Below are 792,803 nucleotides of genomic sequence, written 5' to 3'. Positions count from 1 at the left end.
CCCCGCTCCCCTCTTGTCCCGCGGCCTCGGAGACGTCTATAAGAGCCGGGCGCCGGGCTCGGCGGCGGGCTGCACCGCCGGCGAAGCAGCCGGGGCCTCTGCCGCAGCAGGCGTGGGCACCGCAGCTACGGTAGGCGCAGAAGAAGCCGCAGCCGAGGGCGCGGCCGTGCGCTGGCGGGCCGCTAGGGGCGCTTTCGAGGCAGAACCGGGCCACTGCCACAGCCCCACAAACACCAGCAACAACGCCACAGCTGCGGCCGCGGCCAGCCACCAGGCGCCGCCGCGGGTAGCGGCAGCCGGCTCGGCAGCCACGCGGGCGTGCAGGCGCTGCTGCAGCTCGCGCAGGGCCTCGGGCGTTACGGCGGCGGGCTCGGCCTGCAAATAGCCGTCGAGGGCGTCGGCGCAGAGGGCGCAGGCCAGGGTGTGGCGCTCCACTAGCCGGCGCTCGGCGGCTTCGAGGGTACCGGCCGCGTACTGCCGCAGCTGAGCTGCGGAGAGGTGCGCGGCGGGCGCAGAAGCCTGAAAGTGCGGATTAGCGGGCGACATGGCTGGCAAGGGAGATTTTGAGGTTGCGCTTCCCGTTTTGCAGGTAGCTTTTCACCTGTTTGAGGTCGAAGCCGGTGGCGGCGGCAATTTCCTGGTACGACTGCTGCTGGCGGTAGAAGAGGTCGAGGCAGCGTTGTTGCTCTGGGGGCAGGCGGGCCAGGGCGGCTTCGAGCTGCTGCAGGTGCTCCTCGGTGGGAAAGTCATCGTCATCATCGCCTACCAGATGCAGGGCCGCTTCGGATTCCACACCGGGGGCGCCGGGCAGGCCAAATTCCACGGTATCGGGGGCCGACTTGCGGCGGCGCAGCTCCATCAGGCAGTAGTTGCGGGCGGTGGTGTGCAGCCAGCTGCTCAGGTTCTGCACCTCGTGGCGGCGCAAATCGACGACGAGCTTCTCGAAAATCTGCATCACGGCGTCCTTGGCGTCGTCCTCGGTGCGCAGGTAGCGCAGGCACACGCCGTAGACGAGGTGGAAGTACGGCTCGTAGAGCCGGCCCAGGTCTTGCACGTCGCCGTCGGCCCGGTAGCGCGCCAGTAGCTCCGCCTCGGTGGGCGGCGCGGCAGCGGCGGGCTTCTGAGAACGGCGAAACAGCGAGAACATCGGGCGGGGCAACTTAGCCAGCGAAGATACGAAGCGGCCCGCGGCGGGCCCTACTGCGCGCCGACGAGCCGGACGGCGGCTCCCCGGCGGATTGCGGCACCAGCGTTGCGGCCGGGGTGGTAAGGTTCTAGGCGCTCATCCAGCCCGAATACCTGACGAGCTAGCCTTGTAGCCACGAGCCATACGCAAGATGACTTGGCGGGCAGAATTTACCAGCAGCGCGGCAAGAAAACCGCCGCACGGCCCAAACCTCTCGGTAGCGTGGCAGGGAAGTCAGTGCAGGCGCCCCGACTTTTTTCGCGCCGCGGTGTGCAATTCTGCCGACGCCCGCATCCATCAGGCATCTACCACCACTTAACTGCTCTGGTCTGATGCGCACCGTTCTTTATTGCTCGTTACTGGCTGCCGCGCTAGGCAGCACCTATACCCGCCCCGTCGCGGCGCAGAATCCCAAGACCACCCGAACGGCTGCCCCGATTCCAACCCCGGCCCGGGCGGTTCAGGGCGTCGTAACCGACAGTGTGAGCGGCCAGCCGCTGCCGGGGGCAACGGTGGTGTTGAAGGGCACGAGCATTGGCACCAGCACGGCGGCCGATGGGACGTTCCGCTTACCCTGGCCCGGGCGGGCAACCCGCGCGACCTTGCTGATTAATGCGCTGGGGTATAGCCCAACCGAGCTGACCGTGCGGCCGGGGCAGCGTATCGGCGTGGCCCTGGCGCCCGCCCAAAATGAGCTGAAAGAAGTAGTGGTAACCGGCGTGGCTCCCGCCATAGTGCGCAAAGACATTAGCTATGCGGCGGCCACTGTCACGCAACAGTCCCTAGCGGGCCGCTTAGCCGGGGTTCAGATCCGCGGCAGCCGCGCCCCGGGCAAGGCCAAGCGGAGCGCGGCCCCGGCAGCCTCGGGCTACTTCAGCAAAGACGAAAAAGCCCGGCGCCGCACCGAGGGCGAAGGATACGCGCACCAGACCGAAAACGCCTTCCAACCGGTGAGCAAGGCGCCGCTGAGCACGTTCAGCATCGACGTGGACGCGGCCAGCTACTCGAACGTGCGGCGCTTCCTGACCGAGCAGGCCCAACTGCCGCCCGCCGACGCGGTGCGCACCGAGGAACTGGTGAACTACTTCCGCTACGACTACCCGCAGCCGGCCGCCGACGCCCCGGCCGCCCTGCACCTGGAGCAGGCTCGCTGCCCCTGGGCACCCGCGCACCAATTGGTGCTCATCGGGCTGCAGGCGCGCACGGTGCCGGTGGAAAATCTGCCGCCGGCCAATCTAGTATTCCTCATCGACGTGTCGGGCTCTATGCAGAGCGAGGACAAGCTGCCGCTGGTGAAGGCCGGGCTGAAGCAACTGGTGCAGCAGCTGCGCCCGCAGGACCAGGTGGCGCTGGTGGTGTACGCCGGGGCCGCGGGCGTGGTGCTGCCGCCCACGCCCGGCACCCGCAAGGGCGACATCGTGGCGGCGCTGGACAAGCTGGAGGCCGGCGGCTCGACGGCCGGCGGGGAAGGGCTGCGCCTGGCCTACGCCACGGCCCGGCAGCACTTCAATAAGGAGGGCAACAACCGCGTGGTGCTCTGCACCGACGGCGACTTCAACGTGGGCGAATCCTCGGACGACGCCATGGAGCACCTCATCACGCAGGAGCGCGAATCGGGCGTGTTTTTGTCGGTGCTGGGCTTCGGTACCGGCAACCTGCAGGACAGCAAGATGGAGCGCTTGGCCGACAAGGGCAACGGCAACTACGCCTACATCGACCAGCTGGGCGAGGCCCGGCGGGTGCTGGTGCAGCAGTTCGGCGGCACGCTGTTTACGCTGGCCAAGGACGTGAAGCTGCAGGTCGAGTTTAACCCCGCCAAGGTGCAGGCCTACCGCCTCATCGGCTACGAAAACCGCCTGCTGGCCGACGAGGACTTCAACAACGACCAGAAAGACGCCGGGGAGCTGGGCGCGGGCCAGCAGGTCACGGCCCTTTACGAAGTGGTGCCCGTGGGCGCTCCGCCGGTAATCGACGGGCTGAAGTACCAGCCGGCTCCGCAGGCAACCGCCGGGGCCGCGGCCACCGAGTTGCTTACGGTGAAAATGCGCTACAAGCAGCCCCAGGGCCGGACGAGCAGCCTGCTCAGCCAAGCCCTGCCCGCTGCCGCCCCCGCCGCGCTGGCCGGGGCCTCGACCAACCTGCGCTGGGCCGCCGCCGTGGCCCAGATGAGCCTTTTGCTGCGCCAATCGGAGCGGCGCGGCGAAGCCACCTGGCAGAATACCGTGGAGCTGGCCCGCGCCGCCCGCGGCAAGGACGACGAAGGCTACCGTGCCGAGTGCATCCGCCTGATGGAAACCGCCGCCAGCCTCACGCCCGGCGCCTACGGCAGCCGCTAGTCTTCATCAATACCCAAACACCATCACTGGCCCGCGCCACAACGAACCGCAGCCCGACTACCGTCAGCCCCAGCGGAGCTGACGTGAGAAGGCCTTCGCCCCCGTCGCGCTGCGGTTCGCCCGGTGCCGGCCTACCACCCAAGTCTCGTCCTTTTTACCCCCGATCAGTACGTTTTTATGACCCGTGCTACCATCCATGTGCAGATACCAAGCCCTTGCCACCAAGCGTGGGAGGCTATGACGCCGACGGCGCAGGGGCGCTACTGTGCCGCCTGCCAGCATACCGTAACCGACTTTAGCCAGCGCACCGATGCGGAGGTGCTGGCCCTGCTGCGCCAAGCCGCGGGCCAGCGGGTGTGCGGTCGGTTCCGGGCGGAGCAGCTCAACCGGGCGTTGGTGCATGCGCCCGTGGCTGCTCCGCGCTGGCGGGCTTGGGTGCTGGCCGCGGCCACGCTCGGGGGCCTGCTGCCCACGGCCGCCCGCAGCCAGGAGCTGCGCAGCACCCATTCGGGCGGGCCGGTGCCGACGGGCGGCAGCCGCGCGGCCACGCAGCAGCTGCCCCAAGGTGAAAAAGCTACCGAATCGAAAGCTGCGCCCATGTCCGACGCGGCCGCTCAGACGCTCATCGAGCCCCCTTCCACGCAGCACATTACCGGGCGCGTGATTGATGTGGCCACGCAGGAAGCGTTGCCCGGAGCGACTGTAATGGTGAAAGGCACCTCCATCGGGTGCAGCACCAATGCGGATGGCCGCTTTACCATAGATGCCTATCTGCCGGGCAACGCGGTGCTGCTCATTTCTTCGGTCGGCTACGAACAAGAAACCCGCACCCTGGCTGCCACCGGACAGCCATTGACGGTAGCTATGCACGCTGATGCATCCACGTCCAATGATCAGGTGATTGTTGGCGGAGCGGTTTCCGTCATCCATTTCTACCCGTGGTACACCCCGCGTGGCTTGTGGTACACCGTCCGCTCCGTGCCCCGCCGACTCACCGGGCGCTGGTAAACGCGCCGCCCGCTTCCTTCTCACTCACCATTCACTCACCTCCGCAACGGCCCGCTTCTGGCGGGTCGCTGCGTGTCTGGGCGGTTTTGCGCGGGTCCGCCAGCCGTTTTTCAGCGGCGAAACTGCCCAGGTTCGGGAGTCAAATCTGGCACCTTGCCGCGAAAAAAACCTTGGATTCCTCGGCAGGCTTCGCCATCTTTGGCTTATTCCACCGCGAATACCTCCATGCTGACTTCCCAGGCCCAGTACTTTTTTAGCTACTACTTCTACTACGCTCACGCGTAGCAGCGAGGCCTCTTTGTAGCAGCATCACCCCCTGATCTTACAAGCGCCTCCTGCCCCGGAGGCGCTTTTTTTAGCCCAATTTCCACCCGCTTTCTTCGCATCATGCTCCGCACGGCCCGCTTTTTTTACGGCTTTTATTACTTCTTCTACCGGAAGAAGCGGGGCCCCGTTTGCGCAGTCTGAGCCAACCTCACCGACCAGCACACCCCAGGGCCCCGCAGCGCGGAGGCCCTTTTTTATTGCCCTTCGCATGACGCATTCCGTTGCCATTCAAGGCTTTGCCGGCAGCTTCCACCAGATAGCTGCCCGCCACTACTTCGGGCCGCAGCTCGGGGCCGTGCGCCCCTGCGCCACGTTCGGCGAAGTGGTGCGGCAGGTAACGGCGGGCGAAGCCGCCACCGGGCTGATGGCCATTGAAAACTCCATTGCCGGGAGCATTTTGCCCAACTACCGCCTGCTGCAGCAAGCCGACCTGCGCATCACCGGGGAGGTGTACCTGCAGATTCGCCAGCACCTGATGGCCTTGCCGGGCCAGACGCTGGCCGACCTACGCGAGGTGCACTCCCACCCCATGGCCCTGCAGCAATGTCACGGCTTTCTGGGCCTGCACCCGCGCTGGCGCCTCGTCGAGACCGAGGACACGGCCCTGAGCGCCCAGCGCATCCGCGAGCAAGAGCTGACGGGCGTGGCCGCGGTGGCCGGCGAGCTGGCCGCCCAGCTGTTCGGGCTCGACATCGTGGCGCCCGACATCCACGCGGCCGCCGACAACTACACCCGCTTTCTGGTGGTGCAGCGCGCCGCCGAGGCCGCCCCGGTGGCGGGCGCCAACAAGGCCTCGCTGTACTTCCACACCGCACACCGCCGCGGAGCCCTGGCCGAGGTGCTGACGCGCGTGGCCGCCCGCGGCATCAACCTCAGCAAGCTGCAGTCGTTTCCGCGGCCCGGCACTACCTGGGAGTACTTCTTCCACGCCGACCTGGAATTCGACGCGGTTCAGGACTTCGAGCAGGCCTTGGCCGAGCTACACGCGGCGGCCGCCAGCGTGCGGGTGCTCGGCGTGTACCGCAAGGGCGAGACCTACTGAACCGTTGATTATTAAGCGAATAAAGCAACCTCACCCTACCATGAATATTCCCGTAGCCGAGCGCCTGGCGCCCATTCAGGAGTACTACTTCTCGCAGAAGCTGCGCGAAATCGAGGCGCTGAACCGGGCCGGCGCCCGTGTTATCAACCTGGGCATCGGCAGCCCCGATTTGCCGCCCCACCCCAGCGTGGTGGAGGCGCTGACGGCCGCCGCCCAGCGCCCCGACGCCCACGCCTACCAGAGCTACAAGGGAGTGCCGGCCCTGCGCCAGGCCGCGGCCGAGTGGTACCAGCGCAGCTACGGCGTGGCGCTGGACCCCGAAACCGAAGTACTGCCGCTGCTCGGCTGCAAGGAGGGCATCGTGCACGTGTGCATGACCTTCCTGCAGCCCGGCGACGAAGCGCTGATTCCCAACCCCGGCTACCCCACCTACCGCGCCGCCGTGCAGCTCAGCGGCGCCACGCCCGTCGACTACGACCTGACCGCCGACAATGGCTGGCTGCCCGACCTGCCGGCCCTGGCCCGCCGCGACCTGAGCCGCGTGAAGCTCATGTGGCTGAACTACCCGCACATGCCCACCGGCGCCCGGGCCTCGGCGGCGGCGCTGGCCGAACTGGTGGCCTTTGCCCGAGAGCACAGCATCCTGCTGGTGCACGACAACCCTTACAGCTTCATTCTCAACGACGAGCCGCTGAGTTTGCTGGCCGTGCCCGGTGCCCGCGCAGTAAGCCTGGAGCTAAACTCGCTGAGCAAGTCGCACAACCTGGCGGGCTGGCGGGTGGGCCTGCTGGCCGGCCGCGCCGACCTCTTGCAGCAGGTGCTGCGCTTCAAGAGCAACATGGATTCGGGCATGTTCCTGCCGGTGCAGCTGGCCGCCGCGGCCGCCCTGCAACTGGGCCCGGAGTGGTCGGCCGCGCTAAACGCCACCTACCGCGCCCGCCGCACGCAGGTGTTCGGCCTGCTCGACGCGCTGGGCTGCACCTACGACCCCGCGCAGGTGGGCTTGTTCGTGTGGGCCCGGGTCCCCGCCGCGTACGCCGACGGCTACGCCCTCAGCGACGCCGTGCTGGCCCGGGCGCGGGTGTTCATCACCCCCGGCGGCATTTTCGGCTCGAACGGCAGCGGCTTCGTGCGCCTCAGCCTGTGCCAGCCCGCGGCGGTGCTCACGGAAGCGCAGGCGCGCCTGGCCGAAGCCGGCTGGCCGCTGGCGCTGACAGCCGCCCAAGAAACCGTGGCCGCTGCTTCCATTTCCTGATTTCGTCCTGTAACAACGCGGGCTCCGGCCCGCGCTACTGCCATGATAGTAACCGTAATCGGCGTGGGGCTTATCGGCGGCTCCTTGGCCCTGAGCCTGAAGCAGCAGGGCCTGGCCAGCCACGTCATCGGCGTCGACCAGAACCCGGCGCACCTGCAAAAAGCCCTGGCTCTGGGCCTCATCGACGAAGCCCAGTCCGACCTGGCGGCCGCCGTGGCCCCGGCCGACCTCGTCGTGGCGGCCGTGCCCGTCGACGGGCTGCTCACGCTGCTGCCCCGGGTGCTCGACCTGGTGACGGCGCGCCAAATCGTCATCGACGCAGGCTCGACCAAGGCCGCCCTGCTGGCCGCCGTGGCCGGGCACCCGCGCCGGGGCCGCTTCGTGGCGGTGCACCCCATGGCCGGCACCGAGTACTCCGGCCCCGAAGCCGCCACGGCCGAGCTGTTTGCGGGCCGCACCCTGGTCATCTGCGACGCCGCGGGCAGCGACCCGAACGCACTGCAGCGAGTGGAAACGCTGTTTCACCAGCTGCCCATGCGCCTGGTCTACCTCGACGCGGCCGACCACGACGTGCACACGGCCTACGTCTCGCACATTTCGCACATCACCTCCTTTGCCCTGGCCCTCACGGTGCTGGAAAAGGAGCAGGAGGAGCAGCGCATTTTCGATCTGGCCAGCGGGGGCTTTGCCTCCACCGTGCGGCTGGCGAAAAGCTCGCCCGCCATGTGGGTACCCATCTTCCGCCAAAACCGCCTGAACGTGCTCGACGTGCTCGACGAGCACTTGCACCAGCTCCACCGCATGCGCGAGCTGCTGCAGCAGGAAGACTACGCCGCCTTCGCCCAGCTCATCGAGCAGGCCAACCACATCCGCCGAATCATCAAGTGAGCCGGTGCAGCTGGAATCCACACGCTCAAACCCGTCATCCTGAGCATAGCGAACCGAAGGTCGGCGTAGTCAAGCACCTCTCGCCAGCCCTGCACCAACCGCCACGCGTAGCCGCCACCGCCCTTTGTCAGAACCTGAGTAGCCGGACTTCAGCGCCGGCGCAGGGTGCGAAGAAGGCCTTTCGGCTACGCCGTACGACAGGCTCAGGATGACAGGCTCAGGATGACAGGCCGACAACCGCCCAGCAACCGACACCAGCCAAGTCAATTAGGCGCCACAGCCCCCGCGGCTCTCTTCACTTCCCTCGTCATCAATTCTGCCTCAATAGCCATGAACCCCACGCCCGCTTCCGCCCCCACGAAAACCAACCCGCTCCTTGCCGACAAGCCCCTGGTCATTGCCGGGCCGTGCTCGGCCGAAACCGAGGCCCAGGTGCTAGATACCTGCCAGCGCCTGGCCCAGACCGGGCGCGTGAACATGCTGCGCGCCGGCATCTGGAAGCCGCGCACCAAGCCGGGCCTGTTCGAGGGCATCGGCACGAAGGGGCTGCCCTGGCTGGTGCGCGCCCGGGAGCTGACCGGCCTGCCCGTGGCCGTGGAAGTGGCCACGGCCAAGCACGTGGAGGACTGCTTGGCCTTCGGCGTGGACGTGCTTTGGCTGGGCGCGCGCACGACGGTCAACCCCTTTTCGGTGCAGGAAGTGGCCGCCGCCCTGCGCGGGGTGGAAGTGCCGGTGCTCATCAAAAACCCGCTCAACCCCGATGTGGAGTTGTGGTCGGGCGCCGTGGAGCGCCTGCGCAAGGTGGGCGTGGAGCACCTGGGCCTGATTCACCGCGGCTTCAGCAGCTACGGGCAGACGGAATTCCGCAACGCGCCCATGTGGCACCTGCCCATCGAGATGAAGCGCCGCTTCCCCGAGCTGCCCATCCTCAGCGACCCTAGCCACATTGCCGGCCGCCGCGAGCTGCTGCCCGGCCTGGCCCAGCAGGCTGCCGACCTCGATTTCGACGGCCTGATGATCGAAGCCCACCAAGAGCCCGACGCGGCCTGGAGCGACGCGGCCCAGCAGGTCACGCCCGAGGCCCTGGCCGCGCTGCTCGACGCGCTCATCTGGCGCCGCGAAACCACCGACCGGCAGGAGTTCCTCACCGCTCTGGCCCAGCTGCGCGAGCGAATCAACCACCTCGACGACGAGATTCTGCAGCTGCTGAGCAAGCGCATGCAGGTCGCCGAGCAGATCGGGCGCTACAAGAAGGACAACAACATCACCATTCTGCAGCCCGGCCGCTGGCAGGAAATCGTGGACCGCGGCGTGCAAAAAGGGGCCAAATTGGGCCTGAGCGCCGGCTTCATCCACCGCCTGCTCGACGCCATTCACCTCGAATCCATCACCCATCAGGACCGGGTGATGAACGAGTAGCAAGCCGCTCATCGTAGAGACGCCTACCTGCGTTTCCTTGTCCGTGCCGTCCAGTCGTCACCGTTGTTTATGATCAAAGCTTGCGGTCGAAGCGCCCCTGGGTGACCTTAATGGTGTCGCAGCCCGGCTTGGCAAGCACGAACCCGAACGTGCCCGAAACCACGCCCGCTGCTACGTCCAGGCGCGTGATAAGCAGCTGCCCCCGGCAATACACCGTTGACCAAGGATCATCCGACTGGACGTCTTGGCATCCTTGGGCTTTGAATTCATCACTTATGTATGCTTGCAGGCCATTGTCGCCGATTAAGTAAGTCCCGGCTTGCGCAACACCACCGCCACCAAAGGCAATATATTGACTGCGGCTGTCGCCGGACTTAGGGTATCGGTAGGTGCGTATGTCAATAGCCCCGCCGGCGTAGGAAGGGTCATACCAGACGTAGAAGTTGGGCACGCTGCCTCGGTGCCCCTTGGGTGTCCAGGGCTGGCCGTTGATGAGGCAGCCTAACGTGTTTTTACCCTCCTGCGTGGCCGGCGGCAGCGCGTCTTCTGGGTTCTTGGGTTGCGGACCGTCCTTGCACTTAGAACACTGAGTCAGCAGTAGCAGGGGGGCGTAGAGGAATAGGCGTTTCATCGGAATGCGGAGTTAGGATAAATACAAAGCCAGCGGCCGGCGCACCCCGATTTCGGGAGTACAACGTGGGCAGCTGGCAATAGGGGGGTAGCAGGAACAGGGGAGGCGGTGCGGCAAGGTAATCATGAGCCGCACCGCCGCAAGCTGGCTAGGCTCCTACTGCCGCTCGAAGTCTAGGGCGTTGAGCAGGGCCAGCATCATGTCCGCGGCGGCGGGGCTGCGCTTGTAGCGGGCCTCGAACTGTGGGTCGTACTGCAAGGGGCCGAAGTACTGCACGAAGGCGCTGGCTTTGAGATGCTGCACGGCCGTTTGCAGCTCCGGCCGCGAGAGGCCGCGCAGCCACTGCGCGTAGGCCGGCGTGACGCGCCGCCCGCGCAGGCACAGGGCGTTGCACTCGCGCAACAGCGGGGCCTCGGCGGCAGCGGTGGCGGGCTGGGCCATCAGGCGCTTCATCAGCCCGGCGGCGGCGTTGGCCACGGCCAGAAAGTCGGTTTCGACGGCGGTGGGCACCGCGGCCGTAGCGGCGGGGCCGGCCGGCGTCTGGGCGCGGGCCGCGCCGGCGGTGAGCAACAAGGAAAGCGCGACGAGTACAGCGTGTTTCATGCGAGCGGTCGGAGTGGGGCAGCGTTTACCGGGCAAGATAAGCACTGCGTGCGCCATCCCGGCACGGAATTGCGCCCCGGGCCGGCAATGCAGCCCGGCCGGCCGGGCGCAGTCTTTCGCATCCTTGCCTACCTTCCGCTTTCCCTGATTCCCCTCAGCCCATGAACACCTTTACCCTGCTTCCGCGCCTGGCCACGGCCGCCGGCCTGCTGGCCCTCGGCGGTTGCGCGGCCTCTGCGCCCCCGGCCGCTACCACCACCCCGGCGCCGACCACCGCGGCGGCCCCGACCGCCGAACCCGCCGTCCGCGGCCTCAGCATCGACCTGGCCGACATCGACCGCTCCGCGTCGCCCTGCGAGGACTTTTTCCAGTTTGCCGGCGGGGCCTGGCTCAAGGCCAACCCCATCCCCGGCTACGCCTCCAGCTGGGGCCCGCGCAACCTGCTGCAAGACCGCAACCAGGCCCTGATGCGCCGCATTCTCGACGAAGCGGCCGCCAATAAGAACGCCGCCAAGGGCTCCAACGCCCAGAAAGTCGGCGACTTCTACGCCTCGGCTATGGATACCGCGGCCATCGAAGCGGCCGGGCTGAAATACCTGCAGCCCGAGCTGGCCCGCGTGGCCGCCGTGAAGGACCGTCGCGGCCTCGTCGAGGCGCTGGCCCACCAGAAAATGCTGCAAACCGGCGCCTACTTCAACATCGGCGTGGAAGTGGACGAGAAAAACTCCGCGCAGTACATCGTGGGCATGTCGCAGGGCGGCCTCACGCTGCCCGACCGCGACTACTACCTCAAGGACGACGAGCGGAGCAAGAAAATCCGCGAGGCCTACCGCACCTACCTGCGCAACACCTTCCAGCTGCTCGGCGACAACGAGGCCACGGCCAAGAAAAACGCCGAGGTGGTCGAGCGCCTCGAAACCCGCCTGGCCAAGGCGTCACGTACCCGCGTAGAGCTGCGCGACCCGCAGAGCAACTACAACAAGATGACAGCCGCCGCGGCTGCCAAGCGCTACCCGCACCTTGAGCTGCCGCGCCTGCTTAGTGCATTGAAGCTTGTGGCTCCAATCATAATCGAGCCGTTTGATCGTCCAGTGCTCGATTCCGAAATCAAAAACTGGTCTAAGAACCAGCCGTTAGTAATCGGCCAGCCCGCCTTCTTGGATGAGGTCAACAAGCTGGTGCAGGCCGAGCCCGTGGCCGACCAGAAAACCTACCTGCGCTGGCACCTGGTACGCACGGCCACCAGCGGCCTGCCCAAGGCTTACGTCGACGAGGCATTCCGCTTTCAGCAGGTGCTGGGCGGGGCCAAAACGCAGACCGTGCGCTGGAAGCGCATGCTGGCCGCCACCGACAACTACCTCGGCGAAGCCTTTGGGCAGCTGTACGTGGACGAGGCCTTCCCGCCCCGCGCCAAGGCCAAGGCCCTGGAAATGGTGGCCAACGTGAAAGCCTCCATGGCCGACCACATCCAGACCAACACCTGGATGAGCCCGGCCACCAAAGAAGAAGCGCTGAAAAAGCTCAACGCCCTGCGCGTCAAAATCGGCTACCCCGACGTGTGGAAGGATTACTCGGCCCTTACCATCTCGCGCGAGTCGTATCTGCAGAACCTGCTGGCTGCCCGCCAGTGGGACTTCCGCGACAATGTCCGCCACCTCGGCCAGCCCATCGACCGCAACGAGTGGGGCATGACGCCGCCCACGGTGAATGCCTACTACAACCCGCCGATGAACGAAATCGTGTTTCCGGCCGGCTACCTGCAGCCTCCGTTCTTCAACCCCGACGCCGACGACGCGGTGAACTACGGGGCCATCGGCGGGGTGATGGGCCACGAAATGACCCACGGCTTCGACGACCAGGGCCGGCAGTACGACGCGGCCGGCAACCTACGCGACTGGTGGACCCAGGCCGACAACGACGAGTTTAACCGCCGCGCCGCCGTGGTGGGCCGCCAGTACGACGCCTTCTCCCCGCTCGATTCGGTACACGTGAACGGCAAGCTCACCATGGGCGAAAACCTGGCCGACTTTGCCGGGCTGACCATCGTGTACGGCGCCCTGCAGAAGCAGCTGCAAACAACTTACGGCAACGGCCCGCGCCCCAAAATCGACGGCTTCACGCCCGAGCAGCGCTTTTTCCTGGCCTGGGCCCAGCTGCGCCGCACCAACATCCGCCCCGAAGCCCTGCGCCAGCAGATCCTCACCGACCCGCACTCCCCCGGCCAGTACCGCACCATCGGCCCGCTGATGAACATGCCGGAGTTCTACCAAGCCTTCGGTTGCCAGCCCGGCCAGAAAATGGTGCGCGCCGAAGCCGACCGCGCCAAGATCTGGTAAGGCACTTCCACCGGCATTCTTCGGCTACGCCTCAGGATGACGAATGAAAAAAGGAGCGTTCTGCACCGTGCAGAACGCTCCTTTTTGCTTTCCGGCAAAAAATATATTGACCCAGCACAGGCACTATTACGAAACATTCGTAGTATTACGAAACAATCGTAATAGCCAGTTATGGAAAAACTCACGCAACCTGAAGAGGACGCCATGCGGGCGTTCTGGCGCTTGGGCGCCGGCTTTATCAAGGACGTGCTGGAAGAGCTGCCCGAGCCGCGCCCGCCTTATACCACCCTGGCCTCCACCGTGCGCAACCTGGAACGTAAGGGCTACCTGCGCGGCGAAAAGCTAGGCAACGTATTCCGCTTCAGCCCGCTGGTGGCCGAGCAGGACTACCGCCGCCGCTTCGTGAGCACCCTGGTGGGCGACTATTTCAAGAACTCCTACAAGGAGCTGGTGTCGTTCTTCGCCAAAGAGCACAAAATCAGCGCCGAGGAGCTCAAGGAAATCGTGCGCATGATCGAGGACGGGGCCGACCCGCAACCGCCGCAGTCATGATGCCTGCTGCGCTGCTTTACCTGGGGCAGATGCAACTGGCCCTGCTGCTGCTGCTGGGCATGTACTACTTGGCGCTGCGCCGGCTCACTTTTCACCGGCTCAACCGCGGCTACCTGCTCGGCAGCCTGGCCTTGGCTGCCCTCTACCCCGCCCTCGACCTGAGCGCCCTGAGTCTGCGCCCGGCCCCAGCCGCCGCGGCCCGGTCCCTGGTGTTGCTGCCCCAGTTGCTGCAAGGCGCCCCGCCGGCCGCGGCGGCTACGGGTGCCGCGCCGGTAGCGGCCGAAACGTGGTGGTGGCTGGGGTACGGCGCGGGCGCGGGCCTGATGCTGGCGCTGCTGCTGGTGCAGGCCGCCGCGCTGTGGCGCCTGCACCGGAGCTCCTGCCCGGCCCAAACGGCGGGTAGCGCCTTTCGGGCCGTGGCGGCGCCCATCAGCCCGTTTTCGTTTGGGCAGCACATCTACCTGAACCCGGCGCGGCACCCGGCCGAGGAGCTGCCGGCCGTGCTGCTGCACGAGCAGGTGCACGTGCGCCAGCTGCACAGCCTCGATACGCTGCTGGGCCACCTGCACCGGGCCCTGGCCTGGGCCAGTCCGGCCGCCTGGTTGTGGCTGCGGGCCGCGCAGGAAAACCTGGAATTTATTGCCGATGCGGCCGTGCTGCGCGAAAGCGCCCTGCCGGCCAAAACCTATCAGTACAGCCTGCTGCGCCTAAGTGCCCTGGGCGCGGCCCCGGCTTTTGCCACGCCGTTTTCTTTTATCACGCTTAAAAACCGCATCCAAATGATGAATACCCCCGAATCGTCGCCGCGGCAGCTGAGCCGCTACGCTGCCGGCCTGAGCGTGCTGCTGCTGCTGGCCGCGGCCTGCGCCACGCCCAAAGCCTCGGAAACCCCGCAGCCCCGCCCCGGCGCCAGCGCCGTCCGCCCCCTCGACAAGCTGACCTACGTGCTCGACGGCCGTCCTGCCACCGAAGCCGAAGTGTTTGCGCAGGAAGAAAATCTGCTGACCCTGCACGCATTCAAAGGCAACAAGCCCAACCAGGGAGCCGACCTGGCCGCCCTGCGGCGCGACTACGGCAGCCGCCTCGACGACGGGCTGATGTTTGCCTTCACCAAAGCCGGCGTGAATACCCCGGCCGTGCAGGCGCTTAACGCTAAATACGGCATCCAGTTGGGCGACCTAGCCGCCATGGCCAAGCACAACGACGCCGTGAAGGCCATGTACCAGAAGGTGCTCGACGGCCAGGGCCTGACGGACGCCGAAATCGGCGGGCGCTTGGTGCTCATCGACCAGCAACCGGCCACGGCCGCGCAGCTACGCGCCCTTGCGCCCAACACCGTCAGCGGATTTGCCGTTACCGACGGGCCAGCCGAGAAATTCGGCGAGGCCGCCCGCAAGGGGCTGGTAGTGGTTACGACCACCGCCCCAGCGCCGCGCGCTGAGGCGGCCACGCCCAGCCCTCTGGTGGGCGACTTGGACCAGCAGCTGAACACCCCGCTGTACTTCCTCGACGGCCAGCCTGCCGACAAGGCTACCGTGGAGCGGCTGGAGCCCGCAGCCATCAGCAGCATGTGGGTGATGAAAAACGACAAAGCCCGGCAGCAGTACGACTTCCGGGACATCGGCACCCACGACGTCATTATGGTCGTCACGAAGGCCAACGAGCAGTCGGCCGCGGTGCAGGAGTTCATCCGCCTGCACGGCATGGAACAGCCCAAGCCCCGCCCCAAAGCCGGGAAACCGACCTCCTCCAGCCAGCTTTACCCTGGGTTTATGACGAAGGACCAATGTTAGTGGAGACGCCAAGGCGCTTCCGTCTTCATTATGCCGCTGGCTTTGTGCGGGCAATCCGGCTCTGGTCGGCCCGTAGATAACGCAAACAGGTGTTGATCCGTAGGGTGTGGCACAGTGCTTTTGAATCTGCCCCTCTTTTCCTGCGCATGACGGCACCCGTTTCCGTTACCGATTACCTGCTGCTGCAGCACCGCCCCGACCTGGGTCTGGTGACGGCGCGCTGGACACGCCCCGTCGGCTCGCAGGAGCTCCGGGCGGGCTACCAGGAAATCCTGCGTTACGCCGGCGGCTGCGACGCCTGCCGGCGCTGGCTGATCGACGCACGCCGCCGGGTCGAAGTCGATGCCCGCGACGTGCACTGGCTCACGTCGGTGTTTTACCCCACACTGCGCCAGCACCTGCACGGGCACGTGTACCTGGCCTTCCTCATCGGGCCGCACCAAGCCGACGACGTGCAGGACGACTCGCTGCCGCCCCTGCCCCACACCCACGGCGACAATTGCTCGGTGAACCAGTTTACCGACGAGGGCGAAGCCGTGCGCTGGCTGGTGGCCCAACGCTAACGCCCGGAACCACCGTCGCCGCCGCAGGCAGTCATTACTGCTGCCCGCGGCGGCGCGTGCGTGTTCAGCGGCTGCTCAGGCCTCCGGCGCCGGGCTGACCGATATGGTCGAGCTGGCGAAGCACCGTTTGCAGCTGCGCGGGCGTGACGGGCTGGTAATGGAGGCCGCTGAGCGGGGTGCCGCCCACGGCCGTTTGCGTCATGGCCATTTCCAGCTCGGTGCCGCGGCGGCGCAGGGCCAGCACCGTGACGGGCTCCCCGCGCGGCACTTTTTTGAATTCGTGGCGCCGGCCCGCGGCCGTGCCGCCCAGCACGGCCCGTAGGTTGTGGAACACCAGGCACACCAGATCCTCGGGCTCGGTGTCGCGCACGGTGAAAAGGACCTTGGGTTCGTTGGAGTTGTAAAACCGGTCGCAGTTCAGCCAGCCCAGGGAGGAGGCCGTGAACAGGTAGCCGCCCAGCTGGCGCGTTTCCAGCGCCGCCAGCTCCTGCTCACTTAGCTTGCCTAGGCGCTGCCGGGCGGCTTCCGCGTTGGGCGCCTCCGGGTCTTGGATGCCGGCCGGGTACACCGGGCGGCCCTTGTCGGTTTTGACGAGTATGCGGCCCCGTTTGGTTACCGTCAGCCACACGGGCACCACCCCGCGGGCGCGCAGGCGCGGCGGCTTCACGCCCAGCGTACGGCGGCGCTGGCGCGGCTGCTTTTCGGCGGGTGCCTGTAGGTACGCGGGCAAAAAGGCGGGCAGCTGGGCCACGGCGCGCTCCACGTTGGCCCGCAGCTCGGGCGTGGGCGGGGCCGTTTGGCGCACGCCGCGGGCCCGGCCGGCCGAGTCGAGCAGGATAACGGCTTTCCAGGCGGCCAGCACCCGCACCCGCCGGCCTTCGTGCCACATTTTCCGCCGCAGCCGTTGCGGGCTGCGGCGCAGCTCGCGCAGCGTGGCTTCGGAGCAGACTAGGCGCCTCTGCAAAAACAGGCGCAGGGGCATCCCAGCCCGAAACACCGGGGCGCCGGCCCGCAGCTGCCGGGGCCGCAACGCCCGGCGCGGGCTTTGCCAGTCGACGCGGCCGGTGGCGGCGGTCGGCACGCCCCGGAACAGCTGCATGCCGGCCACGGGCCGGGGCGCGGGCAGCCGCACGAGCACGGCGGCGCCGGGGCGCAGCTGGCAGGAGCGGCCGTCGGACGTGCGGGCCGTAAGCTGCACCATGCCGCCGGTTTCGAGCAGGTTGTCGCCCGAGGCGGTGTGCAGGCCGTTCAGCACCATATCGGCCACGCTCACAAACTCGCGCAGCCTTACTTCCACGGTACCCGCCACCGCTTTCTGCTCGGGGTCGTCGGCGTAGGCAAACGCGTTGGCGGGCAAGGCCAGCGTGGTGCCGCGTACGCCGGACACCGTGGTATCGAGCGCGGCCTGCAGGCGGAACACCTGCGTGGGGACGCCGGGCAAGCCCGCCCAGGCCGTGGCGGGCTCCAGCTCGGCCGTAGCGGGCCACGGCGCGGCTTCCGCCGGCGTTGCGGCTTCGGGCAACGCAGCAACCGGCCCGGCGTAGGCCGCTGCGGGCCCGGTGGGCTTCTCAGCCACTTCTGCAAGCGGGGCCACCGCAGCCGTCGTGCCCTGACTGCGTTTGCCTCGCGAAACCGCTTGCCGGGCCCGTACCGCGGCGCCGGTGTGGCGCTTGGCCGAAGCGGTGCTAGCAGCGCCCAGCGCCGGGGGAGCGGCGGCCAGGCTGGTGGAGCGCTGCGCAGGTCCAACGCCGCGCCGATTCGCAGGCCGTGCTTCATCGGCAGCAGGCACACCAGTTTCGCTAGTAGATTCCTCCGCTACGCCAGCAGCTACCGGGGCATCGACGGCCCGCGCCGGGTGTGGCGCGGCGCTGATCCGGCTAGGGCTGATACCGGCAGGGCCGGCCGCGTCAGGGACAGACCGCGCCAGCGAATCGGGGGCGGGGGCCTCGACGGAAGCGCGAGGCTGGCCGGTGCGGCTGAGGGCCGAATCGTCGGGGCGGGCGCAGGCGAGCAGGCAGAGAGCCAGCAGCGGGGAGTAACGGTGAAGCATACGAAACGGTGATAAGCGAATAAGCACTTCTGCAACGTCTGCATTATTCCTTTTAGTACCAAGACTTTCCCGGGAAAGCTACCCGACTCCCGACGGCCCCAGGCCACCGCTGCAGGGCGGGCACTGAACTTGTTGGGGCCCGTTGGGTGTTGCAGCGCCGACCCGGCCGCCACGGCCGCGGTTTCTATCCCCGCAATGGCATTAGCCTTCGACATCACCAGCCTGGATTTTCAGCAGGCGCGCATCAAACAGGTCCTTTTCAAATCCCGGCTGCGCTCGGTGCTCTACGGCGTGCGCGAAGCCGACCCGGCCCTGCTCGCGCGTTCCGAAAACCCGTTGGGCCAGTGGCTCGACGCGGTGGTGAAGCCCAAGTACGGCGCCCGCTCCGAGGTAGCCCAGCTCGAAACGGCCCTGCAGCAGCAGCTGGACACCGGCCGCGACCTGCTGCGCCTGTACCAGCGCGGGCAGATCGAAGCCGCCCGCGCCGGCCTGGAGCAGCTCGACGCCCACGCTGCTCGCATCGACGCGCTGCTGCACGAGCTGGAGCGCGCGGTGGTCTGAGCCGCCGCGGGGCAGCCCTTTCGGCGCGCGGTGCGTAGTGGCAGAACGCACCTTACGCCCCAGCCGATGGCTACCGACTTCGACCTGACCCAGCTGCCCACCCGCGCCCCGGCGGGCTTTCACAAAGGCGAAACCCAGCGCGAGCTGAAGCGCATCCGGCAGGAGCTGGTGAGCTGGCAGGAGCGCCTCTACGCTGAAAACCGGCGCAGCATCCTCATCATCCTGCAGGGCATGGACGCCAGCGGCAAGGACGGGCTGATCCGGGCCGTGTTTAGCGGGCTGAACCCGCAGGGCGTGGAGGTGCACGCCTTCAAGGAGCCGACCCACGACGAGCTGGCCCACGACTTCCTCTGGCGCATTCACCAGCGCACCCCGCCCAAGGGCATGATTCACGTCTTCAACCGCTCGCACTACGAAGATGTGCTCATCACCCGCGTGACCGGCTTGGTGGACGCGGCCGAAGCCCGCCGCCGCTTTGCCCGCATCAACGACTTTGAGAAGCTGCTGCAGCAGGCCGGCACCACCATCCTCAAATTCTACCTGCACGTGTCGGAACAGGAGCAGCGCGAGCGGCTGCTGGAACGCGTGCACGACCCGGCCAAGCAGTGGAAATACGAGGCCGGCGACGAAGACAAGGCCCGGCAGTGGCCGCAGTACCGCGCCGTGTACGAGGACGTGTTTCGCCACTGCAACCCCGCCAGCTGCCCCTGGCACCTGGTGCCGGCCGACCAGAACTGGTACAAGGCCTACGTGGTAGCGGCCACCCTGCGCGACACACTGGCCGCCCTGCACCCGGACTTTCCGGCCTCCAAGGCAGCGCGGCCGGCGTAGACTTCACCCCGCTTTTAGTTCTGTTGACGGCTTAAAATCCGCAGTTCACCCGTTAGGCGCGGCGGGGCGGCGGGCCCTTGCGCTATCTTCCCAGCCTCATCCATTCCCCCAATCTGCGAGTCGCTATGATGACGTTTTACTTTCGCCGCGCCGTTTGCCTGAGCAGCTTGTGCGCGCTGCTGAGCGGGCTGCCCAGCCCCGCGCCGCTGCTGGCCCAGGCGGTCCAATCCGCGGCCAAGCCCAGCAGCACCAGCACGCCCACCATCACCACCTCCGACGGCGTGCAGCTCTACGTGCAAGTGTCGGGCCGGGGGCTGCCCTGCGTGTTTGTGCACGGCGGCCCGGGCGCGGGCAGCTACGGCTTCGAAGCCCTGGGCGGGCGTGCCGTGGAGTCGCAGCTGCAGATGATTTACCTGGATCAGCGCGGCAGCGGCCGCTCGGCCAGCTCCTCCGCCAAAGACTATTCCCTGGACCGCCTGGTGCAGGATCTGGAAGACGTGCGCCAGCAGCTCAAGCTGGAGAAATGGGTGGTGATGGCGCATTCCTTCGGCGGCACCATTGCCACGGCCTACGCCGCCAAGCACCCCGAACGCGTGCAGGCGCTGATTCTGGTCAATAGCATTCTGAACCTGCCGGCCACCATGGAAGCCACCACCACCTACGGCTACGCCCTGCTGCCCGCCGCCGGCCGCCCGCCGCTCGATGCGGCCGCCCCGCTGCCCCAGCGCTGGGGCATGGTGATGGGCATGCTGGGCCAGCAGAAGCTCATGGGCAAGCTCATGTACGCCTCCGACACGGCCGCCGCCCGCGCCAGCCAGGTGGTGCGCAGCCAGCCGCAGCGCAATCAGGAATTCGCCGCGGCCGTGTTTCAGCGCCCCGAGTACCTGCAGGATTTCACCGCTGCTTCGGCCCAGCTGAAAATGCCCGTGCTTGTCGTCAGCGGCCGCGAAGACTACGTTACCGGCCCCGACCACTACAAGTCTTTCCGCTTCCCCAACCAGCAGGCCGTAGTGCTGCCCGGCAAGCATTACCCCTTCCAGGAAAGCCCCAAAGAGTTTCAGCAGGCGGTAAGCAGCTTCGTGCGCAAACTGCCGCGCAAGGCCTAAGCTGCTAGAGGACTCGACTAGTAAAAACGACCCCGCTGCGCGTCAGCGGGGTCGTTTTTGTTATTGCGGATGGCCGAGGCTAGTTGCGTCGCCCCCGCGCCGGCGGGCGCGTGGAGAGCAGGCGCACCGTCAGCGTGCGGGTGGTGTCGGTCAGCGGCACGTCGGTGGTGAGGTAGCCGCCGAGCTCGAAGCGGAGCACGAGCGGCCCGCGGGGCAGCTCCGGCAGCAGAAAGAAGCCGGCGGCGTTGGTGCTGGTGCCCAGCGTGGTGCCGCGGGCCAGCACGCTCACGCCCGCCAGCGGCTGCTGGGCGCTGCCCACCACGCGCCCGCTCGGCAGCGGCCGGCGCTCGGCCACCTGGGCCCAAGCCCGGCCGCTGCCGAGGCCCGTCAGCAACAACAGCAAGGGCGCAGTGATTCGCATAGGAAGCAGGGACAATTCGGGACAAAAGTACCAGCCAATCGTGCTGAGGGCCAGTTATCAATTTATTACCCGAGCGGCCGGCTCGGCCGCGGGCCCACCCTGCCGCGGCCCATTCTCGTACGAAGCCTTTGCCCGCGGCCCGCGCGGGCCGCTTCCGCCTATGTCCGCTGCTGCTCCCGCTGCCCCCGCTTCCCCTACCCCGGTCGCCCCGGTCACCCTTTGGTCGCCGCTGACGCACGCCATGTTCCGGGCCATTTGGCTGGCCTCGGTGGTGTCGAACGTGGGCACCTGGATGCAGAACGTGGCCGGCGTGTGGCTGGTGACGACGCTGACTACCTCGGCCTTGCTGGTGGCCCTGATGCAAGCGGCCACCTCGCTGCCAGCCTTTCTGCTGAGCATGCCCGCCGGCGCCCTCGGCGACCTAATCGATAGGCGCCGCCTGCTGCTGGTCACGCAGGGCTTTATGGGCGTGGTGGCCTTCGTACTCGGCATGCTCACCCTCGGGGGCGAGGTATCGGCCTACGGCGTGCTGGGCTTCACCTTCCTGCTCGGCATCGGCTCGGCCCTGAACGCGCCGGTGTGGCAAACGCTGCCCGCCGAGCTAGTGCCGCGGCCGGTGCTGCCCTTTGCCATTACCCTGAACGGGGTGAGCAACAACATTGCCCGTGCCATCGGGCCGGCGCTGGGCGGGCTCATCATTGCCTACTACTCGCCGGGCTACGTGTTTTTGCTCAACGGCGTGTCGTTCGTGGGCACTTGGGTGGTGGTGTACCGCTGGCGGCGCGTGCAGCCCGAGGCCAGTGGCCCGGCCGAAAACTTTGCCGGCGCCCTGCGCGCGGGCTTGCGCTACGTGCAGTATTCGCCGGCCATTTACGCGGTGCTGGTACGGGCCTTCGCGTTTTCGTTCGGGGCGGCGGCCATGTGGGCGCTGCTCTCGGTGGTCACGGCCCAGCGCCTGCACCTGCAGTCGGGCTCCTACGGCGTGTTGCTCTCCTGGCTGGGCGCGGGCGCCATCACCGGGGCCTTCTTGGTGGGGCGCATCGGGCAGCGGCTGAATTTCAACCAGCGGGCCCTGCTCGGCTCCTTCGTGTTTGTGGGCACCAACGTGAGCCTAGCGCTGATGCCGACCGAATACGGGCTGTTTCCGGTGATGTTTGTCTCGGGCGTGGCCTGGCTGATAACCATGACCGCCTTCAGCACCACCGTGCAGCTGCACGTGCCCAAGTGGGTGCAAGCCCGGGTGGTGAGCATGTACATGCTCGTGTTTCAGGCCGGCCTCTCGCTGGGCAGCATCGTGTGGGGCGAGCTGGCCGACCGCGTGGGGCTGAGCTATTCCCTGCTGGGTGCCGCCGCCTGGATGGCCCTGAGCCTGCTGCTGGCCCTGCCCTTCCCCATGCGCGCCGCCGACAACCTCGACCTGGACCCCGCCGAGCACTGGCCCGAGCCCGTGGTGCACGGCGCCGTCGACCCCGACGACGGGCCGGTGGTGGTGATGGTGCAGTACCGGGTGCCGGTGGCCGCGCAGCCCGCCTTCCGGCAGGCCGTGGGCCCACTCACCCGCCTGCGCCTGCGCGACGGGGCCCTGCGCGCCGGCGTGTTTACCGACCTGGCCCAGCCCGAGCTGATTACCGAGTTTTTCTACGTGGCCACCTGGGGCGAGCATCAGCGCCAACACCACCGTTTCACCCGCGAAGACCAAGCCGTGGAAGCCCAGGTGCGGCAGTTTCACCAGGGCCCCGAGCCGCCGCGCGTCACGCACTTTCTGGCCTTCCCGAAGGCGCCCAACGTGGAAGTGCCCACCCCGCCCGAAACCCTGCAGGGCCAACAATGAGCGCCGGCTTTGCCCCGCGGCTGGCCCCGGGCGCCGGGGCTGCTACCTTTGCCCCAATGCCGCCCGCTTCCACACCCGCTGTTTACTTTGCCAATGCCGCCGGCCGCCTGTCGCTCGATCCGGCGGGTTTTCTGCGCGCCCATTGGAGCCGCGGCCCCCGCAGCCTAGCCGATACCCAGGCCCTCTTTGTGCACATGGCCCAGGCGCTGCAGGAGCACGGCTGGGGTCGCATCCTGATCAACCAAGTCGATATGCCGCCTTTCACGGTGACCGAGCAGCAATGGGTAACGTCGCACTGGCTGCCCCAGGCCGTGGGGGCGGCCGGCTACCGGTTCGGGGCCGTGCTGGTGTCGCCGCAGGTGCTCACGCGCCTGGCCACGGCCTACATTACCACCCACGTGCAGGGCCTGCCGCTGGTCTACCGTTCCTTCGAGCGCGACGAGGACGCGGTGGCGTGGTTGCTAAGCCAACCGGTATAATGCTGTTCCGACCGCCGCCTAAGCGACTGGTTTACGACCTTGGGCGCTTTGGTATTTATCCGCGAAGCACCCGGTTTCATACCTTGATGTTTGAAAAACCGCGGGCTCCCGACAAACAAAAAAAGCCCCATTCTAGCTGCGTTGGCAACCCTAGCGGCAGTTTCGGCCGTAGGTAAGGTTCAATCCGCCGAATCAGTTAACTTGCGGTGGGCAATTATGCAGTAGGACTATTTCTGCACCCAGGTACTTTTTCCGTTTCGACGACGCACGCTCACGCCCTCTCGTATGTACAGAATCTTTGCTCTTTGGCTGGGCATTTTCCTGGCCCTGCTCGACCCCAGTGGGGCGGCGGCCGGCACGCCCGCTGCGCCCGAAACAACCCTGGAAACGCAAGGCGTGCCGCGCCCGCGCTACAAGTATTACCGCCACAAAGCCAAGTCGCGCAAAGCCAAGCGCAAGGCGCGCAAGCAGAAGAAAACCAACCGCGGCCTCTTCCGCAAGAAGCCGAAGGGCGTTATCACCGTCGATCCGCCGGTGCGTAATCAATAAGCGCTAGCTCCGGCTACCGCAGGCGCAACCGCGCCTGCCGCTTCCAAGGCGGCAGGCGCGGTTTGTTGCTTTTGGGCGGCTGGCCCCGAACTGCCGGGCTGCGTATACCTTTGCCCGGCGACTCGTCAACTGGCGGGCCGTTGCGCCACTTCCTTTCCATTTCCCACCCCATCGACTTCATGAACGCATCCCGGATCGAGCACGATTTTCTGGGCGAGCGGGCCATTCCGGCCGACGCCTACTACGGCATCCAGACCCTGCGCGCCCTCGAAAACTTCCACATCACCGGCATTCCGCTCAAGGCCGAGCCGCTGTTTGTGCAGGCCCTGGCCTACGTAAAAAAGGGCGCGGCCCTCGCCAACCGCGACCTGGGCGTGCTCGACGCCACCCTGGCCGGCCACATCGCCCAGGCCTGCGACCGGGTGGCCACCGGCGAGCTGGACAACCAGTTTCTGACCGACATGATTCAGGGCGGGGCCGGCACTTCGGTGAACATGAACGCCAACGAGGTCATTGCCAACGTGGCCCTGGAGCTGATGGGCAAGCCGAAGGGCCAGTACGAGTTTTGTCACCCCAACAACCACGTCAACTGCTCGCAGAGCACCAACGACGCCTACCCCACGGCCTTCCGCATCGCGCTGAACAACAAGCTGCAGAGCTACCGCGACGCCCTGGCCGAGCTGGCCGACGCCTTCGCGGCTAAGGGCGAGGAATTCCGCAACGTGCTGAAAATGGGCCGCACCCAGCTGCAGGACGCGGTGCCCATGAGCATGGGCGACGAGTTCAAGGCCTTTGCCACCAACCTGCGCGAGGAGCTGCTGCGCATCGACGACTCGCGCCGGCTCATCAGCGAAATCAACATGGGTGCCACCGCCATCGGCACCCGCGTGAATGCCCCGGAGGGCTACGCCGAGCTGGTCACCCAGCACCTGCGCGACATTACCGGGCTGGACCTGGTGCTGGCCGGCGACCTGATCGAAGCCACCTACGACACCGGGGCCTACGTACAGCTCTCGGGCGTGCTCAAGCGCACCGCCGTCAAGCTCTCCAAGATCTGCAACGACCTGCGCCTGCTCTCCTCCGGCCCGCGCACCGGCATCAACGAAATCAACCTGCCGCCGCTGCAGCCCGGCTCCAGCATCATGCCCGGCAAGGTGAACCCGGTGGTGCCCGAGGTGGTGAACCAGACGGCTTTCTACGTTATCGGCGCCGACCTGACGGTGACCATGGCCGCCGAGGCCGGGCAGCTGCAGCTGAACGTGATGGAGCCGGTTATCAGCTTCGCCTTGTTTACCAGCATCAGCTACATGACCAACGCCGCCCACACCCTGCGCGAAAAGTGCGTGGTAGGCATCACCGCCAACGCCAAGCACGCCGAGGACCTGGTGCGCAACAGCGTGGGCATCGTCACGCAGCTCAACCCCGTGCTCGGCTACGAAGCGGCGGCCGAAATTGCCAAGGAAGCCCTGCGCACCGGCAAGTCGGTGTACCAGATTGCCGTGACCGAGCGGCAGCTGTTGAGCCAAGCCAAGTGGGACGAAATCTTCACCTTCGAAAACCTGATCCGCCCGCACTTCATTCAGTAACTCAACCTGGTCTCCCGAGCAGCGCCGTTGGCGGGCCATAGCCCACCTACCTGCTTGGTTCGGCCCGGCAGCTACTGCCTTTGACCAAATACCACAACGGCCCCGCTGCAGGTGACTGCGGCGGGGCCGTTGGTTGTTACGGGCTTGCGTTGGGTAGTTATTCGACCACCTGTGCGGTGGGGTCCCAGCCGTGCATGGCGGCGGCGGGCGTGTAGAGCGCAGCCTGCTGGGCATTTAGCTGCTTCGACCACAGGGCGCGGTGCTTGGCCTTGGCGGCCCCGTCACCCTTCGACTTGAACTCGGCGAAGAAGGCATCCTGCTTGTTGTCTTCCTTGCCCCAATGGTCCCAACCTTTGGGTTTAATCACGGCGCTCAGCTCGCAGTTGAGCAGCACGGTCTTGCCAAACGGCTTCCAGGGACGGGCCAGGAAGTAGGAGTCTTCGGGGGCGTCGCCGGTGATTTTGCAGCGCTGCAGCACAAAGCCGAACGTGACCGTGTCGGGCGTGGACGGGGCCATGATGCAGGTGCCCTTAGGCTTGCAAAACAGGGTGCAATCCTCAAACCACGCCGTGCCCGAGCCCAGGATAAAGTCGGTGGTGCCTTCGATGTAGCAGTTCTTGTAATACTGGCGCGAGCCGTAGCCGTACACGTAGAGCGTGTCGCGGTAGCCGAGGAAGCGGCAGTTGCGGAACTGCGCCTTGTCGCCGTACACCCACATGGCCGGGCCCTGGCCCGCCGTGTGCCCGGCCGTGTTCTGGAAGGTGAGGTTTTCGGCCGAGAAGTTGTTGGCAAACACCCGGAACGAGGCGGCTTCCGACGTGCCCAGCGGCTCGGCGGCCCCCTCGACCACGCGGCCGTTGTAGTCGTCGTACACCAGGATGGTTTCCTCCGCGGCTTCGCCCACCAAGTGCACGTTGTCCTGCTTTTTGGCCAGGTTCAGCTTTTCCTTGTACACGCCCTTCTTGATGAAGATGGTAATGGGCGTGGTGTTGTTCTTGGGCACGGCGTTCAGGGCCTCCTGCACGGTGCGGTAGTTGCCGCTGCCGTCGCGGGCCACCACGACGCGCTGGCCCGTCTGCTGGGCCTGGGCCAAGCCGGCTGCAAAGCAGACCAGCAGCCAAAATAGTAGTACTTTTTTCATAGCAAACAGGATGGGTGGAAAGTCAAGGAGGAGCAGTACACTGGTAGCCAGCACCCGCAAGCGTCGGCGACAGTGGTAATACGGCTGAGCTGAGCAAAACAACACAGCAGGTTTTTTGCACCGTTTTTTCAGCAAACGACCAACTTCACCAGCTTCCCAAAGAGAAGTTCCGGAGATGTTAAATCAGCGGATTTGGGCGGCTCCCAAAATAGCGCCGGCTAATATACCGGAATAGGACGAAATTCAGGCAATCGATAATGTAAAAAGCCTTGTTACCGAATTGTTAAGCCCCGCCATACCACCGGTGCCCCGGACCACCTGCGCGTAGCAGCCAGTCCGGGGCACCGGTGGTATGGCGGGGCCGGGGAGCACCCAGCTACGGCGGTTAGCGCGTGGCCAGGTCGTTGTCCTGCAGCATGGACACGCGCTGCGTGGGCCGCGTGCTCAACTCCAGGGTGTAGCGGCGCGTCACGCGGTCGGTTTGCACGACGATGGCGTACTGCCCGTCCTCGAGGTTTTTCACGTTCAGCTTGCGGCCAAACGAGGGCGCTTTGTCGCTGCTTTGGTAGAGGCGGGCCCCGGTTTCGAGATTCTCCAGCCACACTTGGCTGGTTTTCTGTGAGGGGTTGCTAACGCTCAGCAGGTAGGTGAAATCCGAGAGCTTGTCGACGCGCACCGGCACGCCCTCGACCGCGGTGGCCGGGCGGTCGGCGCCGGGGGCCGCAGCCGCGGCGGGTTGGGCCACGCCCAGGGCGCAAGCGGTGGCGGCCAGGAGCAGGAAGCGAGTGTTGAGCAGGGCAGTTTTCATAGCGGGTAGGGTTGGAAGGGTTGGGCGGGGCACCAGCAGCGCGTCCGGCCATCCGGTAGCGGCGTTGCTGATTGACAGAAGCAAAGGTATTTGGCCCCGCTAGCTCGCGCACTCACATCATCCGGGGCACTCACCGCTACCGTGCCTGACAATCAGCACCTAACCCGCTTCCCAGTGCCTACAGTGCCGTTGGCCGCCCCCGGGATTCCCCCAAAGATGTGAGGCCGCGCGGCCCCCGCCCCGACGCCTTACCACGAGCCGCTGTTGTCGTTGGTGTCATCGAAGCCCCCGCCGCCCGTGTCGCCGGACGACGGGTCGTCGTAGGAGCCCGAGTCGCCAGAGGAGAAGTAGTCGGGTGAGCTGTCGGCGGCATCGTCGGCGAAGTAATCAGGCGCGTCGGTGCCGCCTTGGTCGTTGCCGGTGTTGTCGAGCAACGGAAAGCCGCCGGACGACGCCCCGCTGCCGGTGGGCAGCGGCGGCGCGGCGTGGGCATCGGTCCCGAGGTTGTCGTAACGGTCCGCGTCGTGCCCGGAAGCCATGCGGTTGCCGATGTAGGCTCCGGCCGCAGCGGCAGCTCCGGTTAGCAGCGCGCCGCCCAGTCCCGGGCCCGAACCGCCCCCGAAGCCACTGCCGCCGCGGTTGGGGTAGAAGTCCGGCGCCGGCTGGTTGACGGGTCCGCGGCCGTAGCCCCCGGCTTGGTTGTAGCCCCCCGGGCCGGCTGGCTGGCCGGGGCCGTAGCCAGTATTGGCCGCCGCCCGCCGCCGAAACAGCCTCAGCAGCAGCCATACCCCACCGCCGAGCACCAGCGCCCCCAGCGCCATGGCCCCGAGGCCGAAGCCGGGGCCGGGCGCCGGCGCCGCAGCGGCCGTCGGCTCGTTGGGCGAGAAGGGCGCCTCGGCCGGAGCCGCAGTCGGTTCATCCAGCGCCGGGGTAGTCGGGGCCGCCGCGGTGCTCAGGTCGCTGCCAGCCGCGGCGCTTCCGGCGGTGGCGCCCGCGGCAGCACTCGTTTTTTTGCGCGGGTCCGAGTCGGGGTTGGCGGCCAGCATCAGCGTATTCAGGCCGGTGCGCAAGCCCAGGAAGTAATTACCCTGCTTGAAGCTAGGCGTCATCTGCTCCCCGATGATGCGGTTGATGAGCTCGGGAGGAAGCTGCTGGCGCAGGCCGCTGCCGGCCTGAATCGACACTTTGTGCTCTTGCCCAGCCAGCAGCACCACCACGCCGTTGTCTTGGTCGCGCTGGCCCACGCCCCAGGCGGTGCCCAGGGCCCGGGCGTAGTCGGCCACCGGGCGGCCGTCGAGGGTGGGCACCGTCACCACCACGATTTGGGTGCCGGTGTTGTCGGCGTAGCGGCGCAGGCCCTGCTCCAGCTTCTGGGCATCGGCGGGCGGCAGCAGGTTGGCTTGGTCGGTAACGAACTGAAACGGCGCGGGGCGGGGCGGCAGTTCGCCAGCCGGGGCGGCGTAGGCGGGCTGCCCCCAAGCAGCCACCAGGCACAGAAAAACCAGGAGCAGGAAGCGGTACATAGGTGCGAAGTCGAAAGAGTGAAATGCTACTGCTGCCTTGTACGCCCGGCACCCGCCCGCGGCTGCCCCGGCCCCGCCCCCAGCCACGCAAAGCGCCCCCGCCGGAGTGGCGGGGGCGCGAACTGTAAACCCAGAAAAAACGCCAGCTGGCAATTATTCCGCCGTGGCCAGCGCCGTCGTCGACACCGTGCCGAGGCGGGCCACCCGCTCGCGGGAAGAGTGAATATCGAGGGTGTAGTTGTAGGTTTTCTTGCCCACCTTCACCAGGAAAGCGTACTGGCCATCGGGCAGCTCCTGCACGTTCAGGCGGTTGCCAAACACGGTTCCGCGGCTGTACTGCTGGTACAGCAGCTTGTTGTTGGCCATGCTCAGCAGCTGCAGTTCGCCCTGCTGCCGGCTGGGGTTGCTCACGCGCACCAGGTAGGAAAAGGGCCCGACCTGGTCGATGCACACGGGCTGGGGCCGCCCGACGGCTTGGGCGCGGGCCGGCAGGCTGGTGCCTACGAGGCCCAGGCAGGCGGCCAGCGCGAAGCGGGACGCCGTTTTGATGAAGGTTTTCATAGCGGTTAGGTGGTAAAAAGGGTTGGAAGATTGGAGCCCGCTGAAGGCCGCGGGCGGCCTCAACGAAAACATTCGTACAGGCACCAATTCCCCTCATCCGTTGCTTGAAAAGCCTATGATTTTTCGCCGAGGTTGGTATTTTTCAGAAAGTTGTACCGCCGGCCCCGCGCCGCCGGCCGCTCAGGGCAGCGGCCGCGCGGCCACGTAGGCGCGCAGCATTTCCGCCGGCCAGGCTTCCAGCGCGAGCAGGGCCGCGTACGGGTCGCCGGAGAGGCCAAGCAGCTGGGCAAAAGCCGGCTCGGTTTTCAGGCCCTGCTGCTTGAGCTGCTGCACCGCCCGGCGCCAGGCTTCCCCGCCGGCCTGCAGCACCGCGTGCTCCACGTGCAGATGCCGCAGGGCCTGTTGCTGCCGCGCCGGTAGCGGCTGCGCAAAGACTTCCCAGTCGAAGCCCGCGGCGTGAAAGCGGCAGACCACCGTGGGCTGTTCCTGCCAGCGCGTGTGGTGCAGCTCAAAGCCGGGCAAGGCCCCGTACTGGCTCCGCAGCAGCTCCCCGAAGCCGGGCAGCTGCGCCGCGCTTGCTTGGCAGATCAGGTCCAGGTCGCTGCCGGCCACGTCGACGGCCAGCGGCAGGGTGCCGGCCAGCACCGGACCGTAGGCGGCCAGCGTGCCCAGAATACCCAGCTGCTGCAGGGCCGCGTAGGCCGCTTGCTGCCGCGGCGTGCCGGTTTGCAGGTAGTCGATGGTATGCCAGTTGCGCATGGGCCCAAACTTACTGAGACCCGCGCCGCCCCGGCCACCCGCTCGCTGCCTCCCTAGCAGGGCGGCCCCGCGGGCACCCGGCGGGCGGAGCCGCCGAAGGTGTGACTTGGTAGAACTTGCGCTGCCCCAGCCCGTAAGCATACCGGGCCGCTTGCGCGAGCCGCGTTTCTTGCCCCACACCTCGGCATAACTTACCCGGCAGCCTGCTGGTTGAGAAGGCGCGGCTCCCCCCAAACGCTCCACCGTCCACCCGGCCGCTGGCCGACTCCACCTGTTCCGCCCGCCCTTGTGCTGGCTTTCGTTATGCTTTTATTGATACTCTGGACGTCGTTGGTCCGCCTGTGCGGCGAACCGACGGCCCCTGCGCGGCCCGAGCTGTTTCCGGGCGAGCAGCAGCTGAACAGCTGCGCACTGGACCTGCCGCTGACCTACCTGAAAAAGGACATGCCCGCCGCCGTCCGCGCCGCCCGGGCCCACCAAAACGAGCCGCTGGTGCTGGTGAGCTACAACCCGCAGACGCACCAGATCAGCGCCCAGCGGGTGTTCGTGCGGGTATTTACCCAGGCCAAAACCGGCAAAGAGGTCATCTACCAGGAAGCCGCCGCCGAACAGCACCTGCCCAGCGGGGCCCGCAAAGGCCTGTTTACCCGCCTGAACCCCCAAACCGACCGCTACTACCGCGCCGCCTGCTTCGACGAGACCGTGGCCGCTACGCCTGCCTTGCAGCAGCTGCTGCAGCCGACGGCCGCCACCAACGCCTTGGGCCGCTAATTCTCAGCGCCGCAGTCGGAGCGCCGGGCCGCTCGTGGCCCGCACGCGCCGGCGGGCCTAGCGCCCAGGCGTGGCCAGGCTGATCAGGCGGGCACTGCGCGTTTGGGTGGTGTGCAGATCCAGGGCAAAGCGGTGGGTGGCCGGGCCCAGCTTCACCACCACGGCGTAGCGGCCGTCGGCGAGGTGGCTCACGTTCAGCTTCTGGCCGAACGCGGCCGCGGTGCTGGCCTGCTCGTAGAGCACGGCGCCGTCGGTGGCACGCACCAGTTGCAGGCGGCCGGGCACTTGGGCGGGGTTGCTCACGCGGACCAGGTACACGCAATCGGCCACTTGGTCGAGCGACACGGGCTGGCCGGCGGGCTCTTGGGCGGTGGCGGCCCGCTCGGTTCCGATCAGGAGCAGGCTCATCAGGGCGGCGGTTTGCAGCAGCAGTTTCATAGCATCAGGAAGGATTAGCAGTCGGCCGAAAACCCGGCCGCGGCCCGCAGGCGTTGGCCGCGACAAAGGTGCGGCGGCAGTGTTGCGCCCGTGGTACCGCAGGGTTATGCTTGCGTCAAGTCCGCGCCGCCCGTCCCGGCCGAAGTGCGTATCTTGGCTTAATCTTTGACCCGCTCCGGAGCCGTCATTCTCCTCTTCAATTCCACCGTATGCGTCACTCTCTCCTCCTAGCCCCCCTGCTGGTGGGTGCAGCCCTGGCCTTCAGCGCCACCCCGGCCCGCGCGCAGGTCACCATCAACATCGGCACGCCGCCCCCGCCTCCCGTAGTTGTGGTGCGCGAGGTGCACCCGGTCAAGGTCAAATACAAGAAGCACCACCGCCATTACTACCAGCCGCGGCCCGTGATGCTGGTGCCGGCCCAGCCGGTGTACTACGTGCCCGCCGGCCACCCGGGCCGAGGGCACGGCCGCGGCCACGGACACGGCCGCCACTAAGCCGCCCCGCTCTTTCCAGCCCCGCCCGCTTTTGCCCTGCGCAGAAGCGGGCGGTCTGTTTTTGGCCCGGGCCGACCGGCGGGTTTGGTCCTGAAATGGGAAACAGTCAAATTTAATATTCATTAAACACAATATTTTATCTACATTCCGAGCTAAAGTCGCTGCCAATCAGGGGCTTTAGCTGCCAATTCACACGTTCCTGTTTTCCTTCAACCCCGCACCTATGTTACACGCCCGCTCCCTGCTTGCCGCCTCCCTCCTACTAGCCACGGCCTGCGCCAAGCAAACCGACCTAGACCAAATAGCGCCCAGCGCTACCACCGCTCAGGACGCCCAAACCACCCTGCTCACCGACCAGCTCGTGAAGCCCATCGGCTTGAGCGTCGACAACCGCAACCGCGTGTGGGTAAGCCAAAGCGGCACCGGCCAAAACGACGCCTCGGTGGCGGTGGTCACGCCCAACGGCGACGTGCAGACGGCCTTTGTGGGCTTCGGCTCGGCGGTGCTGCCCAACGGGGAGCTGGGCGCCCTCAACCACGTGCTCTACCGCGACGGGGTGCTCTACATCCTCGACGGGCTCAACGGCCGCCTGTACCTGGCCGACGTCTCCGGCTACAAAAACCACGACGCCCCGGTGGCGGCCAGCACTCTGCCCTACATCAGCATCAAGCCCTTCGTGCTGTCGCAGAACCTCTCGACCCCGCTCGACTCCAACCTGTACGACCTCACCTTCGGGCCCGACGGCCACCTCTACATTGCCGATGCCGGGGCCAACGCCATCATCAAAGTCAACCTGGCCACACAGGCGCTGAGCGTATTCGCCCGCATTGCCAACATTACGCCCCCGTCGGCGCCCAACCAGATTCAGCCCGTACCCACCGGCATCATCTACGACGGCAGCAAGTTCCTGGTGACCACGCTGACGGGCTTCCCCTTCCTGGCAGGCGCCGCCAAAATCCTGCAGATCAGCACCAGCGGCGTCGTGAGCGACTACCGCACGGGCTTCACGGCCCTCACCAACCTGGCCCCGGCCGGCAACGGCGGCCTGCTCGTGACCGAGTACGGCCGGTTCGTGTTCAACCCGCCCACCACCGTGGGCTGGCAGCCATCCACCGGCCGGGTCGCCACCGATGCGGGCGTTACCGTGGCCGGGGGCCAGGACCGCATCACCGACATTGAGCGCCTCAACCCTCAGTTTTACTACGTGCTCAGCAACGGCGCCGGCACCATTCAGAAGCTGAAGTACTAAGAGCCGCTAGGTCATTCCAGCTACGGCCGTGCAGGGCCGGGCGGAGCGTTTCTGGCGCTTCGCCCGGCTCTTCTTTGTAGGCTGCGCAGCCAAAGCGAGGAAAGCGCCGGGACCGAGGAGCCCGCCGGAGACGCAGCGAAGCGACCGGGCTGCTTGCCATGCGGCGCCCGGCGGTTCGACTGGGCGGATGCCAGCTAGACCAAGTCTGAGGTTCCGAATCGCGGCCGCAACCCATGTTTGACGTACGGATTCCAGCCCCTAGCGCGTGGCTTTAGCTGCTGCTGCCGCTCAGGTTGCTCAGACGGCCGAGGCTGTCGAAGGTGGCGGTGAGGCTACCGGCGGCGCTGCTAGCTGTTACCGCGTCGGCCTGCTCGGTCACGGTGTAGCCTTTGAGGGCGGCGTAGCTGATGAAGGCCGGCCGGTGGTCTAGCTCGTAGAGCGAAATAGCCTCCGGAAAGGCGTGCAGCAGCCGGGCTACGTCGTGTTTGCGGTGCTGGTCAATCAGCTCGCTCTTGAGGGTGATGAGCATGATGCCCTGCCCGTAATCGGCCAGGTAGTAGCCGCTGGCGTCGAACAGGCCCGAGGCAATGGAGCCGATCAGGTGCAGGTCGTCTTCCTCCGCGTCGACGGCGTCGTGCTTGAGCAGGTCGATTTCCTGCTCCTCTCCGTAGGTTTTGAGCTGCCGGGCCTGCGTCAGCAGCCGCTCCGGAATGCCCGATTGGGTGTTGGCCCAGGCCCACAGCCAGCTCTCGGAGGAATGCGAAAACGTGCCCAGAATCTGCACCGGAAACACCAGCGCCGGCCCGAACGAAATCGTGCCGGCCGCCATGTCGAAGCTCCAGCTGTTCTCGCCGATGACGTCGAACAGGTCGTTTTGCTTGTCGTAGGCAATGGCGCCGTAGCGCTCCAGCAGTTGCTGCACGGATTTGCACGGCGTGGTCTCGAGTTCGGCTGGGGTCATAGCGAAAATGGGCTAGGGTTCGGGAATGGTTGGGGCTTTGGTAGGGCTTACTGCTGCGGATAAGCAAAGTTGTCCCGTGGGGCTGCGGCCCGGCTGCCGGCATGAGCGGGCTCCGCGCTACGCCCCGCGCAGCAGCCGGCTTATTCCTGCACTTGTAGATTGATGAAGGTACCGCTCACCGCCGCCGTGCAGGCCCAGGTGCCCACTCTATGGGCGTGGGCACCTGGGCCTGCTGCGCCGTGTAGCTGCCCCGCAGCAGCCGCTGCCGCGTCATGGGAGCTGGTTGTCTACGTCTTTCTAGACCGTCATGCCTACTGTCCACACAGCCCCTAAGAACACCGCCGCCCGGATAGCCAGTAGCCGGGCGGCGGTGTCTTGGGGCCGCTGGGGCGCTTCTGCTTAGCTGCCGAACGACTCCTTTTGGAAGCTCAGGCCGCGCAGCTCGGCCGCGTAGGCGTCGGGGTAGTTGGCCTTCACGTGGTGAATGAGGCTGCGCAGGGCCTTGCGCACCTGGGCCTCGCCCTGGTCCTTCTGGCTGACCTTACCGCTGCGCGCCCCGGCGGGGCTTTCGTCATAGAGGGTGGCCGGGTGGGGCGAAAAAACCACTCAGCGTTAGGCTGCTCGGACGCGGCCTCAACGGCCTTATTGCCCAGTGCCGGGCTTGGCCTTTTAAGGCCGCACAACCATGTTGTCAAACTTGCCTTCCAGATCTAGACGCCACGTGACCAGCCCGCTCGACGTGGGGCCCTTGGGGTCAGGAATAAAGGCGAAGCTTAGGTCGTAGGTGCCGCTGAGGAGCTTGCGGCGCGCGTCGTACTTGGTGATGTGCAGCGTGCCGGAGGGCGAATAAGACACTGGCACTCGGTTGGTATACAGCCGCTCTTGGGTAAAGGGGGGCGCATCGAAGCGGTACACGTAGTACGTTTTGCACGTCGTGCGTGGGGCGCCGTCTTCGTCCGCGCTGTAGTCGCCCACCAGCCCCGGCTTGAGCTTGTCGCTGGGCACGTGCAACGTAAGCTCTTCCTGGTTGGCGGGCGGGTAGAAGCGGAGCTCCAGTCCCGCCTCGGTGAGCTCGGCCGCGGCCTGAATGGTATTGCTGGGATGCTCTGCGCGTTCGGACTGAGCGGGCACCACGCCGTCGAGTGTGTGAAAATGACGCGAGAAGGAGTAATCGGCGCGGGGCGCCGGGTCGTTGTGCCGGCAGCCAGTGGCCAGCGCCAGCAGCGCTGCCAGCGAGGCGAGTTGGTAGGGATTGAAGGGCATGGGAAAGCAGTTTGTTGAGAAGAGACTTTCCGCGGGTGCCAAGGTTGTGCCAGCAGCCCCATCCGGCGCCTCACATAAACATGTGTTGACCGGACAGCCCCCTGCGTACCTCCTTGGAATTCACTTGATATTCTTAACCAGGGTATGGACAGAGTAACTCAAGAGGGCACTCTACTGCTTTTTAGAACGTCATGCTGAGCTTGTCGAAGCATGACGTTCTTTTTGCTTACTGTCCACAGACCCCAAGACAGCACCGCCGCCCGGATAGCCAGTATCCGGGCGGCGGTGCTGTCTTGGGGCCGCTGTTATACTTGCTACAGTATTGCATAGTCACCTTCTGCATCTGGCTCATTCATGTAAATATCGTACGTCTCCATCGGCGTGATGGAAAGCAACACGTCATTTTCTACATGAATGTCAAACTCATCGGTGTATTTATCTCGTTTGACTCCGCAGTTAGGACAAGTATCATTGGCGAGAACAGCGTAGATCTTGACCCGAGCCAAATGCGGCTTGCCAATGTTGGCTTTGCTGTCGTCCCATTGCAGCTTATCTCCCAAATGGTAATCTAACAACCAAGTGAGGCCAAATTTAAACTGGTATTCTCCCGGATAAGTGAACTGACAGGCGGGACATTGTGCTGGAGCGTGTAGGGTATTGAACGTGCCCATAGCAATAGTAATTCAAAAGCAAAAAGCCCCAACCTTGCGGCTGGGGCTTTCAATTTATCAGAAGTCCAGATTACGAGGCCAGCTTTCCATTCTCACGCAGGTACGCCAGAAACTCCTGCTTCGAGAGCGGCCCGCTGATGCGCCTGGCTTCGTACTCTTCCGGCGTCTTACCGGTCATCGAACGATTCGCTGGTGTCGGCGAGGAATTGGCAGATGATGAAGGTTTGGTTGGGGGCTGCATGACAAGTTGAGTCTGCTGGGCTGTAAGAAGGTATAGAATACCAGCGAAAGAAAAAACACGATTTAGCAGCTTTTTGGAAGAGATACCAGCCTGAGCTTAGCTGCATTTGCGCGTTGCAAAGCTGGTTTACGAAATTTCGTTACAAGAACATTTGTAGAAAACACGTCTTCGGCGCTTCCTTTAACAAGACGGGCGATAGAACATCTGTTCTACCGCCCGCTGGCAGGTTTCAGTAACTATCTACTAGAACCAGCTGTTAAGAATGGCAAGAAACACTTTCAAGTGTGGCGCCAGCAATGGCACCCACACTTCGAAAGACTTCCCAGTAGCGGTTATCAACCCTAGGATCAAAGTCCACCTAGCTAAGAAATCGTTTGAAGGGAATTTCTTACCAAACTTTCGACTGTTACCACGCTTTACTAGGGCCATGGGATACAGAGGTTAGTTTGGAAATACGAGGGGCGTCTTGCTCCTCCCAAAGAAGAGGTTACCGTTGGCGCGGTGCCTCTTTTTTTGTTTGGTCGCATTCATAGCCACAGGACGCCCTTTCGGCTGTGGCTGTTGAAGGCTATGTTCTCATCCAAGCAGTTTTAGGTGAAGAAAAGAGGGCAGGAAGCCTTAGCTCCCTGCCCTTTTCACTTACGCGCTGCAAGCTTCGCAGGCGTCCGGATTATCCAGCGAGCAGGCCATGGCGGCGGCCTGGTCGTAGACGGGTTCTAGCGTTTCGGCGGCTTGCTTCTGCACGGTGAACTTGATGGCGTCGGCAGCGGCTTTGGTGCGCAGGTAGTACATGCCGGTCTTCAGGCCGCGCTTCCAGGCGTGGAAGTGCATCGAGGTCAGCTTGCCGAAGTTGGGGTTCTGCACGTGCAGGTTCAGGCTCTGGCTCTGGCAGATGTAAGCCCCGCGGTCGGCGGCCATGTCGATGATGGTGCGCTGCGAGATTTCCCAAACCGTCTTGTAGAGGTCCTTGATGGACTGCGGGATGCTGGGAATGTCCTGCACCGAGCCGTTGGCGGCAATGATGTCCTGCTTCATCTGGTCGTTCCAGAGGCCCAGCTTCACCAGGTCCTTGAGCAGGTGCTTGTTCACCACCATAAACTCCCCGCTGAGCACGCGGCGCACGTAGATGTTCGAGGTGTAGGGCTCAAACGATTCGTTGTTGCCCAGGATCTGGGCGGTCGAGGCGGTGGGCATGGGCGCCACCAGCAGCGAGTTGCGCACGCCGTGCTCCATCACCTCGGCGCGCAGCGCGTTCCAGTCCCAGCGGCCCGACTCGGGCGTGACGCCCCACATGTCGAACTGGAACTGGCCCTTGCTCATGGGCGAGCCGGGGAAGGTCTCGTAGTGCCCGTCGCGCTTGGCGAGGTCCTTGGAGGCCGTCACGGCGGCGAAGTAGATGGTTTCGAAGATGTCCTTGTTCAGGCCCTTGGCTTCCTCGCTCTCGAAGGGCATGCGCAGGGCAATGAAGGTATCAGCCAGGCCCTGCACGCCCAGGCCGATGGGGCGGTGGCGCTTGTTGCTGCGCTCCGCTTCCGGCACGGGGTAGTAGTTGATGTCGATAACCTTGTTGAGGTTCTTGGTGGCGTGGTAGGTCACCTCGAACAGGCGCTGGTGGTCGAAGAAGGCCTTGCCATCTTTCTCCGATACGTAGCGCGGCAGGGCCAGGGAAGCCAGGTTGCAGACGGCAATTTCGTCGGCATCCGTGTACTCCATAATCTCGGTGCACAGGTTCGACGACTTGATGGTGCCCAGGTTCTGCTGGTTGGACTTGCGGTTGGCTGCGTCCTTAAACAGCATGTAGGGCGTGCCCGTCTCGGTCTGGCTTTCCAGGATGGCAAACCACAGCTCCTGGGCCTTGATGGTCTTGCGGCCGCGGCCTTCGCGCTCGTACTTCTGGTAGAGCTTCTCGAAGTCCTCGCCCCAGCTCGTGTCGAGGCCCGGGCACTCGTGGGGGCACATCAGCGTCCATTCGCCGTTGCTCTCCACCCGCTTCATAAACAGGTCGTTGATCCAGAGGGCGTAGAACAGGTCGCGGGCGCGGTTTTCCTCCTTGCCGTGGTTCTTCTTGAGGTCCAGGAAGTCGATGATATCGGCGTGCCAGGGCTCGATGTAGATGGCGAAGGCGCCCTTGCGCTTGCCGCCGCCCTGGTCCACGTAGCGGGCCGTGTCGTTGAATACCTTCAGCATGGGCACCAGGCCGTTGGAGGTGCCATTCGTGCCCTTGATGTAGCTACCAGTGGCGCGCACGTTGTGCACGGCCAGCCCGATGCCGCCGGCCGACTGCGAAATCAGCGCGCAGTTCTTCAGCGTGTCGTAGATGCCCTCGATGGAGTCGTCCTTCATCGTCAGCAGGAAGCAGGAGCTCAGCTGCGGCTTGGGCGTGCCGGCGTTGAAGAGGGTAGGGGTAGCGTGGGTAAACCAGCGCTCCGACATCAGGTTGTAGGTTTCGATGGCCTGCTCGATGTCGTCCTTGTGGATGCCCACGGCCACGCGCATCAGCATGTGCTGGGGGCGTTCCACCACCTTGCCGTCGAGGCGCAGCAGGTAGGAGCGCTCCAGCGTCTTGAAGCCGAAGTAGTCGTAGTTGTAGTCCCGGTCGTAGATAATGGCCGAGTCGAGCTGGGCGGCGTGCTTGTGCACCACTTCCCACACGTCGCGGGCCACCAGGGAGGCGTTGTCGCCGTTTTTGGGGTCCTCGTAGGTGTAGAGCCGCTTCATCGTGGAGGAGAAGGACTTCGAGGTCACCTTGTGCAGGTTGCTCACCGCAATGCGGGCCGCGAGAATCGCGTAATCCGGGTGCTTGGTGGTGAGCGAGGCGGCGGTTTCGGCCGCCAGGTTATCGAGCTCCACGGTCGTTACGCCGTCGTAAATCCCGTCGATGACCTTCTTGGCCACCTCGATGGGGGAGACGAAGAGCATGTTCAGCCCGTAGCACAGTTTCTCGATGCGAGCCGTGACTTTGTCGAACTTGACGGACTCGCGCCGGCCGTCGCGTTTAATTACCAGCATAGGCGGGGTGAGGTTTGGCGTAAAAAGGGTTGGAGGTGTGTGGGTTGCGGCAGCGCGGACTGGGCAGAGAGGAATTAGCCTAAGCTCATCCGTTTCGTGCCCGGTCCGCGCCGTTACTGTCCGGAATATACTCGGCCGCATTGTTTGCCTGAATCAATCCGCGGCCGGAAAGTTTTCCACAATCGGTTCCCGCTACCGTGCGGGCCGATTTTTAGAAGTTATCCACATAAGCGTTTTGGGCGCCGAAGCCGGCAAAATCAGGTTGCTGATTTGGGCCGGTTTTGCTAAGCTGGTTGGGGCTGTTTCCGGCCAAAGGGAGTAGGAAAAGACCGACAAAGCTGAACGGTCATCCTGAGCTTAGCGAAGGACCTTGCTATTGCCCGGGAGAAAGAATTGAAGGGCTGGACCCGGGCCAAGAAGGATGCGCTCATTGCCACCATGAACCCGACGTGGCTGGCTTATAATTACAACGCCTGAGCTTCTGAGCTTGGACTTGGGCGGCGGCGCGGGGTGCGAGGAAGGTCCTTCGCTAAGCCCAGGATGACGGGCTGGTTTCCTCCGTCTTTATTGGCCCTCTGCCAACAAAAAAGCCCGCGACCTTGGCCGCGGGCTTTTGCATTCTTACTGACAAGCGGCCGCTACTCCAGCAGCAGCTTCTGCGTGACCACGGCGGTGGGCGTTTTCAGCGTCACCACGTACAGGCCGCGGCGCAGGGCGCGCACGTCCACTTGGCTTTGGGCGCTTTTCAGCGTCGTTTGCAGCACCACACGGCCGCTCAGGTCGCGGAGGCTCAGCTCGCCGCCGCGGGCTTCGCTCTCGATGCGCAGGTTGTCGGTGGCGGGGTTGGGGTAGAGCTGCAGCAGGGGGTTGACCGTGGCCGCGGTTTTGGCCGCCGTCACGCCGTTGCAGCTCTGGCCAAACACCCCATCGAGGTAGCTCAGGCGGCTGCGCACCCAGCCCTGGATGTAGCCCAGCTGGGTGGTGTCCTGCTGGGTGCCGCCCCACACCAGCTGCTCACGGGCGTAGGCATTGTTGCCGGCCAGGTAGTTGTATTCGGCGCGAAACTTGGCCATGATGTGCTGCTCGGTAATCACCGTGGTGCGCAGGGCCTGCCAGCGGGCGGTCAGTGTCTGGCGGAAGCCGCCGGCGGAGCAGTCCTGGTTGAGGCGCTGGTAGAAGCCGTTGGTGAGGATGTCGTCGACGGAGCCGGTGTTCACGCCCTGCCAGTCGGTGCCGAACACGCCGTCGAGGTCCCAGGGCACGTAGTAGTACGGCTCGCCCTGCTTGTACTTGGCGATGTAAATGTTTTTGCCGGTGTTGTCGGTGGCCCGGGTCAGGTTCAGAAACAGGTAGTAGTCGACCGCGTTGCCCAGGTGAAATTTCTGCCGATAGTTGGCGTAGAAGTTGGCGTCGGTGCTGTTTTTGACGAAGAGGCAGAAGTTGTAGAGGTTGGTCCAGTCGATCTGCTCTTCGGGGTGCTTGTACTCGAAGCCGGCCCAGGTGTCGAGGGTGTTGTCGAAGGGCGGCACCGAGCTGAACGTGGGCGCCCCGGCCCAGTCGACGCCCTTGTACAGCTCGCCGGTGATGCCGTTGTTGTACTTCTTGAGCTTGAGCTGCTTGCGGTCCACGCGCTCGGTCAGGGCGTAGAGGCCGCGGTACTCGCCGTTCAAGAACAGCTCGGCGTACTGCATGGCAATGCCGTTTTTGGCCTCGGGCTCCTGGGCTTTGTAGTAGATCTGGTGAATTTCCTGCCAGAGCGCGTTGGCTACCTTGCTGCGGAAGCGCAGCGGCTCGTTGTAGAGGGCCTGCAGGTTGTACTTGTTGTCGGTGCGCATGCCCAGCAGCGTCACGTCGGCCGAGCTGGCGCCGGTGGTATCGGCCCAGAAGCTCAGCTCGTAGGATTTCTTGGGCAGCGCCTGCGACGAGCCGCCGCGAATTTCAATGCCGAGCTTGGCCTGCACCTGCCGCCCGGACGTTTCCGTCAGCTGCAGCTGCGCGTACACGCTGGGCGCGTCCACAATCGGGTAGCGGGTGTCGATGTGCACCACCGGCAGCTTGGTAAAAAACAGCGTGTACGCCGCGCCCGCGGCCACCGCCCGGTACGACGAGTCGGTGCTGATGCGGCCCAGCGGCCGGGTCAGGCTGTAGACGCGGTCGAGGGCGAGGTAGTTGGGGTTGGTGGTAGCTCCGGCGCTGAGCACGTCGACATCTTGGTTGACGAGGATGAGGTGGTTGGCGGCGTCGACGTGGTAGTACGGGGCCGGCACGGTGAGCGTATCACCGCCGGCCGCGGCGGGCAGGGCCGGCAGCAGCAGGGCAAGCAGCGCCCACACGAGGCGGACAGGCGTAAGGATTTGTCGCATAAATGGGGAGTTGTCTGGACAGGTAGAGTCGGGAAAAGCAGCGGCGCCGGGCCGTGCGGCGGCGCGGCGCAGTACGCGCAGTTGCACCTTCAGCCCGGCGGCCGAAAATTCGGGATGCGTAACGGTTGCCGGCAACTCGCTTAGACGGGTTGGCGGGTTGGGTCGACCAACGGGCCGGGCACGCAGCGGGCCGCCGACCGGAACCGGCGTTCGGCCGCGGGTAATGTGGGTAGCATGTGGTTATCTTAGAAGCGGGGAAGCACCGCGGCTACCGAAGCAGCGGGCAACACCCCCAAAGCGCACGCGGAAATAGAAGCAACACTCAATGAGGCCGCGAATTACGGGCAAAATCGAACTATGTCGGTTGAAGCGCAGTAATGTTTTTTACCTCCCTGTCGTCTTCGCCGCCCGTATCTGCATGAGGAACTCTACCCCCTTACCCTGGCGCTACCTGCCCGTGCTGCTGCTCTGGCTGCTGGCGGGCCGCGCCAGCGCCCAGCGTTTTGCCGTCATCGGCGACTACGGCTACGCCGGCCCGGCCGAGCGCGACGTGGCGGCCTTGGTCGACAGCTGGGACCCGGAATTTATCCTGACCCTGGGCGACAACAACTACGACTCCGGCGACTCGCTCACCATCGACCAGAACATCGGGCAGTACTACCACCAGTACATCGGCAACTACCACGGCCGTTACGGTCCCAGCGCCAGCACGAACCGCTTTTTCCCCTCGCTCGGCAACCACGACTACTACACCGACAACGGCGAACCATACCGGCGCTACTTCACGCTGCCCGGCAACGGCCGCTACTACGAGTTCGTGCGCGGCACGGTGCACTTCTTCGCCCTCAACAGCGACCCGCAGGAGCCCGACGGCGTCGATTCCAGCTCGGTGCAGGCGCGCTGGCTGCGCGAGCGGCTGGCCGCGGCCCCGGAGCCGTGGAAGGTGGTGTACTTCCACCACGCGCCCTACTCCTCGGGCCCCCACGGCAACACGCGCTACATGCAGTGGCCCTTCCGGCGCTGGGGCGCCTCGGTGGTGCTCAGCGGCCACGACCACCACTACGAGCAGCTGGAAGTCGACGGGCTGCCCTACTTCATCAACGGCTTGGGCGGGCGCAGCCTCTACCCGGTGCGCAACCCACCCGTTGCCGGCAGCCAGCGCACATTCGTCGGCGAGTACGGCGCGCAGTTGCTCACCGCCAATGCCGACAGCCTCACGCTACAGTTTCTCACCCGGCGCCGGGCCCTGGTCGACAGCTACACCCTGCACCGCGCCCCCAGCGCCACGCCCAAGCTGTACCCGGTGAGTCCCAACCCCTTCGAGGGCGGCACGACGGTGGAGTTTTACCTGCCCGCAGCGGCCCAAGTGCAGCTGCGGGTGCTCAACGGCCTGGGGCAGGAAGTAGCGCTGCTGCGCCAGGGCGGGGTAGCCGCGGGGTGGCACCGGCAGCCCTGGGCGCGCGGCGGCCTGCGGGCCGGCGTGTATTACGTGCAGCTCACTGCCGGCGGTACTACGCAGGTCGTGCGGGCCGTGGCCTTGTAGCGGTTACTTTTTCGGCGTGTAGGTAAAGCCAAAGCCCTTGGCGTAGTCGGCCAGCGGGCCCAAGCCCATGCTGGCGCGCCGCTCGTCCACGTGGGCCTCGTCTTCGATGGCGTAAAACCCCGCCTTCCCGGTTTTGACGTCGTTGACGACCTGGCTGCCGTAGCGCTGGGGCTTGCCCTGCCACATCAGCAGGCGGTCCTGCATCAGGGCAAAGTCCGCTTTGGCCAAGTCGCCACGCTCCACGGCCTGCTGGGCCAGGGGAAAGTACTTCTCCATGGTCGGCCGGTCGGAGTGCTGAATCACCAGGAACACGGTCTGGGAGCCCCGGGTGCCCACTTTGGCTTTGCTGGGCCAGCCGCGCTGGTCGAGCAGAGCCGTAATTTTCTGGAGGTTGCGCGCGTCGGTTTCGCCCATCTGCTTCCACAACGCCTGCATTTCCGGTGAGTTTGCGCCGTATTTCTGCTGGATACCCCCTAGCTGCTGCCGGCTGCCCTGGTCGGTGGTGTAGATGGAATCAAGCTGCCGCTTCAGGGGCATGTCGTAGTTGGCTTCGATGCGGGCCACCGAGGCTTCTAGCTTGCCGAGCAGGGGCTGCCAGCGCTTGTCGGCGCGCAGGCCGTCGAGGTCCGTGTCCTGCTTGAGGTGGGCCACGTTTTCCCAGCCGGCGGCAGTGGCTTGGTCGAGGTAGCGGAAAGCCTGATCCTTGTTGCCGGCCAGGGCCCAGGCGCAAGCGGCGTTGTAGTAGTCGCTGGCGGTTGGCTGGGCCTTTTTATCCCGAAAAGCCTGGTCGAACAGCTTGCCGGCTTCGGCGTACTGTTTGTTTTGGTAGGCGCCCATGGCCTGCCCGCTGAGCGTCGCGAAGCCGGCGGTTTGGGCCTGGGTTAGCTGGGCGGCCAGTAAAAGGGCGGCTCCAAGGGCGTAGAATCGGCGCATAGTAGTCATCAAAAAGCGAGGGATACTGCGCTAACGCCCCGCCGCGGGGCTTGGTATGGCGCGCCCGGCGGCAAAGCGCAAAAAAAAGCCCGCGGCCGGGGCCGCGGGCTTCGCTCAAGGGCAACGAGGACCGCTTAAAAATCTTCGTCGAGCGAGAAGACGTTCTGTTCCCGGTCGCTCATCACGCCGGCTTTCTGGTACTCGGCCACGCGCTTCTCGAAGAAGTTGGTTTTGCCCTGCAGCGAAATCATTTCCATGAAATCGAAGGGGTTCGAGGCGTTGTAAATCTTGTTGTAGCCCAGCGAGACGAGCAGGCGGTCGGCCACAAACTCGATGTACTGCGACATGGCCTGCGCGTTCATCCCGATCAGGTTCACGGGCAGCGCGTCGGTCACGAATTCCTGCTCGATGCTCACCGCGTCGCGGATGATGTCGTGCACGCGGCTTTCGGGCAGCTTGTTTTGCAGGTACCGCTCGTAGAGCAAGCAGGCAAAGTCGCAGTGCAGGCCCTCGTCGCGGCTGATCAGCTCGTTGGAGAAGGTCAGGCCGGGCATCAGGCCGCGCTTTTTCAGCCAGAAGATGGAGCAGAACGAGCCGGAGAAGAAAATGCCCTCCACGGCGGCAAAGGCAATCAGGCGCTCGGTGAAGTTCTCGGAGTTGATCCACTTCAGGGCCCACTGGCCTTTCTTGGCCACGGCCGGCACGGTTTCCAGCGCGTTGAAGAGGTAATCCTTCTGCTTGGGGTCCTTGATGTAGGTGTCGATGAGCAGGGAGTAGGTTTCCGAGTGGATGTTTTCCATCATCACCTGGAAGCCGTAGAAGCAGCGTGCCTCGGGCATCTGCACCTCCTGCATAAAGTTGACGGCCAGGTTCTCGTTCACGATGCCGTCGGAGGCGGCGAAGAAGGCCAGCACGTGCGAAATGAAGTGCCGCTCCCCGTCGTTGAGCGAGTCCCAGTCTTTCTGGTCCTGCGAAAGGTCAATCTCTTCGGCCGTCCAGAAGGAGGCTTCGGCTTTTTTGTACATCTGCCACACGTCGTCGTGCTGAATGGGGAAGAGCACGAAGCGGTTGGGGTTTTCAACGAGGAGCGGTTCCATGGGCTGGGCAACAGGGATGAAACGGTCGAAAGTAAGGCGGGGAAAGCGCCGCGCCGCCGGTTGCAGCAACCACGGCCGGCGGCAATTGTTCGGCGCGGTGCGGGACCCGGTTGGCGGTGTCCGCCCGGCCGACCGGGAGTTCAAAGATAGCCCGGCCGGTCCAAGCCGCCCGGCTGATTGGCGCTTTTTTGTCTGTTAATTTTTTGCTAAGCGACTGAGGGCAAGCGCACCAGCCATTTCAGGGCAAAAGCCAATAATTCTGCGAATAAGCCAGCTTTTATAAATAGTTATCCACATTTCGCCTGTTAACAATTCAAGTTGTCCACAAAAATGCTATGCGCGTACCGGCGCAAGGAGCCCTGCCGGCGGGCTTGCGCAGCCGAAAATCCGGCGAGTACAAGAGGATTAACGCGTTAGGTTTGGTAATGTCAAACCCACCTCGTACTTTTGCCTTCCATTTTCAGAAAACCCGCGGAGAACCGATGTACGCAATCGTAGACATAGCCGGCAAGCAGACGAAAGTCGAAGCCAATAAATTTGTGTACGCCCACAAACTGGCCGGCAACGTCGGCGACGAAGTAGAGCTGGGCAATGTACTCTTGACCGACAACAACGGCACCCTGAGCGTGGGCGCCCCGTTCCTGTCGGACGTAAAAGTGAAAGGCACCATCCTCGGCCACGTCCGCGGCGACAAGGTGATTGTCTTCAAGAAGAAGCGTCGTAAGGGCTACAAGAAGCTCAACACGCACCGCCAGGACTACACCAAAGTAATGATCAACAGCATCGGCTAAGGCCGAGTTGACAGTTTAACGTGGTCAGTTGTCAGTACCTTGCAGGTGCTGGCTGCAGAACTGACAACCCGCAACTGACAACTGACAACTCTCTAAATACCATGGCACACAAGAAAGGCGTAGGTAGCTCCAACAACGGCCGCGAATCGCATAGCAAGCGTCTCGGCGTAAAACTTTACGGTGGCCAGCTGGCCATTGCCGGCAACGTAATCGTGCGTCAGCGCGGCACCAAGCACCACCCCGGCCAGAACGTGGGTATCGGTAAAGACCACACCCTGTTCGCGCTGGTTGACGGCACGGTACAGTTCCGCAAAGGCCGCAAGGACCGTTCGTTTGTGACGGTGGTTCCGGCTGCTGCCGAGGAAGCTGCTGCGTAAGTAGCCTCGCTCCTGATACTCCAAAAGCCCGCCTTCCCGGCGGGCTTTTTTTGTTGCCGTTGGTGGCCGCGTTGCCGAGGTAGTTGCCCTCCAATCGAGCGGGGCAATCAATACCTGGGCACCGCAGCTTGCTTTTCCGGGGCTGTGACCAGCCGCCGTTACGTTCTGCTTCCTCGTCTAGATAGAGTAGCTGTACGCTTGTCTTCCTACCAGCGCCTAGCCGCGCCCGGGTCGTCGGACTTGTCCAGGTATCAATCGGCTCGTCCGGTTCCCGCAGCGAGGCGCAAAACGCCCGTTGAGGCGGTTGCTACACTCCACCCGGAGCCCACCCAGCCCATCTTACGCCGACGGGCCCAAAAAAGCGGCGCCGACAGCAGGCAGCCATCCGAAAGGAATAGCTACCCGGTGTCGGCGCCGCCGTTACGCGAAGCCTAGGTTAGTCGTGCTTCACCAGACGCAGCGTGGTCAGGAACGCGCCGTTGCGCACGCGCACCACGTAGACGCCCGCGGGCAGCGTGTGCACGTCAAGGACTTTGGTAGTGCCCCCGGCTTGCTCGAAGCCCTGCAGCAGGCGGCTGCGCACGTCGTACAGGCTGACGTGGTAGGTACCGGCCGGCAAGGCACTCAGGTCGAGCGTAGTGGCTTCCGTGCTCGGGTTCGGTACCAAAGCCGCCTGCGCCACTCCAGCTTTAAAGGTCACGGCCCGCACGTCGCTGTAGGAATAAGTGCCGTCGAAGTCTACCTGCTTGAGGCGGTAGTACACCAGGTTGCCCAAACGGGCCGCGCCGGCGTCGGTGTGGCTGTATTGCCGCACCGAGGTACTGTTGCCGAAACCAGCCACCTCGGCTACTTTTTCGAAGCGGTGGCCATCGAGGGAGCGTTCCACCTCAAACCGGGCGTTGTTCTTCTCTTGGGCAGTGGTCCAGTTCAGCAGGGCGTCGCGCTCCTGCGGGCGGGCGGTGAAGGCCGTAAGCTCAACCGGCAGCGGCGCCCCGATAAACGAGCGGGAGCAGAGGGCCGAGGCCGGCACCAGCACGCTGCTGCCGTTGGTATCGGGCCCCGAGTACTCGAAGCGCAGTTCGGTACCGCCGTTGCCTTGGCCGTAGAGAATGACGATGGGGTAAGAGCCGGCATTCAGGTAGAGCGGGGCGCTGTTGATGGTCACAACGCCGTGCGCGCCGCCGTTGGACACCTGGGCGCGGCTCGTGTTCAGCGGGTTGTCCTGGGCGCGGTTGCCCACCCACAGGAACGAGGCGTCGTCGCTACCCAGCGTGAAGACGTAGTTGCCCGCCGTCTGAATGGTGATGTAGCCGCGGTAGCGGGCGCTGAGGTATTGCGGGCTCGTGGTGGAAGCATTGGCCCCGGTTTCGCCCCACACGTTGTAGCCGCTGCGCAGGTTATCCGAGAAGCTGACGGTGCTTTCGGTCCGGGCGAAGCGGGGCGTGTTGCTGGTGAAGAAGTTCGGGTCGTTGCTGCCGGAGAAGTCCGTGTTGTAGTACTCCGCATACAGGCCCTGCGTGGAGGCCGTGCCGTTGAACGTGGACCCGCCGCAGGAGCCCGCCGGCAGCGTTACGGCCACGTTGGCTACCCGGTTGGTGTTGTTGCTGCTCGTCGGGTCGGTGGTTTGCGAGGTAGCGTTGCCAGTGGCGGGCAGGGGCAGCACCGTAGGCGTGCCGCTGGCGTTGGTGGGAGCCGAAAACGCGTAGTTGCTGCTCGGCACCAGAAAGTTTACGGTGTAGGTGAAGGCAGCCGCGTTGGCGTACACCGTGTTCACCGTGGGCAGCGTCAGCACGCCGGTTTCAGCGTTATAAGCCGCGCCTTCCGGCAAGGAACCCGAGGTGCGCAGGCCGCGGGCCAGTTGCACCGAGGTGGCCACGTTGGTGGCGAAGGCCGGACCGTTGTTGGTCAGCGCAAACTGGTACGCAAACGTCGCCGGGCTGGTGGGGTTCAGCGAAGCCTGTACCGAAGTCGGCGCCGTGATGGTCAGTACCACATCGGCGGCGGCTTCCAGCGTCAGGGTCAGGCTGGCTTGGTTGGCGGCAACGTCGGTGCCCTGGCTGGTACTGGTGCCCACGGTGCTGGTCAACGTGGCGTTGGTGCTGGCGTAGTCCGGCGCCGTGAAGCTGAACTGCACTTGGCTTTGGTTGGCCGCGCCCGTTAGCAGCGAAGTCAGCGTACCAAAATCAACAGTGGTGACGGCGCTGCTGCCGCTGCCCGAGGTGGAGGTGGTGGCCCCGGCGGGCAATTGCGCGGCCGTGACGGTAGCCCCGGCGGGCAGCGTCACGCGGCGCGTAACGGAGCTGGCGGCCGAGGGGCCGTTGTTGGTAAACGTAACCGTGTACGGCCCAACGGCCTGCCCTTGCACCCCGGAAGCCGGGCCGCTGAGCGTGGTGGTTACGTCGGCAATTTCCGACACGCTGGTGCCGAGGGTGTAGGTGTCGTTGCTGGTCTGGCCGGCTTGGTTGGTGCTGGTCGCAATAGTGCCTTGGGCGGCCACCGTGCCGGTAGTCGGCGCCGTGTAGCTGATACCGAAGCCCGTCGAGGTGCCGCTGTTGACCGTAGCCGCACCGTACGTGATGGTGTAGCCGGCTGCCGTCGAGCCGCTGACCGTGCCGTTGGGCGCCGAGACGTTGCTTACCCCCGCCGGCAGCGTTACCGTCCGGGTAGTTACCGCCGCATTGGAGGGGCCGTTGTTGCCAAAGGTAGCCGTCAGGCTGACCGTGCCCCCGGCGGTAACGGTGGTCGGACCGCTGAGCGTCACGTATGCGTCGGCAACGGCGCCGATGGTGAGGTTCAGCGTAGCTTGATCCGTCTGGTTAGTGGTGGTAGACTGCCGGGTGCTCATGCTGGTGTTGCTCACCAAGGAACCCGTGCCCGCCGTGGTCGGCGCCGTGAAGCTGAACGTCAAATCGGTCGAGCTGCCGGCGTTGAGCGAGGCGAGCGTGCCGAAGTCGATAACGCCGTTGTTGAACGACGCCCCGCTGGGCAAGGCCGCTTCCTGGGCGGCCGACAGCGTGGCCCCGGTGGGCAGCGTCACGCGGCGCGTCACGTTCACGGCCGGGTCGGGGCCATTGTTCAGGTAGCGCACGGTGTAGTTGCCCGTGGCCTGGCCGGCGCTAATCGTGGTGCCGCCCGACGGGAAGCTGGTCGTTACGTCGGCCCGCTGGTTGTCGTTGACGATGTCAGTGGTCGTGTTGTTAGCGGTGGCACCGTTCTCGTCGGTGGTCGTGCCGATGGTGGCAATAATCGAAAACTCCACGGCGGGGTTGCCGGTGCGGAAGTTCACGGTTTCCGTCACGCTTTCCCCGCTGGCCAGCGTGGTGGGCGAGGTCCAGGTAATGGTGTACCGGTTGGTGCCCGTGCTGCGCACCACGGTGCCGCCGTTCGTAGCCGTGACGTTGCTCAGAGTAGCCGTTGTGAGCACCACCGAGCGGGTAATGCCACTGGCGGTGGAAGGCCCGTTGTTCGTAAATACGACCGTGGCGCTGGAGTTGGAGTTTTGGTTCAGCGCAACCGGGGCCGAGGTAATGGCCACCGCCACGTCGGCTAGCTCGGCGAAAGTCGTCGTGGCCGAGGCGGAGTTGTTGGCCGTGCTGCTGCCTTCGTTGGAAGACGTGTTGATTTGCGACAGCGCCTGAATCGAGCCCGACCCGGGAGCCGTGTAGGTCACGTTGTACTGGGCGCTGGTATTGGGCGGCAGCGTGCCGTTCGAGAGGTAAGTAATCGTGTACAGCCCGCCCGGGGTACCCGAAATCGTGCCGCCCGGGGCCACCACGTCGCTCACCCCGGCCTGCAGCAGCAGTTGCTGGGTAACGCCGGTGGCCTGTTGCGGGCCGTTGTTGCCGAACGTGGCCGTCACGCTGACGGTGCTCCCGGCCGTAGCATTGGCCGGGGCCGCAACGGTCGTAAATACATCGGCGGCCGTCGAGATGGTTACGTTCAGGGTCGCTTGGTTGGGTGCGCTGTCGCTGCCCTGGTTGGTGCTCGTCGACACCAAGCTGCTAATCGTACCGGTGCCGGGGGCAGTCGGGGCCGTGAAGGTGAACTGGTAGGTGTTGCTAGCGCCGCTGGCCAGGGTGATGAGCGTACCAAAGTCGATAACGCCGTTGGCGTAGGTGGCCCCGGCGGGCAGCGCAGCCTGCTGAGCCGCCGTCATTGTGGCGCCGGTGGGCAGCAACACGCGGCGCGTGACCTGCTGGGCTACGTTCGGGCCGTTGTTGCTGAAGGTTACCTCAAACGCCGTGACGGGCTGACCGGCCGCGAGGTTGGTAAAGCCGATGAGCGTAGTGGTGACGTCGGCCACGCAATTGGCGCCAGAGGGCGTGTTGGTGGTTTCGCTGGGCGTCACGTCGATTTTCGTGGCCGCGATGCTGATTCCCCCGGCCGTGGCGCCGTAGGCGATGTTGCCCGCGGTGGCGCCGTTGTTGCCGGGCAGTTCCGACGAGCCGCCGGCGGCCGACGACGACACGTAGATGATGCCGGCCGAACCGCCGCCGCCGGGGCCGTGCGGGGCGCCGCTCCCGGTATTGGAGCCGCCTGTGCCGCCGCGCACCGTGATGCGCACGTTGCTCAGCGAGTTGTTGGCCAGGATCAGCACGCTGCCCCCGGCGCCGCCGCCGCCCGAACCGTCGTTGGCCGGTACGTAGCCCATGCTCTCACCGTCGACGTTGATGGTGCCCGAGCTGCTGACGGTCGTCGCGCGCAGAATCACGATGCCGCCCCCGGCGCCGCCGGAGCTGGCAAAGCCCGAACCCGGCGTACCGGTGGAGTTGTTGGTCGTGCCAGCGCCGCCGCCGCCGCCCATTACGAGGCGGCTGGGCGAAGCTTGGGTGAAGGGGGCGCCGCCCACGCCGCCCGTAGGCAGGTTCGAGTCCCAGGCATTGCCGCCGAAGCCGCCAATGCCCGCGTTGGCGCCGCCGCCGCCGCCGGTGTTTTGGTCGTTGGCCGTGGGGTTGCCATCGGTGCCGCCGCCGCCAGCGTTGCCGGGTGCGCCGCGGCCGTAGCTGCCGCCGGGGTAACCTTCCACACCCGTATCGAAGAGCACGCCGTTGTTGTTGACGTAGCGCGGCGTACCCGCAATGCCCTCGCCCTTGGAGCCGTTGGTGTTCAGCGTAGCCGAGGTCAGGAAGTCACTGGCCGAAAGGCCGGCCGTGTTCGAGCCGGTGAGCCCGCGCCCGGCACCGCCGCGGAAGCCGCGGCGGCTCAAGTCAATAGTATTGCCGTTGAGGTTGAGGGTACCGGCCACGTCGAGGGCCAACACGCCGCCGGTGCGGCCGTTCCAGTACGGCGCCGTCAGGGTGGCGCCGAGGGTCAGGGCCTGGTACTGTGGCACCCGAATAACCTGGTAACGCCGCTGGCCGGCCGTGCCGGTGGCGTCGGCGTCCTGGTACGAGTAGGTCAGGGGCGTGGTGAGCGTGACGGTGCTGCCCGAAATGCTCTGCACAATCCGGTATTCATATTGCCCAGCCGAGAGGTTGGTGCCGAGCGTGCCGCGTCCGTAGCCACTGGTCGAACCGCTGCCGTAGGCGGTGGAGTTGGTGGTGCTGATGTCGGCGCCCTGCATCTGCATGATGAGCACCAGGTCACCGGCCCGCAGCAGCACGTTGCTGCCCGAGGGCGAGCCGACGGAGAGGGAGCTGGTGCCGGCAGCCGGGCTGCCCTGGCCGGGGTAGTAGGTATTCAGCAGCTGGTTGGCCGTGGTCGTAATGCTCCCGTCGCTGCCGGGGGCGGCACACAGCTCACTGGCCGTCTGAGTTACGAGCGTGGTCTGAATGTTGGAGCCCGGGGCGTTGCCGTTGTTGTTGTCGACGGCCGGGTCGCCGTTGGCCGTGGTCGAGGAGGCCGTAACCTTGCCCGTCACGTTGCCGGAGGCGGGCATGGTGAAGCGTACGGTGTAGGCAGCCGATGCACCGCTGGCCAGGGTACCGGGGGCCGTCAGGGTGACGATGTTGCCGCTAACCGAACCGCTGCTCACCGTAATGCCCGTGGCCCCGCCGGTGAGCGTGAGTTGGGCCGTCACCCCGGTAGCCGAGGAAGGGCCGTAGTTGGTCACCACCACCTGGTAAGTCACCGAGCGGCCGGCCGACGCTACGTTCGGCCCGCCGATGCTGGTAACCACGTCGGCTACCTGCGTAGCCGTCGTGGTCACGCCGGCCGACGCGGCCGTGCCGTTGTTGTTAGCCGCGTTGGCATCGGTGCTGGTACTGGTGCTCGACGCGGTGGCGCTGACCGAGCCGCTGGCCGGCATGGTAAAGCGCACCGTCGGCTGGAAGGTACCGCCCCCGCCGATGTCCCGGCCCGGGAACGTCACCACCCCGCTTCCATCAATGGTGCCTTGGTTGGAGATGCTCACGTTGGCGGGCACCGTGCCAGTGAAGCGCAACTGGGGTATCACCCCGGTGGCCGCGCTGCCGCTGGTATTGTTCGTCACCGATAAGGTGTAAGTAACCGTGCTGCCAGCCGGTGCGCTGGTGGCGCCGCTGACGTTGGTAGCAACGTCAGCTTGCGCCTGTGCACGAAGAGACAATCCGCCTAGCAACAAAAGGGCTAGGCTTGCAATGCGTACTGTTTTTCCCATAATAGTACCTTGGACCCGAAACGACCCGAAGACCCCCACTGGGTCTTCTGCAGCCGACTTTACATCCCGGCAAAGGTACAACTGGCTGGTAGCTACGCAGCTAGTCCTATATTTTTTCTTAGTTATATTATCCTTCGAGCGTCTCTATTTGCAATTAACTAAGGTCGAGCTCCCAAAATTGTAATTCTCGACTTCAGGCAGTATTTAGTGCCCAGCCCAGCCGCCGGCTTCGGTCAACGCGTAGAGCACGGGGCGGCTCGGGCTGGCGTCGAGGGCCAGCATGGTCACTTGCAGGTTGAGCAGGTACAGGCCGTCGGGCACCGCGTCGGGCACGAAGACGAGCTCGGTGATGGTGGCGCCGCGCCGGATGCGGTCGGGGTATTGCCAGAAGGCGTGGTGGGCAGCCAGCACGCCCGCGTCTAGCTCCCGGTCGACGCTGGGCAGATCCAGCAGCAGGTGCTCAATGCCCTGCTCGACGAGGTACTGCGCCAGTTCGGCGCTGATGTAAGGCGGATTCTGCCCCGAGTACTGGCGGCGACGCTTGGCCTCGTCGTTGGGCAGGGTGCGCAGCACCAGCGCCTCGGGCGGTACCGGCGCAGCCTGCAGCAGCGGGAGCACGTCGGCCAGCTCTACTACTAAGTCGCCGTCGATCCGGCGGCGGGGCTCCACGGACAGCAGCCAGGCTACGAACAGGAACCGCTCCAGGCAGTTGGGCAGCGTGGCGGCCGGGTCGGGGCTGATGTGGCCGTAGCACTCGGTGTGGGTGCCGTTGCCGTGGGGCGTCAGGTGCACGCGCTTGTAGTTGGTGCTGCCGCCCTCGGCCACCGAGCCCACAAAATCCCCGACGCGAATCACGTCGATGTCGACCGGCTCGGCCCAGAAGCAGTTGACTTGATCGGGCCCGGGCGCCAGCGGCAGGGCAATGTCGAGCGGCGCCGTGACATCGAACCGGAACGTGCGGCCGTGGTGCTGGAGAGTGAACATATAGTGAGATGGGGAGGTGGTGAATGGGGGAGTGGATGGTCAGGAGGCCGGGGCTGCGCCGCTTGCGCACATGAAACGCCACTCACCATTTCACTACCTCGCTTATTCACCGTCAGACAACCGGCGGCTCGGAGCGGAACTCGCCGGCGAGTTGGTTGAGGATGCGGGCTACTTCGTCGGCGCGGCTGTAGACCATGAAGTGCGTGCCCCCCTGGATGAGGTACTCGACCTTGGCCGGGCCGGGCGGGAACACCCGGTCGTGCGTCCCGCGGATTTGCACGGCGGGGCCGATGTCGCGACTGTCCCAGCGGAACAGGCTGCGAATGGCCCAGCGGGTGTAGCGCGGCTCCTGGTCCCAGAGAATCTGCCGAAACAGCTGATACTCCGGCCCGTTGCTGACGCCAAAATACCACTGGCCCAGGCGGGGCGTGAATTTAAGAATTTGCGGAGGCAGCCAGTGCTGCACGCCGGTAGCGCGAATGAGCTTGAGCAGGGGCGGCAGTTGGTCGGCGCCGGGAATGCTCGATATCAGCGCGACCAAGGCCAGGGGCCGCAGACGGGCTATTTCCAGGGCCACCGTGCCGCCAAACGACACGCCCACCAGCCAGCAGCGTCGGTCCAGCGGAATAGCGGTGGCCATGCGCTCGGCGTAGGCGGGCAGGGGCTCGTCGGGGTCGGCGGGGGCAAGCCAGGGCAGGTAGTGCACCGTGCCGCGCAGCTGCGGAATCAGGCGCTGAAACACCCGTTCGTCGGCGCCGAGGCCGGAAATCAGGTAAAAAACCGGCTGGTGGTCCGCGGAATCAGGCATCGAGGCGACGGTAAATGCCTTCGAGGTAAAACACGTTGTCGGCGGCGGAGCGCTCCTCGCTGGCTTCCTCGTCGTCCTCGTCGATGAACTCGTCCTCGTCGGCGGGGTAGGTAAACGAGAGCTTCAGGGCAATGCCGGGCAGCACGATGGGCTCGACTTCGGCGTTGGTGTACTCCAGCAAGCAGGGCCGCGGGGCGTGGGCCAGGGCGTCGGCCACCTCTTCCTGCAACTCGCCGGCGCGGGCCCCGGCGTGGCGCAGCAGGATATCGAGCTGCGCGAAGGGCAGGCCTAGGTGGAAAAAGTACGTCTGGTCGTCGTAGACGGTGGTGGCCCAGAGGGTCACGTCGTCGGAATTATCAAACACGATGGCGCGAATGTGGATTTCCTCCACGAAAAAGTCGGCTCCGTATTCGACGGCGTCAATGAGGCGTTGCATGCGGGGAAGGTACGCGGGGAAGGGAAACAGGGCAAGCTACGCAGATGCCGCGCGGAAGGGTAGCCCAGCCAACGGAACGCCCGGCCGTCATGGCGAGCGAAGCGCGGCAATCGTTCTTCTCGTGGTAGAAACGGCACACCAAACCCCGCAAACTGGGGGCCGCGGAGTTCGAGCGGGTCGGTTTTCGGGCAGCAGGTATTGCGTCGGCGGTGCTACTGGAGGAAGGGTTGCCGCGCTTCGCTCGCAATGACTACGGGGTGAACCGCCGCCATCTTACTCCGGCGCCTCCAGAAACAGCTCCAGCGTAATCTGGTCGGCCAGCAGCTTGCCGCGGTCGGTGAGGCGCAGCCGGTCGGCGCTGACGTCGGCCCAGCCGTCGTGCTGCAGCTGCTGCAGGTAGGCGGCGCGCGCGGTGGCCAGGTCCACGCCCAGCTGGCGCAGGTAGGCCAGGCTGCAGCCCTGGGAGGTGCGCAGGCTGGTCATCAGGTACTCGTTGGCGCGGTCGGTGGGCGAGAGGTCCTCGCGGGTGGCGGGCAGCTCGCCGCGCTCTAGCAGGCCCTGCACGTACTGCGCGTTGCTGGGCACGGTGTACTGCCGGCTCTGCCCGTCGAAGGAGTGGGCGCTGGGCCCGAGGCCGAGGTAGGGCGTGCCCTGCCAGTAGCTGCTGTTGTGGCGGGAGTGGCAGCCGGGCAGGGCGAAGTTGCTGATTTCGTACTGCTCGTAGCCGGCGGCGCGGCTGGCTTCGAGCAACAGCTCAAACTCGCGGGCCACAAACTCCTCGGGCGCCCCGCGGAACTGCCCCTTCTGCAGGCGGCGGCCAAACACCGTCTGCGGCTCGATGGTGAGGGCGTAGCAGGAGAGGTGCGGCACCTGCAGGGCCAGGGCCTCGCGCAAATCGTGCTGCCAGATGCCGTGCCCGGGCTCCGGCGCGGGCACGCCGTAAATCAGGTCGATGCTGAGGTTGGCGAAGCCCGCGTCCTGGGCGGCCAGCACCGAGCGACGCGACTCTTCGGCCGAGTGGGCGCGGTTCATCAGGCGCAGGTGGGGCTCGTGGAAGCTCTGCAGCCCGATGCTCAGGCGGTTGACGGGCGAGGCCGCCAGCTCGCGCAATTTCTCCCGCGACAGGTCGTCGGGGTTGGCTTCCAGGGTAATTTCCGCATCCGCGGCCACGTCGAAGCGCTTATAGATGGCCTCGAACAAGGTCAGCAGCTCGGCTTCCGACAGCAGGGAGGGCGTGCCGCCGCCAAAATAAATCGTGCTCAGCGGAGCGCCGCCGAGGTAGTCCTGGCGCAGCTCCATTTCGCGCAGCAGCGCCGCTACCACCTGCGGCTTGCGCCCCAGCGCGGTGCTGAAGTGAAAGTCGCAGTAGTGGCAGGCCTGCTTGCAGAAGGGAATGTGGAGGTAAAGTCCGGCCATGAGGCGCATAGTGGCGCGAAGCTCCGCTTCGCGTATCGGTGCCGACGGCGGCCCGCTCCTCGTCCGGCGAAACGCGCAGCGGCGCGTAGCTTCGCGGAACGGTCGGCGGGCACGACGCCAAATCAGCAGTAAGATTGTGAAACCGCCCGGCGCCGCGTCTGGTTCGTTTGGCGCGCCGCCCCGCTTATCCGGTCGAAAATTTTCGCCGCCCGCCGCCGGGCGAAATGAAAACGCCCGCCGCGGCGTTGAGCCCCACATGCAAAGGTATACCCGCGTCTGGCGTCTGCTGCTCCTCGTGCTTGGCCTGGTCGCGGGTCCGGCGGCCGCGCAGGTCACCACCTCGCCGGTTACCTCGCCCAACCTGCCCGGCACCCAGGCCCCGCCGCTGCCCCCGCGCCCCCGCACCCCGCGCGACTCGGCCCGCGCCGCCCACCGGCTGCCGGCGGCCCGGCCCAAGGTCATTCGCCTCGACGTGGAAGCGGCCGACCAAGCCCTTGTGGGCCGCTACCGCCCGCGCCTGCTGGCCCCCGACACGCTGGCGGCCCTGGAGCAGGTGCGCGAGCTGGTGCTGGCCCTGCAAACCGACTCCTACCTCACCGCCTCGGCCGACGAGCTGCGCTGGCACGGTGATACGCTGGCCGTGCGCCTCTACGTAGGCGAGCGGTTTCGCTGGGCGCGGCTGCAGCGCGGCAACGTGACCGAGGACGTGCTCAGCCGCTCGGGCTTTCGGGAGCGGCTCTACGCCGGCCAGCCGCTGCAACCCGCCGAACTGGCCCGCCTGCAGCAGCGCGTGCTCGACGGGGCCGAAAACGAGGGCTACCCCTTCGCCCAGGTGCGCCTCGACTCGGTGCAGCTGCACGGCGCCGACATTTCCGCCCGCCTGCTGCTCGACCGCGGCCCGGTGGTGGTGTTCGACTCGGTACGGGTGCTCGGCAAAACCAAAACCAAGGCGCGCTTCCTGATGAAGTACCTGCAGATCGTGCCCGGGCAGCCCTATAGCCAGCAGCGCATCGACGACGCGGCCCGGCTGCTGCGCCTGCTGCCCTACGTGCAGCTGCGCGAGGAGCCGCAGGTGCGTTTCGCCCGCGGCCGGGCCCGCCTGTACCTCTTGCTCGATGACCGCAACGCCAACCAGTTCGACGCCATTGTGGGCGTGCTGCCGAACGCCACTACCACCACCGGCCAGAAGCGCGTGCAGGTAACCGGCGACGTGACGCTGAACCTGCGCAACATCGGTGGCGGGGGCAAGCAGCTGGGCCTGCAGTGGCGCAAGGTGGACGCGGCTTCGCAGCTGCTCGACGCGGCTTACCAGCACCCCAACTTTTTCGGCACGCCCATCGACGTGGCCGGCACCTTCAACTTATTCAAGCAGGACAGCACCTTTCTGACCCTGCGCCCGCGCCTGCAGCTCAGCCACGTCAACGCCCGCGCCGGGCGCATCAGCGTGTTTGTGGAGCAGCGCAACTCCCGCCTGCTGGCCCAGCAGCGCCTGCGCACTCTGCAGGCGCTGCCCGACAACATCGACTCGCGCTACACCGCCTACGGCCTCGACGTGACCCGCTCCTCGCTCGACGACCCACTGTTTCCGCGCCGGGGCACGCTGCTCGTGGCCCAGGGCGCGGTGGGCACCAAGGTCATCAGCAAAAACGCCGACATCAAGCCCGAGCTCTACGACGGGCTGCCCCTGCGCAGCACCCAAGTGAGCTTCAGCGGGCGGGCCGAGCACTACTTCCGGGTGGGCCGGCAGGGCGTGCTGCTCGCCCGCCTGCGCGGCGAGGCGCTGGTCAACCAGCGGCTGTTTCAGAACGACCTGTTCCGCCTCGGCGGCCTGGCCACCCTGCGCGGCTTCAACGAGCTGCAGTTTTACGCCGCCCAATACGGCGTGGGCACCGTGGAGCTGCGGCAGTTCACCGGGCCGGAAGCCTACGTGTTTCTCTTCGCCGATCAGGCGTACTTGCGCCAGGGCCTATCCGGCGCCCCCGGCGAAGACGCCCCCACCGGCCTGGGCGCGGGCCTGAGCTTCCGCACCGGCGCGGGCCTGTTCCAGTTCGTGTACTCGTTGGGCCGCACCAACAGCCAGCCCTTTGCCTTCAATGCCTCCAAAATCCACTTCGGCATCACCAGCCGGTTCTGATAGGGCAAGGGGAACAGGCGGTTAGGAGCTAGAAGGCCAGGCTGCCAACTTCCAAACGCCCAGTCTCTTCCCTTATTCCTGCACCGTCGTGGAGCTGTCCACCGAATAGCCGCTGCTGTCGGGTTCGGGCGCGGTGCTGTGGCGCGTCGTGGGCGACTCGATGGACAGCTGGTCGGTGTCGTGGTTGGCATTGCAGGCGGTAAGCAGGCCGGCAGCTAGTAGTAATAGCGCGGCGCGGTGGAGCAAAAGACGCATAACGGGTGACAAAAGATGGTGCTGCTTGCTCGTACGGCCCGCGGCAGCCGGGATGCCGGCAAAATTATTTGCACTGATTATCAGCCTAAAGGCCCATCATTTCCGCTTTGTGCAACCCCAAGAGTGGCGAATCCGAAAAAGACTATTACTTTTGCATTACCAAACAGTGCGGGGTGGAGCAGTTGGTAGCTCGTTGGGCTCATAACCCAAAGGTCACTGGTTCGAGTCCAGTCCCCGCTACCTCGATAAAACGACCCGGTTGCCATTGCGGCGGCCGGGTCGTTTTGCATTTGGCCCGTCTGTACCTCAGTCGGGCCACCCGCTTCGCCGGACGTAGTGAGGCCGACCAACGGGTAAAAAGGCGCCGCAGAGGCCGCAGGGCCCTTTGCCAAAAGCTTTTCGCTTTAGACCTTCATTTCTAACGCGTTAGTACCGATATTTGTACTGGATTTAGACTCGTGGTAGGTTCCGGTGACGGCCTCGCCGCGTGCCCTTGCTGCTTACTCATCTGCTTACCCGCCCGCCGACCTCCCCAGTTTATGTGAGAGCCGGCAGGCAACCAACCGGCGGGTTCCCGCCTCCTAGCTGTACCTCCCCCTAATACGCCGCTGCCCCTCCCACCCGACTACCGGTTCGCCAGCAAGAAAGGTTGAAAATATATGATTGGCAGTCAGCACGTTATTAAGAACCGAAATGATTTGGGCGACTTATCGTCAAAGTATTTGTTGCCTAGCGTCGTCTCACCAGGAGGTGTCGACCGAGAGAAGCGTGTTATGAAGTACGCGTATGCGTGGCTGGGAGTACTGCTCCTGGCATTGGGCGTGCAGCCCGCCGTGGCCCAACGAATTGTATTTTCTGGACAAGTCACCGAAGCCGGCAACGGGCAACCCGTGCCGTTTGCCTCGGTGTACGTGAAGGGCACCAGCGCCGGCGCCACGGCCGACGAGAACGGCCGGTACGAACTCATTCTGACCCAGCCGGCCGATTCGCTGTCGGCTTCGGCGGTGGGCTACAAGCCGCGCACCCGCAAGGTGAGCCGCACCCAGACGCCCCAGGCGGTGAACTTCGCCCTGGCCTCGGCGGCCCAGCAGCTGGGCGAAGTGGTCATTCGCTCCACCGAAAACCCGGCCTACGCCATTCTGCGCAAGGTGCAGCAGCACAAAAAGCAGAACGACAAAAGTCGGCTCGACGCCTTTGAATTCGACAGCTACAACCGCATCGAGGTGTCGTTGTCGGACATTACCGACCGGCTGGCCAAGCGTAAAGTAATTCGCGACATGGCCTCGGTGGCCTCGTCGGTGGGGGAAATGGAGCGCAACGCCAACGGCAAGCCCACCGTGCCCCTGTTTGCCTCGGAGGTAATGTCGCGCTACTTCGTGCGTCACCGGCCCAACCGCGAGCGGGAGGAAATCAAACACAGCCAGCTGCACGGCGTGGCCCCGCGCGACGGCACGCTGCTCTCGCAGGTGCTCGGCTCCTCGTTTCAGGATTACGACTTCTACCCGAACTGGCAGGTGGTGATGGGCAAGGATTTCATCTCGCCCATTGCCGACGGCTGGCGCATCACCTACGACTACGACCTGGAGGACACGGTGCAGATTGGTGCGAACCGCTGCTACCAGCTCAAGGTGTTTCCGCGCCGGGCCCAGGATTTGGCCTTCACTGGCCGCATCTGGATTACCACCGACTCCTATGCCCTGCGCCGGGTGGACCTGAGCGTGGACCCGAAGGCCAACATCAACTTCGTGGATCAGATCCGGGTGTACCAGGACCTGACGCCCTCGGCGGCCGGGCCCTGGCTGCCGCAGCGCACCCGCGTGGTGGTGGGCATGAAGCCCACGCCCAAGCAAACCGGCCTGCTGGTGCGCTTCAACACCGTCAACTCCAACTTCCAGGCCGGGCAGCCGCACGACCTGCCGTTCTACGACCAGCCCTTCGCCGCCGACCCGAACGCGCTGAAGACGCCGGCCTCCTTCTTCGCCCAGAACCGCCCCGATACGCTGTCGGCGCAGGAAACGCGCACGCTCACGGTGCTCGACTCGGTGGGCAAGCTGCCCTCGGTGCGCACCTTCCTGGAAGTGGCCGACTTGGTGGTGAACGGCTACGAGGAGCTGGGCCCGCGCGGCCGCTTCGAGCTGGGCCCCATCCTGAGCACCTACACCTGGAACAACGTGGAGGGCCACCGCCTGCGCGTGGGCTTCCGCAGCACCCCGGAGCTGAGTCCGAACTGGCTGCTGAAAGGCTACACCGCCTACGGCACCCGCGACGGGGAATTTAAGTACGGCCTCTCGGTGGACCGCATTCTGAACCGCCCAAACTGGACGGTATTCAGCGCCAAGTACAGCCACGACATCGACCTGGTGGCCCTGCTCGACAACGAGCTGGCCCTGGAAAGCCCGCTGTTTGAAGCCGCCGCCCGCTTCGGCAACATCAAGCCCGGCCTGCCGCTGTGGCGCGACATGACCTCGATGACGGCGCAGTCGGACCTGTTCCACAACTTCACCCAGAAGCTTACGCTGCGCCACCAGCGCTTCGACCCGCTCTACAACTTCACCTACTACACCACCGACAACCACGAGCAGGGCGCCCCGACGGCGCAGAACTTCAACCTCTCGGAGCTGATTCTGGAGTCGCGCTACGCCCCGGGCGAGGTGCTGATTCAGAACCAGAACCGCCGCTACGCCGTGGGCTCGATGAAGTGGCCGGTGTTTACGCTGCGCTACACCCTAGGCCTGCCCGGCGTGCTCGGCAGCGACTTTGAGTACCAGAAGTTCAACGTGTCGGTGCAGCAGAGCGTGCAGCTCGGGCAGCTGGGCCGCACCGAGTACATCTTCGACGCGGGCTACATTCCGAGCACGGTGCCTTACCCGGTGCTCAAAAACCACCTCGGCAACGAGTCGCCCATCTACACTTCGAACGCCTACAACCTGATGCGCTACTCGGAGTTCGTGAGCGACCGGTACGCCTCCCTGCACGCCGAACACTACTTCGAAGGGCTGTTCATCAACTCGGTGCCGCTGCTCAAGAAGCTCGACTGGCGCCTGGTGGCCTCTGGCAACCTGCTCTACGGCACGGTGAGCAAGGCCAACCAGAACACCACGCCACCCGTCGACGCCACCGGCGTGCCGCAGCCCACGTTCCGGGCCCTGACGCCGGGCACGCCCTACGCCGAGCTGGGCTACGGCGTGGAGAACATCTTCAAGTTTGTGCGCGTCGATTTTCTGCACCGCCTGACCTACCGCGACCTGCCGGGCGTCAAGAATTTTGGGGTGAAAGTGTGCGCTCAGTTTAAGCTGTAAAGCAGCGTTTCGAACCCCGCCGCCCGCGGGCCGTTACATACCACGAGCTTTGCCGCGCCGCGCTGCCCTTCCGGGGGCGACGCGGCGCGCTTCTGTTTTGTGGCCCATGGCACTAGTAGCATCCCTGACCGCGGCGCTGCGCCGGCACTGGTCGTACTACCTCACCGAAGCCGCCGGCGTGGCGGCTTTCCTCGCGGTTACCAGCGTGAGCAGCGTGCTCCTGAACCACCCCGATCTGCCGCTGCGGGCTTGGCTGGGCGAAAACGAGCTGCTGCGCCGCAGCGTGCTGGCGGTGGTGGTGGGGTTGGTGGTGGTGGGCATCACCTATAGCCCCTGGGGCCAACGCTCCGGAGCCCACATCAACCCGGCCGTGACGCTAGCGTTCTGGCACCTGGGCAGCCTGCGCGGCGCCGATGCGTTTTGGTACATCGTGTTTCAGTGCGCCGGCGGCGCGGCGGCGGGCAAGCTGCTGAGCTACGCCCTGCAGCGCTGGTATGCCCATCCCGACGTCAACTTCAACCTGACCGAGCCGGGCCCGGCCGGCGTGTGGGTGGCCGTGCTGGCCGAGGTGGTCATATCCGGCGTGCTGATGTGGGTGCTGCTCTACGCCCTGCACGCCGAGCGGCTGCGCCGGTTTACGGGCTGGCTGGTGGGCGCGCTGCTAGCCGTGTACGTGGCGTTCGAGGCGCCGCTGTCGGGCATGAGCCTAAACCCAGCGCGCAGCCTGGGCGCGGCCGTAGGTGCCGGCCGCTACGAGCACCTCTGGATCTATTGGCTGGCCCCGATTCCGGCCATGTGGCTGGCGGCGGTGCTGTTTCAGCGCATATATCAAGGAGCGCCGCTGGCCTGCGCCGTGCTGGCGGGCTCCGCCACCAAGCCCGAGCACGGCCCGTACGCCACCGAGCCGCCGCAGTTCCCGGACCCGGACGGCGCCGACTAGCCCAGCGGCAACTACTATGCTACCAACCTTTTCTTGCCGGGCTAGGTATGATTTAATCCTGTCCGCCGCCGGCGCGTGCCCTGCCGCCGCGCCGGGCGCCCCGTCCTTACCACAACCAATCACGCTGATGTCCATCACCAACGAACTATTGAACACTGTGCTGCGCCACGCCGGCCAGGAGGTGTCGCGCAAGGAATTTCTGAGCCTGGCGGGCCGCGGCTTGGCCGTGGGCGTGGCCGCTACCACGCTGGCCAGCTGCAATTCCGGCGGGGGCAGCGGCTCGGCGGCCGAAGCCAAACCCGGCACGCCCACCACCGGCACGCCGGCCGCGGAGGTGGATGCGTCGACTACCTACACCGCGCCCGGGGGCCAGACGGTGCCTTCGTCCGAAGCGGTGTCGCCGCCGGCCAAGGTGCCCGCGGGCGTCGACCAGCCCATCGAGCTGGAGGCCTGGAAATCGGACGTGGACCCGCAGTCGGGGCCGGTGCCCACGCCGCTGCCGCCCGAGCAGCGCGTGGGCTACGCCATCGTCGGGCTGGGGCATTTGTCCTTGGAGGAAATCCTGCCGGCGTTCGGGGAGTGCAAGAAGTCCAAGCCGGTGGCCTTGGTCAGCGGCTCGCCCGAAAAGCTCAAAAAAGTGGCCGCGCAGTACGGCATCACGCCCGAGAGCTGCTACAGTTACCAAGACTACGAAAAGCTCAAGGACAACCCCGAGGTCAAGGCCATCTATATCGTGCTGCCCAACTCCCTGCACGCGGAGTACGTCATCCGCGGGGCCAGCACCGGCAAGCACATTCTCTGCGAAAAGCCCATGGCCACCTCGGCCCGGGAGTGCGAATTGATGATAGACGCCTGCAAGAAGGCGGGCGTGAAGCTGATGATAGCCTACCGCATTCAGTACGAGCCCTACAACCGGCAGGTGCGCGACATGGTGCGCAACAGCAAGTTTGGCAAGCCCAAGTACATCGAGGCGCAGAACAGCCAAAGCTCGGCCAACCCCGAGCACTGGCGCCACAAAAAAGCCCTGGCCGGCGGCGGCGCCCTGCCCGACATCGGCCTGTACTGCCTCAACACCTCCCGCTTCGTGCTCGGCACTGAGCCCACCGAGGTATTTGCCTACACCTACAGCTCGCCCGGCAACCCGCTGTTCAAGGAAATCGAGGAAATGATGTCGTTTCAGCTGCGCTTCCCGGAGGGCGTCGTCGTCAACTGCGTGACCGACTACAACACCCACGACTCGCGCTTCTACCGCGTGAGTGCCGAGCGGGGTTGGATCCACGTCGACAACGCCTACGCTTATACTGGCCAGAAGCTGCAAACCTCGCACGCCGAAGGGCCGGCTAAGATGCAGAACCAGATTACGCTCAGCGAGAAAAATCAGTTTGCGGCCGAAATGGACCACTTTTCGGAGTGCATCCTGAAAAACCAGCCCCCGCACACGCCCGGCGAAGAAGGCCTGCAGGACCACCGCATTATGGAAGCGCTGTACCAATCGGCACGCGAGGGCCGGCCGGTGAAGCTGCCGGCCGTGCAAGGCACGGATGTGTTCCGCGGACCGGAGCCGAAGCAGGCGTAGCCGTAGTCAGCAATGGGGGCAAGAGCATAATCCGCTCGTCATCCTGAGCCCTAGGCGAAGGATCTTCCTCGCACCCCGCACCAACTGAGAAGCGCAGCCACCAACGCCCAATTCGTACGGGCCGCGGTAGCTGCGCTTCTTTGCTATAAGAGTGAAAAGCGGCCGCACTCCGTCGGCAACGGCGGTGCGGAGTTGGAGGAAGGTCCTTCGCTCTGCTCAGGATGACGTTCTATTCCTCCTATTCCTCAGGATGACGGGCTGGTTTCCTTTGCTATTGATTGAGCAGCCTGCCCGGCGGCTTTGAGCAGGGCGGGGTCGCGGCGCACCTGCGAGGGCGCCACGCCGAACTTCTTGCGGAAGGCCGTGGCGAAGTGGGCCGGGTTGGCGAAGCCCACATCCTCGCCGATTTCCTGCACGGGCCGGGCGGTGGTTTCGAGCAGGGCGCGGGCTTCGCTTAGGCGCTTGTTGGCCACGTAGCCGAAGACGGTGGTGCCAAATTCCGCCTTGAAGCCGCGTTTGAGCTTGAAGTCGTTCAGGCCGAACAGCCGGGCCAGCTCGAGCAGGCTGGGCGGCGCGGCGTAGTGCGCGTCGAGGTGGTGGCGTATGGCGTGGAACAGGTCGCGGTCGGAGCGGCGGGGGCGCGGCTCGGCTACGTGGCGCAGGAAATAGCTCTGCTGCTCCACGAACATATCCATGAAACGCGCCTCCAAAAACACCCGCTTGAGCACGCCGGCGTAGGGGCACTGCAGAATCTGGCCGATGAGCTGCGTAACCGGCGGCGCCACGGCCGCGGCCTCGCGCAGCAGCAAAAAGGGCTCCTGCCGGGGCAGGCGCGCGCGGTACAGCGTAAGCCACTCGGCGTTGTTTTCCACCAGATCGGCAAACAAGCCCACGCCGAGCTTGAGGTGAAAAGCGCGGTACTGGCCCTGCGCGTCGGGGTACAGGGTGTGAGTCAGCCGCTGGGCGTCTTCCCAGAGCAGGTTGTGCTGGCCGGTGGGCACCAACGACTGCCGGGTGCCGTCCATCCACGAGTCGGCGTGGCCCCGAAACTGGTAGAGCAGGCCCACCCACGGCTCGGCCACGTCCTGCACGAAGGTCAGGGGCCGGTGCAGGTGCCCGGATATTTCGGAGAGCAGCAAGCCGCCGGGCAGCAGGTAGTCGTGGGTTTCCAGCTGCCCCACTTCCGGGCGCAGGGCGGCGTGCGTGTGCAGCGTCAGCAAGCCCGGGGTGGGCTCCGCCTGCACCCGCACCAGCTCGCCCAGGTCGTCGCCGTGCACTTGATAGGATTCCCAGCTGCTCATTGGGGTAAAAATACTCCGCTTTTGAAAAGCGCAAACTCCGTCGGGGAAAAGTCCCAATGCCGGCGGCGGCCGGACCTTTGAACCGTCAACCCCAACCCCACACAACCCCTATGAAACGGACTTTTGAAAACCCCATCATCGGCGACGTGGTGCACTTCGTGAAGTACGCCCAGGAGCCCGGCGGCCCCGACACCGTCCTCGACGTCGACCTGAAGCCCGGCGGCGGCAACGCCCTGCACTACCACCGCAGCTTCGACGAGCATTTTGAGTGCCTCGCGGGCGAGCTGCAGGTGCAGGTGGGCCGGCAGGTGCGCACGCTGCGCCCCGGCGACACGGCCACCGTACCGCGCGGGGTGCACCACCGCTTTTTCAGCACCAGCAGCGCGCCCACGCGCTTCCGCGTTACCATCAGCCCCGGCCACGCGGGCTTCGAGAACATGCTCAAAATTGCCTACGGCATGGCCGCCGACGGGCTCACCGACCAGCGCAGCACTCCGAAGAAGTTCTGGCAGATGGGCGTGGCCGTGCACCTCTCCGACACCAACGTGCCCGGGGTGCTCGGCCTGCTGATGCCCCTGCTGCGCCGCGCCGCCCGCCGCGCCATGGCCGACGGCCGCTACGAGCGGGAAATGGCCCCCTACACCCTCGCCTAGCCCCCACTCACTGCCCTTGTTTGCGCCATGCCTCACCCTTCGTCCGTGCCCCGTTCCGTGTCGCTTGAAGCCCAATGCCGCCTGCTCAACCGCCTGCTCTGGGCCTGGGCCGCAGCCGGCGGCGCGCTGGCCGTGGCTGCGCTAAGCTACTGACAACGAGCCGCCCGCCCCGCCCGCGCGTGCTGGGGCGGGCGGCCCAGCTGCCGGCATCCGGTGCTTAGGCCACCAGCATGCTGGCGGCTTTCAGCTCCACGTTTTCGGCGGCGGCCTTGATCAGGGCCGGGTCGCGGCGCACCTGCGAGGGCGCCACGCCGAACTTTTTGCGGAAGGCCGTGGCGAAATGGGCCGGGTTGGCGAAGCCCACCGACTCGGCAATTTCCTGCACGGGCTGGTCGGTGAGGCTGAGCAGCTGCTGGGCCACGGTGAGGCGGCGCTCGGCCACGTAGCCGAAGACGGTGGTGCCGAACAGCTGGCGGAAGCCCTTTTTCAGCTTAAAGTCGTTGGTGCCGAACAGCCGGGCCAGCTCCAGCAGGCTGGGCGGGTTGGCGTAGTGCTCGTCGAGGTAGTGGCGGATGCCGTAAAACAGGTCGCGCTCGGGCGAGGACAGGCGGGTGACGGCGCGGGTAAATTCCTCTTGCTGAGCAATGAACAGGTCGAGGAAGCGGGCCTCCAGAAACATCTTTTTCAGCGGCCCGGAATACGGGCAGTTCAGAATCTGCTGAATGGCAATCTGGGCCGCGGGCGTGGCCAGCAGGCCGTCGGGCAGCATCACGAAGGGGTCGGGGCGGCTGAGCCACCGCTCGTGCACGCCCAGCCACTCGGCGTTGCTGCCGATGAGCTTGTGGAAACACTCGTGGGTGAGGTGCACCGAAAACAGCTGGTACGCCTCCTGCTGCGGCTGGAAGGTGTAGTGGTTGCGTGTGGTTTCGTCGCCGACGACGTTCTGGCGGTTTGCCCCCAGACGCAGCGGCCGCCGGGCGCAGGACTTGGAGTGCAGGTCGCCCTCCAGCTGGTAGAGCATGCCCACCCAGGGCTGGTGCACGTTCAGCTCGGCCCGCAGCGGCTCGGTGAGGCGCCCGCTCATGTGGCCGAGCTGGAAGCCGTCGAGAAAGTAATCGGTGAAGGTAAGCTGCCCGCCGCGGGGGCCCTGCCAGTGCGTGCGGGCCTGCAGCAACCCGGTTTCCTGCTGCATTTCGGTGCGGCAGTGGTCGGCTATTTCGGCGGTGGAAATGTCGAAGAAGGTATCCATAACGGCGGTAGGCAAGGCACGCGTAAGCGAACAAGACCAAGGGCAGCAGCGGCTCCGGAAGGTTGCCCCCGCCAAAAACTCCGGCAGAGAAAAGCAAAACTCCGTTTGGCGAAGGTAACAGTAACGACCTGACCTTCACCTTTGCAACGTCGGTTTGGTAGCGCGCTCAGTCGGGGCGCCGCCAACCGGGCAAAACCCGGAAAACCTTGAGCCCCATCAAGGCGCCGGCGCCGCGCAGGCGGCATCTTTGCTCAAACGCCCTACTCCCATGCACGCACCGTTTCAGCTTTCCGTCAAACCCCTTATTGCAAACTCTTTAGCGGGCCGATTGCTGCTCGAACTCAAGCATAGCCTGGAGCCCCGGCCCAGCGACGAGCCGGCCTGTTCGCAGCGCTACGCGGCCCTGCACCGGCAGGCCCAGTGGGCCACCCGCCTGTTCTGGCTGGCCTCGGGTCTGGTCGTGGGCGGCGTCAGCGCCCTGGCCGTGGCCGACGCCCTACTGGGCTAGCCGGCGGGCTCCTAACCCGCGCCCGAGGTAACCCCAGGCGCGGGTTCGGGGTACATCATCGGCACGGCGCCCAACCATACGCGGGCGCCCCCGGCCCCTATGAGCACCCGCCACACCTACGACCTCGGCGTTATCGGCAACTGCGCCTACTTAGGCCTAATTCGGCAAGACACCCGCGTACAGTGGCTGTGCTGGCCCCGCTTCGACAGCGGCTTCGTGTTCGGCGGGCTGCTGGACGACGAGCAGGGCGGCGAGTTCAGCCTCTTGCCGCCCGCGGGCGAGTTTCGCACCCGGCAGTACTACCTCGACAACACCAACGTGCTCTGCACCGAGGTGGAAACCGCGCAGGGCCGCTACCGCGTGACGGACTTCGCCCCGCGCTTCCGGCAGTACGACCGGTACTACAAGCCCCTGATGCTCATCCGAAAACTGGAGCCGCTGGCGGGCACGCCCCGGGTGCGCGCCGTGTGCCGCCCCACCGGCGACTACGGCCGCCAGCCGCTCACGCCGCGGCGCTCCTCCAACCACATTGCTTTTCTGGGCCTGCCCGAAGAAATCCGGCTGACCACCAACGTGCCGCTGAGCTACATCCTCGACGGCGAGGACTTCGCCTTGTCGGAAACCAAGTACCTGGTGCTGACCTACGGCGCCCCGCTGGAAGCCGCGCTGGAAAGCACCTGCGAGCAGTTTTTGCGCAATACCGTGCAGTACTGGCGGCAGTGGGTGAAGAGCACCAGCATCGGCAACCTGTTCCAGACGGAGGTTATCCGCTCGGCGCTGGCCCTGAAAGTGCACCAGTACGAGGACACCGGCGCCATCATTGCGGCCAGCACCACCTCCCTGCCCGAGGCGCCCGGCAGCACGCGCAACTGGGACTACCGCTTCTGCTGGATGCGCGACACCTATTACATCCTCACGGCCTTCAACAACATCGGCCACTTCGAGGAGATGGAGCAGTACTTCCACTTCATCACCAACATTTCCACCAAGGTGCGCGACAAATACCAGCCGCTGTACTCCATCAGCGGGGCCTCGGAGCTGGTGGAACAGGAGCTCACGCACCTACGCGGCTACCTCGGCAACCAGCCCGTGCGCATCGGTAACGACGCCTACACCCACATCCAGAACGACGTGTACGGGCAGGTGCTGGTGGCTCTGCTGCCGCTCTACGTGGACAAGCGCTTCACGGCGCTGGAACGGGCCCACTCCGAGCAGCTGATGTACGAGGCGCTGAACTTCATCGACCGCACCATGGAGCAGCCCGACGCGGGCCTGTGGGAGTTCCGCAACCTGGCCCAGTACCACTGCTACACCTACCTGTTTCACTGGGCCGGGGCCAGCGCCGCCTGTAAGGTGGCCACCCGCCTGGGCAACGCCGACATGGGTGAGCTGGCCGGCCGCCTCACCCGCGAGGCCCGCGAAAAAATCGAGGCCTGCTACGACCCGCAGCGCGGCTGCTACACCAACGCCATCGGCTCGCCCCACCTCGACGCTAGCGGCCTGCAGCTCATCCTGATGGGCTACCTCGACCCCAACTCCGAGCGGGCCCGCACCCACCTCGCGGCCCTGGAAGCCGAGCTGATGACGCCCGAGGGCCTGTTTTACCGCTACCGCCACGCCGACGACTTCGGCACGCCCGAAACCACTTTCCTCATCTGCACCTTCTGGTACATCGAGGCGCTGGCCTGCGTGGGCCGCACCGACGACGCCGTGGCCGCCCTGCAGCGCATCATGCAGTACACCAACCACCTCGGCCTGCTCTCCGAGGACGTGGACGCGCGCACCGGCTCGCAGTGGGGCAACTTCCCGCAGGCCTACAGCCACGTGGGTTTGGTGAATGCCGCCTACCGCATCAGCAAGCGCCTGGACCGGCCGGTGTTTTTGTAGTAGCGGCTCACTCCAGGTGGTGGCCATGACAACCAACGGCCGCACCGGTAGTCATTGCGAGCGAAGCGCGGCAATCCTTCCTCTCGCGGCACAACGACCCAACAAGCACCCTCCAAAAACGGGCCCGCCCGAAACTAGAGTCACTGGGTTTCGGGCGGGGCCGTTTTCGGTCAGTAAGCAATGTAGCGGCGGTGCTACTGGAGGAAGGATTGCCGCGCTTCGCTCGCAATGACTACGGGGTTAGCGGGCGTACTTTTTCTGGCTTCCAGTGCAGCGGCAGCTACTCCTCCGTGGCCAGCAAGCCGCGCAGCAGGCGGCGCACGTCGGCGGTGTTGCGCACGGCGTATTTGGCGAAGGAGCGGATATCGGTGCCGACCTTCACGGAGTACGCATCCTCCGGCATGGCGCGGAAGGTGTCCTCGTCGGTGCGGTCGTCGCCGATGGCCAGGATGAAGTCGGGGTTCAGCTCCTGCACCCAGCGGGCGGCCGCCGTACCCTTGTCGACGCCGGCGTTTTTCACTTCCACCACCTTGTTGCCGTCGAGCGTAATCAGGCCGCTGCCCTGCCCGATAAAAATGAGGTGGGTAAGCATGTCTTGGGCCCGTTCGCGGCCCAGATCGGGGTCGGTGCGGCGGTAGTGCCACACCAGGGCGTAGTCCTTCTCCTCGATGAAAGAGCCGGCCGTGCGGGCCACGTATTGCTCCATGATGGCCCGAATGTCGGGCTTCCAGTCGTTGCGCAGGGGCTGAATCATCTGCCAGTCCTGCCCGCGCTTGCGCAGCCACACGCCGTGCTCGGCAATGAAGTCCACCGGCAACGCCCCCAGCCAGTCGGTCAGGGTGTGCCGGTCGCGGCCCGAAATTATGACCACGTGGTTGCGCGCGTCGGCGCACAGCTCGGCCAGCAGCTGGCGCAGGGATTCTTCGGGGCGCACCTGCTTGGGGTTGGCGTGGAAGGGCATCAGCGTGCCGTCGTAGTCGAGCAGCAGCAGGCGGCGGTTGGCCTGCTGAAACTGCGCCATCATCTGCTGCCGGGTGGCTTCGTCGAGCAAATCGGTGCTCAGCGCGCCCTGCTTGATCTTGCTGTAGGCCAGGCGGTCCATAAACAGCTCCACCCAGGCGTGGATGTTGTAGCGCTGCACAATGGCCTGCAGGCCCTGCATGCGCTGCTGCTGCTCGTCCTCGGGCATCATCAGGGCCTCAAACAAGGTGTCGGCTACCTGCGAGGTGTCGGTGGGGTTGATGATGAGCGCGTCGGACAGCTCGCGGGCGGCGCCGGCCCGCTCGCTGAGCACCAGCACGCCGTGCTGGTCGAGCTTGCTGGCCACAAACTCCTTGGCCACCAGGTTCATGCCGTCGCGCATGGGCGTCACCAGGGCCACGTCGGCCAGCCGGTACAGCGCCGACAGCTCCTCCACCGGGTAGGAGCGATAGAAGTACTGAATCGGCGACCAGCTTATGCTACGATACTGCCCGTTGATGCGCCCCACCAGCTCGTCGATTTCTTCTTTCAGGGCTTGGTACTGGGCCACTTGGTCGCGCGAGGGCACCACCAGCATGAGCAGCGTTACGTGGTTGTGCAGCTCGGGGTGGCGCTGCAGCAGCAGCTCGAAAGCCCGTAGGCGCTGGGCAATGCCCTTGGTGTAGTCGAGCCGGTCGATGCTGAGCACCACCTGCTGGTCCTGCAGGGCCTCGCGGTACTCGTGCTCCAGCCGCCGGGCTTCTTCGGAAGCGGCCACCTCGGCGTACTTGTCGTAGTCGATGCCCATGGGAAAGGCGTCGACGAGCACGGCGCGGGTGCCGGTTTCCACCAGCCCGTCGCGGCGCGAGAGGTTCAGCAGGCGCTCGGTGGCGCTCAGAAAGTGGCGCACGTAGCCGTAGGTGTGGAAGCCGATCAGGTCGGCCCCAAGCATGCCGCGCAGCAACTGCTCGCGCCAGGGAATGGCCCGAAACAGCTCGTAGGACGGAAATGGAATGTGCAGGAAGAAGCCGATGGTGGCCTCGGGCAGCCGCTCGCGCAGCATGCCGGGCAGCAGTAGCAGCTGGTAGTCGTGCACCCAGATGGTGTCTTCGGGCCCGGCCAGCTCGGCTACCGCGTCGCAGAACTTGCGGTTGACGGCCTCGTAGGCCTCCCAGGTGTGGGGCTCAAACTGCGCATACTGGGCGAAGTAGTGGAAGGTGGGCCAGAGCGTTTCGTTGCTGAATCCCTCGTAGAAATCCTTGATTTCCTGTTCGGTGAGAAACACCGGTTGCATGTGGTCGGCCGTCAACTGCTCGGTCACATGCTGTTCTTCCTCGGGCGAGTCGAGGTACTGGCCGGGCCAGCCCACCCACACGTTTTCGCCGCGCCGGTAAATCGAGCCCAAGCCGGTGGCCAAGCCGCCCTCACTGGGGCTGAACTGCAGCTCGCCGTCGGCGTTGCGGGATACTTTGGTCGGCAGGCGGTTGGAAACGATAAGGGTCCGGGACATAGGCATTCAGGGGATGGTTCTGCACCTATACTACGGGGTTGCGCCTACTTTGGCCGGTTTCGCCGCGCCCACCACCCACCGCGGCCAAGCATCCTCCGGGGCCGCTAGCGTTGAACCCCGAACCGGTATTCCGTGGCGGAGCTGAACAGCTCGCCCGGACGCAGCACCGTTGAGGGAAACGCGGGCTGGTTGGGCGAGTCGGGAAAGTGCTGGGTTTCGAGGCAAAAGCCCGCGTGCCGGCCGTAGGGCCGGCCGTTTTTGCCCGTCAGCGAGCCGTCGAGAAAGTTGCCGGAATAAAACTGCACGCCGGGCTGGTCGGTGCGTACTTCCAGGGTGCGGCCCGAGCCGGGCTCGTGCGCCGTGGCCACCAGCCGAAAATGTTCGCCACCGGCCAGCACCCAGTTGTGGTCGTACCCGCCGGGCACCTGCCCGATGCGCGCCCCGATGGCGTGGGACCGGGTGAAGTCGAAGGGCGTGCCCTGCACCAGGCGCAGCTCCCCGGTCGGAATCAGCGTGTCGTCGACCACGGTGTAGCGCTCTGCGTGCAGCTGCAGCTCGTGGCCGAGCACGTCGGGCTGAGCGCCGGCGCTGAGGTTGAAGTAGGCGTGGTTGGTCAGGTTCAGCACCGTGGCCCGGTCGGTGGTGGCCGCGTAGCTGATGCGCAGCGCGTTGTCGGGCGTGAGGGCGTACACCACCGATACGGTCAGCGTGCCGGGGTAGCCTTCCTCGCCGTCGGGGCTGATGTAGGTCAGGCGCAGGGCGGGCGTGGGCTCCACCAGCACCTCGGCTTGCCACAGCACCTTGTCGAAGCCCCGCAGGCCGCCGTGCAGGTGGTTGGGCCCGTTGTTGGTGGCCAGCGTGTAGTCGTGCCCGTCGAGGCGGAAGCGGCCCTGCTTGATGCGGTTGCCGTAGCGGCCAATCAGCGCGCCGAAGTAGGGCCCGGCCTGCCGGTAAGTCTCGCTCAGGTAGCCGCCGACGGCATCGAAGCCGAGCACCACGTCGCCGGGCTGCCCGTCCTTGTCGGGCGCGAGCAAGTGGGTGAGCGTGCCGCCGTAGTTGGTGATGCGCGCTTCGAGGCCGCGGCCGTTGCGCAGGGTAAACAGCTGGGCGGTTTGCCCGTCGGGCAGCGGGCCGAAGTCGGCGGTGGAGATGAGCGGCTCTTGCATAGCGGGTCGGGCTGGTTTCCGGCCGAAGTCTACGCACGAAACAGCAAACGGGCTGCCCCCAGACGCCACCGCCCCGGTCGTCAGCCGACGACCGGGGCGGTGGGCAGGGCGCGTGTCGCGCGGGCGTTAGCGCTGGTTACGCAGCGTAAACTGCTCGAAGATGACCGTTTCGGTTTCCTCGCCCTGGGCCAGCAGGCCCACGCGCACGCCCCGGTCCCAGGGCGGCAGGTAGGTGCCGTTGATGGCGAAGCCCTCGGTGCGCAGCGGCTCCCAGTGGGTGCCGCCGTCGGGGCTGTAGGCGAAGCGGTAGCGGCTGCCGCCCCAGCACTCCAGGCGCAGGCCCAGCGACTCGCAGGGCTCCAGCAGCAGGTCGGCCAGCAGGTTTTTCTTGCCCGACTTCACGTGCCAGAGCTGCAGGTGGTTGTCGCCGAAAGCCAGCACGAGGGCGTTGTACGGGTCGCCCACGGCGCCGAGGCCGGCGAAGGTGCCGTCGGTCAGCGCGGCGGCATCCACCACCACGCTGGCCGTGTAGGTAGCGGCGTAGGTGCGCTGCCCGAGCATGGCCCCGAGGCGCAGCGCGCTGGCACCGAGGTGCAGCCGGTTGTCGAGCACGGTGGTGCGCGGCAGCAGGGCCACGGGCCACTGCCAGGCCAGGCCCAGGGCGTCGCCCTCGAAGTGGTCGGTCACGTTCAGCACGCTCACGTCGGCCAGCGGGGCGGCCTGCGGGCTGTTGTTCACGAATTCGGGCCAATCCTGCTCGTTCCAGGTAAACTCGCTCAGCAGGCCCTGCCGGCCCACAAACTCGTGGCTGTTGGCGGCGTAGGCGTGGTGCATCAAAAACCAGCGGCCGTCCTTTTCAGCGACGGTGCCGTGGCCGGGGCACTTCCAAGTGCTGTTGTCGGTCAGGATGGGGTTTTGCGGACACTTTTCCCAGGGGCCGAGCAAGGTACGCGAGCGGGCCACGCCCTCGGCGTAGGTGCAGTACTTGCCGCAGCAGGCGTTGCCGGCGTAGAACATGTAGAAGTAGCCGTTGTGGCGCACCATGGCCGAGCCTTCCACCAGCGGCCCTTCCCAGGGCGCGTCGTTGCGGAACAGCTCGTGGCGCTTGCCCACCAGCTTCAGCTTTTTCTCGTCGATGCGCTGGGCCCAGATCGGGGTGGCGCGGTTGCGGCTGTTGCCGTCGTTTTTCCAGACCAGGTGCAGCACGCCGTGCTCGTCGCGGATGGGGAAGCCGTCGATGGAGCCAGCCGCCTCACCCACCAGCGGGCCGTGGTCGGTGTAGGGGCCTTCGGGGTGGTCGGCGCTGGCCACGGCCACGCTGAGCACTCCGCCCTTCTTGCGGGCGGTGTAATACATATACACCTTGCCGCCCTCATAGAAGAACTCGGGGGCCCAGAAGTTCGAGTCGCACCACTCGGGCAGGCGGCCGGGAAACACGTGGCTCACCAGCTGCCAATTGATCAGGTCGTCGGACTTGAAGATGGGAAACACGGCGCCCCACTCGGCCGTGGTGGCCGAGGCGTAGTAGGTGTCGCCGATTTTGCAGATGGTCGGGTCCGGAAAGTCACCGGGCAGCACCAGCCGGTCGTAGCTGATGCGGGCCGGCGCCGCCGGGGCCGCCGTCACCACGCCGGCTACTTCCGCGAAAAAGGATTCCGGACGTTCGGTCAGCCACTCGGGGCTCAGGGAAGGAGCGAGGGCGCCCGATTCGAAGTCGAAAGACACAGCAGGGAAAGGTTACGTGGGAAAAGGGGTCAACCCGGCAAGCCTGCCAACTCCGGCCGCCGCGCACCCCGAACGGTGAAAGTTCGGACAAATTGCGCGCCAGACTTAGGAATTTTTTAGGACTTACCGACGAAAGTTTGTACCTGCCGTACAACTTGTCTTCGACCCGAAAAAGCTTTCTGGGGCAATGAAAAACGCCGAACGCGGACGTATTTCCATTAGTTCGGCGTATTCTATTTTTCGAAGTTAGCGAAACTCGCTGCACTCCGTCTCAGTATTGCGCCATTTTTTTGCTCAACGCGGGTATTTTGCCGCCGAAAAGCCCCAACCGGCCGCTTAATCTTTTGCGCCCGCGGTGGGATGTCCGCCGTCGTCGCCGCATTTTCGCCCGGGCGTTGCGCTGGCCGCTACCGTGCCAGCGGCGCCGAACCATGACCGCGGGCGCCGAATCTGCGTACTTCACAGGCTAGTTGCCGCCCGTCCTTACTCCTCGTTGCTATGCCTGCTCAAACCGTTGCCACTGCTTTCCAACGCCATTTCGGGTACACGGCGCCGCTGCTGGTGCGCGCCCCCGGCCGCGTCAACCTCATCGGGGAGCACACCGACTACAACCTCGGCTACGTGCTGCCGGCCGCCATCGATAAGGAAATCTACTTCGCGGTGGGCCTGAACAGCGGCAGCGAAATCCGCCTGGTTTCGCACGATTTGAACGACTGCTGCACCATAGCCGTGGACCAGCTGCACCGTACCGACACCCAGTGGGCCAACTACCTGCTCGGGGTGGCGGCGCAGCTGCAGAAGCGCGGCGTCGTGCTGGCCGGCTTCGACTGCGTATTTGGCGGCAACGTGCCGGTGGGCGCGGGCATGTCTTCGTCGGCGGCGGTGGAGTGCGGGCTGGCCTTTGCGCTGGACCAGCTGCTGGGCACCCGCCTCGACAAGATGACCCTGGCCCACGTGGCGCAGAAGGCCGAGCACGAGTACGCCGGCGTGATGTGCGGGCTCATGGACCAGTTTGCCAGCCTGTTTGGCCGGCCCAGCCAGGTGGTGCGCCTCGACTGCCGCTCCCTCGACTACGAGTACTTCCCCTTCGATACCGACGCTTGCCGCATCGTGCTCTGCAACTCCGGCGTGAAGCACAGCTTGGCCAGCTCGGAGTACAACAAGCGCCGCGAGGAGTGCGAGCGGGGCGTGCACCTGCTGCAGCAGCACCACCCCGAAGTCAAAAGCCTGCGCGACGCCACCTTGGCGCAGCTGGAGCAGCACCGCGCCGAGTTCGACGAGGTGACCTACCGCCGCTGCCGCTACGTGGTGGAGGAAAACCAGCGCGTGCTCGACGCCTGCGCGGCCCTGCAGCGCCACGACTTGGCGGGCTTTGGCCAGCTCATGCACGCCTCGCACGCCGGCCTGCGCGACGATTACGAAGTAAGCTGCCTGGAGCTGGACGTGCTGGAGGAAGCCGCCCGCGGCCTGCCCGGCGTGTACGGCGCCCGCATGATGGGCGGTGGCTTCGGCGGCTGCACCATCAACCTGGTGGCCCCCGAGCAGGTCGAGCCCTTCATCCGCGAGGTCGGCCGCGCGTACCAGCAGCGCTTCGGGCGGGAGCTGGAAACGTATCAGACCAGCATCGTCAACGGCGTATCGGAAACGCGCGCGGAGGCGCTGCCGAGCGTCAACCACCCGGCCCCACTGCCCGACAACTGCTAACGAGGCACCACCAACAAGCGGCCGCCATGCTTCGTCGGAGCATGGCGGCCGCTTGTTTGCAGGCGTGGGCGAATCCGCGGCCTACAGGTCGTATTTCACCCCGAAGCCCAGGGTCAGGATTTCGTGTACGCCCAGGGCGCCGAGGTTAGTGAAGATGCTCGAAAGGTACAGGTCGTTGGTGCCCAGCTCGTAGTAGGCGCCCAGGGTGCGCGGGTGCCCGTAGCGGTTGTGGCCGATGACGCGGCTGACTTTGCCGCCCACGAAGCCCCCAACGCGGGTGCGCGACGACCACCAGTAATAGCCCGGCTCATACTTCCCGTCGCGGGAGTCGTTGAGGCCGCGGCTGGCCGTGTGGCTGACCAAGGCGCCCACCGTGAAGGGGCGCACCTGCCAGCGGCTCTGGCCCAAGTGCAGCGTCCAGGGCGAGTAGCCGGCCTTGGCGGTAAAAATGCCCATGGGCGTGATGCTGTACTTGCTCGGCACGTAGCCGGCCAGCACGTCGAGGTCGACGCGGCCGCGCAGGGTGGTATAGCCCACGCCGGCCGTAATCAGGCCCTGGCCGGCGGCGGTTTGCAGCAGCAGATGGTGCGGGCGGTACCAGGGTTGGGCCGTCAGGCCGGTGGGGGCCACGGCGGCGGGTTCGGCTGGGGCCGGCTCCGCGGCCGCCAGCGCCAGCGCGGCAGGTAGCGGAGCAGGGGCGGCCGTGGCAGAATCAGACTGCGCGGCGGCGGGCAGCAGGGGCACCAGCAGCAGGAGCGGAAGCAGGAAAGCGCGGCTCATTAGTACTGTACGGTATCGAGCTTGAACTCCTTTTCGCCCCAGAGCGTGAGCACCAGGTACTGGCGCTTTTCGAAGCTGTACGAGTTGATGAACGTCAGGCCGTTTTCGTAAGGCTGCCCGACGCTGAAGTCGTGCTTGTGGCCGTTCAGCTCAAAGGCCACGCGCGGGGCCGAGCTCAGGGCCTGCACGTAGGGCGCCACCAGCTGCGGGTCGAAGTCGGCGTCGTGGGGCGGCACGTGGCTCATCACCACCTGCCGGCGGATGCCCGGGCCGGGGTTGGCCAGGGCCTGCTGCACCCAGGGCACGTTGGGCACGCGGCCGTTGAAGCCGTATTCGCGCCCATTGGTGTCGACGAAGACGAAGCGCGTGCTGCCGTACTCGAAGCTGTAGTTGAGCGGGCCGTACACCTGCTGGTAGGCCTCGCGCCCGTTGGCCACTAGGTCGTGGTTGCCGATGACGGTCAGGTACGGCACGTTCAGGTGCTTAAGCCGGTCGTGCACCCAGCGCATTTCCCGGATCAGGCCGAAATCGGAAATGTCGCCGGCAATGGCCACGAAGGACACGCCCGGCAGCTGGTTTACGCTTTGGGTAAAGGCCTCGGCTTCTTCGTAAAAGCGCTGCGAATCGCCGATGAACACGAAGCGCACCGTGTCGCCGCCCAGGGGCTTGGGCTGCTGCTGCAGGCGCTCCAGGCTCTTACGCGTCAGGTCGTGGTACGCTTCGGGCGTGCGGGTTTCGTTGGGGCTGAACTCAATCAGGTCGCAGCCCGCGAGCAGGCTACTCAGGAGCAGCGCCACGCCGGGCAACAGCCCGCGGCGTCGGCGCAGAAAAGAGTGGAAGGCAGAGAAAAGTTGCGGCATAAAAACAGACGCCGGGCCAGGTTCAGGTGGGTGGTGGCCGTTGCGGCGTCGGGTGCATATACCGCCGGGCATTCGGTTTGGTTAATTAAAAATCTTTAATGTATTGCTACGAACCGAAAATAATTATTTAATTGCCTGATTTACGTTTTAGCATTCAAGCCAGCACAACCCGGCTAATCCATCCCTACGCACGACGGCCCGCCTTTCCGGATGGAAAAGCGGGCCGTCGGGTTTCATTGCGGGCCAGCTGGCGCCGGGGCGGTTACTTCAGCACTTGCAAGGCTTGACTCTGGCCGTCGGGCAGCAGCAGGCGCAGCGAGTACACGCCGGCCGCCAGCGCTTCGGTGTCCAGCTCCAGCTGCTGGGCCAGCCCGCTGAGCTGCACGGGCTGGCCCAGCAGCTCGCGGCCGAGGGCGTCGGTGAGCAGCAGCGTGCCGGCGCTGGCTTTGGCGGCCTGCACGTTCACCGTCAGGCGCCCGCCAAAGGGCACCGGGTAGGCCGAAAACTGCGCCAGCGCGGCCGAGCCCTTGGTCCCGGTGACGATGTACTCCATGCGCACGTCGGTCAGGTAGAGGTTGTTGCCGTTGTCGTTGAGGTTGGCGAAGCGCACCACGATGTTGCCGTTGAAGCCCGCGGGCAGCAGGGGCTGCAGCGCCACTGTTTCGCTGCGCCACTGGCTGGCGGCCGTGGGCGCCCAGGGCGTCGTCACGTAGCCCGCCACGGTGGCCAGCGTCGCGCCGCGCTTGAGGTAGCCGGTGGGCTGGAAGGTCTGGCCGCAGTCGGTGCTGATGTCGACCCGCAGGCCGTCGTTGTAGCCGGTGCTGTAGGGCGCGTACGCCACGGCAAACCGCACGGCTACGGGGTTGCCGCCGCCGGCCTGCGCGGGCCGGGCCAGCAGGTATTCCTCGGCGGTGCGGTTGGTGAATTCGTAGTCGTTCACGTAGGGCACGCGGCGGCTGGTGTTATCCGGGCCCGTCACGGTGCCGGGGCTCAGCTGCCAGGTGTAGCCCCCGTTCGGGTCGACCACGCGCCAGTTGGCGGGCGGGAATACGGCCGTGCGGAACTCCTCCACGTAGGGCCCGTTCGCCGCCGTGATTACCGTGAGCAGGTTGGTTTCGGTGCGGGTGTTGGGGCCGTACTGGTTGGTGGCGGTCAGCGTCACGCTGTAGGTGCCGGCTTGGCTGAAGAGCAACTGCGGGTTCTGCGAAGCGGCCGACGTGCCGCCCGCAAAGCTCACGCCCGCGCTGGGCGTCACGCTCCACTGCCAGCTGGTGGGCGCGAGCTGCGAGAGGTCCTGCAGCTGCACCGGGGTGCCCACGCAGGCCTGCCCGTTCAGCACCCCAATGGCGGCCGCCGGGGCTTCGTTGCAGTTGCTCAGCACGCCGGGGCGCAGCAGGGCGCGGGTGCGGCGGCCCACCATGCCGTTGGCCCCGCGGGCCCGGATGGCAAACCACTGCTCCCCGGTGCCCACCACCGGCAGGCTGATGGTGGTGCCCGTCACGGTGGTGACCGAGTCCATGTACATGGCGCCGAGGCGCATCACGTCGTAGCTGGTGGCACCAGCCACGGCGTCCCAGGCCAGGGTGGTGCTGGCGCGGCACACGGCGGTGGCGCGCAGGTTGGCCGGCACGCCGGCAATGGTGATGTTGGCGTCCGACTCATCCTGCTGGGTGCCGCGGCGCACGCGCAGACGGGCCTGGCCCGAGGGCGTGATGGAGGCCGGAATGGCCCAGTTGAAGTAGCGGTCCGCGGCGCTGATGTTCGAGGCAATGGTCGTCCAGGTGGTGCCGTTGTTCAGGGTGTACTCCAGCGTAAACGGGTCGGTGCCGGGCGCGGCGTTCCAGCGCACGGCCTCGGTTTCGCCGGGCACGAAGCCCTCCCCACCCAGCGGGTAGGTCATTTCCACCCGGTCGTCGAGCCAGGTGTAGAGCAGGTAGTAGCGCTGCGGGCCCTGGGGCACGGCGGTGCCGTTCACGGTGAGGGTGTAGGTGCCGGCGGCGGGCAGATCCAGCGTCACCTGCTCGGCGTTGTTGAGCGAGTCGCGGGCGCGCACGGCCACCGCGTTCAGGTTGGTCACCGTGGGGCGCGGGTCGAGCACCCAGGGCTGGTAGGCGGTGCCGCCCGGCGCGGTCAGGGTCAGGTCCAGGTCGTTGACGAGGTTTTTGCGCGAGCTGGCGGCGGCTTCGTAGTCGGGCCAGTACAGCATCACGCGCAGCTGGCGCTGGCCGGCGGGCACCGTGATGGTGTGCGTGCGCGTGACGCCCTGCGTGAGGCTGTCGAGCTTATAGCTGTGGTCTTCGAGCACGCGCACGGCGCGCAGCGCGTCGATGCGGCCGTAGCCGAAGCGGAAGTCGGGGCCGGCGTTGCCCAGGTCCTCGGCCGTGTTCATCAGCGCCGCCTTGACGAGGGCCGCCGGGGCTTCGGCGCCGTTGTTGATGGCCTTGTGGGCGTGCATCAGTTGGGCCACCACCCCGCTCACCGCCGGGCACGACATGGACGTGCCGGTCAGGGCCGCGTAGGTGTTGTTCGGCTGCGTCGACCACACGCTGGTGCCCACGGCGCACACCTCTGGCTTGATGCGCCCGTCGGTGGACGGCCCGCGGGAGGAAGACGAGTTCAGCGCGTCGATGTAGCTCAGGTTGCCCACGGTCATCACGTTCTTGGCCACCTTGTGCCCGCCGGTGATGTTGCCCCAGGTGGCGCCGGCGCCGTAGTTGCAGTTGGAGGCGCCCTCGTTGCCGGAGGAAAAGACGTGCAGCATCAGGGGCATTTGCCGGCTCATCTGGTCCATCTGCCGGGCAAAGGACGTGTAGCCCGCGTTGCAGCCGTTGCTGTAGGAGTTGCTGGTGATGCGGATGCTGCGCGAGGTGTAGTGCGTGGGCGCGCTGTTGATGTTGTTGGGGTAAGAGTAATAGTAGTTAAAGGCCCCCACGGCCTGCCCGCGGTAGCGCGGGTCCAGGTTGCCGGCGCCCATGATGATGCCCGCCACGTGGTCCCCGTGGGTGCCGCCGTCGGGGCCGGCGCTGGTCTGGTCGAGGCGGCCCTGGAAGTCGATGTGCGGACCGATGATGCCGTCGTCGCCGTGGGCCACGTTCACGCCGGTGCCGTCGTAGTGGCGGCCGGCGCCGTAGTCGGCAGCCAGGGCGTTGGCGCGGTGGTCGGTGCGGCCGCGGTTGTTGTCGTGCACGGGGTCGGGCGCCACGTACTCCACGCTGGCCACCCAGGGCCGGGCGGCCAAGGCCGCGAGGTCACTGCTGGGCACGGTCAGCGTAAGCTGGCGCGAGAAGTCCTGGCGCTCGGTCACCGCGTAGCCGGCAGCCGTGAGGGCGGCAGCGGCCTCGGCGGGCTGAATGGTGGGGTGAAAGCCCACGACCACGGCCACCCGGCCGGCGCCGCGCAGGGCGTAGGCGGGCGTGCCACCGCCTTGGGCGAGGAGGCCGGTGTACTTCCAGCTGGCCTGCACCGGCACCACGCCGCGGATGCCAAAGCCCTGCAGGCGGGCGCGGTCGAGCGTGGTGGGCAGGGCGGCCACGTAGGCGTTCTGGGGCAGGTAGTCGAGCAGCTGCACGCCCAGGGCTTTGAGGGCGCGGTGCTGTTCGGCCGTGGGCAGCTGGCTGAACTGAAGGACGCGGTAGTACTTCCCTTGCCAGACGTCGGCCGCCGCTACCGACTCGGCGCGGCCGGCCGCGGCCCAGGTGGCGAAGTTGGCCGGCACCGCCGGCGTGCCGCTGGCCAGCAGCAGCTTGGTGGGCGCGGGCGTCGGCTGGGCCTGCAGCGCGGAGCTACTCAGGGCCAGCGCCGCCAGCAGCAGCGCGTTAAGGTGTTTCATGCGGGGAACGGATAAACGGAAGAGATGAAGCGTTGATTGGCAGCAAAATACCAAAAAGCTTCACCGTTTCTTCATTTTTATCCGCCTCTTCGGCCGGTCGTCTCGAGCGCCACGACCCGAGGCAAAGCGTAGCCCAGGACTTTTTTCAAGCCCTGCACCTCCGCCACTGCCGAAGTGCCGACACCGACTGGTGCTGTCAGGCCTTGCTGCGTTCAACCTAACCAAGTAGAAAGCGCAGCCACCGCAGCCCGGATGATGGGGCGTTGGCGACTGCGCTTTCTACTTGGTACGGGGCGCGAGGCAGGCCCTGGGCTGCGCCTTCCTGCAGCTCGTGGCCCTCAGGATGACGGTCCGATTATCCACCCACACCTACTCGTCCAAATACTGGTGCACGAACTTGATGGCCATGGAACCCTCGCCCACGGCCGAGGCAACCCGGGCCATGGCGCCGGCGCGGGAGTCGCCGGCGGAGAAGATGCCGGGCACGCAGGTTTCCAGCGCGTACGGCTCGCGCTGCTTTTTCCATCGCGTGGCAAAACGTGGGTCGGCCACCAGGTCGCGGCCGGTGAGCACGAAGCCTTTGCCGTCGCAGAGCAGCACGTCGCACACCCACTCGGTGCTGGGCTTGGCGCCGATGAACACGAACACGGCGCGGGCCGGGCACTCCTGGGTCTGACCGGTCTGGTTCTGGCGCAGCACCACGGCTTCGAGGTGGTCCTGGCCCTTCACTTCCTGGATTTCGGTGAAGGGCAGCAGCTCGATATTGGCGGTCCGCCCGATCTGCTCGATCAGGTAGGCCGACATGGACGCGGCCAGGGAAGCGCCGCGGATGACGATGTAGACCTTGCTGGCGTAGCCGGCCAGGTACATGGCCGCTTGGCCGGCCGAGTTGCCGCCGCCCACCACGTACACCGGCTGGTCGTGGCAGGAACGGGCTTCGGTGCGGGCCGCGCCGTAGTACACACCCGCGCCGGTGAGGCGGTCCATGCCCGGCACGGCCAGCTGCCGGTAGCTCACGCCGGTGGTGAGCACCACGGCCCGGCTGCGCACCTCGCTGCCGTCGGCCAGGGTCAGCACCTTATACTCGTCCTGCACGCAGAGCTTGGTGACTTCCTGGGCGTTGAGGATTTCGGCGCCGAGGCGCACGGCCTGGGCCCAGGCGCGGTGGGCCAGCTCCGAGCCGCTCAGGCCCGTGGGGAAGCCCAGGTAGTTTTCGATGCGCGAGGAGGTGCCGGCTTGCCCGCCGGGGTTTTGCCGCTCGATGAGCAGGGTCTTAAGCCCTTCGGAAGCGCCGTACACCGCCGCCGCCAGCCCCGAGGGTCCGGCGCCCACCACGACCACGTCGTAGAGCTGCTGCGAGGCCTGCCGGGCCAAACCCAGCTGGGTGGCCAGCTCGGCGCGGGTGGGGTGGGGCAGCACGGTGCCGTCCTGGGTCAGCACCACGGGCAGGTCTTCGGATTTCAGGCCCAGCGAATCGAGCAGCAGCGCGGCTTCGGGGTTGGTTTCGAAGTCGAGCCACTGAAAAGCCACCATGTAGCCGGCCAGAAAATCCTTGAGCTCGTGCGAGAGCGGCGACCATTGAAACCCGATCAGGCGCACCCCGCGAAACTGCGGCTGGTACTGCACCTGCCAGGCCGCCAGCAGGTCGTGCAGGGTGGGGTAGAGCAGCTGCTGGGGCGGGTCCCAGGGCTTCATCAGGTAGTAATCGAGGCGGGCGTCGTTGATGGCGCGGATGGCGGCCTCGGTGTCGGCGTAGGCGGTGAGCAGCACGCGCTTGGCCTCCGGAAACAAGGTGCGGGCTTGCTCCAGCAGCTGCACGCCCTCCATGTCAGGCATGCGCTGGTCGGAAAGGACCAGGGCCAAGGGCTCGGCGCGGGCTTTGAGCTGGCGAATCACCTCCAGCCCTTCCTGCCCCGAGCCGGCCCGCACAATGCGGTACTCGGGCCGAAATTCCTGGCGCAGGTCGCGGTCGATGGCCGATAGCACCTGCGGGTCGTCGTCGACCACGAGCAGGACGGGTTTCTTATCCATGGGTGAACTTGTGAACTTGTGAAATTGCGAAGTGGCGAGTTGGGGTTTGGGAGGCGGGTACGGCACCTGTTGCGCCGTCAGAACAGCACTCACAAATTCACAACTTCACCCTTTCACCACCTAGTCCTCCATCGGCAGCCACACGCAGAACTCGGTGCGGCCGGGCTGGGAGGAAACGTTGACGCGCCCGCCGTGGCTGAGCACGATGCGGCGGGCAATGTCGAGCCCCATACCGGTGCCCTCGCCCATGGGCTTGGTGGTGAAAAACGGCTCGAAGATATGCGGCAGCACGTCGGCCGGGATACCGGGGCCGTCGTCCTCCACGCACACCTGGGCGTACTCGCCGCTGCGGCGGGTGCGCAGGGTGATGGTGCCGCCGGTGGCGGGCAGGGCGTCGATGGCGTTGTCGAGCAAGTTGGTCCACACCTGGTTCAAGGCGCCGGGCTGGCCCTGGATGCTGAGCAGGCCCTGGGCGTAGTCGCGCACCACGCGGATGCGGTGCTGGCGCAGCGGGTAGCTGAGCAGGGCCAGGGTGCTGTCGAGCCCCCCGTGCAGGTCGGTGGGCACAAAGCCGCCCGCGCGGTCCATGTGGGAGTAGTCCTTCACGTTGTGCACCAGCTCGGAAATGCGGCGCGAGGCCTCCTGCACGTCGCGCACGAGCTGGTGGCTGGTGAGCTGGCCTTCCAGCCAGCGCAGGGCGGGCGGCCGGGCGGCGGCGGGCAGGGCGCTGAGCACCGGCCCGAGCACGTCGGCATCAAGGCCGCCGCTGAGCAGGCCGGTGGCCAGGCCGTGCACGTCGCTGATGCCCTGCTGCAGCAGCCAGTCTTCCAGCTCCTCTTCGCAGTCGGCCTGCTCTAGGGCCGACAGCGAGGCGCCGGGCAGCATGGAGTGGCTGGCCAGCTGCAGCAGCGCCGGCAGCTGCTCGGCGGGCGTGCCGGCGGCCAGCACTTCTTGCAGCAGCATGGGCCCGGCCCCGGTGCGGCTGGAAAGCTCGGCGGCCGAGCGGCTGATGGCGGCGGCGGGGTTGTTGAGCTCGTGGGCCAGGCCGGCCGAGAGCTTGCCCAGGGCCCGCAGCTTGTCGTCGCGCTCCTGGGTGCGGGCTTCTTCGCGCACCCGGTCGCTCATCAGGCCCACGAGGCGCTGCACCAGCTCGGGGCTGATGCGCTCCAGCTCCGGAAACTGGTCGCGGTGCAGGCGCAGCAGCTGCGCATCGGCCACGATCATGCCCAGCGCGGTGGTTTGGCGCAGGCGGGAGTAGGGCAGCAGGCCGGTTATCTGCGGGGCCTCGACGCGCAAGAACGGTTCGCGGTGGCCATTTTGCTCGCGCCACATCTGCACGGCGCCGCGCAGCAGGATCAGCAGGTAGTCGACCGGGTCGCCGGGACGGAACAGCTCGGTGCCCACCGGGGCGTCGAGCGGTTCGCCGTGGGTGAGCAGCCAAGTGAGGACCTCGTCGGGCAGGCCCTGCAGGGCGGGCACCACGGTCAGGTCGTCGGCGGTAAGCGTGGCGGTAGTTGGCATAGCAACGGGGGCTAAAGGGTCCACAACAAAGCAACCGCCCCGCGGCGGCGGGGTTTGGGACTAAAGGTAAGCGAACCGGCAGGCTTTGGCTTCCTGTGCGTCATCACCGACCGCGCCCCGAGGCGCCGGCGCTTTGTTCGCGCCCTTATCTTGCCGCTCATGTACCGTCCGTTTCCCGCCTTGCGCCCCTTGCAGCCCGGCCTGCTGGCCGGCGCCCTGCTGCTGGCCGCCGGCTTCCGCCAGCCGTCGGCGGCCCAGACGCCGACGGCCCAGTCGGCCGTTATCGAGGTAAAAACCCACCAGGGCCGGCTGCAAGGCATCCGCGAGGCCAACCTATGCGTGTTTCGCGGCATTCCCTACGCCCAGGCCCCGGTGGGCGGCCGGCGCTTCCGGCCGCCGCAGCCGCTGCCCCGTTGGCAAGGCCCGCGGGCGGCCACCGGCTTCGGCCCGAAAGCGACCCAGGCGGGCGGCCCGGCCGGCGTGCAGGGCCAAGAAGATTGCCTATACCTGAACGTGTGGGCTCCGGCCTGGTCCGCCACTGCCAAGCGCCCGCCGGCCCGGCCGGTGGTGGTGTGGGTGCACGGCGGGGCCTTTACCGGCGGCTCGGGCGAGGAAAACGACACCTGGACCTTCGCCGCCCAAGACAGCATCGTGGCCGTGAGTTTGAATTACCGCCTGGGCAGCCTGGGCTTTCTGCAGGCGCCCGCCGCCTGGGGCCCGGCCTACGCCCAGGCCGGCAACTGCGGCCTGCTCGACGCGGTGGCGGCCCTGCGCTGGGTGCAGGCCAACATCCGCGCCTTTGGCGGCGACCCGCGCCGCGTGACGGTGATGGGCGAGTCGGCCGGGGCCAAGCTGGTGGGGGCGCTGCTGGCCGCGCCGGCAGCCGAGGGCCTGTTTCAGCGGGTGATACTGGAAAGCGGCGCCGTGCAGGCCATCCGCGACACGGCCACGGCCGGGGCGGTAAGCCGGCAGCTGCGGCGGGCCCTGCCCGCGGGTACCGATCTGCGCACCGCGCCCGCCGAAGCGCTGGTGCGGGCGCAGCTCACGTTTGCCAGCGGGGCGGGTGGCCTGCAGGTGTTCGGGCCGGTGCTCGACGGGCGCACCCTGCCGCAGCCGCCGCTGCGCTACCTGCGTCGGGCCCGCCCGCGGCCGGTGCTGCTGGGCACCAACCGGGAGGAAGCCGGCCTCTTCACCGGCCCGGGCTCCGCCATTGCCGAGCCCAACGAGGCGGCCCTGCAGCTGGTGTTCGGCCAGAACGGCGCCCGGGTGTGGCAGGCCTACCAACGGGCCCAGCAGCAGGCCGTGCCCGATGCCTGGAACCGCACCCTCACCGACTACCTCTACCGCTTGGCCACGTACCGCTTGGCCGATTCGCTGGCCGCCGCGGGCGCCCCGGTGTGGCTGTACCGCTTCGACGGGCCCGGCGGCGCGCAACGGCCCGTGCACGCCCAGGAGCTGGCCTACGTGTGGAATGCCCCGGCCGGCGCCTCGGCAGCGGCCCCCGCCGCAGCCGCGCCCGGCGCCCCGCGCAAAACCGCCGATGCCACGTTGGCCGCGGCCATGCACGCCCGCTGGGCGCGCTTCATCAAAACCGGCCAACCCGGCCCCGACTGGCCCGCTTACACCCCAGCCAATCAGCAGGCTATGATTTTTGGGCCTGCTATTGGCCCAGCCCCGGCCTCCGACGCTTATCAAGACCCCACGTTTCCAACCCAGGCGTACCGCCGCTGAGGCCTCGCGGCTGCCCGCGGCACCGGCGGCCGGCCGCTAGGAGCACACGCAAGTCGGCCCCGCCCGGCCGCGCCAGTTGCTGGCGGGCCGGGCGGGGCCGACTTGCGTCTCGGAATACCCAGTGGGCTACTGGCCCGAAGCAGGGGCCGCCTCGCCGCAGTTGTCGGGCTTCAGGTCGGCGTTTTTCTTTTTGTAGGTCGACTCGGTGACTTCCGTGAAGACCATTTTCACGGTCATCAGGCGGGTTTTCACGTCGCCCTGAATGTAGTACACCTTGCCGGCTTCCAGGTTCAGGTCGAACTTGTCTTGGTCGGGCAGGTTCAGGCCGCCGGCCACCGAGGTAAACGAGGTTTCGCCCGGCTTGAGCTTGGTCACGAAGTAGCGCTTGTTGCTGAGGCGGCACAGCTCGGCGCCGTTGGCGCGCACGGTGAAGTTGGTAGCGGCCTGGGCCAGCATGGGCGGGCGGTAAAACACCACGGTGGCCATGTCGGGAGTGGGGGTGGGCACGGGGCCCTGGGCGTGGCAAGTGCCAGCGGCCGCGGCCAGCAACAAGCCGGTGCAGAAGAGGTAACGCATATGCGGTTGAGAGAGGGAAGAGTTTTAAGCGGTTAAATATAGGGCCTTCCGGGGCTATGGGCGGTGCCCTCGGTGCCTTTTCCCGTCAATTTAATATGGGATTGATCCAGCAGCAATACCCCGACGGACCCCGCGGCCTTACTTGCCGGCACGTGCGCCCAGCAGGCTTTCCAATCGGGTGAGGCGGGCTTCCAGCGCGGCCGTGCCGGCCGCGGCCTGCGTTTGCTGCTGCCGCAGCTGCGCCTGCCCGGCCGCCACCTCGGCCCGCAACTGCTCAATCTGCCGCTGCTGCTCCTTCAGGGCTTCCACCAGCACGGGGGTGAGCTGGGCGTAGTTCACGGCCTTGAGCCCGTCGGCGCCGGTCGTGACCAGCTCGGGGTACACCTGCTCCAGCTCTTGTGCAATAAAGCCCAGCTGTTCGCCCTGCGGCCCTTTGCCCGCTTGGAAGCGGTAGCGGTGCCCCTGCAGGCCCTGCACGCCACGCAGGGCGCCGGCGAGCGGGCGCACGTCGGTTTTCAGGCGGGCGTCGGAGCTGCTGGCCACCACGCCGTTCAGGGTCAGGTTGCCGGTTATCGTCATGCCGCCCTCCGAGTAGATGGCCACTTTGCGGTCGGTGGTCGAGGTGCCGGCGCCGACGATGTTCAAGGCGTCGGCCGCGAGGTTGCCGTAGCCGATGGTGCCGGCTTCCGCCTGCTTGCCCGCTACGCCGGAGCCGAATTCCAAGGTGTTGGCGCCCGAAATCTTCACGTTGCCACGCACGTCCAACTTGGCCTGCGGGCTCGGGGTACCTACGCCCACGTTGCCATTGGCGCTGACGTCCAGGGAACTGGTGGGTGCGCCCGGTCGGATGCGGAAGGGCAGCAGGCTGCCGTTGGTCACGTCACGAACGAAGAAGTTGGCCTCGTTGCCTGCCAGGTCCCAGACCTGGGTGCCCCAACCTCCGGCCGCCAGCTGGTCCAGCCGAACGCCGGGCGTGTTGCCGTTGGCCACGCGTAGGGTGGTGCCGCCGGCGCCGGCGCCGCCCTGCACGGTAGTTCCGCCGCCAGTGTGCAGCTCGATTTTGCGGTTGTAGGCCGCAGTGCCGGCCCCCACGATATTCAGCGCGTCGGTCGTAATGTTGCCGTACCCGATGGTGCCGGCCAGGGCATCCTTGCGGCTCATGCCCGCCCCAAACTCCAGGGTGTAGACACTGTCGATTTTGGCGGTGCCAGCCACGTGTAGTAGGGCCTGCGGGCTAGTCGTGCCAATGCCCACGTTGCCGCTGGCGCTGATGTCGAGGGAGCTGGTAGGGGCGCCGGGCCGGATGCGGAAGGGCAGGCGGGAGCCGCCGGTCAGGTCGCGCACAAAGAAGTTGGCTTCATTGGCGCCGATGTCCCAGGTCTGGGCCGTGAAGCCACCAGCATTGGTTTGCTCCATGCGCATCGCCGGCGTATCACTGTTGGTTAGGTGCAGCTGCAGGGCAGGTGTATCCGTACCGAGGCCCACTCGGCCGCTGTTGCTGAGATAGAGCACGTTGCCGGGCGCCCCAGCTTGGATGCGAAAGGGCAGGCGGTTACCCCCGGTCACGTCGCGCACGAAAAAGTCGGTGCCAGAGCTGGCCAGGTCCCAGATCTGGGAGCCACCGCTCACCGGCCGCTCCAGGCGCAGACCGGGCGTACTGCTGTGGCGCAGGTGCAGCAGCAGGCCCGGCGTCGAGGTGCCGATGCCTACCTGGCCGGCGGCAGTCCACGTCAGCACCGTGCTGCGGGCGCCCTGCTGGCTGATGCCCAGCGCGCCGCTCGTGTAGCCGAAGAGCACCGGCCCGTCCACGTTCGTGCCGTTCCACAGCTTGCCGCCGCCGTACCAACCCAGGCCGTGGTTGGTATCGGTGGCGGAGCGCAGCAGGATGTCGTAATCGTTGAAACCGTAGTTCTGGGTGGCCTGGGCGGCGGCGTCGGCGGCGCCAAGCAGCAACAGCGCCAGCAGCGTACCGGCGGACAAGCAAGCGGAGGAAAGGTGCGTCATAGGGGAGCAGTCAGGGCTGAGCCCGAAGATACCACGCCACCGCCTGCATTGCCCGGTTTTGTATGCCAACAACGCCAGACGGGGCGCCGGACAGCCCGCCCGCGTCTTACTGCCGGGCAGTCCGTCACCAGCCTTCAGCCAGCTGATTGTCCTGCCCGGAAAGGCGCCGTTTATCCAGGCAAAAACCCCGTTCTTGCCAAACTTTTTAGCAGCCCGAAGCATTACCTTCTTTTAGCTCGACCTCGCCCTTATGGCCAAGATCAAGACCGTTTATTTCTGCCAAAACTGCGGCGCGCAGAGCGCCAAGTGGATCGGCCGCTGCCCCTCCTGCGGCGAGTGGAATACCTACGTGGAAGAAGTGGTGCAGAAGGAGGAACTCACGCCCGCCAACGCCTGGAAGGCTTCCACCTCGGTGGGCGGCACCAGCAAGGCAGCCAAGCCCAAGCCCCTGGGCGAAATCCTCTACGAAGAAGAGTCGCGCCTGAACACTCACGACGGGGAGCTGAACCGCGTGCTCGGCGGCGGTCTGGTGCCCGGTTCCCTGGTGCTCATCGGCGGCGAGCCGGGCATCGGCAAAAGCACCTTGATGCTGCAGATTGCCATGCAGCTCAAGAACCTGCGCATTCTATATGTGTCGGGGGAGGAAAGCGAGCAGCAAATCAAGATGCGCGCCGAGCGCATGGGCCAGCAGCACGCGGGCCTCTACATCCTCACCGAGACGAGTACCCAGAACATTTTCAAGCAAATCGACGCGCTGCAGCCCAACGTGGTGGTGGTCGACTCGATTCAGACCCTGCACAGCCAGCTGGTGGAGTCGGGCGCGGGCTCGGTGAGCCAGGTGCGCGAGTGCACCACCGAGCTGCTCAAGTACGCCAAGGACACGGGCGTGCCGGTGCTGCTCATCGGCCACATCACCAAGGACGGCTCCATTGCCGGCCCCAAAATCCTGGAGCACATGGTGGATACGGTGTTGCAGTTCGAGGGCGACCGGCACCTCACTTACCGCATCCTGCGCACCATCAAAAACCGCTTCGGCTCGACCTCCGAGCTGGGCATCTACGAAATGCAGGGCTCGGGCCTGCGGCAGGTGTCGAACCCCTCCGAGATTCTGCTCAGCCAGCGCGACGAGCAGCTCAGCGGCGTGGCCATCGGCGCCACGCTGGAGGGCAACCGCCCGCTGCTGGTGGAAGTGCAGGCGCTGGTGACGCCTTCCACCTACGGCACCCCGCAGCGCAGCAGCACCGGCTTCGATTCCAAGCGCCTGCAGATGCTGCTGGCCGTGCTGGAGAAACGCTCGGGCCTGCGCCTGGGCCAGCACGACGTGTTCCTCAACATTGCCGGCGGCCTGCGCCTCGAAGACCCGGCCCTCGACGCGGCCGTGTGCGCCGCCGTGGTCAGCTCCCTGAACGACATTCCGGTGCCCGGCAACGTGTGCCTGGCGGCCGAGGTCGGGCTGAGCGGGGAAATCCGGGCGGTGAGCCGGCTCGACCAGCGCCTGTCCGAAGCCGAGAAGCTGGGCTTCCAGGAAATGTACATCTCGCAGTTCAACGGCCGCGGTCTGGACCTGGGACGCTTTGGACTAAAAGTGCACCCGGTAGGACGTCTTGATGAAGTACTGAGCGGGCTCTTCGGCTAAGGCCAAAAAAATCAGGCATCCCCCGAAAATGTGAGGACGACGATTGGACTTTGTAAATCCAATCGTCTTATCTTCGGTCCAACGATTGTCTTTTCCCGCGAAACGCTTGGTTTGCCCCTTGGTCGACCAGCTTGCAACGGGGCGGCTTCGGTCGCGTATGAGAGTTGTTGTTTGCTTTGCCTCACCCTGATACCTAGCCGCCTGATGTCCTCACTTCTCCGCTTCTCGGCCCTGAGCCTGCTCGCCGCCGCGCTGTGTGCGCCGCTGGCGGGGCAAGCCCAAAGCACGGTGGTGCTCACCGGCAAAATCAACGGCAAGACGGAGGATTCCGTGGCCGTGTCGGTGCGGGAGCACCCGCTCGACGCTAAGGAGCAGCTGACCTACGCCGCCGTCAACGACAAGGGCGAGTTCCGGCTGGCGCTGAAAGTGGACGGCCCCACCAAGGCCGACTTGGTGTACGGCGACGACGTGGCCGGCCTCTGGCTGGAGCCCGGCACCCAGCTCGACGTGCGCTTCAAGGGCGAAAACCTGGCCCAGTCGGTGAAATTCAAGGGCAAGGGCGCCGAAGCCAACACCTACCTGGCCGACTTCGACGAGCATTTCGTGGAAAACGACGGCTTTCAGGTGCTGCCCGACAACATCAGCCTCTACGAAGCGCCCTTCCTGCACTTCCTCGACTACCGCCGCAAGGAGGAAGACAAATTCCTGAAGAACGTGCAGGAAGACCAGGCCGTGTCGGCCGCCTTCCGCAGCTACATGCAGGCGGAGGTCGACTACAGCTACGCCAACGACCGGCTCACCTTCCAGGACCTGCGCGAGCAGGTGGTTTCCACCGAGAACCGCCTGAAGATGACGCCGACCTACTACGACTTCCTGAACGACGCGAAGCTGATCAACAACGAATCGGCGCTGCTGAACGACAACTACCAGGAATTCCTCCTCAACTACGTGCACTACGCCGCCACCGCGGCCGGCCACAAGAAGGGCGACCCGGAGTTCTACCAGGTGTGCTACAACCTGGCCAAGGACAAGCTGCAGGGCCCGGCCCGCTCCATCGTACTGGGCCGCGTGCTGCAGGAGTCGTTCCGCTTCGGCCACGTGAAGCAGTCGGCGGCCATGCTCGACGACTTCCGCAACACGGTGGACAAGGGCAACAAGCTCTACCCGGTGCTCAAGGCCGATTTCGACGCTCACAAGGACTTCGCCATCGGCTCGCCGGCTCCCGATTTTAAGCTGGTGTCGGCCGCCGGCGACACGGTGACGCTGCAGTCGTTCCGCGGCAAGCTGGTGTACCTGAACTTCTGGCGCACCACCAGCGGCCTTTCGCTGCGCGACCTGCCCTACGCCCAGGAGTTGGCCAAAAAATTCAACGGCCAGAACATTGCCTTCGTCAACATCGCCCTGGATGAAAACGAGCCGGCCTGGAAGCAGCTGGTGGTGAGCAAGAAGCTGGGCGGCACCCACCTGCGCGCCCCCGGCGGGCAGCGCGGCCCGCTGGCCAAGGCTTACATGCTGCAGGAAGTGCCCGCCTACTTCCTCATCGCCGAAGACGGCACCTTCCTCAACACCAAGCCCAAGCGCCTGAGCAGCCGCGCCGCCGTCGACGAAATCAAGGAGTCGTTCGGCAAAGCCTCGACCTACAGCAGCACGCTGCCGATGGGCAAATAACCCCACCGCACCACAGCACCAGCGCGGGGCCCCGACCTTCCAAGGTCGGGGCCCCGCGGCATTTAGGGCCGGCCGGTTCTTCGCGGGCGGGCTGCTATTTTTACCTAGCCAAATAACCGGCGGCCCCGCGCCGGGGTTAAGCTGGCTGAATCCACCCCTTGCCCGTCCGCCGCTACCTATGCCAACGCTGAAAGCCTCCGCAGTCCGGGACGGGCTGAACTTCCTCTCCAAGCTCACGCCCCTGCGCGCCCTGAACGCGGCCCAGGTCACCAGCTCCTACGTGCTCAGCCGGCTCACCAACAAGTCGCGGGCCTGGGGCCTGCCGCTGGCCGTGAGCCTGGAGCCAACCACCAGTTGCAACCTGCGCTGCCCGGAGTGCCCCAGCGGGCTGCGCTCCTTCACCCGCCCCACCGGCATGCTCGACGACGCGGTGTTTCGCCGCACCATCGACGAGCTGGCGCCGCGGCTGTGGTACCTCACGTTTTACTTTCAGGGCGAGCCGTACCTGAACCCCGGCTTCCTCGACATGGTGCGCTACGCCACCCAAAAGCGCATCTACACCGCCACCAGCACCAACGGGCACTACCTCACGGAAGCCAACGCCAAGCGCACCGTGGAAAGCGGCCTGGACCGCCTCATCGTTTCGCTCGACGGCACCACCCAGGAGGTGTACCAGCAGTACCGCGTGGGCGGCCGGCTCGACAAGGTGCTGGAAGGCGTGCGGCGGGTGGTGAAGTACAAGCGGGAGCTGAAGTCACAGACCCCGCGCATCGTGTTCCAGTTTCTGGTGGTGCGCCCCAACGAGCACCAGATCGACGAGGCCAAGGAGCTGGCCCGGGAGCTGGGCGTCGACGACGTGTGGTTCAAGACTGCCCAGATCTACGACTACGAGCAGGGCAGCCCGCTCATCCCCACCATCGACTACTACTCGCGCTACCAGAACAACGAGGACGGCTCGTGGAGCATCAAGAACCGCCTGCTCAACCACTGCTGGAAGATGTGGCACTCCTGCGTCATCACCTGGGACGGGCTGGTGGTGCCTTGCTGCTTCGACAAGGACGCCGAGTACCGCCTCGGCGACGTGCAGCAGACCTCGTTCCGGCAGCTCTGGCACGGCCCCAAGTACCAGGGTTTCCGCCGCGCCCTGCTGAAAGGGCGCGACCAGGTGGAAATGTGCCGCAACTGCACGGCTGGCACCAAAGTGTGGGGCTAAACCGCGGCCAACCGGGGCGGCGAAATCCGCATAAGCGGCTGCATTAAGCCGCTACCGCGTTTATTGCAGCCGATGCGCCCTGTGTTTTCTTTGTTTCGTACCGGCCCGGCCCTGATGGGGGCCGTTGGGCTGACCGCTTTAGTAGCCTGCGAAGCGCGGCGGCAGCCGGAGCACACCACCCCGCCCGCGGCCGACAGCGCGGCGACAGTGGCCGCACCTGCGCCCGCGGCGCCCCCGCCCGACACCGTGGACGCCAGCCGTACGGAGCACGGCTACCAGCCCGGCCACGACACTACGTTCTACATCGGCCAGCAACGCTACCGCCTGCTGCTGCGCGCCGAAACCGACTCGACCAAGCCGCTGGTAGCGGTGACCGAGGGCATCGTCGGGCCGTATTACGCCGACGATACCACCACCTTCGCCCGCACCCACCGGGTGCGCGGCTACGCGGGCGGCCAGACCATCACCCTGCTCGACCCGGCCGGGCGGCAGGTGTTTCGGCGGCAGCTGCGCAAAGCCGACTTCTACCAGGTGGCGGGCCAAGACATTGCGACGGTCAGCAACCCGGAGCGGCCGCTCTTCGTCGGCTACCACGCGCCCAGCCAGACGCTGGCCTTTACCGTCGTGGTCGGCATTCCCGACAGCGACGTGTGGCGCACCTGCGTGCTCACCCTCGGCCTCGACGGGCGCGTGCGCAGCCTGTCGGCCGGGCGGTGGTCGGGCGGGGAAGGGCCCGACTGCCAGGCCAAGCTACTGGCCGACGGCACGCTGCTGGACTGCGAGGCGCTGCGCCGCCCCGACGGCCGCACGGTGCAGCTGCTCAAGCCCCAGGCCACGCTGGTGGCTGCGCTGCTGCTCTCCGACTCCACGCTTTGCACCATCTACCGCTACGGCCAGTACCGCGAAATCGTCAACGCCGACAGCACGCGGGACTACGAGTGGGTGGTCGACCGGCGCCGGCGCAACGCGCCCAACGCCTTCGTGCTGAACACCCGCGGGCAGGTCCGGCAGCAGTTTCGCTACGCGGGCTACTTCGACGTGCTCGGCTATCTGGTGCCGCGGCGCTACGTCTGGCAAACGCACTCATACTACCTGCTCGACGAAGAACGCGGCCTGCACGTGCTCGACAAGCACAACCCGGCCAGCGTCGCGGCGGTGCCCTTCCAGCAGATGCAACGCTTCCGCCAGCCCCAGCGGCCCGAAGAAGTCCGCTTTGTCATAACCACCGAAACGGCCACCCTGGCCTTCTACGTCGACCCGGCCCAGCCAACCCGGCTGCGCTATCAGCGTATCGAACCGCGCAACTAGGAGGGGCCCTGAACCGCCCGCGGCCCCGCCCGGTTGTAGCTACTGACTTTCCCGCCGCCCCACACCATGCCCGTTTTGCCCGCCGGCCGCAAGCTGCGCCAAGCCTCGTCCCTGAAGCAACCCGTAGCCGTCATCGGCGCCGGCATCGGTGGCATTGCCACGGCCGTGCGCCTGGCGGCCCAGGGCCACGCCGTCACCGTGTTCGAGGGGCGCGAGTCGTTCGGGGGCAAGATGCACCAGTTCGAGCTGCCCGGCGGCTACCGCTTCGACGCGGGCCCCTCGCTCTTCACCCTGCCCGGCCTCGTCGACGAACTGTTCCGGCTGGCCCAGCGCGAGCCGCAGGACTACTTCCGCTACGAGCGGCTCGACCCCATCACCCAGTACTTTTTCGCCGACGGCACCCGGCTGACGGCCTGGGCCGACGAGGATAAGTTTGCCGCCGAAGTCGAGCAGAAGCTGCAAGTGCCCGCCGCCGAAGTACGCGGCTTTTTGCACCGCTCGAAGCGCGCCTACGAGGCCACCGCGCCCACCTTCCTGCACAAGTCTTTGCACCGCCCGCAGAGCTACTGGAGCCGCGACACCCTACGGGCCGTGGCCGAAATGCCGCGCCTGGGCCTGCTCAGCACCATGCACGCGCGCCACGAGCAGGCCTTTCCGCAGGATGCGCGGCTGGTGCAGCTCTTCGACCGGTTTGCCACCTACAACGGCTCCGACCCCTACCAGGCCCCGGCCACCCTCTCGTTGATTCCGCACCTGGAGCACGGCCTCGGCGCCTACTACCCCGAGGGCGGCATCTACAGCATTGCCAGCTCCTTGGTGCGCTTGGCCGAGGAGCTGGGCGTGCAGTTCCGCTACCACGAGCCCGTGGAGGAAATCCTGACCGCCGGCGGCCGCGTGACGGGCGTGCGCACTCCGCGGGACGTGTACGACTTCGGCCTTGTGGTCAGCAACATGGACGTGGTGCCCACCTACCGCCGCCTGCTGCCCCAGGAGCCCGCCCCCGAGCGCACCCTGGCCCAGCCCCGCTCCTCGTCGGCCCTGATTTTCTATTGGGGCGTGGCCCGCGAGTTTCCCGAGCTGGGCGTGCACAACATCTTCTTCTCCGACGACTACCGCCGCGAGTTCGAGGCCATTTTCCAGCGGCAGACCGTGGCCGACGACGTGACGGTGTACGTGAACATCACCAGCAAAAAAACACCCGCCGACGCCCCGCCCGGCCACGAAAACTGGTTTGTGATGGTGAACGTGCCCCACGACCAGGGCCAGGACTGGCCCGCGCTGCTGGCCCAGGCCCGCGCCGCCGTGCTGCGCCGCCTGAACCAAGCCCTCGGCCTCGACGTTGCTCCCTTGATCCGGGCCGAGCGCGCCTGGACGCCGCCGGGCATTGCCGCCGATACCTCTTCCTTCGGCGGGGCGCTCTACGGTTCTTCCTCCAACACCATGCTGGCGGCCTTTTTGCGCCACCCGAATTTTTCGCGCCGGCTCGACGGACTGTACTTTTGCGGCGGCTCGGTGCACCCCGGCGGGGGCATCCCGCTCTGCCTGCTCTCCGCCCGTATTGTCGCTGACTTAATCAATTAAAAATGAGCCGTTAGAAATTGAAACTTGCCTGCGAAGGCCGCCCCGGCCACCGCCAGTGCGGAACCGGGGGCTCCGACCAGCCCGTTTTCGATTTTTAATTCTCCATTTTTAATTTCTCCCTATGCCCCAACCTGATCAACTGACTTCGCCGGTGGCGACTCCGGCGGCGCCCGGCCCGGCGCCGCGCCGCCTGCTGGGGGCACAACTGGTGCTGCTGCTCTTCTACGCCACGGGTTTTGTGGGCCTCGGCTTCTCGCAGGACCCGGGCTTCTACCTGCAGTTCATGCCTCTCACGCTGCTGCTCACGGCGGCCCTGCTGCTTGGCTTCGACCGCCACAGCCCCGCGCCGATGTTCGGCTGGTTTGCCCTCACGGTCATGTTGGTGGGCTTCGGGGTGGAGGTGGCCGGCGTGCAAACCAGCGTCATCTTCGGCAACTACAGCTACGGCACCACCATGGGGCCGCGCCTGTTGAACGTGCCCATTATCATCGGCCTGAACTGGCTGATTCTGACCTACCTGGCCGGCGGTTTGGCCCAGCGCCTGCCGCTGCCGGGCTTCGGACGGGCGCTGCTGGCGGCCTTGCTCATGGTGGGCATGGACGTGTGCATCGAGCCGGTGGCCGTGCACTTCGGCTGGTGGAAATGGTTTGCTGACGTGATTCCGCTGCAGAATTTTAAGGCGTGGTTTGCGCTGTCGGTAATCTTGCAGGTGTACCTGAACCGCAGCCACGTACAGCCTGGCCGCAATCCGCTGGTGCCCTTCCTGTACCTGTTGCAGCTGCTTTTCTTTTTTGGTTTGGGCTGGGTTATCGGCTAATTTTCGTGGCCGCTTCACTTCCCCGCCCTTTCCCCGCATGACCCGAACTTTACGCGACACGCTTCTGGACGAAGCCCGCGACCTATTTATGCGCGCGGGCATCGAGACTCAGTCGCCGGACCAACTGGTAGCCGCGCTGGACATTTCGCCGGCCACCTTCCGCGAGATGTTCCGCGACAAAGCGGACCTGGTCATGCAAGTAACGTTGCACGACATCGAGCGGCAGAAACAGGAGCACGCCGAGCTGTTTGCCCGCGTGCCCAATCCGGTGGGGCGTTTGCTGAGCCTGCTCGAAATGGGCATCCGCGACCTGCAGAAAGTAACGGCGCCGACCTATTTCTCGGACCTGATTCAGTTCTACCCGGAAGCCTGGGAAGTGGGCCAGCAGCACCTGATGAACTACTCGTACCCGCAGCTGCACGGCCTGCTCAACGACGGCGTGGTGCAAAAGCTGCTGCGCGGCGACATCAACATCGGCCTGGTCAGCAAAATCATCATTGAGCAGCTCAACATGATGCTCAACGAGCAGATTTTCCCCTCCAGCCGCTACAACATCGCCGAGGTGTTCCGCAGCGTGTACCTCTACTATTTCCGCGGCCTGTGCACCGACGAGGGCATTCAGGCTGCCTCGGGGTATTTTGCCCGCATGTAGCGCCGGGCTGCTGGCGTAGGGGCGTGGTGACGGGCACCACATTATCATGTTATTTTTAATTTATTGGATATAGCGGAGGTTTGCGGCGCAACTAAACCCGCCGCTATGACCAAACGCCTACTCTTGTCCCTGTTTGCGCTGATCTGCCTAAGTACCGCGCCCGCCGGCGCGCAGCACAAACCCCAATCGGCTAAGGCCCGCAAAGCCAAAATTGCCGCCGCCGCAGCGGCCCGCACCAAGGCCGAGGCCGCCCGCCGCGCCGAAGCGGTGCGCCTAGCTACCAACGCGGCCGTGTCGGAAGGGCCCGACGCGGAAGAGCTCCTGCGCATCGACGAGGCGCTGACCGCCGCCACCCTGCGCAGCGACGCCGAAACCATCACCCACTTGCTAGCCGACGAGTACCTGGCCGTCAACTCCAAAGGCCTGGTGACGAGCAAGAAAGACTGGCTGGCGGCCATTGCCAACGACGAAGGCCGCTGCGACATCAACAAAGGCTTCGACTACGTGGTGCGGGTGTACGGCACCACGGGGCTGGTGGTGCACAACACCTCCTTCCGCGGCGAGCTGGACGGCACCAGCACCACCGGCGAATACCGCATCATGCGCTACTTCATCCGGCGCAACGGCAAGTGGCTGGTAGCCGCCAGCTCGACCACCTACGTGGTGCCCGCGCGACTGACGGCCCTGGTTAATGCCGGTAAAAAGGCCAAAAAAGAACGAAAGAAGCTCAAAAACACCTACGCCTCCGAGCCGACCAAGCGCTGACCGGGCACGCTGGCGGGCCAGCAAGCGGCCTGCAGCCCCTCGCACGACGCCTGATAACAGCACGCGGGCCCGGCAACTGGTGTTGCCGGGCCCGCGTGTCGTAATTCGCTGCGCCTGAAGCGTAGGGGCTGTCAGGGCAGCACTCGCCGGTTCTCTGTTTAGCTGATGGATACGCGCACCTTCTTGGTGTACTCGCGCAGCGACGTGGTGAAGTCGGCGCCGTGGTCCTTCATGTGGTTCAGAATCCAGATGGCGGCGAAGACGTGGGTCAGCTGCTCGCCGTCGTCGGCACCTTCTACTTCGAAGGAGGGCTTACGCTCGTCGAGCAGGGCCTCCTCGGCTTCGAGCAGGTCTTGCAGGGTCTGGTTTTCCACCAGACGCTTGATGGCCGGGATTTTCATGGCACTAGCGGATTTTCTCGATGAGCGAAGCCACGGCTTCTTCCTTGCTGGCGGCCACGCTGTCGACGAACTCGCCGTTCTTGAACACGGCGAAAAAGGGCAGGTTGGTCACGTTGGCGGCTTTGCGGGCCTCCGGGCTTACTTCGGCATTCACGTCGAGGAAGGCCACGTCGGCGTTGCTTTCCGCGTCGGACATGCGCTTAAACTTGGGCGAGAACAGGCGGCAGTTGCCGCACCAATCGGCGTAGTATTTCACCACGACTTTGTCGTGCTGCTGGAGAAGTTGCTGGAAGTCAGCGTCGGTGGCTTTGGTAACGGCCATTATCGGTTAGGTTGATGAGAAGCAACGCAGCAGATAAGAACGATTCTTATCTAGCACGCAAGCCTAAAGCGTTTTGGGCAGAAAAAAGTTTGGCCGCCGGACTTCCGGCGGCCAGTACCATACGCAACGAGGCCGGGCGAGTTAAGACCGCGGCGGGAATACGCCTTGCAGCGCAATGTAGTAGGCCAAGGTCTGGTAGGGCTGCAGGTTGTTGTGGGGCTGGGCCCCGCCGATGGCCCCGCCGCCCATACTGCCAGTGCCGGTGGCCGCGTACTGCGGCAGGCCCGAGGCATTGCTGGCCAGAAAGGCATTGGCCGGCGAGTCGGTGGTGCCCAGGGCGGTGCTGTAGGTCAGCTCCACGGTGTGGGTGTGGGCCGGTATTTCCGATTCCAGCAGCGTCACGGTTGCCACCCCGCCGCTGTCGCCCAAGCCGCGGAGCGACAGCCCGGGGCCTTGCCCGGCCCCGATGGGCACGCAGCCGTTTAGGTTGGGCAAGGCAAAGTTGCTGCGCCCGTCGCCGCCGTAGGTGGTGCCCAGCAGCGCAAACAGAGCCGTGTTCTGCTGGATAGGCAGCAGCTGCCCGTCGCAGCGGGCGTAGCCGCGCGGGGCAAAGTTGAAGGCCGCCAGGATGATTTCGCCCACGTAGGGGTCGTTGCTGGTGAGCGTGCCGGCCGCCGCGGGCGTGGCGCGCCCGAACAGGCTCTGAAGCGGCCCGGCCAGAAAGCTGCCGGCCACCAGGCCCGAGAGGCGCTTGAGTAGGCTCCGCCGGGTGGGTTGGACCGCGGTAGGGGTGGAGGTTGGCGTCGGCACGGCTAGGTAGCGGAGGGAAACACCCCCTGGAGGGCAATAACGAAATTAATGCACTGGTAAGGCTGCATGTTGGTATGCGCCTGGCTGCCGCCCACGCTGCTGGTGGTATTCACTGTACTGCCAGCGGCCGTGGTGGCCAATTGGGCATCGGGCGCGTAGCCGTATTGCGGGGCGCCCCCGCCGCTGTTGGCCAAGTAGTGGTGCGCCACCGGGCTGCTCGTGCCCGATACCTGCAGGGTACCCATGTCGACGCTGCTCTTGATGCCGTGCAGGTGCGGCACCAGTTCGCTGAGCGTGAGGGTGTGGGCTTGCGCGCCGCCGCGCTGGCCCAGCGTAAAGCCATTGCCGTCGGATACCGGGATGCGGCCGCGCAGGTCGGGCAGGGCAAAGTTGGTTTGCCCGTTGCCGCCGTACATGTTGCCCAGTAGCGAAAACAGCGCTTGGTTCTGGTTGATGGCCAGCAACTGTCCGTTGCAAAGGGCCCAGCCGCGGGGGGCGTAATTGAAGGAAATCATCATGATTTCGCCCAGGTACACCAAGTTATTCTGGGGCGCCAGCGGCTCGGCCTGGGCGTCTCGGCTTCTGCCGAGCAGCAGCCCGCCGGCCAGCAGGCCGCCCAAGCTCTTCAGCCAGCCCCGCCGCGACGACGAAGGGCCCGACAAATCGGAAGGGGAAGTCATATGCGAGGAGGCTATGGTTGGGGGTAGACGCCGAACAGCGAAATGATGTAGTTGACCACCAGGTAGGGCTGCATGTTGGTGTGCGGCTGCGAGCCGCCCACGGGCGTCAGGGTTTGCACCGGCTGCTTGACGAGGCTGCCCGTGTCCTGGGTGTACTGGGCCGAGCCGTTGCCGCCGTCGGCCGGCACGGCGCCCGACGGCGAATCCGTGGTGCCCGGCTGGGTGCTGGCGGGCAAGCCGTGGTTGTGCGTGGGTATCTGCTGCACGGACAGCGTGACTTCCTCCACGCCCGCGGTTTCCCCGATGATAAAGCCGCTGCCGGCGTGCAGCGGGGCGCGGCCGCGTAGGTCGGGTAGGGCAAAGGTTGACTCCCCGTCGCCGCCGTAGGTGGTGCCGATGAGGTTGAACAGCGTGTCGTACTCGCTGATGGGCAGCAGGCTGCCGTCGCAGAAGGCCCAGCCGGCCGGAGCGAAGTTGCCCGCAAAAATGGCTATTTCACCAATGTAAGGCGTGCCGGTACCGCCGCTGCCGAACACCGCCATTCGGCGGGGCGCATAGGTGGCCGGGGCCGCAGCCGCCGGCCGCAGCCAGCCCTGCACGCGGCGCAGCCAGGTGCGGCGCGTCGTCCGGGAAGAAGAAGCGTGTGCCATCAGAGAGCAGAAGCCGAAAGAAGAGACAGAAGGCGCATCAGGACTCGCGGCGCCAGGCCCCGGCGGTGTAGATGAAGCGGACCGCGTACTTGGGCAGGATGTTGCCCGTGCCGCTGGCCGATACCACCGTGAGGTAGCCGTTGTCGTTGTTGACGATGACCAAGCGCTGGCCTTCTGTGCCCGTGCCCAGCGTCACGGTGCCGTTGCCGACGCCGTTGTCGGTGTACACGATGTTGGTCACCGAGGGGTTCACCGTGACGGCACTCGTCGGCGCGGCCCCGCTAGAGGAGCTTTCGGCGGTGTACACCCCGGCCCCGACGCTGGCCCAGCCCGTGGCCGTGTACTGGTACAAGCCGGGGGTGTTGTCGGTTTGCACGATGAGCATGCCCACGGTGGGGGTGCCCATGGCGTCCCGCTGGGTTTTGCTCATGCGCGGCGGCAGCAGGCCCTTGGTGGTGCTGCTGATATCCAGCACCGCCTTGGAATCGGGGGTAGCAGTGCCAACGCCCACGACGCCCAGCACGCTGGCGTTGCCCGTCACGCTGGCCGTTCCGCCGATGGTGCTGTTGCCCGTCACCGTGTTGTTGCCGGTGATGGTCACGTGCCCGGCGTCGACGATGCTGATGCCGCCGGTGCCGTTGTTGGAAAGGCTGTTGCCGTTGAGCTTCACGGCCGAGGTGGCCGTACCGTTGCCCAGGTTGTCGCCGGCGGAGGCTTTGTCCGGCAGCCACAGCCAAGCGGCGGTGCTGGTGGCGCTGGTGTTGTAGTAGAAGCCCGCGGTGCCGTCGGTCTGGTACACCAGCAGGCCCTGGGCTGGGCTGCTGATGGCCGTGCGCTGGGCCTGCGTCATGCGCGGCACCAGCATGCCCTTGGTGGTCGAGGCCACTTCCAGCATGGCCGAGGCCGCTGGCGCGGCGGCGCCGGTACCGATGCCCACGCTCTGCGCCGAAACGCCCGTAGCCGCCAGCAGCAAGCCGGCCAGAAAAGAGTAGTGTTTGTCCATAGCCTGCAGCGTAAAGTGGCGCAATATATGGCATAAGCTATGTCATTTGCATGAAGTTCAGAAGACTGCTGCGGCCCTCCTTACAGCCGAGCTTCCCTGGCCGCTGCGCATAACTAGCCCGCGCCCGGGCCGTACAGCCAGCGTGGCCGTTGCGGGCACTTCAACCCGGCAGCGGCCGCTCTTCCCATGCGCAACATTATTTTCTTCGGCGACTCCCTCACGGCTGGCTATGGCCTGCCCGCCCCGCAGGCATTTCCGGCCCTCATTCAGCAGAAAATCGACGCGCTGGGCCTGGCTTGGCAGTGCATCAACGCGGGCGTAAGCGGCGAAACCACCGCCGGCGGCCTGCAGCGCCTGCCCGCGGTGCTCAGCCGCCGCCGGCCCGATGTGTTCGTGCTGGAGCTGGGCGCCAACGACGGCTTGCGCGGCATTCCGGTGCGCGAAACCACCCAGAACCTGCAGCGCATCATCGACGAGGTGCAGCGCCAGTACCCCGCGTGCCGCGTGGTGCTCGTGGGCATGGAGTTTCCCTTCGACCTCGGTCCCTTCGGCGCGCACCAGTTCGTGCGCTACGCCCAGGAGTTCAAGGCCCAGTTCCGGCCCCTGGCCGAGAAAAACGGCCTCGACTTCGTGCCCTTCCTGCTGCAGGGCGTGCTCGGCCGGCCCGAGCTGAACCTGCCCGACCGCGCCCACCCCAACGCCGCCGGCTACCGCATCGTGGCCGACAACGTGTGGACGGTGCTGCAGCCGGTGTTGCAGAGGTGAAGTTTTGAATTTGTGAAGTTGTGAAGCGTCATTCCGACTTACAAAGCTTTTATCCGTTCAACGGAAACGGCCCCGGCTGCAAGCGCAACCGGGGCCGTTTCGGCTTGTGAACGATGCCGTTGAACGTCAACTTACAACTTCACAAATTCAAAATTTCACCTTTGTCTACGCGTTGTACATCAGCTCGTAGTATTCGGTAGCCATGCGGCCCGACTCGAACTGCGGCTCGATTTCGCGCATGGTGGTCTGCACCACTTTCCAGTAGTCGGCGGGCTTGTTGTAGTAGAGCGGCAGGATTTCCTGTTCGAGCACGTCGAGGGTGCCGGCGGCTTCGATGCGGTCCTTCTCGCCATCGGGCAGTTCCAGGTCGGCCAGGGGAATGAGGAAGCCGTTTTCGCCGTGGCGCACAAACTCCGGAATCCAGCCGTCGGGAATGCTCAGGCTCAGGCTGCCGTTCATGGCGGCCGTCATGCCCGAGGTGCCCGAGGCCTCGCGCGGGAAGCGCGGGGTGTTCAGCCAAACGTCGGAGCCCTTCTTGAGCAGGGCCGACAGGCCCAGTTCGTAACCGACGAGCACGGCGCAGTTTTTCAGGTGCTTGCTGCGGGTAATCAGCTCGTTGAACAGGCCGATGGCGCCGTAGTCCTTGGGGTAAGGCTTGCCGGCCCAGATGACCTGCACCGGGCGGTCGGCATTGTTCACCAACGCCTCGAAGCGGGCGAAGTCGTTCATAATTAGGTTGGCGCGCTTGTAGCCGGCAAAGCGGCGGGCCCACACCACGGTCAGCACGTCCGGGTCGAACAGCTTGCCGGTCTGGTCGGCCACGACCTTGAACAGCTGCTGCTTCAGCTCGCGCTTGCGGGCCTTCAGGTTCTTGGCGGCGCTGCTGGCGGCCGAGTTCAGGGCCTTGTGCAGCAGGGCGTCGCGCCAGTAGGTGCCGTTCTGCGAGTTGGTGATGTGGATGATGGGGCAGATGCCCTGGTAGTGGCCCCACATGTCGCGGGCCACGCGGCCGTGCACTTCCGATACGCCGTTGGCCATGCGCGCCATGCGCAGGGCCGTGAGCGTGTAGTTGAGGCGTTCATTCTCCACCAAGCCCAGCTCGCGCACTTCCTGGCCCGAGAGGCCCGAGAAGAAGGTCATGTCTTCGAGCAGCTTCATCGGGTGCTCCTCGTTGCCGGCCAGTTCGGGCGTGTGCGTGGTAAATACCAGGCGCTTCTGCACTTCTTCGCGCTTGCGGCCGTGCTTTTCGTGCAGGTAAAACGCCAGCGGCAGGCCGTGGCCCTCGTTGAGGTGGTATACCTCCGGGGTGCGGTTGAGCAAGTCCAGCAGCTTGCCGCCGCCCACGCCCAGCAGAATGCTCTGGGCCACGCGCGCCGCCGTGTCAGCGTCGTAGAGGTGGTGGGAGATGGTGCGCGAGAGGTAGTCGTTTTCCGGAATGTCGGTGGTCAGGAAAAACATCGGGCAGGTGCCGAACACCTCGGGGGCGAGGTAGAAGGCCTTCACCTTCACCGGGGCCGAGTGAATGGTGATGTCGAAGGTGAAGCCCGTATCCTGCAGGAAGCTGTAGTACTTCTCGGTGAAGTCGGCGCGCATGGTCTGGTCCTGCTGCCGGCCCTGGTCGTAGTAGCCGTAGCTCCACAGGATGCCGATGCCGATGAGGTTTTGCTTGAGCTCGTAGGCCGAGCGCATGTGCGAGCCGGCCAGGAAGCCCAGGCCGCCGGAGTACGTTTTGAGGGCTTGGTCGATGGCAAACTCCATGGAGAAGTAAGCCGCCGACTTGCTGAACTCGGGAGCGGGCGTGTAGGAAGAGTAGGTAAAAGCCATGAGAGGAAGGGGAGTGGAACGACGCGGGCCGGCCGGGGCCGGCGCACGAGTTGACAAACCTAAAAAAATGACGCAACAAAAACGTCCTTGCCCCCGCCCAAGCGGGTGGCGCAGAGGGCCGCTAAGCTACGCAGGGGCCTGCAAACGAGCTTTCGGAGGCTCAACGCTATATATTTTAAAGAATACGTCAGTATACTGTGATGTTTTTTAATAAAATTTTAATTTAAGACCCGATAGGACAGTATTTTCTGCCAATCCGCACAGTTCTCCCCCTTTTCCACCTTCCACACACCTTATGAGAATTTCTACTCGCCTGTGGGCTGCCCCCTGCTGGTGCTGGCCTTCGGCTGCGCCAAAACCGACGCCCCGCCGCCCCAGGGCACGCTGCTGCCCGTGGTAGCCAGCCACGACGTATCCAACACGGGTTTTCCCGAGGGCTTCGAGTCGGGCACCAAAACAGCCTACTCGGTGGGCACGGTCACGCTGGGCTCCGGCTCCTGGACGCTCGACGACGCGCTGCTCGGCACCACCACCTCCGACCCCAAAACCGGGGCGCAGTCGGCGCGGGTGCGCAACGCGGGCAAGCTGACCATGAATTTCAACGCGACGGGCGGCGCGGGCACCGTCACCATCAGCCACGCCACCTACGGCACCGACGGCGCCTCGACCTGGGAGCTGTGGAAATCGGTGGACAGCGGCGCGAGCTACACCAAGGTTGGCTCGACCGTGACGACCAGCAGCGCTACGCTCAGCACGGCCACGTTCACGGTCAACCAGAGCGGCTCGGTGCGCTTCGAGATTCGCAAGACCGACGGCTCGGCCAACCGCGTCAACTTCGACAACCTCGACATTCAGACCTACAGCGGCGGCGGAAGCACCGGCGGCACGGCTAAGAAATTCCTCATCGACGCGGGCCACGCCGAAACGGCCGGCAACGCCGACTGGGTGATGGACGTGGACGCGGGCGTGGTGGCGCGCTACCCCACGCCGGCCGCCTCGGGCATCACCAGCAGCACCAGCGAAACGTACTGGACCGGCGCGCTGTCGAGCTGGGGGGTGAGCCTGGTGAAGCTGGGTCACTCGGTGGAGCACCTGCCCGCGGGCGTGCCCATCACCTACGGCACCACCGGCGCCCAAGACCTGCAGAACTACAATGTGTTTATTATTGACGAGCCGAACACGCTGTTTACGGCCGCCGAGAAAACCGCCCTGGTGCGCTTCGTGCAGAACGGCGGTGGCCTGTTCATGATTTCCGACCACGACGTGTCGGACCGCAACAGCGACGGGTATGACTCGCCTGCCATCTGGAACGACTTGATGAGCAACAACTCGGTGCAAAGCAACCCCTTCGGCTTCAGCATTGATTTGAACAACATCGTCGAAACCTCTTCCAACGTACTGGCCAGCAGCACCAACCCGATTCTGAACGGCCCGCAGGGCGCCGTCACCCAGATCAAGTACAGCAACGGGGCCACCATCACCAAGACCTCCGGCTCGGCCGCCGTGCCGCTGGTGTGGCGCAGCACCTCGGCCCAGGGCAACACCAACATCATGTGCGCCAGCAGCACCTACGGCACCGGCCGCGTGGTGGTCATCGGCGACTCTTCGCCCGCCGATGACGGCACCGGCTCGCCCGGCAACACCGTGTACCCGGGCTGGACGGAGCTGGCCTCGCACGCCCGTTTCCATCTGAACGCCTCGCTCTGGCTGGCCAAGGTGACAAACTAAGGCCGCCGCAGAAGCGGTTTAGGAAGTAGATTTCGTTGAAGTGGTGTGTCATCCTGAGCTTGCGAAGGACCTTATCACGCCTACGCGGGTCGTTCAGGCGTGATAAGGTCCTTCGCAAGCTCAGGATGACACTTCCTACACAGCTTCGCAATTAAAAACGTCCTGTCGAGCTTGTCGAGACAAGGCGTTCCGGCGAAACAAAGCGCCGCCGCTCCATCGGGAGCGGCGGCGCTTTGTTTTGAGCTGTAGCTCAAGCCGAAACGAATCCTGATTTTGTTGCCCGCGGCGGATGTTTCTACTTTGCACAAGCGCCGCTTCGGCGCTGATTTCTTGCGCCGTTTATTTATGATCCAACTGCCCCGCATTCCCACCTGGCTGCCCTTGCTGCTGTTGCCGCTCGGCGCCGCTACCACCGTCCGCGCCGCCTCCGAGCCGCCGGCCGCCGCGGCACCGGCCGCCGCCAAAAGCGGTGTTACGCGCATCGACCCCACGTTCTGGTGGGTGGGCATGAAAAACCCCGAGCTGCAGCTGCTGGTGTACGGCCCCGGCATCGGGCAGCGCACGGCCAGCATCGAGGGCAGCTACCCGGGCGTGACGCTGACCGGGCAGCAGAAGCTCGACAACCCCAACTACCTGGTGGTGAACCTGCGGGTGGAGGCCACGGCCAAAGCTGGCAAAGTACCGTTGAGCTTCGCGGGCAGCGGCAAAAAGCTCAGCTACTCGTACGAGCTGCGGGCCCGCAATACCGACCCCAGCCGCGTGCAGGGCGTGAGCAGCGCCGACTTCATATACTTCCTGATGCCGGACCGTTTCTCCAACGGCAACCCCAAGAACGACGTGGTGAAGGGCCTGCGCGAGCATACCGTGGCCCGCGACTCCATGTATTCGCGCCACGGCGGCGACCTGAAGGGCATCGAAAACCACTTTGACTACCTCAAGAGCATGGGCGTCACGGCCATTTGGCCCACGCCGGTGACGCTGAACGACATGCCCAAGGCTAGCTACCACGGCTACGCCCTCACCGATTATTACGCCGTGGACCCGCGCTACGGCTCGAACGAGGAGTACGTGCAGTTTGTGCAGAAGGCCCACCAGAACGGCCTCAAGGTGATTCACGACGTGGTGCTCAACCACATCGGCAGCTACAGCCAGCTGCAGCTCGACCCGCCGGCCAAGGACTGGGTGCACCAGTGGCCGCAGTTCACGCGCAGCAACTACAACTCGCAGGCGCTCAACGACCCCTACCGCGCCCAGTACGACACCAAGCGCTACAACGACGGCTGGTTCGACACCACGATGCCCGACGTGAACCAGTCGAATCCGCTGGTGAGCAAGTACATCATCCAGAATTTCATCTGGTGGGTGGAGTACACCGGCCTCGACGCCTACCGCATCGACACCTACCCGTACTCCGAGACCAAGTTCCTGATGGACTGGGGCCAGGCCCTGCTCGATGAGTACCCCAAGCTGGGCATGTTCGGCGAGGCCTGGGTGGGCAGCACAGCCCAGCAGGCCTTCTTTGCCCGCAACATCTTCGCCCCGGTCGACGGCTTCAAGTCCAACCTGCCGGGCGTGCTCGATTTTCAGTCGCAGGGCGCCATTCAGGACGCGCTGAAGAAGGATAATCCCAACGCCACCCGGCTCTACGACGCGCTGCAGGGCGACTGGATGTACGAGGACGCGACGCGCAACGTGGTGTTCATGGACAACCACGACATGAGCCGCGTCTACTCCGTTATCGGCGAGGATTTGGGCCGCATGAAGATGGGCTACGCCTGGCTGCTGACGACGCGCGGCATTCCGCAGCTGTACTACGGCACGGAAATCCTGATGAAGAACTTCTCCAACCCCGACGGCAAGGTGCGCGAGGACTTCCCCGGCGGCTGGCCCGGCGACAAAACCAACAAATTCAGCGCCGCCGGCCGCACGGCGCAGGAAAACGAGGCCTTTGACTACGTGAGCAAGCTAGGCCTGTACCGCAAGGCCCACCCGGTGCTGCAAACCGGCAAGCTCATGCAGTTCATCCCCCAGGACGGCGTGTACACCTACTTCCGCTACGACCAGCAAGGCAATACGGTGATGGTGATGATGAACACCAATAAGGAAGCCAAGACGGTGGACGGCACGCGCTTCGCGGAGCGCACCCAGGGCTACAGCACGGGCACCGACGTGGTGACGGGCGCGGCCGTGACTGACCTGAAGACCTTCGCTATTCCGGCCCAGACGGCTTGGGTGCTGGAGCTGAAAAAGTAGGCTTGCAACCTTGAAAAAGCGCCGCCGGAAGAACCTCCGGCGGCGCTTTCGTATTATTCACCATCACAACCAACCTAGCCGCACCATGACCGACCTAACCAACCAAGTTGCCATCGTGACGGGCGCCAGCCGCGGTATCGGGCGCGCCATTGCCACCCTGCTGGCCGTGCAGGGCGCCAAAGTGGTCTGCGTTGCCCGCTCCGAGGACGAGCTGCTGGAAGTGGCCCAGAAAACCAACGGCCTGCCCGTGGTGGCCGACGTGTGCGACGAGCGCGACGCTCAGCTCGTGGTCAGCGAAACCCTCAGCCGCTACGGCCGCCTCGACATCGTGGTGTGCAACGCCGGCGTGGGCTCCTTCAACCTGCTCGAAAACTTCAGCGCCGAGGAGTGGGACCGGATGTTCGACGTGAACGTGAAGGGCACTTTCCTACTCTGCAAGGCCGCCCTGCCCCACCTCAAGGAGCAGCAGCGCGGCCACATCATCGGCATTGCCTCCGACGTGTCGAAGCGCACGTTCGTGCACGGCACGGCCTATGGGGCCAGCAAGTACGCCCAGCACGCCGTACTCGACGCGCTGCGCAAGGAAGCGCGCCCATACGGTATCAAAGTCAGCGTGATTTACCCGGGCTTAGTCGACACGCACTTCAACGAAGCCAAACCCGGCGGCGTCGACAAGGAAAAGACCCACCTGCAGCCGCTGGACGTGGCCCAGGCCGTGCGCTACGTGCTCGAAGCCCCGGCCCACGTGGTGGTGGACGAGCTGATGCTGCACCCCGTGACCCAGGAATGGTGATTTTTAGCGCGTTCGGGCGCGGCGCCGGCCGGGCGCCGCGGTTTGCCGGCGGCTAAGCCTAAACAAACAACGCAAGAAAAGCCGGGCGTTGCCGACCGCAAACGTTGCCAAATGCCTAAATTACCGTCCATATGCGACGCTCCATCCTGGTTTCGGCTGCCCTCCTCACCCTCGGCCTGACCGCCTTTTCTCCTATCCCCGCGGCGACTCCGCCCATGGCGCACTACCTCGACCCCGCCCCCGGCGACCCGAACACCACCGACGAGCCGGTGCAGGACCACAAAATCATCGTTTACCAGATGATGGTGCGCCTGTTCGGCAACCAGAAAACCGTCAACAAACCCTACGGCACGCTGCAGGAAAACGGCGTCGGCAAGTTCAACGACATCACCGACAAGGCCCTGCAGGAAATCAAGAAGCTGGGCGCCTCGCACGTGTGGTACACCGGCGTACTCGAGCACGCCACCATGACCGACTACTCCAAGTTCGGCATTGCCGTGGACGACGCCGACGTGGTGAAAGGCCGGGCCGGCTCGCCCTACGCCGTGAAGGACTACTACGACGTGTCGCCCGACCTGGCGGTGAGCGTGCCCAAGCGCATGCAGGAGTTTGAGGCCCTGGTGAAGCGCACCCACGCCAACGGGCTGAAGGTGTTCATTGACTTCATTCCCAACCACGTAGCGCGCAGCTATAAGTCGGACGCCAAGCCGGCGGGCGTAGTGGACCTGGGCGAGAAGGACGACAAAACCAAGGCCTTCGCGCCCGGCAACAACTTCTACTACCTGCCCGGCAAAACCTTCGTGGTGCCCACGGGCGCCGACCCGCTGGGCCCGGCGGCCAAGGGCCCCAAGGAAGACGGCAAGTACCAGGAAATGCCCGCCAAGGCCACCGGCAACGACGTGTTTTCGGAGGCGCCGAGCATCAACGACTGGTACGAAACCGTGAAGCTCAACTACGGTGTGGACTACCAGAACGGCCGCAAGCTGCACCTCGACCCCATTCCGGATACCTGGCTGAAGATGCGCGACATCCTCGTGTTCTGGGCCCAGAAGGACGTCGACGGCTTCCGCTGCGACATGGCCGAGATGGTGCCGGTGGAGTTCTGGGCCTGGGTGATTCCGGAGGTGAAGAAGGTGAAGCCCGGTATTCTGTTCATGGGCGAGGCCTACAACGCCAAGGAGTACCGCACCTACCTCGAAAAAGGCCACTTCGACTACCTCTACGACAAGGTGGGCCTCTACGACGGGCTGCGCCGCCTGATGACGGGCGGCGGCAAAATCGACGACATCACCGACGTGTGGAGCCGGGAAAGCCGGGGCTTCGGCTCCCACATGCTGCGCTTCCTCGAAAACCACGACGAGCAGCGCATTGCCAGCAAGGACTTCGCCGGCGACACCAAGCCCGCCATTCCGGCCATGACGGTGTCGGCCACGCTGGGCTCGGGCCCGGTGATGGTGTACTTCGGGCAGGAGGTAGGGGAGCCCGGCCGCGGCAGTGAGGGCTTCAGCTCCGAGGACGGGCGCACCAGCATTTTCGACTACTGGGGCGTGCCCGAGCACCAGAAATGGATGAACGGCGGCCTCTTCGACGGGGGCAAGCTCAGCCTGCAGCAAAAGCAGCTGCGCGACTTTTACGGCCGCCTGCTCAACCTCTGCGCCGGCAGCGAAGCCCTGCGCAAGGGCCGTTTCTACGAGCTGCAGGACGCCAACAACCTGGCCAAGGAGTACGACGACAAGAAGCTCTACAGCTTCCTGCGCTTCACCGACAAGCAACGCATGCTGGTGGTGGCCAATTTCAGCCCCACCCAGACCTACGTGCCCACGCTGCGCATCCCGGACGCGGCCTGGAAGCTCATGGGCCTCGACCCGCTGCGCCAGCAGTTTACCTACACCGACGTGCTCAACGGCCGCACCGGCAACGCTTCGCCCCGCGTCACGCTGCCGCCCTACTCCGCCGTCATCCTCGAAATCGAACCGAAAAAGTAGGGGCAAGGGAGCATAGAACAGCACGTCCTGTCGAGCTTGTCGAGACATCCCGCTGGCTAGTAAGCTGCTCGTTGAACGAGGACATTACTACCGGACCTCAGCCCGCGAGATGTCCCGGCTGCGCTCGACAGGACATTCTAAATTCTTCCCGCTGCCTTTTCCCGATCAGCCCCATCCCATTCCCACACCCCGTCCATTATGGCTTCCGCCGCCCCCACCGTTACTTCCGCCGCCGTGCACAAGCCGCGGCTCACGTTCTGGCAAATCTGGAACATGAGCTTTGGCTTTTTGGGCATCCAATTTGGCTTCGCCCTGCAGAACGCCAACGTCAGCCGCATCTTCGAAACGATGGGCGCCAACACCGACGATATTGCGTTTCTGTGGCTGGCCGCGCCCACCACGGGCCTGCTGGTGCAGCCCATCATCGGGTATATGTCGGACCGCACCTGGAGCCCGCGCTGGGGCCGGCGGCGGCCGTTTTTCCTGGTCGGGGCCATTTTGGCCTCGCTGGCCCTGCTGGTGATGCCCAACGTGACGGCGCTGTGGATGGCGGCGGGCATGCTCTGGGTGATGGACTCGAGCATCAACATCTCCATGGAGCCGTTCCGGGCCCTGGTGGGGGATTTGCTGCCCTCCGAGCAGCGCACCACCGGCTTTGCGGCCCAGACGTTCTTTATCGGCGTGGGCGCCATCGTGGCTTCCTCGCTGCCGTGGATGTTCACCAACTGGCTGGGCATTTCGAACACGGCCGCCGCGGGCACCATTCCGCTGTCGGTGAAGTACGCCTTCTACATCGGCGGGGTGGTGTTTCTGCTGGCCGTGCTCTGGACGGTGTTTAACACCAAGGAATACCCGCCCGCCGACATGGAGGCTTTTGAGGAGGAAAAGCGCCGCACGGCTGGCTTCCTCAACGGGCTGAAGGAGTCGTTTATGGGCATCTTCGACATGCCCAGAACCATGCAGCAGCTGGCCGTGGTGCAGTTCTTTTCCTGGCTGGCGCTGTTTGCCATGTGGATTTACAGCACCCCGGCCATTACCAGCCACATCTACCACACCACCGACACCACCTCCAAGGCCTACAACGAGGGCGCCGACTGGGTGGGCGTGTGCTTCTCGGTATACAACGGCGTGTCGGCCGTGTTTGCCCTGCTGCTGCCGGTGCTGGCCCGTTACACCAGCCGCCGCGTAACGCACCTGCTCTGCCTGACCGCCGGCGGCCTGGGCCTGATTTCGATTTACTTTATCCAGGACCCCAAGCTGCTGCTGCTCTCCATGGTGGGCGTGGGCATTGCCTGGGCCAGCATCCTCTCGATTCCCTACGCCATGCTCGCCGGCTCGCTGCCCTCGAACAAGATGGGCTACTACATGGGCGTGTTCAACTTCTTCATCGTGATTCCGCAGATGGTGGCCGGCGTCACGCTGGGCTTTTTCACCAAGCACGTGTTCAACGACCAGCCGGTCTTCACCCTGGTGCTCGGCGGCTGCTCCATGATTATTTCGGGCCTGCTCGCCTTGCGCGTCAACGACGCCGACGACGTGCGCCTGCCCGCCACCGAAGCCCTGACGGCCGAGGCGCCCGCCTACGATTCGCCGGTGCAGCCCGACCCGCGGGTGTGACGCTGCAAGGCGCCCAAACGCACCAACGGCCCCGGTTGCTTCAGCAGCCGGGGCCGTTTTCGTTGTCGACTCGGAGCCGGTGGTGGCTAGCTCAGGTGCCCAGCTGCAGCCAGTGCTGGGCCGGCAGCTCTTCGACGAATATGCGCACGTCGGCGCCGCGGCGCACTTCCTCGGGCAGCGTCCCCTCTTGGGCGGCCAGCCGGCTGTCGATGGTTTCGGCTTGGTAGGGCGTGACGAGGTAGGCCAGGCGGCGCGGGGCGGGCAGCACGCCCCGCAGCTGGGGCCGAAACGTGGTAAGCACCCACTGAAAGTCCTCGGGCGCGGCCAGGCCCCGGGTGCGCAGGTCCACCAGCCAGTGGCTGCACTGCTTTTCGCGGGCCAGGGCCAGCGCGGCTTCGTAGCCGGCGCGGTGCTCCGCCGACGACACGGGGCGGGCCCAGCGCAGAAACAGCAGGTGCAGGTCGGGGCGGTAGGAGAGGCGGAGGTAGTCCAGTTCGACGGCTTCCATGCGGGCAACTAAGGCGGCCAGGGGTGAGGACCACGTGAAAAATCGGCGCCCCGGGAGTTCGGCAATAACTCGGAGTGGTGAAGCACACGTACAGCTTGGTAGCCGCGCTTCCCCACTGTCCAGCTTCCTATGCTACTCGTTCACGGCTTTTTTGTTTGCTTTTTTGCGCTGTGCCTGTTCATGCTGGGGCGCTTGCTGCTCACGCCGCGCCGCCTGCATCCCGCCCAGGCGCGGCCCCGGGTCAGCATCCTGCTGCCGGCCCGCAACGAAGCGCACCACATCGAACGCTGCCTGCGCAGCCTCGCGGCCCTGCACTACCCGGCGGAGCTGCTGGAAATCCTCATCGGCGACGACCACTCCACCGACGACACGGCCGCGGTGGTGCGCCGCTTCATTGCCGATAAGCCGCAGTTTCGGTTGGTGAGCATTGGGGCACCGGTGGGCCTGGCCAAGGGCAAGAGCAACGCCATTGCCCAGCTCACCCGCCAAGCCACGGCCGACTACTTCCTGCTCACCGACGCCGACATGACTCTGGCCCCCGACTGGGTACAGCACATGCTCGGGGCGGCCGACATCGACGGGGCAGGCCGCGTAGGCGTGGTGACGGGCGCCACCACGGCCGAGGGCGGCCTGTTCGGGCGCCTGCAGGGCCTGGACTGGCTGTTCGGCCTGAGCGTTATCCGCCTGCTGTCCGACGCGGGCCTGCCCGTGACGGCCGTGGGCAACAACATGCTGGTGACCCGGCAGGCCTACGACTCCATCGGCGGCTATGAGGCGCTGGCGTTTCAGATTACGGAGGATTTGCAGTTGTTTCGCTGCATCGTGGAGGCCGGCTGGGACTACCGCAACCTTTGGCACCGGCAGGTGCTCGGCGTCTCGGCCCCGCAGCCCACGGTGCAGTGCCTGCTGGAGCAGCGCAAGCGGTGGATGCGCGGCACGGGCCGCCTGCCGTGGTACCTGTCGGGCCTGTTTGGGCTGTACGGGGTCTTTTACACGGTGCTGTTCCTGCCCCCGCTGATGTCCTGGCCGTTCACGCCGCTGGTGTTCCTGCTGAAAGTAGCCCTGCAAAGCCTGTTTTTGCACCTGAGCCTGCGCCAGGTAGGCCGGCGAGAGCCGCTATGGATGCTGCTGACCTACGAGTACTACCTGGCCATCATGTCGATGATGGTGCTGGCGTACACGTTGCTGCCCGGGCACATTCGCTGGAAAGAGCGGCGCTATGTGTGGGCGGAAGTGTAAGCCGGCAGCGCGCAGCGCACCCCGGCATCAGAGCTGGCAGCTGGTCAAGGCGGCGTTCAGGCCCAGCCAGCCGGCGCCACCCGGGCTGCCCGGGCGGCGCACCTGCTGGGGCGTCAGGCCGAAGCGGCGCTTGAACGCCGTGGCGAAGTGCGCGGCGTTGCTGAAGCCCACGCGGGCGGCCACGTCCTGCACGGCCGCGTCGGAGTGGGTGAGCAGGGCGCGGGCCTCGGTCAGGCGTTTTTCGGCCACGTAGCCGAAGACGGTGGTGTCGAACAGCTCGCGGAAGCCTTTCTTCAGCAGAAAGTCGTTGGTGCCGAACAGGCGGGCCAAATCGTGCAGGCCGGGCGGGTTGGCGTAGTGCTCGTCGAGGTAGTCGCGCACGGCCAGCAGCAGGTCCCGCTCGCGGCGGCGCGCCGGGGCCACGCGCAGGGTGAGGTAGTGCTGCTGCTGGGCCACAAACAAATCCAGAAACCGCGCTTCCAGGTACAAACGCTGCAAGGTGCCGGAGTAGGGGCAGTTGCGCAGCTGCCCAAGCAGCTCCAGCACCTGCGGGGAGCTGGGCCGGGCCACGTCGAACAGCGTGCCGGGCCGCTGCTGGGGCAGGATGTGCTCGTAGAGCGGCAGCCACTCGGCGTTGTCCTGCACCAGGCTAGTGAAATACGTGGGCTCGAAGCGCAGGTGTACGGCGTGGTAGCCGCCCGCGGCGGGCTGAAACACGTGGCGCACGTCGGGGCTGGGCTCGTAGAGCAGGTTGTCCTGCTGGGCCTCCACGCGGAAGCGCCGGCCCTTTTCCATCACCGATTCGCTGTGGCCGGCCAGCTGCACCACCATGCCGATGCAGGGCTGGTGGTCGACGAGCTGCAGTTCCACGGTTTGCTGCAAGGAGCCCTCCAACTCGGTGAGCAAGCCGCCGGGCAAGTCGTACTCGGTGAAGCGCAGGGCGCCGACGGCCGCCGGCCCCTGCCAGTGGTGACGGCGCACAGTGCCGCCGGGCTCGGCCGCGGTGGTGGCGTGGCCGAACAGTTCGAAGTCGTGCAGGCGGTAGGAGTCAGGCATCGACGACTAACGGATGAGGTAAGGCGCTGGAAAGGGCAGCACGGGCAGAAAGCTCGGCCGCAGCGGGGGCTGCAAGGTGAATTCGTTTCGTACGGGCAACCTAATAAGGTACCATTAAAACTCAAAAATAGCCAGCCTTTTTGCCGGCGCCATCACATAAGCATGTGAAGACACGTCGTTTGGAAACGGACGAGCATGTTTTTATGGGACAAAAGCACTGTATTTGCTTTCCCAACACTCCCATTCCCATTGTTCTATGATACACGCTTACCTGATGCGGCGCCTGCACACGGCGGCCGGATTACTATTAGCCGGCCTGCTGGGCGCGGCCGGGGCCCAGGCCCAAACCACGACCACTCCGCCCAAACAGGAAATGCGCGCCGTGTGGGTGGCCCACGTGTTCAACCTCGACTGGCCGCGCAACAAAACCCTCACGCCCGCCCAGCAGCGCGCCGACTTTATCAGCCTGCTCGACCGCCACAAGGCCAACGGCATCAACGCGGTGGTGGTGCAAATCCGCGCTTCGGCCGACGCTATTTACCCCAGCACCCTGGAGCCCTGGAGCGAGTGGCTGACCGGCACCCAGGGCGTGGGGCCGCAGCCGGCCTACGACCCGCTGCTGTTCATGATTCAGGAAGCGCACAAGCGCAGCATGGAGTTTCACGCCTGGATCAACCCCTACCGCGCCGTCACCAACGCCAACACCTCCAGCATTGCCGCCAGCCACGTAACCAACCAGCACCCCACCTGGGTGGTGCCCTTCGGTACGCTGCGGGTGCTCAACCCCGGCCTGCCCGCCGTGCGCCAGTACCTGACGCGGGTGGTCATGGACGTGGTGCGCCGCTACGACGTGGATGGTATTCACTTCGACGACTATTTCTACCCCGCCCCGCAGACGGGGGTGGTGTTTGACGACGACGCGGCCTTCGCGGCCGACCCGCGCGGCTTCGCGGCCAAGGCCGACTGGCGGCGCGACAACATCGACCTGTTCGTGCACACCGTGTCCGACAGCATTCAGGCGGCCAAGCCCTGGGTGAAGTTCGGCATTGCGCCGCCCGGCGTGTGGCGCAACGGTACCAGCGTGGGCGGCACCGCCACCACTGCCTTCCAGAGCTACGCCGACATCTTCGCCGACTCGCGCAAGTGGCTGCAGCAGGGCTGGGTGGATTACCTTGCGCCGCAGGTGTACTGGACCAGCACCACCACCGCGGCCCGCTACGACCTCATCGTGCCGTGGTGGAGCCAGCAGGTGCTGCCCACCGTGCCGCGCCACGTGTACGTGGGCCACGCCGCCTACAAGGTCAGCGCCACCGCCACCGACGCCTTTAACCAGCCCACCCAGATTCCCTCGCAGGTGCGCCTGGCCCGGCAGCAGCCCAACGTGAAGGGCAGCCTGTTCTACAAATCCACCGAGCTGCTGGCTAACCCCCTGGGCGTGGCCGACTCGCTGCGCACCAACTTCTACCGCCACAAAGCCCTGGTGCCGGCCATGCCCTGGAAGGACAACGTGCCGCCCACCACGCCCGTGCAGGCCAGCATTTGGGACGACTCGCAGTACTCGGGCTTCGTGTACCTGAACTGGCGCCCCGGTCTGCCGGCCTCCGATGGCCAGGTGGCCCGCTGGTACGTGGTGTACCGCTACCCGCGCCACGCCGGCCCGGCCACGGCCGCCGACTTGGCCAACCCGGCCAACATTGCCTCCATTCAGGACAGCACCCGCTTCCGCGACATCTGGCGGGGCAGCAGCCCGGCCTACGACTACACCATCACGGCCCTGGACCGCCTGCACAACGAAAGCGCGCCGGTGACCAGCTTCACCGTGCTGCTGCCCAACAAGGCCGCGGCCGAAACGGCCCTACTCCAGCCCGCTTACCCCAACCCCTTCTCGGAAAGCACCCAGTTGAGCTTCCGCCTGCCCACGGCTGGCGCGGCGTCGCTGCTGGTGTACGACGTGACAGGGCGGGTGGTGAGCCGCTTGGTGGAAGGCCCCTTGGCGGCCGGGCAGCACACCGTCACGCTCACGGCCGGCGCGCTGCCGGCGGGCATCTACGTGGTGCGGCTGCGCACCGAGGCTGGCACCTACCAGCAAAAAGTACTGCTGACGCGCTAGCCGCCGCGGCCAGCCTCGCTTCGGGCGAAAAGCCGGCCGCCTGGCACGCAACCGTCCGACCGCTCGCCGTATCTTAGCTTCAACGGCCCCCGGTGCCCTGCGCCGGGGGCCGTTTTAGATATAGCCCTGCGTCTTATGCGTCGTTTACTACTCCTGGCCACGCTGGCCGCCACTGCGTCGACGGCGGTGGCCCAAACCGCTACCCCCGCGGCGCCGGCGGCTCCGAGCCTGGCCACCGCCCGCTACTCCGCCGCCGACACCATTCGCGCCGTGCGTCACCTCTTTGAGCACCGCATCAAAGGTGCTCCGGGCTACGTCGATGCGGGCGGCACCATCCTGACCGCCGGGGCCGTGGCCCTGGCCCTGCGCACCGACAGCACCGCGGAAGGCCGGCGCGTCGAATCCAACCAGGACATGATGGTGGGCAGCGCGCTGATGGGCTACGGCATTTTCCGCGCCGTGCGCTTCGGCCGCACCCGCTACGAGCAAGTGGTGTCGGCTTACGCGCAAGGCGAGCCGCTGCCGCCCTACGTGCGCCGCCGCCTGAAGCCGATATACTTCCGCTACCGGGGTTTTTAGGACTTTGTGAATCGGGAAAGCACGTTATCCTGAGCACAGCGAACCGAAGGTCGACGTAGTCAAGGACCTTGCTCGAACCCTGCCCCAATTAAAAAGCGCAGCTACCAACGCCCTTTGCTCTGGGCACGGCGGCTGCGCTTTTTTCGTTTGGAGGCCTTTGTTTGCTCTGTAGTGGTAGCGGCGGTGTTAGGACGGAGGGAGGTCCTTCGCTCTGCTCAGGATGACGTGCTTTCCAACCGCCATAACCCTTTACAACAGGCTCTTCTCCCGGATGGCCTTGAACTCCGAGCCGGGCTTCCACTTGGGGAAGGTGGTTTCGTCGCCGAGGCGGCGGCCGATGCGGTAGAGCAGGCGGGCGTCCTCGGCCATGCCGCCCAGGTCCATGTCGGGGCGGTACTCGTCACTGGGTTGGTGGTAGTGCTTTTCCTCGTAAAGCTCGTTTTGCTCGCGGGCGTAGTCCTTGCCCTTGGCCCGGCTCTCGAAGCGGCCCGAGGCGTAGAGCGCGGGCACGCCCACGTGGGCCAGGCTGAAGTGGTCGGAGCGGAAGAAATGGCCCTGCTCGGGCGTCTGGTCGGGCACGATGTAGCGGCCCTGCGCCTGGGCGGCCGCGGTGGCGTAGTCGTCCAGCTCCGATTGGCCGTAGCCCACCACCGTCAGGTCCTTCATCGGGCCAAAATCGGTGAGGGCGTCCATGTTCAGGTCGGCCACGGTCTTATTCAGCGGAAACAGCGGGTGGGCGGCGTAGTAGGCCGAGCCCAGCAAGCCCTGCTCTTCGCCCGTCACGGCCAGAAACACCATGCTGCGCTTGGGCTTCTGCGGATTTTCGGCAAAGGCCTGGGCAATGCTGAGCAGCGCCGCGCAGCCCGAGGCGTTGTCGACGGCGCCGTTGTAAATCGAGTCGCCGGCCACGGCCGGGCCCACGCCGAGGTGGTCCCAGTGGGCGGTGTAGAGGATGTACTCGTCGGGGCGCTCGGTGCCGGGCAGCACGGCCACCACGTTCTTCGAGGCCATACGACGGGTGCGGGTCGTGAGGCTGGCGCTCAGGTTCAGCCCCAGCGGCACGGGCCGGAAGCCGGGCTTGTTGGCCGCGGCCTGCAGGGCGTCGAAGCTCTGACCGGCCGCCTGAAACATTCGCTTAGCCGCATCCAGCGTCACCCAGCCTTCCAGCCCGCACTTCGAGGCGCCTTGGTCGTCGGACTGCGGAAACAGCTGCGAGCCGCTCCAGCTGCTTTCCACCACCGACCACGGGTAGGAGGCCGGCCGGGTGTCGTGCACGATGAGCACCGCGGCGGCGCCTTGGCGGGCGGCTTCCTCGTATTTGTAGGTCCAGCGGCCGTAGTAGGTCATGGCCTTGCCCTTAAACAAGGTCGTGTCATTGACCACGAAGCCGGGGTCGTTGATGAGCACCACCACGGTCTTGCCCTTCACGTCGAGGCCCTGGTAATCGTTCCAGTGGTATTCGGGCGCCACCACGCCGTAGCCGGCAAACACCAGCGGGGAGTTCTTCAGCTCGATGCGCGGCTGCTCCCGCTCGGTCACGGCCACAAAATCAGTCTTGTAGCGCAGCGTCAGGGGCTGCCCCTTGCCGCCGACGAGCATGGTGGCGGCCGGCGTGCTGTTGATTTCAACCAGCGGCACCGGCTGGAAGTAGCTGCCGCCGGGGCCGGGCTGCAGGCCGAGCTTCTTGAACTCGTCGGCCAGGTAGTTTACCGTCTTGGTTTCGCCTGCGGTGAAGGGCTTGCGGCCCAGAAATTCGTCGGAGGCCAGGCGCTGCAGGTGCCGCCCGATGACGGCCGCCGAAATGCCGTCGGTGGCGGCGGTGTCGGCGGCCGGTGCCGCAGAATCCGTGGCGGCCGATTGGTTGGAAGAGTTGCCCTGGCAGCCGACCAGCAGCAGGCCCAGCAGCGCGGCGGCCGGGGCGAGGGAAAGACGCATAGGAACGCGGTGAAGTGGCGGAGGAAGCCGGCAGCCAAGCCGGGCGGCCGCAATATGCGCAGCCGAAACGGGTTGGCGGTAATTCGGTAACGGGCCCACGGGCGGACTGCAGGCGCAAAACCCGGGCGTGGAACCGCTTCGGGCGCGGGCGGCGTTGGGCCGCCAAAGGCCGCTTTTGCCGCCGCAGCCCGGCCGGTTGGTAGATTGGGGCGCCCTTACGCAGCCTCAGCGACTTAGGTTGCGTCCTTGAAGGGAATTTCCCGCCGTTTGCCGGCGGCTGCTTACCTTGCTTCACTCCTTTTTACCCCACTCTGTTCCCCGTATGACCCGCAATCAACTGTTGCTGCTCGGCCTCGGGGCGTTCCTGACGGCCGCCGCGCCGCAGGCCGCTTCGGCCCAGACCAAGGCAGCCGCCAAACCTGCTGCCAAAACCGCCTCGGCCACCAAAGCCACTGCCTCGGGCACCCGGTTGGTGGAGAAAGTTACCCGCAAGCCCGGCGAAGTCGTCATTCCCTACGAGAAGTACGTGCTGCCCAACGGCCTCACACTCATCGTGTCGGAAGACCACTCCGACCCGATTGCGCACGTCGACGTGACCTACCACGTGGGCTCGGCCCGCGAAACCATCGGCAAGTCGGGCTTCGCGCACTTCTTCGAGCACATGATGTTCCAGGGCTCCGACCACGTTGGCGACGAGCAGCACTTCAAGATCGTGTCCTCGGCCGGCGGCACCCTGAACGGCACCACCAACCGCGACCGGACGAACTACTTCGAAACCCTGCCCTCGAACCAGCTCGAAACCGCCCTGTGGCTGGAAGCCGACCGCATGGGCTTCCTGCTCGACGCGGTGACGGAAAAGAAATTCGAAGTGCAGCGCAGCACCGTGAAAAACGAGCGCGGCCAGAACTACGACAACCGCCCCTACGGCTTGGCCTCGGAAAACGTGTCGAAGGCGCTGTACCCCTACGGCCACCCCTACTCGTGGCTGACCATCGGCTACCTGGAAGACCTGAACCGCTCGGACGTCAACGACCTGAAGAACTTCTTCCTGCGCTGGTACGGCCCGAACAACGCCACCGTGACGGTGGGCGGCGACGTGAAGCCGGCCGAAGTGGTGAAGCTGGTGGAGAAGTACTTCGGCACCATCCCGGCCGGCCCGGCGGTGCAGAACATGAAGCCCATGGTGCCCACGCTGACGGCTGACCGCTACGTGAGCTACCAGGACAACGTGCGCTTCCCCATGCTGCAGATGGTCTTCCCGACGGTGCCCAACAACCACCCCGACGAGCCCGCCATCGACGCCCTGGCCTCCATCATCGGCGGCTCCAAGACCTCGCCGCTGTACCAGAACCTGGTGAAGGCCCAGAAGGCCGTGCAGGCGCAGTCGTACCACCCCACGTCCGAGCTGAGCGGGGAATTCACGATGGTGGCCCTGGGCATGCCCGGCAAGCCGCTGAGCGAGCTGGAAACCATCATGCGCGCCTCCATCGACGAAATTGCCAAGCGCGGCATCTCCGACGAGGACGTGGCCCGCTACAAGGCCTCGACCGAAGCCGACCTGGTGAACCGCCTGCAGAGCGTGAGCGGCAAGGTAAGCACCCTGGCCTCGTACCAGTACCAGACCGGCAACCCCAACCGCCTGCCCATCGACCTGAAGCGGATTCAGTCCTTGACCAAGGCCGACGTGGACCGCGTGTTCAAGCAGTACGTGCTCGGCCACAAGGCCGTCATCCTGAGCGTGGTGCCCAAGGCCAACCCCGAGCTGGTGGCCAAAGCCGACAACTTCACCGTCGACAAATCGAACTTCAAGCAGCCCAAGGACGAGTACGCCGGCCTGAAGTACGTGAAGGCCAAGGACAGCTTCGACCGCGGCCAGCAGCCCAAAGCGGGCCAGGCCCCGATGGTGGCCGTACCCACGGTGTGGAAGGCGGACATGCCCAACAAGCTGAAGGTCATTGGCACGCAGAACGCCGAAATGCCCACCACCACCATGCTGCTCACCATTCGCGGCGGCCACCGCATCGAGGGCACCATGCCCGGCAAGGCCGGCATTGCGGCCCTGACGGCCAGCATGATGGAGGAAAGCACCGAGAAATACTCGGCCGAGCAGTTTGACGCCGAGCTGGAGAAGCTGGGCAGCAACATCAGCATTTCCTCGGACGGCGACGCCACCACGGTGTACGTGCAGAGCCTGACCAAGAACCTGGACAAGACCCTGGCCCTGGTGGAGCAGCGCCTGCTGCACCCCAAGTTTGAGCAGGACGACTTCGACCGCCTCAAAAAGCAGACGCTGGAAGGCATTGCCAACCAGAACACCCAGCCGGTGGTCATTGCCAACAAAACCTACAACCGCCTGCTCTACGGCCAGAACGACATCATGGCCGTGCCCACCTCGGGCACCGCGGCCACGGTGGGCAGCATCACCCTCGACGACGTGAAGCAGTTCTACCAGAACTACTACGCGCCCAACATCAGCCACCTGGTGGTGGTGAGCGACCAGCCGCAGGCGGCCATCACGCCCAAGCTCGGCTTCCTCAACAGCTGGGCCACCAAGCCGGTGGAACTGCCCAAGCCGGTGGCCTCGAGCAAGACCGAGAAAACCAAGCTGTACTTCGTCAACAAGGACAACGCGCCGCAGTCGGAAATCCGCATCGGCTACGTGGGCCTGCCCTACGACGCGACGGGTGAGTACTACCGCGCGTACCTGATGAACTACATCCTGGGCGGCGCCTTCAACTCGCGCATCAACCTGAACCTGCGCGAGGACAAAGGCTATACCTACGGCGCCCGCTCGGGCTTCCAGGGCAACCGCTACGCCGGTCCGTTCACGGCCCAGGCCGGCGTGCGCGCCGACGCCTCGGCCGCTTCGGTGAAGGAATTCATGAAGGAAATCGAGACCTTCCGCAAGGACGGCATCACCGACGAGGACCTGGCCTTCCTGAAAGCCAGCATCGGCCAGAGCGACGCGCTGAAGTACGAGACGGGTCAGCAGAAGGCCATGTTCCTCTCGCGCCTGGTGGAGTACGACCTGCCCACCGACTACGTGAAGCAGCAGACCGAAATCCTGAACAACCTCACCAAGGAGGAAGTGAAGACCCTGGCCAACAAGTACCTGCCCGAGCAGATGTACATCGTGACCGTGGGCGACAAGAAGTACCTGCCGGAGCTCAAGCAACTGGGCTACGAGGTGATTGAGCTGGATGCCGACGGCAACCCCGTGGCCGCCGCTGTAGCCGCCGAACCGGTGGCCGCCCCGGCCGCCGCACCCGCCCCGGCTACCAGCGACAAGAAAATGAAGGTGAAAACCAAGGAAGACGGCAAGAAGGACAAGAAGAAAATGAAGTCCGACGAAGACGGCTCCAAGGAGAAAGGCAAAACCGAAACCGGCAAATAAGCCGGCCCCGGCCTAGCCGAACCAACCAACCGGGCGTTGCCACTGCGGCAGCGCCCGGTTTTTTTGTGGGCGCTGGCAAGGCGAATGAAGTGCTACTGCTTGGTAAAGCGCACGTCGAAGCGGCCCTCGGTGACTTGCACGGTCTGCCCGCTCGCCGCGTAGCGGGCTGAGAAGGAAAATGAGCCGGCGGCAATGCAGGCCACCGTGTCGAAGCGCGTTAGCGTGAGCGTGCCCGTGGATTGCGGGCCGGTCAAGTAGTATTGGTCGCCCGTTTCTGCGTAGAGGGTATAGGAGCCATAAGCCGGGTTGGCTCCGCCCAAGAACGGGTTGGCGGTTTGATCTAGGGACACCGTGCCTGTCTGCGACAGTGCTGGCACGTAAAAACTTAAGTCAGAATCTATTTCCTTCTTTTTTTTTCGTTGTTGAAAGGATAAGGTGAATTGGCCGCCCATACTGCCGTTGTGGTTGCGTCGCCACCGAGCAAAAATGGGCTCGACGGCGGCGCCTCCCACTAAGCCTCCGCTGCTTCCTTCCGGCGTCCAAGCTTTGCCGTCGACGAGGCAGCCCATTGTGTTTTTGCCCTCCTGCGTGGGCTTGGGCAGGGTCTTGATGGGGTCTTTCTTGCAACCAACGGCTAGCAGCAACCCGATTGACAGGGCATAGAATGATTTCATAGCTGATACTTATCTGCTGAATAATAGGGGCGGAGCCCTTCTGCATCATCCGCGTGGTGGCAGGAATATTGCGGCCACAAAGTATAGTACTTAACAAGCATAGGTTTGAAAAGCGACGCTCAGCGGATAAGTTTACCCTAGGCCAATCGACTAATTACCAATAGCATAATTCCATTCCGCGAAACATAACTCTTTCCATATGATTGCGGTGCTTTAGTCGTTCCGCCAGGCCCACCCACCCGTTGAGCTTCCACCTGCTTATGATTCGAACCCTTACCCGATTCCTATTACTTACTGGATTGCTGCCCCTCACCGCCCACGCCACTGACCCGGCCGAGCGGCTGACGTTCATTGAAAACCGCGGGCAGTGGGATGAGCGCGCCCGCTACGCCGCTCAGCTGGCCCCCGCCGCCCGGGTGTACGCCCAGGCCGACGGGCTGACCTACGTGCTGGCCTCGGGGCTGCCCCAGCACGCGCCCCGCAAGGGGCAGGAGCCGCCGGGGGCCGCCAACCAGCCGCTGACCGTGCACAGCCTGCGGGTGGAGTTTGAGGGCGCCGTGGCCGGTGCCGCCCTGCTGGCCGAGCAGGCCGCGCCCGATACCTACAACTACTTGCGCGGCACCGAAGGCCGCCGCTGGGCGGCCGAGGCCCGCGCCTGGCGCCAGCTGCGCTACCGCCAGCCCTGGCCCGGCACCGACGTGGTGCTGCACGAAAGCGCCGACCACCAACTGGAATACGACCTGCTGCTGGCCCCCGGCGCCGACGCCACCCGGCCCCGCCTGCGCTACCACGGCGCCCAGAGCCTGCGCCTCGACGCGGCCACCGGCAACCTCGTGGTGCAAACCGCGGCGGGCCTGCTCACCGAGCAGCGCCCCCGGGCCTGGCAGCTCGACGCGCGGGGCCGGCGCCAGGCCGTGAGCTGCGCCTTCCAGCTGCAGGGCAGCACCGTGAGCTTCCGCCTGGGCCGCTACGACCACGCCCGCCCGCTGGTCATCGACCCGGTGGTGCAGTTTGCCTCCTACACCGGCTCGGCCGTGGAAAACTGGGGCTTCGCCTCCACGTACGACGCGCAGGGCAACCTCTACACCGCCGGCGTGGCCTTCGACCCGGGCTTCCCGACCACCACCGGCGCCTACCAGACCACCTTCGCCGGCAACATCGACATTGCGGTGATGAAGTTTGTGGCCGGCAGCACCGGCCCGGCGGCCCGGGCCTGGTCGACTTACCTGGGCGGAAATAACGCCGATTTCCCACACAGCCTGCTGGTCAATGCCCGCGGGGAACTGCTGCTGCTCGGCTCCACTGCTTCGGGTAGCTACCCCACCACGGCCGGGGCACTGCGGCGGGGCTTCCGCGGCGGTTCTAGCATTTCGCCCTACGGCACCAGCCTCTCCATCACCCTCACCACCGGCACCGACTTGGTGCTCACGCGCCTGAGTGCCAGCGGCGGGCAGCTGCGGGCCAGCACCTACCTCGGCGGCACCGGCACCGACGGCCTGACCAACCCGCTGGCCGCCGCCCCGCGCCTGGCCCACAACCACGGCGACCCGTTTCGCGGCGACCTGGCCCTCGACCCGCAGGGCAACGTGTACGTGGCCACCACCACCAGCAGCACCGACTTTCCGAGCCTGACTTACCGCGGGGGCCCTTCCGACGGCGTGGTGCTGAGCCTTGACTCCAGCCTGACCCAGGTGCGCTGGGCCACGGCGCTGGGGGGGCAGGGCGCTGACGCGGCGTATTCCTTGTTTCGCGAAGAAGCCACCGGCGACCTGCTGGTGGCCGGCGGCACCACCAGCACCAACCTGGGCGGCGTGGCCAACGGCTACCTCAGCACCCTGGCCGGCGGCGTCGACGGCTTCGTGGCGCGCGTGACGAGCAGCGGCGCGCTGACGCAATCGACCTACCTGGGCACCGGCAGCTACGACCAGGCTTACTTCGTGCGGCGCGGCGGCCCCACCAACCAAGTCTATGTGCTGGGCCAGACGCTGAGCAACAACACCTGGCCGGTGGCTGCCACCGGCCGCTACGGGCAGAGCAACGGCCACCTGTTCATCCAGCAGCTGGCTCCTAACCTGCGCACGGCCGGCTTTGCCACCCTGCTCGGCGCCGGCCGCCCCACCACCGACATTTCGCCCACGGCCTTCGACGTGGACTGCGCCGGGCGCCTGCTGCTGGCCGGCTGGGGCGGGGGCATCGACCCGAACAACGGCTCGACCCTGGGCCTGCCGGTAAGTAGCAACGCCCTGCAATCCACCACCGACGGCAACGACTTCTACCTGATGCAGCTCTCCGACGAGGCGCGCACCCTGGACTACGCCTCGTTCTACGGCTCAGCGGCCGACGACCACGTAGACGGCGGCTCTTCGCGCTTCAACGCCCAGGGCACCCTGTTTCAGGCCCTGTGCGCCTGCAACCAAGGCGCGGGCACCGGCATTCCGATTCCGGCCGGAGCCAATTCCTACCAGCCCACCAACGGCTCGGTGCACTGCAACAACGCCGCCTTTAAGTTGGCCTTTCTGGCCGGCAACGGCACGGCCCCAACCGATACGCTAATTGTCTGCGCCCGCGGCGGCGACATCCGGCTGGGCGGTTCCCCGGCCGGCGGCACCTGGACGGGCCCCGGCGTGGGCGGCACGGTGGCGGCCGGTTTCTTCTTCCTGCCCGACACCACGCTGGTCGGCACGCAGCAGCTCACTTACACCAGCCCGCTGGGAGGCCTCTGCGCTGGCACCACCACGCGCTACGTGCGGGTGCTGCCCCAGGCCCTGGCCCGCCTCACCGCCCCCGCCGACACGATATGCCTGCAGCCACAGGGCCCCCCGCCGGCGCTGGTGCCGTTGCAGGGCACTCCGGCTGGCGGCACTTACCGCGGCTCGGGCGTGACCGTAACGGCCTCCGGCGCTACCTTCGACGCGGTGGCCGCGGGCCCGGGCACCCACCTGCTAAGCTATACCCTGGCCGGCGGACGCTGCCCCGCCGTGGGCGTCAAGCGCATCGTGGTGCTGGGGCGGCGCTTCGTCGATGCCGGGCCACCCCGCAAAGCCTGCCTGAACGACCCGGCCAGTCCGCTGCTGGGGACGCCGGCGGGCGGCATCTGGACGGGCCCGGGCGTGACCGGCAACAACGTGGCGGGCTACTACTTCACCCCACACCTGGCCGGCGTGGGCACCCACACGCTGCTGTACACCTTTCCCGGCAACCGCCGGTGCCCCAATCCCACCGATACCCTCCTCATAATTGTGCGGCCGCCCGGCGGCGTAGCCAGCGTGCCGCCCGACACGGCCGTGTGCACCAGCAGCGGGCCCATCAAGCTCTGGGGCGGCCGGCCCGCGGGCGGCACCTGGAGCGGCCCGGGCATCTCGGGCTCGGTAGCCACAGGCTTCACCTTCACGCCCACGGCCGGCATGACGGGCCTGCAACCACTGAAGTATACCGCCCCCGACACCAGCTTGCGCACCTGCCCGGCCCAAAAAGTGCGCATGGTGCAGATTGGGACCGGCACGGCCGTGACGTTGTCGGCCGCGCCCAACTTGGTGTGCGCCTACGCGGGCCGCGTGCCCTTGCAGGCCACCCCGGCAGGCGGCACTTGGAGCGGCCCGGGCGTGTCGGGCTCGGCCGCGGGGGGCTATTACTTCACGCCTAGCCCCGGCTTGGCGGGCAACCAAGTGCTGTCGTACACGGGTCCGGCCTCCACGGTGCCCGGGCAGTGCCCCGGCAGCGGGCAGCTCACTGTCGGCGTCATCGTGCCCCCGACGGTGGAGTTTGAGCCGGTGCCGCCGGTGAGCTTTTGCGTGGGCGTGCCCCCGCACGGGGTGGTGCTGTCGGCCTCGCCGGCCGGGGGCACGTTCAGCGGCCCGGGCGTGAGCGGCAACCGTTTCAACCCCGCTCTGGTCGGCCCGGGCCGCTATACCATCACCTACGCCGTCAACTTCGAAGCGCTGCTGGGCATCGATTGCCCAATTACGGTCACCCAGCAGGTCGACGTTATTCTGCTAGCGCCCATCAGCCTGCCCCCCGACACGGTGCTCTGCTTGGATCTGAAGCCCTTCCAGCTGCGCGCCCAGCCGGCGGGCGGCTCCTGGAGCGGCGCCGGCGTGACGGCGGCCGGCCTGTTTACCCCGCCCACCACGCCCGGCACCAGCGTGCTGACGTACACGCTGCCCGGCGGCTGCGGGGCGCTGCCCTACCGCGTGACGGTGCCCGCCAACCTAACGCCCTCCGCCCGCTGGACCGCCCCCGCCTGCCAACCCACCGAACTGGCCCCGCGCCTTATCCGCTTCGAAGCCACGGGCCCCACGGCCGCTCAAGTCAGTTGGGACTTCGGCGACGGCACGCCCCCGGTGACCGGCGCCGTGGTGGAGCACCGCTACCTCGCGGCCGGCGACTTTCAGCCCCGGGCCGCGCTGCCGGGCGCCGGCTCCGGCCCTTGCCAGACGCAGCTAACGCTGCCGCCGGTAGCCGTGAAGGCCCCGTTCCTGCCAAACATCATCACCCCCAACGGCGACGGCGACAACGACACCTTCCGGCCGCAGGTGGGCGGCTGCCCGGGGCAACTGCAAGTGTTTTCGCGCTGGGGCAACGCCGTGTATGAACGCGGCGACTACCAAGGCGACTGGGACGGCGGCAGGCTGCCCAACGGCATTTATTACTACCTGCTCCGCGCCCCCGACGGCGGCATCACGGCCAAGGGCTGGGTGGAAATCGTGCGCTGAGCCAGGGCCGACGCGCACAAGCAAACCGGGCGTTGCCACTGCGGCGGCGCCCGGTTTTTTGTCGGCTTACCGCTCGGGGGCCCGCCACTCGCGGGCGGCTGCGGCCGTGATATTCGGGCGCCAGCCGTAGCTTCGCTTCGCTCTATTCTTCGACTTATGATGAACTACCTACTGCTGGCGGCCAGCCTGCTGCTCACGTGGCCGGCCGCGGCGCAAACGCCTGCCAAGCCCACCAAGCCCGCCGCCCAAGCCCCGGCTTCCGCCCGTAAGCTGCTGCCGGGCACCTGGCAATCAACCGAGGACAAGAACTTCGTGCTCGTCATCACCGATAAGCAGTACATCGAGCGGTACGCCGGCCAGCCCGACGAGGCCCGCTCCCTGCGCGTGCTCGACCGCGCCTGCGACGCGGCGCCGGGCACCAAAACCGACGGCAGCCTGTACTTGCAGACCACCGCCGCCGATGCCGCCGACAACATGTGCTATTACCTGGTGGGCGTGACGGCCACGCGCCTGCAGCTGAGCCCGGTAGGCGGGCGCGGCAACACACTCTCGTTCAAGCGCCTGACTCAGTCGCCGAGCAAGCGGCAGGGCATGCCCTAGTCGACGGCCAGCACCAGACCCTTCAGGTACTCGCCCTCGGGGTGGAACAGGCTCACGGGGTGGTCGGCGGGCTGGGTGAGGCGGTGCAGGATGCGCGCCGGGCGGCCGGCTTCGATGGCGGCGGCCATGATGGCGCCCTCGAACAGCTCCATGCTCACCACCTGCGAGCAGCTGAAGGTGAACAGCAGTCCGCCGGGGGCAATCTGCTTGATGCCGGCCACGTTCAGGCGCTTGTAGCCCATCAGCGCGTTGTGGCGGGCCGAGAGGTGCTTGGCAAAGGCCGGCGGGTCGAGCACGATGAGGTCGTACTGGTTGTGGCGGTCCTTCAGGAACGTGAACACGTCCTGGGCGTAGGCCTCGTGCTTGTCCTGCAGCCCGGTCAGCTCGGCGTTGCGGTTGGTCAGCTCGATGGCCTTCTTGCTCGAATCGACGGAGTGCACCAGCTCGGCGCCGGCCTGCAGGGCATAGACGGAGAAGCCGCCGGTGTAGCAGAAGGTGTTCAACACGCGGCGACCGGGGGCGTAGCGGGCCAACAGGGCGCGGTTGTCGCGCTGGTCGATGAAGAAACCGGTTTTCTGGCCCGTTTCCCAGTCCACGGCAAAGCGGTGGCCGTTTTCCTCCACCACGTGCTCCTGGCCCGTGCTCTGGCCGAAGAGGTAGTCGTTCTGGGCACCGGGCGCGGCCTTGGCGGGCACGGTTTCGCTGCTCTTGTCATAGATGGCGCGCAGGCCGGGCACGGCTTGCTGCAGGGCGCTGGCAATGGCCTCGCGGGCCTGGTACATGCCCGCGCTGTGGGCCTGCACCACGGCCACGTCGCCGTACACGTCGATGATGAGGCCGGGCACCCCGTCGCCCTCGGCGTGCACGAGGCGGTAGACATTCGTTTTGCCCTGCCCCGTCAGGCCCAGGCTGTGGCGCAGCCGGTAGGCGTTGCCGAGCTTCTCCACCCAGAAAGCCTCGTCGATGGGGGCCGCGTCGCCGAAGGAGAGCATGCGCACGGCAATGGAGCCGGGGGCGTAGTGGCCCTGGCCCAGCAGCTCGCCGTTGTGGGCGCGCACCTCCACCACCTTGCCCTCCACCACTTCGCCCTGCATGCGGGCAATGGCGCCCGAAAACACCCAGGGGTGCAGGCGACGCAGGGATTGATCTTTACCGGGCTTGAGGGTGACGGAGGCAGCAGCTGACATGCGGGCAGAAAGGAAATGAACCACAAAGGTACGCACCCCGCCGTGGGCAGCCGCCGGCCGGAAGTTGCGTACACTAGGGGCATGGACAATCCCATCGACGCGTTGGTTCACTGCATCAAGGGCAAGCACAAGGCCGACATCCTCATTTTCCTGAATCCGCAGCCGCGCCGCTTCAGCGAGGTGCGCCGCCACCTGGGCGAGGGCGTCAGTGAGCGGATTCTGACCAAGCAGCTGCGCGAGCTGGAAGCCGCCGGCCTGGTGCAGCGCCGGGTGTTCCCGGAAGTGCCGCCGCGGGTGGAGTACAGCCTCACCGCGCACGGCTACACCCTCTGCCCGGTGCTCAAGCAGATGTGGTACTGGGGCCGCAGCCACCAGCGCGAAAAAATAGCGGCGGCCGTCAGCCGGAATTAGGTCCCAAACGGCACTGCTGGCCCAAAACTTACCCCGGTGTAAGTAGCCGGCCGCGGCGGTGCGTTCTTGCGCGGCGTCGGCGGGCGGGCGTCCTTCGCGGCCTCATTCCGTTTTCCCCGCCAATGACCACGTCCCCTGCCTCCGTCGATATTCTGCCCTACGAGCCCGCCCACCAGGCCGCCTTCCGAGCCCTGAACGAGGAGTGGATTACGCGCTACTTCGCCCTCGAAGACCTCGACCGCCGCATGCTCGACGACCCCGAAGGCTACATCCTGCGGCCCGGCGGCTACATCTTCATGGCCCGGCACGCGGGCGCCATCGTCGGCACCTGCGCCCTCATCAAGGAGCACGACGGCGTGTACGAGCTGGCCAAAATGGCCGTGACGCCCGCCGCCCAGGGCCTGGGCATCGGCTGGCGGCTGGGGCAAGCCGCTATTGCCCAAGCCCGCACAATCGGCGCCCACGAAATCGAGCTGCTCTCCAACCGCAAGCTGGCCCCGGCGCTGAGCCTGTACCGCAAGCTGGGCTTTGTGGAAGCGCCGCTGCCCGCCTCGGAGTACCAGCGCGCCGACATTCGCATGGTGCTGGCGCTGTAGCGGTTGGCTCGGCCACGCGTTTCGGCTGACGCTAGGGTTTGCCACCTCTAAGCGGCCCAGGAGGCAGGCTCATGGTATTGTCGAGCTATTTCGGTGGGCCGAAGTAGCGCCGGTAGATGGGGCGCCGCCAGGCAAACTGGGCCCACACCGCCGGCCGCAGCAGCCAGTCGAGCAGGGGCGAGGCGGTGCGGTACTCCAGGTCTTCCACGATGACGCAGCCGCCGTTCGGGCCTGCTTCGAGCAGGTGGCGGTGCCGCCAGAAGCGCAGCGGCCCGGGCAGCTGCCCCGGCTGGCCCTCGTCGACGAAGTAGCGCCCGCCGCCGGGCAGCTCGCCGTGGTCGGTGATGAGCGAGGTCCAGCGGCCGAGGCGCAGCGGGCCTAGGTGCAACTCGATTTCCACCAGGTCGCCGCGGTGGCAGCCGTCGAAGCGCAGCAGGCGCATCTGGGGCAGGGGCGGGGCCAGGTCGAGGAAGAGCTGGCGGGTGAAGCCGGCCCAGACCTCGGCGGGCGGCTGGGCGACGGTGGTGCGGAGCAGCAGGTGCATACGGCTGGCTAACCGGCCAGGCGGCCGTTGGGTTGCCCGGTGGGCGGTCTTATTGCACCAGCAGGTGCTGCACCGCGCCGCCCGCGCGCACTACGTAGGCGCCCGGCGCGAGGCGCAGGCGCAGCGGTTCCCCGGCCGCTACCACGCCAGTGGCGGCTTTGCGGCCCAGGGCGTCCAGTATTTCCACCGGTTGGCCCGCCGGCAAGCCCGCCAGCATGACGAAGCCCACGGCGGGGTTGGGGTAGAGGTCGAACCGCGTAGCGGAACGCTCCGCCCGTACCGGCAGGGCTGAGCCAGGTAGCAGCCGGGCCTGAAACGGCGTGCCCGCGGTGCCGCCCGCAGTTGTAAGAGTAATGGCGCCCACCGTGGTGGACGGCCCGTAGAAGAAGCCGTTGAGCAGCAGCCGGCCCTGGCCGTCAAACCCGACCGGGGAAAGGGCGTCGTTGTCGCCGCCGCCGGCCCGCAGCGCCCACTGCCAGGTACCGGCCGTATCGAGGCGGGCCACTACCCCGTCGTCGCCGCCCGCGCTGCTCAGCAGGGTAGAGCCAAAGTCGGCCTCGGTGAATATGATGCTTCCCAGAGGCCGTGCCGCAAATGCGCCGCCCACGTACACGTGCCCCTGCCCGTCGAGCACGGGTGTACTCAGGTAGTCGGAGCCCAGGCCGCCGGCCCGCACAGCCCAGCTCCAGCTGCCGGTGGCCAGATTAAGCTGGGCCACAAACACGTCGCTGTAGTACAGGTTCCGGCCGGGCTGCTGCCCGCCTGCATTGGTGAGCTGGGTAGCCCCAAACTGCGCCGTGCGGCTCACAAACCCGCCGGCGACGTAGCCCCGCCGCCCGGCGGCATCGACGGCAAGGTGCTGGGCGTACACCGAGTTGCTGGACGTATTGTCGCCGGCGGCGGTTGTCAGCCACTGCCAGGTACCGGCCCGATCCAACTTGCTCACCAGCAGGGCCGAGACATTCGGGGTATTCACCGTAAACGGCCCGTAGGTGGCCACGCCGAAAAACGAGCCCACGAGGTAGGCATTGCCTTGCCCGTCCACGTCGAGCGAATACACGTCGTCGGCCCCGGCCGTCGAGCCGCCGCTGCGCACCCAGCGCCACGCCCCGGTAGCGGTGCTCAGACTGGCCACAAACACGTCGTTGGAACCCGCCCGGTTGTTGGTCACCGCGTACGGGCCGAAGGTGGCTACCTGGCTGTTGTAGAAGCCGGTGACGTACGCACCGCCCTGCCCGTCGAGGGCCAGGTCCACGGCCAGGTCCGTGCCGCTGTTGCTGGTGTAGCCCCCGGCCCCGACGGCCCACTGCCACGCGCCGGTAGCCCCGCTGATTTTGGCTACGAACACGTCGCTCTGCAGTCCCCCGGGCCGCGAGTTGGTGAGCGTGGTACTGCCAAAGGTGATGGAGGCGTCCTCAAACGAGCCGGTGATGTATAAGTCGCCCGCGGCGTCAACATCGACGCCGCCGACCTGGGCATTGCGGCTGGGCACCATCACGGCCCACAGCCAGCTGCCGCTGGTCGCACGCTTGGCCACGAACAGGCTCCGGCTAGGGCTGGCGTTGAGCACCGTGGGGCCGAACGACAACGAGCCATCGAAGCCGCCGGCGTACAGGGTGTTGCCCTGTCCATCCACGGCGGTGTCCAAGGAACGAATAGCCAGACGCTTAACCGCTAGGTCGGCGTCGACGGTGGCCTGATCGAAAACGGGCGCCTGGGCGGCAGCGGGCCGCGCGGCCAGGGCCCACGCCGACGCCGTCAGTAACAGGCCGGCTCTCAGGCGGAGCCGTAGAGATGAGTAGAGTAGTGGCATACGCAAAGCAGAAATAGAAGCAAGGCGACTGAGTATCCGTGGACTTCGGCCAACGTGCCCGGCCGCGGCTTGCACCCGGCCGCGGCTTTGTTATTTTCAGGCCACTCGCAGAAAGCTACCATTTTCCCGGGCAGCGCCGACAAGCCGCGTTTCGCAGACGGGCGGCAGAGCCAATTTGCTGCTCCCACACGCCCGGCCCTGCTCTTCCCCGCGCCCCTATGTTGAAAGCTGATTCCTTGCCCGGCCGCACCCTGCTGGCTCCCGACGGCCGCCAGTACCTCTACTGCAGCGGCACCGGCTACCTCGGCACGGCCCGCAACCCCGCGTTTGCCGCCCTGCTGGCCGAAGGCCTGAGCCGCTACGGCACCAACTACGGCGCCTCGCGCCACGGCCCGCTGCAGCTGCGCGTCTACGACGAGGCCGAAGCCTATTTGGCCGAATACGTGGGGCTGCCGGCGGCCCTCACGGTGTCGTCGGGCTACCTGGCGGGGCAGATGGCGGTGAAGGCCCTGGCCCGCGCCGGCCGCTTCGAGTACGCCCCCGGCACTCATCCCGCTGCCTGGATCACTGATCATCCCGCCCCCGTAGGCTCGACCCGCTCCTTCGCCGACTGGGCCCGGCACCTGCTCCGCCGCCTGCAGCACGAAACGCCCCAGCCGGTGGTCATCGTGGCCAACTCCCTGGACCCGCTGCGGGTGCAGCGTTACGACTTCCAGTGGACGCGCGAACTGCCCACCGACCGCCCCGTCACCCTGCTCATCGACGACTCCCACGGCCTGGGCGTCATCGGCCCCGACGGCGCGGGCATCCGAAACGAAATCGAGGTGCCGGGCAGCGTGCGGCTGGTCGTCGTCAGCTCTCTGGCCAAGGCCTGCGGCGTGCCCGGCGGCGCGGTGCTGGCGGAGGCGCGCTTTATCGAGGAACTGCGGCGCAGCGCGTTTTTTGGCGCCTCCTCGCCGGTCGTGCCCGCGTATCTGTACGCCTTTCTGCAAGCCCAGGAGCTGTACCGCGAGGCGCGGGCGCAGCTGACCGCCAACACCCGCTTGTTTCAGGAGGCCACGGCCGGGCTGGGCCTGTTTCAGTCAGCGCCTGATTTTCCGGTGTTTTACGCCCTGCGGCCCGGGCTGGCGGCGTTTATGGAGGAGCAGGACGTGCTGATTTCCAGCCTAAACTATCCGACTCCGGATGATGCGCCGATAACCCGCGTGGTGCTGTCGGCCCTGCATACCAGCGACGATGTGGCCCGGGTAGCCGCGTTGGCCGCAGCGTTTGCGGCGACTACGCTGGCTTAAAAAGCCAGACTTGGGGTTGTCCGGAGCACCGCCGCGGTGGCGTTCAATCGACCAGAATCCGTCCTTTTCTCGACACGGTCACCAGCCGCACCTGCACCAGTTTTGCCACCACAAACTGCGCCTTATTGTGCCCCACGTGACCGTAGCCGCCGGGCTGGTTGTCTTCATACCGACCGACGGCGTCGACAATCAGGTAATGATTAGGATAAGACTGATGGGTGCTGTCGAACTTGGCTTGCATGTCGGTGGGTACTTGCAAGGTATCGGGCAGCGTCAATTCCACCTTGGTTGTACCCCAACAAGCCTTATCGGCGTGGTTGGATGGCCAATGCGGGGAAAACGACCAGTACTCGTCCACGCCGCTGTAGGTGCCGCGCACGTAGACCAGCCGTTTTTTCACTTCCGGCAGCTGACAGAAGCCTACCGGCACCATACCGTGGTAAGGTCGGAGGGGCGGAAGCTTGACGGCGAATCGTTTATCGGTGACAAAATGCCCCGTCTGGCAGGCGCCTAGCAGGCTCAACAACGCTCCGCCGAGTAGGCAACTGATCAATCTGGTCATCGAGAGCAGCAACATATGTTACTCCGTGATGCGCCCGCGCCCGGGTTTCCATAGGGGCCGGACCACAAATTACCGCGCCGGAGCCGTCGTTCGACACGCAAAAACGCCAGGAACCGGCCGGTTCCTGGCGCTCCAGGTTGTATGCTATCGGCGGGGTGGGTTAGCCCAGCAGCTCCTCGATATCCTCTTTGGTCAAGGTCTTGATGATGGCCTCGTCGGTGGTTATCAAATCCGACACTAGCTGAATCTTGCGGGTTTGCAGGGCCAGGATTTTCTCCTCCACGGTGCCCTTGGTGATAAACTTGTAGGTAAACACCGTGCGCTCCTGCCCGATGCGGTGGGCGCGGTCCACGGCCTGGGCTTCCACCGCCGGGTTCCACCACGGGTCGAGGATGAACACGTAGTCGGCCGCGGTCAGGTTCAGGCCCACGCCGCCGGCTTTCAGGCTGATCAGGAACACGCGCAGATCCTCCGTTTCCTGGAAGCGCGCCACTTCCTTGGCCCGGTCGCGGGTGTTGCCGTCGAGGTAGGCGTACTCGATTTGCTTTTCGTCCAGGGCCTGCCGCACAATCTCCAGGTGCTTCACGAACTGGCTAAACACCAGCACCTTGTGCCCCTCCGACACCACGTTGCGAATCATGCGCACCACCTCGCGCAGCTTGCCCGACTCGTGTTCGTAGGCTTCGTCGGCCATGCGGGGGTGGTTGGCAATCTGGCGCAGCTTGGTCAGGCCCTGCAGCAGCATAAATTGGGTGCTGGCCGTGCCGTGCTCCTCGATGTTCTGCAGGATCTTGTTGCGGTAGTAGCTCTTGGTTTCCTCGTAGCAGCTCTGCTGCTCCTCGGTCATGCGGCAGTAGCTTAGGTTCTCAATCTTTTCCGGCAGCTCGGTGGCCACCTGGGCCTTATGGCGGCGCAGGATAAAGGGCTTGATGAGCGCGTGCAGGCGGCGCGTCTTCACCTCGTCCTTGTCCTTTTCGATGGGCTTGAGGAATTCTTTGCGGAAAAACGCCTGGGAGCCGAGCAAGCCGGGGTTGATGAACGACATCTGCGACCAGAGGTCCATGGTGCTGTTTTCCACCGGCGTACCCGTCAGAATCAGGCGGTGGCGGCTGTGCAGGTGCCGCACCGCCTGCGAGGTCGTCGACGAGGGGTTCTTGATGGCCTGCGACTCGTCGAGGATGACGTAGTCAAACTTGTAGGTGCGCAGCAGCTCTGCGTCGAGGCGTACGATGCCGTACGAGGTCAGGATCAGGTCGTAGTCGGCAAACTGCTCCACGTTTTTGTCGCGGTAGGTGCCGGTGTACGTCAGAATCCGCAGGTTCGGGGTGAACTTCTGCGCCTCGCTCAGCCAGTTGTAGACCAGTGAGGTGGGCATGACCAAGAGCGACGCGGCACCGCCGGCCGCCCCGCTTTCCTTGCGCTGCATGAGCATGGCCAGGGTCTGAATGGTCTTGCCCAAGCCCATGTCGTCGGCCAGGCAGCCGCCGAAGTGGTAGTCCTGCACGAAATGCAGCCAGTTGTAGCCGGCCTGCTGGTAGGGGCGCAGGGTCCCCTTGAAGCCCTTGGGCAGCGGCTTGTCCTCCACCACCTCGAAGCCGCGCAGCTTTTCCAGCTTGCGCGACATAGTCACGGTGGCCAGGTTGCCGTTTTCCAGGTCCGAGACCAGGGCCACGTGGTGCTTCTTGAGCGTGAGCGAGTGGTGGTGCTCCTCCGAGAAGGCAAACAGCTCCAAATACTGCGTGAACCACTCCTCCGGAATGATGGCCACCTGCCCGTTCGGCAGCTTGAATTCGTGGCGCTTTTGCAGAATGTAGGGCCGCAGCTTCACAAAGGGAATTTCAAACTCCCCGAAGCGCACCGTGCCGTGGATGTCGAACCAGTCGTTGTTTTCGGTGATGCCGACGTTGACGGTAACCGTGCCGATAAAGTAGTCCTTGCCCGACGAGGAGCCCTGCTGCACCGTGAAGCCCAGCCGGGCCAGTTCCTCGGCGTGCGAGTGCAGCCACTTGAAGGCGGTGGCTTTTTCGAGCACGGCGCGGCCGTTGCGCACTTCCAGGGCGCGGTCCTGCAGCTCGCGGATGAATACCTGCTCGTTTTCCAGGTCCCGAATCAGGCGGTGGAACACGTAGGAATCCGAGGTTTTTTCCAGCTGCACGCTCACCCGCTTGTCGTGGTTGCGCACGATGTGGTTGCCGTACTGGAAAGCCACATCAAAATGAATCTGCTCCCCGCTGGCGTCGGTGATGGTGCTGCGGCGGCTGTCCTCCGGAGCCTCGTAGCCGATGCCGCCGGCGGCGGGCACGTCGGAGAAGATGAGGTGGGGCTTGGCCTGGTAGCGCTCCGAGCGGATGTCGAAGCCGCGGGCGTGCACGTCGAACGACTCCACCAACGGCGCCACGAAGCGCTGGTAGTAGCTGTCCTCCACCTGCCGCGGAATGATGATGAACTTCTTCGTCAGGAAGGGCTGCAGCTTCTTGCCGTCCACTTCGTTGCGGAAGTTGTGAAGCACACCGTCGAGCAGCATCCAGGCGGGCTGGCAGCACACCATCACCGCGTCGCGCTGCTGGAAGTCCAGCTTCTGCCCGCGGTACTGAATGGTGGGGAAGTAGTGGGTATTCTCGGGGTTGCGGCGGAAGTGGAAGAGCACCGACGCCGGCTCGGGCGCCACGCTGATTTCCTTCCAGGTCGGCTCGCCGTCCTTGCCCATGATGAACACCAGCTTGCCCTGCAGCCGCTCCAGGATCTGGCCCATGCGCTGCTGCACGTACTGGCTGATGCGTTCCTGCAGGGCTTTGTCGCCCTTTTCCGCGTCGTACTGCTTGAGGAAAAAGTCGGCCGGGGTGGTCTTTTTAGACCAGAACTCCTTGATGACCGCATCCTGCTGAATCTGGTCGGTCAGGGCAATTAATTCGAAGTCGCGCGCGTCGAGGCCGTCGGCAAACTCCGCCGCGTTCATGGCCGACACGTTCTGGTGCTGCAGCGTCAACTGGCCCTTGGGGCTGAGCTGAACAACGTAAGACTCAAACAGGTAGCCCAAGTACTCGTGCGCAAGCAGCGAGTAAACTATTTGAAAAGGCTGTGCGGTAGAAACCTTCATAGCAGCAGCGACAAAGCAACGTCGAATGTAGGAACAAATGCTAAAATCTTTACTTTTTCGGAAAAAGTAAAATAATTTCTAACAATAATTATATAATCTTTGTAAGTCGTTGGGATTCATAGAAGTAAAGCCAGGTGCAGTTCGGCAAATTACCTCCAAACGGCCGCTAAGGTTGCGTTTTGCTCACCCCAAATTGTGTTCTGCCCCCGGTCGGATCTTAGCCCGAGCAGCTTACAGATTCTCGCGCAGGTCAATCTGCGGGGCGTTCAGGGCCGGCCGGATGGATACGGCAATGGTGATGAACACGATGGCCACGCCCACCCACAGCACGTCGGACACCTGCATTTTCACCGGGTAAGAGTCGACCACGCTGGTGGCCATGCCCATGGATACGAGGCCGAAGCGCTGCTGCAGCCAGCAAATCAGGATGCCGAGCGAGAGGCCGACCACGGCGCCCACCTGGGCCACGATGGCGCCTTCCATCAGGAACACGCGCCGGATGATGTTGGGCGAGGCGCCCATGGCCATCAAAATGGCCACGTCCTTGCGCTTGTCGATGACCAGCATCGAGAGCGAGAAGAAAATGTTGAGCGAGGCAATGAGCAGGATGAAGGCGAAGGTGATGAACACGAACATCTTTTCCACCTTGATGGCCTTGAGCAGCGACACGTGCTGCTCGTCGGAGTCGAGCACTTGAAAACCCGGCCCGAGCACTTGCTTCAGCTCGGCTTTTACGTCTTCCAAGGGGCGTTTGCCTACTTTCACTTCCAGGGCGGTGCGGCGGTTGTCGTAGCGCAGCAGGCGCTGCGCAAAGCCCAGCGGCACGAAAATGTAGCTGTCGTCGACGTGCTGCTCGATGGCAAATACCCCACCGGCCAGGATGGGTTCCTGGTTAAAGGCCGTTTCGGGGTTCATCGACAGCGTTTTCTTGCCCGGCGTATTGCGCGGGTAGAGCAGCTGCAGCGGGGCAAAGCGGTTTTCCAGGGCAATGCTTAGCTCGTGCTGCACGCCGGCGCCGATGAGGGCGAAGTCCTCGCCGTTGCGGCGCAGCTGGTGCGTGCCGTCGACGATGGCCGAGTCGATTTCGCTTTGCTGGTAGTAATTCTCCGAAACACCCTTCACCTTCACCACCATCTGCCGCTCGTGGTAGCGCAGCAGGGCGTTGTCCTCGATGACCTCGGTGACGAGCTGCACCCCGGGCACGGCCCGCAGGCGCGTCACCAGGAAGGCGTCCACCGGGAAGCTCTTGCCTTGCAGGGCGGTGATTTTCAGGTCGGGGTCCGATTTGCCGTAGAGCGAGCGGACAAGGTCTTCGAGCCCATTGAACACCGACAGCACGATGATCAGCGCCATCGTGCCCACGGCCACCCCGATCATCGAGATGTTGGAGATGATGCTGATGATGTTGCGCTTTTTCTTCGAGCGAAAGTAGCGCCAGGCTATCAGGAAGGGGACGTTCATGCGGCGGAGGCAGGCCCGCGGAGCGGGCAACGGATTACAAGTATCCGGCCGGTAGCTTACGCGGAACTACCGGCCGGGTTCTTATTTCCATGCTTTCACAATCAGGCCGGTGCCCGAATCGTGGCGGGAGGTACTGTCGAGCCAGTTCAGCACCAAGCAAATGGGGAAGGTGACGAGGTAATAGAACGGCAGCAGCACGAAGAACAGCTTCGAGACGCCCAGCATCAGGATGGGCCACTTCATGCTCAGGCGCCAGGAAATCTGCCCGGGCAGGCCGTAGGAGTACATGGCCTCGATGCGGTCGAAGCCGGCGGTGCGCAGCTTCTGCTGAATCTCGTCGATGTTGTAGCCGTCGCGCACGTGCTCCTCGATAAAGGACGCGTCGTCGGCGCCGTGCACGTCGGAGCCGCCCTGGTCCGAAGGCGTGCTGATGATGAGCATGCCGCCGTCCTTGAGCGAAGCGTGCAGGTTGGTCATCACTTCCACGTCTTCCAGGATGTGCTCCATTACATCGATGCTCAGCGCGAGGTCAAAAGAATTGGGCTGCTGGTAGAGCACCAAGTCCTGCACCGCGAACTGCACGTTGGGCCGCCCGATCTGGCGGAAGAAGTTGTTGCTGTCGGCCACTTGCTCGTCCTTCACGTCGACGGCCAGAATCTGCCACTTCGGGCTCTGGCCCGACAGCCAGTAGGTGTACTGGCCGTAGCCGGCGCCGGCGTCGAGGATGTTCTGGGCCTGGTCGCGGCGGCCCTGGGCCCATTGGCGCAGCTCGCGGTGCACGTGCCAGGTGCGCAGCAGCAGTAGGTCGAGCAGGTTATAAAACAGCCGGCGCAGCCAAGGCGTGCGGTTAAACACGTTGCCCAGGGAGCGTTTGATCGGGTCGTAGTGCAAGGGGAGGAAAAGGTGAATTTGTGAACTTGTGAAATTGTGAAGTGAGCGGGTGCGATGGTCTTGTCAACCATCACCACTTCACCTTTCACAATTTCACCTTTGGCTTAGTCTTCGTCGGCGAAGAGGCGGGGGCGCTGGGGCTTGTCTTCGTCTTCGGGCGGGGCCGGCGGGATGTTCAGGTCGCTGATGACCTTGTCCATGTGCGTGGCGTAAGCCGCCGAGTTGTCGAGGAAGAAGCGCAGGTCGGGCACCACGCGCATGTGGTTGCGCACGCGCTTGGCCAGGGCAAAGCGGATGTCCTTGGTGTGGTCCTGCATCAGCTGCACCTGCTCCTGGGGGTTTTGGGCCAGCAGCACGCTCAGGTACACGCTGGCCACCCCGAGGTCGGGGCTCACGCGCAGGGCGGTGATGCTCGGCGGCAGGGTGCCGGCGAACAGGTGCGGCATGTCGCGCCGGAACACCTCGGCCAGCTCTTTAGTAAGCAGGCTGGCGAATTTCTGCTGTCGTTTGCTATCCATAGAATGTGCAAAGGTAAAAGGAGTTTAAGAGTTGAGGAGTTTGGGCGTTAGAGAGTTTGCCGGGGCGGCCACTCACTAGCGGCGGCGCGCGCCGCCGCAGCCCGCGCGCCGGCTACGCGCGCCGATGCGGCGGGCGCGCACCGGCTCCGTTACCTTTGGGTACGAATTGGTGAGCAGAGCGATAGAGCGGTCCAGCGGCCGTTCGTTCCTGCTCCCAAACGCCCGAACGCCTAAAGACCTTCCCTTGCTTGAGTTTTTTCGAAGTACGCTCCCGACGCGCTTGGTGCTGCTGCTGCTGCTCGCGCTGGGCCTGCGCCTGCCGCTGCTGTGGCTGGGCGAGGTGCCGCTGAGCCTGGCCGAGCTGCGCGGCTGGGTGGTGGGCGAAAAGCTGCACGCCGGCGCCCTGCTCTACCGCGACGTGTACGACCACACCGCACCGCTGGCGGCGGCCGTCTACGGCCTGCTCGATCTGGCCCTGCCGCGCTCCTGGTTTTTGTACCGGCTGCTGGCCCTGGTGCTGGTGCTGGCCCAGGGCATCCGGCTGAACCAGGTGCTCAACCGCTACAACGTGCACCCCGAGCGCGGCTACCTCGCGGCCCTGACTTACGTGCTGCTAGCCAGCGTCTCGGCCGAGCTGGACACCCTCTCGCCCTTGCTCATCGGGCAAACCTTCGCCGTGTTTGCCTTGAGCGCCCTGCTGCCCACCACCCGGGAGGGCTACGACAGCAGCCGCCTGTTCCGGGCGGGCTTTCTGCTGGGCGTGGCGGCGCTGTGCTTTCTGCCCCTGGCCTGGCTGCTGCTGCTGGGCTTATTTGCCGTTATCAGCTTCGCGGCCAATACCTTCCGCAGCTTCCTGCTGCTGCTCTGCGGCTTTGCGTTTCCCTACGCGGCCGTGGCCACATTCTTTCTTTACACCGACGCGCTGCCGCAGTTTCGGCAGCTCCACCTGGAGCCCATGCTCAATTGGGCCGCCGCGGCCGACGCCCTGCCCGCCCCGCTGCAACTGGGGCTGATGGCCCTGCCGGGACTGGTGGTGGCGCTGGCCTTGCTGCGCATGTTCACGTCTTCGCTGGGCCTGGTGTTTCAGGTGAAGTTTCAGCAGCTGATGCTGGTGTGGCTGGCCGTAGCCCTGGTGATGGGGGCGGCATTGCGCGGCTTGGCGCCGGGGCTGCTGGCCGTGCTGCTGGCGCCGGCCTCGTACTTCTGCCTGTTCTTGTGGCAGCGCACCAAGCGCCTCTGGATTGCCGAGGTACTGCTGCTGGCCGTTATCGGAGCGGTGGTGGCGGTGCGCTACCGCGCGGTGCTGCCGCTGCAAGCAGTGCTGCACCTGCCCAAGGAAGCCGACTACGCCGCTAAGTCCGACCCGCGCTACCAAGTGCTGCGCGGGCAGCAGGTGCTGGTGCTGGGCCTGAACCGGCGCATCTACGTCGACAACTACGCCGGCACGCCCTACGTGGACTGGGCCCTGGCCCGCCGCGACTTCCGCCACCTCAACGAGTATACCACCGTGGTGCGCCTGGCCGAAAACCTGCCCACCCCGCCCACCTACGTCATCGACGAAACCGGCCTGCTGCCCGAGCTGCGCTACAAGCTGCCCCACATCTTCGGTCGCTACGAGCGCACCGGCACCCCGCGCGTGTTCCGGCTGGGGCCGCCGACAAAGGTGAAATTGTGAAGCGGTGAAGTAGTGACTTGACGTTTTGACGACTCCAACTGCGCAAACGGCCCCGGCAACTGGTGTTGCCGGGGCCGTTTGGCTTTAGGTCGATGATAAAAGGTTCCGCTTGAACGTCACTTCACCACTTCACCTTTGCCTAGCAGGCGTCAATCTTGCCGACGCGGGTCTGGTGGCGCCCCCCCTCGAAGGCGGTGGTCAGAAAGTCGTGGGCAATCTGCTTCGCGGCGTCTTCGCTCACGTAGCGGGCGGGCAGGCAGAGGATGTTGGCGTTGTTGTGCTGCCGGGCCAGCTGAGCCAGCTCGGGCAGCCAGGCAATGGCGGCGCGCACGCCCTGGTGCTTGTTGGCGGTGATGCACACCCCGTTGGCCGAGCCGCAGATCAGAATGCCCTGCTCGAACTCGCCCCGGGACACGGCCGCGGCCAGCGGGTGGGCAAAGTCGGGGTAATCGGCCGACTCGGCGGAGTGCGTGCCGAAGTCCTTCACGTCGTAGCCTTGCTCGGCAAGCCAGGGCTTGAGCAGTTCCTTGTAAGCAAACCCGGCGTGGTCGGAGCCGATGGCAATGGTTTTCATTTCGTTGATGTGCTGATGTGTTGAGAGGTGCTAATGAGGCGAGGCCTGAATGCGAAAATGTGCTGATGTGCTAAGGAAGAACAACCATTAGCACATCAGCACATTCAATCACATGAGCCCACTAAAATCAGGCGACGCCGTGGTTGTCGGCCAGCTCTTGGTTGAGGCGAGTCACGTCCTTGCGGCGCACCACGCGGGCAATGTGGATGCTCAGCTCGTAGAGGGCCAGGATGGGCACCGTCACGATGAGCTGCGAGGACACGTCGGGCGGGGTGATGATGGCCGCGATGATGAGGATGACCACAATGGCGTGCTTGCGGTACATGCGCATGATTTCGTGGGTAATCAGCCCGGCCTTGGCCAGGAAGAACACAATCATGGGCAGCTCGAACACGAAGGCGCACGACAGCGTCATCGTGGTGAGCGTGGAGAGGTAGCTCTGCAGGTCAATCTGGTTTTCGATGGTCGGGTCGACCACGTAACCAGCCAAAAAGTTGATGCTCAGCGGCGAGGCCACATAGTAGCCGAACAGCAGCCCGAAGATGAACAGGATGGACACGAAGAACACCGCCCCGCGGGAATTGGCCCGCTCGTGCGGGTACAGCCCCGGGCTCACGAAGCGCCACAGCTCCCAGAACAGGTACGGAAAGCCCAGCACCAAGCCCACCGTGAACGAGGTGCTCAGGTGCATGGCCAGCTGCCCGCTCATCTCGCGGTTCTGAATCACGAAGCCCACGTCCGTCATGCACAGGTCGGGGGCGTTGAGGGCCTTGCCGATGCGGCAGAACATCTGGTAGGTCCAGAAATCCGGCCGCGACGGGCCCAGGATCAGGTCGTGAAACAGGAAGTCCTTGGCCAGAAACGCGGCGGTGGCAAACACGAGCACCGCAATGGCGGCGCGAATGATGTGCCAGCGCAGCGCCTCCAGGTGGTCGATAAAGGACATTTCAGCCCCTTCGGCCGCCGCACGGTTCTGCTGAAATTTTTGGGTAGGAGACTCCAAAGGTTAATCGGTGAATGAGTGAATGAGTGATGGAGCGAATAAGCCTGGGAAGCCAGATACGAGAATCAACCGCAAACCGGCCTCCCTCATGCGCTCATTCCCTCATTCACTCATTGATTTCAACGCTAGGCGTTGAACAGCGGCCGTTCGCTCATCAGGGCGTTGACCTGCCGGCGAACCTCCGCAATGCGCGAGTCGTTGTCGTGGTTCATCAGCGTCTGGTCGATCAGGTCCACCACCGTGTCCATGTCCGATTCCTTCAGCCCGCGGGTCGTGACGGCGGCCGAGCCGATGCGCATGCCCGAAGTGACGAACGGCGACTTGTCGTCGAAGGGCACCATGTTCTTGTTGATGGTGATGTCGGCCTTGATGAGGGTATTTTCGGCCAGCTTGCCGGTCAGGCCCTTGCCGCGCAGGTCAATGAGCATCAAGTGGTTGTCGGTACCGCCCGAAATGATCTGGTAGCCGCGGTCCACGAAGCCCTTGGCCAGTGCCTGAGCGTTCTTGATGATCTGGCGGGTGTACTCAGCGTAGTTGTCGGTCAGCGCTTCGCCGAAGGCCACGGCCTTAGCGCCGATGACGTGCTCCAGCGGACCGCCCTGGGTGCCGGGGAACACGGCGCCGTCGAGCACCGACGACATGGAGCGGATGTCGCCCTTCGGCGTTTTCAGGCCCATGGGGTTGTCGAAGTCGCGGCCCAGCATGATGAGGCCGCCCCGGGGCCCGCGCAGGGTTTTGTGGGTGGTGGTCGTTACGATGTGGCAGTGCTCAAACGGGTTGTTGAGCAAGCCCTTGGCAATGAGGCCGGCCGGGTGCGAAATATCGGCCAGGAGCAGGGCGCCCACTTCGTCGGCGGCTTCGCGCAGGGCTTGGTAGTCCCAGTCGCGGGAGTAGGCCGAGGCGCCGCAGATGATGAGCTTGGGCTGCTCGCGGCGGGCGGTTTCCTTCACCTTTTCCCAGTCGATCAGGCCGGTTTCGCGCTCCACGCCGTAGAACGAGGGCACGTACAGCTTGCCGGAGAAGTTCACTGGGGAGCCGTGCGTGAGGTGGCCGCCGTGGCTCAGGTCGAAGCCGAGGATTTTGTCGCCGGGCTTGATGATGCCCAGCATCACGGCCGCGTTGGCCTGGGCGCCGGAGTGCGGCTGCACGTTGGCCCACTCCACGCCGAACAGCTCCTTCACGCGGTCGATGGCCAGCTGCTCGATCTGGTCGACGATTTCGCAGCCGCCGTAGTAGCGCTTGCCGGGCAGGCCCTCGGCGTATTTATTGGTCAGAATGGAGCCCTGCGCCTGCATCACCTGCTCCGAGACAAAGTTTTCCGAAGCAATGAGTTCCAGGCCGTGCGTCTGACGTTCCTTCTCCTGGCGGATCAGGTCAAACACAACGGTATCGGGGGCGAGGGTACGGGTCGTGGTTTCCATGCACCAAAGGTAGGCAGCCGCCGATGAGGAATGAAGCGGCCCGGCCGAACGGTGGGCGGGGCGGCTGAGCCGTAACCAGCGGGCCGCTGCCCAGGCCGCGGTGAGCGAATCCTAGCGCCGGGTAAAGTACTGGCGCCGTTCGCGCGTCAGCCCCACTACTGCGCGCCCGGCGTGTCGCGGTACGCCCCCGATTGCCGGGCTTCAGCTCTCCGCTCGGCGGGCGCCCGCGGCCGGTAGCGCGCCGCGTCGTACCTTAATTGGCTAACCGAAACCCCAGCTCCGCCGTTATGACGCCGGCCCCCGCTGCCGGCCCTGGGCGGCGGCGGGGCCGTAATGGCATTCCGGTCATTGCTCCTTGCTACCTGTTCATTGATTCTTCGCCCCTCGTGAGTGACTTTCTCTCGGCCCAACTGGCCCGCCTGCGCACCGGCACCCTCACGCCCCTGACCGACTTTTACGGGCAGCAGCGCGACGTTTTTGCCCGGTGGGCGCGGCGGCAGTTCGGCACCCCGGCCGATCAGGCCCACGCCGTGCTGCGCGAGCGGCTGCTCTCGTTCTACGACGAAGTCAACGACGGGCGCCTCACCCGCTGGCCGGCCGACTTGCGGGCCCACCTCTACGGCGCCGCCCGGCAGGTGCTCACCGCCCGGGCCACCAACACCGCCCTGGCCGAGGAAACGCCCTTGCCCACCGCCGAGGCCGAGCGGCGGCAGCTGGTGCTGCGCACCCTGCTGCAGCTCCCGACCGACAGCCAACTGGTGCTCCACCAGTTCTACTTCCGCGGCTCCAACTTTGAAACGCTGGCCGGCAAGCTCGGGTACGCCAACGCCGGGGTGGCCCGCCGCCAGAAATCGGAAGCCCTGCGCAAGCTCTTCGAGGCCCTAAACCGAGCCGGCGCGGGCGGCACAACCGAACTGCTGGCCCACCTGCCCGCCGTGGAGCGCAGCTCCGACGGCGTGCTCGACGCGGCCGAGCAGGACGAGTTCGATGCCCAGCTGCTCGTCGACGGGGAGCTGCGGCAGGCCTGCTTGGCCTACGAGCAGTACGCGGCCGACCTGCGCTGGGCCGCCGGCCGCGAAAACCTGCGCCTGCGCCTGGAGTCGTTGGACCGCCGCGTGGCTCAGCGCACGGCCGCGCAGCAGCGTATCCGGCAGCGGCAGCAGCGGCAGCGCCTGCGCCTGGGCCTGATCGGGGCGGGCGTGCTGGCCCTGCTGATTGCGGCCGTGGTGCTCTTTTGGCCCCGCCACGAAAGCGCCGCCCGCGCCTGGCAAGACTACGACGCCCCCGACCCCGGCCTGACAACCGCCCAAACCGACGGCCGCCCCCTGCTGGCCCAAAGCATGCAGCTCTACCGCCAGGGCAGCTACCCCGCCGCTTTGCACATGCTGCGCCGCCTGCCCGCCACGGCTGTGGGCCAAGACACCTTCCTGTACTACAACGGCCTGATGCTGCTGCGCCAGGACCAGCCTGACCAGGCCGAAAGCTACTTCCAGCGCGTGAGTCGCCTTCCCAACACGGCGCTGGCCGGCCGGGCCCAGTACTACCTCGGCCTGAGCTACTGGCAGCAGCAGAAGTTGCCCCAGGCCCGCGCCGCTCTGGAGCGGGCCGCGCAAGACCCCGGCAATCCGCACCGCGACAAAGCTCGCCAAGCCCTGCTCGACGGCAGCCTGCGCTAACTCGTCCGCAGCAAACGCCCAACACCCGGCCGGCCAGTGGCCCGCAGCAAGCGGCATTGGCCGGCCGATTTTTGTCAACCGCGGGGCCTTCGCTCGGTCTACCAACTGGCGCCCGGCCACCGGGCTGCCCGGTGAATGCGACAGGAAGCAACCTAGCCAGCACACGCGCGGCCGATCAGCTGCGGCAGTTGGGCCAGCAGCACGCGGATATTAGCCACTACCACCGGCTCTAAAACAACAAACCCGTCCGGAGCGGCAGATGCCCCGGACGGGTTTCCCTTCAACCAACCAGATTTTAGTTGTCGGCTACGAGTTGTCAGTGGGTACCATTGCTGACAACTCGTAACCGACACCTCTATTTCCGCACCACGCGCTGCTGGTAGCGCTGCCCGTCCACCGAAGCGGTGAGCAGGTAGTTGCCGGCGGGGCACTGCGGGGCCACGCGCAGGCGGGCCGGGCCGGCCATTACTTCTTGCTGCTGCGTCCACACCACCCGGCCGAGGGCGTCGGTCAGGGTGAGCACGGCGTTGCCGGAGCCGGGCGCCAGCAGTTCCACGTCGAAGGTCTGGTCAAACGCGGTGGGGAAGGCGGCTAGCGTCGGGCGGTTGTCGAAGCTGACGGTGCGCGGGCCGTAGAGCGTTTCGTGCCCGTCGCGGTCTACCTGCTTGAGGCGGTAGTAGCGCAGCCCCTGCTTGCCGTTTTCGGTGTCCACGTAGCGGTAGTTGCGGGCCACGGTGGCGTTAGGCGTGGGGCTGGCCACGAAAGCCAGCTGCCGGAACCTGTGCCCGTCGGTGGATACTTCCACCGCGAAGCCGCGGCTGTTTTCTTCGGCGGCGGTGGTCCACGTCAGCGCGGCGGCCTGCTGCTGACGCTGGGCGCGGAAGGCCGTCAGGCCCACCGGCAGCACCACGTTCTGCTCGCCCAGGGTCCAGCGCGAGAAGCCGTCGACGCCGCTGAGCTGGGCGAAGCCCGGGCCGCTGCTGCTGATGCCTTTGTATTCCCAGGTGCTGCCGCTGTTGGTCGACTTGAAGAAGCGCAGGTCGGCGGCGGCGAGGCCGTTCAGCTCGTTGCTGAGGTAGTCGAAGCGCATGTCCACGTTCAGGCCGGTGGTTACGCCCGCCGTGATGTCGAAGTAGCGTTTGAGGGCGGGCGTGCCGTTGATGGTAGCGGCCGTGCCGGTGGTGCGCACCACGGTGGTCAGGCCCGGCAGCAAGGAGCCGGCGGCCGGCGTCAGGGCCAGGCCCACGTTGCCGAAGATTTCCGTTTGCCCGCTGCGGGGCGTGCGGCGGGCTTCCACCCGGCCGAGCACGTAGCTGGCGGCCGTTTCCGTGAGCAGGGCGTCGGCGTTCAGGCGGATTTTGTTGGGGCCCGTGTCGAGGATGCCGCCGTTCATCACTAGGTTGTTGGCCAGGGTCACGTCGTCGCTCAGGGTTTTGGTGCCCGCGCCGCGCACTTCCAGGTTGTAGTACAGGCCGCCGCCCACCAGCTGAGGGCCCGCGCCGGTGAGCAGCACGCCGCCGGTGGTGCAGCTAAACACGCCGGTGTTGTTCAGGTCGCCCTTCACTTCGAGGTTGCCCAGCGTTTGAGCGAAGGCCCCGGAGTTGGTGAAGTCGCCGTTGACGACGATGTCGCCGCCGGTGTGGTTGAGCGTGCCCTGAATGGTGAGGTTGCCCGTCACCACCGTTTGCCCGCTCTGAATGCTCATCACCTGCCCGGGCGCCACCGTGAAGCTGTTGAGCACCGTTTGCGCCTGCGACACCAGCGAGTTTACACCGTCGGTGCCGTTGTTGGTCACGGCCGCCACGGTGTTGGCCGTCAGCTCGCTGCGGCCGCCGGTGAGCAGCAGGGCCTGGAAGGCCTGGGTGCTGGGCTGCGACAGGCTAATGTTGCGCACCACGTTGTTTTCCACCACGTTGGCGGCCGACCCAGTGCCCGAGCCGCAGCTCACCACCACCCCTTTGAAGTCCTGCGCGCCGGCATTCACCCACACGGTGCCAGCCGCTTGCGGCGCGCTGCCGCCGATGTAGTTGCCGCTCACGGCGTTGTTATCGGAACCTGCGCCGGCCAGGAAGCTGATGGCCGTCTGGGCCGTGGTGGGCGCGGTGGCCAGCGAGTAGTAGAAGCTGTTGTCGCGGATAATCCACCCGTCGCCGTTGCCGCTGTTCACCTTCACGCCGCACTGGGCGTAGTTGGCCAGTTCGTTGCTGAGCAGGGCCACCCGGTCGTTGGTCACGCTGCCGCCGCCAGCGGCGGCGTACACCAGGTTGGCCGGCAGCAGGCCGCCACCAGCCTGGGCCAGGTAGTTGCCCACCAGCGTGTTGTCGTCGTTGCCGAGGCTGCTGCCCCCGTCGATTTCAACCACGCCGCCGGCGAGAGAGGCGTTGTTGCCGAGCAGGCGCGCGTCGCGGATGGTGATGTTGCGGGCGTCGGCGGTGAGGGCCACGGCCGGCTGCGCGGTGCTGATTTGCTGCACCGTCAGCTGCCGGGCGCTGCTGCCGTTGTGGCCGCTCAGCGTCACGTAGCGCGTGCCACCCCCGAAGGTGATGGTGCCGTTGATAACGATGTTGGTGGCGCCGGTTTCGGGCTTGATGGTGAGCGAATTGCTGGCGCTGCCGACGCGGGCAATCAACACGTTTTCGTCGAAAGAGCTGCCGCTGGTCAGCTGCAACTCGTAGGGCGCGGTGAGCGTGGCCGGCACCGCTGCCAGGGCCTGGGTGATGGAGGCGTAGGTGCCGCCTTGGCCTACGCGGTATACCACCGGCGTTTGGGCCTGGGCGCGCTGCACCAGCAGCAGCACCAGCGCCGAAAGCAGCAACAGCCACATGGCCAGGGAGGCCTGCTGGCGTGTTACGCCGGTGGCGCGGCCGGAGTTAATGGGGGAGGGTAAAGTTTGTTTCATGGCTCAGAAGGGCAGGAGGCTAGGTTCAATCAGGGCAAAAGGGTAGCTGCCAACAACCAAAAAGGCGCCGGAAGCGGCTGGGCACCGCTTTGCACAAGCATAGCCCAACTCGGAAAGTACCAGAAAAGCGAGGGGAAAGTAATTAAGCTACCATAGGCCTATACCGGAAAAGCAACATTATTCCACTGCCATAACCATATGACAGCTAATGTCACTAACCAAATATAGATGACGGTTTTGTGAATCCTAAATTGGGAATAATTTTTTTTAACATTATTGATCTGTTACGAAACAGGGGCCCTTCACACTTACATTAAAACCGCTGTAAAGCAGACGTTTTACCAAAACAAACAGAGTATGTACGAGGTCGAAAAAATTTACCAATACTTATAACGTACCTAAAGACAACCACAGAGGCTTTCTATAACTATTACAATAAAAAACTCAGCAACAATTGCACTCGTATCCCGGGCAAATCAAAAACAACCTTATTCAAAGCTCAGTTACGTCCACTTTGATGGCAAGGCTAGTGGCGCCGGGCAATGGGGTAATCCGGCTCAATATTGGTCTGCAATGTCAGCTCCCAGGTGTCTAAATTCAGGGCTGCCAAGTGGCTTAGCTCGGGGTTGTGACGATACACGCAGCCAGTATCAAGGTCAATGGCGCCGTTGCGTTGCTCTACCTGATGGCGGAGCTGTTTCACCGGTTTCGGATTGTGACCGTGCAAGAGACGCTTGCCCTGCAAACGCGAGGCATCGAACACAAAGTCCTTGATGTTGAGCATGGAGTGCTGGTCGCGGCGCATTTGCTCGGGCGGCAAGTGAAAATCGAACCCGGCGTGCACCAGCACGAAATCAGGTAGCTCCAGCGACAGGGGCAGCGCCTCGATCCAGCGCAGGTAGGGCTCGGGAATGTCGCGGGTATGCTCCACGCCGAAGCTGCCGAGCGTCATGCTGAAATCAGCGGGGGAGGCCCAGTTGGCCATGGGGCGGGCACCCCGCGCCGCCTGCAGCAGCTCTAGGTCGTGGTTGCCGAGCACCCCGTGCACCTGGTAGCCCTCGGCCTGTAACTGCATCAAGTAATCGAGCACGCCGCGCGAGTCCGGGCCTTTGTTGACAAAGTCGCCGAGCACGTACAGCGAATCGGTGCGGGTGAGGTGCAGGCGCTGCTCCACGAGGTGGCGAAACGTGTGCAGGCAGCCGTGCAGGTCGGTGGTGGCGTAGCGCATGACATTGGGCAAATGGGGGTGATAAGGTGCCTACGCCGCAAGCGCGGTGTGCAGTTGCTCGGCGGGCACAAAAAAGCCCCGGCCTCATCGGAGGCCGGGGCTTCTGGTTCTTGCGCGGGCTTAGTGGCCGCCGCCGTAGCTGGGCTTGTCGAGCTCCGGTTTTTCGAGGTTGCGGTTGGGGTGGCGCTGGGGCGCGTCCTGGGCTTCCTGTTCAAGCCGGTCTTCGGTCTGCTCGTCCCGGTTGTTGACGGGCAGCTGCCCGGCAGCTTTGGGTTGCTCAGCAGCGGCGGGGCCGCCCGGCTGTTGCTTGGAGGGCTCGTTGCCCTTGCTATTGCTGTGTGACATGGAAGTAGTGTTTTGTGTTGGGAAAGGCACGGCGCCCGGAGGCACCGCAGGTCCACGGGCCTAGAAGCCCTTGGCAATGCCCGATTCCTGGGCATCGGGGTCGGTCAGATCGGCGTTGGTGTCGGGGCGGGCGTCGGAAGCCTTGGAGTTGTAGTCGATGGCCCCGGCGCCGCTGCGGGGCGCCGCGGTATCGTCGTCCTCGTCATCTTCGTCCGCATCCCCGAAATCGTCGAGGCGGTCCACCGCGTCGAGGTCGTCTTCGTCGGTAAGGTCCTCGCCAGCGTTGCGGGCGCGGCGCGAGTCGCCATCCGATTCGCTCAACGCGTCGGGCAGGCGGCGCGGGTCGAGCACGTCGGGGGTGGGCATGTCTTCGTTAGGCACCACGGGGCGGCCTTCGTCGTCGCCGCGGATGTTGTCGGCGGGGTGGCCGGGCTTGTCGGCGTCTTCGTTGACGGATACCGACGAAATGCCGTCGGAAGAATCGGTGCCGAAGCCCTGCTTGCCGTCACGGTTGCCGAAGCCGCCGCGGGCCGCTTCGTTTTTGGGTGGATCGGCGCCGGGAATGATGTGGCCGGCCTGCAGCTCTTCGTCGGTGGTATCGTTGGGTATTTCCCGCACCGGGCGGTTTTTCGGGTCGATGGACATGGTCGTTGGTTGTGGTCTGGGAGGGAGTAGCGGATTCTTTTTCGGTGTACTGCGCCCGGCGCGTTTGGGTTGCCGAATGCGCCTCGTTGCGTATGTTGGCTGCGGAGCCGCCTCACCTTCGCACCCATGGACTACCAACACACCGCTGCCCCCATCCGCAACCTGGACGATTTGCAGCGCCACCTGGCGGCGGGCCAGGCCGTTGAGTATCTGTTTTTCTGGGGGCACACGCCCGCGCCCGGCGCTGGGCGCGTGGGCAAGGAATGCCTGAGCCAGTGGTACCCGGCCCCCTTCACCATCGCCGGCACGCTGTACCCCACGGCCGAGCACTGGATGATGGCCGAAAAAGCCCGGCTGTTCGGCGACGAGGCCAACCGGCAGGCCGTCATCGGCTCCACTCACCCCGATCAGGCCAAAAAGTACGGCCGGCGGGTGCAGTCCTTCGATGCCGCGCAGTGGGAAGCCGCTCGCTTCGACCTGGTGGTACGCGGCAACGAGGCTAAATTCGGCCAGCACCCGGCCCTGCGCGAGTTTCTACTGGCCTCCGGCGAGCGGGTGCTGGTGGAGGCCAGCCCCGTCGACGCCATTTGGGGCATCGGCCTGGCCCAGCACGACGCCCGGGCCCTGACCCCGGCCGCCTGGCGCGGGCTAAACCTCCTGGGCTTCGCCCTGATGGAAGTGCGGGCCCGGCTGCAACGTCAACTTTAATTTCACTTTTTGCCCCATGTGGACCGAAACCGACAACTCCCTGCGCCGCACTTTCCGCTTCAAGGACTTTCAGGCCGCCTTTAGCTTCATGACCGATGTGGCCGAGGAAGCCGAGTACCAGGACCATCATCCCTGGTGGGCCAACGAGTACAACACCGTGGAGTTTCGGCTGCGCACCCACGACGCGGGCAACACCGTGACGGCGCGCGACCATAAGCTGGCCGAGTCCATCGACAAGCTGGCAGCGGAGTACGGCGGGCAGGTGGTGGCCAATTAGATGGTTCGGTCGTCATTGCGAGCAGAGCGAAGCAATCCTTTCTCTGGCGGCACCACGGCACCAAAAGCCCAAACCGAAAAACAGCTTCGCCCAAAACCGCAGATGTTGGTTTTGGGCGAAGCTAGTTGTGGGGTCGTACCACGAGAGCAAGGATTGCTTCGTCCTTCGTCCTCGCAATGACAACTGGTGCCACCGCATGCTGCGCCGCCCTTCGTTCCTCTCCGCGGTCTACCTTTGTTATTATGTCAACTGCCACTCCCGAGCCCACCGCCCTATACCTCGTGCCCACGCCCATCGGCAACCTGGAGGACATTACCCTGCGGGCCATCCGCGTGCTGGGCGAGGTGGACGTGGTGCTGGCCGAGGACACGCGCACCAGCGGCCGCCTGCTGCAGCACCTGGGCATCAAAAAGCCCATGCTCAGCTACCACCTGCACAACGAGCACCAAACCGTGCAGCGCGTGCTCGACCGCCTGGAAAAAGGCGAGCGGATGGCGCTGGTGTCGGACGCGGGCACGCCCGGAATTTCGGACCCGGGTTTCCTGTTGGTGCGGGAAGCGCTGGCCAAAGGCTTGAAAGTGGAGTGCCTGCCCGGCGCCACCGCTTTCGTGCCGGCCCTGCTCAAGTCGGGCTTCGGCGCCGAGCGGTTTACCTTCGAGGGCTTTCTGCCGGTGAAGAAGGGCCGGCAAACGCGCCTGCGCGAGCTGGCCGCCGAGGAGCGGACGATGATTTTCTACGAGTCGCCGCACCGCATCGTGAAGACGCTGGAGCAGCTGGCGGAGGCGCTGGGCCCCGAGCGGCCGGCCTCGGTGAGCCGGGAGCTGACCAAGTTGTTTGAAGAAACGGTAACCGACTCCTTGGCCGCGCTGGCGCAAGAGTTTGGGCGCCGCGCCACCATTAAAGGAGAAATTGTCATTGTCGTTCAAGGACTTCGCGAATAAGCCCTGGCTGCTGACGCTGCTGGGGCCCGTGCTGCTGTGGGCGGGCTGGCCGGTGCACCCGGCCCCCGCGCCGCTGCTCTTGCTGCTAGGGCTCGTGCCGCTGCTGCGGCTGGCCCAGGTGCTGCGCGCCCAGGGCGCCAGCGGCGGCCGCTTCTGGCGCTGGGCCTACCTTTACCTGCTGCTCTGGAACGTGCTGACCACCTACTGGGTGGCCTACAGCACCGTGGGCGGCGGCATTGCGGCCAACATTCTCAACGCCGCCCTGCAAAGCCTGCCGCTGCTGGCCTTCTGGCACACGCGCCGCCTCGCGGGGCCGGCGCTGGGCTACCTCGCGTTTGTGGTGTACTGGCTGGCCTTCGAGCAGCTGCACCTGACCTGGGATTTGTCGTGGCCCTGGCTCACGCTCGGCAACGGCTTCGCGGCCGTGCCCGGCTGGGTGCAGTGGTACGAGTACACCGGGCAGCTCGGCGGCTCGGTGTGGGTGCTGCTGACCAACTTGGCCGTCTTTTGGGCGGCTTTTGGCGCCTCGGAGCGCGCCGAGCAGCCCGGTGTGGTGGCGCTGGCTGCCCGGCCTGTGGTCATGCGCTGGCTGCTGCCCGTCCTGGCCGCCGCGCTGCCGCTGCTGCTCTCGTTTGTCATCGGCAGCCGCTGGCAGGAAAAGGGCCCGGCAGCCGAAGTGGTGGTGGTGCAGCCCAACATCGACCCGTTCGAGGAAAAGTTTTCCGGCTCGGCCCGTTACATCACCCCCGAGGCCCAGCGTGAGCGGATGGTTACGATTACGGAGCGCTTCGTCACGCCCCAGACCAAGCTGGTGCTCTGGCCCGAAACCTCGCTGGAAACCGTGCACTGGGAAAGCCAGCTGGAAGTACACCCCGACGTGATTCGTATCCGGCAGCTGCTGGCGGCGCACCCCGGGCTGCGGCTGTTGTCGGGCATGACCTCGGTGGGCACCTACCCGAGCAAGGAGCAGGCCTCCAAAACCGCCCGCTACCGCGACGACATGGGCTACTACGACATCTACAACGCGGCCCTGCACGTCGACGGCGCCACCGGACCGCTGGAGGTCTACCACAAGTCGAAGCTGGTGCCGGGAGTGGAGAAAGTGCCCGTGTGGCTCGACGCCGCGCTGGGCACCATCAACCTCGGCGGCGTGGTGGGCTCCTACGGCAGCCAGGACGCGCGCACCGTATTCAGCAGCCGCTCGGCCGCCACCGACACCGCCCTGCGCGTGGCCCCGGTTATCTGCTACGAGTCCATTTACTCCGACTACGTGAGCGAGTACGTGCGCCGCGGGGCCACGCTCATCGGCATCATCACCAACGACGGCTGGTGGAGCGACTCGCCCGGCTACAAGCAGCACCTGCTCTACGGCCGCCTGCGCGCCATCGAAACGCGCCGCGACATTGCCCGCGCCGCCAACACCGGCGTGTCGGCCTTCGTCAACCAGCGCGGCGACATCGTGCAACAGACCGGCTGGTGGACGCAGGCCGGCAGCCGCTACGTGGTGCACCTCAACGACGAGCTGACCTTCTACACCCGCCACGGCGAATTGCTGGGCCTGGCCGCCCAGGTCCTGGCCGTGCTGCTGCTGGGCTGGGTGCTGCTGCGCCGCTTCGTGAAGTAAGTTCTGCAAGCCCTACTGCCATGCGTCAGATAGCCCGAGTGCCTCAGCCGACTTCCGATGCCGTGCGGCTCATGATTCACGACGGCGCGGACGGGGTTTACTTGTTCGGCTTCGATACGCTGGAGGATGCTGGTGGCCGCTGGGACCAGTGGTACGAAACCGTAGCCGCCGCCGAAGAGGTAGCGCACGCGGAATACGGCGTGGCGCCCGCCGATTGGCAAGCCATTGCCGATCCGCTGGAGCACTGCCAGCAGGACTGGATTGCGCCAGTCCGCATCAAGGGCTGTGCCGAGGGCCAGCCGCAGCAGGGTCACTTCGAAACGCTTGTCAACAACGAATGGGTGGACTTTCACCCCGAACAATTCTGATATGGACCTTACCCAACTCAGCCACCAGGTAGCCGAGGTAGCCCGCCGGGCCGGCCAGTTCATTCGCCAGGAGGCGGCCAACTTCGACCGCGGCCGCGTCGAGAACAAGGGCCTGCACGACATGGTCTCGTACGTCGACCAGGAGTCGGAGCGCATCGTGGTGGCCGGGCTGCGCGAGCTATTGCCCGAGGCCGGTTTCATCACCGAGGAAGGCACCGCCGGCGCCCCCAACCGCAGCGAGGAATTTACTTGGATCATCGACCCGCTCGACGGCACCACCAACTTCATCCACGGCCTGCCCGTGTACTCCGTCAGCATTGCGCTGATGCAGGGCCAGGAGCTGGTCATCGGTGTGGTGTACGAAATCAACCAGGACGAAACCTTCCGGGCCGTGCGCGGCGGCGGGGCCTTTGCCAACGAGAAGCCCATCCGCGTGTCGGACGCGCCCACGCTCAGCAAGTCGCTCGTGGCCACCGGCTTCCCGTACAGCAACTTCAACCGCATCGACCCCTACCTGGGCATGCTAAAGGAGTTTATGCGCGAAACCAACGGCGTGCGCCGCGTGGGCTCGGCCGCCATCGACCTGGCCTGGGTAGCCGCCGGCCGCTTCGAGGCGTTCTTCGAGTTCAACATCAACTCCTACGATGTGGCCGCGGGCGTGCTGCTGGTGCGCGAGGCCGGCGGCCGCGTCACGCAGTTCCTGGAAGACGGCGACCCGGTGTTCAACCGCGAAATCATTGCCAGCAACGGCCACGTGCACGACGAAATGCAGAACATCGTGCGGCAGTTCTGGTCGTAAGCCTGCCGCGACTCACTGGCCGTCATGGCGAGGAAGCTGCGCCGGTTCACCCCGTAGTCGTTGCGAGGCGTAGCCGAAGCAACCCTTCCTCCAGTAGCGCCGCTCCAATCCTTGCTACCCGAAAACAGCCCCGCCCGAAACCAGAGTTACCGGTTTCGGGCGGGGCTGTTTTTGGTTTCTGTCAGTTAAGCCGTCTTGCCGCGAGCGGAACGATTGGCTACGCCTTCCTGCGGGTGCCGCGCTTGACTACGTCGACCTTTGCTTCGCTCGCAATGATGGGGGCCGCTGCTGGCGACTGACCAGCACCTGCTTAGGGCTGCAGGTTCACGTTTTCGATGACCGTCGTTGCGTTGTTGGTTACCCCGACGCCGGTTCGGGTGGCGTCTTGGTAGCGGTTCTGCCCGCTCGGCGCCGAGGTAGTCGGGAAATACTTCACGGTGTAAGTACCAGCCGGCAGGCTCAGCAGTTGATAAGCCCCGCCCGCGTCGGCCATGGTGCTGAAGGTATCGGCCCGGGTGATGCTCGTGCGGATGGCCAGCACCTGGGGCAAGGCCGCGGCCGGCGACACGGTGCCGCGAATGGCTCCATTCAGGTCCTGGGCCACCACCCGGATGACGGGCTTGAGCAGGTACCGCTCGTTGGGGTTGTTGCCGTTCCCGTTGCCGCGCTCCACGATGGACTTGGCTACGTCGAAGTCGAGCAGCAGCTGGTACGTCTGACCGGCAGTCAGCGTCACGTTCTGCAACTGCAGCTTCACGCCTGAGGTCTGCCCGCTAGGCGTTTTCAGGGCGTACTGCTGCCCGTCGCGGCCCACCACGAAGTTGTTCGGGCCGAGCACTAGCCGAATTTCCTGCGGGGTGCCCGGGTCGAAGTCGGTATCCACCAGCAGGGCCGAGCGGCCGTTCACGTAGTCCAGCACGTTGATGGCCTGGGGCGTGAAGGGCAGCGTCTGCCAGCCGTTGGGGTCGTTTTCCGGGTTAATGTGCAGCTCAATGCGCTGCACGTCGAGGCTCACGGCGCGGAAGTCGCCGGGGGCGTCGGTCAGGCGGATCTGCAGCTTGGCGTCGCCGGACTTGTTGTCGTCCTTGCCGCAGCTGGCCAGGCCGAAGGCCGTCAGGGCAGCCAGGGAAAACAGAGCTAGTGGTTTCATAACGTGGGGGAGAGAAAGGCTCAGTGCAAAGCGCTGGTAACGCGCCCTGTACGCAACTTGGTGTGAAAAGGATTATAAAACCAAGAAAAACACCCTTTAACCTCCTATTTTATTTACCTATTCCAACAAGTCCTGAGTTTTAGTCAATATCCCGTTTTGTCGATATAATTCAATATTAGCCCAACCGTACCAAGCGCACCCAACTCGCCTTCGTGCGGCCGGTTAGCTGTTTAAGTTAGGAACGGCGCCTTTGCTGCTGGCACCTGTGCCACCTCCAAACCCAAACCGCCCGCCGACGCCGGGTAAGGGCATCAGCGGGCGGTTTGGGTTTGGAGGTCGGGGCGGGTTAGTTGCCGCTGGCCGCCTTGGCCGTATCAGCCGGCGCCGGGGTAGGCGTGGGGGCCGGCTGCGTCGTCTTCTTGGGCTTGCCGAACAGGTTGCCGAGGCCTTCCTTGGCCTTCTGCTTGAGCTTGGCTTCGGCTTCCAGGCGCTTCTTCTCCAGCTCTTGGGCGGCCTTGGCCTGCAGTTCCTGCTGCTTCTTTTCCAGCTCTTTGCGGGCGCTGTCCTGGGCCACCTGGGCCTTAGCGGCCAGCTTGAGCTTGGCGTCGTCCACTTTGCTCTGCACCACGCTGGTCACCAAGCTCTTGGCCAGGTCCTTGGCCTGGGCCTTGGTGCCGGCGGTGGTCAGGCGCACATCCGGGTTGCTGATGGAGCCGCCGATTTTCAGGCCCATGGTCACGCGCTCGGTGCCCTTGATGTCCTGCACCCCGGTCAGCTGGGTAAGCTTGGCGTTGAGCGCGTTGCCCACTTTGCCGGTGGGCACGTCCAGCGCCATCACGTAGTCCACGGTGCCACCCACATTCGAGGAGCCGCCCACCGTGGCCTTGATCTGGCCCACGGTGAAGTCGAAAGGCTTCACGATGAGGTTGCCGTTGAGCATTTCGGCCGCCACGTCCTTGTTGTTCACCGCGAAGTTCTTCAACTCCTGCAGCTGGGTGAGGTTGCTGATTTTGCTGATAACCGGTGAGGTGCCCACGGCGGCGCGCACCACTTCAAACAGGCCCTTGCCGGTCAGCGTGCTGTAGTTCGGCATCATGTCCTGGCCCATTTCCCCGCTCACAGTGAAGTTGGTGCCGAAGATGCCTTCCACCTGCTGGGCCAGCGGCAGCAGCTTTTTCACCGAAGGGAAGGCCGCAAACGCGTTCTGGAAGTTCAGGTTCTTGATGTTCAGCCCGAAGTTGAACTTGGGGTGCTGCAGGTCGCGGCTGTTGTAGCTGCCGTTGGTGGCAAACTGCCCGCCGAGGGTGTTAAAGGTCAGCCCGTTCATGCTCACCGCCTCGTCCTTCACCGTCAGCGCGCCCTTCAGGTTGTCGAGCTTCAGGTTGTCGTAGATGACCTGGTCGGCGTTGGCATTCAGCTTCAGGTCGAAGAACTTCGGAATCTGCAGCACGCCGTCGGCCGAGGCCGTAGCCGGGGCCTGGGTAGCTTTCTTGGCCCCGGCCGAAGCCTGCCCGTCGGGTTCCACCATCCACTCGTTCACGTTGAAGCGCTTGGAGTTGACGGTCAGCGTGCCGCGCAGGGGCTGGCCCGGGGTAAACAGGTAGCCCATGTAGTTGCTGATGACGCCCGAGGCCTGCACGTCCGAGGAACCCACAAAGCCCGTCATGTTCTGCAGGGTAATGCTGGCGTTGTTAAACGAGGCCGTGGCCTGCGTCACCTTCACGCCCTGCGGCAGGTCGGCGCTCTTGTAGGTCACGTTCTGGGCGTTGACGGTACCCGAGGCCACGATGTTCTGGTAGCGCTCCGCCTCGATGTCGGCCATGCTGCCCTTGGCGGCGATGTTGCCGTTCAGACGCCCGGTCACCGTCATGCCCTCCAGCGGGAAGATCTTGGTCATCTTGGTCAGGTCGATGACGCCCTTCACGTTGGCATCGAAGATGGGCTTGGCTATGTTCTGGGCCGCCAAGCGGCCTTCCAGCGGCTCCCCGTCGAGCAGCATCCGGAACTGCGGAATATCGATGCGGGTGTCATTCACCTGCCCCGTGGTGTTGACCACCGTGCCGTTCACCGTCAGGTTCTCGATGGGCGCCGGGAAAGCCTTGGCCTTCACGTAGCCGTTGGTCAGGCGCAGCGCGGCCCGTGTTACCGGCATCTGGGTTTTGGAGTAGGTGCCCTTGGCCGTGGCGTCGACGAACAGCAGCCCGCGCAGCACCATGTCCGGCACCGGGTACACCTTGGTAGCCTCGGCCAGGTCCACGTTGGCCTTCACGCGGCCGTCCACCTTCATCGGCTCCAGCCCGTCGATGCGCACGTTGCCGTCCACCGGGTTGGTGCCTAGGTCGAGGTGAAACTTCTTCACGTCCACCATCACGTTGTTGGTGAAGCCCGAGGGGTTGTCCACCTTCATGTCCACGTTGATGTTCTTGGCGGCTTGCGGCAGGTTGGGGTATTTAAACATGCCGTTCGTCACCACCAGGTTCACCCCGTAGCCCGGCATCTTCACCGCGTTCTGCACGCCCTTGAAGTAGCCGTCGAAGGCCACCTTGCCCGACGTCTTGATGTTTTGGAAGTCCTTGGTAAACACGCCCGGCACCAAGCTCAGGATGTTCTTGAAGTCGGTTTCCAGCGCCTTGAACGTCATGTCGTAGGTGATGTCCGTGGCATTCGGCAGCCCAATCTGACCCTGAAAGCTGAACGGGAAATCATTGAGCCGCACTTGGTTGTCCTTGAAGGTAAAGTTCATCTTGGCCAGATCCATACCCATGGTCACGTCGGCCGTCAGCTTCTTCTGGTCGATGTAGGTCGTGCCGTCGTACACCATACTCAGCGCCTCGGCGGTGGTGTTCGATTTCATGTCGAACACGTCCTCCGCGAAGTCGCCCGAGCCGGAGTGATTCACCCCGCGCAGCTCCATGCCGAAGGGAATCGTCAGGTCCTCATACCGGATGTGTCCGTTGTCGATTTTCCAGCCCTTGATGGCAATTTTGGGCGAGGCCGTCGTGTCCACGCCCTTGGTAGCCAGCGCCGAGTCGGAAATGACAATGTCCCAGTTGGCGCGGCCGCTCTTGAGCACCCGGGCATGAATGTCGGGCCGCTCCAGGTTCACCTGATTGATCTTGATTTCATTGCCGCTGATGACACTCATCAGGTCCAGGCCCACGTCGAGGCGGGGCAGATAGGCCAGCGTGTCCCGCGCAAACGAGTCCTTGCCAATCACCCGCAACTCCTCAATGCTCAGGTCGAGGTCGGGGAAAGTGCGCAGCAAACTCACGCTCACGTTGTCGGGCTGATACTCCACCCGCGCCGCCAGCTTTTGGGCCAGTTGCTTGTCGAGCGCCGTTTTGAGCTTGTCCTTGAAGAGCACCGGCGCCAGGGCCACGGCTGCGACGAGGACCACGAGGAAAATCAGCAGCCCCAGAAAAAATTTTCGCATGGGTTAAGTAGTTGGCAACTAGCGCACAACTCTAGCAAGAGCCGAAACGACCAGTCGAGGTGGCAACTTAAAGATGAGCGAATTTGCAATTTTAGTTCCGCCACCCGGCAGCCGCGTACCAAACGCGGCGCAGCGGCCGTTAGTCCACCCACCTATGCGCGCCACCGTCCTGCCCGTCTTTTCGCCCCGCCGGCGTACCCGGCTGGCCGCGCCATGCGCCACCCTGGCGGCGACCCTAACCGGCTTTCTGGCAGCACCTTCGGTCCAGGCCCAGGACGTGTTCTTCTCCCAGCCCTACGCCACCCGGCTGCACCTGAACCCGGCCTTCACCGGCCTGCTCGACGACTACAGCGTCACGCTCGCCTACCGCAACCAATACCCCACGCTCATCGGCACGCTGCAGTCCAGCCAGCTCGCCGCCGACTACCGCCTGCAGGACCAGCGCAGCGCCGTCGGCCTGCTCATCAACGCCGACCGCGGCGGTGGACTAGACATGACGCGCTTCGAGGGCGGCTTCACCTACGCCTACCACAGCAAGCTGTCCCGCGGCGCCTACGTCAGCGCCGGCGCCCACGCTGCCTATGGCTCCCAGAGCATCAGCTACAGCAACCTCGTTTTCGGCGACCAGTACGACGCCGACGGGCAGTACGTGGGCAACTCCGCCGAACGGGTGTACGACCCCAAGCGCTACTTCACGCTGGGCATCGGGGGGCTGCTTTACACCGAGCAGGCGTGGTTCGGCATTGCCGCCTCGCACCTCAACCAGCCCGTGGTCGGCCGCGCCGACGACGCGGTGCTCCCGTTTCGCCTCGGCCTGCACGGCGGCTACAAATACTATTTCCGCAAGACCACCGTTAAGCGAGTGTACCACGAGGTAAGCCTCTCGCCCACCGTGGCTTACACCTACCAAGGCGGTTCCGACCGCGCCGAAATCGGCCTATACGGAACCTGGACTCCCCTGACCGCCGGCCTGATCTGGCGGGGTGCCGCGCCCGGCCCGGGTAAAACCCAGCAGAGCCTCGTAGCCCTGCTCGGCTTGGGCTGGGGAGGTTTCCGCTTCGCTTACAGTTACGACGTGAGTCTCAGCCGGTTCAGCCGCGAAGTTGGCGGCGCCCACGAGCTAACATTGTGTTTACAGAAGATTGACTTGCTCGAAGCCGGGTATCGTCGCTTGCGGCGCAAAAATTACGCGGCGCCCCCTTGTCCGACCTTTTGAAACTTCGTAACATTGCGTTCAGTTTGCCATTCTCAAGCCTTTTCCGCTCAAGGAGTTCCACGTAAACAAGTATGAATTTTTCCAAGTACCTGCGTTTAGCTGTCGTTGGCGCCTGCGCCCTGTCGGCTTGCAAAAGCGGTCCGCCCTCGGCTCAGAAGCCCGGCAAGTACTCGTCCACTACGGGCATTGAGTACAACACCGAAGAAGGCATGAAGGTGGCTGACTACCAAGGCATTCCGGAAGGCCCGGGCCTCGTCTTCATCGAAGGCGGCCGCACTGTGCTCGGTTCGGGCGAAGAGGATGTGGCCATGACCCACGACAACCTCGAGCGTACCGTGACCGTGGCCTCGTTCTACATGGACGAAGCCGAAGTGGCCAACATCCACTGGCTGGAATACCTGCACTACGTGCGCAAAGACTCGTCGGAGGAGTTCTACCAGTCGGCGCTGCCCGACACCACGGTATGGGCCCGCGACCTGTCGTTCAACGACCCCTACGTCGATTACTACCTGCGTTACCCCGGCTTCCGCTTTTTCCCCGTGGTGGGTGTGAGCTGGCTGCAGGCCAACGACTTCTGCACCTGGCGTACGGCCAAGGTGAACGAAAACCTGGCCGGTAACGCGGAGGACACCTCGGCGCCCAAAAAGAAGAAAAAGAAGAAGGGTGGCGACGACGCTGCTGACGCCGGTGCCGAGGGCACGGCCGACGCTGGCGACGGCAAAGCCAAAATCTCCATCGAGAACGGCAACACCCTGCCGAACTACCGCCTGCCCACCGAAGCTGAATGGGAATACGCCGCTCAGGCTATGATCGGCACCCAGGAAGTGGGCAACGAAAACCAGGAAAACAAGCGCGTATACCCGTGGGACGGCCGCCAGGTGCGTAACTCCTACGGCCGGAAGATGGGCCAGTTCATGGCCAACTTCAAGCGCGGCCGTGGTGACTACGCCGGTATTGCCGGTTCGCTCAACGACGGTGCTATGATTACGGAGTACGTGTACGCCTACCCCCCGAACGACTACGGCCTCTACAACATGGCCGGCAACGTGAACGAGTGGGTGCAGGACGTATACCGCCCGCTGTCGTTCGAAGACATGGAAGACCTGAACCCCTTCCGTCGCAACGGCGTCCTCGACGAGGAAACCAAGTACGACAAGAAAGGCTACCAGTCGCTGATCGACGACAAGGTGCGCGTGTACAAAGGCGGTTCGTGGAAAGACGTGGCCTACTGGCTCTCGCCCGGCACGCGTCGCTTCATGGCCCAAGACTCGGCTACCGCTTCTATCGGTTTCCGCTGCGCCATGATCAACCCCGGCTCGAACAAGTAAGCCACCAGGGTTAGCCCAAGCATCGAAACGGCCCGGACTGCAGAGTCCGGGCCGTTTTGCGTTTAGCAAGCAGTGCTCAAAGTGTTTAGTTGTCGTGCTGAGCCCCGCGAAGCATCTCTACCGCTTCGCCTGCTCTTCTCGCTCGTCAATCCGAGCTTGCCGAGGAATCTCGCGTGCTGCCATCAGGTGGTAAACTCAACGAGGCGGTAGGCATGCTTCGCGGGGCTCAGTACGACGCTCTTTTTTGCATCGTGCGGATGTTGTGCAATGTCGGCACGCGAGATGTCTCGGCTTCGCTCGACATGACGTTCTTTTTAGGCCGTTCACATAAAGCGGTAGAGATGCTCCGGCAAGCTCACCAGGACGCCCTGCTACCTAATTGGCTTAGTGCTCGGCGCAGGCAATGGTGGCCACGCTCACGGCCGCCGCACCGGCGTCCAGCACCTTGATGGCGCAGGCTTCCAGGGTGGCGCCGGTGGTCAGCACGTCGTCGACGACCAGCACGTGTTTGCCCCGCACGGCTTCGGGCTGGGCTACTTCGAAGACTTCGGCCACGTTTTGCCACCGCTCGGCGCGGCTCTTGCGCGTTTGGGAAGCAGTGAAGCTGTTGCGACGCAGTACCTCGGCCGACCACGGCACCAGCAGGCTGGTGGCCAGGCCCTCGGCGAAGGTATCGGACTGGTTGTAGCCGCGCTTGGCCAGCTTGCGCCGGTGTAAGGGCACGGGCAGAATCAGGTCGAGGTCGGCGCCGAGGCCGTGGCTGGCCAGCTCCTGGCCGTACATCTGGCCCAGGGCCGTGCCCACTTCGCGCTGGCCCTGGTACTTGAGCTGGTGCAGCAGGTGCTGCACACGGCCGCGGCGCAGGAAGCGCAGGTAGCTCAGCACGTACTCCATGGGCACGCGGCCCCAGAAGCGGCGTGCCAGCGGATTATCGGTGGGGGCGAGGCGGTGGTAGTCGGTGTAAGGCAGCTGGGTGCGGCAGGCGGTGCAGAGGTGCGTTTCGCCGCGGGCCAAGGACTGCTGGCAGGCTAAGCAGGTGCGCGGGAATATCAGCGCGACAAAATCGGATAGTGCGGAGGGTAGCATTGTGCGTTTAGAATCGGGAAAACCAAACGCAACAGGTGTGAGGGAAGAAGCACCTTCGGGGCGCCACTGGGCGGAGCGGGTAATTGCTGGTTAATGTAAACCTTTGCGGCGGGAATTTCCTTTTGCAAGACCCGGTCGGACTGCCGACTACTTTCTACTTACTACCTAACATGAGCCTCGTCACCGAATTCAACGACTACCGCTCGCGCATGAACGAAAAGATCATGGCGGCGGATAACAAGGTCATCAAGCGCTTTTTCAACCTCGACACCAACACCTACCAGGCCGGCGCCCTGGACGTAAAAACCAAGGAAATCGTGGGCCTAGCCTGCTCCATGGTCCTGCGCTGCGACGACTGCATCAAGTACCACCTCGGCAAGTGCTACGAGGAAGGCCTGACCGACTCGGAGGTGTACGAAGTGTTTGCCATTGCCAACCTCATCGGCGGCAGCATTGTGATTCCGCACTTCCGCCGGGCGGTGGAGTACTGGGAAGCCCTGAAGGAAGAGGCCGCCACGCCGGCGCCGCCCCACGCCGAACACGCCGCCGAATAAGCCATGCTCGATCCGCTGGAAACCGAAGCGCAGTTTGAGCACCGCTGGTGGCTGCTGATGACTGAGCTGAAAGCGCGCTTCGGCAAGAAGCCCGACCTGAACGCGCTGCTGCTGCTCATCGGCGTGCAGGAGCTGGGGCAGGGCCTCGGGCCTTTCACCAAGGAGCAGAAGCAAGACCTGATGCACATTGCCACCTGCCGGCTGTTCAGCATCTCGGGCTATTACGAGTTGGAGCGCGTGGACGGAGACGGCTGGCCACATTACCGCTTGGTCAATCCCGTCCCCTTTGCCACGCTCAAGGAGCAGGAGCGCATGCTGAAGTGGCACATCCTGGAATACTTTGCGCAGCAGGAAGACCTGAACGAACAATAAACCAACTGTCATTCTGAGCAACGCGAAGAACCTTGCACGCTCGCACGGCTACCGCGCTGAGGCAATAAGGCCCTTCGCTCCGCTCAGGATGACAGACGTTTTTCATTACACGCTTTGAAAATCATCAGCTACAACGTCAACGGGCTGCGCTCAGCGGTGAGCAAGGGTCTGCTGGACTGGGTAAAGGAAGCGCAGCCGGACGTGCTGTGCCTGCAGGAAATCAAGGCGGGGCGCGAGGCGCTGGACGTGGCCGGCTTCGAGGCCCTGGGCTACCGCTACTACCAGTTTCCGGCCCAGAAGCCCGGCTACAGCGGCGTGGCCACCTTCAGCAAGCACGAGCCCAAGGCCGTGAGCTACGGCTGCGGGCACGAGCCCTACGACCACGAAGGCCGGGTGCTGCGCCTGGACTTCGAGGACGTGTCGGTGCTGAACGTGTACATGCCCTCGGGCACCAGCGGCGAGGAGCGGCAGGCCTTCAAGCTCGACTGGCTGTACTGGTTTACCCCCTACATCCAGACGCTGCGGGCCACGGTGCCGCCGCTCGTCATCTGCGGCGACTTCAACTGCTGCCCCACGCCCATCGACCTGCACAACCCCAAGGCCAACCAAAATTCGCCGGGCTACACCCCGGCCGAGCGCGCCTGGTTTGCCGACTTCCTGGCCACGGGCTTCACCGACTCCTTCCGCCACCACCACGGCGACGCCCCGCACCACTACTCCTGGTGGAGCTACCGGGCCGGCTCGCGCCAGCGCAACGTGGGCTGGCGCCTCGATTACCTGCTGGCCGACAACCGCCTGCAACCCCGGCTGGCCGCGGCCGGTCTTTTACCCGACGCGGTGCATTCCGACCACTGTCCGGCCTACGTGGAGCTGGCTTAGCTTATGTGAAGCGGCACGGGGACCTTCTCCGCGCCGCTTCGGCACTTATTGCGGGCTGGCAGTGGTTAGCAAAGCACGGCCGTACGGCGGCGTGGCTTCGGCCAGGGGTTTCGCCGTATCTTTCTCCGTTTCGATTTTGTGAGGTCCGATATGCCGGCAACCCAATCTATACCCGCTGCTTCTGCGGCTTCCACTGCCACGTGGCAGCAGGTGCGGCAGCATTTGGAGGCGTTTAAGCGCAAGTTCTACCTCAGCCTGCTGCTGCGCGGCGCGCTGGTGGCCGGCGGCTTGCTGCTGACGTTCTTCGTCGTCTTCAACCTGCTCGAATACTTCCTGTACCTGCCCACCTGGGTGCGCGGCGGCTTGCTGTTCGGCTTCCTGGGTTTGACGGTCTGGGCCTTCGTGCGCTGGATCTGGCAGCCCCTGGCGGCGCTGAGCAACCTGCGCCGCCTGCTCTCCGACGAGCAGGCCGCCGAGCGCGTGGGCCAGCTGTTTCCGGAGGTGCAGGACAAGCTGCTGAACGCCCTGCAGCTGCAGGGGCAGGCCCGCGACAACGCCCTGATTGCGGCTAGCCTGGAGCAACGCGCCGGGCAGCTGTCGGGCCTGGAGTTTGCCGAGCGCATCCGCATCAAGGAGGAAACCCGGCCGCTGTGGAAGTACGCGGCCATCCCGGCGCTGGTGGCCGCCGGGCTGCTGCTGGTGTGGCCCAGCCTGTTTGTGCAGGGCACCGAGCGCATTTTCCACTACTCGCGCGCCTACGCCAAGCCCATGCCCTTCCGCTTCGTGCTCGGCAACCGGGCGCTGCAGACCTTCAAAAACGAGGATTTCAAGCTGGAAGTGGAAGTCGAGGGCGAGGCCGTGCCCAACGAGGTATCGGTGCTCTACGACGGCCGGGAGCGGCGCCTGACCAAGGTGGCCCCGGGCCGCTTTGCCTTCACCTTCCAACAGCCCCAGCGCAGCACCGAGTTTCAGCTGGCTGCCGCTGGCTTTACGTCCGATGACTACCAGCTGAAAGTGCTGGAGCGGCCCAACCTGCGCGACTTCCGCGTGCGGGCCGAGTACCCGAGCTACCTGCGCCGCGCCGCCGAGGACCTGAGCAACGATGGCAACCTGACCGTGCCCGAAGGCACCCGCCTGACCTGGCGCTTTAACACGGCCGCCACCGAATCGGTGAAGCTCTTGTTCCGCGACCCGAGCGAAACGGTGACGGCCCAGGCCGCCGATGATGACCAGTTCACCGTCACGCGGCAGGTGCTGCGCAGCCAGCCCTACCGGGTGGATTTGCGCAACAGCATCAGCCCGAACCGGGACCCCATCGAGTACCAGCTCACCGTGGTGCCCGACCAGGCGCCCAGCATCACCGTCGAAGCCTTTGCCGATACGGCCACGCGCCGCTACCTGGCCCTGGCCGGCACCCTGCGCGACGACTACGGCCTCACGCGCTTGGCGCTGCACTACCGCGTGGGTACCGCCCAGCGCCCCGGTACTTGGCGCACCGCGCCCATGGCTCTGGCAGGTAACGGCCCGACCCAGACGTATACCCACCAGTGGGATTTGGCCCCGCTGCGCCTCAAGGCCGGCGACCAGCTCGAATACGCCGTGGAGGTGTGGGACAACGACGGCGTGCACGGCCCCAAGTCGGCGCGCACCCGGCCCATTACCTACCGCCTGCCCAGCCGGGCCCAGCTGCGCGAGCAGCTGAACGCCGATGCGCAGTCGATGCAAAACAAGATGACCAGCGCCCAGGAGCAGAGCAAAAAGCTGCAGCGGGAGCTGGCCAAGGCCGAGGAAAAGCTCAAGAGCAAGCGCGAGCTGAGTTACTCCGACCGCAAGGAAATGCAGCAGATGCTCGAGCAGAAGCAGCAAATGGACGCCCAGCTGAACCAGATGAAGCAGATGTTTGAGCAACTGCAGCAGAAGCAGGAGCAGCTCGATCCGCGGAGCCAGCAGCTGGCCGAAAAAGCCCAGGAGCTGCAAAAGCTCATGGACTCCATGATGGACCCCGAAACCAAAAAGCTCTACGAGGAGCTGCAGAAGCTACTGCAACAGCAGAAAGCCCCCGAGGGCGAGCTGCAGAAGCTGCTCGACAAGCTGGAAAACAAGGAGGAAACCATGGAGAAGGAGCTGGAGCGCGCCATGGACCTCTTCAAGCAGCTGCAGCTGGAGCAGAAGATGGAAAGCACCACCGAGCAGCTGGAAAAGCTGGCCGAGCAGGAGCAGAAGCTGGCCGAGCAAACCGAAAAAGCCGCCGACAAGCCCAACGACCAGCGCCAGCAGGAAAACCAGCAGTTGAAAGAGCAGCAGCAGGAAGCCCAAAAGGCCTTCGAGGAGGTGAAGAAGGAGCTGCAGGAACTGCAGAAGATGGACCAGCAGCTCGACAACCAGAACAACCTGGACCCCATGCAGCAGGAGCAGCAACAGACCGACCAGCAGATGCAGGAAAGTCAGGAGCAGCTCGGCAAAAACCAGAACCAGAAAGCGGCCCAAAACCAGAAGCAGGCCGCCCAAAACATGAAGCAGATGGCGCAGAAGATGCGCCAGAACATGGAGGAAGAGGAATCGGATAAGCAGCAGGAAAACATCGACCACCTGCGCGACATCCTCGAAAACCTTTTGAAACTCTCCTTCGACCAGGAAAACCTGATGAAGCAGTTCCGGCAGGTGGACCAGTCGGACCCGCGCTACCAGCAGCTCAGCCAGAACCAGCGCAAGCTCCGCGACGACGCCGTGGTGATTCAGGACTCGCTGTATGCCCTGGCCAAGCGCGTGTTTCAGCTGCAATCCTTCGTGACGCGCGAAGTAGGGGAGATGAACGGGCAGATGGACCAGGCCATGCAGCAGCTGTTGCAGCGCAACGTGCCCCGCGCCACCGGCGCCCAGCAGCTGGCCATGACGAGCATGAACAACCTCGCCCTGATGCTCAACGACGCCCTGCAGCAGATGCAGGAGCAGCAGCGCCAGTCGCAGCAAAGCAAGTCGGGCTCGGGCAAGCCGGGCAAGAAAAAGAAAGGCCAGCAGCCCAGCCCCGGGTCCGGGCAGCTCGGCAAATTGCAGCAGCAGCTCAACCAGCAGATTCAGCAGCTGCAACAGAGCGGCAAGCAGGGCCGGCAGCTCTCCGAGGACCTGGCCAAGATGGCCGCTCAGCAGCAAATGCTGCGCGAAGCCCTGCAGCAGCTGGAGAAAATGCAGCAGCAAGCCGCCAAGCAGGGCAAGCTCGGCAAGGACGGCAAAGAGAAGGGCGAGCAGGGCATGGGCGGCATGGGGGAGCTCAAGAAAATGATGGAACAAACCGAGCAGGACCTCGTAAACAAGCGCTTGACGGAGCAAACCGTTATGCGCCAGCGTCAGATCCTGAGCCGCCTCCTGGAAGCCGAAAAATCGGCCCGGGAACGGGACCTCGACAACAAGCGCGAAGCCGAGACGGCCAAGACGGTGCCGCCCGGTTTTCCGCCCGCGTTCGAGAAATATCGGGAGCAGCGTAACCGCCAGACGGAGTTGCTACGTACGGTACCGCCGGCCCTCACTCCGTACTACCAACGGGAGGTGAGCGAGTATTTTCAGAAAATGAAATAGCGCTGCCTATTTTTACGCCCCGTTGCCCCCTTTCACCACTCCATGAAGCAGGTAAAAATCCAGATTCCGTCCCTCGTCGAGAACATTCGCGTCGTTGAAAGCTTCATCGACAACTCGAAGGATACCTTCCACATCGAGGACGATATCTACGGCAACATCATGGTGGCCGTCACCGAAGCGGTGAACAACGCCATCCGCCACGGCAACAAGTTCGACAAGGACAAGACCGTGCTGCTGTGCTTGTCCATTGATCAGGACCGCGTGAAGTTTGAAATCGAGGACCAGGGCCCCGGCTTCGACTACAACAACCTGCAGGACCCCACCGCCCCCGAAAACCTGGAAAACCCCGGCGGCCGCGGCATCTTCCTCATCCGCCACCTGGCCGACGAGGTGGAATTCACCAAGGACGGCCGCAAGGTGGAGCTGACCTTCTTCCTGCCGCCCGCCACCGGCGAAACGCAGGGCCACGCCGTCGCCTAGGTTTCTTTCGCCGCACCTTCTTTCCCGCTTAGCTTTATGTCCGAAGCCGACCAGTTGCCGCCCGACCACCATGACGAGTACGACCCCATGCACGAGGCGCCGGGTATCGAATTTGTCGTCGAGGACGTGGAATTCGAGCTGGGCAACGCCACGGAGCTGACGGAATGGATTGAGCGCGTGGCCGCGGTGCACGAGCACAAAATCGTGCAGCTGACCTACATCTTCTGCTCCGACGAGTACCTGCACAAGGTGAACGTGGAGTACCTCGACCACGACACGTACACCGACGTCATCACCTTCGACAACGCCGACGACGCGGACATCATCGAGGGCGACATTTTCATCTCGGTGGACCGCATCAAGGAAAACGCCGAAACGCACCACGTCACCTTCCGCGACGAGCTGCACCGCGTGATGATTCACGGCGTGCTGCACCTGCTAGGTTACAAGGACAAAGATCTGCTGAGCCAGACGGCCATGCGCAAGAAAGAGGACGACTGCCTTTCGCTGCGCACGTTCTAGCCTTTTTGGTACAACTGCCCTGAAGCAAAACGCCCGCCATTGTGCGGGCGTTTTGCTTTTTGGAACCAATGGTGGCCGTAAATTGCTGCTACCTGTTCTTGACTCGGGACTGTCATCCTGAGCAACGCGAAGGACCTTATCACGCCAGAATGAGCCGTTGTTACGCCAGTCGTGCTTATCCTATAAGGTCCTTCGCGTTGCTCAGGATGACAGTTCTGATCGGCCCGTTTCCACCGCTATGACCGCTTCCCATCTGCCGGAAATCATTCCCGGCCGCGTGCTGGACTACTACCTCAGCCTGGGCTACTACCGCATGCACCAGGACCTGTTTACCTGCCAGTTTCTGCCCATCGACGGCGGCTTCTACACGGTGCACTGGCTGCGCGTGGTGCTGGCCGACGTGACCTGGGGCCCGGAGCAGCGCCGCCTGCTGCGCCTGAACGAGCGGTTTAACGTTACGCTGCGCCCCTTCCGCCTCACCGACGAGTACGAAGACCTCTACGCCCGCTACCGCGCCGCCATCGACTTCGACGCGCCCGAAACGGTAGAAGCCTTTATCCTGGCCGGCGCCCGCCACAACGTCTTTCCCAGCGGTGTCATCGAGCTGCGCGACGCCGGGCGCCTGATTGCCGTCGGCATTTTCGACCAGGGCGAGCAAACCATGGCCGGCATCATGAACTTCTACGACCCGGACTACCGCCGCTACAGCCTGGGCAAGTACCTGATGCTGCTCAAAATCAACTACGCCCGGCAGCAGGGCCTGACACATTACTACCCCGGCTACCTCGTCCACAGCTACCCCAAGTTCGACTACAAGCTCTTCGCCTGCCGCCCCGCCACGGAGGTATTCGACAGCTACCGCGGCCACTGGCAGCCCTTCGACTGGAAAGCCGTCGACGCGCACTCGGCCGAGCTGCTGGCGGCTTGGCGGGAGCGGGAAAACGAGCGGTACGACGCCGAATAAGCCCGACCGCCGCGGCAAAACGCCGAAGTGCGTATCTTTGCGCACGTTCTGAGCGGGTTAGCCTCGCGTTTTCTCCCCGAAACCCGACTACCGTTTCCGCCGAGCGTGGAAACGGTTTTATTTTTTAAAGACCGTTCCTCAAGAACGTCATTCCGAGCGAAGTCGAGGAATCTCGCGGGCTGACGGCAGATACTAATCTCAACGACGCGGTAGAGATGCTTCGACAAGTTCAGCATGACGTTCTGCAACAGTGTAAAAAAGCTCCATGTCTACTGAAGTCGGCACTTACTCTGTAGAGGAGGCTTTCCAGCTGGCGGGTCGCGGTTGGGCGTTGGTTGGAGAACTAACCGGACAAGTATCAAGCGGTAACTGCTTGGCATTTTCCACAGGATTGGTGTTACCAATTATTGGCGTCAACTTCATCAACACAAGGAGCCAAAGCGAGAAATTTGGCTTGCTAATTCCGCTGCAGTTCACTTCCCGGCAGGAATTACTCGACCAGCAGATTATCGGCGCTACGGCGCGGGTGCTGGAATAACGGCCCCTCGGGCACAAAACGCAGGCCTCGCCTGTTCATACCCTCCGACAACAAACCTCCAGCTATGCTGACCCAGGAATACGATGTAATTGTGGTAGGCGCCGGCCACGCCGGCTGCGAAGCGGCCGCGGCGGCAGCCAATCTTGGCTCCTCGGTGCTGCTCGTGACCATGAACATGAACACCATCGCGCAGATGTCGTGCAACCCGGCCATGGGCGGGGTGGCCAAGGGACAGATTGTGCGCGAGGTGGACGCGCTGGGCGGGCAGTCGGGCATCATCACCGACAAAACGATGATTCAGTTCCGGATGCTCAACCGCTCGAAGGGCCCCGCCATGTGGAGCCCCCGCGCCCAGAGCGACCGGATGCGCTTCGCCGAAGAATGGCGCCTGACGCTGGAAGGCATCCGCAACGTGGACTTCTGGCAGGAAGCCGTGACCGGCCTGCTGGTGGAAGACGGCACCTGCGTGGGCGTGCGCACCCAGCTCGGTATCGAATTTCGGAGCAAAACCGTGGTGCTGACCAACGGCACCTTCCTGAACGGGCTCATCCACATCGGCGAGAAAAACTTCGGCGGCGGCCGGGCGGCGGAGCGCAAAAGCACCGGCATCACCGAGCAGCTGCGGGAGCTGGGCTTCGAGACGGGCCGCATGAAGACGGGCACCCCGCCCCGCGTGGACGGCCGCACGCTCGACTACTCGAAGATGGAGGAGCAGGCCGGTGACGAAAACCCGAGCAAGTTCTCCTACCTCGATACGCCCCAGCTCACCAAGCAGCGCCCCTGCTACATCACCTACACCAACGAGAAGGTGCACGACATCCTGCGCACCGGCTTCGAAAAGTCGCCGATGTTCCAAGGCCGCATCAAGGGCCTGGGGCCGCGCTATTGCCCTTCGGTGGAAGACAAAATCAACCGCTTCGCCGACAAGGACCGCCACCAGATTTTCGTGGAGCCCGAGGGTTGGAGCACGGTGGAAGTGTACGTAAACGGCTTTAGCAGCAGCTTGCCCGAAGACGTGCAGTACGAGGCGCTGCGCCAGATTGCGGGCTTCGAAAACGCGAAGATGTTCCGCCCCGGCTACGCCATCGAGTACGACTTCTTCCCGCCCACGCAGCTGCACTTGACGCTGGAGACCAAGCCGGTGCGCAACCTCTACTTCGCCGGCCAGATCAACGGCACGACGGGCTACGAGGAAGCTGCCTGCCAGGGCCTGATGGCCGGCATCAACGCCCACCAGCGGGTGCGGGAGCTGGAGCCGTTCATCCTGCGCCGCTCGGAGGCCTACATCGGCGTGCTCATTGACGACCTCGTCAACAAAGGCACCGACGAGCCCTACCGCATGTTTACTTCCCGGGCCGAGCACCGCATCCTGCTCCGCCAGGACAACGCCGACCTGCGCCTCACCCCGCTGGCCCACAAGCTTGGGCTGGCCTCGGATGAGCGCATGGCCCGGGTGGAGCAGAAGCGCCAGCAAACCGCCGACGTGCTCGATTACCTGAGCAAGAAGCCGGTGGAGCCGGGCGAAATCAACGGCTTGCTGGAAGAGCTGGGTTCGGCCCCCATTCACGAGAAAACCCGCGTGGTGAACCTGCTGCGCCGCCCGCAGCTCGATTTGCCCGACCTGCAGCGCGCCCTGCCGGAGCTGAACGAGTACCTGAGCAGCTACGGCGCAGAAGTGCTGAAGCAGGCCAGCATCCACGTCAAGTACGAAACCTACATCGAGAAGGAGCACCAGCAAGCCGAGCGCATGGGCCAGATGGAAGACCTGCGCATCGTGGGTAAGCTGGACTACAAGGCCATGCCGGCCCTCTCGCACGAAGCCCGCGAAAAGCTGCTGCGCATCCAGCCCGAAACCATCGGGCAGGCCTCGCGCATCAGCGGCATCTCGCCCGCCGACATCTCGGTGCTGATGGTGTACTTGGGCAAGTAGGGGGACGTGGACTATTCCACCGCCCCGTGCCAACAACCAGCCCGCCAAGCCGACCTCCTAGGTTGGTTTGGCGGGCTGGTTGTTGGCACGGGCGGCGTCTTCGGGCTGACGCTGGCCTACATCGTGGTGTTTGAGTGGGGCCAACTGCGCCTCGACATTACCTGGGCGGATCATCTGGCGGCGGCCGCCTGGGCAGTGCAGGCGCCGTTGGCATTGTGGGGACTGGTTGGTACGGTGCGGGCTGCCTGGCGCCGGCGCTTCGGTCGGGCCGTGGTTTGGCTGCTGTTCACCGCCTGGGCGTTGCTGGTGCTCGTCGGTGGCAGCGTCGTGCTGGCTATGGTGGTTTTTGGCGGCGCACCTTCCGTCGGCGACCCGCCGGGCGTGAACAACTTGTAAGCGGCGTGGCTGCGGCCTGGTCGCCTTCCCTTGCAGAGCCAAGGCAGGCACGCCGGGGGCATGTCGCCGCCTTCTAATGTTGCCCCGCGGGGCCCTTATTACCTGTTACCTGTCACCTCGTACTTGCCACCCAAACCATTCCGTTATTTTTGTACTGGTAGTTGCAGCCGGCGCCCGCGTCCGGCTGTTTTGTTTGCTGTCTGATTAGCTGCTTGGTGTCGAACGTACGCGTAGAACAGTGCCCGATTTGCGGGAAAAGTGAGTTTCGGCCGAAAATGGTCGTGGAAGACTATTCCGTCAGCCACGAAAGCTTTGCCATCACGCAGTGCACCTCCTGCAGCCTGCTGCTGACCAACCCGCGCCCCGACGAAGCCAGCCTCGGCCGCTACTACGAAAGCCCGGCGTATATCTCGCACTCCGACACCCACCAGGGCCTTATCAACCAGGTCTACAAAGTAGCGCGCAAGTTTACCGTGCGCCAGAAAGTGTCCTTGCTGGGCCGCGAAGCCCCGCGCCGCGGCCGCGTGCTCGACTACGGCTGCGGCACCGGCTACTTCCTGGTGGCCTGCCAGCAGGCCGGCTGGCAGATATCGGGCTTCGAGCCCAACGACTCGGCCCGGCGCCTCGCCGAGCAGAACACCGGCCAGCCCATTGCCCACGGCGAGCTAAGCCAGTTTGCGCCCGGCTCCTTCGACGTCATCACGCTCTGGCACGTGCTGGAGCACATTCTCGACCTGAACGCCACGCTGGAGCAACTCGTTGCGCTGCTCAAGCCCGACGGCATCCTCGTCATTGCCGTGCCCAACGCCGACAGCCCCGACGCGCAGTACTACCGCGAGCAGTGGGCCGCCTTCGACGTGCCGCGCCACCTCTATCACTTTACGGCCAAGACCGTTGGCCAGCTGCTGGGCAAGCACCACTTGCAGCTGCGCCGCACCTTGCCCATGAAGCTCGACGCGTTTTACATCAGCCTGCTCAGCGAACAGTACCGCGCCGAGCGCAACGGTGGCATGATGGCCGCGCTGCGCTCGGGCTATGAGTCGAACCGGCAGGCCTCGCAAAACGGCGGGCAGTATTCCAGCCTGATTTTCGTGGCCGAACGCTCGGCCCAGTCGCCCACCGCGGCGGCAACTTCCTAATCCCGCCCGGTGGGGTAGGGGAGGGGCCAACCCGCTCATCGTCACCGCTCGGCCATGCTCGCTCGTCGTTTCCCGCCCTCCTGGTTTGCTTCCCGCGCGCTGCGCCGGCTGGGGCCGGCGCTGGGCGTGACGGCGCTGCTGAGCGGTCCGGCCCCGGCCCAGCACATACCCGTTCGCCCCGATTCCGTCGTTGTACCTTCGTCCGCGGCCGCCGCGGTGCCCGATACGGTGCGCCGCCCGGCGGCCCCGCCCGAGCCGCCGCCGGACGCCGAGCCCACGCCCGGCCCGGTGTCGGGGCGGGCGCGCTGGACCATTCTCGGGGCCTGCGCCCTGCTTACGCTTTCCACGCTGCTGCTCTACAATGTTCGTTCGCGTTAGTTCCGCTCTGTTTTTGCTGCCGGCCGGCCTGTTGCTGGCCGGGTGCGCCGCCATCAGCCAGCCCGAAGGCGGAGCCCGCGACACGGAGGCCCCCACGCTCGTCAGCAGCAACCCGGCCAACGGAGCCACCAACGTCAAGGAACAGAACATCCGGCTGGAATTTTCGGAATCGGTGCAGCTCAAGGACCTGAGCAAAAATCTGCTCATCACGCCCACCATTTCCGACAAAAACCCCTACAAGCTGCGCGAGGAGCGACGTTCCATCGAACTGCGCTTCGAAAAGCCGCTGGAGCCGAACACCACTTACGTGTTCAACTTCCGCGACGCGGTGGTCGACATCACCGAAAGCAACCCCGCCCGCGACGTGATTCTGGCCTTCAGCACCGGCGCGGCCCTGGATTCGGGCCGGGTGAGCGGCTCGGTCACGCAGCTGCTCAACGGCCAGCCTGACGCCGACGCCGTCATTGCCCTTTACCCCGCCGGCGACACGGCCGACATCTTCCGCAACCCGCCCTACTATCAGACGCGCACCGACAAGAGCGGCAAGTTTCAGCTGCGCAACTTGCGCGAAGGTCCGTACCGCGTCTACGCCCTGCTCGACAAAAACAACAACGGCCGTTACGAAGAGCCAGAGCGCATCGGCTACCTGCCCCAGCCCATTGAGCTTCGCCCGCGCCTCGATACGCTGCGCTTGGTTACGGTGCGGCCCGACTCGCGGCGCCCGCTGATTCTCTCGCAGCAGGCCGGCGCTGACCAGTTTAAAATCGGCTTCAACGAGGGTCTGCAGCAGTTCACGCTGGCCGCGCTAGGCCAAGCGCCCACGCCGGCGCTGGCTGAAACCGCCACGCTGCTGGAACGGGGCCGTACGCTCAGCATTCTGCGTGCCCCGGCCGTGCCCGCCGGCCGTTACTTGCTCACGGCCATTGACAGCGCCGGCAACCGCGGCGTCGATACCGTGAATGTGCGCTTCGACGAAAAGCCCCAGGCCACCACCCGGCGCGGGGCGCAGTACCAAGTGGTGGGCAACCCGCGCGACATTTACCGCCAGGGCCAGCTCAAGCTGCAGTTTGTGGCGCCGGTGCGCGTGGGTTCCGACAAGCCCTTCGGCACCTTGGTCGAAGACTCGGTGACGCGCCGCCCGCTGCGCCTGCCGGCTGACGGCACCCTGAGCCCCGACCGCACCCTGCTCACGGTAAACGTGAATACCAAGGCCCGCAAAACCGTCACCTTCGTGCCCGATACGACGGCCATCCTCTCCGTTAGCGGGCAAGCGCTACGCCTGCGCCCCGTGCGTCTGCGCGTGACGGAGCAATCCACGACCGGCAGCCTTTCGGGCACCATCAACTCCAAATACCGCAGCTACGAGCTGCAGCTGCTGGACCAGAACTACCAGATTGTGCGCACCGTCCCGGGTGGGCCCCGCACGTTCCGGTTCGACAACGTGGACCCCGGTACCTACCGCCTGCGCGTGCTCATCGACGCCGACAATAACGGCCGCTGGCGCGGCGGGGACCCGAAGCTGCGGATTCCCGCTGAACCCATGTACCTGCTGCCGCAAACCCAGCAGGTGCGCGCCAATTGGGAAATCGAAAACGTGGTGCTGACCTTTTAATCTATTTCGGCCTTGCCGAACCAAGCCCCGGCGCTGTCAGCGCCGGGGCTTTTTTGTGCGAGCAGCCGGCCCCAATAACGGCCAAGCGCGAGGCCGCCCTAGCCGCTAGATACCGCCCACCAGCACACCGCTAGTAGCCGCGGCCGAGGCGTTTGCGGCGGCCGCCCGCCCGGTGCCGGCCAGCCGCGCTATCTACCTGTGAACCTGTGGCATAGGTCCGACCAGGCCGCGCCAATCCATATTCGAACAGGTAACTATACCCTGATTATCAAGGGCCTTCTTACAGGCTCACAGGCACTTATCCACGTTTCCACAGCCTATTGTGGAATTCTTGACCCTCCAAACCCGGCTTGGTCAGTCGACAGGGGATAACGCGTGGATAACGCTTTGATAACCTGTGAACAACAGGGGATAAACAGGGGAAAAGATTTTTTGGTCCTGTTGAGCCCATACCAGTGCCCGCGGCCTGTGGACAGCCGTGGACAACTTCCCCACGATTTTGGGGCTTTCCACTTTCCACTAACGTGTTAATTCACAGGGTTGTGCACAAGTGTGTGGATTGTCGAAAAGCCTGTTAATTGACAGAGTATCACCCCTGTAATTTGCACATCCTATGTGGATAGCCGGTGCATAAGCCGGTTCTTGTACACATGTTATCAAGCCCTGTGTATAAGCCTGTTAGATATCCACTTATGAACAGCCATAACGAGTGGAAATAGAAAAGAGCTTTAAAATTTTATTTAATGAAAAGTTATTAGTCCCGTGGAAAACCCCGGCCAGAACTCACAGGCTCACAGGAGGATGAACGCCTGTAACCCTGTGCGTTCCGCTCGGCAAGCGGCCGGGCCGCCGGCGCAGCGGACAGCCGAACGGGGCCGCAAGGAAAAGCCGGCCCGGGCAAGCCGAGGGTTCAGCCGCCGGCGCCGCGCGTGCGTATACAGCCCGCCGACGCGTGTCGGAGTGCTGCTATGCCGTTCAACTACGACCAGGACTTTCACCACGTCGACTTCCGCCAGCACCCGGAACTGTACCGGGTGGGCAAGGGGGAGCAAGGCGTATTGCTCGTGCAGCCCTATAAGAGCGAAATCCTGCCCTTCTGGCGCTTTAAGAGTCCCGCCGTAGCCCGTGAGTCATCCGAGACGATTTACGGGCTGTTTCTGGCCTATCTGAAGGCCGACGACTTTGTGGGGGCTGACATGGCCCGGAAGTTTCTGCAGATGGGCTTTACCCGGGCCCGGCGCTACGCCAATCACCGCGGCGGCAAAAAGTACGAAGGCCCCGTGCCCGACGACAAGAAGGGCCAGAGCGGCGCCCACGGCCGGGCCGAACTCCCCCGCGACCCGGAAGACCCCGAAAAAGCCGAAGCCGCCGCCATCTTCAAAGCCAAGTGGGACGAAGCCAAGCACCATCCCGACTACCTGCGCCAGAAAGAAGCCTTCGAGCAGCGTTACGGCAAGTGAGTTCGTTTTTCGTTGATCGGGTTTTCGCCGCCGCTTATCCACGGTATTGTGGTTGACTGGTGCATAACTGCCCGGGACGAGCGACGAAAAACAAACAACGCCAAACGCGCCCTCAGACTCCTACCTTTACCCAGCTACCAACCTCCAAACCTCCTCCCGATATGAATACGCCCCAACCCCGCAGCACCGACGAAAACGAAATCGTGCTGGGCCAAGGCATGGGCCCGCTTAAGTTTGGCGCCAGCATGGACGAAGTCCGGACCCTGATGGGCGAGCCGGAAGAAATTGAAGAGTCGGAAGACGACGACGAGTTCGAGCACCAAGCCTGGAACTACCTCGAAGAAGGCTACTCGCTGTACTTCGACCGCGAAGACGACTACCGCCTCTCCTGCATCGAAACCGACCACCCCGGCATGCGCCTGTACGGCGAGGCCATCCACGGCAAGTCGCTGGAGGAAATCCAGGAGCTGATGCGCCGCCACGGCCACGAGCAAGGCGAAATGGAAAAGGTGGACACCGGCGAAGTGCGCCTTTCCTACGAAAAGGAAATGATTGACCTCTATTTCGACGAGAATGAACTGCAGTTTATCAACTTCGGCGTGTTCATCAACGACGACTTGGAGGTGCAATGGCCTGCGTAATCAGTAGTTATCCACAAAATCAGCTCTTTTTGATGTTGATAAGTGGATAAGTTATTGATAGTAAAGATTTCGTAGTGCAAACGTAACCGGATAAGTACAACGCCCGTATACCCCCGGTTTTGTAAGCGAAACCCCTCAATGCAAAAGCGCCGCCCCCGGCTGGGAGCGGCGCTTTTGCGTGGGTAGCGCGGTGACCGAGGCGCTTACAGCAGCGCGCGGAACAGTAGAAACAGCACGCCCGACAGCACCATGGTCACGGGCAGCGTGAGCACCCAGGCCAGGGCGATGTTGCGCACCATTTGCGGGTTCAGGTTCTTGATGCCGCGGTTGGCCACCATCGAGCCGGCAATGGCCGACGACAGCACGTGCGTGGTGGAGGAGGGCAGATGCAGCTGGGTGCTCAGGCCAATCATGGTGGCCGCTACCAGCTCCGAGGAGGCGCCTTGGGCGTAGGTCAGGTGCTCCTTGCCGATTCGCTCGCCGATGGTTACCACGATGCGCTTCCAGCCCACCATGGTGCCGATGCCCAGCGACAAGGACACGATGAGGATAACCCACTTGGGGGCGTAGTCGGTGAAGCCGCGCATGTCCTCAATGGCCGCGTCGTAGGTTTTGCGGTCTTGGGGGCTCAGGCTCACCCGCTCGCTGCCGGTGAGCTTTTTGGCGCGGCTGTAGGTGAGCAGAATGGCTTTGCGAATCTGAAACCGGTCGGATTCGGGCAGCTGCTTCACGTCGGTTTTGCCGGCGAAGATGCGGTCCAGCGTGGCCGTTTGCTGGTTGACTTCCTGCAGGGCCTTCTGTTCGTCGGGGGCCAGTTCGGCGGCATTCACGCGGCTCATCACCTGCTCCACCTTGGCCAAGGAGGCGCGCATGTCGAGCGGATTCTTGGAGGCGTCGAGGGCGAACTTGAAGGGCAGGATGCCGATGAGGATGAGCATGATCAGGCCGACGCCCTTCTGCCCGTCGTTGGAGCCGTGGAAAAAGCTCACCAGCGTGCAGGTGGCAATCAGGATCAGGCGAATCCAGAGGGGTGGGGGCTTGCGTTTGTGCGGTTCCTTGAAGATGGCCTTGGACTTGACGAAGCGCTTTAAGACGAACATCAGGATGATGGTCAAGGTGAAGCCGAACAGCGGGCCTACGAGCAGGGCAATGCCGGTTTCGGAAGCCTTGCTCCAGTTCACGGCGGCGCCGTTGGTATCGGGCAGCAGCGAGAAGGCAATGCCCACGCCCAGGATGGAGCCGATGAGCGCGTGGGAGCTGGAAGCCGGGATGCCGTAGTACCAGGTGCCCACGTTCCAGATGATGGCCGCCAAGATCAGGGAGCCCACCATGGCAATGCCGTGGTAGATGTTCTGGTCGACCAAACTCTCGACGGGCAAGAGGTACACGATGCCCATGGCCACGCCGATTCCGCCGCCGAACACGCCGATGAAGTTCCAGAACGCGGACCAGATAACGGCCACCCAGGGCCGCAGGGTATTCGTGTAAATGACGGTTGCTACGGCGTTGGCCGTGTCGTGAAAGCCGTTGACGAATTCAAACGCGCAAGCGGCAATCAAACACACCAGCAGTAGCAGGAGCACTTGAGGCTCTAAGCCAAGCATATGGGAAAGGGTTGGTGAGCGAAGGGAAATGGGCCGCCAAAAGTACGGGCACCAAAAAGGGGCGCAAGATTATGAAATTGTTACTCCGCAAGCTGGCCCGGGCACCCGCGGGTCAGGCCTTGTACCAAGGCTTCTGCAAAAAGTTTAACAATAGTAGCTTACCGGGCCCGTACTTCGTACGCACGGGCTTGGGGCCGCCGGGTGCGGCCCTTCGCATCTTCGCCCTACTTTTGCCCCTGATTTAGAATTGAGAGCTTAGAAGTGAGAACCAAGAGCCCGGCCGGTGTTTCGGCCAGCGGCCTTGTGGTCTAAGTTCCCAGCTCTGAGTTCTCAGCTCTTCATTCTCTCCCTACCCCATGAGCAAGCCCGCGCAGCAAGCCGCCAATACCACCGAAGGCACCCTGGCCGACATCGTAGCCCACGCCAAGGAATACGGCTTCGTGTTCCCCTCCTCCGAAATCTACGACGGCCTGGCCGCCGTGTACGACTACGGCCCCAACGGCGTGGAGCTGAAAAACAACCTCAAGCAGCTCTGGTGGAAGGCCATGACCCAGCTCAACCAGAACGTGGTGGGCATCGACGCGGCCATCTTCATGCACCCGACCACCTGGAAAGCTTCCGGCCACGTCGACGGCTTCTCCGATCCGCTCATTGACAACCTCGACAGCAAGAAACGCTACCGCGCCGACGTGCTGGTGGAGGAAAAAGCCGCCGAGTACGAAAAAGCCGGCGACCAAGCCCGCGCCGACGCCTTGCTGGCCGAGCTGGGCCGCCTGCTCACCGACAACGACCTGCCCGGCGTCAAGCAGCTCATCATCGACGAGAAAATTCTCTGCCCGATCAGCAAGACGGCCAACTGGACCGACGTGCGCCAGTTCAACTTGATGTTCTCGACGCAGATGGGCGCCGTGGCCGAGGGCTCCAGCGAAATCTACCTGCGCCCTGAAACGGCCCAGGGCATCTTCGTCAACTTCCTGAACGTGCAGAAGTCGGCCCGCCAGAAGGTGCCCTTCGGCATTGCCCAGATCGGTAAAGCCTTCCGCAACGAGATTGTGGCGCGCCAGTTCATCTTCCGCATGCGGGAGTTTGAGCAGATGGAAATGCAGTTCTTCGTGCGGCCTGGTACCGAAAACGAGTGGTACCAGCACTGGAAAGCCGCCCGCCGCCGCTGGCACGAGGTGATGGGCCTGCCCGCCGACAAGCTGCGCTTCCACGACCACGAAAAGCTGGCCCACTACGCCAAGGCCGCCGTCGACATCGAGTTTGAATTCCCCTTCGGCTTCAAGGAAATCGAGGGCATCCACTCCCGCTCCGACTTCGACCTGACCCAGCACCAGCAGTACAGCCGCAAAAAGCAGCAGTACTTCGACAACGACGTGAACCCGGAAACTGGCAAGCCCTACGGCAACTACGTGCCCTACGTGGTGGAAACCTCCGTGGGCGCCGACCGCCTGTTCCTGGCCACGCTCTGCCAGGCGTTCCAGGAAGAAACCATCGTGGAGGGCGAAGGCGAGGAGCAGAAGACCAAGACGCGCAAGCTGCTGCGCCTGCACCCGGCCGTGGCGCCGGTGAAGGCGGCCATCTTCCCGCTGGTGAAAAAGGACGGCCTGCCCGAAAAGGCCAACGAAATCTACAACTCGCTGCGCCACGATTTCCGCTTGGTGGTGGAGGAGAAGGATAGCATCGGCACGCGCTACACCCGTCAGGACCTCATCGGCACGCCCTTCTGCATTGCCGTCGACCACCAGACCCTGGAGGACGACACCGTGACGGTGCGCCACCGCGACTCGCGGGAGCAGACGCGCATGCCCATTTCGGCGCTGCGCGGCTACATCGGCGAGGCGGTGAGCCTCTCGCGCATCTTCGAGCAGCTGTAATCGTCGGCGCAGCCTGCTACGCGACAATAGGCCCCGGGCATCCGTCCGGGGCTTTTTTGTGGCCGGTTGGGCCGACTAGCGGCCGTTCAGCCAAGCGGCGGCTTCGCGGCGCGAGGTGAAGTAATTGAACTCGACCTGCTCGGGCACGAAGGTGCTGCCGCTGGCCGGGCAGTTGCTGATCTGGTACTGGTACTGCCCTTCGCTGAGCACGGCGGCAATGAACACCGGCCGGGGCACGCGGGCGGGCAAGTGCGCCTGCAGCGGCTCCACCAGCCACTGCTCGTGGTCGTCGGAGGACGGGGCGTTGCGTTTGAGGTCGAGCAGGAGCTTGCCCACGTTCTTGGTCAACATCTCCTGCAGGGCGCACTGGTACGCCTGGCCGAAGGAGAGGTCGAGGTGGGTAGCGTTAAAGCTCAGGTGCAGCATTTCATCGGCCGCGTTGTAGGTCAGCGAGGCTGCGGGCGAGTAGTATAGGGTCATCGAAGGCAAGAGCCGCCGGGAACGGTGAGGGTTGTACGGGCGCGGAAATGACGGCGACAAAATCTACGACGGTATACGCAGTTTTTAAGATAGTGAGTTACAGATACTTGCCGAAATATTTCTTTTTCTGGTTCAGGTGCTATTTCCCCGGAAAATTCCCCCAACGGTCAATGCGTACCTTTGCCCCAATTTTCCTGCTGTAGCCGATGTGGAGTAAGCTTGCCCTGCTGATAATCAAGAACCGCCGCCTGCTCGTTGGGCTGCTGAGCATTATCACCGTGTTCATGGCCTGGAAGGCCAAGGACGTGGAAATGACCTACGATTTTGCCCAAGTCGTGTCGCCCGACGACCCGGACATGGTGTACTTCCAGCAGTTCAAGAAAACCTTCGGCGAGGACGGCAACGTGCTCGTGCTCGGGCTGCAGGATAGTTCGGTGTACAAGCTGGGCAACTTCAACGAGCTGCGCCTGCTCACCGACACCCTGAGCAAGGAGGAAGGCGTGAGCGGGGTGCTGTCGGTGACCAAGCTCATCCAGCTCACCAAGGACACCGCGGGCCAGCGCTTCGCCGCGGCGCCCATCTTCCGCACCTTCCCGCAAACGCAGAAGGAACTGGACTCCTTGATGCGCATCGTAAACCGGCAAGAGTTCTACAAGGGCCAGCTCATCAGCCCCACCACCGGGGCCACGCTGCTGGCCCTGACCATGGACCCGAAGTACCTGAACTCCTCGAAGCGGCAGGCGGTGATGAAAAACATCCTGGGCCACGCCGAGCGGTTTACCAAGAAAACGGGCATCAAGCTGCACTACGCCGGCCTGCCCTACGTGCGCTCCACCATGACGACCAAGGTGGCGGGCGAAATGAAGTTTTTCCTGATGCTGGCGGCTCTGGTCACCAGCGTCACGTTGCTGGTGTTCTTCCGGACGTGGTCGGCGGTGGTGTTTCCGCTGCTCATCGTGGGCGTGGCGGTGGTGTGGTGCGTGGGCACCATCGTGCTGCTGGGCTACAAAATCACCCTGCTGACGGGTCTGATTCCGAGTATTCTGATTGTAATCGGCATTCCGAACTGCACTTACCTGCTCTCCCGCTACCACTACGACTACCGCATTTCGGGCAACCAGGTGCTGGCCATGGTGCGCGTTATCCGCAAAATCGGGCTGGTGACCTTGATGAACAACACCTCGACGGCCATCGGCTTCTTCGTGTTCTGCTTCACCAACATTGCCATTCTCTACCAGTTCGGCTGGGTGGCCACCATCAGCATTTTCGCGGCGTTTTTCATCTCGATTATCCTCGTCCCGATAGTCTTCACCTACCTGCCGCCGCCCACCGAAAAGCAGTTGGAGCACCTCGACGCCAAGCCGCTGACCAAGCTGCTGGAGTTCTTCGACTACCTCGTGTTGGAGCGCCGCGGCACGGTCTACGGCATTGCCTTCGTGCTCTGCGCGCTGGGCGCGCTGGGGGCCTCGCGCCTGCAGGCCGTGTCGTACATGGTGGATGATCTGCCCAAAAACTCCTCGGTCAACTCCGACCTGAAGTTCTTCGAGGAGCACTTCAACGGGGTAATGCCGCTGGAAATCGTGGTGGACACGGGTAAGAAGCGCGGCATCCTGAAGCTGAGCAACCTGGAGCGCATCGACCGGCTTGAAAACTACCTGCGCACCCAGCCCCAGCTCACCTCGCCCATCAGCATCGTGACCTTCCTGAAGGCCGCCACGCAGACCTTCTACAACGGCGACCCCACCTACTACCGGCTGCCGGACAACTCGGAAAAGAACTTTATCCTGAGTTACTTGGCCCGCTCGCGCAGCGCGGCGCCCGCTGCCGACAGCGCCGCGGCCGGGGCTGACAGCACCCAAACGGCCTCCGTGGGCAGCCCCAAAGCTGCCGCCAGCATGAATGACAAGCTGCTGCGCTCTTTCACCGACTCGCTTGGCCAGAAAGCCCGCATCAGCCTCAAGATTGCCGATATCGGTTCGCGCAACCTCGACACGCTGCTCATCACCAAGATTCAGCCCCAGATCAACGAAATTTTCAAGGGCACGGGCATGGAAGTGCGCATGACGGGCACCACCATTCTCTTCACCAAGGGCAACGAATACGTCATCGGCACGCTCAAGGAAAGCTTGGTGCTGGCCTTTGCGCTGGTGGGCCTGATCGTGCTGATTCTGTTCCGCTCCATCCGCTCGGTGTTCTTCACCCTGCTGCCCAACTTCGTGACGCTGCTGCTCACGGCCGGCATCATGGGCTTCTTCGGCATTGCGCTGAAGCCCGCCACGGCCCTGATTTTCTGCATCGCGCTGGGCATCGACGGCGACAACTCCATTCACCTGCTGGCCAAGTTCCGCCAGGAAATGGCCGCCAACGGCCGCCGCGTGCGGGCCGCCATCAGCACCACGCTGAGCGAGGCCGGCACCAGCATGATTTACACCAGCATCGTGCTCTTCGTGGGCTTCAGCATCTTCGCCTTCTCTGAGTTCGGCGGCACCAAGGCGCTGGGTCTGCTCATGTCGGCCTCGCTGCTGATTACCAACTTCTCGAACCTGATTCTGCTGCCGGCCCTGCTCGTCACCTTCGAACACGGCAAGGACGAAACCATCGACAGCGCCCTGATTCAGCACTACGACGAGCAGTACCACGAGGAAGACGACGACCTGGAGCTGAACCTGAACCGCATCAAGGTGAAGCCCGGCGCCTCGCTGCCGGTGGCCCCTCCGGATGCGGAGTTGCCCGGTGAGGCGTAGGCGCTTAGTCGCTGCCCGTGAGCCTTTTTGCCCGCATCTTTGTTTGCACTCGATAACCGACTTTCCTAGCCCGATCCAGGCCGCTCGTGCGCGCCGATTTTCCCTTTCTCAACCGGAGAAAAGCTAGGAGCTGAGGCCCCAATCCCGATGAAATACCCCGAATACAAACAGCCCTTCGACTACGCCAAAGTCGGCTCCGACATCCTGAGCTGGTGGCAGCAAAACCACATCTTCGAGAAGAGCGTGTCGACCCGCGAGGGCCGCGACACCTTCGTGTTCTACGAAGGCCCGCCCTCGGCCAACGGCGCCCCCGGCATCCACCACGTGATGGCCCGGACGGTGAAGGATATCTTCTGCCGCTACCAGACGCTCAACGGCAAGCAGGTCAACCGCAAAGGCGGCTGGGACACCCACGGCCTGCCCATCGAGCTGCAGGTGGAAAAGGAGTTGGGTATCACCAAGGAGGACATCGGCAAGAAAATCAGCGTCGAGGAGTACAACCAGCGCTGCCGCGAGACGGTGATGCGCTTCAAGCACCAGTGGGACGAGCTGACCGAGAAGATGGGCTACTGGGTCGATTTGAGCGACCCGTACATCACCTTCGAGCCCGAGTACATCGAAAGCTGCTGGGCCCTGCTCAAGAAGCTCTACGACAAGGGCCTGCTCTACAAGGGCTACACCATCCAGCCATATTCCCCGGCCGCCGGCACCGGCTTGTCCTCGCACGAGCTGAACCAGCCCGGCACCTACAAGGATGTGAAGGACACGACCATCGTGGCCGAGTTCGAGGTGAAGCGCGACGAGCAGTCGGACAAGCTGTTTGCTTTGGCCGACGGCCTGCCGGTGTTCATCATGGCCTGGACGACCACGCCCTGGACGCTGCCGGCCAACACCGCGCTGGCCGTGGGCAAGAACATCCGCTACGCCGTGGTGCGCACCTTCAACCCCTACACCTACGAGCCCCAGGTGGTAGTGCTGGCCAAGGACCTGGTGAGCCGCTATTTCACTGAAAAAGGCGCGCAGGTTGCCCTGGCAGATTACAAAGCCGGCGACAAAGTGCTGGCCTGGCAGCAACTGGGCGAGTTCAGCGGTGCCGAGCTGGCGGGCATCAAGTACGAACGTCTCTTCAACCAGCAGGCCGGTTTCCCGGCCTTCGAAGGGGAGGAGCGTGCCTTCCGCGTCATCGTGGGGGACTTCGTGACGACGGAGGACGGCACCGGCATCGTGCACATCTCGCCGACCTTCGGTGCGGATGACTTCCGGGTAGCTCAGCAGAACGACGTGCCCGCCCTGCTGGTCGCTGATGACCAGGGCAAGCTCGGGCCCATCGTGGACCGCACCGGGCGCTACGTGGCGCAGATGGGCGAATTCGGTGGCCGCTGGGTGAAAAACTACGACGGCCACGACGAATCCGCCGCCGACTACCGCACCCTCGACGTGGACATCAGCGTGCGGCTGAAGGAGCGCGGCCGGGCCTTCAAGGTGGAGAAGTACGAGCATACCTACCCGCACTGCTGGCGGACGGATAAGCCGGTGCTCTACTACCCGCTCGACTCGTGGTTTATCAAGACCACGGCCGTGAAGGACCGCCTCATCGAGCTGAACAAAACCATCAACTGGAAGCCCGACAGCACCGGCACCGGCCGCTTCGGCAACTGGCTGGAAAACCTGGTCGACTGGAACCTGAGCCGCTCGCGCTACTGGGGCACCCCGCTGCCCATCTGGCGCACCCAGGACGGCTCGGAGGAGCTGTGCATCGGCTCCATCGCCGAGCTGAGCGCCGAAATCGACAAGGCCGTGGCCGCCGAGGTAATGACGCACAACCCCATCAAAACCGGGGAAATGACCGACCTGCACCGGCCCTACGTGGACGATATTTTCCTCGTTTCGCCCAGCGGGCAGCCCATGTACCGCGAAACGGACCTCATCGACGTGTGGTTCGACAGCGGCGCCATGCCCTACGCGCAGTGGCACTATCCCTTCGAGAATCACGAGAAATTCCAGCGGAATTTCCCGGCGGATTTCATCGCGGAGGGCGTCGACCAGACGCGCGGCTGGTTCTTCACACTGCACGCGCTGGGCGTGATGCTGGAGGACTCGGTGGCGTTCAAAAACGTCATTGCCAACGGCCTGGTGCTCGATAAGAACGGCAACAAGATGTCGAAGCGCCTCGGCAACGCCATCGACCCGTTCAAAACCATCGACCAGTACGGCCCTGACGCCACGCGCTGGTACATGATTGCCAACGCCCAGCCCTGGGACAACCTCAAGTTTGACCTCGCGGGCATCACGGAGGTGCAGCGCCGCTTTTTCGGCACGCTGTTCAACACCTACTCGTTCTACGCCCTCTACGCCAACCTTGACGAGTTCCAGGCCCGCGAATTCAACCGCGTGCCCGTGGCCGAGCTGACCGAGCTGGACCGCTGGATTCTGTCGAAGCTGCAGTCGCTCATCCTCGAAGTGCGCGGCCATTTCGACAACTACGACCCCACGAAAGCCGCCCGCGCCATCCAGGATTTTGTCACCGACCAGCTCTCCAACTGGTACGTGCGCCTCTCGCGCGGCCGCTTCCGCAAGGGCGAGCTGACGGCCGACAAGAAAGCCGCCTTCGAAACCCTGCAGCAGTGCCTAGTGGTGGTTTCGCAGCTGATGTCGCCCATCGCGCCCTTCTTCGGCGAGTGGCTGTACAAGAACATGACCGACGGCATGCGCGCCGAGGCCACCGAAAAAGCCACGCCCCTGCGCTACGAATCCGTCCACCTCACGGAGCTGGTGCAGGCCGAGGAAAGCCTCATCGATAAGGCATTGGAGGAAAGCATGGATTTGGCCCAGCGTATCAGCTCACTGACTCACTCGTTGCGGAAAAAGTCCGGAATCAAAGTGCGTCAGCCGTTGCAGAAAATCGTCATTCCGGTTCTGCACCACGACGCGTTGTATTCAGAAGCTGGTGATTCCACTGCTGAACGAGTTGAGCGTGTCAAGGAGCTGATCTGCGCCGAAGTGAACGTGAAAGAAATTTCCTACGACGCTGATACCAACGTCATGGTTAAGTCTGTGAAACCGAACTTCAAGCGCCTAGGTCAACAATTCGGCCCGCGTTTGAAGGTTGTAGCGGCTCGGATTCAGCAAATGACGACTGAAGAAATCGACCAGATTTCGAGAACCAACCGTTTGCAGTTAACGATTGAAGGTGAGCCGGTTGTCTTGGGCCTGGAAGATGTGGAAATCCGCACCGAGGACCTGCCTGGCTGGCTGGTGGCCACCGACGGCCCGCTCACCGTGGCCCTCGACGTGACCCTGACCGACGAGCTGCGCCATGAGGGCGTGGCCCGCGAGCTGGTGAACCGCCTGCAGAACCTGCGCAAGGATTCGGGCCTGGAGGTGCAGGACAAAATCCGCGTCACCTTGGGCGCCGACCAGCCCGAACTGGTGCAGGCCGTCGAGAATTTCGGCGACTACATCCGCACCGAGGTGCAGGCCGTGTCGCTGGATCTGGTGAGCGGTTTCGCCGACGGTTCCGTGCTCGAATTCGACGAGTACAAAGTGCCGGCGCTGCTGGAAGTTGTAAAAAGCTGAGCTACAGGTGCCGGGCGGCGACGTACATTCGCCGCCCGGCACACCGGCGCACAAAATGCCGGCCGTTTAGTCTGAAACAGTCCAAAATACCCGTTTCCGGCCCGCCCAGGCCAAATCCATCAGCATAAATCCCCGCCGAGTTTTGTGCCGGGGCAGCATAAGATTGGGGTGAGCGTTGTGCTTTGCACTGTGCAATTTCATCCCGGCCGCCAAATCAGCGAATTCATGAAATACTGGAAGTACTACCTGTTTGCCCTGCTCGTAATTGCCATCGACCAACTCTCGAAGTGGGCCGTGCACACCTACATGCAGCCGGGCATGCCGGGCGAAATCCCGCTGATTGGCGACTGGTTTAAGCTCCACTACACGCTGAATCCCGGCATGGCTTTCGGCGTAGAACTGCCGCCGCCCTATGGCAAAGTCATCCTTACGCTGTTCCGCCTGCTGGCCGTGACGGGCATCGGCTACTACATCTACAAGCTGTGGAAATCCGGCGCGCCGCGGGGCCTGATCTGGTGCATTGCCGCCATTCTCGGCGGGGCCATCGGCAACCTGGTGGACTCGATTTTCTACGGCATCGTCTACAACAACGCCCCCTTCGGCGCGCCCACGCCCTGGCTGCACGGGCAGGTTATCGACATGCTCTACCTGGACCTGTACGAGGGCTTTCTGCCCGCTTCCTGGCCGCTGGTGGGCAACATGCACCTCTCGCTCTGGCCCATCTTCAACATCGCCGATTCAGCCATTTTTCTGGGCGTGGTCTTCATCCTGCTGAACCAGGGCAAGTTCTTTAAGCACCACGAGGACGTGCAGCACCTGGCCCGCGAACCGCACGAGCCCACTACGCCCCGGCAAGACGCTGCCGAAGCAGTGTAGAAGCTCCTTAAATACTCATTTTCAACGGCCTGCATCACTTGGTGCGGGCCGTTCTGTTTTAAGCTAATTACTGCCGTTCTTGTAAGACCGCATAGAGGCTGCTCATGAGCAGTATAGACGTTAGAATTGGAAGCTTTATCGAGTTTGATGGCTTAATCGGCGTAGTAGGTCTTCCAGATGAAAACATTACAGCCATTCGGAAGTCCATTTAGCCGTCTGGTTTGGCTTAGAATCGCAAAAACGTGTTTCAGAAGGCGGCGCGGGTACTGCTACCTCCTGAAGTATCGACGGTACCAGCCAATTATTGCAAGCCAGCTAGAGCGCCTCTTTATCACCGCTGATATGCTCCGCAAACAGAAATTCATCACTCCCGAAGACTTAAAAGCTAACCCTAACACGCTCTACGTCTTCGGGGACAACGAGCGGCGGCGCGGTTACGGCGGGCAAGCCAAGGCCATGCGCGGCGAGCTGAACGCGGTAGGAGTGAGGACCAAGCGCAAGCCCGCCCGCACCGCGTCCGACGACTTCTGGACCGACGACACCTGCGAGCAGAACTGCCAGATGATTGCCGAGGATTCAGCGCCAGTTTTTGACCATTTGCGGGCCGGCGGCCACGTAGTGCTTCCCGAGGACGGCCTAGGTACCGGCCTAGCCGAGCTGCCTACCCGCGCCCCGCGTACCTTTGCGTATCTGCAGGAGCAGCTGCATCAGCTCGAAGCCTGCGTTTAAGCGCTTTTTAGGGCTTTTAAGCGCCTCAACTTCATTTACCCGAAGCCAACCTCACCTTCGCCTGCGAAACCCGTGCAAACCGCCAATTCCGTGCTTCTCGACGTCCGCGACCTGACCATCGACTTTGCCTCGCAGTACGGCCTGACGCGGGCCGTGGAAGGTGTGTCGTTTCAGCTGCGCGCCGGCGAGACGGTGGCCATCGTGGGCGAGTCGGGTTCGGGCAAGTCGGTGACCTCGCTGGCCATGCTCGGGCTGATTGCTATGCCGCCCGGCCGGCTGAGTGGGGGAGAAGCACGCTTTCAGTCCGAAGCGCTGGGCAGGGAAGTTGATTTGCTGCGTCTCTCCGAAACCGAGCTGCAGCGGGTGCGCGGCAACGAAATATCGTTCATCTTCCAGGAGCCCATGACCTCTTTGAACCCCGTGCACACCTGCGGGGCGCAAGTCGTGGAAGCTCTACGGCTGCACACCACGCTTAGCAAGCAGGAAGCCGAGGCCCGCACCATTGAGTTGTTCACCGAAGCGCAGCTGCCCCGGCCGGAGAAAATCTTCAAGAGCTACCCCCACGAAATCAGCGGCGGGCAAAAGCAGCGGGTGATGATTGCCATGGCTATGGCCTGCCAGCCCGCCGTCCTCATTGCCGACGAGCCCACCACCGCCCTCGACGTGACAGTGCAGGCCCGCATCCTGCAACTCATCGACGACCTGCGCCGGCAGCGCAACACGGCCGTGCTCTTTATTACCCACGACCTGGGCGTGGTGGCGGAAATTGCTGACCGCATCCTGGTGATGTACCGCGGCAAGGTGGTGGAGCAGGGAAAGGTGCTCGACATCTTCACCAACCCCCAGCACCCCTATACCAAGGGGCTGCTGGCTTGCCGCCCAAAACTTTCGCTGGGCCGAAAAAAACTTCCGACGGTAGCCGATTTCATGCAGGAAGACGCTTCGGGTAGCTTCTCGGTTACAGAAGCTGCCGTCCTGCAAAGTCCTGCAAACGAAGTGGCTGCGCAAACGGTCGAGTCCCCTCAGAACAGCGAGGACATTGGCAAATTGTTTCCCGTGGAACATTCAGCTGTTCCACGGCTCGACAATACCTTTGAAGGCTTCGAAAATGCGCCACTATTGGAAACCGGACAGCTGCCACCAGCTGCTTCGTCAGCACCCGTGAACTTCGTTCCGGCCGATACTTCAGCGCCGTCGTTCAGTGAGATAGGAGCGGAGGACTCAAGTGCTACTGCCGCTCCGGCCGGGGAAGTGCTGCTGCGCGTGCAGGATCTGCGCGTGCACTACCCTGTGCGCAAGGGCTTCTTTGGACGGGCTACCGAAGTAGTGCGCGCCGTCGACGGCGTAAGCTTCGACGTGCGCCGCGGCGAAACAGTGGGGCTGGTGGGTGAGTCGGGCTGCGGCAAGACCACACTCGGCCGGACGCTCCTCCGGTTGGTAGAACCCACCAGCGGCAGCATTCTGTTCGAAGGGGATGATTGGGCCAAGCTCTCAACCGGGGAACTGCGCCGTCGTCGCCGCGACTTTCAAATGGTCTTCCAGGACCCCTACGCGGCGTTGAACCCCATGCTCACCGTGGGCGAAGCCATCTTGGAGCCGATGCGCGTGCACAACGTCGGCGGCACCAAGGCCCAACAAAAGGCGCGGGTGCTGGAGCTGCTGCGCACGGTGGGGCTGAAGGAGGAACATTACTTGCGCTACCCGCACGAGTTCAGCGGCGGCCAGCGGCAGCGCATCTGCATTGCCCGGGCGCTGGCCTTGCAACCCAAGTGCATCATCTGCGACGAATCCGTCTCGGCGCTGGATGTCTCGGTGCAGGCCCAGGTACTGAACTTGCTCAACGACCTTAAGCGCGACTTCGGCATTACCTACCTCTTCATCACCCACGACCTGTCGGTGGCCCGCTTTATGTCGGACCGGCTGCTGGTGATGAACGCCGGACAAATCGTGGAGCAAGGCAACGCCGCCGACATCTACGCCAACCCCCAGCACGAATACACCAAGCGTCTGTTGGCCGCCATTCCCAAAGACTCGCCAGAGGATATTCGGGCTGCGGTAGCCCGGCGGCAGTTGGCTTAAGCAGGAAATTCTCTACGATTCAATTCAATCGAGGAGAGCCTAACCGGCGGGTGATATGTGCTTACATCACTTGGCCATCCAGCCTTATCATCTTTATGACGTTGCTTCCGGTAGTCAAAAAGGCTGATAGTTTTTGGCAATAAATGGCCATTACCTTGCTCCCTACAGTCGCAGGTCACCATACTAAAGCAAACCAAGCTGATTGTCGGCCGAATGACAGTGTGGTGTCTTTCCGCCGTGTGGTTCCTTACTGCTAGCATTACCGCTTATGTGGGTCTTTATTGGTTTACACGAGGGCATATTCCTACCTAGTTCTATCAGCTTAACGAGGTAACTACAGCCTTTCTGAACCACCCACGGCCACTTTACCCCGGGACCAACCTCGTGCATGCAAATAGGCCTACAGGGCCTAAAAGCCTTGTCTGCGCAACTCTATTGCGGCCGTACGTGTTACCCAGTCCTATACCCCTAGGAAAAAGAGAAATATTCAGAAGTTCTGTTTCTTTCGCACAACTTAACCCGGTCAGCCCGCGCAACGTAGGTCGACCAGCCCGCGCCGGACGCAACAAAATCGGCCCGACGCGCATATTCACCCCGCAGGCCCGCCCATTTCGGTGCGCTGATTTGCCTGCCTTTTTTCCGCAAACTCGCCGCCCGTCAGAGATACCCAAAGCAGCCCGGCGGCGACCCTTTTCACCATGAAGAGAAATAACGACTCGGACGCCCCGCGCCCTCAGCGCGACCCGGCCCGCCGCCGCGACCAAGCCGCTCAGCCGGCCGTCATCAACAAGACCCAGGTCTTCCGCATTTTCGCCGACAACCCCGGCAAGGTGTTCAACTACCGCCAACTCGCGCGCCGCCTCGGCGTGGTCGATAAAGACCAACGCGACCAACTGTTCGACACGCTCAAGGCCCTCAAGAAAAGTGGGCACATTGCCCTGCTTCAGAACGACGACTACCGCCTCGTGGAAATTCCGGGCCGCAGCTCGACTGAGCGTCCCGATCAGGACCAACCCGCTGACCCAAGCCAGCCCACCGCTGAGCTCGCCCCGCGCCGCGGCAAAGGCAGCCTGGAAGCTGCCCCCGAAGGAGGCTATCAGCCCCGCCGCCAGCGGCCGATGGAGTCGCCGGGCGAGGGCCTGGAAGAAGGCCCCATCGTGCACCGCCGCCGCTCGGCCGGCTTCGACATGCCCGGCACCACCGACCGCAGCCACCGCCCGGGCTACCGGGAGCGACGCGAGGCCAGCTACCAAGCAGGCCCCACCATCACCGGCACTGTAGACCTGGCCACGCCCAAGTTTGCCTTCATCGTGAGCGAGGAGCTGCCCGAGGACCTGCGCGTCTACACCGACCGCCTGGCCTTCGCCATGGACGGCGACACGGTGCGCGTGCGCCTCGGCCAGAACCGTGACGGCAAGCCCACCGGCGACGTGGTGGAAATCGTGGAGCGGGTGAAGGAGGAAGTCGTAGGGCGCCTGCAGGTGCAGGGCGGCTTCGGCTTCGTGCACCCCGATTACAAGAAGCTCTACTTCGACGTGTTCGTGCCCGGCCACGCGCTCAACGGCGCGGAGAACGGCGACAAGGTGCTCGTGCGCGTGACGGAGTGGCCCACCGAGGCCGGCCGCCAGCCTGTGGGCGAGGTGGTGCGCAGCTTCGGGCAGGCCGGTGGCCACGAGGCGGAGATTAACGCCATCATGGCCGAGTACGGCCTGCCTTTCGAATTCCCGGAGGAAGTGGAAGCCGAGGCCAACGCTATTCCGGCCAGCATCAGCAAGGAGGAAATTGCCAAGCGCCGCGACTTCCGCCCCATCACCACCTTCACCATCGACCCCGTCGACGCGAAGGACTTCGACGATGCCCTCTCGATTCGGCAGCTGGAAAACGGCCACTGGGAAATCGGTGTGCACATCGCCGACGTGACGCACTACGTGCAGCCCGGCACCCGCCTGGAGAAGGAAGCCAAGCACCGCGCCACCTCGGTGTACCTGGTCGACCGCACCATCCCGATGCTGCCCGAGCGGCTGTCAAACGGGCTTTGCTCGCTGCGCCCCAACGAAGACAAGCTGACCTTCTCGGCCGTGTTTGAGCTCGACGAGAAGGGCAAGCTCTACAACTCCTGGTACGGCCGCACCGTCATCCACTCCGACCGCCGCTTCACCTACGAGGAGGCCCAGGAGCGCATCGTATCGGGCGAGGGCGACTACGCCGCCGACATCAACCTGCTCAACTCGATTGCCAAGAAGCTGCAGGCCGAGCGGTTCCGCAAAGGGGCCATCAGCTTCGAAGCGCCGGAGGTGAAGTTCAAGCTCGACGCCGACGGCAAGCCGGTGGGCGTGTTCATCAAGGAGCGCAAGGACGCGCACAAGCTCATCGAGGAATTCATGCTGCTGGCCAACCGGAAGGTGGCCGAGTTTGTGTTCCGCCTGAAGCCCCGCAAGCCGCGCCTCACGATGGTGTACCGCACCCACGACGCGCCCGACCCCGACCGCCTGGAGAACTTTGCGCAGTTTGCCCGGCAGTTCGGCCACTCGCTGCAGTTCGGCGAAAACGCCAACGTGAGCAAGGAGCTGAACAACCTGACGGCCGCCGTGGAGGGCAAGCCCGAGCAGTCGGTGATTCAGGCGCTGGCGGTGCGGGCCATGTCCAAGGCCATCTACACCACCGAGCCACTGGGCCACTTCGGCCTGGCCTTCGACCACTACTCGCACTTCACTTCGCCCATCCGTCGCTACCCCGACATGATGGCCCACCGCCTGCTCGAAGACTACCTGCACGGGGCCAAGAGCGCCGACGCGGTGGAGCTGGAAGCCGACTGCAAGCACTCCTCGGAGCGCGAGAAGCGGGCCGCCCAGGCCGAGCGCGCTAGCATTAAGTACAAGCAGGTCGAGTTCATGGCCGAGCACGTGGGTGAGCAGTTCACCGGCGTGGTGTCGGGCTTCAACGAGCGCGGCATGTACGTGGAAATGGGCGAAACCAAGAGCGAAGGCATGGTCCGTCTCTCCGACATCGACGAGGATTACTTCGAGTACGACAAGGAGCGCATGCGCATGGTGGGCCAGCGCACCGGCCGTATCATCAAGTTCGGCGACAATGTGCAGGTCATCATCAAAGCCGCCAACCTGCTCGACCGCACCATCGACCTGGACCTGGTAACCTCCGGCACCGGTAGCAACCAGCGCCGCGCTGGCCGCTCGAAGTCCGATGGCTACGCCGCCCGCGACGAGCGAAGCGGTGGTCGGGGCCGCTCGGGTGGTGGCGGACGTTCGGAAGGCCGCGGCGACAAACCGGCCGGCAGCCGTCCGCCCAAGGCGGGCAAAGGCGGTGGCAAGAAAGGCCGCAGCCGCTTCCACGGCTAAGCCGCTTTCGGCAAAAGCAAACGGCCCCGCCAGCACTGCGCTGGCGGGGCCGTTGTCGTATGGGACAGGCTAAATCCGGCTCCAGACCGTTCCGCCCTGCTCTTCGAATTCGATTACCCCGTCGTCCTTGGCCAGAAAGAGGCGCACAACGCGGCGGCCGGCGTTCGGCAAGGTGAGGTTGCCCGACAGCTCCAGCACGTTCGCGTAAGTGTGCCCATTGACGGTGCGCGCCGGCAGCCCCGGCTGGTTGTCGTATTCTTCGAGGATTTCGAGGCTGAAGCTCGTTGAGCCCCAGCGCATGCCGCCGACGAAGCCATAGGGAGAGTTTTGCACAGTTGGATTGGCCGCCTTCAGATAGATGTCGTACGGGGCCATATCGGCCGAATCGGTGCGGGCCAGCGTGACGACCTGCTCTTGTTGGTACCACGAAGGGCAGAAGCTTGACTTGCCGCCGCCGGCGCCCTGCATGTTCGTCTCGCGGGCTTGCACCCGGTACGCCCGCTCCAGGCCGGCCGCGTTGCTAAACCGCCAGACGGTGCCGGGTTGCGCAGCGGCTACCCAGGCCTGTTGCCCGGCGGTCAGGGAGTATTGCGGCAGGTTTTTGGTGTCGCAGGCTTTCTCGCAGGCGCCAAGCCCAAGCAGGGAAAACAGGGCGGCACAAACAAAAAGACGGTGGTTCATTGGAGGAAGGGGTTGGAAGGAAAGGTAGCTCAGAAGCACGGGCTATTTACTGCTTCGGTCTCATGCGAAGGGTCATTTTCAGCCAAAAAGGTTGGCTGGTCGGTAGAAAAAAGAGTGGGATAAATTCGCTTCTCAACGTCGCCGCTTTCCATCCAAGTTTCATTGAGCGCCAGTCCGACTGCAGAGCGGATCCGGACTTCCGCCAGGCACGGGCGCGTCCCCGCAGAGCCCAGCTCCGACAGTGCACCAACAGGTCCTGTGAAGCGCGCCACCCGGCCACGTGCCGTCGTCCCTCCGTACCTTGCAAGCCACCATACGCCGCCTCTAATCCGTGGACCTTTCCCGTTTCCTGACGCCCATCACCCGGGCCCTGGCTGCCGAACAATACGGCACCGAGCCCCCCGAACTCTACGAGCCCATTCGCTACAGCATGAGCATGGGGGGCAAGCGCATCCGCCCGCTGCTTACCCTGCTTGGCGCCCACCTCTACTCCGACCATTGGGAGCAGCAGGCCCTAAAGCCTGCTCTGGCCGTCGAGGTCTTCCACAACTTCACCCTGCTGCACGACGACATCATGGATCAGGCCCCGCTGCGCCGCGGGCAGCCCACGGTGCACGTCAAGTGGAACCCCAACGTGGCCATTCTCTCCGGCGACGTGATGCTGGTGCGCGCCTACGAGTTGCTCTTCGATATCGAGCCCTCCCTACTGCGCGAGGTGCTGCAGCGCTTCAGCCAGACGGCCGCCGAAGTCTGCGAAGGCCAGCAGCTCGACATGAACTTTGAGACCCGCGCCCAGGTCAGCATTGCGCAGTACCTCGACATGATCCGCCTGAAGACGGCCGTGCTCCTGGGCTTTGCGCTGGAGTTAGGCGCCCGACTCGGCGGCGCCAGCGCGGCCGACGCCGACCACCTGCGCCGCTTCGGCGTCGACATCGGTCTGGCGTTTCAGCTGCGCGACGATTTGCTCGACGTCTACGGCGACGCGGCCACCTTCGGCAAGCGCGTGGGCGGCGACATCGTCTCCGACAAGAAGACTTACCTACTGCTGACGGCCCTGGAAAGCGCAAACGAGGCCCAGGAAGCCACGCTGCGCCAGTGGATGGGTCAGAACGCACCCGAAACCGCCGAGGCCAAGGTGGCGGCCGTAACGGCCGTTTACGACGAGCTAAGCATCCGCCCCCGCACCGAGGCTCTTATCAACTACTACTTCCAGGACGCGCTGGCCCACCTCGACGCCGTGCAGGCTCCCGCCGACCGCAAAGCCCTGCTCCGCGGTCTGGCCCTGCAACTGATGGAGCGCGAAAACTGATTTCTTCCACTTCTCCGTTCGATCTATGTCCGAACCCATTGCCGTGTCGCTGCTGCTGATCATCGTCACCGTCATCATTTCCGTTTACGCCTGGTCGCACCCCGAACTGTACGAGCGGTGGATCATGTCGCCCTACCTCGTGCGGAAGCGGCGGCAGTGGTACCGCTTCGTGTCCTCCGGCTTCTTGCACGCCGACGTCAGCCACCTGTTCTTCAACATGGTTGCTTTTTACTCTTTCGCTCAGGTGGTTGAGCTCATTTTTGGCAGCTACTTCGGCGAGGTGCTCGGCGCTGGCCTGTTTCTGCTGCTCTACCTCACCGGCATCATCGCCTCCGACATTCCCTCGTACTTCAAGCACCGCGCTGACTACGACTACCGCAGCCTGGGTGCCTCGGGCGGGGTGGCCTCGGTGATGTTTGCCGCCATTTTATTCAATCCCCTCGGCAGCATCCGCGTGATGTTCCTGCCCATCGACATTCCGAGCTTCATCTTCGGCATACTGTACCTGCTGTACTCCTACTACCAGGGCCGGCGCATGGGCGACAACGTCAACCACGATGCCCACCTCTACGGCGCCATCTACGGTATTCTGTTCACGCTCGTGGCCATTCCGGAATCGGCGCTCATTTTTTGGCGGCAAATCAGTGAAAAGTATCTGTAAATCAGGCAATTAACTATAGAAAAAGCTCGAAGGTATATCCATTGGGCCATGCTTGCGTAAGAAGACGCACAAACCCCTTCTCCTTACTTCCAAACCAAGCACCCATGAACCGCCTTACCACTCTTCGCGCGCCCTTCCGGCCCCTCGCCGCGCTGATGGCCTTCTTTGCTTCGCTCACGCTCACCAGCTGCAGCCGCCGCGACGATTATGGCTCCTACACGATCTGGGGCGCCCTCGTGCTGATCCTCGACGTAATTGCCATGATCGACGCGCTGCGTCAGCCCTGGTCGCTAGGCAAGAAGATTCTCTGGATTGCCATCATCTACTTCCTGCCGGTGTTGGGTCTGATTCTATACTACCTCATATCTGGTCGCGGCAAGTCCTAAGTCGACTGTGCCTGCCCAAGCAAAGAGGCCCGCTGCACTACGCAGCGGGCCTCTTTTGTTTATTGGAATTTGGGTGGGAAACCACCCGCCGGAAGCAGGCCGGGCGCTTACTTCTTGCCGCCCATCAGCTTCTGCTTTTCCAGCCGCGCCACGTGGCCCAGCGTCTGGCCGAGGTTGGTGATTTCCGTGACCTGCCAGTAGTCGCCTCGGTCGCGCATCTTCACCTCCAGCACCATCGTCGTGTCGAATTTCGGCTGCGTGAATTCCAGCCCGACCAGCGCCTGCTCGCCCTGCTCGTTCACGTATTTCACGCCCTTGAAGCTGCTCTCTGGGCTGATGACCTTGCTCGCCAATCCGGCCATCGACACCTTCACCAGACGTTGCGGCTGGCTGGCAACTGCGGCTTCTAAGGAGCCCGTTTCAACGAAGCGCTGCATCTCCTTACGGGCAGCTTTGGCCAGCTGCGGCTTGGCCAGTCCCAATACACCCTTGGCCACCATGCCGCCGCCTGGCAGCACGAAGCCCAATGCTTTGCCCTGGTCGGCTACTTGGTCGACCAGACTGCCCGTCACGCTCTCCACGTCCACGTACTTTTCGAAGCTGCTCACGTCGTGGTCGTGCAGGGCTTTCACGGCTTGGCCTAAGGCGAATTTTGGACCGGTCGTCACCTCGCGGTAATACAAATAGCCTCCGATTAGCAGCACCGCTAGCGCCAGAAGCAGGAGTAAACGTTTCATGTAAGAGTCAAAAAAGAATGAGTTCGAAGCAAAGCGTCGCCAAAAATACCGCTTTGCCCTAGTCTTGCTAGCTGGCCGTCCAATGTCTGCGTCGACGCGGCCTGCGTATGCGTGACCATGCTAGCAGCCTCTGATTTTCCCAACCTCCCTTTGGTCTTCGGTCACCGCGGCTGCCGCGGCCTGCGCCCCGAAAATACCCTCCCTGCTTTCCTGCACGCTCTTGATTGGGGCGTTGATGGGCTGGAGCTGGACGTTGTCATCTCCGCCGACAACGAAGTCGTCGTTTCTCATGAACCGTGGCTGAACGCTGCCATCTGCACGGGGCCCGACGGCGCCCTTCTTACGCCTGCAGAAGGCCGTGCTTTCAATCTCTTTCAGCAACCCTACGCCGTCATACGCAGCTGCGACTGTGGCCGCTTGCGCCACCCAAACTTCCCGGAGCAGCAACCGTGTGCGGCATATAAACCCACTCTGGCAGAGGTATTCGGCAGTGTTGCGGCGCGGTGTGCAGTGCTGGGCCGTCCGTTGCCGGTTTTTTCCATTGAGCTGAAGAGTGCCCCCGATGCCGACGGGCTTTATCAGCCTACGCCCCACCAGTTCGTCGAACGGGTCGGGCAGGCTATTGCGCAGGCGCAGCGTCAACTTTCCGCGTCCCTTCGGGTCCTGCTAATGTCGTTTGACCATCGTGTGGTGCAGGGCGCCCGTGGCGCTTTGCCTTACCCTGTATGCCTGCTTATCGAGGACAATTTGCCTGTTTCTAACCACCTACAACTACTCGGATTCCAGCCCGACTTTCTGGGCCCCGACTACCAACTGCTCGATGAATCGTTTCTGCATGTTTGCGCCACGCACCAGCTCCCCATTATTACTTGGACTGTCAACGACGTGGCAGCCATTGAACGTGTTGCCGCCATGGGGATACATGGTATCACCACTGATTACCCAGATAGAATAAGACAGCTGCTGCGACCGTAACGCAATTCCGTTCTCGTACTTGTCGTACCCATGCTAAAGCGCCTGCCAAAAGCAGGCGCTTTTTACATACTGGTCACCTTAGCTCCCTGTTGACGGCGCAAAGAGCTAAAAAATAGCGCTGTGTGAAGCTGTTACACTATATGTATTACACGTATTTGTAACATAGTTATCAACGTGTAACTGTAAATTACGTTATGTAACATTGTTACGCATTACATATTAGTGTTGATGTTACAGTTTGTATTGTATATGATTTTGTATTGTCTCTTTGCAACATCTAACAAATTTGTCATCTTTACACTCTAGCTCCGTTACAGCCCTTTTCATGACCCATCAAGGCGAAATTCTGCAGGAAGCCATCAAAAACAGTGGTATTTCCATTAGTCGCATTGTGCAGGAGCTCGGTATTACACGACCTACTATTTATCGTAAATTCAAAGAGACAACTCTTGACTACAATTTTGTCAAGCGTGTTGGTGAGGTGATACAGCACGATTTTACACAAGATTTTGATACACCTGTACAGTCTCATTTGCCTTTTACACCTGTATCTGTAACGTCTTCGGTTAACAACGTAACACGTTCCGCCTCTGTAAAGGAAAATGCATTACAGTCTGTTGATCAGGATCCTGTGAAGGCTTTGATGGCTCTGCAGGCCAAATACATTGCCCTACTTGAGGCCTATAATGAGCTCCTGTTAAAAGTGTACGGGCCGAAGTAAACACCAATGTTTCACGTGGAACATTGTGTCTTCCAAGCGTACAGTTTTATACCTAGACAGGAGCAGAAGAGTTGACACAATTGTCGCTGACAACAGCAGTTATGGAAGGCAGGAATAGAGGGAGTTCTTGAGCAGATAAGGCAGAGGGAAATGCCAAGGCAGGTCAACTTAACCTTATCCAAAATGCTTAAAAGGTTAATCCATCACACGGATTGAACAACGCCTATTGGCACTACTAGCTTAGCGAATCAGACAGTAGCTAGAGAGCTGAAAGAGTTGCTATGTCCTTAGCCAATTGCCCCGCTTGGTACCCGGTTGATAGTGGTATCAAAAGAAAGAGCCCCTTCCCATAGGAAAGAGGCTCGCCGGATATGAGCAGGGGTTGCGAGGCGTTATAGGAACACTACTTCCTGCACCAAGGCTTCTCCAACTTCCGCGTTGATAATTTCCGCCACGCGAGTTTTAGCCATGACCAACTCGTGCTTAAGTGGGGCGGAGGTCAGGCGAACAAAAAGCTTACCATTGCGGAAGTAGACTTCTTGGGTCTTTAGGGCTACCGCCCGGCCCATGATTCGCTCCCAGGAAGAAACCACATATACCTCGTTCATTTTCCCTTGCAAGCGGTAGGCTTTGAGCAAAGCCTGGATGCCATCCTTCAACGGCACTACTTCGGCTTGGCGGGAAAACTCGTTTTTAGCGCGGGATTTCAAGGCAAAAGAGCTATAATATCGCGCAGAGTTACAGGCAGCTGCGTGCAACAAAGGTACGGGCTGGAGCCCCTATAGGGGATGTACTCTACCGTTTTCCACTCGAAAACGCGCTACCTGTTCTGATAAGCCAGCCAGGGCCTGGTCAGTGCGGTCGAGGTGCGTATCGGTAAGAAATACTTGGCCAAAGGTGTGGTTCGCTACCAGCTGCAGCAGGCGTTTAATGCGTCGCTCATCCAGACGGTCGAAGATGTCGTCGAGTAGGAGCAAAGGCTTATGCTGCTTCTTGGAGGCCATAATTTCGAACTGGGCCAACTTGAGCGCAATGGCATATGATTTCTGCTGCCCTTGCGAGCCGAAGCCTTTGACCGGCGAACCATCCATCAAGAAAACGTAGTCGTCTTTATGAGGACCTACCGAAGTGCGTTGCAACGCTATATCTTTTCGCTCTTGCTGGCGCAAAAGCTGCGCAAAGTCTTCACCGGGTAGCTGGCTCTTATAGTCCAATGTGACAGCCTCGCGGCCATCAGCCAGCTCCAAGTAATGACGCTGGAAAACCGGTACGAACTCTTCCAGGAAACTTTGCCGAATGACTACTAACTGAGTACCGGCTACCACCAGCTGCTCGTCCAATACCTGCAAGTAGTCCCGGTCGAAAGTATGGCGTTCGGCAAACTGCTTGAGTAGCGCATTGCGCTGCTTGAGGGCGAAGCTATACTGAATAAGCAGCTCTAGGTAAGAATGGTCGAGTTGGGATATAAGACTGTCAAAATACTTCCGGCGTTCTTCGCTTCCCTGTCGTATAAGGTCGGTATCGTAGGGGGAGATAAGGACGACCGGGTAACGGCCGATGTGGTCGGAGATACGCTCGTAGGGCTGCTTGTTGTGCGTGACCAGCTTCTTCTGGCCGGCCCGCAAGCTGCACTGAATGGTATCGGGAGTAAGAGAGGAGGGAAGGCTGAAGCGGCCTTTGACGAGGAAAAAATCGCCCCCCTGTTTCAAGCATTGAGCATCCGAGGCCGCGAAGGCACTCTTGGTCATCGACAGGTAATGGATGGCATCAAGCAAGTTGGTCTTGCCGCTACCGTTCTCACCGATAAAACAGTTGATGTGAGGCGAAAGCGTGAGGTTGGCTTCGTCGTAATTCTTGAAAAAAAGTAGGTGCAGCGAGTCCAGCGTCATGCTAAGCGAGGTTTCGGAGTTGCCATGCTTTTACGTACTTTCGCATTCCAAAACCCGAACTAGAAGAGCAACTAATGGCGGATACGAAGGTAAAGGCTGCCTCGAAGGCATCCAATTCGGCCAGCAAGGCGAAAGCCCAAGCCCAGCAATCGGCCCAGGAGCCGCAGGTAGAAACCGTGCAGCAGCCTGACTCGGGCCAGCAGCCTACGCCCCAGGGCAAGGCGCCGGTGCAAGCCACGCAAGCCAACCAGGCCTTCGACAAGGAGACCTACATGAAGTGGTTCGAGAGCATGATGCTCATGCGCCGCTTCGAGGAAAAGGCCGGCCAGCTCTATGGTCAGCAAAAGATCAAAGGCTTCTGCCACCTCTACATCGGACAGGAAGCTTGCGTGGCTGGGGCCGTATCGGCCTTGCATAAGGACGACAAGTGGATTACCGCTTACCGTGACCACGCCCACCCGCTGGCGCTGGGTACCTCGCCCAACGCCCTGATGGCCGAACTGTTTGCGAAGGAAACCGGCTGCTCTAAGGGCAAAGGCGGTTCCATGCACATGTTCGACAAAGCTGTCAACTTCGTGGGTGGCCACGGCATTGTAGGCGGTCAGGTGCCGCTGGGCGCTGGTTTGGCCTTCGCCGAGAAATACAACAAAACCGGAAACCTCTGCATTTGCTACATGGGCGACGGGGCCGTGCGCCAAGGCGCTCTGCACGAAGCTTTCAACATGGCTATGCTGTGGAAACTGCCGGTCATTTTCGTGGTGGAGAACAACGGCTACGCCATGGGTACCTCGGTGCAGCGCACGTCCAACGTGACGGACCTCTACACCATCGGCGAAGCTTACGACATGCCTTCGGAACCGGTGGACGCCATGCAGGTGGAAGAGGTACACAATGCCGTAGCACGTGCTGCGGAGCGCGCCCGTGCCGGCGAAGGCCCGACCTTCCTTGAGTTTAAGACCTACCGCTACAAAGGCCACTCCATGTCGGACCCGGCCAAGTACCGCACCAAGGAGGAAGTAGAAGGCTACCGTCAGCGCGACACCATCGAGAATGTGCGCGCCGTCATCCTGGAGCGCCAGTACGCCACCGAAGAAGAACTGCAGGCCATTGATGACCGCATCAAAGCCGTGGTAGCCGAGTCGGTGGAGTTTGCCGAGAAGTCCCCCTTCCCGCCCGCCGAGGAGCTGTACCAAGACGTGTACGTGCAGTCGGACTACCCCTTCATCCGCGAGTAACCACCGCTTACGCTAAGCCGGGTGGCCGGCGCGTTCCGGCCGCCCCTCTTTTCCTTTCTCATGTCGAAGATTCCCTTTACGCGCAATTCGCCGCAGGCGCGCCAAAATCAGACGCCCCAGCAGCCCCAGGAGGGTCAGCCGGACCCCAATGCGCCCTACGAGCATCCCCTGCTAGAAGACCCCAATGCCTTGGCCAACCGGCTCGAGGATTCGGAGCTGTTCGTACGCCGCAACAAAAACATCGTGTTCGGTTTGCTGGCCGCGCTCGTGTTGGCGGTAGTGGGGGGCTTCGGCTACTACACCTGGCGCCAGTCGCAGGACGACAAAGCTCAGGCTACGATGTTCCAGGCGGTGAACTACTGGGAAGCTGACTCGCTGCGCAAGGCGCTGAAGGGCGACGGACAAGCTCCCGGCCTGGAAGCTGTGGCCAGCGAGTACGGCGGTACGAAGGCAGGCAACTTGGCTAACTTCTACGCCGGGGCTGCTTCGCTGAAGGAAGGAAAATACCAGCAGGCCATCGACTACTTGGAAGATTTCAGCTCCGACGACCTGCTGTTGCAGGCTCGAGCTTACGCCCTCATCGGCGACGCCAACATGGAGCTGAAGAAGTACAAGGAAGCGTCCGACTACTACCAGAAAGCCGCCGACTACAAAACCAACGAGTATTTCACGCCCGGTTACTTGCTGAAGCTGGCTGTAGCCAAGGAAATGCAGAAAGACTACGCCGCTGCCGGTACTGCTTACGACAAAATCGTGAACGACTACCCGCTGTCGGCCGAAGCCAACGAAGCCAAGATCTACCAGGCCCGCGACAAGGCCATGGCAGGTAAGTAAGCCAAGGGCAAAGCCTACGCAGCGCCGCCTCCCGATTCCGGGGAGCGGCGCTACTGTTTTACGGGTAATGCCTGCCATTTCCACCTGCACCGCTCATCTGCCGACATAAGCGGATATTTGCGGCTCAATCAGCATCGACCTCAACGACCGGCATGGCTACTTCCCTGAAAAACCTGAGCAGCTACACTTCCGACCAATTCCCCGATATCAGCGACAAGCGGTTTGGGCTAGTGGTGGCGGAGTGGAACCGCGCTATTACCGACACCTTGGCCCAGGGCGCCTACGATACCCTTGTGCAGCACGGCGCCAAGACCGACAACATTTACCGCAATACGGTGCCGGGTAGCTTCGAGCTCGGGCTGGGGGCGCAGTTATTGGCCCAGCACGAAGAAATCGACGCCGTCATCTGCTTGGGTGTCATTATCAAGGGGGAAACTCGGCACGACGAGTTTATTGCCCACGCCGTGGCGCAGGGGTTGATGAACGTAGGCTTGAAGTTTAACAAACCGGTTATCTTCGGGGTACTCACCACCGAGGACGAGGCGCAAGCTTGGGACCGGGCCGGCGGTAAGCACGGCAATAAGGGCGTAGAGGCAGCCGTGACGGCCATTCACATGCTCGGTTTCTGAACCTTAGATAAGCCCTAGTGGTTAGAGTGCCACCAAAACCGTAGCTTTGCGGCCGGAAAACCGGGCTGCTTGAGTAGCTGGTTTATCGACGTAGGCGTTTGAAGCCCTGCGCGTTGCGGCACTAAACAAAGCCCCGCGCTGTTGCCTCCTTGCTTGCCTAGCGGTATACCAACACTGAAGTGTACTTGGTAAGTCACTTATCTTCAACTGATTACATCTTTTTCCTGCCCCACCATGAGTGAAGAAAACCTGCGCTACTCCCGGGAAGAGCTGGCTGAATTTGAAGCCATCATTCAGGAAAAGCTGGCCGCCGCCCGGAAAGAAGTATCCTTCATCAAGGAAACGCTGAGCCGCCGCAACGACTCGGGTACCGATACCACCGCCTCGCCCAGCAAAGTGCTGGAGGACGGCGCTGACACCGCCGAGAAGGAAAGCCTAAACCAACTGGCCTCGCGCCAGATGAAGTTTATCCAGCAGCTCGAAAACGCCCTGATTCGCATCAAGAACGGCACCTACGGCGTGTGCATTGGCACGGGCAAGCTGATTCCGAAGGAGCGTCTGCGGGCCGTGCCCCACACCCAGCATTCCATCGAAGCCAAAATGGCCCGCCGCGACTAACACGGCTACGCCATTCTTAAACCGCCCGGATTTGCGCGGTCGGTACTCGTTCCGCGAGGAGCGAGGCCGCTGGGCAAATCCGGGCGCTGTTTTAGCACCCGCAGCGGTGCACGAAAACCATCCCGGCGGCGTTGTCCGCCGTAGCAGCAACAACATCCATTGCCCGGCAGCGATGCCGTGCGTCTGAACCTCTCCCACATGGGTAAGCAGCATTCTTCTGGCCCCGGCAGCCGCCGTCCGGGCCGCCCCGATTCCGCCCCGCAACGCGGCGGTAAACCTTCCTTCAACGCCGGCGGCAACGACCGTGGCCGCTTCGGGGGCGACGACCGGCGCCCTGCTGGGGGTAGCCGCCGCGAGGGCGGCAGCGAGTTTCCCTCGCGCACCCCATTTGGCCGCCCGACCGGTGGCGGTAGCAAACCCGGCTTCGGCAACAACCGCCCTAGCTACGGCAGCCGCCCCGGCGGCGACGACCGTCGCTTCGAGCGCCCGCGTCGTTCGTTCGACAAGCCCGAAGAGAAAGACGATGCGGCCGACTTCATGCGCGGCCGCCTGAATAAGCCGGACTTCCGCAAGGAGGAGCGTCCGGAGGGCGACGCCCCGCGCCGCAGCTTCGACCGCGACCGGAACGACCGAGGCGAACGGCCCAGCTACGGACGCCGCTTCGAAGGCAACGACCAAGAACGCCCCCGTCGCAGCTTCGGCAACGACCAGGAGCGCCCGCGGCGCAGCTTCGGCGGCGACCGGGAAGAGCGCGGCGGCTACGGCAACAGCCGCCCCGGCGGCTTCGGCGGCCCGCGCAGTGACAAGTTTGGCAACGACCGCGGCGAGCGGCCGGCGCGGCGCTTTGAAGGCAACGCCTCGGAACGGCCGCCGCGCGATGGATTCCGTCGCTTCGACGGCGACGAGCGGCCGGCCCGCAGCTTCAACCGCCCGGAAGGCGACAATCGTCCGGCCCGGGGCCAGCGCAGCTCTTTCGCCGACGAAACCAAAGCCAAGCGCCGCTTCGACGGCGACGGTCCGCGACCCGAGCGTGCGGGTGAGGAACGGACGCCGCGCGCATACGACGAGCAGCGCGGCAACCGCTTTGAGCGGCCCGCCCGCGACAACCGCGGCGAGCGGGCCGACCGGTTTGGGCGCGACGAACGGCCGGCTTTCGGACGCAAGCCGGGCCGCGACACTTTCGCCAGCAAACCCGGCCTGAAAAAAGGTTCGCGCGATACGCGCTTTGGCCAAAGCCAAGAGCCCAGCGAAGCTCCGGCATATAAGAACCTGCGCTACTACGAAGAGGACAAAACCCGCGGCAACAAGCGCCGGCGCGAGGAGCCGGAAACCGACGGCTCGATTCGTCTGAACCGCTACATCGCCAACGCGGGCATTTGCTCGCGGCGCGAGGCCGATTCGCTGATTGAGTCGGGTGAAATCCGCGTCAACGGCGAAGTGGTGACGGAGTTGGGCTACAAAGTGAAGCCCTCCGACACGGTGCACTACGGCAAGACCAATCTGAAGCGCGAGAAGCAGGTGTACGTGCTGCTCAACAAGCCCAAGGACTTCCTGACGACTACTGAAGACCCGGACGGCCGCAAGACCGTAATGGAACTGGTGCAGAACGCCTCCAAGGAGCGCATCTTCCCGGTGGGCCGCCTCGACCGCAACACCACCGGCCTGCTGCTCTTCACCAACGACGGCGAAGTGGCGCAGAAGCTCAGCCACCCCTCGCACCGCAACAAAAAGGTGTACCAAGTGGAGCTGGACAAGCCGCTGGAGGAAGAGCACCTCGCGCAGATTGCCGCCGGCCTGGAGCTGGAAGACGGTAAAGCGGAAGTCGATGACGTGGCAGTGGTAGCCGGCAACCCCAAGTTTGTGGGCGTGGAAATTCACATCGGCCGCAACCGCATCGTGCGCCGCATCTTCGAGCACCTGGGCTACGAGGTGAAGGCACTGGACCGCGTGCAGTACGCCGGCCTGACCAAGAAGGACCTGCCCCGCGGCAACTGGCGTTACCTCACCGAGCAGGAGGTCATTCGTCTGAAATATTTCATGTAGGCACGCAACCTCCGCGGCAGCGCCCGGGCTCTATACCAATGGCGGTCCGGCTCCAACGCGGGGCCGGACCGCCGTTTCTTCCCCGCTCATGATTTCCTTGGTTCTCGATATCGGCAACACAGCGGCCAAGTACGGCTGTTTCGACGGCGCGGCGTTGGCCGAAGCCGGCAGCGTGGCGTCGGTGGAAGAGCTGCGGACGGTGCTGCGCCGCACCCGGGCCACCCACGTGCTGCTGGCCTCGGTGGCCGTGCCGGCCGAAGAGTGGGCCGCGGCGCTGGCAGGGGAGGAGCTGGCACAGGTGCTCGTGTTTAAGCCCGGTACCACACCGGTGCCGCTGACCAACGCCTACGCCACGCCCCACACCCTCGGGGCCGACCGCTTGGCGGCGGCCGTGGGTGCGGCATACCTGCTGCCCGCCCGCCCGGTGGTGGTCATCGACGCGGGCACGTGCATCAAGTGCGACCTGGTGACGCCAGACGCCACGTACCGCGGCGGCAGCATTGCACCGGGGCTCCGCATGCGCCTACAGGCCATGCACGCCTTCACCGGGCGCCTGCCCGACCTGCCGCTGCCGGCAGCGGCGGAGGCGGTTCAGCTCGCGCTCTGCGGCAACGATACCCGGACAGCCATGCTCAGCGGAGCGCTGAACGGGGCTGCGCTCGAAGTCAACGGCATGATTGCCAGCTACCGGGCCGAGTACCCGGCGCTGGCGGTGGTGCTGACCGGCGGCGACGCGGCGTTTTTTGAATCGCGGCTCAAAGGCCGCATCTTTGCAGTTTCCGAGCTGGTTTTGCTCGGTCTTCACCGAATTTTGGTGCTTAATGTCGGCTAATAACCTGACCGCTCTGGCCCTGCTGGGCCTACTGACCGCTTCTTCCGCGGCGTACGGGCAAGGACTGGGCAACTCGCCCTACTCCCGCCTGGGCCTGGGCGAATACAACCCCAACACTGGCGGCATCCGTCAGCAAGGCATGGGCGGCGTCGGGCTGGCCGCACCCAACGCGGTGCAGGTCAACGACCTGAACCCGGCCCTGGTGTACTACAGCAACCGCACAACCTACGAAGCCGCGTTTACGGGGCAGCTCAAGCAGCTGCGCAGCGCCACGGCCTCGCAGCGCACCGGCAGCGGCAACCTCGGCTACCTGGCCTTCAGCGTGCCGATTTCGCGGCGCTGGGCCACGGCCGTAGCCCTGCGCCCCGTTACCACCGTCGACTACAAGTCGCAGCAGGTGACGCGGCTGACTTCCGGCAGCCAGTCGGCCCAGGTGCTGACGGAGTATTCCGGCTCGGGGGGCTTGACGGAAGTCGCCCTGTCGCAGGGCGTGCGGGTGACCAAGGGGCTGACCGTGGGCCTGACCTCGTCGTATGTGTTCGGCTCCATCGACCGGACGACGTCGGCGCTGGTGTCGCCGGACAATGCCTCGCCTACCGAAGCGCTGAAGAAAGTGGCCGTCATCGACCACGTGCAGTACAACGACTTCACGTTCCGTCCCGGCGTGCACTACCGCTTCGACGCGTCGAAGAAGCTGGCCGTGAACGTGGGCGGCGTGTACGCCTTCAAGACCAAGCTGAGCGGCACGCGCACGCAGCAGCAGGACGAGCAGGACATCAACGGCACGTCGGTGCTGGTGACGCCGGTGCAGCTGAGCACGGCCTCGGGTAGCACGGTGCTGCCGGGCGGCTGGCAGGCGGGCGTCAGCCTCGACAACAACAAAAACTGGAGCCTGAACGTCGACGTGGCGCAGCAGCAGTGGTCGAAGTTCCGCGACTTCGGCGTGAGCAATACCCTGGCGCTGTCGGATACCTGGCGGGCGGGCGTGGGCGGCGAACTGACGCCCGACCCGACGTCGGTGACCAACTACTTCCAGCGCGTGTCGTACCGGGTGGGCCTGAGCATGGCGCAGCTGCCCTACCGCCCCGGCGGCGAGACGCTCTACGACCGGGCTGTGAGCTGGGGCTTTAGCTTCCCCTTCCCCACGTCGTCGCCGTTGGATGCCACCACGCTGAACCTCTCGTTTACCTACGGGCAGCGCGGCAACACCACCGTCATCGGCAGCGGCGACAACCGCCAGTCCAACATCAAGGAGAATTACCTGCGGGCGCAGGTCGGCGTGTCGTTGAACAACCGCTGGTTCCTCAAGCGCCGCATTGAGTAGTACGCCCGTGCACACCCGGTCGACTCGTACGCGAAGCATGGCAGCTGGTGCGCTGCTGGTGGCGGCCGCCCTGCTCGGCGGTTGCCAGGACAAGTCGACCGCGCCCAAGAAGAAGGTGCAGTACACCGGCCCGACGCTGGAAACCACCAACGTGCTGACCCTCTTCAGCGACTCGGCCCGCCTGCAGGTGCGGCTGACGGCCAAGCTGGAGCAGCTGTTCGAAAACGGCGACCAGGTGTACCCCAAGGGCATGAACATGAATTTCTACGCCAAGGACGGCACGCTCGTCAACACCCTGCGCGGCGACTACGGCAAGTACGTACGGGCCGAAAACCGCTACACCGTGCGCGGCCACGTGCGGGTGAACAACAAGGAAAAGCAGCAGAGCCTGGAAACCGAGGAGCTGTTCTACGACCAGCCGCGGCAGCGCATCTACAACGACACGACCACGGCCGTGCGCATCGAAACGCCGACGGAGGTGCTGACGGGCTTCGGTATGGAAGCCAACGAAGATTTCTCGCGCTACAAAATCCGCAAGCCCACCGGCGTCTTTTCCGTCAACGCCGCCCCGACCAACTAAGCCTTTGGCGCCGTGCGCCGGCCCGGCTGCCCGCCACGGGCGGCGAGCTGGCGGACGGCTTTTTTTATTTGCCCATGAAGTTTCCGGCGTTTGACCGCGACTTGGCGCGCACCGTGCTCTTCTCGGTAGCGGTGGTGCTGGTCGTTATCGGCATCTACCAGAGCATTCTGCAAAACAGCGTGCTGCGCAACTACGAGCTGTTCATGCTGGCCAGCATTTGCCTGCTGCTGTACCGCTTGCTGAAGCTGCCCGAAAAAGCCCCCACCCCTGCCGAGCCGGCCAAGCCCGCGCGCAAGGCGCCCGGCAAGGGCAAGAAGCGCCGCTAACGCCCGCAGCTTTTGTCCGTTGGCTTAAAAAGGGTTATTTTGCGCGACTTACTGCGTTTTCTTTGCTGCTTACTTTCAACTAAATGGCTTTAATCAACACCATCCGCGAAAAATCAGGCTGGGCCGTTGGCACCGTAGCCGTCGGGATGTTGCTTTTCATCGTGGGCGGCGACCTGATCGGCGGAAAAAACCGCCTGTTCAATCGTCAGGACACCACCGTCGGCGAAGTCAACGGCGACGACATCAGCATTGAAGAGTTTAACGCTGCGGTGGAGCAGGCCAAGCAGGGGTACGTGGCGCAAAACGGCCGCCAGCCCTCCGAGCAGGAGCTACAAGGCATCCGCGACCAGGCCTGGAACCAGATTGTGTTCAAGCGCGCCTTCCAGCCGCAGTTCGACAAGCTGGGCCTGAAAGTGACCGACGAGGAGCTGACCGACATGGTGCAGGGCAAGAACATTCACCCGACCATCAAGCAGGCCTTCACCGACCCGCAAACCGGGCAGTTCGACCGCGCCAAGGTTATCGAGTACCTGCGCAACCTCGACAAGATGCCCCCGCAGCAGCAAGTGGCCTGGTACACCTTCGAGCAGAACCTGCCGCAGGACCGCATGGGCAGCAAGTACTACGCCCTGCTGAAAAACACCGAGTACGTGACCACCGCCGAAGCCCAGCGCTTCGACGCGGCCCAGCAGGCCAAGGCCAACGTGCGCTACCTGTTCGTGCCCTACTTCAGCATTTCCGATTCGGCCGTGAAGGTCTCGGATACGCAGCTGCAGGAATATATCACGCGCCACCAGTCGCGCTATAAGGTGCAGGACGGCCGCGACCTGGAGTACGTGGTAGTACCCGTGACGCCTTCGAAGGAGGACTCGGCCGCCGTGCGCCAGACCGTGGACCAGCTGACCACGCAGTTCCGCTCGGCCCCGAACGACTCGCTGTTCGTGCGCCTGAACTCCGACCAGCCCTACAACGGCCGCTACCTCTCGCCGGCTGACCTGCCCGAGAAGCTGCGCCAGCAAGCGCCGCTGCAAACCGGCCAGGTGTACGGGCCCTACGCGGAGAACGGTACCTACTCTATTTACAAGGTAATCGGGGCCAAAGCCGGGGCTGCCCAGGCCGCCCGCGCCAGCCACATCCTCATCAAGCCCGAAGGCAGCACGCCCGAGGCGGATGCCGCTGCCAAAGCCAAGGCCCAGGGCATCCTGAACCAGATCAAGAACGGCGCCGACTTCGCCGCCATGGCCCGCCAGTACGGCACCGACGGCACCGCCCCGCAGGGCGGCGACCTGGGCTGGTTTACGAGCGGCCGCATGGTGCCCGAGTTCGAGAAGGCCGTGTTCGGCGCTACCTCGGCCGGCCTGCTGCCCACCTTGACCAAGACCTCCTTCGGCTACCACATCATCAAGGTGACGGCGCCGAAAACTAACCAGACCTACCAGGTAGCCACCGTCACGAAGAACATTACGCCTTCGGACGCGACCAACGAAGCCGCCTACCAGCGCGCCCAGGACCTGAAGGCCAAGGCCACCGACCTGGAGTCGTTCCGCAAGGCTGTGGCCGCCGACAAGACCTTGCAGAAGCAGGAAGCCAAGGGCGTGGATAAGTCCTCGGCCAACCTCGGCAGCCTGCCCAACGCCCGCGAAGCCGTGCGCTGGGCCTTCAACAAGGACACCAACATCGGCGACGTATCGGACGTGTTCACCGTGAACGACCAGTACGTGGTGGCCGTGCTCACCGGCACCCGCAAGGAGGGCACCGCCGACGTGGCCGCCGTGAAGCCCGAGGTATCGACCTACGTGCGCAACGAGGAAAAGGCCAAGCAGATCATGGCCAAGCTGAAGGGCAACACCCTGGAGGCCATGGCCGCCGCTTACGGCCCCAGCGCCCAAGTGAAGGACGCCAACGACCTCGTGCTGGGGCAGGGCGTGATTCCGGGCGTGGGCAGCGAGCCGGTTGCCGTGGGCACTGCCTTCGGCCTGAAGCCCAACCAAGTATCGGCCCCGATTCAGGGCGAGCAGGGTGTACTGGTGATGCAATTGGTGAACAAGACCGAGCCCACCGCCCCCACGCAGGACCTGAAAGCCGTGCGCAACCAACTGCAGCAGCAGCGCGGCAACCGCTCCAGCGGCGCCATCTACGAAGCCGTGCGCAAGCAGGCCGACGTGAAGGACGAGCGCGTGCGCTTCTTCTAAACCGCTTCGGATTCGCGTATCAAAACGGTCCCTGCCCCGCGGCAGGGACCGTTTTTTGTTAGCCGGTAGGGGAAAGTCGGCCCGGCCGACATCGGGCAAGGGGCCGCGGCACGTATCTTCACCGGGTACGGCCCGCGGCCCCGGCGCAACGCCCGGCGGGCGGTACGGTCTTTGGGCGGTGCCGGCCGCGCCGGGTGAATGAAACCCGACCGCGCGTTGTTCTGCCCCCGCCGGCGCTGGTGTAGCGGCCGGCTTTACTTCTCGTCTCCGATTGCCATGAGCCTACTGCCCCTGTCCGCCCTGTGGAAGAAAAGCCAAATCAGCCTGCTGGGGCTAGTCTTGGCCGCCGGCCCGGCCCTAGCCCAGGACGGCGGCGGATTGGTGAACGTGGCGCGCGAATACGCCCGCAAAGGTGAATGGGTGAAGGCAGAGGCCGTGTACGACGACCTGCCCGCCGACGTGCAGATGGCCCCCAACGTGCTGCCCGACTACCTGCGCACGCTGGTGGAGCTGAAGAAGTACAAGGACGCCGAGAAGCTGGCCCGCAAGGCCGTGAAGCGCAGCCCCAACGAGCCGGCGCTGGGCGTGGCCCTGGGCGCGGTGTACACGGCCGCCGGCGACACCACCGCGGCCCGCAAGCAGTACGAAAAGGTGGTGGCTGGCCTTGCGCCCGATCAGGTGCAGCCCGTGGCCCAGGAGTTTCAGCAGCGGCAGCTGCCGCGCTGGGCCGAGCGCAGCTACCTACGCGGCCGGGCGCTGGCCAAAAACGAGGCGGAGTACAGCGCCCAACTGGTGCAGCTGTACACCACCAACGGGCAAAAGGAGGGCGTGCTGAAGGAGACGCTGCGCATGGCCGAGCAGAACCCGGACCGGGAGCAGCTGAGCTTCGTGCGCAACATGCTGCAGAACGCGCTGAAAACCGACGCCGATTTTGATACCCTGGAGAAGCTGCTCATCACCCGCACCCAGCAGCAGCCCGAGCAGGCTACCTGGAGCGAGCTGCTGCTGTGGCTGCACCTGCAGCGCCGCGACTTCGCCGGGGCCTTGGTGCAGGCCCGCGCCCTCGACCGGCGCCAGCACAGCGAGGGGCGCCGGGTGATGGACCTGGCCGTCATTGCTCAGCAAAACAAAGACTACGAAACCGCCATCGAAGGCTACCAGTACGTGGCCCAGCAGTACCGCGGCGGGGAGTACTACCAACCGGCCCGGCAGCAGCTCATTGCCGCCCGCGAAGAGCAGGTGCGCAACACCTTCCCGGTAGACCAGGCTAAGCTGCGCAACCTCGTGGGCGAATACGAGCAACTGCTGACCGAAGCGGGCCGCACGGCCCAGACGGCCGGGGTGCTGCGCAATCTGGCTTTGCTCTACGCCTTCCAGCTCGACCAGAAAGACAAGGGCATGCAGCTGCTGCAGGAGGTAATCGACCTGCCGCGGGCCGATCCGCAGCTCGTCGACGAGGCCAAAATTGCCCTGGGAGACATATACGTGCTGCGCGCCGAGCCCTGGGAGGCCACCTTACTGTACTCGCAGGTGGAAAAATCGCGCAAGGACTCGCCCTTGGGCTACGAGGCCAAGCTGCGCAACGCCCGCCTGAGCTACTACGCCGGGGACTTCAAGCTGGCGCAGTCGCACCTCGATATTCTGAAGCAGGCCACCAGCCGCGAAATTGCCAACGACGCCATGCAGCTCAGCCTGCTCATCGGCGACAACACGGCCATGGATACCGCGGGCTTGGCCCTGAAAGACTACGCCGCCACCGAGCTGCTGGTGTTCCAGAACAAGCTGCCGCAGGCCATCAAGAGCCTCGACCAGCTACTGACCAAGTACCCCGGCCACGCCCTCACCGACGAAGCCTGGTTTTTGAAAGGCCAGCTGCAGCGCCGCACCGGCGACTACGCCGGGGCCGTGGAAACCCTGGCGCGCATCACCAGCAACCCCAAGTACGACATCCTTTCCGACGACGCGCTGTTTCTGACGGCTGAAATCGAGGAGCAAAACCGCCAGGACAAAGCCAAGGCCCAAGAGCTGTATACCCAGCTGCTGACCAAGTACTCGGGCAGCATCTACGCCGCCGAAGCCCGCAAGCGGGTGCGCAAGCTGCGCGGCGAGGCCATGTAACGCGGGCTCGGGGACCTGCTTGCGGATAGTCGTCTGTCTTCCTGAGCAAGGCGAAGGACCTTATCACGTTGGTTGGATCTGTATCTGGCGTGATAAGGTCCTTCGCTTCGCTCAGGATGACCGATCCTTTTATTAGCGTTACTTCGGCAACCCTAAGAATTAAGCGCCACAACCTTCGCCCACAGCGGTGGCCCCAGCACCAGCAGGCCGACTACCACGGCGGCCAGGGCCATGAGCAGCACGGCGCCGGCGGCCACGTCCTTGGCGCGGCCGGCCAGCGGGTGGAAATCGGGGGAAACGAGGTCGATGATGGTTTCCACGGCCGTATTCATCAGCTCGGCCGTCCAGACGGCGCCGACGGCCAGGGCCAGCAAGGCCCAGTCGTGGCGCGACACCTGCAGCCAAGTGGCCAGGACCAGCACGGTGGCCGTGGCCAGGGCGTGGAAACGCAGGTGTGGCTCCGACAGCAACGCCTCGCGGATGCCCTGAATGGCGTAGCCGAACGAGGCCACTTCGTGGCGCCAGCGGGTGCGGTGGCGTTGCGGGGCCTTACCCACGTGTGTCGAACTGGCTGAAGACCGAGCGGCGCAGCTGCTCCCACTCGGGGCGCAGAACGCTGAAATACACCGTGTCGCGGCGCCGCCCGCCCTGGGTGTAGCAGTGGCTGCGCAGGGTGCCTTCCTGCACCGCGCCCATGCGCCGCATGGCCTCCTGCGACTGGTGGTTGCGGGCGTCGGTTTTCAACTCCACCCGCTCGCAGCCCAGCTCCCCGAAGGCGTATTGCAGCAGCAGGTGCTTGGCCGCCCGGTTCAGGCCGGTGCGCTGAAAGTCCTTGCCCAGCCAGGTCCAACCGATTTCCAGGCGCCGGTCGGCCATGGCGAAGGAGCCGTAGCTGGTGCTGCCCGCCAGGCGGCCGGTTTCCAGATCGATGATGGCGAAAGGGTAGCGGCGGCCGGCTTCGCGCTCCTGCAGGGCCTGAGCCAGGTAAGCCGCCAGGCCCACGCTGTCCTGCGGGGCCGGCGTGAGGGTGTAGCGCCAGATGTCGGCGTCGAAGGCAATCTGCTTAAGGGCCTCGAAGTCGGAGGCTTCCAGGGGCCGCAGGCGGGCGCGGCTGTTTTCGAGCGTAATCGGGCGGGTGCAGTCCATCGGGTAGCGAAGCGAGGCAGAACCAGAATAAAAAAGAACGTCATGCTGAGCGCGTCGAAGCATCTCTACTGCTGACGTTGGGATAGTAAAGTTACTATCTATCGTCAGCACGCAAGATTCCTCGACTTCGCTCGGAATGACGTTCTAAATGCGGTAACTGCAGCCCGACTTAGGCCGTGGTGCCTTCCTTCAGTCGCTCGGCGTTTTCGGCGATGCGCAGCTGTTCGATGAAGTCCTCGATGCCGCCGTCCATCACCGCGCTCAGGTTGTACACGGTGTAGCCGATGCGGTGGTCGGTCACGCGTCCCTGCGGGTAGTTGTAGGTGCGGATTTTGTCCGACCGGTCGCCGCCGCCAATCATGCTCTTGCGGGCGGCGCCTTCGGCCTCGTTTTTCTTGGCCAGCTCGATTTCGAAAATGCGCGAGCGGAGCACCTGCAAGGCCTTGTCGAAGTTCTTTAGCTGCGACTTTTGGTCCTGGCACTGCGCCACGATGCCCGTCGGAATGTGCGTGAGGCGCACGGCCGAGTAGGTCGTGTTTACCGACTGCCCGCCGGGGCCCGACGACATGAACAGGTCCTTGCGGATGTCGTTCATGTCCAGCTCGATGTCGAATTCTTCGGCCTCGGGCATCACCACCACCGACGCCACGGAGGTGTGGATGCGGCCTTGGGTTTCGGTGGCCGGCACGCGCTGCACGCGGTGCACGCCCGATTCGAACTTCATCTTGCCGTACACGTCTTCGCCGCGCATGGCCAGGATGATTTCCTTGTAGCCGCCCGCGGTGCCTTCCATGGCGTCCACGAGTTCCATCTTCCAGCCCTGCTTTTCGGCAAAGCGCATGTACATGCGCTGCAGGTCGCCGGCAAACAGCGCGGCTTCGTCGCCGCCGGCGCCGGCCCGGATTTCGAGGATGATGTCCTTGGAGTCGTTCGGGTCCTTTGGAATCAGCAGGTCTTTGATGACGGCTTCGAGGCGCTCCTGCTCGGGCAGCAGCGTTTCCAGCTCGTCCTTGGCCATCTGGCGGAAGTCCTCGTCCTTTTCGGTGGCAATGACCTCGCGGGCCCCTTCGATGTTGGAGAGGATGTTCTGGTAGGCTTTATACTCGACCACAATCTTGTTGAGGTCCTTGTATTCTTTGTTCAGGGCCTTGTAGCGCTTCATGTCACTCATGACCTCGGGGTCCAGCAGTTGCTGGCCCACGTCGTTGAAGCGCTGGTTGATAGCCTCTAATTTGTCAAGCATCGGTCGTTGGGGTCCGAATTTGGGCGGTACTTTTGCAAAGGTACAAAACCCGGCGGGGCCACAGCAGGTTCCGCGCGCGTTGGCCAAACTCTATATGCGCCGAAGCCTATCGTTGCTGGCCCTGCTGCCGCTGCTCGTGGCCTGCCGCCCCGAGGACGTCGACCACCTCGACAACACCAAGGAGCTGGCCCGCGAAGCCGAAAACTTCCAGCCCAAGCTCATCAAGCCCGCGCAACTGCTGCAAGGGGCGCGCTGGGCGGCCGACTCGCTCATCCGCACCGCCGACCGCGGCTGGCGGGCCCAGCTCAACGAGCGGCTGGCCGCCGGAGGCGTGGCCGCCGCGCACCCGTACTGCCAGCCCGAAAAGCTGCCCGCCGTGGTGAAGCTGGCCCGCGAGCTGGAAGCCCAGCCCACGCGGGAGCTGATCAGCCCGCCGCGCTTCATCACCGAGGAAGATACCGTGCGCACCCAGCGCCCCAAGCAGGACCAGTTTCTGGTGCAGGAGCCCCTGGTGCTACTGCCCACCGACGCCACCTGCCTGCGCTGCCACGGCCAGGTGGGCCCCGACGTGAAGCCCGAAGACGCCAAGTTGCTGGCCACCACCCACCCCGGCAAGGCCCTGACCGGCTACCAAGCCGGGCAGCTCATCGGCCGCTGGACCATTCCGATGACGCGCAAGGGCGTGGCCGAGTTCTACACCCAGAAGACGCGCAAGATTCCGAAGCGGCATAACCTGTTTTAAGCCTGGGTGGCCTTTCAGACGGTTAACAAGCTATTGCTAGTGAAATTGATATCCTGCAGATTGCTGCTTTTGCTCGGCGTGCCGGTGCTGGCCCAGGCCCAGACGGCCACGGTGGTGCCGCGCGTAGCCATCGGCGAGGGCACCGCCGCCAAGCCCAACTTCAAGGACTGCTACCAGGTCATCCGCAACGACAGCGTGCGGTTGTTTTACGACGCGGATTATCTGCTCACGCCCTCGGCTTGCGCCAGCATCCGCCGGCTCACGCGCATCACCCCCGACGGCAACTTCACCGGCGAGGCGCGCGACTACTGGATGGACGAAAACGTGCTGGCCCTGCGCGTGCGCTACGTCAACGGCAAGGCCGACGGGCCGATTGAGCAGTTTGCGCGCAGCGGCAAACCAGTCGTGCGCGGGCAGCTGGCGCAGGGCGTGCCCACCGGCGAGTGGCACTACTGGTACGCCAACGGGCAGCCGCGGCAGGTGCTCCGCTTCCCGGCCGAAGGCGGCTTCCGCATCGTTGCTTACTGGGACTCGACGGGCGCCCGGCGCGCCACCGACGGAAACGGCTACTGGGAGGGCGCCCCGCCGCCGAACTACGTGACGAGCGGGAGCGGGGCGTGGCTGCCGGAGCGGACCTACTTCCGGTTCCGCGGCCCCGTGGCCGAGGGCCTGCCCCACGGGCAGTGGCAGAGCATCGATACGCGCACCAACCAGCCGTTCAGCGACGAAATGTTTTCGCGCGGCCGGTTTCGCAGCGGGCAGCTCAGCACCAAGCCCCGCTACGGCAGCGCCGTGCTGACGACACCCAAGGTGGTGCTGGAAATGGAAGCGCCCGGCGCGACGGCCGAGCGGTTTCGGCTGGGGCTGGCCTGCGCCGAGCGGGAGCGGCGGCAGCAACTGCGGGCGGAGTTTGAGCAGCTGGCCATGCCCAAAAATGCCCTCAGCTTCGAGGCCTACGGCCAGCAGCTGCACCGCAAGCTGCTGAATTTTAGCAACCAGCCCTGGTACGCCCAACTGCCCGCCAACGCGCCCGTGGTGTGCGGCATTGATTCGCTGGGCAACGTTACGACCGTGCTGGCGGCCAGCGGGCCACTGCAGGCCGTGGTCCGGGAAGCGGTGAAAGACCTGCCGCGCTGGACGCCCGCTACCGTACGCGGCCACTATGCCTTGTGCGGCTTCGTAGTGCGCCTCGACCGTGGCCGCGACCAAGTGCGCATCAATCCCATGGCTAACACCGGACAGATAGCCTGGACGCCGCAATTGGTGCAGGCATATTGGGAAGCGGTGCTGGCGCGGGAATTGGGCAAAACCCCTTGACGGCCCCAGAACCCTAAGTGCTGACCGATAATCGGTTATTGTTATTATATCCTCTGCGAAGGCTCAGATGACAACTGCCCTGACGTCCGCCCAGCTGGACCGCATCAGCCAAGCCGCCCGCCGCGGCGAATACCTGTACCTCGACGAGCCCTGGCTCTGGCTGCCCATCGTGCCGGTGGACCCGCCCCCCGCCGGGTCGCCTTCCTGGTTCGACGGAGGCCTGACCCGCCTCGTGCTGGAGGACGTGTTCAGTCCCGTAGCGGTGCCGCTGGGGGCGCTGGTGCTAGGGGTCGGCATGGCTTACCGGGAAGTACGGGGCCGGTGGCAACAGCAGCAGTTGCCGGCTCAGGCGCCCGTGCGGGTGGAGCATAATGGGTATTCGCCTGAGGCGTATTACCATGACACAGCGGCTTTCCTCTGGGCAACCCCGGAGCGGAAGCTGATGAACCGCATTCAAGTGGGAGAGTGGCCCGCCGATGGAGTCATTGTGCGGGGGCGGCCGGAGCAACAGCGGCTGGTGGAGCTACTGGACGCTTGGTATGAGCGCGGCGTGCCGGTGCGGGAGTGGGTTCGGGGGCAGCGCACGTTTCTGCTCAATCCGCACATGCGCTACGAGGAAATCCAGGCGTTCAAGCGCAAATACGGCGTCAGCCTGAGCGACTAGCTCCCAACCTTCGCCCCGGTTTTGCAGTTTGGGCAGGGTATGAACGCTGCCGACCTCTCTCCGCAAGCCCCCGTCCTCATCATCGGTGCCGGCATGGCCGGGCTTACCTGCGCCTGCTACCTGCACCGCGCCGGCCGCCCGGTGCAGGTGCTCGAAGCCGCCGATGCCGTGGGCGGCCGCGTGCGCACCGACCTCACGCCCGACGGCTTCCGCCTCGACCACGGCTTTCAGATCCTGCTCACGCGCTACCCCGAGGTGCAGCGCCTCATCGATTACGGCGCCCTGCAGCTGCAGCCGTTTACTTCCGGCGCCGTCATCCGCCTGCCCGACGGCCGGCAAACAACCCTGCGCAACCCCCTGCGCCAGCCGCTACGGGGCCTGTCGGCGGCTACGGCCCCTATCGGCTCCTGGGCCGACAAGCTGCGGCTGGTGAGCCTGGCCCAGCACGTGAAACAGCACAGCAGCGAGGAACTACTGGCCCGCCCGGCCACCGATACGCTGAGCTTTCTGCGGCGCTACGGCTGGAGCGAGCAGATGATTGAGACGTTTTTCCGGCCCTTCTTCGGCGGCATTTACCTCGACCGGGAGCTGACCACGGCCAGCAACTTTTTCGAGTTTGTGTTCAAGCAGTTCGTGGAAGGCGACGCTGCGCTGCCGGCCCGCGGCATTCAGGAAATTCCGAAGCAACTGGCCGCCCGCCTGCCCGCCGGCGCCGTGCAGCTGCACGCCCGCGTAGCCGCCATCGAGGGCACCACGGTGCGCCTGACCGACGGCCGCACCCTGCAGGGCAGCGCCGTGGTGCTGGCCACCGACGGCCCCGCCGCCCACCACTTGCTGCCCGCGCTGACGGCCACCGAGCCCACTGCCGCGCGCCGCACCACCTGCACCTACTTCGCCGCCGACGGCCCTTCGCCCGGCCGCGGCGACAAGCTGCTGCGCCTAAATGCCGCTCCCGGCGCTTTGGTCCATAACGTGGCCTTTCCCAGCGACGTGGCCCCGGAATACGCCCCGGCCGGGCAGGCGCTGATATCCGTGAGCACCCACGGCCCGCACGGCCTCAGCGACGAGGCATTGGCTCAACGCTTGCGGCAGGAGCTGGCGGGCTGGTTTGGCGCCTCAGCCAACAGCTGGCGCCGCCTGGGTACCTACCACATCGAGCACGCGCTGCCGGTATACGAAGCCGGGCAAGTAAGCCAAACGGCCCAGCAGCCGCGGCGGCTGGCCGAGGGCCTGTACCGCTGCGGCGACTGGGCCGCGTACCCCTCGCTGAACGCGGCTATGGCCACGGGGCGGGAGGTTGCCGACGCTATTTTGGGCAGCTAGCCTACTCGTCGGTAGCTTTTTTGCGGGCGTTGCGGGCCGCGGCCGTGTTGGGCACGTGCTGCTCGCCGGCGCGGGAACCGGCCTGTTTTTTGGCGTTGGTGGCCTTGCGCTGGGCGGGCGTGAGGTCGGTCCAGGCCTGCTTGGGCAAGTAGCGGGCGGTGCCGCCCTCGCGCCCCGCGGCCGGGTGGCCGTCGGCGGTTTGCCAATCTTGCGTGGTCCAGTCCTGCAAATGCTGCTGCTCGTGGCTGCGCTTGGCGAAGGTGTAACCGCCGCCGGCCTGCCGGTATTCCTGCGCCAGCAACTGGGCCTTGCGGGCGCTCCACTGACCGGGCGCGCCGCCCCGGTCGCCCGCCATGATGTCGTCTTTTAGTCGCTCGCGCAGCTCGGGTTGGGTGTAGATGCGGGCACTGGAGTGGGCCTCGGCGTGGTGGGCGGAGGCAGAATGCTTCTTGTCCATGCAGCTGGCAATTGAATTGTGAGGGAGTAGTTAACGGGCTGATGAATAATTGGTTGCTGCAAAGTTGCGCGCGGCATCAGTCCGCGTATGGAGCAAGCTCAACCGTAGCGACCGGCCGGAATGCCCGCAAAAAAGCCCGGCCTGAATCAGACCGGGCTTCGCGTGGTGGCCCGGGAGCGGCTCTTACACCCCCCAGGGGTACAGGTCCGGCGGCACGTGCTCGTCGGCGGGGGTGGGCAGCGGGTGCAGGGCCCGGGTCTGGTCGAGGTAGAGGAAGGCGTCGTAGCGCTCCGGCACCACGGTGGGCACGTAGTTGCCGTACTTTTCGCGCTCGGGCCGGTACACCACCCCGATGGCGCGGTGGTTCAGGTGCTCCTGCAGGGCCGGCAGCGGGCGCAGCTCCGAAGACAGCAGCAGCGCATCTTGCCCGATGTCGGTGTGCAGCAGGGCTTCCCAAGAGTTGAGCCGGGCCTCGGGCACGGGCATCTTTTCCAGCGGGGCGCCCCAGCTTTTGCCGGCCACGACCGAGCCCTGGTACGAGCCAAAGCCCACGATGTACACCTTGTCGCGGCCGAACTGCTGCCGGGCCAGCTGCCCCACGTTCACCATGCCGTCGGCCACCATGTCGGTGTAGCGGGCGTCGCCCACGTGGGTGTTGTGCTCCCACACGATGGCCTTGCTCTCGGGGCCGTGCAGCTCCAGCAGGCGGGTGAGGGTTTCCATCATGTGATGGTCGCGCACGTTCCACGACGAGCCCCCGCCGCGCAGCATGGCCTTGTAGTACCGCTCGGCATTCACGGCCACCAGCGCGTTTTGCTCGGCCGCAAACTCGATTTCCACGGCCAGCCCATCGGGGTTGGTGGCGGGCGTGCGGCGCTGCAGGGTGCGCAGCATGGTCAGCACTTCGTCTTCGCAGTCCTCGCTCACGAAGGCCACGGCCTCGGCATACTCCTGCGGGTCGGCGCTGTAGGGCTCGAAGCACTTGTAGGCCCGTTGGGCGGCCAGGGCAGCCGCCTCGCCCTTGCGCCCGGCGTACTGCATGATTTGCTCCAACGACTCCCAGAGCGAGTAGACGTCGAGCCCGTAAAAACCGGTTTTGTGGCCCGAGGGCAGGGCGGCGTTGTGCCGCCGCAGCCAATCGATGAGCGCCGCTATTTCCCAGTTGCCCCACATCCAGGTGGGCCAGCGGTTAAAGGTTTGCAGCAGCTGGGCGGCCGGCTTGCCGTCGTGGGGCTGCTTGATGGCCACGTTCACCTCGAAGCAGTCGGGCCAGTCGCCCTCCACGGCCACGAAGTGAAAGCCTTTCTCCTCGATCAGGCGCTTGGTAATGGCCGCGCGCCAGGTGTAGTACTCGTGAGTGCCGTGGGAAGCTTCGCCCAGCAGCACCACGCGGGCGTCGCCGATTTGGGCCAGTAAGGGGTCGAGGTCCGCTGCCGACTGCAGGGGATGATGAGGTAGTTGGGCGGGCATAACACGGCGTGAATAGGTGTGGTGAAAAAACAAGCCGCGTCACCCGCGGCGACTTTCCCGAGTGGGAAAACACATCCGATGGCGGCGCGGCTAGGTAAGGAAGAGCGGGTAGGCGGGGCGGCGGGCTATTTGTGGGCTTTGTCGAGGTTCTTACCCAGGTCTTCGACCTTGCGCAGGAAGGTGTCGATTTGGTCGTCGCCGTAGGTACCGAAGGCGTTGGAAATGGTCCCGCGGGTGCCGTCGTGCGCCTCGATGGCGTAGAGGATGGACATATCGTCGGGGTTGGATTCGCCCTCGAAGCGGTAGAAATCGACGATGGTTACTTCCTCGGGGGCATAGCTCACATTTTTGTCGGAGCCCATCACGCAGAGGCGGCCGTCTTGCACGGCAAAGTCGGCGGTGAAGCCGTCAGCCGTCAGCTTTTTTTCCACGTTGACCAGGGCGCGTTCTTCTTCTTTGTCTTGCATGACGTCGGGTGCTTTGGAGTAGAGGGATTGAGAGAAGGAATCCGGAACGGGCGTAAAATGCGCCGCCCCGCCCGGGCTATACGCAGCCACGGGCGGGGCGGGTTATATGGCCGAACCAAAATGTTCAGCTAGCCGGCGTGTTGAGCTTGGCGCTGAGCCTTTTCGATGGTGCGCTGCATAGCGTCCACGTCGATGGCGCTGCAGGCGCCGCAGCCCTTGGGGCAGCCGCCGTCGGATTTGGCAAAGAAGCTCTGCCACAGGCGCCGGCCGATGTAGAAGGCCGCGCCGAGGAAAAGCGCGAGGATAATGAGCTGTTGGACGAGCATAACGAGCACAAAACTAGCCAGTGGCCGGAAAAGTTGCTAAACCGCGGCGGTTCAGGGCCAATCAGCCGCCTTGCCCGAACGTCAGGTCGAGCTTGTCGAGGCATTTCGCGTGGGTACTAACCTTTTCGTTGAACGAACCGGTTACCCTCAGGCGTCAGTACGGGAGATGTCTCGGCTTCGCTCGACCTGACGTTCTTCTTCGGTACAAGCAGCCTCAGTGGTTGATTGGCACCTCGATGAGCAAGAACTGGCTTTCCTGCGCGCATTCGACGGTAAACTCGGCCGTGCCCCAGAGGCCCAGCGCGTCGCGCCGGGGCACGGTTTCGCCGCCGATGCGCACCTCGCCCTCGATGACAAAGACGAACACGCATTTGTTGGTGGGGTTCAGCGCGTACGTCACCGTGCTGCCGGCCTCGAAGTAGCCCAGGCTGAGCCGGGCGTTCTGGTTGATCCAGCAGTGGCCCTGGCCCTCCTCGTTCGAGACGATGGTGGTGAGCTGGTTGCGGCGCTTGGCGCGCGGAAAGGAGCGGCGCTGGTAGCGCGGGTTGATGTTTTGCAGCTTGGGCTCAATCCAGATCTGCAGGAAGTTCACCTCGTCGTCGCCCACGTTGTGCTCCTCGTGGCGCAGGCCCGCGCCGGCGCTCATGATCTGCACCCAGTCCGCCTCCACCACTTCCTTGTAGCCCAGCGAGTCGAGGTGGTTCATCTTGCCGGCCAGCATCACCGAAATGATTTCCATGTTCTGGTGCGGGTGGATGCCGAAGCCGTTGCCGGGCTGCACGTAGTCGTCGTTGAACACGCGCAGCAGCCCGAAGCCGGCACGCACCGGGTTGGGGTAGGAGCTGAAGCTGAACGTGAAGTTGCTTTGCAGCCAGCCGATGTCTTTCAGGCCGCGCTCAGCCGCGGGGAAACGTTGGGTGTGCATGGAAGAAGGAGGTGTGGGAAGACGATAAAGTAAACTCGGGCCGTCATGTCGAGCTTGTCGAGACATCTCGCCGGATAGTAATTCCCACCTTGAGGGTCACTATCAGGAGTCAGCACGCGAGATGTCTCGACAAGCTCGACATGACGTTCTAAACCCCGGTGTTATGCCGGTAATTCGTTCTCGAACACAAACTCGCTTAGCGGCTTGCGCGAGCGGGGCGCCAGCTCGCGCGAGCGGAACGGCTCTTCGAGCTGCTCGGCTTCGCCCACGTAGCCCAAGGCCAGGAAGGTGGCCGGCTCCAGGTCGGCGGGCAGGTGCAGGGCCTCCTGGGTTTTGGCCATGTCGAAGCCGCCCATCACGTGGCCGTGAATGCCCATGCTGGCGGCTTGCAGCAGCAGGTTGGCGGTAGCCATGCCGGTGTCGTGCAGGTAGTGGCGGTTAGGCGCGTCGTTGGCGCCCATGGTCTTGCGGGCCAGCACCACCACCAGCACGGCGGCGTGCTTGGCCCAGGGCTGGTTGCCGGGTAGCAGGCAGTTCCAGATGCGCTGAAACGCCTCGGTCTGCTCGCGGTGGGCGTAGATGAAGCGCCAGGGCTGCTCGTTCATGGCGCTGGGGGCCCAGGCCGCGGCTTCAAAGAGGGTGCGCAGGTCGTCGTCGCTGAGGGGCTGCGGGGTGAAGGCCCGCGGGCTCCAGCGGTGCTTGATGACGTCGACGACGGGGTAGTGGGTTTGGGCGTGCTTGTGAGCAGACATGCGAAAAAGAAAAGGCGGGAGCCGGTACCGGCCCGCCGAGAAAACAGCAAAAAAGAAGGGCTTACGCCAGCTGCCGCAGCAAGGCCACCAGCTCCTGCTGGGTGCTGCGGGTTTTGTCCTTGGCGTACCAGGCGTGAATGCGCTCGGCGTACTCTTCGTGGGTGGCGCCCTGGGCCTTGAGTGCCAGCAGCAGGGCCTGGGCTTCGGCCGGCCGCGGGCCCCACTGGGCCACTTCCGTCAGCGTATCGGCGCGCAGCACCACCAGCTTCGGAATGGAGCGGCTGGTGCCGCCGGTGAGGTAGCGGTCCATCAGGTCCAGGTTTTCGTCGCGCAGCAGGTAGCGGGTGCTCAGGTGGCCGCCGCTGGCCCGGGCAATGGTGTCGAGCACCGGCACGATCTGGGCCGCGTCGCCGCACCAGCCTTCGGTGAGCACCAGCCACACGTACTGGCCCTGCAGGCGCGCCAGCTCGTCGGTCAGCTCCGGCAGCAGCTGCACGGTCTTGTCAAGCCGCGACATGCGCTGCTCGTTGAGCTTGGCGTAGGCCGTGAGGGCCTCCGACTGGTTCGGGCCGGTGGTGCGGCCCTGGGCCAGCAGCTCGTCGATGAGCTGGCGGTAAGTGAGGTAGGTGTAGGCCGAGGCCAGGCGCTCCGGCGTGAGCACGGGCGCGGCAGTGGCGGCGGAAGCAGCAGACGAAGTCATAAGCAGAACGGCTGGTAGGCCGGTAAAAGTCAGCAAAAAACCCTTCCGGGGGCGGAAGGGTTTCGTGGGGGCGGTGAGCTGCAGGTAAGCGCAGCGCTTAGGCCTGCCCGGCCAGCTCGCGGCAGTAGGTGATGAAGTCGGTGTTGATGGGCTCCAGGCCGCTTTCGCGCAGGCTGGTGGCCACCTGGGCGCGGTGGTAGTTGGCGTGCACGCAGGCGTGGGTCAGGATGTCCGACACCTGGCTGTCGTAGCTGTTGCCCTGGGAGTTGGCGTAGCTGATCATGCGAGTCATCTCCGCGTCGTCGGCGTCGCGGATGTACTGGTGCAGGGAGGGCGAGGTTTGCTGGTGCAGCTTGTGCAGGCCGGCCAGGTCGTGTTCCTGCCACACTTTCACCGGGCTCTGGGTGCCGGTGAGGCGGGCCAGCCAAATGGCCTGGGCATTGAGTACGTGAGAAAACAGACGCAAAGCTTTGGCCGGCAGTTCGGCGCCCGAGGCCACGATGCCGTCGAGGTGAGCGAGGAGCTTGGCGTTGGCCCACACGTTGTAGGCACCGAGCTTTTCGATGGTGTTGATCATAGGTGAAATAGTGAAATAGGGAACTAGTGAGTTTGAGGTGTTGGTGAATTGAACGACACCCACCACTGCCTTAACCCACCAACTCCCCGTCAGCGCGGGTCTTGCCAAACCAATTGTTCGGCGGTTCGGTTTTTCTCGAAATCGGGGCATTTGCCGTCGCCGCGGCCGGTGATGCCGCCGTCGGGGGCGCAGAGCACGTTGCCTTTGGCGTCGTAGAGCGTGGTGTACTGGTCGCAGCAGGGCGACGTTTCGTAGTACACCGTCTGGCCGCGGTACTGGTAGCTCAGGATGCGGATGCGCGGGTTTTCGGCCTTGGCGTTCAGGTGCGCCTGAATCTTGTCGTCCAGCCACTTAGGCCGATTGCGCTGGTCGAAGGGCAGGTCCTTGATGCTGGTTTCGGGCACCGGAATGGTGGTGGGCGTGGTCGTGGGGGCGGGCGTCGAGGGATTGGCCGTAGCCCGGGGCTCCGAGGTATCGGTGGGGGTGGTCAGGTCGACGCGGCGGGCGCAGGCCCCGGCCAACAAGAGCGCAACACAGGTAAGAGCGGCAACTGAGCGCATAGGCTTCTCGCTAGGAAAGGGCGGCAAATGTACAAGCGCGGGCCAGAATGCGGCCGGCGCAAGCTTACCTTACGGTATTTTCGCCTACGTAATCCGCTCCCGTTATGGCTACTTCCGCCGCCCCCGACCCGCTGCGCCGCCTCAGCAAGTTCCTCTCCCTGGTCTTGCGCCACGAGCCCCAGTCCATTGGCCTCGCCCTCGACGCGGCCGGCTGGGCCGACGTAGACGACCTGCTCCACCGCCTCAACCAGCACGGCCACGCCGTCGACCGCGCCCTGCTCGACAAGCTCGTGGCCGACAGCGACAAACAGCGCTTCGCCCTCAGCCCCGACGGCCGGCGCATCCGCGCCAACCAGGGCCACTCGGTGCAGGTAGAGTTGGGCTATACTCCAGAGACGCCGCCCGAGCAGCTGTTTCACGGCACGGCCACCCGCCACCTGGCCAGCATCCGCACCGAAGGGCTGCGCCGCGGCGAGCGGCACCACGTGCACCTCTCGCCCGACGCCGACACGGCCCGCCGCGTGGGCCAGCGCCACGGCAGCCCCGTGGTGCTGACGGTGCTGGCCGGCGAGATGCACCGGCACGGCCACCAGTTCTTCCGGTCCGACAACGGCGTGTGGCTGACTGAAAGCGTGCCGCCGCAGTTTCTGCAAGAGCCAGCGTGAGTGGCGCTTACCCGAAAAACACAAACATCAACGCCAGCGCCAAGATAAATACCAGGTACATCAGCCCATCGGAGAGGATGTACTGCCGGTAACGGCGGTAAAAGTCGCGGAGGCGCTGCATGATAGGAGGGAGGCGGTGCGGGCCCAAAGGTACGCAGACGGGGGCGCCAATGCGTGCTGGGCAGTGGAATCCCAAGGTTTTCTTCTTACTTTTGAAGATAACGCCGTCCCCACCCATGCTGAAACGTTGGATTCGTAAGCCCGCGCCCGACCCGGAACAGGTCCGCCACCTTTCCGAGGCCTTGCGCGTCAACGAAGCCATTATCAGCCTGCTGTGCCAGCGCGGCATCTGCACCTACGACGAGGCTAAGTCCTACTTCCGCCCCGACCTGGCGGAGCTGCCCGACCCCATGCTCATGCGCGACATGGACAAGGCCGTGCAGCGCCTCACCGACGCGCTGTTCCACGAGGAAAAAGTGCTGGTGTACGGCGACTACGACGTGGACGGCACCACCTCCGTGGCCCTGGTGTACTCGTACCTGCGCACCCTTTTCGGCCCGGCCCGCATTGATTACTACATCCCGGACCGCTACGTGGAGGGCTACGGCATTTCCACCCAGGGCATCGACTGGGCGGCCAAAAACGGCTTTAAGCTCATCGTGGCGCTGGACTGCGGGGTGAAATCGGTCGACAAAATCACCTACGCCGTGCAGCAGGGCGTGGACTTCATCGTGTGTGACCACCACTTGCCGGGCGAAGAGCTGCCGCCCGCCGTGGCCGTGCTCGACCCCAAGCGCCCCGACTGCCCGTACCCCTACAAGGAGCTGTCGGGCTGCGGCGTGGGCTTTAAGCTCATGCAGGCGCTCTGCCAAAGCCAGGGCTTCGACGAGCAGCCGCTGCTGGAACTGCTGGACCTCTTGGCCGTCAGCATTGCGGCCGACATCGTGCCCATCACCGGCGAAAACCGCCTGCTGATGTACCACGGCCTGCGCCGCCTCAATGACCCGACCATCGAGACGCGGCCGGGCCTGTACGCGCTGCGGCAGCTGGCCGGCCTGCGCGAAGGGCCGCTGAACGTGAGCAGCCTGGTGTTCGGCTTTGCGCCGCGCATCAATGCCGCCGGCCGCCTCGGCGACGCCAAACGCTCGGTGGCCATGCTGCTCTCCGAAACCGCCGAGCAGGCCCTGGCCACCGCCTCAGTGGTCGACCAGACCAACACCGAGCGCCGCGGCTTCGACACGCGCATCACCGAAGAGGCGCTGCAGATGATCGAGACGGACGAGCTGCTGCGCAATTCCCGCTCCACGGTGCTCTTCAAGCAGGACTGGCACAAGGGCGTCATCGGCATCGTGGCCTCGCGCTGCCTCGACAAGTACTACCGGCCCACCGTCATCCTCACCGAGTCGAACGGCAAAGCCACCGGCTCGGCCCGCTCGGTGGTGGGTTTCGATGTGCACCAGGCCATTCTGGAGTGCTCCGACCTGCTGGAGCAGTTCGGCGGGCATATGTACGCGGCCGGCCTCACGCTGCCGCTGGAAAACGTACCCGAGTTCCGCCGCCGCTTCGAAGCCGTCGTGTCGTCGCGCCTCACCGACGAGCAGATGATTCCGCCCGTCGACATCGACCTGCCCTTGCGCCTGCGCGAGGTGACGTGGAGCTTCTACAACCTGCTGCACCAGATGGAGCCCTTCGGCCCGGGCAACAGCAGCCCGGTGTTTGAGTCGGAGCAGGTGTACGCGGTGCCCGGCTCGGCCAAAATCGTGGGCAACTCCCACCTCAAGCTCACCCTGATGCAGGAAGATTCGGCGCCCATCGAGGCCATTGGCTTCGGGCTGGCCGAGCATTTTCAGCGCATCAGCCAGGGCCAGCCGTTCAGCGTGTGCTACAACATCGACGTGAACGAGTGGCGGGGGCAGAAGTCCCTGCAACTGCGCCTGAAGGACATCGGCTGGGGCGAGTAAACCAGCCGCGCCGTAGCGCGAAGGTCGGCTTCGGGCAGCGTGGCTGACGAATGAGCAGCCCAAACGGCTAGTATTCAGCAATACGCGCCGCTTCGGCCGGCTACCGGCGGCTGGCCCGGTGGCGCCAGGCGTCGAGGCTCCAGGGGCCGGGGCCGGCGGCGGCTAAGTACAGGAAGATAAAGCAGAAGAGCACGGCTCCTTCGCCGCCGTTCTGAATCGGCAACGGGGCCTGCGGAAAGTGCGCTTTGAAGTAGGCCACGGCCATTTCGCCGGCCAGCAGCAAGGCCACCGGCCGCGTGACGAGGCCCAGCAGGAGCAGCAGGCCGCCGGCCAACTCCAGGATGCCGGCAAAGCCCATCAGCGAGGCCAGCTCCACAGGGCCGTGCCCGCCGGCCGGGAAATCGAAGAGCTTCTGGGTGCCGTGCAGCAGGAAGAGGAAGCCGGCCACGACGCGCAGCACGCTGAGCAGGCGCGGCGCCCAGGCAACAAGGGGCGAATTATCGAAACGGGCCATGACGAAGCGAGGTTGGTTGGAGCTACCTGCTACGGGGCAGCCGGCGCGGGTGTTGGTAGCCGCGCAGTCGGGCCGATGCAGCAGCTTGGGCAGTTTGTGCGTTATTAGCCCGCCGCGGGGGCTACTTTCGCCGCCGCTCATCCGTCCGCTTATGACACGTTCCCTATTCGGCGCCGGCCTCGGCGCGCTGCTATCCTTCTCGGTTCAGGCCCAAACGCCGCCCGCCGGCACCTACCGCATCAGCGTCAGCACCCAGCCGGCGGCCGCCTCCGATCAGCTGCGCATCGTGGTGAATACCCCGCCGGTGCGCGAGGAGCAGGTGACCTACGTGATGCCGAGCGTGGTGCCCGGTTCGTACTCCAAAAAGGACTACGGCCGCTTTGTGCAGGACTTCGTGGCCTACGACGACAAAGGCAAGAAGCTGAAAGTGAAGCGCGAGGGACAAAACCTCTTCGTCATCGACAAGGCCCAGAAGCTGCGGCGCCTGGAGTACCACGTCGACGACACCTGGGACGCCAAGCAGGACGACAGCTACATCTTCCAGCCCGGCGGCACCAACTTCGACGCCTCGCCCCAGCACCCCAACTACGTGCTCAACCACTACGGCCTCTACGGCTACCTCGAAGGCTACAAGATGCTGCCCTACGAGGTGAAGGTGCAGCACGCCCCCGAGCTGTACGCCGCCACCGGCCTGCCCGCCCGCCGCGGCAGCACCGAGGACACCTTCACGGCCGACTCCTACGTGACTCTGGCCGACGGCCCCATTCTCTACGCCAAGCCCGACACCACCAGCTTTGTGGCCGGCGGGGCGCGCATCGGCGTGGCGGTGGTATCGGAGAAGGGCAAGGTGAAGGCCCAGCAGATTGCCGAAACCATGCGGCCCATGGCCGAGGCGCTGGGGCAGTTTTTCGGGCAGATGCCGGTGCCGCGCTACCAGTTTCTGATGTACTTCCCCGATTACCAGACCTCTACGGTGGTCAACCGGCAGACCGGCGGCTTCGGGGCCATGGAGCACTCCTACTCCTCGCTGTACTTTTTGCCCGAGCGCGACGACCCGACGGCGCTGAACGGGATGGTGCGCGAGGTGGCCTCGCACGAGTTTCTGCACATGCTGGCCCCGCTCAATATCCACTCCCGCGAAATCGGCGAATTTGACTTCCGCGACCCGAAAATGTCGCAGCACCTCTGGCTGTACGAGGGCGTGACGGAGTACTTCGCCCACCTCGTGCAGGTGCAGGCGGGCCTGACCACGGAGGAACAGTTTCGCAAGACCATGCGCGAAAAGGTGCAGGACGCCAGCAAGTACCCCGCGGGCGTGTCGTTCACCGAAATGAGCCGGCGCATCCTCGAAAAGCCCTACGACGACATGTATGAGAACGTGTACAAGAAGGGCGCCCTCATCGGCTTGCTGCTCGACATCCGCATTCAGGAGCTGACCAAAGGCCAAAAAAGCCTGCGCGACGTGCTGCTCGCCCTGCGCCAGAAGTACGGCCCCACCCGCTCCTTCGAGGACGCGCAGCTCATTCCGGAAATCGTGGCCCTCACGCACCCGCAAGTGCAGGAATTTTTCGACCGGTACGTGGTGGGCACCGAAGCCCTGCCCCTGCAGGAATACCTAAGCAAAATCGGCTGGAACTACGCCGACCGCGCCCCGGCCAAGGTCAAGGCGTTCGGGCAGATCGGCTTCGCCTTCGACGACAAAAAGCAGGAGTTCAAGGCCGTGAACGTGAAGCCCCCGACCAACGCCTTCGGCCTGCAGCCCGGCGACGTCATCGTGGCCGTCGACGGGCGGCCCGTCACCATGCAAAACGCCGAGCAGCTGCTGCGCCCCCTGGTCGACGAGCCCAACTCCGACGCGGCCGTGCGCCTGACCGTGCGCCGCGGCACCGCCACCACCGAAATCGAGGGCAAGCCGCAGGTCTACGACGTGGAAATTCCGTTTTACCTGGAGCCCAGCGCCACCCCGACGCCCGAACAACTGGTCTTGCGCCGGCAGGTGCTCGGCAAGCGGGGCTGATAACGACGGCGGCCGGCTCCCCACTGGGAAGCCGGCCGCCGTCGTAAAAGGCTGTTGGGGAGTTACAACTTGGTCGGGGCGGTGAGCAGGAACTGTTCCCGGCCCCACTGCACGTACCCCTCGCTGGTGAGCAGGCCCTGCCGGGCGCGGCCCATGACGAGGTTGATGCCCGAGGCGCGCACCACCCGCGACACGCGCACGAAGGTCGTCTGGTGGTTGGTGCGGGTTTCTTCGAGCACTTTTTGCCCGTCGAGGTAGCCCAGGTACCGCTCACGCACCACACCGGTGGCCAGCGTGCGCGTGACGTGTTTCCAGGCCTTTTCGCGCTTGGTCGATACCACGCCGGCGTTAAGCGAATTTGGGTTGGTGCTTTTCTTCAGGTAGTAGCCGTGCACCACCCGGCGGCGCTTGCCCAGGCGGTGCACCGTCACGTCAAACCGGGCGGCCTGCTGCTCGATGGTCTGGCGGTAAGTGTTGGCGCGCAGCAGCACTGAGTCGCGGGCTTGGGTGGCGCGGGCTACGTCGGTAACGGCTTGGGCCTGAGTTAGCCGCGGCAGCAGGCTGAGGACGGCGGCCACAGCAGTGAGTGAAAAAATACGGTGGACGGACATAAAAGTGTTGGGCATGTAGTGCAAAAATGGCGTTTAATAGCGTTGCAAGCCCATTATTCGTGCCAACTCGACCGTTTCCCCTGCCGCGGGCGAGAATGTTAACTTTGCCCCCCATGATTCTGCGCGCCGAACACCTCGTTAAGAAATACAAGCAACGCACCGTCGTCAACGACATGAGCCTGCACGTGGAGCAGGGCGAAATCGTGGGCTTGCTCGGGCCCAACGGCGCGGGCAAAACCACCTCGTTCTACATGACGGTGGGCATGGTGAAACCCAACGAAGGCCGCATTTTCCTCGACGACGAGGACATTACCTCCCTGCCCATTTACCAGCGCGCCCGCCGCGGCATCGGCTACTTGGCCCAGGAAGCGTCGGTGTTCCGCGACCTGACGGTGGAGGAAAACATCCTCTCGGTGCTGGAAATGACCAAGCTGCCCAAGCAGGCCCAGCGCGACAAGGTGGAAGAACTACTCACCGAGTTCAGCCTCAACCACGTGCGCAAAAACCTCGGCCGGGTGCTGTCGGGCGGGGAGCGGCGCCGCACCGAAATTGCCCGCGCCCTGGCCGTCGACCCCAAATTCGTGCTCCTCGACGAGCCTTTCGCCGGCGTCGACCCCATTGCCGTTGAGGAAATCCAGGGCATTGTGGCCAAGCTCAAGCACAAAAACATCGGCATCCTCATCACCGACCACAACGTGAACGAGACGCTCAGCATCGTCGACCGGGCCTACCTGCTCTTCGAGGGCAAGCTGCTTAAGGCCGGCACCGCCGAAGAGCTGGCCGCCGACGAGATGGTGCGCCGCGTGTACCTGGGCAAGCACTTCGAGCTGAAGCGCAAAATCTAGCTCTTGGCCTGCCGCGGATTTTGGGGGTTGCGGAGCCGGCCGGTTCGGGCGCGTACTGCCGTTGCCGCCCGCCAACCGGGCGGCCCGGAGCCGTGGCGGGGAAAGTGGTAATTTGCCCCGAGCGGCTGCGCAGTAGCCCGACAGCCGCTCCATACGTATGCGACACCGGCGCCCGGCGCCCATCGTTCACCACCTCCGGCTAATCCGGAACAACTCGTCGTAATCCGTGGTCATTGATACCCTGCTCACCTGGATGGTCAAGCCCCGCCTCGCCCGGCTGGAGCGCATCCGCACCGAGCCCCACGCCGTGCAGGCCGAGCTGCTGCAGGAGCTGCTGCGCACCGCCCGCCACACCGACTGGGGCCGGCTCTACGGCTACGCCGACGACCTCTCGCCCCGCGAGCTGGCCCAGCGCGTGCCTGTGAGCAGCTACGAGCAGCTGTACCCCTGGATTGAGCGCACCCTGCGCGGCGAGGACGACGTGCTCTGGCCCGGCCGCGTGCAGTGGTTTGCCAAGAGCAGCGGCACCACCAACGCCCGCAGCAAGTACATTCCCGTCACGGCCGCCTCGCTGGAAGACTGCCACTACCGCGCCGGCCGCGACATGGTGGCCGTGGCCCAGACGCTTTACCCCGACGCGGGCGTGCTGCGCGGCAAAACCCTGGCCCTCGGCGGCTCGCTCGGGCCCAACACCTTCCGCCCCGACGACCCCGCTTCCCACATCGGCGACGTGTCGGCCATCATCATGCACAACCTGCCGGTGTGGGCCGAGTCGCGGCGCACGCCGCCGCTGGAGCTGGCGCTGCTGGGCGAGTGGGAGGAAAAGCTGGAGCGCATGGCCCGGCACGTGCTCACCGAAAACGTGGCCTGCCTGGCTGGCGTGCCCACCTGGATGATCGTGCTGCTGCGGCGCGTGTCGGAGCTGGCCGGGGGCGTGCCCGTGACGGAAGTCTGGCCGAACCTGCGCCTGTTTATGCACGGCGCCGTGGCTTTCGGGCCCTACCGGGAGCTGTTTCGCCAGCTCATCCCCGATGAGCGCATGCGCTACCTCGAAATCTACAACGCTTCCGAGGGCTACCTCGCCTTTCAGGACGAACCCGACTCCCAGGACCTGCTGCTGCTGCTCGACCACGGCATCTATTACGAGTTTATGCCGGTGGAAGAAATCGGGCGGGAGCACCCGCGCACCCTCACCCTGGAGCAGGTCGAAATAGGGCCGATTTACGCGCTGGTTATCAGCACCAACGCCGGCCTCTGGCGCTACCAGATTGGCGACACGGTGCGCTTTACCTCGCTGGCGCCCTACCGCATCCGCATTGCGGGCCGCACCAAGCACTTCCTGAATGCTTTCGGGGAGGAAGTGGTGGTGGAAAACGCCGAAGCCGCTGTGGCCGCTGCCTGCGCCGCCACCGGCGCGCTGGTGCGCGACTACACCGCCGCCCCGGTGTACTTCGGCAGCGGGGCCCAGTCGCGCGGCGGGCACCAGTGGCTAATCGAATTCACCCAGCCGCCCAAGGACGAGGCTGAGTTCGGGCAGGTGCTCGACGCGACGTTGCGCCAGCTCAACTCCGACTACGACGCCAAGCGCTACCGCGACCTGGCCCTGCAGCCCCCGGTGCTGACGGTGGCCGCGGCCGGCACGTTTGAGCAGTGGCTGGCCCGCCGCGGCAAGTTGGGCGGGCAGCACAAAGTCCCGCGCCTGAGCAATTCCCGGGAGCTGATAGAAGAGCTGCTCGGAACGGCTGGGGAATGATCAACTAAATTCTTAGTTTAAGGGCAGACATCATCGTTGAGCCCTTTCATGCGTCTGCTATTATTGGCATTAAGTGGTGTGTTGCTGGCGGCTGCTTGCACCACCGTTCGGCCACCAATTGGGTTTTGGTCGCGTAACCGGGTGCGGGTCGACGGTTCCCGTCAGGGGCCTTGGCGCACCTACTACGACCAGGCCGATACGCGCCTGGCCACCCGCGGCCACTACCGCCGCGACCATCCCACGGGGCACTGGCGCTACTACCGGCCCGAAGGCGTGCTTGACCATACCGAGCGTTACCACCGCCGGGGCCGCATCAGCATCCGCTACTACCGGCCCAATGGGCAATTGGCCCGCCAGGGTCAGGCGCGGGTAGTGGTCGAGCCGGATACCGTGCGCTTTTACTGGTACGGCCTCTGGCAGCTCTACGACAGCACCGGCAAAGCCAGCAATTGGGAGCTGTACGATAAGGGCTGGCGGGCCGCGCGTGGCGTAGGGCCCCGTTAACAAGCGCGCAGCTGAGTAGCGGGCCGAAATACCGCGTTGTAGTGAGTCACGGGCTGACGCAGCCGGCTATTTTCAGCCTCTGCATTAATCCTGGATTAAATCGACTTATTGCCCAATCCTTCAAATAAAATGCATCGGAAGGGATGAAAATTGTCCCATGTCATTGGATAAATCATGGTAAAATTTATATATTAGTGCATCTCATCATTCAACCCACCCGTTCGCTTTGCCCACCCTTACTGTCTCTGAAGCTGCTTCGAAGCCGTACGTTTCGCGTCGCAAGCGGCCCCGCCGTCGTCAGGGCGTAAAAGATTTGCTCAGCACTCGTTCCGTTTTGGGATTGTTGGGGCTGCTAGTGCTGGCGCTGCTTATCAGCCTCGGCATCATTGCCGCGCAGCTCGGCCCGGGCCAATCTGACGAAGAAACCACCGCCGTGGTGGCCGATTCCCTCTAATACAATCAACCGCCGGCGGCACCCCGCGGGGCGCCGCCGGCGCGTTGCCAGCCGCGGCTATTCGTCGAGAATGTTGCCGACGAAGTTGCCAAGGACGCTGCCGCTTTCCTTGCGGGCGTTGGCTCCGTTGGGCATCAGGGCCTGAATCAGCTTCTTCACCGGCATCGACTGCAGCCACACGCGGCCCGTGCCGCGCAGGGTGGCCAGCATCAGCCCCTCACCCCCAAAAATCATCGACTTGAGGTTGCCGGCGCGGGCCACGCTAAAGTCAATGCTGGGCTCAAAAGCCACCACGCAGCCGGTATCTACCCGCAGCACTTCGTTGTGCAGCTGCCGCTCGATAACGGTACCGCCGGCGTGAATAAACGCTTTACCGTCGCCGGTAAGCTTCTGCAGGATAAATCCTTCGCCGCCGAAGAAGCCCGAGCCCAGGCGTTGGTTGAAGTGAATGGAGAGCTTGGTACCCCGCGCTGCGGCCAAGAAGCCGTCTTTCTGCACGATCAGGCCCTGCGGCATGGTGCGCAAATCCAGCGGCATAATGGTGCCGGGGTAGGGCGCTGAGAAGCCCACGTGCGCCTTGCCGTGCCGACCGGCGTGGGTGAAGTGCGTCATGAACAGCGACTCGCCGGTAATCAGGCGCGTGCCGGCCTGCATGAGCTTGCCAAAAAAGCCCTGATCGGGCTCGGAGCCGTCGCCCATACGGGTGTCCCAGGCAATGGCTTCTTCCATGTAGACCATGGTGCCGGCTTCGGCAATGACGGATTCGCCGGGGTCCAGCTCAATTTCCAACACTTGGATATCGTGGCCCAGAATGCGGTAGTCAACGTCGTGGGAATTCATGCGGGTAGAAGGAATTGGTGACGGTGGCAAGTATAGCGAAGTCGGTAGTAAAAACGCCGCCGGCCGGGCTTTCCGCGCAGGAAAACCCGGCCGGCGGCGTTTGCCGAAGCCTGCGGGCGGCTAAGCCGGCTTATTCGTCGGTGTCCGGGGCCAGGGGCTCCTCGTCGGCTTTCTTGGGTTTCTTGGCTTCGCGGGAGCTGCGGCGCATAAAGTCCTCGTCGGACTCCTCGGGCTCCTCGGCGCGGCCGTCTTCCACCGGGAAGTCCTCGTCGTCCTCGACGGCGGCATCTTCGGCGGCTTTCTCCCCGAACTGCCCGTCGCGGTTCACCAGCTTCTTGTCGCGCACGTGGCGGTTCAAAAACTCGTTGATCTGCTCGATGCTGTACGAGGAGGTGATTTCGCCCAGCGGGTTCACCTTGATTTCAAAGCCTTCCAGCTCTTTGTGGACCTTAGGCTTTTTGTCGGGGTCCTGCTGCTTCTTTTTGACGGGTTTCTTGGCCATGATGCATCGTGGCTAAAGGTGGGTGGTGCACCGGCCGGCGGGCTCTTCTGGGCTGCCGACGCGCTGCACAGCTTCCCAACTACGCAAGCGGCCGCACTACGGATGCATCCGCAGGTAGCTGCCAGCTCGGCGGCCGGTTATGGCTCGTCCTTAAACGCAACCGCCCGGTAGCGAAGGCCACCGGGCGGTTGCGTTTCAATCTGAGCAGGGTTGCTTAGCCGGCGTGAGCCGCCAGCGCAGTCACGGCTGCTTGCAGCCGCGCCGCCGTTTCCTGCGGGCCCAGAATGCTCATGATGTGCATCAGGTCGGGGCCGGCGCCGGAGCCCGTCACGGCCATGCGCAGGGCCTGCAGCACCTGGCCCAGCTTCATGCCCTGGCCTTCGACTACCTGCGTGAGCAGGGCCTTGAGGCCGTCGGGCGTGGTGTCCGGGGCAGCGGGCAGCGCCTCGGCAAAGGCCGTGAAGGCGGCCGCTACCTGGGCATTCCACTTCTTGCTGACGATTTGTTCGTCGTAGCTCGTCGGGCGCTCGAAAAACAAACGGGCTTCGCGGGCCAAATCGGCCGGAAAGGTGGCGCGCTCTTTCACCAGGCCGGCAATCTGCTCGGCCTTCTCGGCCGGCAGCTCGGCGGCTATGCCCTGAGCTTGCAGCGCGTCGGTGAGGTACTTGGCCAGTTCGGCGTCGGGCTTGGCGCGCAGGTACTGCTCGTTGTACCAGCGCACTTTGTTTTGGTCGAAGCGGGCCGGCGACTTGCTCACGCGCTCAATCGAGAAGGCCTCGATGAGCTCGTCCATTGAGAAGATTTCCTGCGTAGTACCCGGGTTCCAACCCAGGAAGGCCAGGAAGTTCACGAAGGCCTCGGGCAGGTAGCCCGATTCGCGGTAGCCGCTGCTCACCGTCGGCTCGCCGGTTTCGGCGTCTTTGCCGTGGAATTCGAGCGGGAACACCGGGAAACCGAGCTTGTCGCCGTCGCGCTTGCTCAGCTTGCCGGTGCCGTCGGGCTTGAGCAGCAGGGGCAGGTGGGCAAACTGCGGCATGGTGTCTTCCCAGCCCAGGTAGCGGTACAGCAGCACGTGCAGCGGGGCCGAGGGCAGCCACTCTTCGCCGCGAATCACGTGGGTAATTTCCATCAGGTGGTCGTCCACGATGTTGGCCAAGTGGTAGGTCGGCATGCCGTCCGACTTCATCAGCACTTTATCGTCGATGGAGGACGAATGCACCACCACCCAGCCGCGGATCAGGTCGTTGAAGCGCACTTCTTCCTTGCGCGGCACCTTCAGGCGGATGACGTAAGGCGCGCCGCTTTCCAGCAGCTGCTTTACCTCCTCTTCCGGCAAGGTCAGCGAATTGCGCATCTGGGTGCGCGTGATGCTGTTGTACTGCGGGCTGGTGACCTTGGCGGCCGTCAGACGGGCGCGCATGGCGTCCAGCTCCTCGGGCGTATCGAAGGCGTAGTAGGCATAGCCGTCCTTGATGAGCTGGTCGGCGTACTGGCGGTACATGGGTTTCCGCTCGCTTTGGCGGTAGGGCGCGTGCGGGCCGCCTTGCTCGATGCCTTCGTCAATCTCGATGCCGCACCAGCGCAGCGAGTCCATGATGTACTGCTCGGCGCCGGGCACGAAGCGGTTCTGGTCGGTGTCTTCGATGCGCAGCAGCATCTTGCCGCCCAGCTTGCGGGCCAGCAGGTAATTGTAGAGCGCAGTGCGCACGCCGCCGATGTGCAGCGGCCCGGTCGGACTGGGCGCAAAACGCACCCGAACTTCTCTTTCCATACGAAACGACAATTTCGGGCCCCGGCTAACTGCCCGGGCCCAAACGCGGCGCAAAGGTACGAATACGCAAATGGCGAAGTGGTGAAAGGTGAATTTGTGAAGTGACGTTCTGGCATTTCACAATTTCACCTTTCACCACTTCGCCCTTGGCTACTTGACAGCTATGCAGGAAATTTCTACCAGCACGTCCTTGGGTAGGCGGGCTACTTCCACGGTTTCGCGGGCGGGGTAGGGGCCCTGGCCGAAGTAGGAGCCGTAGATTTCGTTGATGGTGCCGAAGTGACCAAGGTCCTTGACGAAGATGCTGCACTTCACCACGTCCTGCAAGGTGTAGCCGCCGGCGGCCAGCACGGCCTGCACGTTGCGCATCACCTGGTGGGTTTGGGCCTGCACGTCGCCTTCGCCGATGAGCTGCCCACCCGAGGCGTCGAGGGCAATCTGGCCCGATACGTAGATGGTGTTGCCGGCCTGCACGGCCTGGCTGTAAGGCCCGATAGGGGCCGGAGCCTCGGGCGAGTTGATGATGGTGTTTGCCATGGGAAAAGGGAACGGGCCGCGCGGCCCTAATTTGCGGGCCGAACTTACCCAAAACCATGCACCTGCTCATCCTCGACGGCGCCCACCTTGCGGCCGAATTTCGCCAGAAGTTCGGTTCTGCGCATCAGTACACCTTTGTGCCCGCCGGCCCCGGCCGCCTCGTCGACGAAATCGAGGAGGCCATGCCCCTACTCGACGATGCGCTACCCACCGCCGACGTCGTGTTCGATTTTGGCAACTACGGCCCGCTCTACGAGGAAAAAGAGGGCATTGTGGCCTTCGTCGAAGCCGCCACCGAATCCCTGGCCGGCCGCTTTGGGGCCGACAAGCCCGCGTACCCGGTGTTCGGCTTCTGCGGCCTGCCCACGCTGCTCAACCGGCCCTTGCTCGAAGTCAGCGCCTACGACGCCGACGATGCCGACCAACTGGCCGATGTGTGCGCCCGCCTCGGCACCGCGCACTGCCTGGTAGCCGACCGCGTGGGCCTGTTTACGCCTCGCCTGCTGGCCCTGAGCGTCAATGAGGCTTGCTTTGCCCTGCAAGAAGGCCTTGTCAGCCCCGCGGGCGCCAGCGCGGCGCTGACGCCCGTCCTCGGCAACCTGCTGGCCCAAGCCAATGCCGTAGGCGTTGCCCGCCTGCACGACGTGCTCAGCATGCTGTGGGACGACACTCACGACCCGCGCTACCACATTTGCCCCCTGCTCAAGCGCCTGGCCCTGCGCGGTGAGTCATTTGACTTGTAGAGGCAAAACCGCAACAAAAAAGCCGCTTCGGAGAACCGAAGCGGCTTTTGCATTTTAAGCCCGGAGCTTACTCCACCGTTACCGACTTAGCCAGGTTGCGGGGCTGGTCCACGTTGCAGCCGCGGAGCACGGCAATGTGGTATGAGAGCAACTGCAGCGGAATCACCGACACCAGCGGGGTCAGGGCCTCCGAGGTATGGGGCACTTCCACCACGAATTCGGCCATCGGCGGGATGGTCGTGTCGCCCTCGCTCACCACGGCGATGATGCGACCCTTGCGGGCTTTCACCTCCTGGATGTTCGACACGATCTTTTCGTAGGAGCTGTCGCGGGTGGCAATAACGACCACCGGCATGTTCTCGTCAATCAGCGCGATGGGGCCGTGCTTCATCTCAGCCGCGGGGTAGCCCTCGGCGTGGATGTAGCTGATTTCCTTGAGCTTCAGCGCGCCTTCCAGGGCTACCGGGAAGTTGTAGCCGCGGCCCAGGTATAGGAAGTTGGTGGCGTCCTTGAAGATTTCCGAAATCTGGCGAATCTCGGTGTCCAGCTCCAGCGCCTTTTCCACTTTCTGCGGAATGGTGTACAGCTCCATCATCAGCTCGCGCAGCTTTTGGTCGGAGAGCGTGCCGCGGCGGTGGCCCACAATCATGGCCAGCAGCGTCAGCACCGTCACCTGGGCCGTGAAGGCCTTGGTCGAGGCTACGCCAATTTCCGGGCCGGCGTGGGTGTACGCACCCGCGTCGGTGGCGCGGGCAATGCTCGAACCCACCACGTTGCAGATGCCGAAAATGGTAGCGCCCTTGCTCTTAGCCAGTTCGATGGCAGCCAGGGTGTCGGCCGTCTCACCCGACTGCGAAATGGCAATAACGATGTCGCGCTCCGACAGCACCGGGTTGCGGTAGCGGAACTCCGAGGCGTACTCCACTTCCACCGGGATGCGCGCTAGATCCTCCAGCAGGTACTCGGCCACCAGGCCGGCGTGCCAGGAGGTGCCGCAGGCCACGATGATGATGCGCTGCGCGTTCAAGAACTTCTGCTCAAAGGCACGCACGCCGCCCATGTTCAGGTGCGAAGCTTCCAGCTCCAGGCGGCCGCGCATCGAATCCAGAATCGACTTCGGCTGCTCGAAGATTTCCTTCAGCATGAAGTGCTCGTAGCCGCCCTTCTCGATGCTGTCGAGCTCCAGCTCCAGCTTCTGAATGTAGGGCGTCTGCTGTACGTCTTCCTTGGTGCGGATGTCGAGCTTCCCGTCGCGGATGACGGCAATTTCGTAGTCGTTTACATACACGACCTCGTTGGTGTACTCAATGATGGGCGTCGCGTCCGAGGCCAGGAAAAACTCCTCCTGCCCAACGCCGATAACCAGCGGCGAACCTTTGCGAGCGGCAATCAGCTGCCCGGGGTTGTCCTTGCTCAGCACCACGATGGCGTAGGCGCCCACCACCTCGTGCAGGGCCAGGCGCACGGCCTCTTCCAGCGAGCAGTTGTTCTGCTTCTGGATTTCCTCGATCAGGTTCACGAACACCTCCGTATCGGTGTCGGAGTGGAACTCGTGGCCTTGGTGCTGCAGGTGCTGCTTCAGGGCGGCGTAGTTCTCGATGATGCCGTTGTGGATGATGGCAATGCGCTCCGAGGTGGAGTAGTGCGGGTGCGCGTTGACGTCGTTCGGCTCGCCGTGGGTGGCCCAACGGGTGTGGCCCATGCCGATGTGCGCGTGCACGTTTTTGTCGGCAATAAACGACTCCAAATCGGCTACTTTACCTTTCTTCTTGAAGACGTTCAGTTCGCCGTTGAGCAGCGCAATGCCGGCCGAGTCGTACCCGCGGTACTCCAGGCGGTGCAGGCCTTTCAAAATGATGGGACAAGCCTCACGGTGTCCGATGTAAGCTACTATTCCGCACATACGGGGTCAGGAAAGTAAAAAGTCAGGGGAAATGGAAAGTCCGGCCCGAGGCAAAGCTCGGGCCAGACTGCAAAAGTAAGGGCTAGCGCGCCGTCGTCTTCGAGTAGTATACGCGCAGCTTGATATTTGGCGCATCGATTGCCGCGCGGTCCAGCGTCAGCTCTCCGCCAGAACGCCGGCGCGTGGGCGAGAGCAGCAGCGCCGTCGGGGCCGGCGCGGGCAGCTGGCCTTTGGCGTAGGCCTGCACGTAGCCGGTCAGCAAGGTACGGTAGTACTTGGTGGTGGCGTTGGCCTCAACCAGTGACAATGCCTGCGGAAGGTTGGCCGTCGGCACGAGGTAGCCTTCCTGCTGCACCAAACGGTCATACTGAAGCAAGCCGTTGTTGTAGAGCAGAATGCGGTTGTTGTCGTTGTTGGCCTCGTAGAGGTACAGCTGCGCGGGTGCGCTAAACTGCGCCGTGCTGTACGACTTGACCGGCACAATCAGCTCCGCCCGGTTGATGATTAGGTTGCCCTGCGCCTGTCGCGCCTTCAGCACGTCCAGGCCCGGAATGACCAGCTTGGTAGTCAGGCCGGTGCCGTCTTGGCTGTAGACCACGTCGCCGGAGGCCGTCGAAGCCACCTGCGCCCGGCCGTTGCCCTGCAGCGCGTTGAACGGCGAGCCGGGCGTGTTGAGCGTGTAGCGAATGTTGGAGAAGTAGCGCGGCGACGACGCCACTTGCAGTGGGTCGCCGAACAGGATGCGGTACACCTTGCGCTTGTTCACGCTGGCGGTGATGGGCAAATGGTAGTACACGTACACCGACGAGAGCACCGAACGGCTAAAGCCGACGGCCGTGCCCGAGCTATTGGCTACCAGCCCGATGCCCTTCCACACCGTGCGCAGGTCCGTGTCCGTGAGCGTAACCGACGACGTCGACAGCAGCTTGGCAAACAGCTGCCGCGCCCACGTCGTCGGGTTTGCCGGATCGGCCGACAGCGGAATCCGGGCCGGCAGGTTCTGCAGGCTGTCCAGCGTGTTGATTTTGTCGCGTACGGTCCGGTTCAAGTTCACCGCCACGTTCGACGCAATGGCTGCCCCCAGCGGAATGGTGCTGGTGGAGTTGTAAGTCGTGAAGTCGTCCAGCGGCTGCTGCAGGTCGTAGAGCGTCAGGCGCATGGGCGCCGTGGTGCTGCCGTACACGCGGTCGAACCCGGCCAGTATCACCACCGAATCCAGCTTGGGATTCAGCGACGCGTACTGCGAGGGCAGCGAGTCGGTAGACGCGGCTACTTCCAAGAACGACCGGGCCTCCAGCAGGCCGCCGGTGTTGCCGTCTTGCAGCTGACCCACCAGGAAGTGGTCCTTCTGGGTGGTCGGCAGCGAATCCAGCCGAGTGGTGGACGCAGTAACCGGGAATTCCTCGAATTCGGTGTTGATGGGCGTAGTTCCCGGCAAGTCAACGCCCAGTTCGTTGGTGTCCTCGCACGAAGCGAGCGAAAACAATGCGGACGTCAACAGCAATGCCATCGACGTCCGAACGGGAAACAGCCTAGTTGGCCAATTCATTATACAGCGCGTAGTAAGAGCTCAGCAGGTTCTCATCGTCAGCCACTTGGCCGAGATTGTGGCGGGTAGCGTACTCCTGAAACAGGGCATTCAGGTTTTCGCTGAAGTCCTCGTCGGAACGCACCACGGCATCGGCGTACTCCATGCCAATCTTCACGAAGCCGGCAAAGTCGGCCGATTCCAGCGCGGCCAGCATCGAGTCATCGATGTCGAGCATCTTGGCCTTCTCGATGATGTTGCCCTCGAATTTGTGGTCAAACTCGTTGTTGTAGACCGTGAAAATCGACTTGGCGTCCTTGAAAATCGGGTCCTTCTTGTAGGTCGTTTTCAGGTACAGGGGCATCAGGCCCGTCATCCAGTCGTTGCAGTGCACGATGTCCGGCGACCAGCCGAGCTTCTTCACCGTTTCGAGCACGCCCTTGCAGAAGAAGATGGCGCGCTCGTCGTTGTCGGCGTGGAACTGGTCGTTCTTGTCGCGCAGCACCGATTTGCGGTGGAAGTAGTCCTCGTTGTCGATGAAGTACACCTGCAGCTTGGCGTTCGGAATCGACGCCACCTTGATGATCAGCGGCTTTTCATCTTCGCCCACGGCGATGTTGATGCCGGAGAGGCGCACCACCTCGTGCAGGCGGTTCTTCCGTTCGTTGATGATGCCGAAGCGGGGCACGAAAATGCGGATTTCCATCCCCATTTCCTGCATACCTTGGGGCAGGCGCCGCAGGAACTCAGCTACCCGAGTCGTTTGCAGAAACGGGTTGATTTCCGTGGCGGCGTAGAGGATTCTCAGCTTCGACATACGGGCGTAATGGAGGGGTTAGAAAAAGGGAACACCATTGGGCTGCACAAAATTAAACAATTTTGCCCGATAAATCCATTATACTCCCCCCGGAACTTCCGGGGGCGTCTCGCTGACATGGAGATACTTGAAACCGCCGACGCGTTGCAAACCCTCACCGAAACCTGGCGCCGGGAGGGCCGCCGCATTGGCTTTGTGCCCACCATGGGCGCCCTGCACGAAGGGCATTTACAGCTCGTGCGCAGCGCTGCGGCCGAAAACGACGTGGTCGTGGTTAGCATCTTCGTCAACCCGACGCAGTTCAACAACGCGGACGACTTCAAATTCTATCCCCGCACCCTCGAATCCGACGCGGAACTGCTGCAGGGCACGGGCGCCGCGGTGATTTTTGCGCCCACCGTGGAGCAGATGTACCCGCGCCCGAGCGTGGTGCGCTTCGATTTCGGGCCGCTGGAGCGGGTGATGGAAGGCGCCAAGCGCCCCGGGCACTTCAACGGGGTGGCCACGGTGGTTAGCAAGCTATTTCACCTCAGCCGCCCGCACCGGGCCTACTTCGGGCAGAAAGACTGGCAGCAGGTGGCCGTGGTGCGGCAGCTGCTGGCCGATCTGAGCTTCGACCTGGAGCTGGTCAGCTGCCCCACCATCCGGGAAGACGACGGCCTGGCCATGTCCTCGCGCAACCGGCGGCTGCGCCCGGAGGCCCGCGCCGTGGCGCCGCGCCTCTACGAGGCCCTGCAGCTCACCGCCGCGGCCCTGCACGCGGGCAGCTCGCCGGGCGAGGCCCAGCAACAAGGCGCGGAGTGGCTGCAGCAGTTTCCCGACATCGAGCTGGAGTACCTGGAAGTGGCCGACGCGCAGACCCTGCAGCCGGCCTGGGCGGGCCCCTCGGCCGAACAGCCGCTGGTGATTTGCCTGGCCGCGTGGCTCGGCGGCGTGCGCCTCATCGACAACGTGCTAGTTGGCGTGGGGTAAGCAGGTGTGAAGGCGGGGCAAAAAGAAGGGGTGGTTTACCGCTCAGGACTTGCCCGGATGCCTCTAACAACTCCTGCCCCCGTTCCCTCTTACTCTCACACCCTAACTGTGTATCTTTGCGGCCCAAAATCACCCGCTCGCTTTTCCCATGCACATCGAGGTTCTCAAATCGAAAATTCACCGCGTTAAGGTCACGCAGGCGGAGCTGCACTACGTGGGCAGCATCACCATCGACGAAGACCTGCTCGACGCGGCCAACATGGTGGAAAACGAGAAGGTGACCGTGGTCAACGTCAACAACGGGGAGCGGCTCGAAACCTACACCATCAAGGGTGAGCGGGGCTCGGGCATGATTTGCCTGAACGGGCCGGCCGCCCGCCGCGTGGCCGTGGGCGACATCATCATCGTTTTTTCCTACGCCCTCGTCGACTTTGCCGAGGCCCGGGCCCACCAACCTACCGTGATATTTCCCGACCAGCACAACCGGTTGGTCTAGTCCTCAATCCGTCATCAAGCCAACGACCCGCGTCGTTGGCTTTCTTATGCCGCCTCGCATACCAGCACCGCACTTATGGGCAAGAAACTACTGAACATCATCAAATACGCCCTGCTGCTGGCGTTTTCCGGCGCCCTGATGGTGTACGCCGTGCGCGGACAGGACCTGAGCCGCATCGGGCAGTACATGCGGGAGGCCAATTATTTCTGGATGGGGCTGACCATGATTCTGTCGGCGCTGGGCTACTTCAGCCGGGGCTACCGCTGGAAGATGCAGCTCGACGCGGCCGGGCAGAAAGCCTCCTTTTGGGAGGTGTACCACGCCATGATGGTGGGCTACCTGGCCAACTTGGTGCTGCCGCGCATGGGCGAAGTCATCCGCTGCTCGGTGCTGCGGCGCAACGGCGGCGTGCCGGTGCAAGTCGGCCTGGGCTCGGTCATCACCGAGCGCGTCATCGATGTGTTTGTGCTCTTCTGCTTGCTTGGGGCTACATTGATGCTGGATTTCAACAAGTTCTGGGCTTTTACCGTCGATAAAATCCTGGGCGGGGGCGCCACCGTCGATGCCATGTCGCGCAACCGCACCCCGCTGCTCATTGCGGCGGGCATTGCGGTGGTGTTGGGTCTGAGCGTGCTGTGGGCCCTGGTGCGCAACTTGGAGCGCCTGCGGCAGAACGCGCTGTTCAACCGCCTGTTCAATTTCCTGCGGGGCCTGCTGGCCGGCGTGTTCAGCATCCGCCGCATCGAAAACAAGTGGCTGTTTCTCTTCCACACGTTCTTCACCTGGCTGGTGTACTTCCTGATGGACTACTTGGCCTTCTTTGCCTTCCCCGAAACCTACAACTTGGGCTGGCGCGCCGGCCTGGCCGCCCTCACGTTCGGCGCCGTGGGCATGGCTGCCCCGGTATCGGGCGGCATCGGCACCTTCCACCTGCTGGTGCAGAGCATCTTGCTGGCCTTCGGCATCTCGCCCGAAGCCGGCATTGCCTACGCCCTGGTGGTGCACGGTGCCCAAACGCTGTTGGTGGTGCTCATGGGCGGCATCAGCTTCGTGGTGAGCATGCTCAAGACCGGCAAGGGCCTGCGCGGCCTCACCGAAGAACCCCTGCTGGACGAAACCGCCGTGGTAGCCGATGTGGAGTAAAGAAAAAATCCTGACCCGCGCGCAGCTGCCCGCCGTGCTCGACAGCTGGCGCCAGCAAGGGCGCCGCATCGTGTTTACCAACGGCTGCTTCGACCTGCTGCACCTCGGCCACGTCGACTACCTCGAAAAAGCCCGCGCCCTAGGCGACGCGTTGGTGGTGGGCCTGAATACCGACCAATCTGTCAGTCGCTTAAAGCCCGGCCGCCCGTTGCAGGACGAAGTGTCACGCGCGCGGGTGCTGGCCTCGCTTTTGTTTGTGGATGCCGTGGTGCTGTTCGACGAGCCGACCCCGCTGGAGCTCATTCAGCTGGTGCGGCCCGACGTGCTGGTGAAGGGCGACGATTACGCCGTCAGCGGAATCGTGGGCCACGAACTGGTGTTAGCCAACGGGGGACAGGTGCTCACCGTACCCCTGGTGACTGGCTACAGCACCACGCGCATTGTGGAGCGCGTGCGCCAAACGCTCGGCGGCTCGGCGGCCGGGTAACGGGAGAGAGGAACAGACGGTCCTTCGGCTCCCCGCTTCGGGCGCAAAGGCTCCGCTGGTTTTTACTCTCTCAACCCCATGATGATCAATCCCTTTTACTTGTTGATGATTGCGCTGACGCTGATCAGCGTGTTCATCCAATGGCGCCTCCGCAGCAAGTTTTCCCAGTACTCCCACATTGCGTTGCACTCGCAGCTCTCGGGCAAGCAAGTGGCCGAAATGATGCTGGCCGATAACAACATCCGCGACGTGCGGGTGATATCGACCGAGGGCCGGCTGTCTGACCACTACAACCCGGCTGATAAAACCGTGAACCTCAGCGACGAGGTGTACCACGGCCGCTCGGCCATGTCGGCGGCCGTGGCGGCTCACGAGTGCGGCCACGCCGTGCAGCACGCCACGGCTTACAGCATGCTGCAGTTTCGCTCGGCCATGGTGCCGGCCCTGAGCGCGGTGTCGCGCTTTATGCCCCTGCTGCTGTTGGCCGGCGTGCTGCTGCTGCGCGTGACGCCGCTGCCCTTGGGCATCGGGGTAGCGCTGTTTGCCTTTGCCACCTTCTTCAGCTTTGTCACCCTGCCCGTTGAGTTTGACGCCTCCAAGCGGGCGCTGGCTTGGATGGAGCGGCGCGGCATTGTCTCCTCGCAGGAACACGCCATTGCCAAGGACGGCCTGCGCTGGGCGGCCATGACCTACGTAGTGGCTGCTGTCAGCTCCCTGGCCACGCTGCTGTACTACGGCAGCTTCCTGCTGGGCGGCCGCCGCAACAACTAAGCCTCGCCGCCATCGAAGCGCGGACGCCCGGCCTGGCCGGGCGTTTTGCTTACCCCTCCTATCCGCGAGCGGGGCCCGAGTAGCCGGCATGCCGAAGCAGCGCGGGGCGCCGCGCATATCTTGCGGCCCCTGCCATGCATTAATCCGCGGTGTTGGTTGATAACCACCCGGCAACTAATTAATTTCGCGACACGTTTGCCAGGCTAACGAACGTTCTGCAGCCTCCCAACTCCCATTCCCACATGAACTTTCAGCTCACCGAAGAACAACTCGCCGTGCAAGCCGCGGCCCGCGATTTTGCCCAGTCCGAACTGTGGGCCGGCGTCATCGAGCGCGACGAGCACCAGAAATTCCCCACCGAGCAAGTGAAGAAAATGGGCGAGCTGGGCTTTTTGGGCATGATGGTGAGCCCCGAGTACGGCGGCGGCGGCATGGACACCGTGTCGTACGTGCTGGCCATGGAGGAAATCAGCAAGGTGGATGCCTCCTGCTCTGTTATCATGTCGGTGAACAACTCGCTGGTGTGCTGGGGCCTGGAGAAATACGGTACCGAGGAGCAGAAGCAGAAGTACCTGACCAAGCTGACTACCGGCGAAATGATCGGGGCCTTTGCCCTGTCGGAGCCCGAAGCTGGTTCGGATGCCACCTCGCAGAGCACCACCGCTGAAGACATGGGCGACTATTACCTGCTGAACGGCACCAAGAACTGGATTACCAACGGTTCCTCGGCCTCGGTGTACCTGGTCATTGCCCAGACCGACCCGGCTAAGAAGCACCGCGGCATCAACGCCATCATTGTGGAGCGCGACACGCCCGGCTTCGTGGTGGGCCCGAAGGAAAATAAGCTCGGCATCCGCGGCTCCGACACGCACTCGCTGATGTTCACCGACGTGAAGGTTCCCAAGGAAAACCGCATCGGCGAGGACGGCTTCGGCTTCAAGTTCGCCATGCAGGTGCTGGCCGGCGGCCGCATCGGTATTGCTGCGCAGGCGCTGGGCATTGCCTCAGGCGCCTACGAGCTGGCTGTGAAGTACTCCAAGGAGCGCAAAGCCTTCGGCGTGCCGATTTCGCAGCACCAAGCCATTCAGTTCAAGCTAGCCGATATGGCCACGAACATTGACGCTGCTCGCCTGTTGTGCCTGCAAGCCGCCCACGACAAGGACGCTGGCATGGACTACGCCAAATCGGGGGCCATGGCCAAGCTTTTCGCGTCGAAGGTGGCCATGGATACCGCGGTGGAAGCCGTACAGGTACACGGAGGTTACGGCTTCGTGAAAGAATTCCACGTGGAGCGCATGATGCGCGACGCTAAAATCACCCAGATTTACGAGGGAACCTCTGAGATTCAGAAAATTGTAATCTCGCGGGAAATTCTGAAGTAAACGGAATTGCCTTAAAGTCAGAAAGCTTGCACAAAACCCAGCTAAAAAATTAGCTGGGTTTTCGTTTTTGTGAATTTTTATATCTTAATTTGCATTGTCTATACGGCGGATGTGGGATAGTCCGCTGATAGTCAGCCACCCAACACTGTACCGGAATATGGAGGATTACAATAAAGTGATAGAATCCCTGGGGGTTCGTTACATCAAAGCCAAAAATCTGGTGTTGCAGCAGCCGTTCACGGTGCGCAACTACTACGATGTTGGCAACAACCTGATTCTGCTGCACAAAGGCCGCATCTCCTTCGGCGACGACGACCAAGTGGTGGAAGAAGGGGACATGCTGTTCATTCCCGGCGGCCGCGCTACCCGCGTGAGCTACGGCGAAACCGGCGGCAAGACCATCACCAACGACGACCTGATTAGCAACAAGGATAAGTTCTTCCACTCCAACGCCGACCTCGACCTGATTTCGGACGCCGACGAGAGCCACTCGTTTGTGTCGTTTGAGGCCAAGGTGTTCGACTCGGTGAACTTCTTTGCGTCGCTGGACGTGCCCGCCTTCATGATCAGCGGCAACTCCAAGCTGGCCAACCTGGTCATCAAGGTGGTGGAAGAAAGCCTGCAGGACCTGCCGGGTCGGGAGCGTCTGATTTCGATTTACACGGAGAATATTGTCGTGGAAATCATTCGCTACATCCTGAAGAACAAGATGTTTGTGGAGCAACTGGCCACGAACAGCACCTACTTCAAGGACCCGCGCCTCATCGACCTGTTCAACTACATCAAGGAGAACCTGGGCGGCGACCTGTCGAACAAGGTGCTGTCGGGTGTGGCCAACGTGTCGGAAGACTACGTGGGGCAGTACTTCAAGATGCTGACGGGCATCAACCCGCAGGACTACATCGAGTACCAGCGCATGGAACGCGCCGTGTTCCTGCTGCGCACCACCAAGAAGAGCATCCGCGACATCGGCAAAGAGGTGGGCTACAAGGACACCGCGTACTTCTGCCGCCGCTTCAAGATGATGTTCGGCATTCCGGCCGGCAAGATGCGCCGCCGCGAATCGGCTATGAACATCTAAGCATAGGCTGGCTATGCCTTCCTCCGGTTCGCGGACGCCGTGACCGGTTCCAACAACGCAACAGCCCCGGCCTGATGGTCGGGGCTGTTGCGTTGTTGGGAGGTGCCAGAAGGTTGGCTTAAGCGTCTGCTTCGTGGTCGACCACCTGTGGGCTATGGGATTTGGAGTCCGAGTAAACACGTCGGCGCCAGCCTAGTTTAGCGCCGCGCTGCGCACCGTGTTGAACGAGCGGACCACGCGGGAAACCTCCGGCAGAAAGTCAGGGTCGCGCTCAATCTGGTTGCCAACCACAATGACGTCGGCGCCGGCAGCCAGGGCCGTGTGGGCTTTTTCGGCCGTGTTCAGGCCGCCACCCACGATGATGGGCGACTCAACGGCCTGGCGCACGGCCCGGATCATGGCAGCCGATACGGGCTGCTGGGCCCCGCTGCCCCCGTCGAGGTAGGTGAGGCGCAGGCCGAGCTGCTCGCCGGCCAAGGCCGTGCAGGCGGCAATGGTGGGCTTGTCGTGGGGCAGGGGCGTGGTGCCGCTCATGTAGCTGGCGGTGGTCTGCCGGCCCGAGTCGACGAGCATGTAGCCGGTGGGCAGGATTTCGAGCTGGCTGGCGCGCAGCAACGGAGCGGCCACCACGTGCTGGCCAATGAGGAAGTCGGGGTTGCGGCCCGAAATCAGGCTGAGCAGCAAGATGGCGTCGGCCTGGGTATCGATATGCAGGCTGTTGCTGGGAAAGAGCACCACTGGTACCGCCGAGTGGGCCTTGAGCAAACGCAGAAGGGCAGCTTGGTGCTGCGACGTCACCAAGCTGCCCCCTACGAAGAAATAATCAACGGAATGCGCCTCGCTCAGCGCCAGAATGCGCCGCGTGCCGGCCTCGTCGAGGTCGTCGGGGTCGAGCAAGACGGCCAGGGACTTCTGGCCGTGCAGGCGGCGGTGGCACAGGTCATCGAGCAGGGGCGTCGGGCGCATGCGCGTCGTCGTGGTGGATGACAAAGTCGATATCCTTGGTTTCCGGCTCCGTGGCCGAAGCTGCAAGGTCCGAATTTTTGCTTACATCCATCAACTCGTTGAGCTTGCGCGTGACGAGGGCAATCAAGACGCCCGATACCTGGCCGATAATCATCTTGCCGGTGTCGGAGGCGGCAAACATCTGCACCGCGTCCCACACCACGGAGTTGCGCGGTTCGGGCTCGGGGGCGGCCCGGTACGAAGACCGGTAGCCGGCCGCCGAGGTAGGCGCCAAGCTTGAGGCCGAACCGGGCGGCGTCGAGGCATCGAAGGCCGGAAACGGGTCCGAATCGGCCGACGGAGCGGTGGCGTGGTAGACGGGTGGGGCGAGGTGGGCGCGCGGGTGCACGTCGGTGCGGCCCGAGCCAAACTCATAATCCTCGGACTGGGCTACGAGGTGGGGGCGGCGCTTGGGCTTTTTGCCCTTCACCTTGCGGCGCGGGCGGTAGTCCTCGTCGTCTTCGTCCTCGTCGCCCCGGCCGATAACCTTGCTGACGAGCCAGAAGCCGCCCAGCAGGGCCGCGCCGATGGCCACGTACTTGCCGACGCGCGAGGTTTGCTCTTTGAGGTGGTCCACGTCGCCCAGCAGGGCGCGCTCGTATTCCAGCTTCTGGCGCTCCAGAAACTCCCGTTCGTCGTCGAACAGCGGGTTGTGTAGTTCGCTCATCGCGCTAAAAAGTGTGGGGACTATTGGCGCTTGTCCGATTTGTAGATGGTGTCGGTCAGGACTTTATCGGCCAGGCCCTGGTAGAGCTTCTTGCCCACGCCCACCACAAAGATGATGAGTAGCAGCAAATAGAAGCCGGCCACGATGCCAAAGCCCCAATATGGGCTGTCGAGGGCGGCGTTGAGGGCCAAGCCGGCGAAGATGCTCAGAAATACCACAAACAGCAGGCCCAGAATGGCCAGGGTGGCGCCTTGGGCTACGCCGACGAAGATGGTCTTGACTTTTTCCTGCACCTCCAGGCGCACCAGGTCGATGCGCGTGTCGATGTAGCCCATCAGATTCTTCATCAACGAGTCGTTGCGGGGCGTAGGATCTTCGGTAGCCATGCAGCGGCGAAAATTGGGGGTTGGAACAAGGAGAAAGGCGGGTAGCGGCGCGGCCGGCCGAACCCGCTACGGGGTAGCGGTGTTCAGCAAGCCGAGGGTTTCTACGGAAAAGCCCAGACGGCGTCTGAACTTCGCCGTACTTTTACCATCACCCCCGTCAGCCAACGTGAGCCAAACTCTTTATCAGGTGCTGGGCGTCGAGCCTACGGCCCCGCTGGCCGACATCAAGCAGGCCTATAAACAACTGGCCCTGCGCTACCATCCCGACCGCCACGGCGGCAGCCGCCTCTACGAAGACCAGTTCAAGGCCGTGGCCGCCGCCTACCAAGTGCTGTCGGACCCCGGCCGCCGCGCCCACTACGACCACCAGCTGCGCCAGGCCCGGTTGCGGGCCGAGGAAGCCCGACGCGCCCAGCAGTACCGGCCCCAAAGCCAGCACGTGTACGGAGTGCCCATGCCCCCGCCCGCACCGTTGCGCACCCGGCCGCCGGCCTCCTCGGCCGAGCGGCACTACGTGCGCCACCAGAAGAGCCTGCGTTTCACCCGACGCGACTGGCTGCTGGTCATCGGCATTCTGGTAGGGCTGCTGCTGTTTGGGCTGGGCACCAAGTGGGTGATGGACCGGGTAGCGGCCAGCAACAACTACCAGAACGGGCTGCGGGCCTACACCCAGCAGCAGTGGGGCACGGCCCACAGCTACTTCAGCGAAACCCTGGCCTTCAAGCCCGGGCACGTGGGAGCGTTGCGCCGCCGCGCCGAAATCGAGCAACTGGTGTACCGCAACTACCTGCAAGCCAGTCTCGACTATACCGCGGCCCTGCGCCTGACCCGCAACCGCCACGCCGCCGCCGAGCTGTATTACCGCCTCGGGCAGTGCGCCGCGGGCCAGAAACGCACGCGCTTGGCGCTGGATCATTTCTCGCGGGCAGTGGTGCTCGATTCGACGCTGAGCCCAGCTTGGCTGGCCCGCGGCGAAGTGCGTCTGTTCGAGCAGCGCCTATTCGTCTCGGCCGCCAGCGACCTGAGCGCGGGCCTACGCCTGCAGGCGGGGCAGCGTGCGCCCTCGGCCAAGTGGCTCACCTACCGCGGGCTGGCCTATTTCAAGGCCGGGGACTACCCGGCGGCCCTGGCCGACTACCAGCAGGTGCTGCTGCTGCGGCCCCGCAGCGGACAGATTTATTTCTTGCTGGGCCGCGTGGCGCAGAAGCAGGGCCGGGGCAGCGCAGCCTGCGAGCTGTTTCGGCGCGGCTCGCAGCTCGGCTATTTCCCGGCCACCGATGCCCAACGCCGCGGACCCTGCGGTGGGGAACGGCAAGGCGGCTCGTAACCGCGTGGCCCACGGCTTTCCGCCAGGATAGCCGGGCCGGCTGGCCCGGCGAAAACAAAAGCCCGGCTGCGGCAATTGCAAGGCTATGCAAATCGGAATTGACAGCTTCGCCGCGGCGAGTGTGGTAGACAACGGGGTGGGTACCCAGCTCGGCGGGGCCGACGCCCTCGAACAACTGCTGGCGCGCATTGAGTATGCCGACCAAGTGGGCCTCGACGTGTTCGGCATCGGGGAGCACCACCGCCCCGAGTACCTCGACTCGGCTACGGCCGTCATCCTGGCGGCAGCGGCGGCGCGCACCAAGCGCATCCGGCTGACCAGCGCCGTGACGGTGCTCAGCGCCGCCGACCCGGTACGGGTGTTTCAACAGTTTGCCACCCTGGATTTGATTTCGCGGGGCCGGGCCGAGCTGGTGGTGGGCCGCGCCTCGTCGGTGGAGGCTTTCCCGCTGTTTGGCTACGACCTCGACGACTACGACGCGCTCTTCGCCGAGAAGCTGGAGCTGCTGCTGCAGGTACGCGCCCACGAGCACGTGCGCTGGTCGGGCAAGTTTCGGCCGGCGCTGACCGGGCAGGGCGTGTATCCGCGGCCCGTGCAGCAGCCCTTGCCGGTGTGGATTGGGGTGGGCGGCACGCCGCAGTCCTTTGCCCGCGCCGGCACGCTGGGGCTGCCGCTGATGGTGGCCATCATCGGCGGCGAAACCCACCGCTTCCGCCCGCTCGTCGACCTGTACCGCGAAGCCGGCCGCCGCGCCGGGCACGCGCCGGAGCAGCTGCAGGTGGGGCTGCATTCCCTGGGCTACGTGGCCGAAACCTCGGAGCAGGCCCGGGAAGAGTTCTTTCCCGGCTACGCCCGCACCTTTTCGGCCCGGGCCCGGGAGCGGGGCGGCGCGCCCATCACCCGACCGCAGTTCGATGCGCAAGCCGGGCCGCTGGGCGCATTGCTGGTAGGTAGTCCCGAGGAGATGACGGCCAAAATTCAGCGGCACAGCGAAGCCCTCGGCGGCATTTCGCGGGTGACGTTTCAGCAGGACGTGGCCGCCTTGTCGCACGAGAAGGTGCTGCAGTCCATCGAGCTGATCGGCACACGGGTGGCGCCGGCGCTGCGCCCCATCGTCTAGCCCGGCACCATCGAATAGCTCGGGTAAGTCGACCTCGGCGGGTGTTGAGGGCTACTTCGGGCACGCGCTTATGCGAGGCCTTACGGTTGCTGCCGCCGCAGGCGGGGCGCGTCCAGGATGGTAATGTCCTGGCCGGTCACCTCGATCAGGCCCTTGGCGCGAAAGTCGCTGAGGGTGCGGCTGACGGTTTCCTTGGACGCGCCCACCAGCGCCGCGAGGTCTTCGCGGGCAATGCGCGTGCCCTGGCCCAGGTGCCCCATGGGCCGGTACAGCTCCTCGAAGCGCACCAGCGCCAGCGCCAGCCGCCGCCGCACCGGTTGGTAGGCCAGCTCCAGCAGCCGCGCGTCGCGGGCGGCGGCGTCGTGGGCCATCAACTCCCAGAAGTAGCGCGCCAAGTCGGCGTGCTGCGCCAGAAGGGTCTCGAACTCCTGGTGGGGGAGCTGGGCCACGGCGGCGTCGGTCAGCAGCACGGTGGTGTCGGTATAGTCGCTGCGGCCGAGCACGGCGCGGTAGCCCAGCAGCTGCCCGTCGCTGCTGAGCTCGGTGATGTACTCGTTGCCGGCTTTGTCGATTTTAGAGGTTTTGGCGGCGCCGTGCTGCAGCCAGTACACGCTGTGCGGCGCGTCGCCTTCCATGTACAGCGGGTGCTTTTTCTTGTAGTGCTTCAGGCGGGCCGGGGCGGCCATCCACTCTTGCAGGAGCCGCAGGCCCGAGGCCGCCGGCGGGGGCGCCACCGCCGGGCGGGCGTCGTGCTTGCTCAGGCGCATGGCCACGGCATCGAGCAGCACCGTGTCGTCGAAGGGCTTGGTGAGGTAGTCGTCGGCGCCGGCATTCATGGCGCGGCGCAGGTCGTCGTGGCCCGCCTTGGCCGTCAAGAACAGGAAGGGAATGTCGGTGGTCGTGGGGTCTTGGTGCAAGATGTGGAGCACGCCGAAGCCGTCGAGCTCGGGCATCATCACGTCGCACATAACCAGGTCGGGGACGGCGCTGCGGGCCAGCTCCACGCCGCGCTTGCCGTCGGCGGCCTGCACCACGCGGTACCCGGCCAGCTCCAGAATCTCGGCCGTGTTTTCGCGCATGGGCTCGTGGTCTTCAATCAACAGTATCGTTTTCATGGCTGGGGGGCGGCTGCAGGGGCAGCCGTACGGTGAAAGTGGAGCCTATGTCCGGCTCGCTCAGGAAGCTGATGCGGCCGCCGAGGCGCTCCACGTAGCGCTTGACGAGGTACAGGCCCAGGCCCGTGCCCTGAATACGCGCGGCGTTGCGGGCCCGGAAAAAATCGGTGAACAGCCGCGGCTGCTCGTCGTGCGGAATGCCCATCCCTTCGTCCTGCACCGTCAGCACCAGCTCGGTGGGGGTGGCTTCCGAGGTCAGGCGAATTTCCTGGCCCTGGTCCGAGTACTTGCTGGCGTTGGAGAGCAGGTTGAGCAGGATGTTCTTGAGGATCTGCGCATCGGTTAGCACCGTGCCGGCCGCGCCCACGTGGGCATAGCTTACCTGCTGGCCCGGGCGGGCGACCTGCTGGGCCTCTTCGGCTACATCGGCCACGAAAGCGGGCAGGGGCACGGCCACCGGGTGGTACGGCACCTTGGCTTGGTTCAGGCCGTCGAGCACGAGGAAGTCGCGCAGGATGCCGTCGAGGTTGGCCACGGCCGAGCGGATGCGCAGCACGTGCTTGCGGCGTTTGGCGTCGTCTTCGCCGCTGGTGTAGCGCTCGATGAGAGCGGCAGAGGAGAGAATCGTACTCATGGGCGTGCGAAACTCGTGCGAGGCCATGGTCAGGAAGCGCGACTTCAGCTCGTTCAATTCCCGCTCGCGCCGCAAGGCTTGCTGGGCCTGGGCCGCCCGCACCTGACCGCGGATGGCGTTTTGCTCCAGTTCGTGCGCCTGGTGCTGTACCTGCCGCAGCAGGGCGGCGCTGAGCTGGTGCCGCCGCAACAACTCGCGCGTCAGTTGTACTCCGCTGTGCAGCTGCGGCACCAGCTGCTCCAGCGCCAGCTGGCGGGTGGGCAGGCAGTATACGCGGCCGGCCGGGCTGCCCAGAGGCTCCAGGCCGCCGCTGGGCCGATCGGTCAGCAGGATAAACGGGCCGCAACTGCCCCGGCGCAGCGCTTCGCCCACGAAGGCCAAACCGCCCTGCGGGCCCCAGTGCTGGTCGATTAGGTACACATCGTGGGCGGCGCAGCGAATGGCGTAGTGGGCGGCCGCGGGCGTGCTCGGGCAGTCCAGCGAAAACGGCGGGTGCGGGCCCAGCAGCAGGGGGCGCAGCCGCTCGTGAAACGCAGAGCCGGCGTCGGCCAGCAAAATGCGGGTAGGGGTGCTCATGGCGCGGTGCAGTACCGTCTGAGCCCGGCGGTTGGGAAAAGGCTGAATGCGCGCTAGCCGGCGGGGGCGGGAGGCGAGGGGGCGCCTGACAGGTTCAGCGGCGGCTGACGTACGTACCAAGATACTGTATTTCAGGCCTTATACGTATGCCGGGTAAGCACAGCCGTTTCAACTAAAGCCGGTTATCGTCGTGCCACACGTCGTTCATGGCATGGCAGTGCGGAAACCGGCGCAACCAACCTGGGTGAACCGGCGCACCGAATGCCGCGGCTGCGCAGCCCGGGAATTTGCGGCCCGGGTAGCTCAACCGCAGGGTAGGAGCGGACCACCATTACCGGTCATCAGGACGAGGGCCGTGACGCTGCGGGCACCATTACCCGGTTTTGCCAGCCGGCCCGATTTTCTCCGACCAACCCCGTAGCCGGTACCGGTGCGGTCCGCTACAGCGCCGCTTCGGTGGTAATAATTGCCGGCACCCTTTGGGGCAGGCGTCAGCCCGCAACGCCGCGCCGGTCGATGTCGACAGCATTGAGGGGAGAACAAGCAAACGCAGGAGTTGACTGATTTTTTGGGAAAGGGTCCGAAAGCAACGCAGAACGTCCGGCTTCGTCCGATGTCTTCCGCAGCGGTTTGGGAGGCTTCAGAACCGTTTTCCGGATGGTCAGCCCTGCTGATTCAGCAGGCGAAGCCCGCAGCAGCCCACCGAAAGCAGGCCGAGCTTGCCTGCTGCCAGCAGATCTTGTTGCTTGCTGAGCCGTACTTAGCAGCAGCGCGTGTGCCGCCACGCCCTTTCATCTCCTTGGCTCGTCTGCAGAAAAGCCCGGTTACGCAGGCAGTTCTTTGGCAAGCACCATCATAGACTGGGTCGTTTGTCATGGAAGAACCACTGTTTGCCGGGCGTCTTCCACACGAGCCGCCCGGCCCCACACCGCCACCGGCCGCTGCTGTCACCAGCCTGGCCCAGGCCCAGGCGCTGATTGCCGAGCTGCAGGCCCGGCAGGACAAGCTACACCGGGAAAACCAGCAGCTGCGCCAGGCCCAGCAGCAACTCCGGGCGAGCGAAGCCCGCCTGAAGGCCGCCGAAGCCGTGGCCCAACTGGGCAGCTACGAGCTGGACGTGGCCACCGGCGCCATTCACTTCTCCGACGGCATGTGCCGCTTGTTCGGCCAAGAGCCCGGCACCTTTGCCCCGTCCCTGGCCTGGCTTGATGCCCGCTCCGACCCCGACGACGCGGCCGCCGTGCAGCGGGTGCTGGCGCAGGCCATAGCGCAGCGTCAGCCCTATCAGTACACCCGCCGCATCCGGCGCGCCGACGGGCAGTGGCGCCTGCTGGAGTCGCACGGGCGGGTGGTCGTCGATGCGGCCGGGCAGCCCCTGCGGCTGGAAGGGGTGGTGCAGGACCAGACCGAGCGGCAAGGCACTGCGCAGGCCCTGCTGGCTTCGCAGGAGCAGTTTCGCCTGTTCGTAACGGCCAGCCTGAACGTGGTTTACCAGATGAGCGCCGACTGGCGGCAGATGTACCGCTTGGCCGGCCAACGGGTGATGGCCGATACGCCGACCACCACCGACTCGTGGCTGCAGGCCTATATTCCGGCGGAAGACTGGCCCGTGGTGTCCGCCGCCATCGAGCAGGCCATCCGCAGCAAAAGCATCTTTGAGCTGGAGCACCGCGTGTTCCTGGCCGACGGCTCGGTGGGCTGGGTGCATTCGCGGGCCATGCCGGTGCTCGATGCCCGCGGCGAGCTGGTGGAGTGGATCGGCACGGGCAGCGACATCACCGCCCGCAAGCACGCCGAGGAGCATTGGCACACGGCCGCCCAGCGGCTGCAGGCCACCCTGGACAGCTCTTTCTTCAGCGTGCAGGCCTTCGAAGCCGTGCGCGACGAGCAGGGCCGCATCGTCGACTTCACCTGGGTGTTCACCAACAAGGTCTGGGTGTCGCAGCACGGCAACGTGGTGGGCAAGCGCCTGCTGACGCAAAACCCGGGCGTAGTTGAGTCCGGCCTGTTCGCGCTATTTGTGCAAGTGACGGAAACCGGCGTGCCCGTCGACCACGAGGTGTATTACGGCTATGAGCAGTTCGACGGCTGGTTTCACCAGACCCTGGTGCAGCTGGGCGACGGATTCGTGATGAACACCGAGGACATCACGCCCCGCAAGCAGGCCGAGCAGGAACTGCAAGCCAGCCGAGCGCTGCTGCAAGCCACCATCGACAGCTCCCTGGACATGATTCAGGTGTTTGAAGCCGTGCGCAACGAGCAGGGCGACATCATCGACTTCCGCTGGGTGCTCAACAACGCCGTGGCGGAGCAGACCTACGGCGACGTCATCGGCCAGCTCCTGCTCGTCTGCAACCCCGGCGTGGTCGAGGTGGGCATCTTCGACACGCTCAAGCAGGTCGTCGAAACCGGCCAGCCCGACCGCAGCGAGCGGCACTACGCCCACGAACAGTTCGACGGCTGGTTTACCCAATCCACGGTGAGGCTAAACGACGGCGTGGCCACCACCACGGCCGACATTACGGCGCTTAAACACGCGCAGCAAGAGCACCTGCGCCGGTTTACCCTGCTGGAGCAGGCCGAAGCGGTAGCGCAGCTGGGCAGCTGGGAGTACGAGCCGGCCGCGGAACGCATGCGCTGGTCGGCGGGCATGTACCGCCTCTTCCAGCTTCCGCCCGGGCACCCCGTGTACCCGGCGCTCTACCTCGACTACGTGGTGGCCGAGGACCGCCCCGCCGCCGAGCGCCTCGTGCACTGCCTCACCAAGGCCCCCTGCGACCTGGAGGAAACCCTGCGCCTGCGCGTGGGCCCGGTCGAGAAAACCGTGCGCGTAAAAGTCGTGGTGCTGCCCGATGCCGCCGGCCGGCCGGTGCGCCTGCTGGGCGTGGATGCGGACGTATCCGACGTGCACCGTCTGGAGCAGGAAAACCTGCGCATGCGCCTGCAGCAGCAACAAACCCTATTCAACGCCGTGCTCGACGCCCAGGAAACGGAGCGCCGGCGCATTGCCGAGGGACTGCACAACGGCGTCGGCCAAGTGCTCTACGCCACCAAGCTGCAGCTCGACCAGCTGCAGCCCGCCGATGCCTCGCCGGTGTGGCGGCGCGCCACCGAGTTGCTGGCCGACGCCATCCGCCAAACCCGCGCCCTCTCGCACGAGCTGGTGCCCATGGTGCTCAACGAGTACGGTTTGGAGGCCGCCGTGCAGGATATCTGCCGCACGATTAGCACCAAGCAGCTGCGCTTCGACTGCCACCTGGAGCTGGAAGAGCTGCCGCGGTCCTTGCCCCAGCCGCTGCAAGTGGCCCTGTTCCGCATGGCCCAGGAGCTGGCTCAGAACGTGGTCAAGCACGCCCACGCCACGGAAGCCAGCCTGGCGCTGGAAGTGGTGCCCGGCTACGTGCTGCTGCGCGCCGAAGACAACGGGGTGGGCTTTCCCGCGGAGCCCAAAGGAGCTGGCCTGGGCCTACGCAGCATCCGCGACCGGGTAGAGCTGCTCGGCGGGCACATGGAAACGGGCTCGTCGCCCGCCGTGGGCACCTTTGTGCGCATCCGCATCCCGCTGCCGGCTGCTTCTGGCTGAGCTGGCGGTAGTTCTTGAGTAGCATGCGCATCCGGCGCTTGAGAGTCCATGCGGTTGGTCACTGGTTGCCCGGCACTCCGCGCCGCTTCCCGCCGACCGCGTCGGGCCGAAATGAAAACTGACAAAAAGCAAAAACCCACTCTGCACAATGCGGAGTGGGTTTTCTGTGGTGATGGACGGAATCGAACCGCCGACACAAGGATTTTCAGTCCTTTGCTCTACCAGCTGAGCTACATCACCAGTTGCCTTGGTGGCTGAATGGAGCGCAAAACTACGCAGCGAGATTCACAAAGCAAGTTTTTGAACAAAAAAAATCTTGCGGCGAAAACGGAATACTTTTGTAAGCGTAGCAAAAGTATTCGGCATGCCTACTATCTTGCCGGCCCACCATTCCCCCCCGTTCCGTGGTACAAGTGCTTCAACAAATTCTCTTTCTGCTCGTCGCAGCCCTGGGCATCGGGCTGTTTGCGTGGCAGGTGCGAAAGATTCGCGCCAACATTCTGCGCGGCAAGGACCGCGACATGGGCGGCTCCGTGTCGGAGCGCATCAACAAGACGCTGCTCGTTGCCTTCGGCCAGCAGAAGATGTTCAAGCGCATCACGCCTGCCTTGCTGCACCTCGTGGTCTACGTCGGCTTCCTCGTCATCAACATCGAGGTCATCGAAATTATGATTGACGGCATCTTCGGCACCCACCGCGTCCTGCGTTTCCTCGGCCCGCTCTACGACGTGCTGATGGCCACCAACGAAGTGCTCGGCGCCTTGGTCATCATCGCCGTAGCCGCCTTCTGGTGGCGCCGCAACCGCACGCAGCCCGTGCGCCGCTTTACCGGCGTGGAGCTGCGCGCCTGGCCCAAGCTCGACGCCAACATTATCCTCTACGTGGAGGTAGCGCTGATGCTGGCCCTGTTCACCATGAACTCGGCCGACCTGAAGCTGCACCAGCTCGAAGGCGTGGAGTTGCCCGGCACCTTCCCCGTCAGCTCGCTGCTGGTGGGCCTGATGCCCGACAACGTAACGGCCCTGCACGTGCTGGAGCGCGTGGGCTGGTGGATTCACATCGTGGGCATTCTGGCCTTCCTGAACTACCTGCCCTCGTCGAAGCACTTCCACATCATCATGGCCTTCCCGAACGTGTACTACACGAGGTTGGTCCCGCAGGGGCAGTTCTCCAACGTCGACAGCATCACCCACGAGGTGAAGGCCATGCTCGATCCGAGCTACCCGGTGCCCGCCCCGCCCGTGGATGCCGAGGGCAACCCGGTGGTGCAGCGCTTCGGCGCCAAAGACGCCGACGACCTTTCCTGGCTGAACCTGCTCAACGCCTACTCCTGCACCGAGTGCGGCCGCTGCACCTCGGTGTGCCCGGCCAACATCACCGGCAAGCTGCTCTCGCCGCGCAAAATCATCATGGACACGCGCGACCGGATCGAGGAGAAATACGAGTCGCCGCTGATTTTCGAGCCCAACAAGTACCAGGGCGAGGAGCGCGTGCACGTGGACGAAGAAGGCACGCTGGTGCGCGGCAAGGTGACGCCCGAGGAGCTGTGGGCCTGCACCACCTGCAACGCCTGCGTGGAAGCCTGCCCCGTCAACATCAACCCGCTGGACAGCATCATCGAGATGCGCCGCTACCTGGTGCTGGAAGAGTCGGCCGCCCCGAACTCGCTGAACGTGATGTTCTCCAACATCGAAAACAACGGGGCGCCCTGGGCCTTCTCGCCCTCCGACCGTTTCAACTGGGCCGACGACCTGTACGTGGCTGAGAAGTAGGGCAGAAGAAAGAGAATAAAAGAACGTCATGTCGAGCTTGTCGAGACATCTCGCGAGCTGATGTGGGATAGTAAATTTCTCGTTCAATGAACAGATTACTATCCGGCAAGATGTTTCAACTACGCTCGACATGACGGGCTGATAAACAACGATTAACTGACAACTGTCAACCGATAATATGGCTGAGCAAGTAGCCAAACGCCAAGTTTCCGTGCCGCTGATGGCCGACCTCGCTTCCCGCGGCGAGCAGCCCGAAGTGCTGTTCTGGGTCGGCTGCGCCGGCGCCTTCGACGACCGGTACAAGCGCGTGACCCGCGCTTTTGTGCGCATTCTGGAACACGTGGGTGTGAAGTACGCCGTGCTGGGCATGGAAGAAACCTGCACCGGCGACCCGGCCAAGCGCGCCGGCAACGAGTTCCTGTTTCAGATGCAGGCCATGCAGAACATCACCACCTTCGACGGCTACGGCATCAAGAAGATTGTGACGGCCTGCCCGCACTGCTTCAATACCATCAAGAACGAGTACCCCGCCTTGGGCGGCAACTACGAGGTCATTCACCACAGCACCTTCCTGCAGCAGCTCATCAACGAGGGCCGCGTGAAAGTGCAGGGCGGCGAATCGTACAAGGGCCGCCGCATCACCTTCCACGACTCCTGCTACCTCGGCCGCGCCAACAACATCTACGAGGCTCCGCGCGAAGTGCTGGCCGCCCTCGATGCCGACTTGGTGGAAATGAAGCGCAGCAAAGCCAACGGCCTGTGCTGCGGCGCCGGCGGCGCGCAGATGTGGAAAGAACCCGAGCCCGGCAAGAAGGACATCAACGTGGAGCGCACCGAGGAAGCCCTGGCCACCCTCGACGGCAACGCGGCCGCCTTGGATGCCCTCTACGGCGTGGAAAGCGGCAACGAAGGCGCCACGCCCTCGCCCAAGAAGTCCGATAACGGCATTATCGCCGTGGGCTGCCCCTTCTGCATGACCATGATGAGCGACGGGGTGAAGAACAAGGAGCGCGAAAACAACGTGCAGGTGTTTGACCTGGCCGAACTGGTGGCCTCCGCCGAAGGCCTCAACGCCTAGCCCGGCCCTACGGCCAAACCTGCTACCTTTCAGGCCCGCGCCGCCGGAACTTTTGTCCGGGGCGCGGGCCTTCTCATTTTGGGCCGCGCCCGGTTCAAAACCGGCCTCGTTGCTGCGGCCCCGACCTTTACTTCTTACCATGTTCGTCGCTTTTCACGAACTCCCCGCCACGGCCCGCGTCTGGATTTATCAGGCTAGCCGCCCCCTCACCGACGCCGAGCTAGCCGCCGTGCAGCCCGCCCTGCAGCAGTTTTCCGAAGCCTGGACCAGCCACGGCCGCACCCTACGCGCCTCAGCCGAGTTTCGCCACCGGCAATTCCTCGTCATCGGCCTCGACGAAGCCGTGGCCGACGCCAGCGGCTGCTCCATCGACGCTTCCGTGCGCTTCGTGCGCGAGTTGGAAGCCGCCCTGGGCGTGCAGCTGCTGGCCAAGGAAGACATGGCCTTTTTGAACCCCGACGGGCAGGTGCTGCTGGTGCCGCGCCGCGAGTTGAAGCAGGCCGTGCAGGCCGGCGTGCTGCGCCCCGATTCGCCTTACTTCGACAACACCGTGAGCCAGCGCGCCGCCCTGGAAACGGCCTGGCCTGCGCCGGCCGCAACGACCTGGCTGGCTCGTTATTTTGCTGGCAGCTAGGAAAAAATCCGGAGTAGCGGCGGAATACTATGTAAACTTAGTATTATTGCTAGCCCCAATTTGGGCAGGTTCCACCCGGACCACCACCACCTCCACCACCACCCCTTCTCTCTTTCTACCACCTTATGAAGAACCTCATCGTTGCTTGCGCAGCGGCTGGCTCGGTGGCCGTCCTGGGCGGTTGCGCCGCGTCGGGCGGGCTGAGCAAAGCCGATAAGCGCTTTGCCCGTGGCGAGTATGAAACCGCCATTGAACTCTACAAGGCCGATGTGGCTAAGGGCAAGGACATTGCCACGGCCAACTACAAAATCGCCGAGGCCTACCGCATGTCGAACCGCATCGAGCAGGCCGAGCAGTACTACAAGGCTGCGCTGGATGGTGGGGTGAAGAATGCCGATGCGCCTTTCTACTACGGCCTGGCCCTGAAAGCCAACGGCAAGTACGAGGAGGCCGCTACCCAGTTTGAGCAGTACTCCACCAGCGGCACCAACCGCACGCTGGTAGCCCGCGCCGAGCGCGAAGCGCAGAACGCCAAGGCCGTACCCGGCCTGATGGCCATGCGCAACAACAACGAGGTGACCCCGCTGGACCAGATCAACACGGCCTCGTCCGACTTTAGCGCCACCATCAAGCCCGACACCAAAGAGCTGGTGTTTGCCTCGGGCCGCGACGGGAAAAAATACCCCGGCAACGGTGAAGGCTTCAACCACCTCTACGCCATCAAGTTCGATGACGCGGAGAAGATGACTGGCGGTACGGTAATGCCCTACGAAACGGTGGCCATGGGTGGTGCCGCCGCTGCGCCGGCGCCTGCCGCTGGTGCCACCGGCACTACGCCGGCCCCGGCGGCTCCGGCCAAGAACGACAAGGACGCCGGCAAGCCGGTGTTCAACAAGCCGAACATGCACCAGGCCTCGGCGACGTTTTCGCCTGACGGCAAAATGATGATTTTCGCCCGCTCGAACGACGGCTCGAAGAAAGGCCTGCTGAGCGTGGACCTGTTCGTGTCGTATTTCCGCGGCGGCACCTGGACCGAGCCCGAACTGGTGCGCGGCGTGAACAACAGCAAGGCCGACGACTTCTCGCCGGTGCTCTCGCCCGACGGGCAGACGCTGTACTTCGCTTCGTCGCGCCCCGGCGGGCAGGGCGGCAACGACCTGTACAAGGCTACGCTGGGCGCCAACAACCGCTTCTCGGCTCCCGAGAACCTGGGTGACCAGATCAACACCCCCGGTAACGAGAACTTCCCGGCTGTGGGCCCGGATGGCACGTTGTACTTCTCGTCCGACGGGCACCCGGGCTTCGGCAAGCTCGACCTGTTCCGCGTGGAGAAGAACGGCAAAGTGGCCAACCTGGGCACGCCGATCAACAGCACCGGCGACGATTTCGCGCCGTACCTGACCGGCAACGACATGGGCATCTTCTCGTCGAACCGTTCCGGTGGTAAGGGTTCGGACGACCTGTACATGTTCCGCAAGAAGCCGCTCAAGCTCGTGACCTTCTACGCCGAAGGCAAGGTGCTGGGCAAGGACGCCAAGACCGGCGCTACCGAGCCGCTGGCTGATGAAACGGTGACCATCACCGCGGGCAACGGGCAAAAGCAGGACGTGAGAACGGCTGCCGACGGCTCGTTCAAGGTGAAGCTTGATACCTCGGCTACGTACACCTTTATGGCTGACCGCGGCGGTTACTTCACGGCTCGTCAGAACGTGAGCACCGTGGGCAAGACCCCAACGCAGGATCAGCTGCCCAACGAGCAGAACGACATCACCGTGCCGGTGACCCTGACGCTCGACAAAATCGTCGTGAACAAGGCCATCGTAGTGGAGAACATCTTCTACGATTACAACAAGTGGGACATCCGCCCGGATGCAGCCACGGAGCTGGACAAGCTGGTGCAGACGCTGGTGGACAACCCGGACATCAACATCGAACTTAGCTCGCACACCGACGCGCGCGGTAAAGATGCCTTCAACCAGACCCTGTCGCAGAAGCGTGCGCAGTCGGCCGTGGACTACATCATTTCGAAAGGGGTGCCGGCCGCTCGCATCACGGCTAAGGGCTACGGCGAAACGAAGCCGGTGATTAAGAACGCGAAGACCGAGGAAGAGCACCAGAAGAACCGTCGCACGGAGTTCAAGGTGACCAAGATCAACGCCACGCCCTCGACGACCAACTAAGCGTCTGCAACCGCAGCGCTTCTTGAGCCCCCGCACCGACCTGGTGCGGGGGCTTTTGTTTTCGGGGAGACGCTGGCTCGTGCTGAATCGTGCGCGGAATTGGCACAGATGTTGGCTTAGCGCCTCGCAGCCGCTGCCACTCTGGAAGCGGCGCTTCGCCCTCTTACAGCTATGAAAAACATCTTACTACTGGGCTTGAGCCTGCTGCTGACGGTGCAGGTGGCCCTGGCCATTCCAGCGGGTTTGGCCGTGCGCTCCGAGCGCGGCTTGCCCTTCCGCCTGCGTCTCGACGGTTACCGCATCGGCGGGCGCGCGGGCATGACCGACGTGCGCTTCGAACGACTGGCCCCGGGTCAGCACTGGGCCGAGTTTCAGCTGCCGGCCAACGGCGGAGTGCTCAGCTTCCGCACCCGCGTCGACCTGGTGCCCGGCCGCGAAAGCCGCTTCGTGCTGGTGACGCGCCGGGGCTACCCGCCCGTGCTGCAACGCGTGAGTGAGGCGCCGCTGTCCGGCTGGGCCGGCGGCCGCGGGCCCGGCCGCCCCGACGACTACGGCTACCAGTGCCAGCCCACGCCCTTCGGCGGCCCGAGCAGCTGGCCCGCCCCCGGCACCCGCGACGATTGGTACGGTCGCAACGACGAGGGCAGCTACGACAACGGCGGCTACGGCAGCAACCACCCCGGACCTAGCACCCAGCCGCCGGCCGGCAATTACGGTGGCGGCTATCCGCAGCCGGGCCCGGGCAACAGCGGCGGCTACGGCAACGGGACCTATACCAACCACGACTATGGCAACGGCGGCTACGCCAACCAGCGCCACTTGCTGACGCCGCAGGAAACCGAGCAGCTGTTTCAGGCGGTGAAGGCGCGGTCTTTTGAAGACCAGAAAGTGCTGTTGGCCAAGCAAGCCTTGGCCGAAAGCGACATCCGCAGCGAGGACCTGCGCCGCCTGCTGCAGGGCTTCGACTTCGACCGGGGCCGCGTGGAACTGGCCAAGTTTGCCTACGGCCGCGTGGCCGACCGGCAGAACTTCTACCGCGTCTACGACGTGTTTACCTTCGATGCTAGCGTGCGGGAAATGCAGCAGTTCATCGAGCAGAACCGCGGCGCGTAACCCGCTACCACCGCCGCCGGCCGTAACAACAAACGCCCCAACGCAGCTAGCGTTGGGGCGTTTGTTGTTACGGACAAGCTCTTCGGCCTGTAAGCCGGTCAGCGGAGCTTAGCGCAGGCGGTCCATGGAGCGCACCAGCTTCTCGTCGCGGCGGATGAAGCGGTTGGCCAGCAGGTTGAGCAGCAAGGCCAGCGTGGGCAGGTAGAAACCGGCTTCGAAGGTGCCGGGCATCTTCACGTTGACCAGTTGCTCGCCCTGCGACGAATAGTAGAACGCCGCGCCGATGGTGGCCGAGATGAGCAGCAGATTCAGCGAGCCGAGCATGAGCTGGGTCATGCGCTTCTTGTACTGGAAAATTTCGGCCAGGGCCACCACAATCGAGAGGACGGCCAGGGCAGCAATGGCGTACGTGGCAATGGGGGCCTGCGCCGGGTTGGTCGGGGTCAGCTGCGTGGCCGTGAGCGTGACGGTCTGGTTGGTTTGCGGGTCGGTTTTGGCCCAGATCGGCAGGAACAGGACGCAGGCCATGCAGATGGCAAGCAGCAGCAGGAAAACGCTTTGAATTCTTTGTATCATCTTTGTTGTTATGAGCGAATGGCAGGCCGACGACGGCCGGCAAAAGTAGCCAAAAGACTCCGCTAACCCGCATTACTCCAATGCCCGAAGCCTATATCGTCGACGCGGTGCGCACGCCCGTCGGCAAGTTTGGCGGCGCCCTCAGCGCCGTGCGCCCCGACGACCTGACCGCCGTCGTATTGCGCGAACTGTTGCGCCGCAACCCGACCATCGACCCCAACACCATCGAAGACGTTATCATCGGCGCCGCCAACCAAGCGGGCGAGGACAACCGCAACGTGGCCCGCATGGCCGCGCTGCTGGCGGGCCTGCCGCTGTCGGTGGCTGGCGTGACGGTGAACCGCCTGTGTGCCTCGGGCCTGCAGAGCATCATCGACGCTACCCGCGCCGTACGTGCCGGCGACGGCGACGTGTACCTGGCTGGTGGGGCCGAGAGCATGACCCGCGCCCCGTTCGTCATGGCCAAGTCGGAAACGGCCTTCGGCCGCGACTTCACCGCCCACGACACCACGCTGGGCTGGCGCTTCGTGAACCCCAAACTGGCCAAGCTGCACCACCCGTACTCCATGGGCGAAACCGCCGAGAACGTGGCCAAGCAGTACGGCGTCACCCGCGAGGAGCAGGACCAGTGGGCTTTCGACTCGCAGCGTAAATACCAGCGGGCGTTTGAGAAGGGCCGTTTCCGCCGCGAAATCGTGCCGGTGTTCGTGGCCCAGCCCAAGACCGAGGCCGTGATGTTCGACACCGATGAGCACCCGCGCGCCACGGCCCTGGAGAAATTGGCTACCCTGAAGCCGGCTTTCATCCCGAACGGCACCGTGACGGCCGGCAACTCGGCCGGCATCAACGACGGCGCGGCTGCCACGCTGGTGGTGAGCGAGGAAACCGTGAAGCGTCTGAACCTGAAGCCGCTGGCCCGGGTGGTGTCGGCGGCCGTGGCGGGTGTTGATCCGGCCGTGATGGGCGTGGGGCCGATTCCGGCCACTCAGAAAGCCTTGCAGCGCGCCGGCCTGACCATCAACGACATCGGCCTGATCGAGCTGAACGAGGCGTTTGCCGCCCAGGTCATTGCCTGCTGCCGCGCGCTGGACATGGATCCGGCCAAAATCAACGTCAACGGCGGCTCCATTGCCATTGGCCACCCGCTGGGGGCCTCGGGCGCGCGCATCACGGCCACGTTGCTGCACGAGATGCAGCGCCGCGACGACGTGCGCTACGGCCTGGCCACCATGTGCGTCGGGGTAGGGCAGGGGGCTGCGGTCATCTACGAGAAGCTGTAATGGCGGCCGCGCCGGCCTCCTCGGAGTTGCTGCGGCCTGTGCTGCCGCTGCCCGTGGCCGGCGCGCGCCTGCGGCCCTTTGCTCCCGCCGACGCGCCTGCGCTGACCCGTCACGCCAACGACTGGGACATTTGGCGCAACCTGCGCGACCGGTTTCCGCACCCCTACACCCTGGCCGACGCCGAGTGGTACGTGCGCTTTGTGAATGCCGACGGCAGCCGCGACCTACACCTGTGCATTGAGGTGGACGGCGAGGCGGCCGGTTCCATCAGCGTGCTGTTTCAGGACGACATCAGCCGCCGCTCGGCCGAAATTGGCTACTGGCTGGGCCGTGTCTGCTGGGGCCGCGGCATCGGCACGGCGGCCGTCGAAGCGCTGTCCGCCTACGCGCTGACGCATTTCGACCTGTGCCGGCTTTACGCGACGGTGTTCGAGTACAACCCTGCCTCGGCGCGCGTGCTTGAAAAGGCTGGCTTTGCGCTGGAAGGCCGGTTGCGCAAGAGCATCACCAAGGACGGGCAAACCGTCGACGGCCTGCTCTACTCGTTAATTCTGAATGCGGAATTGGGAATGGGTGGCTGATTGACAAACCGGCCGGCACCAAGCCACTGCCGCATTCATAATTCCCAATTTCCTTTGCGCTACTTCCTCGAACTCGCCTACGACGGCACCGGCTACTGCGGCTGGCAGATGCAGCCCAACGCGCCGAGCGTGCAGCAGGAACTGGACCGTCGCCTCACGCAGATTTTGCGGCAGCCGGTGTACTCCCTGGGCAGCGGCCGCACCGACGCGGGCGTGCACGCCAGTCACCAAGTGGCGCATTTCGATGCCGAACTGCCCGCGGGGCTGACCCTGGAGCAGCTGCTCTACCGTCTCAACCGCGCCCTGCCGCACGACATCGGCGCCTACGCCCTCACGCCGGTGCAGCCCGAGGCCCACGCCCGTTTTTCGGCCGTGGCGCGCTCCTACGAGTACCACGTGGCGCTGCGCCGGGACCCGTTTCGCCGCGACCAGGCCCTGTGGCTCGACAAAGCCCCCGACGTGACGGCCATGAACGAGGCGGCCCAGCACCTCGTCGGGCAGCGCGACTTCACGGCGTTTTCCAAGGTGAAGGGGGCCGAGACGCACTACGTCTGCTGGGTACACGAGGCCGGCTGGCACCCCACGCCGCACGGGCTGATGTTTCGCATCCGGGCCAACCGCTTCGTGCGCGGCATGGTGCGCCTCGTGGTGGGTACCCTGCTCGACGTGGGCCGCGGCCGGCTCACGCCCGCGCAGTTTGCCGAGGTACTGCACCAACAGCAGCGCATTGCGGCCAGCGGCGCGGCCCCGGCGCAGGGACTATTCCTGAGCCGGGTGGAGTATCCGCCGGAAGTGCTGCTGCCGGACCAGGAACCGGCGGAGAAGCCCTTCTTCGTGACGGACGCCGAGCTGCGGCCTTTCTACTGGCAGCAGACCGAGGGAAAAGGCTCTTCATATTAAGGTGTAATCAAAAGTTTGTTGCCAATAAAGGGCATGATGAAACAGCAATGCAATCCATGGGGAGTAATTCGTCTATAGCGCAGTTTTGCGCTATGTATCAAGAGCTTGACGACTGTATCATCCGAAATGTAAGCGTTGTGCTATTAGATTCAATGACAGACATTTGTACTCAAATAGAAGTATATAATTATGAAGCGGAGAGTTGGGAAATAGTAGAATTAAAATTCTTCGATGTTTTTGAATATATAAATAAACTTGATTTAGATAATAATTCAGTTATCGGTTGGGCACAGTTATATATATCAGATGTTGATGAAAGCGTAATAGCTGATTTTGCTCCTTATATCATACCTGCAAATACCCGCGAAGAGCACCTAAAATCCAGGTTTTATGTGAACTGTAAAACAATTTCCTTTGAAACAATAAAAACGCTTTGACACTGGATAATCAGGCAAAAAACGATAGGTGCACTTCGTCAATTATAGCGTCGAATATGTTTGCTTATTATAGTGCTACGAGTGGACAAGTGTTGTTCGGCTTGACGGGTCGATAGTCACTCCTACGGGCTGGCCGGCGTAACTTGCGGCGCGTTTGGGCGGTTTACTGCCGAACCCATTCTCCTGCCCACTTAATCCCACCCGCTGCCTGTGGAATCTGCTGCGCCCGCCGCTACCTCCGCCAAAGCCGGCAACATCTTCGACTGGCAGGTGCTGCGGCGCCTGATGGTCTATATCCGGCCTTACCGCGGCGTGTTTGCGCTGCTCATCGTCCTGACCATTGCCACCGCCGCTCTGGGCACGGTGCGCCCCTTTCTGATTCAGCAGATGGTGGATGTGCAGATCAGCAACGGCGACTGGCCGGGGCTAAACCGCATGTTTGCCCTGCTGCTGGGCCTGCTGGTGCTTCATACCGGCGTGAGCTACCTGCAGACCTACTACGGTGGCTGGCTGGGCCAGTACATCGTGCGCGACATCCGCGTGGACCTCTACCGCCACATCCTGAACCTGCGCCTGCAGTTCTTCGACCGCACGCCCATCGGGGTGCTCGTCACGCGCAACATTTCGGACGTGGAAACGCTGTCGGACGTGTTCAGCGAGGGGCTGGCGGCCATGATTGGCGACATCCTGCAGCTGGTGTTCATCATGGCTTTCATGTTCTACATCGACTGGCGGCTGACCCTGGTGAGCCTCTCGGTAATTCCGCCGCTGCTCTTCAGCACCTACGTGTTCAAGGAGAAGGTCAAGAAGTCGTTCCAGGAGGTGCGCACGGCGGTGGCCAACCTCAACGCCTTCGTGCAAGAGCACCTGACAGGCATGAACATCGTGCAGATTTTCAACAACGAGCAGCGCGAGTTCCGCAAGTTTGAAAAGCTCAACCAGGAGCACACCCGCGCCAACATCCGCTCGGTGCTCTACTACAGCATCTACTTCCCGGTAGCCGAGGTGCTGGGCGCGGTGGGCGTGGGCCTGCTGGTGTGGTACGCCTCGCACGGGCAAATCGAGGGCACCATCTCCAAGGGCGCGCTCATTGCCTTCATCATGTACAACGCGCTGTTTTTCCGGCCCATTCGGCAGATTGCCGACCGGTTCAACACCCTGCAGCTGGGCCTGGTGAGCACCGAGCGCCTGCTCAAGCTGCTCGACAGCCAGGACTTCATCCCCGACGAAGGCACGCGCCGACCCGCCACGCTGCGCGGGGAGGTGCAGTTTCGCCACGTGTGGTTCGCTTACAACGAGCCGGAGTGGGTGCTCAAGGACATCAACTTTGACGTGAAGCCCGGGCAGACCGTGGCCTTCGTGGGCGCTACCGGGGCGGGCAAAACCAGCATCATCAACCTGCTCAGCCGCTTCTACGACATTCAGCAGGGCGAAATCTGCGTCGACGGCCACGATTTGCGCGAGTACGACCTGAAAGCGCTGCGCAAGCACATCGGCGTAGTGCTGCAGGACGTGTTCCTCTTCAATGGCACCATTCAGGACAACATCACCCTGGGCAACGACGACATCACGGAGGCCCAGATTTGGCACGCGGCCCAGCTCGTGGGGGCCGATAAGTTTATCGAGCGGCTGCCCGGCGGGCTGCAGTACAAGGTGATGGAGCGCGGCTCTACGCTGTCGGTCGGCCAGCGCCAGCTCATCAGCTTCGTGCGCGCCCTGGTGTACGACCCGCGCATCATCATCCTCGACGAAGCCACTTCCTCGGTGGACTCGGAGACGGAGGAAATGATTCAGCAGGCCATCGAGAAGCTGATGCAGGGCCGCACCTCGTTGGTCATTGCCCACCGCCTGAGCACCATCCAGAAAGCCGACCGCATCATCGTGCTCGACCGCGGCGAAATCAAGGAAAGCGGGCAGCACGAGGAGCTGCTGCGCCTGCCGGGCGGTTACTACGCCCAGCTCTACCAGATGCAGTACGTGACGGACTAAGGGCGAAGTTGTGAAAGGTGAAATCGTGAACCGCACGACTTCACCCGGGCCGCTTACAGCTGCACAACTTCTTCATTTCACCATTTCACCTTTTCAATGTCCCGTTGGTTTTTCCTGATCGGCGCCGCGCTGCTGCTGATTTTCGCCGGGGTCTACGCCTGGCTGGGCGGTTTCAGCACCCCGCAGATTGACTTAGTTACCACCGAGCGCCCCGTCTTCCTGGCCGGCAAAGCGTACAAGGGCATTCCCGACAAGCAGTTCGGCAAGCTCTTCGCCGAGGCCAACGAGCTGTACCGCAAGGGCACGCTGAAGGGCACGCTCGGCAACATCTACTACAACGACGCCGTGGCCGAGGGCGAGGAAATCGACGCCTTCGTGGGCGTAGTAGTGCCCGATACGGTGAGCCAGCCGCTGCCGGTGGGCTACCGCTACCGCACCTTCGCGGCTGGGCAGCGGGTGCTGCGCGCCCGCGTGAAGGCCAACTTCATGCTGGCGCCGGGTCGGCTGTATCCGGCGCTGCAGGAGGCCGTGAAAGCCCGCAAGCTGACTTCGCAGAACGTCTTCCTGGAGCAGTTTCCGGAGGATGCGCCGGCCGAGATGCTGCTGGTGGTGGCGGGACCGAAGTAGTCAGTAGCCGAGGAGGCCCCGCTCGACAGCCGACCGAGGGCCGCATAGTCGGGCCAAATAACCGGCGGGCTACTTGCTGCCTGAGCCGCCAAGGTAGAACGAGGCCCCCAGCATGAGTTGGGTGAGCCCAAAGCGGGCTTCCCAGGACGAAACCTTCAGTTCGGGGTTAATGCCCGGGGCGTTGGCATTGGCTAGCGTGCCAACCAGGTAGTTATAGCTCAGGCTGCCGAGCGTAAGCTCCAGCCCCAACTTGCTGGTGGGGAAAAACACGAAGCCCGGCATTAGATCCGCAAAGCCGCCCTTGGGTTCGTAGGTTGTTTGGTTGGCGCCCCCGGCTTCGTAGCTGACTTCTTCTTTGAGCTTGGCGTAGCCCCCGGCCAACTGCCCGTAGAACGCCGCTTTGTCGCTCACCGCGTAGTAGTAGCGCACGAACGGGCCCACCTGCGTTAGGTGGTCGTTGGTCACGCGCGTGACGGGCTGGCCGCTGGGGTAGAAATCCGGTTCCTGCAGCTTCGTCCGGCTCAGGTCGAGCAGCAAGCCCACGGTCAGCTTGTCGGACAGGAAGTAGCCGACCCGGGGCGAGAAATTAAACCGTTGATTCTGGGTGGTTTGATTGAGCGCGGCGGAAGCGGGGGCGGTTGTTTCTCCTTTGGTGTTGATGTAGCCCACGCTCCCGCTCAGCAATAGACCTCCGGCTGCCGTCTGAGCCCGGCCTCCGGCAGCCACCAATAGCAGGGCCGCCGGCAAGAAAATGTATTTCATAAATAAGCTCCGATGAACAATTAGTGCTGTAATCGGGCAAAGAACATAATAAATAGCAGCCCCGCCCCGCCAAAAACAAGCCGCCCGCTGCGCCAGGAGCACAACGGGCGGACACGGAGCCGCGAAGGATAGCGGCCGTAGACGGCTATTTCCAGCGGTCCGGCATGGTCAGGCCCACGCTGACAAGCCAGGGCGAGACGTCGGCCTGGCGGCCGAAGCGGGTGGCGCCGGCCCACTGCTGGTAGTAGGCGTTGGCGGTCAGCCAGAGGTCGGAGCGCAGCTTGTAGGTGAGCGAGGTGCCGCCCAGGGCCACCAGCCCCACCGAGGTACCCAGCGTCTTGGCGTGGGTGCTCGGCTCGCAGCCGCAGCCGGCGTCCTGACCCTTGTCGGCGACCTGCTGACTGCGGTCGGCGAGGGTGGCCACCCCAGCCCCGGCGCCGGTGAGCAGGGCCAGGCGCAAGCGGGCGTTGTCGAGCACGAAGAGGCGGGCGCGGCCCGTGAGGGAGTAGAGGCCGAGCATAGGCTTGGCCGCATCAGCCACGCCCAGATTCGACTGGATGCGCCGCGGCACGAGGACGTTGGCTACCAGCCCGGTCTGCGCCTTGGGGCCGAGGCGGTAATTGCCCTCAAATTCGGCCCCGCCGAGGCTGCCGTGCCGGGTTTGGGCGCCGGCCAGTCCGAAGAAGGCGCCCCAGCGGCTGGGTTCGAAGGGGCGCTCCACGGTGTCGGCGCAGGCGCTGCCACGGTGGTGGCCGTAGCCCATCAGGTAGAACGCGGGGTAAATGGCCGCACGGGGTACGCAACGCGCGCCGCGTTGCGCCGCCGCTTGCTGATGCCAGGCCAAACCGGCCAGCAACAGCGCGAGTAGTTTTGTTTTCATGGGATAGGAAGGGTAAGGAAAACAGGAAGCCGCCGCCCGCGGCGACGCCGAGCGGTATCATCAAATAGTGTTCCGCTATTATTTATTCGTTGCACGTAGTCGACAAAAACTTGCGTATAACCCGCTGACTGCCTTTCTTTAGCCCAACGCCCCCTCACTTGCTATGCGCTTCGGCCTGACCACAACCGCCACGACCACCACAACCGCCCGCAGCGGGTGGGACGGCGGCGCGCGCATCGGGGGCTAATCAAACCTGCTTCGCACCTTTCAGCCAACGCCTTCCCGCCGCCCGGGAAGGCGTTTTTTTATGCCCCTGCCATGAACATTCTCAAATTTGGCGGCACGTCCGTCGGCTCCGTCGCCAGCATCAGCACCTTGCTGGAAGTGGTGGCCCAGGAAACAGCTCGTGGCGAGCGGCCCGTCGTGGTGCTGTCGGCCATGAGCGGGGTGACCAACCTGCTGCTGGCCGCCGCCGAAGCCGCCGCCGCGGGCCGGCCCGTCACCACCATGCTGATGGAACTGGAAAACCGCCACTTCGGGGTGGTCAAGTCCTTGCTCGACGCGGCCCGCCAAAACCCCGTGCTTACCCGTCTGAAGCTGCTCTTTAACGAGCTGGAGGACTTGTTGCTGGGCATAGCTAGCCTGCGCGAATTGACGTCCCAGACCCTGGACCGGGTGCTGAGCTACGGCGAGCGGTGCGCCACCTTTCTGGTCAGCTCCCTAGCCGCAGTGCGCTTCCCCGAGGCGCTGTGCGTGGAGGCCACCGAGCTGATCCGCACCGACGCGCACCACGGGCAGGCGCGGGTGGAAACGGAGCTGACCGAGCAGCTCATCCGCGGCTTCGTGCAGGAGCACCCCGGTCGGCTGCTGTTCGTGACGGGCTTCATCGCCCGCAGCCTGCAGGGCCGCATTACCACGCTGGGCCGCGGCGGCTCCGACTACACCGCTGCCATCCTCGGGGCGGCGCTGGGGGCGCGGGAAATCCAGATATGGACCGACGTCAACGGCATGATGACGGCCGACCCGCGCATGGTCAACAAGGCATTTTCGCTGTCCGAGCTGAGCTACACCGAGGCCATGGAGCTGTCGTACTTCGGGGCCAAGGTCATCTACCCGCCCACGATGATTCCGGCTTTCATGCGCCGCATTCCCATCGTCATCAAAAACACCTTCGACCTGAGCTTCGCCGGCACCACCATCCGGCACGACTGCCAGCCCTCGGCCCTGCCCATCAAGGGCATATCGAGCATCAACGACATCAGCGTCATCAACGTGGAGGGCTCGGGTATGGTGGGCAAGGCGGGGTTCAGCGGGCGCCTGTTCTCCCTGCTGGCCCGGGAGCAAATCAACGTCATCCTCATCACCCAAGCTTCGTCGGAGCACAGCATCACCTTCGCGGTGGCGCCCCACGACGCGGTGCGGGCTCAGGAGTTGATTGGGCAAGAATTTGAGCTGGAGCTGCAGGCCCGCAAGCTGGAGCTGCCCGGCATTGAGGAGGATTTGGCGGTGCTGGCCATTGTAGGCGAGAACATGAAGCAGACGCCGGGCATTGCGGGCAAGCTGTTTCAGGCCCTGGGCCGTAACGGCGTCAACGTGCGGGCCATTGCGCAAGGCTCCTCGGAGTACAACATATCCGTCATCATCGGCCGGGCCGATCTGGCCAAGGCCCTGAACGCGGTGCATGATGCGTTTTTCGTGGCGCTGACCAAGACCCTGCACGTCTTCGCGTTGGGCACCGGCAACATCGGCCGCACCCTGCTCGCGCAGCTGCACGCCCACCAGGACTTTCTGCGCGAACAAAACGGCGTGCAGGTGCGGGTGGTGGGCTTGAGCAACTCGCGCCGCATGGTCGTTGACGCGGGCGGCCTGCCCCTCGACGGCTGGGAAGCCGCGCTGGAAAACGGCCACTCGGAGCCGGCCGACCTCGCCCGTTTCGTGGCCCACATGAAGCAGCTGAACCTGCCCAACTGCGTGCTCCTCGACAACACCGCTGCCCCGGAGCCGGCCGCCTACTACGCCGAAGCGCTGCGCCACAGCATTTCGGTGGTGACCTGCAACAAAATAGCCAACTCCGGCCCCTACCAGCAGTACCGCGAGTTGCGCGACGCCGCCCGCCAGCACGGCGCCGACTTCTACTACGAAACCAACGTGGGCGCCGGCCTGCCCATCATCCGTACCCTGCGCGACCTGCGCACCTCCGGCGACCGGGTGGAGCGCATCGAGGCCATTCTGTCGGGTACCATCTCGTTTATCTTCAACAACTTCCGCGGTGCGGCGTCTTTCCACGACATCGTGCGGGAGGCCCAGCAGCGCGGCTACACCGAACCCGACCCCCGCGACGACCTCAACGGCCGCGACTTCATGCGCAAGATGCTCATCCTGGCCCGCGACGCCGGCCACCCGTTGGAGCCCGACGACGTCGTCATCGAGCCCATGCTGCCCGCGGCCTGCCTGCAGGCGCCCACGGCGGCGGCATTTTACGAGCAGCTGCGGGCGCACGAAGGCTACTTCAACGAGCTGAAAGACCGCGCCGCCGCCGCGGGCAAGGTGCTGCGCTACATCGGTCAGCTCGCCGACGGGCAGGCCCGCATCAGCCTGCAGATGGTCGACGAGCAGCATCCCTTCTACCAGCTGTCCGGCGCCGACAACGTCGTTTCCTTTACCACCGAACGGTACAAGGAGCGCCCCCTGGTGGTAAAGGGACCCGGGGCCGGCGCCGAAGTCACCGCCGCCGGTGTATTTGCCGACCTGGTGAACGTGGGCACGCGGTGAAGAAGGGTAGGAGGAACCCGACTGCTACGTAACAAAAAGCCCCGACCGAATCCGGCCGGGGCTTTTTGTTACTGCAAAACCAGGTGGGTAGGGCAGAGGAAGAGCAACCAATTCTTGCCCTTACTCAACCACCACGCGGCGCACGGCCGGGGCTTGGCCGGCCACCTGCACCGTGAGCAGGTAAGTGCCCGGCGCGAGGCCCGTGGTCGATACTTCCGTGGCCGTGCCGCTGAAGCTGCGCTCGGCCACACGCTGGCCCAGCACGTTGCGCAGGGTAGCGGTAGCGGCCGTCGCCGGGGCGGGCAGCGTCACGTGGAAGGCGGCCTGGGTGCCGGCCGGGTTGGGCCATACCTGGAAGGCCGTGGCGGCCGCGTCCTTAGCAGCCAGCGGGGTGCAGTTAGCCGTCAGGGCGAAGTTGCCCACCTCGTCGTCCCAGCCCGACACCATTACCAAGTAGCTGGTGCCCAGGGTGGAATTGAAGTTAACCGTCGAGGCCACCGAGTTGGCGCCGCAGCTGGGGCTGGCGTCGTCGTTGCCCGTCACGCAGGTGTAGCTGCCGCAAGTGCCGGTGAAGACGAACAGCTTGGTGTCAAAGTTCGTGGTAGCCGAGCAGGTGCTCAGCGTGATGGGCGCGCCCGTGCCGGTGATGCGGTAAAACACGCCGCCCTGGTCGATGGTGGTGCTGCAGGTAGCGGTGGGGTCGCCGGTTGCCGTGGCGCCCTCGGTGGTGCCCGTTACGGTGGTGCCGCAAGCCAGCGCCAAGGCGTTGGCACAAGCGTCATTAGCGGGCGGCGGCGCCAGCGTGCGGAAGTTGACACTGGCCGTCGGGAAGGTAGCCCCGCTGGTGCAGGTGCCGGCCACGCGCACCACGTAGTTGGTGGCCGAGGAAAGCCCCGTCAGCGTCACCGGCCCGGCCGTTACCGTGCGGGTAGTGGTGGCGGGCACCGTGGTAATGGTGTAGCTGCCGCCGCCGGGCGAGCCCAGGAAGGTGAGCGTAGCCGAAGTCAGCCCGATGTTGGTCACTGCCAGCTCCGAAGGCGCTAGGCAGGGCGTGGGGGCGGTGGTGGTGAAGCTCACGGTGGCCGCCGCCGAGGTGCTGCCCGTGCCGCAGCTGCTCACCACCTGCACCGTGTAGGTGGTGCCCGGCGTCAGGCCCGTGAAGCTCACCGGGCCGTTGCTCACCGTTTGGGTGGTGCTGGCGGGCGTGGTCGTCACCACGTACTGCGCGGCGCCGCTGGCCGTGGTGAAACTGAGCGTGGCGCCGGTGTTGGTGACGTTGCTGATGACCAGCGCCGTGGCCGGGGCGCAGGGGCTGGCCGTCGTAATGGCAAAGTCCGCGTTGGAAATGTCGAAGAAGTAGTTGTCAGCAGCTTCCACCATGATGCGGGCCGTGGTGGTGGCCACGTTCGGCGCCGTCACGGTGGCGGTGCCGTTGTTGGGCACGCCCGCAGCCAAGATGGTGGGGTAGGTCAGGCCGCCGTCGGTGCTCAGGCGCACGTTGACGGTGGCGCAACTCACCGGCGCGGCGGTGGTGTTGGCCACGTCCCAGGTCACCGTTTGCGAGCTGCCGCCGGCCCAGCTCAGGCCCGCGGCCGTCGGGGCCGTCACCACGAAGGGGCCGGCCGCGTTGGTTACCGTCAGCTTCAGCGAGTCGCTGCTGCTCACGCCGCCGATAACGCCCAGCGGGCCGTTGTGCTGGTCGCGGGCGGTGCACTTAAAGGTCAGGCGGCGCGTAACGGTGGGCAGCCGCTCCCCGATGACGACGGTGTTGTTGACCAAATCCGAGAGGCGCGGAAAGTAGCGCGTGGGCGAGGTAGTCGGCACCCAGGAGCGGAACAGCGGTACGTTGTTGTTGGCCGTCTGGGTGGCCGTGGGCGAGCCGGCCGAACCGCGGTCAATTTCTTCCCAGCTGTACGTTAGCGCGTCGCCGTCGATGTCCAGGGCGCTGGCCGTCAGCTTAAAGGGCGTGCTGATGGGCAGCGCCTTGGCGGCCGGAATGCTCACCACCGGCGCCGCGTTGTTCGAAGGGGAAACAACGGCGCAGGGCGTCGTCACGATAAAGGCGCGCATCTCCTCGTAGTTGCCCACGTGGAAGAAGGCGTCGGAGTTGCGCTGCAGGTTTTGGGCCGTGCCGCAGATGCCGGCGTAGGCCATAATGGTCGAGCCCGAGCCCGGTTCCCACGCCGCGCTGGCGCTGCGGTTGCCGCCGCCGCAGCTGCCGGCGTTGCCGTTGAAGGGGTGCGAGCCGCTGAACTGGTGCCCCATTTCGTGGGCCACGTAGTCGATATCGAAGGCGTCGGCTACCGGCGAGGAGCTGCCGGTCACGCCGCGGGCTTTGTTCCCGTTGCGGCACACCACCGCGTAGCCGGCCACGCCGCCGCCGCCGGTGCTGAACACGTGCCCGATGTCGTAGTTGGCCGGACCGATGAGGTTGTCCACGGTGGTCTGGTTCTCGCCCAGCATGGTCGAGCCGTCGTTGTTGGTGTACGGATCGGTGCTGGCGTTGAGGTACACGATTTGGTCGTTGTTGGCCACCAGCACCAAGCGCACGGCCAATTCCTTCTCGTACACGCCCACCACCCGGTTGACGCTGGTGACGATGGCCGACAAGGTCAGCGGCAGCGTGCCGCCGTGGAAGGCCGCGTACTCGCCCGTGGTGGCCACGGCCACGCGGTAGGTGCGGAGCTGCCCGCCGCCGGCTACCTGCGCCGCCGTGCCGTTGTAAGCCGGCAGGGCCGTCGCGAAGCCGCTGGCCTGCCGGGCCGCAGCTTTGGCGGCCGGCTGGAAGCTGCAGGGTTGCTGCTCCACGGCGCCGTCCCGGATGTCGCGCTTGTTAAAGCTCAGGTAGTGCTGGGTGTCGCCGCGGCGCGCCGGCTCGATAAACACGGTGCCGGCCGCTGGCGAGAGTACCTGGGCGTGAAAACCAGCCGGCGTCAGGTCCAAGCGCACGGTGGCCGAGGCCTCGTCGAGGCCGCGGCCGGTATAGGTCTGAATGTCGGGGTAACGGGCGGCCAGCCCCGGCGCCATCACGCTGCTTTGCCACACGGCGAAGCGCTGCGTGCTGCCGTCGGGCAGAGGCAGGCTCAACACCAGCGGCTGGGCGCCGGCGCGGGTTTCGGGCGGGGCAGTAGCCAGCACGGCGCGGGCCGTGGCCGGGTCCAGCAGCAGCGGGCGGGCGCTTTGCAAAGCCGCCGCCAAGGGCGACGCGGTGGGCTCGGCGTCGCGCAACAAGGTGGCCGCCGGCTGTTGGGCCCGGGCGCTGCTCAGGGCCAGCAGCAGCGCCGCACCACTCAGCAGCGGGCGCGCCGAAGCGGGTAGGTAACGGTGTTTCAAGTTGGTTGGGGTTGAGTGAGTGTGATTAGCCAAATGTAAGGAGGATAAAAAAGGATATAGCTGCTTGTAAGCAAAACAACTACGCGTGAAAAGTAACAGGGGCTAGAGCCGCAAATACGCCCCGCTACCGTGGCCGGAGCCGGCGTCATAACGGGCTGTTGCTATCAGGGTAATACACATAGGATGAGGGCAATATCCAATCAGCAACGCCCGCTCAGGTGCTAACGGAGCGGGCGTTGCGAGTCAGACCGTGCCGGGCAACAGTCTGTTACAGCGCAAAATTCTTGGCCAGCGTAGCCCGCAGTGTGGTAATAACGAAATCGTCGTTGGGGACAAACTTGCGCACATCATTATTCTTGACCACAAAACCTAATTCAAAGAGAAAAGTCACGCCGCTTTTCTGACTTACATTTAAAATGGCCCGTGCCCCGGCGTCGGGATAAAAATAGACGTCTTTGGGGCGCGTATCCGTAAAATGAGAGGCTATTTGGTTGCGGTTGGTTAGAAAGCTAAGGCTATTTACCCCACCATATAGCAACAGTACATTGGGAATCAGGTAACACTCCAAGCCGGCGCGCATGGTTGCCACCCCGCTCGTGAAGTGCGTAATGGTATCCGGCGTCATCAGCTTGTCGAGGTAAGCAGCGCCGAAACTGACACCCATAACGGCATCCGGCCTTTTTCCATACTTCATTGCCCATACCGCATTGCCACTAAAGCCAAACGAGCTGGCATCCGCAATGAACAGGCGTTCGGTGCCGCGCTTACTGGGCACATCATTCGCATTGTCGGTGCCCCCCAGAGCTGTAAACAACCGCAGCGAATACATATGCGGGCTTTCTGCAGTACCATTGCGCCGGCTGCCAATAAGTGACACTGCGGGAATAAATAGCCCAGTGCCTTTAATACCGGTTAGCGCCGGCAAAGCGGTTAGGTTGCTTTCGTTGCTAGCTGCTGCCGCTAGTTTGGCCTTGGCAGCTTGCTGGCTGCGGAAGCTTTCGGCCCAGTCCTTGAGCTTTTGATTGTAGGCAGTGAGTTGAAAACGCACCGAATCCAGCTTCAGCGTTAAGTCAGTTGTTGCGCGCTGAACATTGGTAATTTGCTGGTTGTATTCTTTCTTCTGCGCGCTGGAGGTGTCAATAGCCCCGATCTTGTAGCTCGCGAATGCGCTGGTGACTTTGGCAAAATCTCGGTAGGAAGCAGTGGCGTCGGCTAGTCTCAGCTCCAGGTTTCGGACGTCCGCATCAAAGCCGCGGTACGCTTTGTACCAGGTGGCCGTAAGGTCTTTGTCGAGCGAATCGGCAGGGGTCTGGCTGTCCTTGAATTGCTTGATCTTTTGTATTTCGGTGGTGTGGGAGTCCAACGATTCCTTGAGCAACAGACTATTTTTCGTTACGTCTGCCCGCAGCTTGCTTAGCTGGTCTTCGTAGATGTCGCGTATCTGACGCTTCAAGGCTTCCTGTACCTTGGTCATGTTGCGACGCAGTTCCGCTTCTTCTGCTTTTTGCCGTTCGTAATCGGCCACTAGCTGCGTTTTCTGCCGATCATAATATTCAATAACATCTTGAATGCGCTCGACTTCTTTGGCCTGCTTGAGTGCTTTTGCTTGGTCCCGAATAGAGCTCAACGAGTCAATTTGAATTACTTTTCGGGTAACGTTTGCTTGAATAAGAGGCAAACTGGAGGCCGGTGGTTTGGGCAGTGGAGTCGTGTCGATTAATTGGGCGTTATAATTTCTTTCCTGCTGTACACTATTGTCCAGTATGGTGGCCGATTGTGGAATTACAATGGTTTGGGTCGAGGTAGTTTGAGGCGATTTTGTAATCGTCAATAGCTCCAGTTGAGCGTGGGCTACCAGCTGCGAAAAAAGGGCTACGCATAGCAGCCCCCAGCATTTAGTAGACAGTAAAAGTGTTTTCACGAGTGCTTTCGAGGTTAGGGTTCAGTGCGTTTGACCCGGCAAAGCTGACAAGCCGCTAGATACCGCGCATCAGTGCTGCCACTGTATTGCGCCCCTCTCGTGATAAAGCGCGTGGCTTGGCTTTAGATCTGCACACGCAGCTCCGCAGCAGCAGCGGAGCAGCGTAGGCCGGAATACCTGTGCCTTGCCAGAGCTTCTATCTTTACCGTTCCACCAAGCGTCATGCTGGGTTTCCTGTCCAACGGTTTGCCTATTTACCCTATGCCCGATTCCGTCCGCGTATTCGCTCCCGCCACCGTGGCCAACCTCGTCTGTGGCTTCGATGTGCTGGGCCTGGCCGTTGAGCGGCCCGGCGACGAAGTACGGATGACCCGCCGCGCCGCGCCGGGCGTGCGCGTCACCCGCATCACGGGCGACGATGGGCGGCTGCCGCTGGCGGCGGAGCGCAATACCGTCAGCGCCAGCGTGCAGATGCTGCTGCGTCACCTCGGCCGCGATGCCGATTTCGGCGTCGACATCGAATTGCACAAGCAAATGCCCATCGGCAGCGGGCTGGGTAGCAGCGCGGCCAGCACCGTGGCGGGCCTGTGGGCCATCAACGAGCTGCTGGGCCGCCCCCTGACGCCGCTGGAGTTGCTGCCCTTTGCCATGCAGGGCGAGGAGCTGGCCTGCGGCACCGGCCACGCCGACAACGTAGCCCCGGCCCTGCTCGGCGGGGTGGTGCTCATCCGCAGCTACGCGCCCCTGGAGGTGGTGCGCCTGCCCGCGCCGCCGCTGCACTGCGCCATCGTGTACCCGCACGTGGAAGTCGCCACCCGCGACGCCCGCCAGCTTATCCGGCGCACCGTGCCGCTGCACGACGCCGTCACGCAGTGGGGCAACGTAGCCGGATTGGTCAGCGGCCTGTTTCTAAACGATATCGGACTGATCGGCCGCAGCATGCAGGACGTGCTAGTCGAGCCCGTGCGCGCCATGCTCATCCCCGATTTTTACCGCCTGCGCGAGTTGGCCATGCACGCCGGCGCCGTGGGCTTCGGCATTTCGGGCTCCGGCCCCTCCGTCTTCGCCTTCGCCCCCGACGAGGCCACCGCTGCCGCTATTACCGAGCAGCTGCAACGCCACCTGGCGGGCTTGGGCGTGGGCAGCGAAGGGTATGTATCGGCGGTTAATCAACAAGGGCCGCGGGTAATCGACTAACACCGAAGAGGTAGCGAGGCCTAGCTCCTGGTTTTGGGGCCGTCAATACCCGCTTGCCGCCCTCCCGTTTTTTTGTCCTTCCAGGGTCGTTTTTGATTAACATGCCCTTCTACAGCACCAACAACCGCGCCCTGCGCGTGCCGTTTCGCGAAGCCCTGTTTACCAGCCAGCCCGCCGACCGCGGCCTGTACTTGCCCGTCGACATTCCGCGGCTGCCGGCGGCCTTTTGGGCGCAGCTGCCCGACCTGAGCTTCGCGCAGATAGCTTACGAACTAGCCCACGCCCTGCTACCGGATGCCCTACCGCCCGAAGAACTGCGGCGCATCGTCGACGAGGCCATTGATTTTCCGGCCCCGGTTGTGGCCCTGGCGGCCGATACCTACGTGCTGGAGCTATTTCACGGCCCCTCATTGGCGTTCAAAGACTTCGGGGCGCGCTTTATGAGCCGGCTGATGAGCTACTTCCTGGCCCAGGAAGGCGGCCGGCCCCTCGACGTGCTAGTGGCCACTTCCGGCGACACCGGCGGCGCCGTGGCTCTGGGCTTCCTGGGCGTGCCCGGCGTGCGCGTCACCATTCTGTACCCCCGCGGCAAGGTGAGCCCCATTCAGCGGCAGCAGCTGACCACCAACGGCCAGAATATCCGCGCGCTGGAGGTAGCAGGCACCTTCGACGACTGCCAGGCCCTGGTAAAGCAGGCCTTTGCCGATGCCGAGCTAAACCAGCATTTCCGGCTGACGTCGGCCAACTCTATCAACATTGCCCGCCTGATTCCGCAAGCCTTTTACTACGTCCATGCGTACGCCCAACTGCTGCGGCAGGGCCACCGCGACGTGGTGTTTTCGGTGCCCAGCGGCAACTTCGGCAACCTGGGCGCCGGGGTGCTGGCTTGGCGCCTGGGCCTGCCCGTGCGCCAGTTTCTGGCCGCCACCAACGCCAACGACACCGTGCCCGCCTTCCTGCGCACCGGCCAGTATCAGCCCAAGCCCTCGGTAGCCACGCTCTCCAACGCCATGGACGTGGGCAACCCCAGCAATTGGGTCCGCATTACGGAGTTGCTGCGCGCCGACCCCACCGCCCTGAGTGGCCTCATCACCGGCTACAGCTACTCCGACGACGACACCCGCGCCGCTATCCGCCGGGTATTCGATGAGCACGGCTACGTACTGTGCCCGCACACGACCATTGCCTGGCGGGCTTGGCAGCAGTGGCGGCAGGTGCACCCGCAGGAGGCCGTGGTCGGGGTGTTTTTGGCCACGGCCCACCCCTGCAAGTTCCCGGACGTATTCCCCGCCGACATTGCCGCTCGCATACCGTTGCCCGCCGCTGCTGCCGCGCTGGCCGGCCGCCCAGAGCAACGAACTGCGCTGCCCGCCGAGTTTGCGGCGTTCAAGACCTGGCTGTTGCGCCAAGAAGCAGCATAAAGCTGAACCCACGTCCGGGTGAATTCCTCGTTAGCGAAGCAGCCGGTGGCTGAAATAGGGCAGCACACCGGCGACCAATACCGACCAAACGCAAAAAAGCCCGCCGAACCGTAGTTCAGCGGGCTTTTGTCGTCGGAGTGGCAGGATTCGAACCTGCGACCTCCAGCACCCCATGCTGGCGCGATACCAGGCTACGCTACACCCCGAGCGTTGGCGCCTTTCGGGAAAGGCGCCGGTACATTGTCCTCCGCAGTAGTCGCCTGGTATGATGGCTACTGCTTTGTTGTAGTCGGGGTGGCAGGATTCGAACCTACGGCCTCTACGTCCCGAACGTAGCGCGCTACCGGGCTGCGCTACACCCCGTTTTCGGACAATGTGGGTGCAAATGTACATGCTAAACTTTCATTGATGCAACCCCGCCGGCAAGATTTTTTTCAGCAAGCACAAGGTTCTTTTCGGGCACGAAAATTGGCCACTCAGCGTTTGAAACCGCTGCGCGGGCGCGTTGCGGACTGATAACCACGGCTAAGCGCCGTCAATCCTGTATCTTAGCGCCGTCAAAACGCCGTCGTTTTTGCCTATGAAAGCGTTTGTTTACTCGTTTCTCTTAATGGCCCTGCCGGTGGTCGGCCTGGCCCAAACGTCCACCACGGACAAACCCACCGCCCTGATTACGGCCGGAGCGGAGCAGACCAAAGTGGACGCGCCCACCATCACCTTCAACGTGGAGGCCAACCCGGTGAACAACACCTTGCGGGTGCGCACCAACGCCAAGGGACCCATGCAGTTAGAGGTCAACGACGCCGACGGCCGGCCGGTGCTGACCAAGGCGTTGTCGGCCAACGGCGCGGCCATGTCGGTGCCGCTCGGCAACCTGCCCAACGGCAGCTACGTGGTGCGCTGCTCCGTCGCCGATAAGACCTTTATGCGCCGCGTCACGCTGGGCCAGTAAGCTCCGCTGTTCGGCCTTATTTTGCGCCTCCCGGCTTCGTGGCCGGGAGGCTTTTTTGTGAATTTCTCCCGCGTTCTATGCCCACATTGCTGTCTTACTGGGAAAAACAGACGTTTCTGCAGGGCTTCGACGTGGCCGTGGTCGGCGGCGGACTGGTGGGCCTGACGGCGGCCATCTTCGCCAAGCGACTGCGCCCCACGGCCCGCGTGCTGGTGCTGGAGCGCGACGTGCTGCCCAACGGGGCCAGCACCAAAAACGCCGGTTTTGCCTGCTTCGGCAGCGTGTCAGAGCTGATGGAACAGGAGCAGCGGGGTGGCACGGCCGCGCTGCTGGCGGTGGTGCGCTACCGCTGGGAAGGCCTGCGCCTGCTGCGCGAGCTGCTTGGCGACGCGGCCATTGGCTACGAACCCTTGGGCGGCTTCGAGCTGTTTCGCAACGAGGAGGCCGCGCTGGCGGCCGAGTGCCGCAGCCGGCTCGATTACTACAACCAGCTGCTCGGGCCTATCGTCGGCGAGCCGGAAATCTTTCGCGAAGCCAGCCACCGGCGGGCCCACTTCGGGTTTGCGGGCGTGCACGGCATCCTCGAAAACGTGGCCGAAGGCGCCCTCGATACCGGCCGCATGCTCCACGCACTGCTGCGCCTGGCTTGGCAGGAAGGCGTGGTAGTGTTGCACGGCGTGCCCGTCGAAAGCCTGGAAAGCGGCCCTACGGCGGTGAAGCTGCGCACTCCGCTGGCCGGCCTCGAAGCGGGACGGGTGCTACTGGCTACCAACGCCTTCAGCCGGCAATTCTTCCCTGACCTCGACGTGACGCCCGGCCGCGGGCAGGTGCTGGTGACGGCGCCCGTGCCGGGGCTTGATCTGCCCGGTACCTTCCACTACGACAAGGGCTACTACTATTTCCGGCCCCTGCCCGGCGGGCGTCTACTGCTCGGCGGGGGGCGCAACCTGGACTTCGCCGCCGAAGCCACCACCGAGCCGGGCCTGACGCCGCTGGTGCAAGGCCGGCTGGAGCAACTGTTGCGCGAGGTGATTTTGCCCGGCCGGGACGTGGCCATCGAGCACCGCTGGAGCGGGGTGATGGGCTTCGGGCAGGAGCTGGAGCCGTTTGTCGGGGAGCTGGCGCCGGGTATCTACGGTGCCCTGCGCTGCAACGGCATGGGCGTGGCCATGGGAGCCCGGAGCGGACAACGGGCGGCGGAGTTGCTGATGCAGTAGCGCGAAGCTGTGCCCTGCGGGTCGCGGAAACGACCCGCGAGGCGGATATTAGCCGCAAGCCGCGAAGCGTAGCCTGCCTAAGCCTCCTCGCTCTGCAGCTGCCGTTCGTAGAGGGCCCGGTACAGGCCTTCGGGCTCGGCCATCAGCGCCTCGTGGGTGCCGTGCTGCACGATGCGGCCGTCGTCGAGCACCAGGATGTGGTCGGCCAGCTTCACCGACGACACGCGGTGCGAGATGATGAGGCTGGTGCGGTTCTGCATGATGCGCTGCAAACTGGCCAGGATGGCGTTTTCGGTCTTGGTGTCGACGGCCGACAGCGAGTCGTCCAAAATCAGAATGCTGGGCTCCTTGATCAGCGCCCGGGCAATGCTCACGCGTTGCTTCTGCCCGCCCGAGAGCGTAATGCCCCGCTCGCCCACCTTGGTTTCGAAGCCCTCAGGGAAGCGCACGATGTTTTCGTATACGTCGGCGTCCTTGGCGGCCTGCTCGATCTGCTGCGGCGTGCTGTGGTCGAGGCCGAAGGCGATGTTGTGCCCGATGGTGTCGGAAAAGAGGAACACGTCCTGGGGCACGTAGCCGATTTGGCTGCGCAACGACGTCAGCGTGTAGTCGCGCACGTCGATGCCGTCGATGAGGATGCGGCCGCTGGTCACGTCGTAGAGGCGGCAGAGCAGGTTGGCCACGGTGGTTTTGCCGGAGCCCGTGTTGCCGATAACCGCCAGCGTGTGACCGGGTTGGATGCGGAACGAGACGTCCTGCAGGGCTTTAATGCCGGTGTCGGGGTACACAAACGACACGTTTTCGAACACGATGTCGCCCTCAATGGGCCGCTCGACGTTGTTGAGCGAGACGATGTCGGTTTTCTGATCCAAGAACTCGTTGATGCGGGCCTGCGAGGCCTCGGCGCGCTGCACCAGCGACGAAGTCCAGCCCAGGGCCGTAACTGGCCAGGTCAGCAGGTTCACGTAGATCAGAAACTCGGCAATGGTGCCGGTGGTGATGGTGCCGCGAATCACTTCCTGCCCGCCGATCCAGACCGTAACTACCGTGCTGATGCCCGAGAGGAACATGATGAGCGGGAAGAACAGCGAGTTGACAAAGTTCAGGCTCAACGACTTGCCGCGGTACTCGTCGGAGGCGGTGGTGAAATTGCGGTGCGAGTCTTCCTCGCGCACGAAGCTCTTGATGACGCGCACGCCCGAAAACGCTTCCTGCACGAAAGTGGTCATGCCCGCCAGCGCCTTCTGAATTTCGTCGGACTTCTTCTCAATCAACCCGTTGACGTAGAAAATGCTCACGCTCAGGATGGGCAGCGGCAGCAAAGTGAGCAGCGTCAGCTTCACGTTGACAATGAGCATCAGCGGCACGATGAGCAGGAACAGGATAACCAGCTGCAGGAAGTACATGATGGCCGGCCCGATGTACATGCGCACCCGGCCCACGTCCTCCGAAATCCGCGACATCAGGTCGCCAGTGCTGTGGCGGCGGTAGAAGCTCAGCGGCAGGGACTGGTAGTGCTGATAGATTTCGTTTTTCTGGTCGTTTTCGATGTGCCGGCTCATCACGATGAGCGTCTGGCGCATGAAGAACAGAAACACCCCGCGCAGCAGGGCCAGCAGGATGATGAGCGTGCCGTAGAGGATGATGTTGCGGCCGAACAGCGAGTACACTTCCTGCTGGGCACGGGTGCCGGCAAAGAGGTGGTAAAGGGCAATGCCTTCCTGCACCAAGTCGAAGGCGTAGCGCACCACCTGGGCCGGAAAAATAGCCAGCAACGTGCTCAGGGACACGAACAGCACCCCGCCGAGGAAGTGCCATTTGTAGCGAATCAGGTACTTATCGGTAGCGCGGAGAGCTTTCACGGGAGGGCGGGAGAGAGGCGGAAAAAGAGCCGACAGGCGGGCAAAAAACCCGGCAAGAAACAGGTCGGCTGGCCAGCGTTGGCAACGTTGTCGGTGGGCGTAGTCGGAAAAAACGGGCTACCTTTGTGCCCGGTTTCGGAGCGGTGGCCAAAGGTACTGCGCAGCGGGAAGTCAGTAGTCAGAAACCGGCCATGACTCCCTTTTGTGCGGAAAAACGTAGGTAACCGAGTCGATAACCGATACGCCTCCCAATCATCCCTACCCATTCCCACAAACATTTTTCCCCATGGTTGAGATTCAAGCCCTGCCCGAGACCAGCATCTTCGGCCAGATTGCTGATCATCAGCACGAACAGGTTGTGTTTTGCCACGACCACGAAACCGGCCTGAAGGCCATCATCGGCATCCACAACACGGTGCTCGGGCCGGCCCTCGGCGGCACGCGCATGTGGCACTACGCCACGGAAGCCGAAGCCCTCAACGACGTGTTGCGTCTCTCGCGCGGCATGACCTACAAGGCCGCCATTTCGGGCCTCAACCTGGGCGGGGGCAAAGCCGTCATCATCGGCGACGCCAAAACGCTGAAAACCGAAGCCCTATTGCGCAAGTTCGGGCGCTTCGTGCAGAACCTCAACGGCAAGTACATCACGGCCGAGGATGTGAACATGACCACTAAGGACATGGAGTACATCCGCATGGAAACCAAGCACGTAGCCGGCCTGCCCGAATCAATGGGCGGCTCGGGCGACCCGTCGCCGGTAACGGCTTACGGTACCTACATGGGCATGAAGGCCGCGGCCAAGAAGGCCTTCGGTTCGGATAGCCTCGCCGGCAAGCGCATTGCCGTCCAGGGCGTGGGCCACGTGGGCACCTACCTGCTGGAGCACCTCACCAAGGAGGGCGCCCACATCGTGCTGACCGACTACTACAAGGAGCGCGCCGAGGAAGCCGGCGCCAAGTTCGGCGCCCAAGTGGTGGGCCTCGACGACATCTACGACCAGGACGTGGACATCTACTCGCCCTGCGCGCTGGGTGCCACCATCAACGACGACACCATAGACCGGCTGAAGTGCCACGTGGTGGCCGGCTGCGCCAACAACCAGCTCAAGGACGAGAACGTGCACGGCCCGGCCCTGGTGGAGCGCGGCATCCTGTACGCCCCGGACTTCCTCATCAACGCCGGCGGCCTCATCAACGTCTACTCCGAGGTGACGGGCAGTACCCGCCAAGGCGCCCTCACCCAGACCGAAAAAATCTACGACTACACCATCCAGGTACTGGAGAAAGCTGCCGCCGAGGGTTTGCACCCGCAGGCAGCAGCCATCCGTCAGGCCGAGCAGCGCATTGCTGCCATTGGCAAGGTGAAGTCGACGTACTAAAAGTTTACGGGTTGGGGAGTTTATGCCGGCAGGAGTTGTTGTTCAGAACTTCTGGGCAGCGACTCCCCAACTCATAAGCTCCCCGACTCGCAAACTCATTAACCTCTTCCGTTTTGCTCAACCGCCGTACGCTTCGCATTAAAGTCATGCAGGCCCTTTACGCCTACGACCAGGCCGTGTCGTCTGACTACCTCTTGGCCCTGGACCGCATTGGCGAAGCTTTTCAGCCTGATTTGAACTCCATGGTTCCCCAGGACCGCCGCCTGCTGCAAGGCCAGCAGAAGATGGCCGAAGTGGGCTTCCGCGAGTGGCACAAGGCCGGCGGCATCGAAGAGCCCGAGCAGCTGGACAACAAGGAGGTAAACGATGCCGTGAAAGACGCCATCGGCTACTACCGCAAGCAGGTGCAGAAGGAAACCACCTTCTACCTCGGCCAGATGCTGCAGGCCACCGAAAGCATCCACGACCAGTACCTGCACCTGCTCAACCTGCCCGCGGCCCTGCGCCAAGTGCTGGAGGAGGAACGGCAGCGCGAAGCCCGCCGCTTCACGCCCAACAAGGAGCAGCTGGCCGACACCACCAAGCTGGAGCAAAACCCCGTTGCGCTCAAAATCGAGGCCAACAAGCAGCTGCAGGAGCAAACCATTCGCCGCACCCTGCAGTGGGCCGGCGAAGACGAGATGGAAGCCCTGCGCAGCGCTTGGCGCAACGAAATGCGCAACGACCCGGAGCTGCTGAGCTACCTCGCCGCCCCGGCTGGCGACTACGCCGCCGAGCAGGAAATTCTCAAGCACATCTACAAAACCTACGTGTTTAAGGGCGAGGCCATTCCGGCCCTGCTCGAAGCGCAGGACCTCAACTGGGAGGAAAACCGCAGCATCGTCAAGAACTTGGTGGTGAAGACGCTGAAGATGCTGGAAGAGGGCACCGACGAAACCATGGAGCTGCTCAGCCTCTCGGCCAACTGGAAGGAAGACAAGGAGTTTGCCGAAACGCTCTACAAGCAGACCCTGGCCGACGACGCCCGCTACGAGCAGCTCATCAGCGGCGCCGTGCAGAACTGGGACGTGGAGCGCGTAGCCCTCTTGGACAAAATCATCCTGAAGATGGCCCTCTGCGAGATGCACCTCTTCCGCTCGATTCCGGTGAAGGTGACCATCAACGAGTACATCGAAATCAGCAAGCTCTACAGCACGCCCAAGAGCAAGCAGTTCGTCAACGGCATCCTCGACAAGCTGGCCCAAGACCTGATGGCCAGCGGCGCCATCCGCAAGTCGGGCCGCGGTTTGCTGGACAACCAGTAGACTGTTTTTGGGGAGGGCAACGAATGAAAAAGGCCGTCATGCTGAGCTTGCCGAAGCATCTCTGCCGCTTCGTTGCGTCGTGCGGTAGAGATGCTTCGGCAAGCTCAGCATGACGTTCTAGATTTTTCCGGTCTCTCCGATTCACTCGCAAAACCCCCGGCCCGCGGCTACCGTTGAGCGCGTAGGTTTCTTACCTTGCCCGCGCATTCCATCCTCCTCTTTTCGCTCCGCCCCATGGCCAGCAAAACCACTACCGGCATCCTGTGCTTCACGACCGGCGCCCTAGCCGGTGCCACTGTCGCCCTTTTATTCGCCCCCGAAAAAGGCCGCGAAACCCGCAGCTGGCTGAGCTATCAGCTGGAGCGCACCCGCGAAATCCTCGCTGACCTCACCGAAAGCCTGGTGACCAGCCGCACGGAAGAAGGCCCCTCCTCGGCCCGCGCCGAAGGCCAGAAAGTTATTCGCGACGCCAAGGACAAGGCCGAGCAACTGCTCGGCGACGTGGACCAGCTCATCAACCAGATCAACTCGCGCCGGACGGCGCTATAACTCAGGATGTGCTAATGGTTAATGTGCTGACGTGCTAATGAAACTCCCCTTCATCATTAGCACGTCAGCACATTAACCATTAGCACATTCGCTTTTTGCCCATTCTCCTCGTCATGCATACCATCACCCTCATCCCCGGCGACGGCATCGGCCCCGAAATCACCCGCGCCGTGCAGGACATCTTCGCCGCCGCTCAAGTCCCCGTGCAGTGGGAAGAGCAGAACGCCGGCCAGACTACCTTCGACCAGTCGGGCGAGCTGTTGCCCCAGGCCCTGTTCGATTCGCTGGAAAAAAACCGCGTGGCGCTGAAAGGCCCCATCACCACCCCGGTGGGCAAGGGCTTCCGTTCCATCAACGTGTCGCTGCGGCAGAAGTACGACCTGTACCAGAACCTGCGCCCGGCCAAGACCACCGAGGGCATCAGCTCGCGTTACTCGGGCATCGACATCGTGCTGTTCCGCGAAAACACGGAGGGCCTGTACGCCGGCTTGGAGCTGTGGGATGAGCACCACGGCATCGGCGACTCCATTGCCCGCGTGTCGGTGGCTGGGGCCCGCAAAATTTGCCGCGCCGCCTTCGCCTACGCCGCCAAGCACGGCCGCAAGAAGGTGACGCTGGCCCACAAAGCCAACATCCTGAAGGTACCCGGCAAGATCATGCTCGACGCCGCCGCCGAGGCTGCCCGCGAGTTTCCGCACATTCAGTACGAGGACAAGATCATCGACAACATGTGCATGCAGTTGGTGACCAAGCCGGAGCAGTTCGACGTGATTGTGACGACCAATCTGTTCGGCGACATTCTCTCCGACCTCTGCGCCGGCCTCGTCGGCGGCCTCGGGGTGGTGTCGGGTGCCAACATCGGCGACGACATGGCCATCTTTGAGGCCGTGCACGGCTCGGCCCCGGACATTGCCGGCAAGGGCATTGCCAACCCCACCGCCCTGCTGCGCTCGGCCCTGCTGATGCTGGAGCACTTGGGCGAAAAGCAGGCCGCTACCCGCATCGAAAACGCGCTGAACGAGACGCTGCGCCATAAGGAGCAGTGCACCGGCGACCTGGGCGGCTCGGCCAGCACCTCGCAGTTTGCCCAGAACGTGATTAACAACCTGAAGTAATTCGGGGCAAAACACGTCAGAACGTCATTCCGAGCGCAGCCGAGGAATCTCACGTGGGTTCGTCCAATAGTATTTTTTTCGTTGAACGGGGAAATTACTACTTGGCGTGAGCACGCGAGATTCCTCGGCTGCGCTCGGAATGACGTTCGGCTTTGTCGTGCTGGCCAGCCGCATTGCACTACTGCCTATTGCCGTATCTTTGGCATTGAACGTCTGCCGCGCGGCCCGCAAGGGCGGCGCCGTTTTCACTTAGCCCATTCCATGAAACGCACTTTGTTCTCCGCCCTGCTGGCCGCCGGCCTGCTCTCGATGGGCGCCTGCAACCAGCAGAAAACCGAAGTCGGCGAGGCCGGCATGAACCAAGCGGCCACCCAGGCTGCCGACGCGGCCAACCCGACGGTGGACAACCCCAACGTGGCCGCCGAAACCGCCGCCCCGAACCCGGATGCTCCGGTCATGACCTTCGCCCAGTCGGAGTTTGACTTCGGCTCGATTCAGCAGGGCGAGGTGGTGAAGCACACCTTCGAATTCACCAACACCGGCAAATCCCCGCTGCTCATTGACAACGCCCAGGCATCCTGTGGCTGCACCGTGCCGCAGTGGCCCAAGGACCCGGTAGCTCCCGGGGCCAAAGGCAAAATCGACGTGCAGTTCGACTCGCACGGCAAATCGGGCGTGCAGAACAAAACCGTGACCATCACGGCTAATACCCAGCCCAACACCACCGTGGTGACCATCAAAGGCACCGTGCTCGACGGCGCGGCCGGCCCGGTTCGTCAGTAATTTTAGGTTGTGCGTTAATGAGTTAGGGAGTTTGTGAGTGATATCACCGACTCTCTAACTCATTCGCTTTTAAACTCCTGCCCTCAGCTCATGTTCCTCACCCTTCTGTTGCAAGCGCCGGCTGGTTCGAACAGCCCCCTGCAGTACGCGTTTCCGCTGCTGCTGCTCGGCGTGTTTTATTTCTTCATGATCCGGCCGCAGCAGAAGCGCTCCGCCGAAGCCAAAAAGCTGCGCGAAAACCTGAGCAAAGGTTCGCAGGTCGTGACCATCGGCGGGCTGCACGGCCGGGTGGTGGAGCTGAGCGATGAGAAGGTGACCCTGGAAGTCGACAAAGGCACGCGCCTGACCTTCGACCGCACGGCCATTGCCCGGCAGCTCGGCGGGGCCAACACGGGCGAAACGGTAGCCTAAGTCCGTATATTGTTGCTTTCTCCGTCGGAAAGCTATGCCTCTGCAAGCAGCTCGTTCCCTGGCCCAATGGTTTGTGCGGCCACTTTCGGAGCCGGAGCGCAGCTTCTGGCGGGTGGTAACCTCGTGCTTTCTGGCGGCCGTGGTGTTGTGGCTGCTCAACGCGCTTAACAAAACCTACACCACCCGCATCAGCTACCCGCTGCAGTGGCACTACGACGAAGCGCGCTTCATCCCGGTGCGTCCCTTGCCCGAGCACGTGGAAGTGCAGGTGACGGGCCGCGGCTGGAAGCTGCTGCGCAACACGCTGGGGCTGGACATCAAACCGGCCGAGGTGATTGTGCGGCGGCCCCTGGGCAGCGGCGCCGTGGCCGGCAGCACCCTGCGCCCCGGCCTGATCGGGGCCATGGAAAGCCTGCAGCTCAACGCGGTGCTCACCGATACGGTCTACTTCGAATTCGACCAGCTGGTGACGCGGCAGCTGCCCCTGCGCCTGAGCCCGGCCGCCAACGGAGCGGCCCTGCCGTATGCAGCGCGCTTTGAGCCGGCCGAGGTGACGTTCCGCGGGCCGGCCACCACGCTCAACGCCCTGCCCAACTACTACCAGGTGCACCTGCCCAAAGCGCCGGCCGGCCGCTCCGACGGTACCATCATCGTGCCCATCGGCGGGCCGGCCCTGGTGGAAACCGATGTGCAGCAGGTGCAGGTGAAACTGCAGCCGCGGGCCGTGCGCACGCGCAAGCTGCTGGTGACGCCCACCCTGCACAATGCCCCCACCGACAGCGCCCTGCGCCTGCAGCCCGCGCAGGTAACCGTGACGCTGGAGTATTTCCCCGAAGATTCGGCCCGGCTCAACCTGGAGCAGGTGCAGGTCTTTGCCGATTACCGGCAGCTGCGCCACCAGGATTCCACCGTGCAGCTGTTGTTTCGGCCCTTGCCCTACACCGTGCGCGGGGCCCGCATCGGCGGCGCTTCCACGGCCCGGGTGCTGCCGGCCCACGTTCGAACTGACAAGTAGCTCCGCGGGCGGCCGGCCCGTCATCGATAACGCACTACCTCCATGTTGAAGATTGGCATTACCGGCGGCATCGGCTCGGGCAAAACGGTGGTGTGCCGGCTGTTTGCCCTGCTCGGCGTGCCCGTATACGACGCCGATACGCGCGCCAAGTGGGTGATGAACCACGACCCGGTGCTGCGCGCCAGCCTGGAAGCAGCTTTCGGCCCCGACACTTACATCGACGCCGGCCTCAACCGCGCCTTTCTGGCTCAGCTGGCCTTTAACGACCCCGAACAGCTGGCCCGGCTCAACGCCCTGGTGCACCCGCGCGTGGGCCACGACTTCGCGGCTTGGGCCACGGCCCAGCAGCACGCCGGCCACGCCTACGTGCTCAAGGAAGCTGCCCTGCTCTACGAATCGGGCTCTTGGCAGCTACTCGACCGCATCATCACGGTATACGCCCCGCAGGCCATCCGCGAGCAGCGCGTGCTGCACCGCGACCCGCACCGCACTGCGCAGGACGTGCTCAACATCATCGGCAAGCAGCTCAGCGAGGAAGAAAAGCTGCGCCGGGCCGATTTCGTGGTGCGCAACGACGACGCGACGCCGGTGCTGCCCCAGGTGCTAGCCCTGCACGAGCAACTGCTGATGCTGGCCGCTACGGCCGCCGCTCCCGCCGAAACACCGACAGCGCCCTGACCCCGTTGACTCGCAGCCGGTACACTTCCTGGCCCATGGAGTCGGCGTAGGACTCGGGGTGCCAGCGGTAGTTGGTGATGAAATACTCGGCTTCGCCCTGCGGGGGCACGCGCACCAAGCGTTGCCGCGCGGCCGGGTCCAGCACTTGCATGTTGTTGTACACCGGCTCGGGGCGGTAGGAGCGCACGGTGATGCGCGCCGCCGAATCGTGGTCGAGAATCCACTGCAGGCCCTGCCGGTAGGTTAGCGCCCAATAGTCGCCCTCGTAGCCCGCTTCGATGGTGGCCGGCGACAACAGGCTGAAGTACAGTTGCTGCTGAGGATGGTCGCGCACAAGGCGCCACAGCGGCTCCAGCGCCCCAGCAGCCAGCAGAGCGGCGAAGCTGCCCGCCACCAGCCGCCAGCGCGGGCGCCGCCACTGACGCCGGCCCAGCCACAGCGCCCGCACCCCGTGCAGGCCCACCAGCACGAAGGCCGGGAAAATAAAGTAGAGGTGGCGCCAGCCGTCGTAGAGCACCGAGCGAAAGACCACCACGGCCACCAGCGGCCCGAGCAGCCAAGCGCCGGTCAGCACGTCGAGGGTGCCGGCGTAGGTGCGCAACACGCGCAGCGGGCGGCGGCCGTAGCGCAGCAGCCAGGCCGCCGCGCCGAGGCCGAAGGCGGCGGTGTAAGCCAGCGGGGTTGTAATAAGCAGCCACCACGGCGCGTAGTGCCAGGGCAAATCAAGCGCCGACACCCAGCCTCCGCCGTAAAGCACGGTGGACGCCCCGCGGGAAAACTGGCGGAAGTTGCTGAATGCCTGCGCGAAGTGGGCCCAGGGGTGCTCCCACAGAAAAGGCCAGCACAGCACGGTGGTGGCCGTGCTCAGCAGCACCCACAGCCCCGCGGCTTCCCACAGCCCGCGGCTGCCGCGGTGGCGTTGCCCCAGCCACAAGACGAAGCCCAATATTGTGAGCGGGGCCAGCAGCACCCCGTTGACGCGCAGGGCAATAGCAACGCCGGTGGCAACGCCGTGCCACAGCCCGCGGGTGGCGGTGGGGTGGCGCAGCAGGCGGGCCAGCGTAAACATAGCCACGGTGAAAAACGCCAGAAACAGCCCGTCCTTGGCGTTGTAGAAGGCATCGGCGAACAGACGCGGCGTGCAGTACAGCACGGCCGTGCCCAGCAGGGCCAGCCGCCAGTCGCCGAAGCGCAGGCGGGCCAGCTTGTAGAAGGCCAGCAGCCCGCCCGTGTAGAGCAGGTAGATGAGCAGGTGCCGCGTCCAGTACACCTGCTGCGGTTCCTCCAGGCGCAGCAGCTTTTGCAGCAAAATGGAAGGCAGCTCGAACACGACGCCGTGGTCTTGGTCGGCATACGTGGCTAAGTCCGGAATCAGGGCGTAGTTGTCCTGACGCCGGGCCACGGCGGGCGCCAGCTTTTCGGCCACGTATTTGGCGTTGACCATGCCGTTGAGCCGGTCCACGGGCTCGTCCCAGGAAACGCCGTAGTCGCGGTGCAGCAGCAGGCCCAGCAGCAGCACTACCCCAAAAAACGCCGGCACCAGCCAACGGCCGGAGCGGAAAGCAGAACGCAACGAGGCAGAGGCAGTGGGCATTGAGGGGCGAAACGACGAATGCGCAAAGGTAACCGCGGCACCGCGCTTTGGCCCCCAGCCGATACCTTCGCATTCATGGTACACCGTCGGCGCCTGCTATTCTGGATTTTGGCCCTGGCGCTGGTGCTGCTACGATTGGCGCTGCTCTGGCACAACAACCCCGGGCTGGAGTGGAACTGGGACGAGGTGCGCAACGCCCGCATTGCCGAGCATTGGCTGCAGGGCCGCGGCTACGTCAGCTTCGACGCCGGTCGGCAGCAGCTGCGCCCCGATGCCTTCCACGCCAGCTTTCCGGTCTGGGTGTATGCCGCCTGGTTTAAGCTCGGCTTGCCCCGGCACTACTTCACGGCGGCGGTGTACCTGCTCACGGCCGTGGGGGGCGTGGTCACCGGCTGGTACGCCCGGCAAATTCTGCGCTGGTACCGGTTGCCGGCAGCCCTAGCCGGCCTGGGCGGGCTGCTGCTGGCCCTGTACCCCTCGGTGCTTTGGTACATCGGCGCGTGGTTTTGGTACGAAAACCTCTGCCTGCCCGCGCTCATCTGGACGACCTACCAACTCCTGGGCCTGCTCGGCGGCCGACCGCTGCCACCGGCCAAAGCCGTATTGCTGGCTGCCGTCGTCACGCTGTCTTGCCTACTGCGGGGCTACCTGCTGGCCGTCTACGGGGGCATGTTCGCGGTGCTGCTCTGGCACGGCTACCGGCAGCACCGCGGCTGGCGCGGGGTACTGCGCCCGGCACTGCTCACGCTGGGCCTAACGCTGCTGCTGCACCTACCCATTCTCGTCAAAAACCACCGCCTGTTCGGGGCTTACATCCTGAGCACCCAGCCCGGCTTCGAGCTGCTGCAGGGCCACAACCCGGTCACGCAGGGCCGGTTTATGTTTGACTGGGACGAAGCCGACAAGCCGTTCGGCCGCTGGGTGCAGCAGCACCTGCCCCGGCTGGCCGGGCTGAACCAGTACCAGGAAAGTCAGGCCCGCGCCCGGCTGGCCCGGCAGTGGATAAGCCAGCACCCCGGCGCCGAGCTGCGCCTGCTGGGCCGCAAGTTGCTGGCGTTTTTCAGCCCCGAAAACTTCGTGGCCAATGACTTTCGCACCCGCTACCACCCGGTTACGGCCGCCGTGCACCTGGCATTTCTGCTGAGCGTAGTGGCCACCGCCCTGCAGTGGCGCGGGCTGCGCTTCCGCCACCCCGATGCCCTGCTGCTGCTGCCCCTGGGCGTGGTGCTGCTGCTGAGCTTGGTGTTTTTTGTGGGCTACCGCTGGCGCCTGTTCGCCGAGCCGGCCTTCGTGTTGTTTCCGCTGATTACCGGGTGGCGGCTGCGGACAAGGCAACCCTAAAATTCAGTGCTAGCACGGTATAGCCGAGCTGTCTGCGGGGCCTAGCTTGGGAAAGCATTTTCACCGCAAACCCAACTGGCTATGGCTGCAAATACACGTATCGACGCTCCCGGAACCGAAAGCCGAATAGCGGCTATTTTGCGCGCCGACGGGGCGCGGGAGGTGGCAGAACGCCTAGCCAACACGGGGCGCCTGACGTCAACCCGCGCCTTGGTAGTAGCGACCAAGACCGACGAAGTAGCCCACCACCTCCGCAAAGCGTTGGCACCGAGCGTCCACGAAGCGTTTTTTGATGCCAACCGGGTAAGTGAGGCCATCATCCTCGAAAAGCTGCGTCCGGCCTTGTTGGTACGCAACGGGCTGTTCGAAACGGCCGAGGTGCCCGAAGTGGAAGCCGCTATCAAAGGCTTCCGCAGCAAGATGAAAAAGCCCATTGCTTCGGTGGGGCGTATTGAATTGACGGACCACGATACGTACGAGTGGTGCGGCACCGGCTGGCGCGTTGACGAGGACTTGATCATCACCAACCGCCACGTGGCCAACATCTTTGCCCGCCGCTACGGCCGCGAGTTCCGCTTCAGCGCCAATCAAGCCGGCAAAATCGTCCGGGCCCGGGTCGACTTCCTCGAGGAGTACAGTGGGGCTGACTCCCAGGAGTTTGGCATAGCCAAGATTCTCTGGATAGCCGACGACGCGGATGGCGCGCCCGATATGGCGGTGCTGCAAATCAAGAAAGACCCCGGCCTGCCCCCGCCGCTGGAGCTGGCCAGTCAGCCGGTGGTCGGCCGGCAGGACATTGCCGTGGTGGGCTATCCAGCCAAAGACAGCCGCAACGACGACGTGCTCATGCAGAGCATCTTCAAGGATATCTACGACGTGAAGCGCTTTGCACCCGGCAAGGTGGCCCAGCCCGGGGGCAACGCGTGGTACTTCACCCACGACGCCACCACGCTGGGCGGCAACTCCGGGTCGGCCGTATTCGACCTCGCTTCGGGGAAGGTGGTCGGGCTGCACTTCGGCGGGAGCTTCCGCCAAACCAACTACGCCGTCAAGGCCGAGGTCATTCGCAGCATCATCGCCCGTCGCTCGTGGGTGCCCGTTTCGCCCGGAGCCCTGCGGGTACCGGCCGAAGGATTCAGCGAAACGAAACGCACCGTTGCCCAACTCGCCGACCGGCAAGGGTACCAGGATGATTTTTTGGGCGTGGCAGTGCTCCTGCCCACACCAGGCCGCTCGCACGCGGTGCTGAAAGTGCCATTCCCGAAACAAGCCCTGCCCTACACGCACTACTCGGTGGTGATGAGCGAGCCGCGGCGGCTGGCCATCTTCAGCGCGGAAAACCTGGATGGAGCCTTGAAAATCAAGCTGAAGCGCAAGGACTCCTGGGGCTACGACCCGCGTATTCCCAAAAGCGCGCAGATCGGGCACAAAGAATTCTACGGGCCCCAGGCGTTTGACAAAGGGCACATGGCCAAGCGAGAAAACGGCGGCTGGGGTCGCTCGGAGGCCGAAGCGCAGCAAGGCGAAGACGATACGTTCGTGTACCCCAATGCCGTGCCGCAAATGCCCCAGCTCAACCAGCAAACCTGGAAGGCACTGGAGGATTACGTGCTCGACAATGCCCGCACCGCCGGCTTTAAGGTATGCGTGTTTACCGGCCCGGTGTTTCGGCCCGGCGACCCGGCCTACACCGATAGCCAGCTGCAAGTACCAGTTGATTTTTGGAAAGTCGTGGTGACGCTGGATGCCGACGCGCCCACCCGCCTGCTGACAACCGCCTACCTGCTCAGTCAGGAAAGTGTGATGCCCGAGGAAAGCTTCCGATTCGGCGCCTTCCGAACTTACCAGGTGCCTCTAGCGCACGTGGAGCAGTTGGCCGACTTAACGTTTTCGGCCGAAGTGCGCGCCGCCGATGTGTTCAGTGCCAGCGAGGTGCAGGAGATGGTAGCTAGCCAGCGCTTCGTCGAAATCCGCTCGGCAGACGATGTCGTGCTTACCCGGAACCGAAACAGCAAATAGTACCGCGGCTGGCCGCGGGCAAACCAAAACCCAGTCGGCAACGGGTTGTATTATGCAGCTCCCGGTATAACGCCCAACGGTCCTCCCGCGCAACGGGTGGCTATTGGGCCCGCTCCAATGACGATACTACCCAGCGCCCCGGCCAAAACGCCTAAAACACAACCGCCGCTCAGCTGCAAAGCTGAGCGGCGGTTTGCCGGTGGTGGGAAGTAAAGGATTCGAACCTTCGACCTCTTGCGTGTGAAGCAAGCGCTCTAAACCAACTGAGCTAACCTCCCGGAAACTGTAATAGAAAAACCACTTAGCACTGGCGACTAAGTGGCTGTCTATCAGTGGTGGGGGATGACGGGTTCGAACCGCCGACCCTCTGCTTGTAAGGCAGATGCTCTGAACCAGCTGAGCTAATCCCCCTTCGCATTCAGGGCTAAGTGCCCCGTTTGTGGATGCAAATATGGTGGGTGTTTTTCGAAAGAGCAACATACCCAGGGCAATTTGCCCGGGTTTGGGCGGAATATTAAGGCAACGTTTTCAGAATCAGAAGTAAAAAATACCGGGCATTAGGAAAAAACAGCCGGGGGTTTGCGCCAAACCTGGCTTCAGAGTAGAAGTGCCAATCGGGCAGGGGGCGCGGGCAGGACCGCCACGCGCGGCCGCATCAACATTTGCCGGACGGGCTGCGTTAAGGGCAGCATTGCCGCGTCTTGCTCTTTCCTTCTCATCCTTTTCCAAACGCCTACTCGTCATGCAGCCCGAAGACGTATTCAGCCAGTATTCCGAAGCCGAAAAAACGGCCTACCTCAGCGTCATTGCCAGCTTGGCCACCGCCGACCGGCAGGCCTCGCAGCAGGAAAGTGAATTTTTAAGCCAGATGGCCCAGGTGATGGGCCTCTCGCCGCAGGCCACCCAGCAGGTGGCCCAAGCTGCGCAGGACTCCAACAACGAAACTATCAAAGCCAACCTCGACCAACTGCGCGGCAGCAACCTGCGCTACTCCCTGGTGACGGATCTGGTGAGCTTCGCCCGTGCCGACGGCGCCTACGCCAACGACGAGGAAGCCATGGTCAACAAGATTTCGCAGTACCTGGGCGTCAACCAGCAGCAGGTGCAAACCATTGAGAACGTGGTGCACCAGACCCAGCAAGCCCAGGCCCAGCAGCCCGAGCAGGCGCCGCAGGGCCTCATGGATTCGCTCGGCGACAAGCTCCGTTCGGTGGGCATTCCGCCCCAGGCGGCGCTGGGCGGACTCATTGCCGTGGCCGCGCCCATGGTGCTGTCGCGCGTGATGGGCGGCAACCGGGGCGGCATGGGCGGCCTCGGCGGCATGATGGGCGGGGGCGGTGGCCTGGGCAGCGTGCTCGGGGGCGGCTCCGGTATGGGCGGCGGCTTGGGCGGGCTGCTGGGCGGCGTGCTCGGCAGCGGCGTGCTGGGGAGCATGATGGGCGGCGGGGGCGGCTACGGCGCCAGCCCGGCCGGCTACGGCGTACCCGGCGGCGGCCTCGGCGGCCTGATGAACGTACTCGGCGGCCTCGGCGGCAACTCGCAGATGGGCCCGCGCAGCACCGGCGGGGGCGGCCTCGGCGGCCTGATGAGCGGCGGGCTGGGCGGGGTGCTCGGCGGCCTGCTGGGCGGGCGCTAAGCGTTTCGGTCTACTTGATAAGGCGCGTTGGCGGTGGTTGGGAATTCCCGACTGCTGCCGGCGCGCCTTGCGTTTGGGCATTACTGCATTCGGGATATTCTCCGCATCTTTTACCCGGCAAAATCCCTTTACCTCTTTTCGGTTGCGTTTGATGTCCTATCGTTTACTCGTCCTTCTGTTAACACTAATTGCCGCTGGCCGAGGGCTGGCCCAAACCACGCCGGAAGCCGTGCGCACTACGCTGCCGCTACGCTCGGTGACGGTGGCGCTGAACCAGGCCGAGCTGGAGCACCGCGGCACGGTGACCCTGCCCGCGGGCCGTAGCACCGTGTGGGTGGAAGGCGTGGCCGGCAGCCTGAGCGCAGAAAGCATACAGGTGCAGACCTCCGACAACGCCCAGCTGCTGACTGTCAGCAGCGAGGCCGTGCGCCCGCCGGCCGGCAAAACGCCCACCGACAGCCTAAACCTGCTCGACGCCCGCCTGCGCCGCCTCGACGCGGAGGTGAAAGCCCTGGAAGAAGAGAAGAATTTTCTGCTCGCCAACCGCACCCTGCCCACGGGCATGCAGGCCGGCTGGAGCACCGAGCTGCAAAAGGGCGCCGCCTTTCTGCGCACCCGCCTGCCCGACATTCAGACGCAGACCGAAACGCTGGGGGCTACGCGGCAGCAGCTCACCCTGCGCCGCAACCGGCTGACCAACGGCACTTCCGGGCCGCAGCGGCAGCGGGTGGTGCTGCTGCTGGAGCTGCCTCGCGCGGCTACCGTCACGCTTACGCTGCGCTACGTCAATGCCAACTGCCAATGGGAGCTGCAGCCCGAAATTCGGGTGCCCGAAGCCGCCCGGGAGCTGCGCATCAACTCCTTCGCCAACGTCAGCAATGGCTCGGGCTTGGACTGGACCGGCGTGCAGTTGCGCTTGAAAAACGAGGAGGTGGAAGACGACGTGACCAAACCCGACCTGACGCCCTGGTCCATGAACTTCCGCCGCAGCATCGGTGGAGAGGGCCGGGTGGACAAGTTTGTGGTGAAGGGCAATGCCACCGGCCAAGCCACTGCTGTCGAGCCCAGCAGCGTGTACGTGGTGCCCGAGCCCGTCAGCTTGCCCGAAGGCGAGGATTACCTGGTGCGTCTACCCGAACAGACCTTGCCCGCCCGCCCCGAGTACATTGCCATTCCCAAGCTCTCAGAAAAGGTGTACCTGATGGCCAAAGTCACGGGCTGGGAGCGGCTGTTCTTGCCCGACGAGGAATTCGACGCCAACGTGTACTACGCCGGTACCTACGTGGGCGAAACCGAAGTCGACCCGCGGGCCTTCAACGACTCGCTGGAAGTCAGCCTGGGCTACGACAAGCTGATTACGGTGGGGCGCACCAAAACCCAGGACTTCAACGGCAAAGCCGGCCTGAACGGGCAGCAGCGCATCCGCGTGACCTACGAAATAAACCTGCGCAACCGCCACGCCCAGCCCGTGCGGGTGCGCGTGCTCGACCAGATTCCGGTGTCGCAGGAAAGCGACCTGAAAGTGAAGCTGGAAAGCTCCGACGGCGCGCAGTTGGACGAGGCCAGCGGCAAGCTCACGTGGTTGCTGACGCTGGGCGCGGGCGCCAGCCAGCGGGTGCGCTTCACCTTCACGGTGGAGTATCCCAAAGACAAAACCGTGGACTTCCAGCGCCCGCGTGCCATCAAGTCGCCCAAGTTTCGCTAGTGGCTACAGCACCGAGCCGCTTGATGCCTGGCCCGAGGTAATGCCTGGGTCGGCCAGCATGCGCACCACGGTGGTGTTGGTGGCGAAGGAACCGCCGTGGGCCTCCACGATTTCGAGGATGCGGTAGTTCACGGCTTCCTTCACGTCGAGGTACTCGTCGTAGGTGGCTACCTGCACGAAGTACTGCACCGTCAGGTCGCGGCCGGTCTGGGTAAGGGCCGAGAGCTTGGTCTGGATTTCCTCCGGGATGATGCGGTCGTGCCCGCGCAGGTAGGTGTGCAGTTCCGAGGCAATGGCCAGCAGTTGCTCGCGGGTGGTGTCGTGGCTGAAGTTTAGGGTGAAGCTCACGCGCCGGGCCGTGCGCAGCGAGAGGTTGTCCAAGGGCTTGTCAATCATGGACTTGTTGGGCACGGTCACGTAGCTTTTCTCGGCCGTGCGCAGGCGGGTGCTGCGGAAGCCCACCTTTTCCACCGTGCCCGTGATGCCGCCCACCGTCACCAGGTCGCCTACCTGAAAGGGGCGGTCGAGGAAGATGGTAAACGAGGCAATGAGGTTTTCCAGGCTTTCCTTGGCCGCAAACGCCACGGCCAAGCCCCCGATGCCCAGGCCGCCAATCAGCGCCGTTACGTTGACCCCGAACACCTGCCCGAGCATCACCAAAAAGGCGAAAATCAGGATGATGACCTTCACAAAGTCCTTGGCGAAGGGAATAAACTGCGCGTCGAGGCGGGTGTTGGCGGCCGTCAGCAGCTCGGAGCGGCGGCGGTACACCAGCTCGGCAAAGTCGATGAGGCGCAGCATCACCCAGGTCAGCGCCGAAATCACCCCGATCTGGTACATGGCGAAGGCCAGGCGCTTGGGCCAGGGCGTCGAGCGGGCCAGGTTGTCGGTGACGTCGGCTGGGTAGTCGAGTACGTTGAAGGCCAAAAACAGCGTGAAGAGAAACAACAGCACCGACAAGGGCTGAATCAGCAAGTCGTTCAGCTCCCGCTCCGTCACGCCCGCCGTATAGCGCTTGATGACGCGGTAAAACACCTTGGAAACGATGCGCGAGAGCAGCCGCCGCAGCCCGAAGCCCAGCAGCAAAATAATGCCGCTGACCAGGTACTGCCCCAGCGTGTTGCCGAAGAAGTGCTGATTGAGAAGCTGTTGGATCTTCATTGGAAGCTAGGAGCCTGGTCAGTAACAGCGCTCCGGTTATACTAGGCTGGAAGAAGACAGAACGTCATGCTGAGCGCAGCCGAGGCATCTCTACGGATAGTAACCAAACTATCTGGCGAAGCGGTAGAGATGCTTCGACAAGCTCAGCATGACGTTCATGTGGCTAGTCTGAATACGTCCGGGTTACACCAGCTGCCGCAGCGCCAGCTCAAACGAGGTGCGCGCCAGGTGCAGGTCCCGACCCTGGGCCCGGCTGCGCTCCAACGCCCGCAGAATGGTGCGCGAAATGTCGCCGAAGATGGCTTGGTCGGTGATTTCCGCGTTTGTTTCCATCAGGTAGGCAAACACGCGCGCCATGCCGCAGTTGGCAATGAAGTCGGGCACCACGGCCACGTGGGCGTCGGCAAACTCGCCGGTGGGGCCGAAGAAGATTTCCGGGTCGGCGAAGGGCACGTTGGCCCCGCAGCTGATAACCTCCAGCCCGCCGGCCAGCAGCTGCTCCACCTGCTGGCGCGTGACGAGGCGCGAAGCCGCGGCCGGCACAAAGATTTCGGCGCCCGAAGTCCAGATCTGCTCGTTCACTTCGTTGAAGGAGAGCAGGTTGTCGGCCGTCAAGGCGTTGCCCTGGCGCTGCAGCAGCAGGTCCTTGATTTCCTCGAATGTGAAGCCTTCGGGCTTGAGCAGGCCGCCGGCCCGGTCGATGATGCCCGTGACGAGGGCGCCCTGCTGAGCTAGGTAGTAGGCGGCGGCGGCGCCCACGTTGCCCCAGCCCTGGATGATGGCGCGCTTGCCCTGCACGTCCTGCCCAGGCCAGAGCTGGTAGTAGTGGCGCACGGCCTCGGCCACCCCGTAGCCGGTGATGAGGTCGGCCACGGTGTAGCGGCGGGCGCGGTCGGGCGTGTACTGCTCGTCCTCGACCACCTTAATCACGCCCTGGCGCAACTGACCTACTTTCTGAATCTTCTGCGGCTCGCTGGCGCGGTAGTGCCCCGTCACGATGCCCTCCTGCGGGTGCCACAGGCCGTAGTCTTCGGTGATGGGAATGACCTCGTGGATTTCGTCCACGTTCAGGTCGCCGCCGGTGCCGTAGTAGTTTTTCAGCAGCGGAATGACGGCGCGGTACCAACGTTCCAGCACGCCGCGCTTGCGCGGGTCCTGCGGGTCGAAGTTGATGCCCGATTTGGCCCCGCCGATGGCCGGCCCCGACACGGTGAACTTCACCTCCATGGTCTTGGCCAAGCTTTCCACCTCGCGCTTGTCGAGGCCTTTGCGCATGCGGGTGCCGCCGCCGGCCGCCCCGCCGCGTAGGGAGTTAATGACCACCCAGCCCTCGGCCTCGGTTTCGGAGTCTTTCCACTCAAAGACGATTTCGGGACGCTTATTTTCGAAGGTGGTCAGCAGGTCGCGCATGGAGCAAGAGAAAAGAGTAGGGGAATGGGTGGAAAAGCCGGCGGTGGGGGTCAGCGGAGCGCTTTGCCGCGGCCGTACGCCAAAGGTAAGGCCACCCGCGCAATCGGGGAATTTTGTATTCCAACGACCTCAGCGAAAGTCAGTCGTCCCGAAATGAGCCAAAAAGCCCGCCTGTATAGGAACTTTACACTATAGGAAGCACGTATTACCCGTACCGTATCGCTACGGGCTCCACACTCCACCTTTGTACGTCTCCATGAAACCACTGCTTTCGCGCGTAGAATCGAAAAAAGTGGATAAGGCTGCCGCGATGCTCAAGGTACTGGCTCACCCCAAGCGCCTGGCCATCGTTGATTTGCTTGGTAAAGAAGATAAAATGACCGTGACGGAAATTTACCGCACGCTCGGCTTACCGCAGGCCATTGCATCTCAGCACCTTATCACCCTGAAAGACCGCGGCATTCTCTCGTCTTTCAAAGTCGGCACCAAGATCTATTACTCCCTTTCCATCCCCAAACTGCTCGACGTCATCGACACGCTCGAGGGGTGTTGCGACACGATGTAAGCGAAAGGCAGCCCAAACCTAGCCATAAGCACGAAGGCCCTGCTTCCCACCCGGGAGCAGGGCCTTCGCGCGTCTGGGACTTCGTATAAAGCCATTGAACGTACTGTCGAGCGAAATCGAGACATCTCGCGGACTGGTGTTGGACGATGCAAGAAGAACGTCATGCTGAGCTTGCCGAAGCATCTCTTCCGAACAACACAACGAATCGGTAGAGATGCTTCGGCAAGCTCAGCATGACGTTCCAGTGTTTCAATGAAACGACAGCGCCACCGCTTCGTGGGCGGTGGCGCTACAATGAAGAAGCAGGAAGCTTAGGCCGTAGCCTGCTGGCGCTCCAGGTCGAAGAGGTCGTTAAGCACGTCGATGAGCTGGTCGGCTTCGTCGCGCTTGCAGGCAGCTTTGAGCTGCAGCACGTGCTGCTTCAATACCTTCTGCATCAAGCTCTTGGTGATGTCGTCGAGGCGCTTGGCTTCCTCGGGCGACACTTTCTTCTGGTAGCGGTCCAGCTCTTCCTGGCGCAGGTGCTCCAAGGCTCCCTTGATTTTCTGAATGACCGGGCCCACCATCATTTCGCGGCTCCATTCGTCGAGGCCGGCGAGGGTTTCTTCGATGATGCTGCGCACCTGGGGCACGGCGGCGAGGCGGCGCTCGACGGCGGCGGTGGCGCGGCTCTGGATGGAGTCGATGTTGTAGAGCAGCACACCGGGCACGTTTTCCACTTCTGCTTCGATGCTGCGCGGCACCGAGAGGTCGATGAAGAACTTGTAGCTCAGCACTTCCAGCCGCTCCACCAGGTCGACGGTGAAGTAGGGCGTGTCGCGGGCAATGGAGGAAATGACCACGTCGGACTCGCGCAGGGCTTCGCTCAGGTTTTCGAAGTCGATGACTTTCAGACCCTCGCACTCGGCGGCCAGCAGTTCGGCCTTGGAGCGGGTGCGGTTGCAGATGGTCACGTCGGCGAAGTTCTTGTTGCCGGCGAGGTGGCGGCACACGTCGGCGCCGATTTCGCCCAGGCCCACCACCAGCACGCGCGGGTTGGCCACGTCGGTGGTCAGCTCTTCCACCAGCTCCACAGCGGCGTAGGAGGTCGAGGCGGCCCCGTCGCGGAAGCTCGTTTCCTGTTGCACGCGCTTGTTGGTGAAGAACACCGAGTGCAGCAAGCGGTGCAGGAAGGGCCCGGCAGCGTCGGCGTCGGCCGACCACTGATAAGCCTGCTTCACCTGGTTGCTGATCTGCAGGTCGCCCACCACTTGCGCGTCGAGGCCCATGGCTACCTCGAAGAGGTGGCGGGCGGCTTCGTCGCAGCTATTGCGGACGTGGAAGTACTCGTAGTAGTTGGAGATGTCCTCGACGCCCTTGAGCTGGCCGAGAGCTTCGATGATGGCCGGGCTCTGGTCGCGCTCGGCGGCGTAGTAAATTTCGGTGCGGTTGCAGGTGCTGAGCACGAGCAAATCCGACAAGCCAAGCTGCTGGTGCAGCGTGTCGAGGAAACGACGGCAGGCCGGTTCATCCAACGCAATCAGCTCGCGAATCGCGAGGGGTGCGGTTTTATAGGATAGCCCTACGGCCTTAAACGGGTGGGTCATAGCAGGTGCTACGGGCGACGTAGAAGTGGACGACAAAATTACGGCGCAATTCGCAAGGGTAAAAACCCGAAAGTGAGCAGAGTGGTTCGGCGCCGGGGTGAACTGCGTTTTTGGCGGGTTAAAACGGGTTAATCGCGCGAGCAAGTGACAAAAATCATTCGCCGTGCGGCGGATTTAAGCCCCTTGGGAGCAACGGGTTAAAGGTATATAGAGATGCAGGCTGGCGTCAATCCCCTAATGATGTGGGTGGGCGCCGGGCGAGCAGCAGGCGGGCCAAATAATCGTGCGGGGCCGGGCGGGCGGCTGCCGAAGCGAAACGGGGCGGGGAGGCATCGATGGAGGGCGGGGCTGCGTACTTTCGCCATTGCTGTACGCGTTGGGGTAGCCGGCTTGGTTGCCTGCGGCCGCTTTTTCTTCTGCTCCGTGCTTCCCATTTACGACCAAAAATCCCGAATTAAGCTGCTCATTGTGGTGCTGGCGCTGGTTATCGGCGCCGTGACGGTGGTGTATACCAACTTGCTGGTGAGCCGCTTGGCCGAGCGGGAGCAGCAGCAGATTGACCGCTACGCCCGCACGCAGCGCTTTTTGCTGGGCACCGAGCAGGAAGACGCGACGACCAACTTTCTGCGCACCGAAATCATCCTGGAAAACTCGAACATCCCGGTGCTGCTGGTCAACGACGAAGGCGACATCGTGGACTGGCGCAACATCACGCTGCCCAGCGGCGCCAATGAGGCGCGCCGCATTGCCTTTTTGCAGAACGAGCTGGCCGAAATGAAGGAGCAGCACCCGCCCATCGTCATCAAGTTCGGCGGCGGTCTGCACAACTACATCTACTACAAAGACTCGCTGATTCTGACCCAATTGCGTACGTATCCGCTGGTGCAGTTGGGCGTTATTGCCTCGTTGGCCGTCATTGCGTACCTGGTGTTCAGCACCTCGCGCCGGGCCGAGCAAAACCGCGTGTGGGTGGGGCTGGCCAAGGAAACGGCGCACCAACTGGGCACTCCGCTGAGCAGCATGCTGGCCTGGGTGGACTACATGCGCTCCTCGGAGCGCTTTGCGGGCGAAGAGGTGGTGGAGGAGCTGGACAAGGACGTGAAGCGCCTGCAAATCATCACGGAGCGCTTCTCCAACATCGGCTCGGTGCCCGTGCTCAAGGACGAAAACATCCGCGACGTGGCCGAGCGCGCCATTGATTACCTGAAGGTGCGGGTGTCGCGCAAGGTGGTGTTCAAGGTGGAAAGCCTATTGGAACCCGACACCACGGCCAAGGTGAACATCCCGCTGCTGGAGTGGGTCATCGAGAACATCTGCAAAAACGCCGTCGATGCCATGGACGGGCGGGGCTCCATCACGCTCATCATCCGCCACGGCGGGCGCAACAACAAGCAGATAGCCCTTGACATCACCGATACCGGCAAGGGCATTCCCAAAAGCAAGTTCGAGACGGTGTTTCAACCCGGCTACACCACCAAGAAGCGGGGCTGGGGCCTCGGCTTAGCCCTGGCCAAGCGCATTATCGAGAATTACCACAAGGGCCGCCTCTACGTGCGCTGGTCGGAAGTGGGCAAGGGCACCACCTTCCGCGTGTTGCTGAACGGGTAAGTGCTTGGAAGTGCGTGAACTGGCAAGGCGGTTAGCGCTGCTCAGCGCGCCGACTTCTCACTCAGCTGCCTAGCGGTTCGTTATTTCCACGTAGGCGTTGCCGGTGACGGGCTTGCCGTGCTGGGTGCCGGTCACGCGGCACATGCCTTCCCAGTAGTTGAGCGGGGGCAGGGCTTTGAACAGCTTCAGGCTCAGCTCCTGGTGCGGCACCAGCGGCTCCACGGTCAGGTCGTAGCCTTTCCCGGGAATCTGCACGCGCCACCGCGAGGGGTAGCGGCGCCCGGTGCCAGGGCTTTGCCAGTGGTCGAGGGGCTCCAGGGTGAAGTTTTTTTCCTCCAGGTGCTGGTTTTCGCCCCGCCGCCCGAACACCGAACCCCCGCCGATGTGCTGCCCGGTTTTCTTCTGGTGCACGGTATAGAGCATCAGGTCGTCGCCGGTTTCGTGGAGCTGAATGCTGAGCCAGTCCCAGGCAATGTCGCGCTTGTTGACCGAGCCGCAATTCCACTGCCGGTCGTACCACAGCTCGCCGCTCACGGGGCGGGGCTGGCCGTCGAGGGTGAGCGTGCCGGTGGTGGTCAGGCGCGGGTAGCTGTAGTAGCCGGCTTTGGCCACCGGGCCGTACTGCTCGTAGCCGGTGCCGCCGTGCAGCAGCACGGGCTTGGCGGGCGTGGTCGTCAGCTGGAAGCCGGTGCCGGGGTGGGCGGCCATGGTGGCCTGCAGCTGGTAGCGGCCCTCCTGGCCGTCGAGAAGCCAGAGCTGGTTTTGCTTGGGCAGGCGCAGGCGAATGGGCAGCGAATCGGGCAGGATGCGCGCCTGGGGCTGCAGGGCGTAATCGTAGTGGAACCGCTGGTGCTTGGGGTCCGTCACGGCCACGTTCACCATCAGGTAGTCGCGCTTGCCCGAGGGATTGAAGTGAAAGAATACGTACTCGATGCCGTATTGGTCGCCGGACTGCTGGTCGCGCAGGTGACCGGTGAAGTACCACCATTCCACGGAGTTGCGCACGTGCACGGCCTCTTCCTGGGGCAGCTGGGCCCGCTCAGCAAACTTGTCGTGCTTGGCGGTGGGCTTGAGCAGGCAACTGGTGGGGCCGGTGAGCAGGAGCAGGGCGGTGGCGGCCGAAAGCAGCTTGTTCATCGGCTGAATAAGCCCCAAGCCGGCCGAAAAGTTTCGGCCGGCTTGGGGCTAGCTCGTCAGGGCGCAGCGGGCCGCGGCACGGGCCGCGCCGGCGCCTTGCTCAGCCGGCGAACCTCGCGGCGGGGCAGCACCGGCAGCGGTTTGGGCTGCACCAGCAGGGAGTCGCGCTGCAGGCTCAGGCGCAGCAGCGAGTCGGCGGGCCGCTGCAGAAAGGTGATGGGCACCGCGTGCGGCCGAAACGCGCTGGCCCGGACCTGCAAGGTGTCGGAGGCGTTGGTGGCCAGCTGGTCGGCCGTTAGCTCGAAGCTAAAGTAACCCTGCTCGTCGCTGAACGTGCCCAGGGCCAGTTGCCGCAACCACAGCGTCGCCGCGGGCAAGGGCTCTTGGGTGTAGGCATCGAGCAGGCGGCCGCGCAGGCGGTAGGCGGTGGTATCGGGCGGGCAGGTGCCGGGCCGAGCGACCAAAGCCGTCGGGACGGCGCCGGGGGCCGCCGCCCCGGCGAGGAAGCCCGGCAGCAGCGCAGGCAAGACGGGCAGGAGCAAGCAGCGGATAGCGGCGCGGGCAATGGAAAACGACGACAAGCGGGAGCGGTAAAAAGTACTTCGATAGCGCGGCAGGCGAAAGTACGTAACTCCGCAGGCGAAGTATACAGCCAAGCTAGCCCGACTTAGCTGGGCCAAGCTCCGGGCCGCGCCATTGCGCCAGGCAGCCGGGCTCGGCTGCTCTGCGGACGGACGAGCAAACGGCGGGGAAAGCGGCGTACTAAGCCTGGGTAGGGAGGGGCGCGGAGCGAGCCGGCGGTGGGAGTGAAAAAAGCCCGCGCGCAACGCCGCCGCATTATTTTCTATCTTTTGGGCCTCCAAATACTATTCTCTCCCGCTTTGCCTCCCTCTACGCTTCCTCCCACGCGCTCGGCCGGCCTGTTCCGGCGCAAGGCGCTATCCGACCTACTGGCCAACCCGCCCGCCGACGAAGACCTGCACGGCTCGCACCCCGGCGAGCATGGCCTGGCCCGCCACCTGACCGTGCGCGACCTGACGGCGCTGGGCATTGCCGCCGTCATCGGGGCCGGCATCTTCAGCACCATCGGCAACGCCGCCCACGACGGCGGCCCGGCCGTGTCGATGCTGTTCGTGTTTACCGCCATTGCCTGCGCCTTCTCAGCCCTGTGCTACGCGCAGTTTGCCGCCACCATCCCCGTGTCGGGCTCGGCCTATACCTACGCCTACGCCTCCTTCGGCGAGCTGGCCGCCTGGATTATCGGCTGGGCACTGATCATGGAGTACGCCGTGGGCAACATCGTGGTGGCCATCAGTTGGTCGGACTACTTCACCGGCCTGCTCGACGGCATCGGGGTGCACCTGCCCGTGTACCTGACCATGGGCATGCAAAGCGCCCACAAACACTACAACGAGGTGCTGGCGCTGATGCAGGCCGGCAAGCCGCTGGCCGAGGCCTCGGCCGCGCAGCTGGAAGGCTACAAGGCCTGGGCCGCTGCGCCCGAGCTGCCCGGCGGCCTGCGCCTGGTGCTGGACCTGCCCGCCGGCCTGATTACGCTGGCCATTACGGCGCTGGTGTACGTGGGCATCAAGGAATCGAAAAACGCCTCCAACCTGCTGGTGGTGTTGAAGTTGGCCGTGGTGGCGGTGGTCATCCTGGTGGGCATGTTCTACGTGCAGCCGGCCAACTGGAGCCCCTTCGCCCCGAATGGCATCGGCGGCGTGCTCAAGGGCGTGTCGGCCGTGTTCTTCGCCTACATCGGCTTCGACGCCATCAGCACCACGGCCGAGGAGTGCAAGAACCCGCAGCGCGACCTGCCGCGCTCCATGATCTACGCCCTGATCATCTGCACGGTGCTCTACGTCATCATCACCTTGGTGCTGACGGGCATGGTGAGCTACCAGGAATTGGCCGTGGGCGACCCGCTGGCCTACGTGTTCAACAAGGTGGGCGTGACCTGGCTGGGCAAGATCGTGGCCGTGTCGGCGGTGCTGGCCATGGCCTCGGTGCTGCTCGTGTTTCAGATCGGCCAGCCCCGCATCTGGATGACCATGAGCCGGGACGGGCTGCTGCCCAAGGTGTTTGCCCGGGTGCACCCCAAGTACCACACGCCCTCGTTCTCGACCATCGTGACGGGCTTCTTTGTAGGCGTGCCGGCCATGCTGCTGAACATGGACCTGGTCATCGACCTGACCAGCATCGGCACGCTCTTCGCCTTTGCCTTGGTGTGCGGCGGCATCCTCGTTATCGACCCGCACGGGCAGAGCAACGCCCGCTTCAAGGTGCCCTACCTCAACGGCCGCTTGCTGGTTCCGCTGCTGCTGCTCGTTGCCGGTGGGCTGGTGTTCGTGTACAACCGCGACAATGTCAACGAGTTCTTCCGCTTGAGCAGCGGGGCCGAGGGCCTGGAAGGCTTCCGCCACCAGATTCCCATGCTCGTGTTCCTGATTGCCTGCGTGTGGGTAGCGGTGGTGTCGTTCACCAAAAACCTCTCGCTGCTGCCTGTGCTCGGCCTGCTCACCAACCTCTACCTGATGACGCAATTGGGCATCAGCAACTGGCTGCTGTTCGGCGCCTGGCTGATCGTTGGCCTGGCCATTTACTTCAACTACGGCTTCAAGCATTCCAAGCTGAACCAGACGGCCGCGGCGCGGTAGGGGCGCAGCGCTTGTATTCCCTCTGTCCGTGCTCTAACTTGATTCCGGCAGGGCTTTGCTCAGGTGCAAGGCTCTGCCGGTTTTGTTTATGCCTTCCCCTGAATTGTCTGTGTCATCCGTTGAGCAGGAGCGGTTGCTGGCCTTGCTGGCTTATACCAAAGAAAGTGTGCGGCTGCGCGCTGCCCTAGTTACCGATGTAGCCAGTCACGGCTTCCACGCGCTGGAGGCGCAGCTGACCGGGTTGCCGGGCGTATGGCTGCCCGGCCAAATTTCCGTTGAATCCCCCGCAGCGGAGCACGACGCCGACCTGTGGCTGCGCGTGGAACGCCTAAAAGAGCAAGCCCCGCCCCCCATTGCCGATTTGCGCCTGGCCACGCTCACGGAGCTACCCAACGACCCGGCTCGCCCGCCGGCGCTTCGGGCGCAGGCGCCGGCCCAGACGCTGGTACGCCTGGGCCTGCTGCCGCGCTCGGTGGCCGCCGCCCCCGCATACGACCCCGTGGCGCCGATCCTGCTGCGGGAGCTGGCCGAAGCGCCCTTGCTGGCCACTGCCCTGGACGAATACGTGAAGCAGCACTGGCAGCCCTGGGCACTGAGCGAAACGCAGCGGCGCCGCACCATCAGCTGGTACTCCCGCCTCTACGCCCTGAAGCAGCAACTCGAAGGCGGACTGACCGATACCGCGCTGGAGCTGGTGTGGGGGGTGGGCATAGCTATATGGCAGCTGCCCGGTGCCGCCGTGCGTTACCCGCTGCTCACGCGTTTGGTCGAGTTGGCCCTCAACCCCGACGACATGGCTTTGGAAGTGCGTCCCCGGCAGTTGACAAGCCGATTGGAGGCCGATGTGTATGCGGCGCACGAGGTGGCCGGCCTGGCTCAGTTGGAGCAAGGCAGCCGCGCGCTGCTGACCGCCGAACCGTACCTGTCGCCTACCGAGCCAGTGACCTACGAGGCCGTGCTGCGGCTGGCTGCCGCGGTACTCGATGCCCGGGGCCGCTACCTGCCCGACGACGCGCCTAACTTGGCCCGGCTGCTGCCGGGGGCCACCCCCGAGCTGCAAGTAACCGACACCTGGGTGCTATACGCCCGGCCCCGCACCAACAATACTTTGCTGCAGGACCTGGATGCCTTGCGGACCCGGGTGGAGCAACCCGCCCTGCAGCTGCCCGCCGCCGTGGCCGCGCTGGTGCGCGACCCGGCCAGTTACCACACCGACCGGGTATTGCCCGCGTTCCGGGGGGTGTCGTTGGTCGGCGAGCCGCAGCAAGGGGCGGCCCCGCAGGAGCTGTACTTCCCGCTGCCGTTCAACGACGAACAGGTACGCATCGTGCAACTGCTGGAGCACGCGCCGGGCGTGGTGGTGCAGGGCCCGCCCGGTACGGGCAAGACGCACACCATTGCCAACGTCATCTGCCACTACCTGGCCCTGGGGCGGCGCGTGCTCGTCACGTCGATGAAAGACCCGGCCCTGGCCGTGCTGCACGACAAGCTGCCGCCGGCCGTGCGGCCGTTAGCCATCAGCCTGCTGACCAGTGAGCGGGAAGGCATGAAGCAATTTGAACATGCCGTCCAGCGTATTGCCGAGGAAGTGCAGCGCCTCGACCCCGCCGCCACGAGCCGCCGCATCGAGCTGCTGGCCACGCAGCTGGACGCCTGCCACAGCCAGCTGGCCTACATCGACCGGCGCACCGGGTACTGGGGCGAGCAAAACCTGCAGCCGCTGGAGCTGGACGGTGAACGGGTGGAGGCGCAGGAGGCCGCTCGGGAAGTAGTGGCTGGGCCGGACCTGGCCGAGTGGCTGCCCGACGCGGTGGATACGACGTCTAGCTGCCGTCCGCAGTTTGACGACGCGGACATAACCGCCCTGCGGCGTGCCCGGGCCGAGCTAGGACCTGACCTGCAGTACCGTACGGCGCAGCTGCCGGCGCTGGCAGAGCTGCCCGAGGCCCGCGAACTGCTGCTTACCCATCAGCAGCTTCGCAGCTCTCTGGCCCTGCAGGCGGCAGTAGCCAGCGGTGAGTTGCCGCCGTTATCGGCTGGGGCTGACCCGCTGCTGCAACTGGCCGAAGTGCTGGCTCAGGTGGCCGAGGTGCAGCAGCAAACCGCAGCGGCGCTGCCGTGGACCGCTGCCCAGCAGGCTTGCCTCGCCAACGCTCAAAACGATACCCTCTACGAATTACTGGAAGCTCTGGGCGAAGAGCTACGCGCCGCCTGGGCCGAGCGCCAGGCTTTCTTAGTGCGCCCGGTGCGCGTGCCTACGGGGGCGGAGCTTGACGAAGAGCTGCTGACGGCCGTTGCCAATCGGAGTCAGGGGCGCAGCCCGTTCGGTCCGGCGGGCTGGTTTGGCAAAAGCGCGCAGAAGCAGCGGCTGGCGGAAATTCGGGTGCTCACGTCCGCGCCTAGCACGGCGGCCGACTGGGCGCACGTCGAGCAGTACCTGCTACTGTTGCGGCATCTGCACGAGCTGGCGTTCCGCTGGAACGCGCTGGCCGCGGAGCTGGCGCTGCCGCTGACCGCTGCCGAGCCGGTACCCGGCGTTCAAGAAGCCCTTCGGCTCTACGAAAGCTACGAGCAGCTGCGCAACGCCCGCGCAGCCGAAGCGTGCCTCAACGCCGCCCTGCAGCGCCTGCTGCCCACCTGGGCACCGGCCCGAACCGCGGCGCAGCAGCCTGCCGTGCTGGAACAGGCGGCTGAGCTGCTGCGGCAGCACCAACTACGCTTACAAGCGGAAGCTGCCTGGGCCGTGCGCGAGCAGTACGAAAATGCCCTGCACGATACCTCCGGGCCCATTAGCGAAGCCCTACGGGACTTTCTTGCCAGCGGCCTCGGCCAAGCAACCCTGACCGAAACCGAGCTGCGCCAGCAGTGGGCCACGCTGACGCAGGAGCTGCGGCGCGTGCACGCGCTGCGGCCGCAGCTGGATGCCGTTACCGGACTCACCGAGCGCATTGCCCGGTCCGGCGCGCCGCGCTGGGCCGCCCAACTGCGCGAGCAGCCCGCCGCGGGGGCCACCGACGAGCTGCTGCCCGCCGACTGGTGTCGACGCTGGCGGTTGCGCCGGCTCAGTACCCACCTGCAAGCCCTGGACGCGCGCGCCGAGCTACGGCAGCTGGCCCTTGACCGCCAGCAGGCCGAACTCACGCTGGCGCGTACCTATCAGGACATTATCGAGCAGAAAACCTGGCTGCAGCTGGCCCAGAACGCCACCCCGCAGGTGCGCAGTGCCCTGCAAGCGTACCGCAATGCCGTCGTCAAGGTGGGCAAGGGAACGGGCAAAAGTGCCGGCCGTTACCGCCGCGACGCACAGGCGGCGGCAACGGTGGCCAACGCCGCCATTCCCTGCTGGATCATGCCGCACTACCGCGTGTCGGAGTCCTTGCCAGCCGAGCTGGGCGCGTTTGATCTGGTCATCATCGACGAGGCGTCGCAGTCGAACCTGCTGGCGCTGCCGGCGCTGCTGCGGGCCCGCAAAGTGCTCATCGTGGGCGACGACAAGCAGGTGGGGCCGGGCTTCAGCGGACTGACGCAGGAAAAGGAAACCGAGCTGATGAACCGGTTTTTGAGCACCCAGCCCGCACTGTATCGACCGCAGCTTTCCCCCAGCCACTCCATCTACCAGTTGTTCCAGGTGGTTTTCTCCGATTCGCAACTGCCGCTGCGGGAGCATTTTCGGTGCGTAGGGCCCATCATCGAGTACTCCAAGCGCGAGTTCTACGACCACGGGCTGAATCCGCTGCGCCTGCCCAAAGCCTCCGAGCGCCTGGATCCGCCGCTCGTCGACGTGCTGGTGGAGGACGGCGTGCGGCTGGGCGACACCAACCCGGCCGAGGCGCGCTTCATCGTGGAAGAAATCAAAGCCCTGGTAGCCGACCCGGCGTTTACCGGTCGTTCCATTGGCGTGATTTCGCTGCTGGCCGATAAGCAGGCGCAGCTGATCTGGGCGGAGCTGGAGCGGGAAATCGGGCTGGAAAGCATGCTGCGGCACCAGATTGCCTGCGGGGATGCCCACACGTTTCAGGGCAAGGAGCGCGACATCATGTTTCTCTCGCTGGTGGTTTCGGGCAAGCCGAAAGCCCTGGGACACAAGGACGACGAGCGGCGCTTCAACGTGGCCGCCTCGCGGGCCCGCGACCGGATGTACCTCGTACGCAGCGTGCAGGCCGATGAGCTGAGCCCGGCCGACCACCTGCGCCGCAAGCTGCTGGCGCATTTCGGGAGCCCGTACGCGCAAGACGAACACCGCGTAAAAAATCTGCGGGCATTGTGCGAATCGGGTTTCGAGCGGGAGGTGTACGATTTCCTCACGGAGCGCGGCTACCGGGTGCAGCCCCAGGTAAAAGCCGGTCAGTACCGCATCGACCTGGTGGTGGAAGGCGACAACGACCAGCGCCTCGCCGTGGAGTGTGACGGCGACCAGTACCACGGCCCCGACCGGTGGCACGACGACCTGCGGCGGCAGCGGGTGCTGGAACGAGCCGGCTGGCGCTTCTGGCGCTGCTTTGCCTCCGCCTGGGTGCGCTGGCGCTCCGACTCGGAGCACGACCTGCTGCACCACTTGGCCGAACTTGGTATTGGTCCGGTAGCCGCTGCGGCGGTACCGAGCCAACAGACGGCCGCCCGCCGCTACGTAGCTTTTCCGCAAGAGCAGCCCGTTGCTGTTTCGCCGGCAACTGCCGCCGCGCTGCCGCAGTTGCCGCTGGCCTTCCCATCTCTTTTCGATAATTAAGCTGACGAGGCCGCTGTTGATCCGGAACAGCTCCGCCCACCTCCGCAAAAACCTCTGCGGGAACCCCTCACCAGAATGATGCTTCCGCCCGGCGAAACCATGTTGCTCACCTTGCGCCTGAACGGCTCCATCCCCGCCCGCGCCGGCCGCGAGTTGCACCAGCAGCGCGTGCAGGCCCAGGAAGCGGCCCGCGCCGCAGCTACGGCCGAAGAAGCCCAGGCCGCGCACCGCCGCGCGGAGAAGCGGTTCTTCGCCGATTTCGACGCCCTGCTGGATGCGGCGCAGGTTGGCGGGAGCTACCTGGAAAAGGAGAGGATTGCCGAAGCCGTGGCCGCAGAACTGCTGTTGTTGGAAGAGCAAGGCCTGCGCGTGCCCTGCTTCGTGTTGAGCTTCAATCACCTGCACGTGGTATTGCAGCAGCCCGTCGGGCACCGCTTTTCGCTCTACAAAACCGTGGAGCTGCTGCACCAGCGCACCGCCCTGCAGGCCCGGCGCATCCTGCGCGGGCAGTTGCCCAAGGAAGCCGACTTCTGGCATCCCGGCACCCACGAGCTGCCCATTCTAGACGCGGCCGAGCTAAGCCGGCTGCAGGCTTATCTGCTGGGCCACGCCGCCCGCCTGCAGCTGCCCCCGCGCTACCACGAGTGGCCGTACCAGTACGCCGCGGTGCCGGGGCACTAAGTCAGAACCCGGCCGCAGGGCAAGCCGCCGGAGCCGCCGCGCCGTATGTAAGGCTCCTCATCCGAAGCCGGCATGCGCTACTTGCTTATTCTAGGAGCCTGGGTGCTGCTGAGCTGGCCCGCCCAGGCCCAGCACCCGGTCGCCGACTCTGTCAGTTCCGACCGGTTTGCGGCCTACACGTTCGCCAACGACGCCTACTTCAAAACCGACTACTACTTCACGCAGGGCATGACGGGTACGGCGGTGCTGCCGGGCCTGCGCCGCCTGCCCGGTGCCCGGCTGCTGCGCCTGACTACCGGCGGCGTGCAGCACTTCGGCCTGCGCCTGCACTACGACGGCTTCACCCCGCTGCGCATCCAGGACGCGTTTATTCGCCGCGGCGACCGGCCGTACGCGGCCTACCTCTACGCCGACTACTTCCGCGCCATTACCGATGCGGCCCGGCACCGCCGGCTGACCACCACGCTGAGCCTGGGTCTGGTCGGGCCGGCGGCGGGGGCCAAGGGGTTTCAGACCAAGCTGCACGCGCTGCTGGGCGCGCCCACGCCCCGCGGCTGGGACTACCAGATTCGCAACGACTTGGTGCTGGGCTACGCCGCGCACCTGGAGCAGCGGCTGCTGGCCATGGGCCGCGCCGTCGAGCTGATTGGTGGGGGCACGGCGGCCCTGAGCACCCTGCGCACCTACGCCGGCCTCGATGCCCGCCTGCGCCTGGGGCTGCTGCAGCCGTATTTCAGCAACCTGGGCGTGGCCTCACGCGCCAACCGCGCCGGGCAGCGGCGGGCGCAGCTCTACGCCGAAGCCGGGCTCGATGGCCGCCTCGTGGGCTACGACGCCACCCTGCAGGGCGGCTTGCTGCGCCGCGACAACCCCTACACGCTGTCCGCCGGCGCCCTCAAGCGCGGCGTGCTACGCGCCACCGGCACGTTGGGCCTGGGCTACGCCGGCCTGCGACTGACGCTGTCGGCCGTGCAGATTTCGCCGGAGTTTCGGGGCGCGCGGCAGCACCGCTGGGCGCAGTTGGGGCTGCTGGTGGCGTTCTGACGCGCTAATGCCCCAGGAAATACGTGCCCGTGAGCTGGGCCACGCGGTTGTAGCCGCCCTGAATGCTGGGCTGGTCCGTCACGCTCGATTGGTACAGATTCAGCAAGCCCAGGCCGTAGCCCAGCTGCAACTGCACCGGCCCGCGCCGGTAGCCGATGCCGGCGTTGAAACCCGCGTCGAGGCGCCGCGAGTAGTAGCCCCGGATGGAAAGCGTGCCGTTGCCGGCTTCACTTGGGCCGTACTCGATTTTGTCGGTAAAGCGGGTAGTTGGCACCACTTGCTGGGTGGGGTCGTTGGAGCTGTTGTGAATGACGGTGGCGGCCTTACCGCCCACGCCCACGGCTACGTAGGGCCCCGCAAATAGCTGCAGGCCCGAGCGGCCCGGGCTATACACCACGTTCAGCGGCAGTTCCAGCCAGTGGTAGCGGGCCACCGTGCGCCCGTCGCGGTACAGGTTGTACTGCGGGCTATCAAAGGAAGTCAAGGTGACCTGGGAGCGGATGACGGTGCCCTTCTGCGAAAACAGCAGGCCGGTTTGCAGGGCCAGCGGCCCGCGCGCGGCCTCCAGCACCACGCCGAACTGCCCGGCCAATCGCGCCGATTTTTGCTGCGTGCCGCTGTACGTCAGTGAGGTGTTCTGGTCGGGCACTTGCTGCGTGACGTTGGCGCGGTTCAGCCCGGCGCGCAGCCCCAGGCGGTAGGTGGTTTGGGCCGACGCAGCGGTGGCGCTGAGTAGGAGGGCCGGCGCCAGCAGCCGAAAAACGGTGGTAGAACGAGGCATAAGAAAAAGCTTGATGGACTAACTCAAATAGAAACCAACCGGCCGGCAACGCTGGACCTTGCTAGGTGGAGCCGCCGCCGGGGCCGCGCGTTGCAAGGCCGGGGCTACTTCGCCCGGTTGATGATGAACACGCTCAGCAAAATGATGCCCATGCCGAGCAGGTGCCAGCCGTTGATGATTTCGCCATCGAGCAGGCCCCAGGCCAGGGCCATGATGGGCACCAGGTAGGTGTTGGACGCGGCGAAGAGAGCCGTCGACTGCTGAATCAGCTTGTTGAAGAGCACCATGGCCACGGCCGTGCTCATGGTGGCCAGCAGGGCAATGTAGCCGAAGGCCGTCCAGGCACCGGGCACGTGCTGCAGCTTGTAAATAAAGTCGGTGCCCAGCAGCAAATACAGCGCGGCTGGCCCACCGATGAGCATGAGCAGCAGCCCCGTCACGGCAATGGACGGAATGCCGTGGAAGTGGTGCTTGATGATGTTGACGCTGAAGCCGTAGCCGAGCGTGGCCAGCACGATGTAGAGCCCGTACCAGGCGTTGCCCTGCCCGCTGGGCGTGGCGTCGCCGCCGCTGCCGCCCAGGCCCATCAGCACGATGGTGCCCGCCAGCCCGGCCACGATGCCCAGGGCCCGCAACCACGTGATGCGCTGCCCAAAAAACACCGCACCCACCAGCAAGGTGAACACCACCGTCAGCGCGTTGAGCACGCCCGCTAGGCCCGAGGCCAGCTTGGTTTCGGCGTAGGCGAATAGGAAAGCCGGAATCAGGGTGCCGACCACCCCGCTGATCAGCAGCCACTTAAAGCGGCTGCGCTCCACCCGGCGCACGTGGCGCAGCGCGAAGGGCAGCAGCAGCAGCGAGGCCACCGTGACGCGCGTGGCGCCCAGCTCCAGGGCCGAAAACACCACCAAGCCCTTCTTCATCAAAATAAACGAGGTGCCCCAGATGGAGGCCAGCACAATGAGCAGCACCCAGGCCGACAGCGGCGTGGGCTGGTGCGGGGGCGGGCCGGCCACGGTGGGGGAGGAGGGGGCAGCGGCAGCAGCGGGGGCGGGAGCAGGAGTGGAAGGCATCAGGCTGCAAAGGTCGCTACAAGTCCCGAGGTATGCCCGCCGGATTCTTGCGCACTTGCGCCTACCAGCCCGGGCGGCGGGCGGGGGCCAAAGTCGGGGCCGCCGCGGGCCGAACCGTTGCCGCGTTTCAACAACTCATTCAGGCCGTCAGGTCGAGCGAAGTCGAGACACCTCGCGGGCTGATGGCCGGGCGTAATGTTCTGCTGAGTGGCATTTCTATCCGGCGAAAGGCCTCGACAAGCTCGACCTGACGGCCTTTTCACGTTCGGGCAGCCCAAGTCGTAGCAGCGACTATTCGGTTGCCTTAACCGCATAAACCGCCATTTTTACCCGGCCGCAGGCAACGCCTGCCCCACCGGCCCTGTCTGTCTCCCCGTTATGATGACCCGACTTCTCCTCGCCCTGCCGCTGCTGGCCGGCCTCGCGCAACCCGTGGCCGCGCAGTCACCGCTGTACATGCCGCGCGACATCAAAGCCGCCTACGCCAAGGGTACCCGCGCCCTCGACGGCCGCCCCGGCCCGCGCTACTGGCAAAACCGCGCCCGCTACGACATCACCGTGCAAACCGCCCCGCCGGCCCGCGAGGTGCGCGGCCGCGAGCAAATCGTGTACACCAACAACAGCCCCGATACGCTCAAGCAGGTCGTGTTCCGGCTGATTGCCAACATCCACCAGCCCGGTGCCGCCCGCGACGGCGACGCCTCGCCCGCCTACCTCACCGAAGGCGTACAAATCGACTCCTTCGCGGTGGCCGGGCAGGCCCAGGACGCCAAAACCTGGCGCGGGGCTGCCACGGCCAAGGCCGTGCGCTTGCCCAAGCCCCTGCTGCCCCACGACTCCGTGCGCTTCTCGGTGGTGTGGCACTACAACGCCTCGCAGGAAAGCGGGCGCGAGGGCATGATCGACCCCACGACGTACTTCCTGGCCTACTCGTACCCGCGCGTGGCCGTCTACGACGACTACAACGGCTGGGACCGGCTGCCCTTCGTCGACAGCAAGGAGTTTTACAACGACTTCAACGACTACACCCTGCGCGTGCGGGTGCCGGCCAACTACCTCGTGTGGGCTACCGGCGTGCTGCAAAACGCCGACAAAGTGCTGCAGCCGACCTACGCCAAACGCCTGAAAAAAGCGCTGAAAAGCGACGACGTCAGCCACATCGTGACGGCCGCCGAGCTGGCGCAGAAGAACGTGACGGCTCAGCAGCCGTTCAATACCTGGCTGTTCACCGCCCGCAACGTGCCCGACGTGACCTTCGGCCTGAGCGACCATTACCTCTGGGACGCGGGCAGCGTGGTGGTCGACGCCAAGACCAAGCGCCGCGCCCTCATGCAGGCCGCCTACGCCGAGAAAACCGTGGACTTCCGCGAGTCCGTCAAGAACGGGCAGTTTGCGCTGGGCTGGTTCTCCGACCCCAAAAACTGGCCCGGCGTGGCTTACCCGTACCCCACGATGACCGCCTTCCAGGGTTTCGCCGACATGGAGTACCCGATGATGGTCAACGACAGCCCGCAGGACGACCCCAAGTTTGCCCAGTTTGTGCAGGACCACGAAATCGTGCACACCTACTTCCCCTTCTACATGGGCATCAACGAGAGCCGCTACGCCTACATGGACGAGGGCTGGGCCACCACGTTTGAGCTGCTCATCGGCCGGGCCGAGCGCGGCGCCGCCGCCGACGAGCTGTACCGCAAGTTTCGGGTGGAGCGCTACATCAAGGACCCCGCCACGGCCGAAGACCTGCCCATCATCACGCCCAGCAGCGAGCTGAAGGCCGGCTACGGCAACAACGCCTACGGCAAACCCTCGCTCAGCTACCTGGCCCTTAAGGACATGCTCGGCGACGACCTCTTCAAGAAGTGCCTGCACGAGTACATGGCCCGCTGGAACGGTAAGCACCCCATTCCCTGGGACTATTTCAACTCCATGAGCAATGCCTCGGGCCAGGACCTGAGCTGGTTTTTCCAGAACTGGTTCTTTACCAACAACTACATCGACCTAGCCGTGGGCGGCGTGAGCGGCAACACGCTGACGGTACAGAACGTGGGCGGTTTCGCCATTCCCTTCGATGTGGAAGTGGAATACACCGACGGCTCGAAAGCCACCCTGCACCAGACGCCCGCCGTGTGGCAGGCCAACCAGCGCCAGGCCACCATCACCCTGCCCAAGGAAGCCAAGTCGGTAGCTCTGCAGGGCGGCCTGTACATGGACGCGACGGAGAAAGACAACGTGTGGCGCCGGTAGCATAAGCTAACGGTAGCACTGGCCGTCATTGCGAGGAGGCACGACGAAGCAATCGGTCCTCTCGCGGCACGACGCTACTACTGGCAGAAGCCCAAAAAACGGCACCGCCCAAAACCACAGACGCTGGTTTCGGGCGGTGCCGTTTTCGGTTTGCAAGAATTGCGTCGGCGGTGCTGCTAGAGGACCGATTGCTTCGTCGTGCCTCCTCGCAATGACGGCCGGATGAACCGCTACCTGCAGGCGGAGCTAGTCGGCCAGCACGGCTTCGCTCTGGGCAATGGTGGCCAGGATGGCGCGCACCTCGTCGGGCGTGCCGGCTTCTACCAGCTGGGTGCGCCACTGCTTGGCGCCCACCAGGCCCTTGAAGTAGTGCGCGTAGTGCCGGCGCATCTCGAAGACGCCCAGCTTGGGGCCTTTCCACTCGATGCTCTTCTCGAAGTGCATCACGCAGGCCTGCACGCGCTCCTCCAGGGTGGGCGGGGCCAGCTTTTCGCCGGTGGCCACGAAGTGCTTGATTTCGCGGAAAATCCAGGGGTAGCCGATGCTGGCGCGCCCGATCATGATGCCGTCGACGCCGTAGCGGTTCTTGTACTCCACGGCTTTTTCCGGCGAGTCGATGTCGCCGTTGCCGAAGATGGGAATGCGGATGCGCGGATTCTCCTTGATTTTGGCAATCAGGCGCCAGTCGGCGTCGCCCTTGTACATCTGCACACGGGTGCGGCCGTGCACGGTCAGCGCCTCGATGCCGATGTCCTGCAGGCGCTCGGCCACTTCCTCCACGTTCTTGGTCGACTCGTCCCAGCCCAGGCGGGTTTTCACCGTCACGGGCAAGTGGGTGGCTTTCACCACGGCCTCGGTCATGGCCACCATCTTGGGAATGTCGCGCAGCAGGGCCGCGCCGGCACCCTTGCAGGCCACCTGCTTCACCGGGCAGCCGTAGTTGATGTCGATGAGGTCGGGGCCGGCCACGGTGCTGATTTTGGCGCACTCGCCCATCGTCTCCACGTCGGAGCCGAAGAGCTGAATGCCGATGGGCCGCTCGTAGTCGAACACGTCGAGCTTTTGCCGGCTCTTGGCCGCCGCCCGAATCAGGCCCTCCGACGAGACAAACTCGGTGTACATCAGGTCCGCTCCGCCCTGCTTGCACACGGCGCGGAAAGGCGGGTCCGACACGTCCTCCATCGGGGCGAGCAGCAAGGGAAAGTCGGGCAGGGCAATGTCGCGGATGTAAACCACAGCGGAACGGGTTAGCGTATTTTGCGCAAATTTACGACTATGTCAGGGTCCGGCCGACGGCCGCGCGCCGAAACCCGGCTACGTCGCCCGGTTCGGCCCGCGCCGCCAAGTGCCTCAGGCCCTGACTGCCGGTTGGCCATAACCGGCTTCTGCTGCCCCTGGTTCCCCGTTGCGCCCCCGGCGCCTTCCTCGTTTCTGCCCATGCTCCCCACGCGCCCCGCCCGCCCCACCGACGAAAACCTGCACCCCGCCCTGGTACTGATGCTGCTGGTGCTGCTGGTGGTGGGCGGCATGTGCGTGGGCTTTTTCGTGGCCATGCTGCTGGTGGGGGCCGTCTACGGCATGGATGCGCTGATGCGCGTCACCACCATCATTGCCGCCCCGCAGAGCGCGCCCGAGGGCTGGGGCGTGTTGATGATTATGCAGGGCGTGCCCCTGCTCTTTGGCTTCGGCGGCGGGGCCTTGCTGGTGCCGGTGGTGCGCGGCCTTAAGCCCGCCGCCTACTTTCAGCCCCGGCAGCCGGTGCCTGCCTTCTGGCTGCTGGCCGCCATGGCCCTGATCATCGTGAGCATTCCAGCCATGTCCGTCCTGATTGCCTGGAACGCCGGCCTGCACCTGCCGCCCAGCCTCTACGGCCTGGAAAAAGCGGCCCGCCTCTACGAAGACCAGGCCCAGGTGCTCACCACTTTCCTGACCAAGTTCAACTCCTTCGGCCGCTTCTTGGTGGCGTTGCTGGTGGTGGCCGTCATTCCGGCCATTGCCGAGGAGCTGACCTTCCGCGGGGTGGTGCTGCGGCAGTTGGCCCGCTGGACGGGCTCCGTGCACTGGGGCGTGTGGCTATCGGCGGCGGTGTTCAGCGCCATTCACGTGCAGTTCTTCGGCTTTTTCCCGCGTCTGCTGCTGGGCGTGGTGCTCGGCTACCTCTTCGCCTGGAGCGGCAACATCCGCGTGTCGATGGCCGCGCACTTCGCCCAAAACGGCTTCCAGCTGCTGCTGCTTTACCTGCAGCAGCGCGGCACCATTAGCTTCGACGCCGACGGCAACGAGGCCCTGCCCTGGCCGCTGGCCCTGGTCTCGCTGCTTATTACCGGCGGCTTGCTCTACTGGCTGTACCAGCAGCGCTTCCAGCTGCCGGCCGCGGCGGCCCAGCCCCTCGAAGCCCACACGCTCACCGGCCACGGCGTGGAAGTGCGCCGCGCCGACGTGCCACCCGTAGCCGGCCACACGCTCACCGGCCACGGCATCGACACGCCCCGCACCGACCAGCCCGGCGCCTAAGCCCGCTATTCTCCGTTTTCGCTATTCCGCGCCTCCACCCGCTTTGACTACGCCCGCTACTCCCCCCCCCGCCGCCACCGAATCGGCCGATGCTCAGAAGAAGCCCGGCATGTCCAATATGTGGCAGCGCATCATTTCCGGCGTCATCGGCGCCGCGCTGCTGCTAGGCTCCATCTGGTACAGTTCCTGGACGTTCGGCGTATTCTTCGGCCTGGTGCAGGCTCGTATGCTCTGGGAGTTCTACCGCATGATGAAGGAGCAGGGCTTCAAGCCGGCGGCCATACTCGGCGTGGGCAGCAGCTTGCTGATTTTCGCTTGCGTTTTCTTTCTAGCGCATGTCCAGAATATGACCGACGAGTCAGCAGGAGTAGCGGTAGGCGCTTATGCAGGAGCCGCTTTGGCACTAGTAGCCCTGCTGTTCCTGCTGCCCATCATCCTGCTGCTGCGCGAAATGTACTGGTGGCCGCGCGACCAGCAGCCCTTCTCGCCCTTCGCCAACGTTGGCATTGCCCTGCTGGGATTGTTCTACGTCACGCTGCCCATGAGCGGGCTCAACGTGCTGGCGTTCGGCCCCCAGGGCTACGACTACCGCCGCATCTTCGGCCTGCTCTTCCTGATCTGGACGGCTGACACCGGGGCCTACATTGCGGGCAAGAACTTCGGCAAGCACAAACTGGCGCCCGGCATTTCGCCCGGCAAAACCTGGGAGGGCCTCATCGGCGGCGTCCTGCTCACGCTCGTTGTGGGCTGGGGCCTGGGCTACCTCATGCCCGAGCTGCCGCTGGCCCACCGCCTCGTCGCGGCCGTGGTAGCCTCCGGCTTCGGCGTGCTCGGCGACCTGGCCGAGTCCATGCTCAAGCGCAACGTGGGCGTGAAGGACTCCGGCCGCATCATGCCCGGCCACGGCGGCCTGCTCGACCGTTTCGACGCCTTTCTCTTCGTGGTGCCGGTGCTGGTGGTGCTGCAGGTGCTCTTCGGCGCGTAGAGCTGAGGGGAGGACACCAGGGCCGCAAAGCCCTGAGTGGGAACTGTCATCCTGAGCGCAGCGAAGGACCTTATCACTACTGAACGGGACGTTGTTACGTCAATCGGTCTAGTGTGGTAAGGTCCTTCGCTGCGCTCAGGATGACAGCAACTCTATCATTTCTCCACCTGTTTCTTCCACCACCTCGCCGATAGCTTCTACCACTGTTCCGCCGGTTCCCACCGTCTTGCCACTCGCTTCTACCATCATTCCGCGGGCTCCCGCCACTTCGCCGCTGCTTCCTGCCGCCAGCCCGCACGCTACCAACGCCTTGCCGATGGCTCCTACCACTATTCCGGTCGTTCCCACCGCTTCGCCGCAGGTTTCTATCATCATGCCGGTCGGGGCCGCGGCCGCGTCGTAGCTGGGCAGCAAGCCGAAAACCGGGCTTTTTTACTTACCTAACGACTGTAAGCCTCGTACACGCTTCTAGTCAGGGAATCCTACTACCTTTGGCGCGCTATTTCTGCCCGCAGGCCCACTGCTCGGTTGGCTTCGGGCGGCGCTGTTTCTGCATTCCCCCACTTTCCCAACCCCTTCTTACCGACCAACAGCATGGCTACCTCCACGGCGTACAAGTACAAAGAGCCGGCTCCCAAGGTGGACCGCGAAAATCCGCTCGAGTCGATGATGTCGCGCTTCAACGTGGCCGCCGACATTCTCGGCCTCGACGACGCGACCTACAACGTGCTCAAGGCTGCTGACAAGCAGGTTATCGTGCACATCCCGGTGACTATGGACAGCGGCGAAGTACGCGTGTTCGAGGGCTACCGCGTGGTGCACAACACCGTGCTCGGCCCCTCGAAAGGCGGCATCCGCTACGACAAAAACGTGCACCTCGACGAGGTGAAGGCCCTGGCGGCCTGGATGACGTGGAAGTGCGCCGTGGTCGACCTGCCCTACGGCGGCGCCAAGGGCGGCATCATTTGCGACCCGACGACCATGTCGGCCGGCGAAATTGAGCGCCTCACCCGCGCCTACACGCTGGCTATGAAAGACGTGTTCGGCCCCGACCGCGACATTCCCGCCCCCGACATGGGCACCGGCCCCCGCGAAATGGCCTGGCTGATGGACGAATTCTCGAAGACCGTGGGCGCTACCACCCCGGCCGTCGTGACGGGCAAGCCGCTGGTAATGGGCGGTTCGCTGGGTCGCACCGAGGCCACCGGCCGCGGCGTAATGGTATCGGCCCTGGCCGCCATGCGCAAGCTGAACATGAAGCCGGAAGAGTCGTCGGCCGCCGTGCAGGGCTTCGGCAACGTGGGCTCCTGGGCCGCCAAGCTGCTCTGCGAGCAGGGCGTGAAGATCAAGGCCATCAGCGACGTATCCGGCGCGTACTGGAACGAAAACGGCATCAACATCGACGAAGCCATTGCCTACAAGAACGCCCACAAGGGCCGCCTCGACGGCTTCCAGGGCGCCGTGCTGATGGAGCACGCTGAAGACCTGCTCACCCTGCCCGTCGACGTGCTCGTGCCCGCCGCCGTGGAGGACGTCATCACCGAGCACAACGCCCACGACATCAAGGCCAAGCTCATCGTGGAAGGCGCCAACGGCCCGACCTCCGCGTCGGCCGACCCCATCATCAACGAGAAGGGCATCATGGTGGTGCCCGACATCCTGGCCAACTCCGGCGGCGTGACCGTGTCCTACTTCGAGTGGGTGCAGAACCGCCAAGGCTTCAAGTGGACCGAGGAAATGGTGACCGAGCGCGCCGACCGCATCATGTCCGACGCTTTCGAGAAAGTGTACGCCACCAGCCAGAAATACAACGTGCCGATGCGCATTGCCGCCTACGTGGTAGCCATCGACAAAGTCGCCCAGACCTACAAGTTCCGCGGCAGCTTCTAAGCCGCTGGCCGGCGCGCCTTGGCCCGCAGCACCGATTTTGTCGGTGCCCGTGGGGAAATTTGCCGGCTCAGACGTACTATTGCGTATAGCCCGGGTCGTAAGGCCCGGGCTATATTTGTACCCGCACTCCGCTTCCCGCTCACCCCTAACGCCCCGCTGCTCGCTGCTGCTTAACCCGCCGGCTGAATCCTAAACCGGTGAAACCAAGTACATCAGCGTTAACCTGCGCTTTATGAAGATCCACAAAGAAGGTCGCCGCATCCTGTTCTTCACCCTGCTGGCGCTGCTGGCCGTCAACCTGCTCCTCTACCAATTCAACGAGCAGGGCGTCGGCTTCAACCGCGTATTCTCGGGCGTGTCGGTGGTGGCTTTCCTGCTGCTGCTGCAATTTTTCCGCAGCCCTTACCGCAACCTGCTCACCCACGAGGACATCGTCATTGCGCCGGCCGACGGCAAGGTGGTGGTCATCGAAGACGTGCACGAGCCGGAGTTTTTCGACGGCGTGCGCAAGCAGATCAGCATCTTCATGTCGCCCATCAACGTGCACATCACCCGCAACCCGGTGTCGGGCACGGTGAAGTACTTCAAGTACCACCCCGGCAAGTACCTGGTGGCCTGGCACCCCAAGAGCAGCACCAAAAATGAGCGCACCACGGTGGTGGTGGAAACCGAAGCCGGCCCGCAGGTGCTCTTCCGGCAGATTGCCGGTGCCATGGCCCGGCGCATCGTGTGGTACGTCAACGAGGGCGACGAAGTAAGTCAGGGCGAGGAGTTCGGCTTCATCAAGTTCGGCTCCCGCGTCGATGTATTCGTGCCCGTGGATACGGACGTGAAAGTGCAGATCGGCGAGAAAGTAAAAGGCGGCCAGACCGTCATTGCCCAGCTGAAAACGCCGCCGGCTACGCTGTTCTAAGCCGTTGTGGCGCAAAATATTATCAGCCCGGCAGCTCTCAAGTTGCCGGGCTTTTTGTATGGTTATGCTCCCCGATTTCATTCGCGCGAAATTCACCGCCGTGCTGGCCGGCCGGCTTCCCATTGCCGAGTTCGAGCCGTGGGTATACGCCACGTCCGAACTGGAAACCGCCCTGCCGCCCGACGACTATCTGGAGCTGATCAGCTTCAACTACGGGCAGCGTGACGCACTGCACATGCTGGAGGCGCTGCTGGGCCGCCACGTCAGCTGGGGCGAAGTGCAGCGCGAAGAACTGTTGGGGTATCTACGCGCTATCCAAGCCCGCGCAGACGCGGATGCGGTAGTCAACGCCTTAGAAGCGACCTACGACTGGTACTGCCGTGGCTGCTTCTTCCTCGACCACGTAGCGTTGTCGGCGGGCCTGGAAATAAGCTGCTACTGGCACGATGGCACCGCGCCGTGGGCTAGCCTGACGAATGCGCAGAAGTGGGCGTACCTCGGGCATTTCTACCCGGCCGCGCAACACCAAGCCGAAGAGGTTATCGGTTGGCTTGAAACCGGGCAAATCCGGTTTGAGGCCGCCCCGGATGCCCAGTGGTATATCAATTACGTCGATGCGCGGCCAGGGGCTGCTCCGGCTCCGGAGCCCCACCTGCCCAGCGCTGACCGGTGGCCGATGCGTCCGCGCTGGTGGCGGTTTTGGCAGAGGCACAGCTAGGTTGCCGGGGCCGCGCTCAACCCGTGATAATGTGCGGCACGAACTCTGAGAGGTTGGTGATAATGCCCTCGGCGCGGCGGAAGCTCAGGGCGCAGGCTTCGCCGGCCCAGAACACGCCGGCTTGGTAGCGGCGGCCCTGCGCGTCGGTGGGGAAATCTATCCACTGCTGGCGAACCTGCGGCTGCTCGGCAAAGTCGCCGCTCTCGGCGTGCTTTTCCAGCCCGTACTCGATTTCGGTGAGGTTCTGGCCTTCGCGGCCGAACAGCGGCTTGCGCACGTAATGGCCCACGAGGTCGTCCATGCGGGCCTCCACCAGCAGCGGGTGGTGCGGAAATACCTCCCAGAGGCGGGCCAGCATGGCTTTGCTCTGAAACAGCAGCGCGTAGGGCGGGTTGGCAATCATCACGTCGCGGCTGAGCAGCAACTGGGTCAGGTCCTCGGTCAGCTCGGGCTCTTCCTCAGCCAGCAGCTCCCAGGGCACCAGCTTGAACACGAAGTCGAAGCGCTGCCACTGGCCGGGGCGCACCTCGGCCCAGGCGCCGCGGTCCTCGCCCAGCACCGACACCTGCATGGCGTCGACGGAGCAGACGTGGGCCGTGCTGAAGCTGGCGCCGCGGGCGGCTTCGGCCAGCACGGTGCAGTTGGCCTCGTCCTCGGCGCTGTCGGGCAGGTGCACCAGCAGCAGGTGCGGGGCTAGGTCCTGGTTTAGCTGCCGCCACTCGCGCAGCTGCAGCTCCAGCCCTTCGAAGAGGCCGTTGGCCTGCTGCTGGTCCTCGGGGCGGCCGGCGGCCATCAGGCTGGCCCACTGCACCACGGCGGTTTCGGGGATGCTGGTAGCGGTGTCGGCGTTGAATTCCACCAGCTTGGGGCCCTCGTCGGTGTGGGCCAGGTCGAAGCGGCCGTAGAGGTGCCAATGACGCTCGTCGTGCCAGCTGTGGCGCACGGCCTGCCAGAGGTTAGCCGGAATGCCGAGCTGCTGCAGAAACGCGTCGGGCAGCTCGTCGGGCACGGCCTGCACCAGCATTTCGTAGAGCGTGTCGGCGGCTTCGAGCAGGGTTTCGGCCTCGGGTTCGGTCAGCTCCACGGCTTCGGGGGCGAGGTAAGCGGCGCAGGCGTCTTCCACGGCCCAGTCCCAGCCCAGGCGGCGGATGGCGGGTTCGATGTCCCCGGACAGGGGCAGCAGGCGGATCATTCGGTCAATTAAAAAATTGAGAATGAAAAATTAAAAATGAAGGCGCGAAGCGGGCAGGAAAGCACGGTCATCTTGAGCGCAACGAACCGAGGGGCGGCGTAGGCAAGGCCCTTGCTCGAACCTTGCACCGCCGGTTTCGACAAGGAACAGATGCTTTTTGCGTACTGCTACGTTGCAATAGCGCCGCTGCCGCGGTTCTGCCTTCAGTCAGGTCGTTGGTGGCTGCACTTCTTAGGTCAGCAAGGTGCAAGAAGGTGCCTTGGCTACGCCGACCCTCGGTTCGTTGCGCTCAGGATGACGGGCTGCCATTACCCGCCAAACCCGCGGAAGCCGCCGCTGCTGCGGCCGCCGAAGCCGCTGCTGCGGCTGCCGCGCGGGGCGGAGCTGCGGAAGGTGCTGCGCGAGGAACTGCGGGTGACGGTGGGGCTGGTGCGGATGCCGGCGTTGGCGGCGGTGCGGCTACCCGCGAAACCCCGGCCGTAAAAGCCCCGGCCTTCGTTTTCCCGCTCGCGGTAAATGCTTTGGCGCCAGCCGTTGTTGCGCTGGAAGATGCCGGGGTTGGCGTAGTAGCCAGGGTTGGGCGTGAGCCAGCGCCCGGCCATGTAGCCGATGCTGCTCCACATCAGCACGTCCATCAGGCCGGAGTGGCCCATGCGGTTTTCGGGGTAGCGGCGGCTGTAGTCCTGCATTTGTTGCTGCAGGGCCCGGCCCTGCAGGGTATCCACTTTGCCGTCGTAGTGGCGCAGGATGGCGGCCACCTGCTCCTTGCCGGCGGGGCGCTCGGCCGTGATTTTCCACTGCCCGGGCTGCACCTCCGTCATTTCGGTGATGACGCCCTGGCTGTACGAGTCCCCGCTGGTTTCGCCGCTCCAGTCGCCGGCGTCTTCGTTGCGGCGGTCGGTGTTGCAGGCGGGCAGACCGGCCAGGCCCAAGCTGGCCGCGGCGGTGAGCAGGAGCAGGTTGCGGCGCCAGTCGCCGAGGCGGTAAAAGGGACGGTTCATAGCGGTAGGGGGCAGGTGACGAAGGGCCAGCAGGGCTGGCAGCCGCCGTAAACGTCCACAAAATCCGCCAAATGTGAAACGAAGGCCGGCGCCGCGGCCAGCCCGGCGCTGGTTGAGGGCGGCGCGTCGTCGCTTAGAACCATGCAGCCATGCGCCGGCCCAGCTCCTCCAGGTACTGCTGGTCGGTGTCGTCGAAGTCGTCGAGCTGGTCGCTATCCACGTCGAGCACGGCCACCACGGCGCCGTCCTTAAGCACCGGCACCACGATTTCCGACTTTGAGAGCGAGCTGCAGGCGATGTGCCCGGGAAACTGCTCCACGTCGGGCACCAGCAGGGTGCGGGCCTCCGCCCAAGCCGCACCGCACACGCCCTTGCCACGGCGGATGCGCGTGCAGGCCACCGGCCCCTGAAACGGCCCCAGTACCAGCTCGTCGCCCTTCACGGCGTACACGCCCACCCAGAAAAAGCCGAACGTTTCCTTGAGCGCGGCCATGGCGTTGGCCAGGTTGGCCACCTGGTCCGGCTCGCCGGTGGTCAGCGCTTCGATTTGCGGGAGCAGGGCTTGGTATTGCTGGGCTTTGGAAAGCGAGCGGTCAATGAGCAGGTCTTCGGCCATGGTGGCAAAGGTGAAATGGTGAAAGGCGAAGTGGTGAATCGGGCTATAAACAAAAGTAGCGCGAGAAGGTGCGAACCGGCAGTAGAAACCGGTCTAGACCTACTCTTCACAACTTCAAAATTTCACCACTTGCCTCAGCCGAACACGAACAGCTCGTCGTCGCCGATGACGTGATGCTCGCGCAGCCCGGTAAGGCTGAGCGGCGGGGCCACCACGCCGCCCGCACCGATGCGCACCGTGCGGCTGCGCAGCACCCGGATTTCGTCCCACAGCCCCGCCTCCAGCAGCATGGTGTGCAGGGCCGGGCCGCCTTCCACCAGCACCGACAGCACCCGGCGGGCATTAAGGTCGTCGAGGATGGCGGGCAGCAGGTCTTGCTGCGAGGGCACCGTCACGAAGCTCAGGTTGTCGCGGTCGGGCTGTTCCTTGTTGGTGTAAACCACCGTGGGCTGCGAGCCGTCGAGCAGGTGGTGGGTGACGGGCAAGGCCAGGGCGCGGTCGATGACCAGGCGCAGCGGGTTTGGGCCGGGCCACTCGCGCACGTTCAGCTGGGGGTTGTCGTTGAGGGCCGTGCGCGTGCCCACCATGATGGCTTGTTCCTCGGTGCGCCAGCGGTGCACCAGCATCTTGGCCGCCGGCCCGCTGATGGCCACCGGCTGCCCGCCCGCCCCGGCCACGAAGCCGTCGTGCGACTCGGCCCACTTCAGGATGAGGTAGGGCCGGTTGCGCTCCTGCACGGTGAAAAAACGGCGGTTCAGGCGCCGGCCTTCCGCCGCCAGCAGGCCGGTGCGCACCCGGATGCCGGCTTCGCGCAGCTTGGCGTAGCCGCGGCCGGCCACCAGCGGGTTGGGGTCGTCGTTGCACACCACCACGTCGCGCACGCCGCGGGCAATGAGCAGGTCGGCGCAGGGCGGGGTTTTGCCGAAGTGCGAGCAGGGCTCCAGCGTCACGTACACCCGGCACTGCGCCAGGTCGATGCCCGGCGGCACGTGGTTGAGGGCGTTGACTTCGGCGTGGGGGCCGCCGAACCGCTCGTGCCAGCCCTCGGCCACCACGCAGCCCGCGGCGTCGGCCACCACGCAGCCCACCATGGGGTTGGGCCGGGCGGTGTGGGCGCCGAGCAGAGCCAAATCGAGGGCGCGGCGCATCAGCAGGTGGTCGTGGGCGGTGAAGTCGTCGGTCGGGGCGAGGTCGGGCATGGCCAAATATAGAGAGGGCCGTACATGCCCGCGTACCTTTGCTTCCAGCATGAGCACCATCCGCCAGCTTACCGACCAGCTTACCCAGGACCTGCAAGCCGTGTACCCCGCCCCCGAAGCCGCCAGCGTGGCCGTGCGGTTGGTGGAGCACCTGCTCGGGCTCGATCCGCTGCAGCGCCGCCTGCGCGCCGCCGAGCCGGTGCCCGCCGCCGCGCAGCAGCAGGCGGCCGCCTGGCTGCCGCACCTGCTCGGCCACGAGCCGCTGCAGTACGTGCTGGGCTCGGCGCCGTTTCTGGACCTGGACCTGCTCGTCACGCCCGCCACGCTCATTCCGCGCCCCGAAACCGAAGAGCTGGTGCAGCTCATCACCCGGGAGCAGCGCGGCCGTGGCGGCCGGCGCATCCTCGACGTGGGCACCGGCTCGGGCTGCATTCCGCTGGCCCTGGCCCGGGCGCTGCCCGCCAGCCAAGTGTGGGGGCTCGACTTCTCGGCGGAGGCGCTGGCCGTGGCCCGGCAAAACGGGCAGCGCTACGCCCCGCAGGTGCAGTGGCTGCAGGCCGACATTCTGGACCAGGAGCCGCCCGGCATTGCCTCCGCCAGCCTCGACGTGCTGGTGAGCAATCCGCCTTACGTGCGCGACTCGGAGCAGGCCCAGATGCGCCCCAACGTGCTGGCCTTCGAGCCGCATTCGGCCCTGTTCGTGCCCGACGCCGACCCGCTGCTCTTCTACCGCCGCCTGGCCGCGCTAGGCACTACGCTGCTCGCGGCCGGCGGCAGCATCTACTTCGAAATCAACGAGGCACTGCCCGAGGAGACGCTGCGGCTGCTCACCGAGCGCGGCTACCAAGAAGGCCGCTGGCTGCCCGACCTGAGCGGGCGGCCGCGTATGGTGCGGGCTACTTGGCCGGGGGCGGGCGGTCCGGTGCAAGCCGATGACGTCTAAGTGAAAAGGCCTACCTTTGCCCGCCGAAATTCCCCGCCCGTTTCCCCGTTCTTATGCCCAAAAACGCCCCCGAGTACTTTGCGCATCCCACGGCCGTCCTCGATGAAGGCTGCCGCATTGGGGCCGGCACGCGCATTTGGCACTTTTGCCACGTCAGCGCCGGCGCCGAAATCGGGGAGGAATGCACGCTCGGCCAGAACGTATTCGTGGCCGATGACGTACGCTTGGGCCGCAACGTGAAAGTGCAGAACAACGTGAGCCTGTATACCGGCGTCGAGTGCGCCGATGACGTGTTCATCGGTCCTTCGGCCGTATTTACCAACGTCATCAACCCCCGCGCCGCCGTGGTGCGCCGCCACGAGTACCAGCCCACCAAGCTGGGCCGGGGCGTGAGCATCGGGGCCAACGCCACCATCGTGTGCGGCGTGAACCTGGGCGAGTACGCCTTCGTGGGCGCCGGCGCGGTGGTCACCAAGGACGTGCCGGCTTACGCCCTCGTCTACGGCAACCCGGCCAAGCGGCGCGGCTGGATGAGCCGCCTTGGCCACACCCTGCAATTCGACGCCCACGGCTACGCCAGCTGCCCCGAAAGCGGCGAGGTGTACAGCCTTGGCCGCACCGGCACCCTTACCTGTATTACTCCTGACTCCAACGCGTAACCAAACGCAACGACCTGTGTACGAGCAGTTACTGAACAAAGAGGCCAAGCTGGCCGTCATCGGCCTCGGCTACGTAGGCCTGCCCATTGCCCTCGAGTTTGCCCGCAAAATCAGCGTTATCGGCTTCGACATCAACGCCCAGCGCGTGGAGATGATGCGCAACAACGTGGACCCCAGCGGCGAGCTGGAAGCCGCCGCGTTTGAGGGCTGCGACATCACGTTCACCGACTCGCTCGACGTGCTGCGCGAAGCCCGCTTCTTCATCGTGGCCGTGCCCACGCCCATCGACGAGCACGCCATGCCCGACCTGAAGCCGCTCATCGGTGCCTCCACCACGGTGGGCAAGGTGCTGAAGGCCGGCGACTACGTGGTCTACGAATCGACTGTGTACCCGGGCTGCACCGAGGAAGACTGCATTCCGATTCTGGAGCGCGAGTCGGGCCTGAAGTTCCCCGCCGACTTCAAGGTGGGCTACTCGCCCGAGCGCATCAACCCCGGCGACAAGGAGCACACCCTGAGCAGCATCGTGAAGGTGGTGGCCGGCTGCGACGCCGAGTCGCTCGACGTCATTGCCAAAACCTACGAGCTGGTGGTGAAGGCCGGCGTGCACCGCGCGTCGTCGATCAAAGTGGCCGAGGCCGCCAAGATCATCGAAAACACCCAGCGCGACGTCAACATCGCCTTGATGAACGAGCTGTCGATGATTTTCGACCGCATGCGCATCAACACCTACGAGGTGCTGGAAGCCGCCGGCACCAAGTGGAACTTCCTGAAGTTCAGCCCCGGCCTGGTGGGCGGCCACTGCATCGGCGTGGACCCCTACTACCTGACCTACAAGGCCAAGGAGCTGGGCTACGACGCGAAGGTTATCCTCTCGGGCCGCACCACCAACGACGGCATGGGCGCTTACATCGCGCGCAAAACCGTGCAGATGATGATCAAGCAGGGCAAGGACGTGGCCAAGAGCAAGGTGCTGGTGATGGGCGCCACGTTCAAGGAAAACGTGGAGGACATCCGCAACTCCAAGGTGGCCGACGTCATCAACGAGCTGAAGAACTTCTCCGTCAACATCGACATCGTGGACCCGCACGCCGACAGCGACGAACTGCACCACGAGTACGGCTTCCGCCTGACCCCGCAGGAGCAGCTGCGCAACGACTACGACGCGGTTATCGTGGCCGTGAGCCACAAGCCCTACACCGAAAAGGACGAGGCCTACTTCAAGTCCATCACTGCCGAGCAGGCCGTGCTGGTCGACATCAAGGGCCTGTTCCGCGAGAAAATCAGCGGCGACGCGCTGCACTACTGGAGCCTGTAAGGCGAAATGGTGAGGTGGTAACCTGGTGAGTGCCGTTTTGGGCTGCGCAACCTGCGTGGCTGCGGCTTCCCGGACATCAACTCACCATCCCACCATTTCACTACTTCACCTATGAAAAAGATTCTCGTTACGGGCGGGGCGGGCTATATCGGCTCGCACACGGTGGTGGCTCTGCAGGAAGCAGGCTTTCAGCCGGTTATCGTTGATAACTTCTCCAACTCCAAGGAGTCGGTGCTGGACGGGCTGCGCGCCATCCTGGGCACCGAGGTGAAGAGTTACCACGTCGACTGCAACGACAAGGCAGCGTTCCGCGGCGTGTTCGAGGCGGAAGGCGAAGTGGCCGGCGTGATTCACTTCGCGGCCTACAAAGCCGTGGGCGAATCGGTGCAGAAGCCGCTGGCGTACTTTCAGAACAACGTGGGCTCCTTGCTCGTGCTGCTGGAGCTGATGCAGGAATTCGGGGTGAACAACCTCGTTTTCTCTTCCTCCTGCACCGTGTACGGCGTGCCCGACGCGCTGCCGGTAACCGAAGAAACGCCGACCAAACCGGCCTCTTCGCCCTACGGCCGCACCAAGCAGATGTGCGAAGACATCCTGCGCGACCTGTCGCAGGCCCCGGGCAACGCCATCAAGAGCATCCTGCTGCGCTACTTCAACCCCATCGGGGCGCACCCCTCGGGCAAGATTGGTGAACTGCCGCTGGGCGTACCCAACAACCTGATTCCGTTCGTGACGCAGACCGCCGCCGGCTGGCGCGAGGAACTGACCGTGTACGGCACCGACTACGACACGCCCGATGGCTCCTGCATCCGCGACTACATCTACGTGGGCGACCTGGCCCGCGCCCACGTGGTGGCCGTGCAGCGCCAGCTCGACGGCAAAGCGGCCGACGTGGAAACCTTCAACGTGGGTACCGGCCGGGGCAACACCGTGCTGGAAGTCGTGAAAACCTTCGAGAAGGTGACCGGCCAACCCCTGAAGTACCGCACCGGCCCGCGCCGCACCGGCGACGTGCCCGCCATCTACGCCGACGCGACCAAGGCCGCCGAGGTGCTGGGCTTCCGTACCGAAGTGGGCCTGGAAGAAGCCCTGGCCACGGCCTGGCGCTGGCAGCAGAATTTGACGAAGGAGTAAGGTAAGTTGCTCAGCACCAAGGCGGCGTTTAAGACGTATGCCCGGCTGCTGACTTCGCTAACCACTCCGCTACTCAACCTCTCAACATGAAAAAAATCCTCATTACCGGCGGTGCCGGCTTTATCGGGTCGCACGTGGTGCGCCTGTTCGTGACGAAGTACCCCGAGTACCACATCTTGAACCTGGACGCGCTGACCTACGCGGGTAACCTGGAAAACCTGCGCGACATCGAGTCGGCCCCGAACTACCAGTTCATCAAGGGCGACCTGACCGACCAAGCTTTCGTGGACCAGCTCTTCGCCACCGAAGAGCCCGACGCGGTGATTCACCTCGCGGCCGAGTCGCACGTGGACCGCTCGATTACCGACCCGCTGGCGTTTGTGAAAACCAACGTGCTTGGCACGGTGCACCTCTTGAACGCCGCCCGCAACCTGTGGCAGCCCAAGGGCTACGAGGGGCACCTGTTCTACCACGTGAGCACCGACGAAGTGTACGGCTCGCTGGAAATGGGCACCGATATGTTCACCGAAAGCACGCCCTACGACCCCCGCTCGCCCTACTCGGCGTCGAAAGCGTCGTCGGACCACTTCGTGCGCGCTTGGTACCACACCTACCACATGCCGGTGAAGGTGTCGAACTGCTCGAACAACTACGGCCCCAACCACTTCCCCGAGAAGCTCATCCCGCTGGCGCTGCACCGCATCCAGAACGGAGAGCCGATTCCGGTGTACGGCAAGGGCGAGAACGTGCGCGACTGGCTGTTCGTGAAAGACCACGCCACGGCCATCGACGCGGTGTTCCACCAGGGCAAAGTGGGCGAGACCTACAACATCGGCGGCGTGAACGAGTGGAAGAACATCGACCTGATTCACCTGCTCTGCGACGTGATGGACGAAAAGACCGGCAAGCCCCAGGGCACTTCGCGTCAGCTCATCAAATTCGTCACCGACCGCGCCGGCCACGACCTGCGCTACGCCATCGACTCGTCGAAAATCATGAACGAACTGGGCTGGAAGCCCTCCGTGACCTTCGAGCAGGGCCTGCGCCAGACCGTCGACTGGTACTTCGACAACCAAGAGTGGCTGCAGAGCGTGACCAGCGGCCACTACCAGGACTACTACCGCCAGCAGTACGCCGCCCGGTAAGTAATGTGCCAGTGTGCTTCGATGTGCTGATGTGCTAATGAAGCGGGCAGGCCCCGTCTCGTTAGCACATCAGCACTAGCACATTATCCACATTAGCACATCAGCACATTAACAAGAGCATGTACGAATCCCCCTTTCACGAGCAGCCGCTCGATAACCTGACTTTCCTCGTGACCGGCGGCGCCGGCTTCATCGGCTCCAACATCGTGGAGTACCTGCTGAAGTACGGGGTGAAGAAGGTGCGCACCTTTGACAACTACTCCAACGGCTTCCGCAAGAACCTGCGGCTGTTCGAGGGGCATCCTAACCTGGAAATCCTTGACGGCGACATCCGCGACCCGGAAGCCTGCCGCCGGGCCTGCGAGGGCGTCGACGTGGTGCTGCACCAGGCCGCGCTGGGCTCGGTGCCGCGCTCCATCAACGACCCGATTACGAGCAACGACGTGAATGTGGGCGGCTTCGTGAACATGCTGGTGGCCGCCAAGGACGCCGGCGTGAAGCGCTTCGTGTACGCGGCCTCGTCCAGCACCTACGGCGACTCGCCCCACTTGCCCAAGATTGAGGACCGCATCGGCAAGCCCCTCTCGCCCTACGCCGTGACCAAGTACGCCAACGAGCTGTACGCCGACGTGTTTGGCAAGACCTACGGCATGGAAATCATCGGGCTGCGCTACTTCAACATCTTCGGCCCGCGCCAGGACCCGAACGGGGCCTACGCCGCCGTGATTCCGCTGTTCATCGACGCGGTGCTGCAGGGCAAGGCCCCCCGCATCAACGGCGACGGGGGCCAGACGCGCGACTTCACCTTCGTGGAAAACTGCGTGCAAGCCAACATCCGCGCCGCCCTGGTGCAGAACCCGGAGGCCGTGAACCAGGTGTACAACATCGCCGTGGCCGACCGCACCTCGCTCAACGACCTCTTCAACATCCTCAAGGAAGAAGCCGGCGTTGACATCACGCCCGAGTACGGCCCGAACCGTGCCGGTGATATCCGCGACTCCCTTGCCGACATCTCGAAGGCCAAGAACTTGCTGGGCTACGACCCGCAGGTGCGCATCCGCGAGGGCCTGAAAAAGACGCTGGACTGGTTCCGCGCCAACCAGGAGTTTATCCAGGAGCGGAATTAACGATAAGTAAATCAGAACGTCATGTCGAGCTTGTCGAGACATCTCGCTTGCTGACGATAGGTAGGCAACCCAAGCTAGGAATTGCTATCTGACCTAACACGCGAGATGTCTCAGCTTCGCTCGCCCTGACGTTCTTTTGCAGCAGCAATTCATAATTCTTTCCCCATGAAAGGCATCATCCTCGCCGGCGGCTCCGGCACCCGCTTGCACCCGCTCACGCTGGCCGTCAGCAAGCAGCTCATGCCGGTGTACGACAAGCCGATGATTTATTATCCGCTGTCGATTCTGATGATGGCGGGCATCCGCGAAATTCTCATCATCACCACCCCGCACGACCAGCCGCAGTTCAAGAAGCTGCTCGGCGACGGGCAGAGCCTCGGCTGCCGCTTCGAGTACGTGGTGCAGGAAGTGCCCAACGGCCTGGCCCAGGCCTTCGTGCTCGGCGCCGACTTCATCGGCGACGACAAAGTGGCCCTGGTGCTCGGCGACAACATCTTCTACGGTGCCGGCATGGAGGAGCTGCTCAAGAGCAACAGCGACCCGGACGGCGGCGTGGTGTACGCCTACCACGTGCACGACCCGGAGCGCTACGGCGTGGTGGAGTTCGACGAAAACCGGCAGGCGCTGAGCATCGAGGAGAAGCCCAAGCAGCCCAAAAGCAACTACGCCGTGCCCGGCCTCTACTTCTACGACAACGAGGTGGTGCAGATTGCCCGTGACCTGAAGCCCTCGGCCCGCGGCGAATACGAAATCACCGACGTGAACCAGGAGTACCTGCGCCGCGGCAAGCTGAAAGTGGGCATCCTCGGCCGCGGCACTGCCTGGCTGGATACCGGCACCTTCGAAAGCCTGATGCAGGCCGGCGAGTTTGTGCGCGTCATCGAGCAGCGCCAAGGGCTGAAGGTGGGTTCCATCGAGGAAGCGGCCTACCGCCAGGGCTTCATCACGGCCGAGCAGCTGCGCCAGATTGCTGAGCCCCTGCGCAAGAGTGGCTACGGCGACTACCTGCTGAACCTGCCCGAGCAGCAGATTCTGGAAGGGTAGTCGGCACCACGACCATGAGCAAACGCCCGGTACCGCAAGGTGCCGGGCTTTTTTGGTGGCTTGCTCTGGGCAGCGCTTAGGGAAGCAAGGCCCCGAAGAGCAAGGCGCCGAGCACCAGCACGTAGGAGGGCAGTCGGTCCCAGAGCAGCACTAGGAACGTGGCCCCGACGAGGATGGGATTCAGCGGTAAATCGACGCCGTAGCGGCCGGGCATGTGCCAGACGGGGCCGTCGGGCAGGGGGTGGTAGAGCAGAAAAGTCGCGGCCACCACCAAGCCCGCGGACACGGCGTTGATGCCTTCCAGGGAGGAGCGCACCACCCGGTACTGCTTGAGCTGGTCCCAGAAACGGATCAGGAAGAAGATGAGCAGCGTGCCGGGCATGAAGATGCCCACCGCGCCCACCACGGCCCCGATGAGCTGCCCGCTGGTGCCGTACTGGCGCATGGCCAGGGCGCCGATGTAGGCGGCAATGGAAAAGTTGGGCCCCGGCAAGGCTTGCGTCAGGCCGTAGCCGGACAGGAACTCGGGGCCCGTCAGGTACTCCTTGAACTCCACAAATTCGGCGTAGAGCAGCGGGGCCAGCACCTGCCCGCCCCCGAACACCAGGGAGCCGTTGCGGTAGAAGTTCTCGAAGAGGCGCACGGGCAGCTCGCGGGTATAGTGGCCCAGCAACGCCGCCACCACGAACACGCCGAGCCAGAGCACGAAGTTTGACCACTCCACCCGCAGCGGTTCTTTCTGCTTGATCTGCGGCATTTTGCGGTAGCGGAACGTGGTGACCAGCCCGCCGCCCACCAGCAGCAGCGGCAGCACCCAGGGCAGCTGAAAAAAGTAAGCCACCAAGGCGGCCGCCACCAGCAAGGCCACGGAGGTCTTGGTGTGGATGACCTTCTCGGCAATCTTGTAGGCCGAGTACGCCACAAAGCCCACCGCCACCGGCTGCACGTAGCGCACCAGCCGGGCCACTTGGTCTTTGTCGAGGTAGTTGAGGCTGAGCGCGGCGGCCGTCATCAGCAGCACCGAGGGCAAGATCCAGACGAGCAGGGTGAGGTAAGCCAGGTTGGGCCCGCCCAGGCGAAAACCGATGGCGGTAATGGTCTGGGTGGAGCCCGGACCAGGCAGCACCTGGCATAGGGCCATCAGCTCCAGCAATTCGGCCGAGGAAAGGTAGCGCCGCTTGTCCACCAAGAGGCGAAACATCATGGCCGTGTGCGCCTGCGGGCCGCCGAAGGCCGTGCAGCCGAGCAGGGCCACGTCCTTGAGGAAAATGATGCCGCGCACGCGCTTGGTGCGCAGCCGGCGGGGCGGCGGCGCCAGCTTTACATCGGCCGGTTCGGGGGGCTGCACGGGCGGGAGCGGGAGGGTGGTAAAGGTAAAGAAGCACAATCCGGCCCGAACGGCCAACTGGCGGGCGTATTCCGCCGGCGGTGCTTTGCAGCTGGTAGTCGGACCACCGCGCCGTTTACTTTACCCTTACCGGCGCAACGGCCGCTGGCGCTGCCGGGGCCATAAACGAGTAGTGCCACGCCGGCGGGGCGTGGCACTACGTACTGGCAGGGGCGGGCGGCGGAGCCGGAAGGCGGCCGGGCCGGCGGCCATTACATCGTCGATTTACCTTTTTTCAGGCCCAACTCGATGAGCCGCTCGTTGAGGAACTCGCCGGCGGTGATGTCCTCCTGCTGCTTGGGATTGTCGGGCGTCACGCAGCTTTCCAGAGCAGCCAGGCTCATTTCGGAGCGCGGGTGCATGAAGAAGGGGATGCTGTAGCGCGAGGAGTTCATTTTCTCGCGGGGCGGGTTCACCACGCGGTGAATGGTACTCTTGAGCACGCCGTTGGTGAGGCGCTGCAGCATGTCGCCCACGTTCACCACAATCTGGTCGGGCAGGGCGGTGATGGGAATCCACTTCCCGTCGCGGCGCTTCACCTGCAGGCCGTCGGCCGAGGCACCCATCAGCAGGGTGATGAGGTTGATGTCGCCGTGTTCGGCGGCGCGCACGGCATCGGCCGGCACCTCATCGGGGTTTTCGATGGGGTAGTAGTGGATGGGGCGCAGGATGCTGTTGCCGTTGCGTACCTTGTCGTCGAAGTAGTTCTCGGGCAGGTTCAGGTACAGGGCAATGGCGCGCAGCACGTCCTTGCCGGCCGCTTCCAGCGTCTTGTAGGTCGTCAGCGAGGTGTTGGCGAAGCTCTCGACCTCTTTCGGCCAGATGTTGTCGGGGTACTCCTTGCCGATGGGGTCGTTCGGGTCGTCGACCTCCTGGCCCACGTGGTAGAACTCCTTCAGGTCGCCGGTGTTGCGGCCCTTGGCGTGCTCCTTGCCCTTGCTCACGTAGCCGCGCTGGCCCGCCAGCTCCGGTTTTTCGTATTGCTGCTTCACGTCGTCGGGCAGCGAGAAGAAGGCTTTCACGTCCGAGTACAGCTTTTGGGTCTGCTCGTCGTTGAGGCCGTGGTTCTTGAGGGCAATGAAGCCGATGTTCTGGTAGGCTTCGCCGAGCTGCTGCACAAATTTCGCTTTGCGCTCCGGGTCACCGGAGCGGAAATCCGCCAGGTCCAGCGAGGGGATTTCCTCCAACAGTTTTTCGCTCATAGCGAGTGGGAATTTCGTTTGGGGAACGTCTTTTTACAGTTCGGCAAGATACTCAATTTATCCTTGCCATTTTCGAAATCAACCGCCTTGGGGCCGTTCACGTAGGCGGTTTTCCACCGGCTTTCATCCTCTACTTTTTGCAATGACCAAATCCCTGTACCTGCTCGGGCTAGCTGCCCTCGGCCTCGCGGCCTGCGACGCTTCCAAGCAACAATCCTCGGCCGCCGTGGCCACCAGCGAAACCGTCACCAACACGGCCGCCACCCAGGAAAAGAACGGCATCAAGCTCACCCCGTTCACCGACTCGCCCAAGTTTGCCGCCGCCGGTCTGCGGCTCAACACGCCCGCTGCCGGCTCCACCGTGCCCAGCGGCGCCGTGGCCTTCGACTACGACCTGACCAACTTCCAGCTCACCAAGATGACGGAAGGGGAGCACGCCGCGCACATGGCCAACTCGGCCAAGGGCCAGCACATCCACAACATCGTGGACAACCAGCCTTACACGGCGCACTACACCACCGAATTCACCAAGGACATTCCCGACGGGCAGCACGTGGTGCTCTCGTTTCTCTCGCGCTCCTACCACGAAAGCCTGAAGCACCGCTCGGCTTACGATTTGCGTGTTGTCACCGTGGGCAAGGCCGCCGCGCCCATGAGCTTCGACGTGAAGGCCCCGCACCTCTTCTACAGCCGGCCCAAGGACGTGTATGCCGGCAACGACGCCAAGAGCGTGATGCTGGATTTTTACCTCGTCAACACCACGCTGGCGCCGGAGGGCAACAAGGTGCGCGCCACCATCAACGGCACCGAGTTTTTGCTGGATCAGTGGGCGCCCTACATGATGGAAGGTTTGCCCATGGGCGAAAACACCATCAAGCTGGAGCTCATTGACTTGGACGGCAAGCCGGTGCCCGGGCCGTTCAACACGGTTACGCGCACGTTCACGCTGCAGCCGTAGTCGCAGCAGCTGCCCTGATCAGGCCAACACCCTGCTTGCCGAAACCGGCGAGCAGGGTGTTTTTTATTGGCATTTAACCCCGAAACGTAGGATGATTATTTTAAATAGATAGAGGTATATATACCTGAATATTGCGCGCACCACCGTACTTACTTGCCGCCCATCGGTATTTATCCGGGGGCTTTGAGCCAGGGCAGTCCGACCGTCAGGGACTGCGCGGCTGGCCGACCGGCTGATAAGTACCTGCTTATCCCGTTCGTAGCCATGAAGCACTTCGCCGCGCTTGCGGGCCTGCTGGGCCTGCTCGGAGCCTGCTCCGCCGACCACTCCGCCACCGACCAGCCCGGCCGTCTTGGGCCGCCCGACCCGGGCGGGGCCTACGCCGCGCCACCGGTGGGCAGCTTCCCGGCCGATGCGGCCACCGTGAACCGCTGGGTGCACCAGCAAGACATGCCCGCCATCCGGGCCCACGCCTGGGACATTTGGCAGTCCATCAACACGCTCACGCCCGACAGCCTGCCGGTGTGGGAAACGTGGTATTCGGGCCACGAACTGTTCGAGCGGGTGACGAGCACCCGCACCGTGGTGCACGACTTCAACTCGCCGGTGCAGTTTTTTCACGCTTCGGTGGTGAAACAGCGCGGCGTTCCGAGCGACCCGGCCGAAATGCCAATCAGCTTCAACCGTTACTCGCCCAGCTTGGCCAACTTCATCTGGACCAACCGCCTCTACGATTCGGCGGTGCTGGGCCGGAAGTACCGGGCCGTGGTGCGCAGCGGCGCCCCGCTGGCCCAACGCGGCCTGCTCACGTCCAAGGACAGCGTCGACCAGGCCTCGTTTGCCCTCAAGCCGGTATTCCAGTTTATCCGCGGTGACTCGGCCTCGGTGGTGCCGTACTGGGCCGGCATCGCGCCCGGCGCCACCACCGACCTCGACAATCCCGAGCCGCACACCTGGCGGCAGTGCGTGGTGGTGGACCCCACCGGCCGCCTCCGGCCCGGCACCACCGCCCGCATGAGCTGCAACGGCGAGCCGCCCCGCGACTGGCCGGTGGTGTCGCTCAAAGACTTTTACAGCATCAAGATTACCGCCGCGGAGGCTGCTAACTACAGCAAGTTTGCCGAGGAGTCGGGCGACGAAATCGGGCGCGGCAACTTGGGCGACACCACGGCCATCAAGCAGCTAGTGAAGACCGGCAACTACGCCCTGCTCACGGGCATGCACGTGACGGGCAAGGAAATCAGCAACTGGACCTGGCAAACCTTCTGGTGGAGCCCCAACGGCCACGACGCCGTGTTCGGCAATGACCGGCCCAAGAGCCTGCCCGCGCCCTGGAACCACTACAACATGCTGGCTGCCTACTACATGGTGGCCCCGGCCGGTACGCGCACCGGCGGGCAGCCGCTCATCGTGTTCAATCCCTACCTCGAAACCAACCTGACCGGCAAAGTGGCCAACGGCGCGGGCAGCAAAGACTCGACGCAGTGGTACGGGGTGTTTTCGAACTGCATGAGCTGCCACCGCTTGGCCGCCTGGCCCCTGGGGCAGTACACCAGCAGCGGCTACATCGACCCCGGCGACCCGGCTTTCTTCACCGGCAACCTCAAAACCGACTTTCTCTGGTCGGTGGCCACGCGGGCGCGGCCCGTCTCGCCGGCCCAGCTGAAGCTGCTGCGCCAACTACGCCCCGCCAAAACGGGCAAGTAGGCAGTGCGTCGTGCCGAGTGCCGACTGGCGGGCCTATCTCCCGCATCCTCAACCAATCCTCTCCCGAACCACCCATGAAACACTTCTACCTCCTGGCGCTGGCCGGGGCGCTGCTGGCCAGCTGCGACTCGGGCGCCCACAAGGGCACCGCCGATACGGCCGCGCTCGGAACGGGCGCCCCGGCCGACAGTTTCAACATCCAGATTGCGCCGCACCCGCCCAAGGACCTGGCGCCCGGCTCCGACCCCAAGCTGCTGGCCGAGTTTGCCTGGGCCGAGTTCTTCGCCCTGAACTGGCAGGCCTCGTACCCGAAAAACGGCCTGCGCGACTCGCCCGATACTACCTGGACGTTTGCCAGCGCCGGGGCCTACCCGCCGCTGGCGGTGTGGGAAACCTACGCTCACCGCACCGAGTTGCGCCCGGCCCACGGCCCCATGCTACCCTTCGACCAAGCCCCGCACTATAGCTTCGGCAAGACCATCCTGCCGTACCCCGGCTCGTCGGCCAGCTTCACCTTGTTCGACAACATCGACGAAAACAACGAAATCGGCTCTTGCGACCTGTATGCCCACGCCGACTCGATGAACGGGCAGCCCGCCAGCAACCGGCAAATGGTGCTTTACCAGGCCAAGGTGAACCGCGACGAGTACGACTATATCAAGGCCAACTACGGCACCAGCGCCCAACTGCTGCAGGCCGGGCAGGCCACCGCCAAGAACATCCAGACCGACACCGCCTATTACCCCGGCGGCCGGGGCAAAGGCGCCTGCGACTGTCCGCCCGGCGTGATTTGCCTGCCCTGCGGCAACACGCCCAACCCCGGCGGCGGCACCTACACCGGCGCCATGGAAGTCAAATCGGCTTGGCGCCAGCTCACGGCCCAGGACGACTCCAGCGCCTATTTCACCCGCAAGGTGCTCTACTACCGCCAGCAAAACGGCACCACTTACTACGACAACGCGGTGTTTGCCCTCGTCGGGCTGCACATCATCCACAAAACCGCCAACTACCCGGAGTTTGTGTTTGCCACCTTCGAGCACAACAGCGTGCGGCAAAAAAACCAGGGCTACCGCTACGTGCTGCTCAACAACAAGGGCCAGGAAATACCGGGCAGCGCGCAGCCCCCGCGCACCAAGCCCATTCTGCCCCTAACCGAGCAAGCCACTGCCGCCGCGCACCGCAAGCTGCGCGGGCTGAATCCGCAATCGGTGTGGCTGAACTACCGGCTCGTGGGCGTGCAGGGCACGCCCACGGCCGACTCTACGGCCGCCAACTTCTTCCTGGCCAACTTCGTGGTGGAGTCAGATAAGACGCTGGCTGACTTTCACGGCAGCGGCATTGGTACCCCGCACAACTTCGGCCCGAATACCCTGTCGCAGGGCAAGCTGCTTTCGGTGGGCGGTTGCCAGGGCTGCCACGGCGTGGCCCAGCTCGGCGGCCACGACTTCTCCTTCCTGCTCGACACCGTGGGCAAGCCCGTGCAGGCTCCCGACATCGACCAAACCCAGCGCACCAAGCTGTTGCGCTACGTGCGCGCTACCGCCAAGCGCCCCGCACCCGCGGGCAAAGCTGCCGGGCAACACTAACAACCACCCGCGCTGCCGGTGCCGGGCCGTTTCGAGCTGCCGGGCCTACGCTAGACGCACCACGGCCCGCTTTCCGATGCCGGAAAGCGGGCCGTGGTCGTTGGCAAGCAGCGGCAGACGGTTGCCCGTAATAAAAAGCGTGCTGGGGCCTTAGGGCAGCACCAACAGGCGCTGGGCCGCCGCAGGTTTGGGTCCAGGTCCAGGCGGCGCTGCTGCCCGCGTCGGTGAGCTTGGCCACAAACGTGTCGTAGCCGCCGGCGCTGGGCAGCGTCACGGTGTCCACCGAGGCGTACGGCGCATCGTACATATACGCCAGGTACGCGTTCGAGCCGCTCACAGTCACGGCCTCGGCCCAGTGGTTGCCGGGGCCGCCGGCCTGCTGCACCCAGTCGGAGCTGTTCGTTGCGCTGCTTCACTTGGCCACGAAGGCGTCGCTTTGGGTAGGCGTGGTGCTGGTTATGGCCGTGGTAACCAGGGTGATGGTATCGGCAAACGAGCCGGCCAGGTACACGTCGCCGTTGGCGTCGGTGGTTGAGGCGCGCACGTTGGAGTGAGAAGAGCCGGAGCGGCCAGGCGCAGCTGCCAAGCGGGCACCTGAGCCCGGTCAGCGGGGGCGCATCACCAGTAAAACACGGCGAGGAGAGTAAACGCCGGGCAAAATCAATGATGGGTAGGAAACCGGATAAGAGGCAACGCAGGCGGCTAAGATAATGCGGGCGCCAGCAGCGCGGGCGGCTAGCGGCCCCAGCGCGCCCGGCCCCGCAGCTGCCACTCCAGCAGCACCTCGAAGTAGGGTAACAGGCGGGAGGAGCGCCGGGCCAGCTCCTCGGTGGTGTAGGAGCTGCCGCCCGTGTAAGTACCCTGGCCGGGCAGGTAGCGGTAGAGGTTCTGCAGCTGCTGCAGCCACAGCGAGGAAGTCAGCACGAAGGCGCCGGCGCGGCGTTCGAAGCTCAGTTCGGGCCCCTGCTGGCGCGTGAGGGTGCGCAGGTAGATGAGGCTGGCGGCACCGGCGTCCTCGGGCAGCAGGGCGGCGCGCTGGTGGCTGCGCTGTTCGAGGAAGCGGTAGCCGGCGCGCAGGCTGCTCTGGCCGCGCACGCCGCGCCAGCCCCGGCGCAGGCCCAAGCTCAAATCGTGCAGGATGGTGGTGTCGAGCGGGCTTTCCTTGAAAGTCTGCCAGTTCAGCTGCCCGATGCGGTTTTCGCGGCGTTGGTAGTCGAGCGTGAGCAGCCACTGCGGGCGCAGCTCCCACTGCAGGTGCTGCTCCAGCTCCAGCACCCGGCTGGCGCGGTTGCGGGCCTGCTCCGAAGCCCGGTCGCGCACCTGGTAGCTCACCCAGAGGTGGTAAGAGCCGCGCCAGCTGAAAGTGCCCGGCGCCCAGGCGAAGCCCGGCTCCCAGTGCAGCAGGCGGTCGGAGTAGTTTTCGGCGCTCTGCTGGGCTTTGATGAAAATGAGCTGGCGGTACTCGCCCCACAGGCCCAGCGAGGTGCGGAAGGTAGGGTGCCAGCGCGACACCAAGCGCAGGCGCAGCTGGTGACTGGCCTCGTCGCGGTCCTGGTAGTTGTCGGAGCTGGGTGTATCCACGCGCAGCAGCTGGGCGTTGCCGCCGGCCGTGAGGGCGTGGCGCGGACGCAGCAGCCAGGTCAGCTCGGCTTCCCACTGGGTGGTCTTTTCGCTGATGTCCTTGATTTTCTCGCGTTGCTCGGCGGCGAAGAATCGGCTGGCCGTGAGTAGGCGGTTGTTGTCGAGGTAGTAGCCGCGCACCCGCTCGTGGTAGCCGAACTGAATGCGGGCCTGCAGCTTGCGCCGCGTGAGCAGCAGCTCCTGCCGGGTATCGTACTCGTGCTGGCGGTAGCCCAGGTTCTGCACCGTGTCGGCCAGCGGGACCAGGCGGCGGTAGCGGAAGGCGCGGGCGGGCAGCAGCACGGAGTTGTCGGAGCGGAAGGTGGCCTGCCCGGGCAACTGGTAGGTCCACTGCACCTGCGCGGCCAGGGTGTCGCTCTGAATGCGCTGCACGTTGGCGGGCAGGTAGTCCTCGGTGCGGGTGTTGCGGTAGCCCAGGCGCAGCAGCGCGAGGCTGTTGTCGTCGAGGGCGCGCTGGTAGAGGGCATCGGCTAGGGCGCGCTGCCAGCGGCGCGGGCCCAGCTGGCTCTGCAGGGCTACCAAGCGCACGGCCACCGGCTCGGGCCAGGCGGCCAGGGGGCGCACCACGGCGGTCAGCTCGGCGCCGTAAGTCGGGCCCAGGTCCTGCCGGCCGTTGCGCATGTCGTGGGTCAGGCCACCGAGCAGGGCCAGCCGCAGCGCCGACAGCGAGTCGGGCGCGGAGTGGGGGCGCAGGCGCCACTGCCCGCCGGCCCGGCCCAGCCACGTCACGGTGCGGATGTTGTTGGCGTGGCTGTAGTCGTAAATCACCTGCTGGCCCACTTGCCAGCGCCGCCCCACGCCGACGAGGTGCAGGGCGTCGGCCCGGTAGTCTTCTCGCACGAAAGGGGGGCGGCCCCGCGAGTCGAGCACCCAATCGGTGCGGGCCCGGTAGAGCAGGGTGTGGCGCTTGCCCAGGTGCCAGCGGCCGTAGGCCTCGCTCTGCTGGGTGTAGGTACTCACGCCGATGCGCCGGGCGTGCAGGCGCATGCCCACAAGCGTGTCAGCCGGAGTGAGTTGCACCAGCGCAGGGTCGGTCACGCCGTCGGGCACCAGCTGCGCCCGGGCGGCCGGCGCGGCCAGCAGGCCGGCCCCGCTGACGCCGACGGCTACTCCCAGGCGGCAGACAAAACGACGCATAGCGGGCGGCGGAGCGGGTGGCAAATACGTCGTAAACTACTATTTTCAGCGGCGGCCCGCAACCGCGGGCGCAGCGTAGGCACATTATTGTGTGGTGGCGCACCCCGGGACGGATGTGTATTTTTGAAGCCGCATTTGCCGCCGACCGAAACTATACACTGCCGGTAGCCGTCTTTCCTGAACTCAACCATGCTGCCGCCCGTAGCGGCGGCTTACCACTGCCGGGGCACAGTCCACCGTTTTTGCCCGTCTTTCGTATGCGCGTACGTTCTCTCGTTTTGTCGTTGGGGTTGATTGTGGGGTGTAGCGTGGGGGCTCAGGCTCAGCACGCGGTATGGGCCGCCAAAGTGGTGGAAGTATCCTCCCAGAAAGCCGAAGGCAAGGAGCCGTTTTCGCCCGAGAAAGTACTCGGTGAGCCCAATGCTCTGCCGCTGGGCCAGATCAGCAACGAAGCCTGGATTCCGAAAAAGGAAGGCCCCAAGGAATTTATCGAGGTCAAGTTCGCCAGGTCGGTGGTGGCCAAGCAAGTCACCGTCGTCGAAAACTTTAACCCCGGCTCCATCATCCGCATCGAGCTGGTGGACACCCGCGGCGAGCGGCACCAGGTGTACGAAAACCCCAGTCCCGGCCCCTTGCCCGAGCTGTTTCGCACCCTGCAGGTCACCTTCGCCGCCGGCACCTACCGCACCATCGGCGTGGTGGTGACGATGAACACGGCCAAGGTCAACGGCGTCAACCAGATCGACGCCATCGGCGTGGCCGACGTGACCGACGTGATGGTGAAGAAGGACTTCAAGCAGGCGCCCACCGAGAGCATTTCCTTCGACTCGGCCATGGTGAACCTGGGGCCGAACGTGAACACCAAGTACACCGAGGTGCGCCCCATCATTGCCCCGGACGGCCGCACGTTGTTCTTCGCCCGGCAAGGCTCGCCGCAGAACGTAGGCGGCGCCAAGGACGGGCAGGACGTGTGGTACTCCACGCTGACCAACCCCAAGGCCAAGACCTGGGGCCAAGCCAAAAACGCCGGCTCGCCCATCAACTCCCCCGGGCCCAACGGCCTCGCCTCCGTGTCGGCCGACGGCTCCTCGGCGGTGCTCATCAACGTGTACAATCCCGACGGCTCGCTCGACCCCAAGGGCGCCAGCATCACCCGGCGCAAGGCCACGGGCTGGACGCAGCCGGAAAAAATTAACATCCAGGACTTCTACAACGACGACCCGGACAACGTCGACTTCTTCCTGAGCACCTCGGGCAAGCAGCTGCTAATGGCCGTGGACCGCCGCGACAGTAAGGGCCAGCAGGACCTCTACGTGAGCATGCGCCAGGCTGATGGTTCGTTCTCGCGCCCCGTGAATTTGGGCGCCAACATCAACACCAAGGCCGCCGAGTTTGCCCCCTTCCTGGCCCCCGACGGCAAGACGCTGTACTTTGCCTCCGAGGGCCTCGCCGGCTACGGCAAGGGCGACATTTTCTACGCCAAGCGCCTCGACGACACCTGGACCAACTGGACCAAGCCGCGCAACCTGGGCCCGGCCATCAACTCCCCGGCCATGGACGCCTACTTCTCGCTGTCGGCCTCGGGTGAGGATGCTTACCTGGTGTCGGACCGCAACGGCACCGACGGCTCGCGCGACATTTTCCGCATCAGCCTCTCTTCCAACAACAAGCCCGAAGCCGTGGCCCTGGTGCGCGGCCGCGTGCTCGACGCCGCCACCAAAAAGCCCGTGGCCGCCACCGTGCGCTACGAAAACCTGATTACCGGCGAGGAAATCGGGGTGGTGGAAACCAACGCCACCGACGGCACCTACACCATCGTGTTGCCCACCGGCGCCCACTACGGCTACCGTGCCGACGCCACCGGCTACCTCTCGGAGGATCAGAACCTGGACGTGACGGACCGCAACAAGTACTCGGAGGAAACCCAGGACCTGTACCTGATTCCCTTCGAAGTCGGCCAGAAGATCAAGCTGAACAACATCTTCTTTGCCCAAAGCAAATACTTCCTGCGCGAAAACTCCTACCCCGAACTGCAGCGTCTGGTAGCTATTTTGAAGAACTACCCGCAGGTGGAAATCGAGCTGCAGGGCCACACCGACAACCAGGGCGACCCGGCCCTGAACCTGAAGCTCAGCAACGACCGCGTGAACGAGGTGAAGAAGTACTTGGTGAGCAAGGGCATTGCCGGCACCCGCATCCGCGCCCAGGGCTTCGGCGACACCAAGCCCATTGCCCCGAACGACCAGGAAGAAACCCGCAAGCTCAACCGCCGGGTGGAATTCGTGATTACCAAGAAGTAACACTGGCCCGGCGGGCCCCTGAACGGCTACGACCAACGGCAGCGGCCGGCTCCTCCTCGGGGCCGGCCGCTTTGCTGTAGCGCACAGCGCTGCTGCGCGCGTCGTTGCCGACGCCTGGGCGTCAATCGTTCAAAAGCGCGACTCAACGGCACGCGCAGCAACGCTTCGCGCCACTATTCGCGTTACATTTCGGGCTGCAACCAAGCGTTTCGCCATGCCCACTTTCCGCGACATCGACGAGCCCGCTGCGGCCAACCCCGACCTGCGGATGCTGGCCGAGCTGATGCGCAAGATTCCGCAGCTCACCGAAACCGACGTGGCCCAGATGCTGCCGCTGTGGAAGCGCCGCCTCACGCTGCGCCGCGGCGACTTTCTGAGTCAGGTCGGGCAGGTAGAGACGCACCTGTACTTCATGCTCAAGGGCACCATGCGCCTCTACATGCCGCTGCCCGAGGAAGACGCCTACACTGGTTTTGCCTACCCCGGCACCATGGTGACGAGCGTGCCCTCGTTTTTGTCGGGCAAGCCTTCGGAGTACTGCGTGCAAGCCCTGCAGCAGTGCGAGCTGCTGGCTATCAGCCGCGCCGACTGGATGCGGCTGGTGGAAGACAATGCCAATTTCGGCCGGTTCTGGCGCCTGGAAATGGAGCGGGCGGTGCTCGGCCTGATCGAGCGGCAGATTGACTTGCTGTTGCCCGAGCCGCAGCAGCGCCTGGAGCGGGTGCTCAAGCGCAGCCCGCACCTGTTTCAGCTGATTCCCAAGCGCCATATTGCCGCCTACCTGCGCATGACGCCCGAGACGCTGAGCCGTTTAGGAGCCGTAAAATCTTGAGCGTAATCAAGGCAAGCCGGGCTAGGCGGTACCGACCTTTGGGGTGTTAGCCAACCACTTCCGAAAACAGTCTATGCAACCCGCTACCTTTCTCCAAACCCTGCACGCCGCCGTCCGCCGGCTGCAGGCCACCACCGAAACCGAACTGGCCCCGCTGCCCGACGCGGTACTCAACTTCAAACCCCGCCCCGACAGCTGGAGCGTGCTGGAGTGCCTGGAGCACTTGAACCGCTACAGTCGCTACTACCACCCCGCCCTGGCCAAGGCCTTGGCCAAGCAAGGCTCCGCGGCGGATGAGGTGCGTTACAGCTGGCTGGGCCGCAAGTCCCTGGACATCGTGCGCCCCGACAACGGCCAGCAGCACAAGACCGTCAAGCACATGAACCCGGCGGGCAGTCAGCTCAGCCGCGCCGTGCTCACGGAGTTTCTGGGGCACCAAGCCGAGTTGCTCTACCTGCTCACCGCTGCCCGCGCCACCGACCTGAACCGCCGCGCCGTGCCGGTCGAGTTTTTTCGCCTGCTGAAGCTGCGTGTCGGCGAAACGCTGGAATTCGTAGTGCGCCACCAGGAGCGGCACCTGCAGCAGGCCCAGCGCGTGGCGCGGCTGGCGCAGGCCACAGCGCCGGTGCTGGCAGTGTAAGCCCTTCCGCCGACTGACTTTCGGCCGCCGGTTACGTATCAGCGGCCATGATGAAGCAACGCGAAGTAACCGACAAGCACAACACCACCTGGACCTGCGCCCAGGCATACGCCGCCGTCGAAAGCACGGCCACCGAGCAGGCCGTGGAGAAAAGCGAAACCGACGAGGGCAACGTGCCCGTGGTGTGCACGCCCAGCGGCGGCGCCCAAACGGTGCGCCTGGAACTGCCTAAAGACTGGTTCGACAACCTCCCCGACGACGAGCTAGCTCAAGCCATCCAAGCCGCGCAATAAGTCGATAACTCCCTAACGCGCAACGCCCCGCTACCGTGCTGGTAGCGGGGCGTTGCGCGTTAGGGGATGAGCCACGACATCCGGGAATCCGGAAGCGTCGCCGCGGGCCGGCCTAGTAAGCGCGGGCGAAGTACACGCGGCGCTTCGAGGGCTTACCCGTCAGGATGCAGACGCCGTCCTCGTCGGGCTCGTTCAGGGCCATGCAGCGGATGGTGGCTTTGGTTTCCTCCTTGATGCGCTCCTCCGTTTCGCCGGTGCCGTCCCAGTGGGCCACCACGAAGCCACCTTTCTCGTCGAGCACCTGCTTGAACTCCTCGTAGGTGTCTACGCGGGTGGTGTGCGACTCGCGGAAGTTCAGCGCCTTGCGGTAGATGTTTTTCTGGATGTCCTGCAGCAGCTCGTCGATGCTCTGCACGATGTCGGCCAGCGGCAGGTTCAGCTTCTCCTTGGTGTCGCGGCGGGCCACTTCGATGGTGCCGTTGTCTAGGTCGCGGGCGCCGATGGCGAGGCGTACGGGCACGCCTTTCAGCTCCCACTCGGCAAACTTAAAGCCCGGACGCTCGGTGTCGCGGTCGTCAATTTTTACCGAAATGCCACGCTGAATCAGGCCCATTTGAATGGGACGGATGCGCTCCAGCAACTCGTCGAGCTGTCCGGTCTTGTAAATCGGCACGATGACCACCTGAATCGGGGCCAGCTTGGGCGGCAGCACCAAGCCTTCGTCGTCGGAGTGGGCCATGACGAGGGCGCCCATCAGGCGGGTACTCACGCCCCACGAGGTGCCCCACACGTGCTCCAGCTGGCCTTCCTTGTTGGTGAACTGCACGTCAAATGCTTTGGCGAAGTTCTGGCCCAGGAAGTGCGAGGTGCCCGCCTGCAGGGCCTTGCCGTCCTGCATCATACCCTCGATGCAGTACGTCTCGACGGCGCCGGCAAACCGCTCGTTCTCGGTCTTCACGCCTTTCACCACGGGCAGGGCGAGGTGCTCCTCGGCAAACTCGGCGTACACGTCGAGCATCTGCCGGGTTTCGGCCAGGGCTTCGGTTTCGGTGGCATGGGCGGTGTGGCCTTCCTGCCACAGGAACTCGGCGGTGCGCAAGAACAGGCGGGTGCGCATTTCCCAGCGCACCACGTTGGCCCACTGGTTGATGAGCAGCGGCAGGTCGCGGTAGCTCTGAATCCAGCCTTTGTAGGTGCTCCAGATAATGGCCTCGGAGGTCGGGCGCACCACCAGCTCCTCTTCGAGCTTGGCGTTGGGGTCCACACGCAGCTTGCCCGGCTTGTCGGGGTCGGTTTGCAGGCGGTAGTGCGTCACCACGGCGCATTCCTTGGCGAAGCCTTCGGCGTTTTTCTCTTCGGCTTCAAACAGGCTTTTGGGCACGAAGAGCGGGAAGTAGGCATTCTGATGGCCGGTGCGCTTGAACATGTCGTCCAGCGTCCGCTGCATCTTTTCCCAAATGGCGTAGCCGTAAGGCTTGATGACCATGCAGCCGCGCACGGCCGAATTTTCGGCCAGCCCGGCGCGCTTAACTAACTCGTTGTACCACAGGGAATAATCCTCGCTGCGCTTCGGCAACAGTTTGCTCATGGTGGGGTCTCTTGGAAAAAGGAAAAAGTTCCCGAGCTTGGTACAGGATTTGCCTAGCCTTGCCCGGGCACTGTTCGGGCCCCAAAGTACGTTATTAAACCGGAGCATTCCGCTCGCAGCCAACCAAGTGAGGCTGAACAAGCTCTGGCCAATACTCGTTCTATCAGCAGCGGCCGTACCTTCTTCGCGCACCCAGCCATGAAACATATTCCCACCCACTTACTGCCGGCCATAGCCCTGCTTGCGCTGGGCGGCTGCGCCACCACCGGCGGGCTCACCACCACCGAGCCCGACGGCGTGTATTATTCCTCCAAGGACCGCACCACCGAGGTGGCGCCGGTCGCTTCGGCCAATCAGTCAGCCGAGTACGCCGCCACCGATGACCCCAACGCCGTGGCCAACCCCGATTACCAGGATGGCCGCAGCAAGTCGCGCGGCACCGCTTCGGATGAGTACTACGACGATGATTTCGACTACAGCTACTACGCCCGCACCCGCCGCTACAACGGCTTGGGCATGGGCTACAGCCTGAGCTACGTCGACCCGTACTGGTACCGCCCGACCTTCATTTACAACGACCCCTTCTTTTATAGCCCCTACGGCTATGGCTACAGCTACTCGCCCTGGTACGACCCCTTCTGGGGCCCGAGCTACGGCGGCGTGAGCATCAGCATCGGGTGGGGCCTGGGCGGCTGGGGTCCGTGGGGCCCGTACGGCGGCTACTACGGCCGGCCCTGGGGCTACGGCGGCTACGGCTGGGGTGGTTACAACCGCGGTTACTGGGACGGTTACTACTCCGGCGTGTACAGCGGCGGCTACTGGGACGGGTACCGCGGCGGCAGCCGGGCGGTGAATTACCGCGTGGGGCACCGCAACAACCGCAGCGTGGAAGTGGTAGGCGCTGCTAACGGCGGCGGCCGGCCCCGCGTGACGGAGGCCACCGGCGGGCGCATGACTACCGACAACGGCGCGGTGGGCAGTCCGGACCGCTACCGCCGCGGGCGCATAGCCGAAAGCCCGGCTCAACCGCAACCGGGGCAGGTGATGGCCGATCAGCCGGTGAAAGAGCCGGGTCGCGGCCGCTTGTACCGCATCCAGGAAACCGAGGCCAACCCCGGCGTGTCGTACCCGGCGGGCACGGTGAAGCCCCAGCAGAACGCCAGCGAAATGGCCGAGCAGCCAACGCGCTACCAGCGCGGCCGTTTCAACGAAGCCAATCAGCCGAGCCAGGCTACGCAGCCGACCGAAAACCCGGGGCAGGTGTACCAGCCGCAGCGGCGTCAGCGCTACGTGGAGTACGGTGGTCAGCAACCGCAGCAAGCCGAACCCACGCGCCGGGAGCGGGTGTACGAGTCGCCGGCGCCGACGCGCTCCTATGAACAACCGTCCCGCTCCTCTTATGGCGGCGGCAACAGCGGGGGCGGGAGCAGCAGCGGTGGCAGCAACAGCGGCGGGGGCGGCGGTGGCCGGGGCCGCGTACGTTAAGCTTTGGATATACCCGAATTTGCGGCGCGAAACCGCCGTTCTCCCTTCCCTCCAGCTATGAAACGGTATCTATTGGGGCTGGCCCTGCTGGGCTTGGCCGGCCCCCTCTTTGCCCAAAACGAAGACGACGCGCTGCGCTATTCGCGGCTGCAGTTTGGCGGCACGGCCCGCACCCTCGGCATCGGCGGGGCTAGCACCTCGCTGGGCGCCGACCTGGGCACGCTCAACAGCAACCCGGCCGGCCTCGGGCTGTTCCAACGTTCGGAAGTTAGCTTCTCGCCCGGCTTCGGGCTGGGCAGCGCCGATGCCCGCGTGACCAACGTGGCCGGCGCCTCCTCGCTGAAGGACTCGCGCAACAGCTTGCACATTGCCAACCTGGCCGCCGCCTTCACCTCGCGCCGGCCCGACAGCGACAACGACGATTGGCGCGGCGGCACGCTGGCGTTTGGCTTCACCCGCGTCAACGATTTCAACAACAGCTTTTCCTACCGCAGCACCGTGCCCGACAGCCGCTCTTTGTTTCAGCGCCTGCGGGAACCCCGCTTGGCACCGGGGCAGACGGTGAAAGGCCTGCACGATGAGCTGGACGACCAGTTCGGCACCGGGAACTACGAGAACCTGGACGGGCTGGCGTACGGCAACTACCTCACCAACTTCGACCCGGTGGCGCCGGGCAGCAACGAGCAAGTCGTGACTATTCCGTCTTCGCTGCAGCGCACCCGCGTGACGCAGGAGGAGACCGTGCTGACCACCGGCTCGCAGACGCAGTTCGACATCGGGTATGGGGCCAGCTACCGCGACCGGCTGTACATCGGCGGCGCGTTGGGTATCGTCGGCACGCACTTCAACTCCACCAGCGAGCTGCGCGAAACCAACGACGAGGCGGCCACGACCAGCTCCTTTGGCAGCCTGACGTTTCGCGACGAGCTGCGCAGCCAGGGCACCGGCTTCAACGGTCGGCTGGGCCTGATTTACCGCCCGCTGGACTGGCTGCGGGTGGGCGTGTCGGCTCAAACGCCCACCTTCTTCCAGTTCGACGACACGTACAACTCGTCGCTGGCCACGCAGTTCCGGCAGCCGGTGAGCGTGGACGGGCAGACCATTACTTCGGCCCGCGCCAACACGCAGGAACTGAAGCTGGCGTACCGCCTGAACACGCCCTGGCGCCTGAACGGCGGCGCGTCGGTTATCCTGGGCAAGTACGGGTTCGTGTCGGCCGATGCGGAGCTGGTGGACTACAGCCAAGCCCGTTTCCGCAGCGCCCCGGACCTGCAAAACGGCGACAACTACGCCTTTACCGACGAAAACAACCGCATCAGCCAGCTGTACGGCTCGGTCGTGAACCTGCGCGTGGGCGCCGAGGCCCGCCTCGACGTGTTCCGCGTGCGGGCCGGCTACGCTCACTACGGCGACCCGTTCAAGGACAGCAGCTTCGACCGCAGCCAGGAATACTACACGGGCGGCCTGGGCATTCGGCAGGGCAACGTCACGGCCGATCTGGCGGGCGTGTACACCACCTTCAACCGCGTGTATTCGCCCTACACCCTGGTCGACGGCAGCCAGCCGCAGGTGCAAATGAACGCCAACCGCTTCACCACCACCTTCACGCTGGGGTTCCAGTTTTAACGCTCCTTCAGGGCCTAAAACCAACGAGGGGCCGCTCCATCCGGAGCGGCCCCTCGTTGCGTGTAAACCCCGGCGGTGCGGCTAGCGTCGGATCTTGATGGTCATAATCAAATCGACGGGCGCGGTGGTGCCCACGTCGGTGATGTAGAGCAGGCCTTCGTTGCCGTCGGCGGTGCGAAAGGCCACGGCTTTGTCTTTGCCGACGGGCACCGCGGCCCCGGCCCGGAGGGTGGAGGCCGCCACGGCGGTAGAAAGCGCCGAGGCAGTGTTAATAGCGTTGAACTCGCCGCTGGTGACGGTGGAAGCGCCCAGCTCGGTGGCGCGGCGCAGGGGCCAGGAATTGACGCGCAGCACCGACGAGCTGAGTGCTGCGGAAGCAGAAGGCGCCGCCAGCACCGGGCCGGTGGCGGTGGGCACGTACACCAAGTCGGCCCAGCGCAGGTAGCTCAACTGCAAATCCGGGCCTGGGTTATAGGCCGCGTAGGCGGGTAGCACGAAGCCACGCTCGGCTGCCAGAATGGCGCGGCTGCCGCTGCGGCGCGGTGCCTGCAGGCGCACCGAATACGTGTGCAGGGGATTGACGGAGTCGGCGGGCTGCACGGTGATGCGGTAGCCCCGCGTGGCCTTATTGCCGTCGACGTCGGTAACGGTGTACTTCCATTCCTGCCGACCCGCATTGGTGCCGGCGCCGAAGCGGTTGATTAGCAGAAAATTGCGGGGCGGGGTGGGCTGGGTAAACACCGTGTCGAAGTACACCAGCGGCAGCGAATCCTGGAACTTGGGCTGCACGGGGTTGCGGTAGAAGCGCTCCTGCGTGGTCACGGTCAGGCGCCGGAGTCCGGGGCCTTTGTCGCGGGCTTCGGCGAAAACGCGCACCTCAAACGTGTCGGCGGCCGTGGCGGTGCGGTCGGCGGTAAGGGCCGTGCCGTTGGAAATAAAGTCGAGCAGGGGCGCGCTGGTGTCTTGCTTGCAGCCGGCGGTGAGCAGGACGAGCAGCAGCAGCGGGGAAATCAGGCGAAGCAAACGCATAGGTAAGCGCAAAGGTCGGGAAAAGCGCCGCACGGGCGCGCAAGCAACCCTGCCCGGTTCGCCGCCGACGTTGGCGCGCCCGGTGCCGGACGGCCGCCGTCGGTGTAGTACCTTTAACGCCGTTCCCGAGTTTTCTTACATGATCCACCCGTTCAAGACGTTCAAATCGTTCGGCCTGGCCGCCAGCCTGCTGCTGAACGCCGCCCCGGCGGCCCTGCTGCTGCCCGCCGCGCCCGCCGTGGCCCAGCAACGCCCCGTCATTACCCTGGAAGATGTGTGGGCCAAAGGCACCTTCGCCCCGCGCTCGGTGCAGGGCTTCAACTGGATGCGCGACGGCCGCTACTATTCCGCCCTCGACAAGGGCGAAGTGGTGCAGCACGACGTGACCACCGGCCAAGCCACCCAGACGCTGGTATCGAGCCAGCAGCTGCGGCCCGCCGGCACCGACCAGCCCATTCAGGTCGACGGCTACGAGTTCAACGCCGACGAGCAGAAGATGCTTTTCAGCACCGCGACCGAGCCCATCTACCGCCGCTCGACCAAGGCCAACTACTTCGTGTACGACCGCGCCGCCCAGAAGCTGGTGCCGCTGAGCACGGGCGGCAAGCAGAGCTACGCCACCTTCTCGCCCGACGGCCGCCGCGTGGCCTTCATGCGCCAGAACAATATGTTCATCGTGGACCTGCAGACCATGCAGGAAACGCCCATCACCACCGACGGGCAGGTGAACAAGCTCATCCACGGCGGCGGCGACTGGGTGTACGAGGAGGAATTCGAGGTGTCGAAAGCGTTTAAATGGTCGCCCGACTCCAAGCAGCTGGCGTACTTGAGCTTCGACGAAAGCCAAGTGCCCGAGTACAACCTGCAGGAGTGGGGCCCGCTTTACCCCAAGGACTACCGCTACAAGTACCCCAAGGCCGGCGAGGCCAACTCCGTGGTGACCGTGTCGGTGTACGACGTGGCCGGGGCGCGCACCACCAAGATGGACATCGGGGCGGAAACGGACCAGTACATTCCGCGCATCGAGTGGACCAAGACGCCGGGCCTGCTCAGCATTCAGCGCACCAACCGCCTGCAAAACAAGCTGGAGCTGCTGCACGGCAACACCGCCACCGGTAAAACGGAGGTGGCGTGGACCGACACCGACAAAGCCTACGTGGAAGTCACCGACGATTTGCGCTACCTCAAAAACGGCAAGCAATTCATTGTCACCTCGGAGCGCGACGGGTTCCGCCACATCTACCTCTTCGACATGAAGGGCAAGCTGGTGAAGCAGCTCACCCAAGGCGCCTGGGATGTATCGGAATTCGTGGGCGTGGACGAAGCCAAGGGGCTGGCCTACTACGTGTCGGCCGAGGCCTCGCCCATGCAGCGCCACCTCTACCGCGTGGACCTGAAGGGCAAAGGCAAAACCCGCCTGGGCGAAGCCGGCAACGGCACCGACGTGGTGAACATGAGCCCCGACTTCCGCTACTACCTCAACTACCACTCGGCCGCCAACGAACCGGTGACGGTGAGCCTGCGCACGGCCCAGGACGGCAAGCTGGTGAAGGTGCTCGAAGACAACGCCGCCCTGAAGCAGAAGATGAAGGACTACGGCTTCGCGCCCCAAGAATTCTTCTCCTTCAAGACCTCGGAGGGCGTGACGCTCAACGGCTGCACCATCAAGCCCGCCACCATGGAAGCCGGCAAGAAGTACCCGGTGCTGACTTTCCTCTACGGCGGGCCCGGCTCGCAGAAGGTGCTGGATAAGTGGAACAGCGTGGACTACTACACGTGGTTTCAGCTGCTGGCCCAGCAGGGCTACGTGGTGGCCATCGTGGACAACCGCGGCACCGGCGGCCGCGGCGCGGAGTTCAAGAAGTGCACCTACGCGCAGATGGGCAAGCTCGAAACCATCGACCAGGGCGAAGCCGCGAAGTACCTCGGCACGCTGCCCTGGGTGGACAAGGCGCGCATCGGCATCTTCGGCTGGAGCTACGGCGGCTACCTCTCGGCCCTGGCCATGACCAAAAACGCCGACCTCTACAAAGCCGGTATTTCGGTGGCCCCGGTGACCAACTGGCGCTACTACGACTCCATCTACACCGAGCGGTTCTTGAAAAAGCCCCAGGACAACCCCGGCGGCTACGACGACAACTCGCCGGTGCAGTATGCTAATCTGCTGAAGGGCAAGTATCTGCTGGTGCACGGCACCGGCGACGACAACGTGCACTTCCAGAACTCGGTGGCCTTTACCGACGCGCTCATCAAGGCCAACAAGGACTTCGAGCAGCTGTACTACCCCAACCGCAACCACGGCATCTACGGGGGCAATACCCGCCTGCACCTGTTCCGGCAGATGACCAATTTCCTGCTGCAGAACCTGTAAGAGCTAGTCGGCCGCCCGCCGGTCGGTTAGCGCGTTTTTCGCCGGGCCAAACCGGCTAACGCGCTACAAGTCAGAAAAAAGCCCGTTTTTCGGTCTGAGCTTCGTGGCTGCGCCTTCCCGCAGGAAGGCCGGCAGGTGGCCGGTCGGAAGACGGGCTTTTGGCGTTGAGAGGGTAAGAAAATGCGCGGGGCGTCGTTCCTGCGGAGCTGTTTCTGCGTAAAGCCTCGTCGATATGCGCACGTCCCGACTGAATCCTGTGCTGCTGGGCGCACTGCTGCTGGGCCTGGGCGCCTGCCAGCGCGACGCCACCGTCCGCACCGAAAAGCCTGCTCCGGCCGCCGAACTGGCCGCTACCGATACCGCCGCGCCCGCGGCGCCGCTGCCCGTGCGCCGCGACTGGCACCGCCTCGCCCGCCGCACCAACCCGCGCGCCCCGCTGATTCGCTATGCTGCGGTGCGCCGGCCGGCCGACCTGCCCGCGCCGGCGCTGCCCACCGAGGCCCATCTGTTCGACCTTACGCTCAAGCCCAGCGAGTTTTTCCGCATCGACCCGACCCAGCCCGCCGAGGTGCGCGGCCGCGAAGGCACGACGCTGCGCCTGCCCGCCGGCGCCCTCGTCGACGCCCAGCAGCGCCCCGTGCAGGAGCCGGTGTGGCTGGAACTCAAGGAGTGCCTGGCCCTGGCCGACCTGCTGCTGTCGGACCACGTGAGCACCGGCCCCGGCGGCGCGCCCATGCAGGCCGGCGGCATGCTGCTAGTGCGCGCCGTGACGAGCAAGGGGCAGGCGCTGAGCCTGGCTCCCGGCGCCGCCCTCGAGCTAAACCTGCCCGCCGAGCTGCGTGCCGCCGGCCGGCAGCTCTACCACAGCCCCGACCGCCAGCACTGGTCCGCCCTGCCCGCCGAAGTAGCTCCGGAAAGCGGCCCGGCGTACGCCCAGGCGTCGTCTACCGGCGGCAGCAGCATCCTCGATACGCCCGCCGAAAGCGCCGCCAGCAGCAACCCCGAACCGCTGGCGGCCCAACCCGAGTCATCGGGCCCCGACTGGCTGCGCAGCCCGGCGCTGGGCTGGCTGAGCTGCCTGCGCGGCTGGAACCCCGGCGACAACAACCTGCTGGTGCCCACCGAAGCCGACGAGCACACCGTGGTGCGCCTGGTGTACCCCGAGGCCGGCGTCATCCTGTCCGGGCAGCCGCAAACCGGGGGCTACGCTTTCCAGGGCCTGCCCGCGCAGCAGCGGGCGGTGCTGGTAGGCCTGCGCTACGAGGGCGGCAACGCCTTTTTGGCCGTGCAGCCACTGGCACCCGGCGACACCGCCGCGCCCTTGGAGTTTCGCGAAGTCAGCCTGGCCGACATGGAGCAGCGGCTGCAGGAGTTGCGCTAACGCCACTGATCGGTACCTAACGCCTGCTTCTGGAGCTGCGGCCCGCCATGCGAAGCGCTACGCGGGCCACTGCCCGGGCTGTGCGCGGCCGGGGCGGCGCTACCTTTGCGGCGGCGCGGCGGACTGCCGCGCACCATTCGAGGTATGAACGTTTCCTTTCTGGCCACGCGCACGGTGCCGCGCTGGTTCTGGCCGGTGCTGCTGGGGTTGAGTTTCCTGGTGCACCTGCCGTTTTTCGGCCTGCCGCCCAAGGGGGCGCACTCCTGGCGGCAGTGCAACACCATGGCCGTGGCCCGCAACCTCTACGAGGAAGACATGAACCCGCTGCGCCCCCGCGTCGACCGGCGCGGTGCCTCCGACGGCGTGACGGGCATGCAGTTTCCGGCCTACGAGTGGGTGGTGGCCGCGGCGTACAAGGTGCTGGGCTTTCACGAAAGCATTCCGCGGGTGGTCAGCTGGCTGATTTTCGCGGCCGGCTTGGTGGCTTTCTTCGCGTTAGCGCGGCTGCTGAGCGGCTCGGCCTGGGCCGCGGCCGTGGGCACCTGGGCCCTGGCCTGGAGTCCCGAGCTGTTCTACCACGGCATCAACGCCCTGCCCGACGTGCTGGCCCTGGCGGCCTCCATCGGCGGGCTGTACTTCTTCCTGCGCTGGTACCACACCGGGGGCGGCTTCGGCAGCTACGCGCTGGCTTTGCTGCTGACCACGCTGGCCGGCCTCACCAAGCTGCAGTACCTGGCCATCGGCGCGCCCATTGCCGTGCTCATCCTGCGCGACCTGGGGCTGCGCCGCCTGACGCTGGCGCGTTTGCCGTTGCTGGGCTTGTTTGCCGCCGTAGCCGTGGCCGTGCCGCTGGCCTGGTACGCCCGCGCCGTGCGGCTGATCAAGGAGTCCGGCCTGGCCGATTTCGGCCTGGAGCTGCGTCCGGCCGACAGTATAAGCACCGCCCTGCGCATCCTGCGCGAAAACCTCACCTCCGACCTGCCCGAGCTGCTGGTGGGCTTTCCGGGCTTCGTGCTGCTGCTGCTGGGGCTGGCGGCGCTGGTGCGCGGCGGGTACGCCCGGCGGTTCTGGTTTTTGCCCTTGCTGGGCTGGGCGGCGGTGCTACTGGCCTACCACCTTATTGAGCTAAGCCAGATGGACGTGCACCAGTACTACATGCTGCCCTACCTGCCCGTACTGATGCTTGTGGTGGCCTTGGGCGCCGCGTGGCTGCAACGGCAAAAGCGGGGCGCGCTCTGGCTAGCCCTGCTGCTCGGCTTGCAGCCCGTGGCGGCAGCCGTGCGCGTCATTCCGAGCCGCTGGGGCGGTGGTCCGCGCGAAATTCCGGCCGAGCTGTATTATGCCGACTCGCGCCAAGCCCTCGAAACAGCCGTGCCCAACGACGCGCTTTGCCTCGTCGGCCCCGACATATCGGGCTGCAAGTACTTCTACTTCCTGCACAAGAAAGGCTTCGGCTTCGGTGCAACTGAGGACCTGTGGAACGCCAAACCCGACGGCAGCACCCTGCTCGACAGCGCCGTGCGCGCCGGCACGCGCTACCTCTACACCAACGATTCTACCGCGCTCCACAACGAAAAAGTGCGGGCGTATTTGGGCCGCGAAATCAAGCGGGTAGGGGAATTTCGGGTGCTGGAGCTGAAGCAACGCGCCGCCTCTGAAACTGACGCCAGCGAAACAGTTCCCGCCCTAACCCAGAACCGGAACCGTCCCGCTGCCATGCCGGGCTTATAGCTTCACCGTGATGCTCTGCGGTTCGGTGAAAAAGCGCAGCGCCTCCAGGCCGCCTTCGCGCCCTACGCCCGAGCTTTTCATGCCGCCGAAAGGCGTGCGCAGGTCGCGGTGCAGCCAGGTATTCACCCACACGATGCCCGACTGCAGCTCGTGGGCCACGCGGTGGGCGCGGTTTAGGTCGCGCGTCCAGATGGTGGCGGCCAGGCCGTACTCGGTGCCGTTGGCCCAGGTTAGCGCTTCTTTCTCCGTGTCGAAGGGCGTGAGCGTGACGACGGGGCCGAAGATTTCCTCGCGGTTGACGCGGCAGTCGGGCGCCAGGCCCTCGAAGACCGTCGGCTGTAGAAAGTAGCCCTCGGCGCAGCGGCCGTCGAGCCGCACGCGCTGCCCGCCGGCCAGCAGGGTGCCGCCTTCCTCGTGGGCCAGCGCGATGTAGCTCAGTACTTTCTGCAGGTGCGCTTCGCTCACCAGCGCGCCCTGCCGACTGCCAGCCTCCTGCGGGTCGGCCACGGTGAGCTGGGCCACGCCGGCCAGGAACTGCTCTTTGAACTGCTCGTAAATCGGCCGCTCCACGAAGATGCGCGAGCCGCACAGGCAGATTTGGCCTTGGTTGGCAAAGGAACTGCGCAGGCTGGTTTGCACCGCTTCCCGCAGGTCGCAGTCGGCGAAAACGAGGTTGGGGTTTTTGCCGCCCAGCTCCAAGGACAACTTCTTAAACATCGGCGCGGCCGTGCGGGCAATATGCTCCCCGGTTTTGGTGCCGCCCGTGAAGCTGATGGCCTTGATGGCCGGGTGCTCGATAATAGCCTGCCCCGCGCCTGGCCCGGTGCCGTGCACAATGTTGAGCACACCCGCCGGTAGCCCGGCTTCGATGCACAACTCACTCAGCAGAAAGGCCGTGTAGGGCGTGATTTCCGAGGGCTTGGCCACCACGCAGCAGCCCGCCGCTAGGGCCGGGGCTATCTTCCAGGTGAAGAGGTACAGCGGCAGGTTCCAGGGCGAGATGCAGCCCACCACGCCCAGCGGGTGGCGCACGGTGTAGTTCAGCGCCACGCCTTCCTGGAAGTGCGTTTCGGAAGCAAAATGCTGGGCCGCCGTGCCGAAAAAGGCAAAGTTGCTGGCCGCCCGCGGAATATCCACCACGCGGGCCAGGCCTACCGGCTTGCCGTTGTCCTGGCTTTCGGCCTGGGCGAGCCGCTCCAGGTCGCGCTCAATCAGCTCGCTGATGCGCACCAGCAGACGGCCGCGGTCCTCGGCTGGCAGCAGGCGCCAGGCGGGCAGGGCGGCTTCGGCGGCTTGCACGGCCCGGGCCACGTCGGTGGCGTCGGAATCGGGAATCTGGCTGAAAACCTGGCCAGTGGCGGGCTCGATGTTGGGCAGGTAGCGGCCGCTGAGGGGCGCCAGCAGAGCGCCGCCGATGTAGTTCTGCAGGTGCAGCATAACGGGCTGAAGAGGTGACGCGCAGGCACTTGGCGGCTGCGGGCCGGGTGGTGGGTGGACCGTAAAGCTACTAGCAGAGGGCCAAGCGGGCCAGCACTACATTAGAAATCCTACTTTCCGGGAACGTTGCCAGCCGCGTTGGGGTCTGGCAAATGGCTGAGCTTCGGGTATTAAGCCAGAAAAAGCGGCCGTTCACCCAGTAGTTGGCGCAATTAAGTTATATTGCTGTCACTTCTGGAGCTGGCGGACTAGCTTCAGGGAAATACTCGGGCCGTTGCCGACGCTTCACGCAGGCTGCCGCCACCGGCCGGTTGTTTTCCTTGGTCCTCCACTACCCGAAACGCGCACACCTCTTGCTCCTTCGATCCGCTTCCCCAGCGCCTATGGGCCAACTGTTACTCCGCTGTTTTTGCTTTTACGGGATGGTGTGGGCGCTGCTGACCGGCACGGCGCAGGCCCAGACGCAAACGGCCCCGCCGCCGGCTTCTTCCAATGCCTCGGTGTTCGTCACCGCGCACCAGGATGACTGGCAGCTGTTTATGGGCAGCCGCGCGTACGACAACGTGCAGCGCCACCGTAAAGTCGTGTTCATCATCATCACCGCCGGGCAGGGCGACCAGCCTTCCGACGCGTTTTGGAAAGCCCGCGAGCAGGGCTGCCTGAACTCGGCCCGCACCGCCTGCGACCTGACGGCCGGCAAGCTCCCGCCGCCGGTGATGACCAAAGTGACCATCCGGGGCCACGCCCTGCAGGCTTCGTACTACCGCAACACGGTGGTGTATTTCCTGCGTCTGCCCGACGGCGGCGGCCGTGGCCAAGGCTTCAGCTTCTGCAACTTTCAAACCCTGGCCAAGCTGCGCGCCGGGCAAGGCGGCCCGCTCAAAACCCTCGACGGCAGCACGCAGTACGAATCGTGGGCTGACCTGACCAGCACTGTGCGCGACATCATCCGCCGCGAAACCCGCCCGAGCTGGACCCTGTGGGTGCACAGCCCCAACCCGGATGCCCGCGCCAACCCCAACGACCACGCCGACCATATGTCGGCCGGCATCATTGCTGGGGCCGCCACGCAGGGCCTGGATTGCCGCCGCCTGCTCTACTCGGGCTACGACGTGCGCAACCGCGCCGTCAACCTGAACGCGGCCCAAACGGCCAACCAGACGGCCCTGTTTGCCGCTTATTGCCAGGCCATGACGGAGCGCAGCCAGCCCAGCGGGTGGCAGCCCGACCACCTCTGCTGGCTGGGCCGGCAGTACAGCGTCTTGGTGCACTCCGCCGCCAGCGCATCCACCACGGCGGCCACGGCGGCCCAGCTGCGCAACGACAGCCTGCTGAAAGCGCCCTCGCAAATCATTCTGGGCGTGCCGGCGCCGAATCCGTGCACCGCCTCCAGCGTGCTGAGCTACGAGCTGCCCACGGCCGCCGACGTGAACCTGGGGCTCTATGACATGCAGGGCCGCCTGATTCGCACGCTGGTGCAGGCGCAGCAGCAGGCCGGGCACTACGAAGTGTGGCTCGACGTCAATCAATTTCCGGCTACCGGTGTGTACCTCTGCCGTCTGCAGGCCGGCTCGGTGCTGCGCACGCAGCGGGTACAGATCGAGCACTAAGCCCCTGATTGGGGGCGGGCGCCTACTTTTGGCCCGTCTTACCTGAGTTTGTCTGTATGCGCGAGTGGTTGCGTCGCCGGCCGGGGCCCTGGGCCATGCTGGCGGCGGCGGTAATATGGCAGGGGCTGCTGCTGGCCCGCACGTTTGCGGTGCTCGTCACCGAGCCCAATCAGCACTTGTTTACCGACCGCTACGACGGGGCGAAAAACTACTTCACGTTTCAGGCCTACCTGCAGCAGCCCTTCGAACGCGGCCTGCTCTGGTTCGGGCAGATGAACTACCCCTTCGGCGACTACATCTTCTACACCGACAACTCGCCGCTGCTGGCCGTCGGGGTAAAGCTGTTTTCGCGCTACGTGTACGACCTGACGCCGCGCGGCCTCGACGTGTACAACGGCTTGCTGGTGGGCATGATGCTGCTGAGCACCGTGCTGCTGGTGAGCATCCTGCGCCGGCTGCTGCACTCCTGGGTGCTGATAGTGGGGCTGAGCGTAATGCTGCCCTGGCTGAGCCCGCAGCTGGAGCGCCTGACGGTGGGCCACCTGAACCTGTCGCTGAGCTGGGTGGTGCTGCTGGGCATCTGGGGGCTGCAGCGCCTCTACGAACACGGCGAAAAAGGCCGGCCGCTCGGGGCCACGGTGCCCGTGGTGGTAGCAGGCCAAACGGCCGCCGCTTTCCTGCACCTGTATTACCTGCCCATCGTGGGCCTGTACGTGGGCAGCTTTCTGGCCTTCTGGCTGCTGAGCAGCGGGCGGTGGCGGCAGCCGCGGCTGGTGCTGGCCGGCGCGGCCGTGGCCTTGCTGCCGCTGCTCATCAGCTTCGGCCTGCTGCGCAGCCTCGACGGCTACTACGCCCTGCGCGTGCCGCTGGTCAAGCAAAACAGCTACGACGGGCCGGGGCTGAAACTGTCGCCCGCCGCCCTGGTGCACCCGTACGCCTACAACCGCCAGCACTTTCCGCTGGAATCCAAGGCCCAGCCCTTCGACGAATCGACGGCTTACCTGGGCCTGTTCGCGCTGTGGGCCTTGTTGCTGGTGGCCGGCCTGTACCTGCTGCGCCGGCCGCAGTGGCAGGCGTGGTGGCGCAGCTGGCGCCTGACTTCGGAGGCACGCTTCGTGCTATTGCTGCTGGCCGCTACCGGCGTGGGCCTGCTGGCGGCCCTGGGCACGCGCATCAGCCTCAACCCCGACGGCACGCTGGTGCTCAACAACTACCTGAGCGTCTTCTACCACCTCGACCGGCTGGTGCCCAACGCCACGCACTTTCGGGCCGTGGCGCGCTTTAGCTGGCCGTTTTTCTGGGCCCTGCACCTGCTGCTGCTCGTCGGGCTCGACTACTGGCTGCGCACCGGCCGCAGCGGCTGGCGCTGGGCTGCGGTGCCCGTGCTGGTGCTGCTGGCCTGGCTCGACACCCGCGACGCGCTCAAGCATTACCGCCACGCCACCGTGCCCAACACCATTAGCAACCCCCGGTTTCAGCCCGAGCTGACGCAGATGCTGACCCAGGTGAACACGGCGGAGTATCAGGCCATCCTGCCGATTCCCTACTTCCACGTGGGCAGCGAGGGCCAGGGTCTGACCATCGACGACGCCGACGCGCAGAGCCGGCACGCCTACTTCCTGGCGCTGCGCACGGGCCTGCCGCTGCTGGCCAGCAAGATGTCGCGCACGCCGCACGAGCAGGCCCGGCAGCTGCTGAGCCTGCTGCAGCCCGGCGGCCCGGTGCCCGCGCTCAAAGCCCGCTTGGCCGGCCGCCCCATCCTGGTGCTCTACGACGACGCTTTTTACCGCGGCGACTCCACTCTGGCTGCCAATCAGCCCGAACCGGAGCCGCGCCGCATCGTGCGCGACGGCGCCGCGTTCATTGCCCGGCACCGCATGCCGCTGCTGGCGCAGGCCGGCACCCTACGGCTGTACCGCTGGGAGCTGGAGTAGGAGGGACGGCGCGGCGGGTAGCGCAGTTAGAGCGCGAGCCGCTCAGCGCCGCAGCAGGCGCAGCAAGTTGCGGCTTTCCGTCAGCAGCACGCGCACGTTGAGCGGGGACAGCACCACGCCCGGCTTGAGGGCGACGGGCACCGGCTCGGTGCGCACAGCGGGTTGCCGCGAGGCCAGCAGCAGCAGCTCCAGGTCGAAGAGGTAGCGGTCGGTGGTCGTCTGCAGAAACAGGGCCCGGCCGGCGGCGTCGAAGCCCTTCAGGCCGCACTGGGTGTCGTCGATGGGCAGGCGCAGCAAGGTGCGGGTGAGCCGGCGCAGCAGCTGCGACACCCGCCGCCGGGCCGCCGGCACCTGGGCGTAGTAGGCCGCGTCGCGCACGCCCACGGCCAGGTCGCAGCGCTGGGTACGCAGCGCCTCGTAGACCGCGGCCATGCTGGTTTCCTCGTAGGGAAAGTCGATGTCGGTGAACAGGCACAGCGGCTCTTGCACCTGCTGCACGCCGGTGCGCAGGGCGTGGCCCTTGCCACGGTTGACGGGGTAGCTCAGGTAGGTAAACGCCTCGGCGGGCAGCGCCTCGCGCAGCAGCTGCACATCGGCCTCCGTCACGCCCCGGCTCGAGCCATCATTGACTAGGTAGAGGTGCACCGTCGTGGCCGGCGGGAGGGTGTGCTGCAGGCGCTGCAAGCTGCTCAGGACGTTGGCGGCCCAGTCGGCTGGCGGGTTGTAGCAGGGCAGAACGAGGGCAAGCGCGGCGGGCATGAAGGGCGGCGGGAGGGAATGCAAAGCAACGGCTGGCCGTTGCCGGCAGGGCTATAGTACTGGTGAACACGCCGCGCAGTTACGACGGGAGGGGGGCAACTGCCCCGACGGGCACTTCCTCCCAGAATCGGGCAATGCAGAATCCCAAAATTAGGCAATAGGATCCGGCTGCTGCGCAAACGGCCCCGGCAGGTCTATATTTGGGTTGCGCTGGCCTGGGCGCGCTGCCTACCAGTCCTATTCTAGCTCTATGAAGCCAATGCGCTGGCGCGAACTGCTGCTGAGTCTGCTCTTCTACGCCGTTTTGTTTGTCCTGTTCAGCTGGCCGCTGGCGGCGCACTTCAGCACCGCCTACCTGGGCCGCCCCGGCAACGACGCCAACCAGTACGTGTGGAACGCCTACAACTTCCACCGGCAGGTGCTGGCGGGCCACAATCCCTTCTTCACCGATCTGCTGCTCTACCCGCGCGGCACCTCGCTGGTGATGCACACCTACACGCCGGTTATCGGTCTGCTCAACGTGCCGCTGGGGCACGAAATCCTGGCCGTCAACGTGGCCTTGCTGCTGAGCTTCGTTTTGTCGGGCGTCGGGGCCTACCGGCTGTGCCGCCGCTGGGTCGATAACCCCGTGCTGGGGCTGCTGGCGGGCGTGCTCTTCGCTTTTTCGGGCTACAAGCTGGCCCACCTGCCCGACCACTACCACCTGCTGCTCACCGCGCCGGCGCCGTTTTACATCTACGCCTTCCTTGAAGCCTTCCGCTTCCGCGAGGGCCGCTTCCTGCCGCAGGTGCGCCGCTGGGGGCAGGTCGGGCTGTGCGCCGGGCTGGGCTTCATCACCCTGCTGAGCGACTACTACACGCTGTTCGGGCTGCTCTACTTTTCGCTCGACTACGCCCTGTACTACGGGTTGCGCCTGGGCCGCATCAACTGGCGCCGGCCCCGGCCCTGGATTGTGCTGGGGGTGGTGTTGGTCGTCTGCCACATCGGCTCCCGGATGCTGAAGCTGGCCGGCGTGCCCGACAACAGCGGCTTCTGGTGGGGTGGCGACTTGGCCGGCTACTTGCTGCCGCCCCCGCACAGCCGCTGGCTGAGTACGCCCGCCACCGAGCGGTTGCTCAACAGCTCGATGTTTAATTCCCCCGGCTCGGTCGAAAACATCATGTTCCTGGGCTACGTGCTGCCGCTGCTGGCGCTGCTCACGCTCGTCGGGCTGCGCCGCTATTCGGCCCTGCGCCACGACGAAGACCGCGGCGGCCGGGCGCTGCCCTGGCTGGCGCTGCTGTTTTTTATGCTGACGCTGCCGGCCGTGCGGGTGTTCGGCAAGGAGGTGCTGCGCCTGCCCACCGGCTTGCTGCACTACGTGCCGTTTTTCAACAACATCCGCTGCCCCACGCGCCACGTGGCCTACCTCTCGCTGCTGCTGCCCATCGTGGTGTTTGCCGCCCTCGACCCCTGGCTGCGCGCCCGCCTGCGGCCGGCGGCCCGGCTGGCGGTATCGGCGGGGCTGCTGGCGCTGGTGCTGCTGGAGCTGCAGCCCAAGGCCCAACCTCTGCTCAAGCTCGCCGACGTGCCCGCCGCCTATCTGGCCGCCGCTCAGCTGCCTGGCGACGTGCTGTTCCCCATTCCCTTCGGCCTGCTCGATGGCTACCGGAAAATGGGCCAGATGGACGGCGACGACCTGTTTTACCAGACCCGCCACCACAAAAAGCTGCCCGGCGCCTACATCTCGCGCGTGCCCGCCGACGTGTTTGCCGGCTTCGACCGCGACTCGGTGATGCACACGCTGCTCACCTTGCAGGAGCACCCCGACACCACCCTGCAGCAGCCGTCGGCGGCCGCCGTGCGCGCGTTTCTGCGCGAGTACCACCCGGCCGCGTTTGTGGTGGCGCCGCAGTTCCGCGGCTCGGCGGTACACCGGTACCTGCAGCAAGTCATGCCGGCGCAGGGCTACCGCGAAGAGCAAATCGGCGAGTACGTGCTGCTGCGCAAGTAGCGCAACGGACCGCTTGGCGCTAGAGCTGAAACGGCAGCACCTCGTCGGGCCGGGCCGGCGGGCGGGTGCGCTCCAGCACCAGCAGCTGGTCGTCCTCGTAGCGCACGCGGAAGTCGCCGCGGGTGCGCAGCAGCTGCTGGGCCTGCAAATAACCCTCCGGTGACAGCGGCCAGGGCAGCTTGTCGGTTTTGAGCAGGGCGACGAGCTGGGCGTCGCGCAGCACCGGGAAGTGGTAGAGCTTGTCGCGGTTGACGAGCCAGGGCGCCAGGTTGGCCTGGGCGCTCAGCGGCACCTCGGCCGGGAGCTGCGCCAGAGCCGCCCGCAGGCGGCGCACATCCAGGCCCTGGGTCGAGCGGTAGTGCTTGGCCAGCAGGAAATTGGTGGTTTCGCGCTGGTACCACTTGCTCTGGCGGGTGTAGAGCGTGATAATGGTGGCCAGCGCCGCCAGGGCCAGCGAGGCGGCGTAATAGCGCTGACGCGACCGGCCGGCCCGCAGCTGTAGGCCCAACTCCGTCACCGCCAGGGCCAGCACCGGCGCAAACTCGATGGAATACTGCGCGTTGATGCCCCAGAGGCCGTAGTCGTTGGCCAGCAGCTTCTGGGCCAGAATAGGCGCCAGCATCAGCGCGTACCAAGGTCGCAGCGCCAGCGCCAGGCCGCCCGAGAGCAGCAGCACCGCCCACAGCTCGGCCTTGATGTAGTTGTAGTTCGGGTCGGCGGTGATGTTAACGAACAAGCACTGCCAGAGGAGCTTGGGGTGGGTGGCTACGTTCAGCACCGCCGCTTCTAGGGAGCCGCCCAGGTGCTGGTAGCGCTGAATCTGGGTGAGCTGCTGGTGCGTGGCCGAGAGGGCCGGCATCACCACTTTGGTAATCACCGCGAAGTAGGCCAGGGCCACCACGGCGCCCAGCACCGCCGCCAGCAGCAGGGGGCGGGTGCGCCAGTGCTTCCAGGCCAGGCCCAGCATGATGGCAGCTGCCCACAGCGCCAGGTTTTCCTTGCTCACCAGCAGCAGCGCGAAGGCCAGCCCGGCCCGGTCCCAGCGGCGCTGCTCAAACCAGTGCACCAGCCACGGCACGGCCATGGCGCCCACCACGTTGTCGTGGTAATCATAGCCCAGAGCCGAGTAAATGCCCCAGATGCTGAAGAAAAAGGCCATCAGCACGTTGGCCTGCCCGTAGGTGGCGCCCCGGGCCCGCGCAAACACGTGCACGCCCCAGCCGCCCCACAGTAGGGCCGCAATCTGCACCACCAGCAGCGTCCAGGAGCCCAGCAGCCAGTACAGCGGCGACACCAGCAGCGGCACCAGCGCGAAGTGCAGGTTGGAGGAAAGGAAGTTGGTGGGCGGCGTGTCGAGCAGCTCGGTGGTGAAGTGGGTGCGCCAGTGCGCGTAGCTGCGCAGCGCGTGCGTGGCAATGCCTAGGTCGAAGGCTGCCGTGCGCATCAGGTAATGATTGGTCAGCGACACCAGGCTGAAAATCAGCCCGAAGCCGAGGAGTAGGCCCCGAGCCCAAGCCCGTTCCCGGGCCGTGGCGGCACCGCCCGCCGTGCGCACGCTCAGTCGGGTCATGCAGGGAAGAGGTTAGCTCCGGCCGGCGGGGGCCGGCTCGGCAATGTTCGTGTCCGAAATGATGTAGAGCGGGCGGTGGCGCACGTTGGCACTCAGGCGGGCCAGGTACTCGCCGATGATGCCGACCGCAATGAGCTGCACGCCGCCCAAAAACAGGATACTCACCATGAGCGAAGCCCAGCCCGGCTGGTAGTCGCGGGTGACAAACCGCTCGAACAAGGTGTACAGCAGCACCAGAAAGGCAATGCCGGTGGCCCCGAAGCCCATGAGGGTGGCGGCCTTCAGCGGCACGTCGCTGAAGGCGGTGATGCCGTCCAGCGCCAGCCGAATCATCTTGCGGTAGGTATAGCCCGTTTCGCCGCCGGCGCGCTGGGCGCGGTCGTACTCCACGTAGGTCTGGCGGTAGCCGATCCACGAAATCTGCCCGCGCAGAAACTTGTTCTGCTCCGGCATCTGCTTCAGGGCCTGCACCACCTTGCGCGAAATGATGCGGAAGTCGCCGGTGTCCACGGGGATGGACACGTTGGTAATTTTGGCCAGGATGCGGTAGAACAGCTTGGCCGTGAACAGCTTCATGGCGCTTTCGCCCTCGCGGCGGCGGCGCTTGGCGTACACCACCTCGTAGCCTTCGTGCATCTTGGCGTAGAGCTGCGGAATCAGCTCCGGCGGGTCCTGCAGGTCGGCGTCGATGATGGCCACGGCCCGGCCCGTGGAGAGGTCCAGCCCGGCCGTCACGGCAATCTGGTGGCCAAAGTTGCGGCTGAAGTCGATGTAGCGCACGTCCGCGTGCTGGGCCGCCAGCTCGTGAATCAGCGCCAGCGACCGGTCGCGCGAGCCGTCGTTGATAAAGATGTACTCGCAGCTGACGCGCATCGGGTCGATGACTTCGCGCAGGCGGCGGTACAGCGTCGGAATATTGACTTCCTCGTTGTAGATGGGAATGATGACGGAAAGATCCACAGCAACTGGCGCAGAGCCGAAGGTAGGTAGGTTGAAACGTAAAGATGCAAAATCAGCGGGGCCGACGGGCCACCGCGGCGGGCAAATCCTCGCCGGCGCGGCAAGAGCCGGTGGCTGAGCGGCGCAAAAGTCCGGCGCAAATCCGGCCCGGCGCTGAGCCCTACCCGCATGCGCCGCCCGGAAAAACGGGGCCAAACAAGGCCAGCCGGTCAAGAAACCATCAACGGAAACGAGCACCCGCGGGCCTCTCGCTCAGGGAAGGAGGCCCCGGCAAAGCCCGCAGCAGACCCAGTGCTGCCGCCCAAACCAAGGCAGCGGCCGGCACACCGCATCAAACTTAGCACGTGGCCGACGAACCCACCGGCTGCTGGCCCCAAGCCAGGCGCATTTACCCCCGTGGCAGAAGCCGGAATAGCCCGAGGTGCGGGCTGCTATTTAGGGTCGTATTCCTGGTTTCAGGCGGCGTGCTGCAGTAGTACGCCGGGCTGGCTATCTTTGCCTGCTTACGTCGACGTAAACACCTCCTTATTTCATGTTATCAAGCTCTTTGACGCAGGGCGGCACCGAACGAATGTTCAAGCTCGCGGCGGCAGTATTCTTCGTCATCTTTGCCGGTGTTCTGTACCTGCCGTACCTGACGCACCTGCCGGAGGGCATCCACACCTGGGCCCAGGCCGACCGCCTCAGCCTGGCCCTGAGCTACTACGACCGGGGCATGCAGTTTTTGCGGCCCCGCACCTACAACCTGTCCTCCATCGACGGGGTTGTGGGGGTGGAGTTCCCCATCATTCCGTACCTGGCCGCCCTGTTTGGCAAGGTGTTCGGCCGCGGCACGGTGGTACCGGCGTTTCGCGGCATCACCATCGGCTTGTCGGTGCTGGCCTGCTATTACCTGTTTCGGATGGTCTTCGAGCGCACCGGCAGCTTCGTGGCGGGGCTGGTGCCGGGCATTTTCCTGCTGACCTCGCCGGTTTACGCCTTTTACTCTGGCAATTTTCTGCCCGACGCACCGGGCGCCGCCCTCTCGCTGGTGGCTTACTACTATTTCCTACGCTACTACCAGCAACCCCGCTTCCGCGACCTGGCGCTGGGGCTGGTGCTCTTCACCCTGGCCACGCTGATCAAAACGTCGGCGGGCGTGTACTTGCTGGCCGCCTACGGGGTGACGCTCATCCTCTCGTATTTCCGCAACAGTCTGTTTACCACCCGGCAGAAAGTTTGGTTTCTGCTGCTGATGGGGCTCAGCTTCGGCGCCGTGCTCGGCTATATATTCCTGAACAAGTGGCTCAACACCACCTTTGATTCCACCATGTTCCTGGCCGAGCCCCGCCCGCTGACCACTACCGAGGAGGCCAACAAGACCTACGAGGAGGTAATGCGCACGTGGTGGAACGAGTACTTCACCCAGGTGCACTACTGGGTGCTGGCCGCTTGCTGGCTCTACACCTTCGTGGGGGCACTGTGGAACCAACGGCGGGAGCCCATGCTGGCCACCCAAGTGTGGGTCAGCCTGCTGGGGGCACTGGCGTTTCTGTGGCTGATGGGCCGGCAGTTCGGCGCCCACGACTACTACATCCTCAGCCCGTTTATGCCGCTGCTGCTGCTCGTGCTGGTGCAGACGCTGGTGCGCGTGGCGACGCTGCCGCTGCCGCGCCTGGCCGTGCCCACGGCGCTGGGCGTGCTGGCCGCCGCCTTGCTGATTATCGGCACCGTGCGGCACCGGGCCCGCATGAGCGACGATTACCCGCCCTTCAGCGACTTCTACGACTACCGCTGGATGCGCGGCGGCGCGCAGTTGCTCAACCAGGCGCAGGTGCCCGCCGATGCCACGGTGCTGGTGGCCAACGAGACGGCGCCCAACATCGGGCTGGTGTACTTCGACCGCCGCGGCCTCGCCGCCGAACGATTTATCTTGCAAACCGAGCCGTCGGAGGTCGTGCGCTTCATGGCGGAGCGCGGCCTGGACTACTTTATCATGCGCCGCAAGGACAGCGACGAGCTGCGGGCGGCGCATTCCACGCTCTTCAGCGTGCTGGAACCGGTAACCGAATCCGCGGACGTGACCGTGCTGCGCCGCCGCGGCCGCGCCTCTGCCTGGCATTAAGCTTTCAGTATCATCATGATCCAATCCTACCTGCGCCGCCTGCCTTGGGGCTGGCTGCTGCTCACGACCCTGCTGCTCATGAGTGCAGCCTTCTACAACGGGTTTCCCCTGGTCACCTCCGATTCCGGCGCCTACATCTACAGCGGCATGTCGCTGACGGTGCCCGCCGACCGGCCGCTGACCTACGGCCTGTTTCTGCGCGTTTTCAGCCTGAAACACTCGCTGTGGGGCCCGGTGCTGGTGCAGAGCCTGTTGCTGGCCTACGTGCTGTGGCGCAGCGTGCAGGTATTTGTGCCGCGGCTGCGCAGCCACGCCGCCCGTTTTGCCTTGCTGGCCGCCGTGGTGTGGGCCAGCGGCATCGCGTGGTTTAGCGGCCAGCTCATGCCCGATGTGTTTACGCCGATTGGGGTGTTGGCCCTGGCCCTGCTGGTGTGGGGGCAGCCGCTGGCCCTGGCCGAGCGGGTCGTGCTGGGCGGGCTGCTGCTGCTGGCCAGTCTGATGCACTCGTCCAACCTGCTCACCTACACCCTGTTGCTCGGCGTGGTAGCCGCCGGGGGCTGGGTGGTCGGGGCGGTGCGGCGCTGGATGCCGTGGCGGCGGCTGGCGGCGGCGGCCGCGCTGGTAGCAGCGGCCTGGGTGGCGCTGCCCGGCCTGCACGCGGCGTTCGGGGGCGGGTTCACGGTGTCGTCCGGTTCGCACGTGTTCCTGATGGGCAAGCTCGTGGAAACGGGCGTGCTGGACCGCTTTCTGGCCGACAACTGCGCCGACGGGCAGTACCGCCTCTGCGCCTTCCGCGACAAGCTGCCCAACAACGCCATCGACTTCATCTGGTCGGGCAACAGCCCGCTGGCCCAAACCGGCGGCTGGGATGCCAACCGCGCCGAATACCGCAGCATCATCGGCCGGGTGCTGCTCTCGCCGCGCTACTACCCGGTGCTGCTGGAAGAAGCCGCCCAAGGCACGGCCCGGCAGCTTACCCACGTGGCCCACGGCGACGGGCTGACCCCGTTTCTGGACAATACCAACCCGTTCTGGAAAATTCAGGAGTCGTTTCCGTTTGAGCTGAAGGAATACACCAACTCCCAGCAAAACCGCGGCGCCCTGCAGTTCGAGGATCTGACCAGCCGCTCGTACCTGGTGTTGGGGCTGAGCGCGCTGCTGCTGCTGGGCGTGCTGACCACCGCCTACCTGCGCCACGCCCTGCCGGCCGGGCTGCTGGGCTGGGCCCTGACGCTGGTGGCCGCCGTGGTGCTGAACGCCTTCACGACGGCCAACCTGGCCAACGTGTTGGACCGCCTGCAAACGCGTGTGGCTTGGGTGAGCGTGCTGGCCGCGGCGGCCCTGCTCGTCGAAGTGTGGCCGCGAATTCGGCCGCGCGTGCCGCTGCCGGCCGTGCCCGCCGAGGCCGAGGCAGTCAGCTAAACCCGCCACCGGCGCAACCACGCGGGTGCTGCCGGTGCCGAGGCGCTGGTGGCTGCCGGCCCGGCCCACCGGACAGAATGCAAAACAAGGTTTTACGCTGACGCAATTCTGGTTAGTTTTGCGCGATTAATAGGACTCACTTTACACTTCATGAAGAAGATATTACCTTTTTTGGCTCTGTCGGTACTGGCTGCCTGCTCCTCCGACAAAGAAGCGGCTTCCTCCGATGCCATCATGAGCAACGACTTTGAGTCGGTTGTTGGCTGGGTACCCGATGCTAGCACCATCTCCAAGGACCACGCGCACTCGGGCGCCTACGCTCTGAAGGTGGATCCGTCGCACGAATTCAGCCTGACCTACAACACCGTACTCGGCAACGTGACGGCGCGCAAGCCGCGCGGGGTGAAGCTCGAAGCCTGGGCCTACCTGAACAGCGCCCAGAGCGCCGGCAAACTGGGCTTGGTGGTAGTGCCTCCCGGAGAAAACGCGCAGAACGTGGTGGGCGACGGTATCGAGCTCAGCGAGGTGAAGGACTTCAAGAAGTGGGTGAAAGTGAGCAAAGAAATTGTGTTCCCCGCTTCGGTGCAGTCGGATTACATCCTGAAAGTATTCCTGTGGCGCGGCGCCGCTTCCGAGCCCGTCTACATCGACGACCTCAAGCTCACGGCCCTGGAGTAACCTCTTCACTGGCCGCAGCCCCTGGCTGCGGCCTTCTCTTTTTACCGTATTGGCTGTTGATCTACAAAGCCCCCGGCGCCTTACGCTGGGGGCGGTTAGCGTGCCGCTGTACCGCGTGTGGCAGGTAGCGGCCTACCTGGCGTGCTGGCTGGAGGTGCGCCTGTTTACCGACCTGCGCAACTATTTCGGGCCGATGAAGAGCCCGGTGGCGTTCTACCTGGCGTCGGTGGCGCTGTGCGCCTTCACCCTGCTCTACTTTCTGCACCGGCCCACCGGCGCGCCCACGACCGCCGAGCCCTCGGGCCGCCGCTACGACGTGGTGCTGACGGTGCTGCTGCTGGGCGGCCTCGCGGCGGCCAGCTTCCAGGGGCCGGTCATTGCCGCCACGCCCATCGACATCAACGCCTCGGACGTAATTCCGATTCTGGAGACGTACGTCAGCCGTTTCCGGGCGGGCGAGACGGTCTACAAGTACATCTACTTCAGCTACCCGCTCTTCCCCAACCACTTGCCCATGCAGTGGCTGCCCTACGTGGTGGCCGAGCACATTGGCGCCGACTACCGCTGGATGGGGCTGATGCTGCTGCTGGTGCTCGGGTTTGGGGCTTACCAGTGGGTGCTCATCCGCCAGCACCAAAGCTGGGGGCAACTGCTGCTGAAGTCGGTGCTGCCGGCGGCGCTGCTGTGCTGGATTCTCTACAAAGACCCGTCCATCTACGCCCACACCATCGAAACCACTATCATTGCCTACTACTGCATTTTGGCGGCGGGCGTGCTCACGCGTTCGGTGCTGTGGCAGGCCGTGGGCCTTACGGTCTGCCTCACCTCGCGGTACTCGGTGGTGCTGTGGGTGCCGCTGTACGGGCTGATTCTGTGGTTTAGCGCCGGCCGCAGCCACGCCATCAAGGTGGCGCTGCTCACGCTGCTGGGCGTCGTGGTCGTGTACGTGTGGCCCTTCCTCTCGAAGGACTGGACCATCTTCACCCACGCCCTGCGCGAGTACCGCATTGCCACGGTGGGGGAGTGGACGCGCGAATACCACCTGTTCAACGGGGTGGGGTTTGCCGGCATTCTGCTCCGGCACAGCTCGGGCACCATTCAGGAAAAAATCGACCTGCTGCAGCGCCTGCTGCTCATGTGCGGCGGCGGCGTGCTGCTGGTTTCGGGGGCGCTGTACTGGTGGCTGCGCCACCGCATCGATTACCGCCTGCTCAGCCTCATCAGCCTGAAGTGGTACCTGGCTACGTTCTACGCCTTCCTGCAGATTCCCTACACCTACCTCACCTCGCTGGTGCTGTTCATCTCCTTGTTCCTCATCCTGGTGATTGGCACGCGCTCGGTAATGGAACCCGCCGCCGTGGACCACGCCTAGGCCCAGCCGCGGAAAGTTGCCCAGTGCTAGCTGAAAGCCGCAGGGGGCGCCCGGAATTCCGGGCGCCCCCTGCGGCTTTGTTCGTGGTGCGGGCGGCTACAGGCTGCTGGTGCGCCCGCCGTCGACGGGCAGGTTGATGCCGTTGACGTAGCCGGCCAGCGGCGAAGCCAAAAAGGCAATGGCCGCGGCTACTTCCTCGGCTTCGCCGAAACGCCCGGCCGGAATCAGCCGCTGCATCTGGGCTTCCAGCTCCGCCACGGGCGTGCCGGTGCTGGCCGAGCGCGCTGCCACGAGGCTGTGGTGGCGCTGGGTGAGCGTGGCGCCGGGCAGCACGTTGTTGACGGTGATGCCCGAGGGCCCCAGCTCATTGGCCAGGGTTTTGGCCCAGCTGGCCACCGCCCCGCGCGTGGTGTTCGACACGCCCAGGTTGGGCAGCGGCTGCTTCACCGAGGTGCTGATGACATTGATGATGCGCCCGTAGCCGGACGCTTTCATGCCCGGCACCAGGGCCTGGGCCAGCAGGTGGTTGCAGACGACGTGCTGCTCGAAGGCGGCCCGCAGATCATCAATGGAAGCCCCGAGCAAGGGGCCGCCGGCCGGGCCGCCGGTGTTGTTGACTAGGATGTGGGCGGCGGGCTTGTTCGCCACGTACTCGGCCAGGCGCTCGGCTAGCTCGGCGGGGCGCGCAAAGTCGGCCACGAGGTAGTCGTGCTGCTGGCCGTGCGCGGCGGGCAGGGCGGCGGCTACTTCGCGCAGAGCGTCTTCGTTGCGGGCAATCAGGGTGACGTGGGCGCCGCGGGCGGCCAGGGCCTCGGCGGCGGCCCGCCCAATGCCCTGGGTGCTGCCGCACACCACGGCGCGGCGGTCGGTGAGTTGGTCGGTAAGCATGGCCGCAAGGTAATTAGGTGACCGGTAACACGGGACAGGTGACAAGTGGGGTAAGGCAGGGGCTGGGGCAACGACTGAAGCCCGGGCGCCGGAAAAGGCCGACGGTTCCGCCGGCAGTTTCTACCTTGGCACCGGCTACCCGCGCTTGATTTCAAACGGGTAGCTTTCGGCCCCACCCATCCACCCACCACGCGGCGCCTGCCACGTGTTACCTGTCACCCCCTTATGCCTGTCACGCGTCCCTTCAACTTCCAGCAGTGGATTGACGAACACCGCCACTTGCTCAAGCCGCCCGTCGGCAACCAACAGGTGTTCAAAGGCAACGACGACTTCATCGTGATGGTGGTGGGCGGCCCCAACGCCCGCAAGGACTACCACGTCGACGACAGCGAGGAGTTTTTCTTCCAGCTCGAAGGCGACATGACCCTGAAAATCATCGAGGACGGCAAGCCGGTGGATTTGCCCATCCGCGCCGGCGAGATATTTCTGCTGCCCGCGGGCGTGCCCCACTCCCCGCAGCGCCCGGCCGGCACCGTGGGGCTGGTGGTGGAGCGCTACCGCAAGCCCGGCGAGTTGGACGGCTTTCAGTGGTACTGCGAAAACTGCGGCACCAAGCTCCACGAGGAATTTGCCGAAGTCACCGATATCGTAAAGCAACTGCCCGTCATCATGGGCAATTTCTGGCAAAACGAGGAGCGCCGCACCTGCAAGAACTGCGGCACGGTGATGCAGCCGCCCGCGCCGGTGCAGTAGCGCCGCGAAGTCCGATTTCTGGAGCAAGCCGGTTGGCGCGCATGGGTAGTGCGCGCCAACCGGCTTTCTTTGTGCGCGGGAATCCGTTCAGTGGCCCGTCGTTAATGAAATCTAGAGTTGTATTCTGGCTGGCAGCGGCCCTGCTGACCCTGGCCATGTTTCAGGACAAGCGCTGGAAGGGCATGGAAGTGCTCGACTCCGACCCCGGCGGCTACTACGTGTACCTGCCCTCGGCCTTTATCTACGGCGACCTGGGCCGCCCCGACTCCCTGCTGAAGCTGCGCCCCCTCTACCGCCCCACCGCCGAGCCGGCGGAAATCGGCCTGAAGCCGCTGCCGGGCAAGCGCTACATGAGCAAGTACACCCTGGGCAAGGCGCTGGCCGACATGCCCTGGTTTCTGGGCGCCCACGCCTGGGCCCGCAGCAGCGACAAGTATAAGGCCGACGGCTTCAGCCGGCCCTACCAGCAGATCATCATGATTGCCGGGCTGTTTCACGGCATCCTCGGCCTCTGGATTTTGCGCAAGCTGCTGCGCCGCTACTACGAGGACGGCACCGTGGCCTGGACGCTGGCGGGTATCGGGCTGGGCACCAACCTGTTTTGCTACGCCAGCTACGAGGCCAACATGGCCCACGCGGTGCTCTTCCTCTGGCAGGCCGCTCTGCTGTACTGCTCGGTGCGCTGGTACGACACCGGCCGGGCCCCGTTTGCCGCCGGCATCGGCCTGTTTTTGGGCCTGGCCATTCTCACCCGGCCGTCCGAGGCCATGTACGGGCTCTTGCCGCTGACCTGGGGCCTGAGCCTGGCCGCGCCGGCCCTGCGCCAGCGGGCCCAGTGGTGGTGGCAGCGGCGCGGGCAGATCTTGCTGGCGGCCGCGCTGCTGCTGGCCGTGGTCAGCCTGCAGACGCTGTTCTGGCACGCCGTCAGCGGGCACTGGATTGTGTATTCGTACACGGGCGAGAAGTTCGACTTCCTGCACCCCCACCTCATCGACGGGCTGGTGAGCTTCCGCAAGGGCTGGTGGCTCTACACCCCGCTGGCCCTGCTTAGCCTCGGCGGCCTCTGGTGGCTGCGCCGCGACGTGCCCGCCGCCTGGCTGCCCGCCCTCGTGATGATTCCGGTGGCCGTGTACGTGACCTTCAGCTGGCGCACCTGGTCCTACGGCGGCAGCTTCAGCGCCCGGCCGCTGGTCAGCCTCTACCCGGTGCTGGCCTTGCCGCTGGCCAGCCTGCTGGCCCACGCCCGCCTGCGCGTAGCCCTGCGCACGGTGATTGTGGCCTTTATCCTGCTCAACATCTGGCAGAGCTGGCAGTACGCGGCCAGTGTGCTGCACTGGGACGGCATGACGGCCGACATGTATTTTCGTAACTTTTTCCGCCGCAAGCTCTAAGCTGCGGCGGCTTTCTTTTCCCTCCACCCGCCGCACCCACGGCCCTCCGCTCCCCACCCCGCCCCGTGCTGACCGTCGACATCCACACCCACATCCTGCCCAAACAGTGGCCCGATCTGCGCGAGCGGTACGGCTACGGCGGCTTTATCCGGCTGGAGCACCACAAGCCCTGCTGCGCCCGCATGATGCAGGACGACAAGTTCTTCCGCGAAATCCAGGACAACTGCTGGGACCCCGCCGTGCGCCTGCACGAGTGCGGGCACTTCGGCGTGGATGTGCAGGTGCTGAGCACGGTGCCCGTCATGTTCAGCTACTGGGCCAAGCCCCACGACGCGCTGGACCTGAGCAAGCTGCTCAACGACCACATTGCCGGCGTGGTGGCCGACTACCCCGACCGCTTCGCCGGCCTGGGCACCATCCCCATGCAGGCGCCCGACCTGGCCGTGAAGGAGCTGGAGCGCTGCGTGAAGGAGCTGGGCCTCATCGGCGTGCAGATCGGCTCGCACGTGAACGACTGGAACCTCGACGCCCCGGAGCTGTTCGAAGTGTTTGCGGCGGCCGAGGAACTGGGCGCGGCCGTGTTCGTGCACCCCTGGGACATGATGGCCCAGCAGAAAATGCCCAAGTACTGGCTGCCCTGGCTGGTGGGCATGCCCGCCGAAAGCACCCTGGCACTCTGCTCGCTCATCTTCGGTGGGGTGCTGGAGCGCCTGCCGCGGCTGCGCGTGGCCGTGGCCCACGGCGGCGGCACCTTCGCCAGCACCATCGGCCGCATTGAGCACGGCTTCCAGGTGCGCCCCGACCTCTGCGCCATCGACAACCCGGTGAACCCGCGCGAGTACCTGGGCCGGTTCTGGGTCGACTCCTTGGTGCACGACCCGCTCATGCTCGACTACCTGGTGAAAACCCTCGGCGCCGACAAAATCACGCTCGGCACCGACTACCCCTTCCCGCTCGGCGAACTGGAGCCCGGGCAGCTCATCCGCAGCATGCCTTATTCCGACGAAATGAAAGCCCGCATGCTCGGCCAGAACGCCCTGGACTGGATGGGCGTGTCGGTGGAGCAGTTTCGGCGGCAGCTGGTCTGAGCCCGCTGCGTACCTTCGCCCCGTGCCCACCCAGCCCTTTTCCTTGCCTTCGATGACGTTTCAGAATACCCCCGACTTTGCCCAGCAGCTCGACGCGCAGGACGCGCTGCGCCCGTTCCGTGAGCGGTTCCACATCCCGCTGGCCCCCGACGGCGCCGAAGCCGTGTACTGCTGCGGCAACTCCCTGGGCCTGCAGCCCAAAGCCGCCCGCGCCGCCGTCGAAGCCGAGTTTCAGAGCTGGCAGGAGCACGCCGTGGAAGGCCACTTCCGGGAGCCCTCGTGCTGGATGCACTACCACGAAACGCTGACCGAAGCCTCGGCCCGCCTCGTGGGCGCCCAGCCCGTGGAAGTGGTGGTGATGAACAACCTCACCGTCAACCTGCACCTGCTGCTGATTTCCTTCTACCGCCCCCAAGGCCGCCGCTACAAGGTGCTGATGGAAGGCGGCGCGTTTCCCTCGGACCAGTACGCGCTGGAAAGCCAGGTGAAGCTGCACGGCTACCAGCCCGACGACGCCATCGTGGAGCTGACGCCGCGCCCCGGCGAGCATACCCTGCGCACCCAGGACATCGAAGCCCGCATCCAGGAGTTGGGTGAGGAGCTGGCCCTGGTCATCCTCGGCGGCGTCAACTACTACACCGGTCAGGCCTTTGACATGCCGGCCATTACCCGCGCCGGCCACGCCGTAGGGGCCACCGTGGGCTTCGATTTGGCCCACGCCGCCGGCAACCTGCAGCTGCAGCTGCACGACTGGGACGTGGACTTTGCCTGCTGGTGCACCTACAAGTACCTCAACTCCGGCCCCGGGGGCACCAGCGGCGTGTTCGTGCACGAGCGGTTTGCCGACCGCCCCGACCTGCCGCGCCTCGCCGGCTGGTGGGGCCACGACGTGTCGGAGCGCTTTCAGATGAAAAAGGGCTTCCGGCCCATGCCCGGCGCCGCCGGCTGGCAGCTCTCCAACGCCCAGATTTTCCCCATGGCCATTCACCGCGCCGCCCTGGCCCTGGTGGACGAAGCCGGGGGCATGACCGCGCTGCGCCAGAAGAGCGAGCAGCTGACGGGCTACCTGGAATTTGTGCTGCGCGAGGCCGGGCTGCCGGCCGAAGTGCTCGAAATCATCACTCCCCGGGACCCCGCCCAGCGCGGCTGCCAGCTGTCCGTGCTGGTGCACCGGCAGGGCCGGGCGCTGTTTGACTTCTTGGCCGAGCGCGGCATCATGGCCGACTGGCGCGAGCCCAACGTCATCCGCCTCGCCCCGGTGCCGCTCTACAATTCCTTCTTGGACGTGTGGCGCATCGGGCAGGCCGTGGCCGCGTGGAGCGCCGTGCTGCTGACTCCCGCCGCCAACCAATAGCCGCCCGCCGCGGTTTCTCGTATGCTGTTGATTGGGCCGCCGGGCCGGCCAAGGGGCTGGTTCCGGCCAACGGCCCTGCTTGCTTGACTGGAATGGAAGATTACGCGGCCAAAATGGCCGGCAAACCCGACGCGGAGCTGCAACGCTACCTGGACCGTCGCGCCGAATACCGCGAAGACGCCGTGCTGGCGGCCCTGACGGAATTGGAGCGGCGCGGCCACGTCGTGCCCGACGCGGCCGCGCTGCGCCCCGAACTGGAGGCGGCTGCCCGGCAGGCCGCGGCGGCGGCCCCGCCCGCGGCGCCGTCCTGGGCACGGGCCGAGGAACCCGAAGAAGCCGCTGCCCCCGACGACGCCCCCGCCCTCTACTCGCCCGGCACCATCGCGGTGCTCTCGGTGGTGCTGTCGTACCCCGTCGGGGCGGTGCTGATGCTGATGAACCTGCTGCGCCTGCGCCGCTACGGTGGCGCCGCCTTGCTCATGGCCCTGTCCATCCTGATGCTGTCGGCCCACCTGTGGCTGCTCTTCAACCTGGGCCTCAATCCCAACGTGGTCGGCCTGTGCAGCAACATCGCGGCCGCGCTCATTTACGTCTTTGTGCTCTGGCCCTACTTCATCGGCGCCCGGGCATACCAGCCACGCAGCTGGTTGCCCCCGCTCATCATCACCTTCGCCGTGGTGATGCTGCTGATGATGCTGGCGCAGTCGATGGGCGTGCCCATGCCGGGGCTGAAATAAGCCTATGCCCCTCGCCGCGCTGCCCCTGCCCCAGGCCGATGTGCGCCTCGACGCGCACTTTCTCGCCCCGGCCGAAGCCGCCGCACTGCTGCAGGAGCTGACGGCCACCGTCCACTGGCGCCACGAGCCCATCACGCTCTTCGGCAAGCAGGTCATGCAGCCCCGCCTCACGGCCTGGCACGGTGACGCCGGGGCTCGTTACCGCTACTCCGGCCTGTTGATGCAGCCCGAGCCCTGGACGCCAGCTTTGCAAGCCCTGCGCGAACGGGTGGAAGTGGCCACTGGTGCTCGGTTCAACAGCGTGCTGCTTAACCTCTACCGCGGCGGGCAGGACAGCATGGGCTGGCACGCTGACGACGAGCCCGAGCTGGGGCCCACACCCGTCATTGCCTCCCTCAGCCTGGGCGCTACGCGCCGGTTCCGGCTGCGTCCGCGGCCGGGCCACGGCCCCGCCCACGCCCCCGTCGGCCTAGAGCTGGGCGCGGGCAGCCTGCTGCTGATGCTGGGCCCCACGCAGCGCTACTGGCAGCACGCCGTGCCCAAAACTGCCCAGGCCGTGGGCCCGCGCCTGAACCTGACGTTTCGCAACGTGGTTGGCAGCGGGTAATCGGCCGGAAGCGCGATGCTTGCATAAAAAAGGCCCGCTGCATCAGGCAGCGGGCCTTTCGTACGAATGGGAGCGAAGTAACAACGGTGCGTCAGTCCGTTGCCGCCCGATTACTTGATATCGACCAGCAGGCCCAGGTAAGCCAGCCGCCCGATGTTGGGGCCACCGTACACCTGCACGTTGTTGCTGTTCAACAGGTTGGCGCCGCCGGCCTGCACCGTGGTGGCCAGGCGCGGGATGGTGTAGCCCACGTAGGCGTCGAGGGAGCTGTAGTTGCTCAGCTCACCCACCGCAAACGGCGTTTCGTAGAGGTGGCCCTGCGCCCAGCGGTAGTTGGCGGAGTAGCTCAGCTGCCCAGCCGTGCCGCTGGCGCCCACGTTGTACTTGTGCTTGGGCGTGTTGAAGAAGGTCTGGAAGTTGGCGTCCTTGATGCGCGAGCGGTCCAGCACGTTCAGGCTGTAGTTGGCGCTCAGGGTCAAGGGCTTGGCCACGTTGTAGTTCACGCCGGCCGAGCCACCCTGGGTGTGCACCTCCTGGTCGGCGTTGGTCCACACCTGCAGCACCCGCAGCGGGGCCGTGGCCGTGCCGTTGGGGTTGCCCAGGAAGCGCTGCGCCCCGATGAAGTCGTTGTACTGGCTGCGGTAGTAGTTCAGGTCGATGTACAGCTTGTTGCTGAGCGTACCGCGGTAGCCCACTTCGTAGGTGCTCAGGCGCTCCAGCTGCAGCGGGTCCACGTGAATAGGCGAGGACGGCGTCGTGCCCGAAGGCAGGGTCAGCCCGTCGAAGCCGCTGCCCACGTTGCCGAGCAGCAGCACCGGGCCCACGTCGAGGCGCACGTACTGGTCGAGCTGGGTGGGGGAGCGGAAGGCGCGGCCGTAGCTGGCGCGGAAGCTGTGCTGGCGGTTGGCGCCCAGCGAGTACACCGCCGAGGCCCGCGGCGACACGGCCGGGTCGAAGTTCTTGAACCCGTCGACGCGCACGGCCAGGGCCAGCTTCAGCCGGTCGTCGAGCAGCTGGTGGGTGAGCTGGGTGTAGCCGCCCACCTCGTGGTTCTGGATGCGCTGGTTGTCGTCGGAGAAAAACTCCCCGTTCGAGCCCAGGCGGAACTTGCGGTACGAAGCGCCCACGATCAGGCTGGTCGACTCGCCGAAGCGGAAGTCGTATTGCGCGTTGCCCTCGTTGAGCAAAGAGCTGGGATTCAGGCGTGCGCCCAGGCCCGGGCGGCTGTCTTTGATGATGGCCGAGCGCAGTTCCCCAAACCGGGCGCTGCTGGGGTCGAGCTGGGTAGCGTTGGCTACCGATTGAGCGGTGGCCAGGGCCTGGTCCACCGTCGCGCCGCCGTTGCGCGCTTGCTTGAAGGCGTTGTTGTACGTGCCGAAGAACTGCTGGGCATAGGTCGCGGGCGCGCCCGCAGCTACCGGCGAGTTCTGGATAAACGAGCCTAGGAAGCCGAGGTCGTAGGAGTTGTTGCCGAAGTCCTGGGTGGAGGAGCCGCGCAAAAACCACCGCTCCCCGCGCAGTTCGCCGCGGTACTGGTTGGTGCCGAAGTCGCGTAGGCGGTAGCGGCTGGAGCTCTGGTAGGTAGCCGTGCCGCGGTTGATGCTGGCCGCTACGGTGGCCTTCAGCTTGTCGGTCAGCAGGTACGAAATCGTCGGTACCACCTTGAAGGCCTTGGCCTTGTCGTCGCCGGCTATCAGGGTCTGCTCCGTGAAGCCGGGCATGAACACCGTCTTGCCGTACAGCTCGGTGGCGGTGCCACCCGGAAACTGCTGCGCCGGGTTAAACGTGTTCGACACGTCGCCGTAGCGGTTCACCGCGTCGTAGCCCTGGGGCGAGCCGGCGGCGTTGTTGTTTGGCGTCACGCGGGTGCTGGCCGCGCTGTAATTCGAGGCCAGCCAGTCGTCGGCCGTGAGGTAGCTGCCCACCACTTTGAAGGCGAAGCGCTTGCCGATGGTGTGGGCGTAGCGCACCTGCCCGTCGAAGTAGCTGCGCTGCCCGCCGCGCACCCGCGCCGAGAAGCCCTCGGTCACAAACGGGTCCTTGGAGTTGAGCAGCACCACGCCGTTGAAGGCGTTGGCGCCGTACAGGGCCGAGGCCGGCCCGTGAATCACCTCGATGCTGGCAATGTCCAGTTCCGGGATGCCGGTGAGGTTGCCGGAGTTGATGTTGAGGGAGGGCGACTGGGTGTCGAAGTAGTCCACCAGCTGAATCACGCGCTCCGACTTGGGGGAGTTGAAACCGCGGGTGCTTAGGCTGCTCATCACCATGCTGGACGAGTTCACGTCGATGCCCTTGAACTGGTTCAGGCCGGCCAACACGTCGGGCGGAGGTAGGCGCTGCACCTGGGCGGCACCCACTTTTTCCACCGTCACCGGGGCTTGCTGCAGGGCTTCCTCCACGCGGGAAGCCGCCACCACCACTTCGTTCAACGTCACCGCGTCGTTGAGCGTCACCACCACGTCGGGCGTAGGCTTGCTCAGCGCCAGCTCGCGGGTTTCGTAGCCCACAAACGACACGGAAATCACCACCGGCCCGTCGCTGAAGTCGGCCGGCAGCGAGAATTGACCCTCCCGGTTGGTGCCAGTGCCGATAAGGGTGCCTTTTATAAATACCGTAGCGCCGGGAATGGGTTGACCAGCATCATTGCGCACGACACCACCCACGCCGGCTTCCGATTGCGCTAGGGCTGGCAGGGCCAGCACAGCGCTGCCCAATGCCAGTAGGCCAGGGTACAGTTGCCGCATAAAAAAGAAGAAAAAAGAGAAAAGAAATGCCGCCCATATGTTCCGGACATAGGCGGCATGCCTACAAATTTCTGCTTTCTTCCCGGATTTATAATGACTTGATTGATAAAATACTACCTGATTGTTGTCATTGTGTTAAAAAACGGCCTTTTCGTAAATAGTTGCGGAATTAATAACGGATGTCAGGGTGGCCGGTCAGGCTAGGGCAGTCGATATCACCCAGGGTAAAATCGCCGATCTGGAAGGGCGCCTGTTCCTGATCTGTATGAGGGGTTAACGGGGCCTCGGGCGTGGTAATCAAACCGCTTGCCGTGGGCGCTAATTGGACTTCGGGCGGCAGCGCCGGCAGGCTAGGAGCGGGTAGAGCAGTTACTATCATGTTGGGGCGGGTGTGTTGGTACTAAAGCAGGAATTAATGGTAAGGTAGACAATCTTACGTAGCCAACTGTACTAAGTCAATAATACTTGTGTATTTCCTGAGAAAAATCTAAGAATTCAACACAACAATGGTTGAGCTGAAACAGCTGCGTATAAGCGGAATGCCTTACTTTCGGCCCACCCACTCCTCGTATGACTAGTTTTTCTGCTTCCACGTCCCTGCAATCCGAATCTGCTCCCGCAGCCAACCACCTGACCGTAACGGGCGCCGGCTTGGTCGGCTCTTTACTGGCGCTGTACCTCGCCAAGCGCGGCTTTCAGGTAGATGTGTACGAGCGGCGTCCCGACCCGCGCCGGGCCGGCGCCGACTCCGGCCGCTCCATCAACCTGGCGTTGTCGGACCGCGGCTGGCGGGCGTTGGAGGGCGTGGGCATTGCCGAGGCGGTGCGCGAAGTGGCCATTCCGATGTACGGCCGGGTGATGCACGACGTGCACGGCAACCTCAGCCAGCAACCCTACGGCAAGCCCGGGCAAGGCATTTACTCGGTGTCGCGGGGCGGGCTGAACCGCCGCCTGCTGGAACTGGCCGAAGACCAACCCAACGTACGCCTCTTCTTCGGGCAGCAGTGCCTCGACGTGAACCTGCGCCAGCGGCAGCTGCACCTGCGCGACATAGCAACCGGGCAGGAGCAGCACTTGGCCTACCACCACCTGTTCGGCACCGACGGCGCGTTTTCGGCCGTGCGCAGCGCCCTGCAAAAAACCGAACGGTTCGACTACTCGCAGTCCTACCTCGAATACGGCTATAAGGAGCTGACCATTGCGGCGGCCCCTGATGGCGGCTGGGCCCTAGAAAAGCACGCGCTGCACATCTGGCCGCGCGGCAGCTACATGATGATTGCGCTGCCCAATCTCGACGGCACGTTTACCTGCACGCTGTTTTTCCCCTTCGAAGGCGAAGACTCGTTTGCCTCGCTGCAGACGCCGGCGGACGTGACGGCCTTTTTCGGGCGGGTATTCCCCGATGCGCTGCCGCTAATGCCCGAGCTAACCGATGACTTCTTCCACAACCCAACCTCCTCGCTGGTCACGGTGAAGTGCTTTCCCTGGTCGCTTGGCGACGAGGCGCTGCTGCTCGGCGACGCGGCCCACGCCATCGTGCCGTTCTACGGGCAGGGCATGAACGCCGGCTTCGAGGACTGCACCGTGCTCGACGAGCTGATGGAGCGCCACGGCCCCGACTGGCAGGCGGTGTTCCGCGAGTTTCAGCAGCTGCGCAAGCCCAACGCCGACGCCGTAGCCGACTTGGCCGTGTACAACTTCGTGGAAATGCGCGACAAGGTGGCCGACCCGCGCTTCCTGCTGCAAAAGAAAATCGAGAGCAAAATATCGGCGCAGTACCCGGACCAGTGGACTTCGCTATACTCGCAGGTTACCTTTTCGCACCGGCCCTACGCCGAAGCCTGGGCCAACGGCCAGCGCCAAGACGCCATCATGGCGCGCCTGATGCAGCACATCGAAACCGAGGCCGACTACGACCGGCCCGAGGTACAAGAACTGGTGGAAAAGGAGTTGATCCGGGTAAGCTAGGCCCCACTGACCTCCCGAGCCGCGTAGCAGCGCGCACGTGAAACCCGGCCTCGGCGCCGCGGTACCTGGCCACGCGGCGTAGGTGCTGCGCTGTCGGAAGCCGGGTTTTCCGTTGGCAGCCCTGTGAGCAGCCCGGCGCCGTTGCGCAGCTGCGGCAGCCGACGGATTCGGAAAAGTTAGAGCGCGCAGAAAAGCAGGCCGGTCACCACGCCCAGCCCCAGTCCGGCCAGGACTTGGGCACGGGTGTGGGCGCGCAGCCGCAGCCGCGCCCAGCCCACGGCCGTGGCCAGCAGCAAGGCGGCCAGCAGGGTGTACGAGGCGGGGCGGCCCCCGCCGGGTGCCGTCAGCAGCCACAGGCCCAGTCCCACGGCCCCGCCCATGCCCACGCCGTGTGCGCTGATTTTCCACCGGCGCGTGATGAGCGTGGTGAGCAGAACCGATACGGTGATGCCGGCAAACAAGCGGCTAAGCAACCCGGCCTGCGGGGCAACGCTGGCCAGCAGCACGGCCGCCGCGCCAAATCCGCCCGCGGCCGTCAGCAGCGGCACGGTGCGTTGGCGCCGGTCGGGCAGCTCGACGGAGCTGATGAGGCCGACGCGGGCCATCAGGCCGATGAGCAGGGCCGGCAGCCAGAAGCTGAGCAGCCACGCCAGCATCAGCAGGCCGGCGGGCACCGGCGCCAAGCCCCGGACGGGCAGCCGGCTGGGCCAGCCGTAGCCGAGCAACAGCACCAAATACGAGGGCACCAGCAAGGGGTGCAGCACTACGGACAGGCCGTAAGCCAAACGGTCTTTCAAATCGGCGGAAATAGAAAAGCGAAGAAGGCGGAACGGCGGCAAACCACCAATTCTGCCTGCTTCGCTTTTGCGTACGCGGCTTGCTTACAGCTCCTTGCGTAAGCGGGCTACCGGGATGTTCAGCTGCTCGCGGTACTTGGCCACGGTGCGCCGGGCAATGTTGTAGCCGCGGGTGTTGAGCATCTTTTCCAGCTTGTCGTCGGAGAGCGGGCGGCGCTTGTCCTCGGCTTCGATGATTTCCTTCAGGATGTGCTTTACCTCCCGGCTCGAGGCGTCCTCGCCTGAGTCGGTGGCAATGCCTTCGGAGAAGAAGTACTTGAGCGGGTAAATGCCGAATTCCGTCTGCACGGCCTTGGAATTGGCCACGCGCGAGACGGTGCTAATGTCCATGCCGATTTCGGTGGCAATGTCCTTCAGAATCATCGGGCGCAGTTTGCTCTCGTCGCCCTCGAGGAAAAACTCCCGCTGGTAGCGCACGATGGCGTCCATGGTGCGCAGCAGGGTGTTCTGGCGCTGCTTGATGGCGTCGATAAACCACTTGGCCGCGTCGAGCTTCTGCTTGACGAAGGTTACGGCTTCCTTGAGCTTCTTGTCTTTCTTGGCGCCCTTGTCGTAGGCCTGAAACATTTCTTGGTAGTCGCGGCTCACCCGCAGGTCGGGGGCGTTGCGCGCGTTCAGGGTCAGGTTCAGGTCGCCATTGTCGTTGGTGAGGATGAAGTCGGGGATGATGTACTGCACCCGGCCGCCGCCCGTGGGGCCCGAGCCGCCGGGCTTGGGGTTTAGCTTGAGAATCAGGCTGATGGCTTCCTTGAGCTCGTCGTCTTCCAGGTCCAGCTTCTGCTGAATGCGCTGGTAGTGCTTCTTGGTGAACTCGTCGAACGTGTCCATCAGGATGTGCTGGGCGTGGTCCACGGTGTCGTCGTGGGGGCGGCGGTCCAGCTGCAGCAGCAGGCACTCGCGCAGGTCGCGGGCGCCGATGCCGGGCGGGTCGAAGGTTTGGATCAGGCGCAGCACCTGCTCGATTTCCTCCTCCGTGGCGTCGATGTTCTGCGAAAACGCGAGGTCGTTGACGATGGCGCCCAGGTCGCGGCGGATGTAGCCGTCGGCGTCGATGGAGCCGATGAGCTGCCGTCCGATGGCCTCCTTCTTCTCGTCGAGGTCCATGAAACGCAGCTGCTCGAACAAGGAGTCGGTGAGCGTGGAGGACGTGTCGGCCAGGGGCATGTCGCGCTCTTCCTCGTCGCCGCCGTTGTCGCCCTGCATCTTGTAGCCGGCTATTTCGTCGTCGTTGAGGTAGTCGTCGATGTCCAGGTCGTCGGATTCCTTGGCTTCGCTGGTGTCCTCGTCCTTGGGCAGCTCGATTTCGGGCTCGGGCGTCTCGTCGAAGTCCTCGTCGAGGATGTTTTCTTGGTTGTCGTACTCCTCACCTTCGCTGGGCTCGTCGGCGGTGTCGTCCGCGTCGTCGCCGAATTCGTCGTCCGCGTCGTCATCGGCCAAGTCGGCCTCCTCAGCGTCGCCTTCTTCCAGGGCCGGATTCATCTCCAGCTCTTCCTTGATGCGCATTTCCAGCTCCGCCGTTGGTATCTGGAGGAGCTTGATGAACTGTATCTGTTGGGGGGACAGCTTCTGCGAGAGAAGCTGCTTCATGTCCAGTCTTTGCATGGCTGAGGTAAGCGGTGCGGGACGCCGAAATTAGCAGGCGCAGCCCTGCCAAAGATAATCTACAGTGTACTTCACTTGGGGCGGAAAGGTTGATGCCGGCTGCGCACTTGGCACGATAAGTGGGCGCCGCCGCGTCGCTCCCGGCTTAGTGCTATGGTTTTTCGGGCTGGGTGCTACGCGCCGGGACGGTCAAAGTATTGCGCTGCTTCTTGGAAAGGCAAACGGACAACGGAGCTACTCAGCTGATATTAGCCCGTTGCGTCGAGCGCAGTCGAGGCGTCTCGCGGGCGGACGTCCGAGCGTAGTGTCAACAACGCAGTAGAGATGCTTCGACTCCACTTCGCTTGACTTGACGGGCCCACCTCAGCCCGCGGATTCCTCAGCTGCGCCCGGAATGACGAACGGATAAAGCAGGAATGACGGACAAGGCGCGTATTTTTGCCGGCTCAACTTCATTTCTAAGACGATGTCCGTCAGAAGATCAAGCGTAGAGGCACTGCTGACCAGCCAGGAGCTGGACCGCGAGGTGCTCGTAAAAGGCTGGGTTCGTACCCGCCGCGGCAACAAATACGTGCAGTTTATTGCCGTCAACGACGGCTCGACGATTAATAATCTGCAGGTAGTCGCCGACGCTGAGAAGTTTCCGGAAGAAACGCTGAAGGACGTGGCCACCGGCGCCTGCGTGGCCGTGACGGGCAAGCTCGTCGCCTCGCAGGGCAAGGGCCAGTCGGTAGAAATCCAGGCCACGAGCATTGAGGTGCTCGGCAAAGCCGACCCCGAAACCTACCCGCTGCAGAAAAAAGGCCACTCGCTGGAGTTCCTGCGCGAAATTGCCCACCTACGCCCCCGCACCAACACCTTCGGGGCGGTGCTGCGCCTGCGCCACGCGCTGGCCTTTGCCGTGCACCAGTACTTCAACGACCGCGGCTTCTTCTACGTGCACACGCCCATCATCACCGGCTCCGACGCCGAGGGCGCCGGGCAGATGTTTCGCGTGACCACCCTACCCGACCAGAACCCGCCGCTGAGCGAGGACGGCAAGGTGGACTACAAGGAGGACTTCTTCGGCAAGCCCACGAACCTGACGGTATCGGGGCAACTGGAGGGCGAGTTGGCCGCTATGGCCCTGGGCCAAGTGTACACCTTCGGCCCCACCTTCCGCGCCGAGAACAGCAACACGGCCCGTCACCTGGCCGAGTTCTGGATGATCGAGCCGGAAATGGCCTTCTACGAGCTGGAAGACAACATGGACTTGGCCGAGGACTTCCTCAAGTACCTCGTGCGCTACGCCCTGGAGAAGTGCCCGGCCGATCTGCAGTTCCTCAACGACCTCTACGACAAGGAACTGCTGACCCGTCTGCACTTCGTGGTCGACAACGACTTCCAGCGCCTGACCTACACCGAGGCGGTGGACATCCTGAAGACGGCCAAGCAGAAGTTTGAATTCCCGGTGGATTGGGGCACCGACCTGCAGTCTGAGCACGAGCGGTACTTGGTGGAAAAGCACTTCAAGAAGCCGGTCATCCTGACGAACTACCCGAAGGACATCAAGGCCTTCTACATGAAGCTCGACGAGGACGGCCGCACCGTGCGCGCCATGGACGTGCTCTTCCCCGGCATCGGCGAAATCATCGGCGGCTCGCAGCGCGAGGAAAGCCTGGAGAAGCTGGAGCAGCGCATGCAGGAAATGCACGTGCCCGCCGAAGAGCTGTGGTGGTACCTCGACACCCGCCGCTTCGGCACGGCCCCGCACTCGGGCTTCGGCCTGGGCTTCGAGCGCCTGGTGCTGTTCGTGACCGGCATGACCAACATCCGCGACGTGATTCCCTTCCCGCGCTTCCCCAAAAACGCGGAGTTTTAAGCCATTGTCAGCAAGTAAAAAGGCCCGTTGTCCACGACAACGGGCCTTTTTTTATGGAGTAGCATCCGGCGGCAACTGGGGCCGGCCACGAAACAACGCCTCGGCCGTGCGCTTGCGCAGCCACAGTAGCCCCGCCGCAAAGCCGCTCAACAGCCCAAAGCCCGTCAGCTGCAGGAGCTGCCCGTATTGCTCGGTCGTGGTAGCCAGGCGACTGTGCTCGGGCTGATTCGGTACATATATGATGGGCACGTTCTCGCCCACGCGGTACGCCGCCGAGGAGTGGCGGAAGCGGTTGACCACCTGCACAGCGCGGCCCTGGTAGCTGGCCGCGACGGTGTATTCGATGCTGGAGGGGCCGGCCTTCGCGGAACGTTTGCCGGCGGCCGATGGCACGCGCCGCTGCGTGACCGTACCGATCAGCGCAACGCCCTCCGTGCGCCGCGCGAGCACACCTCGCGCCTCCCGCGCCGCCAAGCCTAGCAGCACCACGCAACACACCGCGGCCACGCCGGAGGCAATGTAGTGCGCCGCGTGGGGGCGGCCGGCGGCAGCAGGAGCGGGGCGGGAGGGCATCTGCCAAAGCTAGCAGTAGTTGCGCAGCTCCCGGTCGTCGACGGCCGTCAGCTTGTCGAGCCGCAGTTCGAAGCCGTCGGTCAGGCGCAGGTACTCCACTTTGTCGCGGATGTAGAGGTCTTGGATGACGCCCGTGCGGGCGCTGAGCGGGGCCTCGGGTGCCTCGCGAAAGTGCAGGGTGCAGGGCTGCCGGGTGGTGGCGCGGGCTTCCAGTTCGTCGTAGAAGGAACAGCTGATGGGGCGGTAGTCGCTCATGGCATGAGGGGTTTTGCTGCTTAACCCAGATGAGCCCGAAAACGTTGGGACAGAGAGTCGTTACCCTTGCCGCCCGCCCCCATGCCTAACGCCCCCGAATTCGACCTAGCCCCCGCCGATGCCTTGCAGGAAGGGGAGTTGAAAGCCTTCCCCGCCGCCGATACCGAGGTGCTGCTGGTGCGTCGCGGCGGCCGTTACCACGCCTTTGCCGCCCATTGCCCGCACTACGGCGCGCCGCTGGCCAAAGGCAAGATGGTGGGCGAGCGGCTCGTCTGCCCCTGGCACCACGCCTGCTTCCGCGTGCCCGACGGCCATCTCTGCGAGCCGCCGGCGCTGGACGACTTGCCCGCCTACCCGGTGCGCGAGGCCGACGGCCGGGTGTGGGTGACCTTGCCACCCGCCGTGCCCCAGGTGCCCGAGTCGCCCGACGCTACGCCCACGGCCGAAACGGGCGGCGCGGCCCCGGCCCTGCGCCAGGGAAACCCCACCGACGCCAGCGTGTTTGTCATCGTGGGGGCCGGCGCGGCCGGGCAAATGGCGGCGCAGACCCTGCGCACCGAGGGCTTCGCGGGCCGGGTGGTGCTCATCGGTGCCGAAGCCGAGCCGCCCTACGACCGCACCAAGCTCAGCAAAGCCTACCTGGCCGGCAAAACCGACGACGCCCACCTGCCCCTGCGCTACCGTTCGTTCTACCGCGACTTCCGCATTGAGCATCTGCCCGAAGCGCGCATCGGCGGGCTGAACACCGCCACGCGCGAATTGCTCTTCGCCGACGACCGCGCCCCGCTGCACTACGACGCGCTGCTGCTCTGCCCCGGCAGCGCGCCGCGCACCCTGCCCGCCACCGTGCCCGGCCACGACCTGCCCGGCGTGCTGGTGCTGCGCAGCCACGCCGATGCCCGGCGCCTGCGCGACGCGGTGGCGGAGGCCCGGCACGTGGTGGTCATCGGCGGCAGCTTTATCGGCATGGAAGCGGCGGCAAGCCTGGCTGGCGGCGCAGACCGCAGCGTAACGGTAGTGGCTTCGCAGGCCGAGCCGTTTGAGAAAGTGCTGGGGCCCCGCATCGGGGCCATGTTCCGGCAGCTGCACGCGCAGCACGGCATCAGCTTCCGCGGCGGGCAGGCGGTGACGGCCTTGGGCACCGGGCCCACCGGCAAGCTGGCTAGCGTGACGCTGCAATCTGGCGACACTTTGCCGGCCGACCTGGTGGTGCTCGGCATCGGCGTGCAGCCGGCCACCGACTTTCTGCGCGAAGCCCTACCGCGGGAAAAGGACGGCGGCTTGGCCGTGGATGCGCACCTGCGCGTGGCCGAGGGCATCTGGGCCGCCGGCGACGTGGCCACGTTCGAGCTGCCCCCCGCAGCGGGCGGCCGCACCCGCATCGAGCACTGGCGCGTGGCCCAGCAGCAGGGCCGCGTGGCGGCGCTCAACATGCTGGGCCGGGCCACGCGCTTCGAGCAGGTGCCGTTTTTCTGGACGCAGCAGTTCGGCAAGAGCCTGCGCTACGCCGGCCACGCCCAGCACTGGGACGACATCATCTACCACGGCGAGGTCGAACAGCAGGATTTCCTGGCCTTGTATGTGGACGGCGGCCGCATTGTGGCGGCCGCGGCCATGAACCGCGACGCGGACATGATTTGCATCGAAGCCCTGCTGGCACTAAACCAAATGCCCGCACCCGCGGCTGCCCGGCCGGAAATCGACTGGGCCGAACTGCTGGCACAGGCTCAGACCAACCACTAGGCCCATAGGTCTGCCTCGCAGAACCCGCCGGCTGTCTTCCCGGACCAAATTTGCCAACCACTTCGCCGCAGCCACGGAGTACGCGCAGCTGCACTCGCCTGACGACGCTCGGTAGGAAACAGCCCGCCGCATCAAGGGGGCGGGCGGCACGCGCATCCGGCGGCCGGGGTGCACCGATCGGTAACGGCCCAAAAAAGCCGCCCCGGCCAGCTGGCCGGGGCGGCTTTGCGCGAAATCAGATGTGATTAGCGGACGCGTCCGCGGCCGCCTCCCTGGTGGCCAAAGCCTCCGTTGCCACCCTGGCCCCGGCCGGGCTGCCCGTAGTCGGGCCGCCCGCCGCTAGGCTGCTCGCGCCGGCCGTCGTAGCCGCCGCGGTGGTCATCGTGGTCGTTTCGGCCGCCGTAGCTGCCCTGGTAGCCGCCGCGGCCGGGGCCGTTTTGGGCGTAGGGTTGGTTGTCGTAGCGGCCGCCGGGCTGGCCGCGGTACGGCTGCGGGCCGTGGCTATAGCCGCCCTGCCAGCGCGGCCCGGGGGCCGAGCGGTAGTAGCCGGGACGCCAGCCGCGCGTGTTGCAGTACGAGCGGTGGTCGTAGATCAGGCCCCAGGGCTGGCGCCCCACGTACTGCACCACCACGGGATGGAAGTAGCGCGGGTCGTAGCCGGCGTAGTACGCGGCCGGCAGGGCCGGAGCACTAACCCAGGTGTTGTAGTACGGGTCGAAATACACGTACGACTGGGTGTAGAGGTCGTAATAGCCGTCGATTTCGGGAATGTAGTAGTACTGCACCCCGGGCCCGACGGGCGGGCCCCAGGCCGGCGTGCCGACGTTGACGTTTACCTGCACCTGCGCCTGCGTGGGGCTGGCCTGCAACAGCAGCCCCAGCAACAGCAGCGGTACAGCGGATTTGAGCAATGCTTTCATGGGTGAAAAGAAGTTACGCTGCCCCAACGCAAAAACAGCACCATAATTCTGCCGGGGCCGCTGGTACTTCCTCCATAAGGTAGCTGTCGGTGAATGCGTTTCGTATGAAGCCCGAAATGGTGCCTGCCGCGGCGACCCGCCCGTCGGCAGGGCCTCATTGTTTGCCGCAACACCACCCTATGTTTCGCCCACACCTGCTCCAGCTGGCGAGCTGCCTGCTGCTGGCCTGCTCCCAAAACAACCCTACCGCCGATACCGACAGCGGCCCGCCTCCCGTACCCGCCGACTCGCTGAAGCCCGCCGCCGATTCGCCCGTGGCCCCCGCACCCGACAACAGCCCCACCACAGCCACTGCGCCGCCCGCTGCGCCAACGGCGGGCGGGCGCATCAGCTGGCCTGCCCCGTTCCGGCCCGCCGCCGTCCGGCCGTGCGAGCAGGTGACGCCTCGTGCTGCCACCATCTACCAGCGGCCCGAGGCCCAGGCGCCGGTGTTTGGGCAGCTGCCGGCGGGGGAAACGCTCCGGCCGGTGGCCCGCACCGCCGACGGCTGGCTCGGCTTCGACCCGGCAACCGCCCAGGCAGCCAACGTCGGCATCTTTCGGCTGCGCTGGGTGCGGGCTGCGGAGGTTTTCGGCGCGAATGCACCGGTTTGTGCGGATCTGCCCGTTGTGCAGGCGCCGGCCTACGCGTGCCTGCTGATGGCCACGCACCCGGTGCCGGTGCGCCTCCGCCCGGAAGCAGCCGCCCCACCGCTCGGCACCATTCCCGTGGGTAGCTACGCCCGAATCCGCCCGCAGCCGGCGCCGGCGGGCTGGACGGCAATTGAGGTGCCGGGCCAAGCGCAGCCCGGCTACGTAGCCGAAGCTGACGTGGAGCTGAACGGCCCCTGCCGCTGATACCGCCCTAACGCAACGGCGGCGCCACCCGAAAGGGTAGCGCCGCCGTTGTCTATCAAGCGAGTAAGCTTAGTGCTTGCCGTGGCCTTTGCCATGCCCGTTGCCTTTTCCATTGCCGGGGCCGCCGTAGCCCATTTTCTTAGCCTGGCCGGGAGGCATGCCGTGGGGGTGGCCGTACTTCGCTTTGTGCTGCGAGTAGTACACCCAGGGCTGGGCACCCACGTAGTCGATGACGACGGGGTGGAAGCCGCGCGGGTCGTAGCCGTTGAGCGCAGCCACGCGGGCCCACTGCCCGTTTTGCATCACGATGTACTGCTGGGCGCGCAGGTCGTAGTAGCCGCCGTACTCAGGCACGTAGTAGTACTGCGTGCCAGCCGGCGCGGCCCCAGCTCGGCGGGTTGATGTTGATGGTTACCTGGGCGTGGGCGTCGCTGTAGAGGCTGGCCGTGCCCGTCAGGAGTAGGGCGGCAAATAGCGTGCGGAGGAGCGTTTTCATGAGAAAGGGAAATTGCGGTGTTGAACGAGCCGCTGGCAAGAACGGCGCCAAACCTCACCAGGCTTGGTGCTCCGCTGCCAACCGCGCCCGGCCGCGCGGCAGAGGCGTAAACGGGCGGCCCAGCTTGCCGCCGGCTCTTTGCTGGCCTGCATACGTGCGTTCAGCGCCGGCGTTATCGGCAGACCGCCGTGCAGTCGTGCTTGCTGTGCAAATGACAAGCTACCACCGGCTTAAAAGCGGAAATAGATAAACGGATTGAAGGAACTGCCCACGATGGCCGCCGCGCTGAACGCCAGCAGCAGCACGGTCGCCAGGCTGATGGCGGCGGCGCGCGGCAAGGTGAGGTTGGACGTAAAGAGGACGCTGGCTTCCCAGCGTTCCATGCGCGGCGCGGCGGCCACAAACGACACCAGCCCCGCCAGCGCCAGGACGGCCCAGAACTCGTTCGGGAGGGCAGGCGGGGCGGTCCACGAGCCGGCAAACATGCTGCGCAAGTAGGCGCCCGCGGCGCTCAGGCTGTCGGCCCGAAACAGCACCCAGCCCACCACCGTGACCAGAAACGTAGGCACGAGGCTGAACACGCCCAGCCGCTGCGAAAGGCGCAGCAAGAACAGGCGGTCTAGAATCAGGAACAGGCCGTGAAAGGCGCCCCAGGCAATGAAATTCCAGGCGGCCCCGTGCCAGAAGCCCGACAGGATAAACACCGTCCAGAGGTTGGCGTAGAGGCGGGGCTTGGACACACGGTTGCCGCCCAGCGGGATGTAGAGGTAGTCCTGCATCCAGCGGCCCAGCGTCATGTGCCAGCGGCGCCAAAACTCGGTGATGCTGCGCGAGATGTAGGGGTTGTTGAAGTTTTCCGGAAACTGAAACCCGATCAGGCGGCCCAGGCCAATGGCCATGTCGGAGTAGCCGGAAAAGTCGAAGTAGATCTGGAAGGTGTAAGCCACGGCGCCAATCCAGGCCAGCGGGGCCGACAGCTCCGCGGCCGGCAGGGCGAAGACGGCGTCGGCCTGCTCGCCAAGGACGTTGGCAATGAGTACCTTCTTGGCCAGGCCCAGCCCGAAGCGGAACAAGCCGGCCAGCTTGTGGTCGATGGTGTCAAACTCCGAACGGTCGGTGAGCTGCCCGGCTATTTCGTGAAAGCGCACGATGGGCCCGGCAATCATCTTCGGGAACAGCATGATGTAGAGCAGGAAGTCCCAGAACGACTTCAGCGGCTTGTTCACCCCGCGGTACACGTCGATGGTGTAGGTGAGCTTCTCGAAGGTGAAGAAGGAAATGCCAATGGGCAGCACAACTTTCTCCCAGTCGAGCGGGGGGCCGCCCGCAGCTTGGCGCACGGCGCTGGCGTTTTCGAGGAAGAAGTTGGCGTACTTGAAGTAGAAGAGCATGGCCACGTTGAGGACGATGCTCAGAATGAGGTAAATCCGCTTCTGCCAGCCCGCGGCCCGGTCCATGAAGCGGATCAGCACGAAATTGACGACCACCGAGCCCAGGAAGAGGGCCAGAAAGTTCAGGCCGCCCCAGGCGTAAAAGCCCACGCTGGCCAGCAGCGCCACCGGGTTTTTCAGCCGTTGGGGCGCGGCGAAGTACAGCAGCAGAAAGGCCGGCAGGAAGTAAAACAGGAACAGCGTACTACTAAAAACCATACGGCAACGTGCGGGCGAACGAGTGGTGGGGCCGAAACGACGGTTTCGGCTAGGGCTGAGGAAGCGGCCGGCGCGGCGCTCAGGGCGCGCCCAGCGCCTGCAGCATGTCGGCGCTGAAGCCCAGGTCGAAGCTGCCGAGGTTGGCCTCGTTGACGAGCACCAGCACCACGTCGTGGGCGGCCAGCTGGGCGCGGCGGTCGAGGCCGCGCACCTCGTATTGCTCGGGTGCCACGTGGTGGTTGGGCGTAGCGCCGGTCCATTCCACTTCGTGGTTGTAGTACCAAAAGTGGGAGTCGGGCGCAAACAGCTCGGGCACAAAGGGATAGAACTCAATGAAGCCCCAGCCGAAACTGTCGCCGACCAGCAGCAGGCGCGGGCGCGGCTGGCCGGGGCGCAGCGGCGCAAATGCCACCGTGGGATAGGCCAGGGGCCAGGGCGCGGGGTCCCAGAGCAGGTTCAGCGCCTTGGCAATGTCGCTGTCGGTGTAGCGCGGGGTGGTGCTGACCGCCGTGCCGCTCACGCGGAAGCCGCGCAGCCCGAGGCGGCCGCGCCGGTCGAGGTAGCGAAACAAGGTGTCGGCCGCCCGCACCACGCCGTAGCCGCTCCAGTGCGTGCCCCCGCGCGGAAACAGCGGATAGGGCGCGGCCGCTTTCCAGCGCCGAAACAGCGGCACAAAATCGACGAAGTTGACGCCGGCGGCCTGCAAGGCGGCCACGTAGCGCTGGTAGTTCGACGAATCCTGCCAGGCTGGGCGGTACGCGGCCGGCAGCAGCTCGGGGTACAAGCCGGCCTTGCTGGGCGGTACGGCCAGTACCAGCAGCTTGCCACGCCGCGCCAGGGTATCCTGCAGGCGGCGAAACTGCTGCACCCGCTGCCGCAGTTCGGCCGGCGGCACGGGCGGCGTCTGCCCCAGCGCGGGCGCAATGGTGCTGGCCTCGAACAGCGCGCCGTCGCGGCCGATGATGATTTGCTGGTTGTTGGAGCGGCCGAAAAGCGAGTAGGCCAGCTGGTTGCGGGGCCGGATCAGCTGCTCACGCAGGCCCAAGTGCCCGGCCGCGTAGCGTTCGAGCCGGTCTTGGTAAACCCCGGCCCGCAGGCTGTCCCAGTGCCAGGCCGGGCGCGGCACGCTGGCTTCGTAGCCGCCCAGGCTGGGGCGCAGAAACTTGATGTTCAGCCAGGTTTGCACCGCCGGTAGCAGCAGCAAGGTGAGCAGCAGCCCGAACAGCCCGCGTTTGGCGGAAAGATATGTAGCGGCAGGCACGCGGTAGGGCGACGAAATAGCTTGAAAGTCTGGGTAAAGGCGGCTGAGAATTCCGGCCCTCACAAGGCCCGGGCTAGACAAACGGCCCAAATCAGGACCTAAAACTACGCGACCCGGGCCGGACTCCTTCAGCTTTTCAAACCACGCGCACCTTTTGCCGTTGTCAGGTGTTAGGAACCACTGGCGTCACGTGGCCGGCCGAGCGGCTGGGGCGGGCGCTGCCTAATTAGCTTGGCCAAGCTGCTACTCAGAGTAGCTAACGGGCCAGGGTTTACGTACTTTCGCGGGCTTATCAGCTGCGCATTGCATGGCTAAAAAACAACCTGCGGCCCCGGCCGCCGCCCCGGCTCCGGCCAAAGCGACGAAGAAGTCTACTTCCACGGTGAAGCCGCGCGCCAAAGCGGACCACCCCGCCGCGGCTTCGCGCCCCGACGAGGTGCCGGTGGCCAGCAACGGCCACTCGCCCGCGGCCCTGGCCGCGCCGGCCACCTCCGCCACGCATTCCTCGGCGGCCACCATCGAGGCGCCGTTCATCGAGGTGTTCGGGGCGCGGGAGCACAACCTCAAGAACGTGTCCGTGCAGATTCCGCGCGGCAAGCTGGTGGTGTTCACGGGTATTTCGGGCTCGGGCAAGTCCTCGCTGGCCTTCGACACCATCTACGCCGAGGGGCAGCGCCGCTACATGGAGACGTTTTCGGCCTACGCCCGCTCGTTTATGGGCGGCTTGGAGCGCCCCGACGTGGACAAGATTGAGGGCCTCTCGCCGGTCATCAGCATCGAGCAGAAGACGACCTCGCGCAACCCGCGCTCCACGGTGGGCACCATCACCGAGATTTACGACTTCCTGCGCCTGTTCTACGCCCGCACCGCCGAGGCCTTCAGCTACGTGACGGGCAAGAAGATGATCCGGCAGTCCGACGACCAGATCATCAACTACATTCTCAAGCACTTCGACGGGCGCAAGCTGGTGGTGCTGGCCCCGGTGGTGAAGGGCCGTAAGGGCCACTACCGCGAGCTGTTTCAGCAGATTGCCAAGCTGGGCTTCACCAAGGTGCGCGTCGACGGCGAGCTGCTCGACATCACCGCCAAGATGCAGGTGGACCGCTACAAAATCCACGACATCGAAATCGTCATCGACCGGCTGGTGGTGAAGGAAGACGACCGGTTCCGCCTCTCGGGCTCCATGCAGTCGGCGCTGACGCACGGCAAAGGCACCGCGCTGGTGCTCGACCCGGACGCGAAGAAGACGCAGTTTTTCTCGCGCTTCCTCATGGACCCGTCCACCGGCATTGCCTACGACGACCCGGCGCCCAACACCTTTTCGTTCAACTCGCCCTACGGCGCCTGCCCCGTGTGCAACGGCCTGGGCGAGATTCAGCAGATTACCGAGGAGTCGGTCATTCCCGACCCCAAGCTGAGCATCAGCCGCGGCGGTATTGCGCCCCTGGGCGAGTACCGCGACATCTGGATTTTCCAGCAGATGAACCTGATTCTGAAGAAGAACAAGGTGTCGCTGACCACGCCCATCGAGAAGCTGCCGCGCGACTTGGTGGAGCGCCTCTTGAACGGCGTGCCCGAGCCGGAGGACGAGGACGACAAGAAGAAAGCCACTTACTCCGAGCCGTTCGAGGGCATTATTCCCTTCCTGCGCCGGCAGATGGAGTCCGATTCGGAGAACATCCGGGAGTGGATTCAGCAGTACACCCAGGCCACCGAGTGCCCGGAGTGCCACGGCTACCGCCTGAAGAAAGAGTCCTTGCACTTCAAGATTGCCGACCGGCACATCGGCGAGCTGTCCATTATGGACATTGGCGAGCTGAGCCGCTGGTTCGAGAACCTAGAAGACCGGCTGTCGGAGCGGCAGAACCTGATTGCGCGGGAGCTGCTGAAGGAAATCCGCAAGCGCATCGGCTTCCTGCTGGAAGTGGGCCTGGAGTACCTGAACCTGCACCGCTCCGTGCGCACGCTCTCGGGCGGCGAGTCGCAGCGCATCCGCTTAGCCACGCAGATCGGCACCCAGCTGGTGGGCGTGCTCTACATCATGGACGAGCCCAGCATCGGCCTGCACCAGCGCGACAACGAGCGGCTGATCAACGCCTTGAAGCACCTGCGCGACCTGGGCAACTCCGTCATTGTGGTGGAGCACGACAAGGACATGATCATCCACGCCGACCACGTGCTCGACATCGGGCCCGGCGCGGGTATCCACGGCGGGCACGTGGTGGCCGAAGGCGAACCGGACGCGTTTCTGCGCAGCGGCTCGCTCACGGCCCAGTACCTGAGCGGTGAAAAGCACATCGAGCTGCGCAAGAAAAAGCGCGAGGGCCACGGCACCGAGCTGGTGCTGAAGGGCGCCAAGGGCCACAACCTCAAGAACGTCACCCTGAAAGTGCCGCTGGGCAAGCTGGTGGCCGTGACGGGCGTGTCGGGCTCAGGCAAGTCGTCCCTGATTCACGACACCTTGTACCCCATCCTAAACAAGCACTTCTTCAACGCCAAAAAGGAGCCGCTGCAGTTCGGCGCCATCGACGGGCTGGAGCACCTCGACAAGGTGATTGAGGTCGACCAGTCGCCCATCGGGCGCACGCCGCGCTCGAACCCGGCCACCTACACCGGCGTGTTCACCGAAATCCGCCAGCTGTACTCCAACCTGCCCGAGGCCAAAATCCGCGGCTACGGACCGGGGCGCTTCTCCTTCAACGTGAAGGGCGGCCGTTGCGAAACCTGCGAGGGGGCCGGCATCCGCACCATCGAAATGAACTTCCTGCCCGACGTGCACGTGCAGTGCGAAACCTGCAAGGGCCGGCGCTACAACCGCGAGACGCTGGAAGTGCGCTTCAAGGGCAAAAGCATCACCGACGTGCTCGATATGACCATCGAGAAGGCGGTGGAATTCTTCGAGAACCAGCCGCGTATCCTGCGCAAGATCAAGACCCTCAACGACGTGGGTCTGGGTTACATCACGCTCGGGCAGCAGGCTACCACCCTCTCGGGCGGGGAGGCCCAGCGCGTGAAGCTGGCCACCGAGCTGAGCAAGAAGGACACCGGCCAGACTTTCTACATCCTCGACGAGCCCACCACCGGCCTGCACTTCGAGGACATCCGCCACCTCTCCGACGTGCTGCAGAAGCTGGCCGACAAGGGCAACACCGTGCTCATCATCGAGCACAACCTGGACCTGATCAAAGTCGCCGACCACATCATCGACCTCGGGCCCGAGGGCGGGGCGGGCGGCGGCACCATCGTGGCCCAGGGCACGCCCGAGCAGGTGGCCAAAGCCAAGAAAAGCCACACGGCCCGTTTCCTGGCCGAGGAGCTGAAAGTCAGCAAGTACGCGGAAGCGGAAGCGGAAGAATAACCGACCAGCCGAGTCGTAAAAAAGGCGTCCTTCCGGCTGGAGGGACGCCTTTTTGTATTGGTCACTAAACCTTTACTGCACGGTAAGCCGGTCGGTCCAGTTGCGGCCGTCGGGGCTGTTCAGGCGTAGCACGTATACACCGGCCGCCAGCTCGGGCAGGGGCAGGATAACGGCCGAGCCGGTTACCGTCTGCGCCGGGAGGCAGGGCCGGCCCAGCAGGTCGTACAAGCCCAGCGTGCCGGCGGCCGGCGGATGCACTGTGACGCTGCCCTGCGCGGCCCCGGGGTTCGGGTACAGGCCCAGGGTGCCAGTCGCCAGGGCTTTGGTTGCCAGCGGGGCGAAGGCCGGAACCAGAGCCAGCGTCATCTGCCGGCTGCCGCCGCGGCTGCGAGCGGTGTAGGTGGCCCCACCCAGGGCGTACTGCCCGTCGGGCGCCACCGTCACGGAAAACTGCGAGCCGCCGACAAAGGCCGTTGGGGTAAGGCGCAAGTCCAGCGTGTTCTCCAGCAGCTGCAACCCGCTGGGGAACCGCAACAGGCTCATGACATAGTCCCCGCCTTGGCCCGGAGCGGTGGAGTTTTCGCCTTCCATCACGCCGATAATACGTCCCTGCGTATCCTCCGTCAGCGCCGTAAAACCGCCGGTGGCAGAAGTACTTACAGAAGGAGAGGTAGCAACGACATTGCCCTGGTCATTGAGCACGCGCAACTGGCTGGACCCCGCCACGATGGTGGTACCGACGCGGGTGTACAGGGTAGTGCTGATGTTGCCGAGCGTGTTGGCGCTCATGGTGGGGGCGCTGCCGTTTTCGGGCAGGGAAATGGTCGACCCGTTGATAAACACGAAATAGCCGCTGGAGCGCCGCGCCAATTTCGGCCAGGGGCCGTAGGAGCCGTAGTTGGTACCGGTCAGCAGCGGGGTCAGGTCAGTATTCCAGATATCCTGCCCGGTGGCCGCGTCGATTTTGCGCGCGCGTACCTCCAGCAACATAGGGGTGCCTGCCACCGGCTCGGTGTATAACTGCCGGACAACTAAGTAGTTGTCATCCGGGCCGCTCAGCATGATTGAGGCAATGGTTCCATTTGGGTCACCCGTCGGCGCGAAAGGCCGCGTCCAGGCAGTGTCTCCGTTGAGGTTCAGCTTGGCCAAGCCGTTGGGGTGGGTTATCAGGATATTGCCCTGCGCGTCCTGGCTAAACTTGACGTTGGGGTAAACCGCGCGGCCACTGCGCACAATTGGGGTGACCTTGCTCCAGACGGTATTACCCTGCGCATCGATGCGCTGCACCTGCACGCCGTTCTGCACCTGGTTGGACACCAGCAGAAAGTCGCCGGATGGGTGCTTGCCTACAAACGAGAAGCGCCCGTCTTTGTCCCAGAATGGCGACTGGGTCATGGGGTAGTTTTGTATCCAGGTGGTCTGGGCCTGAGTACGGGAGGGCAATAGGGTTGTAGCCAGCAGGCTGGCCAGGAGTAGTTGTGTACGCATGAGTCGAAACAAGATTAAAGTAAGAGCAATTGGGTATTCAAGTATACAACATACGCCGCATCTGATTGATCCTGAGCATCTGGTAATAAGGAGCCGGGGCGGGCCAGACGGGCGGACGCGCCCGCCTTCGGCTACGCGCAAACGCCGCCGGTTACGATTGCGTAACCGGCGGCGTTTTTTTGTTGACCCGAATGGCCGAGCTGCTTATTTTGGACGCTTCGTTCTGCTCCACACCCGCCCACCGTCCATGAAAGTTCTCGTTTTCCCCGTGTTGCTCGGCCTAGCCGTGTATGCCTCGCACCTGGAGCCGCCCAAGCCCACGCACTGGGTCGGCACAATTAGCAACGGCATGAAAGGCGACAAAATCAGCTTCGACGTGTCGCCGGATGGCAAAACGGTGTCGAACCTGCTGTTTCAGGGCTACTGGCGCTGCGCGGGCAAGCTGGAGCAAACCAGCACCGGTCCCGCGGGCAGCTTCCCGGTGCGGGGCGGCAAAGCCAGCGGCGTGGTCGTCGATCCGCCTGCCGGCGGGGCCTCCGCCTGGCGCTACGAGTTCGAGGCGGCCGTTGGCAAAGCCACGGCCCAGGGCTCTTTCCGCATGAACATCAACGGCCTCGGCTGCGACACCTACAAGCTGCAGTGGACCGCTGCCCCCGCGGACAAAGGCGGCCAATAGGCCTAAGCACGGGTGCTTATTCGACTTGCAGACGATTCGTCTGGGTACGACCCTGCTTGTCGGTGAAGCGCACCACGTAGATGCCCGCCGCCAGCGACGGCACCGCTACCGTTGTTGAGGCGCTGCTTACGGGCTGCCGGGGACCTTGCTGCCGGCCCATTACGTCGTAGATGCCGATTTGACCGGTGGTACCCACCGGCACGCTGGCCGTTATGCGGGCGCCGGATGCGGTACGGGTGGGGTAGAGGGCCAACGCACCAATGCCTACTTTCTCTTTGTTCGCCAGCGCAGTAAGGCTCGGCAACGACGCCACCGTCAAGTACGAGCTGCTGGTTAAGCTAGAGCCCCCGGCGATGAGATATTCGTTCGGCGTGCAGGTAAGCGAGTACATGAAGGAAGAGGTGATGTCGTAGCCCAAGTTTATTGGTTGGATGTTACCTATCGAATGCAAGGCGCTGTCGAGACGTTGCACGGAGAACGTGTAATAGGTGGCATTAGACCCCGGGCCGCCGCTGATATAAGATGACTGTCTCAGTAAAATGATGTTTTGCTGGTCGTCTTCCGCAAAGACACTCGAACCCACTGTCGACCGGGCTGTGGTAATGCCTTGGTCGTTGAGGCGGTAGATGGCAGCGCCGGTAGACCACAGGGTCGTATTGGAGCGGCTAAACACGGCCGTTGCAATGCTATAGTTCACCGGCAAGGAGTGAATGCCGGTATAGGCGCCGGTTTCATTTAGCAACATGACATTGCTGCCGGTGTTGCCGGTGACGAACACAAAGTAGCCGCTGGCGCGTCGAGCCAGAGTTGGGCGGCAGCCATACCAAGAGTATCCGCTCGGGTAGGTGGCTGCTAGCTGGGCGTTCAAGGAAGTGGTCCAGAGAGTTTGCCCGGTTGCGGCATCAAACTTTAGAACCTGCAGTGCCTCAGGGGTAGTGCTGGTATTTTCCTGTTGGAAGGCTACGACGTAATTGCCGTCACCACCGATTACCGGGTTCGTGGCCAAAGAGCTGAACGCCGCAGAAAATTTGCGCGTCCAAGTGGTGTCGCCGTTGGCGTTGAGCTTGATGACCCCGCGCGCATCAGCAATGATGGTATTGCCTTGGGTGTCGTGCGTATAATTTGATTCGCCAGTAAGAGTTTGTCCAAGCCGCACAGCCGTAGCTTTAGTCCATAAGGTGCTGCCCTGCGCAGTAAGGCGAGCAATAAAGACGTTGCCTTGCGAGCCAAGGGCTTTGCCACAGATTGCCAGATAGCCGCCTCCCGGAAGCGGGGTTACGTGGTTTGACTCCCCGTCTTTATCGACCCAGCCGGTATTGGCTTGCGGAGTCGTAATTTTCCAAGTGGGCGTAATCGTCTGGGCAAGTGCTGCGGCTGGCGCAATTAAGGCGAAAAGGGCGAGTAGGGTTTGACGCATAAGAGGAGCTGAAAACAGCAGAAACGGAATATGCGGAAGAAAATCATCGGTACGGAAAGCGCAGGCGCAGCTTTTACTCTGCGTATGGGCTTGGTCGTTAGCCGCAAAGCTGCGCTTTTTATAGCCTGCTGCGGTGTAGCACAACGAACGTTGGGGCCTCGCCAAGCCGGCTCAGGCGCCTACGCGGCCACGGGCTGCGGCTCGTGCGGGTGCTGCGCGGCCGCGTACTCGCGCACCAGGCGCCGGTAGCGGCGGCCGTAGAGCGTCATCAGCGGCCAGATGAATACCGGCGCCACGCGGCTGACCCACCATGGGGCCACGAGCGTCAGCAGGATGCCGAACACAAAGGCCAGTGGCGCCACCAGGGGCCGCACAATATCCAGGTCGGGGTGCCGGGCGTCGCGTGGGTCGATGAGGCCGTGCGCGGGGTTGCGGATGTAGCGCTGCAGCACCACCTGCGCCAGCGCCGTGGCAATGACGCTCAGGCAGTAGAGCACATAGGGCACGTTGACGCCAACGGTGTATTCGGTGTAGTAGGCCGAGGTGAAGGGCATCAGCACGATGGTCATCAGAAACAGGATGTTCAGCCAGATCAGCCGGCCGTCGTAACGCCGCAGAAAGCGGAACACCCGGTGGTGGGCCGTCCAGTACACGGCAATGACCCCGAAGCCGATGAAAAAGCCCACGAACTTGGGCGTGAGGCGCAGCAGGGCCGCCAGCGCCTCCCGGTCGTTGGCGTGGTGCAGCTCCGGTACCTTGATTTCGATGATGAGCAGCGTAATGGCAATGGCAAATACCGCGTCGGAAAACAGGATCAGCCGCTCCAGCTGAAACTCCGTCCGGTCGTGGTGTTCCAGCGGTAGCAAGTCGGCGGGCTGGCTCATAAGGGTAACGCGGCGCCGGGGTGTCAGCGGCGGCCCGGCTAAATATAGGGGGCAGCCGATGCAGGGCACAAAAAGCCGCCCGGGCGCAGGGGCCGGGCGGCTAAGCAGTGCGGCGGCCGTTTATTTCAGGGCTTCCACCTTGGGCAGGGCTTGGTTGACCATGTCCAGGTGCATTTTCAGGGTGGGCAGGGTCTTGGCGGCAAAGGCTTTGACGGCGGGGTCGGCCGCTTTCACGGAGGCTTCGGTGAATTCCTTCACGTCCTCCTCGTGGTCTTTCTGCATTTCCCGCAGGTACTTTTTGTCTAGGTCGAGGCCCTTCTCGTCGGCCACGTCGTCATACACGTCCTTGTGGTCGTCGGCCAGGCCGTCGGGCAGGGTAATGTTCTTCTGGCGAGCAATGGCCTTGAGCTCCTCGTTGGCCTTGGTGTGGTCCGTCACCATGTGCTGGGCGTACTGCTTGGCCTCGGCCGAAACGGCCTTCTGGCTCACCAGCTTGCCCAGCTCCACTTCCAGCATGCCGCCGCTAGCGGCTTTGGTAAGGAACTCGGAGTCGAAATCCAGTTTCTTTTCCTCAACCTTGCCCATCTCGGTGGCGGGCGTGGCGGCGTCGTTTTTGGCTTCGTTTTGTTCCTGGGCGGCTTCCTGCGGGTCTTTGTTGCCCGAGCAGGCGCCCAGCAAAGAGCTTAAGGCCACGGCAGCGGCCAGCAAGTACGGTTTCATAAGCAGTGCGGCGTGAGGGGTAAGGGCAAAAAAAGACCGGCCCTGTGGTGGGGCCGGTCCGGCATTACATCTTCATTTTCTGAAACATGTCCAGATGGCTTTGCACCACCGGCGTTACCTTGGCAATGAAGCCCTTCAGGTCAGCATCCTGGGTCATGGCGTCGTGCGCCTTCATCGTGTTCAGCGTTTTCTGGTGGTCCAGCACCATCTGCTGCATGTAGCGCTGCTCCAGCTCCTTGCCCGACAGCCCTTTCATTTGCTCGGCAATGGCTTTGTGCTCGGCGTCCATGTCGGTGGGCAGCGTCACGCCCTTCTTCTTGGCAATGGGCATCAATTCGCTGGTCGACTTGGTGTGGTCCTTAATCATCATGTTGGCGTGGTCCTTGGCCATGCCCGTCACGCCCTTGTCGAGCACCAGCTTGCTGAGCTGAATTTCGTTTTGGTCGCTGTGCGCGGCCGACATCATGAATTCCGGGTCGTCCTTGTGCGGGGCCGTGGCATTGGGGTCACCGGCCGGGGCTGCGGCGGCCGTGCCGGTGGTGTCGCCGTCGTTGGCGGCGTTGGCTTCGCCGTTGGTGGCGTTGCGCATGTAGTTGTCGTTGGCCTCGTTATTGGCCGTTTCGGTGTTGTCCGCCGTGGTTTTGTTGTCGGTGCAGGCGGCCGAGCCGGCCAGCAGCAGGCCGCAACACAGGGCGGAAAGCAGATGCTTTTTCATGGGGTGTTTGGAAGTGGTTGGGAATGGCGCGGCAACTATAGAAAGACGAAAACAGGTTAGCGGGCCGAGTCGGCCGGGGCAGCGGTGCCCGCCGAATCGGCGTTGGCCGTGACGGTGGGCCCGGCGTTGTTGTCGATGACCACCGCATCGGACTTCACGCCGCCTTCTTCGCGGGCTTTGTCGATGTCGGTGACGGCGTCGCCGGCGGTGGCGTCGTCGCGCTTGGCGTTGTCGGAGCAGGCGCCGAGGGTCAGTAGGGCGGCCATTGGCAGGGCCAACAGCAGAGCAGAACGTTTCATAAGTGGTGTCTTGGTTGAAGTAAGTCGGACGGAGGCGGGCGAAATCAGGGCTTGAGTTGGTCGTGCAGCTCGTCGGCCTGCTCGTAGTGCTTTTTGAGGACGGGGGCGTACTTGGCCGCCACGGCCCGGATGTCGCCGTCGTAGGCGTCGTCGGCCATGTCGTCGAATTCGTCGCGCGCGTCGTCGAGGTAGTCGCGGGCTGCTTCCAGCAGGCGGCGGTCAAACTCGGCCCCGCTCTGGCTGGTGAGCTGGCTGATGACGTCCTGCTGATCGGCGCTGAGGCCTTCGGGCAGGGTGAGGCTTTTTTGCTCGGCCACCGCGTGCAGGGCGCCGCCCAGGGCCGTAGCGTCGCGGCTGAGCTGGGTGGCCCAGGCCCGCAGCGCCGGGCTGCTGGCGCGGCGCTGGGCCAGCTGCCCGAGCTCGGCCCCGAGGCGGCTGCCGGTAGCGGCTTCCACCATGAAGTCGGCGTCGCGTTCCTGGCGCTTGGTAATGTCCTCGCGTCCAATGCGCTGCTCGTTGGCAAACTTGGCATCGGCCACGGGGTCCCGTTCGCCCGAGCCGCACGCAAGCAGCAAGGCCAAGGGAGCAAACAGGAGCGCGCGAACGGTGAAGGGCATGGGCATGAAGCGGTACGGAGCGCGGCAGTGAACCGACAATCAGGACTATACGACGGGTTGCGGCGGCGGTTGGGCCAAGAAGTTCCCGACTGACAAAATTTTTTATGATATAGCTTAAACCTCATACAGCTTCGGGCTTCCAAGCCAGCGAAACCCGGGACCTCACTTTCTTCACCTCAGCATTCCACTCTCCCATGAAACGTTTTGCTTACCGCTCCCTGCTGCTCACGACCTTGGGTGCTAGCCTGCTGGCCGGCGTGGCCAGCTGCAGCAAAGACAAGGACTTCGGCCCCGACACTGCTTACTCCGCCGAAGACAACTCCGATGCCGAAGGCGCCGACGCCGCCGCGTACGAGTACGTTGATGCCAACGCTCCGGACGACGTAAACCGCAGCGCCTCCGGTACCTACGCCCCGGCGGCCGACCTGGCTGCCATCGGCAACGGCTGCGCCACCCGCACCTACGACGCGGCCACCCACACGCTCACCATCAGCTTCGACCCGGCCGGCTGCACCGGCCGCGACGGGCGCGTGCGCCGCGGGCAAATCGTGGCCGTGTTCAGCGGGCAGCACCGCCAGGCGGGCTCGTCGGTGGTGGTGTCGCTGGTGAATTACTCCGTCAACGGCAACGCCCATACCGGCACCCGCACCATCACCTACCTCGGCAACGGCACCTACACCCTCGACGTGCAGGCCGCCAGCGTCACCACTGCGCAAGGCACGTTCACCTGGGCTTCGCAGCGCACCTACACCCAAACGGCTGGCCAAGCCACCCGCACCATCCTCGACGACGAATATTCGGTAACCGGCTCGGCCTCGGGCACCAACCGCAAGGGCGTCTCGTTCACGGCCACCATTCAGCAGCCGCTCAAGAAAGTGTTCCAGCGCGGCTGCGCCCGTCTGTTCACCGCCGGCACGGTCGAAATCAACACGTCCAAGGAGAAAACTCTGCTGCTGAACTACGACCCCACCGGCACCGCCGCCTGCGACAACATTGCCTCGATTACGGTAAACGGCCGCACCCGCACCATTCGAATTCGCTAATCCACAGCAACATACTACCGGCAGCGTCCTCCACCCGCTGCCTTATTTCAAGCCCTGGCCCCTGGCCGGGGCTTGTTGCGTTAGGCCGCCTTCTGTCGACGAAGCACAAGCCCGCGCAGGCAGGCTGCCGCCGCGCCGAGCAGCAGCACAATGGCCAGCCCGGTGAGAAGGGTTACGGGCTGAAAGGCAGGTAAGGCGAAAAGCCGACGAGCGGCCACGTAGCTGCCCCACAGGGCAAGCGGCAGGAACAAGAAAGAAGCCCAGCTTTTACCCCCGCGAATGAGCAGCCCGGTGCCTACTACTAACCCGACAAACACCAAGTCGTAAAGCAGGTGCAGCCCGCCGAGCAGTGCGTTGCCTTGGGCAAATGCCGCAATGGTGCGCTTGAAGAGCGGCAGATTGCCTTGCAGCACGTCGGCCCCGATGAACAGCGCCATGCTGCCGTAAAACAGGTAAGCGGCCAACGCTTGGGGCTTGGGCAAGGGTGGTACCATGGCAAGGAGTAGAATGCGCGGTAAAATCCACGCCAACTTAAAACAAAAAGCGCCGTGGCTTGGGGCCACGGCGCTCGGGTGTTTATGTGAGGCGGAAGCGGTAGCTTATTCGAATACTTTGACCACGAACACGAAGTCCTGCAGCTTGCGCAGCTGCTGCGGGCGCGTCTGGCCGGTCAGTTGGTTTTGCTTGGGCAAGTTGTAAACGTGCGGGTTGTTGGCCGCCGACAGCGAATCAACCAGGCGGGCCAGGTACGAGGACTTGGTGGCGAAAGCCGCGCTCTGCACGTCCATCTGCCGGCCGCTGATGACGCCGATAAGGTTGCCGCGGTCGTCGAGCACGGGGCCGCCGGAGTTGCCGGGGTTGACCGGAATGCTGATCTGGTAGAAGCCGGTGTCGCCCTCGAAGCCCGAGCGGGCGCTCAAAGAGCCGTCGTTATACACCTGGTCTTCACGCGGATAGCCCAAGGTGTACACCTTTTCGCCCAGCTCGGCCTGCCGGCGCTTGACCGTGTAGGGCAGGCGGCCAAATCCGTTGAAGCGGCGGTCGTTGATGCGCAGAATGGTCAGGTCGTGGGCCACGTCGGAGAAGACGGGTTCGGCGCGGAAGCGCTGCTTGTCGCGCCCCTCGATGAGCACCGAATCGGCCCCCTGAATGACGTGGTAGCTGGTCACGATGTAGCCGTCCGAGGTCAGGGCGAAACCGGTGCCGCTGAACTTGCCCTGCACCGGCGGGGGCGTGGCGCCGATCTGGTTGATGACTTGGTTCATCACGCGCCGGTCTTTCTTCTGCGCGTTCTTGAGCTGGGCCACTTCCAGGCGCAGCTTGGCGTAGCCAGCCGGCGAGGTGATGTTGCGGGTGTTCCACCACTGCAGGCCGAGCAAGGTGGCAAATACGGCCATGATGGCCACCGAGGCCGCCACGCCCATGGTGGCGCGGTGGCCCTGCCAGAACTCGCGCAGCCACTGCTCGGTGCGCGAGATGCGCATCACCGGCATGTTGGCGCGACCCGTTTCCACAGTAGTTTCCTGCTCCGCGTCGATTTCGGCTTGAATAGCGCGCAGCTTGTCGCTCACGCGCAGGCGCTGGCCGTAGGCGTGCAGCGTGCCGGTCAGGCGCTGATAATCGGCGAAGCGTTCGGCCAGCACGGGGTCGGCGGCGAGGCGGCGCTCCAAGTTTTGGCGCACGGGGGCCTCGAGCCGATCCTGGAGGTAATCGTCGAAGAAGGCGTAGTAATCTGCTTCGGTCATCATAGCGGTAGGGCGGGTGTTAGTCCCGCCAGGGGAGGGGCGTCGGTCAGGAAAGCGGCTCTTCCTTGTATTGGGTGAAAAACAACTTCTTCAAACGCACCAAGCATTTGTATTTCTGATTCTTGGCGTTGTCGGCGTTGGTGTAGCCGTGTTCCGCCGTGAGCTGCTGCATGGACTTGTCGAGCAGGTAAAACCCCTCGAGCAAGGACCGGCACGGTTCCCCGAGCCGGACCAGCGCCTCGCTCATCAGGGCGAATTGCCGGTCGCGTTCCTCGGCGTCGGCCAAGTCGGCCTCGGCGCCGGTTTCGAGGTAGGGCTCGAAGTCGTCGAGGCGGCCGCCGTAGCGTCCTTTCTCGGCCAACCGCTTCAGCCACAACCGGCGGCACACGGCGTACAAGTAGGTCTTGATCTGGCAGCTCAGCTCGAGCGTGCCCTCGCGGACTTTCTCGTAGAACACCATCACGCCCTCCTGGTAAATATCCTTGGCCTCGTCCTCGGTGCCGCTGTTTTGCGTGACCAAGTGGATGACCGTGGGTAAATACTGGCGGTACATGTGTGCTAATGCCCGGTCGTCGCCGTGGCGGATTCCCGCCAGCAGCTCCTCGTCGGTGTAGGAAGGTTGTCCCTTGCCCATGCGCAGTTACTCGTTCTTAATGCCTAAACGCCCGTTCGGTAACCCGCCGAAAAAATATTTTCTTCCTCGGGTTACCTCTTCAGTATTCTGGTATGAAGGGCGTTTTTCAGACCACATTTTCAAACTTACCAACTCAGATGAAAAATCTGCTGAAAGTAGCCGCTCTGTTCGCCGTAGTTAGCCTCGCTTCGTGCGGCGGTGACAAAGCTGCTGAAACCACGGAAGCTACGACCACCGAAACCACCACCACCGAGGCTGCTGCTCCGGCTATGGACACGACGGCTGCTGCTGCTACCGCCGACACGACGGCTGCTGCTCCCGCTACCACCACGACCACCACGGAAGCTACCACCACGGAAGCTGCCAAGTAATTAGGCGGCTGGCCTCGCGTCAGCCCTGTTGCTTTAGGCTGCCGCCCGGATTTCTCCTCGGAGAAGTCCGGGCGGTTTGCATTACGGGCTTTCCCCGAATCCGATGTGGGCCCTACTTTTGTGGCCTCGTTCACCTCATCCGTGCCCGTGCCTGCTCCCGTTGCCACCGCTCCGCTCACCGAACAAGTTGCCTCGTTTCCGTCCGTTGCTGCTACCCCGTCGCCCGTTCCGGCCCAGCTCGACTTCGAAGGCCCCCTGCGGGGCCGCGTGATGCAAGTAGGGGATTATTTGGTGGGCGAGGCCCCCGACCCGCGCCTCAGCGGCCACCCGGGCATCCGGTACTAATCCCCGCCGGTACTGGGGTTCAACGCTTTTCGTCGAGCCAAAGCCAGCCGGTCGCCCCTACAAAAAAGGCAAAAAACCAGCCGGCCGGCAGCCAGGGCTCCTCGTGGCTGGACCGCCCCGAACCCGAAAAAGCATCGACGCTGCGCTGAACGGCTGACAGCTGTTGGGCCTGCAGCGGCCCCTGCCAGTCGGAGGGGGCGAATACGTAGAACGCGGCCGTATCCTGCCCCGGGGCTGTGGCTTGGTGCCAACCCGCGCCGGCGGGCCAGTATGTGCCTTGCCAGGTACCGTTCTGCGCGGGATGCTGGCGCAAAGCCAGCGGAGTGGCGGGCCCTTGCGCCGGCGTTACGGTGATGGCGGCAGCGCGGGGCAGGGGGCGGGCGGTGGTGAGCTGCACGGTCAGCGGCTCGTCGGGCCGCGGCCAGCGGGGCGTGCTCCAGCGCGTGGCCGGCTCCAGCGGCCGGGCCACGGCCCCCAGCAAGGCGCGCCAGTACGAATCGTAGCGGGCGGTGGCGCCGCTGAGCAGCCACTGAAACGTGGTGGCGGGCGTGGCCACGAGCACCGTGCCCCAACCCGTGCGGCGGCTGGCGGCGGCAATAGCGGCGGCCGGACCGGTAACCAGGGGGCGGGTGTTGGGCGTGGGGCGCAGCAGGGCGGGCAGCGGTGCGGTGGCGCTACCCTCGGGCCAACGGATAAGCTGAGGCTGCTCGGCCAGGGAGACGGGGCGAGCCTGCAGCGCAAAATCACTGCGTCCCGGCAGGGCGCGCGGTAGGTCGGTGGCACCAACGAGCAGCACGCCCAGCCCGTCGGCAGTGGCGGCGGCTAGGTGGCTGGCTTCGGCTGGGGTGAGGCCGTTGAGGCCGTCGGCGTCGGTCACCACGGCGTCGTAGCGGCGCCAAGCGGCGGGCGTGAGGCTGGTGACGTCGGCGGCAGGTTGGTTTTGCGCCTCGGTTTGCAGCAGGCCGCGGCTGAGGCGCAGGCGCAGCGCTACTTGGTGGCCGCGGCTGGCCAGGTGGTTTTTCAATAAGTTCAGCTCGAACGAGGGCGAACCGACGAGCAGCAACACGCGCAGGCGGCGGGCCGGCTGCACCTGCAGCGGCACGGGCTCGGTGGCCAAGTGGGCGCGGCCCTGGCGCGCGTCGAGGCGGGCCAGCTGCCGGCCGGCGTAGCGGGGCTGGCCGCGTAAGGTAAACGCGCCGCCCGCGGCGGGCAGCTGCACCGAGTCTTGCAGCCGCCCGGCGACGCTCAGGCGCACCCATACCGGCTGCGTTCCGGAGCCGAGGAAGCGGCCTTCGAGGCGCAGGGTTTCGCCCAAGGCCAGCCGCTCATTCCAGAGGGCCGAAACAAACCGAGGTCCTGCCACTGCCGGGTGCGGCACGAGCTGGAGGTTGGGCGGCAGCGCTGCCACGTCGGCCACCGGGAGGCCATTGCCTAGCACGTGCAATTGACGAAGCTCTGCCAATCGTTCGGTCAAAGCCGGCAAGGAGTTGAGGGCCAGAGTGTCGCCGCCGGACTGGGCAATGGGGCGGTAGCGCAGCAAGGGCACCGGACCCAAACGGCGGCGCAGGGCCCGAACCGTATCAACCGAATACCCAGGTGTGAGAAGAATAGCCGCGCCGGCCCCATCCGTCTCCACGGTGTGCTCCGGGGGGTACGCGCTCAACCATAACGCCGTAGCCGCCAGTAGGCCCGCCAGCAACCGCCCCAGCCGGCGCGGACCGGGCGCGCTACGCCAGGCCTGCCAAGCCAGACCGACGGCTAGCAGCAAGCACAGCGTGGCGTGGGCATAATAGAGCAACAAGCCGGAAGAAACGGAGGCGAGCATGTCAGCGGCGAAGTTCCTGAAAATAGCGCCGGGCTAGCGGGGCGGCGGCGGGCCGTTGGGGCGTGGGCGTGGGGGCGGGCAGCAGCTGCGTCAGCGCCCGTTCGACGGCCTCTAAGTCGGCGGGCGCCACGGGCCGGGCGGCCTGCACCTGCGCCAGCAAGCGGCGCCAGGCCCGCAGGGCCGGCAGGGCCGCGCCAGGCTCCCGCAGGGCGGCCAGGCCGAGCTCTTGCCCCGCCGGCTGCAGGCGGCGGGCGTCGGCGGGGGCGGGGCGTTGGCCGGCGCGGTAAGCTGCCAGCAGCGGCAGCGCGCGCCGGATGGCGGCCTGGGTTTCAGCCACAGGTTGCTGGCCTTGGCGGTGAGGAGCGGTGGTCTTGCTCAAGTCGCCGGTCAGGCGCTTTTCGACCTCGGGCAGCGGCGGCAGCTCCACGCCCGACTTGCGCACGTACAGGCGCGTTTGCTGCTGCACCTGCTTGAGCAGGCGCAGGGCGCGGTTTTCGTAGGGCAGGGCCTCGGGCAGCTGCGCGAGGCGCAGGCGCAGCTCGGCGTCCCACATCTGGCTGAGCACGGCGCGCAGTTTGGCTTTCACCTGGGGTTCGAGGAAGTCGGCCGTTTCGGCGTCGTCGTGCAGGTGCTGATAGGGCGTGAGCAGACTCTCGGCGGTGGGCAGACCGCCTTCCGCGGTGGGCGGTGCCGGGTGGTCGTGCTCATCGGCTTCGGCGTGGGAAGCGGGTTCCGCGCCGTCCTCGGCAATGGGCATGGCTTCGGCGGCTTCGGTCATGGTATGGTCGCCTTCCTCGCCGAGGAACTTGCCGTAGCGCAGGCGCAGAATTTTCTGGTCGTCGCCGAGGCTGTTGGCGCGGGCGCGAAACTCGGCTGCGGACAGCCGGCGGCGCTGAGCCAGCAGCTTTTCGGTGTCGATGATGATTTGCCGCTGGCTGCGGAAGTACGCGGGCATTTGGTTGACGCCGAGGGAAATGGCCGCTACGTCGTCGGCGGTGGCGGCCGTGTCCTGCCACTGCACTAGGGCCGCATCGGTGCGGGCGCGGTGGCCGGCCGCGTCCCAGGCTTCGGCGTACACGTACAGCTCGTCGCCGTAGGTAAGCCCCAGCGCGGGCAGGCGCAGGGTGGTGGTAGTGCGCTGCTGCCGCGGCTGCCCGCGCAAGGTGGCGCTGAGGTCCATCACCACTTCCCGAAACTTCACTGCCTCGCCCGAGCCCTGCGCGGTGGTAACGACCAAGCGCGCCCGCGTCAGGCCGTAGTCGTCGCGCAGTTCGGTGCGCACCGCCACGGCGGGCGACTGTTGACGCTCAATCAGGGTGTAGGGCCGCGGGGCCAGCAGGCGCAGCGTGGGGGCCGCGTCGGGCTGCACGTCCACGGCGTAATCATCCGACGGCCGGCCGGCCACTAGCAGGCGGTACAAGGTGGAGCGCGTGAAGCGAAATTCGGCCACGTAAGTAGCTGGCTGGCCGGCTACGGCCCGAAACAGCACCGGCGCCTTGCCAGCCAGCAGCAGCTGCGGCGGCGCGGAGCGGCGGCTCAGGTGCAGCGTCCAGCGCACCAGCGCGCCCTGCGGGCAGCGAAACGACAACTGAGCCGCCGCGGCCGCCGGCTGCCGGGTGTAAGCCGGCGGCACGATAAGAACTTGGGTGCTGCGCAAACGCGGCGCGGCCGTAGCCGCCGGGCCTGCTTCGGGGGTAAAATGAGGTTGCAAGGACACCACAGACGGCGCCGTCGACCGCGTGCGCGGCCAGAGTGCGGCGCCAAGCAAAGCCAGCACCAAGGTCGCGGCGAGGCCAACGCGCCACGGTGCCGGCAGAGCGGCAGCGGGGTTATGGAGCTGGAGCAGCCGGTCGGCTACGCGCTGCTGCTGAAGCCGGCTCAGCATGGAGGAGGGCTCCGTCAACAGCAGGCCAGTGCTGTCTTCTAGTTCGGGAAACTGCCGGTCGAAGCGCCGGGCCGCCCACGCCGCATCCACGTGCCGCAGCGGCCACAGTGCGGCCAGCAGCAGGCTGCAACTCGCCGCTGCTATGCCCGCCAGCAGGGGCGCGTTGGCCCAGTGTCGGTAAGCGGCGTACAGCGCCCCGCCGCCCGCAGCCGCCAGCAGCAGCAAGGTGGCCAAGCACTGCCAGCGGTAGCGCTGCCAAGCCCGTTGCAAGACCTGGCGAGCCGGCCCCAGGGACGCAGAAGAAACGGTGGTGGTCGTCATGCGGTAGTGGAGCGTGAGCGGCGCGTGGCCAGCAGGCGTTCGAGGCCGAATAGTAAACCCGCCGCCAGCGCCAGCCAAGGACGTAAGTCGCGGGCGGTGCGCCGCGGCGGTACGGCGGCTGCGCCGTCGGCCAGTCGGGCCGTGAGCTGCTGCGGCGCCAAGCTGCGCGTTTCGGCGCGGTCCGGCGCCACCGGGTTCAGCAGGGCGAGCAGCAGTTCCGGGAGCTGGCCGTCGTCGGGCAAGCTACTCCACTGCGGGTGAAAGCGCGTGTGCAGGTAATACTCAGCGCCCCGCCCGTGCCGTTGCAGGGTCAGCACCGGCTGGCCCGCGGCATCGGTCCACTGCGCAGCGGTGCCCGCCGGGGCCGCCGCGCTGCGCCGCAGCAGTTGGGCGGTGGCATCGGGCCGGTCGGCGAAGGCAAAAGAACCGGCCACGGGCTGACCCGGTCCCGCCGCATCGTGGAGAACCCGCAGGCCCCGGGGCAGCTGCTGGCGGAGCTGCGCGGGCAGCGGCGCATCCGACAGCCACAACAGCCAGTCAAGGGAATCGGCCGCCAGAGTGCCGGCAGCGGCCGTCGGCTGCACTTGCAGGCGGAGGCCGGCGGGCAGCAGCGGCGCGGCGGCGCGCAGCGCGGCCTGCACGTAACGCAGGTCGGCGCGGCGGGTGGCGTCGTAGCCAATGCCGATGCGCAGCGGCAGCGTCACCGGCACCGCGGCGCCGCCGGCGGCTTGTACCACGAATCCGGGCCCGCGCGGCTGCAATTGCAGGGCGGGCAGCCCAGGCACGCGCAGCGGCTGCGCCTGCGCCGGCCACGCCAGCCGTTGGCGCCGAAAGCGGATGCCAGCAGCGTCGCCGCGCCCGATGGTTAGCCACAGCGAATCGGGGGCGGGGCGGGCGGCGGCTTGCAGCCACGAGCGGGCCGCCGAGTCTGGCGGCACCAGCTGCCAGCGCAGCCGCGCGGGCAGGGCCGGGCGGCTGCCGGCGAAGTGCGCGAGGCCGGCGGAGGTAAACAAGTACAGCGGTTGGGCCGGAAAACTATCGGCGGCGGCGGCGGCCCGCGGCCAGAACCAGTCGGCGCCCGCTGCGGCATCGGCTACCGGTTGCGGGCGGCCCGCGGCGGAATCGGACCAGTGCTGAAAGCCCGGAGCGAATAGGCGCAGCTCGGCCCCGCGCCGCCGCAGCGAATCGACGGTGGGGCGCAGCAGCGGCCAGGCCGGCGTGCCCAGCACCTCGGGGCTGACCAGAACCTGCGGCCGGCCGGGCCGAGCCGGCCGTTGCCAGCGCGGGCCCAGCAGCACAGTGGCCAGTATGCCCAGCAGCAACAGGCGCAGCAGCAGCAGGGGCCACTGCGTGAGGTGCAGGCGACGCATGCGGCGGTTGGCCCCGGCCGTCAGCCAGCGCAGGGCGCCCACCGGCACCACCCGGCCCGGCCGGCGGTTCCAGAGGTGAATGGCCAGCGGCACCAGCAGCCCCAGCAGGGCCCACAAGGCGGCAGGATTGGCGAAGAACAGCAACGGGGCAAAAACAAGTGGTGGCGAGGGACAGACGGCCGCACCGGCGGCGGGGCTGCTTACGTGGGGGCCGGCGGCCGCTGCAAAATAGCTGCCACTGGGTGCAGGGGCGGCGCGTCAGCGGGCAGCGCCCTGCCGGCGGCGCAGCACCGTGCGCAGGGCAGCGGCCGGGGGCTCGTCGGTCAGCAGGCGGTAATAGTCGAGGCCGTGGCCGCGGATGGCTTGCTCGGTTTGGCGCAACCAGGCCTGCAGCTGTTGCTGGTAGGCGGGGCGTTGGGCGGGGTCGAGCTGCACGCGCTGGCCGGTTTCGAGGTCTTCGAGGGTAGCCGCGGCCGGGTAATCCAGTGTCAGCTCGTTGGGAGCCAGCAGGTGCAGGGCCAGTACGTCGCCGCCGGCTGCGCGCAGCTGGGTGAGCAGGCGGTCCAGCGGGGCGGCGGGCTCCAGGTCGTAGAAGTCCGACACGAGCACGGTGAGCGTGTTGCCCTGGCGGCTGAGCAAGGGGCCGGCCGTGGCCGCGTCGGTGGGCAGCAGGCCGGCGGCCGTGGTGGCCCCGAGGGCGTGAAACAGCCGCGGCAGCTGGCCCGCGTCGGCGCGCGGCGGAATGGTGCGCAGGCCGGCAGAGCCGAGCACGTAGAGGCCCGGGGCGTCGCCCTGCTGCTGGCTGACGTGGGCCAGGCCGGCCAGCAGCAACCGGGCGTAGGCCAGCTTGCTCACGCCCGCGGCGTCGGTGTGGTTCATCGAGGCACTGGCATCGAGCACGAGGCGCACGGTCAGGCGCGTGTCCACGTCCGATTCGCGCAGGTAGTAGCGGTCGGAGCGGGCGGCTAGGCGCCAGTCGAGGCGGCGCAGGTCGTCGCCGGGTTGATAGGGGCGGTACTGGCTGAATTCCAGGCCCGCGCCACGCCGGCGGCTGGGATGAAGCCCGGCCTGGGCGCCGTCGGCAATGAGCCGGGCCACCAGGGGTAGGTTACCGAGGGCAAGCAGGGCGGCGGCGTCGAGCACAAGAAGCGGGAACAGGCAGATTCAACGATAGAAAGGCGCCAGGACGGCCGGGCGGTCCGGCTCTTCGCCCGTGGCGTCGCGCTGGTAGTACGCGCCCTCGGAATTTCGGCGCCACACAATGGTGCCGACGTCGGAGCTGGCGACCCAGAGGCTGCCGTCGGGAGCCGCGTACAGGGCCCAGCGCTGGTGGGCGCTGGCCCGCTCCCGGTTGTGAAACAGCTCCCGGCCGGTGCTGTCCTGCACCGTGTAGTTGACCAAGCCCCCGGCGGTTTTCACCCGGAGATGCAGGCCCGTGCGCGGGTCGACGTACAGGCCGGGCTGTTCCACGAGGCCACCCGCCCAGTTCGGTACGCGGGCCTCGGGGCTGGCGCAGCCGCCGAGCAGCAGCAGGGCGGCCAAGGCAAGGCGGCGCATCATACGGGCACGGCTTGGAGGAGCGCCGCCACGGCGTCGTCGGGGCTGAGGCGGTCGGCTTCGGCTTGGAAGTTGAGCAGCAGGCGGTGGCGCAAGACCGGCGCGGCCAGCTGGCGCACGTCTTCCAGCGTAGCGGCGAAGCGGCCGTGCAGCAGGGCCCGGGCCTTGGCGCAAAGCACCAGGGCCTGCCCGGCGCGCGGGCCGGCGCCCCAGCGGCCGTAGTCCTGAATGAACTTTACAGGCGAGCCATCGGGGCGGGTGGCGCGCACCACGCGCGTGACGTACTGCAGCAGCTCGGGGCTGATGCTGACCTCGCGCACCAACCGGCGCAGCTGACGCAGCTCTTCGGCCCCGACAACGGGCTCGGGCTGCTGCCCGCCGGTGCCGGTGGTGCCCTGCAAGATGGCCAGCTCCTCCGCTTCCGAGGGGTAGCCGATGCGGATGTAGAGCAGGAACCGGTCGAGCTGAGCTTCGGGCAGCGGGTAGGTGCCGGCCTGCTCGATGGGGTTTTGGGTGGCCAGCAGGAAGAACGGGTCGGGCAGCGGGTGCGTCTGGCCGGCGTAGGTCACCTCAAACTCTTGCATCACCTCCAGCAAGGCGGCCTGGGTTTTGGGCGGCGTGCGGTTGATTTCGTCGGCCAGCACGAGGTTGGCAAACACCGGCCCGCGCACGAACTGAAACGAGCGGCGGCCCGTGGCGTGGTCTTCCTCCAGCACTTCGGTGCCTAGGATGTCGGTGGGCATCAGGTCGGGCGTGAACTGAATGCGGCGAAACGACATATCGGTGGCGGCGGCCAAGGTGCGCACCAGCAGGGTTTTGGCTAGGCCGGGCACGCCTTCGAGCAGGGCGTGGCCGCCGGCCAGCAGGGCCACCAGCACTTCGTCCAGGACTTCGTGCTGGCCCACGATGACCTTGCCGATTTCCTGGCGCAGGCGGGGAAGTTTGTCGAGCAGGCGGTGGAGTTCTTGTTCGGTCAAGGCGGTAAGGAAGTGGCGGAGCCGTAAAGTCCGGCTTTGGGGCGGTGGGGCTGCGTGAGCGGGCCGGAAAATAGCCTTATTCCGGCGCCGCGCCGCGCAAGGGGTGGAGTTTGAGCGGATAACCCACCGCCAAGCTCACGCCCGAGCCGCGCACGTGCAGGGTGGTGCTGCCGCGGTGGCCGTTGTAGCGGTAGTCCAGCGGCACGACTATCATGTCTTGCAACCCCTGGGTGAGCAGCAGGCGCAGGGTCAGGCGCTCCTGGCCGCGGTGGTAGAACCGGGCCGTGGCCCCGGCCGTGAGGTAGCCGCCCCAGCGACGGCGCCAATACGGGCGCGGGGTAAATGTGATGGTGTCGCGGCCGCCGCCCCCGGTCAGGTTGCCGCAGTCGAGGCAGGTGTTGCCGCGGGCCTGCAGGCCGCCGCCCACCACGCCTTCCAGCCGAAAGGCCAGCTGCAGCGGGCCGCGGGCCGTGTTCAGCAGCGTCCAGTCCACGTCGGTCAGGCGGTGGCTGACCAGCAGCGGAATGCGGCGGAGGTTGGCGCCGGTGTAGTGTTTGCGCGCGTCACCGCGGGAGGAGGGGTTGTGCGTGGCGCTGGCCGGCACAGTGAGCCGGTAGCCCCAGCCCGCCGTGCCGCTGGTGTAGCCCGTCGACACCGACCAGGTGGGGCCTTGCCAGCGCAGCAGCGGCGCGGCCAGCACGCCCAGTCCAAAGTCGCGGGCTTTGAACGGCCCTTGGCCCTTGCCGAAGTGTGCGCCTTCGGCAAAGTCGTATTCTGCCCCGAGCTGGGCATCCAGGTATAGGCGCTGCTGGGCCCGGGCCGTCAGCAGGCTGCCGGCCAGCACGCCCGTTAGGCAGATAAGTAGACGCATAGCTACGCTGAAAAGAGTAGGCCGCCGGCTCGTTATTCGCCGCCGAAGAAATAGGTGGCGTGCAGTTGCCAGTCGTGGTGGCGGTTGAAGCTGTTGCCCTGATAGCCCGAGTAAATGGTGCGGTTGGCCGGGTCGGGGGCCGGATAATCGAAGTCGACGAACCCGCGGGCGTAGGTCAGCTGGGCCTGCACCGGGCCGAGCCGGTAGCCCAGGCCCGCGTTGAACCCGGCGTCGAACCGGCGAAAGTAATCGAGGCGGTAGTCGCTGCCGCGGCCGAAATGCAGCCGCTCGCGGTACTGGTTGTCGAAGCTGCCGTTGGCGCCGGCGCCCACCGACTGGTCGTGCTGCAGGGTGTAGCCCGACACGGCCCAGGCCACGTAGGGCCCGGCCAGCAACTGCACGCGGTGCACCGTGGCCACGAAGTTGACGGGCAGCTCCAAGTAGTTGAGGCGCAGCTTGTCGCGGTAGTGGGTTTTGTATTGCTGCCCCTGCAGCGTGCGCGTGTAAACGTTATCAAATACGTGGCCCTTCTGGGAGTACACCAAAGCCGGCTGCACGGCCAACCAGCCCCAAGCCAGCTCGGCCGCTACGCCGCCCTGCAGCCCGTAGAGGTGGGCCTGCCCGTTGAAGTAGATGTACGGGGAGGGCCGGGTAGTGCGGGCCGAGAGCCCGCCCACGCGCAGACCGTAGCGCAGCTTTAGCGGGCCGCCGGGCGGCTGAACGTGAACGTCTATCTGCGCTGCGGCGGGCGTGGCCAGCAGGCTGGCGCCCAGCAAACCGGCGAAGAGTAGGGGTATTGTCATACCAAGGATAGGTAATCAGCTGAACACAATAAGGCCCAACAACATACTACACAGCTCCCGAACAACCTCGGGTAAAGTGGGCCCGATAGCCCCGCCAATGCCGCCGGCGCCCAATTTTGGCCGCGCAAAAGTCTGATTCGGCCGACAATCGGCGCGCATCGGCAGGGAAAGTCGGCGAATTTGGCCACGATAATTCGACGACCCTACTTCTAGCAACATCCAGATGAGTTCTTTACACATGCGGCGCATAGGCCGCACGGGCCCGACGACGGCCTTAGGCTTCATCATCGCGGCCGCCTTGCCCGCCCGGTCCCAGACGGCCGCCCCCGTCGATTCGCTGCGGGGGCGGCTCACGGTGAAAATGGACGTTGCCCGCCCGGTAACCACGGCCCTTTCCGTGGGCCGGGTGCAGCCCAGCTGGCTGATTTCCGCCGAATACTACCTGGCGGCCAACAAAACGCTGCAGCTGGACTGGCTGCACCGCGGCGGGGCTCGGCCCCGGGAAGTGGAGGGCGCGGCAGCGCAGCTGCGCTTCGTGGCCGTGAAGCTCTCGGAGCGCGCCGACGACCCGAGCATGTTTTACCTGGGCCCGGTGCTGGGCTACCGGCGCATGGCCTGGCCTACTCTGTACCGGGAAGGGGCCACGCCCAAATCGGGCTGGGCCAGCGCCGGCCTCATCACGGGCGTGGAGGGCGCGCTGACCAAGCGGCGGCCGCAGCTAATGATGGGGTTTGCCGTGGCCTGCTCGGGGCAGTACCGCGTCTGGCAAAACGGCGCCTTCGACCAAGCCCGCCAAAGCCAGCTGGGGGCCAACGAGCTGCTGCCACTGGGCATCCTGCCCATCAACTACGACATGCGCTGGACGCTCGGGCTGTGCTTGTAGGCCTCAGGCGGTCAAAGCGTAAAGCAGGATATTGACGCCGAACTTGGTGTTGTCTTCGGCCAGGAAGCGTTTGTTGCGGAAGTCGTAGTCCCACTCGCAGCCGTAGTCCTTGTTGGAGTACAGCACCCCGATGCGGCCCTTGATTTCCACCGCTTTGAGGTAGTCGTGCACCAGGTCGTCGCCCCAGCCGTTGAGTTCGAAGGCGGTGTTGGGCGGGCCCTCCTTAAAGGTGAAAAACTGTGAGTAGATGGGGTGGTTATTCGGTAGTTTCTTCAGCGCTCCGCTGCCGAAGCACAGCCGCATCTGCTCCTCGAAGGAGCGCGCAAATAGCCCGTCGATGTCGTGGTTGCAGTCGTCGACGAACACGAAGCCGCCGCCGCGCACGTACTGCACAAAGTTCTTTTTCTCGGCCGCCGTGAACTGCACCAGCCGGTGGCCCGAGAGGTAGCAAAACGGATAGTTGAACAGCTCCGCCGAGTCCAGGGCCACCACCTTTTCCTTGGGGTTGACCTTGACGGTGGTGTATTCGATAAGCGAGTGCAGCAGGTTGGCGGGCATCCGCTCGTCTACGGCGTCCCAGTCGCCGGAACGGTAGCTGAGGCGCACGAAGGTGAAGGGCGTAGGCATGTACAGGCAAATAACGGCCTACAGACGGGAGAAGTCGGCCGGAGTGGCACGGCCCCGGCGAAGGTCGGCGCTCGGACGCGCCAAAACCAACGAACCAGGAGCCTCAAGCAAGGGCGGCTCAGCGGGGTCGGAGGCGGTCAGAACTTTGGCAGTAAGGGCATGAAATGTTAGAAGCGAGGATATAAGCTCTTCACTATCAAATGAAAGCAGGTGGGAAATGCAGCCCCAGCGGCTTGTTGCCCGTAGAACACCCCGCCATTAGTGGTGTAACTTCTTCTGCCATTGTGATGAAACGTCTTGTTCCGCTCGTGCTCTGCGGGCTGCTGGCTGCCCCGGCCGCCCAGGCCCAATTCGGCGTGAAAGCCGGCGTCAACGCCGCCGTGCTCGACGGCCAGAATCTTTCGACCAGCACCAAATTCCGCACCACCCACCACGTGGGCGTCTTTTACGAAGCCAAGCTGTTCGGGCCGCTGTCGGTGCAGCCGGAGCTGCAGTACTCGCTGCAAGGCGGCAGCTTTAAGTCGGAAGCAGCCGACTTCGCCACCAAGCTGCACTACCTCAACGCCCCGGTGCTGGCCAAGGTGCGCCTGGCCCGCGCCTACGTGGAGGCCGGGCCGCAGCTGGGCCTGCTGCTCAAGGCCCGGGAAGAAGGCCGCCTGATGGTGGGCGAAACCAACGACGGCACGGCCGTGTACGGCAGCGACGACCGCGGCGCCTGGAACCGCTACAAGAAAGCCGACCTGAGCCTGTGCGTCGGTGCCGGGGTGAAGCTGCTGGCGGGGCTGTCGGTGGGGGCGCGCTTCGTGGCCGGCCTTAGCGACGTAAACGAGGCCCGGCACATCAGCGGCGTCAACGACGAGCGGCTGCGCAACCGCGTCTTTCAGGGGTTCGTGGCCTACCAGCTGCCGTAGCGCCGGCCGAGGCTGGGCCCGCGCGTGGCCACAATGATGTGATAGAACTTGGCGTTCTGCTCCCGACTTTTGCCGCCCCGCCCCGCGGCGGGCCCTCCTTTCTCCCTCGACCTCCTTGCTTATGAAACGGTTTTTGCTGTCGGTCCTCCTGGTTGGCGCTGCTTCGGCGGCCCACGCCCAATACTTCGGCCTGAAGGGCGGCGTCAACGCCGCCGTGCTCGACGGGGAGCAAATTCAGGCCAGCACCAAGTACAACACCTCCTGGCACGCGGGCGCTTTCTACAACTACAACCTGGTGGGTCCGCTCTCCCTGCGGCCCGAAGTGCAATACTCCGTGCAGGGCTCCGAGTTCAAATCCAGCGACGAGGACTACACCACCCAGCTCTACTACTTGGCCGTGCCCGTGCTGCTCGACCTGAAGCTCGGTCCCGTGCACCTGCAGGGCGGGCCGCAGTTCGGCGTGCTGCTGCAGGCCGAGCAGAAGGGCACCAAGGTGGTGCGCGTGAACAACGGCGCGCCCGAGTACGGCTCGGTGCAGCAGCAAGTCACCGACCAGTTTAAGCGCCAGGACTTCAGCCTCTGCGCCGGCGCCGAAGTCGACCTGGGCCGAACCTTCGCCGTGGGCGGCCGCTTCAACGCAGGCCTCAACGACGTGGCCGACTACCGCGACATTCGCTCCGTCAACGACGCCCGGCTGAAAAACCGCGTCATCCAGGGCTACCTAGCCATCAAGTTCGGCGGCAGCCGTTAGTGGGCGCCGGCCGGGGCCTGCTGCCGCAAATAGTCGTTGTAGAGGCTGATGATGCGGGGCATGTCGCCGTAGCCGAAGTCCTTGGCGCCCGTGCGGATCTGGGCCTGCAGGGCCACGCAGTCCTGCACGTACTGGCTCATCTGCTCCCGAAACTTGCCCCGTTCCACCGCCAGCAGCTGCCCGTCGCGGCGCAGATACCAGTGGCTGTTGGGAATGGTGCTGAGCGCGGCGGTGAGCAGCCCCACGCCGAAGCCGAGCAGCGGCACCATGGGCACGGCCGAATCGGAGTAGACAAACAGTTCCACCGGGCCGTCGTTGACCACCCGCCAGGCCATGATGCGCGGGTGCGCGTCGCCGGGCAAGCGCATGGTTTCGTAGTACCGTTCGCGCACCGTCATCGAGCGCAATAGCTCTACTTTCACCACTTTGGCTTTGGGAAAAGGCCGCACTTCGGGGTTGCTCGGTAGGTAGGGCACCAGGGCTTCGAAGCCGAAAGCGTCGGTGGGCAGGTACGCCCGCACGCGGCGGCCGTCGGCCTCCACAATCATGGTGCCCAGCCCGTGCCGGGCGTCGGGTTTGGTGTCGCGCCAGCGGATGCTGTCGGGCTGGGCAGTGGCCGGCTGCTGGGCCAGGGCCGCCGGCGCGGTGGTGCACAGGCTAAGGGCAAACAACCCAACGCGGGCGCGGGCAATGACGGGCATAAGCGGGGAGGATAAGCAAGTAGCGGGTAGGCAGGGCTACAAAACTAACGCTTCCGCCCGGCCCGGCACCGGCCTGCGGCCGACTTTCCGGCCGTATATTGCCGGGCGTTTGTAGATGGTGTGCTATGCGTAAAATTGTTCTACTAATCAGTGGCTTACTGCTGACGGAAGGCGCTTGCGCCCAGTCCAACGGCGTGCATTTCGGCCTGCGGGCCGGCCTGAGTTTGGCCACGCTCGACGGAACCATCAACGAAGGGGCCCGTTACCAGCCGGGGCTGGCGGCCGGCGTGCTGATGCAGTGGCGGCCCAGCCCCGGCTTTGCGCTGCAGCCGGCGGTGGTGTTTGCCCAGCAGGGCTGCCGCAGCAAGTACGTGTTGGCCGGCACGCCCCTGGACAATCGCGTGCGCCTGAACTACCTCAACGTGCCGGTGCTGGCCAAGGTGTACCTGGGCTCGGGGCTGCACCTGGACTTCGGCCCGCAGCTGGGCGTGCTGCTCACGGCCCGGCGGCGCGGGCAGGTCGGGTATTCGCCCATGCGCGGCTACATCACCACCAACGCCGACGTGCGCAGCGACTACCGCAACGACGTGGCGTTTTGCGCCGGCCTGGGGGCGGACTTGCCCAACGGCCTGATCCTGGCGGCCCGCTACAACCACGGCTTCACCGACATCAACAACAACGAGGTCGACCAGCTGGCCCGCCGCGCCGGCGGCATCGGCGGGCTCTACAACCGGGCGCTGGACGTGTCGGTGGGCTACCTGTTCGGCCTGCGCAACACCCGGTAAGCGGCGGGCCCCGGCGCGCGGCGCCCGCCGGCCGGCTCAGATGGCGTCGGAGAGGGAGGTGAAGGTAAAGTCGCGGATTTTCAGCGGGGGCACCAGGTTGCCGCCCAGGCGCTGGGCCCGGCCGATGGCCTCCACGTTGTTGAGCATAATCACCGGGCTTTCGTTGAAGCGCATGTTCTTGATGGGGTGCTTGATCTTGCCGTTCTCGATGTAGAACGTCCCGTCGCGCGTGAGGCCTGTGACCAGCAGGGTTTGCGGGTCCACGTCGCGGATGTACCAGAGGCGCGTGACCAGGATGCCTTTCTGCGTGCTCTTGATTAATTCTTCCAGGCTCTGGGTGCCGCCTTCCATGACGAAGTTGCCGGTGAAGCCGGTGGGCTCGGTCTTGCTTTTCTGGGCCCAGTAGCGCGAGTAGTAGAGGTTTTTGGCCACGCCCTTCTCGATGATGGGCAGCTTCTTCACCGGCAGGCCCTCGTTGTCGAAGGTGCCGCTGGGCGCCAGCGCGTTGGTGGGGTCGATGCTGATGCTGATGCGCGAGTCGAAGAGCTTTTCGCCCTTGCGCGTGCCGCCGCCTTTTTTGCTGAGGAAAGAACGGCCCTCGTCGGCTTCGCGCGCGTCGAAGGCGTACACCAGCCGGTTGATCAGCCCCTCATCCGAGACCAACGCGGCCGGCTCCAGAATCACGGTGTATTTGCCCGGCTCGATGGCCTTGGCGCCCACCGAGGAACTGGCCTTGGTGGCCGCCCGCTGGGTGAGGGCCTTGGCGTCGAACTTCGTGGCGTCGGTGTAGTCGGCCACGGCGTAGCCCGAGCCGGTGCCGTCGGGCGTGCGCACCGTCACCGAAAAATCGAGGTTGGTGGCTTGTTGGTAGGCCTCCAGCCCCTTGGAGTTGCGGATGGCTTCGAAGCTGGTGCCGTCCTCCAGAAAACCCGCCGCCGTGAGTTGCTTGGCCGCGCACAAGGCAATACTGTCGCCGGCGGCTTGGGCCCGGAAGTCGGGCGTGATGCCGGCGGTGCTGGCCGCGTACGACGGCGCCGTGAGGTACTGCTGCGGCCCGAGGCGGGGCATGTACTCGGGGTCTTCGGGCGCCAGTCGGGCTATTTCCTCGGCGCGTTGCACGCAGCGGCGCAGGGTAGCGTCGTCGAACTGGTTGCAGGTGGCCACGCCCGAGCGTTTGCCGAACCACACCTGCACGGCCAAGGACACGTTGTCGGTGCCGCCGGCGGTGGTGACGGTGTTGCGGGCGTAGCGCACGTTGCCGCGGGTGTCGCCGTTGAGGTTGGCCTCGGTTTCGTCGGCCGTGCTGAAGCTCAGTACCTTCTTCAGAATGGTCTGGGCTTCGTCTTTGCTTAATATCATGGGAGAGAATGTGCAGATTGTGGAGAATGGGGCCGGGAAGGTGAATAATGTGATTGGGAAGAGAAAAACGCGGTTAGGTATGTGCTGAAGGCCCAGAAAGGACTTGGGCCTGCCTCAACCTCTGAACTCGTTTTTCACATGCTGCACATTGCGCACGTTCAGCCGCATCAAACCTTGCGGGCCGTGTTGATGACGTTCACGCCGTTGAAGCGGGTGGTGCTGCTGCCGTGGGCCACGGCCGAGCTTTGCGAGGGTTGGCCCTTGCCGTCGAAGAAGGTGCCGAACAGGCGGTAGTCCGACTCGTCGCAGATGGCCGCGCACGAATTCCAGAACTCCTGGGTGTTCGACTGATACGCCACGTCCTCGATTTGCCCGGTGATTTTGCCTTTTTCGATGGCGTAGAAGGTCTGCCCGCCGAACTGGAAGTTGTAGCGCTGCTGGTCGATGCTGTAGGAGCCGGCGCCGGCAATGTAGATGCCCTTGTCCACCTCCTTGATCATGTCGTCCACCGAGAGCTTCTGCTTGCCCGGCCGCAAACTCACGTTGGGCATGCGCTGGAACTGCACGTCCTGCCACGACTGCGAGTAGCAGCAGCCGTCGGAGTGGTCCTGCCCCACGATGTGCGCCTGGTCGCGGATTTTCTGGTAGTCCACCAGCTGCCCTTCTTTGATCAGGTCCCACTCCCGGGTTTTGACGCCCTCGTCGTCGTAGCCCACCGCGCCCACCGAGCCCGGCTGCAGCTTGTCGGCCACGATGTTGACGAGCTTGGAGCCGTAGGGCTTGCCCTGTTTTTTCCACTCCAGCGTGGCGAAGGAAGTACCGGCGAAATTGGCCTCGTAGCCGAGCACGCGGTCCAGCTCCAGCGGGTGCCCCACCGATTCGTGGATGGTCAGCCCGAGGTGGGCCGGGTCGAGCACCAGGTCGTACTTGCCCGGCACCACCGATTTGGCCGTGAGCTTGGCCTTGGCCTGCCGGGCGGCCAGGGCCGCGTCTTCCAGCAAATCGTAGCTCTGCTTGTAGCCGATGACGTCGGTGCCGGCCGGGCCCTTCACTTTGTCGGCGGCCTTGGGCACGAGGTACTCGTAGCCCAGGCCCATGGGCGAGCTGAGCGCCTCGCGGGAGCGGAACTTGCCCGAGGCCTTGTCGACCACCGTCACCCCAAACGTGGGCCAGATGCGGTGCACGTCTTGGTCGATATAGGAGCCGTCGGTGCTGGCGAAGTACTTCTGCTCGTTTACCTGAAACAGGGCAGAGTTGATAAACGAAGCCCCGGCGTCCAGGGCCTTGGCGTTGGCCGCCAGCAGCAGCTCCACTTTCTCCTTCACCGGCACCTCCAGCGCGTTTTTCTGGATGGGCGTCTTCCACGATACCTCGCCGTAGCCCTGCTGCGGGGCCAGCTTCACCGGCTCCTTCTGAATCTTGGCGTTGGCCTTGGCAATCTGCGCCGCCGTAGTGGCGGCTTTGGCTACCGCGCTTTCCGTCAGCTGGTTGGTGGCCCAGAAGCCCCAGGCCCCGTTCACGATGACGCGCACGCCGATGCCCTGGCTTTCGGTGCTGACGATGTTTTGCACCTGCCGCTCGCGCGTGAAGAGGTACTGGTTGAGGTAGCGGCCGATGCGCACGTCAGCGTAGGAGGCGCCGGCGGCCTTGGCCGCGTTCAGGGCCGCGTCGGCCAAGCGCTTGTTCACGGCCGCGTCGAAGGGGCGCAGCAGCTCGGCCGCGTCCACTTCGGTGCCGCCGAGCAGCGGGATGCGGGGCAGCAGCAGGGCGCCGGCCGCCAGGCCGGTCAGGCCCATAAAATGTCGTCGTTGCACGATAGAGCAGGGTTTTGGTTGAGAGAAGAACTGTTTTCGGTAAGGGCGAACGTGCTGCCGCTCAGGCTGCACGGCGGGGCCGAGGTCGGCAAAAAATAGCGTTGGTGAAATATAAAATAAAAGCCCGACCGGCAGGGCCGGCGGGCTAAAAATGACGGCGCAACCAGACGCGCGTCAGGGCGTCAGGTCCCACACGGTGCCGTCGCGCTGCTCGAAGCGCACGAGGCCGTACCCCCGGTCGATGTAGTACACGCCGGCCGCGGTGGCGGGGCCGTGTTGGGCGGCGTAGGGGTTAGTTAGGCGCAGCACCTCGCGGTAGGTGCGGCCGGCCACCGTCAGAGCGGGCAAGGTTTGCACGGCGGGCGGCTCGGCGTAGGTCGTGCGGGTGTACTGCCCGGGCTCGGTGTAGCGCACCCGGCCGGGCTCCGTGCCCGTCAGCGGGTAGTACACCTCCGAGGCGCTGGGCGTGGCGCTGCCGCCAAACTGCTCTTCCACGACGAGCGTGGGGCCGCTGGGGTACTGGGCTATGCTCAGGCGGAAATAGCGCGGGTAGAGCGAGGGGTTGTAAAACAGACTGCGGCCCTCGCTGCGGTAGATGGTGCAGTTGTAGGATTCCGGCGTCGGAAATCCGTACGGCGTCACGAACACGTTGGCGTAGCGGTCGGTCAGGCCGGTGGAGCTGCGCGCGTCCACCGGCCGGCCCGCGCCCGCGGGGCTGGGGGAGCCCGGAAACTGCGCGAAATAATCGGTGTAGGACGCCGGCAAGCTAAGCTCAACGTAGTCCTCGTCGCAGCCGGAGTGGCAGCGCAGCCCGGTGAGGCCCAGGCCGAGCAGCAGGCCCAAGGCGGCGCGGCGTGCGGTGATTAGAAACGGGCCCATTCCTCGCCGTTGGTGTAGGTGAAGCCGACGACGCCTTGCCCCGGCTGAAAGTACAGCGCCCGCAGCTGCAGCGCGGTGCTGCCGGGCAGCGCCACCGTGCGCCGGTACACGCCCCGGAACACGCGCCCCACCAGCTGCACCGAATCGAGGTAGCGGGTGCCCTGAAACTCACTGCGGTAGGGGCGGCGCACCACCGGAATATCGACGATGGGTTGCCCGTTGAAGCCAATCAGCAACACGTCGGGCAGGGTATCGGCCACGGCTTGGGTGAGCGGGGCGCCGTCGGGCAGCGCGGCCGAAGGCGGCGGGTACGTGCCGCGGAAGTCGCGCAGCAGGGCGTAGCTGATGGTCAGCGGTAGGTTGCGGCCCTCGTAGCGCAGGCGCCGCCGCTCGGTGCTGAAATACGGGCCGCAGCCCCCGCTGATGTTCTCATTCAGCAGGTAATAGAAATTACTGGCATCCACCGCCGCCTGCTGCCCGGCCGAGTCGGGGGTGGGCAGCGGCGCGCGGCGCAGGGCGGCCCGAAAGCCGTTGGAATTGACGAAGCGCACCGAGTCCGGCGCTGGGTCGGGCAGCCAGCCCAGCGACGCCGGGCGCAGGCGGCTGCTGCCGATGCGTTGGGGCTGACAGGGCAGGCAGTCGTCGCAGGTGCGGCCGCAATCGACGGCCAGGCAGGGCAGCGCGGCCACCAGCACGGCTGCCATGGTGCGGTAAGAGCTGACGGGCAACATATAGATTGAGAACAAGGCTACCCCAAGGAGCCCGCAAAGCGGCGGCGCGTTGTCAGCCGAGCAAGTTTTATCGGGCGACCAGGGCGTGACGACGAGCCGCCGTTAACGGCCTCAGGCGGTAAGCATTCAGCGGGCGGCCACGGCCTGGGCAGCCAGGGCCGCTTCCAACTCCTGTACTACCTGCGCGCCGGAGCTAGGCCGGGCGGCGCGGTCGGCCACCAGTCGCCCGTCGCGGCCGATGATAAAGTAGGCGGGAATGGCGTTGACCTGGTAAGCCGTGGCTGTAGCCGAGCCAAAACCCTTGGCCCAGAGGTGCACGCTGCCGTGCCCCAGCAGCTGGCGTTTGGCCAGCAGGTTCTGCCAGTCTTTTTCCCGCTCGTCGACGGAGACGTAGAGAAACACTACGTCGCGGCCGGCAAATTTCTGCTTCAGCTCGGTAGCAGCGGGTACTTCGGCCAGGCACGGCCCGCACCAACTGGCCCAGAAATCGAGGTAGACGACCTTGCCGCGGAAGCTGCTAAGGGCCACCGGTTTGCCGGTTTCGTCCTGCAGGGTGAAGTCCGGGGCGGCGTGGCCCGGCGCCAGCGCCAGCCGTTTGGTGTAGGCGCTGCGCACTGCACGCCCGGCCAGCGAGTCGCGGTTGAGCTGCCGGAAGGTCGGCAGCTGCGCCTGGGCATTGCGGAAGTTGCCCATCTCCAGCTCCTGCAGCAGCAACTGGGCCAGCACCACGTCGCGGGTACGGCTGCTTCCGTAGAGGCGGGTGGCCTGCTCAAAGGCGGGCAAAAAGTCTTTCTCCGGCTCGGGAGCCGGCGACACGGGCCGGGCCAGCTGTGTGAGGAGCGTGGGATACTGCTGCGCAAACGCGAGGTAGGCGCTGTTGTTCAGGGCCGAGTCGTTGGGCACGGCCAGCGGCTGCAGGCTCGCCAGAAACGCCGCGGGCAGGGGGGCGGCTGGCCGGTCATCTTTGTGCAGGTGGCGGTAGAACATGGTGCACAGCAGGCGTTGGTTGGCGGCGTTGTAGGCCAGCTGCTGCTGGGCGTAGGCGCGAAACGCGGGCGTAACGGGGTGCTGGGCGGTGTATTTTTGCCAAAAGTCCTGGCGCTGGTGCTCATCGGCCTCCACCTGCTGGGTCATTTGCGCTGGGGTTTTGCCGAATACAAAGCGCATCGGGGATGCGTTTTCTCCGTCGTCGAAGCGCAAGAAGCTTTGCGCCAAGTAGGTGTTGGCCGCTGCGCCGCGGCCCGTAAACTTCAGCGTCTCGTCGAACTGCTCCGTGTCGAGCGAGAGGCGCAACTCGTCGCCAGGCTCCACGAAGAGGTTGGCTGTTTCGCCGCCTTGGGTAAACACGGCCTCGCCGGGCGCCTCCACCTGCGGCAGCGTCATCCGGAAGTTACCCTGGGCGTTGAGCCGGGCCGACACGGTATCGGAGTGCAGGTGCAGCGGGTCCCGAAACAGCGTCAGGTACACCTTCGGGTCCTTGGGGTGGTCGATGTGGCCGCTGACGGTGACCGGCTGGCCAGTCGGGGCAGTTTGGGAGCAGGCGCCGAGCAACAGCAGCGCCGACGCGCAAGCGCCAAAGGAAATAAGCGGACGCGGGTACCAGTGATTCATAAGAGCGTGGTTAAAGGGGAGGTTGAAAAGACTTAGCGACGAAAAGCAACCCGCACGAGCCGGGTTGTCTTGCTGGGAGCAGGCGTTTAGCGGCGGGCCACGGCCGCGGGGGCACTTCGGGTAGCCTGCTCAATGGCCTTGCGCACCTCCAGCGGCTGACTCGGCCGGGGCGGGGCACTGTCCACGATGCGGCCGTCGGGCCCGATCAGCCAGTAGGAGGGAATTCCCTTGATCCGGTAGCTGGTGGCCACCGGCGCTTCCAGGCCCGGCGCGTGCACGTACACCACGCCCGGCTGGCCGTTGCGGCGCACCCAGCGGCGCCAGGCCAAGGCGTCGTGGTCCAGCGACACGGCCACGAAAGCTACCTCCGGGCGGCCGGCAAACCGCCGGTACAGCGCAGGCGCCGCGCGCATTTCCTCCAGGCAGGGGCGGCACCACGTCGCCCAAAAATCGAGGTAGACGACTTTGCCACGGAAGCTGCTGAGCGTCACTTCTTGCCCGCTCGAATCGCGCAGCGCAAAGGGCGGCGCGGGCTGGCCGGGCGCGAATTGCCGACGAGCCGCGAATTCGCGGCGGATAATGCGAGCCAGCGTGGAGTCGCGGTTGAGCCGTAAAAAATCAGCCAGGTAGGGCTCGGCTTCCGAAAGACGCCGGAACAGCAGCAATTCGTAGAGCAGGCGGGCCAGCACGTAGTCACGCGACCGGCTCGAGCCGAATGCCACGCGGGCCGCGGCCAGGTACGCCCGGTCGGTCTGCGCAGCATTTGCGGGCAGCGGGCCGGCTGCCCGTTGGCGCAAGGTGTGGCCCAAATAAGCCATCAGGAATAGGCGGTAGTCGGTAACGGCCAGCGCCGAATCTTGCGGAACGGGTACCCGACGCAAAAAGTCATAGTAGGCGGGCGAGAGGCCCGGCAGGGGACGGCCCCGTTCGTACCGGTACTCCGCGGGCACGCGCAGCAGCGCCCCGGCCCATTCGTAGTCGGTGGCGAACCGGGCAAACCGCTGCGCAGCCCCGGAAAGCGGCCCGGCCGCAGCGGCCCGGTGCAGCAGGTGCTGGCGCTGGCGGCGAAACTGCTCGGCCCGGTGGCGCAGCGTATCGGCGTGGGCAATGCCCTGGCCCATCGGGCTAAGATCGAAGCCCGCCAGCAGGCCCTGCCGGTCCAGCTCTGCCAGGTAATTGTTGAGGCTGGCCCCGCGCCCGGCATACCGCAGCGAGGCCTCCGGCTGTTGCCCGTCGAAGGAGAGGTGCACGCTGTCGCCGGGCTCGACAAACAGCGCAAACCGATGCTCACCGTGCAGCAACGCCAACTCCGTGGGGCGGCTGAGCGTGTCGAGGCGCAGCCGGAAAGTGCCGTCGGGGCCAAGGCGCAACTGCAGGGAGTCTTCCCGGTAAGTCAGCGACTCCCGAACCCGGGTCACGGTCACAACCGAATCGAGCGGGTGAGTGATGCGGCCGCGGAGGAGGGTGAGCCGAGTGGCTGGCGTAGAGCCGGCGGGCGCGGAACAGGCGGCCGCCAGCAAGCTGGCCAGCAGCGCGAGAAATAAGCTATAGCCACGGCGCATGGATCGGGTAACTACTAGAAGTCAATAAGGCAAAACCCCCAGCAGTATAAGCACAAAAAGTCCCCGAGGTCAAGGACTTCGGGGACTTTCGGCGGAGTTTGGAACAAGGCAGAGCCGACGGACCTTACACCGCGTCGGAGAGGGAGGTGAAGGTGAAGTCGCGAATCTTCAGCGGGGGCACCAAGTTGCCGCCGATGCGCTGGGGCCGGCCAATGGCCTCCAGGTTGTTGAGCATGATGATGGGCGACTCGTTGAAGCGGAAGTTTTTGATGGGGTGCTTGATCTTGCCGTTCTCGATGTAGAACGTTCCGTCGCGCGTCAGGCCGGTATAGAGCAGCGTCTGCGGGTCGACGGGGCGGATGTACCAGAGGCGCGTGACCAGGATGCCCTTCTGCGTGCTCTTGATCAGGTCGGCGGTGGAGGCCGTGCCGCCCGTCATGATGAAGCCGCCGGGGGGCGGAATGTCCGGAATGCCCTGCTTCTGGGCCCAGAAGCGCGAGCTGAACATGTTCTTCACCACGCCTTTCTCGATCCAAGTTACTTTCTGGCGCGGACGTCCGTCGCCGCCGAAGGCCAGGTCGGGAATGTCGACGTTGGTCGGGTCGGAGTAGATGGTCACGCGCTCATCGAAGAGCTTTTCGCCCTTGCGGTTGCCGCCGCCCTTCTTGCTGAGGAAGGAGCGGCCCTCGTCGGCCGAGCGGGCGTCGAAGGCGTTCATCAGCGCTCCGAGCAGGGAGGCGTCGGTGTTGGCCACCAGCGCGGCCGGCTCCAGAATTACGGTGTACTTGCCCGGCTCGATGGCCTTGGCATTGACGGACGCAGCGGCTTTGTCGGCGGCAATCTGCGTCAGGCGCCCGGCATCGAACTTGCCGATGTCGGTGTAGTCGGCCGTGGCGTAGCCCGAGCCGGTGCCGTCGGGCGTGCGCACCGTCACCGAGTAGTCGAGGTTGGTAAACTGCTGGTAGGCTTCCAGGCCCTTCTTGTTGCGCTTGGCCACGAAGCCGGCCTGGTCCTGCAAGAAGGCCGCCGAGCTGAGCTTTTTCTGGTCGCAAAGGGCCATGCCCTTGCCGGCCTGGGTGGCGCGGAAGTCGGGCGTGATGCCGGCCGTGTTGGCGGCAAAGGCGGGCGTCGTTAGGTACTGCTGGGCCCCGAGCATGGGCACGTACTCCGGGCTTTCGGGTGCCAGCCGGGCCACTTCCTCGGCACGCTGCACGCAGCGGCGCAGCGTGGCGTCGTCAAACTGGTTGCAGGTGGCAATGCCGGCGCGCTTGCCGAAGCGGGCTTCCACGGCCAAGGACACGTTGTCCACGGCGCCGGCCGTGCTCACGGTGTTGCGGGCCGTACGGATGTTGCCGCCGGTGGTGCCGTTGAGCGTGGCTTCGCACTCGTCGGCGGTGCTAAAGCTCAGGACCTTGGTCAGGATGGCCTGGGCTTCGTCTTTAGACAATATCATAGAGCTTGTGGTGCAGAGTAGTGGGAAGGAGGGGACGAGAACTGCCGCTGGTTGCCGGTGGCTGCGCAACCGCTAATGCGGTGGGCCAGCCGGCGGCGCAATGCTCACATTCAACCACATTAAACTTTCCGGGCCGTGTTGATGACGTTCACGCCGTTGAAGCGCGTGGTGGCCGAGCCGTGCGACACGGCCGATACCTGCGAGGGCTGGCCTTTGCCGTCGAAGAACGAGCCGAACAGGCGGTAGTCCGATTGGTCGCAGATGCCCGCGCAGGAGTTCCAGAACTCCTGGGTGTTGGCCTGGTAGGCCACATCCTCGATCTGCTCGGTGATTTTGCCCTTTTCGATGGCGTAGAACACCGTGCCGCCGAACTGGAAGTTGTAGCGCTGCTGATCGATGCTGAACGAGCCGCGGCCGGCAATGTAGATGCCCTTGTCCACGCCCTTCACCATGTCGTCGACCGACATTTTCTGCTGCCCGGGCTTAAGGCTGATGTTGGCCATGCGCTGGAACTGCACGTCCTGCCACGACTGCGAGTAGCAGCAGCCGTCCGACTCGTTTTGCCCCACGATGTGCGCCTGGTCGCGGATTTTCTGGTAGTCCACCAGCTGCCCGTCGCGGATAATGTCCCACTGCTTGGTTTTGACGCCCTCGTCGTCGTAGCCCACCGCGCCCAAGGAGCCGGGCTGCGTCTTGTCGGCCACGATGTTGACGAGCTTGGAGCCGTAGGGCTTGCCCTGCTTTTTCCAGTCGAGCGTGGCGAAGCTCGTGCCGGCGTAGTTGGCCTCGTAGCCGAGCACGCGGTCCAGCTCGGTGGCGTGGCCGATGCTTTCGTGAATGGTCAGGCCCAGGTGGTTGGGGTCGAGCACCAGGTCGTACTTGCCCGGCACCACCGATTTGGCCGTGAGCTTAGCTTTGGCTTGCTGCGCGGCCAGGGCCGCGTCTTCCAGGATGTCGTAGCTGTTGCGGTAGCCGATGAGCCCGGTGCCGGCCGGGCCGGCAATTTTGTCGGCGGCCTTGGGCACCAAATACTCGTAGCCCAGGCCCATGGGCGCGCTCAGGGCCTCGCGGGTGCGGAATTTGCCCGAGGCGCGGTCGATGGCCGTGACGGTGAAGGTCGGCCAGATGCGGTGCACGTCCTGGTCGATGTAGGAGCCGTCGGTGCTGGCGAAGTACTTCTGCTCGTTGATCTGAAACAGGGCCGAGTTGACGAAGGAGGCGCCGCCTTCCAGGGCCTTGGCGTTGGCGGCCAGCAGCAGATCCACCTTGTCTTTGACCGGCACTTCGAAGGAGTTCTGCTGAATGGGCGTCTTCCACGACACCTCGCCGTAACCTTTCTGCGGAGCCAGCTTCACCGGCTCCTTCTGCACTTTGGCGTTGGCCTTGGCAATCTGCACGGCCGTTTGGGCGGCTTTGGCCAGGCCGGCTTCGGTCACTTGGTTGGTGGCCGCGAAGCCCCAGGTGCCGTTGGCAATGACGCGCACGCCCGCCCCGAAACTCTCACCGTTGACAATGTTCTGCACCTGCTTTTCGCGGGTAAACAGGCTCTGGTTGAGGTAGCGGCCGATGCGCACGTCGGCGTAGGAGGCGCCGGCGGCCTTGGCCGCGTTCAGGGCCGCGTCGGCCAGGCGCTTGTTCAGCGCTGCGTCGGCGGGCTCCAGCAGGCGGGCCGCCTCCACTTCGGAGCCGCCGAAGCTGAGGCCGGGAAGAAAGAGGGCGCCGGCGGCCAGGCCGGTCAGCCCCACAAAATCACGTCGGTTCAAGAGGGTAGGAGTTTGGTGAGTGAGCGAAGTTGAGTGAAGAACTGCGGAAGTGACGCGGACGGCCGGGCAGGGATGCACGGCCAATCGGGCTGGTTCCCGGAGAAATATAAAGCGGCGCCCGCGCATTGTACCAATGCCCGGGCGCCGCTCGGCGGTTTAGGGAGTTTGCAAAAACTGCGGGGAAGCAAGCGTCAGCCAAGCGGCTGGTCACCCGGTGCGTTGCCAATCTGGCAACGGGCTAGGCAACAAGTGCCAGCAAATCAGCGGCAATGCCGGGCCAGGGCTGGTTGAGGTCCAGCGTGGCCACGCGCACCGGGAAGCCGCCGAGGTGGTAGCGCAGGTCGGTTTCGTGGGTGGCCGCGGGGTAGAGCAGCACGCCTTCCAGCGGCGTGGCGGTTTGCGCGGCCTGGTTTTGCAGGTAGGCAAACAGCTGGTAGAGGTGGGGCGAAATAAGCCGCTGTCGGTCGTGGTGGGGCTTGAACGCGGCCGTGTAGTACTTCGTGTCGAGGATGATTTTGCGCTCCGCCGATTCCAGCGAGGTGTCGGTAATCATGCTCGGCAGCAGGGCCAGGTCCTCGGCGCGGTCGGCTTCGGCCTGCCAGCTGATGGTTTCGGAGCTGACGCGGTAGCGGCGCTGCTCCAGCCGGTAAAAGTTGCGCACGAACCGCTCGAAGATGCCGGCCATTAGCGTCTCGTCGCGGCGGAAATCGTGGAAGCGGCTGCGGCCCTCGGCGTCGGTGTCGGGCAGGGCGGTGCGGTAGATTAGGGTGCACACGTTGAGCAAAAAGCCCTCCGGCCCGGTCAGGCGCAGGCGGCGCACGGCGCGCAGCTCGGCCCGCGTAAGCGGCGCCGGCTGAAGGTCTGCGGGAAAACGGCCGCGCAGCTGGCGGGCCTGCTGGCGCAGCGCCGCCGGCAGGCGGCGGGTGCGGCCCAGCGCTTCCAGGGTGCCGGCTAGCAGGCGGTTGAGCGGGGTATTCGGGCCCAGCTCGTCGTAGGCGCACACGGCGCGGCCCTGGCGCAGCAGGTCGCGGGTGATGGTGGGCGTGAGCAGAATGCGGCCGCGCAGCTCCGTCAGCTCTTCCTCGCGCTCGGCGTAGCCCAGCGTCAAGCCCTTGTGCAGCAGGCGGCGCGTGCCCGTCAAGAGCAGCTGGGTGAGCAGCTCCAGCGGCCTGTGAAACTCTTGCTCGGCCACGTACGCCCACTCGCCCGGCTCCGGCAGGCGGTTCCAGGCGTAGCAGAGCAGGTAATAGAGGTTTTGGATCGGAACCACGGATTACGTCAGATTTTTCGGATGGTAAGAACGATGATGGCCGTGGCCGAACGTCATCCTGAGTTTGCGCAGGACCTTATCAGACAGGAGCGAGTCGTTGCAAACTCAGGATGACAGGCGCTCTAACTGGCCTGCGTAGTGGCCTAAGCACTAAGCAGCCGCTTCTTATGCGCGGCGGCCTGGGTGGGTTGGTCGAACCAATAATCATCGAGCAGGGGCGCTATTTCTTGCTCCAAGATGAGGTTCAGCCAGGCCGGGGCCTGGGCCGGGTGCGCGGGCGGCTGGCAGAAATAGCTGTGGCCGAGCTGAAAATCCGGGCCCAGCTCCGGGTCGTCGGCAATGGTCTGATTCAGCTCGTTGAGGCGCAGCAGCAAGCGGGCAATGACCACCTTGGGTACGCCCCGCTGGGCGAGCAGCGCCCGCAGCGGCTCCCCAAACTCGGGCTGCATGGGCACGAAGGCGAAGCGGCGGCGCAGGGCGTAGTCGAGCGGGGCCAGGGAGCGGTCGGCCGTGTTCATCGTGCCGATGAGGTAGAGGTTGTCGGGCACGAAAAAGCGCGGGGCCTCGGCCGGGGCGTAGGGCAGGCGCAGGGCGTGACCGGGGCCGCGCTTGTCGGGTTCCAGCAGCACCAGCAGCTCCCCGAAAATGCGGTTCAGGTGCCCGCGGTTGATTTCGTCGATGAGGAGCACGAAAGGGCGCTCCGGTTCCTCGGCGGCGCGGCGGCACACGTCGGGCAGCACGCCGTCGGTGAGGCGGAAGCCGCCGTGCCCGTCGGGCCGGAAGCCCTGCACAAAGTCCTCGTAGCTGTAGCTGGGATGAAACTGCACCAGCTCCACCCGGCTGTCGTCCTGCTCGCCGAGCAACAGCCACGCGAGGCGCCGGGCCAGAAAGGTTTTGCCGGTGCCGGGCGGGCCCTGCAAAATCAGGTTGCGCTTGCGCTCCAGCCCGGCCAGCGCGTCGTCCAGCCGGGCTTCGCTGATAAACAGCTCCTTGAGGGCGTCGGCGCGGCGGTAGGGGGTGGGTGGCACCAACGCGTAGTCGGGCGCGGGCTCGGCGGCTTCGGTGGGTGCTGCCAGAGCCCCGGCTGGGCGTTTTTTCGTCGGTTGCTTCGGCTGGGGCGCGGCTGCCGGCTCGTCCTCCTCCGCGCCGGTGTAGAGCTGCTGCATGTCCTGCTGGGCGGCCACGTCGCCGTCGTGGGGCGAGCCGGCCAGCACCGGGCGCTTGGTGGTCACGGTGAAGCTCAGGCGCTCCAGCACTTGGTTGGTTGGCGCGCCGGCGGGCAGGGGCCAGGGCGCGTCGGCTTGCTTGAGGGCGAGGCGCAGGGCCATTTCGGCCACCGGGCGGGGCGGATAGCGGCGGCCCTTGTACACCAGCTCGTACACCGTGCTCGGCGGCAGCTCCAGCCCGCGGCGGTCGATGTGGCGCAGGGCGCGCAACACATGGTCGCGGGTGAGGACGGAGAGGTCGGAAGCAGGTGCGGAGGGAGTGGTGGACATGCAGCGGTAAGGTAGGAGCAAAACGCCAACGGCGGCCCGGGAGTTCGGTTTTAGCCGCCGGAAAAGGGCCCGTTTGGCGCGGTTGTTCGGCCGGTCCGCTGGCCGCTCGGCTCCGCCCCACGACCGGCTGCCAGCGCGTGTTCAGCCGGCACCAACGGCCAACGCCCCGCCCGCCGGCTGCGGGCCGACGAACGGGGCGTTGCATCTATTAGCGGCGCGCCGGCCTTACTTGGCGTTGCGCTGCGGGTCGTGGGCCTTGTCGGGCGTTACTTTCTTGCCCTGCGGGCTTTCGGCTATGGTGTTCGGCCGTTTGTCTTCCTGTTTTTTGCGGGCCGGGTCGTCGTGTTTCGGGGTCGAGGGCGCATTGGTCTTAGACATGGCAGTGGGTGGTTTGGGAATGAAACCATGCTCGGGTGTACGCACGCGGCCGCGGCTGGTTTAGCTTAGTGACTGAGCAGCAGCTAGTACTGTTGGGCTTGGGTACGGCGCCGGTGGGGGCTGTAACGCCTGCCGCCCCGGCGCGCCCCGGTTGCGGGGCGCGCCGGGGCGGCATCAGGGTGGGGCGCCGGACTAGCGCACCTGCACTTTCTGGTAGGTGCTGCCCGCCGGGCCGGCCACTTCCACCACGTAGAGGCCCGCCGGCTGCGCGCTCAGATCCAGCGGGAGCGGGGCCGTGCCCGCCCAAAGGTGCTGCTGCACGAGGCGGCCCGCCACGTCGCGCACCCGCACCTGGGCTGCGGCGTCGAAGGCGCGCGGGGCCTGCAGGGCGGTGCGGCCGTCGGCGGCGGGGTTGGGCGCCAGCTGCCAGCCGGCCCGGGCGGCGGAGCGGTTGGCGGTTATCACCGTCTGCAAGGGGAGCTTGTTCACCCCGTTGCCCAGCAGCGTGGTCGGCGTCGGGACGAAGCCCGTCGACCAACCGGCCGCCGCGCCGGCAAACCGGGCGGAGAAGTGGTTGGTCAGCGACTCTATGGGCAGCCAGGTCTGGCCGTTGTCTTCGGAGTAGGAGGAGCCCTGGTCGCCGTTGCCCAGGTCGCCGCCGGTGGAGACGTAAAACGCGGTGCCGGACGCGGTAGCCGCGGGCACGGCCCCCAGTCCCAGCCCGTGCAGGGGGCCGATGTAGGGCACTTGGGCCCAGGTCTGGCCCCCGTCGGTGGTACGGAACAGCAAGTGGCTGGTGGCGTTTTCGTCGAGCACCGACACCAAGCCGTTCTGCGCGTCGCGGAAGGCTATGTTGGTGGATTCTACCCGCAGGGGCAGCGCGCTGACGGCCCAGGACTGCCCGCGCGTGGTGGAGCGGAACACCCGGCCTTCGTCGGTCAGAAACCAGATGGAATTGCCGTACACCGCTGGCTGCAGCCCGCTGGTATTTTCATTGAGCAGCGTCGCGGGCAGGGCCACGGGCAGCCAGGTCAGGCCCCCGTCGGCGGTGCGGTACACCTCGAAGCTGCCCCCCGCGCTGAGCGGTTCGCCGATGACGATGCCCTCCAGCGCGGAGAAGAAGTGAATAAAGGACGCGTAGCTGTCCGCGCTCGGGAAGGTGGTGCCACGGCCCTGCACCGTCCAGGTCTGGCCGCCGTCGGCGGTGCGCAGTATGCGGCTGCCGACGCTGTCGGAGGGCACGGTCGTAATCCAGGCGAGGCTGGGCGAGACGGCGCTCAGCCCGGCCACGTACTCCTTCTGGCTGGTGCGCAGCGGCAGCGTGCGCACGGTCCAGGTCTGGCCGCCGTCGGTGGTGCGGGCCAGTTGCGGAGCCACGTACGCGTTGATGTTGTCATTGACCACCCACACGTTGTTCGCGTCGACGGGCTCCAGGTGCATGGCCAGGGAGGTGGGGTTGGCAAAGCCGATGGGCTGATTAACCCACTGCGCCTCGGCGGCGAGGCTGGCGCCCAGGCCGAGCAGGGCGAGTAATACTGATTTCATAAAAAAGGGAATGATAAACCGCGCGGCGCGAAGCAGGGCGCCGTCGAAATATAGGTGCCCAACCAGCGCCATTGAGTTGGCTGGGCCGGCGAAAAAAGATAGGCGGAGCAACGCCTGACCCGGAGCCGCGCCGGGCCAGGCGACGATTGGGCTGCCTGCCCGACGCGGCTCGGGCAGCTGCGGGCCAGCTACTATAGACAGGCTAATCCGCGCGGTGCTCCCGGCGGATGCCGAGCTTTTTCATGCGTGCTTCCAGCGTTTTAGCGTTGATGTCGAGCAGCACGGCCGCCCCTTGCGGCCCGCTGACGCGCCCACCCGTTTGCTGCAGGGCCGCCAGAATATGGTCGCGCTCCTGTTCGCGCAGGGTTTTGAGGGGGCCGGAGGCGGGCGCCGCGGCCACGGCCGGCGCCGGGGCCGCCGTGAAGCCCGCGAATTCCAGAAACGGCCCGCTGCTGGCAATGACGGCCCGCTCCACCACGTGCTCCAGCTCGCGGATGTTGCCGGGCCAGGCGTAGCGTTGCAGGGCTTTCAGGTCGCGGGCGCGCAGGCCGCGCACGGGCTTGCCCAGCTTCTTGGTGAAACGCTCCAGAAAGTGGCGCACCAGCGGCTCCACGTCCTCGGGCCGCTCGCGCAGGGCGGGCAGGTGAATGGGAAACACGTCGAGGCGATAGTAAAGGTCGGCGCGGAAGCGGCCGGCGGCCACCTCGTCCTCCAGCACGCGGTTGGTGGCGGCAATGACGCGCACGTCGGTGCGGATGACGCGGCGCCCGCCGATGCGCTCAAACTCCTTTTCCTGCAGCACCCGCAGCAGCTTGGCCTGCAAGTCCAGCGGCAGCTCCCCGATTTCGTCGAGGAAGATGGTGCCACCGTCGGCCAGCTCAAACTTGCCGATGCGCCGGTCGTGCGCCCCGGTGAAGGCGCCCTTCTCGTGCCCAAACAGCTCCGACTCGATAAGCTGGGCCGGCAGGGCCGCGCAGTTGATTTTGATCAAGGCCCGCTCCTTGCGCGGGGAAAAGTTGTGCAGGGCGCGGGCCACCAGCTCCTTGCCGGTGCCGGTTTCGCCGGTGATGAGCACGGTGGTGTCGGTGGGGGCCACCTGTTCCACGCGCCGAAACACCTGCTGCATCACCTGGCTGCCGCCCACGAAGTCGCCGAAGCGCGCCGCCGCGGTGGTGTTGATTTCGTCGATGAGGTAGGTTCGTTCCCGCTCGAGCTGGGCGCGCAGGGCTTCGATCTGCTCGAAGGCAAACACGTTTTGGATGGCCAGCCGGATCTGCGGGGCCAGGTTCAGAATCAGCTCCAGCGACTCCTCGGTAAAGGCAAACGGCTGCTGGCTCGACATAATCAGGGCCGCCAGCTGGTCCCCGCCCAGGTCCAGGGGCGTGCAGAGGATGGAGCGGGTGCCGCGCTGCTCCTTGGCGTAGCGCAGCATTTCGTAGCGCTCGGCCAAGGCGTCGAAGTCCTCGCCCACGTAGAGGCCGGGGCGGGTTACCAGCTCCACGGCCTCCTCCCGGGCCCGCTCGGCGCCGGGCTGCTCGTCCCAACGGCTTTCGTCGAGCAAGACGAACTGCCCGTCCGCGCCCTTGGCAAACTCGGCCAGAGCCCGCACCGGCGAGTCGGGCACGCGGATGCGCACCCCGAAAAAGTCGCAGGGCACCACGCGGTTGATTTCGGTGGCAATGGCGCGGAACAGCTCCTCGCGCTCCTTAATGCTGAGCAGGGCGTTGTTCAGGGCCAGCTGCATGGTTTTTTCCTGCTCGCGCCGGGCTATGTCCTCGAAGGCCAGGGTGTTGGTGACGGCCACCGCCACCAGGCTGCCGATTTTCTCCAGCAGGTCGATGTCGGAGTCGGTAAACTCGGGCTGGCGCCGCGCCACCAAGGACATCAGCCCGATGCGGTGGCCGCCGGTGCGCAGCGGCACCACCACGAAGTAGCGCATGCCCTTGTCGCGCAGCATGCACATGGGCTCGTAGTGCGGGTACTGGCGCACGAGCTCGTCGAGGCTGTACTGGTGCAGGTGCTGCTGGCGCACAAACAGCTCTACCGGCGTGCCGCCGATGCGGCCAAGCTTGCTTTTGTGGCTGCCGGGGGAGCCTTTGTCGGGCAGCAGCAGCTCGCCCAGGTAGTCGCGCAGGAACACGCGGCGGTACTGCTGCTCGGCGTCGAGGGTGAGGATGGTAATGGCGTCGAAGGGGAAAATCAGGCGCAGCTTCTCGGTGACGGTGCGGAACAGCGCCTCCTTGCTGCGCGAGGTAGTAATGGCGTCGTTGAGATAGAGCAGCAGCGAGTCGTCCTGGTCGGGCATGGCGGTTTCTCCTGAAATATGAGGACTAATAAACAAGGAAATTCTGAAATATGAGGAAAAAGGCTGCGGTAAGTCTAGGTGGTTTTGGACGAGCTATTAAAAAATAATCGGCCTTTTTGAGGCGTTTAAGTGGGTTTTTGGAGAAAATTTTAATCCGCGCAACCCCTTGGCACAAGCTTGGGTAATAGCGGGACGACCTTCATCAGTCATCCGCTATGTATTTTCAACCCAAATCCGCCGCGCCGTTCCTGCTGACCCTCGGGTTGCTGACGGCCGGCGCGGCCCACGCCCAGACGCCGCTGACCGCCGCAACGGTCGGCGACTCGCTGACGCTGGAAGCCACCGTCCGGACGGTGCTCGACGCCAACCCGAGCATCAACGCCCTCCAGGAGGAAGTAAACCAGGCCCAGGCCCGTTTGGCCGAAACCCGCACCTACCTGCGGCCGGTCGTGAACGGCACGGCCACCTACACCCGCATCGACCCGGTGGTGAAGCTGCCCTTCAACGGCGAGGTGCTGCAGTTCGCGCCCAATAACAACTACGACGTGCACGTGGGCGCTCAGTACACCGTGCTCGACCTGGGCCGCACCCGCGCCAACATCGACCTCTCGCAGAGTCGCATTGCCTCGGCCACCGACCAGATCAACGTAACCCGCCGCGACCTGGCCTTCTCGGCCGCGCAGACGTACTACGGCATCTTGTTCGCCCGCGAGGCCATCAAAGTGCAGGATGCGCAGATTGCCTCGCTGCAGCAGCACCAGCGCGAGATGGAAAAGCGCGTGGAAGGCGGCGTGTCGACCAACTTCGACGTGACCACCACCAAGGTGCGCATCGCCCAGGCCCAGAACACCAAGATTGACCTGCAGAACCAGCTGCGCAACCAGGAAGTGCAACTGGCCCGTCTGCTGCACCGCCCCGAAACCGTGGTGACGCCTGTGCGCGGCCGCTTCGAGTACACCCCGCAAGCCGTGGACGTAAACGACGCGCTGGCCAAAGCCGCCGACAACCGCCCCGAGGTGAAGCTGGCCAAGGACGCCGAGCAGACGGCCATTGCCCAGCAGCGCGTGGTGGAAACCAACAACCGCCCCTCGTTGAACGTGCTGGGCCAGGCTGGCGCTAAAAACGGCTACATCCTGCCCAAAATCACCACGATGCGCTTCAACACGGTGCTCGGGGCACAGCTGAACGTGCCCATCTACGACGGCAACCGCAACAAAGTGCAGCGCGTGGGCGCCGAAGCCGCCGTGAAAGGCGCGCAGGCCCGCATCCAGGACACCCAGGAGCTGGTGCGCGCCGACGTGCAGCAGGCCGTGAACAACATGCAGTCGAGCGCCGCCCGCTACGACAACTCCGAGGTGCAAATCACCCAGGCCACCGACGCGCTGACCCGGGCCAAGGCCCGCTACCGCTACGGCGTGGGCAACAACCTCGACGTGCTCGATGCCGAAACCCAACTGGCCCAGGCCCGCCTGGCCCGTCTGCAAGCCATCTACAACTACACCCTCGGCCAGTACCAGCTCCGCCGCGCCACCGGCGAGCAGATTTGGTAAAGGCGAAGTTGTGAAAGGTGAAGTTGGGAAGAGCGGTGCCGCGCTTTTGGTCGCTCATAACAACACGCACTGGTTCACAGCTTCACAACTTCACCCTTGACCCAATGCACCTGTCCAAGATTCTCTGCCCGCTGGATTTCTCGGCTGCTTCGGGGCCGCTGCTGGCCTACGCCACGGCGCTGGCCGGCGCCACCGGCGCCGAGCTGTGCCTGCTGCACGTGCAGGAGCCGCAGCCCGCGCTCAGCGACGCCGACGTGCCCGAAGCGGCAGTGGAACTGGCTCGTTATCAGCTGGTGGCCGAACAAGCCGGCGCCCAAAACGTAACCACTCGGTTGCGGCGCGGCGAAGCCTCCTGCGAAATCGTGCGCGAGGCCCGCGACCATGGCACCGACCTGATTGTTATCGGTTCGCACGGCCAAACGGGCCTCACGCGCTTTCTGATGGGCAATACCGCCGAACACGTGGTGCGCACGGCCCCGTGCGCCACCCTGCTCGTCAAACCCCAAGGCGACGCCTCGTACCGGCAGTCGGCTTAGGACAAGAAGTGAAAGGTGAATGTGGGAACGGTCGTTCTGGCCGCATTTCAAATCACAGCCACCTGCTCACCCCTTGCCCTGCACAACTTCACAACTCCACAACTTCACAATTTCGACTCAGATGGCAACGCAAGAACCGGTGGTAGAACGCCAAATTTCGCAGCCTGGCGGCCCGGCCCAACCCGCCGTTGACACCGCTTACGACGAGCCCGAAGGCCGCTCGAAGCGCCCGATTATCCTGATTATCCTGGCTCTGGTGCTGCTCGTGGGCGGCTACTTCGGCTACCAGCGTTACCAGTTCGGCCAAACCCACGAAGAAACCGACGACGCCCAAGTGGAAGGCGACGTGTACCCGGTATTGCCGCGCGTCGGCGGGCCGGTGCTCGAAGTAAAGGTCGACGACAACATGCCGGTGAAAAAGGGCGACGTGCTCGTCGTGCTTGACCCTTCCGATTACCAGCAGCGCGTGAATGCCGCCCAGGCCGCCCTGGCCGCCGCCCAAGCCAACGTGGTGGCCGCGCGCGCCGCCGTCGGTACCGCTTCGGCCAACGTGCGCACCGCCCAGGCCAGCATCGGCGTGAGCGACGCTACCCGCGCCCGTCTGGAGAAAGACCTGAAGCGCAGCGAGTTTCTGCGCAAGGAAGACATCATTCCGCAGAGCGAGTACGACGCGGTGCAAGCCAACCTGAAGTCGACCAGCGCCCAGCGCGCCACGGCCCAGGAGCAGGTATCGGTGGCCCGCCAGCAGGTAACCGCCGCCCAGCAGCAAGTAGCCGTGGCCGAGGCCGTGGTGAAGCAGCGCCAGGCCGACCTCGACAACGCCCAGCTGCAACTGAGCTACACCACCATCAAGGCCCCGGCCGACGGGACGGTAAGCCGCAAGGGCGTGCAGCCCGGCCAAGTGGTGGCCCCCGGCCAGCAACTGTTCGGCATCGTGGCCAGCGCCCGCACCTGGGTTATTGCCAACTTCAAGGAAACCCAGTTGGAAGACATGAAAGTGGGCCAGCCGGTCAAAATCGAAGTGGACGCCTACCCGCACGAAGAGTTTAATGGCAAGATCGAGTCGCTGTCGGCCGCCACGGGGGCCCGCTTCGCCCTGCTGCCCCCCGACAACGCCTCGGGCAACTTCGTGAAAGTAACCCAGCGCGTGCCGGTGAAAATCGTGCTCGACAAAGTGGACCCCGAGCATCCGCTGCGCGCCGGCATGAGCGTGACGGCCACGGTGGCTACCAAGTAGTGAATTTGTGAAGTGGTGAAATTGTGAATCGGCAGGGCGTCCGTTCACAATTTCACTTTTCACAACTTCGCCTTTGCCTTCTTACGGATGGACGCGAGGATGGCGACGATTTCGCGATACTCGTGCTCCAGGCTTTGGAGCCGGGATTTCGGGACAATTCCCGCGTCGCCCAGTAGTTACAGCCAGAACTGAGTTTCGTCGCTTTCCTCCACGCAGATGCACAGCTTGGCGTACCACTCTGCAGTGGAGCGACTACGGCAGGCCGCCCGAAAATTAGCCGCAACTGATGTGGCGGCGCGTAGCAACTGCTTACCCAATACGGAAGCTTCGCCGGTACGCGGCAGTTGCTGAAACAATCGGATGACACGCAAAGCAGCCTGCTTGGTGCGTGTCCGTAGGTCTTCATTAAAGGAGACTAGGTTGACGGGTAACTCATCCATACAGGTGAAATAGAGAATAGCTCAACACTCAAGATAGAGAATCGGGCAATTCGCTCTTCACAACTTCACCTTTCACAACTTCACCTTTGGAAACCGGATTTACCAAGTGGATCATCGTCGTTACGGTGGTGATGTGCTGCTTGCTGGAGCTCATTGACACCAGCATTGTGAACGTGGCCCTGACCCAGATGATGGGCAACCTCTCGGCCACGCAGCAGGAAGTCAGCTGGGTGGTGGCGTCCTACGCCATTGCCAACGTTATCGTGATTCCGATGACGGGCTTCCTGGCCGAGCAGTTCGGCCGCAAAAACTACTATTTGTTCTCGGTAGTCCTCTTCACGCTGGCCTCCATGGCCTGCGGGCAGAGCACCAACATCTGGGAGCTGGTGGCCTTCCGCTTTATTCAAGGCGTGGGCGGCGGCGCGCTGATGGCCACCTCGCAGGCCATTCTGATTGACACCTTCCCGCCCCACCAGCTGCCGCTCGGGCAGGCCCTGTTCGGCATGGGCGTGATTATCGGCCCGACCATCGGCCCCACGCTTGGCGGCTACATCGTGGACAACTACGACTGGCCCTGGATTTTCTACGTCAACGTGCCGGTGGGCATCCTGGCCAGCATCTTCACGGCCACGTTCATCCGCGACCCGGAGCGCATCAAAAACGCCATCAAGCGGCCCATTGGCGAAATCGACTGGCTGGGCATCTTCCTGCTGGTGCTGGGCGTGGGCTCGTTGCAGTACGTACTGGAGCAGGGCGAATCCAACGACTGGTTTGAGGACCAAACCATTCTGCTCTTCACCGGCCTGACCGTCATCGGCATGGCGGGCTTTATCTGGCGCGAGCTGACGGCCCGGCAGCCCATCGTGGACCTGCGCGTGCTCGGCAAGAGCCGCAACCTCGCGGTGGGCGCGTTCCTCTCGTTTATCCTCGGCTTCGGGCTGTTTGCCTCGGTGTTCGTCTTCCCGATTTTCTGCCAGCGCATCCTCGGCTTCACGGCCGCCCAGACGGGCTACCTGCTGCTGCCCGGCGCCTTGCTCACCGGCTTTATGATGCCGATGGTGGGCAAGATGATTCAGGGCGGCGTGTCGCAGAAGTTCATGCTGCCGGTGGGCTTCGTGGTGTTCTTCGTCTTCTCGTACTGGATGAGCACCCAGATTTCGCCCACGGCCGGCGAAAGTGACTTCTTCTGGCCGCTGATGCTGCGCGGCTTCGGCTTGGCGCTGCTCTTTTTGCCCATTACCACCATGTCCTTGGCCGGCCTCAGCGGCAAGGACGCGGGCCAGGCCGCCGGCCTCACCGGCATGATTCGCCAGCTCGGTGGCTCGTTCGGGGTGGCCCTCATCGGCACCTTCCTGGAGCGTAAAACCATGCAGAACCGCGTGGGCCTGCTGCCGAACATTTCGATGTACGACCCCGAAACCCAGCAGCGGGTGCAGGGCCTGATTGCCAACTTCATGTCCAAAGGCGCCGACTTGGTAGTAGCCCAGCGCCAGGCCTACGCCGCCCTCGAAGGCATGTTGATGAAGCAAACGGCCCTCATCACCTACTCGCAGACCTTCCTGATGATCGGGGTGTTCTTCATCCTCTGTATCCCGCTCATCTTCCTCATCAAGCGCCCCAAGCCCGGCACCAAAGTCGACCTGAACGCGGCGCACTAAGCGTCAAAGATGAAGTGGTGAATTTGTGAAGTGGTGAAAAAGTCGGGTTGACCAACGACCACGCAACAACAAGCCCCGGCAGTAGCTACTGCCGGGGCTTGTTATTGTTTGGAAGTTACGCCGCCAGAACGGCCCACACTTCACTACTGGTACTGGATGTACAGCGGCTTGGGCGTCAGCTGGGTCAGCACCTCGGTGGGCGTCATCAGGTGGTGGGGCTTGGGCTTGGGGTCGTACTCGTAGAAGAGCTTGAAGCCCGTGTACTGCACCGGCTCGGTCTGGATGTAGTCGTGGTAGGAGTCCTTTTTCAGCACCGGGTCGCCGTGGCCGTCCATGTGCATGACCACCTGCACCCGCGGGTCGAGTTTGATGTTCTTGTAGTTGGTCACCATTTTCCGGGTGAAGCGGTGCACCGTCAGCACCTTGGGCGGGAGCTTGTTTTCGCTCACGAGGCGCGCCAGGTAGTTGATGGTCCAGTTCACGTCCTTCGCGTCGAGCGTGCCGATGCGCTGGTTGGGGCGGATGCCGGGCATGGTGGCCAGCGAGAATTCCGGGTCGATGCCGAGGTGAATGTCGGGCTGCTTGAGGTACTGCTCCAGCTTGGGCACCTCCACCTGCAGGGTGCTGTGGCCGGGCTGCACGTCGAGGAACAGGATGCACTTATGCTCGCGGGCCCAGCTGATAACCTCCTCGATGGTGGCTTTGGAGTTCATCAGGCGCCACTTGCCGTCCTTGCCGGGCGTGCCCTGGGCGGTGATGGTTACGTTGTGCAGGGCTGCCTGCACCGGAATGCTCGGGTCAGCGGCCTGCCACTCCTTCAGCACGCCCGCAAACTTGCGGAACATCTGCTCCTTCGGCTCGCGGCCCAGAATGCCCATGCCCTTCGAGCGGATGTTGCCATAGAACGCCACGATGCGGTGGCCCGGCAGAATGGCGCCCGGCAGCTGCCCGTTGACTTTGGCAATGCTATCGGCCTTGAGCGAGTCGCGGCGCATGGCTTCCATTTTCAGCTTCACCGTGTCGACGACGGCCGGCTTGGCCGAATCGGCCGTGGCGGTGGCGGTGCCGGAAGCTTCGTTATCGGAGCGGCTGCCGCAGCCGGGCAGGGTGGTCAGGGTAAGGGCAAGGCCCAGGGCCGCAAGGGCAGGCGCCGTCAGGCGGGTGAGAGGCTGAAAATGAGACACTGAAAAGAAAGGGCGGTGAGGTCGGAAACACCGCGAAGGTACGGCTTTTCGCCCGACCGTATTCGGTTTCGGCGTTGGATAAAACCGGGTAGCAACGGCGCCGAAGCCCACGGTCGAGCTTGGGTTGGCTCCAGGCCCGCCGGCAAACCAGCTTGGGCGTGGCAGCGCCACTACCGGGGGCGTCGGCTCCCCTGGGCGCGGCCTACTGGTACTGAATGTAGAGCGGATCGGGCCGCAGGGCGGCCACTTCCTGCGGCGTCATCAGGCGGGAGTTGTCCATTTTGCGGTCCTGCTTGAAGAAGATTTTAAAGCCCGCGTATTGCACCGGCTCGGCCCGGATAAACTTGCGGTAGGAGCTGCGCTTGATGCCAGGCGTGCCCCAGCCGTCCATGTGCATCACAATCTGCACCCGCGGGTCGAGGCTGATATCCTGGTAGTTGGTCAGCATGTCCTGCCGAAAGCGGTGCACCACCAGCACCTTGGGCGGCAGGCGGTTTTCGCTCACGAGTCGGGCCAAGAACTGCCGGGCGTAGTTCACGTCACGCGCGTCGAACTCGCCGACTTCGGTGCCGGGCCGGCGGCCGTTTTTCATTGAGAATTCCGGGTCGATGCCGAGGTGCACGATGGAGTCGCGCAGGTAAGGGGCGAGGCGCGGCAGCTCGGCCGGCAGCGTGCTCAGGCCCACCTGCACGTCGAGAAATACCAGGCAGCCGTGGGCGTGGCCCCAGCGAATTACGCGCCGGATGACGCTGTCGGGCTGCAGCTCGCGGTACTTGCCGTCGGGGCCGGCGTCGCGCTGGGCAATGACGGCCACCATGTGCAGGGCCGGCCGGGCGGGCTGGGCCGGGTCGGCGCGGCGCCAGGCCTGCACTTGCCGGTCGAGGCGGCGCAGCATTTCCGCCTTGGGATATTGCCCGAGCACGCCCATGGTCTTGTGGGTGGCGCTGCCGTAAAACGCCACGATGCGTTGCGCGGGCAGAATAGCGCCCGGCAGCTGCCCGCCGTTGCGCGCCACCGAATCAACCCGCAAGGAATCCAGGCGCAGCTGGGCTTGCCGCGTCGCCCGTTGGGCCAAGGGATTTTCGCGACGAGACTGGCAGGCCCCGACGAGCAGCGTCAGCAGCAGAAAAAGCGGCAACTCCAGCGCCCCGGGGCGCCCCAGCCGCTGGCGGCAGTGCAGCATGGCAAGGCGGTCAGTGGTTGTACAATAACCTCGCGAGCCACCAGGGCGCGCAAAAAGACCACCGGCGCGGGCCGGTGGTCTGGGGTATAAACTCAGAAGCAGACGGATGGTTCAGCCCCGAGGGCATTTACTTCAGCGCGAAGGTGATGGGCACCGTGTACGCTACCTTGACGGGCTGCCCGTCCTGCTGGCCAGGCGTCCAGCGGCCCGGCAGCTCGCGCACGGCCTTCAGGGCCGCTTGGTTCATCTCGTCGGCCATCCACTGCTTAGCCGGCGCCGTTTGCACGCCCTGGCGGATTTCGGGTTGTTGCAGCCGCCCGTCGGTGTCCACCACAAAGCCCACGAACACCTTGCCCTCCAGCCCGGCTTGGTGGGCCGCCTCGGGGTATTTCACGGTGCCGGCCAAGTCCTCGATCAGCTTCGACATGCCGCCCACGTAGGCGGGCATTTGCTCTACGTAGGTGTACACGCGGCCGGCAGCCGGCGGGACGGGTGCTTCGGCCGGGGCGGGCGGCGGCGGGGGCGGAGCCGCCAGTTGGTCGGCTTTTTCGCAGGCGGCTACTCCCAGCAGCAAGCCGAGCAGGGGCAAGGTCAGCCATTGTTTCCAGCGGCGGGCCGGGGCCAGGTGATTGAGCATGGCAATACGGGTTAGGGTTTGGGAAGTGGAAAAGGAATGGGCGAAGGAGGGCGCGGCGAAGTGCGCCAGGGCCTGCCGGGCCAGCAGCGCCGCGTAGGCGGCCGGAGCGGCCGGGGCGGCGCCGGCATCGGCCAGGTACTCGTGCGTCTGGGCCAGGCTCCGGGCGCAGAGGTGCACAAACGGGTTGTACCACAGCAGGCACTGCCAGAACCCCAGCCAGAGGCGGTCGGCGGAGTGGCCCTGGCGCACGTGCACCAGCTCGTGGCGCAGCACCTGCGCGGCTTCGGCCGGGCTTAGCGCCAGGGCGTCGTTCCAGAACACCTGCCGGCCAAACGAGCTGGTGGGCAGCCGGCCGCCTGTGGGTCGCAGCACGTAGCCCGGCGCCGGCTGCCGGGGCAGCGCCCGCGTGAGCCACCACAGCCGCAGCAAACGGCCGGCGTGCACCAGCGCGCTCAGCAGCACGCCGGCCCCGTACGCCAGCAGCAGCGCCGACCACCCGGCCGCTGGCGCCGCGCCGGTGGGCACCTGCACTTCGGGCAGCCACGCGCCGGGCAGCAGGGCCGGGGCCGACAAGCCCGCCGTGCGGCTAAGCACCAGCCAGGGCTCGGGCAGCGGCAGCAGCGGCAGCGCGGCGGTGAGCAGCGGGGCCAGCAGCAGCCAGCCGCGGTTGAACTGAAACGCCGGTTCGCGCCGGAGCAGGGCGTAGTACAGCAGCCAGCAGGCGCCCAGATCTAGGCTGCTCTGCCACATCCAGTTAAGCAGGTTGATGGTTGTCATCTGCGGGCTCGTTGCGGTCTTGCTGAGCGTGGCGCAGCAGCTCGTCGAGCTGCTGGGCATCCAGGTTTTCTTCCTTCGCGAAGAAGGACACCAAGCGCGTAAAGGAGCCGCCGAAGTAGCCGCCGAGCAGCTTGCGCAGCGAGAAGCGGCGGTACTCGTCTTGCGCCACCAGGGCGTGGTAGCGGTGGGTGCGCCCGAAGGCCTCGTGGCCCACGTAGCCCTTCTGCTCCAGAATGCGCACGATGGTGGAGACGGTGTTGTAGGCGGGCGTGGGCGCGGGCATGTCCGGCAGCAGGTCCTTTACGAACGAAGGACCGCGGCGCCACAAGACCTGCATGACCTGCTCTTCGGCGCGGGTGAGTTCCGGGAGTTGCTGCATGGCTGATTCTTTGGTGATTAAACATATAACTAATTTTTTAGTTATGAAACTAAATGTTGCGTTGATTCCCAGCCGGAAAAGGCGGGTTGCTACGGTACCAAAGCAGAACGGGTGGATTTCGTCCGCCAAAACGAAATCTTTTAGGCGCCTCGGTGTTAAGCAAATTCCAGCCTTAACTTCCTGACCGCGTGCTATTCCACAATCTGTCCCCGCGCCTGAAGCGCTTCACTTGGCTTCTGAGTACCATTCTGCTGGTAGGCCCCGGCCTGAGCTGTCAGAAAGAAGCTGCCACTCCCGTTGTTCAAGAACCGGGTACTGCTGCCGGCGCCTCCACCAGCCGCCTGCTGGGCAGCACGCTGGTGGGCGAGTTTACGCCCCAGCAGCTGGCTACCCACGTGAGCAGCATCCCGTTTGCCGCCGCGCTGATTCGCTACCCCATCCGGGTGTACCGCCTTACTTACGCCACCAAAACGCCCGCCGGGCAGACCGTGACGGCCTCCGGGGCCTTGCTGGTGCCCACCGTGCCGGCCGGCCAACAGCTGCCGCTGCTCAGCTACCAGCACGGCACCATCAGCCCCACCGACGAGGTCAAAGCGCCTTCCTACTACGGCTCGGGCAGCGAAATTTACTCGGCCGTGTCGGTGCTGGCTTCCACGGGCTACATCGTGTCGGCTCCCGACTACCTCGGCTACGGGGCTTCCAAGACGCAGCCCCACCCCTACGAGCACGCCGAATCGTTGGCCTCCACTTCGCTGGACATGCTGCGGGCGGCCAAGGAGTTCTGCCAGCAGCAGCAAACCCCTCTCAACGCCAAAACCTTTTTGCTGGGCTACTCCGAAGGCGGGTTTGCCACCCTGGCCCTGCACCGGCTGATGGAAACCACGGCCGCCAATGAGTTTACCGTCACGGCCAGCGCCCCCGGCGCCGGGGCCTACCACAAGTCGGCCTTCGCCACATACATCATGAACGCCACGCAGCCGCTGAATTTTTTGAGCAGCTACGTGTGGGTGCTCGATACCTACAACCGCGTCTACGGCCTGAACCGCCCGGCGTCCTTCTTCTTCAACGAGCCCTACGCCACCCAGCTGGCGGCCAACCCGCTCAGCCCGGTGCCCGCGCTGCCGGCCGAGCTCTTCACGCCCGGCCTGCGCGCCGCTGTGCTAGGCAGCACCGACCCGGCCCTGACCAAAACCTTCGTGGCCAACGACATCTACGACTGGAAGCCCCGCGCCCCGTTGGCCCTGTTTCACGGCACCGCCGACGACTACGTGCCGTTTTTCAACTCCCAGGACGCCTACAACGCCATGCGGGCGCGCGGCGCCACCCAGGTAGAGCTGCACCCGATTCAGGGCGGCAACCACTTCACCGCGGCCCCGACCTACACGCTCGAAGCCTTTGCCTTTATCTCGCAGTATTACTAAGAGTAGTCAGGAGTTCTGCTGACCGCGTACTGTCTTCTGCCGACCGGCCCTCAAGGGGACCGGTCGGTTTTTTATACCGGCTGCCCGGCAGTGGGGGCGGGTTGCAGCGCCTGCCGCAGCCACGCGCCGCTGAGCGCCGCCAGGCCGCCCACCAAGCCCCCGAGCACGGCCGCCACCAGCACCAGCAGCCAGCCGTTGCCGCCCAGCGGCAGCAGCTCGGCCACGCGGTGGCTCAGGCGCCCGTCGGCTTGTACATGCAGCCAGCTAGCCAGCAACAGCCAGCCCAGGCCCACGCCCGCAAAGCCGGCCAGAAACGCCCGGCCGCCGGAGCGGGGCAGGGCAAAGGCCAGCAAAAGAGCAACCACGGCGGCGCTCCACCACGGCAAGAGCCACTGAGCCAGGGCGGCCAACACCAGAATCAAGAAGAACAGGAGCCAGGAACTACGCATCAGGGCTTATTTACTATCGATGGTCACCGGCACGGTGTAGTAGACGCTCACCGCGCGGCCGTTTTGTTTACCGGGCGTCCAAGCCGGCATTTGGCGCAGCACGCGCACGGCTTCTTCGTCCACAGCCGAGGTTAAGCCTTTCGTTACTTCGAAGTCGTCTAGATGCCCGTCGGGGTACACGACGAAGCGCACCATGACTTTGCCTGCAACCTCGTCGCGTAGAGCCGCGGCGGGCAGCTTGAGGTTTTTCGCCAGGTATTGTAGCAATCCTGCTTGGCCGCCGGGCGGCTGCGGCATCTGCTCCACATACGTGTAAATGCGGGCGTCGCGAACAGCCGGCTGCTCGGGCAGCGCGTTAGGCATCGGCGCCGGTGGTGCATTGCCCCCGATTTCGGCGGTGGTGCCGCTGGGCGGCGGCTCGAAGCGCTGCGGGCGGTGCTGCACCATTTGGTAGATGGTCAGCAGCAGGAGCAGGCCGCCAAAAATCCAGGCGAAGTGCCGGGTGGAGAGGCCCCGGCGGGGTGGGGGAGTGGCAGGCATGGCGGTCAGGGCTTGAGCGTCCAGGCCGCGGGCACCCGCGGGTGCGGCTGCGCGGGCGAGGTCAGGTAAATCAGTTCGTTGAGCTGGCCCAGGCGCCAGGTTTCCAACAGGTCGTCGTAGTAGCGGGAGCCGGGGTTGCCGCTCTGCCCGCCCGGAAACACGCCGTAGCCCTTGGGCTCGGGGCCCAGGGCCACCACCATGCGCCAGCTCGGCCCGTTGCGCTCCGTGGTGGCGTTGACGATGGCTGCCCCGCCGCCGCAGTCCACGTCCATGCGCCCGAAGCCGGGCAGGCGGGCCAGGTGCAGGATGTCGGTGCTCTTCTGGCTGGCCCAGTTCCATTTCGGCCCCAGCGGCCCGAATTTGCGGCTGAGCGAGTCGGTGGCGAAGCGGAACGATTCCAGCGCCAGCTGCGGCAGGGTTTCGCGCGGCGGCGTGCGGTGGTCATCGATCCAACGCGAGGTATCCTCCTTCAGAATCAAGTTGTTGGTCCGGTCGCGCGGCGGGTAGCGCATTTCCAGGCCGGTGGCTTTCAAGCCGAAGTCATCGGCCCACAGCCGCTCCACCAACTGGTTGTACCACAAATCGAAGATGCTGGCGCCCACGGCCCCGGCGTCGTAGCGGTAGTTCCAGCGGCGCAGCTCGTCGTAGGCGCGGCGCTGGGCCGGCGTGAGTTGCTGCGTGCCCACCAGCTGCAGCAGGCGCGGCAGCATCAGCTGGGCGTTCAGGTTCAGGTTGTCGGTCTGCAAGAGGCGCAGCGAATCGGGGGTGGCCCGCTGCATCTGGGCCAGCCGCTCGTTGATGCGGTGGCCCCGCTCGTAGCTGGCAAAGTTCCAGCCTAGGTAATACGGGTAGTCGGGCCCGGCCGGAAACTGGTTGGCCGACGACACAAAGCCCCGCGCCGGGTTTTTCGCGTGCGGGTTTTGGGCCTGCGGAATCCATCCCTGCCAGTCGTGCTGCGGGTTAGAGCCGTCGAGGATAAACTTGCCCTGGTCGCGCCACTTCAAGGGAAACTTGCCGTTGGGCCAGATGGCCACGTCGTTTTGCCGGGAGGCAAAGATGAAGTTCTGGGCCGGGGCGGCGTAGGTGCTCAGGGCCTGGGCGTAGTCTTGGTAGCCGCGGGCGCGGTTGAGGCGGTAGAAAGTCAGCACCTCGTTGCCGCCCTCGTGGGCCGTCCAGCGCATGGCGTGGCGCACCGGCGTCTGGGCGTTGAAGGGCTTCTCGTCGTGGTCGTACACCACCGGGCCGTGGTGGGTGTAGAGCACCGTGTCGAGGCGGTCCGGCAGGCCGCGCACCCGGATGCGCTCCACCACTCGGCGCACTGGCTTCCACTGGCCCGCGTGCCAGTACTCGCGCTTGGTGTTGTCCTTGAATTTCAACTGGTACCAGTCGAGCACGTCGCCGCCCACGTTAGTCACGCCCCAGGCCACGTCTTGGTTGAAGCCGATGATGATGGTGGGCGCGCCCGGAATGGTCACCCCGTACACGTTCACGCCCGGCGCCGATAGCTGCACTTGGTACCAGATGCTGGGCAGGTTGAGCTGCAAGTGCGGGTCGTTGGCCAGAATGGGCAGGCCCGAGGCCGTTCTGCTGCCGCTCAACGCGAAGTTGTTGGAGCCCAGGTCGGCGTCCGGCTCGTTTTGCGGCACCTTCTCCGAAGCCGAAGCCGCAAACACGTCGGGCACCGGCGGTACCTTCAGCGGCTGGTAGTCCAGCTTCGTGCCCACGGGCACTATCGGGTCTTCGCGGGTGGGATAGTCGGGAAACAGGTCCTGTACCACGGCCGGGCCGTACTTGCCCAGGGCGTTGGAGAGGCGCAAATCATCGGAGCGGCCGCTCAGGTCCCAGGCCATGAGCTGCAGCAGCAGGGCGCATTTCAGCGGCTTCCACGGCTCGGGCGCGTAGTTCAAAAGCTTGTATTCCAGCGGGTAGTCGCGCGGGCTCAGGGCGCCGATGTAGGCGTTGACGCCGGCCGTGTACGCTTCGAGCACGGTGCGCGTGGTCGGGTCGGCCATCATCACGGCCAAGGATTTCTCGGCCCCGTGCGGCAGGCCCATGCGGCGCTGAAACCGGTCGTACTCCAGGGCCCGCGGCCCCACGATTTCGGAAATGCGCCCGGCCGCCACGTGGGTCTGAAATTCCATCTGCCAGAGCCGGTCCCGGGCCGTGAGGTAGCCCTGGGCGAAGTACAGGTCGTGGTCGTTTTGGGCGAAGACGTGCGGCACGCGGTGCTCGTCGAAGCGCACCGTGACGGGCTGCTGCAGGCCGGGCAGCTGCAAGGCTTGCTCGGCGGCTAGCTCGCCCCCAGTTTCGCCGTTGCGCCAGAAGCCCTGAAACGGGCTCAGGAAGCGCCCAAAGGCGGGAATTTCGCCGTGGTTGGTATCGAGCACCCACACCAGGGCCCCGGTGGTGAGCAGAGCCAGCACGGCCCGGACGTAACGCTGCATAGAACGCGGGGGAAATCAGCCGCTACAACATCCGACAAAAAAACGCGGCGCGCAAACCGGCTCCCGGTTTGCGCGCCGCGCGTTCGGGGCGGTCGGGGGCCTACTGCTTGCCGCCCAGCAAGAAATTGACCCCGATGCGGCCGTCGATTTGGTGCGCGTTGCCTTCCGGCGAGTAGGTGCGCTGGTACCCGGCGCTGGCCTCCAGCGCCACGCGCGGGGTGATGAAGTAGTTGTAGCCCAGAGCCGCCCGGTAGCCATACGACACGTAGCGCTGCGGATTGCTCAGGCGGCCCAGGTCGGTTTCGTAGCGTTCCTGCTTCCAGTTGTGCTCGGCGTGCAGGCTGGCTTCGGCAAACAGCCGGTGCCGGCCGCGGCCCAGGAAGTAGTAGCGCGCATACGGCGTGAGGCCCGCCGTCCATTCGCGGCGCGAGTAGCCGACGAGGCCGTACGGCATTGTGGGCAGCCCAGGCACGTAGGTGCTGGAGTAAACGGACTGGTAGCGGTTGAGGCCAACCTGCGCGCCCACGCCCACCAGCAGGTTGTCGGCCACGAATCGACCCACCGTGGGCGTGAGCGTAGCCGAGAATTGGCGGAAGCCGTCGGTGCCGCGGCCGTAGCCCAGGTTGCCGGCCGAAAGGCCAATCAGGGTGGTGCCGCGCTCGGTCTGGGCCTGAGCGGCGGTGGCAGCCAGCCCCGCAAAGCCGGCCACGAGTAACAAGTGTTTGCGCATAAAATGGAGGAATAAAAACGGCCGCGCCGCTGTAGACTGGAGGCCAACCGGGGCGTTACAGTTGCAAGACCGGGTAGCGGGCCGCTCTTTCGCTCATAAAAAAGCGCCGCGCCAACCTGGGACGGATGGCGCGGCGCGTGGCAAGGCGGCAGCGGTGTTAGTCGACCGCGGCCACTTTGGCGGCGGGCAGGAAGAAGCTGAACCCCAGGCGCACGTCGAGGCCGTTTTCGGCCGGGAACGTATTGCCGAAACGCTGCGGCGCATAATCGAAGAAGGCGCCGCGCCGGTACCCCGCCGTGGCCTCCAAGGCGACGCTGGGGCTCAGGAAGTAGTTGTAGCCCACATTGGCGTACCAGCCGGTTCGGGTGCCGCTGTCTTTGCTCGTATAGCCCCGGTTGCCATCATTATAGGTCGAGCTGCTGAAGTACGAGGCCAGCTCGACGCCCGCCTGCCCGAAAATCTTGTGCGGGGTGCCGTCGTAGAAGTAATAGCGCGCAAACGGAGCCACCCCAATGCCTAGCACATGGCCGCTGCTTCGGGTAGGGTAGCCCAAGTAAACGTTGTCGGATTTTGACTTGTCGTGCTCGTAAATAAGGAGCAAGCCACTGCCCAGGGCCAGCCGGTCGTGCACAAACCAGCCCAGGCTGGGGTACACCGCGGCCGACAGCTCCCGGGCGTTGCGAGTTTTGTAATTGGCGTAGCGCAGGTCGCCCACCGAGACGCCGATGAGCTTGGCGCCGCGCTCGGTTTGCGCCAGCGTAGGCAGGGTCAGGCCCAGGCCGGCCAGCAGTAAGAGGGATTTACGCATGGAATGAGGAATAACAAGCCGATACATGCTGCTGAAAAGGACTTACTTGGCCGCGGCCACGGGCAAAAACACGTTGAAGCCCACCCGCACGTCGAGCCCGTCGCTCAGGTAGTCAATGTCATTGCGGGATTGGTGGCGGTAGCCCGCCGAGACTTCCAGCGCCGCCATGGGCGTCACGAAGTAGTCGTAGCCCAGGCTCAGGTGGTAGCCCCGCGACTCGGTAACGCGCTGCTGGATGCCGAAGAAATTGCCGCGGTTGGCGCTCCAGTTCAGATCGGCGCCCGCTTCCCCAAAGGCCTGGTGCCGCCCCTGGCCCACCACGTAGTAGCGCACAAACGGGCTGGCCCCGTACCCCCAGGCCCGGAAGAATTCCGAGTCGTTGATGTTCTGTCGGGCATAGCTCAGGTTGAGGGTCGCGCCCAGCGCCAGGTTATCGGCCACGAAATAGCCCGCGGTGGGGTGCAGGGCCACCGAAATGGAGGAATAGCGCTGCGCAGGGTGGGAGTAGCTCAGGTCCCCCAAGGACACGCCGAGCAGCTTGTTGCCGCGCTCGGTTTGGGCCACGGCGGGCAGGGTCAGGCCGAACACGGCCAACAGTAACAGTGGTTTGCGCATGAGAAGAGCGTAAAAGAATAATAAAACACGTCGGGCTGCCGGGCAGCACGCTGACCAGAAGAGGCCTTTCTAACGAACATAGTTGCAAAAAAATACCCGGGGTGCTGGGCACCCCGGGTACACGGGTCGGGTTCGAAGCGCGGGGCTACAGGTTCTCGGCCTGCCGCACCAAGCCGCTGATGCCGCGGTTCTGCAGGCGCTGCCACACGTCGTCGGCTTCGGCCCGGGCTAGGCGCTGGCCCACGATGACGCGGTTGAGCGGGCGCCCGTTCACGTTGTCCTGGCGCACGGCCACGGGCAGCTTCGCGTCGAGGGCTTTGATCTGGGCTACCAGGGCTTCGGCGTTGCGCAGCTCGCCAAACGTGCCGGCCTGCACCACGTAGGTGGCTTCGGGCTCGGGCGTGGCGTCGGTGACGGCAATGTCGGTGGTTTCGGGTTCGGGCACCGTCACGGTGCCGGCTACCGGGCCCAGGGGCGTGTCGTCGGGCACTACTTCGGCCACAACGCCCAGGGCGCCCATGCGCACGATGTCGAGCGGGCGGGCGGCAATTTCAGACAGATCCAGGATGCGCTGGTGGCGGTACGGGCCCCGATCGGTGACCTGCACGACCACGGCTTTGCCGGTTTCGGGGTTGGTGACGCGCAGCTTCGTGCCGAAGGGCAGGGTCTTGTGCGCGCAGGTGTACTTGTTGCGGTCGAAGCGCGTGCCGTTGCTGGTGCGGTGGCCCTGATGTTCGCGGCCGTACCAGGAGGCGCGGCCCCGGAGTACGGCGCTTTTGCTAGCCGTGGCAGTGGGCGTATCGTCGGCGAAAGTGGACAGCGGGGTGGCTACCAGCAGTAAGGCCGTCAGCCACATCATCAGCAAGCCCGAGAGGTTCTGTCGTTGGTTAAACTTCATTCATTCTCTGCTATGGTGAACAGGCCAAATCTATTAGCCTATCCGAAATACAATCCAAACCGAAACCGGCGGCGACGGTCAATATAGATTAAAAATTGTGCTTTACCTGTAAAATTTGCATTAGCCCTAACTCGGCCGGTAAACGAAAATCCCTGATTGTGTTTCCTGAAGGGTAGGTTTGGATTCTATATAGACGAAAACCGGTGAGCGGCAGAAATAAGATTATCCGCCGCCAAAAAAAATGGTCGAGTCGGCTCCGGCTTTTATCCAAGTGCCGGTTGCAGAAGTAAAAAATAATGCTTAAGCAACTAGCAGCCGGCCGCGGCCGCTCGCCGTACCTTTGCCCATGGACTTTGGCCGACTACCGGACGTGCGCGGCATCGACTTTCGCCTGCCGCCCGACCACCCCGACACCGCCGCACTTCTCGCTCGCACTGCGCCGCCCGTGGCCCCTGCGCCCATCTGGGTGGGCTGCCCCACCTGGACCAACAAAGCCTGGCTGGGCACCTGGTACCCGCTGGGCCTGCGCGAAGACCAGCAGCTGGCGTACTACGGCAAGCAGTTCAACTCGCTGGAAGTCAACGTGACGCACTACCGCATACCGGATGCCGAGATGGTGCGCCGCTGGCGGGCGGCTGTGCCCGCCGACTTCCGCTTCTGCCCCAAACTGCCCCAAAGCATCAGCCACGACCGGGAGCTGTACCGCGCCGACGACCTGACCAACTCTTTCGCCCGGGCCCTGGAAAACATGGGCGAGCAGCTCGGCATGGCCTTTCTGCAAATGGGGCCCAACTTCGCTCCGCCCCAGCTGCCACGCCTGGAGCGCTACCTGCTCGACTGGCCCCAGCACCTGCCGCTGGCCGTGGAGCTGCGTCACCCCGCCTGGTATCACGACGCGGGCGTGCTGGCCGAAACCGGCGCCCTGCTCGAAGCCTTGGGCAAAACCTGGGTTATCAGCGACGTGGCCGGGCGCCGCGACGTGCTGCACCAGCGCCTGACCACGCCCCGGGCCTTCATTCGCTTCAACGGCCACGCCCTGCACCGCACCGACTATCTGCGCGCCGACGCCTGGGCCGAGCGCGTGGCCGAATGGCTGGCCACCGGGCTGCAGGAGGTGTACTTCTTTGTTCACCAGCGCGACGTGAACGACGCGCCCACCTGGGCTCAGTACTTCCTGCAGCGCCTGGGCAAGCTCACCGGGCGCGAGCTGCCGCAGCCGCAGCTGGTGGTGCAGCCGGTGCAGGGGCGGCTGTTCTAAGCCGCCCGCCCCGCACTTGCCTAGAAGAACAAGCCCACCGACAGGCCGGCGGCGGGGGCCAGCTTGCGCGCGGGTTGGCCCCCGCGGCTCAGCTTCAGGCCGGCCGAGGCATCGAGGAAGCCGCGGGGGCCGAGCGGGAGCTGGTAGCCGGCCAGCAGCTGGTTGCTGCGCGTGAGGCGGTAGGTGTAGGCGTCGCCGGCGGACTCGGGGAGCCAGGTGCTGCGGAAGGTGCGGCTGGCCAGCACGCTCACGTAGGGCCCGCTAAACTCCTCGCGCGCTTCGTTGCGCAATCCTTTGATGGGCAGGTAGTAGCGCAGGCCCGTGGTGACGTCGAACTGCGACAGGCCCGGGGCCTCGGGCTGGCCCGGCAGCGACTTGCGCGCCGGGTCGTAGACGGAGGTGAAATTGGCCAGCACGCTCATGCCGAAGAACAAGCGCCGCTCGTAGCCCAGGCTGACGGGCAGGGCCAGGCCGGTGCGCCGCGTCCAGGCCTGGTCCAGTGCCAGCCCCACTTTGAGCACGCCCACCCGCTCGGGGCGCAGCGCGCAGCCAGGGGCCGCCGCGGCGGCGGTGGGCGTGGCCGAAGGCAGGCCGCGCAGCAATTCGCTGCTGCTCAGTGGGGTGGTTTGGGCCAGCAGCAGGTGGGGCGCGGGGCCGAGCAGCGCCAGCAGCAGCGCGCGGGACAGGGAACGGGGCAAGGTGGTCATAGCAGACAATAGAAGTTGTGGCTAAGAGCACCGCGGGCCGAGTCGGGCTGCACGCCTCACCCGATTATGTGAGGGGCCAGTGGCTGCCGCCCGCCGCGCCCAACCACGAGGGCCCGCCGGCGGCCCCGGCCGCGCCAAATCTCGTATGTTGCTCCAGCCTTTGCCGACCTGCTGCTATGCCCGCATTCTTATCCCCCAAGCCCGTAGCCGGCCTGCTAGCCGGGCTGCTCGCCCTCAGCCAGTTGCCCGCCGCGGGCCAGGCCCCGGCGCCCGCCGACGAAACGCGCTGCCTGCTGCTGCCGCTCGACCCAGCCCGGCGCGCCCAGGCGGCTGCTCTGGTCGTCGAAGCCGAAGTACTGAATCAACGCAGCTTTTGGGACGCCGCGCACCGCCGCATCTACACGGCGCACTCCCTGCGCGTGTACAAGCTGCTGAAGGGGCAGTGGCCGGTCGATCAACTGCTCACCGTGCTTACCGAGGGCGGCGCGGTGGGCGACACCCTGCAGACGCTTACCAACACGCTCCGCCTCCGGCCCGGCCAGCAGGGCCTGCTATTCCTGACGCCGGCCCGCTTCCCGGGCGTGGCCGAGCCCGGTGCCTGGGCCGCCTACGCCAGCCGCCAGGGCTTCGTGCGCTACGACGCCTTGACGGCAACTGCCACCGAGCCGTTCCGCCAATACCCGCTGCTCGATGCGGCCTTCTACCGTGCTCAGACGGCCCTAACCGGCCAGCCGCTGCGCGAGCTGACGCCCAACCCGGCCCTGGCAGCCGCATTGGCCCGCCGCCAGCAGCCCCCCGCCGCCCGCGGCGTCGATGCCCCGCTCATCACCGATTTCAGCCCGCGCGCCATCGTGGCCGGGGCCGATTCGGTGCTGACCATCAGCGGCGCGGGCTTCGGCACGGCCCCGGGCAGCGTGGAGTTCCGCAACGCCGACGACGGAGGCGCCTCGTTTACCCGCGTCAACGCCCGCGACGTGGTAAGCTGGTCCGACGCCCGCGTGCAGGTGCGGGTGCCGTCGTTCAGCGCCACCGCCGACCCGGCCGGCAGCGGCACGTTCCGGGTTGTCACGGCCGACCAGCAGCTGGCCGCCAGCCCGGCGCTGCTGCCCTTTACGGTGCGCTACGCGCTGACCAACGTGCAGGAAACTTCTTCCGGCATCACCTACCGCGCGGGCAACAGCGACCAGAACGGCACCGGCGGCTACACCTTCCAGCCCGACCCAACCATGAGCCAGAATGCCCCGGCGCTGGCGGCGTTTGGGCGGGCGCTGAGCAGCTGGCGCTGCCAGACGGCCATCAACTGGGAGCTGGGCGGCGCCCGCACCGGCCACGGTGTCGGCAACGACGGCATCAATACCCTGGAGTTTGCTGTGGGCAACGAGCTGCCCGACAACGTGCTGGGCCGCGCCAGCAGCACCTACCTGGGCTGCCGCGACGCCGCCGGTGGAACCCGCTTCTGGGTCAAGGAAATCGATATGCAGTTCGACGCCGACGTGAGCTGGCAGTTCGGGCCCGGCGTCCCCACCGGCCCGCAGTTCGACTTCGAAACCGTGGCGCTGCACGAACTCGGCCACGGCCAGCAGCTCAACCACGTCATTGCGCCCGTGGTGGCCGGCGTGCCGCAGCTGGTGATGCACTACGCCATCGGGGCGCGGCAAGTCACGCGGCAGCTCAACTTCAACCGCGACGTGCTCGGGGGCTACGCCGCGCAGCTGCGCAGCCTGGCGCCGGCCAGCTGCGGCGCAGCGCCCGAGCAGCCGGCCCCGCTGACCGGGCCGCTGGCCGCGCAGAGCCAGAACGGACGCGTGCTCCTGAGCTGGACCACCCGCAACGAGTGCAGCGTGGTGAATTTCGGCGTGGAGCGCAGCCCCGACGCCCGCACCTGGACGCGCCTGGGGCAAACCGCGGCCAGCAGCGCAGGCTCGTATTCGTACACCGACAGCCAACCGCTGGCCGGCACTAGTTTTTACCGCTTGGTGGTGCAGCTCGGCAACGGGCTGAGCCTGCCCGCCGCGCCGGTGGGCGTGCGCGAGGGTGGCGCCCCGCTGCTGGTGTACCCCAACCCCGCCAATGAGCCGCTGCTGTTCCTGGAGTACAGCGCCCCCGGGGCGTCCAACGCGCTGGAGGTTCGCATCTTCGACGCGCTGGGGCGCTATTACGGGGGCAAGCGCCTGGTGGTGCCGCAGGCGGGCATCAACACGCTGAGCATTGCGCTGCCCACGCTGCGCGCCGGCTGGTACCTGCTGCGCTGGAACGACGGCAGCCGCCACGGCACCGTGCCCTTCGTGCGGACGCAGTAACGGGGCCTGGCCGGACGCCGTACCAGCGCCGGGACCCCAACTGGCCCGTACTTTGCCAGCGGCTGGCTCGTTAGAGCTTTGTTTTACGTCTTTTCCTCGCATGCCCGCTTTTCGCTTCCGTTCCTTGTTGCTGCTCGCCGCGGCCTGCCTGCTGGCCCACGCGGCCCCGGCCCAGAAATACCGTACTGCCGTGGGCTTGCGCTTGGGCAGCGGCAACTACGGCTTCACGGCCCAGCAGCGCATTTTTGAGAAAACCACGCTGGAAGGCTTGGCCATGTTCCGCAGCCGGGAGGTGACGGGCACGCTGCTCCTCGAGCGGCACTTTCACATCCTCGGGCCGGCGCTCAACTACTATTTCGGGGCCGGGGCCCACGCCGGCGGGCACAAGGACTACGGCACCGTCGGCGGCTTTGATGGCATGATCGGGGCCGAGTGGAAGCTACCCATCGTGCCGTTTCAGCTCAGCGTCGACTTCAAGCCCAGCGTGGAGCTGAACAACGACGAGTGGTTTCGCTTCCCCACGGCCGTGTCGGTGCGCTACGTGCTGATCAAGGAGAAGAAAAAGCCGTTCATGGGCGGGCTCTTCGACGGTGACAAAGACAAGGAGCGGCGCAAAAGCAAGACGAAATCCAAATCCGGCGGGCTGTTTGGCAACTAGCTCGCCGCAGCCCGGCGCAGCACAATACCATTTTTGGGGTTAAAGCATCCCAACGCCAAAACCTCTACCCGCGCCGCGGGCCCCAATTGCACATCGTGCAGCCGGGCCCGCGGCGCGGGTGCGTGTATGGGTAGGTGCCGGGCCGCGCCGGGCAGGATATGCGGCGCTGATTTGGGACATTAAAAGGCCCCCAAGCTTGTCTGATTTTGTGTAATTCCATGGGGAAGTTCACTTTTCAGAAAATAGTTTTATAAATAACATTCAATAAAGACTTGGATAGAGTATATTCAATAGCCGTTGCCAATGCCATTTCCCACCATTCCACCATAACGCTGATTGGCTATGAAGCACTTCTTGCTGCTCATGCGCCGAGGCGGCTGGCTCCTGTTTCCTCTCTTGTTTGCCACGCAACTGAGGAGCTGGGCCCAACCCACCGGATGCACCCGACCCGACCCCGGGGGAAACCCCGCCACCAATGGGCTTTACGCCGAATATTACGCCGGCTATTTCAACGACGACCAATCCTTTTTTACCTCCAACGCCCCGGGCCTGACGCGCATCGACGCGCAGCTGAACTTTCCGACCACCGACAGCTGGGGCAACATCGCGCCGCCGGCCGGGGGCATAGCAGCGGACCCGCAGCAATTCAGTGCCCGCTACCGCGGCAGCCTCTACGCGCCCGTGGCCGGCAACTACACCTTCTATCTCTCCTCCGACGACGCCTCCTACCTCTGGCTCGACGCGGCGGCCCAGGCCCTGCCCGCCCAATCGGCCGCCGCCCTCATCGACAACGGCGGGGGCCACGGCACGATTGAGCGCAGCGCCACCGTGTTCTTGACGGCGGGCTTGCACAGCGTGCTGATTCACTACGGCGAAGACCTCTACGGCAACGACCTGACCTGGGAGTGGGAAAGCGCCGACGCGGGCATCACGCGCCAAATCGTGCCCAGCTCGGCCCTGTGCTCGGCCGTGCAGAACGTGGTGCAAGTGCCCCAGGGCATCAGCTACGCGCCTGCCTCGGCCAGCATCGCGGCGGGTTCGGCCGTGAGTTCGGGCCTGCCCGTGGTCAACAACGGCGGCCAGCCCATTACCGCGTTTGCCGTGGCCAACGCGGCCAGTCTGCCGGCGGGCATCAGCATCAACGCCACGACCGGCGTGCTCACGGCCGCGGCCACGGTGCCCAGCGGCGTGTACGCGGTGAGCGTGGCGCTGACCAACGCCAGCGGTACCAGCTCCTTCGGCAACGTTTTCACCTTTGATATAACCCCGCCGCCGCCCTCGGGGTGCGCCGGCACTGACCCCGGCGGGGCGGCCCCGGCGCGCGGGCTGTACGCGGAGTATTACGCCGGTTTCTTCGGCAGTGACCACGACTTCTTCCTCAACAACGCGCCTGCTCTGTTGCGCATCGACGCGCTGGTGAACTTCACCAACACGCCCAGCTGGGGCAACATCGTGCCGCCGGCCGGGGGCCTGGCTTCCGACCCCGACGACTTCAGCGTGCGGTTGCGCGGCAGCCTGTACGTGCCCCTCACCGGCAGCTACACCTTCTACCTGACCTCCGACGACGCCTCCTACCTCTGGCTCGACAACGCCGCCCTGGAAGCGCCGACTCAGACCAGCCACGCCACCATCGACAACGGCGGCCTGCACGCTGCCGAAACCGATTCGGTGACGGTGTTCTTGACGGCCGGACTGCACAACGTGCTGATTCACTACGGGGAAAGCGGCGGCGGCAACGTGCTGATGCTGGAGTGGGCCAGCGCCGCCGCGGGCATTACGCGGCAGCCGGTGCCGGCCGCGGCGCTTTGCAGCGTGGTGCAGCCGCTGCGCCATCCGCCCACGTTGCTGAGCTATGCCCCGGGCAGCACTTCCACCGTCGGCGGGCGGGCCGCATCGTCGCCCGTGCCCAGCGTGAGCAGCCCGCTGCCGGTGCAAGGCTTTGCGTTGCTGAACGACGCCAAACTACCGGCGGGCATCAGCATCAACGCCACGACCGGCGTGCTCACGGCCGCGGCCTCCGTGCCGCAGGGGCAGTACAACGCGGCCGTGGCCGTGTACAACGCCGAAGGGGCGCTGGAGCAGCCGCTGGCCTTTGCCTTCGTGGTGACGCCGGCGCCGCCCGGGGGCTGCAGCGGCAACGACCCGAGCGGAAGTCTGGTGTCGGCGGGCCTGTTTGGGGAATACTATGCGGGGTATTTCGACGACTTGCCGAACAACCAGGGCTTTTTCAACCGCACTGCGCCGGCCTTTTCCCGCATCGACCCGCAGCTGAACTTTGGGGCCGTGGGCAGCTGGGGCGACGTGGCCCCGCCCGCCCAGGGCTCCAATGAAAACCCGGACGACTTCAGCGCCCGGTTCCGCGGCAGCCTCTACGCCCCGGCGGCCGGCAACTACACCTTCTACCTGACCTCCGACGACGCTTCCTACCTCTGGCTCGACGACGCGGCCTTGGCCTCGCCGCCCACGCTGGCCGGGGCCCTCATCGACAACGGAACCGGCCACCCGCCGCGCACCGTCAGCGCCACGGTGTACCTCACGGCGGGCTTGCACAACTTGCTGGTGCACTACGGCGAGTTCAACGGCGGCAACGTGCTGCAGCTGGAGTGGGAAAGCGCCGACGCCGGCCTGACGCGCCAACTGGTGAGCAGCACGTCGTTTTGTTCGGCTCTGCAGGCGGCGCGCGGCCCCCTGCCCATTTCGCTCGTGGACTTTCGGGCCCGCCCGGTGGGCGAGCAGGTGGAGCTAAGTTGGGAAACGGCCCAGGAAATCAACAACCAGTTCTTTGAGCTGGAGCGCTCGGCCGACGGGCGCAGCTTCCGCAGCGTGGCGCGCGTGGCCGGGGCCGCCAACAGCAGCACCCGCCGCAGCTACCGCCACCTCGACGCCCAGCCCCTGCCGGGCCTGAGCTACTACCGTCTGCGTCAAATCGACTTCGACGGAACTTCCACCGTGAGCGACGCCGTGGCCGTGACGCGCGCCGCGGCCGGCAGCAACTTGGCTCTGCGCGTGTACCCGAACCCCAACGACGGCCGCTTCGCGCTCAAGCTGCAGCAACCCGCCCCGGCCGACGCCCGGCTGGAACTGCTGGACCTGAGCGGGCGCGTGCTGCTGCGGCAGGAGCTGCTGCCGGGCGTGCAGGAGCAGCTGATGGTGACGACGGGCCTGCCCCGCGGCGTGTACCAGCTGCGCCTAACCACGCCGGCCGGCAGCAGCGTCACCAAAGTGCTGCTGCAATAACGCGCTGGCGCGCACTAGCCGAACGGCCCGCCCCGCATGCTGCGGGGCGGGCCGTTCGGCTATACATGGGCAATACGACCAGGAGGCGCCTAGCCCTTGCTCACGCGCCCGCTGCCCGAGACGTGGCTGGTCACGCGCGGCGCGCCGACGTAATAAACGTTGCCCGAGCCGCTGATGTGCGCGTCGAGGGTTTCGGCGACGTTTAGGCGGCAGACGCCCGAGCCGCTGATGCGCGCCTCGGCGGTACTCGCCTTCAACTCCTGGGCTTCGATGCGCCCCGAGCCGCTCACGGCGGCCGACAATGCGCGGGAGCTGCCGCTCAGGCGCATTTGGCCCGAGCCGCTCACGCTGGCTTCCACCGATTCGGCCTGCAAGGCTGCCCGCAGCTGGCCCGAGCCGCTGACGCCGACCGTCATGGCCTTGCCGGTCAGGGGGCTTTCGGCATGCAGGTTGCCCGAGCCGCTTACGCTCAGGCCTTCTAGCGTCGTCACGGTCACGTAGACCTTCACCGGGCCTTTGAAATTGCGCCAGTTGATGCCGCTATGCTGCACGGTGCCGATGCGCAAACGACCTTTGTCGACGGTGGTTTCCACTTCCTTGAGGTCTTCGGCCAGGCCGACCACCTCCACTTTCTGCGCGCTGCCCTGCGTGACGATAACCTCCATGGAGCCCGCCAGCGTCAGGCGGGTGAACGGGGCCACAGTGCGGACTTCGCGGGCATCGGCGGCGGAGCTAGCGGTGACGGCAGTGACGGGGGCCGCGGGGCGGAAGGCGGTGGCGGGGGCCAGCAGCACCAGCAGGCAGGCTAAGTGGGGGAGGCGGGGCGTTTTCATAGGCAAGGGGTTGAATGGAGTATTCAAGGTAGCAGATGTTCAGACACTGCCACCCGTTGCCTGGGCCGTTCAAGCGAAATCCTCTGCCCACAGCCTTGCCGGGCCCGGACTGGGCCCTACGATGCAACCGGTGCGCCCGTCCGCTCGCGCTGCAGGTAGCCCTGGCCCCAGCCGATAAGCTCGGTAAACAAGGGCTGAATGCGCCGGCCGTGCTCGGTGAGGTGGTACTCGACTTTGGGCGGCACCTGTTGGTATACCGTGCGCGTCACAATGGCGTCGAGCTCCAGCTCCCGCAGCTCCTGAATGAGCATTTTCTCGGTGATTTCCGGCATCAGGCGCTTCAGCTCCCCGTAGCGGCGCGGGCCGTCGAGCAGGTAGGAGAGGACGAGCAGTTTCCACTTGCCGCCGAGCACGTTGAGGGTGGTGCGCACGGGGCAGAAGGCGTTGGGCGGGGCGGGCAGGGGGCAAAGTTGCCATTCGGCCTCGGCTTGCTGTTGCTTGGTGAGCTTTTCCATAAAATTTATTCTGCTTGATTATCAGCAATTCTTTCAAAAAAGTAGGTAGCCTACTTTTTAGTCGGTACTTGCCTAAAGCGAAGGTAAGCCTCTTCCTTTGAAGCGTCAACCGGCCCAGCGGCCGGGCATTCATCGGACTTCAAGCTAACCTGCTTACCATCATGGCAAAGAACATCGTTGTTACCGGCGCCAGCGGCCACATCGGCGGCCGCCTTGCGCAAGAACTGCTACGCCGCGGCCACCGCGTAACGGCCGTGGCCCGCACGGCCGCCTCCCTCGAGGCGCTGCGGCAAGCGGGCGCCACCGTGCGCCCCGGGCAACTCGGCGACGTGGCCTTCCTCACCGAGGTGCTGCGCGGCGCCGACGCGGCCTTCCTCATGCTGCCGCCCAACACCTCGGCCCCCGACGTGCTGGCCGCCCAAGACGAGCTGGGCGAAGCCATTGCCCGGGCCGTGCAAGCCTCCGGGCTGCGGCAGGTGGTGAACCTGAGCAGCATCGCCGCCGACCAACCCCGCGGCACCGGACCCATCGTGAGCGTGCACCGCCAGGAGCAGCGCCTCAACGCCATCGAGGGGCTGCACGTGGTGCACCTGCGCCCGGCTTATTTCATGGAAAACCTGCTGGCCAACATCGGCCTGATTCAGGGCATGGGCATTGCCGGCTCGGCCATCCGGCCCGACCTGGCGTTTCCCATGATTGCCACCCAGGACATTGCCGCCTATGCCGCGGCCCTGCTCGACGGCCCCGCCCTACCCGCCGGCCACCGCGAGCAACTGCTGCTCGGCCCCCGCGCTTACTCCATGCAGGAAGCCACCGCCGTGCTGGGGGCGGCCATCGGGCGGCCCGAGCTGCCCTACGTGCCCTTTGCCTACGAGCAGGCGCAGCAGGGCATGGTGGCGGCCGGGCTGTCCGAGTCGATGGCCGGGCTGTATGTGGAAATGTCGCGCACGCTGAACGAGGAAACGGCTATGGTGCACGAGGTACGCACCGCCGGCAATACTACTGCCACGACGCTGGAGGAGTTTGCCGCCCAGACGTTTGCGCCCGCCTTCCACCAGGCTACCGCCGCCGAGCCGGTAGCGTAAGCCGCTGCCGCTAGCACCCGCCCGCACCCCGCGCCGGCCCCGCGCCGGGGCGGGGTGCGGTTTTTTCGTGAGCTTTGGGCTCATCACCCGCCCGGCCGCCATGACGCCTAACGAAGAACTGCTGCACCGCTTCTACCAGGCCTTCCAGCGTCGCGACGCGGCCGGCATGGCCGCTTGCTACCACCCCGACGCCACCTTCGAGGACGCCGCCTTCCGGCTGCAGGGTTCCGACATCGGGCTGATGTGGCGCATGCTCTGCGAGCGGGGCAAAGACCTGCGCCTGACCTACAACGATATCCGGGCCGACGACCAGCAGGGCCAAGCTACCTGGGACGCGCACTACACCTTTTCGCAGTCCGGCCGCCGGGTGCACAACCACATCCGGGCGCACTTCACTTTTCAAGACGGCCGTATCCTGACGCACCACGACCAGTTCAGTTTCTGGCGCTGGTCGCGGCAGGCGCTGGGGCCGGTGGGCTGGCTGCTGGGCTGGACGCCTTGGTTGCAGCGGCAGGTGCGGGCCAAGGCGCAGCAGGGCCTGCAGCAGTTTCGGGCGCTGCGGGCCCTGTAGCGGCGGGAAACTACCTTGGCCGGCCGCCTTGCGTATGCCGCCGATGATGGCTTTGCTCGTGTTGCTCAACTTCGCCGTGACGGCCTACCTCACCGGCGTTATCTGGACGGTGCAGCTGGTGCACTACCCCAGTTTCGCGCTGGTGCCGGCGGCCGCCTTTCCGGCCTTCCACCGCGCCCACCTGGCGCGCATGGGCTGGGTGGTCATGGCACCGATGGTGGCCGAGCTGCTGCTGGCCGCCGCTTGGGCTTGGCAGGCGCGCACCGGGCCGGCCCTCGGGGCGCTGGGCTTGGTTGGGTTCGTCTGGGTGGTCACGTTTCTGGTGTCGGTGCCCCTGCACAACCGCCTGGCGGCCGAGGGCTGGGCCTACGCCACCGTGTACGGCCTGAACCGCACCAACTGGCTGCGCACCCTGGCCTGGACGCTGCGCTTTGCCCTCGTCGGCTGGGTGCTGGCGGAGCTGCTGCCGTAACCACGCCGCCAAAAGCCCGAACTTGCGCAACCCCGCGCGGTGCCGGCCGCGTAGCCTTGTCAGCTTATTCCTCACCGCGTATGCTCCCGCCCCTCGACGCTTTCTTGCCCGAACTCCAGTACCAGACCGCCCGCAGCAGCGGGCCGGGCGGGCAAAACGTGAACAAGGTCGAAAGCAAGGTGGAAGTGCGCTTCCGCATCACCGATTCGGCCGTGCTCAACGAGGAGCAGAAGCAACGCCTGTTGGAAAAGCTGGCCTCCCGCCTCACTTCGGAAGGCGAGCTGCTGGTGACCTCGCAGGAAGACCGCAGCCAGCAGCGCAACAAGGAGCTGGCCCAGCAGAAGTTTTACGAGCTGCTGCGCAAGGCCCTGCACCGCCCCAAGCCCCGCAAAGCCACCAAGCCCAGCGCCGGCGCGGTGCGCAAGCGGCTGGAAAGCAAGAAAAAGCACGGCGACAAGAAGTCGAACCGCGGCCGGGTGGATTTCTAGACTTACTGCTTAGTTTAAATCCAGGCCGAACAGGATGCCGAACCAGGGCCGGTGCTGGTAAATCCACACCGGGCCGTCGGGCCCGAGCAGGTGGTCGAGGCCCACGGCCAAGCCCACGTTGAACACGCGGGCGTCGAAAATGCCGGCTGCCCCGGCGTGCAGCACGAACCCCTCGTACTCCGGGCCCGGCGTTTGGCGCGTCACGTCGCCGGTGATGAAGGCCGAGCCCAGGCCCACGAAGCCGCCGTAGCCGAACCCCGTTGCCCGCACGGCCGGCAGCACGCGCCCGGCCGGCCCGCGGTAGGCGCTGAGCCGGTAAAAATCCAAGCGCCGCCCTAAGTACAGGGCCCCGTTGAAGTTGGTGTTGAGCTGCACCGGCACCCCGGCCCGGGCCGGCCGCACCTTAAACGGGATGGTAAACACGTCGACGTCGAAGCGCCGGGCCTGCAGCAGCACGTAGCGGTGCAGCGCCAGCCGGTACAGTCGCTGCGTCGGCGTCGAATCGGGGCCGGCGGCCTGGTCGAAGCGCAGCGTGTCGCCCAGCTGGTACACCTGATGCAGCGCCCGCCGTGGCAGGGCGGCGCGCAGATCGGGGTCGTCAGTAGCCCGGACGGTGTACTGGCCCGCCGGCAGCTGTGTCACCCGGGTGAGGTTGCCCACGGTGGCGCAGCCGCCGAGCAGCAGTGCCACGGCCGTGGTCGGCAGGGCAGCAAGGCGAAACCAGGGGAAGCGCAGCATAGGGAGCAGCGGATAAAACGGCCGCGGCGCGCCGTAGCCAACGGGTTGCCCGCTACCGGCCGCGTGTCAGCGACTTACAGCAAGGTACCCGACAACACGGCCGTGGCCACGGAGAAGTAGATGATCAGCCCCGTCACGTCCACGAGCGTGGCCACGAAGGGGGCCGACGCCGTGGCCGGGTCCAGGCCCAGGCGCTTGAGCAGCATCGGCAGCATGGCCCCCGACAGCGCGCCCCAGAGCACGATGCCGAGCAGGGAAATGCCCACCGTGACGGCAATCAGCTGCCAGTACTCGCCGAAGTAGCCCGGGTCGATGACGGTGGCCCAGAGCACGATGCGCAAGGAGCCCACGATGCCCAGAATCCCGCCCAGCAGCAGGCCCGACGTGATTTCGCGGCGCATCACCATCCACCAGTCGCCCAGCGTGAATTCGCCCAGCGACATGGCGCGGATGATCAGCGAAGTGGCCTGCGAGCCGGCGTTGCCGCCTGCCGAAATGATGAGCGGAATAAACAGGCCGAGCACGGCCGCCCGCTGCAAGTCGTCCTCGAAGTGGTGCATGGCCGAGGTCGTGAGCATCTCGCCCAGCAGCAGAATCACCAGCCAGCCGGCGCGCTTGCGCACCATCTGCCAGATGGAAGTGGCCAAGTACGGCTCGTCGAGGGCTTCCGAGCCCCCCAGCTTCTGAATGTCCTCGGTGTCTTCTTCTTCCCGGATGGCCAGAATGTCGTCAATGGTCACGATGCCAAACAAGACGCCTTCCTCGTTGACCACCGGCAGGGCGGTGCGGTCGTTGCGCCGGAACACGTCGATGGCCTCTTCCTGGTCCTGCATGGCCCGCAGGCGCACAAAGCGGCGGTCCATTAGCTCGCTCACGTGCTGCGTAGGCTGGGCGAAGAGAAACTCGCGGATGCGGATGTCGTCGATGAGCACGCCGCGCTCGTCGATGACGTACACCACGCTCACCGTTTCGGAGCCCGAGCCGTGCTCCCGGATGTAGTCGAACACCTGCTGCACCGTCCACTCCTCGCGCACGGCGATGTAGTCGGGCGTCATCAGGCGGCCCACCGAGTACTCGGGGTAGCCCAGCAGCTCCAGCGTCACGCGCCGCTCCTTTTCCGACAGCGTCTGAATCAGCTCCCGCACCAAGTCGTCGGGCAGGAACTCCAGCAGGGCCGTGCGGTCGTCCGGCGACATCTCGTTGAGAATGTCGGCAATACGCTCCTGCGAGAGGCTTTCCAGGAAGTGACGCTGCACCTCCAGGTCCAGGTACTCAAACACCTCCGTGGCCCGCGTGAGCGGCAGCAGCCGGAAAATAATGAGCTGATCCTGCTCCGTCCGTTCCTCGATCAGCTCCACCAACTCCGGCGTGTCAAGACTTCGCAATAGCTTCTTGAGGCGAAACAAGTCGCGCTGTTCGAGCAGGTCCGGAATTTGGGCCAGGGCCAGTTGCTGTTGCGTGGTCATAAAACGGCGGCAATGAAGGTGTTTCGCTAGGCAAAACGGAGTTTGGTGAAAGGGCGCGCAAAAGTACTTTTTGCCTCCCAGATTCGGAACGGCGCCGCCCGAATTCCGGCCGGCCCGGGGCGGTTTTTTTTAGGTGGGCCACACGGCCGCCGCGCCGCCGCTACCGGCCCAACAGTGGCCCGCGCATTTCCGTGCGCCGCAGTTCTCACCCGGCCCCGAAAACTTGGCCCGGCGCTGCCCCCCACAAACTTCCGGTGCCGCATTGCCCGGGCTGTTTGGCGGACCCAACGCGGTGGCGGTCAGCGGCGCGGCGGGCCGGGCTGGGCTGCTGGCGGGTCCTCGGCCCGCGGCCGTTGCAGCCTTATTGGCCCGGGGCACGTAGTTTTGGCCGAAGCAGCGCCCCGCCGGGGCCCTGCCCACCCTCCGCGCCTCGCTTATGCCCCCAGCCCGTACCCTGCCCAAAGGCACCGCCTTGCTCCTCGGCGGCGGCGACGACGACGCGCTGCTGGCCCTGCTCTGCGAGTACCTGCGTCCCGACACCGGCCCGGTGGAAGTTGTGACCACGGCGGCCCCGCGCACGCCCGTCAAAACCGGCCGGGCCTACGTCGACGCCCTGCACGAGCTGGGCTGCCCCCGCGCCCAGCACCTGCGCATCGACCAGCACCACCCCGCCGACCACCCCGCCACCCTGCGCCGCCTGCGCAACGCCGGCGCTGTGTTCTTCACCGGCGGCGACCAAGAACTCATCACCGAGCATTGGCTGGGCACGCCCGCGCTGGAGGTGCTGCGCGAGCGGTTTTGCCACGACTCATGCTTCGTGCTGGCGGGCACCAGTGCCGGGGCGTCGGTGGTGTCGGCCAGCATGATCGTGGCCGGGCACGGGGCCCGCTCGCTCACCAAGGGCGGCATGCACACTGCCCCGGGCTTCGGCTTGCTGCCTCACGTCATTGTCGACCAGCATTTTGCCGAGCGCGGGCGGTTCGGCCGGCTGGCCCACGCCGTGCTGCAGCACCCGGCCGCCGTGGGGCTGGGGCTGGGCCAGGAAACGGGCGTGGTCATCGAAGGCGGGCGGCACCTGCAGGTGTTCGGCGACGGGGTGGTGATGGTGGTCGACGGCCGCCAGCTGCGCAACGACAATTTGGGCCGTATCGGGCGCGGCGAGCCGGTGGCGGGCGAAAATTTGCGCGTACACTTGCTGGTGGCGGGCCGTCGCCTGGACCTGAGCACCCGGCGCGTGGTGGCCGATGAAGGTGAGCCAGCACGCGCTCAATCAGCCCGAACGCCGGACGAATGAGACAGATCGGAATAATGGTATTTTTGGCGACTTTTCGACCGGTATAGTAATTACTCACTTCGGAACCCGAAATACTCGGCATGCCGCCTTGTTTGTTCGGGGCAACCCCCTACATTTAGCTCACACAACCCCCTTTTCCCTTTTTTCATTTGGGTATGAACCTAAAACAACTACTCCTCGCCGGGGGCGCCCTGCTGGGAACGGCCGCCGCGCAAGCGGGCGGGTTCCAGGTCACGCTGGCCGGGCAAAAGAACAACGGCATGGGCGGCGTCGGCACCGGCTTGGCGCTGGACCAGGCTTCCATGTTCTACAACCCGGGCGCACTGGCCATGGTGCGCGAGCGGGGCGTACAGATCGGCGTCAACGCGACGATGGCGCGGCAGGCTTTCCGCCCGCAATACGCGCAGTACGGTTTCGACCGGGAACTGGACAACACCGTGACCACGCCGTTCAACGTGTACGCCGGATTCGGGCCCACCGAGGGCAAGTGGCGCGCGGGCATTGCCGTGTACACGCCCTTCGGCTCCAAGCTGGACTACGGCTACAACTGGGAAGGCCGCTTCGCGCTGACCGAAATCGACCTGAAGTCCATTTTCGTGCAGCCCACCGTGAGCTACGCCATTACCGACAAGCTCAGCGTAGGCGCGGGCCTGGTGGTGTTTGCCTACGGGGCGGTGAATCTGCAGCGCGACATTCCGGTGCAGAACGCCACCGACGGGCAGTACGGCCACATTGAGCTCGACGGCAAAGCCGACCAGAAAATCGGCTACAACGTGGGCGTGTACTACAAGCCCCTCGACAAGCTGAGCATCGGCCTGAGCTACCGCTCGCACATCGATGCCCACGTGCAGGGCGGCGACGTGACCTTCAGCAACCTGCCTAACAGCGCCGTGGTGGCCAGCCGCTTCACCGCCACCAAGTTCGACGTGACGCTGCCGCTGCCCGCCACGGCCAACCTCGGTATCGGCGTGATGCCCTCGGAGAAGCTGACCATCGGCTTCGACGTGAACTACGCCCAGTGGAGCAAGTACAAGCAGCTGGAATTCACCTTCGACCAGCCGGTCAACGGCTCGAACACCAGCTCCTCGATTCGCGACTACAAGAACTCGTTCACCTTCCGCCTCGGCGGGCAGTACAAAGTGACCGACGCCTTCACCGTGCGCCTCGGCGGCAGCTTCGACCAGTCGCCGGTGAAAGACGGCTACGTGACGCCCGAAACACCCGACGCCAACCGCCTCGGCGCTACCGCCGGCCTGAGCTACAAGTTCGGGGAGCATTTCGGGGTGGACCTCTCCACGCAGTTCATCAGCATCAAGAAGCGCACCCAGACGCAGGACGAGCTGGTTGCCAACGGCACCACCGACCGCGTGGCCGGTACCTACAAGACGAACATCGTCATTCCGGGCATCGGGCTGAACTACACCTTCTAATACCAGACTTTCCGACGTTCATCCCATGAACACGTTTCTGAAATATTCCTCGTCGGCGCTGCTGCTGGGCCTGGGCCTGCTAGGCTGCCAGCCCGAAATGCACTCCCCCAAATACGACGCGGGCACGGCCGACTTCTCCAAGTACATTGCCGTCGGCAACTCGCTTACCGCCGGCTTCAGCGACGGGGGCCTGTACCTGGAAGGACAGGTTTACTCGTACCCGAAAATCCTCTCGGAGCAATTTGCCAACGTGGGCGGCGGGGCCTTCCCGCAGGCCTACTTCTCCGACGCGCAGTCGAACGGCTCGGGCTACCTGCGCCTGGTCGGCTTCACCACTCCCGCGCCGCCGGATGAGCCCTCGCCCATCACGGCCAACGTGACGACGAACCTGGCCGTGCGCGGCGTGGTAAACACGCGCACCAACCCGGCCCTGCCGGTGTACACCCGCGTGGCCGCCACCGACGTGTTCAACAACTACGGCGTACCCGGCATCCGCATGGCCGACGTGGAAACGGCCGGCTACGGCAACGCGTCGAGCACCGGCGGCACGTTCCTGAACCCGACGCCGATTTTCAATCCCTACTTTGAGCGCCTGCTGCCGGCCAACACCAACGACACCTACCGGGCGCGCGTGGTGGCCACCAACCCGACGTTCTTTACCTACTGGCTGGGCAACAACGACGTGCTCGGCTACGCCACCTCCGGCGGGGTGTCGCCGATTACGGCCACCAGCACGTTCTCGGACATCAACAGCCGCTTCATCGACGACCTGACGGCCCGAGGTGCCAAAGGCTTGGTGTCGACGATTCCGGACGTGACGACCATTCCGTTCTTCACCACCGTGGGCCCGACGTTCCGCCGGACGCTCACGCGCAACAACGTGCCCGGCATCGTCATCACCACCGGCGCTTTCTCGCTCACCGCCCCGATTACCCGTCGTAGCATCCCCACGACCGATATCAAGGATCCGGCGCTGGGTGGCAATCAGCTCTTTACGCTGACGGCGGCGCCCTACCTGCCGCTGTTTGGCCGCCCCGGCGGCAAAGCTTGGCGTGACGTGTTTGCGCAGCTGCGCCCGAACCTGCCGCCCGGTACGCCGCTGAGCGCCTTCCTGCTCAGCCAGGGCATCGACACTCTTCAGGTGTTTGGCGCCTCGGCCGGCAACCCCATCCCGACCACGCTGGTGCTCGACGACGCGGAGCAGGGCGTGGCCCGCACGGCTACCAACGAATACAACAACGCATTGCGCACCAAGGCGGCCGCCAAAGGCTTGGCCCTGTTTGATTCGAACACGTTCTTCTCGGGCGTGGCCCAGAACGGCTTTGCGGCCAACGGCGTGACCAACACGGCCAGCTTCATCACCGGCAACCTGTTTTCGCTCGATGGCGTGCACCCCACGCCCCGCGGCTACGCGGTTATTGCCAACGAGATGATCAAGGCCATCAACGCCCAGTACAGCGCCTCGATTCCCTTCGTCAACCCCAACGCCTACCGCGGCGTGCGCATTCCTTAGCGCCCGTTGCCGGTTGGCTCACCTAAGCCCCGCGCTGCCCCGAGTAGCGCGGGGCTTTTCGCTGAGTATGGGATGGGGAATGGTGTTGTTGATGAGTGAGTTGGGCTGGGAAGTGCAGCCCTGAGCCTAACACGTAGATGTGATGCTTGGCGTGGATTTTCTGGTAAGGCAACGAGGGTTGTATGCTTGGTATAACCTATTTGTGTCTGGATAAAATTATGTATCAGCGGCGGGGCGGCGTAGAATTGCATCAGAATTCAACGCCACTTCCCAACCGCTATGAAAACCCTTCGTTTCCCCCTGCTGCTGGCCCTGGCCGGTACCTCCTTGCTGGCCACGTCCTGCTTCGATAAGGACAAGGAAGCCGCCAAACCCAAGACGCCGACTGAGCTGTTGGTGGGCAAAGACTGGAAGCTGACGGCTTGCACCGTGAGCCCGGCCAAGCTGACGGCCAGCGGCCGCACGTCGACGGACTACTACAACGACCTGATGGCCAGCTACGACCGCGACGACCTGATCCGCTTTGAAAAGCCCGACGTGGCCCGCCAAGACGAAGGCCCGACCCGCGCCCCGGGTACAACGACTCAAGTGTACAACGGCACCTGGTCGCTGACCGAAGACGATAAGGTGCTGAACACCAATCTGGAAGTGCTGGGTCGCAGCAGCTACGACGTGCTGGAGCTCAGCGACAACACCCTGCGCACCTCGGGCTGGCGCACCGAAGCCGGCACGCGCTACACGTACACCTACACCTTCACCAAGCAGTAGGCCTGACGCCCGCGCAGGTGCAGTTACGTCGCGGCCCCGCCCACCGGCGGGGGCGCGCTCGTGTTGGGCCCTTAGTCGGGGGCCACGTGCGCGGCAATGACGCGGGCGTGGTGCCGGCCGTTTTCAATAAACCAGCGGCTGGTGTTCAGCCCGCCGCACACCGTGCCGGCCAGGTACACCCCGGGACGGTTGGTTTCAAAGGTATCCGGGTTGTAAGTGGGCGTGCAGGCCGCGTCGGACTGGGTGCCGATGCCCAGGGCCTGCAGCAGGCGGTAGTCGGGGCGGTAGCCGGTGAGGGCGTACACGTAGTCGGCGGCCACGGTAAGCGGGCCCTCGGGCGTAAGCAGGTCCACCTCGCCGGGGCGAATGGCTTCGACGGTGGTCTGGAAATGGGCCTGAATGCGGCCTTCGGCAATGCGGTTGAGCAAGTCGGGCCGGATCCAGTACTTCACCGAGGCGCTGACCTCGACGCCGCGCACCACCAGCGTGGCCTGGGCGCCGGCCCGGGTAAGGGCCAGGGCTGCTTTGGCCGCCGAGTTTTTGGCCCCGACGACGAGCACCCGCTGCCCGGCGTGCTGGTAAGGTTCTTTGTAGTAGTGGCTGACGTGGGGCAGGTCCTCGCCAGGCACATTGAGCAGCACCGGCACGTCGTAGAAGCCGGTGGCCACCACCACGTAGCGGGTGCTGATGGTGGCTTTTTCGGTCACCACGCGGTACTGGCCCGGCTCCCCGTCGAGCCGCAACACCCGCTCGTAAAGGCGCAGGGGCAGGTTTTCGGCCCGGGCCACGCGCTGGTAGTAGTCGAGGCCTTCCTCGCGGTGGGGCTTGTAGTTAGCCGTGACGAAGGGATGGCCGCCGATTTCGAGTAGCTCGGGCGTGGAGAAGAACTCCATGTTGGTGGGGTAGCCAATCAGGGAGTTGACCAGCGCCCCTTTGTCGACCACGACGACGGACAAGCCGCGCCGCTGAATTTCGATGGCGCAGGCCAGGCCGACCGGGCCAGCGCCGATAACGACGGCGTCGAAACGAGCAGGGGAAAGCGAAGCAGGAACGGAAAGCATATGAGAGTATAAGTCGAAACCAAGGTTGGATGTTGTGGCTTAGGTTCAAATAATTGTTAGTCAGGTTGCTGCGTGATGTGATAGAGCATGCAGCCGTCTTTTATCAAGGCAGGAATAGTGATGGTAGTATATTACATTGCAGCAGAACATTATCAGGCTTTATCCCATGAACATCCGTGATTTGCTAAGAGGGCTGGGTGCTGTGGGCGTAGCCTCGTCGATATTAGTTGGCTGTGACAAGTCAACGCCTGCCCCGGTAATAAATCCCCCGACTACTCCACCTACTACTCCAGCGCCGACGGCCAAAGCCTCGTTGACGGGGCATGACTGGTATCTGGTCAACATCGAATTTGTAACCGGGAGCAGTACCTACGCCAGGGCTCCAAAGGTTTGCTACCAGGATGATATTCTGCGGTTTACTCAGGACAACCGGGCGGAGCATTTGGCCAACTCTCGGCGCTGCACATCCGGCGATGTTGACTTACAGGCCACCTGGACGTTGCTGGCCAACGATACCCGTTTGTCTTTGTCCTGGGCTTCGAGCACTAACGATTACCTGCCAGCCGGGGAATACGACATTCTGGCGCTTACCGCCACTGAGATTCGCATAGCCAAAGCCAATGTTGCGAATCCCAGCACTCGTGAAATCTACACGTTCTCTCCCGCGGCCCTCAACCCGCCGGCGCTCTGGCAGCAGCGGCAAGACCTGCTGATGGGAAAAAGATGGCGCATGACGGCCTACGTGACGACCAGCAACCAGACGGCAACGGATGAGTACGCACGGCTAACGGCTTGCCAGCGCGACAATTTTCTGCAGTTCAACCCCACTCAGACTATCGTCAACGATGAAGGAGCAACCAAATGCAATCCGGCTGATCCGCAGACCCAAACCGGCGGCTGGGGAATGTCCGATGATGGCTATTCCCTGGGGGCACCAGGCGCCGTTCTGGGGGTAGCCATACCGCAGAATGCCCCAATGACCATCGTAGAGCTAAGCGCTACGACTTTGAGCTTACGCTGGAGCGCTTACAATCAGGGGTACGGAGGTAGCACGACCGTAACCTACACTGCATTTTAAGTAGGGCAGGGCGTTAGTAGCCGCAAGCAAGTGGACGCCGTTCGGGCAGCTGAGGTTATTCCTCCGCTTCTCGAGCAGCTTGGGCGTGGAGAAGAACTCCATGTTGGTGGGGTAGCCAATCAGCGAGTTGACCAGCGCCCCCTTGTCGACGACCACTACGCGCAGGCCGCGGCGCTGCAGCTCGATGGCGCAGGCCCGACGGGTCCGGTCCCGATAACGAAGGCGTCGAAACGAGCCACAGAGAGCGGAACAGAAACGGAAAGGATATGTGGTATAAGTCAAAATGAATGGCGGATGTTGTGGTTCGAAATTAAGTATCTGTTAATCAAACTTATGTATTGTACAATGGGTATAGTCGGCTTCTACTCGAACGCGTCCGAATATGCTTCGGCCTCCAAATTGGGGACGTACGCGGTAAGTCCAGGCAAAGCAGAAATAGCGACGGTATTATTATAATACATTGCAGCAGATTATCAGACTTTGTTTCATGAACATCCATCATTTGTTAAGAGGGCTGGGCGCTGTGGGCGTAGCCTCATCAATACTAGTTGGCTGTGAGAAGTCAACCCCTGCCCCGGTAACCAGTGCTCCGACCACAACAACGCTGCTAACGAGCAGAAGATGGCGCATGACGGCCTACGTGACGACCAGTAATCAGACTTCTACGGACGAGTACGCACGGTTGACGGCTTGCCAGCGCGACAATTTTCTGCAGTTCAATACTAATCGGACCATCGTCAACGACGAAGGCGCGAGCAGGTGCAATACAACTGATCCGCAAACGCGAACGGATACCTGGGGACTGTCTAATGACATGTACTATCTGGGGGCTCCCGGGTCAATCCTGGGAGTGAGCATTCCTCAAAACGCCCCGCTGCACATTGAAGAGCTGACGGCCACAACCTTGCGCTTACGCTGGAGCGCTTACAATCAGGGGTACGGAGGTAGCATGGCGGTAACGTATACCGCATTTTAAGCCGGGCGAGGCTGTAGCAGCCACAACCGGCGTATACCGGGGAAGTTCGGCGGGCGTTGCAAAGAATACCGCGGGCGTGCGGCTGCGGGCTGTAGCTTTGGCGGGCCGTTTGGCGGCGCAGACCGCGGCCGCATACGCCGAATCGGGTCGATTTCGTTTGTATACCCTATGACACGCGCTACTGTTTTTGCCGCCCTGAGCCTGCTAGCCGCCTTTGCCTGCGAGAAGGACGAGGAACAACCTCTGACCACCACCGAGCTGCTGCTGGCCCGGGCCTGGCGCATCACGGCCGCCAGCGCGCGGGTCAACGGCCGGGCGGCCACCGACGTGCTGCGCCCCCGGGCCGATTGCGTCAAAGACAACACCTACCGCTTCGGCAACGGCAACAACGTGACGGTGGACGAGGGCGTGCTGAAGTGCGCCACCGCCGATGCGCAGCAAACCGCCGGCCGCTGGACGCTGGCCGACAGCACGCTGATGGTCACCGCGGCCGCCGCCACCGGCAACTACAACTTAGCTGGCGTCATCCGGACCATCAACCGCACGACGCTGCTGCTGGTAACGACCCAGCAAGCCGACACCGTGACGACGGTAACCAAGACCACTTTCACGGCGCAATAGCCGGAATAGACCTGCCCTCTACGCCCACGGCCCGTCCGCTCCTCGGAGCAGACGGGCCGTGGGCGTAGAGGAGTGCAGCTTAGTGCGCTTCCAGCCAGTTCGAGCCTGTGCCGATTTCCACTTCCAGCGGCACCTGCATGGGCAGGGCGTTGGCCATCAGCTCCCGGATTTTGGGCTGGATCAGCTCGACTTCCTCCTTGGGCGCGTCGAACACCAATTCGTCGTGCACCTGCAGAATCATGCGGGTGGCCAGTTTTTCCTGCTGCAGCCAGTCGTGGATGTGAATCATGGCCACCTTGATGATGTCGGCCGCCGTGCCCTGAATGGGGGCGTTGATGGCGTTGCGCTCGGTGTAGCCGCGCAGCGTGGCGTTGCGCGAGTTGATGTCGCGCAGGTAACGGCGGCGGCCCAGTAGGGTCTCGGCGTATTCCAGGTCGCGGGCCTTGCGGATGCTCTCGTCCATGTACTGCTTCACGGCCGGAAACTCCGCGAAATACGCGTCGATGAGGTCGGTGGCTTCCTTGCGGCCGATGCTCAGGCGCTGGGCCAGGCCGAAGGCCGAAATGCCGTAGATGATGCCGAAGTTGGCCGTCTTGGCCTTGCGGCGCATGTCCCCATCCACCTGCTCCAACGGCACGTTGAAGATTTTGCTGGCCGTGCTCTGGTGAATGTCCAGGCCCTGGCGGAATGACTCAATCATGGTCGGGTCCTGCGAGAACGAAGCCATGATGCGCAGCTCGATCTGCGAGTAGTCGGCCGCTACGAGCAGATGGTCCTTATCGCGCGGCACGAAGGCCCGGCGGATTTCGCGGCCCTTCTCCGTGCGAATCGGAATGTTCTGCAGGTTGGGGTTGGTGCTGGAGAGGCGCCCGGTGGCCGTCACGGCCTGGTTGAAGGAGGTGTGGATGCGGCCGTCCAACTCACACACTAGCTGCGGCAGCGCGTCCACGTAGGTGCTCTTGAGCTTGGTGAGCTGGCGGTGCTCCAGGATGAGCGCAGCAATGGGGTGCTCGGCGGCCAGCACGCTCAGGATTTCCTCGCCGGTGGCGTACTGCCCGGTCTTGGTCTTCTTGGGCTTGCCCCCGATCTGCAGCTTGTCGAAGAGCACCTCGCCCAACTGCTTGGGCGAGCCGATGTTGAACGGCTCCCCGCTGATTTTGAATATCTGCTCCTCGACCTCCGAGATGTAGCCCTGCAAAGTGCCCGAGTACTCCGACAAGGCCGAGGCGTCGATGCGTACGCCCTCGTACTCGATGTCGGCCAGCACCGGCACCAAGGGGTTTTCTACGTCGTTGAGCAGGGGCAGCAGGCCTTGTTCTTCGAGGCGCGGCTCAAACACGTGCTTGAGCTGCAGGGTCACGTCGGCGTCCTCGCAGGCGTAGTCCTTCACCTCGGCGGGCGGGATGTCGCCCATGGTTTTCTGGTTCTTACCCTTGGGCCCGATCAGCTCCAGAATGCTGATGGGAGAGTAGTGCAGGTAGGTTTCGGCCAGCACGTCCATGTTGTGGCGCATGTCGGGCTCCAGCAGGTAGTGGGCCAGCATGGTGTCGAACAAGGGTCCGCGCACCGTCACGCCGTAGTGCTTGAGGATGCTCAGGTCGTACTTGATGTTCTGCCCGATCTTGGTCACGTTCTCCGCGTCGAAGAAGGGCCGGAACTCGTCGACAATGGCCTGAGCGGCCTCCACGTCGTCGGGGCCCCAGGGCACGGGCACGTAGTAGGCCTCGCCCACGCGCCAGCAGAACGAAAGGCCCACCAGCCGGGCCGTCATCGTGTCGAGGCCGGTGGTTTCGGTGTCGAAGCTGACTTCCTTCTGCTTCACCAGAAACTGCACCAAGCTCTTGCGCGCGCCGGGCGAGTCGACGAGGTGGTACTGGTGGGGCACGTCGTCGAGGGTGCGGCGCGAGCCCACGAACTCGGGCTCGTCCAGCTCGATTTCGTCGGAGTCGGCGCCTTCGGCCGAGCGTTTCACGGCGTCGTCGGCCGAGTCGAACAGGCCGGGGCCGCCGGGGCTAGCCACTTTGGGGCGGCGGGCGCCGCGGGTGCCGCCGGCGCCGGGCGCGCTGCCGGGGCGCCCGGCATCTTCCAAGATGCGGGCGGCCAGCTGGCGAAATTCCAGCTCCTCAAACAAGGTCTTCAGCGTGTGGCCGTCGGGCTTTTCGAGGGCCAGCTCCTCGGCCCGGAAGTCGATGGGCACCGAGGTGTGGATGGTGGCCAGTTCCTTGGACATGAGGCCCTGCTGGGCAAACTGCTCCACGTTTTCGCGCTGCTTGCCCTTGAGCTGGTCGGTGTTGGCAATCAGGTTCTCGACCGAGCCGAACTTCTCAATCAGCGTCTTGGCCGTCTTTTCGCCGATGCCCGGAATGCCCGGGATGTTGTCCGACGCGTCGCCCATCAGCCCGAGGATGTCGATAACTTGCTCCACGCGCTCCACGCCGAACTTCTCGCGCACCCGCTCCACGTCCACGATTTCGGCCGCGTTGCCCATGAAGGCCGGGCGGTACTGCTTGATGTGCTCGGTCACGAGCTGGCAGTAATCCTTGTCGGGCGTCATCATGAACACCTCGAAACCTTCCCGCTCGGCCTGCTGGGCCAGCGTGCCGATGACGTCGTCGGCCTCGTAGCCGTCCACTTTCAGGATGGGAATGCGGAAGGCGGTGATAATCTGCTTGATGTAAGGAATGGCCACGCCGATGTCCTCGGGCATGGCTTGGCGGTGGGCCTTGTAGTCGGCGTACTGCTCGTGGCGGAAGGTTTTCTTGGCCGCGTCGAAGGCCACGCCGATGTGGGTGGGCTTCTCCTTCTGCAGCACTTCCACCAGGGTGTTGGTGAAGCCCAGAATGGCCCCGGTGTTCAGGCCCTTAGAGTTGATGCGCGGGTTTTTGCTGAACGCGAAATGCGAGCGGTAAATCAGCGCGAAGGCGTCGAGCAGGAAGAGTTTGGGGCGGGCAGCGGTGTCGGACATGGTAAGGGCGAAGGTACAAGAAGCTGGCGCGGAATACCGCATTCGGTGCTAACCGGGTTGGCAAACCGGAGCCGGAGCGGAATGTGCCGGTGCCAAGCTAATTTTGTTGCGCATCTGCTTATTGTTCTATGATACAGCGTTTACTTGTTTTCTGGTTTATTGGGTTTGTTGGGAGCTTCAGTGCGCGGGCCCAAACTATCGACCCGACCCTGACTATTACCAGCCTGCGGCAGCCCGTCGAAGTCAGGGCGGCTATTCAGCAGGCCGATGGCAAGCACGTGGTGCTGGGCCTGTTTACGACGGCCGAAGGCCAGCCCAGCGGCGGCTTGGCCCGCTATAACCTCAACCACACGGCCGACCAAGCCTTCAACGCCAACGTGGCCGGGTTGCGCGGCACCCTGCAGAACGTGCGCCAGCTGCCCTCCGGCAAGCTGCTGCTCATCGGCCCTGATTCCCTGCGCCTCGGGGGCGTGAGCCGCCGCAACCTGCTGCGCCTGAACGCGGACGGCACGCCCGACCCGAGCTTCGACGCCGTGTTTGCGGTGCCGACCACCGTGCGGCGCCTGGCCACGGCCGTGCAGCCCGACGGTAAAATCCTGGTGGGCGGCGACTTTCAGGTGTTCAACGGCACGCTGGCCAACCGGCTGGTGCGCCTGCTGCCCGATGGCGCCGTCGACGCCGGGTTCAGCTGCGCGGCGCCCCTGAACGGCCCCGTGCTCAAGATTCTGGTGCAGCCCGACGGCAAGGTTCTCGTGGGCGGCGGCTTTTCCACCCCGCGCCGCATTGTGCGGCTGGAGGCCACCGGCGCCGTCGACAATACGTTCAGCTCCCCGCTGACCAACGCCTTCGCTTCGCCCCTGACCGGCCTGGATTTTATTGGCCTGCAGCCCGACGGCAAGATTATCATCGGGGGAATGAGCATGAACGTGAGTGCGGGCGTCGTCCGCCGCATTGCCCGGCTGCTGCCTAGCGGCACCCTGGACAACACCTTCCAGACGCCCAACACCACCGATTATTCGGCCGGCATACAGAATCCGTACGACGCCTCCGAGGTGGCGGTGCTCCCCGACGGCCGCATTGTGCTCAGCGGCTCCACCGGCACGGAGTACTACCGCGTGCCGCTCCACGGCTTTATCTGCCTCACGGCCAGCGGCGCAGTCAGCAGCTCGTTCGACAACATCTTCCTGCCCGATGAGCGGTTCCCGGGCGTCAGCGTTACCATCACTTCGTTGTTTCGCCAAGTCAACGGGCAATGGCTGGTAGCAGGCGACGACCAACTAGTCGCCAATCAGCGTTCCTACGTGGCCCTGCTCAACGCCGATGGCAGCCACGATGCCTCCTTCGCCCCCACGCTGCTCGGGCCGGGCTACGTGACGAGCGTGGTGCAGCAGCCCGACGCGAAGCTGCTGATCGGCGGGGCGTTTGACGAAATCAACGGCGCCCGCGTGGGCCACCTGGCCCGGCTCCACCCCAACGGCGCGCTCGACACCGCCTTCTGCCGCCTGAGCCGGATGCGGTACGAAGTCAACCAGGTAGCGCTGACCACCGGGGGCAAGGTGTTGGCAGCCAGCTGGTATGGTAAAGGGCTGGTGCGCTTTCTGCCCGGCGGCGGCCCCGATGCCGGCTTTACGGCGGCTACCAACGCCACGGAAACGGGTGTGTACCGCATGCAGCTGCAGCCCGATGGCCGCGTCATCGTCATCACCGGTGCCAGCGCCGTGCGCCGGATGCTGGCCGATGGCCAAATCGACTTCAGCTTCACGCCCTATACCAACGGAAGCCTCTCGGTGCTGGCACTACAGGCCGATGGCAAGCTGCTGCTCGGCGGCCTGCTGGACCTGGACCAGATTAGCACGCAGTACACGCGCGGCCTGATTCGGCTGCTGCCCGACGGTACCCGCGACGCCTCGTTTACGGAACTGGCCGACCCGTACCGCTTCCGCGTCACTGATATCGGCTTTCAATCGACGGGCAAGATTGTGGTCAGCGGCAGCGCCGCCGCGGGCGGCAACCGCCTGATCCGGCTGCTGCCCGCTACCGGCCAGCCCGATCCAACTTTTACCCCGCTGCCCGTCGGGCAGGCTTACGACGGGGCTATGGCCCTGAGCATCCAGCCCAACGACCGGATCCTGACCATGACGTACGCGTACTACGGCACGGGCGGCACCCTCGTGCGCCTGTTGCCCGACGGCGCCCCCGACAACAGCTTTGCCGCCGTCCCGATTGCCCGCGCCGCCTACAGCACCATCAGTCAGCTGGATGGCAAGCTGGTCGTGGCCGGGGATTTCAGCAGCGTGGCCGGCACCGCCCGGGCAGGCCTGGTGCGGCTGGAGGCTGCCAACGTGCTGCACGCGGCCGACAAGCGGCCGGCCGCCCAGGTAGCGGCTTGGCCAGTGCCCGCCCACAACGTGTTGCGTCTGCAACTGCCCGCCGCGCCTACTGCCGTTACGCTGCTCAACGTGCAGGGACAAGCAGTGGTCCGCCAAACGTGCCCCGCCGCAACGACGAGCCTGGACCTGCGCCACCTGCCCGCCGGCGTGTACCTGCTGCGCGTCGACTATGCCGAGGGGCCCGTGACGCGCCGCGTAGTGGTGGAGTAAAGCTGACCGCAAAAAAAGCTTCGGCCGCTACGCCGAAGCTTTTTTTGCGGCCTGGGCTACTGCGGCGGGGCTCTGGGGCGCTATGTTTGCCTTGCCGCGGAAGGAAAAGGGAGGATAAGAAGTAAGTAAAAGCGGTTACTGAATTTCGATTTCACTTAATCGGTAAACCGGGTTACGGCTTGGCTTCGCGTTGAGGAAGTGCCGGCTGGCCAACGCCGGGGCCTGTCGTCCGTAGGCTAGAGCCTATGCGCTACGTTTCCCTGGACCTAGAAATGACCGGCAATCAGCCCGAGCGGCACCAGATTATCGAGTTGGCCGCCGTGGTGGAAGACACCAAACGCCTGCGGCCGCTCACCGATCTGCCCACCTTTCGGCGGGCGGTGCGCCACGCCGAGTACGTGGGCACGGCCGGCGCCCTGGCACTGAATGCGCGGCTGCTGCAGGAGCTGGCCCACGCCGAGCCCGAGCAGGCGGATATCTGCTCGGTCGAAGAGCTGCTGCCGCAGCTGCGGGAGTGGCTGCTGGGGCAGGGCTTCAAAGCCGACAAGAAAGACCGGGTGACCGTGATCATGGCCGGCAAGAACATCGGCTCGTTCGATTTGCTGTTTTTGCGGCAGCTACCCGGCTGGGGCACGCTGGTGCGCGCCGAGCCCGCCCTGCTCGATCCGGCCGCCTTTTACCTGAACTGGCGCAAAGACTCCCGCCTGCCCACCATGAGCATCTGCAAGGCCCGCGCCCGGTTCGCCGACGCGACTGTGGCCCACGAAGCCGTGGCCGATGCGCTGGACGTTATCGAGTTGCTGCGGCCCTTCTACGCCCTGCCGGTGTACCAGCAGGTGTTGCCCGAGCCGCCCGCCGAAACCGAGTAGCCGGGCTACCTTTGGGGGCATGAAACACGCCGTTCTACGCGCCCTAGGCACGGCTGCTGGCCTGAGCAGTTGGCTGCCCGCCGCGGCCCAAACGCCCGCCCGGCTCAGCCCCGCCGCGCATCAGCAAGCCGTGGCCACCTTCCAGCAGGAGCTCAACGCCGAGTACCGCGACCCGGCCCGTTCGCCCTTGTCGGCCACGGCGCAGGCGGCGTTTCAGGGCCTGCCGTTTTACCCCGTCGACTACGCGTACTACGTGCCCGCCTATCTGGTGCGCGACGCCCAGGCCCAGCCGTTCCCGATGAAAACGACCACCGTGCGGCAGCCTATGTACCGCAAATTCGGGGAACTACACTTCCGGCTGCAGGGCCGGGCGCTGAAGCTAACGGTGTACGAAAGCCTGGACCTGAAGCAGAAGCCGGGCTACGAAGACTACCTGCTGCTGCCCTTCACCGACCTCACCAACGGCCGCGGCTCCTACGGCGGCGGCCGCTACCTCGACCTACGCGTGCCCCCCGGCGACACCATCCGCCTCGATTTCAACCAAGCCTACAATCCCTTCTGCGCCTACAGCGCCCAGTATTCCTGCCCGGTACCGCCGCCCGAAAACCGCCTGCCCATAGCCGTGAAAGCCGGCGTGCAGAACGACCATTAGGCACGCGGTGGGTGGTGAAGTTGTGAACTTGTGAGTGGTGTTTAGGTGGGCCCCGAATACGCAAACGGCCCCGACAACTTGCGTTGCCGGGGCCGTTTTGTGGGGAGGGTGAAATGCCCTACTTGGCCATTTCACCGCTTCACAAGCTCACAACTTCACCACATGCTACCAAGAGCCCGAGGCGCCGCCACCGCCTGAGGAGCCGCCGCCGAAGCCGCCAAACCCGCCGCCACCGCCGCCTCCGAACCCGCCGCCGCCAAAGCCGCCGCCTCCGAAGCCACCGCCGCCGAGGATGATGGGCGGGAAGAAGCCGCCGCCAAAACCGCCGCTGCGGCGGCCGCCGCGCCCGCCTCCGCCCCCGCGGCTGCGCAGGATCAGGAAGAGCACCAGCAGGCCGATGATAACCCAGAACGTCCAGCTGCTACCGCCTTCGTCGCCGTAGTCGTCGGACGCCGCGCGGGGCTCGGCCTTGTACTCGCCGGCGGCCAGGGCGAAGAGCCGGTCCACGGCCCCGTCGATGCCGTCGTAGTACTGCTCGGCCTTGAAGGCGGGCACCATCACGTTGGAGATGATGCGCTTGGCCAGCGCGTCGGGAATGGCGCCCTCCAGGCCGTAGCCGGTGTGGATGTTCACCTTCCGCTCGTCGCGGGCCACGAGGATGAGCAAGCCGTTGTTCTTTTCCTTCTGCCCGATGCCCCAGCTTTCGAAGAGGCGTTGGGCGTAGTTGGCAATTTCGTCGCCGCCGAGGTTGGGCACCGTCACCACCGCAAACTGCGAGGAGGTGCTGTCGTTGTAGGCCACCAGCTTCTGCTCCAGCGCCTGCTCCTGCTCGGGCGTGAGCAGGTCGGCCAAGTCGTTGACGAGGCGCGGGGGCGAGGGGCGCGGCGGCACCTGCTGGGCCGTAGCCAGCAGGGCCGTCAGCAGCAGGCCGCAAGCCAGCAGCCACGTCAGCAGCGCCGCGGGCCGGCGGGAATAGGAGGGGAGGGGTCGGGTCATGGCCGCGGCGGCTTGGGGGCGCCGTAGGAAATGGAGTCGTCCAGTTCGTTCTGGTCGGTGGCGGCGTTGTAGGGGAAGTAGCGGCGCAGCTGCTCGCCGGCCAGCTGAATGCCCTGCTGCAGCCCTTGCACGTACTGCTGGCGGCGGAAGGCGTCGAGCACCAGCTCTTTGGTTCGCTCCCAGAAGTCGTCGGGCACGGCGGCGTTGATGCCCGCGTCGCCGATGACGGCAAACTGCCGCGTCTGCCAAGCCACGTAGAAGAGCACGCCGTTGCGCTGGGCCGTTTTGTGCATGCCCAGCTGGCTAAACACCTGCGCCGCCCGGTCCATGGGCTCGGGCGTGGGGCAGTCTTCCTCCAGATGCACGCGGATTTCGCCCGACGTAGCCAGCTCGGCCTGCCGGATGGCAGCCACGAGGTCGGCTTCCTGCTGGGGCGTAAGGGGGGAAATCATAGGTGGGAAACAGGGGTCAGGGGAGAGTTATCGGTTGCCGGCTGTGCAAGCCCCGGGGCCTGACAGCCGGCAACCGACAACCGGGAATTACTCAAAATTGACCGTCGGGGCTTTCTGGGCCGAGGCGTCGGCTTCGAAGTAGGGTTTCTGCTGGAAGCCGAACATGCCCGCAAACAGGTTATTCGGGAAAGAGCGCACGTAGGTGTTGTACTCGTTGGTGGCCTCGTTAAACTTCTGGCGCTCCACGTTGATGCGGTTTTCGGTGCCCTCGATTTGGGCCTGCAGCTCCTGGAAATTGGCGTTGGCCTTCAGGTCGGGGTAGTTTTCCGACACGGCCAGCAGGCGGCCCAATCCGGCCGATACCTGGCTCTGGGCTTCCTGGAAACGCTTGATGTTTTCGGGCGTCAGCTGGTCGGCCGAGAGCTGCACGCTGGTGGCCTTGGCGCGGGCTTCAATCACCTGCGTCAGGGTCGATTTTTCGAAGTTGGCAGCGCCCTTCACCGTGTTTACCAGGTTCGGAATCAGGTCGGAGCGGCGCTGGTAGCTGTTCTGCACGTTGGCCCACTGGCCTTTCACTTTCTGGTCCAGCTCGACCATCGTGTTGTAGCCGCACGACGACTGCGAGAGCAGCACAAACAGGCCGGCGAAGTAGAGGAGGAAGCGTTTCATGGTGGTTTGCGGTTGGAAGGAGGTTGGAATGAGGGGGAAGAATGGAGTGTTTGGCAGGAACAAAAGCCGCCGCAGCGGTTATTACGGCCGCGGCTGCGCTGCAAAGTACGGATTCATAGCACGGCGGTTATATACCGCGCGCTCCGGCCGCGAATCCTTATTTTGCAGGCGCACCTTGCCAATGAGCGAGTTGGTGAGCGAGCGACTGAACGTAGTGCTTGCGCCCGTCGGCTACCACCGGGCGACTTGCTGCGCCCGGCGCTCCGCTGTATTCACTCGTTCACTCCGTTGCTCATTTCCCTAGTTGACTGCATGAAAGCCATTATTCCCGTCGCGGGCATCGGGTCGCGTTTGCGGCCGCACACCCACACCCAGCCTAAGTCGCTGGTGCCGGTGGCGGGCACACCCATTCTGGGCCACATCATCGACCGGCTGGTGGCCGCGGGCATTCAGGACTTCGTGTTCATCGTCGGCTACCTCGGCGAGAAGGTGGAGCGCTACGTGCGCCGCTGCTACCCGCAGCTCAAGACCGAGTTTGTGGTGCAGGAGCCGCGCGAGGGCATCGGCCACGCGCTGTGGCTGGCCCGCGAGAAGTTTCAGCACGAGCAGGAGCCCATTCTCATCCAGCTCGGCGACACCATCGTCGACGTGGACCTACGCGAAATCATCAACCGGCAGGGCACCGTACTGGCCGTAAAGGAAGTAAAGACGCCCTCTGCTTTCGGGGTGGTGGAAACCGGCCCCGGCGGCCGCGTGACCAAGGCCGTGGAAAAGCCGCGCATTCCCAAGTCCAACTATGCTCTGGTCGGCCTCTACCGCATCGACAACCCCGCTTGGCTGGCCGCGGCCCTGGAGCGCATCATCGAGGAAGACCGCCGCACCTACCACGAGTTTTACCTTACCGATGCGCTGATGGTCATGATCGAGCAGGGCGCCGAAATGACCACCTGGGTGGTCGACAGCTGGTTTGACTGCGGCCGCAAGGATACCCTGCTCGAAGCCAACGCCCGCCTGCTCAACCGCCCCGAACACCTGCAGCCGACAGAAGAATATTCCTTCCCGAACACGGTCATCATCCCGCCCGTCAGCATCGCCCGCGACTGCGCCATCAGCAACAGCATCATCGGCCCGAACGTGGCCATCGGCGAGCGGACCATCATTCAGAACACCATACTGAGTAACAGCATCATCGGCGCCTACTCCGAACTGCGCTCCGCCGTCATGCACGACTGCATCGTGGGCTCCGATGCCTCCTTCCGCGGCCTCAATCACAGCCTGAACATCGGCGACAACACCGAAATCGACTACACGGTAACGGGTAGCTAAGCCCCGCGCTGGGACTACGGCCACACCCGGTAGTCATTGCGAGGAGGCACGACGAAGCAATCCTTCCTCTCGCGGTACGACGGCACAAAAAGCACTACCTAAAAAACAGCCGCGCCCGAAACTGTAGCATCAGTTGCGGGCGCGGCTGTTTTCGGTTGATAAGGGTTTCGTCGGCGGTGCTACTGGAGGAACGATTGCTTCACTTCGCTCGCAATGACGGGGCCAGTGCTATCGTCGCTGCTCGCCGGGCAGCGGTTGTTTTAGGGCAGCAGCATACCGGGCTCCACGCTGGCTTCCCATTCCTGCTGCAGCTGCTCGGCTACGGCGTCGGAGCCGGTGAGCCATTCGAGGGCGGTGGTGGGGTCGGCGAAGAACTGCAGCATGCGCTGCAAGCTGTGGCCTACCGGCAGCAGTCCTTCGAGCACCATCAGGTTGTAGGGGTCGTCGGCCACGACGGCAATGCGGCGCACGTCGGTGTCGGCCAGAGCCGGAATCCAGGTTTGTTCCAGCCAGAGCTGGTCTTCCACGGCCAGGGGAGCGGCGCTCAGCTCCACCAGCCAGCAGCTGGCGTGGTACTGTTGGGCTAGTTCCAGCAAGGACTCGTGTACGCTCTGAAATAAGCTCAGCCCCGCAAATCGTTCGACGCCATTCCAGCGGTGCCGCAGCAGGCCTCGGTCCCAGTCGTGCTGCACGCACACAAAATCACTGACGGTATAAATCATAGAGGTGGAGTACGGCAACGAAACGGTGATTTTGATTTTACGCAGCAGCAGGGGGATAGGATTGGTAAATAAAAGGGTGTTTTATCATTTTGCAGAGGAATTCGACGGGGGAATATGCGCTGTTGCTTTCTAAATGCTATTTCACCGCGGAGGAAAAGAAGGGGAAATAAAATTTTCTCGTGATTCAGTCGTTCCAAAGCACAACCTCTTTCCCGCCTCCGCAGTACGCTGCTTTGCGCCGCCGCGTGGCGGTGCGTATGTTCGGACCGATGCGCATTCCCTTATTCGTCCGCCACGTGCTGCCGGCCGCGGCCCTGCTGCTGGCGGGCTGCTATTCCCGCTCCGACATGCAGCAGGAGCAACAGGCCGAAACCCCGGCCCAAACCGAATCTGAAAAGCCGGCCGCGGCCAAACCCGCGGCAGCAAGCAAGCCCGCCGCCAACGCGCCGACGTCAGCCCAAGCCGGCTTTCCGCAGGTCAACGTGTTTCTGGAAGTATCGGGCTCCATGCAGGGCTTTATGCCCGCCACCGGCGCCGACGCCCGTACCACGCAGTTTCAGCAGCAGATGTCGGATTGGCTCTCGACGCTGGAGCGTGACCAGCGCGTGCAGCAGCGCCGCTACTTCCGCATTGCCGACCGCCCCCTGGCCGATTCGTACCGCGCCCTGAGCGAAACCGTGCGCCGCGGCATCAGCCAGCCGGCCAAGAGCACCAGCATTCCGGCCATCCTCGACACGGTGGCCAACCGCTACCTCGCCGACGGGGCCGTCAGCGTCATTATTTCCGACTTCATTTACTCGCCCGAGCGCCCCGGCGACGTGCCCTACATCAACACCGACATTGCCGACGCGCTGGCCCGCAGCCGCAAGGACCTGGCCGTGTCGGTCTACGGTCTGACTTCCGACTTCCGCGGCACCTACTACCCGGCCATGAAGGGCCGCGTGGGCAAGGTGCCCAACTGCTGCTCCGAGCCGGTGCCGTACTACCTGTGGGTGCTGGGCCCGGCCAACTTGGTCGGGCAGTTCGACGCCACGCTGATGAAAGGCCTGCCGGGCGAACAGGCGCACTTCGGCCTGCCGGCGCTGGAAGTGCCCAACTCGGTACTCAGCCGCTACGGGCGCAAGGGCAGCTGGTTTGTGGCCGACGCGGGCAAGCAGGCCGGCGCCTCCGGTCACACCGTGGCCATCGAAGAAGCCTCGGCCCAGGAGCCGGCCGAGTTTGTGGTCGGGCTGGACCTGAACCAACTGCCGGAGCTGTTTCAGACGCCGGCTTACCTGCAGAAAAACCTGGCGCTGCGCGGCAATACCACCGAAGCCAAGGTGCTGAAGGTGGAGGCCGCCACCGAGTCCACCAAGCGCAGCGGCGGCCCCGAAGCGGCCTACACGCACTTCGTGACGGTGCGCGTGACCGGCAAGCCCCGCAGCGAGCAACAGCTGACGCTGGCCCTGCCCGCCGCCCGCCCGACGTGGGTGGAAAAGTGGACCACCACCGACGACAGCCGGCCTGGTCCTCAGACGTTTGCCCTCAGCCGCCAGCTCGACGGCCTGCAGAAGCTGCTGGCCGGCCGGCAGGCTGGCACGAATGCTGCCGATGTGCTGCGCGTGCCGCTGACCCTGCAGCCCGATTAAGCGTACTAATCCCCGGCGCAGCCGCTTCGCGCCCCTCCTTTTCCCTGTCTTCTCTCGGCTCCCCAGCCTTACGCCCCACTCCTAAGCCCTCCCCCGAATGAAAGGCTTCTTTCGCGCTTTGTACGAAGTCATCGGCTCGCCGCAGCCCTCCTCCGAAGTGCCCGTGTACCGCGAGGTCATCTTCCCCAACATCGGCCTGCTGAACCTGGGCATCACGCTGGCGCTGCTGGTGCTGTTTTACCTGGTTATCAACCGCTGGATGCGGGTGGCCACCTTCAGCCGGCCCAGCCACTGGGCCATTATGCTGCTGCTGAATGTCCTGATTGCCTTCGTCATCGTTATTGCCCAGGCCAACGGGCAAAACGTGGTGTCGCACTCCTACATCTACTGGCTGGCGCTGCTCAACGCCCTGTACGCCGCGCTGTTCTTCTTCCTTTTCTCCCTGATTTTCCGCAAGCTGTCCGTCAATGCCAGCACGACGCCGTTTTAGCAGCCGCTCCCGCGGCCCCGCGCCCCGAATGTCGGAACGCCCCGGCCCGACGCGCTTTGCGCGCTCGGGTTGGCTCGAAGGCGTTGGCGGGCTGCTGGAGCTGGTCGAACCGGTGTATTACCTCGTTAGAGGCATCGGCGCGGTGCTGGTCTTCGTGGCGCAGATTTTTGGCGACTAAGCGGCTTGCCGTTCCCAACACAGAACTCCATGGCTAAACTCTTTCTTTTCGGCATCGGCGGCACCGGCTCCCGGGTGGTCCGCTCCCTCACGATGCTGCTGGCCGCGGGCGTAGACCTGCCCAACTGCCAGCAGGTGGTGCCCATCATCATCGACCCGGATGCGCAGAACGCGGACATGAACCGCACCGTGCAGCTGCTGCAAACCTACCAGCAGATTCACAAGCGCCTCGGGCCGCGCGAGGAGGGCTTCTTCAAAACCGACATCAGCACGCTCTCCTCCATCAGCCAGGACGTGAACGGCTCGGTGAAGGACACCTTCGTGTTCGACTTCGGCGGCATCAACCGCTCGTTCCGCGACTACCTGGGCTACAACAACCTGCCGGTGGAATCGAAGGCGCTGGTGGAGGCCCTGTTTACCCAGGACAACCTGGAAAGCCCGCTGACCATCGGTTTCCGCGGCTCGCCTAACGTGGGCTCGGTGGTCTTGAACCGCATCGTGGAGTCGCCGGAAATGCGGTTTTTCGCCGACAACTTCCAGCAGGACGACCGGGTGTTCTTCATTAGCAGCATCTTCGGCGGCACCGGCGCCTCGGGCTTCCCGCTGCTGCTCAAGAACCTGAAAGACCCCAACACCCGCCTCAGCAACGCCCGCTACCTGCGCGACGCGCTGACCGGGGCCGTGACGGTGATGCCCTACTTCGCCCTGCAGAGCGAGGACAACCAAGTCATCGACTCGAATAACTTCCTGACAAAGACCAAGGCGGCCCTCGGCTACTACGAAAACCACCTGCAGGGCCTCGACGCCCTCTACTACCTGGCCGACACACCCGACACGCCCTACGACAACCAGCCCGGCGGCACCGGGCAGCGTAACAAGGCCCACATCATCGAGCTGCTGGCCGCCCTGAGCATCGTGGACTTCATGAGCTACTCGGCCGGCGACATCCGCTCGAACAACGGCCCGCTGTTCCATGAGTTCGGCCTGGAGACGGACACGCCCGACGTGCAGTTCCAGCACCTGCCCACCGAAACCAAGGAACAAGTCGCTCAGCACCTCACGCAGCTGCTGTACTTCTCGCGCTACCACAAGCAGCACATGGGCACCGACGAGGCGCCCTACGCCAAGAACCTCAACCTGCAGTACGCGCAGAAAAACGAGCCCATCTTCCGGCAGCTCGACCAGTTCCTGCACAGCCCCGACTTCGGCGTGGATGCCTGGCTGACCGAACTGAGCCAGAACCGCCGCTCCTTCCGCCCCTTCGACCTAAACACCGACGACTTCAACCTGATGATTCAGGGCAAGCCGGTGGAAACGGGCTTCTTCAGCAAGGGCATCAGCCGCAACTACCTACTCGACGCGCTGAACACCCGCGAAAAGAAGGTGCAAGACGCCGACAACTTCCGCAAGCTCATCACCCTGATGTACGACGTCACGGATGAGGCCTTCCGGGATAAGGTGAAGGTGGTGTAGCGCCTCACCTCCGGCCCCTCTCCGAAAAGGAGAGGGGAGCCTGACATCAGCAACGGGTTCGTTCTGATTGGCTTTCCGGCAGCGCCTCTCTACCACGCCTGAAAACAAACAGTAACCTCTAAAAACAAAATCCCTCCCGAACGCACCTCCTCTCCTTTTCGGAGAGGGGGCCGGGGGGTGAGGCGCATATGCCCAAAGTCCTTCGCCTGCACAACAGCGGCTCGCAGCAAATCCAGGGCTGGCAACAGACCGGTCCGCTCACGAGCACCGAAATCAATACCATCACCGACCCCACGGGCGGCCGCACGCGCAACTTGGCGGTGTCCATCCCGACGCCCTTCGCGCGGATGCACCTCTTCGAAACCGCGTTTGACTTCGTGGCCCGGGAAGGCTCGCGCAACCCTAATTCGGTGTACCACGAGCTGGTGTCGCACTATTGGGATTTGCTGGAGCTGCTCTACAACTACCACCTCTACTCGCAGGCCGGCCGCCGCATCACGCTGCGCCGCTGGAACGCCGAGGCCGAGCTGGGCCGCATGCAGCAGGACCCGAACACCCGCCTGCTGGGCGAGACCTTGCGCCTGTTCTGGCAGGACGAGCGGTTCCGCGAAACGCCCGACCTGTACCTGATTTTCTACGAGTCGCCGGGGCTGCCGGGCGGGCCGCGCCTGCTGGGCGGCACCTCGCCGCTGACCATGCTCTTTACCGCCCCGGCCGTGCCGGTGCTCGACGTGGAGCGCCCCCGCGCCGGCGGCCGCTACTTCGACCAGCAATACGTCGGCCTGGAGCAGCGCGACCCGCAGTTCCAGGACTTCGTCTACGAGCTGTTTTTGACCTTCCCGCGCCTGCAGGACCGCAACTTTGCTCACCGCGTCTTCGCCACGCTCGACCGCAACCGCATCAGCCAGATGCAGCTGACGGGCGACCGGAACGCCCAGCAGTTCGCCACCCGATACCCGGGCCTGACCGACGCGCAGGGCAACCCGGCCTACGTGCGCAACATCCCGCTGCCCGGCCGCGCCGACCAGACGGCCGTCATGTCCTCGGACCTGTTCATCCAGCCGACGCGGGATTTAGCGCCCGGCCAGATGAAGCCGCTGGTGCTGCGCCCCAACCTGGCCATGGGTGGCGTTAACTACCTGAACGGCCAGCCCTGGGACGACCGCACCGCCGTGCCCTACGTCGATGAGCAGCCCATGAGCAGCCGCGTGCTGCCCGGCAAGGGCTTCAAGTATCCGTACCTGACGGTGGGCGACCTGCTGGCCGATTCGCTGGTGGAGCTGCCCTACGAGCTGAACTCGGAGCGCTACCATACTGGCCGCGTGACCTTCCAGTACGGCGCTGATTCGCAGGGCCGGGCGCGGTTTCCGTACCTGCTGCCGCTGCAGCCGGCCTTCTTCGAGTACTTCACCGAGCACGACCTGGCCGAGCTGCTGCACTTCACCATCGACCTGAACCACGTGCGCGTGTCCTTGAAGGTGCCGGTGCAGCAGGGGCGCTTCATTACGCTGGAGCGCAGCTACTACACCAACCCGCAGAACCCCAAGGACGAGCTGGGCCGCGAGATTCCCGAGAAGGGCCGTATCGTGCGGGCCAACGTGGGGCTGGGCGTTTTCCCGTTCTACAAGTTCCGCCAGCAGCCCGAGTACAACGACCTCTACAAGGTGATGCTGGTGGACGCCGACAACGGCCCCGCCCAGCTGCAGAAGCAGTATGCGGTGGAGTTTTTTGTAGGCGGGGAGCGGATAACGGACCAGGGCGCCGCCCGACGCGCCACCCGCTACGAGCGCACCCGCAAGAGCATCAACACCGCCGGCAGCACCTACTACGAAGTCACCGGCACGCATTTCGACGTGGCCGAGCTGGTGTGCCCGGCCGGCCCCGGCCTGCCGCCGGCCCGCGGGCTGATGGTGCCGCGCTGGAAGGAGCTGGACCGCGGCACCCGCCGCTTCACCTTCGCCGTCGACTTCGGTACCACCAACACCCACATTGCCTACTCCGACGGCCCGAGCAGCCACCCGCGCCCGCTGAGCATCGGCGAGCTGGACCAGCAAGTTATCTGGCTGCACGCCCCGCTGCCCGACCTGGGCCTGTCGCCCTACCAGCGCTACCGCCAGGGCGCCCAACAGCTGTGGGCGCAGATTGCCGAGCTGCAGAACCGCGAGTTCGTGCCCTCCTTCGTGGGCGACGGCGGCGCGGCCTACGCCTTCCCGGTGCGTACCGCGGTGTGCGAGACGAGCACCTTCCCGAACGAGCCAGCGCGGGTGCTGGGCAACATCAACATTGGCTTCAGCATCAACACCGAAAACACCGCCGAGCTGCCCCAGAACCGCTTCGTGACCAACCTGAAGTGGTCGGCGGAGCTGGACCCCAGCGGCGTGACGCGCATCGAAGCCTTCTTCCGGGAGGTGATGCTGCTGCTCAAGCACAAGACGGCCCTGAACGGCGGCATCATGGAAGACACCCGCGTGGTGTGGTTCGCCCCGCTGAGCTTCGACGCCTTCCTGCGCAACCAGTTCAAGGACAAGTGGGACCAGGCCTTCCAGCAGGTGTTCCGCACCCGCCGCGACACCCTCACGCTGACCGAATCGGTGGCGCCGTACTACTACCTCACGGCCACCAACCAAGTGGTGCCGAGCCGGGATGAAAACGTGGTCAACATCGACATCGGCGGCGGCACCACCGACCTGCTGGTGTTTGCCGATTCACGCCCGGCCTACAGCACCTCCTTCCGCTTCGCCGGCAACGACCTGTGGGGCGACGGCTACGCCCGCGTGCAGGGCGCGCCCAAGCAAAACGGCCTGCTGCGCCTCGGCGTGAGCCACGTTGAGAGCCTACCTGATTCGGAGCAGAACCAGGAGTTCAAGGGCTACCTGCGCGCCGCGCTCAGCAACAACGACTTCGGCTCGGCCGACGTGACCTCGTTGCTCTTCCTCTACGACGAAGCCCTGCGCTTCTCGCAAAGCCTAGCGCTGGGCAAGGGCCGGCAGCTGCGGGTGCTCTTCTACCTGCACTACACCAGCATCATCTATCACGTCGGCCAGCTCACCCAGCACCTGGGCCTGAAGCTACCACGTTACCTGTGCTTCTCGGGCAAGGGCAGCCTGTACCTGCGCCTGCTTGCGGGCGGCAGTAGCATGGGCGCCATCGAGCGGATTTCCAAGGCCGTGCTCAAAGCCGTAACCGGCGTGGAGCCGCCGCAGAACTTCCGCGTCATTCTAGCCGACAACCCCAAGGAAGCCACCACCAACGGCGGCGTGCTGTTCGAGGAAAGCCAGTCGGTGCCCGATGTGGACTCCATCAAGAACATCCGCCTGCTCGGCTCAGAAACCGGCCCCGAAATCGGTGGCCTGCGCCTGAAAGCCCGTGGCGTGGATGCCGACATGCGCCAACAGGTACTCGACAACATGCGCAAGTTCCTGGAGCTGGTGCTCGTCAACGACGACGTGGCTCCGCTCATGCGCGAAGTCGGCGTGGACATCGACCGGGCCCGCGTGCTGGACTTTATGAACCGCGAGGTAGAGGACAGCCTGAACCTGGGTCTGCACCAGCTGGAGCGCACTCTGGGCTCCGAAGAAACCCTACCCGAAACGCTGTTCTTCCTGCCGCTGAAGCAGTCCTTGTTTAACCTCGGCCGGGACTTGCTGCAAGGCTAGGTCTGCACATCAAGCTCCCCTCCTCTGACGAGGAGGGGAGGCTTTGGCCTGCGGCCAAAGCCGGGGATGGGCGTCCGCGCCTCTACAGCAAAACGGTTGTACACACAGTAACAGCAATATGCTTTCCCGAATTGCTACTGCAGGCTGTGTAGGCGTAATGTTGCTTGCTTGCCCAAAGCAGCTAGCTGCTGATTCATGGGATTTGCCAACTACGTATGACTACTACAGTGCTGATAGTAGTTACTTCGTTCGCATAGTGCCTTTGCTGGTACCAGATAAATATTACCGCTGGCAAGCGGCAAAGCTCAAACGAAAAAACCGGTTTAGTGCAGCAGACACGGTGATAGTGCCATGTCACGCCATGCTTTACCAACGCACACCAACTGGGCCGCGGTTGATTTGGAAAGAAAGTCTAATCAACCGCATAGCTCCAGTAGAGGCATTAGTATCAAATGACGGCCGTTACGTGGTGACGTTCGACAATTGGTCATCAATGGGCTATGGCGTTGATGTAATGGTGGTCTACAACAATCAAGGTCACCTGCTCAAACGCTATAACCTAGAACAACTCTCGCCCTTTCCAATCAATCAGTACATGCGGAGCATATCGTCCATGTGGTGGCGCTGCGACGCGGGTTTTGTGGCGGCTGATCGGATTGCTATTTGTTTCCAGACGCAAGACAAGAAAACTCAAAACCGCACTTATTCCCTAGCTAAACTTGATTTTGAGTAAGCTCATCGACTACTACACATCTAACTGGCTTTTCCAAACCCCGACTTCATGAGGATTTCCCCCCGCCTCACCGCCCTGCTGACGGGCTTGCTGCTTTCCGCTTCCGCCGCTACCCAGGCCCAAACCGTGCCTGGCCAGGCCACGCTGGAAGAGAAAAAGGTGCAGATCTGGTGCGCCACGGCCCGTTTCGTGTACAACGACAACGGCCGCTCCAACCTGAACAACACCCTGCGCTGCGACGGCACGCTCAAGGACTTCGAAAGCAGCATCCGGCCCGACAGCCAGCGCGTGTACTCGCTGGTGTACCAGCCGCTGGAAGGCAAGGGCGTGATGTACAAGGGCCTCGGCTCGGATCAGTCGCGGCTGCAGCGGCTGGCCAAGGAAATCGTCAACAAGCTCGGCGGCTCGCCCCAGCGGCGCAAGAATCCCGCCCGCATGGAGCAGCTCAACCGCCTGCAGGCCGCGCTGACGGGCTACGTGGAGCAGGGCACGCCCATTCCCGGCGACATCGGCCAGGTAAACGCCGATGCGGCCCAGGCCAGCTACGACAGCACGGCCACCGAGGGCACGGAGGAAATGATAGCGGAAGACGGCGGGGTAACCGAACAGAACCCGGCCGCCGCTCCGGCCCAGGCCGCCTCAGCCGACAGCCCGATGACCAAGCTGTTTGGTCCCATCGCGCTGATTTTGTCCTTGCTAAGCCTAGTGCTCTGGTTTCTGGAGCGGCGGGTGCTGCGCAACCACATCAGCGACCTGCGCGACCGGGCCTCCCGCCACCGCAACGAGCTGGACTCGATGAAGCACAACGGCAGCCGCGGGATGGGCCCCGAAACGGTGGCCGCGGAGCTGACCTTCAGCCAGCGCAAGCAAATTGAGGAAATGGTGGAACGGCTAATGCAGCAGCGCCTTGCCGAGCAGCCCCACGGCCGCCCGGCCGCCGAAGCTACCCCGGCCATGCCCACCAAACCCGCCACGCCGGCCAGCGACGTGCGCAAAGCACCGCCTACGCCCCCGCCGGCCCCCGCCCCGCGCCCGGTGCCCGCCCCCGCGGCACCGCCCGTAGCGCAGGCGCCGGTGCAGCCCGTCATGGAAGTGCCCGCGCCGCCGGCCGCCATTCCGGCGGGGCCGCCCTCGGCCGCGGCGGTAGAAGAGTTCGACTCGTTGGTGCCGCCGATGCAGCTGCCGCAGCCCACGCCGGCGCCGCCGGTTGCGCCGCCCGTGCCGCATCATCCCGAGCCGGTGCCGCTGGGCAAGTTCTACGTGAAGGTGCCCGTCAACGGAGGCTTCTCCGACTACGACCTGCACACCGTGGCCCAGCACGACAGCATCTACGAAATCACGCCCGACCCGCAGCGGCCCGACGTGGCCTCGTTCCGCATCAACCCCGACCCGCAGGTGCACCCCTACGCCATCCAGAGCGCGCAGTACTCCCTGCGCGAGGCCTGCCGCTACCAGCCGCCGACGGGGCCCGCTATCCGCATCATCACCGAAGAACCGGGGCAGCTGCGCAAGGTGGGCTCGGCCTGGCAGATCGAGCAGAAAGCCGCCATTCGGTTTGAGTAGCGTACTTTGTAAGGCTGATTAGATCAATTTGTCTGTCATCCTGAGCGAAGCGAAGGACCCTATTACCGTAGAACGAGTCGTCAGCACGATTGCCGTTCACGCGGGATAAGGTCCTTCGCTTCGCTCAGGATGACAGCTTGTTTTCCCTAGCAGGCGTTTTCCGTTGACTTGCTCCTATGCTCGAAATCATCCTCGAAGTAGCCGTCGTGGCCATCATCGTGGGCCTGCAGATACTTACCTTTCTGCGGACGCGCACCCAGATAACCCGGCTGGCCGCGCTCTACCCCACCAAGGAAGCGCTGCGGGTGGAGCGCCGCCTCGTCACGCCCGACGGCTCGGTGGACCTGCCCGACTACGCCGCCGACGCCCCCGCCGATGCCTACGCCGTCGACATCATCCGCACCGATGAGGTATCGGCGGACTTCCGCGAAATCGTGGCGGACACCAACGCCTACCTGCGCCACAACAAGGGCGCGGCGGCCGATTTCAGCATCCTCAAGGACATTGCCACCCGGCAGGGGCAGGGCCCGGAAAACGCGGTGCAGGCCAACGTGGCCACGCCGCTCTACCTCGGTCTGCTCGGCACCTTCCTGGGCGTCATCCTGGGCTTGGTCAGCATTGCCCGCCGCGGCGTCACCGACGACACCTCGCTCACGCCCTTCCTCACCGGCGTGCTCATTGCCATGACGGGCTCGTTTATGGGCCTGCTGCTCACGCTCATCGGCAACACGCTGCTGCGCAACGCCCGCCAGCAGCGCGACTACCGCCAGAACCAGTACTTCACCTTTCTGCAGGCGCGGCTGCTGCCCATTCTGCACAACGACATGTCGGCCAGTCTGAGCACGCTGAAGGGCGTGCTCGACGCCTTCAACCAGGACTTCGTGGGCAAAGTGACCCTGTTCGAGCCCATCCTGAACACCATCACCGAGAACATCCGCGTGCAGCGCGACTTCCTGGTGAAGCTGGAGGAAATCGGCTTCGACAAGATGGCCCAGGCCAACCTGGCGGTGTTCGACAAGGTACGCGAGTCGGCGGAGCTGTTCGGGCAGTTCACCGCCTACCAGCAGCAGCTCAACCAGATGCTCGACAAGGGCGCCGAGTCGGGGAGGGTCGTGGGCGGCATCCTCGATAGGCTCACCGGCTTCGAGCGCGGCATCAACAACCTGGGCCAGTACATCGGCCAGCACGACAACCTGATTCAGCAGCAACTCGACTTCTTCCAGCGCCACCAGACGGAAATGGGCAACCTCGCGGCCCGCTCCGAGCAGTACTTCGACCAAGCCTCGCAGCACCTGACGGAGCTGATGCGCCGCCGCCTCGAGCACCACGAGCGCGACGCCCAGCGCGCCTACGAGAAGTGGGGCGAGTACTTCGACCGCATCAACCAAGACAACGCCTTTGAGCGCATCATGCGCCAGCTCGACCCGCTCAAGGACGTAAAAGTCAACCAGGAAGTGCTGGCCCGCGACGTGACGGCCACCCAGCGCGAGCTGCTGCGCAAAATCGACTCCGACACCCAAGTGGACACCAAGCTGCTGGAGCAGCTGACGGTGATGAACCGGATTCTGCGCGTAGCCACGGCCAAAAACCGCTGGCAGCGGGGGATGGACAAGCTGTTTGGCGGGGTGAAGGAGCAGGAGTAGGGAAGGTGTTATTTACCGTGTCATCCTGAGCAAGGCGAAGGACCTTACCACGTTGAATACTAACCTGTTTGACGCCTGACGGTCTTTGGTGAGAAGGTCCTTCGCTTTGCTCAGGATGACAAACGTTTTGTTCTGATTTCAATGGCCGACGACCAGCAACGCTCCGACTTCTTCTGGCCCAGCTACGTGGACCTGATGACCAGCCTCTTCATCGTGATGCTGGTCTTGTTCGTCTACAGCTTCAAGCTGTTCCGCGACCGGGAGGAAAGCCAGAAGCGCCTGCTCGGGGAGCTGAAGGTGAAAGCCCAGGAGCTGGAGCAGATTCAGCGCATCCGCGAGTCGCTGCGGCGGCTGGAGGGCGACTATTTCCGCTATGACCCGCAGAACGAACGGTACGAGCTGCGCGTGGACGTGCAGTTCAAGTCGGGCCGCGACGAAATCCAGGACCAGTACAAGCCCGCCCTGCTGCGCGCCGGCCGCCTGCTGCAGGAGCGTCTGCGCGCCATCCAGACGACGCTGCCGGTGCGCTACCTCGTCATCGTGGAAGGCATGGCCGCCCGCCACCTGTTCAACGACGCGCTGAACCGGCAGGAAGAGCAGTTCAGCTACCAGCTCAGCTACCGCCGGGCGCTGAACCTGTCGAACCTCTGGGTGCAGAACGGGCTCAACTTCAACCAAAATCAGAACATCGAGCTGATCATCGGCGGCAGCGGCTTCTACGGCTCCGGCCGCTACCCCATGCGCCAAGGCTCGGAGGAGCGCAACAAGCGCTTCCTCATTCAGATCATTCCGAAAATTGGCAAGGTGGCGACCGAGACGGTGCGTTAGGGCGGGGGGGACGCCCGATTACTGCCCGCGCCGCCGTATTTTGCTGCTGACCGTATTCCCTTACCTCCGATGACCAACCACCGACCCCTGCTGGGCGCCACGCTGGCCCTGCTGGCCGCCTGCGGCCCAAGCAAGCAGCTGAACCCCTCGCAGCAGCTGATAACCGAGAAACCCGTGACCGAAAACGCAACGCCCAAATCGGCCCCGAAAATGGCCGCGCTGGACTACCCCAAGGCCGCCAAAGGCCCGCAAACCGACGACTACCACGGTACTAAAATCGCCGACCCCTACCGCTGGCTGGAAAACCCCGACTCGCCCGAAACCAAGGCCTGGGTGGAAGCCGAAAACAAGGTAACCTTCGGCTACCTCAGCCAGATTCCGTACCGGGACCGGATTCGGGAGCGGCTCACCCAAATATGGAACTACGAGCGGTACGGCGTGCCCCAGCAGGAGGGCGACTACCTCTACTACCAGAAAAACGACGGCCTGCAAAACCAGGCCGTGCTCTACGTGAAGCGCCCCGACGAGCAGGGCGACGGGGAAGTGCTGCTCGACCCGAACAAGTTTTCGGCCGACGGCACGACGGCCCTCTCGGGCACCTACTTCTCCAACGACCACCGTTATCTGGCCTACACTACCTCCGGCGGCGGCTCCGACTGGCAGACCATCCATTTGCTCGACCTGAAGACGCGCCAGCCGCTGAAGGACGAAATCAACTGGGTGAAAGTATCGGGCGTGGCCTGGACCAAGGACGGCTTCTACTACAGCGGCTACGACGCGCCCAAGGCCGGGGAAAACAAGCTGGCCGGCAAAAACGAGTACCACAAGGTATACTACCACAAAATCGGCACCGCGCAGGCGGCCGATAAGCTGGTGTACGAAAACAAGCAGATGGCCCTGGGCTTCCGCATTGCCTCCGTCACGGAGGACGAGCGGTTCCTGACCATCTACCTCACCGACGGCAAATCGGACGGCAACAAGCTGGCCGTGCGCGACCTGACGGACGCCAAGCAGGCCGGCAAGTGGACCATGCTGGGCCAGGATTACGAGTCGGACATGAACGTGGTGGGCAATATCGGCGGCCGGCTGCTGGTGTACACCAACTACAAGGCCCCGCGCTACCGCATCCTCGCCATCGACCCGAAGCACCCGGAGCCCACGTCCTGGAAAGACCTGCTGCCCGAAACCGAAAACAAGCTCGAAGGCATCGACCAAGTGGGCGGCAAGCTGGTAGCGACCTACCTGAAGGATGCCTCCTCGCTCATCAAGGTCTACGACGAAGCCGGCAAAGCCCTGCGCGACGTGGAGCTGCCGGCCATCGGCACGGCCTCGGGCTTCGGCGGGCGCAAGGATTCCAAGGCGGTGTACTACGCCTTCACCTCCTTCACCTACCCGACCACCATCTACCGCTACGACCTGGCCGGCGGGCAGAGCACGGTGTGGCGCGCCCCCAAGGTCGACGTGAAGCCCGACGACTACGTGACCACGCAGGTGTTTTACGCCTCCAAGGACGGGACCAAAATCCCGATGTTCATCACCCATAAGAAGGGCCTGAAGCTCAACGGGCAGCACCCGACCTACCTGTACGCTTACGGGGGCTTCAACGTGAGTTTGACGCCGGGCTTCTCGGTGGCGCGCATGCTCTGGCTGGAAAACGGCGGCGTGCTGGCCATTCCGAACCTGCGCGGCGGCGGCGAGTACGGCGAGGCCTGGCACAAGGCCGGCATGACCCCGAACAAGCAGAACGTGTTCGACGACTTCTACGCCGCGGCCGACTACCTGAAGGTGCAGGGCTACACCAGCACCGAGAAGCTGGCCGTGGCCGGCGGCTCCAACGGCGGCCTGCTCGTGGGCGCCCTGATGACGCAGCGCCCCGACATCTGCAAAGTGGCCTTCCCGGCCGTGGGCGTGATGGACATGCTGCGCTACCAGAAGTTCACCATCGGCTGGAACTGGGCCCCGGAGTACGGCACCTCCGACAATTACCAGCAGTTCCAGAACCTGGTTAAGTTCTCCCCGCTGCACAACCTGAAGCCCGGCACCAGCTACCCGGCCACCATGATTACCACCGCTGACCACGACGACCGGGTGGTGCCCGCGCACTCGTTTAAGTTTGCCGCCACCCTGCAGGAAGCCAACGCCGGCCCCAACCCCCAGCTCATCCGCATCGACGTGAATGCCGGGCACGGGGCGGGCAAGAGCACCAAGCTGCTCATCGACGAATGGGCCGACGTGTGGTCCTTCGCCTACTACAACATGGGCGTGAACCCATACCAAAATCTGAAATAAGGCCGGTGGCCAGCCGAGGGCGCCGGCTCCGAAACTGCGCCGCAGCCGCCTCACGACGCATCAGTTCACTGAAAGTCAGCGTAAGCGAAGTCAGTTCACGTTGCGGTTGTATCTTCGCAGCCGCGTTCCGGCGCCCTGACTCGACCTTTTCCATTTCTGATATGAAAAACCTGCTCCTGCTCGGCTTTGTAGCCGGCGCCCTGCTGTCGGTATCGGCCTGCAGCAACCCCGACTTCGAGAAGAAAGACCAGATGGCCGCCGCCGAGCTGCCCGCCCTGCCCGCCGCTGCCGCCGGCAAAGACTCCGCGGCCGTAGCTGCCGAGCAGGCCGCCCAGGAAATCAGCGCCGTCAACGCTACCACCACCATCAAAAAGATGCAGCCGGTGATGTAGGCTGCGGCCTGGCTTGTTTGAGCCCGCAACGCCCGGTTTTCTTCGGAAAGCCGGGCGTTGCGTTTTTACCGATTCGTAGCGGCACTGAGTAGCCAAAAGGGAAGCGCTTACGCGCGGTTTGGGCAGCATCGGGCGCAACGGAGCGGCGCCGGCCGCGTAGCTTTGCAGCTAACCTGCTGTTGTCACTCATGCCTACCCCCGCCACCCTGCGCATCCGCCGCGGCACCGAAGCCGACTTGCCCCGCGTCCACGAGCTGATTGTGGAGCTGGCCGTATATGAGCGCGCCCCCGAGGAAGTCACCAACACCCTGGCCGACATGCGCCGCGACGGGTTCGGCCCGCAGCCCATTTTCGGCTTCTTCGTGGCCGAAACCGCGGAGCAGGGCATCCTGGGCATTGCCCTCTTCTACACCGCCTACTCCACCTGGAAGGGCCGCATGCTCTACCTCGAAGACCTAGTAGTGACCGAAACCGCCCGCGGCACCGGCATCGGCCGCAAGCTCTTCGACGCCGTGGTGGCCGAAGCCCGGCGCACCGGTGCCCACCGCTTGAAGTGGCAGGTGCTGGAGTGGAACGAGCCGGCCATTGGCTTCTACAAGCGCATCGGCGCCAACCTCGACCCCGAGTGGCACAACGGCAACCTCACCGCCGCCGACCTGCAAGCCTACACCTGCGACCCGGCCGTGGTAGCGGCCATTGAGGGATAAACGGGCGGCCCGTCATCCTCATCTGGCGTACGCGCAGCCAAGGACCTTCCTCAAGGCCTGCACCGCCGCTGACGCCGCTTGTAGCCGTTGCCGTGTCGAGCGTAACGGAACATGACTATAAATAAGAAGCGCAGCCACCGAGCCCGGACGAGGGCCGTTGGTGGCTGTGCTTTTCAGTTAGTGCGGAGTGCGAGGACGGTTCTTGACTACGTCGACCTTCGGTTTGCTCTGCTCAGGATGACGGGCTGGATTATCCGCTCAGGCGTACGCTTTAGCCGGTGAAGCAGTGGGTTGCGCCGCGGCATAAGCTTGCCGAAATGAGTACCACCACAGCGCCGAGCCAGCCAAGTAGGCCGCCCCCCCGGCCGCGGCCCAGCCGAACCAGCCGTGCCCGCGAGCGGCCAGCAACAGCAGGGCTAACGAGGCAGCCAGACGCATGGGTTCCAGCCGGTAGCCCCAGCTTTTGGCCTCAAACAACGCCCCGCAGGCCAAGGCTGCCCACACGCACCAGCCGGCCACGGCCCAGCGCAGCGGCGGGCTCATGTCCTTCTGCGTGAAGAGAAACACGGCCGCCCCGCCGATAAGCACCACGTACTGCGCGAAGACGTACCAATTGACAGCGCGCGGCGCGGTGGTGCTGTATTTCTGGTAGCTGGCCGGGTCGACGTCGGGAATCGGGTAGGGGCCACCCTGAATGGCCGGGCGCCAGCCGGGCCGGCCGAACACCACGCGCAGCCGGTGCCAGAAGCCGGGCGTCTGGCGCAGCTGCTCCCGCATCTGGGCGTAGTGGCCGAAGTTGGCCCACACTGGGTTCCAGGAGTTCAGCGGCGTAGTGATGCCGTAAACGGGCCGCTCCTCTTCCGCCTGAAACGTGCCGAACAGCCGGTCCCACACGATAAAAGTGCCCGCGTAGTTCTTGTCGATGTACTTGGGGTTGCGGCCGTGGTGCACGCGGTGGTGCGAGGGCGTGTTCAGCACCCACTCCAGGGGCCCGAGCTTGCCGATCAGCTCGGTATGAATCCAGAACTGGTAGAGCGTGACCAGCGCCGAGATGTAGACAAACCAAGTCGTTTCGAAGCCGAGCACGGCCAGCGGCAGGTAGAACGCGAAGGTGAACATGCCCTGAAACGAGCTTTGCCGCAGGGCCACCGAGAGGTTGTAGTCCTCGCTTTGATGGTGCACCACGTGGCCGCCCCACAGCACGTTGATTTCGTGGGAGTAGCGGTGGGCAAAGTAGTAGCACAGGTCAGCCAGCACGAAGAGCAGCAGGCTGCTGGCCCAGGTGCGCGGCACTTCCCACAGCCGGGCGTGCTCGTACAGCAGCTCGTACACCCCAATCACCGCCACCTTCAAGAAGACGCCCGCAATTTGCGAGGTCACGCCGCAGCTGATGTTGGTTACCGCGTCGTGGAAGCGGTACTTCTCCCGGTGCTGCAGCCGCTCGACGAGCAGCTCGGCGCCGATCAGCGCGAAGTACACCGGAATGGAGAGGACAATGGGGTTCAGGTTCATGGCGGGGCGGAATGCGGGGCGGGCGAGGAAGTTACGCAATTGCCGCGGCTACCACCTCCACCAAAAGCAAAGCGTCATTCCCCGCCGGCGGCGCAGAATGACGCTTCGAAATCAGCCGGCTCAGCCGCTTAATCGATGACTTCCAGCACGGTGCGGAACGACACGTACTGGCCCGGAAAACGGGTTTCCAGGTCGGCGCGCAGGCCGGGGGCGGCCACGCGCTGGTATTCGTCGAGCTGTTCGGTGCTCAGGCAGTAGAACTGCGCCGCGTAGGTGCAGCCGTCTTCTTCCTCGTTGAGCAGGCGCAGCAGCTGACTTTTGACGAAGAAGCCGGTGCCCATGACGTCGGGCATGTGCTGGTCGCGCATGAAGGCCACCCATTCCTCGGCCACTTCCGGGTCGACGCTGCTGGTAATGTTGTAAAGAATCATTGGGGAACTGGTGAGGCGGTGAACTGGCGAGTTTGGGATATGGCTCCGTGAACAACACGCACCATTTCCCCACCTCACCAAGTCACGATCAGACCCGCATGGGGTCGGGTTGGAAATTCTGAATTCGGGCGCGAATGTCGGCCGGGGCCAGCTTTTCGGCTACGGCTGAGGCGGCAAGCGTGGGTAGTTCCGCGTCGCCGGCAAAGCGCAGGGAAAGAACCTGGCCCAGGCTCAGCTGCTGCTCCAGCGGCTGGAAACGCTGACCCGTCAGCTCGAAGTAGCGCTGTCGCACTTCCAGCCGGGCCACGCGGTCTTGCAGGGTGAGGGCGTAGTGCTGGCGCAGCATTACCAGCGTAATGAGCAGCACCACCGCCAGGGCCAGCAGGCAAAACCACACCCGCGAGTCGTCGGAGTCCTGGCCGGCCACGGCCCAGTAGCGGCGGCCCGTATAAAGGGCCATGATGAAGGCAGCCGGCAGGGCTACAAAATGGTGCGGGGCGTAGTATTGGCGGGTGAAGCGGGCTTCGGCCATGCAAAGGTCGGGGTCAGGAAGAAGTAAAAGTGGGGCAAGGGCAGGCCGGGCTTAGTTCTGGCCGCGCTTGCGGTTCCGCTCTTCGTCGCGGGCGGCCCGCTCCCGCTCTTTGGCCAGGTTTTCCTGGGCTTTGTCGCGCTCCTTGCTGGCCTGGGAGGCGTTTTGCACCGGCCCGCTCACCTGCGGCATCGACGCCGGCTGGTTGGGTGGCGGCGCCTGTTGCGTGGAAGGCGAAGTAGTGCCGGTAGGGGGCGGAGGCACTTGGGCAGCCGCGGCCGCCGCTATGAGGCAAAAGCCGCCGAGCAGTAGCAGCGGACGAAACAGCTTGTTCATGGGGACGGTGGAATATAGAGTTTAGCTAAAATACGCGGTGGGCCGGCTGGCAGTTCCCGCCGGGCCCGGGAATGCGCTTCAGGATACCTCCACGTAGTCGAGGTCTTTGCCGTAGGTTTCGGGCAGGGTGCTCACGGCCCAGAAGGCCAGCAGCAAGGACACCGCCCCCACCACCGCGCCGCTGCCGACAAGGTTGGGCGCGGTGGAGGAGCCGAGTATGGCCGCCAGCCCGTTGAAAATGGGCACCAGCGCTACCACCGAGCCGCGGGCAAAGTTGGGCGCCGTAGTAGCCACCGTGGCGCGCAGGTTGGTGCCGAACTGCTCGGCCGCTACCGTCACGAACAAGGCCCAGAAGCCCACCGAAATGCCCATCACGAAGCACAGGCGGTAAAAGGCCGTGGGCGAGGCGCCGCGCAGCATAAACAGATACGCTGCCACCACCGTGCCGCAGATCAGCAGAAACAGCTGCAGGGCGCGCTTGCGGCTACGCAGCAACTGGCTCAGGGCCCCGCTGGCAAAGTCGCCGAATACCAGGCCGAAGTAGCACCAGAACACAGCCAGGCCAGCCGATACTTCGCCCTGCACGCCCAGGGCACGGCCAAACTCCGGCGCCAGCGTAATCAGGATGCCGACCACAAACCACAGCGGCACGCCGATGAGCAGGCACTTGAGGTACTTCAGCAGCCTTGGGCCGTTGGTGAAGAGGGCCAGGAAGTTGCCGCGGTCCACGCCGTGCTGCTGCTTGGCCTGCTCGAACATGCCCGACTCGAACACGCCCACGCGCAGCAGCAGCAACGCCAGGCCCAGCCCACCGCCCACGAAGTAAGCATTGCGCCAGCCCAGCGCCTCGCCCACCCAGTAGGCCAGCATGGCGCCCGATACGCCCACCGTGGCCACAATCATGGTGCCGTAGCCGCGCTTTTCCTTGGGCAGCGTTTCGGCAACCAGCGTGATGCCCGCGCCCAACTCCCCGGCCAGCCCAATGCCGGCAATCAGCCGCAGCCAGGCATATTGTTCGATGGTGTGCACGAAGCCGTTGGCAATGTTGGCCAGCGAATACAGCAGAATCGAACCGAAGAGCACCGACAGTCGTCCGCGCTTGTCGCCCAGAATGCCCCAGAGGATGCCGCCGAGCAGCATGCCACCCATTTGCATGGAAATCAGGTGGGTGCCTTCGGTGGTGATGTCAGCCTGCGCCGTGATGCCGAGGTCCTTGAGGCTGGCCACCCGCACGATGCTGAACAGAATCAGGTCGTAGATGTCGACGAAGTAGCCGAGGGCGGCCACCACCACGGCGGCGCTGAGCAGGCCGGTGGTTTTGGGCGGGGCGGAGTTGGGTGGGGTAGAGGTCAGGGCCATGCAGAAGCGGAATACGGGGCGCAGGTTACGAAGATTTGCCCACGCAACCAGCACCGGCCGCTACGGATGCGCTGCGTCGCAGCTGTCGTGGGTGCAGGCGCCGGGCTCGATCTGCACGGTGATGTGGCCGATGTTGAACTCGTCCTGGATGCGGTGCTGCAAGTCGTGCAGGAAGTTGCTGTCGGTACCGCTCGGGCGCACGAGGTGGGCGGTGAGGGCCGTGTCGCGGGTGCTCAGGGGCCAGATGTGCAGGTCGTGCACGCCCGTTACGCCGGGCTGGGTGAGCAGAAACTGGCGCACGGCCGTGGGGTCGATGCCGGTGGGCACGGCTTGCAGGCTGAGCTGCACCGTTTCGCGCATAAGCCCCCAGGAGCTGACGCCCACGATGCCCAGGATGACGAAGCTGATGGCCGGGTCGAGCCAGAGCCAGCCGGTGAAGTACACCAGCGCCCCGCCCACCACCACGCCCACCGACACCAGCGCGTCGGTGAGCATGTGCAGGTAGGCCCCGCGCACGTTCACGTCGCCCTGCTGCCCACGGCTAAACAGCCAAGCCGTGAAGCCGTTGACCACGATGCCGGCCCCGGCCAGCAGCATCACCAGCTTGCCATTTACCGGCTCGGGGTGGCGCAAATGGTCGATGGTTTCCCACAAAATCACGCCCAGCGCGAGGTAGAGCAGGGCCGCGTTCAGCAAGGCCGCCTGAATGCTAAGCCCCTTGAAACCATACGTATAGCGCGCCGAGCTGGGCCGCTTGCCGATGAGCATGGCGCCCCAGGCCAGGGCCAGGCTGAGCACGTCGGAGAGGTTGTGGCCGGCGTCGGAGAGCAGGGCCGAGGAGTTGGCCCACCAGCCGCCGGTGGCTTCGGCGGCCACGAAGGCCAGGTTCAGGGCAATGCCCCAACCAAAGGAGCGGCCCACGTTTTCCAGGTCGGCCGGGCCGTGGTGGTGGTGGCTGTGGCTGTGGTCGTGGCCGGCGTGGGAGTGGTTATGGTCGTGCGGCATGGTGGCTAACGAAAGGGGAGGAACGGCGCATGAACCAGCGCCCACGTACCATTCCTCCCATCTTTACGCAGAAGGCGGACGCTGCGGTCAGGCCGCGGCGTGCCCCAAGGTCCGAATTCGGGGCCGGTCCGCCGCGCTTAGTTGAAGCTCAGCGGCACCAGCAGCTTCAAGCTCACGTTGCGGCCCTGGTTGAACACGCCCTGGCGGCCCGTCACGTTGTTGACGTCGGTGTACTTCAGGCGGCTCAGGTGGTTTTGGTAGGCCACGTCGAATACGTTGTTGACCGACAGCAGCACCGAGGCCACCGTACGGCCCTTGCTGGTGACGAAATCTGTGCCGGCGCCCAGGTTGACGAGCGTGTAAGCGTCGGTGGGCGTTTCGGTGTCGAAGGCGCCGAAGATGCGGCGCTGGGCGAAGTTGTGCTCCAGCCCGGCGCGGGCATATACGTTGGCCACGGCCGACAGCCCCGGCACCTTGCGGAAGTTCACCCGCAGCTCCGACTGCACGCGGTCGGCGGGGGTGAAGGGCAGCCACTTTTCGCCCTCGCTCTGCCCCAGGCGGCGCGAGCGGACCATGGAAAACGAGTTTTCGAAGTGCAGCCAGTCGAGCGGGTGCGGGTGCAGGTCCACCGTCACTTCGCCGCCGTACAGGTTGGCCGGGCTCTGGCCGTACAGGAACACGCGGTATTCCTCGCCGTCCTCGGGGTTGACGCGGGTGGAGTCGCCACCGGCCACGTTGCTGATGCGGCGCGGGAAGATGAAGTGCTGGATGCGGTTGTCGAAGCCGTCAACGCTGAAGGTGACGTGCTCGGTGTTCAGGCTCAGGCCTAGGTCCGACTGCAGGCTGGTTTCGGCCTGGAGGCCGGGGTTGCCAATTTCGTAGCGCGTGGTGCCCTCGTGCACGCCGTTGGAGCCCAGCTCGGCAATGTTCGGCGCCCGGAAGCCCCGCGACACGTTGGCTTTGAGCACCAGGTCATCGGTGATGCTGAAGGCCCCGCCCAGGCTGCCCGACCAGTTGCGGTAGGTGTTCTGGAAGGCCGCGAACTTCTGCTCGGCGTTGGGCGTGCCGCCCGGCACCGGCTCTTCCTGCTCGTTCAGCCACAAGGCATCAGCCGTGATGCGGCGCTGGTCGAGGCGCAGGCCGCCGCTCACGTCGAGCCGGCCGAAGGTGCGCTTGGTGACGCCGAACACGCCGCCGTCGAAGAGCTGGTAGGCCGGAATCAGGAATTCCGCGCCCAGGTTCTGGTTTTCCTGGCGCATGCCGCTCACGCCCACGGTGGTGTTCCAGCCGCCGAGCTCGGGCAGAAAGTAGCGCGCCGCGTAGTCAAGGGTGCGCAGCTGGAAGTACAGGCTGGGCTCGTCGGCGGCCAGCACGTCGCCAAACTCGCGGCGCAGGTTCTGCTGCCAGCCCACGTTCACGGTCAGCCGCGACTGGCCGAGGATAAAGTTGTTGTCGGTGCCGATGCGCAGGTGGTTGATCTGCTGCCGGGGCACGTCGAGGCCGTAGCCGCGAAACCCGTCCCGGTCGACCAGGCGGTTGCCCACGGCGTCGTTGCCCACCGCGTACTCCTGCACGAAGCGGCCCGTGGCCGAGTCGCGGGCACCTTCGATCAGGCCCAGCTCTTGGTTGAAGGAGCTGACCGTCAGGTGGGAGTAGCCCCAGCTTTTGTTCAGGCCCACGTAGCCGCTGCCGTTCAGCTCCTGAAAGCCGGAGTTGTACACCTGACCGTCGTAGCGGTTGCGGTAGTCGCCGGCCACCTTGCCCGAGCCTCGCACCAGCCAATTGAAGCCGTTCAGGTTGCCCGCGTTCATCAGCGAGTAGCCCTGCAGGTGGTTGTTGGTCTGGTAGTTGGCCGCGACGGAGCCAAGCACGCGGCCGTTGTCCACCGGGTCGGGTGCCACGAAGTTGACCACCCCGGCCATGCCGTCGGAGCCGTAGAGCAGGGAGCCGGGGCCCTTGATGATTTCGGCCCGGTCGATGCTGTACTCGTCGATTTCGATACCGTGCTCGTCGCCCCACTGCTGGCCTTCCTGCTTGGCGCCATTGTTCAGGGTGATGACGCGGTTGGAGCTCAGCCCGCGAATGACGGGCTTGCTGATGGCCGCGCCGGTGGTAATCTGGCTGACGCCCGGCGTGTGGGCAATGGCGTCGATGACGTTGGACGACGCGTGCTGGTTCAGCTCGTCCTTATCGAGGACGGTGGTGGGCACCGGGGAGCGGCGCAGCTCGGTGGAGGCCGACACGCCCGTGACGACCACCTGGCCCAGCTCGGTCACGGCCGGCGAGAGGGCGAAGTCCAGCGGCTGCCCGCTACCGGTGTCCACGGTGCGCACCAGCGTGCCGTAGCCCAGGGAGCGGATTTGCACCAGAAAGCGGCCCCGCGGCAGGTTCTGGAAGCTGAAGCGGCCGTCGGTGTCGGTGGCGGTGCCCTGTTTGAGGTCGGGGAAGAGCAGCGTCACGCCGGGCACGGGCTGTTGGGTGCTTTGGTCGACGACGCGGCCGGTAACGGTGACGGCCGCGGCCGCGCGGGGAGCAGGGTTGGGGACGGATTGGGCTTCGGCAAGCGCCGGAACGAGCAGGCAAGCCGAAAGCAGCAGCGAACGGGACATGAGGGGAAGTCGAAGGGAGGAACGGAGCACCCGCCGGGCCGCGAGAAGGGCAACGCACTGAACAGCGCCTTCCGCGGCAACTCCGGACCCAAACCGCAGGGAGCAGAACGGGGGCCGGTCAGCAGCGGGTGCAACCAGGAAAAACAGGGTGCGGTGCGGCCCTTCGGGCCAGGCCAGCGCAAATAGAAAAAGAGGCGGGCAGCCGCCGCTCGATAGGCTGAAGCCAACGTAGCGGGGCAAAAACTGCCCTGAACGGCTGACAACGCAGCCACGGCCAAAGGCCCACTGTTGGGCTTCAGCCGATGCTACTCACAGCGAATAGCACGGAAATCAGGCCCGGGCCGGCGGGCCGCGCAGCCACGCCGCGGCGGGGGTAGCAACCGTCCACACCGATTGCCGGGCCTCGCCTTCGGGCCGGGTATAGGTGTAGAAGGCAGTGGGCACCACCAGCTCCGCCGCGGGCTGAAACGGCACGTCGTACAGGTGGTCGACGGGGCAGTGCTGGTGCTTGGTGCTGAGCACGGCTTTGTCGCCGTGGTGGGCCGGCAGCACGGCTTCCTCCTTCTCCGTGTGCGCGTGGCGGTGCAGCGCCAGAATAGCCGACTCCGGCAGCAGCACCCGCACGAAGCAGAGCAGCAGCAAGGTGGCTATATGGGTGCGAAAGTCGCGCATGAGCAGGGCTGAAGTCGGGGCTAAGTACGGACGCGGCCAACAAGCGGCCAAACCGGCGGGCAAAAACACCCGAATCCGGCTACCGTTGCACGCCAGATAGCGGCAACGAACTACCCCGGGTTTTACGTAACTTATTCACTCCATTGTACCACCATCCATCTGCATCCCACCCATGAAACGAATCCTACTCCGCACCCTGCAGCAGCTCGCCCAGCAAATCCGCCCCAAGAAACCAGCCTTCGGCGGCGAGAAGCCCACCGAAACGCTGTTTGTGTAACGCACGCAGCGCCACCCTTCGCACAGCCCACCGCCCCGTTCGGCGAGGAAGCAGCGCAGCCGACCGAGTCTCCCAGATCGGGACTTGGCACGAATCTTACTTCGGGTCATCTAACTGATTGACCTTCGTGCTGATGACCTCGCTCCACTTCGATTCGCTCGTCCTGTTTCACGACCCCGCCCTACGTCTGCTCTACCACCGTTGGCGCGGGCAGCACAACATGCACCGCTTCCGCCCCGCCGTGGATTATGTCCAGCACGCGCTCCGGCAGCACGCCATTGAGTCGTGGGTAATTGATCTGAACGGCCTGCCTAACCTCGGGCTCGACGACCAGATGTGGCTTAGCGACGAAGTGTTGCCGGCCCTCAAGCCGCTCACCAATCTGCGCCAGCTCGCTTTGGTGCTCAGCGACAACGTGTACAACCAGCTTGCCGCCGAAAGCCTGCTGCACCAGGGCCAGCAGCATCTCAAGTTTGACATTCAGTTTTTTGCCGATTCGGCCGCGGCCATCGACTGGCTCATCAACCCCACGGGGGAGCCGGCCGTGCCCGTCACCTCGCGCATGGTGGCCTGAAGGGTGAGCGGGCGCTGACCCGGCTTTTTGGCGGGCGGCACCCCGCTAGCTCTGTCAGCCTGACAGCTTTGGGGCCCGGCGAGGGCGAGTGGAATACGATTTGAAACCGGCCCCGCGGCCCGGTTGCTCCCCGCGGGCAGCCGGGCCGTTTCCATTTCTGACAGTCCTCATCACTTACTTCTACCCGCCATGCAGGAAACCGGCAGCATCTCGATTCACACCGAGAATATCTTCCCCATCATCAAGAAGTTCCTGTACTCCGACCACGAAATCTTCCTCCGGGAGCTGGTTTCGAACGCCGTCGACGCTACGCAGAAGCTCAAGAGCCTCGCGCAGCTGGGCGAGTACCAGGGCGAGGCCGGGGAGCTGAAGGTGACGGTGAGCGTGGACAAGGAAAAGCGCACCATCACCATTTCCGACCGCGGCATCGGCATGACGGCGGAGGAAATCAAGAAGTACATCAACCAGATTGCCTTTTCCGGCGCCACCGAGTTCGTGGAGAAGTACAAGGAAAAGGACGCCGCGGCGAAGGACCAGATTATCGGGCAGTTCGGCCTGGGCTTCTACTCTGCCTTTATGGTAGCCAAGGAAGTGGAAATCTTCTCCAGGAGCTACAAGGACGACACCGAAGCCGCCCGCTGGATCTGCGACGGCAGCACCGAATTCACCCTCGAAACCACCGACAAGCAAGAGCGCGGCACCGACGTGGTGCTGCACGTAGCTGAGGATTCGGACGAGTTTCTGGAAACCCAGCGCCTGCGCGGCATCCTCGACAAGTACTGCAAGTTCCTGCCCATCCCCATCGAGTTCGAGGGCGAGGTCATCAACCAGACCCAACCGCTGTGGACCAAGCAGCCCGCCGACCTCACCGACGAGGACTACGTGCAATTCTACCAGACGCTGTACCCCTTCTCGGAGCCGCCGCTGTTTTGGATTCACCTCAACGTCGACTACCCCTTCAACCTGACGGGTATTCTGTACTTCCCCAAGGTGAAGGACGAGCTGCAGCTGCAGCGCAACAAGATTCAGCTGTACTCGCGGCAGGTGTTTATCACCGACGAGGTGAAAGACGTGGTACCCGAGTTCCTGATGCTGCTGCACGGCGTGCTCGACTCGCCTGATATTCCGCTGAACGTGTCGCGCAGCTTCCTGCAGGCCGACGCCAACGTGCGGAAAATCAACCAGTACGTCACGAAGAAAGTGGCCGATAAGCTGGCCGAAATCTTCCGCAAGGACCGTCCGGGCTTCGAGGACAAGTGGTCGGACATCGGCTTGTTTATCAAGTACGGCATGCTCTCCGACGAGAAGTTCTACGACCGCGCCAAGGACTTTGCCCTGCTGCAGAGCGTGGATAAGAAATTCTTCACGCTCAACGAGTATAAGGAGCACGTGCAGGCCAACCAGGTCGACAAGAACGGCCAGACCGTGCTGCTCTACACCACCGACCCGGAAGCCCAGCACGCCTACGTGGTAGCGGCCCAAGACCGCGGCTACGACGTGCTCAAGCTCGACGGCCCGCTCGACGCGCACTTCATTGGGCAGCTGGAGCAGAAGCTGGAGAAGACCACCTTCAAGCGCGTCGACTCCGAAACGGTGGGCAAGCTCATCGAGAAGGACGAAACGACCGAGAGCGTGCTGTCGGACGACGAGAAAACCAAGCTGCAGGAGCTGTTCTCGAAAGCCATCAGCAACCCCGCCATGCACGTGCAGGTGGATGCCCTCTCGCCCCAGGATGCGCCGGTTATCATCACCCTGCCCGAGTTTATGCGCCGCATGAAGGACATGCAGCGCGTGGGCGGGGGCGGCGGCATGGCCATGTTCGGCTCACTACCGGATAGCTACACCGTCAGCGTCAACGCCAACAGCGCCGTAGCCCAGCGCGTGCTCAAGGCCGACGAAGAAGCCGCTACCAAGCTGGCCAAGCAAGCCTTCGACCTGGCCCTGCTGGCCCAAGGCATGCTGAAAGGCGAAGCCCTGACGCAATTCGTGAAGCGCAGCGCCGAGCTGCTGGCCGCGGAGTAAGCGGCCGCGGGCGCGCAGCCGAAAGGCTGTTGCCAAGCACTTTTCGCCAGAAACGGCTCCGGTGGCTACTGCTGCCGGAGCCGTTTGGCGTTAGCGGGGCCGGCTCGGCTGTTCCGCAACTTCCCCGCTCCCCGGTTCCCCGCTTAAAAGCCGGGCACTATCTGGTCCTATATTTACGTTTCGCTCCCCAGAACCTCCTGCCTGTCTTTGCCGATGCGTTTAGTCCGTCTGTCGCCCACGCTGTTGCTGCTGCCGTTTCTGCTGCTCAGTGCCTGCGCCAAAAAAACGGTTTCCTTCAACAGCAAGCCCGAGCCCCCGGCCACGGCCAGCCTCGCCGGTGGCACCGACACCCTCGCCACGGCCCGCGACACCGTCAACGCCCCGTCGCTGAGCACGGCCAAAAAGCTCAGCAAAGAGGAGCAGCGCAAAGCCTTGGAAAAGGAAAAGGCCGCGCAGCGCAAGTCCATGGCCAAGAAGAAGAAGCGCATCTTCATGGGCGAGCGGATCAAAAAAGGCTATACCAAATCGGGGCCGAAGGGGCGCAACCAGGTCATCGAGGTGTTCTACTACCTCAAAACGCCCAAGCAGCCCAACCAGTACGCGCCGACCAAATGGCTGTTTAACCCCGCCAAGAAGCGGCTGGAAAAGACGGCCACCCTGGCTGAAATCGACCTGAGCAAATACAAAATCCTGCACGGGCCCTACAAGAAGATGCAGGGCGGCAAGGTGGTCGAGACGGGGTTTTACTACATCGGCACGCGCCACCTGCGCTGGGAGCGGTTCAACAAGGACAACATCCTCATCAGCAAGGTCCACTACGAACAGGGCTTCCCGCGCGACGCCAACATCACCTACTACGACGGCGGCAACACCATGGTGAAAGAGGTGGTACCCTACATCGACGGCAAGCTGGAGGGCGAGTACATGAGCTTCAAGAACGACGGCCAGCCCGACTGGCACGGGCAGTTCGAAAACGGCAAGAAAATCGGTACCTGGACCAAATACTGGGGCTTCCGCAGCCGCCGCCACTACGAATACGAGTACGGCGAATCCGGCTACGAGCCCGAAACCGAACCGGTATTGGTGAAGGAGTACAACCGCAACGGCGTGCTCATCTACGAAAAGGACAAGCTCGACAAGCGCGAGGCTGACGCCAAGAACCCAGCCCAGCCCCGCCGCAATTGAGCTGCAAATACGCGGAATGCGGAAAGGTGGACCGCGTGAGCTATTTATTGGTCACGCGGTCCACCTTTCCGCATTCCGCTCCTTCACTCAAAACGCATCTTCGAACGCGTCGATACGGAAGCCTTGGGAGTTGGGCGTGAGGCTGAGAATGTCGAAGCGGATATCGTGCTGCCAGTCGCGGTGCAGAATAAACTGCTCGGCGGCCCGGCGGATGCGCTGTTGCTGCGCCGGCGTCACGAATTCTTCGGGAAAGCCGTAGCGCAGGTCGGTGCGCACTTTCACCTCCACAAATACCAGCCGCGGCGGCTGCGCCTGCTCCACAATCAGGTCAATTTCGGCCCGGCCGTGGCGGTAATTTCGCGCGACCACCGCGTAACCACGGTCCTGGTAGTAGGTTGCCGCGGCTTGCTCGCCGGCGGCGCCGAGGGTAGGGGAGGGCATGGTAGCAGACGAATGGCTTGGACCGGAAACTAGTGCTTTTGCGCGAGCAGCAGTAGCCCGGTCGGCGCCGGCGGCGAACCGGTAGCCCGCACCGATGGTTTGGGTTTCGTAAATTTGCACTCTATGGAACCCGACTTCCTTTCTGCCTGCATTCAGCCCGCTGCTCCCGCCGATGGCGCGGCCGTGGCCGAACTTGCTCCTTCGGCCGCTACTAACCGCCGCGTGTTGGTGCAGCGCTTGGGACAGGTGGCCTACGTGCCGACCTGGGACCGGCAAGAAGAACTGCTGGCGGCTACCGTGGCTATCAAGACCCGCAACCGCCAAGGCGAAGCCAGCGGTGCGGCGCCCGAGGCCACGCCTAACCACTTGCTGCTCTGCGAGCATCCGCACGTGTATACCCTGGGCAAAAGCGGCAAGCCCGAGCACCTGTTGCTCGACGAAGCCGCCTTGGCTGCGCACGGGGCCACGTTCCACCGCATCAACCGCGGCGGCGACATCACCTACCACGGCCCGGGCCAGCTCGTCGGCTACCCCATCCTCGACCTCGACAATTTCCGCCCCGACATCCACTTTTACCTGCGCACGCTCGAAGAAGCCGTTATTCGCCTGCTGGCCGACTACGGCCTGATGGCGGGCCGCATTGCGGGCCTGACCGGCGTCTGGCTGGATTTCGAAGAGGGCGCGCCCAACCCGCGCAAAATTTGCGCCATGGGCGTGAAGTGCAGCCGCTGGGTAACCATGCACGGCTTTGCCCTGAACGTCAATACCGACCTAGCATATTTCGGTCACATCGTGCCCTGCGGCATCACCGACAAAGCCGTAACGTCACTAGCGCAGGAGCTGGGCCGGGCCGTGCCGCTGCGCGAAGTGGAGGACCGGCTGCTCCGGCACTTGGCCGAACTCCTGCAGGCCGAATTCGTTGAATAATTCCGGGCTTCGGCCCTCACTGAGCTAGCTCAACCATCGGAGCAGCCCCGCATGAAAGCAGACATTAACTTTGAACCCGTAGAGGGCGTGGCCGTGGCCATTGTCCCTGATGACGCCGCCGCCGTGGAAGTCGGCAAAGCTGGTTGGCTGGTATACCTGCTCAACCACAACCGTTTCCCCATTCAGAACGTCATCGTCAGCTCCAACGGCTACGGCCTCGACGCCGAAGGCCACACCGTACGCACCTCCACCCTGCGCCACCACTTCCCAGAAGTAGCGGCGCAGTCGGCCGTGCCCGTGGAGCCCATCGACCCAGCCCTGTTTCACCTGAACAACCAATACTGGGTCAGCTACTACCGCGACACGCAGATTTTCGACAAGAAATTCATCTTCGTGCCCGATTCCATCGTAGCGGACAACCTGATTCCCATCGGGCTGCTAGGGCGCGAGGGCGTGTTGCACAGCTAACGGGCGTCCGGCTTCGTCCGTAGTTCCGTACCTTTACCCCTCTCACTACCGATCTATGAGTCCTAACGGCGTGACATTGGGGTTGGCCTTCCTCTGGGCATTTCTGGTGGCCCTGTTTGCGGTGCCCTCCGTCATTTACATCGCCCACCTCAAGAACATGCTCGATCTGCCCAACAAGCGGACCGTGCACGCCGTGCTCACGCCCCGCTTGGGTGGGGTGGCCATTTTCGCCGGATTCATGTCGGCCCTGACCATCTTTGCCGATTTGCGCAACGGCATTCAACAGCTGCTGGCCGGCTGCATTGTGCTGTTTTTCGTGGGCTTGAAGGACGATTTGGTTTCCATTTCGCCGGCTAAGAAACTCGTCGGGCAACTACTGGCTACCGGTATCGTCATGTTCATGGCCGATATCCGCATCACCAGCTTTCAGGGCATACTAGGCATCCACGAACTGCCCGACGGCATCAGCTACGCCTTCACGTTCTTGGCCATTGCCGGTATCACCAACGCCATCAACCTCATCGACGGCCTTGATGGGCTGGCCGGCTCCATCGTCATCATCATCGTCAGCACTTTCGGCTACTACTTTTTCCGCTACGGCGGCGCCGAATACGGCAACTACGTGTTCGTGTCGGTGTGCGTCATCGGCGGGATGCTGGGCTTTCTGCGCTACAACTTCCACAAGGCCACCATCTTCATGGGCGACACGGGCTCCTTGCTCTGCGGGTTCATCGTGTCTATCCTGACCATCAAGTTCATCGAAATGGGCGCCGATCCGCAGGCGCCGCACCCGTTTCAATCGGCCAACCCCTCGGTGGCCATCGGTGTGCTATTCGTGCCACTGTTTGATACCATCCGCGTATTCACGGTACGCGTGCTGAACGGTACTTCGCCCTTCACGCCCGATAAAAACCACATCCACCACCGCATCCTTGCCATGGGCTTTCAGCAAATCAGCACCGTGCTGCTGTTGGCGCTGCTGAACTTGGTGGTGATTCTGTTCGTCATCAACTTCGCCGAGCAGGGTAATACTATCCTAATAGTCGCTTTGCTGGCCTTCTCGTTGTTGCTCAGTGTATTCCTCGGTACCTATCGTAGCCGCAGCGCCCGGCAGCGGGTGGCTTCGTAAGACCTGCTGCCTGTTGCTTAGCGCCCTCAGCCTGCTGCTTGGGCTGAGCCGCCCCGCCGCGGCCGCTGAGTACCGCCCCTTGCCGCCGCCCGCGCCCACCGGCCTCGGCAGCGACTGGCTAATCTATACTCCCGCCAGCAACAAGCTCGTGCTGTACCTGCCGGGCTACCACGCTCCGGCCCGGGCCTACTACCAGTGGGTCAATATTCGCCCCGGCCAGCCGTTTCGCATCACATTCACGGCGCGGCAGCAGCTGACTTTATTCCTCGATAATCAACTGGTATTTCGAGCGCCCAGCACGGCCAAATACACGCTGGACTTAGCCGAATTGCTACCCCCCGGCAGCAAAACCACCACCCATCTGCTGTGTGTGTGGCACCCGGAGCAGTCCCCCAACTACGCTTCCTTCGCCAATGCGGCTGCTCCAGAGCCCACAGCCCAGCGTGCCAAGGGGAGTGCACGCTGGTTGCCTCAGCCCCGCCTCACCGGCCACGAAGGCGAAAACATCTTTTTGTGCTTTTTGCTGCTGATTGGGCTGCTTTACGGGGCCATCCGCACTATTTACCGCCCCGGCTTTGCCCGTATCTATGAGCTGTGGAGCAATGCCGCCGGCGAACAGAACTTTCTCTCCCGGCCCACCATCACCTGGCTCAACCTGCTGTTGGTGCTCATTTTCTCCCTGTCGCTAGGGCTGCTCATCGTTGCCATCCACACGAATGTGCAGAGCCTAGTCCTGCTGCGCCGGCTCTTTGCGGTGTCTGAATCCGGGTTGGTGCTGCGGGTATTTACGTACGCTTTGCTCGTCGCAAGTTTTGTCCTGGCCAAGGTGGTGTACCTGTCGCTGATGGGCTATATATTTAATGTGTCCTCCCTGGTCTTGGTTCAGTACCGCGAGTTCGTGCGCAGCCTCTTGTTCATGGGTTTGTTCCTGCCCATCGTAATGCTGCTCTACTTGGTGCTCAATCAGACCTGGCCGGAAGGCGTGCTCTGGGTGTCCAACGGGGTGGTTTCGTTGATGTTAATGGCCACCGTGTTTCGCGTGGCGCGCACGCTGCACCGCCGAACCTCCCTGCTAAATCTGCATTTGTTTTCGTACCTTTGCACCACCGAAATCATTCCCTTGACGGTGTTGCTCAAGTTGTTGGTAATCACCTCCTGATAACGCCGCGTTCAGGGGCTTCGTCCACACCCTGCCCCTTCGTATCGCTTAGTTTTACCCTCTTCTCCTTATGGCCGAAAGCACAGACAAGCCGGGTACCGGTCGGCACGCCAAGCGCATTCGCAGCATCTTGGTGACGCAGCCCAAGCCGGCCAACGACGTGTCGCCGTATTTTGCTATTGCCGAGAAATACGGCATTAAGGTGGATTTCCGCGAATTCATCCAAGTAGAGCCCGTTTCCTACAAGGACTTCCGCAAGGAAAAAGTCAACATCCTCGAGCATACGGCGGTAATTTTCACCAGCCGCAACGCGGTCGACCACTTCTTCCGCATCTGTCAGGAGGCTAAACTGGAAATGCCGGCCGAGATGAAATACTTCTGTATTTCCGAGCAAACGGCTAATTACCTGCAGAAGTACATTGTGTTGCGCAAGCGCAAGCTATTCATTGGCCAGCGCACCGCTGCTGACCTCTTCGATGTTATTAAGAAGCACAAGAGCGAGAAATTCCTCTACCCGTGCTCTGACATCCGCAAAGACGACATTCCGGAGTTCATGCGGGCCAACGGCTTCAAGTTCACCGAAGCTGTTATCTACCGCACCGTCGCCAGCGACCTTTCCGATCTGTCCGACGTGAAGTACGACTGCTTGGCGTTCTTCAGCCCGTCCGGCATTAGCTCGCTGTTTATCAACTTTCCGGATTTTGTGCAAGAAGGCACGCGTATCGCTGCTTTCGGCCCCACCACCGCCAAAGCCGTGCGCGATGCCGGCCTAGAGCTGGATATCGAGGCTCCCCAGCCCAATGCGCCTTCCATGACCGGCGCCATCGAGGCTTACATTCGCCTCCATCATGGTGCGGAAATAGCCAAAGAGCAGGCGCGCAACAACAAACAGAAAGCGTAACGCAGCGTAGCTCAGCGACAAAACAAGCGGTAAGCATGTAATTATGCTTACCGCTTGTTTTTTTAGGGGGATTTGTTGGGGGGTGATTTTTCTATACATTTGAAAAACTTACGCTGACCCACCCATCAACCGTAACCACCCACCTCTCAGTCGCTTCCTATGAAGGGAAATTTACTTGCCACCCTCCTGCTTTCAGCAGTGGCAGGCTCGGCTGTTGCCCAACAGCAACCGCAGTTCAGCCACTATGCCTTCAACGGCATGTACTTGAACCCCGCCTACGCCGGTATCAAAGGGCAGGGGGAAATTACCGCTATCGGGCGTTACCAGTATTTCAATTACAAAGCGACGTTGGACCGTGGCGGTGAGCCCAAGACCTACATGCTTTCCGCTAACCTGCCCGTTCGGGCCATTGGGGGCGGTTTGGGTGTGAGCATCTACCGGGACGAACTTGCGCAGTCGAAAATTACTTCGGCTACGCTGTCGTACTCCAAACACTTCAAAGTGGGTGACGAAGGGCGCTTCGGCGTAGGTATCCAAGGCATTTACAACAACTGGCACCGCGACGGCGACTACCGCTACGTTGACCCCTTCGACCCGAATATTCCCGCCAACAGCTCCGACAACAAGTTTGACGCTGGGGTTGGGGTATGGTACGAGTCGCCGCGCTGGTACGCGGGCTTGAGCCTGAACAACCTGCTTCGTTCGACCTACAGCTTTCAAAGCGTCCCGGCCGAAGGCAACGTTTCTCAGGGTAAGCAGGCCAAAGCCACGGCTGAAAACCACGGCTACCTTTCGGTGGGCTATAATTTCGACCTGACCGATAACATTGTTCTGACGCCTACGGCCATCGGCAAACTGGTGTTGCCCGGCAAGTTCGGGGACGGTAAGAAATTCTCGTTCGACAACAATTCGTTTGAAGTTGGCGCCCGTGCCACTATCAATGACAAATTCTGGGGTGGCGTTGGCTACCGCTACGATGAATCCCTGACGGGCATGCTCGGCGCAGCTGTGATGAAGGACAATGTGCTGCGTATTGGCTACGCTTTTGACTGGATTGCATTTAATCAGGACGCTCGGGCTTTCAGCTCGCACGAGATTATGCTTTCCTACCGCCTGCCCAAGCCCGGGCCGGCTGTACGCCCCGCTATCCGTACCCCCCGCTACAGTTTCTAAGCCGCGGGAACCGGCGATATTAGGCAAGGCTACTAGGCTTTTTCAACCGGAAACAGGTGTGCGTGTACTAACTCGGCACCTCTTTCCGTTTGACGGGTTGCCTAACCAATTCGTAGACAAACGAATGAGGTTTGGCTAAACGCTTGTTTGCGAAAAGCATTGTCGCTAAATTTGCCAAGCGCAAAATTGTAATCTTTGGGTATCGCCGCCTGAACAGTCACTTTCACCCTCACATGAACAAGTTTCTTGGTTTGCCCCTCATCGCCTCTGTGGCCTTGATGTTGGGGGCTTGCAGCTTCGGCAAAGGCCCCCAGGGTGACCTGGTAGGAGCTCAGGACCGACCGGAGTTCAACCCGCAGGAGGTTCCCTTCGGGATGGTTCCTTGCCCCGGTGGTACCTTCCACATGGGCCAGACCGACGAAGACATTGCTGCTTCGATGGTCAACATGAACAAGCAGGTGACCATCGCCGGCTTTTACATGGACGAGACGGAAATCACCAACAATGAGTACCGTCAGTTCATGAACGCAGTAATGCAGGATTCGGTTGACGTTCTGGGGCAGGAATACATCATGACGGAGCTGTACCCCGACACCACGGTGTGGGTACGCGACTTCACCTACCACATGGGTGACCCGCTGATGGAGTACTACTACAGCCACCCCGCTTTCGACGACTATCCCGTCGTTGGTGTCGACTGGTTTGCTGCCAAGTATTTCTGCAACTGGCGCACGAAAAACAAGAATGCTGCTGCTGCCGAAGAAGGCGTAGCTGGCGTACCGGGTTTCCGCTTGCCCTCCGAGGCTGAGTGGGAATACGCTGCCCGCGGCGGCCGCGAACTGGCGACTTTCCCCTGGGGCGGTCCGTATCTGCGCAACACCAAAGGCTGCATGCTGGCTAACTTCAAGCCCGGCCGTGGTGACTACGCTTCCGACGGCTACGCTTACACCTCGCCGGTAGGTTCCTACTTCCCGAACGACTTTGGCCTGTACGACATGTCGGGCAACGTATCCGAATGGTGCGACGATGCCTACATGGAAGCGTCGATGCCGGTGGTATGGGATATGAACCCCACCAACCCGGATGACAACGAGCCCCGCAAAGTAGTGCGTGGTGGTTCGTGGAAAGATATTGCTTACTACCTCGAAACGGGTACCCGCAATTTCGAATACCAAGACTCGGCCCGTTCCTACATCGGTTTCCGCTGCGCGCTGATTCAGATCGGTATGGGTACCAACAACCGCTTGTAACCACCCAAGGGATTGTCCCTCTTTTTTTAGCTAACCTCCAACACCCACACTTTCTTTCACCCCCTTAACTAATGGCACAAAAAGAGAACTTCCTGTTCGACGTGGTGATGCCGAAAATTTACGGCATCGGTGCTGCCGTCGTTATCATCGGCGCACTGTTCAAAATCGAACACTGGCCCGGTGCTGACATTGCAATTATTGCTGGTCTGGGTACGGAAGCCCTTATCTTCTTCCTGAGTGCCTTCCAGCCGCAGCACAAGGAGCCGGATTGGGCACTGGTATACCCCCAACTGTCGGAAGGTTACGATCCTTCGACCGATAGCAACTCGTTTGCTGCCGATAACTCGAGCAAGGGCCTGACCCGCAAGCTCGACGACATGCTGAAGGACGCCAATGTTACTCCCGACGCAATCAAGTCGCTGGGTGAAGGCCTGAACCGCCTGAGCACCACGACTTCGCAGCTGACCACGCTGGGCGACGCTACCAACGCTACCGACGAGTACACTCAGCGTGTACGTTCGGCCGCTCAGTCGCTGGACAATATCAACACCGCTTACAAGCAGACTGCCGAAGCCATGTCGGCTATGTCGAGCGCTACGGCTGATGCCAAAGAATACCACCTGCAAGTGCAGAACGTGACCAAGAACCTGGGCGCTCTGAACGCAGTGTATGAAATGGAACTGCAGGACGCCAACACGCACCTGAAGTCCATGAACAAGTTCTACGGCACGCTGAGCCAGGCTATGGAAAACCTGGTAAGCGCTGGCAAAGACACCGAGCAGTTCAAAGACGAGGTTGCCAAGCTGACCGTCAACCTGAACTCGCTCAACCGCGTGTACGGCAACATGCTGAACGCCATGCGTGCTACCAGCTAATTGCTGGACACGTTAGGAATTGGTTCTCAACATCCACCCAGGTCTCTTTTATAGGAATCCAATACAATGGCGGGAGGTAAAGAAACACCGCGGCAAAAGATGATCGGCATGATGTACTTGGTACTGACTGCCCTTCTCGCGCTGCAAGTAAACTCCGCAATTCTCCTCAAATTCAAGTTCCTCGACGACAGCTTGTCGACCATCAACCAAAAGGTGTCGACGGCTAACGATGGTGCAGTAAAAGGCATCAAAGCGCAAGTCGAGAAGAACCATAACCTGCCCAAGGACGTGGCAGTGTTGAAGAAGGGCGAGGAAGTGCGCGAAAAGACGAAGCAGGTTATTGCATATCTGCAAGATGTGCGCGACAAACTGCTCGTAGCTACCGAAAACGGTAAGGCTGGGAAAGGCAACAATGCCTACAAGAACATGAGCATGGAGGACAAAGTCGCCATCACCATGCTCGGCCCCAGCAAGAACGGTCTGGCTTACAAGATGAAGGACGAGCTGAATGGCTATTCGTCTTACATCAAGAACATCGTACCGGCTGCAACTCCTCTGGCACTGGATGCTAAGGAAGACCCGGGTGTTACAGAACAGTCGCAGAAGAGCAAAAACTTCGCGGAGCTGAACTTCGAGAACACCCCGCTGGTGGCCGCTCTAGCTGTGCTGTCGCAAAAAGAAGCTGAGGTTCTGAAATACGAATCAGATGCTCTGTCGGAGCTGTCGAAGCAGGTAGGTGGTCAGATCATCGTATTCGACAAAATTGGTGCTTTCGCTAGCGCTGAGTCGAACACGGTAGCTGCTGGCACCAAGTACAAGGCTGAGCTGTTCCTGACGGCTTCGGCCACGGGCATGCGTCCCTCGATGACCCTGAACGGTTCGCCGCTGCAGGTGGGCCCGGATGGCAAAGGCAAAATTGAGTTCACGGCTACGCCGGGTGCTTTCAATGCCGAGGGTGTTGCCAAGAAAACTTGGACCGGTACGGTTCGCATCAAAAATAATGGCCGCGATACCACGTTTAAGGTAGAAGTACCTTACATGGTGACCAAGCCCGTGATGCAAATCCAGTCGGCCTCGGTGCAGGCGCTGTACTTCAAGTGCGGCAACAAGCTGACGGTAACTGTGCCGGCGCTGGGTGCTAACTACAAGCCGGGCTTCTCGGCTTCGGGTGCCCAGGTTATCAGCGGTGCGAAGACCGGTGAAGTAACGCTGGTGCCGAATTCGGGTGAAGTAACCCTGAACGTAAGCAGCAACGGCAACGCCATCGGTTCGCAGACCTTCAAGGTTCGTCCGATTCCCAAGCCCGACATCAAGTGCATCGTTGGTGGCCGCGAGGCTAACGAGAAGCAAGGCACGCCGATTACGGCCGTGCGCAACCTGAGCCTGCGCGCTGTGCCGGACCAGGGCTTCGCCAACTTCTTGCCCGAAGATGCTCGTTTCCGCGTGACCCGCTACGAAGTAACGCTGGTGCGTGGCCGTCGTCCGGCCATCCCGACGATGACCTTCGAAGGCCCGGATGCTAACCTGACCAACGTTGTAAACTCGGCTCGCGAAGGTGACCGTCTGTACATCGAAGTGAAGGAAGTGCGTCGCATGAACTTCCGCGGCGAGCAGGAGGAAGTGCGCATGACGAAGCAATTCAACGTGCCGCTGCTGTAATCCGCTCAGCCGGTTGAACCAACTAGCTGCCTTTTATCTTTCTCCTCACATGAACAAGTACACTTCCTTAGCCGCGCTGGCGGTTGGTCTGACGTTGTCGGTATCGGCGTCGGCTCAGGAACAGGCTACCACTGCTAGCAGCAATGGTTCCTACCGGCCGATTCCGAGCTCGGACATTATGTTCCGCAAAACCATCTGGCGCCAGATTGACCTGCGCGAGAAGCAGAACAAGCCGATGTTCTCGGAAGGCAAGGAAATCACCCGCGTGATTCTGGATGCCGTGAAGCGCGGTGAACTGCCGGCTTACCGTAACGACTCGCTGACCTCGTCCTTTACCTCCGACGAGGTAAAAAACAACTCTTCGTACGCTGAGCAGAGCCAAGGCCTGTCGGATGAAGAGAAGGCAGCTGGTCTGAAAGAAGACGACAGCTGGGGTGGCGGTGGCGGAGACGCCTGGGGTGCTCCGGCTAAGTCGGGCTCCAAGGGTGCTGCTGCTACGACCAAGCGCGTGCCTAAGCTAGGTGCCAACGGCAAGCCGTTGAAGGACAAGAAAGGTAAGATCATCTACCAAACCGTAGCTGTGGAGCCGCCGAAGCCGGCTGCGCCCCCGAGCTACGAGTACCGTCCGAAAGACCTGTACCAGCTGGAACTGAAAGAGGATATGATTTTCGACAAGAAACGGTCGAGAATGTATCACGACATCAAGACCATCACGCTGGTGGTGCCGGCAACGGCTCCGGGTAACACTGCTGGTATCGATAAGCCTATCGGCACGTTCAAGTACAGCGACCTGGTGAAAGTGTTCCGCGCCAACCCGGACAAGGCTATCTGGTTCAACCCGCAGAACGATGCCCAGCACAAAAACCTGGCTGACGCGTTCGAACTGTGGCTGTTCAACTCCTACATCGTGAAGGTGTCGAACCCGGGTGACCAGCGTCTCGACGAAATCTACGGTGACCAGCGTCAGGGCATTCTGGCAGCCTCGCAGGCTGCTTCGGACCTGATTGACTACGAGTACAGCCTGTGGAGCTTCTAAGCTTCCAGTACGGACTTACCAACAAAGCAAAAGCCCCCGCCAGATTTGGCGGGGGCTTTTGCTTTTTAGCTCAACGCGCAGTTGTTAGCTAGCGTCGGATGATTGTTCCTGGCTGGCGAAGTAGTCGAGCAGGACTTTGGTTTTGGCTTTGCCGATTTCGGCAATCAATTCCGACTCGGTAAGTTCTTTGATCTTCTTTACCGACTTGAACTTGTTCAAAAGCTTGTCAGCCGTGACGGGGCCGAGGCCTTTCACGTCGGTAAGCTCGGTTTTAAGCGTGGCCGCGTCGCGGCGGGAGCGGTGGAAGGTGATGCCGAAACGGTGGGCTTCGTCGCGCATGCGCTGGATAAGGCGCAACGTCTCGCTCTTCTTGTCGATGTAGAGAGGTAGCGGGTCGTTAGGCACGTAGATTTCCTCGAGGCGCTTGGCAATGCCGATGATGGGAATCTGCCCCCACAGGCCGAGGTCTTTGAGCGCCTTGACGCCCATGCCAAGCTGGCCCTTGCCACCGTCGACAATGATGAGCTGGGGCAGGCTGGCACCCTCGTCGAGCAAGCGGCGGTAGCGACGCGTGACGATTTCGTACATGGAATCGAAGTCGTTGGGGCCGACGACGGTCTTGATGTGGAAGTGGCGGTAGTCCTTCTTACTGGGCTTGGCATTGCGGAAGCACACCATGGCTGCCACGGGGTTGTCGCCCTGGAAGTTGGAGTTGTCGAAGCACTCGATGTGGCGCGGCAGCTCCTTCAGGTGCAGATCCTTCTTGGCCGTTTCGAGGATGCGTACCTCGTTTACGTCCTTGGACTTCTCGTTCATCGACTCCTTCTCCTTGCGCAGGTACAGCACGTTTTTGATGGAGAGGTTGAGCAGTTTGCGCTTGTCGCCGATTTCGGGCACGGCCACTTTCACGCCGGGCAGGGGCAATTCGGGCAGCTCCACGTTAACCAGAATATCCTTCGACTCGCTCTCAAACTCCTGGCGCATCTGCATGACCATGGGCGCGAGGATTTCCGCGTCGGTTTCGTCGAGCTTCTTCTGCACCTCCACCGACTGCGTCTGGATGATGGAGCCGTTCATCACCTTGAGGTAATTGATGAAAGCGGACTTCTCGTTGGATGCAATGCTGAACACGTCGATGTTGGACAGCGACGGATTGACGATGGTGCTCTTGGCCTGGAAGTCATCGAGCTTGTCGAGCTTGGTCTTGAACTGATGGGCCAGCTCGTACTGCTGCTCCGTGGCCGCTTGCATCATGCGGTCCTTGAAGTAGTTCTTCGCCACCGTGAGGTTGCCGGAGAGGATGTTTCGGATCTGCTGGATGTGCTGATTGTAGCTGTCCTCGTCGATCAAATCCTGACAGGGGCCCTTGCAGTTGCCGATGTGGTACTCAAGGCACACTTTGTATTTGCCGGCAGCCACGTTTTCCGGGCTCAGGTTGTACGTACAGGTGCGCAGTGGGTACAGAGCTCGTATCAGCTCCAGAATGACGTTCAGGCCCGTGCCCGTGGCGTAGGGTCCGTAGTAGCGCGAGCCGTCGTTGATTTTGTTGCGCGTGGGCAGCACCCGCGGGAACCGCTCGTTGGTAATGCAGATGAACGGGTAAGTCTTGCCGTCCTTGAGCAGGATGTTATACTTGGGCTGGTGCTGCTTGATGAGGTTGTTTTCAAGCAGGAAGGCATCCGACTCCGAGTCCACGATGGTGAATTCGATGCGGTGGATGTTCTTGACCAGCTGCTGCGTCTTTTTGTTGTGGTCCTGCTTGGTGAAGTAGCTGCTAACGCGCTTGCGGAGGTCCACGGCCTTGCCGACGTAGATAATGGTATCCTCGACGTCGAAGTACTTGTAGATGCCCGGGCGGTGCGGCAACTGACGGATTTGCTCTTGCAGGTGAGCTTGGGCAGCCATGTAGGGAGGGTTAGGCGGAAACGGATGGCTAAACACGCCGTGACTGTAAGCCGGAGGCCTACACGTCGGCGTAAAAGCTGGTACGAGTTAAACAAAAAACGTGGCCGGGAAATCCCGGCCACGTCGGCTATTTGCGGAGCAGAATTGCCGGGCTTAAATGTTGTCCCGGTCGATGTCCTGCAGGTCGGTCTGGTTCATCTTCTGCTCGTACGGAATGGTGTCGCGCTGGCCGCCGTAGTACTTCGAGCAGTCGATTTCGATGCTGAGCGGCTTGCTGGGCATGGGGAAATCTTTGGTATCGATGTCGAGGTCCTTGGCCTTGTTGTTCTTGTACACCTGCTGCATGAAGATGCCGTAGATGGGCAGCGCGAGGCGGGAGCCTTGGCCGTAGGCGCCGGTGCGGAAGTGGACGCTACGGTCTTCGCCCCCCACCCACATGCCGCACACCAGGTTCGGCGTCATGCCCATAAACCAGGCGTCCGAGTAATTCGAGGTGGTGCCGGTTTTGGCCGCAATCTGGTTCGGGAACTTGAAACCGCCGCGCAGGATGATGGACGTGCCGCCCTTTTCCTCCACCGCGCCGCGCATCATGTAGGTCATCAGGTAGGCCGTTTCCTCGCTGAGGGCTTCTTTGGTCTGCGGCACGAATTCGCGCAGCACGTTGCCGTTCTTGTCCTCGATGCGCGTGACCATCATCGGAGCCGTCCACACGCCCTTGTTCACGAAGGTGCTATAAGCGCCCGACAGCTCGTAGATGCTCACGTCGGAGGAGCCGAAGCCCACGGCGGGCACGGCCTCGATGGGGGAGGTGATGCCGAGGCGCTGGGCGTATTTCACCACGTCTTCCGGGCCGATTTCTTTCACCAGCCAGGCGGTGATGGAGTTCATGGAGCGGGCCAGGGCTTGGCGCAGGGTGAACGTGCGGCCCGAGAAGCTGCCTTCGAAGTTCTTGGGCGTATAGGCGGGCCGGCCAGCTACGGCCGGGAAAGTGGTGGCAATGTCGGGGCGCTGGTAGCAGGGCGAGTACCCGCGGTCGATGGCCGCTACGTACACGAAGGGCTTGAACGTGGAGCCCGGCTGCCGCTTGCCCTGCTTGACGTGGTCGTACTTGATGTACTTGAAGTTGATGCCGCCCACCCAAGCCTTCACCTGCCCGTTGAGCGGGTTCATGGCCATGAAGCCGGCGTGCAGCAGCCGCTTGTAGTAGGCCAGAGAGTCCATCGGCGACATCAGCACTTCCTTCTCGCCGCCCTTCCAGGTGAAGACCTTCATGCGGTACTTCTTGTTCAGGTAGTACTTCACCGAGTCGGGGTGGTCGGGGAAGCGGGCCTGCAGGGCGCGGTACCGCTCGGTGCGCTTGATGGAAGTGCTCAGGAAGTTGGGAATGAGCCGGCCGTTTTCGTCACGCCAAGGCTGCTGGCCCTTCCAATGGGCGTCGAACCACTTTTGCTGCAGGCTCATGTGGTCGGCCACGGCCGTTTCGGCGTACTTCTGCAGGCGCGAGTCGATGGTGGTGTAAATCTTCAGACCGTCGGCGTACAGGTCATGGTCGGTTTCCTTGGCCCAGGAGCGCAGCATCTTGCTGACTTCCACTCGGAAATAGGGCGCAATGCCCTCGTTCTGGTTTTCGACCTTGTAATCGAGCTTGATGGGCTTGGCCAAGGCTTTGGTGTACGCCGCCTCGTCGAGGTACTGGTACTTGCGCATCTGGCTCAGCACCCAGTCGCGGCGCTTTTTGCTGCGCTCGGGGTTACGCACCGGGCTAAACCACGTCGGGCCGTTCACCAGGCCCACCAGCAGCGCCGATTCTTCCAGCGTCAGGTTTTGGGGCTTCTTGTTGAAGAAGGTCTTTGCCGCCGTAAAGATGCCGTAGGCGTTGGAGCCGTACTCGGCCTGGTTCAGGTACATGCGCAGGATTTCGCGCTTGGTGTAGTTGCGCTCCAGCCGCACCGCCAAAATCCATTCCTTGGTCTTGGTGATGAGCATGCGCAGGCCCGGCACGTCGTTGAGCAGGCCGTCGTTGAGGTCTTCGCGGGTGCGGAACAGCAGCTTGGCCAGTTGCTGGGTCAGCGTCGAGCCGCCGCCGCTCTTGCCCAGCGCGCCCCCGGTTAGGATGCCGCCCGCCACGCGGGTCATGGCTTTGGCGTCGATGCCGGAGTGCTGCTCGAAGCGCGTGTCTTCGGTTGCTACCAAAGCATCGACGAGGTGCTGGGGCAGGTCGTTATAGTCGACGGGCGTGCGGTTTTCGCGAAAGTACTTGCCCATCAGCACGCCATCGGCCGAGTACACTTCCGACGCCAGTTCGCTCTTGGGGTTTTCCAGCGTGCGCAGGTTGGGCATGCTCCCGAACAGGTTCAGGAAGTTGACGCTGACGGCCAGTACGTACAGAATGGAACCCAGCACGCCGGCTCCGAACAGCACCCACAGGGTGCGCGTCAGGGCGCCGAAACGCTCGGGGCGGTTGGGCTTGGCCCGAAAAGCAGGTTTGGACCGCGAAACGGTAGGCATTGAGGGGAATTAAAGATTGAAAAACTGAGAATTAAAAACTGGTAGCCAGTTAGTTGCCCGAGCATGAGCCCGGACTGGCGTACCAGTTTTCGGCGGCTTATTCTCAATTTTTACCAGAGTAAACAGGCTGGGCGAAGCGTTGATACTCCTCCAGATTGCCGCGCGTCAGCAACACGGGCAGGTTATCAATACCAATCTGGAACGATTGGTAACCCGCATTGCGCAGTTTCAGCAGCGGGCCTTGGGGGCCGCGCAGCTTCAAGGCGTAGTTCTGCGCCACCTTGTTGTTGGCAAAGGGCTGCACCACCACCACTTGCTGCGTAGCACCCAGCGGCTGCACCTGAATCTGCAGGTTGCTGGCCTTGAAGAAGCGGTTGTTATACGCAGTTAGCTGGGCCTGCAGGTCGTTGAAAGCGGCGGCATCCTTCGGGAAAACAATGGCTACGGCGTGCGGCGCTGCGAGGTTAAAGGCGTAAGGGGACGGTTCAGGGGCCGGTGCCGGCGCGGTAGCCGGAGTTGCAGAAGCCGGGACCGAAGGCGAAGCGGGCGGCGTAGCAGTCTTATCGGGGGCTTTATCCGTCGGCTTGCCGGTAGCCGGGGCGGCCGGCTGCGCACCGGGGCTTGTGCCCGCCGGAGACGCCGCCGGGGCTGCTTCCTTCGGCGTCTCGGGCTTCGGCTGGGCCGGCGTCGGCACCACCGGCTTGGGCAGCGGCTCGTCGTAGTCGATGCGCATGCGGTTGTCGACCTCGCCGGGGCGGAAGAACGACACTACCGGCTTTTCCGTCGACGCCAGGGCACCGGCCAACTGCCCCGATTCGTATTTGGTGTAGCTCTGCAGCAGCTCCTGGGCGCGCGGGGCCAGAGCGCTTTCGGGGTACTTCTTCACGAAGGCGGTCAGCGCCGCTTTGTGGGCGGCCGGCGGCTGGGTGCGAATGATCAGCAGGGCGGCCAAATACTCTGCGCGGTCGTCTAAGTCGGTTTGCGGGTTCAGCTTGCGGGCCCGCAGCAGCGTGGCGTTGGCCTTGCGGAACTCCTGCTTTTTGTAAAACGCAAATGCCGAGTCGAGTCGCACGGTCATCTGTTCGTTGGCCAGCGAGGCGCGGCGCAGGTATTCGGGGTCGGCCACCAAGCGAGCGTAAGAGGAATTCGGGAATTCTGTGCGCAGCCGCTGGGCGTACTGCTCGGCTTTGGGGTCGTTCTGCTCCTTGTAAAGCAAATACAGCGAGTAGTAGGTTTCGACCGTGTGCGGCCCCTTCGGGAAGCGTTGCAGGAGCTGCTCGTAGGTCTGGATGGCGTTGACCGGCTCCCGCAGCTGCTGGTTGTAAATGGCCCCAAGTGCAAACAAGGCTTCCTGGATCTGCGCTTCGGATTGCTGCTGCTGCGAAGCCGTGAACGGCAGGCTCTGGCGGTACTCCGCGATGAGTGCGGCCTGTTCGTCCTGCGGCGTGGCCTGCTGGGCCGAGGCGTTGCCGGCGGGATTAATGGCCGAGTTGCCGGCGCCACCCACCGTTACCGGGGCGCCCGCGCCCGGCGTCGGAGCGCCGGTGGTGGCCAAGCTGCTCAGGCGCCAGTTGTCGGTGAGCGGGCGGTTGCCCCAACGGCGCTCAAAGTCGCCGCGGGCCGTGCTCAGCGCCTGCGGGTTGTCGAAGTACCACGCCCGGCCGGTGTTGTTGGTAGCAAAGGCCAGCGGGTCCACCTCCGAGTTGCCGGTGCGGGTCGGGTCCTGGCCGGTACCGGTCTGGTTGGCACTGCGAGCGGCCAAGGCCGCCTGCCGCTCGGCTTCACGCTTGCGGCGCAGCATTTCCGCGTCGGCGTAGGCCGTCAGCCGGCCGCGCAGCGCCGCCGTGTCGAGGCGCACCAGCGTCAGCAGGCTGTCCTGGGTCTGGATGATGGTCAGCTGCTGGGCGAAGTCCTTCAGGATGGTGGCCCGCTCCTGAATGGCGGCGTAGCCCGGCGTTTCGCGCGGCAGGCTTTGGGTGGTGCTGTCGTAGTAGGCCGCCGCCAGCTGGTACTTACGCAGGTTCTCGTAGTAGATGCGCCCGGCCAGCAAGTAAGCGTAGCCGCGCTGCGCCTTGTTGGTGGTATTGGTCCGCACCGATTGGTTGACCAGCTTGAGGGCCGAGTCGAAATGCTGCTGGCGGTAGTCCAGCCGGGCCATTTCGTAGTAGATCTTGTCGCGGTACTCTTTGTTCTTGGGGTCCTTTAGCAGCTTGCTGAAGTACTTGTCGAGGCGGGTCCGGTCCTGCTGGTTCAGGTCCGACACCTGCCCGAGCATCAGCTTGGAGAAGAAATCCAGCTCGTAGGGCGGGTTGCGCTTCAGAATCTTGTTCAGCTCGGCGTAGGCTTCCTTGTCCTGCCCGTTGTTTTGGTACAGCTGGGCCAGAATGTAGCGCGTGCGGCTGCGCTCATCCTTTTTCGGAATGTAAGGAATGGCCTTGCGGATGTTGGCAATGGCCAACTGCTCTTCGCCCTCGTGCAAGTAGTACTCGGCACGGGTCAGAAACAGCTCCCGGGCGTTGGCTTCCGTGCCTTCCTCCTTGTCCAGCAAGTCCGAAACCGACGAGGCATTATCCCACTGCTTGGTCACCATGTAGGTGCGCATCAGCCAGATCAGCGCCTCGTGCCGGGCGTTGGCGTCCTTGCTGGTGGTGTTGACGTACTTAAACGTCTTGGTGGCTTCCTCGAACTCGCGTTTGTAGAAACGGGTCTTGCCGATCAGAATGTACGCGTCGTCGGTCCAGTCGCTGGTGCTGCGGCGCACCACCGGGATGGAGGCCTTCTTCACGACCTCGTCCATGGCCGCCGTCAAACTCAGCGCCTTCACGGAGTCAACTACCGGAAACAGCGGCAGCACGCGGTTGTAGTCGTTGGGGCGCTCCTTATAAAGCTTGGCTTCCTCGGCGCGCATCTTCTCGCGGGCCAGGAAGTAGCCATTGTCGCGGGCCGTGATGTTCTGGTAAGCACGGGCCACCACGTTGTGCCGCTCGGCCGAGCAGCCGCTCAGCAGCAGGGCCGTGCCGGCCACGAACAGGCCACAAACGGAGGATAAAGCAAAACGCGCGGGATTCGGCACGGGCAGCAGCAAGCGGTGGATGGATGAGTTGCGGGGAAAACGCTGTTGGGCAGCCCTTTTGTTCAGCGACGGGGCAGCTGCTGAAGCAGCCGTTCCCGACCACCTACAACGCCGCAAATCAGCTAAAAGTACGCGAATTTACCTGCTCTGGCCCGGGCGTTGCCGGATTCGGCCTCATTTAGTGCGGGTTGGCTGCTGATTTGGCAATCCTGGCGTACCTTTGCAGCCTTCATTTGAAATTCATGCCCGAGTCGACGCCCCCGCCCAAGAAAAGCACGAGCCAACTGGCCCGCTACTCCGGCGTGGGCATGCAAATGCTGGTCACCATCGGCCTCAGCGTCTGGCTCGGTGTCTGGCTCGACGAGAAGTACGGCTGGAGCCCCTGGGCCACGGTGGTGCTGTCTTTACTGGGCGTCTTCGCGGCCATGTACCAGATCATTCGCAGCGTTTCCAGCGACAAATGAACTCTTCAGCGGCCGATTTCCTTACGGCTGCCCCAAGTCCCGCTCTTTGACCTCTGCGCCCGCCGCTCACCCGCGCTACGCCCCGATGAACCGCTTCCTTCGCAATTTGCTCATCTTCTCTATCCTGCTCGGCGCCGGCATCTATGGCCTGCGCCTGCAGTACGGCGAAACGGTGGTGCACCCGAGCGCGGACTGGCTGTTGCTGTTCTTTGTGGTGCTGACGGCGCTGACCTTCTGGCTGACCTGGCGGGCCTTTCAGCGCGACCCGGAATCGTTGATGACGGCTTGGTTCAGCACCACGGCCCTGCGCTTGGTACTCGCTTTAGTAGTCGTTGTAACCTATTTAGTGCGCGGCGGCGCCAAGGCGGGGCACAGCACTTGGACTTTTTTGGGCCTGTTCTTCCTTCTGTATTTTCTCTATACCGGGTTTGAAGTCTGGAACGTCGTGACTAACTTGCGCCCGTTTTCAAAACAGCCCTCTTCGGAGGCATAGTTTTGGACTCATCTGACCCTAAATCATTCTGAATGAAGCGGTTTCTCGCCCTTGCCTTCTGGATTTTGACCCTGCCCGTTTTCGCGCAGGAGCACCCCGTAGAGGTATCCACCACCGCTGACACGCAGGTTGAAGCCACGGAAGAGGGCAAGTTCAACGCCGGCGAGATGATTCTGCACCACGTAGGCGACTCGCACGAATGGCACTTTACCTCCATTGGCGAATCGCACGTTACGCTGCCGCTGCCCATCATCGCCTACCGCCCCGGCAAAGGCCTGTCGGTGTTCTCGTCGAGCCGCTTCGGTCACGAGTTTAAGGAAAGCTACGACGGCTTGAAGCTGGAGCACGAGCACCTGGAGTCGGTCGACGGCTCGCCCGTGTACGACTTCAGCATCACCAAGAACGTGGCCTCGATGCTGATCAGCGTGCTGCTGCTCATCCTGGTATTTACTTCGGTAGCTGGTGGTTACAAGAAGAACCACGGCCGCGCGCCCAAGGGCCTGCAGTCGTTCTTCGAGCCCATTATCCTCTTCGTCCGCGACGAAATCGGTAAGAAGGCCATCGGGCCCAAGTACAAGAAGTACCTGCCCTACCTGTTGACCATCTTCTTCTTCATCTGGTTCAACAACCTGCTGGGCTTGCTGCCGGGCGCCGCTAACCTGACCGGCAACCTCGCCGTCACGTTCCTTTTCGCCTTCATCACGCTGCTCATCACCACGTTCAGCTCCAACAAGTACTACTGGTCCCACATCTTCTGGACGCCCGGGGTACCGCTGTGGCTGCGCCCGATCATGATTCCGGTGGAACTCATCGGCGTGATTTCGAAGCCCTTCTCCCTGATGGTCCGACTCTTCGCCAACATCACGGCCGGTCACATCATCATCCTGAGCTTCATCTCGCTGATCTTCATCTTCAACACGGTGGCCGTGTCGCCGCTGTCGCTGGCCTTCGGCTTGTTCATCAACTGCCTGGAGCTGCTGGTGGCCCTGCTGCAAGCTTACATCTTCACGCTGCTGACCGCCATGTACATCGGCGGCGCCGTGGAGGAGCACGATGACCACGACTACGGCATCGGCGGCGACGACGCCGACGCGCCGGCCCACGTGTCGCACGCCCACTAAGCGGCGGCCTACCCCACTTCGCTTTTCCTTTTCATTTCGAATTTTTCCTTTTCACACTCCCCAAACCCCTGTTTTATGCTTCTCACTCTGTTGCTGCAGGTCGTTAATGCTGTTGGTCTGGCCGTAATGGGCGCTGGTATCGGTGCTGGCCTGGCTATCCTGGGTGCCGGCCTCGGCATCGGTCGCATTGGCGGCAGCGCCATGGAGGCTATCGGCCGCCAGCCCGAGGCTTCGGGCAAAATCCAGACGGCTATGCTGATCGTAGCGGCCCTCGTTGAAGGTGCAGCTCTGTTCGCCGTCGTAGTCTGCCTGCTGATTGCTCTGAAACTGCAGTAGTAGCATAACTGGCCCGGCCGCCTGCTTTTCCTCAAGAAAACAGGTGGGCCGGGCTAGATGCTGTTATTGGGTTGTTTCGGGCGGCTCCGTAGCGACGCCGCGCGGGGCCCATTTCTCACCTAGCAATCTGCTAAGCGACCATGCTTACCAACCCTAGTTTCGGCTTGCTGTTTTGGCAGCTGGCCATCTTCATCATCCTGCTGCTCATTCTGCGCGCTTTCGCGTGGAAGCCCATCCTGGCCGCCCTGAGCGAGCGGGAGGAGAGCATCGAAGGCGCCCTGCGCCAGGCCGACCAGGCCAAGCTGGAAATGCAGGCTCTGAAGGCCGGCAACGAAAAGCTGCTGGCCGAAGCCCGGCAGGAGCGCGACCGTATCCTGAAGGAAGCCGCCGCCATGAGCAACCAGCTCATCGAGACGGCCAAGCAGAAGGCCACGGACGAAGGCGCCCGCATGATCATGCAGGCCCGCGAAGCCATCCAAAACGAGAAACAAGCTGCTCTGGCCGAAGTGAAAAACACGGCCGCGCAACTGTCCATCGACATTGCCGAGCGCATCCTGCGCCGAGAACTCACGGATGCCACCGCCCAAAAGCAGCTGGTGACCGACTACCTGCAAGAGGTAAAACTCAACTAGTAGTGAGTATGGAGTATTGAGTAGCTAGACTTCTCTCCCGGGACGCTCTACTCAGTACTCAATACCAAATACTCAATACCATTCCCCAATGTCTGAACTACGAGTCGCCGCCCGCTACGCCAAGTCCTTGCTGGATTTGGCGAATGAGCAGGGTACGCTGGATGCAGTGAAACAGGACATGGACCTGTTCGGCAACACCTTGGACGGCAGCCGCGATTTGCGCCTGCTGCTGCGCAACCCCATCGTGCAGCACGACAAGAAGCTGGCCATCCTGCGGCGGCTGTTTGACGGCAAGGTGTCGGACCTGACCATGCGGTTCTTCACCATCATTACCCAAAAGAACCGCGAAAACGCGTTGGAATTTGTGGCCCCGGAATTCCTGGCCCAGTTCAACAAGCTGCGCGGTATTCAATCGGCGGACGTGACCACGGCCACCCCGCTCACCCCGGAACTCCGCGCCCACGTGGAGCGTCTGGTACAAGATCAAACCGGCGGCCAGGTGCTCCTCAAAGAGCACGTGGACCCCTCGCTGATCGGGGGCTTTGTCCTCCGCCTCGGCGACCGGCAGATCGACGACTCGGTTCGCACGCGCCTCAACCGCCTGCGGTCCACCTTCAAAGAGAACCCCTTCCAAGCCCAACTATAAGTCAGCATCATGGCAGAAGTACGTCCGGATGAAGTATCCGCCATTCTGCGGGAGCAGTTGTCCAATTTCAAGACCGAAGCCGAACTCGAAGAAGTCGGTACGGTGCTGCAGGTTGGCGACGGGGTAGCCCGCATCTACGGCCTCTCGAAAGCCCAGTCGGGTGAACTGATTGAGTTCGAGAACGGTCTGCAGGCACTGGTTTTGAACCTCGAAGAAGACAACGTAGGTGCCGTAATGCTCGGCGACTACTCGGAAATCCGCGAGGGTGCCACCGTGCGCCGCACCAACAAGATTGCCTCGATCAAAGTAGGCGAGGGCATCGTGGGCCGCGTGGTCAACACGCTGGGCCAGCCCATCGACGGCCGCGGCCCCATTGCCGGCGAGCTGTACGACATGCCGCTGGAGCGCAAAGCCCCGGGCGTAATCTTCCGCCAGCCGGTAAACGAGCCCCTACAAACCGGCATCAAGGCTATCGACGCCATGATTCCGATCGGCCGTGGCCAGCGCGAGCTGATCATCGGTGACCGTCAGACCGGCAAATCGACCGTTGCGCTTGACGCCATCCTGAACCAGCGCGAGTTCTTCGAGCGCGGCGAGCCTGTATTCTGCATCTACGTGGCCATCGGCCAGAAGGCCTCGACGGTAGCCCAGATCGTAAACTCGCTGCAGCGCGGCGGTGCCATGGACTACACGGTGGTGGTTTCGGCTTCGGCCGCTGACCCCGCTCCGATGCAGTTCTTCGCGCCCTTCACCGGTGCTGCCATCGGTGAGTTCTTCCGCGACACCGGCCGTCCGGCCCTCGTGGTGTACGATGACCTCTCGAAGCAAGCTGTGGCTTACCGCGAAGTGTCGTTGCTGCTGCGCCGCCCCCCGGGCCGCGAAGCGTACCCCGGCGATGTATTCTACCTGCACAGCCGCTTGCTGGAGCGTGCCGCCAAGGTTAACGCCTCGGACGACATTGCCCGCAACATGAACGACCTGCCCGATAGCCTGAAAGGCATCGTGAAGGGCGGCGGTTCGCTGACGGCTCTGCCCATCATCGAAACCCAGGCTGGTGACGTATCGGCGTACATCCCGACCAACGTAATTTCGATTACCGACGGGCAGATTTTCCTCGAGACGAACCTGTTCAACTCGGGTATCCGTCCGGCCATCAACGTGGGTATTTCGGTATCGCGCGTGGGTGGCTCGGCCCAGATCAAGTCGATGAAGAAGGTGGCCGGCACGCTGAAGCTGGACCAGGCCCAGTTCCGCGAACTGGAAGCCTTCGCCAAGTTCGGCTCGGACCTGGATGCCTCGACCAAGCTCACCATCGAGCGTGGCCGTCGCAACCTGGAAATCCTGAAGCAGCCCCAGTTCTCGCCGGTGAAGGTGGAAGACCAGGTGGCCATCATCTACGCTGCTACTAACGGCCTCTTGGACCGTGTGCCGGTAAACCGTGTGCGCGAGTTCGAGAAGGAGTTCACGCAGGTGATGAACACCCGTCACGCCGACGTGCTGGCTGGCCTGAAAGCCGGTAAGCTCGACGACACCATCACGGGCACCATCCGCCAGGTAATCAACGACCTGTCGGCCTCGTACGCTGCCAAGTAATCTAGCTAGTCGTCAGTTGTCAGTTGTGGGTTGTTAGGACCCGTCGGAGCCCGGCTCCGCGGCGTCCAGACTAACAACTGACAACCGGCAACTGACAACTCTTTTTAGCAAGCATGGCTAACTTAAAGGAAATCCGCGGCCGGATTCAGTCGGTCAGCTCGACGCAGCAAATCACCAAAGCCATGAAAATGGTGGCGGCGGCCAAGCTGCGCCGCGCGCAGGACAACATCATGCGCATGCGGCCCTACGCCCAGCGGCTCAACGGCATCCTGAGCAACCTCTCGCAGGGAGCTGATGCCGACGTGACCGGTGGCTACGGCGTGCAGCGCGAAGTGCGCCGCGTGCTCATCATTGCCATTACCTCGGACCGCGGCTTGGCCGGTGCTTTCAACAGCAACGTGTTCAAGGGTGTGAACCAGGTTGTTCAGGAGCGCTACGCCACCCAAGCCGCCAACGGTGGCGTGAGCATCATGGCTATCGGCCGTAAGGCCCATGACTACTTCGGGCGCCGCGGCGAGCTGGTGGGCAACTACACCCACGTGTTCCAGCAGCTGTCGTTCGATACGGTGCGCGTAGCCGCGGAGCAGGCCATGGCCGGTTTCCGCGAAGGACAGTTCGACCAAGTGGTCATCGTGTACAACGAGTTCAAGAACGTTGCCACGCAGATCATTCGCGCCGAGCAGTTACTGCCCATCCTCCCGCCCGCTGAATCCGCTACGACCACCGCTGCTACCTCGAATGTGGACTACATCTTCGAGCCGAGCAAGGAGGAAATCGTCGAGAGCCTGATTCCGACCTCGCTGAAGATTCAACTCTACAAGGCCGTGCTGGAAAGCAACGCCTCGGAGCACGGCGCCCGCATGACGGCCATGGACAAAGCCACCGAAAACGCCGGTGAACTGCTCAAGGCCCTTAAGCTGACCTACAACCGGGGCCGTCAGGCCGCCATTACGAACGAGATTCTCGAAATCGTGGGCGGCGCTGAGGCACTGGCAGCCAGCCGCTAGAACCGGCCTTACAAGACCGAAGCCGGCCCGCTTCCCGCTAGGGAGGCGGGCCGGTTTGTTGTTACAAGTGCATGTACTGCCGCCCGGCCAGCTCCTCGAAGCCCCACACTAATACGGCAAAATATCAGTGAGACCAGTGCGCTATGGTAGCTCCGTCCAATTATTGGCTTTGCTACTTGCAGCGACTGGCTTTCCATTCATCAAAGAATTACGCTTTGCTGTCAGCCAATAAGTTGCCGACCTCACCCAGTTGGATAACCCTATCTTTAGGGCGTTCTAATTGGTAAATATTTCGGCCAGTGAAGCTACCCTGGTGCTGGCTACGGTTCTACATCGTTGCTCTACTTATCGCATGAAGCATTTGTGCCTTCTTTGGAGGAATTACTGGGCCCTGATGTCCTGGTTTGGGGTTTGTTTATTGTTGGCTATGCCACAATTGAGCTGGGCGCAGGCACCAGCCTGGGAAATAGCTTTATCGTCGGAACAGACTACTGGGGCTTCGGGTACAGCTATTACGCGCGGCACAGTGGTAAATGCGGCTGGAGACGTGCTCTTGGTCGGTCATTTCAGTGGGCAGGTAGCTTTCGGTAGCACCACCCTGGTCAGCGCTGGTTTCAATGACGTCTTCATCGCCAAGTGGAATGCGGCTTCCGGAGCCTGGGTCTGGGCTGTGCGCGCCGGTGGTACTGGCAGCGACCAAGGTTGGGGCATTGCCGTAAGTGGGAGCAGCGTGTACGTCACGGGCTATGTGACAAACAGTCTTGCCAACAGCGAGAACGTGCAGTTCGGCAATACTGCACTTAATGGAACTAGCGGCTTCGCAACTAGAGACGTGTTTGTTGCTAAATACACCGACGTAGGTGGTAACGTCACCTATAACTGGGCTGTAACCGGTGGTGGAGCTAGCAACGACACTGGGAATGGCGTTGCTGTGAGCGGGAGCAGCGTGTACATCACGGGCAACGTAACGAACAACCTTGCTAACGCCCAGAATGTGCAGTTCGGCAATACTGCACTTAACGGAGCCGGTGCTACTTCCGGGTTAGATGTGTTCGTAGTTAAGTATACCGATGCCGGCAGCAACGCTACCTACAACTGGGCCTCCATCGGGGGGGGCGCAGGTGATGACATCGGTAATGCTATTGTCGCCGATGCGAATAGTGTGTACGTTACGGGTGCAGTAACAAATAATAGCTCTAATAGTAGGGCGGTACAGTTTGGCGGCGTTACGGTCAATGGAGCCAGTACTGCAATCAGTTGGGATGCGTTCCTGGTGAAATACACTGATGCGGGCAATAGCACCACGTGCACTTGGGCCACGACTGGCGGTGGCACTGGCGCCGACCAAGGCAATAACATTGCCCTCAACGGTAGCAGTGTGTATATCACTGGCACCGTAACGAATACTAGCGCTAACAGCCAGGGGGTGCAGTTTGGGGGCATGCCGCTCAGTGGAAGCGGGACTAACGCCAACCTAAATATGTTTACCGCGAAATATACCGATGCGGGTAGCGGTGTGAGTTATAACTGGGCCGTAACCGGCGGTGGGTCTGGCAACGACATTAGTTATGACGTTGCCGTTGACGGTACCAGCGTGTATGTGACTGGTTATGTATACAACGATAGCGCTGATGGGCAGGGTGTACGGTTCGGCAACATCCCGCTTAGTGGCAAGGATTGGCTTGCAAATGCTGACGCATTCGTAGCCAAATACACTGATGCAGGTAATAACGCCTCATGCAACTGGGTGACTGCTACGGGTGGGGCCAGTGCTGAAATTGGCTATAGCCTAGCTGTGGGCCGAACGGCTTTATACGTTAATATAGCTATTGATATTTACTCCTATCGCTTTGATACGGAGCAGATGCTGCCTCCCAATAGCACTGTGCAGGCCACGCTTGATCCAGCTACTGGTGCTTGGCAGTACGCTAGCTTTTCTCGTACTGCCCCAGGTACCGCTATTACGCAAGCCACTGCGGCAAACGCAGCCGGTGACGTATTCTCAGTAGGGTATTTCAGCGGCCAAGTGGTCTTTGGTAACACCACACTCGTCAGCGAAGCCTCCTCTGATGTGTTTGTTGCGAAATGGAGCTCGACCACCGGCACGTGGGCGTGGGCAGTATCCGGTGGTGGCGGCGGCGGTGATATGGGGTTTGGTATTGCTGTCAGTGGCAACAGCGTATATGCTACGGGATTTGTAGCTGCTAGTGCCGATTTTCCGGTGCGGTTCGGTGAAGTAAGCGTTGCCGGTGCTAGCGCCACTTCTGGTCTGGATGTTTTCGTGGTCAAGTATACCGATGCAGGCAGCAGCGCGATTTGCAATTGGGCCATGGCCGGCGGAGGGGCGGATGGTGATGTTGGCAATGGCATTGCCGTTAGTGGGAGCAGCGTATACGTCACAGGCTATATAACAAACAATAGTGCAAACAGCAAAGCCGTACAATTCGGCGGTGTGCCGCTCAGTGGAGCCAGTGCTACGAGCAGTGTTGATGCGTTCCTTGTTAAGTATACCGATACAGGCAACGGTGCTACCTACAATTGGGCCGTAGCTGGGGGCGGTACCAACTCCGACCAAGGCATCGGCATTGCCGTGAATGGGACCAGCGTATACATGGTTGGTATCATGAGCAATACCAGCGCCAACAGCCAAAGTGTGCAGTTCGGCGGCGTGCCGCTCAGCGGCAGTGGTACTTCGACCAATCAGGATGTGTTCATCACCAAGTACACCGACGCGGGCAACAGCGTCACCTACAATTGGGGTACAGCCGGCGGCGGAGCAGGCATTGATGGAAGCAACAGTATTGCGGTAAGTGGAACTACCCTGTACGTGGGGGGGTATGCGAATAACAATAGCAATAATGCCAACGGAGTGCAGTTTGGCGGCGTGACGCTCAACGGAGCCAGCAGCTCATTAACCGCTGACGCTTTCATTGCTAAGTATACTGACGCTGGCAGCCACGCGACGGGAGTCTGGGCAGTAGCCGGTGGGGGCACCGGCGCCGACAGGGTAAACCGTATTGCTCTTAACGGAAACAATCTATATGTATCGGGCAACATCTCTACTACTAGCACCAACGCCCAAGGCGTGCGGTTCGGTGGCGTAGCGCTCAGCGGCAGCGGTACCACCGCCAATCTTGACGTGTTCGTGGCTAAGTACACAGATGCGGGTAGCAACGTCACTTATAATTGGGCTACCGCTGGCGGGGGCGCTGGAACCGATTTGGGCGCTTCTATTAGTTATAGCAACAATCAGCTGGTGATAGGAGGGGCAGTAGCCTTGCCAGCTGCCTTTGGCAGTATCTCGCTGAGCGGCACGACTACCCAAGCGGCCTTTCTAGCGAAGCTGACCCTGTCGGACCCTAGCATCAGTGCTTTTAATCCTAACCCAGCCGGCGTAGGTCAGTTGGTGACGGTGACGGGCAGCAATCTAAGCGGTGTTACTGCTCTGACCGTTAACGGGGTAGATGCTACACCTAGCTTGACTAACAATACGGCTACCAGCATCAGCTTCCGGGTGCCATCGGGCACACCGACCTCCGGCATCACCACGCTCAGTACTACTGCGGGTAGTACTACTAGCACGCTGTTTCAAACGGTACCAGCCCCCGGTAATGCTCTGGCTTTCGACGGGCTAGACGATTATGTAAGTGTCCCGGCCAGCCCTGCGTTCCGCTTTGGTACGGGCGACTTCACGATCGAAGCTTGGGTACGTACTGCCGGCACCAGTGGCACCTACGTGGCGGTGGGCAGCACGGGCAATGGGGAAGAATACTGGTTGGGAATGACGAACCAGCACGCAGCATTGTCTGTTTCGGGCGGCATCATTGTCGAGGGAGCTTCCGTACTGAACGACAATCATTGGCACCACTTGGCCGGCGTGCGCGACGGTGGCCAGCTAACCATTTACGTGGATGGCGTAGCTGAACGCACCCTCATCAATAACCGCTCGGCCAGCCCTTTGGCCGAGCTGGGAATAGGCCACCTCGGCGGTGGTAGCTACTGGCCAGGCCGTATCGACGAGGTTCGCATCTACAACGCAGCGCTCAGTCTAGAACAACTTCAAACCGAATTGCGAGGCGTCATGCCCTCGCAGTCGGCCAATCTGCAACTGTACCTGAACTTTGATGCAGGTATTCTTGCTGCTGTCAACAGTGGCGCCAACGCTGGTCTGACAACGCTCTACGACCTGAGCCCCAACGCGTACGTCGCTGCACTTTCGAACTTTGCCTTGAGCAGTGGCAACACAACGTCAAACTGGGTAAGTAGCTATGCGTTGGTGGTACCCGTTGCCACGGCTGCGTCCGGCACAGGCGCCAACGAGTTTACCGCTAGTTGGACAGCTCCGGCTTTCGGCACTGTAACGAGCTATGTGCTCGACGTGTCGACTACAGCCGATTTTGCAACGCCCGTTGCTGGTTCTCCATTTCTGATAGCCGCTCCTGCTAGTAATTATGTGGTGACAGGTTTGCCTGACACTGTCGGTTCTTATTTCTACCGCGTGCGCGCTACGAACAATGTGCTGGGAGAGACCGGACCCACCTCTAACGTCGTTACTGTTGCAACCCCACTGCCCGTGGAGCTAACTTCCTTCACCGCTACGAGGCAAGGGCAGACCGGGGTACGCTTGGCCTGGATGACTGCACAGGAAAAGAACAGCGCCTATTTCCAAGTGGAGCGAAGCCTCGACGGGCGCACGTTCACCGCTCTTGGAATGCCAGTAGCAGCGGTTGGCACGAGTACAACACAGTGCTCGTATCATCTAATAGATACAGCGTTTCCGGCCAATGCTAGGGTGTTGTACTACCGCCTGCGGATCGTAGACCAAGACGCAACTTTTGCCTATTCCAACGTACAGACCGTGCACTTGGGTGAGGCAATGGCCCGACTGGTCGTGTACCCCAACCCGGCACCGGGCGCGGCTACCCTCACAGGAGCATACCCAGGCGCTGAAGTAGAAGTGCTCGACACGCAGGGACACCTGCTACTCCGAGCCAAGGCAGACGCCGCAGGGGCGGTCTACTTACGGCTGCCTGTGCGCGCGCCGGCCGGCGTATACATGGTGCGTAGCGGAAGCAAAGCTGTACGTTTGATTAACAAATAGCGCTGCAGATTAAGCAACAGAGAATCGGCCCGCTTCCCGCTAGGGAGGCGGGCCGGTTTGTTGTTACAGGTGCATGTACTGCCGCCCGGCCAGCTCCTTGCTCGGCTTCGGCACTTTGGGGTGCGCTTCGAGCAGCGTCAGCACTAGGTTGGGCGTAAGTCGGGTGAAGTCTTGGATGACCGTCATCGGCGCCTGAAACTGCGCGGGCTTGAGGGTGCTGGCCACGGCAATGCAGCGCATGCCGGCTTTGTAAGCGGCCTGTTCGCCCAGGATAGCGTCTTCGAACACCACGCAGCGCTCCGGCGGGATGCCCAACTGCCGCGCCGCTACCGTGAACGTGTCGGCGTGGGGCTTGCCGCGGTCCACGTCGTCTTTGCCCACCACCACGTCGAAGTGGCGGCGCAGGTCGAGGTGGTCGATGATGTAGGTGATGGTTTCGGAGGCCGAGCCGGTGCCCAGGGCCAGCTTAAAGCCGGCGGCGCGGGCAGCGTCGAGAAACGTGGTGAGGCCGGGCATTTCCCGGCGCTTGTCCCAGTAGAGCACGCGGTAGAGGAATTCGCGGCGGTCGGCGTACTGCTTCAGGTCCTTTTCCGGTACCGGGTGGCGAAACACGGTTTTGAGGATGTTGGTGGCGGGCATGCCGTTGAGGCGCCGCAGCAGGGGCAGGGCTTTGGTGTCGAGGCCCAGCTCGCGGAACAGCAGCTGGAAGGCGCGGGCCTGGTAGGATGTGTTGTCGATGAGCACGCCGTCCATGTCGAAGAGCAGGGCGTGGTCGGAGGCAGCGAGGGGCATGAGGGCAGGGGCGAAGGGCAGCGGTAATCAAATGATAACCGCCTGCGTGTACGGAGCAGGCGCCGCCGGGGGTATTCTTGGGTAGGGCGTTGCGGGATTGGGCCGTAACTTTGACGGCCCCGATCGGCCGTGCGCCGTTTGGGCCCCGCTCACCACCGTTCCGATTATGCGAAATACCTTTTTGACGGGCCTGCTGGTCGCCACGGCCGTGCTCGGCGGCCCGGCGGCTTCGGCCCAGAAAACCAAGCCCCTGCCCCGGCCCAAGCTGGTCGTGGGCATCGTGGTGGACCAGATGCGCTACGACTACCTGTACCGCTATTGGAACAAGTACGGCGCGGATGGCTTCCGGCGCCTGCTCGGCGAAGGGTTCAGCTTCGAAAACTGCCACTACAACTACGTGCCCACTTACACCGGCCCGGGCCACGCCAGCATTTATACCGGTACCACGCCCTCGGGGCACGGCATCATCGGCAACAACTGGCTGGTGCGCGAAGCCGGCCGGGCTACCTACGTGACCGAGGACAAGAGCGTGCAGGCCGTGGGCGGTAGCGCGGCGGCCGGGCAGATGTCGCCGCGGCACATGCTCACCACCACCATCACCGACGAGCTGCGCCTGGCCACGAACTTTCAGGCCAAGACCATCGGCGTGTGCATCAAGGACCGGGGCTCCATTCTGCCCGCCGGCCACGCCGCCTCGGCCGCGTACTGGTTCGACGACGTCAACGGGGCCTTCATCACCAGCACCTTCTACGCCCAGCAGCTGCCCGAGTGGGTGCAGCAATTCAATGCCCGCAAGCTGCCCGAGCAGTACATGGCCAAGCCCTGGACCACGCTGCTGCCCATCGAGCAATACACCGAAAGCACCGCCGACGACGTGCCCTGGGAAAACACCTTCGTGGGCGAGACCAAGCCGGTGTTTCCGCACGATTTGCCCGCCCTGCTCGGCCCCAACGGCCCGGCGGCCACGGCGGCCGGCCCGGTAAAGCAACCCGGCGCCGGCGAGCCGCCCCGCACCAAGTGGGAAAGCCGCAGCCTGCTGCGCACCACGCCCTTCGGCAACACGCTCACCCTGGACTTCGCCCTCGAAGCCCTGCGGGCCGAGCAGCTGGGCCAGCGCGGGCAAACCGACTTTCTGGCCCTGAGCTTTAGCTCCACCGACTACGTGGGTCACCACTTCGGCCCGAACGCCATCGAAACCGAGGACACCTACCTGCGCCTCGACCGCGAAATAGCTCGCCTGCTCAAGGCCCTGGACCAGCAAGTGGGCAAGGGCCAGGCGCTGGTGTTTCTCTCGGCCGACCACGGCGCGGCGCACTCGCCGGAGTTCCTCAAGAGCCAGCGCATTCCGGCCGGCTCGGTGGGTCCGCGCCTCTGGCGCGACTCGCTGCAGGCCCGTCTGACGCGCCGGCTGGGGCCGGGACAGTGGGTGCTCAGCTACGAAAACCAGCAGGTGTACCTGAACCGCCCGCTCATCGCCCAGAAGAAGCTGGACCTCTACCAAGTGCAGCAACTGGTGGTCGAGTTGGCCGTGCAATTCACCGGCGTCACACGCGCCATTGCGGCCACGGATCTGCAGAAGTCGCACTGGGAAAGCGGGCTGCTGATGTACCTGGAAAACGGCTACCTGCCCAGCCGCTCGGGCGACGTGATGGTGGTGATGGAGCCCGGCTGGCTGGAGTCGTACAGCTACCCGGTCAACAAAGGCACCACCCACGGCTCGTCCGGTGCGTATGATACCCACGTGCCGCTGCTGTTCTGGGGCTGGCGCGTGCCGCAGGGCGAGTCGGCATTTCCGGCGCGGATTACCGATATTGCACCGACGGTAGCCCGGTTCCTTCATATTCAGGAGCCCGACGGCTGCACCGGGCAACCCCTGCAGGACGTGCTGACCAAGAAAAAATAGCGACGCCCCGGCTCCGCAGGCGGTTTTTCGGGACCCAAGCTGACTTCATTTCATCTTCTTTTACCCGCGCTGCCACCGCGTGCGAACCGGCAGCCCGCAGTTACCACAATGGCTCATTTCAACCCCTGGCACGACGTTAACTACGGTTCCAAGGCTCCCGGCATTGTCAATGCCATCATCGAAATTCCGAAAGGCTCCAAGGGCAAGTACGAGCTGGACAAGGACAGCGGCCTGCTCAAGCTCGACCGCGTGCTGTTCTCGGCCGTGCACTATCCCGCCGCCTACGGCTTTATTCCGCAGACCTACTGCGACGACAAAGACCCGCTGGACGTGCTGGTGCTCTGCTCGGTCGACGTGGTGCCCATGTGCCTGATCGAGGCCAAGGTTATCGGCGTGATGCAGATGATCGACAACAACGAGGAGGACGACAAGATCATTGCCGTGGCCGCCAACGACGTGTCGATGAACCACTACAACGACATTTCGGAGCTGCCCCCGCACACGTTGCTGGAGATGCGCAAGTTCTTCGAGGACTACAAAGCCCTGGAACACAAGCAAGTGGTGGTGGAGAAGTTCATGGGCCGCGAAGAAGCCTACAAAATCGTGCAGGCCAGCCTGGAGCTCTACGACGAGACTTTCCGCCACAAAAACAACCACCAGGCCCAGCTTTCCATGCTGTAAGCCGATAAGTACGCACCCGGCTTCCGGGTTAATACTGAAAAAGCCCCGACTGCCCGGCAGTTGGGGCTTTTTGGTTGAGTTTACCTGGCAGAGTGCAACACATTTTGCCGCGGCAGGGCGTAGAAAAGACTCCATCCTTCCCTACGTCCTAAACCCATGACTCAACATACCCCCAAGACCCCGCTCAGGCGGTTCCTCTACCAAAACGGCCTGTCCCTGGTCATCACCCTGATGGTGCTGCTGACCCTGGGCGGGCAAACCCTCACCGGCTGGCACGACTACAACGACGAGCGGCAGGACATGCACCTGGCCGAGCTGAGCCTGGGCCAGTACGTCACCTCCGGCCACTGGGTGGAAGCCACCTTCGAAAACTGGGAAAGCGAATTCCTGCAGATGGCCCTCTACGTGATGCTCACCGTGAGCCTCCGCCAGAAAGGCTCGGCCGAATCAAAGAAGCTCGACGAAGAAGAGGAAGTGGACCGGGAGCCCGACCCGCACAAGCCCGGGGCACCCTGGCCGGTGCGCCAGGGCGGAGCCGTGCTCTGGCTCTACAAACGCTCCCTGAGCATCACGTTCTTCCTGCTGTTTCTCGGCGCGTTTTTCCTGCACGGGCTCGGTGGCATGGAGGTGTACAACATCGAGCAGCAGGCCGACGGCAAGCCCGAAGTCGACTACCTGGGCTACCTCAGCTCCTCGCGCTTCTGGTTTGAGTCCTTGCAGAACTGGCAAAGCGAGTTTTTGAGCATCGTGAGCATCGTGGTGCTCACCATCTGGCTGCGGCAGCACGGCTCGCCCGAGTCGAAGCCGGTGGACGCGGCCCACGACGAAACCGGCAAGTAGAGCCGTGGTGGTGGAACGCCGCACCCACCGGCCGGCACTGCGCAGCGGGCCGTTTTGTCCGCGCCGTTGAAGACCGGCAAAGCCCGCTCCGCGCGGCCGGACGAGGCGGTACTAGCGGCCGGCGCCAGGTTTGCAACGAGCAGGCGTACGTGGCCGCGCGCCCTGCGTATTTTGCGGCTCCGAACCAGGCCCGCCGCACCGGCCTGCCCGACTTTGTATGGCCGAGCCCGCCGTTTCCCGTCCCGCTGCTTCCCATTTGGTCCGCTGGGCCCAGGGCCTGCTCGATGCTCTGCTGTACAGCAACGGGCTGGTAGCCGGCTCGGCGGCGGCGCTGGCCGTTTCGTCGGCGCAGTACTGGCGGCGCCCCCTGCCCTGGACGGTTTCGGCCCTAGTGCTGGCCGCCACGCTGTTCGTGTACAACCTCAACGGGGCCCGGCGCCACAGCCTGCGGCTGCCGCCCAACGTGCCGCCGCGCCGCCGCTGGATTGTGCAGCACCGGCCGCTGCTGGTGGGCATTGTGGCGGCTTCGGCGCTGGCGCTGCTGGGCTTGTACCTGCTCACCCCGTTCACGCTGCTGCTAACGGGCTTTCTGGGGCACCTAGCCCTGCTCTCGTTGGCGTATTCGTGGCCGGTGCTGCCGCCCAAGGAGCCCGGCGGGCGCCGCCGCGGCCTGCGCGACTGGCCCGGCCTGAAGACGTTTCTGATTGCCTACGTGTGGTCGGCCGTGACGGTGTGGCTGCCGGCGCTCTGCCTCGACTTGCCCCTGAGCAGCGGGCCGGTGTGGCTGCTCTTTGCTCGGCGCTTCTGCTTTATCCTGGCCATTGCGTTGGTGTTTGACCTGCGCGACTACCAGCGGGACCGGCGCAACGGCCCGCTCACCCTGCCCGGCCTGCTGGGCTACCAGGGCGGCCGCTGGCTGGCCCTGGCCTGCACCTTGGCCTCGGTGGCGTTGCTTCTACCCGGCCTAAGCCCGGCCGGGCAGCTCGTGCTGCTGCTGCCCGCCGTGCTCACGGCGCTGGTGGTTTGGTTTGCCAACGAAACCCGCTCCGACTACTACTTTGCCCTGCTGGCCGACGGCGTGCTGCTGGTACAGGCCATAGTGCTGATAGTGGCCGCGGCGGTGTGAGCGTTTTGATGGGTAGATGAAGGGAGCAGGATACAGCGGCGGAGTAGCTGAGCGGAGAAAACTGCCCGTCATCCTGAGCCTAAGCGAAGGACTTTTCTTCCCTGCACAGTCGCTGTCCACGAAATGGCAAACGTTTATTTACCAGTACTGTATGTCGACGCGCCGGCCAGTTTTACTAATGCCAGGGCGTTGGTTGCTGCGCTCCGACATTGGTGCAGGGTTAGAGGAAGGTCCTTCGCGTTGCTCAGGATGGCGTTCTTTATCCGCTCACCCGCTTATTTGCTCAGCTACCCGCCCAGAAACTCCGGGTCCGTCAGCTCCTGCAGGGCTACGCCGATGTAGGGCGGCAAGGCGCCGGCGGTGAGGCCGGCCTGGCCGGTGTGCGGAGCCGCTAAATCGGCGGCGCGGCCGTGGGCATAGACGGCCAGCAGGGCCGCGTCGAGGGGGCTGAGGCGCTTGTCGGCGCGCAGGGCTAGGCAGAGGCCAGTGAGCACGTCGCCGGTGCCGCCGGTGGCCAGGCCGGGGTTGCCGGTAGTGTTGAAGTACAGCTGCCCGTCGGGCGCGGCGAGGCAGGAATACGCGCCTTTCAGCACCACGTAGCAGCGGTAGCGGCCGGCAAAGTCGCGCAGCAGCTCGAGGCGGTGGTAATCGTCGCGGGCCGGCTCGGTGAGGCGCTCAAACTCCTTGGGGTGGGGCGTAAGCAGGGTGTCGGGTGGGAGCAGGTCGAGGAGCGGGCGGTTGGCACCGAGCAGGTTCAGCGCGTCGGCATCGAGCACCAGCGGCACTTGGGCGGTGCAGAGCAGCTCCTCCAGCACGGCGCGGGTTTCGTCGTCCTGCCCGATGCCGGGGCCCATGCCCACGGCGTTGTAGGCTTTCAACTCGGGCAATTCGCTGAGGTGGCTTTTGCACGCGTCGGCCAGGCACATGGCCTCGGGCACGGCGGTTTGCAGCACGGCGTAGCCCACGGCGGGCACCTGCACCGTGAGCAGGCCCACCCCGCCGTGCAAGCAGCTGCGGGCCGCCAGCACTGCCGCCCCGATTTTGCCCTTGCTGCCCGCTAGCAGCAGCGCGTGCCCGAAGGTGCCCTTGTGGGCAAACGTAGGCCGTGCAGGCAGCCGGCAGGCCAGTAGCGCGGCGTCCACCAGGTGCCGGTCCGCTTCGACGTCGGCCAGAAACCGCGGGCTCAGCCCGATGGGCAGCGCGTGCCAGCGGCCCACATAGCGGGCGTTTTGCGGCAGCAGCAGCGCCAGTTTGGGCAGCTCAAACGTCACGGTGTGCCGGGCTTCTACCACCGGGCTGTCCTGGGGTTGCGGGGCGTCGGCAAAGAGGCCGGAGGGCAGATCGATACTCACGACGCGGGACCGGGCCGCGTTTAAGTGCTGCACCACGGCCGCAGCGGCGCCATCGAGCGGCCGGCTCAGCCCGGTGCCGAACAGCGCGTCGATGACCACCGTGCTTGGCTCGATGGGCGGCAGCTGCCCGGGGCCCCATTCGGCCACGGGCACTTCGGCCGGCAGGCGCTGGCGGTTGTGCTCGAAGTCGGCGGAATGCTTGTCGGCCGGTAGCAGGCCCACCCGCACGCGGTAACCCTGCTCGTGCAGCCGGCGGGCGGCCACCAGTCCGTCGCCGCCGTTGTTGCCGGGGCCGCAGAGCACCAGCAGGTCGCCGGCGTCGGCGGGGGAGAGGCGGGCCGTGAGCCAGTCGGTGAAGGCGGTAGCGGCGCGCTCCATCAAGGCCACCGAGCGGATGCCTTCCGCGTTGATGGTGGCGGCGTCGGCCTGGCGGGTTTGGGCGGCGGTGAGAATTTTCATGGACGACAATCGACGACAGGAAACCTATCGTCCTTACGCTCCTGCCGCGCGGATGGGTACCCCCAACGGCCAATTCCGGCGTGGCGGCCGCGCTAGCGGCTCCGGGTCAGCCGGATCTGCTGCGTCGTGGTCGGCGTGCTCAGGCGGCATACGTAAAGCCCGGCGGCCAGCGTGGCGCCGGGCAGCTGCACGCTGTACCGCCGCCCGGCGGTCAGGGGGCCTTCGTGCAGCGTGGCTACCACGCGGCCCAGCGCGTCGAACACCTGCAGGCGCGCTTGGGCAGCGTCGGCGGCAAGGCCAAAGCGGATGGTGGTGGCGCTGGTAAACGGCAGCGGAAAGGCGGATAGCTCATCGGCCAACCCGGCCGGACCCGGCGCGGTAGGCGAGGTGCCCGTGGCCCTGGGTGCACCCGAAGGCAGCGGGCTGGAATTCGGTACGCCCGGCACCAGTGCCGAGGGGGATTTGAGGCCGGCAGCGGGCGCGTATTTAATGGTTACCGCGTCGTAATACGGCCCGCCGTCGTTGGAAGTGCCCGTTACGAATACATTGCCGGCGCGGTCGGCCACGATGGTTTCTGCGCGGTCGTCCCCTTTGCCGTAGCCGTTGAAGCTTTTTACCCAGAGCTGGGGGCCGTCGGCGTGGTATTTCAGGGTCGTGTAGTCGGTGGTCACGCTGGCGCTGCCGGTGGTCAGGCCGGTCACGTAGGCATTGTCGCTGGCGTCCACGGCCACCCCCAGGGCCTCGTTGTTACCCCCGTAGCCGTAGTACTTGCCCCACAAGAGCAGGCCGGTCGGGCTGTATTTCAGGGTGCCGTAGTAGTTGCCCACCCCGCGCAGCGACAGGCGCCCCGTCACGTAGACATTGCCCACGCTGCTTACGGCAATGGCGTTGGCACTCGAATAGTCGTTGTCCTGCGGCGCATAGTTGTCGAACCACTGAAGCGCACCGCTGGAGTTGTACTTGACGGTATAGTAGGCGGGGTAGCTGCCGCCGGCCAGCATCATGGTTCCGGTCACGTAGGTATTGCCGGCCGCGTCCACGGTCATGGCCCGGGCTTCGTGCCGGCCGCCACCGCGCGGGAAAATGTGCCGCGCGGACCACTGCCGAATGCCATTGGGCAGGTATTTCTCGATCAGGTATACGGTTTCCACTCGCCAGGTGCCACTGGGGGCAGCGGCTTCTTCCACGCTGGAGCCGGCTACGTACACGTTGCCGGCGCCGTCGAGGCCTATGCCCACCGGGTCGTCGGCTTTGGTGTTGCTGCCGCCCCGCACGGCCCAGCGCAGCACCCCGTCGGAGCTGTACTTGAGGGTCATGACGTCGTCGAAGCGCTTGGTCGAAAAGTCGTTGGCCGATGGGGTGATGCCGGTGATGTAGATGTTGCCGGCACCGTCAATGGCCATGGCCTTGGCCCGGCATTCAAAGCCGTTGGCGCCGTAGCGGCGTACCCATTGCTCTGTGCCGGCGGCGTTGTATTTCACGGTAGCAAACTCGTTGAGCCCGTAGGGCCCCATCGACGTGCCCGTGACGTACACGTTGCCGTTGGCATCCACGGCCAGGGCGGCGGCGCGGTCGGTGCCATTGCCGGTGCCGTTGTATTCGGCCGTCCACTGCAGAATGCCCGTCGCCCCTACCTTGACCGTGATGTAATCAACCCGCCCGCTGCCCAGGTAGGTGTAGGTCAGGTATACATTGCCGCTCGCGTCCACTTTCATATCGACGCACTTCGTGTACGGGGCGTAGGCGAGTTGCACCCCGACCGAGTAGTCGGTCCAGGCAACGGTCTGCGCCACGAGCCCGCGGGGGAATAGGAGGACCGCTAGTCCGAGCACGAGAACCCACGCGCCCCGGCGGGCTGCATTGCCCAGATGCGGCAGGGAAAGCAGATAAAAAACAGACATAACCGAGCCAAAAAGGGTGAACTGATTGCGCGTCGGTACGCTGTCAATGGGTGGGGCACGAATGAACGCCGGCGCCTTTCGTTAAACTTCCGGATTTGCCGAACCAATGGCAATTTTTGGGAGGCAATGTTTTGCAGGAGTATAAGCACCCCGGAATAAGCGCAGCGGCCGCCGAAGCGGAGGGGCGCTGGGCCACCGCAGCGCGGCAAAAACCATCGGGCAGGTTGGCCGTTTGTAGTACTCAACTGTTACCTGCCAAGCTTATGTACACCTGGGCCGACGTCATCCGCGAAGCCAACAACGGCACCCCCGCCCCCGACCACCGCGTCGAGAAAACCGATGCTGAGTGGCGCCAGCAGCTCACCGACGAGCAGTACTACGTGACCCGCCAGCACGGCACCGAGCGCCCCGGCACCGGCGAATACTGCGAAGCCCACGACCCGGGACTCTACGCCTGCGTGTGCTGCGGCACGCCCTGCTACGACTCGCGCACCAAGTTTGAGTCGGGCACGGGCTGGCCGAGCTTTACCGAGCCGGTAAAGGACAACGTGGTGAAATACAAGAAGGACACCAGCTTCGGCATGGTGCGCGTGGAAGTGCTCTGCAACGTGTGCGACGCCCACCAGGGCCACGTCTTCCCCGACGGCCCGCGGCCCTCCGGCCTGCGCTTCTGCATCAACTCGGCTTCCCTCAAGCTAGTGGCCGAAGACGAAAAGGTGCAGAGCTGAACGTGAGAACCGGCATCCTGGGCAAAGCAAAGACCTTGCTCCGCTCCTTGCCCCGCCGCTGACCACAACGAGCAGACGTTCTTTTGCTATCTGCCTAGGGCGAAAAGCGCCGCTGCCAACTTCCTCCGTTGGCAGCGGCGCTTTGGCGTTGGTGCGGAGTACGAGGCAGAGCTTTCGGTGCGTTCAGAAGCACAAGCAACAACAGCGGCTACTGCGCCGGCCGGTACGGGTCGAGCTTGGCGTTTTCCATGAAGCGCGGCGGGTTGGCCAGCGGCGTGAAGCCGAACTGCGCGTAAAGCGAGTGGGCGTCGCGGGTGGCGAGCATCCAGCGGCGCAGGCCCTGCAGTTCGGGGTGCGCGCTGATGTGCTGCATCAGCAGCTTGCCCAGGCCCCGGCCGCGGAATTCTTCGAGCACGAACACGTCGCAGAGGTAGGCGAAGGTGGCGCGGTCGGAGATGATGCGGGCGAAGGCGGCCTGCCGGCCATCGGGGGCATAGAGACCGAAGCACAGCGAATGGCGGATGCTGCGCTCCACCAGCTCCCGGCTGATGCCCGGAGCCCAGTAGGAGTGGTTGCTCAGGAAGTCGTGAATCAGGGCCACGTCGAGGCGGGCCGGATCGGTGCTGAGGGTGAACTGTTCGGGAGACATGAAAGGCGAAATGGCCGGGTAAAGTACGGCCGTTACCCGACTAGCAAACGACCGGGCCGGGAAGCGGTATATTTGGAAACCCCAATTTTTCATTCTCCTACATTCCCTTCATGAAGGCACTGCTACTCCCGGCTTTGCTCCTAGGCACCTTGGCCGGCTCGGCCCAGACGTCGACGACCCCGCGGCACAGCCCGCGTCAGCCCACCACTGCCCCAAGCCCGGCCGCGCAACGGCCCGCCGCCACCTCCAGCGCCCGGCTCCTCAGCATACTGAAGCAGCAGTACCGCGGCGGGGCCTGGCTCGACACGCTGCGCTTCACCAACTCCAGCTTCAACGCGGCGGGCCTGCCCATGCGCCAACTGCGCGAAAACGCTCCCACCCGCGGCGCGGTGCTGCGCCCCCTGCGGCAGCAAAACTACCGCTACAGCGCCGCGGACAAACTGCTCTCGGACACGACCTACGTGTACACCAACGGCACGCTGAGCACCACCCCGACGCTGGCCGTCAACTACGCCTACGACGTGCAGGGCCGCCTGCAGCAGGAAGTCACGACCCTGCGCGTAAGTGGCTCCTGGCGCCCCTACGGCCGCACTACCTACTTCTACAACGCCCAGGGCCAGAACACGCGCATTCTGGACGAGTCCTACTTCGGCTCGGCGTGGCTGGCCGACGACCAGGAAGTCTTCACCTACGACACGCAGGGCCGGGTGGCCATGGCCGATTTTGAGCTGGCTGACGCCTCGGGCGCGTCGTTCACGCCCTTCGTCCGCGACGTATTTACTTACAACGCGCTGGGGCAGCGCACCTCCGACGTGCAGCAGCAGTACGTGAACGGCGCCTTCGTCAACACCTACCGCACCGTTAGCAGCTACACCACCGCCGGGCTCACCGCCGGCTACGTGCTGGAAAAAGCGGCCAGCGCTACTACCTGGCAGCCGTTTATGCAGGGCATCAACACCTACGACGCCGATGGCAATCTGACCCAGGAGCTCAGCCAGCAGTACCGCAACGGCGCCTACGCCGACGACGAACGGTACCAGTACACCTACCAGCGGGTGTTGGCCGTGGCCGCCCCGCGCCGCCTCGACGCCGGTCTGCGCGTGTACCCCAACCCCAGCGTCGGTGCCGCGCAGGTAAGCTACCAGCTGCCGCAGGCCGCCGTGGCGTCGGTGGAGGTGCTCGACGTGCTGGGCCGGGTGGTGGCCACGCCGCTGCCGGCCCAGTCGCAGGGCGCCGGTGCCCAGCAGCTCACCCTGCGCCAGCCCCTGCCCGCGGGCGTGTACACCGTGCGCCTCTCGGCTGCCGGCAGCAGCCAGACGCAGCGGCTGCTGGTGCGCTAAGCCGCCCCGCCCCCGCATTTGCCAACCGCCGGATCTGTTTGCCAGGTCCGGCGGTTGTGCGTTTAGCCCCGGCCAGCCGCCGGCCGGGCGGAAATACCGAAATTCGCCGGCCCCGGCGGCACCTCGGCCCGGCGGCCTGCGTTTGAAGCAGCTGGGGCCCGGTTCTTTTTCGTCCCCCATTCCCCCTTTCCCCACCCGACCATGTCTTTGTTATTCACCGATTTCGCTTCCTGGCAGCAGCACTGCGCCAGCACCGGCGAGGCCCTGTGGCAGCCCGTGCTGACCTACGAAATGGAGCAGAAGGGCCGCTCCGAGCAGGAAATCTGGGACGGCCTGCAGCGCGCCTACGACGTGATGCGCGACGCCGTCCACACCGGCCTCTCGGCCGACATGACCTCGCGCTCGGGTATGATTAAGAACGGCGCCAAGAAAGTGGCCGCCTCGCCCGTTACTGTCCTCTCGCCCGAGTTCAAGATGCTGGTGACCCGCGCCCTCGGGGCCAAGGAAGTCAACTCCTGCATGGGCCGCGTGGTGGCCGCGCCCACGGCTGGCGCCTCGGGCATCCTGCCCGGCATCCTCACCACCCTGCAGGAGCTGCACAAGCTCGACGACCGCCGCATCCTCGAAGGCCTGCTGATTGCGGCCGGCGTGGCCCTCATCATTGAGCAGAACGCCTCCCTGGCCGGGGCTGTGGGCGGCTGCCAGGCCGAAACCGGTTCGGCCGCCGCCATGGGGGCCGCCGCCATCGTGTACTGCCTCGGCGGCTCGGTGGAGGAAACCTTTGCCGGCGTGGCCATTACCATTCAGTGCATGCTCGGGCTGGTGTGCGACCCAGTGGCCGGCTTGGTGGAAGTGCCCTGTGTGGTGCGCAACGCCTCGGCTTCGGCCATTGCCTTCTCCTCGGCCCAGATTGCCATTGCTGGCGTCGACCCGGTCATCCCCGTCGACCAGTGCGTGGCGGCCCTGGGCGAAGTGGGGGAAAGCATGGAAACGCGCTACAAAGAAACCGCTCTGGGCGGCCTGGCCAACACACCTCGCGCCCGGCAAATCGAGCAGAAAGTGCTGGTGCAGGACATTCAGATCTTGCCCGACCAGCCGGAAGCCTGAGCCTGTTCATTCGTTGCCAGGGGCTAATGACGGTGTCTGAAGACCATTTCGTCATGCCTTATCTGGCGTCCGCGCAGTCCAAGCATCTCTACTGCTTCATTGAACGAGTCCTGATGAAGCGGTAGAGATGCTTCGACAGGCTCAGCATGACGTTCTATTGTCATCGTGCAACGAAGCCCGCGAGATGTTTCGACTGGGCTCGACATGACGTTCTTTTTCTGGCTGTTCAGGCGAAGCGGCAGGCGTTACGGTTCTGAATCTACTGCTGCTAGCTGATTGACGCAAAAAAGCCCCGAATCAAATCGATTCGGGGCTTTTTTGATGCGCGACTCGGGAGGCCGCTACTGCTTCATCAGCTTCAGGCGCTGCGGCCGGCCGTCGAGGGTCAGCTGCAGGGTGTAGAGGCCGGCAGGCAGGCGGTCCAGCTCCGTCAGCGTGAGCTCCGACGTGCCGGCCGGCACGTCGATGGTGCGGGTGAGAACCACGCGGCCGCTGGCATCGAGCAGGTGCAGGGCGGTGGCGGGCTGGGCCGTGGGGCTGCTCAGGCGCAGGCGTACTTCCGAGCCAAACGGGTTCGGGTGGGCGCTGAGCTGCGCGGCTTGCGCCCGGCCCATCTGCACCGTGCGCGGGCCGAACAGGGCCTCGGTGCCGTCGAGGTCGAGCTGGCGCAGGCGGTAGTAGCGCAGGCCGGGCTGCTGGGCGTCTCGGTCAACGAAGCTGTACTGGCGGCGGCTGGTCGAGGTGGGCGCGGCGGGCAGCACCGTGCCGATGGTGCGGAACTGCTGCCCGTCGGTAGATACCTGCACTTCGTAGCGCAGCACGTCGAGCTCCTGGGCCGTTTCCCAGCGCACCAGCACCGTGCCGGCGGCCTGGGCCTGGGCCGTGAGAGAGACCAGCGAAATTGGCAGCGGACCACTGCCCTCGGCCAGCGTCCAGAGCGAGAAGTGGCTCAGGCCGCGCTGCAGCAGGGTGTTGGTGCCGGTGTCGTGGCTTTGGTGGTACTCCTGGTTCCAGGACGTGGCGTTGTTCGAGGAGCTGAACAGCGTCAGGCTGTTCTCGTTCAGGCCGTTCAGCTCCGCGTCGAGGTAGCGCACTTCCATATCCACGTTCAGGCCCTGGTCCACGGCCGGGCGGATGTCGAAGGTGCGGCGGATGCTCAGGCGCATCGGGCCGTCGTTGCGGCTGTAGTAGAAGCCGGTGCTGCGCAGCACGGTGGTCAGGCCGGGCAGGGTGCTGCCGTGGGGCGTGAGCTTGAGGCCCAGGCCGGCGCAGGTGCTGGCCACGTCGGCGGCGTTCAGGTTCAGCGTGGTCTGGATGCGGCCGTCGACGTACGCCGTTTCCGACTCGCCCACGAGCTGGGCGCCGGGCGCCAGCGTCACCGGGTCGGTGCCGGCCGAAATGCGGCCGCTCACAAAGCGCAACGTGCCGCTGACGAAGATGTGCCCGGTGTGCAGCAGCGCCGCGCCGCTGGTTTTGTTGATGGTCAGGTTGGCGAAGTGCACGTCGCCGGTCAGCGGCTGGTTCACGTCGCCGTCGAACTGCACCGTGCCGCCGCTCAGGGCGCTGGTATTGCCGGCCGAGTGCTGCCAGCTGCCCCACACGCGCAGGGTGCCGCCGCTCATCAGCAGGCCGCCGGTGCCGTCAACGGTGAGGTGGCGCACGGCTGCCGTGCCGCCGCTGATGCTCGGGTTGGGCCGCCCAACGACGGCCGGGATGTAGGCGTCGGTGCTGGCGTCGGGCACGCAGTCGGTCCAGTTGCCGGCGTCAAACCAGTCGTTGCTCACCGCGCCCGTCCAGGTGCTCACGGTGCCGCCGAGGGTCAGGACAATCTGGTCCTGGGCCGTGCTGCAGGCACCGGCCGCGTCAGTAGTTAGCTTCAAGGTCACGGTGCCGGCGGTGCGGTCGGCCGCCGAAGGCTGGTAGGTGGCGTTCAGGGCCGCGGCATTGGGCGTGAAGGTGCCCGAGCCGGTGCTCGTCCAGGTGGCGCTGCTGGCCCCGCCGCCGATGCTGCCGCTGAGGGCGTAGTTGCCGCCGCCGCACACCGTGGCCGTGGCCGGGCCGGCATCGGCGGTGTGGGCTTCGTCGATGAGCACCTGCACTGCGGTGCGGGCGCTTTCGCACTCCCCGCCGCTGCCGTTGGTCACCACCGCCGCCACGTAGTAGGTGCGGCTGCTGCTCACGCTCAGGATGAAGGAGCTGCTGTTCGATACCACCGTGCCGCCGGTGGGCGCGTCGTACCAGCGGGCGGCGGCCCCGCCGCTCAGCGTGGCCGAGAGGCCCACGTTGCCGGAGCCGCAGCGGCGCACCGGCGAGGCGGCGCTGACCACGCGCGGGGTGCCTACCGTCACGGCCACGGCCGAAGTGGTGGCCACGCGGCTCAGGCAGCGCGTCTGGGCCCGGAACCAGGTGTTAACGGTCAGGGCCGGCGAGGTATACGTCAGGCCGGCGGCGCCGCTGATGTCGGTAAAGGTCACGTTGTCAGTCGACTGCTGCCATTGCACCTGCCCGTTGGCCGAGCCGGCCAGGGTGAGCTGCACGCTGGTGTTTTCGCACACGCCGGTGCTGCTGGGCGAAATAGCCCCGGCCGTGGGCACGGCCACCGTGCGCACAATGGCGGTGCCGAGCGGGTCATTAGCCGGGTTGGCGTCGCCGCTGGCAGTGGCCGTGAGGGCGAAGGAGTAGCTGCCCGTGGCGCTCATGTCGAGGGTGCCGGCCTGCACGTCCAGCGTGGCGCCGGCGGCCAGGGTACCGGTGTTCAGCGTGCTGCTCAGGGTGCGGGTGCCGCCGCCCGGCACGGTTACCACGGCCGTCACGGTCACGGGGTTCAGGCTGAGGTCGAGGGTGGCGGCGCCGTCGTTTTTCACCGTCACCAGCACCGGCTCGGCCGGGCCGAAGCAGCCGCCGAGCTGGGGCGCGGCCAGCGTCACGGGGCGCACGTCGAGGCTAGCGCCGTTGCGCAGGTACACGTCGTCGAGGTGGAAGTCGTAGTCGGCCGCGTTGCTGACCGAGCCCGAGGTGGCGCCGAAGGCCACGATGATTTCCTGGCCGGCGTAGGCGCTCAGGTCCACGTCGTAGAGGCCGAGCGTGCCGTCGTTGAGCGGCAGGTTGCCGGCGTTGAAGGTCAGCACGTGCGCGTAGCTACCGCCGCAGTTGGTCGACACGCCCACGTACACCGCGTCGTCGGTGCCGGCCATGCCCAGCGGGTCGGCGCCGGCCTGGTTGTACTCCGTGACGCCGGCGCGGAAGGAGAGGCGCGTGGTGGCCGTGGCCAGAATGCGCGGCCCGACAATCCAGGCTTCGCGGCCCGCGCTGTAGATGTTCACTTTGGCCGTTTCGGTGAGGGCCGCGCGCTGGGCACCGGAGTTGGCCACCCAGTAGGAGCTGCCGCTGGTCACCAGGTCGGTCGATTCAAACCAGCCCGGGTAGAGCGTGGGCAGGTTGTCGGCAAAGCCGGTGAAGGGCAGCTGCTGGGGCAGGGCGGCCACGCCGTTCTGGCGGCGCGTCTGCTGGGGCAGCGCGTCGTTGCCGCTCGTCACGTCGCCGGTCAGCTGGGTCGTGGCGTCGAAGGTGTAGAGGCCGGCGGCGGTCAGGCTCAGCTGGCCCACGACTACGTCGGCGGTGCCGTTGGCCGGGATGGGACCGGGCACGGTGGCCGTGAGCGTGGTCGGCACCGGGCCGCCCACCGTCACCTGCACCGGCACGTTGCTCACCGGGCTGGCGCCGTAGTTCTGCACCCGCACCGTCACGTTTTCGGCGTTGGAGTAGCAGCCCGTGGTCAGCGGGCTGGTCAGGGCCACCACGCCCACGTCGGCCGTGAGCGTGCCGATAAACAGGTCGTCGAGCAGCAGGTCGTAGTCGGGCGTGTTGTCGATGGGGCCGTCGGTGGCTTTCAGGGCCACGATGATCTGCTGGCCGGCGTAGGCGTCGAGGGGCACGACGAAGTCAACGAAGCCGCCGCCGTTGGCGGGCACGTTGTTGTTGGCGGCCGAAATGGTGAAGACCGGCGCAAACGAGTTGCCGCAGTCCGTCGACACGAGCACCTGCAGGGCGTCGTCGGTGCCGTTGGCCATGCCGCCGGTGTTGTCGGGCGTGGTGGCGGGGCTGTTGTACTCCGAAATGGCGGCTTTGAAGCGGAATACGGTGCTGGCCGTGGCCACGACTTTCGGGCCGACCAGCCACTCCTGGCGGCTGCCGGTATAAAGGTTGAGGCGGGCCACCGTGTTGCCGGGCACGGCCGTGGTCGTCGCTTCCCACAGCGAAGAACCGGTGGCGCCGGGCAGGCTGCCGCCGCTGGCTTCGGTCCAGTTCGGGAAGGCCGTGGTCAGGTTGGTGCCGTTGAAGCCGCTGAAGCTCACGTCCTGGGGCAGGGCGGCCGTGGGCAGCACCGTGCGAGTGGGGGCGGGCGTGAGGGTGTTGTTGCCGGCCACCGCGTCGCCGGGCGTGCTGATGCTCACGCTGAACGCGTAGGTGCCGGGCTGGGCCATGGGCACCGGGCCGGCCAGGCCCACCGGCCACATGCTGCCCGCGGGCACGGTGGTGTTGGCGGTGTAGGTGGTCGTGAGTGTCTGCGTGGTCGGGCCCGTAATCTGCACCGTGATGGTGATGGGCTGGCTGGGCGAGAAGGTGATGGGGGCGGTGCCGTTGTTGCGCAGGCGCACCATCACCGGCTCGTCGGTGGGGCTGTAGCAGCTGGTGGCGGTGGGGTAGAGCAGGGCATCCACGGCCATGTCGATGGCGGCGGGGCTGAACTCGTAGGCGCCGGGGTCGGGGGCGCTGCCGCGGGCGGTGCCGCTGAGGTCGGTGGTAATGGAAGCCAGCGGCGTGGCCTGGTTGTTCAGCAGGGTGTTGCTGGGCCGCAGCACGGTGGCCGATTGAAACATCGGGTCCGCGCTCAGGGAGTGCAGGTCCTGGTTCACGGCCGGGCGCCAGTCCTCGATGCGGGTTTTGTCGGCCGTGCTGCTGTTGAGCTGCGGGTTGCCCGCGGCGCCCACGAAGCCGTTGCTGGCGGTGGCCACGAACAGGTCGTTGTAGTCCGATACCGAGCCCGCGCCGCCGAAGGGCGTGGTAACGGAGGAGTAGGGCGTAATCCAGCAGTAGTGCTTGCCCTGGCCGGCGCCGGTGTGGTTGGACAGCACGTTGTTGCGGAAGTTGAGCTTGGCCACGCTGCTGTTGGCCAGCTCGAAGCAGGTATTCGAGGCGTTGAGCGAGGCCGAGCCGTCGATGCGCACCGAGTTGTGCCACACGTTCACCTCGTTGTTGTAGCCGCCGCTGGTGCCCAGGCCGAAGCCCGTAATCAGGCGCGAAATCGTGGCCGAACCGAGGTAGGGCGCGGCCGTTACGTCGGCTATGGCGTTGTTGTAGATGTTGAGAATCTGCCCGTTGTTGTCGTAGGTAGTCACGTACAGGCCGTAGGAGGGCGTGCTGTGGTTGTAGTACTGCCGGATGCCCGTCACCACGTTGCCGTACACGTTGGAGGCGTCGTTGCCGGCGCCCGCGTCGGTGGCGCTGGTCAGGTTGGTGCCCTTGCCCGAGCAGTACTCCAGGTAGATGCCGTGCCCCGGGGCGCCGCTCACGTTCTGCACGCGGTTGTCGTGCACGCTCAGGCGGCGCACCATGAAGGTGCGGATGCCGTAGGCCGTCGTGCCGTTGTTGCCGATGGGCCCGCTCGCGTCGGCCGAGCCCAGGGTGCAGCCGCTGATTTCCAGGTCGTATTCCGGCCAGCTGGAGCCCGTGCTCAGGGCCACGATGCCGCTCTGGGCGCGGGCCACGGTCAGGTTCAGGTAGCGGTTGCCCTGGTTGAGGCCGGTGGCCGCGCTGGCCGCGGCGCTGCCCAGTTGCCCGTTCGACACCTGCACCACGCCGATGGTGGTGTTGGCCCCGCTGAGCGTGATGCTGGCGTTGCGGATGATATTGTAGGCGGCCCCGTTGGTGCCCGAGGCACTGCGCACCCGGTAGCCGTAGGTGGCGCCACCCGTCACATCAATGCCGTCGAAGGTCACGTAGTCGGCGCCGAGCAGGTCGATGCCGGCTTCGGTGCCGGCGGTGGACTGCAGCACCGGGTTGACGCCCGTGCCGGTGCGGGTGAAGGTGATGCGACGGGTGCTGGTGCCCGACACCGTCAGGGCCGGGGTGGTTTCGCTCAGCGTCAGCCCGGCGGCCAGCTCCACGGTAACGGGCCCGGTCACGCCGTTGGCGTTCAGGGTATTGATGGCCGCCGTGAGGCTGCGGAAATTGGTGGCGCTGGCAGGCTCGGCCGGCCGAATGGTGTAGGTGCCGCTCAGTCCGGTAGGTACCTGGCTGGTCAGCAGTACGTTGTCGATGGCCGCCGGGGGCTGGGCGCCGCCGCTGCCGTCGTTGGTCCAGGTAAAGATCAGGCGCTGGCTGCTGCCTGCCAGGGCGTTGGGCAAGGTCAGGTCGGCCGTGGTGTAGGCGCTCTGGGTGTGCAGGTTGGTCAGCAGCAGCGTCACGCCGGTGCCCGCGGGCAACGTGCCGGCCACCGGCACAAACGACGTCGGGGCTAGGTACACGCGCAGGTGGTCGTAGACGCCCTCGCCCACGCCACGCCAGTCGAAAGAAAAGCGGATGGCCGTTTCGCCGGCCGGAAACGCTACGTCGCGGTACAGGTGCACCACCGCGGACGAACCGGTGGAGTAGCCGTGGGGCAGGGTAGCGGGGTTGTTGCTGATGTAGGCCGCGCCCGCGCCAGTGGCCGAAGGGCCGTTGCCGGCGTTGGCGCCGGCCACCCAGCGGTTGGTCAGCCCGCCGTTGACGGCGACGAATGACCCGAACGAGCCGCCCTCGAACGACTCGTTGACGAGCGTGGTTTGGGCCGAGGCCAGCTGCGCCCAGAGGGCCGCCAGCAGCGTGAGCAAGCCGCCGCGCCGCCGCAAGAAGCGCCCGGCACCGGGAGGCCGCGCCGAACGCGGGAATACGTGTTTCATAGCAGGGTAGGGAAAGGGAACGGAAAGGGCAACACCGCGCCGCCCGGGCCCGCGGGACCGGTTCGGACGGAGGAAAAAGCAGGGAAAACAGGGCGGCCGCAGCCGCCCGGGCCAGCGCCGCTGGCAGCACCCGACAAGTACCTCGGTACAGTACCATCGGGCCGCAACAAAAGTAGAGGGGCCCCAGGGCGGCGCTTATCACATGAGAATGTGCCTGCCGCCTCACACGATAATGTGGTGCGCCGCATGGGCCAGGCGCTTATGGCGGCGATGGGTTCGGGGGCCGCCGCCCCAGTTGTGCGGTCGGCGGCCCGGGGCATTTCAGTCGTCCGGGGCCAAATGCAAAAAAGCCCCGCCGGCAGAACCGGTGAGGCTTTTTGCAAAGGCAAGCGCAGTGCTTACGACTTCACCACGCGTCCCGTGCCGGTCTGGCCGGCCGGGGCCAGGCGCAGCGGCAGGCGTGGGGCGCCGGCCTGCAGCGTGGCCATCTGGCGCAGCGCCACCCGGCCCACGGCGTCCAGCCGCACCAGCTCTGGGCCGGCGAAAGCCACGACGGCCAGCTTGGTCACTGCTCGAACGGCCCGGTGCGCGTGCCGAACAGAGCCGTAGTAGCCGTCGAGGTCCAACTGGCGCAGGCGGTAGTAGCGCCGCAGGCCCTGCTTGCCGGCTTCGCGGTGCACGAAGCCGGCAGTGGCGGTCCGAGGTCGAGCCGACCGAGCTTTACGCCCAGGCCACTGGCGTGCCCAGTAGCGTCAGCAAGACCAGCAGCAGGCCTCTGTAGGTTGTTTTGAACGGAGGTCCCGCCCGGCTTGCTAGTATTAGCATATCCGCTTCAATTAGTCTTACGGCTATCTGACTATAAGATAACTGCATGCGGGTGCCGGCTCAGGTACTGATCAGGGCTTTGGCAGCGGGCGCCACTGTGAGCTGCGCCAGAAACAACAAGGCCTCGCGGTAGTGCTGGCGCAAGGCAATGTACTGCTGCCAAGCCGCGTCGGCGTCGGGCGCAATGGCCAGGCCGCAGTCGGCCAGCTGGCGCCGGGCGGTTTCAAAGTCCTCGCGCCGGGGCTCGTCGGTGGCGGGGCTGTGGCCGTGGTTGAGGCGAGGGTTGGGCCGGGTGTGCATACGCTCGGTGAAAAAACGGTGCACGTGGTCCAGCGCCATGCAGCCGGCCTTGAAGCAGGCGTCGCGGTGGGCACTGCCGGGCAGGTCAACACTGCTGGCGAGCAGGGCGCTGGCGTCGAGAATCACGCCGGCGGCCGTCACCCAGGAGCGGCCGGGCTGCGGCGAGCGAAAAAACGAGAGAATGGGCAGGGAGGTGTGTGACTCCTCGATTTCCACAAACCACTCTTCCCAGCGCTGCCAGGGCTCAGGGTTGTCGCTGAGGCAACCGGCCTGCTGCAGCCAGGTCAGCAGGGCTGTAACCGAGCCCGGCGTGCCGGCGCGCAGTTCCAGGCGGGCCACCACCAACTCCCGCCGCGAAAACGACTGGTAGATGGTGGGCAGGTAAGATATCAGCAGGGTGAGCAGCAGCAGACCCAGCGCCGCCTCGGAGTAGGAGAGGGCCGAGGCCACGAGGCCGCGGCTGGGCTCGTCGGCACCGATGGTGAGCAGGGAGCTGGCGCTGATGCGGTAGCAGCGGGCCCAAGAGCCCTCGTCTAGGGCCCAGAACACGCCCGCGTACGCCACCGAGAGCAGCGTCAGCCAGAAAATGGGCAGCGCGACCAGGGCCACCGGGGCGTACATGGCCAGCACCCGGTCGCGGGCGCCGTAGGTGCGGGCCCGGGCCGCCACGCCGTGAAACACCCAGCGCACGGCCTGAAACAGCCAACCGTTGATGAGCACCGACTGGTTGCGCGGTAAGACAAATGAGCGGATAGCAGCCGATAGGGTCAGGACCATCAACAGCAGCCCGGCCAGCAGCACCGCGGCGCGTAACAATAAGTCCCAGGACATCAGGCGGAAAGCAGGCTAAGGCGGTGCGGCATACAACGTTCTACGGCTTAGGCGGCCCACTGTTGAGCAGCAGGTACTTATCCCCGAAGATGTGATGCGCCGGGCCGGGCTTTGGCCTGGTGCTTGTTGCCTCCGCTCGTACCAACGAAAACAAACGACTACCTCTGATGAACCGCTTTTTGACCTCCGCCTTCCCAAGCCTGGCGCTGCTGGGCGGCGCCATGCTGGCCCTGAGCAGCTGCTCCACCACTAGCCGCATTTCCATGCAGGTGCCGGCCCAGCTGTCGGCCGCGCAGCCGCTGCCCGTCACCGGCAAGCAGGGCTTCAAGCACAGCTACCAGTTCGGCGAGTTTGCCACCGCGCAGGTCAAGCAGGGTTGGTTTAGCACCTCCTCGGGCACCTGGGGCAACGTGGCCAATGGCTGGCTGCCCGCCCCGGTGTGGTTTGACCAGACCCGCGCCAAACAGAAAAGCTCGTTTACCATGCAGCCGGTGGCCGGCACGGCCTGGGAGGCCCAGTGCGCCTTCTTCGCCCACAGCGACGATTTGCGCCTCAGCCCTACGCCCAACAGCAACGTGGGCGTGACCCTGTTCAGCGAGGAATTCTACAGCAGCATTATCAAGGCGCCGAACCAGCCCACCTGGCAGCTGATCCTGGAAAGCAAAAACCAGCTCGGCGACCGGCCGCAATTTGCGCGCGGCACGCTCTCCAACGGCGACTCGGTGCTGCAGGTGCGCCCCATTGCCCAGCTGCTGCGCCGCGACGGCAAGCCAATGACCTTGCCCTTCGGCGTGCCTGTCGGCTACGAGTTTGCCCGCCCCGACGGCTCGGTGGTGGCCGCCGTGGAGCTGATGGGCCGCGGCCGGGTGTGGGTGGCGCCCACGCTCACGCCCGCCGTGAAAGGCCCGGTGGCCGCCGCCCTCACCGCCATGCTGATCCACCAGCAGCGCATGTAGCAGTGCCGGCCGGCACGAAAAAAGGCCGGAAGTACTTCCGGCCTTTTTTCGTGCACTACTTCTTCGCCCGCTCCTTCCACTGCTGCCGAAACGACTTGGGCGCCAGCTGCATAGATTCGCGGCGCTTGCTCCAGCCCACCTGGCCGAGCAGGCGGTCGAGCACCCAGTTTTTGGCCGAGGTCGGGGCCAGCCCCCAGGTCCAGCGGTGCTTCATGCCGTAGAGCCAGAGCTTGATGCCGCGCTCCTCCTCCTTGTCGTTGAAGTGCTCTTTCACGGCCTGCTGGCGGTTGAGCAGCAGGATGTTGTGGATGGGGATGCGCACCGGGCACACCGAGGAGCAGGCCCCGCACAAGGACGAGGCGTAGCTCAGGTGTTTGTTTTCCTCGAAGCCCGCCAGGTGCGGGGTGATGACCGAGCCGATAGGCCCCGAGTACGTGGCTTCGTAGGTGTGGCCGCCGATGTTTTTGTAGACGGGGCACACGTTCAGGCAGGCGCCGCAGCGGATGCACTGCAGGGCCTCGCGCTTGTCGGGCTGGGCCAGCAGGTTGGTGCGCCCGTTGTCGAGCAGCACCACGTACATTTCGTCGGGGCCGTCTTTTTCCAGGGGCTGGCGCGGGCCCAAGTACACGGTGTTGTACACGGTGAGCTGCTGCCCGGTGCCGCTGGTGCTCAGCAGGGGCCAGAACAGGTCCAGGTCCTGCAGCGAGGGAATCAGCTTTTCGATGCCGACGACGGCAATGTGGGTGCGCGGGAAGGTGGCCGAGAGGCGGGCGTTGCCCTCGTTTTCGGTCACGGCCACCCCGCCCACGTCGGCCACCAGGAAGTTGCCGCCGGTGATGCCCACTTCGGCCGAGGTGTACTTGCCGCGCAGCAGCTTGCGGGCCGTGTACACCAGCTTCTGCGCGTCGTCCGTCGGCTCGATGTGCAGGTGCTTGACGAAGATGTCGGCAATGTCCTTCTTGGAGAGGTGCATGGCCGGCGTCACGATGTGATAGGGCCGCTCCCCGTTGAGCTGCACGATGTACTCGCCCAGGTCCGTCTCCACCGATTCCACCCCGTTTTGCTCCAGGAAGTGGTTGAGGTGGATTTCCTCCGTGGTCATGCTCTTGGCCTTCACCACGGCGCGGGCCCGCTTACGCGCCACGATTTTGCCGATTTCCGTCAGCGCCTCCTTCGCGTCCTGCGCCCAGATGACCTTGCCGCCGCGCTTGGTGAAGTTTTCTTCCCACTGCAGCAGGTACTGGTCAAGATTGTTGACAATCTGTGACTTGCGGTAGGCGGCGCGGGAACGGGCCAGCTCATGGTCGCGGTACCAGCCCAGGCCCGTCTGCACGGCCGCGTTGTACTTGCCGATGTTGAAGCGAATCTTGCGCCGGTGCTCCAGGTCGAAAGCCTTCGAATCGGAGTCGGTCAGAAACTGCGCCGCTTTACCAGAAGAAATCATAGGATCAATTGCCTGAAAATGAAGCCGCCCGGCGGAAATGTCCATGCCGTACCCACGTATACCACAGCCGTTGCCCTTCGAAGGTTTTGCCGTCCCGGTCGATGGCATTGAGTACCGGGCGTTTTTACTGGGGTTTTTCCCGGTGCACTCCCGCAACAGCCTAAGCCCGCGGTTGGTGCTGTACCCGGCTCACCTTGCCATCAAGGTAATCGGGACCAGCCAGTACGAATATACAGCCTTGCGGCAAGTCGGGTACCGGCCCGAGCGGTTTCTGAGCCGCGCCAAAATCGAGCTGCGCTGCCAGGACGGGGCCCGCTACTACCTGACGCTCGGCTCCGCCGCCGTCGAGCGGGACCTGCTGCAGTTCTTCCGCAACCGCGGCCTGCCGCTCACCGCCGCGGCCGCCCAGGTGCTCGACGCCCCGGGCGGCACTGGTTAAGGCTTGTTCGAGTCGACAACCGGGCGCTGGTCCTGGTTGGCCAGTTCCCAGGCGGTGTAGAACACCAGCCGGGCGCGGTCGGCCAGCTTATCGAATTCAATCTTGTCCACGTCGTCGGTGGCCTTGTGGTAGTCCTGGTGCAGGCCGCTGGTGTAGAAGATGACCGGAATGCCGTGCCGGGCGAAGTTGTAGTGGTCGGAGCGGTAATAGAGCTTCTCCTCGTCCCTGGGGTCGTTGTAGAAGTAGTCCAGCTTGAGCTTGGCGTACCTCGCATTGGCCGCCTCGCTGAGCGCGTGCAGGCCTGAGCTGAGCTTATCCGAGCCGATGAGGTAGAGGTACCGCTCGGTGGCCGAGTGGCGCTTGTCGGTGCGGCCCACCATGTCGATGTTCAGGTCCGTCACCGTCTGGGCCAGCGGCACTACCGGGTGGCCGGTGTAGTAGTCGGAGCCGAGCAGGCCGCGCTCCTCGCCGGCGTTGAGCAGGAAGAGGATGCTGCGGCGCGGGCCGTGGCCCTCGGCCTTGGCTTTGCTGAAGGCCTGGGCCAGCTCCAGCACCGCCGAGGTGCCCGAGCCGTCGTCGTCGGCCCCGTTGTAAATGGTGTCGTGCTGAATGCCTACGTGGTCATAGTGCGCCGAAATGACCACGACTTCGTCTTTCTTATCGGTGCCTTCGAGCAAACCCAGCACGTTTTCGGAGGCCAGCTCGACGCGTAACTGCGGCACGGTGGCCGTGAAGGCGCGCGGCGTGAAGCTGGTTTTGGGCGGCTGCTGATTCTGGTACGTGGCCAGCACGTATTGGCCTAGCTCCTGCGGCCCGATGCCGAGCAGGGCCGCGCCGAGGTCGAGCGAGGTGAGGTAGGAGCCGATGCCGGTGGGCGGCGCCTCGGTGAGCATGAAGCCGGTGAGCGGCTGGCGCACCGGGGCCGTCAGCTCGTAGCCGGGCTCACTCAGGGCCTCGCCCATGCTTTCGGCCATGGGGGCAAAGGCCGCGCCCGGGGCGAAAGTTATCATGAAGATGCTGCGGGCGCCCTTGTCGCGGGCCAGGGCGGCCTTGCGGAAGGTAGAGCTCCACTCCGATTCCTGCTTGGCGCCCGAGAGCAGGTAATGCCCACGCCCGTCGGTCGGCTCGCCCTGCAGCACGATGAGGTCCTTGCCCTTCACGTCCTGGCCGGCGTAGTCGTTGTACTTGTCGGTTTCGATACCGAAGCCGAGGAACACCGGCTCGGCTTTGGTTTCGGTGCGGAAGGGGGAGGGGCCGAAGCCCACAAAGTCGCGGCCGGCCGTAAACGTCTGCGGGCCCACGCGCAGCTGCCCCGGCCCATCCGGGGCGTAGCGCACCAGCCCAAACGGCTGCAGGTAGGGGCTCACCCCGCCCGGCACCGGCCCGGTGAGGCCCAGCTCTTTGAAGCGGGCCGCCAGGTAATCGGCGGCCATCTTCTGGCCTTTTTCGCCGGTGGCGCGGCCTTCGTAGGCATCCGAGGCCAGAATGCTCAGGTGCTGGCGCAGGTCGGCGGCGCTGATGGTGCCGGCGTAGGTCACGGCCGCGTCGTCGGCCGTAGGGGCGGCGGCGCTGGTTTTGGTCTTGACTTTGACCTTGCCCTGGGCCTGGGCCGAGAAGCTGCTGAGTCCGAGGCCGCCGGCCAGCAGCAGCGTCAGGAAGGGAATGCGAAACATTGAATCGAAGCGAAAAGCCGCCGGAAGGGACGAAAAACCGACTGGCTGGTTGCCGGCCTCTTACGAAGGCACGCCAACCAGCCAGTCAAAGCGGTAAGCAAGTTAACAAAACCCCTACGGCTTGTTGGAGTCGACTACGATGCGGTTGTCGCGGTTGACCAGCTCCCAGGCGGTGTGAAACACCAGCTGCCCGCGCTTGGCCATCAGCGGAAACTCGATTTTGTCGACGTCGTCGGTGGGCTGGTGGTAGTCGGCATGGTCGCCGGTGGTGTAGAAAATGACCGGCACCTTGTGCTTGGCGAAGTTGTAGTGGTCGGAGCGGTAGTACACGCGCTCCGGGTCGTTGGGGTCGTTGTAGCGGTAGCCCAGGTCCAGCTGGGTGTACTTCTTGTTGGCCTCCTCGTTGATGGCGTGCAGCTCCGAGCTGAGCTTGTCCGAGCCCACCAATTCCACGTACTGGTCGCCGGCCTTGTGCTGGTCATCGTAGCGGCCCACCATGTCCATGTTCAGGTCGGCAATGGTCTGGGCGAGCGGAATGACGGGGTTGTCGGTGTAGTACTCCGAGCCAAACAGGCCCTTTTCCTCGCCGGTCACCGTCAGAAACAAGATGCTGCGGCGCGGGCCGTGGCCCTCGGCTTTGGCTTTGGTGAAGGCCTCGGCCAGCTCCAGCACCGACACCGTGCCCGAGCCGTCGTCGTCGGCCCCGTTGTACACCTTGCCGTCCTGCACGCCCAGGTGGTCGTAGTGCGCCGACAGCACCAGCACTTCGTCTTTTTTGTCGCTGCCTTCCAGCAGGCCCATCACGTTTTCGGTGGAGAAAGTGCTGGTTTTGCGCGGCGACTTAATCAGCAGCTTCGTGGGTTTAAACGAGGCTTTTACCGGCTGACCGGCGGCGCCCACGGCGGCTTGGTACTTGGCCACGCCGTCGGCCGATGTGCCGAGCAGGGCGTAGCCGGCCGCCGGCGAAAGGGTCAGGGCGGCGGCGCGGGGCGGCTGCGCGGTGCCGGGCTTGCCGAGCATGCTCACCCGCGGCTGGCTCAGGTAGGGCTTGTAGCGGGCGAGGATTTCGGTGAACTTGGCCGCGTCCGGGTGCACAAACACGATGCTGCGGGCCCCGCGCTTGGTGGCCGCGGCCACTTTGCTGCGCGCGTCGAAGCCCCACTTGCTGGGTTTGCCGTCCTTGCCGAGCAGGGGTTTGCCGTCTTTCAGCGGCTCGCCCACCAGCACCACCACGTCCTTGCCGGTCAGGTCGGGCAGGGCGGCGTAGTCGTTGTAGCCTTCCTGCTCGATGCCGTAGCCGGCAAACACCGGCTGCAGCGCGGTTTCCTGCGCGAAGGGCAAGTCCCCGCTGGCGTAGTAGTCGGCCAGCCACTGGTACTGCTGCTTGCCGATCTGCAGCTTCATGCCCGCCGCGTCCCAGCTGCTGCGCTCCAGGGTGAAGTGCTGGATGTAAGGGTTGTCCGAGTCCTTGACCGGCCCCGCCAGCCCCAAGGCGGCGAATTGCTTGGCCAAATACTCGGCGGCCATTTTCTGGCCCTTCTCGCCGGTTTCGCGGCCCTCGTATTCGTCGGAAGCCAGCACCGACAGGTGCTTGCGCAAATCCTCCGGCGTGATGGTGCTGGCGTAGGTCACCGACCAGTCGGTGGGCGCCGCCGGGGCGGGCGCGGCCACCGGCTCGGTCTTCTCGGCCTTGCTTTTGACTTTCACCTTGGCTTTCTGGGCCAGGGCGGGCGCGCTGCCAAGGGCCAGGGCCGCCAGCAGCAGGGGAACAAAGGGTTTGGGCATAACTGCAACGGGGGGTAAGGCGGTGCTGGTTGTTGAGAGAAAGGGGGCAAAACGAATAAATGGCCGGCGGTTCTGCTGTTCAGAACAACCGGCCATCCATCCGGGGCAACGCAGCCGTTAGGGCTTGTTGGAGTCCACCACGATGCGCTGGTCGCGGTTGGCCAGGTCCCAGGCCGAGTAGAACACCAGGCGGGCGCGCTTCTCCATCTTCGGGAACTCAATCTTGTCCACCTCGTCCTTGGGGCCGTGGTAGTCGGCGTGCACCCCGTTGAAGAAGAAGGCCACCGGGATTTTGTGCTTGGCGAAGTTGTAGTGGTCGGAGCGGTAGTAGAAGCGGTTCGGGTCGCCGGGGTCGTTGAAGCGGTAGTCCAGGTCGATGGTGGTGTACTGCTTGTTGGCGTTTTCCACGATGTTGTAAAGCTCCGAGGAAAGCTTGTCCGAGCCGATGACGTACACGTAGTCGGGCTTGCCCTCGTGCTCCTTGTCGGTGCGGCCCACCATGTCGATGTTCAGGTCGGCAATGGTGCGCTCCAGCGGAAACACGGGGTGGTCGGTGTAGTACTCCGAGCCGAGCAGGCCCTTCTCTTCGCCGGTCACCGTCAGAAACAGGATGCTGCGGCGCGGGCCCTGCCCGGCGGCTTTGGCCTGGGTGAAGGCCTCGGCCATTTCCAGCACCGACACCGTGCCCGAGCCGTCGTCGTCGGCCCCGTTGTGCACCTCGCCGCCGATGATGCCGATGTGGTCGTAGTGCGCCGACACCACCAGGATTTCGTCTTTCTTGTCCGAGCCTTCGAGGAAGCCCAGCACGTTTTCGGTGGTGAACTGCTCCCGCTTCTTCGGCGCCGTCACCGTGAACGAGGCCGGCTTGAAGGAGCTGGCCGGCTTGCCCGTCGCGGCGGCCGCGGCGGCTTCGTACTTGCGCACGGCGGCTTCGGTGGTGCCCAGCAGCTTGTAGCCCAGGGCCGGCGACACGAAGAACGTGGCCGCGCGGGCCTCTTTTTTGTCGAGGAAGCTGATGCTCGGTCGGCTCAGGTAGGGCTGCAGCCGCGCCATGGTCTTGCCGAAGTCGTCTTTGGGGTTGAAGTTGACGAAGAACACCGAGCGGGCGCCTTTCTGGGTGGCCAGGGCGGCCTTGGCGCGGTAGTCGTTGCCCCACTTGGTCGGGTTGCCGTCCTTGCTGAGCACCGGTTTGCCGTCCTTCTGCGGCTCGCCCATCAGCACGATGAGGTCCTTGCCGGTCACGTCGAGGCCCGCGTAGTCGTTGTAGCTGCCTTCTTCGATGCCGTAGCCGGCAAACACCGGCTGCAGCGTGGTGGCTTTGTCGAAGGGCGAGTTGCCGTAGGCGTAGAAGTCCTTCATCCACTGGTAGCTCTGGCTGCCCACTTTCAGGGTGCCGTCGCCGGGCCAGGTGCTGCGCTCCATGGTGAAGTGCTGCAGGTAGGGGTTGTCGGAGCCCTGTACCGGGCCCACCAGGCCCAGCTCCTTGAAGCGGTTGGCAATGTACTCGGCCGCCATTTTCTGGCCTTTCTCGCCGGTTTCGCGGCCTTCGTACTCGTCGGAGGCCAGCACCGATAGGTGCTTGCGCAGATCGGCCTGCGTGATGCCGTCGGCGTAAATGCGGGCGTTGTCGACGGGCACCGGGGCTTGCCTGGTGGGGCCCGCAGCGGCCGGGGCCGCGTCGGGGGCAGCGGGCGCCTCGGTCTTGGCCTTGCGCTTCACCTTGACTTTCTGCTTGGCGTCCTGGGCCAGGGCCGGGCTGGCCAGCAGCGCGGCGGCCAGCAGCGCCGGCATCAGTTTGTAGGACATAGAATGAGGAGTGAGGACGCCGCCCGGGGAGGGGCGGCGGGGTTTTGGTGAGGGGAATGGAATGAGCAGGGGCAAAGACGGCCGCGCCCGCCGAGGGTTGCGGCGGGCGCGGCGTTGGCTAAATGTAAGCCGAGCGGCTAAATCCTACGCGGCGGTGCGGGCTATTCCTTGGTGATGAGCACCGCGGCGTAAGCGGCCACGCCCTCGCGCCGGCCCACGAAGCCCAGCTTTTCGGTTGTCGTGGCCTTGATGCTCACGTCGTCCGCATCGATGCCCATGACCTCGGCCAGCACGCGCTGCATCTCGGGAATGTGCGGATTCACCTTGGGCGCTTCGAGGCAGATGGTCGAGTCGATGTTGCTGATCTGGTAGCCCCGCTCACGCAGCAGGCGCACCACCTCCGCCAGCAGGCGCTTGGAGTCGATGCCCTTGTACTGCGGGTCGGTGTCGGGGAAGTGGAAGCCGATGTCGCGCAGGTTGGCCGCGCCCAGCAGGGCGTCGCAGATGACGTGGATGAGCACGTCGGCGTCGGAGTGGCCGAGGGCGCCGTGGGTGTGCGGTACCTGAATGCCGCCGAGCCAGAACGGCAGGCCTTCCTGCAGTTGGTGAACGTCGTAGCCGAAGCCGGTACGGATGCGCATGAGCAAGAGTGAAGTGGGGAGTGGGCGAAAGGGTGAGCGAGGCACCGGGGCGCAAGGTACGACGAGGGGAAAAGAACGTCATCCTGAGCAGCGCGAAGGACCTTCCTCGCACCCTGTACCATCGCTGCCGACGAAGTGAGGCCTTATTCAGAAGTCGAAGTGACCAGTAGGCGCAGCTCCGCAGCCCGGATGAAAAGGCGTTGGTGGCTGCGCTTCTTGGGTAGTGCGGGAGGCGGGAAAGGTCCTTCGCGCTGCTCAGGATGACGGGCTCATTTAGCCGACTGACGCCCGCAGCCAGCCCGGTGATAAAAATTCAGGTTCCTCGATAAAGTATTTCCGCCCCGTCGGCGTCTGCCCGCGCACAACCGGTTGTCGGGAACCAAGCCGCACATGATTATGTCAGCAAAAAAACTGATGGAAACTTTGGAGTCACTGAAAGTTTCCGTTGTACCTTTGTGGCGTGAGTATGGAAATCAAGGACCGGATCATGCAGACTGCCGTCGAGCTGTTTATGCGCCACGGCATCCGCAGCGTTTCGATGGATGACATTGCCGCCCAGCTCGGCATGTCGAAAAAGACCCTCTACAAGTGGTTCGATAACAAAGACCAGATTGTGCTGGCCACCATGCAACAGCACTTGGTGAAGGAAGAATCGGACTGCGAGGTGGTGTTTGCGACCGGGGCCAACGCCCTGGAAGAAAACTACAACCTGATGCAGTGGCACAAGAACATGCTGGCCGGCATCAACCCCAGCATCTTCCACGAACTGCAGAAGTACTACCCCGAAGCCTGGGCGCTGTTCGAGCAGCACAAGCACACGTTTATCCTCCGCAAAATCACCGACAACCTGCGCCGCGGCATCGAAGAAGGCGTGTTCCGCGCCGACCTCGACGTGGACGTGCTGGCCCGCCTGCGCCTGGCCGAAATTCAGTTGATTTTTGACCCGAACACGTTCTCGCCCAAGCAGTTCGACCTGCAGCGCCTGCACACGGTCACCATCGAGCACTTTCTCTACGGCATCTGCACCCTGAAGGGGCACCGCCTCATCAACCAGTACCGTCAGCTGACGGAAGCTGAGTAACCTCCTCCAAACCCGCTCTCTACACCCATTTCGTTTCGCTATGAACAAAGCGTTTCGCCTATTGCTGCTGCTAGCCGCTTTGGGCTTCCTGGGGCTGCACGAACTACTGGCCCAGACGCCCGCTCCGGGCCAGGCGCCCGTGGCCTCGGGCGTGCCCATGTCGCTGAGCCTGCAGCAGGCCGTCGATTTTGCCCTTAAGAACAAGTCCTCGCTGATGGCCACCCGCCTGGGCGAGCAAACGGCCCACGCCCGCGTCGGCGAAATCCGCTCGGCGGGCCTGCCGCAGGTGAACGTGGCTGCCAACCTGGCCGACAACTTCAAGCTGCAGAAGTCGCTGGTGGACGTGGGCGCCTTCGGGGGCTCCACCGCCACCCAACTCACCCAAGCCGACGTGACCAAGGCCCAGAGCGGCCAGAGCGTGAACCTGCAGCAAGTGCAAGTGGAGCGCACGCCGGTGCCGCCCCAGGCCATTGCCTTCGGCCTGCAGTGGGCCGGCAACACCAGCGCCTCGGTGTCGCAGCTGCTCTTCGACGGCTCCTACCTGATTGGCCTGAAGGCCGCCAAGGTGTACGAAGACCTGGCCAAGAAGCAAACCCAGCAAGCCGAAATCGACGTGGTGGAGCAGGTGCAGAAGGCCTACTACAGCACGCTGGTGGCCCGCGCCCGCCTCGACCTGCTGGCCCGCAACGTGCAGCGCCTCGACACGCTGCTCTACCAAACGAATGCCACCTATAAGGAGGGCTTCGTGGAGAAGCTCGACGTGGACCGCCTGCGCGTGCAGCGCAACAACCTGGTGGTGGAGCAGCAGAAAGCCCAGCGCCTGACCGAGCTGAGCGTGGCCCTGCTCAAGTTCCAGATGGGCCTGCCCCAGGAGCAGCCCGTGGTGCTGACCGACCAGCTCGACGGCGCCCTCGTGGACGCCAACTCCCTGCGCCAGCGCCTCGGCGTGGCCGACTTCAACACCGGCGGCGGCGACCGTAGCCTGGGCAGCGTGCCCACGGCTCCGGCCCCGAGCACCGGCAACGCCGCCGACCAAGCCCGCCAGGACCAGCAAACGGCCCTGTCCGGCGCCCGGCCGCCCCAAGCCGCCGCGGCCTTCAACTACAACAACCGCATCGAATTCAGCACCCTGGAAACCCAGCAGGCCCTGGCCGGCCTCGACTTGGCCAACCGCCGCGCCGGCGCCTACCCGCGCCTCGTGGCCACGGCTGCCTACGGTTTCATCGGCTCGGCCGCCAACCCCGGCAACCTGTTTGCCTTCCGCGGCCCCAACTCGCGCGACGCCAACGGCTTCCCGAACCAGAACTGGTTTGGCTTCGGCAACGTGGGCCTGAGCCTGCAGATTCCGGTGTTCGACGGCTTCCGCCGCCGCTACCAAGTGCAGCAGGCGCGCATTCAGCAGCAGACCATTGAGCGCGGCTTCGAGACGCTGCGCCAGAGCATTGACCTGCAGGACGCGCAGAGCCGCACCACGCTCACCAACGCCCTGGACGTGCTCGACAACCAGAAAGCCAACCTGGACCTGGCCACCGACGTGGCCCGCGTGTCGCGCATCAAGTTTCAGGAGGGCGTGGGCTCGAACCTGGAAGTCATTACCGCCGAAACCGACCTGCGCTCGGCCCAGACCAACTACTACGCCGCCCTCTACGACGTGCTGGTAGCCAAGGTGGACCGCGACAAAGCCACCGGCGAGCTGTACAACCAGACCAAGAAATAAGGAGCTAGCCGCCGGCGCCCCGGGCTAGAGGCGCCGGCCTAGCCAGTTGATTGCCCCGATTCTAGCTCCTCACTCCAAGCTACTAGCTCCTTCTCCCATGAAATACGTTTCTTCTTCGGCGCTGCTGTTCCTGGCTTTCCTGGCTTCGTGCGGCGGTGAGAAAGACCCCAAAGCCGAGCTGGCCAAGCTCAAGCAAGAACAGGCCGCCAACGCCGCCAAGATTGCCGAGCTGGAAGCCAAAGCCGGTCCGGCTGCTAAGACCGAGCTGGCCGCCACCCCGGTATCGGTTATCAGCGTGCAGCCCGAAAGCTTCACCAGCTACCTGGAAGTGCAAGGCCGCGCCGACTTCGACGAAAACGCCAACGTGTCGCCCCGCGTGCCGGGCGTGCTCACCAGCATCCGCGTGCAGCGCGGCGACCGGGTAGGCAAAGGCCAGGTTATTGCCACCCAGGACGCGGCCGTGCTGGAATCGGGCATTGCCGAGCTGCGCACCCGCCTCGACCTGGCCAAGACCGTGTACGAAAAGCAGGACCGCCTCTGGAAACAGCAGATCGGCACCGAAATCCAGTACCTGCAGGCCAAAAACAACTACGAAGCGCTGAAGCGTAGCCTGGCTACCCAGCAGCAGCAGCGCGCCATGTACAACGTGGTGGCGCCCTTCAGCGGCACCGTGGATGACGTGCCGGCCAAGGTCGGTGAGATGGGCAACCCCGGCGTGCCGGTGGTGCGCCTGCTCAGCGGCGGCGGCGGCAAGCTGGTGGCCGACGTATCCGAAAACTACGCCAACACCATCAAGGCCGGCGACAAAGCCCTGGTGAGCATCCCCGACCTGGGCGTGACCGACGTGCCCTCGACGGTGCGCACCGTGAGCCGCACCATCAACCCGGCCAGCCGCACCTTCCCGGTGGAGCTGCGCCTGACCGGCCCGGCCGCCGCGCAGCTGCGCCCCAACATGGTGGCCACCGTGCGCATCCAGAACTACAGCAAGGCCAATACCACGGTGCTGCCCGTAGATCTGGTGCAAAAGGATAACGAAAACACCTATGTGTTTGTCGTAGAAGACAAAGGCGGTAAGAAAGTGGCCGCCAAGCGCGTGGTGCAGACCGGCGCGACCTACAACGGCAAAACCGAAATTACCGGCGGCCTCAAGGCCAACGACCAGGTGATTTCGGCCGGCTACCAGAACCTCAACGAGGGCCAGACGGTGTCCCTCGCCGGCAACGCGGCCGGGCAAGCGGGCGCATAGCGCAAGGACCGGTGCGGGCGGCTGCTGCCAGCGGCCCGCCCGGCCTGACACGACTCACATCCTAGCTTCCGACTCCCCATGCAGGATATCGAAAAAGAGTTTGGACCCACCAGTTGGTCCATTGATAACAAGACCAGCATTTACATCATCACGCTCCTGTTGTGCGTGGCGGGTATCTTCTCCTACATCAAGCTGGGCAAGGAGAAATTTCCGGATATCGTCATTCCGCGCATCATCGTGGCCACGGTGTACCCCGGCACGTCGCCCACGGACATCGAAAACCTGGTGACGCGCCAGCTTGAGAAAGAAATCAAGTCGGTGAACGGGGTGAAGAAAATCAACTCCACCTCGAACCAGGACTACTGCATCGTGGACGTGGAGTTCAACTCCGGCGTGGACGTGCAGTACGCCAAGCAGCTCATCAAAGACGCCGTCGACAAGGCCGGCAACGAGCTGCCGAACGATTTGCCGACGCCGCCCACCGTGCAGGAAGTAAACCTCTCGGAGCTACCCATCATGCAGATCAACCTGGCCGGCAACCTGCCCGCGTCGCAGCTGAAGAAGCTGGCCGACGACTTCCAGGACAAGATCGAGGCCCTGCCCGAAATTACCCGCGTCGACATCATCGGCGCCCTGGAGCAGCAGGTGAACGTGGACGTGGACCTCTACAAGCTCCGCGCCGCCCGCTTGGGCTTCGGCGACATCGAAGGCGCCATTGCCCGCGAGAACATCACCATCTCGGGTGGTTCGGTGGACGTGGGCGACCAGAAGCGCGCCGTGCGCGTGGCGGGTCAGTACGTCAACGCCGCCGACATTGCCAACATCCAGGTGAAAAACCTAAGCGGCTCGGCCGTGCGCCTCGGCGACATTGCCACCGTGGAGGATGCCTTCAAGGACCGCGAATCCTACGCCCGCCTCGACGGCAAGCCCTCGATTACGCTGAACGTGATTAAGCGCCAGGGCGAGAACCTGATTGATGCTTCTGATAAGATCAAGTCGTTGGTGGAAGACTCGAAGAAGAGCCTGCCCAGCGACCTGCGCATCACCATCACCGGCGACACGTCGAACGACACCCGCGTGACGCTGCACGACCTGATCAACACCATCATCATCGGCTTCATCCTGGTGACGGTGATTCTGATGTTCTTCATGGGCACCACCAACGCCCTGTTCGTGGGTCTTTCGGTGCCGATTTCGATGTTCCTGGCCTTCGTGATGCTGCCCATGTTCGGCTTCGCGCTGAACATGATTGTGCTCTTCGCCTTCCTCTTGGCGCTGGGTATCGTGGTGGACGACGCCATTGTGGTTATCGAAAACACCCACCGCCTGCTGCACGAGCACCCGAACTTGACGACGGCTCAGGCCGCCAAGTTTGCCGCCGGCGAAGTGTTCGTGCCGGTACTGGCCGGTACGCTGACCACCGTGGCGCCCTTCGTGCCGCTGATGTTCTGGCCCGGCATCGTGGGTAGTTTCATGTTCTACCTACCCGTCACGCTGATTCTAACGCTGATGTCCTCGCTCGTCGTGGCCTTCATCATGAACCCGGTATTCGCCGTGTCGTTCATGGAGCGCGAAGACCACCACCACGAGGACAGCAAGCCCCGCGTGACGCGCCAGCTGCTGATCTGGACGATGGCGCTGGTGGGGTTGGGCATTCTGTTCAACCTCGTCGGCATCGGCGGCCATACCCTGGGCGCGGAAGGTGCCGCCACGGTAGCTGCTGACGTCGAGACGCCCGGCTTCTTCAAGGAGCACGGTCACTTCATCGGTAACCTGCTGCTGTTCGTAGCGGCCTTCATCTGGTTGAACATGTTCGTGTTCAACAAGGGCATTGCCTGGTTCCAGACCCGCGTGCTGCCGCGCTTCATGAATGGCTACGCCAGCCTCGTGCGCTGGGCCATCGGCCACCCGGCCATCGTCATGATCGGGGTAGTCGTGGTGTTCTTCGCTTCGTTCGTGGCGGTGGGCATCCGCAAGCCCAAGGTGGACTTCTTCCCCAAGGGTGACCCGAAATTCGTGTACACCTACCTGAAAATGCCGGTAGGCACCCGCGTGGAGGTTACCGACTCGGTGGCTCACATCCTGGAGAAGCGCATCTACGGCGTTATCGGCCAGAACAACCCCGACGTGGAATCGGTCATCACCAACGTTGCCATCGGCGCCGGCGACCCGGGCGAAGCTACGGCTTCGGGGGTGTCGCAGTCGCACCTGGCCAAGGTGGCCGTGGCCTTTAAGGAGCTCAGCGAGCGGGAAGGCCCGAGCACCCGTACCTACATGGACAAAATCCGCGAGGTGGTGAAGGGCATCCCCGGCACCGAAATTTCGGTCGACCAAGAATCGAGCGGCCCGCCCACGGGTAAGGAAATTGCCATCGAAGTAGCCGGCGACGACTACCCGAAACTAGCCGCCCTCTCCAAGGATGTGATTCGCTACATCAACTCGAAGAACATCGGCGGCATCGAGCAGCTGCGCTCCAACCTGGAGGACCGCAACCCGGAAATTGCCGTCAACATCGACCGCACCCGCGCCAACCGCGAGGGCATCAGCACCGCCCAGATTGGGATGGAAGTGCGCACGGCCATCTACGGCTACGAGGCCAGCAAATTCAAGACCCCGGATGACGAGTACCCCATTCAGGTACGTTACGCCAAGCCCTACCGCGAAGACGTGGACGCCATCCTGAACTCGCCGCTGACCTTCCGCGACGCCACCGGCCAGATGCGCCAGGTACCCATCAGCTCCGTGGCCGACGTGAAATACAGCACGACCTACGGCGGCATCAAGCGCAAGGACGTGAAGCGCGTCATCACCATCTCCTCGAACGTGCTGTCGGGCTTCACCGGCCCGGACGTGGTGGCCAACATCCAGCAGGCCCTCAAAGCCTACCCGACGCCCCCCGGCTACACCATCAAGATGGGTGGTGCCCAGGAAGACCAGAAGGAAACCTCCGACTTTCTGCCGCTGGCCGGTATCGGCGCCCTGGCCCTGATTTTCCTGATCCTGGTGGTGCAGTTCAACTCGTTCAGCAAGCCGGTTATCATCCTCTCGGAAGTGCTGTTTTCCATTGCCGGCGTGTTCTGGGGCCTGGCCATTACGGGCATGAACATCAGCATCGTGATGACGGGCGTGGGCATCATCGCCTTGGCCGGTATCGTGGTGAAAAACGGGATTCTGCTGGTCGAATTCACCGACATCCTCCGCAGCCAGGGCATGTCCTTGCGCGAGGCCATCGTGCTGGCCGGCCGCACCCGCCTGAACCCGGTAATCCTAACGGCCACGGCCGCCACGCTGGGTTTGATTCCGCTGGCCATCGGCCTGAACGTAGACTTCTACGAGCTGTTCGCCTCGGGCCACCCCAACTTCTTCATCGGCGGTGAGTCGGTGACGTTCTGGGGCCCGCTGGCCTGGACCATCATCTTCGGTCTGGTCTTCGCCACGCTGATTACCCTGGTGGTGGTGCCGGTGATGTACCTGCTGAGCGAGACGCTGAAAGGCAAGGTGACGGGCAAAGACCCCGACGCCAACGTGCAGCAAGTCGTCGACGAAGAAGAGGTATCGGCCGCTCGTCCGCCGGTACTGGCCGAATATTAACCCTGAGGTCATATAACCCGGCGGTGGGCTTGCGTTTTACGCCCAACGCTTTCCCACCGCCGGGTTTTCGGGGGCCGGCGCTGAGCCCCGCAAAAATCAGATGCAACCTTTTCCGCTTGACCTTACTCCGACTATCGGCCCGCGGCCGCGAGTCGACGAGCCACCAAGCCTTGTTTCTCCCCTTTCCGTTCACTTTGTCGTTTCAACAGCCATGTTAACCCGAACGACTACCAACCCTGGCAGCACCAACATCGAACAGCAGGTGCTGCGCATTATCAGCAAGCGCAAGGCCATTAAGCCCACGCGCCTGCGTGTTTCCAGCAACCTGAGCCGCGAGCTGGGCTTCGATACCGTCGACGTGGTTGACATCATCCTCGAGCTCGAACGCCGCTTTAAAATCACCATTCCCGACGAGGTGCCCCTGAACACCGTGCGCGACTTTGTGCGCTACGTGGCCTCGCACCTGGGTGGCTCCAAAGCCCGCTAAGCAGCGTCAACGCCAGCCAGCTCCCTTTTCTTTGGTCTGAAAAACGCCAAACGGCCCGCTTCTCTCGCGCAGAGGGAAGCGGGCCGTTTGGCGTTTGGAGTAAGGAGAAGGCGCGGGGCTTAGCGCACGTTGCCGCCGGTGTCGCCGCCGCGGCCGTCGCTCAGGCGCGGGTCGCGGCTGCCGCTGGTGCTGGCCGCGGCCACGTTGGGATTGGGTGTGTTGCCGACTTCGGGGTGGTGCTTGGCATCCGCCGCCGGGCTACCGGCGTCGGCGGGGGCTTGGTTGGCCGGATCAGGGCTGGAGCCACCGGGCAGGTCGGCCCGGCCCGCGCGTTTCGCCGACTCATCCGACTCCACAAACGAGCCGCTGGTGACGCTGTGCTCGGCCTTTTCCAGGGGCGAATTGGTGGTTGTGCTCGGCGTCAGCCGGCGCGTCACGCCGGCCCGTTTCGCCGATTCCGGCGCTTCTTCAAAATGCTCGGAGGGCACGGTAATGGGATGGGGACGCGACTTTTCCCACTCGGCAAACTTGTCCATCTCGGTTTTGAGGGTGCTGGTAAACCAGGCCATCAGCGCCACGTCGTCGAGCAGGCCCACCACGGGGATGAAGTCGGGCACCAGATCGATAGGGGAGAGGAAGTAGATGAGCACGGCCACCGCGGCCATGACCGTGGGTGTGGGAATGCCGGTGTACTCGCCCGAAGCTGCGTATCGCACCAAACGGAACAGCGTCTGCAGGCTTTCCCAGGCTTCGTGGGCAATGTGGCCCACGTCCTTCTTGGCGCTGGCCTTTTGGTAGGCATCGTTGAGCAGTTGCTTGATGCGCAGAGGTTGCTTGAGGTAGCTTTCGGCCTTGCGCAGAAAGCCCTTAAAGAGCGGCGACGACGCAATTCGTTCGCCGTCGGGAGTGGAGGTAGCCATGGTATGAAAGGAGTTGAGAGAACGAACGTAAGCCGGCCGCCGTAGCCGCCGGCAACTGCCGTGCTATACTGTTTCGCGCCAAAATAGTTATCAGGCGCTATTTCAACCGGACCCAAACAAAAAGCCCCGGCTCGGGGAGCAGGGGCTTCGGCAAACAAGCTGTTGAGAGCTATTCGACGTTGACGCGGCCAGCCGCGTAGAAATTCCGGTGGTAGTAGGGCTGGTCAAGCGAGCTAACCATCACGCCGCCGTTGGTGGCCGAGTGAGCAAACTTGCCGTCTTTCAAGTAGATGCCCACGTGGTAGATGGGCTGGCCCGGGCCGCGGCGGAAGAACACCAGGTCGCCGGTCTTCATTTCGTCCTTGGCCACGCGCGTGGCGTTGGAGAACATGGAGCGGGAGCTGTGCACCAGGTTGATGCCGTACACCTCCTTGAACACGCGGGTCACGAAGCCGGAGCAGTCGGTACCGCTTTTGCTGTTGGAACCGAAGCGGTAGGGCGTACCCAGCCATTCGGTAATCGTGCGCAGCAGCGAGGCGTTGTCGTCGTAGTCGGCGCGGATGCCGAGTTGCTGCGAGTAGTAGCCAACGTTCAGCGAGTCGCGGAAATCGTCGCTGCCGCCGTCGGGCAAACCGAAGAGCGACGCTTCGGCCAGGGCCGGCGAACCGGCCGGGCGGGTATTAGGAGCGTAGTCGAAGAAAAAGGAAAGAGCCAGTGAAACAGCGGCGAGGCAACACAAAAAGGTATTCTTCATTGTCCGTCGTGTGGGTGGTGGATCCGCTCCCGAGCGGCGGTCCAGAGGGACCGGGTGGCGTACTTTTCTTCTCTAGAAGAGGCCGTTAGAGAAATTGGGAAAGGTGTTTTTTTCAACCGGCTCGGAAAGATTCTATCCGGGCCGATAGGGTAAAGCTAGCCGCCAACCCGTGGCAGTCCAAGCTTTTGGCCCAAAAAAGCCGAAAATTCTTATTTATATTCAATTATATGGTTGAATAGTATTGTCGAGCCTGCCAACCTTCGCTGGCTTGTTTCGTATCCTGTTGTTTTTCAACCAGCTCGTACGGTGGAGCTTCCCCGGATAATTGAAAATTCGCCGTTGGCGCGCATTGCCCGCCTGAAACTAGGCCAGGCCAACGTGGCCATGGTGTTGGGCTCAACCATCCATTTAAGCGGCGTCACGCGGGAGCAATTTCTGCGCGAGCCGTCGTGGGTGGCGCACGAGATGTGCCACATCCGCCAGGTACAGGAGCGGGGCGTGCTGCGTTTTCTGTGGGAGTACTTGGTGGAGTCGGCGCGGGTGGGCTACTACGCCAACCGCTTCGAGGTGGAAGCCCGCGAAGCCGGGCAGCGCGACGCCGCCGCCTACGCGGCGCTCTTGCAGGTGCCGCTGCCCGCCGGCCCGGGGCGCGGGGCCTCCGAGCAGGCCTCGGCCGGGCACAACCGCCCCGACGTGGTGGTGTAGCGGCGACGTTTCGTGGGCTGAGCCGTTGATTTGCTGTAACCTGCGGGCCGGATTTTACGAATATCTAGCCAGCAGCCCGCGTAGCTCGGCTGTTTCCCTGAACCCTTAAAACTCCGACATCATGGCTAACCAAAGCACTCCCGACTTCAAAGGCACCGGCTCCAGCAACATTCAAGGCCAGCCGCAACAGCAACAGTCTTCGTCCATTCAAGACAAAGCCAGCGGCCTGCTGGGCGGTCTGAACGGCCAACTGAAAAACTTCGGCGACTCGGCCGCCGGCCAGCTCGGCAAACTGAGCACCACCCAGAAAGTAGTGGGCGGGCTGGCCCTGGCCGCCGGCATCAGCTGGCTGAGCAAGGCGATGAATAAGCGCAACGCCTAGCGCCCGCAGCCGTCAGCGGGCTAAAAATGCTGGTCTGAAAAACACAACAAGGCCCGTCTCCGAAAGGAAACGGGCCTTGTTGTGTGCGGGAGCCTGCTATTGGACTCGAACCAACGACCTGCTCATTACGAATGAGCTGCTCTACCAACTGAGCTAAGCAGGCTAATGTCCCGGCCGATGCAGATGCGTCGTTCGGGGCTGCAAATATAAAAAGCCGTTTTTAAACGACGCAACCCAGCGGCGGAAAAAATCTGCACCGGGCCTAACCCGGGCTCCGCCGGTGCGTTTCGACATACACTGAACGCGGCCGCAACGGCCGCCAACGACGAACAACTATGGCTGATTCGCATTCGGACGACCTCATTCAGGCCCTGGTCAGCGGCCTGAGCGGCTCGGTAGTACTGACCTTGGTGCACCAAACCGCCAAAGAGCTTACCCCCGACGCCCCGCGCATGGACGTGCTCGGCGTGCGCGGCCTGCGCAAGCTTCTGGCCGCCGCCGATGCCCCGCAGCCCGGCCCGCGCACGGCCTATAACGCCACCATGGCCGGCGACCTGCTAGTGAACGGCCTCTACTACAGTCTTGTGGGCAGTGGCCCCGACGCGTGGTGGCGCGGCGCGGCCCTGGGCGTGGCGGCCGGCGTGGGCGGCGTGGTGCTGCCCGGGCCGCTCGGCCTCGGCGACGGGCCCAGCAACCGCACCCCGCAAACCAAGCTGATGACCGTGGCCTGGTACACCCTGGGCGGGCTGGTGGCGGCCGGCGTGTCGCGCTGGTGGAGCAACGCGGCGAAGTAGTACACTGCGGAGGGGATGCAGCCGCTGTTGCGCGGGGGGCCAGCGCGGCACTCACCAGTTCCCCATTTCCGCTTTTCTACCTTTGCCCGCAGATGAAGGCATTGCGCAAACTGTTGGTCGGCACCCTGGGCTTCGAGCGGTACATCCGGTTGGCCAGCTACGCTTACCTGCGCCTGGTGGCGCTGGGCTGGGGCCGCAGCAAATACCCCGAGCTGTTTTTCCTGGAAACGCTGGTCAAGCCCGGCGACGTGTGCCTCGACATCGGGGCCAACCTGGGCTACTACTCCGTGACCTTGTCGCGGCTGGTGGGGGCCGAGGGCAAGGTGCTGGCCGTGGAGCCGGTGCCGTTGTTTCAGCGCATCTGGGAGGACAACGTGCGCCTAAGCGGGCACGACAACCTGCTGCTGCTGCCTTACGCCCTCGGCGGCAGCAACGACACGGTGCGCATGGGCACGCCGGCCCGCAACGGGCTGCTGCACCACGGCATGACCAAAGTGGCCGACAGCAGCCCCAACGAGCAGTACGCGCAGTTCTACGAAGTGCCCATGCGCGTGCCCGACGAGCTGCTGGCCGACTTTACCCGCCTCGATTTTGTGAAGTGCGACGTGGAGGGCTTCGAGTACGAAGTGTTCCGGCACATGCAACATACGCTGCGCCGCCACCGTCCCGTTATCCAGACCGAGCTGAACGGGCTCGACAACCGCCGCAAGGTAGCCGCGCTGCTGGCCGAGCTGGGTTACCGGCCCTACGTGCTTGAAACCCAAGCCGGCTCGCCGCGGTTAGTACCCTGTCCGCCGGCCGTGCTGGAAGGTCCCGCCGACCGCGACTTTTACTTCAAACCTGACTTTGAACCCGCGAGCTGATGAGCTTTATTTCGTTTCTGCTGGTTTCCTTTCTGATTTTCTGGGTGCTGCGCCTGGTGTTGCCCCTGCTGCTGCGCTACGTCCTCACGGCGTTTGTACGCAAGCAGATGCAAGCCGGCGGCATGCCTTTCGGGGCCGACGCAGCTGATTTTGGCCAGCAGGCGCCGCCCCGCTACGAGCGGCCCAACCAGCGGCCGGCCGAGCCCGCGGGGCAGGTGCGGGTGGATTTCGTGCCGCCCAAAGCTCCGCGCCAGCCCAAAAAGGAATTCCGCGGCGGCGACTACGTGGAGTTCGAGGAAGTAAAATAATCGACCTACCTTCGGGCTTCAAGCCCGGCTGGCGCCTGCCGGCCGGGCTTTTTTGTGACCAACGGCTCGGGCGTACCGGCTTTGCAATAGCCCAGGGCTGGCCCCCTGGGCTATTGAGGCGTTAGGAGCCGCCGTTGGGTATCATTCCCTCACCGACTACCAACTACCGACTACAACCCATGCCCTCCCCAGTCGTTTCGCCGACTCCGGCCGCCGCGGTGCCGCAACCGCTCTGGTCGCGCCTGTTGCCGCATTTGCTGGCCGTGGCCTTCCTGCTCGTGCTGGCCGTGCTGTACTTCTCGCCCATCGTGTTCGGGGGCAAAACCCTGAGCCAGCACGACATCGTGCAGTTCAACGGCGGGGCCCGCGAGGCGCTGCTGTTCCGGGAGAATACCGGGCAGGAAGCCTTGTGGACCAACTCCATGTTCTCGGGCATGCCCACCTACCTGATCAGTACCCGCTTCCCCGGCGACCTGACGGTGTACCTGACCAACATCTTCACCTTCGGCCTGCCGCCGATTGTGGCCAACCTGTTTGCGGCCCTGTTCTGCGGCTACCTACTGTTTGCCGCGCTGGGCATGCGCCCCTTAGTGTCATTGGTTGGTGCCATTGCCATCGGCTTTACGAGCTACAACCTCATCATCCTCGCCGCCGGGCACAACTCCAAGTCCTACGCCCTGGCCTACGCGCCGCTGGTGCTGGCGGGCTTGCTGGTCACGTTCCGGCGCAACTGGCTGATCGGCGGCGTGCTCTTCGCCCTGGGGCTGACCATGAACATCCGGGCCAACCACTTGCAAATCACCTACTACCTGCTGCTGCTGGTGCTGGTGTTCGGCATCGTTGAGCTGATTTTTGCCCTGCGCGAAAAGCGCCTCGGCGAGTTTCTGCGCAACACCGCTGTGCTGGCCGTGGGCGCGCTGCTGGCCGTAGGCGTGAGCTTCGGCCGCCTCTACACCACCGCCGAGTACGGCAAGTACAGCATCCGCGGCAAATCGGAGCTGAAGACGCCGGCCCCGGCCCAGCCCGGCCAGCCGGCCGCCGCGCCCGCCGAGGAAGGCGGCTCGGGTCTCGACCACGACTACGCCTTCTCCTACAGCTACGGGGTCGGGGAGACGATAACGCTGCTGGTGCCGAACTACTACGGTGGTGCTTCGACGGGCAAGCTCGACGCCGACTCGAACACCGGTAAGGCCCTGAGCGGCATGGTCGACCCCGGGCAGCTGGACCAGTACCTGGCCGGCATGCCCACTTACTGGGGCGACCAGCCCATCACCAGCGGCCCGGTGTACGTGGGCGCGGTGGTGGTGCTGCTGTTCGTGCTCGGCGTGTTCGTGGCCGACCGCCGCACCCGCACTTGGCTGCTGGCCGCCACCATCTTCTCGATTATCCTGGCCTGGGGCAAGAACTTCGCCTCGTTCAACGACCTGATGTTCGACTTCTTCCCGGGCTACAACAAGTTCCGGGCAGTGTCGATGGCGCTGACCATTGCCCAGCTGGCCATGCCGCTGCTGGCCGTGCTGGCCCTGGCCCGGGTGCTGCGCGCCCGCCCGGCCGCCGCGGCCGTTCCGACGGTAGCCGGCTTGCCCGTGGCACAGAAGGATACGCCCGAAGTAGCCGGCCTGCGCCGCCACCTGCTCATGGCTACCGGCATCACCGCCGGCCTTTGCCTGCTGGCCCTGGTATTGGGCCTCGGCAGCGACTTTGCCGGCCCGGTGGATGCGCAGCTGCCGCAGGGCTTCCCGCTCGACGCCCTGCGCCAGGACCGCGCCGCCCTCATGCGCACCGACGTGTTCCGCTCCATCTTCTTCATTGTGGCCACGGCCGGCGTGCTCTGGTTCTACCTCGGCCGCAAGCTCAGCCTGACGGTGGCCGCCTCGCTGGTGGGCCTGCTGACCCTGGCCGACCTCTGGACGGCCGACAAGCGCTACCTGGGCGAAAACAACTTCACCACCCAGACCATCACCGAGCAGTTTACGCCCACCAAGGCCGACGAGCAGATCCTGGCCGACAAAACCCTGCATTACCGGGTGCTGAACCTGAGCAACCCCTTCAACGACGCGCAGACGTCGTACCTGCACAAGAGCATCGGCGGTTACCACGGGGCCAAGCTGCGCCGCTACCAGGAGCTGATTGAGCGGCAGATCAGCCCCGAGATGCAGCAGCTGTTCCAGCAGCTCTCGACCACCGGGCAGGTGGGCAACCCGCGGGTGCTGAACATGCTCAACGCCCGCTACTTCATCAGCCCGCCCCAGCAAAACGGCGAGACGCAGGCCATTCCGAACGCCGGGGCCCTGGGCAACGCCTGGTTTGTGAGCAAGGTGCAGCCGGTGCAGAACCCCGACCAGGAAATTGCCGCGCTCAGCACCTTCGACCCGGCCACGACGGCCGTGGTGGACGTGAGCAAGTTCCCGCAGCAGACGACCAGCTACGACCCCACGGGCTCCACCATTCAGCTGACCAGCTACTCGCCCAACGAGCTGAAATACACCGCCAATGCCGCCCGTCCGGGCCTGGTGGTCTTCTCCGAAATCTACTACGCCGACGGCTGGAATGCCTACATCGACGGCAAGCTGGTGCCGCACCTGCGCGCCAACTTCGTGCTGCGCGCCCTGCCCGTGCCGGCCGGTCAGCACACCATCGAGTTTAAGTTCGAGCCCAAGGAGTACCGCATCGGCAACACCATTTCGCTGGTATCGTCGGTGCTGCTGTTCCTGGTGATTATCGGCGGGGTGGTTTTCGCCCTGCGCCGCAGCAGTGCCCCCGCGGTAGCCGTGGCGGCCGACGACGACGACTTGCTGGCGGCGTAGTATCCGCCCCTTCGAAAGCCCCGGCCGCGCCTGCTACCTGCGCGGCCGGGGCTTTTTTGTGGCCGGCCGCTACCCCCATGCGCCGATAAGGCGGGGCAAAGGCTGTACCTTTGCCGCCTACGTTTCTCGCTCTCAATGCCTAGCGGACCTACTGTGCAGGAGTTGCCCGAACTCGTGGCCGAGCGTCGGGGCGTGCGCCTGCGCCTGCTGCGCGACGACTGGCGCCACCCCGAGTTGCCCGGCAACAAGTGGCGCAAGCTCAAATACAACCTGCTGGCGGCCCGCGAGCAAGGCCAAAAGACGCTGCTGACCTTTGGCGGGGCCTACTCCAACCACCTGGCCGCCGTGGCGGCGGCCGGCCGCCTGCAGGGCTTCGATACCATCGGGGTAGTGCGCGGCGAGGAAGCGGCCGCGCTCAGCCCCACGTTGCAGCAGTGCCGCGCCGACGGCATGCAGCTGCACTTCGTGAGCCGCGAGGACTACCGCCGGCGCACCGACGACGCTTGGGTACGGGAGCTGCTGACCGACCTGGGTCCGGCCTACGTGCTGCCCGAAGGCGGCACCAACGCCCTGGCCTTGCGCGGGGTGGCCGAACTGGTGCAGGAACTGGACGAGGCCGGCGAAGCCTACGACGCGCTGGCCGTGGCCTGCGGCACCGGCGGCACGTTGGCCGGGCTGCTCACCGGCCTCGACGGCCGCAAGCAGGCCGTGGGCGTGGCCGCACTGAAAGGCGCCGACTGGCTGCGCGCCGAAGTAGACGCGCTGACCGAACACGTCACCGGTCGGCGCTACGCCAATTACCACGTGCACCTCGACGCGCACTTCGGCGGCTACGCCAAGCATTCCACCGAGCTACTGGGCTTCGTGGAGGAGTTCTACCTGCGCCACCGCGTGGTGCTCGACCCGGTGTACACCGCCAAGTTGCTGGCCGGCACGCTGCAGCTCATCGAGCAGGGGCATTTTGTGCCCGGTAGCACGGTGCTGGCGGTGCACACCGGGGGGCTACAGGGCTGGGCGGGTTTTCAGCAGCGGTTCGGCGCCTGGGCGCCCGCGGCCGTATAGCTTCGGAGTTGCTCACCGTTAATTGCGGGTATGTCCCTTGTTCGTTTGCTGCGGCGCCTGCTGCCGCTGGTGTTTTTGCTGGCCCTGGGCTGGTTTCTCTGGCGCAAAGTCGCCGGCACGCTTACAGACCTGAACCCCCTGCGCCCCGAGCCGCGCGTGACGGTGACGCACAACACGGTGCTGGAGAAAATCGAGGGCCTGGGCCGGCTGGAGCTGGTGCGCTACCAGTTCAAGGACATCGTGGAGTACAAGAAGAGCACCTACCGCTTTCTGCCCGACGCCAAAGTAGCCCTCATCGTGGCCGGCGAGGCCGTGGGCTGCCTGGACCTGCGCCAGGTGAAGGCCACCGACGTGGTGTTCGAGGGCGACTCGGTGGTGCGCGTGGCCCTGCCCAAAGCGGAGCTCTGCACCTGGCGCGTCGACCACAGCCGCAGCCGGGTGTACGGGGTCGAAAACGGCTTTTTTCAGGACGCCGAGCTGATTGATCAGGGCTACAAGTACGCCGAAGCCAACGTGAAGCGGGCGGCCCTGCAGTCAGGCATTCTGGCCCAAACCGAACAAAACGCCCAGCAGATTCTGCGGCCCATGCTCGAAACCCTCACCGGCCGGCGCGTGGTGCTGGTGCCCCAAACGGCTCCGCCCGTGCGCGGCCCCAAAGGCTAAGCGCAGCTCCAAACGACAAACCGCCGCGCCGCCCTTCAAGGACGACGCGGCGGTTTGCATTGCTGAGGAATCGTGGCCGGCCGGCAGTTGCTGGCTGCCCGGCCGGACAACCGCTGGGGAGTATCGCCCCCGCGGCCACGCGAAGAGCATTAGTGCGCCACCACCACGCGGCGGGTGAGCGTGCTGCTGCCGGCTTCGATGCGGAGTTGGTACACGCCGGCTGCCAGGTCGGCGACGGGCAGCGTGGTTTGCACCCCGGCCGCACCCAGCGCCTGGGTTTGAACGTGCACCCGCTGGCCCAGGCTGTTGTAGAGGCTCAGCTGCACCTTGTCGGCGCCGTTGAGGCCGGGTACCCGCACCGTGAAGGCCTCAGCGGCAGGGTTGGGGTATACCTGCACGCTGGCCGCCGTCAGGCCGGGCTGGGTGGCCGTGGGGCGGGCCGGGCTGAAGCGCAGCTCGAAGCGGCTCGGCAGATCGGCCGCCGCCCCGACGTTGAAGCTGTACTCCGGCTGCTGCTGCAGGTCGATGAGCTGACCGGTTTGCGCGTCGTAGAGGTAGGCCTGGGCCGTGGTCAGATTCAGCAGCGCGGCCGCGCGCAGGGTGTAGCTGCCGGCCTGCGGCAGCTGCAGGCGCAGCGGCACCACGGTGCTGCTCGTCAGCGCGGGCAGGCCGTTAATGGCCAGCTCGGCCCCGGCCGCCACGGCGGTCAGGTTCAGGCCGTGCGGGTTGCTGAGCTTCAGCGCGTCAAATTCCCCGTCGACGCCGGCGGTGGCGCCGGGCTGGAAGTACACGTACGCCTCGTCGCTCAGGCCGCGGCCCTGCACCGTCAGATACAGCTGCGGGCGCGGGTCGGCGCTGCGCTGCACCGGGGCCTGCTGGGCGTAGCTGGTCACGCGGTTGCTATTGTCGAGCGAAAGGCTGCCCGTGGTTTGCCCCGCACTCACGCGCATGAAAAAGGCCTGGCTGCTGCCGATGAGCGAGCTGCTTCCCACGCCGTTGACGTAGCTGCGGTACTGCCCGCCGTACTGCGAAGTGCTCTGAAACACGTAGAAGCTGGCGTCCAGATTGACGCGCTGACTGGCCGTGATGGTGCTGAAATCCAGGGGCGAGGGGTAGGGGTTGCCAATAAAATTCCAGCCCGCATCGGCGGCGGTAGCCCCGCTGGCCCGGCTCATCGGGATGCTGCCGCTGCTGTTGCCCACCTGCCCGGTGAAACTCAGCGTGCTGGCGCCCGGCAGCTGCACCGTAAAGCCGGTGGTGGCCAAGCCGGCCGCGTCACTCAGGGCCGAGGGCGACACCCAGCCCTTGTCGAAAGCCGACAGCGTGGTGGCCGGCGACGTGGCCAGGCGGCTCTGGTCGTAGCGGAAGATGGTGGGGAAGGGCGTAGTCAGGTTCGGCGTAGCCGAGGTGTTGTAGGCCGGGTTGATGACCAGCGCAGTGCCCCCCGAACCGAAGGCCGCCACCGTGGCATTGGTTACCGGGGCCACGAGGTGGCGGTAGCCCAGACCGGCGTTGCTCGTCGGATCTATGTAGCGCTGCACCGTCACCGTCGTGCCCGAAACGAAGCCCGCACCCAGGTTGGCAACCAGGGCCGTGCCGCTGGCGTCGGAAAGCAGGGTCAGCGTCCGGGCGTTCAGGTTCAGGCTGCCCGCGTTGAGCGTCAGCACTTCCCGGACGGCCAGCGCCTGCGACAAGGTAAGCGGGCTGGTGTTGGTCGAGGTCAGGTTGCGTACCTGGCTGGGCAGGCCGTTGCCCGTGACCTGCGCCCCGCTGCCGTTGTACACGTAGTTGGCGTCGGAGGAGAAGCTGCGCGTGCCCGTTACCTGCACCGCGCCGGTGGCCCCGCTGCTGGTGATGCCGGCCAGGTTGCAGATGCTCAGCGTGGCGCCGTCCTGCAGGGCAAACGAGCCGCTGCCGGTCAGAGCCTGGCAGTTGGTGTTGAGCGAGCCGCCGGTCTGCACCACGAAGGCGCCGGCCACGTTCACGGCGCCGGTCAAGGTCGCCGCGCCGGTGCCGGTGACGGTGATGTTGTTGTAGCTGCCGGCGGGCACGTTTTGCGTAGTGCTGACCGTCAGGTCGGCCAGCGGGTTCACCGTCACGGTCTGCTGGGCCGAGCTGCTGCAGGTGCCGCCGTTGCTCACGCTTACGGTGTACGTCTGGGTGCTGCCGGGCGAGGCCGTCACGGTGGCCGTATTGGTGGCACTCAGACCGGTGGCCGGGCTCCAGGCATAGGTCGAGGCCACGATGCTGCCCTGGCCGGGCGTCACGTAGGTCGGGGCGTTGGTGAGGGTGCCGTTGTTGGCGCCCGTTTCGTCGGCGGCCGTGCTGCCGCTGCCTTCGTTGAAGCGCCAGAAGCCCGCCAGCCCGGCGGTGGTGCCGGCCGGGGCGTCAAACATGAGGCTCTGAATCTGGCTCTGGCTGCGGGCGGTGCTCCACACGCGCACCTCGTCGAGCTGCCCCTGCCACGACTCGTTCAGGAAGCCGGGGTTGCTGCCGACGGTGAAGCGGTTGGTGGTGGCGCCGGTGTTAGCCCCGCCGCCGTACACGTATTCCACGCCGTTCTTGTAGAACTTGATGCCCGTCGTGCTGTACACCACGGCCACGTGCTGCCACTGGTTCAGGTCGACGGCGGCCGGCGTCCACACGCCGCTGCCCGTAAACACGCCCCAGTCATCCGTGTTGGCTTCGATGACCAGGCTGCGGTCGAAGTTGCCGTCGTCGACCGAAAAAACCGTCTGGCGCACGCCGTAGTTGGTGCGCGTGGGGTACACCCAGGCTTCCCAGGTGCTGTTGGCCAGGGCCGCGGGCGCCGCGTTGAGGGTGGTGGCCACGCGCTGGCTGCTGGTGCTGTTGAGGCCCGTGAAGCTCAAGGCCACGTTAGGCCGCGCGGTCAGCGCCACCGAGCCCCCGGCGTTGAACGTCGTCGGGCCGCCGGCCACGATGGAGGGCGGCGCTACGTAGTTGATGGTGGCTGTAACGGCCGTACGCGTGGCGCTTTCGGTGTTGCTGGCGTCCACTGTGCTGACGTAGTAGGTCGTCGAGCCGTAGAGCGTGGGCGTGGCGTAGCTGCTGCCCGTCGCTCCGCTGATGGCCGTGCCGCCCGAGGCCTGGGTGTACCAGCGGTACGAGCCCCCGCTCGGCGCCCCGCTGGCCGAGAGCGTAACCGAGCCCGCGCCGCAGCGGCTGGCGCCAGTGGCGGTCGGAGGAGCCACCACGGTGTTCAGCAGCACGCTCACGGTGCTGTTGTCGCGGTTGGCCGTCACGATGTCCGGCTTTCCGTCGCCGTTCACGTCGCCTGCTACTACGCCCCAGGGCCGGCTGCCACTGCCAATCGAATAGGTAGTTGCGGAGCCGAGCGTGCCGTTGCCTTGGCCCAGCAGCACGCCCACGGTGCTGCCCGCGGTGCCCGCAAGCGGGCCCAGGTTGCTGGCCACCACGTCGAGGCGGCCGTCGAGGTTGAAGTCGGCCAGGGCTACCTCGCGCGGGTTCACCGCCCCGGTGGCGTAGGTAGCCATGGCGCCGAAAGCACCGTTGCCCTGGCCCAGCAACACGCCCACGTTGTTGTCGTTGTAGTTGGCTACCACGAGGTCAAGGCGGCTGTCGCCGTTGAGGTCCCCGAGTCGCAAGCCCGCGGGCGCCGAACCGGTGGGGTAGGTGACGGCCGCGCCCAGCGCGCCGCCCGCCTGGCCCAGAAACACCGAAACCGTCGAGCCGCTGCCGCTGCCGAAGTTGCTGACGGCCACGTCCAAGCGGCCGTCGCCGTTCAGGTCGCCCAGGTCCACGCTGTAGGAAGTCAGCCCGGCGCCGTTGGGGTAATAAGTCGGGGTGCCCAGGGCGCCGCCGGCCTGGCCCAGAAATACGCCCACCGTGTTGTCGCCGGTGGTAATCACCGCGTCGAGGCGGCCGTCGCCGTTCAGGTCGCCCAGCGCCACGTTGTAGGCGCTGGAGCCGTTGAGGTTGGTCGGGTAGTTGGTGGCTGCCCCAAACGTGCCGCCGGCCTGCCCCAGCAGTACGCTCAGGCTTTGCCCGGAGCTGTTGACCACCACCGCGTCGAGGCGGCCGTCGCCGTTCAGGTCGCCCAGTTGCAGGCCGAACGGGGCGCCGTTGGTCAGCGTGGTGTAGGTGCCGCCCGCAGCAAAGGTCCCGCCGGCTTGGCCCAGCAGCGTGCTGATGCCGGACGCGGTGAGGCTGGTCGCGACGATGTCGGGCCGGCCGTCGCCGTCTAGGTCGCCCAGCACGGGGTAGCTGAGCCCCCCGGCGCTGCCGTAGCTGGCAAATGACGCAAATTGGGCCTGTGCCGGGGCACCGACCAGCAGCAGCCCCAGCAAGGGCAGCAGCGGCCAGCGCCGCGGGGGCGGGCAATGCGTAAATAAGTGTGACATAAAAGAGAGGGTTGGTGGAAAGCAGAGAGCCTGGGGCTAACTACCAGCCTGCTCCGGGATGACAAGCACCGCGCAAGCTAGGTCGGGCAGCCATGCGGGCGCTGGGCCCAGTGAAGAGGGGCCGGGCAGTGCCGCCGAAGAAGCCTTATATAATATCGGGTAAATGTAATAATCCGGCTGCGCCAAACGATACCGGGCTTGAGGAATTCTGTGGTCCGCCCCACCTGCCCCGACGCCTCCCTAACACGATGATGTGATGCCGCTGGCCTAGCCAACGGCCCTGCCGACAGCTAGAGGGCCATTGCGGCCGCTGGAGGCCCGGGGCGCAGTATTTCATGTGATGCCCGCTGCTTGACGGCCGGCGGGGCAGGGGGTAGCTTTGGCCACATTCCCCACTTAGTCATGCTCGCTATGCAAACCGTTGCTGCCACCGCCTTCCCCACGCCTGCAACCGCCCAGGAGCCCATCGAAATTGTGGAAACTACGCTGATGCCCAGTCGCCAGCCCCGGCTGCGGCGGCGCTGCCTGGAAAGTTCTCTGTGGCATGAGGGTAGCTTGGTTACGCCGCTGGTCACCGGTGCCGATTCCCTGGGCGAGTTTGCCCTGCTCGACGTGTGCCTGCAGCGCGGCTGCGAGCTGCCCGCGCACACGCACCGCCGTGAAGACGAAACCTACGTGGTGCTGGAAGGCCGTTTGCGCTTTTACGTGGACAACGAGGAGCTGCTTGCTGGCCCCGGCGACACTGTGCACCTGCCCCGCAACCGCCGGCATTGGTACCGCTTGGAATCGGATTATGCCCGCGTGCTGCTGCACGTGGCGCCCGCCGGGCTCGAGCATTTCTACGGGGCGCTGAGCGAGCCGGCACGCGCCCTCATCGTGCCGCCGCTGCCTCCAGAAGGCCCCGACGTAGCGCGCCTGGCAACCGTAGCCGCCCGCTTCGGCATCACCTTCGACTGAACCCGCCAGGGGCCGTGTAGGGGGAGCGTGCCTTCAACGCGCCCGCTGATGGACACCGGCGACGGAGCGCCTAGTCTGCGTCGCCGCCCAGCACCTCGTTGAGCGCGTCTTGGATGAACTCGGTTTCGTAGCCCTTCTGGGTGGCGTAGGTCAGGAGCTTCTGGCGACGCTTGTAGGGGTGCGGCTCCTTTTCCAGGGCGTTTTTCTTTTCCAGCAGTTCCTTCAGGTTCTGGTAGTACTCGTCGCCGTCAATTTCGCTCAGGCCGGCTTTGATGCAGTACTCCGAGATGCCGCGCTGCTTGAGTTCCAGCCGGATGCGGCGGCGGCCCCACTTCTTCAGCCGGTGCTTGCCGCGCACGAAGGAACGGGCAAACCGCTCGTCGTCGAGCAGCTTTTCGCGCACCAGCCGAATCATGATTTCGCCGGCGTCGTCTTCGTCGAGGCCGTAGCTGCGCAGCTTGTCTTCCACTTCCTTGGAACTGCGTTCCTGGTAGGCGCAGTAGGCGGCAATTTTCGGCAGGGCTTCGCCGGGCGTGTAGGTTTTGCGCTTGCGCGGGGCCTGGTCGTCGAGGGGGGGCATGAGCGGAGGGCGGCCGCGGGGCCGCGGTTGGTGCGGGGGTGTCAGTGAGGGCTTACGCAGCCGCCGGTGCCGAAGCTGCGCAAATTGGAATAGGCCAAAAAAACAGCCGCCGCCCAGAAGGCGGCGGCTGTTCGCTCACATAAACAAGTTGAATCCAAAAAACAAAACCAGATGAACCAGCAGAGGTTCTTTGGGTTCGACTGCGGCAAGGTAATACGCAGTCGTCACATTTCACACAATATTAAGGAATTAATATCCGTTGCCGGCCAGTTACAAACGAACCGGGCGGTTTGCTGCGAACCTTGCAGCGAACCGCCCGGTAGCGCTGAAAATCTGCCACCGGTTTATACTGGTCATTTAATGTTGTTTGTCCGGCCGGATTGTGCGATACTATGGCCCTGAGCGAGTTGCTAGCCGCCGGCGTGAGCAAACAATCACTGGCGGCACCCGGCGGCGGCCGGTAGCAGTATCAGCATATTTTCAAGGGCGAGTTGGAGGGCTGAATCGGCCGCGGCGGGTGTGAATCAAAAAATTGCAGCGGAGCGGGCAACGACTCGGCGGCTTCGGTAATCTACTTCCTACCTTGCCTCGCCTCTTTACGGTCGGTTTATGCTGCGTCAGTTACCTTATTTATTGCTTTGGCTGAGCCTGTTGCCCGCGCTGGCCTCGGCCGGCATCGTGCGCGGGCGCATTACCGACCCCAAGGGGCAGCCGCTGGGCTTCGCCAACGTGGCCGTGAAGGGCACGACCACCAACACGGCCTCCAACGAGCAGGGCAACTACCAGCTGCCGCTGGCCGCCGGGCGCTACGAGCTGGTATTTCAGTTCGTGGGCTACAAGCCCTTGCTGCAGCCGGTGCGCGTGCAGGGCGGCGACACGGTAACCACCTTGAACGTGACGCTGACGCCCGAGCAGTACCAGCTGCGCGAGGTGGTGGTGCGCGCCAAGGACCGCGACCCGGCCTACGCCATCGTGCAGCACGCCATGGACTGGCGCACCTACCACAAGCGCGAGGTGGCCCGCTTTACGGCCCGCGGCTACATCAAGGCGCTGGCCCGGCTCAAGGACGTGCCGAGCAAGGTGCTGGGCATGTTCAAGGTCGGGCCCGATCTGAAGCCGGGCATCATTTACCTCTCGGAGTCGGTGTCGGAGGTATCGTTTCAGCAGCCCAACGTGGTGAAGGAGCGCATGATATCCTCCCGCGTCAGCGGCGACGCCAAGGCCTTCAGCCTGAACCGCGCCGGGGCGGGCCGCGGCCTGAGCTTTTACAACCCGGTGCTGAAAGTGTTTTCGGAGCGCGGCTTCGTGTCGCCCATTGCCCCCAACGCCTTTTTGTTCTACCAATACGTGCTGGAGGGCAGCACCATGCAGGACGGGCAGCTGATTCACAAAATCCGCGTGATTCCGCGCCGCCGCACCGACCCGGTGTTTACCGGCCACATTTTCGTGGTCGACGGCACCTGGCGGCTGCATTCGGTGTCGCTTAGCCTGAACGAGGACGCCCAGCTCGATTACGTCGACAACGTGCGCATCGACCAGCAGTTCGTGCCCGCACCCGGTGCCCCGCACGTGTGGGTGATGCAGAGCCAGACGCTGACGGCCAACATTTCGGCCTTCGGCTTCAAGGGCAACGCCTACCTGACGGCCGTCTTCTCGCAGTACCGCGTCACGCCGACCTACCCCAGCCGGCCCGAGCCCGCCGCGCCGGCCCCCGCCGCTCCGGCTAACGAGCCCGTGCACGCCGAAACTGTGGCCGAAGCCAAGCTGCAGCGCCCGGCGGCCCGCCAAGCCAGCCGGCAGGCCAAGCGCCAGAGCCGCAAAGCTGTGCAGGCGGCCGTCGACTCGGCCGGGCGCCGCGGCGAGCTGCTGGACGTGGAAAAGCTGGCCGCCGGCGAGGTAATGCGCGTGGAGAAGGGCGCCAACGAGCGGGACAGCGCCTACTGGGCCCAAATCCGGCCGGTGCCGCTAACCGACGAGGAGGTGAAGGACTACCACGTGAAGGACAGCACCGAGGTCATCCGCAACTCCAAGCCCTACCAGGATTCGCTGGACCGCATCCGGAATAAGTTCAACCTGAACCAGTTCATCTCGCTGGGCTACCGCTACAACAACACCCACAAAAAGGAATCGTACGCCGTCAAGCCGCTGGTGTACATGCTGCAGTACAGCACCGTGGAGGGCACCATCATCAGCCCCGAAGTGACGTATTCGCGCTACACCGACGACGAGCGGCGCTTCTGGCTCACGCCGACCCTGCGCTACGGCGTGGCAGCCAAGCTCTTCAGCCCCTCGGTGGAAATCAACTGGCAGCACAGTGCCACCAAGCTGGCCCGCTGGCAGCTGCAGGTGGGCCGCACCGTCGAAAACTTCGACCCGAACACCCAGCTCACGCCGATTATCAATACCTCGGCCACGCTGTTTCGCAACCACAACTACGCCAAGTATTACCAGCGCCGCGGGGCCGAAATTGGCTACCTCACCGAGGTCATCAACGGCCTGCAGGTGCGCGGGGCGGTAAGCTACTTCGACCGGCGCGAGCTGGAAAACTCGACCATCAACCTCATCCGCGATATTCCGGGCCGAGCCTTCACGTCCAATGATCCGGTGGCCCTGGAGCTGCCCGGCGGCACCGGTTTCGGCCGCAGCCGGGCCCTGAGCTCGGAGCTGTGGGTGAGCTGGCGGCCGGGGCAGCGCTACATTACCCGCCCAGACGGCAAAATCAACCTAGGCTCGCGCTACCCCACGTTCCGCCTGACCTGGCGGCAGGGCTGGCACGCGCCCGGCTCCGACGTGCGCTACACCTTCCTGGAAGCGGGCATGCGGCAGACGGTGCAGTTCGGGCTGCTCGGCACCAGCTCCTACCGCCTCAGCGCGGGCGGCTTCCTGGGCAAGCCCCAGCTGCAGTTCATGGACTACCGGCAGTTTTCGGGTAACCGCTTCTTTCTCGCTGCCGACTTCTCCCGTTTTCAGCTGCTCGACTACTACAAATACGCCACGCGGGAGCGGTTCGTGGAAGGCCACTTCGACCACCACTTCAACGGCTTTTTCCTAAACAAAATCCCGCTGATGCGCCGCCTAAAGTGGCAGGAAGTCGGCTCGGTAAACTACCTCTACACGCCCACCGCCGGGCAGTACGTGGAGCTGGGCGCCGGCATCGAGCACATCTTTAAACTCGCGCGCTTCGATTACTACACGGCCTTTCAGCAGGGCAATAAGCTGACGCACGGCTTCCGCATCGGCATTGGTTTCTAGGCTAGGTTAGAAGAAGCAAAAGCCAGTGCGCCAGCAAACGGCTGCACTGGCTGTCATTGCGAGCAGAGCGAAGCAATCCTTCCTCTAGCAGCACCGCCGACGCAATACCCACAGACCGAAAACGGCACCGCCAGAATCTGCACAACGGACGCTTCGGGCGGTGCTCATTTTGGGGTTAGCACCTTGGCCAGGACCGATTGCCGCGCTTCGCTCGCAATGACTGCGGGGTAAACCGTCGGCAGCCTTCCCGCCATCCATTCTACTCCGTGGGTCTACCTTTGCGGGCGGAACCTCGCCCTGCCATGCTCACCTTCGCCGACCTGCCCGCCCTGACCGGCGGCGCGCTGCTCCAAGCCCCGGCCGATGCCGCCGCGCCCGTGCTCACGTTGCTGCTCGACAGCCGCCGCGTGGTGCAGGCCGCCGGCACGCTGTTCGTGGCCCTGCGCGGCCCCCACCACGACGGCCACCAGTACCTGCCCGAGCTGTACCAGCAGGGCGTGCGGCTGTTTCTGGTGGACCGGGCCGAGCTGATTCCGGGCGGCGCGGCGCAGTACCCGGGGGCGGGGTTTGTGCTGGCGGCCGACAGCTTGGCGGCGCTGCAGGCCACGGCCGCGGCGCACCGGGCCGAGTTTCCGCAGCTGCCGGTGCTGGCCGTGACGGGCTCCAACGGCAAGACCATTGTGAAGGAGTGGCTAGCCCAACTGCTGAGCCCCGACGAGCTGATTTGCCGCTCGCCGCGCTCCTACAACTCGCAGGTGGGCGTGCCGCTGAGCGTGTGGGAGCTGCGCCCGGCGCACACCTTGGGCATCTTCGAGGCGGGCATTTCCGAGCCGGGCGAGATGCAGCGGCTGGCCGCCGTCATTCAGCCCACGCTGGGCTTGTTCACCAACCTCGGCCCGGCCCACGACGCGGGCTTTGCTTCGCGCCCGCAGAAAGCGGCCGAGAAGATGCAGCTGTTTCGCCACGTCGAGACGCTGTTTTACTGCCACGACCACGCTGAGGTGCACGAAGCGGCCCAGGATCTGCCCGCGGCGGTGCAACGAGTGACCTGGACGCGGCAAGGCGCCGCCGAAGCCCAGGTGCAGGTGCGTGCGGAGGCCGGCGCCGACCCAGGCCAAACCCTGGCCCACGTGCGCTACGAGCAGGCCGAGCACCCGTTTACCCTGCCCTTCGCCGACGAGCCCTCCGTGGAAAATGCCCTGCACTGCCTCGCGGTGCTGCTCTGGCGTGGGCTTCCCGCCGCCGAGGTGCAGCGCCGCCTGCTGCGCCTGCAGCCGGTGGCCATGCGCCTGGAAATGAAGCAGGCCATTCACGACTGCTACGTCCTCGACGACACCTACAACAACGACCTAACCGGCCTCGACCTGGCCCTGGACGCCCTGCGCCGCCAGCCCCGGCGCGACCGGCACACCCTCATCCTTTCCGACGTGCTCGAATCGGGCTTGCCGGCCGGAGAGCTGTACCAGCGCGTGGCCGAGCTAGCCCGACGCCACGGCGTGCAGCGCCTGCTGGCCGTGGGCCCCGAAATCGGCCGGCACGCCGAAACGCTGCGCGCGGCCGTGCCCGAGTGCGCCTTCTTCCCCGATACCGCCGCCCTGCTGCGCTGGTTTCGGCCCGACTACTTCCGCCACGAGACGATTCTGGTGAAAGGAGCCCGGCGCTTTGAGTTCGAGCGGGTGGTGACGGCCTTTCAGCGCCAGATTCACGGCACCGTGCTCGAAGTCAACCTCGACGCCCTGGTGCACAACCTCAACTACTACCGCGCCCGCTTGCAGCCCGGCACCCGGCTGATGGTCATGGTCAAGGCCTTTGCCTACGGCAGCGGCTCCTACGAAGTGGCCAGCCTGCTGGAGTTTCACCGCGTCGATTACCTCGCCGTGGCCTACACCGACGAGGGCGTGCAGTTGCGGGAGCACGGCATTTCGCTGCCGCTGATGGTGATGAACCCCTCGCCGGATTCCTTTGCCCTGCTGCGCCAGTACCACCTGGAGCCCGAAATCTACTCCTTCGCCCGGCTGCGCGAGTACCTGCTGGCCGCCGAAGACGGGCCGTTGCCCGCCATTCACCTCAAGCTCGACACGGGCATGCGCCGCCTGGGCTTTGCCGAGGACGACCTGCCCGAGCTGCTGCCCCTGCTGCAGCGCCACGCCGGCACCCTGCGCGTGGCCAGTGCGCTAACCCACCTGGCCGGCGCCGACGAAGCCCAGCACAACGACTTTTCTGCCCGGCAGCTGGCGGCCTTCCAGCGCATGACGGCCCGTCTCGAAGAAGCCCTGGGCTACCCCGTCATCAAGCATGCGCTGAACTCACCGGGCATCATGCGCTTCCCCGAAGCGCAGTTCGACATGGTGCGGCTCGGCATCGGTCTTTACGGGGTGGAGGCGGCCGGCCTGGCGCCCGAGGCCCTACAACCCGTCAGCACCCTGCGCACCACCGTGTCGCAGCTCAAGCGGCTGCCAGCGGGCGAAACGGTAGGCTACGGCCGCCGCGGCGAGGCCGCCGACCACGACCGGCGCATTGCCACCCTGGCCATCGGCTACGCCGACGGCTACGACCGGCGCTTTTCGCGGGGTGGGGGCGAGGTGCTCATCCGCGGCCGGCGCGCGCCCATCATCGGCAACGTGTGCATGGATATGTGCATGGTCGACGTCACCGCCATTCCCGACGTGCAGGAAGGCGACGCGGCCGTGCTCTTCGGCGCCGGCCTGCCGCTGACGGAACTGGCAGCGCGCATTGGCACCATTCCCTATGAGCTGTTGACCAACGTGAGCGAGCGGGTCAAGCGCGTATTTGTGGCCGAGTAGAAAGCTTATTTGGCTGGGAAAAATCGAAAGGTGCATCCCAGAGTTGAGCAGATGTATCAACCGAAGTGAGGTGATGCATGGCGGGCTGCTGCCGTTCGGCGAGGAATCAGCGCCGTTGGCAAAGACGCCACGCGGGTTGATGCTTTGAATAGTTACCTGTTATGCTTTTTGTTATAATTTTGATTTGCTGATTCATGTTAAAGTCGGTTTTGTAGCCTTTTCCGCTTCGGTTGGGGATGCAATTCAGCTTGGCCTTTTTGCAGTGGCTCCTCCAAAATCGGTCGTTCTGGTTTTGGGGCTTTTCGGTATCAGCTTTTGCGCACTCGGGTTTGCTACTTGCGAACTTCTTGGCGCCTTGCTTTTAGCCCACAATTCTTATGGTCAGACCCAAGATTATCCGTAATTGATTTTACTGGGATATTCTGATAAAAAATTTGATTATGTTCGTACGCCGAAAAATCATCATTCGGCTCGACTAACCTTTTTTGCTCTGCCTACCTCCTCCACCTAGCCATGAAGCAACGCCTACTTTTCCTCGTCAAATGCCTCAGCTTGCTGCTGCTAACCTTAGGGTGGGTAGGGGCGCAGGCGGCCCCGGCCCTCGACGGGCTGTGGAAAGGGCCGCTCAAGGTGCCCGGCGGCCAGTGGGAAGTTATTTTCCGCGTGGTCACGCTCACCGGCGGCAAGTATTTTGCCACCCTCGACGTGCCCATGCAGAAAGTCGCCCGCATGAACGTGGACGTGCAGCTGCACGGCGACACGGTGGTGTTTGTGGCCGAAGAAGCCGCTAGCCAGTTTGTCGGCCGTTTGGCGGCTGATGGCAAGCACGTGGAAGGCACTTGGCAACAGCCCGGCCTGAAAGCCCCCATGACGCTGGAATACAGCACGCCGCCTGCCAGCACCGGCGCCAAAGTGCGCCTGACTCCGCCTTACCGCGAGGAGGAAGTCACCTTCACCAACATCCCGGTAGATCTGCGCATGGCTGGCATGTTCACCGTGCCGCCCGGCAAAGGTCCCTTCCCGGCCGTGGTGCTCGTATCCGATGCCGGCGCCCAGGACCGCGACGCCACCGTAGGCGACTACCGCCCCATGGGCGCACTGGCCGATTTCCTGACCCGCCGCGGCATTGCCGTGCTGCGCGTGGACGACCGTGGCGTGGGCCAGTCGGGCGGCACGCCGGCCACGGCCACCACCGCGGAGCTGGTCAGCGACGTGCAGGCGGCCCTGAACTTCCTGCGCGCCCGCCCCGAAGTCGACCTGGCGCACCTGGGCGTCATCGGCCACGGCGAAGGCGGCAACGTGGCCTTGCTCGCCGCCGCGCAGCCCCTGCCCCCGGCCTTCGTGGTGACGCTGGCCGCCCACGGCCTGCCCGGCCGCGACATCGTGGTGCAGCAGCAGGCCAACACGCTCCGCTCCCTGGGCACCGATCCGGCCCAGATCGAAGCGGCCACCAAGCGCCAGCAGGCCATGCTCGACATCATCCAGCAAACCCAAGACAACAACCAGGCGCAGGCCATCGTGGCCAACATGCTGCGGCAGAACAACGAAGCCATTGACCAGGCCACGGCCCAGGTCAGCGCCGCCGAACTGACCTCGCCGCGCTACCGGCACTTCCTCAGCTTCAATCCCACCGACAAGCTGACCGGCGTCAGCTGCCCGGTGCTGCTGCTGCACGGCACGGCCGATACCTACGCCGCCGTGGAACCCAATCTTACGCTGCTGGCCAAGGGGTTGAAAAACAACAAGAACGTGGTGAGCAAAAAGCTGCCGGGCGTCAACCACCTGTTCCAGTCCGACCCGGCCGAGTGGCCCATCGTGGCCGGGCAGCAGCGCGAGACGTTTTCGCCCCAGGCCCAGGAAATGATTCGCGAGTGGATCATCGGGCAGGCCAAGAAACAGTAGCCGGGAAAAACCTCAACGGAGGGAAGGAATGCTGCGTATGCCGCGGTATTCCTTCCCTCCCTTCTTTTTCCCAACCATGCACAAGCACCTACTGCTGCCCCTGGCAGCCCTCGCCCTGGCCCTCGGCGCCTGCGACGGACTCAACAAGCCCCAGACCAAGGACGAGCCCCAGGAGGCCACCCAAGACACCGCCGTGGTGTACCGCGACGGTAAATCGGCCGCCGATGCGGCTCAAGGCGCCGCCGGCTCCGTGGCCAATGCCGCCGACCGCTGGGACCTGAGCCCCGACCTGCCCTCGGTGCGCTACGACGAGGTAACGAGCAAAGACGTGACCGTGCGCGGCAACGAGCAGTACAGCGTGTACTCCGTCGACGAAGCCGTGTTTTTCGATACCGACAAGAGCGAGCTGAAGCCCACGGCCAAAACCACACTGGAGCAGATTACCGGCTCCATCGGCAAGCGGTTTGCCGATAAGCAGGTGCGCATCATGGGCTTCGCCGACGCCCGCGGCTCCAAGGACTACAACGAAGAATTGAGCGCCAAGCGGGCCGAGGCCGTGAAGAACTGGCTGGTGCAGAACGGCAAAATCGACGCGGGCCGCGTGAGCGTGGAGCCCATGGGCGAAGAAGCCCCCGCCGCCTCCAACGCCACGGCCGCCGGCCGCCAGCAGAACCGCCGCGTGGAAATCGTGGTGCGCAACAGCTAGCTGCCAACAACTCAACAAAAAAGGCCCGCACTGCTGCGGGCCTTTTTTGTGGGTACAAACGGGCGAGTCTTACTTGTAGACGTCTACCTCAGCTTTGATCATGGCGTTGTAGCGCAGACCCGAGCCGTTCGACATCGTAATCAGGCTCCAGCCCTTGCCCATGGAGTAGGTCCAGGTGCGGCTTTCCTTGAATTCGAAGGTCGGACGCATGATCTGGCCGTAGGGCGTGTAGTTGTCCATGAAGTTGGTGGTGTAGAACTTGTCGCCCGACACAATCCATTCCATGGCCACGAAGAATCCTTCGTCAGGCGCCGGAATGTTGTAGGGCGTCATGTCCACCGTGAACCAAGCGCCGCCGCCCGGGGCCGATACCACCACGTTTTCGGTGAGCAAGTCGGTGTTGGGGGCGTTGTAGTCGCCGTCGTTCTTGTAGATGCGCACGCGGAACGGCTCCTTCGGAAAGCCGTGCTCCCCGATGTAGAACGACACGGTGCGAATCATGCCCAGCTTTTTGCCCTTCTCGTTTTTCACAAAGAAAGCGTACTGGCTGCCCGGCATGCCTTGGATCATGCCTTCGCCGGGGTTGTTGTTCTTGGCGCCCATGTCCTTGGCCGATACCTTGCCGGCTTCCACCGTCACGTTTTTCAGCACGATGTTGCGCTTTTCCACCTCGATGATCAGGTCCTCGAGTTTGTCGGACTTTTTCACGGCCACGGCTTTGCGCAAATAGCCGAGCGCCTGCACGATCAGGGAGTCCTGCGTGGTTTTCTCGGGCTTGGCCATCTGGAAGAAGCCGTACTCGTTGGTGAGGGCACCGGTAGCTTCTTCCTTGAGGCCGATGGAGGCGAAAGGAATGGGCTCTTTGGTCTTGGAATCGACCACGCGGCCGGTGATGCGGTTATCCTGCGCACTTGCCAACTGCGGGAGCAACCAACCTAGCGCAACGAAGAAAAGTAAGCGTCTGAGCATAAGCGTTGGATTATACCCCAAAAATACAAGCCACCGGGCCTTGGATTGCAAGTCCGCTAAGAATATTTATAAGAGTGCAATTCCGCAAAGCCTAAGTGCTACCGGCCCGTAATTCAGACCTGGGCAATTCTTCGGCTTTTGGCAGAAACCTTTGCGGGTGCTACCTTTGTTTATAGCTTGTCTAAATAACCCAGCCGCCCGTGCCCGCTACAGCTGCCCCCACCACCACGCGCCGCAGTGTGAAGGATCTGCGCCTCGGCGAAACCGGCACCATTTGCTGCCTCAACGACGCCGAAATGGCGCTGAAGCTGTTAGAAATGGGTTGCATCCCCGGCACCCGCGTCACGCTCAGTGGCCGCGCCCCGCTGGGCTGCCCCATCACCTTGCACGTGGACGGGGAGTACACGTTGTCGCTGCGCGTGAGCGAAGCGGCCACGATCATGCTGAAAGATTAACCGGAGCGAATGGCGCGTGCGGCAGTGATTGAGAAGCCCCAGACCCTGGGGCAGGAAGTGACGACGGGTAACGCCACCGGCCGCCACACGCGCATTGCGCTGATCGGCAACCCCAACTCGGGCAAGTCCTCGCTGTTCAACCAGCTCACGGGCCTCAACCAGAAGGTGGGCAACTTTCCCGGCGTGACGGTGGACCGCAAAACCGGCTCCGCCCAACTCACGCCCCAGCACCGGGCCGACATCATCGACCTGCCCGGCACCTACTCGCTGTACCCCAAAAGCCTCGACGAGAAGGTCATCACCGACCTGCTCTACGACCAGGCCGCCAGCGAGTACCCCGACTTCGTGGTTGTCACGGCCGACGCTTCCAACCTGAAGCGCAACCTGCTGCTGTTCACGCAGCTGGCCGACTTGCAGCTGCCCATGGTGCTGGCCCTCAACATGATGGACACGGCCGAGCAGCACGGCATCCAGATCGACGTGGAGGAACTGCAACGGCAGCTGGGCGTGCCCATCATTCCGATGAATGCCCGCAAGGGCGTGGGCGTGACGGCCCTCAAGATTGTGATGGCGCAGGAGCTGGGCCCGCCGACGCAAACCTTCTACGAGCCCACCGAAGAGCTGCTGCCGATGATCCGGCAGATCCGCTACTACTTCAACCTGCACAACGACTACCTGGCGCTGCACTACGCCCACCAGGGCGACCGGCTGCGCTTTCTCTCCGCCGACGACCGGGCCTATCTGGCCGAGCTGCGCGAGAAATACCACTTCGACTCCATCGCGCTGCAGGCCCAGGAAACCATCGACCGGTACGCCCGCATTTCGGAGCTGCTGCTCGACGTGGTGCGCGTGACCCGGGCCGAGCGCAACGAGTCGACCAGCAACAAGCTCGACCGGGTGCTCACCCACAAGGTGTGGGGCTACCTGATTTTCCTGAGCATTCTGTTTCTGCTCTTCCAGGCCATTTTCTCCTGGGCCGCTTACCCCATGGACCTCATCGACCAGGGCGTGGCCTGGCTGGGCGGGCAGGTGAAAAACCTCGGCAAGGGGCCGCTCATCGACCTGCTCTCCGACGGTATCATTGCCGGCCTGGGCGGGGTGCTGATGTTCATTCCGCAGATTGCGCTGCTTTTCGCCTTCATTGCCGTGCTCGAAGAGTCGGGCTACATGGCACGCGTGACCTTCCTGATGGACAAGATCATGCGCAAGTTCGGGCTGAATGGCAAGAGCGTGGTGCCGCTGATTTCGGGCATGGCCTGCGCCGTGCCGGCCATCATGAGCACGCGCACCATCGAGAGCTGGAAGGACCGCATCATCACCATTTTCGTGGTGCCGCTGATGTCGTGCTCGGCGCGCATTCCGGTGTACACGGTGCTGGTGGCCCTGGTGGTGCCCGACGAGAAAGTGCTGGGCATCTTCAACCTGCAGGGCGTGGTGCTCATGGGCCTGTACCTGCTGGGCTTCGTGTCGGCGGTACTCTCGGCCTGGGCCCTGAAGACGCTGCTGCGGGCCAAAGAGCGCAGCTTCTTCATCATGGAATTCCCGGTGTACCGCTGGCCGCGCTGGAAAAACGTGGGCCTTACCATCGTGGAGAAGGTGAAAGCCTTTGTGTTTCAAGCCGGTAAGGTCATCGTGGCCATTTCGGTGCTGCTGTGGGTGCTGGCCTCCTACGGCCCTGGCACTGCCTTGGACCGCGCCACCCAGCAGGCCCAAACCGAGGCCGCCCGGCAGCAGCTCACGCCCGAGCAGACCGAGAACTTGGTGGCGTCCTACAAGCTCGAAAACTCCTACGCCGGCGTGTTCGGCCGCAGCATCGAGCCGGTGGTGCGGCCCCTGGGTTTCGACTGGAAGGTGAGCATTGCGCTGCTGACCTCGTTTGCCGCCCGGGAGGTGTTCGTGGGCACCATGTCGACCATCTACAGCGTGGGGCAGGACGCGGACATGAGCACCGTGCAGGACAAGCTGCGCGCCGAGAAGGACGAACACGGCCAGCCATTCTTTACGCCGGCCCGGGCCGCTTCGCTGCTGGTGTTCTACGTGTTTGCCATGCAGTGCGTGAGCACCCTGGCTACCACCTACCGCGAAACCAAGGGCTGGACCTGGCCTGTGCTGCAGCTGGTGTACATGAGCGGCCTAGCCTATGTGCTGTCCCTGCTGACCTACCAGCTGCTGAAGTAGCCACTACCCACCTACTGGATATAAACAAGCAGCCCCGGCGCCTTGAGTGGTGCCGGGGCTGCTTGTTGCTGGAGCGGTACGGATCTAGTGCCGCGTAACCGGCACCACCCCGTGGTAGCTGGCGGCGTCGATGCTGAGGAAGTACAGGCCCGCGGGCAGCGCGGCCACCGGAACCGATACTTCGCGGCTGGCCGGCACGCTGACGCGCTGCTGCCGAACGGTGCGGCCCAGGGCGTCGCGCAGGGTGAGCGTAGCCGCGGCCACGGGCGCGTCGATGCGCAGGGTGAGCTGGTCGGCAAAGGGGTTGGGATAGGCCGTAATCTGCCCATCGGCCGAGCTGCGCGGCTGAGCCGCGGTAACGAAGCCGCCGAGCTTGGCCACGAAGCCGTTGTCGTAGTCTAGGCTGCTGGTCGTGGGAATGCTGCCGAAGGTGGCCCCGGTGCCCACGTAGCCAGCGACATAGACGCCGCCGGCGGGGTCCGTGACCAGGCCGAAAGCGCCGTCGTAACCGGTGCTGCCGGCTTTTACCGCGCCCAACCACTGCCCGTTGGCCGCGGCGAGCTTGGCTACGAATAAGTCGGAGGAGGGGTCATCCAGCGGGTTCACGTACGAATTGGCCAGGCTGGTGCTGCCGAAGCTGGCAGTCGGCCCGAAGAAGGTGCCGCCCACATACACACCGCCGGCACCATCGGTGGCCAGCGCGTAGCCGTAGTCGTCGCCGGCGCCACCGGCCTTGACGGCCCACTGCCAGCTGGCCACGCCGCTCGGCACCCGGGCCACGAACACGTCGCTGCTATCGGTGCTGGTGGAGGCGAGGGAGATGGTACCAAACGTGGCCGTGGGGCCGTGGAAGCTGCCGGCGAGGTAGAGGTTGCCGGCCGCATCGAAGGCCATGCGCCCACCGAAGTCGTCGTGGCGGCCGCCGGCGCGCAGGGCCCATTGCCACTGCCCGGCCGGGCTCAACTGGGCCAGGAAGATGTCGCCCTCGCCGCTGCTGGTCAGGGTGGTGGAACCAAAGGCCACCCCAGCACCGCTAAAGCTGCCGGTCAGGTAGAGGTTGCCGGCCGCGTCGAGGGCCATGCTGGTGGCTTCGTCGCGGCTGGCCCCGCCAACCTGGGTGGCCCACTGCCACGCCCCGGTGCTGCCGTCGAGGCGGGCGACGAAGGCGTTGTAGGAGGAGGTGTTGTTGGACAGCGTGGTGCTGCCGAAGGCGAGCGAGCTGCTGTTGCTGCTACCGCAAACGTAGACCCGGCCCGCGGCGTCGACCACAACGTGGTTGCTGTAATCCGTGTCGGTGCCGCCCCCTTTGCTGACCCACTGCCACTGGCCGCTGGCGTTAAGCTTGCCCACGAACACGTCGTCGGTGGCGTAGCTGCCGCGGGTATTGTCGTTGTTGGTGAGCGAGAAGCTACCGAACTGCGCGCTAAGGCTGCTAAAGCTGCCGCTCACGTACACGTTGCCGGCCGCGTCGAGCGTCAGCGCGGAGCTGTACTCGCCGTCTTCGCCGCCGCCTTGCGCCGCCCATTGCCACTGCCCAGTGGCGTCCAGCTTGCCGACGAAGAAGTCGTCCGCGCCGTTGCTGACCAGCGTAGTGGCGCCGAAGCTCACCGTGCCGCTGAAGTTGCCCACCACGTACAGGTTCCCGCTCGCGTCGCGGGCCACGCCGTTGGTGAAGTAGCCGCTGCTGCCCACGTTGGAGGCGGCCCATTGCCAGGCACCGGCCGCGTTGAGCTTGGCCACCAGGATGTTGCTACCGTAGCCGTTGCTGGGCAATACGCTGCTGCCCGCGGTAAGCCGGGAGCTGTAGAAGTCGCCCGAAATGAAGACGTTGCCGCTGGCGTCGAGTGCTACGTCGCTGGCGTCTTCGCCGCGCGTGCCGGTGGCGTTGGTAGCCCAGAGCCACTGGCCGGCGGCGCTGAGCTTGGCCACGTACAGGTCCGATTCGGTAGAGGAGGCACTGGCCGGTTGGGGCGTCGAGTTGGTCAGGGTCAGGGTGCCAAACGTGGCGGTGGGGCTGTGGAAGGAGCCGGCCACAAAGGCGTTGCCGGTGGCATCGACAGCAATGCTCTGGGCCATGTCGTCGGCCGTGCCGCCGGCCTTGCTGGCCCACTGCCACTGGCCGCTGGCGTTGAGCTTGGCCACGTAGACCTCGGAGAAGGAGGAGAGGGAGGCGCCGGTGGTAACCGTCGCCGCGCCAAAGGTGAGCGTACCGCTGAAATTACCGGCCGCATACACGTTGCCGGCCGCATCGGCTGCCAGGCTCACGCCGTAGCCGTAGCCCGTGCCACCGGATTTGCTGGCCCACTGCCAAGTACCCGATGCCGCCGTCAGCTTGGCCACGAACAGGTTGGAGTAGCCGCTGCCCGTCAGCGAATAAGTCCCAAAAACGGCGGGGTTGCTGGCGTAAGTACCGATGATGTAGACCCCGCCGTTGCCGTCCACGGCCAGCCCGCTGGCTTGGTCCGTGTTGGCGCCGCCGGCCTTGCTGGCCCACTGCCACTGGCCACTGGCGTTCAGCTTGGCCACGAAGATGTTGTAGTTGTAGGGGCCGGGCTGGGCCACGCTGTTGAGGAGCGTGGTGTTGCCGAACGTGGCGCTGGCGCTGGCGAAGTGGCCCGTTACGTACACGTCGCCGGCCGCGTCCAGGGCCAGATCGACGCCCAAGTCGGCATCGGGGCCGCCGGCTTTCACGGCCCATTGCCACTGGCCGGTGCCGTTGAGCTTGGCCACAAACACGTCGGGCGAGGGGTACTGGCTGGGGTCGTTGTTGGTGAGGGTAGTGCTGCCAAACGTGGCGGTGCGCCGCTCACCGCCGAAGGTGCCGGTCAGATACGCGTTGCCCGCCGCATCGAGGGCCAGCCCCGTCGGCGAAGCGCCGGCTACTTTAATGGCCCACTGGTACTGCCCGCTGGGGTTCAGCTTAGCCACAAACATATTGCTGTGGTCCGGGCTGGTCAGGCTGATGCTGCCCAGGGAAATGGACTGTTGGAAGTAGCCCGTCACGTACACGTTGCCGGCCGCGTCGGTGGCGGTGCTGTTGGTAAACGAGCCGCTGCTGCTGGGCCGGGCAGCGGCTTGGCTGACCCACTGCCAGCTCTGCGCGTGGGCGCTAAACCCGAGCAGATAGAGCGCGACGAGCAGCACGGCCCGCGAGGCCAGTCGCGAGGAAGCGCCGGGCGCGAAAAAAGAAGGTAAAGGTGTGGGCATAAGCCAATCGGAAGTGAATATGAAAGACAAAAATAAGGAGCCGCGGATAGTACTGGATAGGGAATGGCCTATAAATAATTCGGCTCCGGGTAGAATTCCGGAGCCGCTTGGTACTACCCGTGGTGAAACCGGCCGAAGCCAGCCGCGGCGCGACTACGCCCCGAGCAGAAACACCGCGGGCTGCTTGTGTATGTCGGGCAGGCCGTGCTTTTTCCAGCCGGCCACCGTGTCGGTGCGCAGGTACTCGTTGGGGGCCGTCAGGTTGGCGGCAATGCAGAGGCGGGTGTTGGGCTGCAGGGCGGCCAGCACGTCTTCCAGCAGCTGCCCGTTGCGGTAGGGCGTCTCGATGAACAGCTGCGTCTGCTGCGCGGCCTGCCGCTCCAGCTGCTTGAGGGCGGCTGTGCGCTTGGCCCGCTCGATGGGCAAGTAGCCGTGGAAGGCAAAGCTCTGCCCGTTCATGCCCGAGCCCATCAGCGCCAGCAGCAGCGAGGAGGGCCCCACCAGCGGCACCACCCGAATGCCCACGCGGTGCGCCTCCCGGGCCAGCAGGGCGCCGGGGTCGGCAATGCCCGGGCAGCCGGCTTCCGACAGCACTCCGGCGTCGAGGTCGTCCTTGAGCATGACCTGCAGCGCGGCCTTTACCTGCGCGTCCGTCGAGTCCTTGTCGATGACCGAAATCCGCAGCTCTTCGATAACCTGCGCCGGGGCCACCTGCTTGATGAAGCGCCGGGCCGTGCGGGCGTTTTCGACCAGAAAATAGCGCAGCGCTGCCACTTGCGCCGGCACCTGCGGGGGCAGCACCTGCGCGGCCGTGTCGTCGGCCAGCACCGTGGGAATGAGGTAGAGCGTAGGCAAGGGAACGTGGCTGGATTGGTGAAGAGGTAGCGGGCGGCTCGTTCGATGAAGCGGCCGAATGAACAGGGAATCAGCCGTTAGCTATTGACGAAGGCCGTCACCAGCTCGAACATTTCCTGGGGCTTTTCGGCGTGCACCCAGTGGCCGGCGTCGACGATGGTTTCCACCTGCGAATTCGGGAACAGGGCCGGGATGCCGTGCAGCTTGTCCTCGGTGGTCACGTAGTCCGACTTGCCGCCGCGGATAAACAGGGCCGGCTTCAGAAATGGCTCGGCGGCGGTAATTTCTTCGCCCACGGCCGCCAGGCCCGCCGTGAGCACCGGCAGGTTGATGCGCCAGGCGAAGGTGTTGTCCTCGCGGCGGTAGAGGTTTTTGAGCAGAAACTGCCGCACGCCCACCGAGTGAATGTGCCGGGCCAGGGCCGCGTCGGCCTGCTGCCGGTCCTGAATGGTGCTGAAATCAACCGCGTTCAGGCCCTCCACGATGTCGTCTTGGTGCTCCATGTCGGAGAAGCGCGGAGCAATGTCGACCACGATGAGCTTGCCCAGGCGCGCGGGGTGGTCGAGGGCGAAGCGCATGGCTACTTTGCCGCCCATGCTGTGGCCCATCAGGGTGGTGTCGGCCGGAAGCTGGAGCTGGTCGAAGAGGCCGCGCAGGTCCTCGGCCATGACGGCGTAGGTGTGCTCGGGCGCGTGCGGGGAGCGGCCGTGGTTGCGCAAGTCCACCAGGATGACGCGGAAGTGCTCGGCCCACTGCCGGGCCAGCGTCTGCCAGTTGTCGAGGGTGCCGAACAGGCCGTGCAGGATAACCAGCGGCCGGCCCTGGCCTTGTTCGCGAAAGTTCAGCTGTACCATAACGCGGGCAAAGGTCGGAAACGCCGGCTAAACGCAGTCGGGCCCGCCGCAGCGGGTACTGCGGCGGGCCCGGAACAAGTTGAGGCGGCTGGGGCGGTGCTACCGGCGCACCACTTTCAGCACCTGCTGCTGCGCGCCCTGGCGCACGGTGAGCAGGTACACGCCCGCGGGCCAAGCGGCCGCTTCGGGCAGCACCACGGTTTGGCCCGCCCCTGCCACCACGCGGCGCTGCAGCCGCACGCGGCCCAGCGCATCGGTCAGGCGCAACTCGGTCGGCCCGCCCTGCGGCAGCTGCACGGCCAGCGTCTGGCCGAACGGGTTGGGGTAGGCCTCGGCCAGCTGGGCGCGGCCCGCGGCGGCCCTGGTGGCCGTCACGGTGGTCGACACCCGGGCCAGGAAGCCGGTGTCGTTGTAGCCCAAGCCGCCGTCGAGCGTGGTGGCGCCGAGCGTGAGCGGGCCGTAGCTGTAGGTGCCGGCCACGTAGGCGTTGCCGTTGCCGTCGACGGCCACGCCGTACCCGACGCTGCTGCCCGTGCCGCCGCCGCGCGTAGCCCACTGCCACTGGCCTGCTCCATCGATTTTGGCCACGTACATATCGGCGTATAAGCCGCTGCTGGGTAGCACGTGGTTGCCAAAATCGAGGCTGCGGCCCCGGTAGCGGCCCGTCACGTAGGCGTTGCCGCCGGCGTCGACGGCCAGGCCGTTCAGGTCGTGGGAGCCGGTGGTGCCGGCCTTGCTGACCCATTGCCACTGCCCCCCGGTGCTGAGCCGGGCCACGAACAGGTCGCTGCTGTCGGCCGAGGCCAGCGTGAAGCTACCGAACGTGGCGCTGCGGCTGCTGAAGGAACCGGCCACGAACAGGTTGCCGGCTGCATCGAGGCCCAGGGCCGTGGCCCCGTCGCCGCCGCCGCCGCCGGCCGACTGGCTCCACTGCCAGATGCCGTTGGCGTTGAGCTTGCCGACGAAGGCGTTGTTGTAGCCGCGGTTGGTGAGCGTCTGGCTGTCCAGCGTCAGCGTCGGGCTGCCGAAGTAGCCCCCGACGTAGGTATTGCCCGCCGCGTCCAGGCAGGTGCTCAGGGCGTAGTCGGAGAGGGGGCCGCCGACCTGCCGCACCCAGAGCCACTGGCCGCTGCTGCTGAGCCGGGCCACAAAACCATCGGAAGCGCCCAGGGTATTCAGGCTGAAAGTGCCGAACACGGTGCTGTTGCCGCTGAGGTAGCCTGCCACGCTCAGGTTGCCGGCGGCGTCGGCGGCAATGCCGGTGGCGGAGTCGAACCCGTTGCCGCCGGCTTTCACGGCCCACTGCCACTGGCCCGCGCCGTTGAGCTTGGCTACGAACACGTCGTTGCCGCCCGAGTTGCCCAGCGCGGTGGTGCCCACGAACATGCTCTGGCTGTTGAACTGCCCCGCCACGTACACGTTGCCGGCCGCGTCCACGGCTACGCCGTGCGCCTCTTCGGCGCCGCTGCCCCCGAGGCGCACGACCCAGAGCCACTGCCCGGTGGGGTCCATTTTGGCCACGTAGGCGTCGTACTGCCCGCCGGAAGTGAGCGTGGTACTGCCGAAGGCGCAGGTGCCCAGGAACGCGCCGACCACGTACGCATTGCCGCTGGCGTCGGTGGCCGTGGCGAAGGTTTGCTTGACGCTGCCGCTGTTGTTGACCAGGGCCCACTGCCACTGCCCGCTGCCGCTGAGCTGGGCCAGGTAAACGCTGAAACTGCTGCTGCCGCTGAGCACAGTGCTGCCCAGGGTCATGTCGCTCACGTAGGCGCCGCTCACGAACATATTGCCGCTGGCATCCAGGCCCAGCCCGGTGGTGATGCCGGTGCCGGCATTGGTGGCCCAGAGCCACTGGCCGCCGCTGCTAAGCCGGGCCACGAAATTGCCGCCCGCGGTGTTGCTGAGCGTGGTGCTGCCCAGCGTAACGCCAGTGCTGGCGAAGGTGCCCGCCACGTACACGGTGCCGGCCGCGTCGGTCCGCACGGCAGCTGGCTTGTCGCTTTCGTTGCCGCCGGCCTTCACGGCCCATTGCCACTGGCCGGCGGCGCTGAGCTTGGCCACGAACAGGTCGGTGCCGCCGCTGTTGCCAAAGGTGGAGCTGCCCACTACCAGGCTGCTCCCGTTAAAACTGCCCGCGAGGTAGAAATTGCCGTTGGCATCGGCCGTCAGCGCATCCGGGTATTCCGAGAGGCTGCCGCTGACCTTGTTGACCCACTGCCACTGGCCGGCGGCGCTGAGCTTGGCCACGAACAAGTCGGAATCGGGGGCGCCGGCCGTGGTTAGCGTGCTGGTGCCCAGCGTCAGCGTCGGGCTGTTGAACGTGCCCGCCACCACCACGCCGCCCGCCGGGTCGGCTGCCAGCGCCGAGCCCACGTCGTAGCCTGTGCCGCTGCCTTGCACGGCCCAGAGCCACTGCCCGCTGGGGCTGAGCTTGGCCACGTAGGGCTCGGGGTTGGGGCTGACCCCGGTGAGCGTGGTGGCGCCGAAGGTGGCGGTGCCCGTGAAGAATGCTCCCGTAACGTAAGCGCTGCCAGCCGCATCCACCGCCAGCCGCATGGCACTTAGGGCGCCCGTACCGGTATTCTGCGCGGCCCAGAGCCACTGGCCCGCGCTGTTGAGCTTGGCTACGAAAGCCGTCGACGGGTACGAGGCCGTGCTGGTGCTGGTGAGGGTGGTGCTACCGACGGTGGCGCTTGGCCCCGTGAAACTGCCGGTCACGTACACGTTGCCGGCCGCATCCACGGCAATATCCTGCCCGCTGGCGACGGACGCCTGCGCGGCCCAAAGCCACTGCCCGCTCGGGCTGGCTTTGGCCACGAAGAGCGCGCCGAAGCGGTCTAGGCTGCTCAGGGTAGTCGTACCGAACACCACCGTGCCGACGAAGTAGCCCGTCAGGTAGGAGTTGCCGGCGGCGTCGGTAGTGGAGCGTTGGCTGTAGGTCGAGCCGTTGGCGGCCGAGGCGCCGATGGCGCGGCTCCAGTCCCAGGTTTGGGCCTGCAGCGGGGCCGCGGCCAGCAGCATCAGCAGCGAGAGGCTGTGCAGCAGAAAAAATAACGAACGAGTCATAAAGCAGGAAAAAGAGCCGTGGCTGCCGTCCGCGGCGCCTGACGCCGGTTTGCGGGGGAGCGGATAAGCAGCTGGCAGAATGAATTATTGGCGCACCACTTTCAGCACTTGCTGCTGCGCGCCCTGGCGCACCGTGAGCAGGTACACGCCGGCGGGCCAGGCGGCCGCTTCGGGCAGTGTCAGGGTCTGGCCCACCCCCGCCGCTACCGTGCGCTGCAGGCGCACGCGGCCCAGCGCGTCGCGCGCAATCAGTTCCAGCGGAGCCGACTGCGCCCGCGCGAGGCGCACGGTGAGCGGCTCGGTGCCGGGCGACGGATACGCCGTGGCCCAGCCCGGAACCGCCTCGGCGCCGCGGGTGGCCAGCGGCGTATCCAGCAGCTTGGCTAGGAAAGAGCCCGTGAAGGTTGTCGGCCCGTTGCTCAGCACCGAGGGCCCGAACGTGGCCGTGGGCGTGGTGAAGTTGCCGGCCACGTACAGCGCGCCGCCGTGCTGGGTCAGCGCCGTTGCGCCGGCGCCCGGCACCGGCTGCGCCCAGCTCCATTGGCCCGCCGGGGTAGCTTTGGCCACGAAGCCGTAGGTGCCGCCCGCGTGGTAGAGCGTAGTCGAGCCGAAACGGGCGCGGTTGCTGCCGTAACCGCCGGCGACAATGGCATTGCCGGCGGCGTCCACCACCAGGCCGTTCAGGCGCTCCACGCCGGTGGCCCCGGCGCCCAGGCCCCATTGCCACTGCCCGTTGCTCAGCTTGGCCACGAACACGTTGGCGCTGTCGCCCGAGGGCAGCGGGCCGTTGCCGAAATTGGGCGTGCCGTAGTAGGTACCGGCCACGTACAGGTTGCCGCTGCCGTCGAAGGCGAGGTTGGAGCCGGTGCAGCTGGCCTGGTGGGCGCCCCACTGCCACTGCCCGCTGCCGTTGAGCTTGGCCACGAAGGTGCTGTAGCCCGTCCCGGTGAGCGGGCCCACGGTGCCGAGGGCCAGGCTTGAGCTGCTGAAGTCGCCGGTCACGTAGGTGTTGCCGCTGGCGTCGAGCGTCACGCCGTAGCCCACGTCGCGGGCCGAGCCGACGCCCTGCACGGCCCACAGCCATTGGCCCGTCGGCGAGAGGCGGGCCGCGTACAGTTCCGGGTTGTAGATGCCGTCGGGGTTGCTGAGCGTGGTGCTGCCGAAGGCCACGCTGGCGCTGGCAAAGCCGCCGGTGATGCTGGCGTTGCCGCTGGCGTCGACGGCCAGGCCCGGGCACAGCTCATCGGCGGCCCCGCCGAACCGCACGGCCCATTGCCATTGCCCGCCGGCGCTGAGCTTGGCCACGAAGCCATCGGTGTCGAGGTAGTTGCCGCCGGCCGAGCTGAGCGTGGTGCTGCCGAACTGGGCGTCGGGGCTGGCAAAGTCGCCGGCCACGTAGGCGTTGCCGGCCGCGTCCAGGCCCAGGGCGTTGATCTGGTCGAGGCGGCTGCCGCCGGCCTGCGCGGCCCAGAGGTACTGCCCGGCGGCGTCGAGCTTGGCCACGAAGCAGTCTTTGCCGGCGCTGGTCAGCGTGGTGCTGCCCAGCGTCAGCCGGCCGTTAAACCAGCCCGCCACGTAGCGGTTGCCGGCGGCGTCGAAGGCCACGGCGGTAATTTGCTTGCGCACGCCGCTGCTGGTGCCGCGCGCCAGCTGCCACTGGCCCGCGGCGCTGAGTTGGGCCACGAACACGTCGTAGTCGCTGCCGTTGGCCAGGGCGGTGCTGCCGAAGGTAACGGGCGCTTGCCAGTAGGTGCCGGTCAGCACCGCCGTGTTGCCCAGCAGGCCAATGCCGGCCGCGCCGACGCCGCCGGTGCTGGGCGGCCGCACGGCCCAGAGCCACTGCCCGGCGCTGCTCAGCTTGGCCACAAACATGCGGCCCATCGTGCGGAACTCGGGGCCCGGGTCGATGGCAGTGGCGCCAAACGTGGAGGCCGCGCCGTAGAGCCGGCCGGTCAGGTACACCGCGCCGGTGGCATCGGCCGCCAGGCGGTGGCCCGCCGCCTCCGACGTACTGCTGCCCCCCGAGCATTGGGCCCAGGTCCACTGCCCGCTGCCGTTGAGTTTGGCCACGAAGGCGCTTTGGTAAGTCGAGGTTGGCAGCGTGATGGTGCCGAACGTGGCGGCGTACCGGATGGAGCCGCTCAGGTAAATGCCGCCGCTGCCGTCCAGGGCTACGTCGGCCACGTTCGTGTCGCCGCTGTTGCCTGTGGCCCAGAGCCACTGGCCGGTGGGGCTAAGCTTGGCCACGTAGGCTTTCGTGATGTACTGCTGCGAGCTGGTGAGCGTGTAGCTGCCAAAGCTGGCGTTCAGGCCGTAGTAGGTGCCGGCCACGTAGGTGTTGCCCGTCGCGTCCACGGCTAGGGCTTGGTGGACGCCTCCCGAGGTCTGCGCCCACTGCCACTGACCCGCGGTGCTCAGCTGCGCCACAAAAGCCGTGTAGGCGGGCACCGTGACGGTGCCAAGGCTAGCGGGCCCGCTCGACGTGCCGCCCGCTATGTAGACCGTCCCCGCGGCGGCGTCGACGGCCACGCCCCGGACGGCCACGGCGCCGGTGCCCCGAATTTGGGTGGCCCAGAGCCACTGGCCGCTGGGGCTGAGCTTGGCCACGAAGCCCTCGTTGTCGTAGGCGGTGGGGGTGGTCAGCACGATGCTGCCGAAGGTGGCGCTGGTGGCCGAAAAGCTGCCGGCAATGTACACGTTGCCAGCTGCGTCGGCCCCAATGGCGGTGGCGTCCAGCCCGTTGCCCACGCCCCCGCCGCGCACGGCCCAGAGGTAGGCGCCGCCCGGACTGATTTTGGCCACGAACACGTCGTTGGCGGGGCTGCTAAGTAGCTGCCCGCCAAAATCCACGGTGCCGGAAAAGGTGCCGGTCAGGTAGGTGTTGCCGGCGGCATCCAGCACGCTGTGATTGGCCAGGGCGTAGCCGTTGTGCAGGGCACTGCCTACGGTCAGCGCCTGGTCCCAGGCCTGGGCGCGCGCTTGGCCCGTGCCCAGCAAGAAAACGAAGAGAAGCAGCCAGCAAGCGGGGCTGCGCCGATAGCGGAGTAGCGTTGTAATCATAAGCGCAACAAGGCAATTGATCCGGGACAGATTGCCCCGATGCCAAAGCTACGCCGAGGTAACAATATGTTGGACTGGGGCCGGGGCCGGCTGCTTGGCCAGCGGCAACGAAAACGTGACGGTGGTGCCCAGCCCGGGCCTGCTGCTGATCTGCAAGCGGCCGCCTTGCCGCTGCACGAAGGCCTGGCACAGGGGCCAGCCCAGGCCGGTGCCGGAGCGGGCGTGGCCGTTGGGGCGGCGGGCCGGCTCTTGCTCGGGGTGCAGCAGGGCCTGCACCTGCTCGGGGCTCATGCCCGAGCCCGTGTCCGTTACCTGCACCAGCACCTCGTCGGTGGTGGGGGCGCGCACGGCGCTGAGGTGGATGCTGCCGCCGCGGGGCGTGAAGCGCAGGGCGTTGCCGAGCAGGTTGCGCAAGACCGTGCCGCTCATGTGCGCGTCGGCCCAGGCGGCCAAGCCTTCGGGGGCGGTGGTGCTGAGGGTAATCTGCCGGGCCTCGGCAGCGCTCTGGTGCAGCTCGGTGGCCTGCAGCAGCAGCTCGTCGAGCGGCAGCACGGCCGGCTCGTAGGCCAGTTCCCCGGTTTGCGTCACGGCCCAGTTCAGCAGGTTGTCGAGCAAGCCGTTGAGGTGCTGGGCCGACTGCCGCACCTGCGTGGGCAAGCGGCGCAGGCCTTCCTCGTCGCCGGTGCGCAGGTAGAAGTCAATCAGCTCCGTCACCCCCACAAACGAGGTGACCGGCCCGCGCAGGTCGTGGGCCACGATGGAGTAAAGCCGGTCCTTGCTGGCGGCTAAGCGGCGGGTGTCGGCGTTGGCCTGCTCCAGAGCGGCGTGGTGCCGGGCCAGGGCCTGCCGGCTGCGGCGCAGCTTCCACGTCAGCGCCCCCACGCCGGCCAGGCCCAACAGCAGCGTGGCCACCACGGCCCAGAGCACGCGGTTGCGCAGTTGCTGCAACTGGCCGCGCTGGGTAAGCAGGCGAATCTGGTTTTCCTTGGCGCGGGTTTCGTAGCGCGTTTGCAGGGCCGAAAGAGTGTTCAGCCGGGCCTGGCTGTTGAGCGTATCGTTCAGGGCCACGTAGAGCTGGCGCCAGCCGTAGGCCTGCTCGTAGTCCTGGCGCACTTCGTTGACCCCGGCCATGATGTCGTATGCGTCGAGCACGCGCTCGGGGAAGCTGATGCGGCGGGCCAGGGCCAGGGCGCGCCGGGCCAGCTCTTCGGCTTCGTCGGTTTGCTCGCGCAGCAGCAGCACCGTGGCCAGCATGGTCAGCTGGCTGGCCTCCACGCGCTGGTTACGGGCGGTTTCGGCCAGAGTCAAGGCTTTGCGGAGCAGGCCCTCGGCTACGTCGAGGCGCTCCTGGCGCAGGTAGTAGGTGCCCAGGTGCCCCACGTACACCGATTCGCCGCTCAGGTCGCCGTGCTGGTGGGCCAGCTGCATGGCGCGGCGGGTGTACAGCAGCCCATCGGCGGTGTGGCCCATGTAAAAGGAGAGGCCGCCGAGGTTGCCGAGCAGCATGAGCTGGGTGCGCACGCTCACACCCGGCTCGCGCAGGTGCTCCAAGCCCAGGCGGTAGTTGCGCAGGGCGCTGGTCGTGTCGCCGCGTTCGTGGTGAATGCCGCCCATGCCCGCGTAGCTGCGCACGATGCCGTCGGCGTGGTGCAGCTGCTGGGCCAGCGTGAGGGCCTGTTGCTGCAGCTGCAGAGCGTGCGGGCCGTCGGAGAGGTTGGCGTAGCAACTGCCCAGGTAGAGCAGGCTGTAGAGCAGGCCGGGCTGGTCGTGCAGACGGCGCGCCAGCGTTACGGCTTCCTCCCCGTAAGGCAGGGCGCGGGTGGGGGCCACATCGTGCAGGCCGTAGCAGAGCTGGTTGAGGGTCCGCACCCGGCTGGTGTCGGCGGGGAGCACGCGCAGGCGCTGCCGTAGCCCGGGCAGGGCTAACGTGTCTTGGGCGCGCGCGGGCAGCACGCTCCCAAGCAGGAGCAACCAGAGCGGAATCCACCGCATGCGGGGCAACAGGTGTGTAGGTAAGCGGAGCAACGGGGCCACCGGGAAGGAAGCCGCGTTGAAGATAAGCAGGTCGTGCTATGTTTCGGCATGTCCGTCCTAAAGCCGGCACACCCAACGCCACACGGGTTGCAGGCGGGTGTTGCGCAAAAATTCGGCCAGGGGCCCCAGATCCGCGAGCAGCGAGGTCAGTTCCACGGTGCGGCCGTCGCGCAGATGCAGGCGCAGAAACTCGTAGTTGCTCCAGAACGCGCGGCGGGCCCGGCAGCGGCAATACTCCACCCGCTCGATGTCGTGGCGCGCGAAGGGCACCGGCTCCGCGCCTTCGTACACCTCCAGCGTGTTCTGGCGCGGATCGAAGAGCAGGGTAGTGCGGCGGTTGCGGCGGTAGTATTGCCCGTGCAGCAGCAGGCTGGGCGCGGCAAAGCCGAGCACCACCGCGAAGAGCAGAGCCAGCAACATGATTTCCCACCAGCTGCGCGGCCCCGTCAGCAAGGGCCGCAGCAGGGGCAGGGCCACGCACAGGCTGGCCAGCGGCCAGATCAGCAGGTACACCCCGCGCCAGTACGTGACCTGAAACACCGTGCGCCGCCGCCCAAACAGGCGCAGCACCCACTGCAGGAGCAAGCTGACCACGCCCAAGGCCAGGGCCAGCTGCACCACCGGCCAGAGCAGCCGCCGCACTTACCCGACGATGATGGCCGGCTCGTCGGCCGCGCTGCGGGCCCGCAGCTGCCCAAACGGCTCGGCTGGCACGCCGGCTTCGCGCAGCAGAGCTTCCACCGCTTCACGCCCCTGGGGCGTCACACACACCAGCAGGCCGCCGGAGGTTTGCGGGTCGCAAAGCCAGTGGCGCTGCTCCTCGGTGACGGTGCCAATCTTGTGGCCGTAGGAAGCCCAGTTGCGCTGGGTGCCGCCCGGAATGGCTTTCTGCTGCCGGTAACTTTCGGCCGCCGCAATGCGCGGCACCCGGCTGAAGTCGATTTCGGCGGTGAGGCCGCTGCCCTCGGCTACTTCGGCCAGGTGACCCAGCAGGCCGAAGCCCGTCACGTCGGTCATGGCCTTCACTTCGGCCAGGCGGCCCAGCGGCTCGCCGAGCTTGTTGAGCTGCATCATTTGCTGCGGGGCCAGCTGGGCGTCTTCCGCGCGCAGAATGCCTTTTTTCTGGGCCGTGGTGAGCATGCCCACGCCCAGGGGCTTGGTCAGGTAGAGCAGGCAGCCTTCGGTGGCCGTGTCGTTGCGCTTCAGGTGCTGAATGTCGACCAAGCCGTTGACGGCCAGGCCGAAAATGGGCTCGGGCGAGTCGATGCTGTGCCCGCCGGCCAGGGCTATGCCGGCCTCGGCGCAGATGCTGCGGCCGCCCTCGATAACGCGCCGGGCCACCTCGGGCGCCAGCTTGTCGACGGGCCAGCCCAGGATGGCAATGGCCAGCACCGGCCGCCCGCCCATGGCGTACACGTCGCTGATGGAGTTGGCCGCCGCAATGCGCCCGAAGTCGTAGGCGTCGTCGACGATGGGCATGAAGAAGTCGGTGGTGCTGATCAGCGCCTGCCCGTTGCCCAGGTCGTACACGGCCGCGTCGTCGCGGGAGGCGTTGCCCACGAGCAGGCGCGCGTCGGGCGCCTGCGGAATGGTGGTGTGCAGAATCTGGTCGAGTACCGCGGGCGCAATTTTGCAGCCGCAGCCGGCGCCGTGGCTGTACTGAGTCAGGCGGATGGCGTCGGAGGCGGCGGTGGGGGCAGTAGAATCCATAGAAAGGCGAAGTTACGAGGGGACAACCGGCGGCGGGGCGAAAGTTACCGCTCCCAGGCGGCGCGCTGCAGCACCACGCGGTAGCCGTCGGGGTCCTGGAAGGTCCGGCCGTGCTGGTCCCAGTACGGATTGTGGGCCGGTACCGGCGCAAAGCCGGCGGCTTGCATGCGCGCCACGGCGGCCTGCCACTCGGCCGCGTCGGGCAGGTAGAACACCAGCAGGTGCTCGGCCGAAGGCGCGCCGCCCGCCGGCTGGCCCTGTTCCCGGGTGAATTCCAGGTGATACGGCGCCTGCGGGTGGCCCAGCATCAGCCCGTCGAAGCCGGCGTGGTCTTCGAACTGGCCGATAATGGTAAAGCCGAGCCCGTCGCGGTAGAAGGGGAGCAGAGCGGCGAGGTCGTTGGTGGGACGGGCAACGCGCAACGTGGGATACAGCATTGGCAAGGAGGGGTTATGCCGCGGGCTGCGCGCCCGGCCACTGCCGCACGGCCGCCAGCACCCGGTCGGCGTTGGTTTCCGGGTCGCAGGTGTCGGTGGGCACGCGGCGCACGTTTGGGCGACCTTCGAGGCCGTGGCTGTAGGTTCGGTCGTAGTAGTCGAGCACCAGGGTCACCATCTTTTCCATGTCGCCCTCACCGATGGCGCCCATGGCTTCCTTGGTGACGAGGCCGCCCAGGCGCTTGCGCAGGCGTAGGATGGCGGCGGCCAGCGCGGCCGGGTCGTGGCGGCCGTACTCGTCGGCCAGCTTCTGCACCCGCACCGCCCGCGGCACCTCTAGCACCACCAGCGGGGCCTCCCGCATCTGGGCGTAGAGGGGCCCCGGCACCGCCACCGTGCCGATGGTGCGGCTTTCGTCCTCCACCCACAGGCGCGCGGCGTCGGGCGGCGTGCGGTACAGCCGCCAGGCCAACTCGTTTTCAAATTGCTCGGTGGTGGGCTGCGGTGCCTGCCCGATGGCCCCAAACGAAGAGCCCTTGTGGTGGGCCAGGCCTTCGAGGTCGAGAATAGGTTCTTCACGCCGGGCCAGGGCGTGCAGCACGTCGGTTTTGCCCGAGCCGGTGAGGCCGCCGAGCACCAGCAGGGGGCGGGGCTGCTCAAACGAAGCCAGGGCCCAGCGGCGGTAGTCCTTGTAGCCCTTGTCGAGCAGGTGCACCCGGAAGCCGGCCAGCTCCAGCAGCCACTGCATGGCGCCGGAGCGCATGCCTCCGCGCCAGCAGTGCAGCCGCACTTCCTTATTAGGGGCCAGCTTTTGCGCCGCCTTCACCACCTGGCTCATGCGCGGCCCGAAGAAATCCAGCCCCAGCAGGATGGCCTTATCCTGGCTGACGCGCTTGTAGGTCGTGCCGATCTGGGCCCGCTCCTCGTCGGAGAAGATGGGAAAGCTCACGGCCCCGGGTATGTGTCCCTGGGCGTACTCCAGCGGCGCCCGTGCATCGAAAATAGGCGCGTCGGCCGGGCCGGAAAGAAAGTCGGGGAGGGGAAGGCGGGGCAAGGGCGAGTTGTGAAATTGTGAAGGGTGAAGTTGCGAAGAAGCGAAGGGCCGTGGGCCGATTCACAACTTCACAAATTCAAAAGTTCACCACTTGCTTACAGCAGCTGGCGGCGGTAGAGCTGAATGGTGTTTTCCAGCCCGAGGTAGAGCGCGTCGCAGATGAGCGCGTGCCCAATGCTGACTTCGGCCAAGCCGGGCAGCTGCTGGTGCAGAAAAGCGAGGTTGTCGAGGTCCAAGTCGTGGCCGGCATTCACGCCCATGCCCAGCTGCTGGGCCAGCGCTGCCGCCGCGCGGTAGGGCGCCACCGCGGCTTCGCGGTCTTGGTGGTAGCCCGAGGCGTAGGCTTCGGTGTACAATTCGATGCGGTCGGCGCCGGTGGTAGCGGCGGCGCGCACCAGTTCCTCCACGGGGTCGAGGAAAATACTTACGCGGCAACCCATCTGCTTGAAATCCTGCACAATGCTGCGCAGGTAATCCTGGTGGCGGAGGGTGTCCCAGCCGGCATTCGAGGTAATGGCGTCGGGCGCGTCGGGCACCAGCGTCACCTGCTCGGGGCGCACCTCGCGCACCAAGGCAACGAAGTCGGGCGTGGGGTTGCCCTCGATGTTGAACTCGGTGGTGACCAGCGGCTTCAGGTCGCGCACGTCCTGGTAACGGATGTGCCGCTCGTCGGGGCGCGGGTGCACGGTGATGCCCTCGGCGCCGAACCGCTCACAGTCGCGAGCAGTCAGCAGCAGGTCGGGGCGGTTGTGGCCCCGGGCGTTCCGCAGGGTGGCAATTTTGTTGATGTTTACGCTTAGCTTCGTCATGAATCCCGGAATTAGCGGATTTTTGCCGTGTACGCGGCCCACGCCCCAAATATCGGGTGCAGGCCGTTGCCGCCGGAGCCCGGCCCGCTGTGGGCACTCCGTTTTCCCGTTCACCCCAACCCTTATTCCTGCTTATGACCCTGAAAGAGCGCATCGACGCCGATATTAAAAAGGCCATGCTGGCCAAAGACAAAGTGCGCCTGACCGCGCTGCGCAGCATCAAGTCGCAAATTTTGCTGGCCGAAACCGCCGAGGGCGCCCACGGCAGCATCACCCCCGACACCGAGCTGAAGCTGCTGAACAAAGCCGCCAAGCAGCGCCGCGAAGCCGCCGAAACCTACCAGCAGCAATTCCGCTCCGACCTGGAAGAAGTAGAGCTGGCCGAGCTGGCTATCATCGAAGAGTACCTGCCCGCCCAGCTGTCCGGGGCCGACCTCACCGAGCGCCTCGTGGCCATTATCCAGCGCGTGGGCGCCACCGGCCCGTCGGATTTGGGCAAGGTAATGGGCGTAGCTGCCAAGGAATTGGCTGGCCAAGCCGACGGCCGCGCCATTTCGCAGGAAGTCAACCGCCTGCTGAACAACACCAATTTCTAAGTGTGCCATGAGGCAATATGCTGATGAGCTAATTAATATTTAGCTCAATGCCAGAACAGCAGCAGCACATCACCTTTTACTAGCAGATCAGCACATTAATCCACATGTCCGGCTTCGACTTATTCTTGCTGATTCCCCTCGCGGTGGGAGCGGTGAAAGGCTTCCGGCGCGGCATCGTGCTGGAAGTTGTGTCGTTGCTGGCCTTCGTGCTCGGGGTTATCGGCGGGCTCAAGCTGCTGGGCACGGCCATTCCGTTGGTGCGGCACTACGTAGGCGAGGCCTTCGGCATGCTGCCACTGGTGTCGTTTCTGCTGGTGTTTGCCCTCATTGCCTGGGGCGTGCACCTGGCCGGCGGCCTGCTCAAAAGCATGATTCACCTCACGCCCTTCGGCATGCTCGACAACCTACTCGGCGGGGCGGCCGGCGTGCTCAAGTGGGTGCTGGGCCTGAGTTTGCTGCTCTACGCCACCGGCCTGGCCGGCCTGCCGCTGGGCCGCGAGCTGACCCGCGAATCCGTGGTGCTGCCCTTCGTGCAGGACGCCACGCCCGTGGCGCTCAACGTGGTCGGCTTCGTGATGCCTTTCGCCTCCGACCTGCTGACCACACTGCGGAACGTTTTTTAAAGGAGAAGTTGTGAAGGGTGAATTGGGGAATGGTCGAATGCCCATTCCCCAATTCACCCTTCACAACTTCCCAACTTACCCAAGATGCGCCTGCTGCTGCTCGACAACTTCGACTCCTTCACCTACAACCTGCTGGACTACCTGCAGCAGGCGGGGGCCGACGTGGTGGTGCGCCGCAACGACACCCCGCTGCCCGAACTGCTGGCGTTGGCGTTCGACGCCGTGGTGTTGTCGCCGGGGCCGGGCACGCCGCGCGCCGCAGGCGTGATGATGGAGCTGCTGGCCGCCGTGTACGAGCGGGTGCCGGTGCTTGGCGTCTGCCTCGGGCACCAGGCCCTGGGTGAATTTTTTGGGGCCGAGCTGCACCGCGGTGCCCGGCCCATGCACGGCAAGGTGTCGGAAATCGAGCTGCACCTTGCGCCGAACCAGAGCGCCGAAGCGCTGTTTGAAGGACTGCCGGCGCGCATACCGGTTACGCGCTATCATTCGTTGGTGCTCAGCCAGCTGCCCGCCGCGCTGCTGCCGCTGGCCCGCACCACCGACGCCCACGCCGAACTAATGGCCTTACGCCACCGTACCCTACCGCTCTACGGCGTGCAGTTTCACCCCGAGGCCCTGCTCACACCCGACGGGCTGACGTTGCTGCGCAATTGGGTCCGGATTGCGTATCATTGCACGAATACCCCCGCCCCGCCGGCCCTGCCCGCGGCGCCGACACACCACGATGGAATTGCAGATTAAACAGCACAACGGATTCAAGTACGTCGACGAAGGCCAGGGCGAGACTCTGCTGCTGTTGCACGGCCTGTTCGGCGCGCTGAGCAACTGGCAAGGCGTGGTCGATGAGTTTGCCCGCACCCACCGCGTGGTTATTCCCATGCTGCCCATCTACGAAATGCCGCTGACCCGCGCCGGTATTTCGGGCTTGGTGGAGTTTGTGGAAGACTTTACCAAGGCCATGCAGCTGACTCAGCCCGCCGTCGTATTGGGCAACTCCCTCGGCGGCCACGTGGCCTTGGTCTACGCCCTGCGCAACCCCCAGCGCGTCAAGCAAATGGTGCTGACCGGCAGCAGCGGCCTGTTCGAGGACAGCATGGGCGGATCCTTTCCCCGCCGCGGCGACTACCAGTACGTGCAGGAGCGCGTGGCCTACACCTTCTACGACCCCAAAGTGGCTACCAAGGAACTGGTCGACGAGGTGTTCAACGTCACCAACTCCAACGCCAAGTGCCTGCGCATCATTTCCATTGCGCGCTCGGCCCAGCGGCACAACCTCACCAAGGACCTCGGCAAAATCAAGGCCCCTACCCTGCTGATTTGGGGCCTGAACGACACCATCACCCCGCCGGTGGTGGCCCACGAGTTTCACCGCCTGCTGCCGCATTCCGAGCTGCACTTTCTCGACCACTGCGGCCACGCGCCCATGATGGAGCGCCCTCAGGCGTTCAACCGCCTGCTGCAGCGCTTCCTAGCACCCGCCGTCGAGGCTGCCCCCGCCGCCCAGGCGTAGCATTTCTGCCCGCCGCCCCGTAGTTTACCCAACGTTTCGGTTGTCGCCGCGCCCGCTGCTTCGGCCGGCTATGCAACCGAAACGCCCGTTTGTCGCTTCTATTAGTGGAGCTGCCGCTCGGCAGTTCCCTCACCGCTTACTCCGAGCCGCCATGCATTCGATGCTCGCCGAAGACTTGCTCAACCAGATGATTCCGCCGCTGAAGGTGTCCGACTCCGCCGGCAAGGCCGCGCGCTGGCTGGAAGAATTCCACGTGGATCAGCTGCCGGTGGTGCAAAACCGGCAGTACCGCGGCATGATTACCGAAGCCGACCTGATCGACGTGGCCGCCGACCCCGAGCAGCAACTCGATACCGTGCCCTTCGGCTTCTCCGACGTGCACGTGCAGCGCGACCAGCACTTCTACACGGTAATGGAGCTGGCCATCCGCAACAAGGTGCAGCTCGTGCCGGTGCTCGACGACCAGCGCGAGTACCTGGGCGTGGTCACCGTGGGCGACACCCTAGCAGCTTTCGGGCAGACGCCCGGCGGCGCCACCGGCAACGGCATCATCGTGCTGGCGCTGGAGGAGCGTGACTACTCGCTGAGCCAGATCAGCCGCTACGTAGAGGAGAACAACGCCAAAATCCTCAGCGCCCACGTCTCGGAAGACCCCGACGACGCGCAGCGCATCCGGCTCACGTTGAAAATCAACACCAGCAACCTCAACCGCATCGTGGCCACGCTGGAACGGTTCGGCTACGTCATCACGGCGCAGTTCAGCGGCACCGGCGAAATTTCCGAGTCCGACCAGGACCGCCTCGACGCGCTGCTGCGCTACCTGAGCCTCTAAGGTGCGCTTGGGCTTGCTCGCTGCCTGCCTGTGGCTGGCGGCGGTTTCGGTGGGGTGGGGCAGAAGCTTGGAGTCCGAGGCTGCGCGGCCCCGCACGGTGGCGCCGCCCGATACGCTGCGGCGCCTCAACCTAGACAGCCTGCTGCAGCAGCAATGTGGTGGCTATGCCCAAGTGCGCATAGCCCAGATTTTGTTCGTGGGCAATGCCGTCACCAAAGAACGGGTGCTGCGGGCCGAGCTGGACATCCGCGAAGGCGACACCCTGGCCGCCGCCGACGTGGCCCGGCGCCTGGAGCGTAACCGCCGCCGCCTCTTCAATCTGCAGCTGTTCAACCAGGTAAACCTGCAGCTGGCTTGCCGCAACGGGGAGTTGATTGTGCTCTACGGCGTGCAGGAGCGGTGGTACACCTTCCCGGTGCCCATCTTTTCCTTTGCCGACCGCAACTTTCGCTCCTGGCTGGACCGTCCCGACCGGTGGCGCCGGCTCGACTACGGCGTGCATGTGGTGCGCACCAACTTCCGCGGCCGCAACGAGCAGCTTTACGGCAACCTGCAGCTGGGCTTCAACCGCAAGTACGAGCTGTTCTACGTCAGGCCCGGCCTGGGGCGCCACCGTCTCGGCTTTTCCGCGGGAGCCTCGCTCTATCAAGCCCGCGCCGTCGACTATACCACCCGCCGCGACAGTCTCAAAGCCTACCGCGCCGACAACGAGTTTCCCATTCAGCGCTGGTACCTCACGGGCGGCCTGCGCTGGCGGCGCACCGTGCAGCGCTTGACTACCCTGGAGCTGTACTACTACCAAGAGCGCATCACCGACTCGGTGCGGCGGCTCAATCCGGAGTACTTTCTTAACGCCACCCGCCGCAGCTACGTCGACGTGGTGCTCAGCCGCACGCTCAACCAGCGCAACACCTTTGCCTACCCGCTCACTGGTTCGTTTCTGCAAGCCAGCCTCACCCAGCGGGTGTTCTTTTCGTCGCCCAGCCCGCCCATCACCACCGCGCTGCTCACCTACGCCCGCTACTTCAGCCTCGGCCACGGCTTCTATTACAGCGCCGGGGCCGAAGGCCGTCTGCGGCTCTCGCGCCGCCTCGCTTACGCTGACAGCCGGGCCCTGGGCTACCGCCAGGCCCTGGTGCGCGGCTACGATGCCTACGTCGTCGACGGCCGCCATTACGGCGTGCTGCGGCAAGGCCTCTCGCTGCGCGTTTTCGACGCGGGCCGCCTCAACCTGCCCGTGCTCAACGACCCGCGCCTCGACCGGATTCCGCTGGTGCTCTACGCCAACGTCTTCACTGATGCGGGCTTCGTGGCCGAGCGGTCGGTGCCGGTGCCAAACCGTCTGCCCAACGAGTTGTTAGCCAGCGCGGGCATCGGTTTGCACCTGGTCACGTACTACGACCGGGTCTTCACCCTGGAGTACACCCGCACTATTCACGGATTCGGTGGTTTATTTGCCCGCACCGAATTTCCCTTCTAACCCGGCCCTGAGCGGCCACCCCTCGCGTATGCGCATTGCCATCCAGGGAAAACCCTTCGACGCCGATATGGCGCCGCACTTGCAGGGCCTGTTCGACGAGTTAGCGGCCCGGCAAGTCCAAGTGGCCGTGGCGAAGTCATTCCACCAGACGCTGGGCCAGCTGCGCCTGCCCGATACGCTGACCGTGTTCGACCGCGGCGACGACCTTCGCGGCACCGATTACGTGCTCAGCATCGGCGGCGACGGCACCTTGCTCGATACCGTCACCTACGTCGGCCGCCAGCAAATTCCCATCCTCGGCATCAACACCGGCCGGTTGGGCTTTTTGTCCACCGTGTCGCCCGAGCAAATTCCACAGGCGCTCGACGCCCTGTTCCGCGGCCACTTTACCCTGGAAAGCCGCAGCCTCATCCACGCCGACACCGACCCCGACGTCTTCGGTGGGCTCGATTTCGGCCTCAACGAGTTTTCCATCCTCAAGCGCGACTCCTCGACGATGATTGTGGTGCACACCTACATCGACGGGGAATATTTAAACTCGTACTGGGCCGACGGGCTAGTCGTCTCAACACCAACCGGTTCGACGGGCTACTCGTTGAGCTGCGGCGGGCCCGTCATGCTGCCCCAGACAAACAATTTCATCATCGCCCCCGTATGCCCCCACAATCTCAACGTGCGGCCGCTGATTGTGCCCGACCGTAGCGTCATCTCCTTCGAGATTGAGGGCCGGAGCAACAACTACCTGCTCTCCCTCGATTCACGCTCGGTGACGGTAGACGCGGGCATACAGGTAGCCGTGCGCCGGGAGGCATTTGACGCCAAGTTGATCAAGTTGAACCATGTAAATTTCTTGAGCACCTTGCGTAGTAAACTGAATTGGGGCTTGGACCGCCGCAATCCGGCTGGATTTTCGGTATAAAGCATCGGATTTTTTCTATGAATTGTTTTTATAATTCCGAGGTCCTACTACTTTTGCTTGTAACTGCAACTGCGCCCGGGCGCAAACCGTGCTTTCCTGAACTTTGATATCATAACATTGCTCACAGTATGAAGAAACTCTTGACCCTCACCCTGACGCTGGTGCTGGCGCTGGTGCTAGTTGCCAATCAGGCGAGTGCCCAGCAGTTCAGCAAGCGGAAGCAGTATAACTCCGTCGGGCTGTCGTTGAACGCCATGAACTATTTTGGCGACGTAGTGCCCAAGCCCAGCATCACCAGCCTGCGTTTTGCCGCTACCCGACCCAACATCGGCCTGAGCTTCACCCGCCGTTTTGCTCCGCGGATTTCGGCCCGCGCCGCCTTGTCGTACGGCCGCATCACCGGCGACGACTTCAAAGCTGCTGACGATACCGATCCGGACGCCAAGTACCGCTACAACCGCAACATGAGCTTCCGCAACGACATCGTGGAATTCTCGGCGGTTGGTATCTTCGACCTGATCGAGAACCGCAACAACTACCTGAAGCGCCCCGACTTCGTACCGTACGTATTTGCGGGTGTTGCCGTATACCACCACAACCCTAAGGGCCTCGTAGGGGCTAACGGCGTGAGCGGTGCCGGCTTCGGCCTGAACGACGGTGACTGGATTGCCCTGCAGCCGCTGGGCACCGAAGGTCAGCGCCTGAACGGCGAAGGCACCTACGGCCTGTGGCAGTTCTCCATTCCTTTCGGCGGTGGTGTCCGCTACAAACTCAATAAAAGTTTTGACCTTGGCCTGGAAATCGGCTGGCGCAAAACCTTCACCGACTACCTGGATGACGTTAGCGGTAACTACTACGGTTACCAGGCTCTTGACCCCGGCGCTGCCCAGTACTTTGGTGGCGGCAACGTGAAGAACCCGGCTGACCGCGGCGAGTTTACTAACTTCAACGCGGCTGGCAGCATGCGCGGCAAGAGCAATGAAAAAGACTGGTACATCGTTACGGGTCTTACGCTGAACTACATTCTCGCTCCGCGCATCAAGAGCCCCAAATTCCGTTAATCAGTCGTTGGCTGCCGCCAACGCAGCCTTCACCTGATGACCAAGCCTACTCTCTTCAAAACGCTCCTAGTCTGCCTTGTGCCGGCTGGGAGCGTTTTTTTTGCCACTGCGGCCGCCGCTCAAAACACCAGCGAGATTGGCCTGGGCCTCGGCGGCCTGAATTTCAAGGGCGACTTGGCCCCCGAATACCGCCTGCTCAATAATCGCCCCGCGGTATCGGCCTTTTACCGCAAGGACGTTTCGGTGCCCGTCACCCTGCGCGGCACGGTAACTTACGGTTTGCTGCGGGCCAACGACGCGGACGTAAAAGGCGAGAACGGCAACCAGTTGCCAATCGCTGCCCTGCGCCAGGCAAGTATGAAAGGCTCCCTACTCGATTTGGCCGGGACGCTGGAGTATAATTTTTTCGACTATCACAACCGGCGCGACAAGCTGCACTTCACCCCTTACTTGTTTGTGGGTGCCGCGGGCTTTATGGCCTTCACGCGCACGACCGGCCCGCAGCCGGGCTTTAACCAATCGGAAAACACCTTGGGCATTGCCATTCCGGCCGGGGTGGGGGTGAAGCTGGCCTTGTCGCGTCACTGGAACCTAGGGCTGGAAACCGGCGCCCGCAAGGCCATTACCGACCTGATCGACCACGTGAAGGAGCAGAGCCCGGCCTTTGCCAACCGCTACGACCAAGATTGGTACTATTACACCGGGCTGAGCGTGTCGTACACGTTCTACAAAATCAACTGCCCGGACCCGTACAAAGCTGATTCGAAACTGCTGCGCTAACGCACTCAGTCCCGGGCGTGTGCAACCATTTGCGTAACTTGCGGCCTCTTTTACGCAAATAGTTCGCATGTCTGCCCGCTCCGCCATTGACTCTGCCCGCATTCCTGCCCACGTCGCCGTCATAATGGACGGTAATGGACGCTGGGCCAAGAAACGCGGCGGCCTGCGCATCTTCGGGCACCAAAGTGCCATTACAGCTGTTCGCGACACGGTAGAAGCTGCTGCCGAGCTTGGGGTACAATACCTGACGCTCTACGCCTTTTCCACCGAAAATTGGGGCCGGCCCAAGCACGAGGTGATGGCGCTGATGCAACTGCTGGTGCACACCATCCGCCAGGAAACGCCCACGCTGCTCAAAAACAATATCCGCCTGCACGCCATCGGCGACATCAGCCAGCTACCCGATTCGTGCCAGCGCGAGTTGGCCGAAGCCATCGAACTGACGGCTGCTGGCAGCCGCACCACGTTGGTGTTGGCGCTGAGCTACAGCGGGCGTTGGGATTTGGCACAAGCAGCGCGCCGCTTGGCCGAAGACGTAGCCGCTGGCAAGGTAGCGCCGGCCGAAGTGGGGGAGGAGAAGCTGGCGGGGTATCTGACTACGGCGGGCATCCCTGATCCGGAGCTACTGATCCGCACCAGCGGCGAGCAGCGCATCAGCAACTTTTTGCTGTGGCAGCTGGCTTACACCGAACTATACATCACCGAACTGCTCTGGCCGGATTTCCGGCGCGAGCATTTCTACGAAGCTGTACTGGCGTACCAGCGCCGGGAACGGCGTTTCGGCAAAACCAGTGAGCAACTGACCGTTTCGTAAGCTTTTTTTCTTCGATGAGTTCTTTCTTCCCACGGCTCCGCGGCACCATGCTGACGGGGCTGCTGCTGGGGCTAACGGCCGGCTCGCTCCGGGCGCAAACCACGCCGGGCGCGGCCCCGGGCCAAGAGCCGCCGCGCTACGAAATCGGCGGCATCACCATTAGCGGCATTCGTTACCTCGACCCGAACACCATGATCGGCCTGACCGGCCTGAAGGTGGGCGACCCGGTGTCGTTGCCGGGGGAGGAAATCGGGCGCGCCATTCGCCGGCTCTGGGACCAGGGCATCCTCGGCGACGTGAACGTGGTGATTGACCGCATTGAGGGCAACCGCGTGTTCCTGGACTTCCAGCTTAAGGAACGGCCGCGTTTGTCGAAGATTTACTTCACCAACATCGGCAAAAACCAGGCGGACGAGCTGCGCAACAAAATCAAGATTGTGCGCGGTAAGGTGGTGACCGATGCGCTTCTGAACAACACCCGGCAGGCAGTACGCAAGTACTACACCGATAAGGGGTTCATGAACGCCAAAATCAACATCACCCAGGAGCCCGACTCGACGCTGCCCAACAGCGTGGAGCTGGTTATCGACGTGAAGAAGGGCGACAAGGTGCGCATCGCCAGCATCGACTTCATCGGCAACGAAGCCGTCAAGGACGGCAAGCTGAAGGGGCAGATGAAGAAAACCAAGGAGAAGAAGGCCTACAAGTTCCTGAACTCCGGCAAGTACAACAAGACCGAATTCGAGGCCGACAAGCAGAAGGTCATCGACTACTACAACGCCCACGGCTACCGCGACGCTATCATCACCAGCGACTCGCTGATTACCGTGCAGAGCGAGCATACTTACCGCTGGATCGGCAAGGAGAACGGCAAGTTTGGCATTCACAAGCGCACGGAGCGCGAGGCCGACAAGCTGGCCTTGCGCATCTACGTGGACGAAGGGCCGAAGTACTACTTCCGCAACGTCAGCTGGGCCGGCAACTACCTCTACGACGACCGGACGCTGGCCTCGGTGCTCGGCATCAAGAAGGGCGACGTGTACAGCAAAGAGTCGCTGGACAAGCGCCTGAACTACAACCCCACGGGCCAGGACGTGACGTCGCTCTACATGAACGACGGCTACCTGTTCTTCCAGATTGATCCGGTGGAAACCCGCGTGGAAGGCGACTCCATCGACATCGAGATGCGCATCACCGAAGGGGTGCAGGCGCGCATCAAGGAGGTCAACATCGCGGGCAACACCAAGACCTCGGACCACGTGATTCGGCGCGAGCTGCGCACGTTGCCGGGCGACAAGTTCAACCGCGAATTGCTGATCCGTTCCCAGCGCGAAATTGCCTCGCTGGGCTACTTCGACCCGGAGAAGGTGGGCCTGAACCCGGTGCCCAATCCGGCCGACGGTACGGTGGACATCAACTACACGGTGGCTGAAAAGCCCTCCGACCAGATTACGCTGTCGGGCGGCTGGGGCGGCTACGCCGGCTTCATCGGCACGGTGGGTTTGGTATTCAACAACTTCTCGCTGCGCAAAGCCGGCGACTTCCGCAACTGGAAGCCGGTGCCGGGCGGCGACGGGCAGCGCCTGGCGCTGAACGTGCAAGCCAACGGCCTGCAGTACCAGTCGTACTCGCTCTCGTTTACGGAGCCTTGGCTGGGCGGGCGCAAGCCCAATTCACTGACGGTAAGCTTGAACCGCAGCATTCAGCGCTACTCCACCAGCGGCTTGCTGGACGCGTCGTCGCTGCGCTCGGGGAGCTACATCAAGGTGAATAGCGCCTCGGTAGGCCTGGGCCGCCGCCTGCGCTGGCCCGATGACTACTTCACCCTGAGCAACAGCCTCTCGGTGAGCCGCTACGACCTGAAGGATTACCCGTACATCGGCAACTTCAACACCGGGCAGGCCAACAACATCACCTTCAACACCACGCTGGCGCGCAACAGCACCGACAACCCCACCTTTACCCGCCGGGGCTCGGCACTGACGTTGTCGTTGAACCTGACGCCGCCCTACTCCGTGTTCAAGGGGGCGCACCCGAACGTAAACGAGTGGGTGGAATTCCACAAGTGGATGTTCGACGCCTCGTGGTTTACGCCGCTGGGCAACAAGCTGGTGCTGAACACGCGCACGCACTTCGGCTTCATCGGCCGCTACAACAAGAGCCGCGCGTACGGGCCGTTTGAACGCTTTAAGCTTGGTGGTTCGGGCCTGGGCTTCGGCGGCGCCTCGAACTTCATTGTGGGCACCGAATACATCGGTCTGCGCGGCTACGACGACCCGCAGGATGCCTTTGCCATTCCGACGGCGCGCCAAAACGAAAGCGGCGGCATTGTGTACAACAAGTACGTGATGGAGCTGCGCTACCCGGTGTCCTTGAACCCGGCCGCGACGGTGTACGTGCTGAGCTTTGCCGAAGCCGGCAACGCCTTCGACAATTACAACCAGTACAACCCCTTCAAGGTCTACCGCTCGGCGGGCGTCGGGGCGCGTATCTTTATGTCGGCGTTCGGCCTGCTGGGCTTCGACTACGGCTACGGCTTCGACAACGTGCCCGTGCCGCTGGGCAACACCCAACGGCAGGACCACAGCAAGTTCCACTTCATCATCGGTCAGCAGATCCGCTAAGGCACCAAACAGCCGGTGGCCGGCGTTCAGTAGCATATGAAACGACTATTGTTTGCGCTTCCCTTGCTGTGGCTGGCGCTGCTGCCCGGTCTGGCCCGGGCCCAGAAGTTTGGCTACGTCGACACGGAGTTTATCATCAGCAAGATGCCCGCCTACGCGCAGGCGCAGCAGGAGCTAAACACCGCGTCGCAGAACTGGCAAAAGGAAGTGGAGGCCCAAAAGAAGGACCTCGACCGGCTGCACCGTACCTACCAAGCCGAGGAAGTGCTGCTGACCGAAACGATGAAGAAGAAACGGCAGGACGAGATTCTGAAGAAGGAGCAGGATGCCAAGGCCTACCAGAACAAGGTGTTCGGCTACGAAGGCCTGCTGTTCAAGAAGCGCCAGGAGCTGACCAAGCCGATTCAGGACAAGGTGTTCGAAGCCGTGGAAAAAGTGGCCAAAAAGAAGCAGCTGGCCATTGTATTCGACAAAGCCGGCGACCTAACCATGCTCTACACCAATCCGGCGCACGACTACACGGAATTTGTGCTGGAAGAATTAGGTTTAGCTTCTGAAGACCGTAACCAACCTGGCCCGAAAGGTGCAGTGAAGACGGTCACGCCGCCGCAGACGCCCGCTGACCCGGAGTTCGGCGACGACACCCCCGCGGCCCCCAAGCCGGCCCAGGCCACCAAAGGCCGTTCGACGGCCAAGCCCGGTACGCGGAACTAACTACCTTTGTGCATCAAACCCCTGACCCCTCTCGCTCAATGACCCTGACCCGCAAGTTTCGCCTCGTGCTGGCCGCCGCGGCCCTGACGCTGACCGCCGCCCCCGCCGCCCTGGCCCAAACTGCTCCGGCTACCACCGCCGGTCCGCTCAAAATCGGCTACACCAACGTGGACTACGTGATTAGCCAGATGCCGGAGAGCAAACAGATCGAGTCGCAGTTGAAAGACTACAGCACGCAGCTGAAAAACCAGCTCGACGCCAAAGTAGCCGACTACCGCAAGAAGGTGGACGCCTACCAGGCCCTGCCGCAGACGACCCCGGACGCCATTCGTGCTGATAAGGAAAAGGAGCTGCAAACCATGCAGACCTCGATTCAAGAGTTTCAGCAGAGCGCCGAGCAGTCGGTGCAGCAGCGCCAGCAGACCCTGCTGAAGCCGGTGTACGACAAGCTGCAGAAGACCATTGACGTGGTATCCGAGAAAAACGGCTACACCTACGTGTTCAACTCCGACGCGGGCTTTGGCACCACGCCCATCCTGCTGCACGGCCCAAAAGACGGCGACATCTCCGACCTCGTGCTGAAGGAAATGGGCGTAACGCCCGGCCAGAACGCTGCTCCGGCTCCCTCGGCCGCGCCGAAAGCCGCACCGGCCACGACGCCCGCTGCCACTCCGGCCGCCAGCAAAACCAAAGTCAAGAAGAAGTAACCCTTCGCGCTGAATACCCGAAAGCCGGGGCCTGACAAGCAGGCCCCGGCTTTCGTATGTTTGAGCCCCGCCCGTGCTATGCTACACGACCTAGACCCCGATTTGCTGCCCGACAGCGCCGCCGGCCTCGCCGAGGAAGACGAGCTGTTTGAGCACCACCGCATTCAGGCCGATGGCCGGCAGGAGCCCATGCGGCTCGACAAGTTTCTGCTCAACCGCCTGCCCAACGTGTCGCGCACCAAGGTGCAAGCTGGCATCGAAGCGGAGGCCGTGCAGGTGAATGGCAAGCCGGCCAAGTCGAGCTACAAGGTGAAAGCCGGCGACGTGGTGACGGTGGTGCTGCCCGAGCCCCCGCGCGAGGACAAAGTGGTGCCCGAGCAAATGGCCTTGGACATCCGCTACGAGGACGACCAACTGCTGGTAGTGAACAAGCCCGCCGGCATGGTGGTGCATCCGGCCTACGGCAACTGGACGGGCACGTTGGTCAACGGCTTGGCCTGGCACCTGCACAACCTGCCTACCGGCCGCAACGGCGACATTCGCCCCGGCCTGGTGCACCGCATCGATAAGGATACGTCGGGGCTGCTGGTCGTTGGTAAAACTGAGTGGGCCATGACGCACCTCTCGAACCAGTTCTTTTACCACACCATCGAGCGGACCTACCTAGCGCTGGTGTGGGGCACACCCAAAGAGGCCAGTGGTACCATCCGCGGCAACATCGGCCGCCACCCCAAGGACCGGAAGCTGATGACCGTGTTTCCGGAGGGCAGCCCGGAAGGCAAACACGCCGTGACGCACTACAAAGTACTCCAGAGCTTCGGGCCCGTAGCGTTGGTGCAGTGCAACCTCGAAACGGGGCGCACCCACCAGATCCGGGCGCACATGAAGCATATTGGCCACCCGCTCTTCGCCGATGCGGCCTACGGCGGCGACAAGATTCTTTACGGGCAGCGGACCGGCTCCTACAAAAGCTTCGTCGAAAACACCTTCGAAGTGCTCAGCCGACAGGCCTTGCACGCCAAGTCGCTGGGCTTTGTGCACCCAACCACGGGTGCGCAGCTGCAGCTGGAAGTCGAGCTGCCCGATGACTTTAGGGCGGGTTTGGCGCGCTGGGAGCGGTACGCCAACCAACCGGCCTAGCCAACCCCGTTTAAAACGCACAAAAAAGCCCGCTGTCGAAAGACAGCGGGCTTTTCTATATCTCAGGCAGAAATTACTTCTTCGTGCCCTTAGCGGCCGGCTTGGGCGCTGCCTTTGCCGTCGTGTTGAGTTGCTTGATGGCATCAGCCGCCTGCGCGTCGTCCGGCTTCACGGCCAGTGCCTGCTGGTAGCTGGAAATAGCCTGAGCCTTGTTACCTGCGTTGTAGTAGTAGGCACCGAGGTAGCGGTAAGCTTCGGCCAGACCAGCTTGGTTCTTGGTCGGGTCAGCTTTAGCTGCTTCGATGTACTTCTCGTAGTGCGGCTTGGCCAAGCCCTGCTTCAGCTCGGGGTCCATGTTGGAGTTGGCTTGAGCACGCATCAAGTAGCCGGCGGTGTACGTCGGGCGGGCCGTGATAACCAGGTTCAGCAGGCTGTCAGCCTGGGCGTACTTTTTATCGATGGTATACACGTTGGCCAGGCGCACCTGGTCGGTCAGCGCCGGGGTCCCTTTCGACATCTTCTTACGCAGCACGCGCTCGGCATTGGCGTAGTCTTTTTTGATGATGTACGCTTGCACCAAGTCAGGCAACAGATCGTCCGACTTGTCCGGATTGGCGGCAATAGCCTTTTCAATCAAGGCAATGCCCTCGTCCGAACGGCCCGCTTTCGTCAGGATCTTACCCTGATACACGTAATCGTCCGTAATGCGTTTGTCAGCGGGTACCAGCGTATTGTACTTCTCCATAGCGGCCAAGGCTTGGTCGTTCTGGTTGCTTTCGTACAGCGAGTAAGCCAACAGACGATTCATGGTCACGTTGTTGGGGTCTTTGGCCAACACCTCCTGAATCTGGGTAATGGCTTCCGGGTACTTCTTGCTCGTGTACAGGAAGGCGGCGTACGTAGCCTGGGTGGCCGTCGTCTTCTCCGCCATGTCCGTGTACTTCTTCATGTTCTCCACGGCCAGCTCGGGCTTGTCGGCGAAGAAGTACATGTTGGCCAGCTCGCGGTACACCGGGGCGTAATCCGCGTTGATGCTGGTCACCTTGTTGAAGTTGGTCAGGGCCTCGCCGCCGTTGCGCGAACGGAAGCTCAGCTCGCCTTTGCGGTAGTAAGCCCGCACGTAGCCGCCGTCGGCGCGCAGGGCACGGTCGTAGGCGTTCATGGCGTCACCACCGCCGTTGTCGCGCTTGGCGTAGATGTCACCGAGGTTCACCAGCCACGCGGCATCATCCTTCTTGTTGAGTTTGATGGCTTGGTTGATGGCGTCGATGCCTTTCTGGTTATCCTTTACGTCCGTCTCGGCGTAGGCTTGCCCGATGGCCGCGTAAATGTTGGCGTCTTTGCCTTTGGTGGCTTTGACGGCCGCGTCAAACTGCGCGTCGGCTTCTGCCTTTTTGCCTTGGGCTAGCAGCGCGCGGCCCGCCGAAATCATGGCCAGCGGGTACTTGGTGTCGCGCGAGGCCATGTTGAAGAAGTAGGCGGCCGAGTCAGCCTTTTCCTGCTTCAGATACAAACGACCCAGTTCGTACGCCGCTTCCGGGTTCGACTGGTTGGGCAACAGCTGACGCTTGGCTTCGCTGTAGCGTTCCAGCTCGATGGATTGACGAGCAGCCGGCAGGTTTTGAGCAAACACAGCCGACCCGGCGAGCGAAAAAGCAGCGAGGAGCGTGAGCTTCCAGGGCTTGTTGGTCATGAGAAAAGGGTAAGTGAGAAAATGGTGAGAGACGAGTTGCGGCAGGTGAGCAAAGACTTACTCTTTGTTAGCCTGCACCAGACGAACCTGCCCAACGGCCGGCATCAGCCCGGATTTCAGGAAAATCAGCTGACCCTGATTGCCCGCGACGAAGGATGCAAAGCCGGTGCCAAGTCCGGTGCGGGCCTCGCGGCTGATGACGTAGAGCTTGCGTTGCAGCGGGTACTCTTGCGTCGCCAGGTAGGCTTGGTAGGGCTTCACGTAGTCGTCGGGCTTGCTGGGCGCGGCCACTTTGCGCTTGCCAATAGCGGCTACCTGAATCTTGCGCAGAAAGCTCTGTACTTGGGCGTCGTCCTGGTCACTGATCCAATTAACACCGATAACGCCGATTGCGTTCGGATGCGTTGCAACGTAATCAATCAGCTTAGGGTTCGATTCGCTGGCAAACACCTCCTTAGCCAAGGCCGCACCGCGCGTCACTGAGTCCTGCACATAGCGGGTGGTGCTGGAGTTGTTTTGGTCAAACACCGGGTTGATTTTGCCCAGATTTGAAGCTTTACCGCTGACCTTTTTCCACTCCGCCACTTGGCCGGTGAAGATGGCCTTGAGCTGCGCCAGCGTCAGCAGGGAGTCGGGGTTTGAGGGGTGTAAAATAATGGCCACCCCGTCGGTTGCTACGTGCGTGACGCGCGGTACGATGGTCTGCCGGTCAAACACGGCTTGCTCGTCCGGCTTCAGCCCGCGGGCCACAATAATGGCGCGCACTTTGTCGTCGAGCAGGTCGCGCATGGCCTCGCGCTCGGGCTTATAGGCCGCCTGCACGTGCGCGTATTGGTAGAGCTTCTGAAACGTGTCGATGTGCGACTTCAGAATGGGCTCAAACGTGTTGTCGATGCTGACTTTGATGGTACCGCTGGTGGGGGTGTCGTTGTCGGCATCGGGTGAGGTGGCCTTACTCCCGTTGCCATTGCAGCTAGCCAGGAAGAGGGCTACACTCAAAGTCAGGGCGGCGCCAAAAGTGCGCGCGGGGGCTTTAAAAAGCATCATGTCGTTTGCGGAAATGCTGGCGGAACGCCCGGACAAATCTAATTAATCCGTACAGGATGAAGAGGCCCCCTACGACGCGCCGTGTTGTGAGCGTGAGGTGAAACACCCCGGGAGGCGCGGCAATCAGAAAGGTGCCCAGTCCTACGTACACCACGGCCATCAGCATGGTGAAATAGCGCGAAGTCGTCTGTTGGCCGCGGCGGCTGTTAATCCGTTCGTCGGCGTTGGTATTCAGCATGGCTTTCAGAGTTAAGGCAGCAGCACGGACTGCTACTCCCTAACGCGTAAAAGTAGAAGGTTTGTTCGCTGTATTACGGTGCGGCAATGTTTTCGGGTAAGGAAAAAAGCTAAAAGCCCGTTTGAGCGCAATGCTCAAACGGGCTTTCTAGTGTGCAGAGTGCAACTAAGCCGGATTAGTTAGTTGCCGATGCGGAAGGTAATCGGCAAAGTGTAGCGCACGGCTACTGCGTGCCCATTCTGCACGCCCGGCTTCCAGGCCGGCATCTTACGCACCACGCGCAGCGCTTCTTCGTCGGTGCCGTAGCCCAGGCCCTTCAGCACCTGCACATCCACAATTTCACCCGTGGCGCTGACGGTGAATGATACGAACACCTTGCCCTCAATCTGCTCGCGCAAAGCCGTAGCCGGGTAGCGCATATTGCGGCGCAAGAAATCAACCAGTGCCGCGTCGCCTCCCTCGAACGCGGGCATAACTTCGGCCGTGATAAACACGTCCGTTTTGCCAGCACTGGAAGCCGGCGTGCTCAGGTCCAGCGGCTGCTTGCCAGTACCGTCACCGGGCACGACGTTGCCATCATTGGGTATTTCGCCGAGGCCAACCTCGTTAACCGCGCCCGGCATTGCGTTGGCTGGCGGAGTAACCGATTCGTCTCGGGGCTTCGCCTTGGCATCCGGAACTACAAGGGTCGGGGTAGCTACTGTAGGCACTTTGGCGCCGGTGGCAGGAGGCGTCACCGGTTTGGGCTCGTCAATGGGTTTGAAGTTGACTTGCGTAAAATCGTGGTCCGTGTCAAGCACCGGCGGCTTTACCGCAACCGGTTCGGGCATCAGGCGCCGCACGATGCTGGGAGCAAAGGCAAGTACGACAAACAGCAACAGCGCCAAGCCAACGGCGCGGCGCACGTGGGTGGGATAAGACTGGCGCAGGTCAAAGGCGCCGTAGGCTTTGTTGCGGCCCTCGAAGACGATTTCGTCCAGCGTGCTAGGGCGAAGGTGTAAGGGAGTCATGGCGGTGAATGAGGTGAGGTGAACGATAGAACTACTGCGCATTCGGCCCGGCCCTAATTCCCCTAAACCCACTCCTGTCGCCTGACCTTCAAGCAGTAAACGGCGGGGCGGCAGCGGTTGGTATATGGCATAACCGGAAAAATTCCAGATAAGCCGGAAAAAGCAAAACCCCGAACCAAGCTGGAGCCTGATTCGGGGTTTTAATGAGACTGACGAGGTTGTCAGATAAGCAGCTTACTTGATGGTGAACGTCACCGGAACGGTGTAGGACACGCTCACGGCACGGCCGTTCTGCTTACCCGGGGCCCAAGCCGGCATCTTGCTGATTACGCGAACTGCTTCTTCGTCGCAGCCGGCACCGATGCCTTTGGTTACCGTTACGTTCGAGATTTGCCCATCCGGACCTACTACGAAGTTCACGAATACCTTGCCTTCAACTTGGTTGCGCAGGGCCAGCGCCGGGTACTTGATGTTTTTACCCAAGTACTGCATCAGGCCTTCCATGCCACCGGGAGGCGTCGGCATCTGCTCCACGTAGGTGTAGACCTTCTGTTCTACTACCTCCGCTACTGCTTCGCCTTTGCCTTCGTCGAGGCCGCTCAAGTCAACGGCTGCCAGGTTGTTGGTGTTGCCTTCAACCGTTTTGGTAGCCACTACCTTGTCCTCGAGTTCCTTCTGGTCAGGAATTTCTTCCACCTTCCGTACTTCTTCGTCCTTCTTCACCACCGGCGGGGTAAAGCGCACGGTCGACAGCTTAGGAGGAGGGGGGGGCGGAGCCGAGGGCGGGGGCGGCGGGGGCGGCGGCTGGTTCTCCAGAGGCGGTGCCTCCAGGGTCACGTCGACCTCCACCTTGTCCGGCGTCTTATCTGCTTTCGGCGTGAGCATGCTGGCGATAACCGGCCCGAAGATCAGCAGCGCGAAGGCGATAATGGCGACCAGGAAAGCGCGGGTTACGTGCTTGCCGTACAGCTTGCGCAGCACGTAAGCGCCGTAGGCCTTGTTGCGACCTTCAAACACTATGTCGTTGAAGGACGCCCGGGCCAATTGAGCATTATCCATCATAGGCCAGAGGTGGTTATAAGGTTCTCGTCATCCTTCGTAATGTCCACCAGAGCGTACTTCTGCTGCCCGGTAATGGTCATTTCGTCCAGGATATCCACCATGTTTTTGTAGTTGGCCTTGTCAGCCGCCTTGATCAGCACCACGGTAGTGGGGCGGCGGGCACGACGGTCAACCAGCGTCTTGCGGATACCTTCAGCTGAGTAGCTGCTCAGCTGCAACTGCGGCTTATCCGTAACCAAGCCCTCGTAGTAGTAGAGCTTGTTGTTTTCGCCCAGCAGTACGGTGAAAGCGTCAGACGCTTTCAACTCTTGTTGTTCATCTTCCGGTTTCGGCTTTACCGGCATCGAAATCTGCATCACCTTCGGCTTTGCAAACGTCGTGGTGAGCATGAAGAAGGTCAGCAGGAGGAAGGCCAAGTCTACCATGGGGGTCATGTCGATTTTGGTCGACATTTTCTTGGCCCGCTTCTTACCGCCTTTACCGGAGTCAGCCTGTTGTTGTATTTCAGCCATGGCTACTTAGTTGCTGGCAACCGGTTTGGTTTCCAGGTCGGTGACGAGATAGAAACGGTTCAGGTTCTTCTCCTGCAGAATCTTGATGACTTTCTTCACCGTCGGCACGTCGGCCAGCCCGTCGCCTTTGATGGCAATGTACGGGGCAGTGTTCAGCACGCTGATGTTGGCACTCCGCGCCGCGATTACCCATTCGGCCAGCTGGTTATTCAGCGAGTCGGTCGGGATGCCCGGCTGTTTGAAGGCTTTGCGCTGCTCGGCCGGCAGGTTCACGAAGCCCTTGATTTGCTGGGCTTCAAGACCGAAGTCGGGCAGCAGCGAAAACTGCTTCTTTTCCTTGTCGGAGAAGCTCTGGCCATACTTGGCACCGACGGTTTCCAAGGCTTTCATCTTCACCGGCTGCGAGTCCGAGCTGAAGAATACGCGCTTGTCCTTATCGATGGTGATGGTCAGCACGCCCTTGTCGGGCAGCGACTTCTCCGAAATGGAGGACGGGGTGTCCACCACCACAGCCGTGTCTTCCGTCGGCGTAGCGGTGAGCATGAAGAAGGTCACCAGCAAGAAGGCCAAGTCTACCATCGGGGTCATGTCCAACGATGGTGACACTCGGTGAGGTTTTACTTTCGGCATTTCTGGCTAGTTCAGAAGGTTCTTTGATTCAGTAACGTACGAGGTGCAGCGTTTAGTTTACGCTACCACACCGTTTTGTACGCCGTTGTCGCCGTGTTGAGCAGCGAAGGTCTGAATGATGGAGAACCCGGCCTCGTCGATGCTGTAGGTCAGCTCGTCGATCTTGCTCGTGAAGAAGTTGTACATGATGATGGCAATGGCCGACGTCAAGATACCCAGAGCCGTGTTGATCAGAGCTTCCGAGATACCGTTGGCCAGACCTACTGCATCCGGAGCACCGGCGTTAGCCAGAGCGGCGAATGCGTTGATCATGCCGAATACCGTACCGAGCAGACCCACCAGGGTAGCAACCGAAGCAAGGGTCGAGATGATAACCAGGTTCTTTTCCAGCATCGGCAGCTCCAGAGCGGTCGATTCCTCGATTTCCTTCTGGATAGCCAGGATCTTCTGGTCTTTGTCCATGCCCCGCTCGCGGGCCATTTCCTGGTACTTCAGCAGGCCCGACTTCACCACGTTAGCAACCGAGCCCTTCTGCTGGTCGCAGGCGGCGATGGCGCCGGTGATGTCGTTTACGTTCAGCTTCTGGCGCACGGTGCGAACAAACGTCTCGATGCTCTTGGTGCCTTTGGCGCGGCTGATGGTGAGGAAGCGCTCAATCGAGAACGTCACCACGATCAGGAAGAACGACATCAGGATCGGCACGATAACACCGCCCTTGTACACGATGCCGAGGTAATCACCGGGCATGGGGTTGTTGTGGTTGTTGCCGCCTTGGAAGTGGCTACCGTCGCCCATGACGAATTTCCACACCACGTAGCTGATGACAAGAGCCAGCGGAATCACGATAGCGGCCAGTGCCGAACCGCCGCCTTTGGCTTCGCCAGTCTTCGGCGCTGCAGGAGCGGCAGGCCGGGGAGCCGTAGCCGGCTTGTTCGGGACATTCTTTTGTTCCATTGTTCCGGAGATTAAGAAAGGGTTGGTTGGTGAAAAAGGTTGACTTGTGGTTGGAAAGTGGTTTAAAAAACCGAAAGGCCTAAGACGGCGGAGCCCCGCTCACCCTCACAAATTGGCCAGGGAAAAGAAGCCAAATCTGTGGGTCTGCTCGTGTGCGGGGCCTTCGTCCGTAGTAGGTCTATCCTTGGCAAACCTAAACAAAAGGCTTGGCGCCGCCAAATTAAAAACGGGTCTAAAGCGTTTAAAACGGCATTAGCCCCAAAAAAAGGCTATTTCGCGGAGTTTGGTTCAGAACCGGTGTTAGGCAAGTGTTTGGCGGCGTTCCAGTATTCATCCATCTCAGCCAGCGAGAGGTCGGCGAGGCGCCGACCCGAGCGGGCAACTTCGGTTTCCAGATACCGGAAGCGGTGGATAAACTTCCGGTTGGTCTGCTCCAGGGCTTCCTCGGGGTTGATGCCGGCGAAGCGGGCAAAATTGACGAGCGAAAAGAGCAGGTCGCCAAACTCGGCGCTGGCCCGGGCCGGGTCCACCACGTCGCCGTCGCGGAATTCGGCCCCGAACTCGGCCAGTTCTTCCTGCACTTTGGCCCACACTTGCGCTTTTTCTTCCCAATCGAAGCCGGCGCCGCGCGCTTTTTCCTGGATGCGCATGGCTTTCACCAGGGCCGGCAGCGACACTGGTACGCCACCAAGAACCGAATCGTTGCCCTTCTCTTTGAGTTTCAGCTGCTCCCAGTTGCGCTTCACGTCGTCCTCGTTCTGCACCGTCACGTCGCCGTAGATGTGCGGGTGGCGGTGAATGAGTTTGTCGCACTGCGCGTTGAGTACGTCGGCCACGTCGAAGCGGCCCTGCTCGCTGGCAATTTTGGCGTAGAACACCAAGTGCAGCATCACGTCGCCGAGCTCTTTCTGCACGTCCGCGAGGTCGTCGCGCAGGATGGCATCGGCCAGCTCGTAGGTTTCTTCGATGGTGAGGTGGCGCAGGCTCTGCATGGTCTGCTTCCGGTCCCACGGACACTCGGCCCGCAGGCGGTCCAGTACGTCGAGCAGACGGCCGAAGGCCGCCAGTTGGGCGGGGCGCCGGTCGGGGGTGTTATACTCCATTGTCTCAAATATACGGCGCAAGCTAAAAACGAGCCGAGTGAGTACCCACCTAGTAGGCGGGGCGGGGGGGATTCGCTACTTTTGCCGCCTGAAAAACCGACATTTCTTGTGGCACTGATCAAATCCATCTCGGGCATCCGAGGCACCATCGGCGGCCGGGCGGGCGACGCGCTGACCCCCATCGACGTGGTGAAGTTCACGGCTGCCTTTGGCACCTGGGCCCTGGCCAACTCGCAACACCGCACCGTGGTGGTAGGCCGCGACGCCCGCCTTTCCGGCGACATGGTCAACAAGCTGGTTATCGGCACCTTGCAGGGGCTGGGCATCGATGTCATCGACCTAGGGCTTTCTACTACGCCGACGGTGGAAATGGCCGTGCCGGCCCGCAAGGCGGCCGGCGGCATCATCCTGACGGCTTCGCACAACCCCAAGCAGTGGAACGCGCTGAAACTGCTCAACGAGAAGGGCGAGTTCATTTCGGATGCCGACGGCAAGCAGGTGCTGGAACTGGCCGAGCAGGAAGCCTTCGATTTCGCGCAGGTAACCAAGCTGGGCCACGTGACCACCGATAACGGGGCGCTGAAAAAGCACATCAAGGCTATTTTGGCGCTACCGTTGGTTGACGTGGAAGCCATCAAGGCCAAAAACTTCCGGGTGGTGGTCGACGCCGTCAACTCGTCGGGCGGCATTGCGGTGCCGCTGCTGCTGGAGGCCCTGGGCGTGACGACCATTGAGAAGCTGTATTGCGAGCCGACCGGTGACTTCGCTCACAACCCCGAACCGCTGCCCGAAAACCTGCGCGACATTGCCAAGGTGCTCGAAAAAGGCTCGTTCGACCTCGGCATCGTGGTAGACCCCGACGTGGACCGCCTGGCCCTCATCAACGAGGACGGCACCATGTTCGGCGAGGAGTACACGCTGGTGGCCGTGGCCGACTACGTGCTCGGGCAGCTGGGCGGTGGCAATACGGTGAGCAACCTGAGCAGCACCCGTGCCCTGCGCGACGTGACCGAGAAGCACGGTGGCCAGTACGCCGCCGCCGCGGTAGGCGAGGTGAACGTGGTGACCAAGATGAAGGAAACCAACACCGTCATTGGCGGTGAGGGCAACGGCGGCATCATCTACCCTGAGCTGCACTATGGCCGCGACGCTTTGGTGGGCATTGCGCTGTTTCTTACGCACTTGGCCAAGTCGGGCAAGACGATGACGCGCTTGCGGGCATCGTACCCGAACTACTTCATCTCGAAAAACAAGATCGAGCTAACCCCAGACATCGACACCGATCTGGTGCTGGCGCAAATGGAAAAGCGCTACGCCAAGCAGCCGGTGAATACCATCGACGGGGTGAAAATCGAGTTCGACAAGGAGTGGGTGCACCTGCGCAAGTCGAACACCGAACCGATCATCCGCATCTATGCCGAGTCGGACTCCAACGCCACGGCCGACCACTTGGCCCAGAAAATTATCGGCGACATCAAGGAAATCATTTCGGCCAAAGGCTAGACCCTGGAATTTTTAGATTTCACGGATTTTGCCGTCGATTTCTTGCGCAGCGCCCCGGTCTGATGGCCGGGGCGCTGTTGTTTTTGGCAATAAATCAGTGGGTTAATCCGGCCATTGGGGCGGGGCGGCCGGTAGCCAACCGGACAAGGCCGGGCTTAGATAGGGGCAATCCGTTATTTTTGCAGTCCACCCCTGAACGTGCCTGCGCATGACGCCCAACCACGCTACGCCTTCGGTTTATTTCGACAACGCCGCCACCACGCCCCTCGACCCGGAGGTGCTGGACGCCATGATGCCGTTTTTGACGGAGCATTTCGGCAACCCCAGCTCCATTCACGGCCACGGCCGCAAGGTGCGCGCGGCCATCGAAAACGCCCGCAAGACCATTGCTCACCTGATTGGCGCCGCCCCGGCCGAAATCAGCTTTACTTCGGGCGGCACCGAAGCCGACAACTACGCTGCGTTTGGCTCGATTCGGACGCTGGGACTGAAGCACGCCGTCACCTCGAAACTGGAGCACCACGCGGTGCTGCACACCTTGGAGGCGCTGCAGAAGTCGGGCGAGATTGAGCTGAGCTTTGTGCGCTTCGACGAGCAGGGCAAGCTGGACCTGGAGCACCTCGACGAGCTGCTGGGCACGCACACGCGCTCCTTTGTGAGCCTGATGCACGCCAACAACGAAATCGGCAACCTGAACGACATCGAGGCCATCGGGCGGATTTGTCGGGCCCACGGCGCCATCTTCCACACCGATACGGTGCAGACGATGGGCCACTACCGCCACAACGTGCAGCAGCTGCAAAACCACTTCTTGGTGGGTTCGGCGCATAAGTTTCACGGCCCCAAGGGCGCGGGCTTTATCTACACCAGCGCGGGCCTGCAGGTGCAGCCGCTGATTCACGGTGGGGCGCAGGAGCGCAACGTGCGCGCCGGCACCGAAAACGTGTACGGCATCGTGGGGCTGGCCAAGGCGCTGGAAATTGCCTACCGCGACATGGACCAGCATCAGCAGCACATTCAGGGGCTGAAGGACCGTTTCATTGCCAAGCTGCGCAACGAAATCGACGACGTGCAGTTCAACGGCCTGTCGGCCGACGCCGAGCAAAGCCTTTACACGGTGCTGAGCGTGAGCTTGCCGCCGTCGGAGTTCAACGAAATGCTGCTCTTCAACCTCGACATCAACCACGTGTCGGCATCCGGCGGCTCGGCCTGCACCAGCGGCTCCAACATTGGCTCGCACGTGCTCACGGCCCTGGGCTGCGACCCGCAGCGCGGCGCCGTGCGCTTCTCGATGAGCAAGTACAACACGGCCGAGGAAGTAGACTACGCCGTGGAGCAGCTGGCCAAGATGTACCGCAAAGTGCCGGCCTAAGCTCGGCCCTCCCACCAACGCAAAAGCCCCGGTGCGCAATTGGCGCGCCGGGGCGTTTTGCGTTGACCTCAGCTGTTTCAGTAATCGGCGGACGCCCCGCCGCCGCCGGAGTGGCCGCCACCGAACTGCACGCCGGCCGCGGCACCAGCCGCCGGGGCGCTGTGGGCGGTTTGCGCAACAACCAAGGATTCCAGGTTGAGCTGCTGGTCGTCGGCGGCATCGGCGGCGGAGGTGAGGCCGTGGCGCCCGCGGTGCAGGTAACGGGTGGCCCACACGGCAACGGCCGTGAGTAGGGCCCCGGCCAAGGTAGCTGCCCAAGGCGCGGGCAGCACGCTGCGGTAGTAGCGCAGGGTGAAAACGGAAAAAGCGGCCGTCAGCAGTCCCAGCCAGAGCCAGGTGCGGTCGGGGCGACGCAGGCCGCCGGCGAGGTAAAATAGCGGAATGCCGGCCGTGAGTAGGTAGAACAGCCCCGCCAGCGGAATCTGCGGCGACGCGGGCAGGTAGCCCGGCAGCAGAGCAGCGTTACCCTCGCGCACGGCCCAGTAATTGACGGCCAAGTACGCCGTGCCCAGCGCCGCGCCGCGCAGCAGCTGCAGGCAACGGTGGTAATACAGCCGGGCGGGCTGTCGGAGTTGCCGGGTAAACCAGAGGTAGGCCCCGGCCGAAGCGGCGCAAAGGACGAACGGGAGTAGCATCGTGCCCAGCGGGAGCATCAGCAGCAGGTTGCCGAGCAGCAGCAGGGCGTTTAGGTAAGCGGCCGTGGCCACCAGGCGGTCGGCGTAGCGCAGGGTGGCCAGCAGCAGCACGGCTAAGGTGAGCAGCAAGGCCCAGTGCAGGCGCCAAGTGCCTAGCGCCGGGTCGTGGGCACCCTGCCCACCCTGCTCGTAGACCAGGTATAAAATCAGTGCTCCGATGCCGAGCAGCTCCAGGTAGAGCAGGGCGTTGTCGGCGCCGGAATGGTAGAGGCGCTTGCCGCTGATAACCAGCTCTAGCACCGCCCCGCCGATAACGAGCGTGGTGATGAGCGTGCCCAGAAAATTGAACTGCAGCAGCATGCCCAGCAGCCCCGCGCCGGCTAGGGCTCCGAGCACGGTGAAGAGAAACAGGCCAATGCGCAGCAGCAGGGGCGGGCGGTAAAAGTCGAGCGGGAAGGCGGCTTGCGCGGCGCTGAGCTGCGCGGGCGTGAGCAGGCCGCGCTTGTGCCAACGGGTGGCCTGGGCCTGAATGGCCTCGTGGTGCGGCCAGGCGGGGTTGTAAGCGTAGAGGCGGCTCATCGGGGGCGCAGAAGTTTCTTGATGTTCAGCAGCAGCCACACCACCCCGACGGCCGACAGCGGCACGTAAAACAGCAGCAGCACGAAGCCGCCGTCGTTGAAGCCGTTGGTGAATTCGATGAGGCGCACCAGCAGGTAGGTCACCACCACGTAGGCGTAGGCGACGCCCAGTAGCAGCAGCAAGTACGAGTGCGCCCGGCGGGCGTACCACACCAAGGCGGCGCACACGGCCAGGATCAGCGGCACCAGTACCACCGGCGGAAAGCTGCCGGCGCCGGGCGTGAAATCGAGCAGGGAGGCGGTGGCGGCCAGCAGCAGCAGGTTGCTGCCCAGCGAGAGGTAGGTGAAAGCAAAGTGCGCCTTGCGGCCGTAGCGCTCCGCCAGCAGCCCGGTCGCCATCAGGCCCAGGCCCAGCACGATGGCCGCGGTGCTCAGGCGGGAATGCCAGAAGTCGTTGGTGACGAAGGCCGACAGCGGCTGAATGGTGACGCCCACCCAGGCCGCCAGCGCCGTGATGCCCATGGCCAGCACGCCGCGGTGGTCGAAGCGGTAAGCCAGGGCAAAAAACACTGCTGCCGGCAGCACCGTGGCTAGCCCGTAGCGGGAGCCAAACACGCCGTACTGCACCTGCAGGTAGGTTTCGAGGGTGACGAAGAGCAGGCAGCCGAGCAGCAGGGCGTAGTCGGGCAGAAAGCCGGTACGCGGGGCCTCGGCCCAGGTGAAGGGCGGCAGGTGCCGCGCCGCGTAGCCCAGGCAGGCCAGCATCAGCCCGGCCATGGCGGCCACTATCACGCCGTGGCCGATGCGGTCGATGTGCTGGTAAATGAGCACGCCCAGCCCACCGCTGAGCAGCACGATGCCCAGGTACAGCAGCAGGCGCAGCTCGCGGTGCAGCGAGAAGGGGCGGCGGGTTTCGTCGGCGCGGATGAGCGCCGCTTGGGCGGGCGGCAGCAGGGCGCGCGCTAGCAGTTCTTGCAAAACGGATTCGGGAGACACGGGCAGCGGCGTAGGTTGGGGCGGTAAGTAAACCGTTAGGCGCCACACTCTGCGTAACCGGCCGCAACAGCATCTGTCCAGTGCGGGGCCGGGAGCAGAAGAACGGAGGCGCTTGCCGCTTGTTTGATCAACCACAATGGACGTCGGCGGTACCTCATGCCGCGCCGCCGCGTGGTGCGGCCTGCAGGCCGTCTGCAAAGTCCGCGCAGCACCTATTTTCGTGGCAACGCGTATGGACTACGCCGAAGGCTCTCCGCAACTCTTATGGCTGAAATCAACATTCAACGGAAGAAAAGAAGAATAAGCCCGTGGCCGCTCTTGATAGCGGTGCTGGTGGTGCTGGCCCTGGGCGTGTGGTACCTCGTCAGCCGCGACCAAGCCACGCCGCCCGCCCCCGCCCCCGGGGCGCCGGCCGCTACGCCCGCCGACACGGTGAGCGTGCCCAGCGGCGACGCCGCTGCCACCGCCGACCCCGCAGCCCCCACCGGCGACCCGTCGGTGGGCAACCTGGCTACCGACGACGTGAGCGAGGAAGCCGGGGCCGAACCGGCCGATTTCTACGCCTTCGTGGCCGACGACCCGAGCAGCTCGACCTACGCCCGCCGCGGGCTGGGGCTGCTGACCAATGTGCTGGTGAGCTTGGCCGACCGCACCGACCTGCGCACGCCCGCCGTGGAGGAAAAGCGCAACGACCTGACCAGCGCCACCAGCCGCGTGGCCGACGGCGGCTCGCTGCGGCCCGGCTTCGTGGCGGCGGCCGAGCTGATGCAGGAAATGCAGCGCCGCGGCTACGCCACCATCGAAACCGACGTGAAGAAACTGGTGGACCAAGCCGCCCAGCTCAGCGGCCGCACGGCCACCGCGGCCGAACAACAGGCCACGCAGGCGTTTTTTCAGCAGGCCGCCAACGTGTTGCGCGTACTGGAAAAGCCCGCGGCGTAACCGACCGCCCCTCCCTGATTCAGCAAGCAGTATGGAAACAACTCCCGTCCCCAGCGCCGAGGGCATGCACCTGGCCCGGCTGCGCGACCTGACCGACTTCGAAGTAGCCGACGGCAGCCCCGACGTGCGCGGCTGGGCCGTGCGCGGCGCCGACGGCAAACGCTTTGGCGACGTGTACGAACTCATTGTGGAGCGTGAAGTGCTGAAAGTGCGCTACCTCGACGTGGAACTGGACGCCGGCCTGAACATCAACCAGCACGAGCGGCATATCCTGATTCCCATTGGCGCCGCCGCGCTCGACGACGACGGGGACAACGTCTTTGTGCCGGCTCTCACCGCCGAGGCGGTGCTGAATTACCCGCCTTACCAGGAAATCAGCATCAGCCGCGAGTACGAGGAAGCCATGTTGCGCGCCCTGAGCCTGCCGGTGCCCAGCCGCGAAAGTCAGTCGCCCTTCTACGAGCAGCCCAGCTACAGCGAAGACGCGTTTTACAACCGCCGCCGTCCTGCCGAGTTGCCCAGCTCCTTCCGCCGCCGCCCCGACGTAGACGTGCCGCCGCTTGGGGAGTTGAACTGATACCGCGAAGCCGCATTCCGCGCTGCCCGAATAAACCAAAACGTCATTCCGCGCTTGTCGAGGAATGACGTTTTGGTTTATTCGGGCTGTGTAGCTGAATCAGAAAAACACCTTGCGCAGGGCCCACAGGCTCCAGATGATAACCATCAGGCCCACGCCCAGGAACATGAAGCGGGTGGAAATGCGGCCGGCTAGACGGGCGGCAAAGGGCGCGGCGGCCACGCCGCCCACAATCAGGCCGAGCACCACTTGCCAGTGCGAGATGCCGATGGTGGCGAAGAAAGTGAGGGCGCTGGCGAAGGTGACGAAGAACTCCGTCAGGCTTACCGAGCCGATGACGTACTGCGGGGTGCGGCCCTGCGAAATGAGCGTGCTGGTAACCAAGGGGCCCCAGCCGCCGCCGCCGAACGAGTCGAGGAAGCCGCCGGCGCCGGCCAGCCAGCCCACGTGCTTGACCTTACGCTTGCGCAGGTCGGGCTTGCGAAAGGCTTTGCTGATGATGCGTAGGCCCAGCAGCAGCAGATAGCAGGCCAGCACGGGCTTCACGTAGCCGGCGTATTCATCGCCGAACTTGGAGAGCAGGAATGCTCCGCTCACCGCGCCCAGGATGCCCGGAATCAGCAGCGCCCGAAACAAGCGGCGGTTCACGTTGCCGAAGCGGTAGTGGTTGTAGCCCGAGGCGCCGCTGGCAAACATTTCGGCCGTGTGGATGCTGGCGCTGACGGCCGCCGGATTCAGCCCCAACGACATCAGGCTGATGGCCGTGACTACGCCGTAACCCATGCCCAGGAGCCCGTCGACGAGCTGTGCAGCGAAGCCCACGGCCACGAACAGGTAGAAGGTGCGGGCGTTGCTGACCACGCCCCAGACTTCCGGCCAGGTGTAGTAGAGCGAGAGGATGTTGATGCCCAGCAGCAGCGCGAAGCCGAACAGCGAGAACGTAGCAATGCGCCGCCACATGGTCGTGGCGGGCGACTCGGCCAGCTCGGCCGTCACCTCGTTCAGGGCCTTTACTTTCTGGGCGAAGTCGCCCGAGAGGCGGCTGCGGATGACGCCCATGTGCTGCAGCACCTCGTTCAGCTCGTCGGGCAGCACCTCGCTGAGTACGTCGCGCAGGCGCTTGGCCACCGTCGGCGACTTGCCGTTGGTGCTGATGGCCACTTTCAGGTCGCCCTTCTGCACGATGGAGCCCAGGTAAAAGTCGCACTCCGCGGGCGTGTCGGCCACGTTGGCCAGCAGCCCGTGGCCGGCGGCTTCTTGTTTGATGCGGCTGTTCAGCGCCCGGTCGTTGGTGGCAATGAGCACCAGGTCGTGGCCCAGCAGGTCGCTGAGCTGGTAGGGCCGCTCGTGCAGCTGCACGGCCGGGTGCTGAGCGGCCAGCGTGCGGATTTCGGCGGAAATAACGTCGCTGACCACCGTGACGCTGGCGGCGGGGGAGTTGCGCAGCAGGGCGGTGAGCTTTTCGAGGCCCACGGCGCCGCCGCCCACCAGCAGCACGCGCAGGTGTTCCAGCTTCAGAAAGACGGGAAACAGGGTGTTGCCGGTGGCCGGGGCCGCGTCGTCGGCGGGCGGGCCGGTGGCCAGGTGCAGCGGCAGGGCAGACGAGTTCATCAAGCGTGGAAGTTTTGGCCGTGGGTGGTAGCGGCGACGTGTCCCTGGCGGATGACAAAGTCGCCGAAGCGTTCGGTAGGCAGGCGGTATTGGGCGTAGGCGGCCAGCAGGGGCGTCAGCTCCCCGATGATGCCGTCCTCGTCTAACATCTCCCGGTAGAGCTTGTTCAGTCGTTCCCCGGCGTGACTCGCGCCGAGGTAGAGGTTGTAGCGGCCGACGGCCTTGCCCACCAGCCCGATTTCGCCGAGGTAGGGGCGGGCGCAGCCGTTGGGGCAGCCGGTCATGCGAATCAGGATGCCTGCGTTGGCCAGGCCATGGGCCCGGATAACGGCGTCCAGCCGGTTGAGGAGCTGGGGAAGATAACGTTCGGCTTCGGCAAAAGCTAGCGAGCAGGTGTTTAGGGCCACGCAGGCCAGCGCACCCAGCCGCAACGCCGTGCGCTTGATGGTCGGGCCCAGCACGCCGTATCGGGCCAGCACTTCTTCCACCCGGGCGCGGTGTGTGGGCTCAATATTGGCAATAACCAAGTTCTGGTTGCCGGTCAGTCGGAACTCGCCGGTGTGGAATTCGGCTACTTCGCGCAGGGCGGTTTTGAGCTGCACGTCTTCAGTGTCCTTCACCCGCCCGCCTTCCACGAACAAGCCCAGGTGCAGCTTGCCGTCGGGGCCCTGCACCCAGCCGAAGTTGTCGCTCGACGTGTCGAAGCGGTAGGCGCGGGCGGGCTCAATGTCGTACCCAAGGCGCTGCTGCAGCTCGGCCACGAACCCGTCGAGGCCCACGCGGTCGAGGGTGTACTTCAGGCGGGAGAACTTGCGGTTCTGCCGGTTGCCCCAGTCGCGCTGAATGGTCACGATTTTCTCGCACACGTCCACCACCTGAGCTGTTGGCACGAAGCCGATGAGGTCGGCCAGGCGCGGGTAGGTGTCGGGCATACCGAAGGTCATGCCCATGCCGCCGCCCACGGCCACGTTGAAGCCAGCTAGCGCGCCGTTTTCCTCGATGGCCACGAGGCCGATGTCGTTGGCGAAGATGTCGGTGTCGTTGTAGGGCGGCACGGCCAGGGCAATCTTGAACTTGCGCGGCAGGTAGGTCTTGCCGTAGATGGGCTCCGCGTCTTCGGCTGGCTCGGTCGTGAGGTGCTGCTCACCATTAAGCCACAGTTCCCAGTAGGCCGTGGTCTGCGGCGTGAGGTGCGCGCTGATTTGCTTCGACACCTCGTGCACTGCCGCGTGCAGCCGCGACTCGTGCGGGTTGGCGCCGCACATCACGTTGCGGTTCACGTCGCCGCAGCCGGCAATGCTGTCCATCAGCACCGCGTTGAAGCCCTGAATGGTCTGTGGCAGGTCGCGCTTGAGCACGCCGTGGAGCTGAAAGGTCTGGCGCGTGGTCAGCTTGAGCGTGCCGTTGGCGTACTCGTTGGCGAGGTCGTCCATGCGCTGCCACTGCGCGGGCGAGGCCACGCCGCCGGGCACGCGCACCCGGATCATGAAGGAGTAGAGCGGCTCCAGCTTCTGGCGCTTCCGCTCGCTTTCCAGGTCGCGGTCGGTTTGCTGGTAGGAGCCGTGGAACTTGATCAGGTGGGTGTCGTCGGGGTAGAGCGCGCCCGTAATCGGGTTTTGCACGCTCTGGCGCAGGGTGCCGCGCAGGTAATTGCTGGCGTCCTTGACGTGCTCGACTTCGGAAAGCTGGGACTTGTCGGTCATATCGGTGGGCGGAAGCGGCTTCCGCGGGGAATCGTGGAAAAGGCCGTCCTGTCGAGCTTGCCGAGACATCTCGCTGGCTAGTAACCTGCTCGTTGAACGAGGACATTACTACCGGACCTCAGCACGCGTGATGTCTCGGCAAGCTCGACAGGACGGTCTGGTTGGGTTGGTTAGCGCAGCACCGTGCCGTCGAAAGTGAGGGCCGCGTAGTAAAGCCCGCCGATGGTCGGGCCGGCGGCGTACTGGATGTAGCGGTTGTTGAGCAGGTTGGCCCCGCCGACTTTGATGGTCGACTTCAGGGCGGGCACGCGCACGTTCACCTGCGCGTCGACGGTCTGGTAGCTGGGTACTTGGCCGTTGGCCAGCGGGCTTTCCCAGTAGAAGGCGCTCTGGCGGCGCCACACCACGTTGAAGCCCACATTGCGCACCACTTCGCGGTTGCCGAAGGTCAGGTTGGTCACCCACTTCGGGGTGTTGAAACCGGTCACGAAGATGTCGGCCTGCTTGTTTTCCGACAGCGCGTTGTAGCTCACGTTGCCGCCCACGGTGAACTTCTGCACCACGTTGTAGGTCAGGCCGAGGGTGGAACCGTAGCTGCGGTAGTCGTTGCGGGCGTTGGTGTACACGCGGTAACGGTCCTGCCGGGCGGCGCGGTTCGCGTTCAGCGCGGCCAGCACCGCGTCGTCACTGCCGACCTGCACCTGCTGGCCCGTGGCATCCTTGGGCACGCTCACTTCCACCTGGCCCAGGAAGCCGGAATAAACGTTGTAGTAGGCGTCCATGTCCAGGGAGAGGCGGTTGTCGAGCAGCACGCTGCGGTAGCCCACCTCGTAGGCATTGATTTGCTCGGGCTGCTCGGTGGGCAGGTTGCCGACTTGCAGCAGGCTGCGGATTTCGGGTCGCAGCGCGGCTTGGTTGGCTGTGGTGCCGGCGTTGGCGGCCACGTAGGCATTCACCGCGGCGTTGAAGGTCGAAATCGAGGTCAGCGTGTAGGAGTTGTCGAGGTAGTTTAGGCCCTCGTTGACGCGGGCCAGACCGCCCACGCGGCGCACGTTGCCGTTGTTGACGAACGACAGCGCCTCAAACAGCGAGGGGAAGCGCCAGCCGTTCTGGTAGGAGGCGCGGAAGTTGTGGTTCTGATTCGCGCCGGCCGAGTACACGGCTGCAATCCGCGGGTTGAGCTTGGGCTTGAACTCGGGGTTGTAGTCGAGACGCAACGAGCCGGTGAGCTTGAGCCGGTCGTGGAAGAGCAGCTTGGTGGCCTGGGCAAAGCCGCCGATTTTGCGGTAGTACTGGTTGGCCCCACCGGGCTGGGTGCGCTCCGCGAGCGGGCGGCCGAAGTCCACGAAGTTGTTGCCGTCGGGAATGACGGCGTACACGCGGGCGTCGGCGCCGAGCACCACGTCTGCGAACTTGATGCGCGGACCCAGGTTCCAGAGCGCGTCGGCGTGGTAGGTGTGGCTGCGCTGGGTGAGGGCCGCCCCGCCGGGCGTGGGCGCGCCGGGCACGTTCACGCCGCTGTCCCAGTTGTTGGTGCTGATAATCTGCTTTTTGAGCGCCTCAAACTCCGGCGTGCCGGGCTGGGCGCGGCCGGCATCGGCCACTACGCGGGCTTGGCGCATGGCGTCGGCCAAGCCTACGCCGGCGCCCAGCTGGCTTTGCAACTCGCTGCGGAATTTGGCGCCCCAAGCGGCGTTGGAGCCGTTCTGCAAATCCAGGTTCAGCGCCAGCGGGTTGAGGTTGTAGGAATTGCCGGTGTTTTCGACCAGCATGTAGCCGCGCAGGGTGAAGTCGGCGCCGCGCAGCTCCAGTTTGTGGTTTTGCACCGTCACGCCGTCGAGCTGAATCTTGTTGCCGCGCTGAAACACGCCGTCCATCAGCCCGAAGCGGTAGCCGTAGCTCAGCTCCAGCTTGTCGGTGAGCTTGTAGTGCAGGCTGGCGTCGGCTTTGATGTTGCGCACGATGGGGTTCGTCAAATCCCGCTCGTAGTAGCCGGTGCGGCGCACGTTGAAGGTTTCGTTGCGGCCGTTGTAGGGAATGGTGATGCTCGCGTTGCCGGCGTTGTCGTCGCCGTAGCGGTTCCAGAGGTCGGCCGCCGGGTTATTCGGGCCGCTCAGCTCGGGGAAGCGCGGGTTGGCCGAGCTCAGGTTCTGCGGGTTCTGGTCGGTCTGGGTGTTGGCCAGCCAGTCGGTGCCGCGCAGGTAGCTCAGGTTCACCTTGTAGGCGAAGCGCTGCGTGGCGCCCACGGCTTGGGCCCAGCGCACGGCCGTTTCGGTCAGCGCGCTTGGGGCGCGGTCCTTGCCGTCGACATGGTTGACGCCTACTTTCTGGTACACGCTCAAGCCCTGGTAGGTGAAGGGGCTCTTGGTGGTCAGGTTCGCCATACCGTTGATGGCATTCATACCGTACAGGGCCGACGCCGCGCCGGGTGTAATTTCTACCGAGGCCACGTCCAGCTCGGTCGGGCCGATGGCGTTGCCCAGCGGCACGCCCAGGGTGGCGGCCTGCATGTCCACGCCGTCGACCAGCTGCATGAAGCGGAAGTTGTTCGGGATGTTGAAGCCGCGGGTGTTCGGCACCTTGAAGGTCAGCGAGGAAGTAGTCATCTGCACGCCCTTCACGTTTTCCAGCGCGTCGTAGAAGCTCGGCGCCGGCGTCTCCTTGATGGCGCGGATGTCGAGCTTCTCGATGGCCACCGGCGACTTCAGCCGGCTTTCCTCCACCCGCGAAGCCGATACCACCACCTCATTGGTCAGCACCGCCTTCGACTCCAAGCCCACCGAAATAGGCGTTTTGGCGTCCAGAATGCTGAGTTCCTTGGGCTCGTAACCTATCATGTTGAACACGAGCACGAAGGGAAACTGCAGCCGGTCCTTGAGCTGAAACTGCCCCGCCGCGTCGCTGACGGTGCCCGTAGTACCGCCCTTGATGTTCACGCTCACGCCGGGCAGCGGCTGCTGGGTGCCGGCTTCGCGCACGGTGCCTTTGATGGCGAGGATTTGTTGCTGGGCTACGGCCGCCGGAGCCGCCGCGAGTAGAGCGGCAAGGGTCAGCCAGGATGAAGCGTAGTGCTTCTTCATAATCACGGGTTCGGCTAAGGAGAGAGGATGGAAGCGGTGGGCGCAGTAAGCGGACAGAGCGGCAGCGTGACTTCAATCATCGAACGTCATCCTGAGCCTTCGCGAAGGATCTTACTCGAGCCTTGCACGGCCGGTTAAGTCCAAGCTGCGAGTGGGTTGACGTTGGGATATGGCGGCGCTTGGCCTTTCTGATTACCCAGCGTCGGCACTTCGCGGGTAGCGGCGCTGCGGGGGGCGAGCAAGGTCCTTCCTTCGTCAGGATGACGTTCTTGTTGCGCGCTAGCCTCGCCAAGGGCTTTAATACACGTCTTCGAGGTAGCGGCGCTGCTTTTTGAGGGCGCGCACGTAGGCTTCGGCCTCTTCCAAGGAGGCACCGCTTTCCAGCTGCACCACGCTTACCAGGGCTTTGTGAACCGTCGCGGCCAGGCGCTGCTTGTCGCCGCAGACGTAGAGGTAGGCGCCGCTTTCGAGCCAGTCGTACACGTCGCGGGCGTATTCCAGGAGTCGGTTGTGCACGTAGATTTTGTCGGTTTGGTCGCGCGAAAACGCGACGTGAAGTTTGGCCAGAGTGCCGCGCTTGAAGTGCTGCTGCCACTCGGTTTGGTACAGAAAGTCAGTGGTGAAGTGCGGGTTGCCGAACACCAGCCAGTTCAGGCCGCTGGCCCCGCGCTCGGCCCGTTCCTCCACGAAGCCGCGGAAGGGCGCCACCCCCGTCCCTGCGCCCACCATGATGATGTTGGCGCTGGGGTCCTGGGGCAGCTTGAAGTACTCGTTGCGCTCCACGAACACCCGGAGCGAGTCGCCGACCTGCACGCGGTCGGCCAGGTAGCACGAACACGTGCCCTGCTTCCGGCGGCCGTGGGCATCGTAGCGCACCGCCCCCACGGTGAGGTGGGCCTCGTCGGGGTGGGCGAGTAAGCTGCTGGCCAGGGAGTAAGCCCGGGCCGGCAGCGGCCGCAGGGTATCCACCAGCTGCTGAGCCGATAGTTCGGCCGGGTAATCCACCAGCAGGTCGGCGGCGTCGCGGCCGTAGAGGTAAGCCTGGAGCTGCTGCGTGGCGCCGGCCAGCTCGCGCAGCTTGGGCTGCGGCTGGTGCTGGGCGTAGCGCTCCAGCACGTCGCGCGAGAGGGTGCTCAGCTCCAGCCGCTCGGTCAGGGCCGTGGCCAGCCGCAGCCGCTCGCCCTTAAGCAGCACCGGCGCATCGGCCGAGAGCTGAGTGGCGCGCAAGACTTCCTCTACCAAGGCTTCGGAATTGGTCGGAATCACCGACAGCGCGTCGCCGGGCTCGTACTGCAGGCCGGAGCCGGCCAAGGACAGCTCCAGGTGGTAGGTTTCCTTGGTTGAGCCGCGGCCGTTGAGCTGAATCTTCTCCAGCACCTCGGCCGTCAACGGATGGTGACGGGAGTACGCCTCGGTCGTCAGCGGCGCCGGCGCACGTTTGATGCTCACCGCAGCGGACGTCGCCGGCTGGCCGAGGACGTCCAGTACCGCCGCAATCCACTGCCGGGCGTCGGCGTGAAAGTCCAGGTCGCAGTCGACGCGCGGGGCCAGGGCAGTGGCGCCTAGCTTGCCGAGGCGCTCGTCGAAGTCCCGGCCGGTCTGGCAGAACTGCAGATAGCTCCGGTCGCCGAGGGCCAGCACCGCGTAGCGCAGCTGCGGCAACTTGGGCGCCCGGGCGCTGCCCAGAAACCGGTGCAATTCCTCGGCCGCTACCGGCGGCTCGCCCTCGCCCTGGGTGCTGACCACGACCAGCAGCACTTCTTCCTTGCTCAGCTCCCGCCCTTGGTAGTCGTTCATGTCGCGGGCGGTAGCGTTAAGCCCGCGCTGCTGGGCCGCTTCCACGGCTTGCAGAGCCACTTTTTTGCTGTTGCCCGTTTGCGAGCCATACAGCACCGTGAGGCGCCGACCGGCCGCGGCGGGCGTCGTTTGGGCCGGCGCCACCTGGGCCACTGCGGCGGCCAGGTCGGAGCCGCTGCCGGCGGCGTAGCGGCCGTAGAAGTAGCCGCTCAGCCACAGCAGCTGCTGTTCGCTGAAGTCGCCGGCGAGCTGGCGCAGCACGTGGTCGTCGAAGGCTATGGGCAGGCGCTGGCCGGTGTCGGACGTGGACATAAGAACTGGAGAAAAGGCGGTGGTCGTAGAAAAGAAGGGGAGAGCAGGTGCGGCGGTTAGGCCACGGCCGCGAGGGGCGCCAGCTGCGGGGCCAGGTCGGCCGGCGCGGCGGCCAGGTCGACGACTTCGCCGATGACGATAATGGCCGGCGCGGTCAGGCCCGCTTCGGCCACGCGCCGCGGCAGCTCGGCCACGGTGGTTTGCAGCAGCCGGGCCGTGGGCAGCGTGCCGTCCTGAATCACGGCCGCCGGCCGGTGCCCGTGGCCGAAGTGCACGTAGGCATCGGCAATGGCCTCGACCTGGCTCATCCCCATCAGAATCACGGCCGTGGCCTTGGGCGCCTGCGCCGCCTTGATGACTTCCTGCGACAGTTCGCCGCTGGCCGTAGTGGCGGTAATCACCCGAAAGGCCTCGCTCAGGCCGCGGTGCGTGACCGGGATGCCCAGGCTGCCGGGTACGGCCACCGCGCTGCTGATGCCCGGCACGTAGGCCGTCTGCAGGCCGTGGCTCTGGGCGAAGAGCATTTCCTCCCGCCCCCGCCCGAACACGAACGGGTCCCCGCCCTTGAGCCGGACCACGTGGCCGTGCACCCGGGCATAGAGCACGATGAGGTCGTTGATTTCCTGCTGCAGGTAGGCGCGGGTGCCCTTGCGCTTGCCCACGTACACCTTTTTGGCGCCGGGGCGGGCGTAGTCGAGCAGCTCGGCGTTGCTAAGTGCATCGTAGAGCACCACGTCGGCCTCGGCCAGCACGCGGGCGCCCTTCACGGTAATCAGCTCCGGGTCGCCGGGGCCGGCACCTACTACGGTCAGGCGGGGAACAACGAAAGAGGACATGGCAAGGGAGGAAAAGCGGCTGCGTCAGCCGGTGAGCGGGTGGGTCGTCGGGCCAGGCGGCGGCAAGGCCCCGGAGTGAGTGAAGTGGCCGCCCGCGGGCAGCAGGGCCTCACCGGTACCGGGCCCGACGGCCCCAATACCGCGGGTTAAATCTCAAATTCGGGCTCTACCAAGGCCGTCTGCTCGATCAGGCCGGCGGCCAGGGTGGCGCCGGTTTGCTCGTCGAGCAGCACGAAGGCGCCGGTGGTGCGGTTTTGCTGGTAGGTGTCGGCGGCCAGCGGCGCAGCGGTTTTCAGCCGCACCCGCACAATGTCGTTGAGCCGGGCTTCGCTGGCCTCCTGCTGGGTGAAGGACTGGATGTCCGTCTTCGACATGATGGTCTGCACCACGGCCTTAGTTTTGGCGGCGTGGTGCTGCACCAGCAGCTTGCGGCCGGGGCGCAGGGCGCGCTCCTCCATCCAGCATAGCGTGGCTTCCAGCTCCCGCGTGGGTTCCGGCGCCTGGGTTAGCGGAGCTATGGTGTCGCCGCGGCTCACGTCCACGTCGTCGGCGAGGCGCAGCACTACGGCCTGCGGGGCCACGGCTACCGACACCGGCTGCTGGTCTATTTCAATAGCTGCCAGCGTGGTTTCGATGCCGGCGGGCAGCACTACCACTTTCTCGCCCGCGCGGTACACCCCGCTCTGAATGCGGCCGGCGTAGCCGCGGTAGTCGGGCAGCGCCGCGGTCTGGGGCCGGATGACGTACTGCACCTGGAAGCGGCCAGCGTCGGTGCTGGCTTCGCGGCTCACGTCCACGGTTTCGAGGTGGGCCAGCAGGTTCGGGCCCTGGTACCAGGGCAGATTGGCGGAGGCCTTTACCACGTTGTCGCCGTTCAGGGCGCTAATCGGAATGCTCACCACCTGCCGCAGGCCCAGCTGGTCGGCCACGGCGGCGTAGTCGGCCACGATGTCGCGAAACACCTGCTCGGAATAGCCCACCAGGTCAATCTTGTTGACTGCCAGCACGAAGTGCCGGATGCCCAGCAGGGCCGCCACGATACTGTGCCGCCGCGTCTGCTCCACTACACCCTGCCGCGCATCCACCAGCACAATGGCCAAATCGGCATTGGAGGCGCCCGTGACCATGTTGCGGGTGTATTGCACGTGGCCGGGTGTGTCGGTGATGATGAACTTGCGGCGCGGCGTGGTAAAGTACTTGTGCGCCACGTCGATGGTGATGCCCTGTTCGCGCTCAGCGCGCAAGCCATCGGTGAGCAGCGCCAGGTCCACGGTGCCGGCGGCGGAGGTGCGGTTCTGCTCTTCCAGGGCCGCCAGCACGTCCAAGGACACGGCGTCGGAGTCGTAGAGCAGGCGGCCAATCAGCGTGCTCTTGCCGTCGTCGACGCTGCCGCAGGTGATAAATCGGAGAAGGTCCATGTCAAAGGTGAGATTGGGAAGTGGTGAGTTTGTGAAGCTGTAAATGGCGGGTTGTGTGCGGGTTATGGTTATTCGCAACTTTGCCTTTCACAACTTCACCACTTAGAAATAGCCGTTGCGCTTCCGGTCTTCCATGCCGGTTTCCGAAATCCGGTCGTCGAGCCGGGTAGCGCCCCGCTCGCTGACTTTGGCCTGCAGGATGTCCTCGATGATGGCGTCCAGCGTGGCTGCGTCGCTTTCCACGGCGGCGGTGCAGGTGGCGTCGCCCACGGTGCGGAAGCGCACTTGCCGGGTCGTCAGCTCGTCCGTAGCGTCCAGCGTGAGGTGTTCGGTCACGGCCAGCAGCTGGCCGGAGGGCAACACCACGCAGCGCCGCTCGTGAGCGAAGTAGATGCTGGGCAGCGGGATGTTCTCGCGCTGGATGTAGTTCCACACGTCCAGCTCCGTCCAGTTCGAAATCGGGAAGACGCGCACGTTTTCACCGGGCTGAATCTGCCCGTTGTAGATGTTCCAGAGCTCGGGGCGCTGCCGGCGCGGGTCCCATTGCCCAAACTCGTCGCGCACCGAGAAGATGCGCTCTTTGGCCCGGGCCTTTTCCTCGTCGCGCCGCGCCCCGCCGATGCAGGCGTCGAAGCCAAATTCCTCGATGGTGTCGAGCAGGGTGTAGGTCTGCAGGGCGTTGCGGCTGGGGAACTTGCCGCCCGGCTCGCGCAGCCCGCGCTGCTTGATGGTGTCTTCCACGCGCCGCACAATCAGCTGCTCGCTCAGCTCGGCGGCCAGTTGGTCGCGAAAGGCCAGCACCTCCGGGAAGTTGTGGCCGGTGTCGATGTGCACCAGCGGGAAGGGGAACTTGCCGGGGCGGAAGGCTTTCTGGGCCAGGCGCACCAGGGCAATGGAGTCTTTGCCGCCCGAGAATAGCAGGGCGGGGCGCTGAAACTGCCCGGCCACTTCGCGCAGGATGTGGATGGCTTCGGCTTCGAGCCGATCAAGATAATCTAAGCGGGGGAGCGTAGGCATACGGCAAAAGGGTGCCTGTTCGGCCGTTTCGGGCCGATTGTGAGGAAGTCAGGAAAAGCGGGGAATGCGGTAGGAGCGCGGAGTGGAATCGGAGCTTGCGGGGCGGCCCCGGCAGCTCGTCAGGTCGAGCGCCGCCGAGACATCTCGTCGGATAGTAAATCAATCATCAGCTTACTATCCCACATCAGCACGCGAGGTGTCTCGACAAGCTCGACATGACGTTCTAATGTGCGGTAATGACGGCGGCCGAAGCCTCCGCCGGGGCTGCGGTGTGGTGCAGGCCGCACTCCTTGGCCGATTGATCTTCCCACCACCAGCGGCCGGCGCGGAAGTCTTCGCCCGGCTTGATGGCCCGGGTGCACGGCGCGCAGCCGATGCTCACGAAGCCCTGCAGGTGCAGCGGGTTGTGCGGAATGCTGTATTCGCGGACGAACGCCCAGGTTTGCTCCCAGGTCCAGTCGAGCAGCGGGTTGACTTTGAACAGCTGGTAGTTGGCGTCCCACTCCACCGCGTGCATGCCGGTGCGGTTGGCCGACTGCTCGCTGCGGATGCCCGTGACCCAGGCGGCTTTGCCGGTGAGGGCGCGGCTCAGCGGCTCCACTTTGCGCACGTGGCAGCAGGCCTTGCGGGCGTCCACGCTTTCGTAGAACCCGTTGGGACCCTGGCGTTCCACCAGCGCGGCCACCTCGTCCTGATTGGGGTAATAGGCGCGGATGGTTTTGCCGTATTTCAGCACGGTTTTGCTCCAGGTGGAATAGGTTTCCTGGAAATTCCGACCGGTGTCGAGCGTGAATACTTCGATGGGTAAATCGTGGGCAAAAATCAGGTGGGTAATTACCTGATCTTCGAGCCCGAAAGAGGTGGAAAATGTGGCTTTGCCGCCGAATTCGGCCGCTACAGCGCGCAGGATATCCAAGGCATCGGCGCCGGCAATTTGCTGCCGGAGTTGCGCCACCTGGGCATCGATAAGCGTCGACATGCGCAATAAGGCTGTGACCCAGCCGCGCAACCAGCGCGGACGGCGTCGGAGAGTAGAAAGGAAGGGGAAGCTGGATGACCCCGGGGGCGAGACAAGCTCAAGCGACGGGGCCAGACACGGCTAAGCGGCGCGCAAGGGCTTGGCGCTTAGTTGTCGGGCGTTTCCAGCAGAACGGGAACGGGAGGTCGTACTACAGCCTCAACAACACGCGCGGCGCATCGGCATACAACAGCAACAGCCGTTGTCGAAGCCGTAGGAAGCCAGCTGCGGAGCAGCGGGGCCAGCCATCATTGCGCGGGGGGTGAAGTCGAAGTTCACGACAAGCGGTGTTTTTATATGATCTGGAATTGGCACCGTTCGGGACTTTCCCGATGGTTGCCGGCGCTTCCCGGAGCCAGTCTCTCCACGCCTCTGTATAAAAACAATCCTGAGCAGAATTGCTGCGGCAAAGGTAGCAGCCGCAATTCCAGAATTGCAAATCTTTTACGGGGCATCAACCGCAATTCGTAGGCCAGGGTTTTTTAATAGCGCGAAAAATATTGGGCAGTGCGTTCTGAATTCGGCAACGTAATTAGTCCGGAGGCCAGCGCAACAATCGATTGTACCCGGCCTGACAACTGTTTTTAGCCTACTGCGCTCTGAGTACAAAGGCGTGTTCTACTTCCGCGGTGATGCTCGTGAAATTTATTTCGGCTACCGGCCTCGCGGCCCTGCTCAGCGGCTGCGCCGCCGTGGTACCCCACACCCTGCAAACGCCCTTGGTGCAGCAAGGTGGCCAAACCGAACTAGGCGCCAACTTGGGCGTGCACGGCACCGACGTGCAAGTGGCCCACGGCCTCTCCGAGCGCCTCACGCTCACCGGCAGCGCCCACCAGCGCATCCGCCCGAAGCACGGGCACTGGGCCTACAGCGCCGAAGCCGGCGCCGGGTACACCTTCGCCCGGCCGCGCCACCACCGCTGGACGGTGTACGGCGGCCTGGGCTACGGCGCCGGCTACGCCTATGAAACCTTCTGCCCCGACCTCTGCGACCTGCCCGCCTCGTACCGGGTGCGCTACGGCTACGCCTACCTGCAGCCCACCTACGTCTGGACGCCCGACGAGAGCATTGCTCTGAGCGCGGGCGTCAAACTGGCCGGCTACGACTTTCTGCGCTGGCGCACCGTCAGCCGCGAATTCGTGTCCAACCCCGACCCAACTGATCCGTTCGGCGGGTGGGAGCGGGTGGTCACGCGCAACCGTCCGGGCTACGGCGGCCTCACGCTGCAGCCGGGCTACAACATCTTCGTGCGGCTCACGCCGCGGCTGCGCTTGCAGCTAAGCCAGAGCTTCCTGTTTCCGGTGCAGGCGAGGTTTCCCTCGGTGCAGCTCCTGGCCACCGGCCTCGGCATGCAGTGGCATTTCGGCGGCGAGCCGGCGGAATAACAAAGCCGCTTCCCGGCCCGGCAAAGGCTGAGAAGCGGCTCGGCAAGCGCCTGGGAAAACGCGGCTAGTTGCGGCGGATCATGTCGGCTACGGCCTCGACCCACTGCGGGTGCGAGTTCAGCGAGGGCACCAGTTGCCAGTGCGAGCCGCCGGCCTGCTCAAACATTTCCTTGAATTCCTCGCCCACTTCGATGGTAGTTTCGAGGCAGTCGGCCACGAAGGCGGGGCTGAAGGCCAGCACGTTCTTGATGCCCTTGCCCGGCAGGGTCTTGAGCACCTCGTCGGTGTAGGGCTGCAGCCACGGGTCGCGCAGGCGGCTTTGCAGGCGGCTCTGGAAGGTGGTGCTGTACTGCTCGGGGCTCAGGCCCAGGGCCGCCGCCAGCTGCCGCGAGGTTTCGAAGCACTGGGCGCGGTAGCAGTAGCGGTTGTTCTTGTTGTAGCTGTTGCAGCAGTTGCCCAGCTTGCAGTAGCCCTTGTGGCTGCCCTTCAGCACGTGACGCTCCGGAATGCCGTGGTAGCTGAACACCACGTGGTCGTAGTCGCGCTTGGCCATTTCGGCCTTGCCCAGGGTGGCAAAAGTGCCGATAAAGCCCGGGTCCTCGACGAAGGTGCTGATGAAGCTAATGCTGGGCACCACCCACCAGTCCTTCACAATGTCCATTACCTTTTCCTGCACCGAGCCGGTGCTGGCCGCCGCGTACTGCGGAAACAGGGGCAGCACGATGATGCGGTCCACGGCCGCGTCGCGCAGCTCTTGCAGCGCCGATTCGATGCTGGGGTTCTGGTAGCGCATGCCGAAGGCCACGAGGTAGTCCTTGCCCAGCGTTTCCTGCACCAGCTTTTGCAGGTCGAGGCCGTGGTAGAGCAGGGGAGAGCCGCGCTCATCCCAGAGCTGCTGGTAGATTTTGGCCGACTTGGGCGCGCGCAGCGGCACCACCAGGCCCTGAAACAGCGGGTAGCGCACCGCGGCGGGCATGTCGATGACGCGGGCGTCGGTCAGAAACTCGTTGAGGTAGCGGCGCACGTCGCTGGTGCTCGGCGAGTCGGGCGTGCCGAGGTTGACGAGCAGCACGCCGATGCGGCCTTTGGTAGAAGCGGGAGAAGCGGGCATAAACGGGAAAGCAGCGCGCCGAATAGGACGAAGTCGGGCCGACGCGTTGGATTGCAGATACAAAGGTAGCCCCGGTAAAGTTTGCGCCGCCGGCCGCCGGGCGAAAGTCCGAGGCTGATTTATATCATAAATGCACCCGACCCGGTTACTTTGACCCATGCCCGCTCCCGACGACCAACTGCGCCCCAATGGTACCCTTTCGGCCGGTTCGCTGAACCTGATTCTGTGGGCTGCCGTCCGCCACGGTGCCGATTACGCCGACCTCTGCCGCCGCAGCGGGGTGGACCCCGCCCAGCTGCAGCAGCCCGATGCTCGTGTGCCCGTGGCCACCGTGCAGCGCCTCTGGGGCGAAGCCGTGCACGCCGCCGACAACCCCCACCTGGGCCTGCTCATTGGGGAACAGGTCAACCCGCTGGCCCTCGGCATTCTTTCGTACGTGCTCATGCACACCCCCACGCTTGGGGCGGCCCTGCAGCAGCTGTGCCGCTACCAGGATATCGGCTGCGACGCCTCCCGCACCACCCTGCGCCAGGAAGGCGACGTGGCGTGGCTGGAAGTGGAGCTGCTCAGCCCGGCCATCGTGCACCCCGACCACGTGCTGAACTCCGAGCTGACGCTCTACCTGCACGCTTGCCGGGCCCTCACCGGCCAGCCGCTGGCCCCGCGCGCCGTGCACCTGGCCTACCCGCGTCCCGCCGACACCGCGGCGCACCAGCGCGCCTTCGCGCCCGCCGCCCTCACGTTCGGCACGCCGCGCGCGGGCCTGGGATTCGATGCGGCCGCGCTGGCGCTGCCGGTGCTCAACGCCAACCCGGCGCTGTTTCCGCTGTTTGAGCAGCACGCCGACGCCCTGCTGGCCCAGCTGCGGCAGCCCACCTTGCCCGACCGCGTGAAGCGCGAAATCGTGCGGCTGCTGAAGGGCGCCGAGCCCACGCTGGCCGCCGTGGCCGATGCCCTGGCCATGGGCGTGCGCACCCTGCAGCTGCACTTGCGCGAGGCCGGCCTGAGCTACCAGCAGCTGCTCGACGAAGTGCGCCGCGAACTGGCCGAGCGGCACCTGCGCGCCCCGCACCTGAGCACCACCGACGTGGCCTTCCTGCTCGGTTACTCCGAGCCCAGCGTGTTCGTGCGCTCCTTCAAGCGCTGGACCGGCCAGACGCCCGGCGCGTTTCGGAAGCAGCAAGCCGCCTGAGCGGTTACGGCGCCAGCTGGGGCAAGGCGGCCGGCGCTTTGGCCGGGACCGCGGCGCGGTTGCGGTCGGCCCAGTAGCCCCAGAGCACGATGAGCCACTGCAGCTGCCCGGCCCAGGCCAGGGCCGTCACGCTGGTCGGCGCGGGCCCGAGTAGGTTGCCGACTTGAATCAGCAGCAGGAACGCCACCAGTGACCAGAGCGCGTAGACGCCGGCCTTATTGCGGGCCGCGGTGTGGCGCAGGTACGAGGCCAGCCCGCCGAAGAACGTCACCGCTTCCAGCAGCTGGGCGGCCAGCGGGTGGTTCCACAGCCCCAGGCCCAGCAGCGGCGAGTGGCCCGGAAACAGCGGCAGGTCGGGGCGGTGCATGAGCAAGTCGAGCAGCCAGTGCGAGGGCACCAGCAGGGCTACCAGGGCCGCGCCGCGCCAGTTGCGCCGCAGCAGGCCGTAGCCCAGGCCCAGCGCCGCACCCCACACCAGCTGCAGCAGCAGGCTGTGCGAAATGGGGTAATGCTCAAAATTCAGCGGCGTCATGTGGGTGATGCCGGGCTGAATGGCCACGCGTTCCAGCCCCAGCAGCAGCAGGGTAGGCCAGAGCAAATCGGCAAACTGCGCCGCCAGAAACAGGGTGCCGAGAGAAACGCGGGGTTGCGCCGTTTTGGCGCCGAGGGCGAGGCCGAAATGACCGATAAACATGGCCGGAAGCGGTTAGAAGTACGGCCGCCAGCAACCGTAGCGGCGACGATTCAAAGGTCTGCCCCGGGGCCGCCGGTTTTGCTGACCATTTCCGCAATTCCCGTTGACTTATTCCGCAAATCGGCGCGCCGCCGGGGCCGTTCAGGCGTAGCGGGCCGGATCGATGACCCGCAGGACCTCGGGCAGCGGTTCGTAACCCGTCAGCACGGGCACGGCCGCGTCGGGGCAGGCGGCGCCGAAGCGGTTCAGCCACACCGGCCGGATGCCCGTCGCCCGCGCCCCGAGCACGTCGGCCCGCCAGTTGTCGCCGATGAGCAGGGCTTCCGCGGGCCGGGCGCCCAGCCGCTGCAGCGCGACCTGAAAAATGCGCGGGTCGGGCTTGGTTACGCCCACGGCTTCGGAGGTGATAAGCGCATCGACGAGCGGCGTCATGCCCAAAAACGCCAGCTTGTCTTCCTGCTCCGCCGTGCGGTTGTTCGTCACGATGCCGAGGTGGTAGTGCGGCTTCAGGGCGGCGAGCAGGGCCACGGCGCCCGCAATGGGCCGGCGCAGGCGGCGGTAGTGCCCGTAGTGAAACAAAGCAAACGCGTTGGCCTCGGCGTCGTTGGCAAACGCCGCGTAGGGTGCCAACAGCTCCTGAAACCGCCGGCACCTGGCCTCTTCGGCACTGACCTCGCCGGCCAGCACCCGCGGGTGCATGGCTTCCAGCAGCGCGCTGTAGCGCTCATACAGCGCGTCCATTTCTACCGAAGCAGCCCAGGCAAAGTGGGCCGTGCTGGCCGTCAGGGCCGCGCGGGCGGTGCCGGTGTGGTCGAAGAGCGTGTCGTCGAGGTCGAAGAGGACGGTGGTCAGGGCCATAGCAAGGCAAAGCTACGGCCGTCCGCAGCTGCTAGCGGCGCCCCGGCGCTGGCCGCCCGGCCATTCGGCGCTTTTCCTGCGTAAGCCGCTATTATTCAGCCCATGCTGCCGGTGCGGCCCGAAAGCCGTACCTTTGTGCCCCTTAACTGATTACCTGCTGTGACTACCGACCCCCAACCGCACCGCGCCGGCTTTGTAAGCATCATTGGCAAGCCCAACGTGGGCAAGTCCACGCTGATGAACGTGCTGGTCGGCGAGCGGCTCAGCATCATCACCAGCAAGGCCCAGACCACGCGCCACCGCATCCTGGGCATTCTGAACGGCCCTGATTTTCAGCTCGTCTACTCCGACACGCCCGGCATCATCCAGCCCAAGTACGAGCTGCAGTCGGCTATGATGTCGTTCGTGTACTCCTCGCTGGAGGACGCGGACGTGATTCTGTTCGTGACGGATATCTACGAGAAGCACGACGAGGAGCCCGTGGTGGAGCGCCTGCGCCGCTCGGAGGTGCCCATTCTGCTGCTGATCAACAAAATCGACCAGGCTACCCAGGAAGAAGTGGAGGCCAAAATGGCCTACTGGCGGGAGCACATGCCCAACGCCGCCGAAATCATCCCGATTTCGGCCCTGAACGCCTTCAACACCGAGCAGGTGTTCCAGCACATTCTGGACCGCCTGCCCGTGCACGAACCATTCTACCCCAAGGACGAGCTGACCGACAAGCCGGAACGGTTCTTCGCCTCGGAGATGATCCGCGAGAAAATCTTCAAGCTCTACAAAAAAGAAGTGCCCTACAGCACTGAAGTGGTCATCGAGGAGTTCAAGGAAGACGACAACATCATCCGCATCCGCGGCATCATCTACACCGAGCGGGCCTCGCAGAAGGGCATCATCATCGGCCAAGGCGGCGCGGCGCTGAAGAAAGTGGGCACCTGGGCCCGGGAGGAAATGGAGAAGTTTTTCCAGAAAAAAGTGTTTCTGGAGTTGCACGTGAAAGTCAACGAAAACTGGCGCGCCGACCCCAAAATGCTCAACCGCTTCGGTTACAAACCGGAGTAGCGCGGCCGGTACGATGCGCGGGCCGGAAGCACGTCATCCTGAGGCGCCGCCGAAGGATCTGCCTCGAACCCCGCACCACTTGATAAGCGCAGCCACCAATGCTCTGCCTCGAACGGAGGCCAGAACTAAGAATTAACCGTCGTGCACGGCTGGAGGAAGGTCCTCCGGCTGCGCCTTAGGATGACGGTTTAGCATCCCGACCCAACAACTCACTTAACTACCCCGGGCACTGCCGCACATGGTCGGAGCGGCGGCTGGGGTCAGCACCATGCAAAATACCATTGCCATTGTGGGCCGCCCGAACGTGGGCAAGTCCACCCTCTTCAACCGCCTCGTCGGCGAGCGGAAAGCCATCATGGACAACCAGTCGGGCGTCACGCGCGACCGGCACTACGGCTACGGCGAGTGGACGGGCAAGTACTTCACCGTTATCGACACCGGCGGCTACGTCGTGGGCTCCGACGACGTGTTCGAGGAAAGCATCCGCAAGCAAGTTAAGCTGGCCATCGACGAGGCCGACGTGGTCCTCTTCATGGTCGACGTCGACGCCGGCCTGCACCCCTTGGACGAGGAATTCGCCAACGTGTTGCGCCGCTACGAGGGCAAAAAGCCCATTTACCTGGTGGCCAACAAGGCCGATTCGACGGCCCGCTACCAGGCCGCCGGCGAGTTCTACGCCTTGGGCTTGGGCACCGGCGACATTTTCCCCATCAGCTCGCAGTCGGGCTCCGGCACCGGCGAATTGCTCGACGCCGTGATTAGCCACTTCGAGGAAGAAGGCGTGGAAAACCCCGACGAGGGCATTCCGCGCATCACCGTGATGGGCCGCCCCAACGTGGGCAAGTCTTCGCTGGTGAACGTGCTGCTGGGCGAGGAGCGCAGCATCGTGACGGACATTGCCGGCACCACCCGCGACGCCATTCACACCCGCTACAACGCTTTCGGCAACGAGTTCATCCTTATCGACACCGCCGGCCTGCGCCGCAAAGCCCGCGTCGACGAGGACATCGAGTTCTATTCCAACCTTCGCTCCCTGCGGGCCATGGAAGAGTCGGATGTCGTTATCGTCATGCTCGACGCCACCCGTGGCATCGAAGCCCAGGACGTGGCCATCATCGCCCTGGCCGACAAGAACCGCAAGGGCATCGTCATCTTGGTGAACAAGTGGGATTTGATCGAAAACAAGGAGTCGAACACCGCCAAGGAGTTCGAGGATCAGATTTACGACAAGATCAAGCCCATCAGCTACCCGCCCATCGTCTTCACCTCGGCCGTGACTAAGCAGCGCGTGCATAAGGCCATCGAGACGGTGATGCAGGTGTATGAGAACAAGCGCAAGAAAGTGCCCACCTCGGAGTTGAACGAAGTGATACTGCGCGAAATCGAAGCCTACCCGCCGCCCTCCACCAAGGGCAAAATGGTGCGCATCAAGTACGTGACGCAGCTGCCCACGCACAACCCGGTCTTCGCCTTCTTCTGCAACCTGCCGCAGTACGTGAAGGAGTCGTACACCCGCTACCTCGAAAACCGCCTGCGCGAGCATTTCGACTTCACCGGGGTGCCCATCGGCATCGTGTACCGCAAAAAATAATCTGCCTTGGCAGTGTCGGGCGGGTCTTTTCGGAGGCCCGCCCGAAATTTTTTTAGCTCAACGGGTTACCTGAGCCGGTGCGGGGTATAAAGCTGCAGATTTCGCCGCCGCAAGGTGGAGAAGCCTACCAAAGAAAACTCACCTCCATTTTCTCCACACCAATTACCATGAAAAAGGTTCTGTTCCTCGCTCTGGCTGCCGCTTCGTTCACCTTCGCTTCGTGCGACAGCAAGAAAGAAAACGCTCAGGAAAACGCTGCCGACCAAGTAGAAAACGCTGGCGAAGCCAAAGCTGACGCCATGGAAGAGCAGGCTGATGCCGTACGTGACTCGGCCGACGCTAAGGCTGACGCCATGGAAGACGCTGCTGATGCCAACCCGAGCCAGGCTACCCCGGCTCCCGCTACGACCCCGGCTCAGTAATTATAGCCGGCTCCGGACCTCGGTCCTGGAAGCCATAAAAAACGGGCGCCCCGCAGCTGCGGGGCGCCCGTTTTTTATGGCTTAAGATTGGGCAGTTGCTACCCAATGTGGTAAGGCTCGCCGTCAGTCCAGGATGACGAAACGAACTCAGGCGCCCAGCCGCCGCTGCAGCAGCCCGTCGACCACGTGCACCAGCTTTTTGGGCGGGTACGTGCGCCAGGGCAGTTCGTCGAGCTGCCCGCCGAAGTTGATGTAAGAGTCGATGTTGTACTGGCGCATTTCGCGCTCCACGTGCTCCTGGAAATTCACGGCCGCAATCCAACCGTCCTCCACGTCCTCAAACCATTCCTCGTAGTAGGAGTCGTCGGAGCCGTGGAAGTTGAACACGTTTTCGCCCACAAGGATGAACTTGCGGATGCCCTCGTGCACCATCGGGTCGATGATCTGCCGCTTGAGCTGCATGATGTCGTTTTCGATGGCGTCGTTCCACTCGCCGATGAATTCGATGACGCCTACCTTCTCCTCGTAGTCCACGAAGAGGATTTTGAGGAACAACGTGTCCGACTCCATGTCGTCCCACTGCGGGTGGATGTAGTAGCCGTAAATGGTGTTGACGTAGCTGTCGAGGCTGTTTTCGGCGCCGTAGAGTGGGGAACGTTCGTCTTCGGAAGCCTGGTACTGCTCCAGCCAGGCGTAGTGGGGTTCGATGGTGTGCATGAGGCCGGTGCAGTAACAAAAAGTTAGGTGACCAGAGTGGGCTGCAAGCTGGTCTTCCCTAACGATACAGCCCGGTGCGGTGTTCACGCCCGGCGGCTTTTTATCAAGTCTTGCACATAGGCTACGGCTACAAGCAGGCTGAATATTCCCAGCATCAACGCCACAAACGCCAGGCCTTTTCGCCCCTGGCGTTCGGCCACCACGCCCGCTGCCGCGAGCCATAGACTAAGCGTCACCCAGAGGATAGCGTACCCCACCACGAACCACGCGGGCAGCGTGGGCGCTTGTCCGTAAATGCCGTTGATGCCATAGAGGATGCTGCCCGCCCACAGGCCGGCCATCACAAAGCAAGCCAGCAGGATCTTGCTGCCCAAACCCGTCGGACCCAAGCCCAGCACAACCCGGAGCGGCTAGTGCCCGTGGTGCGCCGCCAGGGCAGCCCGCACCGAGCCGTGCAGCTGCAGCAGCTCAGCGGCTTTGTCCTGCTCGATGCCCAGCTCGTCCATGAGCATCCGCTCCCCGCGGTCCACCAACTTGGCGTTGGTGAGCTGCATGTCCACCATCTTGTTGCCCTTCACTCGGCCCAGGCGGATCATGGTGGCCGTGGTGAGCATGTTGAGTACCAGTTTCTGCGCGGTGCCGGCCTTCAGGCGCGTGCTGCCGGTCACAAACTCGGGGCCGGTTACCACTTCCACCGGAAACTCCGCTGCAGCGGCCACCTTGGAGCCGGCGTTGCACACGATGCAGCCGGTGGTCAGCCCCTGCCGCCGGGCCTGCTCCAGCCCACCGATGACGTAGGGCGTGCGGCCCGAGGCGGCAATGCCCACCAGCACGTCCTTCTCGTTGATGTTGTGGGCTTGCAGGTCGCGCCAAGCTTGCTCGGCGTCGTCTTCGGCATTTTCTACGGCCTTGCGGATGGCCGAGTCGCCGCCCGCAATCAGCCCGACTACCAAGCCCTGCGGCACCCCAAACGTGGGCGGACACTCGGAAGCATCCAGAATGCCCAGCCGGCCGCTGGTGCCCGCCCCGATGTAGAACAGCCGGCCGCCCTCGCGCATGCGGGCTACGGTGGCTTCTACCAGAGCCTCTACCTGCGGCAGGGCTTTTTGCACGGCCAGCGGCACGGTCTGGTCGAGCTGGTTCATGTCCGCCAGCAGCTGGGCGGTGGGCCGGGTTTCGAGGTTATCGTAGAGCGAGGCGCTTTCGGTAGTGCTCATGGGTGGGGTGATTAGGGAGTTGGGTAACGAGGTAGGCCGGTGGGGCAGGCGAAGCACGGCTGAGTGCCTAATCAACCTATCTACTCATTTCAGTCGGCCGACGACGTAGAATTTATCGAGTACGTTCACGGTGTGCGGGGCGTCGCGCTCCAGCTCGGCCGTCAGGTCTTGGCCGGCCCAGTGTTCGTAGTGGTTGCCGCGGCGCCACAGCCGCGACTTGGTCACGTCGTAAATCAGCCCGCGGTAGGCAAACCAGATTTCGTCGCGGTCCTGCCCGTTGCGCAGCGCCAACTGGTGCTTGGAGTACTCCGGCAGCGCCGCCACCGGCTGCCCGTCGGCGGTACTTGGTTCGTGCGGAATTCCCGAGTCTTCGGTCATGGTCAACGTTACTGCTCGGTTGGGTTAGCCCAACAATGCCTGCGTCAAAATCCAGCGGTTGGGCAGGTCACCCTGGGCGGCGCGCAGGTAATCCTGGTAGCTGCAGGGCACGATGCGCCGCACCGAATGGTCGGCCATGCTCTCGACTTCCATCCACCACTTTTCCGTGCGCTTGCCCTTGTAAAATACCAGCTTGGCCGGGTTGCCGGGCAGCCCCACCGCGTAGCGAATGAAGCGCCGGCTGGTAAAGTCCGTCTCGTAGCGGCGGTGGTAGTAGCCCTCCACGAAGTACCACAGCATGGTCGCGGCGGTAGAAGCCGCCAAGCCCAGCAGGTCGTGGTCGGGGCGGTAGCCGTAAAGGCCGATGCTGGTGAGCTGGTCGTTGTGGCCGGCGTACCAGCACAGCTGGGCCGCTTCCTCGGCCGTCAGGCCGAAGGGCGAAGCCGGCAAATAGCCCGGAAACTCCGGCCAGCGCAGGGCCGCGAGGTCAAAGCTGATCAGGTCGGCCTGGCGCAGCAGGGGCTCGGCCTGGCGCACGTCGTCGCGAATCTGGCCCAGGCGCAGGGTCTCGAAGTGCAGCTTTTCCAACGCGGCCAGCACGCTCGTGGGCACTAAGTACTGCTGGTGGGCGAGCTGGCCGAAGTTGAAGAGGAAGTTCGGCTCGTGCATCAGGATGCGGCGCAGGTGGCTTTCCTCGGCCGGCACGCCCGCTTCCTCCACCATGTCCACCCGCGCGTCGATGCAAGTCAAACTCACGGCCCGGTCCAGGGTTTCATAGGCTAGAAACTGGCCGATGTCGAGGTCGTGGGAGCCGCCCAAGAGGATGGGCACCGTCTTTTCCTCCAGCAGAGCCGCCACGATTTCGCGCAGGCGCAGGTAGGTGTCTTCCAGCGTCAAGCCGTTGCGCAGGTTGCCCAGGTCCACCAGCCGGCAGGGGCCGGTGCCACGCTGCAGCTGGTAGAAGCGCGGCCGAATGGCGTCGGGGGCAGAGGTGGCGGGCGTGCCGCCGGCGCTGCCGCGCCACTCGTTCAGGCCGATGATGGCCAAATCGGCGCCGCGCCAGTCGGGAAAGGTATCCACGAAGCGCGCGACGTGGGCGCCCAGCGTCGTACCGGAGCCGGCGGGCACATCGTCGGTGAGCGGGTCGAAGAACAGGGCCAGATTCATAGCAAGGGTGTCGCCGCGGCGCAAGTGCCCGCGGCGGCGTAGGTCAAAACTACTCAAAAAGCCCGCCCTACGTATGAGGCTTAAAGCGCCTTAATAGGCTTTGCGCCGAAAAATCCATTTCTTTCACCTGCTTTTCCCTCCCGAATTCTGCTTCTCATGCAAGCTCCTAGCCGCGCTTTTGATATTCTGCCCTACCAGTTGGCCACCGCACCCAAGGCCGACTGCCTCGCCGCCAAACGCAACGGCGAGTGGCAAAAATGGAGCACCCAGCAGGTGCTCGACTCCGTGAACCTCGTCAGCCTGGGCCTGCGCCAAATCGGTATCGGCAAGGACGACAAGGTGGCCATCATCTCGATGAACCGTCCCGAATGGCTGTACGCCGACTTTGGCATCTCCCAGCTCGGGGCCGTGACGGTGCCCATGTACCCTACCATCACCACCGAAGACTACAAGTACATCTTCACCGACGCCGGCGTAAAGGCCATTTTTGTGGCCAATCAGGAGCTGTACGACAAGGTGAAAGAGGCCACCGCCGACCTGGATATTTCGGACAGCTGCATCTTCACTTTTGACAAGATTAACGGCGGCCGGCCCTTCGACGAGCTGCTGGAACTGGGCCGCAAGGGCAACGTGGCCGACCTAGAGCCCCTGCGCGCCGCTGTGCAGCCCGACGACCTGCTCACGCTCATCTACACCTCCGGCACCACCGGCTCGCCCAAGGGCGTGATGCTCAGCCACGACAACATCCTGAGCAACTGCCGCAGCTCGCAGTCCTTCGTGCCCGTCACCAAGGACGACTCGGCCCTGAGCTTCTTGCCGCTCTGCCACATCTTCGAGCGCATGGTAACCTACCTCTACATGATCAACGGCGTGAGCATCTACTACGCCGAGAGCATGGAAACCATTGCCGATAACCTGCGCGAGGTACACCCCAACATCTTCACCACCGTGCCGCGCCTGCTCGAAAAGGTGTACGACAAGATTGTGGCGAAAGGTCACGAGCTAACGGGCGTGAAAAAGCAGCTCTTCTTCTGGGCCCTGAACCTGGGCCTGGAGTACGACACGCAGCAGGATAAGGGCTTCTTCTACAACACCCAACTCAACCTCGCCCGCAAGCTTATCTTCTCGAAGTGGCAGGAGGCGCTGGGTGGCAACATCCGCGTTATCGTGTCGGGGGGCGGGGCACTGCAGCCGCGCTTGGCCCGGGTGTTCTGGGCCGCCGGCATCCGCGTGATGGAAGGCTATGGCCTGACGGAAACCTCACCGGTTATCGCCGTGGGCGGTTTCGAGCCGGAGAATAACCTCATCGGCACCGTGGGCCCGCTCATCGACAACATGGAGGTGAAGATTGCCGCCGACGGCGAAATCCTGACCCGCTCGGCCTCCGTGATGAAGGGCTACTACAACAAGCCCGACCTGACCAAGGAAGCCATAGACGCCGAGGGCTGGTTCCACACCGGCGACATCGGGGAGTTTGTCAACGGCCGCTTCCTCAAAATCACGGACCGCAAAAAGGAGATGTTCAAGACCTCCGGCGGCAAGTACGTGGCCCCGCAGGTTATCGAGGGCAAGCTCAAGGAGTCCCCGCTCATCGAGCAGGCCATGGTGGTCGGCGACGGGCAGAAATTCCCCGCCGTGCTGCTGGTGCCCGCCTTCGACGAGCTCAAGGGCTGGTGCAAGCGCAACAACGTGCCCGTCAACGGCTCCAACGAGGAGCTAATCAAAAACGAGCAGGTCAAGAAGATGTACCACGAGCTGGTGACCAAGTACAACCAGAGCTTCGCGCAGTGGGAGCAGGTGAAGAAGGAAGCCATCCTGCCCAAGCTCTGGACCGTGGAATCGGGCGAAATGACTCCGACCATGAAGGTCAAGCGCAAAGTCATCAGCGAGAACAACAAGCAAATCATCGACAGCCTCTATAACGCTGACGCGCCGCGGTAAGCCAAGGAGTTGATTTAAAGCCACTAGAACGTCATGCTGAGCTTGTCGAAGCATCTCTACCGCACGATTCAACAAAGCGGTAGAGATGCTTCGACAAGCTCAGCATGACGTTCTTCTTAGTGGGTGCATCTCAGCCGCAAGATGAACTGCGCTTTTCTATGACGGCTGCGCGCCTTTGTTCAGATTGATATTTTATCCGGTTCAATTATCTTATGCATGTATTGGTAAGTGCTTCATCACTCAGGCGTCGGAACGTCCCGGATAATTTTTTCGTAAACTAGTATGCAAGCATAACATATTTGCGTACGTTTACCGGACATCGACCCCGAGATGAGACCCGAAGAAACCGTTGACTACAACATCAAAGTGGCCTGGCACGCCATTTCGCGCATGTACAATGTGCAGGCCGCCAAGCACGACATCACCACCAGCATCGGCTTCGTGCTGCTGAACATCGACCAGGAAAACGGCACGCCCGCGACCAAAATCGCGCCGCTGCTGGGCTTGGAAACCCGCTCGCTCACGCGCATTCTGCGCTCCATGGAGGAGAAGGGCTTGATCTACAAGCAGGCCGACCAGCAGGACAAACGCTCGGTGCGCATCTTCCTGACCGAAGAAGGGCTGAAGAAAAAGGAGGTGTCGCGGCAAACGGTGCGGCAGTTCAACCAGAAGATTCGGGAGAAAGTATCCGCCGACCAACTGGAGGTGTTTTTCCGCGTCGTCGGGCAGATCAACGGGCTGATTGACAGCAAGAGCATTTTCGAGGGCTTCAAGGTGAAACCGCTGAAGCCGGTAAATAAATAAGCCGAGGCGCCGGGGGCGGGGTAAGTTTTACCCACGTGCTCGGCGGCTCGGTTACTGATTTCCAACCATTCCCACTCATTCACTTTTCCAGAGAATGAATCGCACCATTAAGAAAGTCGCGGTCCTGGGCTCCGGGGTAATGGGCTCGCGCATTGCGGCTCACTTCGCCAACATCGGGGTTCAGGTGCTGCTGCTCGACATCGCGCCGAAGGAGCTGCTGCCCGCGGAAGAAGCCAAAGGCCTGAAGCTGGATTCGCCGGCCGTCAAGAACCGCATCGTCAACGCCTCGCTCGACGCGGCGGTGAAGGCCAACCCTTCGCCCCTGTACCGCAAGGCCGATGTAAGCCGCATCAAAACCGGCAACTTCGACGACAACCTCAAGGACATTGCCTCATGCGACTGGACCATCGAGGTAGTGGTGGAGCGGCTCGACATCAAGAAGAGCCTGTTTGAGCGGGTGGAGCAGTACCGCAAGCCCGGCACGCTCATCACCTCCAACACCAGCGGCATTCCGATTCATTTGATGACGGAAGGCCGCTCTGAGGACTTTAAGAAATACTTCTGCGGCACGCACTTCTTCAACCCGCCGCGCTACCTGAAGCTGCTGGAAATCATCCCGACACCGGACACGGACCCCTCGGTGGTGGATTTCCTGATGCACTACGGCGACCTGTACCTGGGCAAGACCACCGTGCTGGCCAAGGACACGCCGGCTTTCATTGCCAACCGCGTGGGCGTGTTTGCCATCATGGACGTGCTGCAGGTGATGCAGAAACTCGGCATGACGGTGGAGGAAGTCGACAAGCTGACCGGCCCGGTTATCGGCCACGCCAAGTCGGCCACCTTCCGCACCTCCGACGTGGTGGGCCTCGATACGCTGATGAACGTGGCCAACGGCCTGGCCCAGAACCTGCCCAACGACGAAGCCCGGGACGCCTTCCAGCTGCCCGAGTTCCTCAAGAAGATGGGCGAGAACAAGTGGCTGGGCGACAAAACCGGCCAAGGCTTCTACAAGAAGGTGAAGGGCGAGGGCGGCAAGTCGGAAATCCAGGCGCTGGACCTCTCGACGCTGGAGTACAAGCCCAGCCAGAAGGTAAAATTCGCCACGCTGGAGACGACCAAGCCCATCGAGAAGCTGGCCGACCGTTTCAAGGTGCTGGTGGCCGGCAAAGACAAAGCCGGTGACTTCTACCGCAAGACCTTCGCCGGGCTGTTCGCCTACGTGTCGAACCGCATTCCGGAAATCACCGACGCGCTCTACAAAATCGACGACGCCCTGCGCGCCGGCTTCGGCTGGGAAATGGGCCCGTTTGAGACCTGGGATGCGCTGGGCGTGCAGAAAGGGCTGGAGCTGGCGCAGGCCGAGGGCAAGACCGTGGCCCCCTGGGTGCAGGAAATGCTGGCCGCCGGCAACACCTCCTTCTACAAAGTGGAAGGCGGCGTGAAGAAGTTCTATGACATCGAAACTAAAGGCTACAAAGCCATTCCGGGCGTCGAAAACTTCGTCATCCTCGACAACCTGCGCGCTTCGGGCAAGGTGGTGTGGAAAAACTCGGGCGCGTCCGTCATCGACCTTGGCGACGGTATCCTGAACGTGGAGTTCCACTCGAAGATGAACGCGCTGGGTTCCGACGTCATCCAGGGCCTGCTGAAAGGCGTGGAGCTGGCCGAAAAGGACTTCCGCGGCCTCGTGGTGGGCAACGACGCGCCGAACTTCTCGGCCGGCGCCAACCTGGGTCTGGTCTACATGTTCGCGCTGGAGCAGGACTACGACGAGCTGAACATGATGATTGCGCAGTTCCAGCAGGCCATGATGCGCATGCGCTACAGCTCCATCCCGGTAGTAGGCGCCCCGCACGGCCTCACGCTGGGCGGCGGCTGCGAGCTGAACCTGCACTGCGACAAAGTAGTAGCGGCGGCTGAAAGCTACATCGGCCTCGTGGAGTTCGGCGTGGGCCTGATTCCGGGCGGCGGCGGCTCCAAGGAAATGACTTTGCGCACCGCCGCCAAGTACGAAGAGGGCGAGCCGGAATACAACCTGCTGCGCAACGCCTTCATGACCATTGCCATGGCCAAAGTCTCGACCTCGGCCCACGAAGCCTACGACCTGGGCTTCCTGCGCCGCGGCGACGAAGTGGTGGTCAACAGCAACCGCGTCATCGCCCAAGCCAAAGCCGCTGCCATCGAGCTGGCCGAGGACGGCTACACCATGCCGACGCAGAAAACCAACGTCAAGGTGCACGGCAAGGGCGCCCTGGGCATGTTCATGACCGGCGTGCACGCCATGCGCGTGGGCAACTACATCTCCGACCACGACCTGAAAATTGCCAACAAGCTGGCCTACATCATGTGCGGCGGAGACCTGTCGGCCCCCACGGAAGTATCGGAGCAGTACCTGCTGGATTTGGAGCGCGAAGCCTTCCTCAGCCTCTGCGGCGAACGGAAAACGCTGGAGCGTATCCAGAGCATTCTGACCACCGGCAAGCCGCTGCGCAACTAAGCTCCCAGCTGTCATCCTGAGCAAAGCGAAGGACCTTATTACGGTCGAACGACTGTTCTATAGAAGTCCAAACGTGATAAGGTTCTTCGGCTTACGCCTCAGAATGACAACGAGTGGTGACGTTTAGACAACCCCTAAAGAAGAAACTCCTCATGGAAGCATACATTGTAGCTGGTTACCGCACGGCCGTGGGCAAGGCGCCCCGCGGTGGTTTCCGCTTCACCCGCCCCGACGACCTGGCCGCCGAGGTAATCAAGCACCTCATGAAAGAGGTGCCCCAGCTGGATCCGACGCGCGTCGACGACGTCATCGTTGGCAACGCCGTGCCGGAAGCCGAGCAAGGCCTGCAGATGGGCCGCCTGATTTCGCTGTTGGCCCTGCCCATCAACGTGTCGGGCCTCATCGTGAACCGCTACTGCGGCTCGGGCGTGGAAACCATTGCCATGGCCGTGGGCAAAATCAAGGCCGGCATGGCCGACTGCATCATCGCGGGCGGCACCGAAAGCATGAGCCTCGTGCCGACCGTCGGCTGGAAGACCGTGCCGAACTACAAGCTCGCCCAGCAGCACCCAGATTACTACCTCGGCATGGGCCTGACTGCCGAAGCCGTGGCCCAGGACTACAAAATCAGCCGGCAGGACCAGGACGAGTTCAGCTACAACTCGCACCAGAAGGCTATCAAGGCCATTGCCGAGGGCAAGTTCAAGGAGCAGATTGTCCCGATTACCGTCGAGGAAACCTACCTCGACCAGGCCACCGGCAAGAAGAAAACCCGCTCCTACGTGGTGGATACCGATGAAGGCCCCCGCGCCGACACTTCGGTGGAAGCCTTGGGCAAGCTGCGCCCGGTCTTCTCGGCCACCGGCTCCGTCACGGCCGGCAACTCCTCGCAGACTTCCGACGGCGCGGCTTTCGTTATCGTCATGTCGGAGCGGATGGTGAAGGAGCTGAACCTGGAGCCGATTGCGCGCATGGTGAACTACGCCACCGAAGGCGTCGACCCGCGCATTATGGGCATGGGCCCGATCAAGGCCGTGCCGAAAGTGCTCAAGCAAGCCGGCATGAAGCTCGAGGACATCGACCTCATCGAGCTGAACGAAGCTTTTGCCTCGCAGTCCATTGCCGTGGTGCGCGAATTGGGCATCGACCCGGACAAGCTCAACGTGAACGGCGGCGCCATTGCCCTCGGCCACCCGCTGGGCTGCTCCGGCGCCAAGCTGAGCATTCAGCTGTTCCACGAGCTGCGCGCCCGCGGCAAGAAGTACGGCATGGTCACGGCCTGCGTGGGCGGTGGCCAGGGCGTAGCGGGCATCTACGAGCTGCTGAAGTAGCCTCGCGCTAGACCGTCATGTCGAGCTTGCCGAGGCATCTCGCGTGCTGACGCTAGCTAGTAACCTTAACGAGCGAATTGCCATCCAGCGACATTGGCGGCGCCTTCCTTCGTTTCCTCGGCTGCGCTCGGAATGACGTTCTGATTAAGCCTGCAAAAAGTCATTGACAATCAGAACCGGAGCGCATATCTTGGCGTTCTGATATTGGTAACAAACAGAAACCCCGACCTTTTCGGGGTTTCTTTTACCAGAAATAGTCGGCACGCCTAACATTTTTTCTTACCTTTCGGTACAACAGTTCGGCGGCCCTTGCTGGCCTTAATTAGTCGGCAAGCCTAACAGTTTAGACACCTCAACATTCCCACCACGGCCATGGAAGTAACCCACAAACTTGTGAAAGGCGGCGAGTTCATTATCAAGCCGACCGACGCTCAAGACGTATTCACGCCCGCCGACTTCTCGGAGGAGCAAAACATGATGCACCAGACTGCCCTCGACTTCGTGGAGAAAGAGGTGCAGCCCTTGCTGGAGCGCCTCGACAACCACGAGGAAGGCTTGATGCGCAGCCTGATGGAAAAGGCTGGCGAGCTGGGCCTGTTCGGCGTGAGCATCCCCGAAGAATACGGCGGGCTGAACATGGACTTCCCCACGTCGCTGCGCGTGACGGAGGGCGTGGGCGGTGGCCACTCGTTCCCGGTAGCCTTTGCGGCCCACACCGGCATTGCCATGCTGCCGATTCTGTACTTCGGCACCGAGGAGCAGAAGCAGAAGTACCTGCCCGGCCTGACCTCCGGCGAGCTGATGGGCGCCTACTGCCTGACCGAGCCCGGCTCCGGTTCCGACGCCCTGGGCGCCAAAACCAAGGCCGTGCTGACCGAGGACGGAGAGCATTACGTGCTCAACGGCCAGAAAATGTGGATTACCAACGGCGGTTTCGCCGATGTGTTCGTGGTGTTTGCCAAGATTGACGGCGAGCAGTTCACGGGCTTTATCGTGGAGAAAAACACGCCCGGCCTGAGCCTCGGCAACGAGGAGCACAAAATGGGCATTAAGGGTTCCTCGACCCGCCAGGTGTTCCTCTCCGACGTAAAGGTGCCGAAATCGGCTGTGCTGGGCGAAATCGGCAAGGGTCACCTGATTGCCTTCAACATCCTGAACATCGGCCGCATCAAGCTGGCTGCGGCTTGCTTGGGTGCTTCTAAGATGGCCGCTACGCTGAGTGTGAAGTACGCCAATGAGCGGGTGCAGTTCAAGCTGCCCATCTCGAAGTTCGGTGCCATTAAGTACAAGCTGGCCGAGCAGGCCATCCGCATCTACGCCGTGGAATCGGCTATCTACCGCGCCGGTATGGACATTGCCCGCATGGAGCAGGAGCTGCTTGGCAAGGGCATGAGCCACAACGACGCCCTGCTAGGTGCCGCCCGCGAATTTGCTGTGGAGTGCGCCGTGCTGAAAGTGGAAGGCTCCGAGGTGCTCGACTACGTGGTGGACGAAGGCGTGCAGGTGTACGGCGGCTACGGCTTCTCGGCCGACTACCCCATGGACCGCGCCTACCGTGACTCGCGCATCAACCGCATCTTCGAGGGCACCAACGAAATCAACCGCATGCTGGCCGTCGACATGATCCTGAAGAAGGGGCTGAAGGGTGAGCTGGATTTGATGGGCCCGGCCCAGGCCGTGCAGCAGGAGCTGATGGCCATTCCGGATTTTGGCGGCGACGAGGACAACAGCCTGTTCGCGGCCGAGCTGCGCACCATTGCCAAGCTGAAGAAAGCCATCCTGATGGTGGCCGGCACGGCCGTGCAGAAGTACATGAACTCGCTCGCCAAGGAGCAGGAAGTACTGATGAACATTGCCGACATGGCCATCAAAGTCTACACCGCCGAAAGCACCATTCTGCGCGTGCAGAAGGAAGCCGGCGTGAAGGGCGAAGAAGCCATGGCCGCCCAGATTGACATTGCGCGCGTGTACCTCAACGACACGGTGGACAATGTGAATAAGTTCGGCAAAGAGGCCATTGCCTCCATGACCGAAGGCGACGAGCAGCGCCTGCTGGCCCTGGGCCTGAAGCGCTTCACCAAAGCCGACCTCTTCAACGCCAAGGACGCCCGTCGCCGCATCGCCGACGTGCTCATCCAGGCCAACGAATACGCGTTCTAAGCAGAGCGCACCAGCAGCAACCGGCCGCGGGGAAACGGCTGGTTGTTATTTCCCGATGGGGGAAAACTTAAAAGGGCCGCTCCGGTATCGGGGCGGCCCTTTTTGTGCGGCTTGTTTATGCGGTGGTCTTGTCCTTTACCTCGGCCGTCGGTGCGTTCTTTTTCACCGATTCGATGCCGCCGTCCCGGCCCGAGGCGCTGGAGTAGGACTCGCTGTGCCCGATGACTTGGCCGTTGGTGGCTTTCAGCGAGAAGCTGAACGAGCTGCCGTCGCGGCGGACGTAGCGGGTGTCGTCCGAGGCATTGCGCTTCACCGACTCAATACCGTTTTCGCAGTTGGCGCGGGTGGTGTAGCCCTCACTCTGCAGAATTGGTTCGTGGTTGCCGGCTTTCAGCCGGAAGTAATATTCGCCGTTTTTGCCGGTGTAGACTTCGAAATACCCCATGATACGTGGTGAAAAACGATGAAACCATGACTCTTAACCAGAAGGTGCAAGTATTTCAGCGCAAATCCTACCAAGCCAAAACTAGGCTTCCAAGGCCACAGCCAACAGGCCCGAATCGGCGGCCGAAGCGTTGAGTAGCAACACCAGCAGCCGCTGTTCCGGCGTGCTGACGCCGTCGGGGCGGAGCTGGGGATGACGGTGCAGCAGCAATTGCAGTTTCATCTGCGCCACGCCGTTGCTCCAGCGAAAATCCTGGTCGTAGTCCAGCCGGCTTTCGATGATGCGCTGGGTCTGCAGCTCGGCAAAGTCCTCGGCCGACAGCTCCCCGGCTTTGGGCAGTTCGTCCAGGCGCATCCGGCTGGGCCGGGGCGCGTCGTCGGGCAACAGGTAGAAAGTCAGCACGGCTTATTTGAACACCAGCTTGTTGAGCTGCAGCGCCGCCGACTTCTTGCTGGGTCGGGTCACCACAATCATGGTCTTGCCATCGAGCCAGGCGGTGAAGTCTTTCACGTATGCCACTTGTTGGTCGTTGGCCACGTTCAGGCCCAGGGCCTTGGGTTCGGTCACGGTGCCGGGCAGGGCGGCAATCTTGCGCAGGTACAGGTCGGTCTTGTCCTTGAGCTTTTCCAACGTCACCACCTGCACGTCGTTGCCAATGGGGGCGGCCCGGTAGCCGATGCCCGTGAAGCTTTCGGTGATGGGCGCCGCCTGGTTTTTGGCGATGATCTGGTGCCAGGTCGGCGACTGAAACTCGTTGTAGCCGAACACGTGCAGCTCCCGGGCCCGCACCGGCGCGTCGGGGCCTTCCTCGGCCTTGTGCTCGGCAATGACGACCACGTTCTGGTCTTCGGTGCGCACCACGTCGGAGAGGTAGATGTCGTCGAGGCGTTTGTAGCTGGCGCCGGTCAGCTTGTTGGTTTCGGCCAGGTACTCGGGCGTGAACTTGAACTCGGGCGCAAACTTCATGTCGGCCGTACCGAAGTCGAACTTCACCAGCTTCAGGCTGTAGTACTCGCCTGAGGCGTAGTCGGCGCAGATGGCGGCGGCGTACAGCGTCTGCCCGTCGAGCAAGCGCCACTGCGAGTCGCGCACCGTCACCTTCTTGCCGCCAAAGGTGCCGCCCACCGCCACCGACATGACTTTGATGTCGGCTTCCTGGTCGCGGTAACGGCGCACGGTGAGCTTCTGGTTGTCGTCGCCGATGAGGGCCACGTACTGGGTGCCGTCGTTGGCCACGTGCACGCTGGGGGAGAAGAACGAGCCCAGGTCGCGGAAGTCGTAGGTGCGGTCCTTGAGCTTGCCGAGCTGCCGGTCGTAATGCGCCGCCGTCAACGACTTGATTTGCGCGTCGCGCGTGACGTAGCGCCACGCCACCAGCTGGGTGCCGTCGGGCGAGATGCTGATGCCGGGGCGACGTTCTTGGGGCCCGCCTTCCGCTACTTTCTTGGCGGCGAGTTTCTGGCCGGTCTTCAGGTCAACGGGCTGGATGAGCAGGTGCTGGCCGGTTTCGTCGCCGTGGTGCAGCACCACCAAGGCCTGCTGGTCGTTGCGGGCAAAGGCCTCCATGCTCTCCCCGGGGCCTACCGGCACGGTGGCGGTCCAGAGTTTTTTCAGGTCGGCATCGTAGCGCTCCACGGCGTATTCGCTGGCCGAACGGTGGCTCAGGATGATGAAATCCTGGCTGCCGGGCAGCGCCAGCGTCTTCACGTGCACCCGCTGGTTGTACGGGTCTTCGCTGTGCTCGGGTACGTAGGCGAAGGGAGTCGAGCGCACCCGCTGGGCTTGGGCCAAGGGCGCGTGGAGCAGCGCCGCCGCCAATACTCCGGCGGAGAAAAAATTTAAAACTGCAAAACGCACGTCGTTAGGTGGTTAACGGAGCGGGAGTCGTCCAATGAAGAAAAATGTACTCCCCAAAGGTATCATTCAGTCGACCATTCCCGTAAAGGCCCCGCCGGGGGACGCCCGAAACCGAAAATTCATGCTTTCATAACCTCTACGCTGCCACCTAACGCAGCTACTGCCGTTTTCTTTGTCAGGCAGAACGGTACAGATTCAGCGAGCAAAAAGCTTGTTAATTTGTATATAATTAATAAATTTGTGCACAGATTAGGCTTTTCAGCTGCGCCACGCTGATTTCTGTGCTTGAAGGCCACGCCACTGGCCTTTACTGCCTGCGCCAACCGGGTGCAGCAGAAATCCAGGCTTCCGTCTTGCACGGCAAGCCGCTCCTTCCACCGAACATTACCCATCATGAAGTCTTTGTTACAATTCTTTCTGCTCATAGCCTTGGTATTAATCGGCAAGCAGGTAAAGCAACAAGCCCAAGCGCCCCGTGCCCAGGTGACTCCCCAACCGGCCGTTCGTCAGCACACGGAGTCCATTCAATCGTTCTTCGTGCAGCACGTCAGCTACGAGAATACCTCCAGCCAAGCGGCTGCTAACGTTGAGTATGGTCGAAAGACCAACCCAGTCTCGCTTAACTAAAGTGCAGAACGGCGTAGAGCCGTTTTTTTATGCCTATATATATTGCTATCAATACTATTAGCTAATTCGACTCCAGTTAACAGCCGTAGCCGGCAATGACTCGATATGCCGGCGAATGTTCTGGTTTTCCAGCTTGCCTAGGGTCGGGTCCTCGTTGAGGATTTCCTGCGCCGCCGCCCGCGACTCGGCCAGAATCTTACCATCCTTGGCCAAGTCGGCCACCAAGAGGTCCAGCACGCCGCTCTGCTGGGTGCCCATCAGGTCGCCCGGGCCGCGCAACTTCAGGTCGATGTCGGCAATTTCGAAGCCGTTGTTGGTACGGACCATCGTTTCCAGGCGTGTGCGGGTGTCCTTGCTGAGCTTGTAGCCCGACATCAGGATGCAGTAGCTCTGATCGGCGCCGCGGCCCACGCGCCCGCGTAGCTGGTGCAGCTGCGAAAGGCCAAACCGCTCGGCCGACTCAATGACCATCACCGAGGCGTTGGGCACGTTCACGCCCACCTCGATAACGGTCGTTGCCACCATGATCTGCGACTCGTTCTTCACGAACCGCTGCATCTCCGCGTCCTTTTCACCAGCCGTCATGCGCCCGTGCACGATGCTGACGTGGTACTCCGGAAACGCCCGCGACACGCTCTCGAAGCCGTCCATCAGGTCCTTGTAATCGGCCATGGCTTCGCTTTCTTCGATGAGCGGGTACACCACGTAGCACTGCCGGCCCTTGCGGATTTCTTGCCGCATAAACTCAAACACTTTCAGGCGGTTGGCGTCGAAGCGGTGCACTGTTACGATGGGCTTGCGGCCCGCCGGCAGCTCGTCGATGACCGACACGTCTAGGTCGCCGTAGAGCGTCATGGCCAGGGTGCGCGGAATGGGCGTGGCCGTCATCACCAGCACGTGCGGAATTACGTTGGGGTTCTTCTGCCAGAGTTTGGAGCGCTGCGCCACCCCGAAGCGGTGCTGCTCGTCCATGATGGTCAGCCCCAGGTTTTTGAACTGCACCACGTCTTCCAGTAGCGCGTGCGTACCCACCAGCATGTGCAGCTCCCCGGAGCGCAACTGCTCGTGCAGCACCCGGCGGGCGGCCGTGCGCGTGGAGCCCGTCAGCAACCCGATTTTGAGGCCGAGCATGTCGGCAAACTTCTTCAGGCCTTCGTAGTGCTGATCGGCTAGGATTTCCGTCGGGGCCATCAGGCAGGACTGCGCCCCGTTGTCGGCGGCAATGAGCATGCTGATGAAGGCCACAATGGTTTTGCCAGAGCCCACGTCGCCCTGCAGTAGGCGGTTCATCTGCTTGCCGGCCGTGAAGTCCTTGTAGATGTCGTGAATGACCCGCTTTTGCGCCATCGTCAGGTCGAAGGGCAGCACGTTCTTGTAGAAGTGCGTGAGCGTGGGCACCTTGTCGAAAATCTGCCCGGCTAGCTCCACTTTGCGTTGGGTGCGCTGGCGCAGCAGCTTGAGCTGCACGTAGAACAGCTCCTCGAACTTCAGCCGGAAGCGTGCCGCCTGCAGCAGTTCATTGCTTTGCGGGAAGTGAATCTGCTGCATGGCCTCGGCCTTGGGCATGAGGGCGTAGCGCTGAATCAGCTCCGGCGAGAGGGTTTCGTGGAAATGCGGGGCGCAGAGCTTGAGCACCTGCGCCGTGAGCCGGGCAATGCCCTTGCTGTCGAGGTTGAAATTCCTAAGCTTGTCGGTGCTGGAGTACACCGGCTGCAGAAACGAGCTGCCCGGCTTGTGCTCCGATACCTCCTCCAGCTCCGGGTGCGCCATCTGCGGCTTGCCGTTGAACAGCGTTGGCTTGCCGAAGATGATGTACTCCTGGTGGTTCTTGACCCACTTTTCAAACCACTTCACGCCCTTGAACCACACCAGCTCCAGGTGCCCGCTCTCGTCCTGAGCCTGGGCCACGAGGCGCTGCTTGCGGCCTTCGCCCAGCACCTCCTTGGTGCGCACGGTGGCCTTCACCTGCACCATCGACAAGTCGTCGTGCAGGTCAACCACGTTGTAAAACTGCGTGCGGTCGAGGTAGCGGAAGGGGTAGAACTGCACCAGGTCGCCGTAGGTGAACAGGTTCAGCTCCTTGGCCAGCACGTCGGCCCGCCGCGTGTCCATGCCGCGGAGCAGGGCAATCTTGGTGTTGAAAAAGCTACTCAAGGGGTAGACTGTTAAATGGTTAAATTGCTGAATTGGTGATTGTTCCGAGCGAACCTGAACGATCTGCCAGTTAACTATTTGACCATTTAGCCATCAAGGCCTATTGATACTTCAGAGTGTTGACGAGGTGCACAATGTCCTGCTTCACGTAATCGATGACCGGCTGCAGGGAGTCGTTGGCCACGGCCGTGCGGAAATACAAGGCTCCGCGGAAAAAGTGCTTGGTCGAGTCAGTGGTGTAGAATTGAAACTGACTAGGTACGTCGCCGCTCAGCTCGAACACGGCCACCTTTTTGCCGTCCGGTGTCTTAATCGTGTTTTCCTCGATGGCCGTGGCCTTGATCTGGTGCTTGCCCGTGAGCTTGCGCGCGTCCTCCAGCATCTTGTTGAAGAGCTTGGGGTTGCCGTGAATATCGGTGTAAGTAATTTGCACGTTGGCGTGCAGCTTGGGGTAGTTCACGTTGATCCAGTGCGGCTGCGCCAGGTACGAGGAGTCCCGCAGAATCCGCGCCGACGTTGAGTACTCGAACCGGTAGGGGTGACCCGGCGCCAGCAGCTGGTAGGCGTGCGGCGGCAAATCAATGCGGTTGTAGCCTTTGGGTTTGGGCGTGAAGTCCGGCGCGGAGCTGCAGCTGGTCAGCAGCAGCCCGGCAACCAGCAGCGCACAGCAGGAGCGAAGCACGGGCGGGCGAAAAGGTGAATGATAACTCAAAATTAGCCGGAAAACGACGGGCACGCACCGCCCGCATCAGCGGCAAACAAAACCGCCCCGGCCAGTACGTGACCGGGGCGGCAGTTGCCGTGGAACAACGAGGTTAGAACGGCAGTTCGTTCAGTTCGGCTTCCTGGCGAAAAGTCTTTTGCTCGGCCGGCGTAGCTTGCGCCCCGCCCTGCTGCGCATTACCGGCTTCGCCCTGACCGCGGCCGCCTAGCATCGTGATTTCGTCAGCCACGATTTCGGTGACGTAACGGGTCTGCTGGTCCTTGTCCTGGTACTGGCGCGTACGGATCTTGCCCTCCACGTAAATGGACTGGCCCTTCTTCACGTACTTCTCGACCATTTCAGCTAGCCCGCGCCAGGCCACGATGTTGTGCCACTCGGTCCGCTCGACGCGGTTACCCTGCTTGTCTTTGTAGAACTCGTTGGTAGCCAAGCGGAACTGGGCCACGGCCGCGCCGCTTTCCAGATGCCGTACTTCCGGGTCGGTGCCCAGGTTGCCGATAAGGATTACTTTGTTTACGCTCGACATGGTGTCTTCGTGTGTGGTTGATGATGAAGGAATAAGGAGTTTATTTGCTTATACAATTAGCAAATAAAATTTCGAGATTCCAAATATGTTAGCATCTAAATTATTGCTTTCTGTTCCAAGTAGTTGGTAATGATAACCGGCTTGGGCAGCCCGTCCAGCTGCGTCGCAGCATACGCCGCTAAACCAGCGCGTTGCAAGGCGGATGTCGACAACGGCGCCGCCAGCCACAGTTCGTGGAACCGGGCTTCCACCTTTTGGTGGCTCAGCGCATGCCGCATCAGCACGGCCGGCTCGCTGACTTGGTCCGTGATGACTTCCGCTCCGAGTTGCGCCAGTTCCGTTAGCAGGGCTTGAGCTGGCAGCTCCGCCGCCGGCGTTTCCAGCAAGTGAAAGTCGTACAGACTGTGCCAAATGTCCTTGCCGCTGCGCTGCCGCAGGTACACTTGCTCCCCGTGTCGTAGCACCAGGTAATGGAAATAGCGCGTGCGGGCCGCTTTGGCCTTCGATTTCACCGGCAGTTGGTGCACCATGCCGTGCTGAAAAGCAAAGCACTGCTCGCGCACCGGGCAGAACAAGCAGTCCGGATTGACCGGCGTGCACTGAATGGCCCCGAACTCCATGCTGGCCTGGTTGTAATCGGCCGGATTTTCGTGCGAAATCAGTTGATCAGCCAGCTGCTGAAACTCCTTGCGCGCCGCCGGCTGGGCAATGTCGGTGGTGATGCCGAACACCCGGCTCAGCACCCGGTACACGTTACCGTCGAGCACCGCTACCCGCTCGCCGAACGCGAAGGATGCAATAGCGGCCGCCGTATAGGGCCCTACACCGCGCAGCTTCAGCAGTTCGGCGTAAGTGTTGGGAAACTGCCCCCCGTACTCGTTCACGACCTGCTGGGCCGTGTGGCGCAGGTTACGGGCCCGGGAGTAGTAGCCCAAACCCTGCCAAAGGCGCAACACTTCCTGTTCGGGAGCGGCGGCTAGGTCTTGCACGGTCGGATAAGCAGCCAGGAAACGCTCATAGTAGGGGAGGCCCTGCTGCACGCGGGTCTGTTGCAGAATGATTTCCGAAAGCCAGATGGCGTACGGGTCTTGGGTATGGCGCCAGGGCAGGTCGCGGCGGTGGCGCGGGTACCAGTCCAATAACGCCTGGGCGAAGAAAGGCTGCGCGGGCTGGGGTGAAATTTTGGCCAAGTTGTTGATTGTGAATATATTGCTTTGTAATTGCTTTCCGTCACGGTATTTGGCAATTACACTTGTAAAACCAAAAAACGGGGCTACCTTTGTGCCCCGAAATGCCTACCGGGCAAGGGCTTACGGGATTTTGAAAGCTTTTTGCCCATACTTTTTTTCACTTTTCAGGTTCCTAATACAGTGACCAAAGCAGAAGTAATTGCCGAGATTGCCGAGAAGACCGGCATTGAAAAGACCGACGTGTCCGCGACCGTTGAAGCTTTTTTCAAAGTGGTGAAGGATTCGATGGCCAACGGCAGCAACATCTACGTGCGTGGCTTCGGTAGCTTCGTAAACAAGAAGCGGGCCCGGAAAGTAGCCCGTAACATTTCGAAAAACACGTCGATTATTATCGACGAGCACTTCATCCCGAGCTTCAAACCCTCGAAAACCTTCATCAGCAAGATCAAAAACAGCAAGAAGGTAAAAGAGCAGCCGGTACAAGCCTAAGCTCCGGCTAGGCCCAAAACCGCTCGGTTCTTCGTAAACTTGCCGGCCGCCGCCGTGCTGGTCTGCCCCGAAAGCAGCAGCCCGGCGGCAGCCTTTTTCTTCCACGTATGGCTGCCAGCCGCTCCGTAGCTTCTCCCCAACTCTTCATTCTCATCCTCGCCGCCGCCGTGGTAGTGGGGCTGTTTTTGCTGCCGAAAGGGGTGATGAAACCGAAGGAAGGCAAAGGCGAAGCTGCCCGCGACGCCGCTGCCACCGCCACCCGCGACGGGGGCGGACCGCAAACCAACGGCTCCAAGGCCGAAGCATCCTCGGGCCCGGTTTCGGCCAGCGCCGGCACCACGCCGGAGCAGCCGCACACCATGGCCTCGGCCGAGCAGCGCAAGGAGCTCAGCGCGCTGGTAGCCCGCTACCAGACCGCCGAAGGCCCCGCCAAGCTCACGCTAGCCAACGACCTGGCGAAGCAGTACCAGAAGGTGCAACGCTTCGACAGCGCCGGCTACTACTACGAGCAAGTGGCCGTAGCTCGGCCGGGTGAGCAGGCGTGGAAACGCGCCGCCGATCAGTACTTCGAGGCTTACAGCTTCGCGGCGACTGAGGAACGGGCCAAGCTGCTGAGCGCCAAGACGCGGGAGCTGTACGAGAAAGTACTCAAGCAGAACCCGCAAAACCTGGACGCCAAAACCAACATGGGCATGGCCCTGATGGCCAGCGACAACCCCGTATCCGGCATCGTGATGCTGCGCGAGGTGCTGGCCGTCGACCCCAAAAACGAAAAGGCGCTCTACAACCTGGGCATCCTGGCCTTGCAAAGCAACCAGGCCGACAAGGCAGTGGAGCGTTTTCAGGAGTTGGTGAAGGTGAACCCCAAGAACGTGAACGGGCAGTTCTACTTGGGCGTGGCCTTGGCGCAGGACGGCAAGAAAGAGCAGGCCAAGCAGGCTTTCCTGAAGACCAAAAGTCTCAGCGCGGATCCTGGTTTGCTGACCTCCGTAAACGAAGAACTTCAAAAGCTTCAATGAGGAACCTCCGGCCGTCATGCCGGGCCCCAGCGGCGCAGCATGACGGGCGGGTTTCTAGAAAATTCAATCATCCCAACCCTAAACCACTCTAACTCATGCCCTGCGGTAAAAAGAGAAAGCGCCACAAGATTGCCACCCACAAGCGGAAGAAGCGCCTGCGCAAGAACCGTCACAAGAAGAAGTAAGCCCGCGGGGGTTTGCTGGGCGCTAACGTGCTGGCTGTGAGCGGCCGTGCGCCCTATGTTTCACCCCGCCGACTCCCGGGCGTGGCTTTGTGGTTACGTTCTCCCCGTGGAACAGAAAGGGGGAAGCTGGTGCCTCGGCGCTGGCTTCCCTTCTTGGCTTATGCGAGGGTTAACTTATTGACTGCTAATTCTGCCCGTCCGGACAGCCGGCTAACCCCGAACTCCATTGAGTAACGAGTTAATCATTAATTCGACTCAGGAAGGCGAGCGGATTGCCCTGCTTCAGGACAAGCGGCTGATCGAGTATCACTTCGACCGCAACGACACCAACTACGCGGTCGGCGACATCTTTCTGGGCACCGTCAAGAAAGTAATGCCCGGCCTGAACGCCGCGTTTATTGATATCGGGTATCAGAAGGACGCCTTCCTGCATTACGGCGACCTGGGCGAGCAATTCCAGACCCTGGCCAAGTGGACGCGCCTCGTGCACGGCGGCAAGGCTCCGGTGGCGCACCTGAAAGGCTTCCCGCGCGACGCGGCCCTCGAGAAGGTTGGCAAAATGGCCGACATCGTCAAGAAGGGCCAGCAACTGCTCGTGCAGATTGTGAAGGAGCCCATTTCGACCAAGGGCCCGCGCCTCTCTTCCGACCTGTCGATGGCGGGCCGCTACCTCGTGCTCATTCCGTTTTCCGATACCATTTCGGTGTCGAAGAAAATCGTGAGCCGCGGCGAGCGGGACCGACTCAAGCGCCTGATTGCTTCCATCAAGCCCGACGGCTTTGGCGTGATTATCCGCACCGTGGCCGAGGGCCGCGACGTGGCCGAGCTGGACCGCGACATGACCAACATGGTGGCCATGTGGGAGCAGCTCTACCAGAACCTGCGCACGGCCAAGCCCAACGACAAGGTGCTGGGCGAACTGGGCCGCACCTCGTCCATGCTGCGCGACATGCTCAGCGACTCGTTCGACGCCATTCACGTCGACTCGCAGCCCATGTACGAGGAGCTGCGCAGCTACCTGCAGCAGATTGCGCCCGACAAGCTCGATTTGCTGAAGCTGTACACCGGCAAGACGAAGATTTTTGAGCAGTTCGACATCGAAAAACAGCTCAAGACCCTCTTCGGCAAGACGGTGACCGTGCCCGGCGGCGGCTACCTCGTCATCGAGCACACCGAAGCCCTGCACGTTATCGACGTGAACTCCGGCAACAAGAGCAACCAGCAGAGCGACCAGGAAGCCACCGCGCTGATGGTCAACCTGGCGGCCGCGAAGGAAGTAGCCCGGCAGCTGCGCCTGCGCGACATGGGCGGCATCGTGGTGGTCGACTTCATCGACATGCGCTCCGGCGACAGTCGTAAGAAGGTGGAAGACACGGTGCAGCAGATCATGGCCCGGGACCGGGCCAAGTTCACCATCCTGCCCATCACCAAGTTCGGGCTGCTGCAAATCACGCGGCAGCGCGTGCGGCCCGAGCAGAACATCATTACCACCGAGGTGTGCCCCACCTGCGGCGGCACCGGCAAGATTACGGCCTCCATCCTGGTCACCGACGAAATCGACTTCAGCATCGACGAGCTGCTGGTGAACCAGAACCACGCGGGCCTAACCTTGTATGTGCACCCCTTCCTGCACGCGTACTACACCAAAGGTTTGGTCAGCAAGCAAATGAAGTGGTACATGAAGTACTACAAGTGGGTGAAAGTGGTGAAGGACACTTCCTTGGGCCTTACTGACTACCGCATCCACGACGAGCGGGGCGAAGAAATCGAGCTGCACAGCCGGGCCGCCGAAATCAACAGCCTGCAAGACCGCGACGACGAATCGGACGATTAACCCCCACCCGCTTCGGGAGCTGATGAAAACCACGACGCCCCCACCGTTCACGCTTCTGGAACGGTGGGGGCGTCGTCGGTTTGGGGCCGAATAAGTCTAGAACTTCAGGCCGAGGTCGAGGGCAATTTCGCGGTTTTTGATGCTCACGTCCTTGTATTTGCGCGTGTTGTCGAAGAACCGGTCGACGTTGAGCAGGCCGTGGTGGTACGACACGCCGGCAAACACCTTGGTGCTCTGGCCGAGCTGGTACTCCACGCCGGTGCCGCCGAGCAGGCCGAAATCGGCGAAGAGGAAATGGCTGCGGGAGCGTTTCTGTTCGTTGCCGTTGGCCGGGTCGGTGAAATACTTTTCATCGTTGATGCGCCCGCCGGACAGGCCGCTGACCACGCCGCCGACTTGGAAGTACAGCTTCACGTCGGTGGCCACTTCGTTGGTGAACAGCTTTACCGTCACGGGCACTTCCACGTATTGCAGCCGCACTTTTTGCTTGAACGTCACATTGTTGCCAGTGCCGGTCAGCAGCGGGTCGTAGTACGTAATGGTGCCACCCTTGCCGGTTAGCTGCAGGCCGGTGCTGAAGGCGTAGTTCTGGCCGAAAAAGTAATCGACCACCAAACCACCGCCAATGCTGCCCAAGCTGCCGTCTTTCTCGAAGTTGTATTGCGAGGGCGAGCTGGCGGCCAGGCTGCTGACGCTGGGCGAGACTTTCAAACCGATTTCAACCTGAGCCGAGGCCGTGGTGACGGCGCCGCCCGTGAGCAGGGCCAGCGCGAGTAGGGCTTTTTTCATAGGGGAGAGGACACGCTTAAGCGGCGCCGCGCGTTGCAGAGGCCAAGCCGGATACGGGCGGGCCGGCGTTTTGGCTAATTTCGCCCTAAATATAGACGCCCCTTGCGACCAACCATGCGTTTTCCGCGTTTGCACTCCTGGCTGAGCCTGCCGGCCCTGGCTACCCTGCTGCTTTTGCACACCGCCTGCAGCCGCGACGAGAAGAGCTGCGAAATGCCCGCCGACGTGGCCGCCGTGCAGGCGCCCGTGCAGCTGCAGCGCCTGGAGAAGCCCTTCTTCCAGATCCGCACCCCCGCCGACGCCAAGCAGTTTATGGACCGGGAGCCGCTGTTTGCCCGCTACTTTCTGCAGCGGCCGAAGTACCCGTCGGACGAAATTCTGCAGCAGACCTTGGTGAAGCTGGCCACCAACCCCGGCCTGCAGAAGCTGGGACAGCAGGCCGATAGCACTTTCCGGAACACCGAGCAGTGGCAGGGCAATCTGCAGCGCATGTTTCAGTACGTGCGTTACTATTTCCCCGATTTCAAGGTGCCCCAGGCCAAGACCTTCGTCAGCGGCCTGAGCCAGGACATCTTCGTCAACGACAGCCTGCTGGTCATCAGCACCGATTTCTTCGTGGGGCCCAAGGCTGTATTCCTGCCCAACGTGCCGGCCTACATTCAGCGCCGCTACCGGCCGGAGTACGTGCTGCCGACGGTGGCCTTGGCCGTGTCGAGCAAGTACAACAAGAAGCAGGTGACCAATGCTACGACGCTGGCCGAGATGATTCAGAACGGCAAGGCCCTGTACTTCGCCGAAAAAGTGCTGCCCTGCACCGACGACTCGCTGCTGATCGGCTTTTCGGGCAAGGATCTGCAGAACGTCAACTTCAACGAGGCCAAGATCTGGGGGCATTTCCTGCAGAAGAACCTGCTCTACGAAACCAACCCCTTCCTGATCCAGAAGTACGTGGGCGAGCGGCCCAACGTGCCCGAAATCGACAAAACATGCCCGGGGCGGGTGGGGCAGTGGGTGGGCTGGCAGATCGTGCGCAAGTACATGGCCGATAACCCCAAGGTGACCCTGGCCCAACTCATGGCCAACAAGGACGCCCAGCGCATCCTCAGCGACTCGCACTACCGCCCCCGGGCCAAGTAGAGAAGGTGTGAAATGGTGAATTTGTGAGTTGTCACGCCGGTGGCAGCTGACCACCATTCACAACTTCACCATTCCACAACTTCGCGTTTGCCGCCCGTGCGCATTGCCGTTTTCAGCCAGTACCACACCAACCCCGATTGCCCGGCGACCAGCAGGCACTACAGCTTGCTGCAGCACATTGCCCGCCGGCACGAGGTGACGCTGATTACGACGACTACCTGGGAGCAGCAGCGACTCACGCACAACTACCCCTGGCTGCCCGAGGGCGTGCGCATGCTGGCCGCCGATATTCCGTACCACAACCACATGGGGGTGGCAGCCCGCGGCTGGTCGTTTCTGAAGTACCTGGGCTACGCCTGGCGCCAAGGCCTGCGCATGGCCCGCCCCGATGTCATCTGGGGCATCAGCACTCCGCTGTCGGCCGCGTGGGTGGCCGGGCAGGTGGCGCGGCAGCGGCGCGTGCCCTGGGTATTCGAAGTGCAGGATCTGTGGCCGACCTTCCCCATCGAAATGGGCGCGGTACGCAACCGCGTGGCCCAGCTGCAGCTCTACGCCGCCGAGCGCCGGCTCTACGAGCAGGCCCGGCACATCGTCACCCTCTCGCCCGGCATGACGGACTACGTGCACGGCCTCGGCATTGCACCCGCAAAGGTCAGCACCATCCTCAACGGCACCGACCTTGACCAAGCAGCTGCGGCCACACCCGCCGCCGTGGCCACGCTGCGCCAGCAGCAGGGGCTAGAGGGCCGGCCCGTGGTGCTCTACGCGGGTACCTTCGGCCGGGCCAACGACATTCCCACACTGATGCAAGCCGCCGAAACGCTCTACCGGCAGCGGCCCGAAGTGGTCTGGCTGTTCATGGGCCTGGGATACTACGAGCCGCTGCTGCGCGAGGCGGCCACGCGCTGCCCGGCCATTCGATTGGTACCGCCGCAGCCGCGGCACGCGGTGTTTACCTGGCTGGCCGCCGCCGATGTGTCGGTGGTGTCGTTCATCAATAAGCCCGTGCTTGACACCAACTCGCCGGCCAAGTTCTACGACAGCCTCGCCGTTGGCACGCCGGTGGTGGTGACCAACCCAGGCTGGACCAAACAGTTCGTAGAAGAGCACCACTGCGGCTGGTACGTGCCCGCCGAGCAGCCGCAATTGTTAGCCGAGCAATTAGCCCGCCTCTTGGCTGCGCCCGCGCAAATGCAGGCCGCCGGGCAGCGCGGACAGGCCGTAGCACAGCAGCAGTTCGACCGCCAGCAACTGGCCGTCCGCATGCAGTTGATTCTGGAGCAGGCGGCGGGCTAAACCGGCGCGACAATCGGCTCCAAGTCCGGCTTCACCGATTTGTTGTAGTAGTTGCAGATGTCCGTGAGCGGGCACTGCAGGCACTTGGGGTTGCGGGCCACGCAGATGTAGCGCCCGTGCAAGATCAACCAGTGGTGAGCCTTCGGAATCAGCTCCTCCGGAATGTGCTTGACCAGGCCTTTCTCCACCGCCAGCGGCGTGGTAGCCGAGCGCGGCACCAGGCCCAAGCGGTGCGCCACCCGAAACACGTGTGTATCCACCGCCATGGCGGGCTGGTTGTAGATAACCGACACGATGACGTTGGCCGTTTTGCGCCCCACGCCGGGCAGCAGTTGCAGGTCTTCGAGCCGGTCGGGCACCTCGCCACCGAACTTCTCCACCAGCATGCGGCCCAATCCGGCCAGGTGCTTGGCCTTGTTGTTCGGGTACGAAACGCTGCGAATAAACGGGAAGATGTCCTCCGCCGTGGCCGCCGCCAGATGTTCCGCCGTCGGAAACTGCTCGAACAGTTTGGGCGTGATGAGGTTCACGCGCTTATCGGTGCACTGGGCGCTGAGTACCACGGCCACCAACAGCTCGTACGGGCTGCCGTACTGCAGCTCTGTTTCGGGCGCGGGAAAGTTCTCGGTGAAGTACGCCAGAAAGCGGCGAAACCGTTCGGCTAAGCGCATAAACGGAAAATGGTGAGGTAGTGAGGTAGCGAAACCCGCAGCCAAAGCTACAAGTTCGTCAACTCACTAACTCACCATTGCACTAAATCCGCGGCCTACGACGGGCGCAGGAAGGTGCGGGAGTACTGCAGGATGTTGTGCACGGCGCGGTCGGAGGGGCCGGGCTGCAGCGCGTCGAGGTAGCGCTGGGCTTCCAGCAAGTCGGCGCAGCGGGCGGCCAGGTCGGCGTCGTGCAGCAGGGCTTGCTCTACTTGGAGCTGATCCTTAGCCGGCAATTCGTTGTACACATACCGGAGCAGGGTCTCGTGGGTAAAGGTTTTGATCATAGAAAACTGGTTGGGCGGCCATTTTCTTCCGCAGGTTGATGAGCGCGTAGCGCATACGACCCAGCGCCGTATTGATGCTCACCCCCGTCGCGTCGGCAATTTCCTGGAAGCTCATGTCGCCGTAGTGACGCATGATGAGCACTTCCTTTTGCGCGGCCGGCAACTCTTGTATTAACTCCCGAAGGCGCGCGTGGGTTTCCTCCCGCGAGAGAGTATGGTCCACACTTTCTTCCGACAGCGACAACGAATTGAACGCGTGGCCGGTGGCGTCGAGGTTAAGTTGGGGGTTGCGCTTCTGGCGCCGGAAAAAGTCGATGGCTAAGTTGTGGGCAATGCGGCAAATCCACGACGAGAATTTCCCCTCTTCATTGTACCGGCCACTTTTCATCGTGTGAACCGCCTTGATGAACGCATCCTGCAGCAGGTCTTCGGCCACAATGGGGTCTTTCACAATCAGCATGATCGTGGTGAAGACCCGGCGCTTGTGGCGGGCGAGCAACAGGGCGAAGGCTTCTTCCTTGCCGGCAATGTAGAGCGATATCAACGCGGAGTCGCTCGGCTGCATGGTTTCCATAAAGGGCTACGGTTAGGGGAACGTAGAGCTTTAGGCCATATTGTGCAGGTTGCCGTGAAAAATCAGGAAGTGAAGGGCGAATGAATTATCGCAGTGACCAAATGTATAATTCTGTTAGAACCAATGCAACGGGTACTGCCCAGTTCACGACAATATTTTTTTAGAGCGGTTACGAGCCATAAAAAAAGCCCGCAGAAACCGCGGGCTGGAAGGCGCAAAAATCGGGCCTCGGCTTCGTTAGCGTGGCCCGTCGAGGCGGCGAAGCTGCTCGTCGAGTGCGGCTGCGCCCGGGGCGTTGCCCACGGCTTGATTGGTGCGGTCGGCGAGGCGGTCGGTGAGCTGCTGGAGCAGGGCCACGCGGCGCTCCAGCGCCTGGAGCTGCTGCAGGGTAGCGGCGGAAACGGGGCTGCCAGGCAGCCCGCTGATGCTGGTTTCGCCGCGGCCACCGGCCACGGCGCGGTTGCGCTGTTCGATGCTCTGGGCCGACTGCATGTCGTCGCGCAGGTTGACCACCACGCCTTGTAGGTTGACGGCTTGCCCGTTGGGCAGCAACTGCCGGGTGCCGTCCTTCTTCACCAATATCCCCGAGGGACTAATGACCGAGCCGTCGTTGAGCGTCATGGGGCCTTCAAGGCGCGACGCTTGGCCGGCCTGCAGCTTCATAACCACGCCGTTTTCGCGGAAGGCGCCGTCTTTCAGGCTGTAAACGGGCTGTTGGGCCCGGGCCAGTAGGCAAAAGCAACTTAGCACAGCGGTTAGCAGCAGTCGGCGCATGGGCAATGGGCGCGGCGGGGTGTGGGCGCCGCGCGCTCAGCTGGCAGTACGCAGGCCGCGGGGCAGCCGTTGCTCAGGGCGTAGGGGTAGGCGCGGCCTCGGCGTGCCGGCAGCGTTCCAGCCAGTGCAGGGCCGCCGCTTCGTCGGAAAACAGCGCTACCTCGTAGGTGCCGGGCACGCTGGGTTGTGTTAGCGGCACAAAGTCGCCGAGGTGGGAGGGGGAGAGCAGGTAAGCCAGGTACAGGCGCGGCGGAAAGTAACCGGCCAAGCGGGGCAGAAAGGCGTCGATAACCCAGCGGGTGGCCGCCGCGCTGGCCGGGCCACGGCGGCGCATGTCGAGCAACCAATAGCGGGCGGCGTGGGGCGTGGCCACGGCCAAGGCGGCTTCGTAGCCCTGGCGCACTTCGGCATCGGTGGCGCTGCGCAGCCAGCGGCTGAACAAGAGGCCTAAATCGGTGCGAAACGAGAGGTCGACAAAATCGGCAAGGGCGGTGCTCATAGAAACGCGGCAACATGAGTAGCACCGCGCCGGTGGGGGCGCAGCCAAGCAAGGGTGCAGCCTTTCCGCAGCGAACTGCGCGCAGGCTAGCAGCAGGAAAGCAAGCCAAAGAGGGAGACTTCGGCACCGGGCGAGCAGGGGCGGCCGAAGGCGGGCAACCAGCAGTAAGCGGAATCAGACGCTGAAACGGCGCCGCCGGTGGAAGAGCCGGCGCGGCGTCGGGTAAGACGGCACCGGGGCGAAGCTTAACAATGGTACGAAAAGCCGCCCCCTTTTGCAAGCGCGAGTAGCCGCCCGGGCGGAAAGGATGCGGCGGGCAAAGCTGGCGGGGCGCGGGCTACCTTTGCCGCCGATTTCCGTTTGAGGCTTCCTATGAGTATTGCCGATTCTGCGCCCCGCCACGACCCCTACGCCGCCCTGCGCCTGCCCGAATTCCGCCGACTGATCCTGGCCCGCGTCTGCTTCGTGGTGGCCACGCGCATTCAGGGGCTGGTGGTGAGCTGGCAGATCCTGCACCTGACCAACGACCCCCTGGCCCTGGGCTTTATCGGACTGGCCGAGGCGGTGCCCAGCATCGGGGTGTCGCTCTACGCCGGGCACGTGGCCGACACGGTACGGCGCAAAAACATCATCGTGGCCGCGGTGGCGGTGCTGCTGCTGTGCGCGGTGGCCCTGTGGGCGCTGGCTTCGCCCTGGGGGCTGCCCGTGCTGGCCAAAGACCGACTCTACACGCTGCCGCTGTACGGGGTCATCTTCGTCAGCGGCATTGCGCGGGGCTTTCTGGGGCCGGCGCTGTTTTCCTTTATGCCCCAGTTGCTGCCCGACCGGGAGCGGCTGGCCAACGCCATTACTTGGAACAGCACCACCTACCAAGCTTCTGCGGTGCTGGGGCCGGCCATTGGCGGCTACCTGGTGCACTACATCGACGTGGCGCCCTCGTACGGGGTGGCCGTGGGGCTGCTGCTGCTGGCCCTGCTGCAGTTTGCCAGCATTGCCGGGCGGCCGCTGCCCGAAGTGGTGGGCGAACGGCTACCGCTCAAGGAAAGCGTGCTGAGCGGGCTGCGGTTTATCTTCAGCAACCAGCTGGTGCTGGCGGCGCTGGCACTGGATATGTTTGCGGTGCTCTTCGGCGGGGCGGTGGCCTTGCTGCCGGTGTACGCGGTGAGCATTCTGAAAGTGGGCGCGGCCGGCCTCGGCGACCTGGAAGCGGCCCCGGCCGTGGGCTCGGTGCTGATGGCGGTGGCGCTGACCTACTTCCCGCTCAAAACCTACGTGGGGCGCAAGCTGCTGTGGGCCGTGGCGGGCTTCGGGCTGGCCACCATTCTGTTTGCCGTGTCCACCAACTTCGCCCTGTCGCTCTTTCTGCTGTTCATGACCGGGGTGTTCGACTCGGTATCGGTGATTGTGCGCTCCACGCTGATTCACACCTTCACGCCCGAGCACATGAAAGGGCGCGTGTCGGCGGTGAACAACATCTTTATCGGCTCGTCGAACGAAATCGGGGCGTTTGAGTCAGGGGCGGCGGCGCGGCTGATGGGCACGGTGCCCTCGGTGGTGTTCGGCGGGTGCATGACCATGCTGGTAGTGGGTATCACCACCCTGCTGGCCCCGCGCCTGCGCCGCCTGCACGACGTGAAAACCGAGGCACCGGCGTAAAATCAACCGGCCGACCGAGGGGCGGTATCACATACAATTCCTCCTTCGATAAAGCCTAGCCGAAACGCTATGTTCCGTAGCTTTGCGGGGCCCGGTAGCCGAGCTGCCGGGCCCCGCGCTGGTTATTACGCCGTTGCTATGCCCGAAGTCGACACGCTTGATGCTCTCGAAGTCCGCCTCGCGGAGCTGCAGCGCACCGGCGACGGGGAAGCGTTTATGCAGGCCCTGTTCAAGGGCTACTACCGTCCGCTGGGCAACGTGATTTACCGGGTGGTGCAAGACCGCGCCGTGGCCGAAGACCTGCTGCAAGACGTGTTTATGCGCGTCTGGCACAACCGCGAAACACTGGTCATCACTACCACTTACAAAGCCTACCTCTACCGCGCCGCCATGAACGCGGCCCTGCGCCACGCCGAGCGCCGCAAGCGGCAGGTGGGCTGGGACGAAGCCAGCTTCGTGGAGCCCGCCCGCGACACCACCGCCGAGCAGCTCGATGCCCAGGACGCGGAGCAACTGGTAGCCGTGGCCCTGGAAGCCCTACCGCCGCAGTGCCGGGCGGTGTTCCTGATGAGCCGGCAGGAAGGGTTGAGCTACCAGCAGATTGCCGAAGCCCTGGACGTGGCGCCCAAAACCGTGGAAAACCAGATGGGCAAGGCCCTGCGCATCATGCGCGACAAGCTCAGCGGGTTTCTGTCGGGGCTGCATTCCTGGCTGTTGTAGCGGGTTTTCACGCGGCGCGAAAAAAAAGTTTGGGGGCGCGTGGGGGTAGCGGCGGGCGAGCGGGTCTTATACCCAAACACGCTCCTCAACCTACTTCTGCTATGAAAACCATCCTGCTCCCCGGCCTGCTGGCCGCCACGCTCCTGCTCACCGCCTGCGACAAAGGCGAGTTCGGCCCCTGGGTAAAGGGCGTCGGTCCCGTCGAGACGGAAACGCGCGCGGTCAACTCCTTCAGCCGCCTCGAAGCCAAGGACCACATCGACGTCATCCTCAGCCAGGGCGCCGAGCCCGGCGTGCGGCTGGAGGCCCAGCGCAACATCCTCGACATCACCGAAGCCCGCCTCTACGGCAACCAGCTGGTGCTGCGCCTGACCAAGCCCACCCGCGGCAAGGACACCCAGCGCGTGCGGGCCTACGTGACCGTGCCCAGCCTCACGGAAGTGGCCGTGGGCGACCACGCCGCCGTGCGCAGCGAGGCCACCTGGGGCGCCGGCTCCTTCCGGGTGCGCGTCAAGGACCACGGCGTGGCCGAGCTGACCCTGGACCAGACCGATGAGCTGAAGGCCGACGTGAAGGACCACGGCAACATCACTCTGGCCGGCGCGGCGCAGCGCCTGGACGTTGACGCGACCGGCCACGGCCTGGTGCAAGCTTACGACCTGACGGCCCAGAACGGGGAAGCTACTGCTGACGACCACGGCTTGGCCAAGGTGCGGGTGACGGGGCAGCTGCAGGCCGAAGCCCGGGACCACGGCGCCGTGACCTACCGCGGCCGGCCCGCCGTGTCGGTGCGTACCTCGGGCCACGGCCACGTGGGCGCGGAGGACTAATTGGCCCCGAATAAAAAAAAAGTTGACACCGGCGTAGGGGTAGGCCGCCGGATGGGAGTCTTACTCTCAGAACCCCGAAAACAGACCAACTCCAAACAACTGCTATGAAAACCAACCTGCTTTCCGCCCTGCTCTTCCCGGCTCTGCTGCTCACCACTGCCTGCTCGCACGAGGGCGACTCGTTCGGCCCGCGCGTGCGCGGCGTGGGCCCGACGGAATCGGAAACGCGCACCGTCAACTCGTTTAACCGCGTGGAGCTGAAGATTGACGCCGAAGTCATCCTCACCCAGGGCCCGCAGCGCGAGGTGCGCGTGGAGGCCCAGCGCAACATCCTCGACGTGCTCGAAACCGAGCTGAGCGGCGACGAACTGCAAATCGAGTACGGCCACGCCCGCGTGGTGGGCCACGACCCGGTGAAGGTGTACATCACCGCGCCTTCCTTGTCCGAAGTCGAGGTATCGGGCTCGGGCAAGCTGCGCACGGCCACGCCCTGGTCGGCCAGCTCCTTTAAAGTGGGCGTGTCCGGTTCGGGCGACGCCGACGTGGAGCTGAGTGGCGTCGACGGGCTGCGCACCGCCATTTCGGGCTCGGGCGAAGTCACGCTGCGCGGCACGGCGGCCACCAACAACCTCAACATCTCCGGCTCGGGCAAGGTCTCGGCCTACGACCTGAGCACCCAGGACACCTACGCCAGCATCTCGGGCTCGGGCAAGGCTTACGTCCGGGCTTCCCGCACGCTCTCGGCCGAAATCAGCGGCTCGGGCACGGTGTACTACCGCGGCACGCCCACCGTCACGACGCGTATTTCCGGCTCGGGTAAAGTATTGACGGGCAATTAGCGTCAGCTCTCATGCCAAGCCCAGCGAGACGTCCGGGAACGGTTAGGGGATGATCCTGACCCAGACCCCCGCTGGGCTCGGCGCGCCGGGCTAACGAAAGCGTAACGCGCCCCTGACCAACCATCCTGCCGCATTCCGCCCCTCTTATTCCAACCACCGTCCGCTGGCTGCCGGTTTCTGCTCGTCGGCTGCCTGCGGACTGCTCTGAAAACAAACATGAAAAACTCTACCTCCTGGGCGCTGACGGCCGGCTTGCTGCTGGCCGCCGGCCCCGCCTGGAGCCAAACCACGCCCGCCGCTCAGGCCGTGCTTAGCGGCACCCTGCGCGACGCGGCCACCGGCGAAGCCCTCGTGGGCGCCAGCGTGTTCGTGAAAGCCCTCGGCCAGGGCACCAGCACCGACGAAAACGGCGCTTACCGCCTGGTGCTGCCCAAGGGCACCCACGTCGTCACTTACCAGATTCTGGGCTTCGAGCCCCAACAGGTGACGCTCACCCTCGACGGGGACATGACGCGCTCCGTCAAGCTCGGCGCCCAGCGCCAGCAAACCAAGGAAGTGGTGGTGACGGGCCTGCGGGCCGAAGACAACGTGAAAAAGCCCGAAATGAGCGTCAACCGCCTCGACATGAAGACGGTCAAGCTCATGCCGGCCCTGCTCGGCGAGGTCGACGTGGTGCGCAGCATTCAGCTGCTGCCCGGCGTGACGACGGTGGGGGAGGGCGCCTCGGGCTTCAACGTGCGCGGCGGCGGCATCGACCAGAACCTGATTCTGATGGACGAAATGCCGGTCTACAACGTGTCGCACCTGTTCGGCTTCTTCTCGGCCTTCAACCCCGACGCGGTGCAGGACATGACGCTCTACAAAGGCGCTATTCCGGCCCGCTACGGCGGCCGCCTTTCCTCCCTGCTCGACGTGAAGATGCGCGACGGGCGCCAGGCCGAGCGGCTGACCGTGAACGGCGGCGTGGGCCTGATTTCCTCGCGCCTGGCGGTGGAAGCCCCGCTCATCAAGGACCGCACCTCGATTTCGCTGGCCGGCCGCCGCTCCTACGGCGACCTGTTCCTGAAGCTCATTCCCGAGCAGCGGAAAAACCAGGCCTACTTCTACGACCTGAATCTGAAGGTCAACCACCGCATCAGCGCCAAAGATCAGCTGACGTTGACTGGCTACCGCGGCCGCGACGTGTTCAACTTCGCCGACGTGTTCAAAAACGACTGGGGCAACATGGGCGCTTCGGCCCGCTGGACGCACCAGTTCAGCCCGCGGCTGTTCGGCTCGGCCTCGGCCGTGGTGGCCCAGTACGACTACGGCCTCGGCGTGCCCAACGGCACCCAGGCCTTCGAGTGGACCTCGAAAATCCGCAACTACACCGGCAAGGCTGATTTCAGCTACCAACTTGGGGAAAACAACACGCTCAGCGCCGGCTTTAGCGGCACGCGCTACGAGTTTGAGCCCGCCACGGTGAAGTCACTGAGCGCCGAATCCATCTTCCGCGGGCTGAAAGTGGACGACCAGCAGGCCGGCGAGTACGCCGCCTACCTCGACAACGAGCAGACTTTGGGCCCGCGCCTGCAGCTGCAGTACGGCCTGCGCCTCTCGGTTTTCGACTTCCTAGGCTCGGGCACCGCCATTTCCGACTACGTGGGCGAAACCGGCCAGCGCAAAACGGCCACCAATACTCGCGTCTACAAGAACGGGGAGCTAATCAAGCGCTACGCCAACCTGGAGCCCCGCGCCTCGCTGCGCTACACGCTGGACCTCAACAGCTCGCTGAAAGCCAGCTACACCCGCACGGCCCAGTACGTGCACCTGATTTCCAACACCACCGCCGCCTCGCCGCTGGACGTGTGGAGCCCGAGCACCAACAACATCAAGCCCGAGCGCGGCAACCAGGTGGCGCTGGGCTACTTCCGCAACTTCCAGGACAACGCCTACGAGGCCTCGGTGGAAGTATTCGGCAAGACCATGGACAACCAGGTCGACTACGTGAACGGGGCCAACACCCTGCTCAACAAAGACCTAGAAGGCGAGCTGCTCTACGGGCAGGGCCGGGCCTACGGCGCGGAGTTCTTCGTGAAGAAAAGCCAGGGCAAGCTCTCGGGCTGGGTGAGCTACACCCTGAGCCGCTCAGAGCGGCAAATCGACGGCATCAACCGCGACAAGTGGTACCCCAATAAGTACGACAAGACGCACAGTCTGAACGTGGTGGGCATGTACCAGCTCGGCCCGCGGCTGACGGCTTCGGCCTCCTTCGCCTACGGCACCGGCGTGGCCACCACCTTCCCCAACGGCCGCTTCGTGTACGAGGGCCTAGTGGTGCCGGTGGTCAGCGGCGACGCGCGCAACAACTACCGCGTGCCCGCCTACCACCGCCTCGACCTCGGCGCCACGCTGAAGAACCGCCCGAAGCCCGACCGGCGCTGGCAGAGCGAGTGGGTGTTTTCGGTGTACAACGCCTACTCGCGCCGCAACCCCTACGGCATCTACTTCCGCCAGAACGAGGACAACCCGCGCAAAACCGAAGCCGTGCGCCTAGCCGTGTTCGGCTCGGTCATTCCCTCGGTCAGCTACAACTTCAACTTCTGATGGTCCGCCTCGCTACCACTCGTCTTGCGGCCGCCGAGCCGCAACCCGGCCTGCCCGTGTGCCAGATGGAAACCTACTATCCCACCACGGATACGCAGGTCCACATCACTGCCACCACCGTGGGCCTGGCGCTGTTCTACGAAGCCGGCGGCCAGATCCAGCCGGAGCAGGTGCGCTTCGCCTTCGCCGAAGGCGCCACCCCCGGCCGCCGCTTGTTGACCATCGAAATCGAATATTCTCCCGAACCGTCCTGCCTACCTGAGCTATGAAACGCTACTCCTTTTTCCTGACCTTGCTGGCGGCCGGCCTCGGCCTGCTCAGCAGCTGCACCGACGTGGTCGACGTGGACCTGCCCGACCCCGAGCCCCAGCTGGCCGTGGAGGGCAACATCACCGACCAGCCGGGCCCCTACACCATCCGCCTGACCAAGACCGGGCCTTACTTCAAGGACCAGGAGCTGCCCGCCGTGCGCGGCGCCGAGCTGGTGCTCAGCGACAACGAGGGCGTGACCGAAACCCTGCAGGAAACCGCACCCGGCGTGTACCAGACCCGCCAGATCCAGGGCAAAATCGGCAACCACTACGTGCTCAGCATCAAGGCCGAGGGCCAGCAGTACCGCGCCGCTACCGAAATCAAGCGTGTGCCCGGCATCGACGGGCTCACGCAGGAGTTTAAGCGCAACGAGCCCGGCTGGGACGACGGCATCTACGCCTTTTACAACGGCCCCGAGCTGCCCGGCGTGGGCGACTACTACCGCTTCAAGATCTGGTTGAACGGCGAGCTGCAAAACGACCCCGACGACTTGGTGGTGCGCGACGACGCCTTGGTCGACGGCCGCTACATCGGCGGCATCGAGCTGAACAGCGACCCGCTGCAGCCCGGCGACAGCGTGCGCGTGCAGCTGCTCTCGCTCCCGCAGGACTACTATTACTTCCTCAACGAGATGTTCACCCAAATCAACAACGTGGGCCTGTTCTCTTCGCCGCCGGCCAACGTGCGCTCCAACGTGGTCAACGTCGACCCCAACGGGCCCCGCGCCGTGGGCTACTTCGCCGGCACCGCCGTGCGCTCGGCCCACCTGACGATTCAGTAGGTCCCTCGCGCCGCGCCGGCTGCGCGGGCCGCGCGTCGGTACCGGCCGACCACGGCTCCGCGGCAGCCGCGCGGCGCGAACCAGCTGGCCACCGTGCGCTACATCCGCCGAAATTCCGCAAATTCACCGCTCAACTGTCCCCATGCTCCACCTCTACCCCGATACCGACGCCCCCTGGGAGTTGCTGGCCAAGCACCTCGCGGGCGAAGCATCGGCGGCGGAACAGGCGGAGCTGCACCAGTGGCTCACCGCCACGCCCAGCCGCCTGCGCCTGCTCACCGACGCGACGCGGGCCTGGGAGCGGGGCGGCAGCGTGGCCGAGGTCTTCACCGAGGCCGACGTGGAGCCGGCCTGGCAGCGCTTCAGCGCCGCGGCGGGCCTGCAGCCTACCGGCGGCACGGCCCCCGCGCCGCCCGCCCCGGCCGAAACCGGCCGCGTGGTGGCCATGTGGAGCCAGCCGCAGACCTGGATGCGGGTGGCGGCGGCCGTGCTGCTGCTCGTGGGCTTCTGGGCCTTGGCGCGCACCTTCCTCTGGAAATCGAATGCAGCCCAGGCCGTGACCGTGGCCGCCGGCCCCCAGCGCCAGCTGGCTACCCTGCCCGACGGCAGCCGGGTGTGGGTCAACAAGAACTCGACCCTGAGCTACGCCGCCGACTTCAACCAGACCAGCCGGGTGGTGCAGCTGCGCGGCGAGGCCTTTTTTGAGGTGAAGAAAGACCACGGCCGCCCCTTTACGGTGCTGGCCGGTGACACCCGCACCCGGGTGCTCGGCACTTCCTTCAATGTGCGCGCCTACGCCACCGAGGATTCGGTGGAGGTGTCGGTGGTGACGGGCCGCGTGGCCTTTGCTCCCGACCGCCAGAAGCTTACCGTGCAGGATTCCGTGCTGCTCACGCCCGGCTTGCGCGGCGTCATTCGTCGCGCCGCGCCCGCCGTGGCCGTGCAGGGCCGCATCACCGACCCGAACTTCCGCGCCTGGCAGCAAGACGAGCTGGTGTTCGACAACCAGTCGCTGGGCCAGGTGGCTAGTACGCTCACGCGCTACTACGGCACGCCGGTGGCCCTGAGCCGCCCCGAGCTGGCCAACTGCCGCTTTACCGGCACCTTCCACCAGGCCGAGCTGCCGCAGGTGCTGCGCGTGCTCAGCCTCTCGGCCAACCTGTCGGTGACGCAGTCGGGCCAGGGCGGCTACACCCTCGACGGACCGGGCTGCCCCAGCCTGTAACCCATACCTTTTCATTTTTTCCTTTGCCCGCTATGCGCAACCGCATATGCCTGGCCGCCGCCGTGCTGTGCGCACTGGCCGGCGCGCCCGCCGCCGCCCAGGTGCGCACCGGTTCGGTGCTGGACCGCCGGGTGACGGTGACCTTCAACCAAGCGCCGCTGGAATCGGTGCTGCGCACCTTGCGGCGCCAGTACGGCGTGCGCATTTCCTACAGCAACACGGCCCTGAACCTGCGCCAGCCCGTCACGCTCAACGCGCAGAACCAGCCCCTGCGCACGGTGCTGAGCGAGGTGCTGGAAGGCAAGAACATCGGCTACGAGCTGGTGGGCGACCAACTGGTGTTGCACCCCGCCCCGCCCAAACCGGCCGCCGCGAAGGCCGCTACCTCCGCCGCGGTGCCTGCCGCCACCACGACCACTGTGAGCCGCGCCGCCGTCGACAAAGCCCTGGACAGCCCGGCCGCTACGGAACCCAAAGAGTCCGAAGCGCGCACCGCCACTCCAGCCGAGCCGGCGAAGCCAACGCCGGCCAGTGCCGTGCCCGCCAAGGCGAAACCGGCGGTGCCGACGAAGAAAACCCCGGTAAAGCCCGCCTCCGGCACCGCCGCCAAGGGTAGCACCTCCGGCCGCGCCGCTTCCCCGACGTCCGCTAGCGGCAAGGCTACGGCGAAGCAAGCGGGCGCTGCCGGCAAGGCTGCCGCCCCCAAGGCTGCGGGCGGGCCGGCCGCTGAACCTACCACGGTAGCCAGTACGGCCGCCGAAACGCCAGCTACTGCAACGCCCGCTGGCCAAGCCGCTGCGGCCGCAGCAACGCCGGTTGCCGGGCCCCCCGCGGCCGGGCCCGCCGTGGCCGCCGCTGATTCGGCGGCAGCTGTCCCCGAAACACCCGCCGAGGCCGAGCGACCTACCTTCACCAAACCCGCGCAGATTTCCTTTCTCGGCCCGCTGGGCTCCAACGGCCTGCGCAGCGGGCAGACGGTTAACAACGTTTCCATCAACGTGCTGGGCGGCTACGCAGCGGGCGTGGACGGCTTTGAAGCGGCCGGTTTGGTCAACGTGGACCGCGACACGGTGGCGGGCTTGCAAGTGGCGGGCTTGGCTAACGTCGTCGGCCGCCACCTCGACGGCGTGCAGGCCGCGGGCCTGGCCAACGTGCTCGGCGGCCCGGGGCGCGGCTGGCAGGCGGCGGGCTTGCTGAACCTAGCCACCCGCCCTGTGGCCGGGGCTCAAACGGCCGGCCTCTTCAATTTCGCCGGCCCGCGCAAACGTCCGGCCGAGCCCGAGCTGACCGCCAGTACCGCTGCCTCAGGCACCACGGCCAGCGGCAGCCTCGACGACGCAACGACGGCCCCCAGGGACATGGCGGTGCAGGCTGCCGGCCTCTTTAACGTGGCGCTGACGGAAATACGCGGCGGGCAGGCCGCAGGCCTCTTCAATGTGGCCAAGGAAGCCAATGGGCTACAGGCCGCCGGGCTGTTCAACGTGGCCGGTACGGTGCACGGCGTGCAGCTGGCCGGGCTGGTGAACTTCGCCGACTCGGTGCAGGGCGTGAGCCTGGCGCCCTTCAATTTCGTGGTGCACGGCTACCACCGCCTCGAGCTCACCAATTCGGATGCCTGGCCCGTCACGGCTACGCTCAAGCTCGGCGGCTCCCCCGCGTTCTACACCTTCTTCACCGGAGCCTACAAAGGCTTCGGCAGCGACCCGCGCCGCTGGGCCTTGGGCTACGGCGTGGGCACCGAGGCGTGGGCCCGCCGCCGTTTCAGCCTGAGCCTCGACGCGGCAGCCATGCACGTCAACGAGGAGCAGCGCGGCCTCACCCGCGACCTGAACCTGCACAACCAGCTGCGCCTGCTCGTCGGCTTCGCGCCCTTCAAAGCCCGGCCCCACCTGCGGCTCATTGCCGGGCCCACGTTCAACGTGCTCGTTACCCAACGCTACGACAGCGACCGGGGCAAGGTGTACTCCAACATCAGCCAGGGCCGTAAAACGGTATTCGACGAAGGCAACGCCCGGACGCGGGTTCTGGGCTGGTACTGCTACAGCGTGGGGCTGCGGTTCTGAGCAGCTAGCTACATGACTTTGCCAGACACCGGCGTGGCCGTTATCGGTCAATGCCGGGCCACTGGTCTTACTGCCGGCTCATGCTTCCTCTCACCGGGCTGGCCTACCAACGCCGCGCCCCGCTTCTGGTCAGAGGCGGGGCGCGGCGTTGGTGTGGTTGATTATTTCTTCACGTGCCGGGCCAGCCAGTCGCCGATGACGGCCAGGGCCGTGGGGGAGAAAGTTTCCTCAATGCGGCCGTATTCGTCGGTGAGGCCGGTATTGGCCGTCTGGAACAGGTGGTTGAGGCCGGGCAGCTCCTGCGCGGTGACGTCGGAGTTGCCGCCGCTGCGCACGCCTTTTTCCCAGGCCGCGAGGTTGGGGCCAGCCGCCACCTGCAGGTCCTTGCTGCCGCCCAGGGCCAGCACCGGCACTTTCACCTTGGGCAGCAGCGGTTCGGGGTTGAAGGCCAGCAGCTGCCGGTACCAGGCCGTGGTCAGCGTGGCGGCCTGCTGCTGGGCCTGGGCGGCGTTCATGCCGATTTCGGTTAGCAGCTTTACCACCTGTGCCTGGGCCTGCTGGTTGTCGGGCGTCTGCAGCACCGTCAGGTAAATCTGCTGGTTCAGCGCTCGGGTGGCCGTGAGCTGCTCGGCCGACATGCCGCTGGCCCGGCCCAGGTCCTCGCCCTGGCGCACCATCGTTTCCACGCCGCGCAGGGCCGGGCCGGCCAGCGACACCAGAAACGCGGGCGGAGTCGGCTGTGTGGCGGCCAGCAGCCCGATCATGGCACCCTCGCTGTGCCCGATCAGGCCCACCTTGCCCGCTTGCACGTCGGGGCGCTGGCGCAGGTAGGCCAGGGCGGCCTGCGCGTCGGTCACGCCGTCGGCGGTGGTGTAGGCGGCCCGGTCGCCGGTCGATTGGCCCACGCCGCGGTCGTCGTAACGCAGCACCACGAAGCCGCGTCGCGAGAGGTAGTCGGCCAGCACGCGGAAGGGGCGGTGGCCGAAGATAGTTTCGTCGCGGTCTTGCGGGCCCGAGCCGGTGACGAGCACCACGGCCGGGAAGGGGCCTTTGCCGGCGGGGACCGTCACTGTGCCGGCCAGCTGCACCTTGGCGCCGGTGTTGGCGAAGGTTACGTCTTCGGCCCGGTACGGAAACGGCGCTTTGGGCTCCTGCGGGCGGCGCACGGCCGGCGCCGTACTGCCGGCTGCGCCTTGCCGCTTCAGCGTGAGCGGGGCCGCGCGGCCGCCTTGCTGCCAGCTCGCGTTAATTTGTTGCCCGTCGGCCGACACGCGCCCGGCCAGCACGGCCGCGGGCGCGGTCAGGCGCAGTACCACGCTGTCGGCGCGCACCGTGACGCTGGCAATGGGCAAGCCGTAGGCCTGCTGCTTGGGGCTGTCGAGGGTGCCGGTGTAGCGGCCGTCGGGCAGCTGCTGCAGGTGCACCACCAGCGGGATGTCGGTGCCACCCGCGCTGAGGCTGCCCTGCCAGTCGCCTGCCAAACTGAGGGACGGGGCCGCGGGGGCCAGCGTGGATAGCCCAGTGCTGAGCAGCAGCAGGCACAAACGGGTGAGCAGACGCATGGCAGTCATGAGTGGTTTGATTAAGTATTTAGGCAAATGTCTAATTATTCTCTTTGCCTCAGCTATCAGGCGGAGAAAAATTATCAGCAAGAGGTTGCAGGCCGCCCGTGTACGAACATGCGGGTGGCACGGAACGGCTCGGCGCCATTCGGTTTCCGGGTAAGGCCGGCCCGATTCGAGGCCCGGCGCAAAACAAACGAGCCGCCTAGCGGGCGGCTCGTTGTTCTTGGGTGGCGACGCCCCCGGTGGATTTCGTGGCGCCGCGTAGGCGGGGTTTGGCCAGCACCGGCGCTTTGGCGGCCGGCGCGGGCAAGGTGGTGCTGTTTTGCGCCACCCAGCCATGAATCAGGGCCAGGGCCTTGGGCGAGAAAGTCGGTTGTACCTGCCCGTTGACCATGGGCCAATCGGTGGCGGCGGCCTGGAACCAGTGGTTGACGCCGGTGAGCTTGTAAGTTTGCACCTTGCGGTTGCCGCTGGCTTTGAGGCCTTTCTGCAGGGTGGGTAGGTTCTTAGTGGCCGGTACCAGTAGGTCGGCGGCGCCGTTCAGGGCCAGCACCGGGCACTTCACCTGCCCCAGCTTGGCCTGCGGGTCGAAGTCGATGAAATAACGGTACCAGGGCGAAGTGAGCTGGTGGGCACGGGCTTGCACCATGGTAAAGTCGATGTCGGCGTTGGACATGCGCAGCATGGTCGCGACTTTGGCGCGGGCCAGGTCGTTGTTGGGCGTCTGGCGGATGATGTTGAGCATTTGCTCGTGCAGCTGCAGGGCCGAGGTTACCTGCTGGGTATTGGCCCCGATCAGGCGCATGATTTCCACCTGCTGCCGCTTGAGCACCTCCGGCCCCGACAGCCCGTAGCCCGCCAACGACACCACGAAATCAGGAGCGTTGCGGTCGGCGGCGGCGAGCAGGGCCACGTTGGCGCCTTCACCGTGGCCCACCATGCCCACCTGAGTTTTGTTCACCTTGTAATGCGCCCGCAGAAAGCCCATGGCTGCCTGCGCGTCCGACACGAGGTCGGCGGTAGTGGCTTTCTGGTAGCTGCCCGTGGATTTGCCCACGCCGCGGTCGTCGTAGCGGAGCACGGCCACACCGCGGCGGGTGAGGTAGTCGGCCAGGATATTGAACATGCGGTAGTTGTCCACCACCACGTTGCGGTCCTGCGGCCCCGAATCCGAAATCAGCACCACGGCCGGGAAGGGGCCCTTGCCCTGGGGCATGGTGAGCGTGCCCGTGAGGCGCAGCTTGGCTACTTTGTTGGGCACCACCACTTCTTCCTCGCGGTAGGGCAGGGCCGGCTTGAACGTGGCCGCGTTGATAACCGAGCCGGTGGTGCGCTCCAGCACCAGCGGGCCGGTCAGGGCCGGCTGCGTCCAGGTGCCGCTGATGTGCTTGCCGTCGGCGGCCAATATGCCCACGTACTTGCTGCCGGCCTCCTCGATGCGCATGGTTACGTCCGTGCCCTTGAGCTCAGCTTTCACCGGCATGCGGCTGATTTTTTGCTTGGGCACGTCCAGGGTGGCGTAGAGCGTGCCGTTGCTGAGCGGCACGATGGTGATGACCATTTCCCAAGCGCCGCCCGGCACCTTCAGAGAACCGCGCCACTGCCCGCCCAGGGGAGAATCGGCGCTGGGCTTAGGGCCGGCGAATAAGCCTATAGGCAACAGCAACAACAGCGAAAAGAGCTGGAAATGACGTAAAAAAATCCTCATAAAGTGAAAAAAGAAACCGACGAGGTGGAAAAATGGCGGTGCCCTATTCCGGCAAAATACCAAAATTAAGCAATGTCAGCCATGCCCTTACGCCTGACCAGAAAGAAAGTTGACGCAAGCCGCAACGAAGCCCGTAAAGCCACATGGCGCGATGCCACCTTGCCAACGCCGGGCTAGCTTGCCTGCCCGATGGCGGCGTAGTTTTCCCGCTGCCCAACCACTACCGTCATGAGCCTCCGAGTGCCTTACCCCCAAGTGCAGCATGAGCTAAAGCGCGTGCTGCTCACTCTCGGCTTTGCCGACGCCAAAGCCGAGCACTGCGCCACCATCTTCGCGCAGAACAGCCGCGACGGGGTGTATACCCACGGCCTAAACCGCTTTCCGGCCTTCGTGGAAGCCGTACGCCAGGGCCGCGTCGACCCGACGGCCGAGCCGGAATGCGTAGAGCGCACCGGCGGGCTGGAACGCTGGGACGGCCACCTCGCGCCCGGGGTGTACAGCGCCTGGCAGTGCATGGCCCGCGCCGTTGAGCTGGCCAAGGAACACGGCGTGGGCTGCGTGGCCCTCGGCAACACCAACCACTGGATGCGGGGCGGCACCTACGGCTGGCAAGCCGCCGACGCGGGCTGCATCGGCATCTGCTTCACCAACACCATTGCCAATGTCACGCCCTGGGGTGGCCGCGAGGCGCGCCTGGGCAACAACCCGCTCGTCGTTGCTGTGCCCCGCGGCCCCGAGCCGCCGGTGGTGCTCGACATGGCCCTTTCGCAGTACTCTTACGGCAAGCTCAGCACCCACGCCGCCCAGGGCGACACCCTGCTCGTGCCTGGCGGCTACGACCAGCAGGGCCAGCTCACCACCGATCCGCAGGCCATTCTGGCCTCGCAGCGCGGCTTGCCCATCGGCTTCTGGAAAGGCTCGGGCCTGGCGCTGGTGCTTGACGTGTTGCTGGTGGCGCTGACGGGTGGCCGCTCCACCGCCGCCATCAGCCGAAGCGGCGAAGAGTACGGCATCACGCAGTGCTTCATCGCCCTGCACCGCCCCGATATGCACGCCGCCCTTATTGACGACATTATCCGCTACACCAAAGAGGGCCACGAAGACCAGGTACGCTACCCCGGCGAGCAGTCCTGGGCCACGCGGCAGGAGAATTTGCGACTTGGCATTCCGGTGCGGGAAGATATTTGGGAGCGGGTGCGGGGGATGTAATATGTAGTGGTGTATTTATTTAATAAATTGATTTTGTTTAGGGTGATAATACAGTACTTTGGTAATGCATATGGTTGCTATGTGGATGGATAATAGAAGTAATTTACAAAAAAAGTAACAAATATTGGTTGCTGGATATAATAAGGCGTGTCGCTTAATCGTGGATAAGAGCGTGTTTGGAATTTTAAGCTTGGGTCATGCTGAGCTTGTCGAAGCATCTTTACCGCTCCTCCTGAACCTGCTCAACGAAGCAGTAAAGATGCTTCGACAAGCTCAGCATGACATTCTGGGATATTTTCAGCAAAATCCAAACACGCTCTAAGAGGTAGGTTGTTTTTATTAATAATTGGTTGATTGATGGAATTATAATAGTTAGATAGATATGACGCTGGATAAATATTTCTATTTTTTAACTAGTATAAAGGAACTGATGAATACAGCTGATACTATAATTCCTAAAATGAATAGCAATGCGAATCCGGTGAGGCTGATATTCCGCATAATTCTCCATTTCTCTCTTCGTTTCTGGTTGGGAAATTCAAATGCCCAGGCAGAATAGAACATTGCTTGCGCAGCCCATCCCACTATTGCGCAGATAATTGATGTTGATAATAGTATCAAGCAACTATAATATAGATTCGCTTGATGGTCATCCATTGTTCCTTTATTGTATTCAAAAACAAATAGAGCAAGCGCCGCCAACACCGCTGTTGAAAGTGATAAGCCTAGCTTTAGCAGGTCAACAAACAAAGTCCTTGACCTCGTGTATAGTTCTTCGGCGTCTAGTGGCATGGGCTTGTGTTTTTTAGTGCAACCGCAGGTAGCCTGCCTGCTAGGGCATAATTGTAGCGGAATCCGCTGTGTCCTGCATCAGTGTCTCCACTGAACTTCACCCCATCCCCTCGTACCTTCGCCGGCCCGTCCCGCGGCTAATGCAGTTAGCCGAAACCTTAGCGGTAGGAAACGGTGTTAGAGGAACCTATGGCCCAGGAGAACCTGCAAGTCGCCGCCCCGGCGGACGACCCGATTGATCAGCTCGATCCGCGCGAGTACATCATCATCAAGAACGCGCGGGTGCACAACCTCAAGAACCTGAGCGTGGCTTTCCCGCGCAACAAGTTCATCGTCGTCACGGGCCTATCGGGCTCGGGCAAGTCCTCGTTGGCGTTCGACACGCTCTACGCCGAGGGGCAGCGCATGTACGTGGAAAGCCTGAGCTCCTACGCCCGGCAATTCCTCGGGCGCATGGACAAGCCCGACGTGGACTACATCCGCGGCATCTCGCCCGCCATTGCCATCGAGCAGAAGGTGACTGTGCGCAACAACCGCTCGACGGTGGGCACCAGCACCGAAATCTACGACTACCTCAAGCTGTTCTTCGCCCGCGTGGGGCGCACCTATTCGCCGATTTCCGGCCGGGAAGTGCGCAAGGACCAGGTATCGGACGTGGTTGATTACCTGTTCACGCTGCCCGAAGGCACCCGCGTGATGGTGCTGGCTCCGCTGCTGCCGGCCGAGGAAGGCCGCCCGCTGCGCAAGGAGCTGGACCTATTGCTGCAGAAAGGCTACGCCCGCGTCATCATCAACGGCGAAATGGCCTTCATCGAAGACCTGTTGGCCGAGGGGCAGCCCGAGCCCGAAGGCGAGGTGCAGATCATGATTGACCGCGCCGTGATTCAGCCCGGCGACGAGGATCTGCAGTTCCGCCTGTCCGATTCGGTGCAGACGGCCTTTTTCGAGGGCCACGGCACCTGCCTGGTGAAGCTCTCGGACGAGACGCGCACGTTTTCGGACCGCTTCGAGCTGGACGGCATCAGCTTCGAGGAGCCCAGCGTCAACTTCTTCACCTTCAACAACCCCTACGGCGCCTGCCAGCGCTGCGAAGGGTTTGGCTCGGTGCTCGGCATCGACCCGGAGCTGGTGATTCCCGACAAGACCCTGACGGTGTACGAAGGGGCCGTGGCGCCCTGGCGGACGGAAAAGCAGAGCGAGTGGCTCAAGCCGCTGCTCAAAAACGGCATCCGCTTCGACTTCCCCATTCACCGGCCCTACAACGAGCTGAGCGAGGCCGAGCAGCGCCTGCTCTGGGAAGGTAACAAGTACTTCCAGGGCCTGAACGACTACTTCGACTGGGTGCAGGAGCAGACGCACAAGATTCAGTACCGCGTGCTGCTGAGCCGCTACCGCGGCCGCACCGTGTGCCCCGATTGCCGCGGCACCCGCCTGCGCAAGGACGCGCAGTACGTGCGCATCAACGGCAAGAGCATCAGTGACATCGTGCTCATGCCGATTTCGGACGCGCTCAACTTTTTCGACAACCTCTCGCTGACCGAACACGAAAAGGGCGTGTCGGACCGCTTGGTAACGGAGGTGCACAACCGCCTGAGCTACCTGGTGCGCGTGGGCCTGGGCTACCTCACGCTGAACCGACTCTCCAACACGCTTTCGGGCGGCGAGTCGCAGCGCATTCAGCTCGCGACTTCGCTGGGTTCGGCCTTGGTGGGCTCCATGTACGTGCTCGACGAGCCGAGCATCGGCCTGCACCCCAAGGACGCAGAGCAGCTGATCGGGGTGCTGCGCAACCTGCAGCAGCTCGGCAACACAGTCGTCGTGGTGGAGCACGAGGAAAAGATGATGGAGGAAGCCGACCAGATCATTGACATCGGGCCGGAAGCCGGTTCGGGCGGCGGCAACCTCATGTTTCAGGGCACCTACCAGGAAATCCTCGAAGACGACAAGACCTACACCGGGCAGTACCTCAGCGGCAAGCTGGAAGTGCCCGTGCCCGCGGTGCGCCGGCCCTGGCGCAACGCGCTGGAGGTCGTCGGCGCCCGCGAAAACAACCTGAAAAACCTCACGGTGAAGTTTCCGCTGGGCGTGATGACCGTTGTTACCGGCGTGTCGGGCTCGGGCAAGTCGACCTTGGTGAAGCGCATTCTGTATCCGGCGCTGGCCCGGCACCTGGGCGGCACAGCTTCCGAGAGCATCGGCAAGTTCGACAAGCTGGGCGGCGACCTGTCGGCCGTGTCGCACGTGGAGTTTGTCGACCAGAACCCCATCGGCAAGAGCAGCCGCTCGAACCCGGTGACCTACGTGAAAGCCTACGACGCCATCCGCACGCTGTTTGCCGATCAGCCGCTGGCCAAGGCCCGCGGGCTCAAACCCTCGCACTTCTCCTTCAACATCGAGGGCGGGCGCTGCGAGGTGTGCCAGGGCGAAGGGCAGGTCAAGATCGAGATGCAGTTCATGGCCGACATCTACCTGACCTGCGAGGCCTGCGGCGGGCGCAAGTTCAAGCAGGACATCCTCGACATCAAGTACAAGGACAAGAGCATCGACGAGGTGCTGGAGCTGACGGTGGAAGACTCCCTGGACTTCTTCGCCGACCAACCCAAGGTGGCCGAGCGCCTCAAGCCGCTCAACGACGTGGGCCTGGGCTACATCCGCCTGGGGCAGTCGGCCAACACCCTCTCGGGCGGCGAGGCCCAGCGCGTGAAGCTGGCCTCGTTCCTGACCAAGGGCAATACGCTGCAGTCGGACAAAATCCTGTTCGTATTCGACGAGCCGAGCACCGGCCTGCACTTCCACGACATCAACAAACTGCTCACGGCTCTGAACGCGCTGGTGGAACAGGGCAACTCGGTGCTCATCATCGAGCACAACATGGACATCGTGAAGGCCGCCGACTGGCTCATCGACCTCGGGCCCGAGGGCGGCATCAACGGCGGGCACCTGCTGTTTGAGGGCACGCCGGAGGAATTCGTCAAGCTCAAGGGCCAGAACCACACCGCCCGTTTCCTGGCCGAAAAGCTGTAGCGCGGCGGCCGCGCAAACCAGAATTCCGACTAGCCAGTTCCCCGCGGGGCGCCCGACCAGGCGCCCCGTTTTTTTGTTTCGCGCCGAGCTGCTATTGCGGGCAAATAAGCGTACCTTCTTGAAGGACTGAGGCCAAGAGCGATGATAGTGCGTGATATTTCCGTCATCATGCTGCAGCACGACGCACCGGCGGCGCTGCTGCGGGCCGCCTGGCGCCGGGGCTGCCGCCTGCCCGACTTCGTGCCCGCGCTGCTGCAGTTGGTGGATTTCAGCCGGCGGCACGCGGTGCGGCACTGGCTGATGAACATTGACCACCTGCCACCCATGGGCCCGGCGGAGCAGGCCTGGATTATGGCCAGCTGGTTTCCAGCCATGGCCACCACGCCGGTGCAGCACCTGGCCCTGGTGCTGCCCCCTGATTTGCACAACCGCATCGTGGCCACCACACCGGTGTTCAATCCGCCGCCGGCCATGTCCTTTGAGCTGCACTTTTTCCCGGACGACGCCACCGGCCTGGCCTGGCTGCTCGACGACGACCCGCGCCGCCACGAGTTGTGGCAGGAATGGGAAGCCGAGCTGGCTCGCCTGCACCGCGAAGCGCCCGACTGCGCCGACGCCTAAGCCGCCGACCGGTCGGCCTGCCTGGCGCGGTCCGCACCCGCGGAGCTGCTTGCCGTACACGAATCCGGCCCGCAGCTTCGCGGTGCCCTTTTCGTACTTGCACCATGGCCTCCACCACGGAAGAACAATTTCGCATCGGGCAGCCCGCGCCGGGTGCCGACAACCGCCTGCTCAGCAGCACCGCCGCCGGCGGCGACTACGAAGTCATGTTCGAGGACGACGGCACGACGGGCTACTTCTACGCCCTGCGCAACCGCCCCGCGCCCCAGCTGCTCGACGCCCTGCACGTGTACAACGTCGAAGACATTGCCGACCGGCAGCTGCCCGTCACGGCCAGCATCATCTGGAACGAACCCCAGGACGCGGCCGCCTTCGTGCTCAACGGCTACTGCCACGCCCTCTACGATTTTCGCCAGCAGGCCGGCTTCTGTCGCAACGCCTTTCCGCCGCCCCCGCAGCCGCAAGAGGCCCCCCGCGAGCTGACCGACGAATTGGTGGACCAGTATTTCTCGGCGTAAAGGCAACCGTAACGAGCACGGCCGCGGCTTAACTCCTGCGGGCCGCGGTGCCGTTTAAAACAATTTCAAGCTCAAGTGTTGTACTGCGTATGGAAACTTCGGCTACTCCCGCTTCTTACCGCGCCGCCGGGGCCGCGGTGCAGCCCTGGCGCTGGCTCGCTGCCGCGGCCGTGTTTGGCTGCATTGCGTTGAACTACTGGTGGAACGCCCACCCGGCCAACGGGCAATCCATGGGCGTCGTTTCGGCCCGCTACCCCACGCTGCTCACGCCGGCGGGCTGGGCCTTTAGCATCTGGGGGCTGATTTTCTTGTCGCTGGCGGTGTACGCCGTCTGGCAGCTGCTGCCCGCCCAGCGGCGCAACGCCCTGCCCGACGCGGTAGCAGCCCCGCTGGCAGTGGCCAGTACTGCGGCCGGGCTGTGGGTGGTGTGCTTCAGCTACGAGCTGATTGCCGTCTGCACCGCGCTGATGCTGCTTACCCTGGGGGCGCTCATCGTGGGCTACGGGCGGGCCCGGCGGCTGGTGCTCAAGGGGGCCGCCCCGCGCCTAGCCAGCTGGCCGCTGTCGTTGTTTCTGGGGTGGATTTCGGTGGCCACTACGGTCAACGTGACCCTGGGCCTGCGCGAGCTGGGCTGGACAACGGCCATCAACGTGAGCGTGCTGCTCTCGGTGGTGCTGCTAGCCGTGGTGCTGCTGCTGGGCCTCGCGCTGGCCTTCCGCTTCCGCGACGCGGTGTACCCGCTGGTCCTGGCCTGGGGCCTGCTGGGCATTTGGGCCGTACGCCGCTTCGACGTGCCTGAGCTGGGCTGGCTGGCTCTGGCGCTGGCCGGACTGCTGGCCGTGGCGGCGCTGCTGGTGCTGGCCCGCCGCCCGCACGGTAGCGCCCGGCCCCGGTAGCTTGCCCGCCTTCGGCGCGCGGGCTTTAGCTTTGCAGGATGCGCGCGTGGCTGAGGTTTTGCTTGCTGGCTTGGGTGGTGCTGCTCGTGGGGCGGCCCGGCGGCGTTTGGGCGCAGTCCGATGCCCAGCTCATCGACAGCCTGCAGCAGCGCCTGCGCACCGCCGCTCCCGACACTAACCGCGTGCAGCTGCTCGACGAGCTGTGCTGGCAGCTCAACAAGACTGACCTCGCCCGGGCCCGCCGCTACGGTGAGCAGGGGCTTGGCTTGGCCCGGCAGCTGCGGGACCGGCGCGGGGCACTGCGCTGCCTCAACGACCTGGGCACCTGCTGTTTCTACGCCGGCGACTACCCCGCCGCTACCCGCTACTACTTGGCGGCCCGCCGCCTGGCCGAACAGTTGGGCCACCGCCGCATCGAGAGCTTTGCCTACAACGGGCTGGCCAACGTGCAGGTCGAGCGCGGCGAGCTGGCTGCCGCTCAGCGCAACTACGAAGCCGCCCTGGCCCGCGCTGCCGCGCCCACCGACGAAGCCCTGTTTGCCAGCAACCTCGGCAACTTGCTCATCCGCCGCCGGCAGTTCGGGGAAGCTGAGCGCTACACCCGCCGCGCCCTGCGGCTGTACCGGCAGTTGGGGGAGGCGCCCAGCGAGTCGCGCTGCCTCTACAACTTGGCCCTGGGGCAGCTGGACCAGCAGCGGCCTGCCGCCGCCCGGCCCTACGCGGAGGCTGCCCTGCGCATCGACCGGCAGCTCGGCAGCCTTTGCGACGTGGCCCGCGACCTGAACATGCTCGGCAGCGTCATCGACCAGACCGGCCGCCCCGGCGCCCTGGATACGCTGCACCGCGCCCTGGGCTACGCCCGCCGCTGCGGCGACGCCCCCCAGGTGGCCGACAGCTACGAGGGCCTGGCCGCGGCAGCCGCTCGCCTGGGCCGCTACGCGGAGGCGCTGAGCTGGCAGCGCCACTACCAGGCCGCCCACGACAGCCTCGTCAACACCGAGAGGGAGCGGGCCATTGCCGAACTGCAGACGCGCTACCAAACGGCCGAGCAGCAAACCCGCATTGCCCGCCTGCACGAGCGCAACACCCGCATCAGTCAGCAAACCCGGCAACAGCGCTGGCTGCTAGCCGGCTCGGCCCTGCTGCTGGGGCTGCTGGCCGCCGTGGCCGCCCTGCTTTACAACCGCAACCGCCTGAAAAACCAAGCCGTGCTGGCCCTGCATCAGCGCAACGAGGAAGTGCTGCGGCGCGAGCAGGACAAGGAAACCCTGCTGCGCGAGATGCACCACCGCGTCAAGAACAACCTGCAGGTGGTGTCGTCCTTGCTGAGCCTGCAGGGCCGGCAGCTGCAGGACGAGGGCGCCCGCGCGGCCATCAACGAGTCGCGCAGCCGGGTGGAGGCCATGGCCCTGCTCCACCAGAAGCTTTACCAGCACGAGGAGCTGCGCCGCATCCTGCTGGCCGACTACCTGCCCCTGCTCACGCACTCGGTGCTGCACACCTACGGCCTGCCCGCCGAGGTAGCCCTGCTCGACGTGGCTCCGCTGGCCGTGGACGTGGAAGTGGCTTTGCCACTGGGCCTGCTGCTCAACGAGCTGCTGACCAACGCCTGCAAGTACGCCCTAGCCGGCCACCCCGCCCCGCAGCTGCGCATCAGTTTGCACCCGACTGAAGGCGGCTACCTGTGCCTGCGCGTGGCCGACAACGGCCCGGGCCGCGACGCCGTCCCGGCCGCCGGGGCCGGCACCTCCTTTGGGCAGCGCCTGATCGGCCTGCTCACCCAGCAGCTCGACGGGGAGCTGCGCTGGCTCTCCGGCCCCGGCACCACGGCCGAGGTGCGCCTGCCCGCCGAACACACTCCAACTGCCGCCCTAGCATGAGCCCGGAACCCCTGCGCATTCTGGTTGTGGAAGACGAGTTGCTGGTGGCCGCCGACTTGCAGGAGGCCCTGGAGCGGCAGGGCTACGAGGTGCCCGCCGCCGTGCGCAGCGGCGAAGCGGCCCTGCAGGTGCTGCCCGCCGTTCGTCCCGACCTGGTGCTGCTCGATATCAACCTGCGCGGGCAGCTCACCGGCATCGAAACGGCCGCCCGCATCCGCGCCGCGCTGCCGGTGCCCTTCATCTTCCTCACCGGCCTGGCCGACCGCGCCACCCTCGACCAGGCCCTGGCCGAGCACCCGGCCGCCTACCTCGTCAAGCCCTTCGTGGAGCGCGACCTGGGCATTGCCATTGATCTGGCCGTGCGCAACTTCCGGCAGGCGGCCGAAGCCCCGGCGGCCGCGCTGGCCCCGGAAGCAGCCGAGCCCCAGCTTACGGCCGACAGCGTGTTTGTGCGCCACCAGGGGCGGCACGTGCGCGTGGCCTTCGACGATATCCTGTTCATCGAAGCCCAGGGCAATTACTGCCGGCTCGTTACCCGCGGCGGGGAGTACCTGCTGACGGTGCTGCTGGGTCAGCTGCTGCCCCGGCTGCCCCTACCCACCCTGCTGCGCGTGCACCGCTCCTTCGCCCTGAACCTGCGCCACGTCTCGGCCTTCGACGAGCTGCGCGCCGTGGTGGGCGGCCACGAAGTGCCCATTGGGGCGGCCTACCGGGCCGAGCTGCTGCGCCACCTGCCCACGCTCTGACCCATGCGCTACGACGACCTGCCCGAACGCTGGAAAACCCGCCTGCGCGACTACCTGCAAGCCAGGGGCAGCAAATGCCCTACGCCCGGCGCGGGGGATTTTCCCGATGGCGGCGTACGCATCACGTTCGAAGACAGGTCGACCGTCCGGTTCCGCTTCGCCTTTGCCATCGACGCGCCGGAGTGGCGCGAAGTGGCCGTGTTTACGGAGCACTGCGGCTACCACCTGTTTCCGCTGTATGATGGCCTGGAACTGACGACGGAAAGCAGCTGAGGCCACGGCTGTCTGCCTCATTTTTCTTCAAGGCTGCAAAAAGTGTAGCAAGCCCTGGCGGACGGTCCCCACGAAAAAAACGGCGGCGTTCATCAGCCCGGCGACGGTGCTTATCCAGAAGGTTTTCGCGCGGGCGCGGGCGATGGTTGCTTTGGCGGTCTATCTACCCGCTCCTGTATGCAACAGCGCTACCAACACATTGCTTCCTCGTTTCGCCCCTGGCTGGCCGGGCTGGGCTTGTTGCTCCTGACGCCGCTGGCCGCCCGCGCCCAAAGCGGCTCGGTGGGCATCGGTACCACTACCCCCGACAACTCGGCAGCCCTGGAAGTCCGCAGCGACTCCAAGGGCCTGCTGTTGCCGCGCCTCACCCAACAGCAACGCAACGCCATCCAGGCCCCCGCCACCGGCCTGCTCATTTACCAGACCGACAACGCGCCCGGCGTGTACCAGTTCAACGGCACCGCCTGGCTGCCCGTGAGCGGGGCCGCCGATAACTTGGGCAACCACACCGCGACGCAGAACCTGAACCTGGGCACCAACCAGCTCGTCGGCAACGGCGGCACCGCGGGCCTGAGCATCAGCAACGCCGGCGGCATGGGCATCGGCACGACGAGCCCCGGCGGCCGCCTGCAGGTGAATACCAACACCGGCGCCGAGGTGAAGGCCATCGAAACGCTAAGCTCCAACAGTCGCTATACCGACGGAACCCGCAACTACCAGTCGTTTACGGCTGTGTACACCGGGTTTATTTCGAAAATTGCCCTGCACGCCACCGGCCCCTGGGGCAGCAGCACGCTGACCATCCGGGAAGGGGAGGGCTTTAGCGGCACGGTGCTGTACACGGGCACCAACAACTTCACTTCGTCGGGCTGGTTTGAGACGGTGGTGAGCGTGCCGGTGGTGGCCGGGCGCAAGTACACCGTCGTGCTCAGCAACGCCAACGGCTGGAGCGTATCGGCCGACAACTACGCCGGCGGCCGCAGCTTCGATTCCTCCGTGGACCTGGGGCTGCGCGTGTGGCAGCAGGGCTACAGCACCCCTAGCTTCGCGGTGCAGGACGACGGCGTGGTCACGGCCGCGCAGCTCAGTCTGGGCGGCGCGGCCACGGCCGTCAGCGGCATTAGCACCGACGGCACCCTGGCCGGCAACTCCGACGCCAGCTTGCCCACCGAGCAGGCCGTGAAAACCTACGTGGACGCCAAAGTGGCCGCCGTGCCCGGCGACAACCTCGGCAGCCACACCGCCACCCAGCCGCTGAACCTGAACGGGCAGCTGCTCACCGGCGGCGGCAGCGCGGGCCTGAGCATCAGCAGCGCGGGCAACGTGGGCATCGGCACCAGCACGGCCGCGGCGCAGAAGCTGGAGGTAAGCGGCCGGGTGAAAATCAGCGGGACGGGCAACGGCCTCATCTTCCCCGACAACACCCAGCAAACCACCGCCGCCACCGACGCTCAGCAGCTCAGCAAAACCGGCTCGACCATCAGCCTGACCAACGGCGGCTCGGTGACGGACTCGGACAACCAGGCGCTGAGTATCACCGGCTCGACTATTAGCCTGACCAACGGCGGTTCCGTGACGGTGCCCTCTTCGGCCGACAACCTGGGCAACCACACCGCGACGCAGAACCTGAACCTGGGCACCAACCAGCTCGTCGGCAACGGCGGCACCGCGGGCCTGAGCATCAGCAGCGCCGGCGCCGTCACGACGGCCGGGGCGCTGACCACCGGCGGGGCCATTACGGCCGGGGGCAACGTGAATCTGGGCACCAACAAGCTGGTGGGCAACGGCGGCTCGGAAGGCCTGAGCATCAGCAGCGCGGGCAGCGTGGGCATCGGCACCAGCAGCCCGGCGGGCCGCCTGCACGTAAATGCGCCCGTACTGCTGGCCGAAGTAGCCGACCAGACCCAGCGCGCCACCAACGCGACCGAAGTCAACAGCGCGGCCCGCACCCAGACCTTCGTGGCGGGCCTGACCGGGCAGCTCACGCGGGTAGAACTGGCCTGGAACAACCCGGCCGTCGGGGCCGTGACGGTGAGCCTTTACGAAGGCGCCGTGGCCAGCTGCAACGGCGGCGGTACCTTGCTGGCCACTGCCTCCATGACGCGGGCCAACGGCTGGGTGTCGGTAAGCTTCCCCAGCGGCCCCATGCTGACCGCCGGCGCCTCGTACACGCTTTACGTGAGCAACGCCCAGCAACTGCGCCTGGGCAACGCGGCCTCGTACCCGGCCGGCAGCTACTGCGCCTTCAGCGGGGCCTACGACATGGCATTCGGGGTGTACCTCAAGCCCGCTAGCGCCGTCGGCTACGCCCTGCTGGTGGACGCCGACGGCAAGTTGAACGTGGGCAGCCTGGGCGGCAACGGGGCCCAAATGGTGGTAGCCGACAACGCCGGTCAGCTCAGCACCCAGGCCCTGCCCGTGGCCGACAACCTGGGCAACCACACCGCCACCCAGAACCTGGGCCTCAACGGCAACTGGCTCAGCAACGCCACCGGCAACAGCAACGGCCTGCAAATCGACAACGCGGGCAAGGTCACCGTCGGCGGCACCTCGCCCAATGAGGCCCTGGAAGTGCAGGGCCAGGCGCATGCCACCGGCTCGTTGGCCGGCTGGCTGTTTGAGCACCGCGACGACCCTACCCGCCAGTGGGTGTGGTATGCCAATGGGGGCGCGGCGCGGCTCTGGAGCAGCGCCAGCAACGCCGACCAGCTCATTCTGAAAACCAACGGCGACCTGGGCCTGGGCACCACGCCCACGGCCAAGCTCGACGTGAACGGCTCGGTGAAGCTGGGCACCAACGGCTCGGTGCTGGCCGCCGTCATCCGCACCAGCATCATCGACCACAACGTGGGCAGCATGGGCGCCAACAGCTCTTCCGACCAGACGTTTACCGTGAACGAGGCCCGGCCCGGCGCCACCGTCATGGTGTCGGTGGACGGGCGCATGGACGGCAACATCGTCATCGGCACGGCCTGGGTGTCGGCCGACAACACGGTGAAAGTGCGCCTGGTCAATACCCGCTCCATCTCGCAGACGCCGGGTACGGCCTCGTACTTTATCACCGTCATTCAGTAAGCCGCGGGCCGGGCTCTGCCAACCAGCCCGGCCCACCTTCCGGGCAACCGTGGCCGGCGGGCTGCTCTGCGGAGAGCGGCCCGCCGGTGCAGTTTCGGGCGGTGCCGGGCAATTGCGTTTCTTTGCGGCTCACCATTCCCCCTCTGAGCTTTCTGATTATGCGCAAGAACATCGTCGCCGGCAACTGGAAGATGAACACGACCCTGCAGGACGCGCAGGCCCTGGTATCGGAAATCGTGCACATGGTGCAGGACGAGGCCAGCAGCTCGCCGGCCGAAGTGGTGATTTGCCCGCCCTTCCCGCTGCTGCCCGTGGTGGGCCGCCTGCTGCCCGAAGGCGGCAAGCTGCACCTGGGTGCCCAGAACTGCCACCAGAAGGAAAGCGGCGCCTTCACCGGTGAAGTGTCGGCCAAGCTGCTGGCTTCCATCGGTACGGAGTACGTCATCCTGGGCCATTCCGAGCGCCGTCAGTACTTCCACGAAGACGACGAGCTGCTGAGCCAGAAGCTGAAAGCCGCCTTGGCGGCCGGCCTGAAGCCCATCTTCTGCGTGGGCGAGTCGCTGGAAACGCGCGAGGCCGACGAGACTTTCCGCTTCATCGAAAAGCAGCTGAAAGACGGCCTGTTCCACCTCTCCAACGAAGAGTTTGCCCAAGTTGTCATTGCCTACGAGCCCATCTGGGCCATCGGCACGGGCAAAACGGCCACCAGCGCCCAGGCCCAGGAAGTCCACGCTTTCATCCGCGAGCAGGTGGCCCGCGCCTACGACGCCGAAGCAGCCACCAACACGACCATTCTCTACGGCGGTTCGGCCAATGCCCAGAACGCCCGCGAGCTGTTCAGCCAGCCCGACGTCGACGGCGGCCTGATCGGCGGCGCTTCGCTCAAGTCGCGCGACTTCACCGAGATTATCAAGTCTTTCTAAGCAGCCGCGGGCCTTGGCTAATATCAGTCAGGGCCCTTAGCTTGCGCCGCAGAAGCCGGGTTTAGAGGCAGAATGGCAAAGTGGGAAACGTGTTTACTACCTGATTCCAGATTTTGCACTGCTCTCTAAATTTGGTAAGCGTTGCTACCATATTTTGGTGCGCTTGGGTAGCCCAGCGGCTGTTCGAACCATTCCGGCGCGGTCCTTGTCTCGGCGGTACCTGACGCTACCTTCCTGCCCATGCTTCTGACTACCCTTGTATCGGCCCTGCTGTGGTGGCAACCGGCGGCCACGCCCCCGGCGCCGCTGGCCCTGGCCGCCCTGCGCCACAGCGGCGGCTACGCCGACCCCTGCAAGCTTTACGGGGCCATTTACCTGGAGCGCGACCCGCGCCGCCGCGGTTTCTGCTCGGCCACAGTGTACGTGGAGCAGCAGGAGGCTTTTGCCAGTCTCGTGGTGTTTCAGGAAGCCAACAAGCTCTTCGCCGACAAAGCCGGCCTCTGGTACATCACCGACGCCCGCGACTTCGCCGACTTCACGGTGCTCGTCACCGACAACCGTTCCTTCGCCGACTTCGGCATCTTCTACACCAAGGTGCGCTCCTTCGCCGGCTGCCGCAAGGACTAAACCGGCCCCGCGTTGCTTCGAGCCGCCCCGCGCCACCCGGCCGGGGCGGCTTTTTTGTGCGCCCACCCGAAAAGCGCCGCATCTTTGCAATCCTGAAGGTGCCCGATGCGCCGCATTAGCCCATCAGCACCCTCTCCGCATCAGCACATTCAACCCATGGACTTCATCGAACTGCGCGTTACCTGTCCGGCCGATTTGGCCGAAATTCTCATTGCCGAGCTCGGCCAGCTCAGCTTCGACACCTTCGAGGAAAACGAGCAGGGCTTTTGCGCCTACACCACCGAGGACGCTTTCGACAAAGACGCTACCCAGGAAATCATTGCCAAGTACCAGCACTGGCCCGAAGGCATGCCCACGGCCGAAAGCCGCGTGATTACGCGCCAGAACTGGAACACGGAGTGGGAAAAGAATTTCGAGCCGCTGGTCATCGGCGAGCAGGTATCGGTGCGGGCGCCCTTCCACCCGGCCCGGCCCGATCTGCCCTACGACATCGTGATTATGCCGCGCATGTCGTTTGGTACCGGCCACCACAACACCACGGCGCTGATGATTGAAAACCAGCTGACCGTGGACCACCAAGGTAAGCGCGTGCTCGACATGGGCTGCGGCACCGGCATTCTGGCCATTATGGCCGTGCACCTCGGCGCCGATTACGTGCTGGCCGTGGACGTGGAGCCCTGGACGGCCGAAAACGCCGCCGATAATGCCCTGGAGAATAACGTTCAGGACAAAGTGGAAGCCCGCCTCGGCGACATCACGGCGCTGGAAGGGGAGAAGCCCTTCGACCTGATCCTGGCCAACATCAACCGCAACGTGCTGCTCGACGACATGGCTCACTACTACCAGTACCTGCAGCCCGGCGGCCCCATCATCTTCTCCGGCTTCTACGAGGAAGACCTGCACCTCATCCGCGAGGCGGCCGAGCGGGAAGGCTTCCGCTACGACTCGCACCGCGTGCAAAACCACTGGGTGTCGGCCATTTTCCACCGCCCGGCATAAGCCCGGAAACCGCTCAGGCTTCAAGGCCCGGCATCAGCAACCACCTGCTGATGCCGGGCCTTGCGCTTTTAACACGGGTGCAACGCAGCTTTATTTAATACTAAATCAAGTTGCTTTTGCATTTTTATGTTGCTTATTCGATTTGAGTTTATACCTTATCTGAGCAAATGGGGCAAAGCCACTGAATCGTCGGGCTTTGCGCGGTACGGATTAAGTACTCGGGAAAGGAGGGGTAATAGCAATATTATTAACGTATTAGCTAGTAGATGAAAAGAGTTGTACTGCTGCTTTTGCTGATTCTAGGCTATCAACTGCTGCCGCACCGGCTGTGGGCGCAGGCCGCCAGCTGGCGCTGGGCCGGGGCCCAACCGTTTACCGTCAATGCCGTGGCGGCGGATGCCCAAGGCAACGCCTACGTAACCGGGCATTTTCGCGGCACCATCACCGTGGGCACGCAGCAGCTAACCTGCGCGCACAACCAGTACGACCTGCTGGTGGTCAAGTACAGCCCGCAGGGGCAAGTGCTGTGGGCCGCCGCCCTGAACGCCCAGCCCCGCTACGCCGGGCAAGTCAGCGGCCTCTACGTCACGGGTACCGACCTCAGCATCAGCCCCGCGGGCGAAGCCTACGTGGTGGGGAATATGCAGGGCCTGCTACCGGCGGCGCTGGGCAGCAGCCGCCCCGACCTGACGGACAAGTTTGTGGTACTCAAGGTCTCGGCCGCGGGGCAGCCGCTGTGGGCCCTGCAAGGCAGCAACGACCCGTACCCGGCCCGGGCCACGGGCGTAGCCACCGACGCGCAGGGCAACTGCTACCTCACCGGCAACGGCCCCTTTCGACTCAACAACAGCAGCACCTCCTTGCCCGACTGGCGGCAGATGTTCGTGTTGTCGCTCGACGGCACCGGCCGACCGCGCTGGGCCATGCAGTCGGCGGCGACGTACGGCTGCCAGGGCTACGACATCGGCGTGGACGCGCAAAACGGCGTGTACGTGCTAGGCCACTACACCGGGCCCATGACCTTTGGCACCGTGGCGTTGCCCCGCATCAGCGGCCAGCTCTTGGCTAAGTTGAACGCGGGCACCGGCGCGGTTGTCTGGGCCCGCGGCGACGGGGTGACCTACCACCAGTTGGCCGTTAGCGCGGATGGGCACGGCTACGTGGCCGGGCTGTTTCGGGACTCCCTACGCCTGGACGGCAACCGCATCACCGCCAGCGCCGCCAACGAGGCCTTTATAGCACAATTCACTCCCGGCGGCAGCGTGGCGTGGCTCCGCGCGGCGGGCGCGGCGGAAGCAAACAGCGCCGCGGCCGTAGCCGTGGCCGATGGCCAGCCCGTGCTGCTGCTGAAGCGCGCGGCCGGTACGGCCGCAGTGCTGGCCCGGCAACCCGACGGCTCGGCCGATTGGGAGCAGACCGCCACTGGCATCGACGGTAATCCGCAGCTGGCCACCACGCCCGAGGCCGCGCCGCGCTGCTGGGTGCTGGGCGGCGCGCTGGCCGGAGCCGCCAGTTTTGGGCCTTGGCCGCTCAACCCCGCCACCACGCCCACCGGCTTCGTGGCCGCGCTAACGCCCACGGCGGTGCTGGCCACCGCTTCGGGAGCCGACCAAGCAACCGGGCTGCAGGTATACCCCAACCCCGCCCGCGGGCAGCTCCGCTGGCGGCTGGCCACCAGCGGGCCGGTGCAGCTGCAGCTGCTGGACGCGCGCGGCCGCACGGTTCGCGTCGCTCAAGCCCCGACTGCAGCCGCTGCGGCCGGGCACACGCTGGACGTGGCCGGCGTAGCGCGGGGGCTGTACCTGCTGCGGGCCACGACCGGCCGGCAAGTCTGGACGGCGCGGGTGCAGCTGGACTGAATCAAGAGAAAGAAGGAGCAAGGCCAAATAGTTTGGCGGGCCTTGCGTGGCGTTTGCAGGATGCGCGCTCTGGAGTTGGTTGGATTGCAAAAAGCCTCGTCACATTCCCACATTTCATTACATGCGCCCGTTTGTCCGCCTTCTACTCATTCCCGTTTGTTATCTGCTTTGCGCCCTGTCGGCGCGGGCGCAGAGCCCGCAGTGGCAGTGGGCCGAGGCCCAACCGTTTACCGTTAACAGCGTGGCCGCCGACGCCGGCGGGCACGCCTACGTCACGGGCCAATTCAGTGGGACCATTCGTCTCGGGCGGTTCACGCTCACCAGTAGCAGCGCCGGCGGCGACTTGCTAGTGGCCAAGTTCGACGCCGTCGGCCACCCGGAGTGGGCCACCGTACTGCCTATTCAGCCGACGCTGGTGGGTGGCACCGCCGGAACCTTCGCCAGCGGCACCGATATCAGCGTGCACCCGCTCACCGGCGAAGCCGTGGTGCTGGGGCGCATGAACGGCCTGTTTACCAGCACGGTGCCCGGCACCAACCTCTCTCCCGACCTCTACTTCCAGGATAAATTCGTGGTGTTCAAGCTCTCGGCCAGCGGTACGATTCGCTGGGCCGTGCAGGGCGGCAGCACCTACCTACCCACCTCCGCCAATGCCCTGGCCCTCGACTTGATGGGCAACAGCTACGTCACCGGCATCGGCTACGGCTACCAGCTCAGCAACGGCGGCAGCGGCGCCGGGGGCCTGCGGCAGCTGTTTGTGCTGTCGTTAAGCGGCGCGGGCGCCTTCCGCTGGAACGTGTCCGGGGCAGCCCCGCTCAGCTCCAACGGGCTCGACGTAAGCACCGATGCCTTGCAGGGCGTGTACGTCGTTGGCTCTTACTTCGGCCCGCTGACCCTCGGCGGCAGCCCGGTACCCGGCCCGCCCTCGGGTGCCTTCCTCACCCGGCTCGACGGGGCCACCGGCGCCGTGGTATGGGCCCGCGGCGACCAAAGCGGCGCCACTGCCCTGGCCGTGGATGCGCTGGGCCGCAGCTACGTAGCCGGGGGCTTCAGCGGCACCTACACCCTGGGCGCCGCCACCCTCACCGCCACCGCCGCGCGCGAAGGATTTGTGGCCCGCTTCAGCCCGAGCGGCGCGGTAGAATGGTTGAAATCCGTCGGGCCGGCCGAAACCAACGTGGGCGTGGCCTGGTCCGATGCAGGCCCGGTGGCGCTGCTGAAGCGTTCGGCCAGCACCGCCGCCGTCATCGGGTTGCAACTCGACGGCTCGCCCGACTGGGAGTTGCAGGCCAGCGGCGTGCTGGCGAGCCAGCGGCTGGCCACCACGCTGGGAACCTCACCGGTGCATCGCCGCGTGCTGGTGGTCGGCTCCTTCGCCGGAGCCGCCACGTTCGGGCACGAGCACCCGACGGCCACCGGTACCAGCGGCTTCCTGGCCTCGCTGCGCTTTGCCGTCCCGATTGCCCCGCGCTGCAATAACCCGCTCAGCGTGTACCCCAATCCCAGCCAACACCGGCTGACGGTGCACTTGCCCAGCGCCGCGGGCGTGAGTGCGCAGCTAGTGAACCTGCAGGGCCGGGTGGTGCGCCAGGCCGCGGGGGCGGAAGTGCCCGCTACGGCCGAGCTGACCTGGAACGTGGCCGATTTGCCCCGCGGCCTCTACACCTTGCGCACCGTGGAAAACGGGCAGACGCAAACGGTGTTGGTGCAGCTGAACTGAGCCTAGCTCCAACTTAGCCTACAACCACCGGACCGGGCCCTGCAAGCTTACAGGGCCCGGTCCGGTGCTTTGGGGTGGCCAATGGCCGGCAGAATGGCCTCAAAGGCTGACGCGGGTGAAGTACAGGCGCAGCTTCATCGGCGCTGCGGCGTGCTGCCTGCTGCCGAGTACCACGCGCTCGGCCGCGTCGTTGGTGCCGGAGCCGAGCAGCACGCCGTGGTTGACGCGAGTACTGGCCAGCACCTGCGCGCAGTAGGCGGTGAGCGGCACGGCGTAGGTGCCGCGCTCCAGCCCGGTGCGGGGCGAAATGCCGCGCTGGTAGTTGGCCGAAAGCACGTTGCCGCTGCCGTCGAGGAAATAGGCGCCGAGGTGGTTGCCGGCATCGGTGAGGCGCGGGACCAGGGCCGCGGGCGGGGGCAAGGCGGGGTTTTCGCTGTCCGCCGTGACTTCCGCCTCCAGCACCGCCGAGTTGACGACCAGGTTGCCGCCCAGTTGCTTGAGCTGCGCGAGGTAGGGCAGCTCCACCTTGGTTTGCAGCCCTAGCCCGGCCTCGATGTAGGTTTCCTCGGCCGTGCGGGCGCTGGGCAGGGTCTGGCGCAAGGTGGTGAGCGGGCTCAGCAAGCTGCCGCGCCGGTCGGCCTCCAGCTGGTAGAAGTGCTTCGGGCCGGTGGAAACGGGGAAGTTCACGCTCAGGTAGGCGTCGGGTAGCCAGGGCAGGTGGTAGTACAGCTGCAGCGCCGACGTGGCCACCGTGAAGCGCAGTAGGGCTGCGTCGTCGGTGGGGCCGGGCGTGAGCACCAGGCCCGGCAGCTGGGCCAGCAGCTCGTCGGCGGTGCCGATGGTGCCCTGCTGCGCGGCGGCAAACAACTGCTGGCCAAAGCCGGCGTCGAGCCGCACCCGCAGGCTGGTGAGCTGCTTGCGGGCCCGGAACGTAGCCTCGCCCAGCGGGGTGGCGTCGTAGGGGCGGGCGTCGGCGGTGTAGTAGGTAGCGGTGCCGCGCAGGTCGGTTTGCAGCCGGTGCACCCGCAGCTGCTGGGTGCGCGTCGTGTCGCCGTAGCGGTAGGCGTCGGTGGCCAGCACCAGCACCACCGAGTCGAACACGGCCTCCGCCTCGGGCGTGCCGGCGTCGTTCAGGCCGGGCTGCAGGTAGCTGCGGGCCGTGATAGTGCCCAGGCGCGCGTCGTGGTAGCGGCCCAGCAGCAGGTAGCCCGATGTGGACGAGGCCACCGAATCGGTCAGCACCGTGGACGTGCGCACCGTGATGGTGTCGGTGTAGTTGGCCCCGAGGGTGGTGGTGGCGGCCGGCAGCACGTTTTCGAAGTCGGTGCCGGGAGCCTCGCAGCCCGCTAGCCAGCCCGCCAGCACCAGCAGCGCCGCCCCGAGCCCAGCCCGGGCGGCGCGTCGCAGCGGCTTAGTCGGGCGACTCATTGGGCGCGAGCTGCCAGAAGTCATCCAGGCGCAGGGCGCTGCTCAGGCCCAGGCCCACGTAGCCCTTGTCGCCGAGCCCGAAGCCGACGGGGTAGGTGCGCGCCGTGCCGCCAAACGCGGTTTTCTGCGTCCAGGTATCAGCCGTGGGGTCGTACTCGTAGCACGAGGTCAGGGTGCTGCCGTTGGTGCCCAGGGCCACGAAGCCGTGCGTGCCCACCACGAAAGCGGTGGCATTGGCCCGCGGCAGGGCGCTGTAGTCGTAATCGGCGTCGGTGTTGTTGATCAGCTCGTTGTGCGAGGTCCACAGCTCGCTCACGGGGTCGTACGACCACACGTCGGTCTGGTACGAACCGTTGTCGGCGCCGAGCAGTAGGTAGCCCTTGTCGTTCAGGGTGAAGGCCACCGCGCCCTGGCGCTTGTTGCCGCCGAAGGAGGGCTTCTGCGTCCACTGGTCGGAGGCCGGGTCGTACTGCCAGAAATCCTTCTTGGCGTTGCCGTCGAAGCCGGTGCCGATGTAGCCCTTGCCGGCAATGCCCAGCCCCACGGCCCCGTAGCGGGCCGAGCCGCCGAAGTCGGCCTTGCGCGTCCAGCGGTTGGCGGCCGGGTCGTACTCGTAGAAGTCCTTGAGCTTGTTGGCCCCGTCATAGCCGGTGCCCACGTAGCCCTTGCCGCCCGCGCTGAACCCCACGGCCAAATAGCGGCCTACGCCCGGGAAATCGGCTTTTTGTATCCAAGTATTGGTGGCCGGGGTGTATTCCCAGAAGTCCACAAACTTGTTGGTGCCGTCGGTGCCCAGGCCCACGTAGGCCTTGTCGCCGATGGTAAAACTGATGGCCGCGTTGCGGGCCAGGCCCTCGAATTGGGAGCGGCCGGTCCACACGCCCAGGATGTCTTCGGCGGGGTCGGAGTCGTCTTTGCTGCACCCGGCCAGGCACAGCACGGCCAGCACCAGCAGCCAGTGCGGGAGGTATCGTTTCATCGAAAGCAGGAGGAAAAAAGCGGAAGTGTCAGCAGCGGCCGCCAAAGCGGGCAGGTGGGTGGCGCCCCCAAACTCTGCCCTTCTGCTGTACCGAGTCAAAAGTAGCCGCGGCGGTTGCGCCCGGGCGGCGGATTTCTGCTACCCGGGCCGTTTTATCGACCAATCGGCGCATTCCGCCGCCGGGGTGCAAGCCCAGGTGGCGGCCCGCCCAGCGGCATTATGCCGGGGCTGGATGGAATGCAACCAAGTCGGTAAAGTGTTGACAATCATGCGGGCGGGAAGTCCGCCAACTTTTTCGGAAATTGTAGGCGGATAACTCCGTCTGAAGGCATTTGTATGAAGCAATTCGCAGCGTGGGGGCTTAGTGCGTTGATGGTGTTGGGGGCAGCCGTAACCGGCCGTGCCCAAACAACCAAGCCGCCGACGGCCCCTGGCTCTACTCCACCCGTATCGGCCGCCGCCCCCGCCACCCCTCGTCCGGGCAGCGGCCCTTTTAGCACCGACCCGACCACGTTTATCGGCGAGGTCGTGGCCGTGATGACGGCCACCAAAAACCCGGGCGCCATTGCCCAGGTCGAGCAGCTGCGCCAGCTGTGGGCGTCGAACAAGCTCACTGCCTCGCAGCAGGCCAAGGTCATCGAGCTGGCCCGCAAGATGCAGGAGCGCCGCCTCAAGCCGCGCCCGCACCTGGAAGCCTTCTGGGGCCTGCTCATTGCCGCCAAGCAGGGCCAGCAGCCGCTCACCGACGCGCAGACCGACCAGCTGCTGAGCGTGACGGAAAAAGCCCTGGCCCCGCAGGACCTGAAGGAGCTGCAGCAGTTCATCAGCAGCAGCACGCAGTTTCTGAAAACCCGGCAGCTCTACAGCTCGCGCTACAACCGCGTGCGCGTCGGCAACAGCTCGGCCATCAGCTTCGCCTACAACGAACTGGACTCGCCCATGCCCGCCGGTGCCGCTGCGGGTGGGGCCTCCGGCTGGGGCGACGCGCCCAAACCGGAACCCAAGCCCGAGCCGGCCAAGTCCGCCGCGCCCAAGCCGGTAGCCGCTGCGAAGCCTGCCGCCAAGCCGGCCGCGCCCAAACCCAAGCCCGCCCCCGCCAAAAAGAAGAGCAGCGGCTGGGATGACTGGGACTCTGGCAGCTGGGACACCGGCGGCTGGGGCTCCAGCTCCGACGACGGCTGGGGCGCGCCGGCCAAGAAAAAAGCCTCTACGCCCAAGAAAACCACCGCGGCCGCCAAACCCGCCGCCAAGCCCGCGGCCACCAAAGCCGCGGAGCCCGCCAAGCCGGTCGAGGTGTGGAAGGACGAGCCGACGCCGGCCGCCGACGCCACGCCCGCCTACGTGGACACCTACATGGCGCCGAGCACCCGCGGCCCGGTCATCGAGCTGAAGGACGCCGACCTGGTCATTGCTACCAGCTACGACTCGGTGGTGATTCAGAAAACCAGCGGCACGCTGGCCACCATCACCGGCAAGTTTGTGGGCAAGGGCGGCACGTTCGGCTGGCAGATCAACAACAACCCGCTCACGGCCGAGCTGGGCACCTACGACTTCGACCTGAACCGGCCCGAGTTCAAGGCCGAGCCCGTGACGCTGACCTACCCGGCCGTGCTGACGGCGCCGGTGAAGGGCGCTCTGGCCTACAAAGCCGTGCAGCGCAAGGGCGGCGGCGACACCGGCTACCCGCGCTTCGTCTCGCTCACCAACGACGCGCAGGTCAAGAACATCGGCGACAACATCACCTACCAGGGCGGCTTCTCGCTGAACGGCAGCAAGATGTACTCGGCCACGCTCGACGGCTCCCTCTCGCGCATCACCGTGAGCTACGAGGGCAAGCCGCGCTTCCGGGCCGCCTCGCGCAGCTACCAGCTCGGCGACACGCTCATTTCGGCCAGCCGCGCCTCCATCACCATCTTCGAGGGCAAGTCCGACTCGGTGACGCACCCCGGCGCCCGGCTGAAGTACTCCAAGCCGCGGCAGGTGCTGCTGCTGGCCCGCGAGGAAGGCCTCTACAAAACCACGCCCTACTCCGACTCCTATCACCAGATGGAATTGTCGGCCGAGCAGCTGACGTGGAACCTGAAGACGCCCAACATCGACTTCCAGACCTTGACGGCCAAAAACCAGGTGACGGCCGGCTTTGAATCCAAGGAGTTCTTCACCAATACCCGCTTCCAGCAGATTCACTCCATCAACCGCCTGCACCCCTTGCAAATGGTGGTGGGCTACAGCCAGTCGCACAACAACGTGAAGAAATTCATGGTGCAGGACCTGGTCGACGCCTTGCAGATCAAGGAAGCCAACGCCCGCTCGGCCATTTCGGGCCTGGCCCGCGACGGGTACGTGAGCATCAACCCGGTAACGGGCGAAATCACCCTGCTGCCCAAGGCCCTGCACTACGTCAACTCGGCCCGCGGCAAGAAGGACTACGACCACATTGCCATCAAGTCCTTGGCGGCCAACGGCAAAAACGCCTCGCTGAACCTGAACAGCAACACCCTGCTGGTGCGCGGCGTGGACCGTTTCAACTTCTCCGACGACTCGGTGACGGTGTTCGTGAAGCCGGACTCGAGCATTGTGCGCATCCAGAAAAACCGCAACATCGATTTCAACGGCACGGTGGTGGCCTCGGCCTTTATCTTCAAGGGCAAGGAGTTCAAGTTTGACTACGATGGCTTTTACATCGATATGTTCAAGATTGACTCCATCATCGTGAAGGGCAAAGGCTCGAAAGGCTCGGCCCTGAAGGCGCGCAAGGAGAATGACTTCGCCCTCACCAACAAGGGCAACAAGGCCACCGGCCGCCTCTACATCAACGCCCCGAACAACAAGTCGGGCCGCAAGAAGCTGGGCGCCTACCCCTCGTTCGACGCGACGACCGGCGCTTACGTGTTCTTCAACAAGCCCGAAGTGCTCGGCGGCGCCTACGACACGACCATCTACTTCGACATTCCGCCCTTCAAGCTCGACTCGCTCAACAACGCCAACCGCTCGGCGGTGGGCTTTAAGGGAACGTTCGTGTCGGGCGGCATCTTGCCCAACATCAAGACCAAGCTGACCATGCAGGAGGACGGCTCGTTGGGCTTCATCTACAACGTGCCCAAGGACGGCTTCCCGGTGTACGGCGGCAAAGGCCGCCTGTTCAACCAGGTGAGAATGAGCAACCGCGGCATTCAGGGCGACGGGCAGATGACCTACCTCTCGGCCACCCTGAACAGCGACCAGTTTATCTTCTACAAGGACTCGGTGGTGACGGTGGGCAAGACGGCCACCATCAAGGAAGGCACCCTGAACGGGGCCGAGTACCCGAAAGTGGCCTTGCTGCCGGGCTACCAGATGAAGTGGGCCGTGAAGCAGGACTCGATGTACCTGAGCACCGCGGCCGGCGGCGAGGCCATGAAGTTTTACGACGGTTCCTACGCCTACAAGGGCACGGCCGTGCTCACGCCCAAGGGCCTGGGCGGCCTGGGCCGCATGGAAAACGCGCAGTCGGTCATCCGCTCCAAGTCGTTCACCTTCCTGCCCACGCAGTACAAGGGCGCCAACGGCACGGTTAGCGTGAAGTCGGCCGACCCGAAGAAGCCGGCCCTGACCGCGCCCGACGTGGCCTTTACCTACGACATCAAGAACAACTACGCCGACTTTGCCCGCGCCGAGGGCGTGACCAAGTCGAGCATCGAGCTGCCCTACTCGCAGTACCGCACCTCGCTGAGCGGCGGCCGCTGGGACTTCAAGAAGAAGACCGTGCAGCTGCGCGTGGCCGCCGGGCAGGACTCGACCCGCGCCTACTTCTACTCCATGAAGCCCGAGCAGAAGGGCCTCAAGTTCCGCGCCGGGGCCGGTAAGTACGACCTGAACAAGTTCCGCCTCGTGGCCGACGGCGTGCCCTACGTGGCCTCGGCCGACGCCTGGATCGAGCCCGACTCGAACCGGGTGTACGTGCTGCCCAACGCCGAAATGCGCGCCTTCCAGAACGCGGGCATCACCATGGACACCCTGGGCAAGTTCCACCACCTCTACAAGGGCGAAATCAAGGTGCTGAGCCGCGCCGCCTTCACCGGCAACGCGCTCTACAACTACAAGACCCCGACCGACTCCTTCGCCATCAAGTTTGCCAACTTCACCGTCGATTCTGCCTCGGTGGGGCTGATCAAGGGCGAAGGCAAGAAGAAGGCGCCCCTGATCAAGAAGAAAAAGGACGGCGACGACGACACGCCGCCCTCGCCGCCCACGCTGGCCGTGGCCGACATCAAGGCCACCGACAAATTCCGCATTGCCCCGCGCATTCAGTACCGCGGCGGCGTGACGATGAACTCGCAGAGCAAGGGCTTCGCCTTCGACGGGCAGGCGCGCCTGGAATTCACCAAGACCCCGACCTCGGCCGACTGGTTCCCGGTGCAGGACAGCATCGACCCGCAGTTCGTCAAGATCCGGATGAAGGAGATGAAAGCCGAGGACGGCACGCCGATGGTGACGGGCCTGTACCAGAACGAGGCCACCGGCCGGCCGTACCCGCTGTTTGTGGCCACCAAGGGCAGCGTCACCGACGGCAACCTGTTTGAGGTCGACGGCACCCTGACCTACGACCCGAAGAAGCGCATCTACGCCATCAGCCGCCACGACCCGCTCGACGCGGAGGTGTACGAGGGCTCGGTGCTGACGGTGAACGACTCGACGGGCGTGCTCAACTTCCGCGGCAAGGTCAATTTCATCGGCACCAACAAGGACTACACGCTGGTGTCGTCGGGCGTGGGCCGGGCCAACGTGGACTCGACCCGCTACCAGGTGGACGCCATGATGGCCTTCGATTTGAACTTCCCCGACAAGGCTTTCGAAGCCATGGGCCTGGATTTGGCCAAGTACGCCAAGGGCCTGCCCGAAGCGCTGACTTCCTCGCAGAACGAGCTGTACAAGATGGGCGAGTTTGCGGGCTCGAAAGTGGTGAGCGACTACGCCAACCGCAAGGGCGGGGGCGAGGTGTCCTTGCAGAAGTTCTCGTCGAAGTTCCTGCACGACATCCTGCTCAGCCAAGTGAACCTGAAGTGGTCCAACAAGCACAACGCCTGGTACTCGGTGGGCAAGCTGGGGCTGGTGAGCGTGGGCAAGAAGGACATCAACGCCATGATTGACGGCTACGTCGAAATCAAGAAGGAAAGCACCGGCGACGCCGTGGAGCTGTACCTGGAGGCCGACCCCGAGACTTGGTACTACTTCAAGTTTGCCGAAAACAAGCTGCTGGCCAAAGCCCAGCACGGCGAGTTCGACGAAATCCTGGGCCGCGCCGCCAAGGGCGACTACAACACGGCCACCGACTACGGCTTCTTCCTCGGCGACGAGCAGGAGAAGGTGCTCTTCGTGAACCACTTCCGCAAGGACTACCTGGGCGAAACCAAGCCGCAGAAGCAGGTGCTGAGCAACCGCCCGACCGGCAACTTCGACAACATGGAGTCGGGCTCGAAGAAGGACAAGAAGAAGAAAGCCGACGCCGCCGACGACCAGTTCGGGGCCACCGACCCGGCCGCCGGCGCCACCCCGGATGCCGAACCGGCCAAGAAGGAGAAGAAAAAGAAGAAGGACGCCGCGGCCGACGCCAACGACCCCTTCGCCACGGACCAGACCCCGACGGCCGAGCCGGAGCCGAGCAAGAAGGACAAAAAGAAAAAGGACGAAGCCCCCGCCGACGCGCCGGCCGAACCCGCCGCCGAACCGGTGAAGGAGTCCAAGAAAGACAAGAAGAAAAAAGACGAACCCGTAGCCGACGCCCCGGCCGAACCGGCCGCCGACTCGGGCAAGAAGGACAAGAAGAAAGACGAAGCGGCCCCGGCGGAAGAAAAGCCCGCCGAATCCGCCAAGGAACCGAAGAAGGAAAAGGAGAAGAAGGCCAAGAAGAAGGACGAAAACGACCCCTTCGGCGACTAGCACGCTTCGATTCATGCCCGCCAGCAGCCACGACCACCCGGTCGTGGCTGCTTTTTTTGGGCCAAGCGCAGCCGGCTCCGGGGCGTGCGCCGTAGCGTTGCCGGGGTCCGTTATCTTTGACGGCCCCACCTTCCCGCTTATGACCTACGCGTACATTGCCCTGGCCCTCGTGCTGGCCTACCTGCTCGGCTCCATTCCCACGGCCCTCTGGGTGGGCCGCCGCTTCTTCGACATCGACGTGCGGGAACACGGCTCCGGCAACGCGGGCGCCACCAACACCTTCCGGGTGCTCGGCAAAAAGCCCGGCTCTTTCGTGCTGCTGGTCGATGCGCTCAAGGGGTTCGTGGCGGCTTATTTTCTGCCCATGTGGCTGGTAAACGCGGGCGCCATTCCGGCCGAGCACGAGGTGTACTACCGCTTGGCCTGCGGCGTGCTGGCGGTTATCGGGCACATCTACCCGGTCTTCGCGCAGTTTCGCGGGGGCAAGGGCGTGGCCACCATTCTGGGCATGATGCTGGGCGTGGCCCCGGCCACGGTGGGCGTGTGCCTGCTGGTGTTTCTGGCCGTGCTGCTCACCACCCGCTACGTGTCGCTGAGCTCCATGACGGCCGGCGTGGCCTTCGCCCTGCTGCAGCTCACGCCCTGGTTTGCCCCGCCGCAGCCCTTTCTGATCGGGGTGGGCTTCGTCTTAGCCGCTCTACTGATCTACACCCACCGCGCCAACATCGGCCGCCTGCGCGCCGGCACCGAAAGCCGGGTGCCGCTGCCCTGGGCGAAGTAAGCCCGGGGCCGGATCAGGCAACGTCGGCCCCGTACTTTGCCGTACCTAACAGTCGAGCTGCTCTTCTCCTTCCACACCTAATGAAGCACATCGTTTACCTCAGCCGGGCCGTGCGGCCGCTTTCCGACCAGGACCTGCAAGAATTGCTTGTCCAGTGCCGCCGCGACAACGCCCGCAACGGCATTACCGGCATCCTCTTCTACAGCCACGGCAACATCGCCCAGCTGTTTGAGGGCGAAGACGACGTGGCTGAAACGCTGTTCAGCAGAATTGCCCAGGACGGCCGCCACTCCCACGTGCAGAAGCTCATCGACCGGCCCATTGCCCACCGCAGCTTCGCCGACTGGCACATGGCGTTTCACCCCATCGAGCCAGCCGGCTTCGAAACCCTGCAGGGCTTCTTGCTGCCCCGCAGCGTGCCGCCACCCCCCGATACGCTCAGCATTGCCGATGCCACCCTGGTGGAGCTGGTGCGCCTGGCCGTCTTCGGCCCCGAGGCCGCTGCGCCTTCTCCGCAGGCCGGGACGCCGCAGTAGCCGCGGCTGCCCAAATCACTTGCAACAGCAAACGGTAATTGTCCATCGGCCGTGGAATTTCCCGGCGTGCAAAGCGGTGGCGTCAGGGCGTACAATACCAGGGTAACATTCTGGTTTAGGTATATTTCTGATTTTACCATACCACCGCTTTGCGCCGAAAGCTGATTAACTTGGACGCCGATTCGCCGGGCCCGTCGGGGACGGCTTCGTTTCGTATTTATGCAGGAACAACACCTTCAGGACATTCTGCGGCGTTTGCCGGCCGGCGTCGCCACCCTGGAGGGACCCGAACTGCGCTACAGCTTCGTAAACGAGGCCTTCCGCCGGCTGCTTAACGCCAGGGAATTGCTGGACCGCGCCGTGGCCGAGGTGCCCGGGCCCTGGCCGGCCGATTTGCTGGGCGTGATGCAGCAGGTGTACCGCACCGGGCAGGGCCACGTGGCCAAGGCCTGCCCGCTCTGCGACGACCCCGCCGCCCGCGACGAGGGCGCGTACTACGACGTCACCCTGGAGCCCATCTGCGCCGCCGACGGGGCGGTGAGCGGGCTGCTGCTCTTCGTGGTCGACGTGACGGCGCAGGAGCAGGCCCGGCAGCGCACCCACGAGTTGGCCATCGAAACGCGCCGCCTCGACGCGCGCCTGCGGGTGCTGTCCGAAACCGCCCCGCAAATCACCTTCAGCATCGACGCGGCGGGCCGCTACGAGTACGTGAGCCCGCAGTGGTACTTCTTCACCGGGCAGCCGCGCACCTCCGACCTGAACGCCATCTGGCCGCTGCTCATCCACCCCGACGACCGGCTGCGCGTGCTCTACCAGTCGGAGGCGGCCCGCAACACCGGCACCGGCTGGAGCTACGAGTACCGCCTGCGCCGCCACGACGGCCAGTACCGCTGGATGCTCAGTCGCGCCCTGCCCGAGCTGCACCTGCCCGAGGAAGCGCCCACGCACTGGCACGGCGCCCTTACCGAAATCCACGACCAGCGCGAATTGGCCGAGGCCCTGCGCCGCGGCGAGGCTGAGCTGCGCTTCCTCGCCGACAGCATCCCCGAACTGATCTGGACGGCCTCGGCCGAGGGGTTCGTGGAGTACTACAACCAGTTTACCGGCGACTATTCCGGCCTGACCACCGACGAGCTGGGCCCCACCGGCTGGATCAACCTGCTCCACCCCGACGAGCAGGCCGGCGCCGCCCGCCAGTGGGTGCGCAGCGTGGCCACCGGCGAAGAGTACGAGGGCGTGTTTCGCATGCGCCGCCACGACGGCCGCTACCGCTGGCACATCATCCGCGCCCGGCAGCTCACCGACGGGCAGGTGCTGCGCTGGTTCGGCGCCTGCACCGACGTGGACGACCAGCACCGCCTGCGCCAGGTGCTCCAGACCCAGTACGACGAGCTGGCCCAGGCCAACCGCGACCTGGACACCTTCGTGTACACCGCCTCCCACGACCTGAAGCAGCCCGTGCTCAACCTGCGCGGCCTCTTCGACGAGCTGCGCCGCACTGCCACCTTCCACGACCCGGAAAAAGCCCAGATGCTCACGATGGTGGACGAGGCCCTGATCCAGCTCGACTTGACCCTGCAGGAACTGGCCGCCACCGTGCGCGACCAGCGCGGCCTCTCCGCGCCGGTCGAGGAGCTGGACGTGCGCCACGTGGCCGAGGAAGTGCTGCTGGGCTTGCGCGTGCAGGTGCAGCAAAGCGGCGCCGACATCGAGCTGGACACCGAGCAGGCGCCGCTGCTGACCTACGGCCGCGCCAACCTCCGTTCGGTACTCCATAACTTGATCAGCAACGCCCTCAAGTTTGCCGACCCCGACCGGGCGCCCCGGGTGCAGGTGCGCAGCTTCCGAACGGCTGCCGGCAAGCCCGGGCTGCAGGTGCAGGACAACGGCCTGGGCATGGTACTGCCCGACGAGCCCGCCGCCGTGTTCCAGCCGTTCACCCGCCAGCACCCGCACATCGGCGGCTCGGGCGTGGGGCTGTACCTGGTGCAGCGCATCGTCAACAGCCGCGGCGGCCGCCTAGAGGTCGACAGCGCGGTGGGGGAAGGTACCACGTTCACCATCTACTGGGAAGAGGGCGCGGAGCCGGCCTAAGGCAAGCTGCCACCATCAATAATATACCCCATGAGCTACCACTGCGTCTGCTGCGGGCAGGTTCACGACGGGTTGCCCGCCATTGTTGCCGACAAACCGGACCTCTACTTCGACATTCCGGAGGAGGAACGGGAGCAGCGGGTCCGGCTGAGCGCCGACACTTGCGTCATCGACGATGAGCACTATTTCATTCGGAGCGTGCTGGCTATTCCGATTCGCGGCCAAGCTGAAACCCTGGATTTTGGTGTTTGGGTTAGCCAAAAGAAGGAACACTTCGAGCAGTACCTTGCTTATCCGGATTCGGCCGACATCGGGCCTTTCTTCGGCTGGTTCAGCACCCACATTGGCCTGTTTGCCCCGACGTTGAACCTGAAATCAATGGCGCATTTTCAGGGGGGCAAGCTACGGCCCCGCATTGAGCTGGAGCCCACCCGGCACCCGCTAGCCGTGGCCCAGCGCAAGGGCATAACACTGAATTACGCCTGGCGCATCGCGCACGAATATGTGGACCTGGACGCCTAAGCTGCGGCCCAGGATGACGTGGGGCAAGACGATGCTAAATACTTAGATGCGAGTTGTGTCCATTGCCTGGCGGGCCCTAGCGGGGTGCCTGCTGCTGGCCATCAGCCCGCCGGCTTACGCGCTCGGCGACATGATAATCCCGCAGACCATTGCGCTTATCGTTGGCGTGCCGCTGTTGCTGATGCTGTTTGGCGGCCTATTCAGCCTGGTGCTCGTGCCAGCGAAAACACTGGCTGCCCGGATCAACCTGCTGCTGGCCACCGCGGCCTTGGGGACCTTGTTCAATGCCGGATGGCTGTACTGGCTGCTGTTGTTTGAGCCCGCCACCTGGAGCATCGCGGCCACGCCGGACAGAGGCTGGCTGGGCCTGCGCTTCCTGCTGCCGCTCGGGCTACTCGCGGCGGTGCTGAGTTTGCGAGGACGGCTGGCCCAAGCGGCGCTGCTGCTGGGCAGTTGCCTGCTTGTATGGATGGTGTATCGGTGGGCGTAATGCCCCGCCCGCTGGCGGCGCATCCGGCCCCATCCGCTACCTTTACACCCCGTCAACCCCGACCTTATTTCCCAACCCGATGACTTCTTTCCTGACCCAGAACCAGGACCGTTTCCTGAGCGAGCTGCTGGAGTGGCTGCGCATCCCGTCCGTCTCGGCCGACCCCAAGTTTCACGGCGACGTGCTCAAAGCGGCCGAGTACCTGAAGATGCGCCTCGAAGAGGTCGGCCTCGACAACGTGGAATTGTGCCAGACGGCCGGCAACCCCATCGTCTACGGTGAAAAGCTCATCGACCCCAAACTGCCCACCGTGCTGGTGTACGGCCACTACGACGTGCAGCCCGCCGACCCCTACGAGCTGTGGACCTCGGGCCCCTTCGACCCGGTCATCAAGGATGGCAAGATCTACGCCCGCGGCGCCTGCGACGACAAAGGCCAGGTGTACATGCACGTGAAGGCTTTCGAGGTGCTGAACCAGAACGGCGGCCTGCCCTGCAACGTGAAGGTGATGATTGAGGGCGAAGAGGAAGTCGGCTCCAACAACCTCGGCATCTTCGTCAACGCCAACAAGGAAAAACTCAAAGCCGACGTGGTGCTGCTTTCCGACACCGGCATCATTGCCAACGACACGCCCAGCATCGAGGTGGGCCTGCGCGGGCTGAGCTACCACGAAGTGGAGGTGACCGGCCCCAACCGCGACCTGCACTCCGGCCTCTACGGCGGCGCCGTGCACAACCCCATCAACGCGCTGTGCAAGATGATTGCCTCGCTGCACGACGAAAACGGCCACATCACCATCCCCGGCTTCTACGACAACGTGGACGTGCTCAGCGAGGAGGAGCGTACCGAGCTGAACAAGGCGCCCTACAACGAGGAGGAGTACAAGCAGAGCATCGGCCTGCCCGCCACTTACGGCGAGAAGGGCTACACCACCATTGAGCGCACCAGCATCCGCCCCACGCTCGACGTGAACGGCATCTGGGGCGGCTACACCGGCGAGGGCGCCAAAACGGTTATTGCCTCCAAGGCCTACGCCAAGATTTCCATGCGCCTGGTGCCCCACCAGACCTCCGAGGAAATCAGCCAGCTGTTCCAGCAGCACTTCACCAGCATTGCCCCCGAGGGCGTGACGGTGGTGGTGAAGCCCCACCACGGCGGCGAGCCGGTGGTGACGCCCACCGACTCGGTGGCCTACAAAGCCGCGGCCCAGGCCCTGGAAGACACCTTCGGCAAAAAGCCCATCCCGACGCGAGGCGGTGGCTCCATTCCGATTGTGGCCATGTTCAAAACCGAGCTGGGCGTAGACTCGGTGCTGCTCGGCTTCGGCCTCGATTCGGACGCCATTCACTCGCCCAACGAGCACTACGGCGTGTTCAACTTCATGAAGGGCATCGAAACCATTCCGCTGTTCTACCAGCACTACGCACACCTGATGCAGCAGCCGGCCTAAGCCCGCCTGCCGCCAGATACCACGACGCCCGGCCTCCGCAAGGAAGCCGGGCGTCAGTCGTTTCGGGCCGCGGGTTAGTCCTTGAACAGGCAGCCGACAAACACCTGGAAGGCCGCATTGTGCGCCTGCGGCGTCTGCCCGTTCGGGAGCGTTTCGAGCAGGCTGTTGACGTGGCCGTTGTAGCGCAGGCCCACGTGCACGCCGTTGCTGAGCTGGTAGCCCACGCCCGCCACGTAGCCGAAGGCAAAGCGGTTGTAGCCCTTCAGGTCGGTGCTCGACTCCTTGCCGTAGAGCGGCGAGTCCTGCTCGTTTTTGACGCCGGCCAGGTAGCCCAGCTGCGGCCCCGCTTCGAAAATAAAGCCGTCGGCGTTGATGCGGCCCAGGATGGGCACATCGACGTAGTGCAGGCGGGAGCGGCCCTTGAGCGCGCCGGATTCGGCTTTGTAGCCTTTCTGCGAGTACAGAATTTCCGGCTGAATAGCGAAAAAGTCATCGGCATCCAGCGCCACGTGCAGCATCACGCCGGCGTGCACGCCCAGCCGGTTTTTGATGCCCGCTACGTTGTCGCCGTAGGCGCGGGTGAGGCTGCCCCCGACTTTGGCGCCCACGCGCAGTTGGGCCTGGGCCGTGGCCGCTGCCCCGACGGTCAGCAGCAGCAGTAGAAAACGTTTGTTCATTGATTAACGATGCATACGAGCTGCTAGTAGGCAGCCGCGCAAAGATAGAGCGCCGGCAGACGGCCAACCGAGTGCGTAGGCCGGCCCGGAACGCAAACCGGCCGCGCTGCTCCAGGGGAGCGGCGCGGCCGGTGCCGGGGCAGGCGTGAGCCCGCCTTACAGGTCGCTGAAGCGGTAGCCCAATTGCAGCTGGAACGCCGAATTGTAAATGCGGTTGCCGGTGCTCGATTCGGGCAGCAGCTTGACGAAGCCGGGGTTGTAGCGCAGCCCCAGGCTCAGGCCGTTGTCGGCCTGGTAGCCCAGGCCCAACACCGCGCCCACGTCTACTTTCTGGTAGTTCAGGGCAAATGCCGGGGCATTGTCGGGCTTCGATTCGGCTTTGGTAAGAAACCCTATTTGCGGGCCCAGCTCGAAGAAGGGGCCGTCCGCGTCGATGCGCAGCAGCAGCGGCACGTCGATGTAGCTGATCCGGTCGTGGCCGCCGCCGCTGACGTTGTACCCGTGGCCTTTCGTGGAGTACAGCACTTCGGGCTGCACCGAAAGCATGTCGCTGAAGGCAAAGTTGGCCGTCACGCCGCCGTTGATGCCCAACAGGTATTTAGAGTCGCCTTTGTCTTCCCCGTAGTAGTTGGAGAGAGTCGGGCCGAGTTTCAAGCCCAGCTTGATGCTCTGAGCCTGCGCCCCGTGCGCCGCGGCGCCGAGCAGCAGCGCCAGCGCCAATGCAGTCTTTTTCATGAGTTGGAATGAAGGAAATACCCGCTGCTTACGCGAAGCGGGTTTGGGAAGGAGCATTACTTGCCCCCAAACAGGTACCCGAGGTAGAGTTGAAAGGCCGAGTTGCGGGCATTTTTGTAGCTGCCACTCTGGTAGGCATCTTTGGCGAAGTCGGTGAATGCGCCGTTGTAGCGCAGCCCAATCATCGGGCCGCTTTCGGCTTGGTAGCCCAGGCCCGCGGCGTAGCCCAGCTCGAAGCGGTTGACGTTGTCCAGATCCTGGATGCTGGTCGAACTGTAAGTGGCCCCCGGGACATTAGACGTAAACTCGGTGTGGTCCTTGATTTTGAGCAGATACCCAAATTGCGGACCCAACTCGAAAAACAAACCGTCGGCATTTATTTTAGCCAGAATCGGTAGGTCGAGGTAGTTGTAATTGACGGTGCCTTTGAACTGGTATTGCAGCGGGCCGAGTGTCCGCTGGAAGTCCCCGTTCTTGTAGCCCTTCTGCGAGTACAGCAGCTCGGGCTGAATGGAGAAGAACCCGTCGCCGGTTAGGTCGGCATTGAGCAGCAGCCCGCCGTGGAAGCCGAACTTGTTTTCAAACCGGTCCTCGTCGGTAACGTCGCCGGCAATGTTGGAGTAATTGGCCCCGGCTTTGATGCCAATGCGGACACCTTGGGCATGAGCCGCTGGGGCCGTGGCCAGGGCAGCGCCCGTGAGGAGCGCGGCGGCGAGAAAAGCGTTTTTCATAGCCGTGGAAAAGCGAAAAAGTGAACAATACGCCGGCGCTATATGCCCGCGACGCTCCTAAAACGAGGAATCCGGACAGATGTTGGCCTGGGAAAAATGCAAAGCCCGGTTGCGGCACGCAGCAACCGGGCTTTGGGGGCGAAGCTCAACCGTGGGTTAGCGGCTCGGAATCAGGTAGCTCAACGACAACTGCACGGCCGAGTGCCGGGCGTTTTTCAGGTCGCCGTTGAAGTACGAGTCGCCGTTTTCGGGCTTCACAAAGTCGCTGAAGGCGCCCGTGTAGCGCAGCCCAAGACCCAGCCCGTTGTCGGCTTGGTAGCCCACGCCGGCCACGTAGCCCAGCTCGCTGCGGCGCAGGCCGCTCACGTCTTTCTGGTTGCTGGCCTCGCTCGTGCGCGACTCGCCGTTAACGGTAACGGTGGTGCGGGTTTCGTCGCGGGCGTTGAGCAGGTAGGAGTACTGCGGCCCGGCCTCGAACACGAAGCCGTCGGCGTTGATGCGCGCCAGCACCGGCACGTCGAGGTAGTTGTAGTTGACCTTGCCTTCGCGCTTCTCGGTGCGCGTGCCGCCGAGCAGCAGCGGGCGCGAGTACTCCGTGGGCTTGTTTTCGAAGCCCTTCTGCGAGTACAGCAGCTCGGGCTGCACGGAGAAGAACCCGTCGCCGCTCACGTCGGCGTTGAGGATGACGCCGCCCAGGAAGCCGAGCTTGTTGTTGTAGGTATTTTCGTTTTTGAGGTTGCCGGCGAGGTTGGCGTAGTTGCCCCCGGCGCGGAAACCGAGGCGCACCTGGGCCTGGGCGGCCGGGGCAGCAGCCAGGGCCGCAAGGACCAGGGCAGAAAAGGCAAAAACAGCTTTTTTCATGGTGAAAAGGCGGTTTTAGTAAGTGAAAGCAAACTGTGGTTGCGCAGCTCCAGGCTATAAACGTGCCAAGTCGGTTGGATATTTTCGGGTCGGCGGCGCCCCGCGGGCCTACGCCGCTGAGGCCCTGCGCCAAAAAAAGAGGGCCGCCCCCGATACGGGAGCGGCCCTGGCAATAGGCGTGCGGGTGGCGTTTAGCGGTTGCCCAGCGGCAGCAGGTAGCCCAGCTGCAGCGTGAAGGCGTTGTTGAAGGCTTTCGGCTCGTTGTCGGTGTCTTTGGTGTCGATCAGCGAGTTGAAGCCGCGGGCGTAGCGCAGGCCGATGCTCAGCCCGCCCTCCGCCTGGTAGCCCAGGCCGGCCACGGCGCCGATGTCAAACTGCGCCAGGTCCGACTTGTACGCCTCGTCGCGCGTGACGCCGGTGTAGTCCATGAAGCTGCTGCGCGACTCGTCCTTGACCTTGGTGCCGTCGGCGCGCTTCTCGGTGTACTGGGTTTTGGTGCGCGAGCCGAACAGGTAGCTCACCTGCGGGCCCAGCTCAAAAAACAGCCCGCCGGCGTTGATGCGCGCCAGCACCGGCACGTCGATGTAGTGGAGCACGCGCTGCTGCTCCTGCTCGATCTTGGTGACGCCGCTGGGCAGCCCGACGCTGGTGGTTTGCGACTGAATTTCGTAGCCCTTGCGGTTGTACAGCACCTCCGGCGCAATGGCGAAGAAGCCGTCGTCGCTGAGGGGCAGCTGGAAGGCCAGGCCGGCGTTGTAGCCCAGCTTGTACTTGCCTAGATCCGAGCTGTAGCCCGGGCCGGTAATCTGGCTGACGTTGTCGCCGGAAATGTTGGAGTACGTGCCGCCGACCTTCAGGCCGAGACGGAATCCACCGGGGTCTTGGGCGTGGGCGAGGGTGGCGGAGGCCAGGGCGGCCAGGGTAAACAGTGCTACCTTTTTCATGAGTGAGTTCGGAATAAAAGAGGTGGGAGAGGGGCGCGGCGTCGGGGGCTACACTGGGCTGGCAAAGGGGTGGTGCCGCGCGTTTCTGAAGCCTGATACGGCCAGGACGGGGGCCGGTGTTGCGCTGGAGCTATTAATAAATCATGACAACGTGTGAAAAACGAAGGTCGAGCAGTCCTGAATGCGGCCCGAGCAGCGCGGCTGCGTACTTTTGCCGTCTGTTTGCCCCTTCCCTTCTATGTTGCTCAGTACCCGTTGGTTTCTCTTGTTGGCGCTCGGGCTGGCGGCTCCCCGCGGCCTGCGGGCGCAGGACGTTGCGCCGGCCCCGGCCCGCGAGCCGCTGGTGCTCGGGCTGTACGGGCAAGGCGGCTTCATCATTGCGCACTCGCCGCGGGTTAAGCACCTCGTCACGGCCCACCCCACCGGGCTGGAGCTGAACCTGCAGCGGCAGCTTACTGGCCGCGCGCCCTGGCACGCCTGGTACCGCTACCCCAAAGCCGGCCTCGCGTTGGTGTACTACGACTACCACAACCCGGTGCTGCGCCATTCCTTCGCGGCGTCGATTTATTTGAGCAAGACCTTCTGGCGGACCCAGCGCCAGGACTTGAGCTTCCGCCTGGGCACAGGCGTGGGCTATTTCCCCTTTCCCTTCGACCAGCAGACCAACCACAAGAACACGTTCGTCAGCTCCCACCTGAACGCCACCATTCAGGCCCGGCTGGAATACGACGTGGCCTTGACGCCCAAGCTGGGCCTGCTGCTGGGCGTGGCCCTGAATCATTACTCCAACGGCGCCACCGCCAAGCCCAACCTGGGCATCAACATTCCCACTGTGCTGCTCGGGCTGAACTACCACCAGCAGCGCCACTTCACCCCGCTGCCCATCGACGCGGCGGCTGACCAGCCCGCCGACATTGGGCGCACGTTCTGGAACCTGAGCACCAGCGCGGGCCTGAAGCAGCGCAACGAGTCAGACCACACCAACTACTGGGTCAACTCGGTGACGGTGGCCGCGGGCCGGCGCGTGAACCGCAAAAGCAACCTGCTGGTGGGCTTGGAGGGCTTCTACGACCGCAGCCTGCGGGCCGAGCAGCGCGACACGGCCCGCGCCGGCGACAAATTGCCCGACGTGAAGAAGGCCGGCGTGTTCATCGGCCACGAATTGTTGTTCGGCCGCCTCGCCTTCGATACCCACCTGGGCTTCTACCTCTACAATCCCTACAAGTCCAACAAGTTCTATTACGAGCGCGTCGGCCTGAAATACCACTTCACCGAACACTTCTTCGGCGCCATCGACCTGAAGGTGCACCGCGGCGCGGCCGACGTGCTGGAGTGGAAAGTGGGGGTGAAGCTGTAGCACGGGCGGCGGTTCGGGCGCGCCTGGCGGCATTTCAGCACGGTGATTCGACGGTTGGGCAACGCCGCGTTGGCGGAGCCGCGGCGGCGGTGCACCTTTCGGCCACTCATTCAGCCCCCACCGCCATGACCACCGAAACGTTTCTCGACCTGAACCGCTGGCTGCACATCGGCTGCGGCATGATTGGCTTCTTCGTGGCCCCGGTGGCCCTGGCCACGCGCAAGGGCGGCCCGGCCCACCGCTTCTGGGGCCGCGTGTTTTTCTGGGCTATGCTCACGGCTGGCCTCACGGCCATCGTGGCGGCCACGTTCAAGGGCCTCACCTTCCTGCTGCTGACGGGTGTTTTCTCGCTCTACCTCTCCTGGCTGGGCTACCGCGCCCTGTACCAGAAGCGCCTGGGCCGCGGGCAGCGCCCGGCCGTCTACGACTGGCTGGGCTCAGGGGCGGCAATGCTCTTGTTTGTGGGCACGCTCGTCTACGCCGTCGTCACCCGCAACATCGTGTCGGGCGTGTTTGGGCTGGGCGGGCTGCGCTTGGCCGTGGCTGAGCTGCAAAAGCTTTACCGCCCCGCCGAGCTGGCCCCCAACCACTGGTTTTTCGACCACATGCGCGGGTTCATCCTCTCGTACGTAGCCGCCGTATCGGCCTTTTCGGCCACGTCCTTCACCTTTCTGCCCGTGGCCGTGCGCTTCCTCTGGCCCACCGTGGTGGGCGTGCCGCTGATGCTGTATTGGATGCGCCGCTACCGCCAGCAACTAGCCCAGGGCCGCGCCGTCGGGGCATCCGTGCGCATTCAGCCGGAGGTAGCCTGAGCCGCCCGGCCTTCCATTGGCCGGTTCGGCCGGCTATCATCCAGGCCGCAAAACAAACGCGCCGCGGCTTCCCGAAGGAGCCGCGGCGCGCTGGTCTAGGGCGGGCCGATTACGAGGCCGAAGCAGCGGGCTTGGCCGCGGCGGCTTTCTTGACCTGCTTGTGCGGCCGGCGCTTGCCGAAGGTGCCTTTGCGAAGCTTGCCGCGGCGCGACTTTTTGTCTCCTTTACCCATGGTGTACAGAAGGTTAGTAAGGTGAACGAACGCGCAGGCGGGGCATCCGGCCGGGGCCGGGCTACCTGCTCGGCATTTCTACGCGCCTCGCAGTGGCAAGTTGGCCGCGCCTGCGCCGGACCACGTCCGGCTCTTCGCACATGAAGCCCGGATGGAGCTGCTCCGCGCCGCCCCGGCCCCGGCTTCTCATACACGTGATTTTTTTGCGTGATTTTATTTCGTTGGAAACGAAGCAGGTAGCGTGAATAATTGCGCGAAATACTCACACTAAGTAACCAGAGGTTTGAATATGTCGTCTCGGTTATTACTTTTGCCGTCCCTTTCAATGAAAGCCGAGCTTTCCTGTTAGGAGCCTGATTCTGTAGCTCAGCTGGTAGAGCAATACACTTTTAATGTATGGGTCCTGGGTTCGAATCCCAGCGGAATCACTGAAAACCCTGTTTGCGATTCGCAAACAGGGTTTTTTGCTTACTGGGGCCGCGAGTGGGACCGTGGCAGGCCTAACAGGGTAGTGGTTGCGAAGGGTGTGGTGGTACCTTTGGGTAGGTATGGTAAGCCCAACTGCGTAAATAGGTGTAAAGCCCCGCAGACCCCATTTTGCTGTCCTTGCAGGCGAGTACTTCATTGCTTCCCACCCAATGCCCAATCATCGCATTCATACATTTCTGCACGTTGACCGCTCCTGCCGTATTTACGAATACAGCGGGAGCAAGTTAGTGATTCGGGAAGGCGACCCGCTACCTGAAGGCGACTACATCGTCCTGCCTCAGAATGTTCTTCCCAAAGACAACACAACCATAGCCCTCCGGGTCCAGGTGGATGATGATGGAATGCAGACCCCGGTCACGGAGGCTGCGGTCTATGACCGGGAGTTTTTGAGCCGGTTTTTTAGCCCTGCGTATTCGGTAGATGATCGATTGGCGCTGTTGGAGGACCACTTTGGCCGTTACACCACAGTGAAGACCCAAGAGTCTTTCTTGGACTACCTCCAAAAACAGGTTGTAAACAATGGCCTTGTTCTACTAGGCATAGGGGGCAAAGTCGACCAGGAGGAGTTCTGGCGGGGAAGGGATGGCCGCGTGCTGGTCGACTGGATTCAAAAGCAGCGAGGGCATATGCAGGACCCTGCGGCCGGCCGCAAAAAGAAAAGCAAAGCCCAATCGTTGAGCACTGCCTCGCAGCTCGCGGTGGTGTATTACATGCACCGGGGTGAACTGCTCAAGGTCAGCCTAAAACCCAGCAACGAACTGGTGCATTTCCTGGCTGGGCTGCTGGCCCGTACGCCCAACAGCATCGCCCCGTTGGTGCGCTACCTAACCGAACAGCCAAGTCAGCAGAACAACAAGGTGCTGAACGAAAAGTACATGCTCCAGGCCAAGCGCTTCTTCCTGGACTCGGGCCAACCGAAACTGGCCCAATTGGTTGAGGAAGATCTGATGCGTTTGAAATGAAGAAGTTGTAGGCGTATTGGGGCAACGGGAGTAAACTAATTGAAAATTGCCCCAAATAATCGCCGAGGGCGGCGGTAAGGAATCCTGAATGTTGCACCAGCAATCTGCAGAGCTGCTGGAACATTCTTTTTCCTTACCCATGAAACTTATCACCTTGACCCTGGATCAACTCCAGGAAGAACTTGGCGCCCTGTTGGACGCCCGCTTTGCTCAAGTGCTGCAGGCACTACGCCAAGCCCCGGCCGCAGAGGCTGAATACCTAACGACCCGGCAGGCGCTGGCGTTTGTGCACCTCTCCAAGCCCACGCTCAACAAGCTGCGCCGCGAGGGCCGCATCACGGCGTACCACTCCTCCGACAAGCGCGTGCTCTACCGCCGCAGCGAGTTGGTCGCGTACCTGGACGCTTCCAAGCCGAAAGAGGGGCACCAGCCGTGCTAACCACCATCGCCGTTATCGAAGACAAAACCTTGCTGCTGCACATCAAGTTGGCCGGCTGGACAGCCGGACGGCCGAAGTCGTCAGCCTCGGAGCTCGCCCGCACGCGCCAAGTGGAGCTGAGCCGGGAGTTGAAGGAAATTCATTGCCTCGCGCATTCGTTGCGGGGGCAAATCCCGGCCACAGCGGCCGAAGCGCTGTTGTTGTGGCCCGAGATGTGGCACGAAATCGAGCAGGAGCTGCTCCGCCTGCTGGAGCAGGACCCTTCCCTGACCGAGGTTGTGGTGCACATTGGTGGTTCCGCTTCCTGCGGCCTGCCCCCGCGCATTCCCGCGCGAATTTGCCGTTCGGAGACCCTGTCGCAATTGGCCGTGCAAGCCGGGCTATGAAGACCAAGCAGACGGATATTTCGGCTCCTCGCCAGGGCGAGGCCGATCAGAAGCTACGGGCGGTGGAAGAATACCTCCAGGCGCACTACCAAGTGCGCTACAACGTGGTGAAAGAAGTGGTGGAGTGGCGCCCGGCGGGCAGCGCCGCTCCCTACCGCCTGCTCGACGACTACCAACT

General features: G+C 64.4%; 654 protein-coding genes, 8 tRNA genes, 1 pseudogene and 1 riboswitch. Of the genes and pseudogenes, 370 read left to right on the top strand and 293 right to left on the bottom strand.

The features are described 5' to 3' along the window. Positions 1 to 36: 36 nt before the first annotated feature. Both LJ737_RS03315 and LJ737_RS03310 read right to left on the bottom strand, forming a co-directional pair. Entirely contained in the window at positions 37 to 546 is a 510-nt protein-coding gene (locus tag LJ737_RS03315) for a cupin domain-containing protein (RefSeq protein ID WP_227762929.1), read from the bottom strand. Further along, a complete protein-coding gene (locus LJ737_RS03310) occupies positions 533 to 1,147 on the bottom strand; it encodes an RNA polymerase sigma factor (protein ID WP_227762928.1) in 615 nt (204 codons plus the stop codon). The genes LJ737_RS03315 and LJ737_RS03310 overlap by 14 nt, the downstream gene beginning before the upstream one ends. Before the next feature lie 371 nt (positions 1,148 to 1,518). Between LJ737_RS03310 and LJ737_RS03305 the strand changes: the two genes are divergently transcribed. The 6 genes from LJ737_RS03305 (at position 1,519) to LJ737_RS03280 (ending at position 9,461) form a co-directional block, all read left to right on the top strand. After that, positions 1,519 to 3,522, top strand: coding sequence for a YfbK domain-containing protein (locus LJ737_RS03305; protein WP_227762927.1), 2,004 nt, complete (start codon positions 1,519 to 1,521; stop codon positions 3,520 to 3,522). A gap of 237 nt (positions 3,523 to 3,759) precedes the next feature. Then, entirely contained in the window at positions 3,760 to 4,530 is a 771-nt protein-coding gene (locus LJ737_RS03300; RefSeq protein WP_227762926.1) for a carboxypeptidase-like regulatory domain-containing protein, read from the top strand. Positions 4,531 to 5,065: 535 nt separating this feature from the next. Further along, positions 5,066 to 5,899 carry a prephenate dehydratase gene (locus LJ737_RS03295; protein WP_227762925.1) on the top strand — a complete coding sequence of 278 codons (834 nt, stop codon included), beginning with the start codon at positions 5,066 to 5,068 and terminating at the stop codon, positions 5,897 to 5,899. 40 nt (positions 5,900 to 5,939) lie between these two features. Next, positions 5,940 to 7,154: a pyridoxal phosphate-dependent aminotransferase gene (locus LJ737_RS03290; RefSeq protein WP_227762924.1), complete on the top strand. Its 1,215-nt coding sequence runs from the start codon at positions 5,940 to 5,942 to the stop codon at positions 7,152 to 7,154. A gap of 42 nt (positions 7,155 to 7,196) precedes the next feature. Continuing rightward, positions 7,197 to 8,042 (top strand): prephenate dehydrogenase, encoded by an 846-nt coding sequence (locus tag LJ737_RS03285; RefSeq protein WP_227762922.1) that lies wholly within the window; start codon positions 7,197 to 7,199, stop codon positions 8,040 to 8,042. 330 nt (positions 8,043 to 8,372) lie between these two features. Next, a complete protein-coding gene (locus tag LJ737_RS03280) occupies positions 8,373 to 9,461 on the top strand; it encodes a chorismate mutase (RefSeq protein WP_227762919.1) in 1,089 nt (362 codons plus the stop codon). A gap of 73 nt (positions 9,462 to 9,534) precedes the next feature. Here LJ737_RS03280 and LJ737_RS03275 read toward each other — a convergent pair whose 3' ends face one another. Together LJ737_RS03275 and LJ737_RS03270 are read right to left on the bottom strand one after the other, a co-directional pair. Next, positions 9,535 to 10,092, bottom strand: coding sequence for a Riean_0653 family protein (locus tag LJ737_RS03275; RefSeq protein WP_227762917.1), 558 nt, complete (start codon positions 10,090 to 10,092; stop codon positions 9,535 to 9,537). A 156-nt stretch (positions 10,093 to 10,248) separates the two neighbouring features. Continuing rightward, positions 10,249 to 10,695 carry a hypothetical protein gene (locus LJ737_RS03270; RefSeq protein WP_227762916.1) on the bottom strand — a complete coding sequence of 149 codons (447 nt, stop codon included), beginning with the start codon at positions 10,693 to 10,695 and terminating at the stop codon, positions 10,249 to 10,251. Positions 10,696 to 10,856: 161 nt separating this feature from the next. On the opposite strand from LJ737_RS03270, the gene LJ737_RS03265 reads away from it, so the two are divergent. From LJ737_RS03265 to LJ737_RS03250, 4 genes are all read left to right on the top strand, one after another. Next, positions 10,857 to 13,031, top strand: coding sequence for a M13 family metallopeptidase (locus LJ737_RS03265; protein WP_227762915.1), 2,175 nt, complete (start codon positions 10,857 to 10,859; stop codon positions 13,029 to 13,031). A gap of 171 nt (positions 13,032 to 13,202) precedes the next feature. Next, on the top strand, positions 13,203 to 13,583 hold the full coding sequence (locus tag LJ737_RS03260; protein WP_227762914.1) for a BlaI/MecI/CopY family transcriptional regulator: 381 nt from the start codon (positions 13,203 to 13,205) through the stop codon (positions 13,581 to 13,583). Then, positions 13,580 to 15,376, top strand: coding sequence for a M56 family metallopeptidase (locus LJ737_RS03255; protein WP_227762913.1), 1,797 nt, complete (start codon positions 13,580 to 13,582; stop codon positions 15,374 to 15,376). Before LJ737_RS03260 ends, LJ737_RS03255 begins: the two co-directional genes overlap by 4 nt. A 146-nt stretch (positions 15,377 to 15,522) precedes the next feature. Further along, positions 15,523 to 15,939 (top strand): hypothetical protein, encoded by a 417-nt coding sequence (locus LJ737_RS03250; protein ID WP_227762911.1) that lies wholly within the window; start codon positions 15,523 to 15,525, stop codon positions 15,937 to 15,939. A gap of 64 nt (positions 15,940 to 16,003) precedes the next feature. Here LJ737_RS03250 and LJ737_RS03245 read toward each other — a convergent pair whose 3' ends face one another. Next, positions 16,004 to 17,515 carry a hypothetical protein gene (locus tag LJ737_RS03245; RefSeq protein WP_227762910.1) on the bottom strand — a complete coding sequence of 504 codons (1,512 nt, stop codon included), beginning with the start codon at positions 17,513 to 17,515 and terminating at the stop codon, positions 16,004 to 16,006. 669 nt (positions 17,516 to 18,184) lie between these two features. Between LJ737_RS03245 and LJ737_RS03240 the strand changes: the two genes are divergently transcribed. The 3 genes from LJ737_RS03240 (at position 18,185) to LJ737_RS03230 (ending at position 20,487) form a co-directional block, all read left to right on the top strand. Continuing rightward, the gene (locus tag LJ737_RS03240) at positions 18,185 to 18,550 is read left to right on the top strand and encodes a hypothetical protein (protein ID WP_227762909.1); all 366 of its coding nucleotides are present in this window, start codon (positions 18,185 to 18,187) and stop codon (positions 18,548 to 18,550) included. A gap of 66 nt (positions 18,551 to 18,616) precedes the next feature. Continuing rightward, entirely contained in the window at positions 18,617 to 19,381 is a 765-nt protein-coding gene (locus LJ737_RS03235) for a PPK2 family polyphosphate kinase (RefSeq protein WP_227762908.1), read from the top strand. Between the two features lie 125 nt (positions 19,382 to 19,506). Continuing rightward, entirely contained in the window at positions 19,507 to 20,487 is a 981-nt protein-coding gene (locus tag LJ737_RS03230; RefSeq protein ID WP_227762907.1) for an alpha/beta fold hydrolase, read from the top strand. A 79-nt stretch (positions 20,488 to 20,566) separates the two neighbouring features. Here LJ737_RS03230 and LJ737_RS03225 read toward each other — a convergent pair whose 3' ends face one another. Further along, positions 20,567 to 20,908 carry a carboxypeptidase-like regulatory domain-containing protein gene (locus LJ737_RS03225; RefSeq protein ID WP_227762906.1) on the bottom strand — a complete coding sequence of 114 codons (342 nt, stop codon included), beginning with the start codon at positions 20,906 to 20,908 and terminating at the stop codon, positions 20,567 to 20,569. A gap of 160 nt (positions 20,909 to 21,068) precedes the next feature. Here LJ737_RS03225 and LJ737_RS03220 point away from each other — a divergent pair, with 160 nt between their 5' ends. The 4 genes from LJ737_RS03220 to aspA all read left to right on the top strand — a co-directional run bounded on the left by LJ737_RS03220 (position 21,069) and on the right by aspA (position 25,353). Then, a complete protein-coding gene (locus LJ737_RS03220; protein ID WP_227762905.1) occupies positions 21,069 to 22,739 on the top strand; it encodes an MFS transporter in 1,671 nt (556 codons plus the stop codon). A 56-nt stretch (positions 22,740 to 22,795) separates the two neighbouring features. Continuing rightward, positions 22,796 to 23,218, top strand: a complete 423-nt coding sequence (locus LJ737_RS03215; RefSeq protein ID WP_227762904.1) for a hypothetical protein — start codon at positions 22,796 to 22,798, stop codon at positions 23,216 to 23,218. Positions 23,219 to 23,503: 285 nt separating this feature from the next. Then, positions 23,504 to 23,767: a hypothetical protein gene (locus LJ737_RS03210; RefSeq protein WP_227762903.1), complete on the top strand. Its 264-nt coding sequence runs from the start codon at positions 23,504 to 23,506 to the stop codon at positions 23,765 to 23,767. Between the two features lie 179 nt (positions 23,768 to 23,946). Next, positions 23,947 to 25,353, top strand: coding sequence for an aspartate ammonia-lyase (gene aspA / locus LJ737_RS03205; RefSeq protein WP_227762902.1), 1,407 nt, complete (start codon positions 23,947 to 23,949; stop codon positions 25,351 to 25,353). Between the two features lie 157 nt (positions 25,354 to 25,510). On the opposite strand, the gene LJ737_RS03200 is transcribed toward aspA, so the two are convergent. The 5 genes from LJ737_RS03200 to LJ737_RS03180 all read right to left on the bottom strand — a co-directional run bounded on the left by LJ737_RS03200 (position 25,511) and on the right by LJ737_RS03180 (position 30,145). Next, a complete protein-coding gene (locus tag LJ737_RS03200) occupies positions 25,511 to 26,494 on the bottom strand; it encodes a pectinesterase family protein (protein WP_227762900.1) in 984 nt (327 codons plus the stop codon). A 385-nt stretch (positions 26,495 to 26,879) separates the two neighbouring features. After that, a complete protein-coding gene (locus tag LJ737_RS03195) occupies positions 26,880 to 27,302 on the bottom strand; it encodes a hypothetical protein (protein ID WP_227762899.1) in 423 nt (140 codons plus the stop codon). Between the two features lie 248 nt (positions 27,303 to 27,550). Then, positions 27,551 to 28,825: a TPM domain-containing protein gene (locus LJ737_RS03190; protein WP_227762898.1), complete on the bottom strand. Its 1,275-nt coding sequence runs from the start codon at positions 28,823 to 28,825 to the stop codon at positions 27,551 to 27,553. A 153-nt stretch (positions 28,826 to 28,978) separates the two neighbouring features. Next, positions 28,979 to 29,386, bottom strand: a complete 408-nt coding sequence (locus tag LJ737_RS03185) for a hypothetical protein (protein WP_227762897.1) — start codon at positions 29,384 to 29,386, stop codon at positions 28,979 to 28,981. A 180-nt stretch (positions 29,387 to 29,566) separates the two neighbouring features. After that, entirely contained in the window at positions 29,567 to 30,145 is a 579-nt protein-coding gene (locus LJ737_RS03180) for a DUF4269 domain-containing protein (protein ID WP_227762896.1), read from the bottom strand. A gap of 303 nt (positions 30,146 to 30,448) precedes the next feature. On the opposite strand from LJ737_RS03180, the gene LJ737_RS03175 reads away from it, so the two are divergent. Continuing rightward, the gene (locus LJ737_RS03175; RefSeq protein WP_227762895.1) at positions 30,449 to 30,916 is read left to right on the top strand and encodes a hypothetical protein; all 468 of its coding nucleotides are present in this window, start codon (positions 30,449 to 30,451) and stop codon (positions 30,914 to 30,916) included. A 57-nt stretch (positions 30,917 to 30,973) separates the two neighbouring features. On the opposite strand, the gene LJ737_RS03170 is transcribed toward LJ737_RS03175, so the two are convergent. Beyond that, positions 30,974 to 31,354: a hypothetical protein gene (locus LJ737_RS03170; protein WP_227762894.1), complete on the bottom strand. Its 381-nt coding sequence runs from the start codon at positions 31,352 to 31,354 to the stop codon at positions 30,974 to 30,976. A 209-nt stretch (positions 31,355 to 31,563) separates the two neighbouring features. On the opposite strand from LJ737_RS03170, the gene LJ737_RS03165 reads away from it, so the two are divergent. Continuing rightward, on the top strand, positions 31,564 to 31,848 hold the full coding sequence (locus LJ737_RS03165; protein ID WP_227762893.1) for a hypothetical protein: 285 nt from the start codon (positions 31,564 to 31,566) through the stop codon (positions 31,846 to 31,848). 223 nt (positions 31,849 to 32,071) lie between these two features. Next, positions 32,072 to 33,097 carry a ScyD/ScyE family protein gene (locus LJ737_RS03160; RefSeq protein ID WP_227762891.1) on the top strand — a complete coding sequence of 342 codons (1,026 nt, stop codon included), beginning with the start codon at positions 32,072 to 32,074 and terminating at the stop codon, positions 33,095 to 33,097. A 271-nt stretch (positions 33,098 to 33,368) separates the two neighbouring features. Here LJ737_RS03160 and LJ737_RS03155 read toward each other — a convergent pair whose 3' ends face one another. The 6 genes from LJ737_RS03155 to LJ737_RS03130 all read right to left on the bottom strand — a co-directional run bounded on the left by LJ737_RS03155 (position 33,369) and on the right by LJ737_RS03130 (position 41,605). Next, complete coding sequence (locus LJ737_RS03155; protein ID WP_227762890.1) at positions 33,369 to 34,058, bottom strand: DUF6882 domain-containing protein; 690 nt, start codon at positions 34,056 to 34,058, stop codon at positions 33,369 to 33,371. Positions 34,059 to 34,457: 399 nt separating this feature from the next. Further along, the gene (locus LJ737_RS03150; protein ID WP_227762889.1) at positions 34,458 to 34,664 is read right to left on the bottom strand and encodes a hypothetical protein; all 207 of its coding nucleotides are present in this window, start codon (positions 34,662 to 34,664) and stop codon (positions 34,458 to 34,460) included. 63 nt (positions 34,665 to 34,727) lie between these two features. Beyond that, positions 34,728 to 35,321 carry a hypothetical protein gene (locus LJ737_RS03145; RefSeq protein ID WP_227762888.1) on the bottom strand — a complete coding sequence of 198 codons (594 nt, stop codon included), beginning with the start codon at positions 35,319 to 35,321 and terminating at the stop codon, positions 34,728 to 34,730. Positions 35,322 to 35,635: 314 nt separating this feature from the next. Further along, positions 35,636 to 35,992 (bottom strand): hypothetical protein, encoded by a 357-nt coding sequence (locus tag LJ737_RS03140; protein ID WP_227762887.1) that lies wholly within the window; start codon positions 35,990 to 35,992, stop codon positions 35,636 to 35,638. An 880-nt stretch (positions 35,993 to 36,872) separates the two neighbouring features. Beyond that, positions 36,873 to 39,242, bottom strand: coding sequence for a ribonucleoside-diphosphate reductase subunit alpha (locus tag LJ737_RS03135; RefSeq protein ID WP_227762886.1), 2,370 nt, complete (start codon positions 39,240 to 39,242; stop codon positions 36,873 to 36,875). A gap of 638 nt (positions 39,243 to 39,880) precedes the next feature. Further along, positions 39,881 to 41,605, bottom strand: coding sequence for a CotH kinase family protein (locus LJ737_RS03130; RefSeq protein ID WP_227762885.1), 1,725 nt, complete (start codon positions 41,603 to 41,605; stop codon positions 39,881 to 39,883). Between the two features lie 418 nt (positions 41,606 to 42,023). Here LJ737_RS03130 and LJ737_RS03125 point away from each other — a divergent pair, with 418 nt between their 5' ends. Continuing rightward, positions 42,024 to 43,148: a metallophosphoesterase gene (locus tag LJ737_RS03125; protein WP_227762884.1), complete on the top strand. Its 1,125-nt coding sequence runs from the start codon at positions 42,024 to 42,026 to the stop codon at positions 43,146 to 43,148. Positions 43,149 to 43,151: 3 nt separating this feature from the next. Here LJ737_RS03125 and LJ737_RS03120 read toward each other — a convergent pair whose 3' ends face one another. Together LJ737_RS03120 and LJ737_RS03115 are read right to left on the bottom strand one after the other, a co-directional pair. Beyond that, entirely contained in the window at positions 43,152 to 44,081 is a 930-nt protein-coding gene (locus LJ737_RS03120) for a DUF6624 domain-containing protein (RefSeq protein ID WP_227762883.1), read from the bottom strand. A 134-nt stretch (positions 44,082 to 44,215) separates the two neighbouring features. Then, on the bottom strand, positions 44,216 to 45,178 hold the full coding sequence (locus LJ737_RS03115) for a ribonucleoside-diphosphate reductase small subunit (RefSeq protein ID WP_227762882.1): 963 nt from the start codon (positions 45,176 to 45,178) through the stop codon (positions 44,216 to 44,218). 482 nt (positions 45,179 to 45,660) lie between these two features. Here LJ737_RS03115 and rplU point away from each other — a divergent pair, with 482 nt between their 5' ends. Beyond that, positions 45,661 to 45,969, top strand: coding sequence for a 50S ribosomal protein L21 (gene rplU, locus LJ737_RS03110; RefSeq protein ID WP_227762881.1), 309 nt, complete (start codon positions 45,661 to 45,663; stop codon positions 45,967 to 45,969). Between the two features lie 101 nt (positions 45,970 to 46,070). Next, complete coding sequence (gene rpmA / locus LJ737_RS03105; RefSeq protein WP_227762880.1) at positions 46,071 to 46,346, top strand: 50S ribosomal protein L27; 276 nt, start codon at positions 46,071 to 46,073, stop codon at positions 46,344 to 46,346. A gap of 436 nt (positions 46,347 to 46,782) precedes the next feature. On the opposite strand, the gene LJ737_RS03100 is transcribed toward rpmA, so the two are convergent. The 5 genes from LJ737_RS03100 to hemW all read right to left on the bottom strand — a co-directional run bounded on the left by LJ737_RS03100 (position 46,783) and on the right by hemW (position 56,567). After that, complete coding sequence (locus LJ737_RS03100; RefSeq protein ID WP_227762879.1) at positions 46,783 to 52,872, bottom strand: GLEYA domain-containing protein; 6,090 nt, start codon at positions 52,870 to 52,872, stop codon at positions 46,783 to 46,785. A gap of 255 nt (positions 52,873 to 53,127) precedes the next feature. Next, complete coding sequence (locus LJ737_RS03095; RefSeq protein ID WP_227762878.1) at positions 53,128 to 53,907, bottom strand: cyclase family protein; 780 nt, start codon at positions 53,905 to 53,907, stop codon at positions 53,128 to 53,130. A gap of 112 nt (positions 53,908 to 54,019) precedes the next feature. Continuing rightward, a complete protein-coding gene (locus LJ737_RS03090; protein WP_227762877.1) occupies positions 54,020 to 54,715 on the bottom strand; it encodes an alpha/beta fold hydrolase in 696 nt (231 codons plus the stop codon). Beyond that, a complete protein-coding gene (locus LJ737_RS03085; RefSeq protein WP_227762876.1) occupies positions 54,708 to 55,151 on the bottom strand; it encodes a hypothetical protein in 444 nt (147 codons plus the stop codon). The genes LJ737_RS03090 and LJ737_RS03085 overlap by 8 nt, the downstream gene beginning before the upstream one ends. A 273-nt stretch (positions 55,152 to 55,424) precedes the next feature. Then, positions 55,425 to 56,567, bottom strand: a complete 1,143-nt coding sequence (gene hemW, locus LJ737_RS03080; protein ID WP_227762875.1) for a radical SAM family heme chaperone HemW — start codon at positions 56,565 to 56,567, stop codon at positions 55,425 to 55,427. Positions 56,568 to 56,823: 256 nt separating this feature from the next. Between hemW and LJ737_RS03075 the strand changes: the two genes are divergently transcribed. After that, positions 56,824 to 58,701, top strand: a complete 1,878-nt coding sequence (locus tag LJ737_RS03075) for a BamA/TamA family outer membrane protein (protein ID WP_227762873.1) — start codon at positions 56,824 to 56,826, stop codon at positions 58,699 to 58,701. Positions 58,702 to 58,773: 72 nt separating this feature from the next. Here the strand turns inward: LJ737_RS03075 and LJ737_RS03070 are convergent, their stop codons facing one another. Further along, positions 58,774 to 58,956: a hypothetical protein gene (locus tag LJ737_RS03070; protein ID WP_227762871.1), complete on the bottom strand. Its 183-nt coding sequence runs from the start codon at positions 58,954 to 58,956 to the stop codon at positions 58,774 to 58,776. A 167-nt stretch (positions 58,957 to 59,123) separates the two neighbouring features. On the opposite strand from LJ737_RS03070, the gene LJ737_RS03065 reads away from it, so the two are divergent. From LJ737_RS03065 to LJ737_RS03050, 4 genes are all read left to right on the top strand, one after another. Further along, positions 59,124 to 59,196: transfer RNA gene (locus LJ737_RS03065), tRNA-Met, on the top strand. A gap of 533 nt (positions 59,197 to 59,729) precedes the next feature. Continuing rightward, the gene (locus tag LJ737_RS03060) at positions 59,730 to 62,255 is read left to right on the top strand and encodes a DUF5686 and carboxypeptidase-like regulatory domain-containing protein (protein ID WP_227762870.1); all 2,526 of its coding nucleotides are present in this window, start codon (positions 59,730 to 59,732) and stop codon (positions 62,253 to 62,255) included. 106 nt (positions 62,256 to 62,361) lie between these two features. After that, positions 62,362 to 63,195, top strand: coding sequence for an MIP/aquaporin family protein (locus LJ737_RS03055; RefSeq protein ID WP_227762868.1), 834 nt, complete (start codon positions 62,362 to 62,364; stop codon positions 63,193 to 63,195). Positions 63,196 to 63,322: 127 nt separating this feature from the next. Then, entirely contained in the window at positions 63,323 to 64,771 is a 1,449-nt protein-coding gene (locus LJ737_RS03050; RefSeq protein ID WP_227762867.1) for a Gfo/Idh/MocA family protein, read from the top strand. Between the two features lie 245 nt (positions 64,772 to 65,016). Here the strand turns inward: LJ737_RS03050 and LJ737_RS03045 are convergent, their stop codons facing one another. Then, positions 65,017 to 66,072 carry a helix-turn-helix transcriptional regulator gene (locus LJ737_RS03045; RefSeq protein WP_227762865.1) on the bottom strand — a complete coding sequence of 352 codons (1,056 nt, stop codon included), beginning with the start codon at positions 66,070 to 66,072 and terminating at the stop codon, positions 65,017 to 65,019. A gap of 110 nt (positions 66,073 to 66,182) precedes the next feature. Between LJ737_RS03045 and LJ737_RS03040 the strand changes: the two genes are divergently transcribed. Together LJ737_RS03040 and LJ737_RS26855 are read left to right on the top strand one after the other, a co-directional pair. Continuing rightward, positions 66,183 to 66,725: a cupin domain-containing protein gene (locus LJ737_RS03040; protein ID WP_227762864.1), complete on the top strand. Its 543-nt coding sequence runs from the start codon at positions 66,183 to 66,185 to the stop codon at positions 66,723 to 66,725. Positions 66,726 to 66,752: 27 nt separating this feature from the next. Next, positions 66,753 to 66,878 carry a hypothetical protein gene (locus LJ737_RS26855; RefSeq protein ID WP_262907796.1) on the top strand — a complete coding sequence of 42 codons (126 nt, stop codon included), beginning with the start codon at positions 66,753 to 66,755 and terminating at the stop codon, positions 66,876 to 66,878. A gap of 64 nt (positions 66,879 to 66,942) precedes the next feature. Here the strand turns inward: LJ737_RS26855 and LJ737_RS03035 are convergent, their stop codons facing one another. After that, positions 66,943 to 67,974 carry a helix-turn-helix transcriptional regulator gene (locus LJ737_RS03035; protein ID WP_227762863.1) on the bottom strand — a complete coding sequence of 344 codons (1,032 nt, stop codon included), beginning with the start codon at positions 67,972 to 67,974 and terminating at the stop codon, positions 66,943 to 66,945. 328 nt (positions 67,975 to 68,302) lie between these two features. On the opposite strand from LJ737_RS03035, the gene LJ737_RS03030 reads away from it, so the two are divergent. Both LJ737_RS03030 and LJ737_RS03025 read left to right on the top strand, forming a co-directional pair. After that, positions 68,303 to 68,482, top strand: a complete 180-nt coding sequence (locus tag LJ737_RS03030; protein WP_227762862.1) for a hypothetical protein — start codon at positions 68,303 to 68,305, stop codon at positions 68,480 to 68,482. A gap of 99 nt (positions 68,483 to 68,581) precedes the next feature. Next, a complete protein-coding gene (locus LJ737_RS03025; protein ID WP_227762861.1) occupies positions 68,582 to 70,369 on the top strand; it encodes a glycoside hydrolase family 15 protein in 1,788 nt (595 codons plus the stop codon). A gap of 280 nt (positions 70,370 to 70,649) precedes the next feature. Here the strand turns inward: LJ737_RS03025 and LJ737_RS03020 are convergent, their stop codons facing one another. The 3 genes from LJ737_RS03020 to LJ737_RS03010 all read right to left on the bottom strand — a co-directional run bounded on the left by LJ737_RS03020 (position 70,650) and on the right by LJ737_RS03010 (position 75,730). Then, complete coding sequence (locus LJ737_RS03020) at positions 70,650 to 72,839, bottom strand: bifunctional alpha,alpha-trehalose-phosphate synthase (UDP-forming)/trehalose-phosphatase (protein WP_227762860.1); 2,190 nt, start codon at positions 72,837 to 72,839, stop codon at positions 70,650 to 70,652. Positions 72,840 to 72,943: 104 nt separating this feature from the next. After that, positions 72,944 to 74,005 (bottom strand): aldose epimerase family protein, encoded by a 1,062-nt coding sequence (locus tag LJ737_RS03015; protein WP_227762859.1) that lies wholly within the window; start codon positions 74,003 to 74,005, stop codon positions 72,944 to 72,946. Positions 74,006 to 74,131: 126 nt separating this feature from the next. Then, the gene (locus LJ737_RS03010; protein WP_227762857.1) at positions 74,132 to 75,730 is read right to left on the bottom strand and encodes a family 43 glycosylhydrolase; all 1,599 of its coding nucleotides are present in this window, start codon (positions 75,728 to 75,730) and stop codon (positions 74,132 to 74,134) included. Between the two features lie 498 nt (positions 75,731 to 76,228). On the opposite strand from LJ737_RS03010, the gene LJ737_RS03005 reads away from it, so the two are divergent. Next, positions 76,229 to 77,434, top strand: a complete 1,206-nt coding sequence (locus LJ737_RS03005) for a galactokinase (protein ID WP_227762855.1) — start codon at positions 76,229 to 76,231, stop codon at positions 77,432 to 77,434. Between the two features lie 81 nt (positions 77,435 to 77,515). Here the strand turns inward: LJ737_RS03005 and LJ737_RS03000 are convergent, their stop codons facing one another. The 5 genes from LJ737_RS03000 to LJ737_RS02980 form a co-directional block, all read right to left on the bottom strand. Further along, a complete protein-coding gene (locus LJ737_RS03000; protein ID WP_227762854.1) occupies positions 77,516 to 78,214 on the bottom strand; it encodes a hypothetical protein in 699 nt (232 codons plus the stop codon). Next, positions 78,214 to 79,074: a metallophosphoesterase family protein gene (locus LJ737_RS02995; RefSeq protein ID WP_227762853.1), complete on the bottom strand. Its 861-nt coding sequence runs from the start codon at positions 79,072 to 79,074 to the stop codon at positions 78,214 to 78,216. Before LJ737_RS02995 ends, LJ737_RS03000 begins: the two co-directional genes overlap by 1 nt. A gap of 262 nt (positions 79,075 to 79,336) precedes the next feature. Further along, complete coding sequence (locus tag LJ737_RS02990) at positions 79,337 to 82,903, bottom strand: S8 family serine peptidase (protein ID WP_227762852.1); 3,567 nt, start codon at positions 82,901 to 82,903, stop codon at positions 79,337 to 79,339. A 369-nt stretch (positions 82,904 to 83,272) separates the two neighbouring features. After that, positions 83,273 to 84,934 carry an NAD(P)/FAD-dependent oxidoreductase gene (locus LJ737_RS02985; RefSeq protein ID WP_227762851.1) on the bottom strand — a complete coding sequence of 554 codons (1,662 nt, stop codon included), beginning with the start codon at positions 84,932 to 84,934 and terminating at the stop codon, positions 83,273 to 83,275. A gap of 120 nt (positions 84,935 to 85,054) precedes the next feature. Further along, on the bottom strand, positions 85,055 to 86,455 hold the full coding sequence (locus tag LJ737_RS02980) for a sensor histidine kinase (protein WP_227762850.1): 1,401 nt from the start codon (positions 86,453 to 86,455) through the stop codon (positions 85,055 to 85,057). Positions 86,456 to 86,614: 159 nt separating this feature from the next. Here LJ737_RS02980 and LJ737_RS02975 point away from each other — a divergent pair, with 159 nt between their 5' ends. Continuing rightward, positions 86,615 to 88,186, top strand: a complete 1,572-nt coding sequence (locus LJ737_RS02975; protein ID WP_227762849.1) for a carboxylesterase/lipase family protein — start codon at positions 86,615 to 86,617, stop codon at positions 88,184 to 88,186. Between the two features lie 126 nt (positions 88,187 to 88,312). On the opposite strand, the gene LJ737_RS02970 is transcribed toward LJ737_RS02975, so the two are convergent. Continuing rightward, positions 88,313 to 88,762 carry a DUF2846 domain-containing protein gene (locus tag LJ737_RS02970; protein ID WP_227762847.1) on the bottom strand — a complete coding sequence of 150 codons (450 nt, stop codon included), beginning with the start codon at positions 88,760 to 88,762 and terminating at the stop codon, positions 88,313 to 88,315. Positions 88,763 to 88,900: 138 nt separating this feature from the next. Next, positions 88,901 to 90,766 (bottom strand): tail fiber domain-containing protein, encoded by a 1,866-nt coding sequence (locus LJ737_RS02965; protein ID WP_227762845.1) that lies wholly within the window; start codon positions 90,764 to 90,766, stop codon positions 88,901 to 88,903. Positions 90,767 to 91,016: 250 nt separating this feature from the next. Between LJ737_RS02965 and radA the strand changes: the two genes are divergently transcribed. The 8 genes from radA to LJ737_RS02925 all read left to right on the top strand — a co-directional run bounded on the left by radA (position 91,017) and on the right by LJ737_RS02925 (position 100,406). Continuing rightward, positions 91,017 to 92,402: a DNA repair protein RadA gene (radA, locus tag LJ737_RS02960; protein ID WP_227762843.1), complete on the top strand. Its 1,386-nt coding sequence runs from the start codon at positions 91,017 to 91,019 to the stop codon at positions 92,400 to 92,402. A gap of 204 nt (positions 92,403 to 92,606) precedes the next feature. Continuing rightward, entirely contained in the window at positions 92,607 to 94,070 is a 1,464-nt protein-coding gene (locus tag LJ737_RS02955; protein ID WP_227762842.1) for a TlpA family protein disulfide reductase, read from the top strand. A gap of 178 nt (positions 94,071 to 94,248) precedes the next feature. Then, positions 94,249 to 95,283 (top strand): SPASM domain-containing protein, encoded by a 1,035-nt coding sequence (locus LJ737_RS02950; RefSeq protein WP_227762841.1) that lies wholly within the window; start codon positions 94,249 to 94,251, stop codon positions 95,281 to 95,283. A 72-nt stretch (positions 95,284 to 95,355) separates the two neighbouring features. After that, positions 95,356 to 96,591: a hypothetical protein gene (locus LJ737_RS02945; protein ID WP_227762840.1), complete on the top strand. Its 1,236-nt coding sequence runs from the start codon at positions 95,356 to 95,358 to the stop codon at positions 96,589 to 96,591. A 66-nt stretch (positions 96,592 to 96,657) separates the two neighbouring features. After that, on the top strand, positions 96,658 to 98,172 hold the full coding sequence (gene crtD / locus LJ737_RS02940) for a 1-hydroxycarotenoid 3,4-desaturase CrtD (protein WP_227762839.1): 1,515 nt from the start codon (positions 96,658 to 96,660) through the stop codon (positions 98,170 to 98,172). Positions 98,173 to 98,293: 121 nt separating this feature from the next. Next, on the top strand, positions 98,294 to 98,989 hold the full coding sequence (locus LJ737_RS02935) for a carotenoid biosynthesis protein (RefSeq protein WP_227762838.1): 696 nt from the start codon (positions 98,294 to 98,296) through the stop codon (positions 98,987 to 98,989). A gap of 37 nt (positions 98,990 to 99,026) precedes the next feature. Then, the gene (locus LJ737_RS02930; RefSeq protein ID WP_227762837.1) at positions 99,027 to 99,641 is read left to right on the top strand and encodes a TetR/AcrR family transcriptional regulator; all 615 of its coding nucleotides are present in this window, start codon (positions 99,027 to 99,029) and stop codon (positions 99,639 to 99,641) included. Between the two features lie 105 nt (positions 99,642 to 99,746). Beyond that, positions 99,747 to 100,406, top strand: a complete 660-nt coding sequence (locus LJ737_RS02925) for a nuclear transport factor 2 family protein (RefSeq protein ID WP_227762836.1) — start codon at positions 99,747 to 99,749, stop codon at positions 100,404 to 100,406. A 158-nt stretch (positions 100,407 to 100,564) separates the two neighbouring features. On the opposite strand, the gene LJ737_RS02920 is transcribed toward LJ737_RS02925, so the two are convergent. The 6 genes from LJ737_RS02920 to LJ737_RS02895 form a co-directional block, all read right to left on the bottom strand. Further along, positions 100,565 to 100,807 (bottom strand): DUF6952 family protein, encoded by a 243-nt coding sequence (locus tag LJ737_RS02920; RefSeq protein WP_227762834.1) that lies wholly within the window; start codon positions 100,805 to 100,807, stop codon positions 100,565 to 100,567. 4 nt (positions 100,808 to 100,811) lie between these two features. Next, on the bottom strand, positions 100,812 to 101,129 hold the full coding sequence (locus tag LJ737_RS02915) for a thioredoxin family protein (protein ID WP_227762831.1): 318 nt from the start codon (positions 101,127 to 101,129) through the stop codon (positions 100,812 to 100,814). Between the two features lie 141 nt (positions 101,130 to 101,270). Then, on the bottom strand, positions 101,271 to 101,939 hold the full coding sequence (locus LJ737_RS02910) for a phage tail protein (protein WP_317206636.1): 669 nt from the start codon (positions 101,937 to 101,939) through the stop codon (positions 101,271 to 101,273). 2 nt (positions 101,940 to 101,941) lie between these two features. Further along, positions 101,942 to 102,619: a phage tail protein gene (locus LJ737_RS02905; RefSeq protein WP_317206635.1), complete on the bottom strand. Its 678-nt coding sequence runs from the start codon at positions 102,617 to 102,619 to the stop codon at positions 101,942 to 101,944. An 11-nt stretch (positions 102,620 to 102,630) separates the two neighbouring features. After that, positions 102,631 to 103,269, bottom strand: a complete 639-nt coding sequence (locus LJ737_RS02900; protein ID WP_317206634.1) for a phage tail protein — start codon at positions 103,267 to 103,269, stop codon at positions 102,631 to 102,633. 37 nt (positions 103,270 to 103,306) lie between these two features. After that, positions 103,307 to 104,272 (bottom strand): phage tail-like protein, encoded by a 966-nt coding sequence (locus LJ737_RS02895; protein ID WP_227762829.1) that lies wholly within the window; start codon positions 104,270 to 104,272, stop codon positions 103,307 to 103,309. 186 nt (positions 104,273 to 104,458) lie between these two features. Between LJ737_RS02895 and LJ737_RS02890 the strand changes: the two genes are divergently transcribed. After that, a complete protein-coding gene (locus tag LJ737_RS02890; protein ID WP_227762827.1) occupies positions 104,459 to 105,037 on the top strand; it encodes an arylesterase in 579 nt (192 codons plus the stop codon). A 165-nt stretch (positions 105,038 to 105,202) separates the two neighbouring features. On the opposite strand, the gene glgP is transcribed toward LJ737_RS02890, so the two are convergent. After that, positions 105,203 to 106,861 (bottom strand): alpha-glucan family phosphorylase, encoded by a 1,659-nt coding sequence (gene glgP / locus LJ737_RS02885; protein ID WP_227762825.1) that lies wholly within the window; start codon positions 106,859 to 106,861, stop codon positions 105,203 to 105,205. Positions 106,862 to 107,176: 315 nt separating this feature from the next. Between glgP and LJ737_RS02880 the strand changes: the two genes are divergently transcribed. The 5 genes from LJ737_RS02880 (at position 107,177) to LJ737_RS02860 (ending at position 115,237) form a co-directional block, all read left to right on the top strand. Further along, positions 107,177 to 108,589, top strand: a complete 1,413-nt coding sequence (locus LJ737_RS02880) for a hydrolase (protein WP_227762823.1) — start codon at positions 107,177 to 107,179, stop codon at positions 108,587 to 108,589. A 345-nt stretch (positions 108,590 to 108,934) separates the two neighbouring features. Next, a complete protein-coding gene (locus LJ737_RS02875) occupies positions 108,935 to 110,842 on the top strand; it encodes a glycoside hydrolase family 13 protein (protein ID WP_227762821.1) in 1,908 nt (635 codons plus the stop codon). A gap of 85 nt (positions 110,843 to 110,927) precedes the next feature. Next, the gene (locus LJ737_RS02870; protein ID WP_227762819.1) at positions 110,928 to 111,635 is read left to right on the top strand and encodes an SDR family oxidoreductase; all 708 of its coding nucleotides are present in this window, start codon (positions 110,928 to 110,930) and stop codon (positions 111,633 to 111,635) included. Positions 111,636 to 111,766: 131 nt separating this feature from the next. Next, positions 111,767 to 113,620, top strand: a complete 1,854-nt coding sequence (locus LJ737_RS02865) for an alpha-amylase family glycosyl hydrolase (protein WP_227762817.1) — start codon at positions 111,767 to 111,769, stop codon at positions 113,618 to 113,620. A gap of 198 nt (positions 113,621 to 113,818) precedes the next feature. Next, positions 113,819 to 115,237 carry an MFS transporter gene (locus LJ737_RS02860; RefSeq protein WP_227762815.1) on the top strand — a complete coding sequence of 473 codons (1,419 nt, stop codon included), beginning with the start codon at positions 113,819 to 113,821 and terminating at the stop codon, positions 115,235 to 115,237. A 91-nt stretch (positions 115,238 to 115,328) separates the two neighbouring features. Here the strand turns inward: LJ737_RS02860 and LJ737_RS02855 are convergent, their stop codons facing one another. Continuing rightward, complete coding sequence (locus LJ737_RS02855; RefSeq protein ID WP_227762813.1) at positions 115,329 to 115,745, bottom strand: hypothetical protein; 417 nt, start codon at positions 115,743 to 115,745, stop codon at positions 115,329 to 115,331. A 129-nt stretch (positions 115,746 to 115,874) separates the two neighbouring features. Here LJ737_RS02855 and LJ737_RS02850 point away from each other — a divergent pair, with 129 nt between their 5' ends. Continuing rightward, a complete protein-coding gene (locus LJ737_RS02850; RefSeq protein ID WP_227762812.1) occupies positions 115,875 to 116,984 on the top strand; it encodes a glycosyltransferase in 1,110 nt (369 codons plus the stop codon). A 27-nt stretch (positions 116,985 to 117,011) separates the two neighbouring features. Here LJ737_RS02850 and LJ737_RS02845 read toward each other — a convergent pair whose 3' ends face one another. Then, on the bottom strand, positions 117,012 to 118,040 hold the full coding sequence (locus LJ737_RS02845) for a helix-turn-helix transcriptional regulator (RefSeq protein WP_227762810.1): 1,029 nt from the start codon (positions 118,038 to 118,040) through the stop codon (positions 117,012 to 117,014). 256 nt (positions 118,041 to 118,296) lie between these two features. Here LJ737_RS02845 and LJ737_RS02840 point away from each other — a divergent pair, with 256 nt between their 5' ends. After that, positions 118,297 to 120,150 carry a family 10 glycosylhydrolase gene (locus LJ737_RS02840; protein WP_227762807.1) on the top strand — a complete coding sequence of 618 codons (1,854 nt, stop codon included), beginning with the start codon at positions 118,297 to 118,299 and terminating at the stop codon, positions 120,148 to 120,150. A 135-nt stretch (positions 120,151 to 120,285) separates the two neighbouring features. Next, entirely contained in the window at positions 120,286 to 120,729 is a 444-nt protein-coding gene (locus LJ737_RS02835) for a hypothetical protein (protein ID WP_227762804.1), read from the top strand. Between the two features lie 249 nt (positions 120,730 to 120,978). Here the strand turns inward: LJ737_RS02835 and LJ737_RS02830 are convergent, their stop codons facing one another. Beyond that, entirely contained in the window at positions 120,979 to 122,664 is a 1,686-nt protein-coding gene (locus tag LJ737_RS02830; protein ID WP_227762802.1) for a M28 family metallopeptidase, read from the bottom strand. A gap of 322 nt (positions 122,665 to 122,986) precedes the next feature. On the opposite strand from LJ737_RS02830, the gene LJ737_RS02825 reads away from it, so the two are divergent. After that, on the top strand, positions 122,987 to 126,058 hold the full coding sequence (locus tag LJ737_RS02825; protein ID WP_227762801.1) for a M16 family metallopeptidase: 3,072 nt from the start codon (positions 122,987 to 122,989) through the stop codon (positions 126,056 to 126,058). A gap of 92 nt (positions 126,059 to 126,150) precedes the next feature. Here LJ737_RS02825 and LJ737_RS27300 read toward each other — a convergent pair whose 3' ends face one another. Further along, positions 126,151 to 126,732: a Riean_0653 family protein gene (locus LJ737_RS27300; RefSeq protein WP_501993661.1), complete on the bottom strand. Its 582-nt coding sequence runs from the start codon at positions 126,730 to 126,732 to the stop codon at positions 126,151 to 126,153. A gap of 260 nt (positions 126,733 to 126,992) precedes the next feature. Between LJ737_RS27300 and LJ737_RS02815 the strand changes: the two genes are divergently transcribed. Continuing rightward, positions 126,993 to 131,444 carry a T9SS type B sorting domain-containing protein gene (locus LJ737_RS02815; protein ID WP_227762799.1) on the top strand — a complete coding sequence of 1,484 codons (4,452 nt, stop codon included), beginning with the start codon at positions 126,993 to 126,995 and terminating at the stop codon, positions 131,442 to 131,444. A gap of 156 nt (positions 131,445 to 131,600) precedes the next feature. Beyond that, the gene (locus tag LJ737_RS02810; RefSeq protein ID WP_227762798.1) at positions 131,601 to 132,044 is read left to right on the top strand and encodes a hypothetical protein; all 444 of its coding nucleotides are present in this window, start codon (positions 131,601 to 131,603) and stop codon (positions 132,042 to 132,044) included. Here LJ737_RS02810 and LJ737_RS02805 read toward each other — a convergent pair. Beyond that, positions 132,041 to 133,231, bottom strand: a complete 1,191-nt coding sequence (locus LJ737_RS02805) for a class I SAM-dependent rRNA methyltransferase (RefSeq protein WP_227762797.1) — start codon at positions 133,229 to 133,231, stop codon at positions 132,041 to 132,043. The two genes, LJ737_RS02810 and LJ737_RS02805, sit on opposite strands and share 4 nt — an antisense overlap. A gap of 81 nt (positions 133,232 to 133,312) precedes the next feature. Here LJ737_RS02805 and LJ737_RS02800 point away from each other — a divergent pair, with 81 nt between their 5' ends. Together LJ737_RS02800 and LJ737_RS02795 are read left to right on the top strand one after the other, a co-directional pair. Further along, entirely contained in the window at positions 133,313 to 133,642 is a 330-nt protein-coding gene (locus tag LJ737_RS02800) for a winged helix-turn-helix transcriptional regulator (protein WP_227762796.1), read from the top strand. A 122-nt stretch (positions 133,643 to 133,764) separates the two neighbouring features. After that, on the top strand, positions 133,765 to 134,238 hold the full coding sequence (locus LJ737_RS02795) for a GNAT family N-acetyltransferase (RefSeq protein WP_227762794.1): 474 nt from the start codon (positions 133,765 to 133,767) through the stop codon (positions 134,236 to 134,238). Positions 134,239 to 134,323: 85 nt separating this feature from the next. Here the strand turns inward: LJ737_RS02795 and LJ737_RS02790 are convergent, their stop codons facing one another. Continuing rightward, positions 134,324 to 134,782 (bottom strand): SRPBCC family protein, encoded by a 459-nt coding sequence (locus LJ737_RS02790; protein WP_227762793.1) that lies wholly within the window; start codon positions 134,780 to 134,782, stop codon positions 134,324 to 134,326. A gap of 49 nt (positions 134,783 to 134,831) precedes the next feature. After that, entirely contained in the window at positions 134,832 to 136,595 is a 1,764-nt protein-coding gene (locus LJ737_RS02785) for a T9SS type A sorting domain-containing protein (RefSeq protein ID WP_227762792.1), read from the bottom strand. Positions 136,596 to 136,813: 218 nt separating this feature from the next. Between LJ737_RS02785 and LJ737_RS02780 the strand changes: the two genes are divergently transcribed. Continuing rightward, the gene (locus tag LJ737_RS02780; RefSeq protein ID WP_227762791.1) at positions 136,814 to 137,887 is read left to right on the top strand and encodes an aminotransferase class I/II-fold pyridoxal phosphate-dependent enzyme; all 1,074 of its coding nucleotides are present in this window, start codon (positions 136,814 to 136,816) and stop codon (positions 137,885 to 137,887) included. A 43-nt stretch (positions 137,888 to 137,930) separates the two neighbouring features. Here the strand turns inward: LJ737_RS02780 and LJ737_RS02775 are convergent, their stop codons facing one another. The 5 genes from LJ737_RS02775 to LJ737_RS02755 all read right to left on the bottom strand — a co-directional run bounded on the left by LJ737_RS02775 (position 137,931) and on the right by LJ737_RS02755 (position 144,416). Continuing rightward, complete coding sequence (locus LJ737_RS02775; protein ID WP_227762790.1) at positions 137,931 to 138,464, bottom strand: hypothetical protein; 534 nt, start codon at positions 138,462 to 138,464, stop codon at positions 137,931 to 137,933. Positions 138,465 to 138,609: 145 nt separating this feature from the next. Beyond that, complete coding sequence (locus tag LJ737_RS02770) at positions 138,610 to 141,546, bottom strand: DEAD/DEAH box helicase (protein WP_227762789.1); 2,937 nt, start codon at positions 141,544 to 141,546, stop codon at positions 138,610 to 138,612. A gap of 231 nt (positions 141,547 to 141,777) precedes the next feature. Continuing rightward, on the bottom strand, positions 141,778 to 143,007 hold the full coding sequence (locus LJ737_RS02765) for an ABC transporter permease (protein WP_227762788.1): 1,230 nt from the start codon (positions 143,005 to 143,007) through the stop codon (positions 141,778 to 141,780). An 81-nt stretch (positions 143,008 to 143,088) separates the two neighbouring features. Beyond that, positions 143,089 to 143,898, bottom strand: a complete 810-nt coding sequence (locus LJ737_RS02760) for a class I SAM-dependent methyltransferase (protein ID WP_227762786.1) — start codon at positions 143,896 to 143,898, stop codon at positions 143,089 to 143,091. 104 nt (positions 143,899 to 144,002) lie between these two features. Continuing rightward, entirely contained in the window at positions 144,003 to 144,416 is a 414-nt protein-coding gene (locus LJ737_RS02755; RefSeq protein WP_227762783.1) for a ribosome-binding factor A, read from the bottom strand. A 244-nt stretch (positions 144,417 to 144,660) separates the two neighbouring features. Between LJ737_RS02755 and LJ737_RS02750 the strand changes: the two genes are divergently transcribed. Beyond that, positions 144,661 to 146,091, top strand: coding sequence for a hypothetical protein (locus LJ737_RS02750; RefSeq protein ID WP_227762782.1), 1,431 nt, complete (start codon positions 144,661 to 144,663; stop codon positions 146,089 to 146,091). Positions 146,092 to 146,230: 139 nt separating this feature from the next. Here LJ737_RS02750 and rpiB read toward each other — a convergent pair whose 3' ends face one another. From rpiB to glyA, 3 genes are all read right to left on the bottom strand, one after another. Further along, positions 146,231 to 146,665, bottom strand: coding sequence for a ribose 5-phosphate isomerase B (gene rpiB, locus LJ737_RS02745; RefSeq protein WP_227762781.1), 435 nt, complete (start codon positions 146,663 to 146,665; stop codon positions 146,231 to 146,233). A 127-nt stretch (positions 146,666 to 146,792) separates the two neighbouring features. Continuing rightward, positions 146,793 to 147,668 carry a twin-arginine translocase subunit TatC gene (gene tatC / locus LJ737_RS02740; RefSeq protein ID WP_317206633.1) on the bottom strand — a complete coding sequence of 292 codons (876 nt, stop codon included), beginning with the start codon at positions 147,666 to 147,668 and terminating at the stop codon, positions 146,793 to 146,795. A 125-nt stretch (positions 147,669 to 147,793) separates the two neighbouring features. Then, positions 147,794 to 149,089 carry a serine hydroxymethyltransferase gene (gene glyA, locus LJ737_RS02735; RefSeq protein ID WP_227762780.1) on the bottom strand — a complete coding sequence of 432 codons (1,296 nt, stop codon included), beginning with the start codon at positions 149,087 to 149,089 and terminating at the stop codon, positions 147,794 to 147,796. 386 nt (positions 149,090 to 149,475) lie between these two features. On the opposite strand from glyA, the gene LJ737_RS02730 reads away from it, so the two are divergent. Next, positions 149,476 to 150,765, top strand: coding sequence for a tetratricopeptide repeat protein (locus tag LJ737_RS02730; protein ID WP_227762779.1), 1,290 nt, complete (start codon positions 149,476 to 149,478; stop codon positions 150,763 to 150,765). Between the two features lie 355 nt (positions 150,766 to 151,120). Here LJ737_RS02730 and LJ737_RS02725 read toward each other — a convergent pair whose 3' ends face one another. The 4 genes from LJ737_RS02725 to LJ737_RS02710 all read right to left on the bottom strand — a co-directional run bounded on the left by LJ737_RS02725 (position 151,121) and on the right by LJ737_RS02710 (position 155,882). Further along, positions 151,121 to 153,664: an autotransporter outer membrane beta-barrel domain-containing protein gene (locus LJ737_RS02725; RefSeq protein WP_227762778.1), complete on the bottom strand. Its 2,544-nt coding sequence runs from the start codon at positions 153,662 to 153,664 to the stop codon at positions 151,121 to 151,123. A 526-nt stretch (positions 153,665 to 154,190) separates the two neighbouring features. Continuing rightward, entirely contained in the window at positions 154,191 to 154,892 is a 702-nt protein-coding gene (locus LJ737_RS02720) for a metallophosphoesterase (RefSeq protein ID WP_227762777.1), read from the bottom strand. A 120-nt stretch (positions 154,893 to 155,012) separates the two neighbouring features. Continuing rightward, on the bottom strand, positions 155,013 to 155,237 hold the full coding sequence (locus LJ737_RS02715) for a hypothetical protein (protein ID WP_227762775.1): 225 nt from the start codon (positions 155,235 to 155,237) through the stop codon (positions 155,013 to 155,015). A 60-nt stretch (positions 155,238 to 155,297) separates the two neighbouring features. After that, complete coding sequence (locus LJ737_RS02710) at positions 155,298 to 155,882, bottom strand: hypothetical protein (RefSeq protein ID WP_227762772.1); 585 nt, start codon at positions 155,880 to 155,882, stop codon at positions 155,298 to 155,300. A gap of 126 nt (positions 155,883 to 156,008) precedes the next feature. On the opposite strand from LJ737_RS02710, the gene ybiA reads away from it, so the two are divergent. The 6 genes from ybiA to LJ737_RS02680 all read left to right on the top strand — a co-directional run bounded on the left by ybiA (position 156,009) and on the right by LJ737_RS02680 (position 160,599). Continuing rightward, entirely contained in the window at positions 156,009 to 156,590 is a 582-nt protein-coding gene (ybiA, locus tag LJ737_RS02705) for a riboflavin biosynthesis intermediates N-glycosidase (protein ID WP_227762770.1), read from the top strand. Positions 156,591 to 156,606: 16 nt separating this feature from the next. After that, a complete protein-coding gene (locus LJ737_RS02700; RefSeq protein ID WP_227762766.1) occupies positions 156,607 to 156,867 on the top strand; it encodes a 4a-hydroxytetrahydrobiopterin dehydratase in 261 nt (86 codons plus the stop codon). A 242-nt stretch (positions 156,868 to 157,109) separates the two neighbouring features. Beyond that, positions 157,110 to 157,808 carry a 16S rRNA (cytidine(1402)-2'-O)-methyltransferase gene (gene rsmI, locus LJ737_RS02695; RefSeq protein WP_227762765.1) on the top strand — a complete coding sequence of 233 codons (699 nt, stop codon included), beginning with the start codon at positions 157,110 to 157,112 and terminating at the stop codon, positions 157,806 to 157,808. Then, a complete protein-coding gene (gene lnt, locus LJ737_RS02690) occupies positions 157,777 to 159,432 on the top strand; it encodes an apolipoprotein N-acyltransferase (protein ID WP_227762763.1) in 1,656 nt (551 codons plus the stop codon). Before rsmI ends, lnt begins: the two co-directional genes overlap by 32 nt. A gap of 20 nt (positions 159,433 to 159,452) precedes the next feature. Beyond that, positions 159,453 to 159,800: a hypothetical protein gene (locus tag LJ737_RS02685; RefSeq protein ID WP_227762761.1), complete on the top strand. Its 348-nt coding sequence runs from the start codon at positions 159,453 to 159,455 to the stop codon at positions 159,798 to 159,800. 1 nt (position 159,801) lies between these two features. Then, positions 159,802 to 160,599, top strand: a complete 798-nt coding sequence (locus LJ737_RS02680; RefSeq protein WP_227762759.1) for an inositol monophosphatase family protein — start codon at positions 159,802 to 159,804, stop codon at positions 160,597 to 160,599. A gap of 310 nt (positions 160,600 to 160,909) precedes the next feature. On the opposite strand, the gene LJ737_RS02675 is transcribed toward LJ737_RS02680, so the two are convergent. Both LJ737_RS02675 and LJ737_RS02670 read right to left on the bottom strand, forming a co-directional pair. Next, complete coding sequence (locus LJ737_RS02675) at positions 160,910 to 161,749, bottom strand: DUF4382 domain-containing protein (protein WP_227762758.1); 840 nt, start codon at positions 161,747 to 161,749, stop codon at positions 160,910 to 160,912. Positions 161,750 to 162,095: 346 nt separating this feature from the next. Next, complete coding sequence (locus LJ737_RS02670; RefSeq protein ID WP_227762756.1) at positions 162,096 to 165,182, bottom strand: AsmA family protein; 3,087 nt, start codon at positions 165,180 to 165,182, stop codon at positions 162,096 to 162,098. A 154-nt stretch (positions 165,183 to 165,336) separates the two neighbouring features. On the opposite strand from LJ737_RS02670, the gene LJ737_RS02665 reads away from it, so the two are divergent. After that, entirely contained in the window at positions 165,337 to 166,398 is a 1,062-nt protein-coding gene (locus LJ737_RS02665) for a PorP/SprF family type IX secretion system membrane protein (protein WP_227762755.1), read from the top strand. Positions 166,399 to 166,469: 71 nt separating this feature from the next. Continuing rightward, entirely contained in the window at positions 166,470 to 167,726 is a 1,257-nt protein-coding gene (locus tag LJ737_RS02660) for an SUMF1/EgtB/PvdO family nonheme iron enzyme (RefSeq protein WP_227762754.1), read from the top strand. Between the two features lie 384 nt (positions 167,727 to 168,110). Here the strand turns inward: LJ737_RS02660 and LJ737_RS02655 are convergent, their stop codons facing one another. Beyond that, positions 168,111 to 168,812, bottom strand: coding sequence for a ComF family protein (locus tag LJ737_RS02655; RefSeq protein ID WP_227762753.1), 702 nt, complete (start codon positions 168,810 to 168,812; stop codon positions 168,111 to 168,113). Between the two features lie 170 nt (positions 168,813 to 168,982). Between LJ737_RS02655 and LJ737_RS02650 the strand changes: the two genes are divergently transcribed. The 15 genes from LJ737_RS02650 (at position 168,983) to LJ737_RS02575 (ending at position 184,250) form a co-directional block, all read left to right on the top strand. After that, a complete protein-coding gene (locus LJ737_RS02650) occupies positions 168,983 to 169,366 on the top strand; it encodes a carboxymuconolactone decarboxylase family protein (protein WP_227762752.1) in 384 nt (127 codons plus the stop codon). 3 nt (positions 169,367 to 169,369) lie between these two features. After that, positions 169,370 to 169,738, top strand: a complete 369-nt coding sequence (locus tag LJ737_RS02645; RefSeq protein ID WP_227762751.1) for a hypothetical protein — start codon at positions 169,370 to 169,372, stop codon at positions 169,736 to 169,738. Positions 169,739 to 169,852: 114 nt separating this feature from the next. Further along, positions 169,853 to 170,617 (top strand): exodeoxyribonuclease III, encoded by a 765-nt coding sequence (locus LJ737_RS02640; RefSeq protein WP_227762747.1) that lies wholly within the window; start codon positions 169,853 to 169,855, stop codon positions 170,615 to 170,617. 150 nt (positions 170,618 to 170,767) lie between these two features. After that, the gene (locus tag LJ737_RS02635) at positions 170,768 to 174,190 is read left to right on the top strand and encodes a DUF4175 family protein (protein WP_227762745.1); all 3,423 of its coding nucleotides are present in this window, start codon (positions 170,768 to 170,770) and stop codon (positions 174,188 to 174,190) included. A 42-nt stretch (positions 174,191 to 174,232) separates the two neighbouring features. Beyond that, positions 174,233 to 174,670: an ATP-binding protein gene (locus LJ737_RS02630; protein ID WP_227762744.1), complete on the top strand. Its 438-nt coding sequence runs from the start codon at positions 174,233 to 174,235 to the stop codon at positions 174,668 to 174,670. A gap of 87 nt (positions 174,671 to 174,757) precedes the next feature. Next, positions 174,758 to 175,192: an rRNA maturation RNase YbeY gene (gene ybeY / locus LJ737_RS02625; protein WP_410779941.1), complete on the top strand. Its 435-nt coding sequence runs from the start codon at positions 174,758 to 174,760 to the stop codon at positions 175,190 to 175,192. 238 nt (positions 175,193 to 175,430) lie between these two features. Continuing rightward, positions 175,431 to 176,156, top strand: coding sequence for a GNAT family N-acetyltransferase (locus LJ737_RS02620; RefSeq protein WP_227762738.1), 726 nt, complete (start codon positions 175,431 to 175,433; stop codon positions 176,154 to 176,156). Between the two features lie 265 nt (positions 176,157 to 176,421). Further along, a complete protein-coding gene (locus LJ737_RS02615; RefSeq protein ID WP_227762737.1) occupies positions 176,422 to 176,694 on the top strand; it encodes a hypothetical protein in 273 nt (90 codons plus the stop codon). 67 nt (positions 176,695 to 176,761) lie between these two features. After that, entirely contained in the window at positions 176,762 to 178,624 is a 1,863-nt protein-coding gene (gene mnmG / locus LJ737_RS02610) for a tRNA uridine-5-carboxymethylaminomethyl(34) synthesis enzyme MnmG (protein WP_317206638.1), read from the top strand. A 6-nt stretch (positions 178,625 to 178,630) separates the two neighbouring features. After that, complete coding sequence (locus tag LJ737_RS02605) at positions 178,631 to 179,020, top strand: hypothetical protein (protein WP_227762734.1); 390 nt, start codon at positions 178,631 to 178,633, stop codon at positions 179,018 to 179,020. 275 nt (positions 179,021 to 179,295) lie between these two features. After that, on the top strand, positions 179,296 to 180,159 hold the full coding sequence (locus LJ737_RS02595) for a class I SAM-dependent methyltransferase (protein ID WP_227762733.1): 864 nt from the start codon (positions 179,296 to 179,298) through the stop codon (positions 180,157 to 180,159). Positions 180,160 to 180,213: 54 nt separating this feature from the next. Beyond that, on the top strand, positions 180,214 to 180,537 hold the full coding sequence (locus LJ737_RS02590; protein WP_227762732.1) for a hypothetical protein: 324 nt from the start codon (positions 180,214 to 180,216) through the stop codon (positions 180,535 to 180,537). Then, positions 180,521 to 182,149 carry an Ig-like domain-containing protein gene (locus LJ737_RS02585; RefSeq protein WP_227762731.1) on the top strand — a complete coding sequence of 543 codons (1,629 nt, stop codon included), beginning with the start codon at positions 180,521 to 180,523 and terminating at the stop codon, positions 182,147 to 182,149. Before LJ737_RS02590 ends, LJ737_RS02585 begins: the two co-directional genes overlap by 17 nt. Before the next feature lie 968 nt (positions 182,150 to 183,117). Beyond that, a complete protein-coding gene (locus tag LJ737_RS02580; protein ID WP_227762730.1) occupies positions 183,118 to 183,609 on the top strand; it encodes a DUF4385 domain-containing protein in 492 nt (163 codons plus the stop codon). A 161-nt stretch (positions 183,610 to 183,770) separates the two neighbouring features. Next, on the top strand, positions 183,771 to 184,250 hold the full coding sequence (locus LJ737_RS02575) for a hypothetical protein (RefSeq protein ID WP_227762729.1): 480 nt from the start codon (positions 183,771 to 183,773) through the stop codon (positions 184,248 to 184,250). Positions 184,251 to 184,453: 203 nt separating this feature from the next. Here the strand turns inward: LJ737_RS02575 and LJ737_RS02570 are convergent, their stop codons facing one another. Then, entirely contained in the window at positions 184,454 to 185,854 is a 1,401-nt protein-coding gene (locus tag LJ737_RS02570) for an inorganic phosphate transporter (protein ID WP_227762727.1), read from the bottom strand. A 356-nt stretch (positions 185,855 to 186,210) separates the two neighbouring features. Between LJ737_RS02570 and LJ737_RS02565 the strand changes: the two genes are divergently transcribed. After that, positions 186,211 to 187,731: a glycine--tRNA ligase gene (locus LJ737_RS02565; protein ID WP_227762724.1), complete on the top strand. Its 1,521-nt coding sequence runs from the start codon at positions 186,211 to 186,213 to the stop codon at positions 187,729 to 187,731. A 75-nt stretch (positions 187,732 to 187,806) separates the two neighbouring features. Here the strand turns inward: LJ737_RS02565 and LJ737_RS02560 are convergent, their stop codons facing one another. Further along, entirely contained in the window at positions 187,807 to 188,211 is a 405-nt protein-coding gene (locus LJ737_RS02560) for a hypothetical protein (protein ID WP_227762722.1), read from the bottom strand. A gap of 206 nt (positions 188,212 to 188,417) precedes the next feature. Between LJ737_RS02560 and LJ737_RS02555 the strand changes: the two genes are divergently transcribed. The 6 genes from LJ737_RS02555 to rnr all read left to right on the top strand — a co-directional run bounded on the left by LJ737_RS02555 (position 188,418) and on the right by rnr (position 201,571). Next, positions 188,418 to 190,955: an efflux RND transporter permease subunit gene (locus tag LJ737_RS02555; protein ID WP_227762720.1), complete on the top strand. Its 2,538-nt coding sequence runs from the start codon at positions 188,418 to 188,420 to the stop codon at positions 190,953 to 190,955. Between the two features lie 147 nt (positions 190,956 to 191,102). After that, positions 191,103 to 194,531 (top strand): isoleucine--tRNA ligase, encoded by a 3,429-nt coding sequence (gene ileS, locus LJ737_RS02550; RefSeq protein ID WP_227762716.1) that lies wholly within the window; start codon positions 191,103 to 191,105, stop codon positions 194,529 to 194,531. Between the two features lie 225 nt (positions 194,532 to 194,756). Then, positions 194,757 to 195,407, top strand: coding sequence for a lipoprotein signal peptidase (locus tag LJ737_RS02545; protein ID WP_227762713.1), 651 nt, complete (start codon positions 194,757 to 194,759; stop codon positions 195,405 to 195,407). A 342-nt stretch (positions 195,408 to 195,749) separates the two neighbouring features. After that, on the top strand, positions 195,750 to 196,136 hold the full coding sequence (locus LJ737_RS02540; protein WP_227762711.1) for a DUF7831 domain-containing protein: 387 nt from the start codon (positions 195,750 to 195,752) through the stop codon (positions 196,134 to 196,136). Positions 196,137 to 196,226: 90 nt separating this feature from the next. Further along, on the top strand, positions 196,227 to 198,215 hold the full coding sequence (locus LJ737_RS02535) for an ABC transporter ATP-binding protein (protein WP_317206632.1): 1,989 nt from the start codon (positions 196,227 to 196,229) through the stop codon (positions 198,213 to 198,215). Between the two features lie 698 nt (positions 198,216 to 198,913). Further along, entirely contained in the window at positions 198,914 to 201,571 is a 2,658-nt protein-coding gene (gene rnr, locus LJ737_RS02530) for a ribonuclease R (RefSeq protein ID WP_227762708.1), read from the top strand. Between the two features lie 69 nt (positions 201,572 to 201,640). Here rnr and LJ737_RS02525 read toward each other — a convergent pair whose 3' ends face one another. Then, the gene (locus tag LJ737_RS02525; RefSeq protein WP_227762704.1) at positions 201,641 to 202,252 is read right to left on the bottom strand and encodes a hypothetical protein; all 612 of its coding nucleotides are present in this window, start codon (positions 202,250 to 202,252) and stop codon (positions 201,641 to 201,643) included. A gap of 331 nt (positions 202,253 to 202,583) precedes the next feature. Between LJ737_RS02525 and LJ737_RS02520 the strand changes: the two genes are divergently transcribed. From LJ737_RS02520 to LJ737_RS02510, 3 genes are all read left to right on the top strand, one after another. Beyond that, a complete protein-coding gene (locus LJ737_RS02520; protein ID WP_227762702.1) occupies positions 202,584 to 203,561 on the top strand; it encodes a polyprenyl synthetase family protein in 978 nt (325 codons plus the stop codon). A 25-nt stretch (positions 203,562 to 203,586) separates the two neighbouring features. Continuing rightward, the gene (locus LJ737_RS02515) at positions 203,587 to 204,222 is read left to right on the top strand and encodes a rhomboid family intramembrane serine protease (protein WP_227762700.1); all 636 of its coding nucleotides are present in this window, start codon (positions 203,587 to 203,589) and stop codon (positions 204,220 to 204,222) included. 104 nt (positions 204,223 to 204,326) lie between these two features. Beyond that, on the top strand, positions 204,327 to 204,608 hold the full coding sequence (locus LJ737_RS02510; RefSeq protein ID WP_227762698.1) for a PLD nuclease N-terminal domain-containing protein: 282 nt from the start codon (positions 204,327 to 204,329) through the stop codon (positions 204,606 to 204,608). Positions 204,609 to 204,715: 107 nt separating this feature from the next. Here the strand turns inward: LJ737_RS02510 and LJ737_RS02505 are convergent, their stop codons facing one another. After that, the gene (locus tag LJ737_RS02505) at positions 204,716 to 205,345 is read right to left on the bottom strand and encodes a DUF2939 domain-containing protein (protein WP_227762697.1); all 630 of its coding nucleotides are present in this window, start codon (positions 205,343 to 205,345) and stop codon (positions 204,716 to 204,718) included. A 117-nt stretch (positions 205,346 to 205,462) separates the two neighbouring features. Between LJ737_RS02505 and LJ737_RS02500 the strand changes: the two genes are divergently transcribed. Both LJ737_RS02500 and LJ737_RS02495 read left to right on the top strand, forming a co-directional pair. Next, a complete protein-coding gene (locus tag LJ737_RS02500; protein ID WP_227762696.1) occupies positions 205,463 to 206,320 on the top strand; it encodes a glycerophosphodiester phosphodiesterase family protein in 858 nt (285 codons plus the stop codon). Between the two features lie 325 nt (positions 206,321 to 206,645). After that, positions 206,646 to 207,041 (top strand): helix-turn-helix domain-containing protein, encoded by a 396-nt coding sequence (locus tag LJ737_RS02495; RefSeq protein ID WP_227762695.1) that lies wholly within the window; start codon positions 206,646 to 206,648, stop codon positions 207,039 to 207,041. A 392-nt stretch (positions 207,042 to 207,433) separates the two neighbouring features. Here the strand turns inward: LJ737_RS02495 and LJ737_RS02490 are convergent, their stop codons facing one another. Together LJ737_RS02490 and recF are read right to left on the bottom strand one after the other, a co-directional pair. Then, positions 207,434 to 207,751 (bottom strand): DciA family protein, encoded by a 318-nt coding sequence (locus tag LJ737_RS02490; RefSeq protein ID WP_227762694.1) that lies wholly within the window; start codon positions 207,749 to 207,751, stop codon positions 207,434 to 207,436. 69 nt (positions 207,752 to 207,820) lie between these two features. Beyond that, entirely contained in the window at positions 207,821 to 208,930 is a 1,110-nt protein-coding gene (gene recF, locus LJ737_RS02485; RefSeq protein ID WP_227762693.1) for a DNA replication/repair protein RecF, read from the bottom strand. A gap of 272 nt (positions 208,931 to 209,202) precedes the next feature. On the opposite strand from recF, the gene pdhA reads away from it, so the two are divergent. The 11 genes from pdhA (at position 209,203) to LJ737_RS02430 (ending at position 221,661) form a co-directional block, all read left to right on the top strand. Then, positions 209,203 to 210,165: a pyruvate dehydrogenase (acetyl-transferring) E1 component subunit alpha gene (pdhA, locus tag LJ737_RS02480; RefSeq protein WP_227762951.1), complete on the top strand. Its 963-nt coding sequence runs from the start codon at positions 209,203 to 209,205 to the stop codon at positions 210,163 to 210,165. A 60-nt stretch (positions 210,166 to 210,225) separates the two neighbouring features. Beyond that, a complete protein-coding gene (locus LJ737_RS02475) occupies positions 210,226 to 210,999 on the top strand; it encodes a tetratricopeptide repeat protein (protein WP_227762692.1) in 774 nt (257 codons plus the stop codon). A gap of 152 nt (positions 211,000 to 211,151) precedes the next feature. Beyond that, the gene (gene ribH / locus LJ737_RS02470) at positions 211,152 to 211,628 is read left to right on the top strand and encodes a 6,7-dimethyl-8-ribityllumazine synthase (RefSeq protein WP_227762691.1); all 477 of its coding nucleotides are present in this window, start codon (positions 211,152 to 211,154) and stop codon (positions 211,626 to 211,628) included. 234 nt (positions 211,629 to 211,862) lie between these two features. Continuing rightward, positions 211,863 to 212,246, top strand: a complete 384-nt coding sequence (locus LJ737_RS02465; protein ID WP_227762690.1) for a TraR/DksA family transcriptional regulator — start codon at positions 211,863 to 211,865, stop codon at positions 212,244 to 212,246. Between the two features lie 198 nt (positions 212,247 to 212,444). Beyond that, positions 212,445 to 214,289: a pseudouridine synthase gene (locus tag LJ737_RS02460; protein ID WP_227762688.1), complete on the top strand. Its 1,845-nt coding sequence runs from the start codon at positions 212,445 to 212,447 to the stop codon at positions 214,287 to 214,289. A gap of 88 nt (positions 214,290 to 214,377) precedes the next feature. Beyond that, the gene (locus LJ737_RS02455) at positions 214,378 to 215,121 is read left to right on the top strand and encodes a type III pantothenate kinase (protein WP_227762686.1); all 744 of its coding nucleotides are present in this window, start codon (positions 214,378 to 214,380) and stop codon (positions 215,119 to 215,121) included. Next, on the top strand, positions 215,111 to 216,445 hold the full coding sequence (gene bamG, locus LJ737_RS02450; RefSeq protein WP_227762685.1) for a BamG family beta-barrel-assembly machinery protein: 1,335 nt from the start codon (positions 215,111 to 215,113) through the stop codon (positions 216,443 to 216,445). Before LJ737_RS02455 ends, bamG begins: the two co-directional genes overlap by 11 nt. Positions 216,446 to 216,482: 37 nt before the next feature. Next, positions 216,483 to 217,025 carry an LPS export ABC transporter periplasmic protein LptC gene (gene lptC, locus LJ737_RS02445; protein ID WP_227762683.1) on the top strand — a complete coding sequence of 181 codons (543 nt, stop codon included), beginning with the start codon at positions 216,483 to 216,485 and terminating at the stop codon, positions 217,023 to 217,025. Between the two features lie 74 nt (positions 217,026 to 217,099). After that, positions 217,100 to 217,351 carry a hypothetical protein gene (locus LJ737_RS02440; RefSeq protein ID WP_227762682.1) on the top strand — a complete coding sequence of 84 codons (252 nt, stop codon included), beginning with the start codon at positions 217,100 to 217,102 and terminating at the stop codon, positions 217,349 to 217,351. Between the two features lie 83 nt (positions 217,352 to 217,434). Then, the gene (locus LJ737_RS02435; protein WP_227762681.1) at positions 217,435 to 219,543 is read left to right on the top strand and encodes a peptidylprolyl isomerase; all 2,109 of its coding nucleotides are present in this window, start codon (positions 217,435 to 217,437) and stop codon (positions 219,541 to 219,543) included. Positions 219,544 to 219,819: 276 nt separating this feature from the next. Next, on the top strand, positions 219,820 to 221,661 hold the full coding sequence (locus tag LJ737_RS02430) for a tetratricopeptide repeat protein (RefSeq protein WP_227762679.1): 1,842 nt from the start codon (positions 219,820 to 219,822) through the stop codon (positions 221,659 to 221,661). Positions 221,662 to 221,813: 152 nt separating this feature from the next. Here the strand turns inward: LJ737_RS02430 and LJ737_RS02425 are convergent, their stop codons facing one another. The 3 genes from LJ737_RS02425 to prfA all read right to left on the bottom strand — a co-directional run bounded on the left by LJ737_RS02425 (position 221,814) and on the right by prfA (position 224,050). Beyond that, positions 221,814 to 222,218 (bottom strand): diacylglycerol kinase family protein, encoded by a 405-nt coding sequence (locus tag LJ737_RS02425; protein ID WP_227762678.1) that lies wholly within the window; start codon positions 222,216 to 222,218, stop codon positions 221,814 to 221,816. Continuing rightward, a complete protein-coding gene (locus tag LJ737_RS02420; RefSeq protein ID WP_227762676.1) occupies positions 222,211 to 222,807 on the bottom strand; it encodes a GNAT family N-acetyltransferase in 597 nt (198 codons plus the stop codon). Before LJ737_RS02420 ends, LJ737_RS02425 begins: the two co-directional genes overlap by 8 nt. 169 nt (positions 222,808 to 222,976) lie before the next feature. Further along, positions 222,977 to 224,050 (bottom strand): peptide chain release factor 1, encoded by a 1,074-nt coding sequence (prfA, locus tag LJ737_RS02415; RefSeq protein ID WP_227762674.1) that lies wholly within the window; start codon positions 224,048 to 224,050, stop codon positions 222,977 to 222,979. 94 nt (positions 224,051 to 224,144) lie between these two features. On the opposite strand from prfA, the gene LJ737_RS02410 reads away from it, so the two are divergent. The 4 genes from LJ737_RS02410 (at position 224,145) to LJ737_RS02395 (ending at position 228,096) form a co-directional block, all read left to right on the top strand. After that, positions 224,145 to 224,792 (top strand): c-type heme family protein, encoded by a 648-nt coding sequence (locus tag LJ737_RS02410; RefSeq protein ID WP_227762671.1) that lies wholly within the window; start codon positions 224,145 to 224,147, stop codon positions 224,790 to 224,792. Positions 224,793 to 224,852: 60 nt separating this feature from the next. Then, positions 224,853 to 226,109 carry a toxin-antitoxin system YwqK family antitoxin gene (locus LJ737_RS02405; RefSeq protein ID WP_227762669.1) on the top strand — a complete coding sequence of 419 codons (1,257 nt, stop codon included), beginning with the start codon at positions 224,853 to 224,855 and terminating at the stop codon, positions 226,107 to 226,109. A 67-nt stretch (positions 226,110 to 226,176) separates the two neighbouring features. Beyond that, positions 226,177 to 226,773, top strand: a complete 597-nt coding sequence (locus tag LJ737_RS02400; protein WP_227762668.1) for a hypothetical protein — start codon at positions 226,177 to 226,179, stop codon at positions 226,771 to 226,773. Positions 226,774 to 226,812: 39 nt separating this feature from the next. Continuing rightward, entirely contained in the window at positions 226,813 to 228,096 is a 1,284-nt protein-coding gene (locus tag LJ737_RS02395) for a protoporphyrinogen/coproporphyrinogen oxidase (RefSeq protein WP_227762665.1), read from the top strand. Between the two features lies 1 nt (position 228,097). Here the strand turns inward: LJ737_RS02395 and LJ737_RS02390 are convergent, their stop codons facing one another. The 9 genes from LJ737_RS02390 to LJ737_RS02350 all read right to left on the bottom strand — a co-directional run bounded on the left by LJ737_RS02390 (position 228,098) and on the right by LJ737_RS02350 (position 234,330). Next, positions 228,098 to 228,553: a hypothetical protein gene (locus tag LJ737_RS02390; protein ID WP_227762664.1), complete on the bottom strand. Its 456-nt coding sequence runs from the start codon at positions 228,551 to 228,553 to the stop codon at positions 228,098 to 228,100. Between the two features lie 183 nt (positions 228,554 to 228,736). Further along, entirely contained in the window at positions 228,737 to 230,023 is a 1,287-nt protein-coding gene (locus tag LJ737_RS02385; RefSeq protein ID WP_227762662.1) for an erythromycin esterase family protein, read from the bottom strand. Positions 230,024 to 230,148: 125 nt separating this feature from the next. Further along, complete coding sequence (locus LJ737_RS02380; protein WP_227762660.1) at positions 230,149 to 230,490, bottom strand: hypothetical protein; 342 nt, start codon at positions 230,488 to 230,490, stop codon at positions 230,149 to 230,151. A 128-nt stretch (positions 230,491 to 230,618) separates the two neighbouring features. After that, positions 230,619 to 230,816 carry a FeoB-associated Cys-rich membrane protein gene (locus tag LJ737_RS02375; protein WP_227762659.1) on the bottom strand — a complete coding sequence of 66 codons (198 nt, stop codon included), beginning with the start codon at positions 230,814 to 230,816 and terminating at the stop codon, positions 230,619 to 230,621. 214 nt (positions 230,817 to 231,030) lie between these two features. Continuing rightward, positions 231,031 to 231,741, bottom strand: coding sequence for a pirin family protein (locus tag LJ737_RS02370; RefSeq protein ID WP_227762658.1), 711 nt, complete (start codon positions 231,739 to 231,741; stop codon positions 231,031 to 231,033). Between the two features lie 161 nt (positions 231,742 to 231,902). Further along, positions 231,903 to 232,493: a nitroreductase family protein gene (locus LJ737_RS02365; RefSeq protein WP_227762656.1), complete on the bottom strand. Its 591-nt coding sequence runs from the start codon at positions 232,491 to 232,493 to the stop codon at positions 231,903 to 231,905. A 61-nt stretch (positions 232,494 to 232,554) separates the two neighbouring features. Continuing rightward, on the bottom strand, positions 232,555 to 233,193 hold the full coding sequence (locus LJ737_RS02360; RefSeq protein WP_227762654.1) for a thioredoxin family protein: 639 nt from the start codon (positions 233,191 to 233,193) through the stop codon (positions 232,555 to 232,557). A 97-nt stretch (positions 233,194 to 233,290) separates the two neighbouring features. Beyond that, positions 233,291 to 233,770: a DinB family protein gene (locus tag LJ737_RS02355; RefSeq protein WP_227762652.1), complete on the bottom strand. Its 480-nt coding sequence runs from the start codon at positions 233,768 to 233,770 to the stop codon at positions 233,291 to 233,293. An 89-nt stretch (positions 233,771 to 233,859) separates the two neighbouring features. Then, entirely contained in the window at positions 233,860 to 234,330 is a 471-nt protein-coding gene (locus LJ737_RS02350) for a DUF6970 domain-containing protein (protein WP_227762650.1), read from the bottom strand. Between the two features lie 104 nt (positions 234,331 to 234,434). Here LJ737_RS02350 and LJ737_RS02345 point away from each other — a divergent pair, with 104 nt between their 5' ends. Both LJ737_RS02345 and recJ read left to right on the top strand, forming a co-directional pair. Next, complete coding sequence (locus LJ737_RS02345; RefSeq protein WP_227762648.1) at positions 234,435 to 234,995, top strand: RNA 2'-phosphotransferase; 561 nt, start codon at positions 234,435 to 234,437, stop codon at positions 234,993 to 234,995. A gap of 236 nt (positions 234,996 to 235,231) precedes the next feature. Then, positions 235,232 to 236,956: a single-stranded-DNA-specific exonuclease RecJ gene (recJ, locus tag LJ737_RS02340; RefSeq protein ID WP_227762646.1), complete on the top strand. Its 1,725-nt coding sequence runs from the start codon at positions 235,232 to 235,234 to the stop codon at positions 236,954 to 236,956. Positions 236,957 to 237,056: 100 nt separating this feature from the next. Here recJ and LJ737_RS02335 read toward each other — a convergent pair whose 3' ends face one another. After that, on the bottom strand, positions 237,057 to 237,470 hold the full coding sequence (locus LJ737_RS02335; protein WP_227762644.1) for a DoxX family protein: 414 nt from the start codon (positions 237,468 to 237,470) through the stop codon (positions 237,057 to 237,059). A gap of 151 nt (positions 237,471 to 237,621) precedes the next feature. On the opposite strand from LJ737_RS02335, the gene LJ737_RS02330 reads away from it, so the two are divergent. Further along, the gene (locus LJ737_RS02330; RefSeq protein ID WP_227762642.1) at positions 237,622 to 239,487 is read left to right on the top strand and encodes a M61 family metallopeptidase; all 1,866 of its coding nucleotides are present in this window, start codon (positions 237,622 to 237,624) and stop codon (positions 239,485 to 239,487) included. Between the two features lie 62 nt (positions 239,488 to 239,549). Here the strand turns inward: LJ737_RS02330 and LJ737_RS02325 are convergent, their stop codons facing one another. Further along, a complete protein-coding gene (locus LJ737_RS02325; protein ID WP_227762640.1) occupies positions 239,550 to 240,065 on the bottom strand; it encodes a hypothetical protein in 516 nt (171 codons plus the stop codon). A 146-nt stretch (positions 240,066 to 240,211) separates the two neighbouring features. Between LJ737_RS02325 and lptB the strand changes: the two genes are divergently transcribed. The 4 genes from lptB to LJ737_RS02305 all read left to right on the top strand — a co-directional run bounded on the left by lptB (position 240,212) and on the right by LJ737_RS02305 (position 243,654). Next, positions 240,212 to 240,943, top strand: a complete 732-nt coding sequence (gene lptB, locus LJ737_RS02320) for an LPS export ABC transporter ATP-binding protein (protein ID WP_227762950.1) — start codon at positions 240,212 to 240,214, stop codon at positions 240,941 to 240,943. A gap of 253 nt (positions 240,944 to 241,196) precedes the next feature. Continuing rightward, the gene (locus tag LJ737_RS02315) at positions 241,197 to 242,696 is read left to right on the top strand and encodes a GH3 auxin-responsive promoter family protein (RefSeq protein ID WP_227762949.1); all 1,500 of its coding nucleotides are present in this window, start codon (positions 241,197 to 241,199) and stop codon (positions 242,694 to 242,696) included. A 48-nt stretch (positions 242,697 to 242,744) separates the two neighbouring features. Continuing rightward, positions 242,745 to 243,200 carry a toxin-antitoxin system YwqK family antitoxin gene (locus tag LJ737_RS02310; protein ID WP_227762639.1) on the top strand — a complete coding sequence of 152 codons (456 nt, stop codon included), beginning with the start codon at positions 242,745 to 242,747 and terminating at the stop codon, positions 243,198 to 243,200. A 226-nt stretch (positions 243,201 to 243,426) separates the two neighbouring features. Next, entirely contained in the window at positions 243,427 to 243,654 is a 228-nt protein-coding gene (locus tag LJ737_RS02305) for a hypothetical protein (RefSeq protein ID WP_227762638.1), read from the top strand. A gap of 57 nt (positions 243,655 to 243,711) precedes the next feature. On the opposite strand, the gene LJ737_RS02300 is transcribed toward LJ737_RS02305, so the two are convergent. From LJ737_RS02300 to LJ737_RS02285, 4 genes are all read right to left on the bottom strand, one after another. Next, the gene (locus LJ737_RS02300; RefSeq protein WP_227762637.1) at positions 243,712 to 244,494 is read right to left on the bottom strand and encodes a TIGR00266 family protein; all 783 of its coding nucleotides are present in this window, start codon (positions 244,492 to 244,494) and stop codon (positions 243,712 to 243,714) included. Between the two features lie 130 nt (positions 244,495 to 244,624). Continuing rightward, on the bottom strand, positions 244,625 to 244,996 hold the full coding sequence (locus tag LJ737_RS02295) for a hypothetical protein (protein WP_227762635.1): 372 nt from the start codon (positions 244,994 to 244,996) through the stop codon (positions 244,625 to 244,627). A gap of 214 nt (positions 244,997 to 245,210) precedes the next feature. Then, positions 245,211 to 246,767: a glutamate--tRNA ligase gene (gene gltX / locus LJ737_RS02290; RefSeq protein ID WP_227762634.1), complete on the bottom strand. Its 1,557-nt coding sequence runs from the start codon at positions 246,765 to 246,767 to the stop codon at positions 245,211 to 245,213. Between the two features lie 150 nt (positions 246,768 to 246,917). After that, positions 246,918 to 247,304, bottom strand: a complete 387-nt coding sequence (locus tag LJ737_RS02285) for a RidA family protein (protein WP_227762633.1) — start codon at positions 247,302 to 247,304, stop codon at positions 246,918 to 246,920. A 56-nt stretch (positions 247,305 to 247,360) separates the two neighbouring features. Between LJ737_RS02285 and LJ737_RS02280 the strand changes: the two genes are divergently transcribed. After that, positions 247,361 to 248,047, top strand: coding sequence for a 3-hydroxyacyl-CoA dehydrogenase (locus LJ737_RS02280; protein WP_227762632.1), 687 nt, complete (start codon positions 247,361 to 247,363; stop codon positions 248,045 to 248,047). Between the two features lie 67 nt (positions 248,048 to 248,114). On the opposite strand, the gene glmS is transcribed toward LJ737_RS02280, so the two are convergent. From glmS to LJ737_RS02265, 3 genes are all read right to left on the bottom strand, one after another. Beyond that, positions 248,115 to 249,950 (bottom strand): glutamine--fructose-6-phosphate transaminase (isomerizing), encoded by a 1,836-nt coding sequence (gene glmS, locus LJ737_RS02275; RefSeq protein ID WP_227762630.1) that lies wholly within the window; start codon positions 249,948 to 249,950, stop codon positions 248,115 to 248,117. An 82-nt stretch (positions 249,951 to 250,032) separates the two neighbouring features. Beyond that, positions 250,033 to 251,460 (bottom strand): DUF4270 family protein, encoded by a 1,428-nt coding sequence (locus LJ737_RS02270; protein WP_227762628.1) that lies wholly within the window; start codon positions 251,458 to 251,460, stop codon positions 250,033 to 250,035. Between the two features lie 22 nt (positions 251,461 to 251,482). Beyond that, on the bottom strand, positions 251,483 to 252,295 hold the full coding sequence (locus LJ737_RS02265) for a glycogen/starch synthase (RefSeq protein WP_227762626.1): 813 nt from the start codon (positions 252,293 to 252,295) through the stop codon (positions 251,483 to 251,485). Positions 252,296 to 252,412: 117 nt separating this feature from the next. Between LJ737_RS02265 and panC the strand changes: the two genes are divergently transcribed. The 7 genes from panC to LJ737_RS02230 all read left to right on the top strand — a co-directional run bounded on the left by panC (position 252,413) and on the right by LJ737_RS02230 (position 258,627). Beyond that, complete coding sequence (gene panC, locus LJ737_RS02260; protein ID WP_227762625.1) at positions 252,413 to 253,267, top strand: pantoate--beta-alanine ligase; 855 nt, start codon at positions 252,413 to 252,415, stop codon at positions 253,265 to 253,267. Positions 253,268 to 253,415: 148 nt separating this feature from the next. Continuing rightward, positions 253,416 to 253,763: an aspartate 1-decarboxylase gene (gene panD, locus LJ737_RS02255; RefSeq protein ID WP_227762622.1), complete on the top strand. Its 348-nt coding sequence runs from the start codon at positions 253,416 to 253,418 to the stop codon at positions 253,761 to 253,763. Positions 253,764 to 253,838: 75 nt separating this feature from the next. After that, positions 253,839 to 254,906: a lysylphosphatidylglycerol synthase transmembrane domain-containing protein gene (locus LJ737_RS02250; RefSeq protein ID WP_227762621.1), complete on the top strand. Its 1,068-nt coding sequence runs from the start codon at positions 253,839 to 253,841 to the stop codon at positions 254,904 to 254,906. Beyond that, positions 254,896 to 255,393 carry a D-glycero-beta-D-manno-heptose 1-phosphate adenylyltransferase gene (gene rfaE2, locus LJ737_RS02245; RefSeq protein WP_227762620.1) on the top strand — a complete coding sequence of 166 codons (498 nt, stop codon included), beginning with the start codon at positions 254,896 to 254,898 and terminating at the stop codon, positions 255,391 to 255,393. The genes LJ737_RS02250 and rfaE2 overlap by 11 nt, the downstream gene beginning before the upstream one ends. Positions 255,394 to 255,474: 81 nt before the next feature. After that, the gene (locus LJ737_RS02240) at positions 255,475 to 256,164 is read left to right on the top strand and encodes a zinc metallopeptidase (RefSeq protein WP_410779940.1); all 690 of its coding nucleotides are present in this window, start codon (positions 255,475 to 255,477) and stop codon (positions 256,162 to 256,164) included. A gap of 242 nt (positions 256,165 to 256,406) precedes the next feature. Next, positions 256,407 to 257,546 carry an acyl-CoA dehydrogenase gene (locus tag LJ737_RS02235; protein WP_227762618.1) on the top strand — a complete coding sequence of 380 codons (1,140 nt, stop codon included), beginning with the start codon at positions 256,407 to 256,409 and terminating at the stop codon, positions 257,544 to 257,546. Positions 257,547 to 257,703: 157 nt separating this feature from the next. Beyond that, complete coding sequence (locus LJ737_RS02230) at positions 257,704 to 258,627, top strand: helix-turn-helix domain-containing protein (RefSeq protein ID WP_227762617.1); 924 nt, start codon at positions 257,704 to 257,706, stop codon at positions 258,625 to 258,627. 192 nt (positions 258,628 to 258,819) lie between these two features. Here the strand turns inward: LJ737_RS02230 and LJ737_RS02225 are convergent, their stop codons facing one another. Genes LJ737_RS02225 through LJ737_RS02215 form a run of 3 tightly spaced genes read right to left on the bottom strand, consistent with a single transcriptional unit; the run spans position 258,820 to position 260,685 of the window. Continuing rightward, positions 258,820 to 259,593: a phosphoglycerol geranylgeranyltransferase gene (locus LJ737_RS02225; RefSeq protein ID WP_227762615.1), complete on the bottom strand. Its 774-nt coding sequence runs from the start codon at positions 259,591 to 259,593 to the stop codon at positions 258,820 to 258,822. Next, positions 259,568 to 260,299, bottom strand: coding sequence for a hypothetical protein (locus LJ737_RS02220; RefSeq protein ID WP_227762613.1), 732 nt, complete (start codon positions 260,297 to 260,299; stop codon positions 259,568 to 259,570). Before LJ737_RS02220 ends, LJ737_RS02225 begins: the two co-directional genes overlap by 26 nt. A 20-nt stretch (positions 260,300 to 260,319) precedes the next feature. Next, entirely contained in the window at positions 260,320 to 260,685 is a 366-nt protein-coding gene (locus tag LJ737_RS02215; protein WP_165822188.1) for a phage holin family protein, read from the bottom strand. A 166-nt stretch (positions 260,686 to 260,851) separates the two neighbouring features. Between LJ737_RS02215 and LJ737_RS02210 the strand changes: the two genes are divergently transcribed. Both LJ737_RS02210 and LJ737_RS02205 read left to right on the top strand, forming a co-directional pair. Continuing rightward, the gene (locus LJ737_RS02210) at positions 260,852 to 262,012 is read left to right on the top strand and encodes a J domain-containing protein (RefSeq protein ID WP_227762610.1); all 1,161 of its coding nucleotides are present in this window, start codon (positions 260,852 to 260,854) and stop codon (positions 262,010 to 262,012) included. A gap of 85 nt (positions 262,013 to 262,097) precedes the next feature. After that, on the top strand, positions 262,098 to 263,132 hold the full coding sequence (locus tag LJ737_RS02205) for an LLM class flavin-dependent oxidoreductase (protein WP_227762608.1): 1,035 nt from the start codon (positions 262,098 to 262,100) through the stop codon (positions 263,130 to 263,132). 80 nt (positions 263,133 to 263,212) lie between these two features. Here the strand turns inward: LJ737_RS02205 and LJ737_RS02200 are convergent, their stop codons facing one another. Next, the gene (locus tag LJ737_RS02200) at positions 263,213 to 264,247 is read right to left on the bottom strand and encodes a response regulator (RefSeq protein ID WP_227762607.1); all 1,035 of its coding nucleotides are present in this window, start codon (positions 264,245 to 264,247) and stop codon (positions 263,213 to 263,215) included. Further along, positions 264,225 to 265,457: a sensor histidine kinase gene (locus tag LJ737_RS02195; RefSeq protein ID WP_227762604.1), complete on the bottom strand. Its 1,233-nt coding sequence runs from the start codon at positions 265,455 to 265,457 to the stop codon at positions 264,225 to 264,227. Before LJ737_RS02195 ends, LJ737_RS02200 begins: the two co-directional genes overlap by 23 nt. Before the next feature lie 874 nt (positions 265,458 to 266,331). Between LJ737_RS02195 and LJ737_RS02190 the strand changes: the two genes are divergently transcribed. Next, entirely contained in the window at positions 266,332 to 269,040 is a 2,709-nt protein-coding gene (locus LJ737_RS02190; RefSeq protein ID WP_227762602.1) for a sensor histidine kinase, read from the top strand. Positions 269,041 to 269,207: 167 nt separating this feature from the next. Here the strand turns inward: LJ737_RS02190 and LJ737_RS02185 are convergent. Continuing rightward, positions 269,208 to 269,280 (bottom strand) — tRNA-Phe (locus LJ737_RS02185). Positions 269,281 to 269,444: 164 nt separating this feature from the next. Here LJ737_RS02185 and LJ737_RS02180 point away from each other — a divergent pair. From LJ737_RS02180 to LJ737_RS02160, 5 genes are all read left to right on the top strand, one after another. Continuing rightward, positions 269,445 to 270,812: a 4Fe-4S dicluster domain-containing protein gene (locus LJ737_RS02180; protein WP_227762600.1), complete on the top strand. Its 1,368-nt coding sequence runs from the start codon at positions 269,445 to 269,447 to the stop codon at positions 270,810 to 270,812. Between the two features lie 220 nt (positions 270,813 to 271,032). Next, on the top strand, positions 271,033 to 271,890 hold the full coding sequence (locus tag LJ737_RS02175; protein ID WP_227762948.1) for a (Fe-S)-binding protein: 858 nt from the start codon (positions 271,033 to 271,035) through the stop codon (positions 271,888 to 271,890). A gap of 139 nt (positions 271,891 to 272,029) precedes the next feature. Continuing rightward, entirely contained in the window at positions 272,030 to 272,524 is a 495-nt protein-coding gene (locus LJ737_RS02170) for a hypothetical protein (protein ID WP_227762598.1), read from the top strand. A 125-nt stretch (positions 272,525 to 272,649) separates the two neighbouring features. Beyond that, positions 272,650 to 274,704 carry an OmpA family protein gene (locus tag LJ737_RS02165; protein WP_227762596.1) on the top strand — a complete coding sequence of 685 codons (2,055 nt, stop codon included), beginning with the start codon at positions 272,650 to 272,652 and terminating at the stop codon, positions 274,702 to 274,704. Between the two features lie 171 nt (positions 274,705 to 274,875). Continuing rightward, complete coding sequence (locus LJ737_RS02160; RefSeq protein WP_227762595.1) at positions 274,876 to 275,817, top strand: proline and serine-rich protein 1 family protein; 942 nt, start codon at positions 274,876 to 274,878, stop codon at positions 275,815 to 275,817. 108 nt (positions 275,818 to 275,925) lie between these two features. Here the strand turns inward: LJ737_RS02160 and LJ737_RS02155 are convergent, their stop codons facing one another. After that, on the bottom strand, positions 275,926 to 276,393 hold the full coding sequence (locus LJ737_RS02155; protein ID WP_227762594.1) for a DUF4293 domain-containing protein: 468 nt from the start codon (positions 276,391 to 276,393) through the stop codon (positions 275,926 to 275,928). A gap of 80 nt (positions 276,394 to 276,473) precedes the next feature. On the opposite strand from LJ737_RS02155, the gene LJ737_RS02150 reads away from it, so the two are divergent. The 6 genes from LJ737_RS02150 (at position 276,474) to LJ737_RS02125 (ending at position 282,207) form a co-directional block, all read left to right on the top strand. Beyond that, complete coding sequence (locus LJ737_RS02150; RefSeq protein ID WP_227762593.1) at positions 276,474 to 277,673, top strand: thiolase family protein; 1,200 nt, start codon at positions 276,474 to 276,476, stop codon at positions 277,671 to 277,673. Further along, positions 277,673 to 278,254 (top strand): GNAT family N-acetyltransferase, encoded by a 582-nt coding sequence (locus tag LJ737_RS02145; protein ID WP_227762592.1) that lies wholly within the window; start codon positions 277,673 to 277,675, stop codon positions 278,252 to 278,254. The genes LJ737_RS02150 and LJ737_RS02145 overlap by 1 nt, the downstream gene beginning before the upstream one ends. Positions 278,255 to 278,308: 54 nt before the next feature. Further along, positions 278,309 to 279,154, top strand: coding sequence for a tRNA pseudouridine(38-40) synthase TruA (gene truA / locus LJ737_RS02140; RefSeq protein ID WP_227762590.1), 846 nt, complete (start codon positions 278,309 to 278,311; stop codon positions 279,152 to 279,154). A gap of 92 nt (positions 279,155 to 279,246) precedes the next feature. Beyond that, positions 279,247 to 279,591 (top strand): hypothetical protein, encoded by a 345-nt coding sequence (locus LJ737_RS02135; protein ID WP_227762588.1) that lies wholly within the window; start codon positions 279,247 to 279,249, stop codon positions 279,589 to 279,591. A 285-nt stretch (positions 279,592 to 279,876) separates the two neighbouring features. Continuing rightward, the gene (locus LJ737_RS02130) at positions 279,877 to 281,580 is read left to right on the top strand and encodes an ABC transporter ATP-binding protein (protein ID WP_227762946.1); all 1,704 of its coding nucleotides are present in this window, start codon (positions 279,877 to 279,879) and stop codon (positions 281,578 to 281,580) included. A gap of 96 nt (positions 281,581 to 281,676) precedes the next feature. Beyond that, positions 281,677 to 282,207, top strand: coding sequence for a hypothetical protein (locus LJ737_RS02125; RefSeq protein ID WP_227762587.1), 531 nt, complete (start codon positions 281,677 to 281,679; stop codon positions 282,205 to 282,207). Between the two features lie 69 nt (positions 282,208 to 282,276). Here the strand turns inward: LJ737_RS02125 and LJ737_RS02120 are convergent, their stop codons facing one another. Beyond that, positions 282,277 to 282,969, bottom strand: coding sequence for an outer membrane beta-barrel protein (locus LJ737_RS02120; protein ID WP_227762586.1), 693 nt, complete (start codon positions 282,967 to 282,969; stop codon positions 282,277 to 282,279). 145 nt (positions 282,970 to 283,114) lie between these two features. Beyond that, positions 283,115 to 283,849 (bottom strand): hypothetical protein, encoded by a 735-nt coding sequence (locus LJ737_RS02115; protein WP_227762585.1) that lies wholly within the window; start codon positions 283,847 to 283,849, stop codon positions 283,115 to 283,117. Positions 283,850 to 284,167: 318 nt separating this feature from the next. Between LJ737_RS02115 and thrA the strand changes: the two genes are divergently transcribed. Continuing rightward, positions 284,168 to 286,621 (top strand): bifunctional aspartate kinase/homoserine dehydrogenase I, encoded by a 2,454-nt coding sequence (gene thrA, locus LJ737_RS02110; protein WP_227762584.1) that lies wholly within the window; start codon positions 284,168 to 284,170, stop codon positions 286,619 to 286,621. A gap of 120 nt (positions 286,622 to 286,741) precedes the next feature. Here thrA and LJ737_RS02105 read toward each other — a convergent pair whose 3' ends face one another. Both LJ737_RS02105 and LJ737_RS02100 read right to left on the bottom strand, forming a co-directional pair. Further along, positions 286,742 to 289,954 carry a reprolysin-like metallopeptidase gene (locus LJ737_RS02105; RefSeq protein ID WP_227762582.1) on the bottom strand — a complete coding sequence of 1,071 codons (3,213 nt, stop codon included), beginning with the start codon at positions 289,952 to 289,954 and terminating at the stop codon, positions 286,742 to 286,744. Between the two features lie 268 nt (positions 289,955 to 290,222). Beyond that, positions 290,223 to 291,875: a hypothetical protein gene (locus tag LJ737_RS02100; RefSeq protein WP_227762581.1), complete on the bottom strand. Its 1,653-nt coding sequence runs from the start codon at positions 291,873 to 291,875 to the stop codon at positions 290,223 to 290,225. A 261-nt stretch (positions 291,876 to 292,136) separates the two neighbouring features. Between LJ737_RS02100 and LJ737_RS02095 the strand changes: the two genes are divergently transcribed. Together LJ737_RS02095 and thrC are read left to right on the top strand one after the other, a co-directional pair. After that, positions 292,137 to 293,072 (top strand): homoserine kinase, encoded by a 936-nt coding sequence (locus tag LJ737_RS02095; protein WP_227762580.1) that lies wholly within the window; start codon positions 292,137 to 292,139, stop codon positions 293,070 to 293,072. Between the two features lie 101 nt (positions 293,073 to 293,173). Further along, a complete protein-coding gene (gene thrC / locus LJ737_RS02090) occupies positions 293,174 to 294,493 on the top strand; it encodes a threonine synthase (protein ID WP_227762579.1) in 1,320 nt (439 codons plus the stop codon). Between the two features lie 132 nt (positions 294,494 to 294,625). Here the strand turns inward: thrC and LJ737_RS02085 are convergent. Both LJ737_RS02085 and LJ737_RS02080 read right to left on the bottom strand, forming a co-directional pair. Then, positions 294,626 to 294,699 (bottom strand) — tRNA-Pro (locus LJ737_RS02085). 83 nt (positions 294,700 to 294,782) lie between these two features. Beyond that, a tRNA-Pro gene (locus LJ737_RS02080) sits at positions 294,783 to 294,856 on the bottom strand. A gap of 217 nt (positions 294,857 to 295,073) precedes the next feature. On the opposite strand from LJ737_RS02080, the gene LJ737_RS02075 reads away from it, so the two are divergent. Further along, positions 295,074 to 295,445 carry a T9SS type A sorting domain-containing protein gene (locus LJ737_RS02075; RefSeq protein ID WP_227762578.1) on the top strand — a complete coding sequence of 124 codons (372 nt, stop codon included), beginning with the start codon at positions 295,074 to 295,076 and terminating at the stop codon, positions 295,443 to 295,445. A 77-nt stretch (positions 295,446 to 295,522) separates the two neighbouring features. Next, complete coding sequence (locus LJ737_RS02070) at positions 295,523 to 296,662, top strand: NAD(P)/FAD-dependent oxidoreductase (RefSeq protein WP_227762575.1); 1,140 nt, start codon at positions 295,523 to 295,525, stop codon at positions 296,660 to 296,662. A 77-nt stretch (positions 296,663 to 296,739) separates the two neighbouring features. Here the strand turns inward: LJ737_RS02070 and LJ737_RS02065 are convergent, their stop codons facing one another. After that, positions 296,740 to 298,524: an ABC transporter ATP-binding protein gene (locus LJ737_RS02065; protein WP_227762573.1), complete on the bottom strand. Its 1,785-nt coding sequence runs from the start codon at positions 298,522 to 298,524 to the stop codon at positions 296,740 to 296,742. A gap of 286 nt (positions 298,525 to 298,810) precedes the next feature. Between LJ737_RS02065 and LJ737_RS02060 the strand changes: the two genes are divergently transcribed. From LJ737_RS02060 to coaE, 8 genes are all read left to right on the top strand, one after another. Further along, a complete protein-coding gene (locus LJ737_RS02060; RefSeq protein ID WP_227762571.1) occupies positions 298,811 to 299,902 on the top strand; it encodes a Glu/Leu/Phe/Val dehydrogenase dimerization domain-containing protein in 1,092 nt (363 codons plus the stop codon). A gap of 113 nt (positions 299,903 to 300,015) precedes the next feature. Further along, positions 300,016 to 301,206, top strand: coding sequence for a transcription antitermination factor NusB (gene nusB / locus LJ737_RS02055; protein ID WP_227762569.1), 1,191 nt, complete (start codon positions 300,016 to 300,018; stop codon positions 301,204 to 301,206). A 234-nt stretch (positions 301,207 to 301,440) separates the two neighbouring features. After that, positions 301,441 to 301,755, top strand: coding sequence for a YtxH domain-containing protein (locus tag LJ737_RS02050; RefSeq protein WP_227762568.1), 315 nt, complete (start codon positions 301,441 to 301,443; stop codon positions 301,753 to 301,755). 113 nt (positions 301,756 to 301,868) lie between these two features. Next, positions 301,869 to 302,870 (top strand): isocitrate/isopropylmalate dehydrogenase family protein, encoded by a 1,002-nt coding sequence (locus LJ737_RS02045; protein ID WP_227762567.1) that lies wholly within the window; start codon positions 301,869 to 301,871, stop codon positions 302,868 to 302,870. Between the two features lie 261 nt (positions 302,871 to 303,131). After that, a complete protein-coding gene (locus tag LJ737_RS02040) occupies positions 303,132 to 303,653 on the top strand; it encodes a DUF1573 domain-containing protein (RefSeq protein WP_227762566.1) in 522 nt (173 codons plus the stop codon). Positions 303,654 to 303,743: 90 nt separating this feature from the next. Beyond that, entirely contained in the window at positions 303,744 to 304,064 is a 321-nt protein-coding gene (gene yajC, locus LJ737_RS02035) for a preprotein translocase subunit YajC (RefSeq protein ID WP_227762562.1), read from the top strand. Between the two features lie 34 nt (positions 304,065 to 304,098). Beyond that, positions 304,099 to 305,079, top strand: coding sequence for a YbbR-like domain-containing protein (locus LJ737_RS02030; RefSeq protein ID WP_227762558.1), 981 nt, complete (start codon positions 304,099 to 304,101; stop codon positions 305,077 to 305,079). 42 nt (positions 305,080 to 305,121) lie between these two features. Then, entirely contained in the window at positions 305,122 to 305,757 is a 636-nt protein-coding gene (coaE, locus tag LJ737_RS02025; protein WP_227762555.1) for a dephospho-CoA kinase, read from the top strand. On the opposite strand, the gene LJ737_RS02020 is transcribed toward coaE, so the two are convergent. After that, positions 305,717 to 307,351, bottom strand: coding sequence for an ArnT family glycosyltransferase (locus LJ737_RS02020; RefSeq protein ID WP_227762554.1), 1,635 nt, complete (start codon positions 307,349 to 307,351; stop codon positions 305,717 to 305,719). The two genes, coaE and LJ737_RS02020, sit on opposite strands and share 41 nt — an antisense overlap. 75 nt (positions 307,352 to 307,426) lie before the next feature. On the opposite strand from LJ737_RS02020, the gene LJ737_RS02015 reads away from it, so the two are divergent. Then, positions 307,427 to 308,692 carry a hypothetical protein gene (locus LJ737_RS02015; RefSeq protein WP_227762553.1) on the top strand — a complete coding sequence of 422 codons (1,266 nt, stop codon included), beginning with the start codon at positions 307,427 to 307,429 and terminating at the stop codon, positions 308,690 to 308,692. Positions 308,693 to 308,773: 81 nt separating this feature from the next. Next, positions 308,774 to 310,711 (top strand): DNA/RNA non-specific endonuclease, encoded by a 1,938-nt coding sequence (locus LJ737_RS02010; RefSeq protein WP_227762552.1) that lies wholly within the window; start codon positions 308,774 to 308,776, stop codon positions 310,709 to 310,711. Positions 310,712 to 310,911: 200 nt separating this feature from the next. Here the strand turns inward: LJ737_RS02010 and LJ737_RS02005 are convergent. Together LJ737_RS02005 and LJ737_RS02000 are read right to left on the bottom strand one after the other, a co-directional pair. Further along, a tRNA-Val gene (locus LJ737_RS02005) sits at positions 310,912 to 310,989 on the bottom strand. 55 nt (positions 310,990 to 311,044) lie between these two features. Further along, positions 311,045 to 311,122, bottom strand: a tRNA-Val gene (locus LJ737_RS02000). Positions 311,123 to 311,453: 331 nt separating this feature from the next. Here LJ737_RS02000 and LJ737_RS26850 point away from each other — a divergent pair. Together LJ737_RS26850 and LJ737_RS01990 are read left to right on the top strand one after the other, a co-directional pair. After that, positions 311,454 to 312,347 carry a tellurite resistance TerB family protein gene (locus LJ737_RS26850; RefSeq protein ID WP_262907791.1) on the top strand — a complete coding sequence of 298 codons (894 nt, stop codon included), beginning with the start codon at positions 311,454 to 311,456 and terminating at the stop codon, positions 312,345 to 312,347. Between the two features lie 151 nt (positions 312,348 to 312,498). Continuing rightward, positions 312,499 to 314,052: a DUF4139 domain-containing protein gene (locus LJ737_RS01990; RefSeq protein ID WP_227762551.1), complete on the top strand. Its 1,554-nt coding sequence runs from the start codon at positions 312,499 to 312,501 to the stop codon at positions 314,050 to 314,052. Positions 314,053 to 314,055: 3 nt separating this feature from the next. On the opposite strand, the gene LJ737_RS01985 is transcribed toward LJ737_RS01990, so the two are convergent. Further along, a complete protein-coding gene (locus LJ737_RS01985) occupies positions 314,056 to 315,213 on the bottom strand; it encodes a mechanosensitive ion channel family protein (protein ID WP_227762550.1) in 1,158 nt (385 codons plus the stop codon). A 183-nt stretch (positions 315,214 to 315,396) separates the two neighbouring features. Further along, positions 315,397 to 316,623, bottom strand: a complete 1,227-nt coding sequence (locus tag LJ737_RS01980) for a Glu/Leu/Phe/Val dehydrogenase dimerization domain-containing protein (protein ID WP_227762548.1) — start codon at positions 316,621 to 316,623, stop codon at positions 315,397 to 315,399. Between the two features lie 256 nt (positions 316,624 to 316,879). Between LJ737_RS01980 and LJ737_RS01975 the strand changes: the two genes are divergently transcribed. Continuing rightward, positions 316,880 to 317,188, top strand: coding sequence for an ArsR/SmtB family transcription factor (locus LJ737_RS01975; RefSeq protein WP_059071745.1), 309 nt, complete (start codon positions 316,880 to 316,882; stop codon positions 317,186 to 317,188). Positions 317,189 to 317,499: 311 nt separating this feature from the next. Here LJ737_RS01975 and hemA read toward each other — a convergent pair whose 3' ends face one another. Next, positions 317,500 to 318,774 carry a glutamyl-tRNA reductase gene (hemA, locus tag LJ737_RS01970; protein WP_227762546.1) on the bottom strand — a complete coding sequence of 425 codons (1,275 nt, stop codon included), beginning with the start codon at positions 318,772 to 318,774 and terminating at the stop codon, positions 317,500 to 317,502. 423 nt (positions 318,775 to 319,197) lie between these two features. Here hemA and LJ737_RS01965 point away from each other — a divergent pair, with 423 nt between their 5' ends. Further along, on the top strand, positions 319,198 to 320,382 hold the full coding sequence (locus LJ737_RS01965; RefSeq protein ID WP_227762543.1) for a sensor histidine kinase: 1,185 nt from the start codon (positions 319,198 to 319,200) through the stop codon (positions 320,380 to 320,382). A 69-nt stretch (positions 320,383 to 320,451) separates the two neighbouring features. Here the strand turns inward: LJ737_RS01965 and LJ737_RS01960 are convergent, their stop codons facing one another. Further along, positions 320,452 to 321,519 carry a lipocalin-like domain-containing protein gene (locus tag LJ737_RS01960; RefSeq protein ID WP_227762542.1) on the bottom strand — a complete coding sequence of 356 codons (1,068 nt, stop codon included), beginning with the start codon at positions 321,517 to 321,519 and terminating at the stop codon, positions 320,452 to 320,454. 56 nt (positions 321,520 to 321,575) lie between these two features. Further along, positions 321,576 to 322,100: a peptidase associated/transthyretin-like domain-containing protein gene (locus LJ737_RS01955; RefSeq protein ID WP_227762540.1), complete on the bottom strand. Its 525-nt coding sequence runs from the start codon at positions 322,098 to 322,100 to the stop codon at positions 321,576 to 321,578. A gap of 300 nt (positions 322,101 to 322,400) precedes the next feature. Here LJ737_RS01955 and LJ737_RS01950 point away from each other — a divergent pair, with 300 nt between their 5' ends. From LJ737_RS01950 to LJ737_RS01935, 4 genes are all read left to right on the top strand, one after another. Next, positions 322,401 to 324,176, top strand: a complete 1,776-nt coding sequence (locus LJ737_RS01950; protein WP_410779938.1) for an amino acid permease — start codon at positions 322,401 to 322,403, stop codon at positions 324,174 to 324,176. A 109-nt stretch (positions 324,177 to 324,285) separates the two neighbouring features. Further along, the gene (locus tag LJ737_RS27065) at positions 324,286 to 328,902 is read left to right on the top strand and encodes a PDDEXK-like endonuclease domain-containing protein (protein WP_227762539.1); all 4,617 of its coding nucleotides are present in this window, start codon (positions 324,286 to 324,288) and stop codon (positions 328,900 to 328,902) included. Between the two features lie 75 nt (positions 328,903 to 328,977). Further along, positions 328,978 to 329,583: a hypothetical protein gene (locus LJ737_RS01940; RefSeq protein WP_227762537.1), complete on the top strand. Its 606-nt coding sequence runs from the start codon at positions 328,978 to 328,980 to the stop codon at positions 329,581 to 329,583. A gap of 72 nt (positions 329,584 to 329,655) precedes the next feature. Then, positions 329,656 to 330,627: a lipid A deacylase LpxR family protein gene (locus LJ737_RS01935; RefSeq protein ID WP_227762535.1), complete on the top strand. Its 972-nt coding sequence runs from the start codon at positions 329,656 to 329,658 to the stop codon at positions 330,625 to 330,627. Positions 330,628 to 330,631: 4 nt separating this feature from the next. On the opposite strand, the gene LJ737_RS01930 is transcribed toward LJ737_RS01935, so the two are convergent. Then, the gene (locus LJ737_RS01930) at positions 330,632 to 331,408 is read right to left on the bottom strand and encodes an outer membrane beta-barrel protein (RefSeq protein ID WP_227762533.1); all 777 of its coding nucleotides are present in this window, start codon (positions 331,406 to 331,408) and stop codon (positions 330,632 to 330,634) included. A gap of 104 nt (positions 331,409 to 331,512) precedes the next feature. Beyond that, a complete protein-coding gene (locus LJ737_RS01925; RefSeq protein WP_227762531.1) occupies positions 331,513 to 332,481 on the bottom strand; it encodes a DMT family transporter in 969 nt (322 codons plus the stop codon). A gap of 378 nt (positions 332,482 to 332,859) precedes the next feature. Here LJ737_RS01925 and LJ737_RS01920 point away from each other — a divergent pair, with 378 nt between their 5' ends. Next, the gene (locus LJ737_RS01920) at positions 332,860 to 334,725 is read left to right on the top strand and encodes a M1 family metallopeptidase (protein WP_227762529.1); all 1,866 of its coding nucleotides are present in this window, start codon (positions 332,860 to 332,862) and stop codon (positions 334,723 to 334,725) included. 246 nt (positions 334,726 to 334,971) lie between these two features. Here LJ737_RS01920 and dusB read toward each other — a convergent pair whose 3' ends face one another. Further along, positions 334,972 to 335,961 (bottom strand): tRNA dihydrouridine synthase DusB, encoded by a 990-nt coding sequence (gene dusB / locus LJ737_RS01915; protein WP_227762525.1) that lies wholly within the window; start codon positions 335,959 to 335,961, stop codon positions 334,972 to 334,974. A 201-nt stretch (positions 335,962 to 336,162) separates the two neighbouring features. On the opposite strand from dusB, the gene LJ737_RS01910 reads away from it, so the two are divergent. Both LJ737_RS01910 and LJ737_RS01905 read left to right on the top strand, forming a co-directional pair. Beyond that, positions 336,163 to 337,239 carry a CPBP family intramembrane glutamic endopeptidase gene (locus tag LJ737_RS01910; protein ID WP_227762523.1) on the top strand — a complete coding sequence of 359 codons (1,077 nt, stop codon included), beginning with the start codon at positions 336,163 to 336,165 and terminating at the stop codon, positions 337,237 to 337,239. A gap of 43 nt (positions 337,240 to 337,282) precedes the next feature. After that, positions 337,283 to 338,224 (top strand): phosphatidate cytidylyltransferase, encoded by a 942-nt coding sequence (locus LJ737_RS01905; protein ID WP_227762522.1) that lies wholly within the window; start codon positions 337,283 to 337,285, stop codon positions 338,222 to 338,224. Positions 338,225 to 338,359: 135 nt separating this feature from the next. On the opposite strand, the gene LJ737_RS01900 is transcribed toward LJ737_RS01905, so the two are convergent. Then, entirely contained in the window at positions 338,360 to 338,599 is a 240-nt protein-coding gene (locus tag LJ737_RS01900; protein ID WP_227762521.1) for a hypothetical protein, read from the bottom strand. Positions 338,600 to 338,818: 219 nt separating this feature from the next. Between LJ737_RS01900 and LJ737_RS01895 the strand changes: the two genes are divergently transcribed. The 3 genes from LJ737_RS01895 (at position 338,819) to LJ737_RS01885 (ending at position 341,745) form a co-directional block, all read left to right on the top strand. Next, the gene (locus tag LJ737_RS01895; RefSeq protein ID WP_227762520.1) at positions 338,819 to 340,114 is read left to right on the top strand and encodes a Glu/Leu/Phe/Val family dehydrogenase; all 1,296 of its coding nucleotides are present in this window, start codon (positions 338,819 to 338,821) and stop codon (positions 340,112 to 340,114) included. Positions 340,115 to 340,346: 232 nt separating this feature from the next. After that, a complete protein-coding gene (locus tag LJ737_RS01890; protein WP_227762518.1) occupies positions 340,347 to 341,027 on the top strand; it encodes a phosphatidylserine decarboxylase family protein in 681 nt (226 codons plus the stop codon). Between the two features lie 64 nt (positions 341,028 to 341,091). After that, positions 341,092 to 341,745, top strand: a complete 654-nt coding sequence (locus LJ737_RS01885) for a hypothetical protein (protein WP_227762511.1) — start codon at positions 341,092 to 341,094, stop codon at positions 341,743 to 341,745. Between the two features lie 16 nt (positions 341,746 to 341,761). Here the strand turns inward: LJ737_RS01885 and LJ737_RS01880 are convergent, their stop codons facing one another. The 4 genes from LJ737_RS01880 to ribD all read right to left on the bottom strand — a co-directional run bounded on the left by LJ737_RS01880 (position 341,762) and on the right by ribD (position 345,753). After that, positions 341,762 to 342,937: a glutathionylspermidine synthase family protein gene (locus tag LJ737_RS01880; RefSeq protein WP_227762510.1), complete on the bottom strand. Its 1,176-nt coding sequence runs from the start codon at positions 342,935 to 342,937 to the stop codon at positions 341,762 to 341,764. A 308-nt stretch (positions 342,938 to 343,245) separates the two neighbouring features. Beyond that, entirely contained in the window at positions 343,246 to 343,938 is a 693-nt protein-coding gene (locus LJ737_RS01875) for a Cj0371 family chemotaxis-regulating polar lipoprotein (RefSeq protein WP_227762509.1), read from the bottom strand. A gap of 133 nt (positions 343,939 to 344,071) precedes the next feature. Continuing rightward, the gene (gene msrC, locus LJ737_RS01870) at positions 344,072 to 344,554 is read right to left on the bottom strand and encodes a free L-methionine (R)-S-oxide reductase MsrC (protein ID WP_227762508.1); all 483 of its coding nucleotides are present in this window, start codon (positions 344,552 to 344,554) and stop codon (positions 344,072 to 344,074) included. A 134-nt stretch (positions 344,555 to 344,688) separates the two neighbouring features. Further along, positions 344,689 to 345,753: a bifunctional diaminohydroxyphosphoribosylaminopyrimidine deaminase/5-amino-6-(5-phosphoribosylamino)uracil reductase RibD gene (ribD, locus tag LJ737_RS01865; protein ID WP_227762505.1), complete on the bottom strand. Its 1,065-nt coding sequence runs from the start codon at positions 345,751 to 345,753 to the stop codon at positions 344,689 to 344,691. Positions 345,754 to 345,802: 49 nt separating this feature from the next. On the opposite strand from ribD, the gene prmC reads away from it, so the two are divergent. The 7 genes from prmC to rfbA all read left to right on the top strand — a co-directional run bounded on the left by prmC (position 345,803) and on the right by rfbA (position 353,123). Next, positions 345,803 to 346,696: a peptide chain release factor N(5)-glutamine methyltransferase gene (gene prmC / locus LJ737_RS01860; protein WP_227762502.1), complete on the top strand. Its 894-nt coding sequence runs from the start codon at positions 345,803 to 345,805 to the stop codon at positions 346,694 to 346,696. 53 nt (positions 346,697 to 346,749) lie between these two features. Further along, positions 346,750 to 347,355: an acyltransferase gene (locus LJ737_RS01855; RefSeq protein WP_227762501.1), complete on the top strand. Its 606-nt coding sequence runs from the start codon at positions 346,750 to 346,752 to the stop codon at positions 347,353 to 347,355. Positions 347,356 to 347,371: 16 nt separating this feature from the next. Beyond that, complete coding sequence (locus tag LJ737_RS01850; protein WP_227762499.1) at positions 347,372 to 348,673, top strand: nucleotide sugar dehydrogenase; 1,302 nt, start codon at positions 347,372 to 347,374, stop codon at positions 348,671 to 348,673. Positions 348,674 to 348,784: 111 nt separating this feature from the next. Then, on the top strand, positions 348,785 to 349,807 hold the full coding sequence (galE, locus tag LJ737_RS01845) for a UDP-glucose 4-epimerase GalE (protein ID WP_227762491.1): 1,023 nt from the start codon (positions 348,785 to 348,787) through the stop codon (positions 349,805 to 349,807). A gap of 86 nt (positions 349,808 to 349,893) precedes the next feature. Continuing rightward, positions 349,894 to 350,952 carry a dTDP-glucose 4,6-dehydratase gene (gene rfbB, locus LJ737_RS01840; protein ID WP_227762489.1) on the top strand — a complete coding sequence of 353 codons (1,059 nt, stop codon included), beginning with the start codon at positions 349,894 to 349,896 and terminating at the stop codon, positions 350,950 to 350,952. Positions 350,953 to 351,071: 119 nt separating this feature from the next. Continuing rightward, positions 351,072 to 352,079 (top strand): SDR family oxidoreductase, encoded by a 1,008-nt coding sequence (locus LJ737_RS01835; protein ID WP_227762487.1) that lies wholly within the window; start codon positions 351,072 to 351,074, stop codon positions 352,077 to 352,079. Between the two features lie 165 nt (positions 352,080 to 352,244). Beyond that, entirely contained in the window at positions 352,245 to 353,123 is an 879-nt protein-coding gene (gene rfbA / locus LJ737_RS01830; RefSeq protein ID WP_227762486.1) for a glucose-1-phosphate thymidylyltransferase RfbA, read from the top strand. 76 nt (positions 353,124 to 353,199) lie between these two features. On the opposite strand, the gene chrA is transcribed toward rfbA, so the two are convergent. Together chrA and LJ737_RS01820 are read right to left on the bottom strand one after the other, a co-directional pair. Beyond that, complete coding sequence (gene chrA / locus LJ737_RS01825; RefSeq protein ID WP_227762480.1) at positions 353,200 to 354,471, bottom strand: chromate efflux transporter; 1,272 nt, start codon at positions 354,469 to 354,471, stop codon at positions 353,200 to 353,202. A gap of 251 nt (positions 354,472 to 354,722) precedes the next feature. Beyond that, positions 354,723 to 355,712, bottom strand: coding sequence for an isopenicillin N synthase family dioxygenase (locus LJ737_RS01820; protein WP_227762476.1), 990 nt, complete (start codon positions 355,710 to 355,712; stop codon positions 354,723 to 354,725). Between the two features lie 142 nt (positions 355,713 to 355,854). Between LJ737_RS01820 and LJ737_RS01815 the strand changes: the two genes are divergently transcribed. From LJ737_RS01815 to LJ737_RS26840, 3 genes are all read left to right on the top strand, one after another. After that, positions 355,855 to 356,670, top strand: a complete 816-nt coding sequence (locus LJ737_RS01815) for a hypothetical protein (protein ID WP_227762474.1) — start codon at positions 355,855 to 355,857, stop codon at positions 356,668 to 356,670. Positions 356,671 to 356,934: 264 nt separating this feature from the next. After that, entirely contained in the window at positions 356,935 to 358,377 is a 1,443-nt protein-coding gene (locus tag LJ737_RS01810) for a hypothetical protein (protein ID WP_227762471.1), read from the top strand. A 74-nt stretch (positions 358,378 to 358,451) separates the two neighbouring features. Further along, complete coding sequence (locus LJ737_RS26840; RefSeq protein WP_262907789.1) at positions 358,452 to 359,963, top strand: hypothetical protein; 1,512 nt, start codon at positions 358,452 to 358,454, stop codon at positions 359,961 to 359,963. Between the two features lie 412 nt (positions 359,964 to 360,375). Here the strand turns inward: LJ737_RS26840 and LJ737_RS26835 are convergent, their stop codons facing one another. Continuing rightward, positions 360,376 to 360,507, bottom strand: coding sequence for a hypothetical protein (locus LJ737_RS26835; RefSeq protein WP_262907788.1), 132 nt, complete (start codon positions 360,505 to 360,507; stop codon positions 360,376 to 360,378). Between the two features lie 191 nt (positions 360,508 to 360,698). Further along, positions 360,699 to 362,741, bottom strand: coding sequence for a TonB-dependent receptor (locus tag LJ737_RS01800; RefSeq protein ID WP_227762470.1), 2,043 nt, complete (start codon positions 362,739 to 362,741; stop codon positions 360,699 to 360,701). A 257-nt stretch (positions 362,742 to 362,998) separates the two neighbouring features. Here LJ737_RS01800 and LJ737_RS01795 point away from each other — a divergent pair, with 257 nt between their 5' ends. The 4 genes from LJ737_RS01795 to LJ737_RS01780 all read left to right on the top strand — a co-directional run bounded on the left by LJ737_RS01795 (position 362,999) and on the right by LJ737_RS01780 (position 366,806). Next, positions 362,999 to 365,041, top strand: coding sequence for an OmpA family protein (locus LJ737_RS01795; RefSeq protein ID WP_227762464.1), 2,043 nt, complete (start codon positions 362,999 to 363,001; stop codon positions 365,039 to 365,041). A gap of 214 nt (positions 365,042 to 365,255) precedes the next feature. Continuing rightward, entirely contained in the window at positions 365,256 to 365,873 is a 618-nt protein-coding gene (locus LJ737_RS01790; protein ID WP_227762461.1) for a Crp/Fnr family transcriptional regulator, read from the top strand. A 73-nt stretch (positions 365,874 to 365,946) separates the two neighbouring features. Next, the gene (locus LJ737_RS01785; protein ID WP_227762459.1) at positions 365,947 to 366,513 is read left to right on the top strand and encodes a DinB family protein; all 567 of its coding nucleotides are present in this window, start codon (positions 365,947 to 365,949) and stop codon (positions 366,511 to 366,513) included. A gap of 47 nt (positions 366,514 to 366,560) precedes the next feature. Further along, the gene (locus tag LJ737_RS01780) at positions 366,561 to 366,806 is read left to right on the top strand and encodes a hypothetical protein (RefSeq protein ID WP_227762456.1); all 246 of its coding nucleotides are present in this window, start codon (positions 366,561 to 366,563) and stop codon (positions 366,804 to 366,806) included. A 112-nt stretch (positions 366,807 to 366,918) separates the two neighbouring features. Here LJ737_RS01780 and proS read toward each other — a convergent pair whose 3' ends face one another. Continuing rightward, on the bottom strand, positions 366,919 to 368,394 hold the full coding sequence (proS, locus tag LJ737_RS01775) for a proline--tRNA ligase (protein ID WP_227762454.1): 1,476 nt from the start codon (positions 368,392 to 368,394) through the stop codon (positions 366,919 to 366,921). Positions 368,395 to 368,592: 198 nt separating this feature from the next. Between proS and LJ737_RS01770 the strand changes: the two genes are divergently transcribed. Both LJ737_RS01770 and LJ737_RS01765 read left to right on the top strand, forming a co-directional pair. Next, a complete protein-coding gene (locus tag LJ737_RS01770; protein ID WP_227762452.1) occupies positions 368,593 to 369,879 on the top strand; it encodes a hypothetical protein in 1,287 nt (428 codons plus the stop codon). A 57-nt stretch (positions 369,880 to 369,936) separates the two neighbouring features. Continuing rightward, the gene (locus LJ737_RS01765; protein ID WP_227762451.1) at positions 369,937 to 371,505 is read left to right on the top strand and encodes an OmpP1/FadL family transporter; all 1,569 of its coding nucleotides are present in this window, start codon (positions 369,937 to 369,939) and stop codon (positions 371,503 to 371,505) included. An 81-nt stretch (positions 371,506 to 371,586) separates the two neighbouring features. On the opposite strand, the gene LJ737_RS01760 is transcribed toward LJ737_RS01765, so the two are convergent. Beyond that, on the bottom strand, positions 371,587 to 372,534 hold the full coding sequence (locus LJ737_RS01760) for a hypothetical protein (protein ID WP_227762449.1): 948 nt from the start codon (positions 372,532 to 372,534) through the stop codon (positions 371,587 to 371,589). 139 nt (positions 372,535 to 372,673) lie between these two features. Between LJ737_RS01760 and LJ737_RS01755 the strand changes: the two genes are divergently transcribed. The 3 genes from LJ737_RS01755 to LJ737_RS01745 all read left to right on the top strand — a co-directional run bounded on the left by LJ737_RS01755 (position 372,674) and on the right by LJ737_RS01745 (position 378,017). Continuing rightward, on the top strand, positions 372,674 to 374,905 hold the full coding sequence (locus LJ737_RS01755) for a S9 family peptidase (RefSeq protein ID WP_227762448.1): 2,232 nt from the start codon (positions 372,674 to 372,676) through the stop codon (positions 374,903 to 374,905). 232 nt (positions 374,906 to 375,137) lie between these two features. Further along, entirely contained in the window at positions 375,138 to 376,286 is a 1,149-nt protein-coding gene (locus LJ737_RS01750; RefSeq protein WP_227762427.1) for a hypothetical protein, read from the top strand. 144 nt (positions 376,287 to 376,430) lie between these two features. Continuing rightward, entirely contained in the window at positions 376,431 to 378,017 is a 1,587-nt protein-coding gene (locus tag LJ737_RS01745; protein WP_227762426.1) for an ArnT family glycosyltransferase, read from the top strand. On the opposite strand, the gene LJ737_RS01740 is transcribed toward LJ737_RS01745, so the two are convergent. Then, positions 378,012 to 379,454, bottom strand: coding sequence for an aldehyde dehydrogenase (locus tag LJ737_RS01740; protein WP_227762423.1), 1,443 nt, complete (start codon positions 379,452 to 379,454; stop codon positions 378,012 to 378,014). The two genes, LJ737_RS01745 and LJ737_RS01740, sit on opposite strands and share 6 nt — an antisense overlap. 383 nt (positions 379,455 to 379,837) lie before the next feature. Here LJ737_RS01740 and LJ737_RS01735 point away from each other — a divergent pair, with 383 nt between their 5' ends. Beyond that, positions 379,838 to 381,064 carry a PIG-L family deacetylase gene (locus LJ737_RS01735; protein WP_227762421.1) on the top strand — a complete coding sequence of 409 codons (1,227 nt, stop codon included), beginning with the start codon at positions 379,838 to 379,840 and terminating at the stop codon, positions 381,062 to 381,064. A 56-nt stretch (positions 381,065 to 381,120) separates the two neighbouring features. Next, positions 381,121 to 382,998 carry a SoxR reducing system RseC family protein gene (locus tag LJ737_RS01730; protein ID WP_227762413.1) on the top strand — a complete coding sequence of 626 codons (1,878 nt, stop codon included), beginning with the start codon at positions 381,121 to 381,123 and terminating at the stop codon, positions 382,996 to 382,998. A 42-nt stretch (positions 382,999 to 383,040) separates the two neighbouring features. Here the strand turns inward: LJ737_RS01730 and LJ737_RS01725 are convergent, their stop codons facing one another. Then, entirely contained in the window at positions 383,041 to 383,757 is a 717-nt protein-coding gene (locus tag LJ737_RS01725) for a glycosyltransferase (protein ID WP_227762410.1), read from the bottom strand. A gap of 250 nt (positions 383,758 to 384,007) precedes the next feature. Between LJ737_RS01725 and LJ737_RS01720 the strand changes: the two genes are divergently transcribed. After that, positions 384,008 to 385,750 carry a hypothetical protein gene (locus tag LJ737_RS01720; RefSeq protein WP_227762409.1) on the top strand — a complete coding sequence of 581 codons (1,743 nt, stop codon included), beginning with the start codon at positions 384,008 to 384,010 and terminating at the stop codon, positions 385,748 to 385,750. 19 nt (positions 385,751 to 385,769) lie between these two features. On the opposite strand, the gene LJ737_RS01715 is transcribed toward LJ737_RS01720, so the two are convergent. Both LJ737_RS01715 and LJ737_RS01710 read right to left on the bottom strand, forming a co-directional pair. Next, entirely contained in the window at positions 385,770 to 387,320 is a 1,551-nt protein-coding gene (locus tag LJ737_RS01715) for a DUF2079 domain-containing protein (protein WP_227762406.1), read from the bottom strand. 12 nt (positions 387,321 to 387,332) lie between these two features. After that, entirely contained in the window at positions 387,333 to 388,280 is a 948-nt protein-coding gene (locus tag LJ737_RS01710) for a glycosyltransferase family 2 protein (protein WP_227762404.1), read from the bottom strand. Between the two features lie 532 nt (positions 388,281 to 388,812). Here LJ737_RS01710 and LJ737_RS01705 point away from each other — a divergent pair. From LJ737_RS01705 to LJ737_RS01690, 4 genes are all read left to right on the top strand, one after another. After that, positions 388,813 to 390,384, top strand: a complete 1,572-nt coding sequence (locus LJ737_RS01705) for a glycosyltransferase family 39 protein (protein ID WP_227762403.1) — start codon at positions 388,813 to 388,815, stop codon at positions 390,382 to 390,384. Between the two features lie 15 nt (positions 390,385 to 390,399). Next, positions 390,400 to 391,806: a hypothetical protein gene (locus LJ737_RS01700; protein WP_227762400.1), complete on the top strand. Its 1,407-nt coding sequence runs from the start codon at positions 390,400 to 390,402 to the stop codon at positions 391,804 to 391,806. Positions 391,807 to 391,956: 150 nt separating this feature from the next. Further along, positions 391,957 to 392,484, top strand: coding sequence for a hypothetical protein (locus tag LJ737_RS01695; RefSeq protein WP_227762398.1), 528 nt, complete (start codon positions 391,957 to 391,959; stop codon positions 392,482 to 392,484). 49 nt (positions 392,485 to 392,533) lie between these two features. After that, entirely contained in the window at positions 392,534 to 393,856 is a 1,323-nt protein-coding gene (locus tag LJ737_RS01690; protein ID WP_227762396.1) for a hypothetical protein, read from the top strand. Positions 393,857 to 393,952: 96 nt separating this feature from the next. Here LJ737_RS01690 and LJ737_RS01685 read toward each other — a convergent pair whose 3' ends face one another. Next, positions 393,953 to 394,744: an SDR family oxidoreductase gene (locus LJ737_RS01685; RefSeq protein ID WP_227762394.1), complete on the bottom strand. Its 792-nt coding sequence runs from the start codon at positions 394,742 to 394,744 to the stop codon at positions 393,953 to 393,955. A gap of 225 nt (positions 394,745 to 394,969) precedes the next feature. Between LJ737_RS01685 and LJ737_RS01680 the strand changes: the two genes are divergently transcribed. The 6 genes from LJ737_RS01680 (at position 394,970) to LJ737_RS01655 (ending at position 400,674) form a co-directional block, all read left to right on the top strand. After that, positions 394,970 to 395,497, top strand: coding sequence for a 3-hydroxyanthranilate 3,4-dioxygenase (locus LJ737_RS01680; protein WP_227762392.1), 528 nt, complete (start codon positions 394,970 to 394,972; stop codon positions 395,495 to 395,497). A 104-nt stretch (positions 395,498 to 395,601) separates the two neighbouring features. Then, entirely contained in the window at positions 395,602 to 396,888 is a 1,287-nt protein-coding gene (locus LJ737_RS01675) for a glycosyltransferase family protein (RefSeq protein ID WP_227762390.1), read from the top strand. Between the two features lie 65 nt (positions 396,889 to 396,953). Then, positions 396,954 to 397,976: an amidohydrolase family protein gene (locus LJ737_RS01670; protein WP_227762388.1), complete on the top strand. Its 1,023-nt coding sequence runs from the start codon at positions 396,954 to 396,956 to the stop codon at positions 397,974 to 397,976. Positions 397,977 to 398,028: 52 nt separating this feature from the next. Beyond that, positions 398,029 to 399,330: a kynureninase gene (kynU, locus tag LJ737_RS01665; RefSeq protein ID WP_227762386.1), complete on the top strand. Its 1,302-nt coding sequence runs from the start codon at positions 398,029 to 398,031 to the stop codon at positions 399,328 to 399,330. A 92-nt stretch (positions 399,331 to 399,422) separates the two neighbouring features. Next, a complete protein-coding gene (locus tag LJ737_RS01660) occupies positions 399,423 to 400,067 on the top strand; it encodes a hypothetical protein (protein ID WP_227762384.1) in 645 nt (214 codons plus the stop codon). A 4-nt stretch (positions 400,068 to 400,071) separates the two neighbouring features. Then, positions 400,072 to 400,674, top strand: coding sequence for an alpha-ketoglutarate-dependent dioxygenase AlkB family protein (locus tag LJ737_RS01655; protein ID WP_227762382.1), 603 nt, complete (start codon positions 400,072 to 400,074; stop codon positions 400,672 to 400,674). A 110-nt stretch (positions 400,675 to 400,784) separates the two neighbouring features. Here the strand turns inward: LJ737_RS01655 and LJ737_RS01650 are convergent, their stop codons facing one another. Beyond that, positions 400,785 to 403,418 carry a TonB-dependent receptor gene (locus tag LJ737_RS01650; protein WP_227762381.1) on the bottom strand — a complete coding sequence of 878 codons (2,634 nt, stop codon included), beginning with the start codon at positions 403,416 to 403,418 and terminating at the stop codon, positions 400,785 to 400,787. A 570-nt stretch (positions 403,419 to 403,988) separates the two neighbouring features. Between LJ737_RS01650 and LJ737_RS01645 the strand changes: the two genes are divergently transcribed. After that, positions 403,989 to 405,386 carry an FAD-dependent oxidoreductase gene (locus LJ737_RS01645; RefSeq protein ID WP_227762379.1) on the top strand — a complete coding sequence of 466 codons (1,398 nt, stop codon included), beginning with the start codon at positions 403,989 to 403,991 and terminating at the stop codon, positions 405,384 to 405,386. 176 nt (positions 405,387 to 405,562) lie between these two features. On the opposite strand, the gene LJ737_RS01640 is transcribed toward LJ737_RS01645, so the two are convergent. Next, complete coding sequence (locus LJ737_RS01640) at positions 405,563 to 406,183, bottom strand: hypothetical protein (RefSeq protein WP_227762378.1); 621 nt, start codon at positions 406,181 to 406,183, stop codon at positions 405,563 to 405,565. An 84-nt stretch (positions 406,184 to 406,267) separates the two neighbouring features. Beyond that, a complete protein-coding gene (rpoN, locus tag LJ737_RS01635) occupies positions 406,268 to 407,845 on the bottom strand; it encodes an RNA polymerase factor sigma-54 (protein ID WP_227762376.1) in 1,578 nt (525 codons plus the stop codon). Between the two features lie 466 nt (positions 407,846 to 408,311). On the opposite strand from rpoN, the gene asnS reads away from it, so the two are divergent. After that, positions 408,312 to 409,706 (top strand): asparagine--tRNA ligase, encoded by a 1,395-nt coding sequence (gene asnS / locus LJ737_RS01630; RefSeq protein WP_227762374.1) that lies wholly within the window; start codon positions 408,312 to 408,314, stop codon positions 409,704 to 409,706. A 51-nt stretch (positions 409,707 to 409,757) separates the two neighbouring features. Here asnS and LJ737_RS01625 read toward each other — a convergent pair whose 3' ends face one another. Together LJ737_RS01625 and LJ737_RS01620 are read right to left on the bottom strand one after the other, a co-directional pair. After that, complete coding sequence (locus LJ737_RS01625; protein WP_227762366.1) at positions 409,758 to 410,279, bottom strand: DUF3592 domain-containing protein; 522 nt, start codon at positions 410,277 to 410,279, stop codon at positions 409,758 to 409,760. 9 nt (positions 410,280 to 410,288) lie between these two features. Continuing rightward, on the bottom strand, positions 410,289 to 410,534 hold the full coding sequence (locus LJ737_RS01620) for a hypothetical protein (protein ID WP_227762363.1): 246 nt from the start codon (positions 410,532 to 410,534) through the stop codon (positions 410,289 to 410,291). An 81-nt stretch (positions 410,535 to 410,615) separates the two neighbouring features. Here LJ737_RS01620 and LJ737_RS01615 point away from each other — a divergent pair, with 81 nt between their 5' ends. Beyond that, on the top strand, positions 410,616 to 412,277 hold the full coding sequence (locus tag LJ737_RS01615) for an FAD-dependent oxidoreductase (protein ID WP_227762361.1): 1,662 nt from the start codon (positions 410,616 to 410,618) through the stop codon (positions 412,275 to 412,277). 245 nt (positions 412,278 to 412,522) lie between these two features. Here LJ737_RS01615 and LJ737_RS01610 read toward each other — a convergent pair whose 3' ends face one another. After that, positions 412,523 to 413,197 carry a hypothetical protein gene (locus LJ737_RS01610; RefSeq protein ID WP_227762359.1) on the bottom strand — a complete coding sequence of 225 codons (675 nt, stop codon included), beginning with the start codon at positions 413,195 to 413,197 and terminating at the stop codon, positions 412,523 to 412,525. A gap of 179 nt (positions 413,198 to 413,376) precedes the next feature. Here LJ737_RS01610 and LJ737_RS01605 point away from each other — a divergent pair, with 179 nt between their 5' ends. Then, a complete protein-coding gene (locus tag LJ737_RS01605) occupies positions 413,377 to 414,093 on the top strand; it encodes a hypothetical protein (protein WP_227762357.1) in 717 nt (238 codons plus the stop codon). 69 nt (positions 414,094 to 414,162) lie between these two features. On the opposite strand, the gene LJ737_RS01600 is transcribed toward LJ737_RS01605, so the two are convergent. From LJ737_RS01600 to LJ737_RS01585, 4 genes are all read right to left on the bottom strand, one after another. Continuing rightward, complete coding sequence (locus LJ737_RS01600) at positions 414,163 to 414,447, bottom strand: hypothetical protein (RefSeq protein ID WP_227762350.1); 285 nt, start codon at positions 414,445 to 414,447, stop codon at positions 414,163 to 414,165. Next, the gene (locus tag LJ737_RS01595) at positions 414,440 to 414,589 is read right to left on the bottom strand and encodes a hypothetical protein (RefSeq protein ID WP_227762347.1); all 150 of its coding nucleotides are present in this window, start codon (positions 414,587 to 414,589) and stop codon (positions 414,440 to 414,442) included. Before LJ737_RS01595 ends, LJ737_RS01600 begins: the two co-directional genes overlap by 8 nt. A gap of 230 nt (positions 414,590 to 414,819) precedes the next feature. After that, entirely contained in the window at positions 414,820 to 416,238 is a 1,419-nt protein-coding gene (locus LJ737_RS01590; RefSeq protein ID WP_227762345.1) for an MBOAT family O-acyltransferase, read from the bottom strand. A gap of 79 nt (positions 416,239 to 416,317) precedes the next feature. Next, positions 416,318 to 417,499, bottom strand: coding sequence for an alginate O-acetyltransferase AlgX-related protein (locus LJ737_RS01585; RefSeq protein ID WP_227762335.1), 1,182 nt, complete (start codon positions 417,497 to 417,499; stop codon positions 416,318 to 416,320). Positions 417,500 to 417,806: 307 nt separating this feature from the next. On the opposite strand from LJ737_RS01585, the gene uvrA (LJ737_RS01580) reads away from it, so the two are divergent. Further along, positions 417,807 to 420,857, top strand: coding sequence for an excinuclease ABC subunit UvrA (gene uvrA, locus LJ737_RS01580; protein ID WP_227762333.1), 3,051 nt, complete (start codon positions 417,807 to 417,809; stop codon positions 420,855 to 420,857). 72 nt (positions 420,858 to 420,929) lie between these two features. On the opposite strand, the gene LJ737_RS01575 is transcribed toward uvrA (LJ737_RS01580), so the two are convergent. Further along, on the bottom strand, positions 420,930 to 422,345 hold the full coding sequence (locus LJ737_RS01575; RefSeq protein WP_227762327.1) for a T9SS type A sorting domain-containing protein: 1,416 nt from the start codon (positions 422,343 to 422,345) through the stop codon (positions 420,930 to 420,932). 247 nt (positions 422,346 to 422,592) lie between these two features. On the opposite strand from LJ737_RS01575, the gene LJ737_RS01570 reads away from it, so the two are divergent. Next, entirely contained in the window at positions 422,593 to 423,021 is a 429-nt protein-coding gene (locus LJ737_RS01570) for a hypothetical protein (RefSeq protein ID WP_227762325.1), read from the top strand. A gap of 16 nt (positions 423,022 to 423,037) precedes the next feature. Here LJ737_RS01570 and LJ737_RS01565 read toward each other — a convergent pair whose 3' ends face one another. The 6 genes from LJ737_RS01565 to LJ737_RS01540 all read right to left on the bottom strand — a co-directional run bounded on the left by LJ737_RS01565 (position 423,038) and on the right by LJ737_RS01540 (position 427,673). Then, entirely contained in the window at positions 423,038 to 424,438 is a 1,401-nt protein-coding gene (locus LJ737_RS01565; RefSeq protein ID WP_227762322.1) for a T9SS type A sorting domain-containing protein, read from the bottom strand. A gap of 179 nt (positions 424,439 to 424,617) precedes the next feature. Further along, the gene (locus LJ737_RS01560; protein WP_227762320.1) at positions 424,618 to 425,322 is read right to left on the bottom strand and encodes a TMEM175 family protein; all 705 of its coding nucleotides are present in this window, start codon (positions 425,320 to 425,322) and stop codon (positions 424,618 to 424,620) included. Positions 425,323 to 425,442: 120 nt separating this feature from the next. Next, entirely contained in the window at positions 425,443 to 426,042 is a 600-nt protein-coding gene (locus LJ737_RS01555; RefSeq protein ID WP_227762318.1) for a DUF4142 domain-containing protein, read from the bottom strand. A gap of 64 nt (positions 426,043 to 426,106) precedes the next feature. Further along, the gene (locus LJ737_RS01550; protein ID WP_227762317.1) at positions 426,107 to 426,757 is read right to left on the bottom strand and encodes a DUF4142 domain-containing protein; all 651 of its coding nucleotides are present in this window, start codon (positions 426,755 to 426,757) and stop codon (positions 426,107 to 426,109) included. A gap of 56 nt (positions 426,758 to 426,813) precedes the next feature. After that, positions 426,814 to 427,056 carry a hypothetical protein gene (locus LJ737_RS01545; protein WP_227762315.1) on the bottom strand — a complete coding sequence of 81 codons (243 nt, stop codon included), beginning with the start codon at positions 427,054 to 427,056 and terminating at the stop codon, positions 426,814 to 426,816. 44 nt (positions 427,057 to 427,100) lie between these two features. Next, on the bottom strand, positions 427,101 to 427,673 hold the full coding sequence (locus LJ737_RS01540; RefSeq protein ID WP_227762308.1) for a DUF4142 domain-containing protein: 573 nt from the start codon (positions 427,671 to 427,673) through the stop codon (positions 427,101 to 427,103). Positions 427,674 to 427,867: 194 nt separating this feature from the next. Here LJ737_RS01540 and LJ737_RS01535 point away from each other — a divergent pair, with 194 nt between their 5' ends. Further along, positions 427,868 to 428,716 carry a hypothetical protein gene (locus LJ737_RS01535; RefSeq protein ID WP_227762306.1) on the top strand — a complete coding sequence of 283 codons (849 nt, stop codon included), beginning with the start codon at positions 427,868 to 427,870 and terminating at the stop codon, positions 428,714 to 428,716. An 80-nt stretch (positions 428,717 to 428,796) separates the two neighbouring features. Here LJ737_RS01535 and LJ737_RS01530 read toward each other — a convergent pair whose 3' ends face one another. The 3 genes from LJ737_RS01530 to LJ737_RS01520 form a co-directional block, all read right to left on the bottom strand. Beyond that, complete coding sequence (locus tag LJ737_RS01530; RefSeq protein ID WP_227762304.1) at positions 428,797 to 429,210, bottom strand: hypothetical protein; 414 nt, start codon at positions 429,208 to 429,210, stop codon at positions 428,797 to 428,799. A 105-nt stretch (positions 429,211 to 429,315) separates the two neighbouring features. After that, on the bottom strand, positions 429,316 to 430,464 hold the full coding sequence (locus LJ737_RS01525; protein WP_227762302.1) for a S1 family peptidase: 1,149 nt from the start codon (positions 430,462 to 430,464) through the stop codon (positions 429,316 to 429,318). Between the two features lie 43 nt (positions 430,465 to 430,507). After that, complete coding sequence (locus LJ737_RS01520; RefSeq protein WP_111479646.1) at positions 430,508 to 431,095, bottom strand: RNA polymerase sigma factor; 588 nt, start codon at positions 431,093 to 431,095, stop codon at positions 430,508 to 430,510. A 137-nt stretch (positions 431,096 to 431,232) separates the two neighbouring features. Between LJ737_RS01520 and LJ737_RS01515 the strand changes: the two genes are divergently transcribed. After that, a complete protein-coding gene (locus tag LJ737_RS01515) occupies positions 431,233 to 431,466 on the top strand; it encodes a hypothetical protein (RefSeq protein ID WP_227762300.1) in 234 nt (77 codons plus the stop codon). A 147-nt stretch (positions 431,467 to 431,613) separates the two neighbouring features. After that, a complete protein-coding gene (locus tag LJ737_RS01510) occupies positions 431,614 to 431,811 on the top strand; it encodes a hypothetical protein (RefSeq protein WP_227762298.1) in 198 nt (65 codons plus the stop codon). 19 nt (positions 431,812 to 431,830) lie between these two features. Here LJ737_RS01510 and LJ737_RS01505 read toward each other — a convergent pair whose 3' ends face one another. The 8 genes from LJ737_RS01505 to LJ737_RS01470 form a co-directional block, all read right to left on the bottom strand. After that, on the bottom strand, positions 431,831 to 433,636 hold the full coding sequence (locus LJ737_RS01505) for a hypothetical protein (RefSeq protein WP_227762296.1): 1,806 nt from the start codon (positions 433,634 to 433,636) through the stop codon (positions 431,831 to 431,833). Between the two features lies 1 nt (position 433,637). Further along, positions 433,638 to 435,842 (bottom strand): DUF4175 domain-containing protein, encoded by a 2,205-nt coding sequence (locus tag LJ737_RS01500; protein WP_227762294.1) that lies wholly within the window; start codon positions 435,840 to 435,842, stop codon positions 433,638 to 433,640. Beyond that, positions 435,839 to 437,356 (bottom strand): BatA domain-containing protein, encoded by a 1,518-nt coding sequence (locus LJ737_RS01495; protein WP_227762292.1) that lies wholly within the window; start codon positions 437,354 to 437,356, stop codon positions 435,839 to 435,841. The genes LJ737_RS01500 and LJ737_RS01495 overlap by 4 nt, the downstream gene beginning before the upstream one ends. Before the next feature lie 114 nt (positions 437,357 to 437,470). Next, positions 437,471 to 438,355 carry a DUF58 domain-containing protein gene (locus LJ737_RS01490; RefSeq protein WP_227762279.1) on the bottom strand — a complete coding sequence of 295 codons (885 nt, stop codon included), beginning with the start codon at positions 438,353 to 438,355 and terminating at the stop codon, positions 437,471 to 437,473. A 21-nt stretch (positions 438,356 to 438,376) separates the two neighbouring features. Further along, a complete protein-coding gene (locus tag LJ737_RS01485; protein WP_227762277.1) occupies positions 438,377 to 438,772 on the bottom strand; it encodes a hypothetical protein in 396 nt (131 codons plus the stop codon). Further along, a complete protein-coding gene (locus tag LJ737_RS01480; RefSeq protein ID WP_227762275.1) occupies positions 438,769 to 439,746 on the bottom strand; it encodes an AAA family ATPase in 978 nt (325 codons plus the stop codon). Before LJ737_RS01480 ends, LJ737_RS01485 begins: the two co-directional genes overlap by 4 nt. A gap of 76 nt (positions 439,747 to 439,822) precedes the next feature. Next, on the bottom strand, positions 439,823 to 440,617 hold the full coding sequence (locus LJ737_RS01475; RefSeq protein ID WP_227762273.1) for a hypothetical protein: 795 nt from the start codon (positions 440,615 to 440,617) through the stop codon (positions 439,823 to 439,825). Positions 440,618 to 440,649: 32 nt separating this feature from the next. After that, complete coding sequence (locus tag LJ737_RS01470; protein WP_227762270.1) at positions 440,650 to 441,420, bottom strand: outer membrane beta-barrel protein; 771 nt, start codon at positions 441,418 to 441,420, stop codon at positions 440,650 to 440,652. Between the two features lie 223 nt (positions 441,421 to 441,643). On the opposite strand from LJ737_RS01470, the gene LJ737_RS01465 reads away from it, so the two are divergent. Further along, positions 441,644 to 442,303, top strand: coding sequence for a hypothetical protein (locus tag LJ737_RS01465; RefSeq protein WP_227762268.1), 660 nt, complete (start codon positions 441,644 to 441,646; stop codon positions 442,301 to 442,303). Positions 442,304 to 442,306: 3 nt separating this feature from the next. On the opposite strand, the gene LJ737_RS01460 is transcribed toward LJ737_RS01465, so the two are convergent. Beyond that, positions 442,307 to 442,930 carry a DUF4159 domain-containing protein gene (locus LJ737_RS01460; protein ID WP_227762266.1) on the bottom strand — a complete coding sequence of 208 codons (624 nt, stop codon included), beginning with the start codon at positions 442,928 to 442,930 and terminating at the stop codon, positions 442,307 to 442,309. Positions 442,931 to 443,217: 287 nt separating this feature from the next. Here LJ737_RS01460 and LJ737_RS01455 point away from each other — a divergent pair, with 287 nt between their 5' ends. Next, positions 443,218 to 443,841 (top strand): porin family protein, encoded by a 624-nt coding sequence (locus LJ737_RS01455; protein WP_227762263.1) that lies wholly within the window; start codon positions 443,218 to 443,220, stop codon positions 443,839 to 443,841. Positions 443,842 to 443,962: 121 nt separating this feature from the next. Further along, positions 443,963 to 444,592, top strand: a complete 630-nt coding sequence (locus tag LJ737_RS01450; RefSeq protein WP_227762255.1) for a porin family protein — start codon at positions 443,963 to 443,965, stop codon at positions 444,590 to 444,592. Here the strand turns inward: LJ737_RS01450 and LJ737_RS01445 are convergent. Beyond that, entirely contained in the window at positions 444,589 to 445,293 is a 705-nt protein-coding gene (locus tag LJ737_RS01445; RefSeq protein ID WP_227762253.1) for a hypothetical protein, read from the bottom strand. The two genes, LJ737_RS01450 and LJ737_RS01445, sit on opposite strands and share 4 nt — an antisense overlap. Positions 445,294 to 445,418: 125 nt before the next feature. Here LJ737_RS01445 and LJ737_RS01440 point away from each other — a divergent pair, with 125 nt between their 5' ends. Next, entirely contained in the window at positions 445,419 to 446,078 is a 660-nt protein-coding gene (locus LJ737_RS01440; RefSeq protein ID WP_227762251.1) for a porin family protein, read from the top strand. Between the two features lie 36 nt (positions 446,079 to 446,114). On the opposite strand, the gene LJ737_RS01435 is transcribed toward LJ737_RS01440, so the two are convergent. The 13 genes from LJ737_RS01435 to LJ737_RS01375 form a co-directional block, all read right to left on the bottom strand. Continuing rightward, positions 446,115 to 447,437 (bottom strand): TldD/PmbA family protein, encoded by a 1,323-nt coding sequence (locus LJ737_RS01435; RefSeq protein WP_227762249.1) that lies wholly within the window; start codon positions 447,435 to 447,437, stop codon positions 446,115 to 446,117. A 167-nt stretch (positions 447,438 to 447,604) separates the two neighbouring features. Further along, the gene (locus LJ737_RS01430) at positions 447,605 to 449,251 is read right to left on the bottom strand and encodes a TldD/PmbA family protein (RefSeq protein WP_227762248.1); all 1,647 of its coding nucleotides are present in this window, start codon (positions 449,249 to 449,251) and stop codon (positions 447,605 to 447,607) included. A 174-nt stretch (positions 449,252 to 449,425) separates the two neighbouring features. Then, entirely contained in the window at positions 449,426 to 450,130 is a 705-nt protein-coding gene (locus tag LJ737_RS01425; RefSeq protein ID WP_227762247.1) for a hypothetical protein, read from the bottom strand. After that, a complete protein-coding gene (locus LJ737_RS01420) occupies positions 450,115 to 450,861 on the bottom strand; it encodes a hypothetical protein (protein ID WP_227762245.1) in 747 nt (248 codons plus the stop codon). Before LJ737_RS01420 ends, LJ737_RS01425 begins: the two co-directional genes overlap by 16 nt. 126 nt (positions 450,862 to 450,987) lie before the next feature. Beyond that, the gene (locus tag LJ737_RS27060) at positions 450,988 to 452,472 is read right to left on the bottom strand and encodes a TlpA family protein disulfide reductase (RefSeq protein ID WP_317206629.1); all 1,485 of its coding nucleotides are present in this window, start codon (positions 452,470 to 452,472) and stop codon (positions 450,988 to 450,990) included. 86 nt (positions 452,473 to 452,558) lie between these two features. After that, positions 452,559 to 453,896 (bottom strand): TlpA family protein disulfide reductase, encoded by a 1,338-nt coding sequence (locus LJ737_RS27055; protein WP_227762235.1) that lies wholly within the window; start codon positions 453,894 to 453,896, stop codon positions 452,559 to 452,561. Positions 453,897 to 454,158: 262 nt separating this feature from the next. Next, positions 454,159 to 455,487 carry a TldD/PmbA family protein gene (locus LJ737_RS01405; protein ID WP_227762231.1) on the bottom strand — a complete coding sequence of 443 codons (1,329 nt, stop codon included), beginning with the start codon at positions 455,485 to 455,487 and terminating at the stop codon, positions 454,159 to 454,161. A gap of 119 nt (positions 455,488 to 455,606) precedes the next feature. After that, positions 455,607 to 457,250, bottom strand: a complete 1,644-nt coding sequence (locus tag LJ737_RS01400; RefSeq protein ID WP_227762228.1) for a TldD/PmbA family protein — start codon at positions 457,248 to 457,250, stop codon at positions 455,607 to 455,609. Between the two features lie 238 nt (positions 457,251 to 457,488). After that, on the bottom strand, positions 457,489 to 458,520 hold the full coding sequence (locus LJ737_RS01395) for a 5-methylcytosine restriction system specificity protein McrC (RefSeq protein WP_227762227.1): 1,032 nt from the start codon (positions 458,518 to 458,520) through the stop codon (positions 457,489 to 457,491). A gap of 143 nt (positions 458,521 to 458,663) precedes the next feature. Next, on the bottom strand, positions 458,664 to 460,016 hold the full coding sequence (locus LJ737_RS01390) for an AAA family ATPase (RefSeq protein WP_227762226.1): 1,353 nt from the start codon (positions 460,014 to 460,016) through the stop codon (positions 458,664 to 458,666). Between the two features lie 225 nt (positions 460,017 to 460,241). Beyond that, positions 460,242 to 460,394 (bottom strand): hypothetical protein, encoded by a 153-nt coding sequence (locus LJ737_RS01385; RefSeq protein ID WP_227762216.1) that lies wholly within the window; start codon positions 460,392 to 460,394, stop codon positions 460,242 to 460,244. A 192-nt stretch (positions 460,395 to 460,586) separates the two neighbouring features. Beyond that, entirely contained in the window at positions 460,587 to 461,939 is a 1,353-nt protein-coding gene (locus LJ737_RS01380) for a DUF6242 domain-containing protein (protein ID WP_227762214.1), read from the bottom strand. A 202-nt stretch (positions 461,940 to 462,141) separates the two neighbouring features. Then, the gene (locus LJ737_RS01375) at positions 462,142 to 464,244 is read right to left on the bottom strand and encodes a sigma 54-interacting transcriptional regulator (RefSeq protein ID WP_227762206.1); all 2,103 of its coding nucleotides are present in this window, start codon (positions 464,242 to 464,244) and stop codon (positions 462,142 to 462,144) included. 215 nt (positions 464,245 to 464,459) lie between these two features. Between LJ737_RS01375 and LJ737_RS01370 the strand changes: the two genes are divergently transcribed. From LJ737_RS01370 to LJ737_RS01360, 3 genes are all read left to right on the top strand, one after another. Then, the gene (locus LJ737_RS01370; protein ID WP_227762198.1) at positions 464,460 to 465,794 is read left to right on the top strand and encodes a TolC family protein; all 1,335 of its coding nucleotides are present in this window, start codon (positions 464,460 to 464,462) and stop codon (positions 465,792 to 465,794) included. A 104-nt stretch (positions 465,795 to 465,898) separates the two neighbouring features. Continuing rightward, positions 465,899 to 466,330 (top strand): universal stress protein, encoded by a 432-nt coding sequence (locus LJ737_RS01365; RefSeq protein WP_227762196.1) that lies wholly within the window; start codon positions 465,899 to 465,901, stop codon positions 466,328 to 466,330. A gap of 121 nt (positions 466,331 to 466,451) precedes the next feature. Next, positions 466,452 to 467,567 carry an HlyD family secretion protein gene (locus tag LJ737_RS01360; RefSeq protein WP_227762193.1) on the top strand — a complete coding sequence of 372 codons (1,116 nt, stop codon included), beginning with the start codon at positions 466,452 to 466,454 and terminating at the stop codon, positions 467,565 to 467,567. 176 nt (positions 467,568 to 467,743) lie between these two features. Here the strand turns inward: LJ737_RS01360 and LJ737_RS01355 are convergent, their stop codons facing one another. Continuing rightward, positions 467,744 to 468,007, bottom strand: coding sequence for a four helix bundle protein (locus tag LJ737_RS01355; RefSeq protein WP_227762192.1), 264 nt, complete (start codon positions 468,005 to 468,007; stop codon positions 467,744 to 467,746). Positions 468,008 to 468,093: 86 nt separating this feature from the next. Here LJ737_RS01355 and LJ737_RS01350 point away from each other — a divergent pair, with 86 nt between their 5' ends. Further along, positions 468,094 to 469,665: a DHA2 family efflux MFS transporter permease subunit gene (locus LJ737_RS01350; RefSeq protein WP_227762188.1), complete on the top strand. Its 1,572-nt coding sequence runs from the start codon at positions 468,094 to 468,096 to the stop codon at positions 469,663 to 469,665. A 143-nt stretch (positions 469,666 to 469,808) separates the two neighbouring features. Here the strand turns inward: LJ737_RS01350 and LJ737_RS01345 are convergent, their stop codons facing one another. From LJ737_RS01345 to LJ737_RS01330, 4 genes are all read right to left on the bottom strand, one after another. Further along, positions 469,809 to 470,849, bottom strand: a complete 1,041-nt coding sequence (locus tag LJ737_RS01345; RefSeq protein WP_227762180.1) for a hypothetical protein — start codon at positions 470,847 to 470,849, stop codon at positions 469,809 to 469,811. A gap of 202 nt (positions 470,850 to 471,051) precedes the next feature. Continuing rightward, positions 471,052 to 472,032 carry a hypothetical protein gene (locus tag LJ737_RS01340; RefSeq protein ID WP_227762178.1) on the bottom strand — a complete coding sequence of 327 codons (981 nt, stop codon included), beginning with the start codon at positions 472,030 to 472,032 and terminating at the stop codon, positions 471,052 to 471,054. A 127-nt stretch (positions 472,033 to 472,159) separates the two neighbouring features. Then, a complete protein-coding gene (locus LJ737_RS01335; RefSeq protein WP_227762175.1) occupies positions 472,160 to 473,446 on the bottom strand; it encodes a TonB family protein in 1,287 nt (428 codons plus the stop codon). Then, the gene (locus LJ737_RS01330) at positions 473,424 to 473,825 is read right to left on the bottom strand and encodes a BlaI/MecI/CopY family transcriptional regulator (RefSeq protein ID WP_227762173.1); all 402 of its coding nucleotides are present in this window, start codon (positions 473,823 to 473,825) and stop codon (positions 473,424 to 473,426) included. Before LJ737_RS01330 ends, LJ737_RS01335 begins: the two co-directional genes overlap by 23 nt. A 188-nt stretch (positions 473,826 to 474,013) precedes the next feature. On the opposite strand from LJ737_RS01330, the gene LJ737_RS01325 reads away from it, so the two are divergent. Further along, positions 474,014 to 475,246, top strand: a complete 1,233-nt coding sequence (locus tag LJ737_RS01325) for an alpha/beta hydrolase family protein (RefSeq protein WP_227762172.1) — start codon at positions 474,014 to 474,016, stop codon at positions 475,244 to 475,246. Between the two features lie 71 nt (positions 475,247 to 475,317). Here the strand turns inward: LJ737_RS01325 and LJ737_RS01320 are convergent, their stop codons facing one another. From LJ737_RS01320 to LJ737_RS01290, 7 genes are all read right to left on the bottom strand, one after another. Next, entirely contained in the window at positions 475,318 to 475,695 is a 378-nt protein-coding gene (locus LJ737_RS01320) for a hypothetical protein (protein WP_227762170.1), read from the bottom strand. A 6-nt stretch (positions 475,696 to 475,701) separates the two neighbouring features. Beyond that, entirely contained in the window at positions 475,702 to 476,235 is a 534-nt protein-coding gene (locus LJ737_RS01315) for an energy transducer TonB (protein ID WP_227762169.1), read from the bottom strand. Positions 476,236 to 476,240: 5 nt separating this feature from the next. Next, entirely contained in the window at positions 476,241 to 478,679 is a 2,439-nt protein-coding gene (locus LJ737_RS01310; RefSeq protein ID WP_227762162.1) for a penicillin acylase family protein, read from the bottom strand. A gap of 100 nt (positions 478,680 to 478,779) precedes the next feature. Continuing rightward, entirely contained in the window at positions 478,780 to 479,409 is a 630-nt protein-coding gene (locus LJ737_RS01305) for a hypothetical protein (protein ID WP_227762159.1), read from the bottom strand. A 157-nt stretch (positions 479,410 to 479,566) separates the two neighbouring features. Beyond that, positions 479,567 to 480,217, bottom strand: a complete 651-nt coding sequence (locus LJ737_RS01300) for an outer membrane beta-barrel protein (protein ID WP_227762158.1) — start codon at positions 480,215 to 480,217, stop codon at positions 479,567 to 479,569. A 42-nt stretch (positions 480,218 to 480,259) separates the two neighbouring features. Further along, positions 480,260 to 480,832 carry an outer membrane beta-barrel protein gene (locus LJ737_RS01295; protein ID WP_227762156.1) on the bottom strand — a complete coding sequence of 191 codons (573 nt, stop codon included), beginning with the start codon at positions 480,830 to 480,832 and terminating at the stop codon, positions 480,260 to 480,262. Between the two features lie 145 nt (positions 480,833 to 480,977). After that, complete coding sequence (locus tag LJ737_RS01290) at positions 480,978 to 481,730, bottom strand: septal ring lytic transglycosylase RlpA family protein (protein ID WP_227762153.1); 753 nt, start codon at positions 481,728 to 481,730, stop codon at positions 480,978 to 480,980. Between the two features lie 346 nt (positions 481,731 to 482,076). On the opposite strand from LJ737_RS01290, the gene LJ737_RS01285 reads away from it, so the two are divergent. After that, positions 482,077 to 482,988, top strand: coding sequence for a DUF72 domain-containing protein (locus LJ737_RS01285; protein ID WP_227762144.1), 912 nt, complete (start codon positions 482,077 to 482,079; stop codon positions 482,986 to 482,988). 20 nt (positions 482,989 to 483,008) lie between these two features. Here the strand turns inward: LJ737_RS01285 and LJ737_RS01280 are convergent, their stop codons facing one another. Further along, the gene (locus tag LJ737_RS01280) at positions 483,009 to 483,695 is read right to left on the bottom strand and encodes a hypothetical protein (protein WP_227762142.1); all 687 of its coding nucleotides are present in this window, start codon (positions 483,693 to 483,695) and stop codon (positions 483,009 to 483,011) included. Positions 483,696 to 483,871: 176 nt separating this feature from the next. On the opposite strand from LJ737_RS01280, the gene LJ737_RS01275 reads away from it, so the two are divergent. The 3 genes from LJ737_RS01275 (at position 483,872) to LJ737_RS01265 (ending at position 489,890) form a co-directional block, all read left to right on the top strand. Next, complete coding sequence (locus tag LJ737_RS01275; RefSeq protein ID WP_227762139.1) at positions 483,872 to 485,995, top strand: T9SS type A sorting domain-containing protein; 2,124 nt, start codon at positions 483,872 to 483,874, stop codon at positions 485,993 to 485,995. 100 nt (positions 485,996 to 486,095) lie between these two features. After that, a complete protein-coding gene (locus LJ737_RS01270; RefSeq protein ID WP_227762138.1) occupies positions 486,096 to 486,653 on the top strand; it encodes a hypothetical protein in 558 nt (185 codons plus the stop codon). Positions 486,654 to 486,995: 342 nt separating this feature from the next. Continuing rightward, complete coding sequence (locus LJ737_RS01265; RefSeq protein ID WP_227762131.1) at positions 486,996 to 489,890, top strand: PA14 domain-containing protein; 2,895 nt, start codon at positions 486,996 to 486,998, stop codon at positions 489,888 to 489,890. A gap of 89 nt (positions 489,891 to 489,979) precedes the next feature. On the opposite strand, the gene LJ737_RS01260 is transcribed toward LJ737_RS01265, so the two are convergent. Together LJ737_RS01260 and LJ737_RS01255 are read right to left on the bottom strand one after the other, a co-directional pair. Continuing rightward, the gene (locus tag LJ737_RS01260; RefSeq protein WP_227762122.1) at positions 489,980 to 490,723 is read right to left on the bottom strand and encodes a head GIN domain-containing protein; all 744 of its coding nucleotides are present in this window, start codon (positions 490,721 to 490,723) and stop codon (positions 489,980 to 489,982) included. A gap of 116 nt (positions 490,724 to 490,839) precedes the next feature. Next, on the bottom strand, positions 490,840 to 491,238 hold the full coding sequence (locus tag LJ737_RS01255) for a winged helix-turn-helix transcriptional regulator (protein WP_227762120.1): 399 nt from the start codon (positions 491,236 to 491,238) through the stop codon (positions 490,840 to 490,842). 161 nt (positions 491,239 to 491,399) lie between these two features. On the opposite strand from LJ737_RS01255, the gene LJ737_RS01250 reads away from it, so the two are divergent. From LJ737_RS01250 to arfB, 4 genes are all read left to right on the top strand, one after another. Further along, positions 491,400 to 492,323: an NmrA family NAD(P)-binding protein gene (locus tag LJ737_RS01250; RefSeq protein ID WP_227762118.1), complete on the top strand. Its 924-nt coding sequence runs from the start codon at positions 491,400 to 491,402 to the stop codon at positions 492,321 to 492,323. 100 nt (positions 492,324 to 492,423) lie between these two features. After that, entirely contained in the window at positions 492,424 to 492,894 is a 471-nt protein-coding gene (locus tag LJ737_RS01245) for a nuclear transport factor 2 family protein (protein ID WP_227762116.1), read from the top strand. 43 nt (positions 492,895 to 492,937) lie between these two features. Beyond that, positions 492,938 to 493,366, top strand: a complete 429-nt coding sequence (locus LJ737_RS01240) for a hypothetical protein (protein WP_227762114.1) — start codon at positions 492,938 to 492,940, stop codon at positions 493,364 to 493,366. 80 nt (positions 493,367 to 493,446) lie between these two features. Beyond that, complete coding sequence (gene arfB, locus LJ737_RS01235) at positions 493,447 to 493,854, top strand: alternative ribosome rescue aminoacyl-tRNA hydrolase ArfB (protein ID WP_227762112.1); 408 nt, start codon at positions 493,447 to 493,449, stop codon at positions 493,852 to 493,854. A gap of 9 nt (positions 493,855 to 493,863) precedes the next feature. On the opposite strand, the gene LJ737_RS01230 is transcribed toward arfB, so the two are convergent. Then, positions 493,864 to 494,592 (bottom strand): hypothetical protein, encoded by a 729-nt coding sequence (locus LJ737_RS01230; protein ID WP_227762111.1) that lies wholly within the window; start codon positions 494,590 to 494,592, stop codon positions 493,864 to 493,866. A gap of 74 nt (positions 494,593 to 494,666) precedes the next feature. Then, on the bottom strand, positions 494,667 to 496,058 hold the full coding sequence (mgtE, locus tag LJ737_RS01225) for a magnesium transporter (protein ID WP_227762110.1): 1,392 nt from the start codon (positions 496,056 to 496,058) through the stop codon (positions 494,667 to 494,669). Between the two features lie 436 nt (positions 496,059 to 496,494). Here mgtE and LJ737_RS01220 point away from each other — a divergent pair, with 436 nt between their 5' ends. The 4 genes from LJ737_RS01220 (at position 496,495) to LJ737_RS01205 (ending at position 501,063) form a co-directional block, all read left to right on the top strand. Further along, positions 496,495 to 497,352, top strand: coding sequence for a cyanophycinase (locus tag LJ737_RS01220; protein ID WP_227762103.1), 858 nt, complete (start codon positions 496,495 to 496,497; stop codon positions 497,350 to 497,352). Between the two features lie 155 nt (positions 497,353 to 497,507). Next, a complete protein-coding gene (locus LJ737_RS01215) occupies positions 497,508 to 498,782 on the top strand; it encodes an OmpP1/FadL family transporter (RefSeq protein WP_227762102.1) in 1,275 nt (424 codons plus the stop codon). Positions 498,783 to 498,807: 25 nt separating this feature from the next. Beyond that, positions 498,808 to 500,295, top strand: coding sequence for an SGNH/GDSL hydrolase family protein (locus LJ737_RS01210; protein WP_227762100.1), 1,488 nt, complete (start codon positions 498,808 to 498,810; stop codon positions 500,293 to 500,295). A 279-nt stretch (positions 500,296 to 500,574) separates the two neighbouring features. Continuing rightward, a complete protein-coding gene (locus LJ737_RS01205; protein ID WP_227762098.1) occupies positions 500,575 to 501,063 on the top strand; it encodes a hypothetical protein in 489 nt (162 codons plus the stop codon). A gap of 71 nt (positions 501,064 to 501,134) precedes the next feature. Here the strand turns inward: LJ737_RS01205 and LJ737_RS01200 are convergent, their stop codons facing one another. Further along, on the bottom strand, positions 501,135 to 502,124 hold the full coding sequence (locus LJ737_RS01200; protein WP_227762095.1) for a YpdA family putative bacillithiol disulfide reductase: 990 nt from the start codon (positions 502,122 to 502,124) through the stop codon (positions 501,135 to 501,137). A gap of 166 nt (positions 502,125 to 502,290) precedes the next feature. Between LJ737_RS01200 and LJ737_RS01195 the strand changes: the two genes are divergently transcribed. Then, the gene (locus LJ737_RS01195) at positions 502,291 to 503,202 is read left to right on the top strand and encodes a hypothetical protein (protein WP_227762086.1); all 912 of its coding nucleotides are present in this window, start codon (positions 502,291 to 502,293) and stop codon (positions 503,200 to 503,202) included. On the opposite strand, the gene LJ737_RS27245 is transcribed toward LJ737_RS01195, so the two are convergent. Next, positions 503,137 to 503,358: a hypothetical protein gene (locus LJ737_RS27245; protein ID WP_410779939.1), complete on the bottom strand. Its 222-nt coding sequence runs from the start codon at positions 503,356 to 503,358 to the stop codon at positions 503,137 to 503,139. The two genes, LJ737_RS01195 and LJ737_RS27245, sit on opposite strands and share 66 nt — an antisense overlap. Before the next feature lie 988 nt (positions 503,359 to 504,346). Between LJ737_RS27245 and LJ737_RS01185 the strand changes: the two genes are divergently transcribed. Then, complete coding sequence (locus LJ737_RS01185) at positions 504,347 to 504,799, top strand: hypothetical protein (RefSeq protein WP_227762084.1); 453 nt, start codon at positions 504,347 to 504,349, stop codon at positions 504,797 to 504,799. Between the two features lie 79 nt (positions 504,800 to 504,878). Here LJ737_RS01185 and polA read toward each other — a convergent pair whose 3' ends face one another. Then, positions 504,879 to 507,764, bottom strand: coding sequence for a DNA polymerase I (gene polA, locus LJ737_RS01180; protein WP_227762082.1), 2,886 nt, complete (start codon positions 507,762 to 507,764; stop codon positions 504,879 to 504,881). Between the two features lie 128 nt (positions 507,765 to 507,892). Between polA and LJ737_RS01175 the strand changes: the two genes are divergently transcribed. The 3 genes from LJ737_RS01175 to LJ737_RS01165 all read left to right on the top strand — a co-directional run bounded on the left by LJ737_RS01175 (position 507,893) and on the right by LJ737_RS01165 (position 511,885). Next, a complete protein-coding gene (locus tag LJ737_RS01175; protein WP_227762079.1) occupies positions 507,893 to 510,364 on the top strand; it encodes a T9SS type A sorting domain-containing protein in 2,472 nt (823 codons plus the stop codon). Positions 510,365 to 510,609: 245 nt separating this feature from the next. Further along, on the top strand, positions 510,610 to 511,233 hold the full coding sequence (locus LJ737_RS01170; RefSeq protein WP_227762073.1) for an exonuclease domain-containing protein: 624 nt from the start codon (positions 510,610 to 510,612) through the stop codon (positions 511,231 to 511,233). Between the two features lie 19 nt (positions 511,234 to 511,252). After that, the gene (locus LJ737_RS01165) at positions 511,253 to 511,885 is read left to right on the top strand and encodes a DUF1684 domain-containing protein (RefSeq protein WP_227762070.1); all 633 of its coding nucleotides are present in this window, start codon (positions 511,253 to 511,255) and stop codon (positions 511,883 to 511,885) included. A 165-nt stretch (positions 511,886 to 512,050) separates the two neighbouring features. On the opposite strand, the gene LJ737_RS01160 is transcribed toward LJ737_RS01165, so the two are convergent. The 3 genes from LJ737_RS01160 to LJ737_RS01150 form a co-directional block, all read right to left on the bottom strand. Then, complete coding sequence (locus LJ737_RS01160) at positions 512,051 to 512,881, bottom strand: TPM domain-containing protein (RefSeq protein WP_227762068.1); 831 nt, start codon at positions 512,879 to 512,881, stop codon at positions 512,051 to 512,053. Continuing rightward, positions 512,878 to 513,333, bottom strand: a complete 456-nt coding sequence (locus LJ737_RS01155) for a TPM domain-containing protein (protein ID WP_227762066.1) — start codon at positions 513,331 to 513,333, stop codon at positions 512,878 to 512,880. Before LJ737_RS01155 ends, LJ737_RS01160 begins: the two co-directional genes overlap by 4 nt. An 87-nt stretch (positions 513,334 to 513,420) precedes the next feature. Continuing rightward, positions 513,421 to 514,002: a LemA family protein gene (locus tag LJ737_RS01150; RefSeq protein ID WP_227762065.1), complete on the bottom strand. Its 582-nt coding sequence runs from the start codon at positions 514,000 to 514,002 to the stop codon at positions 513,421 to 513,423. Between the two features lie 312 nt (positions 514,003 to 514,314). Here LJ737_RS01150 and LJ737_RS01145 point away from each other — a divergent pair, with 312 nt between their 5' ends. Continuing rightward, positions 514,315 to 515,328, top strand: coding sequence for a sugar phosphate nucleotidyltransferase (locus LJ737_RS01145; RefSeq protein ID WP_227762057.1), 1,014 nt, complete (start codon positions 514,315 to 514,317; stop codon positions 515,326 to 515,328). A gap of 260 nt (positions 515,329 to 515,588) precedes the next feature. Here the strand turns inward: LJ737_RS01145 and LJ737_RS01140 are convergent, their stop codons facing one another. Beyond that, a complete protein-coding gene (locus LJ737_RS01140; RefSeq protein ID WP_227762054.1) occupies positions 515,589 to 516,050 on the bottom strand; it encodes a hypothetical protein in 462 nt (153 codons plus the stop codon). Between the two features lie 269 nt (positions 516,051 to 516,319). Between LJ737_RS01140 and LJ737_RS01135 the strand changes: the two genes are divergently transcribed. The 12 genes from LJ737_RS01135 to LJ737_RS01080 all read left to right on the top strand — a co-directional run bounded on the left by LJ737_RS01135 (position 516,320) and on the right by LJ737_RS01080 (position 531,629). Next, the gene (locus LJ737_RS01135) at positions 516,320 to 517,678 is read left to right on the top strand and encodes a hypothetical protein (protein ID WP_227762053.1); all 1,359 of its coding nucleotides are present in this window, start codon (positions 516,320 to 516,322) and stop codon (positions 517,676 to 517,678) included. A gap of 97 nt (positions 517,679 to 517,775) precedes the next feature. Further along, entirely contained in the window at positions 517,776 to 518,168 is a 393-nt protein-coding gene (locus tag LJ737_RS01130) for a hypothetical protein (protein ID WP_227762051.1), read from the top strand. Between the two features lie 28 nt (positions 518,169 to 518,196). After that, a complete protein-coding gene (locus LJ737_RS01125) occupies positions 518,197 to 518,346 on the top strand; it encodes a hypothetical protein (protein ID WP_227762045.1) in 150 nt (49 codons plus the stop codon). A gap of 29 nt (positions 518,347 to 518,375) precedes the next feature. After that, the gene (locus LJ737_RS01120) at positions 518,376 to 519,818 is read left to right on the top strand and encodes an FtsZ/tubulin family protein (RefSeq protein ID WP_227762042.1); all 1,443 of its coding nucleotides are present in this window, start codon (positions 518,376 to 518,378) and stop codon (positions 519,816 to 519,818) included. 188 nt (positions 519,819 to 520,006) lie between these two features. Further along, positions 520,007 to 523,474, top strand: a complete 3,468-nt coding sequence (locus LJ737_RS01115) for an acetate and sugar kinases/Hsc70/actin family protein (protein WP_227762040.1) — start codon at positions 520,007 to 520,009, stop codon at positions 523,472 to 523,474. Between the two features lie 118 nt (positions 523,475 to 523,592). Further along, the gene (locus tag LJ737_RS01110; RefSeq protein WP_227762039.1) at positions 523,593 to 524,207 is read left to right on the top strand and encodes a hypothetical protein; all 615 of its coding nucleotides are present in this window, start codon (positions 523,593 to 523,595) and stop codon (positions 524,205 to 524,207) included. Positions 524,208 to 524,255: 48 nt separating this feature from the next. Continuing rightward, positions 524,256 to 525,770, top strand: coding sequence for a hypothetical protein (locus tag LJ737_RS26825; RefSeq protein ID WP_262907786.1), 1,515 nt, complete (start codon positions 524,256 to 524,258; stop codon positions 525,768 to 525,770). Positions 525,771 to 525,946: 176 nt separating this feature from the next. Continuing rightward, complete coding sequence (locus tag LJ737_RS01100) at positions 525,947 to 527,413, top strand: MotA/TolQ/ExbB proton channel family protein (RefSeq protein ID WP_227762037.1); 1,467 nt, start codon at positions 525,947 to 525,949, stop codon at positions 527,411 to 527,413. 141 nt (positions 527,414 to 527,554) lie between these two features. Next, positions 527,555 to 528,241: a hypothetical protein gene (locus tag LJ737_RS01095; protein WP_227762035.1), complete on the top strand. Its 687-nt coding sequence runs from the start codon at positions 527,555 to 527,557 to the stop codon at positions 528,239 to 528,241. A 69-nt stretch (positions 528,242 to 528,310) separates the two neighbouring features. Then, positions 528,311 to 530,530 carry a prolyl oligopeptidase family serine peptidase gene (locus LJ737_RS01090; RefSeq protein WP_227762034.1) on the top strand — a complete coding sequence of 740 codons (2,220 nt, stop codon included), beginning with the start codon at positions 528,311 to 528,313 and terminating at the stop codon, positions 530,528 to 530,530. Between the two features lie 161 nt (positions 530,531 to 530,691). Then, positions 530,692 to 530,922 carry a hypothetical protein gene (locus LJ737_RS01085; protein WP_227762032.1) on the top strand — a complete coding sequence of 77 codons (231 nt, stop codon included), beginning with the start codon at positions 530,692 to 530,694 and terminating at the stop codon, positions 530,920 to 530,922. A gap of 188 nt (positions 530,923 to 531,110) precedes the next feature. After that, positions 531,111 to 531,629: a GNAT family N-acetyltransferase gene (locus tag LJ737_RS01080; protein WP_227762031.1), complete on the top strand. Its 519-nt coding sequence runs from the start codon at positions 531,111 to 531,113 to the stop codon at positions 531,627 to 531,629. Between the two features lie 258 nt (positions 531,630 to 531,887). On the opposite strand, the gene LJ737_RS01075 is transcribed toward LJ737_RS01080, so the two are convergent. From LJ737_RS01075 to LJ737_RS01040, 8 genes are all read right to left on the bottom strand, one after another. Next, a complete protein-coding gene (locus LJ737_RS01075; protein ID WP_227762029.1) occupies positions 531,888 to 533,141 on the bottom strand; it encodes a sterol desaturase family protein in 1,254 nt (417 codons plus the stop codon). Between the two features lie 128 nt (positions 533,142 to 533,269). Next, positions 533,270 to 533,572, bottom strand: coding sequence for a DUF4286 family protein (locus tag LJ737_RS01070; RefSeq protein ID WP_227762028.1), 303 nt, complete (start codon positions 533,570 to 533,572; stop codon positions 533,270 to 533,272). An 88-nt stretch (positions 533,573 to 533,660) separates the two neighbouring features. Then, the gene (locus tag LJ737_RS01065; RefSeq protein ID WP_227762024.1) at positions 533,661 to 534,104 is read right to left on the bottom strand and encodes a DUF6526 family protein; all 444 of its coding nucleotides are present in this window, start codon (positions 534,102 to 534,104) and stop codon (positions 533,661 to 533,663) included. 51 nt (positions 534,105 to 534,155) lie between these two features. After that, complete coding sequence (locus tag LJ737_RS01060) at positions 534,156 to 534,437, bottom strand: hypothetical protein (protein WP_227762022.1); 282 nt, start codon at positions 534,435 to 534,437, stop codon at positions 534,156 to 534,158. 78 nt (positions 534,438 to 534,515) lie between these two features. Next, a complete protein-coding gene (locus LJ737_RS01055; protein WP_227762021.1) occupies positions 534,516 to 535,796 on the bottom strand; it encodes an MFS transporter in 1,281 nt (426 codons plus the stop codon). A 60-nt stretch (positions 535,797 to 535,856) separates the two neighbouring features. After that, complete coding sequence (locus tag LJ737_RS01050) at positions 535,857 to 536,801, bottom strand: cation diffusion facilitator family transporter (RefSeq protein ID WP_227762019.1); 945 nt, start codon at positions 536,799 to 536,801, stop codon at positions 535,857 to 535,859. Positions 536,802 to 536,938: 137 nt separating this feature from the next. Further along, positions 536,939 to 539,410, bottom strand: a complete 2,472-nt coding sequence (locus LJ737_RS01045; RefSeq protein WP_227762017.1) for a TonB-dependent receptor — start codon at positions 539,408 to 539,410, stop codon at positions 536,939 to 536,941. Positions 539,411 to 539,740: 330 nt separating this feature from the next. Then, on the bottom strand, positions 539,741 to 540,082 hold the full coding sequence (locus tag LJ737_RS01040) for a hypothetical protein (protein ID WP_227762015.1): 342 nt from the start codon (positions 540,080 to 540,082) through the stop codon (positions 539,741 to 539,743). A 410-nt stretch (positions 540,083 to 540,492) separates the two neighbouring features. Between LJ737_RS01040 and LJ737_RS01035 the strand changes: the two genes are divergently transcribed. The 3 genes from LJ737_RS01035 (at position 540,493) to LJ737_RS01025 (ending at position 544,140) form a co-directional block, all read left to right on the top strand. Then, positions 540,493 to 540,933 carry a hypothetical protein gene (locus tag LJ737_RS01035; RefSeq protein WP_227762013.1) on the top strand — a complete coding sequence of 147 codons (441 nt, stop codon included), beginning with the start codon at positions 540,493 to 540,495 and terminating at the stop codon, positions 540,931 to 540,933. A gap of 189 nt (positions 540,934 to 541,122) precedes the next feature. Next, positions 541,123 to 542,955: a molecular chaperone HtpG gene (gene htpG / locus LJ737_RS01030; protein ID WP_227762012.1), complete on the top strand. Its 1,833-nt coding sequence runs from the start codon at positions 541,123 to 541,125 to the stop codon at positions 542,953 to 542,955. Positions 542,956 to 543,168: 213 nt separating this feature from the next. Beyond that, positions 543,169 to 544,140: a toxin-antitoxin system YwqK family antitoxin gene (locus tag LJ737_RS01025; RefSeq protein WP_227762009.1), complete on the top strand. Its 972-nt coding sequence runs from the start codon at positions 543,169 to 543,171 to the stop codon at positions 544,138 to 544,140. Positions 544,141 to 544,227: 87 nt separating this feature from the next. Here the strand turns inward: LJ737_RS01025 and LJ737_RS01020 are convergent, their stop codons facing one another. Then, on the bottom strand, positions 544,228 to 544,581 hold the full coding sequence (locus LJ737_RS01020) for a YraN family protein (RefSeq protein WP_227762008.1): 354 nt from the start codon (positions 544,579 to 544,581) through the stop codon (positions 544,228 to 544,230). A gap of 123 nt (positions 544,582 to 544,704) precedes the next feature. Between LJ737_RS01020 and lipB the strand changes: the two genes are divergently transcribed. The 10 genes from lipB to porN all read left to right on the top strand — a co-directional run bounded on the left by lipB (position 544,705) and on the right by porN (position 555,158). Continuing rightward, a complete protein-coding gene (lipB, locus tag LJ737_RS01015; RefSeq protein ID WP_227761999.1) occupies positions 544,705 to 545,508 on the top strand; it encodes a lipoyl(octanoyl) transferase LipB in 804 nt (267 codons plus the stop codon). Between the two features lie 51 nt (positions 545,509 to 545,559). Further along, positions 545,560 to 545,976: a hypothetical protein gene (locus LJ737_RS01010; RefSeq protein ID WP_227761997.1), complete on the top strand. Its 417-nt coding sequence runs from the start codon at positions 545,560 to 545,562 to the stop codon at positions 545,974 to 545,976. Between the two features lie 55 nt (positions 545,977 to 546,031). Then, positions 546,032 to 547,105: an MraY family glycosyltransferase gene (locus LJ737_RS01005; RefSeq protein WP_227761995.1), complete on the top strand. Its 1,074-nt coding sequence runs from the start codon at positions 546,032 to 546,034 to the stop codon at positions 547,103 to 547,105. A 13-nt stretch (positions 547,106 to 547,118) separates the two neighbouring features. Next, positions 547,119 to 548,264: a DUF4271 domain-containing protein gene (locus LJ737_RS01000; protein ID WP_227761994.1), complete on the top strand. Its 1,146-nt coding sequence runs from the start codon at positions 547,119 to 547,121 to the stop codon at positions 548,262 to 548,264. Positions 548,265 to 548,334: 70 nt separating this feature from the next. Next, positions 548,335 to 549,165: a uroporphyrinogen-III synthase gene (locus LJ737_RS00995; protein WP_227761990.1), complete on the top strand. Its 831-nt coding sequence runs from the start codon at positions 548,335 to 548,337 to the stop codon at positions 549,163 to 549,165. Positions 549,166 to 549,324: 159 nt separating this feature from the next. Then, positions 549,325 to 550,338: a PorP/SprF family type IX secretion system membrane protein gene (locus LJ737_RS00990; protein WP_227761988.1), complete on the top strand. Its 1,014-nt coding sequence runs from the start codon at positions 549,325 to 549,327 to the stop codon at positions 550,336 to 550,338. Between the two features lie 233 nt (positions 550,339 to 550,571). After that, the gene (gene porK / locus LJ737_RS00985; RefSeq protein ID WP_227761987.1) at positions 550,572 to 551,588 is read left to right on the top strand and encodes a T9SS ring complex lipoprotein PorK/GldK; all 1,017 of its coding nucleotides are present in this window, start codon (positions 550,572 to 550,574) and stop codon (positions 551,586 to 551,588) included. A gap of 71 nt (positions 551,589 to 551,659) precedes the next feature. Beyond that, entirely contained in the window at positions 551,660 to 552,463 is an 804-nt protein-coding gene (porL, locus tag LJ737_RS00980; RefSeq protein ID WP_227761979.1) for a type IX secretion system motor protein PorL/GldL, read from the top strand. Between the two features lie 66 nt (positions 552,464 to 552,529). Then, entirely contained in the window at positions 552,530 to 554,122 is a 1,593-nt protein-coding gene (porM, locus tag LJ737_RS00975; protein WP_227761977.1) for a type IX secretion system motor protein PorM/GldM, read from the top strand. A 49-nt stretch (positions 554,123 to 554,171) separates the two neighbouring features. Continuing rightward, entirely contained in the window at positions 554,172 to 555,158 is a 987-nt protein-coding gene (gene porN, locus LJ737_RS00970) for a type IX secretion system ring subunit PorN/GldN (RefSeq protein ID WP_227761974.1), read from the top strand. 84 nt (positions 555,159 to 555,242) lie between these two features. Here the strand turns inward: porN and uvrC are convergent, their stop codons facing one another. The 3 genes from uvrC to porW all read right to left on the bottom strand — a co-directional run bounded on the left by uvrC (position 555,243) and on the right by porW (position 562,644). Then, positions 555,243 to 557,063 carry an excinuclease ABC subunit UvrC gene (gene uvrC, locus LJ737_RS00965; RefSeq protein WP_227761972.1) on the bottom strand — a complete coding sequence of 607 codons (1,821 nt, stop codon included), beginning with the start codon at positions 557,061 to 557,063 and terminating at the stop codon, positions 555,243 to 555,245. A 153-nt stretch (positions 557,064 to 557,216) separates the two neighbouring features. Then, the gene (locus LJ737_RS00960) at positions 557,217 to 559,571 is read right to left on the bottom strand and encodes a penicillin-binding protein 1A (protein ID WP_227761970.1); all 2,355 of its coding nucleotides are present in this window, start codon (positions 559,569 to 559,571) and stop codon (positions 557,217 to 557,219) included. A 103-nt stretch (positions 559,572 to 559,674) separates the two neighbouring features. Continuing rightward, entirely contained in the window at positions 559,675 to 562,644 is a 2,970-nt protein-coding gene (gene porW / locus LJ737_RS27050; protein ID WP_227761961.1) for a type IX secretion system periplasmic lipoprotein PorW/SprE, read from the bottom strand. Between the two features lie 242 nt (positions 562,645 to 562,886). Between porW and LJ737_RS00950 the strand changes: the two genes are divergently transcribed. From LJ737_RS00950 to LJ737_RS00910, 9 genes are all read left to right on the top strand, one after another. Beyond that, positions 562,887 to 563,108 (top strand): AtpZ/AtpI family protein, encoded by a 222-nt coding sequence (locus LJ737_RS00950; protein WP_227762941.1) that lies wholly within the window; start codon positions 562,887 to 562,889, stop codon positions 563,106 to 563,108. 85 nt (positions 563,109 to 563,193) lie between these two features. Further along, positions 563,194 to 563,601, top strand: coding sequence for a hypothetical protein (locus tag LJ737_RS00945; RefSeq protein WP_227761959.1), 408 nt, complete (start codon positions 563,194 to 563,196; stop codon positions 563,599 to 563,601). A 32-nt stretch (positions 563,602 to 563,633) separates the two neighbouring features. Further along, positions 563,634 to 564,722 (top strand): F0F1 ATP synthase subunit A, encoded by a 1,089-nt coding sequence (atpB, locus tag LJ737_RS00940; RefSeq protein ID WP_227761957.1) that lies wholly within the window; start codon positions 563,634 to 563,636, stop codon positions 564,720 to 564,722. A gap of 75 nt (positions 564,723 to 564,797) precedes the next feature. After that, positions 564,798 to 565,058: an ATP synthase F0 subunit C gene (atpE, locus tag LJ737_RS00935; protein WP_111479763.1), complete on the top strand. Its 261-nt coding sequence runs from the start codon at positions 564,798 to 564,800 to the stop codon at positions 565,056 to 565,058. A 140-nt stretch (positions 565,059 to 565,198) separates the two neighbouring features. Continuing rightward, the gene (locus tag LJ737_RS00930) at positions 565,199 to 565,690 is read left to right on the top strand and encodes a F0F1 ATP synthase subunit B (RefSeq protein ID WP_227761955.1); all 492 of its coding nucleotides are present in this window, start codon (positions 565,199 to 565,201) and stop codon (positions 565,688 to 565,690) included. Between the two features lie 88 nt (positions 565,691 to 565,778). Further along, positions 565,779 to 566,336 (top strand): ATP synthase F1 subunit delta, encoded by a 558-nt coding sequence (gene atpH, locus LJ737_RS00925; RefSeq protein WP_227761953.1) that lies wholly within the window; start codon positions 565,779 to 565,781, stop codon positions 566,334 to 566,336. Between the two features lie 9 nt (positions 566,337 to 566,345). Further along, entirely contained in the window at positions 566,346 to 567,929 is a 1,584-nt protein-coding gene (gene atpA, locus LJ737_RS00920) for a F0F1 ATP synthase subunit alpha (RefSeq protein WP_227761952.1), read from the top strand. 113 nt (positions 567,930 to 568,042) lie between these two features. Further along, the gene (gene atpG, locus LJ737_RS00915) at positions 568,043 to 568,936 is read left to right on the top strand and encodes an ATP synthase F1 subunit gamma (protein ID WP_227761951.1); all 894 of its coding nucleotides are present in this window, start codon (positions 568,043 to 568,045) and stop codon (positions 568,934 to 568,936) included. Between the two features lie 427 nt (positions 568,937 to 569,363). Further along, positions 569,364 to 574,037, top strand: a complete 4,674-nt coding sequence (locus LJ737_RS00910; protein ID WP_227761949.1) for a LamG-like jellyroll fold domain-containing protein — start codon at positions 569,364 to 569,366, stop codon at positions 574,035 to 574,037. 63 nt (positions 574,038 to 574,100) lie between these two features. Here LJ737_RS00910 and LJ737_RS00905 read toward each other — a convergent pair whose 3' ends face one another. Continuing rightward, the gene (locus tag LJ737_RS00905; RefSeq protein WP_227761948.1) at positions 574,101 to 574,829 is read right to left on the bottom strand and encodes an HAD family hydrolase; all 729 of its coding nucleotides are present in this window, start codon (positions 574,827 to 574,829) and stop codon (positions 574,101 to 574,103) included. Between the two features lie 166 nt (positions 574,830 to 574,995). Between LJ737_RS00905 and LJ737_RS00900 the strand changes: the two genes are divergently transcribed. The 4 genes from LJ737_RS00900 to LJ737_RS00885 all read left to right on the top strand — a co-directional run bounded on the left by LJ737_RS00900 (position 574,996) and on the right by LJ737_RS00885 (position 579,379). After that, positions 574,996 to 576,732: an alkaline phosphatase family protein gene (locus LJ737_RS00900; protein WP_227761946.1), complete on the top strand. Its 1,737-nt coding sequence runs from the start codon at positions 574,996 to 574,998 to the stop codon at positions 576,730 to 576,732. A 108-nt stretch (positions 576,733 to 576,840) separates the two neighbouring features. Then, positions 576,841 to 577,413: an inorganic diphosphatase gene (locus tag LJ737_RS00895; protein ID WP_227761945.1), complete on the top strand. Its 573-nt coding sequence runs from the start codon at positions 576,841 to 576,843 to the stop codon at positions 577,411 to 577,413. Positions 577,414 to 577,569: 156 nt separating this feature from the next. Continuing rightward, positions 577,570 to 578,253, top strand: a complete 684-nt coding sequence (locus LJ737_RS00890; RefSeq protein WP_227761943.1) for a DUF6766 family protein — start codon at positions 577,570 to 577,572, stop codon at positions 578,251 to 578,253. 217 nt (positions 578,254 to 578,470) lie between these two features. Beyond that, the gene (locus tag LJ737_RS00885) at positions 578,471 to 579,379 is read left to right on the top strand and encodes a UbiA family prenyltransferase (RefSeq protein WP_227761941.1); all 909 of its coding nucleotides are present in this window, start codon (positions 578,471 to 578,473) and stop codon (positions 579,377 to 579,379) included. A 287-nt stretch (positions 579,380 to 579,666) separates the two neighbouring features. Here the strand turns inward: LJ737_RS00885 and LJ737_RS00880 are convergent, their stop codons facing one another. Both LJ737_RS00880 and LJ737_RS00875 read right to left on the bottom strand, forming a co-directional pair. Continuing rightward, positions 579,667 to 581,190, bottom strand: coding sequence for an NAD(P)H-hydrate dehydratase (locus LJ737_RS00880; RefSeq protein ID WP_227761939.1), 1,524 nt, complete (start codon positions 581,188 to 581,190; stop codon positions 579,667 to 579,669). Between the two features lie 92 nt (positions 581,191 to 581,282). After that, a complete protein-coding gene (locus LJ737_RS00875) occupies positions 581,283 to 582,983 on the bottom strand; it encodes an SBBP repeat-containing protein (RefSeq protein ID WP_227761938.1) in 1,701 nt (566 codons plus the stop codon). Positions 582,984 to 583,354: 371 nt separating this feature from the next. On the opposite strand from LJ737_RS00875, the gene msrB reads away from it, so the two are divergent. Next, positions 583,355 to 583,819 carry a peptide-methionine (R)-S-oxide reductase MsrB gene (gene msrB, locus LJ737_RS00870; protein WP_227761936.1) on the top strand — a complete coding sequence of 155 codons (465 nt, stop codon included), beginning with the start codon at positions 583,355 to 583,357 and terminating at the stop codon, positions 583,817 to 583,819. A 208-nt stretch (positions 583,820 to 584,027) separates the two neighbouring features. Here the strand turns inward: msrB and LJ737_RS00865 are convergent, their stop codons facing one another. Further along, positions 584,028 to 584,468, bottom strand: coding sequence for a GNAT family N-acetyltransferase (locus tag LJ737_RS00865; protein WP_227761929.1), 441 nt, complete (start codon positions 584,466 to 584,468; stop codon positions 584,028 to 584,030). A 110-nt stretch (positions 584,469 to 584,578) separates the two neighbouring features. Here LJ737_RS00865 and LJ737_RS00860 point away from each other — a divergent pair, with 110 nt between their 5' ends. Both LJ737_RS00860 and sdaAA read left to right on the top strand, forming a co-directional pair. Continuing rightward, positions 584,579 to 585,808 carry a T9SS type A sorting domain-containing protein gene (locus LJ737_RS00860; RefSeq protein WP_227761927.1) on the top strand — a complete coding sequence of 410 codons (1,230 nt, stop codon included), beginning with the start codon at positions 584,579 to 584,581 and terminating at the stop codon, positions 585,806 to 585,808. 201 nt (positions 585,809 to 586,009) lie between these two features. Then, a complete protein-coding gene (gene sdaAA, locus LJ737_RS00855) occupies positions 586,010 to 586,915 on the top strand; it encodes an L-serine ammonia-lyase, iron-sulfur-dependent, subunit alpha (RefSeq protein WP_227761925.1) in 906 nt (301 codons plus the stop codon). 341 nt (positions 586,916 to 587,256) lie between these two features. On the opposite strand, the gene LJ737_RS00850 is transcribed toward sdaAA, so the two are convergent. The 3 genes from LJ737_RS00850 to LJ737_RS00840 all read right to left on the bottom strand — a co-directional run bounded on the left by LJ737_RS00850 (position 587,257) and on the right by LJ737_RS00840 (position 595,812). After that, complete coding sequence (locus LJ737_RS00850; RefSeq protein ID WP_227761913.1) at positions 587,257 to 593,856, bottom strand: DUF8696 domain-containing protein; 6,600 nt, start codon at positions 593,854 to 593,856, stop codon at positions 587,257 to 587,259. A gap of 398 nt (positions 593,857 to 594,254) precedes the next feature. Further along, positions 594,255 to 594,536, bottom strand: coding sequence for a hypothetical protein (locus tag LJ737_RS00845; RefSeq protein WP_227761906.1), 282 nt, complete (start codon positions 594,534 to 594,536; stop codon positions 594,255 to 594,257). Between the two features lie 205 nt (positions 594,537 to 594,741). Further along, on the bottom strand, positions 594,742 to 595,812 hold the full coding sequence (locus LJ737_RS00840; protein ID WP_227761903.1) for a hypothetical protein: 1,071 nt from the start codon (positions 595,810 to 595,812) through the stop codon (positions 594,742 to 594,744). A gap of 167 nt (positions 595,813 to 595,979) precedes the next feature. On the opposite strand from LJ737_RS00840, the gene LJ737_RS00835 reads away from it, so the two are divergent. Beyond that, complete coding sequence (locus LJ737_RS00835; RefSeq protein ID WP_227761901.1) at positions 595,980 to 596,768, top strand: hypothetical protein; 789 nt, start codon at positions 595,980 to 595,982, stop codon at positions 596,766 to 596,768. A gap of 55 nt (positions 596,769 to 596,823) precedes the next feature. On the opposite strand, the gene LJ737_RS00830 is transcribed toward LJ737_RS00835, so the two are convergent. Next, on the bottom strand, positions 596,824 to 598,212 hold the full coding sequence (locus LJ737_RS00830) for a LutB/LldF family L-lactate oxidation iron-sulfur protein (protein WP_227761899.1): 1,389 nt from the start codon (positions 598,210 to 598,212) through the stop codon (positions 596,824 to 596,826). A gap of 70 nt (positions 598,213 to 598,282) precedes the next feature. Here LJ737_RS00830 and LJ737_RS00825 point away from each other — a divergent pair, with 70 nt between their 5' ends. Further along, positions 598,283 to 598,651, top strand: coding sequence for a hypothetical protein (locus tag LJ737_RS00825; protein ID WP_227761891.1), 369 nt, complete (start codon positions 598,283 to 598,285; stop codon positions 598,649 to 598,651). Here the strand turns inward: LJ737_RS00825 and LJ737_RS00820 are convergent. The 4 genes from LJ737_RS00820 to ispF all read right to left on the bottom strand — a co-directional run bounded on the left by LJ737_RS00820 (position 598,648) and on the right by ispF (position 604,556). Beyond that, positions 598,648 to 600,324, bottom strand: a complete 1,677-nt coding sequence (locus LJ737_RS00820; protein WP_227761884.1) for a M28 family peptidase — start codon at positions 600,322 to 600,324, stop codon at positions 598,648 to 598,650. The two genes, LJ737_RS00825 and LJ737_RS00820, sit on opposite strands and share 4 nt — an antisense overlap. Before the next feature lie 114 nt (positions 600,325 to 600,438). Next, the gene (locus tag LJ737_RS00815) at positions 600,439 to 602,109 is read right to left on the bottom strand and encodes a M28 family peptidase (RefSeq protein WP_227761882.1); all 1,671 of its coding nucleotides are present in this window, start codon (positions 602,107 to 602,109) and stop codon (positions 600,439 to 600,441) included. A gap of 117 nt (positions 602,110 to 602,226) precedes the next feature. Then, a complete protein-coding gene (locus LJ737_RS00810; protein WP_227761876.1) occupies positions 602,227 to 603,915 on the bottom strand; it encodes a M28 family peptidase in 1,689 nt (562 codons plus the stop codon). A gap of 161 nt (positions 603,916 to 604,076) precedes the next feature. Then, positions 604,077 to 604,556: a 2-C-methyl-D-erythritol 2,4-cyclodiphosphate synthase gene (gene ispF / locus LJ737_RS00805; protein WP_227761869.1), complete on the bottom strand. Its 480-nt coding sequence runs from the start codon at positions 604,554 to 604,556 to the stop codon at positions 604,077 to 604,079. Positions 604,557 to 605,043: 487 nt separating this feature from the next. On the opposite strand from ispF, the gene LJ737_RS00800 reads away from it, so the two are divergent. The 5 genes from LJ737_RS00800 (at position 605,044) to LJ737_RS00780 (ending at position 612,678) form a co-directional block, all read left to right on the top strand. Further along, the gene (locus tag LJ737_RS00800; RefSeq protein ID WP_262907785.1) at positions 605,044 to 605,637 is read left to right on the top strand and encodes a TetR/AcrR family transcriptional regulator; all 594 of its coding nucleotides are present in this window, start codon (positions 605,044 to 605,046) and stop codon (positions 605,635 to 605,637) included. Between the two features lie 40 nt (positions 605,638 to 605,677). Then, positions 605,678 to 607,354 (top strand): TolC family protein, encoded by a 1,677-nt coding sequence (locus LJ737_RS00795; RefSeq protein WP_227761853.1) that lies wholly within the window; start codon positions 605,678 to 605,680, stop codon positions 607,352 to 607,354. 97 nt (positions 607,355 to 607,451) lie between these two features. Next, positions 607,452 to 608,600, top strand: a complete 1,149-nt coding sequence (locus LJ737_RS00790) for an efflux RND transporter periplasmic adaptor subunit (RefSeq protein WP_227761850.1) — start codon at positions 607,452 to 607,454, stop codon at positions 608,598 to 608,600. A gap of 78 nt (positions 608,601 to 608,678) precedes the next feature. Continuing rightward, the gene (locus tag LJ737_RS00785) at positions 608,679 to 612,191 is read left to right on the top strand and encodes an efflux RND transporter permease subunit (protein ID WP_227761848.1); all 3,513 of its coding nucleotides are present in this window, start codon (positions 608,679 to 608,681) and stop codon (positions 612,189 to 612,191) included. 211 nt (positions 612,192 to 612,402) lie between these two features. After that, complete coding sequence (locus LJ737_RS00780; RefSeq protein ID WP_227761845.1) at positions 612,403 to 612,678, top strand: acyl carrier protein; 276 nt, start codon at positions 612,403 to 612,405, stop codon at positions 612,676 to 612,678. Positions 612,679 to 613,244: 566 nt separating this feature from the next. Here the strand turns inward: LJ737_RS00780 and LJ737_RS27240 are convergent. Further along, positions 613,245 to 613,346 (bottom strand): annotated as a pseudogene (locus LJ737_RS27240) (YkvA family protein); the annotation flags it as partial. Between the two features lie 421 nt (positions 613,347 to 613,767). Next, the gene (locus tag LJ737_RS00770; RefSeq protein WP_227761842.1) at positions 613,768 to 614,352 is read right to left on the bottom strand and encodes a C40 family peptidase; all 585 of its coding nucleotides are present in this window, start codon (positions 614,350 to 614,352) and stop codon (positions 613,768 to 613,770) included. A gap of 339 nt (positions 614,353 to 614,691) precedes the next feature. On the opposite strand from LJ737_RS00770, the gene LJ737_RS00765 reads away from it, so the two are divergent. Both LJ737_RS00765 and LJ737_RS00760 read left to right on the top strand, forming a co-directional pair. Beyond that, entirely contained in the window at positions 614,692 to 615,057 is a 366-nt protein-coding gene (locus LJ737_RS00765; protein ID WP_227761840.1) for a hypothetical protein, read from the top strand. A 121-nt stretch (positions 615,058 to 615,178) separates the two neighbouring features. Continuing rightward, positions 615,179 to 615,439, top strand: a complete 261-nt coding sequence (locus LJ737_RS00760) for a hypothetical protein (protein ID WP_227761838.1) — start codon at positions 615,179 to 615,181, stop codon at positions 615,437 to 615,439. 90 nt (positions 615,440 to 615,529) lie between these two features. On the opposite strand, the gene LJ737_RS00755 is transcribed toward LJ737_RS00760, so the two are convergent. Then, positions 615,530 to 615,602: transfer RNA gene (locus tag LJ737_RS00755), tRNA-Thr, on the bottom strand. Between the two features lie 172 nt (positions 615,603 to 615,774). Here LJ737_RS00755 and LJ737_RS00750 point away from each other — a divergent pair. The 6 genes from LJ737_RS00750 to LJ737_RS00725 all read left to right on the top strand — a co-directional run bounded on the left by LJ737_RS00750 (position 615,775) and on the right by LJ737_RS00725 (position 621,936). Then, positions 615,775 to 616,233 (top strand): hypothetical protein, encoded by a 459-nt coding sequence (locus LJ737_RS00750; protein WP_227761835.1) that lies wholly within the window; start codon positions 615,775 to 615,777, stop codon positions 616,231 to 616,233. 92 nt (positions 616,234 to 616,325) lie between these two features. Then, positions 616,326 to 617,096: an FkbM family methyltransferase gene (locus LJ737_RS00745; RefSeq protein ID WP_227761833.1), complete on the top strand. Its 771-nt coding sequence runs from the start codon at positions 616,326 to 616,328 to the stop codon at positions 617,094 to 617,096. After that, complete coding sequence (locus tag LJ737_RS00740) at positions 617,096 to 617,404, top strand: DUF4834 family protein (protein ID WP_227761824.1); 309 nt, start codon at positions 617,096 to 617,098, stop codon at positions 617,402 to 617,404. Before LJ737_RS00745 ends, LJ737_RS00740 begins: the two co-directional genes overlap by 1 nt. A gap of 179 nt (positions 617,405 to 617,583) precedes the next feature. Next, a complete protein-coding gene (locus LJ737_RS00735) occupies positions 617,584 to 620,211 on the top strand; it encodes a YfhO family protein (RefSeq protein ID WP_227761821.1) in 2,628 nt (875 codons plus the stop codon). A 135-nt stretch (positions 620,212 to 620,346) separates the two neighbouring features. Further along, complete coding sequence (locus tag LJ737_RS00730; protein ID WP_227761819.1) at positions 620,347 to 621,273, top strand: 1-aminocyclopropane-1-carboxylate deaminase/D-cysteine desulfhydrase; 927 nt, start codon at positions 620,347 to 620,349, stop codon at positions 621,271 to 621,273. Between the two features lie 30 nt (positions 621,274 to 621,303). Next, positions 621,304 to 621,936, top strand: a complete 633-nt coding sequence (locus tag LJ737_RS00725) for a DUF4230 domain-containing protein (RefSeq protein ID WP_227761817.1) — start codon at positions 621,304 to 621,306, stop codon at positions 621,934 to 621,936. A 149-nt stretch (positions 621,937 to 622,085) separates the two neighbouring features. Here the strand turns inward: LJ737_RS00725 and LJ737_RS00720 are convergent, their stop codons facing one another. After that, the gene (locus tag LJ737_RS00720) at positions 622,086 to 626,318 is read right to left on the bottom strand and encodes an FG-GAP-like repeat-containing protein (RefSeq protein ID WP_227761815.1); all 4,233 of its coding nucleotides are present in this window, start codon (positions 626,316 to 626,318) and stop codon (positions 622,086 to 622,088) included. 411 nt (positions 626,319 to 626,729) lie between these two features. Between LJ737_RS00720 and LJ737_RS00715 the strand changes: the two genes are divergently transcribed. Continuing rightward, positions 626,730 to 627,275 (top strand): cupin domain-containing protein, encoded by a 546-nt coding sequence (locus LJ737_RS00715; protein ID WP_227761813.1) that lies wholly within the window; start codon positions 626,730 to 626,732, stop codon positions 627,273 to 627,275. A gap of 70 nt (positions 627,276 to 627,345) precedes the next feature. Here LJ737_RS00715 and LJ737_RS00710 read toward each other — a convergent pair whose 3' ends face one another. Next, positions 627,346 to 627,855, bottom strand: coding sequence for a regulatory protein RecX (locus tag LJ737_RS00710; protein ID WP_227761811.1), 510 nt, complete (start codon positions 627,853 to 627,855; stop codon positions 627,346 to 627,348). A gap of 609 nt (positions 627,856 to 628,464) precedes the next feature. Here LJ737_RS00710 and LJ737_RS00705 point away from each other — a divergent pair. The 5 genes from LJ737_RS00705 (at position 628,465) to LJ737_RS00685 (ending at position 636,519) form a co-directional block, all read left to right on the top strand. Beyond that, entirely contained in the window at positions 628,465 to 631,107 is a 2,643-nt protein-coding gene (locus LJ737_RS00705; protein WP_227761808.1) for a DUF5686 and carboxypeptidase regulatory-like domain-containing protein, read from the top strand. Between the two features lie 302 nt (positions 631,108 to 631,409). Further along, a complete protein-coding gene (locus tag LJ737_RS00700) occupies positions 631,410 to 633,911 on the top strand; it encodes a bifunctional UDP-N-acetylmuramoyl-tripeptide:D-alanyl-D-alanine ligase/alanine racemase (protein ID WP_227761807.1) in 2,502 nt (833 codons plus the stop codon). Between the two features lie 184 nt (positions 633,912 to 634,095). Continuing rightward, entirely contained in the window at positions 634,096 to 634,314 is a 219-nt protein-coding gene (locus tag LJ737_RS00695; protein WP_227761805.1) for a hypothetical protein, read from the top strand. Between the two features lie 110 nt (positions 634,315 to 634,424). Continuing rightward, entirely contained in the window at positions 634,425 to 635,813 is a 1,389-nt protein-coding gene (locus tag LJ737_RS00690) for an alpha/beta hydrolase family protein (protein ID WP_227761796.1), read from the top strand. A 76-nt stretch (positions 635,814 to 635,889) separates the two neighbouring features. Then, positions 635,890 to 636,519 (top strand): OmpA family protein, encoded by a 630-nt coding sequence (locus tag LJ737_RS00685; RefSeq protein WP_227761794.1) that lies wholly within the window; start codon positions 635,890 to 635,892, stop codon positions 636,517 to 636,519. 69 nt (positions 636,520 to 636,588) lie between these two features. Here the strand turns inward: LJ737_RS00685 and LJ737_RS00680 are convergent, their stop codons facing one another. Then, complete coding sequence (locus LJ737_RS00680) at positions 636,589 to 637,488, bottom strand: carboxypeptidase-like regulatory domain-containing protein (protein WP_227761793.1); 900 nt, start codon at positions 637,486 to 637,488, stop codon at positions 636,589 to 636,591. A 200-nt stretch (positions 637,489 to 637,688) separates the two neighbouring features. Between LJ737_RS00680 and LJ737_RS00675 the strand changes: the two genes are divergently transcribed. Further along, positions 637,689 to 637,943 carry a FeoA family protein gene (locus tag LJ737_RS00675; protein WP_227761790.1) on the top strand — a complete coding sequence of 85 codons (255 nt, stop codon included), beginning with the start codon at positions 637,689 to 637,691 and terminating at the stop codon, positions 637,941 to 637,943. A gap of 9 nt (positions 637,944 to 637,952) precedes the next feature. Further along, positions 637,953 to 640,121 carry a ferrous iron transport protein B gene (feoB, locus tag LJ737_RS00670; protein ID WP_227761782.1) on the top strand — a complete coding sequence of 723 codons (2,169 nt, stop codon included), beginning with the start codon at positions 637,953 to 637,955 and terminating at the stop codon, positions 640,119 to 640,121. Between the two features lie 84 nt (positions 640,122 to 640,205). On the opposite strand, the gene LJ737_RS00665 is transcribed toward feoB, so the two are convergent. The 11 genes from LJ737_RS00665 to LJ737_RS00615 all read right to left on the bottom strand — a co-directional run bounded on the left by LJ737_RS00665 (position 640,206) and on the right by LJ737_RS00615 (position 657,207). After that, on the bottom strand, positions 640,206 to 643,328 hold the full coding sequence (locus LJ737_RS00665) for an SBBP repeat-containing protein (RefSeq protein WP_227761780.1): 3,123 nt from the start codon (positions 643,326 to 643,328) through the stop codon (positions 640,206 to 640,208). Positions 643,329 to 643,481: 153 nt separating this feature from the next. Beyond that, entirely contained in the window at positions 643,482 to 644,183 is a 702-nt protein-coding gene (locus tag LJ737_RS00660; protein ID WP_227761778.1) for an SAM-dependent methyltransferase, read from the bottom strand. A gap of 77 nt (positions 644,184 to 644,260) precedes the next feature. After that, complete coding sequence (locus LJ737_RS00655; RefSeq protein ID WP_227761775.1) at positions 644,261 to 645,037, bottom strand: alpha/beta fold hydrolase; 777 nt, start codon at positions 645,035 to 645,037, stop codon at positions 644,261 to 644,263. A 99-nt stretch (positions 645,038 to 645,136) separates the two neighbouring features. After that, on the bottom strand, positions 645,137 to 648,103 hold the full coding sequence (locus LJ737_RS00650; protein ID WP_227761767.1) for an SBBP repeat-containing protein: 2,967 nt from the start codon (positions 648,101 to 648,103) through the stop codon (positions 645,137 to 645,139). 84 nt (positions 648,104 to 648,187) lie between these two features. After that, positions 648,188 to 651,163, bottom strand: a complete 2,976-nt coding sequence (locus LJ737_RS00645; protein ID WP_227761766.1) for an SBBP repeat-containing protein — start codon at positions 651,161 to 651,163, stop codon at positions 648,188 to 648,190. Between the two features lie 48 nt (positions 651,164 to 651,211). Next, positions 651,212 to 653,155: a sensor histidine kinase gene (locus LJ737_RS00640; protein ID WP_227761764.1), complete on the bottom strand. Its 1,944-nt coding sequence runs from the start codon at positions 653,153 to 653,155 to the stop codon at positions 651,212 to 651,214. A gap of 99 nt (positions 653,156 to 653,254) precedes the next feature. Next, positions 653,255 to 653,839: a PH domain-containing protein gene (locus LJ737_RS00635; RefSeq protein ID WP_227761754.1), complete on the bottom strand. Its 585-nt coding sequence runs from the start codon at positions 653,837 to 653,839 to the stop codon at positions 653,255 to 653,257. After that, entirely contained in the window at positions 653,840 to 654,907 is a 1,068-nt protein-coding gene (gene selD / locus LJ737_RS00630) for a selenide, water dikinase SelD (protein ID WP_227761752.1), read from the bottom strand. It abuts the gene before it with no gap. 44 nt (positions 654,908 to 654,951) lie between these two features. Beyond that, a complete protein-coding gene (locus LJ737_RS00625) occupies positions 654,952 to 655,344 on the bottom strand; it encodes a VOC family protein (protein ID WP_227761750.1) in 393 nt (130 codons plus the stop codon). Between the two features lie 13 nt (positions 655,345 to 655,357). Then, positions 655,358 to 656,398 carry a tRNA 2-selenouridine(34) synthase MnmH gene (gene mnmH, locus LJ737_RS00620; RefSeq protein ID WP_227761749.1) on the bottom strand — a complete coding sequence of 347 codons (1,041 nt, stop codon included), beginning with the start codon at positions 656,396 to 656,398 and terminating at the stop codon, positions 655,358 to 655,360. Between the two features lie 95 nt (positions 656,399 to 656,493). Next, the gene (locus LJ737_RS00615) at positions 656,494 to 657,207 is read right to left on the bottom strand and encodes a pyridoxine 5'-phosphate synthase (RefSeq protein WP_227761739.1); all 714 of its coding nucleotides are present in this window, start codon (positions 657,205 to 657,207) and stop codon (positions 656,494 to 656,496) included. A gap of 134 nt (positions 657,208 to 657,341) precedes the next feature. On the opposite strand from LJ737_RS00615, the gene LJ737_RS00610 reads away from it, so the two are divergent. From LJ737_RS00610 to LJ737_RS00545, 14 genes are all read left to right on the top strand, one after another. Next, on the top strand, positions 657,342 to 657,803 hold the full coding sequence (locus tag LJ737_RS00610) for a GatB/YqeY domain-containing protein (RefSeq protein WP_227761735.1): 462 nt from the start codon (positions 657,342 to 657,344) through the stop codon (positions 657,801 to 657,803). Positions 657,804 to 657,928: 125 nt separating this feature from the next. Further along, the gene (locus LJ737_RS00605; protein ID WP_262907784.1) at positions 657,929 to 658,426 is read left to right on the top strand and encodes a CvpA family protein; all 498 of its coding nucleotides are present in this window, start codon (positions 657,929 to 657,931) and stop codon (positions 658,424 to 658,426) included. An 84-nt stretch (positions 658,427 to 658,510) separates the two neighbouring features. Next, complete coding sequence (locus LJ737_RS00600; protein ID WP_227761726.1) at positions 658,511 to 659,167, top strand: anthranilate synthase component II; 657 nt, start codon at positions 658,511 to 658,513, stop codon at positions 659,165 to 659,167. Further along, complete coding sequence (locus LJ737_RS00595) at positions 659,151 to 659,936, top strand: alpha/beta fold hydrolase (RefSeq protein WP_227761722.1); 786 nt, start codon at positions 659,151 to 659,153, stop codon at positions 659,934 to 659,936. Before LJ737_RS00600 ends, LJ737_RS00595 begins: the two co-directional genes overlap by 17 nt. Before the next feature lie 151 nt (positions 659,937 to 660,087). Further along, positions 660,088 to 660,768, top strand: a complete 681-nt coding sequence (locus tag LJ737_RS00590; protein WP_227761715.1) for a CBS domain-containing protein — start codon at positions 660,088 to 660,090, stop codon at positions 660,766 to 660,768. A gap of 97 nt (positions 660,769 to 660,865) precedes the next feature. Beyond that, positions 660,866 to 662,248 (top strand): POTRA domain-containing protein, encoded by a 1,383-nt coding sequence (locus tag LJ737_RS00585; RefSeq protein WP_227761714.1) that lies wholly within the window; start codon positions 660,866 to 660,868, stop codon positions 662,246 to 662,248. Between the two features lie 28 nt (positions 662,249 to 662,276). After that, positions 662,277 to 663,167, top strand: coding sequence for an NAD kinase (locus tag LJ737_RS00580; RefSeq protein WP_227761713.1), 891 nt, complete (start codon positions 662,277 to 662,279; stop codon positions 663,165 to 663,167). Positions 663,168 to 663,295: 128 nt separating this feature from the next. Then, entirely contained in the window at positions 663,296 to 664,228 is a 933-nt protein-coding gene (locus LJ737_RS00575; protein WP_227761712.1) for a DUF6089 family protein, read from the top strand. Between the two features lie 36 nt (positions 664,229 to 664,264). Next, positions 664,265 to 665,008 carry a type IX secretion system protein PorG gene (gene porG / locus LJ737_RS00570; protein ID WP_227761711.1) on the top strand — a complete coding sequence of 248 codons (744 nt, stop codon included), beginning with the start codon at positions 664,265 to 664,267 and terminating at the stop codon, positions 665,006 to 665,008. Between the two features lie 67 nt (positions 665,009 to 665,075). After that, positions 665,076 to 665,822: an undecaprenyl pyrophosphate synthase gene (uppS, locus tag LJ737_RS00565; protein ID WP_227761710.1), complete on the top strand. Its 747-nt coding sequence runs from the start codon at positions 665,076 to 665,078 to the stop codon at positions 665,820 to 665,822. A 14-nt stretch (positions 665,823 to 665,836) separates the two neighbouring features. After that, positions 665,837 to 668,446 carry an outer membrane protein assembly factor BamA gene (gene bamA, locus LJ737_RS00560; RefSeq protein WP_227761709.1) on the top strand — a complete coding sequence of 870 codons (2,610 nt, stop codon included), beginning with the start codon at positions 665,837 to 665,839 and terminating at the stop codon, positions 668,444 to 668,446. A 36-nt stretch (positions 668,447 to 668,482) separates the two neighbouring features. Continuing rightward, on the top strand, positions 668,483 to 669,160 hold the full coding sequence (locus tag LJ737_RS00555) for an OmpH/Skp family outer membrane protein (RefSeq protein ID WP_227761708.1): 678 nt from the start codon (positions 668,483 to 668,485) through the stop codon (positions 669,158 to 669,160). A 38-nt stretch (positions 669,161 to 669,198) separates the two neighbouring features. Further along, complete coding sequence (locus LJ737_RS00550; RefSeq protein WP_227761707.1) at positions 669,199 to 669,867, top strand: OmpH/Skp family outer membrane protein; 669 nt, start codon at positions 669,199 to 669,201, stop codon at positions 669,865 to 669,867. Positions 669,868 to 669,945: 78 nt separating this feature from the next. Beyond that, positions 669,946 to 671,007 carry an RluA family pseudouridine synthase gene (locus tag LJ737_RS00545; protein ID WP_227761706.1) on the top strand — a complete coding sequence of 354 codons (1,062 nt, stop codon included), beginning with the start codon at positions 669,946 to 669,948 and terminating at the stop codon, positions 671,005 to 671,007. 73 nt (positions 671,008 to 671,080) lie between these two features. Here LJ737_RS00545 and LJ737_RS00540 read toward each other — a convergent pair whose 3' ends face one another. The 9 genes from LJ737_RS00540 to mazG all read right to left on the bottom strand — a co-directional run bounded on the left by LJ737_RS00540 (position 671,081) and on the right by mazG (position 679,256). Further along, on the bottom strand, positions 671,081 to 672,700 hold the full coding sequence (locus LJ737_RS00540; RefSeq protein ID WP_227761705.1) for a tetratricopeptide repeat protein: 1,620 nt from the start codon (positions 672,698 to 672,700) through the stop codon (positions 671,081 to 671,083). A 57-nt stretch (positions 672,701 to 672,757) separates the two neighbouring features. Continuing rightward, the gene (locus tag LJ737_RS00535; protein WP_227761704.1) at positions 672,758 to 673,747 is read right to left on the bottom strand and encodes a PstS family phosphate ABC transporter substrate-binding protein; all 990 of its coding nucleotides are present in this window, start codon (positions 673,745 to 673,747) and stop codon (positions 672,758 to 672,760) included. Beyond that, entirely contained in the window at positions 673,734 to 673,985 is a 252-nt protein-coding gene (locus LJ737_RS00530) for a hypothetical protein (RefSeq protein WP_227761703.1), read from the bottom strand. The genes LJ737_RS00535 and LJ737_RS00530 overlap by 14 nt, the downstream gene beginning before the upstream one ends. 179 nt (positions 673,986 to 674,164) lie before the next feature. Next, a complete protein-coding gene (locus tag LJ737_RS00525) occupies positions 674,165 to 674,995 on the bottom strand; it encodes an energy transducer TonB (RefSeq protein ID WP_227761702.1) in 831 nt (276 codons plus the stop codon). 234 nt (positions 674,996 to 675,229) lie between these two features. Beyond that, entirely contained in the window at positions 675,230 to 676,057 is an 828-nt protein-coding gene (locus LJ737_RS00520; protein ID WP_227761701.1) for an energy transducer TonB, read from the bottom strand. Then, the gene (locus LJ737_RS00515; RefSeq protein WP_227761700.1) at positions 676,054 to 676,569 is read right to left on the bottom strand and encodes an ExbD/TolR family protein; all 516 of its coding nucleotides are present in this window, start codon (positions 676,567 to 676,569) and stop codon (positions 676,054 to 676,056) included. The genes LJ737_RS00520 and LJ737_RS00515 overlap by 4 nt, the downstream gene beginning before the upstream one ends. 6 nt (positions 676,570 to 676,575) lie before the next feature. Then, entirely contained in the window at positions 676,576 to 677,199 is a 624-nt protein-coding gene (locus LJ737_RS00510) for an ExbD/TolR family protein (protein ID WP_227761699.1), read from the bottom strand. Between the two features lie 57 nt (positions 677,200 to 677,256). Beyond that, positions 677,257 to 678,153, bottom strand: a complete 897-nt coding sequence (locus LJ737_RS00505; protein ID WP_227761698.1) for a MotA/TolQ/ExbB proton channel family protein — start codon at positions 678,151 to 678,153, stop codon at positions 677,257 to 677,259. A gap of 269 nt (positions 678,154 to 678,422) precedes the next feature. Then, entirely contained in the window at positions 678,423 to 679,256 is an 834-nt protein-coding gene (mazG, locus tag LJ737_RS00500) for a nucleoside triphosphate pyrophosphohydrolase (protein ID WP_227761697.1), read from the bottom strand. A gap of 108 nt (positions 679,257 to 679,364) precedes the next feature. Here mazG and glmM point away from each other — a divergent pair, with 108 nt between their 5' ends. After that, positions 679,365 to 680,759 carry a phosphoglucosamine mutase gene (gene glmM, locus LJ737_RS00495; protein ID WP_227761696.1) on the top strand — a complete coding sequence of 465 codons (1,395 nt, stop codon included), beginning with the start codon at positions 679,365 to 679,367 and terminating at the stop codon, positions 680,757 to 680,759. Positions 680,760 to 680,967: 208 nt separating this feature from the next. Then, positions 680,968 to 682,131 (top strand): cysteine desulfurase family protein, encoded by a 1,164-nt coding sequence (locus LJ737_RS00490; RefSeq protein ID WP_227761695.1) that lies wholly within the window; start codon positions 680,968 to 680,970, stop codon positions 682,129 to 682,131. Positions 682,132 to 682,208: 77 nt separating this feature from the next. On the opposite strand, the gene LJ737_RS00485 is transcribed toward LJ737_RS00490, so the two are convergent. Both LJ737_RS00485 and LJ737_RS00480 read right to left on the bottom strand, forming a co-directional pair. After that, positions 682,209 to 683,405 carry a hypothetical protein gene (locus LJ737_RS00485; RefSeq protein ID WP_227761694.1) on the bottom strand — a complete coding sequence of 399 codons (1,197 nt, stop codon included), beginning with the start codon at positions 683,403 to 683,405 and terminating at the stop codon, positions 682,209 to 682,211. After that, positions 683,402 to 684,382, bottom strand: coding sequence for a DUF2157 domain-containing protein (locus LJ737_RS00480; protein ID WP_227761693.1), 981 nt, complete (start codon positions 684,380 to 684,382; stop codon positions 683,402 to 683,404). Before LJ737_RS00480 ends, LJ737_RS00485 begins: the two co-directional genes overlap by 4 nt. A 282-nt stretch (positions 684,383 to 684,664) precedes the next feature. On the opposite strand from LJ737_RS00480, the gene LJ737_RS00475 reads away from it, so the two are divergent. Beyond that, complete coding sequence (locus LJ737_RS00475) at positions 684,665 to 685,342, top strand: hypothetical protein (RefSeq protein WP_227761692.1); 678 nt, start codon at positions 684,665 to 684,667, stop codon at positions 685,340 to 685,342. A 31-nt stretch (positions 685,343 to 685,373) separates the two neighbouring features. Beyond that, on the top strand, positions 685,374 to 685,919 hold the full coding sequence (locus tag LJ737_RS00470; RefSeq protein ID WP_227761691.1) for a PRC-barrel domain-containing protein: 546 nt from the start codon (positions 685,374 to 685,376) through the stop codon (positions 685,917 to 685,919). A 99-nt stretch (positions 685,920 to 686,018) separates the two neighbouring features. On the opposite strand, the gene LJ737_RS27045 is transcribed toward LJ737_RS00470, so the two are convergent. The 8 genes from LJ737_RS27045 to LJ737_RS00425 all read right to left on the bottom strand — a co-directional run bounded on the left by LJ737_RS27045 (position 686,019) and on the right by LJ737_RS00425 (position 698,672). Beyond that, positions 686,019 to 687,530 (bottom strand): TSUP family transporter, encoded by a 1,512-nt coding sequence (locus LJ737_RS27045; protein WP_317206626.1) that lies wholly within the window; start codon positions 687,528 to 687,530, stop codon positions 686,019 to 686,021. Next, the gene (locus LJ737_RS00455; RefSeq protein ID WP_227761690.1) at positions 687,530 to 689,233 is read right to left on the bottom strand and encodes an NADPH-dependent assimilatory sulfite reductase hemoprotein subunit; all 1,704 of its coding nucleotides are present in this window, start codon (positions 689,231 to 689,233) and stop codon (positions 687,530 to 687,532) included. Before LJ737_RS00455 ends, LJ737_RS27045 begins: the two co-directional genes overlap by 1 nt. Positions 689,234 to 689,403: 170 nt before the next feature. Next, the gene (locus LJ737_RS00450; RefSeq protein ID WP_227761689.1) at positions 689,404 to 692,313 is read right to left on the bottom strand and encodes a TonB-dependent receptor; all 2,910 of its coding nucleotides are present in this window, start codon (positions 692,311 to 692,313) and stop codon (positions 689,404 to 689,406) included. 297 nt (positions 692,314 to 692,610) lie between these two features. Continuing rightward, positions 692,611 to 694,422, bottom strand: coding sequence for an assimilatory sulfite reductase (NADPH) flavoprotein subunit (locus LJ737_RS00445; protein WP_227761688.1), 1,812 nt, complete (start codon positions 694,420 to 694,422; stop codon positions 692,611 to 692,613). A gap of 56 nt (positions 694,423 to 694,478) precedes the next feature. Next, positions 694,479 to 695,258, bottom strand: coding sequence for a uroporphyrinogen-III C-methyltransferase (gene cobA, locus LJ737_RS00440; protein WP_227761687.1), 780 nt, complete (start codon positions 695,256 to 695,258; stop codon positions 694,479 to 694,481). Positions 695,259 to 695,404: 146 nt separating this feature from the next. Beyond that, positions 695,405 to 696,676 (bottom strand): sulfate adenylyltransferase subunit 1, encoded by a 1,272-nt coding sequence (locus LJ737_RS00435; protein ID WP_227761686.1) that lies wholly within the window; start codon positions 696,674 to 696,676, stop codon positions 695,405 to 695,407. A 102-nt stretch (positions 696,677 to 696,778) separates the two neighbouring features. Next, entirely contained in the window at positions 696,779 to 697,693 is a 915-nt protein-coding gene (cysD, locus tag LJ737_RS00430) for a sulfate adenylyltransferase subunit CysD (protein ID WP_227761685.1), read from the bottom strand. Positions 697,694 to 697,916: 223 nt separating this feature from the next. Further along, positions 697,917 to 698,672: a phosphoadenylyl-sulfate reductase gene (locus LJ737_RS00425; RefSeq protein ID WP_227761684.1), complete on the bottom strand. Its 756-nt coding sequence runs from the start codon at positions 698,670 to 698,672 to the stop codon at positions 697,917 to 697,919. Positions 698,673 to 699,001: 329 nt separating this feature from the next. Continuing rightward, a riboswitch (SAM riboswitch) is annotated at positions 699,002 to 699,094 on the bottom strand. 249 nt (positions 699,095 to 699,343) lie between these two features. Between LJ737_RS00425 and LJ737_RS00420 the strand changes: the two genes are divergently transcribed. After that, entirely contained in the window at positions 699,344 to 700,096 is a 753-nt protein-coding gene (locus tag LJ737_RS00420; RefSeq protein ID WP_227761683.1) for a hypothetical protein, read from the top strand. 64 nt (positions 700,097 to 700,160) lie between these two features. Here LJ737_RS00420 and hemH read toward each other — a convergent pair whose 3' ends face one another. After that, entirely contained in the window at positions 700,161 to 701,207 is a 1,047-nt protein-coding gene (hemH, locus tag LJ737_RS00415) for a ferrochelatase (RefSeq protein WP_227761682.1), read from the bottom strand. A gap of 157 nt (positions 701,208 to 701,364) precedes the next feature. Here hemH and LJ737_RS00410 point away from each other — a divergent pair, with 157 nt between their 5' ends. Further along, positions 701,365 to 702,399, top strand: a complete 1,035-nt coding sequence (locus LJ737_RS00410) for an AraC family transcriptional regulator (protein WP_227761681.1) — start codon at positions 701,365 to 701,367, stop codon at positions 702,397 to 702,399. A gap of 4 nt (positions 702,400 to 702,403) precedes the next feature. Here LJ737_RS00410 and LJ737_RS00405 read toward each other — a convergent pair whose 3' ends face one another. Next, entirely contained in the window at positions 702,404 to 703,093 is a 690-nt protein-coding gene (locus LJ737_RS00405; RefSeq protein WP_227761680.1) for a hypothetical protein, read from the bottom strand. A 141-nt stretch (positions 703,094 to 703,234) separates the two neighbouring features. Beyond that, positions 703,235 to 703,951, bottom strand: coding sequence for an HAD family hydrolase (locus LJ737_RS00400; RefSeq protein WP_227761679.1), 717 nt, complete (start codon positions 703,949 to 703,951; stop codon positions 703,235 to 703,237). 159 nt (positions 703,952 to 704,110) lie between these two features. Between LJ737_RS00400 and era the strand changes: the two genes are divergently transcribed. From era to LJ737_RS00385, 3 genes are all read left to right on the top strand, one after another. Then, positions 704,111 to 705,010, top strand: coding sequence for a GTPase Era (era, locus tag LJ737_RS00395; protein ID WP_227761678.1), 900 nt, complete (start codon positions 704,111 to 704,113; stop codon positions 705,008 to 705,010). 268 nt (positions 705,011 to 705,278) lie between these two features. After that, positions 705,279 to 706,601: a ribosome biogenesis GTPase Der gene (gene der / locus LJ737_RS00390; protein ID WP_227761677.1), complete on the top strand. Its 1,323-nt coding sequence runs from the start codon at positions 705,279 to 705,281 to the stop codon at positions 706,599 to 706,601. 167 nt (positions 706,602 to 706,768) lie between these two features. Further along, complete coding sequence (locus tag LJ737_RS00385; protein WP_227761676.1) at positions 706,769 to 707,023, top strand: hypothetical protein; 255 nt, start codon at positions 706,769 to 706,771, stop codon at positions 707,021 to 707,023. A gap of 147 nt (positions 707,024 to 707,170) precedes the next feature. Here LJ737_RS00385 and LJ737_RS00380 read toward each other — a convergent pair whose 3' ends face one another. The 5 genes from LJ737_RS00380 to LJ737_RS00360 all read right to left on the bottom strand — a co-directional run bounded on the left by LJ737_RS00380 (position 707,171) and on the right by LJ737_RS00360 (position 710,502). Continuing rightward, a complete protein-coding gene (locus LJ737_RS00380; RefSeq protein WP_227761675.1) occupies positions 707,171 to 707,740 on the bottom strand; it encodes a hypothetical protein in 570 nt (189 codons plus the stop codon). A gap of 83 nt (positions 707,741 to 707,823) precedes the next feature. Continuing rightward, positions 707,824 to 708,114, bottom strand: coding sequence for a hypothetical protein (locus LJ737_RS00375; RefSeq protein ID WP_227761674.1), 291 nt, complete (start codon positions 708,112 to 708,114; stop codon positions 707,824 to 707,826). Positions 708,115 to 708,150: 36 nt separating this feature from the next. Further along, the gene (gene murQ / locus LJ737_RS00370) at positions 708,151 to 708,957 is read right to left on the bottom strand and encodes an N-acetylmuramic acid 6-phosphate etherase (protein ID WP_227761673.1); all 807 of its coding nucleotides are present in this window, start codon (positions 708,955 to 708,957) and stop codon (positions 708,151 to 708,153) included. A gap of 84 nt (positions 708,958 to 709,041) precedes the next feature. Continuing rightward, positions 709,042 to 709,272, bottom strand: a complete 231-nt coding sequence (locus tag LJ737_RS00365; protein WP_227762936.1) for a cytochrome b5 domain-containing protein — start codon at positions 709,270 to 709,272, stop codon at positions 709,042 to 709,044. A gap of 87 nt (positions 709,273 to 709,359) precedes the next feature. Continuing rightward, entirely contained in the window at positions 709,360 to 710,502 is a 1,143-nt protein-coding gene (locus tag LJ737_RS00360; protein ID WP_227761672.1) for a formimidoylglutamase, read from the bottom strand. A gap of 156 nt (positions 710,503 to 710,658) precedes the next feature. Between LJ737_RS00360 and LJ737_RS00355 the strand changes: the two genes are divergently transcribed. The 5 genes from LJ737_RS00355 (at position 710,659) to LJ737_RS00335 (ending at position 719,238) form a co-directional block, all read left to right on the top strand. Next, a complete protein-coding gene (locus tag LJ737_RS00355) occupies positions 710,659 to 712,443 on the top strand; it encodes an AMP-dependent synthetase/ligase (protein ID WP_227761671.1) in 1,785 nt (594 codons plus the stop codon). Between the two features lie 330 nt (positions 712,444 to 712,773). Further along, on the top strand, positions 712,774 to 713,247 hold the full coding sequence (locus LJ737_RS00350) for a MarR family winged helix-turn-helix transcriptional regulator (RefSeq protein ID WP_227761670.1): 474 nt from the start codon (positions 712,774 to 712,776) through the stop codon (positions 713,245 to 713,247). Positions 713,248 to 713,341: 94 nt separating this feature from the next. Next, positions 713,342 to 715,747 (top strand): 3-hydroxyacyl-CoA dehydrogenase/enoyl-CoA hydratase family protein, encoded by a 2,406-nt coding sequence (locus LJ737_RS00345; protein WP_227761669.1) that lies wholly within the window; start codon positions 713,342 to 713,344, stop codon positions 715,745 to 715,747. Positions 715,748 to 715,899: 152 nt separating this feature from the next. Beyond that, positions 715,900 to 717,078 carry a thiolase family protein gene (locus LJ737_RS00340; RefSeq protein ID WP_227761668.1) on the top strand — a complete coding sequence of 393 codons (1,179 nt, stop codon included), beginning with the start codon at positions 715,900 to 715,902 and terminating at the stop codon, positions 717,076 to 717,078. Positions 717,079 to 717,450: 372 nt separating this feature from the next. Then, a complete protein-coding gene (locus LJ737_RS00335) occupies positions 717,451 to 719,238 on the top strand; it encodes an acyl-CoA dehydrogenase FadE (RefSeq protein ID WP_227761667.1) in 1,788 nt (595 codons plus the stop codon). A 115-nt stretch (positions 719,239 to 719,353) separates the two neighbouring features. Here the strand turns inward: LJ737_RS00335 and LJ737_RS00330 are convergent, their stop codons facing one another. From LJ737_RS00330 to LJ737_RS00320, 3 genes are all read right to left on the bottom strand, one after another. Next, positions 719,354 to 719,683: a YegP family protein gene (locus LJ737_RS00330; protein ID WP_227761666.1), complete on the bottom strand. Its 330-nt coding sequence runs from the start codon at positions 719,681 to 719,683 to the stop codon at positions 719,354 to 719,356. 81 nt (positions 719,684 to 719,764) lie between these two features. Then, complete coding sequence (locus LJ737_RS00325) at positions 719,765 to 720,085, bottom strand: hypothetical protein (RefSeq protein WP_227761665.1); 321 nt, start codon at positions 720,083 to 720,085, stop codon at positions 719,765 to 719,767. A gap of 3 nt (positions 720,086 to 720,088) precedes the next feature. After that, the gene (locus tag LJ737_RS00320) at positions 720,089 to 721,474 is read right to left on the bottom strand and encodes a hypothetical protein (protein ID WP_227761664.1); all 1,386 of its coding nucleotides are present in this window, start codon (positions 721,472 to 721,474) and stop codon (positions 720,089 to 720,091) included. A gap of 459 nt (positions 721,475 to 721,933) precedes the next feature. Here LJ737_RS00320 and LJ737_RS00315 point away from each other — a divergent pair, with 459 nt between their 5' ends. Then, positions 721,934 to 722,167 (top strand): hypothetical protein, encoded by a 234-nt coding sequence (locus tag LJ737_RS00315; RefSeq protein ID WP_227761663.1) that lies wholly within the window; start codon positions 721,934 to 721,936, stop codon positions 722,165 to 722,167. Positions 722,168 to 722,224: 57 nt separating this feature from the next. Here the strand turns inward: LJ737_RS00315 and recG are convergent, their stop codons facing one another. From recG to mutY, 4 genes are all read right to left on the bottom strand, one after another. Then, entirely contained in the window at positions 722,225 to 724,321 is a 2,097-nt protein-coding gene (gene recG, locus LJ737_RS00310) for an ATP-dependent DNA helicase RecG (protein WP_227761662.1), read from the bottom strand. A gap of 100 nt (positions 724,322 to 724,421) precedes the next feature. Then, on the bottom strand, positions 724,422 to 725,003 hold the full coding sequence (gene gldD / locus LJ737_RS00305) for a gliding motility lipoprotein GldD (RefSeq protein WP_227761661.1): 582 nt from the start codon (positions 725,001 to 725,003) through the stop codon (positions 724,422 to 724,424). A 133-nt stretch (positions 725,004 to 725,136) separates the two neighbouring features. Beyond that, complete coding sequence (locus LJ737_RS00300) at positions 725,137 to 725,571, bottom strand: single-stranded DNA-binding protein (protein WP_227761660.1); 435 nt, start codon at positions 725,569 to 725,571, stop codon at positions 725,137 to 725,139. A gap of 95 nt (positions 725,572 to 725,666) precedes the next feature. Next, positions 725,667 to 726,761 (bottom strand): A/G-specific adenine glycosylase, encoded by a 1,095-nt coding sequence (mutY, locus tag LJ737_RS00295; protein ID WP_262907781.1) that lies wholly within the window; start codon positions 726,759 to 726,761, stop codon positions 725,667 to 725,669. Positions 726,762 to 726,908: 147 nt separating this feature from the next. Here mutY and LJ737_RS00290 point away from each other — a divergent pair, with 147 nt between their 5' ends. The 3 genes from LJ737_RS00290 (at position 726,909) to LJ737_RS00280 (ending at position 730,288) form a co-directional block, all read left to right on the top strand. Further along, a complete protein-coding gene (locus tag LJ737_RS00290; protein WP_227762932.1) occupies positions 726,909 to 727,250 on the top strand; it encodes an HU family DNA-binding protein in 342 nt (113 codons plus the stop codon). Between the two features lie 107 nt (positions 727,251 to 727,357). After that, positions 727,358 to 728,269: a tetratricopeptide repeat protein gene (locus tag LJ737_RS00285; RefSeq protein WP_227761659.1), complete on the top strand. Its 912-nt coding sequence runs from the start codon at positions 727,358 to 727,360 to the stop codon at positions 728,267 to 728,269. Between the two features lie 411 nt (positions 728,270 to 728,680). Further along, positions 728,681 to 730,288, top strand: a complete 1,608-nt coding sequence (locus LJ737_RS00280) for an Rne/Rng family ribonuclease (RefSeq protein WP_227761658.1) — start codon at positions 728,681 to 728,683, stop codon at positions 730,286 to 730,288. 96 nt (positions 730,289 to 730,384) lie between these two features. On the opposite strand, the gene LJ737_RS00275 is transcribed toward LJ737_RS00280, so the two are convergent. Then, a complete protein-coding gene (locus LJ737_RS00275; protein ID WP_227761657.1) occupies positions 730,385 to 731,077 on the bottom strand; it encodes an outer membrane beta-barrel protein in 693 nt (230 codons plus the stop codon). Between the two features lie 114 nt (positions 731,078 to 731,191). Between LJ737_RS00275 and gldB the strand changes: the two genes are divergently transcribed. Beyond that, positions 731,192 to 732,214: a gliding motility lipoprotein GldB gene (gene gldB / locus LJ737_RS00270; RefSeq protein WP_227761656.1), complete on the top strand. Its 1,023-nt coding sequence runs from the start codon at positions 731,192 to 731,194 to the stop codon at positions 732,212 to 732,214. A gap of 96 nt (positions 732,215 to 732,310) precedes the next feature. Beyond that, entirely contained in the window at positions 732,311 to 733,510 is a 1,200-nt protein-coding gene (locus tag LJ737_RS00265) for a glycosyltransferase family 4 protein (protein ID WP_227761655.1), read from the top strand. On the opposite strand, the gene nth is transcribed toward LJ737_RS00265, so the two are convergent. The 5 genes from nth to LJ737_RS00240 form a co-directional block, all read right to left on the bottom strand. After that, entirely contained in the window at positions 733,507 to 734,181 is a 675-nt protein-coding gene (gene nth, locus LJ737_RS00260) for an endonuclease III (RefSeq protein ID WP_227761654.1), read from the bottom strand. The genes LJ737_RS00265 and nth overlap by 4 nt on opposite strands. Before the next feature lie 95 nt (positions 734,182 to 734,276). Next, entirely contained in the window at positions 734,277 to 734,507 is a 231-nt protein-coding gene (locus tag LJ737_RS00255; protein WP_227761653.1) for a hypothetical protein, read from the bottom strand. Then, a complete protein-coding gene (locus LJ737_RS00250) occupies positions 734,446 to 735,081 on the bottom strand; it encodes an RNA polymerase sigma factor (RefSeq protein WP_227761652.1) in 636 nt (211 codons plus the stop codon). The genes LJ737_RS00255 and LJ737_RS00250 overlap by 62 nt, the downstream gene beginning before the upstream one ends. Positions 735,082 to 735,318: 237 nt before the next feature. Then, a complete protein-coding gene (locus LJ737_RS00245) occupies positions 735,319 to 735,855 on the bottom strand; it encodes a DUF6799 domain-containing protein (RefSeq protein ID WP_227761651.1) in 537 nt (178 codons plus the stop codon). A 73-nt stretch (positions 735,856 to 735,928) separates the two neighbouring features. Continuing rightward, the gene (locus LJ737_RS00240) at positions 735,929 to 736,354 is read right to left on the bottom strand and encodes a hypothetical protein (RefSeq protein WP_227761650.1); all 426 of its coding nucleotides are present in this window, start codon (positions 736,352 to 736,354) and stop codon (positions 735,929 to 735,931) included. Between the two features lie 372 nt (positions 736,355 to 736,726). On the opposite strand from LJ737_RS00240, the gene LJ737_RS00235 reads away from it, so the two are divergent. The 9 genes from LJ737_RS00235 to LJ737_RS00195 all read left to right on the top strand — a co-directional run bounded on the left by LJ737_RS00235 (position 736,727) and on the right by LJ737_RS00195 (position 747,366). Next, positions 736,727 to 738,010: an MFS transporter gene (locus LJ737_RS00235; RefSeq protein ID WP_227761649.1), complete on the top strand. Its 1,284-nt coding sequence runs from the start codon at positions 736,727 to 736,729 to the stop codon at positions 738,008 to 738,010. 138 nt (positions 738,011 to 738,148) lie between these two features. Next, positions 738,149 to 738,730, top strand: a complete 582-nt coding sequence (locus LJ737_RS00230) for an RNA polymerase sigma-70 factor (protein ID WP_227761648.1) — start codon at positions 738,149 to 738,151, stop codon at positions 738,728 to 738,730. A gap of 101 nt (positions 738,731 to 738,831) precedes the next feature. Beyond that, the gene (locus LJ737_RS00225; RefSeq protein WP_227761647.1) at positions 738,832 to 739,560 is read left to right on the top strand and encodes a head GIN domain-containing protein; all 729 of its coding nucleotides are present in this window, start codon (positions 738,832 to 738,834) and stop codon (positions 739,558 to 739,560) included. A 104-nt stretch (positions 739,561 to 739,664) separates the two neighbouring features. Next, on the top strand, positions 739,665 to 740,399 hold the full coding sequence (locus LJ737_RS00220; protein ID WP_227761646.1) for a head GIN domain-containing protein: 735 nt from the start codon (positions 739,665 to 739,667) through the stop codon (positions 740,397 to 740,399). 216 nt (positions 740,400 to 740,615) lie between these two features. After that, positions 740,616 to 742,985, top strand: a complete 2,370-nt coding sequence (locus LJ737_RS00215) for a TonB-dependent receptor (RefSeq protein ID WP_227761645.1) — start codon at positions 740,616 to 740,618, stop codon at positions 742,983 to 742,985. Then, positions 742,985 to 743,254: a hypothetical protein gene (locus tag LJ737_RS00210; protein ID WP_227761644.1), complete on the top strand. Its 270-nt coding sequence runs from the start codon at positions 742,985 to 742,987 to the stop codon at positions 743,252 to 743,254. The genes LJ737_RS00215 and LJ737_RS00210 overlap by 1 nt, the downstream gene beginning before the upstream one ends. Next, positions 743,251 to 744,078 carry a DUF4249 domain-containing protein gene (locus tag LJ737_RS00205; protein WP_227761643.1) on the top strand — a complete coding sequence of 276 codons (828 nt, stop codon included), beginning with the start codon at positions 743,251 to 743,253 and terminating at the stop codon, positions 744,076 to 744,078. The genes LJ737_RS00210 and LJ737_RS00205 overlap by 4 nt, the downstream gene beginning before the upstream one ends. Before the next feature lie 142 nt (positions 744,079 to 744,220). Next, on the top strand, positions 744,221 to 745,303 hold the full coding sequence (locus LJ737_RS00200) for a FecR family protein (RefSeq protein WP_227761642.1): 1,083 nt from the start codon (positions 744,221 to 744,223) through the stop codon (positions 745,301 to 745,303). A gap of 32 nt (positions 745,304 to 745,335) precedes the next feature. Next, complete coding sequence (locus LJ737_RS00195; RefSeq protein WP_227761641.1) at positions 745,336 to 747,366, top strand: DUF4974 domain-containing protein; 2,031 nt, start codon at positions 745,336 to 745,338, stop codon at positions 747,364 to 747,366. 161 nt (positions 747,367 to 747,527) lie between these two features. On the opposite strand, the gene LJ737_RS00190 is transcribed toward LJ737_RS00195, so the two are convergent. Together LJ737_RS00190 and LJ737_RS00185 are read right to left on the bottom strand one after the other, a co-directional pair. Next, positions 747,528 to 748,928, bottom strand: coding sequence for an alpha/beta hydrolase family protein (locus LJ737_RS00190; protein WP_227761640.1), 1,401 nt, complete (start codon positions 748,926 to 748,928; stop codon positions 747,528 to 747,530). 205 nt (positions 748,929 to 749,133) lie between these two features. After that, positions 749,134 to 750,639 (bottom strand): alpha/beta hydrolase family protein, encoded by a 1,506-nt coding sequence (locus LJ737_RS00185; RefSeq protein ID WP_227761639.1) that lies wholly within the window; start codon positions 750,637 to 750,639, stop codon positions 749,134 to 749,136. Positions 750,640 to 750,867: 228 nt separating this feature from the next. On the opposite strand from LJ737_RS00185, the gene yiaK reads away from it, so the two are divergent. The 14 genes from yiaK (at position 750,868) to LJ737_RS00115 (ending at position 769,801) form a co-directional block, all read left to right on the top strand. Further along, on the top strand, positions 750,868 to 751,848 hold the full coding sequence (gene yiaK / locus LJ737_RS00180) for a 3-dehydro-L-gulonate 2-dehydrogenase (RefSeq protein ID WP_227761638.1): 981 nt from the start codon (positions 750,868 to 750,870) through the stop codon (positions 751,846 to 751,848). Between the two features lie 981 nt (positions 751,849 to 752,829). Then, the gene (uvrA, locus tag LJ737_RS00175; protein WP_227761637.1) at positions 752,830 to 755,664 is read left to right on the top strand and encodes an excinuclease ABC subunit UvrA; all 2,835 of its coding nucleotides are present in this window, start codon (positions 752,830 to 752,832) and stop codon (positions 755,662 to 755,664) included. A 168-nt stretch (positions 755,665 to 755,832) separates the two neighbouring features. After that, positions 755,833 to 756,285, top strand: coding sequence for a hypothetical protein (locus LJ737_RS00170; RefSeq protein WP_227761636.1), 453 nt, complete (start codon positions 755,833 to 755,835; stop codon positions 756,283 to 756,285). A gap of 104 nt (positions 756,286 to 756,389) precedes the next feature. Then, on the top strand, positions 756,390 to 756,803 hold the full coding sequence (locus LJ737_RS00165; RefSeq protein WP_227761635.1) for a DUF2251 domain-containing protein: 414 nt from the start codon (positions 756,390 to 756,392) through the stop codon (positions 756,801 to 756,803). Positions 756,804 to 756,892: 89 nt separating this feature from the next. Continuing rightward, positions 756,893 to 757,699 carry a TspO-related membrane protein gene (locus LJ737_RS00160; RefSeq protein WP_227761634.1) on the top strand — a complete coding sequence of 269 codons (807 nt, stop codon included), beginning with the start codon at positions 756,893 to 756,895 and terminating at the stop codon, positions 757,697 to 757,699. Positions 757,700 to 757,737: 38 nt separating this feature from the next. Next, entirely contained in the window at positions 757,738 to 759,579 is a 1,842-nt protein-coding gene (locus tag LJ737_RS00155; protein WP_227761633.1) for a sensor histidine kinase, read from the top strand. After that, positions 759,576 to 760,325, top strand: coding sequence for a response regulator (locus LJ737_RS00150; protein ID WP_227761632.1), 750 nt, complete (start codon positions 759,576 to 759,578; stop codon positions 760,323 to 760,325). Before LJ737_RS00155 ends, LJ737_RS00150 begins: the two co-directional genes overlap by 4 nt. 3 nt (positions 760,326 to 760,328) lie before the next feature. Further along, a complete protein-coding gene (locus LJ737_RS00145) occupies positions 760,329 to 760,598 on the top strand; it encodes a hypothetical protein (protein WP_227761631.1) in 270 nt (89 codons plus the stop codon). Positions 760,599 to 760,775: 177 nt separating this feature from the next. Next, positions 760,776 to 763,673, top strand: a complete 2,898-nt coding sequence (locus tag LJ737_RS00140) for a beta strand repeat-containing protein (protein WP_227761630.1) — start codon at positions 760,776 to 760,778, stop codon at positions 763,671 to 763,673. Positions 763,674 to 763,831: 158 nt separating this feature from the next. Continuing rightward, positions 763,832 to 764,596 carry a triose-phosphate isomerase gene (tpiA, locus tag LJ737_RS00135; protein WP_227761629.1) on the top strand — a complete coding sequence of 255 codons (765 nt, stop codon included), beginning with the start codon at positions 763,832 to 763,834 and terminating at the stop codon, positions 764,594 to 764,596. 240 nt (positions 764,597 to 764,836) lie between these two features. Then, on the top strand, positions 764,837 to 765,223 hold the full coding sequence (locus tag LJ737_RS00130; protein WP_227761628.1) for a 7(1) septoil knot domain-containing protein: 387 nt from the start codon (positions 764,837 to 764,839) through the stop codon (positions 765,221 to 765,223). Positions 765,224 to 765,379: 156 nt separating this feature from the next. Further along, complete coding sequence (gene prmA, locus LJ737_RS00125; protein WP_262907779.1) at positions 765,380 to 766,222, top strand: 50S ribosomal protein L11 methyltransferase; 843 nt, start codon at positions 765,380 to 765,382, stop codon at positions 766,220 to 766,222. A 266-nt stretch (positions 766,223 to 766,488) separates the two neighbouring features. Next, complete coding sequence (locus LJ737_RS00120; RefSeq protein WP_227761626.1) at positions 766,489 to 768,081, top strand: T9SS type A sorting domain-containing protein; 1,593 nt, start codon at positions 766,489 to 766,491, stop codon at positions 768,079 to 768,081. Between the two features lie 121 nt (positions 768,082 to 768,202). After that, positions 768,203 to 769,801, top strand: coding sequence for a T9SS type A sorting domain-containing protein (locus LJ737_RS00115; protein ID WP_227761625.1), 1,599 nt, complete (start codon positions 768,203 to 768,205; stop codon positions 769,799 to 769,801). Positions 769,802 to 769,900: 99 nt separating this feature from the next. On the opposite strand, the gene LJ737_RS00110 is transcribed toward LJ737_RS00115, so the two are convergent. Together LJ737_RS00110 and LJ737_RS00105 are read right to left on the bottom strand one after the other, a co-directional pair. Next, positions 769,901 to 771,229, bottom strand: coding sequence for a DUF4270 family protein (locus tag LJ737_RS00110; RefSeq protein ID WP_227761624.1), 1,329 nt, complete (start codon positions 771,227 to 771,229; stop codon positions 769,901 to 769,903). Continuing rightward, positions 771,213 to 772,208: a Kelch repeat-containing protein gene (locus LJ737_RS00105; RefSeq protein ID WP_227761623.1), complete on the bottom strand. Its 996-nt coding sequence runs from the start codon at positions 772,206 to 772,208 to the stop codon at positions 771,213 to 771,215. Before LJ737_RS00105 ends, LJ737_RS00110 begins: the two co-directional genes overlap by 17 nt. A 336-nt stretch (positions 772,209 to 772,544) precedes the next feature. Between LJ737_RS00105 and LJ737_RS00100 the strand changes: the two genes are divergently transcribed. The 7 genes from LJ737_RS00100 (at position 772,545) to LJ737_RS00070 (ending at position 784,000) form a co-directional block, all read left to right on the top strand. Beyond that, positions 772,545 to 778,127: a hypothetical protein gene (locus tag LJ737_RS00100; protein ID WP_227761622.1), complete on the top strand. Its 5,583-nt coding sequence runs from the start codon at positions 772,545 to 772,547 to the stop codon at positions 778,125 to 778,127. 139 nt (positions 778,128 to 778,266) lie between these two features. Next, positions 778,267 to 778,908 (top strand): glycerol-3-phosphate 1-O-acyltransferase PlsY, encoded by a 642-nt coding sequence (plsY, locus tag LJ737_RS00095; protein ID WP_227761621.1) that lies wholly within the window; start codon positions 778,267 to 778,269, stop codon positions 778,906 to 778,908. Positions 778,909 to 778,988: 80 nt separating this feature from the next. Beyond that, complete coding sequence (locus LJ737_RS00090; protein WP_227761620.1) at positions 778,989 to 779,444, top strand: BLUF domain-containing protein; 456 nt, start codon at positions 778,989 to 778,991, stop codon at positions 779,442 to 779,444. A 219-nt stretch (positions 779,445 to 779,663) separates the two neighbouring features. Then, positions 779,664 to 781,538 (top strand): PAS domain-containing sensor histidine kinase, encoded by a 1,875-nt coding sequence (locus LJ737_RS00085; RefSeq protein WP_227761619.1) that lies wholly within the window; start codon positions 779,664 to 779,666, stop codon positions 781,536 to 781,538. 30 nt (positions 781,539 to 781,568) lie between these two features. Next, positions 781,569 to 782,060: a DUF2199 domain-containing protein gene (locus LJ737_RS00080; protein ID WP_227761618.1), complete on the top strand. Its 492-nt coding sequence runs from the start codon at positions 781,569 to 781,571 to the stop codon at positions 782,058 to 782,060. Between the two features lie 55 nt (positions 782,061 to 782,115). Beyond that, the gene (locus tag LJ737_RS00075; RefSeq protein ID WP_227761617.1) at positions 782,116 to 782,550 is read left to right on the top strand and encodes a hypothetical protein; all 435 of its coding nucleotides are present in this window, start codon (positions 782,116 to 782,118) and stop codon (positions 782,548 to 782,550) included. A gap of 79 nt (positions 782,551 to 782,629) precedes the next feature. After that, entirely contained in the window at positions 782,630 to 784,000 is a 1,371-nt protein-coding gene (locus tag LJ737_RS00070; RefSeq protein WP_227761616.1) for a dipeptidase, read from the top strand. A 74-nt stretch (positions 784,001 to 784,074) separates the two neighbouring features. On the opposite strand, the gene LJ737_RS00065 is transcribed toward LJ737_RS00070, so the two are convergent. The 5 genes from LJ737_RS00065 to LJ737_RS00045 all read right to left on the bottom strand — a co-directional run bounded on the left by LJ737_RS00065 (position 784,075) and on the right by LJ737_RS00045 (position 787,948). Continuing rightward, a complete protein-coding gene (locus LJ737_RS00065; protein ID WP_227761615.1) occupies positions 784,075 to 784,677 on the bottom strand; it encodes a porin family protein in 603 nt (200 codons plus the stop codon). Between the two features lie 156 nt (positions 784,678 to 784,833). After that, positions 784,834 to 785,412, bottom strand: coding sequence for a porin family protein (locus LJ737_RS00060; RefSeq protein WP_227761614.1), 579 nt, complete (start codon positions 785,410 to 785,412; stop codon positions 784,834 to 784,836). 56 nt (positions 785,413 to 785,468) lie between these two features. After that, entirely contained in the window at positions 785,469 to 786,143 is a 675-nt protein-coding gene (locus tag LJ737_RS00055; protein ID WP_227761613.1) for a porin family protein, read from the bottom strand. Between the two features lie 156 nt (positions 786,144 to 786,299). Next, positions 786,300 to 787,004, bottom strand: coding sequence for a porin family protein (locus LJ737_RS00050; RefSeq protein WP_227761612.1), 705 nt, complete (start codon positions 787,002 to 787,004; stop codon positions 786,300 to 786,302). Positions 787,005 to 787,195: 191 nt separating this feature from the next. Next, the gene (locus LJ737_RS00045) at positions 787,196 to 787,948 is read right to left on the bottom strand and encodes a porin family protein (protein ID WP_227761611.1); all 753 of its coding nucleotides are present in this window, start codon (positions 787,946 to 787,948) and stop codon (positions 787,196 to 787,198) included. 238 nt (positions 787,949 to 788,186) lie between these two features. Here LJ737_RS00045 and LJ737_RS00040 point away from each other — a divergent pair, with 238 nt between their 5' ends. Next, positions 788,187 to 789,305 (top strand): acyloxyacyl hydrolase, encoded by a 1,119-nt coding sequence (locus tag LJ737_RS00040; protein ID WP_227761610.1) that lies wholly within the window; start codon positions 788,187 to 788,189, stop codon positions 789,303 to 789,305. Between the two features lie 125 nt (positions 789,306 to 789,430). After that, positions 789,431 to 790,117, top strand: a complete 687-nt coding sequence (locus LJ737_RS00035; protein ID WP_227761609.1) for a DUF2306 domain-containing protein — start codon at positions 789,431 to 789,433, stop codon at positions 790,115 to 790,117. 109 nt (positions 790,118 to 790,226) lie between these two features. Here the strand turns inward: LJ737_RS00035 and LJ737_RS00030 are convergent, their stop codons facing one another. Beyond that, the gene (locus LJ737_RS00030; RefSeq protein WP_227761608.1) at positions 790,227 to 790,349 is read right to left on the bottom strand and encodes a 30S ribosomal protein THX; all 123 of its coding nucleotides are present in this window, start codon (positions 790,347 to 790,349) and stop codon (positions 790,227 to 790,229) included. 355 nt (positions 790,350 to 790,704) lie between these two features. Between LJ737_RS00030 and LJ737_RS00025 the strand changes: the two genes are divergently transcribed. The 5 genes from LJ737_RS00025 to LJ737_RS00005 all read left to right on the top strand — a co-directional run. After that, positions 790,705 to 790,777 (top strand) — tRNA-Lys (locus LJ737_RS00025). 210 nt (positions 790,778 to 790,987) lie between these two features. Next, on the top strand, positions 790,988 to 791,800 hold the full coding sequence (locus LJ737_RS00020; protein ID WP_227761607.1) for a hypothetical protein: 813 nt from the start codon (positions 790,988 to 790,990) through the stop codon (positions 791,798 to 791,800). Between the two features lie 139 nt (positions 791,801 to 791,939). Then, a complete protein-coding gene (locus LJ737_RS00015; RefSeq protein ID WP_227761606.1) occupies positions 791,940 to 792,239 on the top strand; it encodes a helix-turn-helix domain-containing protein in 300 nt (99 codons plus the stop codon). Then, positions 792,233 to 792,625, top strand: coding sequence for a hypothetical protein (locus LJ737_RS00010; protein WP_227761605.1), 393 nt, complete (start codon positions 792,233 to 792,235; stop codon positions 792,623 to 792,625). Before LJ737_RS00015 ends, LJ737_RS00010 begins: the two co-directional genes overlap by 7 nt. Continuing rightward, the coding region (locus LJ737_RS00005) for a hypothetical protein (RefSeq protein ID WP_227761604.1) at positions 792,622 to 792,803 on the top strand (182 nt) is incomplete at its 3' end. The genes LJ737_RS00010 and LJ737_RS00005, both read left to right, overlap by 4 nt.

The organism is Hymenobacter sp. 15J16-1T3B (genome assembly GCF_020711235.1).
In the GTDB taxonomy this organism is placed as follows: domain Bacteria; phylum Bacteroidota; class Bacteroidia; order Cytophagales; family Hymenobacteraceae; genus Solirubrum.
This window is presented reverse-complemented; position numbering and strand designations above follow the sequence as displayed.

Excerpts from the sequence above, each read along its gene's own strand:
- LJ737_RS01765 (WP_227762451.1), top strand. The coding sequence starts at position 369,937 with ATGAAACGGTATCTATTGGGGCTGGCCCTGCTGGGCTTGGCCGGCCCC.
- LJ737_RS03160 (WP_227762891.1), top strand. The coding sequence starts at position 32,072 with ATGTTACACGCCCGCTCCCTGCTTGCCGCCTCCCTCCTACTAGCCACG.
- LJ737_RS01465 (WP_227762268.1), top strand. The coding sequence starts at position 441,644 with ATGAGTTCTTTACACATGCGGCGCATAGGCCGCACGGGCCCGACGACG.
- porL (WP_227761979.1), top strand. The coding sequence starts at position 551,660 with ATGGCACAAAAAGAGAACTTCCTGTTCGACGTGGTGATGCCGAAAATT.
- LJ737_RS01435 (WP_227762249.1), bottom strand. The coding sequence starts at position 447,437 with ATGATATTAAGCAAAGACGAAGCCCAGACCATTCTGAAGAAGGTACTG.
- LJ737_RS02970 (WP_227762847.1), bottom strand. The coding sequence starts at position 88,762 with ATGCGTTACCTCTTCTGCACCGGCTTGTTGCTGGCCGCGGCCGCTGGC.
- LJ737_RS00720 (WP_227761815.1), bottom strand. The coding sequence starts at position 626,318 with ATGTCACACTTATTTACGCATTGCCCGCCCCCGCGGCGCTGGCCGCTG.
- LJ737_RS00710 (WP_227761811.1), bottom strand. The coding sequence starts at position 627,855 with ATGCCCCCCCTCGACGACCAGGCCCCGCGCAAGCGCAAAACCTACACG.
- LJ737_RS00455 (WP_227761690.1), bottom strand. The coding sequence starts at position 689,233 with ATGACCGACAAGTCCCAGCTTTCCGAAGTCGAGCACGTCAAGGACGCC.
- LJ737_RS00100 (WP_227761622.1), top strand. The coding sequence starts at position 772,545 with ATGAAGCAATTCGCAGCGTGGGGGCTTAGTGCGTTGATGGTGTTGGGG.
- LJ737_RS02635 (WP_227762745.1), top strand. The coding sequence starts at position 170,768 with ATGCCGGCAACCCAATCTATACCCGCTGCTTCTGCGGCTTCCACTGCC.
- LJ737_RS01795 (WP_227762464.1), top strand. The coding sequence starts at position 362,999 with ATGCGCGTACGTTCTCTCGTTTTGTCGTTGGGGTTGATTGTGGGGTGT.
- LJ737_RS00810 (WP_227761876.1), bottom strand. The coding sequence starts at position 603,915 with ATGTCCTACAAACTGATGCCGGCGCTGCTGGCCGCCGCGCTGCTGGCC.
- LJ737_RS01305 (WP_227762159.1), bottom strand. The coding sequence starts at position 479,409 with ATGCGCAAACACTTGTTACTCGTGGCCGGCTTTGCGGGGCTGGCTGCC.
- LJ737_RS01450 (WP_227762255.1), top strand. The coding sequence starts at position 443,963 with ATGAAACGGTTTTTGCTGTCGGTCCTCCTGGTTGGCGCTGCTTCGGCG.
- LJ737_RS01195 (WP_227762086.1), top strand. The coding sequence starts at position 502,291 with ATGAACATCCGTGATTTGCTAAGAGGGCTGGGTGCTGTGGGCGTAGCC.
- LJ737_RS00515 (WP_227761700.1), bottom strand. The coding sequence starts at position 676,569 with ATGGCTGAAATACAACAACAGGCTGACTCCGGTAAAGGCGGTAAGAAG.
- LJ737_RS02420 (WP_227762676.1), bottom strand. The coding sequence starts at position 222,807 with ATGGACTGCACCCGCCCGATTACGCTCGAAAACAGCCGCGCCCGCCTG.
- LJ737_RS02365 (WP_227762656.1), bottom strand. The coding sequence starts at position 232,493 with ATGTCTGCTCACAAGCACGCCCAAACCCACTACCCCGTCGTCGACGTC.
- LJ737_RS00760 (WP_227761838.1), top strand. The coding sequence starts at position 615,179 with ATGGCTAACCAAAGCACTCCCGACTTCAAAGGCACCGGCTCCAGCAAC.
- LJ737_RS02175 (WP_227762948.1), top strand. The coding sequence starts at position 271,033 with ATGGCCGACCTCGCTTCCCGCGGCGAGCAGCCCGAAGTGCTGTTCTGG.
- LJ737_RS01555 (WP_227762318.1), bottom strand. The coding sequence starts at position 426,042 with ATGAAACCGTACTTGCTGGCCGCTGCCGTGGCCTTAAGCTCTTTGCTG.
- LJ737_RS00315 (WP_227761663.1), top strand. The coding sequence starts at position 721,934 with ATGAAGTCTTTGTTACAATTCTTTCTGCTCATAGCCTTGGTATTAATC.
- LJ737_RS02595 (WP_227762733.1), top strand. The coding sequence starts at position 179,296 with ATGGTCGTGGAAGACTATTCCGTCAGCCACGAAAGCTTTGCCATCACG.
- mgtE (WP_227762110.1), bottom strand. The coding sequence starts at position 496,058 with ATGACCACGCAACAGCAACTGGCCCTGGCCCAAATTCCGGACCTGCTC.
- feoB (WP_227761782.1), top strand. The coding sequence starts at position 637,953 with ATGGCGCGTGCGGCAGTGATTGAGAAGCCCCAGACCCTGGGGCAGGAA.
- LJ737_RS00770 (WP_227761842.1), bottom strand. The coding sequence starts at position 614,352 with ATGAAGAATACCTTTTTGTGTTGCCTCGCCGCTGTTTCACTGGCTCTT.
- LJ737_RS00080 (WP_227761618.1), top strand. The coding sequence starts at position 781,569 with ATGAGCTACCACTGCGTCTGCTGCGGGCAGGTTCACGACGGGTTGCCC.
- LJ737_RS00835 (WP_227761901.1), top strand. The coding sequence starts at position 595,980 with ATGAACCGCTTTTTGACCTCCGCCTTCCCAAGCCTGGCGCTGCTGGGC.
- LJ737_RS03050 (WP_227762867.1), top strand. The coding sequence starts at position 63,323 with ATGTCCATCACCAACGAACTATTGAACACTGTGCTGCGCCACGCCGGC.
- LJ737_RS01560 (WP_227762320.1), bottom strand. The coding sequence starts at position 425,322 with ATGAGCCAGCCCGCCGACTTGCTACCGCTGGAACACCACGACCGGACG.
- LJ737_RS02560 (WP_227762722.1), bottom strand. The coding sequence starts at position 188,211 with ATGACCCTATACTACTCGCCCGCAGCCTCGCTGACCTACAACGCGGCC.
- LJ737_RS00200 (WP_227761642.1), top strand. The coding sequence starts at position 744,221 with ATGCTCCACCTCTACCCCGATACCGACGCCCCCTGGGAGTTGCTGGCC.
- LJ737_RS01605 (WP_227762357.1), top strand. The coding sequence starts at position 413,377 with ATGTTTCGCCCACACCTGCTCCAGCTGGCGAGCTGCCTGCTGCTGGCC.
- atpE (WP_111479763.1), top strand. The coding sequence starts at position 564,798 with ATGCTTCTCACTCTGTTGCTGCAGGTCGTTAATGCTGTTGGTCTGGCC.
- LJ737_RS00235 (WP_227761649.1), top strand. The coding sequence starts at position 736,727 with ATGAGTATTGCCGATTCTGCGCCCCGCCACGACCCCTACGCCGCCCTG.
- coaE (WP_227762555.1), top strand. The coding sequence starts at position 305,122 with ATGTTGAAGATTGGCATTACCGGCGGCATCGGCTCGGGCAAAACGGTG.
- LJ737_RS01730 (WP_227762413.1), top strand. The coding sequence starts at position 381,121 with ATGCGCGAGTGGTTGCGTCGCCGGCCGGGGCCCTGGGCCATGCTGGCG.
- LJ737_RS02850 (WP_227762812.1), top strand. The coding sequence starts at position 115,875 with ATGCTACTCGTTCACGGCTTTTTTGTTTGCTTTTTTGCGCTGTGCCTG.
- LJ737_RS00995 (WP_227761990.1), top strand. The coding sequence starts at position 548,335 with ATGGCCGAAAGCACAGACAAGCCGGGTACCGGTCGGCACGCCAAGCGC.
- LJ737_RS01155 (WP_227762066.1), bottom strand. The coding sequence starts at position 513,333 with ATGATTTCCCCCCTTACGCCCCAGCAGGAAGCCGACCTCGTGGCTGCC.
- LJ737_RS01130 (WP_227762051.1), top strand. The coding sequence starts at position 517,776 with ATGAAAGGCTTCTTTCGCGCTTTGTACGAAGTCATCGGCTCGCCGCAG.
- LJ737_RS03140 (WP_227762887.1), bottom strand. The coding sequence starts at position 35,992 with ATGGGCACGTTCAATACCCTACACGCTCCAGCACAATGTCCCGCCTGT.
- LJ737_RS01025 (WP_227762009.1), top strand. The coding sequence starts at position 543,169 with ATGCGTTTAGTCCGTCTGTCGCCCACGCTGTTGCTGCTGCCGTTTCTG.
- LJ737_RS02285 (WP_227762633.1), bottom strand. The coding sequence starts at position 247,304 with ATGGCAAACACCATCATCAACTCGCCCGAGGCTCCGGCCCCTATCGGG.
- LJ737_RS00435 (WP_227761686.1), bottom strand. The coding sequence starts at position 696,676 with ATGGACCTTCTCCGATTTATCACCTGCGGCAGCGTCGACGACGGCAAG.
- yajC (WP_227762562.1), top strand. The coding sequence starts at position 303,744 with ATGTTCCTCACCCTTCTGTTGCAAGCGCCGGCTGGTTCGAACAGCCCC.
- LJ737_RS00485 (WP_227761694.1), bottom strand. The coding sequence starts at position 683,405 with ATGAGCCGCCTCTACGCTTACAACCCCGCCTGGCCGCACCACGAGGCC.
- LJ737_RS01035 (WP_227762013.1), top strand. The coding sequence starts at position 540,493 with ATGACCTCGCTCCACTTCGATTCGCTCGTCCTGTTTCACGACCCCGCC.
- LJ737_RS01205 (WP_227762098.1), top strand. The coding sequence starts at position 500,575 with ATGAAAACCCTTCGTTTCCCCCTGCTGCTGGCCCTGGCCGGTACCTCC.
- LJ737_RS01100 (WP_227762037.1), top strand. The coding sequence starts at position 525,947 with ATGCTCGAAATCATCCTCGAAGTAGCCGTCGTGGCCATCATCGTGGGC.
- LJ737_RS01390 (WP_227762226.1), bottom strand. The coding sequence starts at position 460,016 with ATGTCCACCACTCCCTCCGCACCTGCTTCCGACCTCTCCGTCCTCACC.
- lipB (WP_227761999.1), top strand. The coding sequence starts at position 544,705 with ATGGAACCCGACTTCCTTTCTGCCTGCATTCAGCCCGCTGCTCCCGCC.
- LJ737_RS01245 (WP_227762116.1), top strand. The coding sequence starts at position 492,424 with ATGACGCCTAACGAAGAACTGCTGCACCGCTTCTACCAGGCCTTCCAG.
- LJ737_RS02345 (WP_227762648.1), top strand. The coding sequence starts at position 234,435 with ATGGCTACTTCCGCCGCCCCCGACCCGCTGCGCCGCCTCAGCAAGTTC.
- LJ737_RS01695 (WP_227762398.1), top strand. The coding sequence starts at position 391,957 with ATGAAGAAGATATTACCTTTTTTGGCTCTGTCGGTACTGGCTGCCTGC.
- LJ737_RS00150 (WP_227761632.1), top strand. The coding sequence starts at position 759,576 with ATGAGCCCGGAACCCCTGCGCATTCTGGTTGTGGAAGACGAGTTGCTG.
- LJ737_RS01445 (WP_227762253.1), bottom strand. The coding sequence starts at position 445,293 with ATGCCCGTCATTGCCCGCGCCCGCGTTGGGTTGTTTGCCCTTAGCCTG.
- LJ737_RS01900 (WP_227762521.1), bottom strand. The coding sequence starts at position 338,599 with ATGATGATAGAAACCTGCGGCGAAGCGGTGGGAACGACCGGAATAGTG.
- LJ737_RS01705 (WP_227762403.1), top strand. The coding sequence starts at position 388,813 with ATGTTATCAAGCTCTTTGACGCAGGGCGGCACCGAACGAATGTTCAAG.
- LJ737_RS00380 (WP_227761675.1), bottom strand. The coding sequence starts at position 707,740 with ATGCACACCATCGAACCCCACTACGCCTGGCTGGAGCAGTACCAGGCT.
- LJ737_RS00510 (WP_227761699.1), bottom strand. The coding sequence starts at position 677,199 with ATGCCGAAAGTAAAACCTCACCGAGTGTCACCATCGTTGGACATGACC.
- LJ737_RS03085 (WP_227762876.1), bottom strand. The coding sequence starts at position 55,151 with ATGCAACGCCTCATTGACGCCGTCGAATACGGAGCCGACTTTTTCGTG.
- LJ737_RS02060 (WP_227762571.1), top strand. The coding sequence starts at position 298,811 with ATGGTTGAGATTCAAGCCCTGCCCGAGACCAGCATCTTCGGCCAGATT.
- LJ737_RS27060 (WP_317206629.1), bottom strand. The coding sequence starts at position 452,472 with ATGAATCACTGGTACCCGCGTCCGCTTATTTCCTTTGGCGCTTGCGCG.
- msrC (WP_227762508.1), bottom strand. The coding sequence starts at position 344,554 with ATGGCCGAAGACCTGCTCATTGACCGCTCGCTTTCCAAAGCCCAGCAA.
- LJ737_RS00490 (WP_227761695.1), top strand. The coding sequence starts at position 680,968 with ATGACGCCCAACCACGCTACGCCTTCGGTTTATTTCGACAACGCCGCC.
- LJ737_RS00780 (WP_227761845.1), top strand. The coding sequence starts at position 612,403 with ATGTTAACCCGAACGACTACCAACCCTGGCAGCACCAACATCGAACAG.
- LJ737_RS03250 (WP_227762911.1), top strand. The coding sequence starts at position 15,523 with ATGACGGCACCCGTTTCCGTTACCGATTACCTGCTGCTGCAGCACCGC.
- LJ737_RS00535 (WP_227761704.1), bottom strand. The coding sequence starts at position 673,747 with ATGATGCTTTTTAAAGCCCCCGCGCGCACTTTTGGCGCCGCCCTGACT.
- LJ737_RS01250 (WP_227762118.1), top strand. The coding sequence starts at position 491,400 with ATGGCAAAGAACATCGTTGTTACCGGCGCCAGCGGCCACATCGGCGGC.
- LJ737_RS02890 (WP_227762827.1), top strand. The coding sequence starts at position 104,459 with ATGCGCAACATTATTTTCTTCGGCGACTCCCTCACGGCTGGCTATGGC.
- LJ737_RS00085 (WP_227761619.1), top strand. The coding sequence starts at position 779,664 with ATGCAGGAACAACACCTTCAGGACATTCTGCGGCGTTTGCCGGCCGGC.
- LJ737_RS02380 (WP_227762660.1), bottom strand. The coding sequence starts at position 230,490 with ATGCAAGACAAAGAAGAAGAACGCGCCCTGGTCAACGTGGAAAAAAAG.
- LJ737_RS03285 (WP_227762922.1), top strand. The coding sequence starts at position 7,197 with ATGATAGTAACCGTAATCGGCGTGGGGCTTATCGGCGGCTCCTTGGCC.
- LJ737_RS03075 (WP_227762873.1), top strand. The coding sequence starts at position 56,824 with ATGCAAAGGTATACCCGCGTCTGGCGTCTGCTGCTCCTCGTGCTTGGC.
- LJ737_RS02945 (WP_227762840.1), top strand. The coding sequence starts at position 95,356 with ATGCGCCCTGTGTTTTCTTTGTTTCGTACCGGCCCGGCCCTGATGGGG.
- LJ737_RS00960 (WP_227761970.1), bottom strand. The coding sequence starts at position 559,571 with ATGCCTACCGTTTCGCGGTCCAAACCTGCTTTTCGGGCCAAGCCCAAC.
- LJ737_RS00170 (WP_227761636.1), top strand. The coding sequence starts at position 755,833 with ATGCTGCAGCACGACGCACCGGCGGCGCTGCTGCGGGCCGCCTGGCGC.
- LJ737_RS01320 (WP_227762170.1), bottom strand. The coding sequence starts at position 475,695 with ATGCGTAGTTCCTGGCTCCTGTTCTTCTTGATTCTGGTGTTGGCCGCC.
- LJ737_RS02070 (WP_227762575.1), top strand. The coding sequence starts at position 295,523 with ATGCCCACATTGCTGTCTTACTGGGAAAAACAGACGTTTCTGCAGGGC.
- LJ737_RS01890 (WP_227762518.1), top strand. The coding sequence starts at position 340,347 with ATGAAGATCCACAAAGAAGGTCGCCGCATCCTGTTCTTCACCCTGCTG.
- LJ737_RS00020 (WP_227761607.1), top strand. The coding sequence starts at position 790,988 with ATGCCCAATCATCGCATTCATACATTTCTGCACGTTGACCGCTCCTGC.
- LJ737_RS03310 (WP_227762928.1), bottom strand. The coding sequence starts at position 1,147 with ATGTTCTCGCTGTTTCGCCGTTCTCAGAAGCCCGCCGCTGCCGCGCCG.
- LJ737_RS02555 (WP_227762720.1), top strand. The coding sequence starts at position 188,418 with ATGTGGAGTAAGCTTGCCCTGCTGATAATCAAGAACCGCCGCCTGCTC.
- LJ737_RS02040 (WP_227762566.1), top strand. The coding sequence starts at position 303,132 with ATGAAACGCACTTTGTTCTCCGCCCTGCTGGCCGCCGGCCTGCTCTCG.
- LJ737_RS02580 (WP_227762730.1), top strand. The coding sequence starts at position 183,118 with ATGCCGTTCAACTACGACCAGGACTTTCACCACGTCGACTTCCGCCAG.
- ileS (WP_227762716.1), top strand. The coding sequence starts at position 191,103 with ATGAAATACCCCGAATACAAACAGCCCTTCGACTACGCCAAAGTCGGC.
- LJ737_RS02825 (WP_227762801.1), top strand. The coding sequence starts at position 122,987 with ATGACCCGCAATCAACTGTTGCTGCTCGGCCTCGGGGCGTTCCTGACG.
- LJ737_RS01925 (WP_227762531.1), bottom strand. The coding sequence starts at position 332,481 with ATGCCTTCCACTCCTGCTCCCGCCCCCGCTGCTGCCGCTGCCCCCTCC.
- LJ737_RS01055 (WP_227762021.1), bottom strand. The coding sequence starts at position 535,796 with ATGGCCCTGACCTCTACCCCACCCAACTCCGCCCCGCCCAAAACCACC.
- LJ737_RS00895 (WP_227761945.1), top strand. The coding sequence starts at position 576,841 with ATGGCTCATTTCAACCCCTGGCACGACGTTAACTACGGTTCCAAGGCT.
- ispF (WP_227761869.1), bottom strand. The coding sequence starts at position 604,556 with ATGCGCATCCGTACCGGCTTCGGCTACGACGTTCACCAACTGCAGGAA.
- LJ737_RS03045 (WP_227762865.1), bottom strand. The coding sequence starts at position 66,072 with ATGAGCAGCTGGGAATCCTATCAAGTGCACGGCGACGACCTGGGCGAG.
- LJ737_RS03005 (WP_227762855.1), top strand. The coding sequence starts at position 76,229 with ATGCCTGCTCAAACCGTTGCCACTGCTTTCCAACGCCATTTCGGGTAC.
- LJ737_RS01340 (WP_227762178.1), bottom strand. The coding sequence starts at position 472,032 with ATGCTGCACTGCCGCCAGCGGCTGGGGCGCCCCGGGGCGCTGGAGTTG.
- LJ737_RS02195 (WP_227762604.1), bottom strand. The coding sequence starts at position 265,457 with ATGAGCACCCCTACCCGCATTTTGCTGGCCGACGCCGGCTCTGCGTTT.
- LJ737_RS02645 (WP_227762751.1), top strand. The coding sequence starts at position 169,370 with ATGCTCGATCCGCTGGAAACCGAAGCGCAGTTTGAGCACCGCTGGTGG.
- LJ737_RS00820 (WP_227761884.1), bottom strand. The coding sequence starts at position 600,324 with ATGTTTCGCATTCCCTTCCTGACGCTGCTGCTGGCCGGCGGCCTCGGA.
- LJ737_RS01140 (WP_227762054.1), bottom strand. The coding sequence starts at position 516,050 with ATGATTTATACCGTCAGTGATTTTGTGTGCGTGCAGCACGACTGGGAC.
- LJ737_RS01960 (WP_227762542.1), bottom strand. The coding sequence starts at position 321,519 with ATGAACAAGCTGCTTTCGGCCGCCACCGCCCTGCTCCTGCTCACCGGC.
- LJ737_RS03195 (WP_227762899.1), bottom strand. The coding sequence starts at position 27,302 with ATGAAAACTGCCCTGCTCAACACTCGCTTCCTGCTCCTGGCCGCCACC.
- LJ737_RS02795 (WP_227762794.1), top strand. The coding sequence starts at position 133,765 with ATGACCACGTCCCCTGCCTCCGTCGATATTCTGCCCTACGAGCCCGCC.
- LJ737_RS03170 (WP_227762894.1), bottom strand. The coding sequence starts at position 31,354 with ATGAAACTGCTGCTGCAAACCGCCGCCCTGATGAGCCTGCTCCTGATC.
- LJ737_RS01285 (WP_227762144.1), top strand. The coding sequence starts at position 482,077 with ATGGACTTTGGCCGACTACCGGACGTGCGCGGCATCGACTTTCGCCTG.
- murQ (WP_227761673.1), bottom strand. The coding sequence starts at position 708,957 with ATGAGCACTACCGAAAGCGCCTCGCTCTACGATAACCTCGAAACCCGG.
- LJ737_RS01975 (WP_059071745.1), top strand. The coding sequence starts at position 316,880 with ATGAAACCACTGCTTTCGCGCGTAGAATCGAAAAAAGTGGATAAGGCT.
- cysD (WP_227761685.1), bottom strand. The coding sequence starts at position 697,693 with ATGCCTACGCTCCCCCGCTTAGATTATCTTGATCGGCTCGAAGCCGAA.
- LJ737_RS00505 (WP_227761698.1), bottom strand. The coding sequence starts at position 678,153 with ATGGAACAAAAGAATGTCCCGAACAAGCCGGCTACGGCTCCCCGGCCT.
- LJ737_RS00360 (WP_227761672.1), bottom strand. The coding sequence starts at position 710,502 with ATGAATCTGGCCCTGTTCTTCGACCCGCTCACCGACGATGTGCCCGCC.
- LJ737_RS27045 (WP_317206626.1), bottom strand. The coding sequence starts at position 687,530 with ATGAACTCGTCTGCCCTGCCGCTGCACCTGGCCACCGGCCCGCCCGCC.
- LJ737_RS01745 (WP_227762426.1), top strand. The coding sequence starts at position 376,431 with ATGAACGTTTCCTTTCTGGCCACGCGCACGGTGCCGCGCTGGTTCTGG.
- LJ737_RS01290 (WP_227762153.1), bottom strand. The coding sequence starts at position 481,730 with ATGAAGTTTAACCAACGACAGAACCTCTCGGGCTTGCTGATGATGTGG.
- LJ737_RS01440 (WP_227762251.1), top strand. The coding sequence starts at position 445,419 with ATGCGTAAAATTGTTCTACTAATCAGTGGCTTACTGCTGACGGAAGGC.
- LJ737_RS02855 (WP_227762813.1), bottom strand. The coding sequence starts at position 115,745 with ATGGAAGCCGTCGAACTGGACTACCTCCGCCTCTCCTACCGCCCCGAC.
- LJ737_RS01090 (WP_227762034.1), top strand. The coding sequence starts at position 528,311 with ATGACCAACCACCGACCCCTGCTGGGCGCCACGCTGGCCCTGCTGGCC.
- LJ737_RS02630 (WP_227762744.1), top strand. The coding sequence starts at position 174,233 with ATGAAGCAGGTAAAAATCCAGATTCCGTCCCTCGTCGAGAACATTCGC.
- LJ737_RS02965 (WP_227762845.1), bottom strand. The coding sequence starts at position 90,766 with ATGACGCACCTTTCCTCCGCTTGCTTGTCCGCCGGTACGCTGCTGGCG.
- LJ737_RS02145 (WP_227762592.1), top strand. The coding sequence starts at position 277,673 with ATGGCGGCCGCGCCGGCCTCCTCGGAGTTGCTGCGGCCTGTGCTGCCG.
- LJ737_RS02770 (WP_227762789.1), bottom strand. The coding sequence starts at position 141,546 with ATGAAGGTTTCTACCGCACAGCCTTTTCAAATAGTTTACTCGCTGCTT.
- LJ737_RS03120 (WP_227762883.1), bottom strand. The coding sequence starts at position 44,081 with ATGCGCCGATTCTACGCCCTTGGAGCCGCCCTTTTACTGGCCGCCCAG.
- LJ737_RS03305 (WP_227762927.1), top strand. The coding sequence starts at position 1,519 with ATGCGCACCGTTCTTTATTGCTCGTTACTGGCTGCCGCGCTAGGCAGC.
- LJ737_RS02030 (WP_227762558.1), top strand. The coding sequence starts at position 304,099 with ATGCCTCTGCAAGCAGCTCGTTCCCTGGCCCAATGGTTTGTGCGGCCA.
- LJ737_RS01940 (WP_227762537.1), top strand. The coding sequence starts at position 328,978 with ATGATGCTTCCGCCCGGCGAAACCATGTTGCTCACCTTGCGCCTGAAC.
- LJ737_RS02865 (WP_227762817.1), top strand. The coding sequence starts at position 111,767 with ATGCGACGCTCCATCCTGGTTTCGGCTGCCCTCCTCACCCTCGGCCTG.
- LJ737_RS00410 (WP_227761681.1), top strand. The coding sequence starts at position 701,365 with ATGCCCGCTCCCGACGACCAACTGCGCCCCAATGGTACCCTTTCGGCC.
- LJ737_RS00840 (WP_227761903.1), bottom strand. The coding sequence starts at position 595,812 with ATGTCCTGGGACTTATTGTTACGCGCCGCGGTGCTGCTGGCCGGGCTG.
- LJ737_RS00740 (WP_227761824.1), top strand. The coding sequence starts at position 617,096 with ATGAGCTTTATTTCGTTTCTGCTGGTTTCCTTTCTGATTTTCTGGGTG.
- LJ737_RS03295 (WP_227762925.1), top strand. The coding sequence starts at position 5,066 with ATGACGCATTCCGTTGCCATTCAAGGCTTTGCCGGCAGCTTCCACCAG.
- LJ737_RS01920 (WP_227762529.1), top strand. The coding sequence starts at position 332,860 with ATGATGACCCGACTTCTCCTCGCCCTGCCGCTGCTGGCCGGCCTCGCG.
- LJ737_RS00035 (WP_227761609.1), top strand. The coding sequence starts at position 789,431 with ATGACCACCGAAACGTTTCTCGACCTGAACCGCTGGCTGCACATCGGC.
- LJ737_RS03215 (WP_227762904.1), top strand. The coding sequence starts at position 22,796 with ATGCCGCCCGCTTCCACACCCGCTGTTTACTTTGCCAATGCCGCCGGC.
- thrA (WP_227762584.1), top strand. The coding sequence starts at position 284,168 with ATGAACATTCTCAAATTTGGCGGCACGTCCGTCGGCTCCGTCGCCAGC.
- LJ737_RS03125 (WP_227762884.1), top strand. The coding sequence starts at position 42,024 with ATGAGGAACTCTACCCCCTTACCCTGGCGCTACCTGCCCGTGCTGCTG.
- LJ737_RS01470 (WP_227762270.1), bottom strand. The coding sequence starts at position 441,420 with ATGACAATACCCCTACTCTTCGCCGGTTTGCTGGGCGCCAGCCTGCTG.
- LJ737_RS00030 (WP_227761608.1), bottom strand. The coding sequence starts at position 790,349 with ATGGGTAAAGGAGACAAAAAGTCGCGCCGCGGCAAGCTTCGCAAAGGC.
- prmA (WP_262907779.1), top strand. The coding sequence starts at position 765,380 with ATGGACTTCATCGAACTGCGCGTTACCTGTCCGGCCGATTTGGCCGAA.
- LJ737_RS03025 (WP_227762861.1), top strand. The coding sequence starts at position 68,582 with ATGAGCACCCGCCACACCTACGACCTCGGCGTTATCGGCAACTGCGCC.
- LJ737_RS02900 (WP_317206634.1), bottom strand. The coding sequence starts at position 103,269 with ATGGCACACGCTTCTTCTTCCCGGACGACGCGCCGCACCTGGCTGCGC.
- LJ737_RS01240 (WP_227762114.1), top strand. The coding sequence starts at position 492,938 with ATGATGGCTTTGCTCGTGTTGCTCAACTTCGCCGTGACGGCCTACCTC.
- LJ737_RS01185 (WP_227762084.1), top strand. The coding sequence starts at position 504,347 with ATGACACGCGCTACTGTTTTTGCCGCCCTGAGCCTGCTAGCCGCCTTT.
- LJ737_RS00120 (WP_227761626.1), top strand. The coding sequence starts at position 766,489 with ATGAAAAGAGTTGTACTGCTGCTTTTGCTGATTCTAGGCTATCAACTG.
- LJ737_RS01360 (WP_227762193.1), top strand. The coding sequence starts at position 466,452 with ATGGCAACGCAAGAACCGGTGGTAGAACGCCAAATTTCGCAGCCTGGC.
- LJ737_RS00195 (WP_227761641.1), top strand. The coding sequence starts at position 745,336 with ATGCGCAACCGCATATGCCTGGCCGCCGCCGTGCTGTGCGCACTGGCC.
- htpG (WP_227762012.1), top strand. The coding sequence starts at position 541,123 with ATGCAGGAAACCGGCAGCATCTCGATTCACACCGAGAATATCTTCCCC.
- LJ737_RS03190 (WP_227762898.1), bottom strand. The coding sequence starts at position 28,825 with ATGTACCGCTTCCTGCTCCTGGTTTTTCTGTGCCTGGTGGCTGCTTGG.
- LJ737_RS02700 (WP_227762766.1), top strand. The coding sequence starts at position 156,607 with ATGTGGACCGAAACCGACAACTCCCTGCGCCGCACTTTCCGCTTCAAG.
- glyA (WP_227762780.1), bottom strand. The coding sequence starts at position 149,089 with ATGGAAACCACGACCCGTACCCTCGCCCCCGATACCGTTGTGTTTGAC.
- LJ737_RS01540 (WP_227762308.1), bottom strand. The coding sequence starts at position 427,673 with ATGCCCTTCACCGTTCGCGCGCTCCTGTTTGCTCCCTTGGCCTTGCTG.
- LJ737_RS02310 (WP_227762639.1), top strand. The coding sequence starts at position 242,745 with ATGCGTCTGCTATTATTGGCATTAAGTGGTGTGTTGCTGGCGGCTGCT.
- LJ737_RS01520 (WP_111479646.1), bottom strand. The coding sequence starts at position 431,095 with ATGGGCAAGGGACAACCTTCCTACACCGACGAGGAGCTGCTGGCGGGA.
- LJ737_RS01700 (WP_227762400.1), top strand. The coding sequence starts at position 390,400 with ATGATCCAATCCTACCTGCGCCGCCTGCCTTGGGGCTGGCTGCTGCTC.
- LJ737_RS02830 (WP_227762802.1), bottom strand. The coding sequence starts at position 122,664 with ATGCGTCTTTCCCTCGCCCCGGCCGCCGCGCTGCTGGGCCTGCTGCTG.
- crtD (WP_227762839.1), top strand. The coding sequence starts at position 96,658 with ATGCCCGTTTTGCCCGCCGGCCGCAAGCTGCGCCAAGCCTCGTCCCTG.
- LJ737_RS02430 (WP_227762679.1), top strand. The coding sequence starts at position 219,820 with ATGAGCCTACTGCCCCTGTCCGCCCTGTGGAAGAAAAGCCAAATCAGC.
- LJ737_RS01785 (WP_227762459.1), top strand. The coding sequence starts at position 365,947 with ATGCAACCCGCTACCTTTCTCCAAACCCTGCACGCCGCCGTCCGCCGG.
- LJ737_RS00795 (WP_227761853.1), top strand. The coding sequence starts at position 605,678 with ATGAACAAAGCGTTTCGCCTATTGCTGCTGCTAGCCGCTTTGGGCTTC.
- LJ737_RS01310 (WP_227762162.1), bottom strand. The coding sequence starts at position 478,679 with ATGCAGCGTTACGTCCGGGCCGTGCTGGCTCTGCTCACCACCGGGGCC.
- LJ737_RS00115 (WP_227761625.1), top strand. The coding sequence starts at position 768,203 with ATGCGCCCGTTTGTCCGCCTTCTACTCATTCCCGTTTGTTATCTGCTT.
- LJ737_RS02165 (WP_227762596.1), top strand. The coding sequence starts at position 272,650 with ATGAAGAACCTCATCGTTGCTTGCGCAGCGGCTGGCTCGGTGGCCGTC.
- LJ737_RS00615 (WP_227761739.1), bottom strand. The coding sequence starts at position 657,207 with ATGACGAAGCTAAGCGTAAACATCAACAAAATTGCCACCCTGCGGAAC.
- LJ737_RS01295 (WP_227762156.1), bottom strand. The coding sequence starts at position 480,832 with ATGCGCAAACCACTGTTACTGTTGGCCGTGTTCGGCCTGACCCTGCCC.
- LJ737_RS00065 (WP_227761615.1), bottom strand. The coding sequence starts at position 784,677 with ATGAACAAACGTTTTCTACTGCTGCTGCTGACCGTCGGGGCAGCGGCC.
- LJ737_RS00165 (WP_227761635.1), top strand. The coding sequence starts at position 756,390 with ATGGCCTCCACCACGGAAGAACAATTTCGCATCGGGCAGCCCGCGCCG.
- LJ737_RS00830 (WP_227761899.1), bottom strand. The coding sequence starts at position 598,212 with ATGATTTCTTCTGGTAAAGCGGCGCAGTTTCTGACCGACTCCGATTCG.
- LJ737_RS03315 (WP_227762929.1), bottom strand. The coding sequence starts at position 546 with ATGTCGCCCGCTAATCCGCACTTTCAGGCTTCTGCGCCCGCCGCGCAC.
- LJ737_RS01270 (WP_227762138.1), top strand. The coding sequence starts at position 486,096 with ATGCCCGCTTTTCGCTTCCGTTCCTTGTTGCTGCTCGCCGCGGCCTGC.
- LJ737_RS02215 (WP_165822188.1), bottom strand. The coding sequence starts at position 260,685 with ATGGCTACCGAAGATCCTACGCCCCGCAACGACTCGTTGATGAAGAAT.
- gldB (WP_227761656.1), top strand. The coding sequence starts at position 731,192 with ATGCGTTTTCCGCGTTTGCACTCCTGGCTGAGCCTGCCGGCCCTGGCT.
- LJ737_RS00045 (WP_227761611.1), bottom strand. The coding sequence starts at position 787,948 with ATGAAAAAGGTAGCACTGTTTACCCTGGCCGCCCTGGCCTCCGCCACC.
- LJ737_RS02400 (WP_227762668.1), top strand. The coding sequence starts at position 226,177 with ATGACAACTGCCCTGACGTCCGCCCAGCTGGACCGCATCAGCCAAGCC.
- LJ737_RS03175 (WP_227762895.1), top strand. The coding sequence starts at position 30,449 with ATGCTTTTATTGATACTCTGGACGTCGTTGGTCCGCCTGTGCGGCGAA.
- LJ737_RS02995 (WP_227762853.1), bottom strand. The coding sequence starts at position 79,074 with ATGCCGCAACTTTTCTCTGCCTTCCACTCTTTTCTGCGCCGACGCCGC.
- LJ737_RS02615 (WP_227762737.1), top strand. The coding sequence starts at position 176,422 with ATGTCTACTGAAGTCGGCACTTACTCTGTAGAGGAGGCTTTCCAGCTG.
- proS (WP_227762454.1), bottom strand. The coding sequence starts at position 368,394 with ATGAGCAAACTGTTGCCGAAGCGCAGCGAGGATTATTCCCTGTGGTAC.
- LJ737_RS01515 (WP_227762300.1), top strand. The coding sequence starts at position 431,233 with ATGAAAAATCTGCTGAAAGTAGCCGCTCTGTTCGCCGTAGTTAGCCTC.
- LJ737_RS03095 (WP_227762878.1), bottom strand. The coding sequence starts at position 53,907 with ATGTTCACTCTCCAGCACCACGGCCGCACGTTCCGGTTCGATGTCACG.
- LJ737_RS00285 (WP_227761659.1), top strand. The coding sequence starts at position 727,358 with ATGGCTGCCAGCCGCTCCGTAGCTTCTCCCCAACTCTTCATTCTCATC.
- LJ737_RS00140 (WP_227761630.1), top strand. The coding sequence starts at position 760,776 with ATGCAACAGCGCTACCAACACATTGCTTCCTCGTTTCGCCCCTGGCTG.
- LJ737_RS02045 (WP_227762567.1), top strand. The coding sequence starts at position 301,869 with ATGCATACCATCACCCTCATCCCCGGCGACGGCATCGGCCCCGAAATC.
- LJ737_RS01565 (WP_227762322.1), bottom strand. The coding sequence starts at position 424,438 with ATGCGTCAAACCCTACTCGCCCTTTTCGCCTTAATTGCGCCAGCCGCA.
- LJ737_RS01050 (WP_227762019.1), bottom strand. The coding sequence starts at position 536,801 with ATGCCGCACGACCATAACCACTCCCACGCCGGCCACGACCACAGCCAC.
- hemA (WP_227762546.1), bottom strand. The coding sequence starts at position 318,774 with ATGACCCACCCGTTTAAGGCCGTAGGGCTATCCTATAAAACCGCACCC.
- LJ737_RS00215 (WP_227761645.1), top strand. The coding sequence starts at position 740,616 with ATGAAAAACTCTACCTCCTGGGCGCTGACGGCCGGCTTGCTGCTGGCC.
- LJ737_RS01260 (WP_227762122.1), bottom strand. The coding sequence starts at position 490,723 with ATGAAAACGCCCCGCCTCCCCCACTTAGCCTGCCTGCTGGTGCTGCTG.
- LJ737_RS00350 (WP_227761670.1), top strand. The coding sequence starts at position 712,774 with ATGAGACCCGAAGAAACCGTTGACTACAACATCAAAGTGGCCTGGCAC.
- LJ737_RS03090 (WP_227762877.1), bottom strand. The coding sequence starts at position 54,715 with ATGCCTGATTCCGCGGACCACCAGCCGGTTTTTTACCTGATTTCCGGC.
- msrB (WP_227761936.1), top strand. The coding sequence starts at position 583,355 with ATGTACACCTGGGCCGACGTCATCCGCGAAGCCAACAACGGCACCCCC.
- LJ737_RS01875 (WP_227762509.1), bottom strand. The coding sequence starts at position 343,938 with ATGAACCGTCCCTTTTACCGCCTCGGCGACTGGCGCCGCAACCTGCTC.
- LJ737_RS00990 (WP_227761988.1), top strand. The coding sequence starts at position 549,325 with ATGAAGGGAAATTTACTTGCCACCCTCCTGCTTTCAGCAGTGGCAGGC.
- LJ737_RS00730 (WP_227761819.1), top strand. The coding sequence starts at position 620,347 with ATGCCTAGCGGACCTACTGTGCAGGAGTTGCCCGAACTCGTGGCCGAG.
- LJ737_RS03265 (WP_227762915.1), top strand. The coding sequence starts at position 10,857 with ATGAACACCTTTACCCTGCTTCCGCGCCTGGCCACGGCCGCCGGCCTG.
- LJ737_RS01010 (WP_227761997.1), top strand. The coding sequence starts at position 545,560 with ATGAAAGCAGACATTAACTTTGAACCCGTAGAGGGCGTGGCCGTGGCC.
- plsY (WP_227761621.1), top strand. The coding sequence starts at position 778,267 with ATGACCTACGCGTACATTGCCCTGGCCCTCGTGCTGGCCTACCTGCTC.
- LJ737_RS02330 (WP_227762642.1), top strand. The coding sequence starts at position 237,622 with ATGACACGTTCCCTATTCGGCGCCGGCCTCGGCGCGCTGCTATCCTTC.
- LJ737_RS01110 (WP_227762039.1), top strand. The coding sequence starts at position 523,593 with ATGCTTTCCCGAATTGCTACTGCAGGCTGTGTAGGCGTAATGTTGCTT.
- LJ737_RS02785 (WP_227762792.1), bottom strand. The coding sequence starts at position 136,595 with ATGCCACTACTCTACTCATCTCTACGGCTCCGCCTGAGAGCCGGCCTG.
- LJ737_RS01750 (WP_227762427.1), top strand. The coding sequence starts at position 375,138 with ATGCGCACGTCCCGACTGAATCCTGTGCTGCTGGGCGCACTGCTGCTG.
- LJ737_RS02810 (WP_227762798.1), top strand. The coding sequence starts at position 131,601 with ATGATGAACTACCTACTGCTGGCGGCCAGCCTGCTGCTCACGTGGCCG.
- LJ737_RS03275 (WP_227762917.1), bottom strand. The coding sequence starts at position 10,092 with ATGAAACGCCTATTCCTCTACGCCCCCCTGCTACTGCTGACTCAGTGT.
- LJ737_RS01645 (WP_227762379.1), top strand. The coding sequence starts at position 403,989 with ATGACTAGTTTTTCTGCTTCCACGTCCCTGCAATCCGAATCTGCTCCC.
- LJ737_RS26850 (WP_262907791.1), top strand. The coding sequence starts at position 311,454 with ATGCAGCCCGAAGACGTATTCAGCCAGTATTCCGAAGCCGAAAAAACG.
- LJ737_RS01735 (WP_227762421.1), top strand. The coding sequence starts at position 379,838 with ATGGGCCAACTGTTACTCCGCTGTTTTTGCTTTTACGGGATGGTGTGG.
- LJ737_RS03000 (WP_227762854.1), bottom strand. The coding sequence starts at position 78,214 with ATGAGCCGCGCTTTCCTGCTTCCGCTCCTGCTGCTGGTGCCCCTGCTG.
- LJ737_RS02800 (WP_227762796.1), top strand. The coding sequence starts at position 133,313 with ATGGACAATCCCATCGACGCGTTGGTTCACTGCATCAAGGGCAAGCAC.
- LJ737_RS02505 (WP_227762697.1), bottom strand. The coding sequence starts at position 205,345 with ATGAAACGTTTACTCCTGCTTCTGGCGCTAGCGGTGCTGCTAATCGGA.
- LJ737_RS01170 (WP_227762073.1), top strand. The coding sequence starts at position 510,610 with ATGCGCTACGTTTCCCTGGACCTAGAAATGACCGGCAATCAGCCCGAG.
- LJ737_RS03290 (WP_227762924.1), top strand. The coding sequence starts at position 5,940 with ATGAATATTCCCGTAGCCGAGCGCCTGGCGCCCATTCAGGAGTACTAC.
- rfaE2 (WP_227762620.1), top strand. The coding sequence starts at position 254,896 with ATGTGGAGTAAAGAAAAAATCCTGACCCGCGCGCAGCTGCCCGCCGTG.
- LJ737_RS00815 (WP_227761882.1), bottom strand. The coding sequence starts at position 602,109 with ATGCCCAAACCCTTTGTTCCCCTGCTGCTGGCGGCCCTGGCCCTTGGC.
- LJ737_RS01625 (WP_227762366.1), bottom strand. The coding sequence starts at position 410,279 with ATGCCCTCCCGCCCCGCTCCTGCTGCCGCCGGCCGCCCCCACGCGGCG.
- panD (WP_227762622.1), top strand. The coding sequence starts at position 253,416 with ATGCACATCGAGGTTCTCAAATCGAAAATTCACCGCGTTAAGGTCACG.
- LJ737_RS02355 (WP_227762652.1), bottom strand. The coding sequence starts at position 233,770 with ATGATCAACACCATCGAAAAGCTCGGTGCCTACAACGTGTGGGCCAAC.
- LJ737_RS01145 (WP_227762057.1), top strand. The coding sequence starts at position 514,315 with ATGAAAGCCATTATTCCCGTCGCGGGCATCGGGTCGCGTTTGCGGCCG.
- LJ737_RS02765 (WP_227762788.1), bottom strand. The coding sequence starts at position 143,007 with ATGAACGTCCCCTTCCTGATAGCCTGGCGCTACTTTCGCTCGAAGAAA.
- LJ737_RS02510 (WP_227762698.1), top strand. The coding sequence starts at position 204,327 with ATGAACCGCCTTACCACTCTTCGCGCGCCCTTCCGGCCCCTCGCCGCG.
- LJ737_RS02500 (WP_227762696.1), top strand. The coding sequence starts at position 205,463 with ATGCTAGCAGCCTCTGATTTTCCCAACCTCCCTTTGGTCTTCGGTCAC.
- LJ737_RS03060 (WP_227762870.1), top strand. The coding sequence starts at position 59,730 with ATGAAGTACGCGTATGCGTGGCTGGGAGTACTGCTCCTGGCATTGGGC.
- LJ737_RS01230 (WP_227762111.1), bottom strand. The coding sequence starts at position 494,592 with ATGCTGCGCTTCCCCTGGTTTCGCCTTGCTGCCCTGCCGACCACGGCC.
- LJ737_RS02980 (WP_227762850.1), bottom strand. The coding sequence starts at position 86,455 with ATGCCAACTACCGCCACGCTTACCGCCGACGACCTGACCGTGGTGCCC.
- LJ737_RS02655 (WP_227762753.1), bottom strand. The coding sequence starts at position 168,812 with ATGCTACCCTCCGCACTATCCGATTTTGTCGCGCTGATATTCCCGCGC.
- LJ737_RS01820 (WP_227762476.1), bottom strand. The coding sequence starts at position 355,712 with ATGAGCGAAAAACTGTTGGAGGAAATCCCCTCGCTGGACCTGGCGGAT.
- LJ737_RS01680 (WP_227762392.1), top strand. The coding sequence starts at position 394,970 with ATGCCTGTCACGCGTCCCTTCAACTTCCAGCAGTGGATTGACGAACAC.
- LJ737_RS02950 (WP_227762841.1), top strand. The coding sequence starts at position 94,249 with ATGCCAACGCTGAAAGCCTCCGCAGTCCGGGACGGGCTGAACTTCCTC.
- LJ737_RS01575 (WP_227762327.1), bottom strand. The coding sequence starts at position 422,345 with ATGCGTACACAACTACTCCTGGCCAGCCTGCTGGCTACAACCCTATTG.
- LJ737_RS01815 (WP_227762474.1), top strand. The coding sequence starts at position 355,855 with ATGACCAAATCCCTGTACCTGCTCGGGCTAGCTGCCCTCGGCCTCGCG.
- LJ737_RS02815 (WP_227762799.1), top strand. The coding sequence starts at position 126,993 with ATGATTCGAACCCTTACCCGATTCCTATTACTTACTGGATTGCTGCCC.
- LJ737_RS01755 (WP_227762448.1), top strand. The coding sequence starts at position 372,674 with ATGATCCACCCGTTCAAGACGTTCAAATCGTTCGGCCTGGCCGCCAGC.
- LJ737_RS00335 (WP_227761667.1), top strand. The coding sequence starts at position 717,451 with ATGGAAGTAACCCACAAACTTGTGAAAGGCGGCGAGTTCATTATCAAG.
- LJ737_RS01175 (WP_227762079.1), top strand. The coding sequence starts at position 507,893 with ATGATACAGCGTTTACTTGTTTTCTGGTTTATTGGGTTTGTTGGGAGC.
- LJ737_RS02300 (WP_227762637.1), bottom strand. The coding sequence starts at position 244,494 with ATGAATTCCCACGACGTTGACTACCGCATTCTGGGCCACGATATCCAA.
- LJ737_RS00905 (WP_227761948.1), bottom strand. The coding sequence starts at position 574,829 with ATGCCCCTCGCTGCCTCCGACCACGCCCTGCTCTTCGACATGGACGGC.
- LJ737_RS00595 (WP_227761722.1), top strand. The coding sequence starts at position 659,151 with ATGGAATTGCAGATTAAACAGCACAACGGATTCAAGTACGTCGACGAA.
- LJ737_RS01420 (WP_227762245.1), bottom strand. The coding sequence starts at position 450,861 with ATGTTGCCCGTCAGCTCTTACCGCACCATGGCAGCCGTGCTGGTGGCC.
- atpH (WP_227761953.1), top strand. The coding sequence starts at position 565,779 with ATGTCTGAACTACGAGTCGCCGCCCGCTACGCCAAGTCCTTGCTGGAT.
- LJ737_RS02985 (WP_227762851.1), bottom strand. The coding sequence starts at position 84,934 with ATGGATAAGAAACCCGTCCTGCTCGTGGTCGACGACGACCCGCAGGTG.
- LJ737_RS01485 (WP_227762277.1), bottom strand. The coding sequence starts at position 438,772 with ATGATGCGCCGCCTTGCCTTGGCCGCCCTGCTGCTGCTCGGCGGCTGC.
- LJ737_RS01535 (WP_227762306.1), top strand. The coding sequence starts at position 427,868 with ATGAAACGTTTTGCTTACCGCTCCCTGCTGCTCACGACCTTGGGTGCT.
- LJ737_RS02240 (WP_410779940.1), top strand. The coding sequence starts at position 255,475 with ATGATCAATCCCTTTTACTTGTTGATGATTGCGCTGACGCTGATCAGC.
- LJ737_RS00540 (WP_227761705.1), bottom strand. The coding sequence starts at position 672,700 with ATGACCAACAAGCCCTGGAAGCTCACGCTCCTCGCTGCTTTTTCGCTC.
- rfbA (WP_227762486.1), top strand. The coding sequence starts at position 352,245 with ATGAAAGGCATCATCCTCGCCGGCGGCTCCGGCACCCGCTTGCACCCG.
- uvrC (WP_227761972.1), bottom strand. The coding sequence starts at position 557,063 with ATGGCTGCCCAAGCTCACCTGCAAGAGCAAATCCGTCAGTTGCCGCAC.
- LJ737_RS00015 (WP_227761606.1), top strand. The coding sequence starts at position 791,940 with ATGAAACTTATCACCTTGACCCTGGATCAACTCCAGGAAGAACTTGGC.
- LJ737_RS02370 (WP_227762658.1), bottom strand. The coding sequence starts at position 231,741 with ATGCACACCCAACGTTTCCCCGCGGCTGAGCGCGGCCTGAAAGACATC.
- LJ737_RS01275 (WP_227762139.1), top strand. The coding sequence starts at position 483,872 with ATGCCCGCATTCTTATCCCCCAAGCCCGTAGCCGGCCTGCTAGCCGGG.
- LJ737_RS01500 (WP_227762294.1), bottom strand. The coding sequence starts at position 435,842 with ATGACGACCACCACCGTTTCTTCTGCGTCCCTGGGGCCGGCTCGCCAG.
- LJ737_RS01880 (WP_227762510.1), bottom strand. The coding sequence starts at position 342,937 with ATGATCCGCCTGCTGCCCCTGTCCGGGGACATCGAACCCGCCATCCGC.
- LJ737_RS01060 (WP_227762022.1), bottom strand. The coding sequence starts at position 534,437 with ATGAACAAGCTGTTTCGTCCGCTGCTACTGCTCGGCGGCTTTTGCCTC.
- LJ737_RS02780 (WP_227762791.1), top strand. The coding sequence starts at position 136,814 with ATGTTGAAAGCTGATTCCTTGCCCGGCCGCACCCTGCTGGCTCCCGAC.
- LJ737_RS00220 (WP_227761646.1), top strand. The coding sequence starts at position 739,665 with ATGAAAACCAACCTGCTTTCCGCCCTGCTCTTCCCGGCTCTGCTGCTC.
- LJ737_RS02915 (WP_227762831.1), bottom strand. The coding sequence starts at position 101,129 with ATGGCCGTTACCAAAGCCACCGACGCTGACTTCCAGCAACTTCTCCAG.
- uvrA (WP_227761637.1), top strand. The coding sequence starts at position 752,830 with ATGGCCCAGGAGAACCTGCAAGTCGCCGCCCCGGCGGACGACCCGATT.
- LJ737_RS00475 (WP_227761692.1), top strand. The coding sequence starts at position 684,665 with ATGGCTGAAATCAACATTCAACGGAAGAAAAGAAGAATAAGCCCGTGG.
- LJ737_RS02990 (WP_227762852.1), bottom strand. The coding sequence starts at position 82,903 with ATGAAACACCTTAACGCGCTGCTGCTGGCGGCGCTGGCCCTGAGTAGC.
- LJ737_RS02265 (WP_227762626.1), bottom strand. The coding sequence starts at position 252,295 with ATGTCGAAGCTGAGAATCCTCTACGCCGCCACGGAAATCAACCCGTTT.
- LJ737_RS01770 (WP_227762452.1), top strand. The coding sequence starts at position 368,593 with ATGAAACATATTCCCACCCACTTACTGCCGGCCATAGCCCTGCTTGCG.
- LJ737_RS01280 (WP_227762142.1), bottom strand. The coding sequence starts at position 483,695 with ATGACCACCTTGCCCCGTTCCCTGTCCCGCGCGCTGCTGCTGGCGCTG.
- LJ737_RS02675 (WP_227762758.1), bottom strand. The coding sequence starts at position 161,749 with ATGAAACCACTAGCTCTGTTTTCCCTGGCTGCCCTGACGGCCTTCGGC.
- LJ737_RS01760 (WP_227762449.1), bottom strand. The coding sequence starts at position 372,534 with ATGCGTTTGCTTCGCCTGATTTCCCCGCTGCTGCTGCTCGTCCTGCTC.
- LJ737_RS03280 (WP_227762919.1), top strand. The coding sequence starts at position 8,373 with ATGAACCCCACGCCCGCTTCCGCCCCCACGAAAACCAACCCGCTCCTT.
- LJ737_RS01255 (WP_227762120.1), bottom strand. The coding sequence starts at position 491,238 with ATGGAAAAGCTCACCAAGCAACAGCAAGCCGAGGCCGAATGGCAACTT.
- LJ737_RS02620 (WP_227762738.1), top strand. The coding sequence starts at position 175,431 with ATGACCGCTTCCCATCTGCCGGAAATCATTCCCGGCCGCGTGCTGGAC.
- LJ737_RS00640 (WP_227761764.1), bottom strand. The coding sequence starts at position 653,155 with ATGCGGTGGATTCCGCTCTGGTTGCTCCTGCTTGGGAGCGTGCTGCCC.
- LJ737_RS01150 (WP_227762065.1), bottom strand. The coding sequence starts at position 514,002 with ATGAAACGCTTCCTCCTCTACTTCGCCGGCCTGTTTGTGCTGCTCTCG.
- glmS (WP_227762630.1), bottom strand. The coding sequence starts at position 249,950 with ATGTGCGGAATAGTAGCTTACATCGGACACCGTGAGGCTTGTCCCATC.
- porG (WP_227761711.1), top strand. The coding sequence starts at position 664,265 with ATGACCAAGCCTACTCTCTTCAAAACGCTCCTAGTCTGCCTTGTGCCG.
- LJ737_RS02545 (WP_227762713.1), top strand. The coding sequence starts at position 194,757 with ATGAAATACTGGAAGTACTACCTGTTTGCCCTGCTCGTAATTGCCATC.
- prmC (WP_227762502.1), top strand. The coding sequence starts at position 345,803 with ATGAGCACCATCCGCCAGCTTACCGACCAGCTTACCCAGGACCTGCAA.
- mazG (WP_227761697.1), bottom strand. The coding sequence starts at position 679,256 with ATGGAGTATAACACCCCCGACCGGCGCCCCGCCCAACTGGCGGCCTTC.
- LJ737_RS00685 (WP_227761794.1), top strand. The coding sequence starts at position 635,890 with ATGCACAAGCACCTACTGCTGCCCCTGGCAGCCCTCGCCCTGGCCCTC.
- LJ737_RS00750 (WP_227761835.1), top strand. The coding sequence starts at position 615,775 with ATGGCTGATTCGCATTCGGACGACCTCATTCAGGCCCTGGTCAGCGGC.
- LJ737_RS01800 (WP_227762470.1), bottom strand. The coding sequence starts at position 362,741 with ATGCGTCGTTTTGTCTGCCGCCTGGGAGTAGCCGTCGGCGTCAGCGGG.
- LJ737_RS00185 (WP_227761639.1), bottom strand. The coding sequence starts at position 750,639 with ATGAGGATTTTTTTACGTCATTTCCAGCTCTTTTCGCTGTTGTTGCTG.
- LJ737_RS01570 (WP_227762325.1), top strand. The coding sequence starts at position 422,593 with ATGAAAGTTCTCGTTTTCCCCGTGTTGCTCGGCCTAGCCGTGTATGCC.
- LJ737_RS00470 (WP_227761691.1), top strand. The coding sequence starts at position 685,374 with ATGGAAACAACTCCCGTCCCCAGCGCCGAGGGCATGCACCTGGCCCGG.
- LJ737_RS00555 (WP_227761708.1), top strand. The coding sequence starts at position 668,483 with ATGAAACGACTATTGTTTGCGCTTCCCTTGCTGTGGCTGGCGCTGCTG.
- LJ737_RS03035 (WP_227762863.1), bottom strand. The coding sequence starts at position 67,974 with ATGGATACCTTCTTCGACATTTCCACCGCCGAAATAGCCGACCACTGC.
- LJ737_RS02075 (WP_227762578.1), top strand. The coding sequence starts at position 295,074 with ATGAAAGCGTTTGTTTACTCGTTTCTCTTAATGGCCCTGCCGGTGGTC.
- LJ737_RS03230 (WP_227762907.1), top strand. The coding sequence starts at position 19,507 with ATGATGACGTTTTACTTTCGCCGCGCCGTTTGCCTGAGCAGCTTGTGC.
- LJ737_RS01355 (WP_227762192.1), bottom strand. The coding sequence starts at position 468,007 with ATGGATGAGTTACCCGTCAACCTAGTCTCCTTTAATGAAGACCTACGG.
- polA (WP_227762082.1), bottom strand. The coding sequence starts at position 507,764 with ATGTCCGACACCGCTGCCCGCCCCAAACTCTTCCTGCTCGACGCCTTC.
- LJ737_RS03145 (WP_227762888.1), bottom strand. The coding sequence starts at position 35,321 with ATGCCCTTCAATCCCTACCAACTCGCCTCGCTGGCAGCGCTGCTGGCG.
- LJ737_RS01075 (WP_227762029.1), bottom strand. The coding sequence starts at position 533,141 with ATGAACCTGAACCCCATTGTCCTCTCCATTCCGGTGTACTTCGCGCTG.
- LJ737_RS02715 (WP_227762775.1), bottom strand. The coding sequence starts at position 155,237 with ATGTCACACAGCAATAGCAAGGGCAACGAGCCCTCCAAGCAACAGCCG.
- porM (WP_227761977.1), top strand. The coding sequence starts at position 552,530 with ATGGCGGGAGGTAAAGAAACACCGCGGCAAAAGATGATCGGCATGATG.
- LJ737_RS00625 (WP_227761750.1), bottom strand. The coding sequence starts at position 655,344 with ATGCTGTATCCCACGTTGCGCGTTGCCCGTCCCACCAACGACCTCGCC.
- LJ737_RS02935 (WP_227762838.1), top strand. The coding sequence starts at position 98,294 with ATGCCCCAACCTGATCAACTGACTTCGCCGGTGGCGACTCCGGCGGCG.
- LJ737_RS03165 (WP_227762893.1), top strand. The coding sequence starts at position 31,564 with ATGCGTCACTCTCTCCTCCTAGCCCCCCTGCTGGTGGGTGCAGCCCTG.
- LJ737_RS00785 (WP_227761848.1), top strand. The coding sequence starts at position 608,679 with ATGCAGGATATCGAAAAAGAGTTTGGACCCACCAGTTGGTCCATTGAT.
- LJ737_RS02410 (WP_227762671.1), top strand. The coding sequence starts at position 224,145 with ATGCGCCGAAGCCTATCGTTGCTGGCCCTGCTGCCGCTGCTCGTGGCC.
- LJ737_RS02015 (WP_227762553.1), top strand. The coding sequence starts at position 307,427 with ATGGTACACCGTCGGCGCCTGCTATTCTGGATTTTGGCCCTGGCGCTG.
- LJ737_RS01300 (WP_227762158.1), bottom strand. The coding sequence starts at position 480,217 with ATGCGTAAATCCCTCTTACTGCTGGCCGGCCTGGGCCTGACCCTGCCT.
- asnS (WP_227762374.1), top strand. The coding sequence starts at position 408,312 with ATGTCCGTCAGAAGATCAAGCGTAGAGGCACTGCTGACCAGCCAGGAG.
- LJ737_RS02590 (WP_227762732.1), top strand. The coding sequence starts at position 180,214 with ATGCTCGCTCGTCGTTTCCCGCCCTCCTGGTTTGCTTCCCGCGCGCTG.
- LJ737_RS01650 (WP_227762381.1), bottom strand. The coding sequence starts at position 403,418 with ATGCGGCAACTGTACCCTGGCCTACTGGCATTGGGCAGCGCTGTGCTG.
- LJ737_RS02720 (WP_227762777.1), bottom strand. The coding sequence starts at position 154,892 with ATGCGCTACGCCACCACCGACCTGCACGGCTGCCTGCACACGTTTCGC.
- LJ737_RS01550 (WP_227762317.1), bottom strand. The coding sequence starts at position 426,757 with ATGAAAAAGCATCTGCTTTCCGCCCTGTGTTGCGGCCTGCTGCTGGCC.
- LJ737_RS00575 (WP_227761712.1), top strand. The coding sequence starts at position 663,296 with ATGAAGAAACTCTTGACCCTCACCCTGACGCTGGTGCTGGCGCTGGTG.
- LJ737_RS01115 (WP_227762040.1), top strand. The coding sequence starts at position 520,007 with ATGCCCAAAGTCCTTCGCCTGCACAACAGCGGCTCGCAGCAAATCCAG.
- uvrA (WP_227762333.1), top strand. The coding sequence starts at position 417,807 with ATGGCTAAAAAACAACCTGCGGCCCCGGCCGCCGCCCCGGCTCCGGCC.
- LJ737_RS00400 (WP_227761679.1), bottom strand. The coding sequence starts at position 703,951 with ATGGCCCTGACCACCGTCCTCTTCGACCTCGACGACACGCTCTTCGAC.
- LJ737_RS00145 (WP_227761631.1), top strand. The coding sequence starts at position 760,329 with ATGCGCTACGACGACCTGCCCGAACGCTGGAAAACCCGCCTGCGCGAC.
- LJ737_RS03020 (WP_227762860.1), bottom strand. The coding sequence starts at position 72,839 with ATGTCCCGGACCCTTATCGTTTCCAACCGCCTGCCGACCAAAGTATCC.
- LJ737_RS01385 (WP_227762216.1), bottom strand. The coding sequence starts at position 460,394 with ATGTCTAAGACCAATGCGCCCTCGACCCCGAAACACGACGACCCGGCC.
- hemH (WP_227761682.1), bottom strand. The coding sequence starts at position 701,207 with ATGCCCGCTTCTCCCGCTTCTACCAAAGGCCGCATCGGCGTGCTGCTC.
- tpiA (WP_227761629.1), top strand. The coding sequence starts at position 763,832 with ATGCGCAAGAACATCGTCGCCGGCAACTGGAAGATGAACACGACCCTG.
- LJ737_RS02020 (WP_227762554.1), bottom strand. The coding sequence starts at position 307,351 with ATGCCCACTGCCTCTGCCTCGTTGCGTTCTGCTTTCCGCTCCGGCCGT.
- LJ737_RS01740 (WP_227762423.1), bottom strand. The coding sequence starts at position 379,454 with ATGCTGCACCTGCAGAACTACATCGGCGGCGCTCTGCTGGCGCCCCTC.
- LJ737_RS01505 (WP_227762296.1), bottom strand. The coding sequence starts at position 433,636 with ATGCTCGCCTCCGTTTCTTCCGGCTTGTTGCTCTATTATGCCCACGCC.
- LJ737_RS01910 (WP_227762523.1), top strand. The coding sequence starts at position 336,163 with ATGCTCCCCACGCGCCCCGCCCGCCCCACCGACGAAAACCTGCACCCC.
- LJ737_RS00725 (WP_227761817.1), top strand. The coding sequence starts at position 621,304 with ATGTCCCTTGTTCGTTTGCTGCGGCGCCTGCTGCCGCTGGTGTTTTTG.
- LJ737_RS02685 (WP_227762761.1), top strand. The coding sequence starts at position 159,453 with ATGCGTCAGATAGCCCGAGTGCCTCAGCCGACTTCCGATGCCGTGCGG.
- LJ737_RS00445 (WP_227761688.1), bottom strand. The coding sequence starts at position 694,422 with ATGTCCACGTCCGACACCGGCCAGCGCCTGCCCATAGCCTTCGACGAC.
- LJ737_RS02270 (WP_227762628.1), bottom strand. The coding sequence starts at position 251,460 with ATGGCATTGCTGTTGACGTCCGCATTGTTTTCGCTCGCTTCGTGCGAG.
- LJ737_RS01655 (WP_227762382.1), top strand. The coding sequence starts at position 400,072 with ATGCCCCTCGCCGCGCTGCCCCTGCCCCAGGCCGATGTGCGCCTCGAC.
- LJ737_RS00050 (WP_227761612.1), bottom strand. The coding sequence starts at position 787,004 with ATGAAAAAAGCTGTTTTTGCCTTTTCTGCCCTGGTCCTTGCGGCCCTG.
- LJ737_RS02460 (WP_227762688.1), top strand. The coding sequence starts at position 212,445 with ATGGGTAAGCAGCATTCTTCTGGCCCCGGCAGCCGCCGTCCGGGCCGC.
- rpiB (WP_227762781.1), bottom strand. The coding sequence starts at position 146,665 with ATGAAAACCATTGCCATCGGCTCCGACCACGCCGGGTTTGCTTACAAG.
- LJ737_RS00090 (WP_227761620.1), top strand. The coding sequence starts at position 778,989 with ATGAAGCACATCGTTTACCTCAGCCGGGCCGTGCGGCCGCTTTCCGAC.
- LJ737_RS02350 (WP_227762650.1), bottom strand. The coding sequence starts at position 234,330 with ATGCGCTCAGTTGCCGCTCTTACCTGTGTTGCGCTCTTGTTGGCCGGG.
- LJ737_RS02315 (WP_227762949.1), top strand. The coding sequence starts at position 241,197 with ATGGTCAAGCCCCGCCTCGCCCGGCTGGAGCGCATCCGCACCGAGCCC.
- LJ737_RS02150 (WP_227762593.1), top strand. The coding sequence starts at position 276,474 with ATGCCCGAAGCCTATATCGTCGACGCGGTGCGCACGCCCGTCGGCAAG.
- LJ737_RS00655 (WP_227761775.1), bottom strand. The coding sequence starts at position 645,037 with ATGGTACAGCTGAACTTTCGCGAACAAGGCCAGGGCCGGCCGCTGGTT.
- LJ737_RS00385 (WP_227761676.1), top strand. The coding sequence starts at position 706,769 with ATGAAAAAGGTTCTGTTCCTCGCTCTGGCTGCCGCTTCGTTCACCTTC.
- yiaK (WP_227761638.1), top strand. The coding sequence starts at position 750,868 with ATGAGCCTCCGAGTGCCTTACCCCCAAGTGCAGCATGAGCTAAAGCGC.
- cobA (WP_227761687.1), bottom strand. The coding sequence starts at position 695,258 with ATGTCCTCTTTCGTTGTTCCCCGCCTGACCGTAGTAGGTGCCGGCCCC.
- LJ737_RS02170 (WP_227762598.1), top strand. The coding sequence starts at position 272,030 with ATGTTCGTCGCTTTTCACGAACTCCCCGCCACGGCCCGCGTCTGGATT.
- LJ737_RS00865 (WP_227761929.1), bottom strand. The coding sequence starts at position 584,468 with ATGTCTCCCGAACAGTTCACCCTCAGCACCGATCCGGCCCGCCTCGAC.
- LJ737_RS00790 (WP_227761850.1), top strand. The coding sequence starts at position 607,452 with ATGAAATACGTTTCTTCTTCGGCGCTGCTGTTCCTGGCTTTCCTGGCT.
- LJ737_RS00700 (WP_227761807.1), top strand. The coding sequence starts at position 631,410 with ATGCTCACCTTCGCCGACCTGCCCGCCCTGACCGGCGGCGCGCTGCTC.
- radA (WP_227762843.1), top strand. The coding sequence starts at position 91,017 with ATGGCCAAGATCAAGACCGTTTATTTCTGCCAAAACTGCGGCGCGCAG.
- LJ737_RS02230 (WP_227762617.1), top strand. The coding sequence starts at position 257,704 with ATGGAGGATTACAATAAAGTGATAGAATCCCTGGGGGTTCGTTACATC.
- aspA (WP_227762902.1), top strand. The coding sequence starts at position 23,947 with ATGAACGCATCCCGGATCGAGCACGATTTTCTGGGCGAGCGGGCCATT.
- LJ737_RS02955 (WP_227762842.1), top strand. The coding sequence starts at position 92,607 with ATGTCCTCACTTCTCCGCTTCTCGGCCCTGAGCCTGCTCGCCGCCGCG.
- LJ737_RS01165 (WP_227762070.1), top strand. The coding sequence starts at position 511,253 with ATGAAACACGCCGTTCTACGCGCCCTAGGCACGGCTGCTGGCCTGAGC.
- LJ737_RS02475 (WP_227762692.1), top strand. The coding sequence starts at position 210,226 with ATGTCGAAGATTCCCTTTACGCGCAATTCGCCGCAGGCGCGCCAAAAT.
- der (WP_227761677.1), top strand. The coding sequence starts at position 705,279 with ATGCAAAATACCATTGCCATTGTGGGCCGCCCGAACGTGGGCAAGTCC.
- LJ737_RS01265 (WP_227762131.1), top strand. The coding sequence starts at position 486,996 with ATGAAGCACTTCTTGCTGCTCATGCGCCGAGGCGGCTGGCTCCTGTTT.
- lptB (WP_227762950.1), top strand. The coding sequence starts at position 240,212 with ATGATTCTGCGCGCCGAACACCTCGTTAAGAAATACAAGCAACGCACC.
- LJ737_RS00900 (WP_227761946.1), top strand. The coding sequence starts at position 574,996 with ATGCGAAATACCTTTTTGACGGGCCTGCTGGTCGCCACGGCCGTGCTC.
- LJ737_RS00055 (WP_227761613.1), bottom strand. The coding sequence starts at position 786,143 with ATGAAAAACGCTTTTCTCGCCGCCGCGCTCCTCACGGGCGCTGCCCTG.
- LJ737_RS01660 (WP_227762384.1), top strand. The coding sequence starts at position 399,423 with ATGGAAGATTACGCGGCCAAAATGGCCGGCAAACCCGACGCGGAGCTG.
- LJ737_RS01135 (WP_227762053.1), top strand. The coding sequence starts at position 516,320 with ATGCGCATTCCCTTATTCGTCCGCCACGTGCTGCCGGCCGCGGCCCTG.
- LJ737_RS00060 (WP_227761614.1), bottom strand. The coding sequence starts at position 785,412 with ATGAAAAAGACTGCATTGGCGCTGGCGCTGCTGCTCGGCGCCGCGGCG.
- LJ737_RS03260 (WP_227762914.1), top strand. The coding sequence starts at position 13,203 with ATGGAAAAACTCACGCAACCTGAAGAGGACGCCATGCGGGCGTTCTGG.
- LJ737_RS00590 (WP_227761715.1), top strand. The coding sequence starts at position 660,088 with ATGCATTCGATGCTCGCCGAAGACTTGCTCAACCAGATGATTCCGCCG.
- LJ737_RS02680 (WP_227762759.1), top strand. The coding sequence starts at position 159,802 with ATGGACCTTACCCAACTCAGCCACCAGGTAGCCGAGGTAGCCCGCCGG.
- LJ737_RS03235 (WP_227762908.1), top strand. The coding sequence starts at position 18,617 with ATGGCTACCGACTTCGACCTGACCCAGCTGCCCACCCGCGCCCCGGCG.
- galE (WP_227762491.1), top strand. The coding sequence starts at position 348,785 with ATGAAAAAGATTCTCGTTACGGGCGGGGCGGGCTATATCGGCTCGCAC.
- LJ737_RS02920 (WP_227762834.1), bottom strand. The coding sequence starts at position 100,807 with ATGAAAATCCCGGCCATCAAGCGTCTGGTGGAAAACCAGACCCTGCAA.
- LJ737_RS02295 (WP_227762635.1), bottom strand. The coding sequence starts at position 244,996 with ATGGCCAAGAAACCCGTCAAAAAGAAGCAGCAGGACCCCGACAAAAAG.
- LJ737_RS01810 (WP_227762471.1), top strand. The coding sequence starts at position 356,935 with ATGAAGCACTTCGCCGCGCTTGCGGGCCTGCTGGGCCTGCTCGGAGCC.
- LJ737_RS00230 (WP_227761648.1), top strand. The coding sequence starts at position 738,149 with ATGCCCGAAGTCGACACGCTTGATGCTCTCGAAGTCCGCCTCGCGGAG.
- LJ737_RS02250 (WP_227762621.1), top strand. The coding sequence starts at position 253,839 with ATGGGCAAGAAACTACTGAACATCATCAAATACGCCCTGCTGCTGGCG.
- LJ737_RS01725 (WP_227762410.1), bottom strand. The coding sequence starts at position 383,757 with ATGCCCGCCGCGCTTGCCCTCGTTCTGCCCTGCTACAACCCGCCAGCC.
- LJ737_RS00040 (WP_227761610.1), top strand. The coding sequence starts at position 788,187 with ATGTTGCTCAGTACCCGTTGGTTTCTCTTGTTGGCGCTCGGGCTGGCG.
- hemW (WP_227762875.1), bottom strand. The coding sequence starts at position 56,567 with ATGGCCGGACTTTACCTCCACATTCCCTTCTGCAAGCAGGCCTGCCAC.
- atpB (WP_227761957.1), top strand. The coding sequence starts at position 563,634 with ATGAAGCGGTTTCTCGCCCTTGCCTTCTGGATTTTGACCCTGCCCGTT.
- LJ737_RS03210 (WP_227762903.1), top strand. The coding sequence starts at position 23,504 with ATGTACAGAATCTTTGCTCTTTGGCTGGGCATTTTCCTGGCCCTGCTC.
- LJ737_RS01200 (WP_227762095.1), bottom strand. The coding sequence starts at position 502,124 with ATGCTTTCCGTTCCTGCTTCGCTTTCCCCTGCTCGTTTCGACGCCGTC.
- LJ737_RS00425 (WP_227761684.1), bottom strand. The coding sequence starts at position 698,672 with ATGTCGACGCTTATCGATGCCCAGGTGGCGCAACTCCGGCAGCAAATT.
- LJ737_RS01615 (WP_227762361.1), top strand. The coding sequence starts at position 410,616 with ATGCCTAACGCCCCCGAATTCGACCTAGCCCCCGCCGATGCCTTGCAG.
- LJ737_RS02135 (WP_227762588.1), top strand. The coding sequence starts at position 279,247 with ATGTATCAAGAGCTTGACGACTGTATCATCCGAAATGTAAGCGTTGTG.
- LJ737_RS00800 (WP_262907785.1), top strand. The coding sequence starts at position 605,044 with ATGCAGACTGCCGTCGAGCTGTTTATGCGCCACGGCATCCGCAGCGTT.
- LJ737_RS02435 (WP_227762681.1), top strand. The coding sequence starts at position 217,435 with ATGGCTTTAATCAACACCATCCGCGAAAAATCAGGCTGGGCCGTTGGC.
- LJ737_RS01365 (WP_227762196.1), top strand. The coding sequence starts at position 465,899 with ATGCACCTGTCCAAGATTCTCTGCCCGCTGGATTTCTCGGCTGCTTCG.
- LJ737_RS02660 (WP_227762754.1), top strand. The coding sequence starts at position 166,470 with ATGAATTTTTCCAAGTACCTGCGTTTAGCTGTCGTTGGCGCCTGCGCC.
- LJ737_RS00645 (WP_227761766.1), bottom strand. The coding sequence starts at position 651,163 with ATGATTACAACGCTACTCCGCTATCGGCGCAGCCCCGCTTGCTGGCTG.
- panC (WP_227762625.1), top strand. The coding sequence starts at position 252,413 with ATGGAGATACTTGAAACCGCCGACGCGTTGCAAACCCTCACCGAAACC.
- LJ737_RS00910 (WP_227761949.1), top strand. The coding sequence starts at position 569,364 with ATGCCACAATTGAGCTGGGCGCAGGCACCAGCCTGGGAAATAGCTTTA.
- LJ737_RS01835 (WP_227762487.1), top strand. The coding sequence starts at position 351,072 with ATGTACGAATCCCCCTTTCACGAGCAGCCGCTCGATAACCTGACTTTC.
- LJ737_RS02440 (WP_227762682.1), top strand. The coding sequence starts at position 217,100 with ATGAAGTTTCCGGCGTTTGACCGCGACTTGGCGCGCACCGTGCTCTTC.
- LJ737_RS03130 (WP_227762885.1), bottom strand. The coding sequence starts at position 41,605 with ATGCGACAAATCCTTACGCCTGTCCGCCTCGTGTGGGCGCTGCTTGCC.
- LJ737_RS00160 (WP_227761634.1), top strand. The coding sequence starts at position 756,893 with ATGGAAACTTCGGCTACTCCCGCTTCTTACCGCGCCGCCGGGGCCGCG.
- LJ737_RS00275 (WP_227761657.1), bottom strand. The coding sequence starts at position 731,077 with ATGAAAAAAGCCCTACTCGCGCTGGCCCTGCTCACGGGCGGCGCCGTC.
- LJ737_RS02710 (WP_227762772.1), bottom strand. The coding sequence starts at position 155,882 with ATGTCCATCGACCCGAAAAACCGCCCGGTGCGGGAAATACCCAACGAT.
- LJ737_RS02495 (WP_227762695.1), top strand. The coding sequence starts at position 206,646 with ATGACCCATCAAGGCGAAATTCTGCAGGAAGCCATCAAAAACAGTGGT.
- LJ737_RS01985 (WP_227762550.1), bottom strand. The coding sequence starts at position 315,213 with ATGAAGATCCAACAGCTTCTCAATCAGCACTTCTTCGGCAACACGCTG.
- LJ737_RS00600 (WP_227761726.1), top strand. The coding sequence starts at position 658,511 with ATGCGCCTGCTGCTGCTCGACAACTTCGACTCCTTCACCTACAACCTG.
- nth (WP_227761654.1), bottom strand. The coding sequence starts at position 734,181 with ATGCGCTTAGCCGAACGGTTTCGCCGCTTTCTGGCGTACTTCACCGAG.
- LJ737_RS01210 (WP_227762100.1), top strand. The coding sequence starts at position 498,808 with ATGAACACGTTTCTGAAATATTCCTCGTCGGCGCTGCTGCTGGGCCTG.
- LJ737_RS26840 (WP_262907789.1), top strand. The coding sequence starts at position 358,452 with ATGAAACACTTCTACCTCCTGGCGCTGGCCGGGGCGCTGCTGGCCAGC.
- porK (WP_227761987.1), top strand. The coding sequence starts at position 550,572 with ATGAACAAGTTTCTTGGTTTGCCCCTCATCGCCTCTGTGGCCTTGATG.
- LJ737_RS02570 (WP_227762727.1), bottom strand. The coding sequence starts at position 185,854 with ATGCTTGGCTTAGAGCCTCAAGTGCTCCTGCTACTGCTGGTGTGTTTG.
- ybeY (WP_410779941.1), top strand. The coding sequence starts at position 174,758 with ATGCACGAGGCGCCGGGTATCGAATTTGTCGTCGAGGACGTGGAATTC.
- LJ737_RS02120 (WP_227762586.1), bottom strand. The coding sequence starts at position 282,969 with ATGAAATACATTTTCTTGCCGGCGGCCCTGCTATTGGTGGCTGCCGGA.
- LJ737_RS00610 (WP_227761735.1), top strand. The coding sequence starts at position 657,342 with ATGACCCTGAAAGAGCGCATCGACGCCGATATTAAAAAGGCCATGCTG.
- LJ737_RS00850 (WP_227761913.1), bottom strand. The coding sequence starts at position 593,856 with ATGAAACACGTATTCCCGCGTTCGGCGCGGCCTCCCGGTGCCGGGCGC.
- LJ737_RS26855 (WP_262907796.1), top strand. The coding sequence starts at position 66,753 with ATGCCTCACCCTTCGTCCGTGCCCCGTTCCGTGTCGCTTGAAGCCCAA.
- LJ737_RS01425 (WP_227762247.1), bottom strand. The coding sequence starts at position 450,130 with ATGGGCCCGTTTCTAATCACCGCACGCCGCGCCGCCTTGGGCCTGCTG.
- LJ737_RS02925 (WP_227762836.1), top strand. The coding sequence starts at position 99,747 with ATGACCAAACGCCTACTCTTGTCCCTGTTTGCGCTGATCTGCCTAAGT.
- LJ737_RS02010 (WP_227762552.1), top strand. The coding sequence starts at position 308,774 with ATGGCTGCAAATACACGTATCGACGCTCCCGGAACCGAAAGCCGAATA.
- LJ737_RS02670 (WP_227762756.1), bottom strand. The coding sequence starts at position 165,182 with ATGCGAAAATTTTTTCTGGGGCTGCTGATTTTCCTCGTGGTCCTCGTC.
- LJ737_RS01095 (WP_227762035.1), top strand. The coding sequence starts at position 527,555 with ATGGCCGACGACCAGCAACGCTCCGACTTCTTCTGGCCCAGCTACGTG.
- LJ737_RS00130 (WP_227761628.1), top strand. The coding sequence starts at position 764,837 with ATGCTTCTGACTACCCTTGTATCGGCCCTGCTGTGGTGGCAACCGGCG.
- LJ737_RS01065 (WP_227762024.1), bottom strand. The coding sequence starts at position 534,104 with ATGGCCGAAGCCCGCTTCACCCGCCAATACTACGCCCCGCACCATTTT.
- LJ737_RS02225 (WP_227762615.1), bottom strand. The coding sequence starts at position 259,593 with ATGCGCCCGACGCCCCTGCTCGATGACCTGTGCCACCGCCGCCTGCAC.
- LJ737_RS01935 (WP_227762535.1), top strand. The coding sequence starts at position 329,656 with ATGCGCTACTTGCTTATTCTAGGAGCCTGGGTGCTGCTGAGCTGGCCC.
- LJ737_RS01045 (WP_227762017.1), bottom strand. The coding sequence starts at position 539,410 with ATGTCCCGTTCGCTGCTGCTTTCGGCTTGCCTGCTCGTTCCGGCGCTT.
- LJ737_RS01790 (WP_227762461.1), top strand. The coding sequence starts at position 365,256 with ATGCCCACTTTCCGCGACATCGACGAGCCCGCTGCGGCCAACCCCGAC.
- LJ737_RS02335 (WP_227762644.1), bottom strand. The coding sequence starts at position 237,470 with ATGGCCCGTTTCGATAATTCGCCCCTTGTTGCCTGGGCGCCGCGCCTG.
- LJ737_RS02665 (WP_227762755.1), top strand. The coding sequence starts at position 165,337 with ATGCGCGCCACCGTCCTGCCCGTCTTTTCGCCCCGCCGGCGTACCCGG.
- uppS (WP_227761710.1), top strand. The coding sequence starts at position 665,076 with ATGTCTGCCCGCTCCGCCATTGACTCTGCCCGCATTCCTGCCCACGTC.
- LJ737_RS02130 (WP_227762946.1), top strand. The coding sequence starts at position 279,877 with ATGGTCTATATCCGGCCTTACCGCGGCGTGTTTGCGCTGCTCATCGTC.
- LJ737_RS03255 (WP_227762913.1), top strand. The coding sequence starts at position 13,580 with ATGATGCCTGCTGCGCTGCTTTACCTGGGGCAGATGCAACTGGCCCTG.
- LJ737_RS01040 (WP_227762015.1), bottom strand. The coding sequence starts at position 540,082 with ATGCGCGACTTTCGCACCCATATAGCCACCTTGCTGCTGCTCTGCTTC.
- ybiA (WP_227762770.1), top strand. The coding sequence starts at position 156,009 with ATGGACTACCAACACACCGCTGCCCCCATCCGCAACCTGGACGATTTG.
- LJ737_RS02775 (WP_227762790.1), bottom strand. The coding sequence starts at position 138,464 with ATGTTGCTGCTCTCGATGACCAGATTGATCAGTTGCCTACTCGGCGGA.
- LJ737_RS01885 (WP_227762511.1), top strand. The coding sequence starts at position 341,092 with ATGCTCCCCGATTTCATTCGCGCGAAATTCACCGCCGTGCTGGCCGGC.
- LJ737_RS00735 (WP_227761821.1), top strand. The coding sequence starts at position 617,584 with ATGCCCTCCCCAGTCGTTTCGCCGACTCCGGCCGCCGCGGTGCCGCAA.
- LJ737_RS01070 (WP_227762028.1), bottom strand. The coding sequence starts at position 533,572 with ATGATTCTTTACAACATTACCAGCAGCGTCGACCCGGAAGTGGCCGAG.
- LJ737_RS00525 (WP_227761702.1), bottom strand. The coding sequence starts at position 674,995 with ATGACTCCCTTACACCTTCGCCCTAGCACGCTGGACGAAATCGTCTTC.
- LJ737_RS02840 (WP_227762807.1), top strand. The coding sequence starts at position 118,297 with ATGATACACGCTTACCTGATGCGGCGCCTGCACACGGCGGCCGGATTA.
- LJ737_RS01380 (WP_227762214.1), bottom strand. The coding sequence starts at position 461,939 with ATGAAATCAGTATTACTCGCCCTGCTCGGCCTGGGCGCCAGCCTCGCC.
- LJ737_RS03040 (WP_227762864.1), top strand. The coding sequence starts at position 66,183 with ATGAAACGGACTTTTGAAAACCCCATCATCGGCGACGTGGTGCACTTC.
- LJ737_RS02375 (WP_227762659.1), bottom strand. The coding sequence starts at position 230,816 with ATGCTCGTCCAACAGCTCATTATCCTCGCGCTTTTCCTCGGCGCGGCC.
- LJ737_RS02835 (WP_227762804.1), top strand. The coding sequence starts at position 120,286 with ATGCGTCGTTTACTACTCCTGGCCACGCTGGCCGCCACTGCGTCGACG.
- atpG (WP_227761951.1), top strand. The coding sequence starts at position 568,043 with ATGGCTAACTTAAAGGAAATCCGCGGCCGGATTCAGTCGGTCAGCTCG.
- thrC (WP_227762579.1), top strand. The coding sequence starts at position 293,174 with ATGCCCTTCTACAGCACCAACAACCGCGCCCTGCGCGTGCCGTTTCGC.
- bamG (WP_227762685.1), top strand. The coding sequence starts at position 215,111 with ATGTCGGCTAATAACCTGACCGCTCTGGCCCTGCTGGGCCTACTGACC.
- LJ737_RS00705 (WP_227761808.1), top strand. The coding sequence starts at position 628,465 with ATGCTGCGTCAGTTACCTTATTTATTGCTTTGGCTGAGCCTGTTGCCC.
- LJ737_RS01405 (WP_227762231.1), bottom strand. The coding sequence starts at position 455,487 with ATGATATTGTCTAAAGACGAAGCCCAGGCCATCCTGACCAAGGTCCTG.
- LJ737_RS01620 (WP_227762363.1), bottom strand. The coding sequence starts at position 410,534 with ATGAGCGACTACCGCCCCATCAGCTGTTCCTTCTACGACGAACTGGAA.
- LJ737_RS00105 (WP_227761623.1), bottom strand. The coding sequence starts at position 772,208 with ATGAAACGATACCTCCCGCACTGGCTGCTGGTGCTGGCCGTGCTGTGC.
- ribH (WP_227762691.1), top strand. The coding sequence starts at position 211,152 with ATGGCTACTTCCCTGAAAAACCTGAGCAGCTACACTTCCGACCAATTC.
- ribD (WP_227762505.1), bottom strand. The coding sequence starts at position 345,753 with ATGCCCGACCTCGCCCCGACCGACGACTTCACCGCCCACGACCACCTG.
- rnr (WP_227762708.1), top strand. The coding sequence starts at position 198,914 with ATGAAGAGAAATAACGACTCGGACGCCCCGCGCCCTCAGCGCGACCCG.
- LJ737_RS01525 (WP_227762302.1), bottom strand. The coding sequence starts at position 430,464 with ATGATGACCGAAGCAGATTACTACGCCTTCTTCGACGATTACCTCCAG.
- LJ737_RS01370 (WP_227762198.1), top strand. The coding sequence starts at position 464,460 with ATGTATTTTCAACCCAAATCCGCCGCGCCGTTCCTGCTGACCCTCGGG.
- LJ737_RS02975 (WP_227762849.1), top strand. The coding sequence starts at position 86,615 with ATGTACCGTCCGTTTCCCGCCTTGCGCCCCTTGCAGCCCGGCCTGCTG.
- LJ737_RS00520 (WP_227761701.1), bottom strand. The coding sequence starts at position 676,057 with ATGATGGATAATGCTCAATTGGCCCGGGCGTCCTTCAACGACATAGTG.
- rfbB (WP_227762489.1), top strand. The coding sequence starts at position 349,894 with ATGAAAAAAATCCTCATTACCGGCGGTGCCGGCTTTATCGGGTCGCAC.
- LJ737_RS00945 (WP_227761959.1), top strand. The coding sequence starts at position 563,194 with ATGAACCGCTTCCTTCGCAATTTGCTCATCTTCTCTATCCTGCTCGGC.
- LJ737_RS03220 (WP_227762905.1), top strand. The coding sequence starts at position 21,069 with ATGTCCGCTGCTGCTCCCGCTGCCCCCGCTTCCCCTACCCCGGTCGCC.
- rpmA (WP_227762880.1), top strand. The coding sequence starts at position 46,071 with ATGGCACACAAGAAAGGCGTAGGTAGCTCCAACAACGGCCGCGAATCG.
- LJ737_RS01085 (WP_227762032.1), top strand. The coding sequence starts at position 530,692 with ATGAAAAACCTGCTCCTGCTCGGCTTTGTAGCCGGCGCCCTGCTGTCG.
- LJ737_RS01715 (WP_227762406.1), bottom strand. The coding sequence starts at position 387,320 with ATGACCCGACTGAGCGTGCGCACGGCGGGCGGTGCCGCCACGGCCCGG.
- LJ737_RS02895 (WP_227762829.1), bottom strand. The coding sequence starts at position 104,272 with ATGGACAAACACTACTCTTTTCTGGCCGGCTTGCTGCTGGCGGCTACG.
- LJ737_RS03185 (WP_227762897.1), bottom strand. The coding sequence starts at position 29,386 with ATGAAAACCTTCATCAAAACGGCGTCCCGCTTCGCGCTGGCCGCCTGC.
- LJ737_RS02930 (WP_227762837.1), top strand. The coding sequence starts at position 99,027 with ATGACCCGAACTTTACGCGACACGCTTCTGGACGAAGCCCGCGACCTA.
- LJ737_RS02725 (WP_227762778.1), bottom strand. The coding sequence starts at position 153,664 with ATGAAACAAACTTTACCCTCCCCCATTAACTCCGGCCGCGCCACCGGC.
- LJ737_RS02515 (WP_227762700.1), top strand. The coding sequence starts at position 203,587 with ATGTCCGAACCCATTGCCGTGTCGCTGCTGCTGATCATCGTCACCGTC.
- LJ737_RS01160 (WP_227762068.1), bottom strand. The coding sequence starts at position 512,881 with ATGACCCGACCCCTCCCCTCCTATTCCCGCCGGCCCGCGGCGCTGCTG.
- LJ737_RS02525 (WP_227762704.1), bottom strand. The coding sequence starts at position 202,252 with ATGAACCACCGTCTTTTTGTTTGTGCCGCCCTGTTTTCCCTGCTTGGG.
- LJ737_RS00930 (WP_227761955.1), top strand. The coding sequence starts at position 565,199 with ATGCTTACCAACCCTAGTTTCGGCTTGCTGTTTTGGCAGCTGGCCATC.
- bamA (WP_227761709.1), top strand. The coding sequence starts at position 665,837 with ATGAGTTCTTTCTTCCCACGGCTCCGCGGCACCATGCTGACGGGGCTG.
- arfB (WP_227762112.1), top strand. The coding sequence starts at position 493,447 with ATGCTCCCGCCCCTCGACGCTTTCTTGCCCGAACTCCAGTACCAGACC.
- LJ737_RS01990 (WP_227762551.1), top strand. The coding sequence starts at position 312,499 with ATGTCCTATCGTTTACTCGTCCTTCTGTTAACACTAATTGCCGCTGGC.
- LJ737_RS00450 (WP_227761689.1), bottom strand. The coding sequence starts at position 692,313 with ATGAAGAAGCACTACGCTTCATCCTGGCTGACCCTTGCCGCTCTACTC.
- LJ737_RS02200 (WP_227762607.1), bottom strand. The coding sequence starts at position 264,247 with ATGAAAACGATACTGTTGATTGAAGACCACGAGCCCATGCGCGAAAAC.
- LJ737_RS01125 (WP_227762045.1), top strand. The coding sequence starts at position 518,197 with ATGTCGGAACGCCCCGGCCCGACGCGCTTTGCGCGCTCGGGTTGGCTC.
- LJ737_RS01220 (WP_227762103.1), top strand. The coding sequence starts at position 496,495 with ATGCCCCCAGCCCGTACCCTGCCCAAAGGCACCGCCTTGCTCCTCGGC.
- LJ737_RS02235 (WP_227762618.1), top strand. The coding sequence starts at position 256,407 with ATGAACTTTCAGCTCACCGAAGAACAACTCGCCGTGCAAGCCGCGGCC.
- LJ737_RS02115 (WP_227762585.1), bottom strand. The coding sequence starts at position 283,849 with ATGAAAACAAAACTACTCGCGCTGTTGCTGGCCGGTTTGGCCTGGCAT.
- LJ737_RS02870 (WP_227762819.1), top strand. The coding sequence starts at position 110,928 with ATGACCGACCTAACCAACCAAGTTGCCATCGTGACGGGCGCCAGCCGC.
- LJ737_RS00545 (WP_227761706.1), top strand. The coding sequence starts at position 669,946 with ATGCTACACGACCTAGACCCCGATTTGCTGCCCGACAGCGCCGCCGGC.
- LJ737_RS03070 (WP_227762871.1), bottom strand. The coding sequence starts at position 58,956 with ATGCGTCTTTTGCTCCACCGCGCCGCGCTATTACTACTAGCTGCCGGC.
- LJ737_RS00205 (WP_227761643.1), top strand. The coding sequence starts at position 743,251 with ATGAAACGCTACTCCTTTTTCCTGACCTTGCTGGCGGCCGGCCTCGGC.
- LJ737_RS01590 (WP_227762345.1), bottom strand. The coding sequence starts at position 416,238 with ATGGTTTTTAGTAGTACGCTGTTCCTGTTTTACTTCCTGCCGGCCTTT.
- gltX (WP_227762634.1), bottom strand. The coding sequence starts at position 246,767 with ATGGAAAGAGAAGTTCGGGTGCGTTTTGCGCCCAGTCCGACCGGGCCG.
- LJ737_RS01610 (WP_227762359.1), bottom strand. The coding sequence starts at position 413,197 with ATGAAAGCATTGCTCAAATCCGCTGTACCGCTGCTGTTGCTGGGGCTG.
- LJ737_RS00665 (WP_227761780.1), bottom strand. The coding sequence starts at position 643,328 with ATGCCCACACCTTTACCTTCTTTTTTCGCGCCCGGCGCTTCCTCGCGA.
- LJ737_RS03240 (WP_227762909.1), top strand. The coding sequence starts at position 18,185 with ATGGCATTAGCCTTCGACATCACCAGCCTGGATTTTCAGCAGGCGCGC.
- recF (WP_227762693.1), bottom strand. The coding sequence starts at position 208,930 with ATGACGCTGGACTCGCTGCACCTACTTTTTTTCAAGAATTACGACGAA.
- LJ737_RS02360 (WP_227762654.1), bottom strand. The coding sequence starts at position 233,193 with ATGACTTCGTCTGCTGCTTCCGCCGCCACTGCCGCGCCCGTGCTCACG.
- LJ737_RS02160 (WP_227762595.1), top strand. The coding sequence starts at position 274,876 with ATGAAAAACATCTTACTACTGGGCTTGAGCCTGCTGCTGACGGTGCAG.
- atpA (WP_227761952.1), top strand. The coding sequence starts at position 566,346 with ATGGCAGAAGTACGTCCGGATGAAGTATCCGCCATTCTGCGGGAGCAG.
- LJ737_RS00690 (WP_227761796.1), top strand. The coding sequence starts at position 634,425 with ATGAAGCAACGCCTACTTTTCCTCGTCAAATGCCTCAGCTTGCTGCTG.
- porN (WP_227761974.1), top strand. The coding sequence starts at position 554,172 with ATGAACAAGTACACTTCCTTAGCCGCGCTGGCGGTTGGTCTGACGTTG.
- LJ737_RS01595 (WP_227762347.1), bottom strand. The coding sequence starts at position 414,589 with ATGAAAACGCTCCTCCGCACGCTATTTGCCGCCCTACTCCTGACGGGC.
- LJ737_RS02585 (WP_227762731.1), top strand. The coding sequence starts at position 180,521 with ATGTTCGTTCGCGTTAGTTCCGCTCTGTTTTTGCTGCCGGCCGGCCTG.
- LJ737_RS02565 (WP_227762724.1), top strand. The coding sequence starts at position 186,211 with ATGAGCAAGCCCGCGCAGCAAGCCGCCAATACCACCGAAGGCACCCTG.
- LJ737_RS00355 (WP_227761671.1), top strand. The coding sequence starts at position 710,659 with ATGCAAGCTCCTAGCCGCGCTTTTGATATTCTGCCCTACCAGTTGGCC.
- LJ737_RS00405 (WP_227761680.1), bottom strand. The coding sequence starts at position 703,093 with ATGTTTATCGGTCATTTCGGCCTCGCCCTCGGCGCCAAAACGGCGCAA.
- LJ737_RS02390 (WP_227762664.1), bottom strand. The coding sequence starts at position 228,553 with ATGGACAAGAAGCATTCTGCCTCCGCCCACCACGCCGAGGCCCACTCC.
- LJ737_RS00880 (WP_227761939.1), bottom strand. The coding sequence starts at position 581,190 with ATGAAAATTCTCACCGCCGCCCAAACCCGCCAGGCCGACGCCGCCACC.
- LJ737_RS01895 (WP_227762520.1), top strand. The coding sequence starts at position 338,819 with ATGGCTACCTCCACGGCGTACAAGTACAAAGAGCCGGCTCCCAAGGTG.
- LJ737_RS00300 (WP_227761660.1), bottom strand. The coding sequence starts at position 725,571 with ATGTCGAGCGTAAACAAAGTAATCCTTATCGGCAACCTGGGCACCGAC.
- LJ737_RS01315 (WP_227762169.1), bottom strand. The coding sequence starts at position 476,235 with ATGCCTGCCACTCCCCCACCCCGCCGGGGCCTCTCCACCCGGCACTTC.
- rsmI (WP_227762765.1), top strand. The coding sequence starts at position 157,110 with ATGTCAACTGCCACTCCCGAGCCCACCGCCCTATACCTCGTGCCCACG.
- LJ737_RS03225 (WP_227762906.1), bottom strand. The coding sequence starts at position 20,908 with ATGCGAATCACTGCGCCCTTGCTGTTGTTGCTGACGGGCCTCGGCAGC.
- LJ737_RS02395 (WP_227762665.1), top strand. The coding sequence starts at position 226,813 with ATGAACGCTGCCGACCTCTCTCCGCAAGCCCCCGTCCTCATCATCGGT.
- LJ737_RS01335 (WP_227762175.1), bottom strand. The coding sequence starts at position 473,446 with ATGACAACCATCAACCTGCTTAACTGGATGTGGCAGAGCAGCCTAGAT.
- prfA (WP_227762674.1), bottom strand. The coding sequence starts at position 224,050 with ATGCTTGACAAATTAGAGGCTATCAACCAGCGCTTCAACGACGTGGGC.
- LJ737_RS02905 (WP_317206635.1), bottom strand. The coding sequence starts at position 102,619 with ATGACTTCCCCTTCCGATTTGTCGGGCCCTTCGTCGTCGCGGCGGGGC.
- LJ737_RS01855 (WP_227762501.1), top strand. The coding sequence starts at position 346,750 with ATGCCCAAAAACGCCCCCGAGTACTTTGCGCATCCCACGGCCGTCCTC.
- LJ737_RS01720 (WP_227762409.1), top strand. The coding sequence starts at position 384,008 with ATGAAGCCAATGCGCTGGCGCGAACTGCTGCTGAGTCTGCTCTTCTAC.
- LJ737_RS02455 (WP_227762686.1), top strand. The coding sequence starts at position 214,378 with ATGATTTCCTTGGTTCTCGATATCGGCAACACAGCGGCCAAGTACGGC.
- LJ737_RS26825 (WP_262907786.1), top strand. The coding sequence starts at position 524,256 with ATGAGGATTTCCCCCCGCCTCACCGCCCTGCTGACGGGCTTGCTGCTT.
- LJ737_RS00345 (WP_227761669.1), top strand. The coding sequence starts at position 713,342 with ATGAATCGCACCATTAAGAAAGTCGCGGTCCTGGGCTCCGGGGTAATG.
- LJ737_RS02805 (WP_227762797.1), bottom strand. The coding sequence starts at position 133,231 with ATGTCAGCTGCTGCCTCCGTCACCCTCAAGCCCGGTAAAGATCAATCC.
- LJ737_RS03015 (WP_227762859.1), bottom strand. The coding sequence starts at position 74,005 with ATGCAAGAGCCGCTCATCTCCACCGCCGACTTCGGCCCGCTGCCCGAC.
- LJ737_RS00950 (WP_227762941.1), top strand. The coding sequence starts at position 562,887 with ATGCCCGAGTCGACGCCCCCGCCCAAGAAAAGCACGAGCCAACTGGCC.
- LJ737_RS00550 (WP_227761707.1), top strand. The coding sequence starts at position 669,199 with ATGACCCTGACCCGCAAGTTTCGCCTCGTGCTGGCCGCCGCGGCCCTG.
- LJ737_RS03180 (WP_227762896.1), bottom strand. The coding sequence starts at position 30,145 with ATGCGCAACTGGCATACCATCGACTACCTGCAAACCGGCACGCCGCGG.
- LJ737_RS01530 (WP_227762304.1), bottom strand. The coding sequence starts at position 429,210 with ATGGTACCACCCTTGCCCAAGCCCCAAGCGTTGGCCGCTTACCTGTTT.
- LJ737_RS00210 (WP_227761644.1), top strand. The coding sequence starts at position 742,985 with ATGGTCCGCCTCGCTACCACTCGTCTTGCGGCCGCCGAGCCGCAACCC.
- LJ737_RS00250 (WP_227761652.1), bottom strand. The coding sequence starts at position 735,081 with ATGGAAACCATGCAGCCGAGCGACTCCGCGTTGATATCGCTCTACATT.
- LJ737_RS03115 (WP_227762882.1), bottom strand. The coding sequence starts at position 45,178 with ATGGAACCGCTCCTCGTTGAAAACCCCAACCGCTTCGTGCTCTTCCCC.
- LJ737_RS03200 (WP_227762900.1), bottom strand. The coding sequence starts at position 26,494 with ATGAAAAAAGTACTACTATTTTGGCTGCTGGTCTGCTTTGCAGCCGGC.
- LJ737_RS03055 (WP_227762868.1), top strand. The coding sequence starts at position 62,362 with ATGGCACTAGTAGCATCCCTGACCGCGGCGCTGCGCCGGCACTGGTCG.
- rpoN (WP_227762376.1), bottom strand. The coding sequence starts at position 407,845 with ATGCAAAGACTGGACATGAAGCAGCTTCTCTCGCAGAAGCTGTCCCCC.
- LJ737_RS02875 (WP_227762821.1), top strand. The coding sequence starts at position 108,935 with ATGATCCAACTGCCCCGCATTCCCACCTGGCTGCCCTTGCTGCTGTTG.
- LJ737_RS02385 (WP_227762662.1), bottom strand. The coding sequence starts at position 230,023 with ATGCCCGCCCAACTACCTCATCATCCCCTGCAGTCGGCAGCGGACCTC.
- LJ737_RS00530 (WP_227761703.1), bottom strand. The coding sequence starts at position 673,985 with ATGCTGAATACCAACGCCGACGAACGGATTAACAGCCGCCGCGGCCAA.
- LJ737_RS00680 (WP_227761793.1), bottom strand. The coding sequence starts at position 637,488 with ATGCTCAGACGCTTACTTTTCTTCGTTGCGCTAGGTTGGTTGCTCCCG.
- LJ737_RS00330 (WP_227761666.1), bottom strand. The coding sequence starts at position 719,683 with ATGGGGTATTTCGAAGTCTACACCGGCAAAAACGGCGAATATTACTTC.
- LJ737_RS02280 (WP_227762632.1), top strand. The coding sequence starts at position 247,361 with ATGCACCTGCTCATCCTCGACGGCGCCCACCTTGCGGCCGAATTTCGC.
- LJ737_RS27300 (WP_501993661.1), bottom strand. The coding sequence starts at position 126,732 with ATGAAATCATTCTATGCCCTGTCAATCGGGTTGCTGCTAGCCGTTGGT.
- LJ737_RS00240 (WP_227761650.1), bottom strand. The coding sequence starts at position 736,354 with ATGAGCACCGCCCTTGCCGATTTTGTCGACCTCTCGTTTCGCACCGAT.
- rplU (WP_227762881.1), top strand. The coding sequence starts at position 45,661 with ATGTACGCAATCGTAGACATAGCCGGCAAGCAGACGAAAGTCGAAGCC.
- LJ737_RS02095 (WP_227762580.1), top strand. The coding sequence starts at position 292,137 with ATGCCCGATTCCGTCCGCGTATTCGCTCCCGCCACCGTGGCCAACCTC.
- LJ737_RS02790 (WP_227762793.1), bottom strand. The coding sequence starts at position 134,782 with ATGCACCTGCTGCTCCGCACCACCGTCGCCCAGCCGCCCGCCGAGGTC.
- glgP (WP_227762825.1), bottom strand. The coding sequence starts at position 106,861 with ATGGCTTTTACCTACTCTTCCTACACGCCCGCTCCCGAGTTCAGCAAG.
- LJ737_RS01930 (WP_227762533.1), bottom strand. The coding sequence starts at position 331,408 with ATGCCTCGTTCTACCACCGTTTTTCGGCTGCTGGCGCCGGCCCTCCTA.
- LJ737_RS00885 (WP_227761941.1), top strand. The coding sequence starts at position 578,471 with ATGGCCGAGCCCGCCGTTTCCCGTCCCGCTGCTTCCCATTTGGTCCGC.
- LJ737_RS01375 (WP_227762206.1), bottom strand. The coding sequence starts at position 464,244 with ATGCCCGACCAGGACGACTCGCTGCTGCTCTATCTCAACGACGCCATT.
- LJ737_RS01980 (WP_227762548.1), bottom strand. The coding sequence starts at position 316,623 with ATGCGCGACCTGCTGACCACCTTCGAAAATAAGCGTCCCGAAATCGTC.
- LJ737_RS02155 (WP_227762594.1), bottom strand. The coding sequence starts at position 276,393 with ATGATACAAAGAATTCAAAGCGTTTTCCTGCTGCTGCTTGCCATCTGC.
- LJ737_RS02575 (WP_227762729.1), top strand. The coding sequence starts at position 183,771 with ATGAATACGCCCCAACCCCGCAGCACCGACGAAAACGAAATCGTGCTG.
- LJ737_RS02540 (WP_227762711.1), top strand. The coding sequence starts at position 195,750 with ATGCTCCGCAAACAGAAATTCATCACTCCCGAAGACTTAAAAGCTAAC.
- LJ737_RS02050 (WP_227762568.1), top strand. The coding sequence starts at position 301,441 with ATGGCCAGCAAAACCACTACCGGCATCCTGTGCTTCACGACCGGCGCC.
- LJ737_RS01215 (WP_227762102.1), top strand. The coding sequence starts at position 497,508 with ATGAACCTAAAACAACTACTCCTCGCCGGGGGCGCCCTGCTGGGAACG.
- LJ737_RS00860 (WP_227761927.1), top strand. The coding sequence starts at position 584,579 with ATGAAGGCACTGCTACTCCCGGCTTTGCTCCTAGGCACCTTGGCCGGC.
- LJ737_RS02755 (WP_227762783.1), bottom strand. The coding sequence starts at position 144,416 with ATGGATAGCAAACGACAGCAGAAATTCGCCAGCCTGCTTACTAAAGAG.
- LJ737_RS01545 (WP_227762315.1), bottom strand. The coding sequence starts at position 427,056 with ATGAAACGTTCTGCTCTGCTGTTGGCCCTGCCAATGGCCGCCCTACTG.
- LJ737_RS00420 (WP_227761683.1), top strand. The coding sequence starts at position 699,344 with ATGCTCGTGAAATTTATTTCGGCTACCGGCCTCGCGGCCCTGCTCAGC.
- LJ737_RS03155 (WP_227762890.1), bottom strand. The coding sequence starts at position 34,058 with ATGACCCCAGCCGAACTCGAGACCACGCCGTGCAAATCCGTGCAGCAA.
- LJ737_RS00190 (WP_227761640.1), bottom strand. The coding sequence starts at position 748,928 with ATGCGTCTGCTCACCCGTTTGTGCCTGCTGCTGCTCAGCACTGGGCTA.
- LJ737_RS01780 (WP_227762456.1), top strand. The coding sequence starts at position 366,561 with ATGATGAAGCAACGCGAAGTAACCGACAAGCACAACACCACCTGGACC.
- selD (WP_227761752.1), bottom strand. The coding sequence starts at position 654,907 with ATGGATTCTACTGCCCCCACCGCCGCCTCCGACGCCATCCGCCTGACT.
- LJ737_RS00070 (WP_227761616.1), top strand. The coding sequence starts at position 782,630 with ATGACTTCTTTCCTGACCCAGAACCAGGACCGTTTCCTGAGCGAGCTG.
- LJ737_RS01120 (WP_227762042.1), top strand. The coding sequence starts at position 518,376 with ATGGCTAAACTCTTTCTTTTCGGCATCGGCGGCACCGGCTCCCGGGTG.
- LJ737_RS01330 (WP_227762173.1), bottom strand. The coding sequence starts at position 473,825 with ATGCAGCAACTCCCGGAACTCACCCGCGCCGAAGAGCAGGTCATGCAG.
- pdhA (WP_227762951.1), top strand. The coding sequence starts at position 209,203 with ATGAAGTGGTTCGAGAGCATGATGCTCATGCGCCGCTTCGAGGAAAAG.
- LJ737_RS00890 (WP_227761943.1), top strand. The coding sequence starts at position 577,570 with ATGACTCAACATACCCCCAAGACCCCGCTCAGGCGGTTCCTCTACCAA.
- LJ737_RS02205 (WP_227762608.1), top strand. The coding sequence starts at position 262,098 with ATGCAAATCGGAATTGACAGCTTCGCCGCGGCGAGTGTGGTAGACAAC.
- LJ737_RS00225 (WP_227761647.1), top strand. The coding sequence starts at position 738,832 with ATGAAAACCATCCTGCTCCCCGGCCTGCTGGCCGCCACGCTCCTGCTC.
- LJ737_RS01475 (WP_227762273.1), bottom strand. The coding sequence starts at position 440,617 with ATGCGTCTACTTATCTGCCTAACGGGCGTGCTGGCCGGCAGCCTGCTG.
- LJ737_RS02220 (WP_227762613.1), bottom strand. The coding sequence starts at position 260,299 with ATGAGCGAACTACACAACCCGCTGTTCGACGACGAACGGGAGTTTCTG.
- LJ737_RS02845 (WP_227762810.1), bottom strand. The coding sequence starts at position 118,040 with ATGCCTGACTCCTACCGCCTGCACGACTTCGAACTGTTCGGCCACGCC.
- recJ (WP_227762646.1), top strand. The coding sequence starts at position 235,232 with ATGCTGAAACGTTGGATTCGTAAGCCCGCGCCCGACCCGGAACAGGTC.
- LJ737_RS03300 (WP_227762926.1), top strand. The coding sequence starts at position 3,760 with ATGACGCCGACGGCGCAGGGGCGCTACTGTGCCGCCTGCCAGCATACC.
- LJ737_RS01460 (WP_227762266.1), bottom strand. The coding sequence starts at position 442,930 with ATGCCTACGCCCTTCACCTTCGTGCGCCTCAGCTACCGTTCCGGCGAC.
- LJ737_RS03135 (WP_227762886.1), bottom strand. The coding sequence starts at position 39,242 with ATGCTGGTAATTAAACGCGACGGCCGGCGCGAGTCCGTCAAGTTCGAC.
- LJ737_RS01675 (WP_227762390.1), top strand. The coding sequence starts at position 395,602 with ATGAAATCTAGAGTTGTATTCTGGCTGGCAGCGGCCCTGCTGACCCTG.
- LJ737_RS03270 (WP_227762916.1), bottom strand. The coding sequence starts at position 10,695 with ATGAAACACGCTGTACTCGTCGCGCTTTCCTTGTTGCTCACCGCCGGC.
- LJ737_RS02190 (WP_227762602.1), top strand. The coding sequence starts at position 266,332 with ATGGAAGAACCACTGTTTGCCGGGCGTCTTCCACACGAGCCGCCCGGC.
- LJ737_RS01005 (WP_227761995.1), top strand. The coding sequence starts at position 546,032 with ATGAGTCCTAACGGCGTGACATTGGGGTTGGCCTTCCTCTGGGCATTT.
- kynU (WP_227762386.1), top strand. The coding sequence starts at position 398,029 with ATGACGTTTCAGAATACCCCCGACTTTGCCCAGCAGCTCGACGCGCAG.
- LJ737_RS01020 (WP_227762008.1), bottom strand. The coding sequence starts at position 544,581 with ATGCCCTCCCCTACCCTCGGCGCCGCCGGCGAGCAAGCCGCGGCAACC.
- LJ737_RS00715 (WP_227761813.1), top strand. The coding sequence starts at position 626,730 with ATGCAAACCGTTGCTGCCACCGCCTTCCCCACGCCTGCAACCGCCCAG.
- LJ737_RS01685 (WP_227762394.1), bottom strand. The coding sequence starts at position 394,744 with ATGCTTACCGACCAACTCACCGACCGCCGCGCCGTGGTGTGCGGCAGC.
- LJ737_RS00155 (WP_227761633.1), top strand. The coding sequence starts at position 757,738 with ATGCGCGCGTGGCTGAGGTTTTGCTTGCTGGCTTGGGTGGTGCTGCTC.
- LJ737_RS02860 (WP_227762815.1), top strand. The coding sequence starts at position 113,819 with ATGGCTTCCGCCGCCCCCACCGTTACTTCCGCCGCCGTGCACAAGCCG.
- LJ737_RS00650 (WP_227761767.1), bottom strand. The coding sequence starts at position 648,103 with ATGACTCGTTCGTTATTTTTTCTGCTGCACAGCCTCTCGCTGCTGATG.
- LJ737_RS02465 (WP_227762690.1), top strand. The coding sequence starts at position 211,863 with ATGAGTGAAGAAAACCTGCGCTACTCCCGGGAAGAGCTGGCTGAATTT.
- LJ737_RS01455 (WP_227762263.1), top strand. The coding sequence starts at position 443,218 with ATGAAACGTCTTGTTCCGCTCGTGCTCTGCGGGCTGCTGGCTGCCCCG.
- LJ737_RS00245 (WP_227761651.1), bottom strand. The coding sequence starts at position 735,855 with ATGCGCCGACTGCTGCTAACCGCTGTGCTAAGTTGCTTTTGCCTACTG.
- LJ737_RS00580 (WP_227761713.1), top strand. The coding sequence starts at position 662,277 with ATGCGCATTGCCATCCAGGGAAAACCCTTCGACGCCGATATGGCGCCG.
- lptC (WP_227762683.1), top strand. The coding sequence starts at position 216,483 with ATGGCAGCTGGTGCGCTGCTGGTGGCGGCCGCCCTGCTCGGCGGTTGC.
- LJ737_RS02650 (WP_227762752.1), top strand. The coding sequence starts at position 168,983 with ATGAGCCTCGTCACCGAATTCAACGACTACCGCTCGCGCATGAACGAA.
- LJ737_RS00340 (WP_227761668.1), top strand. The coding sequence starts at position 715,900 with ATGGAAGCATACATTGTAGCTGGTTACCGCACGGCCGTGGGCAAGGCG.
- LJ737_RS02125 (WP_227762587.1), top strand. The coding sequence starts at position 281,677 with ATGTCCCGTTGGTTTTTCCTGATCGGCGCCGCGCTGCTGCTGATTTTC.
- LJ737_RS00745 (WP_227761833.1), top strand. The coding sequence starts at position 616,326 with ATGAAGGCATTGCGCAAACTGTTGGTCGGCACCCTGGGCTTCGAGCGG.
- LJ737_RS00110 (WP_227761624.1), bottom strand. The coding sequence starts at position 771,229 with ATGAGTCGCCCGACTAAGCCGCTGCGACGCGCCGCCCGGGCTGGGCTC.
- LJ737_RS00255 (WP_227761653.1), bottom strand. The coding sequence starts at position 734,507 with ATGATCAAAACCTTTACCCACGAGACCCTGCTCCGGTATGTGTACAAC.
- sdaAA (WP_227761925.1), top strand. The coding sequence starts at position 586,010 with ATGTCTTTGTTATTCACCGATTTCGCTTCCTGGCAGCAGCACTGCGCC.
- LJ737_RS01080 (WP_227762031.1), top strand. The coding sequence starts at position 531,111 with ATGCCTACCCCCGCCACCCTGCGCATCCGCCGCGGCACCGAAGCCGAC.